Annotated in this window: 831 protein-coding genes, 21 tRNA genes, 1 other RNA gene, 1 pseudogene and 2 riboswitches (2 of these 856 running past the window's edge); of the genes and pseudogenes, 362 read left to right on the top strand and 492 right to left on the bottom strand. The window is 58.4% G+C overall.

What is annotated here, in order from left to right; translation table 11 throughout:
* From nuoF to BLW11_RS11625, 12 genes are all read left to right on the top strand, one after another.
* Positions 1–1,255 carry the 3' portion of an NADH-quinone oxidoreductase subunit NuoF gene (nuoF, locus tag BLW11_RS11680; RefSeq protein WP_048358580.1) on the top strand. The gene continues 101 nt to the left of window position 1, outside the view, so only the last 1,255 of its 1,356 coding nucleotides appear in the window; the start codon falls outside the window, past its left edge; its stop codon occupies positions 1,253–1,255.
* A gap of 132 nt (positions 1,256–1,387) precedes the next feature.
* Positions 1,388–4,102 carry an NADH-quinone oxidoreductase subunit NuoG gene (gene nuoG / locus BLW11_RS11675; RefSeq protein ID WP_048358581.1) on the top strand — a complete coding sequence of 905 codons (2,715 nt, stop codon included), beginning with the start codon at positions 1,388–1,390 and terminating at the stop codon, positions 4,100–4,102.
* A complete protein-coding gene (nuoH, locus tag BLW11_RS11670) occupies positions 4,099–5,106 on the top strand; it encodes an NADH-quinone oxidoreductase subunit NuoH (RefSeq protein WP_019828518.1) in 1,008 nt (335 codons plus the stop codon). Before nuoG ends, nuoH begins: the two co-directional genes overlap by 4 nt.
* Positions 5,107–5,118: 12 nt before the next feature.
* On the top strand, positions 5,119–5,667 hold the full coding sequence (gene nuoI, locus BLW11_RS11665; protein WP_016780194.1) for an NADH-quinone oxidoreductase subunit NuoI: 549 nt from the start codon (positions 5,119–5,121) through the stop codon (positions 5,665–5,667).
* 9 nt (positions 5,668–5,676) lie between these two features.
* On the top strand, positions 5,677–6,180 hold the full coding sequence (gene nuoJ, locus BLW11_RS11660) for an NADH-quinone oxidoreductase subunit J (RefSeq protein WP_019828520.1): 504 nt from the start codon (positions 5,677–5,679) through the stop codon (positions 6,178–6,180).
* A gap of 1 nt (position 6,181) precedes the next feature.
* Complete coding sequence (gene nuoK / locus BLW11_RS11655; RefSeq protein WP_019412103.1) at positions 6,182–6,490, top strand: NADH-quinone oxidoreductase subunit NuoK; 309 nt, start codon at positions 6,182–6,184, stop codon at positions 6,488–6,490.
* Positions 6,487–8,340, top strand: a complete 1,854-nt coding sequence (nuoL, locus tag BLW11_RS11650) for an NADH-quinone oxidoreductase subunit L (RefSeq protein WP_048358582.1) — start codon at positions 6,487–6,489, stop codon at positions 8,338–8,340. Before nuoK ends, nuoL begins: the two co-directional genes overlap by 4 nt.
* Positions 8,341–8,378: 38 nt before the next feature.
* Complete coding sequence (gene nuoM, locus BLW11_RS11645) at positions 8,379–9,911, top strand: NADH-quinone oxidoreductase subunit M (RefSeq protein ID WP_048358583.1); 1,533 nt, start codon at positions 8,379–8,381, stop codon at positions 9,909–9,911.
* A gap of 7 nt (positions 9,912–9,918) precedes the next feature.
* Entirely contained in the window at positions 9,919–11,388 is a 1,470-nt protein-coding gene (nuoN, locus tag BLW11_RS11640; protein WP_046809322.1) for an NADH-quinone oxidoreductase subunit NuoN, read from the top strand.
* 241 nt (positions 11,389–11,629) lie between these two features.
* A complete protein-coding gene (locus BLW11_RS11635) occupies positions 11,630–12,235 on the top strand; it encodes a hypothetical protein (protein WP_048358584.1) in 606 nt (201 codons plus the stop codon).
* A 94-nt stretch (positions 12,236–12,329) separates the two neighbouring features.
* Positions 12,330–12,758, top strand: coding sequence for a DUF4304 domain-containing protein (locus tag BLW11_RS11630; RefSeq protein WP_053069523.1), 429 nt, complete (start codon positions 12,330–12,332; stop codon positions 12,756–12,758).
* An 821-nt stretch (positions 12,759–13,579) separates the two neighbouring features.
* Positions 13,580–15,697, top strand: a complete 2,118-nt coding sequence (locus BLW11_RS11625) for a TonB-dependent receptor family protein (protein ID WP_048358585.1) — start codon at positions 13,580–13,582, stop codon at positions 15,695–15,697.
* Here the strand turns inward: BLW11_RS11625 and BLW11_RS11620 are convergent.
* The gene (locus BLW11_RS11620) at positions 15,694–16,779 is read right to left on the bottom strand and encodes an AI-2E family transporter (protein WP_048358586.1); all 1,086 of its coding nucleotides are present in this window, start codon (positions 16,777–16,779) and stop codon (positions 15,694–15,696) included. The two genes, BLW11_RS11625 and BLW11_RS11620, sit on opposite strands and share 4 nt — an antisense overlap.
* A 238-nt stretch (positions 16,780–17,017) precedes the next feature.
* Between BLW11_RS11620 and BLW11_RS11615 the strand changes: the two genes are divergently transcribed.
* The 9 genes from BLW11_RS11615 to trhP all read left to right on the top strand — a co-directional run bounded on the left by BLW11_RS11615 (position 17,018) and on the right by trhP (position 26,526).
* A complete protein-coding gene (locus tag BLW11_RS11615; protein WP_420912203.1) occupies positions 17,018–18,223 on the top strand; it encodes an OprD family porin in 1,206 nt (401 codons plus the stop codon).
* A gap of 249 nt (positions 18,224–18,472) precedes the next feature.
* Complete coding sequence (locus tag BLW11_RS11610) at positions 18,473–19,300, top strand: NAD-dependent epimerase/dehydratase family protein (RefSeq protein ID WP_048358588.1); 828 nt, start codon at positions 18,473–18,475, stop codon at positions 19,298–19,300.
* Between the two features lie 45 nt (positions 19,301–19,345).
* Complete coding sequence (locus tag BLW11_RS11605; protein WP_048358589.1) at positions 19,346–20,233, top strand: glucurono-1,5-lactonase; 888 nt, start codon at positions 19,346–19,348, stop codon at positions 20,231–20,233.
* A 63-nt stretch (positions 20,234–20,296) separates the two neighbouring features.
* Positions 20,297–21,280, top strand: coding sequence for a TRAP transporter substrate-binding protein (locus BLW11_RS11600; RefSeq protein ID WP_048358590.1), 984 nt, complete (start codon positions 20,297–20,299; stop codon positions 21,278–21,280).
* A gap of 62 nt (positions 21,281–21,342) precedes the next feature.
* Positions 21,343–21,870: a TRAP transporter small permease gene (locus BLW11_RS11595; RefSeq protein WP_048358591.1), complete on the top strand. Its 528-nt coding sequence runs from the start codon at positions 21,343–21,345 to the stop codon at positions 21,868–21,870.
* Complete coding sequence (locus tag BLW11_RS11590) at positions 21,871–23,151, top strand: TRAP transporter large permease (protein ID WP_048358592.1); 1,281 nt, start codon at positions 21,871–21,873, stop codon at positions 23,149–23,151. It abuts the gene before it with no gap.
* 160 nt (positions 23,152–23,311) lie between these two features.
* Positions 23,312–24,226: an EamA family transporter gene (locus tag BLW11_RS11585; protein ID WP_048358593.1), complete on the top strand. Its 915-nt coding sequence runs from the start codon at positions 23,312–23,314 to the stop codon at positions 24,224–24,226.
* A gap of 27 nt (positions 24,227–24,253) precedes the next feature.
* Positions 24,254–25,120, top strand: a complete 867-nt coding sequence (locus BLW11_RS11580) for an aldose 1-epimerase (protein WP_048358594.1) — start codon at positions 24,254–24,256, stop codon at positions 25,118–25,120.
* Positions 25,121–25,185: 65 nt separating this feature from the next.
* Positions 25,186–26,526: a prephenate-dependent tRNA uridine(34) hydroxylase TrhP gene (trhP, locus tag BLW11_RS11575; protein ID WP_048358595.1), complete on the top strand. Its 1,341-nt coding sequence runs from the start codon at positions 25,186–25,188 to the stop codon at positions 26,524–26,526.
* Positions 26,527–26,666: 140 nt separating this feature from the next.
* Here trhP and BLW11_RS11570 read toward each other — a convergent pair whose 3' ends face one another.
* Both BLW11_RS11570 and htpG read right to left on the bottom strand, forming a co-directional pair.
* Positions 26,667–27,395, bottom strand: coding sequence for a dienelactone hydrolase family protein (locus BLW11_RS11570; RefSeq protein WP_048358596.1), 729 nt, complete (start codon positions 27,393–27,395; stop codon positions 26,667–26,669).
* A gap of 58 nt (positions 27,396–27,453) precedes the next feature.
* Positions 27,454–29,358, bottom strand: a complete 1,905-nt coding sequence (htpG, locus tag BLW11_RS11565) for a molecular chaperone HtpG (RefSeq protein ID WP_048358597.1) — start codon at positions 29,356–29,358, stop codon at positions 27,454–27,456.
* A gap of 233 nt (positions 29,359–29,591) precedes the next feature.
* Between htpG and BLW11_RS11560 the strand changes: the two genes are divergently transcribed.
* Positions 29,592–29,861 carry a hypothetical protein gene (locus tag BLW11_RS11560; RefSeq protein ID WP_048358598.1) on the top strand — a complete coding sequence of 90 codons (270 nt, stop codon included), beginning with the start codon at positions 29,592–29,594 and terminating at the stop codon, positions 29,859–29,861.
* A gap of 152 nt (positions 29,862–30,013) precedes the next feature.
* On the opposite strand, the gene brnQ is transcribed toward BLW11_RS11560, so the two are convergent.
* From brnQ to sdhC, 10 genes are all read right to left on the bottom strand, one after another.
* Positions 30,014–31,327 (bottom strand): branched-chain amino acid transport system II carrier protein, encoded by a 1,314-nt coding sequence (gene brnQ, locus BLW11_RS11555; RefSeq protein ID WP_048358599.1) that lies wholly within the window; start codon positions 31,325–31,327, stop codon positions 30,014–30,016.
* Positions 31,328–31,695: 368 nt separating this feature from the next.
* On the bottom strand, positions 31,696–32,577 hold the full coding sequence (gene sucD, locus BLW11_RS11550; RefSeq protein WP_048358600.1) for a succinate--CoA ligase subunit alpha: 882 nt from the start codon (positions 32,575–32,577) through the stop codon (positions 31,696–31,698).
* Complete coding sequence (gene sucC, locus BLW11_RS11545) at positions 32,577–33,743, bottom strand: ADP-forming succinate--CoA ligase subunit beta (protein WP_019828555.1); 1,167 nt, start codon at positions 33,741–33,743, stop codon at positions 32,577–32,579. The genes sucD and sucC overlap by 1 nt, the downstream gene beginning before the upstream one ends.
* Before the next feature lie 226 nt (positions 33,744–33,969).
* Positions 33,970–35,406, bottom strand: a complete 1,437-nt coding sequence (gene lpdA / locus BLW11_RS11540; protein ID WP_048358601.1) for a dihydrolipoyl dehydrogenase — start codon at positions 35,404–35,406, stop codon at positions 33,970–33,972.
* 159 nt (positions 35,407–35,565) lie between these two features.
* Complete coding sequence (odhB, locus tag BLW11_RS11535; RefSeq protein WP_048358602.1) at positions 35,566–36,780, bottom strand: 2-oxoglutarate dehydrogenase complex dihydrolipoyllysine-residue succinyltransferase; 1,215 nt, start codon at positions 36,778–36,780, stop codon at positions 35,566–35,568.
* Positions 36,781–36,821: 41 nt separating this feature from the next.
* Complete coding sequence (locus BLW11_RS11530) at positions 36,822–39,653, bottom strand: 2-oxoglutarate dehydrogenase E1 component (RefSeq protein ID WP_048358603.1); 2,832 nt, start codon at positions 39,651–39,653, stop codon at positions 36,822–36,824.
* Between the two features lie 260 nt (positions 39,654–39,913).
* On the bottom strand, positions 39,914–40,618 hold the full coding sequence (locus BLW11_RS11525; protein ID WP_048359504.1) for a succinate dehydrogenase iron-sulfur subunit: 705 nt from the start codon (positions 40,616–40,618) through the stop codon (positions 39,914–39,916).
* Between the two features lie 11 nt (positions 40,619–40,629).
* Positions 40,630–42,405, bottom strand: coding sequence for a succinate dehydrogenase flavoprotein subunit (gene sdhA / locus BLW11_RS11520; RefSeq protein ID WP_048358604.1), 1,776 nt, complete (start codon positions 42,403–42,405; stop codon positions 40,630–40,632).
* Between the two features lie 3 nt (positions 42,406–42,408).
* Complete coding sequence (gene sdhD / locus BLW11_RS11515) at positions 42,409–42,777, bottom strand: succinate dehydrogenase, hydrophobic membrane anchor protein (RefSeq protein WP_003446906.1); 369 nt, start codon at positions 42,775–42,777, stop codon at positions 42,409–42,411.
* On the bottom strand, positions 42,771–43,157 hold the full coding sequence (sdhC, locus tag BLW11_RS11510) for a succinate dehydrogenase, cytochrome b556 subunit (RefSeq protein ID WP_088500128.1): 387 nt from the start codon (positions 43,155–43,157) through the stop codon (positions 42,771–42,773). Before sdhC ends, sdhD begins: the two co-directional genes overlap by 7 nt.
* 350 nt (positions 43,158–43,507) lie before the next feature.
* Between sdhC and gltA the strand changes: the two genes are divergently transcribed.
* The gene (gltA, locus tag BLW11_RS11505; protein ID WP_048358605.1) at positions 43,508–44,797 is read left to right on the top strand and encodes a citrate synthase; all 1,290 of its coding nucleotides are present in this window, start codon (positions 43,508–43,510) and stop codon (positions 44,795–44,797) included.
* Between the two features lie 275 nt (positions 44,798–45,072).
* On the opposite strand, the gene BLW11_RS11500 is transcribed toward gltA, so the two are convergent.
* The 3 genes from BLW11_RS11500 to BLW11_RS11490 form a co-directional block, all read right to left on the bottom strand.
* On the bottom strand, positions 45,073–46,731 hold the full coding sequence (locus tag BLW11_RS11500; protein WP_048358606.1) for a cation acetate symporter: 1,659 nt from the start codon (positions 46,729–46,731) through the stop codon (positions 45,073–45,075).
* Positions 46,728–47,039: a DUF485 domain-containing protein gene (locus BLW11_RS11495; RefSeq protein ID WP_048359505.1), complete on the bottom strand. Its 312-nt coding sequence runs from the start codon at positions 47,037–47,039 to the stop codon at positions 46,728–46,730. Before BLW11_RS11495 ends, BLW11_RS11500 begins: the two co-directional genes overlap by 4 nt.
* 223 nt (positions 47,040–47,262) lie before the next feature.
* Entirely contained in the window at positions 47,263–48,120 is an 858-nt protein-coding gene (locus tag BLW11_RS11490; protein ID WP_048358607.1) for a glycine betaine ABC transporter substrate-binding protein, read from the bottom strand.
* A gap of 276 nt (positions 48,121–48,396) precedes the next feature.
* Here BLW11_RS11490 and BLW11_RS11485 point away from each other — a divergent pair, with 276 nt between their 5' ends.
* Entirely contained in the window at positions 48,397–49,947 is a 1,551-nt protein-coding gene (locus BLW11_RS11485; protein ID WP_048358608.1) for a glycoside hydrolase family 17 protein, read from the top strand.
* A 66-nt stretch (positions 49,948–50,013) separates the two neighbouring features.
* On the opposite strand, the gene BLW11_RS11480 is transcribed toward BLW11_RS11485, so the two are convergent.
* Positions 50,014–50,376, bottom strand: coding sequence for a hypothetical protein (locus tag BLW11_RS11480; RefSeq protein WP_048358609.1), 363 nt, complete (start codon positions 50,374–50,376; stop codon positions 50,014–50,016).
* Positions 50,377–50,606: 230 nt separating this feature from the next.
* On the opposite strand from BLW11_RS11480, the gene BLW11_RS11475 reads away from it, so the two are divergent.
* Both BLW11_RS11475 and BLW11_RS11470 read left to right on the top strand, forming a co-directional pair.
* The gene (locus BLW11_RS11475; protein ID WP_048358610.1) at positions 50,607–51,905 is read left to right on the top strand and encodes a serine/threonine protein kinase; all 1,299 of its coding nucleotides are present in this window, start codon (positions 50,607–50,609) and stop codon (positions 51,903–51,905) included.
* Complete coding sequence (locus tag BLW11_RS11470) at positions 51,898–52,686, top strand: MlaA family lipoprotein (protein WP_048358611.1); 789 nt, start codon at positions 51,898–51,900, stop codon at positions 52,684–52,686. Before BLW11_RS11475 ends, BLW11_RS11470 begins: the two co-directional genes overlap by 8 nt.
* Positions 52,687–52,819: 133 nt before the next feature.
* Here BLW11_RS11470 and BLW11_RS11465 read toward each other — a convergent pair whose 3' ends face one another.
* Positions 52,820–53,965: a patatin-like phospholipase family protein gene (locus BLW11_RS11465; RefSeq protein WP_048358612.1), complete on the bottom strand. Its 1,146-nt coding sequence runs from the start codon at positions 53,963–53,965 to the stop codon at positions 52,820–52,822.
* A gap of 27 nt (positions 53,966–53,992) precedes the next feature.
* A complete protein-coding gene (locus BLW11_RS11460) occupies positions 53,993–54,925 on the bottom strand; it encodes a lipid A biosynthesis lauroyl acyltransferase (RefSeq protein ID WP_048358613.1) in 933 nt (310 codons plus the stop codon).
* A gap of 119 nt (positions 54,926–55,044) precedes the next feature.
* On the opposite strand from BLW11_RS11460, the gene minC reads away from it, so the two are divergent.
* The 7 genes from minC (at position 55,045) to BLW11_RS11425 (ending at position 61,927) form a co-directional block, all read left to right on the top strand.
* Positions 55,045–55,782 (top strand): septum site-determining protein MinC, encoded by a 738-nt coding sequence (gene minC / locus BLW11_RS11455; RefSeq protein ID WP_048358614.1) that lies wholly within the window; start codon positions 55,045–55,047, stop codon positions 55,780–55,782.
* A gap of 188 nt (positions 55,783–55,970) precedes the next feature.
* A complete protein-coding gene (gene minD, locus BLW11_RS11450) occupies positions 55,971–56,783 on the top strand; it encodes a septum site-determining protein MinD (RefSeq protein ID WP_048358615.1) in 813 nt (270 codons plus the stop codon).
* A 3-nt stretch (positions 56,784–56,786) separates the two neighbouring features.
* A complete protein-coding gene (minE, locus tag BLW11_RS11445; protein WP_019828577.1) occupies positions 56,787–57,041 on the top strand; it encodes a cell division topological specificity factor MinE in 255 nt (84 codons plus the stop codon).
* Between the two features lie 90 nt (positions 57,042–57,131).
* Entirely contained in the window at positions 57,132–57,767 is a 636-nt protein-coding gene (locus BLW11_RS11440) for an RluA family pseudouridine synthase (protein WP_003446879.1), read from the top strand.
* 196 nt (positions 57,768–57,963) lie between these two features.
* Positions 57,964–59,253, top strand: a complete 1,290-nt coding sequence (locus BLW11_RS11435; RefSeq protein WP_048358616.1) for a M18 family aminopeptidase — start codon at positions 57,964–57,966, stop codon at positions 59,251–59,253.
* 213 nt (positions 59,254–59,466) lie between these two features.
* The gene (locus BLW11_RS11430; RefSeq protein WP_048358617.1) at positions 59,467–59,649 is read left to right on the top strand and encodes a hypothetical protein; all 183 of its coding nucleotides are present in this window, start codon (positions 59,467–59,469) and stop codon (positions 59,647–59,649) included.
* Between the two features lie 118 nt (positions 59,650–59,767).
* A complete protein-coding gene (locus BLW11_RS11425; RefSeq protein WP_048358618.1) occupies positions 59,768–61,927 on the top strand; it encodes a mechanosensitive ion channel domain-containing protein in 2,160 nt (719 codons plus the stop codon).
* Between the two features lie 122 nt (positions 61,928–62,049).
* Here BLW11_RS11425 and BLW11_RS11420 read toward each other — a convergent pair whose 3' ends face one another.
* Positions 62,050–62,769 (bottom strand): UTRA domain-containing protein, encoded by a 720-nt coding sequence (locus tag BLW11_RS11420; RefSeq protein WP_048358619.1) that lies wholly within the window; start codon positions 62,767–62,769, stop codon positions 62,050–62,052.
* Positions 62,770–63,115: 346 nt separating this feature from the next.
* Between BLW11_RS11420 and BLW11_RS11415 the strand changes: the two genes are divergently transcribed.
* The 6 genes from BLW11_RS11415 (at position 63,116) to BLW11_RS11390 (ending at position 68,430) form a co-directional block, all read left to right on the top strand.
* The gene (locus tag BLW11_RS11415) at positions 63,116–64,183 is read left to right on the top strand and encodes an ABC transporter substrate-binding protein (RefSeq protein ID WP_048358620.1); all 1,068 of its coding nucleotides are present in this window, start codon (positions 63,116–63,118) and stop codon (positions 64,181–64,183) included.
* A gap of 137 nt (positions 64,184–64,320) precedes the next feature.
* Positions 64,321–65,136, top strand: coding sequence for an alkaline phosphatase family protein (locus BLW11_RS11410; RefSeq protein WP_048358621.1), 816 nt, complete (start codon positions 64,321–64,323; stop codon positions 65,134–65,136).
* On the top strand, positions 65,133–65,969 hold the full coding sequence (locus BLW11_RS11405) for an ABC transporter permease (RefSeq protein ID WP_048358622.1): 837 nt from the start codon (positions 65,133–65,135) through the stop codon (positions 65,967–65,969). The genes BLW11_RS11410 and BLW11_RS11405 overlap by 4 nt, the downstream gene beginning before the upstream one ends.
* A complete protein-coding gene (locus BLW11_RS11400) occupies positions 65,956–66,756 on the top strand; it encodes an ABC transporter permease (RefSeq protein ID WP_048358623.1) in 801 nt (266 codons plus the stop codon). Before BLW11_RS11405 ends, BLW11_RS11400 begins: the two co-directional genes overlap by 14 nt.
* The gene (locus BLW11_RS11395) at positions 66,753–67,742 is read left to right on the top strand and encodes an ABC transporter ATP-binding protein (RefSeq protein ID WP_048358624.1); all 990 of its coding nucleotides are present in this window, start codon (positions 66,753–66,755) and stop codon (positions 67,740–67,742) included. The genes BLW11_RS11400 and BLW11_RS11395 overlap by 4 nt, the downstream gene beginning before the upstream one ends.
* A gap of 34 nt (positions 67,743–67,776) precedes the next feature.
* A complete protein-coding gene (locus BLW11_RS11390) occupies positions 67,777–68,430 on the top strand; it encodes an HAD family hydrolase (RefSeq protein WP_048358625.1) in 654 nt (217 codons plus the stop codon).
* 134 nt (positions 68,431–68,564) lie between these two features.
* On the opposite strand, the gene BLW11_RS11385 is transcribed toward BLW11_RS11390, so the two are convergent.
* Positions 68,565–69,527, bottom strand: coding sequence for an NAD(P)H-quinone oxidoreductase (locus BLW11_RS11385; RefSeq protein WP_048358626.1), 963 nt, complete (start codon positions 69,525–69,527; stop codon positions 68,565–68,567).
* 139 nt (positions 69,528–69,666) lie between these two features.
* Here BLW11_RS11385 and BLW11_RS11380 point away from each other — a divergent pair, with 139 nt between their 5' ends.
* A complete protein-coding gene (locus BLW11_RS11380) occupies positions 69,667–71,748 on the top strand; it encodes a carboxy terminal-processing peptidase (protein ID WP_193790161.1) in 2,082 nt (693 codons plus the stop codon).
* Positions 71,749–71,814: 66 nt separating this feature from the next.
* Here the strand turns inward: BLW11_RS11380 and BLW11_RS11375 are convergent, their stop codons facing one another.
* From BLW11_RS11375 to bamJ (BLW11_RS11360), 4 genes are all read right to left on the bottom strand, one after another.
* Positions 71,815–72,261 (bottom strand): tetratricopeptide repeat protein, encoded by a 447-nt coding sequence (locus BLW11_RS11375; protein ID WP_048358628.1) that lies wholly within the window; start codon positions 72,259–72,261, stop codon positions 71,815–71,817.
* A complete protein-coding gene (locus BLW11_RS11370) occupies positions 72,262–72,630 on the bottom strand; it encodes a hypothetical protein (protein ID WP_048358629.1) in 369 nt (122 codons plus the stop codon).
* Positions 72,627–72,968 carry a helix-turn-helix domain-containing protein gene (locus BLW11_RS11365; RefSeq protein ID WP_048358630.1) on the bottom strand — a complete coding sequence of 114 codons (342 nt, stop codon included), beginning with the start codon at positions 72,966–72,968 and terminating at the stop codon, positions 72,627–72,629. The genes BLW11_RS11370 and BLW11_RS11365 overlap by 4 nt, the downstream gene beginning before the upstream one ends.
* 415 nt (positions 72,969–73,383) lie before the next feature.
* Positions 73,384–74,103 carry a BamJ family beta-barrel-assembly machinery protein gene (gene bamJ, locus BLW11_RS11360; protein ID WP_048358631.1) on the bottom strand — a complete coding sequence of 240 codons (720 nt, stop codon included), beginning with the start codon at positions 74,101–74,103 and terminating at the stop codon, positions 73,384–73,386.
* A gap of 247 nt (positions 74,104–74,350) precedes the next feature.
* Here bamJ (BLW11_RS11360) and BLW11_RS11355 point away from each other — a divergent pair, with 247 nt between their 5' ends.
* Both BLW11_RS11355 and BLW11_RS11350 read left to right on the top strand, forming a co-directional pair.
* Entirely contained in the window at positions 74,351–76,165 is a 1,815-nt protein-coding gene (locus BLW11_RS11355) for a di-heme-cytochrome C peroxidase (protein WP_048358632.1), read from the top strand.
* Between the two features lie 43 nt (positions 76,166–76,208).
* Positions 76,209–77,345, top strand: coding sequence for a catalase family protein (locus tag BLW11_RS11350; protein WP_048358633.1), 1,137 nt, complete (start codon positions 76,209–76,211; stop codon positions 77,343–77,345).
* 121 nt (positions 77,346–77,466) lie between these two features.
* Here the strand turns inward: BLW11_RS11350 and cysB are convergent, their stop codons facing one another.
* From cysB to BLW11_RS11330, 4 genes are all read right to left on the bottom strand, one after another.
* Positions 77,467–78,441, bottom strand: coding sequence for an HTH-type transcriptional regulator CysB (gene cysB / locus BLW11_RS11345; protein WP_048358634.1), 975 nt, complete (start codon positions 78,439–78,441; stop codon positions 77,467–77,469).
* Between the two features lie 114 nt (positions 78,442–78,555).
* Positions 78,556–79,056 carry a universal stress protein gene (locus BLW11_RS11340; RefSeq protein ID WP_048358635.1) on the bottom strand — a complete coding sequence of 167 codons (501 nt, stop codon included), beginning with the start codon at positions 79,054–79,056 and terminating at the stop codon, positions 78,556–78,558.
* A gap of 93 nt (positions 79,057–79,149) precedes the next feature.
* A complete protein-coding gene (locus BLW11_RS11335; RefSeq protein WP_048358636.1) occupies positions 79,150–80,067 on the bottom strand; it encodes a 5'-nucleotidase in 918 nt (305 codons plus the stop codon).
* A gap of 38 nt (positions 80,068–80,105) precedes the next feature.
* Positions 80,106–80,432: a thioredoxin family protein gene (locus tag BLW11_RS11330; RefSeq protein WP_048358637.1), complete on the bottom strand. Its 327-nt coding sequence runs from the start codon at positions 80,430–80,432 to the stop codon at positions 80,106–80,108.
* 57 nt (positions 80,433–80,489) lie between these two features.
* Here BLW11_RS11330 and BLW11_RS11325 point away from each other — a divergent pair, with 57 nt between their 5' ends.
* Both BLW11_RS11325 and BLW11_RS11320 read left to right on the top strand, forming a co-directional pair.
* On the top strand, positions 80,490–80,936 hold the full coding sequence (locus tag BLW11_RS11325) for a PilZ domain-containing protein (protein ID WP_048358638.1): 447 nt from the start codon (positions 80,490–80,492) through the stop codon (positions 80,934–80,936).
* Positions 80,937–81,067: 131 nt separating this feature from the next.
* Entirely contained in the window at positions 81,068–82,144 is a 1,077-nt protein-coding gene (locus BLW11_RS11320; RefSeq protein ID WP_048358639.1) for a 3-deoxy-7-phosphoheptulonate synthase, read from the top strand.
* A 61-nt stretch (positions 82,145–82,205) separates the two neighbouring features.
* Here BLW11_RS11320 and BLW11_RS11315 read toward each other — a convergent pair whose 3' ends face one another.
* On the bottom strand, positions 82,206–82,487 hold the full coding sequence (locus BLW11_RS11315; protein WP_019827604.1) for a GNAT family N-acetyltransferase: 282 nt from the start codon (positions 82,485–82,487) through the stop codon (positions 82,206–82,208).
* Positions 82,488–82,971: 484 nt separating this feature from the next.
* On the opposite strand from BLW11_RS11315, the gene oprI reads away from it, so the two are divergent.
* On the top strand, positions 82,972–83,223 hold the full coding sequence (gene oprI, locus BLW11_RS11310) for an outer membrane lipoprotei OprI (RefSeq protein WP_003172710.1): 252 nt from the start codon (positions 82,972–82,974) through the stop codon (positions 83,221–83,223).
* Positions 83,224–83,348: 125 nt separating this feature from the next.
* Here oprI and BLW11_RS11305 read toward each other — a convergent pair whose 3' ends face one another.
* From BLW11_RS11305 to BLW11_RS11295, 3 genes are all read right to left on the bottom strand, one after another.
* Entirely contained in the window at positions 83,349–84,377 is a 1,029-nt protein-coding gene (locus BLW11_RS11305; RefSeq protein ID WP_048358640.1) for a L,D-transpeptidase family protein, read from the bottom strand.
* A 117-nt stretch (positions 84,378–84,494) separates the two neighbouring features.
* Positions 84,495–84,788, bottom strand: a complete 294-nt coding sequence (locus BLW11_RS11300; RefSeq protein WP_003446817.1) for a hypothetical protein — start codon at positions 84,786–84,788, stop codon at positions 84,495–84,497.
* Positions 84,789–84,846: 58 nt separating this feature from the next.
* Positions 84,847–85,452 carry an arylesterase gene (locus BLW11_RS11295; RefSeq protein WP_048358641.1) on the bottom strand — a complete coding sequence of 202 codons (606 nt, stop codon included), beginning with the start codon at positions 85,450–85,452 and terminating at the stop codon, positions 84,847–84,849.
* Between the two features lie 10 nt (positions 85,453–85,462).
* Between BLW11_RS11295 and BLW11_RS11290 the strand changes: the two genes are divergently transcribed.
* From BLW11_RS11290 to greB, 3 genes are read left to right on the top strand one after another with little or no spacing between them, the layout of a single operon-like run.
* Positions 85,463–86,146 carry an ABC transporter ATP-binding protein gene (locus BLW11_RS11290; RefSeq protein WP_048358642.1) on the top strand — a complete coding sequence of 228 codons (684 nt, stop codon included), beginning with the start codon at positions 85,463–85,465 and terminating at the stop codon, positions 86,144–86,146.
* Positions 86,146–88,650: an ABC transporter permease gene (locus BLW11_RS11285; protein ID WP_048358643.1), complete on the top strand. Its 2,505-nt coding sequence runs from the start codon at positions 86,146–86,148 to the stop codon at positions 88,648–88,650. Before BLW11_RS11290 ends, BLW11_RS11285 begins: the two co-directional genes overlap by 1 nt.
* Before the next feature lie 34 nt (positions 88,651–88,684).
* Positions 88,685–89,182, top strand: a complete 498-nt coding sequence (gene greB, locus BLW11_RS11280; protein WP_048358644.1) for a transcription elongation factor GreB — start codon at positions 88,685–88,687, stop codon at positions 89,180–89,182.
* Between the two features lie 9 nt (positions 89,183–89,191).
* Here greB and BLW11_RS11275 read toward each other — a convergent pair whose 3' ends face one another.
* Positions 89,192–89,965 (bottom strand): AraC family transcriptional regulator, encoded by a 774-nt coding sequence (locus BLW11_RS11275; protein WP_048358645.1) that lies wholly within the window; start codon positions 89,963–89,965, stop codon positions 89,192–89,194.
* 203 nt (positions 89,966–90,168) lie between these two features.
* On the opposite strand from BLW11_RS11275, the gene BLW11_RS11270 reads away from it, so the two are divergent.
* The 5 genes from BLW11_RS11270 (at position 90,169) to BLW11_RS11250 (ending at position 96,778) form a co-directional block, all read left to right on the top strand.
* Complete coding sequence (locus BLW11_RS11270; RefSeq protein WP_048358646.1) at positions 90,169–91,812, top strand: APC family permease; 1,644 nt, start codon at positions 90,169–90,171, stop codon at positions 91,810–91,812.
* A 54-nt stretch (positions 91,813–91,866) separates the two neighbouring features.
* On the top strand, positions 91,867–92,793 hold the full coding sequence (locus tag BLW11_RS11265) for a 4-hydroxyproline epimerase (RefSeq protein ID WP_048358647.1): 927 nt from the start codon (positions 91,867–91,869) through the stop codon (positions 92,791–92,793).
* 51 nt (positions 92,794–92,844) lie between these two features.
* Positions 92,845–93,792, top strand: a complete 948-nt coding sequence (locus BLW11_RS11260; RefSeq protein WP_048358648.1) for a dihydrodipicolinate synthase family protein — start codon at positions 92,845–92,847, stop codon at positions 93,790–93,792.
* Between the two features lie 117 nt (positions 93,793–93,909).
* Complete coding sequence (locus tag BLW11_RS11255; protein ID WP_048358649.1) at positions 93,910–95,499, top strand: aldehyde dehydrogenase (NADP(+)); 1,590 nt, start codon at positions 93,910–93,912, stop codon at positions 95,497–95,499.
* On the top strand, positions 95,492–96,778 hold the full coding sequence (locus BLW11_RS11250; protein ID WP_048358650.1) for an NAD(P)/FAD-dependent oxidoreductase: 1,287 nt from the start codon (positions 95,492–95,494) through the stop codon (positions 96,776–96,778). The genes BLW11_RS11255 and BLW11_RS11250 overlap by 8 nt, the downstream gene beginning before the upstream one ends.
* Positions 96,779–97,209: 431 nt before the next feature.
* Here BLW11_RS11250 and BLW11_RS11240 read toward each other — a convergent pair whose 3' ends face one another.
* Positions 97,210–97,479, bottom strand: coding sequence for a hypothetical protein (locus BLW11_RS11240; protein WP_048358651.1), 270 nt, complete (start codon positions 97,477–97,479; stop codon positions 97,210–97,212).
* 390 nt (positions 97,480–97,869) lie between these two features.
* Between BLW11_RS11240 and BLW11_RS11235 the strand changes: the two genes are divergently transcribed.
* The gene (locus tag BLW11_RS11235; protein WP_048358652.1) at positions 97,870–98,316 is read left to right on the top strand and encodes a GFA family protein; all 447 of its coding nucleotides are present in this window, start codon (positions 97,870–97,872) and stop codon (positions 98,314–98,316) included.
* A gap of 12 nt (positions 98,317–98,328) precedes the next feature.
* Here the strand turns inward: BLW11_RS11235 and BLW11_RS11230 are convergent, their stop codons facing one another.
* The 4 genes from BLW11_RS11230 to BLW11_RS11215 form a co-directional block, all read right to left on the bottom strand.
* Positions 98,329–98,637, bottom strand: a complete 309-nt coding sequence (locus BLW11_RS11230; protein ID WP_048358653.1) for a hypothetical protein — start codon at positions 98,635–98,637, stop codon at positions 98,329–98,331.
* A gap of 255 nt (positions 98,638–98,892) precedes the next feature.
* Positions 98,893–100,569, bottom strand: coding sequence for an acid phosphatase (locus BLW11_RS11225; protein ID WP_048358654.1), 1,677 nt, complete (start codon positions 100,567–100,569; stop codon positions 98,893–98,895).
* A 200-nt stretch (positions 100,570–100,769) separates the two neighbouring features.
* On the bottom strand, positions 100,770–101,204 hold the full coding sequence (locus BLW11_RS11220; RefSeq protein ID WP_048358655.1) for a DoxX family protein: 435 nt from the start codon (positions 101,202–101,204) through the stop codon (positions 100,770–100,772).
* Positions 101,205–101,307: 103 nt separating this feature from the next.
* Positions 101,308–102,726 carry an MltF family protein gene (locus BLW11_RS11215; protein ID WP_048358656.1) on the bottom strand — a complete coding sequence of 473 codons (1,419 nt, stop codon included), beginning with the start codon at positions 102,724–102,726 and terminating at the stop codon, positions 101,308–101,310.
* Positions 102,727–102,963: 237 nt separating this feature from the next.
* On the opposite strand from BLW11_RS11215, the gene BLW11_RS11210 reads away from it, so the two are divergent.
* The 3 genes from BLW11_RS11210 to BLW11_RS11200 all read left to right on the top strand — a co-directional run bounded on the left by BLW11_RS11210 (position 102,964) and on the right by BLW11_RS11200 (position 105,903).
* Positions 102,964–103,794 (top strand): TatD family hydrolase, encoded by an 831-nt coding sequence (locus tag BLW11_RS11210; protein ID WP_048358657.1) that lies wholly within the window; start codon positions 102,964–102,966, stop codon positions 103,792–103,794.
* 256 nt (positions 103,795–104,050) lie between these two features.
* A complete protein-coding gene (locus tag BLW11_RS11205) occupies positions 104,051–105,532 on the top strand; it encodes a methyl-accepting chemotaxis protein (RefSeq protein ID WP_048358658.1) in 1,482 nt (493 codons plus the stop codon).
* 113 nt (positions 105,533–105,645) lie between these two features.
* A complete protein-coding gene (locus BLW11_RS11200) occupies positions 105,646–105,903 on the top strand; it encodes a hypothetical protein (protein ID WP_048359506.1) in 258 nt (85 codons plus the stop codon).
* Here BLW11_RS11200 and BLW11_RS11195 read toward each other — a convergent pair whose 3' ends face one another.
* From BLW11_RS11195 to BLW11_RS11185, 3 genes are all read right to left on the bottom strand, one after another.
* Entirely contained in the window at positions 105,904–106,701 is a 798-nt protein-coding gene (locus tag BLW11_RS11195; protein WP_048358659.1) for an acyl-CoA thioesterase, read from the bottom strand.
* Positions 106,702–106,778: 77 nt separating this feature from the next.
* Entirely contained in the window at positions 106,779–107,546 is a 768-nt protein-coding gene (locus tag BLW11_RS11190) for a CHAD domain-containing protein (protein WP_048358660.1), read from the bottom strand.
* A gap of 28 nt (positions 107,547–107,574) precedes the next feature.
* Positions 107,575–107,853 carry a hypothetical protein gene (locus BLW11_RS11185; protein ID WP_048358661.1) on the bottom strand — a complete coding sequence of 93 codons (279 nt, stop codon included), beginning with the start codon at positions 107,851–107,853 and terminating at the stop codon, positions 107,575–107,577.
* Between the two features lie 221 nt (positions 107,854–108,074).
* On the opposite strand from BLW11_RS11185, the gene BLW11_RS11180 reads away from it, so the two are divergent.
* Positions 108,075–109,112: a patatin-like phospholipase family protein gene (locus BLW11_RS11180; protein WP_048358662.1), complete on the top strand. Its 1,038-nt coding sequence runs from the start codon at positions 108,075–108,077 to the stop codon at positions 109,110–109,112.
* On the opposite strand, the gene BLW11_RS11175 is transcribed toward BLW11_RS11180, so the two are convergent.
* The 8 genes from BLW11_RS11175 to BLW11_RS11140 form a co-directional block, all read right to left on the bottom strand.
* Positions 109,079–109,780: a response regulator gene (locus tag BLW11_RS11175; RefSeq protein ID WP_048358663.1), complete on the bottom strand. Its 702-nt coding sequence runs from the start codon at positions 109,778–109,780 to the stop codon at positions 109,079–109,081. The two genes, BLW11_RS11180 and BLW11_RS11175, sit on opposite strands and share 34 nt — an antisense overlap.
* A 36-nt stretch (positions 109,781–109,816) precedes the next feature.
* Positions 109,817–112,483: a sensor histidine kinase gene (locus BLW11_RS11170; RefSeq protein WP_048358664.1), complete on the bottom strand. Its 2,667-nt coding sequence runs from the start codon at positions 112,481–112,483 to the stop codon at positions 109,817–109,819.
* Between the two features lie 144 nt (positions 112,484–112,627).
* Entirely contained in the window at positions 112,628–113,176 is a 549-nt protein-coding gene (kdpC, locus tag BLW11_RS11165) for a potassium-transporting ATPase subunit KdpC (protein WP_048358665.1), read from the bottom strand.
* 20 nt (positions 113,177–113,196) lie between these two features.
* Entirely contained in the window at positions 113,197–115,269 is a 2,073-nt protein-coding gene (kdpB, locus tag BLW11_RS11160) for a potassium-transporting ATPase subunit KdpB (protein WP_048358666.1), read from the bottom strand.
* A gap of 10 nt (positions 115,270–115,279) precedes the next feature.
* The gene (gene kdpA / locus BLW11_RS11155; RefSeq protein WP_048358667.1) at positions 115,280–116,974 is read right to left on the bottom strand and encodes a potassium-transporting ATPase subunit KdpA; all 1,695 of its coding nucleotides are present in this window, start codon (positions 116,972–116,974) and stop codon (positions 115,280–115,282) included.
* Between the two features lie 8 nt (positions 116,975–116,982).
* Entirely contained in the window at positions 116,983–117,072 is a 90-nt protein-coding gene (gene kdpF / locus BLW11_RS11150) for a K(+)-transporting ATPase subunit F (protein ID WP_048358668.1), read from the bottom strand.
* 304 nt (positions 117,073–117,376) lie between these two features.
* A complete protein-coding gene (locus BLW11_RS11145; protein ID WP_048358669.1) occupies positions 117,377–118,615 on the bottom strand; it encodes a hypothetical protein in 1,239 nt (412 codons plus the stop codon).
* A gap of 28 nt (positions 118,616–118,643) precedes the next feature.
* Positions 118,644–119,093: a YcgN family cysteine cluster protein gene (locus tag BLW11_RS11140; protein ID WP_048358670.1), complete on the bottom strand. Its 450-nt coding sequence runs from the start codon at positions 119,091–119,093 to the stop codon at positions 118,644–118,646.
* 155 nt (positions 119,094–119,248) lie between these two features.
* Between BLW11_RS11140 and BLW11_RS11135 the strand changes: the two genes are divergently transcribed.
* The gene (locus BLW11_RS11135) at positions 119,249–119,842 is read left to right on the top strand and encodes a nitroreductase family protein (RefSeq protein WP_048358671.1); all 594 of its coding nucleotides are present in this window, start codon (positions 119,249–119,251) and stop codon (positions 119,840–119,842) included.
* A gap of 131 nt (positions 119,843–119,973) precedes the next feature.
* Here the strand turns inward: BLW11_RS11135 and BLW11_RS11130 are convergent, their stop codons facing one another.
* The 3 genes from BLW11_RS11130 to rnd form a co-directional block, all read right to left on the bottom strand.
* Positions 119,974–120,906, bottom strand: a complete 933-nt coding sequence (locus BLW11_RS11130) for a D-2-hydroxyacid dehydrogenase (protein WP_048358672.1) — start codon at positions 120,904–120,906, stop codon at positions 119,974–119,976.
* Between the two features lie 126 nt (positions 120,907–121,032).
* Positions 121,033–121,326: a YcgL domain-containing protein gene (locus BLW11_RS11125; protein ID WP_048358673.1), complete on the bottom strand. Its 294-nt coding sequence runs from the start codon at positions 121,324–121,326 to the stop codon at positions 121,033–121,035.
* Positions 121,323–122,456: a ribonuclease D gene (gene rnd / locus BLW11_RS11120; RefSeq protein ID WP_048358674.1), complete on the bottom strand. Its 1,134-nt coding sequence runs from the start codon at positions 122,454–122,456 to the stop codon at positions 121,323–121,325. The genes BLW11_RS11125 and rnd overlap by 4 nt, the downstream gene beginning before the upstream one ends.
* A 269-nt stretch (positions 122,457–122,725) precedes the next feature.
* On the opposite strand from rnd, the gene ampC reads away from it, so the two are divergent.
* Positions 122,726–123,886 carry a class C beta-lactamase gene (ampC, locus tag BLW11_RS11115; RefSeq protein ID WP_074836760.1) on the top strand — a complete coding sequence of 387 codons (1,161 nt, stop codon included), beginning with the start codon at positions 122,726–122,728 and terminating at the stop codon, positions 123,884–123,886.
* On the opposite strand, the gene BLW11_RS11110 is transcribed toward ampC, so the two are convergent.
* From BLW11_RS11110 to BLW11_RS11085, 6 genes are all read right to left on the bottom strand, one after another.
* The gene (locus BLW11_RS11110; RefSeq protein ID WP_048359508.1) at positions 123,883–124,533 is read right to left on the bottom strand and encodes a class I SAM-dependent methyltransferase; all 651 of its coding nucleotides are present in this window, start codon (positions 124,531–124,533) and stop codon (positions 123,883–123,885) included. The genes ampC and BLW11_RS11110 overlap by 4 nt on opposite strands.
* A 119-nt stretch (positions 124,534–124,652) precedes the next feature.
* Positions 124,653–126,032, bottom strand: coding sequence for a glutamine synthetase family protein (locus BLW11_RS11105; RefSeq protein WP_048358675.1), 1,380 nt, complete (start codon positions 126,030–126,032; stop codon positions 124,653–124,655).
* A 360-nt stretch (positions 126,033–126,392) separates the two neighbouring features.
* Positions 126,393–127,568 (bottom strand): low temperature requirement protein A, encoded by a 1,176-nt coding sequence (locus tag BLW11_RS11100; protein WP_048358676.1) that lies wholly within the window; start codon positions 127,566–127,568, stop codon positions 126,393–126,395.
* Between the two features lie 203 nt (positions 127,569–127,771).
* A complete protein-coding gene (locus BLW11_RS11095) occupies positions 127,772–129,229 on the bottom strand; it encodes a c-type cytochrome (protein ID WP_048358677.1) in 1,458 nt (485 codons plus the stop codon).
* A gap of 3 nt (positions 129,230–129,232) precedes the next feature.
* Entirely contained in the window at positions 129,233–130,822 is a 1,590-nt protein-coding gene (locus BLW11_RS11090; protein WP_048358678.1) for a GMC family oxidoreductase, read from the bottom strand.
* Positions 130,823–130,836: 14 nt separating this feature from the next.
* On the bottom strand, positions 130,837–131,373 hold the full coding sequence (locus tag BLW11_RS11085) for a sugar dehydrogenase complex small subunit (RefSeq protein ID WP_169774229.1): 537 nt from the start codon (positions 131,371–131,373) through the stop codon (positions 130,837–130,839).
* A gap of 429 nt (positions 131,374–131,802) precedes the next feature.
* Here BLW11_RS11085 and BLW11_RS11080 point away from each other — a divergent pair, with 429 nt between their 5' ends.
* From BLW11_RS11080 to BLW11_RS11070, 3 genes are all read left to right on the top strand, one after another.
* Positions 131,803–132,045 (top strand): ParD-like family protein, encoded by a 243-nt coding sequence (locus BLW11_RS11080; protein WP_048358679.1) that lies wholly within the window; start codon positions 131,803–131,805, stop codon positions 132,043–132,045.
* Positions 132,042–132,833 (top strand): type I methionyl aminopeptidase, encoded by a 792-nt coding sequence (gene map / locus BLW11_RS11075; protein ID WP_048358680.1) that lies wholly within the window; start codon positions 132,042–132,044, stop codon positions 132,831–132,833. Before BLW11_RS11080 ends, map begins: the two co-directional genes overlap by 4 nt.
* A gap of 190 nt (positions 132,834–133,023) precedes the next feature.
* A complete protein-coding gene (locus tag BLW11_RS11070) occupies positions 133,024–133,317 on the top strand; it encodes a hypothetical protein (protein WP_048358681.1) in 294 nt (97 codons plus the stop codon).
* Between the two features lie 152 nt (positions 133,318–133,469).
* On the opposite strand, the gene BLW11_RS11065 is transcribed toward BLW11_RS11070, so the two are convergent.
* The 5 genes from BLW11_RS11065 to dapA all read right to left on the bottom strand — a co-directional run bounded on the left by BLW11_RS11065 (position 133,470) and on the right by dapA (position 137,168).
* Positions 133,470–133,559: transfer RNA gene (locus BLW11_RS11065), tRNA-Ser, on the bottom strand.
* A gap of 92 nt (positions 133,560–133,651) precedes the next feature.
* Entirely contained in the window at positions 133,652–134,365 is a 714-nt protein-coding gene (gene purC, locus BLW11_RS11060) for a phosphoribosylaminoimidazolesuccinocarboxamide synthase (protein WP_048358682.1), read from the bottom strand.
* Between the two features lie 28 nt (positions 134,366–134,393).
* Complete coding sequence (locus BLW11_RS11055) at positions 134,394–135,152, bottom strand: MBL fold metallo-hydrolase (RefSeq protein WP_048358683.1); 759 nt, start codon at positions 135,150–135,152, stop codon at positions 134,394–134,396.
* Positions 135,153–135,156: 4 nt separating this feature from the next.
* Complete coding sequence (gene bamC / locus BLW11_RS11050) at positions 135,157–136,272, bottom strand: outer membrane protein assembly factor BamC (RefSeq protein ID WP_048358684.1); 1,116 nt, start codon at positions 136,270–136,272, stop codon at positions 135,157–135,159.
* A 17-nt stretch (positions 136,273–136,289) separates the two neighbouring features.
* Positions 136,290–137,168 (bottom strand): 4-hydroxy-tetrahydrodipicolinate synthase, encoded by an 879-nt coding sequence (gene dapA, locus BLW11_RS11045; protein WP_048358685.1) that lies wholly within the window; start codon positions 137,166–137,168, stop codon positions 136,290–136,292.
* Positions 137,169–137,496: 328 nt separating this feature from the next.
* On the opposite strand from dapA, the gene BLW11_RS11040 reads away from it, so the two are divergent.
* Positions 137,497–138,057, top strand: a complete 561-nt coding sequence (locus BLW11_RS11040; RefSeq protein WP_048358686.1) for a glycine cleavage system transcriptional repressor — start codon at positions 137,497–137,499, stop codon at positions 138,055–138,057.
* Between the two features lie 12 nt (positions 138,058–138,069).
* Positions 138,070–138,543 carry a peroxiredoxin gene (locus BLW11_RS11035; protein WP_048358687.1) on the top strand — a complete coding sequence of 158 codons (474 nt, stop codon included), beginning with the start codon at positions 138,070–138,072 and terminating at the stop codon, positions 138,541–138,543.
* A 51-nt stretch (positions 138,544–138,594) separates the two neighbouring features.
* Here BLW11_RS11035 and queF read toward each other — a convergent pair whose 3' ends face one another.
* Both queF and copI read right to left on the bottom strand, forming a co-directional pair.
* Complete coding sequence (queF, locus tag BLW11_RS11030; RefSeq protein WP_048358688.1) at positions 138,595–139,425, bottom strand: NADPH-dependent 7-cyano-7-deazaguanine reductase QueF; 831 nt, start codon at positions 139,423–139,425, stop codon at positions 138,595–138,597.
* An 82-nt stretch (positions 139,426–139,507) separates the two neighbouring features.
* Positions 139,508–140,044, bottom strand: a complete 537-nt coding sequence (gene copI / locus BLW11_RS11025) for a copper-resistant cuproprotein CopI (RefSeq protein ID WP_048358689.1) — start codon at positions 140,042–140,044, stop codon at positions 139,508–139,510.
* A 154-nt stretch (positions 140,045–140,198) separates the two neighbouring features.
* On the opposite strand from copI, the gene BLW11_RS11020 reads away from it, so the two are divergent.
* The gene (locus BLW11_RS11020) at positions 140,199–140,879 is read left to right on the top strand and encodes a heavy metal response regulator transcription factor (RefSeq protein WP_048358690.1); all 681 of its coding nucleotides are present in this window, start codon (positions 140,199–140,201) and stop codon (positions 140,877–140,879) included.
* Positions 140,879–142,234, top strand: coding sequence for a heavy metal sensor histidine kinase (locus BLW11_RS11015; RefSeq protein WP_048358691.1), 1,356 nt, complete (start codon positions 140,879–140,881; stop codon positions 142,232–142,234). Before BLW11_RS11020 ends, BLW11_RS11015 begins: the two co-directional genes overlap by 1 nt.
* 117 nt (positions 142,235–142,351) lie before the next feature.
* Here the strand turns inward: BLW11_RS11015 and BLW11_RS11010 are convergent, their stop codons facing one another.
* The 3 genes from BLW11_RS11010 to BLW11_RS11000 form a co-directional block, all read right to left on the bottom strand.
* Positions 142,352–143,596, bottom strand: a complete 1,245-nt coding sequence (locus BLW11_RS11010; protein ID WP_048358692.1) for a lipoprotein-releasing ABC transporter permease subunit — start codon at positions 143,594–143,596, stop codon at positions 142,352–142,354.
* A gap of 63 nt (positions 143,597–143,659) precedes the next feature.
* The gene (lolD, locus tag BLW11_RS11005; protein ID WP_162837860.1) at positions 143,660–144,343 is read right to left on the bottom strand and encodes a lipoprotein-releasing ABC transporter ATP-binding protein LolD; all 684 of its coding nucleotides are present in this window, start codon (positions 144,341–144,343) and stop codon (positions 143,660–143,662) included.
* A 7-nt stretch (positions 144,344–144,350) separates the two neighbouring features.
* On the bottom strand, positions 144,351–145,601 hold the full coding sequence (locus BLW11_RS11000; protein ID WP_048358694.1) for a lipoprotein-releasing ABC transporter permease subunit: 1,251 nt from the start codon (positions 145,599–145,601) through the stop codon (positions 144,351–144,353).
* A 94-nt stretch (positions 145,602–145,695) separates the two neighbouring features.
* On the opposite strand from BLW11_RS11000, the gene BLW11_RS10995 reads away from it, so the two are divergent.
* Positions 145,696–146,280 carry a PilZ domain-containing protein gene (locus tag BLW11_RS10995; RefSeq protein WP_048358695.1) on the top strand — a complete coding sequence of 195 codons (585 nt, stop codon included), beginning with the start codon at positions 145,696–145,698 and terminating at the stop codon, positions 146,278–146,280.
* Between the two features lie 15 nt (positions 146,281–146,295).
* Positions 146,296–147,018 carry a glycerophosphodiester phosphodiesterase gene (locus BLW11_RS10990; RefSeq protein ID WP_048358696.1) on the top strand — a complete coding sequence of 241 codons (723 nt, stop codon included), beginning with the start codon at positions 146,296–146,298 and terminating at the stop codon, positions 147,016–147,018.
* A 42-nt stretch (positions 147,019–147,060) separates the two neighbouring features.
* On the opposite strand, the gene sthA is transcribed toward BLW11_RS10990, so the two are convergent.
* Positions 147,061–148,455, bottom strand: coding sequence for a Si-specific NAD(P)(+) transhydrogenase (sthA, locus tag BLW11_RS10985; RefSeq protein WP_048358697.1), 1,395 nt, complete (start codon positions 148,453–148,455; stop codon positions 147,061–147,063).
* Between the two features lie 288 nt (positions 148,456–148,743).
* On the opposite strand from sthA, the gene BLW11_RS10980 reads away from it, so the two are divergent.
* Both BLW11_RS10980 and tcuC read left to right on the top strand, forming a co-directional pair.
* Positions 148,744–149,307 carry a chalcone isomerase family protein gene (locus BLW11_RS10980; RefSeq protein WP_048358698.1) on the top strand — a complete coding sequence of 188 codons (564 nt, stop codon included), beginning with the start codon at positions 148,744–148,746 and terminating at the stop codon, positions 149,305–149,307.
* 155 nt (positions 149,308–149,462) lie between these two features.
* On the top strand, positions 149,463–150,761 hold the full coding sequence (gene tcuC, locus BLW11_RS10975) for an MFS transporter (RefSeq protein WP_048358699.1): 1,299 nt from the start codon (positions 149,463–149,465) through the stop codon (positions 150,759–150,761).
* A gap of 179 nt (positions 150,762–150,940) precedes the next feature.
* On the opposite strand, the gene BLW11_RS10970 is transcribed toward tcuC, so the two are convergent.
* Positions 150,941–152,404 carry a glyceraldehyde-3-phosphate dehydrogenase gene (locus BLW11_RS10970; protein ID WP_048358700.1) on the bottom strand — a complete coding sequence of 488 codons (1,464 nt, stop codon included), beginning with the start codon at positions 152,402–152,404 and terminating at the stop codon, positions 150,941–150,943.
* Between the two features lie 286 nt (positions 152,405–152,690).
* Here BLW11_RS10970 and mfd point away from each other — a divergent pair, with 286 nt between their 5' ends.
* Positions 152,691–156,143 carry a transcription-repair coupling factor gene (mfd, locus tag BLW11_RS10965; RefSeq protein WP_048358701.1) on the top strand — a complete coding sequence of 1,151 codons (3,453 nt, stop codon included), beginning with the start codon at positions 152,691–152,693 and terminating at the stop codon, positions 156,141–156,143.
* 18 nt (positions 156,144–156,161) lie between these two features.
* Positions 156,162–158,864 (top strand): DEAD/DEAH box helicase, encoded by a 2,703-nt coding sequence (locus BLW11_RS10960; RefSeq protein ID WP_048358702.1) that lies wholly within the window; start codon positions 156,162–156,164, stop codon positions 158,862–158,864.
* A gap of 182 nt (positions 158,865–159,046) precedes the next feature.
* Here BLW11_RS10960 and BLW11_RS10955 read toward each other — a convergent pair whose 3' ends face one another.
* From BLW11_RS10955 to BLW11_RS10945, 3 genes are all read right to left on the bottom strand, one after another.
* Positions 159,047–159,784: an S-methyl-5'-thioinosine phosphorylase gene (locus tag BLW11_RS10955; protein WP_048358703.1), complete on the bottom strand. Its 738-nt coding sequence runs from the start codon at positions 159,782–159,784 to the stop codon at positions 159,047–159,049.
* Between the two features lie 12 nt (positions 159,785–159,796).
* Positions 159,797–160,795: a beta-N-acetylhexosaminidase gene (gene nagZ / locus BLW11_RS10950; protein ID WP_193790169.1), complete on the bottom strand. Its 999-nt coding sequence runs from the start codon at positions 160,793–160,795 to the stop codon at positions 159,797–159,799.
* Between the two features lie 181 nt (positions 160,796–160,976).
* The gene (locus tag BLW11_RS10945; RefSeq protein ID WP_048358705.1) at positions 160,977–161,684 is read right to left on the bottom strand and encodes a TetR/AcrR family transcriptional regulator; all 708 of its coding nucleotides are present in this window, start codon (positions 161,682–161,684) and stop codon (positions 160,977–160,979) included.
* A 260-nt stretch (positions 161,685–161,944) separates the two neighbouring features.
* Here BLW11_RS10945 and lexA point away from each other — a divergent pair, with 260 nt between their 5' ends.
* Together lexA and sulA are read left to right on the top strand one after the other, a co-directional pair.
* The gene (gene lexA / locus BLW11_RS10940; protein WP_048358706.1) at positions 161,945–162,553 is read left to right on the top strand and encodes a transcriptional repressor LexA; all 609 of its coding nucleotides are present in this window, start codon (positions 161,945–161,947) and stop codon (positions 162,551–162,553) included.
* A 10-nt stretch (positions 162,554–162,563) separates the two neighbouring features.
* Complete coding sequence (gene sulA / locus BLW11_RS10935) at positions 162,564–163,037, top strand: SOS-induced cell division inhibitor SulA (protein WP_048358707.1); 474 nt, start codon at positions 162,564–162,566, stop codon at positions 163,035–163,037.
* 69 nt (positions 163,038–163,106) lie between these two features.
* On the opposite strand, the gene BLW11_RS10930 is transcribed toward sulA, so the two are convergent.
* The 7 genes from BLW11_RS10930 to BLW11_RS10895 form a co-directional block, all read right to left on the bottom strand.
* Entirely contained in the window at positions 163,107–163,340 is a 234-nt protein-coding gene (locus BLW11_RS10930) for a hypothetical protein (protein WP_048358708.1), read from the bottom strand.
* 119 nt (positions 163,341–163,459) lie between these two features.
* Positions 163,460–163,981: a DUF6586 family protein gene (locus tag BLW11_RS10925; RefSeq protein WP_048358709.1), complete on the bottom strand. Its 522-nt coding sequence runs from the start codon at positions 163,979–163,981 to the stop codon at positions 163,460–163,462.
* Between the two features lie 298 nt (positions 163,982–164,279).
* A complete protein-coding gene (gene topA / locus BLW11_RS10915) occupies positions 164,280–166,907 on the bottom strand; it encodes a type I DNA topoisomerase (RefSeq protein ID WP_048358711.1) in 2,628 nt (875 codons plus the stop codon).
* A gap of 114 nt (positions 166,908–167,021) precedes the next feature.
* Complete coding sequence (locus BLW11_RS10910) at positions 167,022–167,258, bottom strand: DUF1653 domain-containing protein (RefSeq protein ID WP_048358712.1); 237 nt, start codon at positions 167,256–167,258, stop codon at positions 167,022–167,024.
* Positions 167,259–167,345: 87 nt separating this feature from the next.
* The gene (gene fadA / locus BLW11_RS10905; protein ID WP_048358713.1) at positions 167,346–168,521 is read right to left on the bottom strand and encodes an acetyl-CoA C-acyltransferase FadA; all 1,176 of its coding nucleotides are present in this window, start codon (positions 168,519–168,521) and stop codon (positions 167,346–167,348) included.
* Positions 168,522–168,548: 27 nt separating this feature from the next.
* Complete coding sequence (gene fadB, locus BLW11_RS10900; RefSeq protein WP_048358714.1) at positions 168,549–170,696, bottom strand: fatty acid oxidation complex subunit alpha FadB; 2,148 nt, start codon at positions 170,694–170,696, stop codon at positions 168,549–168,551.
* Between the two features lie 363 nt (positions 170,697–171,059).
* The gene (locus BLW11_RS10895; RefSeq protein ID WP_048358715.1) at positions 171,060–171,497 is read right to left on the bottom strand and encodes a hypothetical protein; all 438 of its coding nucleotides are present in this window, start codon (positions 171,495–171,497) and stop codon (positions 171,060–171,062) included.
* 103 nt (positions 171,498–171,600) lie between these two features.
* Here BLW11_RS10895 and BLW11_RS10890 point away from each other — a divergent pair, with 103 nt between their 5' ends.
* Positions 171,601–172,041, top strand: coding sequence for a universal stress protein (locus BLW11_RS10890; RefSeq protein ID WP_048358716.1), 441 nt, complete (start codon positions 171,601–171,603; stop codon positions 172,039–172,041).
* 77 nt (positions 172,042–172,118) lie between these two features.
* Here BLW11_RS10890 and BLW11_RS10885 read toward each other — a convergent pair whose 3' ends face one another.
* Positions 172,119–174,035: an ATP-binding cassette domain-containing protein gene (locus BLW11_RS10885; protein ID WP_048358717.1), complete on the bottom strand. Its 1,917-nt coding sequence runs from the start codon at positions 174,033–174,035 to the stop codon at positions 172,119–172,121.
* A 215-nt stretch (positions 174,036–174,250) separates the two neighbouring features.
* Here BLW11_RS10885 and BLW11_RS10880 point away from each other — a divergent pair, with 215 nt between their 5' ends.
* Complete coding sequence (locus BLW11_RS10880; protein WP_048358718.1) at positions 174,251–176,179, top strand: transglycosylase SLT domain-containing protein; 1,929 nt, start codon at positions 174,251–174,253, stop codon at positions 176,177–176,179.
* Between the two features lie 118 nt (positions 176,180–176,297).
* Here the strand turns inward: BLW11_RS10880 and BLW11_RS10875 are convergent, their stop codons facing one another.
* From BLW11_RS10875 to yegS, 3 genes are all read right to left on the bottom strand, one after another.
* Positions 176,298–177,104, bottom strand: coding sequence for an MOSC domain-containing protein (locus tag BLW11_RS10875; protein WP_048358719.1), 807 nt, complete (start codon positions 177,102–177,104; stop codon positions 176,298–176,300).
* 71 nt (positions 177,105–177,175) lie between these two features.
* Positions 177,176–178,111, bottom strand: coding sequence for a chemotaxis protein CheV (locus BLW11_RS10870; protein WP_048358720.1), 936 nt, complete (start codon positions 178,109–178,111; stop codon positions 177,176–177,178).
* A gap of 92 nt (positions 178,112–178,203) precedes the next feature.
* Entirely contained in the window at positions 178,204–179,097 is an 894-nt protein-coding gene (gene yegS / locus BLW11_RS10865) for a lipid kinase YegS (protein ID WP_048358721.1), read from the bottom strand.
* A 158-nt stretch (positions 179,098–179,255) separates the two neighbouring features.
* Here yegS and BLW11_RS10860 point away from each other — a divergent pair, with 158 nt between their 5' ends.
* Positions 179,256–180,704, top strand: a complete 1,449-nt coding sequence (locus tag BLW11_RS10860) for a mannose-1-phosphate guanylyltransferase/mannose-6-phosphate isomerase (RefSeq protein WP_048358722.1) — start codon at positions 179,256–179,258, stop codon at positions 180,702–180,704.
* Positions 180,705–180,752: 48 nt separating this feature from the next.
* On the opposite strand, the gene BLW11_RS10855 is transcribed toward BLW11_RS10860, so the two are convergent.
* Both BLW11_RS10855 and moaB read right to left on the bottom strand, forming a co-directional pair.
* Positions 180,753–181,979, bottom strand: coding sequence for a molybdopterin molybdotransferase MoeA (locus tag BLW11_RS10855; protein ID WP_048358723.1), 1,227 nt, complete (start codon positions 181,977–181,979; stop codon positions 180,753–180,755).
* Positions 181,963–182,502, bottom strand: a complete 540-nt coding sequence (gene moaB / locus BLW11_RS10850) for a molybdenum cofactor biosynthesis protein B (RefSeq protein WP_048358724.1) — start codon at positions 182,500–182,502, stop codon at positions 181,963–181,965. The genes BLW11_RS10855 and moaB overlap by 17 nt, the downstream gene beginning before the upstream one ends.
* 79 nt (positions 182,503–182,581) lie before the next feature.
* Between moaB and mobA the strand changes: the two genes are divergently transcribed.
* Complete coding sequence (gene mobA / locus BLW11_RS10845; protein ID WP_048358725.1) at positions 182,582–183,151, top strand: molybdenum cofactor guanylyltransferase MobA; 570 nt, start codon at positions 182,582–182,584, stop codon at positions 183,149–183,151.
* Positions 183,152–183,255: 104 nt separating this feature from the next.
* The gene (locus BLW11_RS10840; protein ID WP_048358726.1) at positions 183,256–183,477 is read left to right on the top strand and encodes a YgdI/YgdR family lipoprotein; all 222 of its coding nucleotides are present in this window, start codon (positions 183,256–183,258) and stop codon (positions 183,475–183,477) included.
* A gap of 58 nt (positions 183,478–183,535) precedes the next feature.
* Here the strand turns inward: BLW11_RS10840 and BLW11_RS10835 are convergent, their stop codons facing one another.
* Positions 183,536–184,426, bottom strand: coding sequence for a pseudouridine synthase (locus BLW11_RS10835; RefSeq protein WP_048358727.1), 891 nt, complete (start codon positions 184,424–184,426; stop codon positions 183,536–183,538).
* Between the two features lie 53 nt (positions 184,427–184,479).
* On the bottom strand, positions 184,480–184,716 hold the full coding sequence (locus BLW11_RS10830) for a glutaredoxin family protein (RefSeq protein ID WP_048358728.1): 237 nt from the start codon (positions 184,714–184,716) through the stop codon (positions 184,480–184,482).
* 209 nt (positions 184,717–184,925) lie between these two features.
* Between BLW11_RS10830 and BLW11_RS10825 the strand changes: the two genes are divergently transcribed.
* The 8 genes from BLW11_RS10825 to BLW11_RS10790 all read left to right on the top strand — a co-directional run bounded on the left by BLW11_RS10825 (position 184,926) and on the right by BLW11_RS10790 (position 196,949).
* Positions 184,926–186,659 (top strand): cation:proton antiporter, encoded by a 1,734-nt coding sequence (locus BLW11_RS10825; protein ID WP_048358729.1) that lies wholly within the window; start codon positions 184,926–184,928, stop codon positions 186,657–186,659.
* A 143-nt stretch (positions 186,660–186,802) separates the two neighbouring features.
* Positions 186,803–187,117, top strand: coding sequence for an ElaB/YgaM/YqjD family protein (locus BLW11_RS10820; RefSeq protein ID WP_048358730.1), 315 nt, complete (start codon positions 186,803–186,805; stop codon positions 187,115–187,117).
* A gap of 1 nt (position 187,118) precedes the next feature.
* Complete coding sequence (locus tag BLW11_RS10815; protein WP_048358731.1) at positions 187,119–187,493, top strand: phage holin family protein; 375 nt, start codon at positions 187,119–187,121, stop codon at positions 187,491–187,493.
* On the top strand, positions 187,490–187,831 hold the full coding sequence (locus BLW11_RS10810; RefSeq protein WP_048358732.1) for a hypothetical protein: 342 nt from the start codon (positions 187,490–187,492) through the stop codon (positions 187,829–187,831). Before BLW11_RS10815 ends, BLW11_RS10810 begins: the two co-directional genes overlap by 4 nt.
* Positions 187,832–187,972: 141 nt before the next feature.
* Positions 187,973–189,304, top strand: a complete 1,332-nt coding sequence (locus BLW11_RS10805; protein WP_048358733.1) for a deoxyguanosinetriphosphate triphosphohydrolase — start codon at positions 187,973–187,975, stop codon at positions 189,302–189,304.
* A gap of 331 nt (positions 189,305–189,635) precedes the next feature.
* Positions 189,636–190,262, top strand: coding sequence for a response regulator transcription factor (locus BLW11_RS10800; RefSeq protein WP_048358734.1), 627 nt, complete (start codon positions 189,636–189,638; stop codon positions 190,260–190,262).
* An 8-nt stretch (positions 190,263–190,270) separates the two neighbouring features.
* Complete coding sequence (locus BLW11_RS10795; protein WP_048358735.1) at positions 190,271–193,894, top strand: transporter substrate-binding domain-containing protein; 3,624 nt, start codon at positions 190,271–190,273, stop codon at positions 193,892–193,894.
* A gap of 97 nt (positions 193,895–193,991) precedes the next feature.
* Positions 193,992–196,949 carry an HD domain-containing phosphohydrolase gene (locus BLW11_RS10790; RefSeq protein ID WP_048359510.1) on the top strand — a complete coding sequence of 986 codons (2,958 nt, stop codon included), beginning with the start codon at positions 193,992–193,994 and terminating at the stop codon, positions 196,947–196,949.
* Here the strand turns inward: BLW11_RS10790 and BLW11_RS10785 are convergent.
* Together BLW11_RS10785 and BLW11_RS10780 are read right to left on the bottom strand one after the other, a co-directional pair.
* Positions 196,946–197,428 (bottom strand): GAF domain-containing protein, encoded by a 483-nt coding sequence (locus BLW11_RS10785; RefSeq protein ID WP_048358736.1) that lies wholly within the window; start codon positions 197,426–197,428, stop codon positions 196,946–196,948. The genes BLW11_RS10790 and BLW11_RS10785 overlap by 4 nt on opposite strands.
* Complete coding sequence (locus BLW11_RS10780; protein ID WP_048358737.1) at positions 197,421–198,314, bottom strand: ATP-binding protein; 894 nt, start codon at positions 198,312–198,314, stop codon at positions 197,421–197,423. The genes BLW11_RS10785 and BLW11_RS10780 overlap by 8 nt, the downstream gene beginning before the upstream one ends.
* Positions 198,315–198,490: 176 nt before the next feature.
* Here BLW11_RS10780 and BLW11_RS10775 point away from each other — a divergent pair, with 176 nt between their 5' ends.
* Positions 198,491–200,806: a response regulator gene (locus BLW11_RS10775; protein WP_048358738.1), complete on the top strand. Its 2,316-nt coding sequence runs from the start codon at positions 198,491–198,493 to the stop codon at positions 200,804–200,806.
* Positions 200,807–200,810: 4 nt separating this feature from the next.
* Here BLW11_RS10775 and BLW11_RS10770 read toward each other — a convergent pair whose 3' ends face one another.
* Positions 200,811–201,296 (bottom strand): glutathione peroxidase, encoded by a 486-nt coding sequence (locus BLW11_RS10770; protein ID WP_048358739.1) that lies wholly within the window; start codon positions 201,294–201,296, stop codon positions 200,811–200,813.
* Positions 201,297–201,313: 17 nt separating this feature from the next.
* Entirely contained in the window at positions 201,314–201,709 is a 396-nt protein-coding gene (gene msrB / locus BLW11_RS10765) for a peptide-methionine (R)-S-oxide reductase MsrB (RefSeq protein ID WP_048358740.1), read from the bottom strand.
* A gap of 208 nt (positions 201,710–201,917) precedes the next feature.
* Here msrB and BLW11_RS10760 point away from each other — a divergent pair, with 208 nt between their 5' ends.
* A complete protein-coding gene (locus BLW11_RS10760) occupies positions 201,918–203,129 on the top strand; it encodes a pyridoxal phosphate-dependent aminotransferase (RefSeq protein WP_048358741.1) in 1,212 nt (403 codons plus the stop codon).
* Positions 203,130–203,443: 314 nt separating this feature from the next.
* Entirely contained in the window at positions 203,444–204,331 is an 888-nt protein-coding gene (gene htpX, locus BLW11_RS10755) for a protease HtpX (RefSeq protein WP_048358742.1), read from the top strand.
* A gap of 56 nt (positions 204,332–204,387) precedes the next feature.
* On the opposite strand, the gene BLW11_RS10750 is transcribed toward htpX, so the two are convergent.
* Positions 204,388–205,053, bottom strand: coding sequence for a thiopurine S-methyltransferase (locus tag BLW11_RS10750; protein WP_048358743.1), 666 nt, complete (start codon positions 205,051–205,053; stop codon positions 204,388–204,390).
* Between the two features lie 101 nt (positions 205,054–205,154).
* Here BLW11_RS10750 and BLW11_RS10745 point away from each other — a divergent pair, with 101 nt between their 5' ends.
* Positions 205,155–205,922 carry a DODA-type extradiol aromatic ring-opening family dioxygenase gene (locus BLW11_RS10745; RefSeq protein ID WP_048358744.1) on the top strand — a complete coding sequence of 256 codons (768 nt, stop codon included), beginning with the start codon at positions 205,155–205,157 and terminating at the stop codon, positions 205,920–205,922.
* Positions 205,923–206,044: 122 nt separating this feature from the next.
* Here BLW11_RS10745 and BLW11_RS10740 read toward each other — a convergent pair whose 3' ends face one another.
* Complete coding sequence (locus BLW11_RS10740) at positions 206,045–207,718, bottom strand: DEAD/DEAH box helicase (protein WP_048358745.1); 1,674 nt, start codon at positions 207,716–207,718, stop codon at positions 206,045–206,047.
* Between the two features lie 371 nt (positions 207,719–208,089).
* Positions 208,090–208,845: a spermidine synthase gene (locus BLW11_RS10735; protein WP_048358746.1), complete on the bottom strand. Its 756-nt coding sequence runs from the start codon at positions 208,843–208,845 to the stop codon at positions 208,090–208,092.
* Between the two features lie 158 nt (positions 208,846–209,003).
* On the opposite strand from BLW11_RS10735, the gene BLW11_RS10730 reads away from it, so the two are divergent.
* Positions 209,004–210,350, top strand: a complete 1,347-nt coding sequence (locus tag BLW11_RS10730) for a class II 3-deoxy-7-phosphoheptulonate synthase (RefSeq protein WP_048358747.1) — start codon at positions 209,004–209,006, stop codon at positions 210,348–210,350.
* A gap of 54 nt (positions 210,351–210,404) precedes the next feature.
* Here BLW11_RS10730 and BLW11_RS10725 read toward each other — a convergent pair whose 3' ends face one another.
* Entirely contained in the window at positions 210,405–210,626 is a 222-nt protein-coding gene (locus tag BLW11_RS10725) for a DUF1127 domain-containing protein (protein WP_048358748.1), read from the bottom strand.
* A gap of 96 nt (positions 210,627–210,722) precedes the next feature.
* On the opposite strand from BLW11_RS10725, the gene BLW11_RS10720 reads away from it, so the two are divergent.
* Positions 210,723–211,580 carry a LysR substrate-binding domain-containing protein gene (locus BLW11_RS10720; protein ID WP_048358749.1) on the top strand — a complete coding sequence of 286 codons (858 nt, stop codon included), beginning with the start codon at positions 210,723–210,725 and terminating at the stop codon, positions 211,578–211,580.
* Here BLW11_RS10720 and BLW11_RS10715 read toward each other — a convergent pair.
* From BLW11_RS10715 to earP, 3 genes are all read right to left on the bottom strand, one after another.
* Entirely contained in the window at positions 211,570–212,322 is a 753-nt protein-coding gene (locus BLW11_RS10715; protein ID WP_048358750.1) for a sulfite exporter TauE/SafE family protein, read from the bottom strand. The two genes, BLW11_RS10720 and BLW11_RS10715, sit on opposite strands and share 11 nt — an antisense overlap.
* A gap of 135 nt (positions 212,323–212,457) precedes the next feature.
* Positions 212,458–213,030, bottom strand: a complete 573-nt coding sequence (locus BLW11_RS10710; protein ID WP_016780001.1) for an elongation factor P — start codon at positions 213,028–213,030, stop codon at positions 212,458–212,460.
* Positions 213,031–213,079: 49 nt separating this feature from the next.
* Positions 213,080–214,213, bottom strand: a complete 1,134-nt coding sequence (gene earP / locus BLW11_RS10705) for an elongation factor P maturation arginine rhamnosyltransferase EarP (protein WP_048358751.1) — start codon at positions 214,211–214,213, stop codon at positions 213,080–213,082.
* 124 nt (positions 214,214–214,337) lie between these two features.
* Here earP and BLW11_RS10700 point away from each other — a divergent pair, with 124 nt between their 5' ends.
* A complete protein-coding gene (locus BLW11_RS10700) occupies positions 214,338–214,820 on the top strand; it encodes a GreA/GreB family elongation factor (protein ID WP_048358752.1) in 483 nt (160 codons plus the stop codon).
* A 6-nt stretch (positions 214,821–214,826) separates the two neighbouring features.
* On the opposite strand, the gene BLW11_RS10695 is transcribed toward BLW11_RS10700, so the two are convergent.
* Positions 214,827–215,078, bottom strand: coding sequence for a hypothetical protein (locus tag BLW11_RS10695; protein ID WP_003446553.1), 252 nt, complete (start codon positions 215,076–215,078; stop codon positions 214,827–214,829).
* 178 nt (positions 215,079–215,256) lie between these two features.
* Here BLW11_RS10695 and BLW11_RS10690 point away from each other — a divergent pair, with 178 nt between their 5' ends.
* From BLW11_RS10690 to BLW11_RS10680, 3 genes are all read left to right on the top strand, one after another.
* The gene (locus BLW11_RS10690) at positions 215,257–215,574 is read left to right on the top strand and encodes an ElaB/YgaM/YqjD family protein (protein WP_048358753.1); all 318 of its coding nucleotides are present in this window, start codon (positions 215,257–215,259) and stop codon (positions 215,572–215,574) included.
* Between the two features lie 146 nt (positions 215,575–215,720).
* The gene (locus BLW11_RS10685; protein WP_048358754.1) at positions 215,721–216,923 is read left to right on the top strand and encodes an MFS transporter; all 1,203 of its coding nucleotides are present in this window, start codon (positions 215,721–215,723) and stop codon (positions 216,921–216,923) included.
* Between the two features lie 106 nt (positions 216,924–217,029).
* The gene (locus tag BLW11_RS10680) at positions 217,030–217,326 is read left to right on the top strand and encodes a DUF6388 family protein (RefSeq protein ID WP_016779995.1); all 297 of its coding nucleotides are present in this window, start codon (positions 217,030–217,032) and stop codon (positions 217,324–217,326) included.
* 59 nt (positions 217,327–217,385) lie between these two features.
* Here the strand turns inward: BLW11_RS10680 and BLW11_RS10675 are convergent, their stop codons facing one another.
* A complete protein-coding gene (locus BLW11_RS10675; protein ID WP_048358755.1) occupies positions 217,386–217,904 on the bottom strand; it encodes a DUF4142 domain-containing protein in 519 nt (172 codons plus the stop codon).
* Positions 217,905–218,116: 212 nt separating this feature from the next.
* Between BLW11_RS10675 and BLW11_RS10670 the strand changes: the two genes are divergently transcribed.
* On the top strand, positions 218,117–218,452 hold the full coding sequence (locus BLW11_RS10670) for a hypothetical protein (protein ID WP_048358756.1): 336 nt from the start codon (positions 218,117–218,119) through the stop codon (positions 218,450–218,452).
* A gap of 125 nt (positions 218,453–218,577) precedes the next feature.
* Here BLW11_RS10670 and BLW11_RS10665 read toward each other — a convergent pair whose 3' ends face one another.
* From BLW11_RS10665 to BLW11_RS10645, 5 genes are all read right to left on the bottom strand, one after another.
* The gene (locus BLW11_RS10665) at positions 218,578–219,789 is read right to left on the bottom strand and encodes a ThiF family adenylyltransferase (RefSeq protein ID WP_048358757.1); all 1,212 of its coding nucleotides are present in this window, start codon (positions 219,787–219,789) and stop codon (positions 218,578–218,580) included.
* A gap of 64 nt (positions 219,790–219,853) precedes the next feature.
* A complete protein-coding gene (locus BLW11_RS10660) occupies positions 219,854–220,687 on the bottom strand; it encodes a hypothetical protein (RefSeq protein WP_241486108.1) in 834 nt (277 codons plus the stop codon).
* A 4-nt stretch (positions 220,688–220,691) separates the two neighbouring features.
* Positions 220,692–220,964, bottom strand: a complete 273-nt coding sequence (locus tag BLW11_RS10655) for a MoaD/ThiS family protein (RefSeq protein WP_048358759.1) — start codon at positions 220,962–220,964, stop codon at positions 220,692–220,694.
* A complete protein-coding gene (locus BLW11_RS10650; protein WP_048358760.1) occupies positions 220,961–222,142 on the bottom strand; it encodes an acyl-CoA dehydrogenase family protein in 1,182 nt (393 codons plus the stop codon). Before BLW11_RS10650 ends, BLW11_RS10655 begins: the two co-directional genes overlap by 4 nt.
* A 362-nt stretch (positions 222,143–222,504) precedes the next feature.
* Positions 222,505–223,023, bottom strand: coding sequence for a hypothetical protein (locus BLW11_RS10645; protein ID WP_048358761.1), 519 nt, complete (start codon positions 223,021–223,023; stop codon positions 222,505–222,507).
* A 550-nt stretch (positions 223,024–223,573) separates the two neighbouring features.
* Here BLW11_RS10645 and BLW11_RS10640 point away from each other — a divergent pair.
* On the top strand, positions 223,574–224,056 hold the full coding sequence (locus tag BLW11_RS10640; protein WP_048358762.1) for a fatty acid desaturase: 483 nt from the start codon (positions 223,574–223,576) through the stop codon (positions 224,054–224,056).
* Here the strand turns inward: BLW11_RS10640 and BLW11_RS10635 are convergent.
* Positions 224,024–225,043, bottom strand: a complete 1,020-nt coding sequence (locus BLW11_RS10635) for an IS30 family transposase (protein ID WP_048358763.1) — start codon at positions 225,041–225,043, stop codon at positions 224,024–224,026. The genes BLW11_RS10640 and BLW11_RS10635 overlap by 33 nt on opposite strands.
* A 280-nt stretch (positions 225,044–225,323) precedes the next feature.
* On the opposite strand from BLW11_RS10635, the gene BLW11_RS10630 reads away from it, so the two are divergent.
* A complete protein-coding gene (locus BLW11_RS10630) occupies positions 225,324–225,677 on the top strand; it encodes a GNAT family N-acetyltransferase (RefSeq protein ID WP_241486109.1) in 354 nt (117 codons plus the stop codon).
* 118 nt (positions 225,678–225,795) lie between these two features.
* On the opposite strand, the gene BLW11_RS10625 is transcribed toward BLW11_RS10630, so the two are convergent.
* A complete protein-coding gene (locus tag BLW11_RS10625) occupies positions 225,796–226,815 on the bottom strand; it encodes an IS30 family transposase (protein WP_048358765.1) in 1,020 nt (339 codons plus the stop codon).
* On the opposite strand from BLW11_RS10625, the gene BLW11_RS10620 reads away from it, so the two are divergent.
* Both BLW11_RS10620 and BLW11_RS10615 read left to right on the top strand, forming a co-directional pair.
* Complete coding sequence (locus BLW11_RS10620) at positions 226,750–227,496, top strand: fatty acid desaturase (protein WP_241486120.1); 747 nt, start codon at positions 226,750–226,752, stop codon at positions 227,494–227,496. The two genes, BLW11_RS10625 and BLW11_RS10620, sit on opposite strands and share 66 nt — an antisense overlap.
* A 166-nt stretch (positions 227,497–227,662) precedes the next feature.
* Positions 227,663–228,808, top strand: coding sequence for a serine hydrolase domain-containing protein (locus BLW11_RS10615; protein WP_048358766.1), 1,146 nt, complete (start codon positions 227,663–227,665; stop codon positions 228,806–228,808).
* A gap of 220 nt (positions 228,809–229,028) precedes the next feature.
* Here the strand turns inward: BLW11_RS10615 and BLW11_RS10610 are convergent.
* Positions 229,029–229,118: transfer RNA gene (locus tag BLW11_RS10610), tRNA-Ser, on the bottom strand.
* A 319-nt stretch (positions 229,119–229,437) separates the two neighbouring features.
* Between BLW11_RS10610 and BLW11_RS10605 the strand changes: the two genes are divergently transcribed.
* From BLW11_RS10605 to BLW11_RS10595, 3 genes are all read left to right on the top strand, one after another.
* Entirely contained in the window at positions 229,438–230,127 is a 690-nt protein-coding gene (locus BLW11_RS10605; RefSeq protein ID WP_048358767.1) for a crotonase/enoyl-CoA hydratase family protein, read from the top strand.
* Positions 230,128–230,346: 219 nt separating this feature from the next.
* Positions 230,347–231,129, top strand: a complete 783-nt coding sequence (locus BLW11_RS10600; RefSeq protein WP_048358768.1) for a lysophospholipid acyltransferase family protein — start codon at positions 230,347–230,349, stop codon at positions 231,127–231,129.
* Between the two features lie 83 nt (positions 231,130–231,212).
* Positions 231,213–232,184: a magnesium and cobalt transport protein CorA gene (locus tag BLW11_RS10595; protein ID WP_048358769.1), complete on the top strand. Its 972-nt coding sequence runs from the start codon at positions 231,213–231,215 to the stop codon at positions 232,182–232,184.
* Between the two features lie 36 nt (positions 232,185–232,220).
* Here the strand turns inward: BLW11_RS10595 and BLW11_RS10590 are convergent, their stop codons facing one another.
* From BLW11_RS10590 to BLW11_RS10540, 11 genes are all read right to left on the bottom strand, one after another.
* Positions 232,221–232,934, bottom strand: coding sequence for an amidotransferase (locus BLW11_RS10590; RefSeq protein ID WP_048359511.1), 714 nt, complete (start codon positions 232,932–232,934; stop codon positions 232,221–232,223).
* A 654-nt stretch (positions 232,935–233,588) separates the two neighbouring features.
* Positions 233,589–233,930 (bottom strand): ribonuclease E inhibitor RraB, encoded by a 342-nt coding sequence (locus BLW11_RS10585; protein WP_003446510.1) that lies wholly within the window; start codon positions 233,928–233,930, stop codon positions 233,589–233,591.
* Between the two features lie 275 nt (positions 233,931–234,205).
* On the bottom strand, positions 234,206–234,814 hold the full coding sequence (locus tag BLW11_RS10580; RefSeq protein WP_048358770.1) for an START domain-containing protein: 609 nt from the start codon (positions 234,812–234,814) through the stop codon (positions 234,206–234,208).
* A gap of 47 nt (positions 234,815–234,861) precedes the next feature.
* Complete coding sequence (locus BLW11_RS10575; RefSeq protein WP_048358771.1) at positions 234,862–235,116, bottom strand: YkgJ family cysteine cluster protein; 255 nt, start codon at positions 235,114–235,116, stop codon at positions 234,862–234,864.
* A 153-nt stretch (positions 235,117–235,269) separates the two neighbouring features.
* Positions 235,270–235,743 (bottom strand): hypothetical protein, encoded by a 474-nt coding sequence (locus BLW11_RS10570; protein ID WP_048358772.1) that lies wholly within the window; start codon positions 235,741–235,743, stop codon positions 235,270–235,272.
* Between the two features lie 70 nt (positions 235,744–235,813).
* On the bottom strand, positions 235,814–237,286 hold the full coding sequence (locus BLW11_RS10565; protein ID WP_048358773.1) for an aminotransferase-like domain-containing protein: 1,473 nt from the start codon (positions 237,284–237,286) through the stop codon (positions 235,814–235,816).
* Positions 237,287–237,505: 219 nt separating this feature from the next.
* Entirely contained in the window at positions 237,506–238,321 is an 816-nt protein-coding gene (locus BLW11_RS10560; protein ID WP_048358774.1) for an OmpA family protein, read from the bottom strand.
* Positions 238,318–238,674 (bottom strand): DUF4398 domain-containing protein, encoded by a 357-nt coding sequence (locus tag BLW11_RS10555; RefSeq protein ID WP_048358775.1) that lies wholly within the window; start codon positions 238,672–238,674, stop codon positions 238,318–238,320. The genes BLW11_RS10560 and BLW11_RS10555 overlap by 4 nt, the downstream gene beginning before the upstream one ends.
* Positions 238,675–238,683: 9 nt before the next feature.
* Positions 238,684–239,502 carry a substrate-binding periplasmic protein gene (locus tag BLW11_RS10550; RefSeq protein WP_048358776.1) on the bottom strand — a complete coding sequence of 273 codons (819 nt, stop codon included), beginning with the start codon at positions 239,500–239,502 and terminating at the stop codon, positions 238,684–238,686.
* Between the two features lie 136 nt (positions 239,503–239,638).
* The gene (locus tag BLW11_RS10545) at positions 239,639–240,568 is read right to left on the bottom strand and encodes an electron transfer flavoprotein subunit alpha/FixB family protein (RefSeq protein WP_048358777.1); all 930 of its coding nucleotides are present in this window, start codon (positions 240,566–240,568) and stop codon (positions 239,639–239,641) included.
* A gap of 2 nt (positions 240,569–240,570) precedes the next feature.
* Entirely contained in the window at positions 240,571–241,320 is a 750-nt protein-coding gene (locus BLW11_RS10540) for an electron transfer flavoprotein subunit beta/FixA family protein (protein WP_046809636.1), read from the bottom strand.
* Between the two features lie 551 nt (positions 241,321–241,871).
* On the opposite strand from BLW11_RS10540, the gene BLW11_RS10535 reads away from it, so the two are divergent.
* Positions 241,872–243,536 (top strand): electron transfer flavoprotein-ubiquinone oxidoreductase, encoded by a 1,665-nt coding sequence (locus tag BLW11_RS10535; protein WP_048358778.1) that lies wholly within the window; start codon positions 241,872–241,874, stop codon positions 243,534–243,536.
* A gap of 44 nt (positions 243,537–243,580) precedes the next feature.
* Here BLW11_RS10535 and BLW11_RS10530 read toward each other — a convergent pair whose 3' ends face one another.
* Entirely contained in the window at positions 243,581–244,474 is an 894-nt protein-coding gene (locus tag BLW11_RS10530; protein ID WP_048358779.1) for an AraC family transcriptional regulator, read from the bottom strand.
* A 180-nt stretch (positions 244,475–244,654) separates the two neighbouring features.
* Here BLW11_RS10530 and BLW11_RS10525 point away from each other — a divergent pair, with 180 nt between their 5' ends.
* A complete protein-coding gene (locus BLW11_RS10525; RefSeq protein ID WP_048358780.1) occupies positions 244,655–245,719 on the top strand; it encodes an NAD(P)-dependent alcohol dehydrogenase in 1,065 nt (354 codons plus the stop codon).
* Positions 245,720–245,756: 37 nt separating this feature from the next.
* Here BLW11_RS10525 and BLW11_RS10520 read toward each other — a convergent pair whose 3' ends face one another.
* The 26 genes from BLW11_RS10520 to BLW11_RS10395 all read right to left on the bottom strand — a co-directional run bounded on the left by BLW11_RS10520 (position 245,757) and on the right by BLW11_RS10395 (position 270,165).
* The gene (locus BLW11_RS10520; protein ID WP_048358781.1) at positions 245,757–246,542 is read right to left on the bottom strand and encodes an IclR family transcriptional regulator; all 786 of its coding nucleotides are present in this window, start codon (positions 246,540–246,542) and stop codon (positions 245,757–245,759) included.
* 66 nt (positions 246,543–246,608) lie between these two features.
* A complete protein-coding gene (locus BLW11_RS10515) occupies positions 246,609–247,919 on the bottom strand; it encodes an MFS transporter (RefSeq protein ID WP_048358782.1) in 1,311 nt (436 codons plus the stop codon).
* A 145-nt stretch (positions 247,920–248,064) separates the two neighbouring features.
* On the bottom strand, positions 248,065–249,213 hold the full coding sequence (dgoD, locus tag BLW11_RS10510) for a galactonate dehydratase (RefSeq protein ID WP_048358783.1): 1,149 nt from the start codon (positions 249,211–249,213) through the stop codon (positions 248,065–248,067).
* A gap of 40 nt (positions 249,214–249,253) precedes the next feature.
* Positions 249,254–249,883 carry a 2-dehydro-3-deoxy-6-phosphogalactonate aldolase gene (locus tag BLW11_RS10505; protein WP_048358784.1) on the bottom strand — a complete coding sequence of 210 codons (630 nt, stop codon included), beginning with the start codon at positions 249,881–249,883 and terminating at the stop codon, positions 249,254–249,256.
* A 1-nt stretch (position 249,884) separates the two neighbouring features.
* Entirely contained in the window at positions 249,885–250,874 is a 990-nt protein-coding gene (locus tag BLW11_RS10500; RefSeq protein WP_048358785.1) for a 2-dehydro-3-deoxygalactonokinase, read from the bottom strand.
* 246 nt (positions 250,875–251,120) lie between these two features.
* A complete protein-coding gene (araH, locus tag BLW11_RS10495; RefSeq protein WP_048358786.1) occupies positions 251,121–252,089 on the bottom strand; it encodes an L-arabinose ABC transporter permease AraH in 969 nt (322 codons plus the stop codon).
* A 26-nt stretch (positions 252,090–252,115) separates the two neighbouring features.
* Positions 252,116–253,648, bottom strand: a complete 1,533-nt coding sequence (gene araG, locus BLW11_RS10490) for an L-arabinose ABC transporter ATP-binding protein AraG (protein ID WP_048358787.1) — start codon at positions 253,646–253,648, stop codon at positions 252,116–252,118.
* A gap of 31 nt (positions 253,649–253,679) precedes the next feature.
* A complete protein-coding gene (locus BLW11_RS10485) occupies positions 253,680–254,684 on the bottom strand; it encodes a substrate-binding domain-containing protein (protein ID WP_048358788.1) in 1,005 nt (334 codons plus the stop codon).
* 61 nt (positions 254,685–254,745) lie between these two features.
* Positions 254,746–255,564, bottom strand: coding sequence for an SDR family oxidoreductase (locus BLW11_RS10480; protein ID WP_048358789.1), 819 nt, complete (start codon positions 255,562–255,564; stop codon positions 254,746–254,748).
* Between the two features lie 240 nt (positions 255,565–255,804).
* Positions 255,805–256,680 (bottom strand): SMP-30/gluconolactonase/LRE family protein, encoded by an 876-nt coding sequence (locus tag BLW11_RS10475; protein WP_048358790.1) that lies wholly within the window; start codon positions 256,678–256,680, stop codon positions 255,805–255,807.
* A gap of 45 nt (positions 256,681–256,725) precedes the next feature.
* On the bottom strand, positions 256,726–257,289 hold the full coding sequence (locus BLW11_RS10470; protein ID WP_048358791.1) for a DUF1285 domain-containing protein: 564 nt from the start codon (positions 257,287–257,289) through the stop codon (positions 256,726–256,728).
* A 15-nt stretch (positions 257,290–257,304) separates the two neighbouring features.
* Positions 257,305–257,910, bottom strand: a complete 606-nt coding sequence (locus BLW11_RS10465) for a DUF4823 domain-containing protein (RefSeq protein WP_048358792.1) — start codon at positions 257,908–257,910, stop codon at positions 257,305–257,307.
* A gap of 210 nt (positions 257,911–258,120) precedes the next feature.
* Positions 258,121–259,089: a GTP 3',8-cyclase MoaA gene (locus tag BLW11_RS10460; protein ID WP_048358793.1), complete on the bottom strand. Its 969-nt coding sequence runs from the start codon at positions 259,087–259,089 to the stop codon at positions 258,121–258,123.
* Between the two features lie 391 nt (positions 259,090–259,480).
* Complete coding sequence (locus tag BLW11_RS10455) at positions 259,481–260,122, bottom strand: TetR/AcrR family transcriptional regulator (RefSeq protein WP_048358794.1); 642 nt, start codon at positions 260,120–260,122, stop codon at positions 259,481–259,483.
* 341 nt (positions 260,123–260,463) lie between these two features.
* Entirely contained in the window at positions 260,464–261,246 is a 783-nt protein-coding gene (locus BLW11_RS10450; protein ID WP_048358795.1) for a TatD family hydrolase, read from the bottom strand.
* 32 nt (positions 261,247–261,278) lie between these two features.
* The gene (locus BLW11_RS10445; protein ID WP_048358796.1) at positions 261,279–262,265 is read right to left on the bottom strand and encodes a DNA polymerase III subunit delta'; all 987 of its coding nucleotides are present in this window, start codon (positions 262,263–262,265) and stop codon (positions 261,279–261,281) included.
* A complete protein-coding gene (gene tmk / locus BLW11_RS10440; protein WP_048358797.1) occupies positions 262,258–262,890 on the bottom strand; it encodes a dTMP kinase in 633 nt (210 codons plus the stop codon). Before tmk ends, BLW11_RS10445 begins: the two co-directional genes overlap by 8 nt.
* 12 nt (positions 262,891–262,902) lie before the next feature.
* Positions 262,903–263,997, bottom strand: a complete 1,095-nt coding sequence (gene mltG / locus BLW11_RS10435) for an endolytic transglycosylase MltG (RefSeq protein WP_048358798.1) — start codon at positions 263,995–263,997, stop codon at positions 262,903–262,905.
* Between the two features lie 3 nt (positions 263,998–264,000).
* The gene (gene pabC, locus BLW11_RS10430; protein WP_048358799.1) at positions 264,001–264,819 is read right to left on the bottom strand and encodes an aminodeoxychorismate lyase; all 819 of its coding nucleotides are present in this window, start codon (positions 264,817–264,819) and stop codon (positions 264,001–264,003) included.
* Positions 264,819–266,063 carry a beta-ketoacyl-ACP synthase II gene (fabF, locus tag BLW11_RS10425; protein ID WP_048358800.1) on the bottom strand — a complete coding sequence of 415 codons (1,245 nt, stop codon included), beginning with the start codon at positions 266,061–266,063 and terminating at the stop codon, positions 264,819–264,821. The genes pabC and fabF overlap by 1 nt, the downstream gene beginning before the upstream one ends.
* Before the next feature lie 110 nt (positions 266,064–266,173).
* The gene (acpP, locus tag BLW11_RS10420) at positions 266,174–266,410 is read right to left on the bottom strand and encodes an acyl carrier protein (RefSeq protein WP_016779952.1); all 237 of its coding nucleotides are present in this window, start codon (positions 266,408–266,410) and stop codon (positions 266,174–266,176) included.
* A gap of 191 nt (positions 266,411–266,601) precedes the next feature.
* Positions 266,602–267,345, bottom strand: coding sequence for a 3-oxoacyl-ACP reductase FabG (fabG, locus tag BLW11_RS10415; protein ID WP_048358801.1), 744 nt, complete (start codon positions 267,343–267,345; stop codon positions 266,602–266,604).
* Positions 267,346–267,361: 16 nt separating this feature from the next.
* A complete protein-coding gene (gene fabD / locus BLW11_RS10410) occupies positions 267,362–268,300 on the bottom strand; it encodes an ACP S-malonyltransferase (RefSeq protein WP_048358802.1) in 939 nt (312 codons plus the stop codon).
* A 126-nt stretch (positions 268,301–268,426) separates the two neighbouring features.
* A complete protein-coding gene (gene plsX / locus BLW11_RS10405; RefSeq protein ID WP_048358803.1) occupies positions 268,427–269,437 on the bottom strand; it encodes a phosphate acyltransferase PlsX in 1,011 nt (336 codons plus the stop codon).
* Between the two features lie 4 nt (positions 269,438–269,441).
* Positions 269,442–269,624: a 50S ribosomal protein L32 gene (rpmF, locus tag BLW11_RS10400; protein ID WP_003442519.1), complete on the bottom strand. Its 183-nt coding sequence runs from the start codon at positions 269,622–269,624 to the stop codon at positions 269,442–269,444.
* 13 nt (positions 269,625–269,637) lie between these two features.
* Positions 269,638–270,165 carry a YceD family protein gene (locus BLW11_RS10395; protein ID WP_048358804.1) on the bottom strand — a complete coding sequence of 176 codons (528 nt, stop codon included), beginning with the start codon at positions 270,163–270,165 and terminating at the stop codon, positions 269,638–269,640.
* A gap of 105 nt (positions 270,166–270,270) precedes the next feature.
* On the opposite strand from BLW11_RS10395, the gene BLW11_RS10390 reads away from it, so the two are divergent.
* On the top strand, positions 270,271–270,849 hold the full coding sequence (locus tag BLW11_RS10390) for a Maf family protein (protein ID WP_048358805.1): 579 nt from the start codon (positions 270,271–270,273) through the stop codon (positions 270,847–270,849).
* Between the two features lie 49 nt (positions 270,850–270,898).
* Here BLW11_RS10390 and BLW11_RS10385 read toward each other — a convergent pair whose 3' ends face one another.
* Genes BLW11_RS10385 through rluC form a run of 3 tightly spaced genes read right to left on the bottom strand, consistent with a single transcriptional unit; the run spans position 270,899 to position 273,520 of the window.
* Entirely contained in the window at positions 270,899–271,888 is a 990-nt protein-coding gene (locus tag BLW11_RS10385; protein ID WP_048358806.1) for a S49 family peptidase, read from the bottom strand.
* Positions 271,889–271,908: 20 nt separating this feature from the next.
* Positions 271,909–272,574 carry an HAD-IA family hydrolase gene (locus tag BLW11_RS10380; protein ID WP_048358807.1) on the bottom strand — a complete coding sequence of 222 codons (666 nt, stop codon included), beginning with the start codon at positions 272,572–272,574 and terminating at the stop codon, positions 271,909–271,911.
* A complete protein-coding gene (gene rluC / locus BLW11_RS10375; protein WP_048358808.1) occupies positions 272,561–273,520 on the bottom strand; it encodes a 23S rRNA pseudouridine(955/2504/2580) synthase RluC in 960 nt (319 codons plus the stop codon). Before rluC ends, BLW11_RS10380 begins: the two co-directional genes overlap by 14 nt.
* A 715-nt stretch (positions 273,521–274,235) precedes the next feature.
* Here rluC and rne point away from each other — a divergent pair.
* Entirely contained in the window at positions 274,236–277,484 is a 3,249-nt protein-coding gene (rne, locus tag BLW11_RS10370) for a ribonuclease E (RefSeq protein ID WP_479552722.1), read from the top strand.
* Between the two features lie 75 nt (positions 277,485–277,559).
* Here the strand turns inward: rne and BLW11_RS10365 are convergent, their stop codons facing one another.
* The 8 genes from BLW11_RS10365 to BLW11_RS10330 form a co-directional block, all read right to left on the bottom strand.
* Positions 277,560–278,171 (bottom strand): transglycosylase SLT domain-containing protein, encoded by a 612-nt coding sequence (locus BLW11_RS10365; protein ID WP_048358810.1) that lies wholly within the window; start codon positions 278,169–278,171, stop codon positions 277,560–277,562.
* A 35-nt stretch (positions 278,172–278,206) separates the two neighbouring features.
* Positions 278,207–279,226 carry a UDP-N-acetylmuramate dehydrogenase gene (murB, locus tag BLW11_RS10360; protein ID WP_048358811.1) on the bottom strand — a complete coding sequence of 340 codons (1,020 nt, stop codon included), beginning with the start codon at positions 279,224–279,226 and terminating at the stop codon, positions 278,207–278,209.
* Complete coding sequence (gene kdsB / locus BLW11_RS10355; RefSeq protein ID WP_048358812.1) at positions 279,223–279,987, bottom strand: 3-deoxy-manno-octulosonate cytidylyltransferase; 765 nt, start codon at positions 279,985–279,987, stop codon at positions 279,223–279,225. The genes murB and kdsB overlap by 4 nt, the downstream gene beginning before the upstream one ends.
* Positions 279,984–280,169: a Trm112 family protein gene (locus BLW11_RS10350; protein WP_048358813.1), complete on the bottom strand. Its 186-nt coding sequence runs from the start codon at positions 280,167–280,169 to the stop codon at positions 279,984–279,986. Before BLW11_RS10350 ends, kdsB begins: the two co-directional genes overlap by 4 nt.
* A gap of 25 nt (positions 280,170–280,194) precedes the next feature.
* A complete protein-coding gene (gene lpxK / locus BLW11_RS10345; RefSeq protein ID WP_048358814.1) occupies positions 280,195–281,190 on the bottom strand; it encodes a tetraacyldisaccharide 4'-kinase in 996 nt (331 codons plus the stop codon).
* A complete protein-coding gene (locus BLW11_RS10340; protein WP_048358815.1) occupies positions 281,190–281,618 on the bottom strand; it encodes an ExbD/TolR family protein in 429 nt (142 codons plus the stop codon). Before BLW11_RS10340 ends, lpxK begins: the two co-directional genes overlap by 1 nt.
* On the bottom strand, positions 281,615–282,250 hold the full coding sequence (locus BLW11_RS10335; protein ID WP_048359512.1) for a MotA/TolQ/ExbB proton channel family protein: 636 nt from the start codon (positions 282,248–282,250) through the stop codon (positions 281,615–281,617). Before BLW11_RS10335 ends, BLW11_RS10340 begins: the two co-directional genes overlap by 4 nt.
* 110 nt (positions 282,251–282,360) lie before the next feature.
* Positions 282,361–284,586 (bottom strand): DNA internalization-related competence protein ComEC/Rec2, encoded by a 2,226-nt coding sequence (locus BLW11_RS10330; protein ID WP_241486110.1) that lies wholly within the window; start codon positions 284,584–284,586, stop codon positions 282,361–282,363.
* A gap of 133 nt (positions 284,587–284,719) precedes the next feature.
* Here BLW11_RS10330 and BLW11_RS10325 point away from each other — a divergent pair, with 133 nt between their 5' ends.
* Positions 284,720–285,235: a DUF2062 domain-containing protein gene (locus BLW11_RS10325; protein WP_048358817.1), complete on the top strand. Its 516-nt coding sequence runs from the start codon at positions 284,720–284,722 to the stop codon at positions 285,233–285,235.
* Between the two features lie 47 nt (positions 285,236–285,282).
* On the opposite strand, the gene BLW11_RS10320 is transcribed toward BLW11_RS10325, so the two are convergent.
* From BLW11_RS10320 to BLW11_RS10310, 3 genes are all read right to left on the bottom strand, one after another.
* Positions 285,283–286,062, bottom strand: a complete 780-nt coding sequence (locus BLW11_RS10320) for an ABC transporter permease (protein ID WP_019827911.1) — start codon at positions 286,060–286,062, stop codon at positions 285,283–285,285.
* On the bottom strand, positions 286,059–286,991 hold the full coding sequence (locus BLW11_RS10315; protein WP_048358818.1) for an ABC transporter ATP-binding protein: 933 nt from the start codon (positions 286,989–286,991) through the stop codon (positions 286,059–286,061). The genes BLW11_RS10320 and BLW11_RS10315 overlap by 4 nt, the downstream gene beginning before the upstream one ends.
* Positions 286,992–287,125: 134 nt before the next feature.
* Positions 287,126–287,752, bottom strand: a complete 627-nt coding sequence (locus BLW11_RS10310) for a glutathione S-transferase (RefSeq protein ID WP_048358819.1) — start codon at positions 287,750–287,752, stop codon at positions 287,126–287,128.
* Between the two features lie 151 nt (positions 287,753–287,903).
* Between BLW11_RS10310 and BLW11_RS10305 the strand changes: the two genes are divergently transcribed.
* Positions 287,904–290,351, top strand: coding sequence for an acyl-CoA dehydrogenase (locus BLW11_RS10305; protein WP_048358820.1), 2,448 nt, complete (start codon positions 287,904–287,906; stop codon positions 290,349–290,351).
* A gap of 62 nt (positions 290,352–290,413) precedes the next feature.
* The gene (locus BLW11_RS10300) at positions 290,414–290,830 is read left to right on the top strand and encodes a PA2817 family protein (RefSeq protein WP_048358821.1); all 417 of its coding nucleotides are present in this window, start codon (positions 290,414–290,416) and stop codon (positions 290,828–290,830) included.
* A gap of 97 nt (positions 290,831–290,927) precedes the next feature.
* On the opposite strand, the gene BLW11_RS10295 is transcribed toward BLW11_RS10300, so the two are convergent.
* Complete coding sequence (locus BLW11_RS10295) at positions 290,928–291,866, bottom strand: LysR family transcriptional regulator (RefSeq protein ID WP_048359513.1); 939 nt, start codon at positions 291,864–291,866, stop codon at positions 290,928–290,930.
* A gap of 88 nt (positions 291,867–291,954) precedes the next feature.
* Here BLW11_RS10295 and BLW11_RS10290 point away from each other — a divergent pair, with 88 nt between their 5' ends.
* Positions 291,955–292,581, top strand: coding sequence for a serine-tRNA(Ala) deacylase AlaX (locus BLW11_RS10290; RefSeq protein ID WP_048358822.1), 627 nt, complete (start codon positions 291,955–291,957; stop codon positions 292,579–292,581).
* Between the two features lie 135 nt (positions 292,582–292,716).
* Here the strand turns inward: BLW11_RS10290 and BLW11_RS10285 are convergent, their stop codons facing one another.
* The 12 genes from BLW11_RS10285 to BLW11_RS10230 form a co-directional block, all read right to left on the bottom strand.
* A complete protein-coding gene (locus BLW11_RS10285; protein WP_053069524.1) occupies positions 292,717–293,547 on the bottom strand; it encodes a quaternary amine ABC transporter ATP-binding protein in 831 nt (276 codons plus the stop codon).
* A complete protein-coding gene (locus tag BLW11_RS10280; protein ID WP_048358823.1) occupies positions 293,544–294,395 on the bottom strand; it encodes an ABC transporter permease in 852 nt (283 codons plus the stop codon). The genes BLW11_RS10285 and BLW11_RS10280 overlap by 4 nt, the downstream gene beginning before the upstream one ends.
* 21 nt (positions 294,396–294,416) lie before the next feature.
* Positions 294,417–295,439, bottom strand: coding sequence for an ABC transporter substrate-binding protein (locus BLW11_RS10275; RefSeq protein ID WP_048358824.1), 1,023 nt, complete (start codon positions 295,437–295,439; stop codon positions 294,417–294,419).
* Positions 295,436–295,963 carry a sigma-70 family RNA polymerase sigma factor gene (locus BLW11_RS10270; RefSeq protein ID WP_048358825.1) on the bottom strand — a complete coding sequence of 176 codons (528 nt, stop codon included), beginning with the start codon at positions 295,961–295,963 and terminating at the stop codon, positions 295,436–295,438. Before BLW11_RS10270 ends, BLW11_RS10275 begins: the two co-directional genes overlap by 4 nt.
* A gap of 131 nt (positions 295,964–296,094) precedes the next feature.
* A complete protein-coding gene (locus BLW11_RS10265) occupies positions 296,095–296,886 on the bottom strand; it encodes a phosphate/phosphite/phosphonate ABC transporter substrate-binding protein (RefSeq protein ID WP_048358826.1) in 792 nt (263 codons plus the stop codon).
* 19 nt (positions 296,887–296,905) lie between these two features.
* Positions 296,906–297,847 carry a fatty acid desaturase gene (locus BLW11_RS10260; RefSeq protein WP_048358827.1) on the bottom strand — a complete coding sequence of 314 codons (942 nt, stop codon included), beginning with the start codon at positions 297,845–297,847 and terminating at the stop codon, positions 296,906–296,908.
* Positions 297,848–298,029: 182 nt separating this feature from the next.
* Positions 298,030–298,105, bottom strand: a tRNA-Gly gene (locus tag BLW11_RS10255).
* Between the two features lie 5 nt (positions 298,106–298,110).
* Positions 298,111–298,186: transfer RNA gene (locus tag BLW11_RS10250), tRNA-Glu, on the bottom strand.
* A gap of 102 nt (positions 298,187–298,288) precedes the next feature.
* Positions 298,289–298,364, bottom strand: a tRNA-Gly gene (locus BLW11_RS10245).
* A 5-nt stretch (positions 298,365–298,369) separates the two neighbouring features.
* Positions 298,370–298,445: transfer RNA gene (locus BLW11_RS10240), tRNA-Glu, on the bottom strand.
* A 101-nt stretch (positions 298,446–298,546) separates the two neighbouring features.
* Positions 298,547–298,622 (bottom strand) — tRNA-Gly (locus BLW11_RS10235).
* Positions 298,623–298,624: 2 nt separating this feature from the next.
* A tRNA-Glu gene (locus tag BLW11_RS10230) sits at positions 298,625–298,700 on the bottom strand.
* A 330-nt stretch (positions 298,701–299,030) separates the two neighbouring features.
* Here BLW11_RS10230 and BLW11_RS10225 point away from each other — a divergent pair.
* On the top strand, positions 299,031–299,789 hold the full coding sequence (locus BLW11_RS10225; RefSeq protein WP_193790163.1) for a hypothetical protein: 759 nt from the start codon (positions 299,031–299,033) through the stop codon (positions 299,787–299,789).
* 183 nt (positions 299,790–299,972) lie between these two features.
* Here the strand turns inward: BLW11_RS10225 and BLW11_RS10220 are convergent, their stop codons facing one another.
* On the bottom strand, positions 299,973–300,317 hold the full coding sequence (locus BLW11_RS10220) for a YggL family protein (RefSeq protein ID WP_048358829.1): 345 nt from the start codon (positions 300,315–300,317) through the stop codon (positions 299,973–299,975).
* Positions 300,318–300,550: 233 nt separating this feature from the next.
* Between BLW11_RS10220 and dacB the strand changes: the two genes are divergently transcribed.
* Positions 300,551–302,017, top strand: coding sequence for a D-alanyl-D-alanine carboxypeptidase/D-alanyl-D-alanine endopeptidase (gene dacB, locus BLW11_RS10215; protein ID WP_048358830.1), 1,467 nt, complete (start codon positions 300,551–300,553; stop codon positions 302,015–302,017).
* 82 nt (positions 302,018–302,099) lie between these two features.
* On the opposite strand, the gene rlmKL is transcribed toward dacB, so the two are convergent.
* The gene (rlmKL, locus tag BLW11_RS10210; RefSeq protein WP_048358831.1) at positions 302,100–304,370 is read right to left on the bottom strand and encodes a bifunctional 23S rRNA (guanine(2069)-N(7))-methyltransferase RlmK/23S rRNA (guanine(2445)-N(2))-methyltransferase RlmL; all 2,271 of its coding nucleotides are present in this window, start codon (positions 304,368–304,370) and stop codon (positions 302,100–302,102) included.
* Between the two features lie 541 nt (positions 304,371–304,911).
* Here rlmKL and rmf point away from each other — a divergent pair.
* The gene (rmf, locus tag BLW11_RS10200) at positions 304,912–305,127 is read left to right on the top strand and encodes a ribosome modulation factor (RefSeq protein ID WP_019827662.1); all 216 of its coding nucleotides are present in this window, start codon (positions 304,912–304,914) and stop codon (positions 305,125–305,127) included.
* A 113-nt stretch (positions 305,128–305,240) separates the two neighbouring features.
* On the opposite strand, the gene BLW11_RS10195 is transcribed toward rmf, so the two are convergent.
* From BLW11_RS10195 to ppsA, 9 genes are all read right to left on the bottom strand, one after another.
* Positions 305,241–306,266 carry a quinone-dependent dihydroorotate dehydrogenase gene (locus tag BLW11_RS10195; protein WP_048358832.1) on the bottom strand — a complete coding sequence of 342 codons (1,026 nt, stop codon included), beginning with the start codon at positions 306,264–306,266 and terminating at the stop codon, positions 305,241–305,243.
* Between the two features lie 121 nt (positions 306,267–306,387).
* Positions 306,388–307,365 (bottom strand): OmpA family protein, encoded by a 978-nt coding sequence (locus tag BLW11_RS10190; RefSeq protein WP_048358833.1) that lies wholly within the window; start codon positions 307,363–307,365, stop codon positions 306,388–306,390.
* Positions 307,366–307,471: 106 nt separating this feature from the next.
* Complete coding sequence (sigX, locus tag BLW11_RS10185; protein WP_029611289.1) at positions 307,472–308,062, bottom strand: RNA polymerase sigma factor SigX; 591 nt, start codon at positions 308,060–308,062, stop codon at positions 307,472–307,474.
* Positions 308,063–308,153: 91 nt separating this feature from the next.
* Complete coding sequence (locus tag BLW11_RS10180; RefSeq protein ID WP_048358834.1) at positions 308,154–308,978, bottom strand: mechanosensitive ion channel family protein; 825 nt, start codon at positions 308,976–308,978, stop codon at positions 308,154–308,156.
* A 2-nt stretch (positions 308,979–308,980) separates the two neighbouring features.
* Positions 308,981–309,226 carry a hypothetical protein gene (locus BLW11_RS10175; protein WP_048358835.1) on the bottom strand — a complete coding sequence of 82 codons (246 nt, stop codon included), beginning with the start codon at positions 309,224–309,226 and terminating at the stop codon, positions 308,981–308,983.
* A 63-nt stretch (positions 309,227–309,289) separates the two neighbouring features.
* Positions 309,290–310,285, bottom strand: a complete 996-nt coding sequence (locus BLW11_RS10170) for a CorA family divalent cation transporter (RefSeq protein ID WP_048358836.1) — start codon at positions 310,283–310,285, stop codon at positions 309,290–309,292.
* A gap of 24 nt (positions 310,286–310,309) precedes the next feature.
* Entirely contained in the window at positions 310,310–310,801 is a 492-nt protein-coding gene (gene rraA / locus BLW11_RS10165) for a ribonuclease E activity regulator RraA (RefSeq protein ID WP_048358837.1), read from the bottom strand.
* A 268-nt stretch (positions 310,802–311,069) separates the two neighbouring features.
* On the bottom strand, positions 311,070–312,014 hold the full coding sequence (locus BLW11_RS10160; protein WP_048358838.1) for an alpha/beta fold hydrolase: 945 nt from the start codon (positions 312,012–312,014) through the stop codon (positions 311,070–311,072).
* A 103-nt stretch (positions 312,015–312,117) separates the two neighbouring features.
* Positions 312,118–314,493 carry a phosphoenolpyruvate synthase gene (ppsA, locus tag BLW11_RS10155; protein ID WP_048358839.1) on the bottom strand — a complete coding sequence of 792 codons (2,376 nt, stop codon included), beginning with the start codon at positions 314,491–314,493 and terminating at the stop codon, positions 312,118–312,120.
* Between the two features lie 176 nt (positions 314,494–314,669).
* Between ppsA and ppsR the strand changes: the two genes are divergently transcribed.
* Positions 314,670–315,488, top strand: coding sequence for a posphoenolpyruvate synthetase regulatory kinase/phosphorylase PpsR (gene ppsR, locus BLW11_RS10145; protein ID WP_048358840.1), 819 nt, complete (start codon positions 314,670–314,672; stop codon positions 315,486–315,488).
* A 68-nt stretch (positions 315,489–315,556) separates the two neighbouring features.
* Here the strand turns inward: ppsR and prpD are convergent, their stop codons facing one another.
* The 6 genes from prpD to BLW11_RS10115 form a co-directional block, all read right to left on the bottom strand.
* Entirely contained in the window at positions 315,557–317,041 is a 1,485-nt protein-coding gene (gene prpD, locus BLW11_RS10140) for a 2-methylcitrate dehydratase (protein WP_048358841.1), read from the bottom strand.
* Positions 317,042–317,179: 138 nt separating this feature from the next.
* A complete protein-coding gene (gene prpF, locus BLW11_RS10135) occupies positions 317,180–318,370 on the bottom strand; it encodes a 2-methylaconitate cis-trans isomerase PrpF (RefSeq protein ID WP_048358842.1) in 1,191 nt (396 codons plus the stop codon).
* A gap of 47 nt (positions 318,371–318,417) precedes the next feature.
* Positions 318,418–321,009 (bottom strand): Fe/S-dependent 2-methylisocitrate dehydratase AcnD, encoded by a 2,592-nt coding sequence (gene acnD / locus BLW11_RS10130; protein ID WP_048358843.1) that lies wholly within the window; start codon positions 321,007–321,009, stop codon positions 318,418–318,420.
* Positions 321,010–321,085: 76 nt separating this feature from the next.
* A complete protein-coding gene (gene prpC, locus BLW11_RS10125) occupies positions 321,086–322,213 on the bottom strand; it encodes a bifunctional 2-methylcitrate synthase/citrate synthase (RefSeq protein WP_048358844.1) in 1,128 nt (375 codons plus the stop codon).
* Positions 322,214–322,375: 162 nt separating this feature from the next.
* The gene (gene prpB / locus BLW11_RS10120; protein ID WP_048358845.1) at positions 322,376–323,263 is read right to left on the bottom strand and encodes a methylisocitrate lyase; all 888 of its coding nucleotides are present in this window, start codon (positions 323,261–323,263) and stop codon (positions 322,376–322,378) included.
* Entirely contained in the window at positions 323,260–323,979 is a 720-nt protein-coding gene (locus tag BLW11_RS10115) for a GntR family transcriptional regulator (protein ID WP_048358846.1), read from the bottom strand. The genes prpB and BLW11_RS10115 overlap by 4 nt, the downstream gene beginning before the upstream one ends.
* Positions 323,980–324,260: 281 nt before the next feature.
* On the opposite strand from BLW11_RS10115, the gene rloA reads away from it, so the two are divergent.
* From rloA to BLW11_RS10075, 8 genes are all read left to right on the top strand, one after another.
* Positions 324,261–324,797: a retropepsin-like aspartic peptidase RloA gene (rloA, locus tag BLW11_RS10110; RefSeq protein ID WP_048358847.1), complete on the top strand. Its 537-nt coding sequence runs from the start codon at positions 324,261–324,263 to the stop codon at positions 324,795–324,797.
* A gap of 5 nt (positions 324,798–324,802) precedes the next feature.
* Positions 324,803–326,335 carry an osmotic stress tolerance membrane protein RloB gene (gene rloB, locus BLW11_RS10105; RefSeq protein ID WP_048358848.1) on the top strand — a complete coding sequence of 511 codons (1,533 nt, stop codon included), beginning with the start codon at positions 324,803–324,805 and terminating at the stop codon, positions 326,333–326,335.
* Positions 326,335–327,324, top strand: coding sequence for an alpha-L-glutamate ligase-like protein (locus tag BLW11_RS10100; RefSeq protein WP_048358849.1), 990 nt, complete (start codon positions 326,335–326,337; stop codon positions 327,322–327,324). The genes rloB and BLW11_RS10100 overlap by 1 nt, the downstream gene beginning before the upstream one ends.
* Before the next feature lie 164 nt (positions 327,325–327,488).
* The gene (pabB, locus tag BLW11_RS10095; protein WP_048359515.1) at positions 327,489–328,832 is read left to right on the top strand and encodes an aminodeoxychorismate synthase component I; all 1,344 of its coding nucleotides are present in this window, start codon (positions 327,489–327,491) and stop codon (positions 328,830–328,832) included.
* 68 nt (positions 328,833–328,900) lie between these two features.
* A complete protein-coding gene (locus BLW11_RS10090) occupies positions 328,901–329,635 on the top strand; it encodes a phosphoadenylyl-sulfate reductase (RefSeq protein WP_048358850.1) in 735 nt (244 codons plus the stop codon).
* A 150-nt stretch (positions 329,636–329,785) separates the two neighbouring features.
* On the top strand, positions 329,786–330,304 hold the full coding sequence (locus BLW11_RS10085; protein WP_048358851.1) for a sigma-70 family RNA polymerase sigma factor: 519 nt from the start codon (positions 329,786–329,788) through the stop codon (positions 330,302–330,304).
* Between the two features lie 7 nt (positions 330,305–330,311).
* Positions 330,312–331,298 carry a FecR family protein gene (locus BLW11_RS10080; protein ID WP_048358852.1) on the top strand — a complete coding sequence of 329 codons (987 nt, stop codon included), beginning with the start codon at positions 330,312–330,314 and terminating at the stop codon, positions 331,296–331,298.
* Between the two features lie 76 nt (positions 331,299–331,374).
* Complete coding sequence (locus BLW11_RS10075; protein WP_048358853.1) at positions 331,375–333,813, top strand: TonB-dependent siderophore receptor; 2,439 nt, start codon at positions 331,375–331,377, stop codon at positions 333,811–333,813.
* Positions 333,814–334,027: 214 nt separating this feature from the next.
* On the opposite strand, the gene BLW11_RS10070 is transcribed toward BLW11_RS10075, so the two are convergent.
* From BLW11_RS10070 to BLW11_RS10055, 4 genes are all read right to left on the bottom strand, one after another.
* Positions 334,028–334,104 (bottom strand) — tRNA-Asp (locus BLW11_RS10070).
* Positions 334,105–334,123: 19 nt separating this feature from the next.
* Positions 334,124–334,199: transfer RNA gene (locus tag BLW11_RS10065), tRNA-Val, on the bottom strand.
* 218 nt (positions 334,200–334,417) lie between these two features.
* Positions 334,418–334,494 (bottom strand) — tRNA-Asp (locus tag BLW11_RS10060).
* Positions 334,495–334,513: 19 nt separating this feature from the next.
* A tRNA-Val gene (locus tag BLW11_RS10055) sits at positions 334,514–334,589 on the bottom strand.
* Between the two features lie 160 nt (positions 334,590–334,749).
* Between BLW11_RS10055 and rdgC the strand changes: the two genes are divergently transcribed.
* The 3 genes from rdgC (at position 334,750) to sugE (ending at position 337,220) form a co-directional block, all read left to right on the top strand.
* A complete protein-coding gene (rdgC, locus tag BLW11_RS10050) occupies positions 334,750–335,670 on the top strand; it encodes a recombination-associated protein RdgC (RefSeq protein ID WP_048358854.1) in 921 nt (306 codons plus the stop codon).
* Between the two features lie 151 nt (positions 335,671–335,821).
* A complete protein-coding gene (locus BLW11_RS10045; protein WP_048358855.1) occupies positions 335,822–336,787 on the top strand; it encodes a bile acid:sodium symporter family protein in 966 nt (321 codons plus the stop codon).
* A gap of 118 nt (positions 336,788–336,905) precedes the next feature.
* Entirely contained in the window at positions 336,906–337,220 is a 315-nt protein-coding gene (gene sugE / locus BLW11_RS10040) for a quaternary ammonium compound efflux SMR transporter SugE (protein WP_048358856.1), read from the top strand.
* 49 nt (positions 337,221–337,269) lie between these two features.
* On the opposite strand, the gene BLW11_RS10035 is transcribed toward sugE, so the two are convergent.
* Both BLW11_RS10035 and BLW11_RS10030 read right to left on the bottom strand, forming a co-directional pair.
* Positions 337,270–339,144 (bottom strand): MFS transporter, encoded by a 1,875-nt coding sequence (locus BLW11_RS10035; protein ID WP_048359516.1) that lies wholly within the window; start codon positions 339,142–339,144, stop codon positions 337,270–337,272.
* Positions 339,145–339,278: 134 nt separating this feature from the next.
* Positions 339,279–340,430 (bottom strand): TDT family transporter, encoded by a 1,152-nt coding sequence (locus tag BLW11_RS10030; protein ID WP_048358857.1) that lies wholly within the window; start codon positions 340,428–340,430, stop codon positions 339,279–339,281.
* 240 nt (positions 340,431–340,670) lie between these two features.
* Here BLW11_RS10030 and BLW11_RS10025 point away from each other — a divergent pair, with 240 nt between their 5' ends.
* On the top strand, positions 340,671–344,141 hold the full coding sequence (locus tag BLW11_RS10025; RefSeq protein WP_048358858.1) for a hybrid sensor histidine kinase/response regulator: 3,471 nt from the start codon (positions 340,671–340,673) through the stop codon (positions 344,139–344,141).
* 169 nt (positions 344,142–344,310) lie between these two features.
* Here BLW11_RS10025 and BLW11_RS10020 read toward each other — a convergent pair whose 3' ends face one another.
* Entirely contained in the window at positions 344,311–344,634 is a 324-nt protein-coding gene (locus tag BLW11_RS10020) for an SEL1-like repeat protein (RefSeq protein WP_048358859.1), read from the bottom strand.
* Positions 344,635–345,628: 994 nt separating this feature from the next.
* Here BLW11_RS10020 and BLW11_RS10015 point away from each other — a divergent pair.
* The 3 genes from BLW11_RS10015 (at position 345,629) to BLW11_RS10005 (ending at position 348,028) form a co-directional block, all read left to right on the top strand.
* Positions 345,629–345,853, top strand: coding sequence for a hypothetical protein (locus BLW11_RS10015; protein ID WP_048358860.1), 225 nt, complete (start codon positions 345,629–345,631; stop codon positions 345,851–345,853).
* Between the two features lie 265 nt (positions 345,854–346,118).
* On the top strand, positions 346,119–346,598 hold the full coding sequence (locus BLW11_RS10010) for a hypothetical protein (protein ID WP_048358861.1): 480 nt from the start codon (positions 346,119–346,121) through the stop codon (positions 346,596–346,598).
* 146 nt (positions 346,599–346,744) lie between these two features.
* Complete coding sequence (locus tag BLW11_RS10005; protein ID WP_048358862.1) at positions 346,745–348,028, top strand: OmpP1/FadL family transporter; 1,284 nt, start codon at positions 346,745–346,747, stop codon at positions 348,026–348,028.
* 86 nt (positions 348,029–348,114) lie between these two features.
* Here the strand turns inward: BLW11_RS10005 and BLW11_RS10000 are convergent, their stop codons facing one another.
* From BLW11_RS10000 to cobO, 13 genes are all read right to left on the bottom strand, one after another.
* A complete protein-coding gene (locus BLW11_RS10000; protein ID WP_048358863.1) occupies positions 348,115–348,666 on the bottom strand; it encodes a glutathione peroxidase in 552 nt (183 codons plus the stop codon).
* 173 nt (positions 348,667–348,839) lie between these two features.
* Positions 348,840–350,048, bottom strand: coding sequence for an MFS transporter (locus tag BLW11_RS09995; protein ID WP_048358864.1), 1,209 nt, complete (start codon positions 350,046–350,048; stop codon positions 348,840–348,842).
* A 52-nt stretch (positions 350,049–350,100) separates the two neighbouring features.
* Complete coding sequence (locus BLW11_RS09990) at positions 350,101–350,514, bottom strand: MarR family winged helix-turn-helix transcriptional regulator (RefSeq protein ID WP_048358865.1); 414 nt, start codon at positions 350,512–350,514, stop codon at positions 350,101–350,103.
* A 79-nt stretch (positions 350,515–350,593) separates the two neighbouring features.
* Positions 350,594–351,325, bottom strand: a complete 732-nt coding sequence (locus BLW11_RS09985) for an adenosylcobinamide-GDP ribazoletransferase (RefSeq protein ID WP_048358866.1) — start codon at positions 351,323–351,325, stop codon at positions 350,594–350,596.
* Positions 351,325–351,903 carry an alpha-ribazole phosphatase family protein gene (gene cobC / locus BLW11_RS09980; RefSeq protein WP_048358867.1) on the bottom strand — a complete coding sequence of 193 codons (579 nt, stop codon included), beginning with the start codon at positions 351,901–351,903 and terminating at the stop codon, positions 351,325–351,327. The genes BLW11_RS09985 and cobC overlap by 1 nt, the downstream gene beginning before the upstream one ends.
* Positions 351,900–352,955, bottom strand: coding sequence for a nicotinate-nucleotide--dimethylbenzimidazole phosphoribosyltransferase (gene cobT / locus BLW11_RS09975; protein WP_048358868.1), 1,056 nt, complete (start codon positions 352,953–352,955; stop codon positions 351,900–351,902). The genes cobC and cobT overlap by 4 nt, the downstream gene beginning before the upstream one ends.
* Positions 352,952–353,473, bottom strand: coding sequence for a bifunctional adenosylcobinamide kinase/adenosylcobinamide-phosphate guanylyltransferase (gene cobU / locus BLW11_RS09970; protein WP_048358869.1), 522 nt, complete (start codon positions 353,471–353,473; stop codon positions 352,952–352,954). The genes cobT and cobU overlap by 4 nt, the downstream gene beginning before the upstream one ends.
* Positions 353,474–353,558: 85 nt before the next feature.
* Positions 353,559–355,010 (bottom strand): cobyric acid synthase, encoded by a 1,452-nt coding sequence (locus BLW11_RS09965; protein ID WP_048358870.1) that lies wholly within the window; start codon positions 355,008–355,010, stop codon positions 353,559–353,561.
* The gene (cobD, locus tag BLW11_RS09960; protein ID WP_048358871.1) at positions 355,007–355,999 is read right to left on the bottom strand and encodes a threonine-phosphate decarboxylase CobD; all 993 of its coding nucleotides are present in this window, start codon (positions 355,997–355,999) and stop codon (positions 355,007–355,009) included. The genes BLW11_RS09965 and cobD overlap by 4 nt, the downstream gene beginning before the upstream one ends.
* Positions 355,992–356,900 (bottom strand): adenosylcobinamide-phosphate synthase CbiB, encoded by a 909-nt coding sequence (gene cbiB / locus BLW11_RS09955; protein ID WP_048358872.1) that lies wholly within the window; start codon positions 356,898–356,900, stop codon positions 355,992–355,994. Before cbiB ends, cobD begins: the two co-directional genes overlap by 8 nt.
* Complete coding sequence (gene bluB / locus BLW11_RS09950) at positions 356,897–357,547, bottom strand: 5,6-dimethylbenzimidazole synthase (protein ID WP_048358873.1); 651 nt, start codon at positions 357,545–357,547, stop codon at positions 356,897–356,899. Before bluB ends, cbiB begins: the two co-directional genes overlap by 4 nt.
* Positions 357,544–358,857 (bottom strand): cobyrinic acid a,c-diamide synthase CobB, encoded by a 1,314-nt coding sequence (locus tag BLW11_RS09945; RefSeq protein WP_048358874.1) that lies wholly within the window; start codon positions 358,855–358,857, stop codon positions 357,544–357,546. The genes bluB and BLW11_RS09945 overlap by 4 nt, the downstream gene beginning before the upstream one ends.
* A 10-nt stretch (positions 358,858–358,867) precedes the next feature.
* Entirely contained in the window at positions 358,868–359,479 is a 612-nt protein-coding gene (cobO, locus tag BLW11_RS09940) for a cob(I)yrinic acid a,c-diamide adenosyltransferase (RefSeq protein WP_019827721.1), read from the bottom strand.
* Positions 359,480–359,561: 82 nt separating this feature from the next.
* Positions 359,562–359,806: riboswitch (cobalamin riboswitch) on the bottom strand.
* Positions 359,807–359,934: 128 nt separating this feature from the next.
* Between cobO and BLW11_RS09935 the strand changes: the two genes are divergently transcribed.
* Positions 359,935–361,242: a PQQ-dependent sugar dehydrogenase gene (locus BLW11_RS09935; protein ID WP_048358875.1), complete on the top strand. Its 1,308-nt coding sequence runs from the start codon at positions 359,935–359,937 to the stop codon at positions 361,240–361,242.
* Positions 361,243–361,293: 51 nt separating this feature from the next.
* Here BLW11_RS09935 and BLW11_RS09930 read toward each other — a convergent pair whose 3' ends face one another.
* From BLW11_RS09930 to BLW11_RS09910, 5 genes are all read right to left on the bottom strand, one after another.
* Positions 361,294–361,833 carry a C40 family peptidase gene (locus BLW11_RS09930; protein ID WP_048358876.1) on the bottom strand — a complete coding sequence of 180 codons (540 nt, stop codon included), beginning with the start codon at positions 361,831–361,833 and terminating at the stop codon, positions 361,294–361,296.
* 145 nt (positions 361,834–361,978) lie between these two features.
* Positions 361,979–362,605, bottom strand: a complete 627-nt coding sequence (locus BLW11_RS09925) for a C40 family peptidase (protein ID WP_048358877.1) — start codon at positions 362,603–362,605, stop codon at positions 361,979–361,981.
* A 224-nt stretch (positions 362,606–362,829) separates the two neighbouring features.
* Positions 362,830–363,534 (bottom strand): DnaA regulatory inactivator Hda, encoded by a 705-nt coding sequence (gene hda / locus BLW11_RS09920; protein WP_019827725.1) that lies wholly within the window; start codon positions 363,532–363,534, stop codon positions 362,830–362,832.
* A gap of 223 nt (positions 363,535–363,757) precedes the next feature.
* Complete coding sequence (locus BLW11_RS09915) at positions 363,758–364,831, bottom strand: AI-2E family transporter (protein ID WP_048358878.1); 1,074 nt, start codon at positions 364,829–364,831, stop codon at positions 363,758–363,760.
* Positions 364,832–364,866: 35 nt separating this feature from the next.
* Positions 364,867–365,901, bottom strand: coding sequence for a DUF2066 domain-containing protein (locus tag BLW11_RS09910; protein ID WP_048358879.1), 1,035 nt, complete (start codon positions 365,899–365,901; stop codon positions 364,867–364,869).
* A 383-nt stretch (positions 365,902–366,284) separates the two neighbouring features.
* Here BLW11_RS09910 and purM point away from each other — a divergent pair, with 383 nt between their 5' ends.
* From purM to BLW11_RS09890, 4 genes are all read left to right on the top strand, one after another.
* The gene (gene purM / locus BLW11_RS09905) at positions 366,285–367,343 is read left to right on the top strand and encodes a phosphoribosylformylglycinamidine cyclo-ligase (RefSeq protein ID WP_019827729.1); all 1,059 of its coding nucleotides are present in this window, start codon (positions 366,285–366,287) and stop codon (positions 367,341–367,343) included.
* Positions 367,343–367,993, top strand: coding sequence for a phosphoribosylglycinamide formyltransferase (purN, locus tag BLW11_RS09900; RefSeq protein ID WP_048358880.1), 651 nt, complete (start codon positions 367,343–367,345; stop codon positions 367,991–367,993). The genes purM and purN overlap by 1 nt, the downstream gene beginning before the upstream one ends.
* Before the next feature lie 8 nt (positions 367,994–368,001).
* Positions 368,002–368,715: a DUF3108 domain-containing protein gene (locus BLW11_RS09895; protein ID WP_048358881.1), complete on the top strand. Its 714-nt coding sequence runs from the start codon at positions 368,002–368,004 to the stop codon at positions 368,713–368,715.
* Positions 368,716–368,978: 263 nt separating this feature from the next.
* A complete protein-coding gene (locus BLW11_RS09890) occupies positions 368,979–369,161 on the top strand; it encodes a hypothetical protein (RefSeq protein WP_048358882.1) in 183 nt (60 codons plus the stop codon).
* Positions 369,162–369,277: 116 nt separating this feature from the next.
* On the opposite strand, the gene BLW11_RS09885 is transcribed toward BLW11_RS09890, so the two are convergent.
* The 7 genes from BLW11_RS09885 to BLW11_RS09855 form a co-directional block, all read right to left on the bottom strand.
* Positions 369,278–369,823, bottom strand: a complete 546-nt coding sequence (locus BLW11_RS09885) for a DUF2058 domain-containing protein (protein WP_048358883.1) — start codon at positions 369,821–369,823, stop codon at positions 369,278–369,280.
* 22 nt (positions 369,824–369,845) lie between these two features.
* The gene (mazG, locus tag BLW11_RS09880; protein WP_048358884.1) at positions 369,846–370,679 is read right to left on the bottom strand and encodes a nucleoside triphosphate pyrophosphohydrolase; all 834 of its coding nucleotides are present in this window, start codon (positions 370,677–370,679) and stop codon (positions 369,846–369,848) included.
* A gap of 140 nt (positions 370,680–370,819) precedes the next feature.
* Entirely contained in the window at positions 370,820–373,072 is a 2,253-nt protein-coding gene (gene relA / locus BLW11_RS09875) for a GTP diphosphokinase (RefSeq protein WP_048358885.1), read from the bottom strand.
* A 119-nt stretch (positions 373,073–373,191) separates the two neighbouring features.
* On the bottom strand, positions 373,192–374,544 hold the full coding sequence (rlmD, locus tag BLW11_RS09870) for a 23S rRNA (uracil(1939)-C(5))-methyltransferase RlmD (RefSeq protein WP_048358886.1): 1,353 nt from the start codon (positions 374,542–374,544) through the stop codon (positions 373,192–373,194).
* Positions 374,544–375,446, bottom strand: a complete 903-nt coding sequence (gene cysM, locus BLW11_RS09865; protein WP_048358887.1) for a cysteine synthase CysM — start codon at positions 375,444–375,446, stop codon at positions 374,544–374,546. The genes rlmD and cysM overlap by 1 nt, the downstream gene beginning before the upstream one ends.
* Before the next feature lie 174 nt (positions 375,447–375,620).
* The gene (locus BLW11_RS09860) at positions 375,621–376,973 is read right to left on the bottom strand and encodes a sensor histidine kinase (RefSeq protein ID WP_048358888.1); all 1,353 of its coding nucleotides are present in this window, start codon (positions 376,971–376,973) and stop codon (positions 375,621–375,623) included.
* Positions 376,963–377,691, bottom strand: a complete 729-nt coding sequence (locus tag BLW11_RS09855) for a response regulator transcription factor (protein ID WP_048358889.1) — start codon at positions 377,689–377,691, stop codon at positions 376,963–376,965. The genes BLW11_RS09860 and BLW11_RS09855 overlap by 11 nt, the downstream gene beginning before the upstream one ends.
* 202 nt (positions 377,692–377,893) lie before the next feature.
* On the opposite strand from BLW11_RS09855, the gene BLW11_RS09850 reads away from it, so the two are divergent.
* From BLW11_RS09850 to BLW11_RS09835, 4 genes are all read left to right on the top strand, one after another.
* On the top strand, positions 377,894–380,659 hold the full coding sequence (locus BLW11_RS09850) for a response regulator (protein WP_048358890.1): 2,766 nt from the start codon (positions 377,894–377,896) through the stop codon (positions 380,657–380,659).
* A 64-nt stretch (positions 380,660–380,723) separates the two neighbouring features.
* Positions 380,724–381,713 carry a 2-hydroxyacid dehydrogenase gene (locus BLW11_RS09845; RefSeq protein ID WP_048358891.1) on the top strand — a complete coding sequence of 330 codons (990 nt, stop codon included), beginning with the start codon at positions 380,724–380,726 and terminating at the stop codon, positions 381,711–381,713.
* Between the two features lie 51 nt (positions 381,714–381,764).
* Positions 381,765–382,202: a hypothetical protein gene (locus BLW11_RS09840; RefSeq protein ID WP_048358892.1), complete on the top strand. Its 438-nt coding sequence runs from the start codon at positions 381,765–381,767 to the stop codon at positions 382,200–382,202.
* Positions 382,199–382,597 (top strand): META domain-containing protein, encoded by a 399-nt coding sequence (locus BLW11_RS09835; protein WP_048358893.1) that lies wholly within the window; start codon positions 382,199–382,201, stop codon positions 382,595–382,597. Before BLW11_RS09840 ends, BLW11_RS09835 begins: the two co-directional genes overlap by 4 nt.
* A 114-nt stretch (positions 382,598–382,711) precedes the next feature.
* Here BLW11_RS09835 and BLW11_RS09830 read toward each other — a convergent pair whose 3' ends face one another.
* The gene (locus tag BLW11_RS09830; RefSeq protein WP_048358894.1) at positions 382,712–383,173 is read right to left on the bottom strand and encodes a TlpA disulfide reductase family protein; all 462 of its coding nucleotides are present in this window, start codon (positions 383,171–383,173) and stop codon (positions 382,712–382,714) included.
* Between the two features lie 126 nt (positions 383,174–383,299).
* Between BLW11_RS09830 and arsC the strand changes: the two genes are divergently transcribed.
* From arsC to BLW11_RS09815, 3 genes are read left to right on the top strand one after another with little or no spacing between them, the layout of a single operon-like run.
* Positions 383,300–383,653: an arsenate reductase (glutaredoxin) gene (gene arsC, locus BLW11_RS09825; RefSeq protein WP_048358895.1), complete on the top strand. Its 354-nt coding sequence runs from the start codon at positions 383,300–383,302 to the stop codon at positions 383,651–383,653.
* Positions 383,650–384,255, top strand: a complete 606-nt coding sequence (wrbA, locus tag BLW11_RS09820) for an NAD(P)H:quinone oxidoreductase (protein WP_048358896.1) — start codon at positions 383,650–383,652, stop codon at positions 384,253–384,255. The genes arsC and wrbA overlap by 4 nt, the downstream gene beginning before the upstream one ends.
* Positions 384,248–384,661, top strand: coding sequence for a DUF2069 domain-containing protein (locus BLW11_RS09815; protein ID WP_048358897.1), 414 nt, complete (start codon positions 384,248–384,250; stop codon positions 384,659–384,661). The genes wrbA and BLW11_RS09815 overlap by 8 nt, the downstream gene beginning before the upstream one ends.
* Positions 384,662–384,769: 108 nt before the next feature.
* Here BLW11_RS09815 and BLW11_RS09810 read toward each other — a convergent pair whose 3' ends face one another.
* Entirely contained in the window at positions 384,770–385,441 is a 672-nt protein-coding gene (locus BLW11_RS09810) for a DNA-3-methyladenine glycosylase I (protein WP_048358898.1), read from the bottom strand.
* A 19-nt stretch (positions 385,442–385,460) separates the two neighbouring features.
* Entirely contained in the window at positions 385,461–386,285 is an 825-nt protein-coding gene (gene ttcA, locus BLW11_RS09805; RefSeq protein WP_048358899.1) for a tRNA 2-thiocytidine(32) synthetase TtcA, read from the bottom strand.
* Positions 386,286–386,553: 268 nt separating this feature from the next.
* Here ttcA and BLW11_RS09800 point away from each other — a divergent pair, with 268 nt between their 5' ends.
* Both BLW11_RS09800 and BLW11_RS09795 read left to right on the top strand, forming a co-directional pair.
* Positions 386,554–387,156: a Yip1 family protein gene (locus tag BLW11_RS09800; protein ID WP_048358900.1), complete on the top strand. Its 603-nt coding sequence runs from the start codon at positions 386,554–386,556 to the stop codon at positions 387,154–387,156.
* Between the two features lie 153 nt (positions 387,157–387,309).
* Positions 387,310–387,804, top strand: a complete 495-nt coding sequence (locus BLW11_RS09795) for a SprT family zinc-dependent metalloprotease (protein WP_048358901.1) — start codon at positions 387,310–387,312, stop codon at positions 387,802–387,804.
* 49 nt (positions 387,805–387,853) lie between these two features.
* On the opposite strand, the gene BLW11_RS09790 is transcribed toward BLW11_RS09795, so the two are convergent.
* From BLW11_RS09790 to BLW11_RS09780, 3 genes are all read right to left on the bottom strand, one after another.
* Complete coding sequence (locus tag BLW11_RS09790; RefSeq protein WP_048358902.1) at positions 387,854–389,188, bottom strand: dicarboxylate/amino acid:cation symporter; 1,335 nt, start codon at positions 389,186–389,188, stop codon at positions 387,854–387,856.
* A 302-nt stretch (positions 389,189–389,490) separates the two neighbouring features.
* Positions 389,491–390,837 carry an ATP-binding protein gene (locus tag BLW11_RS09785; protein ID WP_048358903.1) on the bottom strand — a complete coding sequence of 449 codons (1,347 nt, stop codon included), beginning with the start codon at positions 390,835–390,837 and terminating at the stop codon, positions 389,491–389,493.
* Complete coding sequence (locus tag BLW11_RS09780) at positions 390,834–391,511, bottom strand: response regulator (protein ID WP_048358904.1); 678 nt, start codon at positions 391,509–391,511, stop codon at positions 390,834–390,836. The genes BLW11_RS09785 and BLW11_RS09780 overlap by 4 nt, the downstream gene beginning before the upstream one ends.
* Before the next feature lie 134 nt (positions 391,512–391,645).
* Here BLW11_RS09780 and BLW11_RS09775 point away from each other — a divergent pair, with 134 nt between their 5' ends.
* Positions 391,646–392,389, top strand: a complete 744-nt coding sequence (locus BLW11_RS09775) for a 4'-phosphopantetheinyl transferase family protein (protein WP_048359517.1) — start codon at positions 391,646–391,648, stop codon at positions 392,387–392,389.
* 11 nt (positions 392,390–392,400) lie between these two features.
* On the opposite strand, the gene BLW11_RS09770 is transcribed toward BLW11_RS09775, so the two are convergent.
* Entirely contained in the window at positions 392,401–399,024 is a 6,624-nt protein-coding gene (locus BLW11_RS09770) for an NEL-type E3 ubiquitin ligase domain-containing protein (protein ID WP_048358905.1), read from the bottom strand.
* Between the two features lie 153 nt (positions 399,025–399,177).
* Between BLW11_RS09770 and BLW11_RS09765 the strand changes: the two genes are divergently transcribed.
* The 3 genes from BLW11_RS09765 (at position 399,178) to BLW11_RS09755 (ending at position 403,826) form a co-directional block, all read left to right on the top strand.
* Positions 399,178–400,932: a sensor histidine kinase gene (locus BLW11_RS09765; RefSeq protein ID WP_048358906.1), complete on the top strand. Its 1,755-nt coding sequence runs from the start codon at positions 399,178–399,180 to the stop codon at positions 400,930–400,932.
* A 3-nt stretch (positions 400,933–400,935) separates the two neighbouring features.
* Positions 400,936–402,270, top strand: coding sequence for a sigma-54-dependent transcriptional regulator (locus BLW11_RS09760; protein ID WP_048358907.1), 1,335 nt, complete (start codon positions 400,936–400,938; stop codon positions 402,268–402,270).
* Positions 402,271–402,503: 233 nt separating this feature from the next.
* Positions 402,504–403,826 carry an MFS transporter gene (locus tag BLW11_RS09755; protein ID WP_048358908.1) on the top strand — a complete coding sequence of 441 codons (1,323 nt, stop codon included), beginning with the start codon at positions 402,504–402,506 and terminating at the stop codon, positions 403,824–403,826.
* 53 nt (positions 403,827–403,879) lie between these two features.
* On the opposite strand, the gene BLW11_RS09750 is transcribed toward BLW11_RS09755, so the two are convergent.
* Complete coding sequence (locus BLW11_RS09750; RefSeq protein WP_048358909.1) at positions 403,880–404,635, bottom strand: COG4705 family protein; 756 nt, start codon at positions 404,633–404,635, stop codon at positions 403,880–403,882.
* A gap of 381 nt (positions 404,636–405,016) precedes the next feature.
* Between BLW11_RS09750 and BLW11_RS09740 the strand changes: the two genes are divergently transcribed.
* Both BLW11_RS09740 and BLW11_RS09735 read left to right on the top strand, forming a co-directional pair.
* On the top strand, positions 405,017–405,313 hold the full coding sequence (locus BLW11_RS09740; RefSeq protein ID WP_048358910.1) for a hypothetical protein: 297 nt from the start codon (positions 405,017–405,019) through the stop codon (positions 405,311–405,313).
* A 191-nt stretch (positions 405,314–405,504) separates the two neighbouring features.
* The gene (locus BLW11_RS09735) at positions 405,505–406,125 is read left to right on the top strand and encodes a flavin reductase family protein (RefSeq protein ID WP_048358911.1); all 621 of its coding nucleotides are present in this window, start codon (positions 405,505–405,507) and stop codon (positions 406,123–406,125) included.
* Positions 406,126–406,129: 4 nt separating this feature from the next.
* Here the strand turns inward: BLW11_RS09735 and BLW11_RS09730 are convergent, their stop codons facing one another.
* Both BLW11_RS09730 and BLW11_RS09725 read right to left on the bottom strand, forming a co-directional pair.
* The gene (locus tag BLW11_RS09730; protein WP_048359518.1) at positions 406,130–406,363 is read right to left on the bottom strand and encodes a hypothetical protein; all 234 of its coding nucleotides are present in this window, start codon (positions 406,361–406,363) and stop codon (positions 406,130–406,132) included.
* A gap of 34 nt (positions 406,364–406,397) precedes the next feature.
* Positions 406,398–406,712: a putative quinol monooxygenase gene (locus BLW11_RS09725; protein ID WP_048358912.1), complete on the bottom strand. Its 315-nt coding sequence runs from the start codon at positions 406,710–406,712 to the stop codon at positions 406,398–406,400.
* 320 nt (positions 406,713–407,032) lie between these two features.
* Here BLW11_RS09725 and BLW11_RS09720 point away from each other — a divergent pair, with 320 nt between their 5' ends.
* A complete protein-coding gene (locus tag BLW11_RS09720; protein WP_048358913.1) occupies positions 407,033–407,962 on the top strand; it encodes an AraC family transcriptional regulator in 930 nt (309 codons plus the stop codon).
* On the opposite strand, the gene BLW11_RS09715 is transcribed toward BLW11_RS09720, so the two are convergent.
* Positions 407,957–409,588 carry a 5-guanidino-2-oxopentanoate decarboxylase gene (locus tag BLW11_RS09715; RefSeq protein ID WP_048358914.1) on the bottom strand — a complete coding sequence of 544 codons (1,632 nt, stop codon included), beginning with the start codon at positions 409,586–409,588 and terminating at the stop codon, positions 407,957–407,959. The genes BLW11_RS09720 and BLW11_RS09715 overlap by 6 nt on opposite strands.
* Before the next feature lie 112 nt (positions 409,589–409,700).
* Here BLW11_RS09715 and BLW11_RS09710 point away from each other — a divergent pair, with 112 nt between their 5' ends.
* On the top strand, positions 409,701–410,579 hold the full coding sequence (locus BLW11_RS09710; RefSeq protein WP_048358915.1) for a LysR substrate-binding domain-containing protein: 879 nt from the start codon (positions 409,701–409,703) through the stop codon (positions 410,577–410,579).
* A 43-nt stretch (positions 410,580–410,622) separates the two neighbouring features.
* Here BLW11_RS09710 and BLW11_RS09705 read toward each other — a convergent pair whose 3' ends face one another.
* Positions 410,623–411,237, bottom strand: coding sequence for an NAD(P)-dependent oxidoreductase (locus BLW11_RS09705; protein ID WP_048358916.1), 615 nt, complete (start codon positions 411,235–411,237; stop codon positions 410,623–410,625).
* A gap of 36 nt (positions 411,238–411,273) precedes the next feature.
* On the bottom strand, positions 411,274–412,158 hold the full coding sequence (locus BLW11_RS09700; RefSeq protein ID WP_048358917.1) for an MBL fold metallo-hydrolase: 885 nt from the start codon (positions 412,156–412,158) through the stop codon (positions 411,274–411,276).
* Positions 412,159–412,271: 113 nt separating this feature from the next.
* Between BLW11_RS09700 and BLW11_RS09695 the strand changes: the two genes are divergently transcribed.
* Positions 412,272–413,177, top strand: a complete 906-nt coding sequence (locus BLW11_RS09695) for a LysR family transcriptional regulator (protein WP_048358918.1) — start codon at positions 412,272–412,274, stop codon at positions 413,175–413,177.
* 371 nt (positions 413,178–413,548) lie between these two features.
* Here the strand turns inward: BLW11_RS09695 and BLW11_RS09690 are convergent, their stop codons facing one another.
* Positions 413,549–414,430: a helix-turn-helix domain-containing protein gene (locus BLW11_RS09690; protein WP_048358919.1), complete on the bottom strand. Its 882-nt coding sequence runs from the start codon at positions 414,428–414,430 to the stop codon at positions 413,549–413,551.
* Between the two features lie 173 nt (positions 414,431–414,603).
* On the opposite strand from BLW11_RS09690, the gene pobA reads away from it, so the two are divergent.
* Positions 414,604–415,788, top strand: coding sequence for a 4-hydroxybenzoate 3-monooxygenase (gene pobA, locus BLW11_RS09685; RefSeq protein WP_048358920.1), 1,185 nt, complete (start codon positions 414,604–414,606; stop codon positions 415,786–415,788).
* A gap of 59 nt (positions 415,789–415,847) precedes the next feature.
* On the top strand, positions 415,848–417,365 hold the full coding sequence (locus BLW11_RS09680; RefSeq protein WP_048358921.1) for an MDR family MFS transporter: 1,518 nt from the start codon (positions 415,848–415,850) through the stop codon (positions 417,363–417,365).
* 72 nt (positions 417,366–417,437) lie between these two features.
* Here BLW11_RS09680 and BLW11_RS09675 read toward each other — a convergent pair whose 3' ends face one another.
* The 3 genes from BLW11_RS09675 to BLW11_RS09665 are packed head-to-tail and all read right to left on the bottom strand — an operon-like array spanning position 417,438 to position 420,245.
* Positions 417,438–418,259 (bottom strand): ATPase, encoded by an 822-nt coding sequence (locus BLW11_RS09675; RefSeq protein WP_048358922.1) that lies wholly within the window; start codon positions 418,257–418,259, stop codon positions 417,438–417,440.
* 41 nt (positions 418,260–418,300) lie between these two features.
* Complete coding sequence (locus BLW11_RS09670; RefSeq protein ID WP_048358923.1) at positions 418,301–419,299, bottom strand: NAD-dependent epimerase/dehydratase family protein; 999 nt, start codon at positions 419,297–419,299, stop codon at positions 418,301–418,303.
* Between the two features lie 52 nt (positions 419,300–419,351).
* Positions 419,352–420,245, bottom strand: coding sequence for a LysR family transcriptional regulator ArgP (locus BLW11_RS09665; protein WP_048358924.1), 894 nt, complete (start codon positions 420,243–420,245; stop codon positions 419,352–419,354).
* Positions 420,246–420,355: 110 nt separating this feature from the next.
* On the opposite strand from BLW11_RS09665, the gene BLW11_RS09660 reads away from it, so the two are divergent.
* The 7 genes from BLW11_RS09660 (at position 420,356) to BLW11_RS09630 (ending at position 429,423) form a co-directional block, all read left to right on the top strand.
* Positions 420,356–420,958, top strand: coding sequence for a LysE/ArgO family amino acid transporter (locus BLW11_RS09660; protein ID WP_048358925.1), 603 nt, complete (start codon positions 420,356–420,358; stop codon positions 420,956–420,958).
* 216 nt (positions 420,959–421,174) lie between these two features.
* Positions 421,175–421,771 (top strand): superoxide dismutase, encoded by a 597-nt coding sequence (locus tag BLW11_RS09655; RefSeq protein ID WP_048358926.1) that lies wholly within the window; start codon positions 421,175–421,177, stop codon positions 421,769–421,771.
* A 253-nt stretch (positions 421,772–422,024) separates the two neighbouring features.
* Positions 422,025–424,076: a putative bifunctional diguanylate cyclase/phosphodiesterase gene (locus tag BLW11_RS09650; protein WP_048358927.1), complete on the top strand. Its 2,052-nt coding sequence runs from the start codon at positions 422,025–422,027 to the stop codon at positions 424,074–424,076.
* A 161-nt stretch (positions 424,077–424,237) separates the two neighbouring features.
* The gene (locus tag BLW11_RS09645; RefSeq protein WP_048358928.1) at positions 424,238–425,584 is read left to right on the top strand and encodes an imelysin family protein; all 1,347 of its coding nucleotides are present in this window, start codon (positions 424,238–424,240) and stop codon (positions 425,582–425,584) included.
* Between the two features lie 201 nt (positions 425,585–425,785).
* On the top strand, positions 425,786–427,213 hold the full coding sequence (locus BLW11_RS09640; RefSeq protein ID WP_048358929.1) for a di-heme oxidoreductase family protein: 1,428 nt from the start codon (positions 425,786–425,788) through the stop codon (positions 427,211–427,213).
* Between the two features lie 27 nt (positions 427,214–427,240).
* Entirely contained in the window at positions 427,241–428,305 is a 1,065-nt protein-coding gene (locus BLW11_RS09635; RefSeq protein WP_048358930.1) for an imelysin family protein, read from the top strand.
* A 14-nt stretch (positions 428,306–428,319) separates the two neighbouring features.
* A complete protein-coding gene (locus BLW11_RS09630) occupies positions 428,320–429,423 on the top strand; it encodes a DUF1513 domain-containing protein (RefSeq protein WP_048358931.1) in 1,104 nt (367 codons plus the stop codon).
* Positions 429,424–429,505: 82 nt separating this feature from the next.
* On the opposite strand, the gene BLW11_RS09625 is transcribed toward BLW11_RS09630, so the two are convergent.
* From BLW11_RS09625 to colR, 5 genes are all read right to left on the bottom strand, one after another.
* Positions 429,506–429,727 (bottom strand): hypothetical protein, encoded by a 222-nt coding sequence (locus BLW11_RS09625; protein WP_048358932.1) that lies wholly within the window; start codon positions 429,725–429,727, stop codon positions 429,506–429,508.
* Complete coding sequence (locus BLW11_RS09620; protein ID WP_048358933.1) at positions 429,727–430,443, bottom strand: lipopolysaccharide kinase InaA family protein; 717 nt, start codon at positions 430,441–430,443, stop codon at positions 429,727–429,729. Before BLW11_RS09620 ends, BLW11_RS09625 begins: the two co-directional genes overlap by 1 nt.
* 2 nt (positions 430,444–430,445) lie before the next feature.
* On the bottom strand, positions 430,446–431,126 hold the full coding sequence (locus BLW11_RS09615) for a class I SAM-dependent methyltransferase (protein WP_048358934.1): 681 nt from the start codon (positions 431,124–431,126) through the stop codon (positions 430,446–430,448).
* A 198-nt stretch (positions 431,127–431,324) separates the two neighbouring features.
* A complete protein-coding gene (locus BLW11_RS09610; RefSeq protein WP_048358935.1) occupies positions 431,325–432,605 on the bottom strand; it encodes a sensor histidine kinase in 1,281 nt (426 codons plus the stop codon).
* On the bottom strand, positions 432,595–433,278 hold the full coding sequence (gene colR / locus BLW11_RS09605; RefSeq protein ID WP_048358936.1) for a two-component system response regulator ColR: 684 nt from the start codon (positions 433,276–433,278) through the stop codon (positions 432,595–432,597). Before colR ends, BLW11_RS09610 begins: the two co-directional genes overlap by 11 nt.
* A 204-nt stretch (positions 433,279–433,482) precedes the next feature.
* On the opposite strand from colR, the gene BLW11_RS09600 reads away from it, so the two are divergent.
* A complete protein-coding gene (locus BLW11_RS09600; RefSeq protein ID WP_048358937.1) occupies positions 433,483–435,432 on the top strand; it encodes an LTA synthase family protein in 1,950 nt (649 codons plus the stop codon).
* A 155-nt stretch (positions 435,433–435,587) separates the two neighbouring features.
* On the opposite strand, the gene groL is transcribed toward BLW11_RS09600, so the two are convergent.
* From groL to BLW11_RS09580, 4 genes are all read right to left on the bottom strand, one after another.
* Positions 435,588–437,231, bottom strand: coding sequence for a chaperonin GroEL (gene groL / locus BLW11_RS09595; RefSeq protein WP_019827814.1), 1,644 nt, complete (start codon positions 437,229–437,231; stop codon positions 435,588–435,590).
* A 49-nt stretch (positions 437,232–437,280) separates the two neighbouring features.
* Positions 437,281–437,574 carry a co-chaperone GroES gene (locus BLW11_RS09590; protein ID WP_019827816.1) on the bottom strand — a complete coding sequence of 98 codons (294 nt, stop codon included), beginning with the start codon at positions 437,572–437,574 and terminating at the stop codon, positions 437,281–437,283.
* Positions 437,575–437,816: 242 nt separating this feature from the next.
* The gene (locus BLW11_RS09585) at positions 437,817–438,290 is read right to left on the bottom strand and encodes an FxsA family protein (protein WP_048358938.1); all 474 of its coding nucleotides are present in this window, start codon (positions 438,288–438,290) and stop codon (positions 437,817–437,819) included.
* Between the two features lie 71 nt (positions 438,291–438,361).
* Entirely contained in the window at positions 438,362–439,087 is a 726-nt protein-coding gene (locus BLW11_RS09580) for a HugZ family pyridoxamine 5'-phosphate oxidase (RefSeq protein WP_048358939.1), read from the bottom strand.
* A 53-nt stretch (positions 439,088–439,140) separates the two neighbouring features.
* Between BLW11_RS09580 and BLW11_RS09575 the strand changes: the two genes are divergently transcribed.
* Positions 439,141–439,899, top strand: a complete 759-nt coding sequence (locus BLW11_RS09575) for an SDR family oxidoreductase (protein ID WP_048358940.1) — start codon at positions 439,141–439,143, stop codon at positions 439,897–439,899.
* Positions 439,900–440,002: 103 nt separating this feature from the next.
* Here the strand turns inward: BLW11_RS09575 and BLW11_RS09570 are convergent, their stop codons facing one another.
* Positions 440,003–441,016 (bottom strand): DUF481 domain-containing protein, encoded by a 1,014-nt coding sequence (locus BLW11_RS09570; protein WP_048358941.1) that lies wholly within the window; start codon positions 441,014–441,016, stop codon positions 440,003–440,005.
* A 164-nt stretch (positions 441,017–441,180) separates the two neighbouring features.
* On the opposite strand from BLW11_RS09570, the gene BLW11_RS09565 reads away from it, so the two are divergent.
* From BLW11_RS09565 to BLW11_RS09550, 4 genes are all read left to right on the top strand, one after another.
* The gene (locus BLW11_RS09565) at positions 441,181–441,534 is read left to right on the top strand and encodes an MGMT family protein (protein WP_074836754.1); all 354 of its coding nucleotides are present in this window, start codon (positions 441,181–441,183) and stop codon (positions 441,532–441,534) included.
* Positions 441,535–441,576: 42 nt separating this feature from the next.
* Entirely contained in the window at positions 441,577–443,121 is a 1,545-nt protein-coding gene (locus BLW11_RS09560) for an AmpG family muropeptide MFS transporter (RefSeq protein WP_048358943.1), read from the top strand.
* Between the two features lie 102 nt (positions 443,122–443,223).
* A complete protein-coding gene (locus tag BLW11_RS09555) occupies positions 443,224–444,939 on the top strand; it encodes a proline--tRNA ligase (RefSeq protein WP_048358944.1) in 1,716 nt (571 codons plus the stop codon).
* Between the two features lie 17 nt (positions 444,940–444,956).
* Positions 444,957–445,910, top strand: a complete 954-nt coding sequence (locus BLW11_RS09550; RefSeq protein WP_048358945.1) for a hypothetical protein — start codon at positions 444,957–444,959, stop codon at positions 445,908–445,910.
* Positions 445,911–446,007: 97 nt separating this feature from the next.
* Here BLW11_RS09550 and dinB read toward each other — a convergent pair whose 3' ends face one another.
* On the bottom strand, positions 446,008–447,069 hold the full coding sequence (dinB, locus tag BLW11_RS09545; RefSeq protein WP_048358946.1) for a DNA polymerase IV: 1,062 nt from the start codon (positions 447,067–447,069) through the stop codon (positions 446,008–446,010).
* 289 nt (positions 447,070–447,358) lie between these two features.
* On the opposite strand from dinB, the gene BLW11_RS09540 reads away from it, so the two are divergent.
* The 5 genes from BLW11_RS09540 (at position 447,359) to BLW11_RS09520 (ending at position 452,178) form a co-directional block, all read left to right on the top strand.
* Positions 447,359–447,435, top strand: a tRNA-Met gene (locus tag BLW11_RS09540).
* A gap of 251 nt (positions 447,436–447,686) precedes the next feature.
* A tRNA-Met gene (locus BLW11_RS09535) sits at positions 447,687–447,763 on the top strand.
* Positions 447,764–447,925: 162 nt separating this feature from the next.
* A tRNA-Met gene (locus tag BLW11_RS09530) sits at positions 447,926–448,002 on the top strand.
* 259 nt (positions 448,003–448,261) lie between these two features.
* On the top strand, positions 448,262–450,904 hold the full coding sequence (gene mprF / locus BLW11_RS09525; RefSeq protein ID WP_048358947.1) for a bifunctional lysylphosphatidylglycerol flippase/synthetase MprF: 2,643 nt from the start codon (positions 448,262–448,264) through the stop codon (positions 450,902–450,904).
* The gene (locus tag BLW11_RS09520; RefSeq protein WP_048358948.1) at positions 450,904–452,178 is read left to right on the top strand and encodes a virulence factor family protein; all 1,275 of its coding nucleotides are present in this window, start codon (positions 450,904–450,906) and stop codon (positions 452,176–452,178) included. The genes mprF and BLW11_RS09520 overlap by 1 nt, the downstream gene beginning before the upstream one ends.
* A 121-nt stretch (positions 452,179–452,299) precedes the next feature.
* Here the strand turns inward: BLW11_RS09520 and BLW11_RS09515 are convergent, their stop codons facing one another.
* On the bottom strand, positions 452,300–454,201 hold the full coding sequence (locus BLW11_RS09515; RefSeq protein ID WP_048358949.1) for a potassium transporter Kup: 1,902 nt from the start codon (positions 454,199–454,201) through the stop codon (positions 452,300–452,302).
* Positions 454,202–454,542: 341 nt separating this feature from the next.
* Between BLW11_RS09515 and rimO the strand changes: the two genes are divergently transcribed.
* The 5 genes from rimO to tsaA all read left to right on the top strand — a co-directional run bounded on the left by rimO (position 454,543) and on the right by tsaA (position 458,598).
* Entirely contained in the window at positions 454,543–455,880 is a 1,338-nt protein-coding gene (gene rimO / locus BLW11_RS09505; protein WP_048358950.1) for a 30S ribosomal protein S12 methylthiotransferase RimO, read from the top strand.
* Between the two features lie 107 nt (positions 455,881–455,987).
* A complete protein-coding gene (locus tag BLW11_RS09500) occupies positions 455,988–456,452 on the top strand; it encodes a GNAT family N-acetyltransferase (RefSeq protein WP_048358951.1) in 465 nt (154 codons plus the stop codon).
* A gap of 71 nt (positions 456,453–456,523) precedes the next feature.
* Positions 456,524–457,234 carry an rRNA pseudouridine synthase gene (locus tag BLW11_RS09495; RefSeq protein ID WP_048358952.1) on the top strand — a complete coding sequence of 237 codons (711 nt, stop codon included), beginning with the start codon at positions 456,524–456,526 and terminating at the stop codon, positions 457,232–457,234.
* A gap of 76 nt (positions 457,235–457,310) precedes the next feature.
* A complete protein-coding gene (locus BLW11_RS09490) occupies positions 457,311–457,772 on the top strand; it encodes a YehS family protein (protein ID WP_048358953.1) in 462 nt (153 codons plus the stop codon).
* Between the two features lie 130 nt (positions 457,773–457,902).
* Positions 457,903–458,598, top strand: coding sequence for a tRNA (N6-threonylcarbamoyladenosine(37)-N6)-methyltransferase TrmO (gene tsaA / locus BLW11_RS09485; protein WP_048358954.1), 696 nt, complete (start codon positions 457,903–457,905; stop codon positions 458,596–458,598).
* A 119-nt stretch (positions 458,599–458,717) separates the two neighbouring features.
* On the opposite strand, the gene fpr is transcribed toward tsaA, so the two are convergent.
* Positions 458,718–459,497, bottom strand: coding sequence for a ferredoxin-NADP reductase (fpr, locus tag BLW11_RS09480; RefSeq protein ID WP_019827846.1), 780 nt, complete (start codon positions 459,495–459,497; stop codon positions 458,718–458,720).
* Between the two features lie 117 nt (positions 459,498–459,614).
* Here fpr and BLW11_RS09475 point away from each other — a divergent pair, with 117 nt between their 5' ends.
* Positions 459,615–460,541 carry a LysR family transcriptional regulator gene (locus BLW11_RS09475; RefSeq protein WP_048358955.1) on the top strand — a complete coding sequence of 309 codons (927 nt, stop codon included), beginning with the start codon at positions 459,615–459,617 and terminating at the stop codon, positions 460,539–460,541.
* On the opposite strand, the gene BLW11_RS09470 is transcribed toward BLW11_RS09475, so the two are convergent.
* The 3 genes from BLW11_RS09470 to BLW11_RS09460 all read right to left on the bottom strand — a co-directional run bounded on the left by BLW11_RS09470 (position 460,538) and on the right by BLW11_RS09460 (position 462,684).
* Positions 460,538–460,900: a diacylglycerol kinase gene (locus tag BLW11_RS09470; protein WP_048358956.1), complete on the bottom strand. Its 363-nt coding sequence runs from the start codon at positions 460,898–460,900 to the stop codon at positions 460,538–460,540. The genes BLW11_RS09475 and BLW11_RS09470 overlap by 4 nt on opposite strands.
* A gap of 75 nt (positions 460,901–460,975) precedes the next feature.
* Positions 460,976–461,626 carry a response regulator transcription factor ErdR gene (erdR, locus tag BLW11_RS09465; RefSeq protein ID WP_048358957.1) on the bottom strand — a complete coding sequence of 217 codons (651 nt, stop codon included), beginning with the start codon at positions 461,624–461,626 and terminating at the stop codon, positions 460,976–460,978.
* 302 nt (positions 461,627–461,928) lie between these two features.
* Positions 461,929–462,684, bottom strand: coding sequence for a tRNA-uridine aminocarboxypropyltransferase (locus BLW11_RS09460; protein WP_048358958.1), 756 nt, complete (start codon positions 462,682–462,684; stop codon positions 461,929–461,931).
* Between the two features lie 220 nt (positions 462,685–462,904).
* On the opposite strand from BLW11_RS09460, the gene BLW11_RS09455 reads away from it, so the two are divergent.
* Complete coding sequence (locus tag BLW11_RS09455; protein ID WP_048358959.1) at positions 462,905–463,315, top strand: PA3611 family quorum-sensing-regulated virulence factor; 411 nt, start codon at positions 462,905–462,907, stop codon at positions 463,313–463,315.
* 213 nt (positions 463,316–463,528) lie between these two features.
* Positions 463,529–464,644, top strand: a complete 1,116-nt coding sequence (locus BLW11_RS09450) for an LOG family protein (RefSeq protein ID WP_048358960.1) — start codon at positions 463,529–463,531, stop codon at positions 464,642–464,644.
* A 178-nt stretch (positions 464,645–464,822) separates the two neighbouring features.
* Here BLW11_RS09450 and recX read toward each other — a convergent pair whose 3' ends face one another.
* The 5 genes from recX to BLW11_RS09425 form a co-directional block, all read right to left on the bottom strand.
* On the bottom strand, positions 464,823–465,290 hold the full coding sequence (recX, locus tag BLW11_RS09445; RefSeq protein ID WP_048358961.1) for a recombination regulator RecX: 468 nt from the start codon (positions 465,288–465,290) through the stop codon (positions 464,823–464,825).
* 8 nt (positions 465,291–465,298) lie between these two features.
* Positions 465,299–466,405: a recombinase RecA gene (gene recA, locus BLW11_RS09440; protein ID WP_048358962.1), complete on the bottom strand. Its 1,107-nt coding sequence runs from the start codon at positions 466,403–466,405 to the stop codon at positions 465,299–465,301.
* Positions 466,406–466,488: 83 nt separating this feature from the next.
* On the bottom strand, positions 466,489–466,989 hold the full coding sequence (locus tag BLW11_RS09435; RefSeq protein ID WP_048358963.1) for a CinA family protein: 501 nt from the start codon (positions 466,987–466,989) through the stop codon (positions 466,489–466,491).
* Positions 466,990–467,044: 55 nt separating this feature from the next.
* Complete coding sequence (locus BLW11_RS09430) at positions 467,045–467,389, bottom strand: phage holin family protein (protein ID WP_048358964.1); 345 nt, start codon at positions 467,387–467,389, stop codon at positions 467,045–467,047.
* A 255-nt stretch (positions 467,390–467,644) separates the two neighbouring features.
* The gene (locus BLW11_RS09425) at positions 467,645–468,388 is read right to left on the bottom strand and encodes an XRE family transcriptional regulator (protein ID WP_088500140.1); all 744 of its coding nucleotides are present in this window, start codon (positions 468,386–468,388) and stop codon (positions 467,645–467,647) included.
* 157 nt (positions 468,389–468,545) lie between these two features.
* Here BLW11_RS09425 and mutS point away from each other — a divergent pair, with 157 nt between their 5' ends.
* Complete coding sequence (mutS, locus tag BLW11_RS09420) at positions 468,546–471,125, top strand: DNA mismatch repair protein MutS (RefSeq protein ID WP_048359520.1); 2,580 nt, start codon at positions 468,546–468,548, stop codon at positions 471,123–471,125.
* Positions 471,126–471,253: 128 nt separating this feature from the next.
* Positions 471,254–471,577, top strand: coding sequence for a ferredoxin FdxA (fdxA, locus tag BLW11_RS09415; protein WP_003443045.1), 324 nt, complete (start codon positions 471,254–471,256; stop codon positions 471,575–471,577).
* Positions 471,578–471,795: 218 nt separating this feature from the next.
* On the opposite strand, the gene BLW11_RS09410 is transcribed toward fdxA, so the two are convergent.
* From BLW11_RS09410 to BLW11_RS09400, 3 genes are all read right to left on the bottom strand, one after another.
* Positions 471,796–472,425 carry a CoA transferase subunit B gene (locus BLW11_RS09410; protein WP_048358965.1) on the bottom strand — a complete coding sequence of 210 codons (630 nt, stop codon included), beginning with the start codon at positions 472,423–472,425 and terminating at the stop codon, positions 471,796–471,798.
* Positions 472,426–472,427: 2 nt separating this feature from the next.
* Positions 472,428–473,126 (bottom strand): CoA transferase subunit A, encoded by a 699-nt coding sequence (locus tag BLW11_RS09405; RefSeq protein WP_048358966.1) that lies wholly within the window; start codon positions 473,124–473,126, stop codon positions 472,428–472,430.
* Positions 473,127–473,517: 391 nt separating this feature from the next.
* Entirely contained in the window at positions 473,518–474,174 is a 657-nt protein-coding gene (locus BLW11_RS09400; RefSeq protein ID WP_048359521.1) for a TetR family transcriptional regulator, read from the bottom strand.
* A gap of 265 nt (positions 474,175–474,439) precedes the next feature.
* Between BLW11_RS09400 and BLW11_RS09395 the strand changes: the two genes are divergently transcribed.
* Genes BLW11_RS09395 through BLW11_RS09385 form a run of 3 tightly spaced genes read left to right on the top strand, consistent with a single transcriptional unit; the run spans position 474,440 to position 480,210 of the window.
* The gene (locus tag BLW11_RS09395; RefSeq protein ID WP_048358967.1) at positions 474,440–475,591 is read left to right on the top strand and encodes an efflux RND transporter periplasmic adaptor subunit; all 1,152 of its coding nucleotides are present in this window, start codon (positions 474,440–474,442) and stop codon (positions 475,589–475,591) included.
* 3 nt (positions 475,592–475,594) lie between these two features.
* Positions 475,595–478,762: an efflux RND transporter permease subunit gene (locus BLW11_RS09390; RefSeq protein WP_048358968.1), complete on the top strand. Its 3,168-nt coding sequence runs from the start codon at positions 475,595–475,597 to the stop codon at positions 478,760–478,762.
* Positions 478,759–480,210, top strand: a complete 1,452-nt coding sequence (locus BLW11_RS09385) for an AdeC/AdeK/OprM family multidrug efflux complex outer membrane factor (protein ID WP_048358969.1) — start codon at positions 478,759–478,761, stop codon at positions 480,208–480,210. The genes BLW11_RS09390 and BLW11_RS09385 overlap by 4 nt, the downstream gene beginning before the upstream one ends.
* Positions 480,211–480,394: 184 nt before the next feature.
* On the opposite strand, the gene pcaC is transcribed toward BLW11_RS09385, so the two are convergent.
* The 9 genes from pcaC to pcaR all read right to left on the bottom strand — a co-directional run bounded on the left by pcaC (position 480,395) and on the right by pcaR (position 489,977).
* Positions 480,395–480,787 (bottom strand): 4-carboxymuconolactone decarboxylase, encoded by a 393-nt coding sequence (pcaC, locus tag BLW11_RS09380; RefSeq protein ID WP_048358970.1) that lies wholly within the window; start codon positions 480,785–480,787, stop codon positions 480,395–480,397.
* 10 nt (positions 480,788–480,797) lie between these two features.
* The gene (pcaD, locus tag BLW11_RS09375; RefSeq protein ID WP_048358971.1) at positions 480,798–481,589 is read right to left on the bottom strand and encodes a 3-oxoadipate enol-lactonase; all 792 of its coding nucleotides are present in this window, start codon (positions 481,587–481,589) and stop codon (positions 480,798–480,800) included.
* Positions 481,590–481,600: 11 nt separating this feature from the next.
* Complete coding sequence (locus BLW11_RS09370) at positions 481,601–482,953, bottom strand: 3-carboxy-cis,cis-muconate cycloisomerase (protein ID WP_048358972.1); 1,353 nt, start codon at positions 482,951–482,953, stop codon at positions 481,601–481,603.
* Between the two features lie 46 nt (positions 482,954–482,999).
* Complete coding sequence (locus BLW11_RS09365) at positions 483,000–484,292, bottom strand: MFS family transporter (protein ID WP_048358973.1); 1,293 nt, start codon at positions 484,290–484,292, stop codon at positions 483,000–483,002.
* Positions 484,293–484,486: 194 nt separating this feature from the next.
* Positions 484,487–485,692, bottom strand: a complete 1,206-nt coding sequence (gene pcaF, locus BLW11_RS09360) for a 3-oxoadipyl-CoA thiolase (protein ID WP_193790170.1) — start codon at positions 485,690–485,692, stop codon at positions 484,487–484,489.
* Entirely contained in the window at positions 485,689–486,471 is a 783-nt protein-coding gene (locus BLW11_RS09355; RefSeq protein WP_193790171.1) for a CoA-transferase subunit beta, read from the bottom strand. The genes pcaF and BLW11_RS09355 overlap by 4 nt, the downstream gene beginning before the upstream one ends.
* A complete protein-coding gene (locus BLW11_RS09350; RefSeq protein ID WP_048358976.1) occupies positions 486,468–487,325 on the bottom strand; it encodes a CoA transferase subunit A in 858 nt (285 codons plus the stop codon). The genes BLW11_RS09355 and BLW11_RS09350 overlap by 4 nt, the downstream gene beginning before the upstream one ends.
* A 156-nt stretch (positions 487,326–487,481) precedes the next feature.
* Complete coding sequence (pcaK, locus tag BLW11_RS09345) at positions 487,482–488,828, bottom strand: 4-hydroxybenzoate transporter PcaK (RefSeq protein ID WP_048358977.1); 1,347 nt, start codon at positions 488,826–488,828, stop codon at positions 487,482–487,484.
* A gap of 306 nt (positions 488,829–489,134) precedes the next feature.
* Positions 489,135–489,977 carry a pca regulon transcriptional regulator PcaR gene (gene pcaR / locus BLW11_RS09340; RefSeq protein WP_048358978.1) on the bottom strand — a complete coding sequence of 281 codons (843 nt, stop codon included), beginning with the start codon at positions 489,975–489,977 and terminating at the stop codon, positions 489,135–489,137.
* Positions 489,978–490,695: 718 nt separating this feature from the next.
* Between pcaR and BLW11_RS09335 the strand changes: the two genes are divergently transcribed.
* Together BLW11_RS09335 and BLW11_RS09330 are read left to right on the top strand one after the other, a co-directional pair.
* Positions 490,696–490,896 carry a hypothetical protein gene (locus BLW11_RS09335; RefSeq protein ID WP_048358979.1) on the top strand — a complete coding sequence of 67 codons (201 nt, stop codon included), beginning with the start codon at positions 490,696–490,698 and terminating at the stop codon, positions 490,894–490,896.
* Positions 490,897–491,249: 353 nt separating this feature from the next.
* Positions 491,250–492,722 carry an inorganic phosphate transporter gene (locus BLW11_RS09330; RefSeq protein WP_048358980.1) on the top strand — a complete coding sequence of 491 codons (1,473 nt, stop codon included), beginning with the start codon at positions 491,250–491,252 and terminating at the stop codon, positions 492,720–492,722.
* A 239-nt stretch (positions 492,723–492,961) separates the two neighbouring features.
* Here the strand turns inward: BLW11_RS09330 and ccoM are convergent, their stop codons facing one another.
* The 3 genes from ccoM to BLW11_RS09325 form a co-directional block, all read right to left on the bottom strand.
* Positions 492,962–493,072 (bottom strand): cytochrome c oxidase subunit CcoM, encoded by a 111-nt coding sequence (gene ccoM, locus BLW11_RS24175; RefSeq protein WP_016779744.1) that lies wholly within the window; start codon positions 493,070–493,072, stop codon positions 492,962–492,964.
* Positions 493,073–493,214: 142 nt separating this feature from the next.
* Positions 493,215–493,376 carry a hypothetical protein gene (locus BLW11_RS23975; protein WP_088500141.1) on the bottom strand — a complete coding sequence of 54 codons (162 nt, stop codon included), beginning with the start codon at positions 493,374–493,376 and terminating at the stop codon, positions 493,215–493,217.
* A 79-nt stretch (positions 493,377–493,455) separates the two neighbouring features.
* A complete protein-coding gene (locus BLW11_RS09325) occupies positions 493,456–493,785 on the bottom strand; it encodes a hypothetical protein (RefSeq protein WP_048358982.1) in 330 nt (109 codons plus the stop codon).
* 170 nt (positions 493,786–493,955) lie between these two features.
* On the opposite strand from BLW11_RS09325, the gene rapA reads away from it, so the two are divergent.
* The gene (rapA, locus tag BLW11_RS09320) at positions 493,956–496,802 is read left to right on the top strand and encodes an RNA polymerase-associated protein RapA (protein ID WP_048358983.1); all 2,847 of its coding nucleotides are present in this window, start codon (positions 493,956–493,958) and stop codon (positions 496,800–496,802) included.
* A 227-nt stretch (positions 496,803–497,029) separates the two neighbouring features.
* Complete coding sequence (locus tag BLW11_RS09315; RefSeq protein ID WP_420912197.1) at positions 497,030–499,000, top strand: putative bifunctional diguanylate cyclase/phosphodiesterase; 1,971 nt, start codon at positions 497,030–497,032, stop codon at positions 498,998–499,000.
* A gap of 161 nt (positions 499,001–499,161) precedes the next feature.
* On the opposite strand, the gene BLW11_RS09310 is transcribed toward BLW11_RS09315, so the two are convergent.
* The gene (locus tag BLW11_RS09310; protein WP_048358985.1) at positions 499,162–499,461 is read right to left on the bottom strand and encodes a DUF2288 domain-containing protein; all 300 of its coding nucleotides are present in this window, start codon (positions 499,459–499,461) and stop codon (positions 499,162–499,164) included.
* A 362-nt stretch (positions 499,462–499,823) separates the two neighbouring features.
* On the opposite strand from BLW11_RS09310, the gene BLW11_RS09305 reads away from it, so the two are divergent.
* The 9 genes from BLW11_RS09305 (at position 499,824) to BLW11_RS09265 (ending at position 507,615) form a co-directional block, all read left to right on the top strand.
* Entirely contained in the window at positions 499,824–500,951 is a 1,128-nt protein-coding gene (locus BLW11_RS09305) for a branched-chain amino acid ABC transporter substrate-binding protein (RefSeq protein ID WP_088500132.1), read from the top strand.
* 250 nt (positions 500,952–501,201) lie between these two features.
* The gene (gene livH, locus BLW11_RS09300; protein WP_016779736.1) at positions 501,202–502,125 is read left to right on the top strand and encodes a high-affinity branched-chain amino acid ABC transporter permease LivH; all 924 of its coding nucleotides are present in this window, start codon (positions 501,202–501,204) and stop codon (positions 502,123–502,125) included.
* Complete coding sequence (locus BLW11_RS09295) at positions 502,122–503,378, top strand: high-affinity branched-chain amino acid ABC transporter permease LivM (protein WP_048358987.1); 1,257 nt, start codon at positions 502,122–502,124, stop codon at positions 503,376–503,378. The genes livH and BLW11_RS09295 overlap by 4 nt, the downstream gene beginning before the upstream one ends.
* Complete coding sequence (gene livG / locus BLW11_RS09290; RefSeq protein WP_048358988.1) at positions 503,375–504,142, top strand: high-affinity branched-chain amino acid ABC transporter ATP-binding protein LivG; 768 nt, start codon at positions 503,375–503,377, stop codon at positions 504,140–504,142. Before BLW11_RS09295 ends, livG begins: the two co-directional genes overlap by 4 nt.
* Entirely contained in the window at positions 504,143–504,844 is a 702-nt protein-coding gene (locus tag BLW11_RS09285; protein WP_048358989.1) for an ABC transporter ATP-binding protein, read from the top strand.
* A gap of 297 nt (positions 504,845–505,141) precedes the next feature.
* A complete protein-coding gene (locus BLW11_RS09280) occupies positions 505,142–505,444 on the top strand; it encodes a BufA1 family periplasmic bufferin-type metallophore (protein WP_048358990.1) in 303 nt (100 codons plus the stop codon).
* A gap of 22 nt (positions 505,445–505,466) precedes the next feature.
* Entirely contained in the window at positions 505,467–506,345 is an 879-nt protein-coding gene (gene bufB / locus BLW11_RS09275) for an MNIO family bufferin maturase (RefSeq protein ID WP_048359522.1), read from the top strand.
* Positions 506,342–507,115, top strand: a complete 774-nt coding sequence (locus tag BLW11_RS09270) for an HvfC/BufC N-terminal domain-containing protein (RefSeq protein ID WP_048358991.1) — start codon at positions 506,342–506,344, stop codon at positions 507,113–507,115. Before bufB ends, BLW11_RS09270 begins: the two co-directional genes overlap by 4 nt.
* Positions 507,112–507,615, top strand: a complete 504-nt coding sequence (locus tag BLW11_RS09265; protein ID WP_048358992.1) for a DoxX family protein — start codon at positions 507,112–507,114, stop codon at positions 507,613–507,615. Before BLW11_RS09270 ends, BLW11_RS09265 begins: the two co-directional genes overlap by 4 nt.
* Here the strand turns inward: BLW11_RS09265 and BLW11_RS09260 are convergent.
* Positions 507,612–508,520 carry a LysR family transcriptional regulator gene (locus BLW11_RS09260; RefSeq protein WP_048358993.1) on the bottom strand — a complete coding sequence of 303 codons (909 nt, stop codon included), beginning with the start codon at positions 508,518–508,520 and terminating at the stop codon, positions 507,612–507,614. The genes BLW11_RS09265 and BLW11_RS09260 overlap by 4 nt on opposite strands.
* Positions 508,521–508,624: 104 nt before the next feature.
* On the opposite strand from BLW11_RS09260, the gene BLW11_RS09255 reads away from it, so the two are divergent.
* The 3 genes from BLW11_RS09255 to BLW11_RS09245 all read left to right on the top strand — a co-directional run bounded on the left by BLW11_RS09255 (position 508,625) and on the right by BLW11_RS09245 (position 511,705).
* Positions 508,625–509,224, top strand: coding sequence for a short chain dehydrogenase (locus tag BLW11_RS09255; protein WP_048358994.1), 600 nt, complete (start codon positions 508,625–508,627; stop codon positions 509,222–509,224).
* A gap of 91 nt (positions 509,225–509,315) precedes the next feature.
* The gene (locus tag BLW11_RS09250; RefSeq protein ID WP_048359523.1) at positions 509,316–509,987 is read left to right on the top strand and encodes a COG3650 family protein; all 672 of its coding nucleotides are present in this window, start codon (positions 509,316–509,318) and stop codon (positions 509,985–509,987) included.
* 107 nt (positions 509,988–510,094) lie between these two features.
* On the top strand, positions 510,095–511,705 hold the full coding sequence (locus BLW11_RS09245; RefSeq protein ID WP_048358995.1) for an NAD(P)/FAD-dependent oxidoreductase: 1,611 nt from the start codon (positions 510,095–510,097) through the stop codon (positions 511,703–511,705).
* A 57-nt stretch (positions 511,706–511,762) separates the two neighbouring features.
* Here BLW11_RS09245 and BLW11_RS09240 read toward each other — a convergent pair whose 3' ends face one another.
* Positions 511,763–512,857: a PLP-dependent cysteine synthase family protein gene (locus BLW11_RS09240; RefSeq protein ID WP_048358996.1), complete on the bottom strand. Its 1,095-nt coding sequence runs from the start codon at positions 512,855–512,857 to the stop codon at positions 511,763–511,765.
* A 251-nt stretch (positions 512,858–513,108) separates the two neighbouring features.
* Between BLW11_RS09240 and nhaA the strand changes: the two genes are divergently transcribed.
* Together nhaA and BLW11_RS09230 are read left to right on the top strand one after the other, a co-directional pair.
* Positions 513,109–514,290 (top strand): Na+/H+ antiporter NhaA, encoded by a 1,182-nt coding sequence (gene nhaA / locus BLW11_RS09235; RefSeq protein WP_048358997.1) that lies wholly within the window; start codon positions 513,109–513,111, stop codon positions 514,288–514,290.
* A gap of 95 nt (positions 514,291–514,385) precedes the next feature.
* Positions 514,386–514,985 (top strand): hypothetical protein, encoded by a 600-nt coding sequence (locus BLW11_RS09230; protein WP_082136233.1) that lies wholly within the window; start codon positions 514,386–514,388, stop codon positions 514,983–514,985.
* A 74-nt stretch (positions 514,986–515,059) separates the two neighbouring features.
* Here the strand turns inward: BLW11_RS09230 and BLW11_RS09225 are convergent, their stop codons facing one another.
* From BLW11_RS09225 to dinG, 7 genes are all read right to left on the bottom strand, one after another.
* Positions 515,060–515,524, bottom strand: coding sequence for an outer membrane lipoprotein (locus tag BLW11_RS09225; protein ID WP_003443142.1), 465 nt, complete (start codon positions 515,522–515,524; stop codon positions 515,060–515,062).
* Positions 515,525–515,717: 193 nt separating this feature from the next.
* Complete coding sequence (pdxH, locus tag BLW11_RS09220) at positions 515,718–516,365, bottom strand: pyridoxamine 5'-phosphate oxidase (RefSeq protein WP_048358998.1); 648 nt, start codon at positions 516,363–516,365, stop codon at positions 515,718–515,720.
* Positions 516,366–516,388: 23 nt separating this feature from the next.
* Positions 516,389–517,531, bottom strand: coding sequence for an OmpA family protein (locus BLW11_RS09215; RefSeq protein ID WP_048358999.1), 1,143 nt, complete (start codon positions 517,529–517,531; stop codon positions 516,389–516,391).
* Between the two features lie 110 nt (positions 517,532–517,641).
* Positions 517,642–518,787 (bottom strand): serine hydrolase domain-containing protein, encoded by a 1,146-nt coding sequence (locus BLW11_RS09210; RefSeq protein ID WP_048359000.1) that lies wholly within the window; start codon positions 518,785–518,787, stop codon positions 517,642–517,644.
* 248 nt (positions 518,788–519,035) lie between these two features.
* The gene (locus BLW11_RS09205) at positions 519,036–520,181 is read right to left on the bottom strand and encodes a serine hydrolase domain-containing protein (RefSeq protein WP_048359001.1); all 1,146 of its coding nucleotides are present in this window, start codon (positions 520,179–520,181) and stop codon (positions 519,036–519,038) included.
* 111 nt (positions 520,182–520,292) lie between these two features.
* The gene (locus BLW11_RS09200; protein WP_048359002.1) at positions 520,293–522,644 is read right to left on the bottom strand and encodes a beta-galactosidase; all 2,352 of its coding nucleotides are present in this window, start codon (positions 522,642–522,644) and stop codon (positions 520,293–520,295) included.
* A 95-nt stretch (positions 522,645–522,739) separates the two neighbouring features.
* Entirely contained in the window at positions 522,740–524,884 is a 2,145-nt protein-coding gene (gene dinG / locus BLW11_RS09195; protein WP_048359003.1) for an ATP-dependent DNA helicase DinG, read from the bottom strand.
* A gap of 98 nt (positions 524,885–524,982) precedes the next feature.
* On the opposite strand from dinG, the gene BLW11_RS09190 reads away from it, so the two are divergent.
* The gene (locus BLW11_RS09190) at positions 524,983–525,447 is read left to right on the top strand and encodes a CopD family protein (RefSeq protein WP_048359004.1); all 465 of its coding nucleotides are present in this window, start codon (positions 524,983–524,985) and stop codon (positions 525,445–525,447) included.
* A gap of 41 nt (positions 525,448–525,488) precedes the next feature.
* Here the strand turns inward: BLW11_RS09190 and BLW11_RS09185 are convergent, their stop codons facing one another.
* From BLW11_RS09185 to BLW11_RS09175, 3 genes are all read right to left on the bottom strand, one after another.
* A complete protein-coding gene (locus BLW11_RS09185) occupies positions 525,489–526,247 on the bottom strand; it encodes a hypothetical protein (protein ID WP_048359005.1) in 759 nt (252 codons plus the stop codon).
* Complete coding sequence (locus BLW11_RS09180) at positions 526,240–526,518, bottom strand: DUF1145 domain-containing protein (RefSeq protein WP_048359006.1); 279 nt, start codon at positions 526,516–526,518, stop codon at positions 526,240–526,242. Before BLW11_RS09180 ends, BLW11_RS09185 begins: the two co-directional genes overlap by 8 nt.
* 176 nt (positions 526,519–526,694) lie before the next feature.
* Positions 526,695–527,384 carry a PA1041 family peptidoglycan-binding anchor lipoprotein gene (locus tag BLW11_RS09175; RefSeq protein ID WP_048359007.1) on the bottom strand — a complete coding sequence of 230 codons (690 nt, stop codon included), beginning with the start codon at positions 527,382–527,384 and terminating at the stop codon, positions 526,695–526,697.
* Positions 527,385–527,530: 146 nt separating this feature from the next.
* On the opposite strand from BLW11_RS09175, the gene BLW11_RS09170 reads away from it, so the two are divergent.
* The 11 genes from BLW11_RS09170 to BLW11_RS09120 all read left to right on the top strand — a co-directional run bounded on the left by BLW11_RS09170 (position 527,531) and on the right by BLW11_RS09120 (position 537,217).
* Positions 527,531–528,028 (top strand): DUF6231 family protein, encoded by a 498-nt coding sequence (locus BLW11_RS09170; RefSeq protein ID WP_048359008.1) that lies wholly within the window; start codon positions 527,531–527,533, stop codon positions 528,026–528,028.
* 4 nt (positions 528,029–528,032) lie between these two features.
* On the top strand, positions 528,033–528,509 hold the full coding sequence (locus BLW11_RS09165) for a YchJ family protein (protein ID WP_048359009.1): 477 nt from the start codon (positions 528,033–528,035) through the stop codon (positions 528,507–528,509).
* Between the two features lie 32 nt (positions 528,510–528,541).
* A complete protein-coding gene (locus BLW11_RS09160) occupies positions 528,542–529,027 on the top strand; it encodes an LEA/WHy family protein (protein ID WP_048359010.1) in 486 nt (161 codons plus the stop codon).
* A 7-nt stretch (positions 529,028–529,034) separates the two neighbouring features.
* Entirely contained in the window at positions 529,035–529,244 is a 210-nt protein-coding gene (locus BLW11_RS09155; RefSeq protein ID WP_019823514.1) for an SEC-C metal-binding domain-containing protein, read from the top strand.
* Between the two features lie 202 nt (positions 529,245–529,446).
* Positions 529,447–530,088 carry a glutathione S-transferase N-terminal domain-containing protein gene (locus BLW11_RS09150; RefSeq protein ID WP_048359012.1) on the top strand — a complete coding sequence of 214 codons (642 nt, stop codon included), beginning with the start codon at positions 529,447–529,449 and terminating at the stop codon, positions 530,086–530,088.
* A gap of 221 nt (positions 530,089–530,309) precedes the next feature.
* On the top strand, positions 530,310–532,772 hold the full coding sequence (locus BLW11_RS09145) for a penicillin acylase family protein (RefSeq protein ID WP_048359013.1): 2,463 nt from the start codon (positions 530,310–530,312) through the stop codon (positions 532,770–532,772).
* 266 nt (positions 532,773–533,038) lie between these two features.
* Positions 533,039–533,821 (top strand): transporter substrate-binding domain-containing protein, encoded by a 783-nt coding sequence (locus tag BLW11_RS09140; protein WP_048359014.1) that lies wholly within the window; start codon positions 533,039–533,041, stop codon positions 533,819–533,821.
* A gap of 57 nt (positions 533,822–533,878) precedes the next feature.
* Positions 533,879–534,607 carry an ABC transporter permease gene (locus tag BLW11_RS09135; RefSeq protein WP_048359015.1) on the top strand — a complete coding sequence of 243 codons (729 nt, stop codon included), beginning with the start codon at positions 533,879–533,881 and terminating at the stop codon, positions 534,605–534,607.
* On the top strand, positions 534,604–535,314 hold the full coding sequence (locus tag BLW11_RS09130; protein WP_048359016.1) for an ABC transporter permease: 711 nt from the start codon (positions 534,604–534,606) through the stop codon (positions 535,312–535,314). The genes BLW11_RS09135 and BLW11_RS09130 overlap by 4 nt, the downstream gene beginning before the upstream one ends.
* 9 nt (positions 535,315–535,323) lie before the next feature.
* Positions 535,324–536,445: a succinylglutamate desuccinylase/aspartoacylase family protein gene (locus BLW11_RS09125; protein ID WP_048359017.1), complete on the top strand. Its 1,122-nt coding sequence runs from the start codon at positions 535,324–535,326 to the stop codon at positions 536,443–536,445.
* A 7-nt stretch (positions 536,446–536,452) separates the two neighbouring features.
* Positions 536,453–537,217 carry an ABC transporter ATP-binding protein gene (locus BLW11_RS09120; RefSeq protein ID WP_048359018.1) on the top strand — a complete coding sequence of 255 codons (765 nt, stop codon included), beginning with the start codon at positions 536,453–536,455 and terminating at the stop codon, positions 537,215–537,217.
* 14 nt (positions 537,218–537,231) lie between these two features.
* On the opposite strand, the gene BLW11_RS09115 is transcribed toward BLW11_RS09120, so the two are convergent.
* The gene (locus BLW11_RS09115) at positions 537,232–537,438 is read right to left on the bottom strand and encodes a hypothetical protein (protein ID WP_048359019.1); all 207 of its coding nucleotides are present in this window, start codon (positions 537,436–537,438) and stop codon (positions 537,232–537,234) included.
* 92 nt (positions 537,439–537,530) lie between these two features.
* Positions 537,531–538,097, bottom strand: a complete 567-nt coding sequence (gene dcd, locus BLW11_RS09110; protein ID WP_048359020.1) for a dCTP deaminase — start codon at positions 538,095–538,097, stop codon at positions 537,531–537,533.
* Between the two features lie 352 nt (positions 538,098–538,449).
* Between dcd and BLW11_RS09105 the strand changes: the two genes are divergently transcribed.
* Positions 538,450–538,659 carry a cold-shock protein gene (locus tag BLW11_RS09105; RefSeq protein WP_002554837.1) on the top strand — a complete coding sequence of 70 codons (210 nt, stop codon included), beginning with the start codon at positions 538,450–538,452 and terminating at the stop codon, positions 538,657–538,659.
* A gap of 161 nt (positions 538,660–538,820) precedes the next feature.
* On the opposite strand, the gene apbC is transcribed toward BLW11_RS09105, so the two are convergent.
* Positions 538,821–539,915, bottom strand: a complete 1,095-nt coding sequence (gene apbC, locus BLW11_RS09100; RefSeq protein ID WP_048359021.1) for an iron-sulfur cluster carrier protein ApbC — start codon at positions 539,913–539,915, stop codon at positions 538,821–538,823.
* 181 nt (positions 539,916–540,096) lie between these two features.
* Between apbC and metG the strand changes: the two genes are divergently transcribed.
* From metG to BLW11_RS09080, 4 genes are all read left to right on the top strand, one after another.
* Positions 540,097–542,148, top strand: a complete 2,052-nt coding sequence (gene metG, locus BLW11_RS09095; protein ID WP_048359022.1) for a methionine--tRNA ligase — start codon at positions 540,097–540,099, stop codon at positions 542,146–542,148.
* Positions 542,149–542,362: 214 nt separating this feature from the next.
* On the top strand, positions 542,363–543,355 hold the full coding sequence (rsxB, locus tag BLW11_RS09090) for an electron transport complex subunit RsxB (protein ID WP_048359023.1): 993 nt from the start codon (positions 542,363–542,365) through the stop codon (positions 543,353–543,355).
* 63 nt (positions 543,356–543,418) lie between these two features.
* On the top strand, positions 543,419–544,057 hold the full coding sequence (gene nth, locus BLW11_RS09085) for an endonuclease III (RefSeq protein ID WP_048359024.1): 639 nt from the start codon (positions 543,419–543,421) through the stop codon (positions 544,055–544,057).
* A gap of 106 nt (positions 544,058–544,163) precedes the next feature.
* Positions 544,164–544,346 carry a PA3496 family putative envelope integrity protein gene (locus BLW11_RS09080; protein WP_048359025.1) on the top strand — a complete coding sequence of 61 codons (183 nt, stop codon included), beginning with the start codon at positions 544,164–544,166 and terminating at the stop codon, positions 544,344–544,346.
* Positions 544,347–544,440: 94 nt separating this feature from the next.
* Here the strand turns inward: BLW11_RS09080 and BLW11_RS09075 are convergent, their stop codons facing one another.
* A complete protein-coding gene (locus BLW11_RS09075; protein ID WP_048359026.1) occupies positions 544,441–545,067 on the bottom strand; it encodes a response regulator transcription factor in 627 nt (208 codons plus the stop codon).
* 907 nt (positions 545,068–545,974) lie between these two features.
* Here BLW11_RS09075 and BLW11_RS23785 point away from each other — a divergent pair.
* Positions 545,975–546,724: a hypothetical protein gene (locus tag BLW11_RS23785; protein WP_139272534.1), complete on the top strand. Its 750-nt coding sequence runs from the start codon at positions 545,975–545,977 to the stop codon at positions 546,722–546,724.
* A gap of 76 nt (positions 546,725–546,800) precedes the next feature.
* Here the strand turns inward: BLW11_RS23785 and BLW11_RS09070 are convergent, their stop codons facing one another.
* A complete protein-coding gene (locus tag BLW11_RS09070) occupies positions 546,801–548,018 on the bottom strand; it encodes an argininosuccinate synthase (protein ID WP_048359027.1) in 1,218 nt (405 codons plus the stop codon).
* A gap of 127 nt (positions 548,019–548,145) precedes the next feature.
* Positions 548,146–549,051, bottom strand: a complete 906-nt coding sequence (locus BLW11_RS09065; RefSeq protein ID WP_048359028.1) for a flagellar protein MotY — start codon at positions 549,049–549,051, stop codon at positions 548,146–548,148.
* 155 nt (positions 549,052–549,206) lie between these two features.
* Here BLW11_RS09065 and pyrC point away from each other — a divergent pair, with 155 nt between their 5' ends.
* Both pyrC and rnt read left to right on the top strand, forming a co-directional pair.
* Positions 549,207–550,253: a dihydroorotase gene (gene pyrC / locus BLW11_RS09060; RefSeq protein ID WP_048359029.1), complete on the top strand. Its 1,047-nt coding sequence runs from the start codon at positions 549,207–549,209 to the stop codon at positions 550,251–550,253.
* Positions 550,250–550,924 carry a ribonuclease T gene (rnt, locus tag BLW11_RS09055; protein WP_048359030.1) on the top strand — a complete coding sequence of 225 codons (675 nt, stop codon included), beginning with the start codon at positions 550,250–550,252 and terminating at the stop codon, positions 550,922–550,924. Before pyrC ends, rnt begins: the two co-directional genes overlap by 4 nt.
* A gap of 77 nt (positions 550,925–551,001) precedes the next feature.
* Here the strand turns inward: rnt and BLW11_RS09050 are convergent, their stop codons facing one another.
* Complete coding sequence (locus BLW11_RS09050; RefSeq protein WP_048359031.1) at positions 551,002–551,604, bottom strand: peroxiredoxin; 603 nt, start codon at positions 551,602–551,604, stop codon at positions 551,002–551,004.
* A gap of 276 nt (positions 551,605–551,880) precedes the next feature.
* Between BLW11_RS09050 and BLW11_RS09045 the strand changes: the two genes are divergently transcribed.
* Positions 551,881–552,099: a bacterioferritin-associated ferredoxin gene (locus BLW11_RS09045; protein WP_048359032.1), complete on the top strand. Its 219-nt coding sequence runs from the start codon at positions 551,881–551,883 to the stop codon at positions 552,097–552,099.
* Between the two features lie 198 nt (positions 552,100–552,297).
* Positions 552,298–552,768 (top strand): bacterioferritin, encoded by a 471-nt coding sequence (gene bfr, locus BLW11_RS09040; protein WP_016779692.1) that lies wholly within the window; start codon positions 552,298–552,300, stop codon positions 552,766–552,768.
* Between the two features lie 90 nt (positions 552,769–552,858).
* Here the strand turns inward: bfr and grxD are convergent, their stop codons facing one another.
* Positions 552,859–553,200 carry a Grx4 family monothiol glutaredoxin gene (gene grxD, locus BLW11_RS09035; protein WP_016779691.1) on the bottom strand — a complete coding sequence of 114 codons (342 nt, stop codon included), beginning with the start codon at positions 553,198–553,200 and terminating at the stop codon, positions 552,859–552,861.
* Between the two features lie 392 nt (positions 553,201–553,592).
* On the opposite strand from grxD, the gene argF reads away from it, so the two are divergent.
* Together argF and BLW11_RS09025 are read left to right on the top strand one after the other, a co-directional pair.
* Positions 553,593–554,513: an ornithine carbamoyltransferase gene (argF, locus tag BLW11_RS09030; protein ID WP_048359033.1), complete on the top strand. Its 921-nt coding sequence runs from the start codon at positions 553,593–553,595 to the stop codon at positions 554,511–554,513.
* Entirely contained in the window at positions 554,510–555,619 is a 1,110-nt protein-coding gene (locus BLW11_RS09025) for an ABC transporter ATP-binding protein (protein WP_048359034.1), read from the top strand. The genes argF and BLW11_RS09025 overlap by 4 nt, the downstream gene beginning before the upstream one ends.
* A gap of 68 nt (positions 555,620–555,687) precedes the next feature.
* Here BLW11_RS09025 and ybaK read toward each other — a convergent pair whose 3' ends face one another.
* Entirely contained in the window at positions 555,688–556,158 is a 471-nt protein-coding gene (ybaK, locus tag BLW11_RS09020) for a Cys-tRNA(Pro) deacylase (RefSeq protein ID WP_048359035.1), read from the bottom strand.
* A 379-nt stretch (positions 556,159–556,537) separates the two neighbouring features.
* On the opposite strand from ybaK, the gene BLW11_RS09015 reads away from it, so the two are divergent.
* The 11 genes from BLW11_RS09015 to BLW11_RS08965 all read left to right on the top strand — a co-directional run bounded on the left by BLW11_RS09015 (position 556,538) and on the right by BLW11_RS08965 (position 569,022).
* Positions 556,538–557,389 carry an MIP/aquaporin family protein gene (locus BLW11_RS09015; RefSeq protein ID WP_048359036.1) on the top strand — a complete coding sequence of 284 codons (852 nt, stop codon included), beginning with the start codon at positions 556,538–556,540 and terminating at the stop codon, positions 557,387–557,389.
* Positions 557,390–557,480: 91 nt separating this feature from the next.
* A complete protein-coding gene (gene glpK / locus BLW11_RS09010) occupies positions 557,481–558,986 on the top strand; it encodes a glycerol kinase GlpK (RefSeq protein ID WP_048359037.1) in 1,506 nt (501 codons plus the stop codon).
* A 150-nt stretch (positions 558,987–559,136) separates the two neighbouring features.
* Positions 559,137–559,892 carry a DeoR family transcriptional regulator gene (locus BLW11_RS09005; protein WP_048359038.1) on the top strand — a complete coding sequence of 252 codons (756 nt, stop codon included), beginning with the start codon at positions 559,137–559,139 and terminating at the stop codon, positions 559,890–559,892.
* Between the two features lie 266 nt (positions 559,893–560,158).
* Complete coding sequence (gene glpD, locus BLW11_RS09000; protein WP_048359039.1) at positions 560,159–561,697, top strand: glycerol-3-phosphate dehydrogenase; 1,539 nt, start codon at positions 560,159–560,161, stop codon at positions 561,695–561,697.
* A gap of 321 nt (positions 561,698–562,018) precedes the next feature.
* Entirely contained in the window at positions 562,019–562,948 is a 930-nt protein-coding gene (locus BLW11_RS08995) for a glutamate/aspartate ABC transporter substrate-binding protein (RefSeq protein WP_048359040.1), read from the top strand.
* 201 nt (positions 562,949–563,149) lie between these two features.
* Positions 563,150–563,896, top strand: coding sequence for an amino acid ABC transporter permease (locus BLW11_RS08990; protein WP_048359041.1), 747 nt, complete (start codon positions 563,150–563,152; stop codon positions 563,894–563,896).
* Complete coding sequence (locus tag BLW11_RS08985) at positions 563,896–564,570, top strand: amino acid ABC transporter permease (protein WP_048359042.1); 675 nt, start codon at positions 563,896–563,898, stop codon at positions 564,568–564,570. Before BLW11_RS08990 ends, BLW11_RS08985 begins: the two co-directional genes overlap by 1 nt.
* Positions 564,567–565,301: an amino acid ABC transporter ATP-binding protein gene (locus BLW11_RS08980; RefSeq protein WP_048359043.1), complete on the top strand. Its 735-nt coding sequence runs from the start codon at positions 564,567–564,569 to the stop codon at positions 565,299–565,301. Before BLW11_RS08985 ends, BLW11_RS08980 begins: the two co-directional genes overlap by 4 nt.
* Before the next feature lie 159 nt (positions 565,302–565,460).
* Positions 565,461–567,365, top strand: coding sequence for a two-component sensor histidine kinase AauS (gene aauS, locus BLW11_RS08975; RefSeq protein ID WP_048359044.1), 1,905 nt, complete (start codon positions 565,461–565,463; stop codon positions 567,363–567,365).
* The gene (gene aauR / locus BLW11_RS08970) at positions 567,362–568,687 is read left to right on the top strand and encodes a two-component response regulator AauR (protein ID WP_048359045.1); all 1,326 of its coding nucleotides are present in this window, start codon (positions 567,362–567,364) and stop codon (positions 568,685–568,687) included. Before aauS ends, aauR begins: the two co-directional genes overlap by 4 nt.
* 8 nt (positions 568,688–568,695) lie before the next feature.
* Entirely contained in the window at positions 568,696–569,022 is a 327-nt protein-coding gene (locus BLW11_RS08965) for a GlpM family protein (protein WP_173426992.1), read from the top strand.
* Between the two features lie 56 nt (positions 569,023–569,078).
* Here BLW11_RS08965 and BLW11_RS08960 read toward each other — a convergent pair whose 3' ends face one another.
* Complete coding sequence (locus tag BLW11_RS08960; RefSeq protein ID WP_048359525.1) at positions 569,079–569,843, bottom strand: MipA/OmpV family protein; 765 nt, start codon at positions 569,841–569,843, stop codon at positions 569,079–569,081.
* A gap of 228 nt (positions 569,844–570,071) precedes the next feature.
* Here BLW11_RS08960 and BLW11_RS08955 point away from each other — a divergent pair, with 228 nt between their 5' ends.
* From BLW11_RS08955 to BLW11_RS08935, 5 genes are all read left to right on the top strand, one after another.
* A complete protein-coding gene (locus BLW11_RS08955; protein WP_048359047.1) occupies positions 570,072–570,767 on the top strand; it encodes an MtnX-like HAD-IB family phosphatase in 696 nt (231 codons plus the stop codon).
* Entirely contained in the window at positions 570,760–572,154 is a 1,395-nt protein-coding gene (locus tag BLW11_RS08950; protein ID WP_048359048.1) for an aspartate aminotransferase family protein, read from the top strand. The genes BLW11_RS08955 and BLW11_RS08950 overlap by 8 nt, the downstream gene beginning before the upstream one ends.
* Positions 572,151–573,008, top strand: coding sequence for an alpha/beta hydrolase (locus tag BLW11_RS08945; protein WP_048359049.1), 858 nt, complete (start codon positions 572,151–572,153; stop codon positions 573,006–573,008). Before BLW11_RS08950 ends, BLW11_RS08945 begins: the two co-directional genes overlap by 4 nt.
* A 78-nt stretch (positions 573,009–573,086) precedes the next feature.
* Positions 573,087–574,847: a sensor histidine kinase gene (locus BLW11_RS08940; protein WP_048359050.1), complete on the top strand. Its 1,761-nt coding sequence runs from the start codon at positions 573,087–573,089 to the stop codon at positions 574,845–574,847.
* Positions 574,844–576,235 carry a sigma-54-dependent transcriptional regulator gene (locus BLW11_RS08935; RefSeq protein ID WP_048359051.1) on the top strand — a complete coding sequence of 464 codons (1,392 nt, stop codon included), beginning with the start codon at positions 574,844–574,846 and terminating at the stop codon, positions 576,233–576,235. The genes BLW11_RS08940 and BLW11_RS08935 overlap by 4 nt, the downstream gene beginning before the upstream one ends.
* A 30-nt stretch (positions 576,236–576,265) precedes the next feature.
* Here BLW11_RS08935 and BLW11_RS08930 read toward each other — a convergent pair whose 3' ends face one another.
* The 3 genes from BLW11_RS08930 to metE all read right to left on the bottom strand — a co-directional run bounded on the left by BLW11_RS08930 (position 576,266) and on the right by metE (position 585,801).
* On the bottom strand, positions 576,266–580,282 hold the full coding sequence (locus tag BLW11_RS08930; RefSeq protein WP_053069525.1) for a Tc toxin subunit A-related protein: 4,017 nt from the start codon (positions 580,280–580,282) through the stop codon (positions 576,266–576,268).
* A 16-nt stretch (positions 580,283–580,298) separates the two neighbouring features.
* On the bottom strand, positions 580,299–583,187 hold the full coding sequence (locus BLW11_RS08925; protein WP_074836747.1) for a Tc toxin subunit A: 2,889 nt from the start codon (positions 583,185–583,187) through the stop codon (positions 580,299–580,301).
* A gap of 295 nt (positions 583,188–583,482) precedes the next feature.
* A complete protein-coding gene (metE, locus tag BLW11_RS08920) occupies positions 583,483–585,801 on the bottom strand; it encodes a 5-methyltetrahydropteroyltriglutamate--homocysteine S-methyltransferase (protein ID WP_048359527.1) in 2,319 nt (772 codons plus the stop codon).
* Between the two features lie 106 nt (positions 585,802–585,907).
* On the opposite strand from metE, the gene metR reads away from it, so the two are divergent.
* Positions 585,908–586,825: a transcriptional regulator MetR gene (metR, locus tag BLW11_RS08915; RefSeq protein ID WP_048359054.1), complete on the top strand. Its 918-nt coding sequence runs from the start codon at positions 585,908–585,910 to the stop codon at positions 586,823–586,825.
* Between the two features lie 125 nt (positions 586,826–586,950).
* Here metR and BLW11_RS08910 read toward each other — a convergent pair whose 3' ends face one another.
* From BLW11_RS08910 to BLW11_RS08900, 3 genes are read right to left on the bottom strand one after another with little or no spacing between them, the layout of a single operon-like run.
* The gene (locus BLW11_RS08910; RefSeq protein WP_048359055.1) at positions 586,951–587,463 is read right to left on the bottom strand and encodes a GNAT family N-acetyltransferase; all 513 of its coding nucleotides are present in this window, start codon (positions 587,461–587,463) and stop codon (positions 586,951–586,953) included.
* Between the two features lie 12 nt (positions 587,464–587,475).
* A complete protein-coding gene (locus BLW11_RS08905; protein ID WP_048359056.1) occupies positions 587,476–588,114 on the bottom strand; it encodes a LysE family translocator in 639 nt (212 codons plus the stop codon).
* 25 nt (positions 588,115–588,139) lie between these two features.
* The gene (locus BLW11_RS08900; protein ID WP_048359057.1) at positions 588,140–588,583 is read right to left on the bottom strand and encodes an NUDIX hydrolase; all 444 of its coding nucleotides are present in this window, start codon (positions 588,581–588,583) and stop codon (positions 588,140–588,142) included.
* A 326-nt stretch (positions 588,584–588,909) separates the two neighbouring features.
* On the opposite strand from BLW11_RS08900, the gene BLW11_RS08895 reads away from it, so the two are divergent.
* From BLW11_RS08895 to BLW11_RS08885, 3 genes are all read left to right on the top strand, one after another.
* Entirely contained in the window at positions 588,910–590,529 is a 1,620-nt protein-coding gene (locus BLW11_RS08895) for an FMN-binding glutamate synthase family protein (RefSeq protein WP_048359058.1), read from the top strand.
* A gap of 210 nt (positions 590,530–590,739) precedes the next feature.
* A complete protein-coding gene (locus BLW11_RS08890; protein WP_048359059.1) occupies positions 590,740–595,758 on the top strand; it encodes a dermonecrotic toxin domain-containing protein in 5,019 nt (1,672 codons plus the stop codon).
* Between the two features lie 141 nt (positions 595,759–595,899).
* A complete protein-coding gene (locus tag BLW11_RS08885; protein ID WP_193790172.1) occupies positions 595,900–597,021 on the top strand; it encodes an OpgC family protein in 1,122 nt (373 codons plus the stop codon).
* A 66-nt stretch (positions 597,022–597,087) separates the two neighbouring features.
* On the opposite strand, the gene BLW11_RS08880 is transcribed toward BLW11_RS08885, so the two are convergent.
* Positions 597,088–598,509, bottom strand: a complete 1,422-nt coding sequence (locus BLW11_RS08880; RefSeq protein WP_048359061.1) for an amino acid permease — start codon at positions 598,507–598,509, stop codon at positions 597,088–597,090.
* 452 nt (positions 598,510–598,961) lie between these two features.
* Here BLW11_RS08880 and BLW11_RS08875 point away from each other — a divergent pair, with 452 nt between their 5' ends.
* From BLW11_RS08875 to BLW11_RS08865, 3 genes are all read left to right on the top strand, one after another.
* Positions 598,962–602,069 (top strand): transglycosylase domain-containing protein, encoded by a 3,108-nt coding sequence (locus BLW11_RS08875; RefSeq protein WP_048359062.1) that lies wholly within the window; start codon positions 598,962–598,964, stop codon positions 602,067–602,069.
* Positions 602,070–602,555: 486 nt separating this feature from the next.
* Positions 602,556–603,125 (top strand): PadR family transcriptional regulator, encoded by a 570-nt coding sequence (locus BLW11_RS08870; protein WP_048359063.1) that lies wholly within the window; start codon positions 602,556–602,558, stop codon positions 603,123–603,125.
* On the top strand, positions 603,122–603,907 hold the full coding sequence (locus BLW11_RS08865; protein WP_048359064.1) for a siderophore-interacting protein: 786 nt from the start codon (positions 603,122–603,124) through the stop codon (positions 603,905–603,907). The genes BLW11_RS08870 and BLW11_RS08865 overlap by 4 nt, the downstream gene beginning before the upstream one ends.
* 113 nt (positions 603,908–604,020) lie before the next feature.
* Here BLW11_RS08865 and BLW11_RS08860 read toward each other — a convergent pair whose 3' ends face one another.
* A complete protein-coding gene (locus BLW11_RS08860) occupies positions 604,021–604,659 on the bottom strand; it encodes a Pr6Pr family membrane protein (protein WP_048359065.1) in 639 nt (212 codons plus the stop codon).
* A gap of 7 nt (positions 604,660–604,666) precedes the next feature.
* Complete coding sequence (locus tag BLW11_RS08855) at positions 604,667–604,897, bottom strand: VF530 family protein (protein ID WP_003443274.1); 231 nt, start codon at positions 604,895–604,897, stop codon at positions 604,667–604,669.
* Positions 604,898–605,115: 218 nt separating this feature from the next.
* Here BLW11_RS08855 and BLW11_RS08850 point away from each other — a divergent pair, with 218 nt between their 5' ends.
* The 11 genes from BLW11_RS08850 to cmoB all read left to right on the top strand — a co-directional run bounded on the left by BLW11_RS08850 (position 605,116) and on the right by cmoB (position 620,238).
* On the top strand, positions 605,116–607,152 hold the full coding sequence (locus BLW11_RS08850) for a TonB-dependent receptor (RefSeq protein WP_048359066.1): 2,037 nt from the start codon (positions 605,116–605,118) through the stop codon (positions 607,150–607,152).
* Between the two features lie 313 nt (positions 607,153–607,465).
* Positions 607,466–608,803 (top strand): carbohydrate porin, encoded by a 1,338-nt coding sequence (locus tag BLW11_RS08845; RefSeq protein ID WP_048359528.1) that lies wholly within the window; start codon positions 607,466–607,468, stop codon positions 608,801–608,803.
* A gap of 130 nt (positions 608,804–608,933) precedes the next feature.
* Complete coding sequence (locus BLW11_RS08840) at positions 608,934–611,351, top strand: glucose/quinate/shikimate family membrane-bound PQQ-dependent dehydrogenase (protein ID WP_048359067.1); 2,418 nt, start codon at positions 608,934–608,936, stop codon at positions 611,349–611,351.
* A 306-nt stretch (positions 611,352–611,657) separates the two neighbouring features.
* Complete coding sequence (locus BLW11_RS08835) at positions 611,658–612,893, top strand: aminotransferase class I/II-fold pyridoxal phosphate-dependent enzyme (RefSeq protein WP_048359068.1); 1,236 nt, start codon at positions 611,658–611,660, stop codon at positions 612,891–612,893.
* Between the two features lie 113 nt (positions 612,894–613,006).
* Positions 613,007–614,137 carry an MFS transporter gene (locus BLW11_RS08830; RefSeq protein ID WP_157395866.1) on the top strand — a complete coding sequence of 377 codons (1,131 nt, stop codon included), beginning with the start codon at positions 613,007–613,009 and terminating at the stop codon, positions 614,135–614,137.
* Positions 614,138–614,301: 164 nt separating this feature from the next.
* Entirely contained in the window at positions 614,302–616,731 is a 2,430-nt protein-coding gene (lon, locus tag BLW11_RS08825; protein WP_048359070.1) for an endopeptidase La, read from the top strand.
* Between the two features lie 127 nt (positions 616,732–616,858).
* Positions 616,859–617,353, top strand: a complete 495-nt coding sequence (locus BLW11_RS08820) for a hypothetical protein (protein WP_048359071.1) — start codon at positions 616,859–616,861, stop codon at positions 617,351–617,353.
* Between the two features lie 75 nt (positions 617,354–617,428).
* The gene (locus tag BLW11_RS08815; RefSeq protein ID WP_048359072.1) at positions 617,429–617,821 is read left to right on the top strand and encodes a protease inhibitor I42 family protein; all 393 of its coding nucleotides are present in this window, start codon (positions 617,429–617,431) and stop codon (positions 617,819–617,821) included.
* Between the two features lies 1 nt (position 617,822).
* Positions 617,823–618,458, top strand: coding sequence for a lysoplasmalogenase (locus BLW11_RS08810; RefSeq protein WP_048359073.1), 636 nt, complete (start codon positions 617,823–617,825; stop codon positions 618,456–618,458).
* A gap of 83 nt (positions 618,459–618,541) precedes the next feature.
* The gene (gene cmoA, locus BLW11_RS08805; protein WP_048359074.1) at positions 618,542–619,285 is read left to right on the top strand and encodes a carboxy-S-adenosyl-L-methionine synthase CmoA; all 744 of its coding nucleotides are present in this window, start codon (positions 618,542–618,544) and stop codon (positions 619,283–619,285) included.
* On the top strand, positions 619,282–620,238 hold the full coding sequence (gene cmoB / locus BLW11_RS08800; protein ID WP_048359075.1) for a tRNA 5-methoxyuridine(34)/uridine 5-oxyacetic acid(34) synthase CmoB: 957 nt from the start codon (positions 619,282–619,284) through the stop codon (positions 620,236–620,238). Before cmoA ends, cmoB begins: the two co-directional genes overlap by 4 nt.
* A 209-nt stretch (positions 620,239–620,447) precedes the next feature.
* Here the strand turns inward: cmoB and tadA are convergent, their stop codons facing one another.
* The 7 genes from tadA to treP form a co-directional block, all read right to left on the bottom strand.
* The gene (gene tadA, locus BLW11_RS08795) at positions 620,448–620,945 is read right to left on the bottom strand and encodes a tRNA adenosine(34) deaminase TadA (RefSeq protein ID WP_048359076.1); all 498 of its coding nucleotides are present in this window, start codon (positions 620,943–620,945) and stop codon (positions 620,448–620,450) included.
* Positions 620,945–622,321 (bottom strand): multicopper oxidase family protein, encoded by a 1,377-nt coding sequence (locus tag BLW11_RS08790; RefSeq protein WP_048359077.1) that lies wholly within the window; start codon positions 622,319–622,321, stop codon positions 620,945–620,947. The genes tadA and BLW11_RS08790 overlap by 1 nt, the downstream gene beginning before the upstream one ends.
* 177 nt (positions 622,322–622,498) lie before the next feature.
* Entirely contained in the window at positions 622,499–622,774 is a 276-nt protein-coding gene (locus BLW11_RS08785) for a PTS sugar transporter subunit IIB (protein WP_048359078.1), read from the bottom strand.
* A gap of 2 nt (positions 622,775–622,776) precedes the next feature.
* Positions 622,777–625,302 (bottom strand): phosphoenolpyruvate--protein phosphotransferase, encoded by a 2,526-nt coding sequence (gene ptsP / locus BLW11_RS08780; protein WP_048359079.1) that lies wholly within the window; start codon positions 625,300–625,302, stop codon positions 622,777–622,779.
* A 59-nt stretch (positions 625,303–625,361) separates the two neighbouring features.
* Positions 625,362–626,585 carry a maltoporin gene (locus BLW11_RS08775; protein ID WP_048359080.1) on the bottom strand — a complete coding sequence of 408 codons (1,224 nt, stop codon included), beginning with the start codon at positions 626,583–626,585 and terminating at the stop codon, positions 625,362–625,364.
* A 41-nt stretch (positions 626,586–626,626) separates the two neighbouring features.
* Positions 626,627–628,273 (bottom strand): alpha,alpha-phosphotrehalase, encoded by a 1,647-nt coding sequence (gene treC / locus BLW11_RS08770; protein WP_048359081.1) that lies wholly within the window; start codon positions 628,271–628,273, stop codon positions 626,627–626,629.
* 129 nt (positions 628,274–628,402) lie between these two features.
* Positions 628,403–629,845 carry a PTS system trehalose-specific EIIBC component gene (gene treP, locus BLW11_RS08765; protein WP_048359082.1) on the bottom strand — a complete coding sequence of 481 codons (1,443 nt, stop codon included), beginning with the start codon at positions 629,843–629,845 and terminating at the stop codon, positions 628,403–628,405.
* Between the two features lie 206 nt (positions 629,846–630,051).
* Between treP and treR the strand changes: the two genes are divergently transcribed.
* Positions 630,052–630,756, top strand: a complete 705-nt coding sequence (gene treR / locus BLW11_RS08760) for a trehalose operon repressor (RefSeq protein ID WP_048359083.1) — start codon at positions 630,052–630,054, stop codon at positions 630,754–630,756.
* Between the two features lie 134 nt (positions 630,757–630,890).
* Here the strand turns inward: treR and BLW11_RS08755 are convergent, their stop codons facing one another.
* A complete protein-coding gene (locus tag BLW11_RS08755; protein WP_048359084.1) occupies positions 630,891–631,547 on the bottom strand; it encodes a S1 family peptidase in 657 nt (218 codons plus the stop codon).
* Between the two features lie 386 nt (positions 631,548–631,933).
* Positions 631,934–632,491, bottom strand: a complete 558-nt coding sequence (locus BLW11_RS08750) for a hypothetical protein (protein ID WP_048359085.1) — start codon at positions 632,489–632,491, stop codon at positions 631,934–631,936.
* 125 nt (positions 632,492–632,616) lie between these two features.
* On the opposite strand from BLW11_RS08750, the gene BLW11_RS08745 reads away from it, so the two are divergent.
* The 4 genes from BLW11_RS08745 (at position 632,617) to BLW11_RS08730 (ending at position 634,382) form a co-directional block, all read left to right on the top strand.
* Positions 632,617–632,928 (top strand): hypothetical protein, encoded by a 312-nt coding sequence (locus BLW11_RS08745; RefSeq protein WP_048359086.1) that lies wholly within the window; start codon positions 632,617–632,619, stop codon positions 632,926–632,928.
* 37 nt (positions 632,929–632,965) lie between these two features.
* Positions 632,966–633,274: a hypothetical protein gene (locus BLW11_RS08740; RefSeq protein WP_048359087.1), complete on the top strand. Its 309-nt coding sequence runs from the start codon at positions 632,966–632,968 to the stop codon at positions 633,272–633,274.
* A gap of 540 nt (positions 633,275–633,814) precedes the next feature.
* Positions 633,815–634,126 carry a hypothetical protein gene (locus BLW11_RS24060; RefSeq protein ID WP_010655636.1) on the top strand — a complete coding sequence of 104 codons (312 nt, stop codon included), beginning with the start codon at positions 633,815–633,817 and terminating at the stop codon, positions 634,124–634,126.
* Positions 634,127–634,214: 88 nt separating this feature from the next.
* The gene (locus BLW11_RS08730) at positions 634,215–634,382 is read left to right on the top strand and encodes a hypothetical protein (protein ID WP_232286833.1); all 168 of its coding nucleotides are present in this window, start codon (positions 634,215–634,217) and stop codon (positions 634,380–634,382) included.
* Between the two features lie 269 nt (positions 634,383–634,651).
* Here the strand turns inward: BLW11_RS08730 and guaA are convergent, their stop codons facing one another.
* From guaA to BLW11_RS08710, 3 genes are all read right to left on the bottom strand, one after another.
* Positions 634,652–636,229: a glutamine-hydrolyzing GMP synthase gene (gene guaA / locus BLW11_RS08720; RefSeq protein ID WP_048359089.1), complete on the bottom strand. Its 1,578-nt coding sequence runs from the start codon at positions 636,227–636,229 to the stop codon at positions 634,652–634,654.
* A gap of 103 nt (positions 636,230–636,332) precedes the next feature.
* Positions 636,333–637,802 (bottom strand): IMP dehydrogenase, encoded by a 1,470-nt coding sequence (gene guaB / locus BLW11_RS08715; RefSeq protein ID WP_048359090.1) that lies wholly within the window; start codon positions 637,800–637,802, stop codon positions 636,333–636,335.
* Between the two features lie 230 nt (positions 637,803–638,032).
* Positions 638,033–638,581, bottom strand: coding sequence for a hypothetical protein (locus BLW11_RS08710; RefSeq protein WP_048359529.1), 549 nt, complete (start codon positions 638,579–638,581; stop codon positions 638,033–638,035).
* Between the two features lie 112 nt (positions 638,582–638,693).
* On the opposite strand from BLW11_RS08710, the gene xseA reads away from it, so the two are divergent.
* Positions 638,694–640,073 carry an exodeoxyribonuclease VII large subunit gene (gene xseA, locus BLW11_RS08705; RefSeq protein ID WP_048359530.1) on the top strand — a complete coding sequence of 460 codons (1,380 nt, stop codon included), beginning with the start codon at positions 638,694–638,696 and terminating at the stop codon, positions 640,071–640,073.
* Between the two features lie 3 nt (positions 640,074–640,076).
* Positions 640,077–640,901 carry a peptidoglycan DD-metalloendopeptidase family protein gene (locus BLW11_RS08700; protein WP_048359091.1) on the top strand — a complete coding sequence of 275 codons (825 nt, stop codon included), beginning with the start codon at positions 640,077–640,079 and terminating at the stop codon, positions 640,899–640,901.
* On the opposite strand, the gene BLW11_RS08695 is transcribed toward BLW11_RS08700, so the two are convergent.
* From BLW11_RS08695 to BLW11_RS08665, 7 genes are all read right to left on the bottom strand, one after another.
* Entirely contained in the window at positions 640,898–641,419 is a 522-nt protein-coding gene (locus BLW11_RS08695; protein WP_048359092.1) for a hypothetical protein, read from the bottom strand. The genes BLW11_RS08700 and BLW11_RS08695 overlap by 4 nt on opposite strands.
* A complete protein-coding gene (locus BLW11_RS08690) occupies positions 641,416–642,234 on the bottom strand; it encodes a winged helix-turn-helix domain-containing protein (RefSeq protein WP_048359093.1) in 819 nt (272 codons plus the stop codon). Before BLW11_RS08690 ends, BLW11_RS08695 begins: the two co-directional genes overlap by 4 nt.
* Positions 642,235–642,679: 445 nt before the next feature.
* Entirely contained in the window at positions 642,680–643,966 is a 1,287-nt protein-coding gene (locus tag BLW11_RS08685) for a hypothetical protein (protein ID WP_139272532.1), read from the bottom strand.
* Between the two features lie 53 nt (positions 643,967–644,019).
* Complete coding sequence (locus BLW11_RS08680) at positions 644,020–645,294, bottom strand: hypothetical protein (protein ID WP_048359094.1); 1,275 nt, start codon at positions 645,292–645,294, stop codon at positions 644,020–644,022.
* 98 nt (positions 645,295–645,392) lie between these two features.
* Positions 645,393–647,900: a TcfC E-set like domain-containing protein gene (locus tag BLW11_RS08675; protein ID WP_048359095.1), complete on the bottom strand. Its 2,508-nt coding sequence runs from the start codon at positions 647,898–647,900 to the stop codon at positions 645,393–645,395.
* Between the two features lie 146 nt (positions 647,901–648,046).
* Positions 648,047–648,568 carry a CS1 type fimbrial major subunit gene (locus BLW11_RS08670; RefSeq protein WP_048359096.1) on the bottom strand — a complete coding sequence of 174 codons (522 nt, stop codon included), beginning with the start codon at positions 648,566–648,568 and terminating at the stop codon, positions 648,047–648,049.
* A 63-nt stretch (positions 648,569–648,631) separates the two neighbouring features.
* A complete protein-coding gene (locus BLW11_RS08665; RefSeq protein WP_048359097.1) occupies positions 648,632–649,393 on the bottom strand; it encodes a hypothetical protein in 762 nt (253 codons plus the stop codon).
* A 577-nt stretch (positions 649,394–649,970) separates the two neighbouring features.
* Here BLW11_RS08665 and leuA point away from each other — a divergent pair.
* On the top strand, positions 649,971–651,650 hold the full coding sequence (gene leuA / locus BLW11_RS08660; RefSeq protein ID WP_048359098.1) for a 2-isopropylmalate synthase: 1,680 nt from the start codon (positions 649,971–649,973) through the stop codon (positions 651,648–651,650).
* Positions 651,651–651,853: 203 nt separating this feature from the next.
* Here leuA and BLW11_RS08655 read toward each other — a convergent pair whose 3' ends face one another.
* From BLW11_RS08655 to trmJ, 21 genes are all read right to left on the bottom strand, one after another.
* Positions 651,854–652,645 carry an amidohydrolase gene (locus BLW11_RS08655; protein ID WP_048359099.1) on the bottom strand — a complete coding sequence of 264 codons (792 nt, stop codon included), beginning with the start codon at positions 652,643–652,645 and terminating at the stop codon, positions 651,854–651,856.
* Positions 652,633–653,781, bottom strand: coding sequence for a pyridoxal phosphate-dependent aminotransferase (locus BLW11_RS08650; protein WP_048359100.1), 1,149 nt, complete (start codon positions 653,779–653,781; stop codon positions 652,633–652,635). The genes BLW11_RS08655 and BLW11_RS08650 overlap by 13 nt, the downstream gene beginning before the upstream one ends.
* A 123-nt stretch (positions 653,782–653,904) precedes the next feature.
* Entirely contained in the window at positions 653,905–655,374 is a 1,470-nt protein-coding gene (gene der, locus BLW11_RS08645) for a ribosome biogenesis GTPase Der (protein ID WP_048359101.1), read from the bottom strand.
* A 138-nt stretch (positions 655,375–655,512) separates the two neighbouring features.
* Entirely contained in the window at positions 655,513–656,664 is a 1,152-nt protein-coding gene (gene bamB, locus BLW11_RS08640; RefSeq protein WP_048359102.1) for an outer membrane protein assembly factor BamB, read from the bottom strand.
* Positions 656,657–657,298 (bottom strand): tetratricopeptide repeat protein, encoded by a 642-nt coding sequence (locus BLW11_RS08635; RefSeq protein ID WP_048359103.1) that lies wholly within the window; start codon positions 657,296–657,298, stop codon positions 656,657–656,659. Before BLW11_RS08635 ends, bamB begins: the two co-directional genes overlap by 8 nt.
* A 40-nt stretch (positions 657,299–657,338) precedes the next feature.
* Complete coding sequence (hisS, locus tag BLW11_RS08630) at positions 657,339–658,628, bottom strand: histidine--tRNA ligase (RefSeq protein ID WP_048359104.1); 1,290 nt, start codon at positions 658,626–658,628, stop codon at positions 657,339–657,341.
* A 22-nt stretch (positions 658,629–658,650) separates the two neighbouring features.
* Positions 658,651–659,760, bottom strand: coding sequence for a flavodoxin-dependent (E)-4-hydroxy-3-methylbut-2-enyl-diphosphate synthase (gene ispG, locus BLW11_RS08625; protein WP_048359105.1), 1,110 nt, complete (start codon positions 659,758–659,760; stop codon positions 658,651–658,653).
* Between the two features lie 3 nt (positions 659,761–659,763).
* Positions 659,764–660,753: a RodZ domain-containing protein gene (locus BLW11_RS08620; protein ID WP_048359106.1), complete on the bottom strand. Its 990-nt coding sequence runs from the start codon at positions 660,751–660,753 to the stop codon at positions 659,764–659,766.
* Positions 660,753–661,511, bottom strand: coding sequence for a type IV pilus biogenesis/stability protein PilW (pilW, locus tag BLW11_RS08615; RefSeq protein WP_048359107.1), 759 nt, complete (start codon positions 661,509–661,511; stop codon positions 660,753–660,755). Before pilW ends, BLW11_RS08620 begins: the two co-directional genes overlap by 1 nt.
* A gap of 12 nt (positions 661,512–661,523) precedes the next feature.
* On the bottom strand, positions 661,524–662,672 hold the full coding sequence (gene rlmN / locus BLW11_RS08610; RefSeq protein ID WP_048359108.1) for a dual-specificity RNA methyltransferase RlmN: 1,149 nt from the start codon (positions 662,670–662,672) through the stop codon (positions 661,524–661,526).
* Positions 662,673–662,700: 28 nt separating this feature from the next.
* Positions 662,701–663,126, bottom strand: coding sequence for a nucleoside-diphosphate kinase (ndk, locus tag BLW11_RS08605; RefSeq protein WP_003443361.1), 426 nt, complete (start codon positions 663,124–663,126; stop codon positions 662,701–662,703).
* Between the two features lie 94 nt (positions 663,127–663,220).
* Positions 663,221–663,421, bottom strand: coding sequence for a Fe-S cluster assembly protein IscX (gene iscX, locus BLW11_RS08600; protein ID WP_048359109.1), 201 nt, complete (start codon positions 663,419–663,421; stop codon positions 663,221–663,223).
* Between the two features lie 12 nt (positions 663,422–663,433).
* The gene (gene fdx, locus BLW11_RS08595; protein WP_003443365.1) at positions 663,434–663,775 is read right to left on the bottom strand and encodes an ISC system 2Fe-2S type ferredoxin; all 342 of its coding nucleotides are present in this window, start codon (positions 663,773–663,775) and stop codon (positions 663,434–663,436) included.
* Positions 663,776–663,778: 3 nt separating this feature from the next.
* Positions 663,779–665,641 carry a Fe-S protein assembly chaperone HscA gene (gene hscA / locus BLW11_RS08590; RefSeq protein WP_048359110.1) on the bottom strand — a complete coding sequence of 621 codons (1,863 nt, stop codon included), beginning with the start codon at positions 665,639–665,641 and terminating at the stop codon, positions 663,779–663,781.
* 50 nt (positions 665,642–665,691) lie between these two features.
* A complete protein-coding gene (hscB, locus tag BLW11_RS08585; RefSeq protein ID WP_048359111.1) occupies positions 665,692–666,213 on the bottom strand; it encodes a co-chaperone HscB in 522 nt (173 codons plus the stop codon).
* A gap of 8 nt (positions 666,214–666,221) precedes the next feature.
* Positions 666,222–666,545 (bottom strand): iron-sulfur cluster assembly protein IscA, encoded by a 324-nt coding sequence (gene iscA, locus BLW11_RS08580; protein WP_048359112.1) that lies wholly within the window; start codon positions 666,543–666,545, stop codon positions 666,222–666,224.
* A gap of 67 nt (positions 666,546–666,612) precedes the next feature.
* Positions 666,613–666,999 (bottom strand): Fe-S cluster assembly scaffold IscU, encoded by a 387-nt coding sequence (gene iscU, locus BLW11_RS08575; protein WP_003443374.1) that lies wholly within the window; start codon positions 666,997–666,999, stop codon positions 666,613–666,615.
* Positions 667,000–667,095: 96 nt separating this feature from the next.
* Positions 667,096–668,310 carry an IscS subfamily cysteine desulfurase gene (locus BLW11_RS08570; RefSeq protein ID WP_048359113.1) on the bottom strand — a complete coding sequence of 405 codons (1,215 nt, stop codon included), beginning with the start codon at positions 668,308–668,310 and terminating at the stop codon, positions 667,096–667,098.
* Between the two features lie 49 nt (positions 668,311–668,359).
* Entirely contained in the window at positions 668,360–668,851 is a 492-nt protein-coding gene (gene iscR / locus BLW11_RS08565; RefSeq protein WP_048359114.1) for a Fe-S cluster assembly transcriptional regulator IscR, read from the bottom strand.
* Between the two features lie 250 nt (positions 668,852–669,101).
* The gene (cysE, locus tag BLW11_RS08560; protein ID WP_048359115.1) at positions 669,102–669,878 is read right to left on the bottom strand and encodes a serine O-acetyltransferase; all 777 of its coding nucleotides are present in this window, start codon (positions 669,876–669,878) and stop codon (positions 669,102–669,104) included.
* Between the two features lie 2 nt (positions 669,879–669,880).
* On the bottom strand, positions 669,881–670,651 hold the full coding sequence (gene trmJ / locus BLW11_RS08555; protein WP_048359116.1) for a tRNA (cytosine(32)/uridine(32)-2'-O)-methyltransferase TrmJ: 771 nt from the start codon (positions 670,649–670,651) through the stop codon (positions 669,881–669,883).
* Positions 670,652–670,795: 144 nt separating this feature from the next.
* Here trmJ and suhB point away from each other — a divergent pair, with 144 nt between their 5' ends.
* Complete coding sequence (suhB, locus tag BLW11_RS08550; RefSeq protein WP_048359117.1) at positions 670,796–671,611, top strand: type III secretion system regulator SuhB; 816 nt, start codon at positions 670,796–670,798, stop codon at positions 671,609–671,611.
* A gap of 82 nt (positions 671,612–671,693) precedes the next feature.
* Here suhB and BLW11_RS08545 read toward each other — a convergent pair whose 3' ends face one another.
* The 6 genes from BLW11_RS08545 to queA form a co-directional block, all read right to left on the bottom strand.
* Positions 671,694–672,221, bottom strand: a complete 528-nt coding sequence (locus BLW11_RS08545; RefSeq protein ID WP_048359118.1) for a glycine zipper 2TM domain-containing protein — start codon at positions 672,219–672,221, stop codon at positions 671,694–671,696.
* 121 nt (positions 672,222–672,342) lie between these two features.
* Entirely contained in the window at positions 672,343–673,257 is a 915-nt protein-coding gene (secF, locus tag BLW11_RS08540) for a protein translocase subunit SecF (protein WP_048359119.1), read from the bottom strand.
* Between the two features lie 9 nt (positions 673,258–673,266).
* The gene (gene secD / locus BLW11_RS08535) at positions 673,267–675,135 is read right to left on the bottom strand and encodes a protein translocase subunit SecD (protein WP_048359120.1); all 1,869 of its coding nucleotides are present in this window, start codon (positions 675,133–675,135) and stop codon (positions 673,267–673,269) included.
* A gap of 67 nt (positions 675,136–675,202) precedes the next feature.
* Complete coding sequence (yajC, locus tag BLW11_RS08530) at positions 675,203–675,541, bottom strand: preprotein translocase subunit YajC (RefSeq protein WP_048359121.1); 339 nt, start codon at positions 675,539–675,541, stop codon at positions 675,203–675,205.
* A gap of 42 nt (positions 675,542–675,583) precedes the next feature.
* Positions 675,584–676,699, bottom strand: coding sequence for a tRNA guanosine(34) transglycosylase Tgt (gene tgt / locus BLW11_RS08525; protein WP_048359532.1), 1,116 nt, complete (start codon positions 676,697–676,699; stop codon positions 675,584–675,586).
* A gap of 11 nt (positions 676,700–676,710) precedes the next feature.
* The gene (gene queA / locus BLW11_RS08520) at positions 676,711–677,772 is read right to left on the bottom strand and encodes a tRNA preQ1(34) S-adenosylmethionine ribosyltransferase-isomerase QueA (protein ID WP_048359122.1); all 1,062 of its coding nucleotides are present in this window, start codon (positions 677,770–677,772) and stop codon (positions 676,711–676,713) included.
* A gap of 106 nt (positions 677,773–677,878) precedes the next feature.
* Between queA and BLW11_RS08515 the strand changes: the two genes are divergently transcribed.
* The 3 genes from BLW11_RS08515 to BLW11_RS08505 all read left to right on the top strand — a co-directional run bounded on the left by BLW11_RS08515 (position 677,879) and on the right by BLW11_RS08505 (position 679,377).
* Positions 677,879–677,963: transfer RNA gene (locus BLW11_RS08515), tRNA-Leu, on the top strand.
* Between the two features lie 274 nt (positions 677,964–678,237).
* On the top strand, positions 678,238–678,939 hold the full coding sequence (locus tag BLW11_RS08510; protein WP_279626637.1) for a tRNA (adenine(22)-N(1))-methyltransferase: 702 nt from the start codon (positions 678,238–678,240) through the stop codon (positions 678,937–678,939).
* 108 nt (positions 678,940–679,047) lie between these two features.
* On the top strand, positions 679,048–679,377 hold the full coding sequence (locus tag BLW11_RS08505) for a hypothetical protein (protein WP_048359123.1): 330 nt from the start codon (positions 679,048–679,050) through the stop codon (positions 679,375–679,377).
* Here BLW11_RS08505 and BLW11_RS08500 read toward each other — a convergent pair whose 3' ends face one another.
* From BLW11_RS08500 to BLW11_RS08490, 3 genes are all read right to left on the bottom strand, one after another.
* A complete protein-coding gene (locus tag BLW11_RS08500; RefSeq protein ID WP_048359124.1) occupies positions 679,378–679,767 on the bottom strand; it encodes a c-type cytochrome in 390 nt (129 codons plus the stop codon).
* Positions 679,768–679,847: 80 nt separating this feature from the next.
* Positions 679,848–680,408 carry a DUF924 family protein gene (locus BLW11_RS08495; protein WP_048359125.1) on the bottom strand — a complete coding sequence of 187 codons (561 nt, stop codon included), beginning with the start codon at positions 680,406–680,408 and terminating at the stop codon, positions 679,848–679,850.
* Positions 680,409–680,473: 65 nt separating this feature from the next.
* A complete protein-coding gene (locus BLW11_RS08490) occupies positions 680,474–681,100 on the bottom strand; it encodes a LysE family translocator (protein ID WP_048359126.1) in 627 nt (208 codons plus the stop codon).
* A 114-nt stretch (positions 681,101–681,214) separates the two neighbouring features.
* Between BLW11_RS08490 and BLW11_RS08485 the strand changes: the two genes are divergently transcribed.
* A complete protein-coding gene (locus BLW11_RS08485) occupies positions 681,215–681,667 on the top strand; it encodes an Lrp/AsnC family transcriptional regulator (protein ID WP_048359127.1) in 453 nt (150 codons plus the stop codon).
* Positions 681,668–681,679: 12 nt separating this feature from the next.
* On the opposite strand, the gene BLW11_RS08480 is transcribed toward BLW11_RS08485, so the two are convergent.
* Positions 681,680–682,594 (bottom strand): LysR family transcriptional regulator, encoded by a 915-nt coding sequence (locus BLW11_RS08480; RefSeq protein WP_048359128.1) that lies wholly within the window; start codon positions 682,592–682,594, stop codon positions 681,680–681,682.
* Between the two features lie 117 nt (positions 682,595–682,711).
* On the opposite strand from BLW11_RS08480, the gene BLW11_RS08475 reads away from it, so the two are divergent.
* Positions 682,712–683,599: an SDR family oxidoreductase gene (locus BLW11_RS08475; RefSeq protein WP_048359129.1), complete on the top strand. Its 888-nt coding sequence runs from the start codon at positions 682,712–682,714 to the stop codon at positions 683,597–683,599.
* A 146-nt stretch (positions 683,600–683,745) separates the two neighbouring features.
* Here the strand turns inward: BLW11_RS08475 and BLW11_RS08470 are convergent, their stop codons facing one another.
* Both BLW11_RS08470 and BLW11_RS08465 read right to left on the bottom strand, forming a co-directional pair.
* A complete protein-coding gene (locus BLW11_RS08470; RefSeq protein ID WP_048359130.1) occupies positions 683,746–684,504 on the bottom strand; it encodes an SDR family oxidoreductase in 759 nt (252 codons plus the stop codon).
* Between the two features lie 19 nt (positions 684,505–684,523).
* Entirely contained in the window at positions 684,524–685,261 is a 738-nt protein-coding gene (locus tag BLW11_RS08465; RefSeq protein ID WP_048359131.1) for a sulfite exporter TauE/SafE family protein, read from the bottom strand.
* Between the two features lie 190 nt (positions 685,262–685,451).
* On the opposite strand from BLW11_RS08465, the gene aptA reads away from it, so the two are divergent.
* Positions 685,452–686,762, top strand: coding sequence for an omega-aminotransferase AptA (gene aptA, locus BLW11_RS08460; protein ID WP_048359132.1), 1,311 nt, complete (start codon positions 685,452–685,454; stop codon positions 686,760–686,762).
* 34 nt (positions 686,763–686,796) lie between these two features.
* On the opposite strand, the gene pdxR (BLW11_RS08455) is transcribed toward aptA, so the two are convergent.
* Positions 686,797–688,335 carry a MocR-like pyridoxine biosynthesis transcription factor PdxR gene (gene pdxR / locus BLW11_RS08455; RefSeq protein WP_048359133.1) on the bottom strand — a complete coding sequence of 513 codons (1,539 nt, stop codon included), beginning with the start codon at positions 688,333–688,335 and terminating at the stop codon, positions 686,797–686,799.
* 184 nt (positions 688,336–688,519) lie between these two features.
* Here pdxR (BLW11_RS08455) and tauA point away from each other — a divergent pair, with 184 nt between their 5' ends.
* The 7 genes from tauA to BLW11_RS08420 all read left to right on the top strand — a co-directional run bounded on the left by tauA (position 688,520) and on the right by BLW11_RS08420 (position 697,295).
* Positions 688,520–689,524, top strand: a complete 1,005-nt coding sequence (tauA, locus tag BLW11_RS08450) for a taurine ABC transporter substrate-binding protein (protein WP_048359134.1) — start codon at positions 688,520–688,522, stop codon at positions 689,522–689,524.
* Between the two features lie 45 nt (positions 689,525–689,569).
* The gene (locus tag BLW11_RS08445; protein WP_048359135.1) at positions 689,570–690,406 is read left to right on the top strand and encodes a taurine ABC transporter ATP-binding protein; all 837 of its coding nucleotides are present in this window, start codon (positions 689,570–689,572) and stop codon (positions 690,404–690,406) included.
* Entirely contained in the window at positions 690,406–691,275 is an 870-nt protein-coding gene (locus BLW11_RS08440) for an ABC transporter permease subunit (protein WP_048359136.1), read from the top strand. The genes BLW11_RS08445 and BLW11_RS08440 overlap by 1 nt, the downstream gene beginning before the upstream one ends.
* A gap of 132 nt (positions 691,276–691,407) precedes the next feature.
* A complete protein-coding gene (gene pdxR / locus BLW11_RS08435; protein ID WP_048359137.1) occupies positions 691,408–692,919 on the top strand; it encodes a MocR-like pyridoxine biosynthesis transcription factor PdxR in 1,512 nt (503 codons plus the stop codon).
* Between the two features lie 184 nt (positions 692,920–693,103).
* Positions 693,104–694,393, top strand: a complete 1,290-nt coding sequence (locus BLW11_RS08430) for a carbohydrate porin (protein WP_048359138.1) — start codon at positions 693,104–693,106, stop codon at positions 694,391–694,393.
* Between the two features lie 69 nt (positions 694,394–694,462).
* On the top strand, positions 694,463–695,923 hold the full coding sequence (locus BLW11_RS08425) for an amidase (RefSeq protein WP_048359139.1): 1,461 nt from the start codon (positions 694,463–694,465) through the stop codon (positions 695,921–695,923).
* A gap of 40 nt (positions 695,924–695,963) precedes the next feature.
* On the top strand, positions 695,964–697,295 hold the full coding sequence (locus tag BLW11_RS08420; RefSeq protein WP_048359140.1) for a spinster family MFS transporter: 1,332 nt from the start codon (positions 695,964–695,966) through the stop codon (positions 697,293–697,295).
* Between the two features lie 35 nt (positions 697,296–697,330).
* Here the strand turns inward: BLW11_RS08420 and BLW11_RS08415 are convergent, their stop codons facing one another.
* From BLW11_RS08415 to hmpA, 12 genes are all read right to left on the bottom strand, one after another.
* Positions 697,331–698,593: an efflux RND transporter periplasmic adaptor subunit gene (locus BLW11_RS08415; RefSeq protein WP_053069527.1), complete on the bottom strand. Its 1,263-nt coding sequence runs from the start codon at positions 698,591–698,593 to the stop codon at positions 697,331–697,333.
* A complete protein-coding gene (locus tag BLW11_RS08410; RefSeq protein WP_082136249.1) occupies positions 698,580–700,058 on the bottom strand; it encodes a TolC family protein in 1,479 nt (492 codons plus the stop codon). Before BLW11_RS08410 ends, BLW11_RS08415 begins: the two co-directional genes overlap by 14 nt.
* Positions 700,051–701,256 (bottom strand): ABC transporter permease, encoded by a 1,206-nt coding sequence (locus BLW11_RS08405; protein ID WP_048359141.1) that lies wholly within the window; start codon positions 701,254–701,256, stop codon positions 700,051–700,053. Before BLW11_RS08405 ends, BLW11_RS08410 begins: the two co-directional genes overlap by 8 nt.
* Positions 701,253–701,942: an ABC transporter ATP-binding protein gene (locus BLW11_RS08400; protein ID WP_074836743.1), complete on the bottom strand. Its 690-nt coding sequence runs from the start codon at positions 701,940–701,942 to the stop codon at positions 701,253–701,255. Before BLW11_RS08400 ends, BLW11_RS08405 begins: the two co-directional genes overlap by 4 nt.
* A gap of 186 nt (positions 701,943–702,128) precedes the next feature.
* Positions 702,129–702,599 carry a hypothetical protein gene (locus tag BLW11_RS08395; RefSeq protein ID WP_053069528.1) on the bottom strand — a complete coding sequence of 157 codons (471 nt, stop codon included), beginning with the start codon at positions 702,597–702,599 and terminating at the stop codon, positions 702,129–702,131.
* Positions 702,600–702,871: 272 nt separating this feature from the next.
* A complete protein-coding gene (gene cyoE / locus BLW11_RS08390; protein WP_048359143.1) occupies positions 702,872–703,759 on the bottom strand; it encodes a heme o synthase in 888 nt (295 codons plus the stop codon).
* Positions 703,760–703,770: 11 nt separating this feature from the next.
* The gene (gene cyoD / locus BLW11_RS08385; RefSeq protein WP_016779556.1) at positions 703,771–704,097 is read right to left on the bottom strand and encodes a cytochrome o ubiquinol oxidase subunit IV; all 327 of its coding nucleotides are present in this window, start codon (positions 704,095–704,097) and stop codon (positions 703,771–703,773) included.
* The gene (locus BLW11_RS08380; RefSeq protein WP_037031938.1) at positions 704,097–704,720 is read right to left on the bottom strand and encodes a cytochrome o ubiquinol oxidase subunit III; all 624 of its coding nucleotides are present in this window, start codon (positions 704,718–704,720) and stop codon (positions 704,097–704,099) included. Before BLW11_RS08380 ends, cyoD begins: the two co-directional genes overlap by 1 nt.
* 3 nt (positions 704,721–704,723) lie before the next feature.
* Positions 704,724–706,748: a cytochrome o ubiquinol oxidase subunit I gene (cyoB, locus tag BLW11_RS08375; protein ID WP_048359144.1), complete on the bottom strand. Its 2,025-nt coding sequence runs from the start codon at positions 706,746–706,748 to the stop codon at positions 704,724–704,726.
* A gap of 3 nt (positions 706,749–706,751) precedes the next feature.
* Entirely contained in the window at positions 706,752–707,690 is a 939-nt protein-coding gene (cyoA, locus tag BLW11_RS08370; RefSeq protein WP_048359145.1) for a ubiquinol oxidase subunit II, read from the bottom strand.
* 808 nt (positions 707,691–708,498) lie between these two features.
* The gene (locus BLW11_RS08360) at positions 708,499–709,008 is read right to left on the bottom strand and encodes a disulfide bond formation protein B (RefSeq protein WP_048359146.1); all 510 of its coding nucleotides are present in this window, start codon (positions 709,006–709,008) and stop codon (positions 708,499–708,501) included.
* Between the two features lie 243 nt (positions 709,009–709,251).
* Positions 709,252–710,424 (bottom strand): NO-inducible flavohemoprotein, encoded by a 1,173-nt coding sequence (gene hmpA / locus BLW11_RS08355; protein ID WP_048359147.1) that lies wholly within the window; start codon positions 710,422–710,424, stop codon positions 709,252–709,254.
* A 154-nt stretch (positions 710,425–710,578) separates the two neighbouring features.
* On the opposite strand from hmpA, the gene norR reads away from it, so the two are divergent.
* The 3 genes from norR to BLW11_RS08340 all read left to right on the top strand — a co-directional run bounded on the left by norR (position 710,579) and on the right by BLW11_RS08340 (position 713,708).
* Positions 710,579–712,123: a nitric oxide reductase transcriptional regulator NorR gene (norR, locus tag BLW11_RS08350; RefSeq protein ID WP_048359148.1), complete on the top strand. Its 1,545-nt coding sequence runs from the start codon at positions 710,579–710,581 to the stop codon at positions 712,121–712,123.
* A 206-nt stretch (positions 712,124–712,329) separates the two neighbouring features.
* Complete coding sequence (locus tag BLW11_RS08345) at positions 712,330–713,229, top strand: chemotaxis protein (RefSeq protein ID WP_048359149.1); 900 nt, start codon at positions 712,330–712,332, stop codon at positions 713,227–713,229.
* A 5-nt stretch (positions 713,230–713,234) separates the two neighbouring features.
* Entirely contained in the window at positions 713,235–713,708 is a 474-nt protein-coding gene (locus BLW11_RS08340) for a GNAT family N-acetyltransferase (protein WP_048359150.1), read from the top strand.
* Between the two features lies 1 nt (position 713,709).
* On the opposite strand, the gene BLW11_RS08335 is transcribed toward BLW11_RS08340, so the two are convergent.
* Positions 713,710–713,955: a hypothetical protein gene (locus BLW11_RS08335; protein ID WP_048359151.1), complete on the bottom strand. Its 246-nt coding sequence runs from the start codon at positions 713,953–713,955 to the stop codon at positions 713,710–713,712.
* A 251-nt stretch (positions 713,956–714,206) separates the two neighbouring features.
* Between BLW11_RS08335 and BLW11_RS08330 the strand changes: the two genes are divergently transcribed.
* From BLW11_RS08330 to BLW11_RS08295, 8 genes are all read left to right on the top strand, one after another.
* Positions 714,207–715,352 carry an efflux RND transporter periplasmic adaptor subunit gene (locus tag BLW11_RS08330; protein ID WP_048359152.1) on the top strand — a complete coding sequence of 382 codons (1,146 nt, stop codon included), beginning with the start codon at positions 714,207–714,209 and terminating at the stop codon, positions 715,350–715,352.
* Entirely contained in the window at positions 715,349–718,453 is a 3,105-nt protein-coding gene (locus tag BLW11_RS08325) for a multidrug efflux RND transporter permease subunit (RefSeq protein ID WP_048359153.1), read from the top strand. The genes BLW11_RS08330 and BLW11_RS08325 overlap by 4 nt, the downstream gene beginning before the upstream one ends.
* Positions 718,434–719,108, top strand: a complete 675-nt coding sequence (locus BLW11_RS08320) for a heavy metal response regulator transcription factor (RefSeq protein WP_048359154.1) — start codon at positions 718,434–718,436, stop codon at positions 719,106–719,108. Before BLW11_RS08325 ends, BLW11_RS08320 begins: the two co-directional genes overlap by 20 nt.
* On the top strand, positions 719,101–720,489 hold the full coding sequence (locus tag BLW11_RS08315; RefSeq protein ID WP_074836741.1) for a heavy metal sensor histidine kinase: 1,389 nt from the start codon (positions 719,101–719,103) through the stop codon (positions 720,487–720,489). The genes BLW11_RS08320 and BLW11_RS08315 overlap by 8 nt, the downstream gene beginning before the upstream one ends.
* Before the next feature lie 277 nt (positions 720,490–720,766).
* On the top strand, positions 720,767–721,165 hold the full coding sequence (locus BLW11_RS08310) for a hypothetical protein (protein WP_048359155.1): 399 nt from the start codon (positions 720,767–720,769) through the stop codon (positions 721,163–721,165).
* Positions 721,166–721,687: 522 nt separating this feature from the next.
* Positions 721,688–721,912, top strand: a complete 225-nt coding sequence (locus BLW11_RS08305; protein WP_048359156.1) for a hypothetical protein — start codon at positions 721,688–721,690, stop codon at positions 721,910–721,912.
* 193 nt (positions 721,913–722,105) lie between these two features.
* Positions 722,106–723,425 carry an OprD family porin gene (locus BLW11_RS08300; protein WP_048359157.1) on the top strand — a complete coding sequence of 440 codons (1,320 nt, stop codon included), beginning with the start codon at positions 722,106–722,108 and terminating at the stop codon, positions 723,423–723,425.
* 75 nt (positions 723,426–723,500) lie between these two features.
* Positions 723,501–725,036, top strand: a complete 1,536-nt coding sequence (locus tag BLW11_RS08295; RefSeq protein ID WP_074836738.1) for a GGDEF domain-containing protein — start codon at positions 723,501–723,503, stop codon at positions 725,034–725,036.
* Between the two features lie 50 nt (positions 725,037–725,086).
* On the opposite strand, the gene lpxC is transcribed toward BLW11_RS08295, so the two are convergent.
* The 18 genes from lpxC to rsmI form a co-directional block, all read right to left on the bottom strand.
* Positions 725,087–725,998: a UDP-3-O-acyl-N-acetylglucosamine deacetylase gene (gene lpxC, locus BLW11_RS08290; RefSeq protein ID WP_019823785.1), complete on the bottom strand. Its 912-nt coding sequence runs from the start codon at positions 725,996–725,998 to the stop codon at positions 725,087–725,089.
* Between the two features lie 112 nt (positions 725,999–726,110).
* Positions 726,111–727,325 (bottom strand): cell division protein FtsZ, encoded by a 1,215-nt coding sequence (gene ftsZ, locus BLW11_RS08285; RefSeq protein ID WP_048359159.1) that lies wholly within the window; start codon positions 727,323–727,325, stop codon positions 726,111–726,113.
* Between the two features lie 72 nt (positions 727,326–727,397).
* Entirely contained in the window at positions 727,398–728,657 is a 1,260-nt protein-coding gene (gene ftsA, locus BLW11_RS08280) for a cell division protein FtsA (RefSeq protein ID WP_048359160.1), read from the bottom strand.
* Positions 728,658–728,672: 15 nt separating this feature from the next.
* Complete coding sequence (locus BLW11_RS08275) at positions 728,673–729,539, bottom strand: cell division protein FtsQ/DivIB (RefSeq protein WP_048359161.1); 867 nt, start codon at positions 729,537–729,539, stop codon at positions 728,673–728,675.
* A gap of 4 nt (positions 729,540–729,543) precedes the next feature.
* Positions 729,544–730,503: a D-alanine--D-alanine ligase gene (locus BLW11_RS08270; RefSeq protein ID WP_048359162.1), complete on the bottom strand. Its 960-nt coding sequence runs from the start codon at positions 730,501–730,503 to the stop codon at positions 729,544–729,546.
* Complete coding sequence (murC, locus tag BLW11_RS08265; RefSeq protein ID WP_048359163.1) at positions 730,500–731,960, bottom strand: UDP-N-acetylmuramate--L-alanine ligase; 1,461 nt, start codon at positions 731,958–731,960, stop codon at positions 730,500–730,502. The genes BLW11_RS08270 and murC overlap by 4 nt, the downstream gene beginning before the upstream one ends.
* Positions 731,953–733,023: an undecaprenyldiphospho-muramoylpentapeptide beta-N-acetylglucosaminyltransferase gene (gene murG / locus BLW11_RS08260; RefSeq protein WP_048359164.1), complete on the bottom strand. Its 1,071-nt coding sequence runs from the start codon at positions 733,021–733,023 to the stop codon at positions 731,953–731,955. Before murG ends, murC begins: the two co-directional genes overlap by 8 nt.
* Complete coding sequence (gene ftsW, locus BLW11_RS08255) at positions 733,013–734,227, bottom strand: putative lipid II flippase FtsW (RefSeq protein ID WP_048359165.1); 1,215 nt, start codon at positions 734,225–734,227, stop codon at positions 733,013–733,015. Before ftsW ends, murG begins: the two co-directional genes overlap by 11 nt.
* The gene (gene murD, locus BLW11_RS08250) at positions 734,224–735,570 is read right to left on the bottom strand and encodes a UDP-N-acetylmuramoyl-L-alanine--D-glutamate ligase (RefSeq protein ID WP_048359166.1); all 1,347 of its coding nucleotides are present in this window, start codon (positions 735,568–735,570) and stop codon (positions 734,224–734,226) included. The genes ftsW and murD overlap by 4 nt, the downstream gene beginning before the upstream one ends.
* 5 nt (positions 735,571–735,575) lie before the next feature.
* Positions 735,576–736,658: a phospho-N-acetylmuramoyl-pentapeptide-transferase gene (gene mraY, locus BLW11_RS08245; RefSeq protein WP_048359167.1), complete on the bottom strand. Its 1,083-nt coding sequence runs from the start codon at positions 736,656–736,658 to the stop codon at positions 735,576–735,578.
* Entirely contained in the window at positions 736,658–738,025 is a 1,368-nt protein-coding gene (locus BLW11_RS08240) for a UDP-N-acetylmuramoyl-tripeptide--D-alanyl-D-alanine ligase (RefSeq protein WP_048359168.1), read from the bottom strand. The genes mraY and BLW11_RS08240 overlap by 1 nt, the downstream gene beginning before the upstream one ends.
* Positions 738,018–739,481, bottom strand: a complete 1,464-nt coding sequence (locus BLW11_RS08235) for a UDP-N-acetylmuramoyl-L-alanyl-D-glutamate--2,6-diaminopimelate ligase (RefSeq protein ID WP_048359169.1) — start codon at positions 739,479–739,481, stop codon at positions 738,018–738,020. Before BLW11_RS08235 ends, BLW11_RS08240 begins: the two co-directional genes overlap by 8 nt.
* Positions 739,481–741,223 (bottom strand): peptidoglycan D,D-transpeptidase FtsI family protein, encoded by a 1,743-nt coding sequence (locus tag BLW11_RS08230; RefSeq protein WP_048359170.1) that lies wholly within the window; start codon positions 741,221–741,223, stop codon positions 739,481–739,483. Before BLW11_RS08230 ends, BLW11_RS08235 begins: the two co-directional genes overlap by 1 nt.
* Positions 741,220–741,513 carry a cell division protein FtsL gene (gene ftsL / locus BLW11_RS08225; protein ID WP_019823808.1) on the bottom strand — a complete coding sequence of 98 codons (294 nt, stop codon included), beginning with the start codon at positions 741,511–741,513 and terminating at the stop codon, positions 741,220–741,222. Before ftsL ends, BLW11_RS08230 begins: the two co-directional genes overlap by 4 nt.
* Positions 741,510–742,457 (bottom strand): 16S rRNA (cytosine(1402)-N(4))-methyltransferase RsmH, encoded by a 948-nt coding sequence (gene rsmH / locus BLW11_RS08220; RefSeq protein WP_048359171.1) that lies wholly within the window; start codon positions 742,455–742,457, stop codon positions 741,510–741,512. Before rsmH ends, ftsL begins: the two co-directional genes overlap by 4 nt.
* Entirely contained in the window at positions 742,454–742,909 is a 456-nt protein-coding gene (mraZ, locus tag BLW11_RS08215) for a division/cell wall cluster transcriptional repressor MraZ (RefSeq protein ID WP_048359172.1), read from the bottom strand. The genes rsmH and mraZ overlap by 4 nt, the downstream gene beginning before the upstream one ends.
* Before the next feature lie 354 nt (positions 742,910–743,263).
* Positions 743,264–743,617: RNase P RNA component class A (rnpB, locus tag BLW11_RS08210), an RNA gene on the bottom strand.
* A gap of 140 nt (positions 743,618–743,757) precedes the next feature.
* Complete coding sequence (rsmI, locus tag BLW11_RS08205) at positions 743,758–744,612, bottom strand: 16S rRNA (cytidine(1402)-2'-O)-methyltransferase (RefSeq protein WP_048359173.1); 855 nt, start codon at positions 744,610–744,612, stop codon at positions 743,758–743,760.
* A 235-nt stretch (positions 744,613–744,847) separates the two neighbouring features.
* On the opposite strand from rsmI, the gene BLW11_RS08200 reads away from it, so the two are divergent.
* The 4 genes from BLW11_RS08200 to BLW11_RS08185 all read left to right on the top strand — a co-directional run bounded on the left by BLW11_RS08200 (position 744,848) and on the right by BLW11_RS08185 (position 748,294).
* The gene (locus tag BLW11_RS08200) at positions 744,848–746,623 is read left to right on the top strand and encodes a penicillin-binding protein activator (RefSeq protein ID WP_048359174.1); all 1,776 of its coding nucleotides are present in this window, start codon (positions 744,848–744,850) and stop codon (positions 746,621–746,623) included.
* On the top strand, positions 746,623–746,985 hold the full coding sequence (locus BLW11_RS08195; RefSeq protein ID WP_048359175.1) for a YraN family protein: 363 nt from the start codon (positions 746,623–746,625) through the stop codon (positions 746,983–746,985). Before BLW11_RS08200 ends, BLW11_RS08195 begins: the two co-directional genes overlap by 1 nt.
* Positions 746,986–747,122: 137 nt before the next feature.
* The gene (locus BLW11_RS08190) at positions 747,123–747,716 is read left to right on the top strand and encodes a phosphoheptose isomerase (protein WP_029612203.1); all 594 of its coding nucleotides are present in this window, start codon (positions 747,123–747,125) and stop codon (positions 747,714–747,716) included.
* Positions 747,713–748,294, top strand: a complete 582-nt coding sequence (locus tag BLW11_RS08185; protein WP_048359176.1) for a BON domain-containing protein — start codon at positions 747,713–747,715, stop codon at positions 748,292–748,294. Before BLW11_RS08190 ends, BLW11_RS08185 begins: the two co-directional genes overlap by 4 nt.
* Before the next feature lie 53 nt (positions 748,295–748,347).
* Here BLW11_RS08185 and BLW11_RS08180 read toward each other — a convergent pair whose 3' ends face one another.
* The 7 genes from BLW11_RS08180 to rplM form a co-directional block, all read right to left on the bottom strand.
* Positions 748,348–748,761, bottom strand: a complete 414-nt coding sequence (locus BLW11_RS08180; protein WP_048359177.1) for a ClpXP protease specificity-enhancing factor — start codon at positions 748,759–748,761, stop codon at positions 748,348–748,350.
* A 17-nt stretch (positions 748,762–748,778) separates the two neighbouring features.
* On the bottom strand, positions 748,779–749,396 hold the full coding sequence (locus tag BLW11_RS08175; RefSeq protein WP_048359178.1) for a glutathione S-transferase N-terminal domain-containing protein: 618 nt from the start codon (positions 749,394–749,396) through the stop codon (positions 748,779–748,781).
* Between the two features lie 186 nt (positions 749,397–749,582).
* On the bottom strand, positions 749,583–750,362 hold the full coding sequence (locus BLW11_RS08170) for a cytochrome c1 (RefSeq protein WP_048359179.1): 780 nt from the start codon (positions 750,360–750,362) through the stop codon (positions 749,583–749,585).
* Complete coding sequence (locus BLW11_RS08165; RefSeq protein WP_048359180.1) at positions 750,362–751,573, bottom strand: cytochrome b; 1,212 nt, start codon at positions 751,571–751,573, stop codon at positions 750,362–750,364. Before BLW11_RS08165 ends, BLW11_RS08170 begins: the two co-directional genes overlap by 1 nt.
* Positions 751,573–752,172, bottom strand: a complete 600-nt coding sequence (petA, locus tag BLW11_RS08160) for a ubiquinol-cytochrome c reductase iron-sulfur subunit (protein WP_048359181.1) — start codon at positions 752,170–752,172, stop codon at positions 751,573–751,575. The genes BLW11_RS08165 and petA overlap by 1 nt, the downstream gene beginning before the upstream one ends.
* Positions 752,173–752,425: 253 nt before the next feature.
* Positions 752,426–752,818, bottom strand: coding sequence for a 30S ribosomal protein S9 (gene rpsI / locus BLW11_RS08155; RefSeq protein WP_003216038.1), 393 nt, complete (start codon positions 752,816–752,818; stop codon positions 752,426–752,428).
* A gap of 14 nt (positions 752,819–752,832) precedes the next feature.
* The gene (rplM, locus tag BLW11_RS08150) at positions 752,833–753,261 is read right to left on the bottom strand and encodes a 50S ribosomal protein L13 (RefSeq protein ID WP_048359182.1); all 429 of its coding nucleotides are present in this window, start codon (positions 753,259–753,261) and stop codon (positions 752,833–752,835) included.
* A gap of 246 nt (positions 753,262–753,507) precedes the next feature.
* Here rplM and BLW11_RS08145 point away from each other — a divergent pair, with 246 nt between their 5' ends.
* The 3 genes from BLW11_RS08145 to BLW11_RS08135 all read left to right on the top strand — a co-directional run bounded on the left by BLW11_RS08145 (position 753,508) and on the right by BLW11_RS08135 (position 757,124).
* Positions 753,508–754,548: an NADP(H)-dependent aldo-keto reductase gene (locus BLW11_RS08145; protein ID WP_048359183.1), complete on the top strand. Its 1,041-nt coding sequence runs from the start codon at positions 753,508–753,510 to the stop codon at positions 754,546–754,548.
* Between the two features lie 481 nt (positions 754,549–755,029).
* Positions 755,030–755,971 (top strand): GlxA family transcriptional regulator, encoded by a 942-nt coding sequence (locus tag BLW11_RS08140; RefSeq protein ID WP_193790175.1) that lies wholly within the window; start codon positions 755,030–755,032, stop codon positions 755,969–755,971.
* A 226-nt stretch (positions 755,972–756,197) separates the two neighbouring features.
* A complete protein-coding gene (locus tag BLW11_RS08135) occupies positions 756,198–757,124 on the top strand; it encodes an asparaginase (protein WP_341864617.1) in 927 nt (308 codons plus the stop codon).
* A gap of 71 nt (positions 757,125–757,195) precedes the next feature.
* Here BLW11_RS08135 and zapE read toward each other — a convergent pair whose 3' ends face one another.
* From zapE to BLW11_RS08120, 3 genes are all read right to left on the bottom strand, one after another.
* Positions 757,196–758,290 carry a cell division protein ZapE gene (gene zapE, locus BLW11_RS08130; protein WP_048359186.1) on the bottom strand — a complete coding sequence of 365 codons (1,095 nt, stop codon included), beginning with the start codon at positions 758,288–758,290 and terminating at the stop codon, positions 757,196–757,198.
* Positions 758,291–758,381: 91 nt separating this feature from the next.
* The gene (locus BLW11_RS08125) at positions 758,382–759,737 is read right to left on the bottom strand and encodes a tryptophan--tRNA ligase (protein ID WP_048359187.1); all 1,356 of its coding nucleotides are present in this window, start codon (positions 759,735–759,737) and stop codon (positions 758,382–758,384) included.
* Between the two features lie 24 nt (positions 759,738–759,761).
* On the bottom strand, positions 759,762–760,397 hold the full coding sequence (locus BLW11_RS08120) for an alpha/beta hydrolase (protein WP_048359188.1): 636 nt from the start codon (positions 760,395–760,397) through the stop codon (positions 759,762–759,764).
* Positions 760,398–760,536: 139 nt separating this feature from the next.
* On the opposite strand from BLW11_RS08120, the gene BLW11_RS08115 reads away from it, so the two are divergent.
* A complete protein-coding gene (locus BLW11_RS08115) occupies positions 760,537–760,971 on the top strand; it encodes a Z-ring associated ZapG family protein (protein WP_048359189.1) in 435 nt (144 codons plus the stop codon).
* A 184-nt stretch (positions 760,972–761,155) separates the two neighbouring features.
* Here the strand turns inward: BLW11_RS08115 and BLW11_RS08110 are convergent, their stop codons facing one another.
* The 9 genes from BLW11_RS08110 to BLW11_RS08070 all read right to left on the bottom strand — a co-directional run bounded on the left by BLW11_RS08110 (position 761,156) and on the right by BLW11_RS08070 (position 770,024).
* On the bottom strand, positions 761,156–761,878 hold the full coding sequence (locus BLW11_RS08110) for a YiaD family glycine zipper/OmpA-like lipoprotein (RefSeq protein ID WP_048359190.1): 723 nt from the start codon (positions 761,876–761,878) through the stop codon (positions 761,156–761,158).
* 170 nt (positions 761,879–762,048) lie between these two features.
* Complete coding sequence (locus BLW11_RS08105; RefSeq protein WP_048359191.1) at positions 762,049–762,957, bottom strand: MurR/RpiR family transcriptional regulator; 909 nt, start codon at positions 762,955–762,957, stop codon at positions 762,049–762,051.
* 133 nt (positions 762,958–763,090) lie between these two features.
* Complete coding sequence (locus BLW11_RS08100) at positions 763,091–763,855, bottom strand: ABC transporter ATP-binding protein (protein WP_048359192.1); 765 nt, start codon at positions 763,853–763,855, stop codon at positions 763,091–763,093.
* A gap of 18 nt (positions 763,856–763,873) precedes the next feature.
* A complete protein-coding gene (locus tag BLW11_RS08095) occupies positions 763,874–764,986 on the bottom strand; it encodes a succinylglutamate desuccinylase/aspartoacylase family protein (RefSeq protein WP_048359193.1) in 1,113 nt (370 codons plus the stop codon).
* Between the two features lie 9 nt (positions 764,987–764,995).
* Positions 764,996–765,694: an ABC transporter permease gene (locus BLW11_RS08090; protein ID WP_048359194.1), complete on the bottom strand. Its 699-nt coding sequence runs from the start codon at positions 765,692–765,694 to the stop codon at positions 764,996–764,998.
* A gap of 13 nt (positions 765,695–765,707) precedes the next feature.
* Positions 765,708–766,397 carry an ABC transporter permease gene (locus tag BLW11_RS08085; protein ID WP_048359195.1) on the bottom strand — a complete coding sequence of 230 codons (690 nt, stop codon included), beginning with the start codon at positions 766,395–766,397 and terminating at the stop codon, positions 765,708–765,710.
* Positions 766,398–766,488: 91 nt separating this feature from the next.
* The gene (locus BLW11_RS08080; protein ID WP_048359196.1) at positions 766,489–767,268 is read right to left on the bottom strand and encodes an ABC transporter substrate-binding protein; all 780 of its coding nucleotides are present in this window, start codon (positions 767,266–767,268) and stop codon (positions 766,489–766,491) included.
* Between the two features lie 163 nt (positions 767,269–767,431).
* Positions 767,432–769,198 carry a DUF1302 domain-containing protein gene (locus BLW11_RS08075; RefSeq protein WP_048359197.1) on the bottom strand — a complete coding sequence of 589 codons (1,767 nt, stop codon included), beginning with the start codon at positions 769,196–769,198 and terminating at the stop codon, positions 767,432–767,434.
* 196 nt (positions 769,199–769,394) lie between these two features.
* Positions 769,395–770,024: a LysE family translocator gene (locus BLW11_RS08070; RefSeq protein WP_016779501.1), complete on the bottom strand. Its 630-nt coding sequence runs from the start codon at positions 770,022–770,024 to the stop codon at positions 769,395–769,397.
* Positions 770,025–770,104: 80 nt separating this feature from the next.
* Between BLW11_RS08070 and BLW11_RS08065 the strand changes: the two genes are divergently transcribed.
* From BLW11_RS08065 to BLW11_RS08055, 3 genes are all read left to right on the top strand, one after another.
* Positions 770,105–771,070 carry a 2-hydroxyacid dehydrogenase gene (locus BLW11_RS08065; RefSeq protein ID WP_048359198.1) on the top strand — a complete coding sequence of 322 codons (966 nt, stop codon included), beginning with the start codon at positions 770,105–770,107 and terminating at the stop codon, positions 771,068–771,070.
* Between the two features lie 30 nt (positions 771,071–771,100).
* Entirely contained in the window at positions 771,101–772,099 is a 999-nt protein-coding gene (locus BLW11_RS08060) for a class I SAM-dependent methyltransferase (RefSeq protein ID WP_048359199.1), read from the top strand.
* A gap of 49 nt (positions 772,100–772,148) precedes the next feature.
* A riboswitch (yybP-ykoY riboswitch) is annotated at positions 772,149–772,270 on the top strand.
* A gap of 90 nt (positions 772,271–772,360) precedes the next feature.
* A complete protein-coding gene (locus BLW11_RS08055) occupies positions 772,361–772,945 on the top strand; it encodes a TMEM165/GDT1 family protein (RefSeq protein WP_048359538.1) in 585 nt (194 codons plus the stop codon).
* Positions 772,946–773,061: 116 nt separating this feature from the next.
* Here the strand turns inward: BLW11_RS08055 and BLW11_RS08050 are convergent, their stop codons facing one another.
* Genes BLW11_RS08050 through BLW11_RS08035 form a run of 4 tightly spaced genes read right to left on the bottom strand, consistent with a single transcriptional unit; the run spans position 773,062 to position 775,050 of the window.
* Complete coding sequence (locus tag BLW11_RS08050) at positions 773,062–773,883, bottom strand: M48 family metallopeptidase (RefSeq protein ID WP_048359200.1); 822 nt, start codon at positions 773,881–773,883, stop codon at positions 773,062–773,064.
* A 34-nt stretch (positions 773,884–773,917) separates the two neighbouring features.
* Complete coding sequence (locus BLW11_RS08045) at positions 773,918–774,544, bottom strand: SOS response-associated peptidase (protein ID WP_048359201.1); 627 nt, start codon at positions 774,542–774,544, stop codon at positions 773,918–773,920.
* A 50-nt stretch (positions 774,545–774,594) separates the two neighbouring features.
* Positions 774,595–774,855: a putative signal transducing protein gene (locus tag BLW11_RS08040; protein ID WP_048359539.1), complete on the bottom strand. Its 261-nt coding sequence runs from the start codon at positions 774,853–774,855 to the stop codon at positions 774,595–774,597.
* A 9-nt stretch (positions 774,856–774,864) separates the two neighbouring features.
* On the bottom strand, positions 774,865–775,050 hold the full coding sequence (locus tag BLW11_RS08035) for a CPXCG motif-containing cysteine-rich protein (protein ID WP_048359202.1): 186 nt from the start codon (positions 775,048–775,050) through the stop codon (positions 774,865–774,867).
* Between the two features lie 105 nt (positions 775,051–775,155).
* Between BLW11_RS08035 and BLW11_RS08030 the strand changes: the two genes are divergently transcribed.
* Together BLW11_RS08030 and BLW11_RS08025 are read left to right on the top strand one after the other, a co-directional pair.
* Positions 775,156–776,319 (top strand): 1-acyl-sn-glycerol-3-phosphate acyltransferase, encoded by a 1,164-nt coding sequence (locus BLW11_RS08030; RefSeq protein ID WP_193790165.1) that lies wholly within the window; start codon positions 775,156–775,158, stop codon positions 776,317–776,319.
* A 169-nt stretch (positions 776,320–776,488) separates the two neighbouring features.
* The gene (locus BLW11_RS08025; RefSeq protein ID WP_048359204.1) at positions 776,489–776,695 is read left to right on the top strand and encodes a hypothetical protein; all 207 of its coding nucleotides are present in this window, start codon (positions 776,489–776,491) and stop codon (positions 776,693–776,695) included.
* Positions 776,696–776,754: 59 nt separating this feature from the next.
* Here BLW11_RS08025 and BLW11_RS08020 read toward each other — a convergent pair whose 3' ends face one another.
* Positions 776,755–777,339: a YajG family lipoprotein gene (locus tag BLW11_RS08020; protein ID WP_019823871.1), complete on the bottom strand. Its 585-nt coding sequence runs from the start codon at positions 777,337–777,339 to the stop codon at positions 776,755–776,757.
* Between the two features lie 157 nt (positions 777,340–777,496).
* Here BLW11_RS08020 and BLW11_RS08015 point away from each other — a divergent pair, with 157 nt between their 5' ends.
* Together BLW11_RS08015 and mqo are read left to right on the top strand one after the other, a co-directional pair.
* Positions 777,497–777,730, top strand: coding sequence for a hypothetical protein (locus BLW11_RS08015; protein WP_048359205.1), 234 nt, complete (start codon positions 777,497–777,499; stop codon positions 777,728–777,730).
* Positions 777,731–778,428: 698 nt separating this feature from the next.
* Positions 778,429–779,937: a malate dehydrogenase (quinone) gene (gene mqo, locus BLW11_RS08010; RefSeq protein ID WP_048359206.1), complete on the top strand. Its 1,509-nt coding sequence runs from the start codon at positions 778,429–778,431 to the stop codon at positions 779,935–779,937.
* A gap of 71 nt (positions 779,938–780,008) precedes the next feature.
* Here mqo and BLW11_RS08005 read toward each other — a convergent pair whose 3' ends face one another.
* The 6 genes from BLW11_RS08005 to BLW11_RS07980 form a co-directional block, all read right to left on the bottom strand.
* Positions 780,009–780,449, bottom strand: coding sequence for a hypothetical protein (locus BLW11_RS08005; protein ID WP_048359207.1), 441 nt, complete (start codon positions 780,447–780,449; stop codon positions 780,009–780,011).
* A 207-nt stretch (positions 780,450–780,656) separates the two neighbouring features.
* On the bottom strand, positions 780,657–780,944 hold the full coding sequence (locus tag BLW11_RS08000; RefSeq protein ID WP_048359208.1) for a PA4642 family protein: 288 nt from the start codon (positions 780,942–780,944) through the stop codon (positions 780,657–780,659).
* A gap of 51 nt (positions 780,945–780,995) precedes the next feature.
* On the bottom strand, positions 780,996–781,475 hold the full coding sequence (locus BLW11_RS07995; RefSeq protein ID WP_048359209.1) for a hypothetical protein: 480 nt from the start codon (positions 781,473–781,475) through the stop codon (positions 780,996–780,998).
* An 84-nt stretch (positions 781,476–781,559) separates the two neighbouring features.
* Positions 781,560–783,275: an ABC transporter ATP-binding protein/permease gene (locus tag BLW11_RS07990; protein ID WP_048359210.1), complete on the bottom strand. Its 1,716-nt coding sequence runs from the start codon at positions 783,273–783,275 to the stop codon at positions 781,560–781,562.
* A 139-nt stretch (positions 783,276–783,414) separates the two neighbouring features.
* Positions 783,415–783,975 (bottom strand): response regulator transcription factor, encoded by a 561-nt coding sequence (locus tag BLW11_RS07985; RefSeq protein WP_019823883.1) that lies wholly within the window; start codon positions 783,973–783,975, stop codon positions 783,415–783,417.
* Positions 783,968–785,230 carry an ATP-binding protein gene (locus BLW11_RS07980; protein ID WP_048359211.1) on the bottom strand — a complete coding sequence of 421 codons (1,263 nt, stop codon included), beginning with the start codon at positions 785,228–785,230 and terminating at the stop codon, positions 783,968–783,970. Before BLW11_RS07980 ends, BLW11_RS07985 begins: the two co-directional genes overlap by 8 nt.
* Before the next feature lie 203 nt (positions 785,231–785,433).
* On the opposite strand from BLW11_RS07980, the gene BLW11_RS07975 reads away from it, so the two are divergent.
* The 9 genes from BLW11_RS07975 (at position 785,434) to BLW11_RS07935 (ending at position 797,372) form a co-directional block, all read left to right on the top strand.
* On the top strand, positions 785,434–786,150 hold the full coding sequence (locus BLW11_RS07975) for an SIMPL domain-containing protein (RefSeq protein ID WP_048359212.1): 717 nt from the start codon (positions 785,434–785,436) through the stop codon (positions 786,148–786,150).
* A gap of 417 nt (positions 786,151–786,567) precedes the next feature.
* Complete coding sequence (locus tag BLW11_RS07970) at positions 786,568–788,193, top strand: ABC transporter substrate-binding protein (RefSeq protein WP_048359213.1); 1,626 nt, start codon at positions 786,568–786,570, stop codon at positions 788,191–788,193.
* A 294-nt stretch (positions 788,194–788,487) separates the two neighbouring features.
* Positions 788,488–790,086, top strand: a complete 1,599-nt coding sequence (locus tag BLW11_RS07965) for an ABC transporter substrate-binding protein (protein ID WP_048359214.1) — start codon at positions 788,488–788,490, stop codon at positions 790,084–790,086.
* Positions 790,087–790,363: 277 nt separating this feature from the next.
* Entirely contained in the window at positions 790,364–791,728 is a 1,365-nt protein-coding gene (locus BLW11_RS07960; RefSeq protein ID WP_048359215.1) for an OprD family porin, read from the top strand.
* Between the two features lie 87 nt (positions 791,729–791,815).
* Positions 791,816–793,411: an ABC transporter substrate-binding protein gene (locus BLW11_RS07955; protein WP_048359216.1), complete on the top strand. Its 1,596-nt coding sequence runs from the start codon at positions 791,816–791,818 to the stop codon at positions 793,409–793,411.
* Between the two features lie 75 nt (positions 793,412–793,486).
* Positions 793,487–794,497 (top strand): ABC transporter permease subunit, encoded by a 1,011-nt coding sequence (locus tag BLW11_RS07950; RefSeq protein ID WP_048359217.1) that lies wholly within the window; start codon positions 793,487–793,489, stop codon positions 794,495–794,497.
* Positions 794,498–794,507: 10 nt separating this feature from the next.
* Positions 794,508–795,419, top strand: a complete 912-nt coding sequence (locus tag BLW11_RS07945) for an ABC transporter permease subunit (RefSeq protein WP_048359218.1) — start codon at positions 794,508–794,510, stop codon at positions 795,417–795,419.
* Between the two features lie 10 nt (positions 795,420–795,429).
* A complete protein-coding gene (locus BLW11_RS07940; RefSeq protein ID WP_048359219.1) occupies positions 795,430–796,398 on the top strand; it encodes an ABC transporter ATP-binding protein in 969 nt (322 codons plus the stop codon).
* A complete protein-coding gene (locus tag BLW11_RS07935) occupies positions 796,398–797,372 on the top strand; it encodes a peptide ABC transporter ATP-binding protein (protein ID WP_048359220.1) in 975 nt (324 codons plus the stop codon). The genes BLW11_RS07940 and BLW11_RS07935 overlap by 1 nt, the downstream gene beginning before the upstream one ends.
* Positions 797,373–797,478: 106 nt before the next feature.
* On the opposite strand, the gene BLW11_RS07930 is transcribed toward BLW11_RS07935, so the two are convergent.
* From BLW11_RS07930 to BLW11_RS07915, 4 genes are all read right to left on the bottom strand, one after another.
* The gene (locus tag BLW11_RS07930) at positions 797,479–797,775 is read right to left on the bottom strand and encodes a hypothetical protein (RefSeq protein WP_048359221.1); all 297 of its coding nucleotides are present in this window, start codon (positions 797,773–797,775) and stop codon (positions 797,479–797,481) included.
* Positions 797,776–798,081: 306 nt separating this feature from the next.
* Positions 798,082–798,336, bottom strand: coding sequence for a bacteriocin immunity protein (locus tag BLW11_RS07925; protein WP_048359222.1), 255 nt, complete (start codon positions 798,334–798,336; stop codon positions 798,082–798,084).
* A 4-nt stretch (positions 798,337–798,340) separates the two neighbouring features.
* Entirely contained in the window at positions 798,341–800,590 is a 2,250-nt protein-coding gene (locus BLW11_RS07920) for an S-type pyocin domain-containing protein (protein WP_048359223.1), read from the bottom strand.
* A gap of 360 nt (positions 800,591–800,950) precedes the next feature.
* Positions 800,951–802,534, bottom strand: a complete 1,584-nt coding sequence (locus BLW11_RS07915) for a peptide chain release factor 3 (RefSeq protein ID WP_048359224.1) — start codon at positions 802,532–802,534, stop codon at positions 800,951–800,953.
* 337 nt (positions 802,535–802,871) lie between these two features.
* On the opposite strand from BLW11_RS07915, the gene BLW11_RS07910 reads away from it, so the two are divergent.
* The 5 genes from BLW11_RS07910 to BLW11_RS07890 all read left to right on the top strand — a co-directional run bounded on the left by BLW11_RS07910 (position 802,872) and on the right by BLW11_RS07890 (position 807,945).
* The gene (locus tag BLW11_RS07910; RefSeq protein ID WP_048359225.1) at positions 802,872–803,588 is read left to right on the top strand and encodes an ABC transporter permease; all 717 of its coding nucleotides are present in this window, start codon (positions 802,872–802,874) and stop codon (positions 803,586–803,588) included.
* A gap of 25 nt (positions 803,589–803,613) precedes the next feature.
* A complete protein-coding gene (locus tag BLW11_RS07905) occupies positions 803,614–804,507 on the top strand; it encodes a glycine betaine ABC transporter substrate-binding protein (protein ID WP_048359226.1) in 894 nt (297 codons plus the stop codon).
* 9 nt (positions 804,508–804,516) lie between these two features.
* Positions 804,517–805,170, top strand: coding sequence for an ABC transporter permease (locus tag BLW11_RS07900; RefSeq protein ID WP_048359227.1), 654 nt, complete (start codon positions 804,517–804,519; stop codon positions 805,168–805,170).
* Entirely contained in the window at positions 805,167–806,324 is a 1,158-nt protein-coding gene (locus BLW11_RS07895) for an osmoprotectant ABC transporter ATP-binding protein OsmV (RefSeq protein WP_048359228.1), read from the top strand. The genes BLW11_RS07900 and BLW11_RS07895 overlap by 4 nt, the downstream gene beginning before the upstream one ends.
* A gap of 457 nt (positions 806,325–806,781) precedes the next feature.
* Positions 806,782–807,945 (top strand): type III PLP-dependent enzyme, encoded by a 1,164-nt coding sequence (locus BLW11_RS07890; protein ID WP_048359229.1) that lies wholly within the window; start codon positions 806,782–806,784, stop codon positions 807,943–807,945.
* A 44-nt stretch (positions 807,946–807,989) separates the two neighbouring features.
* Here the strand turns inward: BLW11_RS07890 and BLW11_RS07885 are convergent, their stop codons facing one another.
* The 4 genes from BLW11_RS07885 to BLW11_RS07870 form a co-directional block, all read right to left on the bottom strand.
* The gene (locus tag BLW11_RS07885; RefSeq protein ID WP_048359230.1) at positions 807,990–809,003 is read right to left on the bottom strand and encodes an alpha-xenorhabdolysin family binary toxin subunit B; all 1,014 of its coding nucleotides are present in this window, start codon (positions 809,001–809,003) and stop codon (positions 807,990–807,992) included.
* Positions 809,004–809,018: 15 nt separating this feature from the next.
* A complete protein-coding gene (locus BLW11_RS07880) occupies positions 809,019–810,248 on the bottom strand; it encodes an alpha-xenorhabdolysin family binary toxin subunit A (RefSeq protein WP_048359231.1) in 1,230 nt (409 codons plus the stop codon).
* 194 nt (positions 810,249–810,442) lie between these two features.
* Positions 810,443–811,204, bottom strand: coding sequence for a tetratricopeptide repeat protein (locus BLW11_RS07875; RefSeq protein ID WP_048359232.1), 762 nt, complete (start codon positions 811,202–811,204; stop codon positions 810,443–810,445).
* A gap of 3 nt (positions 811,205–811,207) precedes the next feature.
* A complete protein-coding gene (locus BLW11_RS07870) occupies positions 811,208–811,888 on the bottom strand; it encodes a Fe2+-dependent dioxygenase (RefSeq protein ID WP_048359233.1) in 681 nt (226 codons plus the stop codon).
* A gap of 217 nt (positions 811,889–812,105) precedes the next feature.
* Here BLW11_RS07870 and BLW11_RS07865 point away from each other — a divergent pair, with 217 nt between their 5' ends.
* Positions 812,106–814,397 carry a TonB-dependent receptor gene (locus BLW11_RS07865; RefSeq protein ID WP_048359234.1) on the top strand — a complete coding sequence of 764 codons (2,292 nt, stop codon included), beginning with the start codon at positions 812,106–812,108 and terminating at the stop codon, positions 814,395–814,397.
* A gap of 192 nt (positions 814,398–814,589) precedes the next feature.
* Positions 814,590–817,124 carry a sulfite reductase flavoprotein subunit alpha gene (locus BLW11_RS07860; RefSeq protein WP_048359235.1) on the top strand — a complete coding sequence of 845 codons (2,535 nt, stop codon included), beginning with the start codon at positions 814,590–814,592 and terminating at the stop codon, positions 817,122–817,124.
* 284 nt (positions 817,125–817,408) lie between these two features.
* Here BLW11_RS07860 and BLW11_RS07855 read toward each other — a convergent pair whose 3' ends face one another.
* The 3 genes from BLW11_RS07855 to ptsP (BLW11_RS07845) are packed head-to-tail and all read right to left on the bottom strand — an operon-like array spanning position 817,409 to position 822,962.
* Positions 817,409–819,148, bottom strand: coding sequence for a PTS fructose-like transporter subunit IIB (locus BLW11_RS07855; RefSeq protein ID WP_048359236.1), 1,740 nt, complete (start codon positions 819,146–819,148; stop codon positions 817,409–817,411).
* Positions 819,149–819,159: 11 nt separating this feature from the next.
* Positions 819,160–820,101 carry a 1-phosphofructokinase gene (gene pfkB / locus BLW11_RS07850; RefSeq protein ID WP_048359237.1) on the bottom strand — a complete coding sequence of 314 codons (942 nt, stop codon included), beginning with the start codon at positions 820,099–820,101 and terminating at the stop codon, positions 819,160–819,162.
* Positions 820,101–822,962, bottom strand: a complete 2,862-nt coding sequence (gene ptsP / locus BLW11_RS07845) for a phosphoenolpyruvate--protein phosphotransferase (protein WP_048359238.1) — start codon at positions 822,960–822,962, stop codon at positions 820,101–820,103. The genes pfkB and ptsP (BLW11_RS07845) overlap by 1 nt, the downstream gene beginning before the upstream one ends.
* Positions 822,963–823,302: 340 nt before the next feature.
* Between ptsP (BLW11_RS07845) and cra the strand changes: the two genes are divergently transcribed.
* Positions 823,303–824,298: a catabolite repressor/activator gene (cra, locus tag BLW11_RS07840; RefSeq protein WP_048359239.1), complete on the top strand. Its 996-nt coding sequence runs from the start codon at positions 823,303–823,305 to the stop codon at positions 824,296–824,298.
* Between the two features lie 2 nt (positions 824,299–824,300).
* Positions 824,301–825,098 carry a TatD family hydrolase gene (locus tag BLW11_RS07835; RefSeq protein WP_048359240.1) on the top strand — a complete coding sequence of 266 codons (798 nt, stop codon included), beginning with the start codon at positions 824,301–824,303 and terminating at the stop codon, positions 825,096–825,098.
* Between the two features lie 158 nt (positions 825,099–825,256).
* Here BLW11_RS07835 and ampE read toward each other — a convergent pair whose 3' ends face one another.
* The 3 genes from ampE to BLW11_RS07820 all read right to left on the bottom strand — a co-directional run bounded on the left by ampE (position 825,257) and on the right by BLW11_RS07820 (position 828,179).
* Positions 825,257–826,093, bottom strand: coding sequence for a regulatory signaling modulator protein AmpE (gene ampE, locus BLW11_RS07830; RefSeq protein ID WP_048359241.1), 837 nt, complete (start codon positions 826,091–826,093; stop codon positions 825,257–825,259).
* Entirely contained in the window at positions 826,090–826,653 is a 564-nt protein-coding gene (ampD, locus tag BLW11_RS07825) for a 1,6-anhydro-N-acetylmuramyl-L-alanine amidase AmpD (protein WP_048359242.1), read from the bottom strand. The genes ampE and ampD overlap by 4 nt, the downstream gene beginning before the upstream one ends.
* 83 nt (positions 826,654–826,736) lie before the next feature.
* Complete coding sequence (locus tag BLW11_RS07820) at positions 826,737–828,179, bottom strand: DUF1631 family protein (protein ID WP_420912200.1); 1,443 nt, start codon at positions 828,177–828,179, stop codon at positions 826,737–826,739.
* Positions 828,180–828,583: 404 nt separating this feature from the next.
* On the opposite strand from BLW11_RS07820, the gene nadC reads away from it, so the two are divergent.
* Positions 828,584–829,432 (top strand): carboxylating nicotinate-nucleotide diphosphorylase, encoded by an 849-nt coding sequence (gene nadC, locus BLW11_RS07815; RefSeq protein WP_048359244.1) that lies wholly within the window; start codon positions 828,584–828,586, stop codon positions 829,430–829,432.
* A gap of 45 nt (positions 829,433–829,477) precedes the next feature.
* Here the strand turns inward: nadC and BLW11_RS07810 are convergent, their stop codons facing one another.
* The 3 genes from BLW11_RS07810 to BLW11_RS07800 all read right to left on the bottom strand — a co-directional run bounded on the left by BLW11_RS07810 (position 829,478) and on the right by BLW11_RS07800 (position 832,465).
* Entirely contained in the window at positions 829,478–829,975 is a 498-nt protein-coding gene (locus BLW11_RS07810; RefSeq protein ID WP_048359245.1) for a methylated-DNA--[protein]-cysteine S-methyltransferase, read from the bottom strand.
* A gap of 2 nt (positions 829,976–829,977) precedes the next feature.
* Positions 829,978–831,468, bottom strand: coding sequence for a DNA-3-methyladenine glycosylase 2 (locus BLW11_RS07805; RefSeq protein WP_048359540.1), 1,491 nt, complete (start codon positions 831,466–831,468; stop codon positions 829,978–829,980).
* A gap of 67 nt (positions 831,469–831,535) precedes the next feature.
* The gene (locus BLW11_RS07800) at positions 831,536–832,465 is read right to left on the bottom strand and encodes a DMT family transporter (RefSeq protein ID WP_048359246.1); all 930 of its coding nucleotides are present in this window, start codon (positions 832,463–832,465) and stop codon (positions 831,536–831,538) included.
* 89 nt (positions 832,466–832,554) lie between these two features.
* Between BLW11_RS07800 and BLW11_RS07795 the strand changes: the two genes are divergently transcribed.
* The 3 genes from BLW11_RS07795 to dsr1 all read left to right on the top strand — a co-directional run bounded on the left by BLW11_RS07795 (position 832,555) and on the right by dsr1 (position 841,856).
* Complete coding sequence (locus tag BLW11_RS07795; RefSeq protein WP_048359247.1) at positions 832,555–833,439, top strand: LysR family transcriptional regulator; 885 nt, start codon at positions 832,555–832,557, stop codon at positions 833,437–833,439.
* Positions 833,440–833,667: 228 nt separating this feature from the next.
* Positions 833,668–837,771 (top strand): HigA family addiction module antitoxin, encoded by a 4,104-nt coding sequence (locus tag BLW11_RS07790; RefSeq protein WP_074836736.1) that lies wholly within the window; start codon positions 833,668–833,670, stop codon positions 837,769–837,771.
* Positions 837,772–838,028: 257 nt separating this feature from the next.
* Positions 838,029–841,856, top strand: coding sequence for an anti-phage defense-associated sirtuin Dsr1 (dsr1, locus tag BLW11_RS07785; RefSeq protein ID WP_048359248.1), 3,828 nt, complete (start codon positions 838,029–838,031; stop codon positions 841,854–841,856).
* 63 nt (positions 841,857–841,919) lie between these two features.
* Here the strand turns inward: dsr1 and BLW11_RS23630 are convergent, their stop codons facing one another.
* From BLW11_RS23630 to BLW11_RS23775, 5 genes are all read right to left on the bottom strand, one after another.
* Positions 841,920–842,135, bottom strand: a complete 216-nt coding sequence (locus tag BLW11_RS23630; protein WP_157395867.1) for a transposase — start codon at positions 842,133–842,135, stop codon at positions 841,920–841,922.
* Positions 842,136–842,292: 157 nt separating this feature from the next.
* Positions 842,293–842,724: a hypothetical protein gene (locus tag BLW11_RS23780; protein WP_139272530.1), complete on the bottom strand. Its 432-nt coding sequence runs from the start codon at positions 842,722–842,724 to the stop codon at positions 842,293–842,295.
* 293 nt (positions 842,725–843,017) lie between these two features.
* A complete protein-coding gene (locus tag BLW11_RS07770; protein WP_338152521.1) occupies positions 843,018–843,881 on the bottom strand; it encodes a hypothetical protein in 864 nt (287 codons plus the stop codon).
* Positions 843,882–843,894: 13 nt separating this feature from the next.
* Positions 843,895–844,122, bottom strand: a complete 228-nt coding sequence (locus BLW11_RS07765; protein ID WP_048359251.1) for a hypothetical protein — start codon at positions 844,120–844,122, stop codon at positions 843,895–843,897.
* Positions 844,119–844,277, bottom strand: a complete 159-nt coding sequence (locus BLW11_RS23775; protein WP_139272528.1) for a DUF4175 domain-containing protein — start codon at positions 844,275–844,277, stop codon at positions 844,119–844,121. Before BLW11_RS23775 ends, BLW11_RS07765 begins: the two co-directional genes overlap by 4 nt.
* A gap of 1,597 nt (positions 844,278–845,874) precedes the next feature.
* On the opposite strand from BLW11_RS23775, the gene BLW11_RS07755 reads away from it, so the two are divergent.
* Positions 845,875–846,798 (top strand): phage integrase N-terminal domain-containing protein, encoded by a 924-nt coding sequence (locus tag BLW11_RS07755; RefSeq protein ID WP_053069529.1) that lies wholly within the window; start codon positions 845,875–845,877, stop codon positions 846,796–846,798.
* Between the two features lie 224 nt (positions 846,799–847,022).
* Here BLW11_RS07755 and trfA read toward each other — a convergent pair whose 3' ends face one another.
* The 6 genes from trfA to BLW11_RS07725 all read right to left on the bottom strand — a co-directional run bounded on the left by trfA (position 847,023) and on the right by BLW11_RS07725 (position 850,872).
* Positions 847,023–847,895: a plasmid replication initiator TrfA gene (gene trfA, locus BLW11_RS07750; RefSeq protein WP_082136236.1), complete on the bottom strand. Its 873-nt coding sequence runs from the start codon at positions 847,893–847,895 to the stop codon at positions 847,023–847,025.
* Between the two features lie 15 nt (positions 847,896–847,910).
* Positions 847,911–848,114: a helix-turn-helix transcriptional regulator gene (locus BLW11_RS07745; protein ID WP_074836734.1), complete on the bottom strand. Its 204-nt coding sequence runs from the start codon at positions 848,112–848,114 to the stop codon at positions 847,911–847,913.
* A gap of 106 nt (positions 848,115–848,220) precedes the next feature.
* Positions 848,221–848,970 (bottom strand): hypothetical protein, encoded by a 750-nt coding sequence (locus BLW11_RS07740; protein WP_048359253.1) that lies wholly within the window; start codon positions 848,968–848,970, stop codon positions 848,221–848,223.
* Positions 848,963–850,183, bottom strand: a complete 1,221-nt coding sequence (locus BLW11_RS07735) for a tyrosine-type recombinase/integrase (protein ID WP_048359254.1) — start codon at positions 850,181–850,183, stop codon at positions 848,963–848,965. Before BLW11_RS07735 ends, BLW11_RS07740 begins: the two co-directional genes overlap by 8 nt.
* Positions 850,184–850,348: 165 nt before the next feature.
* A tRNA-Thr gene (locus BLW11_RS07730) sits at positions 850,349–850,424 on the bottom strand.
* Positions 850,425–850,470: 46 nt separating this feature from the next.
* Positions 850,471–850,872 carry a pilin gene (locus tag BLW11_RS07725; protein WP_048359255.1) on the bottom strand — a complete coding sequence of 134 codons (402 nt, stop codon included), beginning with the start codon at positions 850,870–850,872 and terminating at the stop codon, positions 850,471–850,473.
* Between the two features lie 212 nt (positions 850,873–851,084).
* Here BLW11_RS07725 and BLW11_RS07720 point away from each other — a divergent pair, with 212 nt between their 5' ends.
* Genes BLW11_RS07720 through yacG form a run of 4 tightly spaced genes read left to right on the top strand, consistent with a single transcriptional unit; the run spans position 851,085 to position 853,990 of the window.
* On the top strand, positions 851,085–852,302 hold the full coding sequence (locus BLW11_RS07720; protein ID WP_048359256.1) for a type II secretion system F family protein: 1,218 nt from the start codon (positions 851,085–851,087) through the stop codon (positions 852,300–852,302).
* A 2-nt stretch (positions 852,303–852,304) separates the two neighbouring features.
* Positions 852,305–853,165, top strand: coding sequence for a prepilin peptidase (locus BLW11_RS07715; protein WP_048359257.1), 861 nt, complete (start codon positions 852,305–852,307; stop codon positions 853,163–853,165).
* A gap of 4 nt (positions 853,166–853,169) precedes the next feature.
* Positions 853,170–853,790 carry a dephospho-CoA kinase gene (gene coaE / locus BLW11_RS07710; RefSeq protein WP_048359258.1) on the top strand — a complete coding sequence of 207 codons (621 nt, stop codon included), beginning with the start codon at positions 853,170–853,172 and terminating at the stop codon, positions 853,788–853,790.
* Entirely contained in the window at positions 853,787–853,990 is a 204-nt protein-coding gene (yacG, locus tag BLW11_RS07705) for a DNA gyrase inhibitor YacG (RefSeq protein ID WP_048359259.1), read from the top strand. The genes coaE and yacG overlap by 4 nt, the downstream gene beginning before the upstream one ends.
* A gap of 61 nt (positions 853,991–854,051) precedes the next feature.
* On the opposite strand, the gene BLW11_RS07700 is transcribed toward yacG, so the two are convergent.
* Complete coding sequence (locus BLW11_RS07700) at positions 854,052–854,744, bottom strand: energy-coupling factor ABC transporter permease (RefSeq protein ID WP_048359260.1); 693 nt, start codon at positions 854,742–854,744, stop codon at positions 854,052–854,054.
* A gap of 130 nt (positions 854,745–854,874) precedes the next feature.
* Here BLW11_RS07700 and BLW11_RS07695 point away from each other — a divergent pair, with 130 nt between their 5' ends.
* The 4 genes from BLW11_RS07695 (at position 854,875) to BLW11_RS07680 (ending at position 857,621) form a co-directional block, all read left to right on the top strand.
* A complete protein-coding gene (locus BLW11_RS07695; RefSeq protein WP_048359261.1) occupies positions 854,875–855,504 on the top strand; it encodes a DUF1780 domain-containing protein in 630 nt (209 codons plus the stop codon).
* Positions 855,501–856,028, top strand: coding sequence for an MOSC domain-containing protein (locus BLW11_RS07690; protein ID WP_048359262.1), 528 nt, complete (start codon positions 855,501–855,503; stop codon positions 856,026–856,028). Before BLW11_RS07695 ends, BLW11_RS07690 begins: the two co-directional genes overlap by 4 nt.
* A 54-nt stretch (positions 856,029–856,082) precedes the next feature.
* The gene (locus tag BLW11_RS07685) at positions 856,083–856,256 is read left to right on the top strand and encodes a DUF3094 family protein (protein WP_048359263.1); all 174 of its coding nucleotides are present in this window, start codon (positions 856,083–856,085) and stop codon (positions 856,254–856,256) included.
* Between the two features lie 63 nt (positions 856,257–856,319).
* Positions 856,320–857,621 carry an NAD(P)/FAD-dependent oxidoreductase gene (locus BLW11_RS07680; RefSeq protein ID WP_048359264.1) on the top strand — a complete coding sequence of 434 codons (1,302 nt, stop codon included), beginning with the start codon at positions 856,320–856,322 and terminating at the stop codon, positions 857,619–857,621.
* Between the two features lie 86 nt (positions 857,622–857,707).
* On the opposite strand, the gene gad is transcribed toward BLW11_RS07680, so the two are convergent.
* Entirely contained in the window at positions 857,708–859,105 is a 1,398-nt protein-coding gene (gene gad, locus BLW11_RS07675; RefSeq protein ID WP_048359265.1) for a glutamate decarboxylase, read from the bottom strand.
* Between the two features lie 171 nt (positions 859,106–859,276).
* On the opposite strand from gad, the gene glsA reads away from it, so the two are divergent.
* Together glsA and BLW11_RS07665 are read left to right on the top strand one after the other, a co-directional pair.
* Positions 859,277–860,221 carry a glutaminase A gene (glsA, locus tag BLW11_RS07670; RefSeq protein WP_048359266.1) on the top strand — a complete coding sequence of 315 codons (945 nt, stop codon included), beginning with the start codon at positions 859,277–859,279 and terminating at the stop codon, positions 860,219–860,221.
* Positions 860,222–860,246: 25 nt separating this feature from the next.
* Complete coding sequence (locus tag BLW11_RS07665; RefSeq protein ID WP_048359267.1) at positions 860,247–861,815, top strand: amino acid permease; 1,569 nt, start codon at positions 860,247–860,249, stop codon at positions 861,813–861,815.
* Between the two features lie 123 nt (positions 861,816–861,938).
* Here BLW11_RS07665 and BLW11_RS07660 read toward each other — a convergent pair.
* The 7 genes from BLW11_RS07660 to rluD all read right to left on the bottom strand — a co-directional run bounded on the left by BLW11_RS07660 (position 861,939) and on the right by rluD (position 867,043).
* A tRNA-Pro gene (locus tag BLW11_RS07660) sits at positions 861,939–862,015 on the bottom strand.
* 95 nt (positions 862,016–862,110) lie between these two features.
* A tRNA-Lys gene (locus BLW11_RS07655) sits at positions 862,111–862,186 on the bottom strand.
* Positions 862,187–862,191: 5 nt separating this feature from the next.
* Positions 862,192–862,268: transfer RNA gene (locus BLW11_RS07650), tRNA-Pro, on the bottom strand.
* 9 nt (positions 862,269–862,277) lie between these two features.
* A tRNA-Asn gene (locus tag BLW11_RS07645) sits at positions 862,278–862,353 on the bottom strand.
* Between the two features lie 308 nt (positions 862,354–862,661).
* Positions 862,662–865,229: an ATP-dependent chaperone ClpB gene (clpB, locus tag BLW11_RS07640; RefSeq protein WP_048359268.1), complete on the bottom strand. Its 2,568-nt coding sequence runs from the start codon at positions 865,227–865,229 to the stop codon at positions 862,662–862,664.
* A gap of 120 nt (positions 865,230–865,349) precedes the next feature.
* Positions 865,350–866,084, bottom strand: a complete 735-nt coding sequence (pgeF, locus tag BLW11_RS07635; RefSeq protein WP_048359269.1) for a peptidoglycan editing factor PgeF — start codon at positions 866,082–866,084, stop codon at positions 865,350–865,352.
* The gene (gene rluD, locus BLW11_RS07630) at positions 866,081–867,043 is read right to left on the bottom strand and encodes a 23S rRNA pseudouridine(1911/1915/1917) synthase RluD (protein ID WP_048359543.1); all 963 of its coding nucleotides are present in this window, start codon (positions 867,041–867,043) and stop codon (positions 866,081–866,083) included. The genes pgeF and rluD overlap by 4 nt, the downstream gene beginning before the upstream one ends.
* A 148-nt stretch (positions 867,044–867,191) precedes the next feature.
* Between rluD and BLW11_RS07625 the strand changes: the two genes are divergently transcribed.
* Together BLW11_RS07625 and BLW11_RS07620 are read left to right on the top strand one after the other, a co-directional pair.
* The gene (locus BLW11_RS07625) at positions 867,192–868,205 is read left to right on the top strand and encodes an outer membrane protein assembly factor BamD (RefSeq protein ID WP_048359270.1); all 1,014 of its coding nucleotides are present in this window, start codon (positions 867,192–867,194) and stop codon (positions 868,203–868,205) included.
* A 118-nt stretch (positions 868,206–868,323) separates the two neighbouring features.
* Positions 868,324–868,554, top strand: a complete 231-nt coding sequence (locus BLW11_RS07620) for a PP0621 family protein (RefSeq protein WP_048359271.1) — start codon at positions 868,324–868,326, stop codon at positions 868,552–868,554.
* Positions 868,555–868,617: 63 nt separating this feature from the next.
* Here BLW11_RS07620 and thiO read toward each other — a convergent pair whose 3' ends face one another.
* From thiO to pilV, 5 genes are read right to left on the bottom strand one after another with little or no spacing between them, the layout of a single operon-like run.
* Positions 868,618–869,718 (bottom strand): glycine oxidase ThiO, encoded by a 1,101-nt coding sequence (gene thiO, locus BLW11_RS07615; protein WP_048359272.1) that lies wholly within the window; start codon positions 869,716–869,718, stop codon positions 868,618–868,620.
* Positions 869,719–869,751: 33 nt separating this feature from the next.
* Positions 869,752–870,153: a type IV pilin protein gene (locus tag BLW11_RS07610; protein ID WP_048359273.1), complete on the bottom strand. Its 402-nt coding sequence runs from the start codon at positions 870,151–870,153 to the stop codon at positions 869,752–869,754.
* A gap of 10 nt (positions 870,154–870,163) precedes the next feature.
* Entirely contained in the window at positions 870,164–870,694 is a 531-nt protein-coding gene (locus BLW11_RS07605; protein ID WP_241486115.1) for a pilus assembly PilX family protein, read from the bottom strand.
* Positions 870,695–870,705: 11 nt separating this feature from the next.
* Positions 870,706–871,395, bottom strand: coding sequence for a PilW family protein (locus BLW11_RS07600; RefSeq protein WP_074836732.1), 690 nt, complete (start codon positions 871,393–871,395; stop codon positions 870,706–870,708).
* Positions 871,392–871,850: a type IV pilus modification protein PilV gene (pilV, locus tag BLW11_RS07595; protein WP_048359275.1), complete on the bottom strand. Its 459-nt coding sequence runs from the start codon at positions 871,848–871,850 to the stop codon at positions 871,392–871,394. The genes BLW11_RS07600 and pilV overlap by 4 nt, the downstream gene beginning before the upstream one ends.
* A gap of 259 nt (positions 871,851–872,109) precedes the next feature.
* On the opposite strand from pilV, the gene BLW11_RS07590 reads away from it, so the two are divergent.
* Positions 872,110–872,616 (top strand): GspH/FimT family pseudopilin, encoded by a 507-nt coding sequence (locus BLW11_RS07590; RefSeq protein WP_048359545.1) that lies wholly within the window; start codon positions 872,110–872,112, stop codon positions 872,614–872,616.
* On the opposite strand, the gene ispH is transcribed toward BLW11_RS07590, so the two are convergent.
* The 6 genes from ispH to murJ form a co-directional block, all read right to left on the bottom strand.
* Complete coding sequence (gene ispH / locus BLW11_RS07585; RefSeq protein WP_048359276.1) at positions 872,613–873,560, bottom strand: 4-hydroxy-3-methylbut-2-enyl diphosphate reductase; 948 nt, start codon at positions 873,558–873,560, stop codon at positions 872,613–872,615. The genes BLW11_RS07590 and ispH overlap by 4 nt on opposite strands.
* 65 nt (positions 873,561–873,625) lie before the next feature.
* The gene (gene fkpB / locus BLW11_RS07580; RefSeq protein ID WP_048359277.1) at positions 873,626–874,063 is read right to left on the bottom strand and encodes an FKBP-type peptidyl-prolyl cis-trans isomerase; all 438 of its coding nucleotides are present in this window, start codon (positions 874,061–874,063) and stop codon (positions 873,626–873,628) included.
* Entirely contained in the window at positions 874,056–874,574 is a 519-nt protein-coding gene (lspA, locus tag BLW11_RS07575) for a signal peptidase II (protein ID WP_048359278.1), read from the bottom strand. Before lspA ends, fkpB begins: the two co-directional genes overlap by 8 nt.
* Entirely contained in the window at positions 874,567–877,398 is a 2,832-nt protein-coding gene (gene ileS, locus BLW11_RS07570) for an isoleucine--tRNA ligase (RefSeq protein WP_048359279.1), read from the bottom strand. Before ileS ends, lspA begins: the two co-directional genes overlap by 8 nt.
* A complete protein-coding gene (gene ribF, locus BLW11_RS07565) occupies positions 877,395–878,345 on the bottom strand; it encodes a bifunctional riboflavin kinase/FAD synthetase (RefSeq protein ID WP_048359280.1) in 951 nt (316 codons plus the stop codon). The genes ileS and ribF overlap by 4 nt, the downstream gene beginning before the upstream one ends.
* 118 nt (positions 878,346–878,463) lie before the next feature.
* A complete protein-coding gene (gene murJ / locus BLW11_RS07560; RefSeq protein ID WP_048359281.1) occupies positions 878,464–880,002 on the bottom strand; it encodes a murein biosynthesis integral membrane protein MurJ in 1,539 nt (512 codons plus the stop codon).
* Positions 880,003–880,252: 250 nt separating this feature from the next.
* Here murJ and rpsT point away from each other — a divergent pair, with 250 nt between their 5' ends.
* Positions 880,253–880,531, top strand: a complete 279-nt coding sequence (rpsT, locus tag BLW11_RS07555; protein WP_003443902.1) for a 30S ribosomal protein S20 — start codon at positions 880,253–880,255, stop codon at positions 880,529–880,531.
* Positions 880,532–880,837: 306 nt separating this feature from the next.
* Here rpsT and BLW11_RS07550 read toward each other — a convergent pair whose 3' ends face one another.
* The 5 genes from BLW11_RS07550 to rplU all read right to left on the bottom strand — a co-directional run bounded on the left by BLW11_RS07550 (position 880,838) and on the right by rplU (position 884,604).
* Positions 880,838–881,299: a CreA family protein gene (locus tag BLW11_RS07550; protein WP_048359282.1), complete on the bottom strand. Its 462-nt coding sequence runs from the start codon at positions 881,297–881,299 to the stop codon at positions 880,838–880,840.
* 14 nt (positions 881,300–881,313) lie between these two features.
* Positions 881,314–882,432 carry a glutamate 5-kinase gene (gene proB, locus BLW11_RS07545; RefSeq protein WP_048359546.1) on the bottom strand — a complete coding sequence of 373 codons (1,119 nt, stop codon included), beginning with the start codon at positions 882,430–882,432 and terminating at the stop codon, positions 881,314–881,316.
* Between the two features lie 123 nt (positions 882,433–882,555).
* Entirely contained in the window at positions 882,556–883,782 is a 1,227-nt protein-coding gene (gene cgtA, locus BLW11_RS07540; protein WP_048359283.1) for an Obg family GTPase CgtA, read from the bottom strand.
* A gap of 197 nt (positions 883,783–883,979) precedes the next feature.
* Positions 883,980–884,255 (bottom strand): 50S ribosomal protein L27, encoded by a 276-nt coding sequence (gene rpmA, locus BLW11_RS07535; protein WP_048359284.1) that lies wholly within the window; start codon positions 884,253–884,255, stop codon positions 883,980–883,982.
* Between the two features lie 34 nt (positions 884,256–884,289).
* Complete coding sequence (gene rplU, locus BLW11_RS07530) at positions 884,290–884,604, bottom strand: 50S ribosomal protein L21 (protein ID WP_003443915.1); 315 nt, start codon at positions 884,602–884,604, stop codon at positions 884,290–884,292.
* 240 nt (positions 884,605–884,844) lie between these two features.
* On the opposite strand from rplU, the gene BLW11_RS07525 reads away from it, so the two are divergent.
* From BLW11_RS07525 to BLW11_RS07515, 3 genes are all read left to right on the top strand, one after another.
* Complete coding sequence (locus tag BLW11_RS07525) at positions 884,845–885,813, top strand: polyprenyl synthetase family protein (RefSeq protein WP_048359285.1); 969 nt, start codon at positions 884,845–884,847, stop codon at positions 885,811–885,813.
* Between the two features lie 177 nt (positions 885,814–885,990).
* Entirely contained in the window at positions 885,991–886,332 is a 342-nt protein-coding gene (locus tag BLW11_RS07520) for a zinc ribbon domain-containing protein YjdM (protein ID WP_048359286.1), read from the top strand.
* Positions 886,333–886,527: 195 nt separating this feature from the next.
* The gene (locus tag BLW11_RS07515) at positions 886,528–886,800 is read left to right on the top strand and encodes a PA4570 family protein (protein WP_048359287.1); all 273 of its coding nucleotides are present in this window, start codon (positions 886,528–886,530) and stop codon (positions 886,798–886,800) included.
* 101 nt (positions 886,801–886,901) lie between these two features.
* On the opposite strand, the gene bamJ (BLW11_RS07510) is transcribed toward BLW11_RS07515, so the two are convergent.
* On the bottom strand, positions 886,902–887,519 hold the full coding sequence (gene bamJ / locus BLW11_RS07510; protein WP_019824026.1) for a BamJ family beta-barrel-assembly machinery protein: 618 nt from the start codon (positions 887,517–887,519) through the stop codon (positions 886,902–886,904).
* Positions 887,520–887,661: 142 nt separating this feature from the next.
* Entirely contained in the window at positions 887,662–888,150 is a 489-nt protein-coding gene (locus BLW11_RS07505) for a TIGR00645 family protein (RefSeq protein WP_003443930.1), read from the bottom strand.
* A gap of 142 nt (positions 888,151–888,292) precedes the next feature.
* On the opposite strand from BLW11_RS07505, the gene BLW11_RS07500 reads away from it, so the two are divergent.
* Positions 888,293–890,125, top strand: a complete 1,833-nt coding sequence (locus BLW11_RS07500; protein WP_048359288.1) for a hypothetical protein — start codon at positions 888,293–888,295, stop codon at positions 890,123–890,125.
* 9 nt (positions 890,126–890,134) lie between these two features.
* Here BLW11_RS07500 and BLW11_RS07495 read toward each other — a convergent pair whose 3' ends face one another.
* Entirely contained in the window at positions 890,135–890,452 is a 318-nt protein-coding gene (locus BLW11_RS07495; protein WP_048359289.1) for a PA4575 family protein, read from the bottom strand.
* A 300-nt stretch (positions 890,453–890,752) separates the two neighbouring features.
* Positions 890,753–893,191 (bottom strand): Lon protease family protein, encoded by a 2,439-nt coding sequence (locus tag BLW11_RS07490; RefSeq protein WP_048359290.1) that lies wholly within the window; start codon positions 893,189–893,191, stop codon positions 890,753–890,755.
* 273 nt (positions 893,192–893,464) lie between these two features.
* On the opposite strand from BLW11_RS07490, the gene BLW11_RS07485 reads away from it, so the two are divergent.
* The 3 genes from BLW11_RS07485 (at position 893,465) to BLW11_RS07475 (ending at position 896,191) form a co-directional block, all read left to right on the top strand.
* Positions 893,465–893,953, top strand: a complete 489-nt coding sequence (locus BLW11_RS07485) for a DUF3015 domain-containing protein (protein WP_029611228.1) — start codon at positions 893,465–893,467, stop codon at positions 893,951–893,953.
* Positions 893,954–894,031: 78 nt separating this feature from the next.
* Positions 894,032–895,885: an Lnb N-terminal periplasmic domain-containing protein gene (locus BLW11_RS07480; RefSeq protein ID WP_048359291.1), complete on the top strand. Its 1,854-nt coding sequence runs from the start codon at positions 894,032–894,034 to the stop codon at positions 895,883–895,885.
* Positions 895,886–895,900: 15 nt separating this feature from the next.
* Positions 895,901–896,191, top strand: coding sequence for a chorismate mutase (locus tag BLW11_RS07475; RefSeq protein WP_048359292.1), 291 nt, complete (start codon positions 895,901–895,903; stop codon positions 896,189–896,191).
* Positions 896,192–896,301: 110 nt separating this feature from the next.
* Here BLW11_RS07475 and gdhA read toward each other — a convergent pair whose 3' ends face one another.
* Both gdhA and ettA read right to left on the bottom strand, forming a co-directional pair.
* Positions 896,302–897,639 carry an NADP-specific glutamate dehydrogenase gene (gene gdhA / locus BLW11_RS07470; RefSeq protein ID WP_048359293.1) on the bottom strand — a complete coding sequence of 446 codons (1,338 nt, stop codon included), beginning with the start codon at positions 897,637–897,639 and terminating at the stop codon, positions 896,302–896,304.
* A gap of 364 nt (positions 897,640–898,003) precedes the next feature.
* Positions 898,004–899,671, bottom strand: coding sequence for an energy-dependent translational throttle protein EttA (gene ettA, locus BLW11_RS07465; protein ID WP_048359294.1), 1,668 nt, complete (start codon positions 899,669–899,671; stop codon positions 898,004–898,006).
* Positions 899,672–899,937: 266 nt separating this feature from the next.
* Between ettA and BLW11_RS07460 the strand changes: the two genes are divergently transcribed.
* Positions 899,938–903,795: a sensor domain-containing protein gene (locus BLW11_RS07460; protein ID WP_048359295.1), complete on the top strand. Its 3,858-nt coding sequence runs from the start codon at positions 899,938–899,940 to the stop codon at positions 903,793–903,795.
* A gap of 105 nt (positions 903,796–903,900) precedes the next feature.
* Entirely contained in the window at positions 903,901–905,154 is a 1,254-nt protein-coding gene (gene glyA / locus BLW11_RS07455) for a serine hydroxymethyltransferase (protein ID WP_048359296.1), read from the top strand.
* Between the two features lie 98 nt (positions 905,155–905,252).
* Here glyA and yjiA read toward each other — a convergent pair whose 3' ends face one another.
* The 6 genes from yjiA to katB form a co-directional block, all read right to left on the bottom strand.
* Positions 905,253–906,221: a GTPase gene (yjiA, locus tag BLW11_RS07450; protein WP_048359297.1), complete on the bottom strand. Its 969-nt coding sequence runs from the start codon at positions 906,219–906,221 to the stop codon at positions 905,253–905,255.
* 83 nt (positions 906,222–906,304) lie between these two features.
* Positions 906,305–906,502: a YbdD/YjiX family protein gene (locus tag BLW11_RS07445; protein WP_003443968.1), complete on the bottom strand. Its 198-nt coding sequence runs from the start codon at positions 906,500–906,502 to the stop codon at positions 906,305–906,307.
* 18 nt (positions 906,503–906,520) lie between these two features.
* Positions 906,521–908,587, bottom strand: a complete 2,067-nt coding sequence (locus tag BLW11_RS07440; RefSeq protein ID WP_048359298.1) for a carbon starvation CstA family protein — start codon at positions 908,585–908,587, stop codon at positions 906,521–906,523.
* 214 nt (positions 908,588–908,801) lie between these two features.
* Positions 908,802–910,169: a DNA repair protein RadA gene (gene radA / locus BLW11_RS07435; protein WP_048359299.1), complete on the bottom strand. Its 1,368-nt coding sequence runs from the start codon at positions 910,167–910,169 to the stop codon at positions 908,802–908,804.
* Between the two features lie 45 nt (positions 910,170–910,214).
* Entirely contained in the window at positions 910,215–910,745 is a 531-nt protein-coding gene (locus BLW11_RS07430; protein WP_048359300.1) for an ankyrin repeat domain-containing protein, read from the bottom strand.
* A 77-nt stretch (positions 910,746–910,822) separates the two neighbouring features.
* Complete coding sequence (katB, locus tag BLW11_RS07425; RefSeq protein WP_048359301.1) at positions 910,823–912,364, bottom strand: catalase KatB; 1,542 nt, start codon at positions 912,362–912,364, stop codon at positions 910,823–910,825.
* 280 nt (positions 912,365–912,644) lie between these two features.
* On the opposite strand from katB, the gene mscL reads away from it, so the two are divergent.
* Complete coding sequence (gene mscL, locus BLW11_RS07420) at positions 912,645–913,058, top strand: large-conductance mechanosensitive channel protein MscL (RefSeq protein WP_048359302.1); 414 nt, start codon at positions 912,645–912,647, stop codon at positions 913,056–913,058.
* A 72-nt stretch (positions 913,059–913,130) separates the two neighbouring features.
* Here mscL and BLW11_RS07415 read toward each other — a convergent pair whose 3' ends face one another.
* Positions 913,131–913,907 (bottom strand): ferredoxin--NADP reductase, encoded by a 777-nt coding sequence (locus BLW11_RS07415; RefSeq protein WP_048359303.1) that lies wholly within the window; start codon positions 913,905–913,907, stop codon positions 913,131–913,133.
* A 370-nt stretch (positions 913,908–914,277) separates the two neighbouring features.
* Here BLW11_RS07415 and BLW11_RS07410 point away from each other — a divergent pair, with 370 nt between their 5' ends.
* Positions 914,278–914,991 (top strand): helix-turn-helix transcriptional regulator, encoded by a 714-nt coding sequence (locus BLW11_RS07410; RefSeq protein ID WP_074836730.1) that lies wholly within the window; start codon positions 914,278–914,280, stop codon positions 914,989–914,991.
* Positions 914,992–915,144: 153 nt separating this feature from the next.
* On the top strand, positions 915,145–916,269 hold the full coding sequence (locus BLW11_RS07405; protein ID WP_048359304.1) for a methyltransferase: 1,125 nt from the start codon (positions 915,145–915,147) through the stop codon (positions 916,267–916,269).
* Positions 916,270–916,327: 58 nt separating this feature from the next.
* Here the strand turns inward: BLW11_RS07405 and BLW11_RS07400 are convergent, their stop codons facing one another.
* From BLW11_RS07400 to BLW11_RS07390, 3 genes and pseudogenes are all read right to left on the bottom strand, one after another.
* Positions 916,328–916,495: a DUF2474 domain-containing protein gene (locus BLW11_RS07400; protein WP_048359305.1), complete on the bottom strand. Its 168-nt coding sequence runs from the start codon at positions 916,493–916,495 to the stop codon at positions 916,328–916,330.
* A 58-nt stretch (positions 916,496–916,553) separates the two neighbouring features.
* A pseudogene (cydB, locus tag BLW11_RS07395) lies at positions 916,554–917,560 on the bottom strand (cytochrome d ubiquinol oxidase subunit II).
* Between the two features lie 3 nt (positions 917,561–917,563).
* A protein-coding gene (locus BLW11_RS07390) for a cytochrome ubiquinol oxidase subunit I (protein ID WP_048359307.1) crosses the window boundary here: on the bottom strand, positions 917,564–918,178 show its end. The gene runs 825 nt beyond the window's last position; 615 of the gene's 1,440 nt are visible here — the last part of the coding sequence; its start codon lies beyond the right edge, outside the window; its stop codon occupies positions 917,564–917,566.

Raw genomic sequence — 918,178 nt, 5'->3', positions numbered from 1 at the left:
CGACGAGTACCAGGCCAAGGACGGTTACGCCGCTGCGCGCAAGGCTTTCGCTGACATGGCGACGGACGATATTGTCCAGACCGTGAAAGACGCCGGCCTCAAGGGCCGCGGCGGTGCGGGCTTCCCCACGGGCGTGAAGTGGGGGCTGATGCCTAAAGACGAGTCCATGAACATCCGTTACCTGCTGTGTAACGCCGATGAAATGGAACCCAACACCTGGAAAGACCGCATGCTGATGGAGCAACTGCCCCATCTGCTGATCGAAGGCATGCTGATCAGTGCCCGTGCACTGAAAACCTACCGCGGCTACATCTTCCTGCGTGGCGAGTACACCACCGCGGCAGTGCACCTGCGCCGTGCTGTTGAAGAAGCCAAGGCAGCAGGCCTGCTGGGCAAGAACATCCTGGGCTCGGGGTTTGACTTCGAACTGTTTGTTCACACCGGCGCCGGGCGTTACATCTGCGGTGAAGAAACCGCACTGATCAACTCCCTCGAAGGCCGTCGCGCCAACCCGCGTTCCAAGCCGCCATTCCCGGCCGCTGTGGGCGTATGGGGCAAGCCGACCTGCGTGAACAACGTTGAAACCCTGTGCAACGTACCGGCCATCATCGGCAACGGCGTTGACTGGTACAAATCCATTGCTCGCGAAGGCAGCGAAGACATGGGCACCAAGCTCATGGGCTTCTCCGGCAAAGTGAAGAACCCTGGCCTGTGGGAACTGCCGTTTGGCGTGACCGCCCGCGAGCTGTTCGAAGACTACGCCGGTGGCATGCGCGACGGCTTCAAGCTCAAGTGCTGGCAGCCAGGCGGTGCCGGTACGGGCTTCCTGTTGCCAGAGCACCTGGACGCACAAATGTACGCCGGCGGTATCGCCAAGGTTGGCACCCGTATGGGTACAGGCCTGGCCATGGCCGTGGACGACAGCGTCAACATGGTGTCCTTGCTGCGCAACATGGAACAGTTCTTTTCTCGCGAATCGTGCGGTTTCTGCACCCCTTGCCGCGATGGCCTGCCATGGAGCGTCAAGCTCCTGATGGCCATCGAACATGGCGAAGGTCAGCCCGGCGATATCGAGACCCTGCTGGGTCTGGTCGGTTTCCTCGGCCCTGGCAAGACGTTCTGTGCTCACGCACCGGGTGCCGTGGAGCCATTGGGCAGCGCGATCAAGTACTTCCGTCCAGAGTTCGAAGCCGGTATTGCCCAGGCAAAACCCGGTATACCGCCTCTGGCACGCCCGATTGTAATCGGCGCGTAACGCTCTGAAGGAGAGCGGTCTGTGCCGCTCTCTGATCGTTCGATAACGCCGTAAGGCTGAGTTGCTTCGAACGCATAACAAGATTCCATTAGCCACGCCCGCTGACACCGGGCCAACGAAGACCTTTGAACCATGGCCACTATCCACGTAGACGGCAAAGATCTCGAAGTCGATGGGGCAGACAACCTGTTACAGGCGTGTCTGTCGCTAGGCCTCGATATCCCGTATTTCTGCTGGCACCCTGCCCTGGGCAGTGTTGGCGCTTGCCGCCAATGCGCCGTCAAGCAGTACACCGACGAGAACGACAAGCGTGGTCGTATCGTCATGTCTTGCATGACCCCGGCCACCGACGGTAGCTGGATCTCCATCGACGACGAAGAAGCGAAAGTGTTTCGCGCCAGCGTTGTTGAATGGCTGATGACCAACCACCCGCACGACTGCCCTGTGTGTGAAGAAGGCGGTCACTGCCACCTGCAAGACATGACCGTGATGACCGGCCACAACGAGCGCCGTTATCGCTTCACCAAGCGTACCCACCAGAACCAGCAACTGGGCCCGTTCATTTCCCACGAAATGAACCGCTGCATCGCCTGCTATCGCTGCGTACGCTTCTATAAAGACTACGCAGGCGGCACTGACCTCGGCGTATTCGGCGCCCACGACAACGTGTACTTCGGTCGCGTTGAAGACGGCGTGCTCGAAAGCGAGTTCTCGGGCAACCTCACCGAAGTCTGCCCGACCGGCGTATTCACCGACAAAACCCACTCCGAGCGGTACAACCGCAAGTGGGACATGCAGTTCTCGCCAAGCATCTGCCACGGTTGCTCCAGCGGCTGCAACATCAGCCCGGGCGAGCGCTATGGCGAATTGCGTCGTATCGAAAACCGCTTCAACGGTTCGGTCAACCAGTACTTCCTTTGCGACCGTGGCCGTTTCGGCTATGGCTACGTCAACCGCACAGATCGCCCGCGTCAGCCATTGCTGGCCGACGGCACCAAGCTGAGCCTGGACGCTGCACTGGACAAAGCCGCTGACCTGCTGCGCGGTCGCAACATCGTCGGTATCGGTTCGCCCCGCGCCAGTCTCGAAAGCAACTACGCGTTGCGCGAACTGGTCGGCGCCGAGCATTTCTACTCAGGTATCGAAGCCGGTGAGCTGGACCGCATCCGTCTGGTGCTGCAAGTATTGAAAGACAGCCCGCTGCCAGTGCCGAACATGCGCGAGATCGAAGATCACGATGCCATTTTCGTCCTCGGCGAAGACCTGACCCAGACAGCCGCCCGTATGGCGCTGTCGCTGCGTCAATCGGTCAAGGGCAAGGCCGAAGAAATGGCCGATGGCATGCGCGTACAGCCTTGGCTCGACGCCGCCGTGAAAAACATCGGTCAACACGCCTTGCACCCGCTGTTCATCGCAAGCCTGGCTGAAACCAAGCTTGATGACGTGGCCGAAGAATGCGTCCACGCAGCACCGGACGATCTGGCCCGCATCGGTTTTGCAGTCGCCCACGCCATCGACGCCAGCGCACCTGCCGTTGCCGGTCTGGACGCTGAAGCCCTGGAACTGGCGCAACGCATTGCCAACGCTCTGCTCGCTGCTAAACGTCCGCTGATCATTGCCGGTACTTCCCTGGGCTCCAAAGCCCTGATCGAAGCCGCAGGCAACATCGCCAAAGCACTTCACCTGCGCGAAAAGGCCGGCTCCATCAGCCTCATCGTGCCGGAAGCCAACAGCCTTGGCCTGGCCATGCTGGGCGGCGACTCGGTAGACGCAGCCCTGCAAGCGGTGATCGACGGTAAAGCCGACGCCATCGTGGTGCTGGAAAACGACCTGTTCACCCGCGTTGACGCGGTCAAGGTCAACGCTGCACTGGACGCTGCCAAAGTGGTGATCGTTGCCGACCACCAGAAGACTGCGACCACCGACCGTGCCGATCTGGTACTGCCGGCCGCCAGCTTCGCTGAAGGCGACGGTACTCTGGTCAGCCAGGAAGGCCGCGCCCAGCGCTTCTTCCAAGTGTTCGACCCGACTTACCTGGACGCCAACATTCTGGTTCACGAAGGCTGGCGCTGGTTGCACGCCCTGCGCAGCACCCTGCTGAACAAGCCGGTTGACTGGACCTTGCTCGACCACGTCACGCAAGCCACTGCTGCAAGCACACCTGCACTGGCCCGCATCGTTGATGCCGCGCCGTCTGCTGCGTTCCGCATCAAAGGCATGAAGCTGGCCCGCGAACCGCTGCGTTACAGCGGCCGTACCGCCATGCGCGCCAACATCAGCGTGCACGAGCCTCGCACCCCGCAAGACCCGGACACCGCGTTCGCCTTCTCCATGGAAGGTTACTCGGGCTCCGTCGAACCGCGTCAACAAGTGCCGTTCGCCTGGTCGCCGGGCTGGAACTCGCCACAAGCGTGGAACAAGTTCCAGGACGAAGTCGGTGGTCATATCCGCGCTGGCGACCCGGGCACCCGCCTGATCGAAAGCGAAGGTGATTCGCTGAGCTGGTTCGCCAACATTCCGGGCGCTTTCAACCCGGCACGTGGCACTTGGCAAGTGGTTCCGTTCTTCCACCTGCTGGGCAGCGAAGAGAACTCTTCCAAGGCCGCGCCGGTTCAAGAGCGCATTCCGGCTGCTTACATCGCACTGGCCAAATCGGAAGCCGACCGCATGGGTGTCAATGATGGCGCCCTGCTCAGCCTCAACGTCGCCGGCGTGACCCTGCGTCTGCCGCTGCGTATCAATGAAGAGCTGGGTTCGGGTCTGGTGGCATTGCCTGCAGGGCTTGCCGGTATCCCGCCTGCGATCTTTGGCCTTACCGTTGACGGTTTGCAGGAGGCAGCCCAATGACCTGGTTTACGCCTGAAGTGATCGACGTGATTATCTCGGTGCTCAAAGCCGTGGTGATCCTGCTCGCCGTAGTCGTTTGCGGCGCGCTGCTCAGCTGGGTAGAGCGTCGCCTGCTGGCCTTGTGGCAAGACCGTTACGGTCCGAACCGCGTTGGCCCGTTCGGCGCGTTCCAGATCGCAGCCGACATGATCAAGATGTTCTTCAAGGAAGACTGGACGCCACCGTTTGCCGACAAGGTGATCTTCACCCTGGCACCGGTTGTGGCCATGAGCGCCTTGCTAATCGCCTTCGCGATTATCCCGATCACCCCGACCTGGGGCGTGGCGGATCTGAACGTCGGTATCCTGTTCTTCTTCGCCATGGCCGGTCTGTCGGTCTATGCGGTGTTGTTTGCAGGCTGGTCGAGCAACAACAAGTTCGCGCTGCTGGGTGCCTTGCGTGCCTCGGCACAGACGGTTTCCTACGAAGTGTTCATGGGCCTGGCGCTGATGGGCATCGTGGTGCAGGTTGGCTCGTTCAACATGCGCGACATCGTTGAGTACCAGGCGCAGAACCTGTGGTTCATCATTCCGCAGATCTTCGGTTTCCTGACCTTCTTCATCGCAGGCGTGGCCGTGACTCACCGTCACCCCTTCGACCAGCCAGAAGCAGAACAGGAACTGGCCGATGGTTACCACATTGAATACGCCGGCATGAAGTGGGGCATGTTCTTCGTTGGTGAGTACATCGGGATCGTGTTGATCTCGGCGTTGCTGGTGACTTTGTTCTTCGGTGGCTGGCACGGGCCTTTCGGCATTCTGCCGCAGATCCCGTTTATCTGGTTCGCCCTGAAGACCGCGTTTTTCATCATGATCTTCATCCTGCTGCGCGCTTCTATTCCGCGCCCACGGTATGACCAAGTGATGGACTTCAGCTGGAAGTTCTGCCTGCCGCTGACCCTGATCAATTTGCTGGTGACCGCCGCAGTCGTGTTGTTGAACACGCCCGCCGGCGCGGTTCAGTGAGGATAGAGACCCATGTTCAAGTACCTGTTTGACATCGTGCATGGCACCTACACCCAGCTTCGCAGCTTGGTGATGGTGTTTGGCCATGCCTTCCGCAAGCGTGACACGCTGCAATACCCGGAAGAACCGGTCTACCTGCCACCACGCTACCGTGGCCGGATTGTCCTGACCCGCGACCCGGACGGCGAAGAGCGTTGTGTAGCCTGTAACCTGTGCGCCGTAGCGTGCCCGGTAGGCTGCATCTCGCTGCAAAAAGCCGAAACCGAAGATGGTCGCTGGTACCCGGAGTTCTTCCGCATCAACTTCTCACGCTGCATTTTTTGCGGTCTGTGTGAGGAAGCCTGCCCGACCACCGCGATCCAGCTGACACCGGATTTCGAGATGGCCGAGTTCAAACGTCAGGATCTGGTGTACGAGAAAGAAGATCTGCTGATCTCCGGTCCCGGTAAGAACCCTGATTACAACTTCTATCGTGTTGCGGGTATGGCCGTTGAAGGCAAGCCGAAAGGCGCTGCCCAGAACGAAGCCGAGCCGATCAACGTGAAGAGCTTGCTGCCTTAAGGAAGAACGATGGAATTCGCTTTCTATTTCGCATCGGGTGTCGCTGTCGTGTCCACGCTACGCGTGATCACCAACACCAACCCTGTGCACGCCCTGCTCTACCTGATTATTTCGCTGATTGCCGTGGCGATGACGTTCTTTAGCCTGGGCGCACCCTTTGCCGGTGTGCTCGAAGTGATCGCTTACGCCGGTGCCATCATGGTGCTGTTTGTGTTCGTGGTGATGATGCTCAACCAGGGCCCAGCCTCGGTGACGCAAGAACGCCATTGGCTAAAACCGGGCATCTGGATCGGGCCGAGCATTTTGTCGGCCATCCTGCTGGCCCAATTGCTGTACGTGCTGTTCGCTCACCAGAGCGGTGCTGCAATCGGCCAAACCACTATTGATGCAAAAGCCGTGGGCATCAGCCTGTTCGGCCCGTATCTGCTGGTGGTCGAACTCGCCTCGATGCTGCTGCTTGCTGCAGCGGTGACGGCGTTCCACTTGGGCCGCACTGAGGCGAAGGAGCAATAACATGCCAGGAATACCTCTCGAACATGGTCTCGCGGTAGCGGGCATCCTGTTCTGCCTCGGTCTGGTTGGCCTGATGGTACGTCGCAACATTCTCTTCGTATTGATGAGTCTGGAAATCATGATGAACGCCGCTGCACTGGCCTTCATCGTTGCCGGTGCACGCTGGGCGCAGCCGGATGGACAAGTGATGTTCATCCTGGTGATCACCCTGGCAGCCGCTGAGGCCAGTATTGGCCTGGCGATCCTGCTGCAGCTGTATCGCCGCTTCCATACGCTTGATATCGATGCTGCCAGTGAGATGCGCGGATGAACCTTCTCTTTCTGACTTTCGTATTCCCCCTGATCGGCTTTTTGCTGCTGTCGTTCTCCCGTGGACGCTTCAGCGAAAACCTCTCGGCCGTGATCGGCGTTGGCTCCATTGGCCTGTCGGCCATCGTGGCCGCGTATGTGATCTGGCAATTCAACGTCGCACCGCCGCCAGGTGGTGAGTACACGCAAGTGCTGTGGCAGTGGATGTCGGTGGAAGGCTTCAAGCCCAACTTCGCCCTGCACCTGGACGGCCTGTCGGTCACCATGCTCGGTGTGGTGGTTGGTGTTGGCTTCCTGATCCACGTGTTTGCCTCGTGGTACATGCGCGGTGAAGACGGCTACTCGCGCTTCTTCGCCTATACCAACCTGTTTATCGCCAGCATGCTGTTCCTGATCCTGGCCGATAACCTGTTGTTCGTGTACTTCGGCTGGGAAGGCGTGGGCCTGTGCTCGTACCTGTTGATCGGTTTCTACTACAGCAACCGCAACAACGGCAACGCCGCACTCAAAGCCTTTATCGTGACCCGCGTCGGCGACGTGTTCCTGGCCATCGGCCTGTTCATCCTGTTCCAGCAACTGGGCACGCTGAACATTCAGGAACTGCTGGTTCTGGCACCTCAGAAGTTCCAGGCCGGTGATTTCTGGATCGTGCTGGCAACCCTGATGCTGCTGGGCGGCGCTGTCGGTAAATCTGCGCAACTGCCGCTGCAAACCTGGCTGGCAGACGCGATGGCCGGTCCTACCCCGGTTTCGGCACTGATCCACGCCGCAACCATGGTTACCGCTGGTGTTTACCTGATTGCACGTACCCACGGCCTGTTCACTCTGGCGCCTGACGTGCTGCACCTGGTCGGCATCGTCGGCGGTGTGACCCTGGTGCTGGCCGGTTTCGCGGCACTGGTCCAAACCGACATCAAACGTATCCTTGCCTACTCGACCATGAGCCAGATCGGCTACATGTTCCTGGCATTGGGCGTAGGTGCCTGGGACGGCGCGATCTTCCACCTGATGACACACGCGTTCTTCAAAGCGCTGTTGTTCCTTGCATCGGGTGCGGTAATCGTTGCCTGCCACCACGAGCAGAACATCTTCAAGATGGGCGGCCTGTGGAAAAAACTGCCATTGGCCTACGCCAGCTTTATCGTCGGTGGCGCGGCGCTCTCTGCCTTGCCATTGCTGACGGCCGGTTTCTATTCCAAGGACGAAATTCTTTGGGAAGCCTTCGCCAGCGGTAACAACGAACTGCTGTATGCCGGTCTGGTCGGTGCGTTCATGACCTCGCTGTACACCTTCCGCCTGATCTTCGTCACGTTCCACGGCGAAGCCAAGACTGAAGCCCACGCGGGCCACGGCGTTACCTACTGGCTGCCATTGAGCGTGCTGATCGTACTGTCGACGTTTATCGGCGCAATGATCACCCCGCCACTGGCCGGTGTACTGCCACAAAGCGTTGGCCATGCTGGCGGTGAAGCCAAGCACAGCCTGGAAATCGCCTCGGGTGCCATCGCCCTGGCCGGTATCCTGCTCGCCGCCCTGCTGTACCTGGGCAAGCGTCGCTTTGTAACCGCAGTCGCCAACAGCGGCATCGGTCGCTTCCTGTCGGCCTGGTGGTTCGCTGCCTGGGGCTTCGACTGGCTGTACGACAAACTGTTCGTCAAACCGTACCTGTTGATCTGCCGCTTGCTGGCCAAAGATCCTCTGGACCAGACCCTTGGTCTGATCCCGAAGATGGCCAAGGCCGGGCATAACGCCCTCAGCCGCAGCGAAACCGGTCAACTGCGTTGGTACGCTGCATCCATGGCCGCCGGTGCTGTACTGGTCATGGGCGCCATCGTGTTGGTAGCGGTCTGATATGAACCTTCGACTTTGCGAAAGGAATTGAGCCCGTCATGATTCTGCCTTGGCTAATCCTGATCCCCTTTATCGGCGGCCTCCTGTGCTGGCTGGGTGAGCGTTTCGGCTCCACCCTGCCCCGCTGGATTGCATTGCTGACCATGTCCCTTGAGCTTGCCCTCGGCCTTTGGCTGTGGTCCCAGGGGAACTACTCATTTGCACCGGCGCCTGGCGCCGATCCGACCTGGGCCCTTGAGTTCCAGCACACCTGGATCGCACGCTTCGGTATCAGCGTGCACCTGGCGCTGGACGGCCTGTCGCTGCTGATGATCCTGCTGACCGGCTTGCTCGGTGTGCTGTCGGTTCTGTGTTCCTGGAAAGAAATTCAGCGTCACGTGGGCTTCTTCCACCTGAACCTGATGTGGATCCTGGGCGGTGTGGTTGGCGTGTTCCTGGCCATCGACCTGTTCATGTTCTTCTTCTTCTGGGAAATGATGCTGGTGCCGATGTACTTCCTCATCGCGCTCTGGGGTCACAGCTCATCGGACGGCAAGAAAACCCGTATCTACGCCGCCACCAAGTTCTTCATCTTCACTCAGGCTTCCGGCCTGATCATGCTGGTGGCGATCCTGGGTCTGGTGCTGGTCAACTTCAACAACACTGGCGTGATTACCTTCAGCTACGCCGAGTTGCTGAAAACCAAGATGTCGCTCACCACTGAGTACATCCTGATGCTGGGCTTCTTCATTGCGTTTGCCGTGAAGCTGCCAGTTGTACCGTTCCACTCCTGGTTGCCGGATGCTCACGCACAGGCGCCAACAGCAGGTTCGGTCGATCTGGCCGGTATCCTGTTGAAGACTGCTGCGTATGGTCTGCTGCGTTTCGCCTTGCCGCTGTTCCCGAATGCCTCGGCCGAGTTTGCGCCGATTGCCATGGCCCTGGGCCTGATCGGGATTTTCTACGGTGCTTTCCTGGCCTTCGCACAAACCGATATCAAGCGTCTGATCGCGTTCTCCAGCGTTTCGCACATGGGCTTCGTACTGATCGGTATCTACTCCGGCAGCCAGCTTGCCCTGCAAGGCGCAGTGATCCAGATGCTGGCTCACGGTGTTTCGGCAGCGGCGCTGTTTATCCTCAGCGGCCAACTGTACGAGCGTCTGCATACCCGTGACATGCGTGAGATGGGTGGCTTGTGGTCGAAGATCGCTTACCTGCCGGCCATCAGCCTGTTCTTCGCGGCCGCGTCCCTGGGCTTGCCGGGTACCGGTAACTTTGTCGGTGAGTTCCTGATCCTGATTGGCTCGTTCGCCAGCTTCCCATGGATCACGGCCATTGCAACAACCGGTCTGGTGTTTGGTTCGGTCTACTCGCTGATCATGATTCACCGTGCCTATTTCGGCCCATCCAAGTCGGACGCTGTACTGGCCGGCATGGACGCACGTGAACTGATCATGGTGCTCGGTCTGGCGGTACTGCTGGTGTTCATCGGCGTGTACCCACAACCGTTCCTCGATACCTCGGCTGCCACCATGCATGGCGTGCAGCAATGGCTCGGCACCGCCTTCACTCAACTCGCTTCGGCCCGGTAAGAGCGCTATGGAATTCACGATCCAACACTTTATCGCGCTTGCTCCACTGCTGATTACCAGCCTCACCGTTGTTGTGGTGATGCTGGCAATCGCGTGGCGCCGCAACCACTCACAGACCTTCCTGCTTTCAGTGGCGGGTCTTAACCTGGCCCTGCTGTCGATCTTCCCGGCGTTGAAAGTTGCTCCACTGGCTGTCACCCCGCTGTTGATGATGGACAACTTCGCCTTTCTGTACATCGGGCTGATCCTGGCCGCGACCCTGGCCTGCGTCACCCTGGCTCACGCCTATCTGGGCGAAGGCGGCACGGGCTACCCGGGCAACCGAGAAGAGCTTTACCTGCTGATGCTGCTGGCTGCGACCGGCGGTATCGTGCTGGTCAGCGCACAACACCTGGCCGGTTTGTTTATTGGTCTGGAGCTGCTCTCGGTACCGGTTTACGGCCTGGTGGCGTACGCCTTCTTCAACAAGCGTTCGCTGGAAGCCGGCATCAAGTACATGGTGCTGTCGGCAGCCGGTTCCGCGTTCCTGTTGTTCGGCATGGCCTTGCTGTACGCCGAAGCCGGCAGCCTGAGCTTCAGCGGCATTGGTCTGGCCCTGGCAGCCACTGGCGTACCTGCGCCGCTGGCACAACTGGGCCTGGGCATGATGCTGGTGGGTCTGGCGTTCAAACTGTCGCTGGTACCTTTCCACCTCTGGACTCCGGACGTGTACGAAGGTGCTCCGGCACCGGTTGCTGCGTTCCTGGCTACCGCGTCCAAGGTGGCTGTGTTTGCGGTGATGGTGCGTCTGTTCCAGATCACGCCTTCGGCCACTACCGGGGTGATGAGCGATGTACTGACCGTGATCGCGATTGCCTCGATCCTGTTCGGTAACTTGCTGGCCCTGACCCAGAACAACCTCAAGCGTCTGCTGGGTTACTCGTCCATCGCTCACTTTGGCTACCTGCTGATCGCCCTGGTGGCGAGCAAGGGCATGGCCATGGAAGCGATCGGTGTTTACCTGATCACCTACGTGCTGACCAGCCTGGGTGCATTCGGTGTGATCACCCTGATGTCCTCGCCCTACAAAGGCCGTGACGCCGACGCACTGTACGAGTACCGCGGCCTGTTCTGGCGTCGTCCGTACCTGACGGCCGTGATGACCGTGATGATGCTGTCGCTGGCGGGTATCCCGCTGACCGCCGGCTTTATCGGCAAGTTCTACATCATTGCCACGGGCGTTGAAGCTCACCAATGGTGGCTGGTCGGTTCCCTGATCCTGGGTAGCGCCATCGGCGTGTTCTACTACCTGCGAGTGATGGTGACCCTGTACCTGGTTGAGCCGAAACTGCATCGCCACGATGCTCCGCTGAACTGGGAACAAAAAGCCGGCGGCGTCATGCTACTGGCGGTTTCGGTCATGGTGTTCTTCCTGGGTGTGTACCCGCAGCCAATGCTGGAACTGGTGCAACACGCCGCGCTGAGCTTTGCTGGCTAAGCGTTAAGCGCTGTACCCGAAACCCCGTGAAGGCCCGGCCTTCACGGGGTTTTTTGTTGGATTTGTAGCCGCTGGCTACGGGTCGTCAACACGGACACAGGCTGCATCGACGCGCATTGCTTTTGATGTGTGCGCACCGTCGAAAGGCCCAGGGTGGCCAGCAGAACCAGAAACAGAACTGATGAGAAGCCATCGCAGAGATGACATAGTCGGCAATAACGCAAATGGAGTTGGCCCCCCAATGAAGAAATACTTCCTCTATCCGCTCATGGCGTTGCTCGCAGGATGCAGCACGGGGCCCTATCTGTATCCGGAATCCGCAACGGGTAAAAACGCCGTGCTTCATCGCACCTGCCCTGGTCCGAAAGCAGCAATGAGCTTTGCCCCCCTCTCGGAAGAACTCAATTGGGTGCATGTACTGGTCTATGTAGCGCCGCCGGGCACATCGAGCTGGCCGGGTAACCTGCGCTCAGTTGATACCGAGCTTCGCCTATTTGGCCGACTCTATATACCTCCACGCTTGCGCAACCTGAACACCCCCGATCAACGCCGAGCAGCCTACAAACAAACCGACCCGCCTCTGTGGGTGGGTGCCGCCTCCCCCATGGTGAGCGTAACGCTGGCGACGGGGGAAACCTATCAAGTCAGTATCGATCAATTGAAAACCGGCTTTGACCCTCAGGAACAAACCAGCAGCAGCCGTAAGGGAACGCCACTGGGCAAGGGCGATATGGATGACTTCACCCTCACCTTCCCGGATATCTACGTAAATGATGAAAAAGTGCCCATGGCACCCATCCACTTAAAAAAACGTGAAGAACGCTATGCGCCAGTATTCAACTGCTGAGTAAAAACCTGCCACACCCGAACAGCGGTAATGCTGTTCGACTGGCACCTGCGCATGTCTTACCGAATAACTGCCTGCCAAATGGAGTCATGCCATGGAACGCGAGAAAATTGATGCAGCATTGAAAGAACATGTTGTCCCGGTGCTTCGCAGCATGGGGTTTAAGGGATCTTTTCCTCACTTTCGCCGTAACACGGGACAGCAAATTGACCTGCTAACGTTTCAGTTTGATAAACATGGAGGCGGTTTCGTTGTTGAAGTAGCTGTCAGTCCGACTGAGGGAGTAACCCTGCATTGGGGCGAGCGGATCCCCGCGGCAAAAGTGGTCGCCACGCACCTGCATCCCAATAAACGCATTCGGTTGGGCGCGGCCATGGAAGGAGACCACTGGTTCAGATATGACAATAAAGGCACCCACACTACCCGATTCGAAGATACGGCCCGGGAGGTACTGCCTTACCTGAGCGCTGAAGCGACTGACCATTGGACCAAAGGCCCTCTCTGGGACAACTCAACCTCGTAAGCCCCTTTGACCCGGGATGAGTTTCTCAGACGTGACTTGCGGTGATACACAGGGAAAGCCTTTTGGGTGACTTTTTCGGCGTCTGGAAAAATGATCCGCCATAAGGGCGAAACCGATATCCCCGTTAAACGCGAATGCCAGATATGTACCCAACGTATCGGCTAAACAAGCGATATCAAGCAGGCCCGCCGGCAGTCAAGAGCATCGCGAGCAGGCGCAGCGTCCTGCCGCGCCACCCCCATAACAGCACCTGTGTTCGCCCTTCGATGATGGGCATTCGTGGCATTCATACAGCAAAGGCAAAGGAGCCTTACGCAGAACCCTGTAGCCGCTGACGAGGAACGAAGGCTGCGTCCGGTTGCGAAGCGACCGTAAAACCTGAGTCCGGGATTTACCTGAACGACCGCGGTGTCCGGTTTTACGACTTCTACGCAGTCGAACGCAGCCTTCGTTCCTCGTCAGCGGCTACAGGAAATTGAGCGCGCGCTTACACCAAACAGGCCGGCCGGTCGGTCGCCTCGGCGCGCAATGCTTTTGATCTCCCCGCCCGTTCGGGAGGCCGAGTGGAGGTTCTGCGCAGTGGGCCTCCCGGCATGGATGCCGGGAGGGCCGTGATGGGCCATGGATGGCCCAAACGCGAATGCCGGATATGTACCCAACGCATCAGTTAAACAAGCGATATCAAGCAGGCCCGCCGGCAGTCAAGAGCTTCGCGAGCAGGCTCGCTCCCACAACTGGATTGCAGTCCATGACAGTTGCGAGTGATTCCGGGCTTGTATAGGCTGGCGCGCCGCCCGCCCATCGACCTGGAAGCTCCATTAATGCGCCCTGCTCTTTCTTCACTTTTACCCTTGGCGCTGATCTGCGCCGCCCCCGCCTACGGCAAGACCCTGGAGCTGGGTGAAGTACAGGTGCGCAGCGAAGAAAGCAGCGAGCTGGAAGCCGCCCAGAACGCGCTCAATGAAATCCCCGGCGCCAGCAACCTGATCGACATGACCCGGGTCGAAAACGGCCGCACTGCCAGCAATGCCGATGTGCTGGCCTATCAACCGGGGATCTATGCGCAATCAGCGGGCAATGACGGGGCCAAGGTCTCGGTACGCGGCTCGGGTATCAACCGCGCCCCCAGCGCCCACGGTTCTGGCCTGTATGTGATGTTCGACGGTTTGCCCTTAACGGGCCCCGGCGGCACCCCTTACGAGTTGTTCGAACCCTTGTGGCTAAGCCGCGCCGAAGTGCTGCGCGGCGCCAACGGTTTCGAGACCGGTTCACTGGCCCTGGGCGGGTCGATCAACTACGTCACCCATACCGGCTACGATGCGGCCCCATTGCAGGTGCGTTACGAAGCGGGCAGCTATGGCTATCAGAAACGTCAGATCAGTTCCGGGCAGGTACTGGGCGATCTCGACTACTACGTGTCGTTGACCGACTCCAACACCGATGGCTATCAGGACCACACCCAGGGCAGCAGCAAAGGGATTGCCGCCAACGTCGGTTATCGATTCAGCCCGCAACTGGAAACCCGCTTCTACCTGCGCTATCGCGAAACCGATAACGAACTGGCCGGGCGCGTGACCAAAGACAGCATCAAGCATCATCCCCGCGCAGCCAACCCGGCCTATGTCAGCGGCGACTACACCCGCCCGCAACCCGGCAGTACCTGGCTGGGCAACAAAACCACGATGTATCTGGATGACGATTCGCAACTGGAAGTGGGCCTGGTCTATCACGACTACCCGATGGATCTGCGCGAAGGCCCCAACCGCCTCAAAGTTGCCTACACCGATGTCAGCGGCACGCTGAACTACAAGCGCCGCGACACCCTGTTCGGACTTGAAAGCAAAACCACTGTGGGGCTGCGCACTACCAAGCACCTGCCAAACAGCGGCGCGTCGGAATATGTGCGTATCCCACGGGGCAACACCGCCACTTACGCACCCGGCACCAAGATGCGTGACTTCAGCTATCAGGGTTCGGACACCGTGCTGCACGCCAGCAACGATCTGGAGCTGATCCCTGACCTGTGGCTGACCACTGGCATGGCGCTGATCTATACCCGCCGTGAAAGCGACGTGAGCTACCCCGAGAGCGGCGGCAAGGTCAGCCAGCATGACTGGGACTACGCCCCCCGTATCGGCCTGCGTTATGAGTTCAACCCGAACCTGCAGGTGTACGGCAACCTGAGCCGCTCGGTTGAACCACCGCACCCTTGGTCGATGATCTGGAGTTCACCGTTTGTGTTCCCAGTCGGCAGCGGTGCAGCCACCGGACGCCAAAGCACGCCTATTGCCCTGAATAACCAGACGGCCACAACGCTGGAGCTGGGCACCCGTGGCGAATCATGGATCGGACAATGGGATCTGGCCTGGTATTACTCGGCCATCCGCCATGAGCTGTTGACCGTTGAACTGCAAGCAGCCACGCAAAACCTGGGGCCGATTGTGGGTGAGTCAAACGCCAGCCCGACCGTACATCAAGGGTTCGAAGCCGGGCTAAACAGCTTGCTGTGGCAGGGCGAGGCTGCAGGCAAGGTGTCCCTGCGTCAGGCCTACACCTTCAGCGACTTCCATTACCGTGATGATTCGCGTTTTGGTGACAACAAACTGCCCGGGATCCCGCAGCACTACTATCAAGCCGAGGTCCGATACGACCATCCGCAAGGCTTCTACGCCGGGGTAAACACCCAGGTGGCCTCGCGCATGGCGGTGGATTACGCCAACTCGTATTACGCCTCGTCCTACATGCTGTTTGGTGCAACCCTGGGGTACAACTCCCCCAAGCAGGACTGGCAAACCTGGCTCGACCTGCGCAACCTCACGGGCGAACGCTACGCTGCCACCATTACCCCCGGTTACGACGACAAAGGGCTGGATGCCGCACGCTCAACGCCCGGCGAAGGCATGGGCGCCTACCTCGGGGTGTCATACAGCTTTCGTTAATCCCTTGGCGCGATGTCGGCGGGCAGGCGCATTTTTTTGCGCCGGGTGCCGCTGAAAAGCCCCCAGCTGGACAGGAACATGGCGGCGATCAGCGGGCCGATCACGAAGCCGTTCAGGCCGAAAATCGCCATGCCGCCCAGGGTCGAGATCAAAATCAGGAAGTCCGGCATTTTCGTGTCCTTGCCCACCATGAGCGGGCGCAGCACGTTGTCCACCATGCCGATCACAAACACCCCGTACAACGCCAGCACCACCCCCTCCCAGACCATGCCCGTGATCAGGAAGTAAACCGCCACCGGCGCCCAGACGATACCGGCACCCACCGCCGGCAACAGCGACAGGAACATCATCAACACCGCCCAGAACAGCGCACTATGGATGCCCAGCAGCCAGAAGATCAGCCCGCCCAGAGCGCCCTGAGTGACCGCCACCGCCAGGTTGCCCTTGACCGAAGCCCTGACCACACGCCGCAGTGTGATTTGCAGCAGACGCTTGTGCTGCTCGGCCATCGGTACGGCATTGCGGATCATGCGCACCATCGCCTGGCCGTCCCGGATAAAGAAGTACAGCAGGTAGAGCATGATGCAAAAGCTCACCACCAGCTCAAAGGTGCTCTGCCCGAAGCTGAACACCTGGGTGGCGAAGAACTGGCTGCCCTCCAGTGCACCTTTGGCAATTTTGTCGCTCAGCCCGTCGATACTGCTCAAACCGAAGCGGTCGAGCCATTCCTTCAAATGAGACGGCAGGATATTTTCGAACTGCATGACGTAACTGGCGACGTTGATCTTGCCGCTCTGCACATCGCTGTAGAGCATCGCCACCTCTTGCACCAGCAAGGCGGTGGTCAGGATCACCGGCAAAATCGCAATCAGCGTACACACCCCCAGGGTGGTGAACGTAGCCAGATTGCGCCGCCCCTTGAATCTGAACACCAGCTTGCGCTGCAAAGGTGCAAACAGTATTCCCAGCGCCACGGCCCAAAAAATCGCGCCATAAAACGGCAGCAAAATCCAGACGAAGGCAATCGTGACCGCGGCCAGCAACAAGAGCAGGGTTTTACGTTGAAGACTGGTTTCGTTCATGTGCCATCCATGTCAGTAAGGCGCGAGTGCTTCTGGTGGTCGCAGTGTAGCCGCTGGCATTGACAACTCTCCATACACGCTGTAAATAATCTGCCCTTGTTGTACGACAACAGATAACAAAAATAATAATATTCAAGGAGCTCTACGGATGATCACACCTACCTGCGCCCCCTCCCTTCTTGCACGTTCCAAACATGCTCAAAGCACTCGATCCCTGGTTCTGCTCGGGCTCGGCAGCATGGGGCTGGCCTTGCCGTTAACGGCCATGGCCGAAGGCTTTGTGGATGACACCAAAGCGACGCTGACCTTGCGCAACGCCTATATCAACCGCAACTACACCAACCCCGACTACCCGCAAAGCAAAGCCGAAGAATGGACACAAAACTTCATTCTCGACGTCAAGTCCGGGTTTACCCAAGGTACCGTCGGTTTCGGGGTGGACGTGCTGGGCCTCTACTCGCAGAAGCTCGACGGCGGCAAAGGTACGGCCGGCACACAGCTGCTGCCGACCCATAGCGATGGCGAACCGGCCGATAACTTTGGCCGCCTGGGGGTCGCCGCCAAGGCCAAACTCTCCAACACCGAACTGAAGATCGGCGAGTGGATGCCGGTACTGCCGATCTTGCGCTCGGACGATGGTCGCTCCCTGCCGCAGACCTTCCGTGGTGGCCAGATCACCTCCAAAGAAATCGCTGGCCTGAACCTCTACGGCGGTCAGTTCCGCGCCAACAGCCCGCGTAACGATGCGAGCATGGAAGACATGTCGCTCAACGGCAAAGGCGCCTTCACCTCCGACCGTTTCAACTTTGCCGGCGGTGACTACAGCTTCAATGAAAAACGCACGCAAGTCGGGGTGTGGTACGCCCAGCTGGAAGACATCTACCAGCAGCAATTCCTTAACGTGCTGCACAGCCAGCCGATTGGCGATGTGACTCTGGGCGCGAACCTGGGTTACTTCTGGGGCAAGGAAGACGGCAACAAACTGGCCGGCGATCTGGACAACAAAACCGCCTACGCCCTGCTTTCGGCCAAATACAAAGGCAACACCCTGTATGTCGGCCTGCAGAAAATCAGCGGCGACGATGGCTGGTTCCGCGTCAACGGCACCAGCGGCGGCACACTGGCCAACGACAGCTACAACTCCAGCTACGACAACGCCAAGGAGCGCTCCTGGCAACTGCGCCACGACCTGGATTTTGCAGTGCTTGGGGTACCGGGCCTGACGATGATGAACCGCTATATCAGCGGCGATAACATCCACACCGCCAGCACCACTGACGGCAAGGAGTGGGGCCGCGAATCGGAACTGGCCTACACCGTACAAAGCGGCACATTCAAGGACCTGAACATGCGCTGGCGCAACGCGAGCATCCGTCGCGATTACAGCGCCCACGAGTTCGACGAAAACCGCATCTTTATCAGCTATCCACTGTCGTTGTTGTAAGCGCCCGCCCCAACAACTTGTGGGAGCTAGCCTGCTGGCGATGGCATCACTGCGACTTGCCAGACAAACCGCGGCGCCAGCATCGCGAGCAGGCTCGCTCCCACAACAGCAAGACTATTGTTCACCCCAACAGATTTGCGGCGGTTACAAGTACGGATTCGGCATTGACAACCACCACAATGGCTGTGAATAATCCGAGCCAAGTCATACGACAACAGATGACAATAACAAGAAAGACAGGGATCTTTGATGACAACCACACACACTGTCCAAACCCCCTTCAATCGCCTTCTTCTCACCGGCGCGGCTGGCGGTCTGGGGAAGGTACTGCGCGAAAGCCTCAAGCCCTACGCCAAGGTTTTGCGACTCTCTGATATTGCCCAAATGGCCCCTGCTGCCGGCAACCATGAAGAAGTGCTCCTCTGCGATCTGTCTGATAAACACGCGGTTCACCAGATGGTCGAGGGTGTAGACGCCATCCTGCACTTTGGCGGTGTTTCGGTAGAACGCCCGTTCGAAGAAATTCTCGGCCCCAACATCAGCGGGATTTTCCATATTTACGAAGCAGCACGCCGTCATGGCGTCAAGCGCGTGATCTTCGCCAGCTCCAACCATGTCATCGGGTTCTACACGCAGGACCAGACCCTGGATGCCCGCTCCCCACGGCGCCCGGACGGCTATTACGGGTTGTCCAAGTCCTACGGCGAAGACATTGCCACCTTCTACTTCGATCGCTATGGCATCGAGACCGTCAGCATCCGCATCGGCTCCTCATTTCCCGAACCGCAAAACCGCCGGATGATGAGCACCTGGCTGAGCTTTGACGACCTTACGCAGCTGATCGAACGTTCGCTGTACACGCCCGATGTCGGCCACACCGTGGTCTATGGCGCCTCAAACAATCTGAATGTGTGGTGGGACAACCGTTTTGCCGCGCACCTGGGCTTTGAGCCCAAGGACAGCTCAGAAGTATTCCGAAGCAAAGTCGAGGCCCAGCCAATGCCAGCGGCCAACGACCCGAGCATGATTTACCAGGGCGGTGCCTTCGTTGCTGCCGGCCCGTTTGGCGACGAGTAAATACGCGCTCCCAACAAGAACAAGATCAACAGAGGTCAAGGCGTCATGACTGCTGAACTGATTCTCGATGCACGTAACGCCACGGGCGAAAGCCCGGTCTGGAGCACCGCCGAGCAGGCACTTTACTGGGTGGATATCCCGGCTAAACGCTTGCACCGCTGGAGCCCCGCCGATGGCAAAAACCAAAGCTGGCAGGCTTCGCAAATGCTCGCGTGCATTGCTCAGGCAGGGAATGGCAGCTGGATCGCCGGCATGGAGAACGGCCTGTTCGCTATCACGCCCCACGCGGATGGCAGCCTCGACAGCCGCCTGCTGGCCAGCGTGACCCACGCCCTGCCAGGGATGCGCTTTAACGACGGCCGCTGCGACCGCCAAGGGCGTTTCTGGGCGGGCACCATGCTGATGAACATGGCCGCAGGGGCACCGGTGGGCGCGATGTATCGCTATGACGCGGGCCAGGAAGGACCGCTCAAGGCGCAACTTGAGGGGCTGACTGTGCCCAACGGCCTGGCGTTCAGCCCGGACGGCAAAACCATGTACCTCTCGGACTCACACCCCGATGTGCAAAAAATCTGGGCTTTCGACTACGACACCGACACAGGCACCCCCCATGACCGCCGCCTGTTCGTGGACATGGCCGGGCATGCGGGACGCCCCGATGGCGCCGCCGTCGATGCCGATGGCTGCTACTGGATTTGCGGCAATGATGCCGGCCAGATCCATCGCTTCACGCCCGAAGGCAAGCTGGACCGATCACTGACCGTACCGGTAAAAAAACCCGCGATGTGCGCCTTCGGTGGCGCAGATCTGGACACCCTGTTTGTCACCTCGATTCGTCCTGCGGGTGATCTCGGCGACCAGCCGCTGGCCGGGGGCGTGTTCGCCCTCAGGCCCGGGGTCAAGGGACTGGCTGAACCCGCGTTCAACAACTGACTGCCTTGCCGACACTGCTGATCCCACACCTTGATATAAAAAAAACAATATTTGGAGTGACCCATGGATTTCAAACGCACCCTGCTTGTCGCTGCACTCCCGCTGGCTTTCTGCCTCTCAGGCATGGCCCAGGCCGAAATCAAAATCAAATTCGCTGAAGTTCACCCCACCGGGTATCCGCCAGTAGTCGCTGAGCAGGAAATGGGCAAGAAGCTCCAGGCCCAGAGTAACGGTGATATCTCCTTCAAGATGTTTGCCGGTGGCGTGCTGGGTTCCGAGAAAGAAGTGGTCGAGCAACTCCAGTCCGGCGCCGTGCAGATGACCCGCGTCAGCCTCGGCATCCTGGGCCCGGTCGTGCCGGAAACCAATGCGTTCAACCTGCCGTTTGTGTTCCGCGACCAGGCCCACATGCGCAAAATCATCGACGGTGAAATAGGCCAGGAGATGCTGGATAAAATCACCAACTCCGACTTCAACATGGTCGCGCTGGCGTGGATGGATGGTGGCACCCGCAACCTGTACACCAAAAAACCCGTGCGCGAGATCGCCGACCTCAAGGGCATGAAGATCCGCGTGCAAGGCAACCCTGTGTTTATCGACACCATCAACGATATGGGCGGCAACGGCATCGGCATGGCGACCGGCGAAATCTTCAGCGCCTTGCAGACAGGCGTCATCGATGGCGCAGAAAACAACCCGCCTACCTTTCTTGAACACAACCACTTCCAGAACGCCAAATACTTCACCTGGACCGATCACCTGATCCTGCCCGAGCCGATCGTGATCGCCAAATCCACGTGGGCAAAGCTGACCCCGGAGCAGCAAGCCCTGGTGCAGAAACTGGCCCGGGATGCGCAGTTTGAAGAACGTGTGCTGTGGGACAAAAAATCCGCCGAGAGCATCACCAAGCTCAAGGCCGGTGGTGTTGAGTTCATCACCCTCTCTCCAGAACAGAAAAAAGCCTTCTATGACGCTACTCAGCCAGTGCGTGACAAATATGGTGCGAACTACAAAGACCTGATCTCCCGTATTGAAGCCGTTCAATAAGTCAGTCCGATAATGCCGCGGTGACGGGCTCCAGCCCGTTCTCCGCCGCAGTGGTGAGCCCCATGAAAAATACCGTGCTGCGCTTTAACGACATGTTGTACCGGGTGTGTATCGGGATTGCCGGCCTCTCGGTACTGACCATGACCCTGATCATTCCATGGGGCATTTTTGCCCGCTACGTGCTGGGGACCGGCTCCAGTTGGCCCGAGCCTACCGCCATTTTGTTGATGGTGGTATTTACCTTCTTCGGTGCTGCCGCCAGTTACCGCGCCGGGGCCCACATGGCCGTAGCGATGGCCGTGGAGCGCATGCCCTCACACATCCGCTCCAAAGTTGCCGTGCTGGTGCAAATACTGATGGTGATCGTCTGCCTGTTCATGACCGTGAAGGGTTTTAAATTGTGTGCGACCACCTGGAATCAATTCATCGGTGAGATGCCGTCCATAAGGGTAGGCATCTCTTATTTACCGATCCCTATAGGCGGTCTGATCACCCTTTGCTTCGTCCTGGAAAAACTCTTCCTGGGTGACCAAAGCCACCGCCGCGCCGTGCGGTTCGACATCGTTGAAGCCAGCGAAGAGGCCGTATAAATGGACGCTTTTGTACTGTTGGGCAGCTTTATCGCCTTGATTCTTATCGGCATGCCGGTCGCCTATGCGCTGGGCCTGTCGGCATTGATCGGCGCCTGGTGGATCGATATCCCGTTTGATGCCCTGATGATTCAGGTCGCCGGCGGCGTCAACAAATTCTCCCTGCTGGCGATCCCGTTCTTCGTACTGGCAGGTGCGATCATGGCCGAGGGTGGCATGTCGCGCAGGCTGGTGGCCTTCGCCGGGGTACTGGTGGGCTTTGTTCGCGGCGGCCTGTCGCTGGTGAATATCGTGGCCTCGACCTTCTTTGGCGCGATCTCCGGCTCTTCCGTGGCCGACACCGCGTCAGTGGGCTCGGTACTGATCCCGGAAATGGAACGCGCAGGCTACCCCCGTGACTTCTCCACGGCGGTCACGGTCAGCGGTTCGGTACAGGCTTTGCTCACACCGCCGAGCCACAACTCGGTCTTGTACTCACTCGCGGCTGGCGGCACGGTGTCGATCGCCTCGCTGTTTATTGCCGGGATCATGCCGGGGCTGTTGCTCAGTGCGGTGATGATGGGCCTGTGCATGATCTTTGCGCGCAAGCGCAATTACCCCAAGGGTGAAGTGATCCCGCTGCGCCAGGCGCTGAAAATCGCCGGTGACGCCATGTGGGGCCTGATGGCCATGGTCATCATCCTCGGCGGCATCCTGTCGGGCATTTTCACCGCCACCGAGTCGGCCGCCATCGCCGTGCTCTGGTCGTTCTTCGTCACCATGTTTATCTACCGCGACTACAAATGGCGCGACCTGCCCAAGCTGATGCACCGGGCGGTCCGCACCATTTCCATCGTGATGATCCTGATCGGTTTCGCCGCCAGCTTCGGTTACATCCTGACGCTGATGGAAATCCCGATGAAGATCACGACAGCGTTCCTGACGCTGTCGGATAACCGTTACGTGATCCTGATGTGCATCAACGTCATGTTGCTGCTGCTGGGCACCGTGATGGACATGGCGCCGCTGATTCTGATCCTGACGCCGATCCTGCTGCCCGTGATCATCGGCATCGGTGTCGACCCGGTGCACTTCGGCATGATCATGCTCGTTAACCTGGGGATCGGCCTGATTACACCGCCGGTGGGCGCGGTGCTGTTCGTGGGGGCTGCCGTGGGCAAGGTGTCCATCGAAAGCACCGTCAAGGCGCTGCTGCCGTTCTATCTGGCGTTGTTTATGGTGCTGATGCTGGTGACCTACGTTCCGGCCATCTCGCTGTGGCTGCCAAGCCTGGTGTTGTAACCCTCCAAGAAACCTGTAGCCGCTGCCGAAGGCTGCGAAAAGGGCCGAAGGACCTTCGCTTTTATTCATCAAAAGCGGGGTCGCTTCGCAACCCATCGCAGCCTGCGGCAGCGGCTACAGATTTATCGGTCTTATTTCCAGCCAAGGAGGCTGGTTGCTTATGTCTGCTCCTGCTCTATTCCCCCGCCATATCGCCGTACTGGTGCTGGTGCTGCTGGCCTGCGCTTTTGCAGGCAATCACATCGCCGCCCGTATTGCCTTCGACCACGACACCGGCCTGCTGCTGGCGATTCTATGCCGCGCCGGCGTGACCTTGCTGGTGTTGACCAGCCTGGTGCTGTGGCAGCGGGAACGGCCTCGCTTGACCCCTGCCAACTGGCGCTGGCAACTGCTGCTGGGGCTGCTGATCGCGGCACAGAGTTTCTTTATTTATTCGGCAGTGGCTCGCATTCCCGTTGCGCTGGCGCTGCTGATTGCCAATGTGGCGCCGATCCTGCTGGTGCTGCTGACCTGGGCCCTGGGCGGTGCGGCGCCAACACGGCGGGCGGCGCTGCTGATGGGGTTGATCATGTGCGGCCTGGTCTTTGCCCTGGACGTGCCAGAGCGCCTGTCCGGTCAGGGCAGCACAGAAGCGCAGTGGCTTGAAGGCATTCTCTTCGGCTTTGCCGCCGCCTCGGTGTTCGCCTGTGCGCTGTGGATCACCGATCACAAGCTGTCGAGCGTGCGCGGCACGGTGCGCAGCATGTTGACCATGCTGATAGTGTTTTGCGCAGCCGCCGTGGCCGGAGTGAGCGGCGTGCTGCCGGGCGGCGTGTCGCTTCCGGGCTCGTCCACCGGCTGGACAGCCCTGGCCTGCCTGGTGGCGCTGTATGGCCTGGGGTTCTGCCTGCTGTTCATCTGCATGACGCGGTTGAACATGGCCCGCAATGCACCGGTGATGAACGTTGAGCCCGTGGCGAGCCTGCTGTTTGGCTGGCTGATCCTCGACCAACTGCTCAGCAGCGGACAAATTATCGGCGGTCTGATCGTGGTCGCAGGTATTGTGATGCTCACCTGGCGCCGTGCCGCCGATTGACCTGTCATTCCTTAACGGTAGAGCCCCATGCCCCCTGAGATATTGACACTTGAAGATGGCCTGACCCGACTGACCCTGGCACCGCAAGTGGGTGGCAGCATCCTGGACTGGAGCATCATCTCCAGTGGCCAGCCCTTGTTTCGCCCAAGTGCCACCGACGCCCTGGACAGCAACTCGGCCAATCAGCTGGCATGTTACCCACTGGTGCCCTGGTCGAACCGGATAGGCAACGGTGGCTTCGACGGCCCCAGCCACTGGTTCGCCCTGCAGGCCAACAATCCTCCCGGTCCCCTGCCCATTCACGGCAGCGCCTGGCAGCAAGCCTGGAGCGTGACCGAGCACAGCCCGCGCCATGCCTGCCTGCAACTCGACAGCACCACCCCTTTTGCGTACCGCGCCCAGTTGCGCTACACCTTGAGCGACGGCCAACTGCGCATAGACCTGAACGTCACCCATCAGGACGAACGCGCCGCCTGGCACGGGCTGGGGCTGCACCCGTATCTGCCGCGCACCGCCAACACCCGATTGCAGGCCAAGGCCGCTCAGGTCTGGCTGTGTGATGATCAGGGCCTGCCCACGGAGCTAGCGCCCCTGCCTGCCGAGTGGGACTTCAACACAGGCAACGCCTTGCCGACTACCCGGCTCGACAACTGCTTTACCGAATGGGATGGCAGCGCACTGATCAGCCAACCGGATCTGGGCTATACGCTCGAATGCCAGGCTACAGGCAGCCAGTACTGTCTGGTCTACTGCCCGCCCGGGGAGGAGTATTTCTGCTTCGAGCCCGTCAGCCACCCGGTCAATGCCCATCACCTGCCCGGCCATCCGGGCCTGCAACTGCTGCATCAGGGGCAGTCGACCAGCATGAGTGTCAGCTTCAAGCTCAACCCATAGACCCAGGTCAATAGCCCCGCATCAAGGCTCGACTACCATCGCGCCTTTTTGCGAATGGCCTGACTATGCTCCTTGCACCACCCGAACTCCTCGCCCCTGCCGGCACCCTGAAAAACATGCGTTACGCCTTTGCATATGGCGCTGACGCGGTTTATGCAGGGCAGCCGCGCTACAGCTTGCGAGTGCGCAACAACGAATTCGACCATGCCAACCTGGCCATTGGCATCGCCGAGGCCCAGGCCCAGGGCAAGCGCTTCTACGTGGTGGTCAACATTGCCCCGCACAACGCCAAGCTGCGGACCTTCCTCAAGGACCTGGAGCCGGTCATTGCCATGGGCCCGGATGCGCTGATCATGTCTGACCCGGGGCTGATCATGCTGGTGCGCAAAAACTTCCCCCACGTGCCGATTCACTTGTCGGTACAGGCCAATACCGTGAACTGGGCCAGTGTCGAGTTCTGGCGTCAGCAGGGGTTGAGCCGGATCATCCTGTCCCGCGAGCTGTCGCTGGAAGAGATCGAAGAGATTCGCCAGCAAGTCCCGGACATGGAACTGGAGATTTTCGTCCATGGCGCGTTGTGCATGGCCTACTCCGGGCGATGCCTGTTGTCCGGCTACATGAACAAGCGCGACGCCAATCAGGGCAGCTGCACCAATGCCTGCCGCTGGAAGTACGACACCAAGCCGGCCACCGAAAACGAACTGGGCAATATCGTCAATGTGGTTGAACCGACCCTGGGCGTGGGCGCCCCCACCGACGAAGTGTTCGTGCTGCACGAGTCCCAGCGCCCGGACCAGCCGATGACCGCGTTCGAAGACGAGCACGGCACTTACATCATGAACTCCAAAGACCTGCGCGCCGTGCAGCACGTGGCACGGCTGACCGAGATGGGCGTGCATTCGCTGAAAATCGAAGGCCGGACCAAGTCGCACTTCTACTGCGCGCGGGCCACGCAGGTGTATCGCAAGGCGATTGATGATGCGGTGGCCGGCCGTGAGTTTGACCGCAGCCTGATGACCGATCTGGAGTCATTGGCCCAGCGCGGCTATACCGAGGGCTTTTTGCGCCGTCACGTGCACGATGAATATCAAAACTACCTGCATGGCAGTTCGTTATCGCACCGCCAGCAGTTTGTCGGGGAGTTGACCGGCGAGCGGCGCAATGGCCTGGCCGAGGTCAAGGTCAAAAACCGCTTTGCCCTGGGCGACCATCTGGAGCTGATGACCCCCCACGGCAACTACCACTTCGATCTGGACCAGTTGCACAACAGTGCAGGCTTGCCGACCCAGGTCGCACCGGGTGACGGCCACACGGTGTACCTGCCGATTCCAGAGCAGGTGGACTTGAAATATGCGTTGCTGATGCGGGATTTGACGGTAAGCGAAGTTATGGATCGCTCGGCATAAGCAACCCCTAGAACCTGTAGCCGCTGCCGCAGGCTGCGACAAGGACCGCAGGGCCTTCAACAACAGGGTCGCTACGCAACCCATCGCAGCCTCGTACCTCGTCAGCGGCTACAGAGCTTCGTCATGCCGCACTGACAAATTCAATCGCGGAACACTTCATCCAGCAGATTGTGCATGGCGGTAAAGGCACGATGCGCGGTTTTGGCGTCGTACATCATCTTGCCCGGCACGTTGGCGTGAGGGTCGGTGAAGGAATGCACCGCACCCCCGTAACTGGTCAACTGCCAGTCCACGCCCGCCGCATTCATCTCCTCTTCAAATGCCGGCAACTGCTCCTTGCCCACCAAGGGGTCCGAAGCGCCGTGCAGCACCAGCACTGAACCGGTGATGCTTTTTGCGTCTACCGGGTTAGGGGTGTCAAGCGTGCCATGAAAGGACACTGCGGCCTTGAGCGGCGCACCGCCACGGGCCAGCTCCAGCGAGCAGCAACCGCCAAAGCAGAAACCAAAGGTCGCCAGCTTGCTGCTGTCGACCACGGCCAGGCCCTGGTTTTTCAGCACGTCATACGCGGCCCACATCCGCTTGCGCAGCAGGGCACGATCATTCTTGAGCGGCATCATCGCAGCGCCCGCCTCGTCCCCATTAGTTGGGCGCACGGCCTGGCCGTACAGGTCAGCAATCAACACCACATAGCCTTGCTCGGCCACAGACTTGGCAATCTCTTCGGCGCCTGCGCTGATGCCCATCCAGTTAGGTGCCATCAACAAACCCGGCAATGGATCTTCGCGGCTCGGGTCAAACGCGAGGCGGCCTTCATAGGGTTGGCCGTCGATTTGATAGGCCACGGAACTGACCGTAATTGATTTCATTAAAAACTCCTGAATTCAAAACAAAAAAAACCCGCCGAAGCGGGTTTTTATAGCGCGGTTAGACCGACAACTCTACTAACAATTTGTTTAGTCGACGGACATAAGCCGCCGGGTCTTTCAAGCTGTCACCAGCTGCCAAAGCCGCCTGATCGAAGAGGATGTGCGACAGGTCGCCAAAACGCTCTTCGCTCTGTTCCGCATCCAGTTTCTCGATCAGCGGGTGAGCCGGGTTGAATTCGAAGATTGGCTTCGACTCAGGCACTTTCTGACCGCTGGCTTCCAGGATCTGACGCATTTGCATGCCCAGGTCCTGCTCACCAATGGCCAAAATAGCCGGGGAATCGGTCAGACGGTGCGATACACGCACTTCGCTGACGCTTTCGCCCAAGGCGGCCTTGATGCGTTCAACCAGACCTTCTTTGGCCTTGGCCACTTCTTCTGCGGCTTTTTTGTCCTCTTCGGAGTCCAGGTTGCCCAGATCGAGGTCGCCACGTGCCACGTCGACAAAGCTCTTGCCGTCGAAATCGCTGAGGTAGCTCATCAGCCACTCGTCGATGCGATCGGTCAGCAGCAGCACTTCGATGCCTTTTTTGCGGAAGACTTCAAGGTGCGGGCTGTTCTTGACCTGTGCGTAAGTCTCGCCGGTCAGGTAGTAGATCTTGTCCTGACCTTCTTTGGCGCGGGCCAGGTAGTCGGTCAGGGCAACATTTTGCTCGCCGTCGTCACCGTGGGTCGAAGCAAAGCGCAGCAAGCCGGCGATTTTTTCCTTGTTGGCGAAATCTTCAGCAGGGCCTTCTTTCATGACCTGACCGAAGTTTTTCCAGAAACCCTGGTATTTCTCAGGGTCGTTCTTCGCCAGTTTTTCCAGCATGTCGAGCACGCGCTTGGTCAGCGCCGTCTTCATCGAATCGATGATCGGGTCTTTTTGCAGGATTTCCCGCGACACGTTCAACGACAGGTCATTGGAGTCGATCACGCCCTTGATGAAGCGCAGGTACAGCGGCAGGAACGACTCGGCCTGATCCATGACAAACACGCGCTGCACATACAGCTTCAGGCCCTTGGGCGCTTCACGCTGGTAAAGGTCGAACGGAGCACGGGCCGGCACGTAGAGCAGCGAGCTGTATTCGAGCTTGCCTTCAACCTTGTTGTGGCTCCAGGCCAGCGGGTTCTCGAAGTCATGGGCAATGTGCTTGTAGAACTCCTGGTATTCCTCGTCTTTTACTTCAGTACGAGGGCGGGTCCACAGGGCGCTGGCGCGGTTAACGGTTTCCCATTCCAGTGCTGGAGCCTCTTCGCCCTCGGCAGCGGCCTGCTCTTTAGGCAGTTCGATCGGCAAAGCGATGTGGTCGGAGTACTTTTTGATGATGTTGCGCAGGCGCCAGCCGTCAGCGAACTCGGATTCGCCGGGCTTCAGGTGCAGCACGATTTTGGTACCGCGCTCAGCCTTCTCGACGGTGGCCACTTCAAACTCGCCCTCGCCCTTGGAGGACCAGTGCACGCCTTCGCTTGCTGGGGTACCGGCACGGCGGCTGTACACGTCAACCTTGTCGGCGACGATAAAGGCCGAGTAGAAGCCCACACCGAACTGACCGATCAGGTGCGAATCTTTTTTCTGGTCGCCAGACAGGTTTTTCATGAAGTCGGCAGTACCGGACTTCGCAATCGTGCCCAAGTGGGTGATTACGTCATCACGGTTCATGCCGATACCGTTGTCTTCGAGCGTGACGGTGTTGGCGTCCTTGTCGAAGCTCACACGGATTTTAAGATCAGCGCCGCCTTCCAGAAGCTCAGGCTTGGACAGCGCTTCAAAACGTAATTTATCGACAGCATCAGAGGCGTTCGAGATCAATTCGCGAAGGAAGATTTCCTTGTTGGAGTACAGCGAATGGATCATGAGGTGCAGCAGTTGCTTGACCTCGGTCTGGAAGCCCAGGGTTTCTTTTTGAGTTTCCACGCTCATTGTTATCAAACTCCGATTAGATGGCATGAGCCACGCCCGAGAGGGTTGGCGGCGGGATGTCATCAAAGTTGGGGGCTAAGGTTGAGATTTCAAGGCCTGTTGGAGCCACATCGGTTTTTTACCAATAGTTTCAACGGACGATGCTTTACTTATATATGTGTACGAGCATGGAACTTAAGCATTCGGACAATGCTCAAACGCCCCGTAGATCTACTCATAAGGAGAAACACCCCATGCGTAATACTTTTGCTGTTGCCTTGATGCTGGCTGCCACCCTTGGTCTTGCTGCGTGCGACAAGAAGTCTGAAGATAAAGCCCAGGACGCCACTCAGCACGCTGAGCAAGCTCAAGAAAAAATGTCTGAAGCTCAGGACAAAGTGAACGACGCGGCGAAAGAAAACGCCGAAGCTGCCAAAGCTCAGGCCGAGTCCAACAAAGCCGCCGCTGAAGAAGCAGCTCCAGCTGTCCCTGCTGCTCCAGTGGCAACTCCAGAAAGCAAGTAATACGGCTTTTTGCGATGTAAAAACGAAGCCCGCCCCGTGCGGGCTTTGTTGTGTTTGAGCCCGGCCTTGAACACACGGCCATAAAAAAAGCCCTGCATCCGTTAGATGCAGGGCTTTTTATTTATCCGGTGATGCTTTTGGCGATCCGGATATTACGCGAGTGCTTCTTGACGCTTGCCCAGCACGCGGTCGCAGACAACTGCGCCCAGCAGGGTCACAAGGCACGGCACCAGCCACGCCAGGCCCTGGTTGCTGAATGGCATGTTCGCCAGTTGGGTCGGAATCCAGTCACCCAGGCCCGCACCTTTAAGCGCGTCGATCGAACCGAAGAGGAACGAGACCAGCATTACCGGACCAACGATCCGCGTCTGCGCATGCCACAGCCCTTTGCAGAAGCTCAAGGCCACCAGCACGATGCACGGCGGATATATCGCCGTCAGCAGCGGGATGGAGAACGCGATCAACTGCGTCAACCCAAGGTTCGACACGGCCAGCGAGAACACGGCAAGGATAATCACCAGCGTCTTGTAAGACAGTGGCAATACCGTACTGAAGTATTCTGCGCAGGCACACGTCAGGCCTACAGCCGTCACCAAGCAGGCCAAAGCGATAAGTACCGCCAGGAAACCGCTGCCCAGCGAACCGAAAGTGTGCTGAACGTAGGCGTGCAGTACTGCCGCGCCATTGGTTGCACCCGCCGCCACTTCATGGCTGCCCGCCCCAAGGCGGAACAGGCTGATGTACACCAGTGCCAGACCGACACCGGCGATCAGGCCAGCAATGATTGCGTAGCGGGTGATCAGCTTCGGCGATTCAACGCCTCGGGAGCGAATGGCGTTCACGATAACGATGCCGAACACCAGTGCGCCCAGGGTATCCATGGTCAGGTAACCATTGATGAAGCCTTGGGAGAACGGAGCGGCAACGTATTCAGGGGTCGCGACGCCTATATCACCGGCAGGCAAGGCAACAGCAGCAATACCGAGAATAGCCAGCGCGATGATTTTCAACGGAGCGAGAAAACGCCCTACCGTGTCCAGCAGACGACCTGGATACAGCGAAACGAAGAACACGATCAGGAAGTACACCGAGCTGTACAGAAACAGCGCCAGCGGGCTTTCGCCGGTCAACGGCGCCAGGCCGACTTCAAAGGATACGGTTGCAGTACGCGGGGTCGCGAACAACGGACCAACAGCCAGATAGGCCACAGCCGCCAGCAAGCCACCCGCGATTTTACCGATCGGGCTGCTCAGTGCATCCATACCGCCGCCAACCTTGGCCAGCGCAATAACAGTGACCACCGGCAAACCCACTGCGGTGATCAGGAAGCCCAGTGCGGCCATCCAGACATTCGGTCCAGCCTGCAGGCCAACGATTGGCGGGAAAATGATGTTGCCAGCCCCAACGAACAGGGCAAAAGTCATAAACCCAAGTGCCAGGATGTCCTGGCCTTTCAATACTTTCATTACGGAAATACCACACTACTGAATCGGAATTTAGAGGGGAATTTCCCGTGCGGATGTGGGAAATGCTGTCGGTCTGTATAAGTCCGACCCGTCTAGCGCGCGGCTTCCTTTTGGGATGCACACGCAGAAATGCAGAATGGCGGCAAGATTACCGAGTTTTTTCCTACAACGCACTGTTAGAGGGCGGACTGTCCGATGAACGAACGCAGTTGTCGCCTGAATGACATCGAAAATTGATTTGGTGTGATTTTGCCTGCAGTCCGAAGCCGGGGAAGCTTGGGGGAGAGTTCCGATTCTTTTCTCCAGAATGCACAAAGGCCACCCTAAGGTGGCCTTTGTCTGGTGTAGCTATCAGCTAAGCGCGTGGCTTATTTGACGGCCCAGCCAGTCAGCTCGGACAGAGCCTTGCCGATGTCTGCCAGCGAACGCACGGTTTTAACGCCTGCGTCTTCCAGAGCAGCAAACTTCTCGTCTGCAGTGCCCTTGCCGCCAGAGATGATTGCGCCAGCATGGCCCATGCGCTTGCCAGCAGGGGCAGTCACACCAGCGATGTAGGAAACAACTGGCTTGGTCACGTGTGCCTTGATGTAGGCAGCCGCTTCTTCTTCAGCCGAACCGCCGATCTCACCGATCATTACGATCGCTTCGGTCTTCGGGTCTTCCTGGAACAACTTCAGGATGTCGATGAAGTTGGAACCAGGGATCGGGTCACCACCGATGCCTACGCAAGTCGACTGACCGAAACCGGCGTCAGTAGTCTGCTTAACAGCTTCGTAAGTCAGGGTGCCGGAACGCGACACGATGCCTACTTTGCCTGGCAAGTGAATGTGACCTGGCATGATGCCGATCTTGCATTCGCCTGGAGTGATAACGCCTGGGCAGTTAGGGCCGATCAGGATTACACCCAGCTCGTCGCACTTAACTTTAGCGTCCAGCATGTCCAGGGTAGGAATGCCTTCAGTGATGCAAACGATCAGCTTGATGCCGCCGAAAGCTGCTTCAAGGATGGAGTCCTTGCAGAAAGGAGCCGGTACGTAGATAACGCTGGCGGTTGCGCCAGTGGCAGCTACGGCTTCTTTCACGGTGTTGAAAACAGGCAGGTCCAGGTGAGTGGTGCCGCCTTTGCCCGGAGTAACGCCACCAACCATCTTGGTGCCGTATTCAATGGCTTGCTGGGTGTGGAAGCTACCCTGCGAACCAGTGATGCCCTGGCAGATAACTTTGGTGTCTTTATTGATCAGGACGCTCATTACTTGCCCTCCGCAGCTTTAACAACTTGTTGAGCAGCGTCGGTCAAGCTGGTAGCAGCGATGATGTTCAAGCCGCTTTCTGCCAGTACTTTAGCGCCCAGTTCAGCGTTGTTGCCTTCAAGGCGAACAACCACCGGGATTTTCACGCCGACTTCTTTCACTGCACCGATGATGCCTTCGGCAATCATGTCGCAACGAACGATGCCGCCGAAGATGTTGACCAATACTGCAGCGACATTGCTGTCGGACAGGATGATCTTGAACGCTTCGGTAACGCGTTCTTTGGTAGCACCGCCGCCAACGTCGAGGAAGTTGGCTGGCTTGCCGCCATGCAGGTTAACGATGTCCATGGTGCCCATCGCCAGACCAGCGCCGTTTACCATGCAGCCGATGTTGCCTTCCAGCGCTACGTAGTTCAGTTCGAACTTGGCAGCGTGCGCTTCGCGCGGATCGTCTTGCGACGGATCGTGGAAAGTTTTCAGCTTGGCCTGACGGTACATGGCGTTTGCGTCGATGTTGATTTTTGCATCGAGGCAGTGCAGATCGCCGTCAGTCTTGATAACCAGCGGGTTCACTTCCAGCAGGGCCAGATCGTGATCCTTGAACAGTTTGGCCAGACCTACGAAGATCTTGGCGAACTGAGTAACTTGCTTGCCTTCCAGACCCAACTGGAAAGCCAACTCGCGACCCTGGAATGGCTGAGCGCCAACCAGTGGATCGATAGTTGCTTTCAGAATTTTTTCTGGAGTGTCGTGTGCGATCTTCTCGATGTCCACGCCACCTTCGGTGGAAGCCATGAACACGATACGACGGCTGGAACGGTCAACGACAGCGCCCAGGTACAGCTCTTTAGCGATATCAGTGCACGATTCAACCAGGATCTTGGTGACCGGCTGACCATTGGCATCAGTCTGGTAAGTCACCAGACGCTTGCCCAACCACTGTTGTGCGAATGCTTTAGCGTCTTCTTTGCTGCGAACCAGCTTAACGCCGCCCGCTTTACCGCGACCACCTGCGTGAACCTGGGCTTTGACAACCCATTCAGTCCCGCCGATTTTGTCGCAAGCTTCTGCGGCTGCTTCCGGGGTATCTACTGCATAACCCTTGGATACTGGCAGGCCGTATTCAGCGAACAGCTGCTTACCCTGATACTCGTGAAGATTCATGCTTTTTACCGTCTTCGTTAGGTACTGCGCATTCGGCGCTGCACTTTTATTAGTGCCGCACCACCTGTGACTGCTGCTTGTGCTGCCTGTTCAAGCCCGACATCCGCGTGAGCGGAGTCGGACCCGAGTAAAACAAGACAAGACTGCGTCCGGCGGAAGTTCCGCGGTGAGGCTTGCTAGCAAGGCTCACGACGGGCAAACCGCCGTGGTTTCTTATTGTCTGGTATTAACGTTTTTTGCGGTTGGCGATGTGGATGGCGCCGCCATTCACTGCCAGTGCTGCTTCGTGCAAGGCTTCAGACAGGGTTGGATGGGAGAAAACCATCATGCCCAGATCTTCAGCGCTGGTGCCGAATTCCATACCGATCGCGCCCTGCTGTACCAGCTCTGCTGCGCTCGGGCCAATCACGTGGACGCCCAGTACGCGGTCAGTTTTGGCATCAGCAATGACTTTAACAAAGCCACCGGTGTCGTTTGCTGCCATGGCACGGCCACTGGCTGCGAACGGGAAGGTGCCGACGTTAACTTCAACGCCTTCAGCTTTCAAGGCCTGTTCGGTTTTACCGACCCACGCGATCTCCGGGTGAGTGTAAATAACCGATGGAATCAGGTCGTAGTTCATCTCGGTCTTGTGACCTTTGATGCGTTCAACAACCATGATGCCTTCTTCGGAAGCCTTGTGTGCCAGCATCATGCCACGTACCACGTCACCGATGGCGAAAACGCCCGGTACGCTGGTCGCGCAATGATCGTCAACAAACACGAAACCGCGCTCGTCGATGGTCACGCCGCTGTCAGCTGCCAGCAGCTCGGCAGTCACCGGACGGCGACCAACGGCTACGATCAGCTTGTCGAACGTGATGGTCTGTTCGCCGTTGGCGTCGGTGTAGGTCACAACGACTTCTTCGCCGTTAACCTTGGAACCGGTAACGCGAGCGCCCAGCTTGATGTCCAGACCTTGTTTGGTCAGGGTTTTGTAGGCTTCTTTGGATACGGCAGCGTCTGCAGCCATCAGGAACGTGTCCAGAGCTTCCAGAACAGTTACCTCAGCACCCAGACGGGACCATACCGAACCCAGTTCCAGACCGATAACACCAGCGCCGATGACGCCCAGACGCTTGGGTACGGACTGGAATTCCAGTGCGCCGGTCGAATCAACGATAACGTTGTTGTCAACTGGAGCAGGTGGAATGTCGATTGGGCGCGAGCCCGAAGCCAGGATCACGTTCTCGGCTTCGATGATTTCAACGGTGCCGTCTGGCTTGGTCAGTTCAACGCGCTTGCCGGCCAGCAGTTTGCCGTGGCCTTGCAGGGAAGTAACGCCGTTAGCCTTGAACAGGGTTGCAACGCCGGAAGTCAGACCTTTAACGATGTTGGCTTTACGGCCAACCATCGCTGCAACGTCCATCTTCACTTCACCGGTGGTGATGCCGTGGATGGCAAATGCATCCTTGGCTTCGTGATACTTCCAGGAGCTGTCCAGCAGCGCCTTGGATGGAATGCAGCCAACGTTCAGGCAAGTACCGCCCAGCGCCAGTTTGCCTTCCTTGTCGGTGTATTTTTCGATGCAAGCAGTCGAAAGGCCCAGTTGAGCAGCCTTGATGGCAGCAACGTAGCCGCCAGGGCCCGCACCAATCACTACAACGTCAAATTTCTGAGACATGTAAAAAAGTCCTCTTTAGCTACAAGCTTCAAGCTGCAAGCTACAAGGCCAAACCACAATTGCTTGCAGCTTCACACTTGCAGCTCATAGCTGTTTCCTATGATACGAGCCTCATGCCGTGCGCTTTAACGTGGGGCATGAAGCTCGCAGCTGCTTCTATCAGATATCCAGCAGCAGACGAGCCGGGTCTTCCAGCAGGTTTTTGATTGCTACCAGGAAACTTACAGCTTCTTTGCCGTCGATCAAGCGGTGATCGTAAGACAGAGCCAAATACATCATCGGGCGGATTACGACCTGACCGTTGATTGCCATTGGACGCTGAAGGATGTTGTGCATGCCCAGGATCGCGGCTTGCGGCGGGTTAACGATCGGGGTCGACATCATCGAACCGAAAGTACCACCGTTGGTGATCGTGAAGGTACCGCCGGTCATTTCGTCGATCGACAGTTTACCGTCACGGGCTTTTTTACCGTAAGCAGCGATGCCGCCTTCGATTTCAGCCAGGCTCATCAGTTCGGCGTTACGCAGAACCGGAACCACCAGACCACGGTCGCTGGATACAGCAACACCGATGTCGGCGAAGCCGTGGTAAACGATGTCGGAACCGTCGATCGAGGCGTTGACAGCCGGGAAGCGTTTCAGCGACTCGGTAGCAGCCTTGACGAAGAACGACATGAAGCCCAGGCGTACGCCGTTGTGGGCCTTCTCGAACTGGTCCTTGTACTTCGAACGCAGTGCCATGATTTCAGTCATGTCCACTTCGTTGAAAGTGGTCAGCATCGCCATGTTCGACTGAGCTTCAACCAGACGCTTGGCCACGGTGGCACGAACGCGGGTCATCGGAACGCGTTTTTCTACGCGGTCGCCAGCAGCGAATACCGGAGCAGCAGCGGCAGGAGCGGCAGCCTTGGCAGGCGCAGCAGCAGGAGCGGCCTTTTTGGCAGCAACAGCAGCAACGACGTCTTCCTTGGTCACACGACCGCCTTTGCCAGTACCGGCAACGGAAGCAATGTTGATACCGTTTTCTTCAGCGATCTTGCGAGCAGCAGGAGCCGCCACTGGATCGTCTTCGCCTTCGCCAGCTGGAGCAGCAGCCTGAGCGGCCGGTGCAGCAGCGGCTGGAGCAGCAGCAACGCCGCCTTCAACGATGGAGCCCAGAACTTCGTCGGACAGAACGGTGTCGCCTTCGTTCTTGACGATAGCGCCCAGAACGCCGTCAGCTGTAGCCAGTACTTCCAGCACAACCTTGTCGGTTTCGATGTCAACAATCAGGTCGTCGCGCTTTACAGCGTCGCCCGGTTGCTTGTGCCAGGTGGCAACGGTGCCATCGGCAACCGATTCCGGAAATGTTGGGGCTTTGATCTCGATAGCCATGTTCTTTGGTTCCTTAAATTCGGTTTCAGTGCGCGAAGGCGTTAAACAGTGAACGCGTCTTGCAACAGTTTTGCCTGTTGCTCAGCGTGCATCGATGCGTAACCACAAGCAGGTGCAGCAGAAGCGTCACGGCCCGCGTACTCAAGTACGAGAGATTTATCGTGACCGCTGATGATGCGGCGCATGTGGTGCTGGCTGCAGTACCAGGCACCCTGGTTCATCGGCTCTTCCTGACACCAGACAATATGTTTGGCGTTTTTGTACGGAGCCAGGACTTCAATCAAGTCGTCCTCAGGGAACGGGTACAGCTGCTCAAGACGCACGATGGCGATGTCATCACGACCTTCGGCACGGCGTTTTTCCAGCAGGTCGTAGTAGACCTTGCCGCTACACAGCACGATGCGGCCGACTTTCGCCGGATCTTGTGCATCGATTTCCGGAATAACGGTCTGGAACGAACCTTCGGCCAGATCTTCCAGTGTCGAGATTGCCAGTTTGTGACGCAGCAACGACTTCGGTGTCAGAACGACCAGCGGCTTGCGCAGCGGACGGATAACCTGACGGCGCAGCAGATGGTAGATCTGTGCAGGAGTTGTTGGTACGCACACCTGAATGTTGTGCTCAGCACACAGCTGCAGGTAGCGCTCAAGACGTGCAGAGGAGTGCTCCGGGCCCTGACCTTCATAACCGTGTGGCAGCAACATGGTCAGACCGCACAGACGGCCCCACTTGTGCTCACCGCTGGTGATGAACTGGTCGATTACAACCTGAGCGCCGTTGGCGAAGTCGCCGAACTGGGCTTCCCAGACAACCAGCGCATTAGGCGTGGTGGTCGAGTAACCGTATTCGAACGCCAATACTGCTTCTTCGGACAGCAACGAGTCGTACAGGTCAAAGCGTGGCTGACCTTCAAACAGGTGCTTCAGAGGAATGTAAGTGCCAGCATCTTTCTGGTTGTGCAACACGGCGTGACGGTGCGAGAACGTACCGCGGCCAATGTCCTGACCGGTCATGCGGATCGGGTGACCTTCGAACTGCAGGGTTGCGTATGCCATTGTTTCGGCATAACCCCAGTTGATCGGCAGGCCGCCGGCTTGCATTTTTTGACGGTCTTCGTAGATCTTCGCAACCTGGCGCTGAACCACGAAGCCTTCCGGAATTTCCAGCAGCTTGGCGGACAGTTCTTGCAGGGTTTTGAGATCAAAACGCGTGTCGTGACGTGCAGTCCAGGCGTGACCCAGGTATGGGCGCCAGTCTACGAACAGCTCTTTGTTAGGCTCTTTGACCAGACTTTTCACAACATGCAGACCGTTGTCCAGCGCGTTGCGGTATTCGTCGATCTTGGCCTGAACGCGTTCTGCGTCTACCACTTTTTCTTGCGTCAGACGTTCGGCATACAGTTCACGGGTAGTGCGCTGTTTGGCGATCTGCTGATACATCAGCGGCTGAGTACCGTTTGGCTCGTCGGCCTCGTTGTGACCGCGACGGCGGTAGCAGAACAGGTCGATCACGACATCACGCTTGAACTGCATGCGGTAGTCGATAGCCAGCTGGGTTACGAACAGAACGGCTTCCGGATCATCACCATTTACATGAAGGATCGGTGCCTGAATCATTTTCGCAACATCCGTGCAGTACTCGGTGGAGCGCGAGTCTTCCGGATTGCTGATGGTGAAGCCTACCTGGTTGTTGATGACCAGATGAATGGTGCCGCCCGTCTTGAAGCCGCGAGTCTGCGACATCTGGAAGGTTTCCATGACCACGCCCTGACCTGCGAAAGCAGCATCACCGTGGATGGAAATTGGCAGTACCTTTTCGCCGGTGCTGTCGTTGCGACGGTCCTGGCGAGCACGTACAGACCCTTCAACCACAGGAGAAACGATCTCCAGGTGGGACGGGTTAAACGCCATTGCCAGGTGGACTTCGCCGCCCGAGGTCATGACGTTGGAGGAGAAGCCCTGGTGATATTTAACGTCACCGGAACCCAACTCGATTTTTTTCTTGCCTTCGAACTCGTCGAACAATTCGCGCGGGTTTTTGCCGAAGGTGTTCACCAATACGTTCAGACGGCCACGGTGGGCCATACCGATAACGATTTCTTTGGTGCCGTAGTTGCCCGAACGCTGGATCAGCTCGTCCAGCAAAGGAATCAGGCTTTCGCCGCCTTCCAGGCCGAAACGCTTGGTGCCCGGGTATTTTGTACCCAGGTACTTTTCCAGACCTTCAGCAGCAGTGATGCGCTCAAGCAAATGGCCTTTGACATCAGCAGAATACGTCGGGCGGCCGCGTACGCTTTCGAGGCGCTGTTCAAACCAGTGGCGCTGCTCGGAATCGACGATGTGCGTGAACTCTGCGCCGATGGTGCGGCAATATGTCTGCTGCAACGACTCGAGAATTTCGCGTAGGCTCGCTTCCTCTTTGCCGATATACAGGTCGCCGGCACGGAAGGTCGTATCAAGATCGGCATTGGTCAAGCCGTAATGATTGATCGACAGGTCTGCAGGTGCAGGACGCTGCCACAGCCCCAGCGGATCAAGCTGGGCTGCCTGGTGGCCGCGCATCCGATAGGCCTGGATCAATCGCAGCACTTCAACCTGCTTCTTCTCGTGCTCACTGCTCACGCTCCCGGCAGAAACCGGTTGGGCGCGGCGCTGGTTCTTTGCCAGCAGCACGAAATGATCGCGGATTGTGGAGTGCGAAACATCGTTGGCAGAGTTGCCATCATTCGGCAACGTCTGAAATTTGGTGCGCCATTCTTCTGGCACAGCGTTAGGGTCGTGCAGGTAGAGCTCATAGAGCTCTTCCACATAGGCAGCGTTACCACCTGAAAGATAGCCGCTGTTCCACATGCGCTGCATCACGCTTTCTTGCATGCTTGGTCACCCTCGGTTAGGGGACACCATCGACGAGAACACCAGAGCACGCTTGAGAAAGTCCGAATACAGCGACTAAAACAAGCCACTTAGGATCACGCTGATAGTCCGGGTACCAGCCCGGATGCCCCTGCTGGTCTCATTTCTTCAAAATAAGAGCCGCAACTTCATGAGCTGCTGCTCAGGTTAAAACTACGGCGCCGGTTGAAGCCTGCGCCGTAGCATCTACGGTTACAACGGTGCTGCGATACAGCCTTTGATCACACGCCGCTTTGCAGCAGCATGCTACGCACGTGACCGATGGCCTTAGTCGGGTTCAAGCCCTTCGGACACACGTTTACGCAGTTCATGATCCCGCGGCAGCGGAATACGCTGAACGGGTCATCCAGCGAAGCCAGACGCTCGGTGGTCTTGGTGTCACGGCTGTCAGCCAGGAAACGATAGGCTTGCAACAGTGCAGCAGGGCCCAGGAACTTGTCCGGGTTCCACCAGAAGGACGGGCACGAGGTCGAGCAGCAAGCGCACAGGATGCACTCGTACAGACCGTCGAGCTTTTCACGCTCTTCTGGCGATTGCAGACGCTCAATGGCCGGAGCCGGAGTATCGTTCTGCAGGAACGGCTTAACTTTTTCGTATTGCTTGTAGAAGATGCTCATATCGACGACCAGGTCACGGATAACCGGCAAACCTGGCAATGGACGAACAATCAGCTTGTTGCCTTTAACGACAGCAGACAGCGGCGTTACACACGCCAAGGCGTTTTTGCCGTTGATGTTCATGCCGTCGGAGCCGCAAACGCCCTCACGGCAAGAGCGACGATAGGAGAAACCTTCGTCCTGCTCTTTGACCAGCGCCAGCACGTCCAGCACCATCAGGTCTTTACCGTTGGTATTGACCTGAAATTCCTGCATGAACGGCGCGGCGTCTTGATCCGGGTTGTAGCGATAAACACTGACTTTCAACATATCGGCCACCCTTAGTAAGTCCGAATCATGGGTTCAAAGGTCGGAACGGTTTTCGGCGAGAAGTTCACCGCACGCTTGGCTACGCGCTTGTCACCCGGGAAGTACAGGGTGTGGCACAGCCAGTTAACGTCGTCACGATCTTCGAAGTCTTCACGGGCGTGAGCACCGCGCGATTCTTTACGGACTTCAGCAGCGATTGCAGTCGCTTCAGCCACTTCGAGCAGGTTTTGCAGCTCAAGGGCTTCGATACGGGCCGTGTTGAACGCCTGGCTCTTATCGTTGATTTTCACGTTGGCGATACGCTTACGCAGATCAGCGAGCTGGGCAATACCCTTCTGCATGTATTCGCCGGTACGGAATACACCGAAGTAGTTCTGCATGCAGCTTTGCAGCTCTTTACGCAGGGTTGCTACGTCTTCGCCATCAGTACGCGAGTTCAGGCCGTCCAGACGTGCCAGGGCAGCGTCGATATCGGACTGACGTGGACGGGCGTAATCAACGCCTTCTTTCAGGGTCTGCTCAAGGAACAGGCCTGCGGCACGACCGAATACCACCAGATCGAGCAGCGAGTTGCCGCCCAGACGGTTGGCACCGTGTACCGATACGCATGCCACTTCACCCACTGCGAACAGGCCAGGGATGATCTGGTCAGCGCCGTCGGCATCCTGAGTGATCGCCTGGCCATGAATGTTGGTGGCAACGCCGCCCATCATATAGTGGCAAGTAGGTACTACCGGGATCGGCGCTACGGCAGGGTCGACGTGAGCGAAAGTCTTGGACAGCTCCATGATGCCTGGCAGACGGCTGTGCAGAACTTCTTCACCCAGGTGATCGAGTTTCAGCATTACGTGGTCGCCATCCGGACCGCAACCGTTGCCCGCGATGATTTCCTTAACCATCGAGCGAGCTACTACGTCACGACCAGCAAGGTCTTTGGCGTTCGGAGCATAACGCTCCATGAAACGCTCGCCGTGCTTGTTGATCAGGTATCCACCTTCACCACGGCAACCTTCTGTAACCAGTACACCGGCGCCGGCAATACCGGTCGGGTGGAACTGCCACATTTCGATGTCTTGTACCGGCACGCCAGCACGCAGTGCCATGCCAATACCGTCACCGGTGTTGATCAGGGCGTTGGTGGTGGACGAGTAGATACGGCCTGCACCGCCAGTCGCCAATACGGTGGCGTTAGCGCGAACGTAAGAGGTTTCGCCTGTTTCGATGCAGATAACGATCATGCCGACAAAGTCGCCAGCCTCGTTCTTCACCAGATCGACACCGTAGTATTCGTTCAGGAATACAGTGCCGGCCTTCAGGTTGGCCTGGTACAGGGTGTGCAACAGCGCGTGACCGGTACGGTCGGCTGCAGCGCAGGTACGGGCAGCCTGGCCGCCTTTACCGAAGTCCTTGGACTGACCGCCGAACGGACGCTGGTAGATGCGGCCCTGTTCAGTACGGGAGAACGGCATACCCATGTGTTCGAGTTCGTACACGGCTTCCGGACCTACGGAACACATGTATTCGATAGCGTCCTGGTCACCGATGTAGTCGGAACCCTTGACGGTATCGTACATGTGCCAGCGCCAGTCATCGTTCGGATCTGCAGAAGCGATCGCGCAGGTGATGCCACCCTGAGCCGATACGGTGTGCGAACGAGTCGGGAAAACCTTGGTGATTACGGCAGTCTTGTGACCGCCTTGTGCCAGCTGCAGAGCAGCGCGCATGCCAGCACCGCCGCCGCCAATAATAATGGCGTCGAACGAAAGTGTATTAACTGTGTTAGCCATGAATCAGATACCCCAAAGAATCTGCACACCCCAGACGAAGTAAGCGAACATTGCAACGCCGCAGACTGCCTGGAAGAGGAAACGTACTGCTGTCGCGGACTTGCCCAGCGCCATCGGCGTCAGGTAGTCGGTCGCGATGGTCCACATGCCTACCCAGGCGTGTGCGCCCAGAGCAACAAGGGCCAGCAGGCTGAAGATACGCATCCAGTTGCTTGCGAACAGCTCATGCCATTGGGCGTAGCCAATGCCTGGGTTCGCAACGAGGTATCCGATCAGGAAAATGAAGTAAGCCGCTAGAACAACCGCAGACACACGTTGTGCCATCCAGTCATAGAGGCCCGAACGCGACAGGTTCGTAACGCTGGTTACCATATCCAAACTCCCGCCAGAACAATCATCACCACAGAAATGACGATTACGATTTTCGAGCCCAGTCGGCCGCCTTCAAGCGTCTCACCGATGCCCATGTCCATGATCAAGTGGCGCACACCGGCAACCAGGTGATACAGCAAGGCAGAGAGCAGGCCCCACGCAACGAATTTGGCCAGAGGACTGGTCAAGCATGCCTTCACCTCGGCAAAACCTTCTTCGGAACCCAGGGATTTGCTCAATGCATAAAGCATGATGCCCAGGCCGAGAAAAAGAATAATGCCCGATACACGGTGCAGAAATGACGTAACGCCGGTGATGGGGAGTTTGATGGTCCTTAGGTCTAGGTTTACAGGTCGTTGGCTATTCACGGCTTTTTTCACACTGAAGAGCCCCTAACAATCAGGGCAAGTTTGTTGGGATGCGCACTGGTCAGGTACCCACCACCCGGGAGTGACGACCCCCATCTAAACAGGCCCAAAAGCCCCTGGCGGTCGGCTGCCGAGTATAGACAGTTAGGTCACTAATGACAACGCAAACACCTCCCCCTAATAGCGCATTGCGCTCGGGCTATAAAAGGCGTAAACGGCAGGGATAATCGCTAAAAAACCCAGCTCAAAGCCTTGTACAGCAAGACTTTAGGCAAATTGACATTCAAATTTATCTCACTATAGTGGTGCGGGCCCTGCGTGGGGGGTCTGTCTGATGATTTCAAGCATAAATAGGAGGCCACATGGCTGACAAAAAAGCGCAGTTGATCATCGAGGGCGCAGCCCCCGTCGAGCTGCCCATTTTAACTGGCACCGTGGGTCCCGATGTAATCGATGTGCGCGGCCTAACGGCAACGGGCCGATTCACATTTGACCCGGGCTTCATGTCGACTGCATCTTGCGAGTCGAAGATCACCTATATTGATGGTGACAACGGTATCCTGCTGCACCGCGGCTACCCGATCGAACAGCTGGCTGAACACTCTGACTACCTTGAGACCGCTTATCTGCTGCTGAACGGCGAACTGCCGACTGCAGAGCAGAAGGCTCAATTCGTCAGCACCGTGAAGAACCACACCATGGTTCATGAGCAGTTGAAGACTTTCTTCAACGGCTTCCGTCGTGACGCCCACCCGATGGCGGTCATGTGCGGTGTAGTCGGCGCCCTTTCGGCCTTCTACCACGACTCTCTGGACATCAATAACCCGCAGCATCGCGAAATTTCCGCGATCCGCCTGGTTGCCAAGATGCCAACCCTGGCAGCGATGGTTTACAAGTACTCCATGGGTCAACCCATGATGTACCCGCGTAACGACCTGACCTACGCCGAAAACTTCCTGCACATGATGTTCAACACGCCGTGCGAGATCAAACCGATCAGCCCGGTACTGGCCAAGGCAATGGATAAGATCTTTATCCTGCACGCTGACCACGAACAGAATGCCTCGACGTCCACCGTACGCCTGGCAGGCTCTTCGGGTGCCAACCCGTTCGCCTGTATTGCTGCCGGTATCGCTGCACTGTGGGGCCCTGCCCACGGCGGTGCAAACGAAGCCGTTCTGACCATGCTCGACGAAATTGGCGATGTTTCAAACATCGACACGTTCATCGCCAAGGCCAAGGACAAAAACGATCCTTTCAAACTGATGGGCTTTGGTCACCGGGTTTACAAAAACCGCGACCCTCGCGCCACCGTGATGAAAAAGACCTGCGACGAAGTGCTTAAAGAGCTGGGCATTCAGAACGATCCGCAACTCGAACTGGCCATGCGCCTGGAAGAGATCGCCCTGACCGACCCGTACTTCATCGAACGCTCGCTGTACCCGAACGTCGACTTCTACTCGGGGATTATCCTCAAGGCGATCGGCATTCCAACCAGCATGTTCACCGTGATCTTCGCCCTGTCGCGCACAGTTGGCTGGATTTCGCACTGGAAAGAAATGCTCTCCAGCCCGTACAAGATTGGCCGTCCGCGCCAGCTGTACACCGGCTACGAGCAGCGTGACCTGACCAAGCTGGAAGACCGCAAGTAAGGCCTGTCCCACGACAGTATCCCGATTGCAGCGAATACGGCCTCTATCTACATAGAGGCCGTATTTTTTTGTCCGTCATTTAACCCATGCACACGCTGGGTGCTGGCTGGCCAGCGATGATGGTCAGGGCAATAGGGTCGCCCGCACCCCTGACAAGCCAGCCCCCACAGTGATATCCCCAGCCAGAGGAGGCATTGGCACTCACCGCCACCCCATAAAAAAGCCCCCCTGCCTTACGACAGGGGGGCGGCTTTACACATAACGTTTAGAGCGGATTAATGATCCACCGCCCCGCTCGCCCCCAAGCCAGTCTGCGAACGCACAAACTGAGGGAAGAACAAGGCGCGCTCTTTCTCCGCAGCCTTGGACTTGTCCGTGATGGAGAAGAACCAGATACCCACGAACGCAATGATCATGGAGAACAGTGCCGGGTACTCGTAAGGGAAGATGGCTTTTTCGTGATGCAGGATCTGCACCCAAATGGTCGGACCCAGAACCATCAAGCCCACCGCGCTGATCAAGCCCAGCCAGCCGCCAATCATGGCGCCACGGGTGGTCAGGTTTTTCCAGTACATGGAAAGCAGCAGTACCGGGAAGTTGCAGCTCGCCGCGATGGAGAACGCCAGGCCCACCATGAATGCGATGTTCTGGCTTTCGAACAGGATGCCCAAGCCAATCGCCAGTACCGCCAAGGCGATAGTGGTGATCTTCGAAACGCGGATCTCATCCTTGTCGTTGGCTTTGCCCTTCTTGATCACACTGGCGTACAGGTCGTGGGACACCGCCGAAGCACCGGCCAGAGTCAGCCCGGCAACTACCGCAAGGATAGTGGCGAAGGCTACGGCCGAGATAAAGCCCAGGAACATACTGCCGCCAACCGCATCAGCCAGATGCACGGCCGCCATGTTGTTACCGCCCAGCAAGGCGCCAGCAGCGTCTTTGAATGCAGGGTTGGTGCTTACCAGGATGATTGCGCCAAAACCGATGATAAAGGTCAGGATATAGAAGTAACCGATGAAGCCCGTTGCGTAGAACACGCTTTTACGCGCTTCTTTGGCATCGCTCACGGTGAAGAAGCGCATCAGGATATGAGGCAGGCCGGCGGTACCAAACATCAGCGCCAGACCGAGGGAGAAGGCCGAAATCGGATCTTTCACCAGGCCGCCCGGGCTCATGATCGCTTCACCTTTAGGGTGAATCTTCACGGCTTCGGCAAACAACGCATTGAAGTCAAAGTTGACATGCTTCATTACCATCACGGCCATGAACGTCGCACCCGACAACAACATTACCGCTTTGATGATCTGTACCCAGGTAGTTGCCAGCATGCCGCCGAACAACACGTACATGCACATCAGAATACCTACCAGAACTACCGCAACGTGGTAGTCCAGACCGAACAGCAACTGAATCAGCTTGCCGGCACCGACCATCTGCGCAATCAGGTAGAACGCCACCACCACCAGCGAACCGCAAGCCGACAGCGAGCGGATCTGGGTTTGACCCAAACGGTACGAGGCAACGTCAGCAAAGGTGTACTTGCCCAGGTTACGCAGACGCTCTGCGATCAGGAACAGAATGATGGGCCAACCCACCAGAAAGCCGATCGAATAGATCAGGCCATCGTAGCCAGAGGTATAAACCAGCGCGGAAATACCCAGGAAAGAGGCTGCAGACATATAGTCGCCTGCAATCGCCAGACCGTTCTGGAAACCGGTGATTTTACCGCCAGCGGCATAGTAGTCGGCAGCAGACTTGTTACGCTTTGACGCCCAATAAGTGATGCACAGGGTCGCGCCAACAAACACGACGAACATGATGATCGCCGAGATATTAAGCGGTTGTTTCTGCACTTCGCCGGTCAGGGCCTCTCCCGCCCAGACCGCTGGTGCAAGGGCTGCAACGCCCAGTGTTGCCAATAGGCGCCCGATCATTGCCCTGCCTCCTTGAGAATTGCATTGTTCAACTCATCGAACTCGCCATTGGCCCGGCGCACATAGATACCGGTCAGAATGAAGGCCGAAAGAATCAACCCCACACCAATTGGAATACCCCAGGTAATAGACGAATCGGGAGTCAACTTGGCCCCCATGATGTGTGACCCATAAGCAATCAACAGGATAAAGGCGGCATATAGACCGAGCATGATTGCCGAGAGAATCCAGGCGAACCGCTCTCTTTTTTTAACCAGCTCCTTGAAGCGCGGGCTGTTTTGAATCGAGAGGTAAATGCTGTCGTTCATTATTTTTGTCCTCGCAGCACAGATGAGATGGAACGTTTTCACTATTAGGGCGCCGCACATTCAATTCCAGACGACTTTAGTAGTAGAGCCCAAAATCTGCTGCAGCCCGCGTTTTCTCTAGCCTGCAAGGACGATGCACTTAAGCGGGTAACTGTAAAAAAGCAAAAACCGCTTGATGTAAACACCAAGCGGTCTTGTGTACTGCGAGCTAGACGCTTCGCGATTATTTAGCGGTCCACTCGGCAACACGCTCCGGGTGTTTGGCAACCCACTCTTTGGCCGCAGCCTCGGGCTTGGTACCCTCTTGAATAGCCAGCATTACCTCACCAATTTCATCTTTTGAGTTCCAGGAAAATTTCTCCAGAAACGCGACAACTTCAGGCGCTTTCTTGCCCAGCTCTTTGCTGCCGATACTGTTTACCGTTTCTGCAGCGCCATATACGCCTTTAGGGTCATCCAAAAAGCGCAGTTTCCACTTGGCAAACATCCAGTGCGGCACCCAACCCGTCACGGCGACGGGTTCATTCTTGGCATAGGCGCGCCCCAACTCCGACGTCATGGCCGCCCCCGAACTGGCTTGCAACTTATAGCCCTTGAGATCGTAGTCCTTGATTGCCTCATCGGTTTTGAGCATGACGCCCGATCCGGCATCAATACCGACAATCTTGTTCTTAAATTCGTCACTGCCCTTCAAGTCCGCGATGGACTTGGCTTTTACATACTCAGGAACGATCAGGCCGATTTTTGCATCTTTGAAGTTAGGCCCATAATCCACGACCTTGTCTTTATTCTTGGTCCAGTACTCGCCATGAGTCACCGGCAACCAGGCGGACAGCATGGCGTCCAGTTTGCCCGTGGCCACGCCTTGCCACATGATGCCCGTCGCCACCGGCATCAACTTGACGTCATAACCCAGCTTCTGCTTTATCACTTCGGCCGCTACATGGGTGGTCGCCACGCTGTCGGACCAACCGTCCACATAACCGATATTCAGGGTCGGCTTGCTCTGGGCACTTGCCAGGCCCGCACTCATCGCCAGCACCAAGGCAGCTCCCGCGCTCAAAATTCGTCGCTTCTTCATCTTTGATTCCCCACAGTGCCGGGCCCGACGAGTGCCGGACCCCATCTGGATTCACTCAGTGCTCTCACACCTTGTTTAACCGCGCACTGATCATCAACCGCGACTGCCGGCAGCCCTGCTCTGACCACGACGCCCAGGCAACTACAAGCGACATGGCGCTCACACAGGTCTTTGCCGGGCGGGCCTGCCGAACTTTACGTGTCAAAATCATACGCAGGCGCTTAGGCCGCTCAATTGCAGGTAAGATGCGCGGCTTTGCTCCCATACGGCCTGACCATGTCCGCGACTGCCCGATTCCCCGTGCTGCCTTACCTCTTTGCCTGTTTACTGGGCGTTTTTGCCATTACCGGCTTCTGGTACGGCCTTGGCCAGCCGGTGATATTGCCCGATGCGGCTACACCGACCCATAAATTGCAATGCGCGTCTTACACACCGTTCGACAAGGATCAGTCACCGTTCGACCAGCCTTTCGTACCACGGGTTGAGCGCATGGATGCGGACCTGGCTCTGCTGGCCACGCGCTTTCAATGCATCCGGACCTATTCGCAGGCCGGCCTCGAAGCCCTGCCGGATCTCGCACGCAAGCACGGCCTGAAACTGATGATCGGTGCCTGGGTCAGCAGCGACCCTGTCGCAACGGAACAGGAAGTCGACGCCCTGATCGCCTCGGCCAATGCCAACCCGGACGTGGTCAGCGCAGTGATCGTAGGCAATGAAGCCTTGCTGCGCAAAGAAGTGACCGCCCCGCAACTGGTCAAGTTGATCGCAAAGGTTAAAAGCCAGGTCAAGCAACCCGTGACCTATGCCGATGTCTGGGAGTTCTGGCTGCAACACCCGGAAATCGCACCGGCAGTAGACTTTTTGACCATTCACCTGCTGCCTTACTGGGAAGATGACCCAGCAGGCATTGACCAGGCCGTGAACCATGTCGCACAAATCCGTCAGGTGTTCGGCAACAAATTCGCACCCAAAGACATCCTGATCGGTGAGACCGGCTGGCCCAGCGAAGGTCGCCAGCGTGAAACCGCACTGCCAAGCCGGGTCAACGAAGCGAAATTCATTCGTGGCTTTGTCACTCTGGCCGAGCAAAACGGCTGGAAATACAACCTGATCGAAGCGTTCGACCAACCCTGGAAGCGCGGCAGTGAAGGTGCTGTAGGCGGTTACTGGGGTTTGTTTGACGCCGATCGCCAGGAAAAAGGCATCCTGGCAGGCCCCGTATCCAACCTGCCGCACTGGCCAGCCTGGCTGGGCCTGGGTGCAGCACTGTTTCTGAGCACTCTGATCATCGGCGGGCGCGTTCGCTCGACACGCGCCGCACTGCTACTGCCGGCACTGGGAGCTGTGACGGGATGCTCTGTCGTGGCATGGGCTGAACTGGCGTCAGTCACCAGCCGCTTTGCGGGCGAGTGGGTATGGGCGGGCTTGCTGGTTGGCCTGAACCTGATCGTATTGAGCCATGCTGCGTTGGCGCTTGGCCAAAAAGAGGGCTGGCGCGAACGCCTGTTCAATGTGCTGGAACGCCATGCAGGCTGGTGGCTGGCGGCAGCCGGGTTTGCCGGTGCAGTGATGATGCTGGGGCTGGTGTTTGAACCACGCTATCGCAGCTTCCCGAGCGCAGCACTGATACTGCCTGCACTGGTTTATCTGCTGCGTCCGGTACGTGGCCCACGCCGCGAGTTCGGCCTGCTGGCATTGATCATTGGCGCGGGCATACCGGTGCAGTTGTACCGCGAAGGCCTGATCAATGAACAGGCCTGGGGCTGGGCGCTGGTGAGCGTACTGATGGTGATCGCGTTATGGCGCAGCCTGCGCCAGCGCGCATAACCATTGCGGGGGCGGGCTTGCCCGCTCCCGCAGTGATCCTTGGCAGCAGGTAATCAGCGCACTGCCTTACTTCGCTTTGCGCACCAACCGCAGCCCTGCAATCACCACCGCAAACACGGCCAGGCTGGCGTTATACAGCGCCAGCGCAGGCAAGCCGAACAGCAAGGCCAGCACCGCCAACGCACGGCCGACTCGCCCGCGTACAAAGAACGCGACAATCGACAGCACCAGCGCAACCCACCCCAGCACCCTGAAATGAATCAACAGCCCCAGGTTTGAACGCAGCTGGCATTCCCAGCGCGCAGCCTCTGCAACACACGTCCCTACCCACTGCGGGTCTTCCATCAAGCCGTAACGCAGCCCATAACTGGCAACCAGCCACACAGGCAGGGCGATAAGCAGCAAGATCAACGGCAAACGAGGTCGCATAAAAACTCCGATAGACAAAAGCGGCGCCCAGCTTAATCCCCATCCCTGCCTATGCAAGCCTTGCAATCAGATATCTGTTAACTAAAGTCATTCAACGTGTATCTTGGGGTAGCTTTTTGCGTGCCCGTTACTCTCTGGGGATTTATTTAGTGTCGCCTTATGGCACTTCAGCACTAGCCCTGTGGTCATAGCCTGCGAATCTTTTGCGCACCTTTTTAGGGATAGTCTCCATGCTTCGTTCTCTGCCCTTCGCTGCCTTGTTAGGCGGCCTTATCTTGAGTGCGTCCGCACAGGCGGTCGATGTCGATCCCGCAACCTATGGCTACCCGATCACCAATCCGTTTGAAGCCACGATTGCCACCACTCCGCCGGAGATGCGCCCGCATCTGCCCGACGAAGAAGACATCAACCAATCGGACTACACCCTCAGCCTGCGCCCCGAGCGCGAGTTCACGCTGCCCGCCAACTTTTGGGCCGTAAAAAAACTGACCTACCGCATGGCGACACAGGACCATCCTGCGCCGCTGATGTTCCTGATTGCCGGCACCGGCGCGGCCTACGACAGCAGCCTCAACGAGTACCTGAAAAAACTCTTCTATAAAGAGGGTTATCACGTTGTGCAGCTGTCATCACCGACCAGTTATGACTTCATGAGTGCGGCCTCGCGCCTGGCCACACCGGGCATCAGCCAGTACGACGCCGAGGACCTGTATCACGTGATGCAGGCCGTACGCGCCCAGCAAGCAAGCGTTCCGGTGACCGACTACTACCTGGCGGGTTACAGCCTGGGCGCGCTGGATGCAGCGTTCGTCAGCCACCTGGATGAAACCCGTAAAAGCTTCAATTTCAAAAAAGTGTTGATGCTCAACCCCCCGGTCAACCTATACACCTCCATCAGCAACCTCGACAAAATGGTGCAGACAGAGGTTAAAGGCATCAACAACACCACCACGTTCTATGAGCTGGTACTGGGCAAGTTGACCCGCTACTTCCAGGACAAAGGCCGGGTGGACCTGAACGCGGCCCTGGTTTATGACCTGCAAAACTCCAAGGAGCGCCTGACCAACGAGCAGATGGCAATGCTGATCGGCACCGTCTTCCGTTTCTCGTCGGCCGATATCGTGTTCACCTCGGACCTGATCAACCGCCGCGGCCTTATCACGCCGCCGAACTACCCGATCACCGAAGGCACCAGCCTCACACCGTTCCTCAAGCGCTCACTGCTGTGTGATTTTGACTGCTACCTCACGGAGCAAGTGATCCCGATGTGGCGCGCTAAAACCGACGGCGGCAGCCTGTTGCAACTGATTGACCAGGTCAGCCTTTACGCACTGCAGGACTACCTGAAAAACAGCCCCAAGATTGCAGTCATGCATAACGCTGACGACATCATCCTTGGCCCTGGCGACCTTGGATTTCTGCGCAAGACTTTCGGCAACCGCCTGACGGTCTACCCGTATGGCGGCCACTGCGGCAACCTCAATTACCGAGTCAACGCTGACGATATGCTGGAGTTTTTCCGTGGCTAAACAACTATTGCTTATTGCCACCCTGCTCAGCGCAGGCTTTGCCCACGCGGATAACAGCAAGGCTCACACAGAGCGCACGCCAGATATCGACGGCTTTACCCAGCCGTTGAAACTGCTGAAGTTCAATCCGGGCCTGGATCAGCGTGAATTTGAACGCGCCACCATGAACGCGCTTAATGTGTATGACCCGCTGGAGTCGCTCAACCGCCGCATCTACCATTTCAACTACCGCTTCGACCAGTGGGTATTCCTGCCGGTTGTAGACGGTTATCGCTACGTCACACCGAGCTTTCTGCGTACTGGCGTGAGTAACTTCTTTAACAACCTGGGCGATGTTCCGAACCTGTTCAACAGCCTGCTGCAGCTCAAGGGCCACCGCTCGCTGGAGACCACCGGGCGCCTGCTGCTGAACACGACACTGGGTGTTGGCGGCCTGTGGGACCCGGCCACCTCGATGGGTCTGCCCCGTCAGAGCGAAGACTTCGGGCAAACCCTGGGCTTTTATGGTGTACCGGGCGGCGCTTACCTGATGCTGCCGATACTCGGCCCATCCAACCTGCGCGACACCACCGGCCTGGTGGTCGACTATGGCGCCAGCCAGGAAATCAACTTCCTCAACGTGCCGCACGAAAGCACACGCCATCCGGAAATCTGGGTACTGGGTGCGATCGACAAGCGCTATAACACCAGCTTCCGCTATGGCCAGTTCGACTCGCCGTTTGAGTACGACAAGCTGCGCTACATCTACACCGAAGCCCGCAAACTGCAGATTGCGGAGTAACCACTCGGACAAAAACCTGTAGCCGCTGCCGCAGGCTGCGATGGGCTGCGCAGCAGCCCCTCATTTTGACTGACGGCGAAGGTCCTGCGGCCCTTATCGCAGCCTTCGGCAGCGGCTACAAATATCGAGTGGACTACACACGCAAAAATTCGCACAGCGCATCGTGCTTGGTCATCGCATCACGACGCCCAAGCTCGATCAGCTCCCGGCAATAGCCCGACTCAAACAGCAAGTAACTCAGCACCCCTGCGCCACTGGTTTTGGTGGCTCCCGGGCCCCGCAAAAACATGCGCAATGCAGCAGGCAGTTCATGCCGATGACGGGCGGCAATTTCGTCGATAGGCTGGCTGGGGGCAATCACCAGTACTTCCACGGGTGAGAGGCCCAGGTTGTCCGTTTGCCGGGGCAGCAGGCGGCTGAAGTGATTCAAGCGCTCCAACAGCTCGATATCGCTCTCCAGACTGTCGATAAACGTACTGTTGAGCATATGCCCGCCAATTTGTGCCAGGGTCGGTTGCGCGGCGTTGTAGTAACGCGGCTGATCGTCCTGCAAAGCCGGCCCTCGCGGGTTACCGCTCACCCCCACTACCAGCACCCGATTGGCCCCCAGGTGCAGCGCAGGACTGATGGGCGCCGATTGACGCACAGCGCCATCGCCGAAGTACTCTTCGCCAATCTTGACCGGGGCAAACAGCAGCGGAATGGCCGAGCTGGCCAACAAGTGTTCCACCGTCAATGCGGCGGGCAAACCGATGCGCCGATGGCGCAACCAGCCATGGATCGTGCCCCGGCCTTGATAAAAGGTCACCGCCTGGCTGGACGAGTAGCCAAATGCCGTGACCGCAACCGCACGCAGGTGTCGCTCTGCAATCGCCTGCTCGATACCCGCAAAATTGATTTTGTCGTGAAGCAAATAGCGCAAGGGCGAACTGTCGAGCAGCGCCACCGGCACCTGGGAGCCCAGCCCGAGCAGGCTGTGGCCTACAAAGCGACTCGCTTGATGCAGCACCCCCGGCCAGTCACTGCGCAATACACGATGGCTTTCAAAGCCCTGCCAGAATGCGGTCAGGTGCTCGACCGCACGGGTGAAATCCATCGCACCGCTGGCCAGGCTGACCGCGTTGATCGCCCCCGCCGAAGTACCGACGATGACCGGGAACGGGTTTGGCGCGCCAGCTGGCAGCAACTCGGCAATCGCGGCCAGCACGCCGACCTGATAGGCCGCTCGCGCGCCACCGCCAGAAAGGATCAGGCCTGTGACAGGTTCGGCTGGGCTCACTGCCAACCGCCCTTGCCGCGCCCCGTATCAGCGACGCTTGTCGTACAGCTTGGGCTCGCCCGGCGGGCGGGTCTTGAAGCGGCGGTGGGCCCACAAATATTGCTCGGGGCATTCGCGCACGGCCCGCTCGACCCATTGATTGATTCGCAGGCAATCGGCCTCATCGCTTTCTCCGGGGAAATCCCTCAGGGGAGGATGAATGACCAACTTGTAACCACTGCCGTCGGCCAGTCGTTGTTGAGTAAAGGGCACAACCTGCGCTTTGCCCAGTCTGGCAAATTTGCTGGTGGCGGTAACCGTGGCCGCCTCAATACCGAACAACGGTACGAAGATGCTTTGCTTGGCGCCGTAGTCCTGGTCGGGTGCATACCAGATCGCCCGCCCGGAGCGCAGCAACTTGAGCATGCCGCGCACGTCATCGCGTTCAACCGCCAGCGAGTCCACGTTGTGCCGCTCACGCCCCCGACGCTGGATAAAGTCGAACAGCTGGTTTTTGTGCTCGCGATACATGCCATCGATGGTGTGCTGCTGACCGAGCAAGGCTGCACCAATCTCCAGCGTGGTGAAGTGAAACGCCATCAAGATAACGCCCTTGCCTTCCAGCTGGGCCTGCTTGAGGTGCTCCAGCCCTTCGATATGAGCCAATTTGGCCAGACGGGGCCTGGACCACCACCAGCTCATGGCCATTTCAAAAAAGGCGATACCGGTCGAGGCGAAGTTGTCCTTGAGCAACTGCTTGCGCTCGGCAGCGGACTTTTCAGGGAAGCACAGCTCAAGGTTGCGCGTCGCAATGCGCCGGCGATCACCGGCCACCCGGTACATGAGCGCACCCAACCCCCGGCCGATACACAGTTGAACTTTATAAGGCAGTTGAACCACCAGCCACAGCACGCCTAACCCAAGCCATAGCAGCCAGTAACGCGGATGAAAAAAAGCAGCACGAAAATGCGGGCGATCCATTAATGATTCCGGACAGACACAAGGATCGGGCATTCTACATCGTTCGACCCGGCTTGCGGCTTGCGGGCGTTCTCGTTATAAGTCTCAGCACTTTAAGTGACAAGTCGCGTTAAGCAACCATGAGCCAAACCGAATCGCTAGACCAAGCCCCTGTGTTCCAGCTAAAGGGCAGTATGCTCGCCATTACGGTGCTGGAACTGGCGCACAACGACCTTGAAGCCCTTGACCGTCAGCTGGCGGCCAAAGTGGCCCAGGCTCCGAATTTTTTCAGCAACACCCCGCTGGTACTGGCGCTAGACAAGCTGCCCGCCGGCGAAGGGGCTATCGATTTGCCCGGGCTGATGCGCGTGTGCCGCCAGCATGGCCTGCGCACCCTGGCCCTGCGCGCCAATCGCATCGAAGACATCGCCGCCGCCATTGCCATCGACCTGCCCGTGCTGCCGCCTTCAGGCGCTCGTGAGCGACCGATCGACCCTGTCGAAGTCGTCGCACCGAAAAAGCCCGAAAAGCCGCCCGAGCCCGCCATCAAGCCGACCAAAATCATCACCAGCCCGGTACGTGGCGGCCAGACGGTGTATGCCGAGGGCTGTGATCTGGTGGTTATTGCTTCAGTCAGCCCCGGTGCGGAACTTATGGCCGATGGCAACATCCATGTGTACGGGCCTATGCGTGGCCGGGCACTCGCCGGGCACAAGGGCAACACCAAGGCACGGATTTTCTGCCAGCAACTGAGCGCCGAGCTGGTGTCGATTGCAGGCAAGTACAAGGTATCTGAAGACTTGCGCCGAGACCCGCTGTGGGGCACAGGCGTTCAAATCAGTCTGTCAAGTGACATGTTGAACATCACCCGTCTTTAACGGATACTCTCGCCATTTTCCAAGCATCTCAATTTCGTAGAGAAAACAGATTTCACCTTGTAGGCAATCAACACCCAAACAGCGTTTACGCTCTCGGATGATGACCCGCCAAGGCTGTTTGCCTGCAGTCGTTTATAGAGATGTTATTCAGGGGCTAAAAAGTCCTTTTTCCTTAGGGGTGAAACACCTTGGCCAAGATTCTAGTGGTTACATCCGGCAAGGGTGGTGTGGGTAAGACCACCACCAGCGCCGCTATCGGTACCGGCCTCGCTCTGCGCGGCCACAAGACAGTGATCGTCGACTTCGACGTTGGCCTGCGTAATCTCGACCTGATCATGGGTTGCGAGCGACGTGTGGTGTATGACTTCGTTAACGTGGTAAACGGCGAAGCCAACCTGCAACAGGCCCTGATCAAAGACAAGCGTCTGGAAAACCTGTACGTGCTGGCCGCCAGCCAGACCCGTGACAAGGATGCCCTGACCAAGGAAGGCGTCGAAAAAGTTCTGATGGAACTTAAAGAGACCTTCGAATTTGTGGTCTGCGACTCTCCGGCCGGTATCGAAACCGGTGCTCACCTTGCCATGTACTTCGCCGATGAAGCGATCGTCGTGACTAACCCGGAAGTGTCTTCGGTACGTGACTCCGACCGTATGCTGGGCCTTCTGGCCAGCAAATCGCGTCGCGCCGAGAAGGGTGAAGACCCTATCAAGGAGCACCTGCTGCTGACCCGCTACAACCCGGACCGCGTTTCCAAGGGCGAAATGCTCGGCGTTGAAGACGTCAAGGAAATCCTGGCTGTAGCCTTGCTGGGCGTGATTCCTGAGTCCCAGGCCGTCTTGAAAGCATCCAACCAGGGCGTGCCCGTGATCCTTGATGATCAGAGCGACGCCGGTCAGGCCTACAGCGATGCGGTTGATCGCCTCTTGGGCAAAACCGTGGAGCATCGGTTCCTTGATGTACAGAAGAAGGGATTCTTCGAGCGCCTGTTTGGAGGCAACTAAACAATGAACATTTTTGACTTCTTTCGTACCCGCAAAACGCCATCCACCGCGTCGGTCGCGAAAGAGCGTCTACAAATTATCGTGGCGCACGAACGCGGCCAACGCAGCACCCCGGACTACCTGCCTGCCCTGCAAAAAGAGCTGGTCGAGGTGATTCGCAAGTACGTGAACATCGGCGATGATCAAGTACAGATCGCCCTGGAAAACGAGGGTAGCTGCTCGATTCTGGAACTCAACATCACGCTGCCTGATCGTTAATCGATCCGGCTGACACCGCGGCGACTTGGGCGCCTTCCCTGCGGGGAAGGTTCCCTCGTCGCCGTTGGTGTTTGTTAAGAGGCTGTTTTAATGCCGTTGTCCAACATCCACATCATCCATCAGGACGCTGGCGTTCTGGTGGTCAACAAGCCGACGCTGCTGCTTTCGGTGCCGGGCCGGGCCGAAGACAACAAGGACTGCCTGATTACCCGTCTGCAAGAAAACGGCTACCCCGAGGCGCGCATTGTCCATCGGCTGGATTGGGAAACCTCCGGGATCATTCTGTTGGCACGGGATGCGGATACCCATCGCGAACTGTCGCGTCAGTTCCATGATCGCGAAACCGAAAAAGCCTACACCGCACTGGCTTGGGGTCAACCCGAGCTGGACAGTGGCAGCATCGACTTGCCCCTGCGTTACGACCCGCCGACCAAACCCCGGCATGTGGTCGACCACGAATTCGGCAAAAACGCCCTGACCTTCTGGAAGGTGCTGGAACGTTGTGGCGATTACTGCCGCGTCGAGTTAACGCCCATTACCGGTCGCTCGCACCAGTTGCGCGTACACATGCTGTCTATCGGTCATCCGCTGCTGGGCGACGGCCTTTACGCACACCCCCAGGCCCTGGCCGCCTGGCCGCGCTTGTGTCTGCACGCGAGCATGCTGAGCTTCACCCATCCGCAAACCGGTGAGCGCTTGCGCTTTGAGTGCCCGGCACCGTTCTGATGAGCCATCACCTGTAGCCGCTGCCGCAGGCTGCGACAAGATCCGAAGGATCTTGCTGCGAATTCAAAAGCGCGACCGCTTCGCGCTCGATCGCAGCCTGCACCCGCGGCTACAGGTGATTTCGACGACTCCAGCCCCAGTAACAAATCCTGCGATCAATGCGCTAAACTCGCGGCCTTGCTGTCTGGAGTAACTTATGCGCGAAGAGTTGAACCAAGGCCTGATCGACTTTCTCAAGGCCTCCCCTACCCCCTTTCATGCCACTGCCAGTCTTGTTCAGCGCCTGGAGGCTGCCGGTTATCAGCGCCTCGACGAGCGCGAAACCTGGTTCACCGAAGCCAATGGCCGCTATTACGTCACCCGTAATGACTCCTCCATTGTGGCCTTCAAGCTGGGTCGCCACTCCGCGCTGCAAGGCGGCATCCGCATGGTCGGCGCCCACACAGACAGCCCGTGCCTGCGCGTCAAGCCACAGCCGGAACTGCAACGTCAGGGCTTCTGGCAACTGGGCGTTGAAGTCTACGGCGGTGCCTTGCTGGCGCCCTGGTTCGACCGCGACCTCTCCCTGGCCGGACGCGTCACCTTCCGCCGCGACGGCCAGGTCGAAAGCCAGCTGATCGATTTCAAGGCGCCGATCGCGACCATCCCCAACCTGGCGATCCACCTCAATCGCACGGCGAACGAAGGCTGGGCGATCAACCCGCAAACCGAGCTGCCGCCGATCCTGGCCCAGGTGGCCGGTGACGAGCGCGTGGACTTCCGCGCCCTGCTCGCCGACCAGCTGGCACGCGAACACGGCCTCAATGCCGACGTGGTGCTCGATTACGAGCTGAGCTTCTACGACACCCAGAGTGCCGCCGTCATCGGCCTTAACGGTGACTTCATCGCCGGTGCGCGCCTGGACAACCTGCTGTCGTGCTACGCCGGCCTGCAAGCCCTGCTCAATACCGAGACCGAAGAAACCTGCCTGTTTGTGGCCAACGACCATGAAGAAGTGGGTTCCTGTTCAGCCTGCGGCGCTGACGGCCCGATGCTGGAGCAGATCCTGCAACGCTTGCTGCCGGAAGGTGACGAGTACGTACGCACAATCCAGAAATCGCTGCTGGTGTCGGCAGACAACGCCCACGGCGTTCACCCCAACTACGCCGAGAAGCACGATGCCAACCACGGCCCCAAGCTCAATGCGGGGCCGGTGATCAAGGTCAACAGCAACCAGCGCTACGCCACCAACAGCGAAACGGCCGGGTTTTTCCGCCACCTGTGCATGGCCGTAGAAGTGCCAGTGCAAAGCTTTGTGGTGCGAAGCGACATGGGCTGTGGCTCGACAATTGGCCCGATCACCGCCAGCCACTTGGGTGTGCGCACCGTGGATATCGGCCTGCCGACATTCGCCATGCACTCGATTCGCGAACTGGCAGGCAGCCATGACCTGGCGCACCTGGTCAAAGTACTGAGTGCGTTCTACGCCAGCAACCAGTTGCCGTAGACACAACCCCCCTCCTGTGGGAGCGAGCCTGCTCGCGACTGGAGCACCGCAGTTTGACTGCTGCCAGCCCCCGTCGCCTGCATCGCGAGCAGGCTCACTCCCACTGTCGCGTACAAGCCATCTGCTCTGACTGATTCATTTTTGATACACATCAGCACACATCTTCGCAAACCGACCTAGACTTGAAGTATTCATTTGCTCAGGTCCATCACCATGTTCGAAACGGCTGCGTTCCACTCCATGATGATTCCGATTGTTTGCGGCATGTTGCTGCTGACCATTGGCTTCAACTTTCGCGAACGCAGTAGCGGCGTTGGCGTGCTGATGATCTGGTGCGGCATGCTGCTGATTTTCGGCACCATCATTTTCAAGATCCTCGCCAAACTGAACGAATAGGCGCTCTGGTTTTTTGCCCCTGAATCCGCGACCAGTCATTTATGTGTGACAAGAAATGAATGATCGCGGGCCCTAGCGTACACTCGGCCAATTCGCACCCCTCGAGGTTGATCGCCCAGTGTTTCTTCGTCTTTTCGCCTTGCCCTATTTTCTGCTGGTTTGCCTGCTGACGCTGTTGCCCGTGACTTCGGCCCAGGCCGTTGGTTTGCCCGGCCTGCTCGGCAGTTCGGATAAAACCCAGGCGCAACCGACAGAGCCGCTCGGCCAATCGCTGGACGAGGTGATCAAGAACCTCGAAAACGATCAGCAGCGCAGCAAGTTACTGGCCGACCTTAAAAAGCTGCGCGACGCCACAAAGAAAGCCCAGCCTGAAGCCGAAATCGGCGTCTTGGGCCTGATCGGCAGCACCCTGTCCGACCTCGAAAAGCAGTTCTCCGGGGCTGACAGCCCAACCTCTCGCTGGTCCAAGGAAATATCCCAGGCCAAAGACGAAATGGGAGCCTTGATGCTCCCGGCAAGAGAGTGGCTGCCGATTATTTTTGGCTTTGCACTGATCATCATGATCTGGAGCCTGCTGGCCGCACTGCTGATCTGGGTCAGCCACCGTGTTCGCGTGCGCTTCGGCCTGAGCGAAGAATTGCCCCAGCACCCCAAGGCCGTCGACATGCTGCGCTTTGCCCTGCGCAAGCTGGGGCCGTGGATGGTCGCATTGATGATTACGGTGTACATGAGCTACGCCTTGCCGTCGTCGCTGGGTAAAGACCTGGCGATGGTGCTGGCCTATGCGCTGGTGATCGGTACCTGTTTCTCGGCAATTTGCGTGATTCTGTTCTCCTTGCTCGATGGCCCCCATCGCCACCGCGCCCTGCATATCCTGCGGCACCAGGCGTTTAGACCGCTGTGGTGGATCGGCAGCTTCGCGGCCTTTGGCGAAGCGCTGAGTGACCCGCGACTGGTCGCCACCCTCGGCGTACATCTGGCCCATACGGCTGCCACCTTTGCCAATGTGATGGCTGCGCTGTCCACCGGGCTGTTTATCATCCGGTTCCGCCGCCCCATCGCCCACCTGATCCGCAACCAGCCATTGTCCCGGCGCCTGACCCGCCGCGCTTTGAGCGACAGCATCGAGATCCTCGGTACCTACTGGTATGTGGCGGCCCTGATTCTGGTGGGCATTTCGCTGGTGGCTACTTTCATCTCGGCCGGTGACACCAGCACCGCGTTGCGCCAGTCGCTGATCTGTACCGTGCTGGTGGTGTTGTGCATGGTGATCAACGGGCTGGTACGCCGTCATGCGCAAAAACCGCAACGCGGGCACAAACGTCACGCACTGTATTCCGAGCGCCTGAAAAGCTTTCTCTACACCCTGGCGCACCTGGTGGTGTGGCTGGTGTTCATCGAGCTGGGGCTGCGGGTCTGGGGCCTGTCGCTGATCAGCTTCACCGAAGGCGATGGCCATGAGATCAGCGTCAAGCTGTTCAGCCTTGCCGGTACCCTGCTGTTTGCCTGGCTGATCTGGATACTGTCCGACACCGCCGTGCACCACGCGTTGACCCGCTCGCGCAAAGGCCTGGCCAATGCCCGCGCCCAGACCATGATGCCGCTGATCCGCAACATCCTGTTTGTGGCGATTTTCATCATTGCGCTGATCGTTGCCCTGGCAAACATGGGCATGAACGTGACCCCCCTGCTGGCCGGTGCCGGTGTGATCGGTCTGGCCATTGGCTTTGGTGCGCAGTCCCTGGTAGCCGACCTGATTACGGGTCTGTTCATCATCATTGAAGACTCCCTGGCCATCGACGACTACGTCGATGTAGGCGGCCACCTGGGAACGGTAGAAGGCTTGACGATTCGCACCGTGCGCCTGCGGGACATCGACGGCATCGTGCACACCATCCCGTTCAGCGAAATCAAGAGCATCAAGAACTACTCCCGCGAGTTCGGCTACGCCATCTTCCGCGTCGCGATCCCCTACAACATGGAAATCGACGACGCGATCAAACTGATGCGCGAAGTCGGGCAAAAAATGCGCACCGACCCGCTGCAACGGCGCAATATCTGGTCGCCGCTGGAGATTCAGGGGGTGGAAAGTTTTGAATCCGGCAGCGCAATCCTGCGAGCCCGCTTCAAGACTGCGCCGATCAAGCAATGGGAAGTCTCGCGGGCGTTCAACCTGTCACTCAAGCGTCATCTGGATGAAGCCGGACTGGACCTGGCCACACCGCGCCTGAGTGTGCAAGTCGTGACGGCGGGCAGTGGTATGTTGCAAAAGGACTGATCTTTGATGTTCGCTCACGCCTTGTGGGAGCGAGCCTGCTCGCGATGATATCAGCCCGACTCTCCTGACAGACCGCGCTGCATGCATCGCGAGCAGGCTCGCTCCCACAAAAGCAGGTTTGTTCAACGCTCCTGCACATCCACCCCGACATGAATCGCATCATGTCGCCAATATTCCAGATCGCAGTCGATCAGCCGTTCGTGCTGGTCGTAATTGACCCGGGCAATTCTCAAACCCGGGCTCCCCGTAGATAGCTTGAGCGTGGCCGCTGCTTCGATCGGGAGCGCTGTGGGCACGATCTCAAAACGCACGCGACCGTAATGCAAATCGTAATGCCGGGCATACAGCTCGGTAATCGACTGCGTGAGATCAAGCTCCAGAATCCGCGGAAAGTATTGCGGGTTCAGGTAGTGCTCGACGTAGAGCACAAGCCGCCCGTCAATGCGCCGGCCACGGCAGATCTGGATCACACTGGACAGCGCCGGCAACTGCAACCGCTCGCACACCGCCGCCGTGGCTGGCAGCAGGCGCGCCGAAATCACTTCAGTGGTGGGGACGCGCCCCTGGGCCGTGACCATGGCATGGAAGTGACTGCGCTGCATCAGGTTGTAAGCCAGTCGCGGCGGCGAAATAAACCAGCCCCGGCGCTCCTCGCGATACACCAGCCCCTGGGCTTCCAGTTGCAGCAGTGCCTCGCGCACCGTGACGCGGGTCGTGGCAAACAACTCGCTGAGTTTGCGCTCAGCCGGCAACTGACTGCCGCACGCCAACAGGCCGTGCTCAATTTGCTCTTGTAGCGTGCGACTGATTGCCGTCACCGCCTTGGGTGCACCTTCTCGCATCAACGTTACCTGACTGGACTAGTCCAGCACCAAATATGGGCAGGCATGACCGAAAAACAGTCATCCCTAGAGCCTGCCAGCCTAGGCAGAACATATGACTGTTCGATGACAGCAACCGCGCCGCATGCCGCTCAAAAACAGCCAAAGGCCTTACGGTGCGGGGCCTGCGCGATGGTCTACGCTTATCTGAAATCCTCACGCTGGCCCGCGATATCCCCTGCATAAGTAATGCCGACATTAAAGTGTCATCTGCCGGGCTTAAATTGGCTCAGGTATTGCTGACCTAGACCAACCCACCGCAAAAAAGCAATAAAACCCAGCGTTGAAAACGCCCAAGGAGCTTCGGATGAAACAGTTTTTCCTCGCATCACTGTTAGGTTCAAGCATTGCCCTGTGCACATCGGCCATGGCCGCCGATGTCGATTTAAAAGCCCTGGAAGCCGCAGCCAGGGCTGAAGGCGCGGTCAACAGTGTCGGCATGCCCGATGACTGGGCCAACTGGAAAGGCACCTGGGCTGACCTGAACAAGCTCTACGGCCTCAAACACATCGATACCGACATGAGCTCGGCGCAAGAAGTGGCCAAGTTTGCCGCTGAAAAAGACAACGCCAGTGCCGACATCGGTGACGTGGGCGCAGCCTTCGGCCCGATTGCCGTCGCCAAGGGCGTGACCCAGCCGTACAAGCCAACAACCTGGGACCAGATCCCTGACTGGGCCAAGGACAAGGACGGTAACTGGGCGCTGGCCTACACCGGCACCATCGCGTTTATCGTCAACAAGAAGCTGCTGCATGGCTCTGAAGTTCCGACCAAGTGGGCTGATCTGAAGTCCGGCAAATACAAGGTTTCCATCGGTGACGTGAGCACCGCCGCACAGGCTACCAATGGTGTGCTGGCAGCAGCTCTGGCCAATGGCGGCAACGAAAAGAACGTCCAGCCTGCCCTGTTGATGTTTGCCGACATCGCCAAGCAAGGTCGTTTGTCACTGGCCAACCCGACGATCGCCACCATGGAGAAAGGTGAAGTGGAAGTCGGCGTTGTCTGGGACTTCAACGGCCTGAGCTACAAAGCAAAAATGGTCAACCCGGATGACTACGTGGTGCTGATCCCGTCCGACGGTTCGGTGATCTCGGGCTACACCACCATCATCAACAAATACGCCAAGCACCCGAACGCCGCCAAACTGACCCGTGAATACATCTTCAGCGATGCCGGGCAAACCAACCTGGCGCGAGGCAATGCACGGCCGATTCGTGCTGAGCACTTGAAGCTGCCGGATGACGTTCAAGCCAAGCTGCTCTCCAATGACCAGTACAAAAATGTAACCCCGATCAAAGACGCCGACGCCTGGGAAAAAACCTCCAAGGCCTTGCCACAGCTGTGGCAGGAAGAAGTCATCATCAATATGCAGTAACCCGCTGAACCGATGTCTGTAGTCGCTGCCGAGGAACGAAGGCTGCGAGCTTTTGATTGCTAAAAGCTTGCAGCTCTCGTTCCTCGGCAGCGATTACGGGTGTTGGCTTGCTACTTCTGTTTGCGGAGTCACCGTACATGAAACACAACGTCATTCTGGTCGTACTCGACGGGCTCAACTACGAGGTGGCCCGTCATGCCATGGGGCATTTGCAGGCCTATGTCGGGGCTGAGCGCGCCGCGCTGTACAAGCTCACCTGTGAGTTGCCGGCGCTGTCGCGCCCGCTCTACGAATGCATCCTCACCGGCGTACCGCCGATTGAAAGCGGCATCGTGCACAACAATGTTTCGCGCCTGTCCAACCAGCGCAGCGTGTTCCATTACGCCCGAGATGGCGGGCTGAGCACCGCAGCAGCGGCCTATCACTGGGTCAGCGAACTGTATAACCGCTCACCGTTTATAATCCCCCGTGACCGCCACACCCTGGCGCCAGACCTGCCTATTCAATACGGGCATTTCTACTGGAACGATCACTACCCGGATTCCCACCTGTTCGCCGATGCAGAAAGCCTGCGCCTGGCGCACGCACCCGATTTTTTACTGGTCCACCCCATGAACATCGACGATGCCGGGCACAAGCACGGCCTCGACACCCCGCAATACCGCAACAGTGCACGCTCGGCTGACATCATCCTGGCCGACTACCTGCAAGGCTGGCTGGACGCCGGCTATCAAGTGATAGTGACGGCCGACCACGGCATGAACAATGATCGCTCGCACAATGGCCTGCTGCCCGAAGAACGTGAAGTCCCGCTGTTTGTCCTGGGCGAGGCCTTCAGCCTCAACCCGGATGTCACGCCCAAACAGACAGAACTGTGTGGCACCATCTGCGAGCTGCTCGGTGTGGCCCATGACAAACCGCTGTGCCGCGACCTGTTAAGGCCTGCACCATGAGCCGTGGTAAATGGCTGGCACTGCTGTGCCTGGTGCCCTTCGCGGTATTTTTTATCGTGTTTCAGATCGCACCGCTGGTGTGGGTACTAATTCACAGCGTGCAATCCGAGGAAAGCGGCTGGGGCCTGGCCAACTTCATCAAGATCTTCAATTCGAAATTCTATTTGCAGGCGATCCAGCACAGCCTGGAGATCAGCTTCTGGTCCAGCCTGTTTGGCATCGTGATCGCCATCCTGGGCAGTTACTCACTGCGCAAGGTGGACTCGCGGCTGCGCAATTTTGTGAACGCGTTCGCCAACATGACCAGCAACTTCTCCGGGGTACCGCTGGCCTTTGCGTTCATCATTTTGCTGGGCTTCAACGGCAGCATCACGATCATGCTCAAACAGGCGGGGATCATTCAGGACTTCAACCTGTATTCCAAAACCGGCCTGATCATCCTGTACACCTACTTCCAGATTCCCCTTGGCGTACTGCTGCTTTACCCAGCCTTTGATGCCCTGCGCGAAGACTGGCGTGAGTCCGCCTCATTGCTGGGCGCTAACAGCTGGCAGTTCTGGCGCCATATCGGCATGCCGGTGCTCACCCCGGCTCTGCTCGGCACGTTCGTGATCCTGCTGGCCAACGCCCTGGGCGCCTACGCCACGGTGTATGCATTAACCACCGGCAACTTCAACGTACTGCCGATCCGTATCGCCGCGATGGTGTCGGGCGATATCAGCCTGGACCCGAACATGGCCAGCGCCCTGGCGGTGATTCTGGTGGGGCTGATGACCCTGGTCACCCTGGTGCATCAGTGGCTGTTAAAGAGGAGCTACCATGTCGCGCGCTGAATCCACGTCCGCCAGCGTTTACCACCGCAGCGTCGTCTGGCTGCTGTTTCTGATTTTGCTGCTGCCCCTGCTGGGCACACTGATTTACTCCATCTCCAGCAGTTGGTCAGCCACCATCCTGCCCAGCGGTTTCACCTTCAAGTGGTATAGCCAACTGTGGAACGACCCGCGTTTTCTGGCCGCTTTCGGTCAGTCGTTGCTGGTCTGCGTCGCCGCACTGGTGCTGTCGGTAATCCTGATTTTGCCGTTGCTGTTTGTGGTGCATTACCACTTCCCCAAGCTCGATGCGCTGATGAACATCCTGATCCTGCTGCCGTTCGCCGTGCCGCCGGTGGTGTCATCGGTAGGCCTGCTGCAGCTCTATGGTTCCGGCCCGCTGCAAATGGTCGGTACGCCATGGATTCTGATCGGCTGCTATTTCACCGTCGCGCTGCCCTTCATGTACCGGGCGATCACCAACAACTTGCAAGCCATCAACCTGCGCGACCTGATGGATGCCGCCCAACTGCTGGGTGCCAGCACCTGGCAGGCAGCGTTTCTGGTGGTGCTGCCCAATTTGCGTAAAGGCTTGATGGTTGCACTGCTGCTGTCTTTCTCGTTCCTGTTCGGCGAGTTTGTATTTGCCAATATTCTGGTGGGTACACGCTACGAAACCTTGCAGGTGTTCTTGAACAACATGCGCAACAGCAGCGGGCACTTCACCAGCGCGCTGGTCATTTCCTATTTCCTCTTTGTACTGGTGCTGACCTGGGTTGCCACCTTCCTGAACAAGGACAAAAGCCAATGAGCTTCGTCAGCGTTGAACACCTGCAAAAATCCTATTCCAGCACCCCGGTTTTCGGCGATATCAACTGCAGCATCGCCAAAGGTGAATTCGTCACCCTGCTCGGCCCGTCCGGCTGCGGCAAGTCCACCCTGCTGCGTTGCATCGCCGGGCTGACCTCGGTGGACGGCGGCAAGATCCTGCTCGATGGCCAGGACATCGTGCCCCTTAGCCCGCAAAAACGCGGCATCGGCATGGTGTTTCAAAGCTATGCCCTGTTCCCCAACATGACCGTCGAGCAAAACGTGGCCTTCGGCCTGCGCATGCAGAAGGTCAAAGCCGATGACAGCCACAAGCGTGTGACCGAGGTGTTGCAGCTGGTGGAGTTGAATGACTTTGCCAAGCGCTACCCGCATCAGCTGTCGGGCGGCCAATGCCAGCGTGTAGCCCTGGCGCGCTCGCTGGTGACACGCCCGCGCCTGTTGCTGCTGGACGAACCGCTGTCAGCGCTGGATGCCCGCATTCGCAAACACTTGCGCGAGCAAATCCGCACCATCCAGCGCGAGCTGGGCCTGACCACCATTTTCGTTACCCACGACCAGGAAGAAGCACTGGTCATGAGCGACCGTATTTTCCTGATGAACAAGGGCCACATTGTTCAAAGCGGCAATGCGCAAACCCTCTATGCCGCGCCGGTGGATGCATTTGCCGCAGGCTTTATCGGCAACTACAACCTGCTGGATGCCGACACTGCCAGCCGCCTGCTGCAACAACCGGTCAGCAGCCGCATCGCCATACGCCCCGAAACCCTGGGCTTGAGCCTGCAGGGCGAACTCGACGGGGTGATCCTCAGCCACAGCCTGCTGGGCAACGTGATCCGCTATCGGGTCGAGGTGCGAGGTGTGCAACTGATCGTCGACGTGCTCAACCGCGCGCCCGGCGATCTGTACCCCGACGGCCAGCGCGTGGCGCTGTCCATCGATTCGAGCACCCTTTGTGAGGTAGCCTGATGTTCTTGAATTTTATGAAGAGAGAGTTGCGCTGATGGCCCTGGCAATTTTTGATCTGGACGAAACCCTGATTCACGGCGACTGCGCCACCCTCTGGAGCGAGCAGATGGGCCGCCTGGGCTGGGTCGACCCGCAGTCGTTCATGCAACGCAACAACGAACTGATGACGGCTTACAGCCAGGGCAAGCTGGCCATGGAAGACTACATGGCCTTCAGCCTGGAGCCGCTGATCGGGCGCACACCCGAAGAAGTCGAGCATCTGGTCGGGCCGTGGGTTGAAGATTTCATCGAACCGATCATCTTCAGTGACGCCACCCGAACCATCGCGGCCCACCGCAAGGCAGGGGATCGCATTCTGGTGATTTCGGCCTCGGGCACACACCTGGTCAAACCCATTGCCGAGCGCCTGGGCATCGATGAAGTACTGGGCATTGAGCTGGAAGTTGCGCACGGTTTTTACACCGGCAACACCGTGGGTACACTGACTTACCGCGAAGGCAAGATCACGCGTCTGCTGCAATGGCTGGATGAGCAGGAAGAGAACCTCGAAGGCGCGAGTTTCTATTCAGACTCACGCAACGATCTGCCGCTGTTGCTCAAGGTCGATCACCCGCACGTGGTCAACCCGGACCCGGTCTTGCGTGAACAGGCTGAAAAGGCCGGCTGGCCGATCCATCACTGGAAGTAACACCTCACACCTGTAGATACTCTGTTGTAGGTCAAGCCCTATGTGGGAGCGAGCAGGCTCGCTCCCACAGTTGCCGTTTTCCTGTAGCCGCAGCCTTCGGCAGCGGCTACACGGTGTGCCTCCCTCTTAAAGGGTCAGCTCAGGCTGCTGTCTATCACCAGCACCAGCTTGCCCGACACCTGATTACTGGCCAGTTCGGCAAACGCCGCCTGCGCCTCTTCAATCGGGAAGGTTTTGGCCAGTTGCGGGCTCAAGCGGCCCTCAGTGAACAGCGGCCAAACCTGCTGGTTCAGATCACTGAGCAAGTCAGCCTTGAACTGATCGCTGCGGCTGCGCAGGGTCGAACCCAGCAACTGGATGCGTTTGCCCAGTACCAGGGCCAGGTCCAGCTCGGCCTTGCGCCCGCCCATCAGGCCGATCAACACCCAGCGCCCGTCCAGCGCCAGCAGCTTGAGGTTGGACTCGGCGTAGTTCGCACCCACCGGGTCCAGCACCACATCAAACGGCCCCAGCGCCTTGAGGCTGTCCAGCCCTTCAGTACGCAACGCCCCGCCTTGAGCACCCAACGCCTGGCAATACGCCAAACGCTCGGCCGTACCTACTGTCACCCAGCACGGGCTGCCAAACGCCTTGCACAGCTGAATGGCCGCTGAACCAACGCCACTTGCACCCGCGTGCAACAACACTTTTTCGCCCGGCTTCAGAGCGGCCAGCTGAAACAGGTTCAGCCACGCCGTGCTGTACACCTCAGGCAAGGCCGCCGCTTCAATCAGCGACAGACCTTCAGGCACGGGCAGCGCATGACGGGCATCGACCACCACCTCTTGCGCCATACCGCCGCCAGCCAGCAGGGCACACACCCGATCGCCGATTTTCCACGACGAACCGGGGCCAACTTCACTGACCACGCCCGAGCACTCCAGGCCCAATACCTGACTGGCTCCGGGCGGAGGAGGATACAGCCCGGCGCTCTGCAGCAGATCGGCCCGATTGAGCCCCGCAGCCGCCACACGAATCCGGATTTGGCCTACATCACAGGTGGGGCTTGGCTCTTCAACCCACTTCACTTGACCTTCAACGCCTTGCAATGCTTTCACAGTGCCTCCATAGTGAGTCTGGACTGAGCCCGGCGCTGTTGCACCGGGCTTCTTGCATTATGCGGTCGGTCCTTTACGGAACCGGCGACTTCAAAGACGGCCTAATATGCGTTATCAATTGCCCCCGCGTCGAATCAGCATGAAGCATTTATTCCCTAGCACCGCACTTGCCCTATTCATTGGCCTAGGCGTTTTGCCGTTTTCGGCCAATACGTTCGCCGCTAACAGTTGGGATAACCTTCAGCCCGATCGTGATGAGGTGATTGCCAGTCTTAACGTCGTTGAGCTGCTCAAACGCCATCATTACAGCAAGCCGCCACTGGATGACGCACGCTCTGCGATCATCTATGACAGCTACCTGAAGCTGCTCGACCCTTCGCGCAGTTACTTCCTGGCCAGCGATATTGCCGAATTCGACAAATGGAAATTCCAGTTTGACGACTTCCTCAAAAGCGGCGACCTGAACCCCGGCTTCGCCATCTACAAGCGCTACCTGGACCGCGTCAAATCGCGTCTGGACTTCGCCCTTGCAGAGCTGGAAAAAGGCCCTGACGCTTTCGACTTCACCGCCAAGGAGACCTTGCAGATCGATCGCAAGGACGCCCCGTGGCTCAAGAGTGAAGCCGAACTCAATGATCTGTGGCGCAAACGCATCAAGGACGAAGTCCTGCGCCTGAAAATCGCCGGCAAAGAGCCTGCGAAAATTCAGGAACTGCTGACCAAGCGCTACAAGAACCAATTGTCGCGTCTTGACCAGACCCGCAGCGAAGACATCTTCCAGGCCTACATCAACACCTTCGCCATGTCTTACGATCCGCACACCAACTATCTGTCACCAGATAATGCGGAAAACTTCGACATCAACATGAGCCTGTCGCTGGAAGGCATTGGCGCCGTGTTGCAGAGCGATAACGACCAGGTAAAAATCGTGCGGCTGGTGCCGGCAGGCCCTGCCGACAAGACCAAACAGGTCGCTCCGGCTGACAAGATCATCGGTGTCGCCCAAGGCGATAAAGAGATGGTCGACGTAATCGGCTGGCGTCTGGACGAAGTGGTCAAACTGATTCGTGGCCCTAAAGGCTCTGTGGTGCGCCTGGAAGTGATTCCAGCGAGCAACGCACCGAACGACCAGACCAGCAAGATCGTGTCCATTACCCGCGAAGCCGTGAAGCTTGAAGAGCAGGCCGCGAAAAAGTCGATCCTGAACCTGAAACAGAACGGCAAGGACTACAAGCTCGGCGTTATTGAAATCCCGGCTTTCTACCTGGACTTCAAGGCGTTCCGTGCCGGCGACCCGAACTACAAGAGCACCACTCGCGACGTCAAAAAACTGCTGACCGAGTTGCAGAAAGAAAAAGTCGATGGCGTGATCATCGACCTGCGCAACAACGGCGGCGGCTCGCTGCAGGAAGCCACCGAACTGACCAGCCTGTTTATCGACAAGGGTCCGACGGTACTGGTGCGTAACGCCGACGGCAAAGTCGACGTGCTTGAAGACGAAAACCCGGGTGCGTTCTACAAAGGCCCGATGGCGTTGCTGGTCAACCGCCTGTCGGCTTCGGCCTCGGAGATTTTTGCCGGCGCCATGCAGGACTACCACCGTGCGCTGATCATTGGCGGCCAGACGTTCGGCAAAGGGACGGTGCAAACCATCCAGCCGCTGAACCATGGCGAGCTGAAACTGACACTGGCCAAGTTCTACCGGGTTTCCGGCCAGAGCACCCAGCATCAGGGCGTACTGCCTGACGTTGCTTTCCCGTCGATTATCGACACCAAGGAAATCGGCGAAAGCGCACTGCCCGAAGCCATGCCATGGGACACCATCCGTCCGGCCATCAAGCCAGCGTCCGACCCGTTCAAGCCTTTCCTTGATCAGCTCAAGTCCGAGCATGAAGCCCGCGTCGCCAAAGATGCCGAATTCATGTTCATCCGCGACAAGCTGGCCCTGGCCGAGAAGCTGATGGCCGAGAAGACCGTCAGCCTGAACGAGGCCGAACGTCGTGCACAGCACGCCGACATCGATGCCAAGCAGCTGGTGATGGAAAACGCCCGCCGTCAGGCCAAAGGCGAAGCACCGCTCAAGGAAATGAAGAAAGAAGACGAAGATGCACTGCCGGTCGAGCCTGAAAAGACCAAACCGGAAGATGACGCCTACCTGAGTGAAACCGGGCGAATTCTGCTGGACTACCTGAAGCTGAGCAATCAGGTCGCCAAGAAGTAAGGACTGTACAGCTGTAAAAAAGGGCGGGCCGCGTAATGCGGCCCGCCCTTTTTATTGGCGTGAAATCTAAGACTGGTAATGCCGGGCCAGTGCCGGATCAGCCTGCAACCCCGGGCCACCCTGCAAATACAGCGCCGACAGCTTGTTGGCGGCCAGCGGATGCCCGGCCTTTACTGCCATCGTCCACCAGCGGGCAGCCTCTGCCGCATCCGGGTTTTTACTGAGCGTACCTGCCAGGCAGAAAACGCCCACTTGGTAAGCCGCCTTGCCATCGCCGCTCAGCGCCGCCAGGCGCAACAAACGCACGCCCTCCTCCTTGGCGCCCAGCCCTTGACCGCGAAAGGCCAGGATGTGCCCGTAGAAGCTCTGAGCGCGGGTATCTCCCAGGTTGGCCATGCGTGCGAACTGCCCCTCCATCCAGCGCCAGATGCGCGGTTGACGCACGCACCAGGGCCGATGAAACAACTTGCGCGCCAGCCAGTAGCTCAGACGCGCCTTGAATCGCCAGAGCACTCAGGCTTCCTCGTGCTCATAAGCGAACTCAAACACCCGTACGACCTCAGAGGCATGCCATGAGGCAGCGGCAACACCATCCGGCGGGCCGGGGAAGCGGCCGAGCCGTTCCACACATTCAAAAAAGCCGGTACGTGGCAGGCGGCTTGCGCCCTGGCTGATCACCAGCGAACTGCGCAATGGCTGCTCGGCCTTGACGTCCATTGCAGCCAGATGTTCAAGCGCTGCCGTCAGGGTCAGCATGGCAGGGCTCGGCAACTGCAAACGCTCGAGCAACGCACGGTAAGTCAGCAAGTGGCGCTGTCGACGCGCCTGATCAAGCTCAGCCAGCAACCCATCCCAGTGTTGACGACTGATGCGAACGCTCATGATGCTTCCCTCCAGCCCGCGACACCCAGCTCCCAGGCCAGGCTGCGACGAATGGCTAGGTCAGGTAGACGCTCGCCGGTTTCAATCATGGTCAGATACGACGGGCTAATGCCGACCGTACGTGCCAATGCCTCAAGGGCCAGGCCCTTGTTCTCGCGCAAGCCACGCAACTGATCAAGCCCCGGGCGCTCCTGCTCGGGTGTCGGGGGCTGTCGGTCTGCCACAGGCGTAGTCACTTGTTCCTTGAGACCTGCAGCCTTGAGCAGTGCCTGATAGCTTTCCCATGAGAGAACCGCGTATTCAGGTTCACCATTGCGCTTGATGATTTGAAGATCCATTGCTAAACCCCGTCAGACTTTTAGATAAATCGAGTCGGAACTTTCCCTAGAAGCTTAATCCTAACAGCCTTCAAGGTCTCTGGAGTTTTCGCTTAGAAGTGAAATTTTTGTGAAAGCAGCCAAAAGTGCTGTGCAGAACACAAAATGTTATCCACACAAATTGTGGATAACCTTGTGAACAGAGCTGTTTTTTGACGCTGAAAGGCCCGTTCTATAAGGCCTGTACTCAGATCGGGCGTTTTTTACACACATAAAAAAACCCATAAATTCATTGACTTGGCAGTCAGCAACCACTAGCCAAGGGAAGTTATGGGTTTTTTTAAAACTTGTAGGACAAAACTCACAGGCACAGAGTCCGGACTACAGATACAACAACGCCCCGTCGAAACGGGGCGCTACCTGAACAGCAAGCTGCTTATTGCGCAGCATCTGCCTCTTGTTTTGCAGGGTCTTTGATGCCCAGCAGCTCAAGGTCAAACACCAGTACCGAATTGGCCGGGATCGACGGGCTTGGGCTTTGTGCGCCGTAAGCCAGCTCGCTAGGGATATACAGCTTGTATTTCTCACCAACGTGCATCAGTTGCAGACCTTCAACCCAACCCGGGATCACGCCGCTGACTGGCAGATCAATCGGGCTGCCGCGCTCTACCGAGCTGTCGAACACCTTGCCATCAATCAGCTTGCCTTCGTAGTGAACAGTCACCACGTCAGTGGCTTTAGGCTGAGGGCCATCGGCTTTCTTGATGACTTCGTACTGCAAGCCAGAAGCGGTAGTGACAACACCGGCTTTCTTGCCATTTTCTTCGAGGAATTTTTTGCCTGCTGTCGAGGCTTCTTCGCTCATTTTGGTCAGACGTTCTTCGGCACGCTTTTGCAGGGCGGCGAACGCTTCGATCAGTTCATCGTCTTTCAGTTTCTGCTCTTTCTTGCCAACGGCATCTTCGATGCCCTGGGCTACGGCCTTGGAATCCAGATCATCCATGCCTTCTTGAGCCAGGCTTTTACCCATGTTCAGGCCAATGCCGTACGAGGCTTTTTGCGCCGGGGTTTTCAGCTCTACGCTGGTCTGCGAATCACAACCCGCCAGTACCAGGCTTACCAGGGCCACAGCTGCCGCCAACCGATGCTGTTTCATGCTATTTCCTTGTTCATGCGCCAAATGGGCAATCGAGTAAAGCCGCGAGCTTATCAGGCGGCCGCGACCAATGGCTACCGGCATAGGAGAGGCAATTTGCGGATAAGTTCATGCATTAATAACAATTCATTCATGGCGCAACTTCTGTTCACACTTCTATAAACCCGGCAATGCAAAGCCCAGGTTGCTTGATGCCTGACGATACCTGAGGCATAAGGCTGTAAATATTTTTACAAGGAGCGTTACTGTGCGTCTGTTTTACCGTGTTCTGCTGGGGTTGCTAGTGGCTTTGGCCATGGGACTTGGCCTGGTGATCTACTTCATCGCCAACCCGAAACTGCCTGCCTACCAACCTCCGCAGCAGCTGCACTATCTTGATCAGTGGAGCCCTGCCGAGCGTCAAACCTATTACTACACGCCCCAGGGCACACAGGTTAAAGGTTTGCATTACGACTGGTTCAGCGCCCTTGAGCTGCCCTTTTCAAAGCAACCCTTCGCTGCGCCGGAGTATCTGGCCCGCTTCGGCTTTTTGGTTGACCCACAGCAGCAGGCCAGCGCCGCCAACCCGGCCAACTTGCCCGTAGGTTTTACCCGCCATCAAAACCCGGGCAGCAGCACGCAATACCTGGACATCACCTGCGCTGCCTGCCACACCGGCGAATTGCGTTTCAAAGGCCAGGCTGTGCGTATTGACGGCGCCCCGGCACAGCACGTATTGCCATCCAGCGTACCGACCTTGCGCGGCGGCAGCTTTGGCCAGGCGCTGGTAGCCAGCCTCGCCGCTACGTATTACAACCCATGGAAATTCGAGCGCTTTGCCCGCACCGTCCTGGGTGATCAGTACGAGGCACAGCACCAGCAACTGCGCAAAGATTTCAAGGCATCCCTGAACACGTTTCTGAGCGTGGCCTGGAACGACACCCATCGCGGCCTCTATCCGACCCTCGAAGGCCCGGGGCGCACCGATGCCTTCGGCCGGATCGCCAATGCCAGCTTCGGCGATGCAATTTCCCCCGACAATTACCGCGTGGCCAACGCTCCGGTGGACTACCCGCACCTGTGGGATATGTGGACGTTCGACTGGGTGCAGTGGAACGGCTCGGCCAAGCAGCCAATGGCGCGCAATATCGGTGAAGCCCTGGGCGTAGGCGCCACCCTGAACTTTTTCGACACCCACGGCCAACCCCTGCAAGGCGATGCCCGCTACCCTTCGAGTGTCCGGGTAAACGACTTGCACCTGATTGAAGAAACCCTGCAAAAGCTCAAGCCTCCTACCTGGCCCGAAGCGCTGTTCGGCAAGGTTGATCGCCCGCTCGCGGCCAAAGGCCGGGCGCTGTTCACTGAAAACTGCGCCGGCTGCCACGTACCGCCAGTGGTCGAAGAAAACGGGCGTTGGGTCAAGCAACTCAAAATGCTGCCTGTCGACGTGATCGGTACCGACCCCAATACTGCCAACAACATCGCCGACAATCGCTACGACCTGAGCGCGCTGCAATGGGACCCGGCCGAGCTGGCAACCATGAACGTGGACCTGTACCCGAAAAGCGACGTGCCTCTGGACATGAGCAAACTGTCGGTGGCAAAAGGCCTGGCGTATGTCACCGCCTTTGTTGAGAAGCATGCTTACCAGCAAGCCGGTATCGACCCGCAAGAACAGGCACGCCTCAATGGATTTGGCCTGCCGATCGGTGTCATGGAGTTGCGTGCCTACAAGGCACGACCGCTCGACGGGATATGGGCCACGGCGCCCTTCCTGCACAACGGCTCGGTACCTACGATCTACCAGTTGCTGTCGCCACAGGCTGAGCGCGACCAGACCTTCTATCGCGGCAGTTTTGAATACGACCCCCGCCACTTGGGCTACAGCACGCAGGCCTTTGACGGCGGTTTTGTGCTCGACACCCGCATCAGCGGCAACCATAACAGCGGCCACGAGTTCCGTGCCGGCCCCCGTGGCAATGGCGTGATTGGCCGCCAGCTGCAACCCGAAGAACGCTGGGCGTTGCTGGAGTACCTAAAAGTGCTCGGCGGCCCCCTGGAACAACAGTTGCCCAACGAATGAAGTGCCTTCAACGCACCGATGATTTTGCTAAAAGGATGTTTGCATGCTGACCACTTTCTGGCTTCGACTCGGCAAATGGCTGGGCAAGTTACTTTTGATATTGATTGCCCTGGGATTGCTAGGCTGGGCGCTGGCCACCGGCTGGTACGCCTGGCAGCACCGCGGCCCCGTCTCGGCCCAGGAGCAGATCCCGCCGGGTGAAGCCGACATGACCCGCGACACCATCCAGACCGCAATCAGGATTGTCGACCAGCACCGCGAAAACACACGCTATCTGCGCGATGCCCACGCCAAGGCCCATGGTTGCGTCAAGGCGCAAGTGCAGGTGCTGGACGATCTGGACCCTGCATTGCGCCAAGGGGTATTCGCCACTCCGGGCAAAACCTGGCAAGCGGTGATGCGTCTGTCCAACGGCAACGCGTACCCGCAATTCGACAGCATTCGCGATGCCCGCGGCATGGCGATCAAGTTGCAGGACGTGCCGGGGGCGCAGTTGCTACCAAGCCAACAGGGTCGTGGCGAACAGGACTTTGTGATGTTTAACCATCCCAACTTCTTCGTCAGTGACGTGGCCGAATACCGCCAGAACATTGCTGCCCAGGCCGATGGCAAAAAGATAACGGCGTTTTTCCCGTCATGGGACCCGCGCAGCTGGCAAGTCCGCCATTTGTTTATTGCCCTGGCCACCTTGTCGCCGGCACCGGCCAGCCCGACGCAAACCACCTACTTCTCGGTCTCGCCCTACAAGTTCGGCACCGCCAATGCCAAGTACCGTGTGGCACCGGACCCCGAAAGCTGCCCGGCCTACACCTTGGCGGAGCAAAACGAGGCGCTGCCCAACTTCTTGCGCAATGCCTTGAACCAGCAACTGTCCACGGACCGGGTGCCGGCCTGTTTTGTACTGCAGATTCAACGCCAGAACGCCAATCGCTTCATGCCGATCGAAGACACCAGCATCGAATGGAAAGAGTCTGAGGCCCCGTTCGAGACAGTGGCGCGGATCAAGGTTGCACCGCAGGACTTCGACACTCCAAGCCAGAACCTGACCTGCGACAACCTGTCGTTCAGCCCGTGGCATGGCATCGAAGAGCATCGGCCGATTGGCGGGATCAATCGTCTGCGCAAGGCAGTGTATGACGCGGTGAGCGAGTACCGGCATACGCGTAACGCGCAGCAGTAACCTCGAAATACATGTAGCCGCTGCCGCAGGCTGCGATAGGCAGCGCAGCGGCCCTGATTCTTAAAGGCCCTGCGGACCTTATCGCAGCCTGCGGCAGCGGCTACAGTCCAGAGTGGCGCACTCAATGCACCGGCAGTTCAACCCCTTCAAACAGCTCTTCGAGCTCTTGCTTGTTGTGGCAGGCAATCGCCTTGGCCATCACTTCACGTGTCAGGTGCGGGGCAAACTTTTCGATAAAGTCGCACATGAACCCGCGCAGGAAGGTGCCACGACGGAAACCGATCTTGGTGATGCTGGACTCAAACAGTTCGCTGGCATCCAGTACCACCAGGTCGTTGTCGAGCTTGGTATCCACGGCCATCTTGGCCACGATACCCACACCCAGACCCAGGCGCACATAGGTTTTGATCACGTCGGCATCGGCAGCGGTGAACACCACTTTAGGGGTCAGACCGCGATGGCTGAAGGCTTCGTCGAGCTTGGAACGGCCAGTGAAGCCGAACACGTAAGTCACAATCGGATATTCAGCCAGCGCTTCAAGGGTCAGCTTGGGCAGCTTGGTAAGCGGGTGGCCCTGCGGCACGACCACACAGCGGTTCCAGCGGTAGCACGGCATCATTACCAGGTCGCCGAACAGCTCCAGTGCTTCAGTCGCAATGGCAAAGTCGACGGTGCCGTCAGCGGCCATCTCGGCGATTTGCATCGGCGAACCCTGGTGCATATGCAGCGCAACATCAGGGTATTGCTTGATGAAAGTGCTGATCACCGGCGGCAAGGCATAACGTGCCTGGGTGTGGGTGGTGGCAATCGACAGCGTGCCCTTCTTCTCGTTGGAAAACTCTTGAGCGATCTGCTTGATGCTCTCGACCTTGCGCAAGATCTCGCCAGCGGTAGTGATAATGCGCTCGCCTGCGGGCGTGACACGGGTCAAATGCTTGCCGCTGCGGGCAAAAACCTCGACACCCAGCTCGTCTTCAAGCAGGCGGATCTGTTTGCTGATACCCGGCTGTGAGGTGTAAAGGCTCTGCGCGGTGGCCGAAACGTTGAGGTCGTGGTGCGCCACTTCCCAGATGTAGCGCAATTGTTGAAGCTTCATATGCATCCCTCAAAGCAGATAGACGCCAAGGGTATCGGCGGCGGTATATAACTATATGGAAGGTTAGAAGAATAAATCTAGAACTTTTTTATCGTTTTTATCGGTTCATCAGCCTTACACATCAGTGCTGCGCCGACGCTGCACCAGCGGCACCAGATACACCGGCATCTGCGCCAGCTCGATAACCCGTGCTGCCGTTCGCCCCAAATGCGATTCTCCGCCCGTGGGCTGGGCGTGACTGCCCAGAACCAACAGGTCAACGGCCAGCTTGTGCGACTGCTCCAGAATGACCTGGGAAGGCTCGCCCTGAATAACCTTGACCGAGCGAATCAATGCCAGTTCCTGTTCCCACCCTGCCAACTCCTCCCGAAGGCTCTCAAGCACACGCAACTCTATATTTGAAAGCATGGTGCTCATGCCTTGCCGGTGCAGCTCGCTCAACGCCTGTTCATCGAGGTAGCTCTGCAATACCGACTCGGCAAACAGCCCCATGGGCTCAACCACATGCACCACATACAACTCTGCGCGAAAGCTGCGAGCCAATCCCAACGCGTGCTGCATCACAACCGGCGCGTAAACACCGAGATCCGTGGCGTACAGAATTGAGCGAATCATTCGACCCCCTCGACAGCTTTAATGGGCGAGTTGGATTCAGCTTAGCAGCGCGCTGGCAAGTACGATGGCCCGCACAGCAACTTGTGCCCAGCCTTACTCTGTCGCCACCCCCCCGGATTCATTGCTGATGCCGTGAGGTACATGGCCGGTGGCGACAACCTGACGCGCCCTTTCGCAATGGCCGGCCTGATCATCAAAAAAGACATCGGCGGCAAAGGCTTCCAGAAACGCCGATTTATCCAGCCCGCCGAGAAACAGCGACTCATCCAGACGAATATCCCAATCGCGCAACGTGCGGATCACCCGCTCATGGGCAGGCGCCGAACGTGCGGTGACCAGCGCAGTGCGAATCGGGCACGCGTCGTCAGGAAACTCTCGCTGCAACAGGTTCAGCGCCTCCAAAAAACCCTTGAACGGTCCGCCTCGCAACGGGCTGCGCGCGGATTCGCGCTCAAGGGACTGAAAAGCCTCCAGCCCCCCGGACTGGAACACCCGCTCCGCCTCATCGGAAAACAGCACCGCATCACCGTCAAAGGCAATGCGCAGCTCGTTGCTCTCGGCACGCAGCGCCCCGCCCGAGAGGATCGTAGCCGCCGCAAAGCCTTCATTCAGAGCGCTGCGTACATCCTCGGCATGGGTCGACAAAAACAGGTCACAGCCAAACGCGCTGAGATACGGATGGGGGTTTCGCCCACCGGAAAAGGCGGCACGGGAAATGTTCAGGTCGTAATGCTGGATCGAATTGAACACCCGCAGCCCGGTGTCGGCGCTATTGCGTGACACCAGCACCACCTCAACCCGCTCACGTCCCAGGTGTGCGTTGAAACTGAGGAGCTTTTGGACCAGCGCGAAGGCATCCCCCGGCGCAAGGACTTCATCTTCATGTTCGATCTGGTATTGGCGATATGCCTCAATCCCCTGGGTCAGATACACCCGATGGCTATCATTCAGGTCAAACAGCGCCCGAGAAGAAATCGCCAGCACCAACTTGCCCTTTAAGCCTTTGCTCATGTCGCCCCCCACAGGTCCAAGCAGATTCAAACATGGGTTCAAGGTAGCTCGTCAGGCTCAAGCATCAAGGCGAGTCGAATATGGTGCGCCAACTCGCCCTCACTCAGGCGGGACTTTAACTCGCCATAAAACGCACCGTCACGGACCACAAACAGGGTGGGCAGATGGAAAATCCCGTACCGTTCGACCAGGCCGCCGTTGTCACCCGCGTCGATCCAGCACAGCCGCTCAATGGGCAACTGCATGTCAGGCAGCCTGCTGCGGGCCGTGCGGCACGCCGAACACCCCGCACCGGTGAAAATCACCAGCGAGGTTCCGGGCAACGCCAGCAGACGCTGATCGGCATCAAAGTCTGTCAGTTCCATTTCAATCACTATACTCAGAAGACAATATTAAATTAATGGCACTTGGAGTCAGCGTTCATGGGTCGTTTTTTACCTCACCCAGACGATATTCCCGTTGAGATAACGCTACGTAAACAACCTGCCCTTTCTCGCCAGAAGCTGCACTCTATCAGCCTGGGAGGCGTGTCATGCAACAGCGATAGAGGCTGGCGACGCGGCACTGCGGTCGACATGTGCATGCCCACCCTGGGCGAGAACGCCCGCTACCCGGGCTATATAGCCTGGTGCGAAAAACACCTTGAGGGTTACAGGATCGGGGTGGCCCTTACCGACGAACAAACCTTGTTTGGCGCGCGCATGGGCGAGCAGGTGTGCCAGATAGAGCATTACTCGCGTCTTCAGCTGCAACAGGGCCCCTACCCGCAAACGATGGAAGACCTGGCCCTGGAGTGGGTTACCCATCATGCCGCAGAGTTCTCCCAGGCCACACTGGATCACGCACTGGCGCAACCAGCACTGGATTAAAGCTGCGGCTGCCCATTGTCGACCAACCGGATAACGCGTTAAGGTTCGGCTCCCCGGTGCGCTCAATCAAGCTGTGCTCCGCCGCTCGGGGATCGCTGGCGGCCGGCACCCGTGACCTGACGAGTAACACGATGGCTGATTTACCGATCGACGACCTAAACGTTGCCTCCAACGAAACCCTGATCACACCTGAACAGCTCAAGCGCGAGATCCCTCTCAGCGAAGCAGCGCTGCAGACCGTGACCAAAGGGCGCGAGGTGATTCGCAACATCCTGGATGGTACCGACCATCGACTGTTCGTTGTCATCGGGCCTTGCTCGATCCACGATCTCAAGGCTGCCCATGAGTACGCAGAGCGCCTCAAGGTGCTCGCGGCTGAAGTCAGCGACACGCTGTATCTGGTCATGCGGGTCTATTTCGAAAAGCCACGCACCACTGTGGGCTGGAAAGGCCTGATCAACGACCCGTACCTGGACGACTCGTTCAAGATCCAGGACGGTCTGCACATTGGCCGCAAACTGCTGCTGGACCTGGCCGAAATGGGCCTGCCGACCGCAACAGAAGCCCTTGATCCGATTTCCCCGCAGTACCTGCAAGACCTGATCAGCTGGTCGGCCATCGGCGCGCGCACCACCGAGTCCCAGACGCACCGTGAAATGGCGTCCGGCCTGTCTTCGGCCGTGGGATTCAAGAACGGCACCGACGGCGGCCTGACGGTTGCCATCAATGCCCTGCAGTCGGTTTCGAGCCCGCATCGCTTTCTGGGTATCAACCAGGAAGGCGGCGTGTCGATCGTCACGACCAAGGGCAACGCCTACGGCCACGTGGTACTGCGCGGCGGCAACGGCAAGCCGAACTATGATTCCGTCAGCGTTGCGCTCTGCGAGCAGGCACTGACCAAGTCCAAGATCAGCCCGAACATCATGGTCGACTGCAGCCACGCCAACTCCAACAAAGACCCGGCCCTGCAGCCTCTGGTCATGGAGAACGTGGCCAATCAGATCGTCGAAGGCAACCAGTCGATTATCGGCCTGATGGTTGAAAGCCATCTGAACTGGGGCTGCCAGGCAATCCCTAAAAACCTCGAAGACCTGCAGTACGGCGTGTCTATTACCGATGCCTGCATTGATTGGACGGCCACCGAAAACACCTTGCGCAGCATGCATGCCAAGCTCAAGGACGTACTGCCAAAACGTGCACGCGGCTGATTAGCGTGTAGCCAGATACAAAAACGCCGGGGCATGCCCGGCGTTTTTTTGTGTCCTGCTTTCAGGTGTTGGCCTGAGGGCGCTTGTGACGCTCCATGTAGCGCTCTACATAAGAACATGACGGGATCACCTCGTACCCCATCTTGTCGGCATAATCGAGTGCCTGCTCCGTCAAGGCTGCCGCGATACCCCGACCACGCAGGGCATTGGGCACGAACGTGCGATAGATATCCAGAGTCTGCTTGCCCAAATCCATATAGGTCAGGTAAGCACGATGACCGTCGACAGTGGTCTCAAACTGGTGACCTGCCTGGTCATGGTGGATAGACAACGCCTCGCTCATCATTGCTCCTTCGCGGGTCTTGTATCGTGACCCCTACCTTACTGATGTTTTTCCGCCGAGGGAACTACTACGCCATCACGCGCACAGTGCGCCGACAGGCTGATAAAGAGTAGCCACTCTCAATGCAAATATTCAACTCACGCGGTCGGCTGTTGCGAGCAGAATAATCCTGCCCTGACGTTTCGTCAGCCCGACGGCCTGAAAGTAGCCCTGAACATTTTCCGGAAGGTTGAGCCTATGACGTACAACCGTATTTAAAGTCACGTTATGGTAAAACGGGCATGCCTGTGTTCATCGATCCAAACTGACTGTTTTTCAAGCACAATCTATTAAAGCTAGCCCATCAACAATGATTGCCAATTATTTTTTTTGGTTCTTGCGCTAGGTCATTTTACTTACTACAAGTAATGGGTACTATGTACGCCGGCTGTTTCCTCACTTTGAAGGAACAGCTTTAATTAGAAAGTCCTTGAAGGGGAACACGATGAACAACGTTCTGAAATTCTCTGCTCTGGCATTGGCCGCAGTTCTGGCTACCGGTTGCAGCAGCGTATCTAAAGAAACTGAAGCCCGTCTGACTGCAACTGAAGATGCAGCAGCTCGCTCCCAGGCTCGTGCTGACGAAGCCTACCGTAAAGCTGACGAAGCTCTGGCTGCTGCTCAAAAAGCACAACAGACTGCTGATGAAGCAAACGAGCGCGCTCTGCGCATGCTTGAGAAAGCAAGCCGCAAGTAATAGTCCTTCGGGATTGTTACCAAGCCGACCTATTTATAGGTCGGCTTTTTTATTGCCTGCCCGTCACCAAACGGGCAATAAAAAGCCGCCGGGGTATTAACCGCGGCGGCTTTTTTAGTACGGGCTTACTGCACGTAATCCAGTGACGGGCCAGCAGACACTGGCGTATTGGAAATGCCGATCTCTGCAGGTATACCGGTCTCGGCACCCACAACAGGGAACGCCTTGTCCTTGTCTATCGAGATCCTGTTTTCCAGGTCTTTGTGCTTGAGCAGGAAGTTGATGAAACCGGCGTACTTGTTCTGCAAGTCTTCAGGGGTCAAGTGGGACTTGTCGCTGACGGCCACCAGGGAACCATCTTTGACATTGAGGGGCTCATGCACCTCCAGCAATACCTTGCCGCCACTGACGCCGATCTTGTACGGCTCGTTAATGATTCGCACCGGCGTACCGACAGGCACCATCTGCGACATTTGCAGCACGTTCTTGTTGAGCATGCGGAAGCAGCCATGGCTGGTCCCTGTACCGATGCCGAATTTCGCGTTCGAGCCATGTATCAGGTAACCCGGCATGCCAAGAGTGAACTTGAACGGGCCCAGAGGGTTATCCGGACCGGCAGGCACTACGTTCGGCAGCGGATCACCGTTTTTGGCGTGCTCGGCCTTGATTGAAGCCGGCGGTGTCCAGGTCGGGTTAGGGGTTTTCGCAGTGATCCTGGTCTGCCCCAAAGGCGAGCCCCAGCCTTCGCGGCCAATGCCCAGCGGGAAGGTGTAGACCTTGTTCTGGTCTTTGGGGAAGTAGTACAACCGGTACTCCGCCAGGTTGATCACGATCCCTTCACGCTTGCCCGGCGGCAGGATGAACTGGGTAGGCAGCACGATATCGGTGTCGACTATGGTGCCATCCGGGTTTTTCTTGACCGGTAACCAGGCATCAATCCCCGGGTTGGCGGCAATCATTTCCGAATAGCCCAGTTCGTACGTGTTCCCCAAATCAGCAAAGGAATCTTCGTACTTGCCCTTGATGACCTGCACCTGGCCGACGACATCTTCGCCAGGTGGCGGCAGCGGGAACTCGAGCGCAACAGCTGGACCCGCAACACAAAGCGCGGCAACTGACAGGTAACGGGTGACTGCAGGTAGGCGCGACAACATCCGGAACATCCTTCGCATAATCAACGGGGGACCAAAAAGGGAGTGTACACCGCGCCCACGGGGAGCGTGAGCCGGCTGGGGCGTCAAACTAGTAACATCATGGTTCAAAGGCCAACGCTACAACTCAAAGCGCAGCTCTGGCCAGATAGGCTCGGTGCCACGGCGCTGCGACTCGATAATCGCCCGGCACAGCGGGCATAGCCGGTGGTCCTGGAAGACCTTGCGTGTGACATCCGACCAGCGCGGCTGTGCCGGCAGCAATGAGCCACACAACGTACGGTCAATGGTGCCTCCCAGCTCCAGTTGACGCGTCACCAGATGCACCCGTACCTCCTGGCAGGCGAACAAATCGAGCTGTTCATCGGGCTCGATCAGTTGATAGGCATATAAAGACCAGGCAGGACGCGACATCGGGGGCTCCAAATCGGGGGGGCGCCACCTTAGCCGAAACACTGCCGCTAGAGAAGCATCAAAGCAGGGGTTTTAGCGCCGGCCACACATTATCCAGCAAAAGCCCCTGCGCCCCGACCGCCGGGTGGATGCCATCGGCCTGCATCAACTCGGGCCTGCCCCCCGCGCCTTCGAGGAAAAACGGCACCAGCGCGACCTTTTTCTCCTGGCCCAGCTCGGCATAAACCGCTGCAAAAGCCCGGGTGTATCGCTCACCATAATTGGGCGGCAACTGCATCCCCAGCAGCAGTACCTTGGCACCCGCCTGCTGCGAGGCGTCAATCATGCCCGCAAGATTTTGTTTCAATTGCGCTGGCAACTGGCCACGCAGGCCATCATTGCCGCCCAACTCCACAATCACCACGTCAGGTTTATGCTCTGCAAGCAGCGCAGGCAGCCGCGCAAGCCCCCCGGCGCTGGTGTCACCGCTGATCGACGCGTTGACCACCTTGTCGTCGTATCCTTGCTCCCTGAGCCTTTGTTCGAGCAGCGACACCCATCCCAGACGGGTATCCAGGCCGAAAGCCGCGCTGATACTATCGCCAACGATCAAGATTGTTCCCGCCGTTGCCGTCTGCGCCATGCACATCAGGGCCAGAGCAGCACTTAAAAACCACACACGCATTGGATTCTCCATGGGCGAAAGTATTCTCACCGCGCAGAACCTTAGCAAAGTGGTTCCCAGCGCGGAAGGCGAGTTGACCATCCTCCACCCCCTGAGCCTTGAACTGAACAAGGGCGACAGCCTGGCGATCGTGGGCGCATCCGGCTCCGGCAAGTCAACGCTGCTGGGCTTGCTCGCAGGCCTGGACCTGCCCAGCCAGGGCGAAGTGATTCTGGCCGGCCGGGCCCTGAGCACCTTGGACGAAGACCAGCGCGCCCGGGTGCGGGCCGAACATGTGGGCTTTGTGTTCCAGTCGTTCCAGTTGCTCGACAGCCTCAACGCCCTGGAAAACGTCATGTTGCCGCTGGAGCTGGAGGGCCGCAAAGATGCCCGCGAACATGCCCGCCATCTGCTGGAGCGCGTCGGCCTGGGCCAGCGCCTTAGCCATTCACCGCGTCAGCTGTCCGGCGGCGAACAACAGCGGGTGGCCATTGCTCGGGCGTTTGCCGCCAACCCGGACGTGCTGTTTGCCGATGAACCCACCGGCAACCTGGACAGCCACACCGGTGAACGCATCACCGACCTGCTCTTCGAGTTGAACAAGGAACGCGGCACCACCCTGGTGCTGGTGACCCATGACGAACGCCTGGCCCATCGTTGCCGGCGCCTGATCCGTCTTGAAGCCGGCCATCTGGTCGGCCCTCTGGAGCCCTGATGGCACGCCTGCCGCTGTTGCGCCTGCTAAGCCTTGCCGTACGTCAATTGCTGCGCGATGCCCGCGCAGGCGAGTTGCGCGTGCTGTTCTTTGCCCTGCTGGTTGCCGTCGCAGCCAGCACCGCCATCGGCTACTTCGGTGCCCGCCTCAATGGTGCGATGCTGTTGCGCGCCACCGAGTTCCTGGGCGCCGATCTGGTGCTTGATGGCAGCTCCCCGGCCCGTGAAGAACAAATCAAGGTCGGTACCGATCTGGGACTCAAACACGCGCGCGTGGTCGAGTTTGCCAGCGTGATCGCGACCGACAACGGCATTCAGCTGTCCAGCATCAAGGCGGCAGACGATGCCTACCCGTTGCGCGGCGAACTCAAAAGCGCGCCCCAACCCTATGCCGAAGAACAACCCGGCGGCGGCCCCCGGCCCGGAGAGGCGTGGGCCGAAGCCCGATTGCTGACCGCGCTGAACCTCAAGGTCGGCGATGAAATCGATGTCGGTTCCAAAACCGTGCGCATCACCCGCGTTCTGACTTATGAACCGGACCGCGCCGGCAACTTGTACAGCCTCACGCCTCGGGTGCTGATCAACCTGGACGACCTGGCCGCTACCGGCATTGTGCAACCGGGCAGCCGCGTCACGTATCGCGAGCTGTGGCGCGGTGAAGCACCAGTCCTTGAAGCCTATCGCCAATCGATCAAACCCGGCCTGGACCCCAACCAGCGCCTGCTGGACGGCCGTGATGGCAACCGGCAAATCGGCGGTGCGCTGGGCAAGGCCGAGCGCTACTTGAACATGGCCAGCCTGGTGGCGGTGCTGCTGTCCGGCGTCGCAGTAGCCCTGTCAGCGACACGCTTTGCCAATCGACGCTTTGATGCCAGTGCCCTGCTGCGCTGCCTGGGCCTGTCGCGACGCGAAACCCTGTGGCTGTTCACTTTGCAACTGGCTGTACTCGGGTTGCTGGCCAGCCTTGCGGGTGCGCTGCTCGGCTGGCTGGCGCAGCTCGGGCTGTTCGCCCTGCTGCATGACTTGCTGCCTGCCGACGTGCCTCCCGGCGGCCTGATGCCTGCCATTGCAGGGATGGGCACCGGGCTGGTGGCGCTGGCTGGCTTCGCCCTGCCGCCATTGGCCGCGCTGGGTCGCGTACCGCCGCTGCGGGTATTGCGCCGCGACATGCTGCCCATCCCGGCCAGCACCTGGACCGTCTATGGCGCGGCCCTGCTGGCGCTTGGGCTGATCATGTGGCGCATGAGCCTTGATCTGGTGCTGACGTTCGCCCTGCTGGGGGGTGGCGTGATTGCCGCGCTGGTTCTGGGCGGCATCCTGCTGCTGGGCCTGCAAAGCCTGCGCCGCTTGCTGGCACGAGCCTCGTTGCCCTGGCGCCTGGGGTTGGGCCAATTACTGCGCCACCCGCTGGCAGCCGCGGGTCAGGCCCTGGCCTTCGGCCTGATCCTGCTGTCGATGGCCCTGATCGCACTGTTGCGCGGCGAGTTGCTCGACACCTGGCAAAACCAGCTGCCGAAAAATGCGCCCAACTACTTTGCCCTCAACATCCTGCCGGCCGACAAGGACGCTTTCGGTGCCCACCTGATGACCCTTCAGGCCCAGGCCGCGCCGCTGTACCCGGTAATCCCGGGGCGCCTGATCAGTATCAATGGCGAACCGGTGCAAGACATCGTCAGCAAGGACTCCAGCGGCGACAAGGCCATCCAGCGCGACCTGAGCCTGACCTGGGCCGCCAACCTGCCCGCCGGCAACGAACTGACCGCAGGTACCTGGTGGACCCAAGCGCCTGCCGGGGATGTGCCTGGCGTTTCGGTCGAAGCCAAAGTCGCCGAAAGCCTGAAGCTGAAACTCGGCGATCACCTGACCTTCACCGTTGCCGGGGTAAACCGCGAAGCCCGGGTCACCAGTTTGCGCAGCATCAACTGGGACAACTTCCAGCCCAACTTTTTCATGATTTTCCAACCGGGCACCTTGCAGGACTTGCCCGCCACCTACCTCACCAGCTTTTACCTGGCGCCTGGTCACGACAAGGAAATCATCGAGCTGTCGCGCAGCTTCCCGGCGGTGACCATCTTGCCTATCGAAGCGTTGCTTGAGCAGCTGCGCAGCATCCTTGCGCAAGTGACCATTGCCGTGGAGTACGTGCTGCTGTTTGTGTTGGCGGCGGGCATGGCAGTGCTGTTTTCCGGCCTGCAATCCACCCTGGACGAACGCATTCGCCAGGGTGCTCTGCTGCGGGCGCTGGGGGCCGAGCGCCAACTGCTGGTCAAGGCCCGGCGCATCGAGTTCGGTCTGCTGGGCGCCACCAGCGGCCTGCTCGCAGCACTGGGCGCCGAACTGGTCAGCCTCGTGCTGTATCGCTTCGCCTTTGACCTGCCGTGGAGCCCGCATCCGTGGCTGCTGCTGTTGCCTGTGCTGGGGGCTCTGATGGTCGGCGGTGCAGGTGTGTTCGGCACACGCCGGGCACTCAATGCCAGCCCGCTAACCGTGTTGCGCGAGGGCTGATAGACTCGCGCTCTTCACTGACAATGGATTGCCCATGAGCCGCTATCGCCCTCCCCGCCCTGCCGGCACCGCGCTGATCACCCCTGAAGGTGAGGCGCGCATGCGTGCCGAGTTGCACGAGTTGTGGCACGTTCGCAGGCCCCAGGTGACGCAGTCGGTCAGCGAAGCCGCAGCCCAGGGTGACCGCTCGGAAAACGCCGAATACACCTACGGCAAAAAAATGCTCCGCGAGATCGACAGCCGTGTGCGTTTTCTGACCAAGCGCCTTGAAAGCCTCAAGGTCGTCAGCGAAAAACCCAGCGATCCGAACAAGGTCTATTTCGGCGCCTGGGTCACCATCGAGGATGAGGAAGGCAAGCAGTCGCGCTACCGCATCGTCGGGCCCGATGAGCTGGACCTCAAGCTGGGCCTGATCAGTATCGACTCACCCCTGGCCCGGGCGCTGATCGGCAAGTCACTGGATGCCGAAGTCCAGGTGCAAACACCCACCGGTGAGCAGTGGGTGTATATCGTCGCGATTGAATACCCGTAACCCTGACGCTCAGGGCGCCGTGGCCTGCCGGTACTGACGTGGCGTAAAGCCGGTCAATGCCTTGAACTGCCGGGTGAACGCGCTGTGGTCGGTATAGCCGCACTGCAGTGCAACTTCGGTGATGGGGATGTCCGTCAGCAACAGACGATGGGCGTGCTCCAGACGAACCTTCTGGATCATCTGTCGCGGTGTCAGGTGGAACACCCGTTTGCAATACCTCTCCAGCTGCGCCACTGAAATCCCGGCAATGCGCGTCAGCTCGCCCAGGGTGACGCGCCGATTGAAATTCGCACGAATATGCTCATCCACCGCCGCCAGCCGCTGGTAGGCCGGGTGCGTGTCACTGGCCGACTGCAGGTCCACCGAGATCCCGGCCAGGCCGATTATTTCACCATCGCAGTTGTACAGGGGCCGCTTGTGCGTCAGGCACCAGCCCGGCTCACGACTGCCGTACAGGTGCAGCTCCAGCTGGTCCTCCAGCACAAGCCCCTGCTCCAGCACGCGTCGATCCTGCTCGGTATAGCCAGGCCCCAGTTGCTCCGGGAAAACCTCGGCGCTGGTTTTACCCAGCAAGGGTTGCAGCTGCTTGAGCCCGCAACGCTGCACCAGCGTGCGATTGGCCAATACATAGCGCGCCTGGTTGTCCTTGATAAAAATCGCCGCATTGGGAATCACGTCCAGCATCGGCAACAACAGCGCCACGCCTGACAGCAACTGCTCAAGGGTCTGCGGCCGGCTCAGGTCGCTCCCCTGGCACAGGATTGCAAAAGCATTCTGCGTCATGAATCTCACTCCCCCACTACTCGAACAGGCTGAATCCACCTGTCCATATTGTGCTGATTTCGTCATCGGCTTCAATGGAAAACATCAATCGCAAACCCGCCCGGACGTTCAATCTAGCGCCATTGCACACCCGCCAGTGGTTTTGGCGCAATGGCAAATGACATCACACCTGCCTAACCAAAAACTCACAATAAGGCGACTCCATGTCAGGTAAAGGCAAATTCAAGAAACAGCTCTCACTGATGGACCTGACCTTTATCGGTCTGGGTGCCATCTTCGGTTCCGGCTGGTTGTTCGCAGCCAGCCACGTTTCTGCAATTGCGGGGCCCGCGGGGATATTTTCCTGGCTGCTGGGCGGTTTTTCTGTGCTGCTGTTGGGCATTGTTTACTGTGAATTGGGCGCTGCCCTGCCGCGCGCCGGTGGCGTTATCCGCTACCCGGTGTACTCCCATGGCCCGCTGCTCGGGTACTTGATGGGCTTTATCACCCTGATCGCATTTTCCAGCCTGGTGGCGATTGAAGTGGTCGCCGCTCGCCAATACGCCGCAGCATGGTTCCCCGAGCTGACCAAGGCAGGCTCCAGTGATCCTTCGATCCTGGGCTGGCTCCTGCAGTTCGGCCTGCTGTGCCTGTTCTTCATGCTCAACTATCGCAGCGTGAAGACCTTCGCCATGGCCAACAACCTGGTCAGCGTGTTCAAGTTCATCGTGCCGCTGCTGGTCATCGGCGTGCTGTTCACCTTCTTCAAACCGGAAAACCTCTACTCCCAGGGCTTTGCTCCCTTCGGTCTGTCGGGCGTGCAGATGGCTGTTTCCGCGGGCGGCATTATCTTCGCCTACCTGGGCCTGACCCCGATCATTTCGGTGGCCAGCGAGGTCAAAAACCCGCAACGCACCATCCCGATTGCCCTGATCCTGTCGGTTCTGCTGTCTACCGTGATTTATGTGCTGTTGCAGGTCGCCTTCCTCGGCGGCGTGCCGACCGAGATGCTGGTCAACGGCTGGGCCGGTGTGACCAAGGAACTGGCCCTGCCCTATCGCGACATCGCCCTGGCACTGGGTGTGGGCTGGCTGGCCTATCTGGTGGTGGCCGATGCGGTGATCTCCCCCAGCGGCTGCGGCAATATCTACATGAACGCGACACCGCGTGTGATCTATGGCTGGGCGCAAACCGGCACGTTCTTCAAAGTGTTCACCCGCATCGATGAAAAGTCCGGCATCCCGCGCCCGGCGCTGTGGCTGACCTTTGGCCTGTCAGTGTTCTGGACCCTGCCGTTCCCCTCCTGGGAGGCCCTGATCAACGTGGTATCCGCCGCGCTGGTATTGAGCTACGCCGTGGCTCCGGTGTCCGTGGCCGCACTGCGCCGCAATGCACCCGACATGCCGCGCCCTTTCAGGGTCAAGTGGATGGCCGTGCTGGGGCCGCTGTCATTCATCGTCGCTGCGCTGATCGTCTACTGGTCAGGCTGGAAGACCGTGTCCTGGTTGCTCGGCCTGCAGATCGTGATGTTTGTGGTGTACCTGCTGTGCGCCCGCTTTGTACCGACCAACCACCTGAGCCTGGCCCAGCAAGTGCGCTCTTCCTTGTGGCTGATCGGCTTCTATGCCGTGACCATCGTGCTGTCCAAGCTCGGCACCTTCGGTGGCCTGGGCGTGCTCGCTCACCCTTTCGACACCCTGGTCGTCGCTGCGTGCGCCACGGGTATCTATTACTGGGGGGCCGCCACCGGCGTACCGGCACACATGGTCCGCCTGGAAGACGACGAGGAAAGCGAAGAAGCCCCGGAACTTGTCAGCCAGACGCCACCCCGGCACGCCACGGGAGCGTTTATCCAGACGTCGTCCTGAGACACCGTTAGCCACCGTCTTCCCAGCCGTTGTTCTCTTCCAGGGGATAAGTTTATGAAGCACGTACATATCATTGATTCACACACCGGCGGCGAACCCACCCGCCTCGTGATCAAAGGCTTTCCGCAACTGGCCGGCCGCACCATGGTCGAGCAGCGCGATGAACTGCGCGACCAGCATGACCAATGGCGCCGCGCCTGCCTGCTGGAGCCCCGTGGCAACGATGTACTGGTGGGCGCGCTGTATTGCGAACCCGTGTCGCCGGATGCCACCTGTGGCGTGATCTTTTTCAACAATGCCGGCTACCTGGGCATGTGCGGCCACGGCACCATCGGTTTGGTCGCTTCGCTGCACCACCTGGGGCTGATCGAGACCGGAGAGCACAAGATCGACACCCCGGTCGGCCCGGTCAGCGCCACCTTGCATCCAGACGGCACCGTGACCGTCGGCAACGTGCCCGCCTACCGCTACCGCCAGCAGGTGGCCGTCGAGGTGCCAGGCCATGGCCGCGTCTACGGCGATATCGCCTGGGGCGGCAACTGGTTTTTCCTGGTATCAGACCACGGCCAGGTGCTGCAACTGGACAACGTTGAAGCCCTGACCGAGTACACCTGGGCGATGCTCAAGGCCCTTGAGGCACAAGGCATCCATGGCGAAGACGGCGCACTCATCGACCATATCGAACTGTTTGCCGACGACGACAAGGCCGACAGCCGCAACTTTGTCATGTGCCCGGGCAAGGCCTACGACCGCTCGCCATGCGGCACCGGCACCAGCGCCAAACTGGCGTGCCTGGCGGCCGACGGCAAACTCGCCCCCGGTGAGCCCTGGGTACAGGCCAGCATCACGGGCAGCCAGTTCATCGGCAGCTATCAGTGGGAAGGCGAGCGCATTCGCCCTTTCATCACCGGCCAGGCCTATATGACCGCCGACAGCACACTGCTGATCGACGAACAGGATTCCTTTGCGTGGGGCATTTAAGCCTCCGCCTTTGCACTCACATCTGACTAAACGACTCCAGGAGTTACAACAATGAGCGATAACATTTTCACCGGCTGCATGCCTGCACTGATGACCCCTTGCACCGCCGATCGCAAACCGGACTTCGACGCGCTGGTCGCCAAGGGCCGCGAACTGATCGATATCGGCATGAGCGCCGTCGTGTACTGCGGCTCCATGGGTGACTGGCCATTGCTGACCGAAGCCGAGCGTCAGGAAGGCGTGGCACGCCTGGTGGCTGCCGGCATTCCGACCATCGTTGGCACTGGCGCCGTCAACAGCCGCGAAGCCGTGTCCCACGCCGCACACGCCGCCAAAGTCGGCGCCCAGGGCCTGATGGTGATTCCTCGCCTGCTGTCCCGTGCGGCCTCGCCTGCTGCGCAAAAAGCTCACTTCGCCGCCATCCTGCAAGCAGCTCCACAGCTGCCGGCCGTGATCTACAACAGCCCTTACTACGGCTTCGCCACCCGCGCCGACCTGTTCTTTGAACTGCGTCGCGAATACCCGAACCTGATCGGCTTCAAAGAGTTCGGCGGTGCCGCCGACATGCGTTACGCCGCTGAGCACATCACGTCCAAGGACGATGACGTAACCCTGATGGTCGGTGTCGATACCCAAGTGGTCCATGGCTTCGTCAACTGCAACGCCACCGGTGCCATTACCGGTATCGGTAACGCCCTGCCACGCGAAGTGCTGCAACTGGTAGCCCTGAGCAAGCAAGCGGCCCTGGGCGACCCCAAGGCCCGCCGCCTGGCCCGTGAGCTGGAAGCTGCCCTTGCCGTGCTGTCGTCGTTCGATGAAGGCACCGACCTGGTGCTCTACTACAAGCACCTGATGGTGCTCAATGGCGACACCGAATACACCCTGCACTTCAACGAGACCGATGCGCTCAGCGATGCCCAGCGTCACTACGCCGAGAACCAGTACACCCTGTTCCGTCAGTGGTACAAAAACTGGTCCGCCGAACAGAACGTTGCCTGATCGCTCAGCTCCGCTCAGTTAAACGAGCGGTGCTTCTGTGGGAGCGAGCCTGCTCGCGAAGCCTTCGCGAGCAGGCTCGCTCCCACACCCCCAGCCCAATTTTTCCAGGAACACGCCATGACTCTGACAGGCAACATGCTGATCGGTCAGCAAGCCATCACCGGTAGCCGCGAAGCGATCCGGGCGATCAACCCCGCCACCGGCACAGCGCTGGAACCGGCCTACCTCGGCGGCACCGGCGAACATGTCGAGCAGGCGTGCGCTTTGGCGTGGGAGGCCTTTGACAGCTATCGCGAGACGCCACTGGCAGCTCGTGCCACTTTTCTTGAAACCATCGCCGATGAAATCGAAGCCATCGGCGATGAGTTGATCGACCGCGCCGTCAGCGAGTCCGGGCTGCCACGCCCGCGCATCCTGGGTGAGCGCGGCCGCACCTGCCATCAACTGCGCACCTTTGCCCGCACCGTGCGTGCGGGTGAATGGCTGGATGTACGGGTCGACACCGCACTGCCTGAGCGCCAGCCCCTGCCGCGTTCCGACCTGCGCCAACGCCAGGTACCGCTGGGCCCGGTGGCCGTGTTCGGCGCCAGCAACTTCCCGCTGGCCTTCTCGGTGGCCGGTGGCGACACCGCATCGGCACTGGCGGCCGGTTGCCCGGTGATCGTCAAAGCCCACAGCGCCCACCCAGGTACCAGCGAACTGGTTGGCCACGCGATCGCCCGTGCCGTGAAAAAATCCGGCCTGCACGCCGGTGTCTTTTCGCTGCTGTTCGGCTCCGGCCGCGAAGTGGGGATTGCCCTGGTCACCGACCCGCGCATCAAGGCCGTGGGTTTCACCGGTTCACGCAGTGGCGGCATCGCCCTGTGCAAAGCGGCGGCTGCGCGCCCGGAGCCCATCCCGGTGTATGCGGAAATGAGTTCGATCAACCCGGTATTGCTCTTCCCCGCCGCCCTGCAGGCGCGTGGCGAATCGCTGGCCCAAGGCTTCGTTGCCTCCCTGACCCAGGGCGCCGGCCAGTTCTGCACCAACCCGGGGCTGGTCATTGCCCGCCAGGGCCCGGCGCTGGATCAATTCATCAGCGCCGCTGCCGACCTCGTCCAGCGCAGCCAGGCGCAGACCATGCTCACTCCCGGGATTTTCCAGGCATACGAGGCGGGTGTCGGCTCGCTGCTGGAACTGACCAGCGCCCAGGAAGTCGCCGCCGGTGTGCGAGGCAACACGCCAAACCAGTGCCAGACCCACCTGTTCGTGACCCAGGCCAGGGACTTCCTCGCCGACGCGGCGTTGCAAGCCGAGATCTTCGGTGCTGCGTCGCTGGTCGTGCAATGCGCGGATGACCACGAGATCCGTCAGGTGCTAGAGCATCTTGAAGGCCAACTGACCATCACCCTGCAACTGGATGATGCTGACCTTGAGAGTGCCCGGGCCTTGCTCCCGGTGCTGGAACGCAAGGCCGGTCGCCTGCTGGTCAATGGCTGGCCGACGGGGGTTGAAGTGTGTGATGCCATGGTTCACGGCGGCCCGTTCCCGGCGACCTCAGACACGCGCACTACCTCGGTCGGCACCGCGGCAATCCTGCGTTTCCTGCGCCCGGTCTGCTACCAGGACTTCCCGGACAGCTTGTTGCCGACAGCGCTCAAGCACACCAACCCTCTGCAACTGCGCCGCCTGCTCGATGGTCAGAGAGAAGTACTGGAAAATGCCTGATAACGTCGCGTCAAACAGTCCGCACGAGGGTGCGGACATTGCGGTGGTGGGCGCCGGCATCATCGGTGTCGCCTGCGCCCTGCAACTGGCACGTCAGGGCCTGCGGGTAGTGGTCATCGACCAGCAGGAGCCGGGCCAGGGTGCCTCGTTCGGTAATGCCGGGCACCTGGCGACCGAACAGGTGTTCCCCATTGCCGACGTGTCCATTCTCAAGCGCTTGCCCGCCATGCTGATGGACCCGATGGGCCCCTTGCGGCTGGACTGGAAATACATGCCACGGGCCCTGCCCTGGTTCACGCGCCTGTTACTGAACCTGCGCCCCGAACCTTACCAGCGCACCGTGGCCGGCATTCGTGCACTCAACGAAAGCAGCCTGGCTGCCTGGTACCGGTTGCTGGAAGGCATGGACTGCCCTGGATTGATGAAAGAAGACGGCTCATTGCTGGTGTACGAGCGCCCCGAGTCACGCCAGGCACTCGAAGCGTTGCAGACCCGCATGCGTCAGCAACAAGTGCCGGTTGATTTCTGGCAGGCCGGGGCCGTGCGCGAGACTGCGCCGCAACTGAGCGAGCAGATCCAGGGCGGGTTGTTTTTTCCGGCCACGGGGCATTTTATCGACCCGTACCGCGTCGTTTGCGAACTGGTTAAAGCCGCCAAAACCTGCGGGGTGCAGTTCCTAAAACGGCAGGTGATGGGCGGGCAACTGAACGATGCCGGGGTGTCCTTGGTCACCGACCAGGGCCGGGTTACAGCTCGCCGGGTTCTGATCGCCTGCGGTGCCCACTCGGCGAAACTGACCGCCGCCCTGACCGGCAAAAAAGTCCCGCTGGACACCGAGCGCGGGTATCACTTGATGCTGCCCCACGAGCATGGCCGGCTGCCGTTTGCCGTCACCTCACTGGAGCGCAAATTCATCATGACCCCAATGGCCGAGGGTTTGAGGCTGGCGGGTACGGTTGAATTTGCGGGCCTGGAGGCGCCGCCAAGCATGGAGCGCGCCTGGCAGTTGCATCGCCTGAGCAAAGGGCTGTTCAGCCGCGACCTGAGTGCTGAGGGTGCAACACCCTGGATGGGCTTTAGACCCTCGCTGCCCGACTCACTGCCGATCATTGATCGGGTGTGTCACGGCAAAGTGCTGCTCGCCTTCGGCCACCAGCATCTGGGCCTGACTCAAGCGGCAGTCACCGCCGAACTGATCGCCCAGCTGGCAGCACCGACAACATCTGGCAGCCCCCATGAACTGCCAGCGCTGCAACCCTATCGGCTGGACCGCTTCTAACTTCTAAGGCAGCACAAACCGGCTCCCGCGCCTGCAGCGGGAGCGGGCTGCCTCAAGCCTTGTTTTCACTGCTAAGTCAGTTGCAGTGGCGCACCAACCCGATCGCAGCCTTCGGCAGCGGCTACAGTTTGCTTTTGCTTTTGCTTGGTTTTTGATCTTGATCTACCCGCCCCTTCGGGAGGCCGAGTGGAGGTTCTGCGCAGTGGGTCTCCCGGCATGGATGCCGGGAGAGCCGTGATGGGCCATGGATGGCCCGTCACGGCGTGCCCACGGAGCGGGACCGGAACGAGGGAACCTGAGCGCAGCGAAGGCCGTACGCCGGGGCGAGGACCTTTTGGTTCCTTTTGGGTCCTTCCAAAAGGGACTCGCTGTAAGAGCGAAAACAATATTCAAGTTAAACGCGAATACCGGATATGTACTCGCCATACCCGTTAAGCGGGCCGCAAGCGCCAGCCCAACACATCCAGCAGATCGCACCCGTCGCGCAGCAAGAGCGTCGCGACAGTGGCCACGTGTTTGAGGTCAACAGAATCGGCCTCTTGCACTTCGCGGCTGGAGAACATTTCCATCAATTGGGTTACAGCCAGAATGCGCGCAATGGCGTTGGCGTGGAGTACGTCGAGGGGAGCGTTACGGTCGATCAGCAAGGCGGGGATGGTGCAGTCGATGGCGGTGAGCGGAATAAACGGGGGATAAGTCATGAGTAAAACTCCGGATAGTGTATTTGTACCAACCGTTTCCGTCGCCAAACAAAAACAGGTGGCCGCTGTACGCGGGTTGGCGAACCGGTATCCAGATCAACCCGGCAGATCCGAAGATCTCCCACGTACAGCTGCCATAAAGCACTACGCAAAATACACGCCTAGCCTTATATAACAACTGCACACTAACTGGATATTGCCCAAGTCGCCAAACCCGGTCGCCCCAGGGCGAGCGCCGACTATAGGCGTCGAACCATCGCCCCAGCAATTGGCAAACCTGTGCGAAAAATCCCGAAAACACGTGGCAGATCAGTTGCTGCCTGACCTCCAGAATCACCTAACATAAAATGGACCCTCCGTCGTACGCAAAAGCCGACATAAAGGACCGCCATGACTACCAAAAGCACAGCCTCCCGCCCCGTATACCAGGCCGCCTGCCACTGCGGCACTGTGCGCTTCACGGTACGGCTGACCAACGGTTTGAATACCGTGCGACGGTGCAACTGCTCTTATTGCCGCATGCGTGGGGCCGTTGCCGTGTCGGCCAACCTGGCAGAAATCGACATACTCCAGGGCAAGGATGTATTGACGCTTTACCAGTTCAACTCCAACGAGGCCAAGCACTACTTCTGCTCACGCTGCGGCATCTACACCTTTCACCAGCGCCGTTCCAGGCCTCATGAATACGGCGTCAACGTTGCCTGTATCGAAGGTATGAGCCCTTTTGATTTCGCCGAGCTGCCGGTGTACGAAGGCCGAGAACACCCTAAAGACCGTAAGGACGGCAGCTTCCTGATTGCGGGCTGGTTGCGGTACCAGGCCGAACCTGACGATTGATGCCCCAGGCATTCAGCGCAGCGTAATCAACCCCTGACGGCACACACGGGTCAGGTTGCGGATTACCCGCTCGGCATTCTCGGCGCTGGGGGACTGAATCACAGCCAGATCAAAACGGTCATTGGCAAATTGCGCCAACTCATCACCGTCTTTCACAAACTGGATCAGAAACGCGGTGGCCCGACCCTTGCGGCGTGGCCAGCCGTCCAGATAGCGCAGCAGCGTTGGCTGATGCTTGCCGCCCAGAAGGATTTTTGGATTGCTCAGGGTCAGATTGGCCGTGATCGGCGCAAGACGTACAAGGGGACGTGGGTTACTCATGTGTCGGTTCTCCGCCTCAAGATTCTGCGTGGCAGGTGAGAGGCAACACCGAACCAGCGCTTTAGCGGTATTTCGAGGCCTGTTTCAAGCCTCTTAGAAGGTCTGTGACCCTCTGGCGCCCCGCAAGTAGCTGTTTAAATCGGCGCAAGAAAACATCCTAGAGAAACCTGCTTACAACTGTCAACAATCATGTACATCGAAAAACGCCGTTCCAGTCGCGGGCCCGCCAGACGGCTCGCGACCGGGTGAACGGTGTCAGAACTGCAGCGCGTTGGTCAGGTCCCCCATGGGGGTTTGCCCGCGGGCTTTCATCGCATCGTCACGCTGCTTGAGCCCATCAAGCACCTCAAGCTGATGCACCCGCGTGATCAGGCGCAGGATCGAGGCCGTGTCATACACGGTGTGATCCACCGTGCCCTTGCGGGCAAAGGGTGACACCACCAGCGCCGGGATTCGCGTGCCGGGGCCCCAGCGATCGCCCTTGGGCGGCACTACGTGGTCCCACCAGCCGCCGTTCTCGTCCACCGTAAGCACCACCACCATGTTCTGCCACTGCGGGCTGCTGCGCAGCACCTTGAGGGCACGGTCCAGGTGACGGTCACCGGCGGCCACATCCGCATAGCCCGCGTGCATGTTCAGGTTGCCCTGGGGCTTGTAGAAACTCACGGCAGGCAGCGTGCCTGCCTCGGCGTCGGCGAGGAACCGGTTGGTACTGGCCTCGTCACCCAGGCCACCGTCACGCAGACGCTTGCTGCGCTCGAGCGGGTTCTGCGGGCCTTGTTGCGCGAAGTAATTGAACGGCTGATGGTGGTACTGGAAGTTCGGAATTTTGGGCAGGCCCTCCGCCCCCTTGAACTGGTCCAGCGTGCTCTGCCAGGCACCGGCGTACCAGGCCCAGTCGACGTTCTTTTTGCTCAGTTTGTCGCCGATATGCTCGTGGGTTTGCGGCACCAGTACGCTCGGCAGATCGGGCTTGGCATAGTCCGGGCGCTCGGGGTCGCGGATCCAGGTCGGCCAGTACGGCGGAGCCATGGTGTTCACCGCAAAGCCGTCTGGCGTGAGGGCGCTGGGGCCAAACTGCGGGGCGCCGGTCATGGCACTGGCCGGGGATTTTTCCAGGGGCTTGAGGCGCGTACCGGTTGGGTCATCACCTTGCAGCACGGCGATCTGCGACTCGGCCACCGAGGTGGCTGCATTCGGATAGAACGGCACAGCGGCGCTGATCAGGTACTGGTGATTGAGGTATGAGCCGCCAAAGGCCCCCTGGAAAAAGTTGTCACACAACACAAACTCCCGCGCCACGTCCCACAGGCGCAGCGAATACCGGGTCTGGGGGTAATAGCCCATGGTGAGACCACCGGAATCTGCCCAGGCGACGAACTGGTCGTTTTTGCCATCATTGATCTGCATCTGGTTTTGATAAAACACGTGCCACAAGTCCCGGGTCACGAGGTTCAGCGGCAAATCTTCCTGGTTTGGCCCCTTCAGGGCGAACGGTGCGTTGGGCAGGTTCTCCTGGAACTGCACACCCTGGGCATACGTCACCCCATCGACCGTCTGCGGCCCCACCTGCAACACCCCGCCCCAGACCGGCGGCAAGGTATGCAACAGACTGCCATCACGGTCGCGCTGCTGGTAGTCGGCGGGCTTGAGCGCCGACAAGGGTTTCTCCACACCGGGGAAGTTGGCAAACAGGTTGTTGAAGCTGCGGTTCTCGGCATAGATCACCACGATGGTCTTGACCTGTTCGCCGAGTTTTTTGTCCAGTTCAACCGGCGTCAGCGGCTGAGCTTGCGCAGGGCTGTCAGGCTCACTGTTGCCGCAGGCGCTCAAGGCGACTGCACCTACGCCCAGTGCGGCAGCACCGGCGAGGAAATGGCGGCGGCTGGTATCGGCCGGGCGTTGGGTGTCCTGGTCTTTCTCATCGCTCATCACAGATTCCTGATTGCTTGTAACAAATTATTTCTGGCGGGCACGCTAGCAGGGGATTGTGACGAAGCAATGGCAGGAGGTCGAACCCTCTGAGGGTCGATGTTCACTCAGAGGGCTGCACGGGATGGGCAATGAGGACACAAAAAAAAGCCCCGGGCCGTTGCGGCCCGGGGCGGTGTAGCTTGCAACAAAATCGTTTGTTAAGCGCCAATGCTACGGTCGATAGACAGCTTGCCTGCGCCTTCGATCAGTACCGCGACGGTGCCACCCAGCAGGGCCAGGGCAAATTCATAGCCGTTGTTGGCCATAAACAGACCGTTATGGATATGCACCGAGAAAATTGCCACCAGCAGGGTGAACGACAGGCCCAGTGCCGCAGGCCGGGCCAGCAAGCCGATGATCAGGGCCAGACCACCGAAAAACTCGGTCCCGCCCGCCAGTGCGGCCATCAAGGTACCCGGCCCCAGGCCGATGCTTTCCATCCACTGCGCCGTGCCCGCCAGCCCACCACCGCCAAACCAGCCAAACAGCTTTTGCGAGCCGTGGGCGGCAAATATGACGCCGACAAAGATGCGCAGAACCGTCAAGCCATAACCTGCGCGGGTGCCCAGTACGGTTTGGATCAATTTGCTCATGGTGGAATCCTTTAAGTCATCAGTTGGGGAATGCTCGCCATACTAATCAGTTTTAATAATGTTAAAAGCCGAATAAACCTAACATACCAATCAGTTTATTCGATTATTTGCGTGACACAAGATCGACTTTTACAGGCTCCAGCGAGTCGCGCTCCCGATCGAAGGCCAAATAGTATTTGTTCACGCTATTAACATAGCTGACCGCGCCCATTCCCACCTGCTCCATGGCGATTCGTTCCACCTGAAAGAACCATTGATCCGGGTTCAGGCCGCGCCGCCGGGCCTCGGCACGCATGCCTTGCACCCGCTCGGGCCCGATGTTGTACGCCGCCAGCACAAAGGCCATGCGCTCGCGCTCGTTGAGTTTTGGGCTGGAAAAAAACTTGCGGCGGATCAACGCCAGGTACTTGGCCCCGGCCTGCACATTGTTATCCACGTTTTGAATATTACTCACCCCTACCCGCTGCGCCGCCGTAGGGGTGATTTGCAGCAGCCCGGTGGCCCCGCCCATCCCCTTGGCGTCGGGGTCGAGGGTGGACTCCTTGAACGCCAGCGCCGCGAGGTTCAGCCAGTCCATGCCCTGCTGCCGGGCATGTTTTTGCAGCACCGGGCGCAGCTTTTCGAGCTTCTGGCGGTCGGCACGGGCCAGGGGGTAATGCACCCGGTACAAGCGCCGATACACGCGCTCAAAGGCTACGTCCTGATCGGCCGGCACCTTGTAGCCGGCCAGAAAGCGGTCAATGCTGGCGTGCAACATCGAAGCATCGCGGCGTACATACCAGCGTATCGCTTCGGGTTCGCTGACCAGCACCTTGCGGTCAAATCGCAGCTTGGGCATCAGCGTGGCCCAACGCTCGGCAATCGGTTGCTCAACGATGGTGAGGTGAAAAATACCGGCCTGAACCATCTCCAGCACGTCTTCCACCGCCAGGGTCGGGTCCACCCATTCGATCTTGATCGGGGGCAATTTGCGCAGGGCCAGTTTCTGATTGATCAGATTGACCGAGGCACCGGCAGCACTCCCCGTGGTCAGCGCCACGGTACGGCCCGAGAGTTGTTCAAAACGGGTGAAGCGGCGCTCGCCTTTCACCCCCACCAGCATCAATGGCACATCGTCGATGATCGGATCGCTGGGGCTGATGGCACGGCTGGGCTTGAAGTCGATCAATTCCCCCGGGGCGACAATATCGCCCTCACCGCGGGACAAGGCGCCGAGCAGCTGGTCCTTGGATTTGGGGATGATCTTGAGCGTGATTTCCTGACCGTCACGGGCGTGGCCGTTGAGGTAACGCTCGAATGCACGCAAGCGATGATATTCAACGCCAATGTCCTGGCCTTGCACTTCACCCGAGCTGTTGCGGCTTTGGTTGACGAGCACCCGCAGCACCTGGCTGCTGCGGATTTGCGCCAGATCGCGGACCTGACTCGGCTGCCCGACCTGCAAGGGTCCGGCCAGGCGTGCCAGTGCCGGTAACGGCAGTAGCATCAGGCACAGCGCAATCAATAGCGTCGGTCTTGTCATCCGTTCTCCGGAAAGAATACAGCCCAGCACCCTGTCGGATTACCCGACAACCGGTTGCCCCTTTTGGGGCTTTTAAGCGCTGGAAACAGCGCGCAAAACAGTCAATGCGCTTTGTGGAAAGCCTGGCATTGCGTTGTTGCGGCATTCAAAGACAACCATAACTGTCTGTAGTTCTTGGTTTTTCTTATAAATCTACAGCTCTGATATGCTTCCCGGCCTCTGGCCTGAGGTAGCACCATGCAACTCATCGATATCGGCGTCAACCTGACCAACCCAAGCTTCGACGGCAAACACCAGGCGGTTTTAGACCGTGCTTACGCCGCTGGAGTGGAGCAATTAATCCTTACGGGCACCAGCGTTGAAGGCAGTGAACTGGCCTTGCATTTGAGCCGTGAGCTGGACGAAAGCGCTCAGCGTCTGTTCACCACGGCCGGTATTCACCCGCATTCGGCCAGCGACTGGAATGGCGAAAGTGCCCAGCGTTTGCTGGCCTTGCTCAAAGAACCCAACATGCGGGCAGTGGGTGAATGCGGGCTGGATTTCAACCGAGACTTCTCGCCTCGCCCGCAGCAGGAGAAAGTGCTGGAGGAGCATCTTGCGCTGGCCGTGGAACTGCAACTGCCGGTTTTTCTGCATGAGCGCGACGCCAGTCAGCGCCTGCTGGAGATCCTGCGTGACTTCCGTGACCGCTTGCCGGCCGCGGTTGTGCACTGTTTCACCGGCGAGAAGCGGGCCCTGTTCAACTATCTGGATCAGGACCTGCATATCGGCATTACCGGCTGGATCTGCGATGAGCGCCGTGGCACCCATTTGCACCCGCTGGTAAGCGACATCCCCCGTGGCCGCCTGATGCTCGAAAGCGATGCCCCGTATTTGCTGCCGCGTACCCTGCGGCCCAAGCCGAAAAGCGGCCGTAACGAGCCGGCTTACCTGACCGAAGTGCTGCGCGAAGTGGCCGTGCACCGTGGCGAAAGCGAACAGGACCTGGCCGCCCATACCACCGCCTGTGCACGGGCGTTTTTTGGATTGCCGGTGATAGCCCACATACCTGTAGCCGCTGACGAGTAGAACAAGACTGCGATCGGTGTGGTGCGCCACTGCGACGAAGCGACCGTAAAACCTGAGTCAGGTATTTATATGATCGACCGCAGTGCCCGGGTTTGCGGCTGCTTCGCACCCGATCGCAGCCTCGCTACGCTCCTCAGCGGCTACAAGGGTTAGCACCCCATCTCTCTTGACCCACATCAACAAGATCCTCACTGAGTAGCGGCACAATGATGGCACCTTGCCAATATTGTTTCCGCCAACTCAGAGAAGACCTTCCATGGGCACCTGGCTTAGCAACATCTCGCTTAAGTACAAGTTCTGGGCCGTCAACGCGGTGGCGTTTGTCACCACCCTGTTGCTGGTGCTGTACGCCGTGCAACTCGAGCAGCAATCGCGCAGCGCAGACGCCCGGGCCAGTGCCCAGTCTCAGGCGCAATTGCTGCGCGCCTGGCCAGCCGGGCAAGCCTTGCCCCAGGCCGCGCATCTACTGCGCCTTGAGCCCGGGCAAACGCCCAAGGTTCACGACCAACCGGTGCCACAACTGAACAACACCCAGGGTTGGGTTTCGATCAATCCAACTCCGCTGTTCGGGCACGATTTGTTGGCCGGCGCCGATGTACTGACCCGCGACGACGGGCAAAAAATCGCGGTATTGGCATACACGCCCAGCCTGGCGCAGGTGTTTGTCGAGCGGCTGCCCAACTATGCCGTCGCGGTGCTGGTCCTGATGCTGGCCATGCTCTGCGCCTCGCAGTTGCTGATCCGCTTCCTGCTAAGCCAGCTCAACACTCTCAAAGACGTGATGTTGCATGTCGAAAAAACCGGAGACCTGTCCGCCCGGGTGCCTTTGGCCTGTACGGATGAAGTCGGGCAGATGGCCAGCGCCTTTAATGCCATGCAGGCCGGCTACCAGCGGGTGGTGAACACCGTGGCCCAGACCGCCGCGCAACTGGACGCCGGGGCCGCTCGCCTGGCCAGCAGCATGGATGAGGTGCGTCACGGCATGCTCGGCCAGCAAAGTGAAACCGATCAGGCGGCCACTGCGATCAATGAAATGTCGGCCACGGTCTACCACATCGCCCAGCACGCCGGCGCCACCCGCGATCTGTCGCAAACCGCAGACGACCTGGCCGGCAGCGGCCAGCAAGTGGTCAGCCGCGTGCAGCAGTCCATCGCCAGCCTGTCGACCGGAGTGCAAACCACCGCCGAGATGATTCAGCAACTGGCCCGGGACAGCCAGAAGATCAACGGTGTGGTGAGTGTGATTCACAGCATCGCCGAACAAACCAACCTGCTGGCGTTGAACGCGGCCATCGAGGCTGCACGTGCTGGCGAGATGGGCCGTGGCTTTGCCGTGGTCGCCGATGAAGTCAGGCACCTGGCCAAGCGCGTGCAAACCTCCACCGACGAAATCACCGCCATGGTCTCAGCCTTGCAGGCGGGAACCCGTGACGCCGTAGACTTTATGCAGGAAAGCTCTTTCAAGGCAGACGACTGCGTCCAGCAGGCCCAGGAAGCCGGAGCGGCGCTGGCAGACATCACCCACGCCGTGGCACAGATGCGTGAAAGCAACACGCAAATCGCCGTGGCCGCCGAGCAGCAAAGCCAGGTAGCGGAAGAGATGAACCGCGCAGTGGTCAGTATTCGTGATGTCACCGAAAACACGGTGCAGCAAACCGTCGACTCGGCCACCACCAGCAATCAACTGGCAACTCTGGCCGGCGAGTTGAACCGGGCGATTGGTCAGTTAAAGCTATAGGCATCTGCCTATAAGGCCCATAGCCATTGTTGATTCGCTCCGTTTCGACCCCGGGCCTATTCTTTGTTCATCCGGTTCAGCCAAGGCTGAATCCTTGAACAAGGAGAGCAATCATGGGCAAACGTCATCCCGATTTTCCGGCCTGGCAGTGGCGTTCGAACCCCCAGAGCCGTCAGAACGCAAAGAATCAGGCACTGGACCTGATCGCCATTGAGATGATGGTGCTGGCCTTTCTACTGGTGGTCTCGGGCGTGTTCAGTGAAAACGCAACGAGCGCGGTGATTGGACTGATCGCCTTGTTTGCAGGGTTGGGCTTGCAGCGTCAGGGCCGCAAGCCCGAAGCCAAACAGCCGGGCAGTCAGGCCTTCTGATTATCCAAAAACCGCGACAGTCTGGCGGCTGATCGCAATCAGCTCACCACCCGGAGCCCACAGATTGGCCGCCACATGACCGTAGCCATCACGGGCATGCTCGATGACCGCCAGGTACTTGCACCACTCAAGGGTACTGGCCGGCGGCAGTGGCTGCACAAACTCGATCGTCCAGGTCAATGTGCTGCCCGCGGTCGGTTTGTTCAGCAAGGGCAATAGCGCAGGCGGCCAGGTGTCGACCAGCGCCAGCAAATGGGTTTCGGTCAGGGGCTCATCCTTGACCTCACCGGCAAAACGCACCCACCCCCCCATTTCCCGCGTGCCGCGACCTGAAAACGGCAATGCGCCCACGGCCCAGCCCATGGACAGGTGGCGCATGAATTCCGGGGTCACGCCCTTGATGTAGGGCAGTAACGGGCATTGCTCCGGCGGCTTCATCTCGGGCGCGGGCAACGCGTCGATGCGCGCCGCAGACTCGCGTGAGGCGCCAAAGCTGCCTTGCACGAGGGTCACCACCTGACCATTTTGCACAGCCCGGCCCATTACCTGGCTGACCGCCTTGCCCTCGCGCAAGACCTCGACCTCAAAACGGATCGGCACATCGGCCGCCACCGGCCCCACAAAGCTCACCGCCAGAGAACGCAATGCACGGTCTACCGAAACATGGGCGCGCATGGCTTCGTACTGCAAAGCCACCACCAGGCCACCGAAACTGGCACGGCCCTGGCCCCAGTCTGCCGGGATGGTGACGTCCAAAGGCGTACTGCGCACCGCTGCTACCAATTCGCAAAACTGCATAAGCACCTCTAGCCAGAAAAGTATGATGGGATACTACCCATCCGTCTGACCCTGCACAGTGCTGTATCGGCCAAATATCAGGAGTGGAAGCAAGCTGCACTCAATTTGACCAGCGCCTTGTCAGCGCGTTTCTCGCCGTGTTCAAGGGTTGCCTGCCATTGCTCGACACAGGGTTGCAAGTCGGGATGCTGCCCGGCCTGCACCAGCCACTGCCAGGCATCGTGCCACTCGCCCAAGGCCTTTTGTGCGGCTTTAAGCCGCGCCAAAACCAGCGGCGGCAGGTGGTCCAGCTCAGGGTAGGCCTCGGCTGCGTAGCGTACGCGCTTGATCAGCAACCTTACGCGGTGACGGTCATGCCCTGGGTCATGCAGGGCTTTGCCCAGGGTTTGCCACTGTTTTTCCAGGACCTTTTCGATCCGCTGACGCAGCCCGCGCAACAACCCTTCGCGCTCGGCGGCGCGGAGAAAACGCGGGAACACATCCAGGATCATCAGCAGTTGCGCCAGCTGTTCACTCTCGGCCACCAGGGCATAACTGCCAGACAACCTGTCCAGTCGCCTGCGAGCCAGCGCCTCATGCCCCAGCTGCTGCAAATGCGCCGCCAGCACTTCAAGATCACGCAACGGCGTGGTCAAAACGCCTACCTGAGACGCCGACATCTCCAGTTGCACCACGCCCGGCAAGCCACGCAACGGCCGCAACAGGCTGCGCAAACGACGAACCGTGGTTCGCGTGTCATGCAGCGCCTCAGGGTCGGTATCGGCCTCCAGGCGCGCCTGGCAGGCAAACAATCGGACCTCCAGGCGCACAATGTTCTCGATTATCCGGTCTACCAGCTCAGACATCCCTACCCTCTCCCCTTTGCACTACGGTTCAACGCCCGGCGCGGGACTCTCGAATATAGAAACGCGCTTTTTCGGCTTTGATGGAGCAGCCTTCAAACGCTTCGAATTGCTGCTGGGTTTTGGCCGCAGTCACCAAGGAAAAAGCCTTGGAGTAGCTGACCGTCCCCGCAAAACCTTCTGCCTTGGCCAGGTCCAGCTCATGCCAGGCCGCATCAAGGTTCGTTGCACACGTGTCCCGGTAGGCTTTAGTCCCCGCACAGCCAGCCAGCGCCAGGGCAATCATGGGTACACAGATCCATGCTTTCATCGTGTCTTCCTCAAAATTTAATATTCAGTGCAGTCTCAGACGAACAACCGGCGCAAAAGTGCCTCAACGCAAATATCTAATCGTCAACAGACCCGGCGCGGCGCGCAAACTGATTGAGAACACCCCCTAGCCTAGCTTGCAGACACGAGTTCTTCCCGAAAGCTGTCACTGCACGCCACAAAAAGGCATTGTGAGTATCTGTCTGGGGGAAGGTACGGTTCATGAAAAAGCGTATTGCATTGGTATTGGGCTCCGGCGGTGCACGGGGCTATGCCCACATTGGCGTGATCGAAGAACTTGAAAGCCGGGGCTATGACATTGCCTGCATCGCCGGTTGCTCCATGGGCGCGGTGGTCGGGGGTATTTACGCAGCGGGCAAGCTTGACGTGTACCGCGACTGGATTCAAAGCCTGGACTACCTCGATGTGTTGCGGCTCGTGGACGTCAGCTTTCGGCTGGGAGCCATTCGCGGCGAGAAAGTCTTCGGCCAGATCCGCAATATCGTCGGCGAAATCAATATCGAAGACCTGCGCATCCCCTACACGGCCGTGGCCACCGACCTCACCCACCAGCAGGAAATCTGGTTCCAGGAAGGCTGCCTGCACCAGGCCATGCGCGCCTCGGCGGCCATCCCAAGCCTGTTCACCCCGGTGATGCAAGGCAACCGGATGCTGGTCGACGGCAGCCTGCTCAACCCGTTACCCATCGTGCCGGTGGTCTCCAGCCATTGCGACCTGATCATCGCCGTCAACCTGAACTCAACCCAGCAGAGCAACTATCAACTGCCCGTCATCCAGCGCCCTGCCGCCTTCAAAGGGCGTTTTGACAACTTGATGAGTTCGCTGGGTTCGCACATGCCGTTTCGTAACAAACATGCCGAGCAATTGCTGAATCTGGAACAGGAAATGCTCAACCCCCTGGCCGAGCCCCTGCCCGACCCCTGGCTCGACTCGACCCAACCCGCACGGCCTGCGCCAGCCCAAGGCTCGCCCAAATCGGCCACCGGTTCGGTGATCGTCGACAACGTCGGCCCGGCGTCACTGCTGGACCTGATCAACCAGAGTTTCGAGGTGATGCAAACCTCTTTGGCTCAATACAAAATTGCCGGTTACCCGCCGGATATTCTGATCAACGTGCCCAAGCGCGTGTGCCGGTTTTTCGAGTTTTACAAAGCCCAGGAACTGATCGCCCTGGGCCGGCAAATTGCCAAGGACACTCTGGACCGCTACGAAAATGAAGACGGATCCAGCAACCGGTAACCGACTCCGGCCTCGGTCACGATAAACCGCGGCTGGGTCGGATCATCCGCCAGCTTCTGACGTAAATGACCGACGACAATTCGCAGGTAATGGCTGTTCTCGATGTGGGTCGGGCCCCAGATATCCTTGAGCAATTGCTGCTGGGTGATGACCCGCCCGGGATGGCGCGCCAGTTGCGCCAGCACGGCGTATTCCTTGCGGGTCAGCGCCACTTCGACGCCATCGAGCAACACCCGGCGAAAGGCCAGATCCACCACCAGGGGGCCGAGTTCGAGCGCCGACTCCGGTGCCTCTCCCGCAGGTGCCTGACGCAACAATGCGCGAATCCGGGCCAGGAACTCCTGAATACCGAAAGGCTTGGTCACGTAATCGTTGGCCCCGCCGTCCAGCGCCTGAACTTTTTGCGCCTCGCTGGCACGCACCGAAAGCACCAGCACCGGCACGCCGGACCATTCGCGAAGCTCGCGCAGCACCTGCTGGCCGTCCATATCAGGCAAGCCCAGGTCCAGCACCACCACATCGGGGCGCCTGAGCGCCGCCTGGCTCAACCCTTCGGCGCCGGTCGCGGCTTCCAGCACGGTGTAGCCCTGGGACACCAGGCTGATGCGCAAGAACTTGCGAATCTGCGGTTCGTCATCGATGACTAAAATAGTCGAGCTCTGGCTCATGACATCTTTTCGCGGCATGGGGATGGCCAAAGAGTATCAGTCTTCACGTTCTGACTCTTCATTCTCCAGGCCTGGTTGCTCGGGCAACGGCAGGTAGAGCGTGATGCAAGTGCCCTGCCCGCCAATGCCCTCACCCACGGCGATCCGTCCGCCATGGGCGCCGACCATGCCCTGGCAAATGGCCAACCCCAGCCCCGTGCCCTGCCCGCCGCGATCGCCTCGGGCAGCGGTGTAGAACATGTCGAAAATCCTCGCCCGATCCTCCTCGGGTATGCCCGGCCCCTGATCACTGACGGCAAACCACAGCTCAGCCTCGTCCGCCCCCGCCGTCAATTGCAGATGACCATGGGGCGGTGAAAAGCGCGCGGCGTTTTCCAGCACGTTGACCAGCGCCTGCTCAATCAATGCGGCGTGTACGTGCAGCAGCGGCAATTGCGGCGGCACATCCACCTGCACCTGCAAGGGTGCCAGCACCGCACGCAAGCGATTCAAGGCGCTACCCGCAATGTCGGCCGGCGACACCCAGTCCCGGGCCAGTTTCAGAGCGCCGTGGCCCAGGCGGGTCATGTCCAAAAGGTTCTGGATATAGCGGTCCAGGCGCTCAGCCTCGTCGCGGGTGCCCTCGAGCAACTCGCGGCGGTCAGCCAGCGGGATCGCTTCGCCCAACGCCAGCAAGGTGTCGATACTGCCGCGCATGGTGGTCAGCGGGGTACGCAGGTCATGGGATACCGACGCCAGCAACGCGCTGCGCAATTGCTCGGTTTCGCCGTGCAGACGGGCGGCTTCGAGGTCTTGGGCCAAACGTGCGCGGGCCAGCGCCTGGGCCAGGGGTTGGCTCAGGGCCATCAGTAAGCGGCGGCGCTGACCGCTCAACTGCTGCCCCTCTTTTGGACAGACACCGAGCAAGGCCAGCGGCCCCTCTTCGGCGCTTATCGGCCACCACCACCAACGCCCCATGGGCAGAGTACCCGTGCCCTTGCCCGCTGGCTGGTCGTGGGCCCAGGCCCAGTCCGCAGCGGCGCGTTCGGCTTCGGAAAACTGTAGCGGCCCGCCTGTTTCAACGTCCCAGCCGCCATTGCCATTGCGATTGAGCAGGCAGACATCCAGTTCTTTCCAGGCGCTCAAATGCTGACCGGCAGCATTGACCACCGCTTTGCGGTCGGTGGCGGCCGTGAGCTTGCGCGACAGGTCGAGCAGCTCGGTGGTTTCTTGCTGAGTGTCGCGCAAGGCCTGTAATTGTCGACGTTGGCGGGACGCCAGTTTGCCGGTCAACGCCGCCATCAGCAGAAAGAACAACAGCGTCAGCACATCTTCTTCGCGCTGAATGCTCAAAGAGAAATTGGGCGGGATAAACAGAAAGTCATAGGCCAGGAATGACAGCGCCGCACAGGCCAGCGATGGCCCCAGGCTGCTGCGCACGGCCACCAGCAACACGGCGGCCAGAAACACCAGCGAGATGTTGGGCAGCGCCAGCACGCTGGACACCCCCCAGGCCAGAGCGCTGGCCAATACCGTGGCGATCAGCGCCAGCCCATAGTCGAACCACACCAGCGTGTGTTCGCTCCGGCTGACGGTGGGTGCGGGGGATTGCTCATTGTCGAGCACGTTGATTTCCAGGCCATGGGAGTCACGCAACAAGCGCGCCGCCAGCCCGCCACCGAACAGGCGACGGCGCCAGGTCAGCCGCGACTGGCCGACCAGCAGCAAGCTGGCACGGCGCTCGCTGGCGTGCTGGATCAGGGTTTTGGCCACTTCGCCTGCGCGCAGCAACACCACTTCGCCGCCGAGGCGCTCAGCCAGTTGCTGGGCGCTTTGCAGGCGCAGGCGTGATTGCTCGTCCCGCACCGTGCCGTTGTCGACATGCACCAGGCTCCAGGGCAGGTGCCGACGCTCCGCGACCCGGCTGGCGTGACGCACAAGGCGCTCGGCATGCATATCGCCGTCGATTCCCACCAGCAGGCGGCCACGCAGCGCTGGCGCCGATTGCCCCTGCTGGCGATAGCCTTTGTCCAGTTCATCATCGACGTACACCGCCGCCGTCTGCATCGCCAGCTCACGCAGGGCGTTGAGGTTGGTCTGGCTGAAAAACGCATCAATCGCCGCCCGCGCCTGCTCCGGCACATACACCTTGCCCTCGCGCAGACGCTCCAGCAGCTCACGGGGCGGCAGGTCGATCAGCAACAGTTCGTAGGCTTCCTGCACGATCCAGTCCGGCAGGGTTTCTCGCACTTGCACCCCGGTAATGCCGCGCACCTGATCGTTCAGGCTTTCCAGGTGCTGGACGTTGACCGTGGTGTACACGTCGATCCCGGCCGCGAGCAATTCCTGCACATCCTGCCAACGCTTGGCGTGACGGCTGCCGGGGGCGTTGCTGTGGGCCAGTTCATCCACCAGCACCAGCTTGGGTTTGGCCGCGAGCAGACCGTCGAGGTCCATTTCGTCGAGCTGCACGCCGCGATACTCCGAACGCAGCATGGGTTGCTGGGGCAAGCCGTTGAGCAACGCTTGCGTCTCGGCCCGGCCATGGGTTTCGACCACCCCCGCCAGCACCGTCACCCCTTGCCGGAGTTGAGTGTGGGCCGCCTGCAACATGGCGTAGGTCTTGCCTACACCGGGTGCCGCACCAAGAAACACTTTGAGCCGGCCACGGCCTGCCCGTGGCAAATCAGCTAACAGCGCATCGGCGCGACCGGAATGACTCATGGGTTTACCTGTTTAAATGTGAACAAACCTGTAGCCGCTGCCGCAGGCTGCGACGGGTTGCGGAGCAACCCTGCTTTTTCAACTTGAACGAAGGTCCTACGGCCCTATCGCAGCCTTCGGCAGCGGCTACATAATTGCATCTGGTTATTGAAGCTGCGCCAACGCCTGATTCAACAGCAATACGTTAACCACCGGCGGTCCCACCAGCGGCCGCTCGGTATGTTCAGCCACCAACTGCTCGACGACCTGCGCCGGCACATTGCGCGCGGCTGCAACGCGTACCAGTTGATAGCGTATTGCCTCTGGTGGCAAGTGCGGGTCCAGCCCGCTGCCAGAGGTGGTGAGCATCGCCAATGGCACCGCGCCCTGGCCGTCTACGACCAGCTCGCCAGCGCTGGCCTTGACCCGTGTGGCCAGTGCCGGATTGCTCGGCGCCAGGTTGCTCGCAGCACTGGACACCGTGGCAAACGCCCCCGCCGAAGGCCGGGGGTGAAACCAACTGTCGCCCGTAAAGTCCTGCGCGATCAGCGCCGACCCCAGCACCTTGCCAGCGCTGTCACGCACCAGGCTGCCATTGGCCTGTTCCGGGAATGCCAGTTGCGCAATCCCGGTCACGGTCAGCGGGTAGATCACGCCCGTAATGGCGGTCATCAACAACATCAGGCTCAGGGCCGGACGCAAAAAAGAAGTCATGTCATATCCCCTTCAGGTGGTTAAACCAGATGCACCGCGGTGAGCAGCATGTCGATCAGCTTGATGCCCACAAACGGCACCACCAGCCCGCCCACGCCATAGATCAGCAAGTTGCGGCGCAGCAAATGCGCAGCACTGGCTGCCTTGACCCGCACCCCGCGCAGAGCCAGCGGGATCAGCACCACGATGATCAAGGCGTTGAACACAATCGCCGACAGGATCGCGCTTTGCGGGCTGCTCAGGTGCATCACGTTGAGCACCCCCAGTTGCGGGTAGATCGAAGCAAACAGCGCCGGCAGAATCGCGAAATACTTGGCCACGTCGTTGGCAATCGAGAACGTGGTCAACGCACCGCGCGTCACCAGCAACTCCTTGCCGATTTGCACCACATCCAGCAGTTTGGTCGGGTCGCTGTCGAGGTCGACCATGTTGGCTGCTTCACGTGCAGCCTGGGTGCCATCGTTCATGGCCATGCCCACGTCAGCCTGGGCCAGTGCCGGGGCGTCGTTGGCGCCGTCACCGCACATCGCCACCAGTCGCCCGTCATTCTGTTCGTGACGAATGCGCGCCAGTTTCTTCTCCGGCGTGGCTTCGGCCAGCACGTCATCCACCCCCGCCTCGGCGGCAATCGCAGCAGCGGTCAGCGGGTTGTCACCGGTCACCATCACGGTGCGGATCCCCAGCTTGCGCAACTCGGCAAAACGCTCGCGAATCCCGGGTTTCACCACGTCCTTGAGGTGAATCACGCCAAGCAAACGGCCCTGTGCACACACCAGCAAAGGCGTGCCGCCGCTTTGGGCAATCTTGTCGATCTCGCGCGACAGGGCGGGCAGCAGTTCGCCGCGTTTGAGGCCGACAAACCCCAGCACCGAATCCACGGCCCCTTTGCGGTACACCCGACCGTTGCAGTCGATACCCGACAGGCGCGTTTCAGCGGTAAATGGCACCGCCGTAAAGTCAGACACCGGCAGTTCAGGCAGGTCGTACTGACCCCGAATGAATTCGACGATGGACCTGCCTTCGGCCGTTTCGTCCGCCAGCGAGGCCCGCAACGCACCCTCGGCCAGCTCTTTGGCGGTCACGCCGGGGGATGCATGCAACGCCGTGCAGCGACGGTTGCCAAAGGTGATGGTGCCGGTCTTGTCGAGCATCAACACATGCACATCACCGGCCGCTTCCACCGCACGCCCGGACTTGGCGATCACGTTCAGACGCACCAGACGGTCCATGCCGGCGATACCAATGGCCGACAACAAACCGCCGATGGTGGTCGGGATCAGCGTCACCAGCAGCGCGACCAAAAACACCAACGGCAGGCTGCCACCGGCGAAGTAGGCAAACGGCTGCAAGGTCACCACCACGATCAGGAAGATCAGGGTCAAACCGATCAGCAGAATATCCAGCGCCACTTCGTTGGGGGTTTTCTGGCGTTTGGCGCCTTCGACCAAGGCGATCATGCGATCCAGTGTCGACTCACCCGGGTTGGCGCTGATTTGCACCAGCAGCCAGTCACTCACCAGTCGCGTGTTGCCGGTCACCGCCGAGCGATCACCGCCCGACTCGCGGATCACCGGTGCGGATTCGCCGGTAATCGCCGCTTCGTTGACCGCGGCAATCCCTTCAATCACCTCGCCGTCACCGGGGATCATCTCACCCGCTTCGACGCGCACCACGTCACCCTTGCGCAAACGGGTCGCGGGCACCACTTCAAAACCGCCCGTGGCCGTGCGACGACGTGCACTCAACCCCACACTTCCCGCCTTGAGGCTGTCGGCGCGGGCTTTACCCCGGCCCTCGGCCAAGGCTTCGGCAAAGTTGGCGAACAACACGGTAAACCACAGCCAGAGGGCGATTTGCACCGCCACACCGGTGGGCACCGCAGGCTCGGGCATAAAGCACAGCACGGTGGTGAAGATGGCGGTCAGCTCGACCACCAGCATCACTGGCGAACGCTTGAGCTGGCGTGGGTCAAGCTTGACGAACGCTTGCAGCAACGCCGGGCGCCAGATATCGGCGAACGATGTTTTCGGTGACTCGGGCGCCTTGGCCTCAGGCGTTGGTGTCAACTTTGAAACAGGAGCTGGCATAGTCATCATCGTCTCCTCAGAAGCCCAGGGTCAGTTGTTCAGCGATGGGGCCAAGGGCCAATGTCGGCAAGAAGGTCAAGCCGCCCACCAGCAAAATGGTCATGGTCAACAGCGCTACAAACAGCGGGCCGTGGGTCGGAAAACTGTCCTGCCCAATCGGCGCGGTTTTCTTGAGTGCCAGACTGCCTGCCAATGCCAGCACCGGCAGGATGTAACCGAAGCGCCCGATCAACATGCCCAACCCCAGCATCAGGTTGTAAAACGGCGTGTTGGCGTTAAGCCCGGCAAATGCCGAACCGTTGTTGGCACTGGCCGAAGTGAAGGCATACAGAATCTGGCTGAAACCATGAGGGCCAGGGTTGCTCACTGACGCCACGGCACCGGGCAGCACAGCCGCTATCGATCCCAGCACCAGCACGCCCACCGGCATCACCAAAAGCGTGACCACCAGCAACTGCACTTCTTTGGCTTGCAGCTTTTTACCCAGGTACTCCGGAGTGCGACCGATCATCAACCCGGCGAGGAACACCGCGATCAGCACGTTCAGCAACATGCCGTAGAGCCCGGCACCGACGCCGCCGAAGATCACTTCACCGACCATCATGTTGACCAGCGCCACCATCCCGGTCAGCGGGTTGAGGCTGTCATGCATGGCGTTGACCGAGCCGTTGGAGGCCGACGTCGTGGTTTCGGTCCAGAGCACTGAGCCCGTGGTGCCGAAGCGCACTTCCTTGCCTTCCAGCGGTGCGGTTTGCTCAACCAGCGGGCTGTTGAGCGCCGGGTTGGGCTGGTATTCGGCATACAGCGCCGTGCCGCCACCGATCAGGAACAACGCCAGCATGCAGGCGACAATGGCCCGGCTCTGGCGCAGGTCCTTGACGTAATGGCCAAAGGTAAACACCAGCGCCACCGGGATCAGAATGATCGAGGCCAGCTCGAACAGGTTGCTCCAGGCACTGGGATTCTCGAACGGGTGCGCCGAGTTCACGCCGAAGAAGCCGCCACCGTTGGTGCCCAATTGTTTGATCGCAATCTGGCTGGCTGCCGGGCCGAGCGGAATAACCTGATCCGCGCCTTGCATCGTCACCGCATCGACGTAATGGGCGAAGGTCTGTGGCACGCCCTGCCACACCAGGAACAGCGCCAGCACCAGGCACAACGGCAACAGGCCGTAGAGCGTGGCACGGGTCATGTCGACCCAGAAGTTGCCCAACGTGTGCGCAGAGCGACGGCTGATGCCCCGGCACAACGCAACCAGCACCGCCAGACCGGTGGCCGCGCTGACAAAGTTCTGCACCGTCAAACCGGCCATCTGGCTGAAGTAACTGAGGGTCGCTTCACCGCTGTAACTCTGCCAGTTGGTGTTGGTGACAAAGCTCACGGCGGTGTTGAAGGCTTGTGTCCACTCCTGCCCCGGCAACTGCTGAGGGTTAAGCGGCAAATATTGCTGAAACAACAGGATCGCAAACAACAGCACGAAGCCCGCCAGGTTAAAGGCCAGCAGGGCCAGGGTGTATTTTTGCCAGCTTTGCTCGATGGCCGGGTCCACCCCGGCGATGCGGTAGCAGACTTTTTCGACGGGCCCAAGCACCGGGCTCAGCCAGGTGCGCTGGCCTTCCATCACCTTGTAGTAAAAGCGCCCCAGCCAGGGCGCAGGCAATAGCACCAAGGCGAAAAAGGCGAGGATCAGCCCATAGTCATAACTGTGCATACCCGCTCCTAGTTCCGATCTGCGCGCAACAGCGCAACCAGCAGATAAACGAACAGTGCCACTGCCAACAGCAGCGACACACCATCCAGAACGCCCATGGCAACTCTCCCGAAGCGGCACTTGCCGCGTATGGAGAGAGTGTGGGGAATGAGGGCGTAAAGGATCGAGACCGAGGGTGATGCGGGGGCGTAAAGAAGGCGTAAAGAACGCAGACGGGCTTGCTTTGTAGCCGCTGAAGAGCGCAGCGAGGCTGCGTCCGGCTGCGAAGCAGTCGTTAAGCCAGTGTCCTGGGTTTATCAGGCATACCGCGTGTACAGGGCTTACGACCGCTTCGCGCTCGGACGCAGCCTCGCTGCGCTCTTCAGTGGCTACATAGGTTTTATGTGCCGGCTGTGCCTATTGTCAGTGCAACAACGGGCTGTCGAGCACTTTAGAGGGGCCGCCCAGCACGCTTTCGCTCAGCTGGATGAAGCGCTGGGTATTGACCTTGTCCATGCGCATCAGGGCCTGGCTCACGTCGTCCAGCGAGCGTTTGTTGTGGGTTTGCAAACGGATTTCGCGGTCCAGCGCCTGCAACAGCGTAACCGCCCGCGCAACCGTTGCCGGGTCAGCCTGCGGGCCGCGCAAGCGGGTCACGCCTTTGCCGGCAGCATTGAGCTTGCGTTGCAGGGTCAGGTAACGCTCGTCACTCATGCCCCCTGCGCGGCGCATCAGTTCGATGGCGTAGTACTCGCTCACACCTTCACCGATCCAGTCATGACCCGGCTCGTCGTTGATGCCGCTGAACAACTGCACCACTTCACGCAGCAACGGGCTGCTACCGCTTTCGCTGACCAGCGGCAAACCGCTGTAGACGTAAATCGAGTTGCGCGCCGCTGCGCTGCCTTTCCACATCGGGCTGGCCGCGCCGACAATCAGTAACTTGGGCGGGTTGCGCGGGAACACGGCCTGGATTTGCGGCCACACGAACGTTAGCAGCGTCAGCACATCCATGCGGTGCATGCCCTGCCCTTTCGGGGCGCTCACCGTCACTTCGGTTTCGCCCAGGGTGGTGCGGCGACTACCCAGGTTGCCCGCGAGCATCCAGCCGGTGGGCCGATCAAACAGGCGCGACACATCGTCGATACGAAAACGGTTTTTGCCGATGCGCGGCCATGGGGTTTCAACGCTTTTCCAGCCTTTGGGCAATTCAAACTCAAGGCGCGACACCAGCTCGGTGCCGTCTTGCTGATCGAGGTTGGCCGGCGGGATCAGGTCTTCACCGCGAAACAGTGCCCAATCAGGCGTGATGCGGGTGTCAAAGCTGCCGTTCTTGCGCGGATGGTTCAACTGCACGCGGTAGCTCAGGGTGGCCTTGCCCGGTGCGGGATGCCACAGGCCGCGACTGTGGGCAGGGTCGGCGCTCAGTTGCCATTGCCCGTCTGCCTTGAAGTCGGTGTAACTGCCCGGCGCCCCGAGGTCGAAATCCAGGCTGCGCACGGCAGAACCCTCGGCCAGGGTGACCTGCACCTCGGCCTGGGCACTTTGCGGCAGCAGGAGCACGTGGTAGTTCAGGTCGACTTTTTGCGCGGCCCACAGCGGGCCGGCGCCGAGCAACAGCAGCAGGCCCAACCCCAATGGCAATTTGTAACGCAGCGGCATACACACTCCTTGCAAACCGCTCCGGCACTTAACCGGCGCGGAAAATCAGATGATCTTCCCAGTCTTCTTCCGGCACGCTGCCCTCGGCGAGCATGCGTCCGGACTGCGAAATACGTTCATGATGCACAGCGTCACGGTCGCCGCAGACCAAGTGATGCCAAAGCGGCAGGTCCTTGCGCTCGCTCACCAGACGGTAACCGCAGGTCGGCGGCAACCACTTGAACTCTTCGGCCTTGCCCGGCGACAACTGAATACAGTCCGGGACTGAATCACGGCGGTTCGGGTAATCGGTGCACTGACAGGTTTTCAGGTCGAGCAGTTTGCAGGCAATGCGCGTGTAGTAGACGCTGTTGTCGTCTTCATCTTCGAGCTTTTGCAAGCAGCACAACCCGCAGCCGTCGCACAGCGACTCCCATTCCTCTTGATCAAGTTGATCGAGGGTTTTGCGGATCCAGAACGGTTCAACTATTGCGGCCATGGCTCAAACATCAACATCAGGGAGTGGAAAAGGCCGCCAGTCTAGTGCCCAAGGCCCCGCGGGCCAAGCGCTTGTGACTGACGGTGTAACTGGACTTGTCACGTTAATGGCTTAACAGTAGCTTTGTGCCTGAAAACTCAACCCAGGAAAACCGAATGCCAGCCTCCAACCGCATTGCCGAACACCAGATCCATGAGCAATTCACCCAACGCTGGTCGCCCCGCGCCTTTACCGACGCAACCATCGACAAAGCGACCTTGATGAGCTTTTTCGAAGCCGCACGCTGGGCACCTTCGGCCTACAACGCCCAGCCCTGGCGCTTTCTGTTCGCCCTGCGCGGCACGCCTGACTTCGAGCGTTACCTGAGCCTGCTGGTGGAATTCAACCAGGGTTGGGCCAAGCATGCCGCCGCGCTGGTGGTGATTGTGTCCAAAACCAGCTTTGCCGCCCCGGGCACCACCGAAGAAAAACCTGCACCGACCCACGCTTTCGACGCCGGCGCCGCCTGGGGCCATCTGGCCTTGCAAGCGCACCTGAGCGGCTGGCATACCCACGGCATGAGCGGTCTGGATTTCGAACGTGCACGCAAAGAGCTGAAAATCCCTGAAGGCTATGCCGTACAAGCCATGGTTGCCATCGGCAAGATTGGCGACAAATCGAGCCTGGTGGACTACCTGCAAGCCAAGGAAGTGCCAAGCCAGCGCGAGCCGCTGAGCAAGCTGGTCGCCGAAGGTGACTTCAGCCTGTAAATGCAAAACGTGTAGCCGCTGCCGAAGGCTGCGATGGATGGGGTGCGCCACTGCGGCGCAGCGATCCTGCTTTTAAAAGCGAAGGTCCTGCGGACCTTATCGCAGCCTGCGGCAGCGGCGACAGGGATGCCTCAATACCCGCGGTCGAAATCCACTTCGCCACGCATAGGCTGGTCTGCCTGATACGCCCGCACGTTGTCGACAAACAGTTGCACCATCAACGACGGCGAAGTGGGTGCAGAGCTGTGACCTGTCAGCAGCAAGCCCCAGGCAGTCCAGAATGGATGCTTGGCCGGCAACGGCTCCTGACGGCACACGTCGATAATCGCGCCCGCCAGATGCCCCTGACGCAAGGCCTCCACCAGGTCGGCATCGACCACTGCCACACCGCGCCCAGCGTTGATGAACACGCCGTTGGGATTGAACTGCGCAAACAGCTCGGCATCGTACAGGTCATGGGTCTGTGCAGTGTTTGGCAGCAAATTGACCACGTAGTCCATCTGGCCCACCAGCCGCGGCAGATCACTCAAGGTCGCCACTTCTGCAAACGGTGCCTGCTCTCGGGCGCTGCTGGCGATGGCGTACAGCTCAACACCAAACGGCAGCAGAAACTGCGCCACGGTCTGGCCAATGTCCCCGGCCCCAACGATCAGAACCTTGCGCCCGACCAGGCTCTGGCCCATGCGGTTGTCCCACTTGCGCTCGACCTGGCTGACCAGCCGGGCCATGACTTCACGCTCGTGACCGAGCATGTAGGTCAAGACATATTCAGCCATCACCTGGCCAAAAATACCCACTGCACGTGTCAGCCGGTAATCGCGAGTCAGACCTTCGGCCAGTAACGGGGTGATGCCGGCCCAGGTCGATTGCAGCCACTGTGGCTTGTGCCCCTGGCGCAACAGGGTCGCCAACAGATCCGGCTGGCCTAGCCACACCGGGCACTCGGCGGCCATTTTCGCCAATTGCGCCGAGTCGCCGCTGGTCTGCACTTCCAGATCGGGGGCGGCTTGCTGCAAAAGCCTGGCGTACAGCGGGTAGTCGTTCTCGGCAATCAGGACACGCATGTTTCTAACCTTTCTAAACCACTGCCAGCACCCGTCGCCGAGGTTTGCCTCGTCACGTTCGGCCACCGCCAATCAATATGAGTCCGTTTGAGACAGGCGCCCGGAACCGGGCACCTGGCGTTGCACTTACATCGGGTCGTTGCGACGCAACAGCTCTTCAGGCAAGTGCTCGATATATTCGTCTTCGGCCGGAGGCATTTGCAAGTGATAGCCCTGGGTATCCAGGTTTTCCAGCACCTTGTGAATGTCCTCGCGGGACAGGGCGCGCTCGGGGCTCAGCACCAGGTCAAAGGCGTGGTGCGGCTTGCCAAAAGCGGCCAGCAAGGTTTCCGGCACACGCTCCAGGGCATCGGCCTTGAGCACATAAAGGTACATTTCGTTGCGTTTGAGGCTGCGGTAGATCGAACAAATACGTTTCAAGACGGTTCTCCAGCGGTGGCCAGGCTATCGAGCAAGGCCTGACCCATCAGCTCACGGCGCCAACCGCGCAGTGAGTCCGGCAATTGATAAGGGCCATTGGGGAAGCCACTTTTAAGCAGGGCTTCCAGGGTTTTCTTGCGCAGCATCAGTTCCGGCGCGATGTTCAGGCGCTCGGCCTGTGCCTGGCCAATGGCACGCATGCGCTTGATCAACAGCGCAGCTTCCACTGGCAAAGGTTCCGGTACGGCAGGCGGCCATTGATCCGGCGGCAGGCTGCCAGCACGCTTGATCAGATCAAGCAGGAATTCGCCATCCTGACGCACGGTGCGCGGGTGCATGTCTTCAATACGCGCCAGCGCGACCAGATTGTCAGGCTGGGTTTTGGCCAACGGCCACAATGCGTGCTCGCGTATGACGCGGTTACGCGGCAGATCACGGGCACGGGCTTCATGTTCGCGCCAGGCGCAAATTTCGCGCAGCACGGCCAGTTGATCCCTTGAAAGCTTCCACGCCAGTTTGGCTTCGCGGTACACCTCGTACGGGTCCACTTCACGGCGCAGGTTGGCGACCAGCTCGGCGCCGTCCTCCAGCACCCAGTCGTACTTTTCATCCGACAGACGCGGACGCAGCAGCACATACACCTCCGCCAGATGCTGGGCATCTTCGGCGGCGTAGCTGATCTGGGTTTCCGACAGCGGGCGTTGCAGCCAGTCGGAGCGGGTTTCGCCTTTGGGCAGGTCGAGGTCGAGCACTTCCTTGACCAAACGCGAATAACCCATGGAGAAGCCCAGGTTCAGGTAGGCAGCTGCCAGCTGGGTATCGAACAGTGGCACCGGCAGACTGCCGGTCAGGCGCAGTAAAACCTCAAGATCTTCGCTGCAGGCGTGCAGTACTTTGACCACCGACGGATTTTCAAGCAATGCCGACAGGGGCTGCCAGTTGTCGATGGTCAACGGGTCAATCAGATAAGCCCGGGTGCCGTCGCCAATCTGAATCAGGCCGGCAATAGGGTAAAAGGTGTCGACCCGCATAAATTCGGTGTCGAGGGCTACGAACGGCAAATGCTGCCATTCGGCGCAATGTTGGCCGAGGCTATCGTTGTCGCGAATCCAGTGAATATCGATGGCCACACGGCTCTCCCTTGAAGAATGGCGCGCAGTATATATCGCCGCCAGATATATCGCCGCCAGAGTTTTCCCGACATTGATTCGCAATGTTGTTCACGAAAAACCCTACAAGATTCCAATCTGCAACCGGCATCCAAACACCGTCTTTAAGCGTAGGTTGCCCGGACCCACAGCCAACATACTTCGTTACAACACATTATGTGACAAGCAGGTAGAGTCGCCGCGCAAGGACGCGAGTAAATTTGCGCCGTACAAAAAACGAGGATAACCCAATGCAAATGTCCCGCAAGCTGTCAGCTATTGCGCTCTCGATGGCAGGCCTTTGTGCTTTTGCCAATGTGGCCCTGGCACAAACGCCTGAACCCAAGCTCGATGCTGTGGTGCAAAACGGCGCCAGGCACGTGATGCAACAATACGCCGTGCCCGGCCTGGTCATCGCGGTCAGCGTCAATGGCAAGCACCACTTCTACACCTTCGGCGTGGCCTCAAAAACTACCCTCGCCCCCGTGACCCCCGACACGCTATTTGAAGTGGGTTCCGTCAGTAAAGTGTTTACCGCCACCCTGGCCACTTATGCCCAGGCCAAGGGCCAGCTGTCGCTCACGGACACGGTTGCCAAGTATGTGCCCGCGCTTGAGGGCACGCCTTTTGGCAAGGTGATGCTGAGCCATCTGGCCACCCATACGGCAGGCGGGTTCCCGCTGCAGGTCCCGGACAGCGTGCAGAACGAACAGCAGCTGATGGATTACCTCAAAACCTGGAAACCGGTGTATCCCGCAGGTACACAAAGAAGCTATGCCAACCCCAGCATTGGCATGCTCGGCATGATTGCCGCCAAGAGCATGAACATGCCTTTTGACCAGGCGATGGAGCAACAACTGTTCCCGGCTCTGGGGCTTGAAAGCAGCTATCTCACCGTGCCGGCGAGCAAAATGGGGCTCTATGCCCAGGGTTACAACAAGCAGGACGAACCGGTCAGGCTGACCCCCGGCGTGCTCGGCAACGAAGCCTACGGCCTGAAGACCACGGCCCGCGACCTGATCCACTTTACGGAGTTGAGTTTGGGACAGGGCAAGCTCGGCACGGACCTTCGCCGCGCATTGACCGACACCCGTACAGGTTATTTCCGGGTAGGCCCCATGACTCAGGACCTGATCTGGGAACAGTACCCCTACCCTGTCGAGCTCAAGTCGCTGCTGGTGGGTAACTCAAACAAAATGGCCTACGAGAATAATGACGCCATCGCCCTCAATCCGCCCCTGGCGCCACAGCAAGCGGTATGGGTCAACAAGACCGGCTCAACCAACGGCTTTGGCGCGTATGCGGTCTTCGTGCCGGCCGAGCAAAAGGCAATCGTTATCCTGGCCAACAAAAACTACCCCAACGACGCACGGGTCGAGTTGGCGTACCAGATTCTCAAAGCCCTGAATTAAGTCTCTTTGCGCAAGATATAGATGCTGCCCATGTCACAACCGGGCAGCACTTCGTATTGCTTGAGGATGCTGAAACCTGCCACTGCAAACTGGGCTTCAATCTCGGCCTTGCTCACCACGATACGTTGCGGGTCATTGGCCTGAGCCGACGAACGACCAACCGGTACCGACAGGATCAGGCTGTCACGGCTGACCCGGTGCAACTCACGCAAAATCGCCAACCGGTGCTCACTGTCACGCACATGGTGGAACAGCTGCATGCAGAAGATGCAGTCCACCGCGTTTTCGGACATGTCGATGGAGAACACCGAGCTTTGAAACAGCTTGATGCGCGCCAGCAGACTGGCGGAATGATGAGTACGGGCGTGCTCCAGCATACCTTGTGAAGAGTCCGCCGCCAGAATCACCCGGTTGCCGTGCTCGGCCAGCACCGGCCAGAAACGCCCGGCACCACAGGCCAGATCCAGGACCAGACCGGGCTCGCCCGCCACCTTGAGCGCACGACGAACCAGACGCTTTTCGCGCCACAAGGCCAGCCTGCGCACGAGCCCTTGCGGCCGTGCCTGCAGGCAAACCTTCGCATGCTCGCGGTCGTAACGCTCGGCGAACTCAAGCTCAATACGGGTAGACGGTAGTTGCGATGACATGGCCCGCGAACTCTTGTGTTTGATGATGATCTGCACAGAGGTTAACGGGACGCCAGTGAAAAAATTGTCAGAAAAGCATGAAAAACAATGGGATCGGGCAGATAAAGCGGGCCAAAAACCTATGCCTGGTGCAAATACCAGCGCCAGTCCTGCTCGCCCACTTCCCCCATGAACTGCCGGTACTCGGAATTCTTCACCGCCAGGTACACCTTGAGAAACTCGGGCCCGAACGCCTCTTTCGCCCACTCCGAGCCTTGCAGTGCACGCAGGGTGGTCAACCAGTCGGTGGGCAGCATTTCGGTGGCCTGGGCATAGCCATTGCCTTCAACCGGTGCCCCCGGATCAAGCTGCTCACGAATGCCGCGATGAATCCCGGCCAGAATGGCAGCAGCGGCCAGGTACGGGTTGGCATCTGCACCACAAATCCGGTGTTCGATATGCCGTGAAAAAGCCGGCCCGCCCGGCACCCGCAAACTCACGGTACGGTTATCCACACCCCAGGTCGCGGCCAGCGGCGCATAGCTGTTGCTCTGAAAGCGGCGGTAGGAGTTGGCATTCGGGCAAAACATCAACAACGAATCCAGCAAGGTGCTGAGCATTCCGCCCACCGCCTGCCTGAGCAACGGCGTACCGTCCGGCGCTTCGCTGGCGAACAGGTTGTTGCCCTCTTTGTCGGCCAGGCTCACATGCATGTGCATGCCCGTACCGGCCAGGTCATCAAACGGTTTGGCCATAAAACAGGCGACCATCCCGTGCTTGTGTGCCACGCCCTTGACCAGACGCTTGTAGCGCACCGCTTCGTCCATGGCCTGCAAGGCGTCGCTGCGGTGCTCCAGAGTGATCTCCACCTGCCCCGGTGCGTACTCGGAAATCGCCGTGCGCGCCGGGATTCCTTGCAACTTGCAGGCGCTGTACAGGTCGGCCAAAAACGGTTCGATCTGCTCCAGCTCACGCAAGCCGTATACCTGTGTGGCTCGCGGGCGCTGACCATCGGCATCGCGCGCCGGTTGCGGGCGACCGTGACTGTCACGTTGCTGATCGAGCAGATAAAACTCCAGCTCCGCGGCCATCACCGGGTAGTAACCGTCCGCCTTGAGCCCGTCGATGACCTTGGCCAACAAGTGCCGGGGGTCTGCCACGGTTGCAGGCATGCCCTGCTGCGGGTGCATGCTCACTTGCACCGCTGCCGTCGGAATCAGGCGCCACGGCATGCGCTGCAAACTGCCGCTGACGGGGTATGCACGGCAGTCGATATCGCCCACATCCCACACCAGACCGGTGTTTTCCACATCATCGCCATTGATGCTCAACCCCAGAATTGTGCTCGGCAGCGGCCGGCCGCTCTCATAGACCGCCAGCAGCTCGTCACGGTGCAACAACTTGCCCCGGGGCACGCCGTTGTTATCGATGATGAACAGCTCGAACATCTCGATATCCGGGTTCAGTTCCAGAAAATCCAGGGCTTCTTGCAGCGGGGCAAACGCAGTGATGGCACTCATGGGAATACTCGTAATTTCGTATCAGGCAGGCGCACAGGCACGCCATTTTGGCCGCACCCTCAAGGGCGCAGGCACACAAGACTCAACGGGAAATACGAGCATCCGGCGGGCGGGCATGCCGGCAATGAAACAGGGCCCAAAAGGCCAGTTTTGAAGGGAGGATGCAAAGGATGGAAACCGATTGAATCAAGGTACGGACTGACCCAAGGCGCAATCCGGGAGGCTGCGACACGCTGTAGCGATCAAGCCCTCCCTGCAAACAGCCCATACCTTCATCCTGAGACCACTAAGAAGCCTTAGCCTCACACGGCAATGCACCGGTGTGCAACACAGACTTTCAGACCTTTGGTTGTGGGATGGCTAAACTTTTGGACGCAACGAAGCCGCCTCCCAGGCGGCCACGATAATCAGGATCAGCGTGGTCAACGCCCCCAGCGCCAAGGCTGAAAACACTTGGGCCAACGCCGCCCCCAGCAACATCAGCAAGAGCGCCAACCCGCCCAGATGCGAAAACGGCGGCAGCGGCCTGTCCGACATCACCCACTTGAACAAGGCACAGCCGAGCAAAAACAGAAACGGCCCGCCCATGATCGTCACCACGGCTGCCTGGCTGACGTGTCCGGGGTGCACCAACACCAGCTCATCCGCCACCGCGCTGACAATCACCCCGGCAATGATCAGCAGATGCAGGTAGGTGTACGCCATGCGAGCCTGCCGGCCCGGATCGTTGGAATGAGCGATGCGGTGATGCGCGCGTTCGGCGCCGCTGTCGAAGTAGATCCACCACAGGGCGATGCTGCCCAGTACGGCGGTTAAAAATGCCGCAAAGCCTTCCAGGCTCAAGCTTTGCTGGGCGAAGGTGGCGCCGGTGACCAGCAAGGATTCGCCCAGGGCAATAATCACAAACAGGCCGCAGCGCTCGGCCATGTGGTTGCCTTCAACGTTCCAGTCCTTGAGGGTTGACGCCCCTAACCCCGGCACCCAGAAAAACACGGAGGGCGAGACCAGCTCAATCCCCAGCGCCAGCGCCCAGCAGGCCAGTCGTTGATGCCCCTCAAGCAAGGCACCCGAGATCCAGAACACACCCGAAAACAACATCCAGAGCAAAATGCGCTGAAAGTTGCGGGACAACCCGGGAGGCTCGCCGCGCACAGCCCAAATCGCATAAGCCGAACGCCCGACCTGCATAAACACATAGGCCCCGGCGAACAACAGCCCGCGATCGGTGAACGCATGGGGGATCGAAGCCGACAGCAGCAAACCGGCCACCATCAACACAAACAGCCCCACCCGGATTGCAATGCGCTCCGGGTCGAGCCAGTTGGTCACCCACGAGGTAAATATCCACACCCACCACACCGCGACCATCAGCAACGCCACATGCGCCGCCCCTTGCAGCGACAAGTCGGCCAGCAGTGAATGGGACAGCTGGGTGACGGCAAACACAAACACCAGGTCGAAAAACAGCTCGACCATGCCGACCTTGCCACTGTCCTGACTGCCGCGACCACGTAACAGGGTGCGGGATTGGGGCATGGTTAATCCTTTTCCAGAGCGGTCTGTGGGAGCCGGCTTGCCGGCGATGGGATCAACCCGTTCACTCTGAGCGACTGCGGCATCGATACCCCTGATGAACACTTCTTCATCGAACGGTCTAAAAACCGGCACGGTCGGATGCTGCACACCAAGCCGCTTTTGCAGGAGCGCCAGGCAGCGCTCCTGCAGGGTGTGAGGTTAGCTCAACGGGAGTGGAACCGCCGGTTCAGAGCGGTCTTTTTGGCCTCAATGGCCCGTTGGCGCCGGCGCTTGCTGCGCACCAGCAAGCCCCAAACGATCAAAACCAACAGCAGCAAGCCCCCGCCCCACATCACGTAAGGCATTGCCGTTACCAACAACGGTGCATCACCCCCACGACGCCATTTGGCCACGGTCTGCTCATCCACACTGAGCAGCGGGTTACCAAAGCGTTGCAGGCTGTAGTTGGCGATGGCTGCAACTTGCTGATCGTTCAGGTCATCACCCAAGGCGGGCATGTTGACCTCAAGGTCGGCACCTTTGCGATCGATGCCTTCGATGATCGCCATCACCAGGTTATTGGCATGCTGACCGGTCAAGGCGCTGTTTTGGCTCAAGGAAGGATAGAACGCATCAACGGTGCCCTGCCCGTCTCGCCCGTGGCAACTGGCGCATGCCGAGTTGTAAAGGCGCGCACCGTCGGTTTCGCTGGCGTCTGCCAGCGTCGCCTGATCGCCCTGCCCCGTTTCGAGCGTGGTCATGTCAATCGGCGTCACCTCGCGCGGGTGGCTGGCCACATGATTACCAGTGGCAATCGCCGGAACCGTTTTCAGGTAGCTCGCCATGGCGTGCAGATCATCGTCGGTCAAAAAACGCAGGCTGTGCTCTACCGCTTCAGCCATACCACCCGCCGCTTGCGCCTTGTTGGTGACGTGACCGTTTTTCAGGAAGCCAACCAGTTGATCAGCGCTCCAACTGCCCACGCCCGTGGCGTGATCGGACGTGATATTCGGCGCAATCCATCCGCCCAGCTCCGCGCCGGCCAGATACCGGCTGTTGTCCTCGGCCATCAACGCATTGCGCGGGGTGTGGCAGGCGCCACAGTGCGCCAGGTTGTCGACCAGATACTGACCACGTACCTGCTGAGCATCGGCTCCGTCTTCAGGAACAAAGCCGTGGTTATCGAGAAACAGCAGGTTCCAGCCAAGCATCAGGGGCCGAATGTTGAACGGAAACGCCAGCTGCGTCGGCTCCACCGGGATGTCGACCGGTTTCACACCCTGCTGCAGGTACGCATACAGCGCATGAATGTCTGCATCGCTCATGCCCTGATACGAGGTGTACGGCATGGCCGGGTAAAGATTCTGACCCTTGGCGTTAACCCCTTTGCGCACGGCATCCGCCAGCTGTTGCTCGGTGTAATCGCCAATGCCATAGGCCTTGGACGGCGTGATGTTGCTGGAGATGATCCGGCCCATTGGTGAGTCGATGGCATACCCGCCGGAAAGGGCTGCACCGCCCTTTTCCACGGTACGGTGACAAGCGGCGCAGTCGGCAGCACGCGCCACGTACTCGCCTTGCTTGATCAACGCAGCGTTGTCTTCAACCGCCCAGACCGAAAACGACGCAAACAGCCCGCACAGGGCAACCAGACCACGCAAACGTGAGATTTGGACGTTCATGGCTCAGACCTCCCGCGCAATGATGTCGGCCAGGCGAATGCTCAACGCCACCCCGGTCAACGTCGGGTTGATAGTGCCTGAAGCCGGAATCACCCCGGTGGTGGCCAAAAACAGGTTGGGATGATCGAACGTGCGGCATTCATGATTGACCACCGAGTCTTTGGCATCGCTGCCCATGATCACGGTGCCCATCAAATGGTCGCGGTTCTGCCAGCCGGTGTTGTCCTCAACCACTGTGCCGCCCATGATTTTCACGAAGTCGGCGTAGTCGGCGTCCACGCCGGGCTTGGCCGCTTTGACGTAATCGTCCACTTCGTAGTTGACCACCATCATCGGAATGCCCAAGGCATCGGTGCGGGTAGTACTCGGGCGAATAGTATTGGTCGCCAGCGGTAAGGTTTCGTACACCGTCGACACATCGACCCAGCGCGCCGCATCGTGGCGAATACGTTCATCCAGTTCCTTGCCGAAAACGCCCTGCTCGATCAAACGCTGGGCCACAGCCATGTTCGGCACATTGTTGGCAAAAGCATGTTTGACCGACGCCCGCTCCTTGCGGAACTCACCGTCGCGACGGTTGAAAATCCCGCCTTGCTGCACTGCCCCTCGGCCCGGCCACACAGGCTCATCGGCCAAAAACTGCAAGCCTTGCCCGGTGTGGTCCATCAGGTTGCGACCCACTTGGTCGGAAGAGTTGGCCACGTCCGAGATCAACAGCAGCTTGGGGGTTTCCAGGCCATTGGCGGCCACTACAAAGTACTTGGCGGTCAGGCGTACATCGTCGCCTTTGGAGCTGCGGTAATGCACGGCCACTATCTTGCCGCCCTCGCCCTTTTCCAACTTGTAGGCCGTGGCATCGGTCAACAGCTTCGCGCCCGCCTGTTGCGCGTGTTTGGCATGCACATCGCCGCTATACATGGCGCCAATCGGGCACACCGGCATGCAGTTGTTGTTGCCGCTGCACGCCGGGCGGCCGTCATAAGGCGTGGTGGCGCGGCCATTGGGCTCATGCAAAAACACATAGCCCGCGGGCGCCAGACGCGCACGCAGGCGCTGGAACAAGTAGGTATCGCCTTCAGGCGGCATCGGATACGGCGTCGAGCGTGGCGGAAATGCCTCACCGTTGTGTCCACTTTGATCCTGGGTATCGCTGCCACACACGCCCAGCGCCACTTCGGCCCGTGCGTAGTAAGGTTCCAGCTCGCTGTACTCCATCGGCCAATCGCGGCCAACCCCGTACAGGGTTTTGAGCTTCATGTCGTTTGGCAGATAGCGCCAGCACGCCGCCGCCCAATGCCAGGTAGTGCCGCCGACCAGCTTCAGCATGCCCGGACGAAACTCAAACGAACCGGTGTTCTCAATGTACTGCTCATCGTAGGAATGACGCGCCCACGGCTCATTCGGATACGGCGAGTTGTAGTTACTTTTATTGGACGAGTTGCGATAGTTTTCGACGATCTTCCAACGGGGAATATGCTCACCCGCTTCCAGAATAATCACCGACTTGCCGTGTTTGGCGAGTTCAAACGCTGCGTTGCTGCCCAAGGCTCCGGACCCAACAACAATGACATCAGCATCAAAGACCTGATTCATGGGTACCCCTTGTATTAATCATTGGCGACGGTGGACGGCGGGTTGACCCAATAGTTGGTGTGCCCCCGCGAATACGTTGGAATAACCGTGGCATCCAGGGTCGGCGTATACGCCAACGCCCCAGTGAAGGTCACCAGCTTGGTATCGTCCACTGCGCGCATGCTGACCGGCGTGCCGGTGTAGCCCAAGTACCAGGCGCGGACAATTTTTTGCACCGTGTCCTTGTGCGCCGGGTTCTGATAAATCGGGCTGGCACTCAACTGGCCCACGCGGCTCAAACCCTGTTGCGCAATGCTGCCCCACAGCGCTTTCATCTTGTCCGGGAACAATGGATCAGCCTCGGTACAACGGGCCAGCACCCGCAGCGTCAGGCTCGGGTCCAGCGTCTCGCGCTCGGTGAGAAACAGCGAGAGTTGGTGCAATTGTTCGACATCGTTACTGGCGGCATTGTGGACTTGCTGCGCCAGCGCCGAGCCTGCCCAAGTAGAAGAAAGAAGGCCGGCACCGGTAATAGCAGCGCCTGAAAACAGTAACTTTCTGCGAGATATCACATAGATCTCCTTGATTGCCAAAAATAAAGGCGTAACGCCTAGACCTTCGGAAAATCAGGTTGTTACAAAGAATGTACGAAACATCCTACAGAGATTATCTATATGCCCGCATGAATAACGGCCTATAAGAACTTTCCTGGCCGAAGTTACAAACAAGAAGTATTCACGAACCCGTAAAAGCTTCGACCGCCTGAACAGTAACCACGCCTCTACTAGAGGCGCGTACTGGCCTTTAATAAATACTGCGGTAAATGGCCTCCACATCGTGCTCATTCATATCCCGCGGGTTGCTGTCGATCAGGCGGCGAATCCCCACCATCTCAGCCAGCGACCCTCAGGCCTGTCCATGCCTAACAGACCATTGAGTTGCGATCCCGCCCCGCCCTCGATTAATATACGTTTCATATATATTTCATATTGAGCATTGAGATGGGTATCGTAAAAATCTCGGACGCCACGCATGAAAACCTGCGCGTCGCCAGCAACGCACTTAACCGTTCGATCAACGCGCAAGCCGAACACTGGATGCGCATCGGCATGCTGACCGAACTGCACCCCGATCTGGACCACAATCAGATTTGCCGTTTGCTGGTACGCGCCGAACTGCAAGGCGGCCTCGACTTGAAACAACTGTGTGACCTGGCTGATGCCACTGCAGGAGCGAATCTATGAGAACGGGTGTCGTCATCAACAGCCCGGCCCAGATTGCCCAGTCCAAGGTCGCGGGCAAACTGGCCGCCGAGGTGCTGGCCATGATCGGTCAACACGTCAAGGCCGGCGTTACCACCGACCAGCTGGACCAGATCTGCCACGACTACATCGTCAATGTGCAAAAGGCCATACCTGGAAATGTGGGCTATCACGGCTTCCCGAAAACCGTGTGTGCGTCAGTCAATGAAGTGGTCTGCCACGGCATCCCGTCGAACCGGGTGTTGCAGGACGGCGATATCGTCAATATCGACATTGCCGTGGTCAAGGACGGCTGGTTCGGCGACACCAGCCGCATGTACTTCGTGGGCGAGCCCAGTGCTCAGGCGCGGCATCTGGTCAAGACCACGTACGACGCCATGTGCGCCGGCATCCGCATGGTCCGCCCTGGCGCGACCCTGGGTGACATTGGCCACGCTATCCAGACCCTGGCCGAGAAAGAAGGCTTTAGCGTGGTGCGCGAATATTGCGGTCACGGTATCGGCAAGGTGTACCACGACGAACCGCAAGTGCTGCACTACGGCTACCCGGGCCAGGGCATGAAGCTCAAGACCGGCATGATTTTCACCATCGAGCCCATGCTCAATGCCGGCAAGCGCCATGTGAAAACCCTGCCCGACCACTGGACCGTGGTCACCAAGGACAACGCGCTCTCGGCCCAGTGGGAACACATGGTTGCCGTGACTGACGATGGTTTCGAAGTATTGAGCCCATGGCCGGACAGCATCGAAGGCTACCCGGCCATCGTCTGAGGGGCTTGAGCAGCGCCTGGGCGGCGGCCGGTTGTTCCCGGGGCATGTGCTGACGAACCTGAACTCACCCGCCGGCGAGTGAGTTCAGGCCCCGTGCGCAGAACGCCTCAAGAGCGTCAAACAGAGTGGGCGTAACGAGGCAATTGCAGTCAGACTGTTTACGCAAAGCCATCAAGCAGAGAACTCAAACATGAAAAAAGCCCTTCCCCTCGTAATCTTGCTCGCCGCATCGGGCGCAGCGAATGCGGCAATCCCCACACTCAATGCGAGCTGCCCGGGCAATATTGAAGTGCATGCGGATGCTGGTGGCCCTGTATTTATCAACGGCAAAGCGAGCAAGCTGAAGAAATTCAACGACAACTACTACGAAGCCAAGGGCGATGGTGTGACTCTCTCTGTGAGCATTAACCCGGATGGTTCTGTTGCTGTTTCCTATACAAAAAAGGATAGGGTTAATGGGGTGTGCGAGGTCACGGCGGGCTGAGGGAGGGCCGGATAGCCTATTGCAGATGCCCTGCAAGCCAGTAAAACCCGCTCGTCACAAAACTGACTCAGGCCATGACTTTTGCCCTGAAATCGAAAATCAGAAACGAAAAAGCCCCGTTGCTTTTAAGCAACGGGGCTTTTTCTATGTAATGGCGGAGAGATAGGGATTCGAACCCTAGGTACTGTCGCCAGTACAACGGATTTCGAATCCGTCCCATTCGGCCACTCTGGCATCTCTCCAACGGCGCGCATCATAACGCGGTTTTTTATTATGGCAAAGCCTTTTTTCAAAAAAACCGCGTGCTATCAGTTGCTTGCGCGCCTTTTACAGCTTAAAGCGGAACGCCGAGGCGGTTTGCAACTTCTTCGTAGGCTTCGATTACGTCGCCCAGACCCTGGCGGAAGCGGTCCTTGTCCATTTTCTTGCCGGTAGCCTTGTCCCACAGACGGCAGCCGTCCGGGCTGAATTCGTCGCCCAGGACGATCGAGCCGTCGTGGAACACACCGAATTCAAGCTTAAAATCCACCAGCAGCAAGCCAGCGTCGTCGAACAGTTTGTTCAACACTTCGTTGACCTTGAGCGACAGTTCTTTCATGCGAACCAGTTGCTCGGCAGTGCCCCAACCGAATGCCACTACGTGGGATTCGTTGATGAACGGGTCGCCCTTGGCGTCGTCCTTGAGGAACAGTTCGAAGGTGTAAGGGTTGAGCTTCATGCCCTCTTCCACACCCAGACGCTTGACCAGGCTGCCAGCCGCGTAGTTACGCACGACGCACTCGACCGGGATCATGTCGAGTTTTTTGACCAGGCATTCGTTGTCACCCAGCAGTTTGTCGAATTGGGTCGGCACGCCGGCTTCTTCGAGTTTCTGCATGATGAAGGCGTTGAACTTGTTGTTCACCATACCTTTGCGATCAAGTTGTTCAATACGCTTCCCGTCGAACGCCGAGGTGTCGTTGCGAAACAGCAGGATCAAGCGGTTTTCGTCGTCGGTCTTGTAAACCGATTTCGCTTTACCGCGATAGAGTTCTTCACGTTTTTCCATGATGGGCTCCGCATGCTAAGTAGGTGGGCTAGGCGATTGTGCGCCAGTCGAGCCCTGAATCTTGATCGGCCAGTTGCAGCCAGTCCGGGTCGCACCCAAGGGTGTCGACAAAACATTGCCGGGCCAGCTGCGGCAGGTTGTTCTTGCTGCTGAGGTGGGCCAGTACCAGGTGTTGCAGGTCTTGCCAGCCCAACTCGGCCACCAGGCTTGCGGCCTGATGGTTGTTCAGATGTCCTTCCTGGCCACCCACCCGCTGCTTGAGAAAAGCCGGGTAGTGACCACGGGCAAGCAGGTCACGGCAGTGATTGGCCTCGATCATCAGCGCATCCAGGCCGCTATAGCTGTCCAGCACACCGGCACAATACGAGCCCAGATCGGTGAGCAAGCCAAACCGCCGCTTGCCGTCACTGAACACGTACTGGGTGGGTTCCTGGGCATCATGGGCAACACGGGTCACGCTGATGCTCAACGCACCGATCTGCAACGTCTCGCCACCTGCCACAAAACCGGCAGGCTCCAGAGGTTTGCGCATCCCGCGCTGAGTGCCACGGCTCATGTACACCGGCAAATTGTAGCGCCGAGACAGCAAACCCACGCCATGCACGTGGTCGGCATGTTCGTGGGTTACCAGAATGGCGCTCAACTGGTGCGCACTAACGCCCAGCCTGGCCAGGCGGCGCTCGGTTTCTCGCAACGAGAAACCGCAATCGACCAGTACATATGTGCTGTCGCTGGCTATCAGCGTGCCATTCCCTTGGCTACCACTGCCGAGAACGGCAAAACGCATAAAATCAGCCCAGGTTGTCTTGGATGACGCCCAACACTTTGCGCGCCACTTCTGGCGAGGCAACGGTGTTGATGTTTTCTTCGACGGTTACCTGAACGCTGTCACCGACCTTGCTCAGGCGAACCTGATAGCGCTGGGCACGGGCTTCAACTTCTTCCTTGGCCGGCTTGCTGCCAAAGAGACCGGAGAAGAAACCAGGTTTCTCGTCCTTCTTCTCGGCTTTTTCGGCGAGGTTGATGTAGTACAGACCCAAGGTACGGTTGATGTCTTCAACGCGCCATTCGCCCTTCTCAAGCGCACGGCCCACACCGGACCAGGCACGGTCGAGGTCTTCGGTCAGGGTCAGCACCGGGTTGCCGCTACCGTCTTCGCTCAGGCTGACGCGTGCCGGGGTGTCGAAATCACGTGCAGCCAGCAACGACACCGAACCGCCCTTCTCGGCGCTACGGTTCATGCTGACCAGCATTTCATCAACCAGCGCGGCATCCAGACCGGTATTGACCGAACGGGCGCCAAAATCGACGTTGGCGGTGCTGCCGGCAGGACGATTGGCGCTGACAACATAGATTTCGCTGGTGTTGCGCTGCACACCCGGCTCGATCCGCACCCGCAGGCGGGTCTCGCTGTCGGCGGCCAGGCCGCTGCTGCCTACATGGCGGGCCATCGGAGCTGAAAGCTCGTCAGCACGCTGCCAGGTGGTCGTGAACTCGCCGGTTTGCGGGCGCTGTTCGTCGATACGGAAACCGTTGTCCTGGAAGAACTGCATCGCCACCGGCCAGACTTCAGACGGGGAACGCTGCGACATTACCCAGCGGTTGTCGCCGCTCTTCTGCAGGCTGTAGTCGTTGGAGCTGGCGGCAACAGCCAATGGCTGAGGACGTGGCACCTGAAACTCACCCTTGACGTTGTCATCGGGCACGTTGCTCGGGATCGGCAACAGCGGCACAAGGCGCTTGTCAGTCTGAACACCTTGCGGCAACTGCATTGGCGGCGTTTGACGCGCCTCAAGATAATCGCTGCCACGGTCGCGGAAGTAACCATCTTGACCCCACAGCCAACCGCAGCCGCTGGTGCTCGAAATAATCACGGCTAGTGCGGAAAGTCCGGCCAATCGCTTCATGCGTAGTGCTTCCTCAATTAAACCAAGACACCGGACTGGCGCATTGCCTGACGCAGTGGTTCGTGGCAAGGCTCGCTGAGCCAGGTGAGTGGCAGACGGATACCGTCCGACATCAAGCCCATCTCATGCAGAGCCCATTTCACGGGGATAGGGTTGGATTCGATAAACAGGGTTTTATTGAGCGGCATCAGCTTTTCGTGAAGCGCACGGGCGGTGTCGGCATCGCCACGCATCGCTGCGGCGCACAGATCGCTCATGTCACGCGGAGCAACGTTGGCGGTTACCGAGATGTTGCCCTTGCCGCCGAGCAGGATCAGCTCAACTGCCGTCGCGTCATCGCCGGAGTACACCAGGAAGTCGCTGCTGACACCGGCCAGGATGTCCTTGACGCGCTGCAGGTCGCCAGTGGCTTCCTTGATGCCGATGATGTTCGGCACCGTCGACAGGCGCACAACGGTCGCCGGCAGCATGTCGCAGGCAGTGCGGCCCGGTACGTTGTAAAGGATCTGCGGGATGTCTACCGCTTCTGCGATGGTACGAAAGTGCTGATACAAGCCTTCCTGGGTCGGCTTGTTGTAATACGGAGTCACCAGCAGGCAGGCATCTGCGCCAGCGGCCTTCGCATTAGTAGTCAGCTCGATCGCTTCACGCGTCGAGTTGGCGCCTGTACCGGCAATCACCGGAATGCGCCCTGCAACCTGTTTGACAACGTGACGAATCACTTCGATGTGTTCGTTCACATCCAGAGTTGCCGATTCACCTGTAGTGCCAACGGCAACAATGGCGTTGGTGCCCTCTTGCAGGTGAAAGTCCACCAGTTTGCTCAGAGCGTCCCAATCAAGACGACCTTGTGCATCCATAGGTGTGACCAGTGCCACCATACTGCCCGCAATCATGCAACCGCTCCTGCCGGAAAAAGAGAGCCGTAATGGTACTGGCGCCATGACCCTTGCACAAGCAACAGCGCGCCCGATGAGCATTCCCCTTCGCGTTGCTTTTCGCTACCCTTCAGCCTTTGATTGGTACTGATGCGCGCGCGGGTCTGTTTCACGGGCCTTCACTAGGCGCTCAAAGCCCCGCCCAAACGCCGCCGAGCGCGGTTTGCAGAGCCTGCAAACCGTCTGTAATGCCGTGTTTGCGGGCTTTTGGCGTTTTGAGAGGCAACCGATATTCGACGCGCAGCCCATCGACCGTACTGACCACTCATCGTTTTAGGAAGGCTGAATGTCCACCCCCACAGTTCGCGAACAATTCCTTGTCATCAGTGCCCTTGGCGCCAACCCAATGGAGCTGACCAACGTCCTGTGCCGCGCCAGCCATGATAATCGCTGCGCCGTCGTGACCTCGCGCCTCACTCGCCACGGCGAATGCAGCGCGCTGGTCCTGGAAATCACCGGTAGCTGGGACGCCCTGGCCCGCCTTGAAGCCGGCTTGCCCGCACTGGCCAAAAAGCACGCTTTCAGCGTCAATGTTGTGCGCAGTGCCCCGCTCGAAACCCGCCCGCAAGCTCTGCCGTATGTGGCGTATGTGAGTTCTGCCTACCGCTCGGACATCATCAACGAGCTGTGCCAGTTCTTCATGGACCACAACGTAGAGCTCGAAAACCTGACGTGCGACACCTATCAGGCCCCGCAAACCGGCGGCACCATGCTGAACGCCACGTTCACCGTGACCTTGCCGGCCGGCATTCAGATCAGCTGGTTGCGCGATCAGTTCCTGGACTTCGCCGACGCGTTGAACCTCGATGCGCTGATCGAACCGTGGCGCCCACAGAACCCGATGTAAGGAAGCACACTCATGGCCGTTGCAATTGACCAACCCGTAGACGACTTCCAGATCCCGGCAACCAGTGAAAAAACCGTCAGCCTGTCGCAACTCAAGGGCAAGCAGGTGGTGATTTACTTCTACCCCAAGGACAGCACGCCGGGCTGCACCACTGAGGGCCAGGGCTTTCGCGATCATTACGCCGAGTTTCAGGCAGCCAATACCGAAGTGTTTGGTGTGTCTCGCGACAGCCTCAAGTCCCATGAGAACTTCAAGGCCAAGCAAGGCTTCCCGTTTGAGCTGCTGAGCGACAAGGACGAAGCCCTGTGCCAGCTGTTTGACGTGATCAAGCTGAAAAAGCTGTACGGCAAGGAGTACATGGGCGTTGATCGCAGCACGTTCCTGATCGACAAGGACGGCGTGCTGCGTCACGAGTGGCGCGGCGTGAAAGTGCCGGGCCATGTGGAGGCGGTACTCGAGCAGGCCAAGGCGCTGAATAACGGCTGATCCGCCTGGCCCTCTCCCTCCGGGAGAGGGCCAGGGTGAGGGGCTTTAGCTTTACTGACGCACCAACCGCACATTCTGGAACTCAACCGTTTCGGTGCTGCGGTACGGGTTGATATCCAGCCCGCCACGTCGCACATAGCGCGCATACACGGTCAACTTCTCGGGTTTGAGCAAACGCTGCAGGTCGAGGAAGATCCGCTCCACGCATTGCTCGTGGAAGTCCGAGTGCTGGCGAAAGCTCACCAGATACGCCAGCAAACTGGCGTGATCCAGCGCCGCGCCGCGGTACTCGACTACTACGGTGCCCCAGTCCGGCTGACTGGTGACCGGGCAGTTGGATTTGAGCAGATGGCTGTAGACGCTCTCTTCGATCAGCTGCGATTCGTCGCATTTGAGCAACTCGGGACGCGGCTGTTCGTAATCACTGACGCTGATGTCCAGATCATCAATGCACACACCGGGCAAAACGCCCACACCGTCCGCCTGAACGTCATCCAGGCTGCGTACCCGCACGCTGACAGGCTTGCCCGATGCGGCTGACAAATCCGCCTGCAAGGTGGCCTCAAGGCTTTGGGTATCGACGAACACGGTCTGGTTCAGCGAGTTCAGGTACAACTTGAAGGACTTGGACTCCACGATGTTCGGCGAATCGGCGGCAAAGCAGAACTCGCCAATGGCCACCACCGGCTTGCCCGAGGGCAGCAGCCACGACAGCTCGAAGCAGTTCCAGTAATCCACCCCGACATAAGGCAGCGTTTCGGCGCTCAGCCCCAGCTCTGCCCATTTCGCCGCACGCGGGATCGGGAACAGCAAGGACGGAGTGTAGGTGCTGATGTATTCACTGGACTTGCCCAGCGGGGAATGTTCGGCGGCGGGATGCATGACAAAAAACCTGGCTAGAAAAACCCGGTAATTCTATCGGGTTTATCCCGCAGTTTCAGCGCCCGCAGACGATCTGCCCTGTTTAAGGTGCAACTTTGACCTTGCCGACCATGCCCGCCTGGTAGTGACCGGGTACATTACAGGCGAATTCCAGGTTGTCGGCCTTGCTGAACGTCCAGGTCAGCTCAGCGGTTTTACCCGGCTCGACCAGCACGCTGTTGGGATCATCGTGCTTCATGCCAGGCATCGGCTGCGATCCGTGCCCCATGGCCGCGTGATCCATCCCTCCATGGCTCATGCCGGCGGGCGTAAGCATGCCGCTTTGTTGCATTTCGAGCATTTCCTTCTGGTGCGCCGCGTGCATCGCGGCATCGCCCAGATTGAATTCGTGCAACAGCTGGCCTTTATTGACCAGCACAAAACGCACGGTCTCACCGGCCTTGACCTCCAGCGACCGGGGTGAGAACGCCATATCGGTCATGTCTATCTCCACTGTACGCGTGGCACTGGCGGCAGGCGCGGGCTGGCCAAAATCATAATGGCCGGCAGGCGATGCCATCACTGGCAAGCTCAGCACCCACAAACACGCGGCAAGAGACAATCGGTTACGTACGGTCATACTTACTCCCAGAAACTAAAGATCAGGCTTACCACCACTTTAAAATCCCGGTACTGGCATTCAACTGACCGTAAGATTACAACTTTGTCAGTTTGACCCTACACCACAAACTCCAAGGTATAAGGCTGACGTACTTTTTTACGACGAGTCGACCATGAAACTGCTGATTGTCGAAGACCAGGTCAAAACCGGGCAGTATTTGCGCCAGGGCTTGAGCGAGGCCGGGTTCACCACCGAGCTTGCGGCTGACGGCATCACCGGCCAGCATCTGGCCTTGACTGGGGATTATTCGCTGCTGATTCTCGACGTGATGCTGCCCGGACGAGACGGCTGGCAAATCCTGCAAGCGGTGCGCAGCGCAGGGCTGGAGATTCCGGTACTGTTTTTGACCGCCCGCGATGCTGTCGACGACCGCGTCTACGGCCTGGAACTGGGGGCTGACGATTATCTGGTCAAGCCGTTCGCATTTTCCGAACTGCTGGCCCGGGTTCGCAGCCTGCTGCGCCGTGGCAACAACACCCCCCAGGAAACCAGCCTGCAACTGGCCGACTTGCGCCTGGACCTGATCCGCCGCCGCGCCGAGCGAAATGGCCAACGCATAGACCTCACCGCCAAGGAGTTCTCCCTCCTGGAGCTGCTGCTGCGCCGCCAGGGCGAAGTCCTGCCCAAGTCTTTGATCGCGTCACAGGTGTGGGACATGAACTTTGACAGCGACACCAACGTCATCGAAGTTGCGATCCGCCGCCTGCGCCTGAAGATCGACGACCTCCACGAACACAAGCTGATTCACACCGTGCGCGGCATGGGCTATGTGCTCGAAGAGCGCAGCAGTTGATGCGCCGCCTGTCACTGAGCAGTCGCCTGGCACTGCTGTTTGCCGGCTGTACCGCGGTGGTGTCGCTGTTTGCCGGGGTGCTGTTCGGGCGGGCCAGTGAAGTACATTTTGTCGAACTCGACCAACAACTGATGGAAAGCCGCCTCGCCGTCCTGCGCAGCACACTGCAGGGCGCAAACACCCTGGAGGGTTTCACCGCACGCCTGCCAGCGCTCTTGCAGGATCTGGCCCATCAGCCGGACCTTGCGGTACGGGTGCGCGGCCCGGACGGGCACCTGTGGTTTGACAGCTCACCGCGCCTGCCGCTTGAGCTTGCGACCCCGCCGGGCCTGGGCAGCCTGCAAATCAACGGCACCGATTACCGGGTACTGGTGCCGCAAAACGACACCCCGAACGCACCGCATCTGACGTTGTTACTGGACATCACCCACCACCAGCACTTTCTGCAACGCATGCAACGCCTGATCTGGATGACAGTGGGGCTCTCAGCGCTGGCCACGGCAATTCTCGGTGCCTGGGCGGCCCGTAGCGGATTGCGCCCTTTGCGCCGCATGAGCGCGATTGCAGCCAGCGTTTCGGCCGACTCACTCAACGCCCGCCTGCCCCAGGAACAAATGCCGGCCGAACTGGCCGAGCTGGCTACGGCCTTCAACGCCATGCTTGGGCGTCTGGACGATTCATTTCAGCGATTGTCGGCATTCTCCGCCGATATCGCCCATGAGTTGCGCACTCCGCTGTCCAACCTCCTGACCCACACCCAGGTCACCCTGACGCGCCCCCGGGGCATTGAAGAGTATCGCGAGACACTGCACAGCAACCTTGAGGAGCTGCAATGGATGGCGCAGCTGGTCAACGACATGCTGTACCTGGCCAAGGCTGACCACGGACTGCTCACACCCCGCCGCGAGCCACTGGACCTAGGCAATGAAGTGGATGCGTTGCTGGAGTTTTACGCGCTGCTGGCCGAAGACTCCCGGATCGAGCTGACACGTGAAGGCAGCGCACAGATTGCCGGCGACCGCAGCATGCTGCGGCGCGCCCTCTCCAACCTGCTGGATAACGCACTGCGTTATACCCCGAGTGGCGGTGCGATCAAGGTAGTGATGGGTGCGTCGGCGACCGGTGCGCGAATTGGCATTGAGAACACCGGCCCGGGGATTCCTGCAGAACTGCTGCCGCGCCTGTTTGACCGGTTTTATCGGGCAGACCCTGCACGCCGAGAAGGCAGTAGCGAACATGCAGGGTTGGGACTGGCGATCACCCAATCGATCATTCGCGCCCATGGCGGGCAGATCAGGTGTGAGTCGCAGGAAGGGATGACGCGGTTTGTGATTGAGCTGCCGGCCAGCACCTGAGTTCCTGTAGCCGCTGCCGCAGGCTGCGATGGGTTTGCTGCGCCACTGCGCCGTAGCAGCCCTCAAACCTGAAGGCCCTGCGGCCCTTATCGCAGCCTTCGGCAGCGGCTACAACATTCAGGAATACCGCAACGCATGGGCCGGCTGGATTTGCGCTGCACGGTACGCCGGATACAGCGTGGCCAGAAAGCTCAGCACGAAGCCTGCGCCACAGATCAACGCCACATCACCGCCTTGCAGCTCTGATGGCAGGTTACTGACGAAGTAAACGTCGGAACTGAAGATGTGCTGCCCGGAAACCCGCTCCACCCAACCCACCAGCTCGCTGACATTCAACGCGGCAATTACGCCCAGTACACCGCCGATCAAGGTGCCCACAATACCGATCACCGTGCCCTGCACCATGAAAATGGCCATGATCTGACGCGGTGTGGCGCCAATGGTGCGCAAGATCGCGATATCAGCACCCTTGTCGTTCACCACCATGATCAGTGTTGCAATGATGTTGAACGCTGCCACGGCAACGATCATCAGCAACAACAGGCCAATCATGGTTTTTTCCATTTTCATGGCACTGAACAGGCTGCCCTGGGTGTGGGTCCAGTCATCTGCCTTGTAACCGGCGCCCAGGCCTGCAGCCACCTGCTGCGAAACCTGCGGTGCAGCGTAGAGGTCCTTGACCGCCAGGCGCACGCTTTGCACCTGATTCGGCTCCCAGTGCGCAATGGCCGCAGCATCGGCCATATGGATCAGGCCCATGGTGCCATCAAGCTCTGCCCCGACCTTGAAGATGCCGACCACGTTCAAACGCTGCAAACGCGGGGTAATCCCGCCCGGCGCGGTACTGGCTTCAGGCACGATCAAGGTGATCTTGTCGCCCACGGTCAAACGAAAGCGGCGGGCCGTGATATCACCCAGCACCACCCCGAACTCACCTGGCTTCAAGTCTTCGAGGCTGCCCTGCACAATGTGCCGGGTCACGATCGATACCTTGCCTTCCTGCGCCGGATCAATGCCGCTGATCTGGATCGGCTGCATCGAACCTTTAAAGGACAGCATGCCGTCCATTTCAGTGAAGGGTACGGCTGCCGTGACTTCCGGGTTTTTAAGTGCCGCTTCGGCCACCGGGCGCCAGTCATCGATCGGCTTGGCGCCAATGATGGTCGCGTGGGGCACCATGCCGAGAATGCGGTTACTCATTTCACGCTGAAAACCGTTCATCACCGACAACACCACGATCATCGCCAGCACGCCCAGGGCGAGGCCAATCATCGAAGTCATGGAGATAAACGAAACAAAACGATTGCGGCGCTTGGCGCGGGTATAGCGCGTGCCGATAAAAATCGATAACGGTCTGAACATTCGCGGGCACCGTATAAAAATTAAAGACCCGACGCCCGCTTGCAGGCGCCAGGTGCTGGCCGATCAGATCGTGGTCAGGCAACCGTCTTGAAGGTGCAACACGCGATCCATCTGGCGGGCCAGGTTCATGTCGTGGGTCACCACCAAAAACGCGGTGCGCATCGAGGTGCTCAGCTCCAACATCAGGTCCTGAATGCCTTGGGCGGTATGGGAGTCAAGGTTGCCGGTGGGCTCATCGAGCATCACCAGACCAGGGTTATTGACCAGTGCGCGAGCAATGGCCACACGCTGGCGCTCGCCGCCCGACAGTTCAGACGGCTTGTGCTCCAGGCGATGGCCCAGCCCCACCCGGGTCAGCAGCGCAGTGGCGCGCTCACGGGCTTCAGGGATCGATGTCTTGCCGATCAGCAGCGGCATGCAGACGTTTTCCAGCGCGGTAAATTCGGGCAGCAAATGGTGAAACTGGTAAACGAACCCCAGGGAGCGGTTACGCAACTGGCCACGGGCCTTTTCGCCCAGCGCCGACAGTTCTTCACCGGCCAGCCACACACTGCCGCTGGACGGTGTATCGAGACCACCGAGCAAGTTGAGCAAGGTACTTTTGCCCGAGCCCGAGGTGCCGACAATTGCCACCCGCTCACCGGGGTGCAGCTCAAGCTGCAGACCCGACAGCACAACCACCGACTCCGGGCCTTCCTCGTAGGACTTGCCCAGGTCGCGGCAACTCAACACTGCTTGTTCTTTCATGCCCAACTCACTCATAACGAAGCGCCTGCGCAGGCTGGGTGCGCGCAGCACGCCAGGCCGGGTACAAGGTCGCGAGGAAACTCAGAACCAATGCCGCGCCACACACCATCAACACGTCCTGCGCCTGCAATTGCGACGGCAGATAGTCGATGAAGTACACATCGGCATTGAGAAACTTGTGACCGATCAGGCCTTCGAGTGCCGAGATCGCAGCACTGACATTGAGCGCGGCAAACATGCCGACCAGCGCACCGATCGCGGTCCCGACCACACCGATAACGGTGCCCTGGACCATAAAGATCGCCATGATCGTGCCGGGCGTGGCACCCAGTGTGCGCAGGATGGCGATATCGCCTTTCTTGTCATTGACCACCATCACCAGCGTGGAAATGATGTTGAACGCGGCAACGGCCACAATCAGCAACAGCAGCAGGCCGATCATGGCTTTTTCCATGCGGATGGCCTGGTACAGGTTGCCGTGGGTGCGGGTCCAGTCACGGGCGTAATACTGGCTTTCACCCAACTGCTGGGCGATTTCCCATGCGGTACGCGGGGCCTCGAACAGGTCATCGAACTTCAGCCGAAGCCCCTGCACCTGATCGGGTTTCCAGCGCTGCAAGCGCGCCAGGTCCTGCAGGTTGGTGATGCCCAGATAACCGTCGATTTCACCGGCGCCGACATGGAAAATGCCCTGCACGGTGAAGCGCTTCATGCGCGGGAACATGCCGGCCGGGGTCACCGTGACTTCCGGCGCGACGAACGTCAGCTTGTCGCCTACAACCACGCCAAGTTTCTTCGCGGCCTTGTCGCCAATGATGATGCCGAAGCTGCCGGGGGTCAGCGAATCCAGCTGCCCCTGCTGCATGAACTGATCAATAATCGAGACATTGCGCTCCTGCGCCGGGTCGATGGCATTGAGCAGCACCTTCTGCACATTGCCGTCATTGGTCAGCAAACCCTGCATCTGGGTGAACGGCGCCACGGCCTCCACTTTCGGGTTTTGCTTGACCCTGGCGGCCAGGCTTTGCCAGTCGCTGATCGGTTGATCGCCGACGATGGTCGCGTGGGGCACCATGCCCAGCACGCGGGTGCGCATCTCATGATCGAAGCCGTTCATCACCGACAGCACCACAATCATCACGACCACGCCGAGGGCGAGTCCGATCATTGAAGTCAGAGAAATGAACGACACAAAATGATTGCGGCGCTTTGCACGGGTATAACGCGTGCCGATAAATAAAGAGAGAGGTCTGAACATGTCGGGGCTTGTTCGAGGGAAAAGAAGACGTCCTTGTGGCGGGGCCTGATAAGCAGCTTTACACTCAGACCACAGCCGCCATCACGGGTTCGCCATGTCGACATTAAATGACGCAGATCGCCGCGAATACTACCGTATCGAGGATACGATCGCACTGGAAATAACCCCGCTGTCGGCCCCCGAAGCCGCGAGCGGCGAAGTGTTGCAGGATGCGTCGCCATTGTTCAATTTGCTCAGCGAATTACACCTGTGCGAATTCGAGTCCCAGCACCTGCTGCGCCAGATCAGCGAGCGTGACCGCACGCTGTCCAGCTACCTGAAAACCCTGAACAAACGCGTCGACCTGCTCAGCCAGATCGTCGCGCAAACCGTGCTGGGAGAGATCGGCGAGCTGCAACCGGTGACACTGTCCGAAGGCGGCATCGCATTCCAGCACCCGCACCCCTGCCCGGCGGGCAGCCATCTTTCAGTCAAGCTGGTTCTGATGCCGCAAGCCCTGGGCTTGCTGCTGCGCGCCCGGGTCGTCAACTGCCTGGCGCAAGATGACCACTACACAATCGACACCGAGTTCGAATCCATCACCGATGCGCAGCGCCAGCTGTTGGCGCGCTACATTTTGCAAAAGCAGGCGCAGGCACGCCGCCTGGCCCGCGAACAACACGAATCCGCAGCCGAGTAGAGACAAGGAGTAACTGTGACCCTGATTTATGGCCATCGCGGCGCCAAAGGCGAAGCACCGGAAAACACTCTTGCCAGCTTTGAGCAATGCCTCAAGCATGGTGTCCGTCGCTGTGAACTCGACCTGCACTTGTCCAAAGATGGCGAGCTGATGGTTATCCACGACCCCACTCTCAAGCGCACCACCGACCGGCGCGGCAAGGTGATTGAACACACTGCCGCCGACCTGGTGACCTATGACGCACGCAAGGGCGGCCCGGGCTGGATGCAGCCGTGCCCGATCCCCCGTCTTGAGGAACTGTTTGAAAAGTGCGATTTCGAACACTGGCAGCTGGAAGTCAAAAGCGCATCACGTACCCGCGCTGCGACTACCGTACTTGCCATTCGTGAAATGGCTGTGCGCCACGGCATCATGGACAAGGTTACCGTTACCTCAAGCTCTCGCGAAGTGCTCAAGGCGGCGCTGGAACTGACCCCGGATTTGTCTCGCGGACTGGTAGCCGAGTACGCCTGGCTTGACCCGATAAAAGTGGCACAGAGTTATGGCTGCCAGATGCTGGCGCTGAACTGGACACTCTGCACGCCTGAACGCCTTGAAAAGGCCCAGCGCCAGGGTTTGCATGTGTCGGTGTGGACAGTCAACGAACCTGCGCTGATGCGCAGGCTCGCCGACTTCGGCGTAGATAGCCTGATTACAGACTTTCCCGGTTTGGCCACTGCCACCCTCGGGAATGGCTGAAATCGGTCTCCCCGGCCGGCTCAGGCCACCGGCCGGAGCCGCTCAAAAAAGCCGGTTTAGACCGTCGTAAGCAGCTACCCGATAGGCTTCAGCCATGGTCGGGTAGTTGAACGTGGTGTTGACGAAGTACTTCAGGGTATTGAGCTCACCCGGCTGGTTCATGATCGCCTGACCGATGTGCACGATCTCTGACGCCTGGTAACCGAAGCAGTGAACACCCAGCACTTCCAGGGTTTCACGGTGAAACAGGATCTTCAGCATGCCTTGAGGCTCGCCGGCAATCTGCGCCCGCGCCATGCTCTTGAAAAACGCCTTGCCCACTTCGTACGGCACTTTGGCCTGAGTCAGCTCCTGCTCGTTCTTGCCGATCGAGCTGATCTCGGGAATGGTGTAGATGCCGGTCGGCACATCATTGACGAAGCGCCAGCTGCCGTTATCCACGATGCTGCCCGCTGCCGAACGACCCTGGTCATGCGCCGCACTGGCCAGGCTTGGCCAGCCGATCACATCGCCTGCGGCAAAGATGTTGGGCACGGTGGTGCGATAGTTCTCATCAACCGTGATCTGACCGCGACCATTGGCCTTGATGCCGATGTTTTCCAGGCCCAGCTGATCGGTGTTGCCCGTACGACCGTTGCACCAGAGCAAGGCATCCGCCTTGATCTTTTTGCCGGACTTGAGGTGCAGGATCACGCCATTTTCGACGCCTTCAACCCGCTCGTACTCTTCGTTGTGGCGCACGGTGATGTTGTTGTTGCTGAAGTGGTAGCTCAGCGCTTGCGATATCTCGGAATCGAGGAAGCTCAGCAGTTGCTCGCGGTTATCCACCAGCTCGACCAATACACCCAGACCGCTGAAGATCGACGCGTACTCGCAGCCGATTACGCCAGCGCCGTAAACAATCAGCTTACGCGGGGTATGGCCCAGGCTCAGGATGGTATCGCTATCGTAGATACGCGAGTGGTTGAAATCGATATCGGCCGGGCGATACGGACGCGAACCGGTGGCGACAATGATCTGCTTGGCCATCAGGGTTTCGACTACGCCATTGGCGCAGACCACTTCGATGGTTTGGTCGTCGGTGAAGCTGCCGGTGCCGAAGAACAGGTCAACTCGATTGCGGGCGTAGTAGCCCGTGCGCGAAGCCACCTGCTTGGAGATGACTTTTTCGGCGCTTTTCAGTACGTCCGGGAACGAGAACCAGCGCGGCTCGCCAATGGCCCGAAACATCGGATTGGTGTTGAACTGCATGATCTGGCGAACGGAGTGACGCAAGGCTTTGGACGGGATAGTGCCCAAGTGCGTGCAGTTGCCGCCGACCTGACGCCGGCTATCGACCATCGCTACCTTGCGCCCTGCTTTTGCGGCGTTCATTGCCGCACCTTCTCCTGCCGGGCCGGAACCCAGTACCACTACGTCGTAGTTGTAGACAGCCATGCGTACTCCTCAGAACAGGCCGAAGCACCCATTGGGGCACTTGCGGCTAAATCATGTCGCGGCCAGCGCCATGAAGGATCAAAACGTGGGGCACAGTCTATAGAAGCCTGAACGCCGCGAACATTAACCCTTGGTCTGGTCGTTGGCTATTTTTGTGTTCACTACATCGAATTACGTAAAACGACTACCTGCGTAGCAGCTGCCGAAGGCTGCTACGGGTCAGGGGAACCCGCATTAATCGTAAAACTGACATACCCTTTAACAACCCCTCGATCAGAGCGATCCACCATGCGCCAGATGTTGATCGTACTTTTGCTGATGTACAGCGCCACCGGCCAGGCAGCCGAGCCCGGGCCGATAAAAGAAGCCAACTTCCCCGCACAATGGCGAGAAGGCACGCACGTCATGGAGCGCAAAGGCCAGATCGTGCTGACCTACCTGTGGGCTGACATCTATGCCGCCGCCCTGTTCACCCAGCCCGACGTCAACCCGCAACAAGCCTTCAACGAGCAACGCGACCTGCGACTTGAGCTGTTCTATTTGCGCGACCTGGACCATGCCGATATCACCAAAGCGTCTGACACCATCCTCAAGCGCCAACAACCCGCCACCACCCTGGCCACCCTCGATGCGCCACTAAAAAAACTGCAATCGAGTTTTGGCGACATCAAACGCGGGGACCGCTACGCCCTGGACTACAACCCCCGACGCGGCCTGAACATCGAGCGCAATGGCACGGTGATTTTCAATAGCCAGAACCATGAACTGGCCCGGGCCTACCTCGGGATCTGGCTGGCACCCGAAGGCCTGCCCGAAAAACTGCGCCGGGATTTGCTCGCGCAAAGGCCCTGACCCGCCCGTGTAGCGCCAACAAATGTTGCCTACAACTTTTGATACACATATGGTTACAAAACTGTTTTGCGCAACGGCGTGTGCCTTGATCTTGCAGTGTGGACGAGTAAAAACACGGATTACGCATAAAAACAGATAAGAGCGGGTGATTTCTGATGGCCTCCAGTACGGGCAAGGGCAAGGCGATTTTTCGCGTTGTCAGCGGTAACTTCCTAGAGATGTTCGACTTTATGGTCTTTGGCTTTTACGCCACGGCCATCGCCAAAACCTTCTTCCCAAGCGATAGCGCTTTTGCATCATTGATGCTCGCCCTGGCCACCTTCGGTGCCGGTTTCCTGATGCGCCCGCTGGGTGCGATCTTCCTCGGCGCTTATATCGACCGTCATGGACGCCGCAAAGGCCTGATCATTACCCTCGCACTGATGGCCATGGGCACCGTGCTGATTGCCTGCGTTCCGGGCTACGCCACCCTGGGCGTTGCAGCCCCCTTGCTGGTATTACTCGGCCGCCTGCTGCAAGGCTTTTCGGCAGGTGTGGAACTGGGCGGCGTGTCGGTCTACCTGGCGGAAATCGCCACACCGGGACGCAAGGGCTTCTTCGTTAGCTGGCAATCCGCAAGCCAGCAGGCTGCCGTGGTGTTCGCCGGCTTGCTGGGGGTTGGCCTCAATCACTGGCTCAGCCCGGACGAGATGGGTGAGTGGGGCTGGCGCATCCCGTTTCTGCTGGGCTGCATGATCGTGCCGGTGATTTTTGTGATCCGTCGCTCAATGGAGGAAACCCCTGAGTTCGAGGCTCGCAAACATCACCCTACCCTGCGCGAAATCATTCGCTCGATCAGTCAGAACTTTGGCCTGGTATTAGGTGGCATGGCGTTGGTAGTGATGACCACCGTGTCGTTCTACCTGATCACGGCCTACACCCCGACCTTCGGCAAGTCCGAACTGCACCTGTCGGATCTGGACGCGCTGCTGGTCACCGTGTGCATTGGCCTGTCGAATTTCTTCTGGCTGCCGGTCATGGGCTCCCTGTCTGACAAGATCGGCCGCAAACCACTGCTGCTGGGTGCGACCATCCTCGCCATCCTGACGGCCTACCCTGCGCTGTCGTGGCTGGTGGCCAACCCGAGCTTCAGCCACTTGCTGATCGTCGAGTTATGGCTGTCGTTCCTGTACGGCTCGTACAACGGCGCCATGGTAGTGGCCCTGACCGAAATAATGCCGGTGGAAGTGCGTACGACAGGTTTCTCGCTGGCCTACAGCCTGGCGACTGCAACCTTCGGCGGCTTCACCCCGGCGGCCTGCACTTACCTGATCCATGTGCTGGGTAACAAGGCCGCACCCGGCCTGTGGCTGACCGGCGCGGCAGTGCTGGGGCTGATCGCGACCCTGGTGTTGTTCCGAGGCAATCAGCACCCGTTGCGTACGGCGCAATCGGCGGTACCGAGTAACGCCTGAAGCAGCTTCTGTAGCCGCTGCCGCAGGCTGCGACAAGGGCCGAAGGACCTTCGCTTTGAAACTTAAAAGCAGGGGTCGCTGCGCAACCCGTCGCAGCCTTCGTACCTCGTCAGCGGCTACAGAACTGCACACACAAAAACGCCCCGACGAGTCGGGGCGTTTTCAGTTGCGGCGCTTGCTTAGCGTGGGAACGCTGGCGGGTTAACCCCGGCCATGTCTTCCATCACGCGAACTACCTGGCAGCTGTAACCGAATTCGTTGTCGTACCAAACGTACAGAACAACGCGGTTGTCATTGCAGATAGTGGCTTCAGCATCCACTACACCAGCGTGACGCGAACCCACGAAGTCAGTGGAAACCACTTCCAGCGAGCTCACGAAGTCGATTTGCTTGTGCAGATCGGAGTGCAGCGCCATGTGACGCAGGTACTCGTTCATTTCTTCACGGGTAGCCGGCTTCTCAAGGTTCAGGTTGAGAATGGCCATCGACACGTTAGGCGTCGGAACGCGGATCGCGTTACCGGTCAGCTTGCCGGCCAGCTCAGGCAAAGCCTTGGCAGCAGCGGTAGCAGCACCGGTCTCGGTGATCACCATGTTCAGCGCGGCGCTACGGCCACGGCGATCGCCCTTGTGGAAGTTGTCGATCAGGTTCTGGTCGTTGGTGTACGAGTGAACCGTTTCAACGTGACCGTTGACGATGCCGAACTTGTCGTTGACAGCCTTGAGCACCGGCACGATGGCGTTGGTGGTGCAGGATGCTGCCGAAACGATCTTGTCGTCTGCGGTGATTTCGCCGTGGTTGATGCCGTGAACGATGTTCTTCAGCTTGCCTTTGCCAGGCGCGGTCAACACAACGCGGTCGATACCAGGGCACTGCAAGTGCTGGCCCAGGCCTTCGGCGTCACGCCACACACCGGTGTTGTCCACCAGCAGCGCGTTCTGAATGCCGTACTGGGTGTAATCCACCTCGGTAGGGTTCTTCGCGTAGATCACCTGGATCAGGTTGCCGTTGGCGGTGATGGTGTTGTTGGCTTCATCTACAACGATGGTGCCATCAAACGGGCCATGAACCGAGTCACGACGCAGCAGGCTTGCACGCTTGACCAGATCGTTGTCGGCGCCTTTGCGCACGACAATGGCACGCAGACGCAGACCGTCGCCACCACCGGTTTTTTCGATCAGGATGCGCGCCAGCAGACGGCCGATACGACCGAAGCCGTACAGCACAACGTCAGTGCCTTTACGTGGGGAAGCGTTTTGCTGACCTACAACATCGGCCAGCTCTTCGCGTACGAACTGCTCAGCCGTGCGGCCATTGCCTTCGGCCTTGAACTTGACGGCCAGCTTGCCCAGGTCTACCGAAGCAGCGCCGAGCTTGAGCTCGCTCATTGCCTTGAGCAGCGGGAAAGTTTCGTGCACGGACAATTCGATGTCATCGGACTGACGATGGCGAGCAAAGCGGTGAGCCTTGAGAATCGCAATGACAGAACGGTTGATCAGGCTGCGGCCATAGATCGAGCTCACCACGTTGTTATTGCGGTAAAGCTGACCGATAAGCGGGATCATCGCTTCTGCGAGTGCTTCACGATCGATCCACTCACCAAGACACTGGTCGGGCTTCTGAGTCACGGGAACCTTCCACATGTAGGGGCTGAAAAAAGGGGCTACATTATGCCGCCGCACCCATGCAGGGGCAATGCACGCCTGTCACACACTGTTACTGAAACGATTAAGCACCCGTAAATATAGGCGAATAATTTTTTAACATCTGCTTTTTCATGGGCCTCCTGCCCTTGCGCAACCCCTCTGGCGCCCTCATGTTCTATTTCACACGCTGATTTCAACACGGCTTAAAGACTGCAACTGACAGCCAGCCCCTTGGCCCGTTACAATTGCCGACTTTGTCGCAACGCTTGGAGCTCAACCTTCCGTGCCCGTCCTGCGTCTACCGAAACTCCCTGCCACGGCAGGCAAACAGCACTGGGGCAACCTGCCCGGTGCCGCCCTGAGCCTCGCGATTGCCGAGGCCGCCAGCGCCGCCAAGCGCTTCACCCTGCTCCTGACCGCCGACAGCCAGAGCGCTGAACGCCTGGAGCAAGAACTGAGGTTCTTTGCGCCCCAGTTACCGGTGCTGCACTTCCCGGACTGGGAAACCCTGCCCTACGACCTGTTCTCGCCGCACCAGGACATCATTTCCCAGCGCATCGCCAGCCTGTACCGGCTGCCGGAGCTGAGTCATGGCGTTTTGGTAGTGCCCATAACTACCGCCCTACATCGCCTGGCCCCCACCAAGTTTCTGCTCGGCAGCAGCCTGGTGCTGGATATCGGCCAGAAGCTGGATGTGGAGCAGATGCGCACCCGGCTTGAGGCCAGCGGTTATCGCTGCGTCGATACGGTTTATGAGCATGGCGAGTTCGCGGTACGTGGCGCGCTGATCGATCTGTTCCCGATGGGCAGCAAGCTGCCGTACCGGATCGACCTGTTCGACGACGAAATCGAGACCCTGCGCACCTTCGACCCGGAAAACCAGCGCTCCATCGACAAGGTCGAATCGGTACGCCTGCTGCCGGCTCGCGAGTTTCCGCTGCAAAAAGACGCCGTGACCCGCTTCAAGGCCCGCTTCCGTGAGCGCTTTGATGTCGACTTCCGGCGCTGCCCGATCTTTCAGGACTTGACCAGCGGGATCACACCCGCGGGCATCGAGTACTACCTGCCGCTGTTTTTCGATGAAACCTCGACCCTGTTCGACTACCTGCCGGGGGACACGCAAGTGTTCTCGCTGCCGGGTATCGAACAGGCAGCCGAGAATTTCTGGTCTGACGTGCGCAACCGCTATGAAGAGCGCCGCATCGACCCGTCGCGCCCGCTACTGCCGCCTGCCGAGCTGTTCCTGCCGGTGGATGACTGCTTCGCCCGCCTGAAAAACTGGCCACGGGTAGTGGTCAGCCAGGACGACGTCGACACCGGCAGCAGCCGCGAACGCTTCCCGGCACAGCCATTGCCGAATCTGGCGATTGAGGCCAAGGCCAATCAGCCGCTGGCTGCCCTGTCCGGTTTTCTTGAGCAGTTTGATGGCCGCGTGCTGTTTACCGCCGAATCGGCCGGTCGCCGCGAAGTGCTGCTCGAACTGCTCGAACGCCTCAAACTGCGGCCAAAAACCGTCGATAGCTGGCCCGATTTCGTCGCCAGCAAGCACCGCCTGGCAATCACCATTGCCCCCCTGGATGAAGGCCTGCTACTGGACGATCCGGCGCTGGCACTGATCGCCGAAAGCCCGCTGTTCGGCCAACGCGTGATGCAGCGTCGGCGCCGCGAAAAACGCACTGACGCCAACAACGATGCGGTCATCAAGAACCTCACCGAACTGCGCGAAGGCGCGCCTGTGGTCCACATCGACCACGGCGTGGGCCGCTATCAAGGGCTGGCGACACTGGAAGTCGACAACCAGGTGGCCGAATTCCTGACCCTGGAGTACGCCGAGGGCGCCAAGCTCTACGTGCCCGTGGCCAACCTGCACCTGATCGCCCGCTACACCGGCAGCGATGACGAGCTGGCGCCGCTGCACCGCCTGGGCTCGGAAACCTGGCAAAAGGCCAAGCGCAAAGCTGCCGAACAAGTGCGTGACGTGGCGGCCGAGCTGCTCGACATTTATGCCCGTCGCGCCGCCCGCGAAGGCTATGCGTTCGCCGATCCGAAGGCTGATTACGCCACCTTCAGTGCCGGCTTCCCGTTTGAAGAAACCCCGGACCAGCAAACCACCATCGAAGCCGTGCGCGCCGACATGCTGTCGCCCAAGCCAATGGATCGACTGGTGTGCGGCGACGTGGGTTTTGGCAAAACCGAAGTGGCCATGCGCGCTGCATTCATTGCCGTGCATGGCGGTCGTCAGGTCGCCATTCTGGTACCCACCACCCTGCTCGCCCAGCAGCACTACAACAGCTTCCGTGACCGTTTTGCCGACTGGCCGGTAACCGTTGAGGTGATGAGCCGATTCAAGTCCGCCAAAGAGATCAATGCCGCCGTGGCCGACCTGGCCGAAGGCAAGATCGACATCGTGATCGGCACCCACAAGCTGCTGCAAGACGACGTCAAGATCAAGAATCTGGGCCTGGTGATCATCGACGAAGAACACCGGTTCGGGGTTCGCCAGAAAGAACAGCTCAAGGCGCTGCGCAGCGAGGTCGACATTCTGACCCTTACTGCTACGCCAATCCCGCGCACGCTGAACATGGCAGTGTCGGGCATGCGCGACCTGTCGATCATCGCCACGCCGCCGGCGCGCCGGCTGTCAGTGCGCACTTTTGTCATGGAACAGAACAAAAGCACGGTCAAAGAGGCGCTGCTGCGTGAGTTGCTGCGCGGCGGGCAGGTTTACTACCTGCACAACGACGTCAAGACCATCGAGAAATGCGCTGCCGAACTGGCCGAGCTGGTACCGGAAGCACGGATCGGCATCGGCCACGGCCAGATGCGCGAACGCGAACTCGAACAGGTGATGAGCGACTTCTATCACAAGCGCTTCAACGTGCTGATCGCCTCGACCATCATCGAGACCGGCATCGACGTGCCGAGTGCCAACACCATCATCATCGACCGCGCTGACAAGTTCGGCCTGGCCCAGCTTCACCAGTTGCGCGGCCGCGTCGGACGCAGCCACCACCAGGCCTACGCCTACCTGCTGACACCGCCGCGCCAGCAAATTACCGGGGACGCCCAAAAGCGCCTGGAGGCCATCGCCAACACCCAGGACCTGGGCGCTGGTTTTGTACTGGCCACCAACGACCTCGAAATCCGTGGCGCGGGCGAGCTGTTGGGGGACGGCCAAAGCGGCCAGATCCAGGCAGTCGGTTTTACCCTGTACATGGAAATGCTCGAGCGCGCGGTCAAGTCGATCCGCAAGGGCGAGCAGCCCAACCTCGACCAGCCGCTGGGCGGCGGGCCGGAAATCAACCTGCGCGTGCCGGCCCTGATTCCCGAGGCCTACCTGCCCGATGTACACACCCGACTGATCCTCTACAAACGCATTGCCTCGGCTGCCGATGAGGAAGGCCTCAAGGATCTGCAGGTCGAGATGATCGACCGCTTTGGCCTGCTCCCGGAGCCGACCAAAAATCTGGTGCGCATCACCCTGCTCAAATTGCAGGCCGAGCAACTGGGGATCAAAAAGGTCGATGCCGGCCCACAAGGCGGGCGGATCGAGTTCGCCGCCGACACCCCGGTTGATCCGATGGTGCTGATCAAATTGATCCAAGGCCAACCCAGCCGCTACAAATTCGAGGGGGCGACCCTGTTCAAGTTCATGGTGCCAATGGAACGGCCGGAAGAACGCTTCAATACCATTGAGGCGCTGTTTGAGCGCCTGACGCCGAAGTCTTCCAGATGACCATGAAATGAAATCCCCATGCCTGTGAGCCTGACCCCACGACTGACCAAGCCCCTTGCGCCGACGTGGGTCAGTCGATTCAAAGAACAAAGCCTTGAGCGTGGCCGCCGCTACGCCAAGGAGAACCGCGTCAGGCTGGTCCAGATCGGCGATAGCATGATCACCGCCAGTTGCCAGGGCTCAGGCGAGAACACCTATCGCCAGACCATTCACCTGCGCGAGTCCGCCAAAGGCACCCTGCTTTTGGTGGACGCGACCTGTACCTGCCCGGTGCGCACCCACTGCAAACACACCGCTGCCGTCTTACTGAAGATTGAAGATACCTTGAACTACCCTGCCGCTGCCCAGGACGCCGAGCTTCTGGAAAAACTCCAGGCCGTGCTCGACTCACGTCGCCCCGCCAACCTGCCCGAGCAACTGGTCGAAGATGTACGACCGGTGCCGCGTCTGTGGCTGGCCAGTGCCGAGTTCAGCGCCTTCGAACCGCGCAACGGCAAGATGCAACGCTATATCCAGCACCGCGCCGCCTTGTCATTCAACTACCTGGACCAGTACGTCAGCGGGCAAAAGAACGCCGATATCCTGCTGCGCCAAGAGCACCAGACCCTGCGGATCAAACGCCAGCCGGACGTTGAAAACCTCTACCGCGAACAACTGCGCAGCCTGGGGTTCAAGATTGCCACCCGCCAGAGCAAGGCTTTGCCCGAAAGTGCCGGCGAGCTGTTTGAACTGGTCAACGACAGTGCCTGGCTCAATTTCACGCTCAACCAGATGTCCGGCCTGCGTGAGCAGGGTTGGGAGCTGCAGATCGATGAAGGTTTCGGCTTTGACCTGACCCCGGTTGAAGACTGGTACGCCACTGTCGATGAAGCCCCTGAACGCGACTGGTTCGATCTGGAGCTGGGGATTATCGTCAACGGCCAGCACTTGAGCCTGCTGCCCATACTGCTGAACCTGATGCGCTCCCACAGCGACATGCTCAACCCGGAAAAACTCGCCCGCCGGCGCGATGACGAACTGATCCTGGTGAACATCCCGGCCACGGCCAACAGCGGTCAGGGCCCACTACAAGTGGCCCTGCCTTACGGCCGACTGAAACCGGTGCTCGCAACCCTGGACGAGTTTTACCTGGGCGAGCCCGACGCCACTGCACTGCGGATCAAAAGCGCCGACGCACCGCGCCTTAACGCACTGGACGCCCTGCCCTTGCGCTGGGAGGGTGGCGAGCAGATCCGCGGCTTTGCCCAGCGCCTGCGTGACATCAAAGACTTCAGCATCCAGCCCCCCGAAGGGCTCAATGCCAACCTGCGGCCCTACCAGCTCGAAGGGCTGAGCTGGATGCAGTCCCTGCGCCAGCTTGAAGTCGGCGGGATTCTTGCCGACGACATGGGCCTGGGTAAAACCCTGCAAACCCTGGCGCATATCCTGTGCGAAAAAAATGCCGGGCGCCTTGATCGCCCGGCCATGGTGGTCATGCCCACCAGCCTGATCCCCAACTGGCTCGACGAGGCGGCGCACTTTACTCCGCAGCTCAAAGTGCTGGCCCTGTATGGCGCCACCCGTAAAAAACACTTTGAACATATCAACGACTATGACGTGGTCCTGACCACCTACGCCCTACTGCCCAAGGACATCGATCACCTGTCCAAAATCCCCCTGCACATGCTGGTGCTGGACGAAGCGCAGTACATCAAAAACCCCAACAGCAAGGCCACCCAGGCGGCCTGCGAGCTGGTTGCGCGCCAACGCCTGTGCCTGAGCGGCACCCCGCTGGAAAATCACCTGGGCGAACTATGGTCATTGTTCCACTTCCTGCTTCCGGGCTGGCTGGGCGACGTCAAAGCTTTCAACCGCGACTACCGGGTACCCATCGAACGCCAGGGCAACGACGAACGCCTGCAGCACCTCAACGCACGGATCAAACCGTTTTTACTGCGCCGCACCAAAGAACAAGTCGCTACCGAACTGCCACCCAAGACCGAGATCATCCATTGGGTCGACCTCAACGAGGCGCAGCGCGACGTATACGAAACCATGCGCCTGGCGATGGACAAGAAAGTACGCGACGAAATCACCCGCAAAGGCGTCGGCCGCAGCCAGATCATCATCCTGGAAGCCCTGCTGAAATTGCGCCAGGTGTGTTGCGACCTGAGGCTGGTCAGCGACACCCCGCCCAAAAAAGGCAGCTCCTCGGGCAAGCTCGACAGCTTGATGCTGATGCTCGATGAGCTCTTTGCCGAAGGTCGACGCATCCTGCTGTTTTCGCAATTCACCTCGATGCTCGGATTAATCGAAATCGAACTGAAAAAACGCAAAGTGCGCTACGCGATCCTGACCGGGCAAACCCGCGACCGCCGTACGCCGGTCAAGGACTTCCAGAGCGGTACGCTGCAAATCTTCCTGATCAGCCTCAAGGCGGGCGGCGTGGGCTTGAACCTGACCGAAGCCGACACCGTGATTCACTACGATCCGTGGTGGAACCCGGCAGCTGAAAACCAGGCCACCGACCGCGCCTACCGCATCGGCCAGGAAAAACCGGTGTTTGTGTACAAGATGATTGCCCGCGGCACCGTGGAAGAGAAAATCCAGCACTTGCAACAGGAAAAATCGGATTTGGCGGCAGGAATTCTGGATGGCCGAAGTGCCGGAGACTGGAAACTGAAGGACGACGACATCGACGCCCTGTTTGCGCCGCTGCCGCCAAAAACCGAAAAGCGCTGAAAACTGACGCAGCCTGCGGCTTGATTCTGTAGCAGCTGCCGAGCTCCGCGAGGCTGCGTTCGGCGGCGCAGCCATCGTGAAGTCAGATAACGCGGTGTTTCAGATAAGCCGCCCATGCAGGATTTACGACGACTTCGCCGCCGAACGCAGCCTCGTTTCTTCGGCAGCTGCTACGGACTTAATCAGCCCGCCAGCACCCCCGCCAGTGTCGCTTTGACCTTGCCCATGCCGTCATGCAGCGCCTGCTCGATTTCGGCCATGGTGATGATGGCTGTCGACTTGCCCGCAGCCGGGTTGACCACCAGCGCCAGGCACGCGTAATCCAGCTCCAGCTCACGGGCCAGAGCCGCTTCCGGCATACCGGTCATGCCCACGATGTCGCAACCGTCACGCTCAAGGCGAGCGATTTCCGCCACCGTCTCAAGACGCGGGCCTTGAGTCGCCGCATACACACCATGACTGCTGTAGGAACAACCCTCAGCCGCCAGTGCGCCGATCAACTGCTCACGCAACGACTCGGTGTAGGGATAGCTGAAGTCGATGTGGGTCACGTGCTCCAGATCACCGGCGAAATAGGTGTGCTCACGACCACTGGTGTAGTCGATCAGTTGATGCGGCACACAAAAATGCCCGGTGCCCATCGCCATATGAATTCCGCCAACGGCATTGACCGCCAGGATCGCCTCGGCCCCCGCCTGCTTTAAAGCCCACAGGTTGGCGCGGTAGTTGACCTGATGCGGCGGCACGCGGTGCGGGTGGCCATGACGCGCCAGAAACAACACTTCGCGCCCGCCAAACTCACCGATCTGGATATCTGCCGAAGTCGGGCCATAAGGCGTATCCAAGGCCAGCGAACGGCTGATGGTCAACCCTTCAAGCTGAGTCAGGCCTGTACCACCGATAATTGCGTAAACCGTCATTGAGTCCTGCCCTTAATCAATTAGTTGAGCGTCTTTGAGTGCACCCATTGCCACCAGCCAGCGCGGGCTCTGGCGATAGTCGGTGCTGGCCCAGGCCTGACCGCGCATGCGGGCGATCCGCGGCGAAGGCGTGACTTTCAAGCGCTGCGCGGCACTGAGTGCCAGTTCTGCCGCCGCACGGTCGTTGCACACCAACCCCATGTCGCAACCGGCCGACAGGGCCGCTTCAATCCGACTCGCGGCATCACCCACCACATGCGCACCGGCCATGGACAGGTCATCACTGAAAATCACACCGTCAAATTGCAGTTCGCCGCGCAAGATATCCTGCAACCAGCGACGGGAAAAACCCGCGGGCTGGCTGTCAACTTGCGGGTAAATCACGTGAGCGGGCATCACGGCAGCCAGCTGTTTGCTCAGACGGGCAAATGGCACCAGGTCATGGGCACGTATCTGCTCAAGGCTGCGCTCATCAGTCGGGATGGCAACGTGAGAATCAGCTTCAGCCCACCCGTGCCCCGGAAAATGCTTACCGGTAGCAGCCATGCCTGCATCATTCATCCCGCGAATAAAGGCACCGGCCAGTGTGGCGGCACGCTCGGGGTCACCCTCGAACGAACGGCTGCCCACCACGGCACTGCGCTGGTAATCCAGATCCAGTACCGGGGCAAAGCTCAAGTCCAGCCCCACAGCCAAAACTTCCGTGGCCATGATCCAGCCACATTGCTCGGCCAGGTACTCGGCATTCGGGTTATCGGCAATGGCGCGCATGGCGGGCAGGCGTACAAAGCCCTGACGCAGGCGCTGCACCCTGCCGCCTTCCTGATCGACCGCCAGCAGCAAGTCCGGACGCAATGCACGAATCGACGCACTCAACTCACGCACCTGGCGCGGGTGCTCGATATTGCGCGCAAAAATGATCAATCCGCCCACTTCAGGCTGGCGCAGCAATTGCCGATCTTCAGCCGTCAGCCAAGTACCGGCGACGTCCACCATCAAGGAGCCTTGCAAGGCACAGTTCATGGGAAATCCTTAAGAGAAAAAGCGCTTGTTACCCGGAAAGAATGCGCGAGCACAGCGATGCACGCCGCGCACGAGAGAGGCAGCGGCGTATCGACAGACGGGAACAAGTCAGGGCTAGGCATGGCAGCTAGCTTAGCGGAACTGAGCTGCCACGCCCACCTGCAGCAGGTCAAACCTTGGCGGCAGCCGGTGCGGTTTTGGTGCGGGGGCGAAGCTGGGCACTGGCCATTGCCGGATCACTGACGCCACTTTCAGCGCGCATGCCGGCTGCAAGGAACGGCACCATCAGACGCATCACCTGCTCGATGGAGGTGTTGACGCCAAAATCGGTCTCGGCAATGGCACGCAACGCCTTGATCCCCGACATGCTGAAGGCCGCCGCGCCAAGCATGAAGTGCACGCGCCAGAACAGCTCTATAGGCGGGATCTGCGGGGCCGCTTCGTTGACCAGCAACATATAGCGACGGAACACTTTGCCGTACATGTCTTCGAGGTAACGGCGCAAGTGCCCCTGGCTCTGACTGAAAGCCAGGCCCAGCAAGCGCATGAAAATCGACAGGTCATTCCCGCTTCGGGGCTGAATCACCAGCGCCTGCTCGACCAGCATTTCCAGTAGCTCTTCCAGGCTCGGACGGTTCTCCGGCCTGGCCTGGCGGCGCTCCAGCTCACGATCAAGGTTGGCGCAAAAAGGCCCCAGAAAACGTGAAAAAACCGCCTGAATCAGCGCTTTCTTAGAACCGAAATGGTAATTGACCGCCGCCAGGTTAACCCCGGCTTTACTGGTAATCAGCCGTAATGAGGTTTCGGCAAACCCTTTTTCCGCGAACAGCTGCTCAGCAGCATCAAGGATACGTTCAACGGTTTCCGACTGGGCCATGACTACTCCGCCTGACAAGCATTTAAACACCTGTTTGAAACATACGTTTCAGATTGTAAAAAGTCAAGATGACGTATTCGTTTTACGACCGTGTGGTTTCGCATTTAACCACAGCCCCGGCCGGCAACACCCCACCTGATAAAGTACGGGCCGCGCAGCTTATTGACGACCGTCCAGCGGACTGCCGGAAATGGGTGATTGCCAATAAGCCTTCACTGTATATAATCCCAGTCACTGTATAAAAAGACAGAGCGATCAACATGCTAAAACTGACGCCACGCCAAGCAGAGATCCTGGCCTTCATCAAGCGATGCCTGGAAGACAACGGATACCCGCCCACCCGTGCCGAGATCGCACAGGAGCTGGGCTTCAAGTCCCCCAACGCAGCCGAAGAACACCTCAAGGCCCTTGCCCGCAAGGGTGCCATCGAGATGACCCCAGGGGCGTCGCGCGGCATTCGCATCCCCGGCTTCGAGGCCAAGTCCGACGAGTCCACGCTTCCCATCATCGGCCGCGTCGCTGCAGGTGCCCCGATCCTGGCGCAGGAGCATGTCGAAGAGTCGTGCAACATCAACCCGACCTTCTTCCATCCGCGAGCCGATTACCTGCTGCGGGTACAGGGCATGAGCATGAAAGACGTCGGCATCTTCGATGGCGACCTGCTTGCTGTTCATACCTGTCGCGAAGCCCGAAACGGCCAGATCGTGGTGGCCCGTATCGACGACGAAGTGACGGTAAAACGCTTCAAGCGTGAAGGCAACAAGGTCTGGCTAATCGCCGAGAACCCTGACTTCGCCCCGATTGAAGTCAATCTCAAGGATCAGGAACTGGTCATTGAAGGCTTGAGCGTTGGCGTTATTCGCCGTTAAAGGAGGCGTCATGCAGTTCCCACACACACCGCTGCCAGCACAACTCACCCTGTTCGAAGCGTTCATGGCGCAACCCATGACCCCGGCGATCAAAGACGTGCTCGAATCACCCTGGAGCGCCGACCCTGAAGTCTTCAGTGAACTGTCGCTGCGCGGTGCTGCCGGAAACTGCCTTAACCTGCTTGCCCCGATGCTGCGCGAACTGAGCGAGCAACAAAATGCCCGCTGGCTCACACTGATCGCACCGCCTGCGAGCTTGACCCAAAGCTGGTTACGCGACGCCGGCCTGAACCGCGAGCGTATTCTGCTGCTACAGCCCAACGGCAATAAAAGCGCCTTGCAACTCACCTGCGAAGCGTTGCGTCTGGGGCGCAGCCACACTGTGGTGAGCTGGATCAACCCGCTGAACAGCGCTGCGCGCCAACAGTTGATCAGCGCAGCACGCACCGGGCACGGTCAAAGCTTGAATATTCGTTTGGGCTAAACAACTGATGCCGCCACAGGGCCAGTGCAGAACGCACTAGCCTGGCTGTGGCTCGCGTGTCAGGGCCGCTTAATGAAGAACGTGCGGCCCATCGTCTTTTTCGAGCTCGCCTTCGGCCAGTCGACCCGCCATCTGCACACCAACGCTGAGCATGGCTTTTGCCACCTCTACGTGCTGACCCTGAAGAAACGCCTTGGCATCTTCAGAAAAGTTCAGCGTCACCAAAGACCCTTCGTCCTCAGCACGGCGCAACTCGATGCGGCCGTCTGGCAACTCGACAATTTCTAGAAAGGACGTTGGCATATAAATTTGTTCTCCACGAAAGCGCGGGAGTATATCAGCCATCCCGTGGAAAATTCCCGGGATCTGTAGCGCTTTCGCTGACAGACTGATGAATGACTGTACCGTTTCGGTTTAGACCCTTAGCACTCATTGAGTCCATCACGGAACCGAATGGCCAGGCCTTTGAGGTTCTGACGCCACTCTTCCAGTGTTTCGCGGCTCAACTCCAGGGGCTCCTCGTCTTCGAGGTTGATCGCAACGATCAATGGCTGGAACACATCCGCCTTGACCTTCTTTGGCGCCTGTAGCGGTTGATACAGCCCGGCATGGGTCGCGACCAACTGTGCCAGCCAGGTCTGCGGTGCCTGCGCCAGCTCAACCAGCTCTGCCAGTTCAGGGATTGCCTTCTCCTCCAGCACTTGCCGGGTAAGCAGCAACTCGACCCGAGGTGCATTGGCCTGGGGCAGGCGATAAAAGCCGGCTATCTCATGGCACAACCCAAGCAACGCGCCATAAAGATGAAACACCGCCGATTCACGTTCGGCCTGAACCAGCGCCTGAGCATTCATGGCCCGACCCTCGCTCGCCTTGTTCATGGCCTCAAGGGCCAGGCCCGCGAAATAGATTTTCTGATTAGTGCGGGTATAGAGTTCGTGAGCCATGCGGGCGCTCCACAGCAAATGAGTGATGGCAATTTGTGCAGTCTCAGGGATCAGGCCGCTCTCCTGCAATCCCTTTGTAGCCGCTGAGGAGCGCAGCGAGACTGCGTCCGAGTATGAAATCCTCGCGAAATCGGAAATCACAGTGCACCTGAAAGTCCCCGCTGAACGGTTTGGCGACTGCTGCGCAGCCGATCGCAGCCTCGCTGCGCTCCTCAGCGGCTACCAACAACCACGAAAACAAAAAAACCGCGCAAGGCATGCAGCCCTTGCGCGGTTTTTGTTAAGCGGTCAGCTTAAATCAAGCGTCTTTTTCTTTACGCTTGTCTTCAACCTTCCAGCTCTTGCCGTCGAAGAACGCACGCCAGCCCGTTGGCTTGCCCTCGACTTCAGTCTGCACGTACTGCTCTTTGGTTTTGCGACTGTAGCGAATCACAGCCGGACGGCCATCCGGGTCTTTCTTCGGCGCGTCACACAGGAAGTGGTACTTGGGATCTATCTCGTCCTTGTGCGGAACAATCTCGATCACCAACGGCGCACGGGTTTCACGGTTTTTCGGGAACTGGCTCGCCGCCAGGAACAACCCCGAAGCACCGTCACGCAGGATATACGTGTCGTTTACCTTTTCGCACTTGAGCTCCGGCATTTTCACCGGGTCCATTTTCGGCGGCGCCGCTTCACCGCTTTTCAGCAATTTACGGGTGTTTTTGCATTCGGCATTGGTGCAGCCAAAGAACTTGCCGAAACGGCCGGTTTTGAGCTGCATCTCGCTGCCGCACTTGTCGCACTCAAGGCTTGGGCCTTCATAGCCCTTGATGCGGTAGTTGCCTTCTTCAATTTCGTAGCCAACACAATCCGGGTTGTTACCGCAGATGTGCAGCTTGTGCTTCTCATCCAGCAGGTAAGCATCCATCGCCGTGCTGCAAATCGGGCAGCGGTGCTTGCCCAGCAACACCAGGGATTCGGATTCGCCTTCGTCGTCCGCAGCGATTTCGTCACCCGGCACCAGATTGACCGTGGCCTTGCAACGCTCTTTCGGCGGCAGGCTGTAACCGGAGCAACCCAGGAACACACCGGTCGAAGCCGTACGAATCTGCATCGGACGACCGCATTCCTTACAAGGAATATCGGTCATCACAGGCTGGTTGGCCCGCATCCCGCCATCCGGCGCAGCCGCTACTTCGAGCTTCTTCTTGAAGTCGCCGTAGAACTCGTCCAGCACGTTCTTCCAGTCGCGCTCACCGTGAGCCACGTCATCGAGGTTCTCTTCCATACCGGCCGTAAAGCCGTAGTCCATCAGGTCAGAGAAGCTCTCGGACAAGCGCTCGGTAACGATGTCGCCCATTTTTTCGGAGTAGAAGCGGCGGTTATGCAGCGCCACGTAACCACGATCCTGAATGGTCCCGATAATCGCAGCGTAGGTCGAAGGACGACCGATACCGCGTTTTTCCATCTCTTTAACCAGGCTCGCTTCAGAGTATCGCGCAGGCGGCTTGGTGAAGTGCTGGCTCGGGTCGAGCTCGATCAATTTCAGTACGTCGCCCTGGACCATGTCCGGCAGCACATCGTCGTCGCCCGGCTTGGCAATTTGCGGCATCACGCGGGTGTAACCGTCGAATTTGAGGATGCGGCCCTTGGCACGCAGCTCAAAATCACCGGCCGCCACAGTGACGGTGGTCGACAGGTATTTGGCCGGCAGCATCTGGCACGCCACGAATTGGCGCCAGATCAGCTCGTAAAGGCGCTCAGCGTCGCGCTCCATGCCCGTAAGCTTGCTCGGGTGCATGTTTACGTCAGAAGGACGAATCGCTTCGTGAGCCTCCTGTGCGCCTTCCTTGCTGCTGTACACGTTGGGGGCCGGCGGCAGGTACGACGCGCCGAACTCGCCTTCAATATAAGTACGCGCCATCTCGACCGCATCAGCCGAGAGGTTGGTGGAGTCAGTACGCATATACGTGATGTAGCCAGCTTCATACAAACGCTGGGCCATCATCATGGTTTTCTTCACCCCGTAGCCCAAACGATTGCTCGCGGCCTGTTGCAGGGTGGAGGTAATGAAGGGCGCAGACGGCTTGCTGCTGGTCGGCTTGTCTTCACGCTTGACGATGCTGTAGTTCGAAGCTTTGAGCTTCTCCAGCGCAGCCATGGCCTGGGTTTCGTTAAGCGGCTTGAAGGCCTCGCCTTTTTCACGGGCGACGTCGAAGCGCACCTTGGCACCCTTGGCAGTGCCAAGGTCGGCGTGAATTTCCCAGTACTCTTCAGGGTTGAACGCACGAATTTCGCGCTCGCGCTCAACCACCAGTTTTACCGCTACCGACTGCACACGGCCTGCCGACAGACCACGGGCAACCTTGGCCCACAGCAGCGGTGAAACCATGTAACCCACTACGCGATCGAGAAAGCGGCGGGCCTGCTGGGCGTTAACACGGTTGATGTCCAGCTCGCCCGGCTTGGAGAAGGCTTCCTGGATCGCCTTTTTGGTGATTTCGTTGAACACCACGCGCTTGTAGCGGCTGTCATCACCACCGATGGCTTCGCGCAGGTGCCAGGCAATGGCTTCCCCCTCGCGATCCAAGTCGGTTGCGAGATAGATGGTGTCAGCATCCTTGGCGAGCCGGCGCAGCTCTTCGATGACCTTTTCCTTGCCTGGCAGGATCTCGTACTTGGCTTTCCAGCCATGTTCGGGGTCCACACCCATGCGCGAGATCAGCTGCTTCTGAGCCTTCTCTTTTGGCGACAGGGCCGGCGCTTCGCCCGCCGCTGCCTTGCCACGCTTGGCAGCCGGTTCTTTGCTGGCGCTAGCCGAACCGCTGGTGGGCAGGTCTCGGATATGGCCGATACTCGACTTCACCACGTACTCGTTACCCAAGTACTTGTTGATGGTCTTGGCCTTAGCCGGGGATTCCACAATGACCAGCGATTTGCCCATGGATCAGAAAATTCCTGAATTCTAGAAGTGAAAGGCGGTTCGCGCCTGACGCGGCACCGCTATATATAGTGGCTACAAGGTGAGGTCAAGCACAGGGTTCTGCGCGACCTTGCCTTATGGCCGGGAAAAAAGGCTGGGTTCGACCTGAATCAGTGCAAAGCGCGGGACCTGTTCGCCCTCGACGATGACCGACTCCAGAAACATGCTCAGCGGGCGTACCCAAAAGCCGTAATCGCCATACAGGGCTTGATAAAACACTACATCCTCTTCGGTTTCGGAGTGGCGAGCCACGCTGAATACCCGATATTGCGGACCTTTGTAGTGCTGATAGAGCCCAGGTTGTAGCGGCATGTTGCGGCCCCTCTGCAAATAAAAAAAATAAACACGCTTAAAAACAAAAACCGGGGCACAAGGCCCCGGCTTCCATCAACGCAACGCTTAGACGCGTTCGAAGACGGTGGCAATGCCCTGGCCAAGACCAATGCACATGGTGGACAACCCGAAAGTGCCGCCATTTTGCTTCATTACATTGAGCAAAGTGCCGGAAATACGCGCACCCGAACAACCAAATGGGTGACCCAGTGCTATGGCACCGCCGTGCAGGTTAACCTTCTCATTCATCTTGTCGAGCACTTTCAGATCTTTCAGCACTGGCAGGGCCTGTGCAGCGAAAGCTTCGTTGAGCTCGATGAAGTCGATATCGGCCATATTCAAGCCCGCACGCTTCAGCGCTTTTTGCGTAGCCGGTACTGGACCATAGCCCATGATCGCAGGGTCCACACCGGCAACTGCCATCGAGCGGATCACTGCCAGCGGCTCAAGACCCAAGTCTTTTGCACGCTGGGCCGACATCACGATCATGCACGAAGCGCCATCGGTGATTTGCGACGAAGTGCCCGCCGTCACGGTACCGCCTTTAGGGTTGAACGCAGGTTTCAACGCCGCCAGGCTTTCCAGGGTGGTATCTGGACGAATGGTTTCATCGTAGTCGAAAACTTTAAGGAAGCCGTTTTCGTCGTAACCCTGCATCGGGATGATTTCATCCTTGAACTTGCCTTCTACCGTCGCCTTGTGGGCGAGCTGGTGAGAACGCACAGCAAATGCATCCTGCTGCTCACGGGTGATGCCATGCATCTTGCCCAGCATTTCAGCGGTCAAACCCATCATGCCCGAGGCTTTTGCCGCGTACAGCGACATATGCGGGTTAGGGTCAACGCCGTGCATCATGCTCACGTGGCCCATATGCTCGACGCCGCCAACCACGAACACGTCACCGTTGCCGGTCATGATCGCTTGTGCAGCAGTGTGCAGGGCGCTCATGGACGAACCGCACAGACGGCTCACGGTCTGCGCTGCAGAGGTGTGCGGGATCTGGGTCATCAGCGACGCCATGCGCGCGATGTTCCAGCCCTGCTCCAGGGTCTGGTTTACGCAGCCCCAGATCACGTCTTCCACTTCGCTCGGGTCGACCTTGCTGTTGCGCTCCAGCACTTTGCTGATCAGGTGCGCAGACATGTCTTCAGCACGGGTGTTGCGGTGCATGCCACCCTTGGAGCGGCCCATCGGGGTGCGACCGAAGTCTACAATCACCACGTCTCTAGGATTCAAGCTCATAATTTCACTCTCACTCTAATGGGGCGCTTAACCGAAGAAGCTCTGGCCGTTTTTGGCCATTTCACGCAGCTTCGCAGTCGGGTGGTACAGCGCGCCCAGTTCAGCGTACTGATCAGCCAGGGCCACGAACTCTGCAACACCGATCGAATCGATGTAGCGCAGAGCGCCGCCACGGAACAGCGGGAAGCCAATACCGTAGACCAGACCCATATCGGCCTCGGCTGCGGTTTCAACGATGCCGTCTTCCAGGCAACGCACGGTTTCCAGACACAGCGGGATCATCATCCAGTTGATGATGTCTTCGTCGGTCACATCGCGCTGCTCGTAGACGATAGGCTTGAGGACTTCAAGCACGCTCGAATCAACGATTTTCTTCTGCTTGCCGCGCTTGTCTTCTTCGTAGGCGTAGAAGCCCTTGCCGTTCTTCTGACCCAGGCGCTTGGCCTCGTACAGAGCGTCAATCGCCGAACGACGGTCGTCTTTCATGCGATCAGGAAAGCCTTCAGCCATCACGTCACGACCGTGGTGGCCGGTGTCGATGCCGACCACGTCCATCAGGTACGCCGGGCCCATCGGCCAGCCGAATTTTTCCATCACTTTGTCGATGCGCACGAAGTCGACACCGGCGCTGACCAGTCTGGCGAAACCGCCGAAGTACGGGAACAGCACGCGGTTGACCAAAAAGCCCGGGCAGTCGTTGACCACGATCGGGTTTTTGCCCATTTTCTTGGCGTAGGCAACGGTGGTTGCAACGGCCAGGTCGCTGGACTTCTCGCCACGAATCACTTCAACCAGCGGCATCATGTGCACCGGGTTGAAGAAGTGCATGCCGACGAAGTTTTCCGGACGCTTGAGGGCCTTGGCCAGCAAGCTGATGGAAATGGTCGATGTGTTGGATGCCAGGATGGCGTCTTCACGGACGTGATTTTCCACTTCCGCCAGTACGGCTTGCTTGACCTTCGGGTTCTCGACCACAGCTTCGACCACCAGGTCGACGTTGCCGAAATCGCCGTACGACAAGGTAGGACGAATGCCGTTAAGCACTTCGGCCATTTTTGCCGGAGTCATGCGACCTTTATCAACGCGACCGACCAGCAGTTTGGCGGCTTCTGCCAGACCCTGCTCGATGCCGTGTTCGTTGATGTCTTTCATCAGGATCGGCGTACCTTTGGAGGCCGACTGATAGGCAATACCCCCACCCATGATGCCTGCGCCCAGTACGGCGGCCTGCTTCACGTCTTTGGCGATCTTGTCGTAGATCTTGGCTTTTTTCTTCAGTTCCTGATCGTTCAGGAACAAGCCGATCAGGCATTGCGAAGCTGAGGTCTTGGCCAGTTTGGCGAAACCGGCGGCTTCCACTTCCAGCGCCTTGTCACGACCGAAGTTCGCGGCTTTCTGGATGGTCTTGATCGCTTCAACCGGCGCCGGGTAGTTCGGGCCCGCCTGGCCGGCAACGAAACCTTTGGCGGTTTCGAAAGCCATCATCTGCTCAATGGCGTTGAGCTTGAGCTTTTCAAGCTTGGGTTGACGCTTGGCCTTGTAGTCCAGCTCGCCGCTGATGGCGCGCTTAATCATGTCCAGCGCGGCAGCGCCCAGCTTGTCAGCTGTTACCACAGCATCTACGGCACTGACTTTCAGTGCGTCTTCGGCGCGGTTTTCCTTGCCGGAAGCAATCCACTCAACAGCGTTATCAACGCCGATCAGGCGCGGCAGACGTACGGTGCCGCCAAAGCCAGGGTAGATGCCCAGCTTGACTTCCGGCAGGCCGATTTTGGCGCTGTCAGCCATGACGCGGAAGTCCGCTGCCAGGCACATTTCCAGGCCGCCACCCAACGCGATGCCATTGATGGCCGCGACGGTAGGTACGTTGAGGTCTTCGAAATCGCTGAAGATTTTGTTGGCTTCGAGGTTGCCCGCGATCAGCTCGGCATCCGGCAACTTGAAGTTTTCGACGAATTCGGTGATGTCGGCGCCGACGATAAAGACGTCTTTACCACTGGAAACGATGACACCTTTGACCGAAGCGTCTGCCTTGATCGCATCCACTGCCTGACGCAATTCGTTCAGGGTTAGACGGTTGAACTTGTTGACGGACTCACCCTTGAGGTCGAACTTCAGTTCGACGATGCCACTTTCAAGAGCCGTAACCGTGATGGCTTTACCTTCGTAAATCATCAACTGATCTCCAGGATATGGAAGCTGAACAGTACACGTCGGACGCTAGCGTCTGGCTGGCAATGACGGTTCCGTCAATGCTAACGCCAATCCACCAGGCACACCCGCCAACGCGATAATCGGGGTTATGGGAGCGCTGCCTACATGGCAAACACTCAATTCATACGCCCGTTTGATTTGGGTGTCACACCTTCACGGAAAAGCGATCGCTTGTCAATTGTCCAAAACAATGATGACAAAACGACCCGTCAGTCAGTTCAAACACTCATTTCACCTGCGCGAGCGAGCTTGCTCGCGATGGTATCGGCTGTCCGCATCGCGAGCAGGCTCGCTCCCACAGGTTTTGTAGTGGTCGCAAGGCTGTTACGCCAGTGCTTTCAGCACTTCATCGATGGCTTTCAAGTTATCGACATCGCCCTTCTCGCCCCACACCAGCACGATCATCTGCTTGTCGGCTTCCACCTTGTAGACATTGGCCGGCAGTTTTTTGAGCTGCGTCAGCAGGCGCTCATCCACGCATTCTTCCTGCCAGCGGTTAAGCCATTTTCCCGGTGCCGATTGCCAATAGCCCCAAACATCAGGCTTAGTACTGCGGCGCGGGCGATGGTACTGCGCGCAGGAAGCCGGCGGCTGCGGCTCAAGCCAATGCGGCCACTCCTGGGGAGCCAGCTGCATGGACAACCCCATGCGCCGCGCCTCCATACGCAGATTCATACGCCCACTCTGCCCCCGAGAAGGCCGCAACCACGCCAAGGGGCTCAGAACCAGCGCCAGGATTGACACCACTATCCATACCGTCATATCTGTACTCTCATTACTTGATAAACGAGTGACCCGGACTTGAACCAAGGCTCTGGAAAAGGGCCATACTCATAACTAATCGCCATCTACAGGAGCACCCCACATGCCCTACGAACATATTTTGGTCGCTGTCGACCTGACCGATGATTGTGACCCCGTGATCAACCGTGCCAGCGAAAGCGCCAAGGCCAACGGTGCCAAATTGTCACTGATCCATATCGTTGAGCCGATGGCGATGGCGTTTGGCGGCGACGTCCCGATGGACCTCTCGCAATTGCAGCAGCAACAGTTCGATCAGGCCAAGGAACGCCTTGAGCGGCTGATCGCCAAGTACCCGCAACTGCACAAGGATTACTGCCACCTTAACTACGGCCAGCCACGCCAGGAAATCCATGCCCTGGCCAAAGCGCAAAAGTGCGACCTGATCGTGGTCGGCAGCCACGGCCGTCACGGCCTGGCACTGCTGCTGGGCTCCACCGCCAACGACGTACTGCATGGCGCTCCATGCGACGTTCTGGCTGTCAGCCTGAAAAAATCTGACTAAGTTTATCTGCATGTAACAACAAAAAAGCCCGGCACCTTGTTAAAGGGCCGGGCTTTTTCAGTTCAGCATGTTGTCAATCAGGCATCCAGCTCGGCCCAACGCTCAACCAGCTGCTCAAGCTCGGCTTGCAAACTTTCGAGCCTGGCAATCACTTCAGCGGTTTTGGCAGCAGGCAGCTGGTAAAAGCCCGAGTCAGCCATTTCTGCTTCAACAGCGGCAATCGCCTGTTCTTTCGCGTCGATTTCACCCGGCAAAGCTTCCAGCTCACGCTGCAACTTGTAGCTGAGTTTCTTCTTCGCGCCAGCAGCAGGCTGTGCAGCGGCAGGAGCCGGCGCAGCTTCGACCACGGCAGAGGTCAAGTCGGCTTTGCCGGACTTGCTCTCGGTCACGCCCAGCAGGCGCGGAGAACCGCCCTGACGCAGCCAGTCCTGATAACCGCCCACGTACTCGCGAACCTTGCCTTCGCCCTGGAAAACCAGAGTGCTGGTCACCACGTTGTCGAGGAATGCCCGGTCGTGACTGACCATCAGCACGGTGCCCTTGAAGGTCAGCAAGACCTCTTCAAGCAGCTCCAGGGTTTCAACGTCCAGGTCGTTGGTTGGCTCATCGAGCACCAGCAGGTTGGCTGGCTTGCTGAACAGCTTGGCCAGCAACAGACGTGCACGCTCACCACCCGACAGCGCCTTGACCGGCGTGCGGGCACGCTGAGGGCTGAACAGGAAGTCGCCCAGGTAGCTGAGTACATGGCGGCTCTGACCGTCGATATCGATAAAGTCGCGGCCTTCAGCCACGTTATCGATAACGGTTTTTTCCAGATCCAGCTGGTGACGCAACTGATCGAAGTAAGCCACGTCAATGCGCGTGCCCTCTTCAACCGTACCCTCGGTAGGTACCAGACCGCCCAGCATCAGCTTGAGCAGTGTGGTTTTACCGGTACCGTTAGCGCCCAGCAGACCGATACGGTCGCCGCGCTGCAGCACCATCGAGAAGTCCTTGAGCAGGAACGGACCACCCGGGTGAGCAAAGCTGACGTTTTCCAGCACCATCACTTGCTTGCCGGACTTGTCTGCCGTGTCCAGCTGGATGTTGGCCTTGCCGGTACGCTCGCGACGTTCGCTGCGCTCTACGCGCAGTTCTTTCAGGGCGCGCACGCGGCCTTCGTTACGGGTGCGGCGGGCTTTGATACCCTGACGGATCCACACTTCTTCCTGGGCCAGACGCTTGTCGAACAGCGCGTTGGCAGTTTCTTCCGCGGCCAGGGAGGCTTCCTTGTGTACCAGGAAGCTGGCGTAGTCGCCGTTCCAGTCAATCAGGCCGCCGCGGTCCAGTTCCAGAATCCGGGTGGCCAGATTTTGCAGGAATGAACGGTCGTGCGTGATGAACAAAACTGCGCCCTGGAAGTCCTTCAAGGCTTCTTCCAGCCACGCGATCGCACCGATGTCCAGGTGGTTGGTCGGTTCGTCGAGCAGCAGCAGATCCGGTTCGGAAACCAGTGCTTGCGCCAACAGAACGCGACGACGCCAGCCGCCGGACAATTCGGCGAGGGTTTTATCCGCCGGCAATTGCAGACGGCTCAGGGTGCTGTCTACCAGTTGCTGCAAACGCCAGCCATCACGGGCTTCGAGGTCTTGCTGGACGTGCATCAGTTTGTCCAGGTCAGCATCGGTCACGATGTTCTGGCTCAGGTGATGGTACTGGGCCAGCAACTCGCCAACACCGTCCAGGCCTTCGGCCACAACGTCGAACACGGTCCGTTCGTCGGCCACAGGCAACTCTTGCGGCAATTCGCCAATCTTGAGGCCGGGCGCGCGCCAAACAGAGCCGTCATCGGGTTTTTGATCACCTTTAACCAGCTTCATCATGCTGGATTTGCCGGTACCGTTGCGGCCGATGATGCACACCCGCTCTCCACGGGCGATCTGCCAGGACACCTTGTCCAACAACGGCATAGAGCCGAAAGCAAGGGACACATCGCTGAATTTGAGCAGGGTCATGAGCTTCTCCAAAAACTGGGCGCGTATTCTACCTGATTTGAGCCCTCAGGCGGCCGGGTATTTCTTGTACGGCGCCCACTTCCCTTCATTTAGTGCCAAGTTGCGCCGCTTGACCGGCAAGGCTTTCACGCACTACTGGCAAAAGGCTAAGCTACAGAATAATCAGCGCAGGCATGCCCTGCGCCCGTCGCGTTTTTCATCTGTACGGAAGCCTCATGCGCAGTCGTCTCTTCAACTTTTTATCCTGCCTGCTTCTCACCAGTTGCGCCGTGCAAGCCGCCCACGGTGCAGACCTTACTCAACAACGCCAGCTCTACGACCAGGCCAAGCGCGCCTTGGCCAAAGGCGACTCCGGCCCTTACTTTCAGAACGCTGCGGCTCTGCGCGCCTATCCGTTGACGCCGTACCTGGCCTACGACGAGCTGACAGCCCGCCTGAAGTCCGCCAGCAACACCGAAATCGAACAGTTCCTGGCCGAACACGGCGACCTGCCGCAAGCCAACTGGATGAAACTGCGCTGGTTGCGCTGGCTGTCAGAGCGTGGTGACTGGGCCACTTTCGAAAAGTACTACGATCCCAAGCTAAATTTCACTGAGCTTGACTGCCTCAATGGTCAATATGAACTGCAACACAACCGCAAGGCCGAAGGCTATGCCAGCGCCGAAAAACTGTGGCTGGTCGGCAAGGCTCAGCCAGCCGCCTGCGACGCACTGTTCAGCCAGTGGGCCGCCGAAGGCCAACTGACCGAGCAAAAGCGCTGGCAGCGGGTCAAACTCGCGGCCGAGGCACGCAATTACGCCTTGGCCACGTCACTGGCCAACGGCTTGAACACCCTCGGCCCGCAAGCCCGGCTGATGATCGAAGTAGCGCAAAAGCCCGACATGCTGAGCCAACCTTCACGCTTTGCCCCGGCCAGCGAAGCCATGTCTGATGCCGTGGGCCTGGGCCTGCGCCGCTTGGCACGCCAGGACCCGGAAAAAGCCGCGTCCCTGCTCGATACCTACGCCACCAACATGCATTTCTCGCGCGACGAAAAAGTCGCCATCGCCCGGGAAATAGGCCTGACGTTCGCCCGCCGCTACGACAGCCGCGGCCTGGACATCATGACCAAATACGACCCCGAACTGCGTGACAACACCGTCACCGAATGGCGCCTGCGCCTGCTGCTGCGCCTGGGCCGCTGGGAAGACGCTTACCAACTGACCCGCAAACTCCCGCAAGACCTGGCCACCACCAGCCGCTGGCGCTACTGGCAGGCCCGCAGCCTTGAGCTGGCAGAGCCGAAGAACCCGCAAGCGTTGGTGCTGTTCAAAAAAGTCGCCAACGAGCGTGATTTTTATGGATTCCTGGCAGCTGACCGCGCGCAATCGCCCTACCAGCTCAACAACAAACCGCTGATGCTCAGCCCGCAACTGATCAAAAAAGTGCGCAATACCCCGGGTGTACAGCGCGCACTGGAGTTCCATGATCGCGGGCAGATCGTTGATGGCCGTCGCGAGTGGTACTACGTCAGCCGCCTGTTCAACCGCGATGAAATGGTCGCCCAAGCCAAACTGGCCTACGACTTGAAGTGGTATTTCCCGGCTATTCGTACCATCAGTCAGGCGCAGTACTGGGATGACCTGGACATTCGCTTCCCGATGGCCCACCGCGACACGCTGGTGCGTGAAGCCAAGGTTCGCGGCCTGCATTCCAGCTGGGTTTTCGCCATTACCCGTCAGGAAAGTGCCTTTATGGATGACGCCCGCTCCGGCGTGGGCGCCAGCGGTTTGATGCAGTTGATGCCCGCTACCGCCAAAGAGACCGCGCGAAAATTCAATATTCCGCTGAGCTCCCCCCAGCAAGTGCTGAACCCCGACAAGAACATCCAGCTGGGCGCTGCCTACCTGAGCCAGGTACATGGCCAGTTCAACGGCAATCGGGTACTGGCTTCAGCGGCTTACAACGCAGGGCCTGGCCGCGTTCGTCAGTGGCTCAAAGGCGCCAGCCATCTGGGCTTCGACGTCTGGATCGAAAGCATCCCGTTCGACGAAACCCGTCAGTATGTGCAGAACGTGCTGTCTTATTCGGTGATTTACGGCCAGAAGCTCAACATCCCACAGCCGGTAGTCGACTGGCATGAGCGGTATTTTGATGATCAGTAATACGCAAGTTCTTTAGCCGCTGAGGGGTGTAGCGGCTACCGAGATACTTTAACCGTGGGAGCGAGCCTGCTCGCGAAGACCATTCGCGAGCAGGCTCGCTCCCACCGGGTTTGTAGCTCTACTCCAGAACTGTCACCGGCATCCCGACTTCCAGCACGCCACTACCGTCATTCACCAGGTTCTGGCCGAACATGATGCCGTCTTCCTGCTTGCGATAAGTCATCAGGGTCGCAAGCGGTTCGCGCGCTTCATCACGCACGCCGGTCTGCGGATCGACAGTGGTCAGGATGCAACGCGAGCAGGACTTGACCACACGAAACTCGACGTCGCCGATGCGGATACGCTTCCAGCCGTCTTCGGCGAAAGCTTCGCTGCCTTCAATCACCAGGTTGGGCCGAAAGCGCAACATATCCAGTGGTCGTCCGACCTTGTGTGAAATGTCATCCAGCGACGCCTGCCCAATCAGCAAAAGCGGGTAGCCATCGGCAAAAGCGACTTTGTCATCATCACGGCCATAACCCGACTCAGTGGTACGCGCGCGCTCAAGGGGAACATGCACCAGGCGCACCGGCTTTTCGACAAAACGGCTTAGCCAGTCGGCGGCGGCATCACCGGCGTCGGGCACCCGCAGGGTGTCACGCCAGATGGTCACGCCACGCAGGTCGGTATCAACGTCCGGCACGGCCACGTCCAGCGCCTCAAAGCCCTGGGCATTCAGGGTCAAGCCACCGGCAGCGTTCCACAGCGCCGACAGCTGGCTCATTTTTGGATCGGCACGCTGTGTCAGGAAGCGTCCGCTCGCCTCGTCCACCAGCATCCAGCGTCGATCACCGACCAGGCCCAGTTTGTCCAGCCGGGCCTGAGGCAGGCTTTCGCCCTTGCCGGACTTAAGTGGAAAACGGTAAAGCGCGCTTAGACGCAGCATGGCTCATGCTCCCTGCAAGGTAAAAAAAGCCACAGTATACGAGCAGATCTCCAATGCAAAGCCACGAGGTTTCACGCAGGGACTTGATCCAGCACCAGGCGCTGGCGGACAACATCCACCAGCTTGTCCGGCTGAAATTTGGACAAGAAGTTGTCGCAACCGACTTTTTTCACCATTGACTCGTTGAAGCTGCCGGACAGCGAAGTGTGCAGCACCACATACAGACCGCGCAGACGCGGGTCGTTGCGAATCTCGGTAGTCAGGCGGTAACCGTCCATTTCCGGCATTTCGGCATCGGTGAAAATCATCAATAACTTGTCGGTCATGACCTGACCGGTGTCGGCCCACCCCTTGAGCATGTTCAGTGCCTTAAGGCCATCGCTGGCGATGTGCATTTTGACCCCCAGCTGCGAAAGCGTTTCGCGCAGCTGCGCCAAAGCAACGCTGGAGTCATCCACCAGCAGCACCTCACGCCCCCGGACTTGCTCAAAGATCGGGTCGGCCAGTTTCTCACGCGAAACTTTGGCGTTGTACGGCACGATCTCGGCCAGGACCTTTTCCACGTCGATGATCTCGACCAGTTGCTCATCAACCGTGCTGATGGCGGTCAGGTAATGCTGGCGCCCTGCACTGCCGGGCGGCGGCAGGATGGCCTCCCAGTTCATATTGACGATGCGGTCCACCCCGCCCACCAAAAACGCCTGCACCGAGCGGTTGTACTCGGTAACGATAATTGTACTGTCGGGACCCGGCACCAAGGCCCGCATGCCTATCGCCCGGGACAGGTCGATCACCGGCAGGGTTTTACCGCGCAGGTTCACCACGCCACACACATGGGGGTGGCGGTGCGGCATGAGGGTCAGTTTCGGTAGTTGCAGGACTTCTTGCACCTTGAACACGTTGATCGCGAACAACTGCCGACCGGCCAGGCGAAACATTAGAAGTTCCAGCCGGTTTTCACCGACCAACTGGGTTCGCTGGTCTACCGTGTCGAGAATGCCGGCCATGAATAACTCCTGAGCGTGGGGGCTGATGCCTGAGGTTATCGGCCGGCTTTCCGGGAGCTTGATGTCGGATAGCCATCAACCACCCTCTGCGCTTACATACCCAGCAAGGGTGAGCCCTCTGGCAGGTGAACCTTCAAAGCGCCCTTGCGTACCGTGAAGCGCAGGTCGTCGCCTTCCAGAGGCTCGCCATCCAGGTTCATGGAAAGCCCCTCGGCCGCCTTGATTTCAACCCAGGGCAAGCGCGCCCGGACAAACAGGTTATCCAGGCCCCAGCCATCTGCCATAAGGCTTTTCAAGGTGCCGATGACTTCTTGGGGGGCAGGCAAAATACTGATATCCAGCAAGCCGTCATCCGCCAGCGCCTCGGGGCACAGTTCATGCCCGCCGCCCGCCTGGCGACCATTGCCAATGCCCAGCGCCAGCAACTGGCCTTTCCAGTGAAAGTCCGGCCCCTGCAACTCGGCGTATGCAGCATGCAGCTCACTGAACCGTGACAGCCCGGTAAACAGGTAGGCGGCGCCGCCCAGCACCTTTTTCAGGTCTTCTGACGTATTGGCCGTGACCTGGCTGCCGAAGCCCCCTGTGGCCATGTTCAAGAACAACTGCCCTGCGACCTCCCCCAGATCAATCGCCCGGGCAGGCACATCCAGCAGTGCCAGGGCTTCACGGGGCTCGAGCGCAACACCGGCAGACCGGGCAAAGTCATTGGCAGTACCCAACGGCAACAGCACCAGGCTGGCCTCGGTATCCGCCAGCGCCATGGCCTCACAGACATCACGCAACGTGCCATCGCCACCGCCCGCAATCAGCCGGGTGTGGCCTGCATCCAGCGCCTCGCGCACCAGACGCTGAGCATCCCCGGCCTCCCACGTCAGGCGCACCGTCAGCTCCCACCCGTCTGCACGCCGTTGCTCAACGGCCGCCCGCACTTCTTCGTTGAGCGCTTGCTTGCCATGCAAAATCAAAAACGCCTTTCCTTCACTCATGTTGCATCCCTCGACATATACGGTCTGATGGCTTGGACAACAGCCAGACAAGAAAGGCCCATCCGCCTGTGATTTAACGTTCACGACTCGATCAAAGCCGCAGAACCCGTCAGACTTAAGCACCTGACAGCTGTCCATTGATTCTAGAGACGTTCTGAATGAGCACACTCGTTCCCTGCATCATCGCCGGTGGCGCTGGCACCCGGCTATGGCCAGTGTCGCGTGAGGCCCTGCCCAAGCCATTTATGTGCCTGCCCGATGGCGAGAGCCTGCTGCAAAAGACCTTTCGCCGAGCCATTGGCCTGGAGGACGTCGGCCAGCTGCTGACCGTGACCAATCGTGACGTGTTTTTCCGCACGCTGGACGAGTACCGTCCGATGAACAGCTGCGCGGTCGAGCTGGACTTCATTCTTGAACCCTTCGGTCGCAACACCGCACCAGCCATAGCCGCTGCCGCTTTGCACGTAGCTCGACGTTATGGCGAGGACGCGCACCTGCTGGTACTGCCCGCCGATCACCTGATTACCGACATTGCAGCCTTCGCCAGCGCCGTGGACAGCGCCCGGCGACTGGCGGACCAGGGCTGGCTGGTGACCTTCGGTCTTCTGCCAACCCGGGCTGAAACCGGTTTTGGCTACATCGAAAAAGGCCAGGCGCTAGGCAGTAACGGGTTTACCGTCGCGCAGTTCGTGGAAAAGCCCGACACCCAAACGGCCCGGCACTACCTGGACGGTGGCCGGCACCTGTGGAACAGCGGCATGTTCTGCATGCGTGCCGACAGTGTGCTGGCCGAATTCAAAACCCATGCCCCCCAGGTTCTGGATGCCGTGATCCACTGCCTTGAACACAGCCAGGCGTTTGAAGGCAAGCAGCAGCGTCATCTCGAGCTGGACAGCCAGCGCTTTGCCCAGGTACCCGATATCTCCATCGATTACGCGCTGATGGAGCACTCGCAGAAGGTCGCCGTGGTGCCCTGTCAGTTGGGCTGGAGCGATATTGGCTCATGGGAGGCAGTACGCCAGTTGAGCCCGGCAGACGCCAATGGCAACCAGTGCAACGGCGAAAATGTGCTGTACGACGTGCATAACTGCTACATCGACTCGCCTAAACGTCTGGTGGGCGGGGTAGGCCTCAATGACCTGATCATTATCGACACGGCGGACGCCCTGCTCGTGGCCGACGCCAGGCGCAGCCAGGACGTCAGGCATATCGCCGAGGCGCTCAAGCGCCAGGGCCACGACGCTTATCGCTTGCACCGTACCGTGACGCGCCCGTGGGGTACTTACACCGTGCTCGAAGAAGGCCCGGGGTTCAAAATCAAGCGCATCGTGGTCAAGCCTGAGGCCGCGCTGTCCTTGCAGGTTCACCAGCACCGCAGCGAACACTGGATCGTGGTCAGCGGTACGGCGCAAGTGACCAATGGCGAGCTCGATTTCGCTCTCGCCACCAACGAGTCCACCTTTATTAAACCCGGCAGCCCCCACCGCCTGAGCAACGCCGGGCAGGTTGATCTGGTGATGATTGAAGTGCAAAGCGGCGAGTACGTGGGTGAAGACGATATCGTGCGCCTGACCGACATCTATGGCCGGGCGCCGATCACTGACTGATTCAAAGTCTGTAGCCGCTGCCTTCGGAGCGGACACAGCAGGTGAGAATCAGCCCAGCACTTCACTCAACGGGATAAACCCCACCCAGTCGCCTTCAGCCAGCGTGCGCTCCTCGAGCACTTCCACCAGCCCTTCTGCCCAGGCCGCGCTGCGCAAGACACCCGAGCTCTGGTTTTTGTAAATCACTGCACGGCCCTGTTCCAGCCGGGCGCGCAGGTATTCTCGGCGATTGCCCGGCTTGGGCCAGACGAACCCGGCCGGCACCTGGAATTTCAGCGGCTCGACGGTTTGAACGCCCTGAAGGCGCAGCAGGTAAGGTCGTGCCAGCAGCGCGAAAGTCACCAGGGTCGACGCCGGATTGCCCGGCAAGCCGATCACCGGCACGCCACGAAAATGGCCGCAGGTCAGGGGTTTGCCCGGCTTGATTGCCAGCTTCCACAAGGCCAGCTCGCCTTCTTCGCGCAACGCAATGCCCAGAAAATCCGCCTCGCCCACCGACACGCCACCCGTGGACAAAATCAGATCAACCTCCCCCAGCTCTCCCAGGCGCTGACGGGTCGCAGGCAAGTCGTCGGGCAAAATACCCGCGTCCACAACCTCGCAACCCATACGGGTCAGCCAACTGCAAAGCAACACGCGGTTGCTGTTGTAGATTTGCCCCGGTCCCAGCGGCTGCCCGGGCTCGACCAACTCGTCGCCCGTCGACAACACCGCAACCTTGACCCGCCGAACCACTTGCAGCCCGGCGCACCCCAAGGAGGCTGCCAGCCCCTGCTCGATCGGCCCCAAGCGGGTACCCGCCGGCAGGACAACTTCGCCAACTGTGGTTTCCTGCCCTTGAGGCCGAATGTTCTGACCTGCATGCAAGGCTTCGGTAAAGATGATTCGACCGTCAGCCTGTACCTGGGCGTTTTCCTGCATCTCGACGCAGTCCGCACCCGCCGGCACCGGCGCGCCGGTGAAGATCCGGGCGCAGGTCCCTGGAGCCAAAGGCTCGGGGGCGGTGCCAGCAAAAATGCGCTGGCTGACCGTTAACGGCTCGCCTGACCAGTCGGCCACATTCAGCGCATAGCCGTCCATGGCACTGTTGGGCCATGGCGGCAGGTCAAGACCAGAAACCAGGTCATGGGCCAGCACCCGGCCTTCACTCGCGGCCAGGAGCACCGATTCGGTGCCCTGGATCGGCGCAGCTTCAGCAAGCGCCAGCAGTCGCGCCAACGCCACTTCAACCGGCATCAACTCGCCCGTACGACCCGGCTTACCCACGGGATTCACAGGCCGCTACCTGCTTCAGATGGGCGACAAAATTGCACGGCCGATGACGCGAATCCAGCTGCTCGGCCAAAATCCCGTCCCAGCCGGTACGAACTGCGTTGGTCGAACCCGGCAGGCAGCACACCAGCGTACCGTTGGCCAAACCGGCCAGGGCCCGGGACTGCACGGTCGAAGTGCCAATATCGGCCACCGAGATTTGACGGAACAGCTCGCCAAAACCATCCACCTGTTTATCCAGCAAGCAACTCACGGCTTCAGGCGTGCTGTCGCGCGCTGTAAACCCGGTGCCACCGGTAATCAGCACCACTTGAACTTCGTCATCGGCAATCCAGTTCGCGACCTGGGCGCGGATCTTGTAGAGGTCATCCTTGAGCAGCACCCGTGCGGCCAGGTTGTGCCCGGCAACATTCAGGCGGTCGACAAAGACCTGGCCCGAGGTGTCGGTTTCCAGGGTGCGGGTGTCACTGACGGTCAAAACAGCGATGTTCAAAGGTACGAAAGGGGCATCAACCTTGGCTTTCATAGACGAGGTCCAGTTGTCGAAGAAACAGCCCGGTGTTATATCACAGCCCTTCTTTTAGCTGGTTGCACGGAGCCCACCCATGAGCGTGTTTCAATGTTCCGTTTTGCTGCTGGCGGGTGGTCGCGGTCAGCGCATGGGCGGTCAGGACAAAGGTCTGGTGTTATGGCAGGGCCAGCCGCTGATAGCGTTCGCACAGCGCGTTGTGCGCCCCCTGACAGATGACCTGATCATTTCGTGCAATCGCAACCGCGAACACTACGCACGCTATGCCGACCGGCTGGTCAGTGATGGCAATGAAGATTTTGACGGGCCTGTGGCGGGCATCCGCGCGGGGCTGGCGGCAGCCCGGCATTCTCACCTGCTGGTGTTGCCCTGTGATGTGCCCAATATCGACAGCAACTTGCTCGACGCCCTGCTTGGCACCGCCCGCGAACACCCCGGGCAACCGGTGATGGTGCGCCATGGCGAGCATTGGGAACCGCTCCTGTGCGTGATCCCGACCGCCCTGGCCCCGGCATTCGAGGCGGCTTGGCAGGCGGGCGAGCGTAGCCCGCGCAAGATCATGCTCCAGCTCAATGCACGGGCCTGGCAATGCGCCGAAAATGACCCGCGACTGACCAATTTCAATACCGCGGACTTCCTGAAATAATCTGCCCCTGCCCCACCGAGGCACTAGCCATGGAACTTGCGGGCGATGTATACGTCTCAGGGACAGTAATCAATAAAAGCACATTCATTTGTTGGAGAAACACCATGACTCATCGGACTCTCGCAGCCCTAATGCTCGCTGCTGGCCTGGCCGCCCTTGCCGGTTGCGCGTCGCCATCCGTGATCACACTCAACGACGGCCGTGAAATCCAGACAGTCGACTCACCCAAGTACGATGACGCTTCGGGCTTCTACCAGTTCAAACAATTGGATGGCAAAGATACCCGTATCAACAAAGACCAGATTCGTACCGTTAAAGAGCTGTAAGCCTCTTTTCATGCGTCAAAACAAAACCCGCCTTGCGCGGGTTTTGTTGTTTATGCGCTCACCAGTCCAGGTGAATCCGGCTTTCAAAGTACCGCTCTTCGCCACTCAGCGGGTCGACAAAGCGCAAGCTGCGGGCCAGCAGTTTTAGCGGGTTGGCATAGTCATCGACGGCGTCCTTGATCACGTCGGGGTAGAACGGGTCATTGCAAATTCCCGCCCCCAGTGCCGCCATGTGGACCCGCAGCTGATGTTTTTTGCCGGTCACGGGGTACAGCGCATAGCGCCACAGCTCACCGTTTTTCTCACTCACATCCACCAGGGTTTCAGTGTTGCTGGCCCCCGGTCCTTCTTGCATGCGGAAAAACGGTTCGCCCTCCACCAAACGGCTTTTGTGCACCCGCGGCAGCTCCAGATCCGGCAAGGCCCGAGCGATGGCTTCGTAGCATTTGTCGATTTTTCGCGTAGGGAATAACGACTGATACGCGGAACGACTGTCCGGGTTGGCAGAGAACAGCACCAGGCCTGCCGTGTGGCGATCGATCCTGTGCAGGGGCACCAGGTGCGGGTTATCCAGGGTCCGGATCAAGCGCCGCAACAGCGTTTGCTCAACGTACTCTCCCGCCGGGGTCACAGGCAGGAAGTGCGGCTTGTCCGCCACCACCAAATGCTCATCCGCATACAGGATGGTCTCCTGCACCGGGATCGGCGTTTCGTTGGGCACTTCACGAAAGTAGTGAATGCGCAGGCCTTCCTTGTACGCCAACTGCAGGCTGATCGGCGCGCCATTGGCGTCCAGCACCCGACCACGGGCGATACGGTCGAGCCACTGTTCGCGGCTGATGGCGCGAAAGTGCTCACACAGACAATCGAGCACCGTCAGCCACGTACCCGGCGGCAGGTACAAAGTGCTGGCTTGATGCTCGGCGGCGTTGAAAGGCTGGGTCGACATAGAGAACTCGGGCGATAAAGGCAGCCGGCGATTATCGCGCAAAGGCCTGGGGTTTATCCGAGAAAGTTCACCACCTGCTCAGTATCAAACGGCCAGTCCAGTTCCGCGCCCGTATCGACGCGGCGCAGTGCAGGAATACGTAAACCGTAGGTTTCAAACATCGATTCGCTGTCGGCAATATCGACCAGCTCAACCATCAGCCCATGCTCGACCAGAGGCATCAGAATCGCCTCGGCCAGTTCACACAGGTGGCAACCCAAGGTGCCGAACAGTTGACATTCGGGAGGCATGATTAATGACCTAAGTAATAAAGTGTTCATCTTAAGAGCCTTGCCCCGTGACGTCGACCCGCAGCAGGCACCGCCAGTCAATTGAGCAAACCCGAATACAATCGCTCTATTGCGCTGCTTGCGACTACGCTTGACCCACATCAGCGACCGCGCCTCACAAATGCCGGATGCTCGCGACTTTTTCACGTGATCTGACCAGGAAGACTTTTGTGTTTGCCAATCTGTTAATCATCCTTGCCTCGTCATTGGTGGTAATCGCTCTGTTTCGGCGCCTGAAATTACCGCCGGTGCTGGGCTACTTGTGTGTCGGCCTGCTGGTGGGCCCAACCGCCCTGGACTGGATCAATGACAGCCCGAACCTGCCTGACCTGGCGGAACTGGGGGTCGTGTTCTTGCTGTTTTCCCTGGGGCTGGAATTCTCGCTGCCCAAGATGCTCAAGCTGCGCCGGGTGGTGTTTGGCCTAGGGAGCCTGCAGGTGCTGTGCTGTGGCGCCGCACTGGGCGGCTTGCTGTATGCATTCGGGATGAGCGTCAACGGCGCATTCTTGCTCGGTGCCGGGCTTGCCCTGTCGTCCACCGCGATCGTCAGCAAGGAACTCACCAGCCTGGGTGAGATCTTCAGTCGCCACGGCCAGAACGCAATCGGGGTGTTGCTGTTCCAGGACGTCGTCGCGGTGCTGTTGCTCACCCTGGTGCCCGTATTCGCAGGCAGCAGCGATCAGGCCTGGTATTGGGCCTTGCCGATTACCTTGGGCAAGACGGTCATTCTATTTTTCGGGCTGCTGCTTGCCAGCCGCTTCCTGCTGCCTCGCCTGTTCCACGAAGTGGCCGCGTCACGCTCCGCCGAGCTGTTCGTCCTGCTGGCCCTGGTGATCGTACTGCTCACCGCCTGGCTTACTCACCTGCTCGGCTTGTCGCCCGCGCTGGGCGCCTTTTTGGCGGGGATGCTACTGGGTGAAAGCCACTACCGGCATCAGATCGAGGCCGATATCCGGCCATTCCGGGACATCCTGCTGGGCCTGTTCTTCGTCAGCATCGGCATGCTGATTGACCTCCAACTGTTCGTTCACGACGGCTTCCTGATTCTGGGCCTGACCCTGGCCCTGATGCTGATCAAGGGCGCCATCGTCGCGCTCCTGGTCAAACTGCGCGGCAGCGACGGTGAAACCGCCTGGCGCAGCGGCCTGGCCCTGGCTCAGGGCGGCGAGTTCTGCTTTGCCCTGATGGCGCAAATGCAACTCAACTCGTTGATCCCGCCTGAAATGGCTGGCTACCTGCTGGCGGCCACCTTCTGCTCGATGGTGCTGACACCGCTGCTGTTGAGGGCCGCACCGAAAATCGCCGCCAGCTTGCACCGCCAGTCATATGAAGAGGCCGAACTGGAAGAAATCACCGTACAAAATGCCGAGCTGCACGGCCATGTGGTGATGTGCGGCTATGGCCGCGTCGGTCAGTCCATCGGCCGTTTCCTGCGCAGTGAGAACATAGAGTTTGTCGCCCTGGACTGCGACCCCGACCGCATCCAGGAAGCTTCAACAGAGGAGAAGAACGTGCATTACGGTGACGCCCGCCGTGGTGATTTGCTGCGCGCCGTCGGCCTGGATCGTGCGCGACTGCTGGTGATTGCCGTAGACAACACCGAGGTTGCCATGCGGGTGCTCGAAGAGGCACGCCTGATCACCATCGAGGTTCCCGTCCTGGTCAGAACCCGCGATGACAGCCAGCTCGCAGAGCTCAAGGCTGCGGGGGCGACTGAAGTGGTGCCCGAACTGCTGGAGTCGAGCCTTATGCTCGCTTCCCACGCGTTGATCATGCTTGGGCTGCCAGACAAAGTCGTGCAACGACGGGTGGATGAAGTGCGCCATGATCGCTATCACTTGCTCGAAGGCTGCTTTGAAACGGAAGACCCGCGTGATGCACCAACCCCCCGCGAAAATGATTGATTTAAGGTAAGGTTTTACACCTGTTGGCTACAGACACCTCTGAGACCTGTAGCCAACCTACCCAAACGATGTCACAGAATCTGAGTGAACCTTCGCCGAAGGCCTACACTCGAACCTTCAACAAGCCACTAACGGAGTTAATCATGGCCCGCAAAACAGCAAAGAATGCTCAAGAAATACTGATGGCCGATTTCCAGGCTCTGGTGCTCGACACCGAAAGGTTGCTGGAGCACACCGCCTCGCTGGCCGGTGATCAGGTTGAGGAGCTGCGCGCCCAGATCAAGGACAGCCTGTTTAAAGCCCGTGAAACACTGGAAGAAACCAAGGGCACTTTGCAGGACCGTGGCCAGGCCGCCGTGGTGGCTACTGAAGATTACGTTCAGGCAAATCCTTGGCAGTCCGTGGGTATCGCGGCTGGCGTGGGTTTTTTGATTGGCCTGCTGGCAACTCGGCGCTGATATGACAGACGAATCCGGTTCCCCCCGTTCTTCACCGCGGCGCCTGGGTGCCGCGTTCCTGGGTCTGTTGCACAGCCATGTCGAACTGCTGGGCATCGAATTGCAAGAGCAGAAGGCGCGCACGGTCAGCCTGTTGTTGTTTGCCGGGTTGGCACTGGTGTTCGGGCTGTTGCTGCTGATCGGGCTATCGGCGCTGGTGATGATTTTGCTCTGGGACAGTTACCGCCTGAGCGGCATCCTCGGGCTTTGCCTGTTTTATACGCTGGCCGCTGTTTTCTGCGGGCTGCGCCTTAAAGCTGCGGTGTTCGATGAGTCCTCTCCTTTCAACGCCACGCTCGAAGAGCTGGCCAAAGACCGCGAGCGTTTGCTGCCATGAACCTGCCTGAAATGCCAAAAAACGCCTCACGCCAGGAACTGCGCAAAACGTTGATTCGTTTACGCATGGAAATGCACCGCCAGGAGATTCGTCACGAATCACAACAGCTGCTGCAACCGCTGCAAAAAATGCGCGGAATGACCAGCAACTGGCAAGAAAACCTGGGCATCAAACACGCGCCTCTTTGGGGCGTCGGGATTGTGTCCCTGCTCGGTTTTCTGACGGGCAGAAGCGCAAAAAGCAAAGGGGGCGACGGGACATCGCGCTGGATCGGCTTGACCACAGGTCTGTTGCCACTGATCAAAATGGTCATCCAGGCCACTTCGCGAAAGCCTTGAAATCCGGTACTTGCAGGCTCCGGGCCTGTTCGCGATGCACGCCATCGCGGGCCCGCCCGGCTCCTGCACAGGCCACCCCCTTGCGCCATCCTGTCTGAAGCGAGAAGCTGGGCTCATCAGTCATTTACGGAGCACAACGCCTTGGATTGGCAAACCCTGCTTAATCGCGAACGCCTCGGCAAGCCTCACCACAGCCCGGAAGAACTCGGGCGCAGCCCTTTCCACAAAGACCACGACCGGATTATCTTTTCGGGCGCATTTCGCCGTCTGGGTCGCAAGACCCAAGTCCATCCGGTCAACAGCAACGACCACATCCACACCCGGCTCACCCACTCGCTTGAAGTCAGCTGCGTCGGTCGCTCGCTGGGCATGCGCGTGGGCGAAACGATCCGCAGTGCCTTGCCACTATGGTGTGACCCCGCCGATCTGGGCATGGTGGTGCAGTCCGCCTGTCTGGCCCATGACATTGGCAATCCGCCCTTCGGTCATTCCGGGGAAGACGCCATTCGTAACTGGTTCGGGCAAGCCGCCGAGCGTGGCTGGCTGGACGACATGAGTGATGCCGAGCGCAATGACTTCTTGAATTTTGAAGGGAACGCGCAGGGTTTCCGGGTGCTGACGCAACTCGAATATCACCAGTTCGATGGCGGGACGCGCCTGACCCATGCCACCCTGGGTACTTTCCTCAAATACCCTTGGACTGCCCGCCATGCCGACTCGCTGGGGTATAAAAAGCACAAGTTCGGGTGCTACCAGAGCGAGCTGCACCTGCTCGAAAGCATCGCCCACAAGCTGGGCCTGCCTCAGATTGAAGACCAGCGCTGGGCACGTCACCCCCTGGTGTACCTGATGGAGGCAGCCGATGACATTTGCTACGGGCTGATCGACCTTGAGGATGGCCTGGAGATGGACCTGCTGCAGTACAGCGAAGTCGAGTCGCTGCTATTGGGGCTGGTCGGCGATGACTTGCCCCAGACCTATCGCCAACTGGGGCCCAGGGACTCTGAGCGACGCAAGCTGGCGATCCTGCGCGGCAAGGCCATCGAGCACCTGACCAACGCGGCTGCCCGTGCCTTTGTCGAACAACAGGAAGCCCTGTTGGCTGGCACCCTGCCGGGGGATCTGGTCGAACACATGCATGGCCCGGCCAAGCGCTGCGTCCTGGACGCCAAAGACATGGCACGCAAAAAAATCTTCCAGGACAAACGCAAAACCCTGCATGAAATCGGCGCTTACACCACACTGGAAATCCTGCTCAATGCCTTTTGTGGCGCAGCACTGGAGCAGCATGGCGGGCGGGCACCATCGTTCAAAAATCGGCGCATCCTCGACTTGCTGGGCAATAACGCCCCTGATCCAAACGGGTCATTACATCGCTCGTACATGCGCATAATCGACTTTATCGCCGGCATGACCGACAACTACGCCACTGACATGGCAAGGGAAATGACAGGTCGCTCCAGCCCGGCTTGATAACTGTTGCCCACCCGGTAAAAACGGGTGGGCAACCATTATTTAAAAGACCAGCACCATATAAATTAACATCCTGTAGAGAATATAAAGATTACTGTAGGACTATTCTTACATCCACAAGAAAATATATACACATACAAAATACCAGACCATAAATCTGACTTAATAAACAACCAAAACCCTCAACCACCCTAAACAATTAGTGAGTCCAAGCCTTAATTATCGTAGGAATTTTCCCATACTACGCTTGCGAGCCATTCGATTCGTGCCCCCACTCTTATATCTGAGCTAAGGTGCCCGCTTTCTATACAACACTTTATGGGGAAGCAATATGAATACCGTTTTCATTGTTGACGATCATCCGGTTATCCGATTGGCAATTCGCATGTTGTTAGAGCATGAAGGTTATGAAATAGTCGGCGAAACCGACAATGGCGTAGATGCAATGCAGATGATCCGCGAGTGCGTCCCGGACCTGATAATTCTCGATATCAGCATTCCAAAACTGGACGGCTTGGAAGTGCTTTCCCGCTTCAATGCATTGAATTCAAACCTTAAAACCCTGGTCCTCACAGCCCAGTCTCCTAGGCTTTTCGCCATGCGTTGCATGCAATCCGGCGCGGCGGGGTATGTGTGCAAACAAGAAGACTTGAGTGAACTTGTCAGTGCAATAAAAGCTGTCTTTTCTGGCTACAATTACTTTCCAAGCCAGGCATTGATGCCTGAACACTGCGAAGACAGTAACCTTGCCGAAGTCGAGCTTTTTAAATTAGTCAACGATCGGGAACTTATGGTACTTAAGCTGTTCGCTCAAGGAAAAACAAACAAGGAGATTGCCACCGGCATGTTCCTCAGTAATAAAACTGTGAGCACGTACAAAAAGCGGCTCATGCAAAAACTAAAAGCCAATTCACTGGTTGATCTTATCGAACTGGCCAAACGTAACGCCTTGGTGTGAGAAACAGGATGCCCACGCGGTTAAACAAGTATCTATCACTGTTTGCAGGGTTAATCCTGTACACATCAGTGCACGCCGAAACACCCCGCACTGAAACCTACTCATTGCTCAGCCGCTCGGGCACCTATCATATGGAAGTGCCGCTGGATAAAGCGCAACGTTATTGGCTCCAGGAAAAACGCGAACTCGTGGTAGGCACCTCCTCTCCCGACTACCCCCCCTTCGACATGACCGACAGCCGTCAGGACTACGAAGGTTTAACAGCCGACTATGTCGGCATTCTGGCCAAAGCCCTGAATGTGTCGATTCTGGTTCAGCGCTTTGCTTCCAGAGAGGCTGCCATCACCGCGCTTGAAGAAGGCAGGATTGACCTGCTCGGCACTTCAAACGGCTTTGAAGCTTCCAACCAGAACCTGCTGCTGTCCACGCCATACGCCATCGACCAGCCCGTGCTGGTGACCCGCGAAGGGGAAACACGCTCCCTCTCTCAAGGCCTGGCGGGCTTGCGCTTGAGCATGGTGTACCACTACTTGCCACAGGATGAGGTCAAGGCGCTTTACCCCAACGCAATTATCCAATCATACCCTTCCTATCAAAATGCCATTAATGCAGTGGCTTTCGATCAGGCGGATGTGTTTTTGGGGGACACCCTGTCAACCCATTACATGATCAACAAGGGCTATCTGAAAAACATCAAAATGGCCAATTTCAGCAAACACGAAGCCAATGGTTTCAGTTTTGCCGTACGCCGTGACAACGTGCAACTGCTCAAGATTATCAACACCACACTCAACGCCGTACCCTATGGTGAGCAAGAGAACATTGCCAAACGCTGGAGCGCAGGCAGTGACATTCTGCTGTCCGATCAAAAACTTCAACTTACCGAGCGTGAAAAACACTGGCTGGCCCAGCACCCAGTGGTCAAGGTAGCGGTCAACGAGGTCATGGCACCACTGACGTTCTTTAACGCCAACGGCAATTTCAGGGGCATAACTGCCGACCTGCTGGAGATGGTTCGCCTGCGGACGGGGCTGCGTTTCGAGATACAGCGCGCCCATAGCCTCAAAACCATGATCCAGATGATCGATAAACACGAAACCGACATCATAGCCGCCATCAGTCCGTCTGCTTCCCGGGAAGAAACCCTTAACTTCAGCCGTCCTTATCTCGTGAACTCATCTGTCCTGCTCACAGCAAAAGGCCCGGAACCCCCCCAACGTCTTGAACAACTGGCCGGTAAAAAGCTGGCCCTGGTACAGGGCAGCCCCCTGACCGAATACCTGCGCACTGAATACCCACAGATACAACTGGTCGAAACCGAGGATATCTTTAGCGCCACAGAGCTGTTGGCCAATGGCAAAGTGCAAGGCGCGGTCAATACCCTGGTCATTGCCAATTACATGCTGAACTCTCACCTGTTCCAGGACCGCTTGCAGATCAGCGCCACCATTGGCGCCCAGCCTGCAACGTTTTCGCTCGCCACGGCACGTGATGCCACCGAACTGAGCTCCATCCTCAACAAGGCCCTGTTGAGCATTGCCCCTGACGAACTGGGCATCATCAACAGTCGCTGGCGTGGCTACATCCCTGCCTCTGACAGTTACTGGCGCAACTATCACCGCCTGATTTACCAGGTCATCATTGGCACCAGCCTTTTACTGCTGCTCTCACTGGTGTGGAATGCCTATATGCGGCGTCAGATCCGCCAGCGCAAGCTGGCTGAACGGGCACTCAACGACCAGCTCGAGTTCATGCGGGCGCTGGTCGATGGTTCGCCCCATCCCATTTATGTAAGAGACCGGGAAGGCATTCTCAAAACCTGCAATAACAGCTACCTCGAAGCTTTTTCGGCCAGGCGCGAAGAGATCATAGGCAAAACAGTGATGCAAACCTGCAGCCTTTTGAACAATGAGTGTGAAGCCCATGATTATCAGGCCGACTACGTGCGTGTCATGCGCGAAGGCATACCGCTTATCGTTGATCGCCCACTGAATATCGGCGACAAAACGCTCACCATCTACCACTGGATTCTTCCCTACCGGGATTCGCTGGGTGAAGTACAGGGCATTATCGGAGGATGGATTGATATCAGTGAGCGCCGCCAGCTCCTGGATGAACTGCGCGCAGCCAAAGAACTGGCAGATGAAGCCAATCGTGCCAAAAGCACCTTCTTGGCGACCATGAGCCATGAAATCCGCACGCCAATGAACGCCGTGATCGGCTTGCTCGAACTCACCTTAAAGCGTGCCGACCAAGGGCATCTTGACCGGCCTTCCATTGAAGTCGCCTACAACTCGGCCAAAGATCTTCTGGAGCTGATCGGCGATATTCTCGATATCGCCCGCATCGAATCCGGCCGCCTTAACCTGTGCCCCGAACGGGTCAACCTGCGCAACCTGGCCAATTCAGTAATCCGGGTTTTTGATGGCCTGGCCCGGCAAAAAAAACTGACTTTATCACTGATCTTCAAACCTGAAAGCAGAGCCCCAGACGTACTGATAGACCCGCTTCGTTTCAAGCAAATCGTGACCAACCTGATCAGTAATGCAATCAAGTTCACCAAACGCGGGCAAGTGACGCTGGAACTGGACCTACGGCCGACCGGCACCCCCGATCAGATTGAGCTGCAGTTGAGCGTTAAAGACACCGGCATCGGCATCAGCCAACGCGACCAGGCACGCCTGTTCGAACCTTTTGCCCAAGCGGAAAACAGCGGTCAGCTAGCCCTCAGTGGCGCGGGGCTGGGGCTGGTGATCTGCCGGAGCCTGTGTGAAATGATGGGCGGCACGCTTGAACTCAGCAGTCAGCCAAACGTGGGGACTCTCGTTCGAATAACACTCAAGATGCCAACCCTGCCACCTTGTCAGGCCGTCGCCACCCAGGAGCCTGCAATCAACCCCGCTGCCCGCCAGCTCAACGTGCTGGTGGTGGACGACCATCCCGCCAACCGCCTGCTGATGTGCCAGCAACTGGGGTTTTTAGGGCATAGGTTTACCACCGAACATAACGGTGCCGAAGGCTTGAAAACCTGGAAAGAAGGCGCATTCGACCTGGTCATTGCAGACTGCAACATGCCTGTCATGAACGGCTATGACCTGACCCGGGCCATACGCGACCATGAGAAGGCGTCACATCTACGCCCTTGTACGGTGCTGGGGTTCACAGCCAATGCCCAACCTGAAGAACGCCAGCGCTGCCACGAGGCCGGCATGGATGACTGCCTGTTCAAGCCCATTAGCCTGACCCTGCTCAGTCAGCGCCTGACCACGCTGGAGTCGCTCCATACCGTCCCCCAAGTGTTCAACGTCGAATGCCTTTACTCGCTTTCAGGGCGCGATACCGCGCGGACAAAACTGTTGCTGCAGGAACTGTTGCGCAGCAACCAGCAGGACCTCAAGGCACTGCTCGAGCTGCCGGCCGACGGGGGGGTGCAAGGGTTTATCGACATTGCGCACCGGATCAAGGGCGCCGCCCGCATTGTGGGAGCCCATAGCCTGATCAAGCACTGTGAAACGCTGGAGCAAGCCACTCTTTCAAATCTCGCAGTGGCTCGCAATGAGGTTCAGGCGGCCATGCAAACCCTTGAACAGGCATTGGCCCAACAGCTGGAAGAACTGGCGTACAACGGCTGAACCGCAGGTCCCCCCCCGGGCCGACCAAAGAGCAAGTTGGCCCGGATTTACTATGCTTACAGGCACCAGCACGCTGTTATCTGCGGAGAAACTGCTCATGCGCAATACTGCGCACTCCCATAGTCACCCGTTTCCTCTGCATGTCCACATCAGTGCGATGTTCACATTTTTGTTGCTCCTGCTAGGCATCGTGCTGGGCGTATTCAACTACCAGCAAACGACCCTGATCATTCTCAGCAGCAGCCAGAAACTGTTCAGCCCCATAGAACATGACGTACAGCAGGATCTGCTCAATACCTACCAGCCCATTCGACATGCCCTGAATCTGCTGGCCCTCAACCCCGCAGCAATCACGGACCAGGTCGAGCTTCGAACGGGGTTACTACAACCCTTCTTACAAACACTCGAGGACAACCACACGCTGGCAGCGTTGTACCTTGGAGATGACGCCGGTAATTTTTTCCTTGTCAGGCCTTTGCGCAATGAGGCCGACAGGCTCCGGTTGAAAGCCCCGCCTCAGGCGAGCTACGAAGTCTGGACAATAAATCGTTCGGCACACCCCGGCGCAGCGGAATCAAAAAAACAGTATCTGGATGCATCCATGGCAGTGCTGGAGCAGCGAGCCATTACCAATGAAGTGTATGACCCCCGCATCCGCAGCTGGTTTATCCCCGAGCACACCAGCACCGATCAGCTGACCACTCCCCCTTACCTTTTTTTCACCACCCGGGAGGTCGGCACAACCTTGTCCAAACGCAGCACGGCCAAAACAGTCATTGGAGCGGATGTCACCCTTTCCGAGCTGTCCAGCACCCTTGCCCGGCATCAGGTAACGCCCGGTACACAAATCGTCTTGTTTGGAGATGATGGCCGGGCAATCGCTTATCCGGACTCAAGCAAATTATTGAACGCCCAGGATCCCAAGCAGCTCCCCAAAGTCTCTGAGTTAAGCCCGGCCCTGAGCACCCTGATGAGTCAGGGGGGAGATGCTCAACAGCGTCTGGACGACGGCCAGCGTCAATGGATCGTTACACGCTTCAGGGTGAACGACAGCGGTTCCAATGGCTTGCAATTGGCCATGATGATCCCGGAAGACGAACTGCTGGCAGATGCCTACCATTTGCGCTGGCTGGGAGCGCTGGTGACCCTGGTCGCCCTGCTGCTCTGCCTGCCCCTGGGCTGGGTAACATCCCGATTGCTGGTCAGGCCCTTGCAGGCACTGGTGCAGGAAGCCGATGCCATTCGACGTTTCGATTTCAACTACCCGCTCAGACAGCACTCGCCGGTGCTCGAAATCGACCAGTTGGCGGGGTCCATGGGCCGCATGAAAGAAACCCTCGCCAGTTTTTTTGAAATCACTTCCAGCCTCTCGGCCCATACCCGGTTTGAACCTTTGCTGCAGTCAGTCCTGTTTGAGACCCTCAAAATTGCCCAAGCACAGGCCGGTCTGATTTACCTCACCAAAAACGAAAGCACGCTGCTGGAATTAAAGGGGTTGATCATCAATGACCAGCCCCAGGACCTGACGGCCCTGCCACAGTCTGAAGTGGACCCTGGCGATAGCCAGACCCCGCCATGGCTGCGCGAATTGTGCGAAGGCAAGGACAGTGTTGCATGCACCCTCGACTTTGAGCAGGCCGGGGGCTTGCAGCCCGTGATGCGTGAACTGGGCAGCCAGAACATCCATCTGATCGGTATCCGCCTGCACAACCGCCATGGCGAGACTGTGGGCATTCTGGCGCTGGTGCTGAACGACAGCGGCTCCAGCGCCGACAAGGATCACTTGCGAGCCGAACGGGTGGCCTTTATCCAGGCTGTGTCCGGCACGGCGGCAGTGGCGATTGAAAGCCAGCGCCTGCAAGCCCGTCAAAAGCAGTTGCTGGATGCGTTGATCGAACTGATGGCGGGCGCTATCGACGCCAAAAGCCCCTATACCGCCAACCATTGCCAGCGCGTTCCGATCCTCACGCTGATGCTGGCCAAAGCGGCTGCAGCCAGCCAAAAGCCGCCGTTCGAGCAGTACAGCCCCTCGGATGAGCAATGGGAAGCCCTGCGCATTGCCGCCTGGCTACATGACTGCGGCAAGGTCACGACACCTGAGTATGTGGTCGACAAGGCCACCAAACTGGAAACCCTGTACGACCGTATTCACGAAATCCGCACCCGTTTTGAAGTGCTCAAACGCGATACCTGGATTAACTACTGGCAAGCGTGTGCCATGGGCGGCGACGATCAGCAACTGACGCTAATACGCGATGCCTGCCTGTCTGCGCTGGATGACGATTTTGCCTTTGTCGCCCGGTGCAATCTGGGGGGCGAGGCCATGGAGGAGGCAAACCTGGAGCGTTTGAACACAATATCCAGGCGCACATGGAACCGGACACTGGACGATCGCCTGGGCGTGTCCTGGGAGGAAAACAACCGCCAGTCCACCCGCGAGCTGCAAGCATTACCGGTGACCGAACAACTACTGGCTGACAAACCCGAACACCTGTTTGCCCGAGCCGAATCCGACGTGATTGCCCCTGACAACCCCTGGGGCTTCAAACTCGATGTGCCGCACTACAAATTCAACCGCGGAGAACTCCACAACCTGAGTATCAGGCGCGGCACTTTGACCAACGAAGAACGCTACATCATCAACAACCACATCGTTCAGACCATCCTGATGCTCAACAGCCTGCCCCTGCCCGGCTACCTGAGCAACATTGCCGAAATTGCAGGTGGCCATCACGAAAAAATGGACGGCAGCGGTTATCCAAAACGCCTGAAGCGTGAGGAGATGAGCCTGGAGGCCAGGATGATGGCGATTGCAGATATTTTCGAGGCATTGACCGCCTCAGATCGCCCCTACAAACGCAGCAAAACGTTAAGCGAGGCGCTGAGCATCATGGCCGCCATGTGCAACGATGCTCATATTGATCCGCAACTGTTCGCGCTGTTTATGCACGAACAGGTATTCATGCAGTACGCCCGGCAGTTTCTCGACCCTCAACAAATCGATTCGGTCGACATCGATGCGCTCATGCGCAAAGCCGGGCTCACGGGGGGTTAGCAGTCGCTCAGGCGCAGGAAAATAGCCGCCAGTGCTTCAACGCCCTGCTGGTCCTGCTCGGTAAACCGTCCGATGCTCGGGCTGTCCAGGTCCAGCACGCCAATCAGGCGGCCGTCCTTGAGCAGCGGAACGACCAGTTCACTGTTAGAGGCGCTATCACAAGCGATATGTCCGGCAAACGCGTGCACATCCTCAACCCGCTGTGTTTGCTGGCTCGCCGCCGCAGCCCCGCATACGCCACGCCCGAAAGGAATACGCACACAGGCAATCTGCCCCTGGAACGGCCCCAGCACCAGCTCTTCATTGCGGTTCAGGTAAAACCCTGCCCAGTTCAGATCGTCCAGCTGGTGGTACAAAAAAGCCGAAAATTGCGCGGCATTGGCAATAAAGTCCCGCTCATCGGCCAACAACGACTCCAGTTGAGCCTGCAACAGGGTATAGCCATCCAGGCCTGCACCCGCGGCGTTCAAATCAATCATTCGCTTGCTCCAACAATTTCAAACCCACCCAATAACGCGCGAACTGATAGGCGCAACGGCCGTTGCGGTTGCCACGCCCGGTCGCCCAGCGCACGGCAAGAATATCCAGCGCTTCGTCACGCTGCCACTGCAAACCGGCTTTGCCGGCCAGAACGTCGATCCAGTGCTCGACCACGCTCAGGAAGTGTTCCTGGGTAAACGGATAGAACGACAGCCACAGGCCGAAGCGATCCGACAAGGCGATCTTGTCTTCCACCGCCTCGTTGGGATGAAGCTCACCGTCAACGTTCTTCCAGTTTTCGTTGTCGCTTTCCTTTTCAGGTACCAGGTGCCGGCGGTTCGATGTGGCGTAGAGCAAAACGTTATCCGGCGCTTGCTCCAGCGAGCCATCAAGCACACTTTTCAGCACCCGGTAATCACTCTCTCCGGCCTCGAAGGACAAGTCATCGCAAAACAGCACAAAGCGCTGAGGCAAGCCCTGCAACTGCTCCACCACACGCGGCAGGTCGGCCAGGTGGTCACGCTCGATTTCAATCAGGCGCAGGCCAGCCGACGCGTACTCCGCAAGCAGGGCCCGAATGATAGAAGACTTGCCCGTACCCCGTGATCCCCAGAGCAAGGCATGGTTGGCCGGCAAACCGTCGAGAAACTGCTTGGTGTTGCGGGCCAGCTGGTCACGCTGGGTATCGACGCCGATCAGGTCCGAAAGGCGCATCTCAAGGCTGACCTCCAGCGGCATCAAATAACCCGAGCGACCTTCACGCTGCCATCGGGCTGCCAGGCAATCGTTCCACTCGATCGACTGGCGTGGCGCCGGCAACAAGGGTTCAAGACGTGCAAGGACCGCTTCGGCCCGCTCTAGAAAGGCATCCAGTTTAGAATCCACAACATGTCCTCGGACTGATACATAATGATGGCGTATTGCCATGACAGGTATTCAACACCCATCCGCGATATGACTCACTCGCATTAGCCGCAAATACCGCAGTTATGCCTGCCGGTAAACCCGCTAATCGACTACTCTTGCACGCCGTAAGGAAATGGAAACAGGTGCAACACCCCATGGACACAAAACTCACCCATCGCCTGTCTTTCAAACAAGCCAAGCTGACAGTAATGGTCGGCCTGGTTCTCGGGGCCATGCTGAGCCTGCTGCAAATTGGCATCGATTATGCCAGCGAAACCGCAGCCATCAATCGCGAAATCCAGTCGCTGCTTGAGATCAGTCACAGCCCGGCCTCACGCATTGCCTACAACCTTGACTCCGAACTGGCCCAAGAACTGTTGTCAGGCCTCGTGCGCTCACCTGCGATCACGGGCGCAAAACTCACCGACAGCGACAATCTGGTCCTCGCATCGGTGCAGGATCAACCTGAAAGCGGGCGCTATCGGGCACTGAGCGACTTTCTGTTCGGCTCCAGCCGCTCGTTTGACGACAGACTGTATTTCGAGCACATGCCTGAGCGCAGCATGGGCGAGTTGCACCTTGATGTAGACACCTATCCTTTTGGCAGCCGGTTTTTGCACCGAGCGGAAGTAACGCTGATCAGCGGGTTTGTGCGCAGCATTATCCTGACGTTTATCCTCCTGGGGCTGTTTTACGTGATGTTGACCCAGCCCCTGGTGCGGGTCATTCGCGAAATCAGCAACAGCAAGCCGGGGGACCCCGAGCAATCGAAGGTGCACTGCCCTCCCGGCCATGAAGATGATGAAATTGGTGTACTGGTCAACGCTGCCAATCAGCAGTTCGAAGCCATGGCGCGCGAAATCGAGCATCGGCGCCGCGCCGAAAACCGCCTGACCGAGTATCTGGCGCAGCTGGAAACCATGGTCTCGGAGCGCACCCGGGAGCTGGAGGCCACCAACGATCAACTGCGCCATTCCAATGAAGAACTCGAAGCCGCGCGCAGCACTGCACTGGAAATGGCCCAGGCACGGTCTGCGTTCCTGGCCAACATGAGCCACGAAATCCGCACCCCGCTCAATGGTCTGCTTGGCATGCTGGCGCTGTGTCTGGACAGCCCGCTCAATGCCGAACAGCACCAGCAACTGTCGATTGCCCATGACTCGGGCAAGGTTCTGGTCGAGCTGCTGAATGACATTCTCGACCTGTCTAAATTCGATGCCGGACAATTGGAACTCGAACATATTGCGTTCGATCTGGGCACGTTGATCGAAGACACCGCCAACCTGTTATCGCAGAACGCCGCCCCCAGCGTGGAGCTGACGTGCCTGATCGATCCCGATTTCCCGGCACTGGTACTGGGTGACCCTACCCGGGTGCGCCAGATCGTCAGCAACCTGCTGTCCAATGCCTTGAAGTTCACCCGGTTCGGCCGGGTAGACGTGCGCCTGAGCGCCAAAAACGATCAGGTTCGCATCGAGGTCTGCGACACCGGCATCGGTATCGCGCAGGAGGCTCAGGCCAGGATCTTCAGACCCTTCGTCCAGGCCGGCGCCGGCATCACCCGCCAGTTTGGCGGCACCGGCCTGGGGCTGACGCTGACCAACAGCCTGTGCGAGGTCATGCAAGGCCGGTTAACCATCAGCTCGGAAATCGGTTTTGGCAGCCAGTTCTGCGCCGAACTGCCCCTGCCCTCTCACACCCCGGCTATCCGGCCGAAACCGCTGAGCGGCAGGGTGATTGTGGTGAGCGCGGCAAGCAGCGGCCTGCACGAAATGCTCAGCAGCTTTTTGCCCCTCTGGGGGTTGGAGTTCAAACGTTACTCGATGGACGACTCATTGGCCGGTACTAATCCACAGCTACTGATTACCGACTGCCCCGAGTGCCTGTTTGGCCTGCGACCGGCCATCAGCGCGCCGATTTTGCTGGTCACCGCCTATGGCAACTTCATGCCCGGCGAGCAAGTCAATACACTTGCGCCGTTGCAGCAAAAGGCCAGGCCTCTGTCGCGCCTTGCCCTGTACCAAACCTTGCAGCACTTGCTGCAAAAAGATGAAGACAAGCTCCCGAACGTTCCGACCAACAACACACCGGTGCAGCACCGCGCGCGGATCCTGCTGGTCGAAGACAACCCGGTCAACCAACTGGTGGCCAAGGGCATGCTGAGCAAGCTGGGGTGTGACGTAGTCGTCGCGGCCCACGGCGGCGAGGCCCTGAGCCGGCTGGAACAGAGCACTTTCGATCTGGTGTTGATGGACTGCAACATGCCGGTGATGGATGGCTACGAAGCCAGCCGGCAAATTCGCCAGCGTGTGCGCTGGTCAAAGCTGCCCATCGTTGCCCTCACCGCCAATGCCATGCCCGAAGAGCGCGAACGCTGCCGCTCGGCCGGAATGAACGACTACCTGGCCAAACCCTTCCGGCGCGAAGAGCTAGCCGCCCTGATCGACACCTGGGTAGCGCCAAAAGCCTGAGCCTTCACACCAGCAATGCCTGGATGTCCGCCTTGAGCGCTTCGGGTTTGGTGGTCGGGGCATAACGCTTGACGCTTTTGCCGTCGCCACTGACCAGGAACTTGGTGAAGTTCCACTTGATGCCTTGCGAGCCCAGCAACCCTGGGGCGCGTTTCTTGAGCTGGATAAACAGCGGGTGCGCCTGACTGCCGTTGACGTCGATCTTCTTGAACAGCGGGAAGGTCACGCCAAAGTTCAACTCGCAAAACTGCGAGATGGCCGCTTCATCGCCCGGCTCCTGCTGCCCGAACTGGTTGCACGGGAAGCCCAGAATAACCAGCCCCTGATCCGCGTACTGCTGCCACAAGGCTTCGAGCCCCTTGTACTGCGGGGTAAAGCCGCACTTGCTGGCAGTATTGACCACCAGCACAGCCTTGCCCCCGAAATCCGCCAGGGTTTTTACCTCACCGCCAAGCGTGGTACAGGGTATGTCGAACAGATTGTCGTTCATGACGGCGCCTCAAAAAGTCAGTCGCGGGGAACCAGGTCCAGGCACACCGAGTTGATGCAGTAGCGCAACCCGGTCGGTGGCGGACCATCGGGGAACACATGACCCAGATGCGCATCACATTTGGCGCAGACCACTTCAGTACGCACCATGCCGTGGCTGACGTCACGGATCTCGATCATCGCACTGTCGCCAATCGGCTGGTAAAAGCTCGGCCAGCCGCAACCGGAATCGAACTTGGCCGCTGAGTCGAACAACGGCTCGTTGCAGCAAATACAGTGGTAAACACCGTCCGTTTTAGTGGCGTTGTACTTACCCGAAAACGGCCGTTCGGTGCCTTTAAGGCGGCACACGTTGTATTGCTCAGGATCGAGCATGGCCTTCCATTCTTCTTGGGTTTTGCTCAACTTTTCCATGGTTCTGCCTCTGCAGCTGAAAAACCCCGACCAGTGGCTTTTCCAGGGGTCGGGTGGCACGTATGATTGCGCCTCGCTAAGCGCCAGTCTGGCACCCGCCCCAGCTGCATTCAAACGGATTCTTGAAGCAAGGCGGTGTTAGCGCAGGATTTCCCAGTGCAGGGGTGCTCACTCTGTCTGGATCGTTCATTTTCGGGATCACATAGCCATGCAGGTCAGCAAATCAAACAAGCTCGCCAACGTCTGTTATGACATTCGCGGCCCAGTGCTCAAGCACGCCAAACGTCTGGAGGAGGAAGGCCATCGCATCCTCAAGCTGAATATCGGCAACCCGGCGCCCTTTGGTTTTGAAGCGCCGGACGAAATCCTTCAGGACGTGATCCGCAACCTGCCGACTGCCCAAGGCTACAGTGACTCAAAAGGCCTGTTCAGCGCGCGCAAGGCGGTGATGCAGTACTACCAGCAAAAGCAGGTAGAGGGTGTCGGCATTGAAGACATCTACCTGGGCAACGGCGTGTCCGAGCTGATCGTGATGTCGCTGCAAGCGCTGCTCAACAATGGTGATGAAGTTCTGGTGCCCGCACCGGACTACCCGCTGTGGACAGCGGCCGTCACGCTGGCTGGCGGTCACCCGGTGCACTACCTCTGTGACGAACAGGCCAACTGGTGGCCTGACCTGGCCGACATCAAGGCCAAGATCACACCCAATACCAAAGCCCTGGTCATCATCAACCCGAACAACCCAACGGGTGCGGTGTATTCCAAGGAAGTGCTGCTGGGCATGCTCGAACTGGCCCGCCAGCACAACCTCGTGGTGTTCTCGGACGAAATCTACGACAAGATCCTGTACGACGATGCCGTGCACATTTGCACCGCGTCACTGGCACCGGACGTGCTGTGCCTGACCTTCAACGGCCTGTCCAAGTCGTACCGGGTAGCAGGTTTCCGCTCGGGCTGGATCGCCATCTCCGGGCCCAAGCAAAACGCCCAGAGCTACATCGAGGGCATCGACATGCTGGCCAACATGCGCCTGTGCGCCAACGTGCCCAGCCAGCACGCCATCCAGACGGCACTGGGCGGCTACCAAAGCATCAATGACCTTGTGCTGCCGAACGGCCGTCTGCTGGAGCAGCGCAACCGTACATGGGAGCTGCTCAACGATATCCCTGGCGTGAGCTGTGTAAAGCCGATGGGCGCGCTGTACGCGTTCCCGCGCATCGACCCGAAAGTATGCCCGATCCTCAACGACGAGAAGTTCGTGCTGGACCTGCTGCTCTCGGAAAAGCTGCTGGTGGTTCAAGGCACCGCTTTCAACTGGCCATGGCCCGACCACTTCCGTGTCGTGACCTTGCCCCGAGTCGACGAACTGGATATGGCCATCGGCCGGATCGGTAACTTCCTGAAGACCTACCGTCAGTAGTTTCTTTTTATGCTGTGCGACCCATCAAAAGTCGCACAGCATGTGTCTGATGAAACATTCTTCACACTTGCCCCCCACCCCCCCTCCTGCACCGCCGCACTTATCTCTAAAACGGGTAAACCCCTGTATTTACGAGGTTCGGATGGCACTTTCGGCGCGAAAAAAAGTCAATCTGTATTAGGAAATGCCGGCCAGGCGACTAGAATCGGTCTGTAGGACACAGTTTGAAATAGTCACTCGGTTGAATAGCCTGAAGCAGCACCTTATATACCCGCATACGGCAACACCCCAAAGTTGAGGAGATTCTTACAACCATGATGCGCATCCTGCTGTTTTTGGCCACTAACCTGGCGGTCGTGCTGATTGCCAGCATCACCCTGAGCCTGTTCGGCTTTGACGGGTTCATGGCGGCCAACGGGGTTGATCTGAACCTCAGTCAGCTGTTGGTATTCTGTGCAGTCTTTGGTTTCGCAGGGTCCTTGTTCTCGCTGTTCATTTCCAAATGGATGGCAAAAATGAGCACCAGCACCCAGGTGATTACTCAGCCTCGTACCCGTCACGAACAATGGTTGATGCAAACCGTTGAGCAATTGTCCCGCGAAGCGGGGATAAAAATGCCTGAAGTGGGCATCTTCCCGGCATACGAGGCCAATGCCTTCGCCACGGGCTGGAATAAAAACGATGCGCTGGTTGCGGTCAGCCAGGGCTTGCTGGAACGTTTCTCACCCGATGAGGTGAAAGCGGTACTTGCTCACGAAATCGGTCACGTCGCCAACGGTGACATGGTCACCCTGGCACTGGTGCAGGGCGTGGTGAACACCTTTGTCATGTTCTTCGCCCGGATCATCGGCAACTTTGTCGACAAGGTCGTGTTCAAGAACAGTGAAGGCCGCGGCATTGCCTACTATGTGGCGACCATCTTCGCCGAACTGGTACTGGGCTTCCTGGCCAGCGCCATTGTGATGTGGTTCTCGCGCAAACGTGAGTTCCGGGCAGACGAAGCCGGTGCACAGCTTGCTGGCACCTCGGCCATGATCAGCGCCCTGCAGCGCCTGCGCTCCGAGCAGGGCCTGCCGGTGCACATGCCTGACACCATGGCGGCCTTTGGCATCAACGGCGGCCTCAAGCAAGGTCTGGCGCGGATGTTCATGAGCCATCCGCCACTGGAAGAGCGTATCGACGCACTGCGTCGCCGCGGCTAACCCCACGGCAAGCACAAAAAAGGGCAACCGAGGTTGCCCTTTTTTTGCGCCCGCATTCAGGCCTTGCCGGTTTTTTCCAGGCGATACACCCGTTCCACCAGGCGCGTCACGCCGCCTTTGAGGAACTTCCACTCCTGATCGAGCACATCCGGCTGCTCGATTATCTCCAGGGCCCAGTCCGGGGCCAGCAAGCTCTGCACCTCGGCGTCCGGTACCGAGAACGGCGGCCCTTTCATTTCTGACTGATCGTAGTCGAGAGTAATCAGCAGCCCCTTGCAGCCCGTCGGCAGGATGCTGGACAGATGCCGGGCGTAGGCTGCCCGCATCTCGGGAGGGAAGGCGATCATTGCAGCATGATCGTACAGCCCCGCGCAGGACGCCACATCGGCCGCCGTCAGCGCGAAGATATCACCGCACAAGAGGGTCACAGGGCCCGCCTCGTACACCTTGAAGGCGCCCTGCTGACGAATCTGTGGCTCGACCTTCTGTTCGCTGAAGAACTGCTCCACGGCTGTCTGGGTCAACTCTACGCCCAGTACTTCGAAGCCGCTGGACGCCAGCCAGCTCAAATCCAGGCTTTTCCCGCACAAAGGCACCAGTACACGGCCGCCCTGCTCCAGTTCGAGCCCGGACCAAAGCCGCTGAAGGTAAGGGTTGACCGCCTGCAGATGAAAACCGATCTGATTGCGGTCCCAGCGGTCGTGCCAAAATTCGGGCTGCATGATTCACCTTTAAATTCGATAGATAAGCACTAAAACTTATATTGGATTTAGATCAATGATCGGGATGAAGATGAAGCATCTTAACCTTGAGGACGTCTTTCATGCTCCCCAGCCTGTTTATCTCCCATGGCTCGCCAATGCTAGCACTGGAACCGGGTGCCAGTGGCCCGGCGCTCAAGCGCCTGGCGGCCGAGCTGCAGCGCCCGCAAGCCATCGTGCTGGTTTCCGCGCACTGGGAAAGTCCGGATCTGAGGGTCGCCAGCCATCCGGCACCCGAAACCTGGCATGACTTCGCAGGCTTCCCGCCGGCACTGTTTGCCGTGCAGTACCCTGCCCCCGGCGAACCGGCGCTGGCTGCCCATATCGTCCAGCTGCTGGCAGATCATGGCTTGTCGGCCCGGCTGGATGCCCAGCGCCCTTTTGACCATGGCGCCTGGGTGCCGTTGTCGTTGATGTACCCGGCAGCCGACATTCCCGTGGTGCAGGTATCCCTCCCCAGCAAGCTGGGGCCGGCCGCACAGACCGAGGTGGGCCGCGCGCTGGCAGGTCTGCGCAGTGAAGGAGTCCTGATCATCGGGTCGGGCAGCATCACCCACAACCTGCGCGAGCTGGACTGGCACGCCGGCCCCGAAAGCATAGAGCCCTGGGCCAAAGCTTTTCGTGACTGGATGATCGACAAACTCGCCAGTGATGACGAAGCAGCACTGCACCACTACCGCGAACTGGCACCCTTTGCCGCCAAAAACCATCCCAGCGACGAGCACCTGCTGCCGTTGTACTTTGCCCGTGGCGCCGGTGGTGCGTTCAGCATTGCCCACCAGGGATGGACGCTGGGTGCGCTGGGGATGGATATTTATAAATTTGCCTGACACGCATTTGTAGTCGCCAGAAGCGAGGCTGCGTCAGCGACTACAGGACCTTTTTCCCAGGCAAAAAAAATCCCCGAACCAGTCGGGGATTTTTTTTAGCGATCAATCACAGCGAGCCGTGATCAATCTTCGCGATAGCGACGCAGCTTGAGCTGCTTGCCAGCAACGCGGGTGTCTTTCAGTTTGGCCAGCAAACCTTCCAGACCTGCTTCCGGCAGTTCTACCAGGCTGAAGCTGTCACGCACCTGGATACGACCGATTGCTTCACGTGCCAGGCCACCCTCGTTGAGGATAGCGCCCAGCAGGTTCTTGGCAGCGATACCATCACGCGCACCCAGCGCGGTACGGCAGCGAGCACGGCCTTCGGCCAATGGAACCGGAGCACGACGCTCACGATCACCACGGTCCGGACGGTCGCCAGTACGCTCGGACGAACGCTCACGTGGGGCGCTGTTCGGCACCAGTGGGCGATCGCGCTCGATAGCAGCCAGGGTCAGAGCCTGACCGTTGGTTGCCTTGCGCAGCAGAGCAGCGGCCAGGGCACGAGGGCTGCAACCGATATCGGCAATCAGGCGATCCAGCAGATCACCGTGAGTTGCTTCAGCGTCAGCTACCAGCGGGGTCAGGCTGTTGGTCAACTTCTTGATGCGGGCATCGAGAACAGCTTGAGCATCCGGCAGGCGGACTTCAGCAACCTTCTGACCGGTTACACGCTCGATCACTTGCAGCATGCGGCGCTCACGAGGAGTTACCAGCAACAGCGCGCGACCTTCGCGACCTGCACGGCCGGTACGGCCGATACGGTGAACGTAGGACTCTGGATCGTAAGGCATGTCAACGTTGAACACGTGAGTGATACGTGGAACATCAAGACCACGAGCAGCAACGTCGGTCGCCACAACGATGTCCAAACGGCCATCCTTGAGGGATTCGATCACGCGCTCACGCTGGTTCTGAGCAATGTCACCGTTCAGCGCAGCAGCCTTATAGCCTTTGGCTTCAAGGGCGCTTGCCAGATCCAGGGTCGCTTGCTTGGTGCGAACGAACATGATCAGGGCGTCGAAATCTTCAACTTCCAGCAGGCTCAATACAGCCGAGGTCTTCTGGTCAGCGTGAACCAACAGGTGAGCCTGTTCGATCGCGGTAACGGTCTGAGTCTTGGTCTGGATCTTCACGTGCTGCGGATCGCGCAGATGGCGTTCAGCAATGGCACGGATCGACTGCGGCAAGGTTGCCGAGAACAATACGGTCTGACGGGTTGGAGGAAGAGCCTTGAAGATAACTTCAAGATCGTCCATGAAACCCAGTTTCAACATTTCGTCAGCTTCGTCCAGAACCAGGTGGTTCACGGTCGACAGAACTTTTTCGTCGCGACGCAGGTGGTCGCACAGACGGCCCGGAGTGGCGACAACGATCTGTGCGCCATTACGGATTGCTTTCAGTTGTGGACCCATAGGGGCGCCGCCGTAAACGGCCACAACGGTAACGCCTGGCATTTGCTTGGCGTAGGTTTCGAAAGCGGTTGCTACTTGCAGCGCCAACTCACGGGTTGGCGCCAGGATCAGGGCTTGCGGCTCGCGCTTAGCAGGATCGATGCGGTGCAGGATCGGCAGTGCGAACGCGGCGGTTTTACCCGTACCGGTTTGCGCCTGACCAATCATGTCGTGACCGGCCATAATGATCGGGATCGATTGATGCTGAATAGCCGAAGGTTCTTCGTAGCCAGTCGCGATGACAGCTGCAAGAATGTTCGGATTAAGATTAAAAGCGGCGAAGCCGCCGGTTTCCTGGGTCATGGGTCTGCCTCTAAGTGCATCCGCAAAGACCCATGCTCCAAAGCTGCGCATGCCGTGTAAGACTCAAGAGTCGCCCTGGCTGCTTTGTCGGCGGGGATTTGCGAAAACGTTAAATGAATGGAGCGTTCAGGAGTTGTCCGCGAAACGGACGAGCAGCCGAAGCGTGCTTCGGGAAATGCGACACCTAAACGTGGCCCGGCTAAAGGCCGGCGCGCACTATACCGGATTTATCAAAAAAAAGAAGGGTTTTTTTGGGGGGCAATCGCCTGTATCCCTCTGTAGACCGGGCTTTAACGATATTTTCGACCTGAAAAAAACCCTTAACGCCTGCCCACTCTGGGGCAAACGCTAAAACGTTTCATCCTGAGGCCTCACGTCGCCGGGCGAATTGCCTTGATCAGCGACTCCAGCGAGTAGCCCAGGCGCGGTGCCAGAGCCTGTGCGCGGGCGCTCAGCGCGCTGATATCCAGGGTTTGCTCGAGGTCGGCAGGCACCATCAGGATGACGTTGCCCTCTTTCACCGGCAGCTCCCAGTAATGGCGGTGATACAACCCGCGCAGCAAGGCCGCGCCCAGTGGCTTGCCGTCATCGGTCGCCCACTGATTGATGATGAGCCAGCCGTTGGGGGCAAGCTTCTTTTGGCAGTTTTCGAGGAATGTCCACGCCAGATGACCGGCAGCAGGCCCCAGGTCGTTATAAAGGTCGACAAAGATCAGATCGGCCGGCTCGGCGCTGTCCAGCAGCTCGATGGCATCACCAATGCGGATAAACAACCGCGGATCATCGTCCAGGCCCAGAAATTCAATAGCCAGACGCGGGACGTCCGGGCGCAGCTCAATGGCTTCAACATCTTCAAGGGGTAAAAACTTGAGGCACGCCTGGGTCAGGGTCCCGGCGCCAAGGCCCAGGAACAAGGCACTCTCAGGGGCCTCATGGCACAGCGCGCCGATGAACATGGCACGGGTGTAGTCGTATTCCAGCCAGCTGGGATCAGCGGTGAACACACAACTCTGCTCGATCGCATCGCCAAATTCGAGGAAGCGGTAGTCTGCCACCTCCAGCACCCGAATCATGCCGAAGTCATCATGGACTTCAGCGAGCAGACGCTCAACGCGCTCCTCAGACATTTCCTCTCCTTGCCGCGCCACGGTACTACCCGCAACGCTGTAAAAAACAACCACTCGGTGTCGAGCGCAAAGGCGCAATTGTCGGCCATTGCGGCGCAGCAGGTCACGCACTAATTGCTGCTAACATGAGCCATCTCCTACAAACACTAGAGTCTGCAATGAGCCAAATCTGGACACCTGACAGCTGGCGCACCCTGCCGGTTCAGCAACAACCCCACTACCCTGATGCGGCACACCTGTTGCGCGTCGAGCAAACCCTGGCAAGTTATCCGCCACTGGTGTTTGCCGGCGAGGCCCGTGAACTGCGCCGACAGTTTGCCGAAGTCACTCAAGGTAGGGCGTTTCTGCTTCAGGGTGGCGATTGCGCTGAAAGCTTTGCGGAGTTTTCGGCAGCCAAGATTCGCGACACCTTCAAGGTCCTGCTGCAAATGGCCATTGTCATGACCTTCGCGGCAGGCTGCCCGGTGGTCAAGGTTGGACGCATGGCCGGGCAATTCGCCAAGCCGCGCTCAGCCAATGACGAAACGATCAACGGCGTCACGCTGCCGGCCTACCGTGGCGACATCGTCAACGGTATAGGCTTCGATGAAAAAAGCCGCGTGCCCGATCCGGAGCGCCTGCTGCAGTCTTATCACCAGTCCACCGCCACGCTTAACCTGCTGCGTGCCTTCGCCCAGGGCGGCTTTGCCGACCTGCATCAGGTGCACAAGTGGAACCTGGACTTCATCGCCAACTCGGCGCTGGCTGAAAAGTACAGCCAACTGGCCGATCGCATCGACGAAACCCTGGCCTTTATGCGTGCCTGCGGCATGGACAGCTCACCGCAACTGCGCGAAACCAGCTTCTTTACCGCCCACGAAGCGTTGCTGCTGAACTACGAAGAAGCCTTCGTGCGCCGCGACAGCCTGACCAACGATTACTACGATTGCTCGGCGCACATGCTGTGGATCGGCGACCGCACGCGCCAGCTGGACGGTGCCCACGTCGAGTTCCTGCGCGGGGTCAACAACCCGATCGGGGTCAAAGTCGGCCCGAGCATGAACAACGAAGACCTGATCCGCCTTATCGACATCCTCAACCCGGACAACGACCCGGGCCGCCTCAACCTGATCGTGCGCATGGGCGCCGACAAGGTGGGCGATCACTTGCCGCAGCTGATCCGCGCCGTTGAAGGCGAAGGCAAGCAGGTGCTGTGGAGCTGCGACCCGATGCACGGCAACACCATCAAGGCCAGCAGCGGCTACAAGACCCGCGACTTTGCGCAGATCCTGGGCGAGGTGAAGCAGTTCTTCCAGGTGCACGAGGCTGAAGGCAGCTACGCCGGCGGGATTCACATCGAGATGACCGGACAGAACGTCACCGAGTGCATCGGCGGGGCCAACCCGATTACCGAAGACGGCTTGTCTGACCGCTACCACACCCACTGCGACCCGCGCATGAACGCCGACCAGTCGCTGGAGCTGGCGTTCTTGATTGCCGAGACACTCAAGCAGGTCAAACGCTGAAAAGCCCCTCACCCTGCCCTCTCTCACAGGGAGAGGGCATCCTGCGCCACGCACTCACTTGTTGAACGGGTCATCCCAAAAGGCCCGGTGGCTTTCGGTATCGATATCTGCCCTGCTCAGCCCCAGGTCCTTGAGTGCCGCATCGCTGATTTTCCTCAGGTGCGCACGCTCCAGGTACAGCTGATGCCAGCGCATAACGCGGGCCGCTGCACGCGCCCCCCACGACTCCCGGCTCAATGAGCGGGCAACCCAAACAAAACCTTTTTGACCTTTCATCACTTGAGACCTCCTGGGGTATGGCTCAAGTCTCGGCCCGGACTTAAGATCAATCCAACGAATGTTTCTTATGCGACACATCTGCGAGATTGATCAATGGCCGAATTCCCCAGCATCGACACCGACCTGCTGCGCACGTTTGCCGCGATCGCCGATCACGGCGGGTTTACCCGCGCCGCTGAAGTGGTCAATCGCACCCAGTCGGCGGTCAGCATGCAGATGAAGCGGCTGGAAGAAGACGTGCTGCAATGTGCGCTGTTCCAGCGCGAGGGACGCAATGTCAGCCTTACCCCCGAAGGCCACGTGCTACTCGGCTACGCACGGCGCATCCTCAAGCTGCACAGCGAGGTGTTCAACACACTGCGCCAGCCGCAAATGGTGGGCACGGTCAAAATCGGTTCGCCAGATGATTACGTCATGCGCTTTTTGCCCGGCGTGCTGTCGCGCTTTGCCCAGGACTACCCGCTGATCAGCGTGGAGGTACATTGCGAGCCGTCGTCGCAACTGTTGCAGCGCAACGATCTGGACCTGACCATCGTGACCCGCAAGCCCGGCACTGAAATGGGGCAGATCCTGCGCCAGGAGCGCTTCGTGTGGATGGTGGCCCAGGGGTACTCGCCCCATGAACAAACGCCCTTGCCCCTGGCGATGTTCAACACCGACTGCTTTTGCCGAACCTGGGCCTGCAATGCACTGGACATCCAACAGCGCGAATACCGGGTCGCCTATACCAGCGCCAGCCTGGCGGCCATCAATGCAGTGGTGAGTACCGGGCTGGCCGTGACCGCCCAGCTGCAAAGCCTGCTCACTCCCGACTTGCGGATTATTGGCGAGGCGGAAAACCTGCCACAGCTGCCCTCCGCCAGTATTGTGCTGCTACGCAAACCCAACAGCGGGTCTTCGCCCATCATTGAGTGTTTTGCCGAGTACATCGTCGAGGGCTTTAAGCCTTGATCGCCAACAAGGCCGCGCACAGCAGCAAAAAGGCGCAATACAAACCGCGCAACAGGCGCTCGGGCGCCGCATAGGCAAGCTTGACCCCCCAGCTGACACTCAGCAGACCACCCACCGCCATCGCCAGCCCCATCACCCAGTTGACCTCACCATGCAGGGCATAGGTCAACAGAGTGACGCTGGTGCTGGGTGCCGCCAGCGCCAGCGACAAGCCTTGCGCCATTATCTGGGTCGTCCCGAACACACTTGTCAGCACCGGCACTGCGACCACCGCTCCGCCCACACCAAACAGTCCACCCGTGGTACCGGCAAGCACACCCAGCAGGCCAAACCAGGGCCAGCCAAAGCGCGAACCGGTCGCCGGCTGACCGGGCGAGCCGTACAGCTTGAACAGGTTGTAGAGGGTGATGGTCAGCAAAAAGCCAATAAAGCCCCACCGAATGAAGCGCGCATCCACCCCCACGGCCAGCGTCGCGCCTAACCACGCGAAGCAAAAACTCATCAACACCAGCGGCAATGCCTGACGCAGGTTGATCTTGTTGCGCTGGTTATAGCGGTACAGCGCGAGATACACGTTAGGCACGGACATCACCAGAGCAGTACCCTGCGCCATTTGCTGATCAAGGCCGAACCAAAGCCCCAGCACCGGGATTGCGATCAAGGCGCCACCAATCCCGAACAACCCGCCCAACGCCCCGAGCACGACGCCCAACGCCCCATACATTGCAAAATCGATCAGCATTGCGGCCCCTCTTAGTGAACGCCCATGCTAACCAGTCGCCTGCATGGGGCAAAGCGATAAACCGGGGCTTTTTGCCAGGCAAAAAAAAGCCCGACCTTGAAGTCGGGCTTTTTCATCGTGCGGTTGACGCCAGGTTTAAACCTTGGCGCGGCCCTTGTAGGAGCCACCGTCACGGGTATCGATTTCGATCCAGTCGCCGATTTCAACGAAATCTGCAACGCTCAGCTCGGTACCGTTTTTCAGTTTGGCAGGCTTCATCACCTTGCCCGAAGTGTCACCGCGAGCGGAACCTTCGGTGTAGTCAACCTGACGCACGATAGTGGTCGGCAGCTCTACGGAAACCAGACGGTCTTCGAAGAAGATGGCTTCGCAAACGTCGGTCATGCCTTCTTCAACGAATGGCAGAACGGCTTCGATGTCTTCAGCGTTCAGCTCGTACATGGTGTAGTCAGTGGTGTCCATGAACGTGTAGGTGTCGCCGCTGATGAAGGACAGGGTCGCTTCTTTGCGATCCAGGATCACGTCTTCGAGCTTGTCGTCAGCGCTGTATACGATTTCAGTCTTGTAGCCAGTCAGCAGGTTTTTCAGCTTGGTCTTCATGATTGCGCTGTTACGACCGGACTTGGTGAATTCAGCTTTCTGAACCAACCAAGGGTCGTTTTCGAGCTTGATGACTGTACCGGGTTTAAGCTCTTTACCAGTTTTCATTGCGAGTATCCGAATTTGGATTGAGATTTACAAAAATCTAGGCCGCGTATCATATCCAATTTCTATAAAACAGTACTAGCGCTTGCGCAAGATCGGCCTGCAATGACTGTTCCAGACACCATCGCTCGGCGTATGCCGTGATCTCTGGCCAGTGCTCAAGCAGCAAATTCCAGCTTTGCGTCATGTCGGTGCCGCCATTCCAGGCGTGCCACAACCCGGTAAAGGCTTGTGCGGCGGCCGGTGAAAGGCCTTTGACGTACAAAGCGAGAAACGCATTGAGCTTGACCCAGTGCGCGTCTTCTTCCTGCTCATAAATGTGCCAAAGCAGCGGCCGCCCGGCCCATTGCGCCCGCACAAACGAGTCTTCACCGCGCACCGCATTGAAATCACAGCTCCACAACAGGTGGTCGTAGTCCTGTTGCCTGACGAACGGCAGAGCCTGAACCGTCAGCGCCCCACGCACCTCAGCAACCCCCGGCGCCAGCTGATCCACACCGAGCCAGCGCAGCAGATCACCCATTATCCGCCCCTGGGGCACCAGCAGGTGGGTCGGGACGCTGCCAGCCGCCATGGCATCCAGCCAGCTGGCCAGCCCGGTGTTTTCATAGGCAAACAGTGAAATCAGCCGCGCATTGCTGGCCGGAAAAACACCCAACCCCTGCAAAAATGCCTGTTTGGCCCCGGGGTCCTGCTCAAAGGCACGACGGCGCTGCAACAGGTCAGCTTCACGCAGCAGCCCCCCTGTCCCCGCATCAAACCCCGGAAAGAAGAACATCCGCTTCAGGCCGTCGGGCCGCATGGAAGGCAAACCGTGGCAACCACTGACCCAGTCTTCCGCGCTCAAATACTCGAGGTTGATCCACAGCGCCGGCGTTTCGCGCAGTTTCATCGCTTCCAAATAACCTTCAGGCAGTTTGCAGGCGAAGGCCTCCACCACCACATCGGCGACATCCATCGGCTGCCACGGCTCAGGCCACTGGCACACCTCAACCCCCTGCTGCCATTGCCGCACCGCACCGGCATCCGCCTCGGGGCACAGCGGCACAAACGCCTTCAGGTCATCGACCCAAAGGCGAACGCACTGCTGGTGCTCGGCCGCCAGTTGCCGGGCCAGGCGCCAGGTCACACCAATGTCGCCGTAGTTATCGACCACACTGCAAAAAATATCCCAGGAGGCTTTCATTCCGGGCTCCCATATTCAAAATGTTGATTGTCCGCATAATTCAACGCGCAAAGAAGGCTTGAGGCGGATAAATCTGCGGGGCACTCGTGCGACAATCGCGGCTCGCCTCTTTCAAGCCAGACCCATGAACAAGACCGCTGTGCACCTGCTGATGCTGGAAAAACTCGAAATCGATCTCGATGTGCTCCAGCGCGCAGCGCAAACCGCCTATGAGGCTGCAACCCACGCGGAAAACATCGCCGAGAACAAGTACGACACCCTTGGTCTTGAAGCGTCGTATCTGGCGACAGGCCAGGCCCGCAGGGTTGAGGAGATCCGCCAGTCGCTCAAAAATTGCCAGGCCATGACCCTCGCGCCGTACAGTGCGGCGCAGGGCATTCAGGTCGGGGCACTGGTCAATCTGGAGGCCGAAAACGGCAGCGGGCAGTGGCTGTTCCTCGCCCCGGACGCTGCCGGGCTCAAGCTCAATCACGACGGGCACACAGTGACCGTCATCACCCCGCGCTCACCGCTGGGCGCTGCGTTGCTGGGCAAGCAGCTCGATGACGAGGTGCAGATCAACGTTGGCGGGGCGGTGCAAACATTCAGTGTGTGCGAGATCGATTAACGGCTGTTACTTGGCAGCCATCAGACGGTTCACTTCACTGCGCACCATGTTGGCGTATTCCGGAGGCGACATCGCGTCCAGTTCCGAGCGCACCCATTCTGCCCATTTGCCCTTGCGCTTGGCGCGCTCACCGAACAAACGCGCCGCATCCCCTTTGGCCTTGCCGAGATTGCTCTGCCAGAGGTCATACAAACGTGACTTTTCATCTTCAAGCGCAGCACGCTCAGCGAGAGGCTTGTTGGCGAGGTTGAAGCTCATGAGAATTTCCTGCGGCGTAAATTTAGGTGACATCTTACACCCTAGAAAGCAGTGTCTTAGCCTGGTTTTTGACTACTCTGTCAGCTCACGACAACACTTGGCCCAAATCAGATGCAACTTTTTAGCATTGGGTTGACTCCATTACTCATCACCCTTTTTACCTGCAAGGAGTACCGCAATGGCTCGAAAAAATGCTGTACAAGCTGAAGATCAAATCAAGGATCAAGCGTTCAGCGAACTGCAAGATCTGATTGCCGAATCTGAAAAGCTGCTCAAGGACAGCGCGTCCCTGATCGGCGAAGAGGGCGAAACCCTGCGTGCACAGGTAAGCCTCAAGCTCAAGCAAGCGCTGGACTCGGTCAATAACGTACGCGAGCGTACCAAGCCTGTGGTTGACGCCACCGAGAACTATATCGGTGGCCATCCGTGGCAAACCGTGGCCATCTCGGCCGGCTTCGGGCTGGTAGTGGGCCTGCTGCTGGGCCGTCGCAACTAAGCCACGCACAACGGCTTCAAGCAAAGCCCCGGGCTGTCAGAGCCCGGGGCTTTGTTTTTATAAATTAAAATCATCGACATATTCAGTGACATTCGCCGCCAGCGTTCTGATACTTCGCCGCTCTTTCCATGCCGACGAGATGGTCAATGTCCGCTTCTACAACTGCCACCAAACCTTTAAGTACCGCCCTGATCCTGCTGATGGCCACCGCTACCGGCCTGGCTGTTGCAAGTAACTATTACGCACAGCCCCTGCTGCACACCATCGCCCAGGAACTGGGTTTGAGCATGAGCAGCGCCGGCACCGTGGTGATCACCGCACAACTGAGCTACGGCGCCGGCCTGTTGTTACTGGTGCCACTGGGCGATCTGTTCGAGCAACGCCGGCTGATCGTTACCATGACCGTGCTCAGCGCCCTGGGCCTTCTGTTAAGCGCGTTCGCGCCTTCACTGACATGGCTGCTGATCGGCACGGCGATGACCGGGCTGTTTTCAGTATCGGCACAAGTCCTGGTACCCATGGCAGCCAGCCTGACCGACCCGCAAAGTCGCGGCCGGGTGGTGGGCACACTGATGAGCGGTCTGCTGCTGGGGATATTGCTGGCGCGCACCGTAGCCGGCGCACTGTCGTCTGCCGGTGACTGGCGAACCATCTACCTGGTGGCTGCCGCATTGATGCTGATCAGCTCCATCGCCCTTTATTGCGCCCTGCCCAACCATCACCAGAGCGCAGGTCTGAGTTACCCGAAACTTTTGGGCTCGGTGTTCAAGCTGTTTGTCGAAGAACCTGTCTTGCGCCTGCGCTCGCTGCTGGGGCTGCTGACCTTTTCGCTGTTTGCCTTGTTCTGGACGCCGCTGGCCTTCCTGCTGGCCGTGCCGCCCTACAGCTTTTCAGACGCCGTGATCGGCCTGTTCGGTCTGGCGGGCGCAGTCGGTGCCATAGCGGCAAACTGGGCCGGGCGCATGGCCGACCGCGGCAAAGGCCAACTGGCCACTACCGTCGGCCTGCTGGCCCTGCTCGCATGCTGGCTGCCCATGGCCTTTGCCGGCCACTCATTGGTCGCCTTGCTGATCGGTGTACTGGTGCTCGATTTTGCCGTGCAGCTGGTGCACGTCAGCAACCAGAACGCGGTGTTCAAAGTCCGCCCCGCTGCGCGCAATCGTCTGAACGCCGGTTACATCACCTGTTATTTCATTGGCGGCGCGCTGGGCTCGCTGGTGGGCGCCCAGACCTATCCGGTGTATGGCTGGGACGGCATCGTGGTGGTCGGCTCGGTGGTGGCCACGCTGGCACTGGCCGTGTGGGGCTACAGCCTGCAGCGTGAAAGCAAGCAGCTGCCTGTCGGCTAACCGCCTATATGGCGCTTTTCATCGTATGGCGAACTCGCTAGCATGCGAGAAAACGCCCTGACGACGGTCTGCCCGCGCAGACCGTCCTAACGATCCGAGACGCCATATGATCCCTAAAGAATCCCGTAACGAATTGGCCCTGGATACTTTTATCAAGGCGCACCCTGAACTGATCGAAGAAATGAAAGAGCTGAGCGCCGAGGACCGTCAGCAACAGATTTTGTGGGCTTTTGAAGATGAAGCCGAAAGTCGCGGCCTGGAAGCCTGGGAACTGGCACTGGAACTGATCGCCCGCTCGCCCGAGGAACTCAAGAGCATGCGCCTTGAAGTGCACCAGGAAGTCGCCGAAGCACTGGACATGAGCTGGGAAGAGTACTGCGGCTTCAACGAAATCGCCGTCTGAACCCGTCCACTCCACACGCGACGCCCGCTCATTGACCGGGCGTCGCTTGCATTCAGGCATCAGGACTTGTGATGAGCATCCACCAGCTTTTGGGCCATCACCAAGTGCATCTCCAGTTTAGGCAAATACTTCTCGGCAAACGCCTGCAACTGGGGTGAGTCAGGGCTGTTCGCCTGCTGCTTGAGCAGCTCGATGGCCTCCTCACGGGTTTTAACCTGATTGGCCGCATAGGCCGCATCAAATGAATCCCCCACCTGAACTTCAAGCATCAGCTTTTTGGCCTTGTCGAGTATCTGCTCATCGGTGGAAACCTGCAGATCCAGCTTGCCGGCAATGTCCTTCAAATCCCGATTGGCGTTGGTGTAGTCCTTGATCACCTCCACGGCATAGCTTTCTATGTCCGTCGAAGAGGTTTTACTGATCGCCATACGGCTGGTTTCAATCTCCGCAATCCCTGCTGCATGTGCCTCATCAACAAAGTCTGCCGGACTGGCTGCGACTGCTGTGGCCGCCACGATCAGGGAGCAGACCAAGGCACAACCTGCCACGAAGCGTTTAGGGCCAATCAGGGTTTTCATAGTGTCCTCCAGAAAAGGCAGGTTTATTCCCTGCACAGAATCTGAAGGCCTGTGGGAGCAAAGGTTTAGATAAATACCGGTTTTTCTGACGGGTGGCACTTCAGTGCTGTAAGCGCTTGCAGAACAGGCGAGCAACGTTGGACTTGCCGTCATCTCAGCGAACCGTGAGCCATACTGTCCTGGAATGCTCGCCGCCAAACAGGAGAAACCTTATGGACACCTTCAGGGACATGCTCGACAACTGGGAATCCCGAGCCCAGGAATCCAGTGAGCGGGTTGAATACACCCTTGAGCTGCACAAACATGACCTGGTCAAAATCAAGGCATTCGCGCAGGCCTATGGGCTGGATGAGGCCACCATTACCCGGGGCCTGATCCACAGTGCGCTCATGCAAGCGGAAGAGGCCATGCCATACGTGAAGGGTAATAAAGTCATCAGGGTTGAAGAAGGTGAAGACATTTATGCCGACGCTGGCAGGACACCTGCATTCGTCGAGGCAGAACAAGCGATCTCCAAGGCTCTGGATATCAATGGCCCGTCTTCCTGATCACCGCCAGTGCGACGCTCTAACGACGACCCTGTGGGAGCGGGCTTGCTCGCGATTGACTCGCTACCGAATGCCAGACAAACCATTTCATCTGCGTCGCAAGCAAGCCTGACCCCATAAGTTTGTTACAGGCGAGCCTCATGGCTCATGCGGCATTCACAGAACACCAATTCAGCCATCATCTGCGGATAGGTATCTGCGCCCAAAAACGCACTCAAGCCGCCTTTCAAGCTGAAGACCGGTGACGTGAGCGCTTGCTGCGCGAGGATTCTCGCCGCCTTCTGGCTTCGCACACCCGACTGGCAGTAAATCACAATAGGCCTGTCGTCCCGGCACTGCGCACCCCACCCGCCCACCTGACCCAGCGGTACATGTTCGCCACCGATCGAAACCTGCTCACGCTCATCACCTTCACGCACATCAATCAGATGGATCGATGTTTCACTGATCAGCGCGGCAAAGTCGTCAATGCTCAGCATAAAGTCATTGCTGACGCCTGACGCGCTACAGACTTGCGCCATTTCCTCCAGCACTGGCGGGCGCATCGGGTCCCGAAGCGGGTTATCGGCGACAGGCGAAAAGCTGATCTCCCGACTCGTCGCCTCAAGGGCGTCGTAGACCATCAGGCGGTTTATCAGTGGCCGTCCGATCCCGGTGATCAGTTTGATCACTTCATTGGCCTGAAAGCAGCCGATCATGCCGGGCAGCACCCCCAGCACCCCGGCTTCCGCGCAGTTGGGCGCCAACGCTGCGTCAGGCGGACCATCGTAGAGATCACGATAATTGGCACCACGCCGGCCTTGCTCATCCAGCGCGTTGAACACCGTGACATGCCCCTCGAACTGCATGATGGCGCCATACACCAGCGGCTTGCCTCCATAGAAACAGGCATCGTTGATCAGGTACTTGGCGGTGAAATTGTCCGTGCCATCGACAATGATGTCGTAATCGGCCACAAGGGCCTGGGCATTGTCGAGGTTGAAGCGCTCGATCCAGGTCTCGATCTCGATATAGGGATTGAGCTTTTGCAAACGCCGCTTGGCGACATCGGCCTTGTTCTGCCCTTTGTCGGTGATGCGAAACAGCACCTGGCGATGCACATTGGACACATTGATCTGGTCGGCATCGATAATCCCCAGACGCCCCACCCCGGCAGCCGCCAGATAGAGCAGCGCCGGGCACCCCAAGCCGCCCGCGCCAATCATTAACACACTGGCATTTTTCAATGCCAGCTGACCTTTTATGCCGATCGCGGGGATCAGCAAGTGACGGGAATACATCCCCATCTCACCAGCTGTTAGCTGGTCGTGTTCAATCGCATTAGCCTCCCTGCTCATGGTGTTGCTCCCTTCACTTTTCCAGGATCGGGTTGACGAGATAGACAAAAAACCTGAGTCGCATTTAAAACTCTTCAATCACGATCGCTGCCAGTGTATTGGCTCGCGTCAGGTTGAAAACATGATGTGCAAAATACAGTTTGCCCTGCAGCCGATAAGCCTGTGTTTTTACACGGCCCTTTTCCAAAAGATAAAAAGGGCAACGCCATTCCATGTGAATGTTTTTCAGGGCCAAGCCCAGTGAGCTGGAAAGTTCGCCAGGGTCTTCCTGCAAGGCATCTATTAATGACTCCCTGCTTTCCGAAGCCAGTGTGGGTAACTCAAAGAATGCCCATTGATCGGCCACTTCACAGCGATGCCTAAACAGGGTGAAGTCATGTTCATACTCGGCACAAAGCTGCCCATGCTCTTTCAAGTTATCCAGCTGCGCCAACAACGGTCGCTCAACCCGTGAAGGGTCAATTTCTTCGGGAAGAAATTTTTTCAATAAAGCAGGCCGAATAACGCCTGGCGTTGCGGACAATGCTTCATCACCATCCAGTTCCAGCAGCTTCCAACGCACCTTGACCCTGGCCACTACAATGCCCTGGGCACGAATCAGGTGCAGCACTTGAAAAACAGAGTTGCCCTGGCGCACTTTAAATTCATCGACCGACACCGAAAACTCATCGGCCGAGAACATCTCAAAAGGTTCGACATATTCAACTTCGGCGCCAACAGCAACCATGCCCTGATGATAGTCCTTGATCATCCCCGGAAAGGAAACTGACAGGTATGTACTGCCCCAGGACCACATCGAACTGAAACTGAGCAGCATCAGCGAGTGCGCATGGAACTGGAAAGGGCCAAACAACATGGACTCTACCGGATGGGTGACCTTGAGTGTTCTGGATGGCATGGCATCAACCCCCGGCTATCGCAGTAAAAATATCAATACAATTACCATCTGTTTTACTTACCGGGGTGGTCGAGTCAACTTTTTCTCCATTCAATGAAATTAAATAGCCTTTTTTAACGTTGTGCGCCTTGTCAAAAATAATGTCTTTCAACACCGGGTAATTCACCACCAACTTGTGCAGCGCGTCCCCCACCGTGTGGATACCATCGCCCTCCAGTTGCAACTCTTTTTTGTAGTTAACAAAACGCGCCAAATTGCCTGACAATTTGATCTTCATGTCTGACTCTCCTTTTTTGAAAAACGCTGGGACATCATGTCCAGGTCGTGCACCAAACGAATACCCATATCAACCTTGAGCTTCTCCTGCGGATCGGCCCCTGCCACCAGGGCAGTAAAATCGCGGTGCGCCCTGCCAATACCACTGCTTTCGCTATAGCCCCAGCCACCGGTCAGGTTCAGGGCTTTCAGGGCTATTTTGTTGACTTCCTCCACCGCCTGGTACTTGGCCATTGAGGCGATTGCATCCCAGTACAGGTCGGACTCTTGCCTGACCTGACGCTCCAGTGAGTAATGGACCAGGGTTCGGGATGACTCGAGCGCCATGTACATTTCACCAATACAGGCCTGTACATGCTGCATATCGATCAACTGTTGATCGTAGCGAATGGTTTTTTGCAGATAAGCCACGGTGGTTTCAATAACGGCGCGAGCGCGCCCTAAAAACAAAGTGGTTTGCAACGAACGTCGACAATTAAGGAAATAACGCTGCGCAAAACTCAGGCCGTCCGTGGCCAGCAACAAGCGTTGTTTATCCAGGCGCACATCCGTCAACGTCAAACATGCAATCCCTGTTGAGCGACAGCCATGCATCACACTGGGTGTAACAACGACACCCGGATCGTCGGCGTGTACCAGGAATACTTGCATATCGGTGGTTTCACCGTGCACAAACAGCAAAAAATAATTGGCTGTCTCGCCCCCGGTGACGATTTTTTTCACAGCGTTAACCGTGTAGGTTTCACCGTCCGGAGCCGGTACGGCGCGGGAAACAAAAGAAAAAGCATCAGCATCTTCTGTATAGGCAAATGCACCGCCTGTTTTTCCCGCAATCAGGTTATTCAGGTACTCGTCATTTATATCTTTGCGACCCACCGCAATCAAAAAAGAAATAAACGACATCCTTACGGATACCAAAAACGGAAACGATAAGTCTGTGGACAAATACCCCAGCTTTTCCAGCACATGCCCCCACTTGGCATAACCAACCTCCTGGCCGCCCCACACTGTTGGCAAGTTGTATTTATACAGTCCCAGTCGCGCAAACTTTTCTATCAGCGCGTTGGAGATGGGAATAGAAAGACGGTCACGCTCTTCGACAGTACGATTAAGTTCCTCGTCGATCAGCGTACCAAAAATAGCCTGGATATCACCCGCACCTTGCCAGTCAACATTCATCGTAGTTCCTTCTACGCCAAACGATTGGAAAGCAGGCGCGACAGAAAACCTGTCCTGGGATCGAGTCACGCTGCTTAGTGCGAACAGATATTAGGTCAGAACTAAAAACATGCAAGGTACCTCAGCGCAAATAAATCCGGCCACTCAATATGACACTACTCATACTCTTCTAAGTTGCCGATAATGCTCACTATTAAAGATGAGACTGTTTGCATATTTACCGTGACGTGCCGACACAGTGATCACACATCCAGCCATCCGGGCTTAACGGGCACCTTGCAGCAGCGAATTGTGCGACGACTGCGTCGAAGGACGCAGCCCCGCGCTGCTCGTCAGCGACTACACGTCCTTGCCTGCAATGATCAACGCGCCGTAAACGGCAACTTGTCCAAAGCACAGTCGTTCTTGAGCGTTGCCGGATCGACCATCCGCAGAGGCACTCCGGTGTCTTCGCGAAAAATTTTGACCTGGCACGAATCGTAAGTCTCTGGGTTCTCGATAATACCGCCCTTGATCACATAGCGGCCCCCCGGGGCGAACTCACTGACAAATTCGATCCTGCAGGAACGACCAGCATTGGCTGAACCGTCCACCACCCAATGCAGCGGCTTGGCCGCCTCTACCGGGATAAAGCCTGCTGGACGGGATGTTTTGTCACGCACAGCGAACAATTGCCTACCCGGCTTCACCACCACTGTCCTGCCGTACTTGCAGCCCACAATCGGAGCTTCGGTCAGGGTCAGGTAGTTGCGATAGTTGCTCAACGCGTCCATTTCGCTGCGAATCTGCGCCTGCGGCACACCGGGTGGGGGCGTGTACTGCTGGACCTGGACGCAACCGGCGGTCAGCAACAACAGCACGCCAAGGGAGAGCACTTTCATAATCGTCTAAATCCATTTGAGTTCGAAGCGGAGCACTCAAGGGAACGACCGATGCACTCAGTCGTCCATGATGATTGCCAGGGCAGGATAGTAACGCATCAATCCCTGCAACCCGGAGCAACACGGCCGAGCACTCGCCCGAGATTTCTGGCTCGCCTGTCTCGATAACAATGGACATCCAAAAAGGGCCATCCGGGGTATTAAGTGGGGACGCTGGCTCTTGCGTGAGCAGGCTTGCTCGCGATTGGAGCGGCGAGGTTTGATTATCTGATCGTGTCGTCTGCATCGCGTGCAAGCCCGCTCCCACAGGCCTCCTTAACTGACAGGCATTAGCAATCCGGGTATCTTTTATTGAGTCGCTCGTTGGCAGAACAGTATTTAACCCGACGCGAAAGTTAATCCATCGCAATAAACTTATTGTCAGACAATACAACGATTTATATCCACTCGTCTGACCAGACCTCAATAAACCGTTTAAAACTTGCCCAAATAATTAAATGTGCTTTTCTAGGTCAGCAACCCCAACCCATCGTCTTCAAAGGATGAAGTGATGAACACCCCCTATCGAGCACCCAGTACAACTCTGTCAAAAACAGAGCAGGATTTAATTAACGACGTGACTCAAAAAATCACACAGCACAGTAATGAGCTGCGTAAACGCTATCGCGCATTAGGTTTTCAGAATGTAATAGGCGCCAGTGTGATGGCTCTTTCTGTTACCGGCATGATTGTCACAGGCACGCTGTATATAAAAGGCCTTATCCCCGGTTGGTTGTGTATTTTAATCAATGCGTTGTTGACGTCATTCATTCATGAACTTGAACACGACTTGATTCATCGCCTGTATTTCAGAAAACAACCCGTGGTACACAACCTGATGCTGCTGTTGTGCTGGATAGCTCGTCCCGGCATGCCAAGCCCCTGGTTGCGGCGCGAGTTGCACTTTCATCACCACAAAGCGTCCGGTACGGAGGGCGGCCTCAGGTTCCAAGTGCAACAGTCAGTTGATGGTTTTGAGCTTGTTGCTCGCTAATAGCTGAAGGTAATCAACCAGTACTTCGACCGGAAATTTCCAGCCCAGTGTCTGGCGTGGTCGAGTGTTCAGCATGTCGGCAATGTCGTCCAGTCGCTCCTGGGTGACCAGAGAGAGATCCGTGCCTTTTGGCAAATACTGGCGCAGCAAGCCATTGGTGTTTTCATTGCTGCCGCGCTGCCATGGGCTGTGCGGATCTGCAAAGTAAATCTTCATGCCGGTATGGGCCGTGATTTCGGCGTGGCGGGCCATTTCACTGCCTTGGTCGTGCGTCATGGTTTTCAGCAGGGAGGGTGCCATCCGCGACATCTCTCGGCTAATGGCTTGAGCGGCTGCATCGGCGGTCGGTGCGTCGAGTTTTGCCAGGATCACGTAACGGCTGGTGCGCTCAACCATCGTGGCGACAGCGGAGCGGTTGTTGGCCCCGATGATCAGGTCACTTTCCCAGTGCCCTGGAACAAGGCGGTCTGCGACCTCCGGTGGGCGCAAGTGGATGCTGAGCTCAGCAGGATAGCGCTCTCGACGTATGGCACTCTGGGTGCGCGGGCGCCGCTTGCCTTTACCTTGGCGCAAGTAGCTGATGAGCTGGCGTTTTAACTCGCCTCGCGGATAGGCATAAATGGCCAGGTAGATGGTTTCGTGACTCACATATCGCTCGGGGTGATCGGGCCAGATACGGCGTAGTCTGCTAGCGATTTGCTGGGGTGACCAGCCAATGCGCAACATTTCTATGATCACTTGGAACAGTTCAGAGCCAGAGCACAAGCGAGACTGACGGCGCGGCTTGTGACGTAGCACTCGCGCCCGGCTTGCGGCGTGAGATGAATCGTATCGCCCCAGTTGGCTGTGCCGCCGGATCTCACGGCTAATGGTACTGGGATGACGTCTGAGTAAAACGGCGATAGCTCGCAGGGTGAGTTGTTGAAGCTGCATCACCATGATGGCGACGCGCTCCTCAGTGCTGAGATGTGTGTACTTCGTTGGCATGGCAACACCTTACATCAGGTGTTGCACTTGGTCCTTGAGACCGCCATCCATTAGCCAAGAGTTGAAATTCTAAGCACGTATCGCCATCCTGAGAGGCATCAAAAAAATACCAAGAGCTACCGGAGATGTATCGATGACGAATCATGAGGCCAGTGTGAGCAGGGCCAACGAGGCCGACTTGGATGGAATACTAGAGCTTCAGGCCGCGAATCAGACAGAGCGAGGTGGCTCTCTCGCTGCGAGCCTACCGCGATCCCGTGTGGCAGCAATGATGCAAGAAATGCCTATGATCGTTGCGCGTCGCGGTGAGCGTATAACCGGCTTTTTGATGACGACCACTCGGGAGATGAATGCCGATCTACCCATCGTACAGGCGATGTTCACCGCTTATGATGGTACGCCGAATGCCTATGTATATGGTCCGATCTGTGTTGGAGAGGAAGAGCGTGGTAAGGGGTTGGCGCAGACAATGTTCGCGGATCTCCGGCGCCTTGAGCCTGGCAGGGAGGGGATTCTTTTCATTCGTAAAGACAATGAACCATCGCTTCGTGCTCACCTGAAAATGGGAATGAAAGAGGTCGCGTTTTTTGTATTCAATGGTTTCGAATACGCTGTTTTCTCTTACATTGGATAGGCACGTCGATACCCGTATAGCATCCGCTAAGGAGACGCTGAACAATTCACCCCTTCGCTCCGTACTCCACTTTCAAACCGGTTTTTTCAACGGCGGTCTCAGGTTCCAAGTGCAACAGTCAGTTGATGGTTTCGAGCTTGTTGCTCGCTAATAGCTGAAGGTATTCAACCAGTACTTCGACCGGAAATTTCCAGCCCAGCGTTTGGCGTGGCCGAGTGTTCAGCAAGTCGGCAATTTCGTCCAGTCGCTCCTGGGTGACCAGAGAGAGATCCGTGCCTTTTGGCAAATACTGGCGCAGCAAGCCATTGGTGTTTTCATTGCTGCCGCGCTGCCATGGGCTGTGCGGATCTGCAAAGTAAATCTTCATGCCGGTATGGGCCGTGATTTCGGCGTGGCGGGCCATTTCACTGCCTTGGTCGTGCGTCATGGTTTTCAGCAGGGAGGGTGCCATCCGCGACATCTCTCGGCTAATGGCTTGAGCGGCTGCATCGGCGGTCGGTGCGTCGAGTTTTGCCAGGATCACGTAACGGCTGGTGCGCTCAACCATCGTGGCGACAGCGGAGCGGTTGTTGGCCCCGATGATCAGGTCACTTTCCCAGTGCCCTGGAACAAGGCGGTCTGCGACCTCCGGTGGGCGCAAGTGGATGCTGAGCTCAGCAGGATAGCGCTCTCGACGTATGGCACTCTGGGTGCGCGGGCGCCGCTTGCCTTTACCTTGGCGCAAGTAGCTGATGAGCTGGCGTTTTAACTCGCCTCGCGGATAGGCATAAATGGCCAGGTAGATGGTTTCGTGACTCACATATCGCTCGGGGTGATCGGGCCAGATACGGCGTAGTCTGCTAGCGATTTGCTGGGGTGACCAGCCAATGCGCAACATTTCTATGATCACTTGGAACAGTTCAGAGCCAGAGCACAAGCGAGACTGACGGCGCGGCTTGTGACGTAGCACTCGCGCCCGGCTTGCGGCGTGAGATGAATCGTATCGCCCCAGTTGGCTGTGCCGCCGGATCTCACGGCTAATGGTACTGGGATGACGTCTGAGTAAAACGGCGATAGCTCGCAGGGTGAGTTGTTGAAGCTGCATCACCATGATGGCGACGCGCTCCTCAGTGCTGAGATGTGTGTACTTCGTTGGCATGGCAACACCTTACATCAGGTGTTGCACTTGGTCCTTGAGACCGCCGAGTCCGATGTAGAAGCCTGGATCACAACCAGCGGCAGTCGGTGGGGCGCCAAGCGCTTTTTAAAGCTCGTCGACGGTTTTGTCTTTGGCATTGTAAATGCCTTGTTCGCACCCACCTGGAAAGAAAAAATAAGGTTGACCGTCAAGGTGCTTCGATTAAATGCGCCTATGGGCCTCTTGTACTGGGGCTGCTGGTATATTTTCCTGGGTTACCACTTGTACACATGGGCGAGCTCGCTGATGGGGCTCACCGTTGAGCCTACCCCGGCCACATCAATGCTGATGGGCGTGGTCAATAGCGCAGTGGTGATCATCGTCGCGCCCAATATCATCCGCCAGTTCTGCCTGTTTTTTATCAGCTCCAACATTCACTATTTCGGCGACGTCATGCCACGCAATGCCTTGCAGCAAACCCAGGTCATGAATCGGTGGTGGCTGTGGCCATTCCAGTTGTTTTGCTTCAACTTTGGAAGTACCCACTGCATTCATCACTTTGTGGTCAAGGATCCTTTCTATCTGCGCCAAATGACAGCCCCCTTCGCCCATAAAGTATTGGCTGAAGCCGGCGTCAGATTTAATGACTTTGGCACCTATAAACGCGCAAACCGTTACAACCTTACACTCCCGGATGCTTAATTAAAAAAACCCTCTTATCTCTGTTTCACGTCGTTATAAAACAACGCCAGTGACCACTCAGAACGCGTTACGCCTTTATCAACGACATGCTTTATGTGCGAGGCATCTACCCTGCACTTTACGCATGCCTTTAACACACTGTGGATTACTGCATGGAGCATGACGCATGGAAGCAAAAGGAATATGTGCCCCTGAATTCGACGGCGTCAAAAGCGCTTTTGAAGCCATCTTCAATGATCCGCAAGAGCGAGGCGCAGGACTTTGCATAAACGTCGGCGGCAGGACTGTTGTGGATTTATGGGCAGGCTCATCGGACCTTGATGGCAATAAAGCCTGGAACAAAGATACGTTGGTTAATACATTTTGCGTTATCAAACCGTTCGCTGCAGTGGCTGCATTGATGCTGGTCGAGAAAGGGAAACTGGAACTGGACATCCCGGTGGCTCACTACTGGCCTGAGTTCGCCCAAGGCGGTAAAGGCCAGGTTACCCTGCGCCACGTCATGAGCCATACCTCTGGAATTCCGGCGTTAAGGCTCCCGGACCGGAACCCTGCGATGTATGACTGGGAGCAGATGGTTAATGTTCTGGCTGCCGAGCCTTTATGGTGGCAACCAGGAACCGCGCTGGGTTATGGAACGACAACGTATGGCTGGATAATCGGGGAACTGATTCGGCGAACGGACGGGCGTGCCCCTTGTACCTTTATCCATGAGGAAATCACGCAACCCAACGGGTTAGAGGTTCATCTTGGAGTGCAAGAGCAGGATTTCTACCGCATCGCCCATTTTGACTCGGCCAAGGGGCGAGTAGGAGACCCTTATTCGCAACACTTGCGCGACGTGGTGACTGCTCACTCAGAGGACATTTCCACGCTTGCATTCACTAATCCGGGAATGTCTCCCAAGCGTTCGTCCGACCCCAAATGGTGGGCTTTTCAGCAACCCGGTGCATGCTCACACAGCACGGCAGGCGGGTTAGCAAGCTTCTACAGCACCTTACTGGCTGGGCGCCTGATCAGCACCGAGATGCTGAATGAATTCACCAAGGAGCAAAGCAACGGTATGGATCGCATCTGGAAGCGGCCAATGCGTTACGGCCTGGGCTGCATGATGGAACAAAAAGCCGATCCGGATGCTTCACACTGCATGGGGCCCAACACCTTTGGCCATATCGGGCTTGGCGGCCCAATTGCCTTCGCAGATGCAGAGCGTGACGTAAGCTTCAGCTTTGTGACAACCACATCAGGCGGCCACACCATGATTGATCCACGCGCACAGAACCTGGCGGCTCTTGCCTACGCGGTGATTTAAACCATCGAAGATCAACGCGAAGCCTAAATTACGCGCCTGACGCCAATCGGGCGCGTTCTGCATCAGCGCACGCTACACCATCAAGTGCATTAGGCCAGTACACGGGCAGCTCAGCAGCCCTGATTCCCATGGATGTTCCCATACCGCCCTTTTCCAGACGCCAGAAACCACAAACCCCCGACTTTCTCTAGGAAAATCAGGGGTTTGTGTTTACTTAATGTGGCGGTGAAGGAGAGATTCGAACTCTCGATACAATTTCTTGTATACACACTTTCCAGGCGTGCTCCTTAAGCCACTCGGACACTTCACCGTATCTCTTCAAACAAGTTCTGTCTGTCGAGGCGCGCTAATGTAGTCGAAAGCTTTCGATATGACAAATGTTTTTTTCAGAATTTTCATGTGCTTACGCAATTAGCTGTTTTTGAGCCATGGCCGGGGCGGGTGATTCTGCCAAATCCCGGCCCTGGCGCTTTGCCCCCTCCCCCGTCACCGTTGCTGCGCCGCCTTCTATATAAGCCTCTATATAGAAGGCACAGGCCAATCGCCTGACTCATCAGTCAGTCATAGCGCTTTACCTGCGCCGTGGGGCTGGGTAACGTCTGCTCCACTTCAAAACAAGGAATTGCGCCATGAGTGACTTGATTGCCTACCACCTGGAAGACGGTATCGCCACGCTGACCTTGAGCAACGGCAAGGTGAATGCCCTTTCCCCTGACGTGATCACTGCGCTCAACGCAGCACTGGATCAGGCCGAGCAGGATCGTGCCGTCGTCATTATTACCGGGCAGCCGGGCATTCTCTCCGGTGGTTACGACTTGAAGGTCATGACGGCCAGCCCGGCGCAGGCCATTGAGCTGGTCAGGCAGGGGTCGACTCTGGCTCGCCGCATGCTTGCGCATCCATTTCCCATCGTGATCGCCTGCACGGGCCATGCAGTGGCCAAGGGCGCATTCCTGTTGCTGTCGGTGGATTACCGCATCGGCGTCGAAGGTCCGTTCAGCATTGGCCTGAACGAAGTGCAAATCGGCATGACCATGCACCACGCCGGGATTGAACTGGCCCGCGACCGGCTGCGCAAATCGGCATTCCATCGTTCAGTGATCAATGGCGAAATGTTTAACCCGACCACCGCGGTCGACGCAGGCTTCCTCGATCAAGTGGTCAAACCTGAAGAGTTGCAGGCCGCAGCCCTTGAAGTGGCCCGTCAGCTGAAGAAGATCAACATGAAGGCCCACAGGAACACCAAGCTCAAAGTGCGCAAAGAGCTACTGGAAACCCTGGACAAGGCCATCGAGGAAGATCAGCTCCACCCGCTCTGATCCAAGCCCTCAAAAACCTGCCCCGATTGCAACCTGCGGTCGGGTCAGTGCCTCCCCTCGCCTCTCGTCAATTCCCCTCGAACATCTCTAGCCCGCACCTCGGCAGCCTCCCTGAAACAAATGCTAAAACTTCAGCCATCTCCTACTTGTGTCGGGGTAATTGCTGAATCCAGTGCACATCCGTACACTGCGCCCACTTTAGTTTCAGCGGGCCTATAAATGCTATTTTTGATACGTATGTTATTGATGTGCCTGCATTTTATGATCGCAGGAGTGCTGGGCGTACTGCTGGGTATATGCCGTCCCTTCAACCCGGACAACAGCCGCCTGTGCGCGCGACTGTATGCCTGGCCGTCCAGGTGGATCCTGGGCTACAAGCTCAAGACCGAAGTCGGGCCGTTGATGGACAAACCGCAAAGCTGCGTGGTCATCGCCAACCATCAGTCCAACTACGATCTGTTTGTGTTCGGCAACGTAGTGCCGCGACGCACTGTCTGCATTGGCAAGAAAAGCCTGAAGTGGGTACCCCTGTTCGGCCAGCTGTTCTGGTTGGCAGGTAACGTGCTGATTGACCGGGGCAATGCCCGAAAAGCCCGTCAATCCATGCTGACCACCACTCGCACCCTGCAAGAAAAAGACACGTCCATCTGGGTCTTCCCCGAAGGCACGCGCAATTTCGGCAAAACCCTGCTGCCGTTCAAAAAAGGCGCATTCCAGATGGCAATTACTGCCGGGGTACCGATTGTGCCGGTCTGCGTGAGCACCTATAGCCAGCACCTTAAGCTCAACCGCTGGCACAGTGCGGATATTCAGATTCGCTCTTTGCCAGCGATCCCGACTGCCGGCCTGACCCTGGATGACATGCCACAGTTGATGGAGCAATGCCGCGAGCAGATGCGCGAGTGCATCGAAGCCATGGACCGCGAGCTGCTGGCCCAACAAAACAGTGATGCGCCAAGCGTCAACAGGGGCAACACCACAGCCTCTAACCCGAACGTCTGAACGGTTATCAACTCAAAGAGGTCAATTGCGCGCTAAGCTGCATCTTCGTGCCATAACCCTTTGAAGAAGAAGCGATTAGAACTATGGGGAGAGTTGTTGCTGCTGCGGTTTACAACGCAGGCAAGAAAGTCACCAATATCACTCTGGACGAAGGCATTGCCTGGGCTAAAAAACCCGGGCACTTCGTCTGGATTGGTCTGGAACAACCCGACGCGCAGGAGCTGAGCAACTTGCAACGCCAGTTCAACCTGCATGAACTGGCCATCGAAGACGCCCTTGAGCAACACAGCCGCCCCAAGCTCGAAACCTTTGGCGATGCGCTGTTTATCGTTATTTATTCGCCGGTTCGGCATGAAGGCAAACTGGAGTTCGTCGAAACCCATATTTTTGCCGGCAATGGCTACATCATCACCAGCCGCAATGGCCACTCGGCCTCCTACAAGGCCGTACGCCAGCGCTGTGAAGCACGCCCGCTGCTGCTGGATCATGGCGAAGACTTCGTGCTGTATGCCCTGCTCGACTTCGTGACGGAGAGCTACCAGCCCGTCAGCGAAGCCATCCACGCCGAAATCGACCAGCTCGAACAGAATATTCTGGGCAACGCCCTCAATGAAGCCGACATAGTGCACCTGCATGCCCTGCGCCGCGATGTGCTGCGACTGCGACGCTATGTGGCGCCCATGGTGGAAATCAGCGAAGAGCTGCAGCGCCTGACCTTCCCCTTTATCGACAAGAACATGCGCCCGTATTTTCGCGATGTGCAGATTCACGTCACCCGGCAGATGGAAGACCTCACCACCCTGCGCGACATCGCCACCCAAACGATTGAAATCGTCGTTTTGCTGGAATCGTCACGCCAAAGCATTGTGCAGCGCAAGTTCGCAGCCTGGGCAGCAATTCTGGCCTTCCCCACTGCGGTGGCGGGCATTTACGGGATGAACTTTCAGAACATGCCGGAGCTGAGCTGGCATTACGGCTATTTCGGCGTGCTGGGGTTCATTACCCTGGGCGTCACCGGGCTGTGGGTCAGCTTCAAGCGCTCCGGCTGGCTGTAGACTTGAGCCGCAAGCTTGAAGCTTGCGGCTTGATGCTTACGGCTTCTGCGCCACAAAGCGCATCATCCACTCGGCCACGGTCCGACCATGATGGTCCTGACCCAGGCTGGCAATACCGGTGCTGTATATCTGCTCGCCCAGATGCTCCTGGCGCAAATCCAGCAAGGCCCGCGAATAGTCGTGGATAAACTCGGGATGCCCCTGGAAGCACAGCACCTGGTCGTTGATGTGATATGCAGCAAACGGGCAAAAATCGCTCGAAGCAATCACCGTGGCGTTTTCCGGCAAGGCCGTTACCTGGTCCTGATGGCTGATCAGCAGCGTCAGTTCCTCAACCACGGGGCTCATCCACGGCGTCTTGGCGGCCAGCTTGTACTGATGGGTACCGACGCCCCACCCCTGGGTGGCGCGCTCGCTCTTGCCGCCCAGCAGCAACGCCAGCAACTGGTGACCAAAACAAACGCCGAGCAGCTTGTCACCACGCTCAAAGCGGGTCAGCAAGTAGCTTTTCAGGGTCTGAATCCAGGGATCGGTGCCAAACGAATCGGCTTTGCTGCCAGTCACCAAATAAGCATCAAACATCTGGTCGTCAGACGGGTACTCGCCATGCATCACGTTAAACACGCTGAATTGCGCCGCAATTGGCTGCGTGGAGAACAGCCGCACGAACATTTGCCCGTAGCCCTGATATTGATCAACAAACTCTGGACGCAGAATGTCGGTTTCCAGAATGCAAATGCGTAGCGACATAAAAGTACCTGGCACGATAAAAGCGAAAGTAATGATGGCAACGCGACAGAGCCTGCCTTGAAACGGCATTTCAAGGCAAGTACTGAACGTGGTTCCCGCCTGCGGCCAACGGCCATATCAAAGGTTGAGTTCTCGCTTTTTGCCGGGCAAAAGATACCGGGGCAATGCTCACTGACGAACGGTAGGGGGCTAATAAAATTGACTGTTTGCGAGCCCGTTGCGTCTAGCAACGGGGTGACAGCGCGAGTTAAAAAAACCTAATAGCTTTTTAGAAACTTACTGCGCTTGGATGATGTTAAAGGGTTCTAAGCCATATGTTATGAGGGCTCTAATGTTAAGCCTGTCGCTGGGGCCATGCTTTTTAAAGGTCTGGAGCCCCTGTCGCAGGCATTGTCGTTCAGGAATAACAAAAAAAGGCAGATAGCCATGTTCAAACATACGAAAGTACGTCAGGCCGGACTCATCCTCTTTGCTACTACCTTGCTGCTGATCTTGCCGAACTTGACCAAAGTCATCGGCTAAAGACGCGCCTGAATGCCGAAGACGTGCAGCCTCTGCGCGTCTTCGACGGCTGCAGGTTTGCGCACCAAAACACTGTCCGCAAAAACCGGAACGGCCAGCCCTCAGGCCAGCCGCTAACCAGTCAAACCCACGTTAATTCAACAGGCCACGTACCTCCTGCTTGACGCCCCAACCCTCGATAATGCCGCCGAGCGGCACCACTACAGCCTCGAAGTCCTGCTCAAAATCACCGATACCACCATAGGTGGCGTACATCACCTTACTCAACTCCAAATGCCATGCGCCGTCATCGCGCACGTTGATCTGTGCATTCAGGGACTCACCACAAAATTTGCCTGCAGCTCGGCGCGCCCGCTCCTCGTCCGGGAAGATCGCGTAAAACTCGATGGGATGGATGCGTGAAAAATCAAAACCGCCTTCTTTCATGCGGCGCAGCACATAGCTGCTGAGGTCTTCTTGATGGGCTGTGCTCATGAAACGTCCTCCTCGCAATGGATAGACATTCAGCACTCCCTTTTCGGCGCAATCAGGCCTTTAAAAGGGAGGTAATAAGCATGTAGCGAACAAGATCAGAGCCAGTCGAATACTTCGCTGGTCTGAATGCAGAGTAGCCCTGGTGTGAGACGTCTGCCAAGAGGGGAATACATGAATTTCAACACGTTTTTTTCAGCAACAGGGCCGCTCAAAAAGCCGGATACCCGGCGCCTGGGCAGATGCGCTGCCCGGGGCCAGGCGAGACCTGCAAAGGATTACGGCTTTTCAGCGCGTTCTTTTAGGCCCTTGAGGGTGTTGAACGGAGCATCGACCACAAACTTGTTGGCCAACCAGGACGGTACGCTGCCACCTGGCTCGGTGTGCACCTGATAAGTCACTTCGGTGAGGTTGTCGCCTTTTGGCACAAGCTTCCAAAAGCCGTCAACCTGGGCAACCCGGACAAAGCCTTTTTCTTCAGGAACATAGGTCGGCTGACCTTTGAGCGTGCGGGTCAGGCTGCCATCAGCGCCTTGGGCCGTGGTCACCAGCAGTACCGAGTCACGCGGCGTTACCGGCCATGGCGTTTTGAACTGGGTGTAGGTCCAGCTCTGGTCACCTTCATGCTTGAGCAGTTTTTGCGTCTGGCATTCATGAATCCAGGCACAGGCGCCCGCCACGTCTTCCTGCAGCTTGCTGATCTTGGCCAGCGGCGCCTTGATGGTGGTCACCCCCTGGTAAGCCTTGTACTGGGAACCGGCGACTTCACTCAGCGACACCTTGATGCCGTCCTGGTCCTTGGCGACCTTCCAGTCTTCAGCCTGGGCCACGCCCGTTATCAGAACACTCAAACCACATACCAATGCCACTCGATGCAACGAACCCATTGTCTTATTCCTTATTGTTGAAGGTCTGTTAACTGGACACGAACACACTATGCCGCTGTCATCTGCTCCCACCAACCGATCAGATTGATCGCTTCTTCCCGGTTGCTGCCGCACACTTCGATGTCGGCCTTGAAGTCGCCACACACAGCCGGGCGCTCAGGCTGACCGAACAAACCGCACAGATAGTCGACAGAAAGATGCAGGCAGCGTTCCCCGGCAGGCTTGCCGTTGGGCATGCCGGGCAGCGGGGTACTGATGGAAGGGGCTATGCAGCAGGCGCCACAGCCTTCACGGCAATTCATGACGTTAGCTCCTCGTTCGGGGCAAAGTGTGTTGATGACAAGGGATAGTACTCGCTGGAACAGGTGTTTGAAATTGACCGTTCAGCAGAATGTGTCCATAAATGGCAATGACTGAACAGTCAGTTTAGAAGCCTGTTTTTCACTGCCAGGCACTTATTGCTTGAACTCGAAATCCAGCGCAGCACCTTCGATCTCATTGTGTCGGGCTTCATTGCGCAATTGCAGGTTCATCTCGTTGCTGAGCAAACGCCCGTTAAGCTGAAAAGGGCTCTCTTCAGCCGGCTTTTCGCCAAACATGTTCGGCAGCAACGGTTTGTGCGCAGGCATGGGGATGGTGCCCAAAGGGCGGAGCTGTCGGACCATTTCAGGCGGCAATCGCAAATCAAGGTTCGTGGTAGGCAAACGCTTTTTGGCGATTTCATGGGCCGAAATGGACTTGGACGCCATTGGCTCACGTCTTTTGAGAGGAGGTTTTTTCGTTCTCTCCACGGACGTTGACGCAGAGTGGGCAGATTTTGCCTCAGTGGTGGCTGTTGCAGGTTGCACCGGGGCTGCTGTCGCAGCAACAGCATTAAACGCACTCAACACGCACACCAGCACAAGCCCGGCACAAAACTTCGTTTTCATAACTCCACAGCTTTAACGGTTCAGGTGCGTATGCTCGCGCTTTACGCACAGGGTGACAAGTTGATTATAGTCAAAATGCCATCCCCGCTGCTGCCGGGCCGCCTCCGTACAGACCCGCAGCCTCCTGGCAGAGCTGGTTGGCAAGCATTCCCAGGGTCATCAAGGCCCGATCGGCCTCCCGATTCCAGGGTGTGCCACAGTTCAGCCGTATGCAGTGATTGAACTGCTCGGTGTTACTGAAAATCAGCCCTGGTGCGATGCTGATACCTTGCTGCAGGGCCCGGACATGCAATTCCTGGGTATTGACCCGGCCCGGCAGGCTTACCCACAGGATAAACCCCCCGCCAGGACGCGACATCTGCGTGCCTTCCGGAAAGTGCTGCTGCACGGCCAACTGGAATGCGCTCAGGTTTTTTCTGTATTCCTGTCGGATATAGCGCAAGTGGCGGTCGTACCCTCCGTTTTCAAGGTAGGCCGCCACGGCCATCTGGGTCACGCTGCACGCTGAGTGAGTGGTGAAAGTCTGAAGGCGCTGGATTTCTTGCTGAAACTTGCCGGCAATCATCCAGCCGATACGCACCCCGGGGGACAGGGTTTTGGAGAAGCTCGAACAGTAGATCACCCGGTCCAGGCGGTCATAGGCCTTCAAGGCCTTGGTGCGCCCCACCTCAAACATCAACTCGCCATAGATGTCGTCTTCAACGATCTGGATATCAAAGTCCGAAGCCAGGCGCAGCAACTGCTTTTGCCGCTCTTCGGGCATTGTCCCGCCCAGGGGATTGCTCAGGCGCGTGGTCAGGACCAATGCCTTGATCGACCACTGATTGGCCGCCAGTTGCAGGGCTTCAAGGCTCATGCCGGTGGCCGGATCGCTGGGGATCTCGATCACTTTCAGCCCCAGCAGGTCAGCCAGTTGCAGCAGGCCGTAGTAAGTCGGCGACTCTGCCGCGATCAGGTCGCCGGGACGGGTGAGCACCCGCAACGACATTTGCAGGGCATCGACACAGCCATGGGTGATGATGACTTCTGATGGGTCAACCACCACGCCGGCGTCACGCATGCGGATTGCTACCTGCCTGCGCAACGGCTCAAAGCCCGGGCTGAACATATAGCTGAACGCCCGTGGGCTATGAAAGCGCGTGACCTTGGCCAGTTGCTGGTGCAGCGCACGTACGGGCAAGTAATCGACACTGGGTACGGCCGCCCCGAGCGGAAATACACCTTCACGACGGGACTCGACCAGTACCTGTTGAATGATGCTGCTGCGAGTGACCAACCCCGGGCGCTCTACACGGGCGATGTCAGGGGTCGGCGCCGTCAGTGCCGGGGTCTGGTGTACGTAGTAACCCGACTGCGGCCGCGCCCGGATCAAACCCTGATCTTCAAGATTGGCGTAAGCCTGCAGCACGGTGGCATGGCTGACATTGAGCTGTGAACTCATCTTGCGCACCGACGGCACACGCTCGCCCGGCTGATAAACGCCACGCCGAATATCCTCAGCCAGTTGCTGAGCAATACGTTGGTAGAGCAAAAGGTTGGTCATGGCGTAGCACTCGATGTTCAGGCATTTTTTTTATTTAGAACAATACCGGAACAGTTTAGAAGTGTACGGGCACAGTTGTCACCCACCTGAGCCGTACAGTGCAAACGGCGGTGTAACTGTATCGGTGTGAGTGAGCGGTGCAGTCACTGCCGAAGGCTGCGATAGGGCCACAGGGAGGGCATCGCAGCCTTCGGCAGGGACTACACGGGACGGCCGGCTTTAACGTGCAGCGCCCAGCTGACCTTTTTCGTCAGAAAATACAATTTCGACGCGACGGTTTTGCGCACGACCACGCTCGGTAGCATTTACGTCTACCGGATACTGGTCGCCGTAGCCTTCCACCTGGATGCGCTTTTCGTCGATACCCAAGTCAACCAACACATCCGCCACGGCCTGTGCCCGGGCAAGGGACAGCTTGAGATTATCTTCAGAGCCCCCGGTGCTGTCGGTGTAGCCCTCGATGCGCACAATGCGCTTGGGGTTCAATTGCAGGAACTGCACCAGCTTGAGTACCGTCCGGTTGGCGGAGTTTTTCAGATCGGCTTCCCCCGTATCGAACAGCACGTCACCCAGGGTCATCACCAGACCACGGTCAGTCTGGGTGGTGGCCAGGCTGACGATCTGCTCTTCCAGCCATTGCCCCTGCTGCTGAACACTCAACAACTTGGCTTCACGCAAGGCCAGCTGCAAGCGCTGGCGCTCCAGTTCGAGCTTGGCCGCCCGCTCTTCATTCAGCACCTGCTGGGTGTGCTCGCGGGCGATCTCACTGTAGCGCTGGCTCAAATAGGCGTAATGCGCCACGTCTTCCCCGCTGCCCCAGTAGCTGGATAAGCGGTCAGCACGCGCCAGGGATTCACCGGCGCGAATCACATCCTTGGGGGCGATGCGCAACACGTTGGTGTCTTCCTTGACCGCCTGGAAGTCCGTACTGGCCTGCTGCAAGGCCTGATCACTGTTGTGATGCCCGGCGCACCCGGCCAGGCTGACGCAACCTAGCGCCAGCGCGCCCATGAAAGCTTTGGACTTGAGGCTCATTGCGCCTCCGCCAGTTGTTTGCGCAAGCGCGAGATACGGGTATTGAGCACGTTCAATTGTTCCTGGCTTTTTTGCGTCAACACGCGGGCTTCGGCCAATCGGGCGTCGAGCTCGGCCTGTTCGGCCTGCATGCGGGCATCTTTAAAAGACTCTTCAGCCATATCTGCCAGCGCTTGGGCCAGCTTGCTTTCGGCCTGTTTCAGCTCAGCCAGATCGTCGGCTTTCGCGCCTACGGCCTTGGCTTGTTCCAGAGCTTGTTCGGTCAAACGCAATTGTTCATTCGGCGCAGGATCGGCTGCACAACCCGCCAGAGCCAAAACGGCCAGGGCAGCGAAAAGAGGTCGAATTGTCACGAGGAATTCCTACTGTTTTGGGGCGCTGAGCGGTTGTTGCAGCTGGGTTTTCCACCGCTCCAGATTGCGTTGCACTGCCGCCTCGGTCATGCCGGACGCGGGCAATTCTGTCATCTTTTTGGCGAGCTGTCCGCGCAACCACGGCTCATTGCAGGCAGAGTCATGGGAAACCGCCAAAAACAGCCCCGGTTGATCGATAGGCTGCGGGTGCGCCAACAGGTCATCGGCGATGCCCAGGGTTTGAGCGGTGGCCATTCCGGCGTAGCGGCCGGCCAGAACGTATTGAACCTGCCCGAGCAACAACTTCTGGAAGGCCTGGGTCAGGCCGGGTTGGGGCTCCAGGTTTAACTGGTGTTGCGCAAACTCGTTGAAGGTCTCGCTTAAGCGGGCCTTCTGCGAGACGGCGCCTGCATGCCCATGCAAGTCGGCAGGCGTTTCGTAGCTCAGGGGCGATGCCTTGCGCGTCCACACCAGATAGTCGTTACGCACCAACGGCGGGTGAATGTAGTCGAACGACGAAAGTCCGGCCACCGTCAGTGGCGCATCCAGCAGCATGTCCATGCGCCCGGTACGCACTTCGTCCTGGGCCTGGGCGCGCTTGCCGCCGTAGAGCACTTCAACCTTGATCCCCAGGGCATGACCTGCCTGCTGTATGAGGTCGGCACTGGCACCGATCAAGTGCGCCGGGTCGGCCGGATCGCGCCACAGGTAAGGCGGGGCATCGGGGCTGCCGGTGACGATCAGGCGCTCGCACTTGCCCGCTGCTTCAGACAGCAGTGGCAAAAACGCCAACCCCACCAGCAGCCTGCTCATCTGACGCATATCCATACCGCCTGCACTCCACACATTTGAGACGCACAAAAAAACCCGGTCACCCGGGCTGTAAAGAATGCACAAAACACTGAGTGCCCTGCCCTTCCCCGCAGCCCCGATGACCGGGCTCTTTATAAGTGAAGCAACTGGATTAAACCAGCTTCTCCAACTCTGGTACGGCTTCGAACAAGTCCGCTACCAGGCCGTAATCGGCAACCTGGAAGATCGGTGCTTCTTCGTCCTTGTTGATCGCAACGATCACTTTGGAGTCTTTCATACCGGCCAAATGCTGGATCGCGCCGGAGATACCGACCGCGATGTACAGCTGTGGCGCAACGATTTTGCCGGTCTGGCCGACCTGCATGTCGTTGGGTACGAAACCTGCGTCCACTGCTGCGCGGGAGGCGCCCACAGCAGCGCCCAGCTTGTCAGCCAGGGTGTACAGGAGTTTGAAGTTGTCGCCATTCTGCATGCCACGACCGCCGGAAACGACGATTTTGGCTGCGGTCAGCTCAGGACGGTCCGACTTGGCCAGTTCTTCGCCAACAAACGACGAAGTGCCTGCATCGTGAACGGCTGCAACGGCTTCAACGGCTGCCGAACCACCCGTCGCGGCAACCGGGTCGAAACCGGTAGCGCGAACAGTGATCACCTTGATTGCGGCCGTGGACTGCACGGTAGCAATGGCGTTACCGGCATAGATCGGGCGCTTGAAGGTATCAGCGCTTTCAACCGAGATGATCTCGGAGATCTGGTCCACGTCTAGCTGCGCAGCAACGCGCGGCAGGATGTTTTTGCCGTTGGAAGTGGCGGCAGCCAGGATGTGGCTGTAACCCTTGCCCAGCTCAGCGACCAGGGGAGCCACGTTTTCCGGCAGTTGATGCGCGTAAGCCGCGTTGTCAGCTACCAGCACTTTAGCCACGCCAGCGATGGTCGCGGCCGCTTCAGCTACAGCGCCAACGCCCTGGCCTGCAACCAGAACGTGGATGTCGCCACCGATTTTCGCGGCAGCGGCTACGGTGTTCAGCGTGGCCGGGGCCAGTGCTTTGCCGTCGTGTTCTGCGATTACCAAGATAGTCATGATTAGATTACCTTCGCTTCGTTTTTCAGTTTCTCGACCAGTTCAGCCACCGACTTGACCTTGATGCCCGCGCTGCGAGCAGCCGGCGCTTCAACTTTCAGGGTCTTGTTGGTCGAAGCTGTCGAAACGCCCAACGCGTCTGGCGTCAGCACTTCAAGCGGCTTCTTCTTGGCTTTCATGATGTTTGGCAGGGACGCATAACGCGGCTCGTTCAAACGCAGGTCGGTGGTGATGATCGCCGGCAAGCTCAGCGAAACAGTTTGCGCACCGCCGTCTACTTCACGGGTCACTGCAACCTTGTCGCCTGCCACTTCAACTTTCGAAGCGAAGGTACCCTGACCGAAACCGGTCAGCGCAGCCAGCATCTGGCCCGTCTGGTTGTTGTCGCTGTCGATGGCCTGTTTGCCCAGGATCACCAGCTGTGGCTGTTCCTTGTCGACCACTGCTTTAAGCAGCTTGGCCACGGCCAGCGAGGTCAGGTCTTCGGCGGACTCGACGAGAATGGCGCGATCTGCACCCAGTGCCAGCGCGGTACGCAGCTGTTCCTGAGCAGTGGTCGGGCCGATGGAGACGACGACGATTTCAGTCGCAACACCTTTCTCTTTCAGGCGTACGGCTTCTTCCACTGCGATTTCGCAGAAGGGGTTCATCGACATCTTGACGTTGGCGAGGTCAACGCCGGAGTTGTCCGCTTTGACGCGCACTTTAACGTTGTAATCGACCACTCGTTTGACAGCTACAAGAACCTTCATGGATTCCTCGTTACTCTCCGGTGAAAAGAAAGTCGCCTAGGCGAACCTGGCGGTTGATGCTCATTGGCACAAGGGCACCTCCAAAGATCGTTGCCTTCCTTATTAGAAGAGACGAGTGCCATGTCCTTCTCTTGCGACCGTCTATCAGGTGTGACTACCAAGTCATCCACCGAAAGGACGTGTAAACTCCGCTCAAAAAATGGCAGGCTCCTACAGGCTCGTGCCTGTGCCCTGTCTTTAGAGGTGCTCTTGAAACCGACAATCAGCCTACGGCGAGCGCAAAACCGACCGTATCTTGACCGGAACGCCATTTGCGGTCAATACAGCAAATAGGCCAGTTTTGAGCCGTGCGTCTTTGATTTATCTGGCTTGCAGAAGATTCAAACAAACGTTTGTATTGGACGCTGCCAGTGGTGTAGATATAATGCGCGCCCATAGAGAGAGCGGTGCATCATCCATTGCGTCTTCGGCCCCGAGCCGAGGGAATAATGGATGAAACGCCAAACCTCCAATTAGAAAAACACCGTTGAGCCTTGAGTAGGAGATAGCCTGTGGAACGCGAGTACATGGAATTCGACGTGGTCATCGTCGGCGCCGGCCCCGCCGGTTTGTCCGCCGCCTGCCGCTTAAAGCAGAAGGCCGCCGAAGCCGGTAAAGAAATCAGCGTCTGCGTGGTTGAAAAAGGCTCCGAAGTCGGTGCTCACATTCTGTCCGGTGCGGTGTTTGAACCCCGCGCCCTGAACGAATTGTTCCCGGACTGGAAAGAGCTGGGCGCCCCGCTCAACACCCCGGTTACCCGCGACGATATTTATGTACTGCGCAGCGACAGCACCGCGACCAAGGTGCCTGACCTGTTTGTGCCTAAAACCATGCACAACGAAGGCAACTACATCATCTCGCTGGGCAACCTGTGTCGCTGGTTGGCGCAACAGGCCGAGAACCTGGGCGTAGAAATCTACCCCGGCTTTGCTGCTCAAGAAGTCCTGTTCGACGAAAACAACGTAGTCCGCGGGATCATCACCGGTGATCTGGGCGTTGACCGCGAAGGCAACCCGAAAGAAGGCCTGTACACCCCCGGCATGGAACTGCGCGGCAAGTACACCTTGTTCGCCGAAGGCTGCCGCGGCCATCTTGGCAAGCAACTGATCGAACGCTTCAAGCTCGACAGCGACGCCGACAGCCAGCACTACGGCATCGGCCTCAAGGAAATCTGGGAAATCGATCCAGCCAAGCACCAACCCGGCCTGGTCGTTCACACTGCCGGCTGGCCGCTGGACATCATCAGCAGCGAAAACACCGGCGGTTCTTTCCTGTATCACCTGGAAAACAACCAGGTGGTTGTCGGCCTGATCGTTGACCTGTCCTACAGCAACACCTTCCTGTCGCCGTTCGACGAGTTCCAGCGCCTCAAGCATCACCCGGTGCTCAAGCAGTACCTGGAAGGCGGCAAGCGCATCAGCTACGGCGCCCGCGCCCTGGCAAAAGGCGGCCTGAACTCCCTGCCAAAAATGGTCTTCAACGGTGGCGCACTGATCGGTTGCGATCTGGGCACCATGAACGTAGCCAAGATCAAGGGCAGCCACACGGCGATGAAGTCCGGCATGCTGGCGGCAGAGGCTGTAGCAGATTCGCTGCTCGCTGACTCCGAAGGCGGTGACGTACTCAATACCTACGTTGAGGCGTTCAAAGCCAGCTGGCTGTTCGACGAACTGTTCGCCAGCCGTAACTTCGGCCCGGCGATGCACAAGTTCGGCCCGATCATGGGCGCGGGCTTCAACTGGATGGATCAGAACATCTTCGGCGGCAAACTGCCGTTCACCCTGCACGACACCAAGCCAGACTACGCTTGCCTGAAGCTGGCCAAGGACTGCAAGAAGATCGACTACCCCAAACCCGACGGCAAGCTCAGCTTCGACAAGCTCAGCTCGGTGTTCATCTCCAGCACCAACCATGAAGAAGAGCAGCCGTGCCACCTCAGGCTGCGTGACGCCAGCATCCCGATCAGCGTTAACCTGCCGCTCTACGACGAGCCGGCACAGCGTTACTGCCCGGCGGGCGTATACGAAGTGATCACTCAGGAAAGCGGCGAGAAACGCTTCCAGATCAACTCGCAAAACTGCGTTCACTGCAAAACCTGCGACATCAAAGACCCGTCGCAGAACATCACCTGGGTGACCCCGGAAGGTGGCGGCGGTCCGACTTACCCGAACATGTAAGTCAAAAAAAGGCTCCTTCGGGGGCCTTTTTTATGACCCGGCAGTTAACACCCCACCCCTTCATGCCCCGGGCTGCGCTCAAAGTAGCGCTTGTACTCGCGGCTGAACTGCGACGTGCTCTGATAGCCTACCCGCAACGCCACCTGCGCCACCCCCAACCCTTCACTCAACAACAATTGCTGGGCCCGCAGCAATCGCAGGCGCTTGAGGTACTGCACCGGCGACAGCAAGGTGCTGCGCTTGAAATGCTCATGGAAGGTCGACGCGCTCATGTTGGCGCAACGGGCCAGCGTCTCGACATTCAGCGGCTCGGCAAAGTGCTCATGCAAATGACTCAACGACGCCGCCACCCGCGCAAATTGCCCCTGCTGCTCGACCAATGCCCGCAACACGCCCGCCTGCGGGCCGCGTAAAGCCGCGAACAGCACTTCGCGCAACCGCGCCTGGCCCATGATCCGGCACTCCAGCGGGTCATGCAGGCAGCGCAGCAGGCGCTCTACCGCCTGGCGCATGTCGTCATCCAGAACCGCCGAGGTCATCGACTCCGGCGTCTGTGCCACGGCACTGCGGTCAGGGGCCAGCCCCATGGCCAGTACCAGCTCCCCCAATACGGCCCGGTCGATACTGATGGCCACGCCCAGCAAAGGTGCGTCTTCAGAGGCAAAGGTTTCACACTCAAAAGGCACCGACAGCGCCTGCACCAGATAATGCCCGGCACCGTATTCCATCGTGCGCTGCCCCAGATAGGCCAACTTACTGCCTTGGGCGATCACCATTAGGCTAGGCTCATAAATCTGCGGCATCCGGGCCACTACCCGACACGCCGAAACCACGCGAACTTCAGGCAGCAAAGTCGACACAAAGCCGGTTTGTGTGGCCAGTGGCTCGATCAGAGACACCAGCATGGCGTTCTCATCGCGATGACGAGTCAAAAACATGGAGATAAGTTCACAAGAGGAATAGACAGCCGCATCTTCGCAGAATTGGTCAATAAAGCGACACTTCCCCCTGGACTCCGGAGTAATAGGCATGACAGGCGGAGGAATCGTCATAGTCCTGAAAGACTTGTAAGCGCAAAATTGCGTCCTGTTCACAGTCAACGCTACGCGAGGTTTTCCATGTCCAATGTCACCTACAACGCTATCGGTTATGCCGCTCAGAATGCCAAGGCCCCTTTGGCGCCCATGCAGTTCAACCGCCGCGCCCCGCGCCCGGACGACGTTGCCATCGAAGTGCTGTACTGCGGCGTTTGCCACTCCGACATCCACCAGGCACGCAATGACTGGGGCTTCGCGACTTATCCGCTGATGCCCGGCCATGAAATCGTTGGCAAGGTGACGGCCATTGGCGACAAAGTCACCAAGCACAAGGTCGGAGATCTGGTCGGTGTGGGCTGCATGGTCGATTCGTGCCGCACCTGTTCGGCCTGCAAGGAAGACCTGGAGCAATACTGCCTGGAAGGCATGACCCAAACCTACGCCAGCCCGGACCGCATCGACGGCACCCTGACCATGGGTGGCTACTCGAACAATATGGTTGTCAGCGAACACTTCGTGCTGAGCATCCCGAAAAACCTCGACCCGGCCAGCGCCGCTCCACTGCTATGTGCCGGCATCACCACCTACTCGCCACTGGTTCATTACGGTGTTGAGCCGGGCGACAAGGTCGGGATTCTGGGCATGGGCGGTCTGGGCCACATGGGCATCAAGTTCGCCAAGGCCATGGGCGCGGAAGTTACCCTGTTCACACGCTCCCAGGCCAAGGCCGAAGAAGCCTACCGTCAAGGTGCCGACCACGTGATCGTGTCCACTGATGACGAACAGATGAAAGCCGCGGCCGGTACCTTCAACTTCCTGCTGGACACCATTCCGGTGCCGCACGACTTGAACCCGTACCTCGAAACCCTGACGTTTGACGGCGTACACATTCTGGTCGGCCTGATCGAACCGGTCGAGCCGGCACTGAACGCCTTCAACCTGGTGTTCAAGCGCCGCGTACTGGCCGGTTCGTTGATTGGCGGCATTGCCGAAACCCAGGAAATGCTCGACTTCAGCGCCGAGCACGGCATCACCTGCGACATCGAAATGCTCGACATCAAAAACATCAACGAAGCCTTTGAGCGTGTGGTCAAAGGCGATGTGAAGTACCGCTTCGTGATCGACATGAAAACGCTGAAGGCCTGAAAACTGGCCAGGCTCCTCTGTGGGAGCCTGGTCGGGCTTAGCCCCCCAGCTCTGCCGATATCTGTTGCGCTGCATGGGTAATGACCGGGATCAAACCGGTCATTTTCTCCAGTGACATGTAAGGCACGGTACTGGCGATACTGATGGCAGCCACGATTTTGCGGCTGGCATCGCGTATCGGCGCCGCCACACAACGGATCGACGGTTCGTTGTCCTCCAGATCAAACGCATAGCCGCCTGCTACATAGCTGCGCATGCGCTCTTCGAACTGCTCCCACGACACTTCCTGATGCTCTGGCCACTGCAGGTTTTTGCCATCGGCAGGATGGCTGGCCTCATACAGGCGCCGCCACTCCCCCACCGGCGCATCCAGCAACATCGCCTTGCCGATGCCGGTACGCGCCAGAGGCATGCGATGCCCTACCCGCGAACGCATTTCCGGGCCATTGCGCCCCGGGTTCTTGTGCAGGTACAGCACCTCATCATCCTCACGCACCGCCAAATGAATGGTGTCGCCGGTCAACACCGACAACCCGTCCAGATACGGCCCCGCCAGCGTCACCAGCGGCAACTCTTCACGCGCCTGAAAACCCAGCTCGATCAGTTTTGGCCCCAGCAGATACCCCACTTTTGGCAACACCCGCAGGTAACGCTCATCCACCAGGCAACTGGCCAGACGGTGCGTAGTGCTGCGCGTGGTCCCTATCACCCGAGCGATGTCCTTGAGGTCACGCGCGCCATTGGCCACGGCCTGCACCACCGCCAGCCCGCGGAGCAAGGTTTGAGTACCGGTCGGTGCGATTTTTGTGGAGTCGTCCTGCATAGCCAGCCTTTCCATTGAGAGGGGGGGAGAACCGGGCAGCATTATGGTCGCCCGGCGGGCTGACTTCTACAGTTCGATCCGTTCGACCTTGCCCACCAGCAAGATGTAGGACAGCGCACCCAGCAGCGCCAGCACCGAAATGTAGGTGATTGCCGGGGCGAATGAGTCGCCGGTGGCCAAAAAGCCAATCACGATCGGCGTCGTAATCGCCGACAGGTTGCCGATAAAGTTGAACACCCCTCCCGTCAGGCCCAGCAGGCGCGCCGGGGCCAGCGTCGACACCAGCGACCAGGTGATCGACGCCAGCCCGTTACCGAAAAACGCCAGCGCCAGGAACGCAATCACCAGCGGCGTCGAGTCGACAAAGTTGGCGCCAATGATCGACGTCGAAATCAGCAGCCCGCCAATGATCGGCAGCTTGCGGGCAAAGCCCACCGAGTAACCGCGGCGAATCAGCCAGTCGGAGAAGAACCCCGAACACAACACACCGACAAAGGCGGCCAGGAACGGCAGCGAAGCCAGCAAGCCGGACTTGATGAAGTCCATGCCGCGGTATTTCACCAGGTAGGTCGGGAACCAGGTCAGGAAAAACCACAACGTCGAGTTCAGGCAAAACTGCCCCAGGTAAATACCCCACAGCTTGCGCTTGCTGAGCACGATGCCCAGGTCCAGCCAGCTGAACGGCGACTTGCGCTTGGCGGTCTGGGTCTGGATATCCACCAGCCCGCCGCCTTCGGCGATCAGGTTGATTTCCGCCTGGTTGACACCCTTGAAGTCACGCGGCTCGCGGTACACCGCATACCAGATCGCGGCCCAGATAATCCCCACCGCACCGGTGGTGACGAACACCATGTGCCAGCCCCATTGGTGCTGCAACCACGCCAGTACCGGGGTCAGAAACGCCAGCCCCACAAACTGCCCGGAGGTGTAGAAGCCAATGGCCGTGGCGCGCTCACGCTCGGGGAACCAGGTGGTCACTACGCGGCTGTTGATCGGGTAGGCCGGGGCCTCCAGCGCGCCCACCGCCATGCGCAACACGAACAGGGCGATAAAGCTTGCCGCAAAGCCGAGCATCACCGTGGCTATCGACCACAGCAACAAGGCGACGCTGTAGAGAATGCGCGGTGGCACCCGATCCACCAGCCAGCCGCCGGGGATTTGCATGGCGGCGTAGGTCCAGCCGAAGGCCGAGAAAATCAGCCCGACATGTACCGGGTCCAGCCCCAGATCGGTGGTCAGGGCGGGAGCGGCAATCGACAGGTTGCTGCGGTCCAGGTAGTTGATCACCACGGTGATAAACAACAGAACCATGATGAAAAAACGCTTGCGGCTAGGCGCCACTAAAATCGCGGGCGCGACAGTGCTTGCAGATGACATGGGCATGCCTCTTTTTTATGATTGTTGAGGTCGTGAAGAACACCTGTAGCCGCTGCCGAAGGCTGCGATGGGTTGCGGAGCAACCCTGTTTTTGAAGGGCCTTCGACCCTTTTCGCAGACTGCGGCAGCGGCTACATAAGTGGCATTACCACTCGGCAAAACTGCCATCGGCATGGCGCCAGATCGGGTTACGCCAGCGGTGACCAATCAGCGCGCGCTCCTGCACATACTCTTCGTTGATCTCGATCCCCAGGCCCGGGCCGTTGGGGATTTTGACGAAACCCTTGTCGTAATCGAACACCGATGGGTCTTTGACGTAGTCGAGCAGGTCGTTGCTTTCGTTGTAATGGATACCCAGGCTTTGCTCCTGGATAAACGCGTTGTAGCACACCGCATCCAGCTGCAGGCAGGCGGCCAGCGCAATCGGCCCCAGCGGGCAGTGCAAGGCCAGCGCCACGTCGTAGGCCTCGGCCATGTTGGCAATCTTGCGGGTTTCGGTAATGCCGCCAGCATGGGACGCATCCGGCTGGATGATGTCGACATAACCTTCGCTGAGTACACGCTTGAAGTCCCAGCGTGAAAACAGCCGCTCACCCAGGGCAATCGGGGTACTGGTCAACGGCGCCAGCTCTTTGAGCGCTTCGTAGTTTTCGCTGAGCACCGGCTCTTCGATAAACATCAGCTTGTACGGGTCCAGCTCTTTCATCAGCACTTTGGCCATCGGCTTGTGCACGCGACCATGGAAGTCCACGCCGATGCCGACATTCGGCCCCACCGCATCACGCACGGCGGCGACGTTAGCCAGCGCCAGGTCGACCTTTTCAAAGCTGTCGACAAATTGCAGCTCTTCGGTGCCGTTCATTTTTATCGCGGTGAAGCCCCGGCTGACAGCCTCTTTGGCCGCCCTGGCGGTGTCGGCCGGGCGGTCGCCGCCGATCCACGAGTACACCCGGATCTTGTCCCGCACCTGGCCGCCCAGCAGATCGCTGACCGACACGCCCAACGCCTTGCCCTTGATATCCCACAGGGCCTGGTCGATACCGGCCAGGGCACTCATGTGCACCGCCCCGCCACGGTAAAAACCGCCGCGGTAGAGCACGGTCCAGATGTCTTCGATATTGCGCGGGTCTTTGCCTATCAAGTAATCCGACAGCTCATCCACCGCGGTGGCTACGGTGTGGGCACGGCCTTCGACCACGGGTTCGCCCCAGCCGGTTACGCCTTCATCGGTTTCGATCTTCAGGAACAGCCAGCGCGGCGGAACCAGGTAGGTGGTCAACTTGGTAATTTTCATCGTGTTATCTCTCTTGTTCGATGGGGCGCCACAGCGCCAGTCAGTTGGCCTGACGCCGGGTGTTCCAGGCGTGCACATAGGCCTTGGCGCGAACCGCCACGTCAGCCGGGCTCAGACCGGGCTTGAACAACCCCGAGCCCAGACCGAAACCGGATACACCGGCATCCACAAACACCTGCATGTTGTCCGGGGTAATCCCGCCAACCGGGATCAGCAAGGTACCGGCAGGCAGCACCGCCAGCCAGGCCTTGACCACGGCCGGGCCCATTTGCTCGGCCGGGAACATCTTCAGCACATCGGCGCCTTCGGCCAGTGCGGCAAAGGCTTCGGTGGGCGTGGCAACTCCCGGCGACAAGTACAAGCCAGCGGCCTTGGCCGCCCGCAGCACTTTGGGGTCGCTGTGGGGCATCACAATCACCTGCCCGCCCGCAGCCTTGACCAACTCCACCTGCTCAGGTGTCAGGACCGTGCCCGCGCCCACCAGGCAGTCGGCGGGCAAGCTGTCGCGCAATATGCGGATGCTTTGATAGGGCTCAGGGGAATTGAGCGGGACTTCCAGGGTGCGAAAGCCCGCGTCATACAGCACCTTGCCAATGGCCTGGGCCTCTTGTGGCCGCAGCCCCCGCAGGATGGCGATCAATCCGTTTTGTGCCAGTGCTTGCTTGAGCATCTCAGCCCTCCAGTTGAGTGTGTTGGAGTAACCCCGCCGCTTGGGCCAGGTGCCATAAACCCTGTTCGGTGGCCTGCTCTGCCAGGCTCACATCGGCAAACCCGCAGGCGCCCAGCGCTCGCTGGTAACGCTCACATAGTTGGGTGTTGCCGATCAGAATGATCGCGGGCAGCGGTTGCCCGTCCAGGCGTTGACGCAGCGCAGTACTCAACGCTGACAGCTCATGGCCAATCAACAGGCCGGACACATAGTCGGGCTGCTGTGTGGGGCTCAGTTGCCCGGTCAGGCCCAGGGTGCGGGCACTGAACAAGGTCGACAGCGGCCCGAGCTGACCCACCGCCGACAACGCCACCTCCACGCCACGTTCAAATGACGACGCGTCAAACTGCGCAGTTGGTTGCTGGGTACGGCCCAGGATTGTGTGTTCGCAGACAGCAGCGTATAGCTCGCCGGTCATGAAGGTATCGAAATGCACCAGGCAGCTGTCCTGCACCTGCACCCATTTGGAATGGCTGCCCGGCAGGCCGATCAGGCAATCGTTGAGATGAGGATGGGTGCGCAGGATGCCCAGGACCTGGGTTTCTTCGCCGCGCATCACGTTGGGCAAGGTCGAGTGCTCAATCACGCCGGGGACGATGTGCACATCGACACCGTGCACACTGCGAACGGCCTGCAAAGCGGTGCTCAATGCCGGGAGGCTGGCGGGAGTTTCGCGGTAAGGGGCTTCGCACCAGCCTTGAGCGCTGCCGACCATGCCACAGGCGATCACCGGAAGGTCGGGGTCCGCCTGCAGCCAGTCGCCGCATGCATCATCGAAGGCCAATTCAAAGCCGTCAGTGCACCAGTGACCGGCAACGAACCGGGGGGTGCCCGGTAGCTGCATGATCCCGCAGGCCAGCGAGCGCATTTTCAGCACCTGCCCGGCGGGGCCGAGTAAATAAGCACGAAGGGAGGTAGTCCCCCAATCGAGCGCGATCAATTGCGCCTGCATCGCTTCACCTGTTTTGTTTTTAGCAGTGAATGCTGTGAATCAGTGCAGGCGACTATAAACCGCGACCGCATCAAATCTCAATATATAAATACTCATCTCAAATATAGGGATTTAACACACTCAAACTCTGTAGCCGCTGCCGCAGGCTGCGATAAGGGCCGCAGGCCCTTCATTCCTGATCAAAAGACAGCGCAGTGGCGCACCAATCCCATCGCAGCCTGCGGCAGCGGCTACAGGGGCCAGGATTCAGCGCTGCTTCAAGCGATCTATAACGACCGCCAGCAACAGGATCGAGCCGCGGATCACGTACTGGTAGAAGGTGTCGATGTTCTTCAGGTTCATCGCGTTTTCGATGATGGCCAGGATCAGCACCCCGGCAATCACGTGCCGGATCATCCCTACCCCGCCGCTCAGCGACACACCGCCCAGTACGCAGGCCGAGATCACGGTCAGCTCAAACCCCTGGCCAATCATCGGCTGGCCCGAAGTCATCCGTGACGCGAGGATCACCCCGGCCAATGCACCGATCAGCCCGTGGACGGCGAAGATGATGATTTTGGTGCGGTCGACATTGACCCCCGCCAGCAGCGCCGCTTCCGGGTTGCCGCCAATGGCCATGGTGTTGCGCCCGTAGGTGGTGTAGTTGAGCAGCCAGCCGAAAAACAGGAAGCACGCAATGGTGATCAGGATCGGCACCGGCACGCCGAACAACTGGCCGTTGCCAAAGACGAAGAACGACTCCTGAGACACCCCCACCGCCTTGCCGTTGGCAAAGATATACGCCAGACCACGCACGATCTGCATGGTCGCCAGTGTCGTAATCAACGCGTTGACCCGCAGCTTGGCGATGACGATGCCGTTGATCAGGCCCACAATCAGCCCCATCGCCAGCGCCGCGCTGACACCCAGGAACACGCTGTCCGTGTCGCGCATGACCACCGCCGCCACGACCCCGGAGCACGCAATGACCGAGCCGACCGACAGGTCGAAATGCCCCGACGCCAGGCAATAGAGCATGGTGCAGGCGGCAATCCCGGTGGTGGAAATAGCCAGGCCCAGGCCACGCATGTTCAGCGGCGACAGGAAGTTGTCGATCAACAGGGTGCAGAGCAGGAAGATCGCAAACGCTGCCAGCAACATCACCCAATCGTCGAGAAAGCGTCGCATATCAAGTTTTTTGCGGGTGGCCGGCAGCGATGTGTTTTGTACGGTCATAAAAACCTCTCAGGGGGCTCACGCCTTCAGCCGCGCTGGCGTGGCAAGGCCATTTGCAACAGGTTGGATTCATTGGCCTGGTCGCGGGGCATCTCGCCGCTCACCGCCCCTTCACAGAGCACCAGGATGCGGTCAGAAATGCCCATCACTTCCATCAGGTCGCTGGACACCACGATCACCGCAATGCCGCTGGCCGCCAGGGTGTGGATAATCTGGTAGATCTCGGCCTTGGCACCGATATCGATGCCCCGCGTCGGCTCGTCGAGCAGCAGCACCTTCATGGGCATCGACAGCCAGCGCCCGAGAATGGCCTTTTGCTGATTGCCGCCGGACAGGTACATGATTTTCTGCGACGCGCTGGGGGTCTTCACTTTCAGCGCCTTGATCTGCTTGTCGGCGTTACCCCGCTCCCATACTCCGCGCAGCAGGCACCCCAACGTCGAGTGGGCGCCGCGGGCGCTGATGTTGATGTTCTCCGCCACGCTGGCCAGCGGCATGATGCCCTCCTTCTTGCGATCCTCCGGGCACAGCAGCACCCCGGCACCGATCGCATCACGGGGCGAGCGCAAGGTCAGCTGTGCGCCTTGCAGCTCAAGGCGCCCGGCGCTGTAGCGGGTCAGCCCGCTGAGCATGCGCAGCAACTCGGTACGCCCGGCACCCACCAGCCCGAACAGGCCGAGGATCTCGCCCTTGCGCACCTCGAAACTCACCGGCTCGCGCAGCCCCGGGCCGAGCAAGCCCTCGACCTTGAGCGCCACGTCACCGTGCTCGCGAGGCCGGTAATCGTAGATATCCTGAATGTCGCGACCGACCATGCACGTCACCAACTGATCGTGAGTCAGCTCACTCATCTGCTCGAAGGTGCGCACGTAACGACCGTCCTTGAACACCGTCACTGCATTGCAGATACGGAACACTTCCTCCATGCGATGGGAAACATAGAGCACCACTTTGCCCTCATCGCGCAGGCGCCCGATGATGGTCATCAGCCGGTCGATTTCACGGGCCGACAGGCTGCTCGTAGGCTCATCGAAAGCAATCACATGGGCACCGCGGGACAGTGCCTTGGCGATTTCCACCAGCTGCCGCTGGCCCAGCGACAAGCGCGCGACCTTCTCCTGGGGGTCGATTTCATCGGCCAGGCCCTTGAGCAGTTCCAGTGCGTTCTGCCGCAGCACGCTGCGCTTGATCAGGCCAAAACGGGCCGGCAAATGGCCGAGAAACAGGTTCTCGGCCACCGTCATTTCCGGCACCAGGTGCAGCTCCTGGTGGATCACCGCGACCCGGTTGGCAATACTCTCGGCGGTGGACTTGAAGATCAGCGACTGCTCGCCGATCTGCAGGTTGCCGCTGCTGGGGGTGTAGGCGCCCCCCAGGATTTTCAGCAGCGTGGATTTACCCGCGCCGTTTTCGCCCATCAGCGCATGCACCTGCCCCGGGTGGGCGACGAAGCTGATATTGGCCAGCGCCTGTACCCCGGGGAAATGCTTGCCGATCCCGTTAAAACGCAGGCTGGCGGTGACGTCCGTTAGTGCTGGATGAGCAGTGTGCTGTTGCATGACCACCTCGGTGCTGAGAACGCAAAACGGCTCAATTCCACAGACCTATCTTGGTCAGCTCTTCCTGAAAGTTGTCACGGGTGATCAGCGTCACCTCATCCATGGCGGTGTACAGCGGCGGCTCTTTGCCTTCGGTGATCCACTCAAACATCATGGTCGCCGTCTTGTAGCCTTCGATATGCGGGCTCGGCAGCATGGAGCCAAAGAAACCGCTGTTGGGTTTTTTCAGTTCGCCAATGGCGTCGGTGCCATTGATGCCGATGCCGATCACATTGGCCGCGGCGAACCCGGCACTTTCCGTGGCGCGCACACCACCGAGCACCGTGCTGTCGTTCATCCCGCCGATGATCAGGTTCTTCGCACCACTGGGCAGTTTGACCAGTGCCGAGTTGGTGGCGTCCATGCTGCCGGGCACGTCGAGGGTCTTGAGCGCCGAGTAGAGGATGTGATCGTCGGGCAGGCCCGCGTCCTTCAAGGATTTGACCGAGCCGTCGGTGCGCTTTTTACCGGTGTCCAGTTCGTTGAAGGTGTTGATCACCGCGTAAGTGTCTTTCCAGTCCCAGTTGCGGTTTTTCGCTTCCGCGACCATCGCATTGCCCTGCTTCTGGCCGACTTCGAAGGCCGCCATGCCCAGGTACGGCACCTCTTCCATAAATTTGCCGCTGGCATCGACAAAGCGGTCATCGACGGCGATCACTTTCAGGCCGTTGAGTTTGGCCTTGGCCATGATCGCCGGGCCGAGCCCTACATCCGGCGGGCAAATCACAAAGCCCTGGGCGCCGTTGGCCGCCAGGCTGTCAATGGCCGACAGGGTTTTCTCGCCATCCGGCACGGCAATCTTGATCAGGGTGAAGCCTTTGTCTTTCGCGGCTTTTTCAGCGAAAGCCCATTCGGTCTGGAACCAGGGCTCTTCCGCCTGCTTGACCAGAAAACCGATCTTTACCTGCTCGGCGGCCAACAGCGCACTGCTCAGACTGATGGCACCGACGGCAAGGGCCGCACAGCACAGGGAACGGATACCGGGACGATGTTTCATAGCTGACTCCTTTGTTTTTATTTTTAAAGTGTTTGAAAGCCTTGAACGTCCAATCATGGGTTCAGTCGTGGTACATCACCGAACGCCCGCCATCGATGGTGATGCAGGAGGCGTTGATAAACGGCGCTTCATCGCTGGCCAGGAACACGGCGGTCATCGCCACTTCCAGCGGTTGCCCGATGCGGCGCGGCGGGTGCAGGTCGAAGGCACGCTGACGCTCGGCATGGGGGTCGGCGAAACCGTTCCAGTAGTCGACGTTGAGTTGCGTCTCGATATACCCCGGGGCAATGGCGTTGACCCGAATGCCTTTGGAGGCGTATTCGATGCCCAGGGCACGGGTCAGCCCCAGCAGGCCGTGCTTGGCCACCGGGTACGGGAAGCAACCCGGAATAATGTGGGTGGAGTGGGTTGATGCGATGTTGATGATGCTGCCGATGCCCTGCTCGATCATCTGCGGCAAGACCGCCTTGCAGCCGTACCATGCGCCGTCCAGATCGATGGCGAAACAGCGGCGCCAGTCTTCTTCGGTCATTTCCAGAGGGTCACGGAACACGTTGACCCCGGCGCAGTTGACCAGTACATCGACCCGGCCATGCAACTCCATGGCCAGCGCGACGATTGCATGCAGGTCCGCCTGGCGGGACACGTCGGCCTTGATCGCCTGTACATCGGCACCCTGCTCACGCCAATGGGCGGCAACCTTCTCGACCTTCTCGCCCTGAATATCACTGATGACCATTTTCGCCTGTTGCGACACAAAGCTGGCGACGATGGCTTCGCCAATCCCTTGCGCAGCACCGGTCAGCAGTACCACCTTGTTCTTCAGACGCTCGCCCCGGGGTGGCTCGGCCACCGGCGGTAATGCTAGAGGTTCAGCCATCAATCATGCCTCCTGAAAAAAAGCACGACGAACGCCGGGCATCTGTCGATGACCGGTTAAAAAGCGTGGGGGATTGGGCGTGGCGTGCAGACGCGCTGGCGCGCAGGAGCACCCTGGGATAGTTCGGCATCACTTCACCTGTTTTGTTTTTTTAAGTGTGAGTGCGTGGAGCTGTGGCCGACTATAAACCCAGGGCTAGCAATATCTCAATATATAATTTTGCATCCCATATTAAGGGATTTAACCCGCGAATCGCGTACAGAGAACTCCCGGCACATCGACCCTGATCGACAGCAATGCCCCGTCCAGAGGGTGGTTGGCCGGGCTGGCAGCGCTGGTGATAAACAGGGTGCGCAGGTCTGCGCCGCCAAATACGCAACTGGTAGGACGGCTGACGGGCAGCTCGATCACCCGGTCGACTTGACCATCAGGGGCCAGGCGCAGCAGGCAACTGCCATCCCAGCGTGCATTCCAGACAAACCCGTCGGCATCCATCGCCGAGCCATCGGGACCGCCCAACGGATGCGGGCCACGCCAGACCTCGGGCGGGCTCAGAAAACCATCGGCCGCCACCGAGTACTGATAGATCGTGGCATCCAGGCTGTCGCCGAAATACAGGGTGGTGCCGTCTGAGCTCCACAGCAGTGTGTTGGGAATCCCCAGGCCGTTGAGCAGCGGCGTCACCCGGCCATCGCCCGCGATCCGGAACAACCCGCCACTGCGGCGCTCGATCGGCAAGTCCTCGCCCTGCTCGCCAATGTTGTTCTGCATGGTCCCCAGCCACAGCTGGCCCAAGGCATCGCAACGGGCCTCGTTGGGACGATTGCCCGGCTGCGGGTCGGCGATGCAGAGCAGTGTGAGGCGCGGATCAAGGCCCGCAGAATCCAGATCAAGGCGATACACGCCGCTGCTCAGGGTGACCAGCGCATCGCCGCTGGCACAGGGAATGAAGGCTGAAACGTGCTCGGGCATCTGCCAGATCTGAACGTTGTCACCCTGCAGACGCAAAGCCTGTTTGCCGGCAATGTCGACCCAATACAACGCCTGCCCGGGAGCGTCCCAGAACGGCCCCTCCCCAAGTGTTGCCCGGTGTGGGGTTACGGCTGTCCACGACATAAGTGCTCCTGATTTTTTATTGTTGGGGCTCAAGCACGCGGTGTATCAAGGCTCAAGGCCAATAGGGAAAAACTCGGCACCGCTCCACACGCCCAACCAGTTCTGCCCGTCGACTTCGCGAACCACCGCCAGCTCCACCAATTGGTAGAACACATTGCGATGGATCAGTGCTTCGAGGTTGCGCCGCACATGCACGTAAGGTGCGGGCTCCTGGGTGACCGGGTCGATGACGATACGCAGCGGGTGCTCGCTGCCGGCACTGATGAACTCGTCAACGTTGGTCGTGAAACGCAGGACTTGCTGCTCGCCCGCCCCTTCTACCTCCAGGGCGACCGCCACAAAGGGCGCGTCATCGACTTTGATGCCGACTTTTTCTACCGGGGTGATCAGAAAATAATCATCGCCGTCGCGGCGGATGATGGTCGAGAAGAGTTTGACCATGGGCTTGCGGCCAATGGGCGTGCCCATGTAATACCAGGTGCCATCGCGGGCGATGCGCATGTCGATGTCACCGCAAAACGCGGTATCCCACAAGTGAACGGGCGGCAGGCCTTTGTCAGCCCTGGGGATCTGCGCCAACAGGTTACTGACATCTACCGGCTCGCTCATGTTGCTCTCCTTGTCTTATTGATCGCTCAAGCCTATCAAGCTGCGCGCGTACTTGGCGAGCGGCGGGCCAATCAGGTCGGCCGGCTTGTTGTCATGGAACGTCAGCAAACCGCCGCGACTGCGGATGGTGGCGGTGTCGATCAAATACTGCGTACCGGTTTCGATCAGCATCACCTGAATCACGCCACTGTCGATCCCCAGACGACTGATTTCTTCCTGGTCGAGCCACTCGTCGCTGTTGCTGATCCGGTCATCGGCCCGGGCGAAACGGGTGTACAGCAAATAATGCGCACCAAAACCCCGGGCCTCGCTCATGGCCTGATCGAGCCCCAGCGGCTCTTTGGCGCGGCGCACCATCGGGAAGTATTCGACAAAACCATTGAAGGCTTCTTCGGCCACCACATTGGGACGCACGTAAGGGTCACCCACCGGGGCAAACGGCCCTTGGGCGATATAGATAAAGGAGTCGGGCTGGATGCGCAGCGAGTTGCTGCGCCGGGTGCTGCTGTGATCGAGCAGGCCCGCGTCGCTCATTTGATAGCGCGCACCCTCACCCATGTCGCTGACCGTCATACAGCCACCCAGTGCCAAAAAAGTCAGCCATACAATCAGACCACGCATCCCGCTCTCCCGATGGCCGGTGACAGAAAACCGGCGAATAACCGCGTGATGCAGATTGCGCGCCAGTTTGCGCAGTTCAGTTTTTGTGGGAAAAGAAACTAGTTACTGTGAGAGCCAGCCTGCTGGCGAAAGCCTCACTGCGGTGAGCCAGGCAGGCTGTGTCGTCTGCATCGCCAGCAGGCTGGCTCCCACAAGGGCGAGGTCTTTAGGTCAGCCGCCGATGATTTTCATCACAGTGGCACCGCCCGAGAACGCGACATCCTGCTTGTCGCCCAAAGCTTTCATCAGCAGGCCTTGCAGTGCAGGCAGCGCCTGATGCCGGGGCTTGTTCAGCAAGTCGCCCACATAGTGGCGATTGCTCGACGACAGGCAGCCATGCAACCAGCCCGTGGAGGACAGCCGCAGGCGCGAGCAGGTCCGGCAAAACGGGACGCTTTCGTTGGCAATCACCCCAAAGTGACCGTGCCCGGGGATCTGGTAACGCACCGCCGTGGCGTCGATCGGCGCATCCGCCTGCAAGTACTCGTAGCGTTCGCCAATCAACGACAACAGCTGCTGCAAGCTGACGAACTGCTGCAAGAAGGCATTGCCATCACTGGCCAGGTGCCCCATGCGCATCAGCTCGATAAAACGCAACTCGAAGCCGCGCTCAAGGCAGTACTCCAGCAGCGGCATGACCTGATCCAGGTTCTGCCCGCGCAACGGCACCATATTGACCTTGATCTTGATTCCCGCTTCACGGGCCTGCTGCATGCCGTCGAGCACGGTCGGCAGGTCGCCGCCCCGGGCAATGCGGCGAAACGCTTCAGGGTCAAGGGTGTCGAGGGAAACATTGAGCCGGCGGATGCCCGCATCCAGCAGCAGTGGCAGCTTGCGCGCAAGCAACTGGCCGTTAGTGGTCAGGCTGATATCACTCAACCCCAACTGCCCGACTTCACGCATAAAGGTTTCAAGCTTTGGGCTGACCAGCGGCTCGCCACCGGTAATGCGCAAGCGCTCGATGCCCGCTGCTTCAATCAGATAGGCCACCCCGCGCACCATGGCCTCGGCGGATAGCTCATCCTGCGCAGCGACCAGCCGCTTGCCGTTGGGCACGCAGTAGGTGCAGGCGTAGTTGCATGCTGAAGTCAGACTGATACGCAAATTGCGAAAACGTCTGCCCTGGCGATCGACAATCATGGATGACTCCGGCACGGGGGAAATGGCTCGTCGCAAAACCTGACTCATAAATCAGGTTTTAGCAAGGCCCTAGGGTCTGTTGGCGTTTGGTTGTGGCCGCGCCTATAGCCCATGTGGTGCAGGGCAAGGCGCGAGCAGCGTGGTTTAGTTGTTCTAAATAAGCTGCGAGCAACGCCGCCCTGCGCCACATGGGCTATCGGCCCTTCGGGTCGCGTGTCAAATTTTGCCAGGCTGCGTTGCAGGGCTTGAGAAGGGAACAACCATTCCCTTCGCCCTGCGCCTTTCCTGGCAAAATTTGACCCAGCGACGCGGCTCACAACCAAACGTCAACAGACCCTTGCCTGAGTATAAGCTTCAAGGCCATCTGCCATGAAGCAAATGCTGGCGATGCTTACTCCGCTGGCGGGGTGTCGGTGTCACGCTTGCGCTTGTTGCCCATGCGTACGCCGATGTCCATCAGGAACTGAAAGAAACCTTCCTGATCTTCCAGCACATTGCTCCAGAATGGCGAGTGATACAGCGCCACGGCGCCGTGCACCAGGGCCCAGGCCGCGCAGTAATGGAAGTAAGGCGGTACATCTTCAAGCTTGCCTTCGCTGATACGACCCTTGATCAGCAGGGTCAGGCGCTCAAAGTTGGAAGCACGGATCTTGTGCAGCTCCTCAACCAGCTCGGGCACCTGATTGCCTTTGACGACCTTCTCTTCAAGGCGGTCAAACAGCCGGTAACGCTGAGGGTCGCGCATGCGGAACTCAAAATAGGCCCGCGACAGCGCCTCCTTGTCTTTATCCACGTCAGCGGAATGCAGCAGCTCATTCAAATCACGCTCGTAGTCGAGCATCAGGCGCAGGTAGATCTCGGCCTTGGACTTGAAATGCTTGTAGATCGTGCCTTTGCCGATACCCACGGCATCAGCAATCATCTCGACGGTGACACTGTCTTCACCCAGTTCGAGGAATAGCTTGAGCGCGGTATCGAGAATTTCTTGCTCGCGGCGACGAAACTCACGGACCTTGCGGGGTTCTTTGTGCATAAGAAAAGGTCTGTTGGGGTCAAAATCGAAGCGAAGTATTATGCATTAGTCACGCAAAATTGCACGGATCATCCTGCATATCGATGCCTGCAAACGATTTCCTTGCGATTCAATGAGTACTCAAGCGAAGCACGGGTATTCCAAATCTGTTTAAAAAACGATCAATCCCGGCTGGACGTTGGATAAAGCTGACCAATACTTAATATGTCGGCGTGACATCCCCCCCAAAGTGTTTCGCCGATTTAGGCAGCAACGGAATGTGTGCCTTTGTTTTACTCCTAATGGTCTTAACCCGGATTCCCCAGAGCCCGGGTTTTTTTTGCCTGCCTATTTTTTACGGATCATCTGACCCGTGCCAGCGGGAACAGTCGCTTGAAGTTTTCAGTGGTCTGCTCGGCAAAACGCTCGTAGGACTCACCGCGCAACATGGCCAGAAACTCTGCCACTTCACGCACGTACTGCGGCAGGTTCGGTTTGCCACGATAGGGGATCGGGGCGAGGTAAGGCGAGTCAGTCTCGACCAGCAGGCGATCTGCTGGCACCTGACGGGCAACATCGCGTAAAGCGTCAGCATTGCGGAAGGTTACGATCCCCGACAAGGAAATGTAGTACCCCATGTCCAGCGCCGCCTTGGCCATGTCCCAGTCTTCGGTGAAACAGTGCAGCACACCGGCCTGGGGCAACGCCGCTTCACGCAGCAGGGCCAGGGTATCGGCACGGGCACCACGGGTGTGGATCACCACAGGCTTACCGGTCTGCTGGGCCGCTTCCAAATGCACGCGAAACGACAGTTGCTGCAAGTCGGCGGCTTCGGGCTCGTAGTGGTAATCCAGACCGGTTTCACCAATGGCCACCACCCGTGGGTGGTTCAGCTCGCCCAGCAGCCAGTCCAGCGCTGGCGCCGCTCCCGGCTGAACGTCCAGCGGGTGAACGCCCACCGAGCAATCCACATCGGCATAACGGTCCGTCAGGGCTTTGACATCAGCCGCGTTGTCGGCACTCACGCCGATACACAGAAAATGCCCGACACCGCGCTGACGCGCAGCCTCGAGGGCCGCATCCAGCGAGCCGTCATGGGCACTCAGATCAAGACGATCGAGGTGGCAATGGGAGTCAACGAGCATATAAAAATTACCTGTTTTTCAATTCAATCAAATCAGCGCTGGCCGGGCAGGCCTGCCCACTGCACCAGTAACGCCTCAAGCAACAACACACGATTGAGGTTGGCCTTGCTCAGCACTTTCTGGCGCTGGGCGAGAATCCAGTCCTGAATATTCAGGACCTTGTCCTGCGGGGTTTTCTGCGCCAGGTATTGCAGCACTTTGCGCATGTCTTCCAACCCAAGGCCGGCTTCGTCCTCGGTCAGCTGATAACGCAGGATCAGGCTCGACCAGTCGCAAAACCAGTCAAACAGCAACAGCAGCGGGATGGCGTTCCAGCTTTCAGCCAACTGGGTAGCCGACAGCTCGCGCTTGAGCAGTTTTTTAACCCCGTCCACCACCGCGGCACGCTGCTCGCGAACACCCTGCGCCTGCAACTTGACGGCACCCAGAGGCGAACCGGCGGCAAGGGTCAATAACTCGACCCGCTCAGCTTCGCTGGTATCAGGCAGGGCCTTGGCCAGCCATTCGAGGCTCAATGCCTGGCTCGGTAGCGGGCAGGCCTGTTGCACGCAGCGGCTGCGAATGGTCGGCAGCAGTCGACTGGACTGATGGCTGACCAATAGCAAGATGGTGTTGCCAGACGGTTCTTCAAGGCTTTTGAGCAAGGCGTTGGCGGCGTTGATGTTCATCGACTCCACCGGCTCGACCAGCACCACCTTGCGCCCGCCCAGTTGGGCGGTCTGCACCACAAAGCTGACCAGATCGCGCACCTGATCGACCTTGATCGCCTTGTCAGCCTCTTCAGGCTCAAGGATGTAGTTGTCGGGATGGCTCCCGGCAGCCAGCAACGAGCAGGACTTGCACGCGCCGCAGGCTTCAAGCCCGACCGGCTGCTTGCACAGCAGGCTGGCCATCAGCCGCTCGGCCAGCGCCCGCTTGCCGATACCCGCCGGCCCGTGCAGCAAATAGGCGTGGGCATGTTGCGCGCGCCCCGCCATGTGCTGCCACAGGCTGTCTTGCCACGGATAGGCTTCAGCCACGGTGCAGCCCCAACATTTGCGGCAACAGGACGTCCAGCTGACCTTGTACCTGCTCCAGGGTTTGCGCGGCATCTATCAGGCGGTAACGCCCGGGTTCAGCGGCGGCACGGGCGAGGTAGGTGCTGCGCACTGCATCGAAAAACGTGCGCCCTTCCTGCTCAAATCGATCCAGGCGGCCACGGGCACTGGCCCTGGCCATACCGACTTCAATCGGCAGATCAAACACCAGGGTCAGGTCCGGGCGCAGAGAGCCTTGAACAAAGGTTTCGAGGGTCGCGATGCGTTCGTGCGGCACACCACGACCACCGCCCTGATAGGCGTAGGAGGCATCGGTAAAGCGATCACACAACACCACCGCACCACGGGCCAGCGCCGGGCGAATGACTTCGGCCAGATGCTGGGCCCGGGCGGCGAACACCAGCAGCAGCTCGGTGTCGGCACACATGGCGTCATCGCTGGGCGTCAGCAACAGTTCGCGGATACGCTCTGCCAACGGCGTACCACCGGGTTCGCGGGTCAGCACCACGTCGATACCTTCGGCGCGCAAACGCTCTGCCAGGTACTCACGATTGGTGCTTTTGCCCGCGCCTTCGGGGCCTTCCAGGGTAATAAACAAGCCAGTCACAGGCAGCAATCCTTAATCAGTGTCTTTCGGGCCTTGCGGCTCGACCGGGGTACTCGCCGGCTCGGCAGCAGGGGTCGGCGCAGGGCTCGAACGGTAATCTGCCCGGCGCTTGATCTGGAACTCGCGCACGGCGCTGTTGTGAGCATCCAGATCATCGGAAAACGTGTGGCTACCATCACCCTTGGCCACAAAGTACAGGCTGGAGCCACTGACCGGGTGCAAGGCCGCGTGAATCGCTTCACGCCCTACCATGGCAATCGGCGTCGGCGGCAAGCCGGGGATGGTGTAGGTGTTGTAAGGCGTAGGCTCACGCAAATGGGCCCGGGTCAGCTTGCCGTTGTAACGTTCGCCCAAACCATAGATCACCGTTGGATCGGTTTGCAGCGGCATGCCGATATTCATACGACGTACAAAAACCCCGGCAATCTGCCCACGTTCCTGGGGCACGCCGGTTTCTTTTTCGACCAGCGAGGCCATGATCAGAGCCTGATAAGGCCCGGTGTACGGCAAATCAGGCGCGCGCTGTTCCCACTCTTGGGCCAGAACCTTTTCCAGCCGGTCGTAGGCTTTTTCGAGCAGTTGGGCATCGGTCATGCCGCGCACAAAGCGATAGGTGTCAGGAAAGAATCGGCCTTCGGGGAATACACCCGGATGACCGAGTTTTTCCATGACCTCGCTGTCGCTTAGACCGTCGAGGGTCTGTTCGATTTTTTCATGTTTGGCCAAGGCACTGCGTACCTGACGAAAGTTCCAGCCTTCGACCAGGGTCAGGCTGTATTGCACCACTTCGCCACGTTGCCACAGGCCAATCAGGTCCTGGGCCGTCATGCCGGGGGTCATGCGGTATTCACCGCTGTGCAGGGGCTGGCCCTCAAGATTGAAGCGCCAGTACAAACGCAACCAGAACGCGTCGTTCAGAATGTCGTCGGCTTCCAGACGATTGAACGTGCCCGTCGGCGTGGCGCCAGCCGGTACGTCGAGCAATTGCTCTTGCGTCAGGTTGAGGGGTTGATCCAGCGCCGAATTGAGCTTCCAGGCACTGGCGCCCAGCAGCAAGCCCGCCAGCACCAGACCTGTCTCCAGCAGCACCAAGAATTTACGTTTCACGAATCAAACATCCAATAGGGTGCGAGCAATGCCTTGCAGTTTACGGGTGAGTGGCCCCACCGGCCAGCTCAGGTCTGCAAATGCGCGTACGGGCCAAACGCCATACACGCTGTTACAGAGGAAGAGTTCATCGGCCTGCTGCAGCTGCGCAAGGCTGATGTCAGTGACATGACAAGGGATGAACAGCCGTTCGGCCGCAGCCAGCAGTGCAGCCCGCATCACGCCGGCCACGCCGCAACGGTGCAGGTCGGCAGTCATCAAAACCCCGTCGCGCACCATAAACAGATTGCTGAACACCCCCTCAATCACCCGGCCCGAGGTGTCGCGCATCAAGCCCTCGGCGTAGGCCGGGTCTTGCCATTCGGAACGCGCAATCACCTGTTCGAGTCGATTGAGGTGCTTGAGCCCCGCCAACAGCGGTTGCTCGGCTAAACGGGTGGCACAGTCAAACAGCGCAATACCTTGCTGCCCGTAGGCATCAGGGTAAGCCGCAGCCGGACTGGCTTGCAGGATTCTTCGAGGCTTGGCCTCGGGGGACGCGCCATAACCACGCAGGCTATCGCCACGGGTCAGGATGAGCTTGAGGATGCCCTCGCCCATCGCTTGCGCATAAGCCAGCAACTCGCTGCGAATCAAGGCCTGATCCGCAGCAATCGCCAGCCTGGAGCAACCCAGCGCCAGACGCTGCAGATGCAGCTCCAGCAGCAAGGGTTGCCCGGCCTTGACGGCGATGGTCTCAAACAGACCATCGCCATAGGCCAGCCCACGGTCTTTAAGCGACGCCAGAGCGTTCGCCGGTTGACCGTCGACCCAGCTTTGCATCACTCGGCGTACCGGCGGAAAACCAGCGAGCCGTTGGTACCGCCAAACCCGAAGGAGTTGGACAACACGACATCGATCGGCATTTCGCGCGCTGTGTGCGGTACGAAGTCCAGATCGCAGCCCTCATCAGGCTCATCGAGGTTGATGGTCGGCGGTGCAATCTGGCTGTTGATCGCCAGCACGCTGAAGATCGCCTCAACCGCGCCCGCCGCACCCAACAAATGACCAGTCATGGACTTGGTCGAGCTCACGGCCAGGTTGTAGGCGTGGTCGCCGAACACCGACTTGATCGCCGAGACTTCTGCCAGGTCACCGGCAGGGGTCGAGGTACCGTGGGCGTTGATGTACTGCACTTGATCAGGGCTGATCTGCGCATCACGCAAGGCATTGGTGATGCAGCGTGCAGCACCCGCACCGTCAGCCGGAGGCGAGGTCATGTGGAACGCGTCACCGCTCATCCCGAAGCCAATAAGCTCGGCATAGATGGTCGCGCCACGTGCCTTGGCATGCTCAAGTTCTTCGAGCACCAGCGCACCGGCACCGTCAGACAGAACGAAGCCATCACGGCCTTTGTCCCACGGACGGCTGGCACGTGTCGGGTCGTCATTACGGGTCGACAATGCACGCGAGGCACCAAAGCCGCCCATACCCAGACCGCAGGCAGCCATTTCGGCACCGCCGGCAATCATTACATCGGCTTCGCCGTATGCAATGTTGCGTGCCGCCATGCCGATGCAGTGCGTACCGGTGGTACAGGCTGTCGCAATGGCGTAGTTAGGCCCCTGTGTACCCAAATGGATAGACAGAAAACCGGAAATCATATTGATGATCGAGCCCGGCACGAAGAACGGGGAAATCCGCCGCGGGCCTTGCTCATGCAGGGTACGGCTGGTTTCTTCGATATTGGTCAAACCGCCAATACCCGACCCCATTGCCACACCGATGCGTTCACGATTGGCGTCCGTGACTTCCAGGCCGGAATTGCGCACAGCCTGAAACCCGGCTGCCAGACCGTATTGAATAAACAGGTCAAGTTTTCGGGATTCTTTGATGGAGAGGTAATCCTCAACATTAAAGCCCTGTACCGAGCCGCCAAAACGGGTGGAATAGGCAGAAAGATCCGTGTGTTCGATCAGACCAATGCCACTTCGGCCTGCCAGAATGCCTTGCCAGGTGCTTGGTACATCCGCACCCAGTGGCGACAACATCCCCATACCGGTGACTACGACGCGTCTACGCGACACAGCACTCTCCTTTTTCTATTGACGACACTTTGCATCACACCTAAAGAAAAAACCGCACGCCAGAGCGGCAGTGCGGTTTTTCCATGACAGCAAGCAACGATTACAAACTATTACGCCTGGTGGCTAGTAACGTAATCGATAGCCGCTTGTACAGTAGTGATCTTTTCAGCTTCTTCGTCAGGAATTTCAGTCTCGAATTCCTCTTCCAGAGCCATCACAAGCTCAACGGTGTCAAGGGAGTCGGCACCCAGGTCTTCAACGAAGGAAGCGGCATTGGTCACTTCTTCTTCTTTAACGCCCAGTTGCTCGGCTACGATTTTCTTGACGCGTTCTTCGATGGTGCTCATACCTTGTTTTCACTCCTAATGGACAAATTCAGGCAGCTGGCCAGTGGGCAAGTGTATCGAAAGGCTTTTCGGTTTTTCAACTGAAAGCTTTGCACTCATCTCACAACAACCAGCTGCCTATAAAAAGATTGCAGCTTTATAACGGATTTTAGACAGCTCGTATGACATTTTTTTGAAGCAATCCGTCACATTTAACTCATGTACATCCCGCCGTTGACCGGAATTGTAGCTCCAGTCACGTAAGCTGCACCGTCCGAAGCCAGGAAAGAGACCACACTGGCGATCTCTTGTGCCTGGCCCAGGCGGCCCAGCGGAATCTGTGCCTGCAAGGCTTCACGCTGTGCTTCTGGCAGCTCGCGGGTCATATCAGTATCGATAAACCCTGGTGCTACCGAGTTGACGGTGATCGAGCGCGAGCCCACTTCACGCGCCAGCGCACGACTGAAACCTTCGAGGCCGGCCTTGGCAGCGGCATAGTTTACTTGGCCTGCGTTGCCCATGGCACCCACAACAGAGCCAATACTGATAATTCGTCCCCAACGGGCCTTGGTCATGCCGCGCAAAACACCCTTGGACAGACGAAACAGACTGTTCAGGTTGGTATCGATAACGTCATGCCACTCGCCATCTTTCATGCGCATCATCAGGTTATCGCGGGTGATACCGGCATTATTGACCAGAATCGCCGGCGCACCGAACTGTTCCTGAATGCTGGCCAACACCGCCGCGACTGATTCATCGCTGGTGACATTGAGTTCCATGCCGGTACCCTGGATACCGTTTTCTTTCAGGGTGGCAGCAATGCGCTCAGCACCGGAAGCCGAAGTCGCGGTGCCGATGACAACGGCGCCCTGACGACCCAATTCCAGCGCGATAGCCTGGCCAATGCCACGGCTTGCGCCTGTTACCAATGCAACTTTACCTTGCAAGCTCATGCAGGCTTCTCCTAATTCAGACCAGTGCCGCGCGTGCGGCAGCGAAGGCATCCGGGGTATTCAAGTTGTGGGTCGTCACGCCTTCGGCGCAACGCTTGCTGATGCCGACCAGGACCTTGCCCGGACCGCACTCAACCAATTCAACCGGGCCGTTGGCCGCCAGGCATTGAACCGACTCAACCCAGCGCACAGGCTTGTACAGCTGCTCAAGCAAGTCGCGCTTGAGGGTGTCCAGATCGGCTGCAACACCGGCACTGACGTTTTGCACCAGCGGGATCGATGGCATTTTCCAGTCGATGGCTTCGATGGACTCAGCAAAACGCTCAGCCGCCGGGCGCATCAGCTCACAGTGCGACGGTACGCTGACCGGCAGCGGCAAGGCACGCTTGGCACCTGCAGCCTTGCACAGCTCCATGGCACGCTCGACAGCTGCCTTGGCGCCTGCAATCACGACCTGGCCTGGCGAGTTGAAGTTCACCGCGCTGACCACTTCACCCTGCGCCGCTTCGGCACAGGCCTGCAGGACAACAGCATCGTCCAGCCCCAGGATCGCCGCCATGGCGCCCTGCCCGGCCGGCACTGCTTCTTGCATCAGTTGACCGCGGCGCTCTACCAGCTTGACCGCTTCGGCCAGCGTCAGGCACTCGGCAGCCACCAGCGCGCTGTACTCGCCCAGGCTGTGGCCTGCAACGAAGTCCGGGCGCTTGCCGCCTTCGGCCAGCCACAGACGCCACAAGGCGATCGAGGCTGTCAGAATGGCTGGCTGGGTAACATCAGTGCTGTTCAGTTTTTCTGCCGGACCCTCTTGGGTCACCGCCCACAGGTCGTAACCCAGAGCATCGGAAGCTTCTTTGAACGTATCAATGACCAGCGGATGAGCCGCGCCCAGCTCGGCCAACATGCCGAGGGACTGCGAACCCTGCCCTGGAAAGACGAATGCGAGGGATGTAGACATGTAACAAGCCCCTAATGATCTTGTCGTCGGAGAATTGACGCCCTGCCGTAGCGGGCGCAAGAAACTGACAGTTGGATGGCTGATTGGACCGAGCGGTCACATTTAAGCACTCGCGCGGCAAAACGCCTACGGCAACAACCCTTCAAGGCGTCCATACAAACGCTTTGGCAGGTCTTCATGGATTTCAATCAATGCGCGCTCTATCGCACTCTGAAAGCCCTGAGCACCTGCCGAACCGTGACTTTTGACAACAATGCCCTGCAACCCGAGAAAACTCGCGCCATTATGCCGCGCAGGCGCCAGATCAGCCTGCAAACGCCGCATCAAGGGCAACGCCAGCGCGCCCACGCACCGACTGAACAGCGTGCGCCGGAAGACCGCCTCCAGCCGACCCGAAATCATCGTGGCCAGGCCTTCGCTGGATTTGAGCATGATATTGCCTACAAACCCGTCACACACCACAACATCGGCCTCTCCACGGTACACCCCATCACCCTCGACAAACCCGATGTAATTCAACCCCGTCGCTGCCTGCAACAAGGCCGCAGCTTCCTTGACCTGCTGATTACCCTTGACGTCCTCGGTGCCGATATTGAGCAAGGCAACCCGCGGACGAGGCACACCCAGCGCCTGCGCCGCCACAGACCCCATCACCGCAAACTGGAACAACTGCTGAGCCGTGCAATCGACATTGGCTCCCAGATCCAGCAACTGACAGTAGCCGGCCTGGGTCGGAACCGCCGCCACCATCGCCGGACGGTCAATCCCCGGCAAGGTCTTGAGCACATGCCGCGACAGCGCCATCAGCGCACCGGTATTGCCGGAACTCACACACGCCTGCACCTTGCCATCACGCAACAACTCCAGCGCAACACGCATTGACGAGTCAGGCTTGCCGCGCAAGGCGTGCGAAGGCCGCTCATGCATGGCGATGACTTCTGATGCGGGAGTAATGGTAAGGCGCGCGCGATCCACAGCCGAATGGCCTGCGATCAGTTCTTCAAGTATGGAGGGTTGACCGACGAGGGCCAGATGCAGCGAGGGGGTAGCAGACAGGCAAGCAATAGAAGCCTGAACAATGCTGCGGGGACCGAAGTCCCCGCCCATTGCGTCGATCGCGATGACCTGAGCGGACAAGTGATTACTCGTCAGCGCCCTTGTCGATCACTTTACGACCACGGTATACGCCTTCTGGCGATACGTGGTGACGCAGGTGAATTTCACCGGTGGTTTTTTCTACAGACAGAGTGCTAGCCGAAAGAGCATCGTGCGAACGACGCATGTCACGGGCAGAGCGGGATTTTTTGTTCTGCTGAACAGCCATAATTAATTAACTCCTAAACGTTTGGGTCACGCTTTAACTGCGCCAATACACTGAACGGGTTGGACCGCGTTACCTCGTCCTCGCCTGGATCGGGCTCATCGAGACCCGCCGGCTGCTGGCATTCTTCCGGATGATGAGCAGGCACAATGGGCAAGGCAAGCAAAAGCTCTTCCTCGATCAGTGCCAGCAGATCCAAAGGATCTTCGCCCAGTTCCAGCACGTCATAACCTTGCGGTAACGACTGGGTATTTGCACCCTCTTTCACCACAGCATAACTGCACTCGCTGTGGATCGGCAGGGTGACCAGCTCAAGACAGCGCTGGCAAACCATTTTGACCTCGGTGTCGATAGAGCTGTGGATGACCACAGATCTACGTTCATCTCGTTCAAAAATAAACTTCGCCTGGACCGTTCCGAGAGTATCGGAAAGCGGGTCGCAGAGTCTCTCCAAATCAGCCAGCAGCACTTCACCTTGGAGGGTAGTGCCACGATCAGCTAATTTGCGCGGGTCAACGTGAGGTGGAATCGGGTCATTCAACATAGGCGCAGCATTCTAGGGACGACCCCCTCACCTGTCAAAGGAAATTGTGCCTGTGCGACATCCCGTACGCCCGTTAGAATCCTCGGCCCACCACAGGAGTCGCGCATGCTGCCTTTATTACTTGCTTCAAGCTCGGTTTATCGCCGTGATTTACTGGCTCGCCTGCGCCTGCCTTTCAACTGCAGCTCGCCTGACATCGACGAAAGCCATCGCCCTGGCGAGACTGCCATTGAACTGGTCAAACGCCTGTCCCTGGAGAAAGCCCGGGCACTGGCCACCAGCCACCCAAACCATCTGATCATTGGCTCCGACCAGGTCGCCGTGCTCGGCGGGCAGATCATAGGCAAACCCCACACCTACGACAAGGCGCACCAGCAACTGATGAGCGCCAGCGGTGCCAGCGTCAGCTTCCTGACCGGCCTGACCCTGCTCAACAGCCAGACAGGGCACCACCAGACCGACTGCATCCCCTTTACCGTACATATGCGCACACTCAGCGCACAACAGATCCAGCGCTACCTGCTCGCAGAACAGCCCTACGACTGTGCCGGCAGCTTCAAGGCCGAAGGTCTGGGCGTCAGCCTGTTTCAACGCACCGAAGGCGATGACGCCACCAGCCTGGTCGGGCTACCGCTCATCCGATTAGTCGACATGCTGCTCGCCGAGGGCATCGCCATTCCCTGACGCATAAAAAAACCGGCCTTCTCAGGCCGGTTTTTTTAACATCAATCAATCAGCGCAGAGTCGGCCCCTGAAAGCCCATCCACATCGCCAACTGCTCAGCCACGCTCGCACCGAGTTTTTTCGAGAAGCGGTCGAAAGCCGATTCCTGGACCGTGAAATCCACCAGCTCTTTTGCACCGACTACATCACGGGCAACCGAACTGGCATTGCCCAGCCCGTCGATCAAGCCCAGCGGCAGCGCTTGCTGACCCGTCCAGACCAGCCCCGAGAACAACTCCGGGTGCTCCTTATCCTTCAGGCGATCGCCGCGCCCCTGCTTGACACTGGCAATGAACTGCTCATGCGTCACATTCAGAACGCCCTGCCAGAACTTGGTTTCGTCCGGCTTTTCAGGTTCAAACGGATCCAGAAATGCCTTGTGCTCGCCCGACGTGTAAGCGCGACGCTGAATACCCAGCTTGTCCATTGCGCCGACAAAACCGAAGCCTGCCGCCGTCACGCCAATCGAACCCACCAGACTGGCCTTGTCGGCGTAGATCTCATCCGCAGCACTGGCAATGTAATAAGCGCCGGAAGCCCCCAGATCCGAGATCACCGCATACACCTTGGTATCGGGGTGCAGGCCGCGCAAACGACGGATTTCATCGTAGACATAACCCGACTGCACCGGGCTGCCACCAGGACTGTTGATGCGCAACACCACGCCCTTGACCCGTGGATCTTCGAACGCAGCCTGCAGGCTGGTGACCAGGTTGTCGGCACTGGCCGGTTCCTTGTCGGCAATCGGACCACGCACATCAATCAGCGCGGTATAACCCGAGCCACTGATCGCACTTCGCTCCACACTCAGCAGCGGTGTAAACAGCATCAACACCCCGATCAAGTAGCAGAACGTGAGCGCCTTGAAGAAGATGCCCCAGCGGCGCGCACGGCGCTGCTCCTGAATACCCGCCAGCAAGGTTTTTTCCAGCAGCTTCCAGCTCTTGTCATCACCGACAGCCTGCTCAGCCTCAGAGGGCGCTTTCCATTGATCAACCATGCACTACCCCAGCAAAGACTTTAATAAACCTGACGATCCAGCCAGGCGCGCAACTCGGGAAAACTGTCAATTGCCAACCTGGGCTCAAACGTGAGCAAGCGCTCCATTGACTGAGCACCATAGCCTACCGCAACAGAGTCGATACCCGCATTGCGCGCCATCAGCAAATCAAAGGAAGCATCACCCACCATCAATGCCTGCTCCGGACGCACATCGCAGTGGGCCAGAATCTGGTTCAGCATCAAGGGATCAGGCTTGCTTGCCGTCTCATCCGCCGCACGGGTGATATCGAAAAAATCTTCCCAGCCGTGAGCCCTGAGCACGCGATCAAGCCCGCGACGCGCCTTGCCCGTCGCAACCGCCAGGCGATAACCCTGCTCACGAAACGCTTCAAGCGATTCCCTGACCCCGGCAAACAACGGCGAAGGCTCGGCATCTATGGCGATGTATACATCGGCATAGTGCTGACGAAAGGCAACAACCTGCTCAGCCGTCATATCGGGGTAAAGCGTCTGAATCGCCTCAGGCAATCCCAGTCCGATAATCCCCTTGACCGCAGGTGCATCGCGCTCAGGGCGACCCGCACGTTGCGCTGCAACCTGCATCGCAGTGACAATACGACCGATGGAGTCAGCCAGCGTGCCATCCCAGTCAAAGATCAGCAGTTTGTACTCAGTAGGGGACACTCAGTCGCTCCACGGTCTTGGCCCACATTTCGTCAACAGGGGCCTGGAACTTCATTTCGCTGCCATCGGGCATCGGCACCGTCAGCATGTAGGCATGCAAGAACAGTCGCTTGCCGCCCAGGTCACGGATCTCCTTGGAGAACCCTTCATCTCCGTATTTGGTATCACCCGCAATACAGTGCCCGGCATGCAGGGTGTGCACGCGGATCTGGTGAGTACGGCCAGTGATCGGCCGGGCTTCAACCATGGTTGCAAAATCACCGAAGCGGCGCAGCACCTTGAACACGGTGACCGACTCTTTGCCTTCTTCGTTGACTTCAACCATGCGCTCGCCGGAACGCAGATTGCTCTTCATCAGCGGCGCACGCACCTGCTTGATCGAAGCCGCCCAGTTGCCACGCACCAGCGCCATATAGCGCTTGTCGATACCGTCGCCGCGCAGCGCTTCATGCAAGTGGCGCAACATGCTGCGCTTTTTGGCAATCATCAACAGCCCGGACGTGTCGCGGTCCAGGCGATGCACCAACTCCAGTTCCTTGGCATCGGGACGCATCTGACGAAAGGCTTCAATCACGCCAAACGTCAGGCCACTGCCGCCATGCACGGCAATACCCGCGGGCTTGTTCAATACAATCAGCGCCTTGTCTTCATAGACAATGGCCGCTTCAAGGCGCAGCAGCAAACCCTGCGCCACAGGCACCGGCTCGTCGCGCTCGGGCACGCGAACCGGCGGCACGCGCACGATATCGCCCGCCTGCAGCTTGTACTCGGGTTTGATCCGCCCCTTGTTCACACGCACTTCGCCTTTACGCAAAATGCGGTAAATCAAGGTCTTGGGAACACCCTTGAGCCGTGCAAGTAGAAAGTTGTCGATGCGTTGGCCGGCATATTCCGGCGAGACCTCAAGCAGCTGGACGCTGGGGGTCGGGGGGGTAGTCGTCGTCATGCCGCGGATGATAACAATTTTTTATGGAATTGAAGCACTTAATCATTGCTGCTATAGTCGCGAACGCCGCCAAAAGCGGCCTGGACAGAGGATTAACGGTGTATCACCGGCCCTGACCAACGCTCTTAACAAGGACGCGAGGCCGTCCCACGGGGCTTTCGCTGCATACGCAACGCCTGGAGTTGTAACAAGCGCAGGTGACATGAGGCCTGAAGCGAGCCTGAAATGCAGAGTGAAAACTCGCCTTTTATGCCGATATTCACGGCCAGTTCACAAAGTGCAGTCAGCTTCGGATTTTGCGGGCGAATGTCTCAGAAACATTGCCTTTATTAGCCATGATGCGTGAACTCCCCTTTTGGAGAACACGGTAAATGCCAACCCGCTGCGGATTCTGCGCGCGGCAGCACCCGAATTATCACGGATACGTGTAGGGTGGAGATGCACAACCGCCGGACTGTGTAGCAATAGGCTTTATCAAGACGCTTCATCTCGTCCACAGCCGCCGGTTGATTCCTCCTCTTGACCAGACTTTTGCTTAAAAGGTGCTTTAAGCACCACAGCAAGCAGGAAGCGTAAGTCGCGACTTCGCCCCCCCTGGGGTCGAGCCTCGCTGGACACAGGAGTGGCCAACTGCTCCTGACGCACCTGACACCGACCTTGAGAAGTCGTGTGTGCCGAACGCCGTTTCCGGTAGCCCGGAAACCGACGGTACAACATGAAAAGAATGCTGATTAACGCAACTCAACCTGAAGAGTTGCGCGTTGCACTGGTAGATGGCCAACGCCTCTATGACCTGGACATCGAGTCGGGTGCACGCGAGCAGAAGAAAGCCAACATCTACAAAGGCCGTATTACTCGCATCGAACCAAGCCTTGAGGCTGCCTTTGTCGATTTCGGCTCTGAGCGCCACGGCTTCCTGCCACTTAAGGAAATCTCCCGCGAGTACTTCAAGAAAGCGCCTGAAGGCCGCGTAAACATCAAGGACGTCCTGAGCGAAGGCCAGGAAGTTATCGTGCAGGTCGAGAAAGAAGAACGTGGCAACAAAGGCGCAGCCCTGACCACCTTCATCAGCCTCGCCGGCCGCTACCTCGTGCTGATGCCTAACAACCCGCGTGCTGGCGGCATCTCCCGTCGCATCGAAGGTGAAGAGCGCAACGAACTGCGTGAAGCGCTGAACGGCCTGATCGCCCCTGCTGACATGGGCTTGATCGTACGTACTGCCGGCCTAGGCCGCAGCAGCGAAGAAATGCAGTGGGACCTCGACTACCTGCTGCAACTGTGGACCGCCATTAAAGAAGCCTCGCTGGATCGCTCCGCGCCATTCCTGATTTATCAGGAAAGCAACGTGATCATCCGCGCTATCCGCGATTACCTGCGCCAGGACATCGGCGAAGTACTGATCGACAGCGTTGAAGCCCAGGACGAAGCACTGACCTTCATCCGCCAGGTGATGCCGCAGTACGCCAGCAAAATCAAACTCTACGAAGACAGCGTTCCGCTGTTCAACCGTTTCCAGATCGAAAGCCAGATCGAGACCGCTTTCCAGCGCGTCGTTGAACTGCCTTCCGGCGGCTCTATCGTTATCGACCCGACCGAAGCCCTGGTGTCCATCGACATCAACTCGGCCCGCGCCACCAAAGGCAGCGATATCGAAGAAACCGCACTGCAAACCAACCTTGAAGCAGCCGAAGAAATCGCCCGTCAGTTGCGCCTGCGCGACATCGGCGGCCTGATCGTCATCGACTTCATCGACATGACCCCTGCCAAAAACCAGCGCGCCGTGGAAGAAAAAGTCCGCGAATGCCTGGAAGCAGACCGTGCCCGCGTTCAAGTAGGCCGTATCTCGCGCTTTGGCCTGCTGGAAATGTCCCGCCAGCGTCTGCGTCCATCCCTGGGTGAAAGCAGCGGCATCGTTTGCCCGCGCTGCAACGGCACCGGCATCATCCGTGATGTTGAGTCGCTGTCGCTGGCCATCCTGCGCCTGATCGAAGAAGAAGCCCTGAAAGACCGCACTGCCGAAGTGCGCGCTCAAGTGCCAATCCCGGTTGCCGCGTTCCTGCTGAACGAAAAACGCAACTCGATCACCAAGATCGAACTGCGCACCCGTGCCCGTATCGTCATCCTGCCGAACGATCACCTCGAGACGCCGCACTTCGAAGTTCAGCGTCTGCGCGACGACAGCCCGGAAGCCCACACCAACCAGTCCAGCTATGAAATTGCTGCCGCTGCTGCTGAAGTGGAAGAAGTTCAGCCGGCTGCTGCCACCCGCACCCTGGTTCGCCAGGAAGCCGCGGTTAAAACAGCACCGCCACGCACCTCGGCACCGGTTCCAACCGAAGCCGCCGCTGCACCGGTTGCACCGGCACCTGCTGCCACCATCTCCGAGCCAAGCCTGTTCAAGGGCCTGGTCAAGTCGCTGGTCAGCCTCTTCGCCACCAAGGAAGAGCCGCCTGTAGCGCCAGCCGTAACTGAGAAACCAGTTGCCACCGAGCGCCCGGCACGTAACGAAGAGCGTCGCAACGGCCGCCAGCAAAGCCGTAACCGCAACGGTCGCCGTGACGAAGAACGCAAACCGCGCGAAGAGCGTGCACCACGTGAAGAACGTGCTGCTCGCGAACCACGTGAAGAGCGCTCGCCTCGCGAAGAAACACCGGTTGTGGCCCAAGCTCCTCGCGAAGAACGCGCACCGCGTCCACCGCGTGAAGAGCGTGCACCCCGCGCACCACGTGAAGATCGCAAACCTCGTGGCGAAGGCCGTGAAGAGCGCGTACGCGAACTGCGCGAACCACTGGACGCAGCGCCAGCCGTTGCTGCTGTCGCAGCCGTAACTGAAGAGCGCGCACCGCGCCCGCCTCGTGAAGAACGCCAGCCTCGCGCCCCTCGCGAAGAACGCGCTCCACGTGAAGAGCAGGTTGTAGCCGCTGCCGAAGACGAAGAAGTACTGTCCGGCGAAGAGCAATCCCAGGACGAGAACCAGGACAACGCCGAAGGCGATCGCCCACGTCGCCGCTCCCGTGGTCAGCGTCGTCGCAGCAACCGTCGTGAACGTCAGCGTGACGCCAACGGCGACGTGATTGAAGGCTCGGAAGAGAACAGCGAAGAAGGCATCGCCCAAAACGCTCCTGCAATTACCACTGAAGTAGCTGTTGCTCAAGCCGTGACCGAAGTGGTTGCCAGCCAGACCATCAGCGCACCTGCTGAAGCCCAGGCTCACCAGCAAGCCGAACGCGCAACTGAAGCAACCCAGGAATCAGCCCCGGCTGAAACCGTAGTGGCTGTTGAAGCAGCGCAGGAAGTGACTGCTGCTGTCGAGGCACCTGTTGCTCACGCCCCTGTTGTTGAAACTGGCGCGGTAGAAACAGCTGCAGTAGAAGCTACCGTTGTTGAAGCGCCGGCTGTAGAAGCCGTAACGCCGATCGAACTGGTCAAGGCACCTGAAGTTGAAGTGGCACCGGTTCAAGAAGCACAGCCTGTAGCCGAACCTGCTCCAATGGTAGAAGCCCCAGTTGTTGCGGCCCCCGAGCCTGTCATCGAAGCTGCGGTAGAAACCCGGACAGTCGAAACTGCAACTGTTGAAGCTACTGCCGTTGAAACAGCAGTTATCGAGACTCCAGTCTTCGAAAAAGCGCCAGCACCTGTCAGGGAAGCCCGTGTAGTTCGCGAGCCAGTTGCAGAGCCTGCACCTGTCGCCGCAGCAGAACCTGCCGCGCCTGAAGTGGTAGCCGTTGAAGCTGTGGTCGAGACCGTAGTCACTCAGCAACCAGCTCCGGTTGAAGCGGTTGTGACGACTGAAGTGGTAGAAGTAGTGGTTGCCGCTCCGGCTGCCGTCACCCTGCCAAGCAATGGTCGCGCACCTAACGACCCGCGCGAAGTACGTCGCCGCAAGCGTGAAGAGGCTGCAGCTGCTGCAGCTGCCGCTCAGGCACCAGCCCAGGAAGAACACGAGTCCAAACCCCTCGCGTAATTCCAAAGGCCATTAAAAAGCCCCGCCAGTTCTGAACTGGCGGGGCTTTTTTTATGCGTGGGATTCAGACATCGATCAGAAGAACCAGAACGTGCGACGACCTCTCTCCAGCTCTGCGCGGCACTGCCCAAGCTGCGCGCCATACGTCTTGGACTGCTGCTCGACTTTACGGGCCACCTGCATCAACCAGGGTTTGGCGCGGTAAGTATTGCGGCTGTAACCGCCCCTGCCCTCGTGATACGCCAGGTACTGGTTATAGGTATCCCACTTGGAAATCCCCAACTGCTGCTGGGTTCCGGCGGCGTACCAACCGATAAACATGATGGCATCCGCAAAGTTGTCGCGAGAGCCTGAACTGCCCATGCTCCTTTCAAAGTCGCTCCATGCCGGGGGCTGAGCCTGCGCATAACCGTAGGACGGACTGACCCTGCCCCACGGGATGACCCACAGAAGATAGGCGCGGGGCGGGAGTGCGTCGGCGACGAAGCTGCTTTCCTGCTTCATGATTGCCATTGCAACATGAACAGGCGTACCCCACCGACTCTGCATCGCTACCGAGTCCTTGTACCAGGCCGGGTATTGGCGGTAGATATTGCACAGATTGTTTTGATCTTTGGGCGGCGCGGTGACACAACCGGTTAACGTCACCAGTGCCAGCGCAAGCGCCCCTGCCGGTATTCGCTTCATTGATATTCCAGAGCGGGAAACAGACACTCAAGCCACTAATACAGGTTGGGCTCCATCTCCAGCTGCACCGCAAAGCGCTGCTCGATGTCAGCCTGAATACGCTGCGCAAGGGCCAGCAACTGCAAGCCGGTAGCCGAACCATAGTTGACCAGCACCAGCGACTGCAGACGATGCACACCGGCATCAGCCTCACGAAAACCCTTCCAGCCCGCCGCTTCGATCAACCAGCCCGCCGCCAGCTTCACCCGCCCATCGGCTTGTGGGTAGCCAATCATGCCGGGGTGCGCCAGTTTCAGCTCGGCGGCCAAGGTCGCCGACACCACCGGGTTTTTGAAAAAGCTGCCCGCATTGCCCAGTACTGCCGGGTCCGGGAGTTTCTCGCTGCGGATACTGCTGATTGCGCGACTCACATCGCTGGCCGTAGGCCGGTCGATGCCCTGCTCGCTCAGGCGCTGGCGTACAGGACCGTATTCCAGGTGCAGGCTTGCAGCACGGCTCAGGGCGAACCTCACCCGCAGAATCAGCCAGCGCCCTGCCTGCTGTTTGAACAGGCTGTCACGATAGCCAAAGTTGCACTCGGCCAAGGTGAAATCGCGCAGCTCGCCAGTTTGGCGATCCAGTGCGGTAAGCCCAGCAAACACGTCCTTGATCTCAACCCCGTAAGCGCCAATATTCTGCATCGGCGCAGCGCCCACGGTTCCGGGTATCAAACTGAGGTTCTCAAGACCTGACAGGCCTTGCTCAAGGGTCCACAGCACAAAGGCATGCCACACCTCGCCCGCTTCGGCCTCGACCACCACGCGCTCGCCGCTGTCTTCCAGCAAGCGAATGCCACGAGTGGCCATGCGCAGAACCAATGCCGTGACATTACCGGTCAGCAACAGGTTGCTGCCGCCGCCAATGACCAGCAACGGCACGTTGTGATCGGCGGCATACAGCAACGCTTCCCGCACATCGGCATCGCTATGGGCTTGGGCAAACAGGCTCGCCGTCACATCAACGCCAAAGCTGTTGAAGGGCTTGAGTGATGCATTAACCTGAACGTTCAAACTCATGACTCCAGCAAACGCCGAACGCGCTCAAGGTCTTCAGCGGTATCAACGCCGGCAGGCGGCGCTTCAAGCACATCCGCCACGTGAATCCGCACGCCATGCCAGAGCGCGCGCAGCTGCTCAAGGCGCTCGGTATTTTCGAGCCAGCAAGGGCCCCAGCTCACGAAGTCATGCAGGAAACCCGCACGATAGGCGTAGATGCCGATATGCCGGCGATAAGGCACGCCAGCGGGCAGCTTGCCCGGGTGCAGGGCAAATTCATCACGGGCCCACGGCAATGTAGCCCGGCTGAATGTCAGCGCCAGGCCATTGATGTCACTGACCACCTTGACGACATTGGGATTGAACAGCGTCTCGGCGTCCTCAATCGGCTCGGCCAGAGTCGCCATGCTCGCTTCGCTGTGGGCGGCCAGGTTGACGGCAACCTGATCGATCACCTGCGGCGGGATCATGGGCTCATCACCCTGGACATTGACCACAATGGCATCGTTGGCCAGGCCCAGCTGCGTGGCCACTTCAGCCAGACGGTCGGTGCCGGACTCGTGATCGGCACGGGTCAGCAACACCTCGGCGCCGAACGCCTTGCAAGCCTCGACAATACGCGCATCGTCAGTGGCAACCACCACGCGCTGTGCACTGCTTTTACAGGCTTGCTCCCAGACGTGCTGGACCATCGGCTTGCCGGCGATCATTTGCAGCGGCTTGCCGGGCAAACGGGTCGAGGCAAAGCGCGACGGGATAACGACTGTGAAAACCGGAATCATTTATCCAGACGCTCGTCAGCGGAAAGGGTGCGCGCTTCGGTTTCGAGCATTACCGGAATGCCATCACGAATCGGGTACGCCAGGCCGGCGCCTTTGCTGATCAGCTCGGTTTTATCGGAGCTGAGCTTGAGCGGGCCTTTGCAAACAGGGCAAGCAAGGATATCGAGCAGTTTGGTGTCCATAAGGGTTCCCCTGGATAAAGATGAGTTAGGGCAAAAGACGCAGTAGCTGTTGATCAAACCAAAAGGCAAAGGCCTCTGAAGGTACTGCGTCAACCGCCAGATACCACCAGTCAGGTGACGCAAAGTCGCGGCACTTCACAGCGTCTTTTTCAGTCATGACCACGGGTAACGGCGGCGTAAAATTCAATATTTCGGCGCTGTAGGGCGCGTGGTCGGCAAAAGCATGGGCAATTGGCCGCCAGTGTAGCGTTTCAAGGGTCGTGAAGAAACGTTGCGGATTGCCGATCCCGGCCACCGCGTGCAGCGCTTGCCCGGCCGTAAAAAAGTCCAGCGCCTGACGCTCGCCGGTGACCAGATTGATCAGTGCTGTGGGCTGCAACTCAAAGGCAAAACCGCCCTGCGGGTCGCTGGCAGCGCCGTTGTACAGCACCGCGTCGACACTCTGCAGACGCTCGACCGGTTCGCGCAGCGGCCCGGCCGGCAGGCAACGACCATTGCCCAAGCCTCTGGCATTGTCGATCAGCACCAGCTCCAGATCCCGGGCCAGACGGTAATGCTGCAAGCCATCGTCAGACAGGATCAGGTCCAGCTGTTCACTGGCCAGCAGGGCCTTGACCGCACGACTGCGATCCGGATCGATCATCAAGGGAACGCCGGTGCGCTGCACGATCAGCAAGGGTTCATCCCCCGCTTGCAGGGCACTTTGCTCGGCACTCACGCGCCACGGCAATTGAGGCGGGGTGGCGCCATAGCCGCGACTGACCACGCCAACGCGCAGACCTTTGCGCTGGCAATGCTCGATCAGCCAGAGGATCAGCGGGGTTTTTCCGGTACCACCGACCGTGATGTTACCCACCACCACCAACGGCACCGGGGGACGGTAAATCTCGCCCTCACCGGCCACGAACCGCGCCCGCTTGCGCTCTACTACCTGGCGGTAAAGGCACTCCAGCGGGCGCAGCAGGGCAAGCAGCGGATGCCCGGTATACCAGGCGCGCAATAAACGATCGGACATGGCCATCAGGGGGTCGCCTGCGCCTCAACAGTGGTCATGCGCAAATGGCTGAAGCCGAGCTTGCCGGCCGCGTCCATTGCGGTAATGACCGCCTGATGCTGGGTTTTGCCATCGGCACTGATCGACAGCGGCAAGCCGGTGTCGCCGCCTGATTCTTTCTGCAGAGCCTCCATCAGGCTCTGCAAGTCGTTCCGGGGCAGCAATTGGTTGTTCACCGAAAACACCCCGTCCGCGCTGATGGCGATGTCCAGCTGCTTGGCGCCCTGATCATCGCTGGGCGAGCCACTGACGGCCTCCGGCAAATCAACGCGCAGCTGGGTTTCGCGGGTAAAGGTGGTGGTCACGACAAAGAACAACAGCAGGATAAACACCACATCAATCAATGACGCGAGGTTGATATCCACTGTTTCCCGTGGCTTGCGACGAAATTTCACGCTTTGCTCCCGACCATGTCGACTTCGCGGTCGCCTTGCACCACTTCGACCAGCTTGATCGCCTCTTGCTCCATGCCAACGACAAGTTCGTCTACACGACGCTGCAGGAAGCGATGGAAGAAGACGGCCGGGATACCCACCATCAGACCGGCGGCAGTCGTGATCAGCGCCTTGGAAATACCGCCCGCCAGCACGGCGGCATTGGTGGTCATGCCCGAGCCCATGAACGAGCTGAAGATATCGATCATGCCCAGCACGGTACCCAGCAGGCCCAGCAGCGGCGCCATGGCGGCAATCGTGCCCAGTGCATTGAGGTAGCGCTCAAGTTCGTGGATCACCCGGGCTGCGGCCTCTTCGATGCACTCTTTCATGATCTCGCGACCATGCCTTGAGTTGGCCAGGCCCGCCGCCAGGATTTCACCCAGCGGCGAATCGGCGCGCAGCAATTTGAGTTTTTCCTTGTCCATCTGCTTGTCTTTGATCCAGACCCAGACCTGGCCGAGCAGATGCTCCGGGGTCACGCGGCTGGCACGCAGGGTCCACAGGCGTTCGACAATAATGCCCAACGCGGCAACAGAGCTCAGAATGATCGGCAGCATCATCCAGCCGCCGGATTTGACCAGTTCCCACACAGTGACAATCCCCTCGAAAAAGTGCGCCACTCTACCATATGAATGAAGCGGACTCTGTGGGAGCTGCTCAGGTGGGCGCAGGCTTGCCATCGCGGTAAAGCCACACGCTTTCAACCTGGCCGATCGCGCCAAAACCGTCGCTGATCGCGCTCGCTCTGAGCCCTCCCAAAAGCCCCCAGACGAAACCTGACGGCCCCCTGCTCCGCGCTGTCGAGCACTTGCACACCCAGCGCTTTATACCGCGCCATGACCTGAGGGTGCGGATGCCCGAACGTATTGCCGCGGCCACGGGACACCAATACCGCTGCCGGGGACAGCGCTTTGAGAAAAACCATGGATGACGAAGTCCGGCTGCCGTGATGCGGTGCCTGCAACCACTGCGTGGGTACGGCCAGCGGGGTCTTCAGCAAGGCCCGCTCCGCCTGCGCATCGATGTCCCCGGTCAACAGTAACCGTTCATCACCGGCCTGTACCTGGAGCACACAGGATTTCTGGTTGCTATCACTGGCTCCCGACCACTGCCAGAGTGTGAACGTCACCCCGTCCCACTCCCAGTTCTCCCCGCTGACGCACGGCTGAGCCTGCAATTGCTCAGGCAGGCCCGGGACGTCACCACCGACCACCCGCACCACAGGGATTGCACCCTGCACGGCCAGCGCACCGCCCGCATGGTCCGAGTCGGCGTGGCTGAGCAGCACCATGTCCAGCCCCCCAACCCCCAGGGCACGCAATGCAGGCACTACCACCCGCTCGCCCTGATCAAAGTCCCGAACTCTGGGCCCGGCGTCATACAGCAGAGTGTGATGCCGGGTGCGCAACACCATCGCCAGGCCCTGCCCGACATCCAGTTGCAACACTTCGGCCTGACCGTGGGGAATTGGCTCACGCGGGGCAAACACCGCCAATAACACCAAGGGCCAGCCTAACGGCCTGAGCACCACCCCGCCCGGCAGTAGCAGGATCAAGGCCCCGGCTGCGCTCAAGGCCCAGACACTGAGCGGGACTGCGGCAGGTGACCAGGGCGCAACATAACCGGCCAACAGCCCAAGCCCTCGGACCAGCCAGTCCAGCAACCCGCCCGACAGCCACAGCAAGCGTTCCCCCAGCCAGGGCACGGGCAACAGCAAAGTGCCCAACAATGCCGTCGGCAGCACCAACAGACTGATCCAGGGCACGGCTATCAGATTGGCCAAGGGGCCGCTCACACTGATGGGCAAACCCAGTATCCACAGTACCGGGAACAGGCCAAGGGCAATCAGGCCCTGAGGCCGCAGCCACGCAGCCCGCCACCCCCAGGGCCCCAAACGGGCGCTGAAGGTGAATATCAGCACCGCCACGGCAGCAAAGGACAACCAGAAACCCGGCAGCAAACTCGCCAGCGGCTCAATGATAAGCACCCCGTTGAGTGCCAGCAGAAAGGGCAACCACACACCCAGATGGCGGAACCGCAAACGCCATATCAGCACCAGCGCCAGCATCACGCACGCTCGCTGTACCGGCACGGCAAAACCCGCGAGCACGCCGTACCCCGCCGCCCCAGCAAACGCCAGGCCGCAGGCCCAGGGCAGCCACGGCCAGTCACGCGGCCACAGACCATAACGCGCCAGCAAGGCAATCAAGCCGTAGATAAGCCCGGCACACAACCCGATATGCTGCCCCGAAATCACCAGCAAATGCACAGTCCCGGTCGCTTGCAGCAGCTTCCAGTCGTCGCGGCTCAAACCCGAGCCGTCGCCCATGATCAGCGCCGCCAACCAGGGCGCCCGACCGCTGGCATCGCTGATCAACAGGCGCTGGCGCAGGCTGTCACGCCAGGCGTGATGGGCCGCAGTCAATAACTGGCCATCTTTGACCGTGCCCGTTGCGCCAATACGTCGGGCCAGCAGCCAGGCTTGATAATCGAAACCCCGGGGGTTAAGCAGCCCCCCGGGTTGCTTGAGTTTGACTGCCAGCCGCCAGCGCTCGCCGCTGTTGACGGGCGGCCCGCCGTACCAGCTCAGCCGCAGGGTTGCGGGCAATGCGCCGTGGCGCGAGCGGGCATCTTGCAGCTCAAAACGCACGGCAGCCTCGGCATGTTGCGGCAAGCCGACAACCCGCCCCTCCACCCAAAGCGTGCGACCCTCGAGCGAATCCGCCAGACGGTCATCCAGCGCCCTTTGCCCCTGAACGCAGGCCCAGGTCAGCCCGAGCAAAAATAACCCGACCACCCAGACGCGAAACGCCAACAGCATCAACCCCGCCAGCAACATCAGCAGCAACCAGCCTACTGATGGCAACGCGGGCAAATACCGCAGGGCGATCAGGCCCGACGCCAGCGCAAACATCCTTGTATACATACCTATACTCAACTTATCCCTTTGCCTCGGATTAGTTGGTATCTGGGTCCGGCGCTTAAGAAATTGTCACAAAGTCTAAATAGGCATCCTGTCGAATTTGGGCATACTGCCCCCTTGACCTAGGGAGAGGCCCATGCCACGGCGTTTGATCAAACGTTTCATGCCTGATCCGGCCCTGATCAGGGAACACAAGTCCTTACGATTTTTGGGGACCTTGCTGCATGACCCCAACCTCTGGCACCTCAATCGTCACTCCGTTGCCCGAGCGATGGCGGTGGGCATTTTCGCCGCCTTCATCCCCATGCCGTTTCAAATGCTGCTGGCGGCTTTCTTGGCGATAAACGTGCGCAGCAACATGCCGATATCGGTGGGGCTGGTATGGCTGACCAACCCGATCACCATGCCGCCGGTGTTTTATTGCACCTACAAACTGGGCGCCTGGCTGATGAATGTGCCTGCACGCACCCTGCCGGAGGCGTTGACCTGGGAATGGATCAGCAGCCAGCTTTCTACCGTGTGGCAGCCGTTCTTATTGGGCTCTGTGGTCTGCGGAGTGGTGCTGGGAGCACTGGCCTACTGCCTGACCATGCTCTATTGGCGCTGGTGGGTCAGCCGAAAATGGAGGGGGCGAAAAACCAGACGCCCATAAAAAAGGCCCCTTAAGGGGCCTTTTTTATGGGTATGTCAGAGCCTCGGCTACTGACGCATACCCCGCCCGCTCACCAGCAGCTTCGCGCAGCCGAAGTACAGCACGATGGTTGCCACCACCATAAAGGTCAGCGCCACGCTGATCTTTATGTCCGAGACCCCAAGAATGCCGTAGCGGAATGCGTTGACCATATGCAGCACCGGGTTGGCCAGCGAAACGCTCTGCCAGAACGGCGGCAGCAGCGTGATCGAGTAGAACACCCCGCCCAGGTACGTCAGCGGCGTCAGCACGAAGGTCGGGATAATCGAAATATCGTCGAAGTTGCGCGCAAATACGGCGTTGATAAACCCCAGCAACGAGAAAATAGTCGCCGTCAGCACCACGACCACAATGGTCAGGCCCAGATGGTGTACTTGCAGGTGGGTGAAGAACAGCGACAGCAGCGTCACGATCAAGCCCACGATCAACCCGCGCAAAATCCCGCCCACGGTAAAACCGATCAGAATGGTGTGGGGTGATACCGGCGACACCATCAACTCTTCAATCGAGCGCTGGAACTTGGCCCCAAAGAAGCTTGACACCACGTTGCCGTAGGAGTTGGTGATCACCGACATCATGATCAAGCCCGGCACGATGTACTCCATATAGGTGAAACCACCCATATCACCGATTTGTCGACCAATCAGATTACCGAAGATCACAAAGTACAGAACCATGGTGATCGCCGGCGGCAGCAGAGTTTGCGGCCAGATACGCATAAAGCGTCGAACTTCGCGGTAAACGATAGTATTCAACGCGACCAGGTTGGGACGCAGCTCCGAGCTCATACCGCCACCTTTGCCAGGTTTTTCTCGACCAACGACACGAATAACTCCTCAAGGCGATTGGTTTTGTTACGCAGGCTCACCACTTCGATGTTCTGCGCGGCCAACTGAGTAAACAGGCCGGTAATGCCCACGGCTTTGTCGACTTGTACTGCCAGCGTACTGGCGTCGATCAATTGGCTCGGGTAGCCGATCAACTGTGGGGCAGCCTGCAATGGATGCTTCAAGTCGAGCAAAAAGGTCTCGACATGCAGCTGGCCCAGCAACTGGCGCATGCTGGTGTTTTCGACAATGGTGCCGTGATCGATGATCCCGATGTTGCGGCACAACTGCTCAGCCTCTTCCAGGTAATGGGTGGTGAGGATGATGGTGGTGCCCTGCTCATTGAGCTCCGTGAGGAAGCTCCACATCGAGCGACGCAGTTCAATATCCACACCCGCCGTCGGCTCGTCGAGAATCAACAGGCGCGGCTCGTGCACCAGTGCGCGGGCGATCATCAGGCGGCGCTTCATGCCACCCGACAACGAGCGCGATGGCGTGTCGCGCTTATCCCAAAGTCCCAGCTGCGTCAGGTACTTTTCGGCGCGTTCCTTGGCGATTTTGGCCGGGATACCGTAGTAACCCGCCTGGGTCACGACGATATCGAAGGTCTTTTCAAACTGGTTAAAGTTGAATTCCTGTGGCACCACACCAATCGAGCGCTTCAAGGCGGCCGGGTTGCGGTCAAGGTCATGGCCAAAGATATTCACTGTGCCGCCGGTTTTGTTCACCAGGGTCGAGAGAATGCCGATGGTCGTGGATTTGCCGGCGCCGTTAGGGCCCAGCAAGGCAAAAAAGTCACCTTCAGCAACATCCAGATCGATACCACTCAGGGCCTGGAAACCGTTGCCGTAGGTTTTGGTTAGCTGCCGTATGGACAGAGCGGAACTCATATCGGATTACGCACCAAGATGGGGGAAAGAAGGAGGTTTAGATAAGTGCGAACTGCCTGTAAGACAAGTCCGACAAGGCCTTATGGTGCTTGGCCTTGTCGCACAAGTACAGTCGCCCGTATTAATAGTGGCTATTAAGTCAACGCAGTCATGACTGCGCTGCGGTAAGCCGGACGCATTTTCAGGCGCTCATACCAGGCACTCAGATGCGGCAGGTGCGGGCGTTCGATGGGCATTTCAAACCAGGCATAAATGAACGACCCCAGCGGGATATCGCCCATGCCGATTTCATCACCCGACAAGTAAGGTTTTTCAGCCAGGGCCTGATCCGCAATGGCCAGCAACTGAGCGCTGGCCTTGATCGCCTCGTTGATTTTTACCCAGTCCTGCTCTTCGGCAGGCGTGCGCAAAACACCCCAGAACACGGTGCGAAAAACACCGGCAAATGAGGTACTGGTCCAGTCCATCCACTTGTCGGCCTGCGCCCGGACACGGGCATCGGTCGGGTACCAGGACGTATCTGCACCATAGCGGGCCGTAAGATAACGCACGATGGTGTTCGATTCCCACAGCACAAAGCCGTCGTCCTCTTCAATCATCGGCACCTGGCCATTAGGGTTCAACGCCCGGTACTCAGGACTGTCTACAACCCCGAATGCACCACCCGCCTCTACTCGGCTATATGGCAAAGCCAATTCTTCGACACACCACAACGCCTTCCTGACATTTGACGAATTCTTGCGACCCCACACTTTCAGCATGATCTGGCTCCTGATTGATAGACGCCGAGGCAGTCTACGCCGGGAAGCAGAACTCTGCCTTCAACCCAAGGTCACTATCCTTACAACCCTGATCGAAAGTTGCGACTAAGCTCACAAGAGTGCATGCCCCTGGCTTCATGGAGGATTGAATATGCTGTTGTTGTGGATACTGGTCTTGATCGTTGGCATCGCCTATATGGCCCACCGCCGGATCGCACCTCTGACGACCATTGCCGTGGTCGCCGTTTATCTGTTGGCCATGGGGGTGATCGGCCATGTACCGGGCTGGTTGCTGACCATCCTCTGGCTATTGCTGGCAGCGCCCACTGCGCTGCTGCTGTTGCCGGAGCTGCGGCGCAAACTGTTTACCGCCCCACTGTTCAGCTGGTTCCAGAAAACCCTGCCGCCGATGTCGCAAACCGAGCGTGACGCCATCGACGCCGGCACGGTGTGGTGGGATGGCCAGCTGTTCAGCGGCCGCCCTGACTGGGACCAGTTGCTGGCCTACCCCAAGGCCCAGCTCACCGAAGAAGAACAGGCGTTTATAGATGGCCCCACCGAAGAACTGTGCGCGATGGTCAGCGACTGGGAAATCGGTCAGGCCATGGATCTGCCACCCAAGGCCTGGGCCCATATCAAGGAGCATGGCTTCTTTGCCCTGATTATCCCCAAGGCGTACGGCGGCAAAGGTTTCTCGGCCTACGCCCACTCCCAGGTGGCGATGAAACTGGCCACCCGCAGCGGAGACCTCGCCTCCACCGTGATGGTGCCCAACTCTCTGGGCCCGGCAGAACTGCTGCTGCATTACGGCACTGACGAGCAGCGCGACCACTACCTGCCACGCCTGGCCCGCGGCGATGACATCCCGTGTTTTGCCCTGACCGGCCCGCTGGCAGGCTCCGATGCCGGGGCAATGCCCGACACCGGAATCATTTGCAAAGGCCAGTGGCAAGGCGAAGAAGTCCTCGGCCTGCGCCTGAACTGGGAAAAGCGCTACATCACCCTCGGCCCCGTCGCCACCCTGCTTGGCCTGGCCTTCAAGGCCCACGACCCGGAACACCTGCTGGGCGACAACGAAGACCTGGGCATCAGCCTGGCGCTGATCCCCACCGACACCCCGGGCGTCGAGATCGGGCGACGGCACTTGCCACTGGGCGCAGCCTTCATGAATGGCCCAAACTCCGGCAAAGATGTGTTCATCCCCCTGGACTACCTGATCGGCGGCCAGGAGATGCTCGGCAAAGGCTGGATGATGCTGATGAACTGCCTGTCGGTCGGGCGCTCGATTTCCCTGCCGGCGGTCGGCACCGGCGCAGCCAAGTTCACCAGCCTGGTGACCGGGCAGTACGCCCAGGTGCGCGAGCAATTCAACGTACCGCTGGCCGCCTTTGAAGGTATCCAGGAAGCGCTGGCAAGGATTGGCGGCAATGCCTGGCTGATGGACAGCGCGCGCATGCTCACCGCCAATGCGGTGGATCTGGGGGAAAAACCATCCGTGCTGTCGGCGATTCTCAAATACCACCTCACCGAGCGTGGCCGCGAATGCATCAGCCACGCGATGGACGTCCATGGCGGCAAAGGCATCATCATGGGGCCCAACAACTATTTGGGCCGAAACTGGCAAGGCGCGCCGATTTTCATCACCGTGGAAGGCGCCAACATCCTGTCGCGCAACCTGATGATCTTTGGCCAGGGCGCCATTCGCTGCCATCCCTTTGTGCTCAAGGAAATGGCCCTGGCCGCCCGTGAAGACAAGGATCAGGCGCTACTGGAGTTTGACGCCCTGCTGCTCAAACACATCGGCTTTGCGATCAGCAACAAGGCCAGCACCTTTGTGTTGAACCTGGGTCTTGGCCGTTTTGAACACGTGCCGGGGAACGCCTTGAGTCAGGGTTATTTCAGGGCACTGAACCGTCAGGCGGCAGCCTTTGCGCTGCTGGCTGACCTGAGCATGATGCTGCTGGGTGGCGAACTTAAACGGCGTGAGCGTTTGTCTGCGCGCCTGGGTGATGTGCTGAGCCATATGTACCTGGCCTCGGCCGCGCTCAAGCGTTACCACGACCTCGACTCGCCCGAGCACCTTAATCCGCTCTTCAAATGGGCTATGGAAGAAAGCCTGGGCCACGCCGAACGTGCACTGGATGAACTGCTGAAAAACTTCCCGAACCGCGTCCTGGGCTGTTTGCTGCGCGTGGTGGTGTTCCCGTTTGGCCGACGCCACACCGGGCCATCGGATGAGCTGGACGCAGAAGTGGCGGCGGTATTGGGTCGCGCCAAAGGTGACCCGACATTGGAGGCAGTGCTCGCAGGCTGCTACCGCCCGCAATCGCCGGACGACGCCGTGGGCGCCCTGCAACATGCCAGCGACCTGCTGAACGAAGCGCGCCCCGTGCACAAAAAGCTCCATGAAGCGCTTAAAAGCGGTCAGGTCAAACCGGCGGCCGGGGAACCGGCCATCGATGCTGCGCTGCAAGCCGGCGTGCTGCAACCGGCCGAAGCCCAGATGCTGCGCACCGCTGAAGCCGCACGCCGCAAGGTCATCGATGTGGATGATTTCAGCAAAGACGAACTGAGCCACACCGAAGGAAAAATACGCTAACAGGACAGCGGGCGCTGGGGGCTTTATACTCCCGCGCCCGTTTTGTTCTAGAGGACACGCTAATGGCCACCAACGATCTCAACCACAATCTCGTCCTGCTCTCGCACCTGCGCAGCATTCTGGTTGCTGTGGGTGAAGCCGAGCAGATTCCTGACGACAGCCACGCGCTGTTTCTGGAGCGCTTCGATGAAATGATGCTCGCTCTGCCGGTAGACCCGATTGAAAGCCAGTACCTGGGGCAGGACATCATGTGTCAGGTGATTGAGCGCTACCCGCAAATCGCCCACCTGGTGCCCCGCGACCTGCTTTGGTTCTTCGGCGGTGCCTGCTTCAACTTCATGCCGGATGAAGAGCTTGATATGTATCAGGCCCTTGAGGAACGCCGTCACGAAGCCGAGGCCAACGACGAGCCGTTTGACTGGAATCAGGAAAAGCAGTTTATGTCGATGCCAGTCTCGGATGACACACCGCAACACTGATTGACGCCCTGACCGCCAATTCCAAAGGCCCGCCCGGCTTACCGGGCGGGCCTTTTTGGTTGCAGGGGAGCGAGCTTGCGGCTAACGCCAGGGAGCGTCAGCTTCTGCCACTGGCCAGTGTCGGCTCCCGAGCCAATCGCTCCACCAGAAAATCGATAAATACCCGCAATTTTGGCGGCAAGTAGCGCGAAGGTGTATGCAGCAGCCACGCGCCGCCATGGTAGGACGCGATAAAACTCCACTGCGCCAGTACCTGCACAATCAACCCTTGCTCCAACGCCTGACGCGCCGTGAAGTAAGGCAAGCTGCCAATCCCGATATGCTGCAACACCGCATCCAGCCTGACACCCGTGTGGTTGGCCGCGTAACGCCCGGTCACACCCACAGTGACCGACTTGGCCCCTTGCCTGAATTTCCAGCGTGCATCCGCGGGGGTTTCTCCCAGGTAAATGCAGCTGTGATCACGCAAGTCTTCAGGCCGGTCCGGCACCCCATGCTCGGCCAGATAGGCCGGGGTGGCGCACAACAAATGCTCGATCGGGAACAACTGACGCCCCACCAGACCCGGAGGCGGCTGATCGGTGATGCAAATGCTCAGGTCAACGTTGTCGTCGATCAGGTCGACATGGCGGTCTTCCAGGATCAATTGCACATCCACGTTGGGATAGCGCCTTAGAAACTCCGGCATGTGCGGGTGAATCACATAGCGCCCCACCGCCTTGGGCACGCTGACCCGGACCAAACCCTCGGCGTCCTGGGTAAAACGGCCACTGAGGTCCATCACCGATTGCGCAGCGCCCGCGACTTCACGGCAGCGCTTGAACACCTCTTCTCCACCATCACTCAGGCGCAATTTGCGCGTGGTGCGTTGCAGCAGGCGAATCGCCAGGGCTTTTTCCAGACGGGAAATACTGCGACTGACCGCAGAAGGCGATGTACCGAGCTGGCGCGCGACTTCGGAAAAGCTTCCGGCCTCGACCACCTTCACGAACATCACCATTTCGGCCAACAACGACTGCGGAAGATTTATGCTCACAGCGCACAGGTCCATTGAAATTTGAATGGATTATCACACTCCAGTGCCATCTCTATACTAAAAAACACACCCGTTCCCGGACACCACCATGACCCAACGCCTGTTTTTTACCGACGATGCACTGACCGCCCACGTCGAGGTTATCCGCTGTACGCCCCACGAAGACGGGTTTGCGGTGATCCTGCACGCCACGCCCTTTCACCCCCAGGGTGGCGGGCAGCCCAGCGATCTGGGCTGGATCGGCGACAGTCAGGTGCTCAAGGTCCAGCAAGAGCAGGACACCATCGTGCACTACGTCACCCGGGCCATCGAACCGGGCCACGCCCTTGCCGAGGTGGACGCCACGCGCCGCCAACTGAATGCCCGCCTGCACTCCGCCGGACACTTGATCGGCGTCGTGGGTGAGCAGGCCGGCTGGGTGCCGACCAAAGCTCACCACTGGCCGGGAGAATGCCGGGTCAGCTTTATCCCCGGCGATCACTCGCAACCGCTGCAAGCCCATGAGATCCAGCACCGCCTGGAACAATGGATCAACGCCGATTTGCCGCGACACCTGCATGTCGACAGCCAGCAACGCGCAGTCCACTTTGGTGACTTGCCGGGTTACCCGTGTGGCGGTACCCATGTCCGCTCCCTGAGCGAGTTGGTGGCGGTCAACGTGCTCTCGGTTACCCTCAAGAAAGGCGTGTTGTCCGTCCGTTATGATCTGAACTGATTAAGCCAACACCCTGCCCAGCCTGACGCGAGATACCTCGATCAGTTCATTGGAATGTTCGCCTTGGCATGCAGAGCTGCTCACTCAACAAACACGGTTCGACCGTTTTCAGCGGCGCCACGCCAAAGAGTCCGCTCAAGTGCGAGCATGCCGACGCTGCACAAAACGATCCACGTAATCATCGGCAGGCGTCAGCAGAATTTCCTGCGGCGTGCCGACTTGAATCAACTGCCCGTCCCTGAGCACAGCGATGCGATTGCCAATGCGCAGCGCTTCGTCCAGGTCATGGGTGATAAATACGATGGTCTTTTGCAGTGTGCGTTGCAGCTCCAGCAGTTGGTCCTGCATCTCGGCGCGGATCAACGGGTCGAGGGCGCTGAAGGCCTCGTCCATCAGGATGATATCGGTGTCGGTCGCCAACGCCCGGGCCAGCCCGACACGCTGACGCATACCGCCTGACAGCTGATGGACAAACGCCTGCTCGTACCCCTGCAGCCCAACCACCGTGACCCAGTGCCGGGCGCGCTCATCGCACTGCGCCTGGCTCTCGCCCCGTACCTTAAGGCCATAAGCGACGTTTTCCAGTACGTTGCGATGGGGCAGCAGGCCGAAATTCTGGAACACCATGCTGATTTTGTGGCGCCGGAACTGGCGCAACGCAGGCATGTCGTAATCCAGGATGTCTTCACCGTCCACCAGGATCTGGCCGCTGGTAGGGTCGATCAGACGGTTGAGGTGGCGCACCAGCGTCGACTTTCCCGAACCCGACAACCCCATGATGACGAACACCTCCCCCGCCCGAATCGAGAGTGAGAGGTCGTTGATCCCCACCACACAACCGGTTTTGGCGAGCACCTCGTCCTTGCTCTTGCCATCGCGAATCAGCGCCATCACCTCCTTTTCCCGGTTGCCGAACACCTTGAAGACGTTGCGCACGTCGATCTTGTTGACCACCACTTCACTCATTCGTGGCCTCCATGCCGAGGGCGGCCATAGGCTTGAGTGATACGGTCAATCACCACTGCCAGAATGACGATGGCCAACCCTGCTTCCAGCCCTTTGCCGACGTTGAGCGTCTGAATCCCCACCAGCACATCCTCGCCCAGGCCCCGGGCACCGATCATCGAGGCGATCACCACCATCGACAGCGCCATCATCGTGGTCTGGTTGATCCCGGCCATGATGCTGGGCATAGCCAGCGGCAATTGCACGCCAAACAGCTGCTGCCAGGGGTTGGCGCCAAAGGCATTGATCGCTTCCATCACCTCGCGGTCAACCTGGCGCAACCCAAGATCGGTGAGGCGGATCAGCGGCGGTACGGCATAAATCACCGTGGCAAAAATCGCCGGGACCTTGCCCAGCCCGAACAGCATCAGCACCGGAATCAGGTAAACGAAGCTGGGCATGGTTTGCATGATGTCCAGCAACGGCATCAGCACCGCTCGCAGGCGGTTACTGCGGGCGGCAAGAATCCCCAGCGGAATCCCCAGCAACACCGAGATCACCGTGGCTACCATCATCAGCGCAAGGGTTTGCATCAGCTTGTCCCACAGGCCAACCGCCCCGACCAAAAACAGCAGGCTGACAATCATCAAGGTGCTTAAAACCTTGCGCGTAGCGTGCCAGGCGATAGCACCGACAATGGCCAGCATCAGCCACCACGGGGTGATGCGCAGCAGGTTTTCGAGGTTAATGATGGCCCAGAGCAAGGTGTCGGAGATGTGCCGGAACACATCGCCGTAATTGCTGACCAGCGCATCAACCCCGTCATTGACCCACCCTGCGATGGAAAACGTCAGATTGTCAGGAAACATGAAGTACTCAGATTCAGTGCGTTAATTGGATTTGAGCGCTGCATCGACTTTCTGAGCCGCGTCATGGGTGACCCACGCCTGCCAGATTTGCGGCTGATCACGTAAAAAGGCTTCAGCGGCCTTACGCGGTTCGGTGCGTTTTTCGCTCATCTGGGCCAGGGTCGTGTTCAGCAGATCGATAGGGAAATCGACCTTCTCATAGAACTCGACCAACTGCGGGTATTGCGCTTTGAACGGCGCCGAAACCCCGATCGCCAGTTTGGCCGGCAACGAACGCGTGCCCTTGGGGTTGGGGTTATTGACGTCGGCCAGAGTTTTCCAGGCTTCGGCATCAAAGGCCGGTTCTTCGAGTTTGATCAGCTTGTAGCGGCCAATCAGCGGGGTCGGAGACCAGTAGTAGAACAACACCGGCTTGGCGCGGCGGATCGAGGAGCTGACCTCGGCATCCAGTGCCGCACCCGAGCCGGTGCGGAAGTTCACGAAGTCTTTGTCCAGGCCATAGGCCTTGAGCTTTTGACTGTTGACGATTTCGGAGGTCCAGCCCGTCGGGCTATTGAGGAAGCGCCCGCGCGTAGGGTCTTCCTGGTCACGGAACACGTCTTTGTATCGCTTGAGGTCGTCGACTGTTTTCAAGTCCGGCGCCAGAGGCTCGATGCCCTTGGCCGCATCGCCCTTGATCACGTACTCGGGCACCCACCAGCCTTCACTGGCGTTCTTGACGATATCGCCCAGGCCAAACACCTTGCCTTCGGCTTCGGCTTTTATCCACACGGGGCTGCGCCCTGCCCACTCTTCGCCAATTACTTGGATATCATTTTTGGACAACGCAGTCTCAAGGCTGACCGTGCTGCCGGGCAAAGTGTCGGTCGCAACACCGTAGCCTTTTTCGGTGATCAGGCGCAGCACTTCAGTGATCAGGCTGCCGCTCTCCCAGGTGATATCGCCGAAGTGAACAGGGGTGGCCGGAGTGTCTGCCAGCACCGGCTGGGTGAAAAGTGCACATGCCAACAGCGAACCACCAAGCCATTTCTTAAGGTTAGTCATACTGATTCTCTTGTTATGGAGGTGTGGGTTGTCAGGCAGCGACTGAGCGCGCGGGTCATATAGTCGCTGACGGAGCGCCGGGAAATACCCAATTGCCGTGCGATCTCGGGATAGGTCAGACCATGGACCCGCGAGAGCACAAAGGTCGCCTTGACCTTTTCGGGCAAACCATCGAGTTGTGCGTCAATCATCTGCAAGGCTTGATGATGTTGAGCCAGCGCCTCAGGGGATGGCGAGAGCATGGGTTCGTGTTGCTGCAAGGTCATCAGATAAGCTCGCTCCACATCCCGGCGACGCCACAGTTGATAGATCAAACGACGGGCGATGGTCGTCAACAGCGCACGCGGTTCACGGATGGCGATCTCTTGTGGAGCACTTAACAGTTGGGCAAACGTATCGGCCGCGATGTCTTCAGCGTAGCTGCTGGAATCGGGGTAGCGGCATAAGCTCGCATGCAGCCACAGATAGTGGGTGCGGAAAAGCAAGCTCACATGGTCGCGGTGAGCGATGTCGGTGCCGGACATAAAGGCTCCAATAGAGTCATAAAAACGGTATGTCCGGTGATCCGGTGCGGCGATCCTATCAAATGCCTATATTCAATTTAAATACTAAAAAAACATTTGTTTATTCGTTTTAGATATTAAAGACAACTCCGCTAAGCCAGCTCCGCAAATCCGTATTCAATTGCTTCCTGCCGATAATCGAGCACCTTCTGATAATCCGCTTCGCTGGCAGGCAAGACTTCCTGCACGCCCAGGGTTGCAGCCACCTGTGGCAATTGCTGCAACGCCGTATTCATCGCCTCGCGAATGCGCTCTGCGCCCTCGCGCCCCGTACTGAGCGCTGTGATGTAAGGCAAGGTCGGACTGCTGGCAGTACGCGCCACTATGCGTATCCCGGCCACCTCTGCGGGCGCGTAATGCGCCAGATAGGCAAACGTCACGCTGTCGATGGATGCAAGGTCGGCCCAGCCCTCTCGCACCCGGCGCAGGCTTTGTTGATGCGCGCCGCTGATGGCCACCGATGCAAAAAACTGCCCTCCCTGCTGCAAGGGCGCCAGCCGATGCCGAAACAGGTTCATGCCACTGTTGGAGTTCAGATCATTGATCACCCCGCGACTGCCTTTGAAGTCCGCCAGATCACGACGCGAATCGCCAGCGCGGCTGACGATCACGCTGCAATGCGTTCCGCCACTGCTGTCAGGCCATTCATAGCGCGGGCGGCCAATCAGTTGCACCTGCCCGCGCAGCTGGGTCAACAGCGGATAACCGCAGGTCTGGGCCAACAACAGCTCCGGCGCCCGGAACAACTCCAGCAAACCAAGCCCACGGGCATCGCGGCGGTTGACCTGCAACAGCTCAAGGACTCGCGTCAGCCACTGCTCACTGGCCACGCTGACTTGCCGGGGTGCAACGTACATCGTCAGTTCGGCATAACGGCCTGACATGCAAAAACTCCTCGAGAATTTAACTGAACGGATGCTGCGGGCTATCAATCGCCTGCACCGCGTGACGGCGCATCAACTCGCCGTAGCCTTGCACCAGAAAACCACCACTGCGCTGTTGCCACTGCTCACGCCGCGCCTGATACACCCTGGGCAGATGGAACCACGGCAAACCCGGCAGATCGTGGTGCACCAAGTGCAAATTCAGGTTCAGGAACAGCCAGGTCCAGGGCCAGCCGGCTTCGTTAAGCACCGTGCGCTGCTCGGGACGCTCGGCGGGGCGATGCTCATAAAAAGAACGGACCATTCCCACCGATAAAACCGGCACGGTGACCAGAAACACGTATTGCCAGACCGATATCTCACTGTAGAGGGCAATAAAGCCGAACATCAACAGCGTCAAACTGCCGTGGGTCAGCCACATCAGCCAGGCCTGACGGTCACCCCGGCGCAATCGCTGCCACTCTTCAGTGGCCAGCCCGAACAATGCCAATGGCGGCCCCAGCAGCACTCGGCCCAGCACCGTTTTATTCAGCCAGAGCAACCCCCACAGCAGCCTGGAGCTGCCCTGCCAATGAGCCTGGCTCAGGTATCGGCTTTCGGGGTCAACGCCAGGCAGGGTCAGATCATGGTCACGGTGGTGATGCAAATGGCTGTCGCGGTACAGGGTGTACGGGTACCAGACGGCGAAGGGGGCATAACCCAGCAGTTTGTTGAACCAAACAGAACGCGTGGGATGCCCGTGCAACAACTCGTGCTGCACTGACATCCACAGCACCACGACGGGAATCAGCAAAATAATGGTCCACCCAGCCCCTATCACCGGACTACCCAGCAGCAAGGCAAACCAGGCAGCGGGAACCGCTATCAGCAACAGCCAGGTAGGCCACTGGGTGCGGCCGATGAAGGTGCGGGACAAAGCCCGGATATCACGCCGCTGGGCGCTATCGAAGTAATGCGACATCTAAAGAACTCAAAACAGGTTTGAATCCTTGTGTGGCGCCAGTCGCACTTTTCTTGCAGATTATTTGGTTATTAGCTTAGAGCGCGTTGCGCCGGGGAAATAAAACGCGCAAACGCAAAAAGCAGCCCTAAGGCTGCTTCTTGTGTGTTTTTTGAAACTGCGTAGCTCCAAAAAACAAAATTTGGAGCGGGAAACGAGACTCGAACTCGCGACCCCGACCTTGGCAAGGTCGTGCTCTACCAACTGAGCTATTCCCGCAATAATGGCGTCCCCTAGGGGACTCGAACCCCTGTTACCGCCGTGAAAGGGCGGTGTCCTAGGCCACTAGACGAAGGGGACGTTGCCCGAAACGTACACTGTACATTTCAGTGCCAGACCAATAACCGAAGTTGTTGTCCTGGCTTTCACTCAGCACCGCCCGAGAGCGAAGCTGCTTAAAAATGGAGCGGGAAACGAGACTCGAACTCGCGACCCCGACCTTGGCAAGGTCGTGCTCTACCAACTGAGCTATTCCCGCAATAATGGCGTCCCCTAGGGGACTCGAACCCCTGTTACCGCCGTGAAAGGGCGGTGTCCTAGGCCACTAGACGAAGGGGACGTTGCCCGAAATGTACACGTACATTTCAGTGCCAGATCATTAACAAAAGTTAGTGTCTTGGCTTTCACTCAGCACCGCCCGAAAGCGAAGCTGCTTAAAAATGGAGCGGGAAACGAGACTCGAACTCGCGACCCCGACCTTGGCAAGGTCGTGCTCTACCAACTGAGCTATTCCCGCAATGGCGTCCCCTAGGGGACTCGAACCCCTGTTACCGCCGTGAAAGGGCGGTGTCCTAGGCCACTAGACGAAGGGGACACGCTACAACTTCACTGGTTACATGCGTTTTGCTGTTCGCTTTACGCTGCAATTGGCGCGCATTCTAGGGATGGATTGGAAGGTCGTCAACCCCAATATGAAAATATATTGAAATCAATGACTTCCCTACCATTAAGGCATTTACGTACAGGGGATTGAGCCAAGCTCCTGACGCCTATATTCCGCCACCCTACAAGACGCTATGATTGCCACAGCTCGTGATGGCAGTTTGCTGCTTTGTCGATTTTCAGCCTCTATACAGTCAGGCACCTCGACCCCACCGAGACAGCGTACCCACACCCAGAAGAGGTTTTAACGTTGACGCCCACCATGATCGCCCTGCTTGTCGTCATCGTGATCGCACTATTGATCGCCATCGTCTACATGAACCATGTAGTGGAAAACAACAAACTGGAAAAGGCCCGGCTCAAGGTCGAGTTCAACGACCGCATACGCCGCTGTAGCCAGGTAAACGAGACCTTTCCGGGCCAACTGATGTCCCCTGCCCTCAAGCTGCTGCTCACACGCCTTGAGCTCAACGCGACCCAGCGCCTGTTACTCCTGGAAAAATCCAGCAAGCCCTTGAAAGCACAAGTTGACGAACTCAATGGCCTGATTGCCAAAGGCGAGTCGATCCCGGTCAACAACCCGCCGAACCCTGTGCTGACCGAGGCCAAGGCCAAAGACGTGCGCTTTTTGCTTGAAACGCTGCATGGTCAGATTACACGTGCGACCAAGGATGGCTTTCTGCAGCCCAACGAAGCCAAGCAATGGATCAAAGAAATTCGCCACTTGCTGGTCGTTCTGCATATCGAGTTTTTCAACAACCTGGGCAAACTCGCCCTGCAGAAAAACCAGCCAGGCCAGGCCCGCCTTGCCTATGAGCGCGCCGTACAGTACTTGCGTAAACAGCCGGTCCCGGCCATGTACAACGCTCAGATCAAGGATTTTGAAGCTCAACTGGCCCGCGCCAACGCACAGGTGCTCAGTTCACTTGAGCCGACAACGGACGAAGTCAACGAATTGACCGAAGGCTTGAAAACAGACGAAGTCGATGGGGACTGGAAGAAAAAGGCCATCTACGACTGAGGCGGCCCGAAGGCTCAGCCTGCCTGATGCCATCACTGGCGTTTTTTTTCACCGCGCACGGAAAATCACGCAACACAGTGCGGGCATGGCAGATAAGGAAGTCGATGCAGTGCCCGGGACGGGCGAGATAATTACAGCAGTAAACATATAAAGGCAGCCCTTGGGCTGCCTTTATATTTGACGTCAGGCTACCGGATTGATTGGCTTTTCCGGGTACCACACGTCCAACAGCGGGCTAACTTCAACGCTGGTCAGCTCTGGACGAGCTTTCAACCAGGCTTCAACAGCGGCACGCTGTTCTTCGCTGACCGAACCGCGCTTCTGCAGGCAAACCAGACCGTAGTCGTCGCCGCCAACATAACCCAGGCCGTTAGCTTCCATGGCTTGCGCCAGGAAGTCTGCCAGGAATGCATCGATAGCCTCTTCCGACAGGTCTTCTTTGAAATCCAGGTTCAGCTCAAAACCCAACTCCTGAAATTCATCAACGCACAGTTTTTTGCGCAGACGCTGGGAACGATTAGTAGCCATTGAACAATCCTCTTAAGTAATAACGGGCGGCACTTTAGCAGCTTCAGCCGCCCGGCGCCCGGTTCCGTGTGAACGGTTCATCGTTTTCTATACTTAATCAGCCAAACCCTGTAACAGGCGGATGCACAAGGCCGCTGAGCTTGGGGCATAATGCCGAATCTTTTCAGACCAATGAGGGAACTTTTCATCATGCCCTCTTATTTTTTTCCCTCGCCTGCAGGGTTTTACTTCATATGATCAAATCTTTGCGACCACTGCTTCTTGCCAGCCTGTTTTTGCCGCTGGCCTTCGGCGCCAACGCCGCCCCCGTCAATACCACCCTGTCGCCTAAAGTTCAGCAAGCACTCAAGACCAACAAGCTGCAAAACGATGCGCTGTCGCTTGTTCTGATTCCGCTCACCGGCCCCGGCATTCCGACCGTATTCAATGCCGACGTTTCCATGAACCCGGCCTCCACCATGAAGCTGGTAACCACCTACGCCGCCCTGGAAATGCTCGGCCCGACCCATCAGTGGAAAACCGAGTTCTACACTGACGGCACCCTGAACAACGGCATCCTGCAAGGCAACCTGTACCTCAAGGGCGGCGGCGATCCCAAGCTCAACATGGAAAAGCTCTGGCTGTTGATGCGCGATCTGCGCGCCAATGGCGTGCAACAGGTCACCGGCGACCTGGTACTTGATCGCAACTTCTTCGAACAGCCTCAACTTCCGGCTTTCAACGACGACGGCAACGACAAGAACAAACCGTTCCTGGTCAAACCCGACTCGCTGATGGTCAACCTCAAAGCCCTGCGCTTCGTGGCGCGCAACGATGCGGGCAAGGTCCTGATCTCGGTCGAGCCGCCGATTGCCAGCATCAAGATCGACAATCAGGTCAAGGCCATCAACACCAAGCAATGCACCGGTGACGTGCGCTACAACCCGGTACCGCAAGCAGACGGCTCGGTACTGGTCACTGTCAGCGGGCAACTGGCCGATGGCTGCAACTCCCAGACCTACCTGTCGCTGCTTGACCACGCCACCTACACCGCCGGTGCTGTGCGCGCCATCTGGAAAGAACTGGGCGGCAGCATCCAGGGCCAGGACCGCCAGGCCAGCGTGCCGAAAAACGCCAAATTGCTCGCACGAGCCTTCTCGCCGGACCTGGCAGAAATCATTCGCGACATTAACAAGTACAGCAACAACACCATGGCCCAGCAGCTGTTCCTGAGCCTGGGCGCGCAGTTCCGCAATGACGCCGACGGCGATGACGCCAAAGCTGCACAGCGTGTCGTGCGCCAATGGCTGGCCAAAAAAGGCATCACCGCGCCGCACCTGGTCATGGAGAACGGTTCCGGCCTGTCTCGCGCCGAACGCGTCAGCGCACGTGAAATGGCACAAATGCTCCAGGCCGCCTGGAAAAGCCCTTACGCTGCCGAGTTCATCAGCTCCATGCCGATTGCCGGTAAAGACGGCACCATGCGCAAGCGCCTGAAAACCACGGCCATGAACGGCCAGGCCCATATCAAGACCGGCACCCTGAACACCGTGCGCGCCATTTCCGGCTTTAGCCGCGATATCAATGGCAACACCTGGGCCGTGGTCGCCATCCTCAACGACTCACGTCCGTGGGGCGCTTCCGCGATTCTCGACCAGGTGCTGCTGGACCTGTATCGCCAGCCACCACTGGCCAACAGCTCAGTCTCCATCGCCCAGTAATCCGGCTCGCGCAAACGCGCAAAAAAAAAGCCCCCGATCGCAAAATCGGGGGCTTTTTGGTTCATGCTTTTATTACACGACCTTATCGGGCCATGATTTTCCAGGCACGGTGGATTTTGCTGTTGCGGGCAAAGTCCGGATCAATGGTGCTGGCGGTGATTTCTTCAACGGCATAACGCGCTTCCAGATTTTCATCGAGGATGAATTTACGGAAGTTGTTCGAGAAGTACAGAACCCCACCCGGCGCCAGACGCGCCATGGCCAGGTCCAGCAACTGCACGTGATCGCGCTGCACATCGAAGATACCTTCCATGCGCTTGGAGTTGGAGAAGGTCGGCGGATCGATAAAGATCAGGTCGTACTCTTCACGGCAGGCATCCAGCCACACCATCACATCGCCCTGCTCCAGACGGTTCTTGTCCGAGAAGCCGTTGAGGGACAGGTTGCGACGCGCCCAGTCCAGGTAGGTCTTGGACAAGTCGACGCTGGTGGTGCTGCGCGCGCCGCCCTTGGCCGCATGTACGCTCGCGGTGGCGGTGTAGCAGTACAGGTTGAGGAAGCGCTTGCCGGCGGCCTCTTTCTGAATGCGCATGCGCATTGGGCGGTGGTCCAGGAACAGACCGGTATCCAGGTAGTCCGTGAGGTTCACCAGCAGCTTCACGCCGCCTTCATTGACCTCGGTGAACTTGCCCTGAGCACTCTGACGCTCGTACTGCTTGGTGCCGCTCTGACGCTCGCGACGTTTGACGATCACGCGGCTCTTGTCGATGTTCAGCGCCTGCGGAATGGCCGCCAGAGCATCGAACATGCGCGCCGAGGCTTTTTCCGGATCGATGGACTTCGGTGCCACGTATTCCTGGACGTGAACCCAGTCGTGGTACAGGTCGATCGCCATCGAGTACTCAGGCATATCGGCATCGTAAACACGGTAGCAATCGATGCCTTCGCGCTTGACCCACTTGCCCAGCGCCTTGACGTTCTTTTGCAGACGGTTGGCAAACATCTGCCCGCCTTCGCTCAAGCGCGGCTGCTCAATCACCACCGGCACCGGCTTGATCGGGTTGCCGTTCTTGTTGAACTTCTCGTACTTGCCCGGCGCTTCAATGTTGGATGGCAGATCCGACTCGGCCTGCTCACGATCGATCTGACGCTGCTCCGGGGTACGACGCTCGCCTGTTACGAACTGATCCGGCACAACCTTGATCAGCAACAGCTTGCAAGGCAACGCGCCGTTCCAGAACGAATACTGCTTGTGGCTGCGGATACCCATGCGCTTGCCCAGATCCGGGGCACCGGTAAACACCGCGGCCTCCCAGTTCAAGCACGCCTGACGCAGTCGCTCGCCAAGGTTCTGGTAGAGGTAGAGCAAGCTCGCCTCATCACCCAGACGCTCGCCGTACGGAGGGTTGCAGATCACCAGGCCTTTCTGGTTCTGGTCAGGGCGCGGCTCGAAGGTCGCGACTTCGCCCTGATAAATCTTGATCCAGTGGCTCAGGCCTGCACGCTCGATGTTGTTACGCGCGGGCTGAATCAGACGCGGGTCGGCTTCATAACCACGAATCCACAACGGCGTCTTGGCCATACCGGCTTCAGCGCGCTCGGTGGCTTCTTCGTGAAGTTTCTTCCAGATGGCTGGTACGTGACCGAGCCAGGCATCGAAACCCCAGTGAATACGATTGAGGTTCGGCGCCATGTCGGCGGCGATCATCGCACCTTCGACCAGGAACGTACCGACACCGCACATTGGGTCAGCGAGGGCTGCGCCTTCGGCAGCCAGACGTGGCCAGCCCGCACGAATCAGGATGGCGGCCGCGAGGTTTTCCTTCAGCGGTGCCGCACCTTGCTGCAGACGATACCCACGCTGGTGCAAGCTGTGGCCCGACAGATCCAGGGACAAAATCGCTTCGCCGCGATCCAGACGCAGGTGGATGCGCATGTCAGGGCTGATCTTGTCGATGGACGGACGCTCGCCAGACGGCGTGCGCAGCTTGTCGACGATGGCGTCTTTTACTTTCAGGGCGCCAAAGTGAGTGTTGTCGATGCCCGAGCCGTGGCCGCTGAACTCAACAGCCAGCGTGCCATCCGGCACCATATGGTCATGCCAGTCAATATCCAGAACGCCGTGGTACAGGTCTTCCGCATCTTTCATCGGGAAGCGCTTGAGCACCAGCAACACACGGTTGGCAAGGCGCGACCACAGACACAAGCGGTAGGCAGTTTCCATATCCGCCATGCCACGAATGGCCGAGGTATGCTCGCGAGCTTCCTCAAGGCCAAGGCCGGTGGCCTCTTCGAGGAGCAGGCCTTCAAGGCCTTTAGGGCAGGTAAGGAAGAGTTCGTAACGATCCGACATGGGATTCCTGAGCTTTTAGCTATCAGTGAACAGGCAACGCATTGCCTGCTCCGTTTTCAATCAAGCGCTTTTCTTGAAGAGCGCTCGTGTGGCACGAAACTGTGCCGTTCCACCCCCGCGATCAGTCATGCCCTGAGGCATGAAGAGTTTAGACGCAGGGGCAGATCATTCATGGAGAAACAATTGGTCATATTCAGACCCTTCGTCGAATAGTGCCCCAGCAAAACGGGCGGGTATTCGCAGCAGAGAATGAAACGCATCATCTTTGTAAACACTCGTCCTATCAGGCTTTGGCCGTATTCTTGCGTCCGGAAACAACCTTTCTTATGGCTCTAACACCATTATCGTTACGTCCTTATGACAAAACGATCATTCACACCTCTTGGCGCATTGGTTAGAACTGGACACAGGTTGTCGCCGCACAGGCAACAACGAAATGCTCGCCACGCCGGCAGCGAGCACACCAACGGCAGAACACTCTGCCCCGGCCTTTGGTAGGCCGACGCTATATAAAACAGTCAACAAGTGAGGGCAATACCCTATGAGAAGACTTAAGCGTGATCCGTTGGAAAAAGCTTTCTTACGCGGATATCAATACGGTGTTCATGGAAAATCCCGCGAGCTTTGCCCTTTTACTCTACCGTCGGTACGCCAAGCCTGGATTAACGGCTGGCGCGAAGGACGCGGCGACAACTGGGACGGTATGACTGGCACTGCGGGCATCCACAGACTCAACGAACTTCACGCCGTCGGCTAACTCTGGGCAGAACCGACATCACCTCGAATATGCAATGACTTAACCATGCCGTCCTATCCGGGCGGCGGGCTCCGGCCCAAGGGCTCCTTAGGGGAGCCCTTTTTATTGCCTGTCTATTTACCGGCTAACGCAGATATGGCATCGACCGACTCGCGAATCAAGGCCGGGCCCTTGTAGATAAAGCCCGAGTAGATCTGAACGAGACTGGCGCCCGCAGCGATTTTCTCAGCCGCGTACTTGCCTTCGGTGATCCCGCCTGCAGCGATGATCGGCATGCGTCCTGCAAGCTCACCTGCCAGCACCTTGACCGTATGGGTGCTCTTGTCGCGCACCGGAGCGCCCGACAGGCCACCCGCTTCATCGCCATGCTCCATACCTTCAACCCCGACACGGCTTAACGTGGTGTTGGTTGCGATAACCGCATCCATACCCGTCTCTAGCAGCGCCTGAGCCACGAGCACGGTTTCTTCGTCAGTCATGTCAGGGGCGATCTTGATCGCCAGCGGTACGCGCTTACCGTGACGCTGCGTCAGCTCGTTCTGACGAAGCTGTAGGGCTTCAAGCAACTGCTTGAGTGAATCCCCAAATTGCAGACTGCGCAGACCAGGCGTATTCGGTGAACTCACGTTCACGGTCACGTAGCTGGCGTGCTCATACACCTTGTCCAGGCAGATCAGGTAATCGTCGACCGCGCGCTCAACCGGCGTGTCGAAATTCTTGCCGATGTTGATCCCCAGGATACCGGTGTACCTGGCCGCCTGAACCCGTGTCAGCAAATGATCAACCCCAAGGTTGTTAAACCCCATGCGGTTGATGATTGCCTGAGCTTCAGGCAAGCGAAAAATACGTGGCTTGGGATTGCCAGGCTGAGGGCGCGGCGTCACGGTGCCGATCTCAACGAAGCCAAAACCCAGCTGTGCAAAGCCATCAATAGCTGCACCGTTTTTGTCCAGACCTGCGGCCAGCCCGACCGGGTTCGGAAAGTCGAGCCCCATGACCGTCACTGGCAACCTTGCCGGCGCCTTGCACAACAAACCGTTGAGCCCCAGACGGCCGCCCGCACCGATCAAGTCCAGGGACAGATCGTGAGAGGTTTCAGGGGAAAGCTTGAAGAGCAACTGGCGGGCCAGGTTATACATGGGCTGATTGGACTCGAAGGGTGATTTGAAGAAGGCGCGATTATAGCCGCGCAGCCTGCTAAATCACAGGCAAAGAAAAACCCGGCCGAAGCCGGGTTTTTCTGAACAGCCTAGCTAAAAATTACTTAGCTTCTGCTTGAACGGTCGCTTCAACGCGACGGTTCAATTCACGGCCTTCTGCAGTTGCGTTGCTTGCAACTGGGTTAGCTTTACCGTGACCGACTGCGTCTACACGGTTAGCTGCAACACCTTGGTTAACCAGGGCTGCACGAACAGCGTCAGCACGACGCTGCGACAGTTTCTGGTTGTAGGCATCGGTACCAACGCTGTCAGTGTAACCAGCAACAGTGGTGGTAGTCGCAGGGTACTGCTTCATGAAATCAGCAACGTTGTTGATATCAGCTGCGTACTGCGGCTTAACGTTGGATTTGTCGAAGTCGAATTTCACGTCAAGTTCAACGCGAACAACTTCAGCGATCGGAGCTTCTGGCTCTGGCTCAGCGATTGGTGCTGGAGCTGGAACTGGAGCAGGAGCGACTTTACCGCCGTTGCCGCCGAAGTTCACACCCAGGCCAACGGTAGGAGCGTAGTCCCACTTGCCGTTGTCCAGTTTGTAGTCAGCTTCAACGCCTGCACGGGCGAACAGGTTGTCAGTGATGTACCACTTAACACCAGCGCCTGCAGTCAGGAAAGTCGACTGGTCACGACCGCTGTGGCCGTCTGCGATCACGTTGGTCATGCTCTTGTGAGCAACACCGCCGGAAACGTATGGACGCAGAGCGTCGCCTACGGTGCCGAAGTGGTACTGAGCGTTCAGACCAAAGTTGTCGCCTTTGATTTTCTGGTTGCCAGTGCCGTCGTTCGAACGGGTGTGGTTAGTCTTGTCGTAGGTCAGGTTCAACGAAACGTCGTCGGTCAGGAAGTAACCGATCGATGCGCCTGGGTTGTAACCGTCTTCTACGTGCTTGACGCTGTCGTTGTACTGTTTTTTGTAGAACAGTTCACCCTCGACCGCGCCTTGGCCTTGTGCCAGGGCACCGAACGAAGTTGCGGCTACAAAGGAACCAATGGCAATGCCCAAGGTGTTTTTCAGTTTCATCCGTTAAATCCCCATCTGGTGATTGTAAAGCAGTCCCACATACCGGGGGACAACTCGGCGGCAAGTCTATCAGACCTTACCTACACGTAGAGCCATTTGCGCTGAACTAAGTTTCAGCAATACCTGCAAATTTCTCACGCAATTTATCTAGAGCACGCTTGTAACGCATCTTTGTCGCGCTCAAACCCATATGCATTATGTCTGCGATTTCCTGAAATTCCAGTTCTGCGACAAAACGCAGTACGAGAATTTCCCGATCAATCGGATTCACATGCACCAGCCAGCGATCAAGTCCGCCCTTTTCCTCAGGTTTCGGCGCCTTTTCTTCGGACGCTTCCTCGAGGGGATCAATACTTAATGCGTCCATCAAGCGACGCTTTCGCCGTTCCTTCCGATACTGGGTAATGCATTCGTTGTAAGTGATGCTATATAGCCATGTCTTGAATTTCGACTTACCTTCGAAATTCTTCAAACCGTACAACACTTTGAGCATGACTTCCTGACAGACATCATCAGCATCACGATCGTTCCCTAAATACCTTGAACAAACGTTGAACAAAGTTCGCTGATAGCGACGCATCAGCTCTTCATAAGCACGCGTCACGTGAAACAACTCATCATGCGAGCGCGCCACCAGCTCCTCATCAGAGAGCTCGCGGGGGTCATAGCGCATGGATAGCGATTGGGCTTTATTCAAAACGAGTTGTGCCAACAGTCAGGTCAATGTCCGCCGCAGCCTGTCAATCATGGCTTTTTTGCGGCGGCGTACATTAGCAGGGTTTGCCGCATCAGCGGCTGGTTACGTGCTGCTCCAGCAAGATCCGATTTGAGATGGAGACTAGCTCACCCTCATCGGTCAGCAACGTGGTTTTAACCGTGCCAATCTCCTCGATCTGTCCTTCGACCCCGCCAACCCGCACTTCCTGCCCAACCTGATACAACTCACGCACATAGATCCCGGCAAGTATCTGCCCTGCGATTTCCCGGCTGCCCAGCCCCATTGCCAGAGCAATAGCCAGACCAACGGTAATCAACACAATCACAATCACATGGTTCAGCAGGTCGGTTTTGACCTCTAGCTGGCTGATGGCCACCGAGATGCTGATGATAATGACCAGGCCTTGAGTCACACGACCCAGGCCGCCGGCGTAATCAAAACCCACGCTCTCGGCAGCGCCACGCACCAGGCCGTTGAGCACTTGTGCCAGCAGCACACCTGCCAGCAACACCAGCAGCGCGCCAAAGACCTTGGGCAGGTACACCGTCAACAGATCCAGCGCAGATGACACACGATCGAGGCCCAGCGACTGTGCAGCCGAGACCAGGAACACCAGCAATACAAACCAGTACACGATCTTGCCGATCAGCGTAGAGATGGGCACCTGAATGCCGACTCGAGCCAGTATCTTGGTCAGGCCCGTCCCCCCCATCAGGCGGTCAAGGCCCAACTTGGCGAGCAATTTCGACAGCAGGGCGTCGAGCAGTTTTGCAACTACGAAGCCCAGCAGTACCACCACCAACGCCCCGAAGAGGTTGGGGATAAAGTTTGCAATTTTAGTCCACAAGGCAGTCATTGCCGCGACCAGGCTCTGGGTCCAGACATTCAATTCCATGTTCAATCAGCCTTATCAACAGGGCGAGCAGCAGGTTTGCGCCGCGAAACGGGCGCAATATGAGCCGAACCGCTATTCAAAGCAATCATCAGTGCTTGCACCCAGCGCCCCAGCAGACTGAAAAGATCTCCCGCACCGACCTGGCGGTTAGCGGTTTTCAGTACCCGGCCCAGGCAAGCGTCGTCGTCACGGTTGGACGGCGGCGCCTTGAGCATTTCACGTAAGGACTGTTCAAACGGATCGTGCATAAGCACCTCTCGGTATGTCAGTAAAAGACGTAGGCACTTTTACCGGGGTCACATTCTGCCCCTTCATAGCCACTGCAAACGGCGATAGAACCACCATTGCCCCGCCCCGATTATCAGCATCAGGCTGCAAGTCACCGCAAAACCATAAGGGTCATTGGAGAACGGCACGCCCCCCACATTGATCCCCAGCAAACCGGTGATGAAGGTGATCGGCAGGAAGATCCCCGTGAGCACGCCGAAGCGATACATGATGCGGCTCATGCGCACGTTCAAACGCCGATCTTCAGACTCAAGCACCAGCCCCACGCGCTCGCGGGTCAACTCAAGCTCTTCCAGATAGCGGGTCAGACTGTTGTTAAGTTCGTTCCAGTAATCGGCATCATCGGCGCTGAACCAGGGTAATTTGGTTCGCGTGAGCTGACCGAAAATATCCCGCTGCGGAGCCAGAAAACGACGCAAGGCGGCTGCCCTTCGGCGAACTTGCAAAATGGAGTTGTGATCAGGGGTATACCGTTCGTCGGCATCTATCTTATCTTCTTCGTCATCGACGATTTCTGACAGATCACCGATCAGATCCTGCACCTTTAATGTCAGGTGCTGGGCCAGATAAAGGATCAGTTCTGCGGGGTTTTTAGGACCTTCGCCCTGGGAGAATTCACCGAGCAGCTCATCGGTGGCCCGTAGCGGACGCATGCGCAGCGAGATAACCCGCTGCGCGCTGCCGAAAATGCGCAGTGAAACCATGTCCTCGGGCTCTGCGCCCGGGTTCAGGTTGACCCCGCGCATAAACAGCAGCAGCTCGTTGTCGGGCAAAGACAGCAAGCGCGGCCGGGTGTTTTCTTCAAGCAGCAAGTCACAGCTGAAATCACTTAAACCGCTCGAGTCTCGTAGCCAGCTCTGGGTTTGCGGGTGGCTGCGATCCCAGTGCAACCAGATGCTTTCATGGGCCTGCAACTGCAGGTCGTTCAGCTCGGTACGTGCAATCGCACGCGCACCGCCTTCCCCATCCAGTACCAGTGCATGCACCAGCCCCCATTGAGCGTTTTCGTCCTCGAACATCCGTGATCCTTAGTGATGATGCGTTCAGCCCGGCATTTTCAGAGCTGTTGGCGAAATGATAACGCCATTATTGTCGGCGTAAATGAATTCTCCGGGGCGGAACGTGACACCGGCAAATGTCACCGGCACATTCACATCACCCACACCGCGCCTGACGCTCTTGAGCGGATGACTGGCCAAGGCCTGCACCCCGAGATCAGTTTGCGCGAGCACATCTACGTCACGGATACAGCCGTAAATCACTATGCCTTCCCAGCCGTTTTTCGCGGCCTTCTCGGCAATCATGTCACCCAGCAAGGCATGGCGCAGGGAACCACCGCCATCAACGACCATCACTTTGCCCTGACCGTTGAGCTCAGCCTGCTCCTTGACCCGGGAGTTGTCCTCGAAACACTTGATGGTCACGATCTCGCCACCAAAAGAGTCGCGCCCGCCGAAGTTGCTGAACATGGGCTCAAGCACTTGCACTGACTCAGGGTAGGCATCGCACAGATCGGGAGTGATGTAGTGGTTCACGGGAAAGCTCCTGTTCAGGGTGGGCACAACAGTGAAAACAACGTTAGCACTATGGTTATAGACGCTTTGATGAAGGCTGGCTTTATAGATTGCCAACGCCCCACCATGAGATCCAGCCTGGATTAAAGCAACAAAATATGACCAAGCCCGCCAATCGCGTCACAAATCAACCACTCCTGTGGGAGCGAGCCTGCTCGCGAAAGTCGTTCGCGAGCAGGCTCGCTCCCACGGTTGAAGTTTTCTGTTACCTCTGCCTGCGAGGCAGCAGCTACCGCTCACTCAACCAATTGCGCACCAGCGGCCATACCTCTTGCTGTGCAGGCTGGCTGACCAGCATTTCAACGTGACTGAAATCAGAACTGAAGCCGTGCTCGCGCCCCAGAGACAGGAACTGGCGCTGTTCGGAACCCAGCTGATCGAACAATTTGCGGCACGCCCACTCCGGCGTTTGCCGGTCGCCCGCAGCCGCCACCACCAGGGCCGGTACCTGAACCTCAGCCAGCCCTGCCCACCAGTCCCGCTCGGCGTCCTTGAAACGCCCCATAAAGCCATTCCAGCGCAAAGTTTCCAGGGCGATGCTGACCGGTTCGTCTTCCGGCCCGCGCTTGAGCCGGATACCCGACAGCTGTTTGAAGCGTTTCAACAATAGATAGGCGCCCCACTGCACGGGCGGAATTTTCAGCGACCAGAACCGACGGTTGATCTGGCAGCCAAAGAACGCCGCCGAAGCCACGTCCTGAGCGCTCAGATACTGCCCCCCCAAGGCTGCGGCCAAACTAATGGCGCCCTGAGAGTGGCCGATCCAGTGCGGGGCTTGCCCACTCAGTTCACGTACAAAGGCCCCAATAGCCGGCAAATCGTAATGGGCGTAATCGGCCACGCGGTTCCTGGCCCAGTCAACATTGCGCGAAGAAAGACCATGGCCACGCATTTCGGGCAGCCACACATCAAAACCGGCTCGGGCCAGATAAGCCCCCAACCCCACCCCTTTGGGCGAGTACCAGAAGCGCCGGTTGGAAAAACTGCCATGCAACAGGATGACCGGAACGCCACGCACTTCACTGGCGTCGGCCATACCCAGCCGGGTCACCACCAGCTCAACGGAAATATCCGGGCTGTTGGCGGGTTTCAAGCGATAGACGTCTTCGCTCAGATCGCCCCGACGCTCAGCGCTGATCAGGGCAACGGGAAAAAGGAGACTGCTGCTTTGCATAATGCTCTTGCACAAAAAAGGGCGACTCCACACTGGAACTCGCCCTACCACTGCATATAAAGAGCAGGGGCAGCTAGTGCTGCCCCGCCCTTCTCTCAACGACTCAAGCCTGAGCCTGACCTTCTGCCAGGAAGAACCAGGTTTCCAGAACGGTGTCCGGGTTCAGCGACACGCTTTCGATGCCCTGCTCCATCAGCCACAGCGCCAGGTCCGGGTGATCGGACGGGCCCTGGCCGCAAATACCGATGTATTTGCCAGCCTTGTTGCACGCCTGAATGGCGTTGGACAGCAGCTTTTTGACGGCTGGGTTGCGCTCGTCAAACAGGTGCGCGATCACACCGGAGTCACGGTCCAGGCCCAGGGTCAGCTGAGTCAGGTCGTTGGAACCGATGGAGAAGCCGTCGAAGAACTCAAGGAACTCTTCAGCCAGAATCGCGTTGGACGGCAGCTCGCACATCATGATGATGCGCAGGCCGTTCTCGCCACGCTTGAGGCCGTTTTCAGCCAGCAGATCGATGACCTGGCTCGCTTCACCCAAGGTACGTACGAACGGCACCATGATTTCGACGTTGGTGAAGCCCATCTCATTGCGCACACGCTTGAGCGCGCGGCATTCGAGCTCGAAGCAATCGCGGAAGTTTTCGCTGATGTAACGCGAAGCACCGCGGAAGCCCAGCATCGGGTTCTCTTCTTCCGGCTCGTACAGCTTGCCGCCGATCAGGTTCGCGTATTCGTTGGACTTGAAGTCCGACAGACGCACGATCACTTTCTTCGGTGTAAACGCGCCAGCCAAGGTGCTGATGCCTTCAACCAGTTTCTCGACGTAGAAGCCAACCGGATCGCTGTAACCGGCAATGCGCTTGTCGACGCTGTCTTTGATTTCTTGTGGCAAACCGTCGTAGTTCAGCAGTGCTTTAGGGTGCACGCCGATCATGCGGTTGATGATGAACTCCAGACGGGCCAGGCCCACACCGGCGTTCGGCAGCTGCGCGAAGTCAAAGGCGCGGTCCGGGTTGCCGACGTTCATCATGATCTTGAACGGCAGCTCCGGCATGGCATCTACGGAATTTTTCTTGATATCGAAGCCCAGTTCGCCTTCGAAGATGAAACCGGTGTCGCCTTCAGCGCAGGAAACCGTCACACCCTGACCGTCTTTCAACAGTTGAGTGGCGTTGCCGCAACCGACCACAGCCGGGATGCCCAGCTCGCGAGCGATGATCGCCGCGTGGCAGGTACGCCCGCCACGGTTGGTGACGATGGCGCTGGCGCGCTTCATTACCGGTTCCCAGTCCGGGTCGGTCATGTCGGACACCAACACATCGCCCGGCTGAACCTTGTCCATTTCGGACACGTCTTTAATGATGCGAACCTTGCCCGCGCCGATGCGCTGGCCGATGGCACGCCCTTCCACCAGCACAGTGCCGGTTTCCTTGAGCAGGTAGCGCTCCATGACGTTGCCCGCACTGCGGCTTTTCACGGTTTCAGGGCGGGCCTGAACGATGTACAGCTTGCCGTCATCACCGTCTTTGGCCCACTCGATGTCCATCGGGCACTTGTAGTGCTTTTCGATGATCATCGCTTGCTTGGCCAGTTCGCTGACTTCAGCGTCGGTCAGGCAGAAGCGTGCGCGATCAGCTTTGTCAACGTCGATAACCTTCACCGACTTGCCGGCAGAGGCTTCTTCGCCGTAGATCATCTTGATGGCTTTGCTGCCCAGATTGCGGCGCAAAATTGCAGGGCGACCGGCTTCCAGGGTTTGCTTGTGAACGTAGAACTCGTCCGGGTTTACCGCGCCTTGTACGACGGTTTCGCCCAGGCCGTAGGCGCCGGTGATAAACACCACGTCACGGAAGCCCGATTCTGTGTCCAGGGTGAACATCACGCCAGCGGTGCCGGTTTCAGAGCGCACCATGCGCTGCACGCCTGCCGACAGGGCGACCAGTTTGTGGTCGAAGCCCTGGTGCACGCGGTAAGAAATCGCACGATCGTTGAACAAGGAGGCAAATACCTCTTTGGCCGCACGAATCACGTTTTCAACGCCACGGATGTTCAGGAAGGTTTCTTGCTGACCGGCAAAAGAAGCGTCCGGCAGGTCTTCGGCGGTGGCCGAGGAACGTACGGCAACGGCCATGTCCGGGTTGCCCTGGGACAAGGTAGCGAACGCAGTACGAATTTGGGCGTTGAGCGTTTCCGGGAACTCGGCTTCCATGATCCATTTACGGATCTGGGCACCGGTCTTGACCAGCGCGTTGACGTCATCGACATCCAGCGCATCCAGCGCCGCATGGATCTGATCATTCAAGCCGCTGAGCTCAAGAAAATCACGATAAGCCTGGGAAGTAGTGGCGAAGCCACCGGGGACTGAAACACCAGCGCCTGCAAGATTACTGATCATCTCGCCGAGGGATGCGTTCTTGCCCCCCACATGCTCTACATCATGGACGCCGAGCTTATCGAGGGAAACTACGTACTCTACCAAGGTGATCTCTCCACTAACTGTGTTGGAAAAGCTCAGGGTGCTGGACACTCATCATGAGGCATCGCAGCGATTGTGGCCTGGACCTGGAAAATAAGTGACACTGCCTGCCATATCGGGCGACAAAATCGCGCCTATCATATCCAAGAATCGTCACCAGCTTAAGGCCCAAGGCGCAAATGAAACGATCTGCTTTCTTTATCTCCGATGGCACCGGCATTACTGCCGAAACCCTCGGTCAAAGTTTGTTGGCACAATTCGAAAATGTGACCTTTAGCAAGTTCACACGCCCCTATATAGACAGCGTGGAAAAAGCGCGGGCAATGGTACAACAAATCGATAACGCCGCCGAAAAAGACGGATTTAGCCCGATAATCTTCGACACCATCGTCAATCAGGACATTCGCGAAATCCTCGCCACGTCCAATGGCTTCATGATCGACATCTTCTCCAGCTTCCTGGCCCCGCTGGAACAGGCGCTGGGCGAGCATTCTTCTTATACCGTCGGCAAATCCCACTCTATTGGCCATAACTCCAACTACATGGAGCGTATCGAGGCGGTGAACTTTGCCCTCGACAACGACGACGGCGCCCGCACCCATAAATACGACAAGGCCGACCTGATCCTGGTGGGCGTATCGCGCTGCGGCAAAACCCCGACCTGCCTGTATATGGCCATGCAATTCGGCATTCGCGCAGCCAACTACCCGCTGACAGATGACGACATGGAAAGCCTCAAGTTGCCTGCGGCGTTGCGCGAGCACAAACACAAGCTGTTCGGCCTGACCATCGACCCCGACCGCCTGACCGCCATTCGCAACGAGCGTAAGCCCAACAGCCGCTATTCCAGTTTTGCACAGTGCGAATTTGAAGTACGTGAAGTCGAACGCCTGTTCCAGCGCGAAAACATCCCGCACATCAACTCCACGCATTTCTCGGTAGAGGAAATCTCGGCCAAGATCCTGGTGGAAAAAGGCGTGGAGCGACGGTTCAAGTAATCACTGCACTCTTTAAGAGCGCGACCGCTTCGCGCTCGATCGCAGCCTTCGGCAGCGGCTACAACAATCTAAATCACCAGAAGGTCCACAAACCGGTTAACCGGCATCGCCTCAAGCCGTGCCTGGTCCTTGCACAGTGCGAAAATCTCGGCACAACGCTGACCCACAAAACGCGTCGCCAAATTGGCCTTGAACTTGTCTTCGAGCAATGGAATCCCTTCAGCCCTGCGCCGGCGATGGCCGATCGGGTACTCCACCACCACTTGCTCCGTGCTGCTGCCATCACTGAAAAACACCTGGATTGCATTGGCAATCGAGCGTTTGTCGGCCTCCAGATATTCGCGGGTGTAACGCGGCTCCTCGACAATCACCATCTTCTCGCGCAGCTCATCAATGACTGGATGCGCCGCGTGAAAGTCATCTTCGTATTGCTCGGCCACCAGGTTGCCAAAGATCAGCGGCACAGCGGTCATGTATTGAATGCAGTGATCACGATCCGCCGCGTTGGCCAATTTGCCCTGCTTGGAAATGATCCGAATCGCTGATTCGTGGGTTGTAATCACGATTTTGTCGATCTCGTGCAAGCGGTCCCTGACCTGCGGGTGCAAGGTGACTGCGGCCTCGCAGGCTGTTTGCGCATGGAACTCGGCCGGAAAACTGATCTTGAACAGCACGTTTTCCATGACATATGTGCCGTAGGGCTGGCTCAGGCTGAACTGGCGCTGGCCTTCAGGCTTGAGCGCCAGATCCTTGTTGGTATGGCTGAACAGCACATCGTAAAAGCCCCACTGCGGCGCCGTAAGCACACCCGGGATCCCCATCTCGCCACGCAGCGCAATATCCGCCAGCCGAACACCCCGGCTCGACGCATCCCCGGCCGCCCAGGACTTGCGCGACCCCGCGTTCGGCGCATGGCGATAGGTACGCAGCGCCTGCCCATCCACAAATGCATGGGACAACGCCGACAGCAACTGCTCACGATTGGCGCCCATCAGCTTGGCGCAGACCGCTGTCGAGGCGACTTTGACCAGCAACACATGATCCAGGCCGACGCGATTGAAGGAGTTTTCCAGCGCAATAACCCCCTGAATCTCATGGGCCATGATCATGGCTTCAAGCACAGCCCGCACCGTCAGCGGCGCTTCGCCATTGGCCACACGCTTTTGCGACAGGTGATCGGCTACCGCCAGAATGCCGCCCAGATTGTCCGAGGGATGGCCCCACTCCGCCGCCAGCCAGGTGTCGTTGTAATCCAGCCAGCGCACGATACAACCTATGTCCCAAGCCGCTTTCACAGGGTCCAGACGAAACGAGGTCCCTGGTACACGAGCGCCAAACGGCACCCGCGTGCCCTCGACAATCGGCCCCAGATGCTTGGTGCACTCAGGAAAGCGCAGCGCCAGCAAGCCGCAGCCCAACGTGTCCATCAGACAGTTGCGCGCGGTATTCAGGGCCTCGGGCGAGGTGATGGTGTACGTCAGGACGTAATCGGCGATGTCCTGCAAGACCTGGTCATAGTCGGGGCGGTTGTTGAGGTCGACGTTGGCGCTCATGGGGTGTCTCCAGAGAGTGGGTAAGTGTCGTGTTCCGTCCTCAGGATCAGGGTAGTTGCATGACAGGTCTGAATGCCTGCTTAGCAGTAAAGCGGTAGTCGCTGCCGCAGCGTGCGACTACACAAAGTGTGTTCAAGGCTAGAAAGAGTCGCCCGGCACTCGCACCCAGCCTTCCATCAATACCCGCGCACTGCGGCTCATGATGGCTTTGGTCACGGTCCATTCGCCGTTGACCTGCCGAGCCTCTGCGCCGACGCGCAAGGTGCCCGACGGATGCCCGAAACGCACGGCACTGCGCAATTCACCGCCAGCAGCAAGGTTGACCAGCGTGCCCGGAATCGCCGCGGCCGTGCCAATTGCCACAGCTGCGGTACCCATCATCGCGTGGTGCAACTTGCCCATCGACAAGGCCCGCACCAGCAAGTCCACATCCTGCGCTGCCACCGGCTTGCCGCTGGACGATACATAGGCCACCGACGGTGCAACAAATGCCACCTTCGGCGTGTGCTGACGCTTGGCCGCATCTTCAAGCTTGTCGATCAAACCCATGCGCAGCGCACCGTAGGCGCGGATGGTTTCGAACATGGCCAGGGCTTTCGGGTCGCCATTGATGTCGTTTTGCAGTTCGGCACCGGTGTAGCCGATGTCCCGAGCGTTGACGAAAATCGTCGGAATGCCCGCGTTGATCATCGTTACGTTCAAGGTGCCCACACCCGGCACGTCGAGGTCGTCCACCAGGTTGCCAGTAGGGAACATCGAGCCGCCTGCGCCCTCTTCATCCGCTGCCGGGTTGAGGAATTCAAGCTGCACTTCAGCCGCCGGAAAGGTCACGCCATCGAGTTCAAAATCACCAGTTTCCTGCACCGCACCGTCGGTAATCGGCACATGGGCAATGATGGTTTTGCTGATATTGGCCTGCCAGATACGCACCACAGCCGTGCCGTTACGGGGGATGCGAGCGGCATCGACCAGACCGCTGCTAATGGCGAACGAACCCACGGCCGCCGACAGGTTGCCGCAGTTGCCGCTCCAGTCCACAAACGGCTTGTCGATCGATACCTGACCGAACAGATAGTCGACATCGTGATCCGCCTGCTGGCTCTTGCTCACGATTACGGTTTTGCTGGTGCTGGAGGTCGCAGCCCCCATGCCGTCGATTTGTTTTTCATACGGGTCGGGGCTGCCGATCACCCGCAACAACAAGGCATCACGGGCAGCCCCCGGCACCCGGGCCACAGCCGGCAAGTCGAGCAGGCTGAAAAACACACCCTTGCTGGTGCCGCCACGCATGTAAGTCGCGGGGATTTTGATTTGCGCTGCATAGGCCATAAAACACAGTCCTTTAAAGGCCGGGGCACTTGGCCCCGGCGCTGTAATCACGCGGTTGCCGATTCCAGGAAGTCCTGGGCAAAGCGCTGCAACACGCCGCCCGCTTCGTAAATCGAAACTTCTTCAGCGGTGTCCAGGCGGCAGGTCACCGGCACCTCGACGCGCTCGCCATTTTTACGGGTGATCACCAGTGTCAGCGTGGCACGCGGGGTGCGCTCACCGATCACGTCATAGGTTTCACTGCCGTCGATCTGCAGGGTTTTACGGTTGGTGCCCGGCATGAATTCCAGCGGCAATACGCCCATGCCCACCAGGTTGGTGCGGTGAATACGCTCAAAACCTTCTGCCGCAATGGCCTCTACACCGGCCAGACGCACGCCCTTGGCCGCCCAGTCGCGGGACGAGCCCTGACCGTAGTCGGCGCCTGCGATGATGATCAGCGGCTGCTTGCGGTCCATGTAGGTTTCAATGGCTTCCCACATGCGCATCACTTGGCCTTCCGGCTCAAGACGGGTCAGCGACCCCTGCTTGACCTTGCCGTCCTCGATCACCATTTCGTTGAACAATTTCGGGTTGGCGAAGGTTGCCCGCTGTGCCGTCAGGTGGTCGCCACGGTGAGTCGCGTAGGAGTTGAAGTCGACTTCCGGCAAGCCCATTTTCGCCAGGTACTCACCCGCGGCGCTGTCGAGCATGATCGCGTTGGATGGCGACAGGTGATCGGTGGTGATGTTGTCCGGCAGCACAGCCAGCGGGCGCATGCCTTTAAGTGGACGCGCACCGGCCAACGCACCTTCCCAATACGGTGGACGACGGATGTAAGTGCTCTGCGGGCGCCAGTCGTACAGCGGCTCGACTTTCGGGCCGGTGTCTTCATGGATCGCGAACATCGGAATATAAACCTGACGGAACTGCTCAGGTTTCACCGATGCCTTGACCACTGCGTCGATTTCTTCGTCGCTCGGCCAGATGTCTTTCAGGCGGATTTCCTTGCCGTCGGCATCCAGGCCCAGCACGTCTTTTTCGATATCGAAACGGATGGTGCCAGCAATGGCATAGGCCACGACCAATGGCGGCGACGCCAGGAACGCCTGCTTGGCGTACGGGTGAATACGCCCGTCAAAGTTGCGGTTACCCGACAGCACGGCAGTGGCGTACAGGTCGCGGTCGATGATTTCCTGCTGGATTTCAGGGTCCAGTGCGCCGGACATACCGTTGCAGGTGGTGCAGGCAAACGCGACGATGCCGAAGCCCAGTTGCTCCAACTCATCGGTCAGACCGGCTTCATCCAGGTACAGGGCCACGGTTTTGGAGCCTGGCGCCAGCGACGACTTGACCCACGGTTTGCGGGTCAGCCCCAGCTTGTTGGCGTTGCGGGCGATAAGGCCGGCAGCGATCACGTTGCGCGGGTTGCTGGTGTTGGTGCAACTGGTGATGGCGGCAATGATCACCGCGCCGTCAGGCATTTGCCCTGGCACGTCATCCCACTGGCCGGCGATGCCCCTGGATGACAGATCGCTGGTGGCCACGCGGGCATGCGGGTTGCTCGGGCCTGCCATGTTGCGCACAACACTGGACAGGTCGAAGCTCAGCCCGCGCTCGTATTGCGCGCCTTTGAGGCTGTCGCCCCACAGGCCGGTGAGCCGGGCGTAGTTCTCGACCAGCTGCACTTGCTGGTCTTCGCGACCGGTCAGCTTGAGGTAGTCGATGGTTTGCTGGTCAATGTAGAACATCGCAGCCGTGGCACCGTATTCCGGGGCCATGTTGGAGATGGTCGCACGGTCGCCCAACGTCAGCGCGGATGCGCCTTCGCCGAAGAACTCCAGCCATGCGCCAACTACTTTTTGCTTGCGCAGGTATTCGGTCAGCGCCAGCACCATGTCGGTGGCAGTAATGCCCGGTTGCAGCTTGCCGGTCAGCTCAACGCCGACGATTTCCGGCAGACGCATCCACGACGCACGGCCAAGCATCACGCTTTCGGCTTCAAGGCCGCCGACACCGATGGCAATTACGCCCAGGGAGTCGACGTGCGGGGTGTGGCTGTCAGTACCAACGCAGGTATCCGGGAAGGCCACGCCATCACGGACCTGGATCACCGGAGACATTTTCTCCAGGTTGATCTGGTGCATGATGCCGTTGCCCGGAGGGATCACGTCGACGTTTTTAAAGGCTTTTTTGGTCCACTCGATAAAGTGGAAACGGTCTTCGTTGCGACGGTCCTCGATGGCTCGGTTCTTCTCGAACGCCTCGGGATCGGTACCGTCACGCTCCACGGCCAACGAGTGGTCAACGATCAGTTGGGTCGGCACCACCGGGTTCACTTGTGCCGGGTCGCCGCCTTGCAGGGCGATGGCGTCACGCAGACCGGCGAGGTCGACCAGTGCGGTCTGGCCCAGAATGTCGTGGCACACCACACGTGCCGGGAACCATGGGAAGTCGAGATCGCGCTTACGATCAATCAACTGGCTCAGCGAAGCATTCAGGGTTTGCGGATCGCAGCGGCGCACCAGGTTTTCGGCCAGTACGCGGGAGGTATATGGCAGGGTGTCGTAAGCGCCGGGCTTGATCGCATCGACTGCCGCACGGGTGTCGAAGTAATCCAGCCGGGTGCCCGGTAGTGTTTTGCGAAATTCAGTATTCATTGGCGCAGGACTCGATCACGGTAGTTACAAAAGGGGAAGCTGGCACCCACATTTAGCGCAGTACCAGCTTCCTCACTCAGCGACGCTCGATTGGCACGAACTTGCGCTGTTCTACGCCGATGTACTCGGCGCTCGGGCGGATGATGCGGTTATTGGCGCGCTGTTCGAACACGTGCGCCGCCCAGCCGGTCAGGCGTGAACACACAAAGATCGGGGTGAACAGCTTGGTCGGAATGCCCATGAAGTGGTACGCCGAGGCATGGTAGAAATCGGCGTTGGGGAACAGCTTCTTTTCCTCCCACATGGTTTTGTCGATCGCTTCGGATACCGGGAACAACACGGTGTCGCCCACTTCGTCTGCCAGCTTCCTGGACCAGCCCTTGATCACCTCGTTACGCGGGTCGCTGTCTTTATAGATCGCGTGGCCAAAGCCCATGATCTTGTCTTTGCGCGCCAGCATGCCGAGGGTGCCCTGCACCGCCTCTTCTGCCGAACCGAAACGCTCGATCATTTCCATCGCTGCTTCGTTGGCGCCACCGTGCAGCGGGCCACGCAGGGAACCGATGGCGGCGGTGATGCAGGAATACAGATCGGACAGGGTCGATGCGCACACCCGTGCGGTAAAAGTCGAAGCGTTGAATTCGTGCTCGGCGTAGAGGATCAGCGACACGTTCATGACTTTGACGTGCAACTCGCTCGGTTTCTTGTCATGCAGCAAGTGCAGGAAGTGGCCACCGATGGACTCTTCGTCGGTCACGCAGTTGATGCGCTTGCCGTCGTGGCTGAAGCGATACCAGTAGCACATGATCGCCGGGAAGGCCGCCAGCAGACGGTCGGTTTTGTCGTGCTGCTCGGAAAAGTCTTTCTCCGGTTCGATATTGCCCAGGAACGAACAACCGGTGCGCATCACGTCCATCGGGTGGGCGTCGGCAGGGATGCGTTCCAGCACTTCTTTCAGCGCCTGGGGCAAGTCACGCAGCTTTTGCAGCTTGGCCGTATAGGCCGCCAGCTCGGTTGTGGTTGGCAGTTCGCCGTACAGCAGTAGGTAAGCCACTTCTTCGAAGCGGGCTTCGGCTGCCAGTTCACGTACGTCATAACCACGATAAGTGAGGCCAGCGCCTTCCTGACCTACGGTGGACAGAGCTGTCTGCCCGGCTACCTGGCCGCGTAATCCGGCACCACTCAATACTTTTGCTTCGGCCATTGCGCTCTCCAATCTTGAATTTGTTAGGGATTCGGCAACTACTGGGTTCAATACATTCATCTGTGGGAGCGAGCCTGCTCGCGGCTCAGGCAACACGGTTTGCCTGAAGCACGGCACTGATCCCATCGCGAGCAGGCTCGCTCCCACAGGATCAGTGTCCGGTTATTTCTTTGAGGCAAACAGGGCATCGAGCTTCTGTTCGAACTCGTGATAGTTGATTGCGTCGTACAGCTCCATGCGGGTTTGCATGGTGTCGATCACGTTTTGCTGGGTGCCGTCGCGGCGGATGGCGATGTAGACGTTTTCGGCCGCCTTGTTCATCGCACGGAATGCCGACAGCGGGTAAAGCACCAGCGAAACATCAGCGCCAGCCAGTTGCTCTGTGGTGTACAGAGGGGTCGCGCCGAACTCGGTGATGTTGGCCAGAATCGGCGCTTTCACCCGATTGGCGAACAGTTTGTACATTTCCAGTTCGGTGATCGCTTCAGGGAACACCATGTCGGCGCCCGCCTCAACACAAGCCGCCGCACGCTCCAGGGCAGACTCCAGACCTTCGACAGCCAGCGCATCAGTGCGCGCCATGATCACAAAGCTGTCATCGGTGCGGGCATCGACGGCCGCTTTAATGCGGTCGACCATCTCTTGCAGCGAGACGATTTCCTTGTTCGGGCGATGGCCGCAGCGCTTGGCGCCAACCTGGTCTTCAATGTGGATCGCTGCAGCGCCAAACTTGATCATCGACTTTACGGTGCGCGACACGTTGAAGAACGAGGAGCCGAAGCCGGTATCCACGTCCACCAGCAGCGGCAGGTCGCACACGTCGGTGATGCGGCGCACGTCTGTCAGCACATCATCCAGGCCGGTAATGCCCAGGTCAGGCACACCCAAAGAGCCCGCAGCGACGCCGCCACCCGACAGATAGATCGCCTTGAAGCCGGCACGTTTGGCCAGCAGCGCGTGGTTGGCGTTGATCGCGCCCACCACTTGCAAAGGATGTTCGCTGGCGACTGCATCACGGAAACGCTGGCCTGGACTGTTCTTATTGCTCATGACTCACCTCGTGGAGTGGCTGTCTGCTGGGCGTCTTCGTAGTGACGCGCGATATTGCGTTTCGAAGCGCCGATATGTCGGCGCATCAACAACTCGGCCAATTCGCCGTCGCGATCGGCAATGGCATCGAGAATGCGGTGGTGCTCGGCAAACGCCTGGTGAGGGCGGTTGGGCGTGGTGGAAAACTGGATGCGATACATGCGCACCAATTGATACAACTCGCCGCAAAGCATCTGGGTCAACGTGCGATTGCCGCTGCCTTGAATAATCTTGTAATGAAAATCGAAGTCGCCTTCTTGCTGGTAGTAGCCGACACCGGCCTGGAAGGCCTCATCGCGCTCATGGGTTTCGAGCACGCGACGCAACTCCGCGATGTCTTCATCGCTCATGCGCTCTGCGGCCAGGCGGCAGGCCATGCCTTCAAGGGACTCGCGAATTTCGTAGAGTTCGATCAGCTCCGCGTGGCTCAACGACACGACCCGCGCGCCGACATGGGGGATACGCACCAGCAAGCGCTGGCCTTCGAGGCGATGGATGGCTTCGCGCAGCGGCCCACGGCTGATGCCGTAGGTGCGGGCCAGCTCAGGCTCGGAAATCTTGCTGCCCGGGGCGATCTCGCCTTTGACAATAGCCGCCTGAATACGCCGAAAGACGTTTTCGGACAGGGTTTCCGAGTCGTCCTGGGCGATCGTGACCGGCTCTAGCGCTTGCAGCATATTGTCGACACCTTGCAAATCAATAGCGCCAAAACTAGCCATTTATGCACAAACAGTCAAAGACTAAATTGATATTGTCGACAATCCGCTCATTCGACCTTGGTTTAATCGACAGCGCTTGAATCCCGATCGAACCGCCCCGGCGCTGGCGCCATAAAACCTTCATGCTAGAATGCCGGCCGCATCCGCCCTGCCTCATCTATAAGGGCAGCCGCACGAGGACACTTGCGCACCTGCCAGTCGCCTTGAACTGAAGCTTGCAAGAGACCACGCCCCGATTTATGAAATTTTTCCCCCTCTACACCCTTCTTTGCCTGCTGTGCGTACCGGGCTTGAGCCTTGGTGCCGAAAAAACCGTTTACGGGCTCAACGAATACGCCCAACTGGCAGGCATTGACTTGCAGGTGGCAGCCAAACTCGACACTGGCGCCAAAACGGCCTCGCTGAGCGCCCGCGATATCAAACGTTTCAAACGTAACGGCGAAAGCTGGGTACGTTTTTACCTCGCCATCGATGATGCCCACTCGCACCCCATCGAACGCCCGCTGGCACGGGTCAGCAAGATCAAACGTCGCTCGGGTGACTACGACCCTGAGTCAGACAAGAACTACACGTCGCGCCCGGTAATTTCCCTCGAAATCTGCATGGGCAAGGCTTTACGCACTATCGAAGTGAACTTGACCGATAGAAGTGCGTTCCAATACCCGTTATTGATCGGCTCCGAAGCACTCAAACGCTTTGATGCGCTGGTTGACCCAAGTCTTAAATATGCTGCTGGCAAACCTGCCTGCGCCGCCAACGCTCAAACCGCAGAGTAATTGAAATGCGCGCTCTTACCCTTCACCTGAAAATCTTGATCACCATCCTTGTGGTGCTGGGCATTTCGATTACCGCCTACCAGATTTTTGCCCTCGGCATTCCTGTCACAGAGGACGCCACTGACGACCTCTGGAACATCGACGCCAAGGTCGAATTTGTTGCCAGTTCCAAAGACCCGGTCAAGATCCAGATGTTCGTACCGCCGCTGAACCGCGACTACGTCAGCCTGAACGAAAGCTTCATCTCCAATAACTACGGGGTGAGCGTCAACCGGGTTGATGGCAACCGCAAAGTTACCTGGTCCGCCCGCCGGGTCAGTGGCAAGCAGACCCTCTACTATCGCCTGGTGCTGACCAAGCGCTACTCGGGCGACAAGACCAAGGTCAAAGGCCCGGTATTCCGCGACAGCATCGCCGTCGAAGGCCCGGAGAAAATCGCCGCAGAAGCATTGCTCGCGCCGATTCGCCAGCACTCGGCCGACGTCGAAACCTTTATCAGCGAGACCATCAAGCGCGTCAGCAACCCCAACGATGACAACGTGAAGCTGCTGCTGGCCGGCGATCCGTCGACGGCCCACAAAGCCCAGGTCATCGAATTGCTGCTGTCGATTGCCCACGTTCCCATGGAAAAGGTCCACACCATCCGTCTCGTGGCCGATCAGCCGCAAACCCCGGAATTGTGGCTGCGCAGCTTTAATGGCAACGACTGGCTGTACTTCAACCCCGAGACCGGTGAACAGGGTCTTCCGTCTGACCGCCTGCTGTGGTGGATCGGTGACGAGCCAATGGTCACGGTCGACGGCGGTAAAAAACCCAACGTTACCTTCAGCCTGAACAACAGCGAAATGAACGCCATTCGCCTGGCCAAGCTGACCGACGAAAACACTGACGCCAACTTCCTCGAATACTCGCTGTACGGCTTGCCGCTGCAGACCCAGCAAACCTTCATGATCATGGTGATGATCCCGATTGGCGTCCTGGTGATCCTGATTCTGCGCAACCTGATCGGCCTGCAAACCCTGGGTACATTTACCCCGGTACTGATCGCCCTGGCGTTCCGCGAAACCCAGCTGGGCTTCGGGATAATCCTGTTTACAGTCATCACCGCACTCGGGCTGACGCTGCGCTCCTACCTTGAGCACTTGAAACTGCAAATGCTGCCGCGCCTGTCAGTGGTGCTGACCTTTGTGGTCATCCTGATCGCGGCCATCAGCCTGTTCAGCCACAAGCTGGGCCTGGAACGCGGGCTCTCGGTCGCCTTGTTCCCGATGGTGATTCTGACAATGACCATCGAGCGCCTGTCGATTACATGGGAAGAGCGAGGTGGCGGGCATGCCATGAAAGTCGCGATCGGCACGTTGTTCGCAGCCACTTTGGCCTACCTGGTGATGAGCATCCCGGAGCTGGTGTACTTCGTATTTACCTTCCCGGCAGTCCTGCTGATCATGGTCGGCTTTATGCTGGCAATGGGTCGCTATCGCGGCTATCGCCTGACCGAGCTGGTGCGTTTCAAAGCGTTCTTGAAGGCTGACTCCTGATGTTTGGCTTCTGGAAGACCTGGAAGGCCCTGGAAGCCAGAGGCATCATGGGCATCAATCGGCGCAATGCGGACTACGTACTCAAGTACAACAAACGCAGTTTGTATCCGATTGTGGATGACAAGATCATCACCAAGGAGCGCGCAATCCAGGCCGGCATTCACGTGCCGGAAATGTACGGCGTGATTTCCACCGAGAAAGAAATCGACAAGCTCGATGAAATCATCGGTGGCCGCAGCGACTTCGTGATCAAGCCCGCGCAAGGCGCGGGCGGTGACGGCATCCTGGTGATCGCGGACCGCTTCGAAGACCGTTTCCGCACTGTCTCGGGCAAGATCATCAGCCATGAGGAGATCGAACATCAGATCTCCAGCATCCTGACCGGTCTGTATTCCCTGGGCGGCCACCGTGACCGCGCGCTGATCGAGTACCGGGTTACGCCGGATCAGATCTTCAAAAGCATCAGCTACGAAGGTGTGCCGGATATCCGCATCATCGTGCTGATGGGCTACCCGGTCATGGCCATGTTGCGCCTGCCCACCCGTCAATCGGGCGGCAAGGCCAACCTGCACCAGGGCGCCATCGGTGTCGGTGTCGATCTGGCGACCGGCCTGACCCTGCGCGGCACCTGGCTGAACAACATCATCAGCAAGCACCCGGACACCACCAACGCAGTGGACGGCGTGCAATTGCCCAACTGGGACGGCTTCATGAAGCTGGCGGCGGGCTGTTATGAGTTGTGTGGCCTGGGTTATATCGGTGTCGACATGGTACTGGACCAGGATAAAGGCCCGCTGATCCTGGAACTCAACGCCCGCCCGGGCCTGAATATCCAGATTGCCAACGACTGCGGCCTGACCCTGCGTACCCACGCGGTCGAGGCTCACCTTGAAGAGTTGGCGGCCAAAGGCATCAAGGAAACACCGGAAGAGCGCGTGCGCTTTGCCCAGGAACTGTTTGGGCATATTCACCAGCCTGACGCTGAATGACCTGTAGCCGCTGCCGCAGGCTGCGATAAGTCCCTAAGGGGCTTCGCTTTTCAAAAGCGCGAGCCCTTAGGACTCGATCGCAGCCTGCGGCAGCGGCTACATAGATTTACCGTCCTACACAGGACTACAATCTGCACCCCGCTCCGATGGCTGATTTGCTTCGCATGTTGACCTGTTCTGTACACCCGCTGCCCTACATCGCCAACCCTGCCGACTATTTTGCAGCCATTCGCCATGCGCCCGGCGCCGTGTTGCTGGACAGTGGCCGCCCCACCGCAGACCGCGGACGCTATGACCTGATGAGTGCCCGGCCGCTGGCAGAACTGACCCTGCAGCCCGGCGAATCGGGCCGCGATTTTTTGCAGCGCCTGCGTGACAACCTCAAACAACTGGGCAATGCCACGCTCCCGGACGGTTACGACCTGCCCTTTGCCGGCGGGTTGATCGGCTACTTGAGCTATGACTTTGGCCGACAGCTCGAACAGCTGCCCGCCCACGCCCTTGATGACCTGCACCTGCCAGATGCGCGACTGGGCCTGTATGCCTGGGCCCTGATCAGCGACCATCAGGCGGCCACCAGCCAATTGGTGTTTCACCCACGCTGCGAGCCCCTGGAGCGTGAGCACCTGATCCAGTTGTTCACTCAGCCCGCACTGTTGCACAGCGAAGCTTTTTCGCTCAAACAGCCGATGCAGCCGGACATCAGCGCCGCCCGGTACGAGCAGGCTCTGGCCCAGATCCATCGCTATATCCAGGCGGGCGACTGCTACCAGGTCAATTACACCCAGCGTTTCAGCGCCCAGTGCGAGGGCGATGCGTGGACAGCGTATTGCGCGTTACGGGCAGCCTGCCCGACACCGTTTTCAGGCTTTATGAGCCTGGCGGATGACGACGCGATTTTGAGCCTGTCACCGGAGCGCTTTGTGCGGGTCAGCCAGAACCAGGTGGAAACCCGGCCGATCAAAGGCACCCGCCCTCGGGGCAGAGACAGCGCCGAAGATGCAGCGAACGCCGCCGAACTGCTGGCCAGCCCCAAGGATCGTGCAGAAAACCTGATGATTGTCGACTTGCTGCGTAACGACCTGGGGCGCACCTGCCGTACCGGATCGGTCAGCGTGCCGCAGCTGTTCACCCTCGAAAGCTACCCCAACGTCCACCACCTGGTGAGCAGCGTGATCGGCGAACTGGCCGACGGTAAAGATGCACTGGATCTGATCGGCGACAGCTTCCCCGGCGGCTCGATTACCGGGGCCCCGAAAATCCGTGCGATGCAGATCATCGATGAACTGGAACCCACGCGCCGCAGCATCTACTGCGGATCCTTGCTGTACCTCGATGTACGCGGCGAAATGGACAGTTCCATTGCGATTCGCAGTCTGCTGATTAAGGACGGGCGCGTCAGTTGCTGGGGCGGCGGCGGCATTGTGGCCGACTCTGACTGGCAGGACGAATACCAGGAATCGATCACCAAAGTGAAGGTGCTGCTCGATACGCTGCAAACCCTGTAGCTCGCGCTTTTTGCTAAGATCGCGTTACTAGAGAGCGCCCAGCGCCATTCACTGTAGGAAGCCGCCTGATGAGCCATCCGTTTGACGTCGCTGAACTCGCCGCGACATACGCCAGCAAGTCCCCGCAAGACATTCTCAAACTCGCCTTTGAACACTTTGGCGACGAACTCTGGATCTCTTTCAGCGGCGCCGAAGACGTGGTGCTGGTAGACATGGCCTGGAAGCTCAACAAGAACGTCAAGGTTTTCAGCCTCGACACCGGCCGCCTGCACCCTGAGACCTATCGGTTCATCGAACAAGTGCGCGAGCACTACAAGATCCAGATCGAGCTGATCTCCCCGGACCAAAGCAAGCTGGAACCGTTCGTCAAAGAAAAAGGCCTGTTCAGTTTCTACAAAGACGGCCATGGCGAATGCTGCGGCGTGCGCAAGATCGAGCCGCTGCGCCGCAAATTGTCGACCGTCAAAGCTTGGGCCACCGGCCAGCGCCGCGACCAGAGCCCCGGCACCCGCAGCCAGGTGGCCGCACTGGAAATCGACGGCGCGTTCTCGACGCCCGAGCGCCCACTGTACAAATTCAACCCGCTGGCACAAATGACCAGCGAAGAAGTCTGGGGCTATATCCGCATGCTGGAGCTGCCTTACAACAGCCTGCATGAGCGCGGTTTTATCAGCATCGGCTGCGAGCCCTGCACCCGCCCGGTACTGCCCAACCAGCACGAGCGCGAAGGCCGCTGGTGGTGGGAAGAAGCTACTCAGAAAGAATGCGGCCTGCATGCCGGCAATCTGATTGCCAAGAGCTGATATCCGCACCAACCTTGCACACGATTTGTAGCCTTTGCCGCAGGCTGCGGCAGCGGCTACAGATGTCAGCAACCATCGTCCAACTTGCGTTTACCCCGGACTTTCGTTGAGAATTGGTAATTATTCTCAATAACATTTAGGCAAAGTCCTATGTCTTCGGGTGAACCTTCCTATCAGACAGCTATCACCGAGCTGTACTGCGAGCATCACGGCTGGCTGTTCGGGTGGTTACGCAGAAAGCTCGGATGCGCCCAGAATGCCGCCGATCTGGCACAGGACACCTTCACCCGAATCCTCAATGCCCGCGAATCCGTGGCCACTCTGCGTGAACCCCGGGCCTTTTTGAGCACGACTGCACGCCGACTGATCATTGATCAGGTACGCCGCAAAAAGATTGAAACCGCCTACCTGCAAGAGCTTGCCCTCACCGCGCAAGCACTCGAAGGCTTTCAATCGCCCGAGCAAATCCTCACCACCCTGGAAGCCCTGGAACAGATCGCCTTTATTCTTGAAGGCATGCGGGACAAGCAGCGCCAGGCTTTTGTGTTGTATTACCTGGACGGCCTGACCCAGAGCGAAATCGCCAGGCAACTGGAGCTGTCTGACCGCACGGTGCGCAAGTACCTGATTCAGGCACTGCTGCATTGCAGCCACAGCCTGGACACCTGACAGAACCATGTCCGAGCAGCCCCAGACAATAGATGAACAAGCCGCCGAATGGATTCTTCGCCTGCATGAGGAAGGCTTCACTGAAGGGCTGCGCCTGGAATTCGAGTGCTGGAAACGACAAAGCCCGCAGCACGCCGCTTCAGCCCTGCGCATGCAAGATGTCATCAGCCGCCTGCAGTCCCTGCGCGAACACTCTGCCCCGGCAAAAGCAGCGCTCAACGCCGCATTCCGCGGGCGCAAGGCTGCACCCCCGCGCAAACACCACGTGCGCGCCCTGCTGATTGTCGGCTGCCTGACCTTGCCGCTCACACTGCTCCTGCAAAGCCATTACCCCGAGCTCTGGCTGGCCGATATCAGCACCGGCCCCACTGACTGGAAAACCCGGCGCCTTGCCGACAACTCAAGCATTACCCTCAGCGGCACCAGCGCAGTCAATGTGCATTTCGACAGCAAGGAGCGCCGTATCGAATTGCTCCAGGGTGAAGTGCTGGTCGACGTCGCCCACGACAGCACTCGCCCGTTTTTCGTACAGACGGCTCAAGGCAGCATGCGCGCACTGGGTACACGCTTCGTGGTCAAACGCCAGGGCGACACCACGGTGTTGAGCATGTTGCAGTCGCGGGTTGCCGCGCAAAGCATGAACGAACAGCAGACCGTGGAAGTGGGCGCCGGCTCCCAGGCACTGATCCGCCGTGACGCGGTCGAACTCAGCGGCACCGTCTCCCCGGCCAGCATTGATGAGGCCTGGCGCCGTCATCAACTGGTAGTTGAAAACCAGCCCCTGCCCCAGGTACTCGATGAGATTTCCCGCCATCGACGCGGCCATTTGCAGTTTGATCGCACCGCCCTGGCCAGCCTGCGGGTCTCGGCCGTGTTGCCCCTGGACGATACCGACAGGGCACTGCAACTGATCGCCGAAACCCTGACCCTGCAGATCAAAACCTATACCCCGTGGCTGATTGTGATCAGCCCGCTGCAACAATCTAAAAAATAATTATTCGCATTAGTTCCACTTTATTCGAGCCAGCCGTCAAGGTAGATACAACGACTCATAAAGGACTGCGCTCTTCATGTCGACCTCCTCCAACCTGCGCCGGCGCTTTGGCCCGCGCACTTGCACGCCTCTGGCCCTGGCGATTCACCTGATTGCGGCCTCGGCGACCGGCGTGCTCTGCACCTCGATCGCTCATGCGCAATCGGCAGCCGTGCAATCCTATGACATTCCCCCAGGCCCATTGAGCAGCGCATTGAATCGCTTTGCGCAACAAGCCGGCGTGGCGATCATGTTCCAGTCAAACAATCTTGACGGGCTGACCACCCCCGGGCTGCACGGCGCCTACAGTGAACATGAGGGCTTCGAGATGCTCTTGCGCGGCAGCGGTTTTACCGCGGTCAAAAGCGCCAACGGCTACATGCTCGATGTACTGCCTGCCGCAGGCGGCGCCATGGAACTGGGGGCCACACAGGTCAGCGCCAACCAGTTGGGAACCATCACCGAAGGCACGGGCTCATACACCCCTGGCTCCATCGCAACCGCTACCCGCATGGTGCTGACACCGCGCGAAACACCGCAGTCCATTTCCGTGGTGACACGCCAGGCCATGGACGACTTTGGCCTCAACTCGATCGATGACGTGATGCGCCACACCCCCGGCATCACCGTAGCCACTTATGACAGCGATCGCACCAGCTACTACTCCCGTGGGTTTGCGATCAAGAACTTTCAGTACGATGGCATCCCGATCCTGCAGGACCCGCAATACTCAGCCGGGCATACCCTCACCGACACGGCCATTTACGACCGGGTCGAGATCCTCAAGGGCGCAACAGGGTTGCTCACAGGCGCAGGCGGCCCGGGCGGCACCATCAATATGGTGCGCAAAAAACCCACTCACGAATTCAAGGCCCATATCGATGTGGGCGCAGGTTCATGGGACAACTACCGCTCCGAGATTGATGTCAGCGGACCATTAACCGAGAGCGGCAATGTGCGTGGCCGGGCCGTGGCGGCCTATCAGGACAAGCACTCGTTCATGGACCACTACAAGCGTGACAGTGAGGTCTACTACGGCATTCTTGAGGTGGACCTGAGCCCCGACACCCTGCTGACCCTCGGTGCCGACTATCAGGACAACAACCCCAAAGGTTCCAGCTGGTCGGGCAGCGCCTCGCTGTTCAACTCCGCAGGCGACCGGATCAGCACCCCGCGCTCATTCAACAATGGCGCCAAGTGGAGCAGCTGGGAGCAATACACCCGAACACTGTTCTCGACCCTGGAACACAACTTTGACAATGGCTGGGTCGTTAAAGGCCAGTACAACCACCAGATCAACGGCTACAACGCACCGCTGGGCGCCCTGCTCGACCCGAACGCCACCACCGGTCTGGCGAAAATGCTCGCACGCAAGTACACCGGCGAATACGTCAGCGACAGCGGCGACCTGTTTGCCACCGGCCCGTTCAGCCTGCTGGGGCGCGAACATGAACTGGTCATCGGCGGCTCTGTGTCCAAGTCACACTGGACCGGCAAGGACTACACCAATGCCAAAATGGTCAATAACGCCTACGACTACTACAACTGGGACGGCGACAGCCTTGAACCGGACTGGGGCAACGTCACGTCATACAACGATGAAACCACGCGCCAGACCGGTGCTTACATGACAGGGCGCTTCAGCCTGACCGATGATCTGACACTAATGCTGGGCACCCGGGTGGCCGATTACACCCTCACCGGCACCAGCCACGCCAAAGACACGGGCAAGGTCTTGCCTTACGCCGCCGTGATCTATGACCTCAACGACAATATTTCTGCCTACACCAGCTATACGGAGATTTTCCTGCCGCAGTCGTACTACCGCGATCGCGACAACAAGATGCTTGAACCCGATGAAGGCACCAACTATGAGGTGGGCCTCAAAGGCGAATTCTTTGACGGGCGCCTGAATTCAAGCCTGGCGTACTTCGAAGTGCATCAGGACAACCGCCCTGAAGCGGATACTGCCTACAACGGCAACCCGACCAACCCGGACATTGACTATGCCTACAAAGGCATCAAGGCCAAGACCAAGGGTTACGAAGCAGAGATTTCGGGCGAATTGCTGCCTGGCTGGCAGCTGCAAGCGGGCTATACGCACAAGGTAATCCGCGACCAGACCGGTAAAAAGGTCTCGACCTGGGAACCTGAAGACCAGATCAATCTGTACACCAGCTACAAGTTGACTGGCGAACTCGACAAACTGACCTTGGGCGGCGGCGTTCGATGGCAGGGTACCGGCTGGCAGATGCTGACCAACTGGAATAAAGGCGGCGTCGAAGAAAAGTTCTCACAAGACCCGTACTGGCTGGTTGATCTGATGGCGCGGTACCAGATTTCGAAAAACCTCTCGACCACCGTCAACCTCAACAACGCGTTCGACAAGTCGTATTACACCAACATCGGTTTCTACAACTCGTCGTACTACGGTGATCCGCGCAACGTAATGGTGACAACGCGCTGGGATTTCTAAGAGAACCTCTGTAGCCGCTGCCGCAGGCTGCGATAAGGGCCGCAGGACCTTCGCTTTTTGTTGAATAACAGAAGCGGGTCGCTACGTAACCCATCGCAGCCTGCCGCAGCGGCTACAAGTTTTGATAAACCACAAAACACACGCGCACAAAAAAGCCTGCACTAGGCAGGCTTCTTGCTGATCACAAGCGTTCAAGGGGCTTGTGTTCAAAATATGGCGCAGCGGACGGGACTCGAACCCGCGACCCCCGGCGTGACAGGCCGGTATTCTAACCGACTGAACTACCGCTGCGCGTAACATTGAAAGTAAGTGGTGGGTGATGACGGGATCGAACCGCCGACCCTCTGCTTGTAAGGCAGATGCTCTCCCAGCTGAGCTAATCACCCTTTACTTCACTCTCGTTGCGGGGCGCATTCTCTCACACTTTTCGTGTAAGTGGTTGTTTTTATTTAAGTTTTTTTCAAAACCCGTAAAAACAACCGTTTCCAACGCCCTGCTTCTTTGATTTCGCAGCGAACTGCCAAACCGAAGCCTTTCGGGAAAAACCAGCACTACGCTGTTTTACCCCAACCACAAGCGTTCAATGGGCTTGTGGTACAAAAAATGGCGCAGCGGACGGGACTCGAACCCGCGACCCCCGGCGTGACAGGCCGGTATTCTAACCGACTGAACTACCGCTGCGCGTAACACTGTGAGCGAATGGTGGGTGATGACGGGATCGAACCGCCGACCCTCTGCTTGTAAGGCAGATGCTCTCCCAGCTGAGCTAATCACCCTTTCACTCTCGGTGTGGCGCGCATTCTACGTAGCGACCTATAGTCTGGCAAGCACTTTTTAAAATAATTTTCCTAGGCATGACAAAGGCTTAGCTCAGGGTTGGCCTAAGCCGCCATGAAGCGAATAATGCCTTCTTTGTATATAGGAGTGATTCACCCCATGTGGTTCAAAAACCTGCTTATCTATCGCCTGACCCAAGATCTGCCTTTTGATGCGCAGGTGCTGGAAACTGCACTGGCCACCAAACCGGCCCGCTCATGTTCAAGCCAGGAATTAGCCACCTACGGTTTCGTTGCCCCGTTCGGCAAAGGCGAAGACGCGCCGCTGGTTCACGTCAGCCAGGACTTCCTGCTGATCGCCGCCCGTAAAGAAGAACGCATCCTGCCAGGCAGCGTTGTGCGCGATGCATTAAAGGACAAGGTCGAAGAGATCGAAGCCGAACAGATGCGCAAGGTCTATAAGAAGGAGCGCGACCAGCTCAAGGATGAAATCATCCAGGCCTTCCTGCCACGCGCCTTTATTCGCCGCTCGGCGACCTTTGCCGCCATCGCGCCTAAACAGGGCCTGATCCTGGTCAACGCTTCCAGCCCGAAACGCGCCGAAGACCTGCTGTCCACCCTGCGCGAAGTCATCGGCTCGCTGCCGGTTCGCCCGCTGGCGGTCAAAGTTGCACCAAGCGCGGTCATGACCGAGTGGGTCAAAACCCAGAAAGCCGCCGACAACTTCTTCGTCCTCGACGAATGCGAGCTGCGCGACACCCACGAAGACGGCGGGATTATCCGCTGCAAACGCCAGGACCTGACCAGCGACGAAATCCAGCTGCACTTGAGCACCGGCAAAGTGGTTACTCAACTGTCACTGGCCTGGCAGGACAAACTGTCGTTCGTGCTGGACGACAAACTGGTGGTCAAACGCCTGAAATTTGAAGACTTGCTGCAAGACGAAGCAGAACAGAACGGCGGTGACGACGATCTGGGCCAGCAGGACGCCAGCTTCACTCTGATGATGCTGACCTTCGGCGAGTTCTTGCCGCAGCTGTTTGAAGCACTGGGCGGCGAAGAGATCCCGCAGGGGATCTAAACACCGCTGCAATCTTCTTCTTGCGGGAGCGAGCCTGCTCGCGAAGGTCTCACTGCGGTCATACACACACCGCGCCGATCCTTTCGCGAGCAGGCTCGCTCCCTCGGAGGGGGCGGTTGGCAATACTCCATAATCACAATAAAGGACCACCATGCGCGCACTTGCTGCCTTAAGCCGCTTTGTCGGTAATACCTTTGCTTACTGGGTACTGATCTTCGCCGTGCTGGCATTTCTGGAACCCGGCTGGTTTGTCGGCCTTAAAGGCTACATCGTGCCGCTGCTGGGTCTGGTGATGTTCGGCATGGGCCTGACCCTAAAACTCGATGACTTCGCCGAAGTTGCCCGCCATCCGTGGCGCGTGGCACTGGGCGTGGTTGCTCATTTCGTGATCATGCCCGGCGTGGCGTGGTTGCTCTGCCAGGTGTTCCACCTGCCACCTGAAATCGCCGTCGGCGTGATTCTCGTGGGTTGCTGCCCAAGCGGCACCTCATCCAATGTCATGACCTGGCTGGCTCGGGGCGATCTGGCGCTGTCCGTTGCAATCGCCGCCGTGACCACCCTCCTCGCCCCCTTGCTGACCCCGGCCCTGATCTGGCTGCTGGCGTCCGCCTGGCTGCCGGTTTCATTCATGGAACTGTTCTGGTCGATCCTGCAGGTGGTTCTGCTGCCGATTGTGCTCGGCGTACTGGCCCAGCGCCTGCTGGGCGCACGCGTGCGTTTTGCCGTCGACGTGTTGCCGCTGGTCTCGGTCGTCAGCATCGTGATCATCGTTGCCGCCGTTGTGGCCGCCAGCCAGGCGCAGATCGCCAAGTCCGGCCTGCTGATCATGGCTGTCGTCATGCTGCACAACAGCTTCGGTTACTTGCTCGGCTACTTTACCGGCCGCCTGTTCAAGCTGCCGCTGGCCCAGCGTAAATCTCTGGCACTGGAAGTCGGCATGCAGAACTCCGGGCTGGGCGCCGCTCTGGCCAGTGGGCACTTTTCACCGCTGGCCGCCGTACCCAGCGCACTGTTTAGCGTCTGGCACAACATTTCGGGCGCACTGCTGTCGACGTATTTCCGTCGCATGAGCGAGAAGGAAGACCGCCTGGCAGCAGCTAAACCTGCGACTGAGTGAAAATTCGGGGTTGCCTGTCAGACAAATCATGTGCAATATACTGCGCACTGCGAAGACGACTTCGCGACTCATCGAGTGATTATTCTGGGGACGACCCCATCAATTGATGGAGATAACCATGCCTTGGATTATTCTGTTTTTCGCAGGTCTGTTTGAAGTTGGCTGGGCCGTCGGCCTGAAATACACCGACGGTTTCACCCGCCCGATGCCGACAATCCTGACCGTCGGCGCGATGATCATCAGCCTTGGCCTGCTTGGCCTGGCCATGAAGTCGCTGCCACTGGGTACCGCCTACGCCATCTGGACAGGCGTCGGCGCGGTCGGCACGGTCATCGCCGGGATCATCCTGTTTGGTGAGTCCATGGCACTGTTCCGGTTGGCCAGCGTTGCACTGATCATTGCCGGCCTGGTTGGCCTCAAGATCAGCGCGTAATGCATAAAATTGTGGGAGCGAGCAGGCTCGCTCCCACACTGCCTTTGATTTACTGCACGGACCCGCGCAACTCCATCACCCGCTCACGCAACACCTTCTGCGTAGCCTCATCAGCCGCTATCGGCACGCCTGCAACCAGGGTTACCCGCGACCACAATCGACGCAAAAAACCCTTGTTCGGATCGCGACTAAAGAAGCTGCCCCACAACCCTTGCAACGCCATCGGAATCACCGGTACCGGCGTACGCTCCAGAATCCGCGTCACACCCGCCTTGAACTCATCGATCTGGCCATCGGTGGTCAGCTTGCCTTCCGGGAAGATGCACACCAGTTCGCCCTCGCTCAGATACTTGGCAATCTTGTTGAAAGCCTTCTCGTAAATCACCTCATCTTCGCTACGCCCGGCAATCGGAATGGTGCCCGCTGTACGGAAGATAAAGTTGAGCACTGGCAGATTGTAGATTTTGTAATACATCACAAAGCGAATCGGGCGACGGACCGCACCGCCTATGAGCAGCGCATCCACAAACGACACGTGGTTACACACCAGCAAGGCTGCACCCTCATCCGGGATCAGCTCCAGGTTTTTATGCTGCACGCGGTACATGGAGTGGCTGAGCAGCCAGATCATGAAGCGCATGCTGAACTCGGGCACGATTCTGAAGATGTAGGTATTCACCGCGATGTTCATCAACGACACCACGAGAAACAACTCAGGAATCGTCAGTTTGGCCACGCTCAACAACAGGATGGTGAGCAGCGCAGAGACCACCATAAACAGCGCATTGAGGATGTTGTTGGCCGCAATCACCCGCGACCGCTCATGCTCCGCAGTGCGCGACTGGATCAATGCGTACAGCGGCACAATATAGAAGCCGCCAAACACGCCCAACCCGAGAATATCGAACAGTACCCACCATGCCTGACTGAACCCCAGTACGCCCAGCCAGTCGTTAGCCTGGATGTTCTGCGGCATATGCCCCGAATGCCACCACAGCAGCAGGCCAAAGACCGTCAGGCCAAATGAGCCAAAGGGCACCAGGCCAATCTCGACCTTACGCCCCGAGAGCTTCTCGCACAGCATCGACCCCAACGCGATACCCACCGAAAACACGGTGAGGATCAACGTAACTACGGTCTCGTCGCCATAGAGCCACTCTTTGGCATACGCCGGAATCTGCGTCAGGTAAATCGCACCGACAAACCAGAACCACGAGTTGCCCACTACCGAACGCGACACCGCAGGCGTCTGATTAAGCCCCATGCGCAGGGTGGCCAAAGACTCGCTGAAAATATTCCAGTTCAGGCGCAGGCCCGGCGTGTCGGCCGGCGCAGCAGGAATGGCGCGGCTGGCCAGATACCCCAGCACCGCCACCGAGATAATCACCACCGAGACGATCACCGTGTAATTGCCGGACGAGAGCATGATCCCCGCACCAATGGTGCCCGCCAGGATCGACAGAAAAGTGCCCATTTCCACCAGGCCATTGCCCCCGACCAGCTCATCCTCATGCAGGGTTTGCGGCAGGATCGAATACTTCACCGGCCCGAACAGGGCTGAGTGAGTGCCCATGGCAAACAGCGCGACCAGCATCAACGCCAGATGATCAAAGGCAAAACCTATGGCCGCGACAATCATGATCGCGATTTCGCCCAGCTTGATCAGGCGAATCAAGCGATCCTTGGGGTACTTTTCACCGAACTGACCCGCCAGCGCCGAAAACAAGAAGAACGGCACTATAAAGAGCAGCGCACACAGATTGACCCAGATCCCGCGATCACCCTCGATGTTCAACTTATAAAGGATGGCCAGGATCAGCGACTGCTTGAACAGGTTGTCATTGAGCGCACCCAGGGACTGGGTCACGAAGAAGGGCAAGAAGCGACGTTTGCTTAACAAGTTGAACTGCGAGGAGTGACTCATCATCCATGTACTCACGTTGCGCCGATGGCTTTCTCATTGGAGGGCCGTTGTAACACTCAGGGCACAACCTTGCTCGGGTTCTGTCGGCGAACACGCACTGTCAGGCGTTTTCGTACAGAACCCGAGCGCACGTCTTACTTCTTCAAGCCCGCGATACACGGCGACACGAACAGCTCGCCGCGATAAGCCCCTTGCACGGTGCGCGTGCCAACCAGCAGCCACATCAGCGCCAGCGCCACCACCAGCACACAACCGGCCACATCAAAAAAGCTCAGGTGCAACATGCTGCCCAGGCGCAGGGTGGCCAATGAGTACACGCCCAGCGGGAAGGTAAAGCCCCACCAGCCCAGGTTGAACGGGATGCCGGCACGGAAGTAGCGAATCGTGATCAGCGACGCCATCACAATCCACCACAAGCCAACCCCCCACAAAATAACCCCGGAGATCAGCCCCAGACCTTCGGCAATCTCACCGATCCGCGCCAGACCATTGGCAGCAAAAATCGCCGGGGCATCAGCCCCCAGCAACAGCAAGCCCAGGGCGCCAGTACCGATTGGCCCCAAAGCCAGCCAGCTAGAGGCAGCCATGCTCTCATGGGGCAATTTATGCAGCGCCATGCGCAGGATCAAAATGGTCAAAATGCTGAACGCCACCGGCACCGAAAACGCCCACAGCACATAGCTGGTAATCAACACATGGAACTGCGCGACCGTATCGCTCAGATAGGGCGCCAACAGCCCGCCACTGGCCGCCGCAACTTCTGCCGCCACCACCGGCAACAGCCAGACTGCGGTCATCTGATCGATGCTGTGGTCCTGACGGGTAAACATCAGGTAGGGAATCAGCACGCCGCAGCCCAGCGCCATGGCCACATCGATCCACCACAGCACCTCGGCCACCTGCACCATTTCGTTGCCCCAACGCGGCACACCGAACACCAGGAAGCCGTTGATGATGGTCGCCAGCCCCATGGGAATGGTGCCGAAAAACATCGACACGGTGGAATGCCCGAAAATACGCCGCGCTTCATCGAAGTACAGCACCCAGCGCGCGCCATAAAGCACGCTGAATAGAATGAACAAACCAATATTGAACAGCCACAAACCTTCGGCAAAGGCGTGTATGCCAGGGATATGCACCGGCAACTGAGCCAACGCCAACGCCAAAACCCCCGTGCCCATGGTGGCGGCAAACCAGTTCGGCGTGAACTGGCGGATCACTTCGCGCGGGTGCTGCAAGTGGCTAAATGGCCGAAAACCGGCTTTGGCTTTGTTTGGGCAAGTCATGGGTTCCTCCTGATCCTCATATGAGGTGGCGTTAGAGTAGAACCAAATCGAATATCTATATAACGGGTAATTTCTCTAACTGTTATCTATTACACCGATATATAGCTTTTCCGGCCCCACTCAACCCCTGCGACACCAAACCACGCTCAGACCATGGTCGACACTGACGCGCCCCGAACATCATGCGAGACTAGCTTCCCGCAGCCGGATTGCTCGGGTCTTACACGTTCAGGAGTGTCCATGTCGCTGTCCAGCGGGCTTATCGCCGCCGTCGCCCTGGCCTATATGGCCATTATGTTCGCCATTGCCTTTTATGGTGACCGGCGCAGCAAACCGCTGCCGCCGCGGGTTCGCGCTTGGGTCTACAGCCTGTCGCTGGCGGTGTATTGCACCAGCTGGACGTTCTTCGGCGCCGTTGGTCAGGCTGCCGAGCAACTGTGGGCATTCTTGCCGATCTACCTGGGGCCCGTGCTGCTGCTGGTGTGCGCGCCCTGGGTGCTGCAAAAGATGGTGATGATCAGCAAGCAGGAGAACATCACCTCGATTGCCGACTTTATCGCCGCCCGCTACGGCAAATCCCAGTCGCTGGCGATTGTGGTGGCGCTGATCTGCCTGGTGGGCGTGCTGCCTTATATCGCCCTGCAGCTCAAAGGCATCGTGCTGGGGGTCAACCTGCTGATCGGGGCCGGGGCCGATGCCACCGGCACCCGGGTCGAAGACACGGCACTGATTGTGACGCTGGTGCTGGCGCTGTTCACCATCTTGTTCGGTACCCGCAACCTCGACGCCACCGAGCACCACCGGGGCATGGTGCTGGCGATTGCCTTTGAGTCACTGGTCAAGCTGTTCGCCTTTCTCGCCGTCGGCGCCTTTGTGACCTACGGCCTGTATGACGGTTTCGACGACCTGTTCAATCAGGCCATGCTCGCGCCGCGGCTTGAGGAGTACTGGAAAGAAACCATCAACTGGCCTTCGATGGTGGTCCAGACAGGCGTGGCGATGATGGCGATCATCTGCCTGCCACGGCAGTTCCACGTCACCGTGGTTGAAAACATCGACCCCCAGGACCTGCAATTGGCCAAATGGGTGTTCCCGGCCTACCTGATTCTGGCGGGGCTGTTCGTGGTGCCGATTGCACTGGCAGGGCAAATGCTGCTGCCCAGCTCGGTATTGCCCGACTCGTTCGTGATCAGCCTGCCCCTGGCGCAAGCCCACCCGGCGCTGGCCTTGCTGGCCTTCATTGGCGGCGCATCGGCGGCCACCGGCATGGTGATCGTTGCCAGCGTTGCGCTGTCGACCATGGTCTCCAACGACATGCTGTTGCCGTGGCTGCTGCGGCACAAAAACGCCGAGCGCCCGTTCGAAGTGTTCCGCCACTGGATGCTCTCGGTGCGGCGCGTGTCGATTGTGGTGATCCTGCTGCTGGCCTATGTCAGTTACCGCCTGCTGGGCTCCACCGCCAGCCTTGCCACCATTGGCCAGATTGCCTTCGCGGCCGTCACGCAACTGGCACCCGCCATGCTCGGTGCCCTGTACTGGAAGCAAGCCAACCGCCGTGGCGTTTTCGCCGGGCTGGCTACGGGTACCTTTATCTGGTTTTACACCCTGGTACTGCCGATCATCGCCCACAGCTTTGGCTGGCACCTGAGCCACTTCCCGGGGCTGGCGTGGCTACACAGCAACCCGCTGGGCCTGTCGATCACCCCCCTGACCCAGGGCGTGGTGCTGTCGCTTGCCGGCAACTTCACCCTGTTTGCCTGGGTCTCGGTACTGTCGCGCACCCGCGTATCAGAACACTGGCAAGCCGGACGTTTTATCGGCCAGGAGCTGAGCAGCCACCCCAGCGGCCGCTCAATGCTCTCGGTACAGATCAACGATCTGCTGGCCCTCGCGGCACGCTTTGTCGGTGAAGAGCGCGCCCACCAGAGCTTTATTCGCTTCGCTTACCGCCAGGGCAAAGGCTTTAACCCCAGCCAGAATGCCAACGGCGAGTGGATCGCCCATACCGAGCGGCTACTGGCCGGGGTGCTTGGCGCGTCTTCTACACGAGCAGTGGTAAAAGCGGCCATTGAAGGCCGGGAAATGCAACTCGAAGACGTCGTACGCATTGCCGACGAAGCGTCTGAAGTGTTGCAGTTCAACCGCGCATTGCTTCAGGGCGCAATCGAGAACATCACCCAAGGCATCAGCGTAGTCGATCAATCACTCAAATTGGTGGCCTGGAATCGCCGCTATCTTGAGCTGTTCAATTACCCCGACGGGCTGATCAGTGTCGGCCGCCCGATTGCAGACATCATTCGCCACAATGCAGAGCGCGGCCTGTGCGGCCCCGGGGAAGCGGAAGTGCATGTGGCCCGTCGCCTGCACTGGATGCGCCAGGGCCGGGCACACACGTCCGAGCGTTTGTTCCCCAATGGCCGGGTGATCGAACTGATCGGCAACCCCATGCCGGGCGGCGGTTTCGTGATGAGTTTCACCGACATTACCGCGTTCCGTGAGGCCGAACAGGCCCTCACCGAGGCCAACGAGGGCCTGGAGCAAAGAGTCGCCGAACGTACATTTGAACTGTCGCAGCTCAACCAGGCACTGACCGAGGCCAAAGGCGTGGCCGAAACGGCCAGCCAGTCAAAAACCCGCTTCCTGGCCGCCGTCAGCCATGACTTGATGCAGCCCATGAACGCGGCACGCCTGTTCTCGGCCGCCCTCTCCCATCAGGAAGAAGGCCTGAACGCCGAAGCGCAGAAACTGGTGCAGCATCTGGACAGCTCCTTGCGCTCGGCCGAAGACCTGATCAGTGACTTGCTGGATATTTCACGCCTGGAAAACGGCAAAATCACTCCGGACATCAAACCTTTCGCCATTAATGACCTGTTCGAAACGCTGGGCAATGAGTTCAGCGCCCAGGCGCAGGAACAGGGTCTGAACTTCCGGGTTCGCGGCAGCCGTGTGCGGGTCAACAGCGATATCAAACTGCTGCGCCGCATCTTGCAGAACTTCCTGACCAACGCCTTTCGCTATGCCAAAGGCCCGGTATTACTGGGCGTGCGTCGACGCGGCGGCGAGTTGTGCCTTGAAGTATGGGATCGCGGGCCGGGCATACCTGAAGACAAACTGCAGGTCATATTTGAAGAGTTCAAACGTCTCGACAGCCACCAGACCCGGGCCGAAAAAGGCCTGGGCCTGGGCCTGGCGATTGCTGACGGCCTGTGCCACGTACTCGGGCACACCTTGCAAGTGCGTTCCTGGCAAGGGTATGGCAGCGTGTTCAGCGTCAGCGTGCCCATGGCCAAGAGCCAGGCCGCACCGCAGCCGGTGGTTGCCGAACAGAACGGCCAGCCCGTGACGGGCGCCCAGGTGCTGTGTATCGATAATGAAGACAGCATTCTGATAGGTATGCAGAGCCTGCTGACACGCTGGGGCTGCCGCGTATGGACTGCGCGCAACCGCGACGAATGCGCGGCATTGCTCAATGAAGGCGTACGCCCGCAACTGGTGCTGGTTGACTATCACCTGGATGACGGCGAGGTCGGCACCGAACTGATGGGCTGGCTGCGGGCACAGCTGGGTGAGCCGGTACCGGGGGTGGTAATCAGCGCTGACGGGCGGCCGGAAATGATCGCCGAAGTGCATGCGGCTGGCCTGGAATACCTGCCCAAGCCGGTGAAGCCCGCTGCACTGCGTGCGCTGCTGAGCCGGCATGTGCCGCTTTGATTTTCGGCTACGAATAAACTCTTCTTTATTCGGCCGGGTGAGCCACGCCAGCGATGCCAGTCATGGCCCGCTACTGCCAGTCAAAGCACAGACTGCTCAGATCGAGGGCCATAAGCTCTCCACCGGGGTAATAGAGCACGGTTAGCCGGGAAACGGCGCCGAACGCAACTCAGTCAGCGTTCTTGTTCAGTTCCTGCTGCGCAACAAGGTCGCCGGCACGGGCAGCCTGACGCAACAATTCATGACCGATTCGCTGATCACGGGCGCTGCCGCATTCGCGGCACATCAATTGCCCCAAACGGCTTTGCGCCACCACCACACCTTGGCGGGCGGGCTGTTTCAGCAAATGGCCAGCCACGTGCTTGACGCTCGGGTTAGCCCCCAGACGAGGGTTATCCAGCAGCCAGATAGCGACCCGCAAAGAAAAGCGCTTGGGAGCTTCAGTGGGTGTATTGAGGCGAGTAACAGAGGAAGTAGCTGTGCGGAACTTCATACGACACTGTAGGGCAGAACAGAAGGCGCGCCACTCTACTCCTTTTTTCGTTTGGGTAAAGCCGAAAAAAGTCTACACCCTTGATCTAGAGCAAGCGCACGGGACAATCCACAGATCCTGTGGATAAGTCAGTGGACAACCTTACTTTAAGCCTCGCAAACGCCCACCCAGCGGGGCCTCGGGTCAAACTGACGATTTTTTCACCAATTAAAAAAAACGATGTTTTTCATTGACTTAAATTTACCGGACAGGCTAGGAGCACTGGCACGCGGGTATTGGCGCTGATTTTGTCAGCAGCACTGCAAATGTGCACAAGTTCACATTCATCGCAAGAAAACGGACCGCTAACGGGCCAAAAAGGCAGGTAAACGCACCGCAACGGCGCGCAGTTGAAGGCGCTGCCAGATAGCCATGGGCTTTGTGGAGGGTGCTGGCAAATTGGCAAATATCGACTAGCGCTTCTCCTTCCAGGCCAGTACAACCCTGCGGCTGCATGAGCGCCTGCGCAGGGACTACATAAAGTATTTTTGCTAGCACACTTGCGTTTAAAAATTCAACCAGTTAGTATCCGCAGCGTTAGTACCAAGCTGAAAGTCAATTCGGGCCGAACAAATCCCCCCAGCCACCTTCCCTAAAGCGAAGAAGCGCTGATAAAACGGGATCGACCCCCTCGATGGTTTCCAGGTAAATCTTGCGACGATACGGCCTTTGCAAAAACGCACAGGGTATCGCGAAGTTCTTTTACTCTGACCGAACCAACCTGCAAATTGATCAGGATCTTCACCCGGAGCACGGAACCTTAGCTCCTGTTGTGACTGCCTGCCCTCCTAAGTACCTACCTGCCAGCCCAAGCGCCACATAACTTAATGCGCTCCAACTGGCGGCTTTGTTCCAGTCAGGTTCTTCGTCCAGCCAAAGAATGGCTCGACGTCACTGGAACGTTTTAACGCAGCACGGATCTTATCCGTGTCATTTGTAGGAACACCTAATAACTATGTCTACTCAAATCCATACTCAGGATGCCATTCGCACCCTAACCAACGCCTTTGCTCCAATGAACTGCCTGATTATGGCCGCTCGCAAAGGATGCTTCAGCTTCACTCTGGTCAACGAACACGGTATCGCCCGCCATAGCGAACGCCTGTACCCCGATCAATACTCCAGTGCAGCACCGCTGCAAGCTGTGATCGAGCGTACTCGTCAGGCCCTGGTTGCCTGAAAGCTTGAGCGTTACACAACAAGCCCTGCCTGATCCGCAGGGCTTTTTGTTGCCTGCTATTTAAGAAACATTCGGCATTGCTTAAGTCCTTGCGGATATATAGGTAACAAGTCGAAGCTTTAAATGTTTTAAAAACATACCGTTACAGCAAAGATATGACACTACACTTCAACTTAAGCGGCACAACCCGCTTCCGGCGATCCCTTTCGATTCACTGCTGCCAAGCTCTGGGTATCGCTGGTCATTTTCAGGCCTCGAGGACTTTATGGGTATCGCAGCCAGGGAGTTGAGCCTTTACGTGATTCGGCCAACGCTTCTTTATCTGGGGCAGGACAATCCGGATGCAGAAGCTTTGTTGCTAGGTATTGCAGCCAGCCAGTCAAATTTGGGGTCGGCCCTGCATGACCGTCGAGGTCACGGCCTTTACTGCATACGCGAACCACGCCATGCCGCCTTGTGGGATGAATATCTGGTCCACGACCCGGATTTGGCGAGCCTGGTTCGCGGACTGGCCAGTCAGCATGCGTTCCTGTGCAGCCCGCACCTGGAACTCACCGTTAATTTACGTTACGCCACCGCCATTGCCTGGCTGCTGATCGAGCAGCAGAAAATAGCCATTCCTGCAGCCGACGACCTGCTGGGCATGGCAAGAATTTGGCGCCAAGCCTTTGAACCACATGGACGTTTACGCGATTTCGCCCATGCTTGGCGTACCTGTGTTTCACCTCTCAACCAAGTTGCTTGAGATTTTCGCCAACTGCAACAATTCAAAAATAGCCTGAAACCGGTCGGATTGTCCTACAAAACATCGCTATCTTCTGCGATTTAGCCTATAGCGCTTCAACAAAAATGTTGGTAGTTTTCGTCCGGTGATCAAAAGGAGTTCTAATAATGAAAAAAGTAATGCTCAAGACCACACTTGGCCTCGCCGTAACTTTGGCTTCCAGCCAGATTTTCGCTAGCGGCTTCGCACTTAACGAACAAAGCGTCAGCGGTATGGGGACCGGTTTCGCAGGTCGTTCATCTTCAGCTGATGATGCAAGCACCGTTTTTGGCAACCCTGCCGGTATGTCACGCCTGAGCGGCCAGCAAGTCACAGGCGGTATCGCCGTGATTGACGCTTCAACTGATATCAAAGATGCCAAAGGCAAATACCCTGGCACCAACAAAGGTGACATGGTTCCGTTCACCGGCGTGCCAATGGGTTTCTACACCAACAAGCTGGATGACCAATGGGCTGTAGGCTTCGGTGTTTACGCACCTTTCGGCCTGGTCACTGACTACGAAGGCGGCTTCCAGGGTCGTGCCTTCGGCAAGAAGAGTGAAGTCAAGGTTGTCACCCTGCAACCTACTGTCAGCTATGCATTCAACGACAAGGTTTCGGTGGGCTTCGGTCCAACCATCAACCGTATTAGCGGTACGCTGGAATCAGATCTGACCGTTCTGAACCCTGGGTTTGGCGACACCAATGTTAAAGTCAAAGGCAACGATACGGCCCTGGGCTTCAACGTCGGCGTTCTGGTACAAGCGACAGACACCACCCGCCTTGGTCTTACTTATCACTCCAAGGTGAGCTACAAGCTTGAAGGCCACACCAATGTCACGGCTGGGGCCAACACCCCGTCGTCTTTGATGAAGAGCAATCGTTATGACGCCAAGCTGTCGATCGACACGCCTGAGTCTTGGGACCTGTCCGTCACTCAAGACCTGTCTGATGCCTGGAAGCTCTATGCCGGTACTACATGGACCCGCTGGAGCCGCCTGAAAGACATCACCATCAACAACGACGGGGTGAGTCCTGGAGCTTCGGGTGCAGTCGGCTCGCAACTGTTCGGCACCATCAAGGAAGAACAGAACTGGCACGATACCTGGGCTTACGCCATTGGTACTTCTTACCAGTTGAACAAACAGTGGGTACTGCGTACCGGTCTGACTTGGGATCAGTCGCCAACCAACAACACCAACCGTTCGCCACGCATCCCTACCGGCGACCGTACAATCTTCAGCCTGGGTGCCGGTTATGCCGTCAATGAGAACCTGACCATTGATGCGGCTTACTCCTACCTGAAAGAAGAGTCGGTCAAGGTTCACGACTTGAACGCACTGAACGAATACAGCGCCAAGTATGAAAACAGCGCTAACGGCTTTGCAGTAGGTGCAACCTACAAGTTCTGATTCGCGGCGAGGTTAATCCCCTCGCCTGTTGAATCAAAAAAATCCCCGCTCTCGTTACCGAGGCGGGGATTTTTAATGGGCGCAATTCAGGGTTTTGAAGCGATGGCTTTATCGATGGCTTCTATCAGTTCCGGACTATCGGGCTTGGTCAGGCTGGAGAAGCTGGCGATGACATTGCCCTGGCGATCAACCACGTATTTATAGAAGTTCCACTTCGGCGCGCTGCTCTGTTCGGCCAGCACCTTGAACAGGTGCGTCGCATCAGCGCCGCGCACATGCTGCGGGTCGATCATGGTGAAGGTCACGCCATAATTGACGTAGCAGACCTTGGCGGTCTCTTCGCCATCCTTGGCTTCTTGCTTGAAGTCATCCGAGGGCACGCCTATCAGCTCCAGACCCTGCCCCTTGTAGCGCTGGTTCAACGCTTCAAGCCCCTTGAACTGCGGGGCAAAGCCGCAAAAGCTCGCCGTGTTGACGATCAACAGTGGCTTGCCTGCAAAACGCTGGCACAGATCAATCGATTCCTTGGCTCGCAGCTTAGGCAGCGTACCTTCCAGCAAGGGCGGGCAATCCGCCGCCCAAACCGAACCTGCGCAGGCCAACAGCAGTACAGGCATCGCAATCCAGCGCTTAAGCATCATAAGTGTCCTTCAAAAGTAGGCAGGCACAGAACTTACTCACCCGGTGCTGCACTAGCAAGCACCCATACCCAACTGCATCAAAGCTAACCCGCCTTGATGCCAGCCCCACCAGATCAGGGCCAGCAACAAAGCACCGGCACTGACTGCACCGAGCCATATCCAGGTTGAACTCACCCCATACTCCCCTGCGCCTGCAAACGGGCCACCGGGCGCTCGCGCACCGGCCAGTTCAAGGCAGCCGCCAACAGGCTCAACAAAATCGAAACCTGCCAGATCAGATCGTAACTGCCGGTTTGATCATAGACTACGCCGCCCAGCCAGCCGCCCAGGAATGCTCCCAGCTGATGGAAGAGGAACACAATCCCGCCCAGCATCGACAGGTTACGCACGCCAAACATGGTCGCCACCGTGCCATTGGTCAGCGGCACCGTCGACAGCCACAAAAAGCCCATGGCCATGCCAAACACATACGCGCTGAACTGAGTCACCGGCGCCCACAAGAACAGCACGATCACCACTGCCCGCGCCAGGTACAACCCGGTCAGCAAGCGCGGCTTGGACATGCGCCCACCGAGCCAGCCAGCGGTGTAGGTGCCGAAGATATTGAACAGGCCGATCAGCGCCAGCACCGTCGTACCCACTGTTGCGGGCAAGTGCTGATCCACCAGATAAGCAGGCAGGTGAATGCCGATAAACACCACCTGAAAGCCGCAGACAAAAAAACCAAAGGCCAGCAGCCAGAAACCGGAGTGCGAGCAGGCCTCGCGCAGCGCTTCCTTGAGGGTTTGCTCGCCGCCAAGACTTGGCATCGGGCGATCCTTGAGCATGCTCACCAGCGGCACGATCAGCGCCACCAATACGCCCAACACCAAAAGCGCCGCCGACCAGCCGAGCCAGCCAATCAGGCCCAAGGTACCAGGCAGCATCGCAAACTGGCCGAAAGAACCTGCAGCGCTGGCGATCCCCATGCCCATGCTGCGTTTTTCCGCCGGCAAGGCGCGACCGACCACGCCCAGGATCACCGAAAACGATGTGCCCGACAGGCCGATACCGATCAACAGCCCGGCGCTCAGCGACAGAGACAGCGGTGAGTCCGACATCCCCATCAGCAGCAGCCCCACGGCATACAACACGCCGCCGACCATCACCACCTTGGCCGCGCCGAAGCGGTCAGCCAGGGCCCCGGTAAAGGGCTGGGCCAGGCCCCAGATCAGGTTTTGCAGGGCGATGGCAAACGCAAACACCTCGCGCCCCCAGCCAAACTGCGCACTCATGGGCGGCAGAAACAGCCCGAAACCATGCCTCACACCTAAAGACAGGGCCAAAATAAGCGCGCTGCCAAGAAGCACCCAACCGCTGTTGCGCCACACCGTTGTCATTGTTGTTCTCCGGGAGCGGGTATATACCCATTTATAACCGGGCAGCTGACCGTCAGTCAGGCCCCGCCAATTCATCCAATAGCTGAAGCAGTTGTGTGCGCTTGGTTTCCCCCAAACGATCCATCAAGCGTTGCTGTGCGGCCTCCCAGGCAGGCAAGGCGGCCTCCAGGCAATCCTCACCGGCCTTCGTCAGGCAGACCAGCCGATTACGCTGGTCTGCCCCTTCCGTCATCTTCAACAGACCTGCGCCCTCAAGCACCCGCACATTGCGCCCCAACGTACTGCGATCCAGTCCCATGGCTTCTGCCAGGCTGGAAATGCTCGGTTGATCAAGACGCTTGAGGTTGCTGAGCAAAGAATACTGGGCGACGTTGATCCCGAAGCCATCGAGAGCGCCGTCGTAATGCCTGCTTACGCCACGTGCCGCACGTCGCAGATTGGTACATAAACACTGAGTTGGTAACATTTTGTATGTATATACCCGCAATAAAACAGAATCAAGATTTAATAGCGGCACCGCATTGCAGGGACTGGTTGTGTGGGTGCTATACCAAAGCCAATCCCACCAGGACCAGCACTTCGAGCAACTCCAGCAATGCCCCGGCAGTATCCCCCGTGGTGCCACCCAGGCGCCGCACCATCACCCGGCGCAGCCAAACAAACCCAAGCGCTGCCAAGCCCAAGGCCCACACACCGGCGACCCTGGCCAACACCACGCATGCCACGGCGCTGAGCCCCAACACCCACCAGCCCGCCGTGCGCGGCAAGTGGTCGGCCAAGGCCTGGCCCAGACCACCGGCACGTACGTAGCGCGTCGTCAGAAACACGCCCAGCAACGCAGCGCGACCGATCAGCGGTACGATCAGCAAGACGGCGCCGTGCTGTTGCTCTATCAGCGCCAGCAGCGCGCAGAACTTCAGTAATAGCACCAGCACCAGCGTGACCACCGCTATCGGCCCGCTGCGCGGATCTTTCATAATGGTCAGCGTGCGCTCGCGATCACCAAAACCGCCCAGCCAGGCATCCGCACTGTCGGCCAGACCATCCAGATGCAGACCGCCACTGAGCAGTACCCAAACCGTCAGCAGCAAAGCGGCATGCAGCATCAACGGCGCGCCTGCCAGCAGCGCATCAAACCCCCACAGCAGCACACCGAACAGCAACCCCACCAGCGGGTAAAACAGCACCGAACGCCCAACTTCACGGGGCTGCGGCATACCGGGCAAGCGAATCGGCAAGCTGCTTAAAAACTGCAAGGCGATCCAGAACGGCAACATCACGCAACGACCTCGTTCAACTGGCCATCCGCACCCACCACCAAGCCAAACAGCGCACCGTGGATGACCGGCACTTGCAGCAACTGTTCACGGGGCAAACCGCGGGCCTTGGCCAGCAGCAGTTTCATCACCCCACCGTGGCACACTACCAGCACCCGCTCACCGTCATACGCCGCCTGCAAACGGCCGACTGCCGCCAGGACTCGCTCAGAAAAAGCCAGAACCGGCTCCCCCTCGGGCGGGGTGAAACCGTAGGGGTCAGACCAAAACGCCCCGAGGTCCTCGGCATTGGTCTCCATCAACGAGGCGGTATTGCACCCTTCCCACGCACCAAAATGCAGTTCTTGCAGGTCTTTGTCGAAAGACACCGGCAGACCGAGTTGCCCACTCAACTCCTGTGCAAACAGCGCACAACGTTGCAGCGGCGAGCTGACGATGCGATCCCACGGCCCGCGACCTTTGACCGACTCGCGCATTTGCGTCCAGCCCAGTGTCGTCAGGGCGTCATCCAGGCTGCCGCGCAGGCCGCCTCCCAGCTCGGTTTCGCCATGACGCAACATATCCAGTTGCACGGTCATGCCGGACGATCTGCCACGGAGGCTTCGGCAAACGTCGCCATCTGACCGTGCAGGTCGCACGCCAGACGTATCAGAGGCACAGCCAGCGCCGCGCCGCTACCCTCGCCCAGGCGCAGGCCCAGCTCCAGCAACGGCTCAGCCTGCAAGCTTTCCAGTACATGACGATGCCCCTGCTCTGCTCCCCGGTGGCTGAACACCAGCCACTGGCGACACTCGGGGTTCAAGCGCACGGCAACCATGGCTGCGACGGTGCAGATAAAGCCATCGACCACAGCCACGATACCTTCCTGAGCACAGGCCACGTAGGCACCGACCAGGGCTGCAATCTCAAAACCGCCCAGGCGGAACAGTGTTTGTAGCGGATCATCGAGGTGACCGGCATGCAACGCCAGCGCCCGGTCAATCACCTGCGCCTTATGGCTGACGCCGGCCGCATCCAGCCCCGTGCCCGGCCCGGTCAACTGCGAAGCCGGGCAGTCAAGCAACGCACTGGCCACGGCACTGGCAGATGCCGTGTTGCCAATGCCCATTTCGCCGCCAATAAACAGCTCACTGCCCACGGCCTGAGCCCGCAACACACTGTCGCGCCCCGCCTGCAGGGCTTTTAAACCCTGGCTGTCGGACATCGCAGGGCCTGTCGCAAAGTTGGCCGTACCCGCGCCCAGCTGCAAGTGACGCACACCCGCCAGCTCCAGCATCGGCGTCACCGTGCCCAGGTCCACCACATCCAGCTGCGCGCCCAACTGACGGGCCAACACACTGATCGCCGCGCCGCCGCTGACAAAGTTGTGCAGCATTTGCCCGGTGACCGCTTGCGGGTATGCCGAGACACCTTCGGCGACTACACCGTGATCGCCGGCGAAAATGGCAATCCACAGCTGGTCGACCCGGGGTTTGAGCCGCCCCTGCAAACCGGCCAGTTGCACCGCCAGCGCTTCAAGCTGCCCCAGCGCGCCCGCAGGCTTGGTCAACTGCTGCTGACGCTCGACAGCGGCCGCCTGCATGTCACTGTCTACGGGCTTGCATGGGTTCAGCCACCACGGAGTATTCATAGTGCAGTTCCTTTCAACGTCAGGGGCAGGCCCGCCACCGTCAGTACAACTCGCTGACAGCGCTCGGCCAGGGCTTGATGCAACCAACCGGCTTCATCGACATAGCGGCGAGTCAATTCGCCCAGCGGCACGACACCCATTCCGGTTTCGTTGCTGACAAACACAATTTCGCCCGGCAGGTCCGCCAGACAGTGCAACAGCGCGTCGCGCTCGGCAGTCAGGCGTTGCGGGTCTTCAAGCATCAGCAGATTGGTCAGCCACAGGGTCAGGCAGTCCACCAGCAGGCAGGTATCGGCACGGGCGTTTTCACGCAGCACACGGGCCAGCTCGATCGGCTCTTCTATCAACGCCCAATGCGCGGGGCGGCGCTCACGATGGTGACGCACCCGCTCGCTCATCTCGCCGTCCAGCGGCTGACTGGTGGCTATATAGGTCACTGCCAGCGCCGAGTCTGTCGCCAGCTTTTCGGCCAGGCGGCTTTTACCCGAACGGGCGCCACCCAAAATCAGTTGCAGCATGTTGATAAACCTCTAGAACTGTGGGAGCGAGCCTGCTCTCGAAGGCGCATTGATGTTTTTCGCGAGCAGGCTCGTTCCCACAGATTTAAATTCTGCACAATTCTCGCAAGTACGCGGTGTCCAGGTGGTTTTCCACCAGATCCGCCAGCCGCTCGATATCCCGCTCACGCAGGGCGTGATAGTCCACTTCTTGCACATCCTGCAGACCGGCCCAGCGCAACAGCGCGCTGCAGGCCGCAGGTGACTCGAACAGACCATGCAGGTAGGTCCCGAGGATTTGCCCGTCGGCACTCTGCGCACCATCACAACGCCCGTCGTCCAGACGCACCGCCGGTTGCTCCAGGGCCGCGCCGGTGGTCACGCCGGCATGAATTTCGTAGCCGCTGACTTCAGCGCTTTCCAGCAGCAAATGCCCCCGCACGTTGCGCAGCTGCTTTTCAGCGGCCAGCTCGGTGCTGAAGGCCAGCAAACCCAGACCCGCACTTGAACCGGGCGCACCTTCGAGCCCCAGCGGGTCGTGTATCTGCTCGCCAAGCATCTGCAAGCCGCCGCAAATCCCCAGCAGCTTTCCGCCGTAACGCAGATGACGACTGATGGCCGCGTCCCAGCCATTGGCGCGCAAGTACGCCAGATCGCTACGCACGCTCTTGGAGCCGGGCAGGATGATCAAGTCGGCAGGCGGGATCGGCTGCCCCGGCCCCACAAACTGCAGGTCAACCTGCGGGTGCAGGCGCAGCGGGTCGAAGTCGGTGTGATTGCTGATTCGCGGCAATACCGGCACCACCACTTTGAGCACCTGTTCAACCTTGTCGGTCTGGCGCTGGTCGATGCCGTCTTCGGCCTCAAGATGCAGGTCCATCACATAGGGCAGCACGCCGATCACCGGTTTTCCGGTGCGCTGTTCCAGCCAGTCGAGGCCGGGCTGGAGCAAGGCGATATCTCCACGAAAACGGTTGATGATGAAACCTTTGACCCGTGCCTGTTCGGTCTCGGACAGCAACTCGAGGGTACCGACCAGGTGCGCAAACACACCGCCACGATTGATATCGGCAATCAACACCACCGGGCAATCCACTGCCTCGGCAAAGCCCATGTTGGCAATGTCTCCGGCCCGCAAATTGATCTCGGCCGGCGAACCTGCGCCCTCGACCATGACCACCGGATACGCGGCACTCAAACGCTGGTGTGAGGCCAGAACCGCCTGCATGGCTATGGCCTTGTAGTCGTGATACGCCACCGCATTCATGCTGGTCACGGCGCGACCATGAATGATCACCTGGGCGCCGGTGTCGCTATTGGGTTTGAGCAGCACCGGGTTCATGTCCGTGTGCGGAGCAAGCCCGGCCGCCTGAGCCTGCACCGCCTGGGCGCGACCGATCTCGCCGCCCTCAGCGGTCACCGCGCTGTTGAGCGCCATGTTCTGCGGCTTGAACGGCACCACCGCTACGCCCTGGCGGGTCAGCCAGCGGCACAGGGCCGTCACCAGCGTGCTTTTGCCAGCATCGGATGTGGTGCCTTGCACCATCAACGTACTCATGTGGTTTCCTTGGTATACGCGGCCAACGCCTGCTCCAGTCGCACCCAGTCAGCCTCATCGGCGGGCAGGCCAAAACGCACGCTGCTGTTGTGGGCAAACAGGCGCAGCAAAATGCCGCGGTGCGCCATAAATTCGTAAAGACGGTCGGCGTGAGGCGTGATCAGCCACTGGAACAACGCACAACCGCCGTGTGGCGGCAAATCATGCAGCCCCAGCAAGCGCTCCAGCCGACCGCTGGCCAGCTCACTGCGCTCGCGCTGGCGAGCATGACCTTCGGTATCGAGCAGGCAGGCCTGACCGACGATGCGCGTCGGTCCGCTAACGGCCCATGGCCCGACTTGTTCGGCCAGCAACTTGAGCAACTTTTGCTCGGCCAGCACAAAACCCAACCGCACCCCGGCCAGACCAAAAAACTTGCCGAAAGAACGCAACACGATCAGCCCGGTACGCTGTGTGTGCGCGGCCAGGCTAAGTTCCGGGGTGTTGTCCATAAAGGCTTCGTCCACCACCAGCCAGCCACCGCGCTGCACCAGCCGCGCATGCCATTCCAGCAAACGCTCCGGCGACAGCTTCAACCCGGTAGGGTTGTTGGGATTGACCACCACCAGCACGTCCAGCGTGTCGAGGTAGAAATCGACTTCCTGCTCCATGATTTCACGCACGATATGCCCGCTGTGCCTCCAGGCATGTGCATGCTCGGCGTAACACGGCGACAGCACACCGACCTTGCCACTGCGGCGCAGGCGCGGCAGCAGCTGGATCGCGCACTGCGAGCCCGGCACCGGCAATACACTCAGCGCGCCGTAATAGGCACAGGCTGCTTGCTCAAGACCATCGTCGGTTTCAGGCAAACGAGCCCAGGCACGCTCGGGTATCGGGGGAATATCAAAGGGCCAGGGCGCCAGGCCAGTGGACAAATCCAGCCAGTCAGCCTCATCAATACCGAAGTGCAACGCGGCCTTGCGTAAACGCCCGCCGTGCTCAAGCATAGAATTCACTCCACGCGCACAGAACCAACAGCCACAGCCATACGCCACGCTGCACCAACTGCCAGCCACGACCAATCGAGTCAGCATCTGCTGGCACGCCTTCGCCCAACTGCGGGCGCTCGTGCAGCTCGCCGTGATAAATCGCCGGGCCACCCAGTTCCACACCCAGCGCGCCTGCACCTGCGGCCATTACCGGGCCTGCATTGGGGCTGTCCCACTGGGGTGCCTGCTTGCGCCAGCACTTAAAGGCCAGTCGGGTTTTACCCAACACGGCGTAAGTCAACGCCACCAACCTTGCAGGAATATAGTTAAGAACATCGTCGATACGGGCAGCGGCCCAGCCGAAACGCTCAAAGCGCTCGTTTCGATAGCCCCACATCGCATCCAGCGTATTACTCAAACGATAGAGCACCACGCCTGGCGCTCCCGCCACGACAAACCAGAAAATAGTGGCAAAGACCGCATCACTGCCGTTTTCCAACACAGATTCAGTGGCAGCGCGGGCAACTTCAGTCGAGTCCAGCTCGCTGGTTTGGCGACTGACCAGATAGCCGACCCGGGTCCGTGCCTCTTCCAGATCGTTGGCACGCAGCGCCTCGGCAACCGGCTGCACGTGCTCACCGAGACTGCGCATGCCCAGCGCACAATACAGCGCCAGAATTTCCACCAGCCAGCCGATATACGGCAGCCATGAAAGTGCCGTTGCAAGGATCGTCAGAGGCAACACTGCCAGCACCCAGGCCGTCACACCATGACTGCGCCAGCCACGTCCGCCGGAATTGAAACGCTGCTCGATACGCTCGGCCATGCGGCCAAACGCGACCAGCGGATGCCAGCGCTTGGGCTCACCAAACAGCGCATCAAGCGCCACCCCGGCGACGCACAGCAACGCCACACTCATGGACTTACTCCCCAATAATTCTCATACACCAATTCGCTCAGCGGACGCGCTTGCGCCCACCCTTCCAGCACCAGCATGGGTGCCGGATAAAAGGCCTCAACCGGGCCCAGACACAATACCGCCAGCGGCTTGGCCCCGGCGGGCAAACCCAGCAAGTGCGCCAGTGCCACGGGCTCGAACAACGACACCCAGCCCATGCCCAGGCCCTCGACCCGCGCGGCCAGCCAAAGGTTCTGAATGGCACAGGACAAAGACGCCATGTCCATTTCCGGCAGGGTACGTCGGCCAAAAATGTGCTTTTCGCGGTCATCCATCAATGCCGCCACCAGTACCTCGGCACAGTCGTTGATGCCTTCGACCTTAAGGGTCATGAACTCATCGGAGCGCTGGCCCAGCGCCTCGGCAGTACGCACCCGCTCGGCTTCGACCAGGCCTTGAATCTTGCCACGCAGCCCACGGTCGGTGATGCGGATAAACCGCCACGGCTGCATCAAACCCACACTCGGGGCCTGATGCGCCGCTTCCAGCAACCGTGACAATAGCTCGGGCGCCACACTGCCACCGCTGAAGTGCCGCATGTCACGGCGCTCGGCAATGGCGCGGTACACCGCGGCGCGCTCTTCAGGGCTAAAGGCGTTGTCGGTCATGGCGCCTTCACGGCGCAAGGCGCCAGTAATGCGGCAATGGCCTGGGGGTTGGACGGGAAGTAAAAGTGCACGTAAGACGCAGTCATCCGCCCCTCGCGATACACCGCTTCAGCGCCACGCCCGCCATTGGGGCTCAGCCCGCGTGCAATGGGCTCTAGCTCTGTGCTGGTCAGCGAGTGGTGGTAGGTATGACCGCGCAGCAGCCCTTCAGGCATTTCCACGGCCTGCAAGGCTAAAGCGGCCAGACGCTTTTGCATCGTCGCCTCCCCTGCCAGCAAGCCCACCAGTTCGGCACGCTGCCCCTCAACATCGGTCAAGGCATCCAGCAAGTAGAGCATGCCGCCACATTCGGCCAGCAGCGGCTTACCGGCTGCGTGATGAGCACGAATCGCCTCGAGCATCGGCGTATTGCGCGACAGTTCAAGATGATGCAGCTCAGGGTAGCCACCCGGCAGGTACAGGCTGTCTGCCTCTGGCAAACAGGTATCGCGAATCGGCGAGAAAAACACCAGCTCGGCGCCCATCGCACGCAACAGGTCCAGACTCGCGCCATAGGTGAAGGCAAACGCCTCATCCCGTGCCACGGCAATCCGCACCCCGGCCAGCAACGGCTCGACCACGACCGGCGCAGGCGCCGCAAACTCGACCGCTGGTGGCAGCGCTACCTCACAGGTGCTGGCCAAAGCATTGGCTGCCGCGTCGAGACGCGCATCCAGATCGTTCAGCTCGCTGGCCTGCACCAGGCCCAAGTGCCGGCTCGGCAGCTCGATCCCGGTCTCGCGGGACAATGCGCCGTACCAGCGCAAACCTTCGGTCAGGCTGCCTTCAAGCAACTGCGCATGGCGCACGGTGCCGACCCGGTTGGCCAGCACCCCGGCAAACGGCAGATCCGGCTGATAGCGCGCCAGGCCCAAGGCCAGCGCTCCAAAGGTCTGGGCCATTGCGGTGCCATCAATCACACCCAATACCGGGACGCCAAAATGACGCGCCAGATCGGCGCTGGACGGCGTGCCATCGAACAGGCCCATCACGCCCTCGATCAGGATCAGGTCCGCTTCACCGGCGGCTTCCCACAGCAGACGGCGGCTTTCATCCGCGCCCACCATCCACAAATCCACTTGATACACCGGCGCACCGCTGGCGCGTTCCAGAATCATGGGGTCGAGAAAATCCGGACCACATTTGAATACCCGCACCTTTCGCCCCTGATTGCGGTGCAATCGGGCCAGGGCGGCGGTAACGGTGGTCTTGCCCTGACCGGAGGCCGGTGCGGCGATCAACACCGCCGGGCAATGACGTGACGCTCTCATACTTCAACACTCACAATTCGATGCCTTTCTGGGCTTTGATCCCGGCCTGGAAGGCGTGTTTGACCACACCCATTTCGGTCACGGTATCGGCCAGATCAATCAGTTCGGGTTTGGCGCCGCGCCCGGTGACCAGCACATGCTGCATCAAAGGGCGGGCTTGCAGGTCGGCGAGCACCTGTTCAAGGTCGAGGTAGCCGTGTTTGAGCGCGATGTTCAGCTCATCCAGCACAACCAGCCCGATGGACGGGTCACGCAGCATCTCGCGGGACACTTCCCACGCGGCTTCGGCAGCGGCAATATCGCGTTGGCGATCCTGGGTTTCCCAGGTAAAGCCTTCGCCCATCACGTGATAGCGCACCTGCTCGGGGAAACGGCGGAAGAAGATCTCTTCGCCGGTGCTGTTGCGACCCTTGATGAACTGCACCACGCCGCACTGCATGCCGTGACCCATGGCCCGGGCCAGCATGCCAAAAGCGGAACTGCTTTTGCCTTTACCATTGCCGGTCAATACCAGCAGCAGCCCGCACTCATTGGGCGAGCTGGCAATGCGCTCATCCATAACGGCTTTTTTGCGCAGCATGCGCGCCTGATGACGTTCGTCGCGTTCGGGGGATTCGTTCATGGCAGCTCTCCGTTGGGGCTCAATAATGCAAACGGGAGGCGGGGGGAATTCATCAAAAAACACACTGCATCGCCCGCCGCGAGAGTGGTGGATGGATCAGGCCGGTCTCCGGGCTCATGAGCGGGCAACTCTTTATACAGAGCACCCTTTTCCACGCGCCTTCCCGTGAAAAAACACAGTGGCACTTAGCGTGACATTCACTCATTTACCGTTGCGGGGGCAGCGCCGGGATCATGGCGGTTGTGTGGGTCAAACACGCCCTCACCGGCTTCCCTGTTTCACTCAGCCAACGTTACGTTGCCGAGCACCTGAAACAAGCCGCGAAGGTTAGAGGGTTGGGGGTGGAGCGTCAATTAAAGGTGGCGCCAATAGGGTTTATACAAAGCAGCGGGCTGAACCTTTGAGGGGCTAAGCTTCTCTATGACTTACAAGACCAAAACTTAACGGAGTTCTTCATGCTCAAGCACCAGCACGCTATTGTCATCGTACTTGCGGCAGGATTGGCTGCCTGCGGCGAGACCTCGACCTTGCAAGTGAGTGATGGCACAGGCCCGTCGCCGAAACTGCCCGAACCCAACAAGACGCTGATACCCACCGTCAACATCGCCCCCGCCATTGGCTGGCCGGCCGGGACCACACCGGTTGCCGCCCAAGGACTGAAGGTCGCCGCCTTCGCCGAAGGCCTGGACCACCCGCGCTGGCTCTATGTATTGCCCAATGGCGATGTGCTGGTGGCCGAAACCAATGCGCCGCCCCAGCCGGATGAGGGCAAGGGGATCAAGGGCTGGATCGCGGGGAAAATCATGGGCCGCGCCGGAGCCGGGGTACCGAGCGCCAATCGGATCACGCTGCTGCGCGATGCGGACCACGACGGCGTCGCTGAAACCCGCTCGGTCTTTCTCGACAACCTCAACTCACCCTTTGGCATGACCCTGGTGGGCAACGATTTGTATGTCGCCGACGCCGACAAGCTACTGCGTTTCCCCTATCAAGCGGGCGAGAACTCCATCAGCGCCCAGCCAACCAAAGTTGTCGATCTTCCGGGCGGGCCGCTGAATCATCACTGGACCAAAAACGTCATCGCCAGCCCCGACGGCACAAAGTTGTATGTGACCGTGGGCTCCAACAGCAACGTGGGCGAGAACGGGATGGACAAGGAGGAAGGCCGCGCCGCGATCTGGGAAGTTGATCGCGCCACCGGCAAGCACCGTATTTTCGCCTCGGGCCTGCGCAACCCTAACGGCATGGACTGGGAACCCAAGACCGGCAAACTCTGGACGGCAGTCAACGAACGCGACGAGATCGGCAGTGACCTGGTGCCTGATTACATCACCTCAGTCAAAGACGGCGGTTTCTATGGCTGGCCCTACAGCTATTACGGGCAGCACGTGGATGTGCGGGTCAACCCGCAAAACCCGGAGCTGGTGGCCAAAGCCATTGCTCCGGATTACGCCGTGGGCCCGCACACTGCGTCCCTGGGCCTCAGCTTCGCCCAAGGCAGCAAGCTGCCCGAGTTTACTGAAGGCGTCTTTATTGGCCAGCACGGCTCCTGGAACCGCAAGCCGCACAGTGGCTACAAGGTGATTTTTGTGCCCTTCGCAGACGGCAAACCTGCCGGCATGCCGATCGACGTGCTGACGGGTTTCCTCAACACGGACGAAAAGGCCATGGGCCGGCCGGTGGGCGTAGTCATCGATAAACAAGGGGACTTGCTGGTGGCCGATGATGTCGGCAACAAAATTTGGCGGGTGTCAGGCAAGTAAACAGGCGGGTTCATCAACTGCGCAAGCGAGCTTGCGCAGGTTTGAATCTGTTTACGGGTTGTGAGCCAGATGCTGCTCGGTGGGCAGCACGCGCTTGGCGTTGAGATAGGCTTTTTGCCAGTAGGCTTTGTCCAGACTGTCCAGCTTGACCGTACCCCCCGTGGCCGGGGCATGCACAAAGCGGCCCTCACCCACATAGATCCCGGCATGGCTGACCTGGGTTCCGCCACTGGTGGCGAAAAACAGCAAGTCGCCTGTTTGCAGTTTGTCTTTGCCAATGCTCTGCCCACTCATCACGATCATTTCGCGGGTCGTGCGTGGCAGCGAGATACCCGCCGCGTCGTTATAGACGTACTTGATCAAACCACTGCAATCAAAACCTGAATCCGGGGTGTTGCCGCCCCAACGATATGGCGTGCCAACCAAACCCAAGGCGCGAAAAAGCACGTCAGCCGCTATGGGCGAAAACTCTTCACTGGGATTGACGAACACCGCCGTTTTTTTCACCACAGGGGGTGGCGGGGTGTGGCTGGCGCAGGCACTGAGCAGTGCTGCTAAAGTCAAAAGTGCAACGCGGGCCATGGTCGACATAAACAGAATGTTCCTGATTCTGGATACGGCAACTCTGGCCGCGAAACCCGAAACCGCGACAGGGGGCACCTTCGCGGTTTCAGGTATTTAACAATGCGACTGAATTCTAGCTGTTAGCAACAGAACTTCAAGTAAGACATTAACTTTACTTGCGGGCTACGACACTCGAAGGAGCCATCGCCAGGGCACGTTTGGCCTCGATAAAGGTCTTGCTCCAGTAGCTGTCACCCAGGTTATCAATCCGTACACCGCCGCTGCGGCGGCTGCTGGAGTGGATAAACTGGTCATCTCCCAGGTAAATCCCGGCATGGCTGACACGGCCACGACCATTGGTGCTGAAGAACAGCAAATCACCCGGTTTGAGGTTTTTTCGTGCGACCAACGGTGCTTTCACGTTGATCATTTCACGCGTCGAGCGTGGCAGTTGCATGCCCGCTTCTTCTTTGAACAGGTAGCCGATGAAGCCGCTGCAATCGAAGCCAGACTCAGAGGTGCCGCCAAAACGGTAACGCGTACCGATCAAGGACATGCCGCGCTCAAGAATGCTGTCAGCCAAAGCCGGCAATTCGTAAGGCTTGCTGTTCTCGGAAAATTGAGCCAGTTCTTTTTCGGTTGCCAGTTCTTCCTGATAAAGAGCGGAAGATTGCGATACCGAAGATGACTTTTGAGCCTGCCGATAGACAACTTGCTGCGACACAGGAGTGTGGGCAGCACAGCCAAACAACAGGGTAACGAGTGCGAGAGGCACGAGGGGTGCGAAGCGCTTTAGCATGGGCACGACCGTGGCTTGTGGAAAAAGTAGCCGAGACTATGCCTTCTATGATCCTCATTTGCAAATTCAATCGATCTAAATGTGACTCGGGAGTTTTCTCAAGACATCTAAGGCTTTACACCCCTGACAATCGATTTTGCGCACCCAACCACTCTGGCGCGCAGGTTTTCTGGCGCCTGAAAACCGCCAAAAAGGCCTGCAGCCCAAGTTTTTAAAGGCGTGAACTACCAGCCCAGGGTTTCTTTCAGGAAAGGAATGGTCAGCTTGCGCTGCGCTTGCAGGGACGCCTGATCGAGCCGTTCAAGTAAATCAAACAGCGCGCTCATGCTGCGCGTACCTCGGGTGAGGATGAAGTGCCCGACTTCGTCGGTCAGGTGCAGGCCACGACGGGATGCACGCAACTGCAAGGCACGCAGTTTGTCTTCATCAGATAGCGGGCGCATCTGGAACACCAGTGCAAGGGTCAGGCGGGACTTGAGGTCCGCCAGCTTGATCGGCAGTTCACGGGGCGAGGTGGAGGCGGCGATCAGCAGGCGACGGCCACTGTCACGCAGGCGATTGAACAGGTGGAACAACGCCTCTTCCCAGTCAGCCCGACCGGCCACTGCCTGAAGATCATCCAGGCAAACCAGTTCGTACTGCTCAAGGTTATCGAGGATTTCAATGCCGCGATCCAGCAACTCGGCCAGTGGCAAGTACACCGCCGGCTCACCCATCTGCTCAAAGCGCAGACAGGCGGCCTGTAGCAAGTGTGTACGGCCCACGCCTTGTTTGCCCCAGAGGTAGATCAGGCTTTCTGTCCAGCCGGCGTCGGCTTCGCAAAGACGCTCGACATAGCCGAGTGCAGCGGCATTGGCGCCTGGATAGTAGTTTATGAAGGTAGCGTCATCACGCAGACGCACACCTAGGGGCAGCTGAATCGGTTTCATGCTGACTGAACAGTTCAAGCGAACCGTTAGTGGCCTCTGTGTAAAGTATTAAAAGTTTATACCCGTGTAGCCGGGCACACAATGTAACAGACCACGAGCAAAATCAAAGGTTTGCATTAACGTCTTGGATTGATTGGTCTTTTTCTTGCTATCCGGGCCCCTGGTGCATAAACAAAAAAGCGGGCTCACCTCACGATGAACCCGCCCCTTCACACCGCCAGCGCTACAACTGGGGGTCTTCGCTGCCTTTATAGACCTGGGAGTCCTTGTACAGATCCTGCACATGACGCACCAGCACCATAATCACAGCAGCCACCGGCAACGCCAGCAACACCCCGGTAAAGCCAAACAGCTCGCCACCCGCCAGAATCGCGAAGATCACGGCCACCGGGTGCATACCGATCTTGTCACCCACCAGCAAGGGTGTGAGTACCGTACCCTCGAGCGCCTGACCGACCATAAACACCGCCACGATTCCGAGCATCGGGTACAGATCCCCGCCAAACTGGAACAGGCCAGCGATCAACGCCGCACCGATGCCGACAATAAAGCCCATATACGGCACGATGGCTGCCACCCCCGCCATCAAGCCGATCAACAACCCCAACTCGAGGCCGACAAACATCAGGCCCGCCGAGTAGATCACCCCCAGCGCCAGCATCACCAGCAACTGACCTCGGACAAACGCGCCGAGCACGTCGTGACATTCCTTGGCCAGCGACACAATCTGCTCGGCGCGAGCACGGGGCAACAGGCCGTGAATCTTGGCCATCATGATGTTCCAGTCCCGCAGCAGGTAAAAAGCTACCACCGGGATCAGTACCAGATTGGCCAAAAAGCCGATCAGTGCCAGGCTGGATGCCGTGGCTTGGGACAGCACCACACCGACGATGTCAGTGGCCTGCCCCATGTGTTCGGTGATGGCCGCCTTGATCTTGTCGAATTTCCAGAAGCTGTCGCTCAAGCCCAGCTTGGCCTGGACCCACGGCATTGCGGTGTGCTGCAACCAGTCGAGCACCTGCGGCGCCAGCTGATAGAGCTTCAACAGCTGCTTGGCCAGCAGCGGCACCAACACCAGCAGTAACGTCATCAAGATGATGGTGAACAGCGCAAAGACCGCGACCACGCCCCAGGTTCTTGAAAGCCCGGCCCTTTCCAGCCGGTCAACCACAGGGTCGAACATATAGGCCAGAACGATTGCGACCAAAAAGGGCGTGAGTATCGGATGCAGGAAGTACACGAACAAGGCGAACCCCAGCGCTACACCCCACCACACCCACCGTCGCGAATCTGCCATGAATCACCCCATCCTTATATAAAGAAGATAAAAGCCTACCAACTGAACCGTAGCTGCGGCGTCGGTGCTGCTACCACGCCGGGCGCCTGCCCTGGATCGGCAACAGCAGGCATTTGGCCCGCAGGCACTTCCTTCAATTGCGCCAGCCCCAACTGCGAACGCAACTGCTCGGCACTGCCGTTTACCTGATAAACAATACGATCCCCCTCGACGCTCTTTAGTTTCGCGCCAAAGGGTTCCAGCAAATGCCCCAACTGCGCGTAGCGCGCCAGGTTCATACCTTGCACTTCGAGCAACTGCTCGGTGGAAATCCCCGGCTTGACCGCGTAACGCGGCGCCAGACGCTCGCTCACCGCCAGCATTACGGCATCGGCCAGCGCCGCCTGATCAGGGGCCTGGGCGCTGCCCTGCTCCTGCTGATCTCCGACCCACAAGCGCCACTTGGCAGTCCATTTCCCGTCTTCTTCACGGGCATGCACCGCCAGCAACGCATCTGCCCCGTAACGCTCGGAAGCATCCTTCAAAGGCGCAGGGTTGCTGCCTTCAAGGTTGTCAGCAGTACCCACCAACTGCTCGCTCAGGTCCGCCAATGGCAAGCGCAACGGCAAACCTCGATGTTGCGCCGCCCGGCGCAGAGGCTCAGCGGCAGACTGACCGTCACCCACCAGGCTCGACCCGTCGACCGAGTCATTCAACCACCAGCCCAGCAACGCGGGCCGGTTGGTACCCCACAACGACAAACCGGCCTTGCGCAACGCGCGGTCAGTACTCACAGGGTCGAACTCCACCTGAAGGCTTTCCGGCGGACCCGCGTCATAGCCGTACTGGCTGATGATTTGCTGCGGATCCTTGCGAATCGCCTCAAGCCCGGGGCTCTGGATCGCCTTGGCATCCCCTGTAAGACGCAGCACCAGGGTCTCCAGGGCTTTTTGCGTGGCCTGGGTACGCTCTTCAGGCGATTGACTGGTGACCGGCTCGCGCACTTGATAAAGACCGGTCAGGATTTCGGCATGACTCGCCAGGCTAAAAAATGACAAACAGCCCACTGCTAAAAATTGGCTCAGACGCATGAAAGATTCCCGATGACAAAAAAGCAGCCTGATAAGGACACCATAAAAACACCCGAACAAGCTTCAGACACGGCCACAGCCAAATCATTCAAGCTCGCCGCACAGTTTTCATTCGGTCATAAAAACTCAAAAGTAATTCGCTATACCTTATACAGGGCCGCGCGCAGACCCAAGTACGACTAAAAAAGGTTTTTTTCGACAGATATAACCCTGCCTGTCGGCCCGAGGATGGCCGCTGCCCTTCAAGCCTGATAAAATCGCGCGCCTTCGCAGACCGGCAACAGCCGGGCACCCTGCAAATGCTTTTCGCCATCGATGAGCACTTGCAAGCCTGCCCCCTGAACTCGGTCGATACCCCCGAATCCCCCCTAAAGGCCTGGATTATGAGCAAGCAACCATCCCTGAGCTACAAAGACGCCGGTGTAGACATCGACGCCGGTGAAGCATTGGTCGAACGCATCAAGAGCGTGGCCAAGCGCACTGCACGCCCGGAAGTGATGGGCGGCCTCGGCGGTTTTGGCGCCCTCTGCGAAATTCCGGCTGGCTACAAGCAGCCTGTTCTGGTTTCCGGCACCGACGGTGTAGGCACCAAGCTGCGCCTGGCGCTGAACCTGAACAAACACGACAGCATCGGTATCGACCTGGTTGCCATGTGCGTTAACGACCTGATCGTATGCGGCGCCGAGCCTCTGTTCTTCCTCGACTACTACGCCACCGGCAAGCTCAACGTAGAAACCGCAACCCAAGTGGTTACCGGTATCGGCGCTGGCTGCGAATTGTCCGGTTGCTCGCTGGTAGGCGGCGAAACCGCTGAAATGCCGGGCATGTACGAAGGCGAAGACTATGACCTGGCCGGTTTCTGCGTCGGCGTTGTAGAAAAATCCGAAATCATCGACGGCTCCAAGGTTGCTGCCGGCGATGCCCTGCTCGCCCTGCCTTCTTCGGGCCCGCACTCCAACGGTTACTCGCTGATCCGCAAGATCATCGAAGTGTCCGGTGCCGACATCGAAAACATCCAGCTCGACGGCAAGCCGCTGACCGACCTGCTGATGGCCCCGACCCGTATCTACGTCAAGCCGCTGCTCAAGCTGATCAAGGAAACCGGCGTTGTTAAAGCCATGGCCCACATCACCGGTGGCGGCCTGCTCGACAACATCCCGCGCGTTCTGCCAAAAGGCGCTCAAGCGGTAGTTGACGTTGCCAGCTGGCAGCGCCCTGCAGTCTTCGACTGGCTGCAAGAAAAAGGCAACGTGGACGAAAACGAAATGCACCGCGTGCTGAACTGCGGCGTGGGCATGGTGATCTGCGTAGCCCAGGCTGACGTTGAAACCGCGCTGAACGTACTGCGTGAAGCAGGCGAGCAACCGTGGGTCATCGGCCAGATCGCAACCGCCGCCGAAGGCGCTCCACAAGTTGAGCTGCAAAACCTCAAGGCTCACTAATGCCTGATACCTGTGATGTAGTGGTGCTGCTTTCCGGCACCGGCAGCAACTTGCAGGCCTTGATCGACAGCAATGACGTCAAGGACAGTCCGGCCAGGATTCGCGCGGTAATCTCCAACCGCGCAGATGCCTACGGCCTGCAACGCGCCAAAGACGCGGGTATCGAAACCCGCGTACTGGATCACAAAGCATTCGAGGGCCGCGAGGCCTTCGATGCTGCATTGATCAAGATCATCGACGAATTCAAACCGCAACTGGTGGTTCTGGCCGGATTCATGCGCATTCTAAGCGCAGACTTCGTGCGTCACTATCAGGGTCGCCTGCTCAATATCCACCCTTCGCTGTTGCCCAAATACAAAGGCTTGCACACGCATCAACGCGCGCTGGAAGCGGGTGATCGCGAACACGGCTGCAGCGTGCACTTTGTGACCGAGGAACTCGACGGCGGGCCTCTGGTCGTACAGGCAGTGATACCGGTAGAGTCTGATGACTCGCCACACAGTCTGGCGCAACGGGTTCACACCCAGGAACACCGGATTTATCCGCTTGCAGTGCGCTGGTTTGCCGAAGGTCGCTTGTCTCTTGACGAGCAAGGCGCATTATTGGACGGTCAATTACTCGCGGCCAGCGGCCACCTGATACGAATCTAGGAGAAATTATGCGTCGTGCCCTGCTTCTCGCCCTCAGCCTGCTGGCTATCCCAGCAGTGCAGGCGGCCGAACTCCAGCCATTCAAAGCCAGCTACACCGCCGACTGGAAACAGTTGCCGATGAGCGGTTCTGCCGAGCGCAGCCTGACCAAAAACGACAAAGGCGTCTGGACCTTGAACTTCAAGGCTTCGATGCTGGTGGCCAGCCTTAACGAAGAAAGCACCCTCAAAATTGAAAAGGACGCGCTGATCCCGCTGACCTATCACTTTGAACGTGGCGGCCTGGGCAAAGCCAAGAAGATCGATCTGGATTTCGACTGGGCCACCAAAATGGTGACCGGTACTGATCAGGGCGACCCGGTCAAAGTGCCACTTCTCACGGGCATGCTCGACAAGTCCACCTACCAGCTGGCCTTGCAGCGTGATGTGGAAGCCGGCAAGAAGTCCATGAGCTACCAGGTGGTTGATGGTAACGACGTAGACACCTATGACTTCCGCGTTATCGGCCCTGAAGTGGTCGAAACCAAGGCTGGCAAGGTAGATGCCATCAAGGTTGAGCGCGTACGCGATCCGACACAGAACAAGCGCATCACAGAAATGTGGTTCGCCAAGAACTGGGATTCGCTGCTGGTTAAACTGCGCCAGGTCGAAAAAGACGGTAAGGAATACAACATCATGCTGCTGGACGGCACGGTGAATGGCAAAGCGGTCAAGGGCAACTAAGCGGCAAGCCCTGAGCTGCACGCCAAAACCTCGCTTCGGCGGGGTTTTTTTTTGCCCGGAAAAAGCCTTCAAACATGAAACTTTTGTCATAAAACTATCGGCCAAATCCGTAAACACCACGTCGTTCAAGGGCTGTAGGGTTTGTCAGTTTTTAACAAGATGACAGCGCGACAATCAGCTATTTACTTAGGAAGCTAACAGATTCTATAAAGGAGTCCTGCGACGCCTTGCCGCAGACCTTTATCAGAATTTGGAGCAAGCAGATGACTATCAAAGTAACTGAACGCGACGATTCACGTATGTTCCACCAACTGGTAGCCCACGGTGTTCACCTGTGGGACGTGCATCAGGAAGACGTGCTGGTTGGTATGTTCCACCGCGAGAGCGACGCTCACAGCTACAAGGCTGAGCTGGAAAAGCTGGAAGCGCAAAAACTCCAGGCCTGAACGACGCAACTACAGACTTGAAAAAAACAAACCCCGCCGAAGCGGGGTTTGTTTTGTTATGCGCTAACGCAAAACTCTGTGGGAGCGAGCAGGCTCGCTCCCACAGGTTGTGAGTGTTACCACATCAGATCATCAGGGATCTGATAGGCCGCGTACGGATCGTCTTCTTCCGGCGTTTTTGACTCCACCAGAATGTTGAGCTGAACAATCCGGCGCGGGTCGCGCTCCTGAATTTTCAGCGCAGCCTCACGCGGGATCACTTCGTAACCGCCCTGGTGCTGCACGATCGCCAGCGAGCCATTGGCCAGCTTGTTGCGCATCAACGTGTTGACCGACAGGCGCTTGACCTTCTTGTCGTCCACAAAGTTGTAATAGTCCTCGGTGTTGAGCTTGGGCAGACGCGAGACTTCGATCAACTGCTTGATCTGCGCGGCGCGGGCCTTTTGCTCGACCTTCTCTTGTTGCTGACGGTTCAGCTCCTGATCGCGCTTGACCTTCTCGGCCTTGGCTTCGGCGGCCAGACGCTGCTGGGTGTCGTCCAGCTCGATCTGGCCTTTGTGGGCCAGACGCTGCTGCTTTTGCTTTTCTTTGCCGGCCTGCTTGGCCTGCTTCTCGTTGACCAGTCCGGCTTTGAGCAACTGGTCGCGTAGGGAAATGCTCATCTACTTACTCACTTAGGCAAACTCAGCCGCAGCTGGGCAAATTCTTTTCCTGGCGCTTGGCTTCGCCCCACAGGGCATCCAGGTCTTCAAGGGTGCAGTCTTCAATGGGACGCAGGGTATCGCGCAATGCCTGCTCGATAAACCGGAAACGTCGATCAAATTTTGCATTGGCCCCGCGCAAGGCGGTTTCCGGGTCCACTTTTAGGTGGCGGGCCAGGTTGACCACCGAAAACAGCAGGTCACCGATCTCGTCATGGATAGCGGCCGAATCGTTATCAGCCATGGCCTCAAGCACTTCATCCAGCTCTTCGCGAACCTTGTCCAGCACCGGCAACGCGGCCGGCCAGTCAAAGCCAACCTGGGCAGCACGCTTTTGCAATTTGGCAGCACGGGACAGGGCCGGCAGCGCAACCGGCACGTCATCCAGCAAGGAGAGCTGCTCGGGAGCAACGGACTTTTCTGCGCGCTCCTGCGCCTTGATTTCATCCCAGCGCTGCTTGACCTGCTCTTCGCTCAGGCGTGGCACATCCAGCGGCGCATACAGATCGCCGGTGGGGAATACATGGGGATGTCGGCGGATCAGCTTGCGGGTGATGCTGTCGATCACCCCGGCAAACTCAAACCGACCTTCTTCGCGGGCAAGCTGGCTGTAATACACCACCTGAAACAACAAATCGCCCAGCTCGCCTTGCAGGTGCTCAAAGTCGCCTTGCTCAATGGCATCAGCGACTTCGTAAGCTTCCTCAAGGGTGTAAGGCACGATGGTGGCCCAGGTTTGCTTGATATCCCACGGACAGCCGTACTGCGGGTCACGCAGGCGGGCCATGAGGTGTAGCAGGTCGTCGAGGTTGTACATCTGTAATCCCTGTGCAAAACCCTGTAGCCGCTGCCGCTGGCTGCGATGGGTTGCGTAGCGACCCCGCTTTATAAAACGAAGGTCCTTCGGCCCTTATCGCAGCCTGCGGCAGCGGCTACACAGGTTCGCGTTGTTGACCGCTAGCGCGGCTCGCTGCGCCCGATCCGGCGGGTTTCGATGATGTTCGGCAGTTGCGAGATACGCCCCAGCAAACGCCCCAGCGCATCCAGACCCGGGATCTCGATGGTCAAGGTCATCAACGCGGTGTTGTTTTCCTTGTTCGAGCGGGTATTGACCGCCAGTACGTTGATCCGCTCGTTGAGCAGCACCTGAGACACATCACGCAGCAATCCCGAACGGTCGTAGGCGCGGATCTCGATGTCGACCGGATAGGTTGACACCGGGATCGGACCCCAGTTGACCTGGATCATCCGCTCCGGCTCACGGCTGCCCAGTTGCAGCACCGAGGCGCAGTCCTGACGGTGAATGCTCACGCCACGGCCCTGGGTGATGTAACCGACAATCGCATCCCCCGGCAGCGGCTGGCAGCACCCGGCCATCTGGGTCAGCAGGTTGCCGACGCCTTCGATCTGGATATCTCCGCGCTTGCCCGGCTTGTAGCCCGTGGCCTTGCGCGGAATCAGCTCCATCTGCTCGCTGCCGCGCTCCGGCTCGACCTGTTGCTGCGCCAGGTTGATCAGTTGCGCCAGGCGCAAATCACCCGCACCGAGCGCCGCATACATGTCCTCGGCGGTTCTCATGTTGGCTTTGTCGGCGAGCTTCTCGTAGTCCACCGCTGGCAGGCCCAAACGCCCCAGCTCGCGCTCGAGCATGGTTTTACCGGCCGCGACGTTCTGATCACGCGCCTGCAACTTGAACCAGTGAACGATCTTGGCCCGTGCCCGCGACGTGGTGATGTAACCCAGGTTCGGGTTCAACCAGTCGCGGCTCGGCGTGCCGTGCTTGCTGGTGATGATTTCGACCTGTTCACCGGTTTGCAGGCTGTAGTTGAGCGGCACGATGCGCCCGTTGATCTTGGCGCCGCGGCAGTTATGGCCGATTTCGGTGTGTACCCGATACGCAAAGTCCAGCGGTGTTGCGCCCTTGGGCAGGTCGATTGCATGACCGTCCGGGGTAAATATGTAGACCCGGTCCGGCTCGATATCGACCCGCAGCTGATCGGCCAGGCCACCAATGTCGCCCAGCTCTTCGTGCCATTCCAGCACTTGGCGCAGCCACGAGATTTTCTCTTCGTACTGATTGGAACCGGCCTTGACGTCGGTGCCCTTGTAGCGCCAGTGCGCACAAACCCCCAGCTCGGCCTCTTCGTGCATGGCGTGGGTGCGAATCTGCACCTCAAGCACCTTGCCTTCAGGCCCGATCACGGCGGTGTGCAGCGAGCGGTAGCCGTTCTCCTTGGGGTTGGCGATGTAGTCGTCGAATTCTTTGGGAATGTGGCGCCACAGGGTGTGGACGATGCCCAGCGCGGTGTAGCAATCGCGCATTTCCGGCACCAGCACCCGCACCGCACGCACGTCATAGATCTGGCTGAAAGCCAGGCCCTTGCGCTGCATTTTGCGCCAGATGGAATAGATGTGCTTGGCACGGCCGCTGATATCAGCGTCAACACCGGTGGCCACCAGCTCGGTACGCAACTGGTTCATCACATCACTGATAAAGCGCTCGCGATCGAGGCGGCGCTCGTGCAGCAAGGTGGCAATCTGTTTGTACTGCTCGGGCTCCAGGTAGCGGAAGGACAAGTCCTCCAGCTCCCATTTGATATGGCCGATGCCCAGGCGGTGCGCCAATGGCGCATAAATATCGAACACCTCACGGGCGACGCGGTTGCGCTTCTCGTCCGGGGCATTCTTGACGGCGCGAATGGCGCAGGTACGTTCGGCCAGCTTGATGAGTGCAACACGCACGTCATCAACCATGGCGACCAGCATCTTGCGCAGGTTTTCGACCTGGCCCTGGGTGCCCAACACCATGGATTGGCGAGGGCTGAGGCTGTCACTGATGGCAGCCATGCGCAGCACGCCATCAATCAGCTTGGCCACCACCGGGCCAAAGCGCTGGCTGACAGCAGGCAACAACACCTGCCCTTCGCGCACGCAACGATAAAGAATCGCGGCAACCAGAGAATCTTGATCCAGTTTCAGATCGGCCAGTATCTCGGCGATTTCCAACCCGGTGCGAAAGCTGGATGTGCCCTCGGCCCACAGGTTTTTCGCCGCATTGGCTTGCTGCTCGACCTCGCGCGCAAACTCACACGCTTCTTTCAAGGCTTCACGGTCCAGCGCCACATCGACACTCACCGCATGATCGAGCCATGCCTCGAGGTTGAGACTGCCGTCGGTGTTGATCGGCTGGTGTGCTCTGACCTGTACCATCTTGCTTACCTTCCCTACAGCGCATATTCAATGCGCCGAAATCACAGGCCCTAATCCCGACCACGCGCTACAGGGCATATCTGCGCGAGTCGCGGGCCTGTCGAAATAGACAGACCGTCCTAGTCTGCTTCAAATAACGCCATCGCCTCGACATGCGCTGTTTGCGGAAACATATCGAGGATTCCGGCACGTTTTAACCGATAACCCTGTTTCATCAATTCAACCGTGTCGCGCGCCAGCGTGGCCGGGTTGCACGACACATACACCAACCGTTTGGCACCCAGGCCAGACAGCTTGCGTACTACTTCATAGGCGCCGTCGCGGGGCGGGTCGAGCAGTACGGCACAAAAACCCTCTTTGGCCCAGGCTGCATCCGCCAGCGGCTGCGACAAGTCAGCCTGAAACAACGCTACATTATGCAGGTTGTTACTGACCGCGTTTTGCGCCGCGCGTTCGACCATGGTCGCAACACCTTCAACTGCCACCACCTCGCGCACCTGACGCGACAGCGGTAAAGCGAAGTTACCCAGCCCACAGAACAAGTCAAGAATCCGTTCGTCAGCTTGTGGAGCAAGCCACTTTATTGCCTGAGCGACCATGGCTTCGTTGACGCCGGCATTGACCTGGACAAAATCACCGGGGCGATACGCCAGCTCAAGGCCCCACTGTTCCAGACGGTAGCCCAAGGTCCGAGTCAAATCGACTGGCTGTGGCTCTCCTTCACCATGCAGCCACAATTGGGCGTTATGGGTCAGGCAAAAATCCTGCAAAACCTGCATGTCGGCATCGTTGAGCGGTGCCATATGACGCAGCAAAACCGCAATCGCCGAACCGCTGAACAACTCGACATGGCCCAGGGCCTTCGGATTGCTCAGTTGACGCAACATGGCGGGCAGCCCGGTCATGATAGGTTGCAAAGCCTGTACCAAGACCAAACAGTGATCAATGGCCACGATGTCCTGGCTGCCGGCAGCCCGGAACCCCACATCCAGACGCTTGGCCCGCGCATCCCAACGCACGGCAATGCGCGCCCGGCGGCGATAGCCGAATTCCGGGCCGGTCAGCGGCGGCGCCCACTCTTGGGGTTCGACACCGGCCACACGGGACAGTTGCTCGGCCAGCATGCGCTGTTTGAGTGCAAGCTGCTCCTCATGGGGCAAATGCTGGACGCTGCAACCGCCACATTTGCCCGCATGGGCGCACGGCGCCTCGCGGCGAATGTCGCTGGCTTTGAATACACGCTCGGTACGGGCCTCAACGACTTTGCCGTGAGCCCCCAACACGCGCGCTTCAACCTCTTCGCCGGCCAGGGCCCCTGACACAAACCAGGTGCGCCCTTCGACAAAGGCGATACCACGGCCGTCATTGGCCAGACGCTCGATGCTCAAACGCTGTTTTTTGCCCGTGGGCACTTGCGGGGCCTTGGTGCCGCCAGCAGGCTGGAAGCGCAGACCTCTTTCTTGCTTAGCCATCAATTAGGCTCATCGTAAATGCCAGTCGACAAGTAACGATCGCCCCGGTCGCAAATGATCGCGACCATCACCGCGTTTTCAACTTCCTGACTCAGGCGCAGCATCGCAGCCACCGCCCCGCCCGAAGACACACCACAGAAGATCCCTTCTTCACGGGCCAGACGACGGGTGACGTCTTCGGCCTCGCGCTGGGCCATGTCGACAATCCGGTCAACCCGGTCAGCCTGGTAAATCTTTGGCAGGTATTCCTGCGGCCAGCGGCGAATGCCCGGAATGGCGGAGCCTTCCATCGGCTGCAAACCGACGATCTGCACACCCGGGTTTTGCTCTTTGAGATAGCGCGACACGCCCATGATGGTACCGGTGGTGCCCATCGAACTGATGAAGTGGGTGATCGTACCGTTGGTCTGACGCCAGATTTCCGGGCCGGTGCCGGTGTAGTGCGCTTGGGGGTTATCACCATTGGCGAACTGGTCGAGCACCTTGCCCAGGCCCTGAGCCTGCATCTTGTCGGCCAGGTCGCGGGCACCTTCCATGCCCTCTTCCTGGCTGACCAGGATCAGCTCGGCGCCATACGCGGTCATGGCCGCCTTGCGCTCGGCACTGGAGTTGTCAGGCATGATCAGGATCATCTTGTAGCCCTTGATCGCAGCAGCCATGGCCAGTGCAATCCCGGTATTGCCCGATGTGGCTTCGATCAGGGTGTCGCCGGCCTGGATCTGCCCGCGCCCTTCAGCGCGTGCAATCATCGACAGGGCCGGACGGTCCTTGACCGAGCCTGCAGGGTTGTTCCCTTCGAGCTTGAGCAACAAGGTGTTGGTGGTGTCTCCGGCCAGGCGCTGCAAGCGCACCAGCGGAGTGTTGCCGACGCAATCGGCGATAGTTGGGTACTGCAATGTCATGGCGTATTCGCAATCCAGACCGCGGGGCCGCACATCATACCGGCAAACGCCGATAGCCCATATCACGCAAAGTGCGGTGCTTATGGCGAAAGGCTATAAGCCAGGGTTTGAGGCACACACGAACCCGTAGCAGCCTTGCGCTGCTCGTCAGCTGCTACGCGGTGCAAGCGCAAGCTATTTGGCTGGCAAACGAACATGTACCCGCAACCCGCCCCCATGATTCTCAGCCCATAAACTACCGCCCTGCAGCCGCAGCGCATTTCGCGCAATGCTCAGCCCCAGACCGAAGCCCCCGTCGCCTGGCCTTGAACCGTCCAGCCGGGTAAAAGGCGCGAAAATCCGTTCAAGCTCTTCAGGCGCCACACCCCCACCCTGGTCGTCGAGCCATAGATGCCATTCGTCGCCTTCACGCTGCCCGCTCAGGCTGACAACGCCATCGGGCGGCGAATGGCGGATGGCATTACGCAGGATGTTCTCCAGCGCCTGGGCCAGGCTATTGAGGTGCCCGCGCACCCAGCAATGCTCATCCACCAGGCAGGGCAACCGCGATTGCGGCCAGCCGCTTTCAAAGCGGGCGTTTTCGGTGAGCATCTCCCACAACGCCTGAACCTGAATGTCTTCCACGGGCAACTGCCCGCGCTCGGCATCCAGCCAGGCCAGTTGCAGGGTGTCTTCGACCAGCCGTTGCATGCCGTCAACTTCACGGCTCAAGCGCTCGCGCAGCGCTTCGAGATCCTGTTCGCTGTCACAGGCCACCCGCAAGCGGCTCAAGGGCGTACGCAGTTCATGGGACAAGTCACGGAGCAACTGCTGCTGTTGCGAGACCGTGCTTTGCAGGCGCTCGGACATTTGATCGAACGCCCGCGCCAGTTCACCCAGCTCGTCCTGACGCCCGGTGGTCTGGCTCGACAGCCTGGCCCCCAATTGATCGGCCCGCCACGCGTTGGCCTGTTCGCGCAAATGGTTCAGCGGCACGATCAGCACGCGGTACAGGCCCACGCACAAGAGCAGCGTCAGCAACCCGGGAATCACACCGTTAGTGACAATCCGCCAGATGATCTGCGAGCGCCCCGGCATGAAACGCTGCGGCAACTCGATCACCAGGCTGCCCGCCGACGGGTCCCTGGGGAATGGCACCTTGAGCCATGGGCGCGCCGTCTTGATATGGCTGATGGGCCAGTCCAGACCGCGTAAAAAGGTCAATCGCTCACTTTCACGATCGCTCAGCGGGTAACTGCTCAGCGACTGCAAATCCTGGCCAATGACCCCGACCCAGCCGGGCTCCCTGTGCCCCATCGCCTGCAACCACTGATCGACACCCGCTTGCTGGCCGGTCTCCCAGGCGCGCTCGGCCTCACCGGCATAGCGCACCAGCGTGGCATGGGCCTGCTCCGACAAAAAGCCGGTGCGCTTGTCCATGTAACGGCCCCAGGACCAGCTGAGCCAGATCATCAGCAAACAGAAGACCACCAGCAGGCACGCCAGCTTCCAGAACACCGAGTTTTTGCCGGGCACCTTACAAGGCATCGCTGGCACTCAGGACATAACCCTTGCCCCACACCGTGCGCACTTCGCGCTGGTGGTAGCCGATGGTTTTGAGTTTTCGCCGGATCTGGCTGATGTGCATGTCCAGGCTGCGGTCGTGGGCCGCATAGCCGCGCTGCAGCACCTGCTGATAGAGGAAAGCCTTGCTGAGCACTTCGTCGGCACTGCGCTGCAGGGTATCGAGCAGGCGATACTCGCTGCGGGTCAACCCGGCCCAAAGCTGGTCATGACGCACATCGCAGGTGTCTTCGTCGAAAAACAGCCCGGTACCGACCGGCGGCTGATCCTGCGGCACCCGGGCGTCGGGCATGCGATCCAGGGCCACGCGACGCAAGATGGCCTGGATGCGCACTCGCAGCTCGGCCATGCTGAACGGCTTGGGCAGGTAATCATCCGCGCCCAGCTGAAACCCACTGATACGGTCGGCCTCGGCACCCAGCGCAGACATCAGGATCACCGGCAAGGCATGGGTCTGGCGCAATTGCGTCAACACCTGCAGGCCGTTCATGCCGGGCAGCAGAATATCCATCAGCACTACGTCAAAGTGCTCTTGCCGGGCAAGGGCCAGACCTTCCGGGCCGTTCTGGCACCAAATTACGTCAAACCCGCACCGCTCCAACTGCTCGTGCAGGTAGGCACCCAGGACGGGGTCGTCTTCGATGGTCAAAAGGCGCGACGGGCTAACAGGTACGGGATTCATTAGCGTCTGCAAGTCATTCTCAATCGTCGATTATTCAAGATTGAGCCACTGCGGGCAACCGGCACAGGCGCTAACGGGGGCGATAATCGGAAATTGATGGCAAATTTACAAAGATTTGCCAGGTGCCATATGGCTACACTGCCACCTGGCCTGAGCGGGATGCCCGGGCCACTCTTAAAAGAATGCAGGGCTGGAGAGTTGCGTGCTTAAAAACCTCGGTATCAAAGGCCGCGTATTGCTGCTCACACTATTGCCCGTCAGCTTGATGACCAGCGTACTTGGCGGCTACTTCACCTGGCTGCAACAGTCCGAGCTGCAATCACAGTTGCTGCAACGCGGTGAGATGATCGCCGAGCAGCTCGCTCCTCTGGTAGCCCCCGCCATGGGCCGGCATGACACCGCACTGCTGGCACGCATCGCCACCGAATCCCTTGAACAACAGGATGTGCGGGCCGTTGCGTTCCTCAACGCCAACCATGAACCCCTCGCCCATGCCGGGCCGATCATGCTCAACCAGGCCCCTCTGGGGAGCAGCACGCACCTGCAACAACGTACCGACAACGATGCCACCCGCTATTTGCTGCCGGTGTTTGGCCGCCATCGCAACCTGGCCGGGGATGTAATCCCCAATGAAGCCCACCGCCTGCTGGGCTGGGTCGAGCTTGAGCTGTCCCACAACGGCATGCTGCTGCGCAGTTACCGCAACCTGTTTGCCAGCTTGCTGCTGATCGTCACCGGGTTGGTGCTGACCACCCTGCTGGCCCTGCGCATGAGTCGCACGATCAATGCTCCCATCGGTCATATCAAACAGGCCGTGGCGCAACTCAAGGACGGGCACCTTGAGACCCGCTTGCCGCCCTTGGGCAGCCATGAACTGGATGAGCTGGCGTCGGGCATCAACCGCATGGCCGAAACCCTGCAAAATGCTCAGGAAGAACTGCAACACAGCATCGACCAGGCCACCGAAGACGTGCGCCAAAACCTGGAAACCATTGAAATCCAGAACCTGGAGCTCGACCTGGCCCGCAAGGAGGCCCTGGAAGCCAGTCGCATCAAGTCCGAGTTCCTGGCCAACATGAGCCACGAAATCCGCACGCCGCTCAATGGCATCCTGGGGTTTACCCATCTGCTCCAGAAAAGCGAACTGACTGCGCGCCAGTTCGACTACCTCAATACCATCGAAAAATCGGCCGACAGCCTGCTCGGGATCATCAACGAGATTCTCGACTTTTCGAAAATCGAGGCCGGCAAGCTGGTGCTCGACAATATCCCGTTCAACCTGCGCGACCTGTTGCAGGACACCCTGACCATCCTCGCCCCTTCGGCGCACGACAAAGGGCTGGAGCTGGTCAGCCTGGTCTATCGCGATACCCCGCTGTCGCTGGTTGGCGATCCGCTGCGGCTCAAGCAGATCCTCACCAACCTGGTCAACAACGCCATCAAGTTCACCCGCGAAGGCACCATTGCCGTGCGGGCCATGCTTGAAGACCAGGATGAAAACGAAACCGACGGCAGCGTGCAACTGCGCATCAGCGTGCAGGACACCGGCATCGGCCTGACCGCCCAGGATATCCGGGCACTGTTCCAGGCCTTCAGCCAGGCTGACAATTCGCTGTCCCGCCAGCCCGGCGGTACCGGGCTGGGGCTGGTGATTTCCAAGCGGCTGGTCGAGCAGATGGGCGGCGAAATCGGCGTTGAAAGCACCCCGGGCGAAGGCTCTGTGTTCTGGATCAGCGTCAAACTGCCCAAGGCCCGCGATGATGTCGAGGACCTGCCCGGCGCCCCACTGCTGGGCCGCCGCGTGGCGATCCTGGAAAAACACGATCTGGCGCGCCAGGCCTTGCACCATCAGCTGGAAGACTGCGGGCTGGACGTAACGCCCTGCACCACCCTTGAGAACCTCACCAACTGCGTGACAGGCGCCCATCAGACAGCGCAGGCCATTGAGCTGGCGGTACTGGGGGTCACGGCCAATGACACCCCGCCCGAACGCCTCAGACAGCACATCTGGGACCTGGAGCACATGGGCTGCAAAGTGCTGGTGCTGTGCCCGACCACCGAACAGGGGCTGTTCAACACCGCCGTGGCCAACCCCCACAGCCAGCTTCAGGCCAAACCTGCCTGCACCCGAAAATTGCGCCGGGCCCTGGCCGACCTGATCAACCCGCGCCAGCCCCGGTCCGAACCCGGCGAGCTGCTGGCCAGCCGCGCGCCACGCATCCTGTGTGTCGATGACAACCCGGCCAACCTGCTGCTGGTGCAAACCCTGCTTGAAGGCATGGGCGCCAAAGTCACGGCCGTGGACAGCGGCTATGCCGCCATTGACGCGGTCAAGACCGAAGACTTCGATCTGGTCCTGATGGATGTACAAATGCCCGGCATGGACGGCCGCGAAACCACCGAAGTCCTGCGTCAGTGGGAAAGCGAACGTCACTGCACGCCGCTGCCGATTGTCGCGCTGACAGCCCACGCCATGGCAAACGAAAAACGCGCCCTGCTGCAAAGCGGTATGGATGACTACCTGACCAAACCGATCAGCGAACGCCAACTGGCCCAGGTGGTATTGAAGTGGACGGGGCTGGCCTTGCGCAATCAGGTCAGCGAAGGCCACCACGAACCTGCCCGCCACAGCACCAAACTGCCCGTACTCGATCACGAAGAAGGCCTGCGCCTGGCGGCCGGCAAGCCGGACCTGGCCATCGACATGCTCGCCATGCTGCTGGCCTCCCTGGAGGCTGACCGCGAAGCCATCCAGCAGGCCCGCAACGCCAAGGACAACAATGCGTTGATCGAACGGGTCCATCGCATGCACGGCGCCACGCGTTACTGCGGCGTCCCGCAGTTGCGCGCCGCCTGCCAGCGCAGCGAGACACTGCTCAAACAAGCCAGCCCCAGCGCCAGCGCCGCCCTCGACGAACTGGACCTGGCCATCATCCGCCTGGCCAAAGAGGCACGCAGTAGCGCATAAAACCGAGAAAGCTGTACCTCGTCAGCGGCTACACAGTTCAGGCCCACCCACCAAGGAAGACCCCATGCGCACGATTCTTTTCAGCAGCCAGACCTATGACCAGGACAGTTTCACCGCGGCCTCGCAACCCGACGCCAATGAGTTGCACTTCCAGCCGGCGCGCCTGACCCTGGACACAGCAGCGCTTGCACATGACTACGAAGTCGTCTGCCCGTTTATCAATGATGACCTGAGCGCGCCGGTGCTGGAGCAACTGGCCGCTGGCCGCACACGGTTGATTGCCCTGCGCTCGGCCGGGTACAACCACGTGGACCTCCCTGCTGCAAAACGCCTGGGCCTGAGCGTGGTTCGGGTGCCGGCGTACTCCCCCCACGCGGTGGCCGAACATGCCGTGGCCCTGATTCTGGCGCTTAACCGGCGCTTGCACCGCGCCTACAACCGCACCCGCGAGGGCGACTTCACCCTGCACGGGCTGACCGGTTTCGATCTGGTGGGCAAAACCGTCGGCGTGGTCGGCACCGGCCAGATTGGCGCGACGTTCGGCAAGATCATGGCCGGCTTCGGCTGCAAGTTGCTGTGTTTTGATCCGTATCCAAATGCCGACCTGCTGGCACTGGGCGCGCAGTACGTCAGCCTGCCCGAGCTGCTGGCCGGCTCCCACATCATTTCCCTGCACTGCCCGCTGACGGCAGACAACAAGCACCTGATCAACAGCACCAGCCTGGCCACCCTCAAACACGGTGCCATGCTGATCAACACCGGGCGCGGCGCGCTGGTCAACACCCCGGCGCTGATCGACGCACTGAAAAGTGGTCAATTGGGCTATCTGGGGCTGGATGTCTATGAGGAAGAAGCCCAGCTGTTCTTCGAGGACCGCTCAGACCTGCCCTTGCAGGATGACGTGCTGGCGCGGCTGCTGACCTTCCCCAACGTGATCATCACCGCGCATCAGGCATTTCTGACCCGCGAAGCGCTGAGTGCGATTGCCGGCACCACGCTGAACAATATCGAGGCCTGGAAAAACGGTACTCCGCAAAACCTCATCGAAGGTTGATCTTGGGGTTTGATGCCTGCGTGCTAGCATAGCGACTTATTTGGAGGACCCATGGTCGAACACGATTTTCGCTACAGCCTGCTTAACCCGCAGCACACCCTGATTGAATGCCGCGCCCTGGCGCCAGGCCTGTATCAAGTCACCGGCAACGGTGGCTCGATTCAGACCGGTGACGTGCTGATTGTGACCCTCAAAGGCAGCAAGGGCTTGTCCATGCGCCTGGCCGTCGACAAGGTCCGCCACCTGATCAACCCGCGCGGCCAGTGGGTTGCCGTGACCAAAGGGCCGGTTTTCGGTGAATTGGCGATTCATGAGTGGCAGGTCAACTGCGACGTTTGCGCCAAAGAGCTGAAGTTCGAGTTCGCGGTCGACGCCAAACTCGGCACCAAAGCGCAAAAGCCGGCAGCTACCGCGCGTATCGCCGAACTGGGCTGGAGCACTGAAGGCAGCAAGCATGTGTGCCCTCAATGCCAAAAGGCCGCGCTATGAAACACCTGACCCTGCTGGCATTGCTGGGCGCGAGCCTGGCAGGCTGCGCAGGTGATCCGGTCAAGTTGCAGCAGAACCACACCTACGTACTGGAGTGGATCGGCGAACGGCCCCTGATCGACAACAGCCACCTGACCGTAACCCTGGACGATGCTGGCCGGGCCTACGGCAGTGGCGGTTGTAATCACTGGTTCGCGCCTTACACCCTGGACGGCGACAAGCTGACCTTCGGTGGCGTGGGCAGCACCCGCAAAGCCTGTGCACCGGCGTTGATGGAGCAAGAGCATCGATTCTTCGAGGCCCTGCAAACCGTACAACGCTGGGACATCTCGCCGATCGAGCAGGTGCGTTTCTGGCCAGCTGAAGGCAAGCCGCTACGGCTATGGCCTGAATAGGCATAAAAAAACCTGTGGGAGCCAGCCTGCTGGCGATGCAAGCGGTCCGGTCTGCCTGACTCACCGCGCTGAGGTTTTCGCTGGCAGGCCAGCTCCCACAGAAGCTGGCCTCGCTTAGCCGCGCAATTCCTTGATCTTGGCCAACACGCCGGCCGCCGTCTGCTCGCCCATCAACGTCGCACGCACCTTGCCCTTCTCATCAATGATGTAGGTCACGGGCAATGCTTCACTGCGCGGCAAATCAAACGCTTCAGCCGGGTCCTGCGCCAGCACGGTGAATGTGATCCCCAGCGCGGTGCTCGCGTCGCTCAGCTCCTTGCCCTGCAAACCATCGAAGTTCACCCCAAACACCCCTACCGACTGACCCTGCAGCTGTTTTTCCAGAGAATTGAGCTCAGGAATTTCAATCCGGCACGGCCCGCACCATTCGGCCCAGTAGTTGATGACCTTCCATTGCTTGTCCAGACGCTCCGATGCGATCTTCTGTCCGTGCTGATCGACCCCATAATCATTCCCGCAGCCCGCCAGCAGCAAGGTGGCGGTGACGGCGGCTACTGCCATGAGTCGCTTTAACATGCGTTGATCCTTCTCGGTGAATACAAACAAAAAACCATCAGACGGCGGCCATTTACCGCATACGGTTCAGGCGCGCCCGTCAGGCGGGTAGAATAGCCGCCACCTTACGCAAGATGCGACCCGCACATGACCGATCTGACGCTTTATCACAACCCGCGCTGCTCGAAATCGCGCGGTGCGCTCGAACTTCTCGAAGCCCGGGGCCTGACACCCACGGTGGTGCGTTACCTCGACACGCCGCCGGACGCCCCGCAACTGCGCGACCTGCTGGCCAAACTGGGCATCAGCGCACGTCAACTGCTGCGCAGCGGCGAGGAAGAGTATAAAACCCTCAACCTGGCAGACAGCAGCCTCAGCGAAGCGCAGTTGATCGACGCGATGGCCGCGCACCCCAAGCTGATCGAGCGCCCGATTCTGGTCGCCGGTGACAAAGCCGTTATTGGCCGTCCACCTGAAAAAGTCCTGGAGATCCTGCCGTGAGCGCGCCCTACATTCTGGTTCTGTATTACAGCCGCAATGGTTCGACCAGCGAGATGGCCCGGCAAATCGCCCGTGGTATCGAGCAAGGTGGCCTGGAAGCTCGCCTGCGCACCGTACCCGCCATCTCCACCGAGTGCGAAGCCGTTGCCCCGAGCATCCCGGCCGAAGGCGCCATGTACGCCAGCCTCGACGACCTGAAAAACTGCGCAGGCCTGGCCATGGGCAGCCCGACCCGCTTCGGCAATATGGCGGCACCGCTTAAATACTTTCTGGATGGCACCAGCAACCTGTGGCTGACCGGCGCCCTGGTCGGCAAACCGGCCGGTGTGTTCACCTCGACTGCCAGCCTGCACGGCGGCCAGGAAAGCACCCTGCTGTCGATGCTGCTGCCGTTGATGCACCACGGCATGCTGGTCACAGGCCTGCCCTACAGCGAATCGGCCTTGCTGCACACCACGGCAGGCGGCACGCCTTACGGCCCTAGCCATCACGCAGGTGCCGACGGCAAACGCGGGCTGGACGAAAACGAAGTCATCTTGTGCCGGGCCCTGGGTCAGCGCCTGGCCACCATCGCCCTGAAACTGGAGAACACCCGTGGCTAAAAAGCCCAAAGTGTTGCCGTCCATCGAATGGCTGGAGCCGCGGGTGCGGCTGATGCGCGCCTTGAGCTTGGTGTGTTTTTTCGGTCTGATCGGCTTGTTGACCGCGTATTACCTGATGTTTGCCGACCTGCACGGCGCACGCCCGTGGGTGATTTTGCTGATTGAACTGGTGCCGTTGATGCTGCTGGTACCGGGCATGCTCAAAGGCAGTGCGCGGGGGCACTCGTTCACCTGCTACGTGGTCAACCTGTACCTGATCAAGGGAGCGCTGGCTGCGTTCGACCCAAACCGCCAGGTGTTCGGTCTGCTGGAAATTGCCGCCAGCGTGGCGGTGTTTGTCAGCGCCATGCTGTATGTGCGCTGGCGCTACCAGCTGGATCGCCGATTGGCGGGTGAAGGCGCGTAGCCCGCCCCTGTAGCCGCTGCCGCAGGCTGCGACAAGGCCCTGAGGGCCTTAAAAACAGGGCCGCTGCGCAGCCCATCGCAGCCTGCGGCAGCGGCTACAAGGTCCGTCTTAGTGGTTCACGGTAAACGCCAGCATCTGTGACAACTGGCACATGGGTCGGCCACTTTCGGCGTGCCACTGGTTAAAGGCGTTCTGCACGATCGCCAGGTCCCGCAGGCTGGTAGGGGCCTTGTCCACCAGTTTCTGCGCGTTCAACGCGGCCACCACGTCATAGCTCGGCACGAAGGTGTCCTTGCCCACCATGCGCAAGAACCGGGGCGCCGACAAACCGCCCAACTGATGCCCATGTTTGGCCAGGTATTTCCACAAACCCACGATATCAGTCACCGGCCACTGCGCGATGAACGCGCCAAAGCTGCCGTGTTCGTGAGCGATATCGAGCACCATCTGCGCATTGCGCGGCACGCTTTTAAGCTTGCCCAGATGGCGAATGATCCGCGCATCCTGCATCAGCCGCTCCAGATGCTCGGCGCCCATGAGCACGACTTTTTCCGGGTCAAAACCAAAGAACACCTCTTCAAACACCGGCCACTTGGCATCCACCACGCTGTGCTTGAGCCCGGCACGAAAGACTCGCAGGGCAAGGGTCGACAGGTAGCGGTCATCACTGATCCGACGCAATTGTTCCGGGGTTCTCGGAACGGGCAATTCGGCTTCCAGAGCGGCTGACGAACCAAAGCGGTTCAAACAGTACTCGTGCAGCCATTTGTAGTCGCGCATGCCCTTTCCTCTTGGCAATTTACAGGTTCAGCACATCGACGAACCGCGAGGCGGCACTTTCGTCGATCTTCAGGCTGGCAAAGTCATACAGGTTACGGTCCGCCAATTGCGACGGGATAACATTCTGCAAACTGCGAAAGATACTCTCGGTGCGGCCCGGCGTCTTGCGATCCCAGTCCTGGAGCATGTCCTTGACGACCTGGCGCTGCAGGTTCTCCTGCGAGCCACACAGGTTGCATGGAATGATCGGGAACTGCTGCAGGTCGGAGTAGGCCTGGATGTCCTTCTCGTTGCAGTACGCCAGCGGCCGGATCACCACGTTGCGCCCGTCATCGGAGCGCAGCTTGGGCGGCATCGCCTTGAGGGTGCCGTTGAAGAACATGTTGAGAAAGAAGGTTTCAACGATGTCGTCCCGATGATGCCCCAGGGCCATCTTGGTCGCGCCGATCTTGTCGGCAAAGGTGTACAGGGTGCCCCGGCGCAAGCGCGAACACAGCGAACAGGTGGTCTTGCCTTCGGGGATCAGTTCCTTGACCAGCGAGTAAGTGTCTTTTTCAACTATGTGGTATTCCACGCCCAGCGACTTGAGGTAGGCCGGCAGCACGTCCTCGGGGAAACCCGGCTGCTTCTGGTCCATGTTCACCGCCACGATCTCGAACTGGATGGGCGCGACCTTTTGCAGGTGCAGCAGCACATCGAGCAAGGTGTAGCTGTCCTTGCCGCCCGACAGGCAAACCATCACCCTGTCGCCGTGCTCAATCATTTTGAAGTCGGCCACCGCCTCACCGGTCAAGCGACGCAGGCGTTTCTGGAGTTTGATTTGAGAGACCGAATGAGTGCCCATAGCGCTTGAAATCCGCGAGTTAAGACGAAAAGTCGAAGATTTTACCGAAAAAACCTCAACCGACGCACCCTTTTGGCCACCTAAAGACGCCAATGCGATAAGCCCGTATCTGACAGCACAATATGCTCTAAAGGGCCGGTTTTATTGGTCGACAGTTTTCCTATACTCGTCTTAAGGCCGCACCCCCGCTTGGTTGTTCATAGGTTCCGGATGCGCGACCGGCACGCGTCCCGCTGGGGGCGATGCGTCTTATACAGGAGCAGCAGCCATGATCCATCACGTTGTGGGCCTTTTTACCCACCCCGATCAAGAATGGCGTGAGATCCGTAGCGATGCCGAAGAAAGCATCGGCCATATGTACCTCACTCACACATTGATCCTGGCCGCGATACCGGCCATTTCCGCGTTTATCGGTACAACACAGGTGGGCTGGGTTATCGGCAGTCGCGCGCCGGTGATGCTGACCCTGGACAGCGCACTGTGGATGACCCTCATGTCTTATGTCGCCATGCTGGCGGGCGTCGGCGTGATGGGCGCATTCGTTCACTGGATGGCCCGCACATACGATGCACAACCGAGCCTGCGGCGTTGCGTGGCCTTTGCCACCTACACCGCCACACCGCTGTTCATCGGCGGGCTGGCAGCGCTGTATCCGCATATGTGGCTGGGCATGATGGTAGGCACTGCCGCCATTTGCTACACGGTGTACTTGTTGTACGTGGGCCTGCCGACGTTCATGAGTATCGACCCGGACGAAGGCTTTCTGTTTTCAAGCTCGGTACTGGCGGTGGGCCTGGTGGTACTGGTGGCGATCATGGCGTTTACCGTGATTGTCTGGGGGCTGGGCGTAGGACCGGTGTATACCAACTAAACGTCCCCCTAAAACCTGCTCGCGAAGGCCTGATGCACTTGAGCCTTCGAGAGCAGGCTCGCTCCCAAAGGCTGGTGTAGACCATTGGGCGCCAACAGGTTCGTAACCCCCACAGCTTGCGGCATAATCACCGGCTCTGGAGAACCGAACCGCATGCCCGAGTTGCTCAATACCCGCGTCGAAGACTGTTTCCAACAGGCCGAAGTGTTTTTCAAACGCCCCTTCAAACGCCCCGTGGTCAGCTTCAAGCTGCGCGGACAAAAAGCCGGCGTGGCCCATCTGCATGAAAACCTGCTGCGTTTCAATGCGCAGCTGTACCGCGAAAACAGCGAAGACTTCCTCAAGCAAACCGTCGCCCACGAAGTCGCGCACCTGATAGCCCATCAACTGTTTGGCGACCGCATCACACCCCACGGTGAAGAGTGGCAGCTGATCATGCGCGGTGTGTATGAACTGGCGCCCAATCGCTGCCACACCTACACAATCAAACGCCGCAGCGCCACGCGCTATATCTACCGTTGCCCATGCCCGGACAGCGACTTCCCGTTCTCGGCCCAGCGTCACGCCCTGGTCAAGCAGGGTCGCGGCTACCTATGCCGACGCTGCCGTCAGACGCTGGTGTTCAGCGGCCAGACCCGGGTCGAATAAGCAGGCATAAAAAAACCCATCCGAAGATGGGTTTTTTATTCACTCAGATTTACTTGAGCAACACCGGGGCCGGGCCTTCGGCCACACCCAGGTCATCTTCAGGGCGGGTGTCACCCAGTGGACGACCACCGGAATCCAGCTCTACTTGCAGCTGGTTAACGTCCAGCTCTTTCACCCACTTGGCCACAACCAGGGTCGCCACTGCGTTACCGATCAGGTTGGTCAGGGCGCGGGCTTCAGACATGAAGCGGTCGATACCCAGGATCAGCGCCAGGCCAGCTACCGGCAAATGGCCTACAGCCGACAGGGTTGCCGCCAACACGATGAAACCACTACCGGTCACACCCGCAGCGCCTTTAGACGACAGCAACAGCACCAGCAGCAGAGTGATCTGGTGCGTGATGTCCATTTGGGTGTCAGTCGCCTGAGCGATAAACACGGCCGCCATGGTCAGGTAGATCGAAGTACCGTCCAGGTTGAACGAGTAGCCCGTCGGGATCACCAGACCAACGACCGACTTCTTCGCGCCCAGACGCTCCATTTTCACCAGCATGCGCGGCAGGGCCGATTCCGAAGAGGAGGTCCCCAGAACGATCAGCAGTTCTTCACGGATGTAGCGAATCAGCTTGAGTACGCTAAAGCCGTGAGCGCGAGCGATGCCGCCCAGTACAATCAGCACGAACAGCACGCAGGTGATGTAGAAGCAGATCATCAACTGCCCCAACTGCACCAGCGAACCCACGCCGTAGGCGCCGATGGTGAAGGCCATTGCACCCAGCGCGCCGAGTGGCGCCAGCTTCATGATCATGTTGATGATGTTGAACATCACGTGAGCGAAGCGGTCGATGAAGTCCAGCACCGGCTTGCCGTAAGCACCCAGGCGATGCAGGGCGAAACCGAAGATCACCGAGAACATCAAGACTTGCAGGATGTCGCCGTTGGCAAAGGCACCCACAATGGTCGACGGGATCACGTTGAGGATGAAGCCAACGATGCTCTGGTCTGCGCCTGCGGTAACGTAGGCCGCCACTTTGGAGGCGTCCAGCGTGGCAACATCAATGTGCATGCCAGCGCCGGGCTGAACCACGTTGACGACTACCAGCCCGATCAACAGGGCAATGGTCGATACCACTTCAAAATAGAGCAACGCATAGCCGCCGGTCTTGCCGACCGACTTCATGCTCTGCATGCCGGCAATACCGCTCACCACCGTACAGAAAATAATGGGGGCGATGACCATCTTGATCAGTTTGATAAAACCATCACCCAGCGGTTTGAGTGCAACACCGGTTTGCGGGTAGAAATGGCCAAGCAAAATACCGATAGCGATCGCTACGATTACTTGCACATACAGGGATTTGTACAGTGGCTGACGAGTCGTCATTGCAAAGTTCCTCAAGTGCACCACCCCATCATCATTCCATCTGAGACCGGTGATGCCCAAAGCGCGAACCCTCCTGCACTTGGAGGGATTTGTTGTGTCGAGCTGCTCTAACGGCAGACCTCTCGCACTTATTGCAAGCTGTGGGCCACATTGGGCAAAAGCACCCCAATGGCCTGTACAGCCTGATCTTGCAGAAAATTGCGGACGAATGTGCAGGACAGCATTTGGCGGGATTCCGCCCATTCAACTAATTAAGGCGGGTGAGATGGCGGATATCCGCCTCATCGATCAACGCAACGTCGTCACAGGGTAGGGAAATAAATCCGGAACGCTGCCCCGCCGAGTGCCGAGTCATTCAGGGTCAGCCGGGCGTCATAGCTTTCAATGATGTCCTTGACCACTGCCAAACCGATGCCCTGCCCCGGGTGCTGGCGGTCCAGGCGCTCGCCGCGCTGAAGGATCCGCGCGCGTTGATCCTCCGGTACGCCGGGGCCGTCATCTTCCACGCACACTTCTATCCCGTGGGCATTGCGATGCAGGCTGATGCGCACTTGCCCCAGACACAAGCGATAGGCGTTTTCCAGCAAGTTGCCCAGCAACTCCAGCAAGGCATTTTGCTCGATCGGCACGTGGCTCAGCTCCGGGATGTCGTAGCTGACCTTGACCTGCTTGTCGCGGTACACCTTGCCAAGCGTGTTGCACAGGCTTTGCACCACGGGCAGCAACTCGACCTGATGGCGTACCAGACCACTCTTGCGCAGGCTGGCACGTTGCAGTTGATAGCTGATTTGCTGGTTCATGCGCTCGATCTGACTTTGCAGCACCCAGGCTTGCTCGCGCTCTGTAGGGCGCTGGGCCATGCTTTCACTCACGCCCTGCAGCACCGCCAAGGGTGTTTTCAGGCTGTGGGCCAGGTCGTCTAGCGAGTCACGATAACGGGTACGCTGCTCGCGCTCGCTGTGCAACAAGCGGTTCAACGAGCCGGTCAGGCGCAGCAACTCCCGAGGGTGCTGCTCGCTGAGGCTGTCGCGCTTGCCGGTTTCAATTTCATCCAGTTCCTGACTCAAACGTCGCAAGGCACGTAACCCCCACGTCAGACCAATCCATAGCAACGAAAGCAGCACAATCAAGGCCGCACCGAATCCCAGATAAAGATTTTCCCGCAACCCGTCGAGTGTCAGGTTGTATTCACGCATCGGTTGCAAGGCCACAAAGCTGAAGGCGGCACTCTTGCCCCCCAACAGTTTGACCTCGACGTCATAGACAAAGAACTCTCTGCCGTTGTCTTCGCGAATGCTCGCAAACTCATTGCCACGCCCGTCATAGCGCGGTTGGTAGTTGATGGCTTCTTCCTGTGTGGCCCGCGAGCGCCACACCAGATGCCCCTCGCGGTCATAGATATAGCCGAGCAGGCGACTGTCCGGCAGGTTGAACTCTTCGTCCGGCAGCAGGGCCGGCATTTTAAGACGGTTTTTCTCCATTTTTGCCGCTGAAATCAGCGTGGTGACATCCGACGCCAAACGCTGCTCAATGGCGTCCTTGAGCGCCAGACTGAACGCTCCCTGCATCGCTGGCAGCAGCGCCAGCATAAACAACACGGCCAACAAGGTTGCCGCCAGCATCAATCGAACGCGAAGCGAACGAATCATCGGCAGCGCTCAGTAAACAGGTACCCCAGACCGCGCACCGTATCGATTGGCTTAAAGCCGTTTGCCCCCTCAAGCTTGCGTCGCAGGCGCCCGACCAGCACCTCGATCACATTCGGATCACGTTCCTCGTCATCCGGGTACAGCTGCTCCATCAGTCGGTCCTTGGCCACCACTTGCTGGTGATGGCGCATCAGGTATTCAAGAATCCGGTACTCATAAGCGGTGAGTGCCAGCGGCTCATCATCGAGCACTGCTTGCTTGCGGTTGATGTCCAGCACCAGCGCACCCGCCACGATGGTCGACTGGGTAAAACCGCTGGAGCGGCGCAGCAACGCATTCAGACGTGCCTCCAGCTCCTCGAACTGGAAAGGCTTGACCACATAATCGTCGGCACCGGCGGCCAGGCCCTCAACTTTGTCTTGCCAGTTACCGCGAGCGGTGAGAATCAAAATCGGAAAAGTCTTGCCGCGCTTGCGCAACTCGCGAATCAGCTCAAGCCCGCCCAAACCCGGCAAACCAAGATCGATCATCGCCAGGTCATGGTTGAACTGCTCGGTCTGGTACAACGCCTCTTCAGCATTGGCCACCGCCTCAACCACATGGCCGTTTTCTGTCAGACGGGTTTGCAAGTGATGGCGCAGCAACGCCTCATCTTCAACCACCAGCAATTTCATCGCGCTCTCCCAAGCAAATCCGCGTCTCGTAGGACATATGTCCTCTACAGCCTAGCCACATACAGTAAGTCGTGCGCCCTGAACATACTCTGAACAATTGCACAGCCAGACCAAGACCCTGCAAAATGCCCGGCATGAACCGACTTCCCGCCTTGCCTGCCTGCTGCACGCCACTGCGTGCCGACTGGCCGTTGCCCTTCGCGCTGCCCGGCAGCGTGTGGCTCAGTACCGATTTCAGCCCCACGCAACTTGCAGCCGATGATTTTGCGCGCAGTGCCATCACCATGCCTGCGAGTATTCAACGCTCGGTTGCAAAGCGCCAAGCCGAATTTTTGGCCGGGCGCCTCTGCGCCCGCGCCGCTCTGCTACAACTGGACGGCACCTGTACCGTACCCGCCATCGGTGAAGACCGCGCCCCCGTCTGGCCAGCCCATATCAGCGGCGCCATCACTCACAGCAATGGCCGTGCTGGCGCGCTGGTAGCCCTTAAAAGCGAATGGCAGGGGCTGGGCATCGATCTGGAAAAACTGCTCAGCACTGAGCGCGCCCAGCGCCTGGCCAAGGAAATCCTCACCCCTGATGAACGTTTGCGTATGGCCGCCGTCCCTGCCGAACAGATCGCGCTGCTGGTCACCCTGACCTTCTCGGTCAAGGAAAGCCTGTTCAAGGCGCTGTTCCCCCTGGTGCAAAAACGCTTCTACTTTGAACACGCCGAAGTGCTTGGCTGGGCAGAAGACGGCCATGTGCGCCTGCGCCTGCTCACTGACCTGTCGCCTGAATGGCAACACGGTCGTGAGCTGGATGCGCAGTTTTGTCTGTTTGAAGGGCAAGTGTTGAGTGTCGTGGCGATCAAAGCGGGAACACCTTCTGCCGCCTGACCTTTAGAGGGTTACAGAGGCCCGGCAGGCGTTTCACCAGTGCCCTGGAGTGCCCTGTCGGTCAGTTCTTCAACCAATAGATTGAGCTTCTGATCTCTGCTATCGGTCAGTTCTGCCCCCCTTTGTAACTGCAGGTCGTCTGACATCTCGCTGTCCTCTGAGAGCGTTGAGTAGTCCTTCTGGTATTGGTCCTCGATGGCCTCGAACCGGGCCGCATGTTTTGCTCGAAGAAAGTTGCGCCACAGTGTCTCTTGCATGATCGAGTGCTTGAGCGCGGGGCCGGTGTCCATGGCCAAGATGCTGTTTTTAGCCTCACTGATCTGCTCCGCAGAAATACCGGCTATCGGCGCAAAAAACATCGACCGCGTCTGAATCGGCAACCCCAGCGCTTCGGCCAGTTCTATGCGGTAAAACAGCTGTATTTCAGCGACATCGGGCTGCCCTCCAAGCCTCAAGCGCTCGGTGATCACGGCGTCTGCGATCTGGTCGACTTGCCTCAGGCGAAACAACCCCTTGGCCAGATTCAAATGCTGTGTTTCGCGTAGGTCCTCACCGGTAAGGTTTTCGGCTTGATGGATCAGCACCTGCACCTCCAGGTTATCGAGAAGCACCATGACTCCGTCCCGGCAGGTTGCGTCATAGTGAATGCCCTGGAACAGCAGGTCGCGCAAGGCAGTGTCCGCCAGCAGGCGGTCGATCAACGTCCATACACGGTCGTGCAGCGCCAGTCGGGTGTGAGCCGACATGTCCTTTTGACCCTGTGCCAGTCCCGACAGCAACTTGAACAAGTCATTTGCCTTGCCCTCAAATCCCCGGAGCAAGGCCCACTGCTCCAGCTTTTGCTGCCTTTGCGCAGCATTCAGGCCCGGGGATAACCACGGACGGATGTCACCTTCCTGTAAGCGGGCCTCGTCAATTGCATGGGCATGGGCAACAGCCGGTATATGGCCCATATGAATACCGGTTCTGCCCCAGTACTCGATCAGTCGATCACGGCTTTCGGCGGATATTGGATTACCGTGAATCCAGGTAACGCTGTTGCCCGCATTGGCGGCGGGCGTTTCAAACAGCGTCTGCTCGATAGTGACAATATTGTTATGCCGCAGATTGACCTCTTCAAGGTGAGCCAGGCTCTGCAACCCTGCAGGCCAGCCCGTAATTCCGGTTTGCGATAAATTCAAAGAGCGTAACGCCATCATCCGGCTTACGTCCGGCGTAATGCCTAATAGGTTGCGATCAAGGCGAAGCGCTCGAAGAGCCGAACAACCGGCAAGCTGTTGCGCACTCTGAGATGTCAGCACAATGTTGTTTTGTGACAGGTTGAGCGTCGTCAGCAGGGGCATATTGGCAATGGCTGGCGGCAGGCTTCTCAACCGATTGTCAGACATCGTAAGCACACGCAGTTGGCTGAAACTGTTCAAAAACTCATTCGAGCCTCGGTACAGGTTCATGTTATCCATGTGCAGCCCTCTGATATGGCTGAAATCTCCTGTCAGCGCCGGCAGGTCGCCAGCCTGAATTCCGTTGAACACCAGTAAGTAGCCGCCATCGGTGCCTGCTTGCGCCGGGACGGTATCTGTCTCTCTGCGCCAGGCGCGCTCGATCAGCTCGCACACCCGTCGCCTCGCCCCGGGAAGTGCCATTGCAAGATGAGTACCCGCCGTTGGGTAAAGCTGGATGCGCTCCCAACTCTCCAACTGCGCGTGCAACGTCTCGAACTCCACCCGTAACCGCTCAACCTCTGCCCGCATGTTCGTTTCTGTACCGCCCAGCGCGTCCAGAAAGCGCAGAATCTCGACGTAATTCAGGGCCGGGTACAGACCTCTGACCTGGCGAACCAGGTCCAGCGGGTAGATCGACTCACCTTGGCTCAGTGATAAGGGATAGGCGACAAACGAGATATCAACCTTCATTGGCGGCTTGGCCCGAGGGCTCGGTGGCTCCAGCCCCAACAGGGTTTTAACCTCGTCTCTATGGGCGACGGCCAGGTCGCTGATCTTTCTGGCCAGGACCTGGGTGTCGCTCACATCCTTGACCGCGATGCTCGTGCGCTCTGTTTCGTTCAGTGCATGCAAGATGGACGAGAGCAGATTGTTATCTATCACTGATGGGGCATTGAGCGCCTGGCCCTCTTGCCCATAAGCCTGGTAGCGATCATCGCGCTTGACCAGTATCCGGGGCACGGTGCCATCGGCGGAACCCATGCTGTCGAGTACTTGACCGTTCACATCGTGGCGGCGCACCTCAATGCTCACATTTGCGGGCCAGCCCGGCAGGGACTGCAGCAGATGCAACGTGAGCCGCTCACTGTCGGGAGTTGCCGTAGCCTCTATGAACAACCCCTCATAAGCCCGGGCCAGGCGTACATCTCTGGAGGTCCAGGTAATCTGCTCGGCCAGGCGCGGCGGGACCAGCCCCTGATCAAGAAAGTGGTCTTTTTCGCGGCCAGTCGTATGCCTGAGCAAGTTGCTGATGACACTTTTGGGGAGCAGCGGGTATTTGTTTTGAACGACGACTGCATGCTCATCGGTGCTCTTCTCCAGGCTCCGGTAAACCGAGTTGAACACATCAGCTTCGCGCGCCAAGGCATGTGCGGCGATTTTTTTAGCCAACACAAGCATCCGTGCTTCGATCACTGGGTTGTAATCGCCCAGCAAAACCCGGGGGTCTGCCTCATTCATCTGCGAGAGCAAGGCACGCAAAAAACTGCCGTGGTGGGTGTCATCACGGGCGATTCTGATGCGTGGCACGTGACTGCCCAGGTCAGTACCGTATTGCTGCAGGGTGTTGCCTTGTTCGTCCACCACTTGCAGTACTTTGTCCCGTGGCCATCCGGGCAGGCTTTGCATCAATAGCAACTGAAGGTCGGTGCGGGCGTCAGGCAGGGTATGCTGCGCCTGCATTTTTTTCACAAAACCACGGATTTCCCGTTCGATCCCAAAACGTTTCCAGGCATCTATCAGCAAGGGCGGCGGGGTCAGGTTATTCATGTGTACCTGGAGCAACATCCCTTCAGTGGTGTTGCTCACAGCCATGATTGCATGCGCCGTCTCATCGCTCACGGACTGAGGCTCTGCACGCAGTCTTCGCAGGAGCTGGAGCTTGGACCATTGCAGCGGATTCTCGCTTTTCTGCCGCCATGCGCCATCGCCGTTGTGCTCCAGCACCGGCGTATTGACCCCGACTTTATCGGGGTGCTTGAGTCGCCACTTGTGCAACGCGGCATCGAACTCAACCTGATAAACCACACCGTACAACGACAGGTATTTTTTACCCTCTATCTCGTAAAGCCCCAGCTCGCCCGGCGGCTGATCAAGGGGCAATGCCACTGCACGCTGGTATTGGGCCGTGGATTTGTCCCAAAGGCTGACTTGCCCATCAGGCTGACGACTGGCCAGCATCGCATCGCCCAATGCCTTGCGCAGACTCGCGATGTTGATGCCCTGCATGCCCAACTGTGAGTGTTCATCATGTTTGAGCAGCCTGGTGAGCGCCAGATAGAAGCTGTCAGGGGTTGAGCTGAACGTGATGCTCTGTTGACGGCGGTGATCAAAGACCTCGTAAGTACCATTACCGTGATGGCGCAGGACTACACTGGTGTCGTCAGGCCCGGTGGGCGTATAGGCTTTCGCAACATCGGTGACCACCAGCCTGCGATTGAGTTTGTCGTGCAGGGCCCCGCGCGCAAACTCCCTCGCCCAGCCATCGATATCATGGGTGTAGGCCCGCCGGTGATAGATACCGTCCAGGGCCTGATCGACACGCAGCTTTATCTTTAATTGATCCGCCGCACTGGCAAACGGCAGTGGTTGCGAATTGTGCTCCAGAGCGCGGGTGACCTGGTACGCACTGAATGGATGCGCAGCCAGGAGTGGTTCAAGACTCTCGATAGACAACGAGGGGTTGAGTTCATGGAGTTTGGCAAGCAATGGCGTGGTGCTGTCCGAGATCGGCGGGCAGAACAGCGGCAAGTACTTGCGCCCAGCATCTGCGCTGGCAAGCGGGTCGTTGCGCGCGTGCCCTGCAAGCCCGGTAAGCGCCTTGAATAAAAGCTCTCTGTCCTCTCGGGCCAGCACCGCCACTTGTTTGCCGATGAACACAGCCCGTTCGGCCTTTCCCAGACCAGGATTGTCTTCGCGCCCCAGCAGTGAAGTCTCGGGTAACAGGTCGAGTATCAACGCGAATAACTGATGCACCTGTGTACTGCCACGGCCGACATCGTATTTGGCCGCGTATGCACCGTGTTGCAGGCGCTTGACCTGAATACGAATCAACGGCGTACCAGGGCGAAAATCCTTGCCATAGGACTCAATCAACGCCCCTTGTGGACTGAGCACATCCAGCACTGCATTCGCCGGCCAATGCGCCAATTGGGTCAAGACACTCAGTATCGCGCTGTCGGCGTTGACCGGTAATTCACCGCGCGATGGCAAATCGGTGACGATTTGCTCGATGAGTCGATCGGCCATCAGCCGACGTACCCCATCGGCCAGCGGGCCAGGTATGTGCTGGCCTTGCCAGGTGTCTAGCAACTGCTCACGAGAGGTCGCGGTAATGCTCAGCATCCGCTCGATATCCCCAGGCACCGAGCCCGGGGCATCGACCACCAGCATGCGTTGCAACAGCTGAGCGTCGCTCAGGCTCTGAACATCATCAAGCTCCAGCCGCCAGACCTTCGCTACAGAATCAAACACGACAGGCGGCCGGTACACGTGAGCATCAATGGTCTTGAGCACGTAATGGGAGCGTGCAGGGTCACGAATGACTTCGATGGCCAGGGTCTTGTCGCCCTCTTGAACCTTGGCATACACCTTGCCCAGGTGCTGATAAACACCTTCTTGATTGGGCGTCAGGGTGTCCAGCAGGGTGGCGTCCATTTGCGAACAGGCACTCAGGTCGCGATTCCACAAGTGTGTGCTGCCGTCCTGATGAATGACCTTGTGCGGTTGCCCCGCGCGGTTCCAGAGCGTGTTCATGCGTTGCCAATGAGTCTTGCTCGCCACGCCGGTTAAACGCCCACTGATGAGCATATCCACCGAATCAGCCAAAGCACTGGCAAAGCCACTGGCCTCGCCTTTGATGGCCTCCCCCACCCCTTGCGCGGCGCTATAGGCCAACGAACCCAGTATGGCGCCTTGCATGATTGTATTGAGCCCCAGCACCCCTCCGGGCATGGGGGTGGTGAGCAGGGTTAAAACCTCGCTGCCGATGTCAGACAATGCCTCCTTGAACGCCTGCCAGTCCTGATCGGACTTGGACCTGGCCAGCATGTTCAGGTTAGATCGGTAGCGCTCCATATGTCGTTCAGCCAGGACCTGCGCCATTGACTGAGCCATTGGCGGCGATCCAGCGGCGGACATTTCGACATACAGTTGCAAACTGTCCAGGTCGGGTTCGGGGAAGGTGCTGCTAAAGCTGTCATACAAAACCCCCGCCAGCCACGACAGGCCTTCGGGTCTGGGCTCCCCACTCAACAGCTTGTTGAAGAAACCCAGGTCTTTCAACGCCAATTGCCTGACAAACCAGCCCAGTCGCCCATTGCTGTGGTCATGCTTGAGCTGTTGCACGAACTGTTGAAACACGGCGCCTACACTCATGTGCCATAAAACCGCACCGCCCAACCGATTTGGGAAGTAGCTGAAGACCCCGCTGATCCCGGGCACCTTGATGATGAAAAGGGGTAGCGCCACGCTGCCTTTTCCGATGAAGTCATAGTCATCTTCCAAACCAAACAGCAACCTGCCGTCGGCACCCGTGTCCATAGGCGGGTGGACTAATCTGTACTTCCTGTCGAGACCCATTGAAACGGGCCATAGGTGAGGTGGCGAATCTCCCTTCAACATGCCGAGCAATAGCTTATGGTCCCTGCGCTGAACCTTCGAGACGGTGTTGTTTCGTAAAGCCTCCAGTAACTCGAACTCAATACTGGATTTGGCGGCGTCAACAACCAGGCGCATCAAGGTGCCAGCCGGCCCTGCTGCTGCCTCAAGCAAGCGCTTCAACTGAACGCCTAAATCCAGTTTGCGCGCAATCGCAATAAACGGCCCCGCCGATTGTCTCTGCAAGCCCTCGGCGTAATCGATGTGACTGGCCTGCTCGTAACTATAGGGTTTGAGCAACACCGAACCGGTTCGATAGCTGAAATTCTCGCAAGCGGCTTCCCACAGCGTGACCGAGTGAACGCGCTCAATAAATCTTGATTCATCCAGGGCGCGGGTCGTGCGAGACGGGCTGAAGGTGAACCTGGATTCGCGTTCAGGTTTGTCCCCGCTGATGCGTGCGAGGTACTCATTGAAGTCTTCCTGGATATTTTCACGATAGCGCGTGTAGATGCGGGCTTGATCGGGGTTGATATCAAGGCCCGTCAGAGATTTAAGTTCTCGTTGGAGCGCGGAGATTTGAGTGGATTTAAACGTGTCCTTGATCCGTTGGATCTCAGCCTCGACCGCTTCGAGGGTTGCCTGAGCCTTGCGATGAAGTTGGGGATAGCTGTGTTTCTGCTCATCATCAAGACGCGCAAAGTTGGACTGCACCATAGAGGCGATAAAAGACAGCGCTTCATTTTGCGCCCATTGGGTTTTGGTCAGGAGTACCGGTGCTCTACCGGGTACGGGGGGGAACAGGGTTGTCATCATCATGATTCCATTGAGTAATAACCCCAACATAGCCATGGATAAACCTCGGCATGCTGTAGATAAATACCCGAATCAGATGAGCTTTATTGGCACCCAGTAGCACCCAGTGGCACCATGCTATGGTTTGTGTCCTTCATAGAGCAGCCTGTAAACATGGCCATGACTTCTCGCCATCTGCGATTGGCGCTGTATTGCGTGTTGATTTTGGCCGGGGCCGCTGTTGCGGGGGGCTGGGCGATGCGTCAGGCCGATCGCCATGCGCTGGAAGAGCGCGCCAAACGCGGGCCCGAGCAGCTCAATCTGTATGCCAATTCACTGCATACGCTGATCGAACGCTATCGTGCCTTGCCTGCCGTGCTCGCGCTGGACGCTGAACTGGTGGCCGCCCTGAGCGCCCCCGTCACCCCTGAAGTGCAAGCCGCCCTCAATCGAAAACTCGAACGCATCAACGGTGCGGCGCAGTCTTCGACCCTGGAGTTGCTCGACAGCACCGGGCTGGCCGTCGCCGCCAGTAACTGGAACACCTCCAACAGTTATGTGGGGCATAACTATGGTTTCCGGCCCTACTTCAGCCAGACCCGCAGCAAGGGCGCGGGCAGCTTTTATGCGGTGGGCGTGACCAGCGGCATTCCGGGGTACTTCTTGTCCAGTGCCGTGCTCGATGCCGACGGCCGGTTCCTCGGGGCCATGGTGGTCAAACTCGAGTTCCCCCAGCTTGAGCGCGAATGGAGCCTGGGCAACGACACGCTGCTGGTCAGCGACGCACGGGGCATTGTGTTCATTGCCAACCAGCCCGGCTGGCGCTATCGCCACCTGCGCGAATTGAACGACAGCGACCGCAGCGCGATTTCCGACACCCGCCAATACCACAAGCAACCGCTGACACTGATGAATGCTCGCACCCTGCTCAGCTTTGACGACAACAGCTACCTGGCCCGGGTCGACGGTCCGCAAGGCACCGCCGACTATGTGTGGAGTTCGCTGCCACTGAGTACCGAAGGATGGACCCTGCACCTGCTGCAGCGCCCCGGGACCGCTGCCGATGACCGGCGCAATGCCGCACTGGCAGGTATCGGCCTATGGCTGGCGCTGGTGTTTCTGGGCCTGTTTTTGCTCCAGCGCTGGCGCCTGGCACGTTTGCGCCAGCGCAATCGCGAAGAGCTGGAGCAACTGGTCGAAGCCCGTACCCGGGATTTGCGCACCGCGCAAGACGGCCTGGTGCAATCGGCCAAACTCGCCGCACTGGGGCAAATGTCGGCAGCACTGGCCCACGAAATCAACCAGCCGTTAACCGCCCAGCGCATGCAGTTGGCGACTTTGCGCCTGCTGCTCGACCACGGTCGTGTCGACGATGCCTATAAGGCCCTGGCGCCTCTGGAACAGATGATGACGCGCATGGCCGCCCTCACCGGCCACCTCAAGACCTACGCCCGGCAAAGCCCCAGCGGCTTGCGCGAGCGGCTGGATCTGGCGAGCGTGGTGGATCATTCCCTGGAGCTGATGGAGCCACGGATCAAGGAAGAAGCCATCGACCTGAGCATCCAACTGATCCGCCCGGCCTGGGTGCGCGGCGATGCGATCCGCCTGGAACAAGTACTGATCAACCTGCTGCGCAACGCCCTGGATGCCTTGCGCGACGCACCGCGCAAGCACCTGCAAATCCGCATCGAAGCCAACCAGCAACTGTGGCACTTGAGCGTCAGCGACAGTGGCGGCGGGATTAGCGAGGAGAACTTGAGTAAAGTGTTTGATCCCTTCTTCACCACCAAACCCGTGGGTGATGGATTGGGCCTGGGCCTGGCGGTGTCTTACGCCATTGTTCACGAAATCGGCGGTCGCTTGACCGCGTGCAATCATGCCGATGGAGCACGGTTCACACTGACGCTGCCCATCGCACAGGAATCTTGAAACATGCTCAATTCGGTGATCGTGGTCGATGACGAGGCCAGTATTCGTAATGCCGTGGAGCAATGGCTGAGCCTGAGCGGGTTTGAGGTGCAGTTGTTCAGCTGCGCCGAAGACTGCCTGAGTCAATTGCCCGCGCATTTTGCCGGGGTGATTGTCAGTGATGTGCGCATGCCGGGCATGGGCGGCCTTGCTTTGCTGACCCGCTTGCAGCAACTGGATGCGGACTTGCCGGTGATTTTGCTGACCGGCCACGGTGATGTGCCGATGGCCGTAGAAGCCATGCGCGAGGGTGCTTACGATTTTCTCGAAAAACCCTTCAGCCCCGATGCACTGCTCAGCAGCCTGCGCCGAGCCCTGGAGAAACGCCAACTGGTACTGGAAAACCGCCGTTTGCACGAACAGGCTGATCTGCGCGAACTGATCGACGGCCGCCTGCTGGGCGTGTCGCGCAGCTTGCAGACCTTGCGCCGCCAGGTGCTGGAACTGGCGCCGCTGCCGGTCAATGTGTTGATCCGCGGCGAGACCGGCAGCGGTAAAGAATTGGTTGCCCGCTGCCTGCATGACTTTGGCCCCCGTGCCGACAAACCCTTTGTCGCGCTGAACTGCGCGGCCATCCCCGAGCAACTGTTTGAGGCCGAGCTGTTCGGCCACGAAAGCGGCGCATTTACAGGCGCCCAGGGCAAGCGTATCGGCAAGCTGGAATACGCCGATGGCGGCACCTTGTTTCTGGATGAAATCGAAAGCATGCCGCTGGCCCAGCAGGCCAAATTGCTGCGGGTGTTGCAGGAACAAAAGCTGGAGCGTCTGGGCTCCAATCAGAGCATTACCGTGGATTTGCGAGTGATTGCCGCGACCAAGCCCGACTTGCTCGAAGAAGCCCGCGCCGGACGCTTTCGCGAAGACCTGGCGTATCGCCTGACCGTGGCGGAGCTGCGCCTGGCCCCTCTGCGCGAGCGCCGCGAAGATATTCCATTGCTGTACGAGTACTTTGCCCACAGCGCCGCTGAGCGCATGGGCCGTAGTGCGCAACCGTTGAGCGGGGTGCAGTTGTCACGGTTGCTGAGCCACGACTGGCCGGGCAACGTGCGTGAACTGGCCAACACTGCCGAACGGGACGTTCTGGGCCTGAGCGAATTGCCTGTTGAAGACTGCGACGCTGGCCAGTCGCTGGTGGCGCAGCAGGAAGCCTTTGAGGCGCAATGCCTGCGTGCCGCGTTGACCCGGCATAAAGGCGACATCAAGGCGGTACTTAACGAATTGCAACTGCCGCGCCGTACCCTGAATGAAAAAATGCAGCGCCACGGACTGGTGCGTGAAGCGTTTTTGAGCAGCGAGTAAACTGCCAGCCCTCACCTCTGCCCTCTCCCTTCGGGGAGGGTCAGGGGGAAGAAGCGCTGATATTCGGCGGATTTCCGCTCATCGCCACACCACTAATCAGCGGATTCCCGCTCACTCACGTCCCTCCCCCCCTTGAAAACCGGGCTCTGCAGCCTTGGCACAACTCCTGCTATATCCCAGCAAGCTCGCGTTTTGACGCGCTATAAAAAAACAATGAAAGAAGGATCCATTTAATGGATAACTCCAGCACCCTGCCTGCCGGGTCCGTGTCTGCGGCCCCTAAAGAAAAGACCACTTCCAGCCGTATCAAATCGATTTTCAGTGGTTCCGTCGGCAACATGGTCGAGTGGTACGACTGGTACGTTTACGCCGCGTTCTCCCTGTATTTCGCCAAGGCCTTTTTCCCGAAAGGCGACACCACCGCACAACTGCTCAACACCGCTGCGATCTTCGCCGTAGGCTTCCTGATGCGCCCGATCGGCGGCTGGCTGATGGGGCTGTACGCTGACCGCAAAGGCCGCAAAGCCGCACTGATGGCCTCGGTGCTGTTGATGTGCTTCGGTTCGCTGGTGATTGCGCTGTCGCCCGGTTACGAAACCATCGGTGTCTGGGCACCCGTCCTGCTGGTCTTCGCCCGTCTGCTGCAAGGTTTGTCAGTCGGTGGCGAATACGGCACGTCGGCTACCTACCTGAGCGAGATGGCGACCAAAGAGCGTCGCGGCTTCTTCTCCAGCTTCCAGTACGTGACCCTGATCTCGGGTCAGCTCATCGCGCTGGGCGTGCTGATCGTGCTGCAACAAACCCTGACCGAAGAGCAGCTGTACAGCTGGGGCTGGCGCGTACCGTTCGTGATCGGCGCCCTGTGTGCCGTGGTTGCGCTGTATCTGCGTCGCGGCATGGAAGAAACCGAGTCGTTCAAGAAGGCCCGGGTCAAGCCTAAAGAAAGCGCCATGCGCACCTTGATGCGCCACCCTAAAGAGCTGATGACCGTAGTAGGCCTGACCATGGGCGGTACGCTGGCGTTCTACACCTACACCACGTACATGCAGAAATACCTGGTGAACACGGTGGGCATGAGCATCTCGGATTCCACCACCATTTCGGCGGCGACCCTGTTTCTGTTCATGTGCATCCAGCCGCTGGTAGGCGCGCTGTCGGACAAGATCGGCCGTCGTCCAATCCTGATCGCCTTCGGCGTTCTGGGCACCCTGTTCACCGTGCCGATCCTCACCACCTTGCACACCGTCACCACCTGGTGGGGCGCGTTCTTCCTGATCATGGCCGCGCTGATCATTGTCAGCGGTTACACCTCGATCAACGCCGTGGTGAAAGCTGAACTGTTCCCGACCGAAATTCGCGCACTGGGCGTGGGCTTGCCTTACGCGCTGACCGTGTCGATCTTCGGCGGTACGGCCGAATACATCGCGCTGTGGTTCAAGAGTGCGGGCATGGAAACCGGTTACTACTGGTACGTGACAGCCTGTATCGCCTGCTCGCTGGCGGTGTACGCCACCATGAAAGACACCCGCAAGCACTCGCGGATCGAGACCGACTGAACACCAGACCTGCAGGCGCTGGCGAAAGCTGCGCCTACAGGTCCGCAGTTGCCTCAAGACAACTCGGCCACTCCTGGCCGGGTTTGTTTGTTTTTGAGATACGCAGCACCGGCAATCATCGCCACCAATATCCCCGCCAATACCAGTGAAGAACCGATGGTGCCGAAGTCCAGCCCGCCCTTTTCAGGGGGTTTGGTGAGGAAGTCGCCCAAGGTTGCGCCAAACGGGCGCGTCAGCACGAACGCCACCCAGAACAACACCACCGACGAGATTTTGGTGAAGTAGCGCGCCAGTACCACGACCGCAATGGTCGCCCCGATAAACAGCGCCCCGCCTGCAAAACCCAGCCCGGAATCATCCGCCAGGTAATCACCCAAGGCCGTACCCAGCGTGTTGGAAAACAGAATCGCCATCCAGTAGAACATCTCGCCGCGTGGCGTCTGTACCTGGCTGACGTTCAGCGACTCGCCGCTCCATTTCCAGAGCGCAAAGATCGCGACCAGTATCGACACCAGAATCAACGAGCCCGTGGCGTAACCCAGGCCCAGTGTGCGGTCCATAAAGTCCGACATGGTGGTGCCTGCCGTACTGGTCGAAAGGATCACCAGCCAATACAACACGGGGTTGTAGGTTTTGGAAAACAGCTGGGTCAGCAAAGTCAGGACAAATACGCTGATCAGGATCATGGAGCTGACGGCATAGCCCACATTGAGGGTCATCGACAGCAGATCGCCTGCGGTCTCGCCCAAAGTTGTGGCGCAGATTTTCATCACCCAAAACGCAAGGGTGATCTGAGGAAGTTTGTTCATTCGGTCCGGGCTCCAGTACTCAAGGGTGCAAAGCCGCTTTGGGTCTCGGCTTTTTTGCCGGCGCAAGACTGGTGCTCACAGGGTGAAAAATAGGTAACGGCGAAATGAAAAGCGTGTCTGCAAAGAAGATTATCTCTAATTAATAGTCAGTTAATTCTGTTAGCCCACTATCAATCTCAACAAGACCTCTATGGATGGCTGACCCGGTCAGCACCCGGACAGGATGCAGGACAGTGTGTGAAGTCTGTTTTTGCTCGGCCACACACATCGAATAAATTGATTATTTAGGTCTAATTTTTGCGCTTTTTAATCAAATTTATCGGAGTAGTCTTAAACCCATAGACACACCACACCCCCAAACACGCAACAAGGAGCATCACCATGAAAACCAAATTTATCCTCGCCGCCGCCCTCTCCGTCCTGGCCTTCAACGCCTTTGCAGACGATGGCTACGATCGCACTCACTCTGCGAGCTTTGCTGAAGACGGCTACAGCCGCACCGGTTCTGCTGCCGTTGCCGCTGACGGTTTCGACCGCACGGGTTCCGCCACGTTTGCAGAAGACGGCTACGACAAAACCGGCTCAGCCACCTTTGCCGAAGACGGTTTCAGCCGCACTAAATCGGACACCTTTGCCGCTGATGGTTTCGATCGCACTCACGGCGCCCGTTTCAGCTAACAGCTGAAGCAGGCATCCAGCCCGGCCTCGGCCGGGCTTAGTCGTTTTTGGGGGGAGCAAAAAGCCTCTGTAGACGCTGACGAGCCTACCTCCGCAGCGACCGCAAGCGAGGTTGCGCAAAATTTTGTCATTCGCGCAAATGCCTTGCACTATATGCCCCCCTCTCCCCCAGCCGTTTGCGGACTCTTGCCATGCATGACGATATTCATTTCTATGAACCTTCCCAAGGCCACGGCCTGCCCCATGACCCGTTCAACGCCATCGTGGGCCCACGTCCGATTGGCTGGATTTCGTCTCAGGATGCCCAAGGCCGGCTGAACCTTGCGCCGTACAGCTTTTTCAATGCGTTCAACTACATCCCGCCGATCATCGGGTTTTGCAGTGTGGGCCGCAAAGACAGCCTCAATAACATCGAGCAAACCGGCGAATTCGTGTGGAACCTGGCCACGCGCCCTTTGGCCGAGGCGATGAACCAAAGCTGCGCCATGGTCGGGCCTGACGTGAATGAGTTCGAGTTGGCCGGGTTGACGACCGCACCTTCACGGGTGATTAGCGTGCCACGGGTTGCCGAAACGCCCGTGTCGTTTGAGTGCAAGGTCACGCAGATTATTCAGCTGCAACGAGCCAATAAAGAGTTGGTGCCAAGCTGGCTGATTCTGGGCGAGGTGGTGGCGGTGCATATCGCCAGGCATCTGCTCAAAGACGGGATTTACGACACTGCAGCCGCCGAGCCAATTTTGCGCGGCGGCGGCCCCGCGGATTACTTCCAGTTAGGCCCCGAGGCGCTATTCAAGATGCACCGCCCGCGATAACGACTTACCAGACCAGTTCGGCGTCTTCGGTGACGCCTTGCAGGGCCTCAAGTTGCTGCGCAGCGGCAGCATCGGCAGCGGTCGCTGTTTTGAAGGTTTGCTCGATCAGCACTTTGTGAAAGCGTGGCGCCCCACCTTCGTACAAGGCTTTGACCGCAATCGCCGCGTGATAAACACCGGGTTCTACCGGAACAACCGCCGATACCGCTTCAAACTGTGCAAATTCTTTACGTGCCATGCTGCAACTCCCGGCCAATGGAAAAACCGGCATTCTACCTGTTCAATCCCGTTGCATCGCTGAAGGTCTGAAAATCGAGGCTATCCACCACTTGCTGGTGAACCAGCAGGCTGTAGACGTCCATCACCGATGAGTTGAAATACGCTTGCATCGAGGGTTCGTCCTGCCAATAGCCTGCTACATGCCACAGCAGCGGATCACTGTGGGAATGCTGCAAGGCAAAATGCAGGCAGCCGGGCGTCAGCAGCGTCGGTTCGATCAGTTGGCTCAGGCACGCCTCAACCTGGGCCGAACATCCGGCACGGGCGCGAACCAGGGTCATGTGACTGACGGCATGGGGCTGGGGCATGGTGGCCTCCACAAAGGAAAGTGGTGTTGGGGGGTGAGGTTCAAATCTTACGGAGCAGATGGCCATGCCGTTAGTCGATTCCTGCCCCTGGATTGCACGATTCTGCAAAACCTCGCTTTCTCACACCGCCAATGCACAACTCAGCCCCCTTCCCGGCCATCCGGGTTTCGAGCAATCATCGGCGCCTGCAACGGGTTCGACAGATACTTGAGCGCTACCTCTGACAGGATCAGGCAAGTGTGCAGCAGAAATTGGCTACCCCTTGGCCTTGCACAAACTTAAGCTGTGCCTATTCCACGACTTTACTGAGGATGTGCCGCATGTCATTGCTGGAGCCATCGCCCCCCGTACTCGACCCCGCGCTTGAAAAGCAGCGTGTTGAGCTGGCTGATCTGATTTACCGCCACGCCCGCACAGACGGTACCTTCACCACCGGCGTCGAGGCGTTGTTTGTATCGCGCTACAGCCAGCCCAGCGATTTCTCCCCAAGCTTGCCCAAGCCCGCGCTGTGCATCATGGCCCAAGGGCGCAAAGAGGTGCGGTTGGCCGATGAGTACTTCGCCTACGACCCCCTCAACTATCTGGTGGTTTCAGTGTCGATGCCGATCAGTGGCCGAGTGCTGGAAATCTCCCCCGAGCGCCCGGTGCTGGCCTTGCGCCTGGATATTGATCCGGTGGAAATCACCACGTTGATCAGCGATGCCGGCCCCATGGGCGTACCCTCGCGCCCTGCAGGCCGAGGGCTGTACGTGGAACCCATTGACCAGCCGATGCTCGATGCGTTGCTGCGCCTGACCCGCTTGCTCGACACCCCGAAAGACATCGCCATGCTTGCCCCCCTGATTCGGCGCGAGATTTTGTACCGCCTGTTGCGCAGCCCTCAAGGTTACCGGCTGTATGAAATCGCCAGCGAGAACAGTCAAACCCACCGTGTCAGCCGTGCAATTTCATGGCTTAACGGCAACTTTGAGCAACCGCTGCGCATCGACAGCCTGGCGCGGGAGGCCAATCTCAGCGTGTCGACCTTGCACCACAGGTTCAAGGCGATGACCGCCATGAGCCCGCTGCAGTACCAAAAGCAGCTGCGGCTCAACGAAGCGCGACGGTTGATGATCAGCGAAGGGCTGGATGCCTCGGCCGCCGGTTATCGGGTGGGCTATGAAAGCCCGTCGCAATTCAGCCGCGAGTACAGCCGCCAGTTTGGCGCGCCACCGGTGCGGGATCTGGCGCGCCTGCGCATGAGCCTATAGCGCGATCGATTGCTGCCAGTGCAACTCATCGATTTCAATCACGGTTGGCCCCTGACGGTCGGCCGCACTGGCCAGTGCGGCGCGCAATTGCGCCTCGCCTTCAACCGCCAGCGCGGTACAGCCCAAGGCCCTGGCCACGCCGATAAAGTCCGGGGTGTAGATGTCGACCCCCACCGGCTCGATGGCGCGATTGAGCATGTATTTTTTGATTTCGCCGTACCCCTGATTGTTCCACAGCAACACGATGATCGGCGTGCGCGCTTCAACCGCGCTGGCCAGTTCGGCCAGGGTAAATTGCAAACCACCATCACCGATCAGGCATAGCACCGGGCCACCCGGCTGGCCGTCGGCACGACGCCCCAGCCAGGCCCCGACCGCCGCCGGCAAGGCATAGCCCAGGGTGCCGTAGCCGGTCGATGAGTTAAACCAGCGGCGCGGCTGCTCGGGGTTGAAAGTGAGGTTGCCGGTGTACACCGGCTGGGTCGAATCGCCCACACACACGGCATCCGGCAGCACATCGAACAGGGTCTGCAAGAAACGGGTTTGTGCCCGGGTTGGCTCATCCCGTTCGCTGGCCAGTTGCGCGCACAGGCGGCTGACCCGCGCCGCGCCCCAGTCGGCGCCCCGGGGCTCCAGGGCCGGAAGGTTCGCCAGCAAGGCCTCGGCGGCCAATCGGGCGTCGGCCACCAGCGCCAGGGTTGGCGGGTAGTTGCGCACGGTCTGGTCAGGGTCAATGTCGATCCGCAGCAAGGCACCGGGAATCTCGAAACCGCCCGCAAAGGTAACGTCGTAATCGGTTTCGGCCAGCTCAGTGCCAATCGCCAGTACCACGTCAGCCTCGGCCACCAGCGCCCGCGTCGCGACAAGCGACTGGGTGGAGCCCATGAGCAACGGATGGCTCGCGGGCAGCATGCCCTTGGCGTTGATGGTCAGGGCCACCGGTGCCCCCAGTCGCTCAGCCAGTTGCAATAGCGCAGGCGCCGCATCAATGGCGCCACCGCCGGCCAGAATCAACGGGCGCCTGGCCAGGGCCAGTTGCCGGGTCATCTGTTCGATGGCCGCAGGCGCAGCACCAGGGCGGGTGATGCTGACCGGTTGGCTGGCGAGCAGCGCATCGGCGTTTTCCACCAGCACGTCCAACGGGATTTCGATGTGCACCGGCCGTGGCCGCCCTGCCTGAAACAGCGCAAACGCCCGCGCCAGCACGCCCGGCAATTCGGCGGCCGACATCAGCGTATGGGAAAACGCCGCGACGCCTGCCACCAGCGCCCCCTGATTCGGCAACTCATGCAACTTGCCACGACCGCCGCCCAGCTGGCTGCGGGACTGGACGCTGGAGATCACCAGCATCGGGATCGAGTCCCCATAGGCCTGGCCCATGGCCGTGGTGATATTGGTCATGCCCGGCCCGGTGATGATGAAACACACCCCCGGCTTGCCGCTGGTACGGGCATAGCCATCGGCCATAAAGCCTGCACCCTGCTCATGGCGCGGGGTGATGTGGTTGATCTTCGATCCTGCCAGCCCGCGATACAGCTCAACGGTGTGCACGCCCGGGATGCCAAACACCTGCTCAACCCCGTACGCCTCCAGCAACTTGACCAATACTTCGCCGCACGTCGCCATGTGTTCTGCTCCTGTTCTTGTTCTCGGATGAACCATTGAAGCGGCCGGATGTGGTGCGCACAACGCAAACGTGCTCATACTAGCCATGTCCTGCACTCATGGCTGACGTCCGATGAAACGCTTACCGCCACTCCCCGCGCTGCATACTTTTTTGATCACGGCCCAATGTTGCAACTTCACCCGTGCCGGTGAGCAGTTGCACATCACTCAGGGGGCGGTGAGCCGACAAATTGCCGGGCTTGAGGAGCACCTGGGGTATGCCCTGTTCCATCGCCAGGCCCGCGGCCTGAGCCTGACCGAACAAGGCGCGGCGCTGTACCCGCGTATCGAGCAGGTGTTCGACCTGATCGGCGAGGCTGTCGAGCACGCCAGCATCCGGCGTACCCCGCTGCAAATCAAAGCCCCCACCTGCATGCTGCGCTGGCTGCTGCCCAAGTTGCAGCACTGGCAAAAGCTACGCCCGGACGTGCCGGTGGAGCTGACCAGCAGCGTGGAGCATGGTGTGGATTTTCGTCGTGAGGCGTTCGATGCGGCCGTGGTCTACAGCCCGCAGCCGGGGTCAAAACGTGCAGGTCAGCACCTGTTCGACGAACAACTGACCCCGGTCTGCGCCCCGCACTTGCTGGACGGCAGCAACGCCCTCAACCATCTGAACGACCTCGCGCAGCACACCCTGCTGCACCCCAGCCGGGATCAACGGGACTGGACCAACTGGCTCAATGCGGTAGGGGGCGATCTGTCGAGCATCCGCCAGAATCAGTACTTCGACACCCTGGACCTGGCCATGACCATAGCGGCTCAGGGCAGCGGCGTGGCGATTGGCGATTGGTCCCTGATTGGCGACGATCTGAAGGCCGGCCGACTGGCCATGCCTTTTGATTTCAAAGTGCGCACCGGCGCGGCGTATTACCTGGTGTGCTCGCCGCGCAGCGAGCTGTCAGCGCCGTTGCGTGAGTTGATGGGGTGGTTGGTGCAACAGACTGAGCATTAACAACAGTGGGAGCTGGCTCCCACTGTCTTCAGGTGAGGCTCAACTAATACCCCACAGTAAACCGCTGACGGGAATGCTTGGGCTGTTCGACTTCATCGAGCATGGCAATGGCGAAGTCGGCGAAGCTGATCCAGCTTTTGCCCTCTGTGTTGATCAACAGATGGTCAGTACCCAGGCGGAACTTGCCCGTGCGCTCGCCTTCCACAAACTCGGCCGAGGGTGACAGGAAGCTCCAGTCCAGGTCGTTTTCAGCGCGCAAGGTGTCGAGATAGACGCCACCCGCCGTGGCCTCCGGCCTGTACTCGTCGGGGAAACCCGGGCTGTCGATGACCTTGGTGTCGCCCGGCAACAGCAGCGAACCCGCACCGCCCACGAACAACAGGCGCTTGACCCCGGCTTTTTTCACCGGTTCGATGATGGCCGAAGCAGGCAGCGTCGAGAAATGCGCCGCGCTGAGCACCACGTCATGCCCGGCGACGGCGTCTTGCAGTGCCTGGGCGTCGTTGATGTCCACATCCCTGGTCACCACCCCGGCACGCTCGCCCAGTTTGGAGGCATGGCGGGCAATGGCGGTGACGCTGTGACCACGGCGCAGTGCTTCTTCCAGCAGTTGGCTGCCGGCACGACCGGTAGCCCCGATAATTGCAATTTTGCTCATGACACTCTCCTGTTGAATTGATTGCCCGGCTTTACATCACCACTTCATCTCGCCCTTGGCCACCTTGGCGCTGAGCTCCAGCGAAGACTCTTCGCCCAGCTGCGGGTAACGCTTTTTCATCGCGGCGATCAGCTCGCCCGAGTCCTTGGCCTTGACGGTTTCTTCGTCAAACGCCTTGATGTAATCGCGGGTGAAATACACGGCTTTCAACGAATGGTCGCTCTGGCCCAGGTAATGGCCCGGCACCACGATTTTCGGTTGCAGGCTGTCGATGCGCTTGAGGGTGGCCAGCCATTGCTTGTGGGACTGTGGCGTCTGGGTATCGGCCATCCATACGTGCAGGTTGTCAGCCACCACTACGCCACCGACCACGGCTTTAAGCGACGGGATCCATACAAACGTGCGATCCGGCTGGCGCCCGGTGAGGCCGACCACATCCAGTTCACGCCCTTCAAGGTCCAGGGTATTGCCCTTCAGGACCTGCGGCACAATCACTTTGCCCGGTACATCGGCACCCATTTTCGGCCCCCAGAACGCCAGCTTGGCGTCTTTGGTTTCGTTGATATGTGCAACCGTAGGCGCCGAGGCCACGACCTTCGCGTCGGGGAATGCCTGGGTCAGGGTTTCAAGGCCAAAGTAGTAGTCCGGGTCACCGTGGCTGATGTAGATCGTGGTGAGGTGTTTGCCGCTGGCGCGAATCTTGTCGACCACCTGCTGTGCCTGGGCCTTGCCGAACTGGGCGTCGACCAGAATGGCGTCCTTGTCACCACTGACCAGCACCGAAGACACGGGAAATATCGCCGCCTCTCCAGGGTTGTAAACGTCCAGGGTCAAAGGCGCCGGGGCGGCAGCGGCATGCGCTGCAAAACCCAGCACGACTGCGCTGAGGACGAAACGGCGAAGGGTCGAAAATCCAGTCATGGGGAGGTTCCTGAGTCAGTGGCCAGAGTCGGCAATGAACAGAGCTTAGTTGCACGATCCCCAACTAAAAATGCGATGCTTGAACATAGTTTGTTTCAGATATCGGGCAGATCATGGATCGTCTTATTGCAATGCGGGTGTTCGTCACCGTCGTCGACCTCGGCAGCCAGTCCGCAGCAGCCGACCACCTGGACCTGTCGCGCCCTGTGGTGTCGCGCTATCTGGCGGAGCTTGAAGAGTGGGTGGGCGCACGCTTGATGCACCGCACCACGCGCAAGCTGAGCCTGACCGCGGCGGGCAACGAAACCCTGCCCCGCTGCCGGCAACTGCTGGAACTGGCTGACGACATGCAGGCCGCCGTGGATGTGCCCAGTGATGCGCCACGCGGGCTGCTGCGCATCAGCGTCAGTACCTCCTTCGGGCAGGCGCAATTGGCCGCAGCGGTCACCGACTACGTCAGGCTCTACCCCCAGGTCAGCATCGATATGCAAATGCTCGACCGCACGGTGAACCTGGTGGACGAACGCATCGACCTGGCCATTCGTACCAGCAATGATCTGGACCCGAGCCTGATCGCCCGCAAGCTGACCGTCTGTCGTTCAGTGCTTTGCGCGTCCCCGGCGTACCTGCGTGAACATCCGGCGCCACGGCAGGTCGACGACCTGAGCCAGCACAACTGCCTGACCCACTCCTATTACGGCAAGAGCCTGTGGCACTTCACCCAACACGATGAAGAGCTGTCGGTCCCGGTACAGGGCAATATCAGCGCCAACGAAGCCAGCACGTTACTGAGCGCCACCCTGTCTGGCGCAGGGATTTCACTGCTGCCCAGCTATCAGGCCGGGGTGTATGTGCACCGTGGCGAACTGGTGCGCCTGCTGCCCGAAGCAGAGCCTCGCGTGATGAACATTTACGCGGTGTACGCCTCACGCAAGCACATGCCCGCAACGTTGCGCAGCATGCTCGACTTTCTCGCCGCACGTTTTACCGATGAGCCCGCGTGGGATAGAAACCTGTAGTCACTGCCGAGGAACAGGCAATTATTTTGTGGGTGTAGTCCATTTAGAGGATGAATAGCCGAGTGACCGCTCGTACAACTGGCAGTGCAACAACCTGGGTCTGAACTAGCCTCAAAGCTATGACGTCAAGGGAGTAAACACCGTGACCACCAAAACAAAAACAAGATGCATGACCGTGTTTATCATTTTTGCTGCCGCTGTCCTGTTTGCGGGGGCTTGCTACAGAGCCGAGCAAACCCGGCAAGCAGCCGGATTTACCGCCAGTTGTGATGGCGGGCATTGCAATGCCATGTTTAGCGCTTTGAGATAAGGACGCCCTAGGGTCTGTTGACGACGCGGCTCACAACCAAACGTCAACAGACCCTGGGGCATCAGGTCGGGCTGACACTGTCAGTCCGCCCTTTTCGAAACGCACTGGGCGACGTCCCGCTCAGGCGCCGAAAAAACCGCGCAAAATATGCCGGGTCGGCAAAGCCCAGACTGTCCGCCACTTCGCTGATGGTCATGGGCGTGTAGATCAAATGTCGCTTGGCCTCCAGTATCAGCCGTTGATGGATGATCTGCAGCGCCGACTGCCCCGCCAGTTCGCGGCAGATGCTGTTCAAGTGCGCCACTGAAATCCCCACCTCATGCGCCAACTGCTCAACACCGGGTTGCTCACAAAAGCGCTGCTCGACACGCTGATTGAACAGGCTCAGGTACTCGCGCCCGCGCTGCGGCAGCTGCTGCGCCTCACGCTGCTGAATGACCTGACGCGCGACCCACACCAGCAGCACGCTGATCAACGATTGCAACAACATGTCCCGGGCGGGCTGCGCGCTGACGTATTCACGTTGCAGCTCACTGAAGAGGTTGTTCAGGTAATCGCGATCCTTGCCCGCCGGGTAACTGGCGACCCGTTGCAGCAAGCTGATTGACCCGCCCAACCGTGCTTGCAGCTGGGCGACCAGCGGCGCCGCCAATGTCAGCACAAACCCTTCAACGTTCGGCGAAAACTGAAACCCGTGCACGGACAACGGCGGGATCACCTGAATCGCCGATTGCTCCAGGACATGGCACTGGCCTTCGACTTCAACCTGCGCCCGCCCCTTGTGGACGTAGAGTAACTGGCACAAGTCAGCATGCCGGTGGGGGCGAATCTCCCAATCGTGGACACGGCTGCGTAGCGAAATGGTTTCACAGTGCAGCAGATCGGGGCTGAGCCAGTCTTGCTGCTCGCCGTAAAGCTTGAACACCGGGATTGAAGGATTCATCGAGGCTGAACCTTAAGTTTCACCAAAGGCCGATAATCGCACCGATTAGCGAAAAGTACCGGTAATGACGCCGTTATCACCTTCTATTGCCTCTCTCGCAAGCGAAAAATACAGGCACAAACTTATAAGAATCATCTCGTCCCACAGGGCCGAGGCTGCGCGAGAGAACAATAATGAGAACTCAAGTCGCTATTATCGGCGCCGGCCCTTCCGGCTTGCTGCTGGGCCAACTGCTGCACAACGCCGGTATCGATAACATCATCATCGAACGCCAGACCGGCGATTACGTACTCGGCCGGATTCGCGCCGGGGTGCTGGAGCAAGGCATGGTCGACCTGTTGCGCCAGGCTGGGGTCAGCCAGCGCATGGACGCCGAAGGGCTGGTTCACGATGGCTTTGAACTGGCGCTGGATGACCGCCAGGTGCATATCGACCTCAAGGGCCTGACCGGCGGCAAAACCGTGATGGTCTACGGCCAGACCGAAGTCACCCGCGACCTGATGGCCGCACGCGAGGCCGTCGGGGCACAAACCCTGTACAGCGCCAGAAACGTCCAGCCCCACGGGATGAAAACCGATGCGCCTTACGTAACGTTCGACAAGGACGGCGAAAGCTGGCGCCTGGACTGCGATTACATTGCGGGCTGTGACGGTTTTCATGGCGTGGCGCGTCAATCGATTCCGGGCGATGTGCTGAAAGTGTTCGAGCGTGTGTACCCCTTCGGCTGGCTCGGAGTGCTGGCTGACACCCCGCCGGTCAACGACGAACTGGTGTATGCCAGACACGAACGCGGCTTTGCCCTGTGCAGTCAGCGCTCGGCCACCCGCAGCCGTTACTACCTGCAAGTTCCGGCCGGGGAAAAGGTTGAGGACTGGTCTGATCAACGTTTTTGGGACGAACTGAAAGCCCGCCTGCCCAGGGCGCTGACAGAACGCCTGGTAACAGGGCCCTCCATCGAAAAAAGCATCGCCCCGCTGCGCAGTTTTGTGGTCGAGCCAATGCAGTACGGGCGAATGTTTCTGGTGGGCGATGCCGCGCACATCGTGCCGCCCACCGGGGCCAAGGGCTTGAACCTGGCGGCCAGCGATGTCAGCACGCTGTTCAATATTTTGCTCAAGGTCTATGCCGAAGGCCGCACAGAGCTGCTGGAACGCTATTCCGAGATCTGCCTGCGGCGCATCTGGAAGGCTGAGCGGTTCTCATGGTGGATGACCTCGATGCTGCACCGTTTCCCCGACAGCGACGGCTTCAGCCAGCGCATTGCCGACAGCGAACTGGCGTATTTCGTCGGCTCCGAAGCGGGCCGTACCACCATTGCGGAAAACTACGTCGGCCTCCCTTATGAGGCTATCGAATAGCAGGCTATCGAGTAGACTAGCGGCATTCCGCCACAGGTTTGCCGCCCAAAGGTGTTTTCGTGACCAGCCTGAATCAGCCGTCCCAGACCAAGCCCGCCATTCGCAGCATTCTGATCGCCCTGATGCTGGCGATTTTTCTGGGGGCGCTGGATCAAACCATCGTCGCCGTCTCCATGCCTGCCATTTCCGCCCAATTCAAGGATGTCAGCCAACTCGCGTGGGTGATCTCGGGCTATATGGTGGCCATGACCGTGGCCGTGCCGATCTACGGCAAACTCGGCGACTTGTATGGGCGCAGACGCCTGATGCTGTTTGGCATGGGGCTCTTTACCCTGGCCTCGCTGTTTTGCGGGCTCGCGCAGAACATGGAGCAGCTGGTACTGGCGCGGATCATTCAGGGGATTGGTGCTGGCGGGATGATCTCGGTAAGCCAGGCGATCATTGGCGATATCGTGCCGCCTCGCGAACGCGGACGCTATCAGGGTTATTTCAGCAGCATGTATGCGCTGGCCAGCGTCGCCGGACCCGTGCTGGGCGGCTATATGACCGAGTATCTGTCATGGCGCTGGGTATTTTTAATCAATTTGCCGCTGGGGCTGGCGGCCTTGTGGATCTCCCATCGCACGCTGGTCGGGTTGCCTGTCCCGCAACGAAAACCGATTATTGACTACCTGGGCACGATGCTGATGATCGTAGGCCTGACGTCACTGTTGCTGAGCATCACGTTTATCGGCCAGGGGCACAGCTGGCGCGATGATCAGGTCGCCGGGTTTCTGGCCGTTGCGCTGATCGCGCTGGGGCTGTTTGTGTGGCACGAACGCCGCACGACAGAGCCCTTGTTGCCCATGCACCTATTTGCCAATCGCAATGCAGTGCTGTGCTGGTGCACGGTGTTTTTCACCAGTTTCCAGGCCATTTCCCTGATTGTGCTGATGCCGCTGCGGTATCAGAGCATCACCGGCGCGGGTGCCGACAGCGCAGCCCTGCACCTGCTGCCCCTGGCCATAGGCTTGCCGATGGGGGCCTATTTTGCCGGGCGCATGACCTCGGTAACCGGGCGCTACAAACCGATGATTTTAAGCGGTGCGGTGCTGATGCCTCTGTCCATCCTCGGGATGGCTTTCAGCCCGCCGAGCGCCGAGTTGTTGAGTGGCGTGTTCATGCTTTTCAGCGGGATCGCTGGCGGCATGCAATTTCCGACTTCGCTGGTGGGGGCGCAGAACTCGGTGCACCAGCACGACATTGGCGTGGCGACCAGCACCACCAATCTGTTCCGCGCGCTAGGCGGTGCGATGGGGGTAGCCTTGATGTCGGCCCTGCTGCTGGCGTTGCTGCATGACTCATTGCTCGCGCCTGCTGGCGGTCAGCCACTGCTGGGGGAAGGCAGCTCGGGCAATGTGCTGCTGGACGGGTTGAACGCCGTGCAAGGCCCGGCACTGGATGACCTGCGTGCAGAGCTGCTGCTGACCTTCCGCCACCTGCTGACCATCAGCGCAGCGGTTTCACTGCTGGGGCTGGCTGCGGCGCTGGCGATGCCCAATCAGGTACTGCGCGGGCGTGAAGACAAGGCGCTGTAGCCAAAAGTTAAAGCCCCTCACCCTGGCTCTCTCCTGGAGGGCCGGGGTGGGGGTAAAACAGTCAACGAAGACTCAAGGCCTGGCGCTGATCTGCTTTTGCAGGTTCTGGACCTGGCTTTGCAGGGTATTGATGTTGCGCGTCATTTGGGCACGGAACACGTCAAACTCGGCAGCATTGGCGCCCTGGGCAGGTGCCGGGCGGTTTTCCATCTCGCTTTTGAGCACGATCATGTCTTGCTCCAGTCGCTCCACCGCCGAACTCGGATTGCCCTGTTTTTTCAAGGCTGTCACGTCCGCCACCTGTTGCGCGACACTGGCCTTGAGCGCCGCCAACTCAGTGCCCAGGTTTTTCATCTCGGTTTCAAGCCGGGTCTGGGTTTCTTTCTGAGCCGTCACTTGCAGCAACATCGCGGCATTGATTTGCTCAAAACGCTGGTCCAGATCGCCCTGCTGCCCCGCCACCAACCCTTGCTGGCGCTTGCTCTGCTCAAGCAGTTGCTCTTCGAGCTGCTTGATCTGCAATTTCAAGGCTTCGCTGCCGTTGTTGATCGTCGACTCGCTGGCCACCACTTTGCCGGAGATCGCCTGCAACCGCCCCGCTGCTTCTTCGCTGATGCGCGCAAAGCTCTCCTGGGTTGCCACCAGTTGCTGCTCCATCAGTGAAATCTGTTGGAAGCTCCACCACCCCAGCCCGGCAACAGCCAGCAACAAAGCGCAGATCAACGTCCACAGAGGACCGGTGCTCGGGCCCTTGACCTTGATCACCGGGGTGTTGCGCGAGTACACCGTGGTGCGCTCACGAGCACCGGCTGTCGACGCCAACTCATCATGGTCATGCGCATCGGCGCGCAGGGTCGGGACATCGTCAAAGTCGTCGCGGGCATCGTTACGCATGGCAAAACCTTTTTTGAAGCTTTAGAGGTAGCGGCAAGTGGTTAACGGTAGGGCGATTCCTGAGCTTTCCACCAGCCGCAAAATTCATCCAGCGCGGCCCACAGACTGACTTTTGGGTCGTAGTCGAGGTAATGCCGCGCGCGGCTGATGTCGAGGGTAAAGTCTTTGTCCATGATCTGCACGCCCAAACGCGAGAGTGTCGGTTCAGGCTGCCCCGGCCACAGCTTGCAGGCTGCCTCGTTGAGAGCACCCCGGCAGTAGGCCAGCCCGTAGCCGCGGTAACGGGTGACTTGCGGCACGTTCATTTGGCGCATCACGTAATTAATCACATCCCACAACGGTATCGGCGTGCCGTTACTGATGTTGTAGGCCTTGCCCAACGCCGAGCCGGTCGTCAGCAGGCTGCTCATCAACGCCTCGCTAAGGTTTTGCACGCTAGTGAAGTCGACCTTGTTCAGGCCATTGCCCACAATGGCCAAACGACCTTTGCGCTGCAATTTCAACAAGCGCGGGAAGAGGCTCATATCCCCCGCTCCGGTCACAAAGCGCGGCCGCAGGGCGACCACTTCAAGGCCGAACTCCTGGGCGCCGAAGACTTTTTGCTCTGCCAGGTTTTTGGTCGCGGCATAGGGGTGCCTGAAGCGCCGGGGCAACTGGTCTTCCGTCAGGTCCGTGTGCCCACGTCCGTCGAAGTACAGCGCTGCCGAAGACAAATGCACCAGCCGCCGTACACGCTGCTTCAAGCAGGCTTCAACCACGTTTTCAGTGACCAGCACGTTGTCACGATGGAAATCCTGATAGCGCCCCCAGGCGCCCATGTGGCCGGCACAGTGCACCACCGCATCGACATCGACGCACAAGTCGCGTACCAGCAGGCCATCGGTCAAATCACCCGGGATAAATTCAGCCCCACGTCGCACCAGGTGCTCAACACCTTCAGCGCGTCGCCCGCTGACCCGAACGTCAAAGCCGTGCTCCAGGGCAAAACGCGCAAAGCGTCCGCCAATAAAGCCGCTCGCGCCGGTGACCAGAATCTTCATCAATCGCTCCAAATGCTGTAATTCTTGTTGCTTGCTCTTTAAACGCCGGTTGTCAGGCCAAAGGCACTAACCAGCGGGCTGCCGAACGGGATAAATGTTCGGTCAGTTGACCCAGCAGTTGTCCGCCATTGCGCCAATGATGCCAGTACAGTGGCACGTCGATGGGTTTATCTGGCAAAAGCTCCACCAATATTCCGTTTGCCAGCTGCTCGCGCACCTGCAACTCAGGCACCAGCCCCCATCCCAGGCCTGCCTCGGTCAGGCGGATAAACCCTTCGGAAGACGGGCACAAATGGTGCTCGAACCCGCCATCCACGCCCAGTGCAGCCAAATAGCGATGCTGCAGAAAATCATCCGGCCCGAACACCAGCGCCGGCGTCTTGGGCAGCAGTGCGGCGCTCACCCCGTCAGGAAAATGCCGGGCAATAAACGCCGGGCTCGCCAGTGCCCGATAGCGCATGGCGCCCAGCAGCACGCTGCGGGCCCCGGCTACCGGTCGCTCACTGGCACACAGGCAGGCGGCAACTTCACCGGCGCGCATGCGTTTGAGGCCAACGGTCTGATCCTCGACCACCAGGTCCAGCAACAGATGCTGCTCGGCGCAGAAGTCCCCCACCGCCGGGGCCCACCACGTGGCCAGGCTGTCTGCATTCAAGGCGATCCGCAGGCGCTCGGGCAAGCCTTCTTCGTCCAGCGCAGGCACAGCACTTTGCAGGTCACGCTCGAGCAGGCGCACTTGCTGCACATGGTTGAGCAAGCGGCGGCCAATCTCGGTCGGGGTCGGGGGCGATGCCCGCACCAGCACCGGCTGGCCGATGCGGGCTTCGAGCAATTTGATGCGCTGGGAGATGGCCGATTGTGACAAGCCAAGCACTTGCGCCGCCCGTTCAAAACCGGCTTGTTCCACCACGGCGGCCAGGGCCGAAAGCAATTTATAGTCGAACATCAGTTTTCCTAATGAGCGATCAGCAATATTGGTTTTTCTTATACAGCCAAGCACCCGACAATAGCCAGCAGTAACCCTCTCTCCCGCCTGCAGCACGACGAGTAATCCTTATGTGGCAAAGCTACCTTAATGGCCTGTTGGTCGCGTTCGGCCTGATTATGGCCATCGGCACTCAAAATGCCTTCGTGCTGGCGCAAAGCCTGCGCCGCGAACACCATCTGCCCGTGGCGGCATTTTGTGTGGTGTGTGACGCCTTGCTGGTGGCGGCCGGGGTATTTGGCCTGGCGACAATCCTGGCGCAAAACCCGTTGCTGCTCAGTGTTGCGCGCTGGGGCGGCGCAGTATTTTTGCTGTGGTACGGCACCCAGGCACTGCGCCGTGCGTTTTCCAGATCCAGCCTTGAACAATCGGCTGGCCAGACTGCACGCTCACTCAAGGCGGTGATGCTCAGCGCACTGGCCGTCACCCTGCTCAACCCCCACGTTTACCTCGACACCGTCTTGCTGATCGGCTCACTCGGCGCACAACAGAGCGTACCCGGTGCCTATGTGGTGGGTGCGGCCAGCGCCTCGCTGCTGTGGTTTTTTACCCTGGCACTGGGCGCCGCATGGCTGGCACCGTGGCTGGCCCGCCCGAACACCTGGCGTGTACTGGACTTGCTGGTGGCGGTGATGATGTACGCCGTGGCGGTGCAGTTGATTGTTTCGGGCTGAAGCGAAGCCCTCCAAAAACACCCGCCAACACTGATCTGTTTTTTCCATAGATCATGAGCAAACGTCTATCCCACACAGTTGCCGCGTGGTTAAGCCGGCACCCCGGTGCTATGATCCAGCCCCTGCGCCGCAAAGAGTAAAAACTCTTCGGCGCGTGTTTGGCCGCCCGTGATCGGCCTTGCGCTCATCGCAACTGACCTGATTAGGAGAATCATCATGGCTTTCGAATTGCCGCCGCTGCCGTACGCACACGATGCCCTGCAGCCGCACATCTCCAAAGAAACCCTGGAGTTTCACCACGACAAGCACCACAACACCTACGTCGTGAACCTGAACAACCTGGTGCCAGGCACCGAGTTCGAAGGCAAAACCCTGGAAGAGATCGTTAAAACCTCTTCGGGCGGTATCTTCAACAACGCCGCTCAGGTCTGGAACCACACCTTTTACTGGAACTGCCTGGCGCCAAACGCCGGCGGCGAACCAACTGGCGCGCTGGCTGATGCCATCAACGCTTCGTTCGGCTCGTTCGACAAGTTCAAAGAAGAATTCAGCAAGACTTCCATTGGCACCTTCGGCTCCGGCTGGGGCTGGCTGGTGAAGAAAGCTGACGGTTCCCTGGCCCTGGCCAGCACCATCGGCGCCGGCAACCCGCTGACCAGCGGCGACACCCCGCTGCTGACCTGCGACGTTTGGGAACACGCTTACTACATCGACTACCGCAACGTGCGTCCGAAGTATGTTGAGGCGTTCTGGAACCTCGTAAACTGGAAGTTCGTTGCTGAGCAGTTCGAAGGCAAAACCTTCACCGCTTAAGCCCGGCTACAGATAAAAAACCCGGCATTGCCGGGTTTTTTTTGCCCGATTAAAAGTGCCAAAATCCCTGCCCGGAAAGTTTGCGCCAGCTAAGATCAACCCATTGGATTTTTTAATCTGTGCCTCAAGTTCAAGGGGGATTTACCGACACAGTAGCGATCGTCAACCCTGCGTGATTGTGCCTTGCACACCCGCAAAAAAACTCCCCATACAAGGCCACAGGCTTTACCGGCAAGACACAAGGAAGAGCACTTTGAAGCTGCAATTCAAGAACAGCTTGTCACTGAAGTTGCTCCGGATCGTGCTGCTGTCAGCACTGGTCGTAGGGTGCGCACTGAGCTGCGCGCAAATTGTGTTCGATGCCTACAAAGTCCGACAGGCCGTGACAGTTGACGCTGAACGTATTCTGGACATGTTTCGCGACCCTTCGACCCAGGCGCTGTACAGCCTGGACCACGACATGGCCATGCAGGTCGTCGAAGGCCTGTTCCAGGATGATGCCGTGCGCCAGGCCTCCATCGGCCACCCCAATGAAACGCCCCTCGGCGAAAAATCACGGCCACTGCAACAGTCTTCGAGCCGCTGGGTAACCGACCTGATTCTGGGCCAGGAGTACACCTACAGTATTCCGCTGGTGGGCCGGGGACCGTATGGCGAGTACTACGGCGACCTGAGCATTACCCTCGACACCGCCACTTACGGAGAAGGCCTGTTGGCCAACTCGGTGATCCTGCTGATCTCCGGCCTGTTGCGCGCCCTGCTGATGGGGATGGGGCTGTACCTGGTGTATCACTACTGGCTGACCAAACCGCTGTCGAAGACTATCGGGCACCTGACCAGCATCAACCCGGACCGCCCCAGTGAGCATGTGATCCCTCTGCTCAAGGGCCACGAACACAACGAGCTGGGGGTTTGGGTCAACACTTCCAACCAGTTGCTGGCCTCGATTGAACGCAATAACCGTTTGCGTCATGAAGCCGAAAACTCCTTGCTGCGCATGGCGCAATACGACTTCCTGACCGGTCTGCCCAACCGTCAGCAATTGCAGGGGCAACTGGGCAAGATCCTGACCGATGCCGGTCGCTTGCAACGCCGGGTCGCCGTGCTGTGTGTGGGCCTGGACGATTTCAAAGGGATCAACGAGCAGTTTGGCTATCAAACCGGCGACCAGTTGCTACAGGCCCTGACCGATCGTTTGCGCGCCCACAGCGGAAGCCTGGGTGCCCTGGCACGTCTGGGCGGGGACCAGTTCGCCCTGGTCCAGGCACATATCGAGCAACCCTACGAAGCGGCCGAACTGGCCCAAAGCATTCTGGATGATCTCGAAACGCCGTTCAGCCTTGACCAGCAAAACATCCGCCTGCGTGCCACCATCGGCATCACACTGTTCCCCGAAGATGGCGACACCACCGAACAGTTGCTGCAAAAAGCCGAACAAACCATGACCCTGGCCAAAAGCTACTCGCGCAGCCGATACCAGTTTTATATCGCCAGCGTGGACCGCGAGATGCGGCGTATGCGCGAGCTGGAAAAAGACCTGCGCGAGGCCCTGTTGTGCAATCAGCTCTCTCTCGTCTACCAGCCACAGATCCGCTACAGCGACCACCGCGTGGTCGGCGTCGAAGCACTCTTGCGCTGGCATCACCCCGAGCACGGCCTGGTCCCGCCCGATCTGTTTATCCCTCTGGCCGAAAAAAACGGCAGCATCATTGCCATCGGCGAATGGGTACTGGATCAGGCCTGCCGCCAGCTGCGCGAATGGCTCGACCTGGGCTACGGTGAGCTGCGCATGGCCGTCAACCTGTCCACGGTGCAGTTGCACCACGTCGAACTGCCGCGGGTGGTCAACAACCTGATGCAGCGCCACCGCCTGCCTGCGCGCAGCCTGGAGCTGGAAGTCACCGAAACCAGCCTGATGAAAGACATCAGCACCGCCGCCCAGCACCTGTTGAGCCTGCGCCGATCCGGGGCATTGATTGCGATTGATGATTTTGGCACCGGCTACTCGTCGTTGAGCTACCTCAAAAGCCTGCCGCTGGACAAAATCAAGATCGATAAAAGTTTTGTGCAGGACCTGATTGATGATGGCGACGATGCCACCATCGTGCGGGCCATCATCCAGCTCGGCAAAAGCCTGGGCATGCAGGTCATCGCCGAAGGCGTCGAAACCCCCGAACAAGAAGCCTATGTGATCGGCGAAGGCTGCCATGAAGGCCAGGGCTATCTGTACAGCAAACCCCTAGGCGCGCGGGAGATGGTCGCTTATCTAAAGCAGTCACGACGTGGCAAGACAGTGATTATGTAAATCCATGTTTCTTGATTCGCGAAAGATCCGGTGTAGAGCCAAAGTAAATAAGAAATATTTACAACAGTAACCCTTTACACAAAATGCATATCTTTCGCATTATGTGGCAGTTTTGCGTGCACCCGCACGCTTGTCCCATCTCTCGAAGCAGGATTTTCGCCATGATTCGTATGCCTCTGGCTACCGCCAGTCTGCTGGCCATTGCTATCTCACTCGCCGGTTGTGGCGACAAGGACAAGGAAAAAACCGCCGCGACACCTGCGCCGGCAGCAGCCACCAGCAGCGCGACGCCAGCCGCTGACATCAGCGCTGCAAAAGTCGATGAAGCCGCCGCCAAGGCCGTTGTCGCGCATTACGCAGACATCGTTCACGCTGTGTACAGCGATGCTGAATCCACCGCGAAAAACCTGCAAACCGCTATCGATGCGTTCCTGGCCAAGCCGAACGACGACACCCTCAAGGCCGCCCGTGCAGCCTGGATCGAAGCCCGCGTACCTTATCTGCAGAGCGAAGTGTTCCGCTTCGGCAACACCATCATTGACGACTGGGAAGGCCAAGTGAACGCCTGGCCCCTGGACGAAGGCCTGATCGACTACGTTGACGCCAGCTACGCCGGCGCACTGGGTAACCCGGGCGCCAGCGCCAACATCATTGCCAACACCCAGATCCAGGTCGGCGAAGACAAGATCGACGTCACCGAAATCACCCCGGAAACCCTGGCCAGCCTGAACGAGCTGGGCGGTTCCGAAGCCAACGTGGCTACCGGCTACCACGCTATCGAATTCCTGCTGTGGGGCCAGGACCTCAACGGTACAGGCCCGGGTGCAGGCAACCGTCCAGCGTCCGACTACCTAGAAGGCGAAGGCGCTACTGGCGGCCACAACGACCGTCGTCGTGCCTACCTCAAGGCCGTGACCCAACTGCTGGTCAGCGACCTCAACGAAATGGTCGGCAACTGGGCACCCAACGTTGCAGACAACTACCGCGCCACCCTTGAAGCCGAGCCGGTGAAAAATGGCCTGCGCAAAATGCTGTTCGGCATGGGCAGCCTGTCGCTGGGCGAACTGGCTGGCGAGCGCATGAAAGTCTCGCTGGAAGCCAACTCGCCTGAAGACGAGCATGACTGCTTCAGCGACAACACCCATAACTCGCACTTCTACGACGCCAAGGGCATCCGTAACGTGTACCTGGGTGAGTACCTGCGCACTGACGGCACCAAGCTGACCGGCCCAAGCCTGTCGTCGCTGGTAGTGGTCGTTGACCCGGCTGCAGACGCTACGCTGAAATCCGATCTGGCCGACACCGAAGCCAAGATCCAGGTCATGGTAGACCTCGCCAACAAGGGCGAGCACTACGACCAGTTGATCGCTGCGGGCAACGAAGCGGGCAACCAGGTAGTACGTGACGCCATCGCCGCCCTGGTCAAACAGACCGGTGCCATCGAGCAAGCCGCTGGCAAGCTGGGCATCACCGACCTGAACCCGGACAACGCCGATCACGAGTTTTGATCCGCAGCGTTTGAGTGAATGAAAAAAGGCGACCTTCGGGTCGCCTTTTTTTGTGGGCCGCCTCCTGTAGCTTTAGTCTCGGCAGCGGTTACAGGGTCATTAGTCTGCTATAGCCACAGCAAACGCTAATCCCTCTTATTTCAATTCACCTTCCCTGCTAGACTTTACGCCCTCGATTTTGCTCGCTGATCTGGACGCTTGATGCCTTCGTTGCCTCTTCGCCTGTCTCTGCTGCTGATGGCCCTGGGCCTTGGCGGTTGTGATGATGCGCCGCGCTTTACCAAACCCGAGCCCGGCGAAGCCCGCTCCGGCGGGGCTACTACGGTGCGCAAAACCGATCACAACGCGTTTTCCATGCCCTCGGCCAACCTTGCGCCCACCCGGCGTCTGGACTTCAGCGTCGGCAACAGCTTCTTCCGCAACCCTTGGGTGATCGCGCCCGCCACCACCACCGCCCGTGATGGCCTGGGCCCGCTGTTCAATACCAATGCCTGCCAGAACTGCCACATCAAGGACGGTCGCGGCCACCCGCCCGCCCCCGGCGCCAAAAACGCGGTCTCGATGCTGGTTCGCCTGTCGATCCCCAACGATCCTGTGCTGGCCAAGCTGATCGAACAGGTCGGGGTGGTCCCGGAACCGACCTACGGCGGCCAGCTGCAAGACATGTCGGTGCCCGGTGTTGCTCCGGAAGGCAAGGTGCGGGTCGATTACGAGCCCGTCTCCGTACGCTTCAAGGACGGCACGGAAGTCGAGCTGCGCAAACCCGCGTTGCAGATCACCCAATTGGGTTATGGCCCAATGCACCCCGAAACGCGCTTCTCGGCACGCATTGCTCCGCCGATGATTGGCCTGGGTTTGCTTGAAGCGATCCCTGAGGCGGCGATTCTGGCCAATGCCGACCCTGAGGACAAAAACCGTGATGGCATCGCCGGGCGCCCCAATCAGGTGTGGGATGACGCACAGCAAAAAACTGTCCTGGGTCGATTTGGCTGGAAAGCCGGGCAACCGAACCTCAATCAACAGAATGTTCACGCCTTTTCTGGTGATATGGGGCTCACTACATCCCTGAGACCGTTCGATGATTGCACCCCGGCCCAGACTGACTGCCTGCAAGCGCCCAACGGCAATGGCCCTGATGGCGAGCCGGAGGTCAGCGACAACATTCTGCGGCTGGTGGAGTTCTACACCCGCAATCTGGCCGTGCCCGCCCGCCGCGATGTCGGCTCGCCCCAGGTACTGGCCGGTAAAAACCTGTTCTACCAGGCCGGGTGCGCGTCGTGCCATACACCAACGTTCACCACGTCAGCCAACGCCGCCGAGCCCGAACTGGCCAATCAGGTCATTCATCCGTACAGCGATCTGTTACTGCACGACATGGGCCCTGGCCTGGCTGACAACCGTACCGAATTCGCCGCCTCTGGCCGCGACTGGCGCACGCCGCCGCTGTGGGGCATAGGTTTGACCCAGGCGGTCAGTGGCCACACCCAGTTTTTGCACGATGGCCGTGCACGCAATCTGCTGGAAGCCGTGCTCTGGCATGGCGGCGAGGCAGAACCGGCCAAGCAACAGGTTTTACGCTTTAATGCCGAGCAGCGCGCTGCGTTGCTGGCGTTCCTGAACTCTCTTTAAACGCCTTACAAGATCGGGGACCCCGACATGTTTCGACCCAAGCTTTTGTTCACCAGCCTCGCTGCTATCGCCCTGGCCGCCTGCTCGCCACAAGACCCGCAAGCCGTAACTTCGGCGGCGATCGCCAAGCAAGTGATTTTGCCGACCTACAGCCGCTGGGTTGAAGCCGACCGCCAATTGGCTGTCAGCGCTCTGGCCTACTGCGAAGGCAAGGAAACCCTTGAGACGGCCAGAGCCGACTTCCTGCATGCGCAAAAAGCCTGGGCCGAGCTGCAGCCTCTGCTGATCGGGCCTTTGGCCGAAGGCAATCGCGCGTGGCAGGTACAGTTCTGGCCAGACAAGAAGAACCTGGTCGGCCGTCAGGTCGAGCAACTGGTGATCGCCCAGCCGCAGATCGATGCCGCCGCACTGGCCAAGTCCAGCGTTGTGGTACAGGGCCTGTCCGCCTACGAATACATTCTGTTCGACAGCAATATCAACCTCGCTGACGATACGCAAAAGGCCCGCTACTGCCCGCTGCTTACCGCCATCGGTGAACGTCAAAAGCAACTGGCTGAAGAGATCCTGGCCAGCTGGAACAGCACTGACGGCATGCTCGCGCAAATGAGCAAGTTCCCGAACCAGCGTTACGCCGACTCCCACGAAGCCATTGCTGATGTGCTGCGCGTACAAGTGACCGCACTCGACACCCTGAAGAAAAAACTCGGCACGCCAATGGGCCGCCAGAGCAAGGGCATCCCGCAGCCGTTCCAGGCTGATGCGTGGCGTAGCGAGTCGTCGCTCAAAAGCCTGGCCGCCAGCCTGGCCGCCGCCCAGACCGTATGGACCGGTGTCGACAACAAAGGTTTGCGCGGCCTGTTGCCTGCCGAACAAAAGCCATTGGCCGACAAGATCGATGCGGCCTACACCGCTTCTCTCAAACTGTTTAACGACAATCAGCGCTCGCTCAACGAACTGCTGGCTGACGACGCCGGCCGTGCCCAGCTCGACGCCATCTACGACAGCCTGAACGTGGTTCACCGCCTGCACGAAGGTGAACTGGCCAAGGCACTGGGTATCCAGCTGGGTTTTAACGCCAACGACGGCGATTGATAAAGGAAGGCTCGATGATGCGCAGGCAAGCTCTCAAGCTCGGCAGTTTACTGCTGAGCGCCATGACGCTGGGTGGCTGGTCGCTGTTTAAACAAAAAGGCCAGAGCCCGCTGCTGCTCAGTGCCCGGGACGATGGGGACGGCAATCATTTTGCGGTCGGCTATCGTCTGGACGGCACCCAGGTCTTCAGCACCCGGGTCGGCCAGCGCTGCCATGACATCATCAACCACCCCACACTGCCCATTGCACTATTTGTAGCGCGGCGCCCCGGCACCGAAAGCTACCTGATCGGCCTGGCAGACGGGCAGTTGCTGCAAACCCTGACCTCCCTGCCCAATCGGCATTTTTATGGCCACGCCGTGATCCATAAAGACGGCGAGTGGCTGTACACCACCGAAAACGACACCACCGACCCGGGCCGCGGGTTGCTGGGGGTTTATCGCTTCGAGGGCGAGCGTCTGGTTCACAGTGGCGAAATCCCCACCCACGGTGTAGGCCCGCATCAAGTGTCGTGGATGCCTGACGGCGAGACGCTGGTGGTGGCCAACGGCGGGATTCGCACCGAGGCCGAAAGCCGGGTCGAGATGAATCTCAATGCGATGGAGCCCAGCCTGGTACTGATGCAACGTGATGGCACCTTGCTTAGCAAGGAAACCCTGAGCCAGCAGATGAACAGCGTGCGACATCTGGGCATCGCCAGCGACGGCACGATCGTCGCCTGTCAGCAGTTTATGGGGGATGCCCATGAGCTTTCCGAATTGCTGGCCATCAAGCGTCCTGGCCAGCCGTTTGAACCCTTCCCGGTGGCCGAGCAACAACTGCGCGCCATGGGTCATTACACGGCCAGTGTTGCGGTCCACAGCGAGTTGCGGCTAGTGGCACTGACCGCTCCGCGGGGCAATCGATTCTTTGTGTGGGATCTGGACAGCGGCGACCTGCGCCTGGATGCGCCCTTGCCGGATTGTGCAGGGGTGGGTGCGGTAAAAGACGGGTTTGTGGTCACGTCCGGCCAGGGCCGTTGCCGTTTCTACGATTGTCGCCAGAGCAATCTGACCGCCATGCCATTGGATTTGCCGTCCGGGCTGTGGGACAACCATTTACACGTCATGCAAGGGTAAATCCCGCATGAGCTGGCGAAGGCTGTGATATTGAACCTTGAAAATCGCAGCCTTTGTCAGCCCCTGCAGGCTGTAACCACCATTATTTGCGCAAACCCTGGGTCATGCCAAACATAAACAACAGCAGGTCGTGATCGGGTTTTGCCACTACCGCCACTTTCACTGCTCGCGGCAGCGGGCAATGAGCCCCTGTTTGCGCGGTGCTTAACACTTGGGTCACAGGTTGCTCCCAAGCGGCTAATGCCACGCCAGCAATGGCCAGAGCGCCCAGCAGAAACAAACTTCGTGCTATTTCTCGCCTCATCACCGTAAACCTTTGATAGCGCTGCCAAACACTGTTTTATAAAAGTAGTTCAGTTTGTTCCAGTCGGTGGAATTCCACGACGAATGGCGGCGTAGCTGTTTTAGATCGTGGGAAGCTGCTTTATGGGCGGTCAGACGTTGCCGGCTTTTTTCGAGATCCAGCAAAGCCACGTCTATCTGCGCACTCTCGCCGTGCCCCGTGACCCGTACAAAAACATGTTTTGCGTACAGGCAGCCATGTTGCCAGCGGCCCAGATGCATCCGTGCCAACGTATGGCCAATGGCTTCAAGTACGCGGTCATGCACCGCTTCACCCAGACGCTCGCGTTCTCCGGCGGCGTACCAGTTGTCGATTTCGACAAAGCCGTCCAGGGCGACGGTGACCAGCAGGGCGCGCCATTGCTTGTCAGCCCCTTGCTGGGCACCACAGAACACCAGTCCAGGAACACCGACCGATAAACGGTCCATGGCCAGCAGCGCATCACGTTCGCGCAGTACCGTGGGACGACCCAGCGGGTAACGCCAGCTACGGTAGGTATGGCCCACTTGGCGCTTGGCATAGAGCAGGCGCCCATTGGCATCGTGAACCCGTTGCACACCACTCTCACCCCCACGACGCTGGTTGGGTTCTTCAACCCATTCACCGCTTTGATTCCAATAGAACTCAAAACGGTCTTCGGTCGCAGAGGGGGATTGCTGTGCACATTCAACGGTCATGATTACCTCTTTCTTAATACGTAAACCCGCCACATCGCGTAGAGCGGAATAAAGTCCAAATGTTCCTGAACGGTGAACCCGGCCTTTTTAAACTCGGATTCGACTGTAGCAGCTGGTAACACAAAGCGATTTTGGTAACCGTCCTGCTCTGCCTCGGCAGCACGCTCGCGCTCAAGACGCTTGCGTTTCCAGGCCTTGAAATTGCCATCAACCCACAACGAAATAATCACGCTGTCCCGGCTGACGCGATGAAGCTCCCGTAATAGAGCCATCCGGTGGCTTGCATCGCCGATATGGTGCAGCAGGCGCATGCAAAAGATGCTGTCGACCGAGTTATCAGGCATGTCTATTTCAAATGCAGACGTCTGCAAGCGCCGTACCCGTTTGACCACATCGGCCGGTTGCGCCAGCGCCGCTACCTCCAGCATCGATGCCGAGTTGTCTGCACCGATGATTTCGCGGCTCGGCATTTTCGCCAGCAACGGCCAAAAACGGCCCGCGCCACAGGGCAAGTCCAGGACAACCGCAGGCTCGCCGGCCAAGGCCAGAGCGCGCCGTGCCAACTGCTCATCACGCATGTGCGAGAGCCGTCGGGCCAGTCCGTCCTGGTGCTTGATCAAGTATTCAGCCGCGTGCTGTTGATTGTACTTTTCAGAAAATTTGAGCTTGATGATGGGGCTCATAAAAGTGCTCCTGAGATATATAGGCAATACCTTAATCAGGAGAACGTTTGCGTCAGGTCATCATCAGGTGAAAATTTCGTCCTCTCGCCCGGGCAAGTATTTCAAGGTTTTACAGGCTGAGAATGGTGGCGCGGGGCCATGCTTGAACCCGCGTTTTTAGAGTAAAGCAGCCTGCAGGGCGCAGGCCACTTGAGGGTTTCAGGCGTCGGCCGGATCAAGCTCGACGTGAAACCGGCAGCCGTTGGGCTCCATCGTGGTGAGGGTCACACGCCAGCCCTGGCTGTCGCAGATCCGCTGAACCAGTGACAGACCCAGCCCGAGGCCTTCGCCACGTTTTTCGCTGCCGCGAACAAAGGGCTGGAACATGGCCTGACGCTTTTCTTCCGGGATACCGACACCACTGTCTTCCACCACAAAGCCGCTGGGCTCAAGGGTCAACCGGATAAAGCCGGTGTCGGTGTAATGCAATGCATTGCGCAGCAAGTTACCCATGACCGCGTGCAGGAAAGTGGCGTTATAGCGGGCATCGAGCGGGTTGCCCGGGTCATAAATCAGCTCCAGACCCTTGGCCTCAATGGGCTCACGCCACAGGCTGATCAGGCCTTCGGCAACGGTTGAAAGAGTCACCGTGGGCGACATGCTGGCATCTTCATGTTGCGCTCGGGCCAGCATCAGGAAGGTCTGCACCAGTTCGCGCATCTCTTCACAAGCGCGCGATATGCGCTCCACCTGTGAGCGACTGCGCTGGTCCAGTGACGGGTTTTCCAGCAACAGCTCGCAGGAACTTGCCAGAACCATCAAGGGTGTACGCAGCTCGTGGCTCACGTCACTGGTGAACAACCGTTCGCGGGTCAGGGTGTCACGCAAGCGGCCCAGCGTGGCGTCGAACGCCACTGCCAACTCGCCCACTTCATCGGCCGCGTAGTCCGGCGCCAGCGGTGGTGCCAGCCCCAGCAACTGATCACGATGACGAACCTGGCGGGCCAGCCGCACCACCGGAGCCATTACCCGGCGAGCCAGGGTCCAGCCCAAAAAGACCGCCAGCGCCAGCGCCAGTACGAAACCGACCACAACCACGGCAAACAGCACGCGCTCGCGCTCTTCAAAATCGCTCTGATCTTGCAGCAGGACATATCGCCGGCCATCGACCACTTCAGCCATCGCGTGATACGACAACTGGTCACGAAACACTTCATGAAAACCCGGGTCCAGGTGACGCAGGTCTTTGGGCAACGCAAAGTCGCCCCGCCCGCCGCTGAAGTAAAACAGCTGGCTTGGCTTGGGCCGATGGTTCCAGTCGGCCACGTTGTCCATTAACAACAGGCGCTGCAAATCGCCGCCCAGCCCGGCCGAGATCAGCTTTTCTTCGACCAGATGCACGGTGGCAATAATGCCCACTGCGAATGTCCCCGCCACCAACGCACTCATCAAGGCAAACGCGATGATGATCCGCTGGGAAAGGCTTTGCTTAAACTCCATCGCGAATCTCGGCGAGGCGGTAGCCCACACCGTGTACGGTTTGCAACAAAGGCTTGTCGAACGGTTTATCGATCACTTGGCGCAATTGGTGTACGTGGCTGCGCAGGCTGTCGCTGTCCGGGCAGTCGTCGCCCCACAGGGCTTCTTCCAGCACTTCGCGGCGCAGTACGTGGGGGCTTTTTTGCATCAGCACCGCCAGCAGCTTGAGGCCCACCGGGTTGAGCTTGAGCAGGCGGCCTTCACGGGTCACTTCGAGAGTGTCGAGGTCGTAGCGCAACTCGCCGACCTGCAACTCGCGCCGGCCTCCGCCCTGGGCGCGACGCAGTACCGCCTCGATTCGCGCGGCCAGTTCCGACAGGGCAAACGGTTTGAGCAGGTAGTCATCTGCGCCAGACTTGAAACCTTGCAGACGGTCATCCAGCTGGTCGCGGGCAGTCAGCATGATGACCGGCGTATCGCGGCGGGCGTCTTCGCGCAGGCGTTTGCACAGGGTATAGCCGTCGATACCGGGCAGCATGATGTCCAGCACGATCAGGTCGTAGTGCTCGGTAGCCGCCAGGTGCAAACCTGACAAACCGTCCTGCGCGCAGTCAACGGTATAGCCTTTTAGCCCCAGGTAGTCCGCCAGGTTGGCGAGGATATCGCGGTTGTCTTCAACCAATAGAATTCGCATGGGCACATTGTCTCCGTTCGCAGTTACGGCCGTCTTGGCCCGCGCAGCTTAAGGCCAAGCACCGCGCAGGGCCAGCACCGCAGGGCGCTCAAACGATTTAGTTAGCGCTCTCACATAAATGACATTTTTTTTACTCTCGGTTCACAAACTCAATACAGTAGCGCCCGCACACTCACGCCCCCCTGCGTTTAAGGAAAAACAACAATGCGTCTGCTGCATACCGCGCCTATGCGCTACCTCCTTCTGTTGACTGGCTGTTGGCTGGCGACGTTCCTGATTACCCGAGGCGTTTTGCTGGTCACCCATCTAGGAGAGGCCGGAAACAACTGGCTGCCGGTGTTTGGTATTGGCTTGTTGTATGACCTTGGCTTTTTGACCTATGCCGCCCTGCCGCTGGGCCTGTATCTGCTGTTGTGCCCCCCTGCCCTGTGGCGTCGACGTGGCCATCAGTGGTTCCTGCAAGGCCTGCTGACCGTCAGCCTGTTCGCCATGCTGTTCACCGCCGTGGCCGAGTGGCTGTTCTGGGATGAATTCGGGGTGCGCTTCAACTTTATCGCCGTGGACTACCTGGTCTATTCCGATGAGGTGTTGAACAACGTGCTGGAGTCCTACCCGATCGGCCTGCTGCTCAGCGGCATCGCCCTGACGGCCGTGGTATTGAGCCTTGCCCTGCGCAAACCGTTCAAGGCCGCGATCAATGCTCCGCTCCCGGCCTTTCGTATGCGCATCGCCACCTTCGCCGGCCTGCTGCTGGTAGCCGGTCTGAGCCTGCAACTGCTTGACCAGGATGGTCCCCGAGGCCAGGGCGGTAACGCCTATCAGCATGAGCTGGCAAGCAACGGCCCGTATCAGTTCTTCGCCGCGTTCCGTAACAACGAGCTGGATTACCAGCAGTTTTACGCGAGCCTGCCCAACGACGTGGTGGCCAAGCAATTGCGCAGTGAGCTGGCTGAACCCAACGCGACCTTTGTTGGCCAGGACCCGCTGGATATTCGCCGCAACATCGACAACCCCGGCACTGCGCGCCAGCCCAACATTGTGCTGGTCACCATCGAAAGCCTCAGCGGCAAGTACCTGGGCAGCAACGGTGATGGCCGCAACCTGACGCCAAACCTCGATCAGCTGCGCAAAGAGAGCCTGTACTTCAACAACTTCTATGCCACCGGCACTCGTACCGACCGTGGTCTGGAAGCCATTACCCTGGCCATTCCACCGACACCGGGCCGCTCGATCGTCAAGCGCATCGGCCGTGAAAGCGGTTTTGCCAGCCTGGGCCAGCAACTTAACGCCGTGGGTTATGACAGCGTATTCGTATATGGCGGCCGCGGTTATTTCGACAACATGAACGCGTTCTTCAGCGGCAACGGCTACCGTGTCGTCGACCAGAGCAGCGTGAATGAAGCCGATATCCACTTCAAAAACGCCTGGGGCATGGCTGACGAAGACCTGTACCGCGAAACACTGAAGCTGGCCGATGCCAACTATGCGCAACAAAAGCCGTTTCTGCTGCAGTTGATGACCACCTCCAACCACCGTCCGTACACCTACCCTGAAGGCCGCATCGACATCAAGTCGGGTAACGGTCGTGACGGCGCGGTGAAATACACTGACTACGCCATCGGTCAATTCCTCAAGGATGCGCGTAACAAGCCGTGGTTCGACAACACAATCTTTGTGTTCGTGGCAGACCACACCGCCGGCAGTGCCGGCAAAGAAGACTTGCCGATCACCAACTATCAGATCCCGCTGTTTATCTATGCGCCAAAACTGATCGAAGCCCGTGAGGAATCGCAACTGGCCAGCCAGATCGACCTGGCGCCGACCTTGCTCGGTTTGCTGAACCTGGATTACCAGTCGACGTTCTTCGGTCGCAACCTGCTGCAGGACAACCCGCTCCCGCCACGAGTGGTGGTGGGCAACTACCAGCACCTGGGCCTGTTTGACGGTAAAGACCTGGCGATTCTCAGCCCGCGTCAGGGCCTGCGCCGCCACGACGAAGCGCTGACTGCCAGCATTGAGTCCCGCGTACCGGCGACCGATCCGTTGATTGAACGGGCGATCACCTACTACCAGGCCGCCAGCCATGGCTACAAGCAACAACTGTTGGGCTGGAAGCCGGTGAAATTGGCGCCGGTGCAGGCAGCAGCGCAATAATTTGAGTGTGCAGGAGCCAGCTTGCTGGCGATGCAGGCAGCTCGGGCTGCCTGACTCACCGCACTGATGCTATCGCCAGATCAGCTCCCACAAAGCAAAAAAAAGCCCCGCACGGTTAACCGTGCGGGGCTTTTGCGTATCGGGGTAAGGCTGGCTTACATCATGCCGCCCATACCACCCATGCCGCCCATGTCTGGCATACCGCCGCCAGCTGCCTTGTCGTCCTGGATCTCAGCGATCATCGCCTCAGTGGTGATCATCAGGCTGGCAATCGACGAAGCCGCTTGCAGAGCCGAACGAGTCACTTTAGCCGGGTCAAGAATACCCATTTCGATCATGTCGCCGTATTCGCCAGTGGCTGCGTTGTAACCGTAGTTACCCGAACCCTGCTTCACTTTGTCGACAACTACGCTTGGCTCGTCGCCGGAGTTGGCAACGATCTGGCGCAGAGGTGCTTCAACAGCACGACGCAGCAATGCGATACCAACGTTCTGATCAGCGTTGTCGCCTTTCAGGTCAGCAATGGCCTGCAGAGCGCGAACCAGTGCCACGCCACCGCCAGGTACCACGCCTTCTTCAACGGCTGCACGGGTTGCGTGCAGGGCGTCTTCAACGCGGGCTTTCTTCTCTTTCATTTCTACTTCGGAACCAGCGCCAACCTTGATCACTGCAACGCCGCCAGACAGCTTGGCCAGACGCTCTTGCAGTTTTTCACGGTCGTAGTCCGAAGTGGTGTCAGCTACCTGGGCACGGATCTGAGTCACGCGAGCCTGGATGTCAGCTTCAACACCGGCACCGTCGATAACGGTGGTATTTTCTTTGGTTACGGTGACGCGTTTGGCATTACCCAGGTGTTCCAGGGTAGCGCTTTCCAGGCTCAGACCGATCTCTTCGGAGATAACGGTACCGCCAGTCAGAACAGCGATGTCCTGCAGCATTGCCTTGCGACGATCGCCAAAACCAGGTGCTTTAACAGCAACTACTTTCACGATACCGCGCATGTTGTTCACAACCAGAGTCGCCAGGGCTTCGCCTTCAACGTCTTCGGATACGATCAGCAGTGGGCGACCGGCCTTGGCAACAGCTTCCAGAACTGGCAGCAGTTCACGGATGTTGGAGATCTTTTTGTCGACCAGAAGGATCAGCGGACCGTCGAGCTCGGCAGTCATGGTTTCTGGTTTGTTGACGAAGTACGGGGACAGGTAGCCACGGTCGAACTGCATGCCTTCAACAACCGACAGTTCGTTTTCCAGGCCCGAGCCTTCTTCAACAGTGATCACGCCTTCTTTACCGACTTTTTCCATGGCTTCGGCAATGATGTCGCCGATGGAGCTGTCGGAGTTGGCAGAGATGGTACCTACCTGAGCGATGGCCTTGCTGTCAGCGCATGGCTTGGCCAGCGATTTCAGCTCTTTGACAATGGCGATGGTCGCCTTGTCGATGCCGCGTTTCAGGTCCATCGGGTTCATGCCGGCAGCGACGGCTTTCAGGCCTTCGTTGACGATCGACTGAGCCAGAACGGTTGCAGTGGTAGTACCGTCACCAGCGTCATCGTTGGCACGGGAGGCAACGTCTTTAACCAGCTGCGCGCCCATGTTTTCGAAACGGTCTTTCAGTTCGATTTCTTTGGCTACGGAAACGCCGTCCTTGGTGATGGTCGGAGCGCCGAAGCTCTTCTCGATGATCACGTTACGGCCTTTAGGGCCCAGGGTCGCTTTTACTGCGTCAGCCAGGACGTTAACACCGGCCAGCATTTTTTTACGGGCGGAGTCGCCGAATTTAACTTCTTTAGCAGCCATGTTCGTTCTTCCTTAAATACTTTGTAGTAACGGGAAAAGGAGCGGGAAATCAGCCTTCGATAACAGCGAGAATCTCGTTCTCAGCCATAACCAGCAGGTCTTCGCCGTCGACTTTCACAGTGTTGCTGCCGGAGTAAGGGCCGAACACAACCTTGTCACCCACTTTCACAGCCAGCGCACGCACTTCACCGTTGTCCAGAACGCGGCCAGTGCCTACAGCGAGAATCTCACCGCTGTTGGCTTTTTCGGCAGCGGAACCCGGCAGAACGATACCGCCAGCGGTTTTCTTTTCTTCTTCGCTGCGACGGATTACGACGCGGTCATGCAGAGGACGAAGCTTCATTGTCGATCTCTCCTAATTGTGGTGTTCATCGGCCGGTGTCAACACCGGCTGGGTTTGCAAGTCCGGAAATGCCGGGTGCGATTCGCTGAGGGGGTTGTGCTGTTGCCAGTAAAACCCTGCGGTGTCCGTTACATAAGGGCGCATCCACTTATTACAAGGGCGCACCCATGAAATTTTTAACCTTGTGTGCTACCGAAAACAAACACGGCACCCAAGGTGCCGTGTTGATAACGCCAAATGCCTTATTTGTCGCGGTGCTCGAACTCGCCTTCAATCACATTGGGCTCGCGCCCAATGGGCTGATGGTTTGCAGGGCGATTGGCGGCTGCGAAATCATCGGCAAATGCACGCTGGCGAATGGCCTGTTCTTCTGCGCGCTTGCGCAGGCGATTGACCAGGAACCGGCGAACCGGCGGGAACAGCAACAGCAGACCGGCTGCATCGCTGATAAAACCTGGCAGCACCAGCAAACCGCCACCCAGCGCCAGCATCAGGCCTTCAAGCATTTGCTGGGCCGGCAATTCGCCGCGATTAAGGCTTTCGCGCGCCCGCAGCGCCGTGGCCAGGCCTGCAACGCGAACCACCAGAACACCCAGCATGGAGCCGGCAATGATCAGCAGCAACGCAGGGAAAAACCCGATAGCGGTGCTGACCTTGAAAAAGACATACAGCTCTAGCACTGGAAACAACAGAAAGAGCAATAGAAAAGCACGCATCAAATGATTCCTCTCCGGAAGAATATCTTCCAACCCGTCTTAGATGACGGCGCGCCTGTCCAAATTCAAGGCTATGCCGTCTGTTTTTTCGGCCACTCATTTGCCCGAGCCAATAAAACCAGTGCTTCGCGCACCTGTGTCGAAGTGTTGCAAGGCTCTGGAAAGCCCAGCCAGTAGAGGCCTTCACCGATACGCAAATGCATGCCTTCGCTGTCGATGCCCACAAGTTTAGCTGGCTGCGTTTGCGGTAACCCGGTCAATTTGACGTAGTGTTCGATGGCGTTGGCATGGTCACCATTCATATGTTCGACCATACGCAGCTCGACTTGCCCGGCAAAAGGGTTGGCCAGCGTGACCTGATCCAGCCAGTGGATAGCTCCAAACCCGCCTATATAACGGTGGCGAACCGGGTTAAGCACCCAAAAATCAAAATCATGGGCGGTGTCATAGCCTTTGGCTTCAGGAAAATAGCGGTAGTAACGCTCGGCTGCGGCTTCGATCGCGCTGGCCTCGGTCAACTGTTCGGCTTCGGCCAGGTACGTCAGGCGCCCAACGGCCTGGACATCCTCTGCGCCACGCTCTGCGACCATCAAGGAACACTTGGGGTCCTTGCGCAGGTTGTGGGTGTGCTGGGCAATACGGCTGATCAAAATCAGCGGCCGCCCCTGCTCGTCCAGGCAGTAAGGCACCACGGAGCCGAAAGGAAAGCCCGGCATGGCCTTGGACTGAGTGGCCAAGGCGCCACGGTATTCCTTGAGCAGTAATTCTCGGGCATGCTTGGCAGCTTCAACGCTCAATTTATGACTCCTTAATAAAAAACCCGTCGATAACGGTCGAGATCAGGGCACTCATGCAACTAAAAGACAAAGTAATCATTATCACTGGCGGCTGCCAAGGGCTGGGTCGCGCCATGGCTGAGTATCTGGCTGCCAAGGGTGCAAAACTGGCATTGGTGGACCTCAATCCGGAAAAGCTCGAATTGGCGGTCGCAGCTTGCCAGGCACAGGGTGTAGAAGCCCGCGCCTACCTGTGCAACGTCGCTGACGAAGAACAGGTTACGCAAACCGTTGCCCAAATTGCAGAAGATTTTGGCGCGATCAATGGCCTGGTCAACAATGCCGGCATTTTGCGCGATGGCTTGTTGATCAAGGTCAAGGACGGGGTCATGACCAAGATGAGCCTGGCGCAATGGCAGGCAGTGATCGACGTCAACCTGACCGGCGTTTTCCTGTGCACCCGTGAGGTGGCGGCGAAAATGATCGAGTTGAACAGCCAGGGCGCGATTATCAACATTTCGTCGATTTCGCGCGCCGGCAACGTCGGGCAGACCAACTACTCGGCGGCCAAGGCCGGGGTGGCTGCGGCAACCGTGACCTGGGCCAAGGAGCTGTCGCGCTACGGCATTCGCGTTGCCGGGATTGCGCCGGGTTTTATCGAAACCGAAATGACACTGGGCATGAAACCCGAAGCCCTCGAAAAAATGACGTCCGGCATCCCGCTCAAACGCATGGGCAAAGTCGAAGAAATCGCCCACTCGGCGGCGTACATTTTCGAGAACGACTACTACACCGGGCGCATTCTGGAGCTCGATGGCGGGCTGCGGATCTAAGCCAACACCCTGTAGCCGCTGCCGCAGGCTGCGACAGGCAGCAGAGCGGCCCCGCTTTTTGAAGGCGCTTCGTGCGGCCGCGGCTACAGGTTTGTGTGTGCGTTTACCAGGTCACGCCAAACCCCATGGTGTAGCGAGTCTTGTTGAGGGAATTATCAGAGCCGCTTGAGCTGCCAATCAGGTCTTTTTCAGCCTTGAGGTTCAATGATGCCCACTCCGTCACCTTGTAGCGCAACCCGACCTCGGAATCGAGGCTGTAGTCCGATCCCCCCTCCAGTGACTTGCCTAACTCACCATTGGTGAAGATCGACACGGTTTTGCCCATCAAGTAACGGTTGTAATCCCACTTCACGGCCAGCGAGTAGAAGTTGTCTTTCTTGCCATCAGAGTATTCATAGTCGGTGCGGTTCAGCAGTGAACCCAGCGAGAACGCACCCAGCTCGTCATCCCAAAACTGATAGCCCGGGCCCGTACCCACTGTGCGCTGGCGAGAAATGTCTTCCACCCTGTCGCGGTTGTAAGTCAGGCGGCCTTGCCAGTACCACTTTTCATCGATGAAGTGATCAAGCGCGTACTCGGCGGTCCAGTTGTCGGCGGTTACCGCATCGTTCTGAAACTCGCGGTTGTATTCGCCTTCTGCGTGATGACGCCAGGCCCCGTGACGGGCAGTGGTCTTGAAGTCGATGTCGTAGTCATCGGTGTCCTTGTCCGCCCGTTTGTAGTCCAGGGCCACATCGACATTGCCTTTCCAGACCAGGTCTTCAATCACAGGCTTTGGCTTGATGATCTGTTGAATACTGGCCAGCGCGACTGTTTTGGGCGCCTCTCCATTAGCCAGGGTTACGCGGCCCTCATCGGCAGCGAGCAACGATTTGGCTTTTTCGCCGGTATAGGCATCTTGCTTGACCAACAACTCCTGATCACTCTCCAGTGTTTTGACCTGCTTCCAGTCAATGGGGACTGCACCCGCGTATTCGGTCTGGATCAGCAGCTTGCCGCCATCGAAAACTTTGATCTTGCCGCTCAGACGGTCGCCGTTTTTCAACCACACCGTATCGGCAAGCAAAGGCGTAGAGGCACTAAAAACAGCAAGACATAACAGGGTTCTGGACAACATAAGCGGGCGAGAAACTCAGGAGTACGAAAGATTGCCGGCATTATCCCGTTGGACACGCCCTTGAGGAAGAAAGACCGACTCATTGTGTTGGAGTTCCCTCTATAGTTCAGCTCAGACCTCAGACCTCAGACCTCAGACTTCAACCCTTTGATCAGAAGTACGCCGTGAGCACACCGACCGCCCCTCCTCAAACCCCGGCCGAGATTCGTCGAACGGCGCTGTATTCAACCTTGATGATGGTGCCCGCCGGTTATGTGGTGTCTTACGGCCAGCTTGCCGAACTGGCCGGGCTGGGTCGGGCGGCACGCTGGGTTGGGCGAACGCTCAGCCAACTCCCCGAAGGCACGCGCCTGCCCTGGCACCGGGTACTCGCAGCTGGCGGGCGCATCAGCTTGCCAGCAGGCAGCCCGTCCGGTGACGAACAGCGGGCGCGTTTGCGCGCTGAAGGCATAAGCATCATGAATAATCGCGTGGATATACAACGCCATGGCTGGCGCCCGATAGAGCACTGCGGTTAGAGTGCGCCCTTTGTTTCCGCAACCAGAGGCAGACTCCAGTCCATGCCCCGTAAAACCTGGCGCGAAGCGCTAGCTGCCTATTCCAGCCCCTCCACCCTTGTGCTGTTACTGCTCGGTTTTGCTGCCGGCCTACCGTACATGCTGGTGTTCTCAACGCTTTCCGTCTGGTTGCGCGAAGCCGGTGTGGCCCGTGAAACCATCGGCTATGCGAGCCTGATCGGGCTGGCCTATGCCTTTAAATGGGTGTGGTCCCCGCTACTGGACCAATGGCGTTTGCCGCTGCTCGGAAAACTGGGCCGGCGTCGCTCATGGCTGGTGCTTTCACAGGTGCTGGTGATCCTGGGCCTGATCGGCATGGGCTTTTGTGACCCGCAAAAACATCTTTCCTGGCTGATTGCCATCGCGGTTGTCGTGTCCTTCGCCTCGGCGACCCAGGACATTGCCGTAGACGCCTATCGCCTGGAAATCGCAGAAGACAACCGCCAGGCCGCGCTCGCCGCCAGTTACATGTCCGGGTATCGCGTGGCGGCCCTGCTGGCCACCGCTGGCGCCCTGTTCTTTGCCGAGGGTTTCGGCTCTACGGGCTTCAACTACAAGCACTCGGCCTGGACCGGCACCTACGTGCTGTTCGGCTTGCTGATGGTGCCCGCGCTGCTCACCACCCTGTTCATGCGCGAACCGCCGGTGCCTTTACGCACCCAGTTGTCAGCCGGGCGCTACAGCTTCGGTCATCAACTGGCGTCTGTTTTCGTACTGATTGTGCTGCTGGTTTCTGTCCCGGCCATGTTCACTCAGCTCTACAACACCGATTTTGCAGGCGTGCTGTTTGAAGGCATCAGCCCGATGAACCTGGTGATGGAAGATCGGGCCTTTCTGCGGGCGATTCTGTACACCCTGCTGACGGTGTTCTGCCTGTCATCTATCGGACGACGCGGGTTGGCTCCGGTGCTTACACCGGTAAACGACTTTATCGTGCGCTATCGCTGGCAAGCCCTGCTGCTGCTCGGCCTGATCGCCACCTATCGCATGTCGGATACGGTAATGGGCGTGATGGCCAACGTGTTCTATATCGACCAGGGCTTCACCAAGGATCAGATCGCCGGTGTCAGCAAGATTTTCGGGCTGATCATGACCCTCGTCGGCGCCGGCATGGGCGGCCTGTTGATTGTGCGCTTCGGTATTTTGCCGATCCTGCTGATTGGCGGTGCGGCATCGGCAGGCACCAATCTGCTGTTCATGTTACTGGCCGACATGGGCCCGAACATGGAGATGCTGGTCGTCACGATTTCACTCGACAACTTCAGTTCCGGCCTTGCCACCTCGGCGTTCGTGGCCTACCTGTCCAGCCTGACCAACCTCAAGTTTTCCGCCACCCAATACGCCCTCCTCAGTTCCATCATGTTGCTGCTGCCACGTTTGATGGGCGGGTACTCGGGGGTCATGGTCGAGAAGTATGGTTATCACCAGTTCTTCATCATCACTGCGCTTATGGGCATTCCGACGCTGCTGCTGATCAGCCTGCACTGGTTCCAGGAAACCCGCCGGGCTCGCCAGAAACCTGTTGTCGACCTCGAAAAACACCCGTAAACACAAGGGGGAGCCCCTCTCCCCCGCCCACCCTGTACGCAAGCACGTCACGCCCGTACAATGCCCAGTCATTTCTAGTCATCAGCACGGCAACGACTAACCATGCGCACCAGTCAATATTTGCTCGCCACACAGAAAGAAACGCCTTCAGATGCGGTCGTTATCAGCCACCAGCTGATGCTGCGCGCAGGCATGATTCGCAAACTTGCTTCCGGCCTGTACACCTGGCTGCCCATGGGCCTGCGGATCATGCGCAAGGCCGAAGCCATTGTTCGCGAAGAAATGAACGCTGCTGGCGCTCTGGAAGTGCTGATGCCGAGCATCCAGCCGGCTGAGCTGTGGCAAGAGTCCGGTCGCTGGGAAGAATACGGCGCCGAACTGCTGCGCTTGAAAGATCGCCACGGGCGCGAGTTCTGCGTAGGCCCGACCCACGAAGAAGTCATCACCGATCTGTGCCGCAACGAGCTCAACAGCTACAAGCAGTTGCCGATCAACCTGTACCAGATCCAGACCAAATTCCGTGACGAAACACGCCCGCGCTTCGGTTTGATGCGCGGCCGCGAGTTCATCATGAAGGACGCCTACTCGTTCCACGTCGACAACGCTTCGCTGCAGGTCACCTATGACCGCATGCACGAAGCCTACTGCAAGATTTTCACCCGTCTGGGCCTGAACTTCCGCCCGGTTGAAGCGGACAACGGCTCCATCGGCGGTGCCGGCTCACACGAGTTCCACGTATTGGCCGAGTCCGGCGAAGACGACATCGTGTTCAGCAATGGCTCCGACTACGCGGCCAACATCGAAAAAGCCGAAGCCGTTCCTGTCGAAACCTCGCGCCCTGCTGCTACCCAAGAGCTGCGCCTGGTCGACACGCCTGATGCCAAGACCATTGTTCAATTGGTAGAAAACTACGACCTGCCAATCGAAAAGACCGTCAAGACCCTGATCGTTCACGCCGCCGAAGAAGGCAAGCTGATCGCTCTGGTGATCCGTGGCGATCACGAGCTGAACGAAATCAAGGCCGGCAACCATCCGTTGGTGGCAAGCCCGCTGACCATGGCTTCGGACGCAGAACTGCGTGACGCCATCGGCGCCGGCGCAGGCTCGCTGGGCCCGCTGAACCTGCCACTGCCGTGCATCATTGACCGTTCGGTCGAGCTGATGAGCGACTTCGGCGTGGGTGCCAACATCGACGACAAGCACTACTTCGGCGTGAACTGGGAACGCGATCTGCCAGTACCGACCATTGCCGACCTGCGCAACGTGGTTGCCGGCGACCCGAGCCCGGATGGCAAAGGCACGCTGGAAATCAAACGCGGCATCGAAGTCGGCCACATCTTCCAGCTGGGCACCAAGTACAGCGAAGCGATGAAGTGCCAGGTGCTGGGTGAAAACGGCAAGCCGGTCACCCTGGCAATGGGCTGCTACGGCATTGGTGTTTCGCGCGTTGTTGCGGCGGCCATCGAGCAGAACAACGACGATCGCGGCATTATCTGGAGCGATGCCCTGGCACCTTTCCAGGTAGCACTGGTTCCCCTGCGCTACGAAACCGAAGCGGTTCGTGAAGCCACTGACAACCTTTACGCGCAACTGACGGCAGCCGGTTTTGAAGTGCTGCTGGACGATCGCGACAAGAAAACCAGCCCCGGCATCAAGTTCGCCGACATGGAACTGATCGGCATTCCTCACCGGATCGTGGTCAGCGACCGTGGCCTCGCAGAAGGCAACCTGGAATACAAGAGCCGCACCGAAGCAGAGCCGCAAGCCCTGCCCGTTGCTGACGTACTTGCCTTCCTTCAGGCGCGTATCCGTCGCTGAAACCAGATAGAGACGCCATGTTCACTCGAAACACCTTAACCCTCGGGGGCGCCGCCATGTGCGGCGCCCTGCTGCTGAGCGGCTGTGCCAATCACATGTCGCAACGCAGCGAGCACGAGGAGCGCATTGAGCGAAAACTGCTCGCCCATAGCCTCCAGATCGATGTTGGCTCGCCCGCAGTGCTTGAGTTGCCGCAACGCCGTGTGCGCATCAATGAACAAAAGACCTTTGAGGTCACCGAGTTCGATGTCACGCGGCATTACGACCGCTATACCCCTTACCAGCCCTGGCGTGAAGTCTATGAGATCCCGCTGGGTGCGGTGGCTATCGTCGCCGGGGTAGGTGCCAATGTGCTTAACGTCTTCATGTTCGGGCAACTGCCTGACAGCGTGACCAAGGACTGGATCAACTACGGCTTCGCAGGTGTAAACCCGGCGATGAACGTGCAGTCCCACGGCCGCGCCGAGCAGAACCTGGCAGGCATTGATGATATCCAGCGCGACAAGCGCCTGGAGTATTCAAGCTTGCCGTGGGCCGAGCGCCCGGTTGTGGTCAAGGCCGGCAAGCAGAACCATGAGCTGACAACCGACCGCAACGGCGTGCTGCGCCTGAATCTGCTGGACAGCCCTTTTGCCGAGCAAGACCTCAACCACATCGGCAAGCTGACCATTACTGTTGAAGACGCCCAGGACGAAACCCATTCGGACTCGACCCTGTCGATCAGCAGCAGCCTGCGCGGCAAGCTGCTCGAAGCGCATAACCTGATCTACGACGACCTTGAGGGTGACGACGTCAACCAATGGGTACATCGGGTCAAGCGCTTGTCAGAACTGGGGCTGGAAGAAGAAGCCAGTGAACTGGAACAAAGCCTGATCGAACTCACGCGCAACGACCCCGAGCTACAACGTGAATTCCTTCAGTCTCTGACCAAGAATGCCGGGCGACTGGTAGCGGACCCAGGCGTTAGCTGACACTACTCGTTGTAGCCGCTGTGCACGCAGGAACTTCGCTCTTTGGGGCCGCTACGCACCCCATCGCAGCCTCGTACCTCGTCAGCGGCTACAGCTTTTACCCCTTGAACAGCTCCAGCTGCTCAAACCCGATACTCAAATCCTGCAAACGCACGCCAAGCCCAAGCAATCGAACGGGCCTGGCGCCGCGTGCAAACGCCTGCGCCAATAAGCCCTGATAGCTTTCAAGATCACGACCCGCACCGGATTGCTCCAGCGTGGTCTGGGTAAAATCGTGAAACTTCACTTTGACGAACGGCTTGCCGGGCCGGTAGCTGCTGTCTATGCGCGCAATGCGCCTGTTAAGGGTATCGAGCAACTCCGGGAGCTTCTCCAGGCAACTGGCCAGATCGGGCAAATCAGTGTCGTAGGTGTTTTCTACACTCACCGACTGACGCCGGCTGTCGCTCTGCACCAAACGCTCATCAATCCCGCGCGCCAACCCCCAAAGCCGCTCACCGAAACTGCCAAACTCACGCACCAACGCCAGCTTGTTCCAGTCACGCAACTGAAGGCAGGTTTCGATCCCCAGCCGCCCAAGCTTCTCTGCCGTGACCTTCCCCACCCCGTGCAACTTGTTAACCGGCAACGCCGACACAAAGTCTTCGACCTGATCCGGGGTAATGACGAACAGCCCATTGGGTTTTTTCCAGTCACTGGCGATCTTGGCCAGAAACTTGTTGGGTGCTACACCCGCCGATACGGTGATGTGCAACTGATTGGAAACCCGGCGCCGGATCTCCTGGGCAATGCGCGTGGCGCTGCCGGAAAAATGCGGGCTATCCGACACATCCAAAAAGGCCTCATCCAACGACAGTGGCTCAATCAGCTCGGTGTAATCGCGCAAAATGCCATGGATCTCTCTGGACGCTTCTTTATAGGCATCCATCCTGCCGTTAACGATGATCAAGTCCGGGCACAGCTTGAGCGCATGCCGGGAAGCCATCGCCGAACGCACACCATAGGCTCGCGCTTCGTAGTTACAGGTAGAGATAACCCCACGATGATCCGCCGACCCTCCTACAGCCATCGGCTTGTTTGCCAGGCTCGGGTCATCGCGCATCTCAATAGCGGCATAGAAACAGTCACAATCGACGTGGATGATTTTGCGCTGCGTCATGTAAGGCGGCGTTCTTAAAGGGAGTAGGCAATGCGGATCGCCAGTATGTCACTGCGAACTGTATATAGCACCAGTAGTCGTAATTCTGCCCGACAGACGCGGAGCTTTCCGGTAATGAATTTGTTTTTTCAATCGAATCCAGCTCCCTAATAGAGCTACACCCCTTATGCCATATGGCCTGCAGCCATTTTTATAACCGGATTTTTGATCTAACCAATTGAAGCAGAACACTTTTTTCTAAATTAACGTTTGACAGCCCAGCGTATCGCTGTAGAATCCACCACACAGACGCGGGATGGAGCAGTCTGGTAGCTCGTCGGGCTCATAACCCGAAGGTCGTCGGTTCAAATCCGGCTCCCGCAACCAAACATCGAAAAAGGCTACTCGAAAGAGTGGCCTTTTTTGTGCGCGTCTATTTTGTCCCCCTGCCCGACCAGAGACCCCATACCCGCGTGAGCCGACTTGCCAGCGATGCAGGCCGCACCACCCTCCAACCCGCCAGTTGCTACAGCCAATTAGTATCTGCGCCCATAATTCTGCTGTTTTGATCTTATTTACTGCATTTATGCATTAAAGGTTGACTCCCCACCGCATCACTGTAGAGTGCGCTCCACAGACGCGGGATGGAGCAGTCTGGTAGCTCGTCGGGCTCATAACCCGAAGGTCGTCGGTTCAAATCCGGCTCCCGCAACCAAACATTAAAAGGCTACTCGAAAGAGTGGCCTTTTTTGTGCCCGGGTGTTTTTGCCCTCCTCCTTACTATTGGAGAGGCCAGGATTAAAACCGGGTATTTCAACCGCTTACGACATTTAGGGTTGACACCTCAGCGGTTCTCTGTAGAATGCGCCCACACAGACGCGGGATGGAGCAGTCTGGTAGCTCGTCGGGCTCATAACCCGAAGGTCGTCGGTTCAAATCCGGCTCCCGCAACCAAACATCGAAAAAGGCTACTCGAAAGAGTGGCCTTTTTTGTGCGCGCTCGAAAAGTCTGCACCAAGCGTTTATTGACATTAAACGTCATATTTCTGAAAGTTCGGTCGTCTAAGCTCTGCGACAGCATTTACCTTTTTTCCAGAAGCCAAACCTGAACCTCAGGCAAACAACTGAAAATATTTAGAAATATTTTGACCAAAAGGATTGGTAACTTGAGCCTATGCCTCCATCCTATCGCGCACGATCCACGAGGTGATTGATGCCCGATAACTCGCCAGAACTTAAAGAAGCCGTTACAGCAGCCCACCCGATCGCCGCGACCCGTTTGCGCTGGCTGGATTTGTTGAGCAAGTATCGCCAACCCATTGGCCTGGCACTCACGCTGCTGCTGTTTGCAATAGCGTTGATTGCGTGTCGCCACCTGCTTAGCGAACTTGATCTGTACGCACTGCACGACTCGATCATGGAAGTTCCCAAGCCCGCCCTCCTCGGCGCTGTGGCTGCGACTGCCGTGGGCTTTTTGATCCTGCTCGGCTATGAGTGGTCTGCCAGCCGGTATGCCGGGGTCAAGCTGCCACCCAAAACCCTGGCCCTGGGCGGCTTTACCGCCTTTGCCATCGGCAATGCCATCGGCCTGTCGCTGCTCTCGGGCGGCTCCGTGCGTTATCGCCTGTATGCCCGTCATGGCGTAGGCGCGTCAGAAGTTGCCCACATGACGCTGTTCGCCAGCCTGTCACTGGGCTGTGCGTTGCCGCCCCTGGCAGCACTGGCGACGCTGAGCAACCTGCCCGCAGCCTCCGCAGCCCTGCATATCCCTGCTTATCTATTGGGTGCGATTGCATTCGCAGTTCTGGCGCTTTTTGGCTTGTTGGCGCTGGGCATCTATCGCCGACGTCTGACCGAGCAACCGATCCCGGACAACCTGCTGGTCAAGGCCGGGCGTCGCACGCTACGCCTGCCGAGCCCGCGCCTGACCTTCCTGCAATTGGTGATCACTGCACTGGACGTCGCCGCTGCGGCCACCGTGCTGTATTTGCTGCTGCCCGAAGCACCGCCTTTTGGCGCCTTCATGCTGGTTTATCTGCTGGCACTGGCTGCCGGCGTACTCAGCCACGTACCCGGCGGTGTCGGGGTCTTTGAAGCCATCTTGCTGGCCGCCTTTGCCGACCAGCTCGGTGCCGCGCCGCTGGCCGCCGCCCTGCTGCTGTATCGCATGATCTATGTGATTCTGCCGCTGCTGATTGCCTGCCTGCTGCTGTTGATGAACGAAGCTCAACGCCTGATTCATACCCGGCAAAGCCTGCGCGTGGCCTCGGGCCTGGCCGCTCCGGTTCTGGCGGTACTGGTATTCATGTCCGGTGTGGTTCTGCTGTTCTCCGGCGCCACACCCGAGATCGACACCCGGCTTGAGCACATTGGCTTTCTTATCCCCCATCGCCTGATTGACGCCTCACACTTTGGCGCCAGCCTGATCGGCGTACTGTGCTTGCTGTTGGCCCAAGGCCTGCGCCGCCGCCTGTCTGCCGCCTGGATGCTGACCACGATCTTGCTGCTGGTGGGTGCCGTGCTTTCCCTGCTCAAAGGCTTTGACTGGGAAGAGGCCAGCATCCTGGTCCTGACTGCCAGCCTGCTGGGGCTGTTCCGCCGCTCGTTCTATCGCCCGAGCCGCCTGACCGAATTGCCGTTTTCACCGCTGTACCTGGTGGCCAGCGTCTGCGTACTGGGCGCCTCGATCTGGTTGCTGCTGTTCGCCTACCAAGACGTTCCTTACAGCCATCAACTGTGGTGGCAGTTCACCCTCGACTCGGACGCCCCCCGCGGCCTGCGCTCGTTGATGGGTGCGGCAGTGCTGCTGGTGATTGTGTCGCTGACCTGGCTGCTGCGCACCGCGCGCCCGGTGATCCACTTGCCCGACGCTGAGGAGCTGCAAAGAGCCGAGAAAATCCTTCTGGCCTCCGACCAGCCTGACGGCGGCCTGGCACTGACCGGCGACAAGGCGCTGCTGTTTCACCCTGACGACAACGCCTACCTGATGTACGCCCGCCGCGGGCGCAGCCTGGTGGCGCTGTACGACCCTATCGGCCCGCCCCAGCAACGTGCCGAGTTGATCTGGCAGTTTCGCGACCTGTGCGACACCTACCATGCTCGCCCGGTGTTCTATCAGGTCCGCGCCGAAAACCTGCCGTTCTATATGGACATCGGCCTGACCGCGATCAAGCTTGGCGAAGAAGCCCGGGTCGACTTGCACCGCTTTGATCTCGAAGCCAAAGGCAAAGAGATGAAAGACCTGCGCTACACCTGGAACCGCGGCACCCGTGATGGCCTGTCGCTGGAGATCCATGAGCCGGGCGAAGCACCGATGGATGAGATTAAGGTGATTTCGGATGCCTGGCTCACCGGTAAAAACGTGCGCGAAAAAGGCTTCTCCCTCGGACGGTTCAGCGAGGAGTACATCAAGCACTTTCGCGTGGCGATCATTCGCTTTGAAGGCAAACCGGTGGCTTTCGCCAACCTGCTTGAGACCCACAGCCATGAGCTGTCGAGCCTCGACCTGATGCGCGCCCACCCGGATGCCCCAAAACTGACCATGGAATTCATGATGGTCGGCCTGATTCAACATTATAAAAAGCATGGATACGCACGTTTCAGCCTGGGAATGGTACCGCTGTCCGGCCTCCAACCGCGTCGCGGGGCACCTTTGACCCAGCGTTTGGGGTCGATGCTGTTCCAGCGCGGCGAGCACCTTTACAACTTCCAGGGTTTGCGTCGCTTTAAAGACAAATTCCAGCCTGACTGGGAACCTCGTTATATGGCCGTGCCCGCCGGACTTGATCCGCTGGTCGCACTGGCTGATACCGCCGCCCTGATTGCAGGCGGCTTGACTGGATTGGTGAAACGTTAATGAAACATCGTTCCTGGCGGTTTTTGTTGCTTGCCTTGATAGTTCTGGCCGCGCTTGCAGCAGGCGGCTACTGGTTCTGGAATCGCCCCGCCCCAGAACCGACGATAGAACGCCTGAGCCAAACCGATGGCTCAACCCTGACCACAGTGACTCCCGGTCAAAAAGCCCAGGCCCGAGTGGTGATCGCCACCCCGGCCGAAGAAGCACTCAACGACAAACAACTGCTGGCCTTGAGCCGCGGCGGCAAAGCGCAATTGGTTCAGGTGATCCTGCCCAAGGACGATTGCACCCTGCAACAGCAGGCGCTGCAAACCGCGCTACAGCAACTCAAGGGCCCTGCAACCCTGGTCAGCGGTATCGGCCCGGGCGCAACCCTGGCCTGGCGCTGGCTGGCCGAGCAAAGCAACGACAAGGCACAAGCCGTGTCAGTGGGTTTCAAGCTTGAAGAGCCCGGCTGCTCCCTGCCCGTCCCGAAAACAGCCGCCCACGGTAACTGGCTGGTGGCCTGGAACGACAACCCGGACGACCCAAGCGCCGCGTTCGTACGTGACCAGCCCAATGCCCAGACCAGCATCAGCGACTACGACATTCACTACCCGCAGGTATTGAGCAACGAACTGCGCAAATTGCTGGTAGGCGATGAAAACGGCGGGCTGAGCATGCCGGTGGTCGAAGTGCCTGCCGGCCAGCAAAACAGCACCGTGACCCTTTTCCTGTCCGGTGACGGCGGCTGGCGCGACCTGGATCGCGACGTGGCCGGCGAAATGGCCAAGATCGGCTACCCGGTCGTGGGCATCGACATGCTGCGCTACTACTGGCAGCACAAAACCCCCGAGCAGAGTGCCACCGACCTGACCGAGCTGATGCAGCACTACCGTCAAAAGTGGGGCACCCAGCGCTTTGTACTGGTCGGCTACTCGTTTGGGGCTGACGTACTGCCAGCCACCTTCAACCGCCTGCCCGAAGCCGAACAAAAGCGCGTCGACGCTATCATTCTGCTGGCCTTTGCCCGCAGTGGCAGCTTTGAGATCCATGTTGATGGCTGGCTCGGCAAGGCCGGTGCAGAAGCGGATACGGGCGAGGAAATGTCCAAACTGCCTGCCAGCAAAGTGGTGTGCATCTACGGTGCAGAAGAAGTCGATGAAAGCGGCTGCACCGCCAAGACAGCCGTCGGCGAAAGCCTGAAGCTGCCCGGCGGTCACCACTTTGACGAGAACTACCCGGCCCTGGCCCAGCGCCTGGTAGACCTGATCAAGAAACATCAGCCCCTGTAGCAGCTGCCGAAGGAACGAGGGTGCAACCCTCGTCAATCCGGTAACTGCGGCGGCTACTGGCGCCCAATACAAAAAGCCCCGACTCTCGCGAGCCGGGGCTTTTTTGTACCTGTAAACAGGGCTACATCTCGACCTGCGTACCCAGCTCAATCACCCGGTTGACCGGCAGCTTGAAGAACCGCAGGTTGCCGTTGGCGTTCTTGAGCATGAAAGCAAACAACGCTTCGCGCCAACGCGCCATACCTACCAGCTTGGATGCGATCACGGTCTCCCGGCTAAGGAAGTAAGTCGTGCGCATCGGGCTGAAATCCAGTTCATCGAGATGGCACAGCTTCAACGCCTGCGGCACGTCCGGCTCATCCATAAAACCGAAGTGCAGGATCACCCGAAAAAAACCCGCTCCATAGGCATCTACTTCAAATCGCCGTGATGCAGGTACACGGGGCGAATCTTCGTTGACCACCGTCAGCAACACCACCTGCTCGTGCAGTACCTGGTTATGCAACAGGTTATGCAACAGCGCGTGGGGCACGGCATCCGGGCGCGCGGTCAGAAATACCGCCGTGCCCTGGACGCGATGCGGCGGCTGTACCTGAATACTGCTGATAAACAGCGGCAGCGGCAGCGCGTTTTCGTCCAGTCGATCCACCAGCAGCTGTTTACCGCGCCGCCAGGTTGTCATCAGAACAAACAGCACGATCCCCGCCAATACCGGGAACGCACCGCCCTGGAAGATTTTCGGCACGTTGGCGATGAAGAACAGCCCGTCCACCAACAGAAAACCCACCAGGATCGGCACGGTGAGGATTGGGGACCACTTCCACAGCAGCAGCATCACCGCAGACACCAGAATGCTGGTGATCAGCATGGTGCCCGTCACCGCTACCCCGTAGGCCGACGCCAGGGCACCTGAGGACTCAAAGCCCAGCACCAGCAAAATGACCCCGACCATCAGCGACCAGTTCACCGCGCCGATGTAAATCTGGCCTTGCTCGGAACTCGAGGTGTGCTGGATATGCATGCGCGGGATATAACCGAGCTGAATCGCCTGACGGGTCAGGGAGAAAGCGCCCGAAATCACTGCCTGAGAGGCAATGACGGTCGCCAGAGTCGCCAGCCCTACCAAAGGAATCAGCGCCCAGCTTGGCGCCAGCAGGTAGAAGGGGTTACGCGCCGCCTCCGGGTTCTCCAGCAACAAAGCGCCCTGACCGAAGTAGTTCAGCACCAGCGCCGGCAGCACCAGAACGAACCAGGCCCGGGCAATCGGCTTGCGCCCAAAGTGCCCCATATCGGCATACAGCGCTTCGGCACCGGTCAGCGCCAGCACCACAGCCCCCAAAATGGCCACGCCCATGCCCGGGTGTGACACGAAGAAACGTACACCCCATACCGGGTTCATCGCATGGAGCACTTCAGGATGTTGCGCAATGCCATGGACCCCGAGCACACCCAGCACCACAAACCACACCACCATGACCGGCCCGAACAACTTGCCGATACTGGCCGTACCGTGGCGCTGAATCAAAAACAGCAGCACCAGCACAATCAGGGCCAGTGGCACTACCCAGCGCTCCAGCCCGTCGAAAGCCAGCTCAAGCCCCTCTACCGCCGACAGGACCGAGATCGCCGGGGTAATCATGCTGTCGCCGTAAAACAGCGCAGCTCCGATCAGCCCCAGGATAACCAGTACCGACCGCAGCCGGGGGTAAGGTGAAGCAGCGCGACGCGCCAGCGCGGTCAGGGCCATGATTCCGCCCTCACCTTCGTTGTCGGCCCGCAGAATGAACAACACGTACTTGATCGAGACCACCCAGATCAGCGACCACAGGATCAGCGCCAAAATACCGAAGACACCGTCATGGTTGACCTGCACGCCATACCCGCCGGAAAACACCTCTTTGAGGGTGTATAACGGGCTGGTACCGATATCGCCATACACCACACCGACTGCTGCAACCAGCATCCCGATTGGCTTGGCCTTTGAGTGACCGTCTTCTGCTGCCTGACTGCTTGCCTGCCCCATCAACCACCCCTGCGACCCTGGACCGCGATTCTTAATGGCTACACTACTTTTGATCAGCAGCATGCGCTGATTTTGCGACTCTCACCCGCGGAATATGACGGATTAAAAACCCTATTCGCGCGGCGGCGCGCAGCATAGCGCAGCACTCGTCGTAAATCCCCGTATAACGCTGGTCAACTGCGTTGACCATAGCTAAAATTGCGCACTTTTTTTGATCAGAGGCGCACAAGAGCCTGCTACCGCTTTTTTGAGAATCTCAACAAAGCGCCAGCAGACCCAAAGCGCCCGTTCGTCGTGCAGCCTTTACGGGCATGTAACGTCACTACATACCGAGGTTCGCCATGTCCACCGTTACCACGCCAGCTGCCCCAAAGGTCGGCTTCGTTTCCCTGGGTTGCCCAAAAGCGCTGGTCGACTCCGAGCGCATCCTTACGCAGTTGCGTATGGAAGGCTACGACGTCGTATCCACCTACCAGGACGCTGACGTCGTGGTGGTCAACACCTGCGGCTTTATCGACAGCGCCAAGGCCGAATCGCTGGAAGTGATTGGTGAAGCCATCAAGGAAAACGGCAAGGTCATCGTGACCGGCTGCATGGGCGTGGAAGAAAGCGCCATCCGCAAGGTGCACCCAAGCGTGCTTGCCGTCACCGGTCCGCAGCAGTACGAGCAAGTGGTCAACGCCGTTCACGACGCCGTGCCGCCCAACCTGAACCACAACCCGCTGATCGACCTGGTGCCGCCTCAAGGCGTCAAGCTGACGCCGCGCCACTACGCCTACCTGAAGATCTCCGAAGGCTGCAACCACAGCTGCAGCTTCTGCATCATCCCGTCGATGCGCGGCAAGCTGGTCAGCCGTCCGGTCGGCGACGTCCTCGACGAAGCCCAGCGCCTGGTTAAAGCCGGCGTTAAAGAGCTGCTGGTGATTTCCCAGGACACCAGCGCCTACGGCGTTGATGTGAAATACCGCACAGGTTTCTGGAACGGCGCGCCGGTCAAGACCCGCATGACCGAGCTGTGCGAAGCCTTGAGCTCGCTGGGCGTATGGGTGCGCCTGCATTACGTCTACCCGTACCCGCACGTCGACGAGCTGATCCCGTTGATGGCGGCCGGCAAGATCCTGCCGTACCTGGACATCCCGTTCCAGCACGCCAGCCCTAAAGTGCTCAAGGCCATGAAGCGCCCGGCCTTTGAAGACAAAACCCTGGCCCGCATCAAGAACTGGCGCGTTATCTGCCCGGACCTGATCATCCGCTCGACCTTTATCGTCGGCTTCCCGGGCGAAACCGAAGAAGACTTCCAGTACCTGCTCGACTGGCTGACCGAAGCCCAGCTCGATCGCGTGGGCTGCTTCCAGTACTCGCCGGTAGAAGGCGCACCTGCCAACCTGCTGGACGCGGCCATTGTGCCGGATGACGTCAAGCAGGAACGCTGGGACCGCTTCATGGCCCATCAACAGGCCATCAGTGCTGCACGCCTGCAGATGCGCATCGGCAAGGAAATCGAAGTCCTGATCGACGAAGTAGACGAGCAAGGTGCTGTTGGCCGCTGCTTCTTCGACGCTCCGGAAATCGACGGCAACGTGTTTATCGCCACCGAGAAAGACATCAAGCCGGGCGACAAGATCATGTGCCGCGTGACCGACGCCGACGAGTATGACTTGTGGGCTGAAGTCATCTAAAACAGCGACTGCCTCTCAAAAAAGCCCTGCCGCCTACGCGTCAGGGCTTTTTTTTGCAGCTATTGTTTACCCATCGCTTTCATCATCAGTGTCAGGAGACACGTACGATGCAACAAAAATGGTTCGTCCATACGCCACGCCTTACGGACTTCGAAGAGTTAACCGACGTATGGGAAGCCTCAGTACGCGCTACCCATGACTTTTTACCTGACAGCTATATCAAGCAATTACGCGACCTGGTCAGAGACCGCTATCTGGATGCCGTGATGCTGATCTGCTGCAAGGACCCGGACTCAAAACGTATTACCGGCTTTGCCGGAGTGGCGGCGGGCAAGGTCGAAATGCTCTTTATCCACCCTGATTACCGTGGCCGGGGCGTTGGCAAGGTACTGCTCAACTACGCCATCCACGAACTGAATGCGCAGCAACTCGACGTCAATGAACAAAACCCGCAGGCCATTGGCTTTTACTTCAAACAAGGCTTTGAAGTGGTCGGGCGCTGTGAAAAAGACGGTATGGGGCAGCCTTATCCGCTGCTGCACCTGCGGTATAAACGCCCAGCGCGCGCATAAGGCAAATGTTGCCGGGCTTAACCGGCGCCAGGCGGGTACAATAGCCGCCCAATTCCATTACGGCCCCTGTCATGTCTGAACCGATACGTCTCTCCAAACGCCTCATCGAACTCGTCGGCTGCTCCCGCCGTGAGGCCGAACTGTTCATTGAAGGTGGCTGGGTCACGGTAGATGGCGAAGTCATCGACGAGCCGCAATTCAAGATCGACAACCAAAAAGTCGAACTGGACCCGCAAGCCAAGGCTACTGCGCCTGAGCCAGTGACCATTTTGCTCAACGCTCCTGCCGGCATTGATACCGACAGCGCCTTGGCATTGATCGGCCCAGAGACCCTGAGCGAAGAGCATCGCTACGGCAAGCGCCCGCTCAAGGGCCATTTCCTGCGCCTGAGCGTTGGTAACGAGCTACAGGCAAACGCCAGCGGTCTTCTGGTGTTTACCCAGGACTGGAAAATCGTGCGCAAGCTGACCGCCGACGCCACCAAGATCGAGCAGGAGTACGTGGTTGAAGTCTCTGGCGAGATGGCACCCCACGGTTTGAACCGGCTCAATCACGGCATGACCTACAAGGGTCGCGAACTTCCAGCTGTTAAAGCCAGCTGGCAGAGTGAAAACCGCCTACGCTTTGCGATGAAAAATCCACAGCCGGGCGTTATTGCTCTGTTCTGCCAGGCCGTCGGCCTGACCGTCATTTCCATGCGCCGGATTCGTATTGGCGGCGTGTCGATGGGCAAGCTGCCTGTCGGCCAATGGCGCTACATGACGACCAAAGAAAAGTTCTAAGCACCGCCCTACCCCGAACATTTCGACACCGCAGCAATGCCTGCGGTGCTCACTGCTGAATATCAGGATTGCCCACATGATTCATAACGACGTACTGCGTAGCGTGCGCTACATGCTCGACATCAGCGACAACAAGGTTGTTGAAATCATCAAGATGGGTGGCCTGGATGTCACCAAAGAAGACGTTCTGACCTACCTGAAAAAAGACGAAGAAGAAGGCTTTGTCCGCTGCCCTGACGAAGTGATGGCTCACTTCCTGGACGGCCTGGTGATTTTCAAGCGCGGCAAGGACGACAGCCGCCCAGCCGTCAAAATTGAAGTGCCGGTGACCAACAACGTCATCCTGAAAAAACTGCGCGTAGCCTTCGAACTCAAGGAAGACGACATGCACGCCATCCTCAAGGCCGCCGAGTTCCCGGTGTCCAAGCCTGAGCTGAGCGCCCTGTTCCGCAAGTTTGGCCACACCAACTACCGCACTTGTGGCGACCAGTTGCTGCGTAACTTCCTGAAAGGTCTGACTCTGCGCGTTCGCGACTGATACACAACTGTCGCCTTTGTAGCCGCTGCCGCAGGCTGCGATAAGATCTGAAAGATCTTCAAGGCTCAATAGACCGGGGCCGCCGCGCAGCCCATCGCAGCCTGCGGCAGCGGCTACAGGGTTTCTTTCGATGACCTACACCGTCTCCCCCATCGGCTTTGTGCGCTCCTGTTTCAAGGAGAAATTCGCCATTCCGCGTCAACCGCAGTTGGCCCCGGCCGCCCGTGGCGTGCTGGAACTGGTCGCGCCGTTCGATCAGGGGGATGCGGTGCAAGGGCTGGAGCAAGTCAGCCATGTCTGGTTGCTGTTTGTGTTCCATCAGGCACTGGAAGACAAACCGCGCCTCAAGGTGCGCCCGCCGCGACTGGGCGGCAACAAGTCCATGGGCGTGTTTGCCACCCGAGCCACCCATCGCCCCAATGGCATCGGCCAATCGGTGGTCAAGCTGGACAAGGTCGAGGCCAATCGCCTGTTTATCTCAGGAATCGACCTGCTCGATGGCACACCGATTCTCGATATCAAACCCTATGTGCCTTACGCCGACATCATCAGCAGCGCCAGCAACAACATGGCCAGCGCTGCGCCAGTGTTGATTCCCGTGCACTGGGCCGATGCAGCCCTGCAACAGGCGCACACACACGCCTTGCGCCTTCAGGAGCCACTGGTGGCGCTGATTGAGCAATGCCTGGCTCAAGACCCACGCCCGGCCTACCAAACGCCTACAGCGGAACGCGAGTACGGCGCGCAGTTTTGGGATCTGGACGTACGCTGGCATTACCCCGAGCCCGGCCTGATCTGTGTGCTTGAAGTCATTACCAAGCAGTGACCTGAAACGCAATGTGGGAGCGAGCCTGCTCGCGATTGTGAAGTGCCAGTCACCGAATGGGTGACTGACAGGTCGTAATCGCGAGCAGGCTCGCTCCCACATTTTTTGATCTGCGTTTGTTACTTCTCTACGAAGGCGCGCTCGATCAGGTAGTCACCCGGCTCGCGCATACGCGGCGAAACTTTCAGGCCGAAGCTGTTGAGCACTTCGCTGGTTTCATCAAGCATGCTCGGGCTGCCGCACAACATGGCGCGGTCGTCCTGCGGGTTGATAGGTGGCAGACCGATGTCGCTGAACAGCTTGCCGCTGCGCATCAGATCGGTCAGGCGGCCTTCGTTCTCGAAAGGCTCACGCGTCACGGTCGGGTAGTAGATCAGTTTTTCACGCAGCGCTTCGCCAAAGAACTCGTTCTGTGGCAAGTGCTCGGTGATGAACTCGCGGTAGGCGACTTCATTGACGTAACGCACGCCGTGGCACAGGATCACTTTTTCGAAACGCTCGTAGGTTTCCGGGTCCTGGATGACGCTCATGAACGGCGCCAGGCCAGTACCCGTGCTCAGCAGGTACAAGTGCTTGCCCGGTTTCAAATCGTCAAGCACCAGAGTGCCTGTCGGTTTTTTGCTGATGATGATCTCATCGCCTTCCTTCAAATGCTGCAACTGGGAAGTCAGCGGGCCATCAGGCACCTTGATGCTGAAGAACTCCAGATGCTCTTCCCAGTTAGGGCTGGCAATTGAATACGCGCGCATAAGCGGACGGCCGTTGGGCTGCTGCAGGCCGATCATCACGAACTGACCGTTCTCAAAGCGCAGGCCCGGGTCGCGGGTGCACTTGAAGCTGAACAGGGTGTCGTTCCAGTGATGAACACTGAGGACACGTTCGTGGTTCATGTTGCTCATGTACGGGGCTCCTAAATTCGCCTGCGCTGACTATGGGCGCGATTGCATAGCATTCTAATGGCGACGACAATATCTGTTAACTGAATTATTAAGATAAGGGTTATCGGTTATATCGATATGCGATTTACACTCAGACAACTTCAGGTGTTCGTTACCGTCGCCCAACAAGAGAGCGTGTCTCGCGCTGCCGGTTTGTTGGCCCTTTCACAATCAGCTGCCAGTACCTCGATCACCGAGCTCGAACGCCAAACCAGCTGCCAGCTGTTCGACCGTGCAGGCAAGCGTTTAAGCCTTAACGCCCTTGGCCGTCAGTTGCTGCCACAGGCTGTCGCCTTGCTGGATCAGGCCAAGGAAATCGAAGACCTGCTTAACGGCAAGTCCGGCTTTGGCTCACTGACCGTGGGCGCAACACTGACCATCGGCAACTACCTGGCGACCCTGCTGATCGGCAGCTTTATGCAGGCGCACCCTGAAAGCCAGGTCAAGCTGGTGGTTCAAAACACAGCTCATATCGTGCAACAAGTTGCCCACTACGAAATTGACTTGGGTCTGATCGAAGGCGATTGTGCGCACCCGGATATCGAAGTGCAGAGCTGGGTCGAGGATGAACTGGTGGTGTTCTGCGCCCCGCAGCATCCGCTGGCCGCTCGTGGCTACGCGACGCTGGAAGAGCTGACCCGTGAGGCGTGGATCCTGCGCGAACAAGGCTCGGGCACCCGTCTGACGTTTGATCAGGCCATGCGCCATCACCAAACAGCGCTCAATATTCGACTGGAGCTGGAACACACCGAGGCGATCAAGCGCGCCGTGGAGTCAGGCCTGGGCATTGGCTGCATCTCGCGCCTGGCGTTGCGCGACGCCTTCCGACGCGGCAGCCTGGTGGCCGTGGAAACTCCCGATCTGGACCTGGCCCGGCAGTTTTTCTTTATCTGGCACAAAAAGAAGTACCAGACGTCCGCCATGCGCGAATTTCTGGAGCTGTGCCGCGCTTTCACCGCAGGGGTTCAGCGCAGCGACGAGATCGTACTGCCGACAATCGCTTAAAGCAGAATCAATGCCCACACCACGGCGATCATGGTCAGCACTACAAACTGGGCGGCGCTCCCCATGTCCTTGGCGTTTTTGGACAGCGGGTGCAGGTCCAGGGAGATGCGATCAACCACCGCCTCGATCGCCGAGTTCAGCAACTCGACAATCAGGGCCAACAGGCATACCGCGATCAGCAGCGCGCGCTCTACCCGGCTGACATTCAGAAAGAAGCTCAGGGGGATCAGAATCACGTTAAGCAGTACCAACTGTCGAAATGCCGCTTCACCGGTAAAGGCTGCGCGCAAACCGTCCAGCGAATAACCGCCTGCATTCAAAATCCGTTTAAATCCGGTTTTACCCTTAAAAGGCGACATAGGTAGGCAACTGCGCAAAAAATGAGAAAGGGACGCTAGTTCACGCTTTGTCAAAAAAGCGTGAAGACCGGCAATTTAATGGCTGGAAATTGATTCAAGTTGCTGCAAGAGTAGCGCGGCCTGGGTGCGAGTGCGAACCCCCAGCTTGCGGAAAATTGCCGTTACGTGTGCCTTGATCGTCGCTTCGGAAACGCTCAACTCATAGGCGATCTGCTTGTTCAGCAAACCTTCACAGACCATGGTCAACACCCGAAACTGCTGGGGTGTGAGACTGGCCAGGCCTTCACTGGCCGCTTTGGCCTCGGCCGACACCTGAACATCCTCAAACGCCTGAGGCGGCCACGACACATCACCGTCCAGCACAGCACGCACGGCTTTTTGAATGTCTTCCAGTGAGCTCGACTTAGGAATGAACCCGCTGGCGCCAAACTCGCGCGAACGCACCATGATGGAGGCTTCTTCCTGGGCCGATACCATGACAACCGGAATTTGCGGGTACTGACCACGCAGCAATACCAGCCCGGAAAAACCGTAAGCACCCGGCATGTTCAAATCGAGCAGTACCAGATCCCAATCAGCCTTTATCGCCAGCTGTGTTTCAAGCTCGGCAATACTGGCGACCTCAACCAAGCGAACATCAGAACCCAGCCCAAGGCTCACAGCCTGGTGCAGGGCACTGCGAAACAGCGGATGGTCGTCGGCAATCAGGATTTCGTATGTGGCCATTTTTTAAATGATCCTGTTTTTCAGGCGAGCCCTGATCAATTCCAGGACTCGCTAAGGCAACTCGAGCAACAGTTCAAAGACTGCGCGTCAAAGGGCGCGATTTACGCTAAACGTCGGCAAATATAAGCGTTTTAGCAGCAGCTGCAGCCGAATCGGCGCCAAGCATGCCCAGCGAAACTGGGGTGGTCAAGTTGAAAACCTGACGCCCGGGTCCAACCAGAAGCTATCACAGCGCCATCATCCAAAGTTAACCGTGGCGCTCACTTACATCTGTTCGAAAATTGTATCGCTACTTCTTTAGTCTATTGAGCCCGATTCCGGGGAAGGTCTTTTACAAAAACGCCCAGTTCCTGGTGCGCCACACTGAGTTCATTCATCGGCAATTGATTCTTGGCGTCCAGGTAATGCTGGCTGAACACGTCGAAATAGGCATCCAGCGCGCTTGAGGCCTGGGTATCACCTGCCAGATCAAGACACAGGCTGGCCACTTCGGCGGTACACAAATGTTCGCTGCGCGTGGAGCGGCGCAAGCGGTAACGCGAGAGCCTCTCCGGCAGCAGGCTCAAGATCGGCAAGCTATCGAAATACGGGCTTTTGCGAAAAATCTTGCGCGCTTCTGTCCAGGTTGCGTCGAGCAGAATAAAGAGCGGCCGCTTGCTGCTGTCCAGATCCACGGTGTGCGTTACTCGCTCAGGAGCGACGTACTCACCGGGAAACACCAGATACGGCTGCCACTGCGGATCGGACAGCAAGGCGAGCAAGCCATCATCGGTTTCGGTTCGTGACCAGATAAAAGCAAAGTTGTCGCTCACTACATCAGCGATCAACCAGCCCGTATTACTGGGTTTGAACACTTCCTTTTTAGTCATGACCAGGCACACACCCGAGCGCGCACTGACCTGAGGCCGCCAACTGCACAGGCAGTGGCTTTCGATCACGCGACAGGTATGGCAACGCGGAGCACGTGAGCCACGCGCCAGGTAGGGCTTGGTGCTCTCCTCTTCACGCTCGTCTCGCAAACGGGCTACAGCATTCGGGGAAAAGGTAGTCAGGGTCATGGATTTTTACTTAAAGGCGCCGAGCGTCCATTCGCCAGGGTTGGCGCAAGAACGGATTCACAAGAGATAGGCGTGAAGTTTAACAGAGGCTCAGTACCGGGGCGCGAATCCATGACCTTTGGCATTTCCTGACAGGTCATGCTGACCTATACTCCCGCGCCACTGAACGCACAGGTATGTGGCCGGTCTAAGCCTGCGTCACTGAAATCAGGAGAGTTTCATGCTGCGCCATATCATTCCCACCGTCGCACTTATGCTCGCGCTACCTTTGGGCGCACAAGCCGCCTCTCTGAAAGACTTCGAGCTGAACAAAACGCTGCTCAAGGTTGCCGAGAAAAGCAATGAGGGAAAACCGCGGGCAATCAATGCCGACCTGCTGGACAAGGGCTTTACCGTCGACGGCACTGTTCTGATCAACAATCTGGAGGCCAGCCCGACTTTGGCGGCCCAGATACGCTCCAACCCTGAAGAGACTGTCCCGCAACTGGGTCGCAGTGTGTGCAGCAACGCCGGTTTCCGCACCCTGATGGCTCAGGGCGCCACGCTGCGCTACAGCTTCAAGGAATACAAGACCAACAGCCAGGTCCTGACCCAGGATTTCCGAGCTGAAAACTGCCAGCGCAAAAAGTAACCTCCCCTGACACGCCGTACCCGGTACGGCGTGCGCCCCTCCCCTGCCTCACTTCGTGCCGGTCTCTGGCCAAACTTCATGTATCTCAGGCAATTAGCTATTGCCAGCCAAGACATCCCGGGACCATCATCGAAGCATCATGGTGACACTCTGTGTCTCTGCGCCGCCCCACGTTACGGCGCCTTCAAGGATGTTGTGCAGAAGGAGAAGTACATGCCAGACCAATCCAATGACACCCTGACGCTGTATTTCCAGGAGCAGGGACTGGATCTTGCTCATGAAGTAGACGAACAACTGCAACGGGTTGCACCCGACAGCCCTAACCGGGCGCTTTACCGAGAGATGCTGCTAACCGTGTTGCGCATGGCCCACGACGACTTTGATCGCTGGAACGCCAAAATCACCCTGCAAGCCATCCGCGAACTCGAAAAAACCTTTCGAACCCTGGAGCAGTTCAAGGGGCAACGAAAAGTCACGGTCTTCGGCTCGGCAAGAACGCCGGTCGAACACCCGCTGTATGCACTGGCCAGGGAAATGGGGGCCGTGCTGGCCAAATCAGACATGATGGTCATCACTGGCGGCGGCGCCGGCATCATGGCCGCAGCCCATGAAGGTGCAGGCCTGGCCCATAGCCTGGGGTTCAACATCACCTTGCCGTTTGAACAACGGGCCAACCCCACCATCAACGGCACCGCCAATGTGCTGTCGTTCCACTTCTTCTTTACCCGCAAACTGTTTTTCACCAAGGAAGCGGACGCTCTGGTGATGTGCCCGGGGGGCTTTGGCACGCTGGACGAGGTGCTTGAGGTGCTGACGCTAATGCAGACCGGCAAAACCCCGTTGGTACCGGTGGTTCTACTGGATGTTCCCGGCGGTAGATTTTGGCAGAGTGCGCTGGACTTCATTCACGACCAACTGGAAGCCAACCAGTACATCCTGCCCAACGATTTGAAGTTGATGCGCCTGGTGCATAGCGCCGAAGAGGCCCTTGATGAAATCAACCAGTTCTATAGCAACTTCCATTCAAGCCGCTGGCTGAATAAAACCTTTGTGATCCGCATGAAGCGGCCAATCAGCGTGCAGGCACTTAAGGAGATACAGCACAGTTTTGCCGATATTTGCCTGAGTGACGGGTACCATCAACAGGAGTACTGCCACTTTGAGCATGACGACCCCAAACTCAACCACCTGACCTGCCTGGGCTTTGCATTCAGTGGGCGCAATCAGGGGCGGTTACGCGAACTGGTCGATTTTATCAACCAGCCACAGAACTGGGCGGCGGCCGACAATGTGGCGGCGCCAGCACAGCGTGTGCCGGTGGCAGACTGAAAGCTCAGCCATGTAACCGCTGACGAGTAGAACGAGGCTGCGATCGGTTGCGCAGCGACCGCCAATTGAGCTACGGGTTTGCCAGGTATATCGCTGCGCCTGGCTTTACGGCGGCTTCGCCGCCGGAAGCAGCCTCGTTCCTGCGACAGCGCCTACAGGTGCAAATCAGACAGGGGTTTCAGTCGTCAAACTCTCGGCCGCTCAGCAAGCGGCCGATCATTTCAAGCGAGTACCCCCGATAGCTCAGGAAGCGCCCTTGGCGAGCACGTTCCTTGGCATCTGCAGGTAATTGACCGGCAAACTTGCGGCGCCAGGTGTCTTCCAACAGTTCTTGCCAGTTGAAGCCACACTCGCGCAACGCCTCTTCAATATCTCCACGCGCCAAGCCGCGCTGACCAAGCTCTTCACGAATACGCAAAGGGCCATAGCCTGAACGGGAACGGTAGTTGATAAAGCTTTCTAGGTAGCGCGACTCCGACAACAATCCCTCTTCCGTTAAACGGTCAAGGGCAGCGTCGATCATGTCGGGGCAAGCTCCGCGCTGACGCAACTTGCGCGTCAGCTCGACTCGACCGTGCTCGCGTCGCGCGAGCAGGTCCATTGCAGTTCGTCGCACCGCGACGGGGGTATCCAGGACGGCAATCATGGTAGCTATCAGTTATTGCCGTCGGTCGCGCTTTCCATTTCTTCGGCTTCAGCCAGTGCAGCAGCTTCTTTCGCAGCCTTGCTCAGTTTTGGCATGACTTTGATCTCTGCCAGCTCAGCGTCGGTCTTTGGCCCCAGCAGCTTCTCGCGCAGTTGCTTCTCTAGCGCGTCCTTGACCTCTGGATTGTCGTCCAGGAACTTGGCGGAGTTGGCCTTGCCCTGACCGATCTTGCTACCGTTGTAGCTGTACCAGGCACCGGCTTTTTCAACGAAGCCATGCAATACGCCCAGGTCGATCATCTCGCCATTCAGGTAGATACCCTTGCCGTACAGGATCTGGAATTCAGCCTGACGGAACGGTGGAGCCACCTTGTTCTTGACCACTTTGACGCGGGTTTCGCTGCCCACCACCACATCGCCTTCTTTCACGGCGCCGGTGCGGCGGATATCCAGACGTACCGAAGCGTAGAACTTCAGCGCGTTACCACCGGTGGTGGTTTCCGGGCTGCCGAACATCACGCCGATTTTCATCCGGATCTGGTTGATGAAGATAACCAGGCAGTTGGCGTTTTTGATGTTGCCGGTGATTTTACGCAGCGCTTGCGACATCAGACGGGCTTGCAGGCCAACGTGGGTATCACCCATGTCGCCTTCGATTTCAGCTTTTGGCGTGAGTGCAGCCACGGAGTCGATGATGATCACGTCAACCGCATTGGAACGCACCAGCATGTCGGTAATTTCCAGTGCCTGCTCGCCGGTGTCAGGCTGGGAAACCAGCAGGTCATCGACGTTTACACCCAGCTTGGCCGCGTATTCAGGGTCAAGGGCGTGTTCGGCATCGACGAAGGCACAGGTAGCACCGAGTTTTTGTGCTTGGGCAATCACGGACAGGGTGAGTGTGGTTTTACCCGAAGACTCTGGACCGTAGATTTCAACAATACGGCCTTTTGGCAGACCGCCAATGCCCAGCGCGATGTCCAGACCCAGCGAACCGGTCGAGATCGCCGGTACGGCCTGACGCTCCTGGTCGCCCATCAGCATCACGGCACCCTTGCCGAATTGACGTTCGATCTGACCCAAGGCCGCAGCCAAGGCTTTCTTCTTGTTGTCGTCCATTAAAGTCCTCTCGTAATCAATAAGGCCTGACGGCCGATAACTGTATAAGTAGCCAGTATTATTCCACAGGGTTAAACGAACGCCTACCCCTGATTTTTTATTTCTCGTACCGTTCGGCGTATTAAGCCTTCCAGGGCAGCAATCACCGTTTGCTGACGCACCTCATCGCGGTCACCCGGGAAGTGTCTGCACTCGCTCGATACTTCATCGCCAGCACCCCATGCCAGCCAGACAGTGCCGATAGGCTTTTGCGGCGAACCGCCGCCCGGGCCGGCCACGCCACTCACCGCCACGGCAAATCGCGCCCCGCTTTGCGCTTGCGCGCCGCGCACCATCGCCTCGACCACCTCGCGACTAACCGCTCCAACCTGCGTGAACAGCGGCTCGGGAACATTCAGCTGCCTGGTTTTTTGCCGGTTGGAATAGGTCACAAAGCCTGCTTCAAACCAGGCAGAACTGCCCGCAATGCGCGTAATGGCTTCTGCAATACCGCCACCGGTGCAGGACTCTGCCGTTGTCACCTGGGCATTAAGAGCATGCAAGTGCTGCCCAAGTTCAGCCGCGAGTTGATATATTGGGTTCACGGTCCTCTCCTGATGGGACGGGTTAGCGCCATAACCTACACCAAAAAAGCCCTGCCTACGGATCGATCCGCGAGTCGCCGCCCGCACCGTCAACCCCGAGCTTCCTGGCAACCCAACGCTGATACAGGCTGATGGCCGCATCTGCGCCGGCCAGCGCAGTCAGACAACCCAGGGCGCCGGCCGCCAACATGGACATCCCGGCCGAGTACAGCAGCATGAATGTAGAAACACCGCACACCATGCACGCCCCCGAACGCAGCGCCAGCCGCCGCACCAGCAACCATCCGCTCGCACCATCCTTGTCCGCCCGCCACATCTCACCAAAAATGCCGCCCACCAAGGCCAGAAGGATGACCAGTAAAACCGGCATTTCCAGCAACACTTGCGGCTCATTAATCATGTCATCACTCCTGAGTTCTTATTTGATAAGCGCCAATTTCTGGCCTGGCTGTAGCGTCACATCCCTGCTCGAGCGCCATCGTTGACCGTTATGCAACAAAGACTATGCATGTATGGATATACAGTCAATGCACTGATGCATATATTTATTCGAGCTGTCCTCTCAAGCCAGCAAAATGGCCAAAAACAGTACGAAAGATCTTTTTAATGGCGAAAAAAAACCCACTGCTACGTGGGCTTTTCTCAAAAATGGACGTTAGCGGGCGTACATGCCCCACCAAAAAACATGACCGAGGATCACAAGCTGCTCATCCTCCAGATCGTTGTAGGCGTAATCCTCATCCGGGAACTCATCCCGGTTGAAGCTGCGCAAACGGAGACCGGCCGCCAGCCGATACAGCTGTTTAACCCGTAACTGACCGTTGTGATTGACCGCATACAGGTCGCCATCGATGACCTCGTCCAGGGTGCGCTTACCGGCATTGACCCCCACCGTCGCACCGTCTCGCAACACCGGCAGCATGCTGTCCCCACGCACGGTCACGCACTTGGCGTGATCAAACTCGACACCGTTGTGGCGCAGGCTGCGCTTGCCGAAACGCAGCTTGGCGCGATCGCTTTCCTCAATGGCAAAACGCCCGGAACCCGCTGCCAGTTCGACCTGGCGCAAGAACGGGATGGACACCTCATCATCCGCCACCGGCGTATCGTCATCCCATAGGCAAATGTCGCGCAGCTCAGGGTGAAGGTACTCGGTTTCAGGCGCTGCGGGCGCACGAACGTCATCCCGGCCGCGCAAGCGATCGGTACTGATGTTGAAATACTCAGCGATCCTGGAAATATGCCTGTCGGAAGGATCGACAATTTTGCCGCTCAAGATGCGAGAGAGCGTGGACTGCGGCACCCCGGTGCTCCGGTGCAGCGCCATGGCACTGATCTTGTGGCGCACAAGCAGCGCTTTGAGGACGGTAGAAACAGTTCGTTTGGACATGGCGGGAATAGTGCTGGCCGTGTTTATCGATGGCAAATGCTATTTCTTCTATTTATAGCAACGCGTCAGCACAGGGGGCTGACATGTTAACCTTGCGTCCATTGCGAAAACCTCAGGCTACGCGCCTGCCTTCCCCCCACTTATGAACGAATCCGCCCAAGTCCTGATGAGCAAAAATACCTCCGACCTGTCCTCACACACGCCGATGATGCAACAGTACTGGCGCCTGAAGAACCAGCACCCTGATCAGCTGATGTTCTATCGCATGGGCGATTTCTACGAAATCTTCTACGAAGACGCGAAGAAAGCCGCCAAGTTGCTGGATATCACGCTCACGGCACGTGGGCAGTCTGCAGGGCAGGCGATCCCGATGTGCGGGATTCCTTACCATGCGGCTGAAGGCTATCTGGCCAAGCTGGTAAAGCTTGGCGAATCGGTGGTGATTTGCGAACAGGTCGGCGATCCGGCAACCAGCAAAGGCCCGGTTGACCGCCAGGTAGTGCGCATCATCACCCCGGGCACGGTCAGTGACGAGGCGTTGATGGATGAGCGCCGCGACAACCTGATTGCCGCCGTACTGGGGGACGAACGCCTGTTTGGCCTGGCCGTTCTGGACATTACCAGCGGCAACTTCTCGGTACTTGAAATCAAGGGCTGGGAAAACCTGCTGGCCGAACTGGAGCGCATCAACCCGGTTGAGCTGATGATCCCGGATGACTGGCCCCAAGGCCTGCCCGCCGAGAAACGCCGTGGCGTTCGGCGCCGTGCGCCGTGGGACTTTGAGCGCGACTCGGCGCTTAAAAGCCTGTGCCAGCAATTCTCGACCCAAGACCTTAAAGGCTTCGGCTGCGAAAACCTGACCCTGGCCATTGGCGCTGCCGGCTGCCTGCTCAGTTATGCCAAGGAAACCCAGCGTACCGCCCTGCCCCATTTGCGCAGCCTGCGCCATGAGCGCCTGGACGACACAGTGGTGCTCGACGGCGCCAGCCGACGCAACCTGGAGCTGGACACCAACCTGGCCGGCGGTCGCGACAACACCTTGCAGTCCGTGGTCGACCGTTGCCAGACATCAATGGGCAGCCGCTTGCTGACCCGCTGGTTGAACCGTCCGCTGCGCGACTTGAGCGTCCTGTTGGCCCGCCAGTCGTCGATCACTTGTTTGCTGGACGGCTATCGCTTCGAAAAGCTGCAGCCACAGCTCAAGGAAATCGGCGATCTTGAGCGGATTCTGGCCCGTATCGGCCTGCGCAATGCCCGCCCCCGCGACCTGGCACGCCTGCGCGATGCCTTGAACGCGCTGCCTGAACTGCAAGACGCGATGATCGGGCTCGAAGCACCGCACCTGCAGCAACTGGCCACACTCACCAGCACCTACCCCGAGCTGGCGGCCTTGCTGGAAAAAGCAATCAACGACAACCCGCCCGCAGTGATCCGGGATGGCGGCGTGCTGAAGACCGGCTATGACGCCGAACTCGATGAGTTGCAGTCGCTGAGCGAAAACGCCGGTCAGTTCCTGATCGATCTGGAAGCCCGCGAAAAAGCCCGCACCGGCCTGGCCAACCTCAAGGTCGGTTACAACCGGGTACACGGCTACTTTATCGAGCTGCCGAGCAAGCAGGCCGAGCAGGCACCGGCTGATTACATCCGCCGCCAAACGCTCAAGGGCGCTGAACGCTTTATCACCCCGGAGCTGAAAGCCTTCGAAGATAAAGCCCTGTCAGCCAAAAGCCGGGCCCTGGCCCGCGAGAAGATGCTTTACGAAGCCCTGCTCGAAGAAATGATCGGCCACCTGGCGCCGCTGCAAGACACCGCCGCCGCACTGGCCGAGCTGGATGTGCTGAGCAATCTGGCTGAACGTGCCCTGAACCTGGACCTGAACTGCCCGCGCTTTGTCGACGAACCGTGCATGCGCATCAGCCAGGGTCGCCACCCGGTGGTCGAGCAAGTGCTTACCACACCGTTTGTGGCCAACGACCTGGCGCTGGATGACAACACCCGCATGCTCGTGATCACCGGTCCGAACATGGGCGGTAAATCGACCTACATGCGCCAAACCGCTTTGATCGTATTGCTGGCGCATATCGGCAGTTTTGTGCCGGCGGCCAGCTGTGAGCTGTCGCTGGTTGACCGCATCTTTACCCGGATCGGCTCCAGCGATGATCTGGCGGGCGGGCGCTCGACCTTTATGGTCGAAATGAGCGAAACCGCCAATATCCTGCACAACGCCACGGACCGCAGCCTGGTGCTGATGGATGAAGTGGGTCGCGGCACCAGCACCTTCGACGGTCTGTCGCTGGCCTGGGCTGCGGCAGAACGTCTCGCCCAGTTGCGCGCCTACACCTTGTTTGCCACGCACTACTTCGAATTGACGGTACTGCCCGAAAACGAGCCGCTGGTTGCCAACGTGCACTTGAGCGCCACCGAACACAATGAGCGCATCGTGTTCCTGCACCATGTACTGCCTGGCCCGGCGAGCCAGAGCTATGGCCTGGCCGTGGCCCAGTTGGCGGGGGTTCCAGCCAATGTCATCACCCGTGCCCGCGAGCATTTGAGCCGCCTGGAAACCACCAGCCTGCCTCACGAAGTACCGCGCCCGGTACCCGGCAAGAAGGCTGCACCGCAGCAAAGTGATATGTTTGCCAGCCTGCCTCACCCGGTGCTGGATGACCTGTCCAAGCTTGATCTGGACAATATGACGCCACGTAAAGCGCTTGATTTGCTCTACACATTAAAGACACGCCTATAAAAGCTGCTAGAATCGCGCGCGGTTCGGGATGCTATGGCCTTTTAGCCTGGTCTGTAGATATCACTCCCGAACCCGGCGAACCCGACCTGGAAGGGCTTCGCTGCCGCCGCCTGAGGAGAGAACTAGAAATGACCTTCGTCGTCACCGACAACTGCATCAAGTGCAAGTACACCGACTGCGTAGAAGTCTGTCCGGTGGACTGCTTTTACGAAGGCCCGAACTTCCTGGTGATTCACCCGGATGAGTGCATTGACTGCGCGCTTTGTGAGCCTGAATGCCCTGCACAGGCGATCTTCTCTGAAGATGAAGTGCCTGCGGACATGCAAGAGTTTATTCAGTTGAATGTTGAGCTGGCTGAAATCTGGCCAAACATCACTGAGAAGAAAGACGCTCTGCCGGACGCGGAAGAGTTTGATGGCGTGAAAGGCAAGATCAAAGATCTGGAACGCTGATTCACGCTGCAGCAAAAAGCCCCGCGAGGGGCTTTTTGCGTTTTGGGGGTAGACGAAAACCTGTAGCCGCTGTCGAGCTCAGCGAGGCTGCGACCGGGTGCGCAGCGCCCGTAAATCCTGAGCCCCCAATGAATCTGCTAAACCGTGGTTTCTGGTTTTCGACTGCTGCGCAGCCGATCGCAGCCATCGTGCCTCGGCAGCGGCTACAGGAACTGTGCTCAACCGCTGATTTCGCAACCCGTGGCCGCTTTCAGCTCTTCAAGGCTGACGCCCGCTGCCAGCTCAACCAGCTTGAGCCCCTGCTCGGTCACGTCCAGCACCGCCAGATCGGTGATGATCCGATCAACCACACCCACACCGGTCAGTGGCAAGTCACACTGCTTGAGCAGCTTATGGGTACCGCCTTTGGCGGTGTGCTCCATCAGCACCACCACGCGCTTGACCCCGGCCACCAGGTCCATAGCGCCACCCATGCCCTTGACCATCTTGCCCGGGATCATCCAGTTGGCCAGGTCGCCCTTCTCGGAAACCTGCATGGCACCAAGGATCGACAGGTTGATATGACCGCCACGGATCATCGCGAACGAGTCGGCGCTGTTGAAAAAACTGCTGCCAGGCAAAGTGGTAATGGTCTGCTTACCGGCGTTGATCAGATCCGCATCGACTTCATTTTCCGTCGGAAACGGGCCAATACCGAGCAGGCCGTTTTCACTTTGCAGCCACACATCCATGCCTTCTGGAATGTAATTGGCTACCAGAGTCGGCAAGCCAATGCCGAGGTTGACGTAAAAACCGTCCTGCAGTTCTTGGGCGGCGCGGTGCGCCATTTCTTCTCGAGTCCAGGCCATGGTCAGGCGCTCCGCACGGTGCGTTGTTCGATGCGTTTTTCCGGGGTGGCGTTGAGTACCAGCCGCTGTACGTAAATCCCGGGCAAATGAACCTGATCAGGCTCGATTTCGCCGATCTCGACGATTTCTTCCACTTCCACCACACAGATCCTGGCCGCCATGGCCGCCAGCGGGTTGAAGTTGCGTGCGGTTTTGTTGAACAGCAGGTTGCCGGACTTATCGGCTTTCCAGGCCTTGACCAGCGCCACATCGGCGCGCAGTGAGCGCTCCATGACGTACCACTCGCCATCGAACTCGCGGGTCTCCTTACCTTCAGCCACCAACGTGCCGTAACCGGTCTTGGTGTAAAACGCGGGAATGCCCGCCCCGCCCGCCCGCAGTTTTTCCGCGAGGGTGCCCTGGGGGGTGAACTCCAGCTCAAGCTCGCCGGCCAGGTACTGGCGCTCGAACTCTTTGTTCTCGCCCACGTAGGAAGAAATCATTTTGCGGATCTGACGCGTCGTCAGCAGTTGCCCCAAGCCGAAACCGTCAACCCCGGCGTTGTTACTGATCACCGTCAGCTCGCGCTTGCCGGTATCACGCAAGGCCGCAATCAGCGCCTCCGGAATCCCGCACAACCCAAAACCGCCCACCGCCAGGGTCATGCCGTCTTCGATCAGCCCCTGCAAGGCAGATTCAGCACTCGAGTAAATCTTGTTCACTTGTTAGTCCTCGAATTCTCCACGACACACAACACCATCGCGGTCTGTTTGCTTTAGTCGAAAGAGGACAAATGTCTTGGCAGTCGCCCGCTCCCCGATTTTGGCCGCTCTGGTCATGCCAGAGCCTTGCTCAAGTGTAGGGGAAGCAAACGCAGGAGAGATTGATTGAGAAAAATAACGAAGAAAGATGCTCTATGTCAGCAGCTCGATACCTCCCTTGGCTTAGGCTGATTAACCAAAGGTTGTAGGAGGCTTCACGAAACGATAACAATTTAGCTACAAAATACTTAGCTCGCTAACTTTAAACCCGCTTACCAGACGTATATAAAGGCCGTCGGGCATCGAATGGCCAAGAAGGCAAAATCTTCACTCGCCTTATCCCTTGAGCCTACTAGACTCCCTTTCGAATATCGCCGCGGATTAGCAGCGCAGGGCTGAATCGCAACATGTCCAGCCCCGTATCGACCCAGGACTCAGCCTCCTTGAAAAGCTCGAAAGTATTGGGAACCAGCAGCCATTGCCCGAGTATTCCGTCGATATAGGCGTGCAAGGATATAGCGGCCCGGCGAACGTCAAGCGTCTCGGGGAGCTGTTGACGATGTATGGCATTGCTCAGGGCAAGCTCGATCCTGTTGTTGCAATCGACCATCGCAACCTGGCGCTGAGCCCGTAAATCACACATTTCGTCAGTGAATTCGCACTTATGAAACAAAATTTCATTGATACGCCGGGTTTTTGGATCAATGGCAACCTGGCGGAACAAGTGAATCAACAGTTGGCGCATGCAGCCGAGCGGATCAACCTCGTTCTCACTTTCACTGGCTTTGGCCATTTCATCCAACGGCTCATGCAGGCTGTCGAGCATGGCTTGAACCAGCTCGGCCTTGTTGCTGAAGTGCCAGTAAATTGCACCACGGGTGACACCCGCCAACGCGGCAATATCAGCCAGAGTCGTGCGCGCAACACCCCGCTCATAAAAGGCCTGTTCAGCTGCTTCGAGGATTTTGCTCCGTGTCTCAAGAGCTTCTTCTTTGGTACGACGCGCCATGGCAATAAAAACCTCAATCAGGAGGATTCGGGCAACTTCGGTCACACGCCCGGATCAACATCGGGTGGCGTTTGTTATGCCTTATCCCGGCCTACTACATGCTTAAAAAAGGGCTCTGCAGTTCGTGGCGAGACATGCCCTCGCTATTTACAAACATACACGAATGTAAGTATATTCCTTAGCAAGCTATTTATCCACCCGGAACAGCTTTCTTTACCCTTCCACTATTCTTGTGCGCTTTCGCGTGCCTGACCCGAGGATCTTCATGCAATTCAAGCCAGCTGTTACCGCTCTGGTTGCTGCCATCGCCCTAGCTTCGCTGCTCAGCGGATGCAAAAAGGAAGAGGCAGCACCTGCCCCGCAAATCCCTCAGGTCGGCGTCGTGACGCTGAAAACCCAGCCTTTCACCTTAACGACCGACCTTCCAGGTCGCACCGCGTCTTACCGCTCTGCGGAAGTTCGCCCACAGGTAAACGGCATTATTCTCAAGCGTCTGTTCAAAGAAGGCAGCGATGTCAAAATTGGCCAGCAGCTGTACCAGATCGACCCGGCTATCTATGAAAGTGCCGTACTGAGTGCACGCGCCACACTGCAATCGGCCAAATCCCTGGCTGATCGCTACAAGCAACTGGTCGCAGAGCAAGCCGTAAGCCGTCAGGAATACGACAACGCCGAGTCCGCACGCCTTGAAGCCGAAGCCGCACTGAACACCGCTCAGGTCAACCTGCGTTACACCAAGGTTCTGGCACCGCTGACCGGCCGCATTGGTCGTTCGCTGTTCACTGAAGGCGCACTGGTAACCAGTGGCCAGGCGAACGCATTGGCCGTGATCACCCAACTGGACCCGATCTACGTTGACGTGACCCAGTCCTCGGTAGAAATGCTCGAGCTGCGCCGCGATCTGGCTGATGGCCGCTTGAAGAAAGCCGGTGAAAACGCCGCCAAGGTCAAGCTGACCCTGCCCGATGGCAGTGAGTACGCACAGGAAGGCCGCCTGGAATTCTCCGAAGTGTCGGTTGATGAAACCACCGGTTCCGTGACCTTGCGCGCTGTGTTCCCGAACCCGGACGAGATCCTGTTGCCTGGCATGTTTGTTCACGCACAACTGGAAGCGGGTATCGACAGCAATGCGATCCTGGCCCCTCAAATTGGCGTGACTCACAACCTCAAGGGCCAGCCAACGGCCTTGATCGTGGGCCCGGACAACAAGGTTGAGCTGCGAGTGCTTCAGGCTTCGCGCACCGTGGGCAGCAACTGGCTGGTAGAAAAAGGCCTGAACGCCGGTGATCGTCTGATTACAGACGGCCTGCAGTTCATCAAGCCTGGTGTTGAAGTCAAGATCATGGACAAGCCACAAGGCGAAACCCCGGCATCTGCCCCGGCAACAGACAAAGCTGCAGGCAGTAAAGGGGAGTAAACCATGTCGAAATTTTTTATCGACCGTCCGATTTTCGCTTGGGTAATTGCCCTGGTGATCATGCTGGTCGGGGCTCTATCGATCCTCAAGCTTCCGATCAACCAGTACCCGAGCATCGCACCACCGGCCATTTCTATCTCCGTGACCTACCCGGGCGCTTCGGCGCAAACCGTGCAGGACACCGTGGTTCAGGTGATCGAGCAGCAGCTCAACGGTATTGACCACTTGCGCTATGTGTCTTCGGAAAGTAACTCCGACGGCAGCATGAGCATCACCGCCACGTTCGAGCAAGGCACAGACCCTGACACCGCTCAGGTTCAGGTGCAGAACAAGCTCAACCTGGCGACCCCACTGCTGCCTCAAGAGGTTCAGCAGCAAGGTATCCGCGTTACCAAGGCAGTGAAAAACTTCCTGATGGTAATCGGTGTGGTGTCCGAAGACGGCAGCATGAACAAGGACGACTTGTCGAACTACATCGTCTCCAACATGCAGGACCCGATCTCCCGTACCGAAGGTGTGGGCGACTTCCAGGTGTTCGGTGCCCAGTACGCCATGCGTATCTGGCTCGACCCGGTCAAGCTGAACAAGTACAACCTGACCCCGGTGGATGTGAAATCTGCCATCGCAGCACAGAACGTACAGGTGTCCTCCGGGCAACTGGGCGGCCTGCCTGCCGTCCAAGGTCAGGAACTGAACGCGACCATCATCGGCAAAACCCGTCTGCAAACCGCAGAAGAGTTCAAGAAGATACTGCTCAAGGTCAACACCGACGGTTCCCAGGTACGCCTGAGTGATGTCGCCGATGTGGCTCTGGGTGGTGAAAACTACAGCGTCAGCGCGCAATTCAACGGCAAGCCGGCTTCAGGTATTGCGATCAAACTGGCCCCGGGCTCCAACGCCCTGGACACGGCAAAAGCATTGCGTGAAACCATCAACGGCCTGGAACCCTTCTTCCCTGAAGGCATGAAAGTCGTTTACCCCTACGACACCACACCCGTGGTTTCGGCATCGATCGAAGGTGTAGTTCATACCCTGGTCGAGGCCGTAGTACTGGTATTCCTGGTGATGTTCCTGTTCCTGCAGAACTTCCGCGCCACCATCATCACCACGATGACCGTGCCGGTGGTATTGCTCGGTACCTTCGGGATCCTGGCTGCAGCAGGCTTCAGCATTAACACCCTGACCATGTTCGGTATGGTTCTGGCCATCGGCTTGCTGGTGGACGATGCCATCGTTGTGGTTGAAAACGTTGAGCGGGTGATGTCCGAAGAAGGACTGCCACCTAAAGAAGCCACCAAGAAATCCATGGAGCAGATCCAGGGAGCTCTGGTGGGTATCGCGCTGGTGCTGTCGGCCGTATTGCTGCCAATGGCGTTCTTCAGCGGTTCCACGGGCGTGATCTACCGTCAGTTCTCGATCACCATTGTTTCGGCGATGGGCCTGTCGGTACTGGTTGCCCTGATCTTCACCCCGGCCCTGTGCGCCACCATGCTCAAGCCTATCCAGAAGGGCGATCACGGTGAGAACAAGCGCGGGTTCTTCGGCTGGTTCAACCGTACCTTCGACAATGGCGTGAAACGCTATGAAAAAGGTGTCGGCAGCATCCTGCGTCACAAGGCACCGTACCTGCTGGCTTACGTCCTGATTGTGGTCGGCATGGTGTTCCTGTTTACCCGTATCCCTACCTCCTTCCTTCCGGAAGAAGACCAGGGCGTACTGTTTGCACAGGTTCAAACCCCGGCAGGCACCACTGCCGAGCGCACTCAGCAGGTGGTCGACCGGATGCGCGAATACCTGCTGTCTGAAGAGTCCGGCGCGGTGTCTTCGGTGTTTACCGTAAACGGCTTCAACTTTGCCGGTCGCGGTCAGAGCTCTGGCCTGGCGTTTATCATGCTCAAGCCATGGGGCGAGCGTGATGCGCAAAACAGCGTATTTGCGTTGGCGGCACGGGCTCAAAAGGAATTTTCGAGCTACCGCGATGCAATGGTGTTTGCCTTTGCCCCGCCTGCCGTAATGGAGCTGGGTAACGCCACCGGTTTTGACGTTTACCTGCAAGACCGTTCCGGTATCGGTCACGAGAAGCTGATGGCTGCCCGTAACCAGTTCCTGGGGATGGCCGCTCAAAGCAAGGTCCTGGCGGGCGTACGTCCGAACGGTCTGAACGATGAACCGCAGTACAAATTGCTGATTGACGATGAAGCTGCTCGCGCCCTGGGCGTCAGCATTTCGGACATCAACAACACCCTGTCCATCGGCCTGGGTGCCAGCTATGTAAACGACTTCATCGATCACGGTCGGGTTAAAAAGGTTTTCCTGCAAGGCGAAGCTGACTCGCGGATGAACCCCGAAGACCTGAAGAAGTGGTATGTGCGCAACGACCAGGGAACCATGGTGCCGTTTTCGGCCTTCGCCAAGGGCGAATGGATCTATGGCCCACCCAAGCTGTCGCGTTACAACGGCGTAGAAGCCATGGAAATCCTCGGCGCTCCGGCACCGGGTTACACCAGCGGTCAAGCCATGGCTGAAGTCGAAGCCCTGGCCAAAAAGCTGCCTGCAGGCGTGGGTATTTCCTGGACGGGCCTGTCTTACGAGGAACGTCTGTCAGGTTCGCAAGCACCTGCCCTGTACGCTATTTCCTTGCTGATGGTTTTCCTCTGCCTTGCAGCTCTGTACGAAAGCTGGTCGATCCCGATTGCGGTCATGTTGGTGGTGCCTCTGGGGATTATCGGTGCGCTTATGGCCACCAGTCTGCGAGGGTTGTCCAACGACGTGTACTTCCAGGTGGGCTTGCTCACAACCATCGGTCTGGCATCGAAAAACGCCATTCTGATCGTCGAGTTTGCCAAGGAGCTGCATGAACAGGGACGAAGTCTGGCCGATGCCGCGATCGAGGCGTGCCGCATGCGTCTGCGTCCGATCATCATGACCTCGCTGGCGTTTGTACTGGGTGTTGTTCCGCTGGCGATCTCCACGGGTGCAGGCTCGGGTAGCCAGCACGCTATTGGTACGGGTGTTATCGGTGGCATGATCACCGCAACCGTATTGGCCGTGTTCTGGGTGCCATTGTTCTTTGTAGCCGTCTCCTCCATTGGCCGCGGCAAGGACAAAGACAAAGACTCAGAGAAAAAAGTGGACCTGACTAAAACTCCAAATCAAGAGGCTGGCCAATGAGCAAGTCGCTTCTCGCAGTAGCTGTCGCCGCGTTTACGCTGGGCGGCTGCTCGCTGATCCCCGACTACCAGCGCCCTGAAGCGCCGGTAGCGGCGCAGTACCCGCAAGGCCCGGCCTACTCGCCAACCGAGGCGGCCAACAAGGCCGCTGCAGAACAAGGCTGGCGTCAGTTTTTCCTGGACCCGGCCCTGCAGCAGCTTATTCAGACTGCTTTGATCAACAACCGTGACCTGCGTGTCGCTGCACTGAACATCGACGCCTATGCCGCGCAGTACCGCATTCAGCGGGCCGATCTGTTCCCGGCTGTTTCGGCCAATGGCAGTGGCAGCCGTCAACGCACTCCGGCGCGCATGTCGCAAACCGGCGAATCGGGCATCAGCAGCACTTACTCGGCGACCCTTGGGGTCAGCGCGTATGAGTTGGACCTGTTCGGCCGTGTTCGCAGCCTGAGCGACCAAGCGTTGCAGAACTACTTTGCAACCGAAGAAGCCCGCCGCAGCACCCAGATCAGTCTGGTAGCCAGTGTCGCCAATGCCTACTTGACCTGGCAGGCTGACAAAGAGCTGCTTAAGCTGACCGAAGACACCCTCAAGACGTTCGATGAGAGCTACAAGCTCACCTTGCGCAGCAATGAAGTGGGTGTGGCCTCGGCTCTGGACGTGAGCCAGTCGCGTACCTCGGTGGAAAACGCCAAGGTCCAGTTGGCCAGGTACACCCGTCAGGTGGCTCAAGATCAGAACAGCCTGGCGCTGTTGCTCGGCACCGCCATCCCGGACACCCTGCCAGCGGCCAAACCGCTGGCGGCCGACCTGTTGAGCGAAGTACCGGCGGGCTTGCCGTCGGACTTGCTGCAACGTCGTCCGGACATCCTGGAAGCCGAGCACAAGTTGTTGGCCGCTAACGCCAACATCGGTGCGGCACGGGCAGCGTTCTTCCCGAGCATCAGCCTCACGGCCAATGCCGGGACCTTGAGCCCTGACCTGTCGGGTCTGTTCAAGGGCGGTTCGGGCACCTGGCTGTTCTCGCCGCAAATCAACCTGCCGATCTTTAACGCAGGGGCTTTGCGCGCCAGCCTGGACTACTCGAAAATCCAGAAAGAAATCACCGTTTCCCAGTACGAGAAAACGATCCAGACCGCATTCCAGGAAGTCTCCGACGGCCTGGCAGCGCGTCAGACCTACAACCAGCAGTTGCAGGCACAAACCGATTTCGTCAACGCCAACCAGGATTACTACCGGTTAGCCGAGCGTCGTTATCGGATTGGCATCGACAGCAACCTGACCTTCCTCGATGCACAGCGCTCGTTGTTCAGCGCGCAGCAATCGTTGATCACCGATCGTCTTTCGCAGCTGACCAGTGAAGTCACGTTGTACAAGGCATTAGGTGGCGGCTGGTTCGAACAGACCGGGCAAGATCGCCCTGTTTCGGATCAGCCTCCAAAGGCTTGATGCATACCGGTTAAACAACAAACCCGCCAATAGGCGGGTTTGTTGTTTATATGCTGCCCGTTTTGTAGCCGCTGAGGAGCGCAGCGAGGCTGCGACGGGGTGCGCAGCAGCCCTGGTTTTTGAAGGCCCTTCGGTCCTTATCGCAGCCTCGTACCTCGGCAGCGGCTACAGGATCGCGGCGGCATCAAACCCGCGACTCAACCCCCAACTCATCCCACACCGACTCTGCCAGGTGGAACGTGGCATTGGCCGCCGGGATGCCGCAATAGATAGCGCTCTGCATGATCACTTCCTTGATCTCGGCACGGGTCACCCCGTTGTTTGCTGCCGCTCGCAGGTGCAGTTTGAGCTCTTCATTTCGATTCATGCCGATCAGCATCGCGATGGTAATCAGGCTGCGGGTATGGCGCGCCAAACCCGGGCGGGTCCAGATATCACCCCAGGCGTGGCGGGTGATCATTTCCTGGAACTCGCTGTTGAATTCGGTCAGGGCGTTGAGGCTGCGATCAACATGGGCATCACCCAGCACTGCACGGCGTACTTGCATGCCTTCGTCGTAACGTTGTTTTTCGTCCACAAAAAATCCCTCAGGCCGCTAGCAAAAATTTCAGCACACACTGGCTGAAGGCATCACCCGCTTGCACGTTGGACAGGTGCGCGGCGTGGAACTCGGCGTATTGCGCACCACGCACATGTTCCTGGATGAAATGGCTGCCCACAGGCGGCGTGACCGCATCTTCAGTGCCGGCTATCACCAGCATGGGCACGGTGATAGCGCCCAGTTGCTCGCGAAAATCCGCATCGCGCACGGCAGCGCAGTTGGCGGCATAACCCTGGGGCGAAGTAGCCGCCAGCATGTCGGTAATGCGCTTGGCCTGTTGCGGGTTGGCTTCGGCATAATCCGGGGTAAACCAGCGTGCAATCGATGCATCACGCAGCCCGGCCATCGCCTGAGCGCCGTCTCGCAAGACCATTTCGATACGCGGGTTCCACACCGAAGGCTCGCCAATTTTGGCCGCGGTGTTGCACACCACCAACTTGTGCAAGCGAGCACCGGCATTGATGCCCAGCCACTGGCCAATCAAACCGCCCATCGACAGCCCGCAAAAATGCGCCCGCTCGATATTCAGTGCATCCAGCAGCGTCAGTACGTCGCCGCCCAACTGTTCAATACTGTACGGGCCCTCGGTCACCAGCGACTGGCCATGCCCCCGGGTGTCGTAACGCAACACCTGGAAATGCTCGGCGAACGCAGGGATCTGCGTATCCCACATCCCCAGATCAGTCCCCAGCGAGTTGGACAGCACCAGCACCGGCGCACCTTGAGGGCCGTCCAGCCGGTAATTGAGTTCACCTTCAGCAAGTTGTACACGTCCCACGAGCTTCTCCTTTAAAGGGCCAACGCAAAATGTTCAGCCCGCGCACGCTCGACCCACGTCGTCGCCTGGCCAAGGTAATGGGCCGGATCGAGCAAGCGATCCAGTTCGTCTGCACTCAACTGAGCGGTGATCTGCGGCTCATCGCCCAGCACCGCACGCAAGTGACGCTGTTCGGCCACCGCACGCTTGCAGCACTGCTCCAGCAGATGATGGGCTGTTTCGCGCCCTACCCTCTGGGCCAACACAATGCTCACTGCCTCGGCCAGCACCAGCCCGTGGGTCAAGTCGAGGTTGCGCGCCATGCGCTCGCTGTCCACTTCCAGCCCCTGGGCAATGTTCAATGCCTGAACCAGCGCACCGGACACGACGCAGCAAATCTCGGGAAGGGTTTCCCACTCGGCGTGCCACAGGCCCAGGCTGCGTTCGTGCTCCTGTGGCATGGCGCTGAACAGGATGCTCAGCAAGCCCGGCACCCGGGTGGCGGCGCTGATCAACACCGCCGAGCCCACCGGGTTGCGCTTGTGGGGCATGGTCGATGAACCGCCCTTGCCCGGCGCCGATGGCTCAAACACTTCCGCGGCCTCGGTCTGCATCAGCAGGCTGATATCACGGCCCACTTTGCCCAGGCTGCCCGCAATCAATCCCAACACCGCGCCGAACTCAACCAGACGATCGCGCTGGGTATGCCACGGTTGCTCAGGCAGATTCAGACCCAACTCATTGGCCAGCGCCTGTGCCACCGGCATCGCCTGATCGCCCAAGGCCGCCAGGGTGCCCGAAGCTCCACCGAATTGCAGACACAGCAAACGCGGCTTCAGTTCGTCAAGGCGCTGGCGGTTACGGGTGACGGCGCCCAGCCAACTGGCGATCTTCATCCCCAGCGTGACCGGCGTAGCCTGTTGCAACCAGGTACGCCCGGCCAAGGGCGTAGTGGCATAGCGCTGGGCCTGTTGCGCAAGGACATCGGCAAGCCGTACCAGATCAGCCTCGATCAGCCCCAGTGCAGCACGCAGTTGCAGCACCAGCCCGGTGTCCATGATGTCCTGACTGGTGGCGCCCAGGTGCACGTAACGCTCGGCTTCGGGCGCTGTGCTGGCAATCTGTTTGCCCAAGGCTTTGACCAGCGGGATCGCCGAATTACCGGCACTGGCGATCGCCAGGCCCAGGGCCTCGAAATCGTAGAGTTCAGCGCGACACGCAGCAGTAATCGGCGCGAGCGCAGAGTGAGGAATCACCTCGACCCGGGCCTGCGCCCGGGCCAGAGCCGATTCGACGTCGAGCATCGCCTGCACCCGGCCATGGTCGCTAAAGACCTCGCCCATGGCCTTGGCCGTAAAGTACGCATCGAACAGCTGATTACTCATAACCCGTCCTTAGAAGGCGCGCGCCACCCGGCGCGCGCGGGGTACATCACAAATCGTGGTGCAGGTACTTGGGCTGCTTGGGCAAGCGGAAGCTGAACAGGAAGGCAATGGCCATCATGACTGTCACGTACCAGTAGAAGGTGTTTTCCATGCCCATCGACTTGAGCCCCAACGCCACGTATTCCGCCGAGCCGCCAAAGATCGCGTTGGCGACGGCATACGCCAGGCCCACACCCAACGCCCGAACCTGAGGCGGGAACATTTCGGCTTTAACCAGCCCGCTGATCGAGGTGTAGAAGCTGACAATCGCCAGTGCCAGCGTAATCAGCATAAAAGCCAGGAAAGGGCTGCTGATGGTTTTCAGGCTCAGCAGGATCGGCACGGTACACAGCGTACCCAGCGCACCAAACCAGAGCATGTTGTTACGTCGACCTATCTTGTCCGCCAGCATGCCGAACAGCGGCTGCATGCACATATAAAGAAAGAGCGCGCCGGTCATGATGTAACTGGCGGTTTTGGCATGCATACCGGCCGTGTTCACCAGGTACTTCTGCATATAGGTGGTAAAGGTGTAGAAAATCAACGAACCGCCCGCGGTGTAACCCAGCACGGTAATAAACGCCGCTTTATGGTCACGGAACAACGCCCTCACGCTGCCTGCATCCTTGTCCTCGCGGGTTTCGGCGCTGGTGGTTTCTTTGAGGGTGCGACGCAGCATCAACGAAATCAGCGCCGCAATGGCACCAATCACAAACGGCACACGCCAGCCCCAGGCCCGCAGTTCATCTTCAGACAGGAACTGTTGAAGAATCACCACCACCAGCACCGCCAGCAGTTGCCCGCCGATCAGCGTCACATACTGGAAAGAGGCAAAGAAGCCGCGCTGCCCCTTGAGTGCCACTTCGCTCATGTAGGTGGCCGTGGTGCCGTACTCGCCCCCCACCGACAGCCCCTGAAACAGGCGCGCCATCAACAGCAAGGCCGGGGCCCAGGCGCCAATCGAGGCGTAGGTCGGCAAACAGGCGATGACCAGTGAGCCGGCGCACATCATCAGCACCGAGATCATCATTGAATTCTTTCGCCCGTGTTTATCAGCGACCCGGCCAAACAGCCAGCCACCAATGGGGCGCATCAAAAACCCGGCCGCAAACACGCCGGCGGTGTTGAGCAACTGCACCGTGGGGTCATCGGAAGGGAAGAAAGCAGGTGCGAAGTAGATCGCGCAGAAGGCGTAAACGTAAAAGTCGAACCATTCGACAAGGTTGCCGGAGGACGCACCGACAATCGCAAAAATCCTTTTTTTGCGCTCCTCTCCTGTGTAGTGAGTTTCTGTTGTCATGTTTATTTACTCATCAGGTTTTAGTTGCAGTCAGACACACCTTGCAACATGTGACGCCGTGACCGCAATAAGCCGAACGACTGATGCCGTGGGAGCGAGCCCGCTCGCGAAGGTCTCAAGAGCAACGCGGTTATCCAGTAAACCAGGAGTCTTCGCGAGCAGGCTCGCTCCCACAGAGTCAGCATTGAGCGCTATCAGACCCGTTCGATGGCCAATGCCAGACCTTGCCCGACACCCACACACATGGTCGCCAGGCCTTTCTTGCCGCCGGTTTTCTCCAGCTGATGCAGAGCGGTCATCACGATTCGTGCCCCGCTCATGCCCAGCGGGTGGCCCAGGGCAATTGCACCGCCGTTGGGGTTCACCTGGGGCGCATCGTCTGCCAGGCCCAACTCCCGCAATACGGCCAGGCCCTGGCTGGCGAAGGCTTCGTTGAGCTCAATCACGTCAAAATCGCTGACCGCCAAACCCAGACGCTCCACCAGCTTGCGAACCGCAGGCACCGGGCCGATGCCCATCACACGCGGCGCCACGCCGGCACTGGCCATGCCCAGCACCCGGGCCCGGGCGGTCAGGCCATGACGTTTCACCGCATCGGCCGAGGCCAGAATCATCGCCGCCGCCCCGTCATTCACGCCCGAGGCATTGCCCGCGGTAACGGTCTTGTCCGGGCCGTTGACCGGCTTGAGTTTGCCCAGTGTTTCCAGGCTGGTATCGGCACGAGGGTGTTCATCGTGTTCTACGAGGGTCTCGCCTTTTTTGTGGGCAATACGTACCGGTACGATTTCTTCGGCAAAGTAGCCTGCGGCTTGGGCGGCGGCAGTACGCTGCTGGCTGCGCAAGGCAAAAGCGTCCTGATCGGCGCGGGAAATCCCGTAATCATCCGCCACGTTGTCCGCCGTCTGCGGCATCGGGTCGATACCGTATTGGGCCTTCATCAGCGGGTTAATAAAACGCCAGCCGATGGTGGTGTCTTCCAGCTTCATAGTGCGCGAGAACGCTGCATCGGCCTTGCCCATCACGAACGGCGCTCGCGACATGGACTCCACGCCCCCGGCAATCGCCAGTTCCATCTCGCCGCTGGCAATCGCCCGGAATGCCGTACCGATGGCATCCATGCCCGAGGCACACAGGCGGTTAAGGGTCACGCCCGGAATGGTCTCGGGCAGTCCAGCCAACAACGCCGCCATGCGCGCCACGTTGCGGTTGTCTTCGCCAGCCTGGTTGGCACAGCCGAAGAACACTTCATCGACTTCGTTCCAGTTCACGCCCGGGTTGCGCTCGATCAACGCCTTGATCGGCGCGGCGGCCAGATCGTCGGCACGGACAGTTGCCAGACCACCGCCAAAACGGCCAATAGGTGTACGAATCGCGTCACAGATAAAGACTTCGCGCATCAGGCTTCTCCCGGTGCCTGGCCATGGGCCAGAGCGGTCCGCGCTTCCAGATCACGCAGGGCAGTGAGCTCGATGTCCGTTGGCGCGGCCGTCTCTTCGACGTTGTCGGCAAAACGAATGGCCCAGCCGGTAGCAGCGATCACTTGTTCACGGGTGACACCCGGGTGCAGGGCCGTGACCACGAATTCGTTGGTTTGCGCTTCGGGTTCCATGGTGCACAGGTCGGTGATGATCCCCACCGGGCCCGCGCCTGGCAGGCCCAGACGCTTGCGCGAGTCGCCGCCTTCGCCATGCCCCACCGAGGTGATGAAATCCAGTTTGTCGACAAATGAGCGGGCCGACTGCTTGAGGATGATCAGCACGCTTTTCGCCGAGCCGGCAATTTCCGGTGCGCCACCGGCACCCGGCAGGCGCACTTTTGGCTGGTGATAGTCACCGACCACCGTGGTGTTGATATTGCCGAAGCGGTCGACCTGGGCCGCGCCTAAAAAGCCCACATCGACCCGCCCGCCTTGCAGCCAGTAGCGGAAGATTTCACTGGTAGACACCACGGTATCGGCGGTTTCAGCCAGCTCACCGTCGCCAATCGACAGCGGCAGCACATTGGGCTTGGCGCCAATCGGGCCAGACTCGTAAATCAGCACAACATCAGGGGATGAGGTCAGGCGCGCCAGGTTGGCCGCTTTGGAAGGCAGGCCGATGCCGACAAAACACACCGAGCCGTTTTTCAAACGGCGAGCGGCGGCTACGGTCATCATTTCATTGGTGGAGTAAGTCATTATTTTGCCTCCAGAGCACGGGCCAGCTTGGCCTGAAACTCACTGAAATTTGCAGTGCCATGGATGTATTCGTTGATCCAGGCAGTGAACGTCTCACGGTCGCGAGCAATCGGGTCCCACGCCTGATAGAAGACGTTATCGCGCTCGGTATAGCCGTGAGCGTAGGACGGGTGTGCACCGCCCGGCACATGGCACACCGCGCTCAAAGCCCAGGTAGGCAGTACACAGGCGTTCATGGGTGCTTGCAGGTCGTCGACGATTTCTTCAACCGTGACGATGCACCGCTTGGCCGCCAACGCCGCCTCTTTCTGCACCCCCAAAATGCCCCACAACAGCACGTTGCCCTTGCGGTCGGCCTTTTGTGCGTGGATCACCGTGACATCCGGGCGCACTGCCGGCACGGCGGCCAGCACTTCGCCGGTAAACGGGCACGTCACGGTCTTGATCAGCGGATTGACCTTGGGCAAGTCAGAACCGGCATAGGCGCGCAGTACGGCAAACGGCAGGCCCGAGGCACCGGCCACGTAGGCATTGGCCAGGTCAGCGTGGCTGTGTTCTTCGATCTCCAGCGGCTGCGGCCACTGCCTTTCAACGGCATCACGCAAACGGTGCAGCGAACCCACGCCCGGGTTCCCGCCCCAGGAGAAGATCAACTTTCGTGCACAACCGGCCCCGATCAACTGGTCGTAGACCAGGTCAGGCGTCATCCGCACCAGGGTCAGGTCTTTCTTGCCCTGACGGATGATTTCATGACCCGCTGCAGTCGGAATCAAGTGGGTGAAACCTTCAAGGGCAACGGTGTCACCATCGCTCACAAATTGTTTCACCGCGTCGTGTAACGAAATGATGTCTGCCATCTGGGGTAGCTCCCGTTTTTTGTAGGCCACTGCGGTTGAAGAAGGTGCGCGCTGGCGACACCGGATGCACAGCAGGTTAAGCCGCTGCTTTCGCCCAAACAATCCGATAATCGACTATGTGTTCGTTAATCGAACACATAGTTAGCACGATAACGATCAGGTTGCGTCCGCATGGCTGACCATGCCCTTGATCAATACCGCCGCCGTTGCCAGAGCTGCCGGAATTACCAGCGCGGTCAGCACTTGCTCGAAGTTCCAGCCCAGCCCCAGCAGGGTTGCGCCCATCCAGGCCCCCAGAATGGCGCCGAAGCGGCCAATGCCAAGCATCCACGACACGCCAGTGGCGCGGCCTTGGGTCGGGTAAAAACGTGCGGCCAGGGACGGCATTGCCGATTGCGCACCGTTCACACACATACCGGCCACCAGCACCAATGTCGCCAGAACCGTGATATTGCCCAGGCTCTGCCCTACGGCGTAGGCAAACACCCCGGCCAGCAGGTAAAAAATACCGATCACTTTATGTGGGTTGAACCGGTCCATCGCCCAGCCCACCCCTACCGCACTCAGTACCCCGCCGAACTGGAAAAGGGCGCCAATAAACGCCGCCTGCTCCATGCTCGCGCCGCTGTCACGCATCAGCGTCGGCAGCCAGCTGGTGAGCAGGTAAACAATCACCAGCCCCATAAAGTAGGTAAGCCACAGCAATAAGGTGCCGGTGCTGTAGGTGCCGGAGAAGATCACCGCAAACACATTGCGCGCCTTGACGGTCTTCTGCTCGGGAACGCTGAAGCTGGACGCCTGGGCCACCACTGCCGGGTTTATCGGAGCCAGGGTTTTTCGAATCAGCGCAATGCTGCGATTGCGCACCACAAGAAAGCGCGCAGATTCGGGCAACCACGCCACCAGAACCAGCGTCAGAATCAGCGGCAACACCCCGCCAATCAGCAGCAGGCTGTGCCAGCCATACATCGGGATCAGTTTGGCCGAGATAAACCCGCCTCCCGCCATCCCCAGGTTGAAGCCGCAGAACATGCTGGTCACCAGCAAGGACTTGTGGCGCTCAGGGGTGTATTCCGACAGCAAGGTGGTGGCATTGGGCATCCCGGCGCCCAGCCCCAGGCCCGTCAAAAAGCGCAGAACCAGCAGTTGATCAACGTTGGAGCTGTAGGCCGATGCCAGGCTGAACCCGCCAAACACCAACACGGCGACGACCAGCACCACTTTGCGCCCGAAACGGTCGGCCAATGGCCCCGAGCCCAGGGCACCGAACACCATGCCGATCAGCGCGGCACTCATTACCGGGCCGAGGCTGGCGCGGTCAATCCCCCAGTCCTGGGACAGGGCCGGGGCGATAAACCCCATAGCCGCCGTGTCCAGACCATCGAGGAACACAATCAGGAAACACAGGATCACCACGCGCCATTGGTAGCGCGACAGCGGTTGAGCGTTGATAAACGACTGCACATCAAGGCAGTTGCCTACAGGGGACTGAGGTGAGTTCATTATTTTTATTCCGGGTAAAAACCAGGGCGAACGGAAACCGGCCAATGGCTGGCGGCTCACACTAAATAAAGTCCAGAGGGGATTAGAGGATCTTAGGGCGACTGCGCAACAACGGTGTCAAAGACAGGCAGATGGAAGTGCTCATGGCATGTGGCCTCTTCATTATTATTGTGGGCGGGCCCTGAATAAGTACTTGAGCAGACTGCAAGCAGGGTTGCGCTGTGGGCGACATTAATCAGCGCACTGCCAACGCGCAATTCGATAAACGCTTAACTGTGCGTTTATCGAACGCTTAGTGCCAAGGCATCAACTGAACAGCTGGGTGCTCAACTCGCGACTGGCATTGAGCATGATCGGCAAAAAGCGCTGTTCCAGCTCCGTGCGCGTCACCCGCCCGGCATGGGTGCTGACGTTCAGGGCTGCCAGCACCTGCCCTGAGGCGTCGTACACCGGCACCGCAATCGAGCGCAGCCCTTGCTCCAACTCCTGATCGACGACACACCAACCTTGCTCGCGCACCTGCTGCAAGCATTCAAGAAGCGCCTCGGGGGTGTGCAGGGTACGGCTGGTTTTGGCCTGGAACTCGCCATGGGCCAGGTACTCGTGCAGCGTCACGTCATCCAGCGCCGCCAGCAAAATGCGCCCCATCGACGTGCAGTACGCCGGCAAGCGGCCACCAACCGAAAGGTCCACCGAAATCAGGCGCTGGGTCGTCGCCGAGCGGGCGATATAGAGAATGTCGTCACCTTCGAGGGTCGCCATGTTGCACGCCTCGTGCAATTGCTCACTCATGCGGTCCAGATACGGTTGGGCCGTGACCGCCAGCGGCGTCGACGACAGATAGGCATGGCCCAACGTCAGTACTTTGGGCAGCAGGGAATAGGTTCGGCCATCGGTCGTGGCATAACCCAGCTTGATAAGGGTGTACAGGCACCGGCGCACTGCGGCCCGCGGAATTTCGGTGCGATGGCTGATCTGGGCAATGGTCAGATGCCGCTTGCGCTCCTGAAACGCCTGCACCACAGCCAGGCCTCGGGCCAGGGAAGACATAAAGTCAGGATCACCGGTAAACGCCTGAATGCGCTTGGCGGGCGACGCTACAATCGGCGGTGCGATACTGGCAACGGCATTGCGCAGTTGATCATTCATTCCCAACCCCCAGCTTCAGCTATTTATAGTTATGACATGCCGGGCGATTATCGAACCGTTGATCGATAATCGCAATCACTCCCTCAGCCCGTAGCCAGTGTAAAAATACGGCATGACATGATCGCGAATCACGATAGTTACTAATCGACGGGTAATGGCCATTGGCCTTCGTCTTATTAAAATCAAGCGCCGTGCACTAACAAGTGGATCAATGATAGAAAAGGTCTGTTTTATATGTACCTGTGCCAAGTCCATTACCGCGGTTATACAACTTGACCGCTCAACTACCCTGCGCCGTATTAATAGAGCTGCGCGATGAAGCGGTTCGTTAACTCTCGAATATTTATTACACGTCACCCACTGGGAAGTTGACGCGCGCGAAGTTATTCGGCGATAGTAGCGGTACGCCTCAGCCCTTGAGGATCGGAAGCGATTGAGAGCACAAGCCCCAACCTGCGCAGCAAATTGGATCCAGGGTCCGATAGGCTTCGCCGTTTCCCCGGTAAGTGCATCGTGTGTAGTTTCACTGAGGGGTGAACACTTATAAACAGTGACGCTCATGTGTTTGTTCGTGACGTGGCTGCGTGCATGCCGTGGTGTGTTTAAGTGCGACCTTGTTCATAAGCAATTGCCTTATTGACTGACATTCGCACAATGAATAAACCTCCTCGTGCACGGTGGTTCACCAGGTTTAATTTCAACTCAATTAGGTAATAGCGTGACAAAAGACGAACTGCGCGCAGAACTTGAGCGTCAGGAACAACGTTTCAAGGATGTTTACGGCGGCGAAGTGACAACCTACGCCGCCCGACCCGAACCCGAGCGTAAACCATGGCGCAAACGTGCCAGCCTGCTCGACCAGGCATTCTCTGAAGAAATCCAGAAAATTGAAAAAGAGCTGAAAACTGAGGGTTCCTGACCTCTGGCCTGAAAACCTGCGGGCGCAACCGCTGACAACCCTTGATTCCTCGCCATCAGCATGAATGTGCAAGGCTGTTTGCCGTGCATGGACCGAACCGATCCTGCCGCAACGACCGATTTGAGATATTTCATGCTCTCAAGTCAGACCTGTACGAGGGCTTGCTCGCCACCCTGCAAAAACCCTTACAGCCTTTGGTATCAGCGGCTTGAAGGGTATTTCCTACGCCATTTGCCCGAAGCTCCTTACGAGCTTTTTCATTTATAGATGTTACCAACGGGCAGCAAGTGCATTGATTAGCGGGGTTTTCTGGCATAATCCGCCCCCCTTTATGACCGTGTCAGAAAACCTTCATGATCGATCTATTAAGCGGATTGGACGCCTGGGTTCTTATCAGCCTCTTCTTCGCCCTAGCCTTTGTTCTCGCGTTTGAGTTCATAAACGGCTTTCATGACACCGCGAACGCGGTAGCGACTGTCATCTACACCAAAGCCATGCCGCCTCACCTGGCGGTATTCTTTTCCGGTGTGTTCAACTTCCTCGGCGTTCTGCTGGGCGGGGTCGGCGTGGCATATGCCATCGTCCACCTGCTACCAGTAGAGCTTCTGGTGAATGTAAACACCGGGCATGGCCTGGCCATGGTGTTCTCACTGCTTGCTGCAGCCATCACCTGGAACCTGGGTACCTGGTACTTCGGGATTCCCGCGTCGAGCTCACACACCCTGATCGGCTCGATCCTGGGTGTCGGCCTGGCCAACGCCCTGATCAGCGGAATTCCGGTGAGCGATGGGGTTAACTGGCAGAAGGCTATCGACATCGGTGCCTCCCTGGTGTTCTCGCCAATGGCCGGTTTCCTGGTTGCAGGCCTGGTATTGCTCGCCCTCAAGTGGTGGCGTCCAGCGTCCAAGATGCACAAGACGCCAGACCAACGCCGCAAGATGGACGACAAAAAGCACCCGCCGTTCTGGAACCGTCTGGTTCTGGTGATCTCGGCCATGGCCGTGAGCTTTGTTCACGGTTCCAACGATGGCCAGAAAGGCATCGGCCTGATCATGCTGGTCCTGATCGGCATCGTGCCAAGCGCTTTCGTTCTGGATCTGAACAGCACCACCTATCAGATCGAACGTACTCGGGACGCCACCTTGCACCTGAGCCAGTTCTACGAGCGTAACAACGCTTCGCTCGCCGAGTTCCTGGCGCTGGGCAAAAGTGTCAAAGGCGATCTCCCGGATCAGTTCAGCTGCAACCCGCAGCAGACCGAACCGACCATCGCTGCCCTGTTGACCTCGCTTAAAGGCGTGGCGGACTACCATTCGATCCCGGCTGAAAAGCGTATCGAGATCCGTCGCTACCTGCTTTGCCTGGACGACACCGCGAAGAAAGTCAGCAAATTGCCAGCTCTTGATTCCCGCGAAAAAGCGGACCTCGAAAAACTGCGCAAAGACCTGACGGCCACCACCGAATACGCCCCGTTCTGGGTAATTCTGGCTGTAGCGCTGGCCTTGGGCCTGGGCACAATGGTTGGCTGGAAACGCGTGGTTAAAACCATCGGTGAGAAGATCGGCAAACAAGGCATGACCTATGCCCAGGGCATGGCAGCTCAGATCACCACTGCCTTTGCCATCGGCATGGCCAACATCTTCGCACTGCCGGTATCCACGACGCACATTCTGTCCTCGGGTGTAGCGGGTACCATGGTCGCCAACAAAAGCGGCCTGCAAGGCGGCACCATCAAGACCATCCTGATGGCGTGGGTACTGACCTTGCCCGCCACCATCGCACTGTCTGCAACGCTATTCTGGCTGGCTTCCAAAGCACTCGCCTGATTCTGCGCTGCACAAAAAAGGTACGTCCCTCACGGGCCGTACCTTTTTTTAATCCCGCAATAAGTTGTGGGAGCGAGCCTGCTCGCGAAGCCCCCAAGAACATCGCGATTTCCCAGTCAACACACGCGGCTCGCTCCCACAGAGGAATTCACGCTGTAGACAAAACACACAGGCAAAAAAATAGGCGACCGAAGTCGCCCAAAATGCCTTGCGTGCTCATACCCCGTAAAGACTCGGCGCTATTTGCGCTTCTGGGAGTCTTTCCAGATAAAAATGCCCAGACCGGCAAAGAACAAAACCATGAGGCCGACGGTAAGTACCCCGGCGATAACCACATTATCGAGAAACATGACGGCCTCCTGTGCGTGTCTGTGTGTTGAAGCCAGATTAACCACACGCGCAGGTGCAGGACTTGACCGGGATCAATAGTGATCCACGGCCAGCCCGGACTTGGAGGGAATAGTTGACGCAGGTCAGCGAAAACCAGGGAGGTCAGCGCTTTTTCGGTTTTTTCTTCGGCTTTTTCGCAGCTTTTGCCAACGGCATCGCCTGTTCGAACGCTTTGCGCACTTCGTTCAAACGTTTTTCCTTGAGGTCGTGTACACGCTTGGCGCGCTCGGCGCCCAGGTCAACCAGATTGGTATCTTGGCTCATAAGAAGTTTCAAACCGCTGTCAGTGTGTTTCAGTGCGCCAATAATGCGACGCACGCGCTGCGCTGGCCAGAAAAAAGACCTATACCTTGATATCGACCCACAACCCCTGACGCTGCGTCCCGTCGATCACAGGTGAAACCGGCGCCGTGGCCTCCAGGTGCTGCGCCTCTTCCAGCACCCCCTGCCCTGCGTCTTCCAGGGCTTCACGACGGCGCTTGTCATGCTGGCGTTGTTGCTCTTCACGTAACAATAGCGCGGCCTGGTCGGTGTCGTGGTTCTTCAGGTCAATTGCACATTCACCGGAGCTGGCCTGTGCGGCGGTCACGGCAGGAATGTCCGGCCGGGGTCGGACCGGGTCCTGCCCGGAGGTAATGGATGCAGCGCCCAGCGGCAAGATTGACGGCAACATGGTTTTTGTTCTCCTGTCTTCAGGCTGTCGGCGGCTGACCAGGGGAGCCACCCGTCTAAAACTGCCGCAGGCTTACTTAATAAGCCGGGCAGCTTTTTATGAGAGTCCTTTGGACTGAGGCCTCTGATCCGTTAATATACTCGGCTTTTTCAAAGCGGGAGTCAGGCAGCATGGCGCAGCAGTATCAACCGGGGCAACGCTGGATTAGTGACAGCGAAGCAGAGCTAGGTTTAGGCACCGTTCTGGCACAGGACGGTCGCTTGTTGACCGTGCTCTATCCGGCCACTGGCGAAACCCGCCAATATTCGCTGCGCAACGCACCGCTCACGCGTGTTCGGTTCTCGCCGGGTGACACCATCATCCACTTCGAAGGCTGGAAGATGACCGTGCGCGAAGTCGATGATGTCGACGGCCTGATGGTCTACCACGGGCTTAACGAGCATAACGAAGCCGTCACCCTGCCAGAAACCCAACTGTCGAACTTTATCCAGTTCCGTCTGGCCAGTGACCGTCTGTTCGCCGGGCAAATCGACCCGCTGTCCTGGTTCTCCCTGCGCTACCACACCCTCGAACACACCAGCCGTCAGCTGCAATCGCCGCTGTGGGGCCTGGGTGGCGTGCGTGCGCAACCGATTGCACACCAACTGCACATCGCCCGCGAAGTGGCAGACCGTATCGCGCCGCGTGTTTTGCTGGCTGACGAAGTAGGCCTGGGTAAAACCATCGAAGCCGGCCTGGTGATCCACCGCCAATTGCTCAGTGGCCGCGCCAGCCGCGTCCTGATCGTGGTCCCGGAAAACCTGCAGCACCAGTGGCTGGTTGAGATGCGTCGCCGCTTCAACCTCGAAGTGGCACTGTTCGACGAAGAGCGCTTTATCGAAAGCGACGCCAGCAACCCCTTCGAAGACAGCCAGCTGGCACTGGTTGCCCTGGAATGGCTGGTTGACGACCCCAAGGCCCAGGCGGCGCTGTTTGACGCTGACTGGGATCTGCTGGTGGTCGACGAAGCGCACCACCTGGTGTGGCACGAAGACAACGTCAGCCCTGAATACGGCCTGGTAGAACAACTGGCCGGCGTGATCCCGGGTGTTTTGCTGCTCACCGCAACCCCGGAGCAATTGGGGCAGGACAGCCACTTTGCGCGCCTGCGCCTGCTGGACCCGAATCGCTTCCACGATCTGGCCGCCTTCCGCGCCGAGAGCGAGAACTACCGCCCGGTCGCTCAGGCCGTGCAGGAGCTGCTGGACAAGGGCCGCCTGTCACCTGAAGCCCATAACACCATTCACGGTTTCCTCGGAGCCGAAGGCGACACCCTGCTGGCCGCTGTCAATGAGGGCGATGCCGAGGCAAGCGCCCGCCTGGTGCGCGAGCTGCTGGACCGCCACGGTACCGGCCGCGTGCTGTTCCGTAACACCCGCGCCGCCATCCAGGGCTTCCCGGAGCGCAAACTGCACGCCTACCCGCTGCCGTGCCCGGACGAATACCTCGAACTGCCGCTGGGCGAACACGCCGAGCTGTACCCTGAAGTCAGCTTCCAGGCCCAGCCGGACGCTACGGATGAAGAGCGCTGGTGGCGCTTCGACCCTCGGGTCGAATGGCTCACCGACACGCTGAAAATGCTCAAGCGCACCAAAGTACTGGTGATCTGCGCCCACGCTGAAACCGCCATGGACCTGGAAGACGCCCTGCGCGTACGTTCCGGTATTCCTGCGACGGTCTTCCACGAAGGCATGAACATTCTTGAGCGCGACCGTGCTGCAGCCTACTTCGCAGATGAAGAGTTCGGCGCCCAAGTGCTGATCTGCTCCGAAATCGGCAGTGAAGGTCGCAACTTCCAGTTTGCCCACCACCTGGTACTGTTCGACCTGCCGTCGCACCCGGACCTGCTGGAGCAGCGTATCGGCCGTCTGGACCGTATCGGCCAGAAGCACATCATCGAACTGCACGTGCCGTACCTTGAGACCAGCCCGCAACAGCGCCTGTTCCAGTGGTACCACGAAGCGCTGAATGCCTTCCTCAACACCTGCCCGACCGGCAACGCCCTTCAACACACGTTCGGCCCACGCCTGCTGCCGTTGCTTGAAGCTGCCGACGACCAGGAGTGGCAAGCACTGATCGACGAAGCACGCCTTGAGCGCGAGCGTCTCGAGCAAGAACTGCACACCGGCCGTGACCGTTTGCTGGAGCTCAACTCCGGCGGCTCGGGCGAAGGCGAAGCGCTGGTTGAAGCGATCCTTGAGCAAGACGATCAGTTCACCCTGCCGATCTACATGGAAACTCTGTTCAACGCCTTTGGCATCGACAGCGAAGACCATTCCGAAAACGCCCTGATCCTCAAGCCAAGCGAGAAAATGCTCGACGCCAGCTTCCCCCTGGGCGACGACGAAGGCGTGACCATCACCTACGATCGCAACCAGGCCCTGTCGCGCGAAGACATGCAGTTCATCACCTGGGAACACCCGATGGTGCAAGGCGGCATGGACCTCGTATTGTCTGGTTCGATGGGCAACACCGCCGTCGCACTGATCAAGAACAAGGCACTCAAGCCCGGCACCGTGCTGCTCGAGCTGATTTACGTCAGTGAAGTGGTTGCACCGCGTTCGCTGCAACTGGGCCGCTACTTGCCACCGGCGGCCCTGCGCTGCCTGCTCGATGCCAACGGTAACGACCTGTCGTCCCGCGTGGCCTTCGACACATTGAACGAACAACTGGAAAGCGTACCCCGCGCCAGCGCCAACAAGTTCGTTCAGGCCCAGCGCGAACAGTTGACGCCGAAGATCAACGCCGGTGAAGCCAAGATCGCGCCACGTCACGCAGAACGCGTGGCCGAAGCCCAACGCCGTCTGGCAGCAGACACCGAAGAAGAGCTGGCACGCCTGACCGCCTTGCAGGCAGTCAACCCAAGCGTGCGTGACAGCGAACTGGTTGCCTTGCGCAAGCAACGCGAACAAAGCCTGGCCATGCTTGAAAAAGCCGCCCTGCGCCTTGAAGCCATTCGTGTGCTGGTAGCCGGTTAAGGCATTCTGTAATCGCCGGGGCTGCGCTCCCCGGCGATTACAGGACCTTTTTCACCGCAATACACACTTGCGACTATAAATTCCCTTCTTGATAACAAAATGATTAGCATCATTTAGCCACTACCCTTATCCCCCCCAATCCAGCTTCTATACTCGACCCCAAGCTAGCACCTGACGACTAGCGCGAACCGCCGAGGCGAGCAATGGAAATACTGGGGTTACAACTTATGGGGGAGCCTGCAGAACAAGGCCAGTTGCTATTACTTAGCAGCCATAATCCTTACCTCGTGCTACTCGCCGGCCTGGTCGCTTTCGCGGCATGCCTGGCCACGCTGCATCTGGTTGAACGCGCCGGCAATGCGGATAGAGCCACCAGTAAAACCGTATGGCGATGGATTGCTGTCGGTTGTCTGGCCAGCGGGATCTGGGCCATGCACTTCATCTGCATCCTGGCATTCACGCACCCTGCTGCCCCTCGCTACAGCCTCGGTACGGCCATTGGCGCCCTGCTCATGACCCTGATCGCAGCCATCGCTGTCGTACAAGCCCTGCACAGCACAACTTACTGGCGCTCACGCCATCAGCTTTTGAAACTCGTTCTGTGTATTGGCGCCGCAGCCGCCATGCTCAGCATTCAGCTCACCAGCATGCCGACGCTCACCGACCCACTGGCGGACAGTTCAGGCAGCACTCACTGGCAACTGGCCCTCGCGGTGGCCGTGGTGGTGCTGTTGTTGATTGGCAGCAGCGCCAGCGCCGCACTGGTCGACAAGAAACTGCAACACAAGGAGCACGACCTGAGGCGGGTCAACGCCCTGCTCAGCCAACTCGACCAGGCACGTGCGTCCTTGCAGCAAGTCGCCCATTACGACCCGCTGACCAACCTGATCAACCGACGCGGCTTCAACCAGCTATTTGCGGAAAAACTCAGTGATTGCGCCGCCAGGAACAGCAAACTGGCCGTGATGTTTCTCGACATTGATCACTTCAAGCGCATCAATGACAGCCTGGGGCACGATGCGGGTGATGAGTTGCTCAAGACGATCGCCGCCCGCATCAAACACTCCACCCGGAGCCACAATGACGTCGTCGCACGTTTTGGCGGTGACGAGTTCTGTATTTTGATCAACCTCAACCATCGCGATGAAGCGCAAAGCATGGCTCAGCGCATCATGCTCAAGTTGAAAGAGCCCATCGAACTGTCAGGACGCCAAATGGTGATGACCACCAGCATTGGCATCAGCGTGTTCCCGGATGACGGCGCAAGCAGCGCTGAACTGCTCAAGCATGCGGATCTGGCTCTTTACCAGTCCAAGGGCAGCGGGCGTAACAACCTGAACTTCTTCAGCTCCAACCTCAAGACCCGCGCCTCGCTGGAATTGCAATTAGAGGAAGAACTGCGCAGCGCGCTGAACGAAGACAAGGAGCTGTTCCTGCAATACCAGCCCATCTTTGACCTCAAGAATGGCCGTGTCACCAAACTTGAGGCACTGGTCCGCTGGCAACACCCCGAACACGGTCTGCTTGGTCCTGAACGTTTTATCAGCATCGCCGAGGCCAACGGACTTATCGCCGAGCTGGACCATTGGGTGCTGCGCAAAGCCTGCCATGACCTCGCGGCACTTTCGTTAAAGGGATGGCAACATCTGGGGGTTGCGGTGAATTGTTCGGCGCGCAATCTGGTGCGGGTAGAGCTGGCCGACGAAATCGAAAGCGCGCTGCGCTCATCCGGGATTGCGGCACACCGGCTGGAACTGGAAGTCACGGAAAACGCACTGATGTGCAATCTGAGCAGCACCTCGCAACTGTTGCGCCAGATCCGTACCCTTGGTGTGTCATTGTCCATTGATGACTTTGGTACCGGCTATTCATCCCTCGCCTACCTCAAGCGCCTGCCGCTCAACACTTTGAAAATTGACCGCTCGTTTATCCAGGACATCCCGACCTCCAGTCAGGACATGGAGATCGTCCAGGCCATTATCGTCATGGCCCACACCCTGCACCTGCAAGTGGTCACCGAGGGTGTCGAAACTACACAGCAATTCGAGTTCCTCAACCAGTACGGTTGCGACTTTATCCAGGGCTACCTGATTAGCCGCCCCGTGAGCTTTGAGGTACTGCAAGAAACGCTCGAAGGGCTCAACAAAAGCCCTGTACCCGTACCGGATCACGCCACGTTCATTCCCGTCAGCCAATAAGCAGGCATCCGTTTTCCAGACACAAAAAAACGCCACAGTAGCAACTGTGGCGTTTCTCTACGGCAAATTGCCACTACCTGAAACCGGGTTACTGGGCTACACACTCCGGGCTATTCACAGCAGTGCAAAAAAATGCGCCCGTTTGGTGCGAAGGGTTATTTTTACGCCCTTTCCTGGACCATTACCCACGGCGAAACCACCACTGCCCATAGCTGCGGGTCACGTTCAAGAACGTCTAGCGCCTGCGCTTCAGTCATCTTGCCAAGTAAGCCGGAGGCCATCCAGGCCGCGACTTTCTCTGCATCATCCTGAGTCACGGCCTGCGCCGCCTCGATCAAGTCCAGCCCGGGTTCAACCCACAGCAGATCGCCTTTGGCGAAGAAGGGCTGCAAGGCTTTCCATTCGATAGTTGAGGTCTCGCCAAGCAGCTTGGCATAGAGGGTGCTAGGTTCTTGATTCATGGATTTCACCGGGTAAAAAAATCGGCGCAATGATAACGCCACCCACCCGGTAGAAAAACCTGGATTTTAAGGTACAGAGACGGGGAAAGAGGTAAAGGCCAAGGACAGGTAGGTTGATTCGGCAACATTCTGATAACTATCAACAGCCTGATCCGCCGCTATTCTGTCTCTTTCTTACGTTTTAGCGACATTTCCTGTTTTTTCCCTCGCCACCACGCTATTCAAGCGTCGAAGCGGCGCTCTACACTGTACCGGTACAGTTGCAGGGGGGATTGACCGGGAATTTCGCTAGTAGAGAAGACCCGGTCCGGCTGCCTTGGCTTCCAGGACTATAAAAATTACAACAGAAGAGTGGAGCACCAATAAAGATGGCTACGAAGCAGATTACTAAACTGTTTGCCGCTATGGTTTTGGCCGGGTTCGCCAGCCATTCATTTGCCGCAGACACCATCAAGATCGGTATCGCTGGTCCAAAAACCGGGCCTCTGACTCAGTACGGCGACATGCAGTTTGCTGGCGCAAAAATGGCCATCGAACAAATCAACGCCAAGGGCGGCGTTGATGGCAAAAAGCTTGAAGCGGTTGACTACGATGACGCCTGCGACCCGAAACAAGCGGTTGCCGTTGCCAACAAAGTGGTCAATGACGGTATTAAATTTGTAGTCGGCCACCTGTGCTCCAGCTCCACTCAGCCTGCTTCGGACATCTACGAAGACGAAGGCATCATCATGATTACCCCGGCCGCCACCGGCCCGGAAATCACCGCTCGCGGTTATAAAATGATCTTCCGCACCATCGGTCTGGACAGCGCCCAGGGCCCTGCAGCCGGTAACTACATCGCGGATCACGTCAAACCGAAAATCGTTGCGGTACTGCACGACAAACAGCAATACGGTGAAGGCATCGCCACCGCCGTTAAAAAGACCCTGGAAGACAAAGGCGTCAAAGTCGCAGTCTTTGAAGGCGTCAACGCGGGTGAAAAAGACTATTCCTCTGTTATTGCCAAGCTCAAGCAAGCCAACGTTGACTTCGTCTACTACGGCGGCTACCACCCTGAGCTGGGTCTGATCCTGCGTCAGGCCAAAGAGAAAGGCCTGAACGCCAAGTTCATGGGCCCAGAAGGCGTGGGCAACGAGTCCATCTCGCAAATCGCCCAAGGTGCTTCCGAAGGCCTGCTGGTTACCTTGCCAAAAGCGTTCGACGCCGACCCTGCCAACAAGGCACTGGTTGAAGCCTTTGCTGCCAAAAAGCAGGACCCTACCGGTCCATTCGTGTTCCCGGCATACGCTGCGGTTGAAGTGATTGCCGGCGGTATCGAGCAAGCCAAAAGCGAAGACCCGGCCAAAGTTGCTGAAGCTATCCACAAAGGCACTTACAAAACGCCAACCGGTAACCTGAAGTTTGACGCCAAAGGTGACGTGGAAGATTTCAAATTCGTGGTCTACGAATGGCACTTCGGCAAGCCTAAAACTGAAGTAAGCCCTCAGTAAGAGCGAAGTTGCGGCCTGACATTCAAAGCCCACTGCGCTAGCAGTGGGTTTTGTTTTACGGGCCTTTGCCGCACGGATAATGGGCCGCGCTTTCGTGATCCGAAAGTCTGTCCACCTGAAAATCTTTAAAACCGTCACCAGCGGTTCGCTGGCAGAAGACCTGAGCTCAAAGTGGGTGAAAACCCATACAGCCCGGGCCTGAAAATGACTCCACCAGTGAAATGCGTCTCAGGTTTTTAGGAGCTTTGTAATGCCTGACATCTATCACTTCTTCCAAATGCTGGTTAACGGCCTCAACGTTGGCAGCACCTATGCCTTGATCGCCATCGGCTACACGATGGTTTACGGCATTATTGGAATGATCAACTTCGCCCACGGCGAGGTGTACATGATTGGTTCCTATATTGCGTTTATCGCCATTGCCGGCCTGACCATGATGGGTCTGGACAGCGTGCCATTGCTGCTGACTGCCGCGTTTATCGCCAGCATCGTGGTCACCAGCGCTTACGGCTATAGCATTGAACGGGTTGCCTACCGTCCACTGCGCGGCAGTAACCGTCTGATCCCTCTGATTTCTGCCATCGGCATGTCGATCTTCCTGCAAAACACCGTGCTACTGGCACAAGACTCAAAAGACAAATCGATCCCCAACCTGATCCCGGGCGGCTTCACCTTTGGCCCTGGAGGCGCCAGTGAAGTTATCGTCTCCTACATGCAGATTGTGGTCTTCGTCGTCACCTTCCTCGCAATGCTTGGTCTGACCCTGTTCATCTCTCGTTCACGCATGGGCCGCGCCTGCCGCGCCTGCGCCGAAGACATGAAGATGGCCAACCTGCTGGGCATCAACACCAACAACGTCATTGCGCTGACCTTCGTGATCGGTGCTGCCCTGGCAGCCGTTGCGGCGGTACTGATCAGCGTGCAATACGGCGTGATCAACCCTAACGCAGGTTTCCTGGTAGGCCTTAAAGCCTTCACCGCTGCGGTATTGGGCGGGATTGGCAGTATTCCTGGCGCGATGCTCGGTGGCCTGGTACTCGGTGTGGCTGAAGCCTTTGGTGCCGATATCTTTGGCGACCAGTACAAAGACGTAGTGGCTTTTGGCTTGCTGGTGCTGGTGCTGCTGTTCCGTCCGACCGGCATTCTGGGGCGTCCGGAGATTGAAAAAGTATGACTAGGAATCTTAAGTCGGCGCTCTTCAGCGCCCTGTTGGTCTGGGCCGTAGCCTACCCGGTACTCGGTCTGAAACTGACTATCGTCGGGATCAACATCGAAGTTCACAACACCAGCACCTTTACCCTGAGCGTGATCGCGATCTGCTCCTTGCTGATGTTTGTGCGCGTGTTTTTCAACCAGCAATTGAGCACGGCCTGGAAAAACTCTCCCAGCCTGCCGAAAGTGCCTACCAAGGCCACCAACTTCCTGACCCTGCCCAGCACACAGCGCTGGATCATCCTCGGTCTGGTCATGGTGGCGCTGGTCTGGCCGTTCTACGGCTCGCGCGGCGCAGTAGACATTGCCACGCTGATCCTGATCTACGTGATGCTCGGCCTGGGCCTGAACATCGTAGTGGGTCTGGCCGGCCTGCTGGACCTGGGTTATGTAGGGTTCTATGCCGTGGGTGCCTACACCTACGCACTGCTCTCGCATTACTTCGGCCTGAGTTTCTGGGTCTGCCTGCCGCTGGCGGGCCTGATGACAGCCTCCTTCGGCCTGGTGCTCGGTTTCCCGGTACTGCGCTTGCGCGGCGACTATCTGGCCATCGTGACACTGGGCTTCGGTGAAATCATCCGCCTGTTCCTGCGTAACCTGACGGACATCACCGGCGGGCCAAACGGTATCAGCAACATCCCGAAACCAACGCTGTTCGGCCTCAGCTTCGACAGGACCGCTGCCGAAGGCATGCAAACCTTTCACGAATACTTTGGCATCGCCTACAACTCGATCAACAAGGTCATTTTCCTGTACCTGATCGCGCTGGTACTGGTGCTGCTGGTGCTGTTCGTGATCAACCGCCTGCTGCGCATGCCGATCGGCCGCGCATGGGAAGCGCTGCGCGAAGACGAAATCGCCTGCCGTGCCCTGGGCCTGAACCCGACTGTGATCAAGCTGTCAGCCTTTACCCTGGGTGCAACCTTTGCAGGTTTTGCCGGCAGCTTCTTTGCCGCGCGCCAGGGCCTGGTGACACCGGAATCGTTCACCTTCCTTGAGTCGGCGATCATTCTGGCCATCGTGGTACTGGGCGGCATGGGCTCACAACTGGGTGTCATCCTGGCAGCCGTGGTCATGATCCTGCTGCCGGAAATGATGCGTGAGTTCAGCGAATACCGGATGCTGCTGTTTGGTGCCCTGATGGTGCTGATGATGATCTGGCGTCCGCAAGGTCTGCTGCCAATGCAACGTCCTCACCTGGAGCTGCGAAAATGAGCCGCGAGTTACTGAAAGTCAGCGGCCTGAGCATGCGCTTTGGCGGCTTGTTGGCGGTGAATGGCGTGGCCCTGACCGTCAAGGAAAAACAGGTGGTGTCGATGATCGGCCCTAACGGCGCCGGCAAGACCACCGTCTTCAACTGCCTGACCGGTTTTTACAAACCGTCTGCGGGCAGCATCCTGCTGGACGGTGAGTCTATTGAAGGCTTGCCGGGCCACGAGATTGCGCGCAAAGGCGTGGTTCGCACCTTCCAGAACGTACGCCTGTTCAAGGATATGACGGCCGTTGAGAACCTGCTGATTGCCCAGCATCGTCACCTCAATACCAACTTTCTGGCCGGGCTGTTCAAAACCCCGTCATTCCGCAAAAGCGAACGTGATGCCCTGGACTACGCCGCGTACTGGCTGGACAAGGTCAACCTGACCGAGTTCGCCAACCGCCCGGCGGGAACCCTGGCCTACGGACAACAGCGACGCCTGGAAATCGCCCGTTGCATGATGACGCGCCCGCGCATCCTTATGCTCGACGAGCCAGCGGCTGGCCTGAACCCCAAGGAAACCGAAGACCTCAAAGCGCTGATCAGTGTGTTGCGTAATGAACACAACGCCACCGTGCTGTTGATTGAGCACGACATGAAACTGGTCATGAGCATTTCCGACCATATCGTGGTGATCAACCAGGGCACGCCTTTGGCTGACGGGACGCCGGAACAGATCCGCGATAACCCTGAAGTGATCAAAGCCTATTTGGGGGAAGCGTAAATGCTGCAATTCGAAAACGTCTCGACCTTTTACGGCAAGATCCAGGCCCTGCACGGTGTCAACGTCGAGGTACGTCAGGGCGAAATCGTTACCCTGATCGGCGCCAACGGTGCAGGGAAATCGACCTTGATGATGACCCTGTGCGGTTCGCCGCAAGCCCACAGCGGCAGCATCCGCTACCTGGGCGAAGAGCTGGTGGGGCTGACCTCGGCGCAGATCATGCGCAAAAGCATCGCCGTTGTACCTGAGGGCCGTAGGGTTTTTGCTCGCCTGACCGTGGAAGAAAACCTCGCCATGGGCGGCTTCTTTACCGGCAAGCAAGAGTATGAAGAGCAAATGGACAAGGTTTTGCACTTGTTCCCGCGCCTGAAAGAACGTTTCAGCCAACGCGGCGGCACCATGTCCGGTGGCGAGCAGCAAATGCTCGCCATTGGCCGGGCCTTGATGAGCAAGCCCAAGCTGCTGTTGCTTGACGAGCCATCACTGGGCCTGGCACCGATCATCATCCAGCAGATTTTCGACATCATCGAGCAACTGCGAAGTGAAGGTGTAACGGTGTTTCTGGTGGAACAAAACGCCAACCAGGCACTGAAAATCGCTGACCGCGCCTACGTGCTGGAAAACGGCCGTGTGGTCATGCAAGGCACCGGCGAACAACTGCTCAACGATCCTAAAGTGCGTGACGCGTATCTGGGCGGCTAAACCTGCCTGCAACATACAAAACGGCCCTTCGGGGCCGTTTTTCGTTAAACGACTCATAATCTGTAGCCGCTGACGAGGAACGAAGGCTGCGATCGGCTGCAAACCTTAATGTCCTGATAGACCGCGTGATCTTGCTTTGCGACTGCTGCGTCGCAGTGGCGCACCAAACCGATCGCAGCCTCGCTACGCTCCTCAGCGGCTACATAAAATAATTCAAATTGGCTGTAACAACTTTCAATCTCGCCTCTCTAGTTGGGTAAGCCGGCAGCAATCGCTACCGGGATCTGGAGAATCACCATGAACAACATAACTACCCGCACCCTGTCCGCCGCTGCATTGGCACTTGCTCTGGGTTCCGCCCTGAGCATTGCCGCCCTGCCCGCCCAGGCTGCTGGCGATATGGAGAAGTGCTTCGGGGTTGCCATGAAGGGCCACAACGATTGCGCGGCAGGTGCAGGCACTACCTGCGCAGGCACCGCCAAGACAGACAACCAGGCCAATGCCTGGAAACTGGTCCCTAAAGGCACCTGCGATAAAACCGCCAGCAGCACCTCTGCGACCGGTTTTGGCCAACTCAAAGCGTTCACTGCCAAATCCTGATCCGCGTAGCCGAGTGTTGATGATGCACAGCCTGCCTGCTTCGCTCATCGCGCCTCGCGCGCCCCAGCTTCCGCCGCGTGCGGGGCTGGGGCTCAAGGCCGAGCATTTCCGGGATGTACTCGATACCCGGCCTGACGTCGGGTTCTTTGAGGTACATGCAGAGAACTACATGGTCGCCGGTGGGCCTTTCCACCACTACCTGAACCTGATCCGCGAGCAGTACCCGCTCTCGATCCATGGGGTAGGCCTGTCGATTGGCGGCGAAAAGCCGCTCGATACCGAACACTTGAAACGCTTGAGCATATTGCTCAATCGCTACCAGCCACAGATGTTTTCCGAACATCTGGCGTGGTCCTCCCACGGGCCGTTTTTCCTTAATGACCTGCTGCCATTGCGTTATGACACTGCCACGTTAACGCGGGTTTGTGCGCATGTGGACCAGGTGCAAAACCTGTTGCAGCGCCAGATCCTACTGGAAAACCCCGCAACTTATATCGAGTTCGACGAGGCCCACTTCGACGAAGCCAGCTTCATCCACGAAGTCATCAACCGCAGCGGCTGTGGCCTTTTGCTGGATGTAAACAACGTCTACGTGTCCTGCGTAAACCACGCCCGCTCCCCCTTGGCCTACATCGATGCCTTGCCGCTGCAGGCCGTTGGCGAGCTTCATCTGGCAGGCTTTGCTGAAGACACGGTCAACCCGGGTCAACGCCTGCTGATCGACAACCACGGCGCACCGGTCGATCAGGCGGTATGGACGCTGTACCGGCAGGTGCTCGATCGATTGGGCCCCACGGCCACCCTGATCGAACGCGACAACTGCCTGCCGGCACTTGCCGAACTGGTACAGGAAGCCCGACTCGCCGATGACTGCCTGCTCCGCGCACAGGTGCAAACATGAAAATGTACGATGATTTCTGCGCAGCGCTGCTCAATCCAAACGCACTCTGCCCAGACGGAATCACCTCCAACAACGGCGACGTTGGCCGCCGTTTCTCTGTGTATCGCAACAATGTGCAAAGTGGCCTGATCAACGCACTGGCCACCAGCTACCCGGTGGTTTCACAGTTGGTCGGTGAAGCCTTTTTTCAGGCCATGGCGCAGATGTTCATTGCGAAATTCCCGCCCGACAACCCGGTCATGAGCACCTATGGCGGCCAGTTCGCTGACTTCATCAAGGGCTTTGCACCCGCTGACAGCCTGCCTTATCTGTCCGATATCGCCCGCCTCGAACGCTTGTGTGTCCAGGCCTTTCACGCCGCAGACGTGTGCGCAGTGAACCCACAATTACTGGCCCGGGCGCTCAACAACCCGCAAGGCCTGGCCCAATTGCACCTGCAACTGCATCCCGGCGTCGCAGCCATGCATTCGCCCTACGCCATAGCCGCCTTGTGGGCGGCTCACCAGCCCCAAGGGCAGATCCAGGGGCTTGACCCACGTCAGCCACAAAGCACCTTGGTGCTGCGCCACGGTTTGCGAGTGGAGGTGTTTGCGGTGAGCTCGGGGTGCGCTGCTTTTGTACGCTTGATCAAAGACGGCAATGGCCTGGGCCCGGCCGCTGAGCATGCCCTGGAAGCCGACCCTGATTTTGACCTGGGCCAGGCCCTGGCGCTGTTGATTGCACATGGCGCCATCACTGGTCTTCACCCCTGCTGCGAGGTTTCGCCATGAACACCCACTCTGCGCCGCCATCCCTGCTCCGCCGCTGGCTTGAGGGTGCGATCGGGCTGATGCAACGCATCCCCCACTCGCTGATAGCCTTTGTCGCTCGGTTTTCGATTGCGGCGGTGTTCTGGAAATCGGGCCAGACCAAGGTCGAAGGTTTGGCCATCGACCTGGTGAGCGGCACCTTTGAACCCGGCATCCCCCACCTGGCGGACTCCGCGGTGTACTTGTTCAGTACGGAGTACAAAGTCCCGCTGCTGTCACCCGAGGTTGCCGCACACGCCGCGGCCTTCAGTGAGCACTTCTTCCCCGTGCTGATCCTGCTGGGGTTCGCCACACGTTTCTCGGCGCTGGCACTGCTGGGGATGACACTGACCATTCAGCTATTCGTATACCCCGACGCCTACCCGACCCACGGCACCTGGGCAGCAATACTGTTGTACCTGATGGCCAGAGGCCCCGGCGTGTTGTCGATTGATCATCTGATCGTCCGGCGTTTTCGTTAAAGCTGGTTGATTGCCTCACCACTGCGCTGGAACCAGCCCACAAGGTAATCCGCCAGTACCTGCGTGCGCTTGGGCAAACCGCCTTGATACGGATGAACCAGATACATCGGGTTACTGCGTGTTTGATAGTCACGCAACAACCCGCATAAACGCCCGTCGGCCAATTCGGCATTGAGCATGTACGAGGGCAAACGGGCGATGCCGGCGCCGATCACTGCGGCCTTTTTGAGCAAACTGTAGTGGTTGCTGGCAAACGGTCCCGACACCCGCACCCGGTGCAATTCATGCTGGCGGTGGTACTGCCATTCTTCGCGGCCACTGTAATGGCTGTTGAGCAGGCAGCGATGCTCGGCCAGTTGCTGCGGCGTGGTCGGCTCACCGTGCTGCTCAAGGTAGACCGGGCTGGCGCAGGTGACTTCGTGCCAGTTCAGCACGGGCTTGGCCACCAGCCGTTCGTGGCTGGCGACCTGCGAACGGATAGCCAGATCAAACCCCTCCCGTGCCATGTCGCGGTAACTGTTGTTGAGCTCCAGCTCAATCTGCACCTCTGGGTATTCACGGGAAAACTCCAGCAACAGCGCATCAAAAAACGTTTCGCCCAAGGACACGGGCACAGTCATACGCACCGGCCCGGCCATGTCGTCCTTTAACCGGGCCAATGCCTGACGTGCCCGCTCCACTTGCACCACCAATGCCTGGGCCTGGGGCAATAACGCAGCGCCAGCAGCGGTCAGGCTCAAACGCCTGGTGGTGCGGTGCAGCAATACCACCGAAAACCGGTCTTCCAGCAAACTGATGCGCTTGGACAGCTGCCCTTTGCTGCAGCCCAACTGCTGGGCGGCCAAGGTGAAACTGCCCGCATCGATCAACACCGCGAAGGCCGCCAGATCATCCATTTCGCTCATGGATTGTTTCCATATGAAAACCAAAGGTTGCCTATTAGTGCGCTTATCGCGCTAAAAAACCACTACTAGACTGAGCGCTCACCTCTTCCTTGAAGGAACACAGCATGAAAATCCTGTTGATCGGCGCTAACGGCACCATTGGTTCAGCTATTGATCGCGAGTTGTCACCGCGCCATGAGATCGTGCGTATTGGCCGCAAAAGCGGCGATTTTCAGGTGGATATCAGCGACAGTGCATCGATTCGCAAGCTGTTCGAACAGACCGGGCGCTTCGACGCGCTGATCTGTGCAGCAGGCAACGTCAACTTTGTGCCGCTGGCCGAGATGAGCGAGAAAGACTTTGCCCTGGGCTTGCAGGACAAATTGATGGGGCAGGTCAACCTGATGCTGATCGGTCGCGAATTCGCCAACGATGGCGCCTCGTTCACCTTCACCAGTGGTGTACTCAACCGCGAGCCGATCCGCACCGGTAGCTCGGCGGCACTGGTCAACGCTGCACTGGACGGCTTTGTAAAAGCGGCAGCCATTGAATTGCCACGCGGGTTGCGGGTGAACTCGGTCAGCCCTACCGTGCTGGCAGAAGCCATGGACAAATACGCACCGTACTTCCGTGGTTTCAAACCGGTTGCAGCCGCAGATGTGGCGCTGGCCTACGCCAAAAGCGTGGAAGGCTTGCAAACCGGCCAGTCCTACAACGTTGGCTAAGACTCATCGACACGCCAGGCGCCATCCCACATTCACTTGTGATGCACGGCGAGCCTGAGTAACGTGGCGGCACCAGTCAGGAGTCCCAATGATGCGTGTCGCCCGTCCCTTAGTTTTGCTCGCCCTGCTGCCCGTGTTTGCGGGCTGCCAGATGTTCAGCAGCAAACCCGCCGATACCACCGCAGGCCAGACCCGCCTGCAGGGTGAGCTGGTTTCATCCAATGGCCAGCTAGTGTTCCAACCGTGCGTCGGCCAACAGCGCTATGTGGTACGCGACAGTGCCAACACCTCGCTCGTACAAGACGCTTCGTACATGCCTGACGCACCGGGCAAATTGTTCGCTGATATTCGCGGCAGTTTTGTCGCCAGTAAAGCACCCGGCACTGACGGCGAAGTCGAGTTGCAACAGCTTTATCGCCTGGAACGCAGCAGCACTGCCTGCCAGGACCCCAATTTCAAGCAACTGACCGTTCACGCCAACGGCAATGGCCCGGCGTGGGAAGTACAGGCCGGCGGCAAGGGCATGGTGCTTAAACGCCAGGGGCAGCCGGACCTGGCCCTGCCTTACGTTGAAGAACAGGTCGGCGATGGCCGCTTCTCCCTGTCCACCGAAGCCAACAATCAACGCATCGAACTGTGGGTTGCCCCGCAACGTTGCACCGACAGCGCCAACGGCAGCGTGCAACATCTGGGCGCCGAATTGCGGATCAACGGTCAGGTCCAGCGCGGTTGCGGCTATTTTGGCGGTGCACGTAACGACTGATCGACGAGTGTTGCTGCATATTGCTGACGGTCCCGCGCCCATGCAGCTTATAATCGCCCGTTGTTAAGGCTGCCAGGGTTTACCTGGCCCCGATATTGGACACTGTCATGTTACGAATCACCGAACTCAAGTTGCCGATCGACCATCCCGAAGAAGACCTGCGCCCTGCCATTCTGCAGCGCCTGGGCATCGCCAGTGATGACCTGCTCGACTTCACCTTGTTCAAGCGCAGCTACGATGCACGTAAAAAATCATCCGAATTGTGCTTTATCTACACCGTCGACCTGAGCGTGCGCGATGAAGCGCCGCTGCTGGTCAAGTTCGCGGATGACCGTAACGTCAATCCGGCCCCTGATGTCAGCTACAAAGTTGTCGGCCAGGCCCCGCAGGATTTGAACGACCGCCCGATTGTGGTCGGCTTCGGTCCATGCGGTATTTTCGCCGGGCTGCTGCTGGCACAAATGGGCTTCAAGCCGATCATCCTTGAGCGCGGCACCGAAGTTCGCCAGCGCACCAAGGACACCTGGGGCCTGTGGCGTAAAAACGTGCTCAACCCCGAGTCCAACGTGCAGTTTGGCGAAGGCGGCGCAGGCACGTTCTCGGACGGCAAGCTCTATAGCCAGATCAAGGACCCGAAACACCACGGCCGCAAGGTGCTGCACGAGTTTGTCAAAGCCGGTGCGCCGGACGAGATTCTCTACGTCAGCAAGCCGCACATCGGTACGTTCCGTCTGACCGGTGTGGTCGAAAACATGCGCCAGCAGATTATTGCCTTGGGCGGTGAAGTCCGCTTCCAGCAGCGCGTGACTGACGTGCTGATCGACAACGGTCAACTGACCGGCGTGGTACTGGCCGATGGCGAGCAGATCAACTCCCGCCACGTGATCCTGGCGCTGGGCCATAGCGCCCGTGACACGTTCCGCATGCTCCACGACCGTGGTGTGTACATGGAAGCCAAACCGTTCTCGGTGGGTTTCCGGATCGAACACCCGCAGTCGTTGATCGACAGTGCGCGGCTGGGCAAATACGCCGGCCACCCGAAACTGGGTGCCGCCGATTACAAGCTGGTGCACCACGCCAAAAACGGCCGTTCGGTGTACAGCTTCTGCATGTGCCCGGGCGGCACCGTGGTTGCGGCCACCAGCGAGCCGGGTCGCGTTGTGACCAACGGCATGAGCCAGTATTCGCGTAACGAGCGCAATGCCAACTCCGGCATCGTGGTCGGCATCACACCGGAAGACTACCCGGGCGGGCCATTGGCCGGTATCGAACTGCAAGAACGTCTGGAAGCCCATGCGTACGTGCTGGGCGGCAGCAATTACGAGGCTCCGGCGCAACTGGTTGGCGATTTTATTGCGGGCAAACCGTCCACCGAGCTGGGCAGCGTTGAGCCGTCCTACAAGCCGGGCGTGTCCCTGGGTGATTTGGCGCTGGCCTTGCCGGACTACGCCATTGAAGCCATCCGTGAAGCCTTGCCGGCATTCGAGAAGCAGATCAAAGGCTTCTCGATGCATGACGCGATCCTGACCGGTATCGAAACCCGCACCTCGTCGCCTCTGCGCATGACCCGTGATGCGTCGATGCAGAGCCTCAACGTCAAGGGCTTGTTCCCGGCTGGCGAAGGCGCAGGTTACGCTGGCGGCATCCTGTCGGCCGGTGTTGACGGAATTCGGATTGCCGAAGCCGTTGCCCGCGACATTCTGGGTATCGAAGCGTAAATCCGTGACGGCTGGCGCCCACAGGGATCAACCTGTGGGCGCCAGCTTGCTTGAGCTTTAAATCCCCTCCCGCAACACCCCTTCCGGCAATGCCACGCCCTGCTCCACGCAGGCCTTGACCGCTGCAATCAAGCCATCCAGCTCATACCCCTGAGCCTTGAGCCACTGCGCATCGTAATAGGTCGTGGCATAACGCTCGCCGCCATCACACAAAATCGCCACGATCGAACCCGACTCGCCATTGGCAACCATGTGTTGCGCCGCAATCAATGCGCCGATCAGGTTGGTCCCGCTGGAACCCCCGACCCGCCGCCCCATGCTCTGCGCCAGGTAATGCATGGCCGCCAGCGACAGGGCGTCCGGCACCTTGACCATCGCGTCGATCACCTTCGGCAAAAATGAAGCCTCTACCCGCGGCCGGCCAATGCCCTCAATGCGCGAGCCACAGTCCAGGCGCAAACCCGCATCACCGCTCTGGTAATACTCGAAGAACACCGAACGCTCGGCATCGGCACACAGCACACGGGTGTTGTGCTGGCGATACCGCACATAGCGCCCCAGTGTGGCAGTGGTGCCGCCCGTACCCGGACTGGAAACCAGCCAGCTAGGCTCCGGGTGGCGCTCAAAACGCAGTTGCTGAAAGATGGACTCGGCAATGTTGTTATTGGCCCGCCAGTCCGTAGCCCGCTCGGCATAAGTGAACTGATCCATAAAATGGCCGCCGGTTTCCTGCGCCAGCCGCTCGGATTCGGCGTGAATTTGAGTCGGATCCTCCACCAAATGGCTTTGGCCGCCATAAAAGGCAATCTGCTCAATCTTGGCGGGCGAGGTGCTGGCTGGCATCACGGCAATAAAGGGCAAACCCAGCAGCCGGGCAAAATAGGCTTCAGATACCGCCGTCGAACCGCTGGACGCTTCGATCACGGCAGAACCGGCCTTTAACCAGCCATTGCACAGGGCATACAAAAACAGCGAGCGCGCCAAACGATGCTTGAGGCTCCCCGTCGGGTGGCTCGATTCGTCCTTAAAGTACAACTCGATACCCGGCAACCCCGGCAGCGACACAGGAATCAAATGGGTGTCAGCACAACGCTGAAAATCCGCTTCAATCGTGCGGATGGCTTCGCGGGCCCACTGGCGGTCTTGGTTCATGGGAGGTGGCTCGTGATAGCAACAAGAAGGAAAGCACAGCAAGGCTGTGCAGCGAAAAACAGCCAATCCTAAGACATTTCCTACACTCACCACAGGCACAATACCGACTCAATTTGACACATAACTGCTAGTCTTCTGAGCGATGCACGAACGAACCCCTCCTTATAACAAAAAAGAATATAGTTTTTGTTTTAACCACTAACCCCACAGGTTAGGGTGTCGCACCCTTTACTTAACCGAGGAGAGCGACCTTGCCTCTGCGTAGTACTTTCACTCGTTTCTTTCAGTTGGAAGCTGCCAGCGGTCTGCTGTTGATTGCCGCGGCCGCTCTGGCTTTGATCATCAATAACTCACCGCTTTCCCACTACTACATGGCCTTTCTGGACGTGCCGGTAGCGGTACAAATCGGCTCCCTGCAAATTGCCAAGCCTTCGCTGCTGTGGATCAACGATGGCCTGATGGCCTTGTTCTTTCTGCTGATCGGCCTGGAGGTCAAGCGCGAGCTGCTTGAAGGGCAACTGTCCAAGCCCTCGCAAGTGGTGCTGCCCGGTGCGGCCGCCATTGGCGGCATGGTGGTACCGGCGCTGATCTACTGGTACATCAACAAAGACTACCCTGATGCACTCGACGGCTGGGCAATCCCCATGGCCACCGACATTGCCTTCGCCCTCGGGGTGCTGGCTCTGCTCGGCAAGCGTGTGCCGGTATCGCTCAAGCTGTTCCTGATGACGCTGGCGATCATCGATGACCTGGGGGCGATCATCGTGATCGCGGTGTTCTACTCCAGCGAACTGTCTGGCGTATCGCTGATGCTGGCGGCGGCGTGCCTGATCGCCTTGATTGCGATGAACCGCATGGGGGTGATCAAGGTTGCGCCTTACATGATCATCGGCCTGATCCTCTGGGTATGCGTGCTCAAAAGCGGTGTGCATGCCACGCTGGCGGGTGTAACGCTGGCGTTCTGTATTCCGCTGCGGACCAAAAACTCCGAACCGTCGCCCTTGATGACCATCGAGCATGCGCTGCATCCGTGGGTGGCTTACGCGATCCTGCCGTTGTTTGCATTTGCCAATGCCGGCGTATCGCTGACGGGCATCACCCTGCACAGTTTCGTCAGTCACGTGCCAATGGGCATTGCCGCAGGCTTGCTGATCGGTAAAACCGTGGGTGTCTTCGGCCTGGCCTGGATCGCCATCAAGACCGGTATGGCCACACTGCCAGCAGGCGCAAACTGGGGCCAGGTCCTTGGCGTTGCCATCCTCTGCGGCATCGGCTTCACCATGAGCCTGTTCGTGGGTTCACTGGCGTTCGTGGCGGGCAGTAGCGACTATGTGGGCATGGACCGCATGGGCATCCTGACCGGCTCGATCCTGGCAGCACTTATCGGCTATGGCGTCACGCTGTTCTTCAGCCGTAAACAATCCATAGCGTGACCCTGCTGTAATGCGGGAGCGGGCTGACCCGGACAAAGGCAACGCAGATCACCTGCGTTGCCTTTGTCACGAGTAAACCGCCAAAAGAGGGAAACGTGGTCGATAAATTCCAGATTGTTCAGTACGCGGGCATCACCGTCATGTTCCCGGCAGCGTTGGTCATTGCTGCCTGGCTCTGGTCTGCCGCGTCGAAGAAAATCGCGCTTTTGTGGTTGGGCGTGCTGGTGTGCGCCTACCTCATCGTGGGTGTGAGCAAGATCCTGTTCAAGGGATGGGGCATTGGCCTGGAAGACCTGGGCATTGCAGTCTTCAGCGGTCATGCGATGAATGCCTGCCTGGTCTTCACCGTGATGCTGAACCTGCTGTGCCAGCAACTTGATCAGCGCTTGCGCTGGCCAGTGCTGGGGGCCGGGTTGCTGGCGACCTGGTGGTTCGCCATCAAGTACGTCGCTCATACCATCCATCCGTTGCCGGAAGCCATCGCAGGGGCACTGATCGGTTCGGTTGCTGCCTGTGTGTTTCTGTTCAGCCTCAAGCCAAACACCCTCGGCAAGATCCCTCGCCCTGCACTGGTGATGGGCCTGGCCGTGGTGCTGGCGTTCAACAGCATGCCCAAGTACACCGCGGAAAGGCTGTTGGACCACATCGCCATATCGCTGTCAGGCGCAGAGCAGGCGTTCCGTCACTCGTCCTGACCAGTGAAGCTGCACATAAAAAAACCCCGGCCAGTTCACACTGGCCGGGGTTTTGTTTTAGCGCTGCGCCAGATTTACTGGGTAACGCGGCTGGTGCCGTCAACGGTCATGATGCGTACGCGCTCACCGGTACGGAAGACCTGATTCGGCTCGACCTGCTGTACGTAGGCACGGGTGCTGCCGTCGTCTTCACGTACGGTGATTTCTACACCCTGGGTTTTGGTCAGGCCCGACTCGGCCGCCGAACCCAGCAGGCCGCCGGCTACTGCGCCGATAACCGCTGTCACGATGCTGCCACGACCGCCACCGATGGCGCTGCCGCCAACACCACCGATAACTGCGCCGGTTGCAGCGCCGATCGGAGTTTTGGTGCCTTCGATTTGTACAGGACGCAAGGCAACGATGGTGCCCATACGAACGGTCTGTACACGTCGTGCTTCGTCACGCGAGTAAGTGTCGCCGGTCAGGCTGGAAGTACAGCCGCCCAACAGGACAGTCATGGTAGAAAAAGCGGCAACGAGCAAAACGGACTTACGCATAGGATCAACTCCAAAAGATCAGGGATTCATTAAACTCCGCTGCCAGGTACCTGTCACGGTACAGCGCGGATAAAAGGGCCTTATTCAGCATCTGTACAGTAAAAACAGACTCGTCAGCCATTTAAAAAACATCAACAAAGCGTAGCGCGAAACCGGAATTTTGCATGGTGCGCCATCATTGCAGGATGCGTTTTCAGGGCGCCAGGCGTTCTCGCACCCAGTCAGCACCTTCACGCCGGTAGTTGAGGCGGTCATGCAGGCGGCTCGCACGGCCCTGCCAGAACTCAATGCGCTGCGGCAGCAACCGGTAACCGCCCCAGTGATCCGGGCAATTCGGCTGGGTGTCGCTGAAGCGCGCCTCGGTGTCCTTGAGCAATTGGGCCAGCTCTTCACGATCAGCAATCACCTGGCTTTGCGGCGAGGCCCAGGCTCCGATCCGGCTGCCCAAGGGGCGAACCTGATAGTAGGCGTCGGACTCTTGCGGCGTGACCTTGACCACTTGCCCTTCGATGCGCACCTGGCGCTCCAGGGTTGGCCAGAAAAACGTCATGGCCGCGAACGGTCGCGCCGCCAGCTGCTGGCCTTTGGCACTGGTGTAGTTGGTGAAAAAGGTAAAACCCTGTTCATCCAGACCTTTGAGCAAGAGCACCCGGCAATGCGGGCGCCCCTCTGCATCCACGGTAGCCAGGGTCATGGCATTGGCCTCGACCGGAGGCTGCTCGGTGTTGACTGCGTCGCTGAACCACTGATGAAACAGCGCGAAAGGCTCTGCCGGAGCCTGAGCCTCGGCCAGCCCGTCACGGGTGTAATCACGCCGCATATCGGCCAATGCTTGAGTCATGACGCAATCCTTTCCCGGATCAATCAGTTCTTGGACTGTTCGTTGGCAGCCACTTTCTTGTCCGCCGCAGCTTTAGCAACGACTGGCTTTTTGGCTGGAGCCGGTTTGGCCGCTTTTTTGGCCGGCGCTGCTTTCTTGGCTACAACGGCTTTCTTGGCAGGTGCCGCTGCGCTCTTTTTGATAGCAGAAGGAGCGACTGCAGGCTGGACTGCAAGCAGTTCGGCTGGCGACAGGGCTGGCTGGCTGTATTTGCTGACCAGCGCCACCATGGTGGCCTGCGGAGTCATCAGGATTTCAACCCGGCGATTGAGCGCACGACCTTCGTTGCTGTCGTTGGCTGCACGTGGCATCACTGAACCCATACCGCGCAAGGTCAGACGGTTGCCCTGCAAACCACTCATGCGGAAGATCGCAGCTACCGATTTGGCACGGTCCAGGCTCAGGCGGGTATTGGCCGCCATGGCGCCGGTGGAGTCAGCATGCCCCAGTACCAGCACGGCGGTTTTCGGGTCGCCTTCAACCACTTTGGCCACGCGGGTGAACGGGCCAAGCATCGATGGCATCAGCAAGTCAGGACGGGTCGCCTTGAACGAGCTGTCAGCCAGGGCAACAATCACCAGCAAGTTCTCACGACGCTCCAACTGCAGGTTGGTGTCCTTGATTGCAATACGCAGGCGCGGCTCGTACTCGTCCAGCCAGGCCTGAGTGATTTTTGGGTCCGGCATCGGGATCACGCCAACCGGTGCGGCTTTTGTGTCTTTGGCATCGCTGCCGAACGGCCACCACCAGTTCTTGGCAGGTGCTGTAGCCGCCGCTGGGGCGACGACAGCGGCAACTACCACTTTTTCTTTTTCAGCCGGAGCGGCTTTTTTGGCCGAGTCAGAGCCAAAAGGCCACCAGCTGGAACCGCTGTCCTTGGCTGCGGCAACAGGAGCGGAGGCTGGCGTTGCGGCCGGAGCCGGGGCTGCGGCAGTCTTGGCAACAGGCGGCGTTACTTTGGTGTCAGCAGGCTTGGCCGCGGCACCTTTGTCCGCTGCAGCCGATGGCTGGTCGGACGAGCCCATCTGCCACCATTTGTGGCCGCCTGCCGCGTCATTCTGTGGAGTTTGTGCGCAACCGGTAATAGCCAGGCAAAGAGCCAGAGCGAGGGTCTTATTAGATGACATTGAATATCCACACAATGAATTAAGAATAAAGAGGCACTAAGCCCACATAAAAAAACGTATTGAAAGCATAAAAGCTACAGAGTTCCGACCTACGGCCTACAAATACCCGATTAGAGGCACTTGGCCAGGACACCCACCAGTTTTTGCACCCGTGGATCCATCAAGACATAAGGCCCCAGCGTATTGGTGACAAAACCGAAGGCAACATCCCGTTCCGGGTCGGCAAAACCAATCGACCCACCTGCGCCAGGATGACCAAAGGCCTTGGGCCCCAGGCCATAGGTCGCGTTTGGTACATCCGGCTGATCCAGCATGCAGCCCAACCCGAGGCGGGTCTGCGTCAGCAAGGTTTTATCCTGGCCAATGCTGTGTTCACGGGTCAATTGCTCCAGCATTTCGGCTTCAAGCAGGCTGCCGTCCAGCAAACCGCTATAGAAGCCGGCAAGACTGCGGGCATTGCCATGGCCATTGGCCGCTGGCTGCTCCATCCGGCGCCACTCCGGCTTATTGGTACTGGTCATGATAGACGGCGGGTTAGCGAATGCCCGGGTGCTCATGGATGTTGGCTCATGCATCATCGCCTTCAACAGGCGCTGCGCCGCCGCATCCCCCATGTTGCCCTTGCTGCGGGCAATATGGGCAACCCGGTAAAACTCTTCGTCAGCCAGCCCGACATGAAAGTCCAGCCCCAACGGCCGGGCCGTGCGGGCCATGATCGATTGGCCTGCGCTGTGGCCGTCGGCACGGCGAATCAGCTCGCCCACCAGCCAGCCATAAGTAATGGCCGCATAGCCATGGCCTTCGCCCGGCGTCCACCAGGGGGCTTCGGCGGCCAGCGCATCGACCATGGTCTGCCACTCATACAATGCAGCAGGCGGCATTAATTCGCGCAACGCAGGCAAGCCGGCCCGATGGCTCAGCAACTGGCGCAACGTGATGGACTCTTTGCCTGCGGCGGCGAACTCTGGCCAATAGCGTGCCACCGGAGCATCGAGCTCCAGCTTGCCCTCTTCCACCAGTTGCAGTGCCGTTACAGCCGTAAAGGTTTTGGTGCAAGAAAACACATTGGCAATGGTGTCTGTGTGCCACGGTTGCTCACCGTCCTTGTCAGCCGTACCGGCCCACACGTCGAGTACCGTTTCGCCACCGATCTGGATGCACAGCGCCGCGCCGCGCTCTTGCGGATCATTGAAAAGATCGGCAAACGCCTCGCGTACTGTTTCGAACTTAAGGTCGTGAAAACCCTGAATCTGCACCCGCACCTCCTGGATCAAGCATGGCTCTACAAGGCGTGCATTGTTCCAGCACCAGTAAGATTTTGAAACAGAGCAGAGCGCTCCGGACGCACAATTTTTGTGCACTTATGACCCGGCGCGCAAAGTATCAGTACTGGAGTAGTTTTTTTGTGAAAAAAGCCATGCCTGTGGCGCACCGGACCGGACGCAGCTTCGCTGCGCCAGTCAACTGCTACGAGGGCTTTGCACCCCCGCATCCACAGTCAGGTTTACAGCGCGGCATACACCAGCGGTGCAAGCTTTTGCACCCGCGGGTCCATCAGCACATGGCTGCCCATGGTCGTGGTGACGAAACCAAAGCTCACTTCCCGCTCAGGGTCGGCAAAAGAAATCGGCCCGCCCAGCCCCACATGCCCGAAAGCCTTTGGCCCCATGCGATGGGACGCTCCTGGATCAGCCGGTTGCTCCATCATGCAACCCAGGCCATAACGCATGGGACGCAAGAGAGTGCGATCCATATCGTTACTGTGCTCGCGGGTAAACTCTTTGAGCATCTCAGGCCCCACCAGACGCCCGCCCATCAGCGCACTGTAAAACCCCGCCAGACCATGGGCAGTTCCATGACCATTCACACCCGGATGGCGATAGGCCCACCAGCGAGGGTCCGCTGTTTGTCGAGAGGCATTGGAAGGGTTGGTAAACGCAAGAGTCGCGACATGCTCGGGCTCATTGACCATCACTGTGCGCAAGTCTTGTGCGTAATTATCGCCTGTTCTCCCGTCAGCACGCTCAAAAGCAGCAATACGATGAAAGTGCACTGAGTCAACGCCCATATGCACTTCCAGAGCATTGGGTTCAGAAATACGCTCGCGGATAAAGGTGCAGGGGTCTCGCCCATCGGCCCGGCGAATCAGCTCACCGACGATCCAGCCATAGGTCGTGGCGCCATAGGCAACATCGGTGCCTGGCTCCCACCACAATGGCTCTGCTGCGACAACTTCAGCCATTGCATCCCAGTCGTACATGATTGGCGTGCGGTTAGGCAATCGCAGCGCCGGAATGCCGGAGGTATGGCACAACACCTGTCGCAAGGTGATGTGTTTCTTACCACCTTGGGAAAACTCCGGCCAGTAGTGGGCAACCGTCTGATCCAGCTCCAGCTTGCCCTCTTCCACCAGCATCAGCGCCGCAATGGCGGTGAAAGGCTTGATGCAGCAATAAGTGTTAACCAGAGTGTCGTGATTCCAGGGCTTGCTGCCCTCCAGATCCGCCACCCCCGCCCATAAATCGACAACTGTTTCGCCGCCGACCTGCACACAAACCCCGGCGCCACGCTCTTGAGGGTCATCAAAGATCGCCTCAAAGGCTTGCTGAACGGCCTCAAATCCACTTGCACACTTCCCTTTAGCTTCCATGACCAAGACTCCATTCAGTTGAGTGGAAGACCTTAGTTTTGAAATGGGAATTAGAAAGGAAGCAAACCCGCTGAACGACGAAATACATCGCCGCTCATCGGGTTTGGCAAATCAGTGACCTTTACCGGAGTGACCGCCTGCATGCCCCGCACCAGAGCCACCGCCGCTACCGTCGTCAGTGGTGTGCACAGGCGCTTTGACCGTTTTTTCTGCGGCGGCCTGGGCCTTGGCAGCCTCTTGACCCAATTGGCCGAGGGCTTGCAGGTTGGCCTTGCGCACGCTGTCGACGAAGCCGGTAAACGGCAGGTCGGTGATGCCAATCATGCCGAAGTGACCGTTTTCGCCATCCAGCAAGCGACCGGTGACGGGCTGGTCCAGGTACTGGAACCAGTGCACGCCGACAATCGACGGCTCGGCCACGGCCTGCTTGAGGAACTTGCTGTAGGCCGGCCCGCGGGCCTCTTCGCTAGCCACTTCGGTCACGCCACCCCAGAACGGGCCACGGTCGCGGGAGCCGAAGTTGAACTCGGTAATCATCACCGGTTTGTCCAGCTCGCGCAGCTTGGCGAAGTCATAGCCGTCCTGCGGTTGCAGGGTGTAGAAGTTGAAACTGAGCACGTCACAGTACTTGGCACAGGATGCTACGGCCTCCGGTGTGCTGACGGCGAAGCGCCCGCCCAGCAGCAAGTGATTCGGGGCATGCCATTTCAGCGAGTCGGCAATAGTCTTGAAGTAGGTGTCGGCGAAGACCTTCTGGAAAAACTGGTAATCGGCTTCGATTTCCGGGTGCTCGGCGTTAGGCATAGGCGCCTCGAAGCCCGGGTCTTCCATCAATTCCCACGCCGGAATATCGACACCCCAGGCCTTGGACAGGCCCTGCTGGTTGCGGTACTTGTCACGCAACTGCTTGAGGAATGCACGCTTGGCCGGTGCATCCGTCGTCATGCGCAGAGTGCCGAAGGCCAGTGCATAACGGGATTTTGGATCATCACCCGGCCCGGCCCACGCCAGTTCATTGTCGGCAAAATAGCCGATCAACCAGGGGTCATCACGATGGTCGCGGGCAGCAATGGCTACGGCGCGCTCGGTGGCCATGGCAAAACGCGGGTCAAACGGGTCAGGCATGCCGCCCCACCAATCGGTGCCGGTACTGATGCTGGCGTAGTCGCCGACAATCGACAGCGGCAAGGTGTAAGGCACGCGGTCATTGAGGCCCAGTTCAGGGTCGCTCCAGTTGCCGATGGTGTTGAACCCCCAGGCTTGCAGGCGATCCAGGGTGCGGGTCTGCCACCCTTTGGCATCAAAGGTTTGTGGCGCGCACGGGATCACAGGATCGCCGCCCGGAACCGTCTTGTCCTCGGCGCACGGCTGACCGTAGATACGCTGCAGGTTGGCACCATAGAAGTTGTACCAGCGCCCGGCGTTAAACCCCCGCCCCTGGGACGCGCCATTGCCGTTGTTATGGTTCGAAGTGCCGTAATAGGCCGCCAGCGGGGCACCGTCTTTAGGCAAATCGTTGAACATCCATTCGCGGCCGGCGACATACGTCTGGCTGTCATTGGCAGTCACGGCGTTCAGGCCCAGCGAGTAAAACGGGTGACCTTCTGGGGTGACCAGGTTCCAGCGGCCATTGCGTTTTTCGGTGCGAAAGAAACCGGTCGCGTCAAATGCTGGGCCTTTGATCCAACCACCAAATTTGTCCTGGTCGGAACGGCTGGCCAGCCAACCCTTGATCTGCTGCTGTTCTTTGGCTGCTGCGGCCTTGAGCTGCTCGTCATTTGCAACGCGCTCTGGCCATTTGGCACGGGTCGACTGGCCATAGCCATCGACGATCGAGCCATACACGGCCTTGATCACGCCTTCGCCGTCCTGCACACCAAAACGCTCCAGCAGAATGCTTTGCGCGGCAGTCGGTTGGGGTATCGACAGGCTTACTGACACCACCTGGCTCAGATCAATTTCACCCTGACTGCTGGCAAGCAGGATGCGCTGACCATCGACCGTCATTGGCATCGGCGGACCGGCCCGCATGCCCTGGCTCTGGGGCGAGTTGGCGCGCAATGGCAGCAACAGGGTCTGCGCCGGGCCTGCAGGCAGGTCGACGCGGCTGGTCAGGGTTTTGCCGTTACTGCTTTGTACGGTCACATCCAGGGTGAGGGCCCAGTTCATCGCGTTCTGGATGCGCAGGGTCATCATCCCCGACTGCGACCAGTCCCATACGCCGGTTTGCGGGGTCATGCGCAGACTTGGCGCCGCGGCCGGGTTAAAGATCACGCGGCGCAGCACTTCGCCTTCGGCCGTTTGCTCCGCATTGTATTGCGGCAAGCTCGCATCCGCAGTCACCACTTGCACCACATCGGCCGGGCGTACGAAGTTGAACAGGGTTTGTTGCCCGGCAGGCGCCGCCAGCAGCGGGGTCGTAACCAGCAACGCAAAAACAGCAGTAAGCGAACGGCGAATCATATGGATCTGGTTCTCCCAAACGGCCGAAAAATGGCCTGTGAGGTGGTGAAAGTCAAAGCATAGACAGCAAAGTCGACGATAACGCCGACTTGCACTTAAGATATTTCGCGCCTGAACGGCGGCAATGCGTTAAGAATCGCTTTGCCATAGCGCTGGGTGACCAGGCGTCGATCCAGCAAGGTGATCGTGCCCCGGTCCTGCTCGGTCCGCAGCAGGCGCCCGCAAGCCTGTACCAGCTTGAGCGAAGCGTCGGGAACCGAAATCTCCATGAAGGGATTGCCGCCCCGGGCTTCGATCCATTCGGCCAGTGCCGCTTCGACAGGATCATCGGGCACCGAGAACGGGATTTTGGCGATCACTACGTGTTCGCAGTAGGCGCCGGGTAAATCCACGCCTTCGGCAAAACTGGCCAGGCCGAACAGTACGCTGGATTCCCCGCTATCAACCCGCGCCTTGTGTTTATTAAGGGTCTCCTGCTTGGACAGGTTGCCCTGGATAAACACTTGCTTGCGCCAGTCGCGCTCCAGGCCGTCGAACACATCCTGCATTTGCTTGCGCGATGAAAACAGCACCAGCGTGCCCCGCGAGCCTTCAACCAGTGCAGGCAGCTCACGAATGATTGCCGCCGTGTGGGCCGTAGCGTCACGCGGATCGGCTTTGAGGTCCGGCACCCGCAGCACGCCTGCATCCGCGTGATGAAAGGGGCTTGGCACCACCGCCGTGACGGCTGTTTTAGGCAGCCCCGCACGCATGCGGAACCGGTCGAACGTGCCGAGCGCAGTCAGGGTGGCCGAGGTGACGAGCACGCCATAAGCCACGTTCCACAGGTTGCGACGCAGCATTTCAGCGGCAAGGATGGGGCTTGCGTTGACTTCAATATCAAACAGAGAGCCGCTTTCAGCCAGGGTCAGCCAGCGCGCCATTGGCGGGTTGTCTTGCGGGTCTTCGACGGTAAAGGCGGTCCACAACTCCCAGTTGCCCTGGGCACGGGACAGCAAGCTGCCAAACAGCGGATACCACTCCTCAGCCTGGTTGCTGGTGATGCCGATATTGACCTCACCGTCCATGCCGTCCTTGAGAATTTCGGTCAGGCGGGTGAACAGATCCGTCAGACGCGAGAAACCTTTTTTCAGTTCGATACCCATTTCACGCATGTGATCGGGAATCAAGCCGCCGATAAAGCGATGGCGCGGTCGCTCACGACCTTCTGGCTCTTCGCCTACTTTAAAGTCTGCAATTTGCTCACACGCCGCAAACATGAACTGTTGCTGGGCCTTGATCTCTTTGGCCAGCTCCGGCACTTGCTCCAGCAAACGCCCCAAGTCACCCGGCAACGGGTGCTGGGCAAGCAGTTTGGTGAGATTCTTGGCGGTTTGCTCCAGCCAGTCGGCCGTCGAACGCAAACGGGTGTAATGGGCGAAATGGCCGATGGCCTTGTCCGGCAGGTGATGGCCTTCGTCGAATACGTAGACCGTGTCACGCGGGTCCGGCAGCACGGCGCCACCGCCCAGCGCGAGGTCAGCCAGCACCATGTCGTGGTTGGTGACGATCACGTCCACCTTGCTCATGCCTTCGCGGGCCTTGTAAAAGGCGCACTGACCGAAGTTGGGGCAATGACGGTTGGTGCACTGGCTGTGATCGGTGGTCAGCCGGGCCCAGTCCTGGTCTTCAAGTGCCTGGGGCCAGCTGTCGCGGTCGCCGTCCCACTTATTGCCGGCCAGCTTCTCGATCATGCTGGTGAACAACTTCTGGCTGGCCTCATCGACTTCGATCTTGAAGCCTTCTTCTTCGAACAGCTGCGCCGTCGCGGTTTGCGCGTGGCCCTCTTGCAGCAGCATGTCGAGTTTGGACAGGCACATGTAACGCCCACGGCCCTTTGCCAGCGCAAAGCTGAAGTTCAGCCCGCTGTTGCGCATCAGGTCCGGGAGGTCCTTGTAGACGATCTGTTCTTGCAGCGCGACGGTCGCCGTGGCGACCACCAGCCGTTTGCCCGCGGCCTTCGCCACAGGAATGGCAGCCAGGCAATAAGCCACGGTCTTGCCAGTACCGGTACCCGCTTCAACGGCGACCACAGCCGGGTCTCCACTGCGGTGGTTTTCTTCGTCGGTGTCGATATCGCCCAGCACTTTAGCCACTTCGGCGATCATCAAACGCTGACCGTAACGTGGTTTGAGGCTCTTGGATTCGAGAAAACGCGAGTAAGCGCCCTGGATCTGGGATTTTAGTTCGTTACTAATCATGGTTCTTCGGGCGCAAGAAACGCTGGATAAATTTTCAGTGGTTCGAATGGCCGCTATCATACCCCGCTAATTCATCCCGCGCCGAACGGAGTACCCCAATGACCGCCTTTGCCCTCGCCTACAGCCTGCATGTACTGGCCGCCCTGATCTGGGTGGGCGGCATGTTTTTCGCCTGGATGATCCTGCGCCCGGCCGCTATTACGGCCCTTGAAGGCCCAGCGCGGTTGAAGCTGTGGCTCGAAGTGTTTCAGCGTTTTTTTGTCTGGGTATGGATCGCGGTGGTGATTTTGCCGATAAGCGGTGTGGGCCTGTTGCAGATGCGCTTTAACGGCTTTGAGACGGCCCCGCGCTACGTGCAGATCATGATGGGGCTGTACATCGTAATGGTGGCGCTGTTTATCCGGATTCAGTCGCTGCAATTGCCTGAACTGCGCAAGGCCGTAGAGGCTCAGGAGTGGGCAGCAGGCGCGGCCGTGATGGGCCGCATTCGGCGCCTGGTGGGATGCAACCTGATTGTGGGGCTGGTGTTGGTGGCCATTGCGGCGGCCCGACCAACATTCTGAAGCAGGTAGCAGCTCCCACAGAGGTTTGAAACAGCGCCAGGTTACAGCCGCTGGAGGGTCACCGCTCCTGACGATCCCGCGTCTCCCGGCTGGCCGGCCAACCCCGGTTTCCCGGATTTGCCGCCGTCGGTGCGGTACACAATGCAGCCCTTGGACTTGCCGCCTGCGCCCGGACGCCCGGCCTCGCCCGGTTTGCCCCCCGCACCGCCATCTACCCGCACACTGATTTGCTCTGCGGGGTAGCTGCCCGGCAGTTCAATCCGTACTTTTGCGCCTGCTGCGCCCGGCTGGCCATTACCGCCGTTGTCGCCATCGGCTCCAGGGCCCGCCGCACCCCAGGTGCAACCCGGAGTGTCGCCATTGCCGCCATCAAGCCCGACAAAACCCGGCGCCCCCGTACCGCCACGGGCATCGATGGACAGTTTCGGGGCTTGCAACGACTCAATACGCAGCGTCAGATCCCGCGCTGGCCGGGCAGGTTTTTCGAACGTCCCCGAGGCTCCTCGGGCGTTGATCTGGCTGCCCTCGCCCAGCTCCGCACGGGCCACCCGCAGCTCGATGCCACGCTCGGCCGGCACTATGGTGATACGCGCTTCACGGCCCAAATTCAGCTGATCGATATTGACCTGGGTGACACCGGCCGGAATCAACAAGGTGCCGTAGTCGGCCACATCGAGTTTTTCCAGCTGCAACACGCTGGCGTTTGCGGGCAAACGCATCAGGGAATTGGCTTGAACCTGCACCACATCGGCATGGGCCAAAGGGCTGCACAAGACCGCCAACAGACATAACTTACGCATGACGGGAATCTCGCTCAGAAGAGGTACCAAAGGTGTGCTCATGGAAGATCCCGACCAGCAGAATCAGCAGGCGGTCACGCCAGGGATGCGGGCGGCCCTGCAGGCTGCCTTTGAACAGCAGCAGCTCAAGCACATGGGTCAGCAGCAACAGACTGGCGACAAGATTAATCAGTACATCAAACGGGTTGATCAAGGGTTCGAACAGATTGATCAGTACCACGCCCCAAACTATCAGCGTCAATACCTTCCCCAGCCCCCAAAGCACCTTCATATAGCCGCCTTCGCATTTTTCTTTGAGGCCACATTAACGGCTTGCAGGAGCACGACGCCAGAGGCCATTACAAATAGTTTCGCCGCTGATTTGACCAGGGCGATCAAAGCAGCGGCGAATTCAGGTTCTGGGCGCGCCGCTCTGCCCTGAGGCTTGCGGCCGGGCCCGGGGCAGACTCAACGAATGATCTGGATTTCGGTACGCCGATTCTGGGCGCGCCCCTCTGGCGTTTGGTTGCTGGCAACCGGGCTGGACTCGCCTGCGCCGGCCACAGAGGCAAACTGGTTACGCGGGATGCCGCTGGCGATCAGGTACTCGACCACGGACTGCGCACGTTCTTTGGACAGTTTGAGGTTGTAGGCATCGCTGCCCACGCTGTCGGTGTAGCCCGTCACCTTGAGCTGGGCATTGGCGGCGTCTTTTTTCAGGCGCGCGGCAATGACATTGAGTTTGTCCTTGTCGGCGGCGGTCAATTTGGCGGAGTTGAACTCGAAGTGCACATCACGCACCACGATGGTCTCCTCTTTGACCACCACTGTTTCAACCACAACCACTGCCACTATCGGACAGCCCACCGCATCCACTTCCACGCCTTTGGGCGTATCGGGGCACTTGTCGCGGCTATCCGGTACGCCATCACCATCCGCATCGCCATCACCGTGGACCCAGCAGTAAGCCGCCGCCATGCCCGCGCCAAACACCGCACCACCCCCGGCCCAGGCCGAGCTTTTTATTGCACCCAATGCCGCCCCGCCTACACCACCAACGGCGGCACAGGTTGGCCAGTCGGTTTTTTGCAAACCGGCACAGCCCGTCAACACGCTGGTGAGAACAATCAAAGGTACTGCTGTCCTGATGATGCTCATATGGGATCTCTCCTGAGGGTCGGCATTTGGCCGATGCACAGAAAGTAAAGACCCGGGTTGGGGTATGCGCCAGCAAGGTGATTGCACGGGGCTAGGCCTGGGGGCTCGCGCACGCTAGTCTTGGACGTTCTGATTGAGGACTTTCGATGACGCCCGGTATCTCTACACGCACGCCCCAGCAAGCACTGGCTGCGCTGCTTGATCGTTATGTGCCGCAACGCCTGCTCGTCGTTGGCGCCAGCAGCTTCCCGGCACTGGCCGCCTATCAGGCCGCCCACCCCGAAGCGCTGGTGGCCCAGGCGCCTCCCGGTGCACTGCCCGAGCATCTGGCTGCGCAGCGTTTTGACCTCGCTCTGATCATCGACTGCCTTGAGCATCTGCCCAAGCGCACAGGTCTGGAACTGCTGGGCGGGATTCGCAACCTCAATGCCAGCCGTATCGCCGTGCTCGCGGACCTGGCAGCCTGTGACTGGAAAGAAACCGACTTTTTTGCTCTGGCCCTGCAAAGCAACGAACGCTTTCAGCGGGATGAGCAGGTACTGACGCTGTTCACTTACGATCTGCGTGAGTACAAACAAGTACCCGACTGGCTCAATGCCAGGTTTTGGGCCAACCCGGAAAATTTTGGCAAGTATTGGTGGTAACCCGATGAGTACATCCATTTGCCCCTGTGGCAGCGGCAACTTGCTGGCCGCCTGCTGCGGGCATTATCACGACGGGCACCCGGCCCCAAGCGCCGAAACGCTGATGCGTTCGCGTTACAGCGCCTATGTGCTCGGGCTGATCGAGTATCTGGTGGCAACCACTTTGCCGGTGCAACAAGCCGGGCTCGATCGCCAGTCCATTGCCGCCTGGAGCGCACAAAGCACCTGGCTGGGGCTGGAGGTTGAAAGCAGCGAAGTGTTCGGCGGTCAGCCTGAACATGCATTTGTGACCTTTACTGCACGTTGGCACGACGCCAACGGCGAGCACAGTCACCGCGAGCGCTCATCTTTCGTGCAAAGCGCCGGGCGCTGGTACTTCATCGACCCGACCGTACCGCTTAAAGTCGGGCGCAATGATGCCTGCCCATGCTCCAGCGGCCTGAAATTCAAAAAATGCTGTGCCGGTTTTTTCGGTCAATAAGATCAACCGATACAGATCATCTGGAGTAAGGAATGGATTCTCGGGCTCAAATAACAAAAACAATTGCCCTGGTGACGATCCTGATGCTGTCGGGGTGCGCCTCCTGGTTCGGCTCGGCAGACAAAGACCCGGACGTACAACTGGTGAAGGTCGAGCTGGTTCAGGCCAAAATGCTGGAGCAGCGCTTCAAGCTGCATTTCAGGGTAGACAACCCCAATGACTCGACGCTCACCGTGCGCGGCCTGAGCTACACCGTGTACCTGGGCACCATTAAGTTGACTGAAGGCGAGAATGAACACTGGTTCAGTGTGGAGCCCAACAGCCATGCAACTTTCGTGATCCCGGTTCGCACCAACCTCTGGCCACACGTGCGCCCACTGGTCAAATTGCTTGAATCACCAGACCGGCCTATCCCCTACCGGTTTGAAGGCACCCTTGAAACCGGCCTGTTCTACGGTTACGACGTGCACCTGACGCGTAAAGGCGAGATAATCCCCGGCGATTTTATTCCAGAGTGATTGAGCAATGACCCAACAACCCCACGTTCATGGCCCCGACTGCAACCACGATCATGATCATGGTCACACCCATGACCACGACAACGGTCATGTGCATGGCCCGCATTGCGGCCATGCACCTCAAGAGCCTGTGCGCAACGAACTCAAAGACGTTGGCCGCAACGACCCTTGCCCGTGCGGCAGCAGCAAAAAATTCAAGAAGTGCCACGGCGCCTGATCCCTCGGGACGCCCTGCACACGCCGCACCTGCCTAGAGCACGTGCGGCGTTTCTGTTTTAGCTTCGTGAAAAATCCCACAGAGAAGCCATCCACCGGCTTTCACTCAACGCGCTTTTGGGAGTAAAACTGACATCCCACAGTCAACGGCTCCCATTGATGGGCGTCAGGCGCTGCGTGAAAATCCCCTTCTGGAGCCCTTCATGATCGATCTTTATTACTGGACCACTCCCAACGGCCACAAAGTTTCGTTATTCCTGGAAGAAGCCGGCCTGCCCTACAAGGTTCATCCAATCAATATCGGCAAGAACGAACAGTTCGCGCCTGACTTCCTGAAGATCGCTCCGAACAATCGCATCCCGGCCATTGTCGATCAGGCCCCGGCTGACGGCGGCGAACCGCTGTCGCTGTTCGAATCGGGCGCTATCTTGCTGTACCTCGCGGAAAAAACCGGGCAATTTCTGCCCAAAGACCTGCGCGGCCGGCAGATGGCCCTGCAATGGTTGTTCTGGCAAATGGGTGGCCTGGGGCCGATGGCCGGGCAAAACCATCACTTCAACCGCTTCGCGCCTGAAAAAATCCCTTATGCGATGAAGCGCTACACCGATGAAACGGCCCGTCTTTATGGCGTATTGAACAAACAACTGGAAGGCCGGGCGTTTGTCGCCGGGGCTGAGTACAGCATCGCCGACATGGCGATTTACCCGTGGATCATGCCCCATGAATGGCAAGGCCAGAACCTCGACGATTTCCCGGCCCTAAAGGTGTGGTTCCATCGCGTCAAGGCGCGTCCGGCCACTGAACGGGCTTACGCGCTGGTGGACAAGATCAACCCGCAGAAGTAACCCAATCAGGATGTGTGTAGCCGCTGCCGCAGGCCGGGATGGGCCGCGCAGCGGCTCTATGTTTTTAAAGGGTCTTCGGACCTTACCGCAGCCTTCGGCAGCGGCTACGGATGTTGCGCAGCGCAAGGCGCCTCAACACGCCAAGATAGCGCTTGCACGGTGTCATCGGCCTCACTAACGTAGCGCCTTTCGATGACACTACCCCCCGCAGGAGCTTTGCCATGGCCTCGCCAGCCCTTACTCATTTTTTACCCCGGTTCGGCGTTGCCGCGGCAGTGGTCAGCCTGCTGGGCCTGACCGGTTGCCAGATTAACAACCACTCCACTGAAAGCCTGGTGCCTGCCTCCGGCGTACTGCCGCTCAAAGGGCTGGCGCAGAACGTATCGGTTCGTCGTAACAGCCAGGGCATGCCGCTGATCGAAAGCAGCAGTTTTCATGACGCCCTGTTCACCCTGGGCTACGTACACGCCGGCGACCGTATCAGCCAGATGGTGCGTCTACGCTTGCTCGCCCAAGGCCGGATGGCAGAGCTGGACGGTGCCGATGCGCTGGAAACCGACCGGTTGATGCGTACCGTCAATCTGAAAAAAACCGCGGACGAGCTCTATAAAAGCGCATCTCCACGCCTTAAAAAGTTTTTCGAAGTGTATGCCCGCGGGGTCAACGCCTACCTGTTCCGCTACCGCGACAAGCTGCCGGCCGATCTGGCGCAGGCCAGCTACAAAATCGAGTACTGGAAACCGGAAGATTCAGCGCTGATTTTCAGCCTGTTGAACTTCGGAATGTCGGTCAATCTGCAAGAAGAGCTCAATTCGCTGGTGCTGGCGCAAAAAGTCGGCACCGACAAACTCCCCTGGCTGATGCCGACATACCCCAACGAAGCCCTGCCCACTGCCGAAGCCGACAAGCTCAAAGGCCTGGCCCTGGGCAGTCAGCTACAAGGTTTGAGCAGTGTGGCCCAGGCTCTGGAGCAGGTGACGCAGCTGAGCCTGCCGGGGGTCACCGCGTCGAGTGACTGGGCCATCGGCCCGCAGCGCAGTCGTAACGGTAAAAGCCTGTTGGCCAACGATATCCACCAGCCCATCGGCGTGCCTTCGGCGTGGAGCTATGTGCAGATCCGCGCCCCCAAATACCAGGCTGCAGGGGCTTCAATCGCGGGCTTGCCGACACTCTTTGCCGGGTTCAACGGCAAGGTGGCGTGGGGCATGAGCATGGCCATGGGGGATAACCAGGATGTGTTCCTGGAAAAACTCAAGCGCCAAGGCAACAGCCTGTACTACCTCGCTGACGGAAAATGGCTACCGGCGACTGTGCGCAACGAGACGTTCTTTGTCAAAGGTCAGCGCCCCATCCGTGAGGCCATTTACGAAACCCGCCACGGCCCGCTGCTCAACAGCGCCCTGGGCACACCCAATGCCTTGAACAGCAGCCTTGGGCTTGCACTGCAAACCCCGGACTTGAAGGGCGACAAAACCCTTGATGCGTTTTTCGACCTGTCCCGCGCCCAGAACAGCGAAAAAGCCTCGGACGCCAGCCGCGAAATCCGCGCCGTCGCGCTGAACTTGCTGTACGCCGATGCCAACCACATTGGCTGGCAAGTGACCGGGCTCTACCCCAACCGCCGTGAAGGCCTGGGATTGTTCCCTTCGCCGGGCTGGGACAGCCGCTACGACTGGGAGGGTTACGCCGACCCGATGCTGCACCCCTACGACCAGGACCCTGCCCAGGGCTGGCTGGGTACGGCCAACCAGCGCACCGCCGCCTATGGCTACGGCATGCAACTGTCCAACTCGTGGCTGGCCCCGGAACGCAGCGAGCGCCTTGCGCAGCTGGCCAGCAGTGGCAAACAGGACGCTCGCAGCATGATCGCGATGCAGTACGACCAGACCACACTGTTCGCGGCCAAGCTGAAAACCATGTTTAGCGCTCCCGGCATGGCGCAGCCGCTCAAGCAGGCGATTGCCGCGTTGCCCGTGGCAGACCAGGCCAAAGCCCGCGAAGCACTCGGCCGACTGATGGCTTTTGACGGCAAACTCAGCCCCACTTCGGCAGACGCCTCGCTGTATGAGCTGTTTTTGCAAGAAAGCACCCGGCAAATCTTCCTGGATGAACTGGGCCCCGAGACCAGCGCCAACTGGAAGGCATTTATCGCCAACAGCAACCTGTCGTACTCGGCCCTGGCTGATCACTTGCTGGGCCGCGAAGACAGCCCCTTCTGGGACGATACCCGTACCCCGCAAAAAGAAGACAAACCGGCCATCCTGGCGCGCAGCCTGGCGAGCGCCATCAGTGCCGGGGACAGCTTGATGGGCCTTGATCACAAGGCATGGCAATGGGGCAAGCTGCACCACTACCTGTGGCGCAACGCCAGCGGCCAGACCGTTCGCGGACCGGTCATGGCAGGCGGTGATCACACCACGCTCAACACCGCGGCTTACAACGTCGCGGGCTCAAGTTTCGACGTCACCCTGATCCCGGCGATGCGCATGATCGTCGACTTCGGGCAAGTCGAACCGATGATGGGGCAAAACAGTACGGGCCAGTCCAGCAACCCGTCCAGCCCGCACTACACCGACGGTATCGACCCTTGGCTGAAGGGCCAGTACATCAGCTTCCCTATGCAGCCTCAAAACTTCGACAAAACCTATGGCACCACACGGTTGACGTTGATGCCGGGGAAATAAACAGCAGCGACGCGGGGTGCCTGGCTCTCCGCGTCGCTGCTCTCGCAGGTTTTTCGCCCTCCCCCCTTTGTCTGTGCGCACTGTTTAAGTGCGCCTGTTTTACCGTGCATTTTTTTAAAGCACTCGCCCCCCTTCTGACCGCATTTATCCCTTTAATTCATTCCCGGTCCCACTGTGGTTCGGAACTTGCTACTTCCCTTGTGTCGTAGCGTTCCAGTAGCAGTCATCACGCGCCACAAGCGCTCATTGGTTTTAGGGATTGAATAATGAAAAAAGCATTTCTTGCCCTCTCTGCACTGACTTTATGCATGGCTGCCGGCGCAGCGCTTGCCAAAGACTATAAGGAGTTGCGTTTCGGCGTTGACCCGTCCTATGCACCGTTTGAGTCCAAGGCGGCCGATGGCAGCCTGGTGGGCTTTGATATCGACTTGGGCAATGCCATCTGCGCCGAATTGAAGGTCAAGTGCAAATGGGTCGAATCTGACTTTGATGGCACCATTCCAGGGCTTAAAGCCAACAAATTCGACGGTGTGATCTCGTCCATGACCGTCACCCCTGCCCGCGAGAAGGTCATCGACTTCTCCAGCGAGCTGTTCTCCGGCCCGACCTCGCTGGTGTTCAAAAAAGGGGCAGGCCTGGACGCAACCCCTGAGTCACTGAAAGGCAAGACCGTCGGTTACGAACAAGGCACCATCCAGGAAGCCTACGCCAAGGCGGTACTGGACAAGGCAGGCGTCAAAACCCAGGCCTACGCCAACCAGGATCAGGTGTATGCCGACCTTATTTCAGGCCGTCTCGACGCTTCGATTCAGGACATGTTGCAAGCCGAACTGGGCTTCTTGAAAACGCCACAAGGCGCTGATTACGAAGTCAGCAAGCCCGTTGACAGCGAATTGCTGCCTTCTAAAACGGCAATCGGTATCAAAAAAGGTAACAAAGAGCTACAGACCTTGCTGAACAAAGGTATCAAAGCGTTACACGACGATGGCACCTACGCCACGATCCAGAAAAAACACTTCGGCGATCTGAATCTTTACAGCGGCAAATAATGCCTCGGCACCCACCTGCGCGTGGGTGCCTTTTTGACTGCCATAGGTTCGATTGTCATGGTTGAAAACCTTTTACAGAGCCTTGGGCTTTCTGCATTCAGCTTGCAGGGCTTCGGCCCCTTGTTGCTGCAAGGCACCTGGATGACCCTCAAGTTATCGGTACTGTCGCTGGCGGTGAGCGTAGTGCTCGGCCTGCTCGGCGCCAGCGCCAAACTCTCCAGCCTTAAACTGTTACGCATCCCGGCACAGCTCTACACCACTCTGATTCGCGGCGTCCCCGATCTGGTGCTGATGCTGCTGATTTTTTACAGCCTGCAAACCTGGCTGACCAGCCTCACCGATGCGATGGAGTGGGAATACATCGAGATCGATCCGTTCAGTGCCGGGGTCATCACCCTGGGCTTTATCTACGGTGCGTATTTCACCGAGACCTTTCGCGGCGCGATCCTCTCGGTGCCCCGTGGTCAAGTCGAAGCGGCGACTGCATATGGCCTCAAGCGCGGGCAGCGTTTCCGCTACGTGGTTTTCCCGCAGATGATGCGCTTCGCCCTGCCGGGCATTGGCAATAACTGGATGGTGATGCTCAAGGCCACGGCGCTGGTGTCCATCATTGGTCTGGCCGATCTGGTCAAGGCCGCTCAGGACGCGGGCAAAAGCACCTATCAGCTGTTCTATTTCCTGGTGATTGCGGCGCTTATTTACCTGGCCATTACCAGCGCATCCAACTACGTGTTACGCCGGCTGGAACGCCGCTATGCTGCGGGATCTCGGGAGGCAGTGCGATGATTGAGCTATTGCAGGAGTACTGGCGGCCGTTTCTGTACAGCGACGGCTATCACATCACCGGCCTGGCCATGACTTTGTGGCTGCTGACAGCCTCGCTGGTGATCGGCTTTGTGGTGTCCATCCCGCTGTCTATTGCGCGGGTTTCGCCCAGCCGCTGGGTGCGCTGGCCGGTTCAGTTTTACACCTACCTGTTCCGCGGGACACCGCTGTATATCCAGCTGCTGATTTGCTACACCGGGATTTACAGCCTTGCCGCCGTCAGATCGCAACCGGTGCTGGATGCGTTCTTTCGCGACGCCATGAACTGCACGATTCTGGCGTTTGCCCTCAACACCTGCGCCTACACCACAGAGATTTTCGCCGGTGCCATCCGCAGCATGGCCCACGGCGAAGTCGAGGCCGCCAAGGCTTATGGCCTCAGTGGCTGGAAACTCTACACCTACGTCATCATGCCCTCGGCGCTGCGGCGCTCATTGCCGTACTACAGCAATGAGGTGATCCTGATGCTGCACTCCACTACCGTGGCATTTACCGCAACCATTCCAGACGTATTGAAAGTGGCGCGCGACGCCAATTCAGCTACCTTTTTGACGTTTCAGTCATTTGGTATCGCAGCGGTTATTTATCTCTGCGTCACCTTTATTCTGGTTGGATTGTTCCGGCTGGCGGAACGCCGCTGGTTGGCTTTCCTCGGCCCGGCTCACTAGGACGCCTTCATGCAGCGACATCAAATCCACCCCTTACTGGCGCCCGTTCCGGGCACTGAACGGCATATTCACAGCTTCCACTACGGACCTTCCCAGCCACAGGGCAAAATCTACATTCAGGCCTCGCTGCACGCTGACGAACTGCCCGGAATGCTGGTCGCCTGGCACCTCAAGCAGCGCTTGGCCGAACTGGAAAAGGCCGGCCGGCTGCGCAGCGAAATTGTGCTGGTCCCAGTGGCCAATCCGGCGGGCCTGGAACAGGTGCTGATGGATATCCCGCTGGGCCGTTACGAGCTGGAAAGCGGGCAAAACTTCAATCGCAACTTCCTGGATCTCAGTACGCAAATCGGCGATGAGCTTGAAGGGCAATTAAACACCGACGCTGCGCACAATCTGCTGCTGATTCGGCGCCATCTGCGCGAAGCACTGGCGGCACAAGTCCCGACGACGCAACTGCACTCGCAACGCCTGACCCTGCAATCGCTGGCCTGCGATGCCGACATGGTGCTGGATCTGCATTGCGACTTCGAGGCCGTGGCGCACCTTTACACCACGCCCGAGGCCTGGCCACAGGTCGAGCCGCTGGCCCGCTACCTCGGCGCACAAGCCAGCCTGCTGGCAACCGACTCGGGCGGGTTATCGTTCGATGAGTGCTTCACCCTGCTGTGGTGGCAATTGCAACAACGCTTCGAGCATTGCTTCGCAATCCCTCAGGGCAGTTTTTCCGTCACCGTGGAGTTGCGCGGCCAGGGCGATGTCAGCCATGAACATGCCGGGCACGACTGTCAGGCGCTGATTGACTACCTGATCAATTTTGGCGCGATTGAAGGCGAATCCAGACCTTTCCCACCCCTGCCCTACCCCGCAACCCCCTTAGCCGGTGTGGAGCCTGTGGCGACGCCTGTCGGCGGGTTGCTGGTGTTTTGCGCCAAACCGGGTGACTACCTCGACGCGGGCCAGTTGATCGCACAGATCATTGACCCCATCAGCGACAGGCTCACGCCGGTTTACTGCACCAACGCAGGCCTGCTCTACGCCCGCTCACTACGGCGAATGGCCACCGCCGGCATGGTGATCGCCCATGTTGCCGGCCAACACGCTTATCGCAGCGGCTATCTTCTTTCTCCTTGAGGTCAGCATGTACAAACTCACCGTCGAAGGGCTGCACAAAAGCTATGGCGACAATGAAGTACTCAAAGGCGTTTCTCTCAAGGCCAAAAGCGGGGATGTAATTTGCCTGATCGGCGCCAGCGGCTCGGGCAAAAGCACCTTTTTGCGTTGCATCAACTTCCTCGAAACACCGAACGACGGCGCCATGACCCTTGATGGCCAGGTCATTCGCATGGTCAGCGACAAGCACGGCATGCGGGTCGCCGATGATGACGAGTTGCAACGCCTGCGCACCCGCTTGGCAATGGTGTTCCAGCACTTCAATCTGTGGAGCCACATGACGGTGCTGGAGAACATCACCCTGGCGCCGCGTCGCGTGCTGGGGGTCAGCAAGAAAGACGCCGAGGAGCGCGCTCGCCGCTATCTGGACAAGGTCGGCCTGCCTGCCCGTGTGGCCGACCAGTACCCGGCCTTTCTCTCGGGGGGCCAGCAGCAGCGGGTGGCCATTGCCCGGGCACTGGCGATGGAACCGCAAATCATGCTGTTCGACGAACCCACTTCAGCGCTCGACCCGGAGTTGGTGGGCGAAGTGTTGCGGGTGATTCAAGGCCTGGCCGAGGAAGGCCGCACCATGATCATGGTGACCCACGAAATGAGCTTTGCGCGCAAAGTGTCGAGCCAGGTCATGTTTCTTCACCAGGGCCTGGTCGAAGAGCAAGGGCCCCCTGAGGATGTGCTGGACAATCCGAAAAGCGAGCGCTTGCGCCAGTTCTTGAGCGGGAACTTGAAATAAGGGGTCGGTACGGATCAGGCCGTCGGGGCAGGCGGCGGTTCGTCCGGCAGTGTCGGCACACCGGGCTCTGGTTCGATCGGCTGGGGGGTATCAGGGTCAGGCTGGCCAGGGATGCCACCGGCGTGCAACTGGGGATAAGCGAGCAGTGACCACGCCAGCAGCCCTACCTGATTGGGCTCAAGGCTTGCCAGCTGGGCGCGGATACTCGGATCGATCTTCATAAGGCACTCCTGAGCGATGCTCCGGCTCGCAGGGTGCGTAACCGGAATACACACAATAGAGTGCGTGATCGCCCAAGAATTCCCTCTGTTCGTCAGGTACGTGGCAAGGTCACGCCACGCTGGCCCTGATACTTGCCGCCACGGTCCTTGTACGACACTTCGCACTCTTCATCCGACTCGAAGAACAGCATTTGCGCCACGCCTTCGTTGGCGTAGATCTTGGCCGGCAATGTCGTGGTGTTGGAGAACTCCAGCGTTACGTGGCCTTCCCACTCTGGCTCAAGCGGCGTCACGTTAACGATGATGCCGCAGCGAGCGTAGGTGCTTTTACCCAGACAGATGGTCAGCACGTTGCGCGGGATACGGAAGTATTCAACGGTGCGCGCCAGCGCAAAGGAGTTCGGCGGAATGATGCAGACGTCGCTGATCACATCAACAAAGCTGCCCGCGTCGAAATTCTTCGGATCAACGGTCGCCGAGTTGATATTGGTGAACACTTTGAATTCATTTGCGCAACGAACGTCGTAGCCATAGCTCGATACGCCATAGGAAATCAGACGGTTCTCACCCTCTTCACGCACCTGACGCTCGACGAAAGGTTCGATCATGCCGTGCTCTTGCGCCATGCGGCGAATCCACTTGTCTGGTTTGATGCTCATGGCGGGTGTCCTGAATAGCGAGGTAGAAAATTCTGTTGGGCATCTTACCGCCCCCTAGGGCCCGGTTCAAAAGTCTGGGGCAAAAATATCGAAAATAGCCTTAGATGCCGTGAATACAGGGTGTGAGGGCAACCGTCAGTCACGTTTTTATAGAAACCTTCGCAAAGACCCTTTGCACGTTCTGAAAAAAGCGTTAAGGTGGCGCCACTGTGTTGCTTGTGTCACTGAGAATCTCTACACGATATGTTGAATTTCGATCCAACCATCTCCAAGAATTTTTCCTGCTCTTTGCACTCAGTCTCGGCCAGGGCTTTTCCTGCGTCGCAGTTATCTTTGTTCAAGGAGTTACACCATGTCTAATCGCCAAACTGGTACCGTTAAGTGGTTCAACGATGAAAAAGGCTTCGGCTTCATCACTCCACAATCCGGTGACGACCTGTTTGTTCACTTCAAAGCAATCCAATCCGACGGCTTCAAAAGCCTGAAAGAAGGCCAACAGGTTTCTTTCATCGCTACCCGCGGTCAGAAAGGCATGCAAGCTGAGGAAGTTCAAGTTATCTAACTTGTGCTGATCCAGTAAAAAACCCCGCCCTTAAAAGCGGGGTTTTTTTATGCCTGCAATAAAGTCGCCACAGGTGTGAACCATTCAAAACCTGTGGGAGCGGGTTTGACCGCGATAGCATCACCGCGATCACCCCCTCAAGTTTTACACCTGCCGCGTAATCAGTCGTCGCTGGTAGTGATCGTCGGCATCGCCTGCGAAGCCGCTTCATGCAGAACAATCCGCGCGCCTACCTGGCGGGCCAGTTCCTGATAGATCAGTGCAATCGGGCTATCGGGGTCAGCAACTGCTGTTGGCTTGCCGTTATCGGCCTGCTCACGGATCTCCATCGACAATGGCAGCGAGGCAAGCACCTCAACCCCATATTGGGTCGCCAGCTTCTCGCCACCGCCCTCGCCGAACAGATGCTCTGCATGACCACAGTTTGAGCAAATGTGTACGGCCATGTTCTCCACCACGCCCAGCACCGGAATGTTCACCTTGCGGAACATTTCGACACCCTTGCGCGCATCCAGCAAAGCCAGATCCTGCGGGGTGGTGACGATTACCGAACCGGTCACCGGGACTTTTTGCGCCAGGGTCAGCTGGATATCCCCCGTGCCCGGCGGCATGTCGATGACCAGATAATCGAGGTCGTTCCAGGCGGTTTGCGTCACCAACTGCAGCAACGCCCCCGACACCATCGGACCGCGCCAGACCATCGGCGTGTTGTCGTCGGTCAGGAATGCCATCGACATCACTTCAACGCCATGGGCCTCAATGGGCACAAACCACTTCTGATCACGAATTTTTGGCCGGGTACCCTCAGGAATACCGAACATCACGCCCTGACTCGGACCATAGATATCCGCATCCAGAACCCCCACCCGCGCTCCTTCACGGGCCAGCGCCAGCGCCAGATTGGCTGCGGTGGTGGATTTACCGACACCGCCCTTGCCAGAGGCCACGGCCACAATGTTTTTCACATTGGCCAGGCCCGGGATTTGCGCCTGCGCCTTGTGCGCAGCAATCACACAACTGATTTCAACCTTGGCCGAGGTCACGCCATCCATATTCTCGATGGCCATTTGCAGTATTTGCGCCCAGCCGCTCTTGAACAGGCCCGCGGCATAACCCAACTCAAGCTGGACACTGACGCGATCGCCCTGAATCTCAATGTTGCGAATGCATCCGGCACTGACCGGATCCTGATTCAAATAAGGGTCGGTGTATTGGCGAAGGACGGCCTCCACCGCTGCGCGATTGACTGCGCTCATGGGCAACTCCCGTAAAGACTGAGTAAAACAGGCCGCTATCGTACCTGTAATAGACTTGCGGAAGCAGGCTTTCGAAACAGTCAAAATCTGCGTAAACGATCAGATACACAGCCACGGGGTGAAATATATTGCTCGGCGCTTTATAGTGGCCGACCACCGTCTCATCAAGTAGCCGAGCCCCATGTCCGAGCCACGCAAGATCCTCGTCACCAGCGCCCTGCCCTATGCCAATGGTTCAATTCACCTTGGCCATATGCTTGAGTACATCCAGACCGATATGTGGGTGCGCTTCCAGAAACTTCGCGGCAATCAATGCACTTATGTCTGCGCAGACGACGCCCACGGCTCGGCCATCATGTTGCGCGCCGAGAAAGAAGGCATCACCCCCGAGCAACTGATCGCCAACGTCCAGGCTGAACACAGCGCCGACTTCGCAGAGTTCCTCGTAGACTTCGACAACTTCCATTCGACCCACGCCGAAGAAAACCGTGAGCTGTCGAGTGCGATCTACATCAAGTTGCGCGAAGCCGGGCATATCGCTACCCGCACGATCACCCAGTACTTCGACCCGGAAAAGAAAATGTTCCTGGCCGACCGCTTCATCAAGGGCACCTGCCCTAAATGCGGCACGGATGATCAATACGGCGACAACTGCGAAAAATGCGGCGCCACCTACGCGCCAACCGACCTGAAAAACCCGAAGTCGGCGATCTCGGGGGCCACCCCGGTACTCAAGGATTCCGAGCACTTCTTCTTCAAGCTTCCCGACTTCGACGCCATGCTCAAAAGCTGGACCCGTAGCGGCGCCCTGCAAGATGCCGTAGCCAACAAGATCGCCGAGTGGCTGGATGCCGGCCTGCAACAGTGGGATATCTCCCGCGATGCGCCGTACTTCGGCTTCGAGATCCCGGACGCACCCGGCAAATACTTCTACGTATGGCTGGATGCCCCAATCGGCTACATGGCCAGCTTCAAGAACCTCTGCGCACGCCGTCCGGAACTGGACTTCGATGCGTACTGGGCCAAGGATTCCACCGCCGAGCTGTATCACTTCATCGGCAAGGACATCGTGAACTTCCACGCCCTGTTCTGGCCTGCGATGCTCGAAGGTGCCGGCTATCGCAAGCCGACTGCCATCAACGTGCACGGCTACCTGACCGTCAACGGTCAGAAAATGTCCAAATCCCGCGGCACCTTTATCAAGGCCCGCACCTATCTGGACCACCTGTCACCGGAATACCTGCGCTATTACTACGCTTCCAAGCTGGCGCGCGGCGTCGATGACCTGGACCTGAACCTGGAAGACTTCGTACAGAAGGTCAACTCGGACCTGGTCGGCAAAGTGGTGAACATTGCCAGCCGTTGTGCCGGCTTCATTCACAAGGGCAACGCCGGCGTCATGGTCGAGGGCAATGCTGCTCCCGAGCTGACCGATGCGTTCCTTGCTGCAGCACCGAGCATTGCCGAAGCTTATGAAGCCCGTGACTTTGCCCGCGCCATGCGTGAAATCATGGCCCTGGCCGACCGCGCCAACGCCTGGATCGCTGAAAAAGCGCCTTGGGCAATGGCCAAGGTCGAAGGCAAGCAGGATGAAGTCCAGGCCGTCTGCGCCCTGGGGATCAACCTGTTCCGCCAGCTGATCATCTTCCTCAAGCCGGTACTCCCACAGCTCGCAGCCGATGCAGAGGCCTTCCTGAACGTCGAGCCTTTGACCTGGAACGATTACAGCGTCTTGCTGGCCAACCATCAGTTGAATGCATTCAAACCACTGATGACCCGTATTGACCCGGTCAAGGTCCAGGCCATGAGCGATGCATCCAAAGAAGATCTGGTTGCCAGCCAGACCGACACCGGTTCCGCTGCCCCACAAGGCAACGGTGAGCTGGTCAAGGAACCACTGGCTGCAGAAATCGACTTTGATGCCTTCGCCGCTGTGGATTTGCGCGTCGCGCTGATCCTCAAGGCCGAAGCCGTTGAAGGTGCGGACAAGCTGCTGCGCCTGACGCTGGATATTGGCGATGAACAACGCAACGTGTTCTCGGGCATCAAGAGCGCTTATCCGAACCCGGCCGACCTTGAAGGTCGCCTGACCATGATGATTGCCAACTTGAAGCCGCGTAAAATGCGCTTCGGCATATCTGAAGGCATGGTGATGGCTGCCGGCCCTGGCGGTGAAGAAATTTACCTGCTGAGCCCGGATAGCGGCGCTAAACCTGGTCAACGCATCAAGTAATAACGCCCGCCTCTCAACCGCTAACGGTCCAAAAACCGTTAGCGGCTGTCATCCAGCTGCCCTGCCTGCCTTGTCGGATAATCAGCCCTGCTCGCTTGACCGTACCGATCATGACTGACCTGACACTGATGTTTAATCGCCACACCCCAACTATTCACCTGCGCATGATGAGTGCCGCCCGGGTGCGCCCCGACGTCGCTGGACTGATCACACCATGAGCCTGATTCAACGTATTGATGCTTTATTGCCGCAAACCCAATGCGGAAAATGCGGCCACCCGGGCTGCAAACCCTATGCGCAAGGTATTGCCCAAGGCGAGGCCATCAACAAGTGCCCGCCCGGAGGCCATGAAACCATTGCCGCACTCGCCACTCTGCTCAGCATTCCTGTACTGGAACTGGATACCGGGCGAGGTACTGCGCCACCCCAGGTAGCCTATATTCGCGAAGCCGAATGTATCGGTTGTACCAAATGCATTCAGGCCTGCCCAGTTGATGCCATTCTCGGCGCGGCAAAGCTCATGCACACCGTCATTGTCGACGAATGCACCGGCTGTGACCTCTGCGTGGCTCCCTGCCCGGTGGACTGCATTGAAATGCGGCCTTTACCTGCAAATGTAATCCCGATTGTCGGTGGGCTCGCTCACGAAGCAGAGCAGCACAACGCCCGCAGCAAAAAGCGTGACCACGCCCGCAGACGTTATGAGCGGCGTGACGAACGCCTGCACCGCGAAGAGCAACACAGACTGGCAGAACGCCTGGCACGCGCCCAACGGCCACCTGCAGGCGTCGACAGCGGCATGCGCCCAGGCAGCCAGGCAGCAGAACCACCCAGTCCCAACGATGCAGCGCTTAAAAAAGCCAAGGTCGAGCTCGCTATGGCCCGCGCCCAATTGAACAAATCGCTCAAGGCATTTGGCCATCCTCCAACTGCACCGCAGCAATCCCAGCTCGTGGCCCTGCAGCAGCAGTTTGAGTCAGCCGAACACACACTGGCCCGACTGGAGGCTGGCCCCAAGGAAAGTGCTGCCGAGCCCGCTGCAAACAACGCGGATCTCAAACGCGCAAAAATCCAACTGGCCATGCGGCGCGCCGAGCTTAAAAAGGCGCAAACCCAAGAGCAGTCCAGCGCGCAACTGGCGCTTTTGACTGAAGCTGTGACACAGGCAGAAATAACACTCAAAGCGCTGGCCCCGCCCAAGGTCTGATAGATTCCCTCACCACAAGCGCCGCTTCGTTTAACGGGCAGCTATCTAGCAAAGGTTTAACCCATGAACGCCGCAAAGCGCCTTGAGATATTTCGCCGTTTTCACGAAGACAACCCCGAACCCAAAACCGAGCTGGCCTACACCTCTCCTTTCGAACTATTGATTGCCGTGATCCTGTCCGCTCAAGCCACCGACGTGAGCGTGAACAAGGCAATGGCCAAACTGTTTCCAGTCGCCAATACACCAGAAGCCATCTACGCTCTGGGGGTAGAAGGGCTGACGGAGTACATCAAAACCATTGGCCTGTTTAACAGCAAGGCTAAAAACGTGATTGAAACCTGCCGCTTATTGATTGAGCGCCATGACAGTCAGGTACCGCAGACGCGCGAAGCGCTTGAAGCGCTCCCCGGAGTAGGGCGAAAGACTGCAAACGTCGTACTCAACACAGCCTTCAGACAGCTGACCATGGCTGTGGACACCCATATTTTCAGGGTCAGTAACCGAACGGGAATTGCACCCGGCAAAAATGTGGTCGAGGTCGAAAAGAATTTAATGAAATACGTACCCAAACCTTATCTGCTGGACGCCCATCATTGGCTCATCCTGCATGGCCGTTACGTCTGCCAGGCGCGCAAGCCGCGGTGCGGGAGCTGTCGCATAGAAGACCTGTGCGAATTCAAGGAAAAAACCTCTGATGATTGAGTAATAGATATTTTATGGGCTGATCGATTGAGAAAATCTTTTTTACCCCAGCAGCGAATATCGCTATAAGGGGCGCCATTGACTGTCTTGGCCTGGAGTGAACTGAATGAGCACTGGCAAAGAAGAACTGGAAGTAGAAGAAGATTTTGCAGTCGTCGATCCGGACGAAATAGTGGAGCCTGTTATCGAGGTGGCCAAAACCAATTTGGCCAAACGCCGGACCATAGACGCACTTCTGGAAGAAAAACGGCTCAGAAAAGAGCTTGAAGATTATGGATACGATCTTTAGTTTTTGGAAAACGACATTAAAAGCCTCCTATAGCGGAGGCTTTTTTGTTTTCAGAGGGCTCTGACTTGGCTCTCAACTCCTCGCACCTCCCGCCTCATACCAGGCCATTACGCTGTGCAAGCTCGATCAAATCAACGAGCGAGCGGGCATTCAGCTTCAATAAAAGGCGCGTCTTGTAGGTACTCACCGTTTTATTGCTGAGAAACATACCATCAGCTATCTCTTTGTTGCTTTTCCCCCGCGCCAGCTGCTGCAGTACCATCATCTCTCGCCCTGACAGACGATTGACCATATCCGCCTCGCTGGCATTTCCCAGGCTGGAGCGCACTGAGTGCAAAGCCTGATTCGGGAAGTAACTGTAACCTGACAGCACAGCCTTGATAGCACTCAGCAGCTCGGTCAAATCCTGCTGCTTGCATACATACCCCGCTGCACCTGCCTGCATACAGCGCATGGAAAAGTGGCCTGGAGCTTGTGAGGTCAGCACCAGAACCTTGATAGGCACTGCAGGTGTTGACAGGCGCGCAATAACTTCAAGCCCGTCAAGTTTAGGTATCCCTATATCGAGAATTACAATATCGGGAGCGTGTTCACGCGCAAGCTGTAAAGCGTCCACTCCATTGTCCGTCTCTGCGATGACTTCGTAGCCATGTCTTTCCATGAGCATACGCACAGCAAGACGAATTACAGGATGATCATCCACGATCAGCACTTTATTCATAGGCAATTCCAATTTATCGCTGTTCGAATTTTTAGAACCAGCACAATAGCCTAGTCATAACAACCTGGGCATAGTGTCCCCCCAAGCACTAGCAACCAAAGACATTTCCTACACATAATCAAGAAAACACCCACATACCCGATCTACAAATAACAAGCATTTATTACACCTCAAGTAAACAAATCAATATATATCTTTCCCTGCGACGTCACCCTCAAAGTAAATAAACAACCATGAGTATCATTTGAAGCACTTCACACAGGTAATGGCAAGCGCCCTACTTCAAGTCAGAGCCAAGATATCAGCACATCAACACGCCCTTCATTCAATACTTGAACCCTCCTTTTAAAAATGAGCCATAACGCAATCAGAAAAAAAAGAAATTCAAAACCAACTAATATTCACGAAAGGTAAAATCCACTATTTCCCCATGAGAAAACAGCAGGCAATTTCACTTAAAGAATAAGACTACACAGCATTCAGAAAACACCTAGGCACAAAAATATATCAAAACAAAACTCACCTTTAACATTTCGCCCCCAGACAACTGACCAAAAATAAAATCTAGATAGATACTCCCCTCACAGGCACACACCACCGCATACTCTTCACTACATTTGGTTTGAAATAAAAAAACTTACGCCGTCAGCCATCACAACCCTAACAAAACTTATAGAATTCGCCCTCCTTTACGAAACACTTCCTACAGACAGTTCGAATTAAGACAGAAATCCGAAAAACCACTCACTGGCCGCATCAACTGCACCTGCATTCTGTTTGCGACGTCAACCACCCGCCTAGCTTAATAAAAGGCACTCCCTGAAAACACCCACCGCCACCGCATAAAATCTTTCCACACCTCACAGTCCCACACCGCCCCCGGCCACCTCTTCCCGGAACTTATCAAATGATACGAAACAAAATAAAAATCAATAACCCACTTACAGTGATCGCTATTTTTTCAATGCTGACAGAGGCTTCCGCTGCAGTGTCATTGCCCTACATCAACAGCGAACACCAAAAAATATATGTATGGTTTTTGATCATATTTCCGTCCTTTTTAATCACCCTATTTTTTCTCACTCTAAACTTCAACAACAAGAGCCTTTACACACCGGCTGATTTATCCAAGGCAGAACACACTCCCATAGCTACCGCACTTCACGCAGAGCCTCCACCCGCCTTAAAAAACATAACACCCTCAATAACACTTTCCACACTGCGCTATCACACGGACATAAAATTCAGCGCACGCACACCTCAGCGTTTTGTATTCCTTCCACAGGGCCATAGAATTCATGATCCTGACCCGCCAGTGCCTCCTGTGCCAAAAAGCACGTCCACAACCGTCACGACAGAGAGCGTCGTATTAGTTGACAGCACCGAACCTACAAAGCTTTATTTCATCGACCTTAGCCACGAATCCTCGCCACGACAAGACAAACACACACTTGAAAACACCCTGTGCATCCTCTTGAATAAAGCACGCAACAACAAAAACAACATGACAGGAAAATATGTATTGCTACTGCTCGTTAATACACAATCACAACTAGAGACGCTTAAACACCTTGTACGCAACGCTTGTATTGGTCACACACAAGTCATCATCTACAATAGAGATACGCGCAAGCTGGACACACTGAATTCGCCTTGATGAGCCCGTCACGCCTGACTCTTCAGCAAAAAAAAGCCCCGACCAATGGCCGGGGCTTTTTTTCAGACAGCGCGTATCAGAAAAACTTGCGGCCTTTGTTTGCAGCAATGCGCATGCGCAATGCATTCAACTTGATAAACCCTGCAGCGTCTTCCTGGTTGTAAGCACCGCCATCTTCTTCAAAAGTGGCAATGTTGGCATCAAACAACGAATCGTCAGACTTGCGACCGGTAACGATCACGTTGCCTTTGTACAATTTCAGGCGAACCACACCGTTCACGTGAGCCTGAGACGCATCAATCATTTGTTGCAGCATCAAACGCTCAGGGCTCCACCAGTAGCCGGTGTAGATCAGGCTGGCGTACTTGGGCATCAACTCGTCTTTCAGGTGAGCGACTTCACGGTCCAGAGTGATCGACTCAATGGCACGGTGAGCCCGCAGCATGATGGTGCCGCCCGGTGTTTCGTAGCAGCCACGGGACTTCATCCCTACATAACGGTTCTCAACGATATCGAGACGACCGATGCCGTTCTCGCCGCCGATACGGTTAAGGGTTGCCAACACGGTGGCCGGGGTCATTTCGACGCCGTCCAGGGCAACGATATCGCCATTGCGGTAAGTCAGTTCCAGAAAGGTCGGCGTGTTAGGCGCGTCTTCTGGCGACTTGGTCCAACGCCACATGTCTTCTTCGTGCTCGGTCCAGGTATCTTCCAGCACACCGCCCTCGTAGGAGATGTGCAGCAAGTTGGCATCCATCGAGTAAGGGGATTTCTTCTTGCCGTGACGTTCGATCGGGATGTTGTGCTTTTCAGCGTAATCCATCAGCTTTTCACGGGAGAGCAAGTCCCACTCACGCCAAGGAGCAATAACCTTGACCCCTGGTTTCAGGGCATAAGCGCCCAGTTCAAAACGAACCTGGTCATTACCTTTACCCGTTGCGCCGTGGGAAATGGCATCTGCGCCTGTTTCATTGGCAATTTCAATCAGGCGCTTGGCAATCAGCGGACGAGCAATGGAAGTACCCAGCAGGTACTCGCCTTCGTAAACAGTGTTGGCACGGAACATCGGGAAAACGAAGTCTCGAACAAACTCTTCACGCAGGTCATCAATGTAGATTTCCTTAACGCCCATGGCTTGCGCCTTGGCACGTGCCGGTTCGACTTCTTCGCCCTGACCCAGGTCAGCGGTGAAGGTTACGACTTCACAGTTATAAGTATCCTGCAGCCACTTCAGGATCACCGAAGTGTCCAGGCCGCCCGAATAAGCCAGAACGACCTTGTTTACGTCCGCCATGCCATCACTCCACGGGTTGTTCGAAAAGCCGAACAGTCTACCGCCCATATGCGTGAATTTACAGAGGCGCGACAGCTTAAGACGACAAAGCGACAGATTATGTCAAGGCCGCGACGAGACGAATGCTTCAAGAAATTGCAGAAGACGGTGTAACACCTGCTGGCGAAGCCGCTTTTACAGGCTCAGGGAGTCGCTCCAGACGGACACTGACCCGGCGGTTTTGGGCGCGATTTGCCCCATTGGTGTTCGGCTTCAACGGGTATTGTTCACCGTGGAAACGCACCGTGATCTGCGACTCCTGCAACCCGTTTTCCTTGAAGTAATTCATTACGGCCAATGCCCGGCGCCGGGACAACTCACGATTGGTCAACCGATTGCCCAGGTTGTCCGAATAGCCATCCAGGATGACGTGATTGACCGAAGGGTCTGCCTTTAAGTACTCGACCATCACTTGCAGGCTGCTCCGAGCAGCGGGATCAAGTTCGGTACCGCCACCTGGAAAGCCGATCTGGCTTTGCCTGACCTGTTCAAAGTTTTTAGGCAACAGCTTTGCGGTGCAGGCTTCGTAATCCCCGTAAGCCTGGCGAAACCTGACCGGCAATAGACGAACTTCCGACACGCTGCCCTCACGGGAGTAATGCCTTACCAGTGGGCTTCGCCCTTCGAGCAACCCGCGAAACAAGCGTCCTGCCTGGGCTTGAGAACTGTTGAACAAGACCTGGCCACGCCCAATGCGTAAGGACCCCAGATCAATGTCTCCCCTCCCCGGCTGCCACGGTGCAGCCGCCGCCAGTAGCGTTGCAGAGCCCTCGCCAAGCATCGGGTTGTAGGCATTGAGGCGGAAAACAGCCTGCTCGCCAGCCCGACGCACAAAGGCTCCGGAACCGAAGTCAGTGATGGGCTGGATCAGACGGCATTCGAATTTGTCGCCTTCCACTTTCCACTCGATATTCTCCAGCCGTGTCTGAAAAGTCAGAGCCATGGCCGGCAGGCTGGCAAACATACTGAGCAGGATGAAATAACACTGGCGCACGGGAGGCTCCACAGGCTTGTACTGCAAAAAAACAGTCAACCGATTTACGGCATACCCTGGAGATATCGGTTAGTCACCACAAAACTTGATAGCGAGTGCCTGATAGAGTCTTTTCCGGTAGCATTCACATCAGTTTGACCCGCCTGGAATCCCCAATGTCTGACCGCCTGACCCTGCTGCGTCCCGACGACTGGCATATACATCTTCGCGATGGTGCTGTGTTGCCCCACACTGTTGCGGATGTCGCGCGCACTTTTGGCCGCGCCATCATCATGCCCAACCTGGTACCTCCGGTGCGTAATGCAGCCGAAGCCGATGCCTACCGCCAGCGAATTCTTGCTGCGCGCCCGGCCGGCAGCCGCTTCGAACCGTTGATGGTGCTTTACCTTACTGACCGAACACAGCCAGAAGACATTCGTACGGCCAAGGCCTGCGGGTTCGTCCATGCTGCCAAGCTGTACCCGGCCGGCGCAACGACCAACTCCGACTCCGGCGTGACCAGCATCGACGCGATCTTCCCGGTGCTTGAAGTCATGGCCGAAGTCGGCATGCCATTGCTGATACACGGCGAAGTCACCCGCGCCAATGTGGACGTATTTGATCGCGAAAAGATCTTCATTGACGAGCATATGCGCCGCGTTGTGGAGCGTTTCCCGACCTTGAAAGTGGTGTTTGAGCACATCACCACCGCAGACGCGGTGCAGTTCGTCAACGAGGCTTCGGCCAACGTCGGCGCAACCATCACGGCTCATCACTTGCTTTACAACCGCAACCACATGCTGGTTGGCGGTATTCGCCCGCACTTCTATTGCCTGCCGATCCTTAAGCGCAACACCCATCAGGAAGCTCTGCTGGATGCCGCGACCAGTGGCAGCGAGAAGTTCTTCCTTGGCACCGACTCGGCCCCTCATGCCCAGCACGCCAAAGAAGCTGCGTGCGGATGTGCTGGCTGCTATACCGCTTATGCGGCCATCGAGATGTACGCCGAAGCTTTTGAACAGCGCAATGCGCTGGACAAACTGGAAGCTTTTGCCAGCTTGAACGGCCCTCGTTTCTACGGGCTGCCCCCGAGCACTGAACAGATCACCCTGGTTCGCCAGGAATGGACCGCCCCAAACAGCCTGCCTTTCGGTGAGCTGACCGTAATCCCGCTGCGCGCCGGTGAAAAACTGCGCTGGCGCCTGCTGGAGGAACAGCTGTGAGTGACGACCATTATGATGACGAACACGAAGGCGGCCATGGCGGCGGATCGCGCCACCCGATGGCCGAGCGTTTTCGCGGCTATCTACCGGTCGTAATTGACGTTGAAACCGGTGGTTTCAACTGCGCAACTGATGCCTTGCTGGAAATCGCCGCAGTAACGATCGGCATGGACGAAAGAGGCTTCGTGTACCCGGAACACACCTATTTCCACCGTGTAGAACCGTTTGAAGGCGCCAACATCGAAGCTGCCGCGCTGGAGTTCACCGGCATCAAGCTCGATCACCCGCTGCGCATGGCCGTCAGCGAAGAGACAGCCTTGACCGACATCTTCCGTGGTGTTCGCAAGGCCCTGAAAGCCAATGGCTGCAAACGCGCCATTCTGGTTGGCCATAACAGCAGCTTCGACCTGGGCTTCCTCAACGCAGCCGTTGCGCGCCTGGACATGAAACGCAATCCGTTTCACCCGTTCTCGAGCTTTGACACGGCGACCCTGGCTGGCCTGGCTTACGGCCAAACCGTGCTGGCCAAAGCCTGCCAGACCGCCGACATCGATTTTGACGGGCGTGAAGCGCACTCGGCGCGTTATGACACCGAGAAAACCGCTGAACTGTTCTGTGGCATCGTCAACCGCTGGAAGCAAATGGGCGGCTGGAAAGACTTCAACGACTGATCAAGCCGTTTGGGTTTATCCCGCGCCATAAAAAAACCGGACACTGGGTCCGGTTTTTTTATGCCTGAAACTAACCCTTACAGCTGGTCAGCATTCTCAGTCAGGTAAGCCGCAACACCCGCGGTCGAAGCGGTCATGCCCTTGTCGCCTTTCTTCCAGTTGGCCGGGCAAACTTCGCCGTGCTCTTCGTGGAATTGCAAAGCGTCAACCAGACGCAGCAGCTCGTCCATGTTACGACCCAGTGGCAGGTCGTTAACGATCTGGGAACGTACAACGCCCTTGTCGTCGATCAGGAATGCGCCACGCAGAGCAACACCGCCATCGTTTTCAACGTCGTAGGCCTTGCAGATAGCGTGATTGATGTCGGCAGCCATGGTGTATTTCACCTGGCCGATGCCGCCATTGTTCACTGGCGTGTTGCGCCATGCGTTGTGAGTGAAATGGGAGTCGATCGATATGGCAACTACTTCAACGTTACGTGCCTGGAACTCAGGGATGCGGTGATCCAGAGCAATCAGCTCGGACGGGCAAACGAAAGTGAAGTCCAGCGGGTAGAAGAACACCAGGCCGTATTTGCCTTTGATGGCGGTGGACAGTGTGAAGCTGTCAACGATTTCGCCATTGCCAAGTACGGCAGCGACGGTGAAGTCAGGGGCTTGTTTGCCTACGAGTACGCTCATTGGATATCTCCTGGTGTGCGGTGCAAAGAACAGGACATGGCCGCCATCGTGCAGTTGCAGTCTCGTGGCCAGTTCCTGCGTAAAAATGACTGACCATCATACACCGCCCGTCGGAACGGGCCTTAACCGTTTTTCATCCCGGAAAAACAGAGACCCAGGACCGTTCGTCAGCACAGTGCCAGCAAACCTCAATTGAGACTCAAGGTACTTTGACAATCATTCTCGTTAACATTAAGATCCCTCGCATTGAATCCCAACCAGTGATGGTTCTTATTTATGTACGTTTGCCTTTGCACTGGCGTCACCGATGGAAAAATCCGCGACGCAATCTACGACGGTTGCTGCAGCTACCGCGAAGTACGTGAAGCAACAGGTGTTGCCAGCCAATGCGGTAAATGTGCGTGCCTGGCCAAGCAGGTGGTTCGCGAAACCCTGACCTCGCTGCAAGCCAGCCAGGCGGTCATGAGTTTTCCTGCAGAATTTTCAGCCGCATAATTGACCCATTCCAAAGAACCGAACTTAGCGTTCGGTTTTTTTATGCCTAAAATTCAAGTGCTTAGGGTCAAGACGCGGAACACAAACATTCTTATTCCGATTAATTTTCATATATTATTCAACTACTTAGGTTTGACAGTCATCAAGGTGCGGCTCAAACTCTGCCTTATATACGGTTAATCAAGGCAGGCTCCGGACATGAAAGGCGATATTTCAGTCATTCAGCATCTCAACAAAATTCTCGGCAACGAGCTGGTCGCTATCAACCAATACTTCCTGCATGCCCGCATGTATCAGGATTGGGGCCTGGAGAAGTTGGGTGCTCACGAGTACCACGAGTCCATCGACGAGATGAAACACGCGGACAAGCTGATTAAACGCATCCTGTTCCTGGAAGGCCTGCCGAACGTACAAGACCTGGGCAAGCTGCACATCGGCGAGCACACCAAAGAAATGCTCGAGTGCGACCTGCGCATTGAGAAGACCGGCCATGCCGACCTCAAGGCAGCGATCGCTCACTGTGAAGTTGTCGGTGACTTTGGCAGCCGCGAGATGCTGGAAGATATTCTTGAATCTGAAGAAGAACATATCGACTGGCTGGAAACCCAATTGGGCCTGATCGATAAAGTTGGCATTGAGAACTATCTGCAATCGCAAATGGGTGAGTAACTAACACCCATTAAAAAGCCCCGCCCTGATTATCAGAGGCGGGGCTTTTTTATGCGCCGTAACTTAACGACTGTTACAGCGCGACTGTGATCACGCTTCAGTCTTGTTCGCAGCAGCTTTCTCGACAGCTTCTTTAATCAAAGCCTGCAAAGAACCATCAGCAGCCATCTCAGCCATGATGTCGCTACCGCCAACCAACTCACCACCGACCCACAGCTGTGGGAAAGTTGGCCAGTTAGCGTATTTCGGCAGATTGGCGCGAATTTCTGGATTCTGGAGGATGTCCACGTAAGCGAACTTCTCGCCACAACCCATCACTGCCTGAGCAGCCTTGGCCGAAAAGCCGCACTGCGGGGCGTTCGGAGAGCCTTTCATGTAGAGCAGAATGGTGTTGTTGGCAATCTGGTCTTTAATAGTTTCGATGATATCCATGGAGCACCTCGGCTGAACTTTCCGACTCAGTTGTCGGCACGGTGGCGTATTGTAACGGAAAGCAAAGCGTCACGCTCGGTCTCCCAAACCGGCGGCGTACCGCTGCCAGCGCTGGCACACAAAATTGCCAAGCGGCGTAAGGGCAGTGTACAAATGGGCAGCTGAGGTGAGGCAAACCACCAGATCGTGGTTACAGCCACGCGCTCATGCAGCGCAAGACTCGCTCAAACCTCTGAACACGTGACCCTTATTGGCAAGACGCGACATTTCCTTATAAGATCGCGCCTTCCCCTATTTCGTCGCCCCGTGCGGCTTTCGCCGCAGGTCTCGCCCGTTTTTCCGAAAACCCCGGCTTTGAGCATCTGCGGTCGTTGCAAAAAAGGTAGTTAATGATGAGCGCAAGGCACTTTCTCTCCCTGATGGATTGCACGCCCGAAGAGCTAGTCAGCGTGATTCGTCGAGGCATCGAGCTGAAGGACCTGCGTCAACGCGGCGTTCTCTTCGAACCCCTCAAAGGTCGCGTACTGGGCATGATTTTCGAGAAGTCATCGACCCGCACCCGACTGTCATTTGAAGCCGGCATGATCCAGCTGGGTGGCCAGGCGATTTTTCTGTCGCCTCGTGACACTCAATTGGGCCGTGGCGAGCCGATTGGCGACTGCGCAATTGTCATGTCGCGCATGCTCGACGCCGTCATGATCCGTACCTTCGCCCACAGCACACTGACCGAGTTCGCAGCCAATTCCCGCGTACCCGTTATCAACGGTCTGTCGGATGACCTGCACCCATGCCAACTGCTGGCCGACATGCAAACCTTCCTTGAGCATCGCGGCTCGATCAAAGGCAAAACCGTGGCCTGGATCGGCGACGGCAACAACATGTGCAACAGCTATATAGAAGCGGCCATCCAGTTCGACTTCCAGCTGCGTATTGCCTGCCCCGAAGGTTACGAGCCGGCCCCGGAATTCGTAGCCCAGGCAGGTGACCGCATCACCATCGTCCGTGATCCACGTGACGCTGTTGTGGGTGCCCATCTGGTGAGCACCGACGTGTGGACCTCGATGGGTCAGGAAGAGGAGACCGCCAAACGCCTGGAGCTGTTTGCACCGTACCAGGTCAACCGCGCCCTGCTCGACCAGGCTGCCGACGACGTGCTGTTCATGCACTGCCTGCCGGCACACCGCGGCGAAGAAATCAGCCTCGACCTGCTGGATGACAGCCGCAGCGTGGCATGGGATCAAGCCGAAAACCGCCTGCATGCGCAAAAAGCGCTGCTCGAATTTCTTGTCCAACCGGCGTACCAACCCGCATGAGCCAGCCGTTATTGCTCAACCTCAGTGATCTGGCCTGTGGGTATCAGGGCCAGAGCGTCGTGCAGAACCTCAACCTGCACCTCAATGCTGGCGATATTGGTTGCCTGCTGGGCTCCTCGGGGTGCGGCAAAACCACCACCTTGCGTGCGATTGCCGGTTTTGAGCCCGTGCATCAGGGCGAAATCACGCTGGCAGGCGAAGTCATCTCCAAAGCCGGTTTCACCCTGGCACCCGAGAAGCGTCGCATCGGCATGGTGTTTCAGGACTACGCCCTCTTCCCGCACCTGAGCGTTGCCGACAATATTGCCTTCGGGATTCGCAAACACCCGAACAAAGAGCGCGTGACCGAAGAGTTGCTTGAGCTGGTCAATCTCAAAAACCTCGGCAAGCGCTTCCCCCACGAGCTTTCTGGTGGTCAGCAACAACGTGTCGCCCTCGCCCGCGCCTTGGCGCCCGAGCCGCAATTGCTGTTGCTGGATGAGCCCTTCTCCAACCTTGATGGTGAACTGCGGCGCAAACTCAGCCATGAAGTACGCGACATTCTGAAAGCCCGGGGTACCAGTGCGATTCTGGTGACGCATGATCAGGAAGAAGCCTTCGCTGTAAGTGACCATGTAGGCGTGTTCAAAGAAGGTCGTCTTGAGCAGTGGGATACGCCCTACAACCTCTACCACGAGCCTCTGACGCCGTTTGTGGCGAGTTTTATCGGTCAGGGGTACTTTATTCGCGGCCAACTCCTAAGCCCCGAGTCTGTGCAAACCGAGCTGGGGGTTTTACGCGGCAATCGGGCTTACATCTGGCCAACGGGCGGCGCGGTTGATGTACTGCTGCGTCCGGACGATATCGTCTACGCGCCCGACAGCGACTTGAAAGCGCGGATTATCGGCAAGACCTTCCTCGGCGCCTCGACCCTGTACCGCCTGCAACTGCCTACCGGCAGCCAGCTGGAGTCGATTTTCCCGAGCCATGCCGACCACCTGCCAGGCACAGAAGTGGGCATTCGCGTTGCGGCAGAGCACCTGGTGATGTTCCAAACCAGCGGCAGCATCGCAGCGCAAATCCCGAATTCCGATTCCGGCGTAAGGCGTTTCAGCACTAGCAACTGAAATTGTGGGAGCAAGCCTGCTCGCGATGCAGACGACGCGAGCAGGATAGCTCCCACATTAGCGTCAGCCTATTGCCTCCCGACTTCCGCAAACTTCGCCTGCGTATGCTCTGCCAGCACCGCAGGGGCGAGCTCCACTTCCAGCCCGCGTCGTCCGGCGCTGACAAAAATCGTCTCGAAAGCCTCTGCACTTCGATCAATGAAAGTGCGCAGGCGCTTCTTCTGTCCCAGCGGGCTGATCCCGCCCAACAAATACCCCGTTGAACGCTGAGCGGCAGCAGGGTCAGCCATTTCGACTTTTTTTACCCCCGCTGCCTGTGCCAGTGCTTTTAAATCAAGGCTTCCGACGACCGGTACAACCGCAACCAATAACTCCCCCTTTTCACTGCTGGCCAACAGCGTCTTGAACACTTTGGCCGGCTCCAGCCCAAGCTTCTCTGCAGCCTCCAACCCGTAAGAAGCCGCCTTGGGGTCATGTTCATAGCTGTGTACCCGATGTTCGGCGCGAACTTTTTTCAGCAGGTCCAGTGCAGGCGTCATGGCAGTTCCAGTCTTGAATGGGGGAGAGAAAACCGATGGCTGATTTTAGGTCATAGGCCAACAAAAAGGCGCTAACACAGGGCTTTGCGCCCAATATTTAGCTGAAACGTTACACGCGCACCTACCAATTCGTAGCGTTTTCTTACAGAAAAACCAATACCAAAACACGTTCCTAAAGTCAGAATATGAATGGGCGTTCACTTTCGACCTTTGACAGCAGTGTTTCTTGTCTATATTTTTTCGAATCTGAATATGCCAAGTTAACATCCACACAACTTTGCCTGACCCTTAAATCAGTAATGCGCATTTACCGGATCAGGTTCAGGCGCACTGCCAACCTGATTGACGACGTCAAAAAACAACAATAACGAGGTTTGACATGACGACTGCATCGCAGCACCCCACGCTTTCAGGCCAGTGCCTGGCCGAATTTCTCGGCACCGCACTTCTCATTTTCTTCGGCACAGGTTGCGTTGCGGCTCTCAAGGTCGCGGGCGCGAGTTTTGGCCTATGGGAAATCAGCATCATCTGGGGCATCGGCGTCAGCATGGCGATTTACCTGACTGCAGGCGTTTCCGGCGCACACCTGAACCCGGCAGTCAGCATTGCACTTTGCCTGTTCACCGACTTTGACAAGCGCAAACTGCCGTTTTACATCCTTGCCCAGATCGCAGGTGCCTTCTGCGCTGCGGCGTTGGTTTACACGCTCTACAGCAACCTGTTTTTCGATTACGAACAAGCGCACAACATGGTTCGCGGCAGCCAGGCCAGCCTGGAATTGGCATCGGTGTTCTCGACCTACCCGCACCCTTCCATCACGGTATTGCAGGCCTTCCTCGTAGAAATGGTGATTACCGCTATCCTCATGGGCGTAATCATGGCCCTGACCGACGACAAAAATGGCTTGCCGCGCGGTCCGTTGGCCCCCTTGCTGATTGGCCTGCTGATTGCCGTTATCGGTAGTTCAATGGGCCCGCTGACAGGCTTTGCGATGAACCCGGCGCGGGATTTCGGGCCTAAGCTGATGACTTTCTTTGCTGGCTGGGGTGAAATTTCGTTTACCGGCGGACGCGATATTCCGTACTTCCTGATTCCAATATTTGCACCGATCGTAGGCGCCTGCCTGGGTGCAGCCATTTATCGCGGGTTGATTGCCCGCCACTTGCCAGAAGTTGCGCCGGCGGCCACAGACGCCCAAGCCACAACGCAAGTGGAAACCCAGGCTTCCTGATACCGACTTATGAAACGGGGCGCACGAGACCAACTGCCCGTTACCTGTCTCGCGCCCGGAACCACACCCACATTCTGCAAGGCAATTTCAAATGACCGATATCCAGAATAAGAACTACATCATTGCGCTTGACCAAGGCACCACCAGTTCGCGAGCGATCATCTTCGATCGTGACGCCAACGTGGTTTGCACCGCTCAACGCGAGTTTCAACAGCACTACCCGCAACCGGGCTGGGTTGAGCACGACCCGATGGAGATTTTCGCCACCCAAAGCGCGGTGATGGTCGAGGCTCTGGCCCAGGCCGGCCTGCATCACGATCAGGTTGCCGCCATCGGCATCACCAACCAGCGCGAAACCACCGTGGTATGGGACAAGGTCAGCGGTCGTCCGATCTACAACGCTATCGTCTGGCAGTGCCGACGCAGCACCGAGATTTGCGAGCAGCTCAAGCGCGATGGCCACGAGCAGTACATCAGCGACACAACCGGCCTGGTCACCGACCCGTACTTCTCCGGTACCAAGTTGAAGTGGATTCTGGACAACGTCGAAGGCAGCCGCGAGCGTGCACGCAATGGCGAGCTGCTGTTCGGCACCGTCGACAGCTGGCTGATCTGGAAATTTACCGGCGGCAAAACCCACGTCACCGACTACACCAACGCCTCACGCACCATGCTCTTCAACATCCACACGCTGGAGTGGGATGCCAAGATGCTGGAAGTCCTGGATATCCCGCGCGAAATGCTGCCTGAAGTGAAGTCGTCTTCAGAAATCTACGGCCGTACCAAAAGCGGCATCGCCATTGGCGGCATTGCCGGCGACCAGCAAGCGGCGTTGTTCGGCCAGATGTGTGTGGAGCCGGGCCAGGCCAAAAACACCTACGGCACAGGCTGCTTCCTGCTGATGAACACCGGCACCAAAGCCGTCAAGTCGTCTCACGGCATGCTGACAACCATCGCCTGCGGCCCTCGCGGTGAAGTTGCCTACGCACTGGAAGGCGCCGTTTTCAACGGCGGCTCTACCGTGCAATGGCTGCGTGATGAACTGAAGATCATCAACGATGCCCATGACACCGAATACTTCGCAAACAAGGTCAAAGACAGTAACGGCGTGTATCTGGTGCCTGCATTTACCGGCCTGGGCGCCCCTTACTGGGACCCGTATGCCCGTGGCGCACTGTTCGGTCTGACTCGCGGCGTACGCGTGGATCACATCATTCGTGCGGCACTGGAGTCGATTGCCTACCAGACGCGAGACGTGTTGGACGCCATGCAGCAAGACTCGGGCGAACGCCTGAAAGCCTTGCGCGTAGATGGCGGCGCCGTGGCAAACAACTTCCTGATGCAGTTCCAGGCCGACATCCTCGGCACCCTGGTCGAGCGCCCGCAAATGCGCGAAACCACTGCCTTGGGCGCCGCCTACCTGGCCGGTTTGGCCTGCGGCTTCTGGGGCAGCCTGGATGAGTTGCGCGGCAAGGCGGTCATCGAGCGAGAGTTCGAACCTGCCCTGGACGAAACCAGCAAAGAGAAACTCTATGCCGGCTGGAAAAAAGCGGTGAGCCGTACCCGTGATTGGGAACCCCACGAAGAAAGCAAATAAGTCTTCGGCACAGCCCTTCAGGCAAAAGCAGGCAGCGGGCGCCATCGGCGCCTGCTGCGGCATCCGTATTTGATAGCACCTGTGAGTAGCAGGCGGCGCTTTCCTGCGGCATCATGGGCGAATTTTGCTTCGCCGCCCAAAGGAAACTCCATGAATCTGCCTCCACGCCAGCAGCAGATCCTCGAACTCGTACGCGAGCGCGGTTATGTCAGCATCGAGGAAATGGCTCAGTTGTTCGTCGTTACACCGCAGACCATTCGTCGTGACATCAACCAGTTGGCAGAAGCTGATCTGTTGCGCCGTTACCACGGCGGGGCCGCCTATGACTCCAGCGTTGAAAACACCGCCTACGCCATGCGCGCCGACCAGATGCGCGATGAAAAGCGCCGGATTGGCGAAGCCATTGCCGCCCAGATTCCTGACCACGCCTCGATTTTCATCAACATCGGTACCACTACCGAGTCGATTGCACGGGCGTTGCTCAACCACAGCCATCTGAAAATCATCACCAACAACCTTCACGTGGCCTCGATCCTGAGTGCCAAGGATGACTTTGAAGTCCTGATCGCCGGCGGCAAGGTGCGCCGCGACGGCGGCATCGTAGGCCAGGCCAGCGTCGACTTTATCAACCAGTTCAAGTTCGACTTCGCATTGGTAGGGATCAGCGGTATTGATTCCGACGGCAGCCTGCTGGACTTCGACTATCAGGAAGTCCGTGTATCCCAGGCCATCATTGCCAATGCCCGACAAGTGATTCTCGCTGCCGACTCCAGCAAGTTCGGCCGCAATGCCATGGTCCGCCTGGGCCCGATCACGCTGATTGATTGCCTGGTCACAGACCAGCCACCCGTACCTGAACTCGCTCAACTGCTGGCACAGAACAAAATCCGCCTGGAAGTGGTTTAACCACTGAATTCTGTTGCCGCCATTGCTGCCCGGGACAGGCGTGCGGTGATTTCGAAACACGGGTTGCTCCGCAACCCTTCGCAGCCTGCAGCAGAGACTACGCCCTCCTACGCCCACTAAATGTTCGAAATTATTCCTTTTCATGCCTCTCGATGAGTTTTTTCAATCGAACGGTACTGGCTGTGCCCGCATTTATCCGCTACCATTTTCGAAAATGAACATTAATGTTCACATTCAAATATGCGTAAAGAACGCGAGGCCCACCTATGTCCCTGACCACCTTGCCTGCCAACCCCCTCGCTGAGGTTTACGACGTCGCTGTGATTGGCGGCGGAATCAATGGCGTCGGGATTGCGGCAGACGCTGCCGGTCGCGGCCTGTCTGTGTTCCTTTGCGAAAAAGACGACCTGGCAAGCCACACCTCGTCGGCCAGCAGCAAGCTGATCCACGGTGGCCTGCGCTACCTCGAGCATTACGAGTTTCGCCTGGTGCGCGAAGCACTGGCTGAACGTGAAGTGCTGCTGGCCAAAGCCCCGCACATCGTCAAGCCCATGCGGTTCGTCTTGCCTCACCGCCCGCACCTGCGCCCGGCGTGGATGATCCGTGCAGGCCTGTTCCTGTATGACCACCTGGGCAAGCGCGAAAAACTCGCCGGCTCCACCAGCCTCAAGTTCGGCGCGGACAGCCCGCTGAAGGCGGAAATCACCAAAGGTTTTGAATACTCGGACTGCTGGGTCGATGACGCCCGCCTTGTAGTGCTCAATGCTATGGCTGCGCGGGAAAAAGGCGCCCACGTCCATACCCAAACGCGTTGCGTCGGTGCCCGTCGCAACAAAGGGTTGTGGGAAATGAACTTCGAACGCGCTGACGGCAGCTTGTTCTCGATTCGCAGCAAAGCGCTGGTCAATGCTGCCGGCCCTTGGGTCGCCAAGTTCATCAAGGACGACCTCAAGCTGGACTCGCCTTATGGCATCCGCCTGATTCAGGGCAGCCACCTGATCGTTCCCAAGCTGTATGACGCGCCGAACGCATTCATTCTGCAAAACGAAGACCAGCGGATCGTTTTCACCATTCCGTACATGGATCAATTCACCATCATCGGCACCACTGACCGTGAGTACACCGGCGACCCGGCCAAAGTCAGCATCACCGAGGAAGAAACCGATTACCTGCTCAATGTGGTCAACGCCCACTTCAAACAGCAAGTGAGCCGTACCGACATCCTGCGCACGTACTCCGGTGTTCGCCCACTGTGCAATGACGAGTCCGACAACCCGTCAGCCGTAACCCGCGACTACACCCTCGCATTGTCCGGTGCTCCGGGCGAAGCGCCATTGCTGTCCGTGTTTGGCGGCAAGCTGACCACCTACCGCAAGTTGGCCGAGTCGGCCATGGCGCAGCTGACGCCCTATTTCACTCAGATCAAGCCAAGCTGGACCGCCAGCGCAACGCTGCCAGGCGGCGAAGACATGACTACGCCGAAAGCCTTGAGCGAAGCCCTGGTCAGCAAGCACAGCTGGCTGGATGCCGCTATTGCCAAGCGCTGGGCAATCACCTACGGCAACCGCTCATGGCGCCTGCTGGAAGGCGTGCAGGGCCTGAGCGACATGGGCGAGCACATCGGCAGCGGTCTCTACAGCCGTGAGGTCGATTACCTGTGCAGTCAGGAATGGGCGCTGGAGGCACAGGACATTCTGTGGCGCCGGACCAAGCTGGGCTTGTTCACCACGGCTGAAGAGCAAGAGCGCCTGGCGCAGTACATGACCACCCTGGGCCTCAAGCATCGCAAGGAAGAAGCAGCCTAAGCACGATCGCCTTCAATCCCTGTGGGAGCTCGCATGCCAGCTCTCGCAGGGATTGACTTGCCCCTCCCCCATTCGGTTTTCCGAACACCGTACACCGCTTTGATTCGGCTTTCCGGGCATCCCTACGCCGAACCCATCCTGAAAAAACAATTTAAACCCTTATAAATCAGCCAGTTAACTTGAATCTCCAAGTCTGGCATGACTCATGCTCTACACTTTGGGCCAAATGAATTAACAGTGCGTATAACCTGTTAGGGCATTTGAAGTACAAAAGGGCCCGCAAACGGGCTCAATAAAAAAAACAATGTCGAGGAAACACCGATGCGCATCGTTCCGCAACTTTTGGGCGCAGCAATTGCTGCAGCTCTGATTAGCACTCCAGTTTTTGCAGCCGAATTGACCGGCACACTGAAGAAAATCAAAGAATCCGGCACCATCACCCTTGGGCATCGTGACTCCTCCATCCCGTTTTCATACATCGCGGACGCATCCGGCAAGCCGGTTGGCTACTCCCACGATGTGCAACTGGCAATCGTCGAAGGCTTGAAAAAGCAGCTCGACATGCCCGACCTCAAGGTCAAGTACAACCTGGTCACTTCCCAGACCCGTATCCCGCTGGTGCAGAACGGCACCGTTGACGTTGAGTGTGGTTCCACCACCAACAACGTTGAGCGTCAACAGCAAGTGGACTTCTCGGTTGGCATCTTCGAAATTGGTACACGTCTGCTGTCCAAAAAGGACTCGCCTTACAAGGACTTCGCTGACCTGAAAGGCAAAAACGTCGTTACCACCGCCGGCACCACTTCTGAGCGCATCCTCAAGGCGATGAACGCCGACAAGCAGATGGGCATGAACGTGATCTCGGCAAAAGACCACGGCGAAGCCTTCAACATGCTTGAGTCGGGCCGCGCTGTTGCTTTCATGATGGACGACGCCCTGCTGGCCGGTGAAATGGCCAAGGCCAAGAAGCCAACTGACTGGGCCGTTACCGGCACTCCACAATCCTACGAAATCTACGGTTGCATGGTTCGCAAAGGCGACCCGGACTTCAAGAAAGCCGTGGATGACGCCATCGTTGCCTACTACAAGTCGGGCAAAATCAACGACACCTACAAAACCTGGTTCCAGTCGCCTATCCCGCCAAAAGGCCTGAACCTGATGTTCCCGATGAGCGAAGAGCTCAAGGCACTGATTGCCAACCCTACCGACAAGGCTGCAGACGACAAGCCGGCAGAAGAAAAGAAATCCTGATTTCTGGCTTCTGATGCCCCGGGCGTGAGCTATCACGCCCGGGGGTTTGTCGACCACCTTGTACTAAGCTTCTTATTGCATTAGAGAACACTCGAACCGCTGGTTATCGAGCGGGTTTTGTGTGCCCGGCGACCCGTCGGGTGAGAACGGATTCCCTGAAGCAAGTGCTTGTTTATAGACCCACCTGAGGGGAGACCCTGCATGAATTACAACTGGGACTGGAGCGTGTTCTTCAAGTCCACCGGCGTAGGCAGCGAGACGTATCTCGACTGGTTTATTTCTGGTTTGGGCTGGACCATCGCTATCGCTGTTGTCGCCTGGATTGTCGCGTTGATCCTGGGTTCGCTGCTGGGCGTCATGCGCACACTGCCGAACCGTTTTATCGCGGGCATTGCCACGGTTTACGTGGAAGTTTTCCGTAACGTACCACTGCTGGTTCAGCTGTTTATCTGGTACTTCCTGGTACCCGATCTGCTGCCGCCTGACTTGCAGGAGTGGTACAAGCAGGACCTGAACCCGACCACCTCGGCTTACCTGAGCGTTGTCGTGTGTCTGGGCCTGTTCACCGCCGCACGGGTTTGCGAACAGGTGCGTACCGGTATTGAAGCGCTGCCCCGTGGTCAGGAAGCTGCAGCCCGTGCCATGGGTTTCAGCATGACTCAGATCTACTGGAACGTGCTGCTGCCGCAAGCCTACCGCATCATCATTCCACCGCTCACCTCCGAATTCCTGAACGTGTTCAAGAACTCGTCCGTGGCGTCGCTGATAGGTTTGATGGAACTGCTGGCACAAACCAAACAGACGGCCGAGTTTTCCGCCAATCTGTTTGAAGCCTTCACCCTGGCCACACTGATTTACTTCACCTTGAACATGAGCCTGATGCTGTTGATGCGCCTGATCGAGAAGAAAGTAGCAGTGCCCGGCCTGATGTCTCTGGGGGGCAAATAATGGACTTCTTCGATTTCAGCGGGATTGTCCCCGCCCTGCCCGGCCTGTGGAACGGCATGGTCATGACCTTGAAACTCATGGTCATGGGCGTCGTCGGCGGTGTCGCTCTGGGCACCGTGCTGGCATTGATGCGCTTGTCGTCAAGCAAGTGGATGGCCAACCTGGCCGGCGCTTATGTGAACTACTTCCGCTCGATCCCGCTGCTGCTGGTGATTACCTGGTTCTACCTGGCCGTACCATTCGTCCTGCGCTGGATCACCGGCAAGGACACCCCGATCGGCGCATTCGAGTCGTGCCTCGTGGCCTTCGTCATGTTCGAAGCCGCGTACTTCTGCGAAATCGTGCGAGCCGGCGTTCAAGCCATCCCGAAAGGCCAGATGGGTGCTGCCAAGGCACTGGGCATGACTTACGGCCAGGCCATGCGCCTGATCATCCTGCCCCAGGCCTTTCGCAAAATGACCCCGTTGCTGCTGCAACAGAGCATCATTTTGTTCCAGGACACCTCACTGGTTTACACGGTTGGCCTGGTGGACTTCCTCAATGCTTCGCGCTCCAGTGGCGACATCATCGGCCGCTCCAACGAGTTCCTGATCTTCGCCGGTCTGGTGTATTTCATCATCAGCTTTTCCGCCTCGCTGCTGGTCAAGCGTCTGCAAAAAAGGTTTGCCGTATGATCTCGATCAAGAACATCAACAAGTGGTACGGGGACTTTCAGGTACTGACCGATTGCAGTACTGAAGTCAAAAAGGGCGAAGTGGTCGTCGTGTGCGGCCCGTCCGGCTCGGGGAAATCGACCCTGATCAAGTGCGTCAACGCCCTTGAACCGTTCCAGAAAGGCGACGTCGTGGTCGATGGCACTTCCATCGCCGACCCGAAGACCAACCTGCCAAAACTGCGCTCGCGCGTTGGCATGGTGTTCCAGCATTTCGAACTGTTCCCGCACATGACCATCACCGAAAACCTGACCATCGCGCAGGTCAAGGTTTTGGGTCGCAGCAAGGCCGAAGCCACCAAAAAAGGCCTCGAACTGCTTGAGCGCGTAGGCCTGTCGGCACACGCCCACAAGCATCCGGGACAGCTTTCGGGTGGACAGCAACAACGTGTGGCAATCGCCCGCGCTCTGGCCATGGACCCGATCGTCATGCTGTTTGACGAACCGACCTCGGCTCTGGACCCGGAGATGGTCAACGAAGTGCTCGACGTGATGGTGCAACTGGCCAACGAAGGCATGACCATGATGTGCGTAACCCACGAAATGGGCTTTGCACGCAAAGTGGCCGACCGTGTGATCTTTATGGACCAGGGCAAAATTGTCGAAGACTGTCAGAAAGAAGAGTTCTTCGGCGACGTAACCGCCCGTTCCGAGCGCGCCCAGCACTTCCTCGCCAAAATCCTGCAGCACTAAGTCTGGCGCAAGCCCAATACCTGTAGCCGCTGCCGCAGGCTGCGACGAAGCCCGAAGGGGCTTCGCTTTTTAACAAAGCAGGGCTGCTTCGCAGCCCATCGCAGCCTGCGGCAGCGGCTACAGTTTTCGCGTGCCTCTTATCGCGACAAGGCATCTGTGATGAAATGCGACCCCACTCTTTATCGCGGTGCTCCGCCCTCACTTGCCGTGAAACCTCGTCTGCTCCGTCATTTCCTGTTGCCGCCGCTGATCATCCTGTTGACCATCGGGCTGGGCTACGCGGGCTATCGCGTCAGCGAACACTTCGGTATCCGCGCGCTCAGCGAAAACGGCGAACGTCAGCTTGAGCTCCATGCCCGTACCGTCGAGAGCGAACTGGGCAAATACACCTACCTGCCCAGCCTGCTTGAGCTGGAGTCCAGTGTTTCTGAATTACTGGCTGACCCGACCGTGCAAAACCGGGTCACCGTCAATCAATACCTCGAAGGCCTCAACCGTCGCAGCCGCAGCCGGGCCATCTATGTGCTCGACACCACTGGCCGAGTGATGGCCACCAGCAACTGGCGTGATACCGACAGTTATCTGGGCGAAGACCTGTCATTTCGCGCCTACTTTCAAGATGCCGTGCGCGGTCAGCCTGGGCGCTTTTACGGGATCGGCAGCACCTCCGGCGAGCCCGGCTATTACCTGGCCCACGGCCTGGAAGAACAAGGCAAGATCATTGGTGTAGCGGTGATCAAGGTCCGCCTCGAAGCCCTGGAGGAACGCTGGCAACGGGCCCGTCTCGAAGCCTATGTGAGCGACGAAAACGGCATCATCATTCTGTCCAGCGACCCGTCCCGACGGCTCAAGTCCGTACGCCCGCTCACGGCTGAAACCAAAGAGAAACTGGCCCGCAGCCTCCAGTATTACTGGTGGCCCCTTAATGAGCTCGAGCCGCTGGAACGAGAGCATCTGGCTGAAGGGGTGGAGAAAGTCACCTTTGCCACCCACCGCGAAGTGGTCACCGACCAGCAGGAAGTCAGCTACCTGGCGCAGACCCGCAAACTCAATGACACCCCGTGGGATATCACCCTGCTCACCCCCTTGCAGGACCTGCGCCGGGAAGCGGCGAATCAGGGCATGCTGGTGGCGGTGGCGTTCGCCTTTCTGGCCTTCCTGCTGATTGCCTGGAATGAACGGCGCAAAGTCATTGCCACCCGGCTCGCTGCCCGCGAAGCCCTGCAGGAAGCCAACAACCAGCTGGAACGAAAAATCGCCGAGCGCACCACACACCTGCGGGCCAGCAACGAACGCCTCAAGGGCCAGATTCGTGAACGGCGCCAGGCTGAAGACACGTTGCGCCGGGCCCAGGATGAACTTGTACAAGCCGGAAAACTGGCCGCCATCGGGCAGATGTCCACCAGCATTGCCCATGAATTGAATCAGCCTTTGGCGGCCTTGCGCACGCTGTCGGGCAATACCGTGCGCTTCCTTGAGCGCGGCAATCTCGAGGTCGCCGCCGAGAACCTCAACACCATCAACAACCTGGTCGACCGCATGGGCCGCATCACCGCCAACCTGCGCTCGTTTGCCCGCCGTGGCGATGATCATGGCCAGGCCAGCCTGGGCAAGGCTGTGGACGCAGCACTGCAACTGCTCGCCAGTCGTCTGGAAGAGTCCGGCGTGCAGCTGCAACGCGATATCAGTGATGTGCCACTCAAGATTGACCAGACCCGGCTGGAGCAAATCCTGGTCAACCTGATTGGCAACGCGCTGGACGCCATGCAGGGCCAGACGACTCCGCCACGGCTGTGGCTGGAGGGCGAAGCCAGTGAAGAAAAATACCGCCTGTGGGTTCGCGATAACGGCCCTGGAATTGAACCCGAAGCCCGTAAACATTTATTTGAGCCCTTCTTCACCACCAAACCCGGCGAACAGGGTCTGGGCCTGGGCTTGACACTGTCGGCCAGTTTGGCCGCAGCCGCTGGCGGCAACCTCAGTGTCGAGTTCCCGGCCAGTGGTGGTGTCGCCTTTGTCCTTCTTTTACCGCTGGTGCAACCCGCTAAGGCCGAGCCGATATGAATAACGAGCTGACCGTCCTGATTGTTGAAGACGACCCCCATGTCCTGCTCGGATGCCAACAGGCGCTGGCACTCGAAGACATTCGCAGCGAAGGCGTAAGCAGTGCCGAGCAGGCCCTGGCGCTGGTGGGCGATAACTTCCCCGGCATCGTCATCAGTGACATCCGCCTGCCCGGGATCGATGGCCTGGAGTTGCTCAAACGCCTCAAGGCCCGCGACCGCAGTCTGCCGGTGGTACTGATTACCGGGCATGGCGATATTTCCATGGCCGTGGGAGCCATGCGCGATGGCGCCTATGACTTCATGGAAAAGCCGTTTTCCCCTGAACGGCTGGTCGACGTGGCCCGCCGCGCGCTGGAGCAACGCAGCCTGGCGCGGGAAGTGTGGTCGCTGCGCCGGCAACTGGCCGAGCGAGACTCCCTTGAAGGGCGAATCATCGGGCGCTCGCCCGCCATGCAGCAGTTGCGCGAACTGATTGCCAACGTCGCCGACACCTCGGCCAACGTACTGATTGAAGGTGAGACCGGCACGGGCAAAGAACTGGTCGCCCGCTGCCTGCACGACTTCAGCCGGCGCCAGCCCCAGCAGTTTGTTGCCCTCAACTGCGGTGGCTTGCCCGAAAACCTGTTTGAAAGCGAGATTTTCGGCCACGAAGCCAACGCTTTTACCGGCGCAGGCAAACGCCGCATCGGCAAAATCGAACACGCCCATGGCGGCTCGCTGTTTCTCGACGAGGTCGAAAGCATGCCGCTTAACCTGCAAATCAAACTGCTGCGGGTCTTGCAGGAGCGCACGCTGGAGCGACTGGGCTCAAACCAGAGCATCGACGTTGATTGCCGGGTAATCGCCGCCACCAAGTCCGACCTCGACCAACTGAGCAAGGTCAGCCAGTTCCGCAGCGATCTCTATTACCGCTTGAACGTCGTCACCCTCGAACTTCCGCCGTTGCGCGAGCGCCGCGAAGACATCCTGCAACTGTTCGAGTACTTCCTGCAGCAATCGTCCCTGCGTTTCGACCGCGAAACGCCCGAGCTGGACAACCAGACCCTGTCCAGCCTGATGAGCCATGACTGGCCGGGCAACGTGCGTGAGCTGCGCAACGTGGCGGAGCGATTCGCCCTGGGCCTGCCCGCGTTCAAAAAACCGGGCAGCAATGTCGCCCAAGGGCTCGGCTTTTCGGAAGCGGTCGAAGCCTTCGAGCGCAATTTGCTCAACGACGCCTTGCAGCGCAGCGGCGGCAACCTGACCCAGGCCAGCCAGGAGCTGGGGATGGCCAAGACCACACTGTTCGACAAAGTCAAAAAATACGGGCTGGCTCACTAATGGATCTGATTCTGAAAGCGGCCCTGGGCGCTGGCGTAGTGATCATTCTGGCGATGCTGGCCAAGACCAAAAACTACTACATCGCAGGGCTTGTACCGCTGTTCCCTACCTTTGCCCTGATTGCGCACTACATCGTCGGCAAAGGGCGCTCGCTGGACGACCTGAAAACCACCATCGTCTTCGGCATGTGGTCGATCATTCCCTATTTTGTGTACCTGGCGGCCCTGTACCTGCTGGTGGACCGCATGCGGCTCGAAGCTTCATTGGCTCTGGCCGCCGTTGCGTGGCTGATGGCCGCCACGGTGCTGGTCAGCGTGTGGGTGCGATTGCACTGAACGCGGCTTCCCTCCCCCAACCCTTTCCCACCGGGAGAGGGTGGAGGAGAGCCTTTTTAGAACTTGTAACTCACCGCCGTCTGCACCGCCCCCTGATTCACATCGCCCTGTTCCCGGACGATGCTGCTGTCTGCGGCCGAACCCACCAGGTGAGTCCAGCTGGCACTGGTCTCCAACGACCAGTGTTCAGACACCGGAAAATCGAAGCTCTGGGTCAGTGTCACGTTCTGAAAACCACCGTTGGCATGGTAGGACGAGATCCCCGAAGCCTGGGACTCACGGGCACTGACCCCGAAAAAGGTCGAGGTCTGGCGACCATCCGCAAAGTGCACCGCCAACTGGCTGCTACCGATAATGCCCAGCCCCGACGGGTACCCCAACTCCCCGCCGACCTGCCCCAGCACCCCGCCCTGCCCGCCTGCGCCGCCCATGGCCTGGCCCAGTTGCGCGTACACGCGCCAGTAATCGGCCGGGCTGTACTGCACAAAGCCGCCGAGCTGCGCCATGTCTGATACATCCCGCAGCCCGCGCAGCGAGCCATTGGCATTGCGCCCGGGCAGATAGTTGATAAACGGCCCGGCACTCCAGCCATCGACTTTCAGTGCGCTCCAGGTCAGGCCGTCATCGGTATCAAGACTGACATCGCCCCAGTCCATGTCGACATAGGGCAACGGCACCGTCTGATAACGGCTGCCACTCGGATCGTAGGACTGATAGCCAATACCGACGCCCACTTTGCCCGTGGGGCCATCCGCAGCCTGCGCGCCAGCACCGACTCCCAGCAATGAGAGCAGCAAAAACACACAGCCCGGATTTTTCATGACAAGGGTTCCATTGAAGTTCATGCGCGCATGAACCTCCTTTTCGAGCCGTCGACGCAAGCACTGATGTTGTTTGTAGCAAGCTACAAAAATTGTAGCTTCAGCCCTCAAGCCTCACTGCGATGTCGCGCCAAAGCCCCGGCCCGCGGGGCTTTTCTTAGTTGGCACACTCCATGCTCTGTCCTGTTCCATGCGCAAAGTGCGCGTCTCCTCAACAGGACAATGCAGATGATGCAATGGCATATCGTGTGTGATTTCGACGGGACCATTACCCGCACCGACGTCATCGACAACATTCTTCAACGCTTCGCGGACCCCAGCTGGGAAGCGATCGAAGATCAATGGTTGCAGGGTGAGATCGGTTCGCGTGAATGCCTGAGCCGCCAGCTAGCGCTGGTCAAAGCTTCGCCAGCCGAGTTGCTGGCCTATTTCGACACCATTGAAATCGACCCCGATTTTCCGGATTTCGTTGACCACGTGATTGGCCTCGGCGCCTCGATCGAAGTCGTCAGTGACGGCATCGAGCAAGGCATCGCCCGCATCCTGGCCCGCAACTACGTGAGCCTGTTGCCGATCCTTGCCAACCGTCTGCGTCAGGTCGACCAGAACAGCTGGCGCATCGACTTCCCGTATTCCAGCGATGCCTGCCGGGCCGCCTCCGGCAACTGCAAATGCAAATCCACCCCCGGCGGCAAACGCGTGCTGGTGATTGGCGATGGCCGCTCCGACATGTGCGTAGCCGCCGGCGCCGACTTCGTGTTCGCCAAAGACAGCCTCGCCGAACACTGTGAACGCAACGGCATTCCTTATGCCCGCTTCGACTCGTTCTCTGAACTCCCGGCACTGCTTGCCAAGCTGTCGAGCAACGCCGCCAACGCTCCCAACTATTCTCGTGAACAGCAGGAACTCTTCAACCATGTCTGATATCCGAATCGCTACACCTGAAGACCAGATTCTCCTGGAAAAAGAAGCCAAGTACTGCTCATACGGCGACACCGTTCACTACATCGAACCACCACGTATTTTCAGCCGCTGCGAAGGTTCCTACGTGTGGGACACCGAAGACCAGGCCTACCTCGATCTGCAAATGTGGTACTCGGCGGTCAACTTCGGTTACTCCAACCCACGTTTGAACAACGCGCTGAAACAACAGATCGACACCCTGCCGCAAATCGCCAGCCAGTACCTGCACAAGGGCAAGATCGAGCTGTCGGAACGCATCGCGGTCGACGCCAAAAACAAGTTTGGCCTGGACGGGCGTGTGCACTTCAACGTGGGCGGTTCGCAGTCCATCGAAGACTCATTGAAAGTGGTGCGTAACGCCACCAACGGCAAAAGCCTGATGTTCGCCTTCGAAGGCGGCTACCACGGCCGCACCCTCGGCGCCTCGTCGATCACTTCCAGCTACCGCTATCGCCGCCGCTACGGCCACTTTGGCGAACGCGCCAACTTCATCCCGTTCCCGTATCACTTCCGCGGCCCCAAAGGCATGACCAAGGAAGAGTACGGAAGCCACTGCGTGCAGCAATTCGCCCGTCTGTTCGAGACGGAATACAACGGCGTGTGGGACCCGAAAGTCGGCCAGAGCGAATACGCCGCGTTTTACGTCGAGCCGATCCAGGGCACCGGCGGCTACGTGATCCCGCCGATGAACTTTTACAGCGAACTCAAACACGTGCTGGATCAGCACGGCATCTTGATGGTGGTCGACGAAATCCAGATGGGCTTCTGGCGCACCGGCAAGCTGTGGTCGATTGAGCACTTCGACGTCAAACCCGACGTGATCGTGTTCGGCAAGGCGCTGACCAACGGCCTCAACCCGCTGGGCGGCATCTGGGCACGTGAAGAGCTGATCAACCCGAAAATCTTCCCGCCGGGTTCGACCCACTCCACCTTTGCCTCCAACCCGCTGGGCACGGCGGTGGGCCTGGAAATGTTCAAGATGACCAGCGAGGTCGACTACGGCGCGATGGTCATGGCCAAGGGCAAGTACTTCCTGGACGGCCTGCAGGACCTGCAAAAACGCTACCCGATCATTGGCGACGTTGACGGCTTGGGCCTGGCGCTGCGCTGCGAAATCTGCGGCCCGGACGGCTTCACCCCGGACAAGGCCACCCTGGACTTCATGGTCGAAGAAGGCATGAAGGGCGACATCGAAATCGACGGCAAGCGTCTGGGTCTGATTCTGGACGTGGGCGGCTACTACAAGAACGTCATCACCCTGGCCCCGTCACTGGAAATCAGCTACGCCGAAATCGACCTGGGCATCGCCCTGCTCGACCGCCTGTTGCAGCGAGCGATGAAACGTTGAACGGGGCAGAGATCGATCTGGGCGAAGGCAGCTCCGGTTTCGTTCTCGGCACGGGTGAGGTCGCGGTGTTGTTGATCCACGGCCTCACCGGCACCCCGACGGAGTTGCGTCGGGTGGCCCAGGGGCTGGCCAGGGACGGGACGTGCACGGTGTACGTTCCCACTCTGGCCGGCCATTGCGGTGACAACAGCGACTTGCAAGCCACCGGCTGGCAAGACTGGTACGAGGGGGTGCGTAAAACCTTCGTCGGCATACGTGAGCGTCACCGGCAGGTGTTCGTCGGCGGGCTGTCGATGGGCGCGGTGATGTCCATGTACGTGGCCTCGGAGCACCCGGGGCAAGTCACCGGTTTGTTGATGTACTCCACCACCCTGCGCTACGACGGCTGGAGCATCAACAAGCTGGCGTTCCTGAGCCCCCTGCTCATGAAAATCCCGTTTGGCGTCCACCTGTGCAGCTTTGAGGAGAAGCCGCCCTATGGCATCAAAAACGAACGTTTGCGGGCCATTGTCGAACGGCAGATGAAAGCCGGCGAGAGCGGTAATGCCGGGCTGTTGACCATGGCCGGCGTGTCAGTGCGTGAACTGCACCGGATGAACGCCGTGGTGAAAAAACGCATGCCGTCGATCACCACACAGGCTCTGGTCGTGCACTCCATCGAAGACGACATCACCAGCCGCTGGAACGCCGATTACGTCGAGCGTCATCTCGGCGGGCCGGTGACCAAAGTGCTGCTCGACAACTGCTATCACATGATCACGGTCGACCTTCAATACCGCCGCGTGATTGAACTGAGTGACGCATTCATCAAGAAAAACAGCACCGTCCCACAGGTCCTTGAAGCTTATTCCTAGCGTGCTCATGCGGGCCAAACTATTCTTGCGTCTCGACCGCCCTCATCCTGCCCTGACCGCTGCGATAAGCGAGTATTAATGCCGATCACGCCTGACACACCGCGCCCGTCCCAAACGTTTAAAGTGTCGCGCTGGACCGTGCAGCGCAAGTTGGTGCTGGCGTTCTGGCTCGTCAGCGTGATCCCCACCATGATCGCGGCCGAACTGGCCGCGACCACCCTGTCACAGATTTTCGACAGCAACGTGCGGGTCTGGCTGCAGGAGTCGACCAAAATCGTCAAGGACGAAATCAGCGAAGTCCTCCGGGACAATGCCCGGGTCGCCAAGTTGTTCCTGCAATACACACACCCGCCATCTTCCGACCGTGCCATACGGCATGACCGACTGACCGCCGACATTGCGGACGCGATGGGCATCGACGTAGTGGCGCTGATTCGTGACAGTGATCACAAGGTGGTGTTCAGCACCGCCAGCGACAACATCGTCGACCAGATCAGCCTGGCACCCAACGCGGTGTTGCAGACGATCAACGTTGGCGGCGTGCCCACCGGCACCGTGGTTTCGACCTTTGCGACCAGCCAGGACGGGGTCGATTACCAACTGCTGGTCGCCACGTACATGGACAGCAGCTTCCTGACCAGCGTGGCCGACGTCCACTCCCTCGACCTGCGCCTGTACCTGTCCAACAGCACCGGGTTTGCCGAGATTTTCTCCAGCCAGCGCTTCGAGGACCGCCAGCCCACCGTGCCCCCTGCCATCGAGCAGATCCTGCGCGACACCAAGCAGCCCAGCGAGCAATTCACCAGCCGCTATAGCGGTTTGTACTGGCCGATCCTCAACGACACCGGCGAGCTGCAAGGCGTGATCTACAGCGGCTTGCTGCGCCATACCAGCCTGGTGGGGCTGGTCAACCAGACCAACTTGTTCGCGCTGATTTTCCTGCTGGGCTCGCTGCTGTCGCTGACGGTCGGCTGGCTGGTGTCCGAGCGCCTGACCCGCCCGCTGCGCGGGCTGTCTGCTGGCGTGCGCGCCGTGACCGCAGGGGATTACAGCCAACGCGTGGCCGTGTACGGGCACGATGAGCTGGCCGAGCTGAGCAGCACCTTCAACCACATGACGGCGCGCCTGGGCGAGCTGCATCACCTCGAAGCCCAACTGCGTCGACGCGACCGCCTGCATGCGCTGGGCGAAGTGGCCATGGGCCTGGCCCACGAAATCCGCAACCCGCTGGGCATCATCAAAACCGCCACCCAATTGCTGCACCGCCGTGCGGACCTGGGCGAAACCGACAAACGCCATCTGGAATACGTGGTCAGTGAAGTCACCCGTATCAATGACCTGATCACCGAGTTTCTCGACTTCGCCAAACCCAGCGCCCCGGTGCGGGCACTGCAGCCGGCGCGACCATTGGTTGAGGAGATTCTGGGCTTCTGCAAACCGGAGCTGGAAAACCACAACATCGATGCCCACATTGACGACCAGGCCCCCGGCGCCATGCTGTATGCCGATGCCGGGCAGTTGAAGCAAGCCTGTCTGAACCTGATCGTCAATGCCATCGACGCTATGCCTGAAGGCGGGTGCCTGACCGTGCGCATTGCACGCGAAGACAACTACACCGTGATTGGCATTGCCGACACCGGCCAGGGGATTGCGCCCGACATGATGGAGCGTATCTTCACACCGTTTGTGACGACCAAAGCCTCGGGCACGGGGTTGGGGCTGGCCAAGGTCTTTTCGATCATGGACAGCCACGACGGACGCATCGAATGCATCAGCGAAATAGACGCCGGTGCCACTTTCAACCTGTACATCCCGGCCCACGGAGGGGATCAGTCATGAGTCATAACGTGCTGGTGGTCGACGACGAACCCAAGCTCTGCGACCTGCTCACTTCGGCACTGAGCCAGAACGAGGTGCAAGTGTTCACCGCGGGCAACGGCCTGCAGGCCCTGGCGATCCTGGAGCAGGAAGATATCGACCTGGTGATCAGCGACTGGCGCATGCCCGGCATGGACGGCCCGCAGTTGCTGGCCGAGGTCAAACAGCGCTACCCGCAGCTGCCGGTCATCGTGATGACCGCCTACAGCACGGTGAAAAACGCCGTGCAGTCCATGCGTAACGGTGCCTACGACTACATTGCCAAACCCTTTGATATCGACGAGCTGGACATCACCGTCAACAAGGCCCTGCAGTTTCGCGACATCCTGCGCGACAACGCACGCCTGCGGGCCGAACTGGACGAACACCAGCACATCGACAGCCTGATTGGCGACAGCCCCAGCTTTCGTCGCGTTCTGCAAGCCATCGATTCGGTGCGCGACAGCAACGCCACCATCCTGCTGACCGGCGAAAGCGGTACGGGAAAAGAGATGGTCGCCCGTGCCATCCACAAACACGGCAGCCGGGCCGACAAGCCCTTTGTCGCGGTCAACTGTGCCGCGATCCCGGAGGGGCTGCTTGAAAGCGAGATGTTTGGTCACCGCAAAGGCGCGTTTACCGGCGCGGTAACCGATCGCGTCGGGCGCTTTATGCAGGCCGACAAAGGCACGCTGTTTCTCGATGAAGTGGGCGATATGCCTCTGGCGTTACAGGCCAAGATCCTGCGCGCGCTGCAAGAGCGGGTGATTGAGCCCGTGGGTGATCCACGAGAGCGCAAGGTCGATGTGCGGGTCATCGCGGCCACCCACAAAAACCTGCTGGAGGCGGTGGCCAACAAAGAGTTTCGCGAGGATTTGTACTACCGCCTGAACGTGTTTCCGATCCCGCTGCCCGCCTTGCGCGAGCGCGTGGAAGACATCACCCCGCTGGCACGGCACTTTGCCCATATCCTGGGCGCCACCGCGGGGAAACGCATCACCGGCTTCAGCCCCGGCGCCCTGCAGGCAATGGCCGACTACAGTTGGCCGGGCAATATCCGCGAACTGCAAAACTGTGTCGAACGCGCAACCATCGTGGCCACCAGCAGCACCATCCAGGACAGCGACCTGCCGCCCTACTTGTTTACCGCCCAGCCGCTGCAACGCAGCCACCTGCTGACCCCGGAAAACAGCGTGCCGCCTGATCTGGAGGCGGCACTGGCCAAGGTCGAAAGAGACTGCATCCTTGCCGCACTGCAACAAGCCCAAGGCGTCCAGGCCGCCGCCGCCCAGCTGATTGGTATTTCAGAACGCAGCTTTTGGTATCGCCTGAAAAAGCTCGACATCCATGTCGATAAAATTGTCAGGTAACACCAAAAGCCTGCGCGCGCCCTTGCCCGGTTAACGGATCGTGTAACTCACATGCAGAATAATGTCGTTCAAACTGAGCAACATCGCCCGCTGGCTGCCTTGAGCATTCGGGAACACCAGTGAAAACTCCCCTTGGTCGACTGGCAAGCCTTCAAACGGCAGGTATTGCCCATCGTTGAAGTCCAGCATGAATTGCCCGCTGTCATCCAGACCATGGGACAACGCCACCGCATTGCAGCCATTGGCCAACTGATGGGAACTGTTGTAACGCAACACGGCCTGTACGTTTTCGTATGGCCCCAACAGGGCTGGCAGCGACACGCTGAGGGTTTTGATCAAACGGCGGCCCCCAAGGTTAAGGTGGGCGGGATAGTCGTCCAGAATATTCAGACTCACCAGCTGGAAGGTCACGACCAGGTTATTGTCGCTGTCCAGAACCGCCCCTGCCGACTGTTCTGTTTTTTCACGGTCCACGACGGCCAGGCTATCAGGCGTCAACAACTGCCTGATGATGTCGATCAGCTGCGGGTCGAGGGTGCGTAACGAAGCTGTTTTACGCACCTGCAACGCACGCTGGTCCCAGCTCAGGTAAGCCGCTTCCATTTGCTGCAGGCTCAGTAACTGGCTTTCGCCGGCCAGCAGCCCTTGGTACAGATCGCTCCAGTTGCCGGGACGCAGGTAGTTGCGATTGTCCTGGGTTTCCCAGCGCAAGCTGGTCTGAGCCTGTGTACACAGGGCCGACACTGTATCGTAGAGCTGATAGTACAAAGTGGACATACGCGCAGCCTGCCAGTTGAACAGTGCCTGGCCGGTGAAGCGGGTGTTCAGCACTTCCAGCACTGCATCGCTGTAGGCCTGTTCCGTTTCAGTTTGTTGGCGTTGTTTTTCAGCCATTGCGATTTGTTCGTTGAGCGACGCGATCTGGGTGATCATCATCTCGCCCTCACGCCGCGCCTGATCACGCTGCAAGTCCCAGTCTTGAAGCCGACGACGATACTGCTCGGAGCTGTCCAGCTTGACGGCCTCGCCCTGCTTCGCATTTGAAGTCAGACGTAACACATCACTGAACGCATCGACCAGACCGCCCACTTCCCCCCATCCGACGGCCATCCCCGCGACATTGGGCAGCAGATTAAGCCCCCCGGCGGTAAGGCGCAGCACGCCAGAGGTGGTTTCAAGAAAGACAGCCTCACTGCGCAAGTCCATTGCCCGCTGTTCACTGGCGGAAATATTCTCCGCATACAACTTATCGTAATGTTGCTGGCGCGCCAGGGTCGCGGCCTGGGTGCCTTGCAGGCCGGCCAGGGAATGCCGCAACGAGGCCAGATTGGCCGCATGGGCTTCGCCCATCAGGGCCAGCAAGCCGCCTTGCTGGGTTTGTTGCAACACGTTCAACGCATCGGCGTCGCGCCGCTCCAGCACGCCTTGCAGGTTGGCGCCGAACTGGATCACCTGCTGCACGGCATTGCGCGCACGCTCCAGCAACACCATAAAGCGTTGCGGCCACAGTGCCGGGGTGCCCCCGGCCTGCATGCCACCCGCGCCGTCGCCAGCCAGACGTGCCAGCTGCAGCGCTTTGGGGTCCATGGGCGTCTCGAACAATTCCAGCGACAGCGGATGACCATCAATGGACAGATGACGACGCAGGTTGTAGAGGCGCCCTTCAAAACGATCCCAGTAAGCCAGCACCGCACTGTCGACCGGAGGCCGGAACGGCCCGTTGACCACCGCGATCTGCCGTGGCGAAGCGGGTGGCAGCAGCGCTGTATCCTCCTCAACCAATTGCTCCAGCTCCAGCAAGCGCAGGTTGGACGCGGTACTGGCAGCGTCAAGCGTCGGTGCACTCCACGCCAGCGCCAGCGGCAGCTCCGGACGCTTGCCGAGCAATTGCAGGGCTTGCACGTACCACATTTTGGCCTCGCTCAAGCTGTCGCGGGTTTGCTGGCGATACAGCTGGTCACCACGTGCCGCCAACAGCTCCAGCTCGCGCAAAAACACAGCCAACTTGTAGTTCATGGGATCGGCAGTGGCGATCACGTCCGGGTCATCGGTGTCGACCGGAGATGAGGGCCCCCACGTCACATCATCCTGCAGCGGCCGTACATTGCAGTAGCGTGGCTTAGAGCTGCTCATTTGCAGTACGCCGGCGGCGTTTCGATAACCCGCCGGATCGAACAGGCGCTTGAACCAGCGGTCGGCTTCATCGAAGCGCTGTTCAGCCAGCAGACGGTTGGCAATCAAGAATGGCGCGTGGAAGAACAGTTCCCAGGTATACAGACCTACCCCGCCCTCGAAGCTGATTTGGCGATTGATTGTTTCCCCTGCGTACCCAGCCGGATCGATAAACATCTGCTGCACATCCCACGACAGCAGGGCATCTACCCCCACCAGCATTTTTTGTTCCAGCAAGGGTCCAGCCAGTGTGGTGAGCACGAATTCTTTACGGCTGCCAGGGTTGGTGTAGAGCATTTGGGTGCGGCCAGCGCTATCGAAGGCGGTAGGAATCCATAATTGTGCACCGGTGGCGATGTTGGTAATGAGTGCTGGAACACCGGGGCTGCTCCTGACCATAGACACGTCAAAACTCATTGCAGGAAAACGAAAAGCTACACTGTAAGATGTGTCTTTCACGAACTCTGAAAATGAAAAAGGTGTGTTGATCACACGATTTGTTGTAGAAGGGCCTTGAACATTAAAACCCCACCCTTCCAATATCTCCCCCGACTTTTTAAAGAGAACAGTGGACGATTCCGTATACCCTGCAGTTGCCTGCGCACCGATAGTGAGGGTGAGCGATCCGCTACTATTAGTGAACCTGAAATTTGAATAAGTGCAACTTACTCCTCCTCCTTTGGAAGACGTACAGGTAAAGGGGCTTGTTATCGAGTAGGCGGCAGGTGGTGTGGGCGCTTGATAATTCAAGGGCTGCAGCACCGCAATATCCATATAGCTAGAGAACATCTTGGCTTTATAAACAGCGTTGATTGTCACGTTATTGCCGATTGCATCTGACATCTGCAGCAAGTTATTGAAGCGGTACAGATGAATTCCGGTAGCCGAATCAATAAACACACCCAATTTTGGCACACTGTTTTGTGCGGTCTCCCGCAATTCTGCCGCAAACACGCGGGTCGGACTAATGGTCAGTGGCCAACTGCGCAGGCTCCATTGCCCACTGGGCCGCAGAGTCGCAATCTGCAGTTCCTGCACCCTCGTTGCTTGAGCTTCAGTGACCCCGTTGTTATCGGTTGCCGTGCCGCCGGCGGAATACTCATGCAGGCACACGACATGCAAGCGATTGGAAAAGTACACAATCGACGGCACGGTGTTTGGCATCGGTTGCAGCGGCGCATCAATCTTTAGCCATTGGCTCCACGATGCCGTATTGCGCACTTTGGCATTGGAGCCATGATCGGTTTTTTCGGCCCGACGCCAATAAAATTCACCGGGTGTGCCGGGAATGCTGCCCAGGAAATACGCCACGCCTTGCTGATCAGCCGGTTCGACCTGATAACCACTGTCATAACGAATATCCAGTACTTTGCGCAGGCCACTCACATACTGGGTAAAGGCCTGTTCGACACGCGCTTCGGTGATTCGGCCCTGGTTGATTGCGGTTTCCAGCTCTTCAAACAACTGAGTCTTGCTGTACCGCAACTCGGGATCGATATAACTCGCCGGGTAATACATCAGCCGTTGCAGGCCCGCCCAGGAAGCATAACGTTTGTTATAGGCGTTCCAGCGACTGAAATAACCGGTCTCGCTTGAGGCTTGCTGCATCGCGATCAAATCCAGACTCGGCTCCAGCTGTTCGCGGCAGCGGTGCAGATACAACTGGGCACTGGCCACGGCTTCGGCAATGCGGCTGGTCTTGATCTGCCCGGACACCTTCGGATCGAGCAGCAGGTATTCGTAGAGGTCCTCGGCGGTCTTGATCCTGTCCGCCACAGTGCCCAGGCCCCGTTGGGGGATTACATGCTTGAGGTAATAAGGCACCAGAGCATCACGCCGGGATTGGTTCAGACCGGCCAGCAGCTTCTCGTTCATAGCGGTTTCTCCCGGGTTAGCCGTGTGCAGCGGCAATGATTTTGGCGGCGATCACTGCGAGCGTGGCCTGATCAACAAGGTCTGTTTCAGTCAACTTGGCGACCCAGGACAGGTCCGTCGGGGACAGGCCAAGGCGCTGGCTTAATTGCATTTTTTGCAGCAAGGGCAACAGCGCCGCAAAACTGCGTGGCACGCCGTAGCTCATCAACACCAGGGTTTGCGTCAGGTCCCAGCCATGCAGGTCGCTGATCTGTTGCGCAGCCACTTCCGGCGTCAGTGCCGGATCCTGCGCTGCCGCACGCAGCAGGAATTTTCGAGCCTCAGCCACCTCGGCGACCAACACCCGTTGCCACTTGCGATAGCGTGACAGCAGCAGTAACAACTCCAGGGTCAAGGCCGGGGCATTCATTTCGCCGGTCAGCGCTGAAGACATGCCTGCGCCTGCGGGCAGCAGCACGTCCAGATCCTGCTCACCCAACTGGGACCAATGGCAGACCTGGGCAAACTGACGCATCAGATAGGCGTATTGCACCGCTTGGGGCAGCGCATCCAGCGTGACCGTGCCCTGGCCAACACGCTCGATGTCTGCCCAGAAGCTCAGCAGGTTGTAGCCTTGCAGGGTCGGCGCCATTTGCCCGGCCACTGCGTCGACCCAAATCAGGGCGGCAGTGGCAATGTTGGGTTTGAGGTTAAACTCGGCGCCGATATGGCGCGCCAGTTGGGTGCGCAGCACAGCGTCTTCAGTCGCCTGGCGCGCAGCTTCGACCACTGCGCGACCGGTCAGGGTGCTGTAGATATTTGCGATAAAGACCTGTAGCTCGGGCGTGCTCTGCACGGGGTAGCTCCGGCTGGTAAGGGCCATGAGCTGCGCTGCGCTGAGCTCGGTGCTGTGCATCCAGTCCACCAGATAGCCGGTGCGTATCAACACACCCAGGGCGACCTGGTTGGGCTGTGGCTGGGCCAGTGCCCGCACAATGGCATCAGGCTCGGCCATCAAATCCCAGAAATGCAAAGCCTCAACCACACTCAGGCCAAACACCCGAGGCATCGCTACCAGCCGGTAGAGCGCCGAGATCTGCTCCAACCCCAGCAACGGCAACACCTTGTTGTTAGCGTCCATGTCAGGCAGAAACTGGGCCAGCACGATCAAGGTGGCATCGTCGATTTTCAGCCCTTGGCACAGCCGGGCCCGTGCGCTCAGGGAAGGCTGGTTTTGGGTGGCTTGCTGAAAGTCGATATTGGTCTGACCGATCAGGTCCTGATCGCCAAACAAGGTGGTGTAAAACGAAGACTTGCCAGCGCCATGAAAGGTATTGAGTGCGCCGAGGCAGGCGGCAAAACTGTCTACCGTCATGGCATAGCGTTGGCGCAGTGGCATATAGACCGCCAGCGCTTGCAGAGGCTGGGTCAGGGGGTGAACGGTAATGTTGTCGCTGGCTTGGCAAACCAGCCAGTCCAGCTCCTCGAAAGACAGCTGCTTCACATGGCGGTGTAAGCGAAAGATGCGGTTAAGGCGTTCAAAAGCGCGGCCATTGCGGTTGTACAAGCCACTTTCGCCAGGGCTGTTACCCGGCGCCGGTACCAGATGACCGACGGCCGCACCTACATACCAGTACAAGGGTTTGGCCGGGCTCTGAGTACCGTCTGTCCAGCCATTGATATAGCGGGCACCGTAGGCTTGGGGCAAAACAATTGTGGTAGCCGAGAGGTTGTAGAAAGGCCCGCTTCCGAGCGCTGAAACGATGACCTCCACTGGAGCCTGAAGCGCTGCCTGCAGGCTTGAGGCATATTCCATCTCGTTCAATTTCGTCAAACCAAAATATTGCATAACACCGGCCTCGGTGGTGTTTTGCACTTCGGTCAAGATGCTCGCCAACTGCGGTGACATCCCCAGTGAGTCCCGCGCATAGTTAGCTGGCATCCTGCTGGCCCACCCAAGCAGATTGTCCTCCCGTTTCAACGCCTGGCCTTCGAAATCACCCAGCACCGACCAGAGTTGCGCCGGGCTGCTTTTGCGAGCGGCCATCCCCTGCAGGATCTGCTCACTGGCATGGTTGTAAGGCAGGTTCATCGGATACACCGTGGTGCGCAGCAACGCGTCAACATCCCCTGTAACCCCGGCCTCCAGCACTTCAAGGGTCAGTGCCAGGGTGCTGACTTCTTCATTCAGGTTGGCGTCGTTCAAGAGCAGCGGGCCCAGATCAGGCCGTCGCTGATTCAACTGCAGACCGCTGCTGGTGGGATGCAGGGGCTTGGCGGCGCGATACAGGTCAGTCAGATAGCTGGCCGGGGAGAACAACGAACCCACCGAGTCTGGATGGGCGAACCCGGAGGCGCTGGCTTGCTTGAACCAGGCCTCATAATTGCCACTACTGCCAATAGAGCGATGTATCACATCGGGGTCTTCGGGCGGTTCGAGTTTGGCGAGGGCCTGCAAGGCCGGCTCGCTACGCGCACACAATTGGGCATAAAGCCGGGTCAGTCCGGCGGCACGGGCTTGAGCCTGGTCAAACAGGTCATCCACTTGCACGGGGTCCATGATTTGCGGAGTCCGGCTGAGTATTTTTGCCCGCACCAGCGCGGGACCATCGCGCATCAGCTCGAACACGGAATCAAAACCGAGCTCGGTGATCCGTTCGCGAAGCACGCGCAAGGCTTCGCGTTCAGCCGCGTAGCCTTCGGACTCTTGGTCCACCGGAGGCTCATCGCCTATCGGAGGCTTATCGTCAATGGGCGGATCATCACCTACCGGTATGACCTCTGGAGGTGGCTCCTCATCAGGCGGGGGCTCGCCTGCCTCAAAGAGTTGCGACTCATCCACCACAGTGCTGGGCGACAGGCCGTCGCCCGGGTCGACACTGACTTGCCTGGTGTTAGATTTCCCGGGAGTTTTTTTGTTCGCCATGACCATAACCTCAAGCTGGTTACATCCGCATTGACAGGGAACACCCCAGCTATCCGCCACGGCAGTGGCAAGAACACCGGTGATTTTGAGTCAGTGTCTGACTCTATTGAGATTGATTACGCGCCGGGAAAGGGAGCTTGCCTACTGTCAGAAATGACAGAGACCACATCCACCCATCAGAATTTCTCACACAAAAAAGAGGGTTATCTGGCAGATTGAATAACCAAAAGCAAAAAAAGCCACAAGCCGCAAGACCAATGCCTGCCGCTTGTAGCTCTTGTAGCGTTTGCTCTGTTTAGCTTAGAGCCGCGTGCGCTCTCAACTGCCGCGCTGCCGCAACCATGTTGATCAGCGCCGCTTCCGTCTCGGCCCAGGCACGGGTTTTGAGGCCGCAGTCGGGGTTGACCCACAGGCGCTGCGCCGGGATACGCTGCGCGGCCTTGCTCAGCAATTTGACCATTTCTACCGTGTCCGGCACCCGTGGCGAGTGGATATCGTAGACACCCGGACCAATGTCATTGGGGTAGTCGAAGGCTTCAAATGCATCCAGCAACTCCATGTCCGAACGCGAGGTTTCGATGGTGATGACGTCGGCGTCCATTTCGGCAATCGACTTGATCACATCGTTGAATTCGCTGTAGCACATGTGGGTATGAATCTGGGTTTCGTCGCCCACGCCCGAGGCGCACAGACGGAACGCCTCAACTGCCCAGTCCAGGTATTCCTGCCATTGGGCACGGCGCAACGGCAAGCCCTCGCGGAAGGCCGCTTCGTCGATTTGCACGATCTTGATGCCGGCAGTTTCCAGGTCAACTACCTCATCGCGGATCGCCAGCGCCAACTGCTGCGCCTGTACCTTGCGCGACACGTCTTCGCGGGGAAATGACCACATCAGCATGGTCACCGGGCCGGTCAGCATGCCCTTCATCACCTTGTCGGTCAGGCCTTGAGCGTAGGTGATCCAGTCCACGGTCATGGCTTTTGGCCGGCTCAGGTCGCCAAAGATGATTGCCGGTTTTACGCAGCGTGAGCCGTAGCTCTGCACCCAGCCGTATTGGGTGAACACGTAGCCGTCCAACTGCTCGGCAAAGTATTCCACCATGTCATTACGCTCGGCTTCGCCGTGCACCAGCACGTCCAGGCCAAGGCGCTCCTGGGTCTGGACTGCATTGCGGATTTCGCTGTGCATGGCGTCGGTGTATTCGCTGACCGATAACTTGCCCTGCTTGTAGGACTGACGCGCCAGACGAATCGAAGCGGTCTGCGGGAATGAACCAATGGTGGTGGTCGGGAACGCTGGCAGGTTCAAGCGCGCACGTTGCAGTTCAATACGGGTGGCAAATGGCGATTGGCGCTGGCTGTCTGCCTCGGTGATCGCTGCGATGCGGGCCTGTACGGCGGGTTTGTGAATGCGCGGCGAGCTGGCGCGGCTGGCCTGCACAGCACGGCTTTGAGCCAGTGCCTGCTGCACCCTGGCGTCCTGCGGGATGTTCAGCGCATCACGCAGCACCGCGATTTCACTGCACTTTTGCTTGGCAAAGGCCAGCCAGCTTTTAAGCTCGGGATCCAGTTTTGTTTCGCGGTCCAGATCCACCGGGCTGTGCAGCAGCGAACACGAGCCGGCCACCCACAGGTTGTCGCCAAAACGTTCTTCAGCCAGTTGCAGTTGAGCCAGGGCGTTTTCCAGGTCGCAGCGCCACACGTTGCGCCCGTTGACCAGGCCCAACGACAGCACTTTATAGGTCGGCAGACGATCCAGAATGGCGTGCAGCTGGTCGGGTGCGCGCACCAGGTCAACGTGCAGGCCTTCTACCGGCAGGCTGACGGCCAGCCCGAGGTTGTCTTCCAGGCCGCTGAAGTACGTCGCCACCAGCTTCTTGAGGGGCGAGTACTGGAGGATGTGGTAAGCACGCTCAAAGGCGTTTTTCCAGTCCTGGGGCAGGTCGAGGGACAGAATGGGTTCGTCGATCTGTATCCACTCCACGCCCTGTTCGGCCAGACGGGAAAGAATGTCAGCGTAAACCGGCAGCAGGTTTTCCAGCAGGTCGAGTTTGTCGAACTCATTGCCTTTGGCCTTGCCCAGCCACAAGTAAGTCAGCGGGCCGATGATCACCGGTTTGACCTTATGGCCCAGCGCCAGGGCCTCGGCGACTTCATCGAACAGCTCGTTCCAGCTCAGCTCGAAACGCTGGTCCAGGCTGAATTCCGGGACCAGATAGTGATAGTTGGTGTCGAACCACTTGGTCAGCTCCTGGGCATACTGACCTTTGTTGTGCTCACCGCCGCAGCAGCTCTGGCTCGCGCCACGGGCCATGCCGAACAAGGTGTCGAGGGTTGGCCGCCCCTGGGCATCCAGGGTGCTGGCAAAACGCTGCGGGATGACGCCGAAGGTCAGCGAGTGGGTCAGCACCTGGTCGTACCAGGCAAAGTCGCCGACCGGCAGCAAATCGATGCCTGCGTCTTTTTGCAGCTGCCAGTGCCTGGCCCGCAGCTCACGGCCCACGGTGTGCAAAGCGGCCTGGTCAATGTCGCCCTTCCAGTAGGCTTCAAGGGCTTTTTTCAGCTCGCGATCGGCACCGATGCGTGGGAAACCAAGATTGTGGGCCAGGGCCATAACAAATTCCTCCATGTAAGTAATGGCGCAATTATCGACAGCCACAGCAACATGAGACAAACTCAACGTTTTCGTGTTGATCATCAAATTTACTCATGGAGTCCTTGTGCTGGAAATTCGTCACCTCAAAACCCTGCACGCATTACGCGAGTCCGACAGCCTGGTGGAAGCGGCTGAACGCTTGCACCTGACCCAATCTGCCTTATCCCATCAGTTCAAAGAGCTCGAAGAGCGCATGGGCATGCCGCTGTTCGTACGCAAAACCAAGCCGGTGCGCTTCACCAGCGGCGGCTTGCGCCTGCTGCAACTGGCCGACGCCATGCTGCCGTTGCTGCGCGGCGCGGAGCGTGACATTGCGCGCTTGGTCGGTGGTACGGCCGGTCGTTTGCATATGGCGATTGAATGCCACAGCTGCTTCCAGTGGCTGATGCCCACCATTGATCAGTTCCGCGATGCGTGGCCTGAGGTCGAGCTGGACTTGGCGTCGGGCTTTGCCTTCGCGCCATTGCCGGCACTGGCACGGGGCGATCTGGATTTGGTGGTGACGTCTGACCCGCAAGAAATTGCCGGTCTGACTTATGTGCCGCTGTTTACCTACGAAGCGATGTTGGCCGTGGCCAATCAGCACCCGTTGGCCAGCAAGCCGTTTATCGTGCCCGAAGACTTGAGCACCGAGATTCTGATTACCTACCCGGTAGAGCGTGACCGGCTCGATATCTTCACCCGTTTTCTGGAGCCGGCCGACATTGAGCCGGCACAGGTGCGGACCTCCGAACTGACGGTAATGATGATGCAACTCGTGGCCAGCGGCCGTGGCGTGTGCGGGATGCCGCACTGGGCACTGCATGAATACAGCTCACGCGGTTATGTGAAAGCCAAACGTCTGGGCGAGAAAGGGTTGTTTGCCACCCTGTATGCCGCGATCCGCGCCGACATGCTGGATGCGCCGTATATGCGTGACTTTTTGCTCACCGCCAAAGACACCTCGTTCTCGACCCTGGATGGGGTGAGTGCGGTGCGTTAAGGCAACCCATCCAGGCCTTCGTCAGCGGCTACAGAAAAACGTCAGCAGTGGGAGCGAGCCTGCTCGCGAAGGGCCTTCGCGAACAGGCTCGCTCCCACTGGGGGCAACAGAATGTCTACACGGTTTCAGGCAGCTTCGACGTTCACCAACCGCCGCATATGCACCCGGTCGTAATACGCCTCACCGACCCGGATCGCACAGTCTTCCAGACCTGATTGTTCAAAGCCGCAGCGCCGGTACAACGCCAGGGCCGCCGAGCTGTTGGCGCTGACGGTCAGTTCGATCACCTTGATTTCGGGCTCTTGCCCGGCCAGTGACAACACCGCCTGCACCAGATCTTCCCCCAGCCCTTGCCCGCGACAGGCTTGAGTCACATACAAGCCAAACAGCGTGGCCTTGTGACGGGCGTCTTCCCAGGGTTCAAACCCCAGGCCGACTATCCCCACCAGTTGCGCATCGACAAAGGCGCCGAACAGCGCACTCAAGTCATCATCCAGTTTCGCTTCCCACCAGCTCAGCGGTAATTTCTCACGCTGGGCTATGGTCGACACAAAGGCTTCAGGGTGCAGCGCATAGGCTTGCAGCATCAACTGGCGATAAGCCTTGGCGTGCGAGGGGTCAAGCAGTTCTATTGCCATAACGGGTCCAGGTCATACGGTTCTACGTTGCTCCAGCATCAGCCTCACCGCCAGTGCCGCCAGCACACAGCCCATCACATAACGCTGTACCGCCAGCCACAACGGGTTGCGCACAAACCACACGGCAATACCGGAAGCGAACAGCGCGATCAGCAGGTTAACGGTGAAGCTCACGCTGATTTGGGTCAGGCCCAGCATCATACTCTGGGTAAACATCGAGCCATGTTCCGGGCTGATGAATTGCGGAAAAACCGACAGATAAAACACTGCCACCTTGGGGTTCAGCACGCTGGTCATAAAGCCCATCACTACCAGCTTCGACGAGGAATCCGGCGCCAGTTCCCGGGCTTCAAACGGCGAACGGGCCCCAGGCTTTACTGCTTGCCAGGCCATCCACACCAGGTACAGGGCACCGGCCCACTTCAACGCCTCATAGGCCATCGGTACTGCCAAAAACACAGCCGTCAGGCCAACAGCGGCGGCAAACATGTGCACAAAGAACCCCGCCACCACGCCGATCAAGGACGTGACCCCGGCTTTACGGCCCTGACAGATCGAGCGCGAAATCAGGTAAATCATGTTCGGCCCCGGCGTTAACACCATCAGCAGACAGGCCGCAGCAAAAATCAGCAAATCGTGAGTCGGCACCATGGGGCAGTCCTTGTCAGCAAAGGGGTCAGGCGGTGGTCAGCAAGGTCGTGCGGTAGAACGGCAAAATCAGGTCACGGGTCAACGGCGCCAGCACCAGGCCGCCATCACCGACAGGATCGATCCATTGCACTTCTTCAATTTCGGCAGCCGGAGTGACAGGCTGGTTGATGTGCAGCAAAAATAGCTCGGCGTGTACTTCAAACCCCGGCTCATTGGCGGCGGGCGCTGAAAACAGCCCCACGTAAGTCGCAGTGCCGGGGTCAATCGCAAGCGCCAGTTCTTCTTCCAGCTCGCGGGCCAACGCCTCCAGCGGTTGCTCATGGGCTTCGATCTTGCCGCCCGGTTGCATGAAGGCCAGGGTGCCGCGCTTGCGCACCAGCAAGGTTCGGCCATCGGGGCCGATCAAGACAGCGGCGGCAATACGAATGGTTTTAGGGCTCAGGTCAGTGCAGTGTTCTGAAGAGGTCACGAGAATCAGCCAGCCAGGTAGAAAGTGCGCGCAGGATCACATGGCTGCGCAGGCCTGCAAAGACACAGATGTCACTTTTACCCGGGCGCTCTGTATGGCCCGCCCGGTCCTGAATGCAGCGCCCGACTTTGGTCGGGATGCTGTCGTAAACAAAATCCCGTTCAATGAATAATCTGACGGGGAGATGGCATTTGCGTGATACATGACCAACACTCTTCCCCGCAAACCTCCGATCCAAAGAGAGGGTTCTACTTCCCTTTTTCTGTTCTCGACCGAATCAGGCGTACCTGCCTGACTGAACAGACCAGCCTGAAACAGGAAACCGTATGAGCCTGTCACTGTTAAGCCGTTATGCGTTTTTTGCCTTTTGTGTGGTGTTTACCCTCGCCAGCCTGCCCTTTCTGCACCACGAGTGGTTATGGCCCTTTACCGCCGTGACTCTGGCCTTGAGCCTGCTGGGGATTTTCGACCTGCTGCAGAGCCCCCACGCCGTGCGCCGCAACTACCCGATCCTGGGCAATATTCGTTATCTGGTAGAGGCCATCCGCCCGGAAATCCGCCAATACCTACTGGAGTCTGACAGCGACGCGCTGCCCTTCTCACGCTCCCAGCGCTCGCTGGTGTACTCACGGGCTAAAAATGAAAGCGCCGACAAACCCTTCGGCACTCTGGTTGACGTGTATCAGCCCGGTTTCGAATTTATCGGCCACTCCATGCGCCCGGCCCCGCTGACCGACCCTGCCAGCTTTCGTACCATCATAGGCGGCCCGCAATGCACCCAGCCGTACTCGGCGTCGATCTTCAACATTTCGGCCATGAGCTTTGGCTCCCTGAGCGCCAATGCCATTCGCGCCCTGAACCAGGGAGCCAAGCTCGGCAATTTTGCCCACGATACGGGGGAAGGCAGCATCAGCAGCTATCACCGTGAGAACGGGGGTGACCTGACGTGGGAACTGGGCAGCGGCTACTTTGGTTGCCGCACCGCAGACGGGCGCTTCGACCCGGAGCGCTTTGCCGCCCAGGCTTGCACGCCGCAAGTGCGGATGATCGAAATCAAGATGAGCCAGGGCGCCAAACCGGGCCATGGCGGTATTTTGCCCAAGCACAAAGTGACCCGGGAAATCGCAGAAACGCGCGGTGTGCCGATGGGGGAAGACTGCATATCGCCTTCACGCCACAGTGCGTTTTCGACCCCGATCGAGCTGATGCAGTTTATTGCGCAGTTGCGCGAGCTGTCCGGCGGCAAGCCCGTAGGCTTCAAGTTCTGCCTGGGCCACCCGTGGGAGTTCATGGGGATCGCCAAGGCCATGCTTGAAACGGGCATCCTGCCGGACTTTATCGTCATCGATGGCAAGGAGGGTGGCACCGGCGCCGCACCGGTGGAGTTCACCGACCATATTGGCGCACCGCTGCGCGAAGGCCTGCTGTTCGTACACAACACCTTGGTGGGCCTGAACCTGCGCAGCAAGATCAAGCTGGGCGCCAGCGGCAAGATTGTCAGCGCCTTCGATATCGCCAGCGTGCTGGCCATCGGTGCGGACTGGGCCAACTCGGCCCGGGGCTTCATGTTCGCCATCGGCTGCATCCAGTCGCAGTCGTGCCATACCAACAAATGCCCTACCGGCGTGGCGACCCAGGACACCTTGCGCCAACGCGCCCTGGTCGTGCCGGACAAGGCCCAGCGGGTGTTCCAGTTCCACCGCAACACCCTCAAGGCCTTGGCCGAAATGCTCGCGGCCGCAGGCCTGGAACACCCGGCGCAACTCTCGGCCAAGCACCTGGTGCGCCGCATGTCCGCCACTGAAATCAAGCTGTTCTCGCAATTGCATGTATTCCTCAAACCCGGTGAGTTGCTGACGGGTGAGGTCAATGGCGAGTTCTATTCGCGTATGTGGCAAATGGCTCGGGCCGACAGCTTCGAACCGAATGAAATCGCTGCGGCTTAGCCGCTGTTTACCGCCACGCGGCCCTTGGGTGGCGTGGCAGTTTCATCCAATAGTGCGATACACCTTATTACTGATAAAACACCACTACATAATTAATATTCACCATTAATTACTCGCTCAAGTATCACGGTCGCCATCAACTTTTTAGACTATTTACCTTGCAACATCCTTTCTAGACTCTGTCTATTAATCACAATAAGGATGTTAGCAATGCCCTCTCCCCATGTCGTTCACCACAACAACCCGGCACCGCCCCCTGATTTAAAACAACTGGGCATTCATCACGATTTAATAAAGAACACTGCGAACGATACGGTGCCGCTTTTATCAGCGCGCTTTATTAAGCAACTGAGTAAGCACCGCCTTGATCTTCCAGCCTGGTACACCCATGCGTCGGCGTCGCAACGTCTGGCATTAACCGCCAGCCAGTCGCTTAATCTTCAGTCGCTCAAGGCGCTGCACACTATTTTGGACCGCGTGGGCAGCGTCGAGTCATTTGCGGTACCGCTGCTGAAACAGGCGCTGCTGACTGAGCTGGGTACCGTCTGCGACGTCAAAAGAAACGTCATTACCGTTAATACGCTTAATCCATTCACCCAAGAGATCGAACGCTCGGGCACTCAAACCCTGTTGCAAGCGGCCTTGCACAATTTCGAAGCGGCCCAGGCCGAAGAAGGCGGCATCCCTTGGGGCTCTCACCTGTGGAACTACAAATCCGAACATTCCAGTGATCCGGCTCCAGTGCTGATTCCCATTGAACCGGTTGCCTTTGCGTCGCTGTGCCGAAGACTGGATATTGGTGGCCGTTATCAACAGCACCTGGAGACTATTTTCAATCCCGGGTCAGCGCACGAAAAAATGCAGCTGGAGCAACTTCTCATCCGTCACGAACGTGATGCGCTGAGGCTCCAGGCCGATATTGCCTTGATGAAAAAAGACATTGATGAACCGGCCCATGCCACCTTGATGAGTTACTGCAACGGTAATGACAGCGCACTGTTCAATGGTCGCGTATTAACGTGCCAAACAATGACACTTGATGACATTAACTTAAACACCCTGATCGTTTTTCATGGCCCCTCGCTTGCCGAGGACCCTAATTGTATTGTTTATATCCCCGGCGACCCCTGCAGTTGTATCAAGCAATACCCGACCCTCAAAGACGCCCACGGCGATTTGATGGAAAAAATTAAAGTTGACAGTTATCGCGCGTTCTTTCTCCAGCTGGCCCCTCAGTCCCAGAAGTTAAAATTGAGCAAACGGCTGGCGGCACGGTTCCAGCACGACGCACGTGACCCGCTGCATATGCAGCCCAGCCAAGTTAGAACCCATGTTTTTCATCACCTGTATCAGCACAAAATCGCACAACTGTTTGACGATGCGCATTTTCTGGCCGTGCCCACGGCACACATAAATCGATTAAGCCTGATCAATCGCCTCGAACATTATGGGGATGCAGCCCTGGATATTTTGAATGTTGCGGCGTTGCTGATGCCGGGGCTCGGCGAGGTGATGATGGTGGTGTTTGCCGCACAAATGATGACCGAGATTTATCACGGCATTGAGGCGTGGGAGGAGGATGAAAAAGGCCTCGCATGGTCTTACACAAAAGATGTTTTGGTCAATTTGGCCTTTATGGCCGCAGCGGGAAAACTGGCCGCCGAAGTGATCAAACCCACTCCTGTTTCAGTGTCCCCTTTTGTTGAGGAACTGGACGTTATCCAACTGCCTGATGGCAAAACCCGACTGTGGAAACCCGACCTCACACCTTTCGAATACGCGATTGATTTCGATACCTCATCCGGGCCCAACGCACTGGGGCTCTATACACACAAAGGCGAGACTTATCTGCCGCTGGAAGGCAAATATTACCGCGTGAAGCACGCTGAAGATCAGAACTGGTACCTGCAACACCCCACTGACCCGGAGCGCTATACCCCGCAAATTTGGCATAACGGTAAAGGTGCCTGGCGCCATGAAGCCGAAGAGCTCGAGCAGTGGAGTGAGTCCCGCCTGGTGCGGCGTCTGGATAACGCATTACTCGGCCTGACCGACGAGCAAACCCGGGCCTTCATACATGCCAGCAATACCGATGAGGCCATACTGCGTCAGGTTCACGCCGATCTGGAACCCATGCCAGCCCTTCTGGAAGACGTCACCGAGCGGTTCAAGATCAAACACAATCTTGAGCAGTTCATCGACAAAATGCGGGCGAACGATACGACAGCCAATCCGCTGCTGCAGCTCCAGGTACTGGTTGACGTTGAGTTCTGGCCCCAGTCAAAAGTCTTGCGTTGCCTGGACAATGAAGGCAATAAAATCATGGAGTATGGCCACGCGGGCGGGACGAGAGTGCCCGTCATCCAAATACTCGACAGTCAGGTTCGTCGTGGCGAGCTGCTAAAGACCGTGCTGCAATCTCTGGACGCCAATGAGGTATACGCACTCACAGGAAACGGTTTTACCGTAAATCTTGAAGAGCAGACCGCACGGCTGAGTACAAAAATCGCTGACCGGGCCGAGCAACTACGCGATGACTTGTTCAGATCGCACTATGCCGGTTTGAATATGCCCAGCGATCCACTGGTCAAGACACTCACCCAGGCCTATCCGACACTGCCAGCCTGCGTTGCCAAAGAGCTGATCAACGCGGCCAGCTCAGCCGAGCTCTGGCAATTGCAAGACACCCTGCGTATCCCCTTGCGCCTGGCAGAGGAAGCCCGAATGTTCGTGAGTGAAGTTCGATTGGCCCACGCCTATGACGGGCTTTACTTCGACTATGGCAACAACCCTGATACGCGAAAACTGATTTTGCACAGTGTTGAAAACATGCACGGCTGGTCGCCGGACATCAGGCTCGAAGTGCGAGACAGAACACTATCAGGCACCTTGCTCGATCACGTCGGCCCCCCGGATGCACCGATTCGCAAAGTGCTTGTCAAAGTAGGCAATCGTTACCAGACCTACAATGACAACGCGCAAACGTTGCATGGCCTGGATGATATCTACGCCTCGGTGCTGCACGCGTTGCCTGATCAGGAGCGCGCGGCATTGGGCTTTCCCCACACAGGTCAAGGCCAGGCGCTAAAGGAGGCGCTGGCAGAAAGCCCACTGATGGATCGGCAAATGCTGAGCACGGTTCTGGGGCTTCAACCGACAACCCTGAAAACTGAATCGCCCCTGCAACTGGCCAAAGGTCGCGTCGGGTATCCAGCGTTTGAGAGAAAACCGGAACGCTGTGCCCGCTCACCTTTCACGTGCTTCCCGGCTAATCCAAGAAGGGTCAGGCATCTGAAGTCAAAGCTGTTCCCTATGCATACCTATGAGGTTGTAGAAAAATTTCTGGAACTTGAGAGCCTCGACAGTCGTGCAGGGCTGGCCCGACTTGAGGCGTTGAACAAAGAATACAAGGCGCTCAATAATTCCCTTGACGACTGGATCAACGGACCTCTGGAAATGGTTCAGGTCAACGAAATACACATCCGCCCCGTGCATTTGCGCGACAAGACCCGTGTTGCAAAAAAAATCATCAAATGCTGGCAACGCAGCTCGGGGCTCGGTGGAGAGCACCCTGGAGCCAGCCTCAATATCAGCCATATAAATCTCGCCAAGTTGCCCGTTCTCAAGGCCGACTTCAGTCACGTCACTTCATTGCAAATGAGCGATTTGTACCTGCATAACAGCATTGACTCTTTCCTGGTTCAGTTCCCGAATCTGCTAGAACTGAAACTTGAATCAGCCCATCTTCGAGAACTCCCGGAGTCACTGTTCAACCTGCAGAGGTTGAAGCGGCTTTACCTGTCGAAAAACCAAATCACGCTGACCGAAGCTGTCGCCGGTAAGTTCATAACCTTGAAAAATCTCAAAATACTCAACTTAAGTGACAACCCGCTTGGGGTCATACCGGACTTCACGCAAATGACCGAACTGGTCCGCCTGAACTTAAAAAATACCGGGCTTACACAATGGCCCGCGGGGATTGAACATCTGCCGTGGCTGACGCACCTCGACGTGCGCGCCAACAACCTGACAAGCCTGCCTGCGAGTTTTTTCCAGATTCCGGTGCATAGGCTAAGAAGTACTTTTTTACACGATAATCCTCTTGAAAATTCGACCCGGGAAGCGGTCAATGCATATCGAACCCGCTTGGGGCTGGCCCTGGAGGTGCGCGTGCATGCGCCCGTACAAACCGCCAGCGTCAACCTCTGGCTCTATCACAGGCTGACGGATTACGAGCGCACCCTGAAAACGGACCTTTGGGCGGCATTGGAGGCAGAGCCTCACAGCGAAGACTTTTTTAAGGTCATTCGCGATCTCGTCGTGTCTGCTGACTTCGAACACGACCGCCAGCAGTTGACCGAAAAAGTCTGGCAAGTACTGGAGTGCGCCGCAGAAGACACCGGGTATCGAGAAGAAGTGTTTGCCAGTTCCCTGGAAAACGAAACATGCGTGGACCGCACCTCGACTGTTTTCAGCCGCTTCGGGTTCAAGCTTTTGCTACGCGATGCCTTGCTGGCTGAAGGCAGTGCCAAAGAAATCAAACTGCTCAAACTCATGAAAGGTCGAGTGCGTTTACAAGAGCTGGACGATATCGCCCAAACCCAAATCGCCTTGCAGACTTATGCCTATGAAACCGCCTTAAGCGAAGGCGTGTTGCCACTTCAGGAAATACTCAGACTTAAACCTGACGAGCTTGAAGTGAAATTGATCTATCAGGTAGATCTGGCCCAACGCCTTGAGTTGCCTTGGCAGCCGTCGCATATGACATTCAGGCGTATTGCAAAAATATCCCCGGCGCAAATCGAGGAGGCGTATCAGATCGTGCTCAACCAGGAAGCCACACGTGGCTACATGGCGAAAAAGCTACTTGAGGAAGGCCTATGGCGTGACTACATCGAATCGGCATACAGCGGCGAGATAAAAAACAGCAACGTACTTGTTGAACAGCGCTATGACGACCTGGAAACACTAAAGGAAAAACAGCAGCAGTGGGCAGACGCCGCAGGCAGCGACGACACTGACGCGCGCGCCCTGCTGCAACGCGAGTTAAAAGAGCTGGCACAACGACTGATCATCGATGAAGCCAGGGTTTTCACTGATGCCCCAATGCCAAAGGCCGACTATGACGCAGAGCTTGAAAAAATAAATCAGCAGAAGAATAAAAGCCTGGAGCGCATCACCCAGAACATTCTTGATAGAAAACCCCTGGAGACCATTTTCGAGGAGTGATGTCAGCCTGATAGCCACACACCGCGGCGCTGCACAGCCTTTGCATTTAAGCTCTATTAGAGTCACCCTGCGCGCCGCCAACAGGTAGCGCGCACTCTCACTGCGCCCATTTTATTCAACTTTGTCTGAGTACTCGCCGTGATGCTGAACGGACGCGACCACCGCATCGATTTCTTTCGCGGGCTGGCGCTGATTTTTATTTTCTGGGATCACATCCCGCACAACCCGCTGGCCGAATTGACCGTGCGCAATTTCGGCTTCAGTGATGCGGCGGAGATCTTTGTGTTCCTGGCCGGTTATGCCGCAGTGCTGGCCTACGGAAAAATCGCTCAGCGCGACGGGTTTCTGGTCGCCAGTGTCAAAATCCTGCGCCGCGCCTGGGTGCTGTACGTGGTGCATATCTTCCTGCTGGCAGTGCTGATGGGCATCGTCTTTTTTGCCAACAGCCACGTCGAGACCCGTGATCTGGTGCAGGAAATGGGCCTTCAGTACTTCTTGAGCAACCCGCAACAGGCACTGACTGACGAATTGCTGCTGCGCTTCAAACCCAACCTGATGGACCCCCTGCCTCTGTATATCGTGCTGTTGCTCGGGTTGCCGCTGGCCCTGCCCATGCTGCTGCGCAACGCCCGCTACGTAGTCGGCGTTTCATTGGTGCTGTACCTGCTGGCCCCCGTGTGGAACCTCGCCGCGCAGGAAGGCGGCGTGTGGTTCTTCAACCCCATGGCCTGGCAGTTCCTGTTTATTCTGGGCGGCGCGGCGGCGATCCACGGGCAACGGGCCAAAGCACCCGAAACCCGGCCATTGTCCCGTCAGCCGTTGTTTGTAGGTGCCGCGGCGTACCTGTTGATCACCGGTTTGCTGGCACTGTCGTGGAAGTGGCCGCAGGTGCACGATGCGATCATGCCGCTCTGGCTGGGCGAACATTTATACCCCATCAGCAAAACCAACCTCTCCCCGGTGCGGCTGCTGCACTTTCTGGCCCTGGCTTATGTGGCGGCCAGACTGATCCCCCACAGTGGCTGGCTGAACAACTGGTTTGCTCGCCAAACCCGCCGCATGGGCCGTTACTCGCTGGAAGTGTTCTGCCTCGGGGTGATCCTGGCGCCGCTGGCCGACATGCTCAATGCGCTGGGCGGTGACGGGCTGGTCATGCAGTTGTTCAGTGCGTTGATGGGCGTGGGCATCATGGCCGTGCTGGCAGGGTGGCTGGACTGGAACAAGCGTCTGGGCAAACCGGTAAAAGTACCTGCCGCCCCCTGACCCGGCGCGGATTGCGGCCATAAAAAAACCGGTCAATCGACCGGTTTTTTTATTCAGGGGCGAGGCTTAAGACGCCGTTTTCCCTGCAATAGCAGTACTTTGAGTCGGCTGCAACTTGAACACATAGAACAACACTGTCAGCAGGATCAGGAACGCTGGCCCTACAAACAAGGCGATTCGAGTTTCTTCGAAGTAGGCCATCAACCCTACCACCATCAACAAGAAGCCCAATGCCGCGTACGAGCTATACGGGTACAACCACATGCGGTACTTCAGGTTGGCAGCTTCTTGCGGGCTCAGGTTTTTGCGAAAGCGCAGTTGCGCCAGCAAGATCATCAGCCAGGTCCAGATCGCACCGAAGGTGGCTATCGCCGTTACCCACACAAAGACCTGGCCGGGTGCCAGGTAGTTAAGCAGTACACCCAGCAACAGCACGGCAATCGACAGCAGCAACGCCTGACGCGGCACACCGTTCTTTGCGGTGGTGGCGAAGTTGGCCGGGGCCTGACCGTTCTGCGCAAGGCTGTAGAGCATGCGGCCCGTGCTGAAGATCCCGCCGTTGCACGACGACAGTGCCGCCGTAATCACCACGAAGTTAATGATGCCTGCCGCCGTCTTGATGCCCAGACGCTCAAAGGTCATCACGAACGGGCTGCCCGAAGTGCCGATTTCGTTCCACGGGTAGATCGACAGGATTACGAACAGTGCACCCACATAGAACAGCAGGATGCGCCAGAACACCGAGCCAATCGCACTCGGGATGGTCTTTTGCGGGTTCTTGGCTTCGCCGGCGGTCAGGCCGATCATCTCGACGCCCAGGTAAGCGAACATCACCATTTGCAGGGACATCAACACGCCCTGGATGCCATTAGGCAAAAAGCCACCGTGGGTCCAGAGGTTGGAAATCCCCAGCGCTACGCCGTCATTGCCAAAGCCGAATGCAATGATGCCAATGCCGCCGATCACCATCGCGATGATGGTGACGATCTTGATCAGGGCGAACCAGAACTCGAACTCACCGAACGCCTTTACTGCGATCAGGTTGATCGAACCCATGCTGACCAGCGCCGCCAGGGCCCAGATCCAGCGCGGTACATCGGGGAACCAGACGCCCATGTACACCGCCACCGCAGTGATTTCGGCGACGCAGGTCACCAGCCACAGGAACCAATAGTTCCAGCCGGTCAGAAAGCCTGCCAGCGGGCCCAGATAATCCTGGGCGTAGCGGCTGAACGAGCCGGCTACCGGGTTGTGCACGGCCATTTCGCCGAGGGCACGCATGATCACCAGAATGGCCAGGCCACCGATGATGTAGGACAGCATAATGGCCGGACCGGCCATTTCGATGGCTTTGGCAGAGCCCAGAAACAGGCCGACGCCGATACAGGCGCCGAGTGCCATCAAACGAATGTGACGTTCGCCCAGCTCGCGCTTGAGCGGTCCGCCTTGTGCGGTTTCACCGTGGGGCTGGTGGTTGCCGACTGGCATAAAAGTACAACCTCGTATTGTTATTGGATATGCATCAACAGGGCGCTCGTTCAAGACGGCCGGGTCGGCTGTCCTCCTTCCTGATCAACCTCGACCTTGTAGGTCGATAGATCAAAAGGGAAATGCCCTACTGAGATCGGCGGCGAGTATTGCACAGGGTTGGTGCACAGTCATGTCCATCCATAAGAACTATTCACCTTGCTGGAAGGCTCTATTCCTACGCTTAGCGCAGCACTGGACGCTTGCAGCATGTATCCGCTGACGAGGGACGGGGCTGCGACAAGGGCCGAAGGCGCTTCAGAAAGTCAGGCCCGTTCGCAGCCCATCTCAGCCGCGTTCTTCGTCAGCGGCTACAGGATGATCGGATAACACTCACAAATTTTTCACCCGTATCCGCCAGCGTCTACGCTTCAACCAAGCGCAACCAAGATGCGTATGTGGATCTGTCGACTATGGGCGTGCAATGGAACTCCAATTCAAGCAAGACGGCGGCACCATCAGGGGAAATGGACGATTCTCCTGCGCCAAAACAGCCAAGGCCCAAGCGCTACGGATGGCTCCTGTTCGGGCTGTTCGTGCTGTTGGCCCTGGTTGTGCTGGGGTTTGTCATTGCCCAGGAAGTCCGTACTTCCAGGCTGCAAGCCCGTGAATTCAGCCGCTTTGCGGCTACGCTCAGCTATTCGATGCATGCAGGCCCCAGTGACGCGATGCTTTACCCCGGTGAAGGGCCGTTCGATAAGCGTCTGGGCTACAGCGCTTTGGGCAACTTTCTGCCGCGCCTGCTAAAACGCGACTACATCATCACCCAACAATCGCGCTTTTCGCCAAAGTTGCTGAGCTACAGCGAAAACGGCTTCTTCGTACCCTACCCAGAAAAAATACAGGCCGGGCTTTCGATCACTGATTGCGCAGGCAGCCCGCTGTATCAGTACAACTACCCGCAGCAACTGTATTCGAGCTTCGCCACTATTCCGCCGCTGGTGGTCCACAGCTTGCTGTTCATCGAGAACCGCGACCTGCTTGACCCTAAAGAGCCGCTGGCCAACCCCGCGGTGGACTGGCCGCGTTTTGCCATGGCCGCTTACTCCCAAGCCGCCAAGCTGCTGCACCTGTCGGGGCAGTCCGCAGGGGGCAGCACCCTGGCGACCCAGCTTGAAAAATACCGCCACTCCCCCGACGGGCTCACGCTGTCGAGCAGCGAAAAACTGCGCCAGATGGTGTCAGCCAGCGTGCGTGCCTATCAGGACAGTCCGCAAACACTGACGGCCCGGCAAAAAGTGGTGCGCGATTACCTCAACAGCGTCCCGCTGTCGGCAGTCCCCGGCCACGGCGAAGTCCACGGCATGGCCGAAGGTTTGCGGGTGTGGTACGGCGCCGATTTCAATCAAGTCAACCAGGACCTGACGAGCACCGCCACAGACGCCAAGAGCCTGGCGCAAAAAGGCCTGGCCCTGCGCGAGGTGCTGTCGCTGATGATTGCCCAGCGCAGGCCGTCGCACTACCTGGCCAGGGGCCGCGAAGAACTGGCGCAACTGACCGACAGCCATATCCGCCTGCTGGCGCAAAATAATGTGATTGATCCGGCACTGATGGCCGCCGCACTGGCCAGCCACGTGACCTACCGCGACTGGGCGCGGGCCCCCACGATGCAACCCAACGAAACCAACAAGGGCATCAGCGTGGCCCGCAGCCGCCTTTCCGCCCTGCTCCAGCGCCCGTTGTATGACCTTGACCGTCTTGACCTGTCGGCCACCAGCACCTTGCAAGGCGACTTGCAGCAGCAGGCCAGCGACTACCTTCGCCAACTGGCGGACCCCGTCTTTGCCGGCAAAATCGGCCTGCTGGGCGCCAGCCTGCTGACCCCCACCAGCACCGCACAAGTGCGTTATAGCTTCACGCTGTTCGAACTCACCCCGGACGGCGCACGAGCCCGGGTACAAACCGACAGCACCGACCAGCCCTTCGACATCAATGAAGGCAGCAAACTTGAATTGGGCTCAACGGCCAAACTGCGGGTGCTGACCACCTACCTGCAAATCATTGCAGAGCTGCATGACCGCTATGCCAGCCAGCCTGTTGCGATCCTGAAAAAAACCCAGCTCAGCGATCAAGACCCCCTGACTCGCTGGGCGCTGACCTACCTGATCCAGAACCCCGGTTCAAACCTTGCCCCCATGCTCAATGCGGCACTCGATCGGCAATATTCGGCCAACCCCGGGGAAGGTTTCTTTACCGGTGGCGGCATGCATCACTTCCACAACTTCCGCAATCAGGACAACAACCGCTCTCCGACACTGCGCGACGCGATACGCGAGTCCATCAACCTGCCCTTTGTGCGCCTGATGCGCGACGTGGTGCGCTTCACCTCGTACCAAGCGCCCACCAACAACGTCGACCTGCTCAAGGACGACAGCAACCCGCTTCGCCAGGAATACCTGAGCCGCTTCGCCGATCGTGAAGGCACGACGTACATGCTCAAGTTCTGGAAAAAATACAAAGGCAAAGACTCCAAGGCCCGCCTCGACACCTTCCTCGACAGCATGCACCCCACGGCCATCCGGATGTCGGCGGTGCACCGCTACCTGTTCCCCAATTCGGACCAGACCACATTCAACCGCTTTGTGCGCTCACACCTGAGCAGCGACAAGATCCCTGACGACCGGCTGAACAAGCTGTATCAAAGCTACGGCCCCGGCGCCTACGACCTTCCAGACCAGGGCTACATTGCCAAAGTCCACCCGCTGGATCTGTGGTTGCTGGGGTATTTGCTGACTAACCCGCAGGCCACCTTCCAGCAAGCTGTCGGCGCCAGTGAACATGAGCGTCAGGAAGTTTACAGCTGGCTGTTTAAAAGCCGGCACAAGAGCGCCCGGGACAGTCGCATCCGCACCATGCTGGAAATCGAAGCCTTCCTCGATATCCATCAACGCTGGCAAAAAGTCGGTTACCCGTTTGACCACCTGGTGCCCTCCCTCGCCACCGCGCTGGGCAGCTCCGGGGACAGACCCGCGGCGCTCTCCGAGCTGATGGGGATCATCCTCAACGATGGCGTACGTTTGCCGGTGTTGCGCATCGACACCCTGAATTTCGCCGCAGATACCCCCTACGAAACCCGCCTGATCAACGACCCCGACAAAGGCGTACGGGTCATGCCCAGCGAAGTGGCCACCGCCCTGCGCGAAGCCCTTTCGCAAGTGGTGGATGCCGGGACTGCGCGCCGGGTTTCCGGCAGCTTCAAACTCGACGACGGCACACCACTGGCCATGGGCGGCAAAACCGGTACCGGTGACAACCGGATCGAAAGCATGGGCGCAGGCGGGCGAATCCTCAGCTCCAAGTCGATCAACCGCACAGCGACCTTCGTGTTTTACATCGGCCCCCACCACTTCGGCACCTTGACCGCGTTCGTTCCCGGACGCTCGGCCGAAGCGTTCAAATTCACCTCGGCGCTGCCGGTGCAAGTGCTCAAGGGCATGGCTCCGATCCTCACGCCGTACCTGCAACCCGGCACCAACACCCTGTGCCACGCGCCAGCGCCAATACAAACCGCACACAATTAAAACCCTCTATGGGAGCGAGCCCGCTCGCGAGTGGTCTTCGCGAGCAGGCTCGCTCCCACGGTGAATTGAGGAGGAGCTCAGATTGTGTGAGGTTCTGGGGGGGGCGGTTGTGCTTACCCAACCTGATGGTTGCAGCGCCCTTGTGGGAGCGAGCCTGCTCGCGAGTGGTCTTCGCGAGCGGGCTCGCTCCCACGGTGAATTGAGGAGGAACTCAGATTGTGTGAGGTTCTGGAGGGGCGGTTGTGCTTACCCAACCTGATGGTTGCAGCGCCCTTGTGGGAGCGAGCCCGCTCGCGATAACAGCACAGTGATTGTTCGGTTCCACCGCGGCGCCTGAATCGCGAGCAGGCTCGCTCCCACGATTGAAATGTCTCTTCTATAGCTGTAGCCCCCGAAGTTGAGAATCATTACCGTTCGTCGCGCGTTTTTTACATCTCTTAAGATATATCTTAAGTTGTATCTAACTTAATGAACGGACGAAGAGAAATGAGAGAGCACCATCCCCATCACCGCGAACATGGCGCGGGTCAAGACGGCTTTGAGAAACGCCCCGGACGCGAACGCGGCGGGCGCGGGCCACGTGTATTCGCCCCCGGTGACTTGAAACTGCTGCTGCTGGCACTGATTGCCGAGCAGCCTTGCCACGGCTACGACCTGATCCGCCAGATTGAAGGCCTGTTCGACGGCGCCTACAGCCCAAGCCCCGGCGTGATCTACCCCACCCTGACCTTTCTTGAAGAAAGCGAAATGATTCAGGGCGACGCCGAAGGCGGCAAAAAACGCTATTGCGTGACCGACGCGGGCCGCCAGTCCCTGATCGATCAAGCGATTGCCCTGGACGGTGTGCGGATGCGCATCGATGTCAGCAAGCGCTCGCTGCGCGGCCATGACCGGCCCGCCGAAATTCACGAGGCGGTGCACAACCTGCGCCACGCATTGCAAATGCACCACGGCCGCTGGAACCCGGCTGAAATTCAGCGCGTCAGCGTTTTACTCAACAACACCGCCAAAGCCATCGTCGATGGCCCTGTGCCAGCGCAGGAGAATGACGAATGAATGCCGCTAACCCTCAGACCATTCACCGGGTCATGCATGAAATCAAACGTCGCAAACTCGAAGTGCTGCGGGTGGTCGACCTGACCCCACGCATGCGCCGCATTACCCTGGGCGGGCCCGAGCTGGCAGGCTTTATCAGCTTGGGCAGCGATGACCACGTAAAGCTGTTCTTCCCGCAGACCGCCGAAGAACAGTCGGCACTGGAAAACATGCAATTGAGCGCAGGCCTCAAGGGCAGCGTCATGCCCCCGATGCGCGACTACACCCCGCGTCGCTATGACCTGAATACCTTCGAACTGGACATCGACTTTGTGCTGCACGGCGACGGCCCTGCCGCCACCTGGGCCGCTCAGGCGCAGCCTGGCCAGTACCTGCATATCGGCGGGCCGCGGGGTTCAATGGTGGTGCCGGATATCTTCGACAGTTACCTGCTGATCGGCGACGAAACCGCACTGCCGGCGATTGCCCGCCGCCTCGAGGAACTGCCTGGCAACCGCCGGGTTCTGGTGGTGGTCGAGGTCGAAAACGCGCAGGAAGAACAACCTCTGCACAGTGCCGCATCGGTTGACGTGATCTGGGTGCACCGTGATCTCCCGGGCGAAGACCTGCTCAGAACCGTCGAAGCACTGAGCCTTCCCGAAGGTGAACTGTATGCCTGGGTTGCAACCGAAAGTGCGCTGTCACGAAAAGTGCGCCGGGTGCTGCTGGACACCCATGGTTTGAACGAAGAATTCGTCAAGGCTGTGGGCTACTGGCGCCAGGATGGCAGCGCCGAAGAGTAATTGCGCTATCACCTGTAGCCGCTGCCGAAGGCTGCGAAAAGGGCCGAAGGGCCTTCTCTTTCAACCTTGAAAGCAGAGGCTGCTACGCAGCCCATCGCAGCCTGCGCCAAAGGCTACACCGTTTTGCCTTGCCAGCGATCCACCGCCACCACCACCAACGCCACCGCCACAAACCCCGCCAAAATGCCGCTGGCATTGATTACGGCCTGCGCATAACCCAGTTTTTCCACATCAATAAACGGGTACGGGTACATGCCGAGCAGATGCCCGCGCAGCAGGATGCAAGCGAAATACAACAACGGATACAGCATCCAGAGCCCTATATGGCACAGGCGCAGCGACCCTTTTGGCACGCAAAACCACCAGTACAACGAGAACAGCACCGGCATCACGTCGTGCAGTATTTCATTGGCCAGCCATTGCAAACCTTCAGGCTGCCAGAGCTGGCGCAGCAGTACGCTATACGCCGCACCCACCACGATAATACTGACCGCGATGCCACTGCTGACCCACGGCTGCAGGAAAAACGTCCTGCCTTTTGAAGCCCGGGGATCAGCCGCATAGGTCAGTACCGTGGCGGCCAGGGTGTTGGTGAGAATGGTGAAAAAACTGAAGTAACTCACCAGCCCACCCACCAGGCTCGCGCCGCTCGTCCAGCGGGAGAACAGCACCATCTCAAGCTGTATGGCCAGGCCGCACCAGCCCAGGACCGCCAGCGCGGTGTAAAGCCTGCGCTTTGACACATCACTCATGTGCCGATCAAAGCTCGCGCTTGGTACGGGCGTATTTCACATACAGCTTCTCGACCTTTTCCCGTGCCCACGGGGTTTTGCGCAGGAACGTCAGGCTCGACTTGATGCTCGGGTCGCTCTTGAAGCAGCGAATATCAATACGCTCAGCCAGCCCTTCCCACTCGTAATGCGCCACCAGCGCAGTGAGGATCTGTTCCAGCGTCACGCCGTGCAAGGGGTTGTTGTTGGGTTCAGTCATGCCGGACCTTTAATGCAAGAGAAGGAAAGGCGCGCACCTTAGCCGAGCACCTGCTCAGGGGGAAGTGCATTCGCCAAGGGGCAAGTCTAGCCCTGACCCGGGCCCTGAATGAAAGTTCCGCTTGGAGCTCGTGAAGGTGATGTTATATTGTAACTATAACTCTCCAGTCAAAGAGCGCTCAGCGCCCCTTTCTTCATCTCCCTTGCCAAGGAACTGCAATGTCCTCCCCTGCTTTCCCACGTCACTTGCGACGTCTCCGTTTGACCCCGCTCGCCACCGCCCTGCTGATTGCTTCTCCGGCCTACGCCCTCGAACTGCAACCGCAAGTGATTACCGGCAACCCGCTGGGCAGCAGCCAGCTCGCCTCCCCCACCACGGTGCTGGAGGGCGACGACCTGACGCTGCAACAGCAAGGCAGCCTGGGTGAAACCCTCAACAAACAGCCCGGCGTGTCCTCTTCCTACTTCGGCCCCGGCGCCAGCCGACCGATTATTCGCGGGCTGGATGGCGACCGTATTCGCATCCTGCGCAATGGCGTCGGCGCGCTGGATGCCTCATCGCTGTCTTATGACCACGCGGTGCCACTGGACCCGGTCAACGTTGAGCGCATCGAAATCGTACGCGGCCCGGCGGCCCTGCTGTATGGCGGCAACGCCATCGGCGGCGTGGTCAACACGTTTGACAACCGCATCCCCACCGAAGCCATCGAAGGCATTCACGGCGCGGGTGAACTGCGTTACGGCGGCGCCGCCACCACACGCAGCAGCGCTGGCAAACTGGAAGCCGGTGATGGCACCTTCGCCCTGCATCTGGATGCCAACGCCCGCGAGTTCAATGACCTGAAAATCCCGGGTTATGCCCGTAGCCGCCATGCGCCTGAAAACGAAGATGGCGACGAAAAGAAAGGCCGCTTAGGCAACAGCAATGGGCGTCAGGACGGCGGTGCCGTGGGCGGTTCCTACACTTGGGATGACGGATATGCGGGGCTGTCCTACAGCACCCATGATGCCAATTACGGTTCTCCGGCCGAGCAGGACGTACGTATCCGCATGAAACAGGATCACTACGCCTTCGCCTCCGAAATGCGCAACCTGCAAGGGCCGTTCAGCTCGCTCAAACTGAATGCCGGTTATACCGATTACGAGCACCGCGAAATTGAAGGCGGCGAAGTCGGTACCACCTTCAAGAACAAGGGCTATGAAGCCCGCGTCGAAGCGCGTCATGTGCCGATCGGCCCCCTCAACGGCGTGATCGGCGCCCAGGTCAATCGCAACGAATTCTCGGCCCTGGGCGAAGAAGCCTTTGTGCCGCAGACCGACACCAACAGCGGTGCGCTGTTTATCCTCGAAGAGTTGCAAGCCACCGAGCGTCTCACCCTCAGCCTCGGCGGACGGCTGGAACACACCGTGGTCGACCCGGATGCCAAGGGCAATGAACGCTTTGCCGCCGCCGACAGATCCCAAAGCTTTACCGCGGGCAGCCTGTCTTCGGGCGCAGTGTTCACCCTCACCCCGATCTGGTCGCTGGCCGCAACCCTGGGCTACACCGAACGCGCGCCGACGTTCTACGAGCTGTACGCCAATGGCGCCCACGTTGCCACCGGCACCTATGAAGTGGGCAACGCCAATCTGTCGAAAGAAAAAGCCGTGTCCAGCGATCTGGCCCTGCGCTTTGACAACGGCACACACAAGGGCAGCGTCGGTGTGTTCTACAGCCACTTCTCCAATTACATCGGCCTGCTGGGCACAGGTCGCACGCTGAATGACGAAGGTGAACCCGACGCGGACGGCATTCCCGAATACACCTATTCCGGAGTACGGGCACGCTTCACAGGCTTTGAAGCCAAGGATCACTGGAAACTGGGTGAAAACGCGTACGGCAAATTTGCCCTGGAACTGGCAGGCGATTACACCCGGGCCACCAACCTCGACACTGGCGAAGCCTTGCCGCGCATCGCCCCCCTGCGTCTGAGCAGTGGCCTGCTGTGGGAACAGGATCGCTGGCAGGCGCGGATCGACGTCGAGCACGCCAGCAATCAGGGCCGTGTCCCGGCCAATGAATCAGGCACCGATGGCTACACCACCCTGGGTGCCAGCGCCGGTTATCACTTTGATGTAGGCAGCAGCCAGTGGCTGGCATTCGTCAAAGGCGACAACCTGACCAACCAGACCGTGCGCTATGCCAGCTCTATCTTGCGCGACATCGCACCCGCGCCGGGCCGTGGGATCGAGGTCGGCCTGCGCACTACTTTCTAAACCACAGAACAGTAAATACAAGGCCTCCAGCCCTGGAGGCCGCGACAAAAGAGCCCTGAGGCGAACGGCCGCAGCACACTGTTACAGATTCCGAAATGATGCATGTCACTTAAAGTGCTGTTTCTAAACGTTTCATAGCTTTATCATTTCATCACCAGGGGCTGAACCGATTCACTCAGCCCCTGAATCTCTAAGTGTGAGTCCTGCCTCTAAAGACAGCGCTACCCACAGCCACAGCCATACCTATAAAGACTCACTACCTCGACCTATGTCCACACTCCTGAACTTGCGCAAGCACAGCGCGCTATTGCCTATGGCCGGGCAAAAAGCCCTGACTCTGATCGGCGGCATTACCGCTTTGGGCCTGGCTACCTGCGTACAGGCAGCCCCGGCCTTCGACAGCGACTCCAAATGGATGCTCGGCGATTGGGGCGGCACGCGTAGCGAGCTGGAAAAACAAGGCTATGCCTTCTCCCTCGACTACGTGGGCGAAGTCGGCTCGAACCTGCACGGTGGCTACGATCATGACCGCACGGCGCGTTACAGCGACCAGTTCGGCCTGGGCACACACCTGGACCTGCAGAAGATCCTGGGCTGGGAAGATGCCGAGTTCAAGCTGACGATTACCCAGCGCAGCGGTAACAACATCAGCAACGACCGCATCAACGACCCACGCGTGGGCGGGTTCACCTCGGCCCAGGAAGTCTGGGGTCGTGGCCAGACCACACGCCTGACCCAGATGTGGTACCAGCAGAAATTCTTCGACCAGAAGCTCGACATCAAAGTCGGTCGTTTCGGCCAGGGTGAGGACTTCAACACCTTCCCGTGCGACTTCCAGAACCTGGCGTTCTGCGGCTCGCAGGTCGGCAACTGGGCCGGCAGCATCTGGTACAACTGGCCCGTCAGCCAGTGGGCGTTGCGGGTCAAATACCACCTGACGCCCGAGTTGTACGCACAGGTCGGCGCCTATGAGCAGAACCCTTCGAACCTGGATCGCGGCAACGGCTTCAAGCTTAGCGGCAGCGGCACCCAAGGCGCGGTGCTACCGATCGAACTGGTGTGGTCGCCAAAAATCAATGGCCTGCCAGGGGAATATCGTGCGGGTTACTACTACAGTAATGCCAAAGCAACAGATGTTTACAAAGATGCCAACGGCCAGCCGGCTGCCCTGAGCGGCGAAGCCTATCGCAGCAGTTCGAGCAAGCACGGGATGTGGCTGGGCGTGCAACAGCAGCTCACTACCCGCGCCAGCGATCAGTCGAGGGGCTTGAGTGTGTTTGCCAATGCCACCCTGCACGACAAGAAAACCAACGCCGTGGACAACTATGTCCAGGCGGGCGTCGTCTACAAAGGCGTATTCGATGCGCGGCCCAAGGATGACATCGGCTTTGCCATGGCCCGGGTTCACGTCAACCCGGCCTATCGCAAGAACGCCCAGGCCACCAATCAGGCCCGCGCGATCTACGACTTCGACAACCCGGACTACCTGCCACCTCAGGACACTGAGTACAGCGCCGAACTGTATTACGGCGTGCACGTGACCAACTGGCTGACCGTTCGACCGAACCTGCAATACATCCGCCACCCGGGTGGCGTCAGCCAGCTGGATGACGCGCTGATTGGCGGTCTGAAAATTCAAAGTTCGTTCTGACAAGCGGACTGCAACGGCAACCTTGAAGGTTGCGATCAACAACTTATTTAGCTGATTCACTCCTGCGTCGGTTCGTCCCTTAAAGACACGCCCTCGCGGGAACACCTCTAACGTAACGGAGAACCACACTATGAGCACTGATGGTGCTTTCAGTCGAAGCCGCCTGCTACCGAGCCTTCTCGGTATCTTGCTGCTGCTAATGGGCCTGGCCATGTTGGCCGGGGGTATCAAACTGATCACGCTGGGCGGGTCGTGGTACTACCTGCTGGCCGGTATCGGTTTTGGCTTGTCGGGCGCGCTGCTGATCGCCGGGCGCCGTGCCGCCCTGGCACTGTACGCGCTGACATTGTTCGCCAGCACCGTATGGGCACTGATGGAAGTCGGTCTGGACTGGTGGCAACTGGTCCCACGCCTGGCCGTATGGTTCGCCATCGGTATCGTCCTGCTGCTGCCGTGGTTCCGTCGTCCGGTTCTGCGCGGTCAGTCGGCACCTGTTGCTACCGGCGCGCTGACCGTTGCCGTGGTATTGGCAGGCCTGGCTGCACTGGCCAGCCAGTTCACCAGCCCGGGCGAAGTCAAAGGTCAACTGGACCGTGAAGCCGTTCCTGGCATGACCAACACCGCACCGGCCATGCCCGATGGTGACTGGCAGTCTTACGGTCGTACCGCCTACGGTGACCGTTACTCGCCGCTGAAAGAAATCACCCCGCAAAATGCCCACAAGCTGGTTCCAGCCTGGACATTCCGCACCGGTGATATTCCAGGTGAAGGCGATCCCGGCGAAACAACCGCCGAGAACACCCCGCTGAAAGTCAACGGCATGCTGTATGTGTGTACTCCGCACAGCCAGGTGATTGCCCTTGACCCGGACACCGGCAAGGAAATCTGGCGCTACGACCCGAAGATCAGCACTCAGAACGCTGAAAACTTCAAAGGCTGGGCGCACATGACTTGCCGTGGTGTGACTTATCACGACGAAAACGCCTACGCCAAAGCCAGCACCGAACAAAGCGCTGCCGAGCCTGCTGCTGCAACTTCCAGCAACTCGTGCCCACGTCGCCTGTTCCTGCCGACTGCCGACACCCGTCTGATCGCCCTGAACGCCGATACCGGTAAAGTGTGCGAAGACTTCGGTGTGAACGGCGCGGTCGATCTGCGTCACAACATCGGTAATTTCGCACCTGGTGGCTACTACTCCACCTCGCCACCTGCCGTGACCAAAGATCTGGTTGTGATTGGCGGCCACGTGACCGACAACATCTCCACTGACGAACCATCCGGCGTGATCCGTGCGTATGACGTACGTACCGGCAAGCTGGTCTGGAACTGGGACAGCGGCAACCCGGAAAAAACCACACCGATTGCTGAAGGCGAAACCTACACCCGCAACTCGCCTAACATGTGGTCGATGTTCGCTGTCGACGAAGACCTCGGCATGCTGTACCTGCCGATGGGCAACCAGACGCCAGACCAATACGGCGGCGACCGTACCGAAGATTCCGAGCGTTATGCTGCTGGCATCACGGCTCTGGACATCAACACCGGTAAAGTCCGCTGGTACCGTCCGCTCACTCACCATGACCTGTGGGACATGGACGTGGGTGGTCAACCGACCCTGATGGACCTCAAAACCGCTGATGGCGTGAAACCGGCTCTGCTGGCTTCCACCAAGCAAGGCAGCATCTACGTTCTTGACCGTCGCACTGGCGAAGCCATTGTGCCGATCAACGAGATCCCTGCCCCGGGCGGCGCTGTAGAAGGCGACCACACTGCACCGACTCAGCCTCGTTCGGACCTGAACATGATCCCGCCGGTCCTGACCGAGCGTGACATGTGGGGTGTGACCCCGTTTGACCAGATGCTGTGCCGGATCCAGTTCAAATCCCTGCGTTACGACGGCATGTACACCCCGCCATCGCTGCAAGGTTCGATTGTTTATCCAGGCAACTTCGGCGTGTTCGACTGGGGCGGCATCTCGGTTGACCCGGTTCGCCAGATCGCTTTCCTGAACCCTAGCTACATGGCCTTCACCTCCAAGCTGGTTCCGCAGGCCGACGTGGCGGCCATGGGCCCGCGCAAAGGCGAGACCTCCGGCGTTCAACCGAACAAGGGCGCTCCTTACGGCGTGATCCTGGAACCCCTGCTGTCGCCACTTGGCCTGCCTTGCCAGGCACCGGCGTGGGGTTATGTTGCTGCGGTCGACCTGACCAACAACAACCTGATCTGGAAACACAAAAACGGCACCGTGCGTGACAGCTCGCCGGTTCCAATCCCGTTGTCGATGGGCGTTCCAAGCCTGGGTGGCACATTCACCACCGCGGGTGGCGTTGCCTTCCTGAGCGGTACCCTTGACCAGTACCTGCGTGCTTACGATGTAAGCAACGGCAAGCTACTGTGGGAAGGTCGCCTGCCTGCTGGCGGCCAGACCACTCCAATGACCTACACCGGCAAGGACGGCACCCAATACGTGCTGGTCATGGCGGGCGGTCATGGTGGCCTGGGCACCAAGAAAGGTGACTATGTCATGGCGTTTAAACTGGCTGAGTAAGTCTTACAGCTGGTTTTAAGAGAGGCGGCTATCGAGAGATAGCCGCCTTTTTTTGTGGTTTTACTTTATCTGGGTACTGACAGCCAAAACAGGCATTAACCTACAGATCTAAAGCATGTGCTTAGTATGCAAAAAAACAGAAACCCCAATCAAACTTCACAAAACACCCAACTAACAGATTGCCTCACCATAACAAACAGTAGCCTCTTACAAAAAAAACACCGCCTTCCCACATACATACTGATTACCAAAAGTAAAAATAAGCCCTTGGACAACCCCCTTACAACCCCAAGGACTAAAACAACAATGCTCAACGAACACGATCAAAAAAACAAATTCAGCAACTATAAGAAAATGATTTCCATTGCAGATACCCACTGGAAAATTGCTGAACTGGAAAAAATATCTAACCTTAACGTTACAATAGAAAAATCCAATCAATTCAGAGACCAGTACAACCGTCTATTTCATCATTTCTGCACGACTTCTTACCTTGGACTCGATTACCACCCCGCACTATTGAGGGGTGCTATTGACGCGCTAAAAAACACCGGATCATTACGTATTCCGAACTCTAAAAATCGCTGCAAACTCAACATTCTCGAACTATACGAGCAGGAGCTTTCAGAACTTTTTTCCGCTCACTGCCTCACAACACTGTCTTGCAGCGCAGCAAGCGCAGGCGTGCTCCCATTACTGGCGTCTGGCACTTTCACCAGCAACATTGCTCCGCTTATGTGTTTTGACAAAAGCGCTCATTACTCAATGAACCACTTAAAAGCCGCCTGCGCAGATGAAACGGAAGTTTTGACTTGCCCACATAACGACATGAATTACTTAGAGGGCCTGTGTAAGAAACACCGACGCGTCGCCTACATTGCCGATGGCGTCTACAGCATGGGAGGCGTCGCACACATTGACGAAATCCAGTACTTAAAAGATCGGTACGGAATGTTTATTTACATGGATGACTCACACTCATTATCGGCGACAGGCAGGCACGGCGCAGGGTATGTGAGATCAAACCTGAGCACACTAGATGACCAATCAATAATTGTTGCATCACTCGCAAAATCATTTGGTGCAAGCGGGGGTGTCGTCATGTTCAGCAATAACGAAAACAAACAAAAAACCCTGCGCTACGGCGGCCCCAGTAACTGGTCACAAAGTCTCAACAGTGCGGCCATTGGAGCTGGTCGAGCGTCAATCTTGCTGCACCATACTGACGAGTTAAATTTATTACAAAACAAGTTAAATACAAACATAAAACTCTTCGACAGCTTAATAAAAACAAAACAACACGACAGCTTCACGGCCATACGACTTATTCACTGCGGCCAGGCCGAAATAGCTACTAAAGCAGCCTCCTACCTTGCTGATAATGGATTTTTCACAGCAGCCGTATTTTTCCCCGTTGTGGCTAAACATCAGTCTGCAATACGAATAACATTGCGGGCAGACATGCCATCGGAGCTGATAAGGCAATTTTGCAATCTAATACATACCTACTGGCAGGCCAATAACTTGCCTGCCCCGTTTTAATTCAACAACACTCTATCCACACACTCTACAACCGCCTCAGCAGCCATCCGACCTCATTGCGAGTGACACTGATGCCACACTCACGCATGTCCTTATTAACCACAATATCCTGCATGGCCGTTTTTTTCGCACAACTGGGCATGATGATGTACTTGCCCGCGATACCGTCGATTGCACAATCACTGAACGCCACTCAGAGCCTGACGTCTTTGTCGCTGCCTGTGTATCTGGTGGGCATGGCCGTACCGATGTTGCTATGGGGCAAGTGGGGAGCTACGTGGGGGATCAAGCCGGTCTTGATAGCGTCATTGTTAATGTTCAGCTTGAGTAGCGCGCTGCTGGCCGTGTGTGCACAAATCGAGACCTTTTTGTGCCTGCGTTTTGTGCAAGGGCTCGGTGCCAGCGGGATGTCGGTTATGGCTCGCTCGCTGGTGGCGCAACACTTCAAGGGCGATCAACTCACCAAAGTACTCTCGTGGTTATCCATCGCGTTTGTTATTTCACTGGGGGTTGGGCAATACGCGGGATCGATATTAATGAGTTCTTTTGACTGGCCCGCTACTTTCTGGTGCCTCGCCATTGGAGCGGCCCTTCTCGCTGGACTTGTTCATCATGGGTTATCAGAGTGTCGACAAACAAGTAACACGCCGGCTTGCTGGGGACATTATCTGACGATCGTTCGTCATGCGCCGTTCCTGCGCTGCGCATTGATGGGGGGGTTGGGTTACGCAATCATTATTGGTTTCAACACCGCTGGCCCTTCCATTTTCCAAACTACTTATGAGTGGTCGGCCAGCGATTACGGCGTATTGGGTTGGGCAATGAGCCTGGCTTATTTGTTGGGGTCGCTAACCGTCAATCGCCATGTATTGATCCGTGGGCAGCCGCAATTAAGTGCCATCGCGACCGGCATTATGGTGGTTGCCTGTATCGTGATGATTGTAGGCGTGATGACCACCCCCACTTGTGCCGCATTATTGTGGGTGCCGTATTGTTTGATCGTTTTCGGCCAAGCCATCAGCTACCCGATCAGTTTGTCTCAAGCCAGTGATCACTCTCCAGTCAGTGGGCCTTATTCAATGGCACTGTGCGGATTAATTCATCAGATGATAGCTGCCTTCGTTGGAGTGACTGTCAGTCTGCTCAATGTTCAAAATCCGCTGTATCTAGCCGCCATCTGCCTGCTGCTGGCCACTATGGTACGGGGGTTAAACCCCATCAAACCGGGCCGGGGAAGCGAGTAGTCCATTGATCAAACTGATGCCCTAAACATCACAGCGACGCGCAATACCCATTGCCGCCCGCGACAGCCGCCCAACCAGCCATTGAATGATGAAAATCGCTTCACCATTGAAACCACTGGCACCGCGCCCCATCTAACATCCATACCCAATTGCGCAGGTGCCCCATGAGCGACCAGCAAGAGTTTCCGGATAACACGACTGAGTACACCGATGTAGAACACTCCGAATCCGAACACCAACCCCACTCTGGTGGCACTGACCTGGCCTTGCCTGAGCAGAATCTGCCTGACAAGGTGTACATCATCCCGATTCACAACCGGCCATTCTTCCCGGCGCAAGTGCTGCCGGTCATCGTCAATGAAGAGCCCTGGGCCGAAACCCTGGAACTGGTCAGCAAGTCACCTCATCACTCCCTGGCGCTGTTTTTTGTCGACACGCCGCCCGATGACCCGCGCCACTTCGATACCAATAGCCTCCCGGAATACGGCACGCTGGTGAAGGTGCATCACGCCAGCCGCGAAAACGGCAAATTGCAATTCGTGGCCCAGGGCCTGACCCGCGTGCGCATCAGCACATGGCTCAAACATCATCGTCCGCCTTACCTGGTGGAAGTCGAATACCCGCAGCAGCCCAAAGACCCTTCCGACGAGGTCAAGGCTTACGGCATGGCGCTGATCAATGCGATCAAGGAGCTGTTGCCGCTCAACCCGCTGTACAGCGAAGAGCTGAAAAACTACCTCAACCGCTTCAGCCCCAACGATCCGTCGCCGCTGACCGACTTTGCGGCGGCACTGACCTCCGCCACAGGCAACGAGCTGCAGCAAGTGCTCGATTGCGTGCCCATGCTCAAGCGCATGGAGAAAGTGCTGCCCATGCTGCGCAAGGAAGTTGAAGTCGCGCGGCTGCAAAAAGAGATTTCAGCCGAAGTTAACCTCAAGATCGGCGAACATCAGCGCGAGTTCTTCCTTAAAGAACAGCTCAAGGTGATCCAGCAGGAGCTGGGGCTGACCAAGGACGATCGCAGCGCCGATATCGAGCAGTTCAAGCAGCGCCTTGAAGGCAAGACCCTGCCCGCCCAGGCGCAAAAGCGCATCGATGAAGAAATCAACAAACTGTCGATCCTGGAAACCGGGTCGCCGGAATACGCCGTCACCCGTAACTACCTGGACTGGGCCTCGTCTGTACCCTGGGGCGTGTTCGGCCAGGACAAGCTTGACCTCAAGCACGCACGCAAGGTGCTCGACGCCCATCATGCCGGGCTGGATGACATCAAAACCCGGATTCTCGAGTTCCTGGCCGTAGGCGCTTACAAAGGCTCGGTCAGCGGTTCGATCGTGTTGCTGGTGGGCCCGCCGGGCGTGGGTAAAACCAGTGTCGGCAAGTCGATCGCCGAATCGCTGGGGCGTCCGTTCTACCGCTTCAGCGTGGGCGGCATGCGCGATGAGGCCGAGATCAAGGGCCATCGCCGCACCTACATCGGCGCCCAACCGGGCAAGCTGGTGCAGGCGCTCAAGGATGTGGAAGTGATGAACCCGGTCATCATGCTCGACGAGATCGACAAGATGGGCCAAAGCTTCCAGGGCGACCCCGCGTCGGCCTTGCTTGAAACCCTGGACCCGGAACAGAACGTCGACTTCCTCGACCATTACCTGGACCTGCGCCTGGACCTGTCCAAAGTGCTGTTTGTGTGTACCGCCAACACCCTGGACTCGATCCCCGGTCCGTTGCTCGACCGGATGGAAGTGATCCGCCTCTCGGGTTACATCACCGAAGAAAAGGTCGCTATCGCCAAGCGTCATCTGTGGCCTAAACAACTGGAAAAAGCCGGGGTATCCAAAAACAGCCTGAGTATCAGCGACAGCGCCCTGCGCGCCGTGATCGACGGTTATGCCCGGGAGGCCGGTGTGCGCCAGCTGGAGAAACAACTGGGCAAACTGGTGCGCAAAGCAGTGGTCAAGCTGCTGGATGACCCCAAAGCGGTGATCAAAATCGGTCCCAAAGACCTCGAAGCGTCGCTGGGTATCCCCGTGTTCCGCAACGAGCAGGTCATCAGCGGCACCGGAGTCATTACCGGTCTGGCCTGGACCAGCATGGGCGGCGCGACCTTGCCGATTGAAGCGACCCGCATTCACACCCTCAACCGCGGCTTCAAGCTGACCGGGCAACTGGGTGACGTGATGAAAGAGTCTGCCGAAATCGCCTATAGCTATATCAGCGCCAACCTTAAGCAGTTTGGCGGCGACCCGCGCTTCTTCGATGAGGCCTTCGTGCACTTGCACGTGCCTGAAGGCGCAACCCCAAAAGATGGCCCGAGCGCAGGCGTGACCATGGCCAGCGCCCTGCTGTCACTGGCGCGCAATCAACCGCCCAAGAAAGGCATCGCCATGACCGGCGAGCTGACCCTGACCGGGCATGTCTTGCCGATTGGCGGCGTGCGGGAAAAAGTGATCGCGGCGCGCAGGCAAAAAATCAACGAGCTGATCCTGCCCGAACCAAACCGTGGCAACTTCGAAGAATTGCCCGACTATCTGAAAGAAGGCATTACCGTCCACTTCGCCAAACGCTTTACCGATGTGGCCAAGGTCCTGTTTTAACTGCCGCGCTCAAAACTCCCTGCACATAGCGGTCTAAACACGTCTACTGTCATTTCTGACAGTAGACGTGTTTATATTTCACACCCTTAATAGAACTAATCTCACAAAAATAACGCAGGAGCCGGCTATGTCACTTCATCATCCTGTGTACGAAAACCCGGATATCCTCAGGCCCAAAGAGGCCGGCCAACGGGTGTTCAACCCCAGAACCCGTGGAGAGCTCACGGCCGAGCTGCTCGACCGCCCTGCTTTTTCCGCTCAGGAAATGACCTTCGCCAGCAGCAAAAAAAGAATTGTCATCACCGGCGAGTTCGATGAGTTGGGCACAACGGCCTATCGCGCCGTCTCCCTGACACTGGACATCAATATCCAGTCGGGCATTTACCTGTTCAAACGAGGTGAGCCAAGCCCCGTCCAGTCCATGTCCTACATCGAGTGCGTTGAAATCGACGGGCGAGATGTCTATCACTTGAACCAGGCTGATATCGGCACCTTGCACCTGAGTGTGGTAGAGAGTTGCTACAGCGCCCGGCTGTTCACCATGGAAGGCCTGGATCACAACGGCAACTGCCTGGAGCTGTGTGGCGATTTCAGCATCAGCCCGCCCCACGCCAGTTTCTAAGCGGCCGACGACAAATGGCGCAACGCCCGTCATGGGTTATGCTGCGTCATTGTGTTTGTCTGACCGGAGCCCTCAATGCCCCTTGCACGCCTTCTCCCCCTGCTCGGCCTCAGCCTGCTGACGGCCTGTGCCCACCAGCCTGCACACAACATTACTGTCGAAGAACAAAGCGACTGCCCCAAGCAACTGCACATCGGACAGCAGTTGATTGTGTCCCTGCCGAGCAATCCCACCACCGGCTACCGCTGGGCGATCCAGGACTCTGCGGGCGGCGTGCTTCGCAGCCTGGGCCCAGAGGTCTACAGCAGCAGCGACAATGGCCAGTTGCTGGGCAGTGGCGGGCAATCCACCTGGCGTTTTGAGGTGTTTGCCGCGGGCACCGGCCGCCTGCGCCTGACCTCCCAGCAACCCTGGGAACCCGAAACCGAACCCGCCCAGGTGTTCGACTGCCCGATCACGGTGAACTGACATGCCGTGGCTGATCCTCGCGGTGATGGGCGCTGTGGCGTATCTCTACGGCGTAACCATGCAGGCAACGCTGCTGTGTTTACTGAGCAAACCGGTGCCAGTGCTGGCATTGCTCGGCTGGTTGCAAGATGCGCCGGCCAGCCCCTATCGACGCTGGATCAGCATAGGCCTGATGTTTTCACTGCTGGGCGACATTCTGCTGGCATGGCCGGTGGACCTGTTTGTGTTTGGCCTCGGCGCATTTCTGGTCGCCCACCTGGCATACCTCAAAGCCTATCTCGTGGATTGCCGCCGCCCGGCCTTGCTGCCATTGGCGCTGGCGTTGCTGGCTGGCGTGAGCCTGTTCAGCGTGATGGCGGCCAAGGGCCTGGGCGATCTGCTGATTCCGGTGGCGGTCTACGCCCTGGCCATCAGCGCCATGCTGTGGCGCGCCCTGGCCCGGCTGGGCTCCCACGTCCCCAAGCGCTCGGCCTGGCTGGCAGCCGCCGGCGCGCTGGCGTTTGTGGCCTCGGACAGCCTGATTGGCATCGACCGTTTTGTACTGCCGTTCGGCGCAGCGCCGTACCTGATCATTCTCAGCTACTGGATCGGCCAATGGGGCATTGCCGCCTCGGTGTTTAGCCAGAGCAAACGCTGAACGGTTTATCAGACAGACCGCGCATCCCGGCGCTAACTTGGCTAAAATGCCGCCCCTTTTGAATTTCCAGCGCCGGAACCGTCGTGAGCAAAGAATCTGACCGTATTTTCGCCCAGCCCCTGGCCCAGGTGCCGGACTTCGCCTTCAACGAAGACGTGGTGCGGGTGTTCCCGGACATGATCAAGCGCTCGGTGCCCGGTTACCCGACCATTGTCGAAAACCTCGGTGTGCTTGCCGCCCAGTTTGCCCAGCCCAACAGCGTCCTGTACGACCTGGGCAGCTCACTGGGCGCGGTGACCCAGGCGCTGCGCCGGCATGTGCGCACCGAAGGCTGCAAGGTGATTGCGGTCGACAACTCGGCAGCGATGGTCGAGCGCTGCCGCGAATACCTCAACGGGCAGAACTCGATGTTCCAGGAGCTGTTGCCGGTTGAAGTGATTGAAGGCGACATCCTTGCCCTTGAGTTCGAGCCCGCCTCGGTGGTGGCGCTGAACTTCACCCTGCAATTCATCGCTCCCGAGGAACGCCTGGCGCTGCTCGGCCGGATTCGCCAGGCGTTGTTGCCGGGCGGCGCCCTGATCCTCTCGGAGAAGCTGCGTTTCAGCGACCCCGAAGAGCACGGGCTGCTGACCGACCTGCACGTGGCCTTCAAACGCGCCAACGGTTACAGCGATCTGGAAATAGCCCAAAAGCGCAGCGCCATCGAAAACGTCATGAAGCCCGACAGCCTCGAAGAACACCGTGAACGCCTGCTGGCGGCCGGGTTCTCGAAAGTCGTGCCGTGGTTCCAGTGTCTTAACTTTGCCTCGTTGATTGCCTTGCCATGATTGATCTATCCCCTCTCGCCCGTCGTCTTGCCGGTACGCCCCTGGCTGAATGGGCCAACACCCTGCAAGCCCAGCTCGACGTCAAAATGGAGAAAGGCCACGGCGACCTGGAGCGCTGGCAAAGCGCGCTGGATGCGCTGCCCGCTGTCATGCCGACCCGGGTCGACCTGCTCAACGGCCTGACCCTGGACACCGAGTGCGACGACGAAACCCGGGCGCAGATGCGCCAGGCATTGATGGGCCTGTCACCGTGGCGCAAAGGCCCGTTCGACCTGTTTGGCGTACACGTTGATACCGAATGGCATTCGGACTGGAAATGGTCACGGGTCGCGCCGCATATCAACCTCAAGCACAAGCGCATCCTCGATGTGGGCTGCGGCAACGGCTACTACATGTGGCGCATGCTCGGCGCCGGTGCCCACAGCGTGATCGGGGTTGACCCCAACTGGCTGTTCTTCTGCCAGTTCCAGGCCGTGCAGCGTTTTCTGCAACAGGAAGCCGTCTGGCACCTGCCGTTCCCGTTCGAAGACTTGCCGCCCAACCTGGAAGGTTTCGACACGGTGTTTTCCATGGGCGTGTTCTACCATCGCCGCTCCCCTATCGAGCATTTGCTGGCGTTGAAAGACTGCCTGGTCAAAGGCGGCGAACTGGTGCTGGAAACGCTGGTGATTGAGGGCGATGTGAATCAGGTGCTGGTGCCGGAAGACCGCTACGCACAGATGCGCAACGTGTGGTTCCTGCCGTCGATCCCGGCACTTGAGCGCTGGCTGCGCCGCGCGGGCTTCAGTGACGTGCGCTGCGTGGACGTGAGCACGACCACGGTTGAAGAACAACGGGCGACTGAATGGATGAAATTCCAGTCCCTGAGCGACTACCTTGACCCCAACGACCCGAGCAAAACCATCGAAGGGCTGCCGGCGCCGATGCGGGCGGTGATAGTCGCGAGGAAGTAAGCAATACCGGTAAGCTCCCACAATAATCCCTGCAAGGCTCGGATTCTGTGGGCGCTGAAGCCCCTGTGGGAGCGAGCCCGCTCGCGAAGGCATCACCGCGATCGTTAGGATAAACCGCGTCGCCTGCATCGCGAGCAGGCTCGCTCCCACAATAATCCCTGCAAGGCTCGAATTCTGCGGGTGAAGTTGAAGTAGCTGCCCGGCAGCGGCTACAACGTCGGCTTGGCTCGTCTGGCCTTGAAGAACTCGCTGAGGATTGCCCCGCACTCTTCTGCCAGTACCCCGCCTTCGTAAAGCACCCGGTGATTGAGAAAGCCCTGGGTAAAGAACTGCCCCTGACTCTGCACAATCCCGGCCTTGGGCTCCAGCGCGCCGTAGACGACCCGTGCCACACGCGAATGCACGATCAGGCCCGCGCACATGCTGCACGGCTCCAGCGTTACGTACAGCGTGCTGCCCGGCAGCCGATAGTTGCTGGCCGCTGCGGCGGCTGCACGGATGGCAACCATTTCGGCATGGGCGCTGGGGTCGCTGCCGCTGATCGGGCAGTTGAAACCGCGGCCGATAACCTCACCGTTCTGCACCAGCACCGCGCCCACCGGCACTTCACCCAGCGCAGCGCCCTGAGCTGCCAGCGCCAGCGCTTCACGCATAAAGTCTTGATCGCGGCTGCGGTCGATAATCTGGGGTTGACGCCCTTGTCGCATCAGGAAACCTCAATAGCGGCCATCAGGCCGGTTTCCATGTGGTCAATCACATGGCAGTGGAACATCCACACGCCGGGATTATCCGCCACCAGCGCCACGCGGGCACGCTCGTTTTTACCCAACAGGTAAGTGTCGGTGAAGTACGGGATGATCTTTTTGCGATTGGACGCCAACACCTTGAAGCTCATGCCATGCAGGTGGATCGGGTGCTGGTACTGGGTCATGTTCTTCAGTTCGAAGATGTAGCTCTGGCCCAGCTTGAGCTTGGCAATCGGGCGGTCAGCGCAGGTCTTGTCCTTGATATCCCAGGCGACGCCGTTGATCTGCCACAGGCTCGGCGGCTGATCAGGCCCCAAGTCCTCGGACACCGAACCGACCCATTCAAAGTTGAAGTTGATCTTCTCGGCGTTGGCCACGTCGGGTTCGGCAATCGGGTTGGCAGGCAGCGCCGGCGGCCATACCCCCGGACCATCGGTGCTGGCGACCGAGCGCAAGGTGCCCAGGCGTACCGGGCCGTCACGCAACGACAGCTCCTGGCCCGCCTCGGGCGCCTTGATCGCCAGGCAAATGCGCATGCCCGGGCCCAGCCAGTAATCCTTGCCCAGCGGCCTTGGCTCGATGGGGTTGCCGTCCAGGGCGTAGATTTTGGCTTCAACCCCGGGAATGTTCAGGCGATAGGTCAGGGTGTTGTCGAGGTTGAGGATGCGCACCCGGGTGATCTCCCCGGCGGGCAAATCAATGGTCGGCACATGGCTGCCGTTGATGGTCGACAGGCGCCCCGCCGTGCCACCGCGTGCGGCCTCACGGGTGATGCTGAACGGCAAAAAGCCGCCCTCTTCGTCCACGTGCCAGTTTTTGATGCTCAGCGTCCGCTCATGCTTGAACCCGGTGGGCTCGCGCTCTTCGACAATCAATGGCCCGACCAGACCACGGCCCAGTTCTTCGCTGCTGTTGACGTGCGGGTGATACCAGAAGCTGCCGGCATCCGGCACGCGAAATTTGTAGTCGAAGTATTCACCGGGCAACACCGGCAACTGCGACACATAGGGTACGCCGTCCATTTCCAGCGGCAGGCGGATACCGTGCCAGTGGATGGTGGTCGCGACCGGCAGGTGGTTGATAAAGCGCACCCGCAGCCATTCGCCCTGACGCACACGCAGCTCAGTGCCAGGCGCCGAAGGGCCGAAGGCCCATGCCTGGGTCTGATGGCCGGGCACCAGTTCTACATCCAGCGGTGCTGCAATCAGCTCGTAATCGTGACCTGCATTCTCAGCGGCCACCTTGCCCAGCCAGTAACGCGAAGCGCCTCCTGCGCCAACACCCACCACTACCAGGCCGGCCAAACCACCGAGTATTTGTCGACGGGTAAAGGACATGGATTCAACTACCTCTCGTATCCGGCGCGGGCGTGAAGCCCGCAAAAGGCGAATACGATACACCCGCAGTTGCGAAACAGTAAGGGCAAAAGGGTGCGGCCCTTTGTAGCCGCTGACGAGCGCTTCGCACTCGATCGCAGCCTCGCTGCGCTCCTCCGCGTCTACAGGGCCCGCTGTTTACAACCCCACCAACAAATGCAGCACCCCGCCCGGTAACGCCATAACCCCCGGCACACCCGCCACACGCAAGGCTTGCAGATCCATGCGGGTGACATCGGCCAGCTCCACGCGGATGCGGGTCAAGGCCACCCGCTGCTCGGACTTCAGATTGCCGGCACCGCCCAGGGCCTCCAAAACAGCATCATCCAGGCCCGAGGCCGACTTGCCGGGCTCTTGCGCCACCAAGTCCGGGGTCAGGGCTTTCCAGAATGCTTTCTGCACTTTATCGAACATGTTCAGTACTCCAACTCAGTCATGGGCTGCTGCAAGGGCTGCAAAACAGCACGCACCTGCTCGGCACTTTCAAGCCCCAGCACCCGCTGTGCCAAGGCCTGGCACTCGGTAAAGTCCAGCTCGCGCACCCGCGCCTTGATCGCCGGGATCAACGGCACGCTCACCGACAACTCATCAACCCCCAGGCCCAGCAACACCGGCACCGCCAGCGTCTCGGAGGCCAATGCGCCGCATACCCCGACCCATTTGCCATGGGCGTGGGCCGCCTTGACCGTGGTGGCAATCAGGCGCAGTACCGCCGGGTGCAAGCTGTCGGCCTGGCTGGCCAGTCGCGGGTGGTCGCGGTCCATGGCCAGGGTGTACTGGGTCAGGTCGTTGGTGCCGATCGAGAAAAAATCGACCTCAGGCGCGAACAGGTCCGCCATCAACGCCGCCGCCGGGACTTCAATCATGATCCCCAGTTTGGGCAGTTGTTTGAGCCCCATTAACTGCGCCTGCTCTTCGAGCAACTGACGGGCCATGCGCAACTCGGACAGCTGACTGACCATCGGCAACATGATGTGCAGGCGGGCCATATCGGCGCTGGCCAGAATCGCGCGCAACTGCTCACGCAGCAGTTGCGGACGCTCCAGGCACAGACGAATCCCGCGCATCCCCAAAAACGGGTTGGTCTCGTGCTCCATCGGCACGTAGGCCAGCGGTTTGTCGCCGCCCACGTCCAGAGTGCGCACCACCAGATTGTGCTCAGCCCCTACTGCGCGGGCGATGGCGCTGTAAGTCGCGACCTGCTCGTCGTGACTGGGAGCGTTGCTGCGCTCCAGATACAAGAACTCGGACCGCAACAGCCCCACCCCTTCAGCCCCCAGCGTCATGGCCTCCTCGGCTTCGGCCAGGGACGCAATATTGGCGCTGACTTCGATACGCTGCCCGTCACGGGTACAGGCCGCCAGGCCTGCCTGTTGCAGGTCACGGTGCCGGCGCTCGTGCTGTCGGGCTCGCTGAAGATCGAGTTGCTTGATGCGCTCCGGGGCCGGTTGCAGGTGCAATTGCCCCGCGTCGGCATCGAGCAGTACCGGCGTGCCGTTGGCCAGCGCCAGCACTTGCGGTGACATCCCGCAGATCGCCGGCAAGCCCAGTGCCCGGGCCAGAATCGCCACATGGCTGGTGGCGCCGCCGCCAACGGTGGCAAAGCCTGCCACCTTGCGGGTATCCAGCGCGGCGGTCTGGGACGGTGTCAGTTGTTCGGCAATCAAGATCGCATGATCGGGCAACTCCAGTGCGTTGTCCGGCATCCCGAGCATCAGCTTGAGCACCCGCTGGCCGACGTCTTCAAGGTCCAGCGCACGCTCGGCCAACAAGCGGCTGCCCAGGCCCTTGAACAGCTGCGAGGTTGCCTGCGTGGCGCTTTGCCAGGCGAAGGCTGCGCTCTTGCCCTGTTCGATCAGCTCAAACGCCTGCTCCAGCAGGCCCGGGTCTTCCAGTAATTCCTGATGCGCCTTGAAGATCTCACGCTGGGCCGTGCCCGACGCTTTGTCGCACAAGGTCTGCAACCCGACGCTAGCGTCGGCCAGGCTCTGCTGCAACCGGGCGCGCTCACGGCCCGAGTCCGCCGCAAACTCGGCAACTTCAAGCGTGCTTTCGATCATCTGCACCACCTGGCCGAATGCCGAACCCGAGGATGCACACACCCCGTGCAGCACATCGGTTGCGACCTCTGCCGGCACCACCAAGGGTGGCGACTCAACCACCGGCGCACTGCCGCCTTCGCCACACCCCGAGGCCAACAACCCGGACAGAGCCTCAAGCGCCTGCCTCGCATCCGGGCCGGCCGCACTGAGGTGCACACTGTCACCGTGCACCGTCTGCAAGGCCATGATCGCCACCAGCGACTTGGCATTGGCGCTGCTCTGCGCCGTGTGCAGGTGAATCGTCGCCGCAAAGCCTTTCGCGGCCTGAGCCAGCACGGCTGCCGGACGGGCGTGCAGGCCGTTGGGGTTGGGCAACCGTTGCGGCGCTGAAAGCTGCGCGGCGCCGGTTTGATCCTCTGTCACGGCCCCGGTTTCAGCCAGCTGCAAACGCAGCAACGGCTGACCGCTCTCAACCAGATCACTGCCCGGCACCAAGGGGGCGAAGCTTTCGCCACTGACCACCAGCATCAGGGTCAGCAGGCTGCGGGCATGCAGGGCGATGTAGTCTGCGTCGAACTCAATCAACGCCTGCCCCGCCGCCACCCGCTGCCCCGTTTCGACCAACGGCGTGAAGCCCTTGCCCCCCAGGTTCACCGTATCCAGCCCGACATGCAGCAACACCTGCACCCCGTTGTCGCCGGTGATGCTGATGGCGTGCCCGGTGTGTTGCAGGTTGCTGATCACCCCGGCCAACGGCGCGCACAGCACCTGGGAAGTGGGGTCAATGCACAGACCGTCGCCAATCAGACGGCTGGAAAACACCGGGTCCGGGACCTGATCAAGCGCCAGCAGCACACCGGCCAGCGGCGCCAGCAGTTCCAGTTGTTGGGATGTGACCATGACTTCACCTGCAATTGATTCGGTTAAATGCCGATGGAGCGCGAGCCCCGACAGCTCGCTTACTTCCACCAGTACTCGACTTGCAAACCTGCGTTCGAACCATGCCGCGCCGAGCCGAATGCCCCGCTGTCGGAGAGCGCCGACCCGGCATCAAACTCATTGGCCGCACGCTGTGCCGCGGCGTTCCAGCTGGCATAGGTGTAATAAAGACGCACTTCAGGGCGCGTCCAGAAGCCCGGCCCCTTGGGTGACCAGGTCGGCGCGAAAGTGAACTTGCTCAACTTGCGCGTACCGTCAGCAGCCTTGACCTGATCGTGGCCCAGTTCGGTGACCAGCTTGAACTGCTCGCTGATCGCGTAGGTCGGGCGCACGCCCAGGGAGAGCCATTCCTGATTGCCGCCATCAGGACGAAAATCCTTCTGATACACGGCCTCGATCTGCCCGCCGAAACGCGGCGTCACTTGCCAGTCAAAGAATTCGACGATCCGGTAGCGCTTGCTGCTGTTATCGAGTTTGAAGTTACCGGTGTAGCCCAGCCCGGTACCCGAGCCCTCACCGTATTGCAGGGCCAGTTTGTTCTTGCCGCCCAAAAACTCGCTTTGCACATGCTGCGCCGTAATGGCCCAACCACTGTGGGCATCGGTGCGCTCGGGCTTGTCGAGGTAGCTCAGACCAAACTCCAGCTGACCACCGGGGTTGGTATTGAAACCGGCCACGTTGAAGTCGTGACGGTTCACGTAGTTTTCCTGATAGAGGTTGTCCTTGCGCGACAGGGCGTAGCTGTATTTCAAGCCCCCGATCAGCACGTCCTCGATCCCGGCACCGGTCGCGCTCTGGTTCCAGTAGTAGAAGTCGGAAATATGGATGTCGTTACGCTTGTAGTAACGACGGCCGGCCCACACCGAACCGCCGTTCAGGGCTGGCAGGTTCGACCACTGGGCATACAGCTGCGGCAGACGGGCCGCACCGTTGTCGCCCTGGAAGGTCAGCTCGCGATTGTACTGGTTGTACAGCGAAGCCATGCCGTCGACGCTCAACACCGAGCCATCGTCGAAGCTGTACACATCCTGGCGCAGCTCCAGCTCGGCGTATTGCTCGCACTCGTTGCCCAGCCGGTATTTGGACTCGGCACCGGGCAACTGGAAGCACGATTGCTTACCGCCATTGAGCGAGTTGCCCACGCCACTGCGCATGTATCCGGAGAATTCCAGAGCCTGAGCCGAAAGCGGTGCGATCAAGCAGGCACATGCGGCCAAAATGCCGCGATTGATTACTGTATTCATAAACGACCTTTTTATTTTTATTGTGGGAAGGCGGTGTGCATTCAGCTTTTGAGGTGCAAGGCGAATGACTCATAAGGGCGCAAGACAATCCTGTTACTGCGCACCGGGCAGTCGTCGTAGTTGCTGATCAGCAGCCTTTGGCTCATGGCCTCGGTGATCACGTCTTGCCCCAGTTCGATCTCGCACGGTGTGCCGTAAAAGTTGTTGATCACCAGCAGAGCCTCGCCTTCGCCCTGGCGCAGATACGCCCAGACTTGCGGGTGCTCAGGCAGCAATTGCCGGTATTCACCGTCACTCAACAACGGCTCTTCGCGACGCAAGGCAATCAGGCGCCGGTAGTAATGAAGCACTGACGCCGGATCATCCAGTTGGTCTTCAACGTTGATGAACTCAGCGTTTTCAGGGATGCCAATCCACGGCTCGACGCTGCTGAAACCGGCATTGGGCTGATGATTCCATTGCATCGGCGTGCGGCTGTTGTCCCGCGACTTTTGCTTGATCGCCGCCATGCATTCGTCGTGCGGCACACCCGCTTCGCGCTTGAGGCGATAGATGTTCAGGGTTTCTACATCGCGGTACTGCTCGATGCGCTCAAACCCGGGGTTGGTCATGCCGATTTCTTCGCCCTGGTACACATAGGGCGTGCCTTGCAGGCAGTGCAGCGCGGTGGCCAGCATCTTGGCCGACACGACGCGGTGCTCACCGTCATCGCCAAAACGCGAAACCACGCGCGGCTGATCGTGGTTACACCAGAACAAGGCGTTCCAGCCGCCCCCCGCCTGCATGCCCACTTGCCAGTCCGACAAGATGCGTTTGAGCTCAAGAAAGTCGAAATCAGCCCGCACCCACTTCTGCATGTTCGGGTAATCGACTTTCAGGTGATGAAAGTTGAAGGTCATCGACAGCTCTTGGCTGTCCGGCCGCGAATAACGGATGCAGTGTTCAAGGCTGGTGGACGACATCTCGCCGACACTGACCAGATCGTGCCCGGCGAACACTTCGCGGTGCATCTCTTGCAGGTACTCATGCACGTGAGGGCCGTCGGTGTAAAAGCGGCGGCCGTCACTGCTGTCTTGCGGGAAGTGGGCGGGTTTGGAGATGAGGTTGATCACGTCCAGACGGAAGCCGCCCACGCCCTTGTCCCGCCAAAAACACATCAGTTTGTACACCTCGGCCCGCACGGAGGGGTTGTCCCAATTGAGGTCCGCCTGGGTGTGGTCAAACAGGTGCAGGTAGTACTGACCGGTTTGCGCCTCGTACTCCCAGGCCGTACCACCAAACTTGGATTCCCAGTTGTTCGGCTGGTCGCGCCAGATGTAGAAGTCGCGGTACGGGTTGTCGAGGCTGCTGCGCGCCTGCTGGAACCACTCGTGCTCGACGGAGGTGTGATTGACCACGATATCGAGCATCAGCTTGATGCCACGGGCGCTCGCCTCGCGGATCAACAGCTCGCAATCGGCCATGCTGCCGTAGCTCGGGTCGATGGCGTAGTAGTCGCTGATGTCATAGCCGTTGTCACGCTGGGGGGAACGCAGGAACGGCGTCAGCCACAGGTAATCAACACCCAGCCATTGCAGGTAGTCGAGCTTGTCGACCACCCCCAGCAAGTCGCCCGTGGCGTTGCCGGCGTGACTGTGAAAACTTTTTGGGTAGATCTGGTAGATCACCGAGCGCTGCCAGTCTTGCATGAGGTGTTCCTTGCTGGGTCTTTGTAGCCGCTGCCGCAGGCTGCGATAAGCGCCGCATGACCTTTAATCAAGGCGGGCCTGCTGCGCAGTCCATCGCAGCCTTCGGCAGCGGCTACAGGAAAAGTTTATTCAAGCGACGCGATAACCGGGACGGATGATTTTCAGGCTCAGGGCACAGGTCAGGACAAACGGCACGACAATGGCCACCAGCATGCCGATCACAAACATCGGGATGTACTGCGGGATGATCGAGATAAAGCCCGGCAAGCCGCCAACCCCGATCGCCGAGGCCTGGACCTTGTTCAGCGACAGGAAGATGCTACCCAGCGCCGAGCCGATCAGCGCCGCATAGAACGGAAATTTGTAGCGCAGGTTGATCCCGAACATGGCCGGCTCGGTGATGCCGAAGTAGGCGGAAACGGCTGAGGTAGACGCCATGCTGCGTTCGCGCACATTGCGGCTCATGTAGAACACGCCAAGCGCGGCGCTGCCCTGGGCCAGGTTGGACATGACAATCATCGGCCAGATAAACGTGCCGCCATGGTTGGCAATCAGTTGCAAGTCGACGGCGAGAAACATGTGGTGCATGCCGGTAATTACCAGCGGTGCGTACAGCAGGCCGAAAATCATCCCGCCCAGTACCGGTGCCAGATCAAACAGCAGGACCACGCCTTCGGTAATCAAGATGCCCAGGTGACGGGTCACCGGGCCAATGATTGCCAGCGCCAGCACCCCGGTAATGACGATGGTGGTAATCGGCACCACCAGCAACTGGATGGCATTGGGCACCCGCGCCCGCAGCCATTTTTCGATCACGCTCATGACGTAGGCGGCCATCAGGATCGGCAGGATTTGCCCCTGATAACCCACCTTCTCGATCTGGAACACACCCAGGATGTCGAAGTACGGCAGGCTCTGCCCGTCCAGCCCGGCGACCGCCTTGCCGTAGTTCCAGGCATTGAGCAGATCGGGGTGAACCAGCATCAGGCCCAGCACGATGCCGAGAATCTCGCTGCCACCAAAACGCTTGGCCGCCGACCAGCCGACCAGCGCCGGGAGGAACACAAACGAGGTGTTGGCCATCAGGTTGATCAGGCTCCATACACCGTCCAGTGACGGGTAGGCATCGAGCAGGGTTTTATCGGCAATGAACATGCCTTTGGCGCCGAGCAGGTTGTTAACCCCCATCAGCAGGCCGGCAATGATCAGCGCGGGCAGGATGGGCATGAACACATCCGAGAACACCCGCACCAGACGCTGCATGGCGTTGGCCTTGTCGGCGCCCTTTTGCTTGACGTCGGCGATGGTGGCAGCGGCCAGACCGGTCTGCTCGCGCAAGGCGGCATAGACCTTTTCGACTTCGCCGGGGCCGATCACCACCTGGTACAGGCCGCCCGTAAAGAAGGAGCCCTTGACCAGATCGATCTGGTTAAGCGTGGCGCTGTCCACCAGGCCCGGGTCTTTGAGTGCAATGCGCAAACGCGTGACGCAATGCGCTGCCTGCTCAACGTTTTCGGCACCACCGAGGCTTTGCAGCAACTCGCTGGCGATAAGGGAATAGTCGTGGCTCATGCGTTGTCTTCCGCTTGAATTTTTATTATGGAGCGTCGTTTTGGCAGCACGCCGAAACGAAAAATACTCGTCTGTACGAGTTAAAGCAACAACTGGTACAGACGAGTTTGGTTTTTTTATCTGCCGCCCTGCCGCCAGTACTTGCGCTGCCTACCCCCTGCCCTTAAGGTTCGGGCCCAGAGCCCCAACGGCATAGAGCCCTCGCCATGACTAAATACAATCAGATCTACACCGATCTGCTTGCCAGCATCACCACTGAACGCCTGGCCCGCGGCGCACGCCTGCCGTCCGAAGCAGAGCTGATGGCCAGTTACGCGGCCAGCCGAGGCACCGTGCGCAAGGCCATAGAGCAACTGCAAGAGCGTGGCTTTGCGCAAAAAATTCATGGCAAAGGTACCTTTGTACTGTCCTCCAGCCCGATTGAGTTCCAGCTCGGCGGCATTGTCAGCTTCCAGGAAACCTACCCGCGACTGGGGGATAACGTCAGAACGGACGTGGTCGAGTTCACCCGGTTCCCGCTCGAAGGTGCATTGTGCGAGAAGTTCGACGTTGAGCCCGGCAGCCTGATAACCCGTATCAAACGCGTGCGCCACATTGATGGCAAGCGGGTGATCCTGGACATCAACCACTTCGTCAGCGATTTGATACCCGGCCTGGACGAGGGCATTGCCCAGCACTCGATTTATGCCTACATCGAGCAAACCCTGAACCTTCAGATCAGCTACGCCCAACGCACCATCGAAGCGGTGCCACGCAGCAAGGACGACCAGCAGCATCTTGACCTGGACGGCCAAAGCCATGTGATCGTGGTGAGCAACCAGACGTTTTTGCAGGACGGACGCCAGTTCGAGTACACCGAGTCGCGGCATACGCTGGACAAGTTTTACTTTTCGGATGTGGCGCGGCGTTAGAGTCAAAAGCACCCTCACCCCAACCCTCTCCCAGAGGGAGCCGGCTTGTGACGCTGCACAGATCTGTTTTTGCCTTTAGTCCCCTCTCCCTCCGGGAGAGGGTTAGGGTGAGGGGCTCTTGATCCTGCTAAACATCACTTCGCCGCATACTTCGAACCACGCGGGGCATCAAGCTGGGCCTGCAACATCAGCCACTCGCGCTGAATAATCGAATAAGGGATAAAGATGCTCACCCTCTGCGCGCCTTTCAAGCCGGACTGAGTGATCACATCGTTCAGCGTGGTCGAGTAGAACCCTTGATTGATACCCACAACGCTGCCGTCACTGGCGATGACCGGCCCGCCCGACATCCCCTTGACCAACGGGGCATCGTGGATGGCATACAGATCGCCGCTGTGTTCTTCGATATTCCTGAAAGGTGTTTGATACACCTTGCCCTTGCCCGTGGTGGTCACAAGGTAGGGGCTCACGCCCACAGCCGTGATGCTCTCGCCCACCCGCGGAGCACGCCATGTCGGGTGGTGACCGTTGGCTTTGTGCTTGATGAAGACCAGATCACAGTGAGTGCTGCAGCTGTAAATGACATTGGGAATGAACGGCGTGTGCCGGGTCGTGACGGCGTAATCCTCATTCCATTGCACGGCCGAGGCCATGTACATAAACGGAACGGGAAAGCCTGAAAAGACCGTAAAGTACGAGTCATTAACAGGCCCCGACAGGTCGGGCTTCACGAATCCATTGCATCCTGCAGTGACAACTCCTACTAACAAGAAGGCCATGATCTTGATCATGATAAATCACCGACTTATAGGAAGAATGCAACTGGCTGTTATTGTCAGTATTTTGACAGCACAGAGAATAGCGCTCCTAACTGCCTGTTTTATTGGGTCGCTGTATTACTTATGGCTGACAATTTAATAACGCGTATGAATCAATCGAACTAAGCTCAATTGCTTTTTGAACAACGAAGAAGTTCAAATAATTGGCGCCGGAAATATGCTGAAAAACGAGGTCGTCAGGCAGAAAGTGCTATGAGGAGTTGGATTGCTTCGAGCACCTTTACAGCGGCTATAAAAATGGACCGCCACAAAAAGGGCGGTCAACACGATCAATGGATTAATTGGGCTTTACTTGCAGGCTGGCCGGGTCTGCGGCTACCCGTCAACGCCCTGCGCGGTCAGTTTGCGGCAGTATCTTTATTTGCAACGCCAATAGTTTTGCGTTCACCGGTTGCGCTGACTTCGTACACATTCATGTTCCATGTGTCGGCGATCACCGTTTCAACCAGATAATTCTTCTTGGCTTGCGGCGTGAATTGCTGCACTACAGGCTGCTCCTTGTCGAACGGCGTAGGCATGGGAATACCGTTAAAGGTGAACGGTTTGTCCTTGACCACCCCTTGCACATACACCGGTTTGTCGACCTCGACCAGCTTACTGATGCTGTCAGTACCACCGGCTATTTTCTTCAGATACGCCGGTATGCGCTTGAAGTAAGCAGAGTCATAAACCCGATCACCCGCGCTCTCAAACCCGGCATTGGCATATCCGTACATGTAACTGACAGGACGATCTCCCTCGCCGCCTATGGTACGGAAAGTCACCGTGGCTTGATGGTCATTCATGGCCAGTGGAACGACAGGCTCTGAAGTAAGATCACCCGCCTGGCGGCTGCTGCAGCCGGTCATGACAAGCGCGAAAGTGATTGCTAATGGAAACGCCAAAGAAGTTTTCATTCGATCCCTGAACAGTCTAAAGAAGGACTGTGTAGAGGCATTTGCAGCGCGAAAGTTCCCTGTATGCTGCCAGCGCTACCAGGGCGTAGAGCCATCTGCCGATGCAAACCATTAGGAGGAACGCCATGCTCACGAAGAGCCTGTTGCTGAGTTTTTGCGCTGTGCTATTGATTGGTTGCACGGGAAGGGGCTTTCAACCGCCGCCAGGGAACTACACGCAATGGTACAAAAAGGGGGTAACCCAATCGGGCGTCGACAACGCCATGCGTGCTTGCGGGTATACCAATCTTGATGGCGTGGGCGATACCTCGCCGATTGATGTTGTGCTGACGCGGTTCTACTGCATGAAAGATGCAGGGTTCAAGCGCAGGGATAGTCTCGACCTGTGCAAGCAAGGACGCATCGGCGAATCACCGGTGTGTGAAGGCCGCCGGTAATACATTTTGTCCAAGCCAAACAATCAGGGAAGACGCCATGTTTACCAGGAACCTGCTGTTGAGTTTTTGCGTTGTGTTACTGATCGGCTGCACGGGTAGAGGCTTTCAACCGCCGCCGCCGGACTTCACCCACTGGCAAAAAAGCGGGGTCTCGGTCGAGGGCGTCAAGAGTGCCATGCTCGCGTGCGGGTATCCCAATGTCGCGGGCATAGGCAACGGCTCAATCGATGCGGAACTGGAGCACTTCTATTGCATGAAAGATGCAGGCTTCAGGCGCAAGGACAATATGGACCTGTGCAAGCAAGGCCGCGTTGGCGAGTCACCCGTGTGCGAAGGCCGCCGGTAACCCGTCAGCCAACGGATTGCCAGACCCAAAAAGCCAAAAGCCCGCAATTACGCGGGCTCCAGGGTATTTATTGCTGCTTGGTGCCGGTCAGTGCCGGACGTCCAATCATTCCCACTCGAACATAAACAATCTTAAAAAACCAATATAAATCATATCTTTATTTTGATCATCTCTGCTGATACCACGAAAAACACCATCGACGAAAACCAGTTTTCACGAGCACTGCATCATTCATGCGATGTGGTGATCGGCTGGGGAATTGACCCGTCTGCCAATACCGCATTGATCCTATATTGACTCAAGATCCAATACCGGGAAGTACTCGCAGACCAGGAGTCACGGTCAGTGAAATGTTGGTAAATGGACCAATGCTTCATAAGCTGAAAAACGCTCGCCTATGGGAATGATTGAACGTGCTGGACGGCAATCAAACAGTGCATAACCGCTATGAGGATGGCGGGGCCGCTTGCAAGCCCTTCAAGAGCAACTCACCCTACGGCGTCTCACACTTATCCGAGTCAACCCATAAGGAAGAACGCGATGTTCACGAGGAGCCTATTGCTGAGTTTTTGCGCTGTGTTACTGGTTGGCTGCACGGGAAGGGGCTTTCAACCGCCGGCTCCGGATTACACAAAATGGTACAAGGAGGGCGTATCGCAGACCGGGATCATTGCTGCGATGCGTGCGTGCGGATATACCAATGTTGATGGCGCGGGAGACAGGTCGCCAATCGATGTGAGGTTACTGAACTTCTATTGCATGAAAGACGCAGGCTACAAACGCAAAGATAACTTGGACATGTGCAAGCTCGGTCGTATTGGCGAATCGCCGGTGTGCGACGGCCGCCGTTAATCCATCACCAAAAGGACACAGGGAATGAACAATCTACGCAACGGACTGTATGGCACAGCATTGGTGTTGGCTGCAGTGTGCCAAGACCATGACCTTCGTGCCTCGGCCTGGCGTGGACTACATGGTGCAGGCCACCATGTCGGCGGACTGTTCGTTCCAGCTGGATGAATTGGAGGCGGGCGGCAAGCAGTGGGCGATGGTCCAACCGCAGCCAGCAGGGAAGGTGTCGATGTGCAACGCGATTGATAACTTCTAGCCGGAAATCTGCGCGGGTTGAAGGTTGCGCGTAAAGTTCTTCAAAACACACGCCAACACCATAGGGGAGATGGGCAAACAGTTATTGCTGACATCTGCGCTGCTAAGCGTTCTCGATACCATGCCAGCATTCCTTATCCGGGACATGGTATCGATAGAGCTTTCTCACATACGCACAACGCGCGCCATTAACAACGCCATTGATCACGTAGTAAACATCACTATCAACTCTTATTTTTTACAATAAAATCAGATAGTTGCGAACCAACCTCACTCCCACTCAATCGTTGCCGGCGGCTTGCTCGACACGTCATACGTCACGCGGGAGATGCCTTCGATTTCGTTGATGATGCGACCGCTGACGGTTTCAAGCAGCTCGTAAGGCAGGTGCGCCCAGCGTGCGGTCATGAAGTCGATGGTTTCTACGGCACGCAGGGCAACAACCCAGGCGTAACGACGGCCATCGCCTACAACGCCAACCGACTTGACCGGCTGGAACACTACGAATGCCTGGCTGACCTTGTGGTACCAGTCGGCCTTGCGCAGCTCTTCGATGAAGATGTGGTCAGCACGACGCAGGATGTCGGCGTATTCCTTCTTCACTTCACCCAGGATGCGCACACCCAGGCCCGGGCCCGGGAACGGGTGACGGTAGACCATGTCGTACGGCAGGCCGAGTTCCAGGCCCAGACGGCGGACTTCGTCCTTGAACAGCTCGCGCAGGGGTTCAACCAGCTTGAGGTTCATTTCGTCCGGCAGGCCGCCCACGTTGTGGTGCGACTTGATGACGTGAGCCTTGCCGCTCTTGGCGCCAGCCGACTCGATCACGTCCGGGTAGATGGTGCCCTGGGCCAGGTACTTGATGTTGTCCAGCTTGCAGGATTCGGCATCGAACACGTCGATGAAGGTACGGCCGATGATCTTGCGCTTTTTCTCCGGGTCGCTTTCGCCAGCCAGGTTGCCGAGGAACTGCTCGGCAGCGTTGGCGCGGATCACTTTGACGCCCATGTTCTCGGCGAACATGGCCATCACTTGCTCACCTTCGTGCAGGCGCAGCAGGCCGTTGTCCACGAATACGCAGGTCAGCTGATCGCCGATTGCCTTGTGCAGCAACGCTGCAACCACCGAGGAGTCAACGCCGCCGGACAGGCCCAGCAGAACGTTGTCGGTGCCTACCTGGGCACGGATGTTGGCGATTGCGTCTTCAGCGATTTTCGACGGTGTCCACAGGGCTTCGCAGCCGCAGATGTCGAGGATAAAGCGCGACAGGATGCGGCCGCCCTGCTTGGTGTGGGTCACTTCCGGGTGGAACTGCACGCCGTAGTAGCCGCGCTCGTCGCTGAACATGCCAGCAATCGGGCAGCTTGGAGTGCTGGCCAGAACGTGGAAGTCGGATGGCATTTTGGTGACCTTGTCACCGTGGCTCATCCACACGTCCAGACCGAACAGGCCGTCAGCGTCGATATGGTCTTCGATGCCGTCCAGCAGACGGCTTTTGCCGACCACGTCTACGCGGGCATAACCGAACTCACGCAGCTCGGAACCTTCAACCTTGCCGCCCAGCTGTTCAGCCATGGTCTGCATGCCGTAGCAGATACCGAAAACCGGTACGCCCAGGTCAAATACAGCTTGAGGCGCGCGCGGGCTGCCAGCTTCGTGCACGGATTCCGGACCACCGGCAAGGATGATGCCTTTAGGTGCGAATTCGCGGATCGCTGCGTCGTCCATGTCGAACGGGTGCAGTTCGCAGTAAACGCCGATTTCGCGAACGCGGCGGGCGATCAGCTGGGTGTACTGGGAACCGAAGTCGAGGATCAGAATGCGGTGAGCGTGAATGTCGAGGGCCATGACAAAATCTCGATTAATTTCAGAAACAACACGGGGCTGAATCAAACAGCCCCGGTGACTTAATTCGTATCGCCCCCAGGTTTTGGCCTGGGGGCGACCACTATCAACTTACGCGATAGTTTGGTGCTTCCTTGGTGATCTGCACGTCGTGGACGTGGGATTCAGCCATGCCGGCACCGGTGATGCGGACAAACTCAGGCTTGGTGCGCATTTGTTCGATGTCGGCACAGCCGGTGTAACCCATCGAAGAACGCAGACCGCCCATCAGTTGGTGCACGATTGCAGTCAGCGAGCCTTTGTATGCCACGCGACCTTCGATGCCTTCCGGTACCAGCTTCTCGGCACCCGCGGAGGAGTCCTGGAAGTAGCGGTCAGAAGAACCCTGGGATTGCGACATCGCACCCAGCGAACCCATGCCGCGGTAGGCCTTGTACGAACGGCCCTGGTACAGCTCGATTTCGCCCGGTGCTTCTTCAGTACCGGCAAACATCGAACCCATCATCACGCAGGAAGCACCGGCAACGATGGCCTTGGACAGGTCACCCGAAAAACGGATGCCGCCGTCGGCAATCAACGGAACGCCAGTGCCTTCAAGCGCAGCGGCAACATTGGCAATCGCGCTGATTTGCGGAACGCCAACACCGGCAACGATACGGGTGGTGCAGATCGAGCCTGGGCCGATACCGACTTTAACGGCGTCAGCGCCAGCTTCAGCCAGTGCCAATGCAGCAGCGCCAGTGGCGATGTTGCCGCCAATGACCTGAACTTCAGGGAAGTTCTGCTTGACCCAACGTACGCGATCGATCACGCCTTTGGAGTGACCGTGAGCGGTATCGACAACTACCACGTCAACGCCGGCAGCCACGAGGGCGGCTACGCGATCAGCGGTGTCCTTGCCGGTACCGACCGCAGCGCCTACGCGCAGACGACCTTGATCGTCCTTGCTGGCCAGCGGGTAAGCCTTGGCTTTTTCGATGTCGTTAACGGTCATCATGCCTTTGAGGGCAAATTTGTCGTCAACGATCAGCACACGCTCGATGCGGTGCTTGTGCAACAGCTCGCGGGCTACGTTCTTGTCGGAGCCTTCCTTGACAGTGACCAAACGCTCTTTGGGCGTCATCACGTCACGAACGGTAGCTTCCAGACGGTTTTCAAAACGCACGTCACGGGACGTCACGATGCCGACCAGGTCGCCATTGTGCAGTACGGGTACGCCGGAGATGTTGTGCTGGCGGGTCAGTTCAAGCAGTTCACGTACCGTGGCATCAGCCTCGATGGTGATGGGCTCTTTGACCACACCGGCTTCGAAACGCTTGACCTTGCGAACTTCGTGAGCTTGCTGCTCGATGGTCATGTTCTTGTGGATGATACCGATACCGCCTTCCTGAGCCATGGCGATTGCCAGACGGGCTTCAGTTACGGTGTCCATTGCGGCGGAAACCAGCGGAATATTCAGTTCAATGCCACGGGTCAAACGAGTCTTTAGGCTGACTTCGTTCGGGAGAACCTCGGAATAACCGGGGACGAGAAGGATGTCATCGAATGTGAGTGCTTCTTGGCTGATACGCAGCATCGCTGGGGCTCCCGAGCGGGAAAATGGAAGCGCGCCATTGTACTCAAAACACCTGCATCTCTCAACGTAAACCTTTAGAGAGTTTTGCGCTAAGGCCCATGATTTATTGACCCATAGGGCAGGAACTGTCCTTTGTCGCCGCTGCCGAAGGCTGCAACGGGTTGCACAGCAGCCTCACCCCTTTGAAGGTCCTTCGGACCTTATCGCAGCCTTCGCCAGCGGCTACAGGTTTACAGTTCGACCTGCACCCACGCCACCGGCTGATCAAGCCAGTCGGCGAACTCGTCGAGAAAGCTCTGTTTAAAGCCCGCCTCAGCCCAGTTATTGAAAATAAAGCCCAGGTTGGAAAACCCGCAGGGCTGCAAAAACAGAAAGCCGTTGATGTCGTCTTCATGGGAGCACAACGGGCAGATGAAGTTGTCGGTGCGGCCCGGCATCCAGTCCTCCAGACTGTCGAACAGCGCTTCACCGACTTCCTTGCGGCACTCGGCACAGCCGGCTTCTTCAAGAAAGCCCTTGGACGGGGTGTAGATGCAGCGCTTGGTGATGATCTCCAGACCATTGACCGGCTGACCAAATGGCAGCGCCTCAGGGTGCAGCACCACCTCCCGCGCTCCCGGTGCGATGGCATACGCCATGCCGTTGCCCGTACGGCCACAGGTGGTCAGTTCTTCTTCAATGATGTTCTTGCGCACCAGCCAGCGCACGACCGCCCGGGCCCGGGGTTCGTGAACCGGCAAGGTGGAGATTTTAGGAACAATGATGCTTTGCGAGTTCATGGGTACGGCACGTGTGATGGGTACAGGTTTGCGCGCAGCATAAAGCCTCATTGCACGAGGTCAAGCGTGCCAACAGGTGCAGTCCTTTCAATCCACCCTTATGATGGCCCGCATGATTAAAGACCCCTTTGCAAGACTCAACCTCGACCGAGAAGTCCTGACCGTCAGCCAACTCAATGGCCGGGCGCGGGTGTTGCTCGAAGACGTGTTCAGCAACATCTGGGTCGAAGGCGAAATATCCAACCTCGCCCGCCCGGCGTCTGGCCACGTGTACTTCACCCTCAAGGACAGCGGTGCCCAGGTGCGTTGCGCGTTGTTTCGCAACAACGCGGCGCGGGTGCGTCAGGCACTGAAAGACGGCCTGGCGGTCAAGGTGCGCGGCAAAGTCTCGTTGTTTGAAGGCCGTGGCGATTACCAGCTGATTCTCGACACCGTGGAGCCCGCCGGCGATGGTGCGCTGCGCCTGGCCTTCGATGCGCTGAAAGAAAAGCTCAGCGCTGAAGGCCTGTTCAGCCCTGAACGCAAGGTCGCCCTGCCCGCTCACCCGCAACGCATCGGGATTATCAGCTCGCCCACGGGCGCGGTGATTCGCGACATTATCAGCGTGTTTCGCCGCCGGGCGCCGCACGTCGAACTGACCCTGATCCCCACCGCCGTACAAGGCCGAGAAGCCACGGCGCAGATTGTGCGGGCCCTCAAGCTTGCCGATGCCCGGGGTTTTGATGCGCTGATCCTGGCCCGGGGCGGCGGCTCGCTCGAAGACCTGTGGTGCTTCAACGAAGAAACCGTGGCCCGTGCCATTGATGCCTGCGTCACGCCAATCGTGAGTGCCGTGGGTCACGAAACCGATGTGTCCATCGCCGACTTCGTGGCTGACGTACGGGCGCCAACGCCGTCTGCTGCTGCGGAGTTGCTGGCACCGGACTCCAGCGACCTGCAACGCCGTATAGACAGCCTGCACCGCCGTCTGGTGATGCGCATTCGCGACCGCTTGATGCGCGACCGCCTGCGCCTGGATGGCCTGGCCCGTCGCTTGCGCCACCCCGGCGAGCGCCTGCGCCAGCAAGCCCAGCGCCTGGATGACCTGGACATGCGCATGCGCCGAGCGTTCGAGCGCAGCCTCAACACTCGCCGCGAACGCTTGATCCGCCTTGAAACCCGCCTGGCCGCCCAGCATCCGGGGCGCCAGCTGGCCATGTTGCGTCAGCGCCTGGACAGCCTGGCCGAGCGTTTGCCAAGAGCCATGCGCGAAGGCCTCAAAGGTCGTCGCCTGCAACTGCAAAGCCAGATGCAAACCCTGCATGTGGTCAGCCCGCTGGCGACCCTGGGGCGCGGCTACAGCATCTTGCTCGATGAACGCGGCAACGCCATTCGCAGCGCCGACCAAACCCGAAACGGCCAGCGCCTGAAGGCCAGACTGGGTGAAGGCGAACTGCAAGTACGCGTCGAGGACAACCACCTCACGCCCGTCACCCTTTCTTTACTGGATTAACTGATGTCGCGCTTTCTCTCTGCCGTATTGTTGCTCTGCCTGACCCTCAATGCTCACGCCGCCGACAGCTACATCACCCGCTTACTGAATAAACCGGTGCCGGGCGGGGTTGCCGTGATCGAGCTTGGCACCGGGGCACAGGCCCCCAAGGCAACCTATGACGGCAAACCGGTGCTGGTGATCAAGGAACAGGACACCTGGCGCGCCATTGTCGGTATCCCGCTGAGCGTAAAACCCGGCAGCCAGCACATCAGCAGCAACGGGCGCGACCTGGGCTTCACCGTGGGCAACAAGAATTACCCCGAACAGCGGATCACGCTCAAGAACCAGCGCCAGGTCAATCCCAACCCGGCGGACATCAAGCGCATCGACAACGAACTGGCGATCCAGATCAAGGCCTACCGCACCTTCAGCCCCAACACGCCAAGCAACCTGCTGCTGGACAAACCGGTCAACGGGCCGCTGTCGAGCAAGTTTGGTGTACGCCGGTTTTTCAATGGTGAAGAACGCAACCCCCACGCCGGCCTGGACTTCGCCGTCCCGGCGGGCACACCCATCAAGACCCCGGCTGCAGGCAAGGTGATCTTGATCGGCAATTATTTCTTCAACGGCAACACCGTGTTTGTCGACCACGGCCAGGGTTTTATCAGTATGTTCTGCCACATGTCGAAGATTGATACCAAAGTAGGCCAGCAACTGGCGCGCGGTGATGTGGTCGGCAAGGTTGGTTCAACCGGCCGCGCCACCGGCCCGCATATGCACTGGAACATCAGCCTGAATGATGCCCGTGTCGACCCGGCGATCTTTATCGGTGCCTTCAAGCCTTAACGTAAACGCGGCATCAACCACCCTTGCCTGCCCTGGCAGATCTGGTTTGGCATGCCGAGACGGCCAAACGAGTACGTGTTGGGGCCCAGCTTCAACACTTGGAGGTAGACGTCCTCCCCCGGCGTGCTCGTGAATGCCAGCGTCTTGTCATCACTGAGCGTATCTCCCTTCTTGTGCGTGATTTTGGTGATCCTGTTCTTCAGATAAGGCCCCGCCTGCACATACTTGAAATCCATAAAGCGATGAAAGTTGTGTACCACGGTTTGATTATTTTCCAGGAAATCCACTTTGCGGCCGCTGATCTGTGAGAAACCCAGGTTATTGCCATAAAAAAACTGACTGTATGAACCCAACGTGCGCTCGGCGGTTTGATCGGATGACGTTACCAACATCTCAAAATCCAGATGGCACTCCCATACCACTCGGTCAGCAGAGTAGAAGCAGGTCGCGACCAACCAAGGCAAAAGAATTAGCGTAACAAGCATTGCTCCCGGCGCACTCGACTTTGCAGCCATCATGATTCGGGCCCATCCACGACAAAATAAGAAATACACCCCGACACACTGATTTCTATCGGATCCCGGCATAAAAAATATCCATAAACGTCATCCCTTAACGCACCATTCAAATACACGTATGGGTAACTGGCCAACGCCGTGAATGCCGGAGGCTTCTCCTTCAACTTGAGCAAATGGGCATTAACGCGCTCCGGGTTAGCGCTTAACCCCGGCGCCGAAAATAAATGCACGCCGTGCTTCCCCGGTACCGGCAAGTAACTTAGTTCGATTGCCGATGACAGGGGCGTGCTCAACTTCATCGCTTGCCAGCCAAAGGCCAGGAGCATGTTGAACAGCAACAACCCGAACAGAGACAGATACTTGCGCCTGCTGTGCTTTTCGTCCGCAGGTACGGCACCCTGGACTCCCAACATGACCGATAACGGTTTGATATCGCGCCCGATGCTGCATTCAACCCCGGCCACAGGCTGCGTACAATCACCCAGCTTCTCAATTGACAAGGCATCGCTGACTTTGTAGCCAATGCGCGGCACAGTGACCACGTAATCGCAGTGCCCAACGGTGGATAAACAACGACGGATTTGCGCAATGGATTGGTTGACGCTATTGGTAGACACCTGCTGCCCATAGCGCTCCCACCCCGCATGCAACAGCTCCTTCTTGGTTACGATGGAGCCCTGAGCCTCAAGTAATGTCGAAAAACAACGACTGGCTGCCGCCCCGAGCATAACGGACTGAACAGCGTCACCCGCACCTGACACTTCATACAATTCATCATCAAATAACATTACGCCAGCTATCAAGTAACGGGCCATGGCATTACAGCCTTATAAAATGAGTCGACGGAGTGTAATGTTCCGCCATTTCAAATACCGAATTAAACAACACCCTACATCCATCACTTAGCGCTGCGACATGCATGATTGAACACAAACACCTTCTTGATCAATACGCTCACTCAACCAACACCTGCATCAAACCTGTTAATCCAGCGTTTGAATCCAGGTTGGACGTAGGAAATTTCGACACTTCGGTATTTAAAAAAACAGCTCAGCCATTAACAAACCATGTGAATTCCTACCCCCTTCAGTCTTGTTTTTATCGGGGTAATTCGCATAAAGAACGTCAGCGTCTGGCTTGGCACAAGCAGTAAGCAGGAAGTTGGGAGTAGGTAAAATCACCCATAACTTTCGCGACACGCTATGGCATTTTCTCAATGGCTCATGCTATTAAACGGAAATATTCATCGGGTATACCCGTTTAAATATCGGCATCAAAAATGATGGTTGCACCGCCTGTATAGGTAGTACCGGGGTGTTTGAGCATTGCTGCGGTCGTCACGCCGGGCACTACATAATGAAGCGTGGCCTTTCGAGAAAACTGGATGTGTTGCGTGCTGAACACCACTGCACTATTTTCCCCGCGCCCCAGAGGCACTCGATGGGCAGGCTGACCACCTGAATCAACCACGATACCGGCGGGCAACGTGAGTTGAATATCAACCCCCACGGCGGGTTGCTCGTGCGTTAACGGGCGAATGCCACAGGTGCCCTCCACGACGTATTGGCACTCGAGATAGACTTTAAACTTGCCGGAGCTGGAGACTTTAAAGTCATGGTTGGCGAACAAGGATGGCGGTAGTCGCCCGGTATTGAGCCATCCTTGCCAGCCACCTTCAGGCTGAAGTACTGCACGGCTTGCGCCTGGCGGGAACTCGACATTGAGCAAGTGGTTGACCGACAGCTTGAAGTTGAAGGTGATGTGATCATCGCTCGGCACCATGATGTCACCAAAGTCAAAATCCTGACCCGGGCCTATGCCATAGGTGATGCTGCCGGAGTAAGTGCCCATCTCCATGGCCAAAGGGTTTGGCGTACGCATCTCGTAACTGATGTTCATGTTGCGGTATATGAAAGGCGCCGGGATCTCCACTTTGGGCATTTTTACGCAGGCCGTGGTTGCGCTCTGCGGTACCTTCCAGAAGTAATCAAAAAAAAACGCATTGCCACTGCCGACACCGCCATAGGTGCAAGGGCTGGCCGCATATACCCAAGCCGATGGCCACAAGTGACCATGCCAGGTGCCGCTGCTTAAAATATAGCGCCCGCCGAAACCCGAGATCCGCCATTGCACTTGAGAACTCTCACCGGTTTGATCATTGGTAATGGTCACCGTGCGAAAGCCCGACGGGATTAAAAAGTAAGCCGCTTTTCGTTTGTCTGCCAGCGCCTCGTCCGGGTCAAGCCCCTTTGACGCATCGAAATCAACCGGGAAGTTAATACTCGAAAAGCTAAGGTTTTCACATTGACCTGGCAGAATCTGGCAATAGCCCGACACCGGCGTTGTATTAACAAATTTATTATGTGAAGGGTCTGCGGGGTTTGGCACAAACACCGCCGTAATCTCCTGCTCTGCTGCATTCAACGGTTGAACGCTCAACAGGCCTTGCGCGCACAAAAAGATCAGACCTGCCAAAAAAAAACCTGACCACTCAAAAAAAATAAATAGCCGCACGATGTGCCTACCCCGATAGTGAATTTTATACATCATCACGTCGTTGCGCTGAAACAGCCGCAACGACCTTTATATAGAGTGAACCGCTAAGTCGAGGCATCAAATATAATCGTGACCACCCCCCTGTAGGTACTGCCCGGGTTTTCAACCATGAGCGCCGTCACCTCAGGTTTTATTTCATACTGCATGCTGGCACCGCGAGATAACTGGACCCCGTCAATTTCGAAACTCACCGCATTGTGTATGCCCTGCCCCAAGGGAACTTTGATCGCTGCTCGCCTGCCTGGATTTAACGTAATACCGGCCGGAAAACTCACCGTTGTATCCACCGCCACCTGGGTATTATTCGTGGCTGATTCGGCGTAAATACCGCAGTCCGTGCCGATCGAATATTGACAGTCCAGGTACATTTTGAAGTTGCTTGAGGACGATAATTTAAAATCCTGAAACGCACTCAAACCAGGGGGTTTGCGCCCTGAGTTGAGCCAACCCTGCCACCCCTCTCTGGGCTGTAATACCGCGCGCTCGGAACCCGGTGCAAAGTCCACCGTCAACGCACTGTTCACCACAAAACTGAAATCAAGGGCGATCTGGCTGTCTGATGGGAGCATCAGTTGGCCGAAATCAAAATCCTGTCCTGGCCCGACGCTGTAAAGGGTGCTGGCTGTATATTCGCCAGGTTCCATGTCCAGCGGCTTGGGCATTATGAATTCAAACGCGGTTTCAACCTTGTTATAAATAAAGGGCCCCGGTATTTCGTACAGTGCCTTTTTAGTGCAGGTATCGCCGGCGCCATATTGCCAATGAAACTCATGGATCTTAGGGACCAAATACCACAACCTTGCCGAATAACAGGGCGCGACGGACTCATTCCACATCCCCCCTTGCCAGAGCAACCCATGCCCGTGGTTGGGGGCCGACGGACCGCCCGGCGACAGTTCGTACGCTGGCTGGGTTAACACGTATCGAGCCCCTATTGCCGATGCTCGAACCTTTAACTCAGCCTGTGAGCCGGTTTTAGTGTTGATCAACATCACGCTGCGCCAACTCAGGGGGATCTTGAAGTAGGCCCCTTGCCTGGGGTCACTCGCGTTGGCGGCAACGTCAATGCCCGTTGATGACTCAAAAACAACGGGCAACTGCATACCCAGTGCCCCGCGACAATCACCAGGCTGCTTGCATTTACCTTCACCAGGCGTGCGCATGACGAAGGAATTGTTCGTTGGGTTATTTGGATCCGGGGTATACACCGCCTCAAATGTTTTTTCATAGGCCGACGTCGATAACGCGTAGCACATCAATAGCAGTGCTGCTTTGCACCGCATATAACCTTGAGCGTTAAAAAGAAATAACATCCGCATAATAATTACTCCGTTAACAATAATGACTCACACTCTCCTTGTGCGCCGTGTATCCACCGCTATTAAACAGGGCACGCGCATTCACGTTACTTATCCACTCACGCCCCTTTAGCGACACCCACCGAAGTTGGGTTGCAAACAATATCGGCCACCAGCAGCACATTGTTTTCACGCTTATGTTTGGTCGGTTCCAGAAGCACACTGCACGCTGGCTGCCCACGATGATTTACTTCAAGGCTGGGTGACGCTTCGCTCATTTCCAGAACAAAGAACCCGTCTGCCTCTGTGACACCGGTGCTGGCATGATTTTGAATATGTGCGCCCGCCATGGGACGGCCCTGGGGATCGACAATACGCCCCAGCACCGACAGGGTTTTGAGGACACGCACTTTTTGATAGATCACGCCGCCTTTATTGAGGTGGTAGCGCGTCTGTGGAGGTTGTATCGACGCGGCGTGGGCATCACTGCCATTGAAATCGAAGTGCACCGTGCCACTTTTATAAGCACCCACCGGCACTATATTTCGCCCGGCTTTAAGCGCTGCGCCATAACTGCCGTCCATATCGTCGGCGCGCAATACCAGGTTGTCGATGTCTGAATCCAGATCGACGATCATTGCCCCGTCGCCCCCATAAAAATTACCGCTGGCAGCCACAGTCCCTGCGCCGACGGCCACGGTGCTGCTGAGGTTCAAGCCACCGCTGATCTCTCCGTTATAAGAAGAGCGCTGTGCATAGGCGTCGCCGTTAAGCACTCGGGTTTCAAATTGTGTGGCGCCGCTCAAGCCCGCGCCGTAACTGTCGGCCGTCAGGCTGGTGGAAAAACCTTTGAGAAAATCACCGTCCAGGACCTTGTTGTAACCCAATGAACCATTGAGCTCACGCTCGCCATCACGGGAGGTGCGGCTGCCGATACTGGCCGAGAGACTGCCCCCGGGCTTGCCCAGCGCCAGGTTGATGCTCAGGTCGATCCCGCGATTGCGCTGGCTCCCGGTGCTGATGCTCGCGGGGCGGTCAAACAAAGAGACCTGCCAGTTCACATCGCTACCAAACAGCGTGCTCCTGCGTAACCAGCTCAGATCCACCCCAGTGCCGTTGGTGTTGCCGCTACTGTGGCTGACCCGGCCGGTGAGGCTGCTGGTCAGGCTCAGGCGCTGGGTAACCGACAACGCTGAATTTTGAGTACGGCCGTTGAAGCGGTTTTTTGGGCGAACTGCGACGGTGTCCAGGTAGTTAATGTCATTGCGGGTATCAAGCCAGGAGCGCGAGTGGGAAAACATCGCGCTGCCGCCTTGATACTGATAGCGGACCTGAACGTCCATTCCCGTGCCGTAGTCAGACGTTTGATACACGTTGCTGTAGAGGCTGATCTTGTCTGACAGGCTCCAGTCTATTGAACTGCCGTATTGCATTTTTTGCGCAACACGTTGGGCGTCAGCCCCCAGAATGACTCGGGGATGCACCAGGTAATTGACCAGAGCTCCGTAGGTCAAACCCTGATCATATTGAACGTCATCGCCCCAGTTATTGAACAATTGACGTCGTTTGCCACCGAACACGCTGTAGCGCCAGGGTTGATCGGCATTGCGCCAGTTATTGGGCTTGTAGATCACCTCTTCGGTCGTGGAGGTGACTTGTCCATCCTCGATCAAACGCACCTGCACGGCGTAAATGCCACCGGGCAAGCGCCGGGTGTCCAGTGTCTGTAAACCACTGGTAACGGCCTGGCTATAAATCAGCACACCGTCGCGATACACCTCGACAAGGCCCTGACGGCTGGGCGTGACATACACGGGGTAGGTGCTGGGGCTTGTGCTGTTCACGGCCAGGCTGTCGCTGGTCCCGTACATAAAGCCGAGGGTGGTATCAGGGCTGGCGCCAAAATTACGCGGTCGTCGATACACCCCTAGCGCATCCGGAGTGAAATACCCCAGACGCAGATAATTACCGGCAAACTCGCGCTGGCCGTAGAGCTGGTTCAGAGAGTGATAAGTGGGAGAGTCGGGCTGGCCAGTACGCGCCAGCTCGGCCGAGGCCACTTGTGACCAGTTGCCGATGCTGCTGCTGGCCTGCACGTTATAACGCGCCGCCGTGCTGGATTCGGAGCCACCACCACGGGCAATGTTCAATTGATTTTGCAGAATCAGACCGGCACTGCCGCCTTCGGGCAGGCTGTGGTATTGAGCCGCTGCGCCTTGTTGCTCGGCGTCATCGGTCAAAATCGAAAGCTGTGAGTCTTGCAGGTTGTAGTGCAAGGCCACCAAACCATTTGCACAATTTTCAGTACAACTGCCCAGCGCAACAGGCTTGGCCAACTGCCCCAGCCATTGGGCACGCTCTGCCTCAGGCAATGCGCTTTGTTGTGTATCGGTAAAACTCAACAATCGAATGGTTTCATCACGACCGAGGATCACCAGGGCATCGCCCAGCAATTGGGTGTTTACATCAATACGCACGGCCAAGGGCACATCGAAGAAGTGTTCCTGAAAACCATCAGGTAAAGACTCTGCCTGACTGAGTACACCTAACGTGGACGATGGATTAACCTCAGCGTTAACGCTGGCCGATACAATGATCGCCCCGCAAACAATCAGGGCATGGCCCATGAAAGAGTTCAATAGTTATTATCCAGACAAACTGACATCGTTTATGTAAACCCCCTATAACTCTACTTTCCAGGCAGCCGAGTACACCGATCGAAGTTCGACCACCCGAAAAGAGAGTCTTACAACTCAGGCATTACTAAAACGGCTTAAGGCGTGACAGGTGCTACAGCATCGAACGTCATGTTTACGATGCCGCTGTATTCACCCGGCGTAAATTCACTGCCTGTATCAACGGCGGCAATCGTCAGGTCAACGCGTTTACCGGCAGCCGCCTCAGTGGCGCTGATAAACTCCTTGCTGGTGTTATTAAGTGCCATGTTATTAAAGCTCACTTCAAGCGGAACCATTTGTTCGCCGCTGGACAGATAAGCCCCGTCTGCATCGGTAATGCGTGCGGCAATGGCACCCGAGCTGTTTTTGACGTCAAAGGCTCTGCGCAGAGAGCTCAACTTGCCAGGCCCCGTAGCACTGGGCGTCCACTCCATACGTTGCGCCACACCGATCCAGCCGGTTTGTGCCGGAACAACGTAAAACGAAGTTGATGGGATACTGGCAACCAACTGAACTTGTACTTCGATCGGGTCGGCAGCAGACACTTGAGTAGCGCCCAGGGCGGCAAACAAGGCAAGGGCCAATGGGCTAACAGTAGCGATAAAAGTGCGTTGCATTTTTTACATCCTTTTTCAGGTTTATAGTCAAGGGGTGATACATCATTTATGGGCAATTGACATTCAAACGCGGGTAAACGATACCTTGCGTTCAGCCTTGCCTTCTTGAAGCACAAAGCTATGAAGCTTGTTGTGTTCTTTAGAAAACGTATACGTTTTACCGGGCAATACGTAGTGCTGAGCAATGGTCGAGCAGTCCGTTGTTTTATCAACATGGCAACTTTTAACAAAGTCCAGAGCAATCACACTATTGCCTGCGTTATAGACGCTGTAGGTGTCTTTTTCATCTTTAAGTTGCGTGTCGAACTTGACCGTGTCCGGCCTGACAAACATGAGCGTGCCGAACCCCGTCAACAGGGTTACTTGCGCAGCCAGGTCTTTGCTGTAGGTCTGCTGATCATCGGCACTCTGGTCAAACGTGTCGGCACTGGATGGCAACACCGGAATAAAGCGAACGCGGTAATACCGCTCATGGTCACGGCCACCCATAAACAACAGGCGGGTAGACTGCATGCCATTGGCGGGAATAATCATCCGGGCGGGGCTGGCCAGCAGCGTGTTCTGCTCGGCCAGCGGTGCATCAGAAAGCGTTTTTGGCGGTTGCTCGACGGGCTGGCCCTGGGCGTCGTAGATGATTTCCTGAACCACCACCTTCACGAATGCGGTACTGGTTCCAGAGTTGTATATACGCTTGAGAACAGCGCTTTTACCGTCATCCAGAAAGCCGAACATCGGCCCCGGGTTGATGGCCGGCGAGGCGATTGCCGGCGCAGTCAAACCCAAACCGCAACCCATCATCAGAAAGAGGTAGCTATAAATTCGCATGGTAATACTCGGCTGCTGATAACTGTTCGATACAGAGCGTGTGACGCTGCTGTGGAAGCGGAATCAAGTATTACGGGGATTGGAGTGATGAAGTGAAAACGCTCATCAATGCTCATGCCTAAGCACCGAAACATAAGGCTTTTCATAGGTTTTCACGGTTTTTGATACTGACCGGTCACCGTTTTGCGGCACTCCGGTTTATGAGTGCTTGCAAGCGCAGTCATCAGGTTCAACCAGGACTGACTGATACTGCCTGCATCAAGCAGCATCAGATGTATGCCAAGCGCGCAAGGTGCGCAATTAATGAAACAACCTGACTAAAAAAACGCGATAAAAACCCGAATAGCCGCCATATTCGAGCATTCCTCTCAATGTTTTTTGCCTGCTTGCCATCCTTCGCACCAATGGTTAGGGTTGAGGTCATGAACACATCACATACCCTCATCCAGCTTCGTCAACATCGCAGCCTTTGCCTCGTCAGTGCACGACTGCAAAGCTAATTGCGGTGCCTCGCCCTTTTGCTTTGTATATTTTCGGCTAGCCGCCTGTGTACGGCTTGCACAATAAGGATTGCCTGATGACCATGCTCAAAGACCCTTCTTCCAAATACCGCGCCTTCCCGGTCATTGATTTGCCTGACCGCACCTGGCCTTCGAAAACCATCACCAGCGCGCCGATCTGGTGCAGCTCCGATTTGCGCGACGGCAACCAGTCGCTGATCGAGCCGATGGATGCGGTGAAGAAGCTGCGTTTCTGGAAGACACTGGTCAGTGTTGGCGTTAAAGAAATCGAGGCGTCGTTCCCGGCGGCATCGCAAACTGACTTCGACTTCGTGCGCACCTTGATCGAAGACGGCCATATCCCGGACGACACCACCATCCAGGTGCTGACCCAGGGCCGCGAAGACTTGATCGCGCGTACCTTCGAATCGTTGCGCGGGGCGAAAAAAGCTATCGTCCACTTGTACAACGCCACCAGCCCGTCATTCCGGCGCATCGTGTTCAATCAAGACAAGGACGGCGTTAAGGAAATCGCGGTCAGCGCAGCCAAGCTGTTCGTCAAATACGCCGCCCAGCAGCCAGAAACCCAGTGGACGTTTGAGTACTCGCCAGAGACCTTCAGCGCAACCGAGCTGGAGTTCGCCAAGGAAGTGTGTGATGCGGTGATCGAGGTCTGGAACCCGACGCCTGAGCACAAGATGATCCTCAACTTGCCCGCGACCGTTGAGTGCGCCACCCCGAACATCTATGCCGACCAGATCGAATGGTTCGGTCGCCATATCAATCGCCGGGACAGCGTGTTGATCAGTCTGCACACCCACAACGACCGCGGCACCGGCGTGGCCGCCACTGAGCTGGGCTTGATGGCCGGCGCTGATCGCGTTGAAGGCTGCCTGTTCGGCAACGGCGAACGCACCGGCAACGTCGATCTGGTGACTGTGGCGCTGAACATGTACACCCAGGGCCTGAACCCTGAGCTTGATTTCTCCGATATCGACGGCGTGCGAAAGGTCGTCGAGGAGTGCAACCAAATTCCGGTTCACCCACGTCACCCGTATGTCGGTGACCTGGTACACACCGCGTTCTCCGGCTCGCACCAAGACGCCATCCGCAAGGGTTTCGCCCAGCAAAAGCCGGACGCCTTGTGGGAAGTGCCGTACTTGCCGATCGACCCGGCTGATATCGGCCGTAGCTACGAAGCCGTGATCCGGGTTAACAGCCAGTCCGGCAAAGGCGGGATTGCTTACCTGCTGGAGCAGGAATACGGCATCAGCTTGCCGCGCCGCATGCAGATCGAGTTCAGCCAGGTTGTTCAGCGCGAAACCGACCGCCTGGGCCTCGAAATGACGGCTCAGCAGATTCACAACTTGCTGCGCACCGAGTATCTGCAAGCCAATACGCCTTACGCGCTGGTCAGCCACCGCTTACAGGAAGAGAACGGCCATAGCGCAGTCGAAGTTGAAGTGTCGGCCAAGGGCGACGGCGAAACCAACCTGCGCTGGAGCGGCAAGGGCAACGGCGCGCTGGAAGCACTGGTAGCCGGCCTGCCTGTTAGCGCAGAGATCATGGACTACAACGAGCACGCAATTGGTGCTGGTACTAACGCCAAGGCTGCGGCCTACATTGAACTGCGAGTCGATGGCGGGCGGGCGGTGCATGGTGTGGGCATTGATGAAAACATCACCACGGCGAGCTTCAAGGCACTGTTCAGCGCCCTGAACCGCTCCCTGAGCGAAGCCGAGGCGAAAGCCGCGTAAGCGGATTACCAGAAACACAAAAGCCCCCAAGGTGAGAGCCTTGGGGGCTTTTTTCTGTTGCTCAATAAGGTGTCCCCGCTGAGGAGCAAAGCCTCGTGCCCGTCATCGGCTACAGCGAAATTTCAACCGTGGGAGCGAGCCTGCTCGCGAAGATCATTGGCGAGCAGGCTCGCTCCCACTGGGTAGCAGAATCTCTACAGGGTTTAGTGCAGCTCGAAGTTATCGGCATCCAGATTGGCCGGGAAGCGATCGCGGTAAGCCCCCAATTCAGCCGCACTCAGGTTCATGGTGAAAACCCCGTCAGCCTCACCGGCACTGAGCAGCGACTCGCCCTGGAAGTCGAAGACGTGACTGTCCCCCGTATAGACCAGACCTTTGCCGTCCGTCCCCACCCGGTTTACCGCCACGACGTAGCACAAATTCTCAATCGCCCGTGCAGGCAACAGACGGTTCCAGTGCAAACGCCGCGCGCCCGGCCAGTTGGCGGTATACAGCAGCAGGTCCGTGTCGTGCGGGTCGCAGCTCCACACCGGGAAGCGCAGGTCGTAGCAAATCAGTGGGCGTATGCGCCAGCCTTTGACTTCGAACTGCACCTGGCGCTCACCAGGGGTGAAGTGTTCGTGCTCCCCCGCCATGCGAAACAAGTGGCGCTTGTCGTAGTGCAACACTTCGCCATCAGGACGCGCCCATAACAGCCGGTTACGGTGACTGCCATCGGCCGCCTGCACTATCACGCTGCCGGTAATCACCGCATTGAGCTTTCTGGCCTGCGCCTGCAACCACTTGCTGGCAGGACCGTACTCGGGCTCTGCCAGGGTTTTTGAGTCCATGCTGAAGCCGGTGGTGAACATCTCGGGCAAGACCACCAGGTCTGCCCCCTGAGCCTGCTCCAGCAACTCTTCAAAGTGCGCAAAATTGGCCTCGCGATCGTGCCAGACCAACGTGGTTTGAACTAAGGCTACGGTTAAATCGGGTACACCACTTAGATCACGCATAGTTTTTCTGCTGCTGCACGCAGCGTCTCCTCGCGTTTGGCAAAACAAAGGCGGACCAGCCGCTGCCCTTGAGGCGGGGTCTGGTAAAACACCGAAACCGGGATAGTCGCCACGCCATGCTCGCGGGTCAGCCATTCGGCCATGTCGACATCATTGAGGTCAGGACGGATTCGGGAGTAATCCACCAATTGAAAATAAGTCCCGGCCACCGGTTTGAAGGTAAAACGCGATGGGCTCAGCAAATCACAAAACAGGTCACGCTTGGCCTGATAAAACGCCGGCAACTCTTCAACGTGCTCAGGGTGATCCGCCATAAAGTCGGCCAACGCATACTGCAATGGCGTAACACCGCAAAAACTGACGTATTGGTGAACCTTGCGCAACTCAGCCGTCAGGGCCGGCGGCGCAACAACGTAACCGGTTTTCCAGCCCGTCACGTGGTACGTCTTGCCGAAAGAGCTGACAACGAATGCACGATGGTACAACTCAGGATGGGACAAAACACTGACGTGGGGCACGCCATCGAACACCAGGTGTTCATACACTTCATCACTGATGAGGTAGATATCGCGGTCGGCAATGAGCCTGGCCAGCTGGTCCAGTTCGGCGCGACTGATCAGGGCTCCGCTCGGGTTGTGCGGGCTGTTGAGGATGATCATCCGCGTGCGCGGGCTCAGGGCCTCTTCAAGTTTTTGCCAGTCTATCGAGAAGTCTTCAAGCCCCAGCTGCACATGCACGCAACGGCCACCTGCCAGCTCAACCGAGGGTTCGTAGCTGTCGTAGCACGGGTCAAAGACGATCACTTCATCGCCGGCATGAATCACAGCCTGGATCGCGCAGAAAATGGCTTGGGTCGCACCGGGCGTGATGGTCACCTCGGTGTCGGCATTCACCTGAACCCCATAACTGCGGGAGATTTTTGCCGCTACCTGCTCACGCAAGGCAGGCAAACCGGTCATGGGTGAATACTGGTTGTGACCGCTGGCAATGTGCTTGCCAACAGCATCACGCAATGCCTGCGGGCCATCGAAGTCGGGGAACCCCTGAGACAGGTTAAGTGCGCCGGTTTCTGCCGCGAGCTGCGACATGCGCGTGAAGATGGTGGTGCCGACGTTCGGCAACTTGCTGGTGATCATGGCCGTTCCCTGTTGAGTTCCCGGCACTGACTGCGGCACAGGACCCATCGAGGATAGCCCAAACGTCTGACACGAAAAAGGGCCCTTTCGGACCCTTTCTCATTACGCTTTTAGCTTGCGAGATTAGCGCTTGTCTTTGCGGTTCTTCTCGGCTTTCTTGTGGTGCGACATCATGCGGCGTTTCTTGTTGACCTGACGGTCAGTCAGCGAGTTCTTGTTGCCTTCGTACGGGTTCTCGCCACCTTTGAACTCGATGCGGATCGGTGTACCGACCAGCTTCAAGACACGACGGTAGGTGTTTTCGAGATAACGGACGTAAGACTTCGGAACCTTCTCAACCTGGTTACCGTGGATCACGATAATTGGCGGGTTAGCACCACCCAAGTGGGCATAACGCAGCTTGATCCGGCGGCTGTTGACCATCGGTGGCGCATGCTCGCCAACCGCATCTTCAAGAATCTGGGTCAGACGGTTGGTCGGCCAGCGGGTAACCGCCGACTTGAAGGAGTTCTGCACCGACTGGTACAGGTTACCTACGCCAGTGCCGTGCAGGGCCGAGATGAAGTGGATGTCAGCGAAGTCGACGAAGAACAGGCGACGTGTCAGCTCGACTTTCACGAAGTCGCGCTCGCTCGGGGTCATGCCGTCCCACTTGTTGATCGCGATGACCAGAGCCCGACCGGCCTCCAGCGCAAAGCCCAACAGGTTCAGGTCATGGTCAACCACACCTTCACGGGCATCCATCACGAAGATCACCACGTTGGCGTCTTTGATGGCTTGCAGGGTTTTGACCACGGAGAATTTTTCGACTTCTTCGTGGATCTTGCCGCGCTTGCGCACACCGGCGGTGTCGATCAGCGTGTACTTCTCGTCGTTACGCTCAAACGGGATGTAGATACTGTCGCGGGTGGTGCCTGGCTCGTCATAAACGATAACCCGGTCTTCACCGAGCATACGGTTGACCAGAGTCGACTTGCCGACGTTAGGACGACCGATGATGGCGATCTTGATACCGTCTTTTTCGCTTGGGCCTGGAATGCGCTTGGCTTCCTGACCTTCAAGAACGATTTCGGCTTCGCCTTCCTCTTCCTCTTCCGGATCTTTAGGGAAGTCGCTCAGGGCGATTTCCAGCATCTGGGTGATACCACGACCATGAGCACCTGCGATCGGGATCGCATGGCCCATGCCCAACGGTGCGAATTCTGCACGCGCCAATTCCGGATCGATGTTGTCGACCTTGTTGGCAACCACATAAGAACGCTTGTTACGTTTGCGAAGGTGTTCGCCGATCATCTGGTCAGCGGCTGTGAAACCCGCTTTTGCATCTACCAGGAACAGAACGACGTCAGCTTCTTCGATAGCCAGCAGCGACTGCTCGGCCATCTTTTCGTCCATACCGTGCTCGTCACCGGAGATACCGCCGGTGTCGACCAGAATGTAGGAACGCCCTTGCCACTTGGCCTCACCGTATTGGCGATCACGGGTCAGACCGGACAAGTCACCAACAATGGCGTCACGAGTCCTGGTCAGGCGGTTGAACAAGGTGGACTTGCCGACGTTTGGTCGGCCCACCAGGGCGATTACGGGAACCATGCGGCTCTCCACTTCGTTATTTCAGAAAATACAAAAGCCGCTGCAAGGCAGCGGCCAGAGTTCGGAACAGCACAAATGTGCCGTAAACCTTGCCAGAGCAAGGCTGCCCGAGGCCCTGAAGCCTCAAGCATAGACGCCTTAGCGAATGGTCAGGGCTTCCAGTTTGCCGCTGTTACCAAACACGTAAATCATGTCACCGACCACCAGCGGACGCGCCCGAAGGCCATCACTGTCAATGCGGGTACGGCCCACGAAACGACCATCGACCTGGCTTAGCAGGTGCAGATAGCCTTCCATGTCACCGACAGCCACATAGCTGGAGAAGACTTCTGGAGCCGACAGTTGACGACGAGCCAGAGCGTCATTGCTCCACAGAGAGGTGGTCGAGCGTTCGTCAACGCCTTCTACAGTGCCCGACGCCAGGCTCACGTAGACGCTACCAAAACCTTGAGCGACACCTGAATAGCTGGACGCATCGCGCTGCCAGAGCACGCGACCGCTTTCCATTTCAAGTGCCGCCATGCGGCCCTGGTAGCTGGCGACATACAGCGTACCGCCAGACATCAGCAGTCCACCGTCGATATCGACAATACGCTCAAGCTCGGAACGGCCTTGCGGGATAGCAACACGTTGCTCCCACACAGGTACGCCGTTACGCGTATCGAGGGCAACCACTTTACCGGTCGAAAGACCTGCAATTGCCAGGTGATTGGTCACCAATGGTGCGCCTGTGCCACGCAGGGTCAATACACCCGGCGTGCTGTCATATGCCCAACGCTGGTTGCCGGTATCAGCATCCAGACCGATCAGACGATCGTCCTGGGTCTGAACCACGACGATATCGCCATTGGTCGCAGGAGGTGCAAGCACTTCGCTGTTAACGCGAGAGCGCCATTTTTCTTCACCGGTGCTGGAATCCAGGGCTACCACGTCACCTTGCAGGGTACCGAGCAGGACCAGGCCATAGCCCAGGCCAACTGCGCCGGAAACAGGCAACTCGAGGTCTTTTTTCCACTGAACGTCGCCGTTCATGCGGTCCAGAGACATGACTACACCCGTTACGTCAGCGGCGTAGATGTGGCTACCTTCAACAGCCGGAACCAGCATGTTGTAGGTTTTGCCCTGGCCGTCACCAATCGAGCGACTCCACTGTTTTTGCAGCACGACTTCTTCTTTGAAGTCTGTCAGTTCGGCCGGTGGCAGTTCTTTTTTGCTGTTACTGCTGCAACCCGCGGCCAAAACGACCAGAGCCAGCAATGCTGCATGTTTCCAAAGCCTCACGTCACGCATCCCCTTTGGCCAGGTCATCGAGCTTGATTTGCAACCCACCTACTGCTGCCTCATCCGACAATGCCGCCTTGGCTTTTTCGTAGGCTGCACGTGCGTCCTCGGTACGACCCTTCTGTACCAGCAAGTCGCCTTTGAGTTCTTCACGGCTGGCCAGGAATGCCTTGTCCGAATCGCCTTCAAGCAGCTTCAGTGCATCATCCAGCTTGCCCTGTGCTGCAAGCACTTGAGCCAGACGCTGACGTGCCACTTCACCCAGGGTGAGGTTGGCAGGCTTTGCCACGATGACTTGCAGCTCGCTGGCTGCGTCATCCAGCTTGCCGTTGTCCACAGCAACCTTGGCCACAAACAGACCGCCAAATTGCGCGTAGGCAGAACCTGCGTACTCGCTTTTCAGCTTGTTGGCCAGATCGGCCACACGGGCAGTATCAGGCTGACCGTCAGGGGTGAGCGTGGTTTCAAGCAATTGCTGGTAGAGCATCGACGCACCTTGCGACTGATTGCTCTGATATTTGTGCCAAGCCTGCCAGCCGAACACCACCACCAGCGCCAACAAGCCGCCAGTGAGCAGGGGTTTGCCGTTGCGCTGCCACCAGTCTTTCAACTCGCCCAGCTGATCATCTTCGTTACTCGACACCCCAACACTCCTTATTCGCTAAATCGGCTGTTTTACAGCTTCAACCCTGCACAACGCAGGTGGCCAAGTGCTCGGCTAGAGCATCCCAGGCAATCGTTTGTTGTTCGCCCTGGCCACGCAGGGGTTTGACACCTACCACTTGCTGGGCCAATTCGTCCTCACCCAGGATCAGCGCGTACAGTGCGCCGCTCTTGTCAGCCTTTTTGAACTGGCTTTTGAAGCTGCCTGCGCCCGCATTGATCTGCAAGCGCAAGTTCGGTAGCTGATCGCGAACACGTTCGCTCAAAGCCAGGGCAGCCAGTTCAGCCGCCTCACCGAAAGCGCACAGGTAAACATCGACCTGACGCGCGATTTCTTCGGGGATCTGCTCAAGGGTTTCAAGCATCAGGATCAGACGCTCGATACCCATGGCGAAACCAACGCCCGAGGTGGGCTTGCCGCCCATTTGTTCGACCAGACCGTCATAACGGCCGCCGGCACATACGGTGCCCTGGGAGCCCAGTTTGTCGGTGACCCATTCAAATACGGTCTTGCTGTAATAATCGAGCCCGCGAACCAGCTTGGGATTGATCGTGTACGGAATACCGGCAGCATCCAGGCGAGCCTTGAGGCCCTCAAAGTGCACACGGGATTCTTCGTCGAGGTAATCCACCAGCTTCGGCGCGTCGACCAGAACAGCCTGGGTATCGGCATTTTTGGTGTCGAGTACCCGCAACGGGTTGGATTTGAGGCGACGCTGGCTGTCTTCGTCAAGCTCACTCAGACGCGAGGACAAGTACTCGACCAGCGCAGCACGATAGCGCGCACGGGCTTCGCTGGTGCCAAGGCTGTTGAGTTCGAGCTTGACCGCATCACGGATGCCCAGCTCGCCCCACAGGCGCCAGGTCAGCACGATCAGTTCGGCATCGATATCCGGACCATCGAGGTTGAACACCTCGACACCAATCTGATTGAACTGGCGATAACGACCTTTTTGCGGGCGCTCGTGGCGGAACATCGGCCCGATGTACCACAATTTTTGAACCTGGCCACCGCCAGTGATGCCGTGTTCGAGTACGGCACGCACACACGCCGCAGTGCCTTCAGGGCGCAGCGTCAGCGAATCGCCGTTGCGGTCTTCGAAGGTGTACATCTCTTTTTCGACGATATCGGTCACTTCACCGATCGAGCGCTTGAACAGCTCGGTAAACTCGACGATAGGCATGCGGATTTGCTTGTAACCGTAGTTATCCAGCAACCGCGAAACCTTGCTTTCAAAGTAGCGCCACAGGGGCGTCTGCTCTGGCAGGATGTCGTTCATGCCACGAATGGCTTGCAAAGACTTGCTCACAAAAAATCCTTTATTCGTCTGGTTAGCCGCGCGCGATAACTGCTGCGTCAGCTTCGACCTTTTCGGCCGCCTTCTGCCGGATCAACTTTTCGAGATGATCCACCAGGTTTTCATTCGTCAATTTGTGCGACGGTTTGCCGTCGATGTAAATCAGGTTGGGCGTACCACCGGTGAGCCCCACATGGGCTTCCTTGGCTTCGCCAGGACCGTTTACAACACAACCGATCACGGCTACATCCAGCGGCACCAGCAGGTCTTCAAGCCGAACTTCGAGTTCGTTCATGGTTTTCACCACATCGAAATTCTGCCGGGAGCAGCTTGGGCACGCGATAAAGTTGATGCCTCGCGAACGCAGATGCAGGGATTTGAGGATGTCGTAACCGACTTTTACTTCCTCTACCGGGTCTGCGGCCAAAGAGATGCGAATAGTATCGCCAATCCCGTCGGCAAGCAGCATACCTAGGCCAACGGCAGATTTCACTGTGCCTGAGCGCAAACCACCCGCTTCTGTAATACCCAGGTGCAGCGGCTGGACGATTTCCTTGGCCAACAGACGGTAGGCTTCAACGGCCATAAACACGTCGGAAGCTTTCACGCTGACCTTGAAGTCCTTGAAGTTCAGGCGTTCAAGGTGCTCGACATGGCGCAGGGCCGACTCAACCAGAGCCGCAGGCGTCGGTTCGCCATACTTCTTTTGCAGATCTTTTTCGAGCGAACCGGCGTTAACGCCGATACGGATCGGAATACCGCGATCACGCGCAGCATCCACCACCGCACGCACACGGTCTTCGCGACCGATGTTGCCCGGGTTGATCCGCAGGCAGTCCACCCCCAGCTCCGCAACGCGCAGGGCGATCCGGTAGTCGAAGTGGATGTCGGCAACCAATGGCACCTTGACCAGTTGCTTGATACGGCCAAACGCTTCTGCCGCGTCCATATCCGGCACGGAAATCCGCACGATATCGACGCCCGCAGCTTCCAGCCGGTTGATTTGGGCAACGGTTGCAGCGACATCATTGGTGTCACTGTTGGTCATGCTCTGTACAGCGATAGGGGCATCGCCACCTACCGGCACATTACCGACCCAGATTTTGCGCGATTCGCGACGTTTGATTGGTGATTCGCCGTGCATGACTTATTGACCCAACTTCAGGCGAGCAGTTTCGCCACTGGTGAAAGGAGCCACATCCACTGCCTGACCGTTGTAGGCCACCTGCGCACCGCGGGCATAGCCCAGGCGCAGGGTCAGTGGAGGCTTGCCGCTCACTTCTAGATTTTCGCCTTTGCGCTTGAGCCCACCAAACAGCACTTTACCCGTGCCGTCGGTGACCTGAGTCCAGCAATCAGCGGTGTACTGCACGCTCACTTTGCCCGCACCGGCGACCGGTGCTGCAGTGGAGGAAGTGGCGGCAGCAGGTGTGGCAGCCGGAGCAACAATCGCAGCGGCAGGAACAACAACAGCCGGAGCGGGTTGAACCACAGGGGCCGCCGCTGGCGTCACAGCAGCGCCGGGCACAGTTGCAGGCAGTTCCAGCGCCGTCGACCCGGCCGCTTCGCCAGCAGGCTCAACTGCCGATGCGTCGCCTTCAGCCTTGGCTTCGGCCACAGCCTGGTCTTCCGGCTCGTCGATCGGGTGGATCCGGGTTGTGCCGTCAGCGCCTTCAACTTCGACGTGCTCCGGCGTCAGACCGATCAGGTCCTTGGCCCGCATGGACGTCTGGTCCTGCCACCAGATAAAACCGCCACCGACCACGGCAATCAGCAACAACAGGCTGACAATACGCAAAATGGTATGGGACACCCGCACCGGCTCTTCTATGCGGCCCAGGCTGTGCACGTTGCTGCCGTTGGCGTCAGTACCGGTGTAGAGGTCGAACTCGCGAACCAGACTGGCCTGGTCCATACCAAGCAATTTGGCATAGGTCCGGATATAACCACGGGCAAAGGTATGCCCTGGCAGCTTATCGAACGCCCCCGTCTCAAGGTTGCTCAGGGAGCTGACCGTAAGATTGAGTTTCAGGGCGACTTCAGCCAACGTCCATCCATTGTTTTCACGGGCCTGACGCAAGGTCTCACCGGGATTGACACGAGTCGCTGCTAGAACTTCGGGTTGCGCCGCTTTCATCATTGCTCCGACAGGTATTGCTGATATTCCGGCGTGCCGGGATAGAGTCGTTTTAGTTGCTGGCCATAGTTGGCAGTTGGGGTGCGCTCGTCGAAAACATTCGCCAGTCGCGCACCGAGCAATAGACTACGTGCATTTTGCCCGCTAAGCAGGCTAAAACGATCGTAATAGTCACGTGCAGGCACATAATGCCTGTCTTCGTAAGACAACTCAGCCATTTCGAGCAACGCTCGGGGCTGTTGACGGTTCAGGCGCAGGGCTTTTTCAAGCTGCGCACGGCCAGCATCACGCTGGCCGAGCTTGAGCGACGTTATCCCCAGGTTTTCGTAAACCCGGGAACGTTCAGGGTAAAGGGTGTCTGCCGCCGCTTTTTGAAACTGGGCACTGGCTTCCTGATAGCGCTGCTGCTCATACAGGAAACTGCCGTAATTGTTGAGGATGCGGGCATCATCAGGCCGCCTGTCAAGCGCGGTGCGGAACGCCTGCTCGGCCAGCCCGGGCTCCATTTCGGACTGATACACCAAGGCCAGTGCGGCGTTGGTATCCGGGTCAGACTTGTCGAGCTCGAGGGCTTTGCGCAACGGAACCTTGGCCTGCCCGGTCATCCCCTGCTGGAGATAACCGAGACCCAACTGAACATAAGCCTCACGCGCCTCGTTACGCCCTTTGTCGGTGGTCATCGCGCTTGAATCGCCCGATGACACACAGCCAGCCAAAAGGCTGACCAACACGACAGAAAGCGCAGCGCGAAGGATCATGGATGTCCTCTCTCAGGGCGCAGAGGCAGCGTTTTGCGCTGATTCGGCGTCGGCACTGAGCTCACGTGCCGCGATAAGGCGCGAACTGCGGCGCGTCCGGTCATCAACCTGGCCGACCAGCTGACCGCAAGCGGCGTCAATGTCCTCACCGCGGGTGGTACGCACGGTCACGTTGTAGCCAGCTTGCTGCAACAGCTCCTGGAAACGGCGGATGGCGTTATTGCTTGGACGCTCATAGCCCGAATGCGGGAACGGGTTGAACGGGATCAGGTTGATCTTGCACGGCGTGTCTTTTAACAGCTCGATCATTTCGCGGGCGTGATCAACATGGTCGTTCACATCCTTGAGCAGGGTGTACTCAACGGTCAGCACACGCTTTTCGCCCAGGGTCGACATATAGCGTCGGCAGGACTCAAGCAGCATTTTGAGCGGGTACTTCTTGTTGATCGGCACCAATTGACTGCGCAATTCGTCATTGGGTGCATGCAGCGACAACGCCAGGGAGACGTCGATGTGCTTTGCCAGCTCATCAATCATCGGCACCACGCCCGAGGTAGACAGGGTCACCCGGCGCTTGGAGATGCCATAGCCCAAATCATCCATCATCAGATGCATGGCGGCGATAACGTTGTCGAAGTTGAGCAGCGGCTCGCCCATGCCCATCATCACCACGTTGGTGATGGCACGGTCGATGGTTGCCGGGACGCTGCCAAAGGATTTGTTGGCAATCCACACCTGGCCAATCACTTCGGCGGCGGTGAGGTTGCTATTGAAGCCTTGCTTGCCGGTGGAGCAGAAACTGCAGTCCAGGGCACAGCCTGCCTGGGACGAAACGCACAAGGTGCCACGTTTGCCCGAGGGGATATAAACGGTCTCGACGCAGCTGCCGGACTCGACACGAACCACCCACTTACGGGTGCCATCGGTTGAGATGTCCTCGCTGACGACTTCAGGTCCACGAACTTCAGCAATGGCCTTGAGCTTGTCGCGCAAGGCCTTGCTGACGTTTGTCATGGCGTCGAAATCATCGACGCCAAAGTGGTGAATCCACTTCATGACCTGACCGGCACGGAAACGCTTCTCCCCGATTGAGTCGAAGAATTTCTCCATTTCCGGCTGAGTCAGTCCCAGCAGGTTGGTTTTGCCAGTCGTTGCAATCATGTCTTCACCCTCACTCACAAGCTAATACTTAGCGAGTGGTTACTTCAGTAGCTGCGAAAAAGTACGAGATTTCACGAGCAGCAGCTGCTTCAGAGTCGGAACCGTGAACAGCGTTAGCGTCGATGGATTCAGCGAAATCAGCACGGATAGTGCCAGCTGCTGCTTCTTTAGGGTTGGTAGCGCCCATCAGTTCGCGGTTCAGAGCGATAGCGTTTTCGCCTTCCAGAACCTGAACAACAACAGGACCGGAGATCATGAAAGCAACCAGGTCGCCGAAGAAGCCACGAGCGCTGTGCTCAGCGTAGAAGCCTTCAGCTTCAGCTTTGGACAGTTGCTTCAGTTTGGAAGCTACAACCTTCAGGCCGGCTTTTTCAAAACGAGTGGTGATCTCGCCGATAACGTTTTTTGCAACAGCGTCAGGCTTGATGATGGAGAAAGTGCGTTGAACAGCCATGGTGTAACTCCAGAAACAGTGATTTAAGCGAAAAATTAAACCCGCGAATTATACGCGGGTTCTTGGGTATTTCATAATTACGTCGGTTACAAGCTTAGTCGGCTTCTTCGATCCACAAACCCTGGATGGCTTCGAGAACCTTCTCTCCGCCGCGATCAGGGATGTCGTCGAACTCAGGCAACGCCATGACCAGATTGCGCAGCGTGACGAAATTCACCGACAACGGATCGATATCCGGGTGAGCTTCAGCCAGTTGTATGGCGATTTCCTGCACATCAACCCATTTAAGGCTCATGACAACTCCTTATCAGTGCGGCGCTTCGGCGGCATGGTTGAGCGAGTATTTCGGGATCTCGACGGTGATGTCTTCGGTACCGACGCGGGCCTGACAACTCAGGCGTGAAGTCGCTTCCAGACCCCATGCCCGGTCAAGATAGTCCTCTTCCAGCTCGTCAGCTTCGTTCAGCGAGTCAAAACCCTCGCGAATCACGCAGTGACACGTGGTGCAGGCACAAACACCACCGCAGGCGCTTTCGATTTCGATGTGGTTGTCGTGGGCCACTTCGAGAATGGTCTTGCCGGTCTCAGCCTCTACAACCATACCGTCCGGGCAATGCTCGGCGTGTGGCAGAAAAATGATCTGCGGCATCAGTTATTCCTCGATTTCATTCAGGTTGCGGCCCGCCAGGGCGGCCTTGACGGTCAAGTCCATGCGGCGGGCAGCAAAGGCATCAGTCACTTGCGACAGACGCTTGGTCTGCTGCTCGATGGCGTAACCATCGGTGCCTTTCAACAATTCGGACAGTTGCTGCATCTGCAGCTCAATGACCATGCGTTCTTCGGCGTCCAGCAAGCGATCACCATCGACCTCAAGCGCAGCCTGCACGGCTTCGATCAGGCGCTGAGCATCGACCTGATGCTCACGCAGGACACGGGCGACCTTGTCGTCACTGGCATGCTGGAACGAGTCCTTGAGCATTTTGGCAATTTCGCCATCGGTCAGACCGTAGGACGGCTTGACCTGGATATTGGCTTCTACGCCCGAACCCAGCTCGCGGGCCGACACGTTAAGCAAACCGTCCGCATCCACCTGAAAGGTAACGCGAATCTTCGCAGCACCGGCAACCATCGGCGGAATACCGCGCAATTCAAAACGCGCCAGGGAGCGACAATCGCTGATCAACTCGCGCTCACCCTGCAACACATGAATCATCATGGCCGTCTGGCCATCTTTGTAGGTCGTGAAGTCCTGGGCGCGCGCGACCGGTATGGTGGTGTTGCGCGGAATGACTTTTTCCATCAGCCCGCCCATGGTCTCAAGCCCCAGGGACAAAGGAATCACGTCCAGCAACAGCAGTTCGCCACCGTCACGCTTGTTGCCGGCCAGGGTATCAGCCTGAATAGCGGCACCAATGGCAACCACCTGATCCGGGTCAATATCGGTCAGCGGCTGACGGCCAAACATCTGGGCAACAGCTTCACGCACTCGAGGTACCCGGGTAGAACCACCGACCATCACCACTGCCTGGACTTCTTCGAGCTCGACGTTGGAGTCACGCACCGCACGGCGGCAAGCCTTGAGGCTGCGCGCAATCATTGGCTCGATAAGGGCGTCAAAGGCGTCACGGGTCAGCTCTGCACGCCAGTCTTCGTAAACGACAGGTACAGAAGACGCATCAGTCAGCGCTTCTTTGGCCGCACAGGCAATTTGCAGCAACTTGCGCTGGGTACCCGGGTCAAGATCAGCGGACAAGCCCGCCTGCTCGACAATCCAGTTCGCAATGGCATGATCGAAGTCATCGCCGCCGAGCGCGGTGTCGCCGCCCGTGGCCAGCACTTCAAATACACCACCGGTCAGGCGCAGGATCGAGATATCGAAGGTCCCGCCACCCAGATCATAGATTGCGACAACGCCTTCAGCATGCTGATCGAGGCCGTAAGCCACTGCCGCAGCCGTTGGCTCGTTGAGCAGGCGCAATACGTTCAGCCCGGCAAGCCGGGCAGCATCCTTGGTCGCCTGACGCTGAGCGTCATCGAAATAGGCCGGGACGGTAATGACCGCACCCACCAACTCACCGCCCAACGCCTTTTCAGCTCGCTCACGCAGCGCTTTCAAGATATCGGCTGACACTTCCACCGGGCTTTTAGGGCCCTGCACGGTGTCAATAAACGGCATGTGCGACTCGCCGCCCACAAAGCGGTAAGGCAGCTGCTCGCCCAATTGCTTGACGTCGGACAGACCACGACCCATCAAGCGCTTGACCGAAAGCACGGTATTGAAAGGATCGCTGGCGGCAGCCAGGCGGGCGGACTCACCTACCTCGATGCGATCGGCGTGATAACGCACGGCAGAAGGCAAAATGACTCGGCCCTCTGCATCAGCCAGCGGCTCGGAAAGACCACTGCGCAACGCAGCGACCAGCGAATTGGTAGTGCCCAAGTCGATCCCCACAGCCAGACGGCGCTGGTGCGGTTGAGGACTTTGGCCGGGTTCGGCGATCTGCAGTAGGGCCATCGTAATCAGGACTTATCTGTAATCAGGCGTGCAATCAGGAAAGCACGGAGTTAATCGTCGAGGCGCTCTTCTAACTGGCGCACTTCGTAAGTGAGCTTGTCGAGGAACTGCATGCGCCGCATCAGGCGTTCGGCCTGTTCACGTTGCGCAGCATCATCCCAACAAGCAGCGAAGCTGTCGTTCAATTCATTCTGAGCGACCTTCAGCCGGCGCTTGAATTCAGCAATACCCGCCATATCGGCGCTGTCGTGCAAATCTTCAAGTTCTTCGCGCCACTGCATCTGCTGCATCAGAAACTCGGGATCGTGCACCGTGACCTCCAGCGGCATCTCACGGCCATTCATCGCAAGCAGGTAACGCGCGCGCTTGGGAGGGCTCTTGAGTGTCTGGTAGGCCTCGTTGAGGCTGGCGGATTGCTCTAGCGCCAGGCGCTGCTCACGCTCGGAAGCATCAGCAAAGCGGTCCGGATGAACACTGCGCGCCAACTCACGGTAGCGCGTAGCCAACTGCTCGAGATCGAGCGTAAAGCCCGGTTGCAGTTCAAATAGTGCGAAATGACAAGGAGTACCCACGAGTAGCCTCAGATGTTGAAGCTTTCGCCGCAGCCACATTCACCGCGCACGTTGGGGTTGTTGAACTTGAAACCTTCGTTCAACCCTTCCTTGGCGAAATCGAGCTCGGTCCCGTCCAGATAGGTCAGGCTTTTAGGATCGATGATCACTTTTTCGCCATGACTTTCAAAGACTTGATCGTCGCTGCCAACCTCGTCAACAAACTCAAGCACATAGGCAAGACCGGAACAGCCCGTGGTGCGAACACCCAGACGAATCCCCTCACCTTTGCCGCGCCCATCAAGGGAACGACGAATATGCCGAGCCGCCGCTTCTGTCATGCTGATAGCCATCAGGACTCCTTACATATCGCCAGTATCTTCACCACGCTCATGCCGTTGCCGGCACGGGGATCGAAGATCAGATCAAACCTTTCTTCTGCTTGTAGTCGCGAACAGCCGCTTTAATGGCGTCTTCAGCGAGTACCGAGCAGTGAATTTTTACTGGAGGCAAAGCCAGTTCTTCTGCCAGCTGAGTGTTCTTGATGGTCTCTGCTTCATCCAGAGTCTTGCCTTTCATCCACTCGGTTGCCAGGGAGCTGGAAGCAATTGCCGAACCACAACCGTAGGTCTTGAACTTGGCATCTTCGATGATGCCCTGCTCGTTAACCTTGATCTGCAAACGCATCACGTCGCCGCACGCCGGAGCGCCGACCATGCCGGTGCCGACATCCGGATCTTCCGCGTCCATCTTGCCGACGTTGCGCGGGTTCTCGTAGTGGTCAATGACCTTTTCGCTGTAAGCCATGGTACTAATCCTCACTCATCAGAGAGTCGCTCTTGAGACGCTGTAAAAGCTGCTGTTCGCTACGCTTACAGCGTCTACTTACGGCGACTTAAATTGTTAGTGCGCCGCCCATTCGATTTTCGAAATGTCGATGCCATCTTTGTACATGTCCCACAGCGGCGACAAGGCGCGCAGCTTGGTAACAGCCTCGCAAACCTTCTGCGCGGCGTAATCGATTTCTTCTTCGGTGGTGAAACGGCCGAAGGTGAAGCGGATCGAGCTGTGTGCCAATTCGTCATTGCGGCCCAAGGCGCGCAAAACGTAGGACGGCTCAAGGGAAGCGGAGGTACAGGCCGAACCGGACGACACTGCCAGATCCTTGAGCGCCATGATCAGCGACTCGCCTTCAACGTAGTTGAAGCTCAGGTTCAGGTTGTGCGGAACGCGGGCAGTCATGCTGCCGTTGACGTACAGCTCTTCGAGGTGTTCAACCTGCTTGAAGAAACGGTCGCTCAACGCCTTGATACGGATATTTTCCGCCGCCATCTCTTCTTTGGCAATCTGGAACGCTTCGCCCATACCCACAATCTGGTGGGTAGCCAAGGTGCCCGAACGCATGCCGCGCTCGTGACCGCCGCCGTGCATGGCTGCTTCGATACGTACGCGAGGCTTGCGGCTCACGTAGAGCGCGCCAATGCCTTTAGGGCCGTAGGTTTTGTGAGCCGAGAACGACATCATGTCGACTTTCAGCTTGGCCAGGTCGATCTCGACCTTGCCGGTGGACTGTGCCGCATCAACATGGAACAACACGCCGCGCGAGCGAGTCAGCTCACCAATGGCAGCGATATCGTTGATGGTGCCGATTTCGTTGTTCACGTGCATGATCGAAACCAGGATGGTGTCGTCGCGCATGGCTGCTTCAACCATGGCCGGCGTCACCAGGCCATCGGTGCCCGGCTCGATGTAGGTCACTTCAAAGCCTTCACGCTCCAGCTGACGCATGGTGTCGAGGACGGCCTTGTGTTCAATCTTGTCGGTGATCAGGTGCTTGCCCTTGGTGGCATAGAAATGCGCAGCACCTTTGATTGCCAGGTTGTTGGCCTCGGTCGCACCGGAGGTCCAGACAATTTCACGCGGGTCGGCATTGACCAGGTCTGCAACCTGACGACGACCATTCTCGACCGCTTCTTCAGCCTTCCAGCCAAACACGTGAGAACGCGAAGCCGGGTTACCGAAGTTCCCGTCAACCAACAGGCAGTCGCTCATTTTTTGAGCAACACGCGGATCAACCGGGGTAGTGGCTGAGTAATCGAGGTAAATTGGCAATTTCATGGACTATCTCCTAAATCAGGCTGGCTGGCGCACCGTCGTTTTTATGCAATTAATCGACGGCGGACGCTTCGATCTTATCCAGGTGCGGCGCCTTGCCATTACAGCGGCGCTGATCCTGACGCTGGGCTACTTCTTGCACCTCACGGCGAGTGACAAGATCAGCCAAGCTGATACCGCTGAGAAAATCGTGGATTTGCAAGCTAAGGTCGCACCACAAGTGGTGGGTCAGGCACGTGTCGCCGGCATGGCAATCGCCAAGACCCTGGCAACGCGTTGCGTCAACTGACTCGTTCACGGCATCAATAACTTGAGCTACCTGAATGCCATGCATGTCGCGCGACAGCTGATAGCCGCCACCCGGACCACGCACACTGGAAACCAGGCTGCTGCGGCGCAATTTGGCGAACAGTTGCTCAAGGTAGGAAAGAGAGATGCCTTGGCGCTCGGAAATATCGGCCAGGGACACCGGCCCATGCTGTGCGTGCAACGCCAAATCAAGCATTGCAGTTACGGCGTAACGGCCTTTTGTAGTCAGTCTCATGGACAGGTACCACGGAATTCGGAATGGAAGCGAGTATGCTATTCCCGACTATTTAAGTCAACTATTAGACCTAGTACTTTAGTCGGGATTACCCGCAAAAGAGCGCGCGCATTGTAGCAGGGTCTGCGGCGCAATGGCACATGAAGCATCTAGCGCGGGAGCGAGCCTGCTCGCGATGGCCGCACCTCGACCGTCCGAAAGATCGCAGCGCCAGCATCGCGAGCAGGCTCGCTCCCACAGCACCCAGAACCTAGACCGCCTTGCTTTCGTCCTTGTCCTTGACGCAGGCAAAGTCTTCTTCGCGCAGTTGCGGCAAGTCCTTGGCACAGTAAGTACTGCCCAAATCTTTGAGCGCACCACACATACCATCCAGCTTGCCGTCGACCGCCTGCAAATGGTCCAGCAACTGAGCAATCGCGCGCGCTACCGGATCGGGCATGTCTTCACTGACGCCATAGGCATCAAAACCGATCTTCTCGGCCATCGCCTTGCGCTTGGCCTCGGTCTCATCGTCACTTTTGATGATGATGCGACCCGGAATACCCACAACTGTCGCTCCCGCTGGCACCGCCTTGGTCACCACCGCATTGGAGCCGACCTTGGCCCCCGCACCGACCGTGAACGGGCCGAGCACCTTGGCGCCCGCCCCTACCACAACGCCATTTTCCAGCGTCGGATGGCGCTTGCCCTTGTTCCAGCTAGTGCCGCCCAGGGTAACGCCCTGATACAGGGTCACGTCATCACCGATTTCAGCGGTCTCACCAATCACAATGCCCATGCCGTGATCGATAAAGAAACGGCGCCCCACCTTGGCCCCCGGATGAATTTCAATCCCGGTCAACCAGCGCCCGAAGTTCGACACCAGCCGCGCCAACCACTTCCAGCCGGCATGCCACAGCAGTGCCGACAAACGGTGAATCCAGATCGCATGCATCCCCGGATAGCACGTCAGCACCTCAAAAGCATTGCGCGCCGCAGGATCACGATGAAACACACTCTGGATATCTTCACGCAGACGCTCGAACATCATTAATCCTTGCGCTTGAGCAGCTCGCCACGGGCTGCTTTTTGGGTTTCGGTGAGAATGCCACGCAAGATATTCATCTCTGCGCGACTGACAGAGCTGCGCCCGTACAGTCGACGCAGGCGCGCCATCAGGTGGCGCGGCTTTTCCGGGTCCATAAATTCAATGGCCACCAAGGTTTGCTCCAGATGCTCGTAAAAGCGCTCCAGCTCATCCATGGTCGCCAACTCGCCACTTTTAGTGGACGCCACTTCCTCTTTTTCGATCTTGCTCGGCTGACCCTGGCTCGCGAGCCAGGCCATGCGGATTTCGTAACTCAACACCTGCACGGCCGCACCCAGATTCAGAGAACTGAACTCCGGGTCGGAGGGGATATGCACGTGAAAGTGACAACGCTGCAACTCGTCATTGGTCAGGCCGGAGTCCTCACGACCAAACACCAAAGCGATTTCAGCACCTTGAGCCGCCTCCTCAATTACTTTTTGACCACACTCACGCGGGTCCAGCAACGGCCAGGGGATGCGGCGATCGCGGGCACTGGTACCCAGAACCAGATTGCAGCCCACCAAGGCATCTTCAAGGGTCGCAACCACTTGAGCATTTTCGAGAATGTCACCTGCCCCTGACGCCCGCGCGTCGGCTTCATGGTGAGGAAACAACCTTGGCTCCACCAGAACCAGCCGCGACAACCCCATGTTTTTCATGGCACGCGCAGCACCGCCGATGTTCCCGGGATGGCTGGTATTGACCAGAACGACACGAATATTAGGCAACAAAGGAAGCGCTCACAGACCAGCAAAAGGGAGCAAATCTTACCTAAGCAAAACGCCATAAGCTACGAAAGCTAACGCAAACCTTCATCTCACAAAGTTTTCTGATAGAATATTCGGCTTTCTTTAACAACCTTAGGTGAAACGTCCATGCAGCCCATGCTGAATATCGCGCTGCGCGCCGCCCGCAGCGCCAGTGAATTGATTTTCCGCTCCATCGAGCGCCTGGATACCATCAAGGTTGACGAAAAAGACGCCAAGGATTACGTCTCTGAAGTCGATCGTGCTGCTGAACAGAAAATCATCGACGCCTTGCGCAAGGCTTACCCTACACACGGCATCCTCGGTGAAGAAACCGGCATGCACCCTGGCAGCGGTGAAGGTGAAGACTACCTGTGGATCATCGATCCGCTGGATGGCACCACCAACTTCCTGCGCGGCGTTCCACACTTCGCCGTCAGCATCGCCTGCAAATACCGTGGCCGCCTTGAGCACGCAGTGGTTCTCGACCCGGTTCGCCAGGAAGAATTCACCGCCAGCCGTGGCCGTGGCGCCCAGCTCAATGGTCGTCGCCTGCGCGTAAGCGGTCGCACCAGCCTTGAAGGCGCCCTGCTGGGTACCGGCTTCCCGTTCCGCGATAACCAGATGGACAACCTGGACAACTACCTGGGCATGTTCCGCAGCCTGGTCGGCCAGACTGCCGGCATCCGCCGCGCAGGCGCTGCCAGCCTGGATCTGGCTTACGTTGCCGCCGGCCGTTTTGACGCATTCTGGGAGTCGGGCCTGTCCGAGTGGGACATGGCTGCAGGCGCACTGCTGATTCAAGAAGCAGGCGGCCTGGTCAGCGACTTCACCGGCAGCCACGATTTCCTTGAAAAAGGCCACATCGTTGCCGGTAACACCAAGTGCTTCAAAGCTGTACTGACCGCAATCCAGCCACACCTGCCACCTTCGCTGAAACGCTAAGCGAAATCCGGGCACAAAAAAGCACCCCTAGGGGTGCTTTTTTTTGGCCAGGTGTTTTGACACCTGCCCCGTGAGAGCCCGCTTAATTCAGAATCAGCTTGCCCTGCTTGTCCACGGCAATTTCATTGCCCGGCTCGTGATCCATACGCACCTTGCCTTCCTTGCCGTCGAGCGAATAACGCACGTCATACCCAACAACCTTGTTGCTGATGTCGTTGACCGTATTACAGCGCGTCTGGGTAGTGGTGTAGGTATCACGCTCCTGCATGCCTTCCTGAACCTTGTTACCCGCATAACCGCCACCGACCGCACCGGCTACCGTGGCAATCTTCTTGCCGGTACCACCGCCAACCTGATTACCCAACAAACCGCCCGCAACAGCACCTATCACACTGCCGACGATCTGATGCTGATCCTTGACCGGCGCCTGACGCGTCACAGTCACATCCTTGCACACCTCACGCGGCGTTTTGACCTGCTGGTTGACTGGCACAACTGCCAGCACCTGCGCAGACTCAGGGCCTTTAACCAAGCTGTAAGTGGCAAAAGCACCACCGGCTGTAACACCGACAGCACCCAGCACAGCACCTACCAGCAATGACTTGTTCACGTGAACCTCCAGACCATCATACGTAGGGACAATCCCACATCAATCCTAGCCTTGGAGCACAAAAAAAGGCGCGAGTTCAATACTCGCGCCTTTTAAGTGACAACCTGCTTATAACCAGAGGTTATGGGCGGTCGTCGATCTCTTTCTCACTCGCCACAGGCGGGATCAAGTCTTCTGCACTGAGGTTCAGCCAGATCAGCACGACGTTCGCGATATAAATCGACGAGTAGGTACCCGCCAATACACCCACGAACAGTGCAATCGAGAAGCCCCACAAGTTATCGCCACCGAAAATCAGCAGTGCCGCAATCGCCAGCAAGGTGGAGATCGAGGTCGCCATGGTGCGCAACAGGGTTTGCGTGGTCGAGATATTGATGTTGTCGATCAGGCTGGCCTTGCGCAACACCCGGAAGTTCTCCCGAACCCGGTCGAATACCACGATGGTGTCGTTGAGCGAGTAACCGATGATCGCCAGCACCGCCGCCAATACCGTCAGGTCGAAGGTGATCTGGAACCAGGACAGGATACCCATGGTCACGATCACGTCGTGAACCAGAGACACGATCGCACCAACCGCAAACTTCCACTGAAAGCGGAAAGCCAGGTACAGCATGATGCCGCCCAGCGCCATCAGCATGCCGAGACCGCCCTGATCGCGCAGCTCTTCACCCACTTGCGGGCCCACGAACTCGACGCGCTTGATGACGGCCGGGTTGGCCGTATCTGCCTGACCCAGCGCAGCAGCCACCTTGTTACCCAGCAACGGATCATCGCCCGGCATACGCACCAGCAGGTCGGTGGTTGCACCGAAGCTCTGCACCACAGCATCGTGGAAACCGGCCGTAGCCAGCTCGGTACGCACCTTGGTCAGGTCAGCAGGCTTCTCGTAGGTCAGCTCAATAAGCGTACCGCCGGTGAAGTCCAGACCGTAGTTCATGCCCTTGTGGAACATGCTGAACAAAGCCAGCACGGTAAGCACTACAGTGACGCCGAACGCAACGTTGCGAACGCCCATGAAGTTGATTGTACGTAACATGGCAGCCCCTTAAATCCACAACTTCTTGAAGTCCCGACCGCCATACACCAGGTTGACCATTGCGCGGGTCACCATAATGGCCGTGAACATCGAGGTAAAGATCCCGAGGGACATGGTCACCGCAAAGCCTTTTACCGGCCCGGTACCCATGGCAAAGAGAATCCCGCCGACCAGCAGGGTTGTCAGGTTGGAGTCGACAATTGCCGTAAAGGCACGACTGAAACCTTCATTGATCGCCCGCTGTGGAGTCATGCCATTGGCAATTTCTTCACGAATACGCGAGAAGATCAGTACGTTTGCATCGACCGCCATACCCATCGTCAAAACGATACCGGCAATACCCGGCAAGGTCAGAGTTGCGCCCAGCACCGACATCAGCGCAAGCAGCAAGACCATATTGCCCGCCAGAGCCACCGTCGCGATCACACCGAAGAAACGGTAGATGGCGATGATGAAGATCGACACGAACAGCATGCCCCACAGCGACGCATCGATACCCTTGGTGATGTTGTCAGCACCCAGGCTCGGACCAATGGTGCGCTCTTCAGCGAAGTACATTGGCGCCGCCAGACCACCGGCACGCAACAGCAGCGCAAGCTCCGAAGCCTCACCCTGGCCGTTCAGGCCGGTAATGCGGAACTGACTGCCCAGCGGCGACTGGATGGTCGCCAGGCTGATGATTTTTTTCTCTTCCTTGAACGTCTGAACCGGCACGTCCTTCTCGACACCATCAACCACTTTCTTGGTGTAAGTCGTCACCGGCTTCTGCTCGATGAAGATTACCGCCATGCTGCGGCCAACGTTGCTGCGAGTGGAACGGCTCATCAGCTCGCCACCATGACCATCAAGCTTGATGTTCACCTGTGGACGGCCGTGCTCGTCAAAGCCCGCTTGCGCGTCGGTCACCTGGTCGCCGGTGATGATCAAGCCACGCTCGATCTGGGCGGTTGGACGGTTGCCTTCACGGAACTCGAAAGTTTCGGAAGTGGCTTTGGAAGCGCCCGGCTCAGCGGCCAGACGGAACTCAAGGTTGGCCGTCTTGCCCAGGATACGCTTGGCTTCGGCGGTGTCTTGTACGCCTGGCAGCTCAACCACGATGCGGTTGGCACCCTGACGCTGAACCAGCGGCTCGGCAACACCCAACTCGTTGACCCGGTTACGGACCGTTGTCAGGTTTTGCTTGATGGAATATTCACGGATTTCCGCCAGCTTGGCCGGGGTCATCGCCAGACGCAGAACCGGCTGACCGTTCAGGTCTGCAGCGGTAATGTCAAAATCGTTGAAGCTCTTGCGAATCAGGCTACGCGCTTGCTCACGTGCGGCTTCATCAGTGAAACCCAACTGAATGGCACCGTTAAGCTGCGGCAGGCTGCGGTAACGCACCTTCTCTTTACGCAACAGGCTTTTGACGTCGCTTTCGTAGACTTTCATCCGCGCGTCAACCGCTTTGTCCATGTCCACTTCCAGCAGGAAGTGCACACCGCCCGACAAGTCCAGACCCAGTTTCATCGGGTGAGCACCCAGACTACGCAACCATTGAGGCGTGGTCTGTGCCAGGTTGAGCGCTACGACATAGTCGTCGCCCAGGGCCTTGCGTACGACATCCTTGGCCGGCAACTGGTCGTCTTTCTTGGCCAGACGCAGCAAACCACCTTTGCCATTCTGGGCTAGGGAAGCGCCCTTGACAGCAATACCTGCATCCGCAAGCGCCTTGCTTGCACGATCCAGATCAGCTTGAGTGACCTGCAGGGCCGTGCTCGCGCCCGACACCTGAATAGCCGGATCATCGGGGTACAAATTGGGAGCGGAATAAATAAAACCGATCGCCAGCACTGCCAGGATCAGTAGGTATTTCCACAGAGGGTATTTGTTCAGCATCAATCACGCCGCCCGCTTAAAACGCGGGGCGCCTTGCGCGCCCCGTCGATTGTTAAAAGTTGAAACTTCAGATCGCTTTCAGCGTGCCTTTAGGCAACGTGGCTGCAATAGAGCCTTTCTGAATTTTCAGCTCAACAGTGTCGGACACTTCGATTACAACGAAAGCATCGGATACTTTGGTGATCTTGCCGGCGATACCACCAGTAGTTACAACTTCGTCGCCTTTTTGCAAATTACCCAACAGGGCTTTCTGCTCTTTGGCGCGCTTGGCCTGTGGACGCCAGATCATCAGGTAGAAGATGACCAGGAAGCCGACCAGGAAAATCCATTCAAAACCACCACCCATAGGGCCAGCAGCGGCAGGTGCAGCAGCGTCCGCGAAAGCGGAAGAGATGAAAAAGCTCATTAAGCACTCCAGTTGCAATGTTGTTTCTTAAAGGTCCGAAACTCAGTCCAAAGGCGGCACAGGAAGCCCGCGCTTGGCGTAGAAGGCGTCGACAAAGGTGGCCAATGTACCCTGTTGAATAGCCTCGCGCAAACCAGCCATCAGCACCTGATAGTGCCGCAAATTATGGATGGTATTGAGCATGCTCCCCAGCATTTCGCCGCACTTGTCCAAGTGATGCAGATAAGCGCGGGAGAAGTTCTGGCAGGTGTAGCAGTCGCAGGTCGGATCCAGCGACGAATCATCATGGCGATGGAACGCGTTGCGGATCTTGATTACACCGGTATCAATAAACAGATGCCCATTGCGGGCATTGCGGGTTGGCATCACGCAATCGAACATGTCCACACCGCGGCGCACACCCTCAACGAGATCTTCCGGCTTGCCAACCCCCATAAGGTAACGAGGTTTGTCAGCGGGCATCATCGCCGGCAGGTAATCCAGCACCTTGATCATTTCGTGCTTGGGCTCGCCCACCGACAAACCGCCGATGGCCAGGCCGTCAAAGCCGATCTTGTTCAGGCCTTCGAGCGAGCGCTCGCGCAGGTTCTGGTGCATGCCGCCCTGAACGATACCGAACAGTGCCGCCGTGTTGTCGCCATGGGCATTCTTGGAGCGCTGCGCCCAGCGCAACGACAGCTCCATAGAGATCCGCGCCACGTCTTCATCAGCCGGGTACGGGGTGCACTCGTCAAAAATCATCACCACGTCGGAGCCCAGGTCACGCTGAACCTGCATCGACTCTTCCGGGCCCATGAACACCTTGGCGCCATCAACCGGGGAAGCAAAGGTTACGCCCTCTTCCTTGATCTTGCGCATGGCGCCCAGGCTGAACACCTGAAAACCACCCGAGTCAGTCAGGATCGGGCCCTGCCACTTCATGAAATCGTGCAGGTCGCCGTGCTTCTTGATCACTTCTGTGCCAGGACGAAGCCACAGGTGAAAGGTGTTGCCCAAAATCATCTGCGCGCCGGTATCGACGATATCGCGCGGCAACATGCCCTTGACCGTACCGTAGGTACCGACCGGCATGAACGCCGGGGTTTCAACCACGCCACGGGGGAAGGTCAAACGACCGCGACGAGCCTTGCCATCAGTGGCAAGTAGCTCGAAAGACATACGACAGTTGCTCATGCTTGATCCTCAGGGGCCGGGGCAGGAGCCGTCGGCGCAGGATTGCGGGTGATGAACATTGCATCACCGTAACTAAAGAAGCGGTACCCATGCTCAACCGCAGCCTTGTAGGCCGCCATGGTTTCGGGATAACCGGCGAACGCCGAAACCAGCATCAACAGCGTGGATTCCGGCAAATGGAAATTGGTCACCAGCGCATCGACCACATGAAACGGTCGGCCCGGGAAGATGAAAATGTCGGTGTCGCCACTGAATGGCTTTAGCACGCCATCACGGGCCGCACTCTCCAGCGAACGCACGCTGGTGGTGCCCACGGCGATCACCCGGCCGCCACGCGCGCGGCACGCAGCCACGGCATCGACCACATCCTGGCCGACTTCCAGCCATTCCGTGTGCATATGGTGATCTTCGAGGCGCTCAACCCGCACCGGCTGGAACGTACCCGCGCCCACGTGCAAGGTTACAAACGCCGTTTCGACGCCCTTGGCCGCAATGGCCTGCATCAGCGGCTCATCAAAGTGCAGACCGGCTGTTGGCGCGGCTACCGCACCCAGGCGCTCAGCGTAGACCGTCTGATAACGCTCGCGGTCCGAACCTTCGTCCGGGCGATCGATATAAGGCGGCAACGGCATATGCCCGACGCGGTCCAGCAGCGGCAATACCTCTTCGGCAAAGGCCAGCTCGAACAACGCATCGTGGCGCGCCAGCATCTCGGCTTCGCCGCCGCCATCAATCAGGATTTTCGACCCTGGTTTTGGCGACTTGCTGGAGCGCACATGCGCCAGCACCCGATGACTGTCGAGCACTCGCTCAATCAGAATTTCCAGCTTGCCGCCCGAGGCTTTTTGGCCAAAAAGGCGAGCCGGAATCACCCGGGTATTGTTAAACACCATCAAGTCGCCCGGGCGTAAATGCTCAAGCAAATCAGTGAATTGACGATGTGCCAGTACGCCGCTCTCCCCGTCCAGGGTCAGCAGGCGACTGTTACGGCGCTCCGCCAAAGGATGGCGTGCGATGAGCGAATCAGGGAGTTCGAAAGTAAAGTCAGCAACGCGCATGATAGGTTTCGTCTAGCAGGGCCGGGGAGTTTAACGGACTTAGTAAAAATAGACCAATAAGTTGTTGACCGACCTAAACCTCATCTCTATACTTCGCCGCCATTGAGCCCTGATGGCGGAATTGGTAGACGCGGCGGATTCAAAATCCGTTTTCGAAAGAAGTGGGAGTTCGAGTCTCCCTCGGGGCACCAAACAAAGATCTCAAGGTGCCGCTCAATGCACCTTGAATACAAAAAAACCGGCCACTGCGCCGGTTTTTTTGTGCTTGAAATTCTACCCCTGTATCCCTCCTTGTATCCCCAGAGAAACACATGACCCCGGGATACAGACCTGAAGCACCGCGACATCACGCCCCCTTCCTTTTTGCCCCCGCCAGCGCTTTACCCTGCCCCTGCCACCAAGCATCATATGCAGCTCGCTCTGATGCCAAAGGTGCCGGGCATTCGTGGTGATAAGGAACTGCAGTTGAACGAACATACTTTGTCCATGCGCCTGGAGCGCGTGGCTGCGCAGATGCCGGCCGGCGCGCGCCTGGCCGATATCGGCTCGGATCACGCTTACCTGCCGGTGGCATTGATACGCCGCGGCGCGATAGCCACAGCAGTGGCCGGCGAGGTCGCGCTGACACCGTTCCGCTCGGCCGAACGCACTGTGCGCCAGAACGGTCTGGGCCATCTGGTCACTGTGCGACAAGCCTGTGGCCTCGCGGCAATCGAACCGCAGGACGGGATCACGGCCATCAGTATCTGCGGCATGGGCGGCGAGACGATCCGCGACATCCTCGACAACGGCAAGGCGCGCCTGAGCGGCCGGGAGCGGCTGATCCTGCAGCCCAACGGCGGCGAGCAGCCACTGCGCCAATGGCTGATGGACAATGACTACCGCATCCTCTGCGAGGAGCTGCTGCGGGAAAACAGTTTCGACTACGAAATCATCGTCGCCGAGCGAACCGGGCCGATGCTCTATACCCCTCAGGAACTCTACTTCGGCCCGCTGCAGATGCAGACGCGCAGCCCTGTATTCCTGGCCAAGTGGCAGCGAATGCTGCGCCAGAAACAAAAGAACCTGAGCAACCTCGCCAGGGCACGACAAGCCGTGCCCGAGGACAAGGTGCAAGAGATCGCACAGCAGGTCCGGTGGATCACCGAGCTGATTGCCCCTCGCTGAGCTCATCGAAAAAACGTCGATTGTCGGGATACCCCGACTGAGCTCCAGATATCAGATTTGAACCCCAAGGTTTTTTTTCACCGGCACCACAGCACAGGAACCCGCACCATGGAATTGCCACTGGAAGCAGTCGCCCTTTATGCACTCAAACTGGCGTATGAGTCCGAAGGTTCAAGCCCGCTTTTGCGCGACGATCCGGTCATGGCTGACTACGAGCGCGAGGTGTTTGCCTTGCTTGTGCGCAACGGCGATATCGGCACGATTCAAGTCAAAGTGAATCAATGCCTTGAGTTGGCGCTGAAAGCCTTGGGCGGTGTGGATACGGTCATGGGCCGCGAACTGTGCAAGCTGTCCACTGACTTCACACAGGCGCCGACGATAGAGCAAATGGGTACGCCCCTCATGCACCTGAGGGACTACTTGAAAGACATTCAGTGATCACGGCTTCTGGAACGTCTCCAGATACGCCAACAGGTTTTCGATCTTCTCGGGGTCGCTGATGCCCCAGAAGATCATGCGCGTACCGCTCACCACTTTCTTTGGTGCTTCGATATACGCTGCCAGTTTGTCCCGCGTCCAGACCACACCCGAATTTTTCATCGCGTCCGAATACTGATAGTCCGCGGTCGTCCCGGCAAGCCGGCCAATCACCCCGTTGAGCTGCGGACCAAATCCGCCCCGGGCATTTTCACCGACGCTGTGGCAGCCGCCACATACCTTGCTGAACAGCTTGCCGCCCGCTTCAGCATCGCCCGCCGCAACTGCCGAGGCACTGAAAAACCCGGCAGCGAGGATCAGGGCAAAGGTCAATAAAGCAGGGCATTTCATGGGCGACTCCACATCAGGCGTTGCTGGCGGCAAGGGTTTCAGCGGCAATTATGCCCGCCCGCAGCCCGCCCACCAACCGGCTACCCCGCAAAACCGCCACTCTCCAGAAAAATACGCTCCTGCTCGGTAGTCGATCGACCCAGCACATGGTTGCGATGGGGAAAGCGCCCAAACCTTTCGATGATGTCGGCGTGTTCTTTTGCCCATTTGAAATCTTCCGGCTCGAAATCCTGGTGCAGCTTCAACGACAGGCGCTGGTCCGCTGCGTCCTCCGAGTGCTCGAACGGCAGATAGCAAAAAGCGCGCAAGGACGCATCAACCTGGCGGTCCAGCCCGGCATCGATCATCTGCCGGGCATAGAAGCGTGCGAGCGGGTCGGTGGCGAACATGTGCGCCGTGCCGCGAAAGGTATTGCGCGGGTATTGATCAAGCAATATGAGCAAGGCCAGAGCCCCTTGCGGCTCTGCCATCCAGTGCTCCAACTCGCGCCGGGCCGCCTGGAAATGGGCGGTGTGGAAAGTGTCGCCAAACAAGCGGTCAAACGCTTGATCCTTGGCGAACCACTGCTTGGGGCCCGCCTGTTTCCAGAATTCAATCACCGCCTGCGGTGTTTGCGCCAGTTCACTTTGAGTCGTTGCCACAGGTCGCTCCTCGGGTCGCACAAGAAAAACGTTGCCTACACCCTAGCAGCTCCCACAGCCCCCAATCATCGACTGGCAGCCAGCACCTGCTCTGCCAGCAGCACCACTGCGATGATGATCATCACTGTCCCGGACAGGCGGCTGACGTTTTTCGCAGCGCTCGGACGGGTCTGCAACACAGCCTGGGCACTGAAACCGACCATGAGGTACACCACGCCACAACTGACGGCATGCAACGCACCCAACGCAATGATTTGCACAGGGATTGGCCATGTCGACAGCGGGTCGGTGAATTGCGGCAAAAGGGCCAGAAACAGCAGCAGCACCTTGGGGTTCAAGCCGCTGACACACAGCCCCTTCCACGCCCAGCGCGTCCATGAATCCGAGCCCTGGACCTGCCCCGACTCAGGCGTCGCCGGGTTGCGCAGCAGGCTGACGCCCAGCCACAGCAAGTACAGCGAACCTGCAATCGTAAGCACGGTCAGGATCATGGGGTTGCTGGCCACCAGCGCGCCCACTCCCGCCGCCACAATGACCGTGGCCAGCAAGTGCCCGGACAGCAAACCCGCCACCGCAGGCGTGACCCCTCGCCCGCGCATGCCCGCAGAAATCGCGTACGCCCAATCTGCGCCCGGGGTGATCACAAACAAAAACGACACCGCCCAAAATGCGGCCAATACACTGATAGTCACGGGATGCCCAACTCCTCTGAAGCGAAAACCGCCAAAAGAAGAATAAGGAAATGCTGGTAGGATTATCTTTCGTTTATCCCAACCTACAACCAAGACAAGGGAAGGTTCTTCCACATGGACCGCATAGACAGGAATATTCTTGCGCAGCTGCAAGCCGACGGCCGACTTTCGGTCACTGAACTGGCTGAACGCGTGGGCCTGAGCCTCTCGCCCTGTCATCGACGGGTGCGGGCACTGGAGGAGTCAGGGGTGATCCTGGGCTATCGCGCCCTGCTGGCACCCAGTGAGCTGGGGCTGAATTTCTCCGCGATGGTGTTCGTCACCCTGCGCGAAGTCACCCGCCAGGCGATCGCCGACTTTGAAGCTGCAGTGATTGAAACCTCGCAGATCGTCGACGCACAACGGCTGTTCGGCGATCCGGACTACCTGCTGCACGTGGTCGCCGCAGACCTGCCCGCCTTCCAGCAGCTGTACGACGAGCGCCTGACCTCATTGCCCAACGTTCAGCGCCTCACCTCAACCCTGGTGATGAAGCGGGTCATTCAGGACCGCATGCTGCCGTTGTAGCGCTGGAGGCGCTTACACCAGCGGCATCAACCCGGCCGCCAGGGCATCCAGCAACGCGCTGACCTTGGGCAAGGCCTGCCGACTTTTTGGCCACACCAGGTTGATCGCCAACCCTTCACTCGCCAAATGCGGCAGCACTTCTACCAGTGAACCATCGGCCAGATGCTGTTTGATCAGCCAGGTGGGCAACTGGGCGATGCCGCACCCCGCCAGCACTGTCATCACCTGCCCTTCACCGTCCCCCACAATGTACTTGGCAGACATCACCCGGCGCTCGGTCTCGCCGGGCCGGCTGCCTTTGAAACTCCAGGGGCTGACCGTGCCGTCGGCCCGGCCATAGGCAACACATTGGTGATGTTCCAGGTCGCGGTCGGTCCCGGGCGTGCCGTGGCTGTTCAAATAGGCGGGCGCGGCGCAGAACACATGCCGCTCACGGCCCAGAAAACGATGCGCCAGCGCAGCAGGCCAGACATCCGGGCCACCTACCCGCACGACAATATCCACCCCCTCTTCGACCGGATCGATAAAGCGGTCAGAAAACGAGATATGCGGCAGTAACAGCGCATGGGCCTGCACAAACTGCAGGATCACCGGCAGCGCCTGCAAACGCCCGAAGGCCGCAGGCAGGTCAATACGGATCCGGCCTCGGGGCTCGGTGTTTTCGACCTGAAGGGACAGTTCGGCTTCTTCCAGTTCGGCCAACACCGCCGTGCAAGTCCGATAGAACGCAGCGCCCGCATCGGTCAAGGCCAGGCGCCGGGTAGTGCGCTGAAACAAGCGGACTTCAAGCCGGCTCTCAAGCCGGGCGATGGCCTTGCTGATCGCCGAGGCCGTCAGGTTCAAACGCTCGGCAGCCGCTCTGAAACTGCCCGAATCGGCCACGCAAACAAAGACATCGATACCCTTCAAGCGCTCGGAGGAAAGCATGCCCACCCCATATTGATGAATTAAGTTCATGTGATTGAGTAAAAGGTATCGCAAATAGGATCTGAATTCCCCAGTAAGCTTCCCCACCACACCCTTACTCAAGCATCAGGCGCCTTTATGACCTTGCACAAACCTACCGTTTTAATCACCGGGGCCACCGGCCAGATCGGCGGCGACACCCTGCGCAACCTGCTGGCCGACGAGACCATCACCCTGGTCGCGGCAGTACGCTCCCCCGCCAAGGCCAAGCCCTTTGAAGACCAAGGCATTCGCACCGTCATTCTGGACTTCGATAAAGAGGAAACTCTGGCTCCGGCGCTACAAGGCATCGACCGCGCCCTGCTCGTGACCGGCTACACCGTGGACATGCTGCGCCAGAGCAAGGCTTTCCTCGATCAGGCAAAAAAATCCGGCGTGCAGCACATGGTGCACCTGGGCGCTTGCGGGCGGGACGACACCACCATCGCCCACTGGGCCTGGCACCAGTTTGTCGAGCGCTACATCGAGTGGTCGGGTTTCTCGTTCACCCACTTGCGCCCCGAGTGTTTCATGCAAAACCTGCTCAGCTACGATGGCACCCAGGCCGTAAAAGCCGGAGTGATCGAGCAGTACACCGGTGATACGCCATTCAGTTGGGTAGATGGCGAAGACGTTGCCCGAGTCGCGGCACAAGCGCTGCTGAACCCCGCCAAACACGCAGGCCAGACCTACCGCCTAGGTTATGACGTGCAGTCCTACGGTGATATCGCCGACATCATGACCCGCGTACTGGGCCAGCCGTTCAGCTACAACCCCCAGTCACCCGACGTTTTTCTGGAGAACATGCGCGCCGCCGGAGCCGAAATGGCTTACATGACCTGCGTACATGACAACTTCACCCGCATGGCCGCCCGGCAGATTCCAGGGGCTGATGAAACCTTCGACAACTTCACCGAAATCACGGGCCGCCAGCCAGTACGCTGGGAGGATTTTGTGCAAAAGCACCGCAGCGCCTTTGCGTATTGAATGGCACGATGACAGTGTCGGCGTGGCCTCCCTGATGTTGATGAGCGACGGCACAGGCCGTGTGCAGGCGCCCAACGACAAAGGCTTGACCAGGGCATTCCACAGGATTGAATACACGCCCTGGAAAGCCGGCCTGAAAGCAGCCCCTAGGCGCGTTCAACCGCAAAGTTGCTCCACGACTGGCTGACGGGCATCAACTCAAGACTGTTGATATTGATATGCGCCGGCTGGTTGAGAATCCAGAAAATCGTCTCGGCAATGTCCTCCGGTTGAATCGCCCGGGCACCGGCATACAGCGCGTCATACCGGGCCTGATCACCGGCAAAGCGCACCTGTGAGAACTCGCTCTCGCACAACCCCGGCTCAAGGTTGGTGACGCGCACCCCGGTACCCTGCAAATCACAGCGCAGGTTCAATGAAAACTGCCGCACAAAGGCTTTGCTCGCGCCATACACATGGCTGCCGGGGTAAGGCCAGTTACCCGCAATCGACCCCAGATTGACGATCCCGGCGCCCGCACCGTGGGCAATCAAGCGCGGCAACAACAAGCGCGTGCTGTAGAGCAGGCCCTTGATATTGGTATCGACCATGGTGTCCCAATCATCCAGCGAACACTGGGCAGCAGGTGCGGTGCCCAATGCCAGCCCGGCATTGTTGATCAGCCCGCGCAAGGTGCTGAAGGCCGGTGGCAGTTGCCCGATGGCCTGCTCCATGGCGGCGCGATCACGCACGTCGAGCACCAGAGGCAGTACCCGGGCCTGGGTGCCAAGCTCATCGGCCAAGGCGTGCAAACGTTCGGCCCGGCGCCCGGTGAGCACCAGCGACCAGCCAGCGGCGGCAAACCTGCGGGCGCACGCCTGGCCAAAACCCGAGGTTGCCCCGGTGATAAAAACGGTCGGTGTCATATACAGCTCCTTGGATGAGTCAGGACCACGCCCGGCCCAGCAGGCCCACGCCTGCCAGCACCAGCAATAGCCATTGGGTAAAACGGGCGGCCTGATCGGCCTGAATACGGGCGAACAACTGCTGGCCCAGCCACAACCCCAGCAGCAACGCAGGCACCATCAGCAGCGCTTGGCGGCCGGTGTCGGCCGGGATCGCCGAGGCGGCCGCCAGCCCTCCCAGAGCCGCGATATCCACCACGAAAAAGAACATGATCAGCGTTGCCCGCAAGGCATGCGCCCGCAGCCCGCAATGGCTGAGCCACGCCACCACCAGAGGTCCGCCAATACTGAACGCGGCAATCAGCGCGCCGCTGCTGGCACCCACCAGCCAGGCACCGGTACGGCCCTCGCCCAACGGCAAGCGAATGCGCGTCAGGCCGAGAATCGCCAGCAGCCCCACCAACAGATAAACCCCGACGGCAAGCCCTCCGCTGTCGATGCCGGTCAACAGCAACACCCCGCAGGGCACACCGCATGCGCTCGCCAACAGCAGGCGCTTGAGCAGGCGGTAATCCGCTTCACGCCAGGCGCTGCGCAGCAACATCACGCTGGACGCAACCTCCAAAAACAACACCAGCGGTACCGCCTGTTGCAGCGAACCGAGCATCGCCAGCCCCACCACTGCAATGGCGGCAAAACCGAAACCGGTCAGCCCGCGAACAATGGCCGCCACCAGCACGCAACCTGCACTTAACGCCCAACTCAATTCAGGGTTCATCCGCAGCTCCGGCGTGCTCAATGGCCCCACTGTAGTCAGCCGCCAGGCACCGGCTTAGATCCAGCAAGGCCTTTCGATGGTGCCAGAACTGGCCCTATCGAAAGACCCATCTGGATCTAAGCCCCACGGCCCGCCGTGACTAGTCTGCAGGCAACTGGCCCGCCCAGACCTACCCTCAGGAGTGATACCCATGGCGACGAATCTGAACCACCAGTGGATGCCTTTCACCGACAACCGCGAGTTCCAGCGGGCGCCGCAGTTGTTCGTCCGTGCCGAGGGCGTGCGCTACTGGAATGCCGAGGGTCGCGAGTTGCTCGATGGCAGCTCGGGGCTATTTTGCAGTGCCGCCGGCCATGGCCGCACCGAGATCGCCGAAGCCGTGTGCAAGCAACTGCTGACCCTGGATTTCACCCCGCATTTTCAGCGCGCTTCGCCTCTGTCCTTTGAACTGGCCGAACGCTTGAGCGAGCTGCTGCCCGCAGGCCTGAACAAACTGTTTTTCACCAACTCCGGCTCCGAGTCGGTGGACAGCGCGATGAAGATCGCCCTGGCCTATCACCGCGCTCGCGGCGAAGCTCAGCGCACCCGCTTTGTGTCCCGCGAGTGGGCGTATCACGGGGTCAATTTCGGTGGCGTCGCGCTGTCAGGGATGATGCGTAACCGCCAGGCATTCGCGACGGGCGGCCTGCCCCACGTCAGCCATATGCGCCACACCTGGCAAGAAGACCAGCGCTACCAGTTGGGCGAGCCGCAGCAGGGCGCCGACCTTGCCAGCGATCTGGAGCGGATCATCGCCATGCATGGCGGCGACAGCATTGCGGCGTGTTTTGTGGAACCGATTGCCGGCTCTATCGGCGTCTATGTACCGCCTGCGGGTTACCTCAAGCGTCTGCGGGACATCTGCGACAAGCACGGGATTCTGCTGGTCTTCGACGAAGTCATTACCGGTTTTGGCCGCACCGGCCAGGCGTTTGCAGCGCAGAGTTTTGACGTGAAACCGGACCTCATCACCCTGGCCAAGGCCTTGACCAATGGCGCGATCCCGATGGGCGCGGTGGCAATCGACGAAGGGGTTTACGACACGGTGATCAACGCCAGCAAGGGCGGCGGCCCGGAGCTCTTCCACGGCTACACCTACTCCGGGCACCCGGTGGCGTGTGCGGCCGCGCTGGCCTCACTGGACATTTACCGGGATGAGGATGTGTTCGGAAAAGGCGCGCAGTTGGCACCGTACTTTCTTGAGTCCCTCAGCGGCCTGAAAGGTTTGGCGCAGGTCAGCGACTTGCGCGGTTACGGGCTGCTCAGCGGGATTCAGCTCACCCCCGGCGAGACACCGGGGGCCAAAGGTGCGCGGGTTCAACGGGCGCTTTATGACGCGGGGCTGCATGTAAAAACCACCGGCGACGCGATTATCTTCGCCCCGGCGCTGGTCACCGGGCGAGCGGATCTGGATGCGATGTTCGGCCTGCTCAAAGACACGCTGAGCCGCGAAGCGCTGTGACAGCAATCATGGCCCCCCATGACCGCATACGGACTCAAGCGCAATTCAAGCCAGCACCCTCTCCCTCCGGGAGAGGGTGAAGGGCTTTATGCTCCACCAGCATCTCCCGCCACGCGGCCCCCAGCGCGGCAATCCCGGGCTCGATCAACTCTTCAGCAATGGCCCCGAACCCAAGCCGAAAACAGTTCAACGGGCGCTGCTCGCTCAGGTAGTGAATATCCCCCGGTTCAATCAACACCCCGCGCCTGGCCACCAGCCGTTGCAGCACCCAGGCATCGACCCCCTGCGGGCAAGTGACCCACAGCGATGAACCACCCGCCATGCCGCTGGCATTGAACTCGGGCAGGTGCTCGGCCATCGCCCGGCTGATCACCCGCCATTTGCGCGCCAGACGATCACGCAAGCGGCGGGCATGGGCGTCGTAATGCCCCATGGATAAAAACAGCGCCAGCGTGCGCTGGTTATTCGACGGCGGGTGCCGATAGATGTAACGGCGCAACGCACGCAGCTCATGGATCAATTCAGCATCCGCCGCAATAAACCCCAGACGTACCCCCGGCAGCAGGCTTTTGGTCAGGCTGCCCAGATAGATCACTCGCCCGGTGTCATCAAAGCTCTTCAAGGCCGGGTGGTTGCTGCCCAAAAAATTCTGCTCGTTTTCGTAGTCGTCTTCGATGATCAGAAAATCCCGCTCGCGAGCACTGGCCATCAGCTCCAGGCGGCGGTACAGCGGCATGGTCACCCCGGTAGGCGATTGGTGGCTGGGGGTGCTGAACACCATCTCGCAACCATCCAGCTGTTCATTGACCACCAGCCCCTGGCGGTCAATGCGCAGCGGCTTGAGCTCACAGCCGCTCAAGCTGAAAATATTGCGCGCATCGACATAACCCGGCTCTTCCAGCCCCATCACCAGCCCCGGCCGACCCAGCAGTTGCGCCAGCATATAGAGCGAATTCTGGGTGCCGATGGTCACCAGTATTTCTTGCGCCGACACGCTGATCCCACGCTTGGGCAGCACCCGCTGGATAATCTGCTCGACCAGCAGCGGGTCATCCAGCATCACCTGATCGTCCACCCAACTGCGCATATGCGCGCCGGTGCTGGCGATGCGCGAACAGTCGCGCCAGCGGGCGGCGGTCTGCTCGTCGGCCTCAACCTGACCATAGATAAACGGGTAGCGGTACTCACGCCAGTTGCGCGGCTTGACGATGGCCCGCAGGCGCGACGAGCTGCTTTGCAAGCGTGCTTCCCAGTCGGGCGCGTGATCGGCCCGCTCGAAGATTTTTTGCGTGGCCGGCTTGAGCGTGACGTTGAGTTGCTGGCGCAGGTATTTCTCGTTGATGAAATAACCGCGCCGGTCCGACGGGATCAAATAACCATCCTGCACCAACTGCTCATAAACCAGCACCACGGTATTGCGCGACACCTTGAGCAGCTCGCACAACTTGCGCGAAGACGGCATCGGCTCACTGGGCGGCATGGCGCCGTCCAGTATCGCGCTGAGCAGGCTCTCGCGCAGTTGTTCCTGCAAACCTCGGCCCGCTTCGAAGGGTCGAAAATAACGCTCCAACATGGTTCAAGCTCCTGCTCCGATGCCCCTTGATGGCGCACCCGATGCGCTACAAGCCTTGCCGGGCAAGGCCTGCAGCATCCTCTGGCACCACAGCTTGCAGCAACTGGATCTAAAGCAAGCGTCGGGCCAGCACCTAAGATCGGGCTGACTCAAAACAACGCCTTCCCCTTCTCGGAGCCTCACCATGCTCAAGCCCCTGAATACCTGGATTCGTCGTGCTGTCTTGTTGCCGCTCACGGCCCTGACCTTCGGTCTGGCGGCCAATGCCCATGCACAAACCGTCACCGTCGGCGTGCAAAGCATGTTTGCGCCCTGGAAGGATGCCATCGCACAAAAGGCATTTGAGAAGGCCACCGGCTGGGATATCCAGTGGCGCAACTTCGACAGCGGCGGCGACGTGATGATGGCCATGGCTTCGGGCGATGTGCAGATCGGCGTCGCCGGCAGCAGCCCGATTGCGGCAGCCGTGAGCCGTGGCGTGGACGCGCAGTTGTTCTGGATTCTGGACAACATCGCCGACGCCGAAGCGCTGGTGGTGCGCAATGGCAGCGGCATCGTCGCGCCCCAGGACCTGGCCGGCAAAACCCTCGCCGTGCCGTTTGTCTCGACCACCCACTTTCACGCGCTGTTTGCCCTTGAGCAATTCGGCCTGACCGGCAAGGTCAAGGTCATCAACCTGCAGCCCTCGGATATTCCGGCCGCCTGGGAACGCGGGGATATCGATGCCGCCTTTATCTGGGACCCGGCGCTGGGCCGCCTCAAGCAAAGCGGCCATGTGCTGCTGACCTCGGGCCAATTGACCAACTGGGGCAAGGCCACCTTTGACGGGCTGGTTGTGGATAAAACGTTCGCCGCCGCCAACGGCCCCGGCATGCAGGCCTTTACCCAGGTGTTGCAAGACAGCACGGCGGGTTACGTCAATGCGCCAAAAACCTGGACCGCCGATTCGCCGCAAGTGATCAACGTAGCCAGGCAGTCCGGGGCCAAGCCACAAGAAGTGCCCGCGGTACTGGCGCTGTACCAGTTCCCGCTGGCCAGCGAACAGGCAGGCTCTGCGTGGCTGGGCGGCGGCGCGGCCAAGGCCCTGAACGCCACGGCCGAATTTTTGAAAGCCCAGAAGAAAATCCCGGCGCTGCTGCCTGACTACAGCGTGGCGATCAACCCGACGTTTGTGCAGGCCGCCCATTAAACATCACCCGCACCCACACACTGCAGAGACACAAAGGAGTCATCCATGAGCCTCAGCCTCAAAATCCACGATGTGTCAGTGCTCTATCCAGGGCAGCAAAAGGGTCAGCCGGTGCGTGCCTTGTCCGGGGTCAATCTGGATATTGCCGCCGGTGATTTTGTGGTCGCACTCGGCGCCTCGGGCTGCGGCAAAACCACCTTGCTCAACCTGATGGCCGGGTTTATTCAACCCAGCAGCGGGGTGATCACGCTGGGCGATTATCACGGCCAGGTGCCTGCCCGTATCGAGGGCGCCGAGCTGCGCGATCAGGTCACCGGCCCCGGAGCCGAGCGCGGCGTGGTGTTCCAGAAGCACGCGCTGCTGCCATGGCTGAATGTGATCGACAACGTTGCCTTCGGCCTCAAATTGCGCGGTATTCCCAAAGCAGAGCGGTACGAGCGGGCGATGCATTTTTTGCAACTGACCGGCCTGGCAGAGTTTCGCGACCACGCCACCTATCAGCTTTCGGGGGGCATGCAGCAACGCGTCGGTATCGCCCGCGCCCTGACCAATGACCCCAAGATGCTGTTGCTGGACGAACCCCTGGGCGCGCTGGACGCCCTGACCCGCGAACGCTTGCAGGAGCTGATCCTGGAGATATGGCAGCGCACGCAAAAGATGATGTTTTTTATCACCCATGACGTGGAAGAAGCGCTGTTCATGGCCACCCGGCTGATCATCATGTCGCCGCGCCCGGGGCGCATCACCCACGAATTCGCGGTGGATTTCGGCCAGCGTTTTCTCACGTGCCGGGACGCCCGCGCAGTCAAATCCAGCCCTGATTTTATTGCCCTGCGCGAGCAGATCCTGAGCATCATCCACGGTGATGAGGAGGCAGCGTAATGAGCCTGCTAGACGAAAAACAACGCAATGCCGTGCTGCGCACCCTGAACGAGCTGCGCCGTGCAGCCCCCGCCAGACCGGGCGAGCAATATGGCGCACCCGGCAACGGCTCAAGCATGGCCCTGAGCCTGGGCACGATTTTCGTGGTGTTTGCCCTGTGGTTCATGGCCACCAACCATGGCTGGATCAAACCCTTGTTTCTGCCCTCGCCCCAAGCGGTATGGGCGCAAATCATCGAGGTCAGCCGCGACGGCTTTGCTGACGCCAGCCTGCTGACCCATATCGGCTGGAGCGCCTTGCGGGTGTTTGGCGCTTTTGTGCTGGCGGTGCTCACAGCCATCCCGGTGGGGATCCTGATGGGCGTCAATCGCGTCGCCCGTGGCGTGTTCGACCCGCTGGTGGAGTTTTATCGACCGCTGCCACCACTGGCCTATCTGCCCTTGGTGGTGATCTGGATGGGCATCGGCGAAGGCTCGAAAATCCTCCTGATCTACCTTGCGATGTTTGCCCCTCTGGCCCTGAGTGCGAGGGCCGGGGTCAAGTCGGTGGCCATCGAGCAAATCCACGCAGCCTACTCCATGGGCGCCAGCCGGGGGCAAGTGCTCAAGTACGTAATCATGCCCGCCGCCCTGCCCGAGATACTGACCGGGATGCGGATCGCCATCGGCTTTGGCTGGACCACCCTGGTGGCTGCTGAAATGGTCGCGGCCACTGCCGGGCTGGGCTTTATGGTGCTCACCGCCTCCAAGTTCATGGCCACCGATGTGGTGATCATGGGCATTCTGGTCATCGGCGTGCTGGCGCTGCTGTTCGATTTGGGCATGCGCTGGCTGGAACGCAACCTGGTGCCGTGGAAAGGCCGGGGCTAAATGCCCGCGCGGTGTATCAGACTGCAGAACAGGACCGGGTTCACAGTGACGATCCGTTGATCAAGGACTCCATAGCGCTGCAAAAGAGTCTTGGGTTAGGGTGGCAATCCCCGACCGCCCCCCAGGATCAAGATGCGCTCCATCCAGCATGATTTGATGTGGCGCCAGCTGCTGCCCAAAGTGCACACGCATGATGAGCCGCTGCAAGTGCAGCTGTGTACCGCCTTTGTCACCGCCATTCTGGAGGGGCGCTTGCCTGCGGGCACACGCCTGCCGTCGAGCCGGGATCTGGCGATGCTGAGCGGGGTGTCGCGCAACACCGCCATGCTGGTGTATGAGCGTCTGGTGGGCGAAGGGTATGTCGACTCCCGGCCACGGGACGGCTTCTTTGTATGCGGCGCCATCCCGCCGACCCAACAGGCGCAGCCCTCACCCGCCCCCGCCGCGCAGCCCCCCGACTGGTCGGCGCGCATGCACAGCGACAAACCCGGGGTAGCCTGGGCCGATCGTCCGCCGACCTGGCGCCAGGTGCGCTACCCCTTTGTCTATGGCCAGTTCGACCCCAAGCAATTCCCGCTGTCGCAATGGCGCCAGTGCAGCCGCCAGGCCCTGGAATGGAAGGCGGTGGATCGCTGGTGGCAAGAGGGTGAGAACGTCGGCGAAAGCCAGCTGATCGACCAGCTGATTCGCCGTGTACTGCCCCGTCGCGGCATCGCCGCCACCCACGACCAGGTGCTGCTGACTCTGGGCCGCCAGCAGAGCTTTTACTTGCTGGCACGCTTGTTTGCGCGACCGGGCACGGTTATCGGCGTTGAAGAACCGGGGTTTCGCGACCCGCGCAATGCCTTCGCCCACGATGGCGCAGAGGTGGTGTCGCTGGCCATCGACGAACAGGGGCTGATGATCACCCCCGCCCTCTCCAGGTGCGACTACCTGTACTGCACTCCTGCCTACCAATGCCCTACCGGCGTGACCATGACCCCGGCCCGGCGCCAGGCTGTGCTCGCCCATGCGCAACGGCACGACCAGGTGATCTTCGAGGACGATGACGACCCCGAAACCGAATATGACGGCCACGCCCAGCCAGCCCTCAAAGCCATCGACCCGGCAGACCGGGTGATCTACCTCAGCAGCCTGTCCAAGCTGCTTTCCCCCGGCCTGGGCATTGGCTACATCGTCGCCCCGGCGCCGGTCATCGAGCAGTTGCGCCAGCTGCAACGGCTGATGATTCGCCAGATCCCCGGCAACAACCAGATCACCGCCGCGCTGTTTATCCAGCAGGGGCACTACGACCGCCTGCTGCAACAGGCCCGGGAGAAACTCCAGGCGCGGGCGCAGGCGCTGGCCAGCGCTTTGCGCGAAGCATTGCCCGACGCCGAGTTCCACATGCCCAGCGGCGGCGCCACCCTGTGGCTAAAACTGGCAGGCCAGCACGACCTGCTGAGCCTGTATTACGCAGGTGTGGCCAAGGGCGTGCTGTTCGACCCGGGCAATGCATTCTGCTCTGAGCCCGACACCCTGACCCGGCCCAGCCTGCGACTGGGGTTTGGCTCCATCGCCCAGGAACTGATCGCGCCGGGCATTCGCGAGCTGGGGCTGGTGATCAACGGGCATGCCAAACGACCCGGCAGTGTGCGTATCTGAACCATTTGCCCCACAACCTCTCCCTCCGAGAGGATCTGGGTGCTTTTTATTTGGCATTGCCTGGCCCTATCGATAAACCCCACTGGCCCCATTCGCTGGTTACGAATATGCAGTACTAATGCTGACCACCAAACACCTTGGCGTCGTCCTGAAAAAAACAATTTAAGGATGGGAAGCTCTGACCATGTTTGACTCCAAGTATCCACTGGCCATCAGTCTGGCCGCCGCGGCTTTTGCCCATCACGCCCGGGCCGCTGACACGCCAGAGTGCGCGCAATACGAGCCACTGTTGACCCGCGCCGAACTGTCGTTCAAAAACGTGCCCGTTTGTGCCCGCATCAACCCCGGCCTCTGGGGGCTGCGCAAGGAGCTGGCCGCACACGGGATCGGATTTACCGCCACTTCGTACAACGGCTACACCTACGACGTGTTGGGCAATAACGCGAAAAAGCAGGTGTATAACGGGCAAAACCCCAGCTACAACACCTCGCTCAACCTGTACCTGACCTACGACCTGACCCGCATCGGCTTTGCCAATGACGCCCAGCTGACCCTGGCCGGCAACTGGGTGGACTCGACCTACACCCCCGCCAACCCCCGGGTCAAAACCGTGTCGGTGTTTGCCATCAACCAGTCCTTCTTCAATCACCAACTGGAATTCGAATACGGGTTTATCCCCGGCGTGCGCCTGTTCTACGGCATGGCACTGGGCGGCAGCGCCTCTACCGCAGCGCTTGGCCCAAGCAGCGTGGTGCCGTTCCAGGTCGGTATGTCCGCCACCGAGCCGACGCCCACCGTGAACGTGATCGTGCGCGATCCGTCCCTGCGCTTCTACAACAGCACCGCCGTGACCCGCAGCGTCAGCCCCGAAGGCATCCAAAAAGACATCGACCTCAACCCCAGCGGCCTGAGCTTCAAGGTCAAGGATGCCCGGGCGATGTTTATCAACGAGGCAGGCTATAAACAAGCCTCGTCGGCCTCCACCCATGCGATGTGGTTGCGCGCCGGGGCGATGTACAACACCAGCCATTACACCGAGTTCAAATCCGGCGAACAGTCGGACAACAACTATGGGGTTTACCTGGCCGAAACCGTGCAAGTCACCAAGCCCTACAACGATGCCCGGGGCTGGTACCTGGACAGCAAGATCGACTACTCGCCCGACTCGGTGAACGCCATCAACAAGGCCTTTCAGGTCAGTGCCTTCAATGTCGGCCCATTTGCCAGCCGCCCCGCCGACATGGCGGCCGTGGGCCTGACCAAAAGCTACTACAGCCGTGACCTGCGCGACGCCACGACCCGTTACGGGCTCGAAGCGGCGCCCTACACCCTGGCTGTGACCACCTCGTATGCGGCGCGGCTGTTCCCCGGGGTGTATTTGATCAGCGGCCTGACCTACACCAAAAACCCGGTATTTTCACCGATCCATTCCGACGCCTTGCTGTTGCAGGAATCGCTGAACTTCCTGTTTTAAAACTCCCTGAAAAAGCTCACTTTGCCCTGCTCACGCCCAGGTCGAAGTGCATTCACGAGGCCATTTTTCATGAACAACGAACACAATCAACTGCCCCCCAACGACTATCTGGCACTGGATGCCACAGCCATGGCCGCTGCGGTTCACAGCGGCCAGATCACCCCCGGCGCGCTGCTCATGGCCGCACAGGCCCGTTGTGACGAGGTCAACCCACGCATCAATGCGGTCAACATGCGCCACGACGCCCATGCCGCAACCGTGCTGGCCGCGCGTCATACCGCAGGCAGCGAGCGGCTGGGCGCGCTGGCCGGAGTGCCGATGCTGCTCAAGGACTTGAATACCTACCTGGCCGGCACCGTGACCACCAATGGTTCGCGCCTGCTGGCCCAGAGCCCGCCGAGCCTCTACGACAGCACCCTGGTGCAGCGTTATGAGGCCGCCGGCATGCTGATTTTCGGCAAGACCAGCAGCCCCGAGTTCGGCCTGACCACCACCACCGAATCGGCCCTGTGGGGGAAAACCTGCAACCCCTGGAACCTGGCACACAGCGCGGGCGGTTCATCCGGCGGGGCTGCGGCAGCGGTGGCGGCAGGTATTGTGCCCGTGGCCCACGCCACCGACGGCGGCGGCTCGATCCGCATCCCAGCCTCGTACTGCGGCGTGTTTGGCCTAAAGCCCACGCGCTACCGCACCCCCCATGGCCCCAACACCTTTGAAGGCTGGTTCGGCGCCAGCTGCGGCCATGTGGTGTCGCGCAGCGTGCGGGACTCGGCGCTGCTACTGGACATCAGCCACGGCCATGAACCCGGCAGCCCGTATTGGCTGACACCGCAAGCCGTCAGCTTCAGCGAAGCCGTGCAGCGCCCACCCGGTTCATTGCGCATCGGCCTGGTCGAACAGGCCATGACCGGCGTTGAACTGGCCCCCGACATCCGCTCGGTTCTGTACACAACTGTTGAAGTGCTGTTGGACCTCGGACACCGGGTTGAGCCGTTGAGCCTGGCGATTGATCCCCGGCAGGTATATGGCGCCCACGGTGCCGTGGGGGCCGCCGCATTACTGGCCGCCGTGCGCGATCGCGAAGCGGCCCTCGACCGCCCCCTGCGCGATGACGAACTGCAGCCCGTGAGCCACTGTCTGGTCCGCAACGCCACTTCCGCCACAGCTGAAAACCTGTACCGTGCGCGGCGCGACTTTGAACGTGTCGGCAGTCGCATGGAGCGCGTGTTCGACGATTACGACATCCTGCTGAGCCCGGTGACTTCGTGCGTCACGCCACTGCTGTCGCGGGCCAGCCTGGACCAGCGCTATGAGGGTTACATCCAGGGCATCCTGGGCAGCATCGGCTACAGCGTACTGGCCAATGTCAGTGGTCAGCCGGCAATGTCTGTACCGCTGGGCTCCAGCCGTGAGGGTCTACCCATCGGCATGATGTTCACTGCGCCGATGTGCCGCGAAGACCTGCTGTTCCAATTGGCCGGACAACTCGAACAGGCCCGCCCCTGGGCGGGGCGACGCGCACCGCTGTAACGCACTCAACCGATGAACACTGCTCGATGGGATTGAACTGATGAACACCCAAGTCCGTGGATTTCGCCGTCATTACACCTTGTTTGTGTTGTTCCTGATTTCAGCGGTCAGCCTGATAGACCGCCAGGTCATGGGCGTGGTCATAGAACCGATCAAAGCCGAGTTCCACGTCTCCGACACCCAGATCGGCCTGCTCACGGGGCTGGCCTTTGCGCTGGTGTACTGCGTGTTCGCGATCCCGCTAGGGCGCTATGCCGACCGCGCGCACCGACGCAACCTGATCGGCTGGTGCTGCGCGTTCTGGAGCGTGATGGCCATGCTCTGCGGCTTCGCCAGCAACTTCTGGCAACTGGCACTGGCGCGGGTTGGCGTGGCGGTAGGTGAGTCGGGCAGCGGCGCAGCCTCGATGTCGATCATCGCCGACCTCTACCCGCCGCACCAGCGGGCCAAGGCCATCAGCGTGTTCATGCTCGGCGCACCGATCGGGGCGCTGCTGGGGATGAGCCTGGGGGCCTATATCGCCTATTACCACGGCTGGCGTGAAGCATTTATCTGGATGGCAATCCCGGGCATTGTTGCCGCCGTGTTGCTGCGCCTCACGGCCACTGAACCGCTGCGCGGGCTCTGGGAAAAGGCTCAGCAGGCGCGACCGGCCTTGCCCCACGAAAGCGTGATGCAAGTGATGCGCGTGGCCTGGCGATCCAAGACCTTCGTGCGCATTGCCGTGGCGGGAGCCCTGCTGGCGTTTTCCAGTTACGCCTTCAGCATCTGGAGCACGGCGTTCCTGGTGCGCAGCCACGGGCTGTCGCTCAAGGATGCGGGCATCATCATGGGCCTGGCTGCCGGGCCGGGCGCCGTCATCGGCTCACTCTCCAGCGGCTGGCTGAGTTCCTATCTGGCCCAGCGTGACAGTCGCTGGCAACTGGGTGTGCCGATTGTCGGCTCACTGCTCGCCTGCCCCATGGCCGTGGCGTTTGCGTTGTACCCGGCAGGCAATCCCTGGTCGCTGGGTGCGCTGCTGGTACCGCAAGCGGCCATATTTATGTTCGCCATGTCGGTGTTCGGCATGTGGTGGATGGCGCCCAGCTACACCGCCATTGCGCAACTGGTGATCCCGGAACGCCGGGCGACCATGATTGCGATTTACAACTTCGCAATCATGGCGCTGGGGGCAGGGTTCGGGCCGTTGGCCGTTGGTGTGCTGAGCGATCATTTGACCCCGTATATCGGCGCTGACGCACTGCGCTGGTCAATGGTCATTTGCTCTGGGGGGTACCTGCTGGCAAGCGGACTGCTGATTAGCATATTGCGACCTTATGCGGCCGCCACAGGAATCAGCAGAATGCAGCCAATGTTGCCGGCGACGGCTTAACAGCAGTGGGGGTTGGGTTGTGAGCTATCGCGCTTTCACAAGTGCTTCACACTCACAAACCCGGGGGTCAGCCCGAACACCTCAACCCCTTGGGCGGTGGATTGGCCGATCGTGACCTCGCGCCGGATCACTGGCGCGTCAAGGTCTTCACGGTGCTCCACGAAGCTTGCGCCCCCTGCCTGTTCAACCGCCCCGTGAGGGATGATAAAGCTGTGTTCATTGCGGTATGTCACGATCGTCATGTGGACACTCATGCCCAGCCGAACGTCCTTGAAATCCCCGCTCTCCGGGGCATTCACGGTGATGGTGATCGGGAATCTGGCAGCATTGCCTGCATTGTCATCCGGAACGGCCAACTGACTGATGGCGCTGACGTAACCACTGAGTACCCGCCCCGAAAATCCATCGCCAGCTATAGCGACTTCCTGGTTAAGGGCAAACGTGTTCACGTCCGACTCCGCCACCTGGGTAACCACCTTGAGCCCTTTCATGTTCGCCAGTTTGATCAGTTGCTGGCCTTTGGCCAAAAGAGCGCCTTGGTGCAACGCTCCCACTTCGCCCCCTGTCGTCTGCGGCGCCCCAAGGGACAGCACAACACCCGAAAATGGAGCATAGAGGGTCTTGTGTTCCAGCAAGGCGCTTAGCTGTTGATGGGCGATGGATGCGTTCTGGTATTCCATATCGGCAATGGTTCTGGCCTCACCCTTGCCGGCCACCTGCACATTTTTGAGTTCCCTTGTGGCTGCTGTCAGTTCAAGGGATTGCAGGTAATGCTGCTGCTTCAAGGCATCACGTTCATTACGCGGGACAATGCCTTTTTGATACAGCGCCTCGACTTGAGAAAGCTCAAGCTCAAGACTGCCTGTGGACAGTTCGGCCACTCTGAGGGCCTGTCTGGCCCGCGTCATTTCCGGCCCCGTAGCCCATGTCTTGTAGACCTCAACGGCCTGCTGCATTTTCAGCTTGGTGGCCAGGGCGTCCCTGACCTTGATGTCCAGCAGGGCCGTATCGAGCGACAACAAGACCTGCCCCTGTTCGATCTGCATGCCCGGCCGCAATTCATTGGCCAAGGCAAAACCATCAAAAGGAACGGTGATGATGGTTGTCTCAACCGGTTCGATTTTGCCGACCAGGCCGATTTCATGCTCCAGTTTCTGGCTACCGACAGCCACCCAGGAAACTGCGGCGTCCGGGGCCGCTGGCAGGTACAACACCAGCAACAAGATCAGTACCAACCCCCCTGCCGTAAGAGACTTCCAGCCCCCCGTCAGGGCCTTTAACCGGTCAAAAACTCTCAAGTGAAATCTCCCAGCTCTCCAGCATGACGCCCAGCAGCAGATCCAGCTGGGCTCTGGCATCCAGATATGAAATCTTCGCGCTCAAATTGGCATCTTCCGCCGCACGCAGGTCGGCTTCGAAACTGATGATTTGAAAGTTGCTGGATCGCCCCGCATTCAACTTGTCGCTCTCGATGGACAGCTTGCGCCTGGAGAGGTCCATCACCCGTTGGGAGATTTCAAGCTGACGCCACAGGGTGTTAAGCCCGCGGACCGAATCGGTGATCTGGCGTTTCAAATCAAGACGCGCCTCTTCTTGGAGCAACTGCTGCTGCTCAACCAGGCTCTGGGCATTGACCTTGCCCTGGCGGATGCTGATATCTCCAATGGGGATCTCCAGCTTCAGGCCTGTGTAACTGTCCCACGTCCGACTGGAACCTTTGAGACTGTGCTGATCCCGTTGCTGATTGACTCCCGCCACCCACGACACATCCCAAAGAGCTCTGTCTTGGGCGACCAACAGGTTGATCGCTGCCTGCTCGCTCTGTAGCAGTGTCGCCAGGTATTGCGGCTGCCTGGCCTGCGCCACCCCAAACGCCGTCGCCTGATCAATATCAAGCCGGGTCACTTGCAGGGTGTCACTGGCACGTACAGGCGTCGCCAGATCGAGTGCCAATAACTTGAGCATCAGTAATCGACTCGCTTGCAGCTGGTTTTTCGCCTCTTCTACCGCCAGCTCCTGTGTCGCGATATCCGCTTCGATCTGGACAACGTCAAACTCCGCAACTCGTCCTGCTTCAATCAGCTGTTTGTTGACCTTGAGGAGCAAAACGGCCCGTTCAAGCGCCTCCAGGGCAAGCGTCACCTGACTCTGGGATTTCATCAGCGTGCGATAGGCAGCAATGATGTCGTACAGGGTTTGGGATACGTTCGCCTTCACATTCAGCTGGTTGACTTGCTCGGTCAGTTTGGCCAGGCGCAAGGGGGCCGTCGCGACCTCTTTACCTGCCCCCCTGAGCAACGGTTGAGTCAACGTCAGCCCCAGGCCATCACTGCTCAAGTCGCCCGTTTTTTTCGTGGCACTGAGCTTCTGGCTCCAGTTCAGATCAAGGTTGGTCCCGTATTCACCCAGCAAGCTCACCGAGGGCGTGATGCCAGTAGAACGACCGCTGTCGGCGCTGCCCTTGGATAGCCCGTGAGTACCACTGAGCTTCAGTTTTGGGTTGAACATGTCATCCGCCACAAGCAGATCGAACTTCTCCCGCAAGCGCTGGAGCTTGAGGCTACGAATGCTGTAGTTGCGGCGCAGGCCCAGCGAAACGGCTTCAGCCAAGGACAGATCGATGGAATGCTGACTCAACAAGTCACTGCGCAATTCGCTCTGAAGCGTCACGCGGGTGTCGACCCGGGCCGGGGCTGCCGCCAGTTGTTTCGACAGGATCAAAGCACAGCACGCCGCGCTTGTAATAACGGCCAGTTTAATAATCACGGAGCGCCTCTACAGGTGTAAGGCGCGAAGCCGCAATTGCAGGTTTCAACCCAAAGAAAACGCCGACCAGTAACGTACTTGAAACGCCCAACGGGATGGACAGCATCGCCAACTCAAACGCCCAACCCGATACCAAGGCATACAACCAGGCCAGTGCAATACCGACGCCCGCCCCCAACACAGCACCCACTGTACTGAGCGCGAGCGCTTCGACCAGAAACAGATTGCGGATGTCCTGGCGGCGAGCGCCAATTGCCATTCGTAAACCGATTTCAATACGACGCTCAGAAACATTCATATACATCACGTTCATGACGGCAACACCGCCCCCCACCAGCGTAATAACCCCCAGCGCCATCAGCAGATAATGAAAGGTTTTATCCTGGCGGCTCATGGCCTCCATCATTTGTTTCGGGGCGACCATTTCAACAGTGCGTGTTTTAAATGCACGGCTCAAACGTTCCAGTATCAGCGGCATGACCCGTTCGAGGTTATGCGCAGGCATGACACGCATAACCACATTAAAAATGCTTGCGCTACTGTCCACTCGGGCAAGCCCCCGAAACGGAATAAATACCGAATCATCGGTCAATACCGGATTGATCATTGAGGTGCTCGCGGGCTGCAATACACCGACCGTCCTGAACAAGTAACCCTTGATCCTGAGCCAATCGCCGAGTTGGACTGTGAGACCGCTATTACTCAGAGAAGCCGCCACTTTATGACCGAGCACAACGACATTATCGTCACGATCAAAGTCATGTAAAAAACGCCCGCGGCTGACAGATAAATTCATCACGCCCAACAGTGCCGGTTCCGTCCCGACAATTTTCGCATCGACCTGCTGATGATTAAAACTGACCTTGCCCGAAACATCCGAAACAGGTGCAATCATTAGTCCCGGCAAATCAAGCGCCCGGATTTTTGCAGCATCGTGCCAGAGAAGGGAGTCTTCAATATTCAAATCGTTATTAAGATTGGCAATCAAAGTATCAACACCCATATCCTGAAATATTTTCGCCGCCTCCTGTCCGGCGTTATGACCAATATTAATCACCGCCACGATAGAGCCACTACCAATCACAATGCCTAACAACGCCAGTACCGAGCGTTTGCCCAGGGTACGAAAACTGTCGAGGGCATCTTCAACAACCTGGGCCAGGGCGGGGGTTATCAACCGGGTTAAAAAACTCACGGCCGGAGTTCCTCAACACCACCACTTCGCACGACAACCTGACGCTGCATGAGCTGCGCGACACCCATGTCGTGAGTCACGATCAATAGCGTTACGTGTTTTTCTTGTTGTATCGACAGCAGCAGTTCCAGAATTTCACTGGCGGTGTGGCTGTCCAGACTTCCAGTCGGCTCATCGGCCAGAATCAGGGACGGCTTGCCTACCAGAGCACGAGCGATGGCCACTCGCTGCTTTTGCCCGCCTGACAGGTCGGCGGGCCTGTAACTGGCACGCTGCGCCATGCCCACCCGCTCCAGCATGAACATGGCCTCTTCCAGGGAGCGCGCTCGATCCATTGCGCGGTATCGAAGCGGCAAAGCCACATTCTCGACAACACTCAGGCGGGGGATCAAATTGAAGTTCTGAAAGATAAAGCCGATGTTCATCTTTCGAAGGGTTGGCAGGTCGTCACTCTGAGCTTTGGATATCGGATGCCCCATGAACAGGTACTCGCCCTCATCGGCAAAGTCCAGCAGGCCGATAATGTTCAATAGCGTACTTTTGCCGGACCCGGACGGGCCGACAATGGCGCAGGTTTCTCCCACGTCAATCTGAAGATCAACCTGACTGATAACCGAATTCAACTTACCGTCATGACGGTAAGTTCTGCTGACCCCTTTCATTGAAATGCATTTAAAGTCGTGCATTACAAGCCTGTACCTTTCACCAAGAAGCCAAGAGATCAACCACCCCACAACATCTTTATGTGCGCAGTGAAACCAAGCAATTAAAACCAGCAGATGTACTTTTACTGCACACCCTTTCTTCCCGAAACATTGAAAAGAAAGAGTGCGCAACCTCACACCCCAGAAACCGGCACGAGCACAACTGACTTAGAAGTAGACTGAACTGGTGTAGCAGTCGGGATCGGCAAGTGATTTATCAAAAACAAACTGGAAGTACGCCTCGCCCTTCAAGGAAGCACCCAACCCCATATTACCTCGTTGCAGCGTGAGGTTATGCCAATTACCATCCTGCTTCATGCTGTCAGGGGATTTGCTTCCACCGTCGCCGATAAAGTGCGGCGCTTTGCCAGCATACAAGTTTATGTTGGCCTTATTGCCGCCTTTCTGACCGTTAGAACGGGTAATTTTGTAGCGGGTGGTATGTACCCATTTACCTGCCTGATAATGATTACCTACAACGCCTTCAACAATACCGGTAAAATTTCCAGACTTGCAGGAGAGCGAGAAGGTTTTTGACTGACCCACGCCAACATTAAGATTGGTCGCAAAGCTGGCGGTTGCCGGCAGACAAACTAGAGACGCTACAACAATAAGTTTCCTAAACGAGAATTTGGACATGCTTTATACCTTAGTTCAAATTAAGCAGAACTTCCTGATGAAGTTAAGCCCGGGCATTTGACCATTAGTACGCCATTAATAATGCAGGACTTTCCCTAGGGGATTGTAAGAATTCAAGCAACCAAAGACCACACACAAAACCAAATAACAACTACTTATCAAAATATCCTACGCCCTATCCCCGCCCACTCTCGCCATACTCAGGTCTGAATCCCAGCCAAAAAAAACCCCCGCGCTCCTCTCGAAGGCGGGGGTTTTTCGGTCTGGCGTTCTTAGTGCGCGTAAGTCAGCAACAACTCGGCGGGCGCTTTGAAATCCAGAGACATCATGACGCTCAGGGCGGTGATGGTGAAGATCGAGAACACGAACAGTTTGCGTGCCCAGACCTTGTCGTCAACGGCCTTGTAGCCCGTCCACGCCATGTACAACCAGTACATGCCCATCGCGGCTGCCACAGCCATGTAGCTCATGCCGGCGTAACCGCCGAGGGTGAGCATCAGGGTCGCGATCAGGAACGCGAGGATGTAAAGCAGGATGTGCTTCTTGGCAACCTTGATCCCGCGCTTCACTGGCAACACCGGAATCGATGCGGCCAGGTAATCGTTGAAGCGGAAGATCGCGATGGCGTAGGAATGCGGCATCTGCCACAGGCTGAACATCACCAGCAGGGTCAGTGCGGCCATGTCGAAGCTGTTACTCACAGCCACGTAGCCAATAACCGGTGGCATTGCACCCGACAGACTGCCAATCAGCGTGCCGTGAACCGACTTGCGCTTGAAGTACAGGCTGTACAGACCCACGTAGATCACGAAGCCGATCGATGCGAACAGAGCCGCCAGCGGGTTGGCCACGCGATACAGCAGGGCAAGGCCGGCAACCCCCAGCAAGGTAGCGTAAATCAGCGCCACCTTGAGGGAGATCAGGCCTTGAACCAGTACGCGGTTCTTGGTGCGGTCCATCTTGATGTCGATGTCGCGGTCGATGCAGTTGTTAAACACACAACCGGACGCTACCACCAAGGAGGTGCCGATTACCGCGGCCAGGAACAGGGCAAGATCGAAATGCCCCTTCGAGGCCAGGAAAAACCCACCTGCCACAGAAAGCACGTTACCGAAAATGATCCCCGGTTTGGTGATTTGGATAAAGTGCTTAAAGGACATCGGGTCTTACCTCACTTCGCCATCATTTCAGTGTGGATGCTGAACATGATCCACAGGGACAAGCCCACCAGCAGCACAATAACCAGCGCAGCAAACACCAGCGCGGTGACGTTGTTGCGTTGTGCAGGCGAACGGTCCAGGTGCAGGAAGTACACCAGGTGAACAACCACTTGAACGACAGCGAACAACAGCACGATCGCCAGCGTGGTGAATTTGGGCAGCGATGGGTACATCACCAGCCCGAACGGAATAACAGTCAGGATCACCGACAGGATGAAGCCGATTGCATAGGACTTCACGCTGCCATGGTTGGCGCCGTCGGAATGTGCGTTAGCCATTACAAAGTCCCCATCAGGTAAACAACGGTGAATACGCAGATCCAGACCACGTCCAGGAAGTGCCAGAACAGGCTCAGGCAGCTCAGGCGGGTCTTGTTGGTCGAAGTCAGGCCGTTTTTCTGCACCTGATACATCATGATCGCCATCCAGATCAGACCGCTGGTCACGTGCAGACCGTGGGTACCGACCAGGGTGAAGAAGCCAGACAGGAAGCCCGAACGGCTAGGGCCGTAGCCCTCGGAGATCAACAGGTGGAACTCGTTGATTTCCATGGCGATGAAGCCTGCACCGAGCAGGAAGGTCATGCCCAGCCAGAACAGCACCTGCTGCTTTTTACCCTTGAACAACGCCAGCATGGCGAAGCCGTAGGTGATCGAACTGAACAGCAACAGGGCGGTTTCACCCAGTACGTACGGCAGTTCGAAGATGTCGTGGCCCGACGGGCCACCTGCAACGTTGTTTACCAATACCGCGTATACCGCGAAGATCGACGCAAACAAGATGCAGTCGGTCATCAGGTAGAGCCAGAAACCAAAGATGGTTGTCTCGCCCGCGTCGTGGTGTTCCTCGTGCTCATGGTCGTGACCATGAGCGTGTCCAGCAGTGGTCGCTAAGTTCGACATGGTTTAAGCCTGTTCCAACTTGGTTTCAACACGAGTAGCCGGGATTGCTTTGGCGGCTACCAGACGCTTGTGCTGCTCAGCCTCGATACGCTCGATGGTCTCAACCGGCACCATGTAGCCTTGATCGTCGCGGGCAGCGTGGGCAACGAAGACCACGACAGTGCCAACCAGACCAACGATGGCCAACCACCAGATGTGCCAGATCATTGCGAAACCGAACACGGTCAGCAAAGCACCCATGTACACACCGGTAGCGGTGTTGTTAGGCATGTGGATCGGCGAGTACTTGGCCGGAGCCTGGTACGCAGTACCGTTTTCCTTGGCTTCGGTGAACGCGTCGATGGTGTCGACTTTTGGCACTACAGCGAAGTTGTAGAACGGAGGTGGCGACGAAGTCGACCATTCCAGGGTGTGGCCATTCCACGGATCGCCGTGCTCGCAGGCGTTCTCTGGCAGCTTGCGGTCACGAATACTGACGTACAGCTGGATCAGTTGGCAGGCAATACCGATAGCAATCAGTGCTGCGCCGAACAGAGCAACGTACAGGTAAGGCACCCACTCAGGGTTGGTGCTGGCGTTCAGACGACGGGTCATGCCCATGAAGCCCAGCGCGTAGAGCGGCATGAAGGCTACGAAGAAGCCGACGCACCAGAACCAGAACGCTGCCTTGCCCCACTTCTCGTTCAGTTTGAAGCCGAACGCTTTAGGGAAGTAGAAGCTGAAGCCTGCGATGTAACCGAATACCGCGCCGCCGATGATCACGTTATGGAAGTGAGCAATTACGAACAGGCTGTTGTGCAGTACGAAGTCAGCACCCGGGATGGCCAGCAGTACGCCGGTCATGCCGCCGATAGCGAAGGTCACCATGAAGCCCAGGGTCCACAGAACCTGACTGGTGAAGCGCAGACGGCCCTGGTAGATGGTGAACAGCCAGTTGAATAGCTTGACCCCCGTCGGGATCGAAATCAGCATCGTCGCCAGACCGAAGAAGGCGTTGACGCTTGCACCCGAACCCATGGTGAAGAAGTGGTGCAGCCAAACCATGAAGCCCAGCACCGAGATCGCGCCGGAGGCGTAGACCATCGAGTGGTGACCGAACAGACGCTTGCCGGTGAACGTGGAGATAACTTCAGAGAAGATACCGAACGCCGGCAGAATGAGGATGTATACCTCAGGGTGACCCCACGCCCAGAACAGGTTGACGTACATCATTGGATTGCCACCAAGTTCATTGGTGAAAATGTGGAAATCCATGTAACGGTCAAGTGTCAGCAGCGCCAGGGTAGCGGTCAGGATCGGGAACGAAGCCACGATCAGAACGTTTGCCCAGGTGCAGGTCCAGGTGAAGATCGGCATGTCCATCAGTTTCATGCCAGGAGCACGCATCTTCAGTACGGTCGCCAGGAAGTTAACCCCGGTTAACGTCGTACCTAGCCCCGATAGCTGTAGCGCCCAGATGTAGTAATCCATCCCCACGCCAGGGCTGTACTGCAGGCCCGACAGCGGCGGATAGGCAACCCAACCGGTTTTGGCGAACTCGCCGACGCCCAGCGACAGGTTGACCAGCACAACGCCGGACACCAGCAGCCAGAAGCTCAGGGAGTTCAGGAACGGATAAGCCACGTCACGTGCGCCGATCTGCAGCGGCACTGCAAGGTTCATCAGGCCGGTGAAGAATGGCATCGCCATGAAGATGATCATGATCACACCGTGAGCGGTGAAGATCTGGTCATAGTGTTCAGGCGGCAGGTAGCCAGGCGAACCCTCGGTGGCCATGGCCAGCTGGGTACGCATCATGACGGCGTCGGCAAAGCCACGCAGCAGCATGATCATGGCAACGATGATGTACATCACGCCGATTTTCTTGTGGTCGACTGACGTTAGCCATTCGGTCCACAGGTAGGTCCACTTCTTGAAGTAGGTGATTGCTGCAAACAGTGCCAGACCACCGAGCGCGATCATGGCAATGGTGACCATGACAATCGGCTCGTGGAACGGGACCGCTTCCCAACTTAATTTACCAAACATCGTTTACTCCTCTGCCCCGGCAGCTGAATGCGAACTTGTGTCCACCCCATCGGTCCCGGCCACTTCTTTCTTCTCGTGCTTCACCGGCTTGCCTGGCGTCATACCTTCGTACTTGTCGACGATTTTCTGAAACAGGTTCGGTGTGTACGTGGAGAACAGTTCAACGGGGTTGTTCTGGCTTGCTTTGGACAAAGCAGCGTATTCAGCTTCATCAAGCTGTTTAGGTGAAGCTTTGACTTCATTTACCCAGGCATCGAATTCAGCCTGAGAAGTCGCGATCGCTTTGAATTTCATGCCTGTGAAACCGGCACCGCTGTAGTTGGCAGAGATGCCTTCCATTTCAGCGTTGCGGTTGGCAATCAAGTGCAGCTTGGTCTGCATACCGGCCATGGCGTAGATCTGACCGCCCAGGCCCGGAATGAAGAACGAGTTCATGACCGTGTCAGAGGTGATACGGAAATTGACCGGGGTGTTGGCCGGGAACACGATCTTGTTGACGGTGGCGATACCCTGTTCCGGGTAGATGAACAGCCACTTCCAGTCCATTGCCACCACTTCGATGGTGATCGGCTTGACGTCAGATTCGAGCGGACGATACGGGTCCAGCGCGTGGGTCGATTTGTAGGTGATCACGCCCAGGGCGATGATGATCAAAATCGGCACGGTCCAGATCACAACTTCGATCTTGGTGGAGTGCGACCACTTTGGTGTGTAGGTAGCGCTGGTGTTCGACGCACGATATTTCCACGCGAAGACCAGGGTCATAATGATGACCGGCACCACGACCAGAAGCATCAGCAACGTAGCGGTGATGATCAGATTTCGCTCTTCGACCCCGACCTGCCCCACTGGATCCAGCAGCGTCCACTTGCAACCCCCCAGCAGCAACATGCCGAAAAGTGGCAATAAGCCAAGGAGTCTGGGGTACCTTTTTTTAGTCATCTCACGACCTCTAAAACAGCTTGCACAATGCAGTTGGTTTTTTTCGCCAACACTTCGCCCTGCCAAGGGTTGGCTCTTTTCCGGAATTGAATAAAAGCCTGCTCTATCACCATCAGGCGAACGGGCAAATTCCGGGTTAGCAGTGATTTCTTATTCGATACGTGGTCAATGGCCTTGTCACAGACCAATTCCATTTGGTGCGGAACTTAGAAGGGTTGCCAGTACCTGGGAGTCGCATGGGACGCCTGTCATGAACCGCCCAGTCGCCCTTCAACTTCCCGCTTGGGCTCAGGGATGAGCAGGCTGGACGTTCAGTGCGGGCGATTGTAGTTAGGTAGCTCTCTATAAACCATGTCTCATCCGGAAATAATTCTTCTCGGCCCCGGTAACAATCCCTTCCTATTATTACCCCCCGTGTTTCAAAGCCCCCCTTATCCAGGGCCTAAGCATGCCAATGGCGCGCGATTTTAACGCCCCTTTTTAGCGCACGAAAGCCCCCTCCCCAACCCGCTAAACGCCCAAATAAAAAGGGCTACAGCCGATTTCCATGGTGTCACGCGGCGTACTTTTCAAGCCTGCCATCAGCAGCGGATTGCTTCCGTCGTGTTACATGAAGACATACGCTCGCAAGACCGCTTGTCAGGCCAAAACACGTCCTGCGACAATTTCTCCGTGACAATATGTCGCAGTGCCGCACACCCCTTTTCGGCGTCGAATCACAGCCCCTTTACATTTCCTCTCGGGCAAAAAAATGCCCCGCACTTCCAAGGGAAGAACGAGGCGGCCCAAGCAAAATTTAACCTTTTGCTCAGTCTGCTTTTTTCCGGTTGCGGTAAATGCCCAGCGGTACCAGTACCGAGGTCATGACAAAAGCCACCAGCGCCCACTGCGCCAGCGACAGGCCGAGCACGGGCGGATACGGGGTTGAGCAAAAACCATCGACCTGAAACCCCAGCGGGAAGATCGCCGCCAGCGGCAAGCCATCGACAATCGGCTGCAACGCGTCAAGACCGCAGCTCACCGCAGGGTTAGCCAGGATATAGACATGACGCCCGGCAGCGATAATGCCACCGATGGCGCTCAGCACGACCAGCACTTCAAGTGCCGTCAGGCTGCGGCGGCCAGGCATCGCGGCGCCAATAAAGGCAAAGATCGCGATCAGCAGCAGGGCATAGCGTTGCAGGATGCACAACGGGCAAGGCGCCTCGCCGAGCACGATCTGCATATAGAGCGCACCGCCAATCAGCGCCAGGCAGATCAGCCCCAGCAGGACCAGGAAGCGTTTCTCCCGACCCAATTGCATCATGTCTTCCGTCATCCCGCGTCCCTTTGCCTGAGTGTGAAAAGCGCGCAGTTTACACCCTGACCCTCGGATTGGATGTATCTGAACATTGCAGGGAAAGTGTCGCAGGGGGATTAATGGGGGATTAAGGCCCCGACCTGATACACGTAGCCGCTGCCGCAGGCTGCGATGGATTGCGCAGCGACCCTGCTTTGCAAGGTCCTGCGGCCCTTATCGCAGCCTACGGCAGCGGCTACAGTTTTAACCTGTATTGGCAGGTTACTTCAGCTCAGCAGCCGGGCCGAAGAACTCGTAGCGACTTTGTTGCTCTGGCACGCCCAAGGCTTTGAGATGGCGCTTTACGGCACCCATAAAGCCTTTGGGGCCCAGGAAGTAAGCATCCAGATCGCGCTCTTGTGGCAGCCACTGCGCCAGCACTTCCTCAGTTAACAAACCTACATGATCTGCCGACTCGCCCTGCTCGGCGTAGCAGTAAAACCGCTGCAGCTGTGGGTGCTGTTCTGCCAACTCATCGACCCAGCTACGGAACGCATGCACCTGGGCATTGCGCGCGCAGTGGATAAAGTGAATCGGGCGCTGTGTCGCCAGCGCGGCTTCCAGCATGGCCAGGGTCGGGGTAATGCCCACACCGCCACTGATCAGCACCAGCGGCTTCTGGCTGTCGGTCAGAGTGAACTCGCCCGCTGGCGGGAACAGCTCCAGGGTGTCACCCACGTTCAAGCGGTCATGCAGGAAGTTCGACACTACACCGCCGTCCTCACGCTTGACGCTGATGCGGTAGCGACCGACCTGGGCCAGCGCCGACAAGGAGTAGTTGCGACGTACTTCTTCACCATCAATCATCAGCTTCATGCCGATGTACTGGCCCGGGGCGAACTCGAGGATCGGTTGCTGGTCGACCGGACGGAAATAGAACGAGGTGATTTCTGCGCTTTCCTCGACCTTGGCCGCCAGCTTGAACTCACGCCCGCCACGCCAGCCGCCCGGTGCAGCGGCTTTTTCGTCGTAGATGGCCGCTTCGGCACCGATCAGGATATCGGCCAGTTGGTTGTAGGCCGCGCCCCAGGCTGCCAGCACCTGCGGGGTCGCGATATCGCTGCCCAGCACTTCCTCAATCGCTCGCAGCAAGCAGCTGCCGACAATCGGGTAGTGTTCCGGGAGGATTTGCAGCGCAACATGCTTGTTGATGATTTTGGCCACCAGGTCGCCCAACTGGTCGAGCTGGTCGATGTGCCGCGCATACATCAATACACCGCGAGCCAGGGCACGCGGCTGGTCGCCACTGGCCTGGTTGGCCTGATTGAACAGCGAACGCACCTGCGGGTACTCCGACAGCATCATGCGGTAGAAGTGGGTGATCAGCGCTTCACCGCCGCTTTCCAGCAACGGTACAGTGGATTTGACGATGGCACGATCCTGAGCGGTAAGCATATGGGTGACTCCTGAGCACGTAGGCTTAATCAATTACCCTTTACCTATCAGTTTCCGTGCCAAGATTAAAAACCTTTAAAATCAGTATCTTATAATCATATTAGTCATTTTGACACGGAGTGCTTTATAGTCATAACGACTAGATGAGGTCAAAATGACTGCAAAATCCCTGCTCACCACCCTGCTGCCTCTGGTGGCGGACCTGTCCCGCGACCTTCCTGAAAGCGAGCGCTATCGGCGCCTGCTGCAAGCCTTGCGCGCCCTTCTCCCCTGCGATGCAGCTGCTCTGCTGCGGCTGGACGGCGACTGGCTGGTGCCGTTGGCAGTGGATGGCCTGAGCCTGGATACGCTGGGCCGGCGCTTTAAAGTCAGCGAGCACCCGCGCTTTGAAGCCCTGCTCAGCAGCCCCGGGCCGACGCGTTTCCCCAGTAATTGTGAGCTGCCCGACCCCTATGACGGGTTGGTGGACGGGCTGGCCGAGCACCTTGAAGTTCACGACTGCATGGGCTGCCCGCTGTTTGTTGAAGAGCGCCCATGGGGGCTGCTGACCCTGGATGCCCTGGACCCCAAGCGCTTCGAGCCGATCGGGCTGGATGACTTGCAGGCCTTTGCCAGCCTGGCCGCGGCCACGGTCAATGTGGCGCAGCGCATCGAGCGGCTGGCGTTGCGGGTTGAGGATGAGCAGCAAAAAGCCGAATTCTATCGACAGGCCAGCGGCGCGCCCAACAAGGAACTGATCGGCCAGAGCAAAATCCACAAGCGCCTGCTGGAAGAAATCGCCCTTGTGGGCGGCAGCGACCTGACCGTTTTGATCACCGGCGAAACCGGTGTAGGCAAGGAGCTGGTGGCCCAGGCCATTCACGCCGCATCGCCACGGGCAGACAAACCGATGATCAGCCTCAACTGCGCCGCCCTGCCCGACACGCTGGTAGAAAGCGAGCTGTTCGGCCATGTGCGCGGGGCCTTTACGGGCGCCACCCAAGACCGGCGGGGCAAGTTCGAACTGGCCAACGGCGGTACCCTGTTCCTGGATGAAGTGGGGGAGCTGTCGCTGACCGTGCAGGCCAAGTTGCTGCGGGTGCTGCAGAGCGGGCAGTTGCAGCGTCTGGGCTCGGATCAGGAACATCAGGTCAATGTCCGGCTGATCGCGGCGACCAACCGCGACCTGGCCGAAGAAGTGCGCAGCGGGCGCTACCGCGCAGACTTTTACCATCGCCTGAGCGTCTACCCGCTCCGGGTACCGGCCTTGCGTGAGCGCGGGCGCGATGTGCTGTTGTTGAGCGGTTTTTTCCTGGAGCAAAACCGTTCCCGCATGGGCTTGGGCAGCTTGCGCCTGAGCCCCGACGCCCAAGCCGCACTGGTGCATTACTCCTGGCCTGGCAATGTTCGCGAACTGGAACACCTGATCGGCCGCAGCGCCCTTAAAGCCCTGGGAAGTTGCAGCACGCGCCCGCGCATTTTGACCCTGACGGCAGCGGATCTGGATTTGCCCGCTACCCACGAGAGCGCTGCAGTGGTTGAGCCGCAGAGCGTGCCGGATGCCGTCGGCGACTTGCGTCTGGCTACCGAAAACTACCAGCGCCAGCTGATCAGCGCCTGCCTTGAACGCCATCAACATAACTGGGCCAGCGCTGCGCGGGAGCTGGGGCTGGACCGTGCGAATCTGGGCCGGATGGCTAAGCGGCTGGGGCTGAAGTAAACCGCTAAACCTGTAGCCGCTGACGAGGCACGAGGCTGCGATGGGCTGCGCAGCGGCCCCAAGCGGTGATCCTGCGGCCCACATCGCAGCCTCGTGCCTCGTCAGCGGCTACAAAGAACTCGCCCCCATAGAAGATATGCAGCGCCTACAGGAATCGGTTTTCAGGTCGATAACCCTGTATCGCTGCCCCTCAACAGAAGGTTTTTATGTCATCGAACAATGCCCGCGCAGATTCACTTTCGCTTCTGCTGTTCACGCTGCGCAGCGGCAAGCTGATGGCGATCAACCTGCTCAAAGTCAGCGAGATCATCCCCTGCCCGCCATTGACCAAAATGCCCGAGTCACACCCCAACGTGAAAGGCATTGCGGTATTGCGCGGCGCCCCGCTGTCGGTGATCGACCTGAGCCGCGCCATCGGTGAGCAACCGCTGCTCGACCCTGACGGCGGCTGTCTGATCGTGACCGATGTCAGCCGCTCCAAGCAGGGCCTGCACGTGCAGGCCGTGAGCAAAATCGTGCATTGCCTGAGCACCGATATCCGCCCGCCACCCTATGGCTCCGGCCGACGCTCGTACATCACCGGCGTCACCCAGGTCGATGGCGTGCTGGTGCAGGTGCTGGACATCGAAAAAGTGATTCACGGCATTACCCCCGCCAAGGTTGAAGCCAATGACGGCACCCTCAGCCGCGAAGAAGCCAAGCTGCTGGCCAACGCGCGAATTCTGGTGGTGGATGACAGCCAAGTGGCGCTGCAACAATCGGTGATCACCCTGCGCAACCTGGGCCTGCATTGCCACACGGCGCGCAGTGCCAAGGAAGCCATCGAGCGCCTGCTGGAACTGCAGGGCACTGAAAATCAGATCAACGTGCTGGTGTCCGATATCGAAATGTCCGAAATGGACGGCTACGCCTTCACCCGCACCGTGCGTGACACCCCGGACTTTGCGCACCTGTACGTGTTGCTGCATACCTCGCTCAACAGTTCGATGAACAGTGAAAAGGCACGACTGGCCGGGGCCAATGCGGTGCTCACCAAGTTCTCTTCACCTGAACTGACCCAGTGCCTGATCCTGGCCGCGCGTACCGTTGCCGAGCAAGGCTACTAAGCACCATGAGCGAGTACTGCCTGTTGCTGCGCAAAGACCTGACTCGCCCGCTGACAGCCGCGCACTGGCCTGCAGATGTCAGCCTGGTGACGCTCAGCGATGAGCTGCTGCAACCGGTGCATGCCTTGCTCAGCCAGGGTTACAGCGATGGCAGCGGCAGTATCGAATCCCTGGAGGACTGGCGCCACAACCTGCTGCACGATGCCGAATTCGACCCGCAGTTGTGCTTTATCGCCATGCGCTCAGGCATCGTGGTGGGGGTTGCGCAAGGCTGGACCAGCGCTTATCTGAAGGATTTGGTGGTGCATGCCCGACACCAGGGCCAGGGCATTGGCCGGGCGCTGCTGGCGCGTGTGTTTGAGGTGTACGCACAACGCGGTGAGCCCTGCGTTGACCTGAAGGTCATGGAGAGCAACACCGCGGCCCGTCGTCTGTACGAACGGGCCGGGATGGTTCAGGTGCAGCGCATCGAGCTCTGAATCAGCGCTTGCCCATGGTTTTACGTGTGCCGTGTGGCGGTGCGCCTGGGGTTGTGTCGTGGCCGCCGAGACCGCTCTTCTGGTAGTAGGCCTTGCCTTGGGACTTGGCCTTGGCAAACTCAGAAGGCTTGAACGGGAAAGTGAACGCAGGAATCACCGGTTTTTTCGGGGTCTCCAGGCTGGTTTCATTTTCAACCAGTTCAGTGCCCAGGGCATCAGGAGCCGTCGATTGTGTAGGGGTAGTCATGAAAGCTCCGAAATTCGGTAAAAAGTCAGGCCAAGTGGCGCAATGCCGCGCAGTATACCTGCGCGCCCCCTGTGCGTTGCACTCACTGGTCGTAAATTTAAAGATTCGCTGCCCCCTGTAACCGCTGCCGCAGGGGTTGTGCTTAACCTTTAACTGTCAGCAATGTCAGTTAGCAGTCACCGTACTGACCGGGTCTGCGCGCTATAACTGATTGATCTGCCCCCATCCCACGCACACGGCGTCAATCAGACATGCCCAATAAAACCCGAAAAATTTTGCTGGGCACGCTCGTGATTGCCCTGATCGGTGCCGGCCTCTGGGGGCTCAACCGCACCGCTCCAGGCATTGCCGCAGGGGGCGTACCGGTGCCGGTACGGGTTGTTCAGGTGCTGGAGCAGGATGTCCCGCGCTATGTCAGCGGCATTGGCGCAGTGTTGTCGCTGCACAGCGTGACGATCCGCCCCCAGATCGACGGTATCCTCACCGCCATACAGGTTGAGGAAGGCCAGACAGTCAAGGCCGGGGATCTGTTGGCGACACTGGATGACCGCTCGATCAAGGCCAGTCTCGATCAGGCCAGGGCCCAACTGGGGCAGAACCAGGCGCTGCTGCAAGTCGCGCTGGTCAACCTCAAGCGCTATCAGTTGTTGAGCGTGGACGACGGCGTGTCCAAACAGACCCTCGATCAGCAACAGGCGCTGGTCAATCAGCTCAAGGCTACGACCCAGGGCGATCAGGCCGCAATCACGGCGGCGCAGGTACAGTTGTCGTATACGCAAATCCACTCTCCGGTCACCGGTCGTGTGGGGATTCGCGCAGTGGATGCGGGTAACTTTTTGCGGGTCAGCGATGCTCAGGGGCTTTTTTCCGTAACCCAGATAGACCCTATCGCCGTGGAGTTTTCACTGCCCCAGCAGCAATTGCCCACCTTGCACGACTTGCTCGAAGCCAAAGACCCGGCCCGGGTCAAAGCCTTTATCGGCAACCCCGATAGCAGCGGCACGCCGCTGGGCGAAGGGCGCTTGAGCCTGATCGACAATCAGGTGTCGGCGACCACCGGCACGATCAAGGTCAAGGCCCAGTTTGACAACCCCAAACAGACGCTATGGCCCGGCCAACTGGTCAATGTCGAGATCCAGACCGGGCTGACGCAGAACGCGCTGGTGGTGCCGCCCCAAGTGGTGCAACGCGGGCTGGACAACTACTTCGTGTACCGGGTGAACGGCCAGCACGTCGAAACAGTGCCGGTGCAACTGGTCTATCAGGACACCCAACAAAGCATCATCACCGGGGTCAACCCCGGCGACACACTGGTCAGCGATGGCCAGTCGCGGCTCAAGCCCGGCGCGCGGATTGAAGTGCTGGGCGAGCCCACGGCCGCTCAGGTGCAGCCATGACCAGCAGCCGTTCAGTGTCCGCCTGGTGCGTCGACCACCCGGTCGCCACGGTGCTGCTGACCTTCGCCCTGGTGCTGGTGGGGCTGATCGCATTCCCGCGCCTGCCCATCGCCCCCTTGCCCGAAGCCGAGTTCCCGACCATCCAGGTGTCGGCGCAATTGCCCGGCGCCAGCCCGGACACCATGGCGTCATCGGTGGCAACGCCCCTGGAGGTGCAATTCAGCGCCATCCCCGGCATGACCCAGATGACGTCCAGCAGCGCACTGGGCTCCACCACCCTGACCCTGCAATTCACCCTGAGCAAAAGCATCGATACCGCCGCGCAAGAAGTGCAGGCGGCGATCAACACCGCGTCCGGCAAACTGCCCAAGGACATGCCGACCCTGCCGACCTGGAAGAAGGTCAACCCGGCCGATAGCCCGGTGCTGATCCTGAGCATCAGCTCCCTGCACATGCCCGGCACCGAGCTGAGCGATTACGTCGAAACCCTGCTGGCGCGCCAGATCAGCCAGATCGACGGCGTGGGCCTGATCAACATTACCGGCCAGCAACGCCCGGCAATCCGGGTCCAGGCTTCTGCCGACAAACTGGCCGCCATTGGCCTGACCCTGGCCGACATTCGCCTGGCCATCCAGCAAACCAGCCTTAATCTGGCCAAGGGCGCGCTGTACGGGCCGTCGAGTATTTCGACCCTCTCGACCAACGATCAGTTGTTTGACGCGGATGAGTACGCCAGATTGATCGTCTCGTACAAGGACGGCGCCCCCGTGCAGCTACGCGACGTAGCGCGCGTGGTCAACGGTGCAGAAAACGATTACGTGCAAGCCTGGTCCGGGCATCAGCCGGGGCTCAACCTGGTGATATCCCGCCAGCCGGGGGCGAACATCGTTGAAACCGTGGACCGCATCCAGGCCGCCCTGCCCGGCCTGCAAGCCATGCTTCCGGCCTCGGTTGAAGTGACCGTGCTGAGCGACCGGACCAAAACCATCCGCGCCTCTCTGCATGAAGTGGAAATCACCCTGTTGATTGCCGTGTTGCTGGTGGTCGCCGTGATGGCGCTGTTTTTGCGCCAATGGTCGGCCACGCTGATTGTGTCGGCGGTACTCGGCGTCTCGCTGATCGCCAGTTTTGCGTTGATGTATGTGCTGGGTTTCAGCCTCAACAACCTGACACTGGTGGCGATTGTGGTGGCCGTGGGGTTTGTGGTCGACGATGCGATCGTGGTGGTGGAGAACATTCACCGCCACCTCGAAGCCGGCGAAAGCATGCGCGATGCGGCGATCAAGGGCTCCAGCGAGATTGGCTTCACCGTGGTGTCCATCAGCTTCTCGCTGGTGGCGGCGTTTATCCCTCTGCTGTTCATGGGCGGGGTGGTCGGGCGGCTGTTCAAGGAATTCGCCCTGACCGCGACCTCGACCATCCTGATTTCGGTCGTGGTGTCGCTGACCCTGGCCCCGACCCTCGCCGCGCTGTTCATGCGCGCCCCTGTGCACAAAGCCGATGCCACGCCCGGCTTTGGCGAACGCTTGCTGGCACTGTATGAAAAGGGCTTGAAGCGGGCCCTGGCCCACCAGCGCCTGATGCTGGGGATTTTCGGCGTGACGCTGGCCATGGCCATTGCCGGCTATGTAGTGATCCCCAAAGGTTTCTTCCCGGTTCAAGACACCGGCTTCGTGCTCGGCACCAGCGAAGCGGCATCGGACATCTCGTTCCCCGACATGATGCAAAAGCATCTGGCGCTGGCCAAAATCGTCAGTGACGACCCCGCCGTGCAGGCGTTTTCCCATTCGGTGGGCGTGACCGGCAGCAACCAGACCATTGCCAACGGCCGGTTCTGGATTGCCCTCAAGGACCGGGGAGATCGCGATGTGTCGGCCAGTCAGTTTATCGACCGGATCCGCCCGCAACTGGCCAAGGTCCCGGGCATCGTGCTGTACCTGCGCGCAGGCCAGGACATCAACCTCAGTTCGGGGCCAAGCCGCAGCCAGTATCAATATGTACTCAAGAGCAACGACGGGCCGACGCTCACCACCTGGACCCAGCGCCTGACCGAAAAGCTGCGGGCCAACCCGGCCTTTCGCGACTTGTCCAACGACCTGCAACTGGGCGGCAGCATCACCCACCTCAGCATCGACCGTAACGCCGCGGCCCGTTTCGGCCTCACCGCCACCGATGTCGATGAGGCGCTGTACGACGCGTTTGGCCAGCGTCAGGTCAATGAGTTCCAGACCGAGACCAACCAGTACAACGTGATCCTGGAGGTGGACGCGCAACAGCGCGGCAAGGCCGAGAGCCTGAACTACTTCTACCTGCGCTCGCCGCTGACCGGGGAAATGGTGCCGCTGTCGGCCGTGGCCAAGGTCGATGCGCCCACCAGCGGGCCGCTTTCGATCAGCCATGACGGCATGTTCCCGGCCGCCAACCTGTCGTTCAACCTCGCCCCCGGCGTAGCCCTGGGCGATGCGGTGCTGATGCTCAACCAGGCGAAAAACGAAATCGGCATGCCGAGCACTATCAGCGGCAACTTCCAGGGCGCCGCCCAGGCGTTCCAGAGCTCGCTGGCCAGCCAGCCGTGGCTGATCCTGGCGGCGCTGGTGGCGGTGTACATCATCCTGGGCGTGCTGTACGAAAGCTTTGTGCACCCGCTGACCATCATTTCGACCCTGCCCTCGGCAGGGGTCGGCGCGCTATTGATGCTCTGGATCTGCGGCCAGGACTTTTCGATCATGGCGCTGATAGGACTGGTGCTGCTGATCGGTATCGTCAAGAAAAACGGCATCCTGATGATCGACTTTGCCCTCGATGCCCAGCGCAACCGCGGCTTGAGCCCCGAAGACGCCATCTACCAGGCCTGCATCACCCGTTTCCGTCCGATCATCATGACCACCTTGGCCGCCTTGCTTGGTGCCCTGCCGCTGATGCTCGGCTACGGCACCGGCGCCGAGCTGCGCCAGCCGCTGGGGATTGCCGTGGTGGGCGGGTTGCTGGTGAGCCAGGCGCTGACGCTGTTTACCACGCCGGTCATATACTTGTGGCTTGAGCGGCTGTTCCATCGTTCCAAACCGATCACTGAGGCGGGTTATGCGCATTCTGATTATTGAAGATGAAGAGAAAACCGCCGATTACCTGCACCGCGGATTGACCGAGCAAGGCTACACGGTGGATGTGGCCCGGGACGGGATCGAAGGTTTGCACTTGGCGATGGAGAGCGATTACGCCGTGATCGTGCTCGATGTAATGCTCCCGGGGCTCGACGGCTTTGGCGTACTGCGGGCCCTGCGTGCGCGCAAGCAAACCCCGGTGATCATGCTCACCGCCCGCGAGCGGGTCGAAGACCGCATTCGCGGTTTGCGCGAAGGTGCCGACGATTATCTGGGCAAGCCGTTTTCGTTTCTTGAACTGGTCGCCCGCCTGCAGGCCTTGACCCGCCGCAGCGGCGGCCACGAACCGGTGCAAGTGACGGTGGATGACCTGTGGATTGACCTGATCAGCCGCAAGGCCAGCCGCGCAGGCGCCCGTCTTGACCTGACCGCCAAGGAGTTTTCACTGCTCAGCGTGCTGGCACGGCGTCAGGGTGAAATCCTCTCCAAAACCGCCATCGCCGAGATGGTCTGGGACATCAATTTCGACAGCGACGCCAACGTGGTCGAAGTCGCTATCAAACGCCTGCGGGCCAAGCTCGACGGGCCGTTCGAACACAAGCTGCTGCACACCATTCGCGGCATGGGCTACGTGCTGGAGCGGCGCGGTGTTTAAGCGGCCCCAACACCTGGACTCCATCGCCCTGCGCTTGAGCGCGATGTTTACCCTGGTGGCGTTGCTGGTCTTTGTGTTGATCGGCGGTGCGCTTTACCAACAGGTCGACACCAGCATCAGCCGCCTGCCCGAAGCGGAGCTGGAAGCCCGGTACAGCGTGCTTGAGTCTTCGATCAACCGCTACGGCAACCTCGAACATTGGGCCAAGATGAGCGCCAAGCTCAAACTGCTCAGCGAAGAAGACAAGCGCATCCGGTTTTGGGCCATCAGCCCGGACCCCGCCTATGAATACGGCAATCCCGAGGCCCGGGTCCGCGAACTTGCCCAAGGGCAGACCGGCGTGCAGGACGTGCAGTTGCCCGGCCAGGCTTACCCGTTCAAGGTGCTGATCAGCGAGGTACCGGCCAAGGAGCAACGCCCGGCGCTACGTTTTGTGATCGGCATCGATACCCAGACCTTCCGCCAGACCCAGCACCACTTGCTGATCGCCCTGATCAGCCTGGCGACATTAGGCGTGTTGCTGGCCTCGGCGCTGGGCTATTGGGTGGCGCGGATCGGCCTAAAGCCGCTGATCAAGTTGTCTGAAGAAGCGCAAAAGCTGGCCCCTCCGCGCTTGTCCGGGCGCCTGCACCTTGCGCCACTGGCACCGGAGCTGGATCAGTTGGTCAGCGCCTTCAACTCAACCCTGGACCGGGTCGAGCAGGCCTATACCCGGCTGGAGTCATTCAATGCCGACGTGGCCCATGAACTGCGTTCGCCGCTGACCAACCTGATTGGCCAGACCCAGGTTGCACTGACCCGCGGGCGCTCGGCCGAGCATTACTTCGAGGTGCTGCAATCCAACCTTGAAGAGCTGGAGCGGCTGCGCAACATCATCAATGACATGCTCTTTCTGGCCAGCGCCGACCAGGGCAGCAAGGCCAGTAAACTGACCCGTGCTTCTCTGGCGGATGAAGTGAAAACGACCCTGGACTACCTGGAGTTCATCCTTGAGGACGCACAAGTACAGGTGCGGGTCAGTGGCGACGCTGACGTCAGCATCGAAAAGCCTCATCTGCGCCGGGCGCTGATCAACCTGCTGAACAACGCCGTGCAGCACACCGCTGCCGGGCTGTCGATTGACGTTCAGATCAGCCACACGGCGACTCAGGTGACCATCAGTATCAGCAATCCTGGCGAGCCGATTGCCTCAGAACATTTACCACGCCTGTTCGAGCGTTTTTATCGGGTAGATGCCGCTCGCTATAACAGTGGCGCTAATCACGGACTGGGGCTGGCCATCGTTAAAGCCATTGCGCAAATGCACGGCGGCGAAGTATTTGTGCACAGCCAACAAGGCAGAAATACATTTGGACTGACATTACCCGAACCCAAGAATTAAACATCTATAAACACAACATCAAATAAAAAAACAACAAATACCCTGCAACACATCAAACAAACACAATAACTATGCGCGCCCCGCGCCCTAGAGCCTCGACTATCTCGCCCACCCAATAAACATCCACTGTCATCACCACACCTGTTACTTATGACAGTAGACAACATAAATCCCCCTCCCCACACTCCCCCTGCAACATGTATTAAATATCTATCCCAACTGCCTCAATTAAAGTTCGCGACCTTACGCACTTAACTTACCCAAATAGGTAGTTCTCATGAATGACTTCAATAGCAGTGACGAATCCGCCAAAAATAAAGACACCCATGCGCTAGCAGGGCCTGCGACCCTGATTTTAATCGGCGGTAGCGGCGACACTGACACGCCAATCAATACAGGATGCGCTATCCCGACGCCCTCCCTTGTTCAGGATGCCAACGGCAACACCGTGTTCGACGGGGTCGTTTACTGGAGCATGAGCACCAACCCGCATATGCCGAACTTTAATATCACCAACACCAGCGCTCGAAACTGCTTGATCACAGGGCCAGTGACACAAAGTTTTTCACTCACCATGAAAGCCACCTACCTCAATCTCACAAACTCAAAAACAATTTCCGTTAAAGCCATTAGTTCTACCACGCCCAAGATCAAAACAGTTTCACCCACCCCATAACAGCGAGTATATAAAAGAGGCTTCAATAACGCTTAAAGTGAAAGTAACAGGCATCCGACCTGAGGATGCCCGCCACCACATGGGCCAACCCGGCTTATCCGGGAGTCAACACGGTCTATGCCTCGTTGTGGGACTCGCGACTAAACTACGAGGTTTCACAATGATTAAGTTTGCCGTCGCGTAACAGCGCCCGGCACATGTCAAACTTGCAAGTCGAACTTCAACATTAAAACGCGCTTACCATTGTGCTGAGCCGCACTCTGCATTGTCCGACGCATGACACAATGATGAGCATCTGTGCCACAAACTCCTGCAGGAACTGAGCAAAGCTGCAACCTTTACCTTCAAAAGGATCGCAGCCTTGCTCAGTTCCCTGTGGGCTTGATGTGTCTAGCCCGCCCATCTCTCGATTTGTTACCTTAAACGCAAAAGTCCTTGTCCAAAACATGGCTTTTTCGCCACCCCGCACCACTATAGATTTAGGCCATCACACAGCACTTGCTAAGCAAGAAGGTCTTTGAAATGTCCACCAGTATGGGTATGGCTAGCGTTTTCGTTTTGTCGTCTTTGTTGTTGTCGCCCTTGGCCATGGCGGAAGAATCGCCCGCATTTGTCGCACAAAATGTCGCCCGCGCCGCCGCCTTTGAACAAGGTCAGGCAGAGCTTACGGCACGCCATCAAAACGACGCAAAGCCCCAGCAAACACAGGTTGAAGTCAGCGACTCGCAACAGGCGAAAGACAGCTGATCTCACACCTTCAGACTTCCCGACCCAGTCAGTCACGCGCTACAAATGTGACTTACTGTTTCAAAAGCCGCTACCATAGCGGCTTTTTTTTGGTCTTAAAAAAAGGCGCCCTGACCTTGGGCGGCCCATGACGGGCACCGGATTGTTTAAAAAAATACAACAGCAACCCCACCTTAAAAGGAGCTCAACACCGGTGAAGCATTCACTCAAACTCTGCCCTTTATTCCTTGCCCTGGCTGCAACGATCCCCGCTTTCGCTCACGCAGAGGACGACGCATCCAAAGACGGTTTTGTTGAAGGCTCCAGCCTCAAGCTTCACGCCCGCAACTACTACATGAACCACGACATCCGCAGCCCCCGTGCCGATGACAGCAAAGAGTGGGGGCAAGGTTTTATCGGCAAATTCGAGTCGGGCTTCACCCAGGGCACGGTCGGCTTCGGTCTGGATGCGTACGCCCTGCTCGGGCTCAAGCTCGATGGCGGCGGGGGTACGGATGGCAGCAGCATCCTGCCGGTCAGTGATGGCAACGGCAAAGCACCAACAGCATTCTCCTCAGCCGGTGCGGCGCTGAAAATGCGTGCGTTCGATACCGAGCTCAAGGCGGGCGACATGTTTCTGACCAACCCGGTGATTGCCGGCGGTGAGTCCCGCATGCTGCCGCAGTCCTTCCGCGGCGTCAGCCTGACCAATAACAGCTTCGAAGGCTGGATGTTCGAAGGCGGCCAGGTCAGCTTCGACAAACCGTACAACCAAAGCGGCATGCGCCGTCTGACCACCACTTACGGTGATCTTGGCGACCAGAGCAGCAAGCACATCACCTGGGCCGGGGTGTCCTGGAGCGGTGTACCCGAGATCACCAGCAATCTGTATGCAGCCCAATTGCAGGACATCTGGAACCAGTACTACTACGACCTGGATTACACCTATGCGCTGAGCGATAGCATCAGCCTTAACCCCGGCCTGCACTTCTATCACACCCAGGACACCGGCAAGGCGCTGCTGGGGGACATCGACAACAACACCTTCAGCCTGCACTTTGCAGTCGGCGTGGACGGACACAAGGTGACGGCGGTTTACCAGCGGGTAAACGGCAACACGCCCTTTGATTACATCTACCAGGGCGACAGCGTTTACCTCGACAACTCGCAGCAGTACTCGGACTTCAACGGCCCGAACGAGCGCTCCTGGAAGCTGCAATACGAATATGACTTTGCCGGGATCGGGATCGCCGGCCTGACAGGCAGTGCCTCATACTCTCGCGGGGAGCTGGATCTGACCAAGGCTGATTCCAACAGCATCGGCTACAGCAACTGGTACAACCCTGAGGGCAAGAACGCCCACCATTGGGAGCGCGACCTGGGGCTAAAATACGTGATCCAGGAAGGCAAGGCCAAGGACCTGGCGGTGAGTCTGCGCTGGGCCACCAACCGCGGCAATACCGCGTACCAGAGCGTTGACAACGATGTCGATGAGTATCGGGTGATCGTCGACTATCCTATTGATGTGTTTTAATCCGTGACCATAAGGCCAGCTTTTTAGCTGGCCTTATCTCTATAAGGCAACACCTTATGGCAGGGCACGATTCGTATCTGTGAGGGTAAGGCCATTCCATTCTCCACGCGAACACACATCATCACTCGGCGCAGGCTGGTCGGGGCCTGCGCCCTTTCGGTGGTTGCCATTCTCAGCATCGTTGGCTATTTACTGGTCAGGGAGTACCGCAACACTGAAGAAGATGCTGCACGCTCAGCCCTGAACATCGTGCAACTGATCAGCCGTGATATTCGCAACACCCTCTCGATCTATGACTCCGCGCTCATCAACCTGGTCAATCTGGTGCAAAGCCAGGCACTGGCCTCGCTTTCACCACAGACGCAACAGCCGTTGCTCTTCGACAGAGCCTCCGAGGCGCCGTCCAATGCCGGGTTCTTTGTGCTGGATGCCGAGGGCAAGCTGATTGCCAGCTCACGCCCAGGCACGCCCTCGCTGGACAATGCCAGCCAGCAACCTTGGTTCAAGGCTCATCGCACGGTGCAAAGCGACAAGATTTTCATCAGCCGCCCCGTCCTCACCAATCAGCCCGCCAATGACTGGACCCTGCTGCTGAGCCGCAGAATATCTGCCCCGGACGGCTCGTTCGGGGGCGTTGTCGTGGCCCAGATGAGAATGACCTACTTCCAGAACCTGTTCCGCGGCCTGGACCTTGGGCCGACCGGCAACATCAGCCTGGTCAGTACGGACGGCATCATGCTGATTCAGTACCCGGCGACAGACAAAACCTTTACCGGTCAGGACCTGAGCGAGCGGCCGATCTTTTTGCGTTTTCTCAATGAGCGCTATGGCAGCTTTACCGCCATGTCCGGGCTCTATCACCTGGAACGCCTGTACAACTTTGCCCAGATCAGCGACCTGCCCATGGTGGTCGTAGTTGCCTTGTCGACCGAGCATATCTTCAGCAACTGGCGCCACACCGCCGCTCTGATCGGCACTGCAACCCTGCTGCTGTGCCTGGGCATGCTGTGGCTCACCTGGATGCTGACGCGCGAGCTGCGCCTGCGCCAGCAGGCTGAACGCGAACTTGCCGCCCTCGCCGCCACCGACCCGCTGACCGGCCTGGCCAATCGCCGGATGCTGGACACCACCCTGGATCTGGAATGGCGGCGCGCACAACGCTCCGGCGCGCCGCTGTCGCTGATGATGATCGATGTCGACCACTTCAAGGCCTTCAACGACAACTACGGGCACCAGGCCGGAGACGAGGCCCTGCGCCAGGTGGCGCAGCAGATCAAGACCCATGTACGGCGCCCCGCCGACCTAGCCGCGCGCTATGGGGGCGAAGAGTTCGCCGTGGTCCTCACAGAAACCGATGCGGCAGGCACCCGTCTGCTGGCGGAGAACATTCGGGCAGCGGTCGAGCAGATGGAGCCGGCCAACCCGCATACCACCAGGCTTACGGTCAGCGTGGGCACCTGCACCCGCTACGCCAAGCCCGGTGACAACCAGGAAGAACTGCTCAGCACCGCCGACAAGGCGCTTTATCAAGCCAAGAAACGTGGGCGAAATCGGGTCATGGACATCAATGAAACCGGGCTTAACGCGCTAAAACCCAAACCCGCGCCATAAAAAAAGGCCACCCGGAGGTGGCCTTCAAAAACTAGAGAAAGAAGTTTTACTTAAACTGCCGCAACCGGACGCATGTACGAGATCGGTGCAGTGCTGGCATCTTCAAAGGTCACGACTTCCCACGCATCGGTCTGCTCAAGCAGCTTGCGAATCAGCTGGTTGTTCAGTGCATGGCCAGACTTGAAGCCCTTGAACTCACCAATCAGGCTGTTGCCCAACAGGTAGAGGTCGCCAATGGCGTCGAGGATCTTGTGCTTCACGAATTCGTCTTCATAGCGAAGGCCGTCTTCGTTCAGTACACCATCCGCATCGACCACGATCGCGTTTTCAACGCTACCGCCGAGTGCGAGGTTGTGCTTGCGCAGGTACTCGATATCACTCATGAAACCAAAAGTACGCGCGCGGCTGACTTCTTTTACAAACGAAGTGCTTGAGAAATCCACGGTTGCGCTTTGGGTGCGATTACGGAAAACCGGGTGATCGAAATCGATCTCGAAGCTCACCTTGAAGCCTTCGAAAGGGACGAAAGTGGCGCGCTTGTCGCCATCTTCCACTGTCACTTCACGCAGGATACGGATGAACTTCTTCGGCGCGTCCTGTTCTTCCAGGCCGGCAGATTGAATCAGAAACACGAAAGGTCCGGCGCTACCGTCCATAATCGGGACTTCAGACGCGGAGAGTTCGACGTAGGCGTTATCGATCCCCAGGCCAGCCATGGCCGAGAGCAAGTGCTCTACCGTGTCTACTTTTACATCGCCGTTGACCAACGTGGTCGACATCGTTGTCTCGCCGACGTTTTCCGCGCGGGCAGGGATCTGCACAACAGGGTCAAGGTCTGCACGACAAAACACGATGCCGGTATCCACAGGGGCAGGCTTGAGGGTCAGGTAGACCTTCTCACCGGAGTGCAGGCCGACACCTGTGGCACGGATAATATTTTTCAGGGTGCGTTGCTTAATCATGGCATTGGCCGCTTCAGCGCAAATTGCGAATAGGTATCAACAAAGGCTGGGGATAATAGCAGACCGAGCCTTTGCTGAACACCAATCACCTTAATAGCCCTGATTGATTTCATTAATCAGCCTGTCGACGCAGGAAAGCCGGGATGTCCAGGTAGTCCAGATCGTCTTGAGGATTAAGCTTAGCAGCGGTCGTCGCGCCTTGCTGGGCCTGATTACGCATCACTGTCGGGCGGTCCAGGTCACGGTAGTTAACCACCGGCTGTTCCTGACGCTCGGTACGAGCTTCCTGGCGAGCAGTCGCGCTGTGTGCCGAAGAGGCGGCGTACGAAGTTTGAACGCTGTTGTCGATAACCTTGACCGGCTTCTCGATTTTTGCGCCCAGACCGGTCGCAACCACGGTCACATGCAGCTCGTCACGCATGTCCGGATCGATAACGGTACCGACCTTGACCATCGCGTGCTCGGAAGCGAAGGCTTCGATGATGCTACCCACGTCGGAGTACTCACCCAGGGACAGGTCAGGGCCGGCGGTGATGTTGACCAGGATGCCGCGAGCGCCTTCCAGGTTCACGTCTTCAAGCAACGGGTTGCGAATGGCCGCTTCGGTCGCTTCACGCGCACGGTTCGGACCGCTGGCGCAGCCAGTACCCATCATCGCCATGCCCATTTCGCTCATCACGGTACGCACGTCGGCAAAGTCGACGTTGATCATGCCCGGACGCTTGATGATGTCGGAGATACCGCGAACGGCACCGGCCAGCACGTCATCGGCCTTGGCGAAAGCCGACAGCAGGCTTGCGTCCTTGCCGAGGATGGTCAGCAGTTTTTCGTTCGGAATCGTGATCAACGAATCGACGCTTTCGGACAGCAGACGAATACCTTCGTCAGCGATCTGCATGCGCTTGCGACCTTCGAACGGGAACGGACGAGTCACCACCGCAACGGTGAGAATCCCCATTTCCTTGGCCACTTCGGCAATGATCGGCGCAGCACCGGTACCGGTACCACCGCCCATGCCCGTGGTGATGAACACCATATTGGTGCCCTGCAACACTTCAGCGATACGCTCACGGTCTTCCAGAGCGGCCTGACGACCGACCTCAGGATTCGCGCCGGCACCCAGGCCCTTGGTCACACCGGTGCCCAATTGCAGGATGGTACGCGCGCCGATGCTTTTCAGCGCTTGCGCGTCAGTGTTGGCGCAGATGAATTCCACGCCTTCGATGTTGCTCTTAACCATGTGGTTAACAGCATTGCCACCGCCACCACCAACACCGATAACCTTGATTACCGGGCTTTGCGGGATGTTGTCTACGAGTTCGAACATGGTCCCTCTCCTTTCAGTTCTCTAGTTTTTTTCGCCTACTTCTACTGCTTTGAATCTGTTACCGCTCAAGCCTTAAAAGTTGCCCTGGACCCAGCGCTTAAGGCGCTCAAACACAGGGGCTTTTTGTTCATCACTGCTGTAGTTGTCGCGGTTGCTGATACCCGATATGGAGATACCGTCTGACTGCTTTTGCAGCCCGTACAGCAACAAGCCCACAGCGGTGGAGTAAATCGGATTGCGCACAACGTCGGTCAAGCCTTTGAAGCTGTGCGGCACGCCCAGGCGGACTGGCATGTGGAAGATCTCTTCGGCCAGTTCGACCGCGCCTTCCATCTTCGAAGTACCGCCCGTCAGGACGATGCCTGCCGGGATCAGGTCTTCGTAGCCGCTGCGACGCAGCTCTGCCTGAATCAGGGTGAACAGTTCGTCGTAACGCGGCTCGACCACTTCGGCCAATGCCTGACGGGACAGCTCACGCGGCGGACGATCGCCTACGCTTGGCACCTTGATGGTTTCGCCGGCACCAGCCAGTTTGGCCAGTGCACAGGCGTAACGAATCTTGATTTCTTCGGCGTATTGGGTTGGTGTACGCAGCGCCATTGCGATGTCGTTGGTCACCTGATCACCCGCAATCGGGATCACCGCCGTGTGGCGAATGGCGCCCTCGGTGAAGATCGCGATGTCGGTAGTACCGCCGCCGATGTCGACCAGGCACACGCCCAGTTCTTTTTCGTCATCGGTCAGAACCGAGTAAGCCGACGCCAGTTGCTCGAGGATGATGTCGTCCACCTCAAGCCCACAACGGCGTACGCACTTCTCGATGTTCTGTGCCGCATTCACCGCGCAGGTCACTACGTGCACCTTGGCTTCCAGGCGTACGCCCGACATGCCCAGTGGCTCGCGAACGCCTTCCTGGTTGTCGATCACGTAGTCCTGCGCCAGGGTGTGAAGCACACGCTGGTCAGCCGGAATCGCGACAGCCTGGGCGGCGTCGAGGACGCGCTCAAGGTCGGCCGAGCTGACTTCACGGTCCCGAATCGCCACGATGCCGTGGGAGTTCAGGCTGCGAATGTGATTACCGGCCACACCGACAAACGCCGAGTGGATCCGGCAACCGGCCATCAGCTGCGCTTCTTCGATGGCGCGCTGGATCGATTGCACGGTGGACTCGATGTTCACCACCACGCCTTTCTTCAGGCCACGGGACGGATGCGTGCCAATACCGACGATTTCGATTGTGCCGTCTTCCCCGACCTCGCCCACCAGCGCCACCACTTTGGAGGTGCCGATATCGAGACCGACGATCATTTTCCCGCTTTGCACGTTTGCCATGGGTCCTGCCTCTTCTTAATTCTTCGCGACAGCGGGTTGGGCTATCGTGGGTGCCACAGGTTCCCGCCAGCCGACGGCCAATCCGTTGGCATAACGCAAATCGATGCGCGCTATGTTTGTAATCTGTTCTTTCAGCGTTTTTTCATAGATGGCTATGAAGCGACGCATCTTCTCTACCAGGTGATCGCGCCCCAACAGCAACTCGATCCCGGGCCCTGCACTGCCAGCTCCGGTGGTCAGGAACCAGCTACCGCGCTCACGCAATTCCAGCCGGGCAATGGAGAAGCCCATCGGACGCAGCATCTGGCTCAACACCTGATACTGCTGCATCACTTGCTGCTGGGCCCGTTGGGGGCCAAACAGCTGCGGCAAGTGTTCGTAGTTGGCCAACTCGCGCGGCGTAAACGCCTGCCCCTGGTTGTTCAACAATGCCTCGTCGCCCCAACGGGCAACCGGAAGTTGCTCTTCAAGGCGAATCACCACCTGGTCCGGCCATACCCGCCGTACTTCGGCGTGGGCGATCCAGGGCATTTGCTCAAGCTCGGTGCGCATGCCTGCCAGATCGACGGTGAAGAAGCTCGCCGCCATATACGGGGCAATGCGCTGCTGTACGGCGGCAGGGCTGATGTAGCTCAAATCACCCTGCACATTGATGTTGGTGATCGGCCGATCGGCATAAGGCAGCAAACGCTGCGCACCTTCGTAGGTGCCATACCCCAGCGCCACCAACAGTACCGGCCAGAACAACGCCTTCAAAAAGCCGAAATTGGCTTTTGGCAAACGCACCGACATCGGCTCTTTCGCCACCATCCGGCTGGCGCCACGCGGTACCGGCTTGCGGCCGGGAGCGGGTGGTTGATGACGAAGCGATGCGCCTTGCATGGTCTTAACCTCGCGACTCTTCAACACTGGCTGCCAGAATCGACAGAACCAGTTGCTGGAAATCCAGACCGGCCGCCTTGGCCGCCATTGGTACCAGGCTGTGATCGGTCATGCCCGGCGCGGTGTTGACTTCCAGCAGCCAGAACTGGCCGTCGGTGTCCTGCATCACGTCCAGACGGCCCCAACCGGCAATACCGATCGCCTCACAGGCTTTCGCCGTGAGATCCATGAGCTCTTGTTCTTTGGCGGAATCGAGGCCGCACGGGATTCGATACTGGGTATCGTTGGCCACGTACTTGGCGTCGTAGTCGTAAAAAGTATGCGGAGTGCCCAGGGCAATCGGTGGCAACACCTGGTCACGCAGGGTGGCGATGGTGAACTCGGGACCTGTGATCCATTGCTCTACCAACACTTGCGAGTCGTACTTACTGGCCTCGGCCCACGCGACGATCAACTCGTCTGCAGTGTGCACTTTGGCCATACCGATACTTGAACCTTCATGTGCCGGTTTGACGATCAAAGGGAAGCTCAGTTCCTTCGCTGCAGAAATACAATCGGCTTCGCTGCTCAACACGGCGTGACGCGGCGTTGGAATACCCAGGCTGTGCCACACCTGCTTGGTGCGCAGCTTGTCCATGGCCAGAGCCGACGCCAGGATGCCGCTGCCGGTGTAAGGAATGCCCAGGCACTCCAGCAGGCCTTGCATGCTGCCGTCTTCACCGCCACGGCCGTGAAGGATGATAAATGCACGGTCGATTTTTTCGTGGGTGATGCGAGTGATGAAGTCATCACCCACATCGATACCGAAGGCATCCACGCCTGCACTTTGCAGCGCGCCCAGCACGGCATTGCCCGATTTCAGCGAGACTTCACGCTCAGCGCTTTTGCCGCCGAACAGCACGGCCACACGGCCGAAGTCGGCTGGGGCAATGGTCGAGAACAGATTGGCGTAGGCAGCAGTCATTTCAACTTTCCTTCACTGGCGGCAACAACAGCACCGGCGAACAACGGGCTTTTAATAAGTTGCGGTGCCAGACGGCCGATATCGCCCGCCCCTTGGCACAACAGGATGTCGCCGGCGCGCAGCAGCGGCTTGACGATCGGAGCCAGCTCGACGCCGCGCTCGATATAGATCGGGTCCAGCTGACCGCGCTGACGGATGCTGTGGCAGAGCTGGCGGCTGTCGGCGCCCGGAATCGGCTCTTCGCCGGCCGGGTAAACTTCCATCAGCAGCAGCACGTTGGCGTCAGCCAGCACCTGCACAAAATCGTCGTACAGATCGCGTGTCCGGCTGAAACGGTGCGGCTGGTAAACCATCACCAGACGGCGCTCCGGCCAGCCACCGCGCACGGCCTTGATCACGGCCGCAACTTCGGTCGGGTGGTGACCGTAGTCATCCACCAGCATCACGTGGCCGCCTTCAACCGGCAGCTCGCCGTAGACCTGGAAACGTCGACCCACGCCCTCGAAACCCGACAGGCCCTGAACGATGGCTTCATCGCTGATGCCTTCATCCGAGGCAATGCAGATGGTTGCCAGGGCATTGAGCACGTTATGGTTGCCCGGCATGTTCACCGAAACATCCAGCGGCTCGCGATCAGGTCGCAGGACGGTGAAGAAGGTCTGCATACCTTGCTGGCGAACATTGATTGCACGCACGTCAGCCGATTCGCTGAAGCCGTAAGTCACCGTCGGACGCTTGACCAGCGGCAGGATTTCACGCACCACCGGATCATCCAGACACACCACGGCCAGACCGTAGAACGGCAGGTTGTGGAGGAACTCGACGAAGGTTTTCTTCAGTTTGTTGAAGTCGCCTTCGTAGGTCGCCATGTGGTCGGCATCGATGTTGGTGACCACGGCAACCATCGGCTGCAGGTGCAAGAAGCTGGCATCGCTTTCGTCAGCTTCGGCGATCAGGTAACGGCTGGTGCCCAACTGTGCATTGGTGCCTGCTGCATTCAGCCGGCCACCGATCACGAACGTCGGGTCCAGGCCACCGGCCGCGAACACCGAGGCCAACAGGCTGGTGGTAGTGGTTTTACCGTGAGTACCGGCGACGGCGATGCCGTGGCGGTAGCGCATCAGCTCAGCCAGCATCTCGGCCCGTGGCACCACTGGAATACGACGTTCCAGTGCAGTCGCGACTTCAGGGTTCGAGGTATTGACCGCGCTCGACACCACCAGCACATCGGCGTTAGCTGCGTTTTCGGCACGGTGGCCGATAAATATGTGTGCGCCGAACGACTCAAGACGTTCGGTCACGGCCGATGCGTTCAGGTCCGAACCCGACACTTCATAGCCCAGGTTCAGCAACACTTCGGCGATACCGCACATGCCCACGCCACCAATACCGACGAAGTGGATACGACGGATACGGCGCATCTCGGGTTGTGGCATAGCTTTCTGATTCTCAACCATTGGCCACCTCCAGGCAGATATCTACAACGTTGCGGGTCGCATCAGGTTTGGCCAGGCGGCGAGCATTGGCCGCCATGCTGTTGAGTCGTTCCGGTTGCATCAAAACCTCTGTCAGGCGTGCAGCCAGTTCGGCTGCGCCAGTTGTCGCTTGCGGCATCAGGAAGGCTGCGCCCTCGCGTGCCAAAAAGTCGGCGTTACGGCTCTGATGGTCATCAATCGCGTGGGGCAATGGCACCAGCAGCGAAGGCAGACCGGCCGCAGCCAGTTCACTGACGGTCAGCGCGCCTGCGCGACAGACCACCAGGTCGGCCCAGCCATAGGCTTGGGCCATGTCTTTGATAAAAGGCTGCACTTGAGCCTCGACGCCGACCGCGGTATAGCGCTCGGCAGTAATCTGGTCGTGCTGCTTGCCGGCCTGATGAAACACTTCAGGACGTACGTCAGCCGGTACGTTGGCCAGCGCTTCAGGCAACAACTTGTTCAGCGGCTCGGCGCCAAGGCTGCCACCCAGCACCAGCAGGCGCGCCTTGCGCCCTTCGAGTGCTGCGCGCGGCGCCAGGGTGAACAGCTCGGGACGCACCGGGTTACCGGTGGAACGCAGCTTGTCCGAGGCAGCGAAGGTTTCAGGGAAGGCTTCGCACACACGGCTGGTCATGGGCACCAGCAAGCGATTGGCCGTACCGGCTACCGCGTTTTGCTCGTGAATGATCACCGGCACACCGCAGGTCTTCGCCGCCAGACCGCCAGGCCCGGTCACGTAACCACCAAAGCCAAGCACGCAGACCGGCTTGAGCTGGCGAATGATTTTGCGTGCCTGAAACAGCGCCTTGAGCAACACAAACGGTGCTTTGATCAGCGACAGCTTGCTCTTGCCACGAAGGCCAGCCACGTTGATCAGGTGCAGTTTGAAACCGGCAGGCTCGACCAGTTCATTTTCGATGCCGCGCGGTGTACCGAGCCAGTGCACGGTGTAGCCGCGAGCTTCAAATTCACGGGCGCAAGCCAGGGCCGGGAACACATGCCCGCCGGTGCCGCCCGCCATGATCAGCACATTAGCGCCCATGGGTCGGCTCCTCTGCGAAGTCGCTTTCTTTAAAGTCTGTTTCTTCGCTGCCCAGGTGGGTTCGACTCTCCCACTCGATGCGCAGCAACAAGCCCATGCACACACAGCAGATCACCAGCGAGCTGCCGCCATAACTGAGGAATGGCAGGGTCAGGCCCTTGGTTGGCAGCAAGCCGACGTTCACCCCGATGTTGATCAGGAACTGGCCGATCCACAGGAACGACAAGCCGTACGCCATGTAGGCCGCGAAATATTGCTTGGCACGTTCAGCCCACAGGCCGATGTACATGCCGCGTACACAGACGAACACGAACAGGGCAACGGTCAGCAGCGAGCCGACTACGCCCAGCTCTTCAGCCAGTACCGAAAACACGAAGTCGGTGTGCGCTTCCGGCAGGTAAAACTGCTTCTGTACGCTGTTGCCCAACCCCACGCCGAACCACTCGCCGCGACCGAATGCGATCAGGGCCTGGGTCAGCTGATAGCCGGAACCGAACTGGTCGGACCACGGGTCGGTAAAGGTGATCAGACGCGCCATCCGGTAAGGCTGCGCCTGTACCAGAACAAACACCGCACCCACCGCCAGCGCCACCATCAGGGCGAAGCGGAACAGGCCCACACCGCCGAGGAACAACATCGCTGCCGCAGCGCCCATCATTACAACGGTGGCACCGAAGTCGGGCTCCATCAGCAACAGGCCAGCCATCGGCAGCAGCACGATGAACGGTTTGAAGAAGCCCATCCAGCTCTCGCGGACTTCCTTCTGCTGACGCACCAAATAGCCTGCGAGGTAAATCACCACAAACACCTTGGCGATTTCCGAAGGCTGCACGTTAAAGAAGCTAAAGCCGATCCAGCGCATGGAACCGTTCACTTCACGCCCGATACCCGGGATCAGCACCATCACCAGCAAGCCAAAGGCACCGATCAGCAACAACCAGCCCAGACGTTGCCATGTCGCAATCGGCACCATCATGGTCAGGATGCACGCGCCCAGACCGAGGACGATGTAAAACAGGTGGCGGATCATGTGGTACAGGGTGTTGCCCGACTGCAAGGCGGCAACTTCGGACGATGCCGACGTAATCATCACCAGCCCAAGGCCGAGCAAAGCCAGGCAACCGGCCAGCAACGCGAAGTCGAGGTCGATGCCACGGCCCGTGATCAGCGGCGAAGGATAAGGTTTGAGGATGCCGAAAATCATGCCAGCACCTCCACGGCACGGGCGAACAGCTGGCCGCGCTCTTCGTAATTTTTGAACATGTCAAAACTGGCGCAGGCAGGCGACAGCAAAACCGCATCGCCAGGCAACGCCAATGCCCGGCTTTGCTCGATCGCTTCGTCCAGCGAGCCGACGCGCACCCGGGGTACCGAGTCGCCGATGGCTTCTGCGATCAGATCTGCATCACGGCCCATCAGCACCACGGCGCGGCAGTACTTGGCCACGGAGTCACGCAGGCCGCTGAAGTCAGCACCTTTGCCATCACCGCCGGCGATCAGGACCAGCTTGCCGTCCATATCCATGCCCAGGCCATCGATGGCAGCCAGAGCGGCGCCAACGTTGGTGGCCTTGGAGTCGTTATAGTAGCTCACGCCGTCAAGCTCGCGAACCCACTGGCAGCGATGCTCAAGGCCGGTGAAGGAACGCAGGCTTGCCAGCATGGCGTCGAACGGCAGGCCCACGGCATGCCCCAGCGCCAGTGCCGCAAGGGCGTTGGCCTGGTTGTGTGCGCCGCGAACTTTCAGCTCGCGCACAGGCATCAGGTTCTGAAATTCGAAGGCCAGGTATTTCTCGCCGTTTTCTTCACGCAGGCCAAAAGCCTTGAAGTCGGGCACGCTCAGGCCGAAGGTCCAGCATGGCAGGCCTTCGCTCATCAGCGGACGGGTCAGGGCGTCCTGGCGATTGACCACCACCTGCCTGGCACCCCGGAAAATCCGGTGCTTGGCCAGGTGATACGCCGGCAAGCCGGTGTAGCGGTCCATGTGATCTTCACTGACGTTGAGCACAGTGGCGACTTCGGCGCCGAGCTGGTTGGTGGTTTCCAGCTGGAAGCTCGACAACTCCATCACGTACAGCTCGATGTCATCGCTGAGCAGGTCGAGCGCAGGTGTACCGAGGTTGCCGCCGACGGCCACACGCTTGCCGGCTGCCGCCGCCATTTCACCGACCAGTGTGGTCACGGTGCTTTTGGCGTTGGAACCACTGATTGCAACGATGGGTGCCTTCGCGTTACGCGCGAACAGGTCGATGTCACCCGACAGTTTTACGCCACGGGCCGCTGCCGCTTGCAGGGCCGGAGTCGCCAGTGCCAGGCCGGGGCTCACGTAGAGCTCGTCGGCGCGGCACAGGAACTCGACATCCAGCTCGCCACAACGCACTTCCACTTGCGGGTAGTCACGGCGCAGCGTGGCCAGCTCCGGTGGATTTTCCCGCGTGTCTGCCACGGCAAACGACACGCCCCGCTGCGCTAGAAAGCGCACCAGGGACATGCCGCTCTTGCCGAGGCCGACAACGATGCGGAAGTGGTCAGAAGCGATCAGAGACACAGGTTCTACCTCAGCTTCAGCGTGGCAAGGCCGACCAGTACCAGAATCACGGTGATGATCCAGAAACGGACAATCACGCGTGGCTCAGGCCAGCCCTTGAGTTCAAAGTGGTGATGAATCGGCGCCATGCGGAACACCCGCTTGCCGGTCAACTTGAAAGACGCTACCTGGATCACCACGGACAGGGTTTCCATCACGAACACACCGCCCATGATGAACAACACGATTTCCTGACGCACAATCACGGCGATGGTGCCCAGGGCCGCGCCCAGCGCCAGTGCGCCGACGTCACCCATAAACACTTGTGCCGGGTAGGTGTTGAACCACAGAAACCCGAGACCGGCGCCAATCAGTGCGCCGCAGAACACAACCAACTCACCTGCGCCCGGGACATACGGGATCAGCAGGTAGTCGGCAAATTTCACGTTGCCCGACAGGTAGCAGAAGATACCCAGCGCACCGCCCACCATCACAGTGGGCATGATCGCCAGGCCGTCGAGGCCGTCAGTCAGGTTGACTGCGTTGCTCGAACCCACGATCACAAAGTAAGTGAGTACAACAAAGCCGATGCCCAGCGGGATGCTGGCGTCTTTGAGGATGGGCAGGATCAACGTGGTTTCGACCGCGCTTGGCGCCGTCATGTACAGGAAGATCGCTGCACCCAGGCCGAACACCGATTGCCAGAAATACTTCCAGCGGCTCGGAAGGCCGCGTGAATTCTTCTCGATCACCTTGCGATAGTCGTCGACCCAGCCAATCGCACCGAACAGCAGGGTCACGATCATCACGACCCACACATAACGGTTGCTCAGGTCAGCCCAGAGCAAGGTGCTGATGGTGATTGCCGACAGAATCAGCGCGCCACCCATGGTAGGAGTGCCTGATTTGGACAAGTGCGATTGCGGGCCGTCATTACGCACCGACTGGCCGATCTGACGGTTTTGCAGGGTGCGGATCATCCACGGCCCCAGGCACAGCGACAGGGTCAACGCAGTCAGCACTCCAAGAATCCCGCGCAGGGACAAGTACTGGAAGACCGCGAAGCCTTTGTAGAACTGTTGCAGATACTCCGCTAGAAGCAGCAGCATTAATGTTTCTCCCCGCTGGAACCGCACAGAGCCGCTACGACGTTTTCCATCGCTGCGCTGCGCGAGCCCTTGATCAAAATAGTGGTGTTTGTTTCGTGCTCAGCGCGAAGCGCCTTGATCAGGTCAGCCTGATTGGCGAAGTGACGAGCCTGGTGTCCAAATGCTGTGACGGCATGAGCCATCATGGGTCCCACCGCATAGAGCGCTGAAACTTTGTCGGCGGCATAAGCGCCTACTTCACGATGTCCCTGCTCCGCCCACTCACCCAGTTCGCCAATATCTCCGAGCACCAGGACGGTGCGACCGGAAAAGCCGGCGAGTATATCAACGGCAGCGCACATTGAGGTGGGGTTTGCGTTGTAAGTGTCATCAATAATTCGCAGGCCTGCGGCGGTCAGTTGAGCCACTGCCCGCCCTTTGACCGGCAATACCGCTTCAAGACCAGAAGCGATACCAAACAACGAGATACCTAACGCATGGGCGGCAGCCGCGGCGGCCAAGGCGTTGGCCACATTATGCTGGCCCAGCAAGTTGAGCTGCACGCGGGCAACACCCAGCGGGCTATGCAAATCGAACCCTGGGCAGCCGCGTGCGTCGCGGGCCAGATTGCTTGCATAAAAATTTGCTTCAGGATTAGTCAGGGCAAAGCTGAGCACCTTGCGCCCTGCTGCCCGGACCTGCCAAATACCGAAAGCCTTGTCGTCAAGATTGAGTACGGCGACGCCATCGGCATCCAGCCCTTCCAGAATCTCGCCCTTGGCTTCGACAATTTTGTCCGGCCCGCCGAACTCGCCCACGTGGGCGGTGCCGGCATTGTTGAGTACGGCTACATGCGGCTTGGTCATGCCTACGGTGTAAGCAATTTCACCCAGGCGCGATGCGCCCAGCTCGATCACTGCCGCGGTGTGTTCCAGCGTCAGCTCCAGCAGGGTCAGCGGCACGCCCAGATCGTTGTTCAAGTTGCCTTTGGTCGACAGCACCGGACCGCGGGTGCGCAGGATGCAGGCAAGCATTTCCTTGACCGTGGTTTTGCCACTGGAGCCGGTAATCGCAGCAACGGGCCCGGTGTAGCCGGCACGGTTAAGCGCTGCCAATTGGCCCAGCGCCTGACGGGTATCCTTGACCACCAGCTGCGGCAAGGCCGAACCGGGGACTTCACGCTCAACGAGGGCGGCAACCGCCCCCTTGGCCGCGACTTCGTTCAGATAGTCATGGCCATCGAAGCGCGGGCCGGTCAGTGCCACAAACAATTGGCCCGGGGTAATCGCACGGCTGTCGATACTGACACCATTGAACCGGCTATCGGCCTCGACCAGACGGCCGCTCAGGACAGCCTGCACTTCACTGAGCAACAGAGGCTTAAGCATGAGCAACCTCCCAGGCAGCCAGGGCTTTATCGGCCTCGATCAGGTCAGAGAAGTCATGGCGTTCACCATTGATTTCCTGGTAGTCCTCATGCCCTTTACCGGCCAGCACGATCACGTCGTCGGCATGGGCGCCTGCGATCATCCGGGCAATCGCCTCACCGCGACCGGCCACAAAGGTGACGTTCTGCGGTGCGGCAAAGCCAACACGGATGTCATCAAAAATCTGCGCTGGGGCTTCCGTGCGCGGGTTGTCGTCAGTGACCAGAACCGCGTCCGCCAACCGCTCAACCACCTGCGCCATTAACGGACGCTTGCCGCGATCGCGATCACCGCCGCAGCCGAACAGGCACAGCAGCTTGCCTTTGGCGTGGGGACGCAGGGCCAGCAATACTTTTTCCAGCGCATCCGGGGTGTGGGCGTAGTCAACCACCACCAGCGGACGGGTGCCGCCACCCAAACGCTGCATGCGACCAACCGGACCTTCCAGTTTTGGCAGCACTTTGAGGATTTCATCCAGCGCGTAATCCAGACCCAGCAACGCGCCAACGGCGGCCAGCACGTTGCTCAGGTTGAAACGACCGAGCAGGCTGCTGCGCAGAAGATGCTCGCCCTGGGCCGTCACGATGGTGGCGCGTACGCCATCGTCATCGAAGATCGCGTTACGGCAATACAGTGTGGCGCTGCTGTCTTCGAGGCTGTAGCTGATCAGGCGCGATTCGTGTTTTTCACTCGCCAGCCGGCGGCCGAACTCGTCGTCCAGATTGAGCACCCGGCAACGCAGGTCAGGCCAGGCAAACAGCTTGGCTTTGGCCGCAGCGTAAACCTCCATGGTGCCGTGGTAGTCCAGATGATCACGGGACAGGTTGGTCAGCACGGCCACATCAAAAGCCAATGCGCTGACGCGGCCCTGATCCAGACCATGGGAAGAGACTTCCATGGCGACCGCTTTGGCGCCGGCCTTTTTCAGGTCGGCCAGCATGGCCTGTACCGCAATCGGGTCTGGCGTGGTGTGGCGACCGCTTTGCAGCGCGCCATAAAAGCCTGTACCCAAGGTGCCGACGATGCCGCAGTGCTGCCCCAGCAGGTCCAGCGCCTGAGCCACCAGCTGAGTAACACTGGTTTTGCCGTTGGTGCCGGTTACGCCCACCAGGTTGAGGTGGTGGCTCGGCTCGCCATAAAAGCGCCCGGCAATATCAGACAGCTGGGCAGCCAGGCCTTTGACCGGAATCAGCGGCACATCGGTAATAGGCAATACCGAGGCACCCTCCACTTCATAGGCCACGGCAGCAGCGCCGCGCTTGAGCGCGTCAGCAATATGTTCACGACCATCAAGCTTGCCGCCCGGCACGGCAAGGAACAAATCACCTGCACGTACGTTACGGCTGTCGAGGGTCAGCTCACGAATCAGTAGATCGTGGCCAGCGTGAGGGAAAATCTTGTTCAGGCTCAAGGACATTAGCCGCGCCCTCCTTTGGCTGCTGCGGCTGTTGCTGCCGCTTGTTGCTCCGCTGCCGTCGGCAGGTTATCCGGGGTCACGTTCATCAGGCGCAAAGTGCCTGACATGACTTTGCTAAAGACCGGGGCTGATACCAGACCACCGAAGTAGCCCGCCTTGCTCGGCTCATCGATGACCACAACGATCGCGTAGCGCGGGTCGCTCATGGGGCCAAAGCCCGCGAACAGGGAGCGGTAGGAGTTCACCGCATAACCCTTCACGCCGCCGGACGAGGTTTTACGCGCGGTACCCGACTTGCCACCGACGTGATACGCCGGAACCTTGGCACGCCATACACCACGCGGGTTTTCAATAACTTCCTGGAGCATGCCCTGAACGGTTTTGGCCACTTGCTCAGGCATGACCTGGGCGGCCTCGGCCGGCTTGTCTGCTTTAAGCAGGGTCAGCGGGGCAAGCTTGCCGTTGTTGGCCAATGCCGAGAACGCGTGAACCAGCTGAATCGCGGTAACGGAAACACCGTAGCCGTAAGACAGGGTCGCGGTTTCGGCCTTGCGCCACTCGCGGTAGTTGGGCAGGTTGCCGACACGTTCGCCCGGGAAGCCCAGACCGGTGTCCTGACCCAGGCCCATTTTCGCCATCTGGCGGAAAATCGCTTCGCCGCCGATGTCGAAGGCAACCTTGCTCATACCCACGTTACTGGAGTTGATCAGGATGCCGGTCAGGTCGAGGACCGGACCTTCGGTGCGCGATACGTCACGAATGGTGTACTTGCCCAACTGCAAGGTACCCGGGTAAACCTCGACCTTGTCGGTCGGTTTCCAGCGCCCGGTTTCCAGGGCCGCACTCATCGAAATCGGTTTTACCGTCGAGCCCGGCTCGAACACGTCGATCATGGCGCGGTTACGCATCATTGCCGGTTGCAGGTTGCGACGGTTGTTCGGGTTGTAGGTTGGCTGGTTGACCATGGCCAGAATCTCGCCGGTCTTCACGTCCATGATCACCAGGCTGCCGGCCTTTGCACCGTTCTCGACCAGCGCATTGCGCAGCTCGCGGTTGGCCAGATACTGCAGGCGCAGGTCAATCGACAACGCCAAGGTCTTCCCTGCCTTGGCGTTTTTGGTCACTTGCACGTCTTTGATCAGACGCCCGCGCCGATCCTTGATGACCTGCCGCTTGCCCGGTACCCCGGCCAGCCATTCGTCATAGGCCAGCTCGACGCCTTCACGGCCTTTATCGTCAATATCCGTGAAGCCGACCATGTGCGCCGTTACTTCACCGGCAGGGTAAAAGCGGCGGAACTCTTCAATGCCATAGACACCTGGCACTTTCAGGTCGAGCACCACCTGACCCTGCTCAGGCGTCAGGCCACGGACCAGGTAGATAAATTCTTTATTGGCTTGCTGCTCCAGGCGCGCCGTCAGCACTTTGGGATCTTGCCCAAGCGCGTGCGCCAGCGCTGGCCAGCGGTCCTTGGCAACCTGCATTTCCTTGGCATTGGCCCACAGGGTGGTTACCGGGGTACTCACGGCCAGGGGTTCGCCATTACGGTCGGTAATCAGGCCGCGGTGCGCAGGAATAGGGATATGACGCAAGCTGCGTGCATCGCCCTGCCCCTTGAGGAAGTCATGGTCGATCACTTGCAGGTAAACGATCTGGCACGCGATCGCGCCTACCAGCAGTGCCAGCAATGCCAGCACCACACGAAAACGCCACGGGTAGAGTGCGCCTTCGAGTTTGATCATGGCGCCACCATTCGAACTTCTGCTGCGCCCGGAATGCGCATTTTCAGTTGTTCGCTGGCAAGGGTTTCGATGCGGCTATGGGCAGTCCAGGTGCTTTGCTCGAGGATCAAGCGCCCCCACTCTGCCTGCGCCTTGTCGCGCACGCTCAACTCCCCGTACAGGGTGTTGAGCAATTGCCGGTTCCAGTGCGCGCTGTAAGAAACGCCCACGGCCGAAACCAGCACGCCAATAAACAAGAGCAGCATGAAAAAGCTTCCGCCGGGAAGTGGCTTGGCGAAGAGCTTGTTCAACGAAGCTTCTCCGCGACGCGCATGACAGCGCTGCGCGAGCGCGGATTGGCCTTGAGCTCTTCATCGGAAGCAGTCTGGGCCTTGCCATGAATCTTGATTTTCGGCACAAAAGCCACGTGCTGCACAGGCAGGCCACGAGGCAGGTTGTCGGGTTCGCCCTTGACCAGCTTGCGCATGAACAGTTTGACCATGCGATCTTCAAGGGAGTGAAAGCTGATCACGACCAGACGGCCGCCCACTTCCAGCGATTCCAACGCAGCCTCAAGGCCCGCCTCAAGATCACCCAACTCATTGTTGACGTGAATGCGCAGGCCCTGGAAGGTACGGGTTGCAGGGTGCTTACCCTTCTCCCAGGCCGGGTTGGCCACTTTCAGCACTTCAGCCAGATCAGCCGTGCGCTCGAACGGTTTGATGTCGCGACGCTCTACAACAGCGCGCGCCATGCGCCCGGAAAAACGCTCTTCGCCATATTCTTTGAAAACGCGGGCAATTTCTTCACGGGAGGCGGTGTTGACGAACTCGGCAGCGCTGATACCGCTGTCCGGGTTCATACGCATGTCCAGCGGGCCGTCATTCATGAAGCTGAAGCCGCGCTCCGGATCGTCGAGCTGGGGCGACGAAACGCCCAGATCGAGCAGCACACCGCTGACCTTGCCGGCCAGACCGCGATCGGCAATTTCGGATCCCATTTCAGCAAAGCTGCGCTGCACAATAACAAAGCGGCCGTCTTCGGCCGCTAGCGCTTGCCCGGTGGCAATTGCCTGTGGATCTTTGTCAAACCCGAGTAAACGACCCTCGGGACCAAGCTTCTGGAGTATCAGGCGGCTATGTCCGCCGCGACCGAAGGTGCCATCCAGATAGCATCCATCAGGACGTACGGCGAGAGCCTCTACGGCTTCGTCGAGCAGTACGGTGATGTGGTTGAAGCCGCTATCTATAGTCACAGGATTAAATCACGCAGTTCTTCAGGCATGGCGCCCGGTTGTTGAATGGCTGCAAGGTCAGCGGCAGAAACAGCTTCCCAGGCATCCTCGTCCCACAGTTGAAACTTGTTTAGCTGGCCAACCAACATCGCGCGCTTATCCAACTTGGCATATTCACGCAAACGCGGCGGCACCAGAAAACGACCACTGCCATCGAGTTCAAGATCGACGGCATTACCAATCAACAGACGCTGCAAGCGGCGGTTCTCTTCACGCAACGAAGGCAACGCCCGTAGCTTGGTTTCAATCAATTCCCACTCATCCAGCGGGTACACGCACAAGCAGGGATCTACCGCATCAATGGTCACGATCAGTTGCCCGGAACTACGCGAAATCAGCTCGTCACGGTACCGGCTCGGCATTGCGAGTCGGCCCTTGGCATCGAGACTGATTGCATTGGCTCCGCGAAACACTGTGCGCTTCTCCAAATATTAGCGTTTTACGCCTAGAAAACCCACTTTATGCCACTTTCCACCACTTATGCACACTATAGGAATGCGCCCACCACACCGTCAAGGAGCGACCCGCAGGAAAACCCTTACATAACGGAGATTTAGGAGAGGAAATAGACTCAGAGCAGTAAGCGGAGGTTTTTTTTGACAAGCAATGCACAGCGAATTCAAAGCTCTGGACTTCAAACTTAAAGTAGTTTGTTAAGACTAAGAACTTTTCGGCATTACGTCGGGTATTGTTCTGACGATTGCTGGCGGGGGATAAAACGATTTCGGATATAGCAATCTGCTTGCAGGGCAAGCAGAAGAAAAAAGGTGGAGAGTCGATCTGTAAGCCGGGTTCTGTCGTGAACAGTCATTCGTCTACGATGGCCATCACTGGACATCTTTAGCAACCTACCCGGTCCCAGCGCGGGCCACGCCTTGGGACCCTATTTGGTCTTGCTCCAAGTGGGGTTTACCTAGCCACGAACTGTTGCCAGTCGTGCGGTGCGCTCTTACCGCACCTTTTCACCCTTACCGGCGCCGAAGCGCTTAGGCGGTTATTTTCTGTGGCACTTTCCGTAGGCTCACGCCTCCCAGGCATTACCTGGCACTTCGCCCTATGGAGCCCGGACTTTCCTCCCCCCCCTAATTTTCATAGAAGGCAGCGACTGTCCAATCGACTCTCCGGCGCGAAGATTAACTGTACAGAGCGTATAGAACAAGCGTTAAAAGCCAGAAGGCACCTTCATTTACCCGACTTGAGGCCTTTAACAACTCAATCCAATACGCCGAAGTATCAAAAAGCCACTACTCGATCCAAAGCGTCACTCAACTTTTTGCTTTTCCAGTGCAACTTGATACAGCACATTTTTGCGCTCGCCGGTTATTTCAGCTGCAAGTGCCGCGGCACGCTTGAGCGGCATTTCCTTGAGCAACAAGTCCAGGATGCGCATCGCCTCACTACTGACCACTTCATCGGTTTCGGGCGCGGTCCAGCCTGCGACCAGCACAACACACTCGCCGCGCTGCTGATTGCTGTCGCCTTCAACGAAGGCGCGCAACTCGGACAACGGCAAACCCTTGAGTGTTTCGAAGGTCTTGGTCAGCTCACGCGCAAGCAAAGCCGGGCGGTCCGGGCCGAATACCAGCTCAAGATCCTGCAGACATTCCAGAATGCGGTGCGGCGCCTCGTAGAAAATCAGCGTGCGCGGTTCTTCTTTCAGCAACTCCAGGCGTGAACGACGCCCGACGGCCTTGGCCGGCAGAAAACCTTCAAAGATGAAGCGGTCAGAAGGCAGGCCCGCCGCAGACAGGGCCGCGATCAATGCACAGGCACCCGGCACGGGCACAACCTTGACTCCGGCCGCACGCGCCTGGCGCACCAGGTGATAACCCGGGTCGGAGATCAGCGGCGTACCCGCATCGGAGATCAATGCAACATCTTCACCCGCCAGCAAACGCTGAATGAAGCGACTGCCCTCATCTCGCTCGTTATGTTCGTGGCAGGCGCCCAGCGGCGTTGAAATGCCGAAATGCTGCATCAGACGCAGGGAGTGACGCGTGTCTTCGGCCGCAATCAATGACACGTCACGCAAGACCTTGAGCGCTCGCGCACTGATGTCGTCCAGGTTACCGATGGGCGTGGCCACCACATAAAGTGAGCCAACAACGGAATTCAAATCACCTGGAGCAGTCAAAACGCGCACCTCATAAGAGTTAAAGGCGCCATTGTAGCGCGTAGAGCCCTCATGAACGTACCCGCCCTGCAGGTCGCAATGCGTCAACAGGGGAAACTTTCACCGCCACAACGTACAGAAGTGATCTAAATTCAGGCTTTATTGCCTGTAACATCGCGCCCCGGCCGACGCTTGGGTACACTTCCCCACTCATTTGATCGAGTATCAGGAACACTACATGATCGCTTGCCTGCGGCTGTTCACTGCCCTCTGCCTCGCCGCCCTGCTGGCGGCTTGCGCCAGCTCGCCCTCGTCCAGCCTTGGCGAACTTCCACGGACCCCGGACGCCAGCCTTGAGCAACTGCTCCAGCAGGCAGCCGAGAGCACAAATCCGGAAAAGGCCGCCCTGCTGCGCTTGTCCGCAGCCGACCTTGCCCTGCGCCAGCATAATAATGACCGCGCAGCGCAGATTCTGGCCCAGGTTCCGCTGGATCAGCTCAAACCCGCCCAGCAAGTATTTGCCAGTACACTGGCAGCCGAGCTGGCGATGAGCCGCAATGACCCGAAGGCCGCCCTGACCGCCCTCAATCACCCGAGCGTGTCACGCCTGAGCGAACTGCCTACAGACTTGCAGGTGCGTACCCACACCGTTCACGCCAACGCTCTTGAGGCTGATGGCCAGACCCTGGCCGCCGCACGCGAACGCGCAGCGATGACCCCGAACCTGACTGGCGATGCTGCCAACAGCAACAACGAAGCCATCTGGGCACTGGTTGCCGCCCTGCCGGTCGATCAGCTCCAGGCCCACAGCAATGACGTGCTGGGTGGCTGGATGTCTCTGGCACTGACCGTCAAGAGCGCCGGCACCCTTCAGGACCAACAAAACGCCATCGACCAATGGCGCGCCCAGAACCCGACTCACCCGGCAGCCATCCAACTGCCTGCGCCACTGATCAAGCTCAAGGAGCTGGCCAGCCAGCCACTGACCAAGATTGCCCTGCTGCTGCCCCAGGAAGGCCAACTGGCCTCTGTCAGCAAAGCGCTGCGCGACGGCTTCATGGCTGCGCACTATCAGGCACAGCAAGCCGGGCAAAACCCGCCGAGCATCCAGTTCTATGACAGCTCTCGCCTGACCTCGCTGGACGAGTTCTATCGCCAGGCACAAGCCGACGGCGTGCAGCTGGTGGTAGGCCCGCTGGAGAAACCGCTGGTCAAACAACTCAATGCCCGTCCGCAACTGCCGATCACGACCCTGGCCCTGAACTACAGCGAAGGCGCGCAAGGCCCGGCGCAGTTGTTCCAGTTTGGCCTCGCAGCGGAAGACGAAGCTCGTGAAGTGGCCCGCCGCGCACGTGCCGATGGCCTGACCCGCGCCGGCGCCATGGTGCCGGTAGGCGAATGGGGCAATCGTGTGCTCAAGGCATTCCGCGAGGAATGGGAAGCCCACGGCGGCACCATCGTCGGCGTCGAACATATCGACAAGCCCGTAGCCCTGGCCCAACAGGTCGCGGATCTGGTGCAACTGCGCAAAACCGCAGGTGGCTCGGCCACACCTTCACGCCGTCAGGACATGGAGTTCATCTTCCTGGCCGCTACTCCACAGCAAGCCCAGCAGATCAAGCCGACCCTGAACTACCAGTACGCTGGCGACATCCCGGTGTACGCGACGTCCCACGTATTCAGCGCCAGTGGCGACCAGAACCAGTACAACGACATGAACGGCATCCGTTTTTGTGAAACCCCTTGGCTGCTCGACCCCGCCAACCCACTGCGCCAGCAAGTGACCGCGCAGTGGCCGCAAGCCGGCGGCAGCCTTGGCCGCCTGTATGCGATGGGTATCGACGCCTATCGCCTGGCGCCAAGCCTGGGCCAGCTGAAAGCACTGCCTGACTCCCGGATTGACGGCCTGTCCGGCAGCCTGAGCATGAGCCCGACACAACGGGTCGAGCGTCAGTTACCGTGGGCCGAGTTCACCAATGGCCAGCCTCAACGCCTGCCAGCTACCCCCAACTGATGCCCGACCGCTCAAGCCAACACACTGGCAAGGATGCCGAGCGCCTGGCGCTGCGGCATCTTGAGCAACAGGGCTTGCGCCTGCTGGCGCAGAACTGGTTATGCAAGCGTGGCGAGCTGGATCTGGTCATGCTTGACGGCGATACAGTAGTATTCGTCGAAGTTCGTTACCGACAACACGCGCAATGGGGTGGCGCACTGGCCAGCATTGACGCACGCAAGCGTCAAAAGCTGATACTTGCCGCCCAGTACTTTTTGCAGCGCGAGCCGCGCTGGGCCAGTCAGCCGTGCCGATTCGACGTCGTGACGCTGGACGGCGCAACACCCCAATTGAACTGGCTACGGAACGCCTTTGACAGCTAATGCGCTGCCAGGCCGATTCCAGCACCCTTTTTTGAACGATTTTGCTTTGCTTTGCGGGCTGCACATTCTTGTGCCGGGAAGTCACTCAGGAACACCTGGATCACGCCCGACCAGCCGCCCTACTTAAGGTCACATAGATGGACATGCAATCCCGGATTCGCCAGCTTTTTCAAGCCAGCATCGACACCAAGCAGCAGGCGATGGACGTTCTTGCCCCCCACATCGAGCAAGCCAGCCAGGTCATGGTCAACGCCCTGCTCAATGAGGGCAAAATGCTCTCGTGCGGCAATGGCGGATCAGCTGGTGACGCCCAGCACTTCTCGTCCGAACTGCTCAACCGCTTTGAGCGCGAGCGCCCCAGCCTGCCCGCCATTGCACTGACTACGGACACCTCGACGATCACCTCGATCGCCAACGACTACAGCTTCAACGAGATCTTCTCCAAGCAGATCCGCGCACTCGGCCAACCCGGCGACGTGCTGCTGGCCATTTCCACCAGCGGCAACTCGGCCAATATCATCCAGGCCATCCAGGCCGCGCACGACCGCGAAATGATCGTGGTCGCGATGACAGGCCGCGATGGCGGCGGCATGGCCTCCCTGCTGCTGCCCGAGGACGTCGAGATTCGCGTCCCGTCCAATGTCACTGCACGTATTCAAGAAGTCCACCTGCTGGCGATCCACTGCTTGTGCGATCTGATCGACAGCCAACTGTTCGGGAGTGAAGAATGACCTTTAATCGCCTTAGCCTCGTAGCACTGACGCTATGCCTGGGCCTGACTGCCGGCTGCAGTTCGGTACTGACCGCCACCCGCGACACGCCAATCGAAGATGACCGCGGCACCCGCACCTTCGGCAGCAAGATCGACGACTCCCTGATCGAAACCAAGGTCGCCGTGAACGTGGCCAAGGCCAGCCCGGATCTGGACAAAGGCTCGCACATCGTTGTGACCAGCTACAACGGCATCGTGCTGCTGGCTGGCCAGACCCCGCGCGCCGACCTCAAGGCCCAGGCCGAACAGGCCGCTGCAGCCGTTCAGCGGGTCAAGAAGGTCAACAACGAGCTGCAGGTCATGGCACCGTCATCGATCATTGCGCGCAACAATGACGCCTGGCTGACCACCAAGATCAAGACCCAGATGCTGACCGACAACGCTATCCCCGGCTCGCGCATCAAGATCGTCACCGAAAACGGCATCGTCTACATGCTCGGCCTGGTGACCAAGCAGGAAGCTGCCCGCGCCACCAGCCTGGTGCAAGGCGTTTCCGGGGTACAGAAAATCGTCAAACTGTTTGAGTACATCGACTGACAGACCCGATTGTCAGGCACAAAAAAGGCGACCTTTGCAGGTCGCCTTTTTTATTACTTCACCACTTTCAGGCTTGGCCGACCCGTAGGTCTTGGCGGCTCAGTACCCGGCGGCGGCACATCGTCATCCGGCTCGAGCTCGTCATCGCCTTCAAGAGGCTCTTCCTGCTCGAACACCATGCCCTGGCCATTCTCGCGGGCGTAAATCCCCAGAATTGCCGATATAGGCACGTACAACGTGTGTGGTACACCACCAAAGCGCCCTTCAAAGCTCACTGCTTCGTTGTCCATGTGCAATTGACGCACGGCGGTTGGCGAAACATTCAGGACAATCTGCCCGTCACTGGCAAAACCCTGGGGCACTTGCACCTTCGGGTAGTCAGAGTTAACCAGCATGTGCGGAGTGCAATCGTTATCCACAATCCACTCGTAGAGCGCACGCACCAGATAAGGTCGACTTGAATTCATCGAGGGCTCCTAAAGCCTTAGCGCATGTCGCGTTCGACACCAGACAAACTTGCCTGGAAAGCCTCACGCGCAAATTGGCGCTCCATATAGTCGAGCAACGGCTTGGCCGGCCGCGGCAATTCAATACCCAAAATGGGCAGGCGCCAGAGTATCGGCAATAGGCAGCAGTCGACCAGACTTAGCTCTGTGCTGAGGAAAAAAGGTTTGTCCGCAAACAACGCAGACACCCCTGTCAGGCTCTCACGCAGCTCTTTGCGCGCCAGAACCCGGGCCGGCTCTTTGGTACGCGAATCGAGAATCGAATCCACCAGCACACACCAGTCGCGCTGGATGCGATGCATCAGCAGGCGGCTGTTGGCCCGCGCAACCGGATAAACCGGCAACAACGGAGGATGCGGATAGCGCTCATCCAAATATTCCATCACCACACTGGACTCCCACAACGCCAGGTCGCGATCGACCAGGGTTGGCAGGCTGCCGTAAGGGTTCACTTCGATCAGCTTCGACGGCTGACGGCCCGCCTCCACACTGATGATCTCGGCGCTGACACCTTTCTCTGCGAGCACAATGCGCACTCGGTGGGAATAGTGGTCGGCGGGGTCGGAGTAACAGGCCAACCGATTGGTCACGCCCATGGCGGTCCTCCTCGCTTGTTGAAATTATCGGGAGCGGAAAAACGAACGCGCCCAAGGAACGTCTCCGATAACCGCAGAACCCGGGCAAGCCAGGTCTTTCGACCTGGCTTGCCACTTGTCCTGCACTGTTACCTTTTCAGAGACACCCTCGGGCGCGCACGATTAACAGCAATGCGTGTAACTATATCAGTGCACATCTTTCCAGTATTCGCGCTTGAGCAGATAAGCGAATACAAAGAAGAAAGCCAGGTAGAGCAGCACGTAAGTACCGATGCGCTGATGCTCCAGCTTCACCGGGTTAGCCGAGTAGGCCAGGAAGGTCACAAGATTCTTGATCTTCTCATCGAACTGCTCTTCAGTCAGCGTGCCGGTTTTTGGCAGAACTGTCAGCTGGTCGCACGCTTCATGCGTCAAAGGCGTGCCGGTCAACGGATCATACTGCTTCTTGCCGTCTTCTACGATCTGTACTTGCTTGCAGCCTACAACCTGACGACCTTGCAGCGGCGCCAGAACGTTAGGCATGCCCACGTTCGGGAAGACCTTGTTGTTCACACCCCAAGGGCGTGACGGGTCTTCGTAGAAAGAGCGCAGATAGCTATAGAGCCAGTCAGTACCGCGCACGCGAGCCACCAGCGTCAGGTCTGGCGGTGCAGCACCGAACCAGGCCTTGGCATCAGCAGGCTGCATCCCGATGTTCATGTGGTCGCCAATCTTGGCACCGGTGAACACCAGGTTATCGAGCATGACGTCATGGGGAATCCCCAGGTCGTCTGCCACACGCTCATAGCGCTGGAACTTGGCACTGTGACAACCCATGCAGTAGTTGGCGAACGTACGCGCGCCGTCCTGCATGGCAGCCTTGTCAGAAACATCGATGTCGACCTTGTCGAGCTGTACGCCCTGCTCGGCCGCAAAGGACAAGGCAGGCATCATCGCAAGCATCAATACAGCAAATAGCTTTTTCATCAGCCAGTCACCCTTTCCGGAACCGGTTTGGTCTTCTCAAGCCTGGTGTAGAACGGCATCAGAATGAAGTAGGCGAAGTACAGGAAAGTACACACCTGCGACAGCAGCGTGCGACCCGGGGTCGGTGCCAATACACCCAACACACCCAGAATCACGAACGAGATGCAGAAGATCCACAGCCAGATTCGGCTCAGCCAGCCCTTGTAGCGCATGGATTTAACCGGGCTGCGGTCAAGCCATGGCAACACGAACAGCATGGCAATAGCAGCGCCCATGGCGATTACGCCAAGCAGCTTGTCCGGGATTGCACGCAAGATCGCGTAGAACGGCGTGAAGTACCAGACAGGCGCAATGTGTTCCGGCGTTTTAAAGGCGTTAGCCTGTTCAAAGTTCGGTTTTTCCAGGAAGTAGCCACCCATTTCCGGGAAGAAGAACACAATCGAGCAGAAGATAAACAGGAACACCACCACGCCGACGATGTCTTTCACGGTGTAGTACGGGTGGAAAGCAATGCCGTCCAGCGGTACGCCGTTTTCGTCTTTGTGCTTTTTGATGTCCACGCCGTCCGGGTTGTTGGACCCGACTTCGTGCAGAGCCAGAACGTGCAGCACGACCAAGCCCAGAATCACGATAGGCAAGGCCACCACGTGCAGGGCGAAGAAGCGGTTCAGGGTAATCCCGGAGATCAGGTAGTCACCACGAATCCACTGAGTCAGGTCGTTACCGATAACCGGAATCGCACCGAACAGCGAGATGATCACCTGGGCGCCCCAGTAGGACATTTGACCCCAAGGCAGCAGGTAACCCATGAAGGCTTCTGCCATCAAGGCCAGATAAATCATCATGCCAAACAGCCACACCAGCTCACGTGGCTTTTGGTATGAGCCGTAGAGCAAGCCGCGGAACATGTGCAGATAGACGACAACAAAGAACGCCGATGCACCCGTAGAGTGCAGATAACGCAGGATGGAGCCGTATTCGACGTCACGCATGATGTATTCGACAGAAGCAAACGCCTCTTCTGCCGACGGCGTGTAGCTCATGGTCAGCCACACACCGGTAACGATCTGGTTGACCAGAACGAGCAAGGCGAGGGAACCAAAGAAGTAGAAGAAGTTGAAGTTCTTCGGAGCGTAATACTTGCTCAGATGGTCTTCCCACATCTTGGTAGCGGGGAAGCGAGCATCAATCCAATCCATGAACTTGCTCATTACGCGCTCTCCTCTTCAAGGCCAACGACAATGATGTTGTCACTGCCAGCTACATAGTAGTAAGGAGGCACGGGCAGGTTCAGCGGAGCAGGTTGCGACTTGTAGACGCGGCCGGCCAGGTCATAGTGCGAACCATGGCAAGGGCAGAAATACCCCCCGACCCAATCCTTGCCCAGGTCAGCAGGTGCGACCTCGGGGCGGAAAGTTGGCGAGCAACCCAAGTGCGTGCAAATGCCGATCAACACCAACACTTCTGGCTTGATGGACCGCCACTCGTTTTTTGAGTTTTCAGGTTGATCAGATTGCGCGGACTCAGGATCAGCAAGCTGCCCTTCGATCTTCTTCAGATTCGCCAGGATCTCCTCGGTGCGGCGGACAATGAATACTGGCTGACCGCGCCACTCAGCAATCATCTGCTGCCCCGGCTCGATCTTTGCAATATTCACTTTCACCGGTGCGCCCGCGGCTTTCGCCTTGGCACTTGGGAACCACGACCCCACGAACGGGACCGCCGCCCCCACCGCTCCTGCAGCACCCACCACGGATGTGGCTGCTACGAGGAAGCGACGCCGGCCGACATTTACGCCGTCATTGCTCATTCAGTCCTCTCCCATCAGCTTTGTGGCCTGTTAAATCAGGCATCTACTAAATTTGCATCTGAACTTATAAAAATTTTGCAGAATGGTAATGAAAAGCCCCTACTCTGACAAGGTAATTACCGCTCTCGGGCGGCTACAAGCCTTGTAGTATAGGCGTTTGCTGGATGTGGCAAGTTGTCACATCAAGAAATCATCACCCATAAAAAACGCCCAGCTCCGAAGGAGACTGGGCGCTTTTGAACGAAGCTGCGAATTAACGCTTCGAGTACTGCGGACGCTTACGCGCTTTACGCAGGCCGACTTTCTTACGTTCAACTTCACGAGCATCGCGAGTAACGAAGCCAGCTTTGCGCAGAGCGCCACGCAGGGTTTCGTCGTACTGCATCAGTGCGCGAGTGATACCGTGGCGGATTGCGCCAGCTTGACCACTTACACCACCACCGATCACGGTGACGTAGATGTCGAATTTCTCGACAGTCTCAGTCAGTTCCAACGGCTGACGAACTACCATGCGGGCAGTTTCGCGACCGAAGAAATTCTCCAGAGTGCGGTTGTTGATCGAGATGTTACCGGTACCCGGACGCAGGAAAACGCGAGCGGTTGCGGTTTTACGACGGCCAGTGCCGTAGTTTTGAGTCGCCGACATAATGAACTATTCCGTTAAAACTTCAGTTCTTGGGGCTGCTGAGCAGTATGAGGGTGTACAGCGCCCGCATAGACTTTCAGCTTACGGTACATGTCGCGACCCAGCGGGTTTTTAGGCAGCATGCCTTTAACCGCGGTCTCGATCACGCGTTCAGGAGCTTTGGCGATCAGCTTTTCGAAGTTGATCGACTTAATCCCGCCCGGGAAACCGGAGTGAGAGTAGTACATTTTGTCAGTGGTTTTAGCACCAGTGACACGAATCTGCTCGGCATTGATAACAACGATGTAGTCACCGGTGTCAACGTGCGGAGTGTATTCAGGCTTGTGCTTGCCACGCAGACGGCTCGCGATTTCGGTGGCCAGACGACCCAGTGTCTGGCCAGCAGCGTCGACGACAAACCAGTCGCGCGTAACTGTTTCCGGTTTAGCAGTAAAAGTTTTCATTCTTTATAGCCTCAGGGGCCGCCCTGTAAATTAGACGGCGGATCTTACTGAATAGTGCGTACTTTGACAAGTCAAAGGCAGCCGGATACAGACGCTATCGGGGGCTCGGGTCAGCGCGTCCGTTCAACGGCAAGATTCTTCGGCGGGCGGCGCATCACTTCCACCGCAGAAAGAGGTCGGCAATTATCCAGATTGCGAAAAAAAATACAACCTGCTTTTATGATTCTTTACCCGAAGGAGTCACCGATGGACTACCGCCAGCTAGGCCGAACCAATCTGAAAGTAAGCGCAATCGCCCTCGGAACCATGACCTGGGGCGAGCAAAACACCCAGGATGAAGCCTTCGCTCAAATCGAGTACGCGAAAAACGCCGGGATCAATTTCATCGATACCGCCGAAATGTACCCGGTGCCGCCCAAGGCAGAAACCTACGCCAGCACCGAGCGCTACATCGGAAACTGGTTCAAGGCCCGGGGTGATCGCGCCGACTGGGTACTCGCCAGCAAGATCGCCGGCCCCGGCAATGGCATCGACTACATTCGTGACGGCCACCTCAAGCACAACCGCACCCATATCGTGCAAGCCCTGGACGCCAGCCTCAAACGCCTGCAGACCGACTGGATCGATCTTTACCAGCTGCACTGGCCCGAGCGCAGCACGAATTTCTTCGGCCAACTGGGCTACAAGCACAACGCCGACGAAGCCTTCACCCCGCTCGAAGACACCCTTGAGGCACTGGACGAGCAAGTCAGGGCCGGCAAGATCCGCCACATCGGCCTGTCCAACGAAACGCCCTGGGCCACCATGAAGTTCCTGCAACTGGCCGAGAGCCGTGGCTGGCCCCGCGCCGTTTCGATCCAGAACCCCTACAGCCTGCTAAACCGCAGCTTCGAAGTCGGCCTGGCCGAAATCGCCATTCGCGAACAGTGCGGCCTGCTCGCCTATTCGCCCCTGGCGTTCGGAATGCTCTCGGGCAAGTACAGTGGCGGTGCCCAGCCGCCAAAAGGCCGCCTGAGCCTCTACAGCCGCTTCTCGCGCTATTCAAACCCCCAGGCCGTGGCTGCCAGCGAGCGTTACGTGGCCCTGGCCCGCGAACATGGCCTGGACCCGGCGCAAATGGCCCTGGCCTATGTCACCCGACAACCTTTCGTCACCAGCAACATCATTGGTGCCACGACCATGGAGCAGCTCGAAAGCAATATCGCGAGTTTCGCTCTGCAATTATCGGATGAAGTACTGGCCGGCATCGAAGCGATCCACAAGGAGCAGCCAAACCCGGCGCCTTGATCCTGCTGTAAACCGTTTTCGTAGCAGTTGCCGAAGGCGACGTCCGATTGCGAAGCGATCGTAAAACCTGAGAGTGCCGACTAACTGTCAGTTCGCAACCTCCGACCTTACGACGGCTACGCCGCCGGACGCACCCTGCGGGAGCTGCTACGGGGGCGGCGCAACCTCCCCCAGGGTCTGTTGACGTTTCGTTGTGGTCGCGCCGATAGCCCATATGGCGCAAGGCGCGCGCAGTGGGCGAAGGGAATGGCTGTTCCCTTCTCAAGCCCTGCAACGCAGCCTGGCGAAATTTGACTCAGCGACGCGGCTCACAACGAAACGTCAACAGACCCTAGACACACAGGAAAAAAAATAAGACGATCCAGCCGCAAGTTGACCAATTTCACCTATAAGAATAATCAAAAATATGTCTAATCAACTCTCCACGCCCCTGCGGCGCGTCAGCATTTTGGCCATCGATCGGGTATTCGCCTCGACCCTGATGCATGCCAAGGATTTCTTTCATCTCGCCAGCCTGCGTCACGGCAAGCAACTGGGCCAAGGCCTTACCGCCACCTTCGAAACACGCCTGGTCAGCCCCGACGGCAAACCGGCGATCAGCTTCAGTAATGTGCTGCTCCCCGTCGATGGTGGCCTGGAGGACGCGGACATCATCATCCTCCCGGCCTTTGGCGACGATTTCGACACCCTCTGCCAGCGCTATCCACAAGTCCTCCCATGGCTGCGCGAACAGCATGCACGCGGCGCCGTCCTGTGCGCAGAAGCCACCGGTGTGTTCTGGCTCGCCGAAGCCGGGCTGCTGGATGGCAAAGAGGCCACGACCTACTGGCGCTTTTTCAGCACCTTCGCCCAGCGCTATCCAAAGATTCATCTGAACCAGGACAAACACCTCACCGACGCAGACAACCTCTACTGCGCCGGCGGCCCGACTTCGGCCTGCGACCTTTATATTTATCTGATCGAACGTTTCTGCGGCGCCAACATCGCCCAGGCCGTGGCCCGCGACATTCTTTACGAAGTGCAGCGCAACTACACGCCAGGCCGTATCGGTTTCGGCGGCCAGAAGCTGCACCAGGACGTGATCATCCTGCAAATCCAGCACTGGCTCGAAGATCACTTTGCCGACAAGTTCCGCTTCGAAGACGTTGCCCGCGAGCACGGCATGAGCATCCGCAACTTCATGCGCCGTTTTCAGATGGCAACGGGCGACAAACCTTTGCACTACCTGCAACGACTGCGCATAGAAACGGCCAAGGGCCTGTTGTCGGCTACCCGCAAAAGCATCAAGACCATCAGCTACGACGTGGGCTATGACGACGCAAGCTTCTTTGCCCGGCTGTTTCGCCAGCACACCGAGCTGTCACCGAACCAGTATCGCCAGCAGTTTCAGCATGCGGCGTACGTCGAAAAGCAGATTGCTTAAACTTATAGCGAAGGACTACACATCAAGCGGAATCATCTGATTCCTCTGCGCACCTGAAAAGCCTCTGATAAAAAGCGCCCTGATCGGGGCGTGTAAAGAGGCTTTATCTGCCCCCTGCAGAGGTACGCACCATGCAGCAAAAACTCAACCACTCTTACCGCCCCATACTCGCCATCGGCGCCTTGGGTGGAACCGTGAACATCCGCCCCCGCAGCCCGCAGCGGGGGTGGTACCTGCGGCCAGCGACAAAGGGCTGCTCAGCAGCATATCGGAGTTGCACGAGGAGCTTGATGCCCACATCGAGACTTTGTGCATGGCGCCCAGCGCGTCGCTGGATTTCAATTTACTGCTTGAGGTGCTGATCTGGGCCCAGGAGCAAGTCAATCTCGGCGCACAGGGCGTGGTGATTACCCAGGGCACTGACACCCTGGAAGAAGCCGCCTTTTTCTTTGATCTGTTATGGAGTTTCGATGTGCCGCTGGTGCTGACCGGCGCCATGCGCCCCTTCGTCCAGCCCGGCACAGACGGCCCCGCCAATCTGCTGGATGCCATCAGGGTTGCGCTCGACACACAGAGCCGCAAGCGCGGCGTCCTGGTGGTAATGAACAACCAGATTCATCAGGCACAGCATGTACGCAAAGGCTCATCCATGGCGCTGGACGCCTTCAGCTCCCCGCTTTTCGGTCCGGCAGGGGTACTGGTCGAGCGACGTATCTGCTATTTGCGCAAACCTTCACCCAGAACGGTTCTGCCTTTGCCCCGCACAACCCATCACAAGGTCGCGTTCCTGCAAGCATCGCTGTCCGCCGACACCCTGCTGCTGGACCACGTACTGGCCCTGGGGTATGACGCGCTGGTCGTGAGCGCTTTCGGGGCCGGCCATGTGAGTCTCGAATGGGCCGACCTGATCGATCAGATCTCCACGCAGATTCCGGTCCTGGTGGGCACCCGAACAGGCTCGGGTTCGACCGCCGAGGCGTCTTGCGGTTTTATCGGCAGCGAAATGGACTTGATCGACCGCGGAGCACTGATGTGCGGGTTTCTGTGCCCGCACAAGGCGCGAATTCTGATATGGCTGCTGATCGGTTCAGACCAGGGCCGCGAAATCAGCAAGCACTTGCAACGGCTGGGGATGAAAACCAGCGACACATGACAGCCCGTGCCGTACCGCCCCCCCTAAAAACAAAAAGGCCTGCAATGCAGGCCTTTTGATACAACGCCGGACTAGGGTTTGTGCGCCCGTGTCAGGTATTCGTGGGACTGCATTTCCAGCAGACGGCTGAGGGTGCGCTGGAATTCAAAGTTCAAACGACCACCGGTGTACAAGTCTTTCAACTCGACTTCAGCCGAGATGATCAGCTTGACGTTGCGGTCATAGAACTCATCGACCATGTTGATGAAACGGCGGGCGATGTCGTCGGTTTTGACGTCCATTTGCTCTACACCACTGATGATCACAGCGTTGAAGATTTTACCGAGCTCGATGTAGTCATTCTGGCTACGCGGGCCGTCGCACAATTCACGGAAGTCGAACCAGGCCACATCATCACAAGTGCGAAGTGCGCGAATGGTGCGGTTTTCAATGATCAGCTCGTCATTTTCAATCGCCCGGGTCGAGTTGTGCGTCAGCGCTTTAAAGCTCTCACGCAGGCTCTTCTCGGAGGCTTCATCCAGCGGGAAGTGGAACAGCTCTGCCTGCTCCAGGTGACGCAGGCGATAGTCGACGCCGCTGTCGACGTTAACGATTTCGGTGTTCTGCTTGATCAGTGTGATCGCCGGCAGGAAGCGGGCACGTTGCAGGCCGTCCTTGTACAAACCGTCCGGCACGATGTTCGACGTCGCGACCAGGGTCACGCCGTTTTTGAACAGCTCTTCCATCAAGGTGCCGAGAATCATGGCGTCAGTAATGTCCGACACAAAGAACTCGTCGAAACAAATCACCCGGGCCTCATCGGAGAAACGCTTGGCGATGATGGTCAGCGGGTTCTTTTCACCATTGAGGGTGCGCATTTCTTCGTGCACGCGCTTCATGAAGCGGTGGAAGTGCGTACGAACCTTCTCTTTGAACGGCAAGGCATCAAAGAACGTGTCTACCAGGTAGGTTTTACCCCGACCCACGCCGCCCCAGAAATACAGGCCCTTGACCGGCGTGCGTTCTTTTTTGCCGAACAGTTTGCTGAACACGCCAGGCTTGCTCTGGGAAGCAGCAACCAGGTCGTCGTAAAGACGCTGCAAATGGCGCACAGCGTTTTCCTGTGCGGCATCGTGGAAGAAGTCCGGGCGTTTCAGATCAGCTTGGTATCGTTCTAGAGGCGTCATAATTCGTTAGCAAGGCAACAAAAACGGGCCGTCACTGTAGCGACGGCCCTGGGGAATGGCAATCAAACCTGAGACGAAACGTCGCACTTTCTCAGTCTTGAGCGGGGACCAATGCCAGGCGCAATGCTTCGATCGCCGCGTCGCGCGCTGCGCTATCGGCAAACGCCGGGCTGTCGGCCACACAGGCGTCGGCCAGCCACACGCTGAAGCTCAGCTCGTCACTGCGCACATCCAGCGGCTCACCCGCCTGCAGTTGCTTGGTCACCTGACCGGCGGCCTTGCCATCTGCAAAACTGCGCGACAGCAGCAGTTGTTCGCCATCAGCGGCCAGCAGGCGGAAACGGAAGCTGCCGTCTTCATCGCGGAAGCTGACAAAGCGCGGGCCCTTGACGGCTTTTTTCTTGGTGCCGGTGGTGGCCTGGGCGGCGCTGACAAACGAGCGCAAACCAACCGCCTCACGCAGCTGGGTCAGGAACGGGCGCGCGATGTTTCGCGCTTTTTGGGCACCGGCCAGAAGGATGTCTTCCATGTCGGCAGGTCGCGACATCAAGTCGTGGTAACGCTCGCGGGACTCGCCCAGTTCGGCATCCAGCAGCTTGAACAGGCGCTCTTTGGCCTCACCCCAGCCCAGGCCCTGCAACAATTCGCTGCGCAACTCAGCTGCCTGCTCAGGCGTGGAGAACGCCTGATACAGGGTGAACAGGTGCGAGTTGTCCGGATCTTTGGCTTCACCCGGCGCACGGGAGTCGGTGACGATGCGCGAGATGGCGCTTTTCATGTCTTTGGCGCTGCTGAACAACGGAATGGTGTTGTCGTAGCTTTTGGACATTTTGCGACCATCAAGGCCCGGCAAAGTGGCCACGCTTTCTTCGATCAGCGCTTCAGGCATGGCGAAGAATTCTTTGCCATTGCCGAACAGGTGATTGAAGCGCTGGCCGATGTCACGGGCCATTTCGACGTGCTGGATCTGGTCACGACCGACCGGCACCTTGTTGGCGTTGAACATCAGGATGTCTGCTGCCATCAGCACCGGGTAGCTGTACAGCCCCATGGTGATGCCCGCATCCGGGTCTTCACCGTTTTCCAGGTTCTTGTCGACCGAGGCCTTGTAGGCGTGAGCCCGGTTGAGCAAGCCCTTGGCCGCCACACAGGTCAGCAGCCAGGTCAGTTCCGGGATCTCCGGGATATCGGACTGGCGGTAGAACGTCACACGGTCGACATCCAGGCCCGAGGCCAGCCAGGTCGCGGCGATTTCCTGACGCGAGCGCTGGATGCGCTGCGGGTCATCGCACTTGATCAGGGCGTGGTAGTCGGCCAGGAAGTAAAACGAGTCGGCATTGGGGTCACGGCTGGCCACGATCGCAGGGCGGATGGCCCCGGCGTAGTTGCCCAGGTGCGGCGTACCGGTGGTGGTGATACCGGTGAGGATACGAGTACGAGTGGTCATGGCTAATCGCTTATCAGGCTGCAATCAATTCGAAAGGCGTGGCGCTACCAACTCTTTGAGCTCGGGCAGCTTGCCGTGAAAAAAGTGTCCGCATTCTGCCACTTTCAGCAGCTCATGGGGGCGTGCCAGCTCGTTTGACCAGTTATAGACCAGCTGCGGGTCAATCACTTCGTCGGTTTCGGGCTGGATAACCGTGAGCGGGCAGTTGTGGGGCAAGGTATCTTCGTCACGCAAACGCATGACCGCCGGGGCTACCATGAACAGGCGCGACAGGTTCTCGCCCTGGGCCTCAAGCCGGCCGCCCAGGCTGGCCGCAACAAAACCGCCAAACGAAAAGCCGAGCAGGGTCATCGGTAATTCAGGGTGTTTGGCGCGCAACCAGTTCGCGGCCGCCAATGCATCATCGACTTCGCCAGAGCCCATATCGTGGCTGCCTTCGCTGGCACCCGTACCGCGGTAATTAAATCGCAAAGTAATCAGGCCAGCATCACGGGCGGTGCGTTGCAGGGTCGAAACCACTTTATTCATCATGGTTCCGCCCTGCACCGGATTCGGGTGGCAGAGCAGCGCAAGGCCCTTTGGCTCAGCAGAATCAAGGTACAAGGCTTCCAGTTGGCCGACGGGGCCATCAATAACTACGGGGGTTTCGCGGGTAAGCAAGAAGGAACTCCGTGACCTCAAATTGGGTCGACTCGTCTAGCTGATAGATTCTGTCTGACATATTTGCGAGTGCATCGCGGTATACAGCGCAGGTCCGAGCCGTTAACGTAAAGCAAAGCCGTTTATAGAGGAAGGACTCGTGGAACACTCGCTCTTGATTTGGTTGTTGCCGACTCTAGCCTTGGTTGCCGGTGTCGCCATTGGTTTTCTGGTCGCTCGTCTGCTGCCAAATGCCGTGCCTAACCGCACGCAGCGTCAGCTAGATGACATCCAGGAACGTTTTGACAGTTATCAAAGTGAAGTGGTCACCCACTTCAACAGCACCGCCAACCTGATGAAAAAACTCACTCAGAGCCATCAGGACGTGCAAGACCACCTCGCCGAGGGCGCCAACCGTTTGGCCCTGGACGAGCAAACTCGCCAACGCCTGCTGGCGGCATTGCACTCTGACGCGCCACAACCGCATCGCGAGCGCATTACCCCGCCGCGCAGCGCTGAGCCGCCGCTGGATTACGCACCGAAAACCCCGAACGCCCCCGGTATGCTTGATGAGCATTACGGTCTGAAAAAGTAAACGTTGCACTCAATAAAAAGCCCCGCGATCTGCAAGGATCGCGGGGCTTTTTATTGAGTGTTCTGGTCTGAAGACAACACGACCGCTTCGCGCTCGATCGCAGCTTTCGGCAGCGGCTACAGGCTCTGCAAACCCTGTAGCCGCTGACGAGGAACGAAGGCTGCGTTCAGTGCCAGAATAAGCCTTACGGGTACTGCTGAACCTGACCCGGCTGCTGGTATTGCATGCCCGGGATCGGTGCCAGGGTGACTTGCACGCGGCGGTTCTGCGCACGGCCGTCAGCCGTTGCGTTGCTGGCAATCGGGTCGGCCGGGCCCATGCCCTTGACCGACAGGTACTGCCCGCTCACGCCCTGGGACGTCAGGTAGGTCGCCACACTTTGTGCACGCTGCTGCGAGAGCTGCATGTTGTAGTTGTAGTTACCGGTGCTGTCGGTGTAACCCGCAATCTGGATCAGGTTCTGGTTGTTGAACTGCTTCAGCGAGTTCGCCAGATTATTCAGCGGCTGATAGAAACTTGGGGCGATGTTGGCGGAGTTGGTCGCGAACGTAATGTTGCCCGGCATCACCAGGGTGATGTTGTCACCCTGACGCTGAACCTCAACGCCGGTATTGGCCATGCTGGCGCGCAATGCAGCTTCCTGCTTGTCGGCGTAGTAGCCGTAACCCGCCGCACCCAGACCCGCTACAGCCGCGCCGATCAATGCGCCCTTGCCGCGGTTATTGTGGTCGATGGCAGCACCCGCCACAGCACCGGCCAAAGCCCCCAGACCGCCGTAGGTGGCGGTTTTGCTCAAGCCTGTCCCTGAGGAAGCCTGGCCCTGGTTGCCATACGGGTTGGGTGTAGCGCAGCCGGCCAGCAAGGCAACCGCACTTGCAGCAACAATCAAACGACGCGAAATGAACATGGTGAAGCTCCTGATCAATCTTTCTGGGGGCAAAAGGCCATAGGCATTAGACCTTCATGGGCGTTAGAACACGACCAATGGTAAAAATTCCTTTGGGCGCTGACATTTGCACTCAGCAAACAATAGTCGCCCGATTGCCACCCCACAAATCCGTGTACCCGCTCTTGCAGTTACTTTTTCGACGCTTTGCTGCTCACCGGAACATGCAGATAAGACATCACGCTTTCGGTCAGCTCGGTTGCCAGTTTGACCGCTTCTTTGTTGCGCGCCATCACCCCTGCAACCAGCCCTTCGATCAGCGCGAGCACCGCAATGCTGGAACTGGTCATCACCGGATGATCGGCAGGCGCAAACAGTACGTGCTCGGCAATGCTGGCCAACGGCGAGGCCGGTGAGTCGGTAATCGCCAGCACACAGGCGCCCCGCTCCCTGGCAAAGCGTGAAAGCTGCATGGTGTCGATGGAGTAGCGTGGCAGGGAAATGGCCAGCATGACGTCCTGATCGGTGATCGCGGCCAGGCGGTACGCGGCGTTTTCATTACCGCCCTCCATGCTGATGGCGGTCGCATCGGCACAGAACGGCATCAGGGTCGAGGCTGCAAGCCCCGCAAAGTAGACGCTATTGCCAAAGCCCAGGATGTAGATCTTGCGCGCCTTGATCAGCCGCGTGACAAAGGCTTCAAACGTATCCGGATGATTGTTGGTTGCCGCCGTGGCGAGGTTGCTGCTGGCGCTCTGGATTTGCTCATGCAGACCAAATGCACCGTCAGGACGATGGGCCAGCTCGTTGCGAAGCTTGTCTACCGGCGACACCACTTGCTGCAAGGTCGCCACCAGCTCGGCCTTCATGCCGGTGTACCCCCCCAGGTTCATGGCCTTGGCCAACCGGTTGACTGCGGCTGGGGAAGTGGCCGTTTCCTGGGCCATTTCCTCAATCGTCAGCGTTGCGGCCCGCAGTGGGTGGCGCAGGATAAAGTCCGCGACCTTGCGCAATGACGGCTGCAAGTGGGGCGCGACTTCTGCCAGCTTGCGCATGACCGGAGCCGCATAAATAGTGGTGTTTTTGGATGGGCTTGGCATGTCCGGCTCAACATTTCCTGTGGATAAAAGAAGGGGCTGTGCCCAATCAATGGTGAGAGCGGGCTTGCGTGGGCCGACCGAGTGTATCCCAAGCCAACCCCGGGTGCGCAGCGCGCAAGCCGGGGCCTGAAACCTATTTCAGACTGCCCGAAAGAAACTGCTGCAACCGCAGGGACTGAGGATCAAGCAGCACTTTTCGCGGATCGCCGCGCTCCTCAACAACCCCCTGGTGCAAGAACACCAGTTGGTTCGAAACCTCACGGGCAAAGCCCATTTCATGGGTGACCACCACCATGGTGCGCCCCTCCAGTGCCAGGTCCTGCATGACCTTAAGCACGTCGCCCACCAACTCGGGGTCGAGCGCGGAAGTCGGCTCATCGAACAACATCACTTCCGGCTCCATCGCCAGCGCCCGGGCAATAGCCACACGCTGTTGTTCGCCACCGGACATATGCGCTGGCCAGGCGCTCATGCGGTGCGCCACCCCCACTTTGTTCAAGTAGTGCTCGGCCTTTTCCCGTGCCTCGCGCTTGCCCATGCCCAGCACATGCACCGGAGCCTCCATCACATTTTCAAGGGCCGTCATGTGCGACCACAGGTTGAAATGTTGAAAGACCATCGACAGCTTTGAGCGCAAACGCTGCAACTGTTTGGGATCGGCGGCCTTCAGCCCTCCGCTCTTGCTGGCTACCAGTTTCAGCGCTTCGCCATTGAGCACGATGCTGCCCGAATCGGGTTGCTCCAACAGGTTGATACAGCGCAAAAAAGTACTCTTGCCCGAGCCGCTGGAGCCGATGATGCTGATCACATCCCCCGCCTTCGCCTCCAGAGACACGCCCTTGAGCACCTCATGGGAGCCGTAGCTTTTGTGCAAATCGCGCACTTCAAGTTTGTACATGATGTCCACTCTCCAGGATCAGTCGCTCAGCAGGCGGCCTTGGCGAATAAGGGTGCTGCCGGCGACTTTGGCCAGCCACAAACCGGGCTGGGCAAAGCGCAGGCGCTCGCGGGCATAGAGGATGCCGTCAGTGCTGGCACGCACCACGCTGTGACGGTCAGTGATCGGGTCGATCACTTCAAACAGTGGATCGCCCACCTTGACCCGAGCCCCCAGCGGCTGAATAAAACTCACCACCCCGGGATGGGGCGCATAGGCGTACTGCGCCCCCGCAAACGGCGTTGCCTCGCAACAATCGGTGGGGGCCTCCGGCCAATCGCCATTGATCAAGCCCTGATCGGCGAGATACCCCAAAATCGCCTCGGCGCTCAGTGCACACGGCTCGGCCTCGGTATCCGCCATGCCGCGCAGCTCAATGGTTGCAGCCACACACGCCAACGGAATATCCGCCTCGGGAAAGCGCCCGGCGAGCTGCAGCCAGGGGATCGCACACGCCTCATCAAACGCGCTGCCGCCTGCATCCTCCGCCAGCAATGCGGCACCGGCGTGCAGTCGGGCTGCCAGCGACTGCAGACGCGGCCAGTTCTGCGGCATGGCGTACAGCAGCATGATCGACTCGAAGTCACAGTGCAGGTCCAGCACCACATCAGCGTCACAGGCATGGCGCATCAACAGGCAGCGCAAGGCATCCAGCTCAGAAGCCGGAGCCGGCAACTCATCCAGGACAGCGAGCATGGCGCTGCGCACAAGCGCGACATTGGTGCCAGCATCCGCACCTAACTGCCCCTCCAGCCTGTCGGCTACGGCGTCGGCCAGAGCCGGAAAGTCACGATTGAAATTCTTGCCACTGGAAAACTCGAAGCGCCCCTGATGGGTGGCCTGGAACATCTGGCCAATACCGATGGGGTTGGCCATGGGCACCAGCTCGACCACCCCATTCAGACGACCCTGTTCCTCAAGCTCTAGCAGGCGGCGTTTGAGCTCCACGGCAACCCGCATCCCCGGCAACTCGTCGGCATGCAGAGAGGCCTGGATATAAGCCTTGCGCGGCCCCTGACCAAAGCGAAACAACGACACATGGCGCTCTGTGCCCGAAGCAGTCCACGGCAAAAGGTACTTGATGTGTTCCATGAATATTCCTCAGTGCTTGCGCGGTGCCAGATACGCCAACCAGCGGCGCTCGGCCAGCTTGAACAGACGAACCAGAATGAAAGTCAGGACCAGATAAAAAATGGCCGCGGTCACGAAAGCCTCAAACGGCAGGTAGTAGCGCGCACTGACCGTACGCGCGGCGCCGGTGATGTCGACCAGCGTGACAATCGACGCCAGGCTGGTGGTCTGAAGCATCATCAGGACTTCGTTGCTGTACTGCGGCAACACACGACGCAAGGCCGACGGCAGGAGAATCCGGCGAAACAGGGTTGCCCGTGACATGCCCATTGCTTTGCCGGCTTCGATCTCGCCATGGGGGGTGGATTTCAAGCTGCCCGCCAGCAGCTCCGCGCTGTAGGCACTGGTATTGATTGCAAAGGCCAGGCACGCGCAAAAGGTGGCACTGGACAGGTAAGGCCACAGCACGCTTTGGCGTACCGCCTCAAACTGCGCCAGGCCGAAATAGATCAAAAACAACTGCACCAGCATCGGCGTGCCACGGATAACGTAGGTGTAGAGCCAGGCCGGAAAATTGATCAAGGGCGAGCGCGAAACACGCATCAAGGCCAGCGGAACGGCCAGCATCAGCCCGAAGAACAGTGAAATCAGCAGGACCTTTAGGGTTACCAGAGCACCACTGAAATACAGCGGCAGGTTTTCCCAGATCAGGTTGTAGTCGAGCATCATGAGGGGCTCCCAATCACAGTTCGGCGGCTTTTATGCCGACCGAAAAGTGTTTTTCCAGATAACGCAGCACCAGCAAGGACACGCTGGTCAGCATCAGATACAACACCGCCACGGCGAGGAAAAACGTGAACGGCTCGTGGGTCGCATCCGCTGCGTTCTTGGCTTTGAACATCATGTCCTGCAAGCCGATAACCGAAATCAGCGCGGTGGACTTGGTCAGCACCAGCCAGTTGTTGGTGAACCCCGGCAGGGCGAAGCGGATCATCTGCGGCACCAGGATTCGCCAGAACACCTGTGAACGGCTCATGCCATACGCCTGGCCGGCCTCGGCCTGACCTGCTGGGATGGCCATAAAGGCACCCCTAAAGGTTTCCGACAGATAGGCGCCAAATATGAAGCCCATGGTGCAGACACCGGCGATGAAGGGATTGATATCGATGTAGCCGGTGTAGCCCAGCGCCAGCGCGATGCGATTGATCAGGTCCTGGCCGCCATAAAAGATCAGCAGGATCAGCACCAGATCAGGGATACCTCGAATTACCGTGGTATAGCCCTCCCCCAGCCGCGCCAGCCATTTGACCGGGGACAGCCGAAAGGCCGCACCCACCAGACCGAGGGCAACCGCCAGGGCCATGGACGTCAGGGCAAGGTTCACGGTCAGCCAGGCACCATCGAGAATGCTCGATCCGTAGCCGTGGAGCATGATGAAATTCCTCAAGCGAGCGCCAAAAAAAGCGCGAGACCAACCCCGACCGCCTCCTGACAAGGAGGCGGTTTGAGGGTTGCGGGGTTACTTAGCGTTGGCCGTAGATGTCGTACGTGAAGTACTTGGCCATGACTTGATCGTATTTGCCGTTGGCGCGTATCGCATCAATGGCGGCGCTCAGGCGCGCGGCGTTGGCGGCATCGCCTTTACGCACCGCAATACCGGCGCCACGACCGAAGTATTTCGGGTCGTTGATGTCCGGGCCAACCAGGGCGTAATCCTTGCCTGCCGGGGTTTTGATAAAACTCTCGTCGGTGTAGACGATGTCCGCCAGGGTGGCGTCCAGTCGGCCCGAGGCCAGGTCGAGAAAGGCTTCATTCTGCGTGGAGTAACGCACAACCACGACGCCCGCCGGCTCCAGCTGTTCGGTTGCAAAGCGGTCATAGGTCGAAGAACGCTGCACGCCCAGACGCTTGCCCTTGAGGTCAACCTTGGGGTCGGTGAGCACATTGCCCGCCTTCATCGCGAACTTGCCCGGGGTGTGGTAGTACTTTTTGCTGAAATCCACCGACTTGAGGCGGTCTTCGGTAATCGACATCGAAGACAGCACCGCATCAACCTTGCGCACTTTCAGAGAAGGAATCATGCCGTCGAACTCCTGGACGACCCAGGTGCATTTGGCTTTCATTTCTTCACACAGCGCATTGCCGATGTCGTAGTCAAAACCGCTGACTTCACCCTCAGGGGTTCTGAAGGAGAATGGCGGATAGGCCGCCTCGATGCCGATGCGCAGCGGCGCTTCATCGGCGTGAGCCATAAGGCTCGCAGCGCAAAGTGCCAATACACCTAGAAGTTCTGTCTTTTTCAAATTATTGACTCCTGAAGGGGCGCCATCCGGGCTGGCTCGGTGGTTAAAACCAATGAGGGTGCGCGCCTATAAGTGACACGTATTATTTCAGAAATCAATATAGTGAAAATAAATATATCACCAGCAGGCAATACCTCTCCCACAAAAAAGAGAGAGGGGGCTGTCAGAACTTCACGCCCACCGTCAGCGCCACAAAGTCGCGGTCGCTCAACGTGCTGTAGCGCCCGCCAAAGAAGTTGGTGTACGACAGGCTGCTGGTGTAGGTGTTTTGATATTCACCGTCCAGGCCCAGGGTGATGGCTTTGCGGCCTTCTTCGAAGTTGGCGTTGGGGCCGGGGGAATAGCCGCTGATGTCATGGGACCAACCCAGATTGGGCTTGAGGTTCACACCGGGCAATACGCTGTTGTATTCCCACACCGCCCGGCCACGGTAGCCCCAGGACGTGGTGGTGGCGAAACCATCGTCACCCTCGGAGCCGAAGACCGGATCACGGCCATAACGCAGGTCTGACGTCCCCCCCAGACCGCCCACATGGGTCACGCCCACCTCACCGATCACGGTCAGGCGATTGGCCCCCATCGCATTGTCGAAAATATGCGTGAGCGACGTCTGGAACTGGGTGATTTCCTTGCGCTGATAACCCTGAACATCGGCTCCGGGCGTCACGGTCAGCGGCGAGGCGTCGGCAAGGCCGGGCAGCAACGTGACATTGGCATACAACAAGTCGTTGCTGTTGAGTTGCACCGGGGCATTGGGACGGTAGCTCAGCTCGCCTTTCCAGGCCGTGCCTGTGGATAACGTAGTGGCGAAGCTCAAACCATACAGACGGATGTCTTCGGGGTATTCGACGTAATAGCTGGAGTTGCCGGCAACGATCATCGGCGCCAGCCCGCCCGCACCAGCCGCCGCGTTATAGACCGACTGCGGCGCAGCGCCCGCACTGAGGATCGGGTCACGGCTGTGATAATTCATGAAATAGGCGCCAAACTCGGTGTCCAGCGGCTCAAACACATAGTGCATGGCCACGCCGAACTGCCCGCTGTTGCGCGCATTGCGGTTGGCGCCACGACGCACCAGTACGCCCTCGCCATTCACGTCGACACCCGCGCCGGTGAGCGCCGCAAGGTCTGCTACATCGAGCGCCGAGCGCTTGCTCATGACACGATAATTACCGCTGCAACCGTCCGCGGTCACGTCCGACTGCGAGAAAAACGTCCCGCAGTTATCCGCCTCTGACTGCTGCCAGTCGAGCTGATAGAACGCTTCGGCCGACAGATTGTCGGTCAGGTTTTGCGAGAGATAGAACAGGTTGACCGGCACCAGACCGTCTTTGTATTCAGTGCCCGGCCGCCGATAAGCCGACACGTCAGTGGGGTTGATCGCATTGATCCCGCCGCCGATAAACACGCCCTCGCCCCAACTGACCACTTGCTTGCCCAGGCGCGCCGCGCCGGGCTGATCGGCGATCTCATAGTTGTGGTACACGAAGGCATCCAGCAGTTGCGCACCGGCCGATTGCGCACTGGCTTTGCGCCCGCTGTCGCTGACGGGTTTGAAGGGCCGGCTGTCGTCCTGCAGCTCGAAGTCGTACCAATACTTGCCGCGCACATACAGGCCACTATCGCCGTACTTCAGCTCCAGCCCGTGCATGCCGGTGAAAATTTTTGAGAAGGTTTCGCCGCGCTTGAAATTGAGGCGGCCATCGTCCGAGATTTCGGACTGCCCCTTGCCGCCATTGTTGGCGCCAATCAGGCTGCGATCGGCCTTGGCGGTCGACCAGCTTGCGCCGATGGACAGCTCGGAATCGATCTGGCCTTCGACTTCGCCGATGTTGAAACTGACGCCCCAAGCGGGCCCGGACAGCGTCGAAACGAGGCTGACTGCCAGCGGCAGTTTGGCTCGGCGCCAGAACCGGTTGACTGAGGACATCGATACTTCTCCGTGGGCACACTGCAATAAGCCCGCAAGGATGAAGCAAATCCAGATTTTGACAAGAACACAGCACAGACCTGTAGCCGCTGCCGAAGGCTGCGATAAGGGCCGCAGGACCTTCTTGGGCGCCGAAAGTACGGGAACGCTTCGCGCTCGATCGCAGCCTTCGGCAGCGGCTACAGGAGACTGCTGTTTAGTGCATCTCGGTAAACGCCAACTTCACGCCCAGCGCCACCAGCACTGCGCCCATGGTGCGATCAAACCAATGACCCATGCGGGCAAAGCCGGTGCGCACGCGTTGATGGCTAAACAGCATGGCGACCATGCAGAACCACACGCCAGTCGCAACGGCCAGGTACACGCCATAACCGGCCTGGATCGACAGCGGCGTGTGCGGATTGATCACCACGGTGAACAACGACAGGAAAAACAGCGTTGCTTTCGGGTTCAGTCCATTGGTCACAAAGCCCGACGTGAAAGCCCCGCGTGCGGTGCGCTCACCCACCGGCAACGAGGCCGCCAGGGCGGCCGGGTCAGCAGGCTTGGCCCGCAGGGCCTTGATCCCGATGTACAGCAGGTAAGCCGCTGCCAGCCATTTAAGGGCGTTAAACAGCACAATCGACTGCGACACAATGATCCCGATACCCAGCAGCGAATAGCCAACGTGGACGAAAATCGCCGTGCCCACACCAAACGCGGTAAACATCCCGGCGCGGCGACCATGGGTCACGCTTTCGCGCACCACCACCGCAAAATCCGGCCCGGGGCTGGCCACGGCCAGCAAGTGAATCAGGGCAACGGTCAAAAATTCTGTCCAGTACATGCACGGCTCCATTACAAATTGTTTCTTCTGTTAGGCTCGCCACATTACGCCTTCATTTCACAGCACAAAAGGTACAGTTGATGACTAACACTCAGCGCGCCGTATTCCTTGATCACCCTTCACTGGATCTGGGCGACCTTGATCTCGGGCCCCTGCGCCGCTGCTTCGGCGAGTTGCAGTTGTGGTCGGACACCACGCCCGCCAACGTGATCGAGCGACTGCAAGGCGCCAGCGTAGCCATCAGCAACAAAATCCTGCTCAACGCCGCTACCCTCGCCGCCTGCCCGAACCTGAAGCTGATCCTGGTGGCGGCCACCGGCACCAATAACGTCGACCTTGAAGCCGCCCGCGCCCAAGGGATCACCGTTGCCAACTGCCAGGGTTACGGCACGCCATCTGTGGCGCAGCACACCCTGGGCCTGCTGCTGGCGCTGGCCACTCGCCTGATCGACTACCAAAAAGCCGTGAGCGATGGCCAGTGGCAGCAAGCGAAGCAGTTCTGCCTGCTGGATTTTCCGATTGTGGAGCTGGAAGGCAAAACTCTGGGCCTGTTCGGTCATGGCGAGCTGGGCAGTGCGGTGGCGAAACTGGCGCAAGCTTTCGGCATGCGCGTCTTGATCGGGCAAATCCCTGGCCGCCCGGCCCGTGACGACCGCTTGCCCCTGGACGAACTTCTGCCCCAGGTCGACGCACTGACTTTTCACTGCCCGCTCAACGAATACACGCGCAACTTCATCGGCGCTCGCGAGCTGGCACTGCTCAAGCCCGGCGCCTTTGTGGTCAACACGGCACGTGGCGGCATGATCGACGAACAAGCCCTGGCCGACGCCCTGCGCAGCGGCCATCTGGGCGGCGCCGCGACCGACGTGCTGAGCGTCGAACCGCCCCGTGACGGCAACCCGCTGCTGGCAGCCGACATCCCGCGCCTGATCATTACCCCGCACAGCGCCTGGGGCAGCCGCGAGGCACGCCAGCGGATCGTCGCCCAACTGGCGCAAAACGCCGAAGCCTTCTTCAACGGTACAGCGCTGCGGGTCGTCAGTTGATAGACTGCGCCCCTTTTTGAGGAGCAGATTATGGATCCGCGCAGTGAAGTACTGCTTCGTCAGCCTGAATACTTTCAAGGCTCGGTGCTGTTGGTCGGTTTGCCGGCTGACGAGTTACTCGGTGAAATGCCCAACGCCCACGGTTGGTGCTGGCATGCCGGCGACCAGGCGACTCTGGATGCCCGCTTTGAAGGCCGTGTGCAGTTTGGCGTCGAAATCCCCGACCGGGCGTTCGATACCGCCGTGGTTTTTTTGCCCAAGTCCAAGGAGCTGAGCGACTACGTGCTCAAAGCCGTGGCCTCTCGCCTGCCCAATGCCGACGTGTTTCTGGTCGGTGAAAAAAAGGGCGGCATTGAAGGCGCGTCGAAACAGCTGACCCCGTTCGGCAAGCCCCGCAAACTCGACAGCGCGCGGCATTGCCAGCTCTGGCAAGTGACCGTGGAAAACGCCCCGCCAGTGCCGGTGCTCGAAGACCTCGCGCAACATTACGAACTGGAGCTGGCCGAAGGCCCGCTAAAAGTCGTGAGCCTGCCGGGCGTATTCAGCCACGGCCGCCTGGATCGCGGCAGTGCCCTTCTGCTTGAGCATCTGGACAAACTGCCCAGCGGTCACGTGCTGGACTTTGGCTGTGGCGCGGGCGTGCTCGGTGCTGCAGTCAAGCGTCGTTACCCGCACAACACCGTCACCCTGCTCGATGTGGATGCCTTCGCCACCGCCAGCAGCCGCCTGACCCTCGCAGCCAACGGCCTGGAAGGCGAAGTGATTACCGGCAACGGCATCGACGCTGCACCCATGGGCTTGAACTCTATCCTGAGCAATCCGCCGTTCCATGTCGGGGTGCATACCGATTACCAAGCCACTGAGAACTTGCTGCAAAAAGCAGTGAAACATCTGAAATCAGGTGGCGAACTTCGAATTGTGGCCAACAGTTTCCTGCGCTATCAACCGCTGATCGAAGAGCATTTCGGTGCCTGTGCGGTCAAGGCACAAGGCCAGGGTTTTCGGATCTACAGCGCCAAACGCCGTTGAAGTCTCTGGAAAATAAGAGCTTGCGGGATCGGATTTGCCTAGGCAGAATCCGCTCCGTCCTAGGGGAGTAGTCTCCCACGAGCGTCATGCTCGTCCGGCATACGTCAACATACTTGGTCAACAGACCATGGCGTATGCGACCCAGGTGTCCGCACAGACGGACCGGGGTTTGACAAGACCTATGACACGAACACCTTACCCGGGGCGGGAAGGCTGTACGTGTCATAGCCGTGTCGACCCGCCCCTGGAAACCACCTGATGATGCTCGATTCCCTACTTGTTCCTACCGCAATTGTTGCCTTGGCCGAAATCGGCGACAAGACGCAGCTGCTCGCCCTCATTCTCGCCGCCCGCTTTCGAAAGCCCTGGCCGATTATCGCCGGCATCGTGGTCGCCACCCTGGCCAACCATGCCGCAGCCGGTGCCGTAGGCGCCTGGTTCAGCACCTTCTTCAGTGATGTAATGCTGCACTGGATCCTCGCCGCGAGCTTTATCGCCACCGCGCTGTGGACGCTGGTTCCCGACAAGATGGACGACGACGAAGCCAGTACTGCACGCAAGTACGGGCCTTTCGTCACCACCCTGATCACATTCTTCATTGCCGAAATCGGCGACAAGACCCAGGTTGCGACGGTGATGCTCGCCGCACAATACCCGGACCTGTGGCTGGTGATTATCGGTACCACCCTGGGCATGCTGATTGCCAACGTGCCGGTGGTTTTGGCGGGTAACTTTGCCGCAGACAAACTGCCGCTGACCCTGATCCGCCGCCTGGCAGCCACCGCATTCGTCGTACTGGCCGCAGTGGCGGTGTACAAGGCGATGGCAATCAGCGGCTGGGTTTAAAACCAAAGCCCCTCACCCTCTCCCAAAAGGAGAGGGACTGATTTACGGTGATCTTGAATTCGCGAGCGATCAGCCCCCTCTCCCTCCGGGAGAGGGTTGGGGTGAGGGCCAGGTCGTTACTGGGTTTTCGGGGCCTGCTGATAAAGCGGCATTACCTTCGGAATGGCCGCTTGCAGCGCAGCAATCCGGCTACTGGAGGCCGGGTGGGTGCTCATGAATTCCGGCGGCGCATCCTGGGATTCCCGGGCCATTTTCTGCCACAGGGTAATCGCCGCATTCGGGTTGTAGCCCGCTCGCGCCGCCAGCTCCAGGCCGATCAGGTCCGCTTCGTTTTCATTGCTGCGACTGTTGGGCAAGGTCAGGCTGTAGTTGACCACGGTATCAGCCAGCCCGAGGCTGTCTTGCCCCAACCCCAGCAATGCACCCGCACCCTGCTTGGCGATCTCGATGCCATAGGCTTTGGACATGGACTCACGGCCGTGTTCACGCAAGGCGTGGGCAATTTCATGGCCCATGATCGCGGCAATTTCGTCGTCACTGAGCTTGAGCTGATCGATGATCCCGCTGTAGAAAATGATCTTGCCGCCGGGACCGCAGTTGGCGTTGAGCTCGTCGCTCTTGATCAGATTGACTTCCCAGTTCCATTGCGAGGCATCCGGGCGAAAGGCCGGGGCCTGGGCAATCAGTCGGTTGGCAATCGCCTGCAGGCGCTTGGCATTGGCACTGGTCTTGTCCAGCGCGCCCTTGGTGCTCGCCTCGCTGACAGTCTGCTGATACGACTGCGCATACATCTGATCAACCTGCTGGCTCGACAGCATGCTGAACATGTACTGCTTGCGCTCGACACCGACCGCGCCGCCATTGGTGGTATTCACCGCCTGGCAACCGCTGAGCAACAACCCCGCGCCCACGGCGCACACTACCGCTAACTTACCCATCGTGACTCTCCATAAAGATGGTGCGCATCGTATCTCAACCCGGGGTCAGACACTCAGGGGCATTGAGTTTGGGATCGTTGACCAGATTGGCCAACGGCCGCTCGCGCAGCGGCATCTGCGGGCTGGCCAGCAATGCCTGTAGCGTATGCAGCGGGGTTTGAGGGTCAAGCCAGGCCTGCTGGCCCGCCTCATCCAGAATCAAGGGTCGGCGCTGACTCGCTGCCGCCTGGGTGATGACCGCCGTGCTCAGCCAAACATGGCCCTGGACGGGGTACGCTTCCCAGATACCGGCAAAAAACAGCGAAGAGCCCTCGCCAGGCGTCAGCCAATAGGGCCGTTTGCGGGTCGTGCCGCGCCATTCATAAAAGCCGTTGGCCGGGATCAGGCAGCGCCGCTCACGCAAGGCATCGCGAAACATCGGCTGTTCGGCTGCCGTCTCGGCACGGGCATGGGCCGGGGTTCGAGACAGGTCGGTCAGCCACGCGGGGGTCAGGCCCCAGCGTGCCCGCGCCAGTTCGCGCTGGCCTGGCTCTGCGCCTGCACGCAGGATCAATACCGAATCATTAGGCGAAATATTCCACTGAGCCTGCTGGTCCGCCGGAAAACCGGGCAAGGCTGCAAACGCAGGATTCCAGCGAAACAGGGCAAAACGTCCACACATGGGGCTGTACAACTCTTTTCTATATAGCAGTGAATAAACCGTCGCTGACCTCAGCAGTCCAGCACATCGGGGAAACTCTCGGGCTCGTCGCCCGCCACCGGTGATGCGGCATTGTACGCATCGATCAACTCGCGCGCGTATCGCGCTTGATCATCGGCCACGGCCAGCCCCAGCAAACCCAACGCCGGCAGCTCACCGGTCCCGCCAATCAAATCACGCCCCTGAAGGCACGCGTCAACGCCTTCACTGGCAAGCATGCCCAGTAACAGCTCGGCTTCCATCAGGTTTTGCGGTTCGTAGATGCGTTGCATGGCATTCACTCACGACTCATTCTCGGTATGTACATCAAGCATCCACTTCTGACCATCGGTCTGAAGGTGGAAAACAATCGGCCGGCAACACACCGGGCAATCCTCAATGTAACTTTGATCCCCCCCTGAAAGATCGAGCACGGCTTCAGCGGGTTCGCCGCAATAGGGGCACTCATAGTGTTCAGTCTCAAGCATCGCGGTCTCCAGAGTGACTTGTGCGTATAATCGCCGTCTATTAGCAGGGTTATTTTTTACCCTGCCCTGCGTACCAACCCTAGCCGTTTCCAACAAGAGAGCATGATGGGCCAATTCGATACCATCCGACCTTACGACGACGCCGAAGTACCAGCAGTGCTGGCCCGGCTGCTCAGCGACAAGGCGTTTCTAGATATCCTGACCCACTTTCGCTTCCCGCGCCTGGCAGGCGCGTTCGGCTGGTTGTTAAAACCTCTTATAGCTCATCGCTTGCGCAAAGAGTTCGCGAGCGTCAATTCGGTGGCTTCATTGCAGGACAAGGTCGAGGTTTATGTCGACCGCACCATCGAACATGCAACCGACGGCGTGACCTATACCGGCGTCGAGCAATTGAAGACCGGTAGCGCTTACCTGTTTTTGGCCAACCACCGCGATATCGTGATGGACCCGGCCTTCGTCAACTATGCGGTGTATCACGCGGGCCTGCCGACGCCGCGTATCGCCATTGGCGACAACCTGCTGCAAAAACCCTTTGTCAGCGACCTGATGCGCCTGAACAAGAGCTTTATTGTGCACCGCTCGATCGCCGGGCGCCGCGAAAAGCTCGCGGCCTATCAGCTGCTGTCGGCGTATATCAATCACTCGATCCGCACCGACTGCCAGTCGATCTGGATCGCCCAGGCCGAAGGGCGCGCCAAGGACGGTGATGACCGTACCGATTCGGCGATCCTGAAAATGTTCCACATGAGCCGTAAAAACGAGCCGTTTGCCGAGGTCATCCAGTCGCTGAACCTGACCCCGGTGTCCATCAGCTACGAGTACGACCCCTGTGACCAGGCCAAGGCCCGCGAGCTGTATATCCGCGCCACCACCGGTACTTACACCAAGGTGCCGGGCGAAGACGACACCAGCATCGCCAATGGCATTACCGGCTACAAAGGCCGCGTGCACGTGAACTTTGCTGCGCCCGTCATCGAGCCTTTCGAAGACAGCAAATTGCTGGCCGCCGAAATGGATCGCCATATCCTCAGTGGCTACCGCCTGTTCCCGGCGCACTACCTGGCGTATGCGCAGTGGACTGATGCCGAGCCCGAGCTGCAAGTACCGTCGGCCACCGAAGTATTCGGTGCCGAAGAACTGGCCAAGGCCCAGCAGGAATGGCAGCGCCGCCTGGACGCCTGCCCTGCCGAGCACCGCCCGTATCTGGTGCTGCAATACGCGATGCCGGTACGTAACCAGTATCGGGTCAAGGCCGGGCTGCCCCTGTAACCCGATAAGACCCGTGGGAGCGAGCCTGCTCGCGATTGCATCTACTCGAACTGAGCCGCCCGCATCGCGAGCAGGCTCGCTCCCACAGCAATGCTTAATTTCTGCTGTAACCGTATCGTCATGTAGAGGAGCCACTCTGTGGCCCCTCGACACCGACACGGAGCTTGTCATGCTGCACGCAGAAAACCAGGACCGCCTGTATCTGATCGCCCCCAGCGACGAACAGCAGGCACTGATCGAAGGTCTGGCCTTTAATGTTCAGGATCATCACTGGCTGGTGTATTGCGCCCTGAGTGGCCATACCCATGCCGACTTGCCAGAGCTGGATTTGCTCACCGGCGTCAGCCGCCTGGAGCTGTATGCCGAAGCGGCCTGAAGCGGCCAAACACAAAAAAGCCCGAACTCACTGAGTTCGGGCTTTTTGTTTTACTGCGTTTATTCGCCGAGCAAACGACCTATGGTCGGGTCCTTGAACACACGGGTCAACGCATCACTCAACACGTCACTCACCAGCTTGGTGTTGGTTTCCTGATTCGGCGCCATGCCGAAGCGCTGGTCCAGGGACGCACCATAACGACCGCTGTAAGTACGGCCACCGTTCTTCACATCAGAGCGGAACGTTGCGCCAATGGTGGCTTCGGTCACGTACATGGTGTCTTTGGGCGACTGATACTTGAGCTCGGCCAGGGTGACGGTCAGCGTTGGTGCATTCATCGCATTGGATGTCGGCGTGTAACCCAGCAAACGCACGGCAGCTTCGGCCTGGGCTTGCAGCTTTGGAATCAGGTCGGCACTGCTGACGCTGATCGCGCTGGTTTCGGGGTACATGCCACCACGGGTGCCCAGGGTTGGCGACGGACGACCGTCCACCACACGTACTACCACCGGCTGGCCACGACCCACTGGCGCAAGTTGGGTGGTCAGCTTGGGTTGCGGGCTGAGTTGTTGCGGGCTGTGGGCGCAGCCGACCAGAGTCAAACTGGTCACAGTAATCAAACCGAACAACAGGCGTTGCAACATGCTTATCTCTCCAGGACTGGGTAACACAGACCGTCAGTATAGCGGTGCAGTGCACCCGCTAACTAGCCGCTTGCTGTCACCACCCTGTCATCGCAGTTACATCGCGATGTCACGTCACCGGGGCATAGTCTGACTGACTGACTCAACAGGTGACGCCATGAACATGCTCTTGTCGCTGCTCGGCCTTGATCGCCCCCATCGCTGCTTCGCCCGCCTCGACTCAGCGGGTCGCTGCCAGGCCTTCAAGCAATGCAAACAACCGCCGGTCGGCGATAGCTGGGTCGAAATCGAAGAAATCCGCCTCAACTGGTTGCACCAGGTACTACCCGCCAACGCCCGTATCAGCCCGCCCGCAACGCGCTCGGCGGTGCAACCCTTGTTGGGACTTTGACCGGCGAACCAATAAAAGTCATTTAACAGGATCAATTGCCCGCGTTTCTTCGCTACAATCTCCCCCCGATTATAAGGACGTCTCCTGATCGGGCCTCGCAGCACCGCTAATGCGCTTGTATTAGCACCCCCGCACCGCCCACAGAGAGCCGCCCACACAGATCATGTGTTGCGGATGCGCTTGATTTATTCTTGCCTGAACCCACAATTTTCACATGGTCTGCCAGAGCTGCCATTACGCTCGGCCACTTGTTCGGGGCCAAGCTTGCGGCAGCCCTTTTTTGAGGTTCACGTCTCCAAAAGAGCGTGAAAAAAAAACGGGTTTCACAACTTCACAAGAGTGTGGCGAGCAAATGAAAAGTTTTGCGTCTGAACATGCACCATTAGCGTCTGAAACAGCTCCACCAAGCAGGATCGAAGTCGGCTCCACAGCACGAGACTGAAGCCTGTCCGCTTACGGATTTGGTTGCACAAACGGACGCTCTAGACCTTAAGTCGAATTGCCTCCCGAGTACTGAAATGCGTTCATATGAACCTTGAAGGCCCGGTTGGTGGCGTCCGCTAAAGTTGCAAGAAATTGCGAAGAATCGGACATGGCGATCCCGGCCATGAGTGTCCCGAGGCTCTATCAGCTGTACGCCTCGGAACACCTGGCAGCTATGCCGTCAATTTGGTGCCGTAGATTTTGGAGACGCGTTAATGGCGCATAACGAAGCAGTGGACGTAGTACTGGTTGGAGCGGGCATCATGAGTGCCACCCTCGCCGTACTGCTCAAAGAGCTCGACCCCGGCATCACGCTGGAAGTTGTTGAGCAGATGGACTCCGGTGCTGCGGAGAGTTCCAACCCGTGGAACAACGCAGGCACCGGCCACGCTGGCCTTTGTGAATTGAACTACACGCCACAGGCGGCTGATGGTTCGATCGATATCAAAAAGGCTGTGCATATCAATGCCCAGTTCGAAGTCTCGAAACAGTTTTGGGCCTACCTGGCGCAAAAAGGGACCTTCGGTTCGTGCAAGTCCTTCATCAGCCCAGTGCCTCACCTGAGCTACGTTGAAGGCGAAAAAGGCGTGTCCTTCCTGAAAAAACGTTTTGAAGTGCTGAGCAAGCACCATGCGTTTTCAGACATGGAATACACCGAAGACAAAGCCAAGATGACCGAGTGGATGCCCCTGATGATGCCGGGCCGCCCTGCGGACCAACACATCTCGGCCACCCGCGTAATGCAGGGTACTGACGTCAACTTCGGCGCCCTGACCCAGCAGCTGCTCAAGCATCTGGCCAGCGCACCGGACACCCAGATCAAGTACAGCAAAAAAGTTACCGGCCTCAAGCGTAATGGCAGTGGCTGGACCGTCAGCATCAAGGACACCAACAGCGGCAACACCCGCGACGTTGATGCCAAGTTCGTGTTCCTGGGGGCAGGCGGTGCGGCCTTGCCGCTGCTGCAAGCCTCGGGCATCGAAGAAAGCAAAGGCTATGGCGGCTTCCCGGTCAGCGGCCAATGGCTGCGTTGCGACAACCCGGAAGTGGTCAAGCTGCACCAGGCCAAGGTTTACAGCCAGGCCGCAGTGGGTTCGCCGCCGATGTCGGTGCCGCACCTGGACACTCGCGTGGTTGATGGCAAAAAGTCGTTGCTGTTCGGACCTTATGCCGGCTTCACCACCAAGTTCCTCAAGCACGGTTCGTTCCTTGACCTGCCGATGTCGATCCGTCTGGGCAACATCGGGCCAATGCTCGCCGTCGCTCGCGACAACATGGACCTGACCAAGTACCTGGTCAGCGAAGTGCGCCAGTCGATGGAGCAACGTCTCGACTCCCTGCGTCGCTTCTACCCGCAGGCAAAAGCCGAAGACTGGCGTCTTGAAGTGGCCGGCCAACGGGTTCAGATCATCAAGAAAGACCCGAAAAAAGGCGGCGTGCTGCAGTTCGGTACCGAACTGGTTGCGGCCAAAGACGGCTCGCTGGCTGCTCTGCTGGGCGCCTCTCCGGGCGCTTCGGTCACGGTGTCGATCATGCTGGACCTGATCGAACGTTGCTTCGCACAGAAGGCCAATGGCGAATGGGCAACCAAGCTCAAGGAAATCTTCCCGGCACGGGAAAAAGTCCTTGAAACCGACGCCGAGCTGTATCGCGAAATCAGCACCCGCAACTCCGAGTTGCTGGAACTGGTAGAGCCACAAAGTGCTGGCACCAGCATCGCGTAACGCCTGCGCACCATAATGAAGCAAAACATAAAAGCCCGCGCCCCGTTCTGGAGCGCGGGCTTTTTGTTGCCTTAGCCCATGGTGAACATCACCCGCGTACCACCATTGCGCGAAAATTCGTCATCGTCCGGCACAGCAATAAGCTCGGCCGCACAGGTGGCAGGGATCGCCCCGATCGACTTGGCCTGGGCCCAGCGATTGAGGTTGATTGCACCCGGTGTGAGATGGCCAAAGCCGAAATGACAAACCTGCTCACCCTGGTGATAGGTGAATGTGTCAGTCCCTCGGGACAGGGGCATGTAGTACAGCAGTTCCTGACTGGTATACGGCTCGACGACAAAGTCGTGCCCTTTGTTTTCAGGAGGTTCCAGCCATGAAAAATCGTTTCCCGGGGCAATGGCCCGGACCGATGCATTGAATATCTCGACCTCCAGCACCTCATCGGCGGCCAGCACGGTACAGCTCGCAACACTCAATCCAACGGCAAAAACAAAACCGGCTACAGGGTTCATTGTTTGACTCCATTCCATTCGGGGTTCTGCCCATCGTCCTGATGGGCACCTGACATGCTTGATGTCAGCTTGAGTATTGTTCGCCCACGCAAATGCAACCCGACGCAATGAGCTCAGGGTTAGTCGGATTTTTCTGTAAATAGGGGGGGTTAGAGGGGGCTATCAGAAATAAAGCATTCAGCGCCCCTGAGGGCGCTGAAAGTAGCATCAGCCGCGAGTCTGCTCGATAAGCTCGATGTACTCATCGGCGTTACGCTGATCCTTGATGATGTCTACAAACGTCTGGCCATGCTCATCTTTGCCATCCAGGTCGTAACCAGCCTCTTTGAAGAAGGTCAGGAAACGCCCAAAGTCATCGATACGCAGACCGCGATAGGCTTTGATCAGTTTGTGCAGCGACGGCGAAATGGCGTCCACGGGTTCAAAGTCCAGGAACAACTTGATCTGCTCGTCGCCGATCTCATCACCAATCAACTGCTTCTTATCTTTACGCATGTCCGACTCCAGCCTGCTGATACTTCACGGGGCCCGCAGTTTACCCAAGGCTCAACGTGCGCGCACGCTACCGGTGTGCAAGTCAGCCCAGATATGGCCATTGGCATAGGTCAAAAACTGGCAATAGACCGTGTCGTTACGCAACAGCTCCATCACCACCGGGTATTGAGACGGCGGATACGACAACGTCAGCGTTCGGTTTTTACTGTCAAACACGGGCTTTTTCAGGCTTTTGCTTTCGCCGTCAAACGAGATCAGCACCTGGCTCACCGTCGCCCCCTGGCTCAGCGGCTTGCCTTTCAAGCGCAGCAGCAAAGGTGAGGTCACCGGGATCGGCTGCTGATTGGATTGACGCTGGTTGCCCACCACCACCGAATACGATGTCACCTGCATCAGCTGTTGCTGCTCCGGTTTTTCGGCACGCAACTGCAGGTCATCCATGGGTAAAAACTGTGCATGCATCGGCGCGGCGGCCAGGGGCAGGCTCGCCAGCATCAGGCTCAGCGCAGCACTGCGAAGTAAAAGGCTCATGTCGTGTTCCAAAGCGCGGGGAGCGGCACTTTAGCATGCGCGCCGCAAGCACCGGGAGGCGCAGAGCACCTCCCGGCAGGCTGGCTACTGCGCCATCAACTGCCCCGCCTCGATCCGCACATGCCGAGGGTGGAAGCGCGCCAGACTGCTGCGATGCCCCACGCTGACAATGCTCAACCCCGGCAGTTGATCGATGAGGGCCTGGTACATCATGGCCTCGTCTTCTTCGTCCATCGCCGAGGTGGCCTCGTCCATGTAAAGCCACCGCGGCCGATACAACAGCGCGCGGGCAAAGGCCAAGCGTTGCTGCTCGCCCCCGGACAACAGGCGCTGCCAGTGGTTGACCTCGTCGAGCTTGGAGATCAGATGCTCAAGACGGCAGCTACGCAGCACTTGCTCATAGCGTTCTGTGTCGTAGCTGTCGCCGGGCTGTGGATAACTCAAGGCGTCACGCAGGGTGCCAATGGGCAGGTACGGCTTTTGTGGCAAGAACAGCGCGCGCTCCTCGGGCAACCGGATCGCCCCGCCTCCTTGCGGCCAAAGCCCGCCCATGGCCCGCAACAAGGTACTTTTACCGCTTCCGGAGCGGCCGCTGAGCATCACCCTGTCCCCGGCCTCCACCTGCAAGTTGGCGTCATGCAGCAAAGGGCGGCCATCGGCCAGGTCCAGGCTAAGCTCATCAATCTTCAGCGCCTCCCCCTGGTGCTGTACATCAATCGCCGGTGCACGCTGTTCATTGTCGGTCATGGCCTGGCGAAAGCTGAGCAAACGATCACAGGTGGCGCGCCATGCGGCCAAGGTCACGTAGGCGTCGATAAACCAGCTGAAGTTCTCTTGCACGTTGCTGAAGGCCGAGTTGATTTGCATCAGTTCCCCCAGCTCGATCTTGCCAGCGAAGTAGCGCGGCGCGGCGACAACAAACGGAAAGATAATGGCGATTTGCGAGTAACCCGCGGTGAAAAACGTCAGGCGCTTTGTCACCTTCATTTGCGTCCAGAAGTTCTTCCAGACCCGATCGAAACGTGTGCTCAGCCGCTCATGCTCATTGGGCTCACCGTTGTACAACGCAATGCTCTCGGCGTTTTCCCGCACCCGAACCATCGCGAAACGCAGGTCAGCTTCGAAGCGTTGTTGTTGATTGCTCAAACCGATCAGGCGGCGACCAATCAAGTGCGCCAGCCAGCTACCGACGGCGGCGTACAGCAGCGCGCACCAGAACATGTAACCGGGGATGGTGATGCCAAAGACGTCAATGCTGCCCGAAACGCCCCACAGGATCACCGAGAAGGACACCAGACTGACCAGGGTACGGATCAAGCCAAGGCCGAGGGTGAGGGTATTGTCGGTGAACGAGTTGAGGTCTTCACTGATGCGCTGGTCAGGGTTATCGGTGTAACCGCCCTGCTCCAGCTGGTAGTAGTTCTTGTGTTCGAGCCACCGTGCGAAATGCTTTTCGGTCAGCCAGCGACGCCAGCGAATGGTCAGCATCTGGGTCAGGTAAAGCCGGTATACCGCACCGACAATGCCCACCGCCGCGATGATCCCGAAATAGCCGATCAGGCTCCAGAACGCAGCGCCGTCCTTTTTCTCCAGCGCGTTGTAGAAGTCCTTGTACCAATGGTTGATCCACACCGAGATGCCCACGCTGACCAGGGACAAGGCGATCACTGCAACCAGCAACGTCCACGCCCAGGCACGCTCTTCACTGCGCCAGTAGGGTGTTATGAGGCCCCAGACCCGAGGTATGAATTGCCCACGCACAGCATCATTCACGACAGAAGGCTCAGCGTTCTGATTCATTGTTCAGGCTCGATCGGAGTAAAGAACACCTGCAAACCGGTCAGGACGACCGGCCCACGACGCGTTGAAACGTCTTGACGCAGAGTAGGTCCTGCCGCCATTTCGTTGCAAGGCGCAACGCAATGGCGACAGCTCCTGTTCAGCGTCTTACCGGGCGCTTTTGCAACTTGCGCTGCAACGTACGACGGTGCATGCCCAGGGCACGGGCAGTGGCCGAAATATTGCCTTCATGCTCACCCAGCACGCGCTGGATGTGTTCCCACTGCAGACGGTCAACCGACATCGGGTTGTCCGGCACCAGGGTTTCGAGGTCAGCATGCTGGGACAACAAAGCGGCGAGTACGTCATCCGCATCCGCAGGTTTGCACAGGTAATTGCAGGCGCCGCGCTTGATCGCCTCAACGGCTGTGGCGATGCTCGAATAGCCGGTGAGGATCACCACCCGCATCTCGGGATCAAGCTCAAGCAGCTTGGGCAGCAGGACCAGGCCTGAATCGCCGTCCATTTTAAGATCCAGCGCCGCATAATCGGGAAGATCCTGTTGAGCCAGAATCAGCCCTTCTTCAGCGGAGCCCGCCGTGCTGACGCGAAAACCGCGTCGGCTCATGGCGCGAGCCATCACGCGGGTAAACGTGGCGTCGTCATCTACCAACAACAAATGCGGCAGCTCTTCGCCTTCGACCTGAATTTCTTCACTCATTTTCATTTCCTCGGGCGACACGTGGGAGGCGCAGCTCAGTGAGCGTTCCGCCATCCTCATGACTGTAGAGTTTTACCGAGCCGCCAGCGCGGGTCACGCTGGCTTTGCTCAAGAATAGGCCCAGACCGAAGCCTTTGCCCTTGGTGGTAAAAAAGGGTTTGCCGATTTGCTCGGCGATGGCCAACGGTACACCTGGACCGTGGTCGCGAATACTGATGGTCAAATCAACTGCATCCCAATCGAGGCAGACTTCCAGCCCTTCAGGGCAGGCGTCGGCTGCATTGTTGAGCAAGTTGAGCAGCGCCTGGGTCAAGTCCGGCGGTGGCGCCAGGCGCGGAACCGGCGCGTGGCCCAGGCACTGAAAGCGGTAAGTGGCTTCAGGGCGCATCAAGTGCCAGCGGTTCAAGGCCTCGTCCAGCCACTGCGTGACGTCCTGAACCTCAATCGCCAAACGACGGTTGGCTTCAGCGGCACGCACCAGTTGCTGCAGGGTTTCCTTGCACAGCTTGACCTGATCCTGAAGCACGCTCAGATCATCCTGCAATTCAGGGTCCTGATGATCACGGCGCATCTCTTTAAGCAGCACGCTCATGGTCGACAACGGTGTACCCAACTCGTGGGCGGCACCGGCCGCTTGCGTTGCCACCGCCAGCAATTGCTGGTCGCGCAGACCTTCTTCACGGCGCAGGGCACGCAGTTCTTCCTGACGGCGCAGCTCTTCACCCATCTTGGCAGCGAAAAACGTAATCACTGCCGCCGACAGCGCAAAACTCAGCCACATCCCGTAAATCTGCAGCTTTTCGCGGAAGAACGGCACCGTGTCTATCGGGTAGAACTGCATCAGCAACAGCGTGTAGAGCGCCAGCGCAATCCCGGTCAGCACCAACGAGTAACGCCAGGGCAATGTCACCGCAGCGATGGTCAGCGGCACCAGGTAATAAGACACAAACGGGTTGGCCGAGCCTCCCGAGAAGTACAGCAAGGCGCTGTGGATAAACAGGTCACAAGCCAGTTGCAGCGCGTATTCCAGCTCCGTCACCGGCCAGGTGGTGCGTAGCCGGATCGCGGTAAAAGCACACAGCAGCATGGAAAAACCGAGTGTGATACTCAGCTGGAACCAGGGCAGCGGCAGCAAATTGAACAGGTAGGCAAAGCCCACTGAACCCGCTTGCGCAGCCAGCACCAACATGCGGATAAACGTAAGGCGCCACAGGTTCTGGCGGGTTGCAGACAATAATTGAACGGGGGCGAGCATGAGCTCTCCTGATGATCGCTCCAGGCGGATCGCACGGAGTATAACCAAGCAGGCGGCCCGACAGGCAAAAGTGCGGCAAAGAGCCACAGTGCTTTTTGTGGAATGAAGGCAGGCAGTCAAATGTATTGAATATGTAACTGGGCGAACTGATGGCCACTCTCTAGAGTCTTATAGGTCTTGCTGACCTCATCCAAGGAGCCTTCATGTCTACTTTCAAGCCTACTGCCGCCCTTCTGACCCTGAGCCTCGGCGCAATTGCCAGTGCCCCCGCCCTGGCCGACGACATTCATTACAACCAGATCTCCTTGCGTGCCGAAGCCAGTCAGGAAGTCCCCCGCGACCTTATGATCGTGACGTTGTACACCGAGGCGCAAAATACCGATGCAGCCAAGCTGGCCGCTGAAATAACCACCTCGATGAACAAGGCAATTGGCCAGGCCAAGTCCGTCAAGGAAGTGACCTTGCGCCAGGGCAACCGCAACAGCTACCCGATTTACGACAACAAAACCCAGAAGATCACCGGCTGGCGTGAGCGCGCCGAACTGCGCCTGGAAAGCACCGACTTTGCCGCATTGTCCAAGCTCACCGGCGATCTGATGCAAACACTGAAAATGGGCAGCATGCAGTTCACCGTCGCCAATGCCACCCGCAAAACCAGCGAAGACGCGCTGCTCAAGGATGCCGTCAATGCATTCAAGGCCCGCGCCCAGCTGGCCACCGATGCTCTGGGTGGCAAGGGTTACAAAATCGTCAACCTGAACCTCAACACCAATGGCTATCCGCAGCCCTACATGCGCAGCGCGATGATGATGAAAGCTGGCGCCCCGGCGATGGACTCCGCGCCGACTCCGGAAGTCGAAGCCGGTACCAGCGAAGTCAGCATGAGCGCCGACGGTGTGATTGAAGTCCAGATGCAGTAAACCTCGATACAACCTCAAAACCCCTGAAGCGACCACGCTTCAGGGGTTTTTTTATGCCTCGGAGTAAAACCGGCAGAACGTCCTAAGCTGAAGAGACGGGGTTTGGGCAGGCACCTTCAGCCCTGACCTGCTGCGCACCCTGACAAGAGTCTCAATAAGTAACAGTGCTGACCTAAAACAGTGCAGCTGACGCTCTGGAGGCTTCAAAACATGTAAGTAAATGCGTCTAAAAGCAGGACGCAAACGATCAAATGCGTCATTAGTTATATATAAGCGACATTCTTGTACGATCGTTCCACGTTTTAGAGCTTCAATCACTTCCGCATATTGCATTGGGTATGGGCTGTGCATAAGTATCGCCGGGTCGACTCACGAGGTCGTCCTCAAACCAAAAATGACAAAAATCATGAGGCCACCATGTTCAAACACGCGGTCATTCCGTTTTTAGTAGGCGCCAGCCTGTTGGCAAGCGCACCTTTCGCCCATGCAGCGACCAATCTGGTGTTCTGCTCTGAAGGCAGCCCGGCTGGTTTTGACCCGGGCCAGTACACCACCGGTACTGACTTCGATGCGTCGGCCGAAACCATCTACAACCGTTTGAGCCAGTTCCAGCGTGGCGGTACCGCCGTAGAGCCAGGCCTGGCGACCAGCTGGGATGTCTCGCCGGACAACCTGACATGGACCTTCCACCTGCGTGATGGCGTCAAGTTCCACACCACGCCGTACTTCACGCCGACCCGTGATTTCAACGCCGACGACGTGCTCTTCACGTTCAACCGCATGCTCGACAAAGACATGCCGTTCCGTAAGGCCTACCCGACCGAATTCCCTTATTTCACCGACATGGGCATGGATAAAAACATCGCCAAGGTGGAAAAAATCGACGACAAGACCGTGCGCTTCACGCTGAACACGGTCGATGCCGCATTCATCCAGAACCTGGCCATGAGCTTTGCCTCCCTCCAGTCCGCCGAGTACGCCGACAAGCTGCTCAAGGAAGGCAAGCCTGCCGATATCAACCAGAAGCCGATCGGCACCGGCCCATTTGTATTCAAGAGCTACCAGAAAGACTCGAACATCCGTTACACCGGCAACAAGGACTACTGGAAGCCTGAAGACGTCAAGATCGACAACCTGATCTTCGCCATCACCACCGACCCGTCGGTGCGCATCCAGAAGCTTAAAAAGAACGAGTGCCAGGTCACCCTCTTCCCGCGCCCGGCAGACCTCAAGGCCCTTGGCGAAGACACCAACCTGAAGATGCCGCATCAGGCCGGCTTCAACCTCGGTTACATCGCCTACAACGTGATGGACAAGATCAAGGGCAGCAACGAGCCAAACCCGATGGCCCAGCTCAAGGTCCGTCAGGCGCTGGACATGTCGGTGAACAAGCAGCAAATCATCGACTCGGTGTACCAGGGCGCAGGCCAGCTGGCTGTTGGCTCCATGCCGCCGACCCAATGGTCGTATGACACCAGCATCAAGGACGCCCCTTTCGACCCGGAAAAAGCCAAGCAGCTGCTTAAAGAAGCGGGCATCAAGGACGGCACCGAAATCACCCTGTGGGCCATGCCGGTTCAACGTCCCTACAACCCCAATGCCAAGCTGATGGCTGAAATGCTCCAGTCCGACTGGAGCAAGATCGGCATCAAGGCCAAAATCATGACCTACGAATGGGGCGAGTACATCAAGCGCTCCAAGGGCGGTGAGAACGGCGCAATGCTGATTGGCTGGAGCGGCGACAACGGTGACCCGGACAACTGGCTCGGCACCCTGTTCGGTTGCGACTCGCTGGAAGGCAACAACTTCTCCAAGTGGTGCGATCCGCAGTTCGACAAACTGGTGAAAGCCGCCAAGGCCACCACCGACGTTGCAGAGCGCACAAAACTGTACCAACAGGCGCAGCAACTGCTCAAAAGCCAAGTCCCTATGACACCTATCGCACACTCGACGGTGTATCAGCCGATGCGCAAAAACGTAGAGGATTTCAAGATCAGCCCGTTCGGCTTGAACTCCTTCTACGGAGTCAGCATCACCAAATAAAGGACCGGCGAATGCGGCTATAACGCCGCATTCGCTTACCCGCCAAGGCGTCGGAATTATCTTTCAACTTAAAGCCACCGCGAACTACAGCGGAGGCAATAGGACGTCGAGATTTTTCCTACAGCTCGGTCAGGCCCGACGCATTTACTCCTGCTCGTCGCCCCTCTAACGTCGACGTACGGCCGCTCTATTGCGCCGATTACAGCACCGTTGCTGTGAAGTTGACGCCTGAGCGACCGCGCTGCTGCTAAAGCGTGAATTCAGGACTCAATAACAAAAAGGAATGGGATCGCCATGCGCAACCCTCTGGTTTTATCTGTTTTGCTCAGTGCCGGCGTACTTGCCGGCAGCCCGCTCGCAAACGCCGCCAACAGCCTGGTGTTTTGCTCTGAAGGCAGCCCTGCCGGTTTTGATACCGCGCAGTACACCACCGCCACCGACAACGACGCGGCCGAGCCGATCTACAACCGCCTCGCCGAATTCGAAAAAGGCGGCACCGCCGCCGGCCCGGCCCTTGCCACTCGCTGGGATATTTCCGAGGACGGCCTGACCTACACCTTCCACCTGCGTGACGGGGTCAAGTTTCACACCACCAAGTGGTTCACTCCGACCCGTAATTTCAATGCCGATGACGTGCTCTTCACGTTCAACCGCATGCTTAACCCCGAACACCCGTTCCGTAAGGCTTACCCGACCGAGTTCCCCTACTTCACCGGGATGAGCCTGGACAAGAACATCGCCAGCGTCGAAAAAACCGACCCGATGACCGTGGTCATGAAACTCAATTCGGTAGACGCCGCCTTTATTCAAAACCTGGCCATGAGCTTTGCCGCGATCCTGTCCGCCGAATACGCCGATCAACTGCTCAAGACCGGCAAGCCAAGCGACATCAACCAGAAGCCGGTCGGCACCGGGCCGTACGTGTTCCAGCGCTATCAAAAAGACTCGAACATCCGTTATGCCGCCAACAAGGATTACTGGGACCCGAGCCAGGTCAAACTCGATAACCTGATTTTCTCGATCAACGTCGATGCCTCCGCCCGCATGCAGAAGCTGCGCAAGAACGAATGCCAGGTTTCGCTGAGCCCGCGCCCGGCAGACGTCGCAGCCCTCAAGGCAGACCCGAAGCTGCAGGTCATCGAAAAGCCCGGCTTCAACCTCGGTTACATCGCCTACAACGTGCAACACAAGCCGTTTGACCAGCTGCAAGTGCGTCAGGCGCTGGATATGGCCGTCAACAAGGACGAGATCCTCAAGGCCGTGTACCAGGGCGCAGGCCAAAAGGCAGTCAATGCCATGCCGCCGACGCAATGGTCCTACGACGAAACCATCGTTGACGCCCCCTACAACCCTGAAAAAGCCAAAGAGCTGCTCAAGGCCGCAGGCGTCAAGGAAGGCACCGAAATCACCCTGTGGGCCATGCCCGTACAGCGTCCTTACAACCCGAACGCCAAGCTCATGGCCGAAATGCTGCAGTCGGACTGGGGCAAGGTCGGGCTCAAGGTCAAGATCGTCAGCTATGAATGGGGCGAGTACATCAAGCGCACCAAAAATGGCGAGCATGACATCAGCCTGATTGGCTGGACCGGCGACAACGGTGACCCGGACAACTGGCTCGGCACGCTGTACAGCTGCGACGCCATTGGCGGCAATAACTACTCCATGTGGTGCGACAAGGACTACGACGCGCTGGTCAAAAAAGCCAAGACCGTCACCGACCGTGACCAACGCACAGTGCTCTACAAACAGGCCCAGCAGTTGCTCAAGCAACAGGTGCCGATCACACCCATTGCGCACTCCACGGTCAACCAGCCGTTAAGCGCAAAAGTCGAAGGGTTCAAGGTCAGCCCCTTCGGGCGCAACGCCTTCTCGGGTGTCAGCCTCAAAGACTAAAACACAAGCCAGTGCCGGTGTGGGAGCGAGCCAGCTCGCGAAGGCCGTTAGCGATAACCCGATCAAGACGATGTTGGGATATTCGCGAGCAGGCTCGCTCCCACAGTTGACGATACACAACACCCAGCCTGCATCAGCAGGCCACTTTTCAGGTGGCCCGCTGAACTTCACCTACCAGGCTTAAGGCAAACGTTTGTAAAGCTTCAAATAGTTCAACAACAGCCGGACCAAACCAAAAAGGTCGGCAATAAAAAAAGAAAGTAAAGGAGCCTCAACCATGAAAGTCACTAGCAGCGCGTTGTTAGCCTTGTCCATCAGCAGCCTCACGGCGATGGCACATGCCGATGAGTTCATGCCTACCGAATTGAAAGCCACCAGCGCTCAAAGCGAAACCAAGGGTTTCATTGAAGAGCAGTCACTGAGCGGCACCACCCGCAACTGGTACGCCAACGAACTCAAGCGTCGCGATGATCGCTTCAGCTACAACAACCATGGCACCCGAGAGTCCACCCCGCGCCGGATCAACTGGGTGCAGGGCACCATCCTCGATTACAAGTCGGGGTTCACCCAGGGCACCATCGGCTTCAGCACCCAGGTTGCGGCTTACAACGCCGTTGCTCTGGACCGTGACGCCAAAGACATTGCCGGCCCGAACAACCGCACCCTCACCCACAGCGACGGCGATGCTGTCGGCCAGTGGAGCAAACTGGGCCTGGCCAACCTCAGCGCACGCATGTCCAACACCACGCTGACGGTAGGCCGGCAGAACTTCAGCAGCCCGACCATCGACGTGATCGGTAACCGTGCACTGCCTTCCAGCTTTCAAGGGGTGGGCTTGCACAGTGAAGAGTTCAACAACCTGTCCTTCGACGCTGGCTCCTTTGACCGCGTATCCCCGCGTACCGAAGCAAGCCTGAGCAAGTTCCGCAGCGAGTACGGCGCAGCCGGCGCCGAAACTGACCGTGCCAGCGTTGCTGGCCTGAACTACCAGCCGCTCAAAAACCTGAAAACCACGCTGTACGCGACTCACGTTGAAGACTTCTGGAACCAGTACTACTTCGGCGCCGTACACGACATCGGCGACAACGCCGTGCTGGGCCTGAACACCAATCTCAACTACTACAAAACCCTCGATACCGGCAGCAAGGCCCTGGGCAACATCAACAACGATGCCTACAGCCTGGCATTCGGCCTGACCCACCAGGCCCATACCGTGACCCTGGCGTTCCAGCAAATCGTCGGCGACGAGTACTTCGACTACCTGCACGAAACCAACGGTATCTACCTGGCCAACTCCCTGCTCTCGGACTTCAACGGCCCGAACGAGAAGTCGCTGCAACTGGCTTACAGCATCAACATGGCGCAATACGGCATTCCAGGCCTGAAGTTCAACGCCTACCACGCTCGCGGCTGGGACATTGACGGTACCAAGTACAAAGGCACCGCCTACGACGTGAAGAACATGGACGGCGAAGACCACTCCGAATACAGCATTGGCACATCCTATGCCGTTCAAAGCGGTCCACTGAAAGCCACTGCCATCCGCGCAACCTACACCACCCACCGCGCCAGCAAAAACCAGGCAGACGGCAACATCAACGAGTTCCGTCTGGTGACCACCATCCCGTTCAACATTCTGTAAACACACCCTTTGCACACAAAGACCACGGCTGATTCGACGAGTCAGCCGTGGTCGTTACGCTGGTTCAACTGATTGGAGAGGATTGCCATGAAAAGACTTCCACTACGCACCGCCATAGCTGTGGCACTGCTTAGTACAGCGGTCAGTATTTCGGCCAAAAATCTGGTGGTCTGCACCGAAGCCAGCCCTGAAGGGTTCGATATCGTCCAATTCACCACCGCCGTTTCCGCCGATGCTTCGGCTGAAACCATCCTCAACCGCCTGGCCGACTTTGCTCCCGGCACAACAAATGTTGAACCCGCCCTGGCCGAACGATGGGACATCAGCCCCGACGGTCTTGAGTACACTTTTTACCTGCGCCCCGGCGTGAAATTCCACACCACCGATTACTTCAAACCGACCCGAACCCTGAACGCCGACGATGTCGTCTGGAGTTTCCAGCGCCAGCTGGACCCGAATCACCCGTGGCACAAACTGTCGTTGGTCGGTTACCCCTACTTTGAAAGCATGGGCTTCAAAGACCTGCTCAAAAGCGTCGAGAAAGTTGACGACCTGACGGTGAAAATCACCCTCAACCACGCCGAGGCACCTTTTCTGCGCGACGTGGCCATGCCATTCACGTCCATCTATTCAGCCGAATACGCCGACCAACTGCTCAAGTCCGGTAAAACGGCGGACCTGAACAACAAGCCCATCGGCACCGGCCCGTTTATCTTCGTGCGGTACAACAAAGATGCCCAGGTCCGCTTCAAGGCCAACCCGGACTACTTCCGTGGCAAGCCGCCCACCGATGCACTGATCTTCGCCATCACCACCGACAGCAACGTGCGCCTGCAAAAGCTCAAGGCCAACGAATGCCAGATCGCGCTGTACCCCAAGCCCGATGATGTCAAAAACATCCGCACCGACCCGAACCTCAAGGTCGATGAGCTGGCCGCGCTGATGACCAGCTATATCGCCATGAACTCCAGTCACAAATACCTGAGTGATGTACGGGTGCGCAAAGCCATCGACATCGCCTTCGACAAACAGACATACCTCAACACCGTGCACGGTGAAGGCAATGCGCTGATCGCGATCAACCCGTACCCGCCCACCATGCTTGGCTACAACAAAAGCATTCAAAGCCCGCCCCGCGACCTGGACAAGGCCCGGGCACTGCTCAAGGAAGCCGGTGTACCGCAAGGTACGGTGCTGACCCTCTTCACCCGCAACGGCGGCGGCCCGACCAACCCCAACCCGATGCTGGGGGCACAGTTGTTGCAATCGGACCTTGCACAGGTCGGCATCAAACTGGACATTCGTGTCATGGAATGGGGCGAAATGCTCAAGCGCGCCAAAAGTGGCGAGCATGATCTGGTCTCTACCGGATGGGGCGGCGACAACGGCGACCCGGACAACTTCCTGACCCCGCTGCTCAGCTGCGAGGCTGCCAAAAATGGCGAGAACTACGCACGCTGGTGCAATAAAAACTTCGAAGCCCTGATTACCAAGGCCCGAAATATCAGTGAACCCGCTGAACGGGCTGCGCTCTATGAACAGGCGCAGCTCATTTTCAATCAAGATCAACCCTGGATTAACGTAACCCATCCTATGCTCTTTACAGCCATGCGCAAAAACGTCGAGGGATATACCCTGAGCCCGTTGACCAACAACAACTTCGCCACGACCCAGGTGAAGTAGAACAATAAAAAACCCGCCAGGGTTCACCTGAACACTGGCGGACCTGCCTAACCGGCTGATGAGGTACACCACACGATGTTTAGTTTTATTGCCCGCCGAGTGGGGTTGTTGATCCCCACTTTCTTCGGCATCACCCTGCTGACCTTTGCCCTGATCCGCATGATCCCGGGCGATCCAGTTGAAGTCATGATGGGTGAGCGTCGGGTCGATCCCGAAATGCACGCCCAGGCCATGGAACGTCTGGGCCTGAACAAACCGCTCTATGAGCAATACATTGACTACGTCACCAAGCTTGCTCATGGCGATTTGGGCGAGTCATTGAGAACCCGTGAAAGCGTGTGGACCGAGTTTTCCGCGCTGTTCCCTGCCACCCTCGAACTGGCCTCAGCTGCGCTGTTGTTCGCCGGCATCTTCGGGTTACTGGCGGGGGTCATCGCTGCGCTCAAGCGAGGCTCGTTATTTGACCACGGGGTGATGGGCATCTCCCTGGCGGGTTATTCAATGCCAATCTTCTGGTGGGGCCTGATTTTGATCATGTTCTTCTCGGTGGGTCTGGGCTGGACCCCGGTTTCCGGGCGGATCGACCTCTTGTACGACATTGAGCCAAAAACCGGTTTCATGCTCATCGACACCCTGCTCAGCGACCAGCCCGAGGCTTTCTGGGACGCGTTGCACCACATGATCCTGCCCGCCATTGTGCTGGGCACCATCCCGCTGGCCGTGATCGCCCGCATGACCCGCTCGTCCATGCTTGAAGTGCTGCGCGAAGACTACATCCGTACCGCCCGCGCCAAAGGCCTGTCGCCTGCGCGCGTGGTGTTCGTGCATGGCCTGCGCAACGCCCTGATCCCGGTACTGACCGTGGTCGGCCTGCAAGTCGGCACCCTGCTGGCCGGTGCCGTCCTGACCGAAACCATTTTCTCGTGGCCCGGTATCGGCAAGTGGCTGATCGAAGCCATTGGCGCCCGGGACTATCCCGTGGTGCAAAACGGCATCCTGCTAATCGCCTGCCTGGTGATTCTGGTCAACTTCGTAGTGGACATCCTCTACGGCTTTGCCAACCCACGCATCCGCCACCAGCGCTGAGATCCTGACCATGACTTCCTCTACAAACGCTACCGAAGTGGATCAAAGCCTGCTTTATCCATCACCTTACAAAGAGTTCTGGCACGCCTTCTCCAGGAACAAAGGGGCCGTTGCCGGCCTGATGTTCATGTGCCTGATCGTGTTCTGCGCCATCTTTGCCCCCTGGGTCGCGCCGCACAACCCGAGCGAGCAATACCGCGACTTTCTGCTGACCCCGCCGGTCTGGCTTGAAGGCGGCCAGTGGCAATTTTTGCTCGGCACCGACGAACTGGGCCGTGACCTGCTGTCGCGCCTGATTGAAGGCTCGCGCCTGTCGCTGCTGATCGGTTTGTCGTCGGTGGTGATCTCGCTGATTCCGGGCGTGATCCTGGGCCTGTTTGCCGGGTTCTTCCCGCGCCTCCTGGGCCCGACCATCATGCGTTTGATGGACATCATGCTGGCCCTGCCGTCACTGCTGCTGGCCGTGGCGATTGTCGCCATCCTCGGCCCTGGCCTGATCAACACCGTGATCGCCATCGCCATCGTGTCCTTGCCGTCCTACGTGCGTCTGACCCGGGCCGCCGTCATGGGCGAGCTCAACCGCGACTACGTGACCGCTGCCCGCCTGGCCGGCGCCAGCTTGCCGCGCCTGATGTTCGTCACCGTGCTGCCCAACTGCATGGCGCCGTTGATCGTTCAGGCCACCCTCAGTTTCTCCTCGGCGATTCTCGACGCCGCCGCACTGGGCTTCCTCGGTTTGGGCGTACAGCCGCCAACTCCGGAGTGGGGCACCATGCTCGCCTCGGCCCGTGACTACATCGAACGTGCCTGGTGGGTCGTGAGCCTGCCCGGTCTGACCATTTTGCTCAGCGTGCTGGCAATCAACCTGATGGGCGACGGTCTGCGCGATGCGCTGGACCCGAAACTCAAGAACGCCGCCTGAGGAGATTCCCATGTCACTGTTAGAAATCAAGAATCTCAACGTTCGTTTTGGCGACGCCAAGGCGGTGCCGGTGGTCGACGGCCTGAGCCTGTCTGTGGATAAAGGTGAAGTCCTGGCCATCGTGGGCGAGTCTGGCTCCGGCAAGTCCGTGACCATGATGGCGCTGATGGGCCTGATCGAGCACCCCGGCATCGTGACCGCCGACGCGTTGAACTTCGACGGCAAGAACATGCTGACACTCAGCGCCCGTCAACGTCGGCAAATCGTCGGCAAGGACATGGCCATGGTCTTTCAAGACCCCATGACCGCGCTGAACCCCAGCTACACCGTGGGTTTCCAGATCGAAGAAGTGCTGCGTCTGCACCTTAAAATGTCCAGCAAGGCAGCGCGCAAACGGGCCATTGAGCTGCTGGAAAAAGTCGAAATTCCGGGGGCTGCCAGCCGCATGGAAGCCTACCCGCACCAGTTGTCGGGTGGCATGAGCCAACGCGTGGCGATTGCCATGGCCATTGCCGGCGAGCCCAAATTGTTGATCGCTGACGAGCCGACCACCGCGCTGGACGTGACTATTCAAGCCCAGATCATGGAGTTGCTGCTCAACCTGCAGCGCGAGCAGGACATGGGCCTGGTACTGATCACTCACGACCTGGCCGTGGTCGCCGAAACTGCCCAGCGGGTGTGCGTGATGTACGCCGGCCAGGCTGTTGAAGTCGGCAATGTACCGGGGCTGTTTGATGTGCCGGCGCATCCGTACAGCGAAGCATTGCTGGCCGCGATCCCGGAACACAGCATGGGCGCTGCACGCCTGGCCACCTTGCCCGGCATCGTGCCGGGGCGTTACGACCGCCCGCAAGGCTGTCTGTTGTCGCCACGCTGCCCGTACGTCCAGGAAAAATGCCGTCAACAACGTCCTGAGCTGGAACAAAAAGCTCATAGCCAGGTGCGCTGCTTCTTCCCCTTGAATCAGGAGGTGGCGTAATGACTGTCGTTCTTACCGCCCGTGACCTAACCCGTCATTACGAAGTGTCCCGTGGCTTGTTCAAAGGCCACGCACTGGTGCGCGCCCTCAACGGTGTGTCGTTTGAACTTGAAGCCGGCAAAACCCTTGCGGTGGTTGGCGAGTCCGGTTGTGGCAAGTCCACCCTGGCCCGTGCCCTGACCTTGATTGAAGAACCGTCCTCGGGCTCGTTGAAAATTGCCGGGCAGGAAGTGACGGGCGCCAACAAGGCGGAGCGCAAGCAACTGCGCAAAGACGTGCAGATGGTGTTCCAGAGCCCTTACGCCTCGCTCAACCCACGGCAAAAAGTGGGTGACCAACTGGCTGAGCCGCTGCTGATCAACACCCAGCTGAGCGCCAGCGAACGCCGCGAAAAAGTCCAGGCCATGATGAAACAGGTCGGCTTGCGCCCTGAGCACTACCATCGCTACCCGCACATGTTTTCGGGCGGCCAGCGCCAGCGTATCGCCCTGGCACGGGCCATGATGCTGCAACCCAAAGTGCTGGTGGCCGACGAGCCGACCTCCGCGCTCGACGTGTCGATTCAGGCGCAGGTGCTCAACCTGTTCATGGACTTGCAGCAAGAGTTCAACACCGCCTACGTTTTCATCTCGCACAACCTGGCGGTGGTGCGGCATGTGGCTGACACGGTATTGGTGATGTACCTGGGCCGCCCGGTCGAAATGGGCCCCAAGGAAGAGATCTACACCCGGCCGCTGCATCCCTACACTCAGGCATTGCTCTCGGCCACCCCGACCATCCACCCGGACCCGAACAAGCCGAAAATCAAGATCGTGGGCGAGCTGCCCAACCCGCTGAACCCGCCTTCAGGCTGTGCTTTCCACAAGCGCTGCCCTTATGCGACCGAGCTGTGCAGCACTGACGAGCCAGCCTTGCGCCTGCTCGACAACCGCCAGGTTGCTTGCCATCACGCGGAGCAGTTCCTGCAGGTTTAACGCCTGACACTGACCTGTAGCCGCTGCCGCAGGCTGCGATAAGGACCGAAGGGCCTTCACGACCCCTTCGGGCTCGATCGCAGCCTGCGGCAGCGGCTACAGGACACTACGTCTGGCTATCGCCTTCGTCGCCCTCATCACCTCCATCGCCGCTATCGCCACCGCCATCTGCACCGCCGTCACCATCAGTCTGGTCATCATCCCCCGAGCTGCCGCCCTGCCCCTGATCCCCTGGTTCCGAATCTGATTTATAGATCGCATCAATCGTCGGCCCCGGCACACCTGTCGCAGAAAACCCTGCCCCCGGGCTGGTCAGCGGATTACTCGCCCATGCCGCCGACGCACTCACCGTCAGCAACACCAGCACCTTGAGCAGCAACACAATGCGTTGAAAAAGCTTCATGGCGATTTCCATCCTGTTGTGGGAAAAACACCCTTTAAACCTAGTTCGCCCCCTTCAGCTTTTCCAGAAACACACAGGTTGCGATATACCCATTCGGAGTTACGCAGCCGCGTTTATCGATACTTTGTGGCGGGGCTTCTCCCCCTTGTAGCAGTTGACGAGCAGCGCGAGGCTACGTCCGGCTGCGTAGCAGTCGTAAAACCAATCAGCTGAGATGTATCAGGTGCATCGTACTGACCGGATGCTTAGCCAATAAAAAGCTCAGCCATTCAAGAATACTGAATGACTGAGCCTGATAAGGAGCAATTACGCAGATTTAAATCCGGTCTTGCCGTTAGCGGCACGCCATTCTTTAACTTCTTTTACAATGCCTTCTGGACTATCTTCTCTATTATCTCTTGGGTAAAAAATCAGATCTGATCCATCAGGATGCTCTGTCAAACGCTCAAACTCTAAAACCATTTTCACGTCTTCATCCTCTGTGCGCAAACTGCTATCGCACAGCGATATAACATAGTCCAAAAACTCTTTTTCAGTGTAGTCAGAAATTTGTTTTTTCATTAGTTCACTCCTCCGCTCGATGTATTTCTTTATGGCGCTTCGGTGTCACTACAGTAATATTTTCGAGGTCATAAACAGCACCACCCCTCGAAACATAAACCTTATGATGAAGCTCGAATTTTACAGCAGCACCAGCACGCTCAGATGTACTTACGAATGGAGATTTACCATTAAAAATCGCTGATAAATTCTGCCTTTTAAACTGTTTGGCCAACTCAGGATCATTCGCAACCGCCCTCCAAAACGCCTCCCGAAACGCCCTGAAATTTCTAAACTCCTTACCCCGTAACTGGTCTGCAATCTGCGACGGAACGGGAGCCCCCTCACCTTGCGCCGCAGCCCCCAGCCAGATACCCGTCACCGGCTGCCCCATCCCCGTTGCTACCCCTGCATCCTCGCGGGGATCTCGGAACATCACATACAGTGGCGGTAGACCGGAGCCCGCCGGGAATACCGTGATGAAGTCATCAAAGCCGGCTTCAGCAAGCCCCGGAAAAGCGTCAATCCTGCCCACAACCGGCGTTACCGTGGCGCCAGTGTAGACCGTTGGCGCAGGTTGCTCAGCGGGGGAGGTGGTTGAGCTGTTCCCCGGATGGACGATAGGTGTCCATGTCAAAGTTCTCGCTGGCACGTCATCAGTCGTGACGCTATATACGTTCTGCTCAGGGCTAAACGTGGCAACCACCACCCTGACTTTCGACGGAACAGTGACGCCATCGGTTTTAGCGACGAAAACTTCTGATTGCCCATCAGCAGCTGTTTTTGAACTGATACGCACAGGCAGATCAACAGTGCCACTGGCGGCAGCGACAGCCGATAAATCCTGACCGAGCGCAGGAGCCAGGTCCGACAACGGCATGCTAAAAGCATAACGCTCAGGCAGCTCCCCATTAGCCAGCTTGGGCGAATACACCAAAGCAGACACACCGACCAAAAGCCCCGAAGCCGTACCCGCCGCCAAGCTTCCCAACGCAGCAACTGCAGAGCGGATAGCCGCTTGCAGGGTAACTGCCGCTGCATCAATAACCGCGACGGTTCCCGCTGAAGTCATAAACAGGGGGCTTGTCGCTGACGAGGCACCTGGGGCACGAAACGTATTGGCTATACGGATAGTGTGTTCAGCCTGCTTTGCCCGCTCCGCCAAACTGCCAAAAACATTCCCGGTTAACGTGAGATACCTGGCTGACTCCGTCTTCAGTAAAGCATCGTGATAACTCAGCCACTTAACCCCCAACTGAGTATGGGTTTGCAAGGACACCAACTCGTTGAGCGCCTCCAACTCGGGCTTGCTCAAGGGGGCCTTGATTTTCGGGTTCTCTGCTGGATAGTGAAATGTGATTCCGCCCCTGCTGAGTGGCGGGGGCGCATAAACAGGATTGATTTCGGCGATTTTAGACGCAGCCATGCCCTCTAGCGTCTGCGTGAAATGGTTCAACGCTTCAGAAGCAGTCATACCCTTCACAGAGCCTGCAGCAGTGGCAAACTCTATATGGAGAAACTCCGGCAGTTGCTGAGCATGAATATCCTGTTCCCGAGTGATGATGTCCATTCGCTGATAAACAACTGCGTCATTGGCAGTACCCTGCACGTGCTCTACTTGCAGCGCCAAATCAGCAAGCTTGCCCGAAAGAAAAGTGGTGGAAAGCGAAAGCGCTTTGAGCTCCATAGCCGACTGATAAACATGATCAAACTGGGCGAACAGCGCCATAAGCACTTCACGAGGGTTGTTGCCGTTATGACTGTTAAAAAAATCGTTTATTTTATTGCTCGACAGCAATGTCATCAAAAAATAGGGACTTTGGCCATAAAGCCCATATATCTCAGGCGCAAGGGCTATGTACTGTTGCCGCTTGGACTCAATAAGTTCCAAGGTAACGTGTTGATCTGTTACCGCTGACTCCGCAGCCCCCAGAGCCTGAGCGCCGCTGGCCAGCAACTTTTTTTCTTGCAGCTCCCGAGCAATATCAGCCAAGAGACTATTGAATCGCGCACCATAGTCGTGATCAATGGCCGCCTGATTGTGGATTTGTTCATTCATGAATTCCGCAACAACATTGGGCTTTGCAACTTCACGGATATTGCTCGGCCCTCCCTCTCCTCTACGCGCCCCTTCGTTCAACCCCCATGTGTTGTACCCACCACCAAACTTAATTTCAGATTCCCATTTCCCCACAATGGGATAGGGTGCCAATTCGTATGAACCGGGACCGATTATTCTGTGAGGCCCCAAGTATTTATTAACTTCATTAGGCATTAAGCTGAACTCCTCTCATTGTAAACACTTACAAAACACCCTCTCTTGATAAGACCAATGAATGTATTTACGAGTGTTCTGCACACAAATTTAAGAGATACACCTCAATACCAAAGCAAGCATCTTAAAACAGCGAGAGAAACTTCCTATAACTTTGTAGCCGCTGCCACAGGCTGCGATAAGGGCCGCAGGGCCTTGGAAAACGACAATTGTGGGAGCGAGCCTGCTCGCGAAGGTCGTTCGCGAGCAGGCTCGCTCCCACAATAGGGCTTAACCTAAAACAGCGTATCTACAGAATCGCGGGCATAAAAAAAGCGAAGCCATAAGGCTTCGCTTTTTTTCAACCAGACGCCTTAGCGCTTAGTGGTGCTCACGGGTCGCACGGAACTTCACATCCGGCCAGCGCTCTTCCATCAACGCCAGGTTGACGCGCGTCGGAGCCAGGTAGGTCAGGTGACCGCCACCATCAATGGCCAGGTTTTCCACAGCCTTGATCTTGAACTCTTCGAGCTTCTTCTTATCGTCGCAATCGATCCAGCGGGCCGAGTACACAGTGATTGGCTCGTAGGAGCATTCCACCTTGTATTCGCCCTTCAAGCGGCTCGCGACCACGTCAAACTGCAGAACACCCACGGCACCCAGAATGATGTCGTTGCTGCGCTCCGGGAAGAACACCTGGGTGGCGCCCTCTTCGGCCAGTTGCTGCAAACCCTGACGCAGTTGCTTGGATTTGAGCGGATCGCGCAGACGCACGCGACGGAACAGTTCCGGGGCGAAGTGCGGGATACCGGTAAAGCTCAGGCTTTCACCTTCGGTAAAGGTATCGCCGATCTGGATGGTGCCGTGGTTGTGCAAACCGATGATGTCGCCGGCAAATGCCTCTTCCAGTTGTTCACGTTCGGAGGAGAAGAAGGTCAACGCATCGCCGATACGTACGTCTTTACCGGTTCGTGCATGGCGCATTTTCATGCCTTTTTCGTACTTGCCCGAGCAAATGCGCATAAAGGCAATACGGTCGCGGTGTTTCGGGTCCATGTTCGCCTGGATCTTGAACACAAAGCCGCTGAATTTCTCTTCAGTCGGTTCAACCGTACGTTCATTGGCAACACGGGGCAACGGCTCTGGCGCCCAGTTCACCACGGCGTCCAGAACATGATCGACACCAAAGTTGCCCAGCGCCGTACCGAAGAACACCGGCGTCAGTTGGCCATCAAGGAATTCCTGCTGGTTGAATTCATGGCAGGCGCCCTGCACCAACTCAAGCTGGTCGACAAACCGTTGGTACTCGTCACCCAGGTGGGCACGGGCTTCATCGGAATCGAGCTTTTCGATGATTTTGACATCGGTCCGCTCATGGCCGTGACCGGCGGTGTAGACAATGATGTAGTCGTCTGCCAGGTGGTAAACACCCTTGAAGTCACGGTAGCAACCAATCGGCCAGGTGATCGGAGCAGCCTTGATTTTCAGGACCGCTTCGATCTCGTCCAGCAACTCGATCGGGTCGCGAATATCGCGGTCGAGTTTGTTGATGAAGCTGACGATTGGCGTATCGCGCAGACGGCAAACGTCCATCAGGGCAATGGTCCGTGGCTCAACACCTTTACCGCCATCGAGCACCATCAGGGCCGAATCGACCGCAGTCAATGTGCGGTAGGTGTCTTCCGAGAAGTCTTCGTGGCCCGGGGTGTCGAGCAGGTTGATCATGTGGTCGCGATACGGGAACTGCATGACCGACGTGGTAATCGAAATACCCCGTTGTTTCTCCATTTCCATCCAGTCGGAGGTGGCATGGCGGTCGGACTTTCGCGATTTCACCGTACCGGCGACAGCAATCGCCTTCCCCATCAACAGAAGCTTTTCAGTGATGGTGGTCTTACCCGCATCGGGGTGGGAAATAATAGCGAAAGTGCGGCGTTTCGCGACTTCGGCGGCCTGGTTGGTCATGGGAAATCGCCTGACGATTGATTCAAAAAAGGGCGCGGATTATAGCCCAAAACAGGTGGTTACAGCCACCGTTGGTACCCTTGCTCGTCGGACAAGGGTGGCAATGTGCCGTAAATAATGTGAACCTTTTGAGCAGTGGAGGCGTCCACTCTCCTGATACGACAAACCGTCAGGGGCTGAAATATCAGCAAGTTAGCCTGACGAGGCTGCGCTAATGACAGGTGATGAGGGCGCTTTTCGCCACCGCCTGTTGCTCTTCGCGAACATATTGTCGGCAGCCAGGAATGGTAATGCCACGCGACGATGTGTTCGCCGACTGAAAAAAAGGAGTCCGTCTGTGGCAAATCGCTATGGAAAAGGGCTTATTGGATGTGCGGTTGTTATCGCGCTTCTGGCCCTGTTGGTCCACTGGATCGGCATCAGCACTATCGAACACTATCAAGATGATTTGTTGTTCTACCTGCAAGCCCATCTGTACCTGGTACTCGCTTCAATGCTCGCCGCCCTCCTTGTAGGGATACCCGCTGGCATTTTCCTCAGCCGACCGAATATGGCCGGACGTGCGGAACGCTTTATGCAAGTCTTCAACATCGGCAACACCGTCCCACCGCTGGCCGTACTGGCCATTGCACTGGGTTTTCTGGGGATCGGTAGCGGTCCTGCCATCTTCGCCCTGTTTCTCGCCTCGTTGCTGCCCATTGTGCGCAACACCTACGAAGGCCTGAAAAACGTACAGGGTTCGCTCAAAGAAGCCGCCGTCGGCATCGGCATGACCCCGCGCCAAGTGCTCTGGCGGGTCGAACTGCCCAATGCCGTGCCCATCATCATGGGTGGCGTGCGGGTCGCACTGGCGATCAACGTCGGCACAGCACCGCTGGCGTTCCTTATCGGCGCCAACAGCCTGGGCAGCCTGATTTTCCCCGGCATCGCCCTTAACAATCAGCCGCAATTAATCCTCGGGGCGGCCTGTACCGCACTGCTGGCATTGCTGCTCGACGGCCTGGTGATACTGATCAGCCGCCGGTGGTTGGAACGCGGCCTGCGACCTGTTTAAGGTCTGGCTGAGCAAAGGAATACCCATGAAAAAAATAAGCTTGTTTTTAGGCTGCATCCTGCTGTTCGCAGGAATTGTTCAAGCCGCAGAAAAACCCCTGATCCGGATTGGGGCGCGAGTCTTTACCGAGCAAACCTTGCTCGCGGAAATTACTGCGCAGTACCTCAAGAGCAAGGGCTACAACGCCCAAGTGACGGGTGGACTGGGCAGTAGCCTGGCGCGCAGTGCCCAGGAATCCGGGCAACTGGACTTGATCTGGGAGTACACCGGCGTGTCACTGGTGGCTTACAACCACGTGACCGAAAAACTCGACAGCCAACAATCCTTCGACCGCGTTAAAGAACTCGACGCTAAAAAGGGACTCGTCTGGCTGCACCCGTCCAAGTTCAGCAACACCTATGCCCTGGCGCTGCCAGAAAACGTGGCCAAACAGTTTCCGGACATCAACAGCATCAGCGACTTGAACAAGGCGCTGCGTGAGCCGCAAAACCGCAACGAGCTGGTGGCACTGGATACCGAGTTCGCCAACCGCTCCGACGGTTTGAAAGGCATGGTCGAGCTGTACGACATGGACCTGACGCGCCGCAACATTCGTCAAATGGATGCAGGCCTGGTCTATACCGCCTTGAAAAACGGGCAGGTGTTTGCCGGTCTGGTTTACACCACCGACGGTCGCTTGAGTGCCTTCAACCTCAAGCTGCTGGACGATGACCTGCATTACTTCCCGGACTACACCGCCGCGCCAGTAGTGAGCAAAGCCTATCTCGATGCCCACCCGGACCTGGAAGCGCTGCTCAAACCGCTGGCTGATCTGTTTGACGACGAAACCATGCGCCAGCTCAACGCGCGGGTCGACGTGAACCACGAAAGCCCCTCCACGGTGGCCGCAGATTTCCTGCGCCAGCATCCACTCAACTAAGGAAAAGACATGGAATTTTTAAACGCCTTTTCCCACATGGACTGGTCGCTAGTACTGCATCTGACCTTGCAGCACATCTCCCTGGTCGGCATTGCCGTGATTCTGGCGATCTTGATCGGTGTGCCGCTGGGTGTGCTGATGACACGTTTCCCGTCACTGGCCGGCCCCCTGCAAGCCAGCGCCACTGTGCTGCTGACCATTCCGTCCATCGCCCTGTTCGGCCTGCTCTTGCCGTTCTATTCCAAGTTCGGCCAGGGGCTTGGCCCGATGCCGGCCATCACGGCGGTGTTCCTGTATTCCCTGCTGCCAATCATGCGCAACACGTTCCTGGCCCTCACCGGTGTGGAGCCGGGTATCCGTGAAGCCGCACGCGGCATCGGCATGACCTTCGGCCAGCGCCTGCGCATGGTTGAACTGCCGATCGCGGTACCCGTGATCCTGGCCGGTGTACGCACCGCCGTGGTGATGAATATCGGTGTAATGACCATCGCTGCCACCATCGGTGCCGGCGGTCTGGGTGTACTTATTCTTGCTGCAATCAGCCGTAGCGACATGTCGATGCTGATCGTCGGCGCCGTGCTCGTCAGTGTTCTGGCCATCATCGCTGACCTGCTTCTGCAATGGCTGCAACGCTCGCTGACTCCAAAAGGACTGCTCAAATGATCGAACTTCAAAACCTCAGCAAAACTTTCCAAAGCAACGGCAAAGACGTAAAAGCCGTGGACTCGGTAAGCCTGACCGTCAACGAAGGCGAAATCTGCGTATTCCTCGGGCCTTCGGGTTGCGGCAAAAGCACCACGCTGAAAATGATCAACCGCCTGATCAAGCCAACCTCCGGCAAGATCCTGATCAACGGCGAGGACACCACCGACCTCGACCCGGTGACCCTGCGTCGCAACATCGGTTATGTCATCCAGCAAATCGGTCTGTTCCCCAACATGACCATCGAGGAAAACATCACCATCGTTCCTCGCCTGCTGGGCTGGGACAAGCAAAAGTGCCACGACCGTGCGCGCGAACTGATGAGCATGATCAAGCTCGAACCCAAGCAGTACCTCACGCGCTACCCGCGTGAGCTTTCGGGTGGTCAGCAACAGCGGATCGGAGTGATTCGTGCCCTGGCTGCTGACGCTCCGCTGCTATTAATGGACGAACCTTTTGGCGCGGTCGATCCGATCAACCGCGAGATGATCCAGAACGAGTTCTTCGAGATGCAGCGTGCGCTGAACAAGACCGTAATCATGGTCAGCCACGACATCGACGAAGCCATCAAGCTGGGCGACAAGATTGCGATCTTCCGTGGCGGCAAGTTGTTGCAGATGGATCACCCGGACACCCTGCTCGCCCACCCGGCCGATGATTTTGTCAGCAACTTCGTGGGCCAGGACAGCACGCTCAAACGCCTGTTGCTGGTCAAGGCAGAAGACGCAGCCGACAACGCACCGTCGGTCAGCCCGGAAACTCCGGTGGCTGAAGCACTGGAACTGATGGACGAACTCGACCGTCGTTATGTCGTCGTGACCTGCGCCGACAACAAGGCCCTGGGCTACGTGCGCCGTCGCGATTTGCATCGTCAGACCGGCACCTGTGGCCAGTATCTGCGCGAGTTCACCGCCACTGCCGCGTCCGAGGAACACTTGCGCATCCTGCTGTCACGCATGTACGAGTTCAACCGTTCGTGGTTACCGGTAATGGACGCAGAACGTGTGTTCCAGGGTGAAGTGACCCAAGAGTCGATTGCGGCTTATCTGAGTTCGGGTCGCTCGCGCGGGGCCAAGACCAGCATCGTGTCACCCGCAGATATAGCAGTGGCGTAAGCACGTTTTATTGTGGGGGCTGGCTTGCCAGCTCCCATTGCGGGCGGGTTGCAGGCACACAATCTGTAGCAGCGACCACGCTCAAGGTCAGCGCCCTCAAGCTCAGGCTTGCCCCGGAATTAATCCCTTCTCATCGCTCAACTCTCTCCTGAGCGAACTCCATAACGTCATAAAGGTCGGTTACTTAAATAGCTGACATTTACCCACGACGAAATCGTGCAGAAAGGCGACATTTTTTTGTTGAACAATGTGTCATCACGCCCTAAAGTTCGCGCCGAACATCCATGCTGGAAACGATCCATCCGGCTCAAGTACTGACGACGAGACAGCAAGGTCCATTTACCTTATTTGCTTTCGGCGGACATGCCTTGGGAAGTAGGCGAACCAAAGTGGGGATACGGAGGATGTTCAGTTGCGCCCATTTATTTATGACGTTTGCCACTAGGAGTCCCACAGCATGTCGATCAAGGTCGAAGACTATTACGCGCGCGATACCTTCAACAAAATGAAGGCCTTCGCAGACACCCAGGAAACCCCGTTCGTGGTGATCGACACGGCCATGATCAGCAAGGCTTACGATGACCTGCGTGCAGGCTTCGACTTTGCCAAGGTGTACTACGCCGTTAAAGCCAACCCGGCTGTCGAAATCATCGACCTGCTGCGCGATAAAGGTTCGAGCTTCGACATTGCGTCGATCTACGAGCTGGACAAAGTGATGGACCGTGGCGTTGGCCCGGATCGCATCAGCTACGGCAACACCATCAAAAAATCCAAAGACATTCGCTACTTCTACGAGAAGGGCGTGCGCCTGTTCTCCACCGACTCCGAAGCCGACCTGCGCAACATCGCCAAGGCCGCTCCGGGCTCGAAAATCTACGTGCGGATCCTGACCGAAGGCTCGACGACGGCTGACTGGCCTTTGTCGCGCAAATTTGGCTGCCAGACCGACATGGCAATGGATCTGCTGATCCTGGCCCGTGACCTGGGCCTGGTGCCTTACGGCATTTCGTTCCACGTGGGCTCCCAGCAACGCGATATCAGCGTGTGGGATGCGGCCATTGCCAAGGTCAAAGTGATCTTCGAGCGCCTGAAAGAAGAAGACGGCATCGTCCTCAAGCTGATCAACATGGGCGGCGGCTTCCCGGCCAACTACATCACCCGCACCAACAGCCTGGAAACCTACGCTGAAGAAATCATTCGCTTCCTGAAGGAAGACTTCGGTGACGACCTGCCAGAAATCATTCTGGAGCCGGGCCGTTCGCTGATTGCCAACGCCGGTATTCTGGTCAGTGAAGTGGTACTGGTAGCGCGTAAATCCCGCACCGCCGTGGAGCGTTGGGTTTACACCGACGTGGGCAAATTCTCTGGCCTGATCGAAACCATGGACGAAGCCATCAAGTTTCCGATCTGGACTGAAAAGAAAGGCGAAATGGAAGAAGTCGTCATTGCCGGCCCAACGTGCGACAGCGCCGACATCATGTACGAAAACTACAAGTACGGTCTGCCACTGAACCTGGCTATCGGTGATCGTCTGTACTGGCTATCGACCGGCGCCTACACCACCAGCTACAGCGCCGTTGAGTTCAATGGCTTCCCGCCGCTCAAGTCTTTCTACCTGTAAATACATGCCCCCCGGACAAGCGTCCGGGGGGCTGTCATTACCGCCTAGCGACTGATGCTACGCAAGAAGCGCTGAAACCCTGCCAGCTCTACCGATGCCTGCTGCATCGAGTTCTCATTCACTTCAGTTGTCGAATGAACCCGGGCGATAAACACAGCAAGCCCCTTGGCAACCAGCCTCATGTTGTGAACCCAGTACGCCCGAGCCTCAACCAGCTCAGCATGCCGCCTTATTTTTTCTGCACGCTCTTTCAATACTCTAGCGTCTGTCATGTTTTTGTTTTTCAGGACTCTCAAGTCAGATAACTTGTCGGTTATTTTGTTGCGCGCCTGGGTCAAATTAAACAACCTATAACCACCGTCAAAAAAGCCCAGATACAGCGTAACGCGATCAATGGCAGCCACCACCACATCCGCCTCCGCCTTTCCAACCAACGCCGAAGTTACAAGCGCCTGAGTTTGTTCAGCGGTCGGCAGTAAATCCCTTATATGATCAAGCCATGTTCGGGCTTGAAGGACAGTGACTGCGGCGTCTATGACCTGTTTATCCGCACGCAACTTGTCTTCTTCTACCTGCAGCGTGACAGCCTGCAGTTCCATCTCTTCGAGCCTTGCCACGTCATAAGCGAGCAACGGATCAGAGTAGTGATCCAGATTTAACCCTTCACCCTCACCCGCCCGCAGTACGATGAGCTCTTTTGCTGCCCCGACAGCACTCACGATGCGGCTTATCCGCTGGGCACAGGTGTCATTGAGTGCATTGTTCGCAGAAGTTTGTGTTTCTGCAGTTAATTCAGTGTGTGCCTGAATGGCAACCCATTGTTCCAGCAGCGCATCGAACCCCGAATTTTCAACGACCACATCAAGATGACGTATCTGGTCGACAATAGTGCGCGCCCCATGACTCAAACTTCTGGCTGCCAAATTCAAACGTTCTTGTAACGATGGAATAAAATCGTATTCACGATTAACCGCCACCGTATTGAATTTTTTCAGGCCGGCAAAAACACCCGGCATATCAGGGTTTTCATAATCCATTAGTCCAACTTCCCTATTCATGAATCCAGTCCTTATTCAAAGACGCTCATCGATAATTTCATTGAAAGCGTTGGATATCTGTACGCTATAGTCTTTAACACGCGTCCAGGGATTCAACAGTTGTGAAAAATCAAGTTTGAACCTGTGTAGCCGGGCAAGGTCATCCACACCCTCCAACTGATAGGCGGCTTCATCGAGGTATTTGCCAATGTAGCCCCATACTTGCGCCAACTGTTTGGCCCCCTGCTCGGCGCCGAGCATACGGCTGCGCAAATCTGTAAAACGCTGCTGAGTGGCATCCAGCACCATGGCCAGCCTCTCTTGCTCCTGAGTGCCCTGGCACGCGATCTCGCGCTCGGCAATCAGTTTGTTTTTTCGGGCGCGTGTGGCTTCAGCTTTCGCTCCAAATATCCCACCCGTGATGGCTAATCCGATGGGCCCTAGAAAAACCCCTGAATGGCCATACAACACTTGAGACTTATAGTCCTTGATCAACTGCTCGATTTCACTGTCCAGCTCTTGAATTCGTGCAACTAACGCTTCGCGCTCCTTGGAGTGCACTGCCTTCGCATACGCATCAAGCTTGCTGTTTATTTCGTGAATCAATTCGTCCGACAGCACTCGCTCAAACTCGGCTGCCAACGCACCCACGGCAGTGGCTTTATTGATATAGGAATCGGTATCTTTTTTAATCAACAGCACGTACTCCCGGACAATACGTACCGCTTTAAGCTCCGTTGAGTTCAGAACCTTTGTCTTCAGTACGGCTTCTTCCGCCTCGGTCAATTCATCAAGCGTACCGGTGAGAAAACGTTCGAATTCAATTTTATTGATCAGCTCAATAATACCGTTAGCTGTCGTAATGAAACTGTCCGAGAATCTGTTGAGTTGCCGACTGAGCTCTTTTGTATCACGCTCCAGCGCCGACCATGTTCCGGCGTGTTGCACAACACGCTGATGAAACGACTGAATACTCGCAGGCTCGAGCCCCGGTACGGCCTGCGTATTAGCCCCGAACCAGGCCACGATTTTATTGTAATCGACCGGTAATGCCCGCGATTCACGCACATAAGCACGGACACTGTGTATATCACTGCGCCGGATAATAAACCCCAACTCATCCTTTGAAACCGCAGCATTTTTCTCGCCCGCCAGCACCTGAATATACTGGGACGGCAAATAAATGGCCGCCTCCAGGGAAGTCATTTCTTCAAGTGGCCTGGCATCTTCAATACGTTCAACGAGGGCGTGATTATCACCTTGCATAGTAATTCCCTTTAAATAATTATCCTGCCAAAACAGAATCAGTCTTTAAAGAGCATTAATCAATTACAACACGACTCGGCAACTTGTAAGACAACGACAAAAACAAAAAAGAATACGTACCGAAACAAACCAGTTCCCACGCGAACATGCTAAAACGCCGCGTACGAGCATGACCCGCAGCGACGTAATCATTATCAGTCGTTGCTGCCCTGGAGTGTATTGATACGCGCTTGCCAAAGGTCGCTCATTGCGCTGACACGAGGCTCTTTGGCCTCCAGCAGGGCCTGGTAACTCACTCGCAAGAAGTTCAGATTGCCTCCCGCCAGTGCGCGCTCAAACCAGACCAACGCTTCATCAACATTCCCGGACTCTGCCAGTACCGAGGCATGGCTGAACTGGCCACGAAAATCACCGCCCTGGGCCGAGCGTTCGTACCAAAAGCACGCTGCCTGTTTATCACCCGGGCAATGCACGCCCTCTTCAAGGTAACGGCCCACCAGGTTCATCGACTTGGCATGGCCGGCCTGTGCCGCCACCCAATACAGCTTGAAAGCCGCGCTCTGGTCTTGTGCCACACCGCGACCGGTCGCCAGCAAATTGGCGTAATTGTAGAGCGCCCAATCCAGCCCGCCCTCTGCCGCTTGCCGATATTCAAGACTGGCCAGCGTGAAATCGACGGGCCCGCCCCAGCCATGTTCCCAGCAACGTCCGAGCATGTTACGGGCCATCAGGTGGCCTTCATTTGCCGCGATCTGAAACCAGCGCTTAGCCAGCACGGGATCACCTTTGATCCCCTGCCCGTCGAGCAAAATCTGCCCCAGCAGTGCCTGACCGTCGACGATGCCTTGCTTGGCCGCCATCAAAATGGCCTGGGCGGCTTTCGCCGGGTTTTCAGCCAGCATGGCGCTCAGTTGATCGCCATCGAGCACTTCTTCGCGGCGTAGTTGAAAGCTCATGGGTTACACCTCAGCCCAGCGACGCAACAGGTTGTGATACGTGCCCGTGAGCTGGATCAGCGAGGGATGGTCGGGGACATCACGGGTCAATTGCTGAATCGCGCCGTCCATTTCAAACAGCAACGTACGCTGGCTGTCTTCGCGCACCAGGCTTTGGGTCCAGAAAAACGACGCAAAACGTGCACCACGGGTGACGGCATTGACCTTGTGCAAACTGGTACCGGGGTAAAGCACCATATCGCCAGCAGGCAATTTGACCTGCTGCACGCCGTAGGTGTCCTGAATCACCAACTCCCCGCCGTCGTAGTCTTCAGGCTCGCTGAAAAACAGGGTCGCCGACAGGTCGGTGCGCACTCGCTCGGGGCTGCCTTTGGGCTGGCGTACAGCGTTATCGATATGAAAGTCAAAACTGCCGCCCCCGGTGTAGCAGTTCACTAAAGGCGGGAAGACCTTGTGCGGCAAGGCCGCGGACATGAACTGCGGGTTTTTCCACAACCGGTCGATCATCGCAACGCCGATTTCCTTGGCTAACGGATGGTCTTCGGGCAGTTGCAGATTGTGCTTGGCCTTGGCCGACTGAAAGCCAGCGGTGATTTTGCCGTCGGCCCACTCAGTTTGCTCCAGCGCCTCACGGATGCGCTGCACTTCTTCGCGGGAGAACAAGCCGGGGATATGCAGCAACATGACGCAGCACCTGATAGCAAAGGGATGGCAATGATATTGATTCTTATTGGATGTGTAAAACCCTGTTAAGCGCGCATAGACGAACGAGTGTGAAAAAACCGTAAAGGCAAATTGTAAAGATTGTAAATTTAGCGCTAATAGTAATGCATCTCAATTGATAGCCAGAATTGTTTGCACTATATTTCGCGACTCAAATTCTGGGGGAAGGGATCTTCACATGTCGCGCCAACCAATAAAAATACCTGTCAGCTCACCTCGCCTGCTGGCTTCGGCCATCGGTGTCGCTATCACCGCGACCTCGGCAGCCCACATGGCTCAGGCTGCAGAAAGCACTGATAGCAAAGCTCAAGGCAGCAGTATTTCCCTGGGCGCGACCACTGTTACTGGCGAAGCTCAAGATCAAAAGTCGTATCAGGTCGAGAAGGCCAGCTCCCAGAAGTACACCGCACCACTGATCGACACCCCGCGCTCCGTCACCGTAATCCCCCAGCAAGTGCTGCAAGACACCGCAGCCACCTCGCTGCAAGACGCGTTGCGCACCGTTCCGGGCATCACCTTCGGCGCAGGCGAAGGCGGCAACCCACAGGGCGACCGTCCGTTTATCCGTGGTTTTGATGCACAGGGCGATACTTACCTTGATGGCGTACGCGATACCGGCGGCCAGAGCCGCGAGATTTTTGACGTTGAATCCATCGAAGTCAGCAAAGGCCCGAACTCGTCTTTTGGGGGGCGTGGATCAGCTGGCGGCAGTTTGAACCTGGTTAGCAAGCTGCCTAAACAGGCTGACTTCACCAATGGTGGTTTCACTTACGGTTCTGACCAGACCCGTCGCTATACCGTTGATATTAACCGTCAGTTCCTCGATAACGCAGCGTTCCGCCTTAACCTGTTGAGCCACGAACAAAATGTAGCCGGCCGTGACTCGATCAACTACGACCGTTGGGGCGTAGCGCCATCGCTGACTTTCGGTCTGGGCACAGACACCCGCCTGAACCTCAGCTACTACCACCTGGAAAGCAATGACCTCCCGGACTCCGGCATTCCCTATGGCTATAGCTCTCCAACGGCCACGAGCCACGTCCATGACAAACCGGACGACGGCGGCAACAGCAAAAACTTCTACGGCCTTAAAGACCGTGACTTCCGCAAGACCCGCGCCGATATCAGCACCATCTCGTTTGAGCACGACCTAAACGATTCGATGACTGTGAAAAACACCTTCCGTCATGGCAACACCGGTCAGGACTACATCCTGACCCAGCCAGACGACAGTAAATTTAACGTCAACAAATACGGTACGGTATGGCGCCGAGCCAACTCCCGAGTCTCGACGACTGAAACCACCACTAACCAGACTGATCTATTTGGTAACTTCCAGGCGCTGGGCTTCAAACACAGCTACTCCACGGGTGTTGAATTTACTCGTGAAGAAACACGCGTCAGCAGTTATACCGTCAGCCCAAACAGCAACCCTAACTGCACATTGGACAAAGTCGGCAACAGCGGTGGGCAGTGCACCTCACTATCCAACCCTAATCCAAACGATGTTTGGACCGGTACTGAAACTCGTAACTACAACGGCACCAACACCGTTGGCGTGACCAAAGCAGCCTACGTGTTCGACACGATCGAACTTGATCCAAAGTGGCTGTTAAATGCTGGTTTGCGTTACGACGCGTTTGACACCACGGCTAACACCCATGCAGCAGCAGGTAAAACACAAGCCACCAACGACAGCCAATTCTTCAACTGGCAGGCTGGTCTGGTTTGGAAACCGCTAGAGAACGGTAGCGTTTACGCTTCTTACGCGACCTCTGCTACACCGCCAGGCGGACTAGTCGGTGAAGGCGCAGAAGGTAACACTCTGGTCACGCCGGGGAGTACCGTCAGCAGCGAACTGAAGCCTGAAGAAACTGTTAACTATGAGCTGGGCACCAAGTGGAACGTGTTCCAGGATCGTCTGTCTCTGACAGCTGCGGTGTTCCGTACCGAGAAGAAAAACACTCGCGTTCTGGTTGATACCGGAACGTACCAAAACGCCGGGGAATCTCGCGTTGACGGTCTGGAACTATCGGCCAGCGGCAAAATCACTGAAAAATGGCAGGTGTTCGCCGGTTACAGCTACCTGAAAAGCGAGCTGGTTGACTCGGGTTTGAAGGGCCGTAATGGCGTAGTAAGCGCGGGTTCGGACAAAGGCAACGAAATGCCGAACACGCCGAAAAACTCCTTCAGCCTGTGGACAACTTATGAAGTCATGCCGAAGCTGACTATCGGTGGCGGCGCGTTCTACGTGGACGAAGTGTACGGCGACACCGCCAACACTGTTTACGTCCCGGCCTACACCCGCTACGACGCGATGGCCAGCTACAAGCTGACCAAAAACATCGACCTGCAACTGAACGTGCAAAACCTGACCGACAAGACCTACTACGACAAAGCCTATGCTTCGCATTTTGCAAGCCAGGCAGCAGGCCGTACCGCCTTGTTGACCACCAGCTTCCACTTCTAATCCGAAGCTGAGCTGTACAGAGCCCCGCCCATCTGATGGTCGGGGCTTTTGTGTAGCCGCTGACGAGGCACGAGGCTGCGATGCGGGCCGCAGGACCGCCGACGGGGGCCGCTGCGCAGCCCATCGCAGCCTCGTGCCTCGTCAGCGGCTACAAATCCTGAAGCATTCAATTGAGCAAGCAAGGCGGTCGTCGTGTTTAAGAAAACACTTTTTCAGCTGCACTGGTTTTTCGGGATCACCGCAGGGCTGGTGCTGGCCCTGATGGGGATCACCGGCGCCACGGTATCGTTTCAGGACGAATTGCTGAACTTGCTCAACCCTTCGGTACTCAAGGTCGAGAAACTCGACAGCGGCGTGCTGCCTCCCGCCGAGCTGGTGCGCAGGGTCGAGGCCACCGAAGGCAAACAGGTTTCAATGCTGTGGGTGGGCGTGGACAGTGGCACTGCCGCGCGCATTTTCTTCACCCCGCCACCGGGCGAGCGCCGTGGTCAATTGCGCTACGTCGACCCTTATACCGGCGCCTACCAGGGTGATGCCAGCGGGCAAGGCTTCTTCGACCTGATGCTGCAACTGCACCGCTTTCTGGCCATGGGCCAAACCGGTCGCCAGATCACCGGCGCCTGTACCCTGATGCTGATTTTCTTCTGCCTGTCAGGCCTGTACCTGCGCTGGCCGCGCAAGGCGCTGAACTGGCGGGCCTGGCTGACACTGGACTGGGCGAAAAAAGGCCGCAGCTTTAACTGGGACCTGCACGCGGTCGCTGGCACCTGGTGCATGATCTTTTACCTTCTGGCCGCCCTGACCGGTTTGTCGTGGTCCTACGAGTGGTACAACAAAGGCCTGCAAAAGCTGTTTTCAGACACACCCAACAGCGAGCAACGCAAAGGCGGACGCGGCCAGCCAGGGCCTGCCGGGCCGGCACCGGTTGCCGACTACGACGCCATCTGGGCCAGCATCCAAAAAGCCGCCGGCCCGGACCTGAGCCTGTACAACGTGCGTATGCCCCCTGTGGCAGGGCAGCCGGCAACGGTGTTTTACCTGCTCAACAGCTCGCCCCACGAGCGTGCGTTCAACCAGATCACGCTCGACCCAGCCACCGGCGCGGTAAAGAAACACGACCGCTTCGAAGACAAAAGCTACAAGGCACAATTGCTCAGCAGCATTTACGCACTCCATGTGGGCAGCTACTGGGGCCTGACCGGTCGAATCCTGGTGACCATCGCCAGCCTGACCATGCCGCTGTTCTTCATTACTGGCTGGCTGCTGTACCTGGACCGCCGTCGTAAAAAGCGTCAGATCAAACAGGCACGCCAGGGTTTTGCTGCTGTAAACAACGATGCACCGTCATGGTTGATCGGCTTTGCCAGCCAGAGCGGCTTTGCCGAACAATTGGCCTGGCAGACTGCCGGACAACTGCAGGCTGCCGGTTTGCCGGTGCGGGTTCAGCCCTTGGGGGCGCTCAGCGAAGACGACTTGCAACAGGCGAGCAACGCTCTGTTTGTGGTCAGCACCTTTGGCGATGGGGAAGCGCCCGACAGCGCACGTGGTTTTGAACGCAAAATTCTCGGCCAGCCTTTGGGGCTGAACACGCTCAAGTATTCCGTGCTGGCGCTGGGCGACCGCCAATACCCGCACTTTTGTGGTTTTGCCACCCGGGTCCAGCAATGGCTGAGCGAACGTGGGGCGCAAGCGCTGTTTAGCCCGGTGCAGGTCGACAGCGGTGATGCCGAGGCGCTTCATCAGTGGCAGCAACAGCTCAGCCAGCTCACGGGCGGCGCGCCGAGCGCCAACTGGCAGGCTCCGGGCTACAACAACTGGAGCCTTGAGCAACGCCAATTGCTCAACCCCGGCAGCAGCGGCTCAGGGGTTTACATGTTGGGGCTCAGCGCACCCGCAAGCGGTATGTCCTGGCAGGCCGGAGATCTGGTGGAAGTCATGCCAAGACAGTCCGCCTGGGCGGTTGAGCACTTTCTTGACGGCCTGGGCCTGTCGGCTGACACCCCGGTGCAACTGGACGGTCTGCAAGAAACCCTGGCCCAGGCACTGGCGGGTCGCCAGCTGCCGGAAAACCGCGGCCATCTGGTGGGCATGCACGCCCAGGCACTGGTCGACGCGTTAATCCCGCTGAACATGCGCGAGTACTCCATTGCTTCGATCCCTGAAGACGGCTTGCTGCAATTGATCGTGCGTCAGGAGCGGCATGCGGATGGCAGCCTGGGGATAGGTTCAGGCTGGCTGACGGAACATGCCGACATCGGTTCGGCAATCAGCCTGCGGGTGCGGCGCAACAGCGGCTTCCATCTGCCTGCCGAGCCCTGCCCGCTGATTCTGCTGGGGAATGGCACCGGTCTGGCGGGGCTGCGCAGCTTGCTCAAGGCGCGGATTGCCCAAGGGCAGCAGCGCAACTGGCTGTTCTTTGGCGAACGCAATGCCGAGCACGACTTCTACTGCCGTGATGAGCTGCAAGGCTGGCTGGCCAGCGGTGATCTGACGCATCTGGATCTGGCGTTTTCGCGGGATCAGGCACAGAAGGTCTACGTGCAGGATCGCTTGCGTGAGCGTGGCGATGAAGTGCGCCAATGGCTGGCAGACGGTGCCGCCATTTACATCTGCGGCAGCCTGCAAGGCATGGCAGCGGGTGTGGATCAGGCGCTGACCGACCTGCTGGGTGCGCACGCTGTGGATAAACTGATCGAGCAAGGGCGTTATCGGCGGGATGTGTACTGATCTTTTTATCCACATCCCAACCCTCTCTCCAAGGGGCAGGGCTGATCCGCAACATCGTCTAACCGTAACCGACAGGTACTGAAGGAGATGCGGGGAGTTTTGCAGGAGATATGGCATGTGGCTGAGGCACTGAAAGGCCCCTCACCCTCTCCCGGAGGGAGAGGGGACTGACCGAGTCGATTCCGGATTCAACTCAGTGCCTTCAGACTGACGACATCTTCAAATATCCCCCAATCGGCTCCCTCTCCCTCCGGGAGAGGGCTGGGGTGAGGGGCTCTGGCTGTTTACGCCTTGGCCACCTCCAGCGCCATCTCCACCGGCTCCGGCCGCTTGATCACCGCATACACCACCGCCGTAACCAGACTGCCCGCCACAATCGCCAGCAAGTACAGCAGCGCATGGTTGATCGCGTTCGGGATCAGCAGCACGAACAAACCACCGTGCGGCGCCATCAGTTTGCAGCCGAAGTACATCGACAATGCACCCGTCAACGCACCGCCCAGAATGCTCGCCGGGATAACCCGCAGCGGGTCTTTGGCAGCAAACGGGATCGCGCCTTCAGAAATAAAGCACAGCCCCAGCACCAACGCCGCTTTGCCGGCCTCGCGCTCGGTCTGGGCAAATTTGCGTCGCGCCAGGAAGGTCGCAATCCCCAACCCGATAGGTGGCACCATACCCGCCGCCATGGTCGCCGCCATCGGTGCATAACTTTGTGAGGCCAGCAGCCCTACCGAAAACGCATACGCCGCCTTGTTGATCGGCCCGCCCAAATCGACACACATCATGCCGCCCAGCAACACACCCAACAGGATGGCGTTGGTGGTGCCCATGCTGTCGAGGAAGTGGGTCAAACCTTCAAGCATCCCGGCAACCGGTTTGCCCACCACGTAGATCATCACCAGACCGGTAAACAGGCTGGCAAACAACGGGATGATCAAAATCGGCTTCAACGCTTCCAGACTTTGCGGCAATTGCAGATAGCGATTGATCGCCTTGGCGCAGTAGCCCGCGATAAAGCCGGCGATGATCCCGCCGATAAACCCGGCGCCCAAGGTGCTCGCCAACAGGCCGCCAATCATTCCCGGCGCCAGGCCCGGACGGTCGGCAATCGAATAGGCGATGTAGCCCGCCAGCAGCGGAACCATCAGTTTGAACGCCGCATCACCACCGATTTGCATCAGGGCTGCAGCCAACGTACCCGGCTCTTTATAAGCCGTGATGCCGAACACGAAGGACAACGCGATCATCAAACCGCCCGCCACCACCATCGGCAACATGAACGACACGCCGGTCAGCAAATGCTTGTAGACCCCGGCCTTTTCTTGCTTGGCCGGGCCCGAGCCGCCCGTAGCGGCGCTCTCTTGCTGACCTTCGCTCAATGCCTTGTTCAGCGTGGCTTCGGCTTGTTTGAGGGCGATGCCGGTGCCACAGCGGTAAATCTTTTTGCCTGCGAAGCGCTCTGTAGGCACTTCGATATCTGCCGCCAGCAGCACCACGTCGGCGTCACGAATGGCTTCGGCGCTCAACGGGTTGCGCGCACCGACTGAGCCCTGGGTTTCCACCTGCAGCTCGTAGCCCAAACGCTTGGCCGCCTGCTGCAAGGCCTCGGCCGCCATGAAGGTGTGTGCCACGCCGGTCGGGCACGCGGTGATAGCAACGATTTTAGGCGCGCGCTTCTCGCTTTCGACCGGGGCCGATGAGGGCGCAGGGGCGACATAGACTTGTGCCTCCTGAACCCCGCGCAGCAAGACCGCTTCTACATCTTGCAGGGCCTGGGCCGGGGTGCTCTGAAAGACCCGTTTGCCGATAAACCGCTGCATGTCCAACGGGGTGCTGCTAACCAGCAATACCCATTCGGCTTCATCGATAGTGGCCGCCGACAACTGGCGTTCAGGGTGTTTGGGGTCGTGCACTTCAACGCTGGTGCTCCAACCCTGACGCTGCGCCGCAGCATCGAGCAGACGGGCACACAGCACGCTGGTCACCATGCCGTTAGGGCAGCCCGTCACAATGGCTAATTTCATGTGTATCCCTCTTATTCTTCTGTCAGGGGGCGAACGCTGACGCCGCCTTCAAGCGTCGCCAGGCGCGCCGCATCGCTGATACCAAAACCAATCTGGGTGACCGCCATGGCCGCAATGGCGGTGGCGGTGCGCAAGGTCTGTTCGGGGCTGTGGCCGCTGAGCAAGCCATGGACCATGCCCGCCAGCAGCGAGTCGCCTGCGCCTACCGTGCTGGCTACGCTGACTTTGGGCGGCAACGCCTGCAAGGCCGGGCCGCTGCTGAACCAGTTCACGCCATCGGCACCATGGGAAATAACCACATGCTCAACGCCTTGCGCCTGCAAACGGCTGGCCGCTGCAATCTGGGCCTCAAGGCTGCTGATGTCTCGGCCCAGCGCGTCGCTGAGCTCTTCGGTGTTGGGCTTGATCAGCCACGGACCGGCCGTGAGGCCTTCTTTCAAGGCCTGACCGCTGGTGTCCAGAATCACTTTCAGGCCCAGCGCCTTCAAACGCAGCACCAGGTCGCGCAACCACTGTGGGCTGATGCCCTGGGGCAAGCTGCCGGCCACAACGACCGCGTCATGCCCCACGGCAATCTGGTCGAGGGTGTCGAGCAAGGCTTGCTGCGCCTGGGCGCTGACCTGCGGCCCAAGCCCGTTAAGGTCGGTGACGCGGCCATCGTCTTCGGCGAGCTTGATATTGATGCGGGTTTCACCCGGTACGCGGATGAAGGCATCGACAAAGCCGCGCCGCTTGAACAGCGCATCGAATGCCTGTTGATTGTCTTCCCCCAAAAAGCCGCTCACGGTCAGGGTATGGCCCAGGTCAGCCAGCACTTGCGCGACGTTGACGCCCTTGCCCGCCGCATGGGTCAACATCAACGGGCTGCGATTGACCTCGCCCGGCGCCAGATGCCCAAGGCGCACGGTCAGGTCCAGTGCCGGGTTGAGGGTGATCGTCAATACTCTGGCCATTAGAGCGCCTCCACCAGTGCACGCACTTCTTCCGGGCTACCCAGGCTCAAGGCTTGTTCAGCCAGGGTTTTGAGGCGCTCCATGCTCAGTTCGCGTACCCGCGCCTTGACCTCAGGAATGCTGCGCGCCGAAACGCTCAACTCATCCACCCCCAGGCCGACCAGTACCGGTACCGCCAGAGGGTCGGCCGCCAGTTCGCCGCACACACCCACCCATTTGCCGTGGGCATGGGCGGCACGTACGGTGATGTCGATCAGTTGCAGCACCGCCGGGTGCAGGCCGTCGGCCTGAGCCGACAAGGTCGGGTGACCGCGGTCGATGGCCAGGGTGTATTGGGTCAGGTCGTTGGTGCCGACGCTGAAAAAGTCCACTTCCTTGGCCAGCACTGGCGCCAGCAAGGCTGCGGACGGGACTTCGATCATGATCCCCAGTTGCAGGTCAGCCACCGGGATTTCCAGTCGCAGACGCTCGGTCATGTCGCGAGCGGCCCGCCATTCGGCCACGCTGCCCACCATCGGGAACATGATGCGCAGCGGGCGGTTGTCCGCCGAGCGCAGCAACGCGCGTAACTGGCTTTCCATCACTTGGGGGCGTTGCAGCGTAAGGCGAATGCCACGTACGCCCAAAAACGGGTTTTCTTCTTTCTCGATCGGCCAGTACGGCAACGGTTTGTCGCCGCCCACGTCCAGGGTGCGAACCACCAGCGGCCGGCCGTTCAGGCCGTCGAGTACGCGGCGGTATTCCGCTTCTTGAGTGGCCTCGTCCGGCACCTGGGAATGGGCCATGAAAATCAGCTCGGTGCGCAGCAGGCCAATGCCCTCGGCGCCCTGCTCGACTGCACCGGCCACGCCTTTGCTTTCACCGATATTGGCGAACACTTCGACCGCGTGACCATCAAGGGTCACGGCCAGCTCATGGCGCTGGGCGGAGGCGGCCAGCAAACGCAGCTCGCGGCTGTCGCGCTCTTGCGTGGCGCGCTGCAAGGCGTCGACATCCGGTGACACGTGCAAACGACCACGCTGGCCATCAATCAGCAATTCAGTACCGGGCGCCAGCAACAGCACCGCTTCGCCGGCACCCACCAATGCCGGGATGCCCAGCGCGCGGGCGACGATGGCGCTGTGCGCAGTGGCACCGCCACGGGCAGTCAAAATGCCCGCAACCCGCGCAGGATCAAGGCGCGCCACATCCGACGGGCCTACTTCGTCCATCACCAGTACATAAGGCTGATCAGGTTCGGCCGGGGTTTCAACGCCACACAACTGGGCCAGGACACGGCGGCCGATGTCACGCAGGTCGGCGGCCCGTTCGGCCAGCAGCGCATCCTGCAAGGACTCTTGCTGGCGCGCGGCGGCTTCGATCACTGACATCCACGCAGCTTCGGCACTTTCGCCCTGTTTGAGGCGCGAATCGACTTCGTCGGTCAGTTCCGGGTCGTCGAGCATTTCCTGGTGGGTGATGAAAATCTCACGAATAGCCTTGGACTGGCTGCGCGCAATCAGGCCTTCAATATCCTGACGCACCTCGCCCAGGGCATTTTTCAGGCGCTCGCGCTCAACCACCGACGACTCGCCACGCAGCGGGTAATCGAAGGTTTGCAACACTTGAATGTGGGCCGGGCCAATCGCAATACCGGGCGAGGCCGCAATGGCCTGAACCACGCTACCGGCAACGGGGGCCGTGATGAGTGTGGCGATTTCGGCCACGCCGGGCGCCGCGTCGGTGACGGTCGGCAGAGGCTCGACCTCTTCACCCAACCCCGTTTCCACCGCAGCCAGTAGCGCGGGCAAGGCATCGTTGGCAATGCTCGGCTCGGCGACAAACTCGAGTATTTGGCCGCGACGCGCACCCAGGCTCAGCAACTTGCTCAAGCTCTTGGCAGAGACTGCCGAGTCCTGGCCATCGACGATTCTGACGCGGATATCGCCTTCAAAACTTTTGGCCAGTTGCGCAAGGACCTTGGCCGGGCGTGCATGCAGGCCGTGGGCGTTGGCCAGGGTGATACGGGCACTCGGCCAGTCAGCCGGCAGCTCGCCGCCCAGCACTTCCAGCACCGCACGACGGCTGGTGGCACGGCCCAGCTCGTGACCACGGCCGGCAATCAGCAGCGCACACAAACGCTCCAGCAAGGCCTGATGGGCTTCGCCCAGGCTGGCCAGGCAGAACAGACCGCTCAGCGGCTGGCCCAGGTAGCGCATTGGTTTGTCCGGGGTCACAAACGCCAGCCCCGGGCGCTTGACCGTTTGCTCGCTGTGCAGCCACCACAGGCCATCACCCAGCGGCAGCGCGTCGACTTGCTGCAATACGGCGGCAAAACCGTTGCTCACGCAATCTGCCTGACGCAACAAACGTGCACCACGCCATACCAGTTCTTCGAAGTCATCGGCTGACACGCCGAGGCCAATCATCTGAGCGTCAAGCGCCAGTTCTTGCGGTGCGCCCTGAAGCAGTTTGAGCAAGGCTTCAGCTGAACCGGCACGGCGCAGGGCTTCGCCCAGATCGGTTTCGCCCAAGGCACGGGTCAGCAATTGCAGCAAACGCAGGTGCTCGTCGGACTTGGCCGCAATACCAATGGCCAGGTACACGATTTGGCCATCGCCCCAATCCACCCCTTCGGGGAACTGAAGCAAACGCACACCCGTGGTAAAGACCAGCTCGCGGGTTTCAGGCGTGCCATGGGGGATTGCAATGCCCTGGCCCAAAAAGGTCGAACCCTGAGCCTCACGCGCTTGCAAGCCGCTCAGATAACCTTCGGCCACCAAGCCATCGGCAACCAGTTTATCGGCGAGCAATTGCAGCGCCGCAGACTTATCCACAGCCGTTTGGCCCATGGAAATCTGCTCTATGGTGAGCTCGAGCATGCGTTCTCCTTTTCTGGTACTTCATGGCACCAGGTATTGTTTTGAATGAGGTCAGCTTAGGACGCTCATCCCGGACTGTGTCAGATGATGTGTGGCAAGCACATCGCTACCGGGGCAAGCACCTTTAAACACGCCTGCTGAAACGTTTAATCAAGAATACCCGGCACGTTACTGCATAATTGCTCGCGCTTGAAGCCCAACCTTTCGCATTGACCGGCGCCAGTGGGCTGATACCGCGAAAAAGTACAGTTCCCGTATGGCAGACGATGGTCGGCTGCCTTTATCGGTTAGGATTGGCCAGAATGTCGACACGTACTACAAAAAATAAGGAATTTTCGGCGTGAAACTCAGTGATATCGCTCAATTGGCAGGTGTTTCCGTAACGACTGCCAGCTATGTCATCAATGGAAAAGCCGAACAGCAGCGCATCAGCAGCAGCACGGTCGAGCGCGTGCGCGCTGTGGTCGAAGAGCATGGCTTTACTCCTAACCCGCAGGCCGCCGGGCTGCGCAGCCGGCACACACGCACGCTGGGGTTTATCCTCCCGGACCTCGAAAACCCGAGTTATGCGCGCCTGGCCAAACAGCTAGAACAAGGCGCCCGCGCTCGCGGTTATCAATTGCTGATCGCCAGCTCCGACGACGCCCCGGACAGTGAGCGCCAGTTGCTCAAGTTGTTCCGCGCCCGTCGTTGCGACGCACTGTTCGTGGCCAGTTGCTTGCCTGAAGAAGATGACAGCTACCGCATACTGCAAGACCTGGGTATGCCGATCATTGCCATTGACCGGACCATGGAGCCCGACCGCTTTTGTTCGGTCATCAGCGATGACTGCGAGGCCAGCCTGCAATTGACCCGCAGCCTGTTGCAGCCGGTACCGCGCCAGATTGTATTGATCGGTGCACGCCCCGAGTTGAGCGTCAGCCAGGCCCGTGAAGCAGGGTTCAGACAAGCTGTCGAAGGGTTCAAAGGCGAAGTGCTGATTGAACACGGCGCAGCCTTCAGCCGCGAATGCGGCCGCCGGATCATCGACACATTGCTGGCACGTCAGGGGCACTTCCCCGAGGCGCTGATCACCACGTCATACGTGCTGCTGCAAGGGATGTTCGATGCGCTGCTGGAGCACCCGACCCAGCGCCCGCCACTGCGCCTGGCCACTTTTGGCGACACCCAGTTGCTGGACTTCCTGCCATTGCCCGTCAATGCAATGGGGCAGCAGCACAAGCTGATTGCCGAGAAAGCCCTGAACCTGGCCTTGGCCGCGATTGAAGAGCAGAGCTACGTACCCGGCATTCATGCGATTGCCCGAACCTTCAAACAGCGCATTCATCAGGCCTGAGCATGGGACTGATCGATACCCATACCCACCTCGACTTCCCGGACTTTGACGCGGATCGCCCGCAGTTACTGGCGCGCAGTCGAGCGCTGGAGGTTGGGCAGATGGTGGTTCTGGGGGTCTATCAGCGCAACTGGCAGCGGCTGTGGGACCTGGTCCAAACCGATAGCCAGCTGTATGCAGCGTTTGGCTTGCACCCGGTGTACCTCAACGAACATCGCCCGGCGCATCTGGCAGAGCTTGAGCAATGGCTGGGTCGTCTGGCGGGTCATCCGCAGCTGTGTGCCGTGGGTGAAATCGGCCTCGATTACTTTCTTCCCGAACTCGACCGCGACGGCCAGCAACAGCTGTTTGAAGCCCAGTTGCAATTGGCCACCGACTTTCAGCTGCCCGCCCTGCTCCATGTTCGGCGCAGCCATGCGCAGGTGATTGCGACGCTAAAGCGCTTCAAGCTAAAGCGGGGCGGGATTGTGCATGCGTTTGCCGGCAGCCGCGAAGAAGCGCGCGAGTATATAAAACTGGGGTTCAAACTGGGGCTCGGTGGTGCTGCCACCTGGCCGCAGGCCTTGCGCCTGCGCAAAGTGATCGTCGATTTGCCCCTGGACGCCATCGTGCTGGAAACCGATTCCCCCGACATGGCACCGGCCATGTACCCCAACCAGCGCAACAGCCCGCAGCACCTGCCCGAAATTTGCCAGGCCCTGGCACAAGTGATGGGCATCAGCCCGGAGCAATTGGCCGAGGCCACTACGGCCAATGCCTGTGAGTTGTTTGGCTGGAAGAACCCGACTCAACCCCTGTAGCCACTGACGAGTAGTGCGAGGCTGCGTTCGGCGGCGCAGCAGTCGTAAAACCATGCCCTCCGGTCTTACAGGCATACCCCGGTTACCGGGTTTGCGACTGCTTCGCGCCCGGACGCAGCCTCGCAGGGCTCGTCAGCGGCTACAGGTCTTGTGGGGTGTCAAAGCAACAACGCCCACACCGCAAAACACGCATACCACAGCACCGCAGACCGCAAGAGCAAGGCCCAGAGGGTATCGAGGCTGGACACGCCTTCAGGCCCGACTTGCGGCGCAGGGATTTCTGCGGCGGCACACCCGGCCTTGTCGATCAGTTGTGCGGCGCTGATATCCCAGCTCAGCAACTCATGGAGCATCACCCGGCTGACCGCCGCGAAATTGCCCACCAGTGCAAAACTGGCCGCCAACAACCGAACCGGCAACCAGTCAAAGGCATGACGCAATTGCTCGGCACGCTCAACCAGGGCCGGGCTCTTGCCATGCTCTGCCGCCAGGGCCAGCAAGCGATAGCTCAAGGCCGCCACGGGGCCCAGCAGGAAATACCAGAAAATCACCGCAAAGAAGCTTTGATAAGCCTGCCACAACAAATGGCCCTGCACTTTCTCCAGCAACTGCTCGCCGCTGTCGGCACTGACGCTCAGGTCGCGCTCGGCAACATGGGCAGCGGCCTGCAAATCACCGCGCCGCCAGGCATCGCGAAATGGCCCGAGCCCTCCCAGCAAGTCCCCGCGCCCAAGACTGTAAATTACCACCAGCAGGTGCACCGGCAGGGCCAGCAAGCCATAAGCCACAGGCTGCAGCACCACCAGCAGCAACCCCAGTACCGCTGCGGGCAGTGCAATAAGGATAATCAGCACCCACCACGGCTTGTTACCAAACCCGGAGCCGGTTTCAAGTTTGTTCAGCTCGCGCAGCCAGCCGCCATCACGCTGCAGACGCTGACGCAAAGCCGAGAACTTCTCGACCAGAATCGCCAGCAGTAACACCACAAAACTCATTGTATTTCTCCTGTGTGCTGCAACGCGCTGCGAAAGCGCATCCAGTCAAAAGCCGGCCCCGGATCAGTCTTGCGCCCCGGTGCCACGTCGCTATGGCCACAAATCCTGTGCCCGGTGATGCCGGGATAAGCCGCCTGCAATTGCCGGGTCAAGGCAATGAGCGCCTGGTACTGCGCATCCGTAAAGGGCAGTTCATCGGTGCCCTCAAGCTCGATCCCCAACGAAAAATCATTGCAGGCCTCGCGCCCCTCGAAACTCGAAACACCCGCGTGCCAGGCGCGATCCAGGCAGGAAACAAACTGGATAACCGTACCATCACGCTCGATCAAAAAGTGCGCACTGACCCTGAGCTCGCTGATGCCTTCAAAGTAAGGGTGTTCTGTGACGTCCAGCCGGTTCTGGAAGAACGCCTGAACCTTGCCGGTGGCGAACTGACCCGGCGGCAAGCTGATGTTGTGGATAACCAGCAGGGAGATTTCGCCGCTCGGGCGCGCATTGAAGTTGGGCGACGGGCAATGGCACACGCCTTGACACCAGCCGCTCGCGGGGTCCAGCTGCATACAGGCTCCTTCAACAGGCAAAACGAAAGGCCCAGTATGCCGCGATGAGGACGTCGATGGGGAGCAATCTGCGCTGTACGCGATTACTCGGCGCCGGACTGACGCAGACTGTCTATCACCGACTCCAGGGCCCGGTCGAACAGCAGCCGGTCATCGAGCAGTAAAATAGCGCCGCTGCGCAGTTGGACGATCAGATCGGTGCGGCTTTTCTCCAGCACCTTGGCCCCGGCCCGATTCACGAACACATGCGTACCACCGGGTTCCAGAATCGTGATCAGCTTGCAGCGCAGCCGCGCCGTTTGATCTTCCTGGAGTTCGATCCAGGTCCCGATTCGCAGCTGACTGACCAACAGCAGCCCCAGATGACCCTGCTCGTCCAGAACCGGCAATGGCCATGGCTGTACCGTGCTGGGCAGGAACGCGGACCGGCGACGGGCCTGCTCGGTATCGCGGGTGCGCTGTTCAAGCAGCTCGATGCGGCTGCTCTCACCGCGGGTAAACATCGAAAAATCATGCAGCAAGGATTCAAGCAACGCCGGGTTGTTGCTCGCATACCGGGCCATTTGCAGCACCACGTGCTCGATTTTCCGGAAGAGCGGATCTTTGCAGTCTTCGGCGCTGGCACCCCACCCGATGGCCGCACCCGCAATCACGTTCAGCAAGCGGCGGGCCGGATGGCTGTCACAGCTAAAAAAATTCTGATCGCGCTGCGCGATCTGGAGCAAAGGACCGCGCAGCAATCCGAGCAGTTTTTTCAGCGGCAGTGAGAGGTTGCGGTCATCGCGGATGTACTCGAACAACAGCCCTACCAGGTTGTTCGTATCCCCGCTGGCCCCGGGTGACACCTGCGCAAGCGCATCCACTTTTGCGGCGCAGCATGAAGCCTTGTCCGACAGATCAGGCAGCACGCCCGTGGCGATCAATAACTGGTTGGCATCGGCGTACAGTTGTTCAGTCTGGCTAAGCAGATACTTCTCGAACAAACGCAGCATGATCAGCTTGACCTTGATGTCCACGCCCTGCTCACGCTCGGCCTGCAGAAAATACTCACACAGCATCGCCGGGCCCAACGGGTTGTTGTGCTCATCCAGCGCCAGGCAGCTCAAGGTATTGAGGCGCGCACTCAGCTGGCACAAGGACAACTGGTTGCGGGTCAGCACCCGCTCCACCATGGCATGGGTCACTTGAGTGCGCTCAAGGTCATTGGCCATCAGCGAAAACACCGCCTGCGCCGGGACGACACCCTGCAAGGCAGGCTCACTGGCATCGGGCTGGGCCAGCCGGACAAAGGCATCGAACAACCGCTCAAGAAAGCCGCGTTCAATACTTTTGCGCTTGAGCCTCACATCGCGCATGGCTTCAAAAAACAGGCTCTGTTCGGTGTCGTTCTGCGCCTTGTCTGCCATTTCAAACAGGGTTTCATCGGCATTTTCAAACAGCACCTGCAGCTCATATCTGAGCTGCTGTGCAGCCTTGTCATGCACCTGCAACAGGATCACAGGCAGGCGGGCAAGCGGCGAGTGCATCGCCAACTCCGCAGTGGCCCTGTAGGCAGGTCCCACTTTCCCGTCATTTTGCATCCTGGCCTCCCTGAATGGTTTCTTCGCCCGCAGGTGAACCGCCGGTGGCACTGGCCACTTTTAACGCTCACATGCAGAACCGGCGTGTGCATTGCGCACCCGCCGGCATATCGAAATTAAGGGCAACGGCCGCACGTCAAAGCTATGGCGCCAATTGCAAGGCGGATTATCTTGTAAAAGATGGCGCTTGTACCAGCGGACTCTTCATTTGAATGATTGCGGGGCGGCAGAAAATGCTCAAAGTGCCGAAAGAAGCACATTGCAGGCATTTGCCCGGGGCACGGTGGCGCACCTTGGGTTCCCCTGTGGCATGGCCCTATAATCGACACACTTTGTTTGTGGAGCTCGTTATGCCGAATTTACGCCTGGCCGACCTCACTGCCGAAATCGAAGCCAACGTACGCCGTGCGTTAGCTGAAGACATTGGCAGCGGCGATATCACCGCACGGCTGATCCCGGCCGAACGTCTGGCCAAAGCCACGATTATTACCCGTGAAGCCGCCGTCATCAGTGGCACCGCGTGGGTCGATACAGTGTTTCGCCAGCTTGATCCGCGGGTCGCCGTCCACTGGCAGGTCGCCGATGGCGAGCGCGTGAGCCCCAACCAGGTGTTGTTCCACCTTGAAGGCCCGGCGCGCTCGCTGCTCAGTGGCGAACGAAGCGCGCTCAACTTCCTGCAAATGCTGTCAGGCGTTGCTACCCACGCTCAGTTTCTGGCCGATCAAGTGGCCGATACTCAGGTCAAGTTGCTGGACACCCGCAAAACCCTGCCGGGCTTGCGCCTGGCACAGAAATACGCCGTGACCTGTGGTGGTTGCCACAATCACCGGATCGGTCTGTACGACGCATTCCTGATCAAGGAAAACCACATCGCAGCCTGCGGCGGCATCGCCCAGGCCATCACTGCCGCGCATAACATCGCCCCGGGCAAGCCGGTAGAGATCGAAGTCGAAAGCCTGGCCGAACTCAAAGAGGCCCTGGCAGCAGGCGCCGACATCATCATGCTCGACGAGTTGAGCATGGACGATATGCGCGAAGCGGTGCGCCTGAACGCGGGCAAGGCCAAACTGGAAGCCAGCGGCGGGATCAACGAGACGACCTTGCGCCCAATCGCCGAAACCGGCGTGGACTACATCTCCATTGGTGCCATGACCAAAGATGTGAAGGCGGTGGACCTGTCGATGCGGTTGAGCCTCTAACCGCACGTCACCTTGTGGGAGCGGCCTGCTCCCACAACCTCGCGATCAAGACAGCGCAAAGCCCTGGCATTTCATTTCATGCTCAAGCAGCCATTGCTTGACGGCCAACCCGCCTGCAAACCCCGTCAACGTGCCGTTGCTGCCGATTACACGGTGGCACGGGATGATGATCGGAATCGGGTTGCGCCCATTCGCCGCCCCCACCGCCCGCGACGCCTTGGGCCGTTGGATTTGCTGCGAAATCCGGCCGTAGCTGGTGGTCACCGCGTAGGGGATGGTCGTTAGCGCGTGCCAGACAGACTGTTGAAACTCAGTGCCCAACGGCTTGAGCGGCAAATCAAACGTCAGACGATCGCCCGAAAAGTACTCCTCCAACTGGCGACGAACTTCGGCGAGTTTTTGCGGCGAATGCACCCAGCCTTCCTGCGGCGAATGGGGTCGGCGGTCCAGCTCAAAACGCACCTCGCGCAACCCTTCATCATCGGCAACCAAAAACAGCGGGCCTATCGGTGATGGCATTTGTTCGTAGTAGATCTGCGTCATGTTCATACCTTCCGTGCAGCAGCTGAATCGGTGGCTGCGCGCCATAAATACATCACTGAATAGGCCCGCCACGGGCGCCAGTTTTCGGCCAGCGTTTGCAGCGCCCTGGTGCTTAACGGCTCACCCCGGGGGTTGGCTTCACGCCGCAGAATCAAGTCGGCTGCCGGGAACGCATCAGGGTGTTTGAGCACACGCATGGCAATGTAATGGGCGGTCCAGTCGCCAATGCCGGGCAGTTGCACCCAGCGGCTGATAAAGCGCTCTAACGGTTGCTCCACCGCAAAATCGACCCGACCCTCGATCAGCGCGCGGGCAATCCCTTGAATCGTGTTGATCCGTGCCTGGGTAATGCCCATCTGCCCAAGGTCGGCCACTGCCAGTTGCTCGGGGCCGGGGAACAGGCGGTCCAGATTCGAACCTGCACCGGGCTCAATCGCAACCCCATAGCGTTGCACGATACGGCTGGCCAACGTGCGCGCCGCCGCCACGCTGACTTGCTGACCCAGGACGGCCCGCACGGCCACTTCAAAACCATCCCAGCCCCCGGGCAAACGCAGGCCTGGATAGCGCTCGATCACAGGCGCCAGCAGCGGGCTGCCACCCAAGGTGCGGGCGATGGCGAGCGGGTCGGCGTCCAGATCAAACATCCGTCGGACCCGCGTGACCACTCCCAGCATCTGACCGGGGGGGACGTTGCGCAGCTCCAGCTGTAACGCATGATGCTCACCCGGCCATGCACTGACCCGCAGCCAGCCGGGCGCATCAGGCTGCCCGAAAACCCGCTGATAACTGAGCCCGTCAACCTGCTCAATACCGGGCAAGGCACGGGTTTGCAGAAAGCCCAGCAACGCACTGAAGTCATACGGCGGGCGATAGCCCAAACGCAACACCAGCGCCTTATCCGCCCGCGCCTTTGGGCTGCGCCTGAACGCCCGGGGCTCGGCATGGTTGGCCTCGGCAAACGCCGCATTGAAACGGCGCAGGCTGCCAAAACCCGAAGCCATGGCCACCTCGGTGATCGACAGGTCGGTTTCGGTCAGCAGTTGCTTGGCAAACAGCAGGCGCTGGGTGGCATGAACCGCCATCGGTGGCGCCCCCAGGTACTGCACGAACAAACGACGCACTTGCCGGGCACTGACACTCATGCGCTCGGCCAGGCTCTCCAGCGAGTGATCTGCCAAATAGCCCTCATTGATCAGCTTGAGCGCCCGCGACACCAGATGCTCGCCTTGCAACCAGAGCTGATTGCCCGGCGCCAGCTCCGGCCTGCAGCGCAAACAGGGGCGAAAGCCCTGAGCCTGAGCGGCGGCGGCACTGGGGTAATACACCACATTTTCGGCTTTGGGCGCCCGTGCCGGGCACACCGGACGGCAGTAAATCCGCGTGCTTAGTACAGCAGTAAAAAACACCCCGTCAAAACGCGCATCGCGGCTCAAGCGAGCGATTTCGCAAGCGGCGGTACTGGGCGTGGAGAGGCTGTTATCTGTGCTCATGGGCCGCAGAATAGCACCGAATTTTTGCCGGTTCTCGCCATTTTCGGACATCAATGTACGCCGTCAATCAGACAGACCTTGGCCCGCGATTGCACAGCACGATGCCCGTAATGGCCAGCAAGCCACCCAGCACCATGGGCAGGCTCAGGCGTTCACCCAAAATCAGCATCCCCAGCGCCACCGCCGACAGCGGGTTGAGGGCAATAAATGCACCGGATTGGGTTACTCCGATTTTCAGAATGCCGTCGTAGTACCAGATATACGCCAGTGCCGAGCCAAAGACGCCGAGGTAAACAAGGCTCAGCCACTGTGACTGGCGAAGTTGAGAAACGGCTGAAAGGTTTAAATCGCCCTGAATGATGGCTGCAATTAAAAGCATCAAGGTGCCTGCCAGCACCGAGTACATCACGGTGTGCAGCGGGCCGATTTCCCCGACCAGCTTGCGGGCAAACACGCTGTAGATCACCCAGCTCATAACACAGCCCAGAATCAGCAGATCACCGCGCCAGGCACCCGCCTCCAGGCTGATGGAGCCCGCACTCTTGCTGACAATCACGGTCATTGCACCTGCGATACAGAGGACGATACCCGCCAGATTGACCGGTCTGAGCCGCTCACCCGCAAATGCAAAGGCGGTTAATGCAATCAGCGCCGGATTGAGCGCCACAATCAGCGACGCCCGCGACGAGTTGATGAAATGCAGTCCGTAAAAGAAAAACAGGTTATAGGCAAACACCCCAAAAAAACCGAGCACCGCCAATTGCAGCAGTTGACGCAGGCTCAGCGATATTTTCAGTTTGCGCTGCAGACTCAGGATCAGTACCAGAGTCAAACTCGCCATCAAAAATCTCAGGCAGGCCGAGAGCAGTGGCGCTGTATCCGCCGCGAGATAACGCCCCGCGACAAACGTGCCGCCCCACAAACACGACACCGCTACCAGCTTGGCGTAAACGGTGTATTTCGATGTAACCCAACTCGGTAGGTAGGTGGTGTGCATGCCGATAAGCGCCTGTAAGAAGTGATGCGCCTATACTCGGACAGATACAAACTCATACAGAAATGAGCAAAAGCTCATGGGGCAACTCGATGACGTTTACCCAGCTCGAAATTTTTGCCCGGGTAGCCGAGCTGCGCGGTTTCACCTTGGCCGCCACGCGCCTGGGTATCAGCCAGTCAGCGGTGTCCCACGCACTCAAAACACTGGAACAGGAAATGGGGGTTGAGCTGATTCACCGCCATCAGGTCGGTGTTGAGCTGACCGATATAGGTGCACAACTGCTGCTGCGGGCCCAGGAAATCCTCGGGTTGTCCGAAACCATGCGCCAGGAAGCCGCCGATGCACGCGGGATGAAACGCGGCACACTGCGTATCGGTTCGTTTGGGCCTTCTGCGTCCATGAAGTTGCTGCCTGACATTCTTGAGCACTATCGCCGGACCTATCCGGAGATAGAGGTACGCATCGACGAAGGGACAGACCAGGAGGTCATCAGCTGGATTCAGGAGCGGCGGGTCGATGTGGGATTTGTGGTGCTGCCCGAGGACAAACTCGACACCTTTGTGCTCTGTGAGGACCAAATGGTTGCATTGCTGCCTGCCAACCACCCATTGGCCGGGGCGCAGCATGTCAGCCTTGGAGAACTCTGCGACAGCCCCTTCATCATGACCGAGGCCGGTTCGGGGCCACTGCTGCAACGGCTGTTTTCAGCGCAAAAACTGGCGCCCAACGTGCTTCATCGCAGTGCCCAGTTAATCAGCACACTGGCTATGGTCGAGATGGGTTTCGGGGTCAGCATTCTGGCAGAACAAGCATTGCCAGCGCGTGGCTCACTCCACGCTAAAAGCTATATCAAAAAGATGCTGAGCCCGCCGGTGACACGCCGCGTGGGGCTGGCGGTGCTGGATGAGCGCCAGGCGTCACCTGCGTCCAGGGCCTTTATACGCATTGCCGTGGGTTTGCAGCGACGCACCTGAGCGCATGCATCAACAACTTTCAGATGGTGCCGGAGACAGGAACAAAACCTAGCTACTGAAATCCTTTAATATCAGCAGACACCACTGTTTAAATACAAAAAAGGGTACTCATTTAGGGACTCAGCTACTTCTCCCCCTATGCTCAACTGATGCAGACAGATCTTGCTTAACCGCCATCGATATGCGTAAGGTGTAACCTTACACATTACAAATTGGCGGACCCAGACCATGGAAAAGAAAGATACCTCCCCGCACCCGGGTCACTGGGTCCGAGAAAATATCCTCAAGCCTCGAAAGCTGACGGTGACCGAAGCGGCAAAACTCATCGGTATCAGCCGTCCCGGAGTGTCAAACTTCCTCAACGCGAAGGTGTCAGCGACACCTGATATGGCCGCCCGGCTGGAGCGAGTTTTTGGTGTTCCAGCCACAGATATCCTTAACCTACAGAATTCTTTTGACTCACACGCCGCGAAGGCAGGTGTTTCCACTGCGAACGCGCGCGCCTATGTAGCACCGTTTCTCAGTATTACAGGCAATGACATAAGCGATTGGTTTTCAAAAACAATCGCGGCCCGCACCCAGCTATCGGTTCTGCTTCGCACTCTTGTCAATTCGACTGGCGTTAGCCTGGAGAAGGTTGACTTCCCTGGTAATGATGATGCGGAACGCCCTGGCTGGGATGGCTTCATCAAAGCCTCTTCAGGTACGCCTTGGATTCCTGAAGGCGTGTCAGGATGGGAATTCGGGGTCAATGTTGACATCAAAGGAAAAGCTGACGGCGATTTCTCGAAGAGCGTAAAGGCGATTAAGAAGGCGGATAGTGAAAACACGACATTTGTGTTTGTCACACCGCGGCGATGGCCTGGAAAGACAGCATGGGTTACCACCATGCAGGCAAAGGGGCTTTGGAAGGACGTCCGAGCCTACGACGTCAGCGACCTGGAGCAATGGATGGAAACATCCATTGCGGCACAAACATGGTTTGCCAATCAAACTGAACGCCCTTCGAAAGGCGTTCGAACTCTCGAGAAGTGTTGGACCGATTGGGCCAATGTCGCAACCCCCCCCCTTCACCCGTCACTCTTCAGCACACCGATGGATGTCTGGCGCAGCCGTATAAAATCATTTCTTTCGAAGTGCGACTCAGAGCCACTCGTTATAACGGCCGACTCGGTTGAGGAGGCAATTGCATTCTTGAGCCAGATGTTCAGCGAGCCGGAGTTCCAGATTCACAAAGACCGAGTACTTGTTTTCGACGAATGTGGAGTACTACCAAATCTTGCGCAAAGCACGACTAATTTCATTGCCGTTGCCCATACTCGAAACGTCGAACGGGAATTCGGGCCTTATAGTGGATCCCTGCGAACTATCGTGGTGTACCCGCGCAACGCTGCGAATGCTAACCCGAACATTATCCTAGAGCCATTAGGTTATGAGGCCTTCAACAAAGCTCTTGAGGCGATGAACAAAGGGCGCGACGAAATCAATAGACTTACCAACGCTTCTGGCCGCTCGTTGACTGTGTTGCGGCGGATACTTTCTACAATCCCAGCGATAAAAACCCCTACTTGGGCTGCCGATCATCAGGCCGCCTCTAACCTAGTCCCGCTCGCACTCTTAGGAACTTGGGATACGCGCAATGATGCAGACTATAAAGTTCTATCACTGCTAGCGAATGACCTCTCCTTTGACGCACTGGAAAGACGCGTACAGGAACTACTTCTGCTTAACGATTCACCCATGTGGTCCTTAGGCAACTATCGCGGCGTAATTTCCAAAATTGACTCATTATTTGCGATTGCCGGAGCGGTAACGCTTGGTGACCTCAATCACTTTTTCGACATCGCGAAAATCGTTCTAGGTGAAGACGACCCGGCCCTTGACCTCCCAGAGAAAGATCGCTGGGCGGCGGCAATTCATGGAAAAAAACGAGAGTTCTCCTCAGCTCTGCGCGAAGGTATTTCTGAAACTTTAGTTTTGCTCGCTGTGCATGGAAAGCACCTGTTTGGGCAACGTCTCGGTTTTGATGGGGAAGTAGCGGCCGCCAGACTGGTGTCGGAACTTCTTGAGCCGCTTGAAACCCGCAAACTAGAAGCGAATGATCGCGATCTCCCACTCTATGCAGAAGCTGCCCCGAAGGAGCTCTTGAGCATTATAGAGCGCGACCTCAGATCAGATATGCCTTGCACAATGGACTTGCTACACCCTGTCGCACCAGGCCTCTTTGCATCACCTAAACGCACAGGTCTTCTTTGGGCGCTTGAGGGGCTGGCTTGGAATCCCGCAACCTTTCCTAGAGTAGTCAAAATTTTGGGGCGGCTCGCCGAGGTCAAAATTCAGGACAATTGGGGTAATAAGCCAATCAGCTCTCTGGGGTCGATATTCAGAGCATGGATGCCGCAGACAGCAGCTGATCACGCCTTGCGGTTGAAGGCCATGCATATGTTGATGGAGAAACACCCTTCAGTAGGCTGGGAAATCTGCCTCCAGCAGTTCGGCGATTTCGGTAGTCGGATTGGAGACTACACCCAGAAACCCAAATGGAGGCCAGATGGATACGGCTTTGGTGAGCCATTCAGTACGTGGGAGCCTATCAATGATTATGTCCGCGAAATGGTCAAGATAGCGCTAAGCAGGCCGTCTTATACAGTCGACATGATCTGTGACCTCATAGCGAGGCTTCACGCGCTATCGGTCGAGGACCAAGAGAAGGTCTGGAAACTAATTGGCGAATGGCGGATAGCTGGAGCTACAGATGCCGATATCGCCCGCGTACGTGAAAAAATCCGCGTGACGGTGCTGTCAAGACGCAGACGGAAGCCCCCTCACGACGAAGTTGCTCAGGCAATGCTTACGAAGATCGCGAAGGATGTTTACGCCTCGATGAAGCCAACTGACGTCATCAATAAGCACGAATGGCTGTTCAGGCATGGCTGGGTAGAGGAGTCAGCAGATGAACTCTCTAGTGAGGAGCTTGATTTTGAGGCTCGTGAACGTCGCATTGAAAAACTTCGCCTTGAAGCCTTGAGCGAGATTGTCTCCACTAATGGTTTAGATGGAGTTTTTGATCTTGCTGCTAAGGGCAATTTTCATCGGCAAATCGGCTGGTATCTAGCGCGCGCAATCTTGCAGGCTGAGCAGATTGGAGAACTAGTACTGCAGTGCATAGGCAAGGGGAATGAAAACCCCAGCTATTACTCCATCGCGAGTGGCGTTTTGAAAGGGCTTGATCAAGAACAGCATGCCGCTCTTTTCATGACTTTACTCAATGAGATTTCTGAAAGTGATGCCCTGCACATATTACTTCTTTCACATTATTGCAGAGCGACTTGGGCTCTCTTAGATCAACTCTCAGCCGATGCTCAGGGTAGTTACTGGCGCGATGTAACTCCAGAGTTTGTGTTTGATGCGCCAGACCAGAATAACGAAGGCATCGTGAATCTTCTTAGCGCGGGAAGACCTCGCGCAGCCTTCTCCTCAGTTCATTTCAAGCTTGATGAAGTACGTCCAGAACTACTGGTTCAGATGCTTTCCGGAATCTCAAATGAAAGCAACGATAAAGGCGGTGAGTACCAGCTTCAAAGCTATGAAATCCAACAAGCCTTTAAACTCTTAGATCAAAACCCAGATGTGCTGATTGAGGAAAAAGCCGGACTTGAGTTTATGTTTATTGATGTATTGGCTTCCTCGCTTCGAGGTGGTGATGGACATCAGATCCCTAATCTAGAACGCTATGTCGAGGACCATCCTGAAATATTCGTCCAGGCTATAACCTGGATGTACAAGCGCAATACTCCTGGGAGTGACCCTTCAGAATCAAGCACCGAAGAAGGAAGGCAGCGCTTGGCTAAACAAGGATATCGCTTGCTGACAGCCTTGGAGCGGATACCTGGCGAGAATGAAGCAACTGAGGAACTCGCCCGTGAAAAACTATCTGAATGGATGGCGACAGTCCGCCGAAGCTGCTTCGAACTCGACCGAAGTGAAATAGCCGATATTTGCCTTGGTAAGCTTCTATCCCATGCCCCTGAGGGGAAGGATGGAGTGTGGCCAAATGAAGTTGTTCGCGACGTCATGGAGGAGCTGGGTTCCGAAGAGATTTCGCAAGGAGCTCATACCGGGCTCTACAACTCCCGAGGCGCGCATTGGCGTGGCGAAGGAGGAGGCCAGGAGAGAGAGCTCGCTGCGAAGTATCGCAAATGGGCCGAGGCCCTAAACTTCTCCCATCCGTTCGTATCCTCATCACTTTTAGCATCAATGGTGGAGACCTACGAACATGAAGCGGAGCGGCAGGATACGGAGGCAGGAATTCGGCGACGCCTCAGACATTAAGCTCACCTAATTCACCCATATCCATTGCCTGCTATTCGCGGCGACCGACTATGGCAGACAACGTCCGGGTTGATGATACGCTGTCACAATCCCCTTTCGGTGCCCACCTATCAGAGTCGAGACAGCTCAGAACCGAATCTCGGTATGGACTGTGAAGCCTGAGCTGTGCTTTATGCTTGAAACTAGGCGCTGTGGCCATAAACCGCTATTGAGATTCTGCTGAGCATGCTCAGCCTTCACGCTCTAGGAGCAGCAGCATGCAGTTTGTAGCAGATGGGCCTGACGTCCCCGAAGAGCTTTTGCAGGCACATGAAGAGGGGAAAGTGGTTTTCTTCTGCGGGGCAGGAATTTCGTACCCTGCGGGTCTGCCAGGTTTCAAGGGCCTGGTTGAAGAAATCTATAATCAGTTGGGAACGACAAAAAATGCGATCGAGGAGGAAGCCTTCAAGAGCGAGAAATTCGATGCGACACTCGACCTTCTCGAACGCAGGATGCCCGGCCAACGAGGGAGAGTGAGGTCTGCGCTGGCTGCTGCACTGAAACCTAACCTCAAGCTCAAAGCGGCCACGTCAACACACGAAGCATTGCTTAGGCTTGCACGTACGAGGGAAGATGCACTTCGACTCGTAACCACAAACTTCGACCGGCTATTCGACTCAGCGGCTAAGCGCTCCAAGCAAAAGTTGCAGACCTTCACCGCGCCTATGCTGCCTATCCCCAAAAAAACCCGGTGGAATGGGTTGGTAGCCCTGCACGGTGCGCTGCCGCACAAGCCTGATGAAGATGCGTTGAATCGCTTGGTTGTCACCAGCGGCGATTTCGGACTTGCGTACCTAACCGAACGCTGGGCTGCCCGCTTTGTAAGTGAGCTCTTTCGCAATTATATCGTCTGTTTCGTCGGGTACAGCATCAACGACCCAGTACTCCGCTACATGATGGACGCACTCGCTGCTGACCGGATGCTAGGTGAAACCACACTTCAGGCTTGGGCCTTTGGAGATTGCGTGCCAGGCCAGGAGGAGCTCAAGACAACCGAGTGGAAAGCCAAAGGCGTCACACCCATCCTCTACAAGGTGACACCACACAAAAAACCTCATTGGCGCCTGCATAACACGCTCCAATCATGGAGTGAGACTTACCGGGACGGAATGACCGGAAAGATGCGGATGGTCTCAGAGAGTGCGCTTGCACGCCCCTCCTCCAGCACCACGGAAGATGACTTTGTAGGACGAATGCTTTGGGCGCTGGCAGACAAGACCGGCGCTCCGGCCCGTCACTTCGCGGAGATCAATCCCGTACCTCCTCTGGAATGGCTGACACATGCGTTCTCAGAAGCCCGCTTCAGACACTGTGACCTCAATCGATTTGGCATCCCCGCTTCGCTGGAAGCGGATGAGAAATTGAAATTCAGCCTGATCGATCGCCCCACGCCTTATGGGCTTGCTCCTAAAATGCGGCTTGCTTCCGGCGTCGCGAACACTGTGCAAATGGATAACGTCATGAGCCATCTATCGCGATGGTTGATCAGACATTTAAATGACCCGCAGTTACTGATGTGGATCGTGTCTCAAGGAGGTGTCCCGCATAGCTATCTCGAGTCATTAATCGAGATCCAACTCAATCATCTGGCGTCTCTACGCCGGGACGGGAGAAGCCTGGAGCTAAAAGAAATTTTAACGCACGCTCCCAATGCGGTTCCCACCATTGAGATGGAGGTGTTATGGCGTATTTTGCTCAGCGGTCGAGTCAAGTCGCTCTATCAACATACTGGACTTCACAGCTGGCTTAGCCGCGTCAGAACAGATGGCATGTCAGTACTCCATCGACTCGAGCTTCGTTCATTGCTGGCACCTAAATTACTGCTTCGGGGGCCGATGCATTGGGGAAGTAGTGCCAGCGACAATGATGGGGAAAAGCGCCTCAAAGAGAGCTTGAATTGGGAGGTCGTCTTGGACTCCAACCATGTCCGCTCGACTCTGCAAGACCTAATAAATTGCAACCTGCGCGGGTTTCTACCCGGGCTAATCGATGACTTCGAACGCCTCCTGTTAGAGGTATTGGATCTTGCAAGCCTACTGGGTGATGCGACCAATCGCTCAGACAAGTCTTACCGACACTTGCCCTCAATCCTACCGCACCCTCAGAACCGAGGCTTCCGGGAGTGGGTCACGCTTATCGAACTGTTACGTGATATGTGGCTGGCACTGCGGCTTGAAAAGCCTAGTCACGCTAGCCAAATCGCTGCGCGGTGGTTCGATATACCCTACCCAGCGTTCAAGCGATTAGCATTCTTCGCAGCCAGCCAGGAAAAGTGCATCGACCAGAACCTATGGGTGTCTTGGCTTACATCTGACGAAGGCTGGTGGCTCTGGTCGATTGAAACACGGAGGGAGGTACTGCGTCTGTTAGTCCTTCAGGGTGGCCAGCTATCCAGGACAGTCGGGGCGCAGCTTCAGCGCGCGATCCTCAAAGGCCCTCCACGCGACATTTACCGTACCGATTTGGAGCCTGAACGCATCCAGGGCGCCACTGCGCACTCAATCTGGCTGAACCTGGTAAAGCTCCAAACCTCTGGGTTCAAACTGAATGCCTCCGCCGCCAAACGCCTGCAACATCTGTCAGTGGCCAACCCACTGTGGCGAGTCTCGGAAAATGAGCGAGATGAGTTCTCCTCTTGGATGACTGTTAGTGGTGACCCCGACTTTGAAAGCAGCATTGAAGTCAGCGTCGCGCCTGACAATAAGGCTGAGTTGATTGAATGGCTCAAATTACCGCCGAAGGATTCGTATGGGATCAGCCGGGACACATGGAGCGACACATGTCGAAAGCGCCCGCTGACCACTCTTCACGCTCTCTCCGAACTGTCCTCACAGGGGGAATGGCCGATTGAGCGCTGGCGGGAAGCACTCCGAGCATGGCGGGGTAGACGTTTGCATGCTCGTTTTTGGACGCACGCAGCCCCCGTAGTATTGGCCCTCCCTGATGAGAAATTGGGCGAAATCGCTCATGGCGTTTCCAACTGGTTGGAGGTCCTCTCCGAGAAGACCACGATCAGGGATGAGGATCAGCTCTACGCATTGTGCCGACGTCTAATGGATCTGCCATCTGTATCAGATGCTGAACCAGAGGACGATTCCTCCAATGCTCGCCCCGTTAATGAAGCCATCAACCATCTCGTCGGAATGGTCACTCAAGTTCTCATTAATCATTGGTATCGGCAGTCCCCTCGCGATAATGAAGGGCTCCCACCAGCACTGTCAGACTTCTTCACGGAGCTGACGGACACGAATATCCAACGCTACCGTCATGGTCGAGTGATCCTGGGATCGCACCTGATCTCGCTCTACCGAGTCGACAAGGATTGGACAGAGCACTGTCTGCTCCCTCTGTTGAATTGGGAGCGAGATGCGTTCGAAGCAAAGGGCATCTGGGAAGGATTTCTGTGGTCGCCGCGGCTCTACCAACCGCTGCTAGCCGCCTTCAAACCTGAATTCCTGCAGACTGCACATCACTACGAGGAGCTGGGTGAGCACAAGCAGCAATTCGCCGCTTTCTTCACTTATGTAGCAATAGGCCCAGTTGAAGGCTTCTCCGTCCAAGAACTGCGCACAGCCATTGCGGCGCTGCCCGTCGATGGGCTAGAGGAGTCGGCACAGGCGCTCTCACAAGCCCTGGAAGGTGCAGCGGGTCAACGGGAGGAAAATTGGTCGAACCGTATACAGCCGTTCTGGGAGGGGATATGGCCAAAAAGTTTGGAGCTGAAAACTGAGAGAATCGCAGACTCTCTCGCTCAGTTGGCATTGGCCGCCGGGGAAAAATTCCCTGTAGCCTTAAAGGCCATTTTCGATTGGTTGATGCCATTGGAGTTCTCTTATTCCGTGATGCAAAGCTTGGCTGACTCAGGTCATTGCAGTCTTTATCCAAAGGACTCGCTAGCACTTCTTGAGGCTGTTACCGGGGAGCATCACGTCCTCCCTGAAGAGCTCCGACAATGCTTGAACTCAATCGTGCAGTCAGACCCAACTCTCAGGGACACCGCTCAATTCAGGAGGCTCGACGAGCTTTTACAGCGTATGGGAGGGTAATCCATCGATAGATAAATGGTGCATTCGACTTCAGGCACCTTTCAGACGATCTTCGAGGTGGTCTCAGCTAGGTGACTTCGCCGGGCGCTTACCGTTGAGCTTGGCTGACTGGATCAAACTCATCAGCGCCGCAGCACCGAGCGCCTGGTATGCCGCGATCCACTTTCGAAGCGATGAAACATCGACGCCATGTCTATGCGCAACCTCTCTGTGGCCTGCGCTTCCGGAACAATAATCCCTGACAGCCGAGAGCTTTACCTGCTCTGTATATTTTTCCATGACATCCCCCAATGGTGATGTCCAACTTCTGGGGGTCAGATCAAAATAGGCGGACACCATCGCCCTTAATTTGTGAGATCGGTGGGCGTGTTCACCGCTCGCTTACACATTAACTTTAATTGAAACGAAAAAAACCTAGAGAAAAAAAGCCATTTCGCTATTTGTTCCCCTTGTATTCTAACAACCACTTCCTGACATCGTTAATTTGCGCCTCAAGCATAGCCTGCTTGGCTTCCAACAAATACAGGCTGTATCGCCCAGCAATATCTATTTCGTAGATAGCTGGCACATTGCATTCCTCTACAGGCTTGAGCGAAATCTCAGTAGCAGTAACCGTTTCCACGACATATAACGAGCGTAACTTTTCCGAACCATCAGTGGCACCGAAAGCGAGATACAAGCCTTGCTGAAGTCCGACAACATTTATTTTTAATCCTTCTTTATCCTTTGGCAGGAATGCTGCAATTTTTAAACTTGCATTTGCTCTATAAACAAGAGCACTCCAACCTCTTTTACAATACTGTCTATCCATACTTGAAAAATGAGGATTTTCAACGCAACCGGCATAATCGATAGGTAGCAAAAGCATCATAAACCTCAAAGTTATTTGTAAAAAATAACCCTATCAACTTTCCTTTTTACCCTCCACCGAACTTGATGCAGTTTCGTGTGCTCGGCGGCACACCCACGAGTTCGCGTCAGATGGCCGCAGTTAGACCAGCATCTAGCACCAACCGGCACTGGCAGAGATAGGTCATGGGCATGGGCAGCGGATGGGGCAAAGTCGTTGAATTGCTCCCAATCTGCCTGCGAACCTTGGGTTAATCTGACGTCGACGAGCTCCCGCAAGTATTCACCGACGCCGATCACCAGGAGCTGTAACTAAGGGTTTCCAGCTATCTTCCGGGCGTAATAACGATCACTCAGATCCTTCTTCGGATCAGCCTTGACCCAGCTCACTGGTTTACTACAGCCCACGCAGGTCAGTACATTTTTGTCCGCGCTAAGGGTATACAGGGCAGCGCTAGAACCAGCTCCGACCTTCAAGCCAGTATCCGTCACCTCAAATCCTGGAGACTCATACCCCAGTCGATCCATATTCTCGAACGTGAACGACCAAACCCTGATCTGTTTTCCACGCCAGATGCCCATGATGGTTAAAGGATCATGCTTCGTAGTGCGCTGATATACCCAATCACCTTCATATGGTGTCAGCTTCGGGGCCTCGGAATCCCGGCGTATCTTTTCCAGGGTTTTCTTCTGCATTTTTTCCAACTCGACATTCAGGGCTTCCTCTTTTCTACGGGCTTGCTCCTCAAGCATCTGACCCACGTCATACGGCCCTTTGGGGTCATACTGCCAAACATGCTCATCCGCACTCATGCCTAGAACCTTGCAATTAAGGCAGTCAAGATTCCGCTCATCGACATTACGCTTCATAACCAGACGAGTCGTGCCACTAACAGCATCAAGAAGTAGTTTTTCATCTTTAACCGACACGTTCATTTTACCGAGCGGTTTGATGCCGCCCTTCCCAAAGTCCCCGAAGACTTCTGCTTCAGAGCCATGAATATTGAGAACCATGGTTCCATTCATGCTTGAGTCTTTGAATCGGTATGCACCAGTGAAGTCTTCGGCTCCGCAGCCAGAGAGGAGAGCTCCAGTAACAGCAGCTGTGGCAAATTTTATTAGCGTATGCATAACGTCCTTCATTACTTTTAATTTTTTCGGCGCAGTGATCTTCACTTACGAATTGATGTCATTTTGGCATCACCCACTCAGTTAACGCATCACCATTTCGGTTGAGCTGCCCGATAAAAATCCCGGCGCGATATTCATCCAGGCACAGCAACAAGGGCATCCAGTACAGGCGCAGGACGTTGCCTTCTCTAGAGATGAGTACAGGCCGCGTCACGGAGGACGACCACTTCATACCTGGACACAGACAGCTGACGACCATCAGCTCATCAAGATCAGCCCGCATCATCGGTCAGTCTCCCGCCGCTCTAGCCATTTCGCCAGCAACCACAGGCCAGCTCCGATAAAGGCCAACACCAAGATCGCCCACAACGGCACCAGACGATAGGAGCCCAACCAGAAGCCCGCGCCTACGCAGGTAACACCCACAAAAATTCGCCCCATACAGATCACCTCCGCTCGTAATGAGTCGCCACGCTACCCCGTGGTCCCTATGTGTCATCGAGCAGCAGGGAAAAATCGTCGGCTCCCGCACTGGGATCTGAGAGCGCCGAAGCGGGGTTGAAGGGAATAACCACGGCACCCTGATGGTGAAGCAGTGAAGGCCGTTTACTTCTCAGTGGTTTTTGCGTGATTCCCAATGGCTGGGGGGATTTTCGCCAGGATGCTGCGGCGGATTCACGATGAACTCCCAGCGCCTGGGAAGTGTGAATGCAGTATTTCTCAGTGCATTTCTGCAGCCGCGCAGACGCAGTACGATGCTACCGAGCGGTTTGCCGTTAGATTTCTGAGGTTTCTGGATATGGTGGGCCGTGCCGGCGAGCCCCAACTATCTGACGTCAACGCCGACACCAGGGCGGTCGCTGCCGCCCCTCTTGCCCTGAAACTATTCGCCCTTCAATTCTGAAGGCTCTGAACTTTTACTCTCTGCCTGAGTACGCGCCGTGTGAGTTGTAGAGCACTACGTCAAACGTATTCACATGCTCTCCTGCATCGGTTCATGCCTAGCCCGCGCTGCAACCAAATCGCTGAGGAAGTCTATCCAGAACCCAGCGTATTTGGCGGGGAGAAAAACCTGCTCATGGTGTCCCATCATTGTTGATCTGACCAGCCGAGATAACGAGCGTCAGGTCTGCCTCTACTGAGCCCCTATGTGGTCATCCCCATCATCGCGCGTCGTGTGGGCGCCCCACTCTCTTTTCTGAGCTGAAAGCCAGAAAAGAGAGTGGGGTGAAGCAACTGCACCGAGTTCGGTTGCACTGGGTTTGATGGTCTGCGAGAAATGATCACAGCAGGTGAAGAAAACTTTCGCGCACGACTGATGAGCCCTGCAAAGGGCGAAACTCGCGACAACGAGTCTCGTGCTACAGGTTGTTTGATTCTCTGGAACAACCGCCTCCGCCCTCACCGCGTCATCGCAGTGAGGGCGAAGGTCGATGTGGGTTGAGGCTGTCATCAGCCTGACCTGCAACTACAGACCAAAGGCGTCCGTACCAACGCCCCTGGGTCGTAGTTTGGACGGGTGCCAATCTACGAAGGAGGTGGTTCTCAACGCTTGGCTTGGGATCTCGGTTCGAGCTTGATGCAGTAGTGATGATCCATTGAGAGCGCCTGGCGCTTCCCGCCCAAGGTGTGGTCTGCCAGCGGGGGCAGACAGTGAACGTGGGTGCAAACCGTACTTGCTTCACTGGCACACATCACGTCACGACCAGGGCGGTTGGAGTCCTGGAGCGCACGTTACGTAAATAGCAGTAACCGCATCCAGGTGCGAAGTTAGGGTGCTGGCAATCCCCATCGCGCTTTTCATCGCTGCACGTTTTGAGCATTGCTCGCGGCTCGATGATGACGCAACAGGGTTCGTCACACCGCAGACCGTATCAACGATGCAAAACCAGCCCAGCAGGCTGGCCGGAACCCAAAATGGGTTGTCCGCCCTCCGGGGTGCCTTTGTGTGCGGGAAACCGTGCTACTGGCAGCAAGTTCGCTTTCACGTATCCCCCTGCGCGCAACTACATATTCATTAGAAACACCAGGAGCAGTTATGGCCGGATGGAAATCCTCACTGGCATCCGTGCTCAAAGAGCACAACGGCATTAAGGCCTCGGATGGGACAATTGCCAGTCATGAAACGCAGCACAAGCGCTCGACCGTGCTTTATCAGGCATTCACCGATCTGAGAGAAATGGGCTACAAGCTCGACAGTGTCAGTCAGCTCAAAGGCCGTCATGTGGAGGCGCTGACCCGACACTGGCTGAGCAGGGAGCTCTCCTCCTCGACCCTGCAAAACCGCCTCTCCACCCTAAGAACATTCACCTCCTGGATTGGCAAAGAAGGCATGGTGGAGAGCACCGAGCGTTATTTCCCGAACCATGAGGCCGCCAGAACTTCGATCAATACTCAGGACAAGAGTTGGGAGGCAAACGGAGTTAGCGCGACGCAAAAACTGGATGACCTACGCGCCCTGGATGAACGTGTAGCACTTCAGGTGGAGCTTCAGCTCCGGTTTGGTCTCAGGGTAAAGGAGTCGATCATGCTGCGCCCTCACCTGGCGGACAAGGGCAGCTACTTGGCTGTCAGCATCGGCACGAAAGGCGGGCGGGACCGCACGGTACCCATCGATACTCCTGAGCGCAGAGAGCTGATTGATAGAGCTAAGGCTTATGCAGATCGCCGTACCGCGAGCACTTCCGATCCAAGTAAGTCGTTGAAACAAGCGCTGGGCCACTACAGCCGTATTGTCGCCAAAGCTGGGCTGACCAAGGTTCAGCTTGGCGTTACCTCACATGGCCTGCGTCACGCCTTCGCCAATGAGCGTTATACCCACTACTCAGGTAACAGCTCACCGATTGAAGGAGGAAACCTCAGATCCCATAACTGGGAGTTGGATCGTTTTGCACGCATGGCGGTTGTCGAAGAATTGGGACACTCTCGTGAGGACGTGTCCACGCATTATCTCGGACGTTAGAAATAGCGCTTTAGGGACTGAAGATTAAGAATGATTAAAAACTGATTAGTGCCTCCTGCAAAAATCTGTGCAACGCCTATTCCTACTGGGCTCCGGAGCGATCTCAGCACCGTGATACAGGAGTGCTGGAACGGTAACCATAGGGGGGCAAGAACTATATTGTCGGAGTGCTGGAACGGTAGTCACGGGTGCTAGAACGGTATCGAACGGGCGCTGGAACGGCATCAGCACTTATTGGCTAGATGTCGACGCTGCGAAGAGCTCGGAGTAGTTTTGACTCGCACCAAGGCACCCTCAATTGCATAGCTGAAGGGCTGACCTGCGGCGTTGCTTGCTCGTGCCAAGGAATCGAGCGCTTTGACCAGATCCGTCTTGAAGTCATCTAGAGATTTGGCTCTACTCCCACATAGTCGGTGCAGAGTTTCGATTTTTAAACGAAATGGATTGGCATGGGATGCATAGAAACCATGCAACCACTTCGCAATTGGTTTTCCACGCAGTTCCTGACGAATAGACCAATCAACATCAGTGAACTGGTCGCCCTCAAATAATTTAAGGAGTTTTGGATTTAGTCGAATCACATAACTTTTACTACGAGCGCCGTGATCACGATATATCTCATCAATCAGGCTTCCCTCATATGCATAGTCACCGACTCTTAGCTGTAGTGCGGTCGCCGTAATTCGACTAAGTTGCCCACTAAGGACTTTACGATTTTTCCCAGAATCAGTTTTACCGAGTACTTTCAGTAGTTGATAGGCTGTTATCCTGCATTCAGCGCCGAGCTCCTGAAAGCGCGCAATATGCAGCACTGCCTCCCATACATCCAAATCAAGCTGATCAAGCAAAACTCCTGTGTACATGATGCTGATGCCACCTTGTGAATGGATTTCAAGTTGCACCACATATGGGCGTGGATCTTTGCCCATTGCACTAAATAGCGCTGAACGAAGAACAAGGTTCGGCACGCGCCGAACCGAGTCTGACCAGTTCGGTAGTACACTACGAATATGTGCCGCCTCAACATCTCTCGGCTTTGTACAAGAGCGTTTTACATGCCTTGCTAGTATGGCAGAGGTACGGGGAGAAATTGGCATATTGGTATGCCATCATTAACGAGTGGATGCACTGATTTTTTCAGCAACCCAAGCATTAACTTGCTCAGAAGGCCATGCTACAGAATTCGCTCCGAGAGAAATCCCAGCGGGAAACTCGCCCGCCCGAATAAGCCGATAAATTTGCGATTTGCTCAGCCCCACTTGGGCACAGACATTAGGAAGGCGAAGCAGTAAAGGTGAGGCGAATTGAGTAGCCATCTGGACGGGTCTCCTAAGAACCGGATTGGATGGCTAAGGATTTAATGGCATCTCGGGCGGTGAGTCGTGGCAATTGCTATTTTTTCAGAGGAAATTCCAATTTTTCCTATGACTCATCTTCACCATAGGAAAAATCATCCCCCATATATTTTCGAAGGGTTTTTTGAGTTTTGGGCATGTCAATGTCTGCTGCATCTGCGAGAGATAAAACTGCCAAACCCAAATCAAAACTCTTACGAGACGAGCGAAGCTTTGAAACACGATGTTTAATACTAGTTGCACGTCTTCTAGCCGCATCATCAAGGGGCTGCTCGACATGGACTTTATCAACCTCCTTTATCAGGCTAATCAAACCGTTGATGATCAGGCTAATTGAGTTTAACTCTTTTGTTTGAAACCCCTTCCGCTCGTCACCGCCTTCATTTTCCTCACCTGCAATACCATTCAGCAGAAAACTCGGAACTTCAATTCCTGCATCAAGAGCCCACTTACCAAGAGCAGCTTTAGAAAAATATACAATACTTGCTGGGATATTCTTAGATTGCTGATCGTCCTCACAGTAACAATTCACCAGGCTTTTATCGATTTCAGCTGGAGAATCAAAAAGATCGTAGAAATACTTACTAAGCAACTGAAAATAGAACACGTATGACCTAGGAGAGCGCTTCGCACTCCCCGACTTTCCGACCCAAAAAAAATTATTGACTGAGCTGGGGAGCCACTGGTTAACACCGTATTCAACATATAGTTCTTCAATTAGTTCATGGAGAGCAAATGCAGCTTCTTGGGTGCTGACCTTGTAGCAACGAACGTACTCTGGAACCAAATCAGACAGACGCATCAAATCATCATTCATACGCGCTCTCCCCACTTTCAGAGGATGCTCCGGTAGCGCGGCATGACAAAATATCTAAATGGTCGGCATACCACTGAAGCATCTCGCGCCTCCCCTCCAGATACTGGGCATGGTTGTAGGTACCGCGAATACTGTTCTTATCCACATGCGCCAATTGAGTTTCGACCCACTCACTGCGGTATCCCTGCTCATGCAGAGTGGTAGACATCGTGTGACGGAATCCATGACCCGTAGCACGACCGTCGTAACCGGAGCGCTTGAGCAGTTGGTTGATGGCGGCCTCGCTCATGGGTTTTGCCGGATCATTACGACCAGGTAGTGCAAGCGTGTAACCACCAGTAATGCTTTCCAACTCACGCAGTGCAGCTACTGCCTGTTTACAGAGCGGTATCAGATGGGCGCGGCGCATCTTCATACGCACAGCTGGGATCAGCCACAGCGCCTTGTCGAGATCAAACTCCGACCAAGGTGCGCCTCTGAGCTCAGCCGTGCGCACTCCAGTGAGAATTAGCAGGCGGGTTGCGATCTTAACTACGTCATGGCCAGAGCAAGCTTGAAAACTGCGTATGAGCGCCGGGATTTCTGAAATAGGCAAGAAGGGATAGTGTCGAGATATAGGGGTTTGAAGAGCCCCTCCGATGTCTGCGATTGGGTTGTAGTCCGCGCGACCAGTGGCAATCGCGAAGCGGTAGACCTCCTGGCAGCGCTGCCGGACCTTGCGCAGCTTCTCCAAAGCACCTCGCGACTCTATGCGGCGAAAAACCTGTAGCCACTGCATGGGCTTGATTTCGGCTAAGGGGAAACTTCCCACATGGGGGAAAATATCTAACTCAAAGGCTTCTGTAACGTCATCAGCATAACCTGCTGACCAGCGTGGCGACTTATGTTGATGCCACTCCAGCGCAAGGCTCTTGAACGTATTGGCGCGAGAGATTGCGGCTTGGGCTCGCGTAGCCTTACGCTCGACCCCAGGATGCCGCCCTTGTGCCACAAGCTGGCGAGCGTCAGAAGCAAGCTGCCGCGCCTGTGCGAGGGTTACCTTATCGATAGTGCCAAGAGAAATGTGCGACTGCTTGCCATCGAGACGGAATCGCAAACGCCAAGACTTACCGCCCACCGTGCGAATCCATAGAAAGAGACCACCGCCGTCGGCAAGGCCATAGTCCCTCTCGCGCGGCGCAGCATTCTTTACCTGCAAAGCCGTCAAAGACATCCTGAGTACCCATAGATTATTGAACCATCTAAAGGTACTCGTTAGGGCACTCATAAGACAAGCGCTCGGGCTGGACTAGGTGGCACCAGCCTGAACAGGAAACCCGCATTAAGCGGGCTTCTTGGGGTTACATGATACTGCCTGGCACTGCCTAAACCTATTAACTGGTGCCGGAGACAGGAATCGAACCTGCGACCTTCGCGTTACGAGTGCGCTGCTCTACCGACTGAGCTACACCGGCGGTGCCCGTAAAACTAGCACCGCAGGGAAAGCGCGGCAATCAGCAGCTATTTACAGGCACCACTGGCCAGGCATGTGCCGTTTTGGGTCCAGGTCAGCGTACTGCCATTCAACGTTGGCACTAGCACGCTGACCCAGCCGCCTGCGGCCTGAGTGCCAGCCATGGTTATGACGCCATCGATCACCGTCATGCCTGCCGCCAGGTTGTCCGTCGGTTCCGCCGGGGCCGGAATGCCGTGGGTGCCTGCATCGCAGACCGTCAGATCGTTGCTCTCGCTCAAGCACAGGGCGACAGCGGTCTTGTAGGTGTTGGCGATCGTGTTCACTTCGGCAAAACGGGTCTTCATGACATGGTCGTTGTAAGCCGGAAATGCAAATGAAGCGATCAGACCAATGATTGCCACCACAATCATCAATTCGATCAGGGTGAAGCCTTTTTGTTGTTTCACGTGAAGCCTCCGAATAAAGGGCACGACGAGGTGCCATAGCAATGCTGTGCAGCCAAAAAAGTGCGCACAGGCTATCAAGGTTAGTGGGCGGATGCTCCACAACTGCATCGTTGACACCTTTGGACATGCTCGAGCGGACAAGTCGAGGCTCAAGGCATCTAGTCTTTGAGACTCACACACAGCCGGGCGCGAAGCGCGCCAGGGATGGACCCATGGCAACACAGGCCGTCAAAACCAGCCTTTATCGGTGGGAAGGCACTGACCTCAAGGGGGCTCAAATCAGCGGCCAGACCACGGCAGCCAGCCAGGCCATGGTCCGGGTTCAGCTACGCCGCCAAGGTATTACCGTTGGTAAAATCCGGCGCCATACGAACGGACAGCCTCCTGCCGGAAAATCCATCAACGCCCTGCAAATCACCCTGTTTACCCGCCAGCTGGCCACCTTGATCACCGCCGGCGTTCCACTGCTGCAAGCTCTGCAAGTGATTGCCAACGGTCTGGAGCATCCGGCAATGCGCCAGCTGGTAACCGGGCTCCAGCAGGACATCAACGCCGGTACCAGCCTGGCAACAGCACTGCGTAAAAAGCCGGCACATTTCGACCCACTGTTTTGCAGCCTCATAGAAGCAGGCGAGCAGGCAGGTGCCCTGGATGTGTTATTGCAACGGGTGGCGACCTACAAGGAAAAAACCCGGGCCCTGAAAAAGAAGATCAAAAAAGCCATGACCTACCCCATCGCCGTGCTGCTGGTGGCATTGGTGGTGTGCACGATTTTATTGGTTGAAGTGGTGCCGCAGTTTCAGGGCATCTTCCGCTCATTCGACGCACAGCTTCCTGAGTTCACTTTGTGGGTAATCAGCCTGTCAGAGGTACTTCAAGCTTACGGCGTGTGGGGGCTGCTGATCTTTTGCTGCGCCCTTGTTTGCCTGCACCATCGTTACAAGTACTCTGCCCCGTTGCGCAACCGGGTTGATCGATGGTTATTGAAACTGCCCGTAATGGGTAACCTGCTGCACTTGTCCGCCATGGCCCGCTTTGCCCGCACGCTGTCGACCATGATCGCTGCCGGTGTGCCGCTGCTTGAAGCGCTGAACTCGGTGGCCAGCGCCACGGGCAATAGCCTGTACAAAGACGCGGTGCTGCGAGTCAGGCAACAGGTAGCAACCGGCAGCCAGATCCATGTAGCCATGGGTAATGTCCGCGTGTTTCCGGGCATGGCCATTCAGATGACCGCCATTGGCGAGGAATCCGGCACACTGGACGATATGCTTGACCACGTTGCCACCTATTATGAAAGCGAGGTCGACACCCTGGTCGACAACCTGACAGCGCTGATGGAGCCGGTGATCATGGCGGTACTTGGAGTCATGGTTGGCGGGCTGGTCATCGCCATGTATTTACCGATTTTCAACCTGGGCCGAGTGATCTGAGCATGATTGACCTGTTTAACCATCACCCCGACGCTTTTATCGCCTGCGCCCTGATACTCGGCTTGCTGGTGGGCAGCTTTCTCAATGTGCTGGCGTGGCGCTTGCCAAAAATGCTCGAACAGGACTGGCAGGCACAGGCCCGCGAGCTGCTGGACCTGCCCGCCCCCGCCCAAAGCCCTGTGTATAACTTGCTGCTGCCCCGCTCCCACTGCCCCAAGTGCCAGCACTCACTGCGGCCCTGGGAAAACATTCCGTTACTGAGCTATCTGCTCTTACGTGGCAAGTGCTCACACTGCAAAAGCGCTATCGGCCCGCGCTACCCCCTTACCGAACTGGCATGCGGGCTCTTGTCGGCTTTTGTCGCCTGGCATCTGGGGTTTGGCGCACAAGCGGGCTGGATGCTTGTGCTGACCTGGGGGTTGCTGGCTATTTGCCTGATCGATGCCGAACATCAAATCGTGCCCGACATGCTGGTCTTTCCCCTGCTCTGGCTCGGGTTGCTGCTGAACAGTTTCGAGGTGTTCACCACCCTGCCCCAGGCCGTGTGGGGCGCGGCGCTGGGTTATGCCAGCCTGTGGTCGGTGTTCTGGATATTCAAACTGATTACCGGCAAGGACGGCATGGGCCATGGTGATTTCAAGTTACTGGCCGTGCTCGGCGCTTGGGGCGGGATGGCGATTTTGCCGTTGACCATTGTGCTCTCCTCGCTATTGGGCGCGATTGTGGGCTTGAGCCTTCTGGCTTTGCGCCGCGCCCAGACGTCCACCCCGATCCCCTTTGCGCCGTATCTGGCAATTGCCGGCTGGATTGCATTGCTCTGGGGTGGTCAAATAACCGGCTTCTATTGGCAGATTTCGGTTTGACGTGATGACTGCACCTTCCACTCCCTGGATTCTCGGGCTGACCGGCGGCATCGGAAGCGGTAAAAGCGCCGCTGCCGAACATTTTTGCGCGCTCGGCGTGCACGTGGTGGACGCCGATCATGCGGCACGCTGGGTCGTCGAACCAGGGCGCCCGGCACTGGCCAAAATTGCCGAGCACTTTGGCAATGATGTGCTGCAAGCCGATGGTCAGCTCAATCGCGGCGCTTTGCGCAACCTGATCTTTACCGACCCCGAGCAACGCCGCTGGCTTGAAGCCCTGCTGCACCCGCTGATTCGTGAAGAGATCGCGAGCAACCTGGCCCAGGCACAATCGCCTTACGCCATTTTGGTCTCTCCGCTGCTGATCGAGTCCGGGCAGTACACGACAACCCAGCGCGTGCTGGTGATCGATGCCCCGCAAGCCCTGCAGATTCAACGCACCCTGGCGCGCGACAACACCAGCGAGCAGCAAGTACTGGCCATTCTCAAGGCACAGGCCAGCCGCGAAGAACGCCTTCGCCACGCTGACGATGTGTTGGTCAATGACAACGATTTAAAAGCGCTGCAGACTGAAGTCGAGCGCCTGCATCACTTCTATTTAACTTTGCGTGGAGGCCAACCATGACCAAACCTATGACCGTAGACTGCCCGACCTGCGGCACAGCCGTGCAGTGGGATACCAGCAACGCTTTCCGGCCTTTTTGCTCTGACCGCTGCAAATTGATCGATCTGGGTGCCTGGGCATCGGAAGAGCACAAGATTCCGGTCAGCCCGGATGCTGAAGACGATTTGTTCTCCGAGGATTTGCCCGAGCGCTTCCATTAATCACAGGCACCATTGGGGGGGTGGCGCGGGCAAGTCCGACTCCCCCAAACAGAAGTAGCCGTCAGCCCTGGTTGGGCCCGTCATCCTTCCACGGCGCAGCCAGGTAGCGCGTGCGGTTGAAGGTTTCCAGCCACTCAGGGCAAAACACCACCAGTGCTGTGACCAGCATCCCGTTGATAAACGCTTCGGGAAAGATGATCAGCCACAGATAGCCCACAAAGTCTTCCAGCCACTCCGGCATTACGAACAACCCGTCCAGCCACAACACGCCCAGTACCGCCAGCACACACAGCAGCGCGGCCAGGGCTGCCGCAAAGAAGCCCGAGCAAAAGATATACACGAAGGGATTTCGCGGCTGCGCCCGCTCGACCATGCGCGCACAGCATTCGGTGACGGCGATCGGCAACACAATCAGCAACACGCCATTGACGCCCATCGCGGCAAGATCCTGACGCCCCAGCACCACCAGCCCGACCTGGGCAACAAGCGCACCCACAATCGCCAGCGGCCAATCGAGCAGCAAGGTGACTACGGTCAGGCCAATAAAGTGATAAGACACGCCGCTGTCAAAGTCGCGCCGCACCAGCCACAGCAAAAATAACGAGAACACCGTACCGAACAGCAAGTGCTGGCGCCGTGTGTCGGCAAACAGTTCAACCCAGGGCGCTCGCCAGATCGCCCACAGCACAACAGGGGCATAGAGCAGCCAGCCGATTACCTGCGTTTGTGTGGATAACACCTCGGCCCCGATCATCTGCGCACCTGTAACCCAGCCTTGTTAAAGCACACCGCTCAACCCTCCTTGTTTGATGCCAATGCTGCTGATGCGCCTGAGTCTACACCCGGACTTTCAGTAACACCTGTTTCGGGGCTAAGCTGCCCCCATGGACGACTCAGATTATTTACGCCTGCTCACCATTCAGGCCGAACAGGCCAATGCCTTTTTATCCAATGCCCGCAAATGGGAGCGTGAGCGTTGGGTCTGCCAGCGCCTGCTGCAAGGCCTGAACATCCCGTATCACACCGAAGACTTCACCCAGGCGGGGCAAGAGCCGCCGGATGTGTTGTTCGGCGACGCGCGCTTTGAGGTGTTCTTTGTGCTCGATGAAGGCCGACGCCTTAACGACGAATGGCGCGAAGAGCTGCAGCGTCGTCGCAGCGCCTACTCCCTGAGCCAGCTGGTACGCCGCGAAGCACGGCCCAAGCGGATTCCGGCGAGCAAGCTGTTGCAGCGTTTAGGCCCCACCCTGCACAAAAAAGCCAACAACTATAAAGAACGCGATATCGACTTGGGGCAACTGGACATCATTGCGTTTTCCAGCCTCAAGCGCGAAGTACTGGACCTCAACAGCCACTTTCCGCCGCCTACCGAATACCTGCGCCAGGGCTGGCGCTCGCTGTCGCTGGTAGGGCCGACGTTTGCCCGTGTGCTGTTTGCGCAACCCGATGCACCGGACTTCCTGCGCAATAACCTGGGGCGCAGCATTATTTTCGATGTCGGTATCAGCCTGTGAGTCCCCTGCAAGAGCTGATTGCTGACGTTCCGCAAACCGGTCGAGTGCGCTGGATTGGGGTGCGCCCCGAGTCACGCGCCGACATGCTTGAGCTGGACGCCGTAGAAGCCCGTCGTGAAGCCGGACTGACTGGCGATCATGCCCGGCCCGGCGCCCGTAATGCCCGACAAGTGACGCTGATTCAGTGGGAGCACATCGCCGTCATCAACTCCCTGCTGGGGCGATCCAGGGAGCATCCGGTCCTGGCCCAGGATTTACGACGCAATCTGGTGATCAGCGGGATCAACCTGTTCAGCCTCAAAGGCCGACGTTTCAAGATTGGCCAAGCCATTTTTGAAACCACTGGCTGGTGCCAGCCGTGTGCGCGACTGGAACAGCGCCTGGGTCGGGGCACGTTCCAGGCAGTACGTGGCCACGGAGGAATCACGGCCCGGGTGATCGAAAGCGGGATCATTCGTCTGGAGGACGAACTGCGGGTCGAGCCATTGGGACCTGACGGCTATGCTTCTTTTCATCCCGGTTAATCAATGCTGTAGCTTTTACACTTCCTGCAACGTCTATTTGACGAGGCCAAAAAAATGCCCAGCCGCCTGAACCCAGATGATCTGAAGCATGTCGAAGAGTACCTGCAACTGCCACAAAACCAGGTTGAGCGCCGGCCTTTCAGGCCCTGGCTGCTCCTTGGGGCGGTGGTGATCGCGGTGATTGGCATGGGCCTGTTGAGCCGCCTACTGAGTTACCTGGTGCTATGAGCTGCGTTGCGCTCGCCCGGGTCACTGAGCACAGAATTCTTTTAAGCCTTGTGAGTGATACCCATGACCCATCGTATTGTTATCGTCGGCGGCGGCGCCGGCGGCCTGGAGTTGGCGACCCGCCTGGGCAAGACTCTGGGCAAGCGCGGCAAAGCCAGCGTCACGCTGGTGGATGCCAACCTGACCCACATCTGGAAACCGCTGCTGCATGAAGTTGCTGCCGGCTCGCTGAACTCATCGGAAGACGAACTCAACTACGTCGCCCAGGCCAAATGGAATCACTTTCAATTCCAGCTGGGCCGCATGAGCGGTCTGGATCGTGAGCTGAAAAAGATCTCATTGTCGGCAACCCTCGATGAAAACGGCCAGGAACTGGTTCCTGCCCGCGAGCTGGCTTACGACACCCTGGTGATTGCCGTGGGCAGTACCACCAACGACTTCGGCACCCTGGGCGCGGCCGAACATTGCCTGTTCCTCGATACCCGCAAGCAGGCCGAGCGATTCCATCAGCAACTGCTCAACCACTACCTTCGTGCGCACGCAGGGCAAAGCGATACGGTCGAGCAGATCAGCGTCGCCATTGTCGGCGCGGGCGCCACCGGGGTAGAGCTGGCCGCCGAACTGCACAACGCGGCACACGAACTGGCCGCTTACGGTCTGGACCGCATCAAGCCTGAAAACATGCACATCACCCTGATCGAAGCCGGCCCACGGGTGTTGCCCGCACTGCCGGACCGTATTGGCGGGCCTGTGCACAAAACCCTGGAAAAACTCGGGGTGAGAGTGCTCACCAACTCCGCCGTCAGTGAAGTCACTGCTGACAGCTTGATCACTAAAGATGGTCAGGTAATTCCTGCCAGCCTGAAAGTGTGGGCTGCGGGGATTCGTGCACCGGGCTTTCTCAAGGAAATCGCCGGCCTGGAAACCAATCGCATCAACCAGCTCGTGGTGCGCCCTACCCTGCAAACCACCCGGGACGACAATATTTTCGCCTTTGGTGACTGCGCGGCCTGCCCGCAACCGGGCACAGACAAAATGGTGCCGCCTCGCGCCCAAGCGGCTCACCAGCAAGCGTCACTGCTGGCCAAATCGCTGAAACTGCGAATTGAAGGCAAATCGCAACTGCCAGACTACAAGTACCGCGATTATGGCTCGCTGATTTCCCTGTCGAGCTTTTCGGCTGTGGGTAACTTGATGGGCAGCCTGATGGGCTCGGTAATGCTGGAAGGCTGGTTGGCACGGATGTTTTACATCTCGCTGTACCGCATGCACCAAATGGCGCTGTACGGCACGTTCCGTACCTTGATGCTGATGTTGGGCAGCAGAATCGGACGCGGCACCGAGCCACGTCTGAAACTGCACTAAGCGCCCACATACCTTGTAGCCGCTGCCGCAGACTGCGATAGCACCAAACCCATCGCAGCCTTCGGCAGCGGCTACAGGTGTAAACGTCAGCGCCCGGCGTGGTTTCCAGCCTCGGCCTCACGGCCTTTAAAGCCGTGGGGCTGATGCTCTGCAAAGAACTGGATATCCCGAGCGAAGTCCGCCAGCAGCAATTTGGCCATGTCAATCGACATGCCCTGCCTCACCAGAATCCGCTGCACCACAACCTTTTCGACGTTGGCCGGCAAGCTATAAGCCGGCACCAGCCAACCGCGTATGCGCAGGCGATCTGCCAGGTCATACAGTGAGTAGCTGGTTTTTGCTCCCGGCTTCAAACGCCAGGTCAGCGCCGGAATCCCCAATTGCGGGTCGCCGTTGTAGAGCATCTCAAACGGCCCGATCTTGACCAGTTCCTTGGCCAAAAACTGCGCTGTTTCGTAGCACGCCGAGTGAATACGCTCATACCCCTCACGGCCCAGACGCAAAAAGTTGTAGTACTGAGCAATGATCTGCCCGGCCGGACGCGAGAAGTTCAAGGCGAAGGTCGGCATATCACCGCCCAGGTAATTGACGTGGAAAATCAGCCCCTCAGGCAGCTCCTTCACGTCGCGCCATACCACCCAGCCCGCTCCCAACGGCGCCAGCCCGAACTTGTGACCGGACGTGCTGATGGACTTGACCCGTGGCACCCTGAAGTCCCAAAGAATATCGGGCGCACAGAACGGTGCCAGCATCGCGCCACTGGCGCCGTCGACGTGAATATCAACACTCAGACCGGTGCTTTTCTCAAGATCGTCCAGCGCATCGGACAGCGGTTTTACGGGTTCATACAGACCGGTAAACGTCTGACCGAAGGTTGGCACAACCACGATGGTGTTTTCATCGACCCGCTCCAGCATGTCTTCAGGCGTCATGAACCAATGCCCTTCCGACATCGGTACTTCACGGATTTCTATGTCCCAGTAACGGGCAAATTTGTGCCAGCAAACCTGTACCGGCCCGCACACCATATTCGGCGTCGAGGTCGGCTTCCCTGCCGCCTTTCGCACCGCCCGCCAGCGCCACAACGCAGCCAGGCCACCGAGCATGCAAGCTTCGCTGGAGCCCACCGTCGAGGTGCCGAGAGTGCTGGCCGCCGACGGGGAATGCCATAAGTCCGCCAGCATGTGGATACAGCGGCTCTCCAGTTCAGCTGATTGCGGGTATTCGTCCTTGTCGATCATGTTCTTGTCGATCGACAGGTCCATCAGCTTGTGAACTTCATCCTCCTCCCAGGTTTGGCAGAAGGTGGCGAGGTTCTGGCGGGCGTTGCCATCCAGGTACAACTCATCGTGTACCAGTTGGTAAACCTCTCGCGCCGGTTGCTCGGCTTCGGGGAATTTTTTGGTCGCCGCGGCGTGAGCCAGAGCAGAAGAACCAAATACGGGATCGACGTCCGTGTTGCGCTTGATGCGGTGCAGTGCCATGTGAACTCTCCTTGAGTAATGGACAACAACCGAGCCTGGCTTTTCCCCACGGACTCAGCTTCGACCCAGCCAGCATAGACAAGCATTTCGAGTCTGCCGTCCGATTTCCGACCACCGTGAATTTTCCGATCTATAGTCTCGATTCCTGAAAGCACTCACGGAGCGAGCGCAATGAAACAAAGACCCACAACCGTCGACAGCACGGTGAAACAGGCGCTGGAGGAAGCCCTGCAACGGTTTTCCAGCAATCATCACGGCAAAAATGCCAGCTATATCCCTTACCTGGCCTCGGTGCCCTCCCATTTATTCGGCATCAGCATCATGTTTTGTGATGGCACCCATGCGCAGGTCGGTGACACCGATTACGCCTTCGCCATCGAGTCGATTTCCAAGGTATTTACCCTTGCTCACGTACTGGATGAGTTAGGGCCACAGGCCTTGCGCAGCAAAATCGGCTGCGACCCGACGGGCGAACCTTTCAACTCGGTCGTTGCCCTGGAACTGCACAAGGGCCGACCGCTCAACCCCTTTGTAAACGCCGGCGCGATGGCCACTGTCAGCCTGCTTGAAGCCCAGACGCCGCAAGCCCGCTGGGAGCAGATCCAGGCCACTTACAACGCTTTTGCCGGGCGCCAATTGAGCGTTAACGAAGAGGTGTACGCCTCCGAAGCCTCCAGCAATCAACACAACCGCGGCATTGCCTGGCTGCTGCAAAGTTACGGCTACATGTACGCAGACCCTATGGAGGTGTGCGCCGTGTATACCCGCCAATGTTCGGTTTCGATTACCTGCCATGACCTGGTGACCATGGGCGCAGCGCTGGCCAACGGCGGCGTCAACCCAGTCACCGGCAAGCAAGTCGTGGCGGCCAAAAACGTGGCGCCAATCCTCAGCGAGATGACGTTGAACGGGCTGTATGACACCACGGGCGACTGGTACTACAAGGTCGGACTGCCAGGAAAAAGCGGAGTCGGCGGCGGAATTCTGGCCGTGGTGCCCGGTGTGTGCGCCATCGCCGCTTTTGCCCCGCCACTGGATGCGGCGGGTAACAGCGTGCGCGGTCAATTGGCCGCCGAACACCTCAGCCGCACGCTCAACCTGAGCCTGCTGCACTAATCACGCGAAATGAAGGGAGGCATTTATGGCTACCGCCAGCAAAGGTAAAACTTACATGTCGTGGCTCACCATCTGTTTCATGATGGTTGCAGCCGTTGCCAGTATCCGCTCACTGCCGAGCATGGCCGTATATGGCCTGGGCTCAGTATTTCTCTACGTCATTCCGGCACTGCTGTTTTTCATCCCGGTTTCGCTGGTCGCTTCTGAACTGGGAACGGGCTGGAACGGCGGGATTTATGGCTGGGTGAGGCAAGCCTACGGCGATCGGCCCGGCTTTTTCATCATGTGGTTCATGTGGATTCAGGTGGTGGTCTGGTACCCCATCGTGCTCGGCTTTGCCGCCAGTACCATGGCCTATCTGATCAACCCGGAACTGGCCAAGAGTGGAGTCTTCACTGCAGCGGTGATCATCGTGCTGTATTGGCTATCAACCTTTGTAGCGCTCAATGGGCTGACTACGCTGTCGAAACTGACGTCATGGTTCATGTTGCTGGGTACCGCCTTACCTGCTGCATTGCTGGTACTGCTTGGTGTGGCCTGGCTGGTGCTGGGGCATAAATCCGCCGCGCCGCTGACCTGGGAGGCCTTGATTCCGGCCATTTTCGACACTCATTCCACCGTCAGAGCCGGCTCACACAACCTGCACCCGGACCTGTGGCGCGAATTCACGGGCGCCATCACCGGCCTGGTACTGATTGTGAGTAACTTTCTGGCGTTTGCCGGTATCGAAATGAACGCCATTCACGCTCGCGAATTGCGTAACCCGCAAAAAGAAATGCCCCGGGCGATTCTGCTGGCCTTCTTTATGATCCTGCTGGTGTTTATCCCACCGACCGTGGCGATTTCGCTGGTAGTCCCTGCTGACTCCACCAGCCTGACTGCCGGTGTGATTCAGGCTTATGCCGCCTTCTTCGCTGGCTTCAACATGCCGTGGGCAACGCCCATCATGGCAATTTTGCTGATCATCGGCGCATTGGGCGGGGTATTGGCCTGGACTGCGGGCCCATCCACAGGCCTGCTGTTTGTCGGCAAGGCCGGGATGCTTCCACCCGTGATGCAAAAAGTGAACAGCAAGGGTGTGCAAAAAAACATTTTGTATTTACAGGCGGTGATCGTGACGTTGCTGTCGACTATCTACATCTTTATCGACAACGTGTCGGATGCGTTCTGGATGATCAGTGCCATGGCCGCGCTGATGTACCTGATCATTTACGTCTTTATGTTTATGTCCGCCATGAAACTGCGCAGGACACAGCCCAACGTCAAACGCGGCTATGTGCTTAAAGGGCTTCACGGCTGGTGCTACCTGGGGCTGTTTTCGACCTGCGTGGCGTTGATTTTCGGCTTTATCCCGCCAAATAATTTCAGCAGCATGCCGTTTTTCGAGTACGCGGGAGTTTTATTGCTGGGGCTGGTGGTAGCAGGTGCGCCACCGTTTATCTTCTACGCGCTGCGCAAGCCGTCGTGGCAGATGGTGCCCAAGGCCGAGTCCGATCAGTATTCTGCGGCCTTGCAGGATCTTCAAGCCGCGGACGACAAGGCTGCAACCGCGGGTACAAGTACGCCTCCTGCATCCGCAGCTCCTGCAACCTGAGGCAGCGGCGACAGGTTTTCTACAGGCATAAAAAAAGCGTCCCGAAGGACGCTTTTTTTATGGCATCTGATGCGATTGGCATCAGTACCTTATTTTCTACACCCATTACTGCCGGGCAGAAAATGGTCGGGGTAAGGGGATTCGAACTCCTGACATCCTGCTCCCAAAGCAGGCGCGCTACCGGACTGCGCTATACCCCGGTAAAAAAAAGGCACCTTCTAGAGGCGCCTTCTGCGATCAGTGCTTTTGGCCTCTGATCTTAAGATCTAGCTCCAGGGTTAGCTGGAGCCAAAAATGGTGGGTCGTGTGGGATTCGAACCTACGACCAATTGGTTAAAAGCCAACTGCTCTACCAACTGAGCTAACGACCCAAAAATGGTCGGGGTAAGGGGATTCGAACTCCTGACATCCTGCTCCCAAAGCAGGCGCGCTACCGGACTGCGCTATACCCCGGCTTGAAAATGGCTCCACGACCTGGACTCGAACCAGGGACCCAATGATTAACAGTCATTTGCTCTACCAACTGAGCTATCGCGGAACTACATATTTCAATCTACAACGGTGCTTCTTTACTACCTTTACAACACTCTTCGAGTTCTTCGCATCGCTGCGTTGGCGTCTCTGAGGTCGGCTATTCTACAAGCTTTAAAACCCTTGTCAACCCTTATTTTTCGTTAGAAGACAATTACTTAGCTCTTCTAGCGGGCTTCTCGGTTTGGGCCAAGTTGCCATTGCGGGTGACTTACTGCGGGGCGCATCTTACAAGCGTTTTCCTTACAGATCAACACCCTAAGCAAAAAAAGGCCTCGCAAAGCGAGGCCTTCTTTAAAACACCGGTTTAGAGCCTTATACGAAGACGATTTCGTCGTCTTTCACACTGGCTACAACCGTGGTGCCTGGCAAGAACTGACCGGACAGAATCAGTTGAGCCAACGGGTTTTCGATCCAGCGCTGGATCGCACGTTTCAGAGGGCGTGCGCCATACACAGGGTCGTAACCCACCGCGATCAGCTTATCCAGAGCCTCCTGGTTCAACTCAAGGCTCAGGTCTCGCTCAGCCAGACGGCTACGCAGACGACCCAACTGGATATCAGCGATGCCGGCAATCTGATCTCGGGCCAGAGGCTCGAAGATCACCACTTCGTCGATCCGGTTTACAAACTCCGGACGGAAGTGCGTACTCACTGCATCCATCACCGCAGCACGCTGTGCTTCACGATCACCTACCAGCTCCTGGATCTGTGCAGAGCCCAGGTTGGAGGTCATCACGATCACCGTGTTGCGGAAGTCCACCGTACGGCCATGGCTATCAGTCAGTCGACCGTCTTCAAGCACTTGCAGCAACACGTTGAACACATCCGGGTGAGCCTTCTCGACTTCGTCCAGCAAGATCACCGAGTAAGGCTTGCGCCGTACTGCTTCGGTCAGGTACCCGCCTTCTTCGTAGCCCACATAGCCTGGTGGAGCACCAATGAGTCGAGCGACAGAGTGTTTCTCCATGAACTCGGACATATCGATACGCACCATCGCCTCTTCAGTATCAAAGAGGAACTCCGCCAGCGCCTTGCACAACTCGGTTTTACCCACACCGGTAGGGCCCAGAAACATGAACGAGCCGCTTGGACGGTTCGGATCACTCAAGCCGGCACGCGAACGGCGAACGGCGTTGGACACGGCCACAACCGCCTCGTCCTGACCAATTACGCGCTCATGCAGCAAGCTTTCCATCTTCATGAGCTTGTCGCGCTCGCCTTCAAGCATCTTGGAGACCGGGATACCGGTCCACTTCGACACCACTTCAGCGATTTCCTCTTCGGTGACTTTGCTGCGCAACAACTGGTTTTCAGTTTTGCTGCTGTGCTCGTCGACCATCTGCAGGCTGCGCTCCAGATCGGGAATGATCCCGTACTGCAACTCGGCCATGCGGTTGAGGTTGCCGCTGCGACGCGCTACTTCAAGCTCCTGGCGGGCCTGCTCGATCTTTTGCTGGATCTGGGCAGAACCCTGCACTTCGGCTTTTTCCGAAGTCCAGATTTCTTCCAGGTCAGAGTACTCGCGCTCGTGACGCTGGATTTCTTCCTGCAGTTTCTCGAGGCGTTTTTTCGCCGCCTCGTCTTCTTCTTTCTTCAGCGCCTGAGCTTCAACTTTCAGCTGAATCAAACGACGCTCCAGACGGTCCAGCACCTCAGGCTTGGAGTCGATCTCCATGCGGATACGGCTGGCCGCTTCGTCCATCAGGTCAATCGCCTTGTCAGGCAACTGCCGGTCGGTGATGTAGCGGTGGCTGAGCTTGACCGCTGCAATGATTGCACCGTCGGTGATCGCAACCTTGTGGTGAACCTCATAGCGCTCTTTCAAGCCACGCAGGATCGCGATGGTGTCTTCTTCGCTCGGCTCGTCTACCAATACTTTCTGGAAGCGACGCTCAAGCGCTGCGTCCTTCTCAATGTATTGGCGGTACTCGTTGAGCGTGGTGGCACCCACACAGTGCAACTCACCACGGGCCAGCGCAGGCTTGAGCATATTGCCCGCGTCCATTGCGCCCTCGCCTTTACCGGCACCCACCATCACGTGCAATTCGTCGATGAACAGGATGATTTGCCCTTCCTGCTTCGACAGCTCGTTCAGCAATGCTTTGAGGCGCTCTTCGAACTCACCGCGGAATTTGGCACCGGCAATCAACGCACCGATGTCCAAAGACAGCAGGCGTTTGCCTTTGAGACCGTCAGGCACTTCGCCATTGATGATCCGTTGCGCCAAGCCCTCGGCAATTGCGGTTTTACCCACACCAGGCTCACCGATCAGTACCGGGTTGTTCTTGGTACGGCGCTGCAAGACCTGAATGGTGCGGCGAATTTCATCGTCACGACCAATCACCGGATCGAGCTTGCCTTCTTCGGCGCGCTTGGTCAGGTCGATGGTGTATTTGTCCAGCGCCTGACGCGACTCTTCGACGTTGGGGTCATTGACCGCTTCGCCGCCGCGCAAGTTGTTGATGGCGTTTTCCAGGGCTTTTTTGGTCACGCCCTGGCCCAGCAACAATTTACCCAGTTTGCTGTTGTCGTCCATCGCGGCCAGCAACACCATTTCACTGGTGATGTACTGATCGCCTTTTTGTTGCGCCAGACGGTCAGCCTGGTTCAACAGACGCGCCAGATCCTGCGACATATTCACGTCGCCAGTAGGGTTCTGGATTTTTGGCAGCTGATCGAGCTCTTTAGTCAGTTCTTTGCGCAGGCTGTTTACATCAAAACCGACTTGCATCAGCAATGGTTTGATCGAACCACCCTGCTGATCCAGTAATGCCTGCATCAAGTGCGCTGGCTCAATGGCCGGATGGTCAAGGCCAACGGCCAAAGACTGAGCATCGGACAACGCCAACTGCAACTTGCTGGTTAATCTATCTATACGCATTCGTCACCTTCCTTATGAGCAGGCCGGAGGGATGGAAACTCCTGAATGAAGAAACCTGCCAGATACCATAGTAGATGCGGGCGATTACGGGAGTTTCAAGCGTTTGGAAAATGACGCAGATCAGCTGGACGGTCTTTCGATCCAAACCAGTGATGCAAAACGGCCAGTGCGGGGACTGCGCCGGTAGGAGAAAAAACGCGGGTCGGACACAGTGCAGAAACCGCCACCGTATACCGCGGTGATGCCAAAACGAGCCAAACGCAGACGCGCCAGCTCATAGATGTCGGCCATGTAGCGCCCGGCATTGACACTGGGCACAAAGGCGCCAGCCGCTTCGGGCATGCCCGTGACAAAGACTTCCCGAACCTCGGCACCCACTTCAAATGCCTTGGGGCCAATCGTCGGCCCCAGCCACACCAGGATATCCCGGGGCTCAACATTGAGGCTTTGCGCTGCAGCTTCAAGCACCCCTGCCGCCAGCCCGCGCCAACCTGCATGGGCTGCTGCAACGCGAGTACCGGCACGATCGCAAAACAGCGCAGGCAGGCAGTCAGCCGTCATCGCCGTGCAGGCAATGCCTGGGGTTGCCGTCCAGCTCGCGTCGGCTTCGACAATCAGGTCGGGATTGGCAGGTGCGACCACAACCCCGTGAACCTGGCTAAGCCAAGCGGGCTGTACGTCAAAAATATGGGTGAGGCGCTGGCGGTTATGCGCAACGGCCACAGGGTCGTCGCCAACATGGTCGCCCAGGTTGAAGCTGTCGAACGGCGCCAGACTGACGCCGCCCGCACGGGTGGTCACACAGGCCCTGATGCCTGCCGGCGCAGGCCAGTCAGGAATCAGGAAAGTGTTCACCCGATGAATGCCTCACGGTCTTGCTTGAGCAACGTCAACAACCAGACAAAGTCGTCCGGAAGTGGCGATTCCCAGCTCATGCGCTTACCGGTCGTCGGATGATCCAGCTCGAGGAAACGAGCATGGAGTGCCTGACGCGGGAAGGACTTCAGGGATTCAACCATCGTCACACTGGCAGACGGCGGAATACGGAAGCGACCACCGTAGGCAGGGTCTCCGACCAACGGGAAGTTGATGTGGGACATATGCACACGAATCTGGTGCGTACGACCGGTTTCCAGCTTGACCCGCACATGGGTGTGGGAACGGAAACGTTCAAGCACACGGTAATGACTTACCGCCTGCTTGCCGCCCTCCATTACCGCCATGCGCTGGCGCTGCTGGCCGTGACGGCCGATGGGCGCGTCGATCTTGCCCCCGGCGGTGACGACACCGATAACAATGCACTCATAGATCCGGCTGACACTGCGGCTCTGCAACTGTGTAACAAGTTGCGTCTGCGCCTGAATGGTCTTGGCGACCACCATCAGACCAGTGGTGTCTTTGTCCAGGCGATGCACGATCCCCGCACGCGGCACATTGATAATGTCCGGTACGTGATGCAGCAAGGCATTGAGCAAAGTGCCACTGGCATGCCCTGCAGCCGGGTGCACCACCAGGCCCGCAGGCTTGTTGATGACCAGGATGTCATCGTCTTCGTAGACGATATCCAGGGGAATGTCTTCAGCGATCCACTCACCCTGTGCTTCCTGCTCTGCAGTCAGCTCCAGGATGCAACCACCGTGCACAGTGTCACGGGGGCGTATGACGGCTCCGTCCACAGTAAGGCGGCCGTCTTTGATCCAGGCGGAAAGGCGCGAGCGCGAGTGCTCAGCGAATAATTGTGCGGCGACTTGATCGAGGCGTTGGCCACCCAGTTCGGACGGCACCTCTTCGCGAAGTTGAATTTTCTCGGACATGCTCATCAGGACCGCGCCAAGCCTTTGGTTTCGGCTGCGCGCTTGTGGTTAAATACGGCGTCTTTTGCCCCGAGGCTTTTCACGGGGCGCTCATCATAACAGGACGGACCCGCCCAAGACAGCGGCCGTCATAGGGACGCAAGCCGCCATGCAAGTGAGACACCTGCTGCTGATCGCCATCCTCGCACTGACTGCCGCTTGCTCGTCGACAAAAGAAGTAGTTGACGAAAACCTCAGCGAAGTCGAGCTGTACCAGCAGGCACAGGCCGACCTGGACAACCACAGCTATACCAGTGCTACCGCCAAACTCAAGGCCCTTGAGTCACGCTACCCGTTCGGTCGCTATGCCGACCAGGCCCAGCTTGAACTGATTTACGCCTACTACAAAAACTCCGAACCGGAAGCTGCCAAGTCCGCTGCCGAGCGGTTTATCCGCCTGCATCCACAGCATCCCAACGTCGATTACGCCTATTACCTGAAAGGTTTGACCTCGTTCGACCAGGACGTAGGCCTGCTGGCGCGTTTTCTGCCGCTGGACATGACCAAGCGCGACCCGGGCGCTGCACGTGACTCTTACAACGAGTTCGCCCAGCTCACCAGCCGCTACCCCAACAGCCGTTACGCACCTGACGCCAAGCAGCGCATGATCTACCTGCGCAACCTGCTGGCAGCGTATGAAATCCACGTAGCCGATTACTACCTGACTCGTCAGGCTTATGTAGCTGCTGCCAACCGTGGCCGCTATGTAGTCGAAAACTTCCAGGAAACCCCTTCGGTCGGTGACGGCCTGGCGGTAATGGTTGAATCGTATCAGCGCATGCACCTCGACCAGTTGGCCAACACTAGCCTCGAAGTGCTCAAAGCCAACTACCCGGACCACCCGAGCCTGGTTGACGGTCAGTTCGTACCTCAGGTTTCCGAGTCGGACAACCGTTCGTGGCTGAGCAAGGCCACTTTGGGCCTGATCGAGTCCACCACGCCGCTGCCACCGGGTGAAACCCGCGCCAACATGGACATCCAGAAGCAGTATCAGGATGCCAAGGACGCAATCCCTGCTGAATTGAAGCCAAAAGATGCCGATGGCAACATCATCGAAGCACCTGAAGCTCAAACCCCAAGCCGTTCGTGGTTCAGCTACATGACACTTGGCCTGTTCGACTGATTGTTCGGCGCCAAAAAAAAGAGCCCTTCGGGGCTCTTTTTTTATGTTTGATTTGGCGCTGTGCGCCTGCCAAGTCCTTGGCTAAACTGATACATCTTTTCTCGAATAGCGAATAACCATGTTTCGTTTACTGATCTGGGCTGCCTTGATCGCTGCAGGTGTGTGGCTCTGGCGCAAATACAAAGCCAATCTGGCCGAGACTAAAAAGCCGGTAGATCCAGGCGTCCTGCCGATGGTGCGCTGCGCCCACTGCGGCGTGCACCTGCCCCGCGATCGCGCCCTGAGCCAGCAGCAAGAGTGGTATTGCACCCAGAACCATCTGGAGCAAGGGCCCAAGCCGCGAGGCTAGGCCTGCACAAACACTTGTAGCGGCTGCGTCGGCAGCTGCTACAGGGTTTCTGCCAGCCTATGTTCAGATACGCCCCTCTGGCGCATAAGGCGCGGGGTCAATGATTGGCTCACGCCCCAACAGCAAGTCAGCGAACAACTGGCAGGAAGCCGGCGCCAGCACCAGCCCGTTACGATAATGCCCGCAGTTGAGCCATAGCCCTTCGAAACCCGACACCCTCCCGATATAGGGAATGCCTTCAGGCGAGCCTGGGCGCAAGCCAGCCCAATGCCCTACCACTTCAGCATCAGCCAATGCCGGGATCAGCTCGACGGCCGAAGCTTTCAGGCTCTCAAGGGCCGTTTGGGTCGGGGTTTTATCAAAACCTTCGTGCTCCAGCGTGCTCCCGATCAAGATATGACCATCACGACGCGGAATGGCATAACGCCCTTTTGCCAGCACCATGCACGGCAAAAAGTCGGAAGCGCACTTGTACAAGATCATTTGCCCTTTAACTGGCTCCACCGGCAGTTCAAGACCGAGCCCGCTGAGCAGTTCACCGCTCCAGGCTCCAGCCGACAAAACCACCTCATCGCCAAGAATCTCGCCGCGTACCGTATTAACACCCGAGATTTTTTCGCCTTCGCGGATAAACCCCAGCACTTCGCATTGCTCATGGATCGTGACATTGGGCATTGCTTGCAGCGCAGCCTTGAGCGATTTCACCAGTCGCGGATTTCGCACATTAGCCACATCGGCCATATAGATCGCGCGGGAATAGCCCCCACCCAGCACCGGTACCGCATCGGCAACCGCCGAAATATCAGCCACGGCCAGCGGCCGACCCTCTCGCCGGGCCCACTCCAGAGCCTGCGCTTCATCGTCCAGATCCAGCCAATACAAACCGGTGGTGTGAACTTCCGGGTCAACACCCGTGGAGGTAAACAAACGCTCGGCCAACTGTGGATAAAAATCCTGGGACCAGTGCGCCAACGCCGTCACCGCACCGTTGTAGCGCCATGGGTAGAGCGGCGAAACGATCCCGCCGCCGGCCCATGAAGACTCCTGCCCTACCCCGCCACGATCCAGCAGGACTACCTGCTCTACATCAGCAGCCAGATTAAACGCAGTCAGCAGGCCGATAACCCCGCCCCCGACAATCACCACCCGTTGCTGCCTTGCCATCTATTGATCCAGCCCGTCATTCAAAATAAAGCGTTAGCGCCCCCAACACTGCTGCACTGTCATGCCAGGGACGGCCTGGGTAATCGCAGCCAGACCCGTGTGGGCCAGCGTAAAGCTGCCACAAGGGTCTCCCGCCATTGCAGCGCCCTCTTTGGGCGTCGCCGTTAGCAAGAAGGTGTGGTCTGCAAGATCGGACGTAATGTCGTAATACTGATTACCTGAACTGAGGTCTTGCCCGCCGTTATATACCGCGTTCCTTGCATAAAACCGCTCAAGACTTTGGGCTTGCTCCGACAGCTGGACGATGATTTGAGCGCGATAAGCCCGCTTCACATAATCGCTGTACTGCGGATAAACGAATGCTCCAAGGATACCGATGATCAGCACCACGATCATCAGTTCGATCAGGGTAAAACCTGCTCCATATCTATACATTGCGTGCTCACTATTGCAGTTGCCGCCACATGATCCTGCGAAAACGCTGTGGCACTCCCGCTTCAGAGCTGTCATCCGCGCCTTGATAACGCGCATGGATGCTTTCCAGTACTGTGCGCGACTGCCCGCGAATACCAATGCCTGTCACTCGGTACAAATGACTAACCACCGCTTCAGGCAGATGGGCCGCCCCAGTACTGGGGCCAAGGCTCTGCACGCCAAACAGCCCATCCGGAACTCGTATCCAGCGCACCCTGGACACCGGGTCAATTGCAGGCCCGGCCTGAGCCCCCACCGTCACTGGCGGAGTACAGCCGGAGGGCGAAGTACAACCCACCATGGTGCGCCATTCGACCTGAAGCCAATACTCACCACTACGCAGTGCAGATTCTGCGGCCTGAAATGAGTGATTGGCGTGTTGAACGCTGCCGGCCATTTTTACCTGTTGAGTCGCGCTGACCATTGATGCCAGACCGATCAGGCTCAGCAGCAGCATAAAAACCAGGCTGACCAGTAATGCCATACCGCTCTGAGAGTTCAAAGGAGCCCCCCCTAAGCCAGCCGATTACGTAAAGCGACAACCAGGAGATAGGCCTGGTCCCTGACTCGCGCGCCAGAATCTCGCAGCGTCAAGGCGATCCGTACACTGCGGATACTGGCAACATCAGCCGGGCGAGCCTCATAGCGCAGTACCGATTGCGCACTCGCCGAACCGGCCACGCCAAAACTCACATCAAACGCAGCAACATTGTCGAGCAACACGGCTTTTTGGGGGCCGAGCTTCAATTGCCCGTTTTCAAAACGGTAAAACACCTCGCGCACGGGTAAAGCGGTTTCGCCGGGAGCGACGGATAGCCGCGCTCCCGGATACGCTTTTGCAAAAGTGGTGCAGTCAGTCACGATCGTCCAGTCCGGCCTGCCCCCCTGAGGCCCCACATCCGCACTGATCATTCGCAACGAGCCCGCAGCCCCTTGCCAGGACACAGGCGCCTGAAACGCTGCGGGCGCATCAAGAATGCGATCACTCGAAAGGCAGCCAAGCATGCCCGCCATGCGGATTTCCTGAGCCATTTTGCTCAGAACATAACGCGCGTCCTCCTGCAGCAACGCCGATGAACGCTGGCTCAAGTAAGTCTCACGGGTGCTTAAAAACACCTGGGTCAGCCCCAACACCACCAGCAACCCCAACGCCAGCGCCACCATCAGTTCAATCAGCCCGAAACCTGAACTCGAACTTCTCACGACGCGCTCACCCCTGCATTGCCAGCAATGCGGCTACTCAGGGTAAATGCGCCCGAGTCGCCTTCATGCTTGCCAGCGCGAGCGTCATCCCATTGCAGCGTGATATTCACCTGTTGGCCAATGACAGCAATTTCGCCGCGGGCGGTCTCCCCGCCGAAATCACGAATATTGCGTTTGAACTCACTCAGGTCATGGCCGACAACCCCCGTGACCGTTGGGCTGACCTGTTCCACGGCCGAAACCCGGTAATCACCGCCTGAGTTGGCGCGCATTCGATCCAGCATGGCGTAGGCAACAAAGCTGGCCTGGGTGCTCATCAACGCACTGGCGGTGTATTTCAGGGCATTGAGCTGCATGCCGGCAGCACCCAGCAGGCTGATCACCAAGATCAACAGCGCAATCAGAACTTCGATCAGGGTCATGCCGGCTTGCCGGTTTCTATAGAGGTGAGCCATCTGCGTCTTCCATGTCTGAGGGGACAGCGACACGTCCTGTATCGCCCAGCCAAAAGCCTAGCGTCAGCCGTAGCTGTTACTGGTAGGACGCAGCCAAACAGAATGAGCAGCTTTCTCGCCTCATTTCGTGGGCCATAGCCCGGCAAAAAAACCTGAATACATGATGAAACCATTACCGGGTATCGACAGCTTCCGAGTCAGCTATACCGAGAAAACACACCAAAAGACCTCCAGGGAAATCATCGTGTATCAACGCGGCATGAGCCTGATCCAATTGCTGATAACGCTGTTGATCGTGGCGATCACAGCCCGGCTTGCAGGCCCGGCCTATAACGCACTCATTGAACAGCAACGCCGGCAGGTCATTGCCGAACAACTGGCCAGCAGCCTGCGCAATGCACGCACCGAGGCACTGTTGCGTCATCAATATGTGGTGATTCATGCCCGGGAGGAGGATTGGAGCCGGGGCTGGACGACGATTCTGGACTTGAGTGGCAGGGGCCATCTCGACAAGAGCAACCCGGTGCTGGTCGAAACACGGGACAGCTCACGCATACCCATTGCGGGCAATGCACCGGTTAAACACTATGTTCGATTCAGCCCGCTGGGCGAGCCCATACTGAGCGGGGGAGCATTTCAGGCCGGGACGCTGCATGTTTGCGAGGCAAGGACCGGACAGAGCCACTATCAGGTAGTGCTAGCAAAAAGCGGACGTATCAGCCTGCGCAGCGATCAAGCTGCGCAGGCCTTGTGCGCGTCAACTTAGGTGATGGCGCGTACACGCAACTCTTTGGGCATGGAGAATGTGACGTTCTCTTCGCGGCCCGCCAGCTCGTCGGCACCGGTTGCACCCCAGGCATGCAGCTGCTGAATCACGCCACGGACCAGCACTTCAGGAGCTGAAGCGCCCGCCGTGATACCAATGCTCTGCACGCCGTCGAACCAGCTTTTTTGCAAGTCTTCGGCACCGTCGATCAAGTAGGCAGGGGTTTGCATACGCTCCGCCAGCTCGCGCAGGCGGTTGGAGTTGGAGCTGTTAGGGCTGCCCACCACGAGTACCACATCGCACTCATCGGCCAGCTGCTTGACCGCATCCTGACGGTTTTGCGTCGCGTAACAGATGTCGTCCTTGCGTGGCCCGCCTATAGCCGGGAAGCGCGCGCGCAGGGCGTCGATCACACGACTGGTATCGTCCATCGACAAGGTGGTCTGAGTCACAAACGCCAGCTTTTCCGGGTCGTTGACCTGCAGATTGGCAACGTCCTTTTCATCTTCGACCAGATAAATAGCGCCGCCATTACCGGCATCGTACTGGCCCATGGTGCCTTCTACTTCAGGGTGACCGGCGTGGCCGATCAGGATGCACTCACGACCGTCACGGCTGTAGCGCGCCACTTCGATATGCACCTTTGTGACCAGCGGGCAGGTAGCGTCAAACACTTTAAGGCCACGGCCTGCAGCTTCTGTGCGCACGGCCTGGGAAACACCGTGGGCGCTGAAAATCACGATGACGTCGTCCGGCACCTGATCCAGCTCTTCGACAAAGATCGCGCCGCGGGAGCGCAGATCTTCAACAACAAATTTGTTGTGCACCACTTCGTGGCGAACATAGATAGGCGGACCGAATACTTCCAGAGCGCGATTAACGATTTCAATCGCACGGTCCACCCCAGCGCAGAAGCCACGGGGGTTGGCGAGTTTGATATGCATGCTGGGCCTCGTGGGACGCGCAAAAAAATAATGCCTGTCAGGCCCGGCCGGAGCCGGGCACTGGATTACAGCGCTTTAACGTCTTTGATTTCCACGTCGAAGGTCAGGGTCTTGCCTGCCAACGGGTGATTGAAATCGATGGTGACCTGCTCGTCATCAAAGGCTTTGACCACACCCGGAAGCTCGGTGTTGGCCGCATCATTGAAAATCACCAGCAAACCTTGCGACAACTCCATGTCCTTGAACTGCGAACGCGGAATAATCTGTACGTTTTGCGGGTTAGGCTGGCCGAACGCGTTTTCCGGAAGGATTTCCAGAGTGCGCTTGTCACCCGCCTTGAAACCGAACAATGCTGCTTCAAAACCTGGCAGCAGGCTGCCATCGCCGACCTTGAAGGTGGCCGGGGATTTGTCGAAGGTGCTGTCGACAGTGTCGCCATTCTCAAGTCGCAAAGCGAAATGCAGGGTGACCTGAGTGTTCTGACCAATACGCTGCTCAGTCATGAGCGGGCTCTCCAGTCTTTTTACTTTTAAACATATCCAGCGCCAGCATCACGGCACCTACGCAAATCGCACTGTCGGCGAAGTTGAATGCAGGGAAGTACCAGCGATTTTGCCAATGCACCAGAATGAAATCGACTACATGGCCGTAGGCAATGCGGTCATACAGGTTACCCAGCGCACCACCCAGGATCAGGGCAAGTGCAATGGCCAGCCAGGTGTCATTGCGCCCAAGACGCTTGAGCCAGACCACCAGCACCCCACTGACCACGACAGCAATCAGCGCAAATAGCCAACGCTGCCAGCCGGCACTGTCAGCCAGAAAGCTGAAGGCCGCGCCGGTGTTGTAAGCCAGGGTCCAGCTGAAGAGATCAGGGATCACCACAATCTGCTGGTACATCTGCAGCGAGTTATCGAAGTAGACCTTGCTGGTCAGGTCAATGACCAGAACCAGCAGAGTCAACCAGAGCCAGCCCAGGCGCCCGAAGCGCCCGGCAGTGCTGGTGTTAGGCATAGTGACGTACCTCGCCGGCGCCGCTGATGTTGTCGACGCAACGACCGCAGATTTCCGGATGCTCCGGATTCACGCCGACGTCTTCACGGCAGTGCCAGCAACGAGCGCACTTGGCGTGTGCCGACTTGACCACTTTAAGCTTGAGACCGGCCACTTCGGTAACCACGGCATCCACAGGCGCAAGCGAGAACGGTGCAACGCTGGCAGTGGAGGTGATCAGCACGAAGCGCAGTTCGTTGCTCAGTTTGGACAGGTCAGCTGCCAGTTCATCTTCGGCGAACAAGGTGACTTCAGCCTGCAAGTTGCCGCCAATGGCCTTGGCTGCACGCAGGTTTTCCATTTCCTTGTTGACCGCAACCTTGACCGCCATGATCCGTTCCCAGTAGGCACGGTCCATCTCGGTGCCTTGCGGCATCTCGGTCAGGCCTTCATACCAGGTGTTGAGCATCACCGATTCGTTGCGCTCGCCCGGCAGGTATTGCCACAGTTCGTCAGCAGTGAACGACAGGATCGGCGCGATCCAGCGCACCAGCGCTTCGGAGATGTGGAACAGCGCGGTCTGGCACGAACGACGGGCCTTGCTGTCGGCACCCGTGGTGTATTGACGATCCTTGATGATATCGAGGTAGAAACCGCCCAGCTCCTGCACACAGAAGTTGTGCACTTTGGAGTACACGTTCCAGAAGCGGTACTCGCCGTAATGCAGCTCCAGCTCGCGTTGCAGCAGCAAAGCGCGATCCACGGCCCAACGATCCAGTGCCAGCATTTCTTCGGCAGGCAGGATGTCGGTGGCCGGGTTAAAGCCGGTCAGGTTCGACAGCAGGAAGCGCGCGGTGTTACGGATACGCCGGTAGGCGTCCGCACTGCGTTGCAGGATCTGGTCGGAAACCGCGATTTCGCCCGAGTAGTCAGTGGATGCAACCCACAGACGCATGATGTCGGCGCCCAGGGTGTCGTTGACCTTTTGCGGTGCAATCACGTTGCCCAGGGACTTGGACATTTTGCGACCGGCTTCGTCCACGGTGAAACCGTGGGTCAGCAGTTCGCGGTACGGCGCGTGGTTGTCGATGGCGCAACCGGTCAGCAACGAGGAGTGGAACCAGCCACGGTGCTGGTCGGAACCCTCAAGGTACAGGTCGGCACGCGGGCCGGTCTCGTGACCCATAGGGTGCGAACCGCGCAGGACGTGCCAGTGCGTGGTGCCCGAATCGAACCATACGTCCAGGGTGTCACTGATTTTGTCGTACAGCGGCGCTTCGTCGCCCAACAGCTCGGCAGCGTCCATTTTGAACCAGGCTTCGATGCCTTCGACTTCAACGCGCTTGGCCACTTCTTCCATCATTTCGACGGTACGTGGGTGCAGCTCGCCGCTTTCCTTGTGCAGGAAGAACGGGATCGGCACGCCCCAGTTGCGTTGACGCGAGATGCACCAGTCCGGACGGTTGGCGATCATCGAGTGCAGGCGCGCCTGGCCCCAGGCAGGAATGAACTGGGTGTTTTCGATAGCCTGAAGTGCACGGGTGCGCAGGGTATCGCCGTCAGTCGGCTGCTTGTCCATACCGATAAACCACTGCGCGGTGGCGCGGTAGATCAGCGGAGTCTTGTGACGCCAGCAGTGCATGTAGCTGTGGCTGATGGTTTCGGTGAACATCAGCGCACCGGCTTCGATCAGCTTGTCGATGATGTTCTGGTTGGCCTTCCAGATGAACTGGCCACCGAAGAACTCCAGCGACGGAACGTATACGCCGTTGCTTTGCACCGGGTTGATGATGTCATCGTTGACCATGCCATAGGCTTTGCAGGTCACGAAGTCGTCCACGCCGTATGCCGGGGCGGAGTGAACCACGCCGGTGCCAGCGCCCAGCTCAACGTACTCGGCCAGGTAAACTGGCGACAGACGGTCGTAGAACGGGTGACGGAAATTGATCAGTTCCAGAGCTGCACCGGTGGTAGTCGCGATGACCGAACCTTGCAGGTTGTAACGAACCAGACAGGACTCGACCAGCTCTTCAGCCAGCACCAGCAGCTTGTCGCCCACGTCGACCAGCGCGTAGGTGAATTCCGGGTGCACGTTAAGTGCCTGGTTGGCCGGGATGGTCCACGGGGTGGTGGTCCAGATCACGATAGAAGCAGGCTTGCTCAGTGCTGCCAGGCCAAAGGCTTCGGCCAGTTTGGCGTCATCTGCAATCGGGAACGCAACGTCGATGGCTGCGGACTTTTTGTCCTGGTACTCAACTTCCGCTTCTGCCAGGGCCGAACCGCAATCGAAACACCAGTTCACAGGCTTGAGGCCTTTGAACACGAAGCCGCCTTTGACGATTTCGGCCAAAGCACGGATTTCACCGGCTTCGTTTTTGAAGTCCATGGTCTTGTACGGGTTAGCGAAGTCACCCAGCACGCCCAAACGGATGAACTCGGACTTCTGGCCCTCGATCTGCTCGGTGGCGTAGGCACGGCACAGCTCGCGGGTTTTGTCCGCAGGCAGGTTTTTACCGTGGGTCACTTCGACCTTGTGTTCGATTGGCAGACCGTGGCAATCCCAACCCGGCACGTACGGCGCATCAAAACCCGACAGGGTTTTGGAGCGGATGATCATGTCCTTCAGAATCTTGTTCAGCGCATGACCGATGTGGATCGTGCCGTTGGCATACGGAGGACCGTCGTGAAGTACGAACTTCGGACGATCCTTGCCAATCTCGCGCAACTTCCCGTACAGGCCAATGCTGTCCCAGCGCTGCAAAATTTGCGGTTCGCGCTGTGGCAGGCCGGCCTTCATTGGGAAGGCTGTGTCCGGAAGGTTTAGCGTGGCTTTGTAGTCGGTCATTTCAGGCTCTTTTTAAGCGGTTGACCCAGCCAAAAGGCTCGGGCGGCGGCGACGTCCGCATTGATCGCCGTCTTGAGCGCCTCCAGGGAGGCGAAACGCTGCTCATCACGCAGCTTGTGGTGGAATGCCACGGTCAGACGCCGGCCATACACATCACCGGCGAAATCCAATAGATGTACTTCAAGATGGGCACTGCCATCCCCTGCAACAGTTGGCCGCACGCCAATATTGGCGACACCGGGCCAGATTTTACCGTCGATTTCAACACTGACCAGATACACCCCGGTCAATGGCACACGACGACGCTTGAGCTGGATATTGGCGGTCGGCGTGCCCAATTGGCGCGCCAGCTTCTGCCCGTGCAATACCCTGCCGGCGATTTGAAAAGGGCGCCCCAGCAAACGCTCTGCAAGGGAGAAATCTGCAGCGGCCAAGGCATCACGCACCTTGGTACTGCTGATTCGCACACCATCAAGTTCGACCGTTTGCGCCGCCTCGACGGTGAAACCCTGCATCTGGCCTGCTTGCTGCAAAAAGTCGAAATCGCCCACACGGTCGCAGCCAAAACGGAAGTCGTCACCGACCTCCAGATGCTGCACACCCAGGCCATCAACCAGAATGGTATCGACGAACTCGGCAGCGCTGAGCTTGCACAGGCGTTGATTGAACGCCAGGCAAAGCACCCGATCAACCCCGGCGTCAGCCAGCAGCTGCAGCTTGTCGCGCAGCCGGGCCAGACGTGCCGGAGCCGTATCCGGGTTGAAGAACTCGCGCGGCTGCGGCTCGAAAATCACCACGCAGCTGGGCACGCCCAACTCCAGTGCACGCTCACGCAGCCGGTCCAGGATAGCCTGGTGACCACGGTGTACACCGTCAAAGTTGCCAATAGTGGCGACACAGCCCCGATGCTGGGGCCGCAGATTGTGAAGGCCTAGAACCAGCTGCATAACGCGCTTCTTGCTCATAAAGTGGTCGATTATAACCACACCCGGCCCGGTACGACAGGCAACAGCGCAAGGCAAATCAGGTCATTTCGACAAAATAGACGTCTGACCTGCGATTACCCTACATAAGAGACTTGCGTGCGAAATCCTTCAAACGCAGGCCCAGCAGCAGCAACATGCCGAAATAAGCCAGCACACCCGCAATGACCAAGCCGCCCAGACGGATAAACCGCTCCAGCATATTGCCGTGATCCCAGGCAGGCATCAGCTGCATCAAGCCCAGCAGTACTGCAGACATCACGAGCACCGCCAACACCAGCTTGAACAGGTATTTGGTCCAGCCCGGCTGCGCGACAAACAGCTTTTGCCGACGCATCTGCCAGAACAGCAAACCAGCATTGATACAGGCACCCACGCTAATGGCCAACGCCAAACCGGCGTGCTGTAACGGCCCAATAAATACCAGATTGAGCAACTGCGTCACCACCAGGGTAAAAATCGCAATTTTTACCGGCGTGCGAATGTTTTGTTGCGCATAAAAGCCCGGCGCCAGCACCTTGATCATGATGATACCGAGCAACCCAAGCGAATAAGCGATCAATGCGCGCTGGGTCATGGCCGCATCCAGGGCCGTGAACTGACCGTACTGGAACAGCGAAACGGTGAGCGGCTCGGACAAAATGGCCAGCGCCAACGAGCACGGCAGCACCAGCACAAAGCACAGGCGCAAGCCCCAATCGAGGATCCGCGAATACTCCTGACGATCTTTATTGGCGTAGGTTTTGGACAGGGTCGGCAGCAGGATGGTCCCGAGCGCCACGCCCAGCACACCGGATGGCAACTCCATCAAGCGGTCTGCGTAGTACATCCAGGACACGGAACCTGCGACAAGGAAGGAGGCAAATATTGTATTGATGATCAGCGAAATCTGACTGACCGAGACGCCGATAATGGCCGGCACCATGTGTTTCATCACCCGCCACACCCCGGTGTCACGCAGATTGAGGCGCGGCAACACCAGCATGCCGATCTTCTTCAGATGCGGCAGCTGGAAGAGCAACTGGGCCAAACCACCGACCAGCACCGCCCAACCCAACGCCATGATCGGAGGATCGAAATACGGCGTCAGGAACAACGCAAAAATAATCATGCTGACATTGAGCAGGGTCGGCACAAAGGCCGGCACTGCAAAACGGTTCCAGGTATTGAGGATCGCCCCCGCCAGCGATGACAGCGAGATCAGCAATATATAAGGGAACGTGACCCGCAACATGTCACTGGTCAGCTCGAACTTCTCTGGCGTCGTGGCAAACCCCGGCGCGGTTGCCCAGATGACCCAGGGAGCAGCCACCATGCCCAGTACGGTAACAATGGCCAGTACCAGCGTTAAAAGCCCGGCGACATAAGCGACAAAAGTACGGGCCGCCTCCTCACCCTGCTGGCTTTTGTATTCCGCCAGAATCGGCACAAAAGCCTGGGAAAAAGCACCCTCGGCGAAAATCCTGCGCAGCAGATTAGGCAGTTTGAAGGCAATAAAGAACGCATCCGTGGCCATACCGGCACCAAAGGCGCGCGCAATAATGGTGTCGCGAATGAAGCCCAGAACCCTGGAAATCATGGTGATTGAGCTGACGGCAGCCAACGACTTGAGCAGGTTCATTGAAAGAGTTTTTGCCTATAGAGAAAGAGCAGGCGAACAAAGCGCCCACTTATGCGATACTGCGCGCCGCAACAGCACAGAGCCAAGCTCGCGAGTTTACAGGTCAAGCGCCGGAAATAAATATCCCGTCTGCCTCGATCCACCACTCAGCGGATCGCATCAAACGCCCTTGACAAGAGTTCTCGTCATCGGCATGATTCGCGGCCTATTTTGTTTGTTATTTCCCAAAAGTCTTTCGAGGAGCTCGACGGTGGCCAACACACCTTCCGCCAAAAAACGTGCAAAACAGGCTGAGAAGCGTCGCAGCCACAACGCCAGCCTGCGTTCCATGGTTCGTACCTACATCAAGAATGTAGTTAAGGCCATCGACGCAAAAGACGCTGCTAAAGCGCAAGCTGCCTATGTTCTGGCTGTTCCTGTTATCGACCGTATGGCCGATAAAGGTATCATCCACAAGAACAAAGCTGCTCGCCATAAGAGCCGCCTGAATGGCCACGTCAAGGCGTTGAACCTTGCGACTGCTGCTTAAGCGATAAGCTTTTTAAAAAACCGACCTCAGGGTCGGTTTTTTATTGCCTGCGATTTGATATTCACCCCCCCCCGAACGCAGATCCTGTAGCCGCTGACGAGCGTAGCGAGGCTGCGCTCGAGCGCGAAGCGGTCGTAATCTCACAACCTTCACCTTACCTCAATGACCGCACCCTCCGGCTTTGCGACGGCTTCGCCGTCGAACGCAGCCTCGCTGCGCTCGTCTGCGTCTACAAAAACGTCAAAGCAGTAAAAATTTGGCAAAAAAAAAAGCTGCGATAAACGCAGCTTTTTTTATTGAGACCCGTTACTCGTGCGCCCACGGCAAAATCGGAATCGCGGTGACTGCGTTCTGCGGACTGCCTTCGATCAGGCGGTCGCTGTACACCAGATACACCAGCGTATTGCGCTTCTTGTCGAGGAAACGCACAACCTGCATGGTCTTGAACACCAGCGAAGTGCGCTCTTTGAACACCTCTTCACCATCCTTCAGATCACCCTTGAAGCTGATCGGCCCGGTCTGACGGCACGCAATCGAAGCTTCGGCGCGATCTTCAGCCAAACCCAAGCCGCCTTTCATACCGCCCGTCTTGGCGCGGGACAAGTAGCAGGTCACACCGTCAACCTTCGGATCATCGAACGCTTCGACCACGATACGATCATTGGGCCCGACAAACTTGAAGACCGTCGACACCGTGCCGATTTCTTCAGCCGACGCCAGCAACGGCATCGCCAGCATCAACCCCAGCAAACCTTTAATCAGACGCATTCGACACCTCTAAATCAAACCAGAATCAAGTTATCGCGGTGAACCAGCTCCGGCTCCGCCATATAACCCAACAAACCAACTATCGCATCCGACGATTGCCCAATAATTTTCTGGGCCTCTGCAGCACTGTAGTTGGCCAGGCCGCGGGCGATCTCCCGCCCGTCCGGCGCCACACAGACCACCATCTCACCGCGACGGAAACCGCCCTGCACCGCCTTGACGCCCACCGGCAGCAAACTTTTATTGCCCTGGGACAATGCCGCCACGGCACCATCGTCCAGCACCAGCGTGCCGCGGGTTTGCAGATGCCCGGCCAGCCACTGTTTGCGCGCCGCCAGCAGGCCGCGCTCAGGGGACAGCAACGTACCCAGGCGCTCACCCGCCTTCAGACGATCCAGCACACGCTCCAGACGCCCGCCCACGATGATTGTGTGCGCACCCGAACGGGCCGCCAGTCGCGCTGCGCGCAGCTTGGTCTGCATCCCGCCACGCCCAAGCGCGCCGCCCGTGCCGCCGGCCACTGCATCCAGCGCAGGGTCATCGGCACGCGCCTCGTAGATCATCTTCGCATCGGGGTTATTGCGCGGATCAGCATCAAACATGCCATCGCGATCGGTCAGGATCACCAGCAGGTCAGCCTCGACCAGGTTGGCCACCAGCGCCGCCAGCGTATCGTTGTCACCGAAACGGATTTCGTCCGTGACCACCGTGTCATTTTCATTGATGACCGGGATCACGCCCAACTCCACCAACGCACGCAAGGTACTGCGGGCGTTGAGATAACGTTTGCGATCCGACAGATCGTCATGGGTCAGCAGGATTTGCGCCGTGTGCCGCGAGTGCTCGGCAAAGCTCGACTCCCAAGCCTGCACCAGACCCATCTGGCCAATGGCAGCAGCGGCTTGCAACTCATGCATGGCACTCGGTCGTACCGTCCAGCCCAAGCGGCTCATCCCGGCCGCTACCGCACCCGAAGACACTAGCACCAACTCGACGCCCGCCTCATGCAAGGCCACCATCTGCTCGACCCAGACCCCCATCGCCACGCGATCCAGGCCCTTGCCATCCGCTGTCAGCAACGCGCTGCCGATCTTCACGACCCAGCGCTGCGCACCCGTCACCTTGCTCCGCATCATCATCCAACCTATGCCTGAGAGCAGCGCGACCGAGCGCCACCCATGGAATTATTTTTGATTACCAATTAGTAGATGCTAAAACGCCGCTCATTGAGCGGCGCTGTAGTTTACTGCAACGAATCAGTCGCGGACGTAAATGATTTCCGGACCATCTTCGTCTTCAACATCTTCTTCATCCCAGTCATCGTCACCGATGTCATGGACGCTCTTCACGCCGCTGCGACGCAGGGCGCGCTTGTCATCCAGCGCCTGCAACTGCGCACGGGCCTCATCTTCGATGCGCTGATCAAGCTCAGCCAATTCTTCTTTATAAGCAGGATCATTGGCCAGACGGTCAGCACGATCTTCCAGATAACGCATGATGTCATGACACAGCTTCTCGGTACCGATCTTGGCAATGGCCGAGATCACATACACAGGGCCGGTCCACTCAAGGCGATCCACGACTTCTTTAACGCGCGCATCGTGCTCGTCTTGCGGCAACGAATCACACTTGTTCAACACCAACCAGCGATCACGCTCAGCCAGGGACGGGCTGAACTTGGTCAGCTCGTTGACGATGATTTCAGCGGTGTCAGCAGCACTTTCACTGCCTTCAACCGGTGCCATGTCGACGAGGTGCAACAACAGGCGGGTACGCGCCAAGTGCTTGAGGAAGCGAATCCCCAGGCCCGCACCATCAGAAGCACCCTCGATCAAGCCAGGAATATCGGCAATCACAAAGCTCTTCCAGCGATCCACGCTGACTACACCCAGGTTTGGCACCAGGGTAGTGAACGGATAATCCGCCACTTTTGGCTTGGCTGCAGACACCGAACGGATAAAGGTACTTTTACCCGCATTCGGCAAGCCCAGCAGACCCACGTCAGCCAGCACTTTCAATTCCAGTTTCAGGTCACGCTGCTCACCCGGCTTGCCCGGAGTGGTCTGGCGTGGAGCCCGGTTGGTACTGGATTTGAAACGCGTGTTACCCAGACCGTGCCAACCGCCATGCACCACCAGCAAACGCTGGCCAGCTTTGGTCAGGTCACCAATGATTTCCTGGGTGCCCGCATCGATCACCGTGGTGCCGACCGGAACACGCAGCTCCAGATCTTCACCCTTGCGACCCGTGCAATCCGCGCTACCGCCGTTCGAGCCGCGCGGGGCATCGAAGTGACGGGTGTAGCGGTAGTCAACCAGGGTATTGAGGTTTTCGTCGGCGATCATGTAGATCGAGCCGCCATCACCGCCGTCACCACCGTTCGGACCACCGTTTTCGATGAATTTCTCACGACGGAAACTCATGCAACCGTTACCACCGTCGCCTGCTTTTACTTTGATCGATACTTCATCAACAAACTTCATAACAAAACACGCCTCTCGTCATCAGGACGAGCCGATAAAAACCAAGACATAAGACTCTTGCAAAAATGAGCGCAGCGACCTCAATCAACGACCGTTAAATCCAGCGCCGGCAGCCCATACAAACAGTTTTGCAAGAGACTCACCCCACAAACGAAAAAGCCCCGTCGCAAGACAGGGCTCTTCCAGCTACCAAGCTATTACGCTGCGACGACAACAGTCTTCGGAACGATGCTTACGTAGCGGCGACCGAAGGCGCCCTTAACCTGGAACTTGATCACGCCTTCCACTTTCGCGAACAGGGTGTGATCTTTGCCCATACCAACGCCGTAGCCAGCGTGGAATTGGGTGCCGCGCTGACGCACGATGATGTTGCCCGGAATGATAGCCTGGCCGCCATACATCTTCACGCCAAGGCGTTTGGCTTCTGAGTCGCGACCGTTACGGGTACTACCACCAGCTTTTTTGTGTGCCATGAGTCAATTCTCCTAGTGAGGAATTAGGCTGAAATTAAGCCTGAATACCGGTGATTTTGATCTCGGTGTACCACTGGCGGTGGCCCATACGCTTCATGTGGTGCTTACGACGACGGAACTTGATGATGCGGATTTTATCGTGACGACCTTGGGAGATCACTTCAGCAACAACAGTGGCGCCAGGAACAACTGGAGCGCCGATGTTTACGTCGTCGCCATTGGCGACCAACAGAACGCGATCAAAAGTTACGGATTCGCCGGTAGCGATTTCCAGTTTTTCGATCTTCAGGTATTCACCTGGAGCTACTTTGTATTGCTTGCCACCAGTAACGATTACTGCGTACGACATGGTATTTCTCCGATAATCCTGCTCACCCAGCTCTTTATAGGTAAAGGTATTGGCTGGCATGGCTGCATGGGGCTGGAACGGCCCAAGTGCAATTGCGTAAGGCAGGTGCTGCCCAGGAAGTTCAGGGTGCGCGATTGTACGCAAGGCACGTCAGGGTTGCAAGGGGCCGCCCATCGCGCCTTGACAGGCCCTCCCCCCGACCTAGCATGCCGCGCAACCCTTCTGGAGCACCTGTCGCTGATGCAACCCCAAGCTTTCTACCGCGCGGTGGCGGACGATTTTAGCGCCGTCGATGGCATCATCAAGAAGCAGCTGACTTCACGCGTACCGCTGGTCTCAAAAATCGGCGATTACATCACTTCGGCCGGCGGCAAACGCCTTCGTCCTTTATTAGTGCTGTTGTGTGGCAAGGCCCTGGGCCGCGAAGGCGACGATATGCGTCTGCTCGCCGCGACCATCGAGTTTTTGCACACCGCCACCCTGCTGCACGACGACGTGGTCGACATGTCGGGCATGCGCCGTGGCCGCAAAACAGCCAATGCCACGTGGGGCAACGCCCCCAGCGTACTGGTTGGCGACTTCCTGTACTCACGCTCCTTCGAAATGATGGTTGAGCTGGGCTCGATGCCAGTGATGAAAATCCTGTCGCAAGCCACTCGCATCATTGCCGAAGGCGAAGTGCTGCAGCTGTCCAAGGTGCGCGACGCCAGCACCACCGAAGAAACCTATATGGAAGTCATTCGCGGCAAAACCGCGATGCTGTTCGAGGCTTCGACCCACAGTGCCGCCGCACTGGCCGGTGCCACGCCAGAACAAAGCGAAGCCCTGCGCACCTTTGGTGACCACCTGGGCGTGGCTTTCCAGCTGGTGGACGACCTGCTCGACTACCGCGGCGACGCCGAAACCCTGGGCAAGAACGTCGGTGACGATCTGGCCGAAGGCAAGCCGACACTGCCCTTGATCTACACCATGCGCGAAGGCACGCCAGAGCAGGCAGCCCTGGTGCGCAAGGCCATCCAGAAAGGTGGCATTGAAGATCTGGAGAGCATTCGTGAAGCCGTTGAGGCGTCCGGCTCGCTGGAGTACACCGCACAACTGGCTCGCGACTATGTGGCCCGTGCGATTGTCTGCCTTGAAGCCCTGCCGCCCAGCGAATACCGCGATGCGCTGGTGGAGCTGAGCGAGTTTGCGGTAGCCCGCACGCACTAAGCCTGTAGCCGCTGCTGCAGGCTGCGATAAAAGGGCCGCAGGACCTTCATAATCTGAGGGCCGCTGCGCAACCCATCGCAGCCTTCGGCAGCGGCTACAATGCCTGCGCCCCCCCTCACCGCTAAAACCCTATACAATACGTGCCTTTTAGCCATCCTGACTCTTAAGGAGCTTTGAGTGAGCACGTTGCCACCCTGCCCAAAATGCAATTCCGAATACACCTACGAAGACGGCGTTCAGCTGATCTGCCCGGAATGCGCCCATGAGTGGTCCGCCAGCGGCGACGCTGAAGACACCAGCGATGTGAAAGTCTACAAAGACTCCGCAGGCACTGTCCTGGCCGACGGTGACACCATCACCGTGATCAAGGACCTGAAAATCAAGGGCACCTCCCTGGTCGTCAAAGTGGGCACCAAAGTCAAAAACATTCGTCTGTGCGATGGCGATCACGATATCGATTGCAAAATCGACGGTATCGGCCCGATGAAACTCAAGTCCGAGTTCGTGCGCAAGGTCTGATTCTGCTGCTGACCTTCCTGCGTTTCGCGCAGGAAGGTGCTACTCCCCTCGCTGTACTCCCCCGCAATATCAAAAAGCCAGTCAGCTTGACCCACCACAGTGTTTGCATGGAAAAAACACAAATCCGCCAATAGGCACTTGCTATTAAGCGAATAAGAATTATTCTCATCGGTACTCATCAAGGAGATACCGAACATGACTTATTTGATAGATGCCTGGCTGGACCGCCCACATCCGTACCTGCGAATCCTGCATCGGGAAACCGGGGAAGTCTGTGCAGTACTGGAAGAAGAAGCGCTCAACGAGCTGCAGGATCAGGGCGACCTGGATTTCAACGGGCTCAACTCCAGCGAGCCGCTGGTGCTCAAGGAGCTGGTGCGTAATCTGTTTCTGTTTTGCTATGCCCGGGCATTGCGCCCAATCGGCACCACTGACACCCACGAGCATCACGCCAAAATAGTGATATGAGGTATGTCAAAAGCAAACGGGCTTGCTTGCGATACAGACGACATGACGTCATCCGGATCGCCAGCAAGCCCGCTTTACCAACGCTTTAAACTGCCGAGTTCTTACAGAACGTCCAGCAGCTCAACGTCGAATACCAGCACGCTGTGCGGAGCAATGCTGCCAACGCCTTGGGCGCCGTAAGCCAGTTCGCTCGGCACGTAGATGCGCCATTTGCTGCCGGCGTTCATCAGTTGCAGGGCTTCAGTCCAGCCGGCGATCACGCCGCCCACCGGGAATTCTGCTGGCTGACCACGATCGTAGGAGCTGTCGAACACAGTGCCGTCAATCAGGGTGCCGTGGTAGTGAACACGTACGGTGTCTTCACGGGATGGCTTGGCGCCTTCACCTGCAGTCACAACTTCAAATTGCAGGCCCGATGCCAGAGTGGTGATGCCGTCTTTCTTGGCGTTTTCAGCCAGGAAAGCCTTGCCTTCACCTGCAGCGGCTTCAGCTTTGGCAGCCGCTTCAGCTTGCATGATCTCGCGGATCACTTTGAAGCTGGCGCTCATTTCTTCCTGACCTACACGGCTTTCCTTGCCCGCGAAAGCGTCAGTCAGACCAGCCAGGATCGCATCCAGGCTAATGCCCGGTGGCGGGTTGTCGCGCAGTTGGTCACCCAGCTGACGGCCAATGCCGTAGCTAACGCGGGTTTCGTCGGTCGACAGATTTACTTCGGACATAACACTGCTCCGCTGTGAGGGTATTGAGGAAAAGCCTGTACCGCGCTGCTCCCAAACACCCTGAACCAAAAAAGGGCCAGCAGACTACCACAGCCCCCAAAGCCTTCGCAGCCCGGGTTCGTTCGCGCCCCCTGGCCAGTCATCAATGCTTGGTCAATTTATCCAGATAGCCCATCGCAAACGCCGATACCACGAAGGTCATGTGAATGATCACGTACCACATCAGGTATTGGGGCTCGATGTTGCGCGCATCCATAAATACCCGCAGCAGGTGGATCGAGGAGATCGCCACAATCGAGGCCGCGACTTTCATTTTCAGCGACGTGGAGTCCATCGTCCCCAACCAGCTAAGCTTTTCTTTGTGGTCGTCGATATCCAGCTGCGAGACGAAGTTCTCATAGCCCGAAATCATCACCATCACCAGCAAACCGCCCACCAGAGCCATGTCGATCAGCGACAGGATGACCAGGATCAAATCCGACTCACTTAACGCGAACACGTTGGGGATTACGTGAAACACTTCCTGAAAGAACTTCAACGCCAAAGCCAGCAGGCCCAGCGAGAGCCCAAAGTAGATTGGCGCCAAAATCCAGCGCGAGGCGTACATTGCGTTTTCGATAAAGCGTTCCATTGAATCTCACAGGAAGTAAAAAAATGGGCGCGAGTATATCAGTGAGAAAAGCACAGAGATAAAGAGCTCGAAACAGCCTGTAAAAACATTTTCTGCTAGTGTCCACCTCCTCAGCATTGTTTACGGACAGGAAACCCGAACCATGGATCTGCGATTTCCCTTGGCTTGTTTTGGGCTTTCGATGGCTTTACTCGCCTCCAGCGGCTGCTCCCCTGATGACGAACACCAGCAGGCCAGCCTGGAAGAGCGCAGTGCAGCGTTCGAAAAGAGCCTAGACACCATCAAGGATCAGCAGCTCAAAGATGCCGTCGCAGACCTGGGCGGCTCCTTGCTGCTGCTTGAGCGTGCGCGCCTCAAGCTGCAGGACAAGCCCGTCGAGACCGAATATGGCACTGACGACCTTGCACTGCTCAAGCACTACCCAAGCAGCCAGGCGCTGAGCGATGCCTATATCAACGGGCTGTTTGTGATGCGCAAAAACTCCAGCTCTGATTACCTGACGGACCTGGAGCCTGTTTTCCCGTTCCCGCTCAACAGTGCGTCCGAATTCCCGTTCCCCCATGCGCTGGAATGGCAGTCTGTGACCCTGAGCAACAAACAGGTCGTGCCCTTTCAGCCCGAGTGGTCTGAAACCGACCCCGGCATCCAGCTCAGCCCCTCCAGCGCCAACCTGAGCAACCCGGACGACCTGACCGTCACCTACCCCTATATCGACGGGATTGAGGTCGAGAACACCCAGCAACCTCAGCCCCTGATGCTGCACGGCAAAGTCGAAGTGATCGCGCCGGGCAAAGTGGTCACTTTCAACCTGACGGCCAAGGACGTGGGCAAAACCCGTACCGACGGCACCATTAGCGCAACCTTGCTGACACTGGGCAAAAACTTTGCCGAAGTGGATATCGTCAACAGCGCCCCGCTGGCCGAGCAAGTGCGCGACACCCCGCTCAACCCGCTGATCATCCAGGCCCGCGATCACTCCGGGCAGTTCCTGGCACGTTCCGGCTCGATCAACGAAAACGCCGAACAGCTGGCCTTTTATCAGGAGCAGCTGGCACAGATGCTCAAGCAAACCGCCTGGACCGACGCTTTCGGCCAGCAGCTGGATAACGAACAAAAGGCCTTTGACCAAAAACACACCCACCATTACAGCAAGGTGTACTTCAACGGCACGGTCGAAAATATCGACATCAACGTGCTCGACTTTTCCACCGCCAACATCACCCGCAAGGCGCTCGACCTGCCCGTGCGCAAGCTCGACAGAAACGTCGTGGGCAAAGAGATTCAGCCCCTGCCGCTCAACGTGGTGGTCTATGACGATCAGGCCGCCAACTACCTCAAGGGCGCCAACCTGGAACCCGGGCAGCTGGAAAAAAGCGTGGTGATCCGCCAGTCAGTGGACGACGCCAGCGCAGCCACCCTTGAGTTCAGCCACCCCGCCACCTTCAACGACGAAATGCTGGGCGCGCTCCCCGACCATTCTGACGCGCCGGTTACCTTCTTTGCCGAAGACGACACGGGCAAGCGCAGCGAACCTTTGGAGCTGCCCACTGAAGCGTTCGATGTCGACCCCCACGCGGGCGTCATCACCTATGACCTGAACCTGTTCCCCGAAACCCCGGCTTACGCGGTTGGCTCGATCCCGCTGTTTATCGCCGACATCGACAAACAGGTCCTGGACGTCGCCCACCTGCCCAAAGGCCTCGAGCTCAAAGGCAACGCACTGGTCGTGGATCAAAAGGTATTCCCGTCCGAGGCCTGGCGCTTTTACGCCAAAGACGACACGGGCAACTATCTGAAGGAAGTGGTAGCCGTCAGCCATAGCGCCGAGCCCAATGGCCCGACCTTGTTCGACGTGCATTACTTTTATGGGCAGCCGACCCAGCTTGAAAGCTATGCCCGCACTGAGCTGAACCCCGTTGAATACGGGTTTGAGGTCAAGCTCGACAAAGCGCCGGAAGCCAGCGCTGCGCAATAGAATCGCCGCTTAGCGGGAGGCATGACAGCGCCCGCCATTGATCTGACGCAACTGGGCCTGCACATGCAGGCACCAGATCTGCGGGTCGTACACGAGCCGGTAGCCATGCAGCGTCAGGCTTTCAACAATTGATTCAAGAATGGTTTCGGCCACAAACGGGCCTGGGAACGGGCCTTGTGCCCTGATGGTCGTGGGCTGTTCGCCTGCCAGGCCGGCAGCAAAGAGCAGCGTCCACATCCCGGTATTGCCTGCCAGCGGTCGAATGCTGCATTCGATACGGGTCACCAGGCCCAAGCAGTCTCGAGTAAGGCAAAGGTTGCGCGACATGGCGGCGACCCCCGTTAGGTTCTGTCTTCAGCCGCACACAACGGGCCGCATCGTCCAGTGACGACAGTTTAGTCCTTGACCTCAGAATAGAAGAAAAAGCGCATAAGAAAAGTTGCCAATGACCAACGGCCTGATCGACTGGCGACTGTACTTACTATGGGAGCAGCTGCCCCGATGCTACCGCAGTCTTGTAGCCGCTGCCGCAGGCTGTGAGGGGCTGCAAAGCAGCCCCTCACCAGGCAGGGACGAAGGCCCTGCGGTCCTAATCGCAGCCTTCAGCAGCGGCTACAGGTTTGTGGTTCAGGCTGGCTTCTTCTCTGCCAAAGCTTGTGCCAGCAACTCCTTTTCGGCTTCCTTGAGGTCGTCGTCGCTGATCATCTCGGCAATCACCCGCAACCGCTCAACCACGCGGGCATTGACGCTGCCTTCAGGGAACTGGCCTTCCTCGTCCGGCTCACCGGCAGGCTCGCCCACCAGTAAACTCAACGCCTCATCGGCCTGACGCACCGCATACACGTGGAACTTGCCCTCGCGCACGGCCTGCAGCACCTTTTCATCCAGCATCAAGGTCGCCACGTTGGCCTGCGGAATGATCGCGCCCTGCTCGCCTGTAAGACCTCGCGCCTCACACAGTCGGAAGAAGCCTTCGATCTTCTCGTTAACCCCGCCCACTGCCTGCACTTCACCAAACTGGTTGATGGATCCGGTGATGGCAAAACACTGCTTGAGCGGTGTTTTGGACAGTGCAGAAATCAACGTACACGCCTCGCCCAGCGACGCACTGTCGCCATCGACGTAACCGTAGGATTGCTCCAGCGCGATACTGGCCGAGATCGCCAGCGGGAATTCCTGGGCGTAACGGCTGCCCAGGTACCCGGTCAGGATCATCACGCCTTTGGAGTGAATCGGCTGGCCCAGGTTAACTTCGCGCTCGATGTCGACAATGCCGCTGCCGCCCGGGTACACCGTGGCGGAAATCCGCGCCGGCACACCAAAGGCCGAATCACCGACTTCCAGCACCGTCAGGCCGTTGCACTTGCCGACCGCCGCGCCATCGGTGTCGATCAGAATGATCCCCGCCAGCATGTCATCCAGAATCCGTGCCGACACACGCCCGGTGCGGGTGGCCTTGGCCTTGAGCGCACGTTCGATATGCCCGGCGTCGGTCATTTCGTCGCCGGCCAGATGGCGAATGAAATCCGCTTCGCTGACCAACTGAAACAGATCGCCAATACGCGCAGACAAACGCTCCTGATGCTCGGCCAAGCGCGCGCTGTAGGTCGCCAGACGCGCCACCGCACCGGCGGTCAACGGCGCCATGCCTTCCTCCGAGGTGCGGGTGGTCAGCAACTGGGCAAATTGCTCCAGGCTCTCATCGACCATCGGGATGTCTTCATCGAAGTCCACCAGCACCCGGAACATCTCCTGAAAGTCCGGGTCGAGGTCCTGCAGCGTGTAATACAGCTGGCGGGCACCAATGATGACCACCTTGACCTGCAAGGGGATGACTTGCGGGTTGAGAGTGATGGTCGCCAGGCGGCCCATCTCGCCCAGCGGCGACTCCATTTTCAGTTTGCGCGATTGCAGGGCGCGCTTGAGGGCATCCCACACAAACGGCTCACTGAGCATCTTCTCGGCTTCGAGAATCAGGAAGCCGCCATTGGCACGGTGCAACGCGCCGGGGCGAAGTTGGCGGTACGTGGTGTACAGCGCGCCCTGGTCGGTGCTGTATTCGATACGGCCAAACAGGTTGTCGTAGGTCGGGTGCGGCTCAAACACTACCGGTGCGCCGCCGCTCATGGGCTGGCCCACGACCAGGCTCGGCAGGTACTGCTCTTCGAGCAATTTGCGCGCCTGGGCGTCAGTCTTGCTGTCGTCGACCAGTTGCTCGACCACGGTTTTGAGCAAGTACACCTGCATGGCCTGCAAATAGCCGCAGACCGCGCCGTTTTCGGCGTATTTCTGCGACAACGGCGACAGCAACGGCTGCAAGGCCAGGGTGATGGTTTCTTCGTTCAAATGACGCAGCTGATTGTTCGACTCGCGCTTCCACTGAGGCAGGCTCGCCAACTCTTCGTTCAGGCGCTCTTCGAGCCCGGAAATATCTTCGTGAAAACGCTCGCGCTCTTCCTCGGGCAACTGCGAAAACTCGGCCTCATCCAGCGCCTTGCCATCACTCATCGGGGTGAAGGCCACGTTGCTGCTGTCGCGGTACAGCGCCACGCCTTTTTCCAGCGCCAGGCGCTCGATCACATCCAGCGCACGGTCGTAGCGCTGGTTGAACCCACGGTCGATGGCGCTTTTGCGCTGCTGGTACGTCGGGTGCTCGAACACCGCCGGGAAAGTCGCCAGCAGGTTATCGATCAAATGATTGATGTCGCCAATAAACGCGCCTGCGGAACTCGAAGGCAATTCCAGGGCACGGGGCTCACGCGGCTCATCAAAATTATTGACGTACACCCAGTCGCTCGGCGACTTCAGGCGCTTGCCCTCAGCCTTGAGGTAGCGTTTGACGAACGAGAAGCGACCCGTACCCGGCTCGCCCATCACAAATACGTTGTAACCCGGACGTGGCATGGCCACGCCAAACTGCAAGGCTTCGACCGCACGCTCCTGGCCGAGAATGCCGCGAAAGGGTTCTAAATCATTGGTGGTCGAGAAGCTGAACTGTTCAGCGGAGAAAGGACGGGTTAGCGCGTCGGGCGCTAGACGCAAGCTGGTGGCAACAGAATCAGGCATCGGGCTTCCTTACATCGGGCGGGGCAGATGGCAGCATTCTGGCGCTGGCTGTACATCACTGGCAAGGCGTACAACACGGGAAAAATCGCCCCTCAATGTTTACGGGCAAAAAATACCCTCCATCAACGATTGTTTTACAAAAAGTCACGGAACCTGCCGATCGTGCCTAGACTCCAACCTGTTACGCGGCTGGAAGGCATAACTGGCCCGTACTGGCGCTTCAGGGCCAGAAACCCTTGTCCATTGGTTGCACACATATAGAGAAAAAAGCTTATGAAACGGATTCTTCTCGGTACTCTCTTTACGGTTGTTTCCCTCAACGCCATGGCGCAAGCACCAGGTGGCCCGAACTGCGGTTGGGGCAACATGCTATTTGAAGGCCAGCGCGGCACACCGGCCCACTTCCTGGCCTCCACCACCAACGGCACGTCCGGTAACGCCACCTTCGGCATGACCTCCGGCACCAACGGCTGTACCACCAAGGACGCCCTGACCTACGGCGGCAAATCGTGGATTGCCATGAATGGCATGATGAACGAACTGTCCGAAGACATGGCCAAAGGCAATGGCGAAGCACTGACCACCTACGCGGTGGTACTGGGCGTAGCCCCTGAAGACCGCGAGCACTTCGCCGCCGTCACTCATGAGCACTTCCAGCAAATCTTCAGCAAGGCCGATGTAACGGCTGAAGATGTGCACAGCAACACCCTGGCCATCCTCAAGGGCGATGCCCGCCTGGCTAAATACGCCACAGCGGCGTAGTAAATAAGACACGCCCGCTCCTCCCGGAGCGGGTATTGTCTTGCGTGACCCCTCTTTGTCTGACAACAGTTGCCGAACATGCTCAAACGCCTTGCCTACCTGGCGCTCTGTGCCTGCGCCCCGCTGTATGCCGCACCCAACCTCGACAATCAACGTGTGCAGCAGTTGGCCAACGACCCCTTCTGGATCTCTCTTGGGCACTATGAGGCTGCAAAGCTCAAGGGTTGGCGAAGCCATGTCAGCGATGACAAATTCTTTCTGGCCCCCGACGGCGCTCACCACCCGGACGCCGAACTGCGGGCCACTGTCCAGGCGCTGTACTCACCCGCAAGCCTGGGGGACAAACACCCGCAATGCGTCTACCCGTCCCGCACCCGCTGGCTCAAGGCCCAACTGAACCTGACCGACCTGCCCCAGGTTGACTGTGCAGAGTTCAGCCAATGGTTCAAGGACGTGGCGCCGCACAGCACGGTGATGATTTTCCCGGCTGCCTACCTCAACAGTCCGTCTTCGATGTTCGGCCATACCTTGTTGCGTATCGACCAGGCCGATGTGCAGAACAACAAGACTGCCCTGCTCAGCTACGCGATCAACTTTGGCGCCTACATTGAAGGTTCCGACAACAGCATTCTGTATGCCTGGAAAGGCCTGGCCGGCGGTTACCCCGGTTTGTTCGCGCTGGTGCCCTACCAGGAAAAACTCTCGGAATACCGCAGCCTGGAAAACCGCGACCTGTGGGAGTACCGCCTCAACCTGACACCCGAAGAAACCCAACGCATGGTCGAACATGTGTGGGAACTCAAACAGATCCAGTTCGACTATTTCTTCTTCGACGAAAACTGCTCCTATCGCTTGCTCGAACTGCTGCAAGTGGCACGCCCAGGCTTGCAACTGACCGGCCAGTTCCCTCTGACCGCGATCCCCACCGACACCGTGAAAGCGGTCAAGGAAGCCGGCCTGGTCGAAAGTATCGAGTACCGCCCGTCCCGCGAGCGTGAGCTGCTGGATCGCGCCAAAGCCCTCGACCCTGAAGAACAGCAATGGGTATTGCAGGTGAGCGCCGATCAGGCCCAGTTGCAGAACCCGGCATTCATGGCGCTGCCCAAGGCGCGCCAGGCGCTGATCATCGATGCGGCCTATCGTCTTGAGCGCTACCGTGCCAACGGCCTTGAGCGTGACCCTGCACGCTCGCAGCGCAGCTTTGAACTGCTACGGGCGATCAACCAGAACCCTGCGCCCGAACTGCAGGTGGAAAAACCCGAACTCCCGGAAAACGGCCACGAATCGCGCACCTGGCAACTGGGGGCCGGCAGCCGTGACGACAAGGCGTTTGCCGAGTACGGCCTGCGCATGGCCTACCACGACCTGAACGACAACGCACCGGGCTTCCCGCTGGGTGCCCAGATCGAAATCCTGCAACTCAAACTGCGCCAGTACGAGGGCAACAAGTGGCAGGTTCAACAACTGGACCTGGCCAATATCCGCTCCCTGACACCGCGCAACGACCTGCTGCAACCCTGGTCCTGGCAGGTGGGCGGCGGGCTTGAACGCGTGCTCGGCAAACATGGCGACGAGAATCTGGTCAGCCACGTCAACGGTGGCGCGGGCGGCACCTGGCAATTGGGCGACAACCTGCTGGGCTTCGCTTTGGGCACTGTGCGCGTGGAGCACAACAATGATTTCGCCGCCTTTGTGTCACCGGCAGCGGGCTTTAACACCGGGTTTCTTTGGCGTAACCCGGTGGGTAACCTGAGCCTGGAAGCCAAGGGTGACTACTTCACCAACGGTGAAGTCCGCCGTAGCCTGAGCCTGAACCAGCAATGGGAAGTTTCGCGTAATCTCGGCCTGCGACTCACCGCACAGCGAGAGTTCAGCCATCTGAGCTCTCCGGTCAACGAAGTGATGCTGGAATTGAAGTGGTATCACTACTGAAGGAGTTTTAAAGACATGGCAGTTAACTGTGATTCCCTTGAGCAAGTGCGCGAGAAAATCGATGGATTGGACCGACAAATTATCAGCCTGATTGCTGAACGCGGTGCTTATGTGTCGCAAGCGGCACGCTTTAAAAAGGACAGCGACGCGGTCAGGGCCCCGCAGCGGGTTGAGCAAGTGATTGCAAAAGTCCGGGCGCTGGCCTCGGAGCTGGGCGCCAACCCGAACGTCACCGAAGAGGTTTACCGCGCCATGATTGCAGCCTTTATCGAGCAGGAATTGGCGGAGCATTTGGCGTTGTCATAACAACACCTGTAGCCGCTGCCGCAGGCTGCGATAAGGCCCGAAGGGCCTTCAAGACAGGGGCCGCTTCGCAGCCCATCGCAGCCTGCGGCAGCGGCTACAGAGTCAAAGGCCTACACCACGCCCTGGGCCAGCATCGCGTCGGCAACTTTGACGAAGCCCGCAATGTTCGCGCCTTTTACGTAGTTGATCCGGCCGTTTTCTTCACCGTAGTGCACGCACGCGTGGTGGATCGATTGCATGATGTTGTGCAACTTGCTGTCCACCTCGCCCGCCGTCCACAGTAAACGCATGGCGTTTTGCGACATTTCCAGACCGCTCACTGCCACGCCACCGGCGTTGGATGCCTTGCCCGGCGCAAACAAAATACCAGCTTCGATAAACAGATCGACCGCTTCCAGAGTGGTCGGCATGTTCGCGCCTTCTGCCACGCACACACAACCATTGCTCAGCAGCGTACGAGCCGCTTCAGCGTCCAGTTCGTTCTGGGTGGCGCATGGCAATGCGATGTCGCACGCCAGGTTCCACGGATGCTGGCCAGCCAGGAATTCAACACCGAACTGCCCGGCCAATTCACTGATGCGACCGCGCTTCACGTTTTTGAGGTCCATCAGCGCTTCCCACTGCTCCTCGCTCAAACCGGCTTCGCAGTACAACGTGCCTTCAGAGTCCGACAGCGAGATTACTTTGCCGCCAAGGTCCATGACTTTACGCGCCGCGTATTGCGCCACGTTGCCCGAGCCGGAAATCGCCACGCGCTTGCCATCAATGCGCTGGCCGCTGCGCTTGAGCATCTCCTGGGCGAAGTACACACAACCAAAACCGGTGGCTTCAGGGCGAATCAGGCTGCCGCCGTAGCTCATGCCCTTGCCGGTCAGTACGGATGTGAACTGGTTGCTCAGGCGCTTGTACTGACCAAACATAAAGCCGATTTCCCGCGCGCCGACACCTATGTCGCCCGCCGGCACGTCAACGTCAGAACCAATGTGGCGATACAGCTCGCTCATAAAGGCCTGGCAAAAACGCATGACTTCCGCGTCGCTCTTGCCCTTGGGGTTGAAATCCGAACCGCCTTTACCACCGCCCATCGGCAGCGAGGTCAGGGAGTTTTTGAAGGTCTGTTCAAAGGCCAGGAACTTCAGGACGCCCAGGTTCACTGACGGATGGAAACGCAGGCCGCCTTTGTACGGGCCAATGGCGCTGTTCATCTGGATACGGAAACCACGGTTTACACGCACTTTGCCTTCGTCATCGACCCACGATACGCGGAACACGATCGCACGCTCGGGTTCGCAAATGCGCTCAAGAATGCCTGAAGTCAGGTAATGCGGATTGGCTTCAAGAAACGGCCACAGACTGCGCAGGACCTCTTCCACTGCCTGGTGGAATTCTGGCTGGTCGGGGTCGCGTTTTTTCAGTCGGGCAAGGAACAGGTCGACGGATTCGATCATGGGAAAGTCTCGGCAAATTTGTTGTCGTTAAACGGAGATTGGCCAGAACTTTATCAACTCATGTGGCACCGTGACAGCGCAAAATGTCGCAGTTATGAATTTAAATGGTGCATTTATATAAATTAAACCGATTTCACAGGCTTTTGCGCACTAAAAAAAAGCTTCTTGTACCCACTTTTGCACCACCAAAAAACAATTCCTGTAGCCGCTGACGAGGAACGAAGGCTGCGATGAGGTGCGAAGCAGCCCCGGCATTCTGAAAGTCCTTCGGCCTTTATCGCAGCCTTCGTTCCTCGTCAGCGGCTACACGTCCTGAACAAAAAACGGAGCCCCGAGGGGCTCCGTCTTTTCTTGCAAACCGGCCTTACTGGGCCAGTTTCTTGTGACGCACACGGTGCGGCTGGGTGGCCGCTTCGCCGAGGCGCTTTTTACGGTCGGCTTCGTACTCGGTGTAGTTACCTTCAAAGAAGATAGCTTGCGAGTCGTCTTCGTACGCCAGGATGTGAGTCGCGACGCGGTCAAGGAACCACCGATCGTGAGAGATCACAATGGCAGCGCCCGGGAAGTCCAGCAGCGCTTCTTCAAGCGAACGCAGTGTCTCAACGTCAAGGTCGTTGGACGGTTCGTCGAGCAGCAGCACGTTGGCGCCCTCTTTCAAGGTCAGGGCCAGGTGCAAGCGACCACGCTCACCACCGGACAGGTCCTTGACGAACTTCTGCTGATCGCCACCTTTGAAGTTGAAGCGACCTACATAGGTACGCGACGGGATTTCATAGTTGCCGATGCGGATCACATCGGAACCGTCAGAAATCGCCTGGAACACAGTCTTGCTGCCATCCAGGTCGTCACGGCTCTGGTCAACGCACGCCAGTTGCACGGTTTCGCCGACTTCGATGGTGCCCGAATCCGGCTGCTCTTTGCCCATCAGCATGCGGAACAGGGTCGATTTACCGGCACCGTTACCGCCGATCACACCAACGATGGCGCCTTTAGGCATGGCGAACGATAGGTTGTCGATCAGCACGCGATCGCCGTAACCCTTGGACACGTTCTTGAACTCGATAACCTTGTCACCCAGGCGCGGACCGGCCGGGATGTAGATTTCGTTGGTTTCGCTGCGCTTCTGGAACTCCTGCGATTGCAGTTCTTCGAAGCGTTGCAGACGGGCCTTGGACTTGGACTGACGCGCCTTGGCGCCTTTACGTACCCATTCCAGCTCGTCTTTCATGGCCTTTTCATGGGCCGACTGCTGCTTGGATTCGGCAGCCAGACGATCGGACTTGGCTTCAAGCCAGCCCGAATAGTTGCCCTCGTAAGGAATGCCCGCGCCGCGGTCAAGTTCCAGAATCCAGCCAGCAACGTTGTCCAGGAAGTAACGGTCGTGCGTAATCGCAACCACGGTACCCGGGAAGTCGTGCAGGAAGTGCTCCAGCCAGGCTACCGAGTCGGCGTCCAGGTGGTTGGTTGGTTCGTCGAGCAGCAGCATGTCCGGGGCAGACAGCAGCAGGCGGCACAAGGCCACACGACGCTTCTCACCACCCGACAGGTGCTCGACCTTGGCATCCCATGCCGGCAGGCGCAGGGCATCGGCAGCCACTTCGAGCTGACGCTCAAGGTTGTGGCCGTCGCTCGCTTGCAGGATGGACTCCAGCTTGGCCTGTTCGGCGGCCAGCTTGTCGAAGTCGGCATCCGGGTCGGCATATTCGGCGTAAACCTGATCCAGGCGCGCTTGGGCATCCTTGATTACACTTACGGCTTCTTCAACCACTTCGCGCACGGTTTTGTTCGGGTCCAGCTGCGGCTCTTGCGGCAGGTAACCGATGTTCAGCTCCGGCATCGGGCGAGCTTCACCGTCAAACTCGGTGTCGACACCTGCCATGATTTTCAGCAGGGTGGATTTACCCGAACCGTTGAGGCCCAGTACGCCGATTTTGGCGCCCGGGTAAAACGACAGGGAGATGTTTTTCAGGATTTCCCGCTTCGGCGGAACAACTTTGCTCAGCCGATGCATGGTGAAAACGTATTGAGCCATGGAGAACCTAGGGTCAGTGACTGATGAATAAGGTGCGAGCAATGCCCGGATCAGGCCATAGCAGAAAGTCAGGGACTGATCGGGATCAATGCCTGCTCGCAGAAAAAGCATAAGTGTAGACGCCCGAATCTACCTGAATGCGCTGAACAGGGCAAACCAGCGCAGACCAGAGGACTGGCACTTTGCCACAACCCAAGGCATGCTAAGCGCCCTCTGGGCGTCTTAGAGGGCCTCGCGCCATTGGCGCCGAATTGCAGGATCACAACTTGCCCAATGTCACACCATCCACTCCCGCCAACGCATCCAGCCAATTACTTGGTACGCCTGTGCGCGGGACGTTAAAAAGTGCGTTGGCGGCCCTGGTTCTACTGTTGCTGGCAATGCTCTTCTGGTTATTGATCGAACAGTTCCAGGAAACCCTGCAACAAGAACGCCAGACCAGCATCAATTACAGCGCCGACCTGGCCGATCACATCAGCCTGAGCATGGCGCTCAGGGCCGAGACAGCCCTCAACCTGCTACCCGTCGACCAGTCACCGAAAGACCTGCACCAACAACAGCTACTGGTCACGCAACTACGCCAATCCCTGCCGGCCCTGCAAAGCGCGGCCTTGCTCAGCCCGGCGGGCGAGGTATTGCTCGACAGTACCGGCACCAGCCCCGACGCTGCCTACCTGGCTGACTGGTTCCGCCACACCCCTTCGAGCAGCCGCACCGAAGGCTACTACTACAGCAACAATAATGACGGCAGCGTCGTCTACTTATTGTTACGCCAGCCCAGCGGCGCCATTAATGGTTACTGGCTGCTGCGCATGACCCCGGACCTGCTGCAAAACCTGACACATCAAAGCGCCGGCAGCCGGCCGCAATGGCTGGTCGAAAACACGCAGAGCCGCAACGTGGTCAGCCGTATGGATAAATCCATCACACCGGCTGTCACCCTGACCCCTCGCGATGAAGAGGACACCGTACTGCTGACCTCCATCAGCCATAGCGACTGGCAACTGCGCGGGTTGTTCGATGACCGCCAGGCGGTTGAGCAGTTGCTGCCGGGGCTGATCGTCAAATGCCTGCTCGGCTTGCTGTTTTCGATGTTGCCGCTTATCGCACTGTTGAACATGCGCCGCCGCCAGCGTCAGCTGCATGAAGGACGCCGGCGCTATCACGATATTTTTGAAGGCACCGGCGTCGCGCTGTGCGTGCTCGACATGTCCAGCTTGCCGGGCTTCCTTGAGCGCGAAAAGCTGCACGACAGCGACAGCCTCAAGCTATGGCTGAACGATCGCCCCGAGCATCGTCGCCAGCTGTTTGAACAACTGCGCATCACCGAAGTGAACCAGGTGGCCATGCAACTGCTGTCGGTCGAATCAGGGGACGGCGCCTGGCAAAAGCTGATCAATGGTTGCCCGCAAACCATCTCGGCCATTGGGTATCGGATCGTCGAAGCCGTACTCGATCAACAGCAGCAGCTCGAACTGGAAATAAGGCTGACCAATGCCGATGGCCAGGATCAGCATTTATGGCTGGTACTGCGCCTGCCTGTGGACCGTCAGGAGTATCACGCCGTCATCCTGAGCATCAGCGACATCACCAGCCGCAAGCTGATCGAGTTGTCCCTGCAGGAACGCGAAAGCTTTTGGTCCGATGTGGTGCGCACCGTACCCGACCACCTCTATGTGCAAAATGTAATTACCCAACAGATCATCTTCAGCAACCATCACCTTGGGCAAACCCTGGGCTACAGCGACGCCGAGCTGCAGCAAATGGGCGCTTACTTCTGGGAGCTGCTGCTGCACCCCGAAGACGCCGAGCGCTATCACCACTTGCGCCAGCAGCAACGGCTCGATGGCTACAAGGTCCTGATGCAATGCCAATTGCGCTTTCGCCACCACCACGGCAACTGGCGCTGCTTCGAGATCCGCGAGCAGGCCTTCGCCCGTGACACCGGCGATCAAGTCACGCGCATTGTCGGGGTGGCCAAAGACATCACCGACCAAATCGAAGCCAGCGAATCGTTGCGCGACAGCGAACAGCGTTACCGGATGCTGGCCGAAAGCATCAGCGACATTATTTTCTCCACCGACAGCACGTTGCAGCTGAACTACCTCAGCCCGTCAATACAGACAGTACTGGGCTACGAAGCGCAATGGGTGTTCAACAACGGCTGGCAATCGATTATCGCCACGCCACAGCAACTGACCGGCATTTACGGCCTGATCGAACGCGTCAGTGCTGCCCTGGACAAACCCCAGCAACTATCAGCCCTGCGTTCCCAGGTGCAAAGTCAGCTGTTCCTGCTCGATTGCCTGCGCGCAGACGGCCATAAAGTCCCCATCGAGTTGCGCCTGGTGCTGGTATGGGATGAGAACGATGCCTTCGAAGGCATTTTGGGCGTCGGCCGTGATATCAGTCAGCAGCGCCGGGCCGAAAAAGACCTGCGCATGGCCGCGACGGTATTCGAACACTCCACCTCGGCCATCCTGATTACCGACCCCGCAGGCTATATCGTGCAAGCCAACGAAGCCTTCAGCCGGGTCAGCGGTTACGCAGTGGCCCAGGTGCTCGACCAATTGCCGAGCATGCTGACGGTCGACCCCCAGCAGAGTGCGCAACTTGCCTATGTGCTCAAGCAACTGCATCTGCACGGCACCTGGGAAGGTGAAGTCTGGCTCAAGCGCCTCAACGGCGAACACTACCCGGCCTGGGTCGGCATCAATGCGGTGCTCGATGACGAGGGCGATCTGGCCAGCTATGTGTGTTTTTTCAGTGACATCAGCGAGCGCAAGGCCAGCGAACAGCGGATTCACCGCCTGGCCTATTACGACGCTCTGACCCACCTGCCCAACCGCACCCTCTTCCAGGACCGTCTGCACACGGCACTGCAACAGGCCGAGCGCAACAAGTCGTGGGTGGTGCTGATGTTCCTCGACCTCGACCGTTTCAAGCCCATCAACGACTCACTGGGCCACGCGGCAGGCGACCGCATGCTCAAGGACATGGCTATTCGCCTGCTTGCCTGCGTCAGCGACGACGATACCGTCGCACGCATGGGTGGCGACGAGTTCACCCTCCTCTTGCAGCCTCGGGCATCACGCCAAATGGCCTTGAACCGGGCTATCAGTGTGGCCGAGCAAATCCTCGCCAGCCTGGTGAAACCCTTTGTGCTCGAAAGCCGCGAGTTTTTCGTAACGGCCAGCATTGGCATCGCCCTGAGCCCGCAAGACGGCAACGAACTCAGCCAACTGATGAAAAACGCCGACACCGCGATGTATCACGCCAAGGAGCGCGGCAAAAACAACTTCCAGTTCTATCAGGCGGACATGAACGCCAGCGCCCTGGAGCGCCTGGAGCTCGAAAGCGACCTGCGCCATGCGCTGGAACAGAAAGAATTCATCCTGTACTACCAACCGCAATTCAGCGGCGACGGTAAACGCCTGACCGGAGTCGAGGCGCTGTTGCGCTGGAACCATCCGAGACGCGGCCTGGTACCGCCCGGCGACTTTATTCCAGTACTCGAAGAGCTGGGCCTGGTGGTGGAAGTGGGCGACTGGGTGCTGGCAGAAGCCTGCCGCCAGCTCAAGCTTTGGCACCAGGTCAAAGTGCGCGTGCCCAAAGTCTCGGTCAACATCTCGGCGCGCCAGTTCTCCGATGGCCAACTGGGCACGCGCATCGCCAATATCCTCAAGAAAACCGGCCTGTCGCCTGCCTGCCTGGAGCTTGAGCTGACCGAAAGCATCCTGATGCGCGAAGTCAGCGAGGCCCTGCACATTCTGGCCAGCCTGAAAAACCTCGGCCTGAGTATCGCCGTAGACGACTTTGGCACCGGTTACTCGTCGCTCAACTACCTCAAGCAATTCCCCATCGACGTGCTGAAAATCGACCGCACCTTTGTCGACGGCCTGCCCTCAGGTGAACAGGACGCCCAGATAGCCCGGGCGATCATTGCGATGGCCCACAGCCTGAACCTTGCCGTTATCGCCGAAGGTGTAGAGACCCACGAACAACTGGATTTCTTGCGCGAGCACGGCTGCGATGAGGTGCAAGGCTACCTCTTCGGGCGGCCGATGCCCGCTCATTTGCTGGTCAAGCAGCTGAAAGCAGCGAGTGATGAGCTGCAAAACTGAGACTTGCAGTGCGATCAAGTGCGCCGTGAATCGCATTCATATGCCAGATAAAACCCATTGAGTTAGAATGCCCTCCTTTTCTGCCCCCGATCCTTGAGGACCGCCATGTTCAGCCGTGATTTGACACTTGCCAAGTTCGACGCCGACCTTTTTGCCGCCATGGAGCAAGAAGCTCAGCGCCAGGAAGAACATATTGAGCTGATCGCTTCGGAAAACTACACCAGCCCAGCGGTCATGGAAGCTCAAGGCTCGGTGCTGACCAACAAATACGCCGAAGGTTACCCGGGCAAGCGCTACTACGGCGGCTGTGAATACGTCGACGTAGTTGAGCAACTGGCTATCGACCGTGCAAAAGAACTGTTCGGCGCCGATTACGCCAACGTTCAGCCGCACGCCGGCTCCCAGGCCAACAGCGCTGTGTACCTGGCCCTTCTGTCGGCTGGCGACACCATCCTGGGCATGAGCCTGGCCCACGGCGGTCACTTGACCCACGGCGCCAGCGTTTCGTCCTCGGGCAAGCTGTACAACGCCATCCAGTACGGCATCGACGCCAACGGCCTGATCGACTACGACGAAGTCGAGCGTCTGGCTGTTGAGCACAAGCCAAAAATGATCGTGGCCGGCTTCTCTGCCTACTCGCAGATCCTGGACTTCCCGCGTTTCCGCGCTATTGCTGACAAGGTTGGCGCCTACCTGTTCGTAGACATGGCTCACGTAGCCGGTCTGGTAGCTGCTGGCGTTTACCCTAACCCGGTTCCGTTTGCTGACGTAGTGACCACCACTACCCACAAAACCCTGCGCGGTCCACGTGGTGGCCTGATCCTGGCCAAAGCCAACGCCGACATCGAGAAGAAGCTGAACTCGGCTGTATTCCCGGGTTCGCAAGGTGGCCCGCTGGAGCACGTCATCGCCGCCAAGGCCGTGTGCTTCAAAGAAGCTCTGCAACCAGAGTTCAAGGCTTACCAGCAACAAGTCGTGAAAAACGCGCAAGCCATGGCATCGGTATTTATCGCGCGCGGTTTTGACGTGGTATCGGGCGGTACTGAAAACCACCTGTTCCTGCTGTCGCTGATCAAGCAAGACATCTCGGGTAAAGACGCTGACGCCGCACTGGGCAAAGCATTCATCACCGTAAACAAAAACTCCGTACCGAACGATCCACGCTCCCCGTTCGTGACTTCGGGTCTGCGTTTCGGTACTCCAGCTGTTACCACTCGCGGCTTCAAAGTAGAAGAATGCCGTGAACTGGCGACCTGGATCTGCGACATCCTGGACAACATCACTGACGAAACCGTGATTGACGCTGTTCGCGAGAAAGTAAAAGCCATCTGCGCCAAGCTGCCGGTTTACGGCAACTGAGTGTAAATAGCTGAATAAAAAGCCCGGCCTTGTGCCGGGCTTTTTTGTGCGCGCTTACTGGCAAGTCGCCAAACCCGGCACAACAGATCAAAAGCCCCTCACCCCCCAAGCCGTGCAAAACCCTCACGAATCTTGGCTTCGGGCAAGTCATCGGCAATGAACACCATCACGCTTTCACGCGCCTCGCCTTCGGCCCACTCGGTGTCCCAGTCAAAGCCATACAGTTTGAGCACGCCCTGGAACACCAGCCTGCGGTCTTCGCCCGCAATGCTCAGTACACCTTTGTAGCGCAGTAACTGTTTGCCGTGATCTTCGAGCAACTCGTTCATAAATGCGCTGAGACTGTCGATATCCAGGGGCTTGTCGGTGCGCAGTACCAGGCTGGTGATGCGGTCAATGGACGCCGCAGGCTGCACCGGGCGCAAGCTCAGGCCGCCACCCAGGTCTGCATTGAGGTTAAACCCGCGTACATCCAGCAGCTCGGCCAGATCAATCTTGCCGTGCTCGACCACGCGAATCGGCGCGCGGCGGTTGATGCGGGTCAGACGCTCGCACAGGGCATCGAAGGTCGCGTCGTCCACCAGATCGCGCTTGCTTACCAGCAGGCGGTCGGCAAAGCCGATTTGCGCCTGGGCGATGGTCTGGCTCAGGTGAACATCGGCGTGGGCCGCGTCCACCAGGGTGATGATGCCGTCCAGCAGGTAACGCTCGCGCAGTTCTTCGTCGATAAAAAAGGTTTGTGCCACAGGCGCAGGGTCCGCCAGGCCGGTGCATTCGATCACCAGCCGGTCGAAGGCGATTTCGCCGCTGTCCAGGCGCTCAAGCAACAGGTACAGCGCCTTGGTCAGGTCGGTGTGGATGGTGCAGCACACGCAACCATTGGACAGGGTCATGACTTGCACCGGCTCGTCGCCCAACAGCTGGGTGTCGATCCCGGCATCGCTGAATTCGTTTTCGATCACGGCGATTTTCAGCCCGTGCTCGGCCTTGAGCAGATGGCGCAACAACGTGGTTTTACCGGCACCGAGAAACCCGCTGAGGATGGTGACGGGGATTGGAGAGGACATGCAAATCTCCCTGAAAGCAGAAATAAAAATGGGAGCAGCCAAACAGCCACTCCCACTGAGGTCACGCAACCCCGGTTACAGGGTTAACAGCACTTGGGCCCACCCTTGCCGCCGTAACGGGCCTCCTGGCGTTCGCGAAAGAACGCCTCGTAGGTCATCACCGGCTTGTCCGGGTGCTTGGTTTGCATATGCTCGACGTAGTTGTCGTAGTCGGGCATGCCGACCATCAGGCGCGCGGCCTGACCGAGGTATTTACCGAGGCGACTCAGGTCATTGAACATGGCTGCAATCCTCTGTTGTTAAGCGTCTGGAACGGCTTGGTACGGTGCTTCTTTATCCGTACGTTCTTTACGACCCCAAGCCGCGGCACCCACTTTGACCGCATAGAACAGAATGCTGAACACCACGAACAGGAACAGCACGGTCAGACCGGCGTTGGTGTAGGCATTGATGATCACGTGCTGCATCTGGTCGATGTTTTTCGCCGGGGCAATCACCTGGCCCGCTTCCAGGGCCGTACTGTATTTGTTGGCCAGAGCCAGGAAGCCGACCGCCGGGTTGGCGTCGAACAGCTTGATAAAGCCTGCGTAGGTCGTGCAGATCAGCAACCACACCGCCGGGGTCATGGTGACCCAGATGTAGCGCTGGCGCTTCATTTTGATCAGCACAACGGTCGCCAGCATCAGCGCAATACCCGCCAGCATCTGGTTAGAGATACCGAACAGCGGCCACAGGGTGTTGATGCCGCCCAATGGATCGATCACGCCCTGGTACAGCAGATAACCCCACATTGCCACACACAGACCGGTTGCCAGCAAGTTGGCGCCCCAGGACTCGGTACGCTTGAGTGCAGGCACAAAGCTGCCGAGCAAGTCTTGCAGCATGAAGCGACCGGCACGGGTGCCGGCGTCAACTGCCGTCAGGATGAACAGGGCTTCAAACAAAATAGCGAAGTGATACCAGAACGCCATGGTGTTTTCGCCCGGCAGCACGTTGTGCAGGATCTGGGCGATACCCACAGCCAGTGTCGGCGCACCACCGGCACGGGCCAGAACGGTGGTTTCACCGATGTCATGGGCCAGTGCTGTCAGTGCATCCGGGGTAATTGCAAAACCCCAGCTGCTAACGGTTTGCGCAACCGTCACCACATCACCGCCGACGATGGCCGCCGGGCTGTTCATGGCGAAGTACACACCCGGCTCGATGACCGAAGCGGCAACCATTGCCATGATGGCCACAAAGGACTCCATCAGCATCGCGCCGTAGCCGATGTAACGGGAGTTGCATTCGTTATCCAGCAGTTTGGGTGTAGTACCCGAGGCAATCAGTGCGTGGAAACCCGATACCGCGCCGCAGGCAATGGTGATGAACAGGAACGGAAACAGACCGCCTTTCCACACCGGGCCGGTGCCGTCGGTGAACTGGGTCAATGCCGGCATTTTCAGCTCTGGCATGGTGACCAGAATGCCGATGGCCAGGGCCACGATCGTACCGATCTTGAGGAATGTCGACAGATAGTCACGTGGTGCCAGTACCAGCCACACCGGCAGTACCGCTGCCACAAAGCCGTAACCGATCAGCATCCAGGTGATTTGCGTACCGGTGAAGGTAAACACCGGGGCCCACTCCGGGCTGGCCGCAATCTGGCCCCCCAGCCAGATCGAACCGAGCAACAGCAGTACGCCGACGACCGATATCTCACCAATACGACCCGGGCGGATGTAGCGCATGTAAATGCCCATGAACATCGCGATCGGGATGGTTGCCATCACCGTGAACATGCCCCACGGGCTCTCGGCCAAGGCTTTCACCACGATCAGCGCCAGCACCGCAAGGATGATGATCATGATCAGGAAGCAGCCAAACAGCGCGATGGTGCCAGGCACCTTGCCCATTTCCTCGCGCACCATGTCGCCCAGGGAGCGACCGTTGCGGCGGGTGGACATGAACAGGACCATAAAGTCCTGCACCGCACCGGCCAGCACCACACCGGCGATCAGCCAGAGCGTGCCCGGCAGGTAGCCCATTTGCGCAGCCAGAACCGGCCCGACCAGAGGCCCGGCGCCAGCAATGGCGGCAAAGTGGTGACCAAAAAGAATGTGTTTGTTGGTTGGCACATAGTCCAGACCGTCGTTATTGACCACCGCCGGTGTTGCGCGCAGTGGGTCCAGCTGCATCACTTTTGTAGCGATAAACAAACTGTAATAACGATAAGCAACCAGATAGATGGCAACAGCTGCCACTACGATCCACAAGGCGTTGATCGCCTCGCCTCGACGCAAGGCCACTACGCCCAAGGCGCAGGCTCCTACAATTGCCAGCACCAGCCACGGAATGTGGCGCAGCAGGCTATTTTTATTATTCATTTTTATATTCCGGCCAGTTGGACAAGAAGGTTTGCCCCCGGAGTTTAGCGCTACCAGCTCTAAAGACCAGCCCCTAACGTTGGTCTAGAGCCTTCTTTTATGGTTTTGTGCCAAGCGGCGCTGCACATTTGTGCAGCGCGGCGCCGGCGTCTGCCACGGGGGGCTGATCACATGCAGCCATCAGCCGTTGCAGACTTTATTGCCCCTCTGAACCCTACTCGAACAACGCATCCAGCGCCTGCTCCAGACGGGTCACGCTGATCACCTGCAACCCCGGCGGGGATTCTTTCGGGGCGTTGCCCTTGGGCACGATGGCGCGCTTGAAGCCGTGCTTGGCCGCTTCCTTAAGCCGCTCCTGACCGCTTGGCACAGGGCGTACTTCGCCAGACAGACCGACTTCGCCGAACACCAGCAAGTCATGGGGCAGCGGCCGGTTGCGCAGGCTGGACATCACGGCTGCCATCAACGCCAGGTCTGACGCGGTCTCCAACACTTTGACCCCGCCCACAACGTTGAGGAACACGTCCTGATCGTGAGTCGGGATACCGCCGTGGCGGTGCAGGACCGCCAGCAACATGGCCAGGCGATTCTGGTCCAGGCCCAGGGTCACACGGCGCGGGTTGGACATATGGCTGTCATCCACCAGCGCCTGCACTTCCACCAGCATGGGCCGGGTGCCTTCCCATGTGGCCATGACCACACTGCCCGGCACTTCTTCCTGAGCGCGAGTAAGGAAAATTGCAGACGGGTTGGAGACTTCTTTCAAGCCTTTGTCGGTCATACCGAACACGCCCAGCTCGTTGACTGCACCGAAGCGGTTTTTCACCGCCCGCAGCAAGCGCAAACGGCCATCGGACTCGCCCTCGAAATACAGCACGGTATCCACCATGTGCTCCAGCACGCGGGGCCCGGCCAGCGCACCCTCTTTGGTCACGTGGCCCACCAGGAAAATCGCCGTGCCGCTGGACTTTGCATAACGCACCAGCAATGCCGCGCTCTCGCGCACTTGCGATACGCCGCCCGGCGCCGATTGAAGCTGTTCGGTGAAGATGGTCTGGATCGAGTCGATCACCATGACCTTGGGCTTTTCCAGTTTGGCGGTGGCGATGATGCTTTCGATGCAGGTTTCGGTCATCACCTTGAGTTGATCCTGCGGCAGCCCCAAACGCCGGGCGCGCATGGCCACTTGCTGCTGGGACTCTTCACCGGTGACATACAGCGCAGGCATGCGCGTGGCCATATGACACAAGGTTTGCAGCAGGATCGTCGACTTGCCGATACCCGGATCGCCGCCGATCAGCACCACCGAGCCATCAACCAGACCGCCACCGAGCACCCGGTCCAGCTCGCCGGAGGCGGTGGAGAAGCGCGGGATTTCAGCGATGCTGACTTCGGCCAGGGTCTTGATCTGTGCCTGTTGCCCGGTCCAGCCGGTACGGGCGCTGGGTGGCGCGGCCGCGCCGCTTTCTACAATGGTTTCGACCAGGGTGTTCCAGACGCCACACTCGCCACACTGCCCGGCCCACTTGGGAAAGGTTGCGCCGCACTCGGTGCAGCCGTAAATGCGCTTGGGCTTGGCCATCTGAACTCCACGGAAAAACCGCGATGATAGCCCACCCGGCCGTGATCAGCGCGACACTGGCATGCGGATTTCGCCATTGGCCAGCCGAGCGGCACTGTTACCCGATGCATCTTCGGCATTCAGGTCCGCGCCTTTGCCGGACAAGTCATTGAGCAACTCGACCCGCTTAAACAGACCCGCGTACATCGCCGCTGTTTGCCCGGCGCCGTTGCGCTGGTCGGGGTTGCAGTCGGTGGCGAGCAAACGGCGGGCAATCTTGAGCTCGCCCTTGAAAATGGCGCCCATCAGGGCGGTGTTGCCACGTTGGTCTTGCACACAGGCATTGGCGCCGGCTTTGAGCAGATGCTCTACCGCCTCGCCCTGACCGTTGTAGGCCGCAAGGATTAACGCGGTGTAGCCTTTGTTGTCCTGGGTATCGAGCCCGTAGTGCGACGCGATAAAGGTATCGAGCATCGCCACATCACCGCGACGGGCGGCGTCAAAGTAATGGTTCTGGAGTTGTGTTTGTACGTCGGGCTCTTCGGCAATACAGATGCCGCTGGCAAGCAGCAGGGTCAGGGAAATAAAAATATGCATTGTGGATTACCTGCAATTGCTCGCTTGAATCAAAAGCCCCTCTCCCACAGGGAGAGGGTTGGGGTAAAACCCAGGAGTTAATCCACCAGTTTGGAAGCCAGTGCCTTGACCCGCGCCAGGTCGCCCTTGGCCACTTTGGTCACGCCGGTGCCGTACTCGGGATCGGCCTTGTAGAGGAACGACAGGATGATGTGCTTGCTTTCATCGTCTGTTGTCGCCAGTGAGCCGCCGAAGTTTTCAATCAGGTCCTGACGCTCTTTCTTGCTGAATGAGCGATACAAATCACCGGCCTGCTTGAAGTTCTGCTCACGCTGAATCTTCGCCTGCTGGGTGGTGCCCGACAGCGGCGTTTCGATATAACGCGCGGCTTGCGGCTCTTCACGCGGCATCAAGCGGCTCGGCTGATAGTTCACACCACTGCTGGTGTGGCCGATGTTCATCGCACCGTCCTGATTGCCATTGTTCACCGCAACTCGCGGCGCGTTGATTGGCAATTGCAGGGCGTTGGCCCCCAGGCGGTACATCTGGGTATCGGCATACGAGAACACCCGACCCTGCAGCAAGCGGTCTTCGGATGGCTCGATACCTGGCACCAGGTTGGCCGGGGCCATGGCGACCTGTTCGGTTTCCTGGAAGACGTTGGCCGGGTTGCGGTTCAGGACCATTTGCCCGACTTTGCGCTCAGGCACGCCCGGCCAGATTTTGGTGGCGTCCAGCGGGTCAAAATCAAACGACTTCAGGTCTTCAGGCTTGAGCACTTGCACATACAGGTCCCACTTGGGGAAGTCGCCCTTGTTGATGTGAGTGACCAGATCGTTAGTCATGTGGCTGTAGTCCTGGCCCTGAACCTGAGTCACTTGTTTCGGGTCAAGGTTGTGCAGCCCCTGAAGGCTCTTCCAGTGGAACTTCACATAACGTACATCGCCCTTGGCATTTACCAGTTTGTAGGCGTGTACGCCGTTACCGTCCATCTCACGGTAGCTGGCCGGGGTACCCGCGTTGGAGTACAGCTCGGTCAAGGTGCGTGTGGCTTCCGGCACGTGGGAGAAGAAGTCGAACCGGCGCGAGTCGTCGTCAAGGTTGGTGCGCGGGTCGGGTTTGAACGCGTGAACCATGTCCGGAAACTTGATCGCGTCACGAATAAAGAACGTCGGGAAGTTGTTGCCTACCAGGTCCCAGTTACCGTCAGCGGTGTAGAACTTGGTGGCAAAGCCGCGCGGGTCGCGCAGGGTTTCTGGCGAGTGGGTGCCATGCACCACGGCCGAAAACCGCACAAATACCGGGGTGGTTTCGCCTGCAGCAAACACACGGGCTTTGGTCAGGTCGCTCAGGTCATTGGTGACGGTAAACGTGCCGTGCGCGCCGGTACCGCGAGCATGCACGACCCGCTCAGGAATACGCTCACGGTCAAAGCGCTGAAGTTTTTGCAGCAACTGCACGTCCTGCAACAAGACCGGGCCGTTGGCCCCTGCCGTCTGGGAGTTCTGGTTATCACCGACAGCCGCACCGTTATCGCGGGTCAGGGTTGCGGCGTGGGCCGAAACCGAAAGCAGGCTGGCGCTTAAAACACACAGCAGGCGGCGCTGTGAAGCCAGGCCGAAGCCCAGGGAGGTGGTCATGCGTATGTCCTCTGGTTATTGGATGCGCGTATCAGCGCTGACCAGAGGCTAGAGGCCTGCGGGGCAAACTCTAAATAGAAAGGTCTCAAGCCGGCCATTGAAAAAAAGGTCTGGCATTGGGGTAATCAATCGCGTACCGGGCGCCACTTGCAGCGCTGTAGAAAACTTATGGCCATTGAGCAGGTCGATTACTGCACACATGCAAACAGCGGCGCAGGCATGATCTGCCATGCTGAATTACACTGCACCCACCAACCTCATCTGTAACAAGGAATATCCAATGGGCGTGATAAGTGAGTTCAAGGCCTTCGCGGTCAAAGGGAACGTGGTCGATATGGCCGTCGGTATCATCATCGGCGCGGCATTTGGCAAAATCGTTTCGTCCTTTGTGGGTGACGTTGTCATGCCACCGCTGGGGTTGTTGATTGGCGGTGTGGACTTCAGTGACCTGGCCATTACGCTTAAAGCCGCCGTTGGCGATGCGCCAGCCGTGGTCGTGGCCTATGGCAAATTCATCCAGAGCGTGATCGACTTCATCATCGTCGCGTTCGCCATTTTTATGGGTGTAAAGGCAATCAACCGCCTCAAGCGTGAAGAGGCCGTCGCGCCAAGTGCTCCGCCACTGCCGTCCAAAGAAGAAGAACTATTGGGCGAAATCCGCGACCTGCTTAAAGTTCAAAACAACCGGCCATAACTGTCCGGAATAAACAACGGCGCCCCAGGGCGCCGTTGTTTATTCCATGCCACGCGACATACAAAATTCACACTACCAGTAATTCTCAACAGCGACTTGCCCTGGACGACGGCTCAGGCTCAGTTGCATATCCCGCGTTTTGAGCAACTTGCGCGTGTCATCAATCATTTGCGGGTTTCCGCACAACATGACCCGTGAATGTTCGGCTGTCAGTTCAATACCCGCCGCCTGCTCAAGTTCACCATTTTCAATCAGCGTGGTAATACGCCCGTTCAATGCGCCGGGGACTCGCTCACGGGTGACAATCGGAACATACACAAACTTGTGCGCATATTCGGCCAGGTACTCGCGCGAACATAACCCGGCGATCAGGTCCTGATAGGCCAGCTCCCGTGCTTCACGTGCACTGTAAACCAGCACAATTCGCTCGAACTTTTCCCACACTTCAAAATCCTGCAGGATCGACAAAAACGGCGCGATGCCGGTCCCTGTTGCCAGCAACCACAGGTCACGCCCGTCAACAAAACGGTCCAGGGTCAGAAAACCGAACGCCTGGCGCTCTACCATCAAGCGGTCGCCGACTTGCAGGCGACTGAGTTCACTGGTGAATTCTCCGCCCGGCACCACAATCGAAAAAAACTCCAGAAACTCGTCATGGGGCGACGAAACCATGGAATAGGCGCGCCATACCGTACTGCCGTCGGCCTTGGTCACCCCCAGCCTGGCAAATTGACCCGCACGAAAACGAAAGCCTGCGTCACGGGTGGTGCGCAATGTAAACAGGCTGGGGGTCAGGGGTGTGACATCGGTCAGCGTCTGCTGGGTGAATTTTTCTGCGCTGGCAGTCATGGGACACTCCAATGGCGAATGGCCCTAGTGTCGCGCAAAGGGCCCTGGAGAAACACCGATGGTTTGTGGTGGCTTTGCGACAGACTGTCGCCTTGCAAATACAGGCCAGAACGCAATAGTTGTAATAGTTGACGCGGATAATTTCGACACACGCTCTACTTAAAACCGCATAACAGCTATATAGACACAACCAAAAAAGTCCAATCAAACTCCCTCATTACATGACCTTCTGCATCTCTAAGCATCCACCCCGCCGCCGATAGATATTATTTACTTATTAAGTATTCAGTATTATTTGAAGTAGGACCTAAAATTATCCACTAGGATACCCGCAACTCCACCAGCAACTTCAAGGCCGCAGGAGCGCCTCATGACCGCTCACACTACAATCAGCACCCACCCGCACGTTACTTTCAGCAGCGAGACAGAGTTACACGCCTATACACTCAAACGGATAGAAGGCTATGGTTTCGACTATTTCTTTTTCCGAATGATTCCCAGGCTCGGCAATGCCGTATCGCACAGCAAGGTAATAACAAACTATCCAAAAGCTTATATCGAGCGGTATGAGAAAGGCCCCTCGTCGAAAACAAATCCGCTCGTGGCTCACTGCCAACTTTCTATCATGCCTATCATTTGGAGCTCCTACGTTTTTCGTGAGTCTCCAGAGCTGTGGAAAGCGGCACAAACCTGCGGGCTGGCCTATGGATGGTCGCAATCGGTCCACGACGCCAATGGCGTTGTGAGCATGCTGAGCCTTGCCAGGAAAGATCCCCCTCTCACCGAGGACGAGTTCGCGGACAAAGTCGCCAACGTCTTGTGGCTATGCAACCAGCTGCACGGTGCCATGCTCGAACGGTCCCCTCTGCGCCACAACCTGGAAATCCATATCACCCGCTTGTCCTGCCGGGAGATCGAAATCCTCAAGTGGACAGCCGAAGGCAAAATAGCCGCCGACATTGGTACGATCCTGAGCCTGAGCACCCGCACCGTGAACTTTCATATCAGCAGTGCCATCAGAAAGCTGGGGGCGAACAACAAGACATCTGCCGTGGTCATGGCGGCAAAATCCGGACTGCTGTGAGCAGGCACTGCAACGTACCGGACAAACGCATCAGGTAATCTGCTGCAAAAAAAAGTAAAATCACGCCCACCTGTAAAACCCACGGACTCCTCTGTTAACCAGGCCCCCTCAAGGGCCGGGCATGCAGTTGCCGATTCCTCAGAGTTTGTATAAATGCCTGTGCTAGAAAGCCCCTTCGCCCAACTTCGCCTGATCCGCCAACCCGAGCAGCAGAACGAGCCTTTGCAGGCCTTCGATGCGGCGGATGAGTATTTGCTTAATCACTTGGCCGAACAGGCGCTGCCCGCGAACAGTCGGGTTCTGGTGCTCAATGACAGTTTTGGTGCCTTGGCCGTCAGCCTGGTAGGCACGATGGGTGTCACCAGCAGCAGCGACTCCTTCCTCGCCCTGCAGGCGCTGGAAAAAAACCTGACGCTCAATGGCCATGCCTACGATGCAGTCTCGATCATCCCTGCCAGCGAACCGTTGGTCGGCCCCTTCGACTGCGTGCTGATCCGCGTGCCCAAAACCCTGGCGTTGCTCGAAGAGCAACTTATCCGCCTGCAGGGCCAACTGGCGCCGGGCGCGCAGGTGATCGCAGCAGCCATGGTCAAACACTTGCCCCGTGCCGCAGGTGATCTGCTGGAACGTTACATCGGCCCGGTACAGGCTTCGCTGGCGGTAAAAAAGGCACGTCTGCTGATTGCTGCACCACAGGCTCTGGGGCCGTTTACCTCACCGTACCCTTCGCGCTACCGCCTGGACAAGCCCGCCATCGAGCTGCTCAACCACGCCAACGTGTTTTGCCGCGAAGACCTGGATATCGGTACCCGGGCGTTCCTGCCGCACCTGCCAAAAAATCTGGGCGCGGCACGGGTTGCCGACCTGGGCTGCGGCAATGGGGTGCTGGCCATTGCCAGTGCGCTGAATAACCCGCAGGCGCAGTACACCCTGGTCGATGAGTCCTTCATGGCGGTGCAGTCCGCCCGTGAGAACTGGCAGGCCGCGCTGGGTGATCGCGAGGTCATTGTGCGGGCCGATGACGGCCTGGCAAGCCAGGCACCGGATTCTCTGGACGTAGTGCTGTGCAACCCGCCGTTCCACCAGCAACAGGTGGTGGGGGACTTTCTGGCCTGGCGCATGTTCCAGCAGGCGCGAGAAGCGCTGGTGGTCGGTGGGGCGCTGTATATCGTCGGTAACCGCCACCTGGGTTACCACAGCAAGCTGGCCAAGCTGTTTCGCGGAGTCGAGCAAGTCGCCGCCACGCCAAAGTTTGTAATCCTGAAGGCGCGTAAGTAAGCACTCCCCTCCCAGACAATAAAAAACCCTCCGAAGAGGGTTTTTTATTGTCTGGCCATCAGTGGGTTTTCATACCCGCCGCTGTCATGAACAGGCGGATAAGCCAGGCAAACACGCCCAGACTCGCCACGCTGGCGGTCCAGATCACCAGCAACCAGCCGATACGTTGCCATAACGGCTTCTTCTCGCACTCTTGCACGTCGTGTAGATAATCCTTGCCAGCCATGCTCAGGCCTCCTCTTGGGGAAAAGGCTGCGGCCCTCAGGCCACAGCGGCAGTTGCTACTAGTGATAACCGTCTTCGTGGGTGACCTTGCCGCGGAACACGTAGTAGCTCCAGAAGGTATAACCCAGAATGAACGGGATGATAAACAAGGTGCCCACCAGCATGAAGCCCTGGCTTTGCGGCGGTGCAGCGGCGTCCCAGATCGAGATCGAAGGCGGGATGATGTTCGGCCACAGGCTGATACCCAAACCGCTGTAGCCCAGGAAGATCAGTACCAGGGTCAACAGAAACGGTGTGTAGTGAGCCTTGCGCGCTATCGCCTTGAGCAGGCCGTACATCGTCACCAGCACCAGGATCGGCACCGGCAGGAACCAGAACAGGTTCGGCAGCGTGAACCAGCGTGCCGCAATGTCGGTGTGCGCCAGGGGTGTCCACAGGCTGACGATACCCATCAGCACCAGCACGGCCAGCGCCAGAGGGCGACCCAGCTTGTGCATGCGCTCCTGCAAATGACCTTCTGTCTTCATGATCAGCCAGGTGCAGCCGAGCAACGCATAGGCCACGATCAGCGCGATCCCGCAGAACACGGTGAACGGTGAAAGCCAGTCCAGCCCGCCCCCGGCGTACTGGCGGTCGACCACCGGGATGCCATCAATGAAGGCCCCCAGCGCCACGCCCTGAAAGAAAGTGGCCACAAGCGAGCCGCCAATGAAGGACTTGTCCCAGATATGGCGTTTTTCCGGCCGCGCCTTGAAGCGGAATTCAAAGGCCACGCCACGAAAAATCAAGCCCATCAGCATCAGCATCAGTGGCAGGTACAGCGCCGACAACACCACCGAATAGGCCAGCGGGAAGGCGCCAAACAACGCCGCCCCCCCAGTACCAGCCAGGTTTCGTTGCCGTCCCAGACGGGAGCAACCGTGTTCATCATCACATCGCGGTCACTCTCGCCCTTGATAAAGGGGAAGAGGATGCCGATCCCGAGATCGAAACCATCCATGACCACGTACATCATGATCCCGAAGATGATGATGATTGCCCAGATAAGTGGCAGATCAATACCCATGACTCAATTCCCCTTAGTCAGGCTGTCGCTGTGGCCTTCATCTGTACCCTCATGGGCCGCAGACAGAGGACGGGCAGGCGTGCGTTGCTGGCCTGGGCCACCGTGGGTGTCGTCATCGCCTTCGTGAGTGATCGGGCCCTTGCGTACCAGACGCATCATGTAGCCCAGGCCCACACCGAACAGTGAGAAATACACCACTACAAACATGACCAGCGTGACACTCATTTGCATGACGCTGTGATTGGACGACGCATCCGAGGTGCGCATCAGCCCGTACACCACCCATGGCTGACGACCGATTTCAGTGGTGAACCAGCCCGCCAGGATAGCGATCAGGCCCGATGGCCCCATCCACAGCACCAGACGCAAGAACCAGCGGTTCTCGTACAAAGTGCCGCGCCTGCGTAGCCACACGCTCCAAAGCCCGACGAAGATCATCAGCATGCCCAGCGCCACCATGATGCGGAAGCTGAAGAACACGATGGTTGAGTTGGGGCGGTCCTCGGGCGGGAAGTCCTTCAACGCCGGGATTTGCTTGTCCAGACTGTGAGTCAGAATCAGGCTGCCCAAGTACGGAACTTGAATCTTGTAGTCCGTGGTTTCGGTCTTCATGTTGGG

The sequence above is a fragment of the Pseudomonas deceptionensis genome (genome assembly GCF_900106095.1).
In the GTDB taxonomy this organism is placed as follows: Bacteria; Pseudomonadota; Gammaproteobacteria; order Pseudomonadales; family Pseudomonadaceae; genus Aquipseudomonas; species Aquipseudomonas deceptionensis.
The sequence above is the reverse complement of the archived record's forward strand: the minus strand, read 5'-3'. Positions and strand labels throughout refer to the sequence as shown.

What these genes read in the sequence shown, in the direction of transcription:
- nuoG (WP_048358581.1), top strand. Translation starts at nt 1,388, where the DNA reads ATGGCCACTATCCACGTAGACGGCAAAGATCTCGAAGTCGATGGGGCA.
- nuoH (WP_019828518.1), top strand. Translation starts at nt 4,099, where the DNA reads ATGACCTGGTTTACGCCTGAAGTGATCGACGTGATTATCTCGGTGCTC.
- nuoI (WP_016780194.1), top strand. Translation starts at nt 5,119, where the DNA reads ATGTTCAAGTACCTGTTTGACATCGTGCATGGCACCTACACCCAGCTT.
- nuoJ (WP_019828520.1), top strand. Translation starts at nt 5,677, where the DNA reads ATGGAATTCGCTTTCTATTTCGCATCGGGTGTCGCTGTCGTGTCCACG.
- nuoK (WP_019412103.1), top strand. Translation starts at nt 6,182, where the DNA reads ATGCCAGGAATACCTCTCGAACATGGTCTCGCGGTAGCGGGCATCCTG.
- nuoL (WP_048358582.1), top strand. Translation starts at nt 6,487, where the DNA reads ATGAACCTTCTCTTTCTGACTTTCGTATTCCCCCTGATCGGCTTTTTG.
- nuoM (WP_048358583.1), top strand. Translation starts at nt 8,379, where the DNA reads ATGATTCTGCCTTGGCTAATCCTGATCCCCTTTATCGGCGGCCTCCTG.
- nuoN (WP_046809322.1), top strand. Translation starts at nt 9,919, where the DNA reads ATGGAATTCACGATCCAACACTTTATCGCGCTTGCTCCACTGCTGATT.
- BLW11_RS11635 (WP_048358584.1), top strand. Translation starts at nt 11,630, where the DNA reads ATGAAGAAATACTTCCTCTATCCGCTCATGGCGTTGCTCGCAGGATGC.
- BLW11_RS11630 (WP_053069523.1), top strand. Translation starts at nt 12,330, where the DNA reads ATGGAACGCGAGAAAATTGATGCAGCATTGAAAGAACATGTTGTCCCG.
- BLW11_RS11625 (WP_048358585.1), top strand. Translation starts at nt 13,580, where the DNA reads ATGCGCCCTGCTCTTTCTTCACTTTTACCCTTGGCGCTGATCTGCGCC.
- BLW11_RS11620 (WP_048358586.1), bottom strand. Translation starts at nt 16,779, where the DNA reads ATGAACGAAACCAGTCTTCAACGTAAAACCCTGCTCTTGTTGCTGGCC.
- BLW11_RS11615 (WP_420912203.1), top strand. Translation starts at nt 17,018, where the DNA reads ATGGGGCTGGCCTTGCCGTTAACGGCCATGGCCGAAGGCTTTGTGGAT.
- BLW11_RS11610 (WP_048358588.1), top strand. Translation starts at nt 18,473, where the DNA reads ATGACAACCACACACACTGTCCAAACCCCCTTCAATCGCCTTCTTCTC.
- BLW11_RS11605 (WP_048358589.1), top strand. Translation starts at nt 19,346, where the DNA reads ATGACTGCTGAACTGATTCTCGATGCACGTAACGCCACGGGCGAAAGC.
- BLW11_RS11600 (WP_048358590.1), top strand. Translation starts at nt 20,297, where the DNA reads ATGGATTTCAAACGCACCCTGCTTGTCGCTGCACTCCCGCTGGCTTTC.
- BLW11_RS11595 (WP_048358591.1), top strand. Translation starts at nt 21,343, where the DNA reads ATGAAAAATACCGTGCTGCGCTTTAACGACATGTTGTACCGGGTGTGT.
- BLW11_RS11590 (WP_048358592.1), top strand. Translation starts at nt 21,871, where the DNA reads ATGGACGCTTTTGTACTGTTGGGCAGCTTTATCGCCTTGATTCTTATC.
- BLW11_RS11585 (WP_048358593.1), top strand. Translation starts at nt 23,312, where the DNA reads ATGTCTGCTCCTGCTCTATTCCCCCGCCATATCGCCGTACTGGTGCTG.
- BLW11_RS11580 (WP_048358594.1), top strand. Translation starts at nt 24,254, where the DNA reads ATGCCCCCTGAGATATTGACACTTGAAGATGGCCTGACCCGACTGACC.
- trhP (WP_048358595.1), top strand. Translation starts at nt 25,186, where the DNA reads ATGCTCCTTGCACCACCCGAACTCCTCGCCCCTGCCGGCACCCTGAAA.
- BLW11_RS11570 (WP_048358596.1), bottom strand. Translation starts at nt 27,395, where the DNA reads ATGAAATCAATTACGGTCAGTTCCGTGGCCTATCAAATCGACGGCCAA.
- htpG (WP_048358597.1), bottom strand. Translation starts at nt 29,358, where the DNA reads ATGAGCGTGGAAACTCAAAAAGAAACCCTGGGCTTCCAGACCGAGGTC.
- BLW11_RS11560 (WP_048358598.1), top strand. Translation starts at nt 29,592, where the DNA reads ATGCGTAATACTTTTGCTGTTGCCTTGATGCTGGCTGCCACCCTTGGT.
- brnQ (WP_048358599.1), bottom strand. Translation starts at nt 31,327, where the DNA reads ATGAAAGTATTGAAAGGCCAGGACATCCTGGCACTTGGGTTTATGACT.
- sucD (WP_048358600.1), bottom strand. Translation starts at nt 32,577, where the DNA reads ATGAGCGTCCTGATCAATAAAGACACCAAAGTTATCTGCCAGGGCATC.
- sucC (WP_019828555.1), bottom strand. Translation starts at nt 33,743, where the DNA reads ATGAATCTTCACGAGTATCAGGGTAAGCAGCTGTTCGCTGAATACGGC.
- lpdA (WP_048358601.1), bottom strand. Translation starts at nt 35,406, where the DNA reads ATGTCTCAGAAATTTGACGTTGTAGTGATTGGTGCGGGCCCTGGCGGC.
- odhB (WP_048358602.1), bottom strand. Translation starts at nt 36,780, where the DNA reads ATGGCTATCGAGATCAAAGCCCCAACATTTCCGGAATCGGTTGCCGAT.
- BLW11_RS11530 (WP_048358603.1), bottom strand. Translation starts at nt 39,653, where the DNA reads ATGCAAGAAAGCGTGATGCAGCGCATGTGGAACAGCGGCTATCTTTCA.
- BLW11_RS11525 (WP_048359504.1), bottom strand. Translation starts at nt 40,618, where the DNA reads ATGTTGAAAGTCAGTGTTTATCGCTACAACCCGGATCAAGACGCCGCG.
- sdhA (WP_048358604.1), bottom strand. Translation starts at nt 42,405, where the DNA reads ATGGCTAACACAGTTAATACACTTTCGTTCGACGCCATTATTATTGGC.
- sdhD (WP_003446906.1), bottom strand. Translation starts at nt 42,777, where the DNA reads ATGGTAACCAGCGTTACGAACCTGTCGCGTTCGGGCCTCTATGACTGG.
- gltA (WP_048358605.1), top strand. Translation starts at nt 43,508, where the DNA reads ATGGCTGACAAAAAAGCGCAGTTGATCATCGAGGGCGCAGCCCCCGTC.
- BLW11_RS11500 (WP_048358606.1), bottom strand. Translation starts at nt 46,731, where the DNA reads ATGATCGGGCGCCTATTGGCAACACTGGGCGTTGCAGCCCTTGCACCA.
- BLW11_RS11495 (WP_048359505.1), bottom strand. Translation starts at nt 47,039, where the DNA reads ATGAACGACAGCATTTACCTCTCGATTCAAAACAGCCCGCGCTTCAAG.
- BLW11_RS11490 (WP_048358607.1), bottom strand. Translation starts at nt 48,120, where the DNA reads ATGAAGAAGCGACGAATTTTGAGCGCGGGAGCTGCCTTGGTGCTGGCG.
- BLW11_RS11485 (WP_048358608.1), top strand. Translation starts at nt 48,397, where the DNA reads ATGTCCGCGACTGCCCGATTCCCCGTGCTGCCTTACCTCTTTGCCTGT.
- BLW11_RS11480 (WP_048358609.1), bottom strand. Translation starts at nt 50,376, where the DNA reads ATGCGACCTCGTTTGCCGTTGATCTTGCTGCTTATCGCCCTGCCTGTG.
- BLW11_RS11475 (WP_048358610.1), top strand. Translation starts at nt 50,607, where the DNA reads ATGCTTCGTTCTCTGCCCTTCGCTGCCTTGTTAGGCGGCCTTATCTTG.
- BLW11_RS11460 (WP_048358613.1), bottom strand. Translation starts at nt 54,925, where the DNA reads ATGGATCGCCCGCATTTTCGTGCTGCTTTTTTTCATCCGCGTTACTGG.
- minC (WP_048358614.1), top strand. Translation starts at nt 55,045, where the DNA reads ATGAGCCAAACCGAATCGCTAGACCAAGCCCCTGTGTTCCAGCTAAAG.
- minE (WP_019828577.1), top strand. Translation starts at nt 56,787, where the DNA reads ATGAACATTTTTGACTTCTTTCGTACCCGCAAAACGCCATCCACCGCG.
- BLW11_RS11440 (WP_003446879.1), top strand. Translation starts at nt 57,132, where the DNA reads ATGCCGTTGTCCAACATCCACATCATCCATCAGGACGCTGGCGTTCTG.
- BLW11_RS11435 (WP_048358616.1), top strand. Translation starts at nt 57,964, where the DNA reads ATGCGCGAAGAGTTGAACCAAGGCCTGATCGACTTTCTCAAGGCCTCC.
- BLW11_RS11430 (WP_048358617.1), top strand. Translation starts at nt 59,467, where the DNA reads ATGTTCGAAACGGCTGCGTTCCACTCCATGATGATTCCGATTGTTTGC.
- BLW11_RS11420 (WP_048358619.1), bottom strand. Translation starts at nt 62,769, where the DNA reads ATGCGAGAAGGTGCACCCAAGGCGGTGACGGCAATCAGTCGCACGCTA.
- BLW11_RS11415 (WP_048358620.1), top strand. Translation starts at nt 63,116, where the DNA reads ATGAAACAGTTTTTCCTCGCATCACTGTTAGGTTCAAGCATTGCCCTG.
- BLW11_RS11410 (WP_048358621.1), top strand. Translation starts at nt 64,321, where the DNA reads ATGAAACACAACGTCATTCTGGTCGTACTCGACGGGCTCAACTACGAG.
- BLW11_RS11405 (WP_048358622.1), top strand. Translation starts at nt 65,133, where the DNA reads ATGAGCCGTGGTAAATGGCTGGCACTGCTGTGCCTGGTGCCCTTCGCG.
- BLW11_RS11400 (WP_048358623.1), top strand. Translation starts at nt 65,956, where the DNA reads ATGTCGCGCGCTGAATCCACGTCCGCCAGCGTTTACCACCGCAGCGTC.
- BLW11_RS11395 (WP_048358624.1), top strand. Translation starts at nt 66,753, where the DNA reads ATGAGCTTCGTCAGCGTTGAACACCTGCAAAAATCCTATTCCAGCACC.
- BLW11_RS11390 (WP_048358625.1), top strand. Translation starts at nt 67,777, where the DNA reads ATGGCCCTGGCAATTTTTGATCTGGACGAAACCCTGATTCACGGCGAC.
- BLW11_RS11380 (WP_193790161.1), top strand. Translation starts at nt 69,667, where the DNA reads ATGAAGCATTTATTCCCTAGCACCGCACTTGCCCTATTCATTGGCCTA.
- BLW11_RS11370 (WP_048358629.1), bottom strand. Translation starts at nt 72,630, where the DNA reads ATGAGCGTTCGCATCAGTCGTCAACACTGGGATGGGTTGCTGGCTGAG.
- BLW11_RS11365 (WP_048358630.1), bottom strand. Translation starts at nt 72,968, where the DNA reads ATGGATCTTCAAATCATCAAGCGCAATGGTGAACCTGAATACGCGGTT.
- bamJ (WP_048358631.1), bottom strand. Translation starts at nt 74,103, where the DNA reads ATGAAACAGCATCGGTTGGCGGCAGCTGTGGCCCTGGTAAGCCTGGTA.
- BLW11_RS11350 (WP_048358633.1), top strand. Translation starts at nt 76,209, where the DNA reads ATGCTGACCACTTTCTGGCTTCGACTCGGCAAATGGCTGGGCAAGTTA.
- cysB (WP_048358634.1), bottom strand. Translation starts at nt 78,441, where the DNA reads ATGAAGCTTCAACAATTGCGCTACATCTGGGAAGTGGCGCACCACGAC.
- BLW11_RS11340 (WP_048358635.1), bottom strand. Translation starts at nt 79,056, where the DNA reads ATGATTCGCTCAATTCTGTACGCCACGGATCTCGGTGTTTACGCGCCG.
- BLW11_RS11335 (WP_048358636.1), bottom strand. Translation starts at nt 80,067, where the DNA reads ATGAGCAAAGGCTTAAAGGGCAAGTTGGTGCTGGCGATTTCTTCTCGG.
- BLW11_RS11330 (WP_048358637.1), bottom strand. Translation starts at nt 80,432, where the DNA reads ATGGAACTGACAGACTTTGATGCCGATCAGCGTCTGCTGGCGTTGCCC.
- BLW11_RS11325 (WP_048358638.1), top strand. Translation starts at nt 80,490, where the DNA reads ATGGGTCGTTTTTTACCTCACCCAGACGATATTCCCGTTGAGATAACG.
- BLW11_RS11320 (WP_048358639.1), top strand. Translation starts at nt 81,068, where the DNA reads ATGGCTGATTTACCGATCGACGACCTAAACGTTGCCTCCAACGAAACC.
- BLW11_RS11315 (WP_019827604.1), bottom strand. Translation starts at nt 82,487, where the DNA reads ATGAGCGAGGCGTTGTCTATCCACCATGACCAGGCAGGTCACCAGTTT.
- oprI (WP_003172710.1), top strand. Translation starts at nt 82,972, where the DNA reads ATGAACAACGTTCTGAAATTCTCTGCTCTGGCATTGGCCGCAGTTCTG.
- BLW11_RS11305 (WP_048358640.1), bottom strand. Translation starts at nt 84,377, where the DNA reads ATGTTGTCGCGCCTACCTGCAGTCACCCGTTACCTGTCAGTTGCCGCG.
- BLW11_RS11300 (WP_003446817.1), bottom strand. Translation starts at nt 84,788, where the DNA reads ATGTCGCGTCCTGCCTGGTCTTTATATGCCTATCAACTGATCGAGCCC.
- BLW11_RS11295 (WP_048358641.1), bottom strand. Translation starts at nt 85,452, where the DNA reads ATGCGTGTGTGGTTTTTAAGTGCTGCTCTGGCCCTGATGTGCATGGCG.
- BLW11_RS11290 (WP_048358642.1), top strand. Translation starts at nt 85,463, where the DNA reads ATGGGCGAAAGTATTCTCACCGCGCAGAACCTTAGCAAAGTGGTTCCC.
- BLW11_RS11285 (WP_048358643.1), top strand. Translation starts at nt 86,146, where the DNA reads ATGGCACGCCTGCCGCTGTTGCGCCTGCTAAGCCTTGCCGTACGTCAA.
- greB (WP_048358644.1), top strand. Translation starts at nt 88,685, where the DNA reads ATGAGCCGCTATCGCCCTCCCCGCCCTGCCGGCACCGCGCTGATCACC.
- BLW11_RS11275 (WP_048358645.1), bottom strand. Translation starts at nt 89,965, where the DNA reads ATGACGCAGAATGCTTTTGCAATCCTGTGCCAGGGGAGCGACCTGAGC.
- BLW11_RS11270 (WP_048358646.1), top strand. Translation starts at nt 90,169, where the DNA reads ATGTCAGGTAAAGGCAAATTCAAGAAACAGCTCTCACTGATGGACCTG.
- BLW11_RS11265 (WP_048358647.1), top strand. Translation starts at nt 91,867, where the DNA reads ATGAAGCACGTACATATCATTGATTCACACACCGGCGGCGAACCCACC.
- BLW11_RS11260 (WP_048358648.1), top strand. Translation starts at nt 92,845, where the DNA reads ATGAGCGATAACATTTTCACCGGCTGCATGCCTGCACTGATGACCCCT.
- BLW11_RS11255 (WP_048358649.1), top strand. Translation starts at nt 93,910, where the DNA reads ATGACTCTGACAGGCAACATGCTGATCGGTCAGCAAGCCATCACCGGT.
- BLW11_RS11250 (WP_048358650.1), top strand. Translation starts at nt 95,492, where the DNA reads ATGCCTGATAACGTCGCGTCAAACAGTCCGCACGAGGGTGCGGACATT.
- BLW11_RS11240 (WP_048358651.1), bottom strand. Translation starts at nt 97,479, where the DNA reads ATGACTTATCCCCCGTTTATTCCGCTCACCGCCATCGACTGCACCATC.
- BLW11_RS11235 (WP_048358652.1), top strand. Translation starts at nt 97,870, where the DNA reads ATGACTACCAAAAGCACAGCCTCCCGCCCCGTATACCAGGCCGCCTGC.
- BLW11_RS11230 (WP_048358653.1), bottom strand. Translation starts at nt 98,637, where the DNA reads ATGAGTAACCCACGTCCCCTTGTACGTCTTGCGCCGATCACGGCCAAT.
- BLW11_RS11225 (WP_048358654.1), bottom strand. Translation starts at nt 100,569, where the DNA reads ATGAGCGATGAGAAAGACCAGGACACCCAACGCCCGGCCGATACCAGC.
- BLW11_RS11220 (WP_048358655.1), bottom strand. Translation starts at nt 101,204, where the DNA reads ATGAGCAAATTGATCCAAACCGTACTGGGCACCCGCGCAGGTTATGGC.
- BLW11_RS11215 (WP_048358656.1), bottom strand. Translation starts at nt 102,726, where the DNA reads ATGACAAGACCGACGCTATTGATTGCGCTGTGCCTGATGCTACTGCCG.
- BLW11_RS11210 (WP_048358657.1), top strand. Translation starts at nt 102,964, where the DNA reads ATGCAACTCATCGATATCGGCGTCAACCTGACCAACCCAAGCTTCGAC.
- BLW11_RS11205 (WP_048358658.1), top strand. Translation starts at nt 104,051, where the DNA reads ATGGGCACCTGGCTTAGCAACATCTCGCTTAAGTACAAGTTCTGGGCC.
- BLW11_RS11200 (WP_048359506.1), top strand. Translation starts at nt 105,646, where the DNA reads ATGGGCAAACGTCATCCCGATTTTCCGGCCTGGCAGTGGCGTTCGAAC.
- BLW11_RS11195 (WP_048358659.1), bottom strand. Translation starts at nt 106,701, where the DNA reads ATGCAGTTTTGCGAATTGGTAGCAGCGGTGCGCAGTACGCCTTTGGAC.
- BLW11_RS11190 (WP_048358660.1), bottom strand. Translation starts at nt 107,546, where the DNA reads ATGTCTGAGCTGGTAGACCGGATAATCGAGAACATTGTGCGCCTGGAG.
- BLW11_RS11185 (WP_048358661.1), bottom strand. Translation starts at nt 107,853, where the DNA reads ATGAAAGCATGGATCTGTGTACCCATGATTGCCCTGGCGCTGGCTGGC.
- BLW11_RS11180 (WP_048358662.1), top strand. Translation starts at nt 108,075, where the DNA reads ATGAAAAAGCGTATTGCATTGGTATTGGGCTCCGGCGGTGCACGGGGC.
- BLW11_RS11175 (WP_048358663.1), bottom strand. Translation starts at nt 109,780, where the DNA reads ATGAGCCAGAGCTCGACTATTTTAGTCATCGATGACGAACCGCAGATT.
- BLW11_RS11170 (WP_048358664.1), bottom strand. Translation starts at nt 112,483, where the DNA reads ATGAGTCATTCCGGTCGCGCCGATGCGCTGTTAGCTGATTTGCCACGG.
- kdpC (WP_048358665.1), bottom strand. Translation starts at nt 113,176, where the DNA reads ATGACTTCTTTTTTGCGTCCGGCCCTGAGCCTGATGTTGTTGATGACC.
- kdpB (WP_048358666.1), bottom strand. Translation starts at nt 115,269, where the DNA reads ATGACTATGCCAGCTCCTGTTTCAAAGTTGACACCAACGCCTGAGGCC.
- kdpA (WP_048358667.1), bottom strand. Translation starts at nt 116,974, where the DNA reads ATGCACAGTTATGACTATGGGCTGATCCTCGCCTTTTTCGCCTTGGTG.
- kdpF (WP_048358668.1), bottom strand. Translation starts at nt 117,072, where the DNA reads ATGGGCGTTCTGGATGGTGTGTCGCTGCTGTTGGCAGTGGCACTGTTC.
- BLW11_RS11145 (WP_048358669.1), bottom strand. Translation starts at nt 118,615, where the DNA reads ATGCCGCTGCGTTACAAATTGCCATTGGGGTTGGGCCTGCTGCTGTTG.
- BLW11_RS11140 (WP_048358670.1), bottom strand. Translation starts at nt 119,093, where the DNA reads ATGGCCGCAATAGTTGAACCGTTCTGGATCCGCAAAACCCTCGATCAA.
- BLW11_RS11135 (WP_048358671.1), top strand. Translation starts at nt 119,249, where the DNA reads ATGCCAGCCTCCAACCGCATTGCCGAACACCAGATCCATGAGCAATTC.
- BLW11_RS11130 (WP_048358672.1), bottom strand. Translation starts at nt 120,906, where the DNA reads ATGCGTGTCCTGATTGCCGAGAACGACTACCCGCTGTACGCCAGGCTT.
- ampC (WP_074836760.1), top strand. Translation starts at nt 122,726, where the DNA reads ATGCAAATGTCCCGCAAGCTGTCAGCTATTGCGCTCTCGATGGCAGGC.
- BLW11_RS11110 (WP_048359508.1), bottom strand. Translation starts at nt 124,533, where the DNA reads ATGTCATCGCAACTACCGTCTACCCGTATTGAGCTTGAGTTCGCCGAG.
- BLW11_RS11105 (WP_048358675.1), bottom strand. Translation starts at nt 126,032, where the DNA reads ATGAGTGCCATCACTGCGTTTGCCCCGCTGCAAGAAGCCCTGGATTTT.
- BLW11_RS11100 (WP_048358676.1), bottom strand. Translation starts at nt 127,568, where the DNA reads ATGCCCCAATCCCGCACCCTGTTACGTGGTCGCGGCAGTCAGGACAGT.
- BLW11_RS11095 (WP_048358677.1), bottom strand. Translation starts at nt 129,229, where the DNA reads ATGAACGTCCAAATCTCACGTTTGCGTGGTCTGGTTGCCCTGTGCGGG.
- BLW11_RS11090 (WP_048358678.1), bottom strand. Translation starts at nt 130,822, where the DNA reads ATGAATCAGGTCTTTGATGCTGATGTCATTGTTGTTGGGTCCGGAGCC.
- BLW11_RS11080 (WP_048358679.1), top strand. Translation starts at nt 131,803, where the DNA reads ATGGGTATCGTAAAAATCTCGGACGCCACGCATGAAAACCTGCGCGTC.
- map (WP_048358680.1), top strand. Translation starts at nt 132,042, where the DNA reads ATGAGAACGGGTGTCGTCATCAACAGCCCGGCCCAGATTGCCCAGTCC.
- BLW11_RS11070 (WP_048358681.1), top strand. Translation starts at nt 133,024, where the DNA reads ATGAAAAAAGCCCTTCCCCTCGTAATCTTGCTCGCCGCATCGGGCGCA.
- purC (WP_048358682.1), bottom strand. Translation starts at nt 134,365, where the DNA reads ATGGAAAAACGTGAAGAACTCTATCGCGGTAAAGCGAAATCGGTTTAC.
- BLW11_RS11055 (WP_048358683.1), bottom strand. Translation starts at nt 135,152, where the DNA reads ATGCGTTTTGCCGTTCTCGGCAGTGGTAGCCAAGGGAATGGCACGCTG.
- bamC (WP_048358684.1), bottom strand. Translation starts at nt 136,272, where the DNA reads ATGAAGCGATTGGCCGGACTTTCCGCACTAGCCGTGATTATTTCGAGC.
- dapA (WP_048358685.1), bottom strand. Translation starts at nt 137,168, where the DNA reads ATGATTGCGGGCAGTATGGTGGCACTGGTCACACCTATGGATGCACAA.
- BLW11_RS11040 (WP_048358686.1), top strand. Translation starts at nt 137,497, where the DNA reads ATGTCCACCCCCACAGTTCGCGAACAATTCCTTGTCATCAGTGCCCTT.
- BLW11_RS11035 (WP_048358687.1), top strand. Translation starts at nt 138,070, where the DNA reads ATGGCCGTTGCAATTGACCAACCCGTAGACGACTTCCAGATCCCGGCA.
- queF (WP_048358688.1), bottom strand. Translation starts at nt 139,425, where the DNA reads ATGCATCCCGCCGCCGAACATTCCCCGCTGGGCAAGTCCAGTGAATAC.
- copI (WP_048358689.1), bottom strand. Translation starts at nt 140,044, where the DNA reads ATGACCGTACGTAACCGATTGTCTCTTGCCGCGTGTTTGTGGGTGCTG.
- BLW11_RS11020 (WP_048358690.1), top strand. Translation starts at nt 140,199, where the DNA reads ATGAAACTGCTGATTGTCGAAGACCAGGTCAAAACCGGGCAGTATTTG.
- BLW11_RS11015 (WP_048358691.1), top strand. Translation starts at nt 140,879, where the DNA reads ATGCGCCGCCTGTCACTGAGCAGTCGCCTGGCACTGCTGTTTGCCGGC.
- BLW11_RS11010 (WP_048358692.1), bottom strand. Translation starts at nt 143,596, where the DNA reads ATGTTCAGACCGTTATCGATTTTTATCGGCACGCGCTATACCCGCGCC.
- lolD (WP_162837860.1), bottom strand. Translation starts at nt 144,343, where the DNA reads ATGAAAGAACAAGCAGTGTTGAGTTGCCGCGACCTGGGCAAGTCCTAC.
- BLW11_RS11000 (WP_048358694.1), bottom strand. Translation starts at nt 145,601, where the DNA reads ATGTTCAGACCTCTCTCTTTATTTATCGGCACGCGTTATACCCGTGCA.
- BLW11_RS10995 (WP_048358695.1), top strand. Translation starts at nt 145,696, where the DNA reads ATGTCGACATTAAATGACGCAGATCGCCGCGAATACTACCGTATCGAG.
- sthA (WP_048358697.1), bottom strand. Translation starts at nt 148,455, where the DNA reads ATGGCTGTCTACAACTACGACGTAGTGGTACTGGGTTCCGGCCCGGCA.
- BLW11_RS10980 (WP_048358698.1), top strand. Translation starts at nt 148,744, where the DNA reads ATGCGCCAGATGTTGATCGTACTTTTGCTGATGTACAGCGCCACCGGC.
- tcuC (WP_048358699.1), top strand. Translation starts at nt 149,463, where the DNA reads ATGGCCTCCAGTACGGGCAAGGGCAAGGCGATTTTTCGCGTTGTCAGC.
- BLW11_RS10970 (WP_048358700.1), bottom strand. Translation starts at nt 152,404, where the DNA reads ATGTGGAAGGTTCCCGTGACTCAGAAGCCCGACCAGTGTCTTGGTGAG.
- BLW11_RS10960 (WP_048358702.1), top strand. Translation starts at nt 156,162, where the DNA reads ATGCCTGTGAGCCTGACCCCACGACTGACCAAGCCCCTTGCGCCGACG.
- BLW11_RS10955 (WP_048358703.1), bottom strand. Translation starts at nt 159,784, where the DNA reads ATGACGGTTTACGCAATTATCGGTGGTACAGGCCTGACTCAGCTTGAA.
- BLW11_RS10945 (WP_048358705.1), bottom strand. Translation starts at nt 161,684, where the DNA reads ATGGCCCAGTCGGAAACCGTTGAACGTATCCTTGATGCTGCTGAGCAG.
- lexA (WP_048358706.1), top strand. Translation starts at nt 161,945, where the DNA reads ATGCTAAAACTGACGCCACGCCAAGCAGAGATCCTGGCCTTCATCAAG.
- sulA (WP_048358707.1), top strand. Translation starts at nt 162,564, where the DNA reads ATGCAGTTCCCACACACACCGCTGCCAGCACAACTCACCCTGTTCGAA.
- BLW11_RS10930 (WP_048358708.1), bottom strand. Translation starts at nt 163,340, where the DNA reads ATGCCAACGTCCTTTCTAGAAATTGTCGAGTTGCCAGACGGCCGCATC.
- BLW11_RS10925 (WP_048358709.1), bottom strand. Translation starts at nt 163,981, where the DNA reads ATGGCTCACGAACTCTATACCCGCACTAATCAGAAAATCTATTTCGCG.
- topA (WP_048358711.1), bottom strand. Translation starts at nt 166,907, where the DNA reads ATGGGCAAATCGCTGGTCATTGTGGAATCCCCGGCTAAGGCCAAGACC.
- BLW11_RS10910 (WP_048358712.1), bottom strand. Translation starts at nt 167,258, where the DNA reads ATGCCGCTACAACCTGGGCTCTATCAGCACTACAAAGGTCCGCAATAT.
- fadA (WP_048358713.1), bottom strand. Translation starts at nt 168,521, where the DNA reads ATGAGCTTGAATCCTAGAGACGTGGTGATTGTAGACTTCGGTCGCACC.
- fadB (WP_048358714.1), bottom strand. Translation starts at nt 170,696, where the DNA reads ATGATTTACGAAGGTAAAGCCATCACGGTTACGGCTCTTGAAAGTGGC.
- BLW11_RS10895 (WP_048358715.1), bottom strand. Translation starts at nt 171,497, where the DNA reads ATGACGGTATGGATAGTGGTGTCAATCCTGGCGCTGGTTCTGAGCCCC.
- BLW11_RS10890 (WP_048358716.1), top strand. Translation starts at nt 171,601, where the DNA reads ATGCCCTACGAACATATTTTGGTCGCTGTCGACCTGACCGATGATTGT.
- BLW11_RS10885 (WP_048358717.1), bottom strand. Translation starts at nt 174,035, where the DNA reads ATGACCCTGCTCAAATTCAGCGATGTGTCCCTTGCTTTCGGCTCTATG.
- BLW11_RS10880 (WP_048358718.1), top strand. Translation starts at nt 174,251, where the DNA reads ATGCGCAGTCGTCTCTTCAACTTTTTATCCTGCCTGCTTCTCACCAGT.
- BLW11_RS10875 (WP_048358719.1), bottom strand. Translation starts at nt 177,104, where the DNA reads ATGCTGCGTCTAAGCGCGCTTTACCGTTTTCCACTTAAGTCCGGCAAG.
- BLW11_RS10870 (WP_048358720.1), bottom strand. Translation starts at nt 178,111, where the DNA reads ATGGCCGGCATTCTCGACACGGTAGACCAGCGAACCCAGTTGGTCGGT.
- yegS (WP_048358721.1), bottom strand. Translation starts at nt 179,097, where the DNA reads ATGAGTGAAGGAAAGGCGTTTTTGATTTTGCATGGCAAGCAAGCGCTC.
- BLW11_RS10860 (WP_048358722.1), top strand. Translation starts at nt 179,256, where the DNA reads ATGAGCACACTCGTTCCCTGCATCATCGCCGGTGGCGCTGGCACCCGG.
- moaB (WP_048358724.1), bottom strand. Translation starts at nt 182,502, where the DNA reads ATGAAAGCCAAGGTTGATGCCCCTTTCGTACCTTTGAACATCGCTGTT.
- mobA (WP_048358725.1), top strand. Translation starts at nt 182,582, where the DNA reads ATGAGCGTGTTTCAATGTTCCGTTTTGCTGCTGGCGGGTGGTCGCGGT.
- BLW11_RS10840 (WP_048358726.1), top strand. Translation starts at nt 183,256, where the DNA reads ATGACTCATCGGACTCTCGCAGCCCTAATGCTCGCTGCTGGCCTGGCC.
- BLW11_RS10835 (WP_048358727.1), bottom strand. Translation starts at nt 184,426, where the DNA reads ATGTCGACCCAGCCTTTCAACGCCGCCGAGCATCAAGCCAGCACTTTG.
- BLW11_RS10830 (WP_048358728.1), bottom strand. Translation starts at nt 184,716, where the DNA reads ATGCCTCCCGAATGTCAACTGTTCGGCACCTTGGGTTGCCACCTGTGT.
- BLW11_RS10820 (WP_048358730.1), top strand. Translation starts at nt 186,803, where the DNA reads ATGGCCCGCAAAACAGCAAAGAATGCTCAAGAAATACTGATGGCCGAT.
- BLW11_RS10815 (WP_048358731.1), top strand. Translation starts at nt 187,119, where the DNA reads ATGACAGACGAATCCGGTTCCCCCCGTTCTTCACCGCGGCGCCTGGGT.
- BLW11_RS10810 (WP_048358732.1), top strand. Translation starts at nt 187,490, where the DNA reads ATGAACCTGCCTGAAATGCCAAAAAACGCCTCACGCCAGGAACTGCGC.
- BLW11_RS10800 (WP_048358734.1), top strand. Translation starts at nt 189,636, where the DNA reads ATGAATACCGTTTTCATTGTTGACGATCATCCGGTTATCCGATTGGCA.
- BLW11_RS10795 (WP_048358735.1), top strand. Translation starts at nt 190,271, where the DNA reads ATGCCCACGCGGTTAAACAAGTATCTATCACTGTTTGCAGGGTTAATC.
- BLW11_RS10790 (WP_048359510.1), top strand. Translation starts at nt 193,992, where the DNA reads ATGCGCAATACTGCGCACTCCCATAGTCACCCGTTTCCTCTGCATGTC.
- BLW11_RS10785 (WP_048358736.1), bottom strand. Translation starts at nt 197,428, where the DNA reads ATGATTGATTTGAACGCCGCGGGTGCAGGCCTGGATGGCTATACCCTG.
- BLW11_RS10775 (WP_048358738.1), top strand. Translation starts at nt 198,491, where the DNA reads ATGGACACAAAACTCACCCATCGCCTGTCTTTCAAACAAGCCAAGCTG.
- BLW11_RS10770 (WP_048358739.1), bottom strand. Translation starts at nt 201,296, where the DNA reads ATGAACGACAATCTGTTCGACATACCCTGTACCACGCTTGGCGGTGAG.
- msrB (WP_048358740.1), bottom strand. Translation starts at nt 201,709, where the DNA reads ATGGAAAAGTTGAGCAAAACCCAAGAAGAATGGAAGGCCATGCTCGAT.
- BLW11_RS10760 (WP_048358741.1), top strand. Translation starts at nt 201,918, where the DNA reads ATGCAGGTCAGCAAATCAAACAAGCTCGCCAACGTCTGTTATGACATT.
- htpX (WP_048358742.1), top strand. Translation starts at nt 203,444, where the DNA reads ATGATGCGCATCCTGCTGTTTTTGGCCACTAACCTGGCGGTCGTGCTG.
- BLW11_RS10750 (WP_048358743.1), bottom strand. Translation starts at nt 205,053, where the DNA reads ATGCAGCCCGAATTTTGGCACGACCGCTGGGACCGCAATCAGATCGGT.
- BLW11_RS10745 (WP_048358744.1), top strand. Translation starts at nt 205,155, where the DNA reads ATGCTCCCCAGCCTGTTTATCTCCCATGGCTCGCCAATGCTAGCACTG.
- BLW11_RS10740 (WP_048358745.1), bottom strand. Translation starts at nt 207,718, where the DNA reads ATGACCCAGGAAACCGGCGGCTTCGCCGCTTTTAATCTTAATCCGAAC.
- BLW11_RS10735 (WP_048358746.1), bottom strand. Translation starts at nt 208,845, where the DNA reads ATGTCTGAGGAGCGCGTTGAGCGTCTGCTCGCTGAAGTCCATGATGAC.
- BLW11_RS10730 (WP_048358747.1), top strand. Translation starts at nt 209,004, where the DNA reads ATGAGCCAAATCTGGACACCTGACAGCTGGCGCACCCTGCCGGTTCAG.
- BLW11_RS10725 (WP_048358748.1), bottom strand. Translation starts at nt 210,626, where the DNA reads ATGAAAGGTCAAAAAGGTTTTGTTTGGGTTGCCCGCTCATTGAGCCGG.
- BLW11_RS10720 (WP_048358749.1), top strand. Translation starts at nt 210,723, where the DNA reads ATGGCCGAATTCCCCAGCATCGACACCGACCTGCTGCGCACGTTTGCC.
- BLW11_RS10715 (WP_048358750.1), bottom strand. Translation starts at nt 212,322, where the DNA reads ATGCTGATCGATTTTGCAATGTATGGGGCGTTGGGCGTCGTGCTCGGG.
- BLW11_RS10710 (WP_016780001.1), bottom strand. Translation starts at nt 213,030, where the DNA reads ATGAAAACTGGTAAAGAGCTTAAACCCGGTACAGTCATCAAGCTCGAA.
- earP (WP_048358751.1), bottom strand. Translation starts at nt 214,213, where the DNA reads ATGAAAGCCTCCTGGGATATTTTTTGCAGTGTGGTCGATAACTACGGC.
- BLW11_RS10700 (WP_048358752.1), top strand. Translation starts at nt 214,338, where the DNA reads ATGAACAAGACCGCTGTGCACCTGCTGATGCTGGAAAAACTCGAAATC.
- BLW11_RS10695 (WP_003446553.1), bottom strand. Translation starts at nt 215,078, where the DNA reads ATGAGCTTCAACCTCGCCAACAAGCCTCTCGCTGAGCGTGCTGCGCTT.
- BLW11_RS10690 (WP_048358753.1), top strand. Translation starts at nt 215,257, where the DNA reads ATGGCTCGAAAAAATGCTGTACAAGCTGAAGATCAAATCAAGGATCAA.
- BLW11_RS10685 (WP_048358754.1), top strand. Translation starts at nt 215,721, where the DNA reads ATGTCCGCTTCTACAACTGCCACCAAACCTTTAAGTACCGCCCTGATC.
- BLW11_RS10680 (WP_016779995.1), top strand. Translation starts at nt 217,030, where the DNA reads ATGATCCCTAAAGAATCCCGTAACGAATTGGCCCTGGATACTTTTATC.
- BLW11_RS10675 (WP_048358755.1), bottom strand. Translation starts at nt 217,904, where the DNA reads ATGAAAACCCTGATTGGCCCTAAACGCTTCGTGGCAGGTTGTGCCTTG.
- BLW11_RS10670 (WP_048358756.1), top strand. Translation starts at nt 218,117, where the DNA reads ATGGACACCTTCAGGGACATGCTCGACAACTGGGAATCCCGAGCCCAG.
- BLW11_RS10665 (WP_048358757.1), bottom strand. Translation starts at nt 219,789, where the DNA reads ATGAGCAGGGAGGCTAATGCGATTGAACACGACCAGCTAACAGCTGGT.
- BLW11_RS10660 (WP_241486108.1), bottom strand. Translation starts at nt 220,687, where the DNA reads ATGCCATCCAGAACACTCAAGGTCACCCATCCGGTAGAGTCCATGTTG.
- BLW11_RS10655 (WP_048358759.1), bottom strand. Translation starts at nt 220,964, where the DNA reads ATGAAGATCAAATTGTCAGGCAATTTGGCGCGTTTTGTTAACTACAAA.
- BLW11_RS10650 (WP_048358760.1), bottom strand. Translation starts at nt 222,142, where the DNA reads ATGAATGTTGACTGGCAAGGTGCGGGTGATATCCAGGCTATTTTTGGT.
- BLW11_RS10645 (WP_048358761.1), bottom strand. Translation starts at nt 223,023, where the DNA reads ATGAAAGTGCTCTCCCTTGGCGTGCTGTTGTTGCTGACCGCCGGTTGC.
- BLW11_RS10640 (WP_048358762.1), top strand. Translation starts at nt 223,574, where the DNA reads ATGAACACCCCCTATCGAGCACCCAGTACAACTCTGTCAAAAACAGAG.
- BLW11_RS10635 (WP_048358763.1), bottom strand. Translation starts at nt 225,043, where the DNA reads ATGCCAACGAAGTACACACATCTCAGCACTGAGGAGCGCGTCGCCATC.
- BLW11_RS10630 (WP_241486109.1), top strand. Translation starts at nt 225,324, where the DNA reads ATGCCTATGATCGTTGCGCGTCGCGGTGAGCGTATAACCGGCTTTTTG.
- BLW11_RS10625 (WP_048358765.1), bottom strand. Translation starts at nt 226,815, where the DNA reads ATGCCAACGAAGTACACACATCTCAGCACTGAGGAGCGCGTCGCCATC.
- BLW11_RS10615 (WP_048358766.1), top strand. Translation starts at nt 227,663, where the DNA reads ATGGAAGCAAAAGGAATATGTGCCCCTGAATTCGACGGCGTCAAAAGC.
- BLW11_RS10605 (WP_048358767.1), top strand. Translation starts at nt 229,438, where the DNA reads ATGAGTGACTTGATTGCCTACCACCTGGAAGACGGTATCGCCACGCTG.
- BLW11_RS10600 (WP_048358768.1), top strand. Translation starts at nt 230,347, where the DNA reads ATGCTATTTTTGATACGTATGTTATTGATGTGCCTGCATTTTATGATC.
- BLW11_RS10595 (WP_048358769.1), top strand. Translation starts at nt 231,213, where the DNA reads ATGGGGAGAGTTGTTGCTGCTGCGGTTTACAACGCAGGCAAGAAAGTC.
- BLW11_RS10590 (WP_048359511.1), bottom strand. Translation starts at nt 232,934, where the DNA reads ATGTCGCTACGCATTTGCATTCTGGAAACCGACATTCTGCGTCCAGAG.
- BLW11_RS10585 (WP_003446510.1), bottom strand. Translation starts at nt 233,930, where the DNA reads ATGAGCACAGCCCATCAAGAAGACCTCAGCAGCTATGTGCTGCGCCGC.
- BLW11_RS10580 (WP_048358770.1), bottom strand. Translation starts at nt 234,814, where the DNA reads ATGGGTTCGTTGCATCGAGTGGCATTGGTATGTGGTTTGAGTGTTCTG.
- BLW11_RS10575 (WP_048358771.1), bottom strand. Translation starts at nt 235,116, where the DNA reads ATGAATTGCCGTGAAGGCTGTGGCGCCTGCTGCATAGCCCCTTCCATC.
- BLW11_RS10570 (WP_048358772.1), bottom strand. Translation starts at nt 235,743, where the DNA reads ATGAAAACGAAGTTTTGTGCCGGGCTTGTGCTGGTGTGCGTGTTGAGT.
- BLW11_RS10565 (WP_048358773.1), bottom strand. Translation starts at nt 237,286, where the DNA reads ATGACCAACCTTTTGCTCTACCAACGTATTGCTCAGCAACTGGCTGAG.
- BLW11_RS10560 (WP_048358774.1), bottom strand. Translation starts at nt 238,321, where the DNA reads ATGAGCCTCAAGTCCAAAGCTTTCATGGGCGCGCTGGCGCTAGGTTGC.
- BLW11_RS10550 (WP_048358776.1), bottom strand. Translation starts at nt 239,502, where the DNA reads ATGGATATGCGTCAGATGAGCAGGCTGCTGGTGGGGTTGGCGTTTTTG.
- BLW11_RS10545 (WP_048358777.1), bottom strand. Translation starts at nt 240,568, where the DNA reads ATGACTATCTTGGTAATCGCAGAACACGACGGCAAAGCACTGGCCCCG.
- BLW11_RS10540 (WP_046809636.1), bottom strand. Translation starts at nt 241,320, where the DNA reads ATGAAGGTTCTTGTAGCTGTCAAACGAGTGGTCGATTACAACGTTAAA.
- BLW11_RS10530 (WP_048358779.1), bottom strand. Translation starts at nt 244,474, where the DNA reads ATGTTTTTGACTCGTCATCGCGATGAGAACGCCATGCTGGTGTCTCTG.
- BLW11_RS10525 (WP_048358780.1), top strand. Translation starts at nt 244,655, where the DNA reads ATGTCCAATGTCACCTACAACGCTATCGGTTATGCCGCTCAGAATGCC.
- BLW11_RS10520 (WP_048358781.1), bottom strand. Translation starts at nt 246,542, where the DNA reads ATGCAGGACGACTCCACAAAAATCGCACCGACCGGTACTCAAACCTTG.
- BLW11_RS10515 (WP_048358782.1), bottom strand. Translation starts at nt 247,919, where the DNA reads ATGTCATCTGCAAGCACTGTCGCGCCCGCGATTTTAGTGGCGCCTAGC.
- dgoD (WP_048358783.1), bottom strand. Translation starts at nt 249,213, where the DNA reads ATGAAAATTACCAAGTTGACCACCTACCTGGTTCCGCCGCGCTGGCTG.
- BLW11_RS10505 (WP_048358784.1), bottom strand. Translation starts at nt 249,883, where the DNA reads ATGCTCAAGCAAGCACTGGCACAAAACGGATTGATCGCCATCCTGCGG.
- BLW11_RS10500 (WP_048358785.1), bottom strand. Translation starts at nt 250,874, where the DNA reads ATGCAGGCGCAATTGATCGCGCTCGATTGGGGGACTACCTCCCTTCGT.
- araH (WP_048358786.1), bottom strand. Translation starts at nt 252,089, where the DNA reads ATGACCGTACAAAACACATCGCTGCCGGCCACCCGCAAAAAACTTGAT.
- araG (WP_048358787.1), bottom strand. Translation starts at nt 253,648, where the DNA reads ATGCAACAGCACACTGCTCATCCAGCACTAACGGACGTCACCGCCAGC.
- BLW11_RS10485 (WP_048358788.1), bottom strand. Translation starts at nt 254,684, where the DNA reads ATGAAACATCGTCCCGGTATCCGTTCCCTGTGCTGTGCGGCCCTTGCC.
- BLW11_RS10480 (WP_048358789.1), bottom strand. Translation starts at nt 255,564, where the DNA reads ATGGCTGAACCTCTAGCATTACCGCCGGTGGCCGAGCCACCCCGGGGC.
- BLW11_RS10475 (WP_048358790.1), bottom strand. Translation starts at nt 256,680, where the DNA reads ATGTCGTGGACAGCCGTAACCCCACACCGGGCAACACTTGGGGAGGGG.
- BLW11_RS10470 (WP_048358791.1), bottom strand. Translation starts at nt 257,289, where the DNA reads ATGAGCGAGCCGGTAGATGTCAGTAACCTGTTGGCGCAGATCCCCAGG.
- BLW11_RS10465 (WP_048358792.1), bottom strand. Translation starts at nt 257,910, where the DNA reads ATGCGTGGTCTGATTGTATGGCTGACTTTTTTGGCACTGGGTGGCTGT.
- BLW11_RS10460 (WP_048358793.1), bottom strand. Translation starts at nt 259,089, where the DNA reads ATGATTGTCGATCGCCAGGGCAGACGTTTTCGCAATTTGCGTATCAGT.
- BLW11_RS10455 (WP_048358794.1), bottom strand. Translation starts at nt 260,122, where the DNA reads ATGCACAAAGAACCCCGCAAGGTCCGTGAGTTTCGTCGCCGCGAGCAA.
- BLW11_RS10450 (WP_048358795.1), bottom strand. Translation starts at nt 261,246, where the DNA reads ATGCTCGTTGACTCCCATTGCCACCTCGATCGTCTTGATCTGAGTGCC.
- pabC (WP_048358799.1), bottom strand. Translation starts at nt 264,819, where the DNA reads ATGCAAAGCTGGGTCGACGGTCAACCGGCGAACGCTCTGGCGTCGCTT.
- acpP (WP_016779952.1), bottom strand. Translation starts at nt 266,410, where the DNA reads ATGAGCACCATCGAAGAACGCGTCAAGAAAATCGTAGCCGAGCAACTG.
- fabG (WP_048358801.1), bottom strand. Translation starts at nt 267,345, where the DNA reads ATGAGCTTGCAAGGTAAAGTTGCATTGGTAACAGGCGCAAGCCGTGGC.
- fabD (WP_048358802.1), bottom strand. Translation starts at nt 268,300, where the DNA reads ATGTCTACATCCCTCGCATTCGTCTTTCCAGGGCAGGGTTCGCAGTCC.
- rpmF (WP_003442519.1), bottom strand. Translation starts at nt 269,624, where the DNA reads ATGGCTGTTCAGCAGAACAAAAAATCCCGCTCTGCCCGTGACATGCGT.
- BLW11_RS10395 (WP_048358804.1), bottom strand. Translation starts at nt 270,165, where the DNA reads ATGTTGAATGACCCGATTCCACCTCACGTTGACCCGCGCAAATTAGCT.
- BLW11_RS10390 (WP_048358805.1), top strand. Translation starts at nt 270,271, where the DNA reads ATGCTGCCTTTATTACTTGCTTCAAGCTCGGTTTATCGCCGTGATTTA.
- BLW11_RS10385 (WP_048358806.1), bottom strand. Translation starts at nt 271,888, where the DNA reads ATGGTTGATCAATGGAAAGCGCCCTCTGAGGCTGAGCAGGCTGTCGGT.
- rluC (WP_048358808.1), bottom strand. Translation starts at nt 273,520, where the DNA reads ATGACGACGACTACCCCCCCGACCCCCAGCGTCCAGCTGCTTGAGGTC.
- rne (WP_479552722.1), top strand. Translation starts at nt 274,236, where the DNA reads ATGAAAAGAATGCTGATTAACGCAACTCAACCTGAAGAGTTGCGCGTT.
- BLW11_RS10365 (WP_048358810.1), bottom strand. Translation starts at nt 278,171, where the DNA reads ATGAAGCGAATACCGGCAGGGGCGCTTGCGCTGGCACTGGTGACGTTA.
- murB (WP_048358811.1), bottom strand. Translation starts at nt 279,226, where the DNA reads ATGAGTTTGAACGTTCAGGTTAATGCATCACTCAAGCCCTTCAACAGC.
- kdsB (WP_048358812.1), bottom strand. Translation starts at nt 279,987, where the DNA reads ATGATTCCGGTTTTCACAGTCGTTATCCCGTCGCGCTTTGCCTCGACC.
- BLW11_RS10350 (WP_048358813.1), bottom strand. Translation starts at nt 280,169, where the DNA reads ATGGACACCAAACTGCTCGATATCCTTGCTTGCCCTGTTTGCAAAGGC.
- lpxK (WP_048358814.1), bottom strand. Translation starts at nt 281,190, where the DNA reads ATGGCCATGTCCGATCGTTTATTGCGCGCCTGGTATACCGGGCATCCG.
- BLW11_RS10330 (WP_241486110.1), bottom strand. Translation starts at nt 284,586, where the DNA reads ATGTATACAAGGATGTTTGCGCTGGCGTCGGGCCTGATCGCCCTGCGG.
- BLW11_RS10325 (WP_048358817.1), top strand. Translation starts at nt 284,720, where the DNA reads ATGCCACGGCGTTTGATCAAACGTTTCATGCCTGATCCGGCCCTGATC.
- BLW11_RS10320 (WP_019827911.1), bottom strand. Translation starts at nt 286,062, where the DNA reads ATGAGCTCGGAGCTGCGTCCCAACCTGGTCGCGTTGAATACTATCGTT.
- BLW11_RS10315 (WP_048358818.1), bottom strand. Translation starts at nt 286,991, where the DNA reads ATGAGTTCCGCTCTGTCCATACGGCAGCTAACCAAAACCTACGGCAAC.
- BLW11_RS10310 (WP_048358819.1), bottom strand. Translation starts at nt 287,752, where the DNA reads ATGCTGAAAGTGTGGGGTCGCAAGAATTCGTCAAATGTCAGGAAGGCG.
- BLW11_RS10305 (WP_048358820.1), top strand. Translation starts at nt 287,904, where the DNA reads ATGCTGTTGTTGTGGATACTGGTCTTGATCGTTGGCATCGCCTATATG.
- BLW11_RS10300 (WP_048358821.1), top strand. Translation starts at nt 290,414, where the DNA reads ATGGCCACCAACGATCTCAACCACAATCTCGTCCTGCTCTCGCACCTG.
- BLW11_RS10290 (WP_048358822.1), top strand. Translation starts at nt 291,955, where the DNA reads ATGACCCAACGCCTGTTTTTTACCGACGATGCACTGACCGCCCACGTC.
- BLW11_RS10285 (WP_053069524.1), bottom strand. Translation starts at nt 293,547, where the DNA reads ATGAGTGAAGTGGTGGTCAACAAGATCGACGTGCGCAACGTCTTCAAG.
- BLW11_RS10280 (WP_048358823.1), bottom strand. Translation starts at nt 294,395, where the DNA reads ATGTTTCCTGACAATCTGACGTTTTCCATCGCAGGGTGGGTCAATGAC.
- BLW11_RS10275 (WP_048358824.1), bottom strand. Translation starts at nt 295,439, where the DNA reads ATGACTAACCTTAAGAAATGGCTTGGTGGTTCGCTGTTGGCATGTGCA.
- BLW11_RS10270 (WP_048358825.1), bottom strand. Translation starts at nt 295,963, where the DNA reads ATGTCCGGCACCGACATCGCTCACCGCGACCATGTGAGCTTGCTTTTC.
- BLW11_RS10265 (WP_048358826.1), bottom strand. Translation starts at nt 296,886, where the DNA reads ATGTCAGGCCGTTATGCCGAACTGACGATGTACGTTGCACCCCGGCAA.
- BLW11_RS10260 (WP_048358827.1), bottom strand. Translation starts at nt 297,847, where the DNA reads ATGTCGCATTACTTCGATAGCGCCCAGCGGCGTGATATCCGGGCTTTG.
- BLW11_RS10225 (WP_193790163.1), top strand. Translation starts at nt 299,031, where the DNA reads ATGATCGCCCTGCTTGTCGTCATCGTGATCGCACTATTGATCGCCATC.
- BLW11_RS10220 (WP_048358829.1), bottom strand. Translation starts at nt 300,317, where the DNA reads ATGGCTACTAATCGTTCCCAGCGTCTGCGCAAAAAACTGTGCGTTGAT.
- dacB (WP_048358830.1), top strand. Translation starts at nt 300,551, where the DNA reads ATGATCAAATCTTTGCGACCACTGCTTCTTGCCAGCCTGTTTTTGCCG.
- rlmKL (WP_048358831.1), bottom strand. Translation starts at nt 304,370, where the DNA reads ATGTCGGATCGTTACGAACTCTTCCTTACCTGCCCTAAAGGCCTTGAA.
- rmf (WP_019827662.1), top strand. Translation starts at nt 304,912, where the DNA reads ATGAGAAGACTTAAGCGTGATCCGTTGGAAAAAGCTTTCTTACGCGGA.
- BLW11_RS10195 (WP_048358832.1), bottom strand. Translation starts at nt 306,266, where the DNA reads ATGTATAACCTGGCCCGCCAGTTGCTCTTCAAGCTTTCCCCTGAAACC.
- BLW11_RS10190 (WP_048358833.1), bottom strand. Translation starts at nt 307,365, where the DNA reads ATGAAACTGAAAAACACCTTGGGCATTGCCATTGGTTCCTTTGTAGCC.
- BLW11_RS10180 (WP_048358834.1), bottom strand. Translation starts at nt 308,978, where the DNA reads ATGGAATTGAATGTCTGGACCCAGAGCCTGGTCGCGGCAATGACTGCC.
- BLW11_RS10175 (WP_048358835.1), bottom strand. Translation starts at nt 309,226, where the DNA reads ATGCACGATCCGTTTGAACAGTCCTTACGTGAAATGCTCAAGGCGCCG.
- BLW11_RS10170 (WP_048358836.1), bottom strand. Translation starts at nt 310,285, where the DNA reads ATGTTCGAGGACGAAAACGCTCAATGGGGGCTGGTGCATGCACTGGTA.
- BLW11_RS10160 (WP_048358838.1), bottom strand. Translation starts at nt 312,014, where the DNA reads ATGCAAAGCAGCAGTCTCCTTTTTCCCGTTGCCCTGATCAGCGCTGAG.
- ppsR (WP_048358840.1), top strand. Translation starts at nt 314,670, where the DNA reads ATGAAACGATCTGCTTTCTTTATCTCCGATGGCACCGGCATTACTGCC.
- prpD (WP_048358841.1), bottom strand. Translation starts at nt 317,041, where the DNA reads ATGAGCGCCAACGTCGACCTCAACAACCGCCCCGACTATGACCAGGTC.
- prpF (WP_048358842.1), bottom strand. Translation starts at nt 318,370, where the DNA reads ATGGCCTATGCAGCGCAAATCAAAATCCCCGCGACTTACATGCGTGGC.
- acnD (WP_048358843.1), bottom strand. Translation starts at nt 321,009, where the DNA reads ATGAATACTGAATTTCGCAAAACACTACCGGGCACCCGGCTGGATTAC.
- prpC (WP_048358844.1), bottom strand. Translation starts at nt 322,213, where the DNA reads ATGGCCGAAGCAAAAGTATTGAGTGGTGCCGGATTACGCGGCCAGGTA.
- prpB (WP_048358845.1), bottom strand. Translation starts at nt 323,263, where the DNA reads ATGAGCAATAAGAACAGTCCAGGCCAGCGTTTCCGTGATGCAGTCGCC.
- BLW11_RS10115 (WP_048358846.1), bottom strand. Translation starts at nt 323,979, where the DNA reads ATGCTGCAAGCGCTAGAGCCGGTCACGATCGCCCAGGACGACTCGGAA.
- rloA (WP_048358847.1), top strand. Translation starts at nt 324,261, where the DNA reads ATGAAATTTTTCCCCCTCTACACCCTTCTTTGCCTGCTGTGCGTACCG.
- rloB (WP_048358848.1), top strand. Translation starts at nt 324,803, where the DNA reads ATGCGCGCTCTTACCCTTCACCTGAAAATCTTGATCACCATCCTTGTG.
- BLW11_RS10100 (WP_048358849.1), top strand. Translation starts at nt 326,335, where the DNA reads ATGTTTGGCTTCTGGAAGACCTGGAAGGCCCTGGAAGCCAGAGGCATC.
- pabB (WP_048359515.1), top strand. Translation starts at nt 327,489, where the DNA reads ATGTTGACCTGTTCTGTACACCCGCTGCCCTACATCGCCAACCCTGCC.
- BLW11_RS10090 (WP_048358850.1), top strand. Translation starts at nt 328,901, where the DNA reads ATGAGCCATCCGTTTGACGTCGCTGAACTCGCCGCGACATACGCCAGC.
- BLW11_RS10085 (WP_048358851.1), top strand. Translation starts at nt 329,786, where the DNA reads ATGTCTTCGGGTGAACCTTCCTATCAGACAGCTATCACCGAGCTGTAC.
- BLW11_RS10080 (WP_048358852.1), top strand. Translation starts at nt 330,312, where the DNA reads ATGTCCGAGCAGCCCCAGACAATAGATGAACAAGCCGCCGAATGGATT.
- BLW11_RS10075 (WP_048358853.1), top strand. Translation starts at nt 331,375, where the DNA reads ATGTCGACCTCCTCCAACCTGCGCCGGCGCTTTGGCCCGCGCACTTGC.
- rdgC (WP_048358854.1), top strand. Translation starts at nt 334,750, where the DNA reads ATGTGGTTCAAAAACCTGCTTATCTATCGCCTGACCCAAGATCTGCCT.
- BLW11_RS10045 (WP_048358855.1), top strand. Translation starts at nt 335,822, where the DNA reads ATGCGCGCACTTGCTGCCTTAAGCCGCTTTGTCGGTAATACCTTTGCT.
- sugE (WP_048358856.1), top strand. Translation starts at nt 336,906, where the DNA reads ATGCCTTGGATTATTCTGTTTTTCGCAGGTCTGTTTGAAGTTGGCTGG.
- BLW11_RS10035 (WP_048359516.1), bottom strand. Translation starts at nt 339,144, where the DNA reads ATGAGTCACTCCTCGCAGTTCAACTTGTTAAGCAAACGTCGCTTCTTG.
- BLW11_RS10030 (WP_048358857.1), bottom strand. Translation starts at nt 340,430, where the DNA reads ATGACTTGCCCAAACAAAGCCAAAGCCGGTTTTCGGCCATTTAGCCAC.
- BLW11_RS10025 (WP_048358858.1), top strand. Translation starts at nt 340,671, where the DNA reads ATGTCGCTGTCCAGCGGGCTTATCGCCGCCGTCGCCCTGGCCTATATG.
- BLW11_RS10020 (WP_048358859.1), bottom strand. Translation starts at nt 344,634, where the DNA reads ATGAAGTTCCGCACAGCTACTTCCTCTGTTACTCGCCTCAATACACCC.
- BLW11_RS10015 (WP_048358860.1), top strand. Translation starts at nt 345,629, where the DNA reads ATGTCTACTCAAATCCATACTCAGGATGCCATTCGCACCCTAACCAAC.
- BLW11_RS10010 (WP_048358861.1), top strand. Translation starts at nt 346,119, where the DNA reads ATGGGTATCGCAGCCAGGGAGTTGAGCCTTTACGTGATTCGGCCAACG.
- BLW11_RS10005 (WP_048358862.1), top strand. Translation starts at nt 346,745, where the DNA reads ATGAAAAAAGTAATGCTCAAGACCACACTTGGCCTCGCCGTAACTTTG.
- BLW11_RS10000 (WP_048358863.1), bottom strand. Translation starts at nt 348,666, where the DNA reads ATGCTTAAGCGCTGGATTGCGATGCCTGTACTGCTGTTGGCCTGCGCA.
- BLW11_RS09995 (WP_048358864.1), bottom strand. Translation starts at nt 350,048, where the DNA reads ATGACAACGGTGTGGCGCAACAGCGGTTGGGTGCTTCTTGGCAGCGCG.
- BLW11_RS09990 (WP_048358865.1), bottom strand. Translation starts at nt 350,514, where the DNA reads ATGTTACCAACTCAGTGTTTATGTACCAATCTGCGACGTGCGGCACGT.
- BLW11_RS09985 (WP_048358866.1), bottom strand. Translation starts at nt 351,325, where the DNA reads ATGTTGCCGTTCTGGATCGCCTTGCAGTTTTTAAGCAGCTTGCCGATT.
- cobC (WP_048358867.1), bottom strand. Translation starts at nt 351,903, where the DNA reads ATGACCGTGCAACTGGATATGTTGCGTCATGGCGAAACCGAGCTGGGA.
- cobT (WP_048358868.1), bottom strand. Translation starts at nt 352,955, where the DNA reads ATGAATACTCCGTGGTGGCTGAACCCATGCAAGCCCGTAGACAGTGAC.
- cobU (WP_048358869.1), bottom strand. Translation starts at nt 353,473, where the DNA reads ATGCTGCAACTGATTTTGGGTGGCGCCCGTTCGGGTAAAAGCCGCCTG.
- BLW11_RS09965 (WP_048358870.1), bottom strand. Translation starts at nt 355,010, where the DNA reads ATGAGTACGTTGATGGTGCAAGGCACCACATCCGATGCTGGCAAAAGC.
- cobD (WP_048358871.1), bottom strand. Translation starts at nt 355,999, where the DNA reads ATGCTTGAGCACGGCGGGCGTTTACGCAAGGCCGCGTTGCACTTCGGT.
- cbiB (WP_048358872.1), bottom strand. Translation starts at nt 356,900, where the DNA reads ATGAGTGTGGCGTTGCTGTGCGTCGCCGGGGTGGCGCTTGATGCGCTG.
- bluB (WP_048358873.1), bottom strand. Translation starts at nt 357,547, where the DNA reads ATGACCGACAACGCCTTTAGCCCTGAAGAGCGCGCCGCGGTGTACCGC.
- BLW11_RS09945 (WP_048358874.1), bottom strand. Translation starts at nt 358,857, where the DNA reads ATGAGAGCGTCACGTCATTGCCCGGCGGTGTTGATCGCCGCACCGGCC.
- cobO (WP_019827721.1), bottom strand. Translation starts at nt 359,479, where the DNA reads ATGAACGAATCCCCCGAACGCGACGAACGTCATCAGGCGCGCATGCTG.
- BLW11_RS09935 (WP_048358875.1), top strand. Translation starts at nt 359,935, where the DNA reads ATGCTCAAGCACCAGCACGCTATTGTCATCGTACTTGCGGCAGGATTG.
- BLW11_RS09930 (WP_048358876.1), bottom strand. Translation starts at nt 361,833, where the DNA reads ATGTCGACCATGGCCCGCGTTGCACTTTTGACTTTAGCAGCACTGCTC.
- BLW11_RS09925 (WP_048358877.1), bottom strand. Translation starts at nt 362,605, where the DNA reads ATGCTAAAGCGCTTCGCACCCCTCGTGCCTCTCGCACTCGTTACCCTG.
- hda (WP_019827725.1), bottom strand. Translation starts at nt 363,534, where the DNA reads ATGAAACCGATTCAGCTGCCCCTAGGTGTGCGTCTGCGTGATGACGCT.
- BLW11_RS09915 (WP_048358878.1), bottom strand. Translation starts at nt 364,831, where the DNA reads ATGGCAGATTCGCGACGGTGGGTGTGGTGGGGTGTAGCGCTGGGGTTC.
- BLW11_RS09910 (WP_048358879.1), bottom strand. Translation starts at nt 365,901, where the DNA reads ATGCGTCTGAGCCAATTTTTAGCAGTGGGCTGTTTGTCATTTTTTAGC.
- purM (WP_019827729.1), top strand. Translation starts at nt 366,285, where the DNA reads ATGAGCAAGCAACCATCCCTGAGCTACAAAGACGCCGGTGTAGACATC.
- purN (WP_048358880.1), top strand. Translation starts at nt 367,343, where the DNA reads ATGCCTGATACCTGTGATGTAGTGGTGCTGCTTTCCGGCACCGGCAGC.
- BLW11_RS09895 (WP_048358881.1), top strand. Translation starts at nt 368,002, where the DNA reads ATGCGTCGTGCCCTGCTTCTCGCCCTCAGCCTGCTGGCTATCCCAGCA.
- BLW11_RS09890 (WP_048358882.1), top strand. Translation starts at nt 368,979, where the DNA reads ATGACTATCAAAGTAACTGAACGCGACGATTCACGTATGTTCCACCAA.
- BLW11_RS09885 (WP_048358883.1), bottom strand. Translation starts at nt 369,823, where the DNA reads ATGAGCATTTCCCTACGCGACCAGTTGCTCAAAGCCGGACTGGTCAAC.
- mazG (WP_048358884.1), bottom strand. Translation starts at nt 370,679, where the DNA reads ATGTACAACCTCGACGACCTGCTACACCTCATGGCCCGCCTGCGTGAC.
- relA (WP_048358885.1), bottom strand. Translation starts at nt 373,072, where the DNA reads ATGGTACAGGTCAGAGCACACCAGCCGATCAACACCGACGGCAGTCTC.
- rlmD (WP_048358886.1), bottom strand. Translation starts at nt 374,544, where the DNA reads ATGGCTAAGCAAGAAAGAGGTCTGCGCTTCCAGCCTGCTGGCGGCACC.
- cysM (WP_048358887.1), bottom strand. Translation starts at nt 375,446, where the DNA reads ATGACATTGCAGTACCCAACTATCGCCGATTGCGTCGGCAACACTCCG.
- BLW11_RS09860 (WP_048358888.1), bottom strand. Translation starts at nt 376,973, where the DNA reads ATGCCTTGTAAGGTGCCCGGCAAAAACTCGGTGTTCTGGAAGCTGGCG.
- BLW11_RS09855 (WP_048358889.1), bottom strand. Translation starts at nt 377,691, where the DNA reads ATGAATCCCGTACCTGTTAGCCCGTCGCGCCTTTTGACCATCGAAGAC.
- BLW11_RS09845 (WP_048358891.1), top strand. Translation starts at nt 380,724, where the DNA reads ATGCGCACGATTCTTTTCAGCAGCCAGACCTATGACCAGGACAGTTTC.
- BLW11_RS09840 (WP_048358892.1), top strand. Translation starts at nt 381,765, where the DNA reads ATGGTCGAACACGATTTTCGCTACAGCCTGCTTAACCCGCAGCACACC.
- BLW11_RS09835 (WP_048358893.1), top strand. Translation starts at nt 382,199, where the DNA reads ATGAAACACCTGACCCTGCTGGCATTGCTGGGCGCGAGCCTGGCAGGC.
- BLW11_RS09830 (WP_048358894.1), bottom strand. Translation starts at nt 383,173, where the DNA reads ATGTTAAAGCGACTCATGGCAGTAGCCGCCGTCACCGCCACCTTGCTG.
- arsC (WP_048358895.1), top strand. Translation starts at nt 383,300, where the DNA reads ATGACCGATCTGACGCTTTATCACAACCCGCGCTGCTCGAAATCGCGC.
- BLW11_RS09810 (WP_048358898.1), bottom strand. Translation starts at nt 385,441, where the DNA reads ATGCGCGACTACAAATGGCTGCACGAGTACTGTTTGAACCGCTTTGGT.
- ttcA (WP_048358899.1), bottom strand. Translation starts at nt 386,285, where the DNA reads ATGGGCACTCATTCGGTCTCTCAAATCAAACTCCAGAAACGCCTGCGT.
- BLW11_RS09800 (WP_048358900.1), top strand. Translation starts at nt 386,554, where the DNA reads ATGATCCATCACGTTGTGGGCCTTTTTACCCACCCCGATCAAGAATGG.
- BLW11_RS09795 (WP_048358901.1), top strand. Translation starts at nt 387,310, where the DNA reads ATGCCCGAGTTGCTCAATACCCGCGTCGAAGACTGTTTCCAACAGGCC.
- BLW11_RS09790 (WP_048358902.1), bottom strand. Translation starts at nt 389,188, where the DNA reads ATGACGACTCGTCAGCCACTGTACAAATCCCTGTATGTGCAAGTAATC.
- BLW11_RS09785 (WP_048358903.1), bottom strand. Translation starts at nt 390,837, where the DNA reads ATGATTCGTTCGCTTCGCGTTCGATTGATGCTGGCGGCAACCTTGTTG.
- BLW11_RS09780 (WP_048358904.1), bottom strand. Translation starts at nt 391,511, where the DNA reads ATGAAATTGCTGGTGGTTGAAGATGAGGCGTTGCTGCGCCATCACTTG.
- BLW11_RS09775 (WP_048359517.1), top strand. Translation starts at nt 391,646, where the DNA reads ATGAACCGACTTCCCGCCTTGCCTGCCTGCTGCACGCCACTGCGTGCC.
- BLW11_RS09770 (WP_048358905.1), bottom strand. Translation starts at nt 399,024, where the DNA reads ATGATGACAACCCTGTTCCCCCCCGTACCCGGTAGAGCACCGGTACTC.
- BLW11_RS09765 (WP_048358906.1), top strand. Translation starts at nt 399,178, where the DNA reads ATGGCCATGACTTCTCGCCATCTGCGATTGGCGCTGTATTGCGTGTTG.
- BLW11_RS09760 (WP_048358907.1), top strand. Translation starts at nt 400,936, where the DNA reads ATGCTCAATTCGGTGATCGTGGTCGATGACGAGGCCAGTATTCGTAAT.
- BLW11_RS09755 (WP_048358908.1), top strand. Translation starts at nt 402,504, where the DNA reads ATGGATAACTCCAGCACCCTGCCTGCCGGGTCCGTGTCTGCGGCCCCT.
- BLW11_RS09750 (WP_048358909.1), bottom strand. Translation starts at nt 404,635, where the DNA reads ATGAACAAACTTCCTCAGATCACCCTTGCGTTTTGGGTGATGAAAATC.
- BLW11_RS09740 (WP_048358910.1), top strand. Translation starts at nt 405,017, where the DNA reads ATGAAAACCAAATTTATCCTCGCCGCCGCCCTCTCCGTCCTGGCCTTC.
- BLW11_RS09735 (WP_048358911.1), top strand. Translation starts at nt 405,505, where the DNA reads ATGCATGACGATATTCATTTCTATGAACCTTCCCAAGGCCACGGCCTG.
- BLW11_RS09730 (WP_048359518.1), bottom strand. Translation starts at nt 406,363, where the DNA reads ATGGCACGTAAAGAATTTGCACAGTTTGAAGCGGTATCGGCGGTTGTT.
- BLW11_RS09725 (WP_048358912.1), bottom strand. Translation starts at nt 406,712, where the DNA reads ATGCCCCAGCCCCATGCCGTCAGTCACATGACCCTGGTTCGCGCCCGT.
- BLW11_RS09720 (WP_048358913.1), top strand. Translation starts at nt 407,033, where the DNA reads ATGTCATTGCTGGAGCCATCGCCCCCCGTACTCGACCCCGCGCTTGAA.
- BLW11_RS09715 (WP_048358914.1), bottom strand. Translation starts at nt 409,588, where the DNA reads ATGGCGACGTGCGGCGAAGTATTGGTCAAGTTGCTGGAGGCGTACGGG.
- BLW11_RS09710 (WP_048358915.1), top strand. Translation starts at nt 409,701, where the DNA reads ATGAAACGCTTACCGCCACTCCCCGCGCTGCATACTTTTTTGATCACG.
- BLW11_RS09705 (WP_048358916.1), bottom strand. Translation starts at nt 411,237, where the DNA reads ATGAGCAAAATTGCAATTATCGGGGCTACCGGTCGTGCCGGCAGCCAA.
- BLW11_RS09700 (WP_048358917.1), bottom strand. Translation starts at nt 412,158, where the DNA reads ATGACTGGATTTTCGACCCTTCGCCGTTTCGTCCTCAGCGCAGTCGTG.
- BLW11_RS09695 (WP_048358918.1), top strand. Translation starts at nt 412,272, where the DNA reads ATGGATCGTCTTATTGCAATGCGGGTGTTCGTCACCGTCGTCGACCTC.
- BLW11_RS09690 (WP_048358919.1), bottom strand. Translation starts at nt 414,430, where the DNA reads ATGAATCCTTCAATCCCGGTGTTCAAGCTTTACGGCGAGCAGCAAGAC.
- pobA (WP_048358920.1), top strand. Translation starts at nt 414,604, where the DNA reads ATGAGAACTCAAGTCGCTATTATCGGCGCCGGCCCTTCCGGCTTGCTG.
- BLW11_RS09675 (WP_048358922.1), bottom strand. Translation starts at nt 418,259, where the DNA reads ATGCGTAACGATGCCCGCGACGACTTTGACGATGTCCCGACCCTGCGC.
- BLW11_RS09670 (WP_048358923.1), bottom strand. Translation starts at nt 419,299, where the DNA reads ATGAAGATTCTGGTCACCGGCGCGAGCGGCTTTATTGGCGGACGCTTT.
- BLW11_RS09665 (WP_048358924.1), bottom strand. Translation starts at nt 420,245, where the DNA reads ATGTTCGACTATAAATTGCTTTCGGCCCTGGCCGCCGTGGTGGAACAA.
- BLW11_RS09660 (WP_048358925.1), top strand. Translation starts at nt 420,356, where the DNA reads ATGTGGCAAAGCTACCTTAATGGCCTGTTGGTCGCGTTCGGCCTGATT.
- BLW11_RS09655 (WP_048358926.1), top strand. Translation starts at nt 421,175, where the DNA reads ATGGCTTTCGAATTGCCGCCGCTGCCGTACGCACACGATGCCCTGCAG.
- BLW11_RS09645 (WP_048358928.1), top strand. Translation starts at nt 424,238, where the DNA reads ATGATTCGTATGCCTCTGGCTACCGCCAGTCTGCTGGCCATTGCTATC.
- BLW11_RS09640 (WP_048358929.1), top strand. Translation starts at nt 425,786, where the DNA reads ATGCCTTCGTTGCCTCTTCGCCTGTCTCTGCTGCTGATGGCCCTGGGC.
- BLW11_RS09635 (WP_048358930.1), top strand. Translation starts at nt 427,241, where the DNA reads ATGTTTCGACCCAAGCTTTTGTTCACCAGCCTCGCTGCTATCGCCCTG.
- BLW11_RS09630 (WP_048358931.1), top strand. Translation starts at nt 428,320, where the DNA reads ATGATGCGCAGGCAAGCTCTCAAGCTCGGCAGTTTACTGCTGAGCGCC.
- BLW11_RS09625 (WP_048358932.1), bottom strand. Translation starts at nt 429,727, where the DNA reads ATGAGGCGAGAAATAGCACGAAGTTTGTTTCTGCTGGGCGCTCTGGCC.
- BLW11_RS09620 (WP_048358933.1), bottom strand. Translation starts at nt 430,443, where the DNA reads ATGACCGTTGAATGTGCACAGCAATCCCCCTCTGCGACCGAAGACCGT.
- BLW11_RS09615 (WP_048358934.1), bottom strand. Translation starts at nt 431,126, where the DNA reads ATGAGCCCCATCATCAAGCTCAAATTTTCTGAAAAGTACAATCAACAG.
- BLW11_RS09610 (WP_048358935.1), bottom strand. Translation starts at nt 432,605, where the DNA reads ATGGAGTTTAAGCAAAGCCTTTCCCAGCGGATCATCATCGCGTTTGCC.
- colR (WP_048358936.1), bottom strand. Translation starts at nt 433,278, where the DNA reads ATGCGAATTCTATTGGTTGAAGACAACCGCGATATCCTCGCCAACCTG.
- BLW11_RS09600 (WP_048358937.1), top strand. Translation starts at nt 433,483, where the DNA reads ATGCGTCTGCTGCATACCGCGCCTATGCGCTACCTCCTTCTGTTGACT.
- groL (WP_019827814.1), bottom strand. Translation starts at nt 437,231, where the DNA reads ATGGCTGCTAAAGAAGTTAAATTCGGCGACTCCGCCCGTAAAAAAATG.
- BLW11_RS09590 (WP_019827816.1), bottom strand. Translation starts at nt 437,574, where the DNA reads ATGAAGCTTCGTCCTCTGCATGACCGCGTCGTAATCCGTCGCAGCGAA.
- BLW11_RS09585 (WP_048358938.1), bottom strand. Translation starts at nt 438,290, where the DNA reads ATGCGTGCTTTTCTATTGCTCTTTCTGTTGTTTCCAGTGCTAGAGCTG.
- BLW11_RS09575 (WP_048358940.1), top strand. Translation starts at nt 439,141, where the DNA reads ATGCAACTAAAAGACAAAGTAATCATTATCACTGGCGGCTGCCAAGGG.
- BLW11_RS09570 (WP_048358941.1), bottom strand. Translation starts at nt 441,016, where the DNA reads ATGTTGTCCAGAACCCTGTTATGTCTTGCTGTTTTTAGTGCCTCTACG.
- BLW11_RS09560 (WP_048358943.1), top strand. Translation starts at nt 441,577, where the DNA reads ATGCCCCGTAAAACCTGGCGCGAAGCGCTAGCTGCCTATTCCAGCCCC.
- BLW11_RS09555 (WP_048358944.1), top strand. Translation starts at nt 443,224, where the DNA reads ATGCGCACCAGTCAATATTTGCTCGCCACACAGAAAGAAACGCCTTCA.
- BLW11_RS09550 (WP_048358945.1), top strand. Translation starts at nt 444,957, where the DNA reads ATGTTCACTCGAAACACCTTAACCCTCGGGGGCGCCGCCATGTGCGGC.
- dinB (WP_048358946.1), bottom strand. Translation starts at nt 447,069, where the DNA reads ATGACGCAGCGCAAAATCATCCACGTCGATTGTGACTGTTTCTATGCC.
- mprF (WP_048358947.1), top strand. Translation starts at nt 448,262, where the DNA reads ATGCCCGATAACTCGCCAGAACTTAAAGAAGCCGTTACAGCAGCCCAC.
- BLW11_RS09520 (WP_048358948.1), top strand. Translation starts at nt 450,904, where the DNA reads ATGAAACATCGTTCCTGGCGGTTTTTGTTGCTTGCCTTGATAGTTCTG.
- BLW11_RS09515 (WP_048358949.1), bottom strand. Translation starts at nt 454,201, where the DNA reads ATGGGGCAGGCAAGCAGTCAGGCAGCAGAAGACGGTCACTCAAAGGCC.
- rimO (WP_048358950.1), top strand. Translation starts at nt 454,543, where the DNA reads ATGTCCACCGTTACCACGCCAGCTGCCCCAAAGGTCGGCTTCGTTTCC.
- BLW11_RS09500 (WP_048358951.1), top strand. Translation starts at nt 455,988, where the DNA reads ATGCAACAAAAATGGTTCGTCCATACGCCACGCCTTACGGACTTCGAA.
- BLW11_RS09495 (WP_048358952.1), top strand. Translation starts at nt 456,524, where the DNA reads ATGTCTGAACCGATACGTCTCTCCAAACGCCTCATCGAACTCGTCGGC.
- BLW11_RS09490 (WP_048358953.1), top strand. Translation starts at nt 457,311, where the DNA reads ATGATTCATAACGACGTACTGCGTAGCGTGCGCTACATGCTCGACATC.
- tsaA (WP_048358954.1), top strand. Translation starts at nt 457,903, where the DNA reads ATGACCTACACCGTCTCCCCCATCGGCTTTGTGCGCTCCTGTTTCAAG.
- fpr (WP_019827846.1), bottom strand. Translation starts at nt 459,497, where the DNA reads ATGAGCAACATGAACCACGAACGTGTCCTCAGTGTTCATCACTGGAAC.
- BLW11_RS09475 (WP_048358955.1), top strand. Translation starts at nt 459,615, where the DNA reads ATGCGATTTACACTCAGACAACTTCAGGTGTTCGTTACCGTCGCCCAA.
- BLW11_RS09470 (WP_048358956.1), bottom strand. Translation starts at nt 460,900, where the DNA reads ATGTCGCCTTTTAAGGGTAAAACCGGATTTAAACGGATTTTGAATGCA.
- erdR (WP_048358957.1), bottom strand. Translation starts at nt 461,626, where the DNA reads ATGGCCACATACGAAATCCTGATTGCCGACGACCATCCGCTGTTTCGC.
- BLW11_RS09460 (WP_048358958.1), bottom strand. Translation starts at nt 462,684, where the DNA reads ATGACCCTGACTACCTTTTCCCCGAATGCTGTAGCCCGTTTGCGAGAC.
- BLW11_RS09455 (WP_048358959.1), top strand. Translation starts at nt 462,905, where the DNA reads ATGCTGCGCCATATCATTCCCACCGTCGCACTTATGCTCGCGCTACCT.
- BLW11_RS09450 (WP_048358960.1), top strand. Translation starts at nt 463,529, where the DNA reads ATGCCAGACCAATCCAATGACACCCTGACGCTGTATTTCCAGGAGCAG.
- recX (WP_048358961.1), bottom strand. Translation starts at nt 465,290, where the DNA reads ATGATTGCCGTCCTGGATACCCCCGTCGCGGTGCGACGAACTGCAATG.
- recA (WP_048358962.1), bottom strand. Translation starts at nt 466,405, where the DNA reads ATGGACGACAACAAGAAGAAAGCCTTGGCTGCGGCCTTGGGTCAGATC.
- BLW11_RS09430 (WP_048358964.1), bottom strand. Translation starts at nt 467,389, where the DNA reads ATGATTAATGAGCCGCAAGTGTTGCTGGAAATGCCGGTTTTACTGGTC.
- mutS (WP_048359520.1), top strand. Translation starts at nt 468,546, where the DNA reads ATGAGCAAAAATACCTCCGACCTGTCCTCACACACGCCGATGATGCAA.
- fdxA (WP_003443045.1), top strand. Translation starts at nt 471,254, where the DNA reads ATGACCTTCGTCGTCACCGACAACTGCATCAAGTGCAAGTACACCGAC.
- BLW11_RS09410 (WP_048358965.1), bottom strand. Translation starts at nt 472,425, where the DNA reads ATGGCCTGGACTCGAGAAGAAATGGCGCACCGCGCCGCCCAAGAACTG.
- BLW11_RS09400 (WP_048359521.1), bottom strand. Translation starts at nt 474,174, where the DNA reads ATGGCGCGTCGTACCAAAGAAGAAGCTCTTGAGACACGGAGCAAAATC.
- BLW11_RS09395 (WP_048358967.1), top strand. Translation starts at nt 474,440, where the DNA reads ATGCAATTCAAGCCAGCTGTTACCGCTCTGGTTGCTGCCATCGCCCTA.
- BLW11_RS09390 (WP_048358968.1), top strand. Translation starts at nt 475,595, where the DNA reads ATGTCGAAATTTTTTATCGACCGTCCGATTTTCGCTTGGGTAATTGCC.
- BLW11_RS09385 (WP_048358969.1), top strand. Translation starts at nt 478,759, where the DNA reads ATGAGCAAGTCGCTTCTCGCAGTAGCTGTCGCCGCGTTTACGCTGGGC.
- BLW11_RS09370 (WP_048358972.1), bottom strand. Translation starts at nt 482,953, where the DNA reads ATGAGTAATCAGCTGTTCGATGCGTACTTTACGGCCAAGGCCATGGGC.
- BLW11_RS09365 (WP_048358973.1), bottom strand. Translation starts at nt 484,292, where the DNA reads ATGACAACAGAAACTCACTACACAGGAGAGGAGCGCAAAAAAAGGATT.
- BLW11_RS09350 (WP_048358976.1), bottom strand. Translation starts at nt 487,325, where the DNA reads ATGGCAGACATCATTTCGTTACACGACGCGGTGAAACAATTTGTGAGC.
- pcaK (WP_048358977.1), bottom strand. Translation starts at nt 488,828, where the DNA reads ATGAACTCACCTCAGTCCCCTGTAGGCAACTGCCTTGATGTGCAGTCG.
- pcaR (WP_048358978.1), bottom strand. Translation starts at nt 489,977, where the DNA reads ATGAATGATCAACTGCGCAATGCCGTTGCCAGTATCGCACCGCCGATT.
- BLW11_RS09330 (WP_048358980.1), top strand. Translation starts at nt 491,250, where the DNA reads ATGATCGATCTATTAAGCGGATTGGACGCCTGGGTTCTTATCAGCCTC.
- ccoM (WP_016779744.1), bottom strand. Translation starts at nt 493,072, where the DNA reads ATGTTTCTCGATAATGTGGTTATCGCCGGGGTACTTACCGTCGGCCTC.
- BLW11_RS23975 (WP_088500141.1), bottom strand. Translation starts at nt 493,376, where the DNA reads ATGAGCCAAGATACCAATCTGGTTGACCTGGGCGCCGAGCGCGCCAAG.
- BLW11_RS09325 (WP_048358982.1), bottom strand. Translation starts at nt 493,785, where the DNA reads ATGTTGCCGTCAATCTTGCCGCTGGGCGCTGCATCCATTACCTCCGGG.
- rapA (WP_048358983.1), top strand. Translation starts at nt 493,956, where the DNA reads ATGGCGCAGCAGTATCAACCGGGGCAACGCTGGATTAGTGACAGCGAA.
- BLW11_RS09315 (WP_420912197.1), top strand. Translation starts at nt 497,030, where the DNA reads ATGGGGGAGCCTGCAGAACAAGGCCAGTTGCTATTACTTAGCAGCCAT.
- BLW11_RS09310 (WP_048358985.1), bottom strand. Translation starts at nt 499,461, where the DNA reads ATGAATCAAGAACCTAGCACCCTCTATGCCAAGCTGCTTGGCGAGACC.
- livH (WP_016779736.1), top strand. Translation starts at nt 501,202, where the DNA reads ATGCCTGACATCTATCACTTCTTCCAAATGCTGGTTAACGGCCTCAAC.
- BLW11_RS09295 (WP_048358987.1), top strand. Translation starts at nt 502,122, where the DNA reads ATGACTAGGAATCTTAAGTCGGCGCTCTTCAGCGCCCTGTTGGTCTGG.
- livG (WP_048358988.1), top strand. Translation starts at nt 503,375, where the DNA reads ATGAGCCGCGAGTTACTGAAAGTCAGCGGCCTGAGCATGCGCTTTGGC.
- BLW11_RS09285 (WP_048358989.1), top strand. Translation starts at nt 504,143, where the DNA reads ATGCTGCAATTCGAAAACGTCTCGACCTTTTACGGCAAGATCCAGGCC.
- BLW11_RS09280 (WP_048358990.1), top strand. Translation starts at nt 505,142, where the DNA reads ATGAACAACATAACTACCCGCACCCTGTCCGCCGCTGCATTGGCACTT.
- bufB (WP_048359522.1), top strand. Translation starts at nt 505,467, where the DNA reads ATGCACAGCCTGCCTGCTTCGCTCATCGCGCCTCGCGCGCCCCAGCTT.
- BLW11_RS09270 (WP_048358991.1), top strand. Translation starts at nt 506,342, where the DNA reads ATGAAAATGTACGATGATTTCTGCGCAGCGCTGCTCAATCCAAACGCA.
- BLW11_RS09265 (WP_048358992.1), top strand. Translation starts at nt 507,112, where the DNA reads ATGAACACCCACTCTGCGCCGCCATCCCTGCTCCGCCGCTGGCTTGAG.
- BLW11_RS09260 (WP_048358993.1), bottom strand. Translation starts at nt 508,520, where the DNA reads ATGAGCGAAATGGATGATCTGGCGGCCTTCGCGGTGTTGATCGATGCG.
- BLW11_RS09255 (WP_048358994.1), top strand. Translation starts at nt 508,625, where the DNA reads ATGAAAATCCTGTTGATCGGCGCTAACGGCACCATTGGTTCAGCTATT.
- BLW11_RS09250 (WP_048359523.1), top strand. Translation starts at nt 509,316, where the DNA reads ATGCGTGTCGCCCGTCCCTTAGTTTTGCTCGCCCTGCTGCCCGTGTTT.
- BLW11_RS09245 (WP_048358995.1), top strand. Translation starts at nt 510,095, where the DNA reads ATGTTACGAATCACCGAACTCAAGTTGCCGATCGACCATCCCGAAGAA.
- BLW11_RS09240 (WP_048358996.1), bottom strand. Translation starts at nt 512,857, where the DNA reads ATGAACCAAGACCGCCAGTGGGCCCGCGAAGCCATCCGCACGATTGAA.
- BLW11_RS09225 (WP_003443142.1), bottom strand. Translation starts at nt 515,524, where the DNA reads ATGCGTAAGTCCGTTTTGCTCGTTGCCGCTTTTTCTACCATGACTGTC.
- pdxH (WP_048358998.1), bottom strand. Translation starts at nt 516,365, where the DNA reads ATGACTCAAGCATTGGCCGATATGCGGCGTGATTACACCCGTGACGGG.
- BLW11_RS09215 (WP_048358999.1), bottom strand. Translation starts at nt 517,531, where the DNA reads ATGTCATCTAATAAGACCCTCGCTCTGGCTCTTTGCCTGGCTATTACC.
- BLW11_RS09205 (WP_048359001.1), bottom strand. Translation starts at nt 520,181, where the DNA reads ATGGAAGCTAAAGGGAAGTGTGCAAGTGGATTTGAGGCCGTTCAGCAA.
- BLW11_RS09200 (WP_048359002.1), bottom strand. Translation starts at nt 522,644, where the DNA reads ATGATTCGCCGTTCGCTTACTGCTGTTTTTGCGTTGCTGGTTACGACC.
- dinG (WP_048359003.1), bottom strand. Translation starts at nt 524,884, where the DNA reads ATGATTAGTAACGAACTAAAATCCCAGATCCAGGGCGCTTACTCGCGT.
- BLW11_RS09190 (WP_048359004.1), top strand. Translation starts at nt 524,983, where the DNA reads ATGACCGCCTTTGCCCTCGCCTACAGCCTGCATGTACTGGCCGCCCTG.
- BLW11_RS09185 (WP_048359005.1), bottom strand. Translation starts at nt 526,247, where the DNA reads ATGCGTAAGTTATGTCTGTTGGCGGTCTTGTGCAGCCCTTTGGCCCAT.
- BLW11_RS09180 (WP_048359006.1), bottom strand. Translation starts at nt 526,518, where the DNA reads ATGAAGGTGCTTTGGGGGCTGGGGAAGGTATTGACGCTGATAGTTTGG.
- BLW11_RS09175 (WP_048359007.1), bottom strand. Translation starts at nt 527,384, where the DNA reads ATGAGCATCATCAGGACAGCAGTACCTTTGATTGTTCTCACCAGCGTG.
- BLW11_RS09170 (WP_048359008.1), top strand. Translation starts at nt 527,531, where the DNA reads ATGACGCCCGGTATCTCTACACGCACGCCCCAGCAAGCACTGGCTGCG.
- BLW11_RS09165 (WP_048359009.1), top strand. Translation starts at nt 528,033, where the DNA reads ATGAGTACATCCATTTGCCCCTGTGGCAGCGGCAACTTGCTGGCCGCC.
- BLW11_RS09160 (WP_048359010.1), top strand. Translation starts at nt 528,542, where the DNA reads ATGGATTCTCGGGCTCAAATAACAAAAACAATTGCCCTGGTGACGATC.
- BLW11_RS09155 (WP_019823514.1), top strand. Translation starts at nt 529,035, where the DNA reads ATGACCCAACAACCCCACGTTCATGGCCCCGACTGCAACCACGATCAT.
- BLW11_RS09150 (WP_048359012.1), top strand. Translation starts at nt 529,447, where the DNA reads ATGATCGATCTTTATTACTGGACCACTCCCAACGGCCACAAAGTTTCG.
- BLW11_RS09145 (WP_048359013.1), top strand. Translation starts at nt 530,310, where the DNA reads ATGGCCTCGCCAGCCCTTACTCATTTTTTACCCCGGTTCGGCGTTGCC.
- BLW11_RS09140 (WP_048359014.1), top strand. Translation starts at nt 533,039, where the DNA reads ATGAAAAAAGCATTTCTTGCCCTCTCTGCACTGACTTTATGCATGGCT.
- BLW11_RS09135 (WP_048359015.1), top strand. Translation starts at nt 533,879, where the DNA reads ATGGTTGAAAACCTTTTACAGAGCCTTGGGCTTTCTGCATTCAGCTTG.
- BLW11_RS09130 (WP_048359016.1), top strand. Translation starts at nt 534,604, where the DNA reads ATGATTGAGCTATTGCAGGAGTACTGGCGGCCGTTTCTGTACAGCGAC.
- BLW11_RS09125 (WP_048359017.1), top strand. Translation starts at nt 535,324, where the DNA reads ATGCAGCGACATCAAATCCACCCCTTACTGGCGCCCGTTCCGGGCACT.
- BLW11_RS09120 (WP_048359018.1), top strand. Translation starts at nt 536,453, where the DNA reads ATGTACAAACTCACCGTCGAAGGGCTGCACAAAAGCTATGGCGACAAT.
- BLW11_RS09115 (WP_048359019.1), bottom strand. Translation starts at nt 537,438, where the DNA reads ATGAAGATCGATCCGAGTATCCGCGCCCAGCTGGCAAGCCTTGAGCCC.
- dcd (WP_048359020.1), bottom strand. Translation starts at nt 538,097, where the DNA reads ATGAGCATCAAACCAGACAAGTGGATTCGCCGCATGGCGCAAGAGCAC.
- BLW11_RS09105 (WP_002554837.1), top strand. Translation starts at nt 538,450, where the DNA reads ATGTCTAATCGCCAAACTGGTACCGTTAAGTGGTTCAACGATGAAAAA.
- apbC (WP_048359021.1), bottom strand. Translation starts at nt 539,915, where the DNA reads ATGAGCGCAGTCAATCGCGCAGCGGTGGAGGCCGTCCTTCGCCAATAC.
- metG (WP_048359022.1), top strand. Translation starts at nt 540,097, where the DNA reads ATGTCCGAGCCACGCAAGATCCTCGTCACCAGCGCCCTGCCCTATGCC.
- rsxB (WP_048359023.1), top strand. Translation starts at nt 542,363, where the DNA reads ATGAGCCTGATTCAACGTATTGATGCTTTATTGCCGCAAACCCAATGC.
- nth (WP_048359024.1), top strand. Translation starts at nt 543,419, where the DNA reads ATGAACGCCGCAAAGCGCCTTGAGATATTTCGCCGTTTTCACGAAGAC.
- BLW11_RS09080 (WP_048359025.1), top strand. Translation starts at nt 544,164, where the DNA reads ATGAGCACTGGCAAAGAAGAACTGGAAGTAGAAGAAGATTTTGCAGTC.
- BLW11_RS09075 (WP_048359026.1), bottom strand. Translation starts at nt 545,067, where the DNA reads ATGAATAAAGTGCTGATCGTGGATGATCATCCTGTAATTCGTCTTGCT.
- BLW11_RS23785 (WP_139272534.1), top strand. Translation starts at nt 545,975, where the DNA reads ATGATACGAAACAAAATAAAAATCAATAACCCACTTACAGTGATCGCT.
- BLW11_RS09070 (WP_048359027.1), bottom strand. Translation starts at nt 548,018, where the DNA reads ATGGCGGACGTAAACAAGGTCGTTCTGGCTTATTCGGGCGGCCTGGAC.
- pyrC (WP_048359029.1), top strand. Translation starts at nt 549,207, where the DNA reads ATGTCTGACCGCCTGACCCTGCTGCGTCCCGACGACTGGCATATACAT.
- BLW11_RS09050 (WP_048359031.1), bottom strand. Translation starts at nt 551,604, where the DNA reads ATGAGCGTACTCGTAGGCAAACAAGCCCCTGACTTCACCGTCGCTGCC.
- BLW11_RS09045 (WP_048359032.1), top strand. Translation starts at nt 551,881, where the DNA reads ATGTACGTTTGCCTTTGCACTGGCGTCACCGATGGAAAAATCCGCGAC.
- bfr (WP_016779692.1), top strand. Translation starts at nt 552,298, where the DNA reads ATGAAAGGCGATATTTCAGTCATTCAGCATCTCAACAAAATTCTCGGC.
- grxD (WP_016779691.1), bottom strand. Translation starts at nt 553,200, where the DNA reads ATGGATATCATCGAAACTATTAAAGACCAGATTGCCAACAACACCATT.
- argF (WP_048359033.1), top strand. Translation starts at nt 553,593, where the DNA reads ATGAGCGCAAGGCACTTTCTCTCCCTGATGGATTGCACGCCCGAAGAG.
- BLW11_RS09025 (WP_048359034.1), top strand. Translation starts at nt 554,510, where the DNA reads ATGAGCCAGCCGTTATTGCTCAACCTCAGTGATCTGGCCTGTGGGTAT.
- ybaK (WP_048359035.1), bottom strand. Translation starts at nt 556,158, where the DNA reads ATGACGCCTGCACTGGACCTGCTGAAAAAAGTTCGCGCCGAACATCGG.
- BLW11_RS09015 (WP_048359036.1), top strand. Translation starts at nt 556,538, where the DNA reads ATGACGACTGCATCGCAGCACCCCACGCTTTCAGGCCAGTGCCTGGCC.
- glpK (WP_048359037.1), top strand. Translation starts at nt 557,481, where the DNA reads ATGACCGATATCCAGAATAAGAACTACATCATTGCGCTTGACCAAGGC.
- BLW11_RS09005 (WP_048359038.1), top strand. Translation starts at nt 559,137, where the DNA reads ATGAATCTGCCTCCACGCCAGCAGCAGATCCTCGAACTCGTACGCGAG.
- glpD (WP_048359039.1), top strand. Translation starts at nt 560,159, where the DNA reads ATGTCCCTGACCACCTTGCCTGCCAACCCCCTCGCTGAGGTTTACGAC.
- BLW11_RS08995 (WP_048359040.1), top strand. Translation starts at nt 562,019, where the DNA reads ATGCGCATCGTTCCGCAACTTTTGGGCGCAGCAATTGCTGCAGCTCTG.
- BLW11_RS08990 (WP_048359041.1), top strand. Translation starts at nt 563,150, where the DNA reads ATGAATTACAACTGGGACTGGAGCGTGTTCTTCAAGTCCACCGGCGTA.
- BLW11_RS08985 (WP_048359042.1), top strand. Translation starts at nt 563,896, where the DNA reads ATGGACTTCTTCGATTTCAGCGGGATTGTCCCCGCCCTGCCCGGCCTG.
- BLW11_RS08980 (WP_048359043.1), top strand. Translation starts at nt 564,567, where the DNA reads ATGATCTCGATCAAGAACATCAACAAGTGGTACGGGGACTTTCAGGTA.
- aauS (WP_048359044.1), top strand. Translation starts at nt 565,461, where the DNA reads ATGAAATGCGACCCCACTCTTTATCGCGGTGCTCCGCCCTCACTTGCC.
- aauR (WP_048359045.1), top strand. Translation starts at nt 567,362, where the DNA reads ATGAATAACGAGCTGACCGTCCTGATTGTTGAAGACGACCCCCATGTC.
- BLW11_RS08960 (WP_048359525.1), bottom strand. Translation starts at nt 569,843, where the DNA reads ATGAAAAATCCGGGCTGTGTGTTTTTGCTGCTCTCATTGCTGGGAGTC.
- BLW11_RS08955 (WP_048359047.1), top strand. Translation starts at nt 570,072, where the DNA reads ATGATGCAATGGCATATCGTGTGTGATTTCGACGGGACCATTACCCGC.
- BLW11_RS08950 (WP_048359048.1), top strand. Translation starts at nt 570,760, where the DNA reads ATGTCTGATATCCGAATCGCTACACCTGAAGACCAGATTCTCCTGGAA.
- BLW11_RS08940 (WP_048359050.1), top strand. Translation starts at nt 573,087, where the DNA reads ATGCCGATCACGCCTGACACACCGCGCCCGTCCCAAACGTTTAAAGTG.
- BLW11_RS08935 (WP_048359051.1), top strand. Translation starts at nt 574,844, where the DNA reads ATGAGTCATAACGTGCTGGTGGTCGACGACGAACCCAAGCTCTGCGAC.
- BLW11_RS08930 (WP_053069525.1), bottom strand. Translation starts at nt 580,282, where the DNA reads ATGAACGAGAAGCTGCTGGCCGGTCTGAACCAATCCCGGCGTGATGCT.
- BLW11_RS08925 (WP_074836747.1), bottom strand. Translation starts at nt 583,187, where the DNA reads ATGGCGAACAAAAAAACTCCCGGGAAATCTAACACCAGGCAAGTCAGT.
- metE (WP_048359527.1), bottom strand. Translation starts at nt 585,801, where the DNA reads ATGGCCCTGGCCCACAATCTTGGTTTCCCACGCATCGGTGCCGATCGC.
- BLW11_RS08910 (WP_048359055.1), bottom strand. Translation starts at nt 587,463, where the DNA reads ATGGCAATAGAACTGCTTGACCCCTCGCACGCCAAGGCTTATCGCCAG.
- BLW11_RS08905 (WP_048359056.1), bottom strand. Translation starts at nt 588,114, where the DNA reads ATGGTGCCGACTCACGATTTGCTGATTTTTGCTGCGGCCTGTCTGCTG.
- BLW11_RS08895 (WP_048359058.1), top strand. Translation starts at nt 588,910, where the DNA reads ATGAGCCTGTCACTGTTAAGCCGTTATGCGTTTTTTGCCTTTTGTGTG.
- BLW11_RS08890 (WP_048359059.1), top strand. Translation starts at nt 590,740, where the DNA reads ATGCCCTCTCCCCATGTCGTTCACCACAACAACCCGGCACCGCCCCCT.
- BLW11_RS08885 (WP_193790172.1), top strand. Translation starts at nt 595,900, where the DNA reads ATGCTGAACGGACGCGACCACCGCATCGATTTCTTTCGCGGGCTGGCG.
- BLW11_RS08880 (WP_048359061.1), bottom strand. Translation starts at nt 598,509, where the DNA reads ATGCCAGTCGGCAACCACCAGCCCCACGGTGAAACCGCACAAGGCGGA.
- BLW11_RS08875 (WP_048359062.1), top strand. Translation starts at nt 598,962, where the DNA reads ATGGGCGTGCAATGGAACTCCAATTCAAGCAAGACGGCGGCACCATCA.
- BLW11_RS08870 (WP_048359063.1), top strand. Translation starts at nt 602,556, where the DNA reads ATGAGAGAGCACCATCCCCATCACCGCGAACATGGCGCGGGTCAAGAC.
- BLW11_RS08865 (WP_048359064.1), top strand. Translation starts at nt 603,122, where the DNA reads ATGAATGCCGCTAACCCTCAGACCATTCACCGGGTCATGCATGAAATC.
- BLW11_RS08860 (WP_048359065.1), bottom strand. Translation starts at nt 604,659, where the DNA reads ATGAGTGATGTGTCAAAGCGCAGGCTTTACACCGCGCTGGCGGTCCTG.
- BLW11_RS08855 (WP_003443274.1), bottom strand. Translation starts at nt 604,897, where the DNA reads ATGACTGAACCCAACAACAACCCCTTGCACGGCGTGACGCTGGAACAG.
- BLW11_RS08850 (WP_048359066.1), top strand. Translation starts at nt 605,116, where the DNA reads ATGTCCTCCCCTGCTTTCCCACGTCACTTGCGACGTCTCCGTTTGACC.
- BLW11_RS08845 (WP_048359528.1), top strand. Translation starts at nt 607,466, where the DNA reads ATGGCCGGGCAAAAAGCCCTGACTCTGATCGGCGGCATTACCGCTTTG.
- BLW11_RS08840 (WP_048359067.1), top strand. Translation starts at nt 608,934, where the DNA reads ATGAGCACTGATGGTGCTTTCAGTCGAAGCCGCCTGCTACCGAGCCTT.
- BLW11_RS08835 (WP_048359068.1), top strand. Translation starts at nt 611,658, where the DNA reads ATGCTCAACGAACACGATCAAAAAAACAAATTCAGCAACTATAAGAAA.
- BLW11_RS08830 (WP_157395866.1), top strand. Translation starts at nt 613,007, where the DNA reads ATGGCCGTTTTTTTCGCACAACTGGGCATGATGATGTACTTGCCCGCG.
- lon (WP_048359070.1), top strand. Translation starts at nt 614,302, where the DNA reads ATGAGCGACCAGCAAGAGTTTCCGGATAACACGACTGAGTACACCGAT.
- BLW11_RS08820 (WP_048359071.1), top strand. Translation starts at nt 616,859, where the DNA reads ATGTCACTTCATCATCCTGTGTACGAAAACCCGGATATCCTCAGGCCC.
- BLW11_RS08815 (WP_048359072.1), top strand. Translation starts at nt 617,429, where the DNA reads ATGCCCCTTGCACGCCTTCTCCCCCTGCTCGGCCTCAGCCTGCTGACG.
- BLW11_RS08810 (WP_048359073.1), top strand. Translation starts at nt 617,823, where the DNA reads ATGCCGTGGCTGATCCTCGCGGTGATGGGCGCTGTGGCGTATCTCTAC.
- cmoB (WP_048359075.1), top strand. Translation starts at nt 619,282, where the DNA reads ATGATTGATCTATCCCCTCTCGCCCGTCGTCTTGCCGGTACGCCCCTG.
- tadA (WP_048359076.1), bottom strand. Translation starts at nt 620,945, where the DNA reads ATGCGACAAGGGCGTCAACCCCAGATTATCGACCGCAGCCGCGATCAA.
- BLW11_RS08790 (WP_048359077.1), bottom strand. Translation starts at nt 622,321, where the DNA reads ATGTCCTTTACCCGTCGACAAATACTCGGTGGTTTGGCCGGCCTGGTA.
- BLW11_RS08785 (WP_048359078.1), bottom strand. Translation starts at nt 622,774, where the DNA reads ATGTTCGATAAAGTGCAGAAAGCATTCTGGAAAGCCCTGACCCCGGAC.
- ptsP (WP_048359079.1), bottom strand. Translation starts at nt 625,302, where the DNA reads ATGGTCACATCCCAACAACTGGAACTGCTGGCGCCGCTGGCCGGTGTG.
- BLW11_RS08775 (WP_048359080.1), bottom strand. Translation starts at nt 626,585, where the DNA reads ATGAATACAGTAATCAATCGCGGCATTTTGGCCGCATGTGCCTGCTTG.
- treC (WP_048359081.1), bottom strand. Translation starts at nt 628,273, where the DNA reads ATGCAAGACTGGCAGCGCTCGGTGATCTACCAGATCTACCCAAAAAGT.
- treP (WP_048359082.1), bottom strand. Translation starts at nt 629,845, where the DNA reads ATGAGCCACGACTATTCCCTTATCGCCAGCGAGTTGCTGCAAAGCCTC.
- treR (WP_048359083.1), top strand. Translation starts at nt 630,052, where the DNA reads ATGACTAAATACAATCAGATCTACACCGATCTGCTTGCCAGCATCACC.
- BLW11_RS08755 (WP_048359084.1), bottom strand. Translation starts at nt 631,547, where the DNA reads ATGATCAAGATCATGGCCTTCTTGTTAGTAGGAGTTGTCACTGCAGGA.
- BLW11_RS08750 (WP_048359085.1), bottom strand. Translation starts at nt 632,491, where the DNA reads ATGAAAACTTCTTTGGCGTTTCCATTAGCAATCACTTTCGCGCTTGTC.
- BLW11_RS08745 (WP_048359086.1), top strand. Translation starts at nt 632,617, where the DNA reads ATGCTCACGAAGAGCCTGTTGCTGAGTTTTTGCGCTGTGCTATTGATT.
- BLW11_RS08740 (WP_048359087.1), top strand. Translation starts at nt 632,966, where the DNA reads ATGTTTACCAGGAACCTGCTGTTGAGTTTTTGCGTTGTGTTACTGATC.
- BLW11_RS24060 (WP_010655636.1), top strand. Translation starts at nt 633,815, where the DNA reads ATGTTCACGAGGAGCCTATTGCTGAGTTTTTGCGCTGTGTTACTGGTT.
- BLW11_RS08730 (WP_232286833.1), top strand. Translation starts at nt 634,215, where the DNA reads ATGACCTTCGTGCCTCGGCCTGGCGTGGACTACATGGTGCAGGCCACC.
- guaA (WP_048359089.1), bottom strand. Translation starts at nt 636,229, where the DNA reads ATGGCCCTCGACATTCACGCTCACCGCATTCTGATCCTCGACTTCGGT.
- guaB (WP_048359090.1), bottom strand. Translation starts at nt 637,802, where the DNA reads ATGCTGCGTATCAGCCAAGAAGCACTCACATTCGATGACATCCTTCTC.
- BLW11_RS08710 (WP_048359529.1), bottom strand. Translation starts at nt 638,581, where the DNA reads ATGAACTCGCAAAGCATCATTGTTCCTAAAATCTCCACCTTGCCGGTT.
- xseA (WP_048359530.1), top strand. Translation starts at nt 638,694, where the DNA reads ATGATTAAAGACCCCTTTGCAAGACTCAACCTCGACCGAGAAGTCCTG.
- BLW11_RS08700 (WP_048359091.1), top strand. Translation starts at nt 640,077, where the DNA reads ATGTCGCGCTTTCTCTCTGCCGTATTGTTGCTCTGCCTGACCCTCAAT.
- BLW11_RS08695 (WP_048359092.1), bottom strand. Translation starts at nt 641,419, where the DNA reads ATGATGGCTGCAAAGTCGAGTGCGCCGGGAGCAATGCTTGTTACGCTA.
- BLW11_RS08690 (WP_048359093.1), bottom strand. Translation starts at nt 642,234, where the DNA reads ATGGCCCGTTACTTGATAGCTGGCGTAATGTTATTTGATGATGAATTG.
- BLW11_RS08685 (WP_139272532.1), bottom strand. Translation starts at nt 643,966, where the DNA reads ATGTATAAAATTCACTATCGGGGTAGGCACATCGTGCGGCTATTTATT.
- BLW11_RS08680 (WP_048359094.1), bottom strand. Translation starts at nt 645,294, where the DNA reads ATGCGGATGTTATTTCTTTTTAACGCTCAAGGTTATATGCGGTGCAAA.
- BLW11_RS08675 (WP_048359095.1), bottom strand. Translation starts at nt 647,900, where the DNA reads ATGGGCCATGCCCTGATTGTTTGCGGGGCGATCATTGTATCGGCCAGC.
- BLW11_RS08670 (WP_048359096.1), bottom strand. Translation starts at nt 648,568, where the DNA reads ATGCAACGCACTTTTATCGCTACTGTTAGCCCATTGGCCCTTGCCTTG.
- BLW11_RS08665 (WP_048359097.1), bottom strand. Translation starts at nt 649,393, where the DNA reads ATGCGAATTTATAGCTACCTCTTTCTGATGATGGGTTGCGGTTTGGGT.
- leuA (WP_048359098.1), top strand. Translation starts at nt 649,971, where the DNA reads ATGACCATGCTCAAAGACCCTTCTTCCAAATACCGCGCCTTCCCGGTC.
- BLW11_RS08655 (WP_048359099.1), bottom strand. Translation starts at nt 652,645, where the DNA reads ATGCGTGATCTAAGTGGTGTACCCGATTTAACCGTAGCCTTAGTTCAA.
- BLW11_RS08650 (WP_048359100.1), bottom strand. Translation starts at nt 653,781, where the DNA reads ATGATCACCAGCAAGTTGCCGAACGTCGGCACCACCATCTTCACGCGC.
- der (WP_048359101.1), bottom strand. Translation starts at nt 655,374, where the DNA reads ATGGTTCCCGTAATCGCCCTGGTGGGCCGACCAAACGTCGGCAAGTCC.
- bamB (WP_048359102.1), bottom strand. Translation starts at nt 656,664, where the DNA reads ATGCGTGACGTGAGGCTTTGGAAACATGCAGCATTGCTGGCTCTGGTC.
- ispG (WP_048359105.1), bottom strand. Translation starts at nt 659,760, where the DNA reads ATGCACGGCGAATCACCAATCAAACGTCGCGAATCGCGCAAAATCTGG.
- BLW11_RS08620 (WP_048359106.1), bottom strand. Translation starts at nt 660,753, where the DNA reads ATGAAAGCGGCGCAACCCGAAGTTCTAGCAGCGACTCGTGTCAATCCC.
- pilW (WP_048359107.1), bottom strand. Translation starts at nt 661,511, where the DNA reads ATGATCCTTCGCGCTGCGCTTTCTGTCGTGTTGGTCAGCCTTTTGGCT.
- rlmN (WP_048359108.1), bottom strand. Translation starts at nt 662,672, where the DNA reads ATGATTGCAACGACTGGCAAAACCAACCTGCTGGGACTGACTCAGCCG.
- ndk (WP_003443361.1), bottom strand. Translation starts at nt 663,126, where the DNA reads ATGGCTGTTCAACGCACTTTCTCCATCATCAAGCCTGACGCTGTTGCA.
- iscX (WP_048359109.1), bottom strand. Translation starts at nt 663,421, where the DNA reads ATGAGCCTTAAATGGGTTGATGTGCAGGAAATCGCCATACAACTGGCT.
- fdx (WP_003443365.1), bottom strand. Translation starts at nt 663,775, where the DNA reads ATGCCGCAGATCATTTTTCTGCCACACGCCGAGCATTGCCCGGACGGT.
- hscA (WP_048359110.1), bottom strand. Translation starts at nt 665,641, where the DNA reads ATGGCCCTACTGCAGATCGCCGAACCCGGCCAAAGTCCTCAACCGCAC.
- iscA (WP_048359112.1), bottom strand. Translation starts at nt 666,545, where the DNA reads ATGGCTATCAGCATGACAGAAGCGGCGGCTCGGCATATTCGTCGTTCC.
- iscU (WP_003443374.1), bottom strand. Translation starts at nt 666,999, where the DNA reads ATGGCTTACAGCGAAAAGGTCATTGACCACTACGAGAACCCGCGCAAC.
- BLW11_RS08570 (WP_048359113.1), bottom strand. Translation starts at nt 668,310, where the DNA reads ATGAAATTGCCAATTTACCTCGATTACTCAGCCACTACCCCGGTTGAT.
- iscR (WP_048359114.1), bottom strand. Translation starts at nt 668,851, where the DNA reads ATGAGACTGACTACAAAAGGCCGTTACGCCGTAACTGCAATGCTTGAT.
- cysE (WP_048359115.1), bottom strand. Translation starts at nt 669,878, where the DNA reads ATGTTCGAGCGTCTGCGTGAAGATATCCAGAGTGTGTTTCATCGTGAT.
- suhB (WP_048359117.1), top strand. Translation starts at nt 670,796, where the DNA reads ATGCAGCCCATGCTGAATATCGCGCTGCGCGCCGCCCGCAGCGCCAGT.
- secF (WP_048359119.1), bottom strand. Translation starts at nt 673,257, where the DNA reads ATGTTACGTACAATCAACTTCATGGGCGTTCGCAACGTTGCGTTCGGC.
- secD (WP_048359120.1), bottom strand. Translation starts at nt 675,135, where the DNA reads ATGCTGAACAAATACCCTCTGTGGAAATACCTACTGATCCTGGCAGTG.
- yajC (WP_048359121.1), bottom strand. Translation starts at nt 675,541, where the DNA reads ATGAGCTTTTTCATCTCTTCCGCTTTCGCGGACGCTGCTGCACCTGCC.
- tgt (WP_048359532.1), bottom strand. Translation starts at nt 676,699, where the DNA reads ATGTCTTTCGAGCTACTTGCCACTGATGGCAAGGCTCGTCGCGGTCGT.
- queA (WP_048359122.1), bottom strand. Translation starts at nt 677,772, where the DNA reads ATGCGCGTTGCTGACTTTACTTTCGAACTCCCTGATTCGCTCATCGCA.
- BLW11_RS08505 (WP_048359123.1), top strand. Translation starts at nt 679,048, where the DNA reads ATGGAATTGCCACTGGAAGCAGTCGCCCTTTATGCACTCAAACTGGCG.
- BLW11_RS08500 (WP_048359124.1), bottom strand. Translation starts at nt 679,767, where the DNA reads ATGAAATGCCCTGCTTTATTGACCTTTGCCCTGATCCTCGCTGCCGGG.
- BLW11_RS08485 (WP_048359127.1), top strand. Translation starts at nt 681,215, where the DNA reads ATGGACCGCATAGACAGGAATATTCTTGCGCAGCTGCAAGCCGACGGC.
- BLW11_RS08480 (WP_048359128.1), bottom strand. Translation starts at nt 682,594, where the DNA reads ATGCTTTCCTCCGAGCGCTTGAAGGGTATCGATGTCTTTGTTTGCGTG.
- BLW11_RS08475 (WP_048359129.1), top strand. Translation starts at nt 682,712, where the DNA reads ATGACCTTGCACAAACCTACCGTTTTAATCACCGGGGCCACCGGCCAG.
- BLW11_RS08470 (WP_048359130.1), bottom strand. Translation starts at nt 684,504, where the DNA reads ATGACACCGACCGTTTTTATCACCGGGGCAACCTCGGGTTTTGGCCAG.
- BLW11_RS08465 (WP_048359131.1), bottom strand. Translation starts at nt 685,261, where the DNA reads ATGAACCCTGAATTGAGTTGGGCGTTAAGTGCAGGTTGCGTGCTGGTG.
- aptA (WP_048359132.1), top strand. Translation starts at nt 685,452, where the DNA reads ATGGCGACGAATCTGAACCACCAGTGGATGCCTTTCACCGACAACCGC.
- pdxR (WP_048359133.1), bottom strand. Translation starts at nt 688,335, where the DNA reads ATGTTGGAGCGTTATTTTCGACCCTTCGAAGCGGGCCGAGGTTTGCAG.
- tauA (WP_048359134.1), top strand. Translation starts at nt 688,520, where the DNA reads ATGCTCAAGCCCCTGAATACCTGGATTCGTCGTGCTGTCTTGTTGCCG.
- BLW11_RS08445 (WP_048359135.1), top strand. Translation starts at nt 689,570, where the DNA reads ATGAGCCTCAGCCTCAAAATCCACGATGTGTCAGTGCTCTATCCAGGG.
- BLW11_RS08440 (WP_048359136.1), top strand. Translation starts at nt 690,406, where the DNA reads ATGAGCCTGCTAGACGAAAAACAACGCAATGCCGTGCTGCGCACCCTG.
- pdxR (WP_048359137.1), top strand. Translation starts at nt 691,408, where the DNA reads ATGCGCTCCATCCAGCATGATTTGATGTGGCGCCAGCTGCTGCCCAAA.
- BLW11_RS08430 (WP_048359138.1), top strand. Translation starts at nt 693,104, where the DNA reads ATGTTTGACTCCAAGTATCCACTGGCCATCAGTCTGGCCGCCGCGGCT.
- BLW11_RS08425 (WP_048359139.1), top strand. Translation starts at nt 694,463, where the DNA reads ATGAACAACGAACACAATCAACTGCCCCCCAACGACTATCTGGCACTG.
- BLW11_RS08420 (WP_048359140.1), top strand. Translation starts at nt 695,964, where the DNA reads ATGAACACCCAAGTCCGTGGATTTCGCCGTCATTACACCTTGTTTGTG.
- BLW11_RS08400 (WP_074836743.1), bottom strand. Translation starts at nt 701,942, where the DNA reads ATGCACGACTTTAAATGCATTTCAATGAAAGGGGTCAGCAGAACTTAC.
- BLW11_RS08395 (WP_053069528.1), bottom strand. Translation starts at nt 702,599, where the DNA reads ATGTCCAAATTCTCGTTTAGGAAACTTATTGTTGTAGCGTCTCTAGTT.
- cyoE (WP_048359143.1), bottom strand. Translation starts at nt 703,759, where the DNA reads ATGTCCTTTAAGCACTTTATCCAAATCACCAAACCGGGGATCATTTTC.
- cyoD (WP_016779556.1), bottom strand. Translation starts at nt 704,097, where the DNA reads ATGGCTAACGCACATTCCGACGGCGCCAACCATGGCAGCGTGAAGTCC.
- BLW11_RS08380 (WP_037031938.1), bottom strand. Translation starts at nt 704,720, where the DNA reads ATGTCGAACTTAGCGACCACTGCTGGACACGCTCATGGTCACGACCAT.
- cyoB (WP_048359144.1), bottom strand. Translation starts at nt 706,748, where the DNA reads ATGTTTGGTAAATTAAGTTGGGAAGCGGTCCCGTTCCACGAGCCGATT.
- cyoA (WP_048359145.1), bottom strand. Translation starts at nt 707,690, where the DNA reads ATGACTAAAAAAAGGTACCCCAGACTCCTTGGCTTATTGCCACTTTTC.
- BLW11_RS08360 (WP_048359146.1), bottom strand. Translation starts at nt 709,008, where the DNA reads ATGACGGAAGACATGATGCAATTGGGTCGGGAGAAACGCTTCCTGGTC.
- hmpA (WP_048359147.1), bottom strand. Translation starts at nt 710,424, where the DNA reads ATGCTTACCGCTCAGGATCGTGCCATCGTCAAATCCACTGTACCGTTG.
- norR (WP_048359148.1), top strand. Translation starts at nt 710,579, where the DNA reads ATGACTGCAAAATCCCTGCTCACCACCCTGCTGCCTCTGGTGGCGGAC.
- BLW11_RS08345 (WP_048359149.1), top strand. Translation starts at nt 712,330, where the DNA reads ATGTCATCGAACAATGCCCGCGCAGATTCACTTTCGCTTCTGCTGTTC.
- BLW11_RS08340 (WP_048359150.1), top strand. Translation starts at nt 713,235, where the DNA reads ATGAGCGAGTACTGCCTGTTGCTGCGCAAAGACCTGACTCGCCCGCTG.
- BLW11_RS08335 (WP_048359151.1), bottom strand. Translation starts at nt 713,955, where the DNA reads ATGACTACCCCTACACAATCGACGGCTCCTGATGCCCTGGGCACTGAA.
- BLW11_RS08330 (WP_048359152.1), top strand. Translation starts at nt 714,207, where the DNA reads ATGCCCAATAAAACCCGAAAAATTTTGCTGGGCACGCTCGTGATTGCC.
- BLW11_RS08325 (WP_048359153.1), top strand. Translation starts at nt 715,349, where the DNA reads ATGACCAGCAGCCGTTCAGTGTCCGCCTGGTGCGTCGACCACCCGGTC.
- BLW11_RS08320 (WP_048359154.1), top strand. Translation starts at nt 718,434, where the DNA reads ATGCGCATTCTGATTATTGAAGATGAAGAGAAAACCGCCGATTACCTG.
- BLW11_RS08310 (WP_048359155.1), top strand. Translation starts at nt 720,767, where the DNA reads ATGAATGACTTCAATAGCAGTGACGAATCCGCCAAAAATAAAGACACC.
- BLW11_RS08305 (WP_048359156.1), top strand. Translation starts at nt 721,688, where the DNA reads ATGTCCACCAGTATGGGTATGGCTAGCGTTTTCGTTTTGTCGTCTTTG.
- lpxC (WP_019823785.1), bottom strand. Translation starts at nt 725,998, where the DNA reads ATGATTAAGCAACGCACCCTGAAAAATATTATCCGTGCCACAGGTGTC.
- ftsZ (WP_048359159.1), bottom strand. Translation starts at nt 727,325, where the DNA reads ATGTTCGAACTCGTAGACAACATCCCGCAAAGCCCGGTAATCAAGGTT.
- ftsA (WP_048359160.1), bottom strand. Translation starts at nt 728,657, where the DNA reads ATGGCAAACGTGCAAAGCGGGAAAATGATCGTCGGTCTCGATATCGGC.
- BLW11_RS08275 (WP_048359161.1), bottom strand. Translation starts at nt 729,539, where the DNA reads ATGCAAGGCGCATCGCTTCGTCATCAACCACCCGCTCCCGGCCGCAAG.
- BLW11_RS08270 (WP_048359162.1), bottom strand. Translation starts at nt 730,503, where the DNA reads ATGACTGCTGCCTACGCCAATCTGTTCTCGACCATTGCCCCAGCCGAC.
- murC (WP_048359163.1), bottom strand. Translation starts at nt 731,960, where the DNA reads ATGGTTGAGAATCAGAAAGCTATGCCACAACCCGAGATGCGCCGTATC.
- murG (WP_048359164.1), bottom strand. Translation starts at nt 733,023, where the DNA reads ATGGGCGCTAATGTGCTGATCATGGCGGGCGGCACCGGCGGGCATGTG.
- ftsW (WP_048359165.1), bottom strand. Translation starts at nt 734,227, where the DNA reads ATGATTTTCGGCATCCTCAAACCTTATCCTTCGCCGCTGATCACGGGC.
- mraY (WP_048359167.1), bottom strand. Translation starts at nt 736,658, where the DNA reads ATGCTGCTGCTTCTAGCGGAGTATCTGCAACAGTTCTACAAAGGCTTC.
- BLW11_RS08240 (WP_048359168.1), bottom strand. Translation starts at nt 738,025, where the DNA reads ATGCTTAAGCCTCTGTTGCTCAGTGAAGTGCAGGCTGTCCTGAGCGGC.
- BLW11_RS08235 (WP_048359169.1), bottom strand. Translation starts at nt 739,481, where the DNA reads ATGTCCTTGAGCCTGAACAAGATTTTCCCTCACGCTGGCCACGATCTA.
- BLW11_RS08230 (WP_048359170.1), bottom strand. Translation starts at nt 741,223, where the DNA reads ATGATCAAACTCGAAGGCGCACTCTACCCGTGGCGTTTTCGTGTGGTG.
- BLW11_RS08200 (WP_048359174.1), top strand. Translation starts at nt 744,848, where the DNA reads ATGATCGCTTGCCTGCGGCTGTTCACTGCCCTCTGCCTCGCCGCCCTG.
- BLW11_RS08195 (WP_048359175.1), top strand. Translation starts at nt 746,623, where the DNA reads ATGCCCGACCGCTCAAGCCAACACACTGGCAAGGATGCCGAGCGCCTG.
- BLW11_RS08190 (WP_029612203.1), top strand. Translation starts at nt 747,123, where the DNA reads ATGGACATGCAATCCCGGATTCGCCAGCTTTTTCAAGCCAGCATCGAC.
- BLW11_RS08185 (WP_048359176.1), top strand. Translation starts at nt 747,713, where the DNA reads ATGACCTTTAATCGCCTTAGCCTCGTAGCACTGACGCTATGCCTGGGC.
- BLW11_RS08180 (WP_048359177.1), bottom strand. Translation starts at nt 748,761, where the DNA reads ATGAATTCAAGTCGACCTTATCTGGTGCGTGCGCTCTACGAGTGGATT.
- BLW11_RS08175 (WP_048359178.1), bottom strand. Translation starts at nt 749,396, where the DNA reads ATGGGCGTGACCAATCGGTTGGCCTGTTACTCCGACCCCGCCGACCAC.
- BLW11_RS08170 (WP_048359179.1), bottom strand. Translation starts at nt 750,362, where the DNA reads ATGAAAAAGCTATTTGCTGTATTGATGCTTGCGATGATGCCTGCCTTG.
- BLW11_RS08165 (WP_048359180.1), bottom strand. Translation starts at nt 751,573, where the DNA reads ATGAGCAAGTTCATGGATTGGATTGATGCTCGCTTCCCCGCTACCAAG.
- petA (WP_048359181.1), bottom strand. Translation starts at nt 752,172, where the DNA reads ATGAGCAATGACGGCGTAAATGTCGGCCGGCGTCGCTTCCTCGTAGCA.
- rpsI (WP_003216038.1), bottom strand. Translation starts at nt 752,818, where the DNA reads ATGTCGGCGACTCAAAACTACGGCACTGGCCGTCGTAAAACCGCAACC.
- rplM (WP_048359182.1), bottom strand. Translation starts at nt 753,261, where the DNA reads ATGAAAACTTTTACTGCTAAACCGGAAACAGTTACGCGCGACTGGTTT.
- BLW11_RS08145 (WP_048359183.1), top strand. Translation starts at nt 753,508, where the DNA reads ATGGACTACCGCCAGCTAGGCCGAACCAATCTGAAAGTAAGCGCAATC.
- BLW11_RS08140 (WP_193790175.1), top strand. Translation starts at nt 755,030, where the DNA reads ATGCATGCCAAGGATTTCTTTCATCTCGCCAGCCTGCGTCACGGCAAG.
- zapE (WP_048359186.1), bottom strand. Translation starts at nt 758,290, where the DNA reads ATGACGCCTCTAGAACGATACCAAGCTGATCTGAAACGCCCGGACTTC.
- BLW11_RS08125 (WP_048359187.1), bottom strand. Translation starts at nt 759,737, where the DNA reads ATGACCACTCGTACTCGTATCCTCACCGGTATCACCACCACCGGTACG.
- BLW11_RS08110 (WP_048359190.1), bottom strand. Translation starts at nt 761,878, where the DNA reads ATGTTCATTTCGCGTCGTTTGATTGTTGCTGCAAGTGCGGTTGCCTTG.
- BLW11_RS08105 (WP_048359191.1), bottom strand. Translation starts at nt 762,957, where the DNA reads ATGCCAAGCCCATCCAAAAACACCACTATTTATGCGGCTCCGGTCATG.
- BLW11_RS08100 (WP_048359192.1), bottom strand. Translation starts at nt 763,855, where the DNA reads ATGTACAAACTTGAAGTGCGCGATTTGCACAAAAGCTACGGCTCCCAT.
- BLW11_RS08095 (WP_048359193.1), bottom strand. Translation starts at nt 764,986, where the DNA reads ATGGAACACATCAAGTACCTTTTGCCGTGGACTGCTTCGGGCACAGAG.
- BLW11_RS08090 (WP_048359194.1), bottom strand. Translation starts at nt 765,694, where the DNA reads ATGATGCTCGACTACAACCTGATCTGGGAAAACCTGCCGCTGTATTTC.
- BLW11_RS08085 (WP_048359195.1), bottom strand. Translation starts at nt 766,397, where the DNA reads ATGCTCCACGGCTACGGATCGAGCATTCTCGATGGTGCCTGGCTGACC.
- BLW11_RS08075 (WP_048359197.1), bottom strand. Translation starts at nt 769,198, where the DNA reads ATGTCCTCAGTCAACCGGTTCTGGCGCCGAGCCAAACTGCCGCTGGCA.
- BLW11_RS08070 (WP_016779501.1), bottom strand. Translation starts at nt 770,024, where the DNA reads ATGTACTGGACAGAATTTTTGACCGTTGCCCTGATTCACTTGCTGGCC.
- BLW11_RS08065 (WP_048359198.1), top strand. Translation starts at nt 770,105, where the DNA reads ATGACTAACACTCAGCGCGCCGTATTCCTTGATCACCCTTCACTGGAT.
- BLW11_RS08060 (WP_048359199.1), top strand. Translation starts at nt 771,101, where the DNA reads ATGGATCCGCGCAGTGAAGTACTGCTTCGTCAGCCTGAATACTTTCAA.
- BLW11_RS08055 (WP_048359538.1), top strand. Translation starts at nt 772,361, where the DNA reads ATGCTCGATTCCCTACTTGTTCCTACCGCAATTGTTGCCTTGGCCGAA.
- BLW11_RS08050 (WP_048359200.1), bottom strand. Translation starts at nt 773,883, where the DNA reads ATGGGTAAGTTAGCGGTAGTGTGCGCCGTGGGCGCGGGGTTGTTGCTC.
- BLW11_RS08045 (WP_048359201.1), bottom strand. Translation starts at nt 774,544, where the DNA reads ATGTGTGGACGTTTTGCCCTGTTTCGCTGGAATCCTGCGTTTGCAGCC.
- BLW11_RS08040 (WP_048359539.1), bottom strand. Translation starts at nt 774,855, where the DNA reads ATGCAACGCATCTACGAACCGCAAAACCTGATGGAAGCCGAGCTGTTA.
- BLW11_RS08035 (WP_048359202.1), bottom strand. Translation starts at nt 775,050, where the DNA reads ATGCTTGAGACTGAACACTATGAGTGCCCCTATTGCGGCGAACCCGCT.
- BLW11_RS08030 (WP_193790165.1), top strand. Translation starts at nt 775,156, where the DNA reads ATGGGCCAATTCGATACCATCCGACCTTACGACGACGCCGAAGTACCA.
- BLW11_RS08025 (WP_048359204.1), top strand. Translation starts at nt 776,489, where the DNA reads ATGCTGCACGCAGAAAACCAGGACCGCCTGTATCTGATCGCCCCCAGC.
- BLW11_RS08020 (WP_019823871.1), bottom strand. Translation starts at nt 777,339, where the DNA reads ATGTTGCAACGCCTGTTGTTCGGTTTGATTACTGTGACCAGTTTGACT.
- BLW11_RS08015 (WP_048359205.1), top strand. Translation starts at nt 777,497, where the DNA reads ATGAACATGCTCTTGTCGCTGCTCGGCCTTGATCGCCCCCATCGCTGC.
- mqo (WP_048359206.1), top strand. Translation starts at nt 778,429, where the DNA reads ATGGCGCATAACGAAGCAGTGGACGTAGTACTGGTTGGAGCGGGCATC.
- BLW11_RS08005 (WP_048359207.1), bottom strand. Translation starts at nt 780,449, where the DNA reads ATGAACCCTGTAGCCGGTTTTGTTTTTGCCGTTGGATTGAGTGTTGCG.
- BLW11_RS08000 (WP_048359208.1), bottom strand. Translation starts at nt 780,944, where the DNA reads ATGCGTAAAGATAAGAAGCAGTTGATTGGTGATGAGATCGGCGACGAG.
- BLW11_RS07995 (WP_048359209.1), bottom strand. Translation starts at nt 781,475, where the DNA reads ATGAGCCTTTTACTTCGCAGTGCTGCGCTGAGCCTGATGCTGGCGAGC.
- BLW11_RS07990 (WP_048359210.1), bottom strand. Translation starts at nt 783,275, where the DNA reads ATGAATCAGAACGCTGAGCCTTCTGTCGTGAATGATGCTGTGCGTGGG.
- BLW11_RS07985 (WP_019823883.1), bottom strand. Translation starts at nt 783,975, where the DNA reads ATGAGTGAAGAAATTCAGGTCGAAGGCGAAGAGCTGCCGCATTTGTTG.
- BLW11_RS07980 (WP_048359211.1), bottom strand. Translation starts at nt 785,230, where the DNA reads ATGCTCGCCCCCGTTCAATTATTGTCTGCAACCCGCCAGAACCTGTGG.
- BLW11_RS07975 (WP_048359212.1), top strand. Translation starts at nt 785,434, where the DNA reads ATGTCTACTTTCAAGCCTACTGCCGCCCTTCTGACCCTGAGCCTCGGC.
- BLW11_RS07970 (WP_048359213.1), top strand. Translation starts at nt 786,568, where the DNA reads ATGTTCAAACACGCGGTCATTCCGTTTTTAGTAGGCGCCAGCCTGTTG.
- BLW11_RS07965 (WP_048359214.1), top strand. Translation starts at nt 788,488, where the DNA reads ATGCGCAACCCTCTGGTTTTATCTGTTTTGCTCAGTGCCGGCGTACTT.
- BLW11_RS07960 (WP_048359215.1), top strand. Translation starts at nt 790,364, where the DNA reads ATGAAAGTCACTAGCAGCGCGTTGTTAGCCTTGTCCATCAGCAGCCTC.
- BLW11_RS07955 (WP_048359216.1), top strand. Translation starts at nt 791,816, where the DNA reads ATGAAAAGACTTCCACTACGCACCGCCATAGCTGTGGCACTGCTTAGT.
- BLW11_RS07950 (WP_048359217.1), top strand. Translation starts at nt 793,487, where the DNA reads ATGTTTAGTTTTATTGCCCGCCGAGTGGGGTTGTTGATCCCCACTTTC.
- BLW11_RS07945 (WP_048359218.1), top strand. Translation starts at nt 794,508, where the DNA reads ATGACTTCCTCTACAAACGCTACCGAAGTGGATCAAAGCCTGCTTTAT.
- BLW11_RS07940 (WP_048359219.1), top strand. Translation starts at nt 795,430, where the DNA reads ATGTCACTGTTAGAAATCAAGAATCTCAACGTTCGTTTTGGCGACGCC.
- BLW11_RS07935 (WP_048359220.1), top strand. Translation starts at nt 796,398, where the DNA reads ATGACTGTCGTTCTTACCGCCCGTGACCTAACCCGTCATTACGAAGTG.
- BLW11_RS07930 (WP_048359221.1), bottom strand. Translation starts at nt 797,775, where the DNA reads ATGAAGCTTTTTCAACGCATTGTGTTGCTGCTCAAGGTGCTGGTGTTG.
- BLW11_RS07925 (WP_048359222.1), bottom strand. Translation starts at nt 798,336, where the DNA reads ATGAAAAAACAAATTTCTGACTACACTGAAAAAGAGTTTTTGGACTAT.
- BLW11_RS07920 (WP_048359223.1), bottom strand. Translation starts at nt 800,590, where the DNA reads ATGCCTAATGAAGTTAATAAATACTTGGGGCCTCACAGAATAATCGGT.
- BLW11_RS07915 (WP_048359224.1), bottom strand. Translation starts at nt 802,534, where the DNA reads ATGACCAACCAGGCCGCCGAAGTCGCGAAACGCCGCACTTTCGCTATT.
- BLW11_RS07905 (WP_048359226.1), top strand. Translation starts at nt 803,614, where the DNA reads ATGAAAAAAATAAGCTTGTTTTTAGGCTGCATCCTGCTGTTCGCAGGA.
- BLW11_RS07900 (WP_048359227.1), top strand. Translation starts at nt 804,517, where the DNA reads ATGGAATTTTTAAACGCCTTTTCCCACATGGACTGGTCGCTAGTACTG.
- BLW11_RS07895 (WP_048359228.1), top strand. Translation starts at nt 805,167, where the DNA reads ATGATCGAACTTCAAAACCTCAGCAAAACTTTCCAAAGCAACGGCAAA.
- BLW11_RS07890 (WP_048359229.1), top strand. Translation starts at nt 806,782, where the DNA reads ATGTCGATCAAGGTCGAAGACTATTACGCGCGCGATACCTTCAACAAA.
- BLW11_RS07885 (WP_048359230.1), bottom strand. Translation starts at nt 809,003, where the DNA reads ATGAATAGGGAAGTTGGACTAATGGATTATGAAAACCCTGATATGCCG.
- BLW11_RS07880 (WP_048359231.1), bottom strand. Translation starts at nt 810,248, where the DNA reads ATGCAAGGTGATAATCACGCCCTCGTTGAACGTATTGAAGATGCCAGG.
- BLW11_RS07875 (WP_048359232.1), bottom strand. Translation starts at nt 811,204, where the DNA reads ATGAGCTTTCAACTACGCCGCGAAGAAGTGCTCGATGGCGATCAACTG.
- BLW11_RS07870 (WP_048359233.1), bottom strand. Translation starts at nt 811,888, where the DNA reads ATGTTGCTGCATATCCCCGGCTTGTTCTCCCGCGAAGAAGTGCAGCGC.
- BLW11_RS07865 (WP_048359234.1), top strand. Translation starts at nt 812,106, where the DNA reads ATGTCGCGCCAACCAATAAAAATACCTGTCAGCTCACCTCGCCTGCTG.
- BLW11_RS07855 (WP_048359236.1), bottom strand. Translation starts at nt 819,148, where the DNA reads ATGAAATTAGCCATTGTGACGGGCTGCCCTAACGGCATGGTGACCAGC.
- pfkB (WP_048359237.1), bottom strand. Translation starts at nt 820,101, where the DNA reads ATGGCCAGAGTATTGACGATCACCCTCAACCCGGCACTGGACCTGACC.
- ptsP (WP_048359238.1), bottom strand. Translation starts at nt 822,962, where the DNA reads ATGCTCGAGCTCACCATAGAGCAGATTTCCATGGGCCAAACGGCTGTG.
- BLW11_RS07835 (WP_048359240.1), top strand. Translation starts at nt 824,301, where the DNA reads ATGGGACTGATCGATACCCATACCCACCTCGACTTCCCGGACTTTGAC.
- ampE (WP_048359241.1), bottom strand. Translation starts at nt 826,093, where the DNA reads ATGAGTTTTGTGGTGTTACTGCTGGCGATTCTGGTCGAGAAGTTCTCG.
- ampD (WP_048359242.1), bottom strand. Translation starts at nt 826,653, where the DNA reads ATGCAGCTGGACCCCGCGAGCGGCTGGTGTCAAGGCGTGTGCCATTGC.
- BLW11_RS07820 (WP_420912200.1), bottom strand. Translation starts at nt 828,179, where the DNA reads ATGCACTCGCCGCTTGCCCGCCTGCCTGTGATCCTGTTGCAGGTGCAT.
- nadC (WP_048359244.1), top strand. Translation starts at nt 828,584, where the DNA reads ATGCCGAATTTACGCCTGGCCGACCTCACTGCCGAAATCGAAGCCAAC.
- BLW11_RS07810 (WP_048359245.1), bottom strand. Translation starts at nt 829,975, where the DNA reads ATGACGCAGATCTACTACGAACAAATGCCATCACCGATAGGCCCGCTG.
- BLW11_RS07805 (WP_048359540.1), bottom strand. Translation starts at nt 831,468, where the DNA reads ATGAGCACAGATAACAGCCTCTCCACGCCCAGTACCGCCGCTTGCGAA.
- BLW11_RS07800 (WP_048359246.1), bottom strand. Translation starts at nt 832,465, where the DNA reads ATGCACACCACCTACCTACCGAGTTGGGTTACATCGAAATACACCGTT.
- BLW11_RS07795 (WP_048359247.1), top strand. Translation starts at nt 832,555, where the DNA reads ATGACGTTTACCCAGCTCGAAATTTTTGCCCGGGTAGCCGAGCTGCGC.
- BLW11_RS07790 (WP_074836736.1), top strand. Translation starts at nt 833,668, where the DNA reads ATGGAAAAGAAAGATACCTCCCCGCACCCGGGTCACTGGGTCCGAGAA.
- dsr1 (WP_048359248.1), top strand. Translation starts at nt 838,029, where the DNA reads ATGCAGTTTGTAGCAGATGGGCCTGACGTCCCCGAAGAGCTTTTGCAG.
- BLW11_RS23630 (WP_157395867.1), bottom strand. Translation starts at nt 842,135, where the DNA reads ATGGAAAAATATACAGAGCAGGTAAAGCTCTCGGCTGTCAGGGATTAT.
- BLW11_RS23780 (WP_139272530.1), bottom strand. Translation starts at nt 842,724, where the DNA reads ATGCTTTTGCTACCTATCGATTATGCCGGTTGCGTTGAAAATCCTCAT.
- BLW11_RS07765 (WP_048359251.1), bottom strand. Translation starts at nt 844,122, where the DNA reads ATGATGCGGGCTGATCTTGATGAGCTGATGGTCGTCAGCTGTCTGTGT.
- BLW11_RS23775 (WP_139272528.1), bottom strand. Translation starts at nt 844,277, where the DNA reads ATGGGGCGAATTTTTGTGGGTGTTACCTGCGTAGGCGCGGGCTTCTGG.
- BLW11_RS07755 (WP_053069529.1), top strand. Translation starts at nt 845,875, where the DNA reads ATGGCCGGATGGAAATCCTCACTGGCATCCGTGCTCAAAGAGCACAAC.
- trfA (WP_082136236.1), bottom strand. Translation starts at nt 847,895, where the DNA reads ATGCCAATTTCTCCCCGTACCTCTGCCATACTAGCAAGGCATGTAAAA.
- BLW11_RS07745 (WP_074836734.1), bottom strand. Translation starts at nt 848,114, where the DNA reads ATGGCTACTCAATTCGCCTCACCTTTACTGCTTCGCCTTCCTAATGTC.
- BLW11_RS07740 (WP_048359253.1), bottom strand. Translation starts at nt 848,970, where the DNA reads ATGAATGATGATTTGATGCGTCTGTCTGATTTGGTTCCAGAGTACGTT.
- BLW11_RS07735 (WP_048359254.1), bottom strand. Translation starts at nt 850,183, where the DNA reads ATGTCTTTGACGGCTTTGCAGGTAAAGAATGCTGCGCCGCGCGAGAGG.
- BLW11_RS07720 (WP_048359256.1), top strand. Translation starts at nt 851,085, where the DNA reads ATGGCAACACAGGCCGTCAAAACCAGCCTTTATCGGTGGGAAGGCACT.
- BLW11_RS07715 (WP_048359257.1), top strand. Translation starts at nt 852,305, where the DNA reads ATGATTGACCTGTTTAACCATCACCCCGACGCTTTTATCGCCTGCGCC.
- coaE (WP_048359258.1), top strand. Translation starts at nt 853,170, where the DNA reads ATGACTGCACCTTCCACTCCCTGGATTCTCGGGCTGACCGGCGGCATC.
- yacG (WP_048359259.1), top strand. Translation starts at nt 853,787, where the DNA reads ATGACCAAACCTATGACCGTAGACTGCCCGACCTGCGGCACAGCCGTG.
- BLW11_RS07700 (WP_048359260.1), bottom strand. Translation starts at nt 854,744, where the DNA reads ATGATCGGGGCCGAGGTGTTATCCACACAAACGCAGGTAATCGGCTGG.
- BLW11_RS07695 (WP_048359261.1), top strand. Translation starts at nt 854,875, where the DNA reads ATGGACGACTCAGATTATTTACGCCTGCTCACCATTCAGGCCGAACAG.
- BLW11_RS07685 (WP_048359263.1), top strand. Translation starts at nt 856,083, where the DNA reads ATGCCCAGCCGCCTGAACCCAGATGATCTGAAGCATGTCGAAGAGTAC.
- BLW11_RS07680 (WP_048359264.1), top strand. Translation starts at nt 856,320, where the DNA reads ATGACCCATCGTATTGTTATCGTCGGCGGCGGCGCCGGCGGCCTGGAG.
- gad (WP_048359265.1), bottom strand. Translation starts at nt 859,105, where the DNA reads ATGGCACTGCACCGCATCAAGCGCAACACGGACGTCGATCCCGTATTT.
- glsA (WP_048359266.1), top strand. Translation starts at nt 859,277, where the DNA reads ATGAAACAAAGACCCACAACCGTCGACAGCACGGTGAAACAGGCGCTG.
- BLW11_RS07665 (WP_048359267.1), top strand. Translation starts at nt 860,247, where the DNA reads ATGGCTACCGCCAGCAAAGGTAAAACTTACATGTCGTGGCTCACCATC.
- clpB (WP_048359268.1), bottom strand. Translation starts at nt 865,229, where the DNA reads ATGCGTATAGATAGATTAACCAGCAAGTTGCAGTTGGCGTTGTCCGAT.
- rluD (WP_048359543.1), bottom strand. Translation starts at nt 867,043, where the DNA reads ATGTCCGAGAAAATTCAACTTCGCGAAGAGGTGCCGTCCGAACTGGGT.
- BLW11_RS07625 (WP_048359270.1), top strand. Translation starts at nt 867,192, where the DNA reads ATGCAAGTGAGACACCTGCTGCTGATCGCCATCCTCGCACTGACTGCC.
- BLW11_RS07620 (WP_048359271.1), top strand. Translation starts at nt 868,324, where the DNA reads ATGTTTCGTTTACTGATCTGGGCTGCCTTGATCGCTGCAGGTGTGTGG.
- thiO (WP_048359272.1), bottom strand. Translation starts at nt 869,718, where the DNA reads ATGGCAAGGCAGCAACGGGTGGTGATTGTCGGGGGCGGGGTTATCGGC.
- BLW11_RS07610 (WP_048359273.1), bottom strand. Translation starts at nt 870,153, where the DNA reads ATGTATAGATATGGAGCAGGTTTTACCCTGATCGAACTGATGATCGTG.
- pilV (WP_048359275.1), bottom strand. Translation starts at nt 871,850, where the DNA reads ATGGCTCACCTCTATAGAAACCGGCAAGCCGGCATGACCCTGATCGAA.
- BLW11_RS07590 (WP_048359545.1), top strand. Translation starts at nt 872,110, where the DNA reads ATGAGCCTGATCCAATTGCTGATAACGCTGTTGATCGTGGCGATCACA.
- ispH (WP_048359276.1), bottom strand. Translation starts at nt 873,560, where the DNA reads ATGCATATCAAACTCGCCAACCCCCGTGGCTTCTGCGCTGGGGTGGAC.
- fkpB (WP_048359277.1), bottom strand. Translation starts at nt 874,063, where the DNA reads ATGACTGAGCAGCGTATTGGTCAGAACACTCAGGTCACCCTGCATTTC.
- lspA (WP_048359278.1), bottom strand. Translation starts at nt 874,574, where the DNA reads ATGCCTAACACCAGCACTGCCGGGCGCTTCGGGCGCCTGGGCTGGCTC.
- ileS (WP_048359279.1), bottom strand. Translation starts at nt 877,398, where the DNA reads ATGACCGACTACAAAGCCACGCTAAACCTTCCGGACACAGCCTTCCCA.
- ribF (WP_048359280.1), bottom strand. Translation starts at nt 878,345, where the DNA reads ATGCAGCTGGTTCTAGGCCTTCACAATCTGCGGCCCCAGCATCGGGGC.
- murJ (WP_048359281.1), bottom strand. Translation starts at nt 880,002, where the DNA reads ATGAACCTGCTCAAGTCGTTGGCTGCCGTCAGCTCAATCACCATGATT.
- BLW11_RS07550 (WP_048359282.1), bottom strand. Translation starts at nt 881,299, where the DNA reads ATGCGTCTGATTAAAGGTTTGCTGGGGTTGATGCTGGCGATGCCGTTG.
- proB (WP_048359546.1), bottom strand. Translation starts at nt 882,432, where the DNA reads ATGCGGAGCAAGGTGACGGGTGCGCAGCGCTGGGTCGTGAAGATCGGC.
- cgtA (WP_048359283.1), bottom strand. Translation starts at nt 883,782, where the DNA reads ATGAAGTTTGTTGATGAAGTATCGATCAAAGTAAAAGCAGGCGACGGT.
- rpmA (WP_048359284.1), bottom strand. Translation starts at nt 884,255, where the DNA reads ATGGCACACAAAAAAGCTGGTGGTAGTACCCGTAACGGTCGCGACTCA.
- rplU (WP_003443915.1), bottom strand. Translation starts at nt 884,604, where the DNA reads ATGTCGTACGCAGTAATCGTTACTGGTGGCAAGCAATACAAAGTAGCT.
- BLW11_RS07525 (WP_048359285.1), top strand. Translation starts at nt 884,845, where the DNA reads ATGCAACCCCAAGCTTTCTACCGCGCGGTGGCGGACGATTTTAGCGCC.
- BLW11_RS07515 (WP_048359287.1), top strand. Translation starts at nt 886,528, where the DNA reads ATGACTTATTTGATAGATGCCTGGCTGGACCGCCCACATCCGTACCTG.
- bamJ (WP_019824026.1), bottom strand. Translation starts at nt 887,519, where the DNA reads ATGTCCGAAGTAAATCTGTCGACCGACGAAACCCGCGTTAGCTACGGC.
- BLW11_RS07505 (WP_003443930.1), bottom strand. Translation starts at nt 888,150, where the DNA reads ATGGAACGCTTTATCGAAAACGCAATGTACGCCTCGCGCTGGATTTTG.
- BLW11_RS07500 (WP_048359288.1), top strand. Translation starts at nt 888,293, where the DNA reads ATGGATCTGCGATTTCCCTTGGCTTGTTTTGGGCTTTCGATGGCTTTA.
- BLW11_RS07495 (WP_048359289.1), bottom strand. Translation starts at nt 890,452, where the DNA reads ATGTCGCGCAACCTTTGCCTTACTCGAGACTGCTTGGGCCTGGTGACC.
- BLW11_RS07490 (WP_048359290.1), bottom strand. Translation starts at nt 893,191, where the DNA reads ATGCCTGATTCTGTTGCCACCAGCTTGCGTCTAGCGCCCGACGCGCTA.
- BLW11_RS07485 (WP_029611228.1), top strand. Translation starts at nt 893,465, where the DNA reads ATGAAACGGATTCTTCTCGGTACTCTCTTTACGGTTGTTTCCCTCAAC.
- BLW11_RS07480 (WP_048359291.1), top strand. Translation starts at nt 894,032, where the DNA reads ATGCTCAAACGCCTTGCCTACCTGGCGCTCTGTGCCTGCGCCCCGCTG.
- BLW11_RS07475 (WP_048359292.1), top strand. Translation starts at nt 895,901, where the DNA reads ATGGCAGTTAACTGTGATTCCCTTGAGCAAGTGCGCGAGAAAATCGAT.
- gdhA (WP_048359293.1), bottom strand. Translation starts at nt 897,639, where the DNA reads ATGATCGAATCCGTCGACCTGTTCCTTGCCCGACTGAAAAAACGCGAC.
- ettA (WP_048359294.1), bottom strand. Translation starts at nt 899,671, where the DNA reads ATGGCTCAATACGTTTTCACCATGCATCGGCTGAGCAAAGTTGTTCCG.
- glyA (WP_048359296.1), top strand. Translation starts at nt 903,901, where the DNA reads ATGTTCAGCCGTGATTTGACACTTGCCAAGTTCGACGCCGACCTTTTT.
- yjiA (WP_048359297.1), bottom strand. Translation starts at nt 906,221, where the DNA reads ATGTCCTCTCCAATCCCCGTCACCATCCTCAGCGGGTTTCTCGGTGCC.
- BLW11_RS07445 (WP_003443968.1), bottom strand. Translation starts at nt 906,502, where the DNA reads ATGTTCAATGACCTGAGTCGCCTCGGTAAATACCTCGGTCAGGCCGCG.
- BLW11_RS07440 (WP_048359298.1), bottom strand. Translation starts at nt 908,587, where the DNA reads ATGAATAATAAAAATAGCCTGCTGCGCCACATTCCGTGGCTGGTGCTG.
- radA (WP_048359299.1), bottom strand. Translation starts at nt 910,169, where the DNA reads ATGGCCAAGCCCAAGCGCATTTACGGCTGCACCGAGTGCGGCGCAACC.
- BLW11_RS07430 (WP_048359300.1), bottom strand. Translation starts at nt 910,745, where the DNA reads ATGCATATTTTTATTTCCCTGACCCTGCTGCTTGCCAGCGGCATCTGT.
- katB (WP_048359301.1), bottom strand. Translation starts at nt 912,364, where the DNA reads ATGACCACCTCCCTGGGCTTCGGCCTGGCTTCACAGCGCCGCCTGCTG.
- mscL (WP_048359302.1), top strand. Translation starts at nt 912,645, where the DNA reads ATGGGCGTGATAAGTGAGTTCAAGGCCTTCGCGGTCAAAGGGAACGTG.
- BLW11_RS07415 (WP_048359303.1), bottom strand. Translation starts at nt 913,907, where the DNA reads ATGACTGCCAGCGCAGAAAAATTCACCCAGCAGACGCTGACCGATGTC.
- BLW11_RS07410 (WP_074836730.1), top strand. Translation starts at nt 914,278, where the DNA reads ATGACCGCTCACACTACAATCAGCACCCACCCGCACGTTACTTTCAGC.
- BLW11_RS07405 (WP_048359304.1), top strand. Translation starts at nt 915,145, where the DNA reads ATGCCTGTGCTAGAAAGCCCCTTCGCCCAACTTCGCCTGATCCGCCAA.
- BLW11_RS07400 (WP_048359305.1), bottom strand. Translation starts at nt 916,495, where the DNA reads ATGGCTGGCAAGGATTATCTACACGACGTGCAAGAGTGCGAGAAGAAG.